The organism is Nitrospirillum guaranorum (genome assembly GCF_034653275.1).
Lineage (GTDB): Bacteria > Pseudomonadota > Alphaproteobacteria > Azospirillales > Azospirillaceae > Nitrospirillum.
The window spans coordinates 506,408-1,427,172 of the sequence record NZ_JAYEES010000004.1 but is presented as its reverse complement, the minus strand read 5'-3'; the positions used below and the strand labels follow the sequence as shown (position 1 = coordinate 1,427,172).

The 920,765-nt window shown below is 68.5% G+C and carries 768 protein-coding genes, 7 tRNA genes, 10 pseudogenes and 1 riboswitch (2 of these 786 running past the window's edge); of the genes and pseudogenes, 390 read left to right on the top strand and 395 right to left on the bottom strand.

The window, feature by feature from the left end:
• Together UAJ10_RS28005 and UAJ10_RS28000 are read left to right on the top strand one after the other, a co-directional pair.
• A protein-coding gene (locus UAJ10_RS28005; RefSeq protein ID WP_322918667.1) for an aromatic ring-hydroxylating oxygenase subunit alpha crosses the window boundary here: on the top strand, positions 1 to 920 show its 3' portion. 415 nt of this gene lie to the left of the window's left edge; 920 of the gene's 1,335 nt are visible here — the last part of the coding sequence; the start codon falls outside the window, past its left edge; the stop codon is at positions 918 to 920.
• Positions 920 to 2,566, top strand: a complete 1,647-nt coding sequence (locus UAJ10_RS28000; protein WP_322918666.1) for an FAD-binding protein — start codon at positions 920 to 922, stop codon at positions 2,564 to 2,566. Before UAJ10_RS28005 ends, UAJ10_RS28000 begins: the two co-directional genes overlap by 1 nt.
• Positions 2,567 to 2,578: 12 nt before the next feature.
• Here UAJ10_RS28000 and UAJ10_RS27995 read toward each other — a convergent pair whose 3' ends face one another.
• Entirely contained in the window at positions 2,579 to 3,553 is a 975-nt protein-coding gene (locus tag UAJ10_RS27995) for a helix-turn-helix domain-containing protein (protein WP_322918665.1), read from the bottom strand.
• A 362-nt stretch (positions 3,554 to 3,915) separates the two neighbouring features.
• Here UAJ10_RS27995 and UAJ10_RS27990 point away from each other — a divergent pair, with 362 nt between their 5' ends.
• The 6 genes from UAJ10_RS27990 (at position 3,916) to UAJ10_RS27965 (ending at position 9,308) form a co-directional block, all read left to right on the top strand.
• Positions 3,916 to 4,293 carry a hypothetical protein gene (locus UAJ10_RS27990; protein ID WP_322918664.1) on the top strand — a complete coding sequence of 126 codons (378 nt, stop codon included), beginning with the start codon at positions 3,916 to 3,918 and terminating at the stop codon, positions 4,291 to 4,293.
• A 161-nt stretch (positions 4,294 to 4,454) separates the two neighbouring features.
• Positions 4,455 to 4,907, top strand: a complete 453-nt coding sequence (locus UAJ10_RS27985) for a hypothetical protein (protein WP_322918663.1) — start codon at positions 4,455 to 4,457, stop codon at positions 4,905 to 4,907.
• Positions 4,908 to 4,962: 55 nt separating this feature from the next.
• On the top strand, positions 4,963 to 6,825 hold the full coding sequence (locus tag UAJ10_RS27980) for a TonB-dependent receptor (RefSeq protein ID WP_322918662.1): 1,863 nt from the start codon (positions 4,963 to 4,965) through the stop codon (positions 6,823 to 6,825).
• Positions 6,732 to 7,283 (top strand): TonB-dependent receptor, encoded by a 552-nt coding sequence (locus UAJ10_RS27975; protein ID WP_322918661.1) that lies wholly within the window; start codon positions 6,732 to 6,734, stop codon positions 7,281 to 7,283. Before UAJ10_RS27980 ends, UAJ10_RS27975 begins: the two co-directional genes overlap by 94 nt.
• A 65-nt stretch (positions 7,284 to 7,348) precedes the next feature.
• On the top strand, positions 7,349 to 8,509 hold the full coding sequence (locus UAJ10_RS27970) for an MFS transporter (RefSeq protein ID WP_322918660.1): 1,161 nt from the start codon (positions 7,349 to 7,351) through the stop codon (positions 8,507 to 8,509).
• A 34-nt stretch (positions 8,510 to 8,543) separates the two neighbouring features.
• On the top strand, positions 8,544 to 9,308 hold the full coding sequence (locus UAJ10_RS27965) for an SDR family NAD(P)-dependent oxidoreductase (RefSeq protein ID WP_322918659.1): 765 nt from the start codon (positions 8,544 to 8,546) through the stop codon (positions 9,306 to 9,308).
• 59 nt (positions 9,309 to 9,367) lie between these two features.
• Here the strand turns inward: UAJ10_RS27965 and UAJ10_RS27960 are convergent, their stop codons facing one another.
• From UAJ10_RS27960 to UAJ10_RS27945, 4 genes are read right to left on the bottom strand one after another with little or no spacing between them, the layout of a single operon-like run.
• Positions 9,368 to 10,303, bottom strand: coding sequence for an electron transfer flavoprotein subunit alpha/FixB family protein (locus UAJ10_RS27960; RefSeq protein WP_322918658.1), 936 nt, complete (start codon positions 10,301 to 10,303; stop codon positions 9,368 to 9,370).
• Positions 10,304 to 10,305: 2 nt separating this feature from the next.
• The gene (locus UAJ10_RS27955; RefSeq protein ID WP_322918657.1) at positions 10,306 to 11,067 is read right to left on the bottom strand and encodes an electron transfer flavoprotein subunit beta/FixA family protein; all 762 of its coding nucleotides are present in this window, start codon (positions 11,065 to 11,067) and stop codon (positions 10,306 to 10,308) included.
• A gap of 35 nt (positions 11,068 to 11,102) precedes the next feature.
• On the bottom strand, positions 11,103 to 12,317 hold the full coding sequence (locus tag UAJ10_RS27950; protein ID WP_322918656.1) for a cytochrome P450: 1,215 nt from the start codon (positions 12,315 to 12,317) through the stop codon (positions 11,103 to 11,105).
• A gap of 6 nt (positions 12,318 to 12,323) precedes the next feature.
• On the bottom strand, positions 12,324 to 13,295 hold the full coding sequence (locus UAJ10_RS27945) for an alpha/beta hydrolase (RefSeq protein ID WP_322918655.1): 972 nt from the start codon (positions 13,293 to 13,295) through the stop codon (positions 12,324 to 12,326).
• A gap of 253 nt (positions 13,296 to 13,548) precedes the next feature.
• On the opposite strand from UAJ10_RS27945, the gene UAJ10_RS27940 reads away from it, so the two are divergent.
• Complete coding sequence (locus UAJ10_RS27940; protein WP_322918654.1) at positions 13,549 to 13,869, top strand: 2Fe-2S iron-sulfur cluster-binding protein; 321 nt, start codon at positions 13,549 to 13,551, stop codon at positions 13,867 to 13,869.
• A 52-nt stretch (positions 13,870 to 13,921) separates the two neighbouring features.
• On the opposite strand, the gene UAJ10_RS27935 is transcribed toward UAJ10_RS27940, so the two are convergent.
• Positions 13,922 to 14,722: an SDR family NAD(P)-dependent oxidoreductase gene (locus UAJ10_RS27935; RefSeq protein ID WP_322918653.1), complete on the bottom strand. Its 801-nt coding sequence runs from the start codon at positions 14,720 to 14,722 to the stop codon at positions 13,922 to 13,924.
• Between the two features lie 205 nt (positions 14,723 to 14,927).
• Here UAJ10_RS27935 and UAJ10_RS27930 point away from each other — a divergent pair, with 205 nt between their 5' ends.
• A complete protein-coding gene (locus UAJ10_RS27930) occupies positions 14,928 to 16,169 on the top strand; it encodes an NAD(P)/FAD-dependent oxidoreductase (RefSeq protein WP_322918652.1) in 1,242 nt (413 codons plus the stop codon).
• A 24-nt stretch (positions 16,170 to 16,193) separates the two neighbouring features.
• On the opposite strand, the gene UAJ10_RS27925 is transcribed toward UAJ10_RS27930, so the two are convergent.
• A complete protein-coding gene (locus tag UAJ10_RS27925) occupies positions 16,194 to 18,122 on the bottom strand; it encodes an oxidoreductase (RefSeq protein ID WP_322918651.1) in 1,929 nt (642 codons plus the stop codon).
• 1,142 nt (positions 18,123 to 19,264) lie between these two features.
• Positions 19,265 to 19,987 carry a sulfotransferase gene (locus UAJ10_RS27920; protein WP_322918649.1) on the bottom strand — a complete coding sequence of 241 codons (723 nt, stop codon included), beginning with the start codon at positions 19,985 to 19,987 and terminating at the stop codon, positions 19,265 to 19,267.
• A gap of 293 nt (positions 19,988 to 20,280) precedes the next feature.
• On the opposite strand from UAJ10_RS27920, the gene UAJ10_RS27915 reads away from it, so the two are divergent.
• The 9 genes from UAJ10_RS27915 to UAJ10_RS27875 all read left to right on the top strand — a co-directional run bounded on the left by UAJ10_RS27915 (position 20,281) and on the right by UAJ10_RS27875 (position 33,228).
• Positions 20,281 to 22,449, top strand: coding sequence for a hypothetical protein (locus UAJ10_RS27915; RefSeq protein WP_322918648.1), 2,169 nt, complete (start codon positions 20,281 to 20,283; stop codon positions 22,447 to 22,449).
• 267 nt (positions 22,450 to 22,716) lie between these two features.
• Positions 22,717 to 24,480, top strand: a complete 1,764-nt coding sequence (locus tag UAJ10_RS27910) for a sulfotransferase family protein (protein WP_322918646.1) — start codon at positions 22,717 to 22,719, stop codon at positions 24,478 to 24,480.
• 159 nt (positions 24,481 to 24,639) lie between these two features.
• Positions 24,640 to 25,584 (top strand): radical SAM/SPASM domain-containing protein, encoded by a 945-nt coding sequence (locus UAJ10_RS27905; protein ID WP_322918645.1) that lies wholly within the window; start codon positions 24,640 to 24,642, stop codon positions 25,582 to 25,584.
• A gap of 2 nt (positions 25,585 to 25,586) precedes the next feature.
• Positions 25,587 to 27,410 (top strand): fatty acyl-AMP ligase, encoded by a 1,824-nt coding sequence (locus UAJ10_RS27900; RefSeq protein ID WP_322918644.1) that lies wholly within the window; start codon positions 25,587 to 25,589, stop codon positions 27,408 to 27,410.
• Positions 27,403 to 28,611, top strand: coding sequence for a cytochrome P450 (locus UAJ10_RS27895; RefSeq protein WP_322918643.1), 1,209 nt, complete (start codon positions 27,403 to 27,405; stop codon positions 28,609 to 28,611). Before UAJ10_RS27900 ends, UAJ10_RS27895 begins: the two co-directional genes overlap by 8 nt.
• A 40-nt stretch (positions 28,612 to 28,651) precedes the next feature.
• Positions 28,652 to 28,900 carry an acyl carrier protein gene (locus UAJ10_RS27890; RefSeq protein WP_322918642.1) on the top strand — a complete coding sequence of 83 codons (249 nt, stop codon included), beginning with the start codon at positions 28,652 to 28,654 and terminating at the stop codon, positions 28,898 to 28,900.
• Positions 28,897 to 30,663 carry a TylF/MycF/NovP-related O-methyltransferase gene (locus UAJ10_RS27885; RefSeq protein WP_322918641.1) on the top strand — a complete coding sequence of 589 codons (1,767 nt, stop codon included), beginning with the start codon at positions 28,897 to 28,899 and terminating at the stop codon, positions 30,661 to 30,663. Before UAJ10_RS27890 ends, UAJ10_RS27885 begins: the two co-directional genes overlap by 4 nt.
• Before the next feature lie 22 nt (positions 30,664 to 30,685).
• Complete coding sequence (locus UAJ10_RS27880; RefSeq protein WP_322918640.1) at positions 30,686 to 32,134, top strand: CmcI family methyltransferase; 1,449 nt, start codon at positions 30,686 to 30,688, stop codon at positions 32,132 to 32,134.
• On the top strand, positions 32,131 to 33,228 hold the full coding sequence (locus UAJ10_RS27875) for a hypothetical protein (RefSeq protein ID WP_322918639.1): 1,098 nt from the start codon (positions 32,131 to 32,133) through the stop codon (positions 33,226 to 33,228). Before UAJ10_RS27880 ends, UAJ10_RS27875 begins: the two co-directional genes overlap by 4 nt.
• Positions 33,229 to 33,280: 52 nt before the next feature.
• On the opposite strand, the gene UAJ10_RS27870 is transcribed toward UAJ10_RS27875, so the two are convergent.
• From UAJ10_RS27870 to UAJ10_RS27805, 14 genes are all read right to left on the bottom strand, one after another.
• A complete protein-coding gene (locus UAJ10_RS27870; protein WP_322918638.1) occupies positions 33,281 to 34,141 on the bottom strand; it encodes a CPBP family intramembrane glutamic endopeptidase in 861 nt (286 codons plus the stop codon).
• A 39-nt stretch (positions 34,142 to 34,180) separates the two neighbouring features.
• Positions 34,181 to 36,757 (bottom strand): excinuclease ABC subunit UvrA, encoded by a 2,577-nt coding sequence (locus UAJ10_RS27865; RefSeq protein ID WP_322918637.1) that lies wholly within the window; start codon positions 36,755 to 36,757, stop codon positions 34,181 to 34,183.
• 71 nt (positions 36,758 to 36,828) lie between these two features.
• Entirely contained in the window at positions 36,829 to 37,074 is a 246-nt protein-coding gene (locus UAJ10_RS27860; protein WP_322918636.1) for a DUF2783 domain-containing protein, read from the bottom strand.
• Positions 37,067 to 38,590, bottom strand: coding sequence for an FAD-dependent oxidoreductase (locus UAJ10_RS27855; protein WP_322918635.1), 1,524 nt, complete (start codon positions 38,588 to 38,590; stop codon positions 37,067 to 37,069). Before UAJ10_RS27855 ends, UAJ10_RS27860 begins: the two co-directional genes overlap by 8 nt.
• A 54-nt stretch (positions 38,591 to 38,644) precedes the next feature.
• Positions 38,645 to 40,381: a ubiquinone-dependent pyruvate dehydrogenase gene (gene poxB / locus UAJ10_RS27850; protein ID WP_322918634.1), complete on the bottom strand. Its 1,737-nt coding sequence runs from the start codon at positions 40,379 to 40,381 to the stop codon at positions 38,645 to 38,647.
• A 253-nt stretch (positions 40,382 to 40,634) separates the two neighbouring features.
• Positions 40,635 to 41,267, bottom strand: coding sequence for an AraC family transcriptional regulator (locus UAJ10_RS27845; RefSeq protein WP_322918633.1), 633 nt, complete (start codon positions 41,265 to 41,267; stop codon positions 40,635 to 40,637).
• 171 nt (positions 41,268 to 41,438) lie between these two features.
• Positions 41,439 to 42,260 carry an alpha/beta fold hydrolase gene (locus tag UAJ10_RS27840; protein ID WP_322918632.1) on the bottom strand — a complete coding sequence of 274 codons (822 nt, stop codon included), beginning with the start codon at positions 42,258 to 42,260 and terminating at the stop codon, positions 41,439 to 41,441.
• Positions 42,261 to 42,604: 344 nt separating this feature from the next.
• Positions 42,605 to 43,291, bottom strand: a complete 687-nt coding sequence (locus UAJ10_RS27835; RefSeq protein WP_322918631.1) for an alpha/beta hydrolase — start codon at positions 43,289 to 43,291, stop codon at positions 42,605 to 42,607.
• A gap of 297 nt (positions 43,292 to 43,588) precedes the next feature.
• Positions 43,589 to 44,179, bottom strand: coding sequence for a helix-turn-helix transcriptional regulator (locus UAJ10_RS27830; RefSeq protein ID WP_322918630.1), 591 nt, complete (start codon positions 44,177 to 44,179; stop codon positions 43,589 to 43,591).
• A gap of 95 nt (positions 44,180 to 44,274) precedes the next feature.
• Positions 44,275 to 46,842 carry an ATP-binding protein gene (locus tag UAJ10_RS27825; RefSeq protein ID WP_322918629.1) on the bottom strand — a complete coding sequence of 856 codons (2,568 nt, stop codon included), beginning with the start codon at positions 46,840 to 46,842 and terminating at the stop codon, positions 44,275 to 44,277.
• A 65-nt stretch (positions 46,843 to 46,907) separates the two neighbouring features.
• Positions 46,908 to 48,467: an MFS transporter gene (locus UAJ10_RS27820; protein WP_322918628.1), complete on the bottom strand. Its 1,560-nt coding sequence runs from the start codon at positions 48,465 to 48,467 to the stop codon at positions 46,908 to 46,910.
• Positions 48,464 to 49,552 carry an HlyD family secretion protein gene (locus UAJ10_RS27815; protein WP_322918627.1) on the bottom strand — a complete coding sequence of 363 codons (1,089 nt, stop codon included), beginning with the start codon at positions 49,550 to 49,552 and terminating at the stop codon, positions 48,464 to 48,466. Before UAJ10_RS27815 ends, UAJ10_RS27820 begins: the two co-directional genes overlap by 4 nt.
• 4 nt (positions 49,553 to 49,556) lie before the next feature.
• Positions 49,557 to 50,672 carry an FAD binding domain-containing protein gene (locus tag UAJ10_RS27810; protein WP_322918626.1) on the bottom strand — a complete coding sequence of 372 codons (1,116 nt, stop codon included), beginning with the start codon at positions 50,670 to 50,672 and terminating at the stop codon, positions 49,557 to 49,559.
• A gap of 209 nt (positions 50,673 to 50,881) precedes the next feature.
• Positions 50,882 to 51,880 carry an MBL fold metallo-hydrolase gene (locus UAJ10_RS27805; protein ID WP_322918625.1) on the bottom strand — a complete coding sequence of 333 codons (999 nt, stop codon included), beginning with the start codon at positions 51,878 to 51,880 and terminating at the stop codon, positions 50,882 to 50,884.
• 224 nt (positions 51,881 to 52,104) lie between these two features.
• On the opposite strand from UAJ10_RS27805, the gene UAJ10_RS27800 reads away from it, so the two are divergent.
• The 4 genes from UAJ10_RS27800 (at position 52,105) to UAJ10_RS27785 (ending at position 55,029) form a co-directional block, all read left to right on the top strand.
• The gene (locus UAJ10_RS27800; RefSeq protein ID WP_322918623.1) at positions 52,105 to 53,082 is read left to right on the top strand and encodes a DUF6662 family protein; all 978 of its coding nucleotides are present in this window, start codon (positions 52,105 to 52,107) and stop codon (positions 53,080 to 53,082) included.
• An 84-nt stretch (positions 53,083 to 53,166) separates the two neighbouring features.
• Entirely contained in the window at positions 53,167 to 53,688 is a 522-nt protein-coding gene (locus UAJ10_RS27795) for an FMN-binding protein (RefSeq protein WP_322918622.1), read from the top strand.
• Complete coding sequence (locus tag UAJ10_RS27790) at positions 53,669 to 54,541, top strand: FAD:protein FMN transferase (RefSeq protein ID WP_322918621.1); 873 nt, start codon at positions 53,669 to 53,671, stop codon at positions 54,539 to 54,541. The genes UAJ10_RS27795 and UAJ10_RS27790 overlap by 20 nt, the downstream gene beginning before the upstream one ends.
• A complete protein-coding gene (locus UAJ10_RS27785) occupies positions 54,538 to 55,029 on the top strand; it encodes a hypothetical protein (protein ID WP_322918619.1) in 492 nt (163 codons plus the stop codon). The genes UAJ10_RS27790 and UAJ10_RS27785 overlap by 4 nt, the downstream gene beginning before the upstream one ends.
• Here the strand turns inward: UAJ10_RS27785 and UAJ10_RS27780 are convergent.
• The gene (locus UAJ10_RS27780) at positions 55,026 to 56,033 is read right to left on the bottom strand and encodes a LacI family DNA-binding transcriptional regulator (RefSeq protein WP_322918617.1); all 1,008 of its coding nucleotides are present in this window, start codon (positions 56,031 to 56,033) and stop codon (positions 55,026 to 55,028) included. The two genes, UAJ10_RS27785 and UAJ10_RS27780, sit on opposite strands and share 4 nt — an antisense overlap.
• A 127-nt stretch (positions 56,034 to 56,160) precedes the next feature.
• Between UAJ10_RS27780 and UAJ10_RS27775 the strand changes: the two genes are divergently transcribed.
• The 9 genes from UAJ10_RS27775 (at position 56,161) to UAJ10_RS27735 (ending at position 65,621) form a co-directional block, all read left to right on the top strand.
• Positions 56,161 to 57,288: a Gfo/Idh/MocA family protein gene (locus UAJ10_RS27775; protein ID WP_322918615.1), complete on the top strand. Its 1,128-nt coding sequence runs from the start codon at positions 56,161 to 56,163 to the stop codon at positions 57,286 to 57,288.
• Between the two features lie 26 nt (positions 57,289 to 57,314).
• Positions 57,315 to 58,370: a sugar phosphate isomerase/epimerase family protein gene (locus UAJ10_RS27770; RefSeq protein ID WP_322918614.1), complete on the top strand. Its 1,056-nt coding sequence runs from the start codon at positions 57,315 to 57,317 to the stop codon at positions 58,368 to 58,370.
• Between the two features lie 22 nt (positions 58,371 to 58,392).
• Positions 58,393 to 59,361, top strand: a complete 969-nt coding sequence (locus UAJ10_RS27765; protein WP_322918612.1) for a sugar phosphate isomerase/epimerase family protein — start codon at positions 58,393 to 58,395, stop codon at positions 59,359 to 59,361.
• Between the two features lie 347 nt (positions 59,362 to 59,708).
• Complete coding sequence (locus UAJ10_RS27760; RefSeq protein WP_322918611.1) at positions 59,709 to 60,347, top strand: TetR/AcrR family transcriptional regulator; 639 nt, start codon at positions 59,709 to 59,711, stop codon at positions 60,345 to 60,347.
• A 231-nt stretch (positions 60,348 to 60,578) separates the two neighbouring features.
• Complete coding sequence (locus tag UAJ10_RS27755) at positions 60,579 to 60,884, top strand: gluconate 2-dehydrogenase subunit 3 family protein (RefSeq protein WP_322918610.1); 306 nt, start codon at positions 60,579 to 60,581, stop codon at positions 60,882 to 60,884.
• A 139-nt stretch (positions 60,885 to 61,023) separates the two neighbouring features.
• Positions 61,024 to 62,526 carry an MFS transporter gene (locus UAJ10_RS27750; protein ID WP_322918609.1) on the top strand — a complete coding sequence of 501 codons (1,503 nt, stop codon included), beginning with the start codon at positions 61,024 to 61,026 and terminating at the stop codon, positions 62,524 to 62,526.
• A 65-nt stretch (positions 62,527 to 62,591) separates the two neighbouring features.
• Positions 62,592 to 63,857, top strand: coding sequence for an MFS transporter (locus UAJ10_RS27745; protein WP_322918608.1), 1,266 nt, complete (start codon positions 62,592 to 62,594; stop codon positions 63,855 to 63,857).
• Positions 63,858 to 63,948: 91 nt separating this feature from the next.
• Positions 63,949 to 64,614 carry a glutathione S-transferase family protein gene (locus tag UAJ10_RS27740; protein ID WP_322918607.1) on the top strand — a complete coding sequence of 222 codons (666 nt, stop codon included), beginning with the start codon at positions 63,949 to 63,951 and terminating at the stop codon, positions 64,612 to 64,614.
• A gap of 59 nt (positions 64,615 to 64,673) precedes the next feature.
• Positions 64,674 to 65,621 carry a DUF2268 domain-containing putative Zn-dependent protease gene (locus tag UAJ10_RS27735; RefSeq protein WP_322918606.1) on the top strand — a complete coding sequence of 316 codons (948 nt, stop codon included), beginning with the start codon at positions 64,674 to 64,676 and terminating at the stop codon, positions 65,619 to 65,621.
• A gap of 9 nt (positions 65,622 to 65,630) precedes the next feature.
• On the opposite strand, the gene UAJ10_RS27730 is transcribed toward UAJ10_RS27735, so the two are convergent.
• Genes UAJ10_RS27730 through UAJ10_RS27715 form a run of 4 tightly spaced genes read right to left on the bottom strand, consistent with a single transcriptional unit; the run spans position 65,631 to position 69,152 of the window.
• A complete protein-coding gene (locus UAJ10_RS27730; RefSeq protein ID WP_322918605.1) occupies positions 65,631 to 66,533 on the bottom strand; it encodes a TauD/TfdA dioxygenase family protein in 903 nt (300 codons plus the stop codon).
• On the bottom strand, positions 66,530 to 67,336 hold the full coding sequence (locus tag UAJ10_RS27725; RefSeq protein WP_322918604.1) for an ABC transporter permease: 807 nt from the start codon (positions 67,334 to 67,336) through the stop codon (positions 66,530 to 66,532). Before UAJ10_RS27725 ends, UAJ10_RS27730 begins: the two co-directional genes overlap by 4 nt.
• The gene (locus tag UAJ10_RS27720; protein WP_322918603.1) at positions 67,329 to 68,138 is read right to left on the bottom strand and encodes an ABC transporter ATP-binding protein; all 810 of its coding nucleotides are present in this window, start codon (positions 68,136 to 68,138) and stop codon (positions 67,329 to 67,331) included. Before UAJ10_RS27720 ends, UAJ10_RS27725 begins: the two co-directional genes overlap by 8 nt.
• A gap of 3 nt (positions 68,139 to 68,141) precedes the next feature.
• On the bottom strand, positions 68,142 to 69,152 hold the full coding sequence (locus UAJ10_RS27715) for an ABC transporter substrate-binding protein (protein WP_322918601.1): 1,011 nt from the start codon (positions 69,150 to 69,152) through the stop codon (positions 68,142 to 68,144).
• A 396-nt stretch (positions 69,153 to 69,548) separates the two neighbouring features.
• Between UAJ10_RS27715 and UAJ10_RS27710 the strand changes: the two genes are divergently transcribed.
• The 5 genes from UAJ10_RS27710 (at position 69,549) to UAJ10_RS27690 (ending at position 77,381) form a co-directional block, all read left to right on the top strand.
• Positions 69,549 to 70,946, top strand: a complete 1,398-nt coding sequence (locus tag UAJ10_RS27710; protein ID WP_322918600.1) for an efflux transporter outer membrane subunit — start codon at positions 69,549 to 69,551, stop codon at positions 70,944 to 70,946.
• A 167-nt stretch (positions 70,947 to 71,113) separates the two neighbouring features.
• Positions 71,114 to 72,187, top strand: a complete 1,074-nt coding sequence (locus UAJ10_RS27705; protein WP_322918599.1) for an efflux RND transporter periplasmic adaptor subunit — start codon at positions 71,114 to 71,116, stop codon at positions 72,185 to 72,187.
• Complete coding sequence (locus UAJ10_RS27700; RefSeq protein WP_322918598.1) at positions 72,184 to 75,318, top strand: multidrug efflux RND transporter permease subunit; 3,135 nt, start codon at positions 72,184 to 72,186, stop codon at positions 75,316 to 75,318. Before UAJ10_RS27705 ends, UAJ10_RS27700 begins: the two co-directional genes overlap by 4 nt.
• Before the next feature lie 10 nt (positions 75,319 to 75,328).
• Entirely contained in the window at positions 75,329 to 76,012 is a 684-nt protein-coding gene (locus UAJ10_RS27695) for a response regulator transcription factor (RefSeq protein ID WP_322918597.1), read from the top strand.
• Position 76,013: 1 nt separating this feature from the next.
• Entirely contained in the window at positions 76,014 to 77,381 is a 1,368-nt protein-coding gene (locus UAJ10_RS27690; RefSeq protein WP_322918596.1) for a sensor histidine kinase, read from the top strand.
• 7 nt (positions 77,382 to 77,388) lie between these two features.
• Here UAJ10_RS27690 and UAJ10_RS27685 read toward each other — a convergent pair whose 3' ends face one another.
• Positions 77,389 to 78,081: a DJ-1/PfpI family protein gene (locus tag UAJ10_RS27685; RefSeq protein WP_322918595.1), complete on the bottom strand. Its 693-nt coding sequence runs from the start codon at positions 78,079 to 78,081 to the stop codon at positions 77,389 to 77,391.
• 107 nt (positions 78,082 to 78,188) lie between these two features.
• Here UAJ10_RS27685 and UAJ10_RS27680 point away from each other — a divergent pair, with 107 nt between their 5' ends.
• The 4 genes from UAJ10_RS27680 to UAJ10_RS27665 all read left to right on the top strand — a co-directional run bounded on the left by UAJ10_RS27680 (position 78,189) and on the right by UAJ10_RS27665 (position 83,845).
• Positions 78,189 to 79,127 (top strand): GlxA family transcriptional regulator, encoded by a 939-nt coding sequence (locus tag UAJ10_RS27680; protein ID WP_322918594.1) that lies wholly within the window; start codon positions 78,189 to 78,191, stop codon positions 79,125 to 79,127.
• Positions 79,128 to 79,380: 253 nt separating this feature from the next.
• On the top strand, positions 79,381 to 81,354 hold the full coding sequence (locus tag UAJ10_RS27675) for a methyl-accepting chemotaxis protein (protein ID WP_322918593.1): 1,974 nt from the start codon (positions 79,381 to 79,383) through the stop codon (positions 81,352 to 81,354).
• A gap of 73 nt (positions 81,355 to 81,427) precedes the next feature.
• Positions 81,428 to 81,631: a hypothetical protein gene (locus UAJ10_RS27670; protein ID WP_322918592.1), complete on the top strand. Its 204-nt coding sequence runs from the start codon at positions 81,428 to 81,430 to the stop codon at positions 81,629 to 81,631.
• 111 nt (positions 81,632 to 81,742) lie between these two features.
• Entirely contained in the window at positions 81,743 to 83,845 is a 2,103-nt protein-coding gene (locus UAJ10_RS27665; protein WP_322918591.1) for a S9 family peptidase, read from the top strand.
• Between the two features lie 69 nt (positions 83,846 to 83,914).
• Here the strand turns inward: UAJ10_RS27665 and UAJ10_RS27660 are convergent, their stop codons facing one another.
• The 7 genes from UAJ10_RS27660 to UAJ10_RS27630 form a co-directional block, all read right to left on the bottom strand.
• Entirely contained in the window at positions 83,915 to 87,022 is a 3,108-nt protein-coding gene (locus UAJ10_RS27660) for an efflux RND transporter permease subunit (RefSeq protein WP_322918590.1), read from the bottom strand.
• Entirely contained in the window at positions 87,019 to 88,188 is a 1,170-nt protein-coding gene (locus tag UAJ10_RS27655; protein WP_322918589.1) for an efflux RND transporter periplasmic adaptor subunit, read from the bottom strand. The genes UAJ10_RS27660 and UAJ10_RS27655 overlap by 4 nt, the downstream gene beginning before the upstream one ends.
• Before the next feature lie 97 nt (positions 88,189 to 88,285).
• Positions 88,286 to 88,921, bottom strand: coding sequence for a TetR/AcrR family transcriptional regulator (locus tag UAJ10_RS27650; protein WP_322918588.1), 636 nt, complete (start codon positions 88,919 to 88,921; stop codon positions 88,286 to 88,288).
• A gap of 169 nt (positions 88,922 to 89,090) precedes the next feature.
• Positions 89,091 to 89,999, bottom strand: a complete 909-nt coding sequence (locus UAJ10_RS27645; protein WP_322918587.1) for an alpha/beta fold hydrolase — start codon at positions 89,997 to 89,999, stop codon at positions 89,091 to 89,093.
• Positions 90,000 to 90,059: 60 nt separating this feature from the next.
• On the bottom strand, positions 90,060 to 91,598 hold the full coding sequence (locus tag UAJ10_RS27640) for a cation:proton antiporter (protein WP_322918586.1): 1,539 nt from the start codon (positions 91,596 to 91,598) through the stop codon (positions 90,060 to 90,062).
• A 61-nt stretch (positions 91,599 to 91,659) separates the two neighbouring features.
• Positions 91,660 to 92,328, bottom strand: coding sequence for a helix-turn-helix domain-containing protein (locus tag UAJ10_RS27635; RefSeq protein ID WP_322918585.1), 669 nt, complete (start codon positions 92,326 to 92,328; stop codon positions 91,660 to 91,662).
• A gap of 17 nt (positions 92,329 to 92,345) precedes the next feature.
• Complete coding sequence (locus tag UAJ10_RS27630; RefSeq protein ID WP_416235409.1) at positions 92,346 to 93,500, bottom strand: NAD(P)/FAD-dependent oxidoreductase; 1,155 nt, start codon at positions 93,498 to 93,500, stop codon at positions 92,346 to 92,348.
• A 264-nt stretch (positions 93,501 to 93,764) separates the two neighbouring features.
• Between UAJ10_RS27630 and UAJ10_RS27625 the strand changes: the two genes are divergently transcribed.
• The 4 genes from UAJ10_RS27625 (at position 93,765) to UAJ10_RS27610 (ending at position 98,710) form a co-directional block, all read left to right on the top strand.
• The gene (locus UAJ10_RS27625) at positions 93,765 to 95,411 is read left to right on the top strand and encodes a serine hydrolase domain-containing protein (RefSeq protein ID WP_322918583.1); all 1,647 of its coding nucleotides are present in this window, start codon (positions 93,765 to 93,767) and stop codon (positions 95,409 to 95,411) included.
• Positions 95,411 to 96,904 carry a M81 family metallopeptidase gene (locus UAJ10_RS27620; protein WP_322918582.1) on the top strand — a complete coding sequence of 498 codons (1,494 nt, stop codon included), beginning with the start codon at positions 95,411 to 95,413 and terminating at the stop codon, positions 96,902 to 96,904. The genes UAJ10_RS27625 and UAJ10_RS27620 overlap by 1 nt, the downstream gene beginning before the upstream one ends.
• Positions 96,901 to 98,193: an MFS transporter gene (locus UAJ10_RS27615; RefSeq protein WP_322918581.1), complete on the top strand. Its 1,293-nt coding sequence runs from the start codon at positions 96,901 to 96,903 to the stop codon at positions 98,191 to 98,193. The genes UAJ10_RS27620 and UAJ10_RS27615 overlap by 4 nt, the downstream gene beginning before the upstream one ends.
• Positions 98,194 to 98,326: 133 nt before the next feature.
• Positions 98,327 to 98,710, top strand: coding sequence for a VOC family protein (locus tag UAJ10_RS27610; protein WP_145610327.1), 384 nt, complete (start codon positions 98,327 to 98,329; stop codon positions 98,708 to 98,710).
• 104 nt (positions 98,711 to 98,814) lie between these two features.
• On the opposite strand, the gene pyk is transcribed toward UAJ10_RS27610, so the two are convergent.
• The 5 genes from pyk to UAJ10_RS27585 form a co-directional block, all read right to left on the bottom strand.
• Positions 98,815 to 100,233, bottom strand: a complete 1,419-nt coding sequence (pyk, locus tag UAJ10_RS27605) for a pyruvate kinase (RefSeq protein ID WP_322918580.1) — start codon at positions 100,231 to 100,233, stop codon at positions 98,815 to 98,817.
• A gap of 206 nt (positions 100,234 to 100,439) precedes the next feature.
• The gene (gene fabI / locus UAJ10_RS27600) at positions 100,440 to 101,237 is read right to left on the bottom strand and encodes an enoyl-ACP reductase FabI (protein WP_322918579.1); all 798 of its coding nucleotides are present in this window, start codon (positions 101,235 to 101,237) and stop codon (positions 100,440 to 100,442) included.
• Positions 101,234 to 102,451, bottom strand: a complete 1,218-nt coding sequence (locus tag UAJ10_RS27595; RefSeq protein WP_322918577.1) for an acetate/propionate family kinase — start codon at positions 102,449 to 102,451, stop codon at positions 101,234 to 101,236. Before UAJ10_RS27595 ends, fabI begins: the two co-directional genes overlap by 4 nt.
• Positions 102,452 to 102,455: 4 nt before the next feature.
• The gene (locus UAJ10_RS27590) at positions 102,456 to 103,439 is read right to left on the bottom strand and encodes a phosphate acetyltransferase (protein WP_416235408.1); all 984 of its coding nucleotides are present in this window, start codon (positions 103,437 to 103,439) and stop codon (positions 102,456 to 102,458) included.
• A gap of 24 nt (positions 103,440 to 103,463) precedes the next feature.
• On the bottom strand, positions 103,464 to 105,710 hold the full coding sequence (locus UAJ10_RS27585; protein WP_322918576.1) for a DUF3141 domain-containing protein: 2,247 nt from the start codon (positions 105,708 to 105,710) through the stop codon (positions 103,464 to 103,466).
• Between the two features lie 529 nt (positions 105,711 to 106,239).
• Between UAJ10_RS27585 and UAJ10_RS27580 the strand changes: the two genes are divergently transcribed.
• The 13 genes from UAJ10_RS27580 (at position 106,240) to UAJ10_RS27520 (ending at position 118,649) form a co-directional block, all read left to right on the top strand.
• On the top strand, positions 106,240 to 106,755 hold the full coding sequence (locus tag UAJ10_RS27580; RefSeq protein WP_322918575.1) for a hypothetical protein: 516 nt from the start codon (positions 106,240 to 106,242) through the stop codon (positions 106,753 to 106,755).
• A 562-nt stretch (positions 106,756 to 107,317) separates the two neighbouring features.
• On the top strand, positions 107,318 to 109,006 hold the full coding sequence (locus UAJ10_RS27575) for a GspE/PulE family protein (RefSeq protein WP_322918574.1): 1,689 nt from the start codon (positions 107,318 to 107,320) through the stop codon (positions 109,004 to 109,006).
• Between the two features lie 5 nt (positions 109,007 to 109,011).
• Positions 109,012 to 110,235 carry a type II secretion system F family protein gene (locus UAJ10_RS27570; protein WP_322918573.1) on the top strand — a complete coding sequence of 408 codons (1,224 nt, stop codon included), beginning with the start codon at positions 109,012 to 109,014 and terminating at the stop codon, positions 110,233 to 110,235.
• Complete coding sequence (gspG, locus tag UAJ10_RS27565; RefSeq protein WP_322918572.1) at positions 110,219 to 110,680, top strand: type II secretion system major pseudopilin GspG; 462 nt, start codon at positions 110,219 to 110,221, stop codon at positions 110,678 to 110,680. The genes UAJ10_RS27570 and gspG overlap by 17 nt, the downstream gene beginning before the upstream one ends.
• A gap of 6 nt (positions 110,681 to 110,686) precedes the next feature.
• On the top strand, positions 110,687 to 111,127 hold the full coding sequence (locus tag UAJ10_RS27560) for a prepilin-type N-terminal cleavage/methylation domain-containing protein (RefSeq protein ID WP_322918571.1): 441 nt from the start codon (positions 110,687 to 110,689) through the stop codon (positions 111,125 to 111,127).
• 27 nt (positions 111,128 to 111,154) lie between these two features.
• A complete protein-coding gene (locus UAJ10_RS27555; protein ID WP_322918570.1) occupies positions 111,155 to 111,601 on the top strand; it encodes a type II secretion system protein in 447 nt (148 codons plus the stop codon).
• Between the two features lie 5 nt (positions 111,602 to 111,606).
• Positions 111,607 to 112,281 carry a prepilin-type N-terminal cleavage/methylation domain-containing protein gene (locus UAJ10_RS27550; protein ID WP_322918569.1) on the top strand — a complete coding sequence of 225 codons (675 nt, stop codon included), beginning with the start codon at positions 111,607 to 111,609 and terminating at the stop codon, positions 112,279 to 112,281.
• Complete coding sequence (locus UAJ10_RS27545; protein ID WP_322918568.1) at positions 112,282 to 113,310, top strand: PilN domain-containing protein; 1,029 nt, start codon at positions 112,282 to 112,284, stop codon at positions 113,308 to 113,310.
• A gap of 1 nt (position 113,311) precedes the next feature.
• Entirely contained in the window at positions 113,312 to 113,917 is a 606-nt protein-coding gene (locus tag UAJ10_RS27540; protein WP_322918567.1) for a GspMb/PilO family protein, read from the top strand.
• Positions 113,895 to 114,707 carry a hypothetical protein gene (locus UAJ10_RS27535; protein WP_322918566.1) on the top strand — a complete coding sequence of 271 codons (813 nt, stop codon included), beginning with the start codon at positions 113,895 to 113,897 and terminating at the stop codon, positions 114,705 to 114,707. Before UAJ10_RS27540 ends, UAJ10_RS27535 begins: the two co-directional genes overlap by 23 nt.
• Positions 114,704 to 117,010: a type II secretion system secretin GspD gene (gene gspD / locus UAJ10_RS27530; protein WP_322918565.1), complete on the top strand. Its 2,307-nt coding sequence runs from the start codon at positions 114,704 to 114,706 to the stop codon at positions 117,008 to 117,010. Before UAJ10_RS27535 ends, gspD begins: the two co-directional genes overlap by 4 nt.
• An 11-nt stretch (positions 117,011 to 117,021) precedes the next feature.
• Entirely contained in the window at positions 117,022 to 117,882 is an 861-nt protein-coding gene (locus UAJ10_RS27525; RefSeq protein ID WP_322918564.1) for a hypothetical protein, read from the top strand.
• Entirely contained in the window at positions 117,882 to 118,649 is a 768-nt protein-coding gene (locus UAJ10_RS27520; RefSeq protein WP_322918563.1) for a prepilin peptidase, read from the top strand. Before UAJ10_RS27525 ends, UAJ10_RS27520 begins: the two co-directional genes overlap by 1 nt.
• 3 nt (positions 118,650 to 118,652) lie before the next feature.
• On the opposite strand, the gene UAJ10_RS27515 is transcribed toward UAJ10_RS27520, so the two are convergent.
• Genes UAJ10_RS27515 through UAJ10_RS27500 form a run of 4 tightly spaced genes read right to left on the bottom strand, consistent with a single transcriptional unit; the run spans position 118,653 to position 120,886 of the window.
• Positions 118,653 to 119,030 carry a hypothetical protein gene (locus UAJ10_RS27515; RefSeq protein WP_322918562.1) on the bottom strand — a complete coding sequence of 126 codons (378 nt, stop codon included), beginning with the start codon at positions 119,028 to 119,030 and terminating at the stop codon, positions 118,653 to 118,655.
• 15 nt (positions 119,031 to 119,045) lie between these two features.
• Positions 119,046 to 119,789, bottom strand: coding sequence for a permease prefix domain 1-containing protein (locus UAJ10_RS27510; protein ID WP_322918561.1), 744 nt, complete (start codon positions 119,787 to 119,789; stop codon positions 119,046 to 119,048).
• A complete protein-coding gene (locus tag UAJ10_RS27505; protein ID WP_322918560.1) occupies positions 119,782 to 120,120 on the bottom strand; it encodes a PadR family transcriptional regulator in 339 nt (112 codons plus the stop codon). The genes UAJ10_RS27510 and UAJ10_RS27505 overlap by 8 nt, the downstream gene beginning before the upstream one ends.
• Before the next feature lie 16 nt (positions 120,121 to 120,136).
• The gene (locus UAJ10_RS27500; protein WP_322918559.1) at positions 120,137 to 120,886 is read right to left on the bottom strand and encodes a hypothetical protein; all 750 of its coding nucleotides are present in this window, start codon (positions 120,884 to 120,886) and stop codon (positions 120,137 to 120,139) included.
• 311 nt (positions 120,887 to 121,197) lie between these two features.
• Here UAJ10_RS27500 and UAJ10_RS27495 point away from each other — a divergent pair, with 311 nt between their 5' ends.
• From UAJ10_RS27495 to UAJ10_RS27475, 5 genes are all read left to right on the top strand, one after another.
• On the top strand, positions 121,198 to 122,775 hold the full coding sequence (locus UAJ10_RS27495) for an aldehyde dehydrogenase (NADP(+)) (protein WP_322918558.1): 1,578 nt from the start codon (positions 121,198 to 121,200) through the stop codon (positions 122,773 to 122,775).
• Positions 122,776 to 122,846: 71 nt separating this feature from the next.
• Positions 122,847 to 123,773 carry a Gfo/Idh/MocA family protein gene (locus tag UAJ10_RS27490; protein ID WP_322918557.1) on the top strand — a complete coding sequence of 309 codons (927 nt, stop codon included), beginning with the start codon at positions 122,847 to 122,849 and terminating at the stop codon, positions 123,771 to 123,773.
• A gap of 470 nt (positions 123,774 to 124,243) precedes the next feature.
• The gene (locus UAJ10_RS27485; RefSeq protein ID WP_322918556.1) at positions 124,244 to 127,492 is read left to right on the top strand and encodes a TonB-dependent receptor; all 3,249 of its coding nucleotides are present in this window, start codon (positions 124,244 to 124,246) and stop codon (positions 127,490 to 127,492) included.
• 135 nt (positions 127,493 to 127,627) lie between these two features.
• Entirely contained in the window at positions 127,628 to 129,142 is a 1,515-nt protein-coding gene (locus UAJ10_RS27480; RefSeq protein ID WP_322918555.1) for a tryptophan halogenase family protein, read from the top strand.
• Positions 129,139 to 130,641 carry a tryptophan halogenase family protein gene (locus tag UAJ10_RS27475; RefSeq protein ID WP_322918554.1) on the top strand — a complete coding sequence of 501 codons (1,503 nt, stop codon included), beginning with the start codon at positions 129,139 to 129,141 and terminating at the stop codon, positions 130,639 to 130,641. The genes UAJ10_RS27480 and UAJ10_RS27475 overlap by 4 nt, the downstream gene beginning before the upstream one ends.
• A 66-nt stretch (positions 130,642 to 130,707) precedes the next feature.
• Here UAJ10_RS27475 and UAJ10_RS27470 read toward each other — a convergent pair whose 3' ends face one another.
• From UAJ10_RS27470 to ytfQ, 6 genes are read right to left on the bottom strand one after another with little or no spacing between them, the layout of a single operon-like run.
• Complete coding sequence (locus UAJ10_RS27470) at positions 130,708 to 132,516, bottom strand: IlvD/Edd family dehydratase (RefSeq protein WP_322918553.1); 1,809 nt, start codon at positions 132,514 to 132,516, stop codon at positions 130,708 to 130,710.
• A gap of 57 nt (positions 132,517 to 132,573) precedes the next feature.
• Positions 132,574 to 133,308 carry a FadR/GntR family transcriptional regulator gene (locus tag UAJ10_RS27465; protein WP_322918551.1) on the bottom strand — a complete coding sequence of 245 codons (735 nt, stop codon included), beginning with the start codon at positions 133,306 to 133,308 and terminating at the stop codon, positions 132,574 to 132,576.
• Between the two features lie 9 nt (positions 133,309 to 133,317).
• On the bottom strand, positions 133,318 to 134,388 hold the full coding sequence (yjfF, locus tag UAJ10_RS27460; protein ID WP_322918550.1) for a galactofuranose ABC transporter, permease protein YjfF: 1,071 nt from the start codon (positions 134,386 to 134,388) through the stop codon (positions 133,318 to 133,320).
• Positions 134,388 to 135,410 carry an ABC transporter permease gene (locus UAJ10_RS27455; protein WP_322918549.1) on the bottom strand — a complete coding sequence of 341 codons (1,023 nt, stop codon included), beginning with the start codon at positions 135,408 to 135,410 and terminating at the stop codon, positions 134,388 to 134,390. The genes yjfF and UAJ10_RS27455 overlap by 1 nt, the downstream gene beginning before the upstream one ends.
• A complete protein-coding gene (locus UAJ10_RS27450; protein WP_322918548.1) occupies positions 135,407 to 136,957 on the bottom strand; it encodes a sugar ABC transporter ATP-binding protein in 1,551 nt (516 codons plus the stop codon). The genes UAJ10_RS27455 and UAJ10_RS27450 overlap by 4 nt, the downstream gene beginning before the upstream one ends.
• The gene (gene ytfQ, locus UAJ10_RS27445; protein WP_322918547.1) at positions 136,957 to 137,910 is read right to left on the bottom strand and encodes a galactofuranose ABC transporter, galactofuranose-binding protein YtfQ; all 954 of its coding nucleotides are present in this window, start codon (positions 137,908 to 137,910) and stop codon (positions 136,957 to 136,959) included. The genes UAJ10_RS27450 and ytfQ overlap by 1 nt, the downstream gene beginning before the upstream one ends.
• Before the next feature lie 353 nt (positions 137,911 to 138,263).
• Here ytfQ and araD1 point away from each other — a divergent pair, with 353 nt between their 5' ends.
• The 3 genes from araD1 (at position 138,264) to UAJ10_RS27430 (ending at position 144,143) form a co-directional block, all read left to right on the top strand.
• On the top strand, positions 138,264 to 139,259 hold the full coding sequence (gene araD1 / locus UAJ10_RS27440; protein WP_322918546.1) for an AraD1 family protein: 996 nt from the start codon (positions 138,264 to 138,266) through the stop codon (positions 139,257 to 139,259).
• 278 nt (positions 139,260 to 139,537) lie between these two features.
• Complete coding sequence (locus UAJ10_RS27435; RefSeq protein ID WP_322918544.1) at positions 139,538 to 142,477, top strand: TonB-dependent receptor domain-containing protein; 2,940 nt, start codon at positions 139,538 to 139,540, stop codon at positions 142,475 to 142,477.
• A gap of 250 nt (positions 142,478 to 142,727) precedes the next feature.
• Positions 142,728 to 144,143, top strand: coding sequence for an amino acid permease (locus UAJ10_RS27430; RefSeq protein ID WP_322918543.1), 1,416 nt, complete (start codon positions 142,728 to 142,730; stop codon positions 144,141 to 144,143).
• 64 nt (positions 144,144 to 144,207) lie between these two features.
• Here the strand turns inward: UAJ10_RS27430 and UAJ10_RS27425 are convergent, their stop codons facing one another.
• Positions 144,208 to 145,971 (bottom strand): alpha-amylase family protein, encoded by a 1,764-nt coding sequence (locus UAJ10_RS27425; protein WP_322918542.1) that lies wholly within the window; start codon positions 145,969 to 145,971, stop codon positions 144,208 to 144,210.
• 127 nt (positions 145,972 to 146,098) lie between these two features.
• Here UAJ10_RS27425 and UAJ10_RS27420 point away from each other — a divergent pair, with 127 nt between their 5' ends.
• The 4 genes from UAJ10_RS27420 to UAJ10_RS27405 all read left to right on the top strand — a co-directional run bounded on the left by UAJ10_RS27420 (position 146,099) and on the right by UAJ10_RS27405 (position 151,411).
• On the top strand, positions 146,099 to 147,691 hold the full coding sequence (locus UAJ10_RS27420; protein WP_322918541.1) for an alpha-N-arabinofuranosidase: 1,593 nt from the start codon (positions 146,099 to 146,101) through the stop codon (positions 147,689 to 147,691).
• Positions 147,688 to 149,229, top strand: a complete 1,542-nt coding sequence (locus UAJ10_RS27415; protein WP_322918540.1) for a glycoside hydrolase family 27 protein — start codon at positions 147,688 to 147,690, stop codon at positions 149,227 to 149,229. The genes UAJ10_RS27420 and UAJ10_RS27415 overlap by 4 nt, the downstream gene beginning before the upstream one ends.
• Before the next feature lie 96 nt (positions 149,230 to 149,325).
• The gene (locus UAJ10_RS27410; RefSeq protein WP_322918539.1) at positions 149,326 to 149,967 is read left to right on the top strand and encodes a GntR family transcriptional regulator; all 642 of its coding nucleotides are present in this window, start codon (positions 149,326 to 149,328) and stop codon (positions 149,965 to 149,967) included.
• A 133-nt stretch (positions 149,968 to 150,100) separates the two neighbouring features.
• Positions 150,101 to 151,411, top strand: coding sequence for a hypothetical protein (locus UAJ10_RS27405; protein WP_322918538.1), 1,311 nt, complete (start codon positions 150,101 to 150,103; stop codon positions 151,409 to 151,411).
• Here UAJ10_RS27405 and UAJ10_RS27400 read toward each other — a convergent pair.
• Complete coding sequence (locus tag UAJ10_RS27400; RefSeq protein WP_322918537.1) at positions 151,339 to 151,974, bottom strand: glutathione S-transferase family protein; 636 nt, start codon at positions 151,972 to 151,974, stop codon at positions 151,339 to 151,341. The genes UAJ10_RS27405 and UAJ10_RS27400 overlap by 73 nt on opposite strands.
• Before the next feature lie 159 nt (positions 151,975 to 152,133).
• Here UAJ10_RS27400 and UAJ10_RS27395 point away from each other — a divergent pair, with 159 nt between their 5' ends.
• Entirely contained in the window at positions 152,134 to 153,042 is a 909-nt protein-coding gene (locus UAJ10_RS27395) for a sigma-70 family RNA polymerase sigma factor (protein WP_322918536.1), read from the top strand.
• Here UAJ10_RS27395 and UAJ10_RS27390 read toward each other — a convergent pair.
• From UAJ10_RS27390 to UAJ10_RS27355, 8 genes are all read right to left on the bottom strand, one after another.
• A complete protein-coding gene (locus tag UAJ10_RS27390) occupies positions 153,010 to 153,462 on the bottom strand; it encodes a YybH family protein (RefSeq protein ID WP_322918535.1) in 453 nt (150 codons plus the stop codon). The two genes, UAJ10_RS27395 and UAJ10_RS27390, sit on opposite strands and share 33 nt — an antisense overlap.
• Before the next feature lie 83 nt (positions 153,463 to 153,545).
• Positions 153,546 to 154,523, bottom strand: a complete 978-nt coding sequence (locus tag UAJ10_RS27385) for a glycosyl transferase family protein (protein ID WP_322918533.1) — start codon at positions 154,521 to 154,523, stop codon at positions 153,546 to 153,548.
• 29 nt (positions 154,524 to 154,552) lie between these two features.
• Positions 154,553 to 155,344 (bottom strand): uroporphyrinogen-III C-methyltransferase, encoded by a 792-nt coding sequence (gene cobA, locus UAJ10_RS27380; protein ID WP_322918532.1) that lies wholly within the window; start codon positions 155,342 to 155,344, stop codon positions 154,553 to 154,555.
• Positions 155,325 to 156,224 (bottom strand): molybdopterin dinucleotide binding domain-containing protein, encoded by a 900-nt coding sequence (locus UAJ10_RS27375; RefSeq protein ID WP_322919064.1) that lies wholly within the window; start codon positions 156,222 to 156,224, stop codon positions 155,325 to 155,327. The genes cobA and UAJ10_RS27375 overlap by 20 nt, the downstream gene beginning before the upstream one ends.
• 212 nt (positions 156,225 to 156,436) lie before the next feature.
• Positions 156,437 to 158,011, bottom strand: a complete 1,575-nt coding sequence (locus UAJ10_RS27370; protein WP_322918531.1) for a molybdopterin-dependent oxidoreductase — start codon at positions 158,009 to 158,011, stop codon at positions 156,437 to 156,439.
• A gap of 11 nt (positions 158,012 to 158,022) precedes the next feature.
• Positions 158,023 to 158,361: a nitrite reductase small subunit NirD gene (nirD, locus tag UAJ10_RS27365; RefSeq protein WP_416235407.1), complete on the bottom strand. Its 339-nt coding sequence runs from the start codon at positions 158,359 to 158,361 to the stop codon at positions 158,023 to 158,025.
• Positions 158,361 to 160,832 carry a nitrite reductase large subunit NirB gene (gene nirB / locus UAJ10_RS27360; protein ID WP_322918528.1) on the bottom strand — a complete coding sequence of 824 codons (2,472 nt, stop codon included), beginning with the start codon at positions 160,830 to 160,832 and terminating at the stop codon, positions 158,361 to 158,363. The genes nirD and nirB overlap by 1 nt, the downstream gene beginning before the upstream one ends.
• A 59-nt stretch (positions 160,833 to 160,891) precedes the next feature.
• A complete protein-coding gene (locus UAJ10_RS27355; protein ID WP_322918527.1) occupies positions 160,892 to 162,103 on the bottom strand; it encodes a nitrate/nitrite transporter in 1,212 nt (403 codons plus the stop codon).
• A gap of 431 nt (positions 162,104 to 162,534) precedes the next feature.
• Here UAJ10_RS27355 and UAJ10_RS27350 point away from each other — a divergent pair, with 431 nt between their 5' ends.
• Complete coding sequence (locus UAJ10_RS27350; protein ID WP_322918526.1) at positions 162,535 to 164,232, top strand: protein kinase domain-containing protein; 1,698 nt, start codon at positions 162,535 to 162,537, stop codon at positions 164,230 to 164,232.
• A gap of 9 nt (positions 164,233 to 164,241) precedes the next feature.
• Here UAJ10_RS27350 and UAJ10_RS27345 read toward each other — a convergent pair whose 3' ends face one another.
• From UAJ10_RS27345 to UAJ10_RS27305, 9 genes are all read right to left on the bottom strand, one after another.
• A complete protein-coding gene (locus UAJ10_RS27345) occupies positions 164,242 to 164,544 on the bottom strand; it encodes a CcdB family protein (protein ID WP_322918525.1) in 303 nt (100 codons plus the stop codon).
• Positions 164,544 to 164,804 (bottom strand): type II toxin-antitoxin system CcdA family antitoxin, encoded by a 261-nt coding sequence (locus tag UAJ10_RS27340; RefSeq protein WP_322485009.1) that lies wholly within the window; start codon positions 164,802 to 164,804, stop codon positions 164,544 to 164,546. Before UAJ10_RS27340 ends, UAJ10_RS27345 begins: the two co-directional genes overlap by 1 nt.
• Before the next feature lie 219 nt (positions 164,805 to 165,023).
• The gene (locus UAJ10_RS27335) at positions 165,024 to 166,067 is read right to left on the bottom strand and encodes an ABC transporter substrate-binding protein (RefSeq protein WP_322918524.1); all 1,044 of its coding nucleotides are present in this window, start codon (positions 166,065 to 166,067) and stop codon (positions 165,024 to 165,026) included.
• On the bottom strand, positions 166,064 to 166,654 hold the full coding sequence (locus UAJ10_RS27330; protein ID WP_322918523.1) for an ANTAR domain-containing response regulator: 591 nt from the start codon (positions 166,652 to 166,654) through the stop codon (positions 166,064 to 166,066). The genes UAJ10_RS27335 and UAJ10_RS27330 overlap by 4 nt, the downstream gene beginning before the upstream one ends.
• A 99-nt stretch (positions 166,655 to 166,753) precedes the next feature.
• Positions 166,754 to 167,002, bottom strand: a complete 249-nt coding sequence (locus tag UAJ10_RS27325; protein WP_322919063.1) for a 4a-hydroxytetrahydrobiopterin dehydratase — start codon at positions 167,000 to 167,002, stop codon at positions 166,754 to 166,756.
• 46 nt (positions 167,003 to 167,048) lie between these two features.
• Positions 167,049 to 167,753, bottom strand: coding sequence for an SDR family NAD(P)-dependent oxidoreductase (locus UAJ10_RS27320; RefSeq protein ID WP_322918522.1), 705 nt, complete (start codon positions 167,751 to 167,753; stop codon positions 167,049 to 167,051).
• A 13-nt stretch (positions 167,754 to 167,766) separates the two neighbouring features.
• Positions 167,767 to 169,089, bottom strand: coding sequence for a fumarylacetoacetase (gene fahA / locus UAJ10_RS27315; RefSeq protein WP_322918521.1), 1,323 nt, complete (start codon positions 169,087 to 169,089; stop codon positions 167,767 to 167,769).
• An 8-nt stretch (positions 169,090 to 169,097) separates the two neighbouring features.
• A complete protein-coding gene (gene hmgA / locus UAJ10_RS27310; protein ID WP_322918520.1) occupies positions 169,098 to 170,417 on the bottom strand; it encodes a homogentisate 1,2-dioxygenase in 1,320 nt (439 codons plus the stop codon).
• Between the two features lie 230 nt (positions 170,418 to 170,647).
• Complete coding sequence (locus tag UAJ10_RS27305) at positions 170,648 to 171,118, bottom strand: Lrp/AsnC family transcriptional regulator (protein ID WP_145610276.1); 471 nt, start codon at positions 171,116 to 171,118, stop codon at positions 170,648 to 170,650.
• A gap of 155 nt (positions 171,119 to 171,273) precedes the next feature.
• Between UAJ10_RS27305 and UAJ10_RS27300 the strand changes: the two genes are divergently transcribed.
• Together UAJ10_RS27300 and UAJ10_RS27295 are read left to right on the top strand one after the other, a co-directional pair.
• Entirely contained in the window at positions 171,274 to 172,467 is a 1,194-nt protein-coding gene (locus tag UAJ10_RS27300) for an amino acid aminotransferase (RefSeq protein WP_322918519.1), read from the top strand.
• Positions 172,464 to 172,856 (top strand): Rieske (2Fe-2S) protein, encoded by a 393-nt coding sequence (locus tag UAJ10_RS27295; RefSeq protein ID WP_322918517.1) that lies wholly within the window; start codon positions 172,464 to 172,466, stop codon positions 172,854 to 172,856. The genes UAJ10_RS27300 and UAJ10_RS27295 overlap by 4 nt, the downstream gene beginning before the upstream one ends.
• A gap of 149 nt (positions 172,857 to 173,005) precedes the next feature.
• Here the strand turns inward: UAJ10_RS27295 and galE are convergent, their stop codons facing one another.
• On the bottom strand, positions 173,006 to 174,034 hold the full coding sequence (gene galE, locus UAJ10_RS27290) for a UDP-glucose 4-epimerase GalE (protein WP_322918516.1): 1,029 nt from the start codon (positions 174,032 to 174,034) through the stop codon (positions 173,006 to 173,008).
• A gap of 78 nt (positions 174,035 to 174,112) precedes the next feature.
• On the bottom strand, positions 174,113 to 175,492 hold the full coding sequence (locus UAJ10_RS27285; RefSeq protein WP_322918515.1) for a glycosyltransferase family protein: 1,380 nt from the start codon (positions 175,490 to 175,492) through the stop codon (positions 174,113 to 174,115).
• 358 nt (positions 175,493 to 175,850) lie between these two features.
• On the opposite strand from UAJ10_RS27285, the gene UAJ10_RS27280 reads away from it, so the two are divergent.
• The 7 genes from UAJ10_RS27280 to UAJ10_RS27250 all read left to right on the top strand — a co-directional run bounded on the left by UAJ10_RS27280 (position 175,851) and on the right by UAJ10_RS27250 (position 183,392).
• Positions 175,851 to 177,125 (top strand): glycosyltransferase family 4 protein, encoded by a 1,275-nt coding sequence (locus UAJ10_RS27280; protein ID WP_322918514.1) that lies wholly within the window; start codon positions 175,851 to 175,853, stop codon positions 177,123 to 177,125.
• A gap of 147 nt (positions 177,126 to 177,272) precedes the next feature.
• Positions 177,273 to 178,376, top strand: coding sequence for a GDP-mannose 4,6-dehydratase (gene gmd / locus UAJ10_RS27275; RefSeq protein ID WP_322918513.1), 1,104 nt, complete (start codon positions 177,273 to 177,275; stop codon positions 178,374 to 178,376).
• Positions 178,345 to 179,319: a GDP-L-fucose synthase gene (fcl, locus tag UAJ10_RS27270; protein WP_322918512.1), complete on the top strand. Its 975-nt coding sequence runs from the start codon at positions 178,345 to 178,347 to the stop codon at positions 179,317 to 179,319. The genes gmd and fcl overlap by 32 nt, the downstream gene beginning before the upstream one ends.
• A gap of 149 nt (positions 179,320 to 179,468) precedes the next feature.
• A complete protein-coding gene (locus tag UAJ10_RS27265) occupies positions 179,469 to 181,013 on the top strand; it encodes a lipopolysaccharide biosynthesis protein (protein ID WP_322918511.1) in 1,545 nt (514 codons plus the stop codon).
• A complete protein-coding gene (locus UAJ10_RS27260; protein ID WP_322918510.1) occupies positions 181,010 to 181,843 on the top strand; it encodes an FkbM family methyltransferase in 834 nt (277 codons plus the stop codon). Before UAJ10_RS27265 ends, UAJ10_RS27260 begins: the two co-directional genes overlap by 4 nt.
• A gap of 113 nt (positions 181,844 to 181,956) precedes the next feature.
• Positions 181,957 to 182,805 (top strand): hypothetical protein, encoded by an 849-nt coding sequence (locus tag UAJ10_RS27255; protein ID WP_322918509.1) that lies wholly within the window; start codon positions 181,957 to 181,959, stop codon positions 182,803 to 182,805.
• Between the two features lie 173 nt (positions 182,806 to 182,978).
• The gene (locus UAJ10_RS27250) at positions 182,979 to 183,392 is read left to right on the top strand and encodes a hypothetical protein (RefSeq protein WP_322918508.1); all 414 of its coding nucleotides are present in this window, start codon (positions 182,979 to 182,981) and stop codon (positions 183,390 to 183,392) included.
• A gap of 36 nt (positions 183,393 to 183,428) precedes the next feature.
• Here the strand turns inward: UAJ10_RS27250 and UAJ10_RS27245 are convergent, their stop codons facing one another.
• From UAJ10_RS27245 to UAJ10_RS27175, 15 genes are all read right to left on the bottom strand, one after another.
• Positions 183,429 to 183,698, bottom strand: coding sequence for a hypothetical protein (locus UAJ10_RS27245; protein WP_322918507.1), 270 nt, complete (start codon positions 183,696 to 183,698; stop codon positions 183,429 to 183,431).
• A 47-nt stretch (positions 183,699 to 183,745) separates the two neighbouring features.
• A complete protein-coding gene (locus UAJ10_RS27240) occupies positions 183,746 to 185,185 on the bottom strand; it encodes a hypothetical protein (RefSeq protein ID WP_322918506.1) in 1,440 nt (479 codons plus the stop codon).
• Between the two features lie 74 nt (positions 185,186 to 185,259).
• On the bottom strand, positions 185,260 to 186,684 hold the full coding sequence (locus tag UAJ10_RS27235; RefSeq protein ID WP_322918505.1) for a hypothetical protein: 1,425 nt from the start codon (positions 186,682 to 186,684) through the stop codon (positions 185,260 to 185,262).
• Positions 186,681 to 187,880, bottom strand: coding sequence for a glycosyltransferase (locus UAJ10_RS27230; RefSeq protein WP_322918504.1), 1,200 nt, complete (start codon positions 187,878 to 187,880; stop codon positions 186,681 to 186,683). The genes UAJ10_RS27235 and UAJ10_RS27230 overlap by 4 nt, the downstream gene beginning before the upstream one ends.
• Before the next feature lie 168 nt (positions 187,881 to 188,048).
• Positions 188,049 to 189,560, bottom strand: a complete 1,512-nt coding sequence (locus UAJ10_RS27225) for an undecaprenyl-phosphate glucose phosphotransferase (protein ID WP_322918503.1) — start codon at positions 189,558 to 189,560, stop codon at positions 188,049 to 188,051.
• Positions 189,561 to 189,743: 183 nt separating this feature from the next.
• The gene (locus UAJ10_RS27220) at positions 189,744 to 191,006 is read right to left on the bottom strand and encodes a glycosyltransferase (protein ID WP_322918502.1); all 1,263 of its coding nucleotides are present in this window, start codon (positions 191,004 to 191,006) and stop codon (positions 189,744 to 189,746) included.
• Entirely contained in the window at positions 190,996 to 192,267 is a 1,272-nt protein-coding gene (locus tag UAJ10_RS27215) for a glycosyltransferase (protein WP_322918501.1), read from the bottom strand. Before UAJ10_RS27215 ends, UAJ10_RS27220 begins: the two co-directional genes overlap by 11 nt.
• A 102-nt stretch (positions 192,268 to 192,369) precedes the next feature.
• Positions 192,370 to 194,661, bottom strand: coding sequence for a GumC family protein (locus tag UAJ10_RS27210; RefSeq protein WP_322918500.1), 2,292 nt, complete (start codon positions 194,659 to 194,661; stop codon positions 192,370 to 192,372).
• The gene (locus UAJ10_RS27205) at positions 194,661 to 195,365 is read right to left on the bottom strand and encodes a polysaccharide biosynthesis/export family protein (protein WP_322918499.1); all 705 of its coding nucleotides are present in this window, start codon (positions 195,363 to 195,365) and stop codon (positions 194,661 to 194,663) included. The genes UAJ10_RS27210 and UAJ10_RS27205 overlap by 1 nt, the downstream gene beginning before the upstream one ends.
• A gap of 195 nt (positions 195,366 to 195,560) precedes the next feature.
• Positions 195,561 to 196,877, bottom strand: a complete 1,317-nt coding sequence (locus UAJ10_RS27200; protein ID WP_322918498.1) for an outer membrane beta-barrel protein — start codon at positions 196,875 to 196,877, stop codon at positions 195,561 to 195,563.
• 187 nt (positions 196,878 to 197,064) lie between these two features.
• Positions 197,065 to 198,528 (bottom strand): mannose-1-phosphate guanylyltransferase/mannose-6-phosphate isomerase, encoded by a 1,464-nt coding sequence (locus UAJ10_RS27195; protein WP_322918497.1) that lies wholly within the window; start codon positions 198,526 to 198,528, stop codon positions 197,065 to 197,067.
• A 263-nt stretch (positions 198,529 to 198,791) separates the two neighbouring features.
• On the bottom strand, positions 198,792 to 200,801 hold the full coding sequence (locus UAJ10_RS27190) for a sulfatase-like hydrolase/transferase (RefSeq protein WP_322918496.1): 2,010 nt from the start codon (positions 200,799 to 200,801) through the stop codon (positions 198,792 to 198,794).
• 148 nt (positions 200,802 to 200,949) lie between these two features.
• Positions 200,950 to 202,476 carry a sensor histidine kinase gene (locus tag UAJ10_RS27185; RefSeq protein ID WP_322918495.1) on the bottom strand — a complete coding sequence of 509 codons (1,527 nt, stop codon included), beginning with the start codon at positions 202,474 to 202,476 and terminating at the stop codon, positions 200,950 to 200,952.
• Positions 202,421 to 203,305 (bottom strand): response regulator transcription factor, encoded by an 885-nt coding sequence (locus tag UAJ10_RS27180; RefSeq protein ID WP_322918494.1) that lies wholly within the window; start codon positions 203,303 to 203,305, stop codon positions 202,421 to 202,423. Before UAJ10_RS27180 ends, UAJ10_RS27185 begins: the two co-directional genes overlap by 56 nt.
• Positions 203,241 to 203,732, bottom strand: coding sequence for a hypothetical protein (locus UAJ10_RS27175; RefSeq protein ID WP_322918493.1), 492 nt, complete (start codon positions 203,730 to 203,732; stop codon positions 203,241 to 203,243). The genes UAJ10_RS27180 and UAJ10_RS27175 overlap by 65 nt, the downstream gene beginning before the upstream one ends.
• A gap of 783 nt (positions 203,733 to 204,515) precedes the next feature.
• On the opposite strand from UAJ10_RS27175, the gene UAJ10_RS27170 reads away from it, so the two are divergent.
• Entirely contained in the window at positions 204,516 to 205,739 is a 1,224-nt protein-coding gene (locus UAJ10_RS27170) for a glycosyl hydrolase family 28-related protein (RefSeq protein WP_322918492.1), read from the top strand.
• A 73-nt stretch (positions 205,740 to 205,812) separates the two neighbouring features.
• Here UAJ10_RS27170 and UAJ10_RS27165 read toward each other — a convergent pair whose 3' ends face one another.
• Positions 205,813 to 206,571, bottom strand: a complete 759-nt coding sequence (locus UAJ10_RS27165) for an SDR family oxidoreductase (protein ID WP_322918491.1) — start codon at positions 206,569 to 206,571, stop codon at positions 205,813 to 205,815.
• 136 nt (positions 206,572 to 206,707) lie between these two features.
• On the opposite strand from UAJ10_RS27165, the gene UAJ10_RS27160 reads away from it, so the two are divergent.
• Positions 206,708 to 207,589, top strand: a complete 882-nt coding sequence (locus UAJ10_RS27160) for a helix-turn-helix transcriptional regulator (protein WP_322918490.1) — start codon at positions 206,708 to 206,710, stop codon at positions 207,587 to 207,589.
• A 25-nt stretch (positions 207,590 to 207,614) separates the two neighbouring features.
• On the opposite strand, the gene UAJ10_RS27155 is transcribed toward UAJ10_RS27160, so the two are convergent.
• The 3 genes from UAJ10_RS27155 to UAJ10_RS27145 all read right to left on the bottom strand — a co-directional run bounded on the left by UAJ10_RS27155 (position 207,615) and on the right by UAJ10_RS27145 (position 210,223).
• Entirely contained in the window at positions 207,615 to 208,445 is an 831-nt protein-coding gene (locus tag UAJ10_RS27155) for an alpha/beta fold hydrolase (RefSeq protein ID WP_322918489.1), read from the bottom strand.
• A gap of 382 nt (positions 208,446 to 208,827) precedes the next feature.
• Entirely contained in the window at positions 208,828 to 209,289 is a 462-nt protein-coding gene (locus tag UAJ10_RS27150; protein WP_322918487.1) for a Dps family protein, read from the bottom strand.
• A 235-nt stretch (positions 209,290 to 209,524) separates the two neighbouring features.
• Positions 209,525 to 210,223 (bottom strand): pirin family protein, encoded by a 699-nt coding sequence (locus UAJ10_RS27145; RefSeq protein ID WP_145748790.1) that lies wholly within the window; start codon positions 210,221 to 210,223, stop codon positions 209,525 to 209,527.
• Between the two features lie 146 nt (positions 210,224 to 210,369).
• On the opposite strand from UAJ10_RS27145, the gene UAJ10_RS27140 reads away from it, so the two are divergent.
• The 3 genes from UAJ10_RS27140 (at position 210,370) to UAJ10_RS27130 (ending at position 214,328) form a co-directional block, all read left to right on the top strand.
• On the top strand, positions 210,370 to 211,293 hold the full coding sequence (locus UAJ10_RS27140) for a LysR family transcriptional regulator (RefSeq protein ID WP_322918484.1): 924 nt from the start codon (positions 210,370 to 210,372) through the stop codon (positions 211,291 to 211,293).
• A 105-nt stretch (positions 211,294 to 211,398) separates the two neighbouring features.
• Positions 211,399 to 211,965, top strand: coding sequence for a winged helix-turn-helix domain-containing protein (locus UAJ10_RS27135; protein ID WP_322918483.1), 567 nt, complete (start codon positions 211,399 to 211,401; stop codon positions 211,963 to 211,965).
• Positions 211,962 to 214,328, top strand: a complete 2,367-nt coding sequence (locus tag UAJ10_RS27130; RefSeq protein ID WP_322918481.1) for an ATP-binding protein — start codon at positions 211,962 to 211,964, stop codon at positions 214,326 to 214,328. Before UAJ10_RS27135 ends, UAJ10_RS27130 begins: the two co-directional genes overlap by 4 nt.
• A 132-nt stretch (positions 214,329 to 214,460) precedes the next feature.
• Here UAJ10_RS27130 and UAJ10_RS27125 read toward each other — a convergent pair whose 3' ends face one another.
• The 7 genes from UAJ10_RS27125 to UAJ10_RS27095 all read right to left on the bottom strand — a co-directional run bounded on the left by UAJ10_RS27125 (position 214,461) and on the right by UAJ10_RS27095 (position 221,852).
• The gene (locus UAJ10_RS27125) at positions 214,461 to 215,018 is read right to left on the bottom strand and encodes a response regulator transcription factor (RefSeq protein ID WP_322918480.1); all 558 of its coding nucleotides are present in this window, start codon (positions 215,016 to 215,018) and stop codon (positions 214,461 to 214,463) included.
• Positions 215,005 to 216,318 (bottom strand): ATP-binding protein, encoded by a 1,314-nt coding sequence (locus UAJ10_RS27120; RefSeq protein ID WP_322918479.1) that lies wholly within the window; start codon positions 216,316 to 216,318, stop codon positions 215,005 to 215,007. Before UAJ10_RS27120 ends, UAJ10_RS27125 begins: the two co-directional genes overlap by 14 nt.
• Before the next feature lie 208 nt (positions 216,319 to 216,526).
• The gene (gene cyoD / locus UAJ10_RS27115) at positions 216,527 to 216,910 is read right to left on the bottom strand and encodes a cytochrome o ubiquinol oxidase subunit IV (RefSeq protein ID WP_322918478.1); all 384 of its coding nucleotides are present in this window, start codon (positions 216,908 to 216,910) and stop codon (positions 216,527 to 216,529) included.
• Entirely contained in the window at positions 216,910 to 217,548 is a 639-nt protein-coding gene (cyoC, locus tag UAJ10_RS27110) for a cytochrome o ubiquinol oxidase subunit III (RefSeq protein WP_322918477.1), read from the bottom strand. The genes cyoD (UAJ10_RS27115) and cyoC overlap by 1 nt, the downstream gene beginning before the upstream one ends.
• 4 nt (positions 217,549 to 217,552) lie before the next feature.
• The gene (cyoB, locus tag UAJ10_RS27105; protein WP_322918476.1) at positions 217,553 to 219,532 is read right to left on the bottom strand and encodes a cytochrome o ubiquinol oxidase subunit I; all 1,980 of its coding nucleotides are present in this window, start codon (positions 219,530 to 219,532) and stop codon (positions 217,553 to 217,555) included.
• Between the two features lie 3 nt (positions 219,533 to 219,535).
• Positions 219,536 to 220,432 (bottom strand): ubiquinol oxidase subunit II, encoded by an 897-nt coding sequence (gene cyoA / locus UAJ10_RS27100; RefSeq protein WP_322918475.1) that lies wholly within the window; start codon positions 220,430 to 220,432, stop codon positions 219,536 to 219,538.
• A 652-nt stretch (positions 220,433 to 221,084) separates the two neighbouring features.
• Positions 221,085 to 221,852 (bottom strand): FadR/GntR family transcriptional regulator, encoded by a 768-nt coding sequence (locus tag UAJ10_RS27095; RefSeq protein WP_322918474.1) that lies wholly within the window; start codon positions 221,850 to 221,852, stop codon positions 221,085 to 221,087.
• A gap of 297 nt (positions 221,853 to 222,149) precedes the next feature.
• Here UAJ10_RS27095 and UAJ10_RS27090 point away from each other — a divergent pair, with 297 nt between their 5' ends.
• From UAJ10_RS27090 to UAJ10_RS27075, 4 genes are read left to right on the top strand one after another with little or no spacing between them, the layout of a single operon-like run.
• Positions 222,150 to 222,953 (top strand): SDR family oxidoreductase, encoded by an 804-nt coding sequence (locus UAJ10_RS27090; RefSeq protein ID WP_322918473.1) that lies wholly within the window; start codon positions 222,150 to 222,152, stop codon positions 222,951 to 222,953.
• A gap of 24 nt (positions 222,954 to 222,977) precedes the next feature.
• The gene (locus UAJ10_RS27085; protein ID WP_322918472.1) at positions 222,978 to 224,816 is read left to right on the top strand and encodes an acyl-CoA dehydrogenase; all 1,839 of its coding nucleotides are present in this window, start codon (positions 222,978 to 222,980) and stop codon (positions 224,814 to 224,816) included.
• A 31-nt stretch (positions 224,817 to 224,847) separates the two neighbouring features.
• Positions 224,848 to 226,041 (top strand): beta-ketothiolase BktB, encoded by a 1,194-nt coding sequence (gene bktB, locus UAJ10_RS27080; protein WP_322918471.1) that lies wholly within the window; start codon positions 224,848 to 224,850, stop codon positions 226,039 to 226,041.
• Positions 226,042 to 226,086: 45 nt separating this feature from the next.
• On the top strand, positions 226,087 to 228,183 hold the full coding sequence (locus UAJ10_RS27075) for a 3-hydroxyacyl-CoA dehydrogenase NAD-binding domain-containing protein (RefSeq protein WP_322918470.1): 2,097 nt from the start codon (positions 226,087 to 226,089) through the stop codon (positions 228,181 to 228,183).
• A 15-nt stretch (positions 228,184 to 228,198) separates the two neighbouring features.
• Here UAJ10_RS27075 and UAJ10_RS27070 read toward each other — a convergent pair whose 3' ends face one another.
• Positions 228,199 to 228,381 (bottom strand): hypothetical protein, encoded by a 183-nt coding sequence (locus tag UAJ10_RS27070; RefSeq protein ID WP_322918468.1) that lies wholly within the window; start codon positions 228,379 to 228,381, stop codon positions 228,199 to 228,201.
• A 342-nt stretch (positions 228,382 to 228,723) separates the two neighbouring features.
• Here UAJ10_RS27070 and UAJ10_RS27065 point away from each other — a divergent pair, with 342 nt between their 5' ends.
• A complete protein-coding gene (locus tag UAJ10_RS27065) occupies positions 228,724 to 229,197 on the top strand; it encodes a hypothetical protein (protein WP_322918467.1) in 474 nt (157 codons plus the stop codon).
• Between the two features lie 53 nt (positions 229,198 to 229,250).
• Here UAJ10_RS27065 and UAJ10_RS27060 read toward each other — a convergent pair whose 3' ends face one another.
• Positions 229,251 to 230,837, bottom strand: a complete 1,587-nt coding sequence (locus UAJ10_RS27060; RefSeq protein WP_322918466.1) for a porin — start codon at positions 230,835 to 230,837, stop codon at positions 229,251 to 229,253.
• Positions 230,838 to 231,440: 603 nt separating this feature from the next.
• Here UAJ10_RS27060 and UAJ10_RS27055 point away from each other — a divergent pair.
• The 5 genes from UAJ10_RS27055 to UAJ10_RS27035 all read left to right on the top strand — a co-directional run bounded on the left by UAJ10_RS27055 (position 231,441) and on the right by UAJ10_RS27035 (position 233,832).
• Positions 231,441 to 232,214: an AraC family transcriptional regulator gene (locus tag UAJ10_RS27055; protein WP_322918464.1), complete on the top strand. Its 774-nt coding sequence runs from the start codon at positions 231,441 to 231,443 to the stop codon at positions 232,212 to 232,214.
• Positions 232,215 to 232,274: 60 nt separating this feature from the next.
• Positions 232,275 to 232,481 carry a type II toxin-antitoxin system RelB family antitoxin gene (relB, locus tag UAJ10_RS27050; protein ID WP_322918462.1) on the top strand — a complete coding sequence of 69 codons (207 nt, stop codon included), beginning with the start codon at positions 232,275 to 232,277 and terminating at the stop codon, positions 232,479 to 232,481.
• Positions 232,482 to 232,490: 9 nt separating this feature from the next.
• On the top strand, positions 232,491 to 232,766 hold the full coding sequence (locus tag UAJ10_RS27045) for a type II toxin-antitoxin system RelE/ParE family toxin (protein WP_088873100.1): 276 nt from the start codon (positions 232,491 to 232,493) through the stop codon (positions 232,764 to 232,766).
• Positions 232,767 to 232,858: 92 nt separating this feature from the next.
• On the top strand, positions 232,859 to 233,296 hold the full coding sequence (locus UAJ10_RS27040; protein WP_322918461.1) for an EamA family transporter: 438 nt from the start codon (positions 232,859 to 232,861) through the stop codon (positions 233,294 to 233,296).
• Between the two features lie 44 nt (positions 233,297 to 233,340).
• Positions 233,341 to 233,832 carry a DMT family transporter gene (locus tag UAJ10_RS27035; RefSeq protein ID WP_322918459.1) on the top strand — a complete coding sequence of 164 codons (492 nt, stop codon included), beginning with the start codon at positions 233,341 to 233,343 and terminating at the stop codon, positions 233,830 to 233,832.
• A gap of 3 nt (positions 233,833 to 233,835) precedes the next feature.
• Here UAJ10_RS27035 and UAJ10_RS27030 read toward each other — a convergent pair whose 3' ends face one another.
• The gene (locus tag UAJ10_RS27030; RefSeq protein ID WP_322918458.1) at positions 233,836 to 235,578 is read right to left on the bottom strand and encodes a tannase/feruloyl esterase family alpha/beta hydrolase; all 1,743 of its coding nucleotides are present in this window, start codon (positions 235,576 to 235,578) and stop codon (positions 233,836 to 233,838) included.
• Between the two features lie 13 nt (positions 235,579 to 235,591).
• Complete coding sequence (locus UAJ10_RS27025) at positions 235,592 to 237,775, bottom strand: TonB-dependent receptor (protein ID WP_322918457.1); 2,184 nt, start codon at positions 237,773 to 237,775, stop codon at positions 235,592 to 235,594.
• Between the two features lie 357 nt (positions 237,776 to 238,132).
• On the opposite strand from UAJ10_RS27025, the gene UAJ10_RS27020 reads away from it, so the two are divergent.
• Positions 238,133 to 239,431 (top strand): MFS transporter, encoded by a 1,299-nt coding sequence (locus tag UAJ10_RS27020; RefSeq protein ID WP_322918456.1) that lies wholly within the window; start codon positions 238,133 to 238,135, stop codon positions 239,429 to 239,431.
• A gap of 18 nt (positions 239,432 to 239,449) precedes the next feature.
• On the opposite strand, the gene UAJ10_RS27015 is transcribed toward UAJ10_RS27020, so the two are convergent.
• Entirely contained in the window at positions 239,450 to 240,091 is a 642-nt protein-coding gene (locus UAJ10_RS27015) for a YbhB/YbcL family Raf kinase inhibitor-like protein (protein ID WP_322918455.1), read from the bottom strand.
• 261 nt (positions 240,092 to 240,352) lie between these two features.
• The gene (locus tag UAJ10_RS27010) at positions 240,353 to 241,354 is read right to left on the bottom strand and encodes an SLAC1 family transporter (protein WP_322918454.1); all 1,002 of its coding nucleotides are present in this window, start codon (positions 241,352 to 241,354) and stop codon (positions 240,353 to 240,355) included.
• Positions 241,355 to 241,483: 129 nt separating this feature from the next.
• Between UAJ10_RS27010 and UAJ10_RS27005 the strand changes: the two genes are divergently transcribed.
• Positions 241,484 to 242,449 carry a GlxA family transcriptional regulator gene (locus UAJ10_RS27005; RefSeq protein WP_322918453.1) on the top strand — a complete coding sequence of 322 codons (966 nt, stop codon included), beginning with the start codon at positions 241,484 to 241,486 and terminating at the stop codon, positions 242,447 to 242,449.
• Between the two features lie 9 nt (positions 242,450 to 242,458).
• Here UAJ10_RS27005 and UAJ10_RS27000 read toward each other — a convergent pair whose 3' ends face one another.
• The gene (locus UAJ10_RS27000) at positions 242,459 to 243,106 is read right to left on the bottom strand and encodes an AraC family transcriptional regulator (RefSeq protein ID WP_322918452.1); all 648 of its coding nucleotides are present in this window, start codon (positions 243,104 to 243,106) and stop codon (positions 242,459 to 242,461) included.
• A 508-nt stretch (positions 243,107 to 243,614) separates the two neighbouring features.
• On the opposite strand from UAJ10_RS27000, the gene UAJ10_RS26995 reads away from it, so the two are divergent.
• From UAJ10_RS26995 to UAJ10_RS26980, 4 genes are all read left to right on the top strand, one after another.
• Positions 243,615 to 244,052 (top strand): winged helix-turn-helix domain-containing protein, encoded by a 438-nt coding sequence (locus UAJ10_RS26995; RefSeq protein WP_322918451.1) that lies wholly within the window; start codon positions 243,615 to 243,617, stop codon positions 244,050 to 244,052.
• A complete protein-coding gene (locus UAJ10_RS26990; protein ID WP_322918450.1) occupies positions 244,022 to 246,676 on the top strand; it encodes an ATP-binding protein in 2,655 nt (884 codons plus the stop codon). The genes UAJ10_RS26995 and UAJ10_RS26990 overlap by 31 nt, the downstream gene beginning before the upstream one ends.
• Before the next feature lie 107 nt (positions 246,677 to 246,783).
• On the top strand, positions 246,784 to 247,368 hold the full coding sequence (locus tag UAJ10_RS26985) for a TetR/AcrR family transcriptional regulator (protein ID WP_322918449.1): 585 nt from the start codon (positions 246,784 to 246,786) through the stop codon (positions 247,366 to 247,368).
• Positions 247,369 to 247,546: 178 nt separating this feature from the next.
• On the top strand, positions 247,547 to 248,215 hold the full coding sequence (locus UAJ10_RS26980; protein WP_322918448.1) for a DUF3313 domain-containing protein: 669 nt from the start codon (positions 247,547 to 247,549) through the stop codon (positions 248,213 to 248,215).
• A gap of 28 nt (positions 248,216 to 248,243) precedes the next feature.
• Here UAJ10_RS26980 and UAJ10_RS26975 read toward each other — a convergent pair whose 3' ends face one another.
• Positions 248,244 to 248,993 (bottom strand): SDR family NAD(P)-dependent oxidoreductase, encoded by a 750-nt coding sequence (locus tag UAJ10_RS26975; RefSeq protein ID WP_322918447.1) that lies wholly within the window; start codon positions 248,991 to 248,993, stop codon positions 248,244 to 248,246.
• Positions 248,994 to 249,346: 353 nt separating this feature from the next.
• Here UAJ10_RS26975 and UAJ10_RS26970 point away from each other — a divergent pair, with 353 nt between their 5' ends.
• On the top strand, positions 249,347 to 250,273 hold the full coding sequence (locus UAJ10_RS26970) for a Gfo/Idh/MocA family protein (RefSeq protein ID WP_322918446.1): 927 nt from the start codon (positions 249,347 to 249,349) through the stop codon (positions 250,271 to 250,273).
• Here the strand turns inward: UAJ10_RS26970 and UAJ10_RS26965 are convergent.
• The 3 genes from UAJ10_RS26965 to UAJ10_RS26955 form a co-directional block, all read right to left on the bottom strand.
• Complete coding sequence (locus UAJ10_RS26965; protein ID WP_322918445.1) at positions 250,258 to 251,664, bottom strand: MFS transporter; 1,407 nt, start codon at positions 251,662 to 251,664, stop codon at positions 250,258 to 250,260. The two genes, UAJ10_RS26970 and UAJ10_RS26965, sit on opposite strands and share 16 nt — an antisense overlap.
• Positions 251,665 to 251,806: 142 nt before the next feature.
• Positions 251,807 to 252,238, bottom strand: a complete 432-nt coding sequence (locus UAJ10_RS26960; RefSeq protein WP_322918443.1) for a 6,7-dimethyl-8-ribityllumazine synthase — start codon at positions 252,236 to 252,238, stop codon at positions 251,807 to 251,809.
• 108 nt (positions 252,239 to 252,346) lie between these two features.
• Positions 252,347 to 252,838, bottom strand: coding sequence for a MaoC family dehydratase (locus UAJ10_RS26955; protein WP_322918442.1), 492 nt, complete (start codon positions 252,836 to 252,838; stop codon positions 252,347 to 252,349).
• A gap of 128 nt (positions 252,839 to 252,966) precedes the next feature.
• Here UAJ10_RS26955 and UAJ10_RS26950 point away from each other — a divergent pair, with 128 nt between their 5' ends.
• The 3 genes from UAJ10_RS26950 to UAJ10_RS26940 all read left to right on the top strand — a co-directional run bounded on the left by UAJ10_RS26950 (position 252,967) and on the right by UAJ10_RS26940 (position 256,292).
• Positions 252,967 to 253,521, top strand: coding sequence for a winged helix-turn-helix transcriptional regulator (locus tag UAJ10_RS26950; protein WP_322918441.1), 555 nt, complete (start codon positions 252,967 to 252,969; stop codon positions 253,519 to 253,521).
• Between the two features lie 13 nt (positions 253,522 to 253,534).
• On the top strand, positions 253,535 to 254,686 hold the full coding sequence (locus UAJ10_RS26945; RefSeq protein ID WP_322918440.1) for an HlyD family secretion protein: 1,152 nt from the start codon (positions 253,535 to 253,537) through the stop codon (positions 254,684 to 254,686).
• Positions 254,687 to 254,792: 106 nt separating this feature from the next.
• Positions 254,793 to 256,292 carry a DHA2 family efflux MFS transporter permease subunit gene (locus UAJ10_RS26940; protein ID WP_322918439.1) on the top strand — a complete coding sequence of 500 codons (1,500 nt, stop codon included), beginning with the start codon at positions 254,793 to 254,795 and terminating at the stop codon, positions 256,290 to 256,292.
• A 15-nt stretch (positions 256,293 to 256,307) separates the two neighbouring features.
• On the opposite strand, the gene UAJ10_RS26935 is transcribed toward UAJ10_RS26940, so the two are convergent.
• The 3 genes from UAJ10_RS26935 to UAJ10_RS26925 all read right to left on the bottom strand — a co-directional run bounded on the left by UAJ10_RS26935 (position 256,308) and on the right by UAJ10_RS26925 (position 259,379).
• Positions 256,308 to 256,670 carry a catalase-related domain-containing protein gene (locus tag UAJ10_RS26935; protein ID WP_322918437.1) on the bottom strand — a complete coding sequence of 121 codons (363 nt, stop codon included), beginning with the start codon at positions 256,668 to 256,670 and terminating at the stop codon, positions 256,308 to 256,310.
• A gap of 178 nt (positions 256,671 to 256,848) precedes the next feature.
• Positions 256,849 to 257,907 carry an EAL domain-containing protein gene (locus UAJ10_RS26930; RefSeq protein WP_322918436.1) on the bottom strand — a complete coding sequence of 353 codons (1,059 nt, stop codon included), beginning with the start codon at positions 257,905 to 257,907 and terminating at the stop codon, positions 256,849 to 256,851.
• Positions 257,908 to 258,116: 209 nt separating this feature from the next.
• A complete protein-coding gene (locus UAJ10_RS26925) occupies positions 258,117 to 259,379 on the bottom strand; it encodes a cytochrome-c peroxidase (RefSeq protein ID WP_322918435.1) in 1,263 nt (420 codons plus the stop codon).
• An 82-nt stretch (positions 259,380 to 259,461) separates the two neighbouring features.
• Between UAJ10_RS26925 and UAJ10_RS26920 the strand changes: the two genes are divergently transcribed.
• From UAJ10_RS26920 to UAJ10_RS26910, 3 genes are all read left to right on the top strand, one after another.
• Positions 259,462 to 261,045, top strand: a complete 1,584-nt coding sequence (locus tag UAJ10_RS26920) for an acid phosphatase (RefSeq protein ID WP_322918434.1) — start codon at positions 259,462 to 259,464, stop codon at positions 261,043 to 261,045.
• Positions 261,046 to 261,271: 226 nt separating this feature from the next.
• A complete protein-coding gene (locus tag UAJ10_RS26915) occupies positions 261,272 to 262,114 on the top strand; it encodes a hypothetical protein (protein WP_322918432.1) in 843 nt (280 codons plus the stop codon).
• The gene (locus tag UAJ10_RS26910) at positions 262,111 to 262,497 is read left to right on the top strand and encodes a hypothetical protein (RefSeq protein ID WP_322918430.1); all 387 of its coding nucleotides are present in this window, start codon (positions 262,111 to 262,113) and stop codon (positions 262,495 to 262,497) included. Before UAJ10_RS26915 ends, UAJ10_RS26910 begins: the two co-directional genes overlap by 4 nt.
• Here UAJ10_RS26910 and UAJ10_RS26905 read toward each other — a convergent pair.
• Positions 262,494 to 263,210, bottom strand: coding sequence for a hypothetical protein (locus UAJ10_RS26905; RefSeq protein ID WP_322918429.1), 717 nt, complete (start codon positions 263,208 to 263,210; stop codon positions 262,494 to 262,496). The two genes, UAJ10_RS26910 and UAJ10_RS26905, sit on opposite strands and share 4 nt — an antisense overlap.
• Positions 263,211 to 263,491: 281 nt before the next feature.
• Here UAJ10_RS26905 and UAJ10_RS26900 point away from each other — a divergent pair, with 281 nt between their 5' ends.
• Positions 263,492 to 264,211, top strand: a complete 720-nt coding sequence (locus UAJ10_RS26900) for a 4'-phosphopantetheinyl transferase family protein (RefSeq protein ID WP_322918428.1) — start codon at positions 263,492 to 263,494, stop codon at positions 264,209 to 264,211.
• Here UAJ10_RS26900 and UAJ10_RS26895 read toward each other — a convergent pair whose 3' ends face one another.
• Positions 264,212 to 266,281: a TonB-dependent receptor gene (locus tag UAJ10_RS26895; RefSeq protein ID WP_322918427.1), complete on the bottom strand. Its 2,070-nt coding sequence runs from the start codon at positions 266,279 to 266,281 to the stop codon at positions 264,212 to 264,214.
• Positions 266,282 to 266,420: 139 nt separating this feature from the next.
• A riboswitch (cobalamin riboswitch) is annotated at positions 266,421 to 266,648 on the bottom strand.
• Positions 266,649 to 267,043: 395 nt separating this feature from the next.
• Here UAJ10_RS26895 and UAJ10_RS26890 point away from each other — a divergent pair.
• From UAJ10_RS26890 to UAJ10_RS26880, 3 genes are all read left to right on the top strand, one after another.
• Entirely contained in the window at positions 267,044 to 268,642 is a 1,599-nt protein-coding gene (locus UAJ10_RS26890; protein ID WP_322918426.1) for a DEAD/DEAH box helicase, read from the top strand.
• Positions 268,643 to 268,712: 70 nt separating this feature from the next.
• Entirely contained in the window at positions 268,713 to 268,949 is a 237-nt protein-coding gene (locus UAJ10_RS26885; RefSeq protein WP_145610207.1) for a hypothetical protein, read from the top strand.
• Between the two features lie 119 nt (positions 268,950 to 269,068).
• Complete coding sequence (locus tag UAJ10_RS26880; RefSeq protein WP_322918424.1) at positions 269,069 to 269,488, top strand: DUF2177 family protein; 420 nt, start codon at positions 269,069 to 269,071, stop codon at positions 269,486 to 269,488.
• Here UAJ10_RS26880 and UAJ10_RS26875 read toward each other — a convergent pair.
• The 4 genes from UAJ10_RS26875 to UAJ10_RS26860 form a co-directional block, all read right to left on the bottom strand.
• Complete coding sequence (locus tag UAJ10_RS26875) at positions 269,467 to 269,955, bottom strand: hypothetical protein (RefSeq protein ID WP_322918423.1); 489 nt, start codon at positions 269,953 to 269,955, stop codon at positions 269,467 to 269,469. The two genes, UAJ10_RS26880 and UAJ10_RS26875, sit on opposite strands and share 22 nt — an antisense overlap.
• 89 nt (positions 269,956 to 270,044) lie before the next feature.
• Complete coding sequence (locus tag UAJ10_RS26870) at positions 270,045 to 270,887, bottom strand: DUF1295 domain-containing protein (RefSeq protein WP_322918422.1); 843 nt, start codon at positions 270,885 to 270,887, stop codon at positions 270,045 to 270,047.
• Positions 270,888 to 270,890: 3 nt separating this feature from the next.
• Positions 270,891 to 271,568, bottom strand: a complete 678-nt coding sequence (locus UAJ10_RS26865) for a ChrR family anti-sigma-E factor (protein WP_322918421.1) — start codon at positions 271,566 to 271,568, stop codon at positions 270,891 to 270,893.
• An 8-nt stretch (positions 271,569 to 271,576) separates the two neighbouring features.
• Positions 271,577 to 272,203 (bottom strand): sigma-70 family RNA polymerase sigma factor, encoded by a 627-nt coding sequence (locus UAJ10_RS26860; protein WP_322918420.1) that lies wholly within the window; start codon positions 272,201 to 272,203, stop codon positions 271,577 to 271,579.
• A gap of 237 nt (positions 272,204 to 272,440) precedes the next feature.
• On the opposite strand from UAJ10_RS26860, the gene UAJ10_RS26855 reads away from it, so the two are divergent.
• Together UAJ10_RS26855 and UAJ10_RS26850 are read left to right on the top strand one after the other, a co-directional pair.
• Positions 272,441 to 273,307 (top strand): DUF1365 domain-containing protein, encoded by an 867-nt coding sequence (locus UAJ10_RS26855; RefSeq protein WP_322919062.1) that lies wholly within the window; start codon positions 272,441 to 272,443, stop codon positions 273,305 to 273,307.
• Positions 273,308 to 273,320: 13 nt separating this feature from the next.
• Positions 273,321 to 274,547 (top strand): cyclopropane-fatty-acyl-phospholipid synthase family protein, encoded by a 1,227-nt coding sequence (locus tag UAJ10_RS26850; protein ID WP_322918419.1) that lies wholly within the window; start codon positions 273,321 to 273,323, stop codon positions 274,545 to 274,547.
• Between the two features lie 5 nt (positions 274,548 to 274,552).
• Here the strand turns inward: UAJ10_RS26850 and UAJ10_RS26845 are convergent, their stop codons facing one another.
• Both UAJ10_RS26845 and UAJ10_RS26840 read right to left on the bottom strand, forming a co-directional pair.
• Complete coding sequence (locus tag UAJ10_RS26845; RefSeq protein ID WP_322918417.1) at positions 274,553 to 275,899, bottom strand: cytochrome P450; 1,347 nt, start codon at positions 275,897 to 275,899, stop codon at positions 274,553 to 274,555.
• Positions 275,900 to 275,914: 15 nt separating this feature from the next.
• The gene (locus tag UAJ10_RS26840; RefSeq protein WP_322918416.1) at positions 275,915 to 276,526 is read right to left on the bottom strand and encodes an acyl-homoserine-lactone synthase; all 612 of its coding nucleotides are present in this window, start codon (positions 276,524 to 276,526) and stop codon (positions 275,915 to 275,917) included.
• A 130-nt stretch (positions 276,527 to 276,656) separates the two neighbouring features.
• Between UAJ10_RS26840 and UAJ10_RS26835 the strand changes: the two genes are divergently transcribed.
• On the top strand, positions 276,657 to 277,424 hold the full coding sequence (locus tag UAJ10_RS26835; RefSeq protein WP_322918414.1) for a helix-turn-helix transcriptional regulator: 768 nt from the start codon (positions 276,657 to 276,659) through the stop codon (positions 277,422 to 277,424).
• A gap of 102 nt (positions 277,425 to 277,526) precedes the next feature.
• Entirely contained in the window at positions 277,527 to 278,315 is a 789-nt protein-coding gene (locus UAJ10_RS26830; RefSeq protein WP_322918413.1) for a sulfite exporter TauE/SafE family protein, read from the top strand.
• Here the strand turns inward: UAJ10_RS26830 and UAJ10_RS26825 are convergent.
• The 9 genes and pseudogenes from UAJ10_RS26825 to UAJ10_RS26785 all read right to left on the bottom strand — a co-directional run.
• Positions 278,316 to 278,951 (bottom strand): annotated as a pseudogene (locus UAJ10_RS26825) (alpha/beta fold hydrolase); the annotation flags it as partial.
• Positions 278,952 to 279,051: 100 nt separating this feature from the next.
• On the bottom strand, positions 279,052 to 280,284 hold the full coding sequence (locus UAJ10_RS26820) for a GNAT family N-acetyltransferase (protein WP_322918412.1): 1,233 nt from the start codon (positions 280,282 to 280,284) through the stop codon (positions 279,052 to 279,054).
• A gap of 131 nt (positions 280,285 to 280,415) precedes the next feature.
• Positions 280,416 to 280,883 (bottom strand): RidA family protein, encoded by a 468-nt coding sequence (locus UAJ10_RS26815; protein WP_322918411.1) that lies wholly within the window; start codon positions 280,881 to 280,883, stop codon positions 280,416 to 280,418.
• 20 nt (positions 280,884 to 280,903) lie between these two features.
• Positions 280,904 to 281,560, bottom strand: a complete 657-nt coding sequence (locus UAJ10_RS26810) for a phosphatase PAP2 family protein (protein WP_322918410.1) — start codon at positions 281,558 to 281,560, stop codon at positions 280,904 to 280,906.
• Between the two features lie 14 nt (positions 281,561 to 281,574).
• Entirely contained in the window at positions 281,575 to 283,371 is a 1,797-nt protein-coding gene (locus tag UAJ10_RS26805) for an ArnT family glycosyltransferase (RefSeq protein WP_322918408.1), read from the bottom strand.
• A gap of 15 nt (positions 283,372 to 283,386) precedes the next feature.
• The gene (locus tag UAJ10_RS26800) at positions 283,387 to 283,722 is read right to left on the bottom strand and encodes a lipid-A-disaccharide synthase N-terminal domain-containing protein (protein ID WP_322918406.1); all 336 of its coding nucleotides are present in this window, start codon (positions 283,720 to 283,722) and stop codon (positions 283,387 to 283,389) included.
• 3 nt (positions 283,723 to 283,725) lie between these two features.
• Positions 283,726 to 284,445, bottom strand: coding sequence for a glycosyltransferase family 2 protein (locus UAJ10_RS26795; RefSeq protein ID WP_322918404.1), 720 nt, complete (start codon positions 284,443 to 284,445; stop codon positions 283,726 to 283,728).
• 201 nt (positions 284,446 to 284,646) lie between these two features.
• A complete protein-coding gene (gene pncA / locus UAJ10_RS26790; RefSeq protein ID WP_322918402.1) occupies positions 284,647 to 285,306 on the bottom strand; it encodes a bifunctional nicotinamidase/pyrazinamidase in 660 nt (219 codons plus the stop codon).
• A 214-nt stretch (positions 285,307 to 285,520) separates the two neighbouring features.
• On the bottom strand, positions 285,521 to 288,700 hold the full coding sequence (locus UAJ10_RS26785; RefSeq protein ID WP_322918400.1) for a ribonuclease E/G: 3,180 nt from the start codon (positions 288,698 to 288,700) through the stop codon (positions 285,521 to 285,523).
• A 712-nt stretch (positions 288,701 to 289,412) separates the two neighbouring features.
• Here UAJ10_RS26785 and UAJ10_RS26780 point away from each other — a divergent pair.
• Together UAJ10_RS26780 and UAJ10_RS26775 are read left to right on the top strand one after the other, a co-directional pair.
• Entirely contained in the window at positions 289,413 to 290,780 is a 1,368-nt protein-coding gene (locus UAJ10_RS26780) for an N-acetylmuramoyl-L-alanine amidase (RefSeq protein ID WP_322918399.1), read from the top strand.
• 147 nt (positions 290,781 to 290,927) lie between these two features.
• Positions 290,928 to 293,381 carry a penicillin-binding protein 1A gene (locus tag UAJ10_RS26775; RefSeq protein ID WP_322918397.1) on the top strand — a complete coding sequence of 818 codons (2,454 nt, stop codon included), beginning with the start codon at positions 290,928 to 290,930 and terminating at the stop codon, positions 293,379 to 293,381.
• A 75-nt stretch (positions 293,382 to 293,456) separates the two neighbouring features.
• On the opposite strand, the gene UAJ10_RS26770 is transcribed toward UAJ10_RS26775, so the two are convergent.
• Positions 293,457 to 294,278, bottom strand: a complete 822-nt coding sequence (locus tag UAJ10_RS26770) for an SDR family NAD(P)-dependent oxidoreductase (RefSeq protein ID WP_322918395.1) — start codon at positions 294,276 to 294,278, stop codon at positions 293,457 to 293,459.
• A 140-nt stretch (positions 294,279 to 294,418) separates the two neighbouring features.
• Here UAJ10_RS26770 and UAJ10_RS26765 point away from each other — a divergent pair, with 140 nt between their 5' ends.
• Together UAJ10_RS26765 and UAJ10_RS26760 are read left to right on the top strand one after the other, a co-directional pair.
• Complete coding sequence (locus tag UAJ10_RS26765) at positions 294,419 to 295,357, top strand: GlxA family transcriptional regulator (protein ID WP_322918394.1); 939 nt, start codon at positions 294,419 to 294,421, stop codon at positions 295,355 to 295,357.
• Between the two features lie 119 nt (positions 295,358 to 295,476).
• Positions 295,477 to 296,319, top strand: a complete 843-nt coding sequence (locus tag UAJ10_RS26760) for a hypothetical protein (RefSeq protein ID WP_322918393.1) — start codon at positions 295,477 to 295,479, stop codon at positions 296,317 to 296,319.
• A gap of 9 nt (positions 296,320 to 296,328) precedes the next feature.
• Here the strand turns inward: UAJ10_RS26760 and UAJ10_RS26755 are convergent, their stop codons facing one another.
• The gene (locus tag UAJ10_RS26755) at positions 296,329 to 296,763 is read right to left on the bottom strand and encodes a MarR family winged helix-turn-helix transcriptional regulator (RefSeq protein WP_322918392.1); all 435 of its coding nucleotides are present in this window, start codon (positions 296,761 to 296,763) and stop codon (positions 296,329 to 296,331) included.
• A gap of 140 nt (positions 296,764 to 296,903) precedes the next feature.
• Between UAJ10_RS26755 and UAJ10_RS26750 the strand changes: the two genes are divergently transcribed.
• The 5 genes from UAJ10_RS26750 to UAJ10_RS26730 all read left to right on the top strand — a co-directional run bounded on the left by UAJ10_RS26750 (position 296,904) and on the right by UAJ10_RS26730 (position 300,816).
• Positions 296,904 to 298,328: an MATE family efflux transporter gene (locus tag UAJ10_RS26750; RefSeq protein ID WP_322918391.1), complete on the top strand. Its 1,425-nt coding sequence runs from the start codon at positions 296,904 to 296,906 to the stop codon at positions 298,326 to 298,328.
• Between the two features lie 278 nt (positions 298,329 to 298,606).
• The gene (locus UAJ10_RS26745; RefSeq protein WP_040847170.1) at positions 298,607 to 298,789 is read left to right on the top strand and encodes a DUF1843 domain-containing protein; all 183 of its coding nucleotides are present in this window, start codon (positions 298,607 to 298,609) and stop codon (positions 298,787 to 298,789) included.
• A gap of 60 nt (positions 298,790 to 298,849) precedes the next feature.
• Positions 298,850 to 299,029: a DUF1843 domain-containing protein gene (locus UAJ10_RS26740; RefSeq protein WP_322918389.1), complete on the top strand. Its 180-nt coding sequence runs from the start codon at positions 298,850 to 298,852 to the stop codon at positions 299,027 to 299,029.
• A gap of 37 nt (positions 299,030 to 299,066) precedes the next feature.
• Positions 299,067 to 299,249, top strand: coding sequence for a DUF1843 domain-containing protein (locus UAJ10_RS26735; RefSeq protein ID WP_322918387.1), 183 nt, complete (start codon positions 299,067 to 299,069; stop codon positions 299,247 to 299,249).
• 73 nt (positions 299,250 to 299,322) lie between these two features.
• The gene (locus tag UAJ10_RS26730; protein ID WP_322918386.1) at positions 299,323 to 300,816 is read left to right on the top strand and encodes a GDL motif peptide-associated radical SAM/SPASM maturase; all 1,494 of its coding nucleotides are present in this window, start codon (positions 299,323 to 299,325) and stop codon (positions 300,814 to 300,816) included.
• 6 nt (positions 300,817 to 300,822) lie between these two features.
• On the opposite strand, the gene gmk is transcribed toward UAJ10_RS26730, so the two are convergent.
• Together gmk and UAJ10_RS26720 are read right to left on the bottom strand one after the other, a co-directional pair.
• Positions 300,823 to 301,485 carry a guanylate kinase gene (gmk, locus tag UAJ10_RS26725; protein WP_322919060.1) on the bottom strand — a complete coding sequence of 221 codons (663 nt, stop codon included), beginning with the start codon at positions 301,483 to 301,485 and terminating at the stop codon, positions 300,823 to 300,825.
• An 11-nt stretch (positions 301,486 to 301,496) separates the two neighbouring features.
• Positions 301,497 to 302,366 (bottom strand): YicC/YloC family endoribonuclease, encoded by an 870-nt coding sequence (locus tag UAJ10_RS26720; RefSeq protein WP_322919059.1) that lies wholly within the window; start codon positions 302,364 to 302,366, stop codon positions 301,497 to 301,499.
• Between the two features lie 250 nt (positions 302,367 to 302,616).
• Here UAJ10_RS26720 and UAJ10_RS26715 point away from each other — a divergent pair, with 250 nt between their 5' ends.
• Positions 302,617 to 303,393: an SDR family NAD(P)-dependent oxidoreductase gene (locus tag UAJ10_RS26715; RefSeq protein ID WP_322918385.1), complete on the top strand. Its 777-nt coding sequence runs from the start codon at positions 302,617 to 302,619 to the stop codon at positions 303,391 to 303,393.
• On the opposite strand, the gene UAJ10_RS26710 is transcribed toward UAJ10_RS26715, so the two are convergent.
• Positions 303,390 to 304,607, bottom strand: a complete 1,218-nt coding sequence (locus tag UAJ10_RS26710; protein WP_322918384.1) for an aminotransferase class V-fold PLP-dependent enzyme — start codon at positions 304,605 to 304,607, stop codon at positions 303,390 to 303,392. The two genes, UAJ10_RS26715 and UAJ10_RS26710, sit on opposite strands and share 4 nt — an antisense overlap.
• A gap of 5 nt (positions 304,608 to 304,612) precedes the next feature.
• A complete protein-coding gene (locus UAJ10_RS26705; protein WP_322918382.1) occupies positions 304,613 to 305,071 on the bottom strand; it encodes a RidA family protein in 459 nt (152 codons plus the stop codon).
• A gap of 153 nt (positions 305,072 to 305,224) precedes the next feature.
• Between UAJ10_RS26705 and gcvA the strand changes: the two genes are divergently transcribed.
• Both gcvA and UAJ10_RS26695 read left to right on the top strand, forming a co-directional pair.
• Positions 305,225 to 306,208: a transcriptional regulator GcvA gene (gcvA, locus tag UAJ10_RS26700; RefSeq protein ID WP_322918381.1), complete on the top strand. Its 984-nt coding sequence runs from the start codon at positions 305,225 to 305,227 to the stop codon at positions 306,206 to 306,208.
• 41 nt (positions 306,209 to 306,249) lie between these two features.
• Positions 306,250 to 307,458, top strand: coding sequence for an acyltransferase family protein (locus tag UAJ10_RS26695; RefSeq protein ID WP_322918380.1), 1,209 nt, complete (start codon positions 306,250 to 306,252; stop codon positions 307,456 to 307,458).
• Here UAJ10_RS26695 and UAJ10_RS26690 read toward each other — a convergent pair.
• Together UAJ10_RS26690 and UAJ10_RS26685 are read right to left on the bottom strand one after the other, a co-directional pair.
• Positions 307,443 to 308,114, bottom strand: a complete 672-nt coding sequence (locus UAJ10_RS26690; protein ID WP_322918379.1) for a class I SAM-dependent methyltransferase — start codon at positions 308,112 to 308,114, stop codon at positions 307,443 to 307,445. The two genes, UAJ10_RS26695 and UAJ10_RS26690, sit on opposite strands and share 16 nt — an antisense overlap.
• Positions 308,115 to 308,385: 271 nt before the next feature.
• Entirely contained in the window at positions 308,386 to 310,272 is a 1,887-nt protein-coding gene (locus UAJ10_RS26685) for an ABC-F family ATP-binding cassette domain-containing protein (protein WP_322918378.1), read from the bottom strand.
• A 156-nt stretch (positions 310,273 to 310,428) separates the two neighbouring features.
• Between UAJ10_RS26685 and UAJ10_RS26680 the strand changes: the two genes are divergently transcribed.
• From UAJ10_RS26680 to UAJ10_RS26630, 11 genes are all read left to right on the top strand, one after another.
• Positions 310,429 to 310,746 (top strand): type II toxin-antitoxin system Phd/YefM family antitoxin, encoded by a 318-nt coding sequence (locus UAJ10_RS26680; protein ID WP_322918377.1) that lies wholly within the window; start codon positions 310,429 to 310,431, stop codon positions 310,744 to 310,746.
• Entirely contained in the window at positions 310,746 to 311,411 is a 666-nt protein-coding gene (locus UAJ10_RS26675; protein WP_322918375.1) for an AAA family ATPase, read from the top strand. Before UAJ10_RS26680 ends, UAJ10_RS26675 begins: the two co-directional genes overlap by 1 nt.
• A 105-nt stretch (positions 311,412 to 311,516) precedes the next feature.
• The gene (gene ndk, locus UAJ10_RS26670; protein WP_040844830.1) at positions 311,517 to 311,939 is read left to right on the top strand and encodes a nucleoside-diphosphate kinase; all 423 of its coding nucleotides are present in this window, start codon (positions 311,517 to 311,519) and stop codon (positions 311,937 to 311,939) included.
• Between the two features lie 426 nt (positions 311,940 to 312,365).
• Complete coding sequence (aptA, locus tag UAJ10_RS26665) at positions 312,366 to 313,661, top strand: omega-aminotransferase AptA (protein ID WP_463667870.1); 1,296 nt, start codon at positions 312,366 to 312,368, stop codon at positions 313,659 to 313,661.
• A gap of 162 nt (positions 313,662 to 313,823) precedes the next feature.
• Positions 313,824 to 315,140 (top strand): NAD(P)-dependent oxidoreductase, encoded by a 1,317-nt coding sequence (locus UAJ10_RS26660; RefSeq protein ID WP_322918373.1) that lies wholly within the window; start codon positions 313,824 to 313,826, stop codon positions 315,138 to 315,140.
• Between the two features lie 17 nt (positions 315,141 to 315,157).
• A complete protein-coding gene (gene preA / locus UAJ10_RS26655) occupies positions 315,158 to 316,444 on the top strand; it encodes an NAD-dependent dihydropyrimidine dehydrogenase subunit PreA (protein WP_322918372.1) in 1,287 nt (428 codons plus the stop codon).
• 29 nt (positions 316,445 to 316,473) lie between these two features.
• Positions 316,474 to 317,730: a Zn-dependent hydrolase gene (locus tag UAJ10_RS26650; RefSeq protein WP_322918370.1), complete on the top strand. Its 1,257-nt coding sequence runs from the start codon at positions 316,474 to 316,476 to the stop codon at positions 317,728 to 317,730.
• 40 nt (positions 317,731 to 317,770) lie between these two features.
• Positions 317,771 to 318,463, top strand: a complete 693-nt coding sequence (locus UAJ10_RS26645) for a TetR/AcrR family transcriptional regulator (protein ID WP_322918369.1) — start codon at positions 317,771 to 317,773, stop codon at positions 318,461 to 318,463.
• Positions 318,464 to 318,622: 159 nt separating this feature from the next.
• Entirely contained in the window at positions 318,623 to 320,083 is a 1,461-nt protein-coding gene (gene hydA, locus UAJ10_RS26640) for a dihydropyrimidinase (RefSeq protein WP_322918368.1), read from the top strand.
• Between the two features lie 92 nt (positions 320,084 to 320,175).
• Complete coding sequence (locus UAJ10_RS26635) at positions 320,176 to 321,636, top strand: NCS1 family nucleobase:cation symporter-1 (protein ID WP_322918367.1); 1,461 nt, start codon at positions 320,176 to 320,178, stop codon at positions 321,634 to 321,636.
• A gap of 124 nt (positions 321,637 to 321,760) precedes the next feature.
• A complete protein-coding gene (locus tag UAJ10_RS26630; RefSeq protein WP_463667869.1) occupies positions 321,761 to 322,105 on the top strand; it encodes a tRNA-binding protein in 345 nt (114 codons plus the stop codon).
• A gap of 4 nt (positions 322,106 to 322,109) precedes the next feature.
• On the opposite strand, the gene UAJ10_RS26625 is transcribed toward UAJ10_RS26630, so the two are convergent.
• Positions 322,110 to 324,545 carry a tetratricopeptide repeat protein gene (locus UAJ10_RS26625; RefSeq protein ID WP_322918365.1) on the bottom strand — a complete coding sequence of 812 codons (2,436 nt, stop codon included), beginning with the start codon at positions 324,543 to 324,545 and terminating at the stop codon, positions 322,110 to 322,112.
• 217 nt (positions 324,546 to 324,762) lie between these two features.
• Here UAJ10_RS26625 and UAJ10_RS26620 point away from each other — a divergent pair, with 217 nt between their 5' ends.
• Positions 324,763 to 325,686, top strand: a complete 924-nt coding sequence (locus UAJ10_RS26620; RefSeq protein ID WP_322918364.1) for a LysR family transcriptional regulator — start codon at positions 324,763 to 324,765, stop codon at positions 325,684 to 325,686.
• Positions 325,687 to 325,716: 30 nt separating this feature from the next.
• On the opposite strand, the gene UAJ10_RS26615 is transcribed toward UAJ10_RS26620, so the two are convergent.
• On the bottom strand, positions 325,717 to 325,944 hold the full coding sequence (locus tag UAJ10_RS26615) for a hypothetical protein (protein WP_004272315.1): 228 nt from the start codon (positions 325,942 to 325,944) through the stop codon (positions 325,717 to 325,719).
• Positions 325,945 to 326,045: 101 nt separating this feature from the next.
• The gene (locus UAJ10_RS26610; RefSeq protein ID WP_322918363.1) at positions 326,046 to 327,554 is read right to left on the bottom strand and encodes an FAD-dependent oxidoreductase; all 1,509 of its coding nucleotides are present in this window, start codon (positions 327,552 to 327,554) and stop codon (positions 326,046 to 326,048) included.
• A 121-nt stretch (positions 327,555 to 327,675) separates the two neighbouring features.
• Between UAJ10_RS26610 and UAJ10_RS26605 the strand changes: the two genes are divergently transcribed.
• Positions 327,676 to 328,158: a MarR family winged helix-turn-helix transcriptional regulator gene (locus UAJ10_RS26605; RefSeq protein WP_322918361.1), complete on the top strand. Its 483-nt coding sequence runs from the start codon at positions 327,676 to 327,678 to the stop codon at positions 328,156 to 328,158.
• Here the strand turns inward: UAJ10_RS26605 and purN are convergent.
• Both purN and purM read right to left on the bottom strand, forming a co-directional pair.
• A complete protein-coding gene (gene purN, locus UAJ10_RS26600) occupies positions 328,155 to 328,832 on the bottom strand; it encodes a phosphoribosylglycinamide formyltransferase (RefSeq protein ID WP_322918360.1) in 678 nt (225 codons plus the stop codon). The genes UAJ10_RS26605 and purN overlap by 4 nt on opposite strands.
• Positions 328,820 to 329,887: a phosphoribosylformylglycinamidine cyclo-ligase gene (gene purM / locus UAJ10_RS26595; protein ID WP_322919057.1), complete on the bottom strand. Its 1,068-nt coding sequence runs from the start codon at positions 329,885 to 329,887 to the stop codon at positions 328,820 to 328,822. The genes purN and purM overlap by 13 nt, the downstream gene beginning before the upstream one ends.
• 148 nt (positions 329,888 to 330,035) lie before the next feature.
• Between purM and UAJ10_RS26590 the strand changes: the two genes are divergently transcribed.
• The 3 genes from UAJ10_RS26590 (at position 330,036) to UAJ10_RS26580 (ending at position 333,301) form a co-directional block, all read left to right on the top strand.
• A complete protein-coding gene (locus UAJ10_RS26590) occupies positions 330,036 to 331,280 on the top strand; it encodes a DUF2066 domain-containing protein (RefSeq protein ID WP_322918358.1) in 1,245 nt (414 codons plus the stop codon).
• A 106-nt stretch (positions 331,281 to 331,386) separates the two neighbouring features.
• Positions 331,387 to 332,538: an AI-2E family transporter gene (locus tag UAJ10_RS26585; protein ID WP_322918356.1), complete on the top strand. Its 1,152-nt coding sequence runs from the start codon at positions 331,387 to 331,389 to the stop codon at positions 332,536 to 332,538.
• A gap of 64 nt (positions 332,539 to 332,602) precedes the next feature.
• The gene (locus UAJ10_RS26580) at positions 332,603 to 333,301 is read left to right on the top strand and encodes an HdaA/DnaA family protein (RefSeq protein ID WP_322918355.1); all 699 of its coding nucleotides are present in this window, start codon (positions 332,603 to 332,605) and stop codon (positions 333,299 to 333,301) included.
• A 14-nt stretch (positions 333,302 to 333,315) separates the two neighbouring features.
• Here the strand turns inward: UAJ10_RS26580 and UAJ10_RS26575 are convergent, their stop codons facing one another.
• Positions 333,316 to 333,564: a hypothetical protein gene (locus tag UAJ10_RS26575; RefSeq protein WP_322918353.1), complete on the bottom strand. Its 249-nt coding sequence runs from the start codon at positions 333,562 to 333,564 to the stop codon at positions 333,316 to 333,318.
• A complete protein-coding gene (locus UAJ10_RS26570) occupies positions 333,525 to 335,201 on the bottom strand; it encodes a CYTH and CHAD domain-containing protein (protein ID WP_322918351.1) in 1,677 nt (558 codons plus the stop codon). Before UAJ10_RS26570 ends, UAJ10_RS26575 begins: the two co-directional genes overlap by 40 nt.
• Before the next feature lie 317 nt (positions 335,202 to 335,518).
• Between UAJ10_RS26570 and UAJ10_RS26565 the strand changes: the two genes are divergently transcribed.
• Positions 335,519 to 338,704, top strand: a complete 3,186-nt coding sequence (locus UAJ10_RS26565; RefSeq protein ID WP_322918350.1) for a phosphoenolpyruvate carboxylase — start codon at positions 335,519 to 335,521, stop codon at positions 338,702 to 338,704.
• A 69-nt stretch (positions 338,705 to 338,773) separates the two neighbouring features.
• Here the strand turns inward: UAJ10_RS26565 and UAJ10_RS26560 are convergent, their stop codons facing one another.
• The 3 genes from UAJ10_RS26560 to UAJ10_RS26550 form a co-directional block, all read right to left on the bottom strand.
• A complete protein-coding gene (locus UAJ10_RS26560) occupies positions 338,774 to 339,751 on the bottom strand; it encodes a malate dehydrogenase (RefSeq protein WP_322918349.1) in 978 nt (325 codons plus the stop codon).
• Positions 339,752 to 339,914: 163 nt separating this feature from the next.
• A complete protein-coding gene (locus UAJ10_RS26555; RefSeq protein WP_322918348.1) occupies positions 339,915 to 340,946 on the bottom strand; it encodes a methyl-accepting chemotaxis protein in 1,032 nt (343 codons plus the stop codon).
• A 441-nt stretch (positions 340,947 to 341,387) separates the two neighbouring features.
• Complete coding sequence (locus UAJ10_RS26550; RefSeq protein ID WP_322918347.1) at positions 341,388 to 341,918, bottom strand: SixA phosphatase family protein; 531 nt, start codon at positions 341,916 to 341,918, stop codon at positions 341,388 to 341,390.
• Positions 341,919 to 342,110: 192 nt separating this feature from the next.
• Between UAJ10_RS26550 and UAJ10_RS26545 the strand changes: the two genes are divergently transcribed.
• The 3 genes from UAJ10_RS26545 (at position 342,111) to UAJ10_RS26535 (ending at position 346,593) form a co-directional block, all read left to right on the top strand.
• Positions 342,111 to 344,297, top strand: a complete 2,187-nt coding sequence (locus tag UAJ10_RS26545) for an RNA degradosome polyphosphate kinase (RefSeq protein ID WP_322918346.1) — start codon at positions 342,111 to 342,113, stop codon at positions 344,295 to 344,297.
• 31 nt (positions 344,298 to 344,328) lie between these two features.
• On the top strand, positions 344,329 to 345,861 hold the full coding sequence (locus tag UAJ10_RS26540; RefSeq protein ID WP_322918345.1) for a Ppx/GppA family phosphatase: 1,533 nt from the start codon (positions 344,329 to 344,331) through the stop codon (positions 345,859 to 345,861).
• Between the two features lie 90 nt (positions 345,862 to 345,951).
• Positions 345,952 to 346,593: a hypothetical protein gene (locus tag UAJ10_RS26535; RefSeq protein ID WP_322918344.1), complete on the top strand. Its 642-nt coding sequence runs from the start codon at positions 345,952 to 345,954 to the stop codon at positions 346,591 to 346,593.
• Between the two features lie 15 nt (positions 346,594 to 346,608).
• Here the strand turns inward: UAJ10_RS26535 and UAJ10_RS26530 are convergent, their stop codons facing one another.
• Positions 346,609 to 346,995 (bottom strand): hypothetical protein, encoded by a 387-nt coding sequence (locus UAJ10_RS26530; protein WP_322918343.1) that lies wholly within the window; start codon positions 346,993 to 346,995, stop codon positions 346,609 to 346,611.
• A gap of 589 nt (positions 346,996 to 347,584) precedes the next feature.
• Between UAJ10_RS26530 and UAJ10_RS26525 the strand changes: the two genes are divergently transcribed.
• Positions 347,585 to 348,061: a hypothetical protein gene (locus UAJ10_RS26525; RefSeq protein ID WP_322918342.1), complete on the top strand. Its 477-nt coding sequence runs from the start codon at positions 347,585 to 347,587 to the stop codon at positions 348,059 to 348,061.
• 117 nt (positions 348,062 to 348,178) lie between these two features.
• On the opposite strand, the gene purF is transcribed toward UAJ10_RS26525, so the two are convergent.
• From purF to radA, 3 genes are all read right to left on the bottom strand, one after another.
• A complete protein-coding gene (purF, locus tag UAJ10_RS26520; protein ID WP_004274437.1) occupies positions 348,179 to 349,633 on the bottom strand; it encodes an amidophosphoribosyltransferase in 1,455 nt (484 codons plus the stop codon).
• A 61-nt stretch (positions 349,634 to 349,694) separates the two neighbouring features.
• Positions 349,695 to 350,393 carry a CvpA family protein gene (locus UAJ10_RS26515; protein WP_145615007.1) on the bottom strand — a complete coding sequence of 233 codons (699 nt, stop codon included), beginning with the start codon at positions 350,391 to 350,393 and terminating at the stop codon, positions 349,695 to 349,697.
• 6 nt (positions 350,394 to 350,399) lie between these two features.
• Entirely contained in the window at positions 350,400 to 351,827 is a 1,428-nt protein-coding gene (gene radA, locus UAJ10_RS26510) for a DNA repair protein RadA (RefSeq protein ID WP_322918341.1), read from the bottom strand.
• Positions 351,828 to 352,056: 229 nt separating this feature from the next.
• Here radA and UAJ10_RS26505 point away from each other — a divergent pair, with 229 nt between their 5' ends.
• Positions 352,057 to 353,433 (top strand): amidohydrolase family protein, encoded by a 1,377-nt coding sequence (locus UAJ10_RS26505; protein WP_322918340.1) that lies wholly within the window; start codon positions 352,057 to 352,059, stop codon positions 353,431 to 353,433.
• Positions 353,434 to 353,669: 236 nt separating this feature from the next.
• Complete coding sequence (locus UAJ10_RS26500; protein WP_322918339.1) at positions 353,670 to 354,038, top strand: hypothetical protein; 369 nt, start codon at positions 353,670 to 353,672, stop codon at positions 354,036 to 354,038.
• Between the two features lie 77 nt (positions 354,039 to 354,115).
• Here the strand turns inward: UAJ10_RS26500 and UAJ10_RS26495 are convergent, their stop codons facing one another.
• The 6 genes from UAJ10_RS26495 to cysQ form a co-directional block, all read right to left on the bottom strand.
• Complete coding sequence (locus tag UAJ10_RS26495; RefSeq protein ID WP_322918338.1) at positions 354,116 to 354,910, bottom strand: ABC transporter ATP-binding protein; 795 nt, start codon at positions 354,908 to 354,910, stop codon at positions 354,116 to 354,118.
• Positions 354,907 to 355,677: an MlaE family ABC transporter permease gene (locus UAJ10_RS26490; RefSeq protein ID WP_322918336.1), complete on the bottom strand. Its 771-nt coding sequence runs from the start codon at positions 355,675 to 355,677 to the stop codon at positions 354,907 to 354,909. The genes UAJ10_RS26495 and UAJ10_RS26490 overlap by 4 nt, the downstream gene beginning before the upstream one ends.
• 106 nt (positions 355,678 to 355,783) lie before the next feature.
• Entirely contained in the window at positions 355,784 to 356,923 is a 1,140-nt protein-coding gene (gene alr, locus UAJ10_RS26485; protein WP_322918335.1) for an alanine racemase, read from the bottom strand.
• Positions 356,924 to 356,942: 19 nt separating this feature from the next.
• Positions 356,943 to 358,445 carry a replicative DNA helicase gene (locus tag UAJ10_RS26480; RefSeq protein ID WP_186457179.1) on the bottom strand — a complete coding sequence of 501 codons (1,503 nt, stop codon included), beginning with the start codon at positions 358,443 to 358,445 and terminating at the stop codon, positions 356,943 to 356,945.
• 154 nt (positions 358,446 to 358,599) lie between these two features.
• Positions 358,600 to 359,916: a cyclopropane-fatty-acyl-phospholipid synthase family protein gene (locus UAJ10_RS26475; RefSeq protein WP_322918333.1), complete on the bottom strand. Its 1,317-nt coding sequence runs from the start codon at positions 359,914 to 359,916 to the stop codon at positions 358,600 to 358,602.
• A 128-nt stretch (positions 359,917 to 360,044) separates the two neighbouring features.
• Positions 360,045 to 360,845 (bottom strand): 3'(2'),5'-bisphosphate nucleotidase CysQ, encoded by an 801-nt coding sequence (gene cysQ / locus UAJ10_RS26470; RefSeq protein WP_322918332.1) that lies wholly within the window; start codon positions 360,843 to 360,845, stop codon positions 360,045 to 360,047.
• 222 nt (positions 360,846 to 361,067) lie between these two features.
• Here cysQ and UAJ10_RS26465 point away from each other — a divergent pair, with 222 nt between their 5' ends.
• The 8 genes from UAJ10_RS26465 to UAJ10_RS26435 all read left to right on the top strand — a co-directional run bounded on the left by UAJ10_RS26465 (position 361,068) and on the right by UAJ10_RS26435 (position 364,560).
• Positions 361,068 to 361,244: a hypothetical protein gene (locus tag UAJ10_RS26465; protein WP_322918331.1), complete on the top strand. Its 177-nt coding sequence runs from the start codon at positions 361,068 to 361,070 to the stop codon at positions 361,242 to 361,244.
• Positions 361,226 to 361,768, top strand: coding sequence for a thermonuclease family protein (locus UAJ10_RS29975; protein ID WP_416235421.1), 543 nt, complete (start codon positions 361,226 to 361,228; stop codon positions 361,766 to 361,768). Before UAJ10_RS26465 ends, UAJ10_RS29975 begins: the two co-directional genes overlap by 19 nt.
• Before the next feature lie 80 nt (positions 361,769 to 361,848).
• Positions 361,849 to 362,067 carry a translation initiation factor IF-1 gene (gene infA, locus UAJ10_RS26460; RefSeq protein WP_044559220.1) on the top strand — a complete coding sequence of 73 codons (219 nt, stop codon included), beginning with the start codon at positions 361,849 to 361,851 and terminating at the stop codon, positions 362,065 to 362,067.
• A gap of 47 nt (positions 362,068 to 362,114) precedes the next feature.
• The gene (locus tag UAJ10_RS26455) at positions 362,115 to 362,711 is read left to right on the top strand and encodes a Maf family protein (RefSeq protein WP_322918330.1); all 597 of its coding nucleotides are present in this window, start codon (positions 362,115 to 362,117) and stop codon (positions 362,709 to 362,711) included.
• 13 nt (positions 362,712 to 362,724) lie between these two features.
• A complete protein-coding gene (locus UAJ10_RS26450) occupies positions 362,725 to 363,873 on the top strand; it encodes a ribonuclease E/G (RefSeq protein WP_322918328.1) in 1,149 nt (382 codons plus the stop codon).
• Entirely contained in the window at positions 363,774 to 364,052 is a 279-nt protein-coding gene (locus tag UAJ10_RS26445; protein WP_322918327.1) for a ribonuclease E/G, read from the top strand. Before UAJ10_RS26450 ends, UAJ10_RS26445 begins: the two co-directional genes overlap by 100 nt.
• 11 nt (positions 364,053 to 364,063) lie before the next feature.
• Entirely contained in the window at positions 364,064 to 364,276 is a 213-nt protein-coding gene (locus UAJ10_RS26440; RefSeq protein ID WP_322918325.1) for a DNA gyrase inhibitor YacG, read from the top strand.
• A gap of 208 nt (positions 364,277 to 364,484) precedes the next feature.
• Positions 364,485 to 364,560, top strand: a tRNA-Phe gene (locus tag UAJ10_RS26435).
• 68 nt (positions 364,561 to 364,628) lie between these two features.
• On the opposite strand, the gene UAJ10_RS26430 is transcribed toward UAJ10_RS26435, so the two are convergent.
• The gene (locus UAJ10_RS26430; RefSeq protein ID WP_322918324.1) at positions 364,629 to 365,738 is read right to left on the bottom strand and encodes a DUF5694 domain-containing protein; all 1,110 of its coding nucleotides are present in this window, start codon (positions 365,736 to 365,738) and stop codon (positions 364,629 to 364,631) included.
• Between the two features lie 178 nt (positions 365,739 to 365,916).
• Between UAJ10_RS26430 and UAJ10_RS26425 the strand changes: the two genes are divergently transcribed.
• Entirely contained in the window at positions 365,917 to 366,477 is a 561-nt protein-coding gene (locus UAJ10_RS26425) for a DUF3833 domain-containing protein (RefSeq protein ID WP_322918323.1), read from the top strand.
• Between the two features lie 58 nt (positions 366,478 to 366,535).
• Here the strand turns inward: UAJ10_RS26425 and UAJ10_RS26420 are convergent.
• From UAJ10_RS26420 to UAJ10_RS26400, 5 genes and pseudogenes are all read right to left on the bottom strand, one after another.
• Positions 366,536 to 368,203, bottom strand: a pseudogene (locus UAJ10_RS26420) (methyl-accepting chemotaxis protein); the annotation flags it as partial.
• Between the two features lie 230 nt (positions 368,204 to 368,433).
• Positions 368,434 to 369,093, bottom strand: a complete 660-nt coding sequence (locus UAJ10_RS26415; protein WP_322918319.1) for a PqiC family protein — start codon at positions 369,091 to 369,093, stop codon at positions 368,434 to 368,436.
• Positions 369,090 to 370,727 (bottom strand): PqiB family protein, encoded by a 1,638-nt coding sequence (locus tag UAJ10_RS26410; RefSeq protein ID WP_322918318.1) that lies wholly within the window; start codon positions 370,725 to 370,727, stop codon positions 369,090 to 369,092. The genes UAJ10_RS26415 and UAJ10_RS26410 overlap by 4 nt, the downstream gene beginning before the upstream one ends.
• Complete coding sequence (locus tag UAJ10_RS26405) at positions 370,720 to 371,439, bottom strand: paraquat-inducible protein A (RefSeq protein ID WP_322918316.1); 720 nt, start codon at positions 371,437 to 371,439, stop codon at positions 370,720 to 370,722. The genes UAJ10_RS26410 and UAJ10_RS26405 overlap by 8 nt, the downstream gene beginning before the upstream one ends.
• On the bottom strand, positions 371,436 to 372,086 hold the full coding sequence (locus UAJ10_RS26400; RefSeq protein ID WP_322918315.1) for a paraquat-inducible protein A: 651 nt from the start codon (positions 372,084 to 372,086) through the stop codon (positions 371,436 to 371,438). Before UAJ10_RS26400 ends, UAJ10_RS26405 begins: the two co-directional genes overlap by 4 nt.
• 360 nt (positions 372,087 to 372,446) lie before the next feature.
• Between UAJ10_RS26400 and UAJ10_RS26395 the strand changes: the two genes are divergently transcribed.
• The 7 genes from UAJ10_RS26395 (at position 372,447) to UAJ10_RS26365 (ending at position 385,273) form a co-directional block, all read left to right on the top strand.
• Positions 372,447 to 375,278: a M16 family metallopeptidase gene (locus UAJ10_RS26395; protein WP_322918314.1), complete on the top strand. Its 2,832-nt coding sequence runs from the start codon at positions 372,447 to 372,449 to the stop codon at positions 375,276 to 375,278.
• Between the two features lie 183 nt (positions 375,279 to 375,461).
• Positions 375,462 to 377,771 (top strand): hybrid sensor histidine kinase/response regulator, encoded by a 2,310-nt coding sequence (locus UAJ10_RS26390; protein ID WP_322918313.1) that lies wholly within the window; start codon positions 375,462 to 375,464, stop codon positions 377,769 to 377,771.
• 151 nt (positions 377,772 to 377,922) lie between these two features.
• Positions 377,923 to 379,236 carry a pentapeptide repeat-containing protein gene (locus tag UAJ10_RS26385; protein WP_322918312.1) on the top strand — a complete coding sequence of 438 codons (1,314 nt, stop codon included), beginning with the start codon at positions 377,923 to 377,925 and terminating at the stop codon, positions 379,234 to 379,236.
• A gap of 193 nt (positions 379,237 to 379,429) precedes the next feature.
• Positions 379,430 to 379,660, top strand: a complete 231-nt coding sequence (locus UAJ10_RS26380) for a hypothetical protein (RefSeq protein ID WP_322918311.1) — start codon at positions 379,430 to 379,432, stop codon at positions 379,658 to 379,660.
• A 273-nt stretch (positions 379,661 to 379,933) separates the two neighbouring features.
• Entirely contained in the window at positions 379,934 to 382,357 is a 2,424-nt protein-coding gene (locus UAJ10_RS26375; protein ID WP_322918310.1) for a response regulator, read from the top strand.
• Between the two features lie 107 nt (positions 382,358 to 382,464).
• A complete protein-coding gene (locus UAJ10_RS26370) occupies positions 382,465 to 382,899 on the top strand; it encodes a response regulator (RefSeq protein WP_145727560.1) in 435 nt (144 codons plus the stop codon).
• Positions 382,900 to 382,996: 97 nt separating this feature from the next.
• Positions 382,997 to 385,273 (top strand): putative bifunctional diguanylate cyclase/phosphodiesterase, encoded by a 2,277-nt coding sequence (locus UAJ10_RS26365; RefSeq protein ID WP_322918307.1) that lies wholly within the window; start codon positions 382,997 to 382,999, stop codon positions 385,271 to 385,273.
• On the opposite strand, the pseudogene UAJ10_RS26360 reads toward UAJ10_RS26365, so the two are convergent.
• From UAJ10_RS26360 to ald, 3 genes and pseudogenes are all read right to left on the bottom strand, one after another.
• Positions 385,270 to 385,455 (bottom strand): annotated as a pseudogene (locus UAJ10_RS26360) (cupin domain-containing protein); the annotation flags it as partial. The gene UAJ10_RS26365 and the pseudogene UAJ10_RS26360 sit on opposite strands and share 4 nt — an antisense overlap.
• A gap of 189 nt (positions 385,456 to 385,644) precedes the next feature.
• Positions 385,645 to 385,839 (bottom strand): hypothetical protein, encoded by a 195-nt coding sequence (locus UAJ10_RS26355; RefSeq protein ID WP_322918306.1) that lies wholly within the window; start codon positions 385,837 to 385,839, stop codon positions 385,645 to 385,647.
• Between the two features lie 174 nt (positions 385,840 to 386,013).
• The gene (gene ald / locus UAJ10_RS26350) at positions 386,014 to 387,129 is read right to left on the bottom strand and encodes an alanine dehydrogenase (RefSeq protein WP_322918305.1); all 1,116 of its coding nucleotides are present in this window, start codon (positions 387,127 to 387,129) and stop codon (positions 386,014 to 386,016) included.
• A gap of 160 nt (positions 387,130 to 387,289) precedes the next feature.
• Here ald and UAJ10_RS26345 point away from each other — a divergent pair, with 160 nt between their 5' ends.
• Positions 387,290 to 387,796, top strand: coding sequence for an Lrp/AsnC family transcriptional regulator (locus UAJ10_RS26345; RefSeq protein ID WP_322918304.1), 507 nt, complete (start codon positions 387,290 to 387,292; stop codon positions 387,794 to 387,796).
• A gap of 110 nt (positions 387,797 to 387,906) precedes the next feature.
• Positions 387,907 to 388,641: an SDR family NAD(P)-dependent oxidoreductase gene (locus tag UAJ10_RS26340; RefSeq protein WP_322918302.1), complete on the top strand. Its 735-nt coding sequence runs from the start codon at positions 387,907 to 387,909 to the stop codon at positions 388,639 to 388,641.
• Between the two features lie 408 nt (positions 388,642 to 389,049).
• On the opposite strand, the gene UAJ10_RS26335 is transcribed toward UAJ10_RS26340, so the two are convergent.
• On the bottom strand, positions 389,050 to 389,925 hold the full coding sequence (locus UAJ10_RS26335) for a dienelactone hydrolase family protein (RefSeq protein ID WP_322918300.1): 876 nt from the start codon (positions 389,923 to 389,925) through the stop codon (positions 389,050 to 389,052).
• Positions 389,926 to 389,981: 56 nt separating this feature from the next.
• Complete coding sequence (locus UAJ10_RS26330) at positions 389,982 to 391,247, bottom strand: CaiB/BaiF CoA transferase family protein (protein WP_322918299.1); 1,266 nt, start codon at positions 391,245 to 391,247, stop codon at positions 389,982 to 389,984.
• A gap of 170 nt (positions 391,248 to 391,417) precedes the next feature.
• Between UAJ10_RS26330 and UAJ10_RS26325 the strand changes: the two genes are divergently transcribed.
• From UAJ10_RS26325 to UAJ10_RS26315, 3 genes are all read left to right on the top strand, one after another.
• A complete protein-coding gene (locus UAJ10_RS26325; RefSeq protein ID WP_322918298.1) occupies positions 391,418 to 391,816 on the top strand; it encodes an acyl-CoA thioesterase in 399 nt (132 codons plus the stop codon).
• 87 nt (positions 391,817 to 391,903) lie between these two features.
• A complete protein-coding gene (locus UAJ10_RS26320; protein WP_322918297.1) occupies positions 391,904 to 392,224 on the top strand; it encodes a hypothetical protein in 321 nt (106 codons plus the stop codon).
• Positions 392,225 to 392,483: 259 nt separating this feature from the next.
• Positions 392,484 to 393,572, top strand: coding sequence for a GGDEF domain-containing protein (locus UAJ10_RS26315; RefSeq protein WP_322918296.1), 1,089 nt, complete (start codon positions 392,484 to 392,486; stop codon positions 393,570 to 393,572).
• 33 nt (positions 393,573 to 393,605) lie between these two features.
• Here UAJ10_RS26315 and UAJ10_RS26310 read toward each other — a convergent pair whose 3' ends face one another.
• The 3 genes from UAJ10_RS26310 to UAJ10_RS26300 form a co-directional block, all read right to left on the bottom strand.
• On the bottom strand, positions 393,606 to 394,298 hold the full coding sequence (locus UAJ10_RS26310; protein ID WP_322918295.1) for a TetR/AcrR family transcriptional regulator: 693 nt from the start codon (positions 394,296 to 394,298) through the stop codon (positions 393,606 to 393,608).
• A 278-nt stretch (positions 394,299 to 394,576) separates the two neighbouring features.
• Entirely contained in the window at positions 394,577 to 398,965 is a 4,389-nt protein-coding gene (locus UAJ10_RS26305) for a response regulator (protein WP_322918294.1), read from the bottom strand.
• A gap of 273 nt (positions 398,966 to 399,238) precedes the next feature.
• Positions 399,239 to 399,397, bottom strand: a complete 159-nt coding sequence (locus UAJ10_RS26300; protein WP_040843864.1) for a DUF3309 family protein — start codon at positions 399,395 to 399,397, stop codon at positions 399,239 to 399,241.
• A gap of 451 nt (positions 399,398 to 399,848) precedes the next feature.
• Here UAJ10_RS26300 and UAJ10_RS26295 point away from each other — a divergent pair, with 451 nt between their 5' ends.
• The 6 genes from UAJ10_RS26295 to UAJ10_RS26270 all read left to right on the top strand — a co-directional run bounded on the left by UAJ10_RS26295 (position 399,849) and on the right by UAJ10_RS26270 (position 402,864).
• Entirely contained in the window at positions 399,849 to 400,049 is a 201-nt protein-coding gene (locus tag UAJ10_RS26295) for a CsbD family protein (RefSeq protein ID WP_322918293.1), read from the top strand.
• A gap of 226 nt (positions 400,050 to 400,275) precedes the next feature.
• Positions 400,276 to 401,019 (top strand): lipid-binding SYLF domain-containing protein, encoded by a 744-nt coding sequence (locus UAJ10_RS26290; protein ID WP_322918292.1) that lies wholly within the window; start codon positions 400,276 to 400,278, stop codon positions 401,017 to 401,019.
• A 364-nt stretch (positions 401,020 to 401,383) separates the two neighbouring features.
• Complete coding sequence (locus UAJ10_RS26285; RefSeq protein ID WP_322918291.1) at positions 401,384 to 401,806, top strand: ferritin-like domain-containing protein; 423 nt, start codon at positions 401,384 to 401,386, stop codon at positions 401,804 to 401,806.
• Positions 401,807 to 401,921: 115 nt separating this feature from the next.
• Entirely contained in the window at positions 401,922 to 402,167 is a 246-nt protein-coding gene (locus tag UAJ10_RS26280) for a hypothetical protein (protein ID WP_040843868.1), read from the top strand.
• Positions 402,168 to 402,217: 50 nt separating this feature from the next.
• Complete coding sequence (locus UAJ10_RS26275) at positions 402,218 to 402,682, top strand: hypothetical protein (RefSeq protein WP_322918290.1); 465 nt, start codon at positions 402,218 to 402,220, stop codon at positions 402,680 to 402,682.
• A 32-nt stretch (positions 402,683 to 402,714) separates the two neighbouring features.
• The gene (locus UAJ10_RS26270; RefSeq protein WP_145614969.1) at positions 402,715 to 402,864 is read left to right on the top strand and encodes an entericidin A/B family lipoprotein; all 150 of its coding nucleotides are present in this window, start codon (positions 402,715 to 402,717) and stop codon (positions 402,862 to 402,864) included.
• A gap of 73 nt (positions 402,865 to 402,937) precedes the next feature.
• Here the strand turns inward: UAJ10_RS26270 and UAJ10_RS26265 are convergent, their stop codons facing one another.
• Together UAJ10_RS26265 and UAJ10_RS26260 are read right to left on the bottom strand one after the other, a co-directional pair.
• Complete coding sequence (locus UAJ10_RS26265) at positions 402,938 to 404,242, bottom strand: Hsp70 family protein (RefSeq protein WP_322918289.1); 1,305 nt, start codon at positions 404,240 to 404,242, stop codon at positions 402,938 to 402,940.
• A 138-nt stretch (positions 404,243 to 404,380) separates the two neighbouring features.
• Positions 404,381 to 405,415 carry a LacI family DNA-binding transcriptional regulator gene (locus UAJ10_RS26260; RefSeq protein ID WP_322918288.1) on the bottom strand — a complete coding sequence of 345 codons (1,035 nt, stop codon included), beginning with the start codon at positions 405,413 to 405,415 and terminating at the stop codon, positions 404,381 to 404,383.
• 659 nt (positions 405,416 to 406,074) lie between these two features.
• Here UAJ10_RS26260 and UAJ10_RS26255 point away from each other — a divergent pair.
• The 6 genes from UAJ10_RS26255 (at position 406,075) to UAJ10_RS26230 (ending at position 417,279) form a co-directional block, all read left to right on the top strand.
• Positions 406,075 to 408,270 carry a TonB-dependent receptor gene (locus UAJ10_RS26255; RefSeq protein ID WP_322918287.1) on the top strand — a complete coding sequence of 732 codons (2,196 nt, stop codon included), beginning with the start codon at positions 406,075 to 406,077 and terminating at the stop codon, positions 408,268 to 408,270.
• A 109-nt stretch (positions 408,271 to 408,379) separates the two neighbouring features.
• Complete coding sequence (locus tag UAJ10_RS26250; RefSeq protein ID WP_322918285.1) at positions 408,380 to 410,395, top strand: glycoside hydrolase family 3 protein; 2,016 nt, start codon at positions 408,380 to 408,382, stop codon at positions 410,393 to 410,395.
• A 97-nt stretch (positions 410,396 to 410,492) separates the two neighbouring features.
• Complete coding sequence (locus tag UAJ10_RS26245) at positions 410,493 to 411,902, top strand: DUF1593 domain-containing protein (RefSeq protein WP_322918283.1); 1,410 nt, start codon at positions 410,493 to 410,495, stop codon at positions 411,900 to 411,902.
• A gap of 42 nt (positions 411,903 to 411,944) precedes the next feature.
• Positions 411,945 to 414,176, top strand: coding sequence for a beta-glucosidase family protein (locus UAJ10_RS26240; protein ID WP_322918282.1), 2,232 nt, complete (start codon positions 411,945 to 411,947; stop codon positions 414,174 to 414,176).
• Between the two features lie 23 nt (positions 414,177 to 414,199).
• Positions 414,200 to 415,822 (top strand): carboxylesterase/lipase family protein, encoded by a 1,623-nt coding sequence (locus tag UAJ10_RS26235; RefSeq protein ID WP_322918281.1) that lies wholly within the window; start codon positions 414,200 to 414,202, stop codon positions 415,820 to 415,822.
• Positions 415,823 to 415,959: 137 nt separating this feature from the next.
• Positions 415,960 to 417,279, top strand: coding sequence for a sugar MFS transporter (locus tag UAJ10_RS26230; protein WP_322918280.1), 1,320 nt, complete (start codon positions 415,960 to 415,962; stop codon positions 417,277 to 417,279).
• A gap of 66 nt (positions 417,280 to 417,345) precedes the next feature.
• Here the strand turns inward: UAJ10_RS26230 and UAJ10_RS26225 are convergent, their stop codons facing one another.
• Together UAJ10_RS26225 and ruvX are read right to left on the bottom strand one after the other, a co-directional pair.
• A complete protein-coding gene (locus UAJ10_RS26225; RefSeq protein ID WP_322918279.1) occupies positions 417,346 to 418,272 on the bottom strand; it encodes an AEC family transporter in 927 nt (308 codons plus the stop codon).
• A 6-nt stretch (positions 418,273 to 418,278) separates the two neighbouring features.
• On the bottom strand, positions 418,279 to 418,851 hold the full coding sequence (gene ruvX / locus UAJ10_RS26220) for a Holliday junction resolvase RuvX (RefSeq protein ID WP_322918278.1): 573 nt from the start codon (positions 418,849 to 418,851) through the stop codon (positions 418,279 to 418,281).
• Between the two features lie 101 nt (positions 418,852 to 418,952).
• Here ruvX and gatC point away from each other — a divergent pair, with 101 nt between their 5' ends.
• Together gatC and gatA are read left to right on the top strand one after the other, a co-directional pair.
• Positions 418,953 to 419,240 carry an Asp-tRNA(Asn)/Glu-tRNA(Gln) amidotransferase subunit GatC gene (gene gatC / locus UAJ10_RS26215; RefSeq protein ID WP_145748556.1) on the top strand — a complete coding sequence of 96 codons (288 nt, stop codon included), beginning with the start codon at positions 418,953 to 418,955 and terminating at the stop codon, positions 419,238 to 419,240.
• Entirely contained in the window at positions 419,240 to 420,724 is a 1,485-nt protein-coding gene (gene gatA / locus UAJ10_RS26210; protein ID WP_322918277.1) for an Asp-tRNA(Asn)/Glu-tRNA(Gln) amidotransferase subunit GatA, read from the top strand. Before gatC ends, gatA begins: the two co-directional genes overlap by 1 nt.
• A 59-nt stretch (positions 420,725 to 420,783) precedes the next feature.
• On the opposite strand, the gene UAJ10_RS26205 is transcribed toward gatA, so the two are convergent.
• The 4 genes from UAJ10_RS26205 to UAJ10_RS26190 all read right to left on the bottom strand — a co-directional run bounded on the left by UAJ10_RS26205 (position 420,784) and on the right by UAJ10_RS26190 (position 422,442).
• A complete protein-coding gene (locus UAJ10_RS26205; protein WP_145748554.1) occupies positions 420,784 to 420,981 on the bottom strand; it encodes a hypothetical protein in 198 nt (65 codons plus the stop codon).
• Positions 420,978 to 421,754 carry a ribonuclease T2 family protein gene (locus tag UAJ10_RS26200; RefSeq protein ID WP_322918275.1) on the bottom strand — a complete coding sequence of 259 codons (777 nt, stop codon included), beginning with the start codon at positions 421,752 to 421,754 and terminating at the stop codon, positions 420,978 to 420,980. Before UAJ10_RS26200 ends, UAJ10_RS26205 begins: the two co-directional genes overlap by 4 nt.
• A gap of 161 nt (positions 421,755 to 421,915) precedes the next feature.
• Entirely contained in the window at positions 421,916 to 422,101 is a 186-nt protein-coding gene (locus UAJ10_RS26195; RefSeq protein WP_040845379.1) for a hypothetical protein, read from the bottom strand.
• Complete coding sequence (locus tag UAJ10_RS26190; RefSeq protein ID WP_322918272.1) at positions 422,098 to 422,442, bottom strand: hypothetical protein; 345 nt, start codon at positions 422,440 to 422,442, stop codon at positions 422,098 to 422,100. The genes UAJ10_RS26195 and UAJ10_RS26190 overlap by 4 nt, the downstream gene beginning before the upstream one ends.
• Positions 422,443 to 423,100: 658 nt before the next feature.
• Between UAJ10_RS26190 and UAJ10_RS26185 the strand changes: the two genes are divergently transcribed.
• The 5 genes from UAJ10_RS26185 to UAJ10_RS26165 are packed head-to-tail and all read left to right on the top strand — an operon-like array spanning position 423,101 to position 431,560.
• A complete protein-coding gene (locus tag UAJ10_RS26185; RefSeq protein WP_322918271.1) occupies positions 423,101 to 424,273 on the top strand; it encodes an efflux RND transporter periplasmic adaptor subunit in 1,173 nt (390 codons plus the stop codon).
• A 4-nt stretch (positions 424,274 to 424,277) separates the two neighbouring features.
• Complete coding sequence (locus UAJ10_RS26180) at positions 424,278 to 427,451, top strand: efflux RND transporter permease subunit (protein WP_322918270.1); 3,174 nt, start codon at positions 424,278 to 424,280, stop codon at positions 427,449 to 427,451.
• Positions 427,448 to 429,133, top strand: a complete 1,686-nt coding sequence (locus UAJ10_RS26175) for an efflux transporter outer membrane subunit (protein ID WP_322918269.1) — start codon at positions 427,448 to 427,450, stop codon at positions 429,131 to 429,133. Before UAJ10_RS26180 ends, UAJ10_RS26175 begins: the two co-directional genes overlap by 4 nt.
• The gene (locus tag UAJ10_RS26170; RefSeq protein ID WP_322918268.1) at positions 429,114 to 429,851 is read left to right on the top strand and encodes a transporter; all 738 of its coding nucleotides are present in this window, start codon (positions 429,114 to 429,116) and stop codon (positions 429,849 to 429,851) included. The genes UAJ10_RS26175 and UAJ10_RS26170 overlap by 20 nt, the downstream gene beginning before the upstream one ends.
• Positions 429,852 to 429,892: 41 nt before the next feature.
• On the top strand, positions 429,893 to 431,560 hold the full coding sequence (locus UAJ10_RS26165) for a methyl-accepting chemotaxis protein (RefSeq protein ID WP_322918267.1): 1,668 nt from the start codon (positions 429,893 to 429,895) through the stop codon (positions 431,558 to 431,560).
• A 36-nt stretch (positions 431,561 to 431,596) separates the two neighbouring features.
• Here UAJ10_RS26165 and UAJ10_RS26160 read toward each other — a convergent pair whose 3' ends face one another.
• Positions 431,597 to 433,996 carry a glycoside hydrolase family 95 protein gene (locus UAJ10_RS26160; protein WP_322918265.1) on the bottom strand — a complete coding sequence of 800 codons (2,400 nt, stop codon included), beginning with the start codon at positions 433,994 to 433,996 and terminating at the stop codon, positions 431,597 to 431,599.
• Between the two features lie 527 nt (positions 433,997 to 434,523).
• Between UAJ10_RS26160 and UAJ10_RS26155 the strand changes: the two genes are divergently transcribed.
• Positions 434,524 to 436,986 (top strand): glycoside hydrolase family 3 protein, encoded by a 2,463-nt coding sequence (locus UAJ10_RS26155; RefSeq protein ID WP_322918263.1) that lies wholly within the window; start codon positions 434,524 to 434,526, stop codon positions 436,984 to 436,986.
• A 71-nt stretch (positions 436,987 to 437,057) separates the two neighbouring features.
• Positions 437,058 to 437,822, top strand: a complete 765-nt coding sequence (locus UAJ10_RS26150) for an SGNH/GDSL hydrolase family protein (RefSeq protein ID WP_322918262.1) — start codon at positions 437,058 to 437,060, stop codon at positions 437,820 to 437,822.
• 77 nt (positions 437,823 to 437,899) lie between these two features.
• Here the strand turns inward: UAJ10_RS26150 and UAJ10_RS26145 are convergent, their stop codons facing one another.
• From UAJ10_RS26145 to UAJ10_RS26115, 7 genes are all read right to left on the bottom strand, one after another.
• Positions 437,900 to 438,418, bottom strand: a complete 519-nt coding sequence (locus UAJ10_RS26145; RefSeq protein WP_322918260.1) for a hypothetical protein — start codon at positions 438,416 to 438,418, stop codon at positions 437,900 to 437,902.
• 7 nt (positions 438,419 to 438,425) lie between these two features.
• Entirely contained in the window at positions 438,426 to 439,658 is a 1,233-nt protein-coding gene (locus UAJ10_RS26140; RefSeq protein ID WP_322918259.1) for a DUF418 domain-containing protein, read from the bottom strand.
• A gap of 64 nt (positions 439,659 to 439,722) precedes the next feature.
• The gene (locus tag UAJ10_RS26135) at positions 439,723 to 441,264 is read right to left on the bottom strand and encodes a tryptophan halogenase family protein (RefSeq protein WP_322918258.1); all 1,542 of its coding nucleotides are present in this window, start codon (positions 441,262 to 441,264) and stop codon (positions 439,723 to 439,725) included.
• 150 nt (positions 441,265 to 441,414) lie between these two features.
• A complete protein-coding gene (locus UAJ10_RS26130; protein WP_322918256.1) occupies positions 441,415 to 444,348 on the bottom strand; it encodes a TonB-dependent receptor in 2,934 nt (977 codons plus the stop codon).
• Between the two features lie 493 nt (positions 444,349 to 444,841).
• Positions 444,842 to 446,494 (bottom strand): tryptophan halogenase family protein, encoded by a 1,653-nt coding sequence (locus UAJ10_RS26125; protein ID WP_322918255.1) that lies wholly within the window; start codon positions 446,492 to 446,494, stop codon positions 444,842 to 444,844.
• Positions 446,495 to 446,621: 127 nt separating this feature from the next.
• Complete coding sequence (locus UAJ10_RS26120; protein ID WP_322918253.1) at positions 446,622 to 449,492, bottom strand: TonB-dependent receptor; 2,871 nt, start codon at positions 449,490 to 449,492, stop codon at positions 446,622 to 446,624.
• 941 nt (positions 449,493 to 450,433) lie between these two features.
• Positions 450,434 to 450,967, bottom strand: coding sequence for an isochorismatase family protein (locus UAJ10_RS26115; RefSeq protein WP_322918252.1), 534 nt, complete (start codon positions 450,965 to 450,967; stop codon positions 450,434 to 450,436).
• Positions 450,968 to 451,261: 294 nt separating this feature from the next.
• On the opposite strand from UAJ10_RS26115, the gene UAJ10_RS26110 reads away from it, so the two are divergent.
• The 14 genes and pseudogenes from UAJ10_RS26110 to UAJ10_RS26040 all read left to right on the top strand — a co-directional run bounded on the left by UAJ10_RS26110 (position 451,262) and on the right by UAJ10_RS26040 (position 468,199).
• Positions 451,262 to 452,914: a GH35 family beta-galactosidase gene (locus UAJ10_RS26110; RefSeq protein ID WP_322918251.1), complete on the top strand. Its 1,653-nt coding sequence runs from the start codon at positions 451,262 to 451,264 to the stop codon at positions 452,912 to 452,914.
• 75 nt (positions 452,915 to 452,989) lie between these two features.
• Entirely contained in the window at positions 452,990 to 455,923 is a 2,934-nt protein-coding gene (locus UAJ10_RS26105) for a glycoside hydrolase family 31 protein (RefSeq protein WP_322918249.1), read from the top strand.
• Positions 455,924 to 456,201: 278 nt separating this feature from the next.
• Positions 456,202 to 457,281: a LacI family DNA-binding transcriptional regulator gene (locus tag UAJ10_RS26100; protein ID WP_322918248.1), complete on the top strand. Its 1,080-nt coding sequence runs from the start codon at positions 456,202 to 456,204 to the stop codon at positions 457,279 to 457,281.
• An 83-nt stretch (positions 457,282 to 457,364) separates the two neighbouring features.
• Positions 457,365 to 458,354: a metallophosphoesterase family protein gene (locus UAJ10_RS26095; protein ID WP_322918247.1), complete on the top strand. Its 990-nt coding sequence runs from the start codon at positions 457,365 to 457,367 to the stop codon at positions 458,352 to 458,354.
• Between the two features lie 12 nt (positions 458,355 to 458,366).
• The gene (locus UAJ10_RS26090; protein WP_322918246.1) at positions 458,367 to 458,732 is read left to right on the top strand and encodes a cupredoxin domain-containing protein; all 366 of its coding nucleotides are present in this window, start codon (positions 458,367 to 458,369) and stop codon (positions 458,730 to 458,732) included.
• Between the two features lie 12 nt (positions 458,733 to 458,744).
• Positions 458,745 to 459,293, top strand: a complete 549-nt coding sequence (locus UAJ10_RS26085) for a sigma-70 family RNA polymerase sigma factor (RefSeq protein ID WP_322918245.1) — start codon at positions 458,745 to 458,747, stop codon at positions 459,291 to 459,293.
• Complete coding sequence (locus UAJ10_RS26080) at positions 459,290 to 460,078, top strand: anti-sigma factor family protein (protein ID WP_322918244.1); 789 nt, start codon at positions 459,290 to 459,292, stop codon at positions 460,076 to 460,078. Before UAJ10_RS26085 ends, UAJ10_RS26080 begins: the two co-directional genes overlap by 4 nt.
• 151 nt (positions 460,079 to 460,229) lie before the next feature.
• A complete protein-coding gene (locus UAJ10_RS26075; protein ID WP_322918243.1) occupies positions 460,230 to 461,423 on the top strand; it encodes a fumarylacetoacetate hydrolase family protein in 1,194 nt (397 codons plus the stop codon).
• A 69-nt stretch (positions 461,424 to 461,492) separates the two neighbouring features.
• Positions 461,493 to 462,254 (top strand): SDR family NAD(P)-dependent oxidoreductase, encoded by a 762-nt coding sequence (locus UAJ10_RS26070; protein WP_322918242.1) that lies wholly within the window; start codon positions 461,493 to 461,495, stop codon positions 462,252 to 462,254.
• Positions 462,151 to 463,133: pseudogene (locus tag UAJ10_RS26060) on the top strand (SMP-30/gluconolactonase/LRE family protein). Before UAJ10_RS26070 ends, UAJ10_RS26060 begins: the two are co-directional and overlap by 104 nt.
• Positions 463,126 to 464,904 carry an IlvD/Edd family dehydratase gene (locus UAJ10_RS26055; protein WP_322918239.1) on the top strand — a complete coding sequence of 593 codons (1,779 nt, stop codon included), beginning with the start codon at positions 463,126 to 463,128 and terminating at the stop codon, positions 464,902 to 464,904. The pseudogene UAJ10_RS26060 and the gene UAJ10_RS26055 overlap by 8 nt, the downstream one beginning before the upstream one ends.
• A gap of 161 nt (positions 464,905 to 465,065) precedes the next feature.
• Positions 465,066 to 466,529, top strand: a complete 1,464-nt coding sequence (xylE, locus tag UAJ10_RS26050) for a D-xylose transporter XylE (RefSeq protein WP_322918238.1) — start codon at positions 465,066 to 465,068, stop codon at positions 466,527 to 466,529.
• Positions 466,526 to 467,548 (top strand): aldose epimerase family protein, encoded by a 1,023-nt coding sequence (locus UAJ10_RS26045; RefSeq protein ID WP_322918237.1) that lies wholly within the window; start codon positions 466,526 to 466,528, stop codon positions 467,546 to 467,548. Before xylE ends, UAJ10_RS26045 begins: the two co-directional genes overlap by 4 nt.
• 54 nt (positions 467,549 to 467,602) lie before the next feature.
• Positions 467,603 to 468,199, top strand: coding sequence for a cadmium resistance transporter (locus tag UAJ10_RS26040; protein WP_322918236.1), 597 nt, complete (start codon positions 467,603 to 467,605; stop codon positions 468,197 to 468,199).
• Positions 468,200 to 468,238: 39 nt separating this feature from the next.
• Here the strand turns inward: UAJ10_RS26040 and UAJ10_RS26035 are convergent, their stop codons facing one another.
• Genes UAJ10_RS26035 through UAJ10_RS26020 form a run of 4 tightly spaced genes read right to left on the bottom strand, consistent with a single transcriptional unit; the run spans position 468,239 to position 473,682 of the window.
• Complete coding sequence (locus UAJ10_RS26035) at positions 468,239 to 470,266, bottom strand: tetratricopeptide repeat protein (RefSeq protein ID WP_322918234.1); 2,028 nt, start codon at positions 470,264 to 470,266, stop codon at positions 468,239 to 468,241.
• Positions 470,263 to 470,895, bottom strand: coding sequence for a phosphohydrolase (locus tag UAJ10_RS26030; protein ID WP_322918233.1), 633 nt, complete (start codon positions 470,893 to 470,895; stop codon positions 470,263 to 470,265). Before UAJ10_RS26030 ends, UAJ10_RS26035 begins: the two co-directional genes overlap by 4 nt.
• Before the next feature lie 59 nt (positions 470,896 to 470,954).
• Entirely contained in the window at positions 470,955 to 472,208 is a 1,254-nt protein-coding gene (locus tag UAJ10_RS26025; RefSeq protein ID WP_322918232.1) for a DUF1501 domain-containing protein, read from the bottom strand.
• Positions 472,209 to 472,221: 13 nt separating this feature from the next.
• Positions 472,222 to 473,682: a DUF1800 domain-containing protein gene (locus tag UAJ10_RS26020; protein WP_322918231.1), complete on the bottom strand. Its 1,461-nt coding sequence runs from the start codon at positions 473,680 to 473,682 to the stop codon at positions 472,222 to 472,224.
• Between the two features lie 348 nt (positions 473,683 to 474,030).
• Between UAJ10_RS26020 and torT the strand changes: the two genes are divergently transcribed.
• Entirely contained in the window at positions 474,031 to 475,074 is a 1,044-nt protein-coding gene (gene torT, locus UAJ10_RS26015; RefSeq protein ID WP_322918230.1) for a TMAO reductase system periplasmic protein TorT, read from the top strand.
• 100 nt (positions 475,075 to 475,174) lie between these two features.
• Here torT and UAJ10_RS26010 read toward each other — a convergent pair whose 3' ends face one another.
• Positions 475,175 to 475,651, bottom strand: coding sequence for a Ros/MucR family transcriptional regulator (locus tag UAJ10_RS26010; RefSeq protein ID WP_145614927.1), 477 nt, complete (start codon positions 475,649 to 475,651; stop codon positions 475,175 to 475,177).
• 305 nt (positions 475,652 to 475,956) lie between these two features.
• Entirely contained in the window at positions 475,957 to 476,856 is a 900-nt protein-coding gene (locus UAJ10_RS26005; RefSeq protein ID WP_322918228.1) for an ATP-binding protein, read from the bottom strand.
• Between the two features lie 253 nt (positions 476,857 to 477,109).
• On the opposite strand from UAJ10_RS26005, the gene yajC reads away from it, so the two are divergent.
• Entirely contained in the window at positions 477,110 to 477,460 is a 351-nt protein-coding gene (yajC, locus tag UAJ10_RS26000) for a preprotein translocase subunit YajC (RefSeq protein ID WP_040849264.1), read from the top strand.
• A 117-nt stretch (positions 477,461 to 477,577) separates the two neighbouring features.
• Positions 477,578 to 477,955: an Mth938-like domain-containing protein gene (locus tag UAJ10_RS25995; protein ID WP_322918226.1), complete on the top strand. Its 378-nt coding sequence runs from the start codon at positions 477,578 to 477,580 to the stop codon at positions 477,953 to 477,955.
• A 97-nt stretch (positions 477,956 to 478,052) separates the two neighbouring features.
• Here the strand turns inward: UAJ10_RS25995 and UAJ10_RS25990 are convergent, their stop codons facing one another.
• Both UAJ10_RS25990 and UAJ10_RS25985 read right to left on the bottom strand, forming a co-directional pair.
• The gene (locus UAJ10_RS25990; protein WP_044562216.1) at positions 478,053 to 478,649 is read right to left on the bottom strand and encodes a superoxide dismutase; all 597 of its coding nucleotides are present in this window, start codon (positions 478,647 to 478,649) and stop codon (positions 478,053 to 478,055) included.
• A gap of 250 nt (positions 478,650 to 478,899) precedes the next feature.
• Positions 478,900 to 479,868 carry a squalene/phytoene synthase family protein gene (locus tag UAJ10_RS25985; RefSeq protein WP_322918225.1) on the bottom strand — a complete coding sequence of 323 codons (969 nt, stop codon included), beginning with the start codon at positions 479,866 to 479,868 and terminating at the stop codon, positions 478,900 to 478,902.
• Between the two features lie 255 nt (positions 479,869 to 480,123).
• Between UAJ10_RS25985 and UAJ10_RS25980 the strand changes: the two genes are divergently transcribed.
• From UAJ10_RS25980 to UAJ10_RS25970, 3 genes are all read left to right on the top strand, one after another.
• Positions 480,124 to 480,687, top strand: coding sequence for a VOC family protein (locus tag UAJ10_RS25980; protein WP_322918224.1), 564 nt, complete (start codon positions 480,124 to 480,126; stop codon positions 480,685 to 480,687).
• A 62-nt stretch (positions 480,688 to 480,749) separates the two neighbouring features.
• Positions 480,750 to 481,562 (top strand): citryl-CoA lyase, encoded by an 813-nt coding sequence (locus UAJ10_RS25975; protein ID WP_322918223.1) that lies wholly within the window; start codon positions 480,750 to 480,752, stop codon positions 481,560 to 481,562.
• 35 nt (positions 481,563 to 481,597) lie between these two features.
• Complete coding sequence (locus UAJ10_RS25970) at positions 481,598 to 482,764, top strand: CaiB/BaiF CoA transferase family protein (RefSeq protein WP_322918222.1); 1,167 nt, start codon at positions 481,598 to 481,600, stop codon at positions 482,762 to 482,764.
• 40 nt (positions 482,765 to 482,804) lie between these two features.
• Here the strand turns inward: UAJ10_RS25970 and UAJ10_RS25965 are convergent, their stop codons facing one another.
• On the bottom strand, positions 482,805 to 483,644 hold the full coding sequence (locus UAJ10_RS25965) for an IclR family transcriptional regulator domain-containing protein (RefSeq protein ID WP_322918221.1): 840 nt from the start codon (positions 483,642 to 483,644) through the stop codon (positions 482,805 to 482,807).
• A gap of 185 nt (positions 483,645 to 483,829) precedes the next feature.
• Between UAJ10_RS25965 and UAJ10_RS25960 the strand changes: the two genes are divergently transcribed.
• Both UAJ10_RS25960 and wrbA read left to right on the top strand, forming a co-directional pair.
• Positions 483,830 to 484,543, top strand: a complete 714-nt coding sequence (locus UAJ10_RS25960; RefSeq protein ID WP_322918220.1) for an alpha/beta fold hydrolase — start codon at positions 483,830 to 483,832, stop codon at positions 484,541 to 484,543.
• A gap of 40 nt (positions 484,544 to 484,583) precedes the next feature.
• Positions 484,584 to 485,189 carry an NAD(P)H:quinone oxidoreductase gene (gene wrbA / locus UAJ10_RS25955; protein WP_322918218.1) on the top strand — a complete coding sequence of 202 codons (606 nt, stop codon included), beginning with the start codon at positions 484,584 to 484,586 and terminating at the stop codon, positions 485,187 to 485,189.
• 253 nt (positions 485,190 to 485,442) lie between these two features.
• On the opposite strand, the gene UAJ10_RS25950 is transcribed toward wrbA, so the two are convergent.
• Complete coding sequence (locus UAJ10_RS25950) at positions 485,443 to 487,698, bottom strand: TonB-dependent receptor (protein ID WP_322918217.1); 2,256 nt, start codon at positions 487,696 to 487,698, stop codon at positions 485,443 to 485,445.
• A gap of 261 nt (positions 487,699 to 487,959) precedes the next feature.
• Between UAJ10_RS25950 and UAJ10_RS25945 the strand changes: the two genes are divergently transcribed.
• The gene (locus UAJ10_RS25945) at positions 487,960 to 488,781 is read left to right on the top strand and encodes a phytoene/squalene synthase family protein (protein ID WP_322918215.1); all 822 of its coding nucleotides are present in this window, start codon (positions 487,960 to 487,962) and stop codon (positions 488,779 to 488,781) included.
• 129 nt (positions 488,782 to 488,910) lie between these two features.
• Here the strand turns inward: UAJ10_RS25945 and trmFO are convergent, their stop codons facing one another.
• Positions 488,911 to 490,284, bottom strand: coding sequence for a methylenetetrahydrofolate--tRNA-(uracil(54)-C(5))-methyltransferase (FADH(2)-oxidizing) TrmFO (gene trmFO, locus UAJ10_RS25940; protein WP_322918214.1), 1,374 nt, complete (start codon positions 490,282 to 490,284; stop codon positions 488,911 to 488,913).
• Between the two features lie 181 nt (positions 490,285 to 490,465).
• Between trmFO and UAJ10_RS25935 the strand changes: the two genes are divergently transcribed.
• From UAJ10_RS25935 to UAJ10_RS25865, 15 genes and pseudogenes are all read left to right on the top strand, one after another.
• Complete coding sequence (locus tag UAJ10_RS25935; RefSeq protein WP_322918211.1) at positions 490,466 to 490,783, top strand: ArsR/SmtB family transcription factor; 318 nt, start codon at positions 490,466 to 490,468, stop codon at positions 490,781 to 490,783.
• A gap of 23 nt (positions 490,784 to 490,806) precedes the next feature.
• The gene (locus tag UAJ10_RS25930) at positions 490,807 to 491,064 is read left to right on the top strand and encodes a hypothetical protein (RefSeq protein ID WP_145748510.1); all 258 of its coding nucleotides are present in this window, start codon (positions 490,807 to 490,809) and stop codon (positions 491,062 to 491,064) included.
• A gap of 52 nt (positions 491,065 to 491,116) precedes the next feature.
• A complete protein-coding gene (locus UAJ10_RS25925; RefSeq protein WP_322918209.1) occupies positions 491,117 to 491,509 on the top strand; it encodes a hypothetical protein in 393 nt (130 codons plus the stop codon).
• Positions 491,510 to 491,674: 165 nt separating this feature from the next.
• Entirely contained in the window at positions 491,675 to 491,902 is a 228-nt protein-coding gene (locus UAJ10_RS25920) for a Sec-independent protein translocase subunit TatA (RefSeq protein ID WP_088873272.1), read from the top strand.
• A gap of 131 nt (positions 491,903 to 492,033) precedes the next feature.
• Positions 492,034 to 492,213: pseudogene (tatB, locus tag UAJ10_RS29970) on the top strand (Sec-independent protein translocase protein TatB); the annotation flags it as partial.
• A gap of 391 nt (positions 492,214 to 492,604) precedes the next feature.
• Positions 492,605 to 493,441 (top strand): twin-arginine translocase subunit TatC, encoded by an 837-nt coding sequence (tatC, locus tag UAJ10_RS25910; protein WP_322918205.1) that lies wholly within the window; start codon positions 492,605 to 492,607, stop codon positions 493,439 to 493,441.
• Between the two features lie 93 nt (positions 493,442 to 493,534).
• Positions 493,535 to 494,806: a serine--tRNA ligase gene (gene serS / locus UAJ10_RS25905; RefSeq protein WP_322918203.1), complete on the top strand. Its 1,272-nt coding sequence runs from the start codon at positions 493,535 to 493,537 to the stop codon at positions 494,804 to 494,806.
• A gap of 10 nt (positions 494,807 to 494,816) precedes the next feature.
• Complete coding sequence (gene surE, locus UAJ10_RS25900) at positions 494,817 to 495,602, top strand: 5'/3'-nucleotidase SurE (protein WP_322919056.1); 786 nt, start codon at positions 494,817 to 494,819, stop codon at positions 495,600 to 495,602.
• A complete protein-coding gene (locus UAJ10_RS25895) occupies positions 495,599 to 496,306 on the top strand; it encodes a protein-L-isoaspartate(D-aspartate) O-methyltransferase (protein ID WP_322918202.1) in 708 nt (235 codons plus the stop codon). The genes surE and UAJ10_RS25895 overlap by 4 nt, the downstream gene beginning before the upstream one ends.
• Before the next feature lie 67 nt (positions 496,307 to 496,373).
• Complete coding sequence (locus UAJ10_RS25890; RefSeq protein WP_322918201.1) at positions 496,374 to 497,744, top strand: LysM peptidoglycan-binding domain-containing M23 family metallopeptidase; 1,371 nt, start codon at positions 496,374 to 496,376, stop codon at positions 497,742 to 497,744.
• A gap of 210 nt (positions 497,745 to 497,954) precedes the next feature.
• Positions 497,955 to 499,364: a flagellar hook-associated protein FlgK gene (gene flgK / locus UAJ10_RS25885; RefSeq protein WP_322918200.1), complete on the top strand. Its 1,410-nt coding sequence runs from the start codon at positions 497,955 to 497,957 to the stop codon at positions 499,362 to 499,364.
• A complete protein-coding gene (locus UAJ10_RS25880) occupies positions 499,361 to 501,508 on the top strand; it encodes a hypothetical protein (protein ID WP_322918199.1) in 2,148 nt (715 codons plus the stop codon). The genes flgK and UAJ10_RS25880 overlap by 4 nt, the downstream gene beginning before the upstream one ends.
• A gap of 12 nt (positions 501,509 to 501,520) precedes the next feature.
• The gene (locus UAJ10_RS25875; RefSeq protein ID WP_088873280.1) at positions 501,521 to 501,802 is read left to right on the top strand and encodes a hypothetical protein; all 282 of its coding nucleotides are present in this window, start codon (positions 501,521 to 501,523) and stop codon (positions 501,800 to 501,802) included.
• 440 nt (positions 501,803 to 502,242) lie between these two features.
• Positions 502,243 to 504,960, top strand: coding sequence for a flagellar hook-basal body complex protein (locus tag UAJ10_RS25870; protein ID WP_322918197.1), 2,718 nt, complete (start codon positions 502,243 to 502,245; stop codon positions 504,958 to 504,960).
• 276 nt (positions 504,961 to 505,236) lie between these two features.
• A complete protein-coding gene (locus UAJ10_RS25865) occupies positions 505,237 to 505,944 on the top strand; it encodes a putative metalloprotease CJM1_0395 family protein (protein ID WP_322918195.1) in 708 nt (235 codons plus the stop codon).
• Positions 505,945 to 505,998: 54 nt separating this feature from the next.
• Here the strand turns inward: UAJ10_RS25865 and UAJ10_RS25860 are convergent, their stop codons facing one another.
• The 12 genes and pseudogenes from UAJ10_RS25860 to UAJ10_RS25805 form a co-directional block, all read right to left on the bottom strand.
• Complete coding sequence (locus UAJ10_RS25860) at positions 505,999 to 506,169, bottom strand: hypothetical protein (RefSeq protein ID WP_322918192.1); 171 nt, start codon at positions 506,167 to 506,169, stop codon at positions 505,999 to 506,001.
• A 416-nt stretch (positions 506,170 to 506,585) separates the two neighbouring features.
• Positions 506,586 to 507,317 (bottom strand): hypothetical protein, encoded by a 732-nt coding sequence (locus tag UAJ10_RS25855; protein WP_322918190.1) that lies wholly within the window; start codon positions 507,315 to 507,317, stop codon positions 506,586 to 506,588.
• A 160-nt stretch (positions 507,318 to 507,477) separates the two neighbouring features.
• Entirely contained in the window at positions 507,478 to 507,990 is a 513-nt protein-coding gene (flaF, locus tag UAJ10_RS25850) for a flagellar biosynthesis regulator FlaF (protein WP_322918189.1), read from the bottom strand.
• 496 nt (positions 507,991 to 508,486) lie between these two features.
• The gene (locus UAJ10_RS25845; protein ID WP_322918188.1) at positions 508,487 to 509,701 is read right to left on the bottom strand and encodes an ABC transporter permease; all 1,215 of its coding nucleotides are present in this window, start codon (positions 509,699 to 509,701) and stop codon (positions 508,487 to 508,489) included.
• Between the two features lie 58 nt (positions 509,702 to 509,759).
• Complete coding sequence (locus UAJ10_RS25840; protein WP_322918186.1) at positions 509,760 to 510,923, bottom strand: ABC transporter permease; 1,164 nt, start codon at positions 510,921 to 510,923, stop codon at positions 509,760 to 509,762.
• A complete protein-coding gene (locus tag UAJ10_RS25835; protein WP_322918184.1) occupies positions 510,920 to 511,615 on the bottom strand; it encodes an ABC transporter ATP-binding protein in 696 nt (231 codons plus the stop codon). Before UAJ10_RS25835 ends, UAJ10_RS25840 begins: the two co-directional genes overlap by 4 nt.
• A gap of 77 nt (positions 511,616 to 511,692) precedes the next feature.
• The gene (locus UAJ10_RS25830) at positions 511,693 to 512,757 is read right to left on the bottom strand and encodes an efflux RND transporter periplasmic adaptor subunit (protein WP_322918182.1); all 1,065 of its coding nucleotides are present in this window, start codon (positions 512,755 to 512,757) and stop codon (positions 511,693 to 511,695) included.
• 191 nt (positions 512,758 to 512,948) lie between these two features.
• On the bottom strand, positions 512,949 to 514,886 hold the full coding sequence (cysN, locus tag UAJ10_RS25825; protein ID WP_322918180.1) for a sulfate adenylyltransferase subunit CysN: 1,938 nt from the start codon (positions 514,884 to 514,886) through the stop codon (positions 512,949 to 512,951).
• Positions 514,886 to 515,293, bottom strand: a complete 408-nt coding sequence (locus tag UAJ10_RS25820; RefSeq protein WP_322919055.1) for a phosphoadenosine phosphosulfate reductase domain-containing protein — start codon at positions 515,291 to 515,293, stop codon at positions 514,886 to 514,888. Before UAJ10_RS25820 ends, cysN begins: the two co-directional genes overlap by 1 nt.
• Positions 515,294 to 515,295: 2 nt before the next feature.
• Positions 515,296 to 515,724: pseudogene (gene cysD, locus UAJ10_RS25815) on the bottom strand (sulfate adenylyltransferase subunit CysD); the annotation flags it as partial.
• A 429-nt stretch (positions 515,725 to 516,153) separates the two neighbouring features.
• Positions 516,154 to 520,569 (bottom strand): CHASE domain-containing protein, encoded by a 4,416-nt coding sequence (locus UAJ10_RS25810; protein ID WP_322918179.1) that lies wholly within the window; start codon positions 520,567 to 520,569, stop codon positions 516,154 to 516,156.
• Positions 520,570 to 520,733: 164 nt separating this feature from the next.
• Complete coding sequence (locus UAJ10_RS25805; RefSeq protein ID WP_322918178.1) at positions 520,734 to 522,707, bottom strand: CocE/NonD family hydrolase; 1,974 nt, start codon at positions 522,705 to 522,707, stop codon at positions 520,734 to 520,736.
• Between the two features lie 197 nt (positions 522,708 to 522,904).
• On the opposite strand from UAJ10_RS25805, the gene UAJ10_RS25800 reads away from it, so the two are divergent.
• Complete coding sequence (locus tag UAJ10_RS25800; protein ID WP_322918176.1) at positions 522,905 to 523,309, top strand: spore germination protein GerW family protein; 405 nt, start codon at positions 522,905 to 522,907, stop codon at positions 523,307 to 523,309.
• Positions 523,310 to 523,311: 2 nt separating this feature from the next.
• Here the strand turns inward: UAJ10_RS25800 and UAJ10_RS25795 are convergent, their stop codons facing one another.
• Positions 523,312 to 524,043 carry a sulfotransferase domain-containing protein gene (locus UAJ10_RS25795; protein WP_322918175.1) on the bottom strand — a complete coding sequence of 244 codons (732 nt, stop codon included), beginning with the start codon at positions 524,041 to 524,043 and terminating at the stop codon, positions 523,312 to 523,314.
• A 356-nt stretch (positions 524,044 to 524,399) separates the two neighbouring features.
• Between UAJ10_RS25795 and UAJ10_RS25790 the strand changes: the two genes are divergently transcribed.
• From UAJ10_RS25790 to UAJ10_RS25785, 3 genes are all read left to right on the top strand, one after another.
• The gene (locus UAJ10_RS25790) at positions 524,400 to 525,245 is read left to right on the top strand and encodes an NAD(P)-dependent alcohol dehydrogenase (protein WP_416235406.1); all 846 of its coding nucleotides are present in this window, start codon (positions 524,400 to 524,402) and stop codon (positions 525,243 to 525,245) included.
• A gap of 2 nt (positions 525,246 to 525,247) precedes the next feature.
• Positions 525,248 to 525,463 (top strand): hypothetical protein, encoded by a 216-nt coding sequence (locus tag UAJ10_RS29965; RefSeq protein ID WP_416235405.1) that lies wholly within the window; start codon positions 525,248 to 525,250, stop codon positions 525,461 to 525,463.
• 191 nt (positions 525,464 to 525,654) lie between these two features.
• Positions 525,655 to 526,008, top strand: coding sequence for a hypothetical protein (locus UAJ10_RS25785; protein ID WP_322918174.1), 354 nt, complete (start codon positions 525,655 to 525,657; stop codon positions 526,006 to 526,008).
• 46 nt (positions 526,009 to 526,054) lie between these two features.
• On the opposite strand, the gene UAJ10_RS25780 is transcribed toward UAJ10_RS25785, so the two are convergent.
• The 4 genes from UAJ10_RS25780 to UAJ10_RS25765 all read right to left on the bottom strand — a co-directional run bounded on the left by UAJ10_RS25780 (position 526,055) and on the right by UAJ10_RS25765 (position 533,198).
• Positions 526,055 to 527,335: a DUF3422 family protein gene (locus UAJ10_RS25780; RefSeq protein ID WP_322918173.1), complete on the bottom strand. Its 1,281-nt coding sequence runs from the start codon at positions 527,333 to 527,335 to the stop codon at positions 526,055 to 526,057.
• A 135-nt stretch (positions 527,336 to 527,470) separates the two neighbouring features.
• Complete coding sequence (gene scpA / locus UAJ10_RS25775; protein ID WP_322918172.1) at positions 527,471 to 529,621, bottom strand: methylmalonyl-CoA mutase; 2,151 nt, start codon at positions 529,619 to 529,621, stop codon at positions 527,471 to 527,473.
• A gap of 5 nt (positions 529,622 to 529,626) precedes the next feature.
• The gene (locus UAJ10_RS25770) at positions 529,627 to 531,633 is read right to left on the bottom strand and encodes an acetyl/propionyl/methylcrotonyl-CoA carboxylase subunit alpha (RefSeq protein WP_322918170.1); all 2,007 of its coding nucleotides are present in this window, start codon (positions 531,631 to 531,633) and stop codon (positions 529,627 to 529,629) included.
• A 29-nt stretch (positions 531,634 to 531,662) separates the two neighbouring features.
• Positions 531,663 to 533,198: an acyl-CoA carboxylase subunit beta gene (locus UAJ10_RS25765; RefSeq protein WP_277908630.1), complete on the bottom strand. Its 1,536-nt coding sequence runs from the start codon at positions 533,196 to 533,198 to the stop codon at positions 531,663 to 531,665.
• Between the two features lie 202 nt (positions 533,199 to 533,400).
• On the opposite strand from UAJ10_RS25765, the gene UAJ10_RS25760 reads away from it, so the two are divergent.
• Positions 533,401 to 534,837, top strand: coding sequence for a helix-turn-helix domain-containing protein (locus UAJ10_RS25760; protein ID WP_322918168.1), 1,437 nt, complete (start codon positions 533,401 to 533,403; stop codon positions 534,835 to 534,837).
• A gap of 43 nt (positions 534,838 to 534,880) precedes the next feature.
• Here the strand turns inward: UAJ10_RS25760 and UAJ10_RS25755 are convergent, their stop codons facing one another.
• A complete protein-coding gene (locus UAJ10_RS25755) occupies positions 534,881 to 535,597 on the bottom strand; it encodes an MgtC/SapB family protein (RefSeq protein WP_322918166.1) in 717 nt (238 codons plus the stop codon).
• A 155-nt stretch (positions 535,598 to 535,752) separates the two neighbouring features.
• Here UAJ10_RS25755 and msrB point away from each other — a divergent pair, with 155 nt between their 5' ends.
• Complete coding sequence (msrB, locus tag UAJ10_RS25750) at positions 535,753 to 536,151, top strand: peptide-methionine (R)-S-oxide reductase MsrB (protein WP_040847084.1); 399 nt, start codon at positions 535,753 to 535,755, stop codon at positions 536,149 to 536,151.
• A 19-nt stretch (positions 536,152 to 536,170) separates the two neighbouring features.
• On the opposite strand, the gene UAJ10_RS25745 is transcribed toward msrB, so the two are convergent.
• The gene (locus tag UAJ10_RS25745) at positions 536,171 to 536,590 is read right to left on the bottom strand and encodes a hypothetical protein (RefSeq protein ID WP_322918163.1); all 420 of its coding nucleotides are present in this window, start codon (positions 536,588 to 536,590) and stop codon (positions 536,171 to 536,173) included.
• A 264-nt stretch (positions 536,591 to 536,854) separates the two neighbouring features.
• On the opposite strand from UAJ10_RS25745, the gene UAJ10_RS25740 reads away from it, so the two are divergent.
• The 10 genes from UAJ10_RS25740 (at position 536,855) to UAJ10_RS25695 (ending at position 549,588) form a co-directional block, all read left to right on the top strand.
• Entirely contained in the window at positions 536,855 to 538,807 is a 1,953-nt protein-coding gene (locus UAJ10_RS25740) for a methyl-accepting chemotaxis protein (RefSeq protein ID WP_322918161.1), read from the top strand.
• A complete protein-coding gene (locus UAJ10_RS25735; protein ID WP_322918158.1) occupies positions 538,807 to 540,333 on the top strand; it encodes a chemotaxis protein CheW in 1,527 nt (508 codons plus the stop codon). Before UAJ10_RS25740 ends, UAJ10_RS25735 begins: the two co-directional genes overlap by 1 nt.
• Positions 540,330 to 541,493 carry a chemotaxis-specific protein-glutamate methyltransferase CheB gene (gene cheB, locus UAJ10_RS25730; RefSeq protein ID WP_322918156.1) on the top strand — a complete coding sequence of 388 codons (1,164 nt, stop codon included), beginning with the start codon at positions 540,330 to 540,332 and terminating at the stop codon, positions 541,491 to 541,493. Before UAJ10_RS25735 ends, cheB (UAJ10_RS25730) begins: the two co-directional genes overlap by 4 nt.
• Positions 541,490 to 542,395: a CheR family methyltransferase gene (locus tag UAJ10_RS25725; RefSeq protein WP_322918154.1), complete on the top strand. Its 906-nt coding sequence runs from the start codon at positions 541,490 to 541,492 to the stop codon at positions 542,393 to 542,395. Before cheB (UAJ10_RS25730) ends, UAJ10_RS25725 begins: the two co-directional genes overlap by 4 nt.
• On the top strand, positions 542,388 to 544,397 hold the full coding sequence (locus UAJ10_RS25720; RefSeq protein WP_322918152.1) for a chemotaxis protein CheA: 2,010 nt from the start codon (positions 542,388 to 542,390) through the stop codon (positions 544,395 to 544,397). Before UAJ10_RS25725 ends, UAJ10_RS25720 begins: the two co-directional genes overlap by 8 nt.
• On the top strand, positions 544,394 to 544,636 hold the full coding sequence (locus UAJ10_RS25715) for a hypothetical protein (protein WP_322918150.1): 243 nt from the start codon (positions 544,394 to 544,396) through the stop codon (positions 544,634 to 544,636). The genes UAJ10_RS25720 and UAJ10_RS25715 overlap by 4 nt, the downstream gene beginning before the upstream one ends.
• A 126-nt stretch (positions 544,637 to 544,762) precedes the next feature.
• Positions 544,763 to 545,146: a response regulator gene (locus UAJ10_RS25710; RefSeq protein ID WP_322918149.1), complete on the top strand. Its 384-nt coding sequence runs from the start codon at positions 544,763 to 544,765 to the stop codon at positions 545,144 to 545,146.
• On the top strand, positions 545,143 to 545,793 hold the full coding sequence (locus UAJ10_RS25705; protein WP_322918147.1) for a chemotaxis protein CheX: 651 nt from the start codon (positions 545,143 to 545,145) through the stop codon (positions 545,791 to 545,793). The genes UAJ10_RS25710 and UAJ10_RS25705 overlap by 4 nt, the downstream gene beginning before the upstream one ends.
• Positions 545,794 to 545,829: 36 nt before the next feature.
• The gene (locus UAJ10_RS25700) at positions 545,830 to 548,658 is read left to right on the top strand and encodes a hybrid sensor histidine kinase/response regulator (protein ID WP_322918145.1); all 2,829 of its coding nucleotides are present in this window, start codon (positions 545,830 to 545,832) and stop codon (positions 548,656 to 548,658) included.
• A gap of 93 nt (positions 548,659 to 548,751) precedes the next feature.
• Positions 548,752 to 549,588 carry a hypothetical protein gene (locus tag UAJ10_RS25695; protein ID WP_322918144.1) on the top strand — a complete coding sequence of 279 codons (837 nt, stop codon included), beginning with the start codon at positions 548,752 to 548,754 and terminating at the stop codon, positions 549,586 to 549,588.
• 49 nt (positions 549,589 to 549,637) lie between these two features.
• Here the strand turns inward: UAJ10_RS25695 and UAJ10_RS25690 are convergent, their stop codons facing one another.
• Positions 549,638 to 550,549 carry an EamA family transporter gene (locus UAJ10_RS25690; protein ID WP_322918143.1) on the bottom strand — a complete coding sequence of 304 codons (912 nt, stop codon included), beginning with the start codon at positions 550,547 to 550,549 and terminating at the stop codon, positions 549,638 to 549,640.
• A 138-nt stretch (positions 550,550 to 550,687) separates the two neighbouring features.
• Between UAJ10_RS25690 and UAJ10_RS25685 the strand changes: the two genes are divergently transcribed.
• Positions 550,688 to 551,191 (top strand): Lrp/AsnC family transcriptional regulator, encoded by a 504-nt coding sequence (locus UAJ10_RS25685; RefSeq protein ID WP_322918142.1) that lies wholly within the window; start codon positions 550,688 to 550,690, stop codon positions 551,189 to 551,191.
• Between the two features lie 260 nt (positions 551,192 to 551,451).
• Here the strand turns inward: UAJ10_RS25685 and UAJ10_RS25680 are convergent, their stop codons facing one another.
• Together UAJ10_RS25680 and UAJ10_RS25675 are read right to left on the bottom strand one after the other, a co-directional pair.
• Entirely contained in the window at positions 551,452 to 552,255 is an 804-nt protein-coding gene (locus UAJ10_RS25680) for a hypothetical protein (protein WP_322918141.1), read from the bottom strand.
• A gap of 215 nt (positions 552,256 to 552,470) precedes the next feature.
• Positions 552,471 to 552,980 carry a hypothetical protein gene (locus tag UAJ10_RS25675; protein ID WP_322918140.1) on the bottom strand — a complete coding sequence of 170 codons (510 nt, stop codon included), beginning with the start codon at positions 552,978 to 552,980 and terminating at the stop codon, positions 552,471 to 552,473.
• 245 nt (positions 552,981 to 553,225) lie between these two features.
• Here UAJ10_RS25675 and UAJ10_RS25670 point away from each other — a divergent pair, with 245 nt between their 5' ends.
• Positions 553,226 to 553,879, top strand: coding sequence for a response regulator transcription factor (locus UAJ10_RS25670; RefSeq protein ID WP_322918138.1), 654 nt, complete (start codon positions 553,226 to 553,228; stop codon positions 553,877 to 553,879).
• 4 nt (positions 553,880 to 553,883) lie between these two features.
• Here UAJ10_RS25670 and UAJ10_RS25665 read toward each other — a convergent pair whose 3' ends face one another.
• Both UAJ10_RS25665 and UAJ10_RS25660 read right to left on the bottom strand, forming a co-directional pair.
• Positions 553,884 to 554,363, bottom strand: a complete 480-nt coding sequence (locus UAJ10_RS25665) for a hypothetical protein (RefSeq protein ID WP_322918137.1) — start codon at positions 554,361 to 554,363, stop codon at positions 553,884 to 553,886.
• A 103-nt stretch (positions 554,364 to 554,466) separates the two neighbouring features.
• The gene (locus UAJ10_RS25660) at positions 554,467 to 555,723 is read right to left on the bottom strand and encodes a cupin domain-containing protein (RefSeq protein WP_322918135.1); all 1,257 of its coding nucleotides are present in this window, start codon (positions 555,721 to 555,723) and stop codon (positions 554,467 to 554,469) included.
• Between the two features lie 212 nt (positions 555,724 to 555,935).
• On the opposite strand from UAJ10_RS25660, the gene UAJ10_RS25655 reads away from it, so the two are divergent.
• A complete protein-coding gene (locus tag UAJ10_RS25655) occupies positions 555,936 to 556,799 on the top strand; it encodes a LysR family transcriptional regulator (protein WP_322918134.1) in 864 nt (287 codons plus the stop codon).
• Here the strand turns inward: UAJ10_RS25655 and UAJ10_RS25650 are convergent, their stop codons facing one another.
• The 3 genes from UAJ10_RS25650 to UAJ10_RS25640 form a co-directional block, all read right to left on the bottom strand.
• A complete protein-coding gene (locus UAJ10_RS25650) occupies positions 556,800 to 557,468 on the bottom strand; it encodes an HAD-IA family hydrolase (RefSeq protein WP_322918133.1) in 669 nt (222 codons plus the stop codon).
• A 159-nt stretch (positions 557,469 to 557,627) separates the two neighbouring features.
• On the bottom strand, positions 557,628 to 558,575 hold the full coding sequence (locus UAJ10_RS25645) for a glutathione S-transferase family protein (RefSeq protein ID WP_322918132.1): 948 nt from the start codon (positions 558,573 to 558,575) through the stop codon (positions 557,628 to 557,630).
• 140 nt (positions 558,576 to 558,715) lie between these two features.
• The gene (locus UAJ10_RS25640; protein ID WP_322918131.1) at positions 558,716 to 560,362 is read right to left on the bottom strand and encodes a diguanylate cyclase; all 1,647 of its coding nucleotides are present in this window, start codon (positions 560,360 to 560,362) and stop codon (positions 558,716 to 558,718) included.
• 211 nt (positions 560,363 to 560,573) lie between these two features.
• Between UAJ10_RS25640 and UAJ10_RS25635 the strand changes: the two genes are divergently transcribed.
• Complete coding sequence (locus UAJ10_RS25635) at positions 560,574 to 561,998, top strand: mannose-1-phosphate guanylyltransferase/mannose-6-phosphate isomerase (RefSeq protein WP_322918129.1); 1,425 nt, start codon at positions 560,574 to 560,576, stop codon at positions 561,996 to 561,998.
• On the opposite strand, the gene UAJ10_RS25630 is transcribed toward UAJ10_RS25635, so the two are convergent.
• Positions 561,983 to 562,876, bottom strand: coding sequence for a glycoside hydrolase family 113 (locus UAJ10_RS25630; RefSeq protein WP_322918127.1), 894 nt, complete (start codon positions 562,874 to 562,876; stop codon positions 561,983 to 561,985). The genes UAJ10_RS25635 and UAJ10_RS25630 overlap by 16 nt on opposite strands.
• Positions 562,877 to 563,054: 178 nt before the next feature.
• On the opposite strand from UAJ10_RS25630, the gene UAJ10_RS25625 reads away from it, so the two are divergent.
• From UAJ10_RS25625 to UAJ10_RS25605, 5 genes are read left to right on the top strand one after another with little or no spacing between them, the layout of a single operon-like run.
• Positions 563,055 to 565,232, top strand: coding sequence for a hypothetical protein (locus tag UAJ10_RS25625; RefSeq protein ID WP_322918126.1), 2,178 nt, complete (start codon positions 563,055 to 563,057; stop codon positions 565,230 to 565,232).
• A gap of 46 nt (positions 565,233 to 565,278) precedes the next feature.
• Positions 565,279 to 567,153 carry a glycosyltransferase family 2 protein gene (locus UAJ10_RS25620; protein ID WP_322918125.1) on the top strand — a complete coding sequence of 625 codons (1,875 nt, stop codon included), beginning with the start codon at positions 565,279 to 565,281 and terminating at the stop codon, positions 567,151 to 567,153.
• Positions 567,153 to 568,700 (top strand): hypothetical protein, encoded by a 1,548-nt coding sequence (locus UAJ10_RS25615; RefSeq protein ID WP_322918124.1) that lies wholly within the window; start codon positions 567,153 to 567,155, stop codon positions 568,698 to 568,700. The genes UAJ10_RS25620 and UAJ10_RS25615 overlap by 1 nt, the downstream gene beginning before the upstream one ends.
• Positions 568,697 to 569,653, top strand: coding sequence for a response regulator (locus UAJ10_RS25610; RefSeq protein ID WP_322918123.1), 957 nt, complete (start codon positions 568,697 to 568,699; stop codon positions 569,651 to 569,653). The genes UAJ10_RS25615 and UAJ10_RS25610 overlap by 4 nt, the downstream gene beginning before the upstream one ends.
• A gap of 23 nt (positions 569,654 to 569,676) precedes the next feature.
• Entirely contained in the window at positions 569,677 to 570,480 is an 804-nt protein-coding gene (locus UAJ10_RS25605) for a transporter (RefSeq protein ID WP_322918122.1), read from the top strand.
• 3 nt (positions 570,481 to 570,483) lie between these two features.
• Here UAJ10_RS25605 and UAJ10_RS25600 read toward each other — a convergent pair whose 3' ends face one another.
• From UAJ10_RS25600 to UAJ10_RS25585, 4 genes are all read right to left on the bottom strand, one after another.
• Positions 570,484 to 571,854, bottom strand: a complete 1,371-nt coding sequence (locus tag UAJ10_RS25600) for a hypothetical protein (RefSeq protein ID WP_322918121.1) — start codon at positions 571,852 to 571,854, stop codon at positions 570,484 to 570,486.
• A 119-nt stretch (positions 571,855 to 571,973) separates the two neighbouring features.
• Positions 571,974 to 572,234 (bottom strand): pilus assembly protein HicB, encoded by a 261-nt coding sequence (locus UAJ10_RS25595; RefSeq protein WP_322918120.1) that lies wholly within the window; start codon positions 572,232 to 572,234, stop codon positions 571,974 to 571,976.
• Positions 572,231 to 572,653 carry a putative toxin-antitoxin system toxin component, PIN family gene (locus tag UAJ10_RS25590; RefSeq protein ID WP_322918119.1) on the bottom strand — a complete coding sequence of 141 codons (423 nt, stop codon included), beginning with the start codon at positions 572,651 to 572,653 and terminating at the stop codon, positions 572,231 to 572,233. Before UAJ10_RS25590 ends, UAJ10_RS25595 begins: the two co-directional genes overlap by 4 nt.
• Positions 572,654 to 572,755: 102 nt before the next feature.
• Positions 572,756 to 574,720, bottom strand: a complete 1,965-nt coding sequence (locus UAJ10_RS25585) for an SPFH domain-containing protein (protein ID WP_322918118.1) — start codon at positions 574,718 to 574,720, stop codon at positions 572,756 to 572,758.
• 612 nt (positions 574,721 to 575,332) lie between these two features.
• Between UAJ10_RS25585 and UAJ10_RS25580 the strand changes: the two genes are divergently transcribed.
• A complete protein-coding gene (locus UAJ10_RS25580) occupies positions 575,333 to 576,985 on the top strand; it encodes an OprO/OprP family phosphate-selective porin (RefSeq protein ID WP_322918117.1) in 1,653 nt (550 codons plus the stop codon).
• Between the two features lie 33 nt (positions 576,986 to 577,018).
• Here UAJ10_RS25580 and UAJ10_RS25575 read toward each other — a convergent pair whose 3' ends face one another.
• From UAJ10_RS25575 to UAJ10_RS25530, 10 genes and pseudogenes are all read right to left on the bottom strand, one after another.
• Complete coding sequence (locus UAJ10_RS25575; RefSeq protein WP_322918116.1) at positions 577,019 to 577,786, bottom strand: MBL fold metallo-hydrolase; 768 nt, start codon at positions 577,784 to 577,786, stop codon at positions 577,019 to 577,021.
• A 70-nt stretch (positions 577,787 to 577,856) separates the two neighbouring features.
• A pseudogene (locus UAJ10_RS25570) lies at positions 577,857 to 578,639 on the bottom strand (TatD family hydrolase); the annotation flags it as partial.
• The gene (gene metG / locus UAJ10_RS25565) at positions 578,639 to 580,192 is read right to left on the bottom strand and encodes a methionine--tRNA ligase (protein WP_322918115.1); all 1,554 of its coding nucleotides are present in this window, start codon (positions 580,190 to 580,192) and stop codon (positions 578,639 to 578,641) included. The pseudogene UAJ10_RS25570 and the gene metG, both read right to left, overlap by 1 nt.
• 64 nt (positions 580,193 to 580,256) lie before the next feature.
• Positions 580,257 to 580,838 carry a hypothetical protein gene (locus tag UAJ10_RS25560; RefSeq protein ID WP_322918113.1) on the bottom strand — a complete coding sequence of 194 codons (582 nt, stop codon included), beginning with the start codon at positions 580,836 to 580,838 and terminating at the stop codon, positions 580,257 to 580,259.
• Positions 580,839 to 580,846: 8 nt separating this feature from the next.
• Positions 580,847 to 581,374, bottom strand: a complete 528-nt coding sequence (locus UAJ10_RS25555) for a DNA polymerase III subunit delta' (RefSeq protein ID WP_322918111.1) — start codon at positions 581,372 to 581,374, stop codon at positions 580,847 to 580,849.
• On the bottom strand, positions 581,374 to 582,018 hold the full coding sequence (gene tmk / locus UAJ10_RS25550; protein WP_322918109.1) for a dTMP kinase: 645 nt from the start codon (positions 582,016 to 582,018) through the stop codon (positions 581,374 to 581,376). Before tmk ends, UAJ10_RS25555 begins: the two co-directional genes overlap by 1 nt.
• 8 nt (positions 582,019 to 582,026) lie before the next feature.
• Complete coding sequence (locus UAJ10_RS25545; RefSeq protein WP_322918106.1) at positions 582,027 to 583,199, bottom strand: D-alanyl-D-alanine carboxypeptidase family protein; 1,173 nt, start codon at positions 583,197 to 583,199, stop codon at positions 582,027 to 582,029.
• A 188-nt stretch (positions 583,200 to 583,387) separates the two neighbouring features.
• Entirely contained in the window at positions 583,388 to 584,479 is a 1,092-nt protein-coding gene (locus UAJ10_RS25540) for a septal ring lytic transglycosylase RlpA family protein (protein WP_322918105.1), read from the bottom strand.
• Between the two features lie 43 nt (positions 584,480 to 584,522).
• Positions 584,523 to 585,632, bottom strand: a complete 1,110-nt coding sequence (locus UAJ10_RS25535) for a lytic murein transglycosylase (protein WP_322918103.1) — start codon at positions 585,630 to 585,632, stop codon at positions 584,523 to 584,525.
• 51 nt (positions 585,633 to 585,683) lie between these two features.
• The gene (locus tag UAJ10_RS25530; RefSeq protein WP_322918101.1) at positions 585,684 to 586,403 is read right to left on the bottom strand and encodes a YdcF family protein; all 720 of its coding nucleotides are present in this window, start codon (positions 586,401 to 586,403) and stop codon (positions 585,684 to 585,686) included.
• Between the two features lie 394 nt (positions 586,404 to 586,797).
• On the opposite strand from UAJ10_RS25530, the gene UAJ10_RS25525 reads away from it, so the two are divergent.
• Together UAJ10_RS25525 and UAJ10_RS25520 are read left to right on the top strand one after the other, a co-directional pair.
• Positions 586,798 to 587,394 (top strand): diguanylate cyclase domain-containing protein, encoded by a 597-nt coding sequence (locus tag UAJ10_RS25525; RefSeq protein ID WP_322918100.1) that lies wholly within the window; start codon positions 586,798 to 586,800, stop codon positions 587,392 to 587,394.
• Complete coding sequence (locus UAJ10_RS25520; RefSeq protein WP_322918099.1) at positions 587,391 to 588,041, top strand: putative bifunctional diguanylate cyclase/phosphodiesterase; 651 nt, start codon at positions 587,391 to 587,393, stop codon at positions 588,039 to 588,041. Before UAJ10_RS25525 ends, UAJ10_RS25520 begins: the two co-directional genes overlap by 4 nt.
• A 50-nt stretch (positions 588,042 to 588,091) precedes the next feature.
• On the opposite strand, the gene UAJ10_RS25515 is transcribed toward UAJ10_RS25520, so the two are convergent.
• From UAJ10_RS25515 to UAJ10_RS25500, 4 genes are all read right to left on the bottom strand, one after another.
• Positions 588,092 to 588,469 carry a PilZ domain-containing protein gene (locus tag UAJ10_RS25515; protein WP_322918098.1) on the bottom strand — a complete coding sequence of 126 codons (378 nt, stop codon included), beginning with the start codon at positions 588,467 to 588,469 and terminating at the stop codon, positions 588,092 to 588,094.
• A gap of 230 nt (positions 588,470 to 588,699) precedes the next feature.
• Positions 588,700 to 588,963 carry a hypothetical protein gene (locus UAJ10_RS25510; protein WP_322918097.1) on the bottom strand — a complete coding sequence of 88 codons (264 nt, stop codon included), beginning with the start codon at positions 588,961 to 588,963 and terminating at the stop codon, positions 588,700 to 588,702.
• A gap of 139 nt (positions 588,964 to 589,102) precedes the next feature.
• Positions 589,103 to 589,870 (bottom strand): phosphatase PAP2 family protein, encoded by a 768-nt coding sequence (locus UAJ10_RS25505; protein ID WP_322918096.1) that lies wholly within the window; start codon positions 589,868 to 589,870, stop codon positions 589,103 to 589,105.
• Positions 589,871 to 590,177: 307 nt separating this feature from the next.
• Entirely contained in the window at positions 590,178 to 590,624 is a 447-nt protein-coding gene (locus UAJ10_RS25500) for a nucleotide triphosphate diphosphatase NUDT15 (protein ID WP_322918094.1), read from the bottom strand.
• A 117-nt stretch (positions 590,625 to 590,741) separates the two neighbouring features.
• Here UAJ10_RS25500 and UAJ10_RS25495 point away from each other — a divergent pair, with 117 nt between their 5' ends.
• Entirely contained in the window at positions 590,742 to 591,446 is a 705-nt protein-coding gene (locus UAJ10_RS25495; RefSeq protein ID WP_322918093.1) for an SOS response-associated peptidase, read from the top strand.
• On the opposite strand, the gene UAJ10_RS25490 is transcribed toward UAJ10_RS25495, so the two are convergent.
• The 4 genes from UAJ10_RS25490 to gyrA all read right to left on the bottom strand — a co-directional run bounded on the left by UAJ10_RS25490 (position 591,447) and on the right by gyrA (position 596,174).
• Complete coding sequence (locus UAJ10_RS25490; protein ID WP_322918092.1) at positions 591,447 to 592,304, bottom strand: SphA family protein; 858 nt, start codon at positions 592,302 to 592,304, stop codon at positions 591,447 to 591,449.
• 262 nt (positions 592,305 to 592,566) lie between these two features.
• A tRNA-Lys gene (locus UAJ10_RS25485) sits at positions 592,567 to 592,642 on the bottom strand.
• 165 nt (positions 592,643 to 592,807) lie between these two features.
• On the bottom strand, positions 592,808 to 593,365 hold the full coding sequence (gene coaD / locus UAJ10_RS25480; protein ID WP_145753700.1) for a pantetheine-phosphate adenylyltransferase: 558 nt from the start codon (positions 593,363 to 593,365) through the stop codon (positions 592,808 to 592,810).
• 100 nt (positions 593,366 to 593,465) lie between these two features.
• Positions 593,466 to 596,174 carry a DNA gyrase subunit A gene (gene gyrA / locus UAJ10_RS25475; RefSeq protein WP_416235420.1) on the bottom strand — a complete coding sequence of 903 codons (2,709 nt, stop codon included), beginning with the start codon at positions 596,172 to 596,174 and terminating at the stop codon, positions 593,466 to 593,468.
• 305 nt (positions 596,175 to 596,479) lie between these two features.
• Here gyrA and UAJ10_RS25470 point away from each other — a divergent pair, with 305 nt between their 5' ends.
• The 5 genes from UAJ10_RS25470 to UAJ10_RS25450 all read left to right on the top strand — a co-directional run bounded on the left by UAJ10_RS25470 (position 596,480) and on the right by UAJ10_RS25450 (position 600,117).
• Entirely contained in the window at positions 596,480 to 596,902 is a 423-nt protein-coding gene (locus tag UAJ10_RS25470) for a VOC family protein (protein ID WP_322918090.1), read from the top strand.
• A 98-nt stretch (positions 596,903 to 597,000) separates the two neighbouring features.
• The gene (locus UAJ10_RS25465) at positions 597,001 to 598,242 is read left to right on the top strand and encodes a hypothetical protein (protein WP_322918089.1); all 1,242 of its coding nucleotides are present in this window, start codon (positions 597,001 to 597,003) and stop codon (positions 598,240 to 598,242) included.
• Positions 598,239 to 598,826, top strand: a complete 588-nt coding sequence (locus UAJ10_RS25460; RefSeq protein ID WP_322918087.1) for a HupE/UreJ family protein — start codon at positions 598,239 to 598,241, stop codon at positions 598,824 to 598,826. The genes UAJ10_RS25465 and UAJ10_RS25460 overlap by 4 nt, the downstream gene beginning before the upstream one ends.
• Entirely contained in the window at positions 598,823 to 599,299 is a 477-nt protein-coding gene (locus UAJ10_RS25455) for a hypothetical protein (RefSeq protein ID WP_322918086.1), read from the top strand. Before UAJ10_RS25460 ends, UAJ10_RS25455 begins: the two co-directional genes overlap by 4 nt.
• Before the next feature lie 8 nt (positions 599,300 to 599,307).
• On the top strand, positions 599,308 to 600,117 hold the full coding sequence (locus tag UAJ10_RS25450; protein ID WP_322918084.1) for a DUF4198 domain-containing protein: 810 nt from the start codon (positions 599,308 to 599,310) through the stop codon (positions 600,115 to 600,117).
• Between the two features lie 61 nt (positions 600,118 to 600,178).
• Here the strand turns inward: UAJ10_RS25450 and UAJ10_RS25445 are convergent, their stop codons facing one another.
• The 6 genes from UAJ10_RS25445 to nadE all read right to left on the bottom strand — a co-directional run bounded on the left by UAJ10_RS25445 (position 600,179) and on the right by nadE (position 607,045).
• Complete coding sequence (locus tag UAJ10_RS25445; protein ID WP_186291334.1) at positions 600,179 to 600,328, bottom strand: hypothetical protein; 150 nt, start codon at positions 600,326 to 600,328, stop codon at positions 600,179 to 600,181.
• 95 nt (positions 600,329 to 600,423) lie between these two features.
• Positions 600,424 to 601,254 carry a helix-turn-helix transcriptional regulator gene (locus UAJ10_RS25440; RefSeq protein ID WP_322918083.1) on the bottom strand — a complete coding sequence of 277 codons (831 nt, stop codon included), beginning with the start codon at positions 601,252 to 601,254 and terminating at the stop codon, positions 600,424 to 600,426.
• A gap of 57 nt (positions 601,255 to 601,311) precedes the next feature.
• On the bottom strand, positions 601,312 to 602,760 hold the full coding sequence (locus tag UAJ10_RS25435; RefSeq protein ID WP_322918082.1) for an MATE family efflux transporter: 1,449 nt from the start codon (positions 602,758 to 602,760) through the stop codon (positions 601,312 to 601,314).
• 118 nt (positions 602,761 to 602,878) lie between these two features.
• The gene (locus UAJ10_RS25430; protein WP_322918081.1) at positions 602,879 to 603,430 is read right to left on the bottom strand and encodes a GNAT family N-acetyltransferase; all 552 of its coding nucleotides are present in this window, start codon (positions 603,428 to 603,430) and stop codon (positions 602,879 to 602,881) included.
• Positions 603,431 to 603,464: 34 nt separating this feature from the next.
• Complete coding sequence (locus UAJ10_RS25425) at positions 603,465 to 605,168, bottom strand: ShlB/FhaC/HecB family hemolysin secretion/activation protein (RefSeq protein ID WP_322918079.1); 1,704 nt, start codon at positions 605,166 to 605,168, stop codon at positions 603,465 to 603,467.
• A 116-nt stretch (positions 605,169 to 605,284) separates the two neighbouring features.
• The gene (gene nadE / locus UAJ10_RS25420; protein WP_322918077.1) at positions 605,285 to 607,045 is read right to left on the bottom strand and encodes an NAD(+) synthase; all 1,761 of its coding nucleotides are present in this window, start codon (positions 607,043 to 607,045) and stop codon (positions 605,285 to 605,287) included.
• A gap of 238 nt (positions 607,046 to 607,283) precedes the next feature.
• Between nadE and UAJ10_RS25415 the strand changes: the two genes are divergently transcribed.
• A complete protein-coding gene (locus tag UAJ10_RS25415; protein ID WP_322918075.1) occupies positions 607,284 to 607,634 on the top strand; it encodes a hypothetical protein in 351 nt (116 codons plus the stop codon).
• 62 nt (positions 607,635 to 607,696) lie between these two features.
• Here the strand turns inward: UAJ10_RS25415 and ssb are convergent, their stop codons facing one another.
• Positions 607,697 to 608,266 carry a single-stranded DNA-binding protein gene (gene ssb / locus UAJ10_RS25410; protein ID WP_322918073.1) on the bottom strand — a complete coding sequence of 190 codons (570 nt, stop codon included), beginning with the start codon at positions 608,264 to 608,266 and terminating at the stop codon, positions 607,697 to 607,699.
• Positions 608,267 to 608,586: 320 nt separating this feature from the next.
• On the opposite strand from ssb, the gene uvrA reads away from it, so the two are divergent.
• The 4 genes from uvrA to UAJ10_RS25390 all read left to right on the top strand — a co-directional run bounded on the left by uvrA (position 608,587) and on the right by UAJ10_RS25390 (position 612,795).
• Positions 608,587 to 611,469, top strand: coding sequence for an excinuclease ABC subunit UvrA (uvrA, locus tag UAJ10_RS25405; protein WP_322918071.1), 2,883 nt, complete (start codon positions 608,587 to 608,589; stop codon positions 611,467 to 611,469).
• Positions 611,466 to 612,158 carry an alpha/beta fold hydrolase gene (locus UAJ10_RS25400; protein ID WP_322918069.1) on the top strand — a complete coding sequence of 231 codons (693 nt, stop codon included), beginning with the start codon at positions 611,466 to 611,468 and terminating at the stop codon, positions 612,156 to 612,158. The genes uvrA and UAJ10_RS25400 overlap by 4 nt, the downstream gene beginning before the upstream one ends.
• 65 nt (positions 612,159 to 612,223) lie before the next feature.
• A complete protein-coding gene (locus UAJ10_RS25395) occupies positions 612,224 to 612,523 on the top strand; it encodes an antitoxin of toxin-antitoxin stability system (RefSeq protein WP_322918068.1) in 300 nt (99 codons plus the stop codon).
• Positions 612,520 to 612,795 (top strand): type II toxin-antitoxin system RelE/ParE family toxin, encoded by a 276-nt coding sequence (locus UAJ10_RS25390; protein ID WP_322918066.1) that lies wholly within the window; start codon positions 612,520 to 612,522, stop codon positions 612,793 to 612,795. Before UAJ10_RS25395 ends, UAJ10_RS25390 begins: the two co-directional genes overlap by 4 nt.
• Positions 612,796 to 612,807: 12 nt before the next feature.
• Here UAJ10_RS25390 and UAJ10_RS25385 read toward each other — a convergent pair whose 3' ends face one another.
• Together UAJ10_RS25385 and UAJ10_RS25380 are read right to left on the bottom strand one after the other, a co-directional pair.
• Entirely contained in the window at positions 612,808 to 613,449 is a 642-nt protein-coding gene (locus UAJ10_RS25385; RefSeq protein ID WP_322918064.1) for a DUF1109 domain-containing protein, read from the bottom strand.
• Positions 613,446 to 614,030 (bottom strand): sigma-70 family RNA polymerase sigma factor, encoded by a 585-nt coding sequence (locus tag UAJ10_RS25380; protein WP_322918063.1) that lies wholly within the window; start codon positions 614,028 to 614,030, stop codon positions 613,446 to 613,448. Before UAJ10_RS25380 ends, UAJ10_RS25385 begins: the two co-directional genes overlap by 4 nt.
• Positions 614,031 to 614,192: 162 nt before the next feature.
• Between UAJ10_RS25380 and UAJ10_RS25375 the strand changes: the two genes are divergently transcribed.
• Positions 614,193 to 614,966: an alpha/beta hydrolase gene (locus tag UAJ10_RS25375; protein ID WP_322918062.1), complete on the top strand. Its 774-nt coding sequence runs from the start codon at positions 614,193 to 614,195 to the stop codon at positions 614,964 to 614,966.
• Positions 614,967 to 614,984: 18 nt separating this feature from the next.
• On the opposite strand, the gene UAJ10_RS25370 is transcribed toward UAJ10_RS25375, so the two are convergent.
• From UAJ10_RS25370 to UAJ10_RS25355, 4 genes are all read right to left on the bottom strand, one after another.
• On the bottom strand, positions 614,985 to 615,215 hold the full coding sequence (locus tag UAJ10_RS25370) for a hypothetical protein (protein ID WP_322918061.1): 231 nt from the start codon (positions 615,213 to 615,215) through the stop codon (positions 614,985 to 614,987).
• Between the two features lie 72 nt (positions 615,216 to 615,287).
• Entirely contained in the window at positions 615,288 to 615,968 is a 681-nt protein-coding gene (gene plsY / locus UAJ10_RS25365) for a glycerol-3-phosphate 1-O-acyltransferase PlsY (RefSeq protein ID WP_322918060.1), read from the bottom strand.
• 5 nt (positions 615,969 to 615,973) lie between these two features.
• Positions 615,974 to 617,272, bottom strand: a complete 1,299-nt coding sequence (gene pyrC, locus UAJ10_RS25360; RefSeq protein WP_322918058.1) for a dihydroorotase — start codon at positions 617,270 to 617,272, stop codon at positions 615,974 to 615,976.
• A 56-nt stretch (positions 617,273 to 617,328) separates the two neighbouring features.
• Complete coding sequence (locus UAJ10_RS25355) at positions 617,329 to 618,267, bottom strand: aspartate carbamoyltransferase catalytic subunit (protein WP_322918057.1); 939 nt, start codon at positions 618,265 to 618,267, stop codon at positions 617,329 to 617,331.
• Between the two features lie 443 nt (positions 618,268 to 618,710).
• Here UAJ10_RS25355 and UAJ10_RS25350 point away from each other — a divergent pair, with 443 nt between their 5' ends.
• Positions 618,711 to 619,925: a hypothetical protein gene (locus UAJ10_RS25350; RefSeq protein WP_322918056.1), complete on the top strand. Its 1,215-nt coding sequence runs from the start codon at positions 618,711 to 618,713 to the stop codon at positions 619,923 to 619,925.
• Here UAJ10_RS25350 and UAJ10_RS25345 read toward each other — a convergent pair.
• The 3 genes from UAJ10_RS25345 to gor all read right to left on the bottom strand — a co-directional run bounded on the left by UAJ10_RS25345 (position 619,917) and on the right by gor (position 622,641).
• The gene (locus tag UAJ10_RS25345) at positions 619,917 to 620,381 is read right to left on the bottom strand and encodes a hypothetical protein (RefSeq protein ID WP_322918055.1); all 465 of its coding nucleotides are present in this window, start codon (positions 620,379 to 620,381) and stop codon (positions 619,917 to 619,919) included. The two genes, UAJ10_RS25350 and UAJ10_RS25345, sit on opposite strands and share 9 nt — an antisense overlap.
• A gap of 194 nt (positions 620,382 to 620,575) precedes the next feature.
• Positions 620,576 to 621,226, bottom strand: a complete 651-nt coding sequence (locus UAJ10_RS25340) for a protein kinase family protein (RefSeq protein ID WP_322918054.1) — start codon at positions 621,224 to 621,226, stop codon at positions 620,576 to 620,578.
• Between the two features lie 59 nt (positions 621,227 to 621,285).
• Positions 621,286 to 622,641, bottom strand: a complete 1,356-nt coding sequence (gene gor / locus UAJ10_RS25335; RefSeq protein ID WP_322918053.1) for a glutathione-disulfide reductase — start codon at positions 622,639 to 622,641, stop codon at positions 621,286 to 621,288.
• A 193-nt stretch (positions 622,642 to 622,834) separates the two neighbouring features.
• Here gor and UAJ10_RS25330 point away from each other — a divergent pair, with 193 nt between their 5' ends.
• Both UAJ10_RS25330 and UAJ10_RS25325 read left to right on the top strand, forming a co-directional pair.
• Positions 622,835 to 623,956 carry a branched-chain amino acid ABC transporter substrate-binding protein gene (locus UAJ10_RS25330; RefSeq protein WP_322918051.1) on the top strand — a complete coding sequence of 374 codons (1,122 nt, stop codon included), beginning with the start codon at positions 622,835 to 622,837 and terminating at the stop codon, positions 623,954 to 623,956.
• 39 nt (positions 623,957 to 623,995) lie between these two features.
• Positions 623,996 to 625,108 carry a branched-chain amino acid ABC transporter substrate-binding protein gene (locus UAJ10_RS25325; RefSeq protein ID WP_322918049.1) on the top strand — a complete coding sequence of 371 codons (1,113 nt, stop codon included), beginning with the start codon at positions 623,996 to 623,998 and terminating at the stop codon, positions 625,106 to 625,108.
• Between the two features lie 63 nt (positions 625,109 to 625,171).
• On the opposite strand, the gene UAJ10_RS25320 is transcribed toward UAJ10_RS25325, so the two are convergent.
• A complete protein-coding gene (locus tag UAJ10_RS25320; RefSeq protein ID WP_322918047.1) occupies positions 625,172 to 625,840 on the bottom strand; it encodes an SCO family protein in 669 nt (222 codons plus the stop codon).
• A gap of 190 nt (positions 625,841 to 626,030) precedes the next feature.
• On the opposite strand from UAJ10_RS25320, the gene UAJ10_RS25315 reads away from it, so the two are divergent.
• Positions 626,031 to 626,495, top strand: coding sequence for a HEAT repeat domain-containing protein (locus UAJ10_RS25315; protein WP_322918046.1), 465 nt, complete (start codon positions 626,031 to 626,033; stop codon positions 626,493 to 626,495).
• Between the two features lie 20 nt (positions 626,496 to 626,515).
• Here UAJ10_RS25315 and UAJ10_RS25310 read toward each other — a convergent pair whose 3' ends face one another.
• Positions 626,516 to 626,806, bottom strand: a complete 291-nt coding sequence (locus UAJ10_RS25310; RefSeq protein ID WP_322918044.1) for a DUF1330 domain-containing protein — start codon at positions 626,804 to 626,806, stop codon at positions 626,516 to 626,518.
• A gap of 65 nt (positions 626,807 to 626,871) precedes the next feature.
• Here UAJ10_RS25310 and UAJ10_RS25305 point away from each other — a divergent pair, with 65 nt between their 5' ends.
• Positions 626,872 to 627,363 (top strand): MarR family winged helix-turn-helix transcriptional regulator, encoded by a 492-nt coding sequence (locus tag UAJ10_RS25305; RefSeq protein ID WP_322918042.1) that lies wholly within the window; start codon positions 626,872 to 626,874, stop codon positions 627,361 to 627,363.
• Here UAJ10_RS25305 and scpB read toward each other — a convergent pair.
• The 9 genes from scpB to dgt all read right to left on the bottom strand — a co-directional run bounded on the left by scpB (position 627,360) and on the right by dgt (position 635,301).
• Positions 627,360 to 628,016 carry an SMC-Scp complex subunit ScpB gene (gene scpB, locus UAJ10_RS25300; RefSeq protein WP_322918041.1) on the bottom strand — a complete coding sequence of 219 codons (657 nt, stop codon included), beginning with the start codon at positions 628,014 to 628,016 and terminating at the stop codon, positions 627,360 to 627,362. The genes UAJ10_RS25305 and scpB overlap by 4 nt on opposite strands.
• Positions 628,013 to 628,408, bottom strand: a complete 396-nt coding sequence (locus UAJ10_RS25295) for a segregation and condensation protein A (RefSeq protein WP_322918039.1) — start codon at positions 628,406 to 628,408, stop codon at positions 628,013 to 628,015. The genes scpB and UAJ10_RS25295 overlap by 4 nt, the downstream gene beginning before the upstream one ends.
• The gene (locus UAJ10_RS25290) at positions 628,390 to 628,863 is read right to left on the bottom strand and encodes a segregation and condensation protein A (RefSeq protein WP_322918037.1); all 474 of its coding nucleotides are present in this window, start codon (positions 628,861 to 628,863) and stop codon (positions 628,390 to 628,392) included. The genes UAJ10_RS25295 and UAJ10_RS25290 overlap by 19 nt, the downstream gene beginning before the upstream one ends.
• Positions 628,863 to 629,555 (bottom strand): site-2 protease family protein, encoded by a 693-nt coding sequence (locus UAJ10_RS25285; protein ID WP_322918035.1) that lies wholly within the window; start codon positions 629,553 to 629,555, stop codon positions 628,863 to 628,865. Before UAJ10_RS25285 ends, UAJ10_RS25290 begins: the two co-directional genes overlap by 1 nt.
• Before the next feature lie 5 nt (positions 629,556 to 629,560).
• Positions 629,561 to 630,595, bottom strand: coding sequence for a beta-N-acetylhexosaminidase (nagZ, locus tag UAJ10_RS25280; protein ID WP_322918033.1), 1,035 nt, complete (start codon positions 630,593 to 630,595; stop codon positions 629,561 to 629,563).
• Positions 630,596 to 630,608: 13 nt separating this feature from the next.
• A complete protein-coding gene (locus tag UAJ10_RS25275; RefSeq protein WP_322918032.1) occupies positions 630,609 to 631,607 on the bottom strand; it encodes an SPOR domain-containing protein in 999 nt (332 codons plus the stop codon).
• 4 nt (positions 631,608 to 631,611) lie between these two features.
• On the bottom strand, positions 631,612 to 633,366 hold the full coding sequence (gene argS / locus UAJ10_RS25270) for an arginine--tRNA ligase (RefSeq protein ID WP_322918029.1): 1,755 nt from the start codon (positions 633,364 to 633,366) through the stop codon (positions 631,612 to 631,614).
• Between the two features lie 120 nt (positions 633,367 to 633,486).
• Positions 633,487 to 633,924 (bottom strand): DUF805 domain-containing protein, encoded by a 438-nt coding sequence (locus UAJ10_RS25265; protein ID WP_322918028.1) that lies wholly within the window; start codon positions 633,922 to 633,924, stop codon positions 633,487 to 633,489.
• A 39-nt stretch (positions 633,925 to 633,963) separates the two neighbouring features.
• Positions 633,964 to 635,301 carry a dGTP triphosphohydrolase gene (gene dgt, locus UAJ10_RS25260; RefSeq protein ID WP_322918027.1) on the bottom strand — a complete coding sequence of 446 codons (1,338 nt, stop codon included), beginning with the start codon at positions 635,299 to 635,301 and terminating at the stop codon, positions 633,964 to 633,966.
• A 180-nt stretch (positions 635,302 to 635,481) separates the two neighbouring features.
• Here dgt and erpA point away from each other — a divergent pair, with 180 nt between their 5' ends.
• The 5 genes from erpA to UAJ10_RS25235 all read left to right on the top strand — a co-directional run bounded on the left by erpA (position 635,482) and on the right by UAJ10_RS25235 (position 640,595).
• On the top strand, positions 635,482 to 635,853 hold the full coding sequence (gene erpA, locus UAJ10_RS25255) for an iron-sulfur cluster insertion protein ErpA (RefSeq protein WP_322918025.1): 372 nt from the start codon (positions 635,482 to 635,484) through the stop codon (positions 635,851 to 635,853).
• 195 nt (positions 635,854 to 636,048) lie between these two features.
• Positions 636,049 to 636,822, top strand: coding sequence for an exodeoxyribonuclease III (locus UAJ10_RS25250; protein ID WP_322918022.1), 774 nt, complete (start codon positions 636,049 to 636,051; stop codon positions 636,820 to 636,822).
• Positions 636,823 to 637,057: 235 nt separating this feature from the next.
• On the top strand, positions 637,058 to 638,401 hold the full coding sequence (locus tag UAJ10_RS25245) for an IS5 family transposase (protein WP_322918020.1): 1,344 nt from the start codon (positions 637,058 to 637,060) through the stop codon (positions 638,399 to 638,401).
• A gap of 606 nt (positions 638,402 to 639,007) precedes the next feature.
• Entirely contained in the window at positions 639,008 to 639,556 is a 549-nt protein-coding gene (locus tag UAJ10_RS25240; RefSeq protein WP_322918018.1) for an isochorismatase family protein, read from the top strand.
• A 10-nt stretch (positions 639,557 to 639,566) separates the two neighbouring features.
• Positions 639,567 to 640,595, top strand: a complete 1,029-nt coding sequence (locus tag UAJ10_RS25235; protein WP_322918017.1) for a GlxA family transcriptional regulator — start codon at positions 639,567 to 639,569, stop codon at positions 640,593 to 640,595.
• Positions 640,596 to 640,623: 28 nt separating this feature from the next.
• Here UAJ10_RS25235 and UAJ10_RS25230 read toward each other — a convergent pair whose 3' ends face one another.
• From UAJ10_RS25230 to lptF, 6 genes are all read right to left on the bottom strand, one after another.
• Positions 640,624 to 640,911: a hypothetical protein gene (locus UAJ10_RS25230; RefSeq protein ID WP_322918015.1), complete on the bottom strand. Its 288-nt coding sequence runs from the start codon at positions 640,909 to 640,911 to the stop codon at positions 640,624 to 640,626.
• A 189-nt stretch (positions 640,912 to 641,100) separates the two neighbouring features.
• Positions 641,101 to 641,949 carry a 16S rRNA (adenine(1518)-N(6)/adenine(1519)-N(6))-dimethyltransferase RsmA gene (rsmA, locus tag UAJ10_RS25225; RefSeq protein WP_322918013.1) on the bottom strand — a complete coding sequence of 283 codons (849 nt, stop codon included), beginning with the start codon at positions 641,947 to 641,949 and terminating at the stop codon, positions 641,101 to 641,103.
• Positions 641,950 to 641,972: 23 nt separating this feature from the next.
• Positions 641,973 to 642,995 (bottom strand): 4-hydroxythreonine-4-phosphate dehydrogenase PdxA, encoded by a 1,023-nt coding sequence (pdxA, locus tag UAJ10_RS25220; RefSeq protein ID WP_322918012.1) that lies wholly within the window; start codon positions 642,993 to 642,995, stop codon positions 641,973 to 641,975.
• A gap of 36 nt (positions 642,996 to 643,031) precedes the next feature.
• On the bottom strand, positions 643,032 to 644,384 hold the full coding sequence (locus UAJ10_RS25215; RefSeq protein ID WP_322918011.1) for a peptidylprolyl isomerase: 1,353 nt from the start codon (positions 644,382 to 644,384) through the stop codon (positions 643,032 to 643,034).
• A 116-nt stretch (positions 644,385 to 644,500) separates the two neighbouring features.
• Positions 644,501 to 645,607: an LPS export ABC transporter permease LptG gene (gene lptG, locus UAJ10_RS25210; protein ID WP_322918010.1), complete on the bottom strand. Its 1,107-nt coding sequence runs from the start codon at positions 645,605 to 645,607 to the stop codon at positions 644,501 to 644,503.
• Between the two features lie 4 nt (positions 645,608 to 645,611).
• Positions 645,612 to 646,769, bottom strand: a complete 1,158-nt coding sequence (lptF, locus tag UAJ10_RS25205; RefSeq protein WP_322918009.1) for an LPS export ABC transporter permease LptF — start codon at positions 646,767 to 646,769, stop codon at positions 645,612 to 645,614.
• A gap of 403 nt (positions 646,770 to 647,172) precedes the next feature.
• On the opposite strand from lptF, the gene UAJ10_RS25200 reads away from it, so the two are divergent.
• From UAJ10_RS25200 to UAJ10_RS25160, 9 genes are all read left to right on the top strand, one after another.
• Positions 647,173 to 648,666 carry a leucyl aminopeptidase gene (locus tag UAJ10_RS25200; protein ID WP_322919054.1) on the top strand — a complete coding sequence of 498 codons (1,494 nt, stop codon included), beginning with the start codon at positions 647,173 to 647,175 and terminating at the stop codon, positions 648,664 to 648,666.
• 76 nt (positions 648,667 to 648,742) lie between these two features.
• Positions 648,743 to 649,189, top strand: a complete 447-nt coding sequence (locus UAJ10_RS25195; protein WP_322918007.1) for a DNA polymerase III subunit chi — start codon at positions 648,743 to 648,745, stop codon at positions 649,187 to 649,189.
• An 88-nt stretch (positions 649,190 to 649,277) separates the two neighbouring features.
• Positions 649,278 to 650,003, top strand: a complete 726-nt coding sequence (locus UAJ10_RS25190) for a response regulator transcription factor (protein ID WP_322918006.1) — start codon at positions 649,278 to 649,280, stop codon at positions 650,001 to 650,003.
• Positions 650,000 to 651,376, top strand: a complete 1,377-nt coding sequence (locus UAJ10_RS25185) for an ATP-binding protein (RefSeq protein ID WP_322918005.1) — start codon at positions 650,000 to 650,002, stop codon at positions 651,374 to 651,376. Before UAJ10_RS25190 ends, UAJ10_RS25185 begins: the two co-directional genes overlap by 4 nt.
• A gap of 128 nt (positions 651,377 to 651,504) precedes the next feature.
• The gene (locus UAJ10_RS25180; RefSeq protein ID WP_322918004.1) at positions 651,505 to 652,221 is read left to right on the top strand and encodes a carbonic anhydrase; all 717 of its coding nucleotides are present in this window, start codon (positions 651,505 to 651,507) and stop codon (positions 652,219 to 652,221) included.
• Positions 652,222 to 652,250: 29 nt separating this feature from the next.
• Positions 652,251 to 653,780 carry a SulP family inorganic anion transporter gene (locus UAJ10_RS25175; RefSeq protein WP_322918002.1) on the top strand — a complete coding sequence of 510 codons (1,530 nt, stop codon included), beginning with the start codon at positions 652,251 to 652,253 and terminating at the stop codon, positions 653,778 to 653,780.
• A 37-nt stretch (positions 653,781 to 653,817) separates the two neighbouring features.
• Positions 653,818 to 654,195 (top strand): hypothetical protein, encoded by a 378-nt coding sequence (locus tag UAJ10_RS25170; protein WP_322918000.1) that lies wholly within the window; start codon positions 653,818 to 653,820, stop codon positions 654,193 to 654,195.
• Between the two features lie 208 nt (positions 654,196 to 654,403).
• Positions 654,404 to 655,162, top strand: a complete 759-nt coding sequence (locus UAJ10_RS25165) for a hypothetical protein (RefSeq protein WP_322917999.1) — start codon at positions 654,404 to 654,406, stop codon at positions 655,160 to 655,162.
• 140 nt (positions 655,163 to 655,302) lie between these two features.
• Positions 655,303 to 656,361, top strand: coding sequence for an HPP family protein (locus UAJ10_RS25160; protein WP_322917998.1), 1,059 nt, complete (start codon positions 655,303 to 655,305; stop codon positions 656,359 to 656,361).
• A gap of 6 nt (positions 656,362 to 656,367) precedes the next feature.
• Here UAJ10_RS25160 and UAJ10_RS29960 read toward each other — a convergent pair whose 3' ends face one another.
• The 7 genes from UAJ10_RS29960 to UAJ10_RS25130 all read right to left on the bottom strand — a co-directional run bounded on the left by UAJ10_RS29960 (position 656,368) and on the right by UAJ10_RS25130 (position 662,591).
• On the bottom strand, positions 656,368 to 656,604 hold the full coding sequence (locus tag UAJ10_RS29960; protein WP_416235404.1) for a DUF6980 family protein: 237 nt from the start codon (positions 656,602 to 656,604) through the stop codon (positions 656,368 to 656,370).
• A gap of 94 nt (positions 656,605 to 656,698) precedes the next feature.
• Positions 656,699 to 657,736, bottom strand: a complete 1,038-nt coding sequence (mltG, locus tag UAJ10_RS25155) for an endolytic transglycosylase MltG (protein WP_322917997.1) — start codon at positions 657,734 to 657,736, stop codon at positions 656,699 to 656,701.
• Entirely contained in the window at positions 657,733 to 659,004 is a 1,272-nt protein-coding gene (gene fabF / locus UAJ10_RS25150) for a beta-ketoacyl-ACP synthase II (protein WP_322917995.1), read from the bottom strand. The genes mltG and fabF overlap by 4 nt, the downstream gene beginning before the upstream one ends.
• A 178-nt stretch (positions 659,005 to 659,182) precedes the next feature.
• Positions 659,183 to 659,419, bottom strand: coding sequence for an acyl carrier protein (locus tag UAJ10_RS25145; RefSeq protein ID WP_004272228.1), 237 nt, complete (start codon positions 659,417 to 659,419; stop codon positions 659,183 to 659,185).
• 259 nt (positions 659,420 to 659,678) lie between these two features.
• Positions 659,679 to 660,416 carry a 3-oxoacyl-[acyl-carrier-protein] reductase gene (gene fabG / locus UAJ10_RS25140; RefSeq protein WP_322917994.1) on the bottom strand — a complete coding sequence of 246 codons (738 nt, stop codon included), beginning with the start codon at positions 660,414 to 660,416 and terminating at the stop codon, positions 659,679 to 659,681.
• A 37-nt stretch (positions 660,417 to 660,453) separates the two neighbouring features.
• A complete protein-coding gene (gene fabD / locus UAJ10_RS25135; protein WP_322917993.1) occupies positions 660,454 to 661,392 on the bottom strand; it encodes an ACP S-malonyltransferase in 939 nt (312 codons plus the stop codon).
• A 218-nt stretch (positions 661,393 to 661,610) separates the two neighbouring features.
• On the bottom strand, positions 661,611 to 662,591 hold the full coding sequence (locus UAJ10_RS25130) for a LysR family transcriptional regulator (protein ID WP_322919053.1): 981 nt from the start codon (positions 662,589 to 662,591) through the stop codon (positions 661,611 to 661,613).
• 120 nt (positions 662,592 to 662,711) lie between these two features.
• Here UAJ10_RS25130 and UAJ10_RS25125 point away from each other — a divergent pair, with 120 nt between their 5' ends.
• The 3 genes from UAJ10_RS25125 to UAJ10_RS25115 all read left to right on the top strand — a co-directional run bounded on the left by UAJ10_RS25125 (position 662,712) and on the right by UAJ10_RS25115 (position 667,481).
• Positions 662,712 to 663,668: a DMT family transporter gene (locus UAJ10_RS25125; protein ID WP_322917992.1), complete on the top strand. Its 957-nt coding sequence runs from the start codon at positions 662,712 to 662,714 to the stop codon at positions 663,666 to 663,668.
• A 98-nt stretch (positions 663,669 to 663,766) separates the two neighbouring features.
• Positions 663,767 to 665,047: a DUF3142 domain-containing protein gene (locus tag UAJ10_RS25120; protein ID WP_322917991.1), complete on the top strand. Its 1,281-nt coding sequence runs from the start codon at positions 663,767 to 663,769 to the stop codon at positions 665,045 to 665,047.
• Entirely contained in the window at positions 665,034 to 667,481 is a 2,448-nt protein-coding gene (locus UAJ10_RS25115; RefSeq protein ID WP_322917990.1) for a hypothetical protein, read from the top strand. Before UAJ10_RS25120 ends, UAJ10_RS25115 begins: the two co-directional genes overlap by 14 nt.
• On the opposite strand, the gene UAJ10_RS25110 is transcribed toward UAJ10_RS25115, so the two are convergent.
• The gene (locus UAJ10_RS25110) at positions 667,474 to 669,429 is read right to left on the bottom strand and encodes a phospholipase D-like domain-containing protein (protein ID WP_322917989.1); all 1,956 of its coding nucleotides are present in this window, start codon (positions 669,427 to 669,429) and stop codon (positions 667,474 to 667,476) included. The genes UAJ10_RS25115 and UAJ10_RS25110 overlap by 8 nt on opposite strands.
• Before the next feature lie 191 nt (positions 669,430 to 669,620).
• Here UAJ10_RS25110 and UAJ10_RS25105 point away from each other — a divergent pair, with 191 nt between their 5' ends.
• The 6 genes from UAJ10_RS25105 (at position 669,621) to UAJ10_RS25080 (ending at position 674,987) form a co-directional block, all read left to right on the top strand.
• Entirely contained in the window at positions 669,621 to 671,741 is a 2,121-nt protein-coding gene (locus tag UAJ10_RS25105) for a tetratricopeptide repeat protein (protein ID WP_322917986.1), read from the top strand.
• Between the two features lie 146 nt (positions 671,742 to 671,887).
• The gene (rpsF, locus tag UAJ10_RS25100; RefSeq protein ID WP_088873399.1) at positions 671,888 to 672,358 is read left to right on the top strand and encodes a 30S ribosomal protein S6; all 471 of its coding nucleotides are present in this window, start codon (positions 671,888 to 671,890) and stop codon (positions 672,356 to 672,358) included.
• On the top strand, positions 672,355 to 672,636 hold the full coding sequence (gene rpsR / locus UAJ10_RS25095) for a 30S ribosomal protein S18 (RefSeq protein ID WP_044561423.1): 282 nt from the start codon (positions 672,355 to 672,357) through the stop codon (positions 672,634 to 672,636). The genes rpsF and rpsR overlap by 4 nt, the downstream gene beginning before the upstream one ends.
• Before the next feature lie 12 nt (positions 672,637 to 672,648).
• Positions 672,649 to 673,209: a 50S ribosomal protein L9 gene (rplI, locus tag UAJ10_RS25090; RefSeq protein ID WP_322917985.1), complete on the top strand. Its 561-nt coding sequence runs from the start codon at positions 672,649 to 672,651 to the stop codon at positions 673,207 to 673,209.
• A 120-nt stretch (positions 673,210 to 673,329) separates the two neighbouring features.
• Positions 673,330 to 673,677 (top strand): hypothetical protein, encoded by a 348-nt coding sequence (locus tag UAJ10_RS25085; protein ID WP_322917984.1) that lies wholly within the window; start codon positions 673,330 to 673,332, stop codon positions 673,675 to 673,677.
• Between the two features lie 5 nt (positions 673,678 to 673,682).
• Positions 673,683 to 674,987, top strand: a complete 1,305-nt coding sequence (locus tag UAJ10_RS25080) for a hypothetical protein (RefSeq protein WP_322917983.1) — start codon at positions 673,683 to 673,685, stop codon at positions 674,985 to 674,987.
• A 6-nt stretch (positions 674,988 to 674,993) separates the two neighbouring features.
• Here the strand turns inward: UAJ10_RS25080 and UAJ10_RS25075 are convergent, their stop codons facing one another.
• Together UAJ10_RS25075 and UAJ10_RS25070 are read right to left on the bottom strand one after the other, a co-directional pair.
• A complete protein-coding gene (locus UAJ10_RS25075) occupies positions 674,994 to 677,090 on the bottom strand; it encodes a methyl-accepting chemotaxis protein (protein ID WP_322917982.1) in 2,097 nt (698 codons plus the stop codon).
• A 131-nt stretch (positions 677,091 to 677,221) separates the two neighbouring features.
• Complete coding sequence (locus tag UAJ10_RS25070; RefSeq protein ID WP_322917981.1) at positions 677,222 to 677,788, bottom strand: TetR/AcrR family transcriptional regulator; 567 nt, start codon at positions 677,786 to 677,788, stop codon at positions 677,222 to 677,224.
• A 141-nt stretch (positions 677,789 to 677,929) separates the two neighbouring features.
• Here UAJ10_RS25070 and UAJ10_RS25065 point away from each other — a divergent pair, with 141 nt between their 5' ends.
• Positions 677,930 to 678,226 (top strand): 4Fe-4S dicluster domain-containing protein, encoded by a 297-nt coding sequence (locus UAJ10_RS25065; protein WP_322917980.1) that lies wholly within the window; start codon positions 677,930 to 677,932, stop codon positions 678,224 to 678,226.
• Positions 678,227 to 678,265: 39 nt separating this feature from the next.
• Here UAJ10_RS25065 and UAJ10_RS25060 read toward each other — a convergent pair whose 3' ends face one another.
• Positions 678,266 to 678,706: a MarR family winged helix-turn-helix transcriptional regulator gene (locus UAJ10_RS25060; RefSeq protein ID WP_322917978.1), complete on the bottom strand. Its 441-nt coding sequence runs from the start codon at positions 678,704 to 678,706 to the stop codon at positions 678,266 to 678,268.
• 164 nt (positions 678,707 to 678,870) lie between these two features.
• Here UAJ10_RS25060 and UAJ10_RS25055 point away from each other — a divergent pair, with 164 nt between their 5' ends.
• Positions 678,871 to 680,751: a chloride channel protein gene (locus UAJ10_RS25055; protein ID WP_322917977.1), complete on the top strand. Its 1,881-nt coding sequence runs from the start codon at positions 678,871 to 678,873 to the stop codon at positions 680,749 to 680,751.
• Between the two features lie 9 nt (positions 680,752 to 680,760).
• On the opposite strand, the gene UAJ10_RS25050 is transcribed toward UAJ10_RS25055, so the two are convergent.
• Entirely contained in the window at positions 680,761 to 681,255 is a 495-nt protein-coding gene (locus UAJ10_RS25050) for a hypothetical protein (protein ID WP_322917976.1), read from the bottom strand.
• Positions 681,256 to 681,671: 416 nt separating this feature from the next.
• Here UAJ10_RS25050 and UAJ10_RS25045 point away from each other — a divergent pair, with 416 nt between their 5' ends.
• The 3 genes from UAJ10_RS25045 to UAJ10_RS25035 all read left to right on the top strand — a co-directional run bounded on the left by UAJ10_RS25045 (position 681,672) and on the right by UAJ10_RS25035 (position 685,482).
• Positions 681,672 to 682,559: a hypothetical protein gene (locus UAJ10_RS25045; RefSeq protein WP_322917975.1), complete on the top strand. Its 888-nt coding sequence runs from the start codon at positions 681,672 to 681,674 to the stop codon at positions 682,557 to 682,559.
• A 201-nt stretch (positions 682,560 to 682,760) separates the two neighbouring features.
• Positions 682,761 to 683,837, top strand: a complete 1,077-nt coding sequence (locus UAJ10_RS25040; protein ID WP_322917973.1) for an XdhC family protein — start codon at positions 682,761 to 682,763, stop codon at positions 683,835 to 683,837.
• Between the two features lie 4 nt (positions 683,838 to 683,841).
• A complete protein-coding gene (locus UAJ10_RS25035) occupies positions 683,842 to 685,482 on the top strand; it encodes a molybdopterin-binding/glycosyltransferase family 2 protein (protein WP_322917971.1) in 1,641 nt (546 codons plus the stop codon).
• A 3-nt stretch (positions 685,483 to 685,485) separates the two neighbouring features.
• Here UAJ10_RS25035 and UAJ10_RS25030 read toward each other — a convergent pair whose 3' ends face one another.
• Positions 685,486 to 686,700 carry a hypothetical protein gene (locus UAJ10_RS25030; protein ID WP_322917970.1) on the bottom strand — a complete coding sequence of 405 codons (1,215 nt, stop codon included), beginning with the start codon at positions 686,698 to 686,700 and terminating at the stop codon, positions 685,486 to 685,488.
• A gap of 138 nt (positions 686,701 to 686,838) precedes the next feature.
• Here UAJ10_RS25030 and UAJ10_RS25025 point away from each other — a divergent pair.
• Together UAJ10_RS25025 and UAJ10_RS25020 are read left to right on the top strand one after the other, a co-directional pair.
• Positions 686,839 to 686,913, top strand: a tRNA-Val gene (locus UAJ10_RS25025).
• Between the two features lie 73 nt (positions 686,914 to 686,986).
• Positions 686,987 to 687,061 (top strand) — tRNA-Val (locus UAJ10_RS25020).
• 54 nt (positions 687,062 to 687,115) lie between these two features.
• Here the strand turns inward: UAJ10_RS25020 and UAJ10_RS25015 are convergent.
• The gene (locus UAJ10_RS25015; RefSeq protein ID WP_322917969.1) at positions 687,116 to 687,868 is read right to left on the bottom strand and encodes an SDR family oxidoreductase; all 753 of its coding nucleotides are present in this window, start codon (positions 687,866 to 687,868) and stop codon (positions 687,116 to 687,118) included.
• Between the two features lie 230 nt (positions 687,869 to 688,098).
• On the opposite strand from UAJ10_RS25015, the gene UAJ10_RS25010 reads away from it, so the two are divergent.
• Positions 688,099 to 689,085: an ABC transporter substrate-binding protein gene (locus UAJ10_RS25010; protein WP_322917968.1), complete on the top strand. Its 987-nt coding sequence runs from the start codon at positions 688,099 to 688,101 to the stop codon at positions 689,083 to 689,085.
• Here UAJ10_RS25010 and UAJ10_RS25005 read toward each other — a convergent pair.
• Positions 689,082 to 691,205, bottom strand: coding sequence for a putative bifunctional diguanylate cyclase/phosphodiesterase (locus tag UAJ10_RS25005; protein WP_322917967.1), 2,124 nt, complete (start codon positions 691,203 to 691,205; stop codon positions 689,082 to 689,084). The genes UAJ10_RS25010 and UAJ10_RS25005 overlap by 4 nt on opposite strands.
• A 393-nt stretch (positions 691,206 to 691,598) precedes the next feature.
• On the opposite strand from UAJ10_RS25005, the gene UAJ10_RS25000 reads away from it, so the two are divergent.
• The 3 genes from UAJ10_RS25000 to UAJ10_RS24990 all read left to right on the top strand — a co-directional run bounded on the left by UAJ10_RS25000 (position 691,599) and on the right by UAJ10_RS24990 (position 695,040).
• Positions 691,599 to 693,626 (top strand): serine/threonine-protein kinase, encoded by a 2,028-nt coding sequence (locus UAJ10_RS25000; RefSeq protein WP_322917966.1) that lies wholly within the window; start codon positions 691,599 to 691,601, stop codon positions 693,624 to 693,626.
• A gap of 14 nt (positions 693,627 to 693,640) precedes the next feature.
• Positions 693,641 to 694,192 carry a hypothetical protein gene (locus UAJ10_RS24995; RefSeq protein WP_322917965.1) on the top strand — a complete coding sequence of 184 codons (552 nt, stop codon included), beginning with the start codon at positions 693,641 to 693,643 and terminating at the stop codon, positions 694,190 to 694,192.
• Positions 694,193 to 694,257: 65 nt separating this feature from the next.
• The gene (locus UAJ10_RS24990; protein WP_322917964.1) at positions 694,258 to 695,040 is read left to right on the top strand and encodes a glutaminyl-peptide cyclotransferase; all 783 of its coding nucleotides are present in this window, start codon (positions 694,258 to 694,260) and stop codon (positions 695,038 to 695,040) included.
• Between the two features lie 5 nt (positions 695,041 to 695,045).
• On the opposite strand, the gene UAJ10_RS24985 is transcribed toward UAJ10_RS24990, so the two are convergent.
• A complete protein-coding gene (locus UAJ10_RS24985; RefSeq protein WP_322917963.1) occupies positions 695,046 to 695,498 on the bottom strand; it encodes a MarR family winged helix-turn-helix transcriptional regulator in 453 nt (150 codons plus the stop codon).
• Positions 695,499 to 695,640: 142 nt separating this feature from the next.
• Positions 695,641 to 696,681 (bottom strand): hypothetical protein, encoded by a 1,041-nt coding sequence (locus UAJ10_RS24980; RefSeq protein WP_322917961.1) that lies wholly within the window; start codon positions 696,679 to 696,681, stop codon positions 695,641 to 695,643.
• A gap of 487 nt (positions 696,682 to 697,168) precedes the next feature.
• Between UAJ10_RS24980 and UAJ10_RS24975 the strand changes: the two genes are divergently transcribed.
• Positions 697,169 to 698,617, top strand: a complete 1,449-nt coding sequence (locus tag UAJ10_RS24975; protein ID WP_322917959.1) for an amino acid permease — start codon at positions 697,169 to 697,171, stop codon at positions 698,615 to 698,617.
• Between the two features lie 80 nt (positions 698,618 to 698,697).
• Here the strand turns inward: UAJ10_RS24975 and UAJ10_RS24970 are convergent, their stop codons facing one another.
• The 11 genes from UAJ10_RS24970 to glmU form a co-directional block, all read right to left on the bottom strand.
• Positions 698,698 to 700,425 (bottom strand): enoyl-CoA hydratase-related protein, encoded by a 1,728-nt coding sequence (locus UAJ10_RS24970; RefSeq protein WP_322917957.1) that lies wholly within the window; start codon positions 700,423 to 700,425, stop codon positions 698,698 to 698,700.
• A 120-nt stretch (positions 700,426 to 700,545) separates the two neighbouring features.
• Positions 700,546 to 703,482 carry a TonB-dependent receptor gene (locus UAJ10_RS24965; protein ID WP_322917956.1) on the bottom strand — a complete coding sequence of 979 codons (2,937 nt, stop codon included), beginning with the start codon at positions 703,480 to 703,482 and terminating at the stop codon, positions 700,546 to 700,548.
• A gap of 197 nt (positions 703,483 to 703,679) precedes the next feature.
• Entirely contained in the window at positions 703,680 to 704,726 is a 1,047-nt protein-coding gene (locus tag UAJ10_RS24960) for a FecR family protein (protein ID WP_322917955.1), read from the bottom strand.
• A complete protein-coding gene (locus UAJ10_RS24955) occupies positions 704,692 to 705,312 on the bottom strand; it encodes an RNA polymerase sigma factor (protein ID WP_322917953.1) in 621 nt (206 codons plus the stop codon). The genes UAJ10_RS24960 and UAJ10_RS24955 overlap by 35 nt, the downstream gene beginning before the upstream one ends.
• Before the next feature lie 312 nt (positions 705,313 to 705,624).
• Positions 705,625 to 706,266 (bottom strand): bifunctional 4-hydroxy-2-oxoglutarate aldolase/2-dehydro-3-deoxy-phosphogluconate aldolase, encoded by a 642-nt coding sequence (locus UAJ10_RS24950; protein WP_322917952.1) that lies wholly within the window; start codon positions 706,264 to 706,266, stop codon positions 705,625 to 705,627.
• Complete coding sequence (gene edd, locus UAJ10_RS24945) at positions 706,263 to 708,104, bottom strand: phosphogluconate dehydratase (RefSeq protein ID WP_322917951.1); 1,842 nt, start codon at positions 708,102 to 708,104, stop codon at positions 706,263 to 706,265. Before edd ends, UAJ10_RS24950 begins: the two co-directional genes overlap by 4 nt.
• A 103-nt stretch (positions 708,105 to 708,207) precedes the next feature.
• A complete protein-coding gene (gene zwf, locus UAJ10_RS24940; protein ID WP_322917950.1) occupies positions 708,208 to 709,680 on the bottom strand; it encodes a glucose-6-phosphate dehydrogenase in 1,473 nt (490 codons plus the stop codon).
• 333 nt (positions 709,681 to 710,013) lie between these two features.
• Entirely contained in the window at positions 710,014 to 711,525 is a 1,512-nt protein-coding gene (locus UAJ10_RS24935) for an NAD-dependent succinate-semialdehyde dehydrogenase (protein ID WP_322917949.1), read from the bottom strand.
• Between the two features lie 183 nt (positions 711,526 to 711,708).
• Positions 711,709 to 712,050, bottom strand: coding sequence for an STAS domain-containing protein (locus tag UAJ10_RS24930; protein ID WP_322919051.1), 342 nt, complete (start codon positions 712,048 to 712,050; stop codon positions 711,709 to 711,711).
• Positions 711,957 to 713,435, bottom strand: a complete 1,479-nt coding sequence (locus UAJ10_RS24925) for a SulP family inorganic anion transporter (protein ID WP_322917948.1) — start codon at positions 713,433 to 713,435, stop codon at positions 711,957 to 711,959. The genes UAJ10_RS24930 and UAJ10_RS24925 overlap by 94 nt, the downstream gene beginning before the upstream one ends.
• An 86-nt stretch (positions 713,436 to 713,521) precedes the next feature.
• Positions 713,522 to 714,892, bottom strand: a complete 1,371-nt coding sequence (gene glmU / locus UAJ10_RS24920) for a bifunctional UDP-N-acetylglucosamine diphosphorylase/glucosamine-1-phosphate N-acetyltransferase GlmU (RefSeq protein ID WP_322917947.1) — start codon at positions 714,890 to 714,892, stop codon at positions 713,522 to 713,524.
• Positions 714,893 to 715,039: 147 nt separating this feature from the next.
• Between glmU and gph the strand changes: the two genes are divergently transcribed.
• Positions 715,040 to 715,714: a phosphoglycolate phosphatase gene (gene gph / locus UAJ10_RS24915; RefSeq protein WP_322917946.1), complete on the top strand. Its 675-nt coding sequence runs from the start codon at positions 715,040 to 715,042 to the stop codon at positions 715,712 to 715,714.
• 59 nt (positions 715,715 to 715,773) lie between these two features.
• A complete protein-coding gene (locus UAJ10_RS24910) occupies positions 715,774 to 716,838 on the top strand; it encodes a hypothetical protein (protein ID WP_322917945.1) in 1,065 nt (354 codons plus the stop codon).
• A 73-nt stretch (positions 716,839 to 716,911) separates the two neighbouring features.
• Here UAJ10_RS24910 and UAJ10_RS24905 read toward each other — a convergent pair.
• From UAJ10_RS24905 to UAJ10_RS24890, 4 genes and pseudogenes are all read right to left on the bottom strand, one after another.
• Positions 716,912 to 719,561: pseudogene (locus tag UAJ10_RS24905) on the bottom strand (valine--tRNA ligase).
• Positions 719,562 to 719,675: 114 nt separating this feature from the next.
• A complete protein-coding gene (locus UAJ10_RS24900; RefSeq protein WP_322917944.1) occupies positions 719,676 to 720,050 on the bottom strand; it encodes a PopZ family protein in 375 nt (124 codons plus the stop codon).
• Between the two features lie 527 nt (positions 720,051 to 720,577).
• The gene (locus UAJ10_RS24895) at positions 720,578 to 721,951 is read right to left on the bottom strand and encodes a TolC family outer membrane protein (protein ID WP_322917943.1); all 1,374 of its coding nucleotides are present in this window, start codon (positions 721,949 to 721,951) and stop codon (positions 720,578 to 720,580) included.
• A 323-nt stretch (positions 721,952 to 722,274) separates the two neighbouring features.
• A complete protein-coding gene (locus tag UAJ10_RS24890) occupies positions 722,275 to 722,928 on the bottom strand; it encodes a protein-L-isoaspartate O-methyltransferase family protein (protein ID WP_322917942.1) in 654 nt (217 codons plus the stop codon).
• 307 nt (positions 722,929 to 723,235) lie between these two features.
• Here UAJ10_RS24890 and UAJ10_RS24885 point away from each other — a divergent pair.
• The 6 genes from UAJ10_RS24885 to glgX all read left to right on the top strand — a co-directional run bounded on the left by UAJ10_RS24885 (position 723,236) and on the right by glgX (position 735,603).
• A tRNA-Cys gene (locus UAJ10_RS24885) sits at positions 723,236 to 723,309 on the top strand.
• Between the two features lie 481 nt (positions 723,310 to 723,790).
• Positions 723,791 to 726,232 (top strand): glycogen/starch/alpha-glucan phosphorylase, encoded by a 2,442-nt coding sequence (locus UAJ10_RS24880; protein WP_322917941.1) that lies wholly within the window; start codon positions 723,791 to 723,793, stop codon positions 726,230 to 726,232.
• On the top strand, positions 726,232 to 728,451 hold the full coding sequence (gene glgB / locus UAJ10_RS24875) for a 1,4-alpha-glucan branching protein GlgB (RefSeq protein WP_322917940.1): 2,220 nt from the start codon (positions 726,232 to 726,234) through the stop codon (positions 728,449 to 728,451). The genes UAJ10_RS24880 and glgB overlap by 1 nt, the downstream gene beginning before the upstream one ends.
• A 61-nt stretch (positions 728,452 to 728,512) precedes the next feature.
• Positions 728,513 to 729,811 (top strand): glucose-1-phosphate adenylyltransferase, encoded by a 1,299-nt coding sequence (glgC, locus tag UAJ10_RS24870; RefSeq protein ID WP_322917939.1) that lies wholly within the window; start codon positions 728,513 to 728,515, stop codon positions 729,809 to 729,811.
• Positions 729,812 to 729,874: 63 nt separating this feature from the next.
• On the top strand, positions 729,875 to 731,329 hold the full coding sequence (gene glgA / locus UAJ10_RS24865; protein ID WP_416235403.1) for a glycogen synthase GlgA: 1,455 nt from the start codon (positions 729,875 to 729,877) through the stop codon (positions 731,327 to 731,329).
• A complete protein-coding gene (glgX, locus tag UAJ10_RS24860; RefSeq protein ID WP_322917938.1) occupies positions 731,326 to 735,603 on the top strand; it encodes a glycogen debranching protein GlgX in 4,278 nt (1,425 codons plus the stop codon). Before glgA ends, glgX begins: the two co-directional genes overlap by 4 nt.
• 6 nt (positions 735,604 to 735,609) lie before the next feature.
• On the opposite strand, the gene UAJ10_RS24855 is transcribed toward glgX, so the two are convergent.
• Positions 735,610 to 736,257 carry an NUDIX hydrolase gene (locus UAJ10_RS24855; protein ID WP_322917937.1) on the bottom strand — a complete coding sequence of 216 codons (648 nt, stop codon included), beginning with the start codon at positions 736,255 to 736,257 and terminating at the stop codon, positions 735,610 to 735,612.
• Positions 736,258 to 736,563: 306 nt separating this feature from the next.
• On the opposite strand from UAJ10_RS24855, the gene UAJ10_RS24850 reads away from it, so the two are divergent.
• A tRNA-Asn gene (locus tag UAJ10_RS24850) sits at positions 736,564 to 736,639 on the top strand.
• Positions 736,640 to 736,731: 92 nt separating this feature from the next.
• On the opposite strand, the gene UAJ10_RS24845 is transcribed toward UAJ10_RS24850, so the two are convergent.
• The 6 genes from UAJ10_RS24845 to UAJ10_RS24820 form a co-directional block, all read right to left on the bottom strand.
• Positions 736,732 to 737,673, bottom strand: coding sequence for an aldo/keto reductase (locus UAJ10_RS24845; protein ID WP_322917936.1), 942 nt, complete (start codon positions 737,671 to 737,673; stop codon positions 736,732 to 736,734).
• A 2-nt stretch (positions 737,674 to 737,675) separates the two neighbouring features.
• Positions 737,676 to 739,145, bottom strand: a complete 1,470-nt coding sequence (locus UAJ10_RS24840) for an efflux transporter outer membrane subunit (RefSeq protein WP_322917935.1) — start codon at positions 739,143 to 739,145, stop codon at positions 737,676 to 737,678.
• A gap of 11 nt (positions 739,146 to 739,156) precedes the next feature.
• Positions 739,157 to 739,867, bottom strand: a complete 711-nt coding sequence (locus tag UAJ10_RS24835) for an MFS transporter (RefSeq protein ID WP_322917934.1) — start codon at positions 739,865 to 739,867, stop codon at positions 739,157 to 739,159.
• A 41-nt stretch (positions 739,868 to 739,908) separates the two neighbouring features.
• Positions 739,909 to 740,646 (bottom strand): MFS transporter, encoded by a 738-nt coding sequence (locus UAJ10_RS24830; protein WP_322917933.1) that lies wholly within the window; start codon positions 740,644 to 740,646, stop codon positions 739,909 to 739,911.
• The gene (locus UAJ10_RS24825) at positions 740,643 to 741,707 is read right to left on the bottom strand and encodes an HlyD family secretion protein (protein ID WP_322917932.1); all 1,065 of its coding nucleotides are present in this window, start codon (positions 741,705 to 741,707) and stop codon (positions 740,643 to 740,645) included. The genes UAJ10_RS24830 and UAJ10_RS24825 overlap by 4 nt, the downstream gene beginning before the upstream one ends.
• Before the next feature lie 136 nt (positions 741,708 to 741,843).
• Positions 741,844 to 742,197 (bottom strand): hypothetical protein, encoded by a 354-nt coding sequence (locus UAJ10_RS24820; RefSeq protein WP_322917931.1) that lies wholly within the window; start codon positions 742,195 to 742,197, stop codon positions 741,844 to 741,846.
• A 147-nt stretch (positions 742,198 to 742,344) separates the two neighbouring features.
• Here UAJ10_RS24820 and UAJ10_RS24815 point away from each other — a divergent pair, with 147 nt between their 5' ends.
• The gene (locus tag UAJ10_RS24815; RefSeq protein WP_322917930.1) at positions 742,345 to 742,995 is read left to right on the top strand and encodes a TetR/AcrR family transcriptional regulator; all 651 of its coding nucleotides are present in this window, start codon (positions 742,345 to 742,347) and stop codon (positions 742,993 to 742,995) included.
• Positions 742,992 to 743,498, top strand: coding sequence for a G/U mismatch-specific DNA glycosylase (mug, locus tag UAJ10_RS24810; RefSeq protein WP_322917929.1), 507 nt, complete (start codon positions 742,992 to 742,994; stop codon positions 743,496 to 743,498). Before UAJ10_RS24815 ends, mug begins: the two co-directional genes overlap by 4 nt.
• A 123-nt stretch (positions 743,499 to 743,621) precedes the next feature.
• Here mug and ltrA read toward each other — a convergent pair whose 3' ends face one another.
• Both ltrA and UAJ10_RS24800 read right to left on the bottom strand, forming a co-directional pair.
• Positions 743,622 to 744,983, bottom strand: a complete 1,362-nt coding sequence (gene ltrA, locus UAJ10_RS24805) for a group II intron reverse transcriptase/maturase (RefSeq protein ID WP_322919049.1) — start codon at positions 744,981 to 744,983, stop codon at positions 743,622 to 743,624.
• 445 nt (positions 744,984 to 745,428) lie between these two features.
• Complete coding sequence (locus UAJ10_RS24800; protein WP_322917928.1) at positions 745,429 to 763,425, bottom strand: hypothetical protein; 17,997 nt, start codon at positions 763,423 to 763,425, stop codon at positions 745,429 to 745,431.
• 788 nt (positions 763,426 to 764,213) lie between these two features.
• Here UAJ10_RS24800 and UAJ10_RS24795 point away from each other — a divergent pair.
• Entirely contained in the window at positions 764,214 to 764,819 is a 606-nt protein-coding gene (locus UAJ10_RS24795) for a cysteine hydrolase family protein (protein ID WP_322917927.1), read from the top strand.
• A gap of 79 nt (positions 764,820 to 764,898) precedes the next feature.
• Here UAJ10_RS24795 and UAJ10_RS24790 read toward each other — a convergent pair whose 3' ends face one another.
• Together UAJ10_RS24790 and UAJ10_RS24785 are read right to left on the bottom strand one after the other, a co-directional pair.
• A complete protein-coding gene (locus UAJ10_RS24790) occupies positions 764,899 to 765,135 on the bottom strand; it encodes a DUF2795 domain-containing protein (protein WP_322917926.1) in 237 nt (78 codons plus the stop codon).
• A gap of 57 nt (positions 765,136 to 765,192) precedes the next feature.
• Positions 765,193 to 765,570 carry a hypothetical protein gene (locus tag UAJ10_RS24785; RefSeq protein ID WP_322917925.1) on the bottom strand — a complete coding sequence of 126 codons (378 nt, stop codon included), beginning with the start codon at positions 765,568 to 765,570 and terminating at the stop codon, positions 765,193 to 765,195.
• On the opposite strand from UAJ10_RS24785, the gene UAJ10_RS24780 reads away from it, so the two are divergent.
• Positions 765,541 to 765,984, top strand: a complete 444-nt coding sequence (locus UAJ10_RS24780; protein ID WP_322917924.1) for a hypothetical protein — start codon at positions 765,541 to 765,543, stop codon at positions 765,982 to 765,984. The two genes, UAJ10_RS24785 and UAJ10_RS24780, sit on opposite strands and share 30 nt — an antisense overlap.
• Complete coding sequence (locus tag UAJ10_RS24775; protein ID WP_322917923.1) at positions 765,985 to 766,587, top strand: hypothetical protein; 603 nt, start codon at positions 765,985 to 765,987, stop codon at positions 766,585 to 766,587. It abuts the gene before it with no gap.
• Between the two features lie 498 nt (positions 766,588 to 767,085).
• Here UAJ10_RS24775 and ppk2 read toward each other — a convergent pair whose 3' ends face one another.
• Positions 767,086 to 768,003, bottom strand: coding sequence for a polyphosphate kinase 2 (gene ppk2, locus UAJ10_RS24770; RefSeq protein WP_322917922.1), 918 nt, complete (start codon positions 768,001 to 768,003; stop codon positions 767,086 to 767,088).
• A gap of 246 nt (positions 768,004 to 768,249) precedes the next feature.
• On the opposite strand from ppk2, the gene UAJ10_RS24765 reads away from it, so the two are divergent.
• Positions 768,250 to 770,607: an Orn/Lys/Arg family decarboxylase gene (locus UAJ10_RS24765; protein ID WP_322917921.1), complete on the top strand. Its 2,358-nt coding sequence runs from the start codon at positions 768,250 to 768,252 to the stop codon at positions 770,605 to 770,607.
• A gap of 19 nt (positions 770,608 to 770,626) precedes the next feature.
• A complete protein-coding gene (locus tag UAJ10_RS24760; RefSeq protein WP_322917920.1) occupies positions 770,627 to 771,253 on the top strand; it encodes a GNAT family N-acetyltransferase in 627 nt (208 codons plus the stop codon).
• 61 nt (positions 771,254 to 771,314) lie between these two features.
• Here UAJ10_RS24760 and UAJ10_RS24755 read toward each other — a convergent pair whose 3' ends face one another.
• From UAJ10_RS24755 to UAJ10_RS24735, 5 genes are all read right to left on the bottom strand, one after another.
• Positions 771,315 to 772,163: an SDR family oxidoreductase gene (locus UAJ10_RS24755; RefSeq protein WP_322917919.1), complete on the bottom strand. Its 849-nt coding sequence runs from the start codon at positions 772,161 to 772,163 to the stop codon at positions 771,315 to 771,317.
• Positions 772,164 to 772,303: 140 nt separating this feature from the next.
• On the bottom strand, positions 772,304 to 772,624 hold the full coding sequence (locus tag UAJ10_RS24750) for a con-10 family general stress protein (protein WP_145752572.1): 321 nt from the start codon (positions 772,622 to 772,624) through the stop codon (positions 772,304 to 772,306).
• Positions 772,625 to 772,959: 335 nt separating this feature from the next.
• Positions 772,960 to 773,187, bottom strand: a complete 228-nt coding sequence (locus tag UAJ10_RS24745) for a con-10 family general stress protein (protein ID WP_322917918.1) — start codon at positions 773,185 to 773,187, stop codon at positions 772,960 to 772,962.
• A 173-nt stretch (positions 773,188 to 773,360) separates the two neighbouring features.
• Positions 773,361 to 773,987: a UdgX family uracil-DNA binding protein gene (locus UAJ10_RS24740; protein WP_322917917.1), complete on the bottom strand. Its 627-nt coding sequence runs from the start codon at positions 773,985 to 773,987 to the stop codon at positions 773,361 to 773,363.
• Between the two features lie 5 nt (positions 773,988 to 773,992).
• Positions 773,993 to 774,403, bottom strand: coding sequence for a CBS domain-containing protein (locus UAJ10_RS24735; protein ID WP_322917916.1), 411 nt, complete (start codon positions 774,401 to 774,403; stop codon positions 773,993 to 773,995).
• A 218-nt stretch (positions 774,404 to 774,621) separates the two neighbouring features.
• Here UAJ10_RS24735 and UAJ10_RS24730 point away from each other — a divergent pair, with 218 nt between their 5' ends.
• Entirely contained in the window at positions 774,622 to 775,515 is an 894-nt protein-coding gene (locus UAJ10_RS24730) for a nickel/cobalt efflux transporter (protein ID WP_322917915.1), read from the top strand.
• On the opposite strand, the gene UAJ10_RS24725 is transcribed toward UAJ10_RS24730, so the two are convergent.
• Positions 775,512 to 776,372 (bottom strand): LysR family transcriptional regulator, encoded by an 861-nt coding sequence (locus UAJ10_RS24725; RefSeq protein ID WP_322917914.1) that lies wholly within the window; start codon positions 776,370 to 776,372, stop codon positions 775,512 to 775,514. The genes UAJ10_RS24730 and UAJ10_RS24725 overlap by 4 nt on opposite strands.
• A 121-nt stretch (positions 776,373 to 776,493) precedes the next feature.
• Between UAJ10_RS24725 and UAJ10_RS24720 the strand changes: the two genes are divergently transcribed.
• Positions 776,494 to 777,498, top strand: a complete 1,005-nt coding sequence (locus UAJ10_RS24720) for a zinc-dependent alcohol dehydrogenase family protein (protein WP_322917913.1) — start codon at positions 776,494 to 776,496, stop codon at positions 777,496 to 777,498.
• A 42-nt stretch (positions 777,499 to 777,540) separates the two neighbouring features.
• On the opposite strand, the gene UAJ10_RS24715 is transcribed toward UAJ10_RS24720, so the two are convergent.
• From UAJ10_RS24715 to UAJ10_RS24700, 4 genes are all read right to left on the bottom strand, one after another.
• Positions 777,541 to 778,125: a rhodanese-like domain-containing protein gene (locus UAJ10_RS24715; RefSeq protein ID WP_322917912.1), complete on the bottom strand. Its 585-nt coding sequence runs from the start codon at positions 778,123 to 778,125 to the stop codon at positions 777,541 to 777,543.
• Positions 778,122 to 779,198, bottom strand: a complete 1,077-nt coding sequence (locus tag UAJ10_RS24710) for a rhodanese-like domain-containing protein (RefSeq protein WP_322917911.1) — start codon at positions 779,196 to 779,198, stop codon at positions 778,122 to 778,124. Before UAJ10_RS24710 ends, UAJ10_RS24715 begins: the two co-directional genes overlap by 4 nt.
• The gene (locus UAJ10_RS24705) at positions 779,198 to 779,818 is read right to left on the bottom strand and encodes a cysteine dioxygenase family protein (RefSeq protein ID WP_322917910.1); all 621 of its coding nucleotides are present in this window, start codon (positions 779,816 to 779,818) and stop codon (positions 779,198 to 779,200) included. The genes UAJ10_RS24710 and UAJ10_RS24705 overlap by 1 nt, the downstream gene beginning before the upstream one ends.
• Positions 779,819 to 779,948: 130 nt before the next feature.
• Positions 779,949 to 780,167 (bottom strand): AbrB/MazE/SpoVT family DNA-binding domain-containing protein, encoded by a 219-nt coding sequence (locus UAJ10_RS24700; RefSeq protein ID WP_322917909.1) that lies wholly within the window; start codon positions 780,165 to 780,167, stop codon positions 779,949 to 779,951.
• A gap of 174 nt (positions 780,168 to 780,341) precedes the next feature.
• Between UAJ10_RS24700 and UAJ10_RS24695 the strand changes: the two genes are divergently transcribed.
• A complete protein-coding gene (locus UAJ10_RS24695; RefSeq protein ID WP_322917908.1) occupies positions 780,342 to 780,557 on the top strand; it encodes a hypothetical protein in 216 nt (71 codons plus the stop codon).
• A gap of 156 nt (positions 780,558 to 780,713) precedes the next feature.
• Here the strand turns inward: UAJ10_RS24695 and UAJ10_RS24690 are convergent, their stop codons facing one another.
• The 12 genes and pseudogenes from UAJ10_RS24690 to UAJ10_RS24635 all read right to left on the bottom strand — a co-directional run bounded on the left by UAJ10_RS24690 (position 780,714) and on the right by UAJ10_RS24635 (position 792,748).
• Positions 780,714 to 782,966, bottom strand: a complete 2,253-nt coding sequence (locus UAJ10_RS24690) for a TonB-dependent receptor (RefSeq protein ID WP_322917907.1) — start codon at positions 782,964 to 782,966, stop codon at positions 780,714 to 780,716.
• Positions 782,967 to 783,155: 189 nt separating this feature from the next.
• On the bottom strand, positions 783,156 to 783,542 hold the full coding sequence (locus UAJ10_RS24685; protein ID WP_322917906.1) for a hypothetical protein: 387 nt from the start codon (positions 783,540 to 783,542) through the stop codon (positions 783,156 to 783,158).
• 117 nt (positions 783,543 to 783,659) lie between these two features.
• Positions 783,660 to 784,166: a sigma-70 family RNA polymerase sigma factor family protein gene (locus tag UAJ10_RS24680; RefSeq protein ID WP_322917905.1), complete on the bottom strand. Its 507-nt coding sequence runs from the start codon at positions 784,164 to 784,166 to the stop codon at positions 783,660 to 783,662.
• Between the two features lie 218 nt (positions 784,167 to 784,384).
• Positions 784,385 to 784,474: pseudogene (locus tag UAJ10_RS24675) on the bottom strand (RNA polymerase sigma factor SigJ); the annotation flags it as partial.
• A gap of 68 nt (positions 784,475 to 784,542) precedes the next feature.
• A complete protein-coding gene (locus tag UAJ10_RS24670) occupies positions 784,543 to 785,022 on the bottom strand; it encodes a carboxymuconolactone decarboxylase family protein (RefSeq protein ID WP_322917904.1) in 480 nt (159 codons plus the stop codon).
• Positions 785,023 to 785,397: 375 nt separating this feature from the next.
• The gene (locus UAJ10_RS24665; RefSeq protein WP_322917903.1) at positions 785,398 to 786,387 is read right to left on the bottom strand and encodes an ABC transporter substrate-binding protein; all 990 of its coding nucleotides are present in this window, start codon (positions 786,385 to 786,387) and stop codon (positions 785,398 to 785,400) included.
• Between the two features lie 33 nt (positions 786,388 to 786,420).
• Positions 786,421 to 787,383: a D-isomer specific 2-hydroxyacid dehydrogenase family protein gene (locus UAJ10_RS24660; RefSeq protein WP_322917902.1), complete on the bottom strand. Its 963-nt coding sequence runs from the start codon at positions 787,381 to 787,383 to the stop codon at positions 786,421 to 786,423.
• Entirely contained in the window at positions 787,380 to 788,504 is a 1,125-nt protein-coding gene (locus tag UAJ10_RS24655; RefSeq protein ID WP_322917901.1) for an LLM class flavin-dependent oxidoreductase, read from the bottom strand. The genes UAJ10_RS24660 and UAJ10_RS24655 overlap by 4 nt, the downstream gene beginning before the upstream one ends.
• A 12-nt stretch (positions 788,505 to 788,516) precedes the next feature.
• Positions 788,517 to 789,704, bottom strand: coding sequence for an acyl-CoA dehydrogenase family protein (locus tag UAJ10_RS24650; RefSeq protein WP_322917900.1), 1,188 nt, complete (start codon positions 789,702 to 789,704; stop codon positions 788,517 to 788,519).
• A complete protein-coding gene (locus UAJ10_RS24645) occupies positions 789,701 to 790,621 on the bottom strand; it encodes an ABC transporter ATP-binding protein (protein WP_416235402.1) in 921 nt (306 codons plus the stop codon). The genes UAJ10_RS24650 and UAJ10_RS24645 overlap by 4 nt, the downstream gene beginning before the upstream one ends.
• A gap of 3 nt (positions 790,622 to 790,624) precedes the next feature.
• Entirely contained in the window at positions 790,625 to 791,470 is an 846-nt protein-coding gene (locus UAJ10_RS24640; RefSeq protein WP_322917899.1) for an ABC transporter permease, read from the bottom strand.
• Between the two features lie 375 nt (positions 791,471 to 791,845).
• On the bottom strand, positions 791,846 to 792,748 hold the full coding sequence (locus tag UAJ10_RS24635; protein WP_322917898.1) for a LysR family transcriptional regulator: 903 nt from the start codon (positions 792,746 to 792,748) through the stop codon (positions 791,846 to 791,848).
• Between the two features lie 500 nt (positions 792,749 to 793,248).
• Between UAJ10_RS24635 and UAJ10_RS24630 the strand changes: the two genes are divergently transcribed.
• A complete protein-coding gene (locus UAJ10_RS24630; RefSeq protein WP_322917897.1) occupies positions 793,249 to 793,995 on the top strand; it encodes an SDR family oxidoreductase in 747 nt (248 codons plus the stop codon).
• A 311-nt stretch (positions 793,996 to 794,306) separates the two neighbouring features.
• On the opposite strand, the gene UAJ10_RS24625 is transcribed toward UAJ10_RS24630, so the two are convergent.
• Positions 794,307 to 796,676, bottom strand: coding sequence for a TonB-dependent receptor (locus tag UAJ10_RS24625; RefSeq protein ID WP_322917896.1), 2,370 nt, complete (start codon positions 796,674 to 796,676; stop codon positions 794,307 to 794,309).
• A gap of 303 nt (positions 796,677 to 796,979) precedes the next feature.
• On the opposite strand from UAJ10_RS24625, the gene UAJ10_RS24620 reads away from it, so the two are divergent.
• Positions 796,980 to 797,990 (top strand): phosphoglycerate dehydrogenase, encoded by a 1,011-nt coding sequence (locus UAJ10_RS24620; protein ID WP_322917895.1) that lies wholly within the window; start codon positions 796,980 to 796,982, stop codon positions 797,988 to 797,990.
• On the opposite strand, the gene UAJ10_RS24615 is transcribed toward UAJ10_RS24620, so the two are convergent.
• A complete protein-coding gene (locus UAJ10_RS24615) occupies positions 797,976 to 799,154 on the bottom strand; it encodes a citrate synthase (protein ID WP_322917894.1) in 1,179 nt (392 codons plus the stop codon). The genes UAJ10_RS24620 and UAJ10_RS24615 overlap by 15 nt on opposite strands.
• 104 nt (positions 799,155 to 799,258) lie before the next feature.
• Between UAJ10_RS24615 and UAJ10_RS24610 the strand changes: the two genes are divergently transcribed.
• The 6 genes from UAJ10_RS24610 (at position 799,259) to UAJ10_RS24585 (ending at position 807,588) form a co-directional block, all read left to right on the top strand.
• A complete protein-coding gene (locus tag UAJ10_RS24610; protein ID WP_322917893.1) occupies positions 799,259 to 800,683 on the top strand; it encodes an acyclic terpene utilization AtuA family protein in 1,425 nt (474 codons plus the stop codon).
• Positions 800,667 to 800,975: a DUF4387 family protein gene (locus UAJ10_RS24605; protein WP_322917892.1), complete on the top strand. Its 309-nt coding sequence runs from the start codon at positions 800,667 to 800,669 to the stop codon at positions 800,973 to 800,975. Before UAJ10_RS24610 ends, UAJ10_RS24605 begins: the two co-directional genes overlap by 17 nt.
• Before the next feature lie 59 nt (positions 800,976 to 801,034).
• Positions 801,035 to 802,402 (top strand): spinster family MFS transporter, encoded by a 1,368-nt coding sequence (locus UAJ10_RS24600; RefSeq protein ID WP_322917891.1) that lies wholly within the window; start codon positions 801,035 to 801,037, stop codon positions 802,400 to 802,402.
• On the top strand, positions 802,399 to 804,063 hold the full coding sequence (locus tag UAJ10_RS24595; protein ID WP_322917890.1) for a hydantoinase B/oxoprolinase family protein: 1,665 nt from the start codon (positions 802,399 to 802,401) through the stop codon (positions 804,061 to 804,063). Before UAJ10_RS24600 ends, UAJ10_RS24595 begins: the two co-directional genes overlap by 4 nt.
• Positions 804,063 to 806,168 carry a hydantoinase/oxoprolinase family protein gene (locus tag UAJ10_RS24590; protein WP_322917889.1) on the top strand — a complete coding sequence of 702 codons (2,106 nt, stop codon included), beginning with the start codon at positions 804,063 to 804,065 and terminating at the stop codon, positions 806,166 to 806,168. Before UAJ10_RS24595 ends, UAJ10_RS24590 begins: the two co-directional genes overlap by 1 nt.
• A gap of 193 nt (positions 806,169 to 806,361) precedes the next feature.
• The gene (locus tag UAJ10_RS24585; protein WP_322917888.1) at positions 806,362 to 807,588 is read left to right on the top strand and encodes a bifunctional alpha/beta hydrolase/OsmC family protein; all 1,227 of its coding nucleotides are present in this window, start codon (positions 806,362 to 806,364) and stop codon (positions 807,586 to 807,588) included.
• Here the strand turns inward: UAJ10_RS24585 and UAJ10_RS24580 are convergent.
• A complete protein-coding gene (locus tag UAJ10_RS24580; RefSeq protein ID WP_322917887.1) occupies positions 807,585 to 808,550 on the bottom strand; it encodes an ABC transporter substrate-binding protein in 966 nt (321 codons plus the stop codon). The two genes, UAJ10_RS24585 and UAJ10_RS24580, sit on opposite strands and share 4 nt — an antisense overlap.
• Before the next feature lie 241 nt (positions 808,551 to 808,791).
• Between UAJ10_RS24580 and UAJ10_RS24575 the strand changes: the two genes are divergently transcribed.
• On the top strand, positions 808,792 to 809,538 hold the full coding sequence (locus tag UAJ10_RS24575) for a class II aldolase/adducin family protein (RefSeq protein ID WP_322917886.1): 747 nt from the start codon (positions 808,792 to 808,794) through the stop codon (positions 809,536 to 809,538).
• 172 nt (positions 809,539 to 809,710) lie between these two features.
• Positions 809,711 to 809,962 carry a pilus assembly protein HicB gene (locus tag UAJ10_RS24570; RefSeq protein WP_322917885.1) on the top strand — a complete coding sequence of 84 codons (252 nt, stop codon included), beginning with the start codon at positions 809,711 to 809,713 and terminating at the stop codon, positions 809,960 to 809,962.
• Positions 809,963 to 809,991: 29 nt separating this feature from the next.
• Here the strand turns inward: UAJ10_RS24570 and UAJ10_RS24565 are convergent, their stop codons facing one another.
• Entirely contained in the window at positions 809,992 to 810,876 is an 885-nt protein-coding gene (locus UAJ10_RS24565) for a LysR substrate-binding domain-containing protein (protein WP_322917884.1), read from the bottom strand.
• A 345-nt stretch (positions 810,877 to 811,221) separates the two neighbouring features.
• Between UAJ10_RS24565 and UAJ10_RS24560 the strand changes: the two genes are divergently transcribed.
• The 7 genes from UAJ10_RS24560 (at position 811,222) to UAJ10_RS24530 (ending at position 821,360) form a co-directional block, all read left to right on the top strand.
• Positions 811,222 to 813,741, top strand: a complete 2,520-nt coding sequence (locus tag UAJ10_RS24560) for a TonB-dependent receptor plug domain-containing protein (protein WP_322917883.1) — start codon at positions 811,222 to 811,224, stop codon at positions 813,739 to 813,741.
• A gap of 142 nt (positions 813,742 to 813,883) precedes the next feature.
• Positions 813,884 to 815,212: an LLM class flavin-dependent oxidoreductase gene (locus tag UAJ10_RS24555; RefSeq protein WP_322917882.1), complete on the top strand. Its 1,329-nt coding sequence runs from the start codon at positions 813,884 to 813,886 to the stop codon at positions 815,210 to 815,212.
• Positions 815,213 to 815,464: 252 nt separating this feature from the next.
• Entirely contained in the window at positions 815,465 to 816,199 is a 735-nt protein-coding gene (locus UAJ10_RS24550) for a SapC family protein (protein ID WP_322917881.1), read from the top strand.
• A 565-nt stretch (positions 816,200 to 816,764) separates the two neighbouring features.
• Positions 816,765 to 817,784, top strand: coding sequence for a hypothetical protein (locus UAJ10_RS24545; protein ID WP_322917880.1), 1,020 nt, complete (start codon positions 816,765 to 816,767; stop codon positions 817,782 to 817,784).
• A 141-nt stretch (positions 817,785 to 817,925) separates the two neighbouring features.
• A complete protein-coding gene (gene selA / locus UAJ10_RS24540; RefSeq protein ID WP_322917879.1) occupies positions 817,926 to 819,302 on the top strand; it encodes an L-seryl-tRNA(Sec) selenium transferase in 1,377 nt (458 codons plus the stop codon).
• Positions 819,299 to 821,251, top strand: coding sequence for a selenocysteine-specific translation elongation factor (selB, locus tag UAJ10_RS24535; protein WP_322917878.1), 1,953 nt, complete (start codon positions 819,299 to 819,301; stop codon positions 821,249 to 821,251). Before selA ends, selB begins: the two co-directional genes overlap by 4 nt.
• A 13-nt stretch (positions 821,252 to 821,264) precedes the next feature.
• Positions 821,265 to 821,360: transfer RNA gene (locus UAJ10_RS24530), tRNA-Sec, on the top strand.
• 8 nt (positions 821,361 to 821,368) lie between these two features.
• Here the strand turns inward: UAJ10_RS24530 and selD are convergent.
• Positions 821,369 to 822,430 carry a selenide, water dikinase SelD gene (gene selD / locus UAJ10_RS24525; RefSeq protein WP_322917877.1) on the bottom strand — a complete coding sequence of 354 codons (1,062 nt, stop codon included), beginning with the start codon at positions 822,428 to 822,430 and terminating at the stop codon, positions 821,369 to 821,371.
• A 249-nt stretch (positions 822,431 to 822,679) separates the two neighbouring features.
• On the opposite strand from selD, the gene UAJ10_RS24520 reads away from it, so the two are divergent.
• A complete protein-coding gene (locus tag UAJ10_RS24520) occupies positions 822,680 to 823,744 on the top strand; it encodes a permease (protein WP_322917876.1) in 1,065 nt (354 codons plus the stop codon).
• Here the strand turns inward: UAJ10_RS24520 and UAJ10_RS24515 are convergent.
• Positions 823,741 to 824,691 (bottom strand): LysR family transcriptional regulator, encoded by a 951-nt coding sequence (locus UAJ10_RS24515; RefSeq protein ID WP_322917875.1) that lies wholly within the window; start codon positions 824,689 to 824,691, stop codon positions 823,741 to 823,743. The genes UAJ10_RS24520 and UAJ10_RS24515 overlap by 4 nt on opposite strands.
• 91 nt (positions 824,692 to 824,782) lie before the next feature.
• Here UAJ10_RS24515 and UAJ10_RS24510 point away from each other — a divergent pair, with 91 nt between their 5' ends.
• Positions 824,783 to 825,775 carry a zinc-dependent alcohol dehydrogenase family protein gene (locus tag UAJ10_RS24510; RefSeq protein ID WP_322917874.1) on the top strand — a complete coding sequence of 331 codons (993 nt, stop codon included), beginning with the start codon at positions 824,783 to 824,785 and terminating at the stop codon, positions 825,773 to 825,775.
• A 40-nt stretch (positions 825,776 to 825,815) separates the two neighbouring features.
• On the opposite strand, the gene fdhE is transcribed toward UAJ10_RS24510, so the two are convergent.
• From fdhE to fdnG, 4 genes and pseudogenes are all read right to left on the bottom strand, one after another.
• Complete coding sequence (fdhE, locus tag UAJ10_RS24505; RefSeq protein WP_322917873.1) at positions 825,816 to 826,742, bottom strand: formate dehydrogenase accessory protein FdhE; 927 nt, start codon at positions 826,740 to 826,742, stop codon at positions 825,816 to 825,818.
• A 99-nt stretch (positions 826,743 to 826,841) separates the two neighbouring features.
• Positions 826,842 to 827,516 (bottom strand): formate dehydrogenase subunit gamma, encoded by a 675-nt coding sequence (locus tag UAJ10_RS24500; RefSeq protein ID WP_322917872.1) that lies wholly within the window; start codon positions 827,514 to 827,516, stop codon positions 826,842 to 826,844.
• Positions 827,513 to 828,466, bottom strand: a complete 954-nt coding sequence (fdxH, locus tag UAJ10_RS24495) for a formate dehydrogenase subunit beta (RefSeq protein ID WP_322917871.1) — start codon at positions 828,464 to 828,466, stop codon at positions 827,513 to 827,515. The genes UAJ10_RS24500 and fdxH overlap by 4 nt, the downstream gene beginning before the upstream one ends.
• A gap of 89 nt (positions 828,467 to 828,555) precedes the next feature.
• A pseudogene (fdnG, locus tag UAJ10_RS24490) lies at positions 828,556 to 831,609 on the bottom strand (formate dehydrogenase-N subunit alpha); the annotation flags it as partial.
• Positions 831,610 to 832,022: 413 nt separating this feature from the next.
• Here fdnG and UAJ10_RS24485 point away from each other — a divergent pair.
• A complete protein-coding gene (locus UAJ10_RS24485) occupies positions 832,023 to 832,565 on the top strand; it encodes a methylated-DNA--[protein]-cysteine S-methyltransferase (RefSeq protein WP_322917870.1) in 543 nt (180 codons plus the stop codon).
• Positions 832,566 to 832,571: 6 nt separating this feature from the next.
• On the opposite strand, the gene UAJ10_RS24480 is transcribed toward UAJ10_RS24485, so the two are convergent.
• The 4 genes from UAJ10_RS24480 to UAJ10_RS24465 all read right to left on the bottom strand — a co-directional run bounded on the left by UAJ10_RS24480 (position 832,572) and on the right by UAJ10_RS24465 (position 839,264).
• Complete coding sequence (locus tag UAJ10_RS24480; RefSeq protein ID WP_322917869.1) at positions 832,572 to 834,044, bottom strand: efflux transporter outer membrane subunit; 1,473 nt, start codon at positions 834,042 to 834,044, stop codon at positions 832,572 to 832,574.
• Between the two features lie 20 nt (positions 834,045 to 834,064).
• Positions 834,065 to 837,253 carry an efflux RND transporter permease subunit gene (locus UAJ10_RS24475; protein ID WP_322917867.1) on the bottom strand — a complete coding sequence of 1,063 codons (3,189 nt, stop codon included), beginning with the start codon at positions 837,251 to 837,253 and terminating at the stop codon, positions 834,065 to 834,067.
• 11 nt (positions 837,254 to 837,264) lie between these two features.
• Entirely contained in the window at positions 837,265 to 838,416 is a 1,152-nt protein-coding gene (locus UAJ10_RS24470) for an efflux RND transporter periplasmic adaptor subunit (protein ID WP_322917866.1), read from the bottom strand.
• 275 nt (positions 838,417 to 838,691) lie between these two features.
• Complete coding sequence (locus UAJ10_RS24465) at positions 838,692 to 839,264, bottom strand: alpha-ketoglutarate-dependent dioxygenase AlkB (RefSeq protein WP_322917864.1); 573 nt, start codon at positions 839,262 to 839,264, stop codon at positions 838,692 to 838,694.
• 182 nt (positions 839,265 to 839,446) lie between these two features.
• On the opposite strand from UAJ10_RS24465, the gene cyoA (UAJ10_RS24460) reads away from it, so the two are divergent.
• The 5 genes from cyoA (UAJ10_RS24460) (at position 839,447) to UAJ10_RS24440 (ending at position 845,637) form a co-directional block, all read left to right on the top strand.
• The gene (cyoA, locus tag UAJ10_RS24460; protein WP_322917863.1) at positions 839,447 to 840,358 is read left to right on the top strand and encodes a ubiquinol oxidase subunit II; all 912 of its coding nucleotides are present in this window, start codon (positions 839,447 to 839,449) and stop codon (positions 840,356 to 840,358) included.
• Between the two features lie 9 nt (positions 840,359 to 840,367).
• Positions 840,368 to 842,362 carry a cytochrome o ubiquinol oxidase subunit I gene (gene cyoB / locus UAJ10_RS24455; protein WP_322917862.1) on the top strand — a complete coding sequence of 665 codons (1,995 nt, stop codon included), beginning with the start codon at positions 840,368 to 840,370 and terminating at the stop codon, positions 842,360 to 842,362.
• Positions 842,359 to 843,000: a cytochrome (ubi)quinol oxidase subunit III gene (locus tag UAJ10_RS24450; RefSeq protein WP_322917861.1), complete on the top strand. Its 642-nt coding sequence runs from the start codon at positions 842,359 to 842,361 to the stop codon at positions 842,998 to 843,000. The genes cyoB (UAJ10_RS24455) and UAJ10_RS24450 overlap by 4 nt, the downstream gene beginning before the upstream one ends.
• A gap of 1 nt (position 843,001) precedes the next feature.
• Positions 843,002 to 843,412 carry a cytochrome o ubiquinol oxidase subunit IV gene (gene cyoD, locus UAJ10_RS24445; protein WP_322917860.1) on the top strand — a complete coding sequence of 137 codons (411 nt, stop codon included), beginning with the start codon at positions 843,002 to 843,004 and terminating at the stop codon, positions 843,410 to 843,412.
• Positions 843,413 to 843,564: 152 nt separating this feature from the next.
• Entirely contained in the window at positions 843,565 to 845,637 is a 2,073-nt protein-coding gene (locus tag UAJ10_RS24440) for a hybrid sensor histidine kinase/response regulator (RefSeq protein WP_322917859.1), read from the top strand.
• 21 nt (positions 845,638 to 845,658) lie between these two features.
• Here the strand turns inward: UAJ10_RS24440 and mce are convergent, their stop codons facing one another.
• Entirely contained in the window at positions 845,659 to 846,078 is a 420-nt protein-coding gene (gene mce / locus UAJ10_RS24435) for a methylmalonyl-CoA epimerase (RefSeq protein WP_145752496.1), read from the bottom strand.
• 171 nt (positions 846,079 to 846,249) lie between these two features.
• Between mce and UAJ10_RS24430 the strand changes: the two genes are divergently transcribed.
• From UAJ10_RS24430 to UAJ10_RS24395, 8 genes are all read left to right on the top strand, one after another.
• Complete coding sequence (locus UAJ10_RS24430) at positions 846,250 to 847,263, top strand: NADPH:quinone oxidoreductase family protein (protein ID WP_322917858.1); 1,014 nt, start codon at positions 846,250 to 846,252, stop codon at positions 847,261 to 847,263.
• Positions 847,264 to 847,328: 65 nt separating this feature from the next.
• Complete coding sequence (locus UAJ10_RS24425) at positions 847,329 to 847,946, top strand: TetR/AcrR family transcriptional regulator (RefSeq protein ID WP_322917857.1); 618 nt, start codon at positions 847,329 to 847,331, stop codon at positions 847,944 to 847,946.
• 58 nt (positions 847,947 to 848,004) lie between these two features.
• On the top strand, positions 848,005 to 848,739 hold the full coding sequence (locus UAJ10_RS24420) for a type 1 glutamine amidotransferase domain-containing protein (RefSeq protein ID WP_416235401.1): 735 nt from the start codon (positions 848,005 to 848,007) through the stop codon (positions 848,737 to 848,739).
• A 47-nt stretch (positions 848,740 to 848,786) separates the two neighbouring features.
• The gene (locus UAJ10_RS24415; protein ID WP_322917856.1) at positions 848,787 to 849,887 is read left to right on the top strand and encodes an NADH:flavin oxidoreductase/NADH oxidase; all 1,101 of its coding nucleotides are present in this window, start codon (positions 848,787 to 848,789) and stop codon (positions 849,885 to 849,887) included.
• Positions 849,888 to 850,040: 153 nt separating this feature from the next.
• Entirely contained in the window at positions 850,041 to 850,340 is a 300-nt protein-coding gene (locus tag UAJ10_RS24410; RefSeq protein ID WP_322917855.1) for a putative quinol monooxygenase, read from the top strand.
• 114 nt (positions 850,341 to 850,454) lie between these two features.
• The gene (locus UAJ10_RS24405; protein ID WP_322917854.1) at positions 850,455 to 850,832 is read left to right on the top strand and encodes an ACT domain-containing protein; all 378 of its coding nucleotides are present in this window, start codon (positions 850,455 to 850,457) and stop codon (positions 850,830 to 850,832) included.
• A 73-nt stretch (positions 850,833 to 850,905) separates the two neighbouring features.
• The gene (locus tag UAJ10_RS24400) at positions 850,906 to 851,187 is read left to right on the top strand and encodes a type II toxin-antitoxin system RelE/ParE family toxin (RefSeq protein WP_322917853.1); all 282 of its coding nucleotides are present in this window, start codon (positions 850,906 to 850,908) and stop codon (positions 851,185 to 851,187) included.
• A gap of 13 nt (positions 851,188 to 851,200) precedes the next feature.
• Positions 851,201 to 851,509, top strand: coding sequence for a HigA family addiction module antitoxin (locus UAJ10_RS24395; protein ID WP_145752487.1), 309 nt, complete (start codon positions 851,201 to 851,203; stop codon positions 851,507 to 851,509).
• 68 nt (positions 851,510 to 851,577) lie between these two features.
• Here the strand turns inward: UAJ10_RS24395 and UAJ10_RS24390 are convergent, their stop codons facing one another.
• The 3 genes from UAJ10_RS24390 to UAJ10_RS24380 are packed head-to-tail and all read right to left on the bottom strand — an operon-like array spanning position 851,578 to position 854,417.
• Positions 851,578 to 852,513, bottom strand: coding sequence for an electron transfer flavoprotein subunit alpha/FixB family protein (locus UAJ10_RS24390; protein ID WP_322917852.1), 936 nt, complete (start codon positions 852,511 to 852,513; stop codon positions 851,578 to 851,580).
• A 2-nt stretch (positions 852,514 to 852,515) separates the two neighbouring features.
• Complete coding sequence (locus UAJ10_RS24385) at positions 852,516 to 853,277, bottom strand: electron transfer flavoprotein subunit beta/FixA family protein (RefSeq protein WP_322917851.1); 762 nt, start codon at positions 853,275 to 853,277, stop codon at positions 852,516 to 852,518.
• Positions 853,278 to 853,289: 12 nt separating this feature from the next.
• Complete coding sequence (locus UAJ10_RS24380) at positions 853,290 to 854,417, bottom strand: acyl-CoA dehydrogenase (RefSeq protein WP_322917850.1); 1,128 nt, start codon at positions 854,415 to 854,417, stop codon at positions 853,290 to 853,292.
• A gap of 147 nt (positions 854,418 to 854,564) precedes the next feature.
• Here UAJ10_RS24380 and UAJ10_RS24375 point away from each other — a divergent pair, with 147 nt between their 5' ends.
• Entirely contained in the window at positions 854,565 to 855,602 is a 1,038-nt protein-coding gene (locus UAJ10_RS24375) for an AraC family transcriptional regulator (RefSeq protein WP_322917849.1), read from the top strand.
• Here UAJ10_RS24375 and UAJ10_RS24370 read toward each other — a convergent pair.
• From UAJ10_RS24370 to UAJ10_RS24325, 10 genes are all read right to left on the bottom strand, one after another.
• Complete coding sequence (locus tag UAJ10_RS24370) at positions 855,595 to 858,138, bottom strand: EAL domain-containing protein (protein WP_322917848.1); 2,544 nt, start codon at positions 858,136 to 858,138, stop codon at positions 855,595 to 855,597. The genes UAJ10_RS24375 and UAJ10_RS24370 overlap by 8 nt on opposite strands.
• A 2-nt stretch (positions 858,139 to 858,140) precedes the next feature.
• The gene (cheB, locus tag UAJ10_RS24365; protein WP_322917847.1) at positions 858,141 to 859,199 is read right to left on the bottom strand and encodes a chemotaxis-specific protein-glutamate methyltransferase CheB; all 1,059 of its coding nucleotides are present in this window, start codon (positions 859,197 to 859,199) and stop codon (positions 858,141 to 858,143) included.
• 12 nt (positions 859,200 to 859,211) lie between these two features.
• On the bottom strand, positions 859,212 to 861,470 hold the full coding sequence (locus UAJ10_RS24360) for a hybrid sensor histidine kinase/response regulator (RefSeq protein WP_322917846.1): 2,259 nt from the start codon (positions 861,468 to 861,470) through the stop codon (positions 859,212 to 859,214).
• An 11-nt stretch (positions 861,471 to 861,481) separates the two neighbouring features.
• Entirely contained in the window at positions 861,482 to 863,098 is a 1,617-nt protein-coding gene (locus UAJ10_RS24355) for a methyl-accepting chemotaxis protein (RefSeq protein WP_322917845.1), read from the bottom strand.
• Between the two features lie 70 nt (positions 863,099 to 863,168).
• Positions 863,169 to 863,819 carry a chemotaxis protein CheW gene (locus UAJ10_RS24350; protein WP_322917844.1) on the bottom strand — a complete coding sequence of 217 codons (651 nt, stop codon included), beginning with the start codon at positions 863,817 to 863,819 and terminating at the stop codon, positions 863,169 to 863,171.
• 3 nt (positions 863,820 to 863,822) lie between these two features.
• Positions 863,823 to 865,319, bottom strand: coding sequence for a CheR family methyltransferase (locus UAJ10_RS24345; protein ID WP_322917843.1), 1,497 nt, complete (start codon positions 865,317 to 865,319; stop codon positions 863,823 to 863,825).
• Entirely contained in the window at positions 865,316 to 865,870 is a 555-nt protein-coding gene (locus tag UAJ10_RS24340; protein ID WP_322917841.1) for a chemotaxis protein CheW, read from the bottom strand. Before UAJ10_RS24340 ends, UAJ10_RS24345 begins: the two co-directional genes overlap by 4 nt.
• Entirely contained in the window at positions 865,863 to 866,213 is a 351-nt protein-coding gene (locus UAJ10_RS24335) for a response regulator (protein WP_322917840.1), read from the bottom strand. The genes UAJ10_RS24340 and UAJ10_RS24335 overlap by 8 nt, the downstream gene beginning before the upstream one ends.
• Complete coding sequence (locus UAJ10_RS24330; RefSeq protein ID WP_322917839.1) at positions 866,182 to 867,951, bottom strand: ATP-binding protein; 1,770 nt, start codon at positions 867,949 to 867,951, stop codon at positions 866,182 to 866,184. The genes UAJ10_RS24335 and UAJ10_RS24330 overlap by 32 nt, the downstream gene beginning before the upstream one ends.
• A gap of 13 nt (positions 867,952 to 867,964) precedes the next feature.
• A complete protein-coding gene (locus UAJ10_RS24325) occupies positions 867,965 to 869,719 on the bottom strand; it encodes a response regulator (protein ID WP_322917837.1) in 1,755 nt (584 codons plus the stop codon).
• 464 nt (positions 869,720 to 870,183) lie between these two features.
• On the opposite strand from UAJ10_RS24325, the gene UAJ10_RS24320 reads away from it, so the two are divergent.
• Entirely contained in the window at positions 870,184 to 872,247 is a 2,064-nt protein-coding gene (locus UAJ10_RS24320; RefSeq protein WP_322917836.1) for a M3 family metallopeptidase, read from the top strand.
• A gap of 153 nt (positions 872,248 to 872,400) precedes the next feature.
• On the opposite strand, the gene UAJ10_RS24315 is transcribed toward UAJ10_RS24320, so the two are convergent.
• From UAJ10_RS24315 to UAJ10_RS24285, 7 genes are all read right to left on the bottom strand, one after another.
• A complete protein-coding gene (locus UAJ10_RS24315; protein ID WP_322917834.1) occupies positions 872,401 to 873,753 on the bottom strand; it encodes a GntP family permease in 1,353 nt (450 codons plus the stop codon).
• Positions 873,754 to 873,876: 123 nt separating this feature from the next.
• Complete coding sequence (gene egtD, locus UAJ10_RS24310) at positions 873,877 to 874,848, bottom strand: L-histidine N(alpha)-methyltransferase (protein ID WP_322917832.1); 972 nt, start codon at positions 874,846 to 874,848, stop codon at positions 873,877 to 873,879.
• Entirely contained in the window at positions 874,845 to 875,726 is an 882-nt protein-coding gene (gene egtB, locus UAJ10_RS24305; protein WP_322917831.1) for an ergothioneine biosynthesis protein EgtB, read from the bottom strand. The genes egtD and egtB overlap by 4 nt, the downstream gene beginning before the upstream one ends.
• On the bottom strand, positions 875,660 to 876,181 hold the full coding sequence (locus tag UAJ10_RS24300) for a DinB family protein (RefSeq protein WP_322917830.1): 522 nt from the start codon (positions 876,179 to 876,181) through the stop codon (positions 875,660 to 875,662). The genes egtB and UAJ10_RS24300 overlap by 67 nt, the downstream gene beginning before the upstream one ends.
• A gap of 236 nt (positions 876,182 to 876,417) precedes the next feature.
• The gene (locus UAJ10_RS24295) at positions 876,418 to 876,675 is read right to left on the bottom strand and encodes a hypothetical protein (RefSeq protein ID WP_138918527.1); all 258 of its coding nucleotides are present in this window, start codon (positions 876,673 to 876,675) and stop codon (positions 876,418 to 876,420) included.
• Between the two features lie 114 nt (positions 876,676 to 876,789).
• Positions 876,790 to 876,921, bottom strand: a complete 132-nt coding sequence (locus UAJ10_RS24290) for a hypothetical protein (RefSeq protein ID WP_322917829.1) — start codon at positions 876,919 to 876,921, stop codon at positions 876,790 to 876,792.
• A 192-nt stretch (positions 876,922 to 877,113) separates the two neighbouring features.
• On the bottom strand, positions 877,114 to 877,269 hold the full coding sequence (locus tag UAJ10_RS24285) for a DUF3309 family protein (RefSeq protein WP_322917828.1): 156 nt from the start codon (positions 877,267 to 877,269) through the stop codon (positions 877,114 to 877,116).
• A gap of 362 nt (positions 877,270 to 877,631) precedes the next feature.
• Here UAJ10_RS24285 and UAJ10_RS24280 point away from each other — a divergent pair, with 362 nt between their 5' ends.
• From UAJ10_RS24280 to UAJ10_RS24220, 13 genes are all read left to right on the top strand, one after another.
• On the top strand, positions 877,632 to 878,024 hold the full coding sequence (locus tag UAJ10_RS24280; RefSeq protein ID WP_322917827.1) for a hypothetical protein: 393 nt from the start codon (positions 877,632 to 877,634) through the stop codon (positions 878,022 to 878,024).
• Between the two features lie 52 nt (positions 878,025 to 878,076).
• A complete protein-coding gene (locus tag UAJ10_RS24275) occupies positions 878,077 to 878,262 on the top strand; it encodes a DUF3008 family protein (protein WP_145752455.1) in 186 nt (61 codons plus the stop codon).
• A gap of 136 nt (positions 878,263 to 878,398) precedes the next feature.
• The gene (locus UAJ10_RS24270) at positions 878,399 to 878,776 is read left to right on the top strand and encodes a hypothetical protein (RefSeq protein ID WP_322917826.1); all 378 of its coding nucleotides are present in this window, start codon (positions 878,399 to 878,401) and stop codon (positions 878,774 to 878,776) included.
• Between the two features lie 69 nt (positions 878,777 to 878,845).
• Entirely contained in the window at positions 878,846 to 879,085 is a 240-nt protein-coding gene (locus tag UAJ10_RS24265; protein WP_322917825.1) for a hypothetical protein, read from the top strand.
• Positions 879,082 to 880,485, top strand: a complete 1,404-nt coding sequence (locus UAJ10_RS24260) for a TolC family protein (RefSeq protein ID WP_322917824.1) — start codon at positions 879,082 to 879,084, stop codon at positions 880,483 to 880,485. The genes UAJ10_RS24265 and UAJ10_RS24260 overlap by 4 nt, the downstream gene beginning before the upstream one ends.
• Positions 880,482 to 881,867: a multicopper oxidase family protein gene (locus UAJ10_RS24255; protein ID WP_322917823.1), complete on the top strand. Its 1,386-nt coding sequence runs from the start codon at positions 880,482 to 880,484 to the stop codon at positions 881,865 to 881,867. Before UAJ10_RS24260 ends, UAJ10_RS24255 begins: the two co-directional genes overlap by 4 nt.
• 75 nt (positions 881,868 to 881,942) lie before the next feature.
• Positions 881,943 to 883,367 carry an MFS transporter gene (locus UAJ10_RS24250; RefSeq protein WP_322917822.1) on the top strand — a complete coding sequence of 475 codons (1,425 nt, stop codon included), beginning with the start codon at positions 881,943 to 881,945 and terminating at the stop codon, positions 883,365 to 883,367.
• A gap of 110 nt (positions 883,368 to 883,477) precedes the next feature.
• Positions 883,478 to 885,187 carry a flavin monoamine oxidase family protein gene (locus UAJ10_RS24245; protein ID WP_322917820.1) on the top strand — a complete coding sequence of 570 codons (1,710 nt, stop codon included), beginning with the start codon at positions 883,478 to 883,480 and terminating at the stop codon, positions 885,185 to 885,187.
• Between the two features lie 89 nt (positions 885,188 to 885,276).
• Positions 885,277 to 886,995, top strand: a complete 1,719-nt coding sequence (locus tag UAJ10_RS24240; protein ID WP_322917819.1) for an alpha-keto acid decarboxylase family protein — start codon at positions 885,277 to 885,279, stop codon at positions 886,993 to 886,995.
• A gap of 219 nt (positions 886,996 to 887,214) precedes the next feature.
• Entirely contained in the window at positions 887,215 to 888,618 is a 1,404-nt protein-coding gene (locus UAJ10_RS24235) for a glycoside hydrolase family 53 protein (protein WP_322917818.1), read from the top strand.
• Positions 888,618 to 890,990 carry a glycoside hydrolase family 2 protein gene (locus UAJ10_RS24230; RefSeq protein WP_322917817.1) on the top strand — a complete coding sequence of 791 codons (2,373 nt, stop codon included), beginning with the start codon at positions 888,618 to 888,620 and terminating at the stop codon, positions 890,988 to 890,990. The genes UAJ10_RS24235 and UAJ10_RS24230 overlap by 1 nt, the downstream gene beginning before the upstream one ends.
• 72 nt (positions 890,991 to 891,062) lie before the next feature.
• A complete protein-coding gene (locus tag UAJ10_RS24225) occupies positions 891,063 to 891,287 on the top strand; it encodes an antitoxin MazE-like protein (protein ID WP_322917816.1) in 225 nt (74 codons plus the stop codon).
• Positions 891,274 to 891,600: a type II toxin-antitoxin system PemK/MazF family toxin gene (locus tag UAJ10_RS24220; protein ID WP_322917815.1), complete on the top strand. Its 327-nt coding sequence runs from the start codon at positions 891,274 to 891,276 to the stop codon at positions 891,598 to 891,600. The genes UAJ10_RS24225 and UAJ10_RS24220 overlap by 14 nt, the downstream gene beginning before the upstream one ends.
• A 142-nt stretch (positions 891,601 to 891,742) precedes the next feature.
• Here the strand turns inward: UAJ10_RS24220 and UAJ10_RS24215 are convergent, their stop codons facing one another.
• Positions 891,743 to 894,364, bottom strand: a complete 2,622-nt coding sequence (locus UAJ10_RS24215; protein WP_322917814.1) for a TonB-dependent receptor — start codon at positions 894,362 to 894,364, stop codon at positions 891,743 to 891,745.
• Between the two features lie 331 nt (positions 894,365 to 894,695).
• Positions 894,696 to 895,643 (bottom strand): NAD-dependent epimerase/dehydratase family protein, encoded by a 948-nt coding sequence (locus UAJ10_RS24210; RefSeq protein WP_322917813.1) that lies wholly within the window; start codon positions 895,641 to 895,643, stop codon positions 894,696 to 894,698.
• A gap of 309 nt (positions 895,644 to 895,952) precedes the next feature.
• Here UAJ10_RS24210 and UAJ10_RS24205 point away from each other — a divergent pair, with 309 nt between their 5' ends.
• Complete coding sequence (locus UAJ10_RS24205; RefSeq protein ID WP_322917812.1) at positions 895,953 to 896,591, top strand: TetR/AcrR family transcriptional regulator; 639 nt, start codon at positions 895,953 to 895,955, stop codon at positions 896,589 to 896,591.
• A 13-nt stretch (positions 896,592 to 896,604) separates the two neighbouring features.
• Here UAJ10_RS24205 and alkB read toward each other — a convergent pair whose 3' ends face one another.
• The 4 genes from alkB to UAJ10_RS24185 form a co-directional block, all read right to left on the bottom strand.
• The gene (gene alkB / locus UAJ10_RS24200) at positions 896,605 to 897,255 is read right to left on the bottom strand and encodes a DNA oxidative demethylase AlkB (RefSeq protein WP_322917811.1); all 651 of its coding nucleotides are present in this window, start codon (positions 897,253 to 897,255) and stop codon (positions 896,605 to 896,607) included.
• 3 nt (positions 897,256 to 897,258) lie between these two features.
• On the bottom strand, positions 897,259 to 898,065 hold the full coding sequence (locus UAJ10_RS24195) for a DUF72 domain-containing protein (protein WP_322917810.1): 807 nt from the start codon (positions 898,063 to 898,065) through the stop codon (positions 897,259 to 897,261).
• A gap of 93 nt (positions 898,066 to 898,158) precedes the next feature.
• Positions 898,159 to 899,001 carry an S-formylglutathione hydrolase gene (gene fghA / locus UAJ10_RS24190; protein WP_322917809.1) on the bottom strand — a complete coding sequence of 281 codons (843 nt, stop codon included), beginning with the start codon at positions 898,999 to 899,001 and terminating at the stop codon, positions 898,159 to 898,161.
• 197 nt (positions 899,002 to 899,198) lie between these two features.
• Positions 899,199 to 900,308 (bottom strand): S-(hydroxymethyl)glutathione dehydrogenase/class III alcohol dehydrogenase, encoded by a 1,110-nt coding sequence (locus UAJ10_RS24185; RefSeq protein WP_322917808.1) that lies wholly within the window; start codon positions 900,306 to 900,308, stop codon positions 899,199 to 899,201.
• Between the two features lie 201 nt (positions 900,309 to 900,509).
• Here UAJ10_RS24185 and UAJ10_RS24180 point away from each other — a divergent pair, with 201 nt between their 5' ends.
• Complete coding sequence (locus UAJ10_RS24180; protein WP_322917807.1) at positions 900,510 to 901,448, top strand: LysR family transcriptional regulator; 939 nt, start codon at positions 900,510 to 900,512, stop codon at positions 901,446 to 901,448.
• Positions 901,449 to 901,593: 145 nt separating this feature from the next.
• On the top strand, positions 901,594 to 902,541 hold the full coding sequence (locus UAJ10_RS24175; protein ID WP_322917806.1) for a LysR family transcriptional regulator: 948 nt from the start codon (positions 901,594 to 901,596) through the stop codon (positions 902,539 to 902,541).
• Here the strand turns inward: UAJ10_RS24175 and UAJ10_RS24170 are convergent.
• The 6 genes from UAJ10_RS24170 to UAJ10_RS24145 form a co-directional block, all read right to left on the bottom strand.
• Positions 902,531 to 903,607, bottom strand: coding sequence for an ATP-binding protein (locus UAJ10_RS24170; protein ID WP_322917805.1), 1,077 nt, complete (start codon positions 903,605 to 903,607; stop codon positions 902,531 to 902,533). The genes UAJ10_RS24175 and UAJ10_RS24170 overlap by 11 nt on opposite strands.
• Before the next feature lies 1 nt (position 903,608).
• Positions 903,609 to 904,298: a response regulator gene (locus UAJ10_RS24165; protein WP_322917804.1), complete on the bottom strand. Its 690-nt coding sequence runs from the start codon at positions 904,296 to 904,298 to the stop codon at positions 903,609 to 903,611.
• 16 nt (positions 904,299 to 904,314) lie between these two features.
• Positions 904,315 to 905,721: an efflux transporter outer membrane subunit gene (locus UAJ10_RS24160; RefSeq protein ID WP_322917803.1), complete on the bottom strand. Its 1,407-nt coding sequence runs from the start codon at positions 905,719 to 905,721 to the stop codon at positions 904,315 to 904,317.
• Positions 905,721 to 908,867 (bottom strand): efflux RND transporter permease subunit, encoded by a 3,147-nt coding sequence (locus UAJ10_RS24155; protein WP_322917802.1) that lies wholly within the window; start codon positions 908,865 to 908,867, stop codon positions 905,721 to 905,723. Before UAJ10_RS24155 ends, UAJ10_RS24160 begins: the two co-directional genes overlap by 1 nt.
• Before the next feature lie 6 nt (positions 908,868 to 908,873).
• Complete coding sequence (locus tag UAJ10_RS24150) at positions 908,874 to 910,061, bottom strand: efflux RND transporter periplasmic adaptor subunit (RefSeq protein WP_322917801.1); 1,188 nt, start codon at positions 910,059 to 910,061, stop codon at positions 908,874 to 908,876.
• A gap of 200 nt (positions 910,062 to 910,261) precedes the next feature.
• Complete coding sequence (locus UAJ10_RS24145) at positions 910,262 to 911,437, bottom strand: MFS transporter (protein WP_322917800.1); 1,176 nt, start codon at positions 911,435 to 911,437, stop codon at positions 910,262 to 910,264.
• 231 nt (positions 911,438 to 911,668) lie between these two features.
• Here UAJ10_RS24145 and UAJ10_RS24140 point away from each other — a divergent pair, with 231 nt between their 5' ends.
• The 3 genes from UAJ10_RS24140 to UAJ10_RS24130 all read left to right on the top strand — a co-directional run bounded on the left by UAJ10_RS24140 (position 911,669) and on the right by UAJ10_RS24130 (position 914,305).
• Positions 911,669 to 912,394: an SDR family oxidoreductase gene (locus tag UAJ10_RS24140; RefSeq protein WP_322917799.1), complete on the top strand. Its 726-nt coding sequence runs from the start codon at positions 911,669 to 911,671 to the stop codon at positions 912,392 to 912,394.
• Between the two features lie 70 nt (positions 912,395 to 912,464).
• Complete coding sequence (locus UAJ10_RS24135) at positions 912,465 to 913,259, top strand: SDR family NAD(P)-dependent oxidoreductase (RefSeq protein ID WP_322917798.1); 795 nt, start codon at positions 912,465 to 912,467, stop codon at positions 913,257 to 913,259.
• Between the two features lie 20 nt (positions 913,260 to 913,279).
• A complete protein-coding gene (locus UAJ10_RS24130) occupies positions 913,280 to 914,305 on the top strand; it encodes an alpha/beta hydrolase (protein ID WP_322917797.1) in 1,026 nt (341 codons plus the stop codon).
• Between the two features lie 4 nt (positions 914,306 to 914,309).
• Here UAJ10_RS24130 and UAJ10_RS24125 read toward each other — a convergent pair whose 3' ends face one another.
• Together UAJ10_RS24125 and UAJ10_RS24120 are read right to left on the bottom strand one after the other, a co-directional pair.
• Positions 914,310 to 914,666, bottom strand: a complete 357-nt coding sequence (locus UAJ10_RS24125) for a hypothetical protein (protein WP_322917796.1) — start codon at positions 914,664 to 914,666, stop codon at positions 914,310 to 914,312.
• 107 nt (positions 914,667 to 914,773) lie between these two features.
• Complete coding sequence (locus UAJ10_RS24120; RefSeq protein WP_322917795.1) at positions 914,774 to 915,913, bottom strand: glycoside hydrolase family 43 protein; 1,140 nt, start codon at positions 915,911 to 915,913, stop codon at positions 914,774 to 914,776.
• Positions 915,914 to 916,186: 273 nt separating this feature from the next.
• Here UAJ10_RS24120 and UAJ10_RS24115 point away from each other — a divergent pair, with 273 nt between their 5' ends.
• The 5 genes from UAJ10_RS24115 to UAJ10_RS24095 form a co-directional block, all read left to right on the top strand.
• A complete protein-coding gene (locus UAJ10_RS24115; protein WP_322917794.1) occupies positions 916,187 to 917,185 on the top strand; it encodes a cysteine synthase A in 999 nt (332 codons plus the stop codon).
• A gap of 35 nt (positions 917,186 to 917,220) precedes the next feature.
• Positions 917,221 to 918,072, top strand: coding sequence for a 3-mercaptopyruvate sulfurtransferase (gene sseA, locus UAJ10_RS24110; RefSeq protein ID WP_322917793.1), 852 nt, complete (start codon positions 917,221 to 917,223; stop codon positions 918,070 to 918,072).
• 28 nt (positions 918,073 to 918,100) lie between these two features.
• Positions 918,101 to 918,724, top strand: coding sequence for a GNAT family N-acetyltransferase (locus tag UAJ10_RS24105; RefSeq protein WP_322917792.1), 624 nt, complete (start codon positions 918,101 to 918,103; stop codon positions 918,722 to 918,724).
• A 185-nt stretch (positions 918,725 to 918,909) separates the two neighbouring features.
• Positions 918,910 to 919,623 (top strand): GNAT family N-acetyltransferase, encoded by a 714-nt coding sequence (locus UAJ10_RS24100; protein ID WP_322917791.1) that lies wholly within the window; start codon positions 918,910 to 918,912, stop codon positions 919,621 to 919,623.
• Positions 919,620 to 920,765, top strand: the 5' portion of a protein-coding gene (locus UAJ10_RS24095) for an FUSC family protein (RefSeq protein WP_322917790.1). Its footprint extends 69 nt past the window's final position; 1,146 of the gene's 1,215 nt are visible here — the first part of the coding sequence; its start codon is at positions 919,620 to 919,622; its stop codon lies off the right edge, out of view. The genes UAJ10_RS24100 and UAJ10_RS24095 overlap by 4 nt, the downstream gene beginning before the upstream one ends.

The following is a 920,765-nucleotide window of genomic DNA, read 5'->3' as shown; positions in this document are numbered from 1 at the left end:
TGGTGGCGGTGAAGGTCGGCACCTGGGGCGGCTGGGTGTTCATCAATATGGACCCTGAGTGCGAGCCCCTGGAGGAGTTCCTGGAACCCGCCAAGGCCATCCTCGATCCCTTCGAGTTCGACAAGATGCGCTATGTCTGGCGCAAGAGCGTCGTCATGCCCTGCAACTGGAAGGTGGCGCTGGAGGCCTTCAACGAGGGCTATCACGTCCAGACGACCCACCGCCAGCTGCTGGCCTATCTGGACGACATGACCTACAGCGCCGCCAAGGGCAAGCACGGCATGTTCGGCTACGCCCCCAACCGCCTGTACGGCCTGCCCAGTCCCCGCCTGGGCGAGGTGAAGGGCGACATGCGCCGGGGCCTGTACCTGTTCAACAAGGAAATCTGGGACACGTTGCAGGCCACCACGACCAAGGAGATGCTGGCCGCCGCCGCGCGTCTGGTGGAACTGCCGGAAGACGCGGACCCCTACACCATCTACGGCGCCTTCGCCCAGTTCCACCGGGAGGAGGCGGCCAAGAACAAACGGCCCTTCCCGGAGGTGCCGGTGGAGACGCTGATGGCCGCCGGCACGGATTGGCATATCTTCCCCAACCTGGTCTTCCTGCAGCAGCCGACCAACGTGCTGTTCTATCGGGCGCGCCCCAATGGCGATGACCCCGACAGCTGCATCTTCGAGATCAACGTCATCGAACGCTTCGCCGAAGGCGCCAATCCGGACGTGGGCGTGGAGCATGGCGCCGACTGGGCCAAGGTCGACTGGGGCCTGATCCTGGAACAGGACTTCCAGAACATGGGCGAGGTGCAGAAGGGCATGAAGTCCAAGGCCTTCAAGGGCGCCCGGACCAGCCCGGTGCAGGAACGGGCCATCAGCAACTTTCACGAAACCCTGCATCATTACCTATGGGACAAGAACTGATGAGCCAATGGGACGAAACGGCCGACTTCGTGATCGTCGGCTCCGGCGGCGGCTCCATGGCCGCCGGCCTATACCTGAAGTCCATCGGCAAGCGGCCGCTGATCCTGGAGAAGACCGACAAGATCGGCGGTTCCACGGCCATGTCCGGCGGCGTGCTGTGGATCCCCAACCACCCGCTGCAGGCCCGTTTCGGCGTCCAGGACAGCGAGGAGGCCGGCCGCCGATACCTTAACGCAGCAGTGGGCCACGACGCCGGGCCCGGTTCCACTCCCGCCCGCAAGGAGGCGTTCCTGAAGGCCGGGCCGGCGATGGTCACCTTCCTGGAAAGCCAGGGCATGCAGTTCATCCGTGCCGAGGGCTGGTCCGATTATTACGATGAACTGGATGGCGGCTGTGCCCGCAGCCGGTCCCTGGCCGCCCCCATGCTGGACGCGCGCGATATGGGGCCTTTGTTCGACAAGCTGCGCATGGGCCCCATGGTGGTGCCGCTGCCGGTGGACCAGACGCGCAACATCACGCTCGCCACCCGGACGCCCAAGGGCATGTGGGAGGGGGTGAAGCTGTTGATGCGCCTGCGCCGCATGGCCAAGACCGGCAAGCCCATCCTCAGCTACGGCGGCGCGCTGCAGGGCCGCATGCTGATGCTGTCGGCGGCCAAGGGCGTACCCATCCGCACCAGCTGCGGCATCGTTGACCTGGTCGAGGAAGAGGGCCGCATCGCCGGCGCGGTGGTGGAGCAGGACGGCCGGCGGCGGCGTATCCGGGCACTGGACGGCGTGTTGATCAACGCCGGCGGCTTCTCCCGCAACAAGGCCATGCGCGAGAAGTACGGGCCGGCGCCGGCGTCCACCGACTGGACCAACGCCAACCCCGGCGACACCGGCGAGATGATAGAAATCGCCCAAGCCCATGGCGCCGCCCTGGACCTGATGGACCAGGCCTGGTGGGTGCCCGGCACCCTGCCGCCCAACGGTGCCGTCTTCATGCACGTGACCGACCTGTCGAAGCCCCATGTGATCGTGGTGGACCAGAACGGCCGACGCATCATGAACGAAAGCCAGTCCTACATGGCCAACGGCCAGGCGCTGTACAAGGCGGGCGTCCCCGCCTGGGTCATCATGGACTGTCGTCACCGTCAGCGGTACGCCTGGGGTGTCCAACCGCCGGGGCAGACGCCCGACGACTGGAAGTCCAGCGGCTATATGAAGTCGGCCTCCACCATTGAAAGCCTGGCCACGGCCATAGGCTTGGACCCGGCCGCCTTGCGGCAAACGGTGGACCGTTTCAACGACTTTGCCCGGACGGGCAAAGATTTGGACTTCCACCGGGGGGAGCGCGCCTATGACAATTGGTTCGGTGATCCGCGCACCAAGCCCAATCCCAACCTGGGCACGATCGAGAAGGCGCCCTTCCTGGCGTTCAAGATGGTACCGGGCGACGTGGGAACGGCCGGTGGCATCATCACAGACGAACATGCGCGCGTGCTGCGGCCGGACGGTTCGGTGATTGACGGCCTGTATGCGACCGGTAATTCCACCGCCTCCGTCATGGGGCGCGTCTATCCTGGGGCGGGTGCCAGCATCGCCGCCTCGTTCGTCTTCGCCTGGCTGGCGGCGCACCACGCGGCAGGGACCTCCATTGCATAGGGCTGTCGCTGTTCATAGATCCCGGGACTGCCCCCCAGCGGCACGGTAACGGCTTGCGCTCATGCCTGTATGTTGTTGAAAGACGGCCCGGAATGAGCGCAAGTCGTTATAACCCACCAAGTTGGCGATTTCCGCGACCGTGCGGTCCGTCCGGCGCAGCAGGTGCTTGGCCGCCGATACCCGCTGCTGCTGCACATAGTGGCGGGGCGTCGTGTTCAGCTTCTTTTCGAAATGACGGATCAGCGTCTGGTGGCTGACCGACAGTGCCTTGGCCAGGTCGGTGATTTTCACATCCTCCGCGAAACGCTGCTCCAGCCAGATCTGCGCCTGGACCACCAGGGGATCACTGCTGTCCAGGTCGGAGGCCATCTCGTCCAGCCCGATGGCCGGACCCAGCCATCGCCCCGTCGGCCGCGAGGTGACACGCTCGACCGCGCGGCTGACCAGTGCGACCTCCGTACCAAGCCCCCGCCCCAAGATCAGACGCCCCTGTTCGACGATGGGGTTGCGTTCATCGATCTGCACCCGTGGGTGGCGTTGTCGGAAAAAGGGCACCAGGGGGCGGGGGACCGGAACGGCCAGCGACCCCAGAAGGCCGGCGGCGGCGAGAAGGGTGAGGGCCGTGCCGCCGGCGGAGATCACCGCCCCGCTGTTATACTGCCAGCGTAACCAGGCGCAGAGGGAGGCCGCCTCGGAAACGCGGTTCTCCAGCGTTTCCAGACCATCGGTAATGAAGCTGCCAACATGCACCAAGTCATGACCCTGGCCGAATTCCAGGGCGCCATCGGTGGTCAGCCGCCTGCCGTCGGCCAGCAGCAAGCTGCCGCCGCCAGGCTTCAGCAATCGTACCTTGGCCATTACGGGCGACTGGTCGCGGGTTCGGAACAACTCCTCCACCCGGATGCGCACTAGGGAGAATAGATCCTGGAACGCCCCGACACTGGACAGGTTGCTCCCGTCGATGCCCACCGTCACGAACTCGGCCATGACTTCCCCTGTTAAAAATACCCCCCTCAGATGTTGATTATGCCCCTATTGGCCGGTTGATGGCCATTGCAATATTAGGAATAAGATTGGGGCGCCAAAGAATGTGCCCCATGACGCTGATGCGGTCTGAAGCCCGACTTCTGGGAGATTCTCCCCGGACTCGGATGGATCGTACGCTAGCGTAGGGAGGGAAATATGGGCCTTGTCCAACGCATTGGACGTCCCGGCATGTACTATTTCCTGGATCTGACTTAGAGGAAGCGGCTGATTTCTGCCGTCCTTCGAATTTGTTCTGATCGCCGGTGCACGACCACTGGCGGCTGCTGAGGATGCATGGCCGCGTGAGGCCAGGGGATGGACAAATGAACAAGGTAGAGCAAGACAACACGCGTTTGGCCAACGTGACCCAGGCCATCTGGGCACTGGTGGACAAGCTGGCACCCCGCCGGATTTACATGACGGCCTCCAGTTCCGATGAGCCTGGCGCCTTCGATTGGGATTTCTTCATCGTCCTGGACAACGACGCGTCCCGACGGTTCTGGGATGGCTCATTCGCGGAAAACGCCTTGGCGGCGCTGGGAATCAAGACCCAGGTCACGGTGGCTGGCGTGGACGATTTCCGCAGCGCGCTACAGGTGCCCCATTCCCTCGCGGCGCAGGCCGTGGAGGAAGGGCACCTGGTCTTCGCCTCGCGCCAACATCAGCACCAGGAAGCGCTAGCCCAACGGCTCTCAGCCTGAGTGGCGCCAGAAAAATCGGCTATACGATCACGTCCGGCGGCCGTGCGGATATCGCTCATCCGATACCGAAATCCGAATGATTGTCTCAGCATCTCCAGTCCCTTAGCGTCAATGACGCGGCGCCCAACGAGGCGCCCGCGTCGAGGGAGGAGGGCTGAGCCATGCTGCGGTTCAATCATATGGAATTGACCGTGCCGCGTGGCTTCGTCGCCGCCCACGGTGCCGATGTCGTGCGTTTCTTCACCACCATCTTCGGCTTCCGGCCAGGGGCGTTCCCGGGTCTGGAGACGCCGCACCTGATCCTGACCACGGATGAGGAAGCGAGCCAGTTCCTCTTCATCTGTGAGTCGGATACGCCCAGTTCGGCGCCCGGCGATGATCATTTGGGATTCCACCTGGATGACGCGGCGGACATCGACGCGTGCCTGTTGGCCTGCCGCCGCTGGCAAGAGGAGGAAGGTGGGGTTGAGATCCGGGCACTGGATGATCTCGACCTCGACCAAACGCTGACGCACGCGTTCTACGTGCGCTACCGGTTGCCGATCTGGTTCGACATTCAAAACATCGCCGCCAAGCCGGGGTTCGAACCCGCGCGGCGCTGGCGCTTCGGCTGAACCGGCCGGGCAAACAAAAAATCACTCAGGGGAGGGAGTTTTGCGAAAGACGCGCGTGAGCGCGGCCGTCTGCTTGTCGACGGCCGCCATCGTTTGGACCATGGCCGGTCGTGCGGAAACGCCGGCGGTCCCCGCAGATCAAGAGACCATCACCGAGGTGATCGTGACGGCCCGCCGCCGTGAGGAAAAGCTGCAGGATGTGCCGGTGGCGGTCACCGCCCTGACCGGGGACCAATTGGCCGAGCGCGGCGTGGCCAAGCTGGAAGACCTCCGCTTCCAGGCCCCCGCCTTCCAGGTGCAGCCCGGCCCCTATGGCGGCGCCGTCCCCGCGTTCGAGGTGCGTGGCCAGCGCCAGCAAGAGGCGTTGATCACTCAAGATCCATCCGTCGGCGCCTATGTGGATGAGATCTATCAGGCCCGGGTCTATGGCCTCAACCAATCGATGCTGGACTTGGATAACGTCCAGGTCCTGAAGGGTCCGCAGGGCACGCTGTTCGGCCGCAACACCAGCGGCGGCGCCTTGCTGGTGGTTTCGAAACGGCCGACCGACCAGTTCGAGGGGCTGGTCAGCATCGGCATGGGTGACTACGACAGCCGCGAGGCCACGGCCGTCGTCAACGTGCCGGTGACGGGAACCTTCGCCCTGCGCGCCGCGGTCAAGGTGGACCACCATGAGGGCTATGTCACCAACGTCGATACCGGCCAGCAGCTGGGGACGGAGACCAACACCGCCTATCGGCTGGGCGGCCTGCTGCGCGTCGGCGGGGTGGAGAGCTACACCACCTTGTCGGGAGTCCACACCACCGGCACCGGCGTCCCCCTGATCAGCCAGGGTTTCGGTCCCAACGCCTCGGCGCTGCCGGGCATGGATCCGGCTGCCGTCGCGCGCGCCAATGCCGCCCAGGCCGCGCGTGGATTCTACGAGACGTCCGGCGATCTCCAACCCGACGACACCAACCTGGACACGTTCGCGGCGACCAACGTCACCACCGTCGATGTCGGGGATCTGACTTTCAAGAACGCGGTCGGCTATCGCCAGATCAGCGCGGACATCGGGGTGGAGTTCGACGGCTCCGACCTGAAGGCGCGGAACGGCTTGCCCTTTTTCAACGCCCTGAACATCGCCCGGCAGCATCAGGTGTCGGAAGAGCTGCAGATGCAGGGCAAAGGGTTTGGTGATCGTTTGACCTATGTGGTCGGCGGCTATTATTTCCGCGAGGAAGGCAGCGATTTCCAGCAGACCGTGATCGGCGCCTATGGCCTGTCCCAGGTCGGCGGCGGCTATGCCGTCAACAGCAGCACCTCGCTGTTCGCCCAGGGCGACCTCAAGCTCACGGATGAGCTGACCTTGACCGCCGGTGGCCGTTACAGCTGGGACCGGCGCGATTTCACCGGCCAGACCTATTATTCGGGCCTGTCGGCCAGCACCGCCGCCATCGACTTCCGGGGCAATCCGCCGCCGGTGGCGTGCAACGACGGCGGTACCGTCGCCAACACCTGCAAGGTGCCTCTGCCCACCTATGAGAAGAACGTTCCGACCTGGACCGCCGGCCTGAACTACAAGCCGGCGGACGAGACCTTGCTGTACGCCACCGTGTCGCGCGGCTATCGCTCCGGCGGCTATAACCTGCGCGGCAAGCTGGGGGCCAACGGCGGCCTGGGCAGCTTCGGGCCCTTCGCCCCGGAAATCGTGATCAACTACGAGGTGGGTGTGAAGCAGGACTTCACCCTGGGTGGCGTCGCCATGCGGGCCAACGCCGCCGGCTACCACCAGGACTATTCCAACATCCAACGCACCATCTATGCCCAGTTCCCCGGGAAACGGTGCCGCAGGCCTACGTCAAGAACGCGGCTTCGGCCACCATCGATGGCGGCGAGCTGGAACTGTCGGCCAAGCCGGCACGCGGGGTCGAACTGACAGCCTTCCTCAGCTACACCAATGCCGCCTATTCCAGCTTCGCCTACACCGTGGCGGCCAACCCCGACGGCTCCGGCAGCCGCACGATTGACGCTTCCAGCTATGCGTTCGCCGGCACGCCAAGGTTCCAGTACGGCGCCACGGCGCGCTATGAACTACCGCTAAATGATCGGTTGGGGACGGCTTCGGCCCAGGTCTCCTACTACCGGCAGAGCCGCATGGCCTGGTCCGACTCCGGGGAGGATTACGCCGTCACCCAGCCCTATGGCCTGACGGACGTGCGCCTGGATTGGAGGGAGATCGCTGGCCATCCGCTGGATCTCGGCTTCTATGTCCGCAACCTGTTCGACGTTCACTACAAGGCCATGGGGGCATCGGGTTACCAGACCACGGGCTTCATCGCCTATATCCCCGGGGCGCCACGGACTCTGGGCGGTACCTTGACGGTGCACTTCTGATGGGGGGCGGAGAGGTTGACCCCTCGCGATGGCGGGGCCCCGCCGTTGTCATCCTGGGTTTCCTGATGCTGCTGATCAGCGCCGGGCCGGTGTTCTACGCCTATGGCGTCTTCGCCCCCGACCTGGTGACGGCCTTCGGGGCCAGTCGCGCCGCCGTGAACCTGGCCCTGACCGCTGTGCTGGTGGTCAGTGGCCTGGCGTCGGCGCCGGTGGGGTGGCTGGCTGCGCGGATGCCCCTGCATTGGCTGGCCATGGGCGGCGTGCTGGGGACGGCCGCCGGGCTGGCCTTGGTCGCGGGCGCCCAGGCCATGTGGCAGGTGATCGCCCTTTACACTACCTTGATCTCCGCCGCCGACGTGCTGCTGGGCATGCTGGTCATCAACCTGCTGCTGGCCCATTGGTTCGAGCGGCGGCGGGGGTTGGCCATCGGCATCGCGGCGCTGGGCGCATCGACGGCGGCCATCGTCTTTCCACCCTGGGCCGCCTATCTGCAGGGCTGGCTGGGCTGGCGGGGTGGCTTCCTGGTGTTCGCCGGCCTCACCCTGCTGCTGGCGCCGCTGGTCTGGTGGCTGGCGCGCCGGCCCGCTGGAGGGATCCCCGTCTGGGAACGCCGGCTTGTCGGCGGAACGCCGCCGGTCCCGGCTGGTCCACCGCCCGGCTGGGGGCTATTTCTCCGCTCTGCTGATTTTTGGATCATCACCCTGGGCGTGGGGACCTTGATGGCGTTCAACGGTGCCGTCATGGCCTCTTTAGTTTCCCATGGACGGGCACTGGGCCTGGATGCCCTGACAGCCGCCAGCTTGGTATCCACCGTGGGGATGACCGCGATGATAGGCAAGCTGGTGTTTGGCGCCCTGGCTGACCGGGTCGACCTGCGCTGGGCCCTGCGGCTGGGCCTGCTGGCCGGGGCGGTGGCCATGGCGCTGTTCGCCCTGGCCGGGGACGGGCATCTGCTCTATGTCGCCGCCCTCATCTATGGGCTGTCGCTGGGCGCCATGCTGCCGGTCTGGGGGGCGCTGACCGCTGAATGCTTTGGACTCGGTCATTATGGCCGGGCCTTGGGCGCCACCCGCGCCGCCATGACGCCGGTCAACTTCGCCTATCCCCTGCTGGTCGGTGCCGTCTTCGACTGTACCGGCAGCTACCGCCCGGCCTGGGCCATCCTGTCCGCCCTGGCGCTGGTGGCACTGGGATTGAGCTTCCTGCGTAGCCGCCCGGCGCGCTGACGACCATACGATTTACGAAGAAGGAGGAGGCGTTATGGCGCAACAGACATTGGCCGGGAAAGTGGCCTTGGTGACGGGCGGTGGGCAAGGCGTGGGACTGGGCATCGCCCAGGCTCTGGCTATCGCCGGCGCCGCCCTGGTCATCACCGGCCGGGATGCCGCCAAGCTGGAGGCGGCTGCGCGCGACCTGGCGACGCTGGGCGGGGCCGGCGTCGCCGTCTATGCCGGTGACGTGCGGCAGCGGGCTGACGCGGATGCCGCAATCGCGGTCGCTCTGGAGCGCTTCGGTCAGCTGGACGTGCTGGTGAATAACGCCCAGAGTTCCAAGCCCGGAACGCTGCTGGAGGACATCGACGACGATGCCATCGCGTTGACCCTGGAGTCCGGCCTGCTGGGAACCATCCGGCACATGCAGGCCGCCTTTCCGCACCTGAAGGCGCGTGGCGGTTCCATCATCAATTTGGGATCGCGCGAAGGCATCTACGGCGGTATCGGCTTCGGCATCTACGCCGCCACGAAGGAGGGTGTGAGAGGTGTCAGCCGCGTCGCCGCGCGTGAATGGGGGCGATATGGCATCCGTGTCAACGTCATCTGCCCAGCGGCCCTCAGTCCCGTCGCCATCCAGTACCTGGATGCGCATCCCGAGCAGGCGGAGATGTATCGGAAGGAAATCGCCCTGGGCCGCTTCGGCGACCCGCATGCCGACATCGGCCCCGTAGCGGTGTTCCTGGCCGGTGACGACAGCCGCTATATCACGGGGCAGACCATCAACGCCGATGGCGGCCAAGTGATGCTGTAGGAAATACGGCCGGGTGCCTTGGAAGGCGCCCGGCCGTTCAAGTTCGCGGTATCGTGACTTCAGACTTCGGCCGTCAATTCCGGCACGGCCTTGAACAGGTCGGCGACCAGGCCGTAGTCGGCGATCTGGAAGATCGGCGCCTCCTCGTCCTTGTTGATGGCGACGATGACCTTGCTGTCCTTCATTCCGGCCAGGTGCTGGATGGCGCCCGAAATGCCCACGGCGATGTACAGCTCCGGCGCCACGATCTTGCCCGTCTGCCCGACCTGGTAGTCGTTGGGCACGAAGCCGGCGTCCACGGCGGCGCGGCTGGCGCCCACGGCGGCACCCAGCTTGTCGGCCAAAGCCTCCAGCAGGGGGAAGTTGTCGCCCGACTGCATGCCCCGCCCGCCCGAGACGATGACCCGGGCCGACGTCAGCTCCGGCCGTTCGGACTTCGACACCTCCTGGCTCACGAACTTGGACAGGCCGGCGTCCGAGGCACCCGACACGGCCTCGACAGCCGCGCTGCCGCCCGTGGCGGCCACCGCCTCGAACGCCGTGCCGCGCACCGTCGCGACCTTCACCGGGTCGGACGACTGCACGGTGGCGATGGCGTTGCCGGCGTAGATGGGACGGGTGAAGGTGTCGGCGCTTTCCACGCCGGTGATGTCGCTGATCTGCGCCACGTCCAGCAGGGCCGCCACGCGCGGCGCCACGTTTTTGCCGAAGGTGGTGCTGGGCGCCAGCACATGGCTGTAGCCGCCGGCCTTCACCAGGCCCACCACCAGCGGCGCCACGTTCTCCGCCAGCCCGTGCGCCAGTTCGGCCGCATCGGCCGTCAGCACCTTGGCCACGCCGGCCACCTGGGCGGTGGCGTCCGCGACAGAAGCAATGCCCTGGCCGATGACCAGCACATGCACGTCGCCGCCCAGCTTGGATGCGGCACCCAGGGTGGTCAGCGTCGGGACCTTCACGCCCTCGACCGAGGGCTCAGCGATAACAAGAGTTGTCATGGTCAGATCACCCGTGCTTCGGTCTTCAGCTTGGCCACCAACTCCTGGACGGAGCCCACCTTCACACCCCCGGCCCGCTTCGGCGGCTCCGCCACCTTCAGCGTCTTCAGCCGCGGCGTCAGGTCCACGCCCAGGGCGGCGGCGTCCACCGTCTCCAAGGGCTTCTTCCTCGCCTTCATGATGTTGGGCAGCGAGGCGTAGCGCGGCTCGTTCAGGCGCAGGTCGGTGGTCACCACCGCCGGCAGCTTCAACTCCACCGTCTCCAGACCGCCGTCGATCTCGCGCGTCACGGCCACGCCGGCTCCCATTGGCCCCTCGGCCGGCACGACCTTGCTGGCGAAGGTGCCCTGGGCCCAGCCCAGGAGTGCGGCCAGCATCTGGCCGGTCTGGTTGGCGTCGTCGTCGATCGCCTGCTTGCCCAGGATCACCAGGCCGGGCTGTTCCTTCTCGGCCAGCGCCTTCAGCGCCTTGGCCACGCCCAGCGACTGCGTCTCCACATCCGTCTGCACCAGGATGGCGCGATCCGCACCCATGGCCAACGCCGTGCGCAGCGTCTCTTGCGCCTGGCTCGGGCCCACGCTCACCACCACGATCTCGGTGGCCTTGCCCGCCTCTTTCAGGCGAACCGCCTCCTCAACCGCGATCTCGTCGAACGGGTTCATCGACATCTTGACGTTGCCGAGATCGACGCCGCTTTCGTCAGGCTTGACCCTGACTTTCACGTTGTAGTCAATGACCCGCTTGACCGCGACCAGCACCTTCATTCGCTAATATCCTTGATAAATCAAAATGGTACTGCTTATGCCACCGGCCATTCCAGCATCAGACTCGTGTAGGAGATGTTGATGCCCGGTTGGAAGGTCGGGGCGCCTGCGGCCAACCGGAAATCAGGGATGCGGGTCAGCCACTCTTCCAGGAAGATCGTCAATTCAGATCGTGCCAGGTTGGCGCCGACGCAGCGGTGCGGCCCTTGACCGAAGGTGCCCACGCTGTTGATCCGGCGTGAGAAGTCGACCTTCAGCGGGTCGGGATACGCGGTATCGTCGAAATTCATCATGGCCGGCGGGGCGATCACTTGGTCGCCCGCTTTCACCAAGGCTGGCCCGACCTCCCGGTCCACAACGCACAGGCGACCGGTCCCGGCGGTGACGGTGGGAAAACGGCGGAGCAGTTCCTCCACAGCGCTGCTGATCAGGGCCGGGCTCTCAAGGATTTGGCGGCGGTGATCTGGATTTTCCGCCAGAAAGCGGGCGAAGAAGCCCAGGGTGTTGGCCACGGAGTCAAGCCCACCGATCAACAGCAGCGTGCACATGCTGAGCAGCTTGTCCTCTGTCATGCGGACGCCGTCGATCTCCTGCAGCGACAGCCAGCTGATAAGATCGCTGGCGGGGTTTTCGCGCCGTGCATGGACGATGGGGGCGAGATAGGCGGCCAAGCCGCGGATGGTCTCCGCCTTGTTGCTGCCGGGGCGGATGATCTTCGCCACCTCTTCCAGCAAGCCCAGGCGATGCTCCTCCGGCAGGTCGACCAGACGCAGGAAGACGATGATGGGCAGTTGGAAGGCGAAATCCGTCATGAAGTCGCATCCGCCCTTGGGCTTCAACCCCTCGATCAGCTCGATAGCCAATTGCCGGACGCCCGGCGCCAGTTCCGCCACCCCCTTGCGCGACAGCGCCACCGACAGGTGGTGACGGTATTTGGTGTGGTCGGGCGGGTCCTGGTGGATGGGGGTGAAACCCTCACCGGTCGGGTTGTTGCCGCGTGGCACCACCAGCATGCGGCTGGAGAAGCCATCGCTGTCGCGCAGGACCTGGTTCACCAGCTTGGCGTCGGCCACATACCAGTGGCCACCGTTGTTGCGCGTCCAGAAGATGGGCGGTGCCTTGCCCTTCAGCTTGTACAGTTCCTCGAAGAAGTCCGATTCCGGGGGGCCGGGGGCGTAGACGTCATAGTCGTACACCAATTCGGGGGGGACATGTGCTGGGACATCCATGTTCATCGGATATACGGGCATGCGGGCTCACTCCTGGGGCCGAGAACCGGCCGTCAAGCCCATGGCCCATGCGCTTAGCCGGTTCCAGAGCAAATGACGGGTGGAGGCGAAGTTGTGCATATGCGCCATCGTTGGCGTGATGCTGAGGGTGATGTCTTGGCTGTGGGGAAAGGCGGCCGGCTCTTGATGAGGGTTCAAACTGGTGTCGCGTTCGCCAAAGCCCAGAAAGACGGGAACGTGCGTGGCCTTCGCTTCCTCAGCGACGAAGCCAGGGGACATCATGGCGACGACGCAATTGGGAATGGTCAGGCTGCCGAAGGGCGGGGCGGTCCGTCGAAGGGGGTATCCGCCGGCCATATCCGCCGCCAGGATATCGGATGGCACGTCCTCCCAATGGAATGGATAGCGGAAATCGACGACGCCCGCGGCTGACTCCACGACGGAAAGGTCGGCGCCCTTGGTTTGGCGGTCGTATTGATAGGTATCGATGCCCTGCTGCACCTCCGCCGTGGTCCGTTGGGGCAGCACGGTATGAATGGCGCTGTATCCCAGGACAGCGATGGCGTCGAAACAGGCGTGGCGTCCCTGCATCAGAATGCTGACGCCCCCGCCCATGGATTGCCCAGCCCCGATGAAAAGGGCATCGGGCAGGGCGGGCACAAAGTCCGCCAATGTCCCGCGGCGTATTTGCTCCATGACCGCAAGTACGGCCTTCGAATTGGCGTCGGCGATGTCCTCGATCGTCAATCCCGCGAGATCGTCGATACAGCTGCCGCCAACCCCCAGGTGATCGTAGGCGATCACCACATGCCCTCGGGAGGTGTGGTGCTCAGCTTGGCTGTAGCCGTGGTGACCGAGGAAGGCCATGTCGTAATAGCCCCGGGCATAGCCGCCACCAGGGGCGAGAAAAATCACGCGGCCACTCGGGAGGCGGTCGCCCGGCGCGAAGGCGGTCATGGCGATCCACCTTTTTTCGTCCACGGGCACGGTGAAGTCCATGTGGCGCATCATTGCGGGCTAAATCCTTGACGTCTGACCGCGAAACATGCGGCAACCCGGGTGTTTCGCGGGATGCAGTAAGGGCGGAACCAATGGGCGTGATCAAGGCGGTGGGGTAGGGGATCGTATCCTTGATGTCATGGGCGTGGGTCTGGCGCGGCGGGGCGGTTGTGGCATGGATGAGACGTTGGCCGGAACGGTGTAGCCACCAGCCTGTGATCCCATGGACATCATGCTTTGAAGGAAGGTCCCCATGCTCAAAATCACCTTTATCGACCCCGACGGTCATCGCCATGACCTGGAGGCTGAAGAGGGGCAGTCGGTGATGAAGGTGGCCGTCGCCCACGGCGTGCCGGGCATCGAGGCTGACTGCGGCGGGGCCTGCGCCTGCGCGACCTGCCATGTCTATGTCGATCCGGATTGGGCGGCGGCGACCGGGGCCGCCAATGGTGATGAGGCGGCCATGTTGGAATACGCCGTGGAACCGCAACCGACCTCGCGGCTGTCCTGCCAGATCAAGATGGGGCCGGCCCTGGACGGCCTGCTGGTGCGCATACCCCTCAGCCAACATTGACATCACGGCGTCCGAGAAGGCCCCGGGCATGACGCCCGGGGCCTTTTTTGCGTCAGCTGACCAGGAACCCGCCGTCGACAGCCAGCGCCTGGCCGGTGATGGCCCTGGCGGCCGGACTGGCCAGGAACAGGCAGGCGTGGGCGATGTCTTCCGGCTGGCCCATCATGCCCAAAGGCACCCGCCCCGGCTGGGTGATGGGCCCGCCGATCTCCAGCCCACGGGCGCGCATGTCGGCGGTGGCCTCCCGCGCACCTTCCGTGGCGGTGCCGCCGGGAAGAACAGCGTTGACGCGGATGCCGTGGGGGCCGGCTTCCAGCGCGCTGGTGCGTGTCAGGTTGGTCAGGCCGGCCTTGCTGGCGTTGTAGGCGGCGTTGTGGAAGACCACCGCCCGCTCGCCGCTGACCGACGAGACGTTGACGATCGCCCCGCCGCGGCCCGCCGCGATCATACGCCGCAAGCCTTCCCGCACGGTGAGGAAGGAGCCGCGCATGTTGACGGTATGGATGCGGTCCCATTGCTCCACCGTCATGTCCAGCAGCGGATATTTAGGAAAGATCGCCGCGGAGTGGATGAGGATGTCGACGCCGCCGAAGGCATCGATCGCCTGGTCGTAGAGCGACTTGACCGAGGCTTCGTCGGAGATGTCGATGGTGGCCGCGATGGCCTGCCCGCCCGCCGCCATCACCAGCCCGGCGGTCTCATGGGCGGCATCGGCCAGGATGTCCGCCGCCACGACACTGGCGCCGGCCTTGGCGAAAATCTGCGCGACGGAACGGCCAATGCCACGCGCCGCCCCCGTCACCACCGCCACCTTGCCGTCAATACGGAAGGGGGTCTCTGCACCATCGGTCATTCCGTCGCCTCTCTCGCTGCTTTCCCGCATTGGATGCTGTCCCGGACAGGCCGGGCGCGACCCCCTTATTAGCGCAGGTGCGGCGGCGCCGTTGGGGAGAGGGTGCAGACATCACACCCATGTTGGCTTGCGGGCCCTGGCTGCCCTTGGGAAGGGCGCCTTCCTATGATGCCCCCGAAGAGGAACCGGGGATCAGGGGACTGACATGGGCGTGGGTCTGGAGGAACAGCGCGGGGTGGTTGTGGCGGGGGCGGGCCAGGCGGCGGCGCAACTGGCACAGTCGCTGCGCCAAGGGGGCTATGCCGGGCCCATAACCCTGGTGGGTGACGAAAGCGCGCTCCCTTACGAACGGCCGCCTCTGTCCAAGGACTATCTCGGCAACAAGCGTGACGCGGCCCAGCTCCTGCTCCGCCGGCCCGAGTTCTGGGCCGAGCGCCAGGTGTTCGTGCGGCTGGGCCAGGCGGTGGTGGCCGTGGATCGGGCCGGTTCCAGCGTCACGCTGGCGGATGGCACCGTCCTTGCCTATGCCTGGCTGGTCTGGGCCACCGGCGGCCGGCCGCGCCGCCTGCCGTGCCCGGGTGCGGATCTGCCCGGTGTCCATACCATCCGAACCATCGCCGACATTGACGCGTTGAAGGCCGACTTGATCCAGCCGCGCACGGTGGTGGTTATCGGCGGCGGCTACATTGGTCTGGAGGCCGCGGCGGTTCTGCGCGGCATGGGCTTGCCGGTGACGGTGCTGGAGGCGCAGGAGCGGCTGCTGGCCCGCGTCACCTCGCCCGTGGTGTCGCGGTTCTTCCTGGATCTGCATCGTCAGCACGGGGTGGATGTTCGCCTGGGCGCCGCCGTTCGACGCCTGGTCGGGGCGGAGCGGGTGGGTGGCGTGGAACTGGCGTCCAGCGAGGTATTGCCCGCCGACCTGGTGGTGATGGGGGTGGGAATCACGCCCAATGTGGAGGCTCTGGCGGTGGCGGGCCTGCCCTGCCCGAACGGGGTGGCGGTGGACGCCCATTGCCGCACCGTCGACTCCCGTATTCTGGCCATTGGCGATTGCGCCCTGCACCCCAGCGTGCATGCTGGCGTGCCCATCCGGCTGGAGTCCGTGCAGAACGCGATCGACCAGGCGAAGACGGCGGCGGCGACCATCCTGGGCGCACCGCAACCCTACACGGCGCTGCCCTGGTTCTGGTCTGATCAGTACGCCGTCAAGATGCAGACGGCCGGCCTGTGCCTGGGCTATGACCAGGCGGTGGTGCGTGGGGACGCGGCCGGCCCATCCTTTTCCGTCGCCTATCTCCGCGATGGACGGCTGGTCGCAATTGATTGCCTGTCGGCGCCCAAGGACTTCATGGCGGGCAAAAGCCTGGTGGCGGCGCAGGCGAGGGTGGATGTGGAGCGGTTGGCCGACCCCAAGGTGGACCTGAAGGCCGCCCGCTTGGAGGCTTGAGGCACGGCCTTCAAGCTCCCGCTATCAGCACCGTATCGCCTCCGCCTGCAGAAAGCTCAGCCTGAGATCCTGGACGCCCCGGTAGGCGTCCCGCACGGCCTCGCCGATGCGGGCCACCGTCTTGGCGTCGCCGATGCGGATGACCGGCACGGGACAGTCGGCCAGTTCTTCGGCAAGACGGGTATCCGGCACAAGCCCGTGGGCCAGAAGCACCCCGGTCGCGGGTTGCGTCAAGGCTTCCCCGTTGTCCTTTCTCAGCACGACGTGATCATTCTCGATCGCCGTCAGCTGAGTGTGGTCTAGGATCCGGATGGCGTCATTGGCATGCAGGCGCTTCAGCAGATGCATGCGGTACAGCGGTTCCGCGTTCCGTGCCAGGAACTGGGCGGCCGACCGGCTGACCAGCAGAACATGGTGGCCCAGCTTGGCCAGATGCTCCGCCGTTTCGGTCCCCGTCTCGCCGCCGCCATAGATCACCACAGGGCAATCGGCGGTGGACGGGGGCAGATTGACCCCGCCGAGTAGGACTTCGAACGCTGGCCCCGTAGGCAGCCCTTTACTGCCGCCCAGGGACAAGGGGGCCTGGCGCGATCCGTTGGCCAGGACGATCACAGCCGGCCCTGCGTTGAGAAGGGCGTCAGCGGTCAAGGCCATGCCGGTGTGCACGGTGACGGTGCTGGCCGCCAAGCGGCGCAATAGGAAGTCCCGGTACCAGAACAGCTTTTCCTTGCCCGGCGGCGTTGCCGAGGACACCAGGTTGCCGCCGAGGGAAGGGCGCTTTTCATAAAGCGCGACCTGGAACCCCGCCTGGTCCAGCAGCAGGGCAGCGGTAATCCCACCCGGGCCCGCCCCCACCACCACCGCCCGGTGGCCGCGCCCGAAGGCGTCGATGACGGGGTCGGTTTCGTGGCCGCACCGGGGATTCTCCGCGCAGCTGACACCCCGGTTGCCCCCCGTTTCCTTGATGCACCAGTTGCAGGAGGTGCAGGGACGGATGTCGCCCGCCTTGCCGGCCCTGGCCTTCTTTGGCCACAGCGGGTCGGCCAGCAGGGCGCGGCCCAGGGAAATGATGTCGGTATCACCCCGGGCGATCGCGGCGTCCGCGGCTTCCGGGTGGCGGATCACGCCGGCGCAAATGACCGGCTTTCCCGTGGCCTCCCGGATGCGCCGCGCCATGGGCAGCCGCCAGCCTTCGGCGACCGACATCGGTTCGACGATGACGTCAACCCGGTCCAGGGACCCGCAGGAGATGTCGATGGCGTCGACGCCAGCCTCGCAGAGCCGGGGGGCGATCCGCTCGCCGTCCTCGACCGTCAGCCCACCGTCGATGAAGTCCGACACGGACATCCGGTAGAGCAGTGGCCGGTCGCCGATGGCCGCCCGCACGGCCCGGACGACCTCCAGCGGAAAGCGCAGCCGCCGCTCGAAGTCGCCGCCCCATTCGTCGTCGCGCTGGTTGACCAGGGGGGACAGGAACTGCTGCAGCAGATAGCCATGGGCGCCGTGCAGCATCACGGCGTCGTAGCCCGCCTGGATCGCCATGGCGGCGGCCCCGGCATAACGCTGGATCAGGCGGTCCATCTCATGAGCGTCGAGGGCACGCGGCACCGAGTTGAGATAGGGGGACTTCAGGGGCACGGCGGACGGGGCGACGGGCTGGCGCCCGATCACCGCTTCCCGCGACTGCCGCCCGGCATGGCTCAGTTGCACGCAGGCGCGGGCGCCGGCCGACTGTATGGCGGCCGCCAGCTTGCCATGGCCGGTGCGGTAGAACGGCGTGTCCAGCCGGAGCTGCGGCGCCAGCGAGCTGAAGCCGTCATGGCCGTCTACGCAGGTGAACTCGACCACCACCATGCCCACGCCGCCGAGGGCGCGCTCGCGATAATAGGCGATGAGCTCTGGCGAGACAGAACCATCGGCATTGCCGAGATGGCTCTCCATGGGCGCCATCATCAGCCGGTTCTCAGCCGCATGTTCCGGATGTCGAAGGGGGCGAATAGGTTCGGAAATTCCATGGCTCTCTCCTCCGTCAGCGCTCTGGGGGCGCTTGGCAAAGGAAGTGTAGGCGCGGGCGCCATCCTCGGATAAGAGCCTAACAATTGAAGACAGTATTTTGGTTTTCTAAATCTACAAACGACAAAATATTCTATTCATTGGCGAGCGTTATATCATCAAACGGCAGCCATAAATATGATGGCGGTTGAACTCGACTTCTCCTCGCGCCATCAATCCCTGGGACCGAACAGTTGCAGGTGGCGGCGGTGAAGGAGGCACCGAGGCTGGATACGTTGAAGCAGAATGACCAAGGCTAGATCGTCAAACCACCTGTGGACGAGGCAGGCCATACGTTTACATTGTTCGACAAATTCAAATTTGTTCAGACTTTTTCGAACATATTCAGACATGTTCGGAACATGTCTGAATTTCTTCCCTCCCGGTACCTAAGCCATGAGGCTGCGTGGCATGGAGGCCTTGGAATGGTTAGCCCGTATTCATGTGGTTCAGGCCGCGTTCAATCGGCGCGGCGGTTTTAGCAACGACTGGCAGACCCGCCAGTTACTGGGGTGGCGCTTAGGTTCGTCCCAAGCGCCATCAAACGGAAGCCAGACAAGGCCAATCATGTGGATTCCGATTCGCGCCATTCGGTGGCGATTTGAGTGCGGGACAGATGCGGGACAGCGTTCGGGTAGGGTAAGAAGAGCGGGTAGCCACGACGGCGGTGTCCAGAGCGCGGGACAAGTGCGGGACAAACGACACAGCAAAATCCAGTGTTTCGCAGCGCTCTACAGCACAAGAAACCCAGGAAATCCGCCGATAATCCGCTTGGTGCCTAGATTTGATTTCGCCCTTTCACGGCGGCGACACGGGTTCGAATCCCGTAGGGGACGCCATGGCTTTTAAGCCATGGATATTGCCTGGAAATCGTGGGTCACCGGCGGGCGCTTCGGCGATGCTCCCATAGTGCCGCCGTCGGCCAGCTTCCAGGCACCTCGGGTGACACCATCCCCAGGATGGCGCCGCGCTGTGGTCTTGGCGAAAGCCTGCCGCTCCCGTTGGGTCTCGTGATTTCCCCGGGGGACCAGGATGATGCCGACTTAGGGTTCGGCCAGCCAATGTGACAGGTCCATCCGCAGAAGGCGGGCCAAAGCCTCCACGGGCCCGGCATACAGCTCGATGAGGGCGCGTCGCAGCGGCGGCGGCAAGGGGGCTGATGGCCCCTCGAATACCGCCTGCCTCAGGGCTTCCTCCGGTATCGCCGCATAAACGTCGGCGTCGATGCCGATGTGCCCGCATAGCCGGGACAGGAAGGCGCGGGGCTGTGACCGCAGGTCGTCGAAAAGGGCGATCATCAGTTGCTCAGGCGGATAGACGGATCGCCAGCGCAGAATTGTCTCCGCATAAGCACCCCGGCGACGGGAACCGGCGGACCGGAAATGGTCCAGGAACCAGCGCTCGGACGCTTCGTCCAACGTCATCTCCGCCCTCAAAACCGCCATGCGCGCCGCCGACCACGCCCGGTCGATGGGGTTGCGCAGCACATAGAACAGGCGCAGATCCGGACACAGCGCATGCAGTTCATGAATGGCGTCGGTGTCGATGGTGGCGTAGGCGGGGGTGATCTCCCCTGACCATAGTCCGGGCCGCCTGGGACCGAACGTGTCCAACCACCAGGTCGCGCCGAGGTCCCGACGGGCGTTCCAGAAATGAATTTCCTTGCCCGCTGGAAATCTAACGTGCGGGTGGCGCGACAGATTTTCATAAATCCAGGTCGTGCCCGATTTTTGGGCCCCAATGCCTAAGAAATTCGGCCCAATCACCGTGACGCGCCCGCTACCGATAGCCTGTCAGCCAGTGGGGGCCCGCGCCCCCTCTTCCCCAACCATTATAGGCCGCTGCTTCGCTCGTGGCGGATAAAATTCGGCTCCTGAACCAAGAACCGTTCCGGATGACGATTTCAAAGCTCTTGTTCACTCGTCGTTGAATTTGGCGGCTTCCCGGTACGCTTGTCGTCCTGTACGGTTCATGGTATCGACGTAAGTAGCCGTGCTCCGCAGCATGATAGTATTTGGGAAGGCGCTGTCAATTTGCGGAGAATTAAGGGACCCGGATAGTGCGTACTGTATGCTTTTCTGATTTTTCCAGTAATGTTGTAATTATTTCGATACTGGATAGGGATGGTTACCCGCCTGTCGGTGGCATCGCGCTGACGACGGCCCAGCGGACGTTCGACCGGGTCCTGGATGCGTCCATCCTGGTCAGTAACCCACCTTTCAAACCTTTCGTGTGTTCGGTTCTGGGATTTTCACAGCTCGAAATCGATGCCGGCTGGGCCGAGATCCGGGTAAGCCATCGCGGCGGTGAGGTGGAAACCGCCAAAATCCGCATCGCGGCGCCCGGTGTCGCCGTTCCGTCCTCCACCGCCTTTTCCAAGGAGGCGCTCCGCGTCACGGTGGAACATCTCCGCGCCTCCGGACTGCCGTTGGCCCGCGCACTGGCCTTCGGCAACCTCATTGCCGCATCCGCGGCGACGGGGGCGGCCTCTTTCGCCGGCACGCCGCCGGTCGGAGGCGACACGCCGGCGGACCCGGTCGCTGCCACCATCTCCCCCCATTTCGATGCAGATTTCTACCGGGCGACATATCCGAGCTTGCTTTCAGAAGGTGGCGCGGCATCCGCCGCCGCTCTGCTGCGGCAGTATTGTGAGGTCGGCTGGCGGCAGGGGCGCAACCCTTCCTCCACCTTCGACACCGCTTATTATCTGGCCGCCAATCCCGATGTCGCCGAGGCGGGTGTGAACCCGTTCTGGCACTATATCGTGGCGGGCAGGGAAGAGGGGCGGCGGGGATGTCCGACGGACCGGCACCGGCGGGCCATGCTGCGAATTCTATCCGCGCAGGACGAGAAGATCGCCGACGTCGCTCAGCCCCCCCTCGCCATCATCCGGATATCCCGCGCGAGGTTGACGGAAGCGCTTTCGTTCGAGGGACCCGTTCCGGCTGTGTCTGGCGCCGAGGCGCCTGAAGGTGGTGTGCGGGGGGTGGTCGTCGCCATCGATCTTGGCCCCGCTGCTGTTCCCTTGGGTGGCCGCGATGTGCTGATCCGCAACGAGCGGCGGCGCCTCATCGCCCTCGGGTATCGTTATATCCACCTTCGCCCCGGGGCACTGCCGCCGCCGAACCACCGTGACGGGCCGGCGGCGGACGGGGTCGAGGTGTCGGTCGATGGCGTGCGGGTGGGGGTGTCGGACTACGCGGAGCTGGCCCATGTCCTGGCCGAGGGTCCGGGTGCCCACGCGCCGCGCCGACTCTTCACGGTTCATGGCATTCCGGGCCATGACATCACGGGCGTGATTGCCGTGCAGCGGGCGTTACGGCCGACGCGCAACTGGTTTTGGATCCACGATTTCTCATCCCTCTGCGCCAATCCGCTGCTGTTGCGCAACGACCTCTCCTTCTGCGGCGCCCCTCCGCCGGAGAGTCCGGCCTGTGGCATTTGCCTGTATGGCAAGGCGCGGCGTCATCACCTGCCCTTGGTGACACAGCTGTTCAACGCCATCGATTTTGATGTGATCGCGCCGTCGCGGTCGGCGCTTGCCCTCTGGCAGGCGGCGGGGCCCCTCCGGTGCTCGTCGAGCGCCGTGCGGGCACAGAGCCGCTTGGCGGAACAAGGGGTGCGCCGCTTGCCGGGCGATGACGACTCCCCGCTGGGCTTGCCGGACCTCCCCGTCCGCGTCGCCTTCGTCGGCAGCCCCAGCTTCCACACCGGGTGGGAGGTGTTTGAGGAACTGGTCCAGACCCTCCAGGGCTGCTTCAGTTATCGTTTCCACCATATCGCCCCGCTCGGCAACTTCCGGCACCTTGCTGGTGTCGTCGAGGTGCCCATACCTGCCATGGATGGCCCCGGGACGAACGCGCCCCTACCGGACGAGGGCGCGCCCACCCTGGCGCAGGTGCTGGCAGGCGACGGCATCGACCTGGTCCTGGTGCCGACCGTTCTGCCGGAAACCGTATCGTTCGTCGTGCACGAGGCGGCGGCGGCGGGGGCGGACGTGGTGGCGCTGGCGGATAGCGGTGACGTCGCCGATGCCATCCTGGGGCAGGGCTGCGGCCGTGTGTTCGCCAGCGACCGCGCCTTGCTCGATTTCTTCACCACCTTCGAGGCGGTCGCCCATGTCCGCGATCGGCTTCGGGAGGGGGTGGCCACAGGCCGCGTGGAGTACGGCGACGCGACGGCGTCCGTGGTGGATGGGCTTGAGGGCGTCGAGAGGATTGAGGGCTAAGGCATGACCGGCGTCCATTGCTTCACCAGCTTCACTTACACCTATCTTTCCCGGGCCCGGGTGTTGGCCCAAACCCTGCGCCAAGTTCATCCCGACTGGACCATTTGGGCCCTGATAGTCGATGACCTGCCGGAGGGTGTGCCGGCGGAAGAGGCCCATGCCGGGTTCGACCGGGTGGTTTTCGCCCGCGACCTTGGCATCCCCTCCTTCGACAGTTGGATTTTCCGTCATGACCTGGTGGAGGCCTGCACGGCCGTGAAGGGCCCGATGCTGGTGGAGATGTTGCGGCAGGGGTGCGACACCGTCGTCTATCTTGATCCCGACATCGCGGTGTTTTCATCCCTGGATGATGTGTTGGCCCGGCTGGACGACGGCGCCATCCTGCTGACGCCGCATCAGATCGATCCCAACGACACCCGGTCCGCCATCGCCGATAATGAGCTGGGGTCGCTCCGGCATGGTACCTACAACCTGGGTTTCATTGCCGTGCGGAATGGGCCGGAAGGCCGCCGCTTCGCCGGCTGGTGGGCCGACATGCTGCGGCAAGCCTGTTACAACGACCCGGCGGCGGGGCTGTTCACCGATCAGAAATGGTGTGATCTGGTGCCGGCCTTTTTCGATGGGGTCCACGTCGTGCGCGACCCCGGGTGCAATGTCGCCAGCTGGAACCTGAGCCTTCGACGGGTTGAGATCGGACGGGACGGCGACATCAGGGTCAATGGCAGCCCCCTGAAATTCTATCATTTCACCAAGGTGAACGCGGACGGCGACGCGATGACCGCGCGCTACGCTGACGGCAACCCCCATGTCCACGAGATTTGGCAGTGGTACAAACGGGCCATCGCCGCGCAGGGAGTGCCCGGCATTCCCGAAGGCTGGTGGGCCTATGGTCGGTTCGACAACGGCATCGCGGTTTCCAAAGCCATGCGCCTGCCGTTCCGGGATGACCTGGGGCTGGCCACCGCCTTCCCCCAGCCCTTGCGCACGGGGGCCAAATCGTATTTCGACTGGCTGCTGCGGGAAAAGCCGGAGCTTGTGAGGCAGGCCGCCACCGGCTTCATCGTCATGGGCATGCACCGCAGCGGGACGTCGGCGCTCGCCGGTTGGTTTGGCGGCCGTGGCGTTTGCGCGGACGACCGGTTCATCCAGGCCAGCCAGGACAACGCTGACGGCTATTGGGAACATGAGGAGTTGGTCACCCTTAACGACCTGCTGCTGGCCGCCGCCGGAACCGACTGGCGCACCATTGATGCTGTTTCCGGCCAGGATATCCAGCGGGCGGGCGCCGTCTTCGCGAACCGGGCGGCCGCTTTCCTCAGGGGCCTCTCGCGCGGGCGGCCGCTTTGGTTCATGAAGGACCCCCGGCTGTGCCGCACCCTGTCGTTCTGGCAGCCCCACCTCGATGCGTTGCCGGCGCGCATCTGCTACCTGCATGTTCTCCGCGATCCCTGGTCCGTGGCGCGCTCCCTGGCGCGGCGCGACGGATTCAGCGCCGCGCACAGCCACCTGCTGTGGGCCCTGCATAATTTGGAGGCCGAGGCGCAAACCCGCGGGCGGCCCAGGGTTTGGCTGCATTTCGATGCCATGGTCACAGGCGGCGACCCGGTGGTCTTGTCGGCGATCCGGCAGCGTCTGCCCGAGGGCGTCGCGCCAGCCGCGGAGGGAACGGAAGGGCCGACCATCCGCCCCGATCTGGTCCGCGCCGCGGGGCCGGCAGGCGACGTCGCGGAGGCGCCCTTCGACATCGGCCGCCTGTATTACTTGCTGGGGGCGCTGTCGCAGGACGATGGTCAGGCATCCCTCCTGGCGGATTTGGACGGGATGCGCATCCAGATCGCCGCCCAGGTGCTGACGTACCGGTCGCTGCTGCTGGGTCATGAACGGGATGACCTACGGGCCCGCGTGACGGCCATGGCTATCCAGGCGCAGGAGCGGCTCGAGCTGTGGCGTCAAACGGACGAACAACTGCGGATCGTGACGGAGCAGCGCGACCGCGTCCTGCGCTTGCTGCAGGAGCGCCGGGGCCAGTAGCCGGGGCGTTCGGCGCGCCATACCTTTGACGTCATCCAGGCCCCTACAGTATGAGGGGTATTGCTTTTGGGGAATCTGAACAGGGTCATGGCCGCGAGGGTCGATCAAGTCAGCTTCTGAGCGCCTTAGGGGCTTCATCCGCAGCGAGTACGAGGATCCATGCCAGCCCCGACCAAGCCTCAATCGGTTTATCCGCAGTCACATCCGCTGCAACAACGGCTTAGCACCGTTCATTTCGACGTCGTGGGCGGCTGCCAATTGCGCTGCCTGGGCTGTCCCAACTCGGGGTTGGACCCACGGCCCGAATTCATTGCGCCCGACCTGTTCCGGCGCTGCCTCGCGAATATAGACGTGCGGAAGATTACCTTGCTGCGCCTCTTCAACTATGGGGAACCGCTGCTGCATCCCCAGCTCGAAGAACTTGGGCGCATTCTGCTCGACGGCCCGATCAAGATCCACTGGACGGAAATTTCCACAAACGCCCAGTGCAATGCGGAGGATAGGCTTGAGGCGCTGGTGGCGATGGGGGCGGTCAATCTGCTGACCATCAGCTGCGACGGCGATGGCACGCCGGCCCAGTATGAGGCCCTGCGGCCGCCGGCCAAATGGTCCAAGCTCATGTCCTTCCTATCCTTCGCCCGGGATTTGGCCGCCCGATACCCGACCCTTCGTTTGCAGGCGCGATGCGTCATCGACAGCCCTGAGGATCGAGTGCGCTGGCGGGAGGTGCTCAAGCCCTACGGCGTGCATCCGGAATTCCGCGGCTGGATCCAACTGCCCGACAGCTTGAGGGACCGGGCCCGGGACAAGCCCCCGATGGGCCAGGGGGGCTGCGCGATAGCGGCAGACCCGGGCAACCTTTATGTGGATCATCGCGGAAATATCGTTCCGTGTTGCTTCCACCCTGGCGCCGGTCTCCTGGGGAACCTTGGGGAAAGCCGGTACAGCGCCCTGTTCGCCGGTCCCAAGCGCGCCGACTTTCTTGAGAGCTTGGCTCTGCGCCGTGCCGAAATGCGGGTATGCAGCCGGTGCGACGTGGGCGCCGACCTGGCCCTCAGCCCCTCCACCGAAGCGGTGTCGCGATTCCAGCGGGGAGGGCAATAGCGGTGGACGCCCGCCCGGAAGCTTCTTCCCGCAACGGACATGCCAGCCTGGCCGAGGTGCTGCGTCACCACGCCGATACCGTTCCGGACAAGATCGCGTTGCGTTTCCTGGAGCGGGGCGAGGGCGAGGGGGCCTGCCTGACGTATGCGGAGCTGGACCGGCAGGTCCAGGCCCTGGCGGCCCGACTGGTGCGCAAGGGCGCCCAAGGGCAGACCGTGCTGTTGGTCTATCCCGCGGGCATTCCGTTCATCGTCGGCTTTTACGCCTGCCTTTACGCCGGCGCCATCGCCGTTCCGACGCCCTTCATCACGCCGTCCCGCTCGGCACGCCGGATCGCGGCCATCGCCACCGACGCCGGCCCCTGTCTGGTTCTGACATGCGCCGCCCTGGCCGCCGACGAGACGATCCGCAGCACCTTCCCGGCGGAGCTGTCGGGCATCCCCTGGATGGTGACCGATGGGGAAGAAAGTCCGGGTGATACGCACCCCTGGACGCCGGTGGCCGTCCAGGCCGGGGACCCGGCGTTCCTGCAATACACATCCGGTTCGACCGCCGACCCCCGGGGCGTGGTCGTGACCCATGGCAACCTGCTGGCCAATATGGAGATGATCCGCACCGCCTTCGGTCATGACGCCGATACGCGCATGGTCAGCTGGTTGCCCTTGTTCCATGACATGGGGCTGGTGGGCGGGCTGCTTCAGCCCCTGTACGTGGGTGGCCTTGCGGTGCTGATGTCGCCGCTTGATTTCATTCAACGGCCGTTGCGCTGGCTGCAGGCCATCGCCCGCCATGGCGGGACCAGCAGTGGCGGCCCCAATTTCGCCTATGCCCTATGCGCTGACCGTATCCGCCCCGACCAACTGCGCGGGTTGGATTTGCGATCCTGGCGGGTCGCCTTTTGCGGCGCTGAACCGGTGCGGGCGGATGATCTGCGCCGCTTTGCCCAGGGGGCGGCCCCCGCCGGCTTTGATCCCAAGGCGCTTTTCCCATGCTATGGGCTGGCCGAAGCGACGCTGTTCGTCTCCGGTGGACCGGCGGGAAGCGGCCTTGCCTGCGCGCATGCCCCCAACGCTTCCTCGCGGGCCGATGGAACGGCCAATGGGATGGAGCGCGTGATCTGTGGGCAGGGCGGCGACGGGCAGGTTCTGGCCATCGTCGATCCGGAGAGCCGCCACCGCGTCCCTGAAGGTCAGGTGGGCGAGGTTTGGGTGGCCGGCCCCCATGTGGGGGCGGGATACTGGCGGCAACGGGACCGGTCCCAGACGACGTTCCAGGCCCGGCTTTCCAATGATTCCGACGCCGGGCCCTTCCTGCGCACGGGGGACCTGGGACTGATGCGGGGCCGCGACCTGGTCATCGTGGGCCGCTTGAAGGAGGTGGTCATCGTCAGGGGCGCCAAGCACCATCCGGAAGATATCGAGGCTGCCGCCTGCCGCGCCCATCCGGCACTGGCCGGGACTGCCGCGGCCTTCGCCGTCGATCACGATGGGGCGGAAGGGCTGGTCGTCCTTCAGGAAGTGAAACGCGGCCATCTTGCCGATCCGGATCTGGAGCGTGCCGCCCAGGCCGTATCGGCCGCGATTTGCGAGATCTTCGGCATGCGCCCTTTGAACGTCGTGCTGGTGCGGCCCGGCGCCTTGCCCCGCACCACCAGCAACAAAATCCGTCGCGGCGCCTGTCGGGCGGCCTATCTCGCTGACGACCTGGCACCCTTCCGTCTGGACACGCCGCCGCGACCCGAGGATCCTGGGGTGGATTCCGATCAGGCCGCCGGTCCGGGGCGCATTCCCACCTCCCAGGCACGGAGGGACGGGGCCAATGGCTGATCTTGCATCCTTCAACAGCCTGGCGCCCATCCTGCGGGATGACCCCTATCCGGTCTATGCCACGCTGCGCGAGCAGGCGCCCATCTTCTGGACTGATGCGGAACAGGCCTGGGTTGTTCTGGGCCGTCGTGAAGTGTGTGAGGCTTTCGCCAATTCCAATCTTCTGACCCTCGATCTTGGGCAATACGTCGGGGACGTGTCCCGCGCCCTGGGAGACGAGCCGGTTGAGTTGCTTCGCCTCTTGGACATGGTCCTGTTCTTCCGCAACCCGCCCTCGCACGGGCCGTTGCGCTCCCTCGTCGCGCGCCTTCTGGCCTTTCGGTCCCAAGCCAGTTGCGCCGCCGCGGTGGCGGGCATCGCCGATCGCCTCATCGCCCCGCTGGCCCGGGATGGGGGCATCGACCTGATGGGCGATTACGCCGATCCGTTGCCGCCGCTTTTCATGGGGTGGCTCTTCGGCCTTGCCGACGATGAGGCGCGCTGGCTTGCCGTGACCCTGGCCGGCGTACCGGTCATCCTGAACCGGGGATGTTCAATTCGGGACTACCGGGCGGCGAATATAAGTCTTGAGAAAGCGCACGCCTTCTTGCGGGATCGCATCGCCGAGCGCCGCCGTGAACCGGCGGATGACGGCCTTTCCCTGCTGGTCGGCCTGAATGGCGACGCGGAGCGCCCCTTGGATGATGACCGGCTGGCGGCCCTGGCCAGCTTTGTGTTCATGGCCGGGTTCGAGACCACGGCGGCGCTGATCGGCAATGGGCTGTGGTTGCTTCTGAGCCATCCCGAACAGTACGACCGTGTGGCGGCCCATTCTGATCTGATCCCCGGCGCGGTGGACGAGGCGCTGCGGCTGGAACCCCCCATTCAACAGGTCCGCCGCCGGGCGAAGGGGGAGCTGATGATCGCCGATCGCACGATCAAGGCAGGCCAGCACATCATCCTGATGATCGCCGCCGCCAATCGGGACCCTGGTGTCTATCCGGATCCCGACCGGTTTCTGCCGGGTCGCGCGGGTCAGCCGGTGCTGTCCCTCGGCGGCGGTCTGCATCATTGTTTGGGGGGATGGGTGGCCCGTATGGAGGCGGCGATCGCCCTGGGCGCGGTTCTCAAGGGGCCCCGCCCCAGCGTCGGCTTGGAAAAGCCCGAGTGGCGGCCCCATCACAATCAGCGGCGCATGAGAAGCCTTCCCGTGCGGCTCTAATAACCAATCGGTTTCCAAGATCATCCTAAGGCAGGGACTTATGTTGAAGTCAGATGCGGTCAGAACGTGGATCGTCGGTTTTCTCGTCTCTCTTCTCGATGTCAATGAGGCCGAGATCAAGGGGGACACCCTCTTCCATGTCATGGGGTTGGATTCCGTTGACGCGGTCGTGATGGCGGGCGCCCTGGAAGAGCATTTCAACGTGGAGATCGAGGCCGCGCTGTTCCTGCGCAACTCCACCATCGATGGTCTGATCGCCGACTTGCAGGCCAACGGTATCGTCGAATGAGCGCCAAAAGTCCCGAACTGAGCTTGATCGTCATCAGTTACGAGATGGCGCGGGAACTGCCGCGCACGCTGTACAGCCTGTCGCCGCGCTATCAACAGGGCATCGCGGCGGCGGATTACGAGGTCATCGTCATCGACAACGGGTCCCGCCATCCGCCCAGGGTCGAGGACTTCGCCCATCTGGGCATGAACCTGCGGATCCATTCCTTTCCCAACCCCACCCCGTCACCCGTGCGGGCCATCAACCATGGCCTGACCCTGGCGGCGGCCCCCTTGGTGGGGGTCAACATCGACGGCGCCCGGATGGCCAGTCCCGGGTTGCTGGACGCCTGCCGCCGGGCCGCGCGCACCGATCCCGCCGCGGTGGTGACCACCCTGTCCTTCCAGCTGGGGCCCGGCCCCCAGTGGCTCAACATGCAGCACGGCTATGATGCCGCCTGGGAAGACCGGCTGCTGGACGGTATCGACTGGCGAAACAACGGCTATCGCCTGTTCGATATCAGCCCCTTTGTCGAGAATACCTCCCGGGGTTGGTTTGCCCCCTTGAGCGAAAGCAACCTCCTGTTCATGCGCCGCGATCTTTGGCAAGACCTCGGGGGCTATGATCCGGCCTTCGAAAGTCCCGGCGGCGGGGCCGCCAATGCCGATCTGCTGGTGCGGGCCCTGGACCATCCCGGCACCCATCAGGTGACCGTGTTGGGGGAGGGGGTGTTCCACCAAATTCATGGGGGCACCCACACCAACGCCGCCTCGTTGGACGTCTACAAGAACGCGGCCCGGGAATATTACCGCCTGCGGGGCCGGATCCGGGTGGTGGATGCGGAACGCAGTTATTTCGGACCGGTGTCGCGGGCGGCGGCCGAAACGTATCACCGCCAGATCGCGTCCAGCGGCGCCGCCCCGTCCGAAGTCGCGACGGCCGTCAGGGTCGGCCCCGACGCGGGCGAGCGCTACCTGCGTCTTTTGAAGGCGGTTTTGCTGAATGAGACCGGCCTTGAAACCGAGGTCGCCCTCGATGCGTTGCGCGGCATGAAAGAGGTGCCGGCCGCGTTCTGGACGGACACCTTGTATGACGTGCCGGGCCAGTTGGCCCTGGCGCTGGAGGAAAAACGCCGTGCCCGTGCGGTTGGTCTGGACACCATGACAGCGAAGGCCGGCCCGCCCCTGGGCTACACCATGATCGGGCGCCGGCGTTTGGACCATCTGGAATGGTGCGTGACCACCGCCTTGGGCGACGGGGTGGCGGGCGACCTCATGGAATGCGGTGTTTGGCGCGGGGGTGCCTGCCTGTTGATGAAGGCCGTCCTGGACCTGAGCGGGGGTCGGGACCGCAATGTCTGGGTCGCGGATTCATTTGTCGGCCTGCCCCCGCCCTCGCAACCGGAAGACCAGGACCTGGATCTTTCCCGTGAGCACTACCCCTCCTTGGCCGTATCCCAGCACCGGGTGGAGCGGGCGTTCGCCGATTTCGGCCTGCTGGATGCCCGCGTGCGCTTTGTTCCAGGTTTCTTCGCCGACACCCTGGCCGGTTGCGCCGTTGAACAATTGGCGGTGCTGCGCCTGGATGGCGACCTTTACAGCTCCACCCTGCAGGCCCTGGAGGCGCTCTATGATCGTGTTTCGCCCGGCGGCTTCATCATCATCGACGATTACGGCGGCTTGGGCCAATGCGCCCAGGCCGTGGACGCGTTCAGGTCGGCGCGCGGCATCACCACCCCCATCACCATGATCGACTGGACCGGCGCTTTTTGGCGTAAGTCTTGAGTTTTTGTCGGAGAAAGCGCCCGTGTTCCAATTCTGGCCCAGCGTCGTCAAACCCCTCCTTCAAGCGATGGGCGCCCGGCGCGTCATTGAAATCGGCGCGGGCGATGGCCGTAATTCCCGCCAGCTGGCCTCCTGGGCTCAGCCGGCCGGCGTGCGGCTGGAGATCATCGATCCGGAACCCGACTTCGATATGGAGCGTCTGCGGGACCGCTTCCCCGACGCCGTCCGCCTCCACCGCCGGCCCAGCCTGGAGATCATCCGGGATTTGCTGCCCGCCGACGCGGTTCTGATCGACGGCGATCACAACTGGTATACCGTCTATCATGAATTGCTGGCGATTTATGGCGACGGCGGCCCGGTGGAGGCCAGCGCGCCGGTCGCGATATGCCACGATGTGGAATGGCCTTACGGGCGGCGGGACCTTTATTACCGTCCCGACCGCATTCCCCAGGAATATCGCCAGCCGGCCCGCGTCGGGGGCGTCCTGCCGCAGGAGCGCGGGTTGTCGCCGGGGGGATATAATCCGACCTTGTGCCATGCCGAGTATGAAGGCGGTCCGCGCAACGGCGTGAAGACGGCCATCGACGATTTTCTGGCGAACCGTGGCGGGGAGTTCAGGGTCATCTGGTTGCCGATGCTTTTCGGCCTGGCGGTGATCGTGCCCCGCGCCCGCCTCGAAACATCGGAGGCGCTTGGGGCCGTGCTCGACTCCCTGGAACTCAGCCGCCCGCTGCGCAGCCTCTGCAGAATGGCGGAGTTGGAACGGGTCCGCGTCAGCCGCCCGCACCTGTCGCCCGCCGGTTCGGGACAGAGGCTGGGAACGGCGGCCCGAAGCTTCTCCAGCGCCCTGCCGGACGAGGTGCTGACCGCGTTGCTGAAGGGCAGCCTGGGGTATCGCTACAAAAGCCGGGCGATGCTCCTGAACCCGTTGGATATGGCCAATTATCTGGCGTTGATCGGACAGCTCAGGCCGGCGGCCGTGATCGAGATCGGCAGCCTGGAAGGTGGCCGGACCCTGTGGTTGGCCGACACCATGGCCGCCTTGGGCCTTGAGGTGAGGGTCATCAGCGTCGACCTCTTGCCGCGTCCCCCCAGCGGCCACCCTGGGATCGACGCCCGTGTGGGTGATGCCCGGAATCTGGCGCACGTGCTGCCGGCGGAGGACATACGAAGTCTGGGCCACCCGCTGCTGGTCATCGAGGATTCCGCCCATGACGAAGAAACCTGCACCGCCGTGCTCGATTATGTCGATCCGCTTTTGGCGGCGGGGGACTATGTGATCGTCGAGGATGGCGCGTTCCGCAGCGATGGGGACATTCAGCCGGGTTCCGGCACCTTGTCGCCGCCGTCCCGTGCGATCGATGCCTTCTTGGCCCGACGGGGCCGGGATTATGAGATCGACGAGGCGCTGTGCGACCGTTTCGGCTACAACGCCACCTTCAATATCAATGGTTGGTTGCGGCGCCGATGATCGAACAGCACAGGTCGGACCAATGGGAAATGTCGGATGCCACGCTTCGGCCCCCGGCTTTGATCGATGGGGCGCTACTTGATCAACTTCGCAAGACCCTTGTCTCCGTCACCCAGCCGTGGTGGCGGGGCGAGCGGGTCAGCGAGAACGGGTTGATTTATGGCGTCAACATCGCCGGCTCTCGGCCGCCTCTCGTATGGTGTTTCCAGGGCTACGAGGAATTCGCCGCCTTGGCCGGCGCCCTGGGGGCGGATCAACCCCTGTATGGCATGCGGTCAGGCCATCTGGTCGTGGGGACCAGTGCAGAGGCCCACATGCATATGGCGGTCGCCTACGCGGCGGAAGTCCATTCCCTGGGCCTGTCCGGCCCCCTCTTCCTGGGAGGTAATTGCCAGGGCGCCTTGCTTGCCCAAAAGATGGCCCAGATCCTGATGGTGTCCGGCAGGGCCGTTTCATTGCTGTTCGGCCTCAACCCCTTTCTGTTCACGCCTTATCCGGGACGGGCGGCCATTATCGTCGGACGGTATGATTGCACCAATCCGTTTCACCGGTTGCACGAGGCCGATGCCCTCCTGCGCGCCAACATGCCCCATTCCACGATCGACACCCTTCCATCTGAACACGGCAAATTATTCAGCGGCAAGGTCCTCGGCCTGTGGAGCGATATCCTGCGGCGACGCATGGATGAGGCGTTGGGAACGTTTCCGGGCTCTTTTCCGGACTGGTCCCTTCGGGCGGAGGTCACGGCGCCCTCTCTGATGACCGTACCCCCCGGCGGTTTGTGCGATGTGCCCATCACCTTGCGCAACACATCGGACGTCACCTGGGCACCGACCAAACAAAGCGGCCTTTCGGTTGGCAACCATTGGCGGAACGCCGACGGGGAGATCCTTCAATGGCTGGATGGCCGCCAATCTTTTGAGTGCTATCTGAGGCGAGGGGACTCCGTGGATTTGGTCCTTCTGGTTCGCGCGCCCGGCAAGGAGGGGGAATACGTGCTGGAGATCGACGTCGAACAAGCCGGGATCATGTGGTTAAGCGAAATCGGCGTTCAAACCGCTCTCTGCCGGGTCACCGTTTCCGCTGCCGCATAGTGATGGGCCTTACCGGCGCCAGCCGGCCCTGACCTCGTGTGGCGGACGACTTTCATCCCGCCGCTTGCAGCATGGGGTAGGTGAACAGGAGGAAGTGGGTGGCGTTCAGGCTCACGTGCGCCAGGATGGCCGCCGGTAACCCGCCCCGCCGGTACGCTAGGCCATAGCCGACACCGGCAATGGCGCCCAGCACCACCCAGCGCGGGCCGCCGCCCAGGTGGGCCAGCCCGAACAGGGTCGCGGCCGCCAGCAGGGCGGCCGTTTCTCCCCAGCGCCAGCGCTCCAGCAGGCGTGTCAGTCCGCCCTGGATGTAGCCGCGGAACAGCGCCTCCTCCGCCACGGTCACGAAGGCCAGGTTGTCGACCAGCCAGAGGCCGGCGCCGGCCGGGTATTTGGGCGCCCAGGCGACGGCGCCCAGCGTCAGGGCCGCCGCCAGGCAGGCGGCCGAGGCGCCGAGCCAGCCGGCCGCCGCCGCTGTCAGCGTGGCGCGCGGCGGCCGCAGGTCGCGGATCGCGGGAATCGCCAGCAGCAGCCATAGCCCCGCCAGCGGCTTGTCCAGGTTCAGGTACAGGCTGAAGGGCACCGCATCCGGCGTGATGCGCGCCGGCCCCATGACGCGCGGATTGTGGAAGCCCGGCCACAGGTGGGCGGACAAGGCGACGGCCAGCGCCAGAAACAGGCCATGCCCCAGGGACCGGACCAGGGGTGGGCGTCCCGGACCCACCGCCCACGCCGCGAGCCCCAGCAAGGCCAAGGCCCCGCCCGCCGGCCAGCCCAGCTGTCCATCCACGGTCGCCGCCGCGTAAGCCACGGCCAGGAAGCCCAGGGCCCAGAGGCGGAAACGATCCGTCCAGGCGGCGGCCGTGGCCAGCGCCAACGCGATCCAGGGCGCGATCCAGGGAAGGGTGGTCATCGGCGTCCGGTCTCGGCTGTCGGGGCGGCTAGGCCTTCCCTAACCCAGGCGCAGGAAGGGCCGCAAGTGGGGTGCTGTCCGGCTGTCGGGCGATGCCGCCACGACCGCCGGCACCCCGGCCGCCACCACACGCCCACCCTCGTCACCGGCGCCGGGGCCAACGTCGATCACCCAGTCGCTGGCCGCCGCCACACCCATGTCGTGGTCCACCACCACCACGGTGTTGCCGGCCGCGACCAGGGCATCCAGTTGGGCCACCAGCCGCTCCACATCCGTGGGGTGCAGGCCGGTGGTGGGCTCATCCAGCACGTAAAGGGCCCCGCCCCGCTGGGCCCGCTGCAGTTCCGTCGCCAGCTTGATGCGCTGCGCCTCCCCGCCGGAGAACTCGGTGGCCGGCTGCCCCAGCCGCAGATAGTCCAGCCCCACGTCACGCAGCACGGTCAGCGACCGTTGGATGGCCGGCACGTCATGAAAGAAGTCGGATGCCGCCGCCACCGTCAGGCCCAGGACGTCGGCGATGGTCTTGCCGCGATAGGTGATCTCCAGCGTCTGGGCGTTGTAGCGGGTGCCGTGGCAGACCGGGCAGGGGGCGTAGACGCTGGGCAGGAACAGCAGTTCCACCATGACGAATCCTTCGCCCTCGCAGCGGGGACAGCGCCCCTTGGCCACGTTGAAGGAGAAGCGGCCGGCGTCATAGCGCCGGCGCCTGGCTTCCGGTGTTTCCGCGAACAGCGCGCGCACATGGTCCAGCAGGCCGGTATAGGTCGCCAGGTTGGACCGGGGCGTGCGGCCGATGGGCTTCTGGTCCACCCGGATCAGGCGCTTGATGCCGCCCAGCGCATCCTTGGGGGCCCCGTCGAGGCGGCCCTCGGTCTCGGCCACCGGCTCCTGTTCCAGCATGGCCTCGGCGTCGGCTGGCGGCTCCTCCACCGCCACCGGCGCGCCCAAGGCCTTGCCCACCAGGTCGACCAGCGCCTGGCTGACCAGGCTGGATTTGCCGGAGCCGGAGATGCCGGTGACGGTGGTCATGACGCCCAGCGGGAAGGCGCAGTCCAGGTTGGTCAGGTTATTGCGGGTGACACCCATCAGGCGCAGCCAGCCCTGGTGGTCGCGCGGCGTCCGCCGCCGTACCCCCTCCGCCGCGAACAGGTGGCGGGCGGTCTGGGAGGCGGCCACGTGGCGCAACCCCTTGGGCGGCCCGCTGTACAGGATGCGCCCGCCACCCTCACCGGCGGCGGGGCCGACATCGACGATCCAGTCGGCGTGGCGCACCACGTCCAGGTCATGCTCGACCACGAACAGGGAGTTGCCCACGGCCTTCAGCCCGTCCAGCGCCCGCAGCAGCGCCTGGGTGTCGGCCGGGTGCAGGCCCGCCGACGGTTCATCCATCACATAGACCACGCCGAACAGGTTGGAGACCACCTGGGTCGCCAGGCGCAGGCGCTGCAATTCCCCCGGGGACAGGGTGGGCGTGCCGCGTTCCAGCGTCAGGTAGCCCAGGCCCAGGTCCAGCAGCACCGCCAGTCGCCGGCACAGGTCGGCGGCGATGCGGGCGATGACGAGGGCCGTTTCCGGCCGCGTCCGGCGCAATTCCGCCAGCCGCGCCGACCCATCGTCGGCATAGGCGGCGAACAGGGACGCGATGCGCTTCAGCGGCAGCTGGCCCATGGCGGCGATGTCCAGACCTTGGAAGGTCACCGACAGCGATTCCGGCCGCAGACGCTTGCCGGCGCAGGTGGGGCAGGGGCTGCTGACCATGAAGCTGGCCGCGCGCTTTTTCATCATGGCGCTGTGCGTGGTGGCGAAGCTGTGCATGACGTGGCGGCGGGCGCTGGAGAAGGTGCCCATGTAGTTGGGCGGCAGCTTGCGGCGGATGGCCTCCCGCACCTCGGCGGCGGTGAAACCGGGATAGACCGGCACTTCGGGCTGTTCCTCGGTGAACAGGATCCAGTCGCGCGTCTCGCGGGGCAGGTCGCGCCAGGGCGTGTCGACGTCGATGCCCAGGGTGATCAGGATGTCGCGCAGGTTCTGCCCGCCCCAGGCGGTGGGCCAGGCCGCCACCGCCCGTTCGCGGATGGTCAGCGACGGGTCGGGCACCATGGACGCCTCCGTCACCTCATGCACCCGGCCCAGCCCATGGCAGGTGGGGCACGCCCCCTCCGGCGTGTTGGCGGAAAAGGCCTCCGCTTCCAGCAGGGGCTGGCCCGGTGGGTAGTCCCCGGCGCGGGAGTACAGCATGCGCAAGAGGTTGGACAGGGTGGTGACGCTGCCGACGGAGGAGCGCGCGGTGGGCGACCCGCGCTGCTGCTGCAGGGCCACCGCCGGCGGCAACCCCTCGATGGTGTCCACGTCCGGCACGCTCATCTGGTGGAACAGCCGGCGGGCGTAGGGCGACACCGATTCCAGGTAACGGCGCTGCGCCTCGGCATAAAGGGTGCTGAAGGCCAGGGAGGATTTGCCGGAGCCGGAGACGCCGGTGAACACCACCAGGGCGTCGCGTGGAATGTCCACATCGACATTCTTCAGATTATGCTCCCGCGCGCCGCGCACCCGGACGAAGCCGGCCTTGGCCGTGCCCCCATCGGCGGCGTCTTCGGGATCATGAAGGTCGTGCATCCTTGCCTCCTCGCGCCGGGCATGGGCCCGGGCCAGATGCCAAGGTGCCACAGGCAATCGCCTGATGGCATTCAACCTTCGTGGGGCCAACCTTGGTCGGGCGCCGTCGTCCGGGCCCGCTCGATGGCGGCCAGCACCAAGGACACGTCGCCCACGGCGTTGGCCAGCAGCAGGACCAGGCGGGCGTTCAGGGCGGCGCTGGCCTCGAACGCCAGGCCCTCATGGGCGGCCAGCAGGGCGGCGTAGATATCGTCCCCCCGGCCTCCTAGACGGTCTTGGGCCAGGCTATCCTCGGCCAAGGGATCGATGTCAGTCATGGGTGGTTTCTCCCAGGGCGCGCCGATGGGCGCGGCGGATGGCGGCGGCGTCGGCCCCGGCGGGGAAGCGGGCGGCGACATGCTGGTCGGGGCGGATGAGATAAAGGGCGCCGGCGCCGTAGCGCTGGGCAGCCCCACCGCCGGCCGGCAGGCGCAGCAGGGGCAGGCCGGTGTCGGCCGGAACCGGGGCCGCGCCCACCGCCAGCAGGATGAACCCGCGCCCCAGATGGTCCAGCAGGAAACCGTCCTCCAGCGGCGCGTCCGGGCAGGGCGCGCCGGGGTCCAGCAGGCCTGGGGCGCCGGCCTCGGCCGGGGTTTGCAGCGACAGGCCGGTCAGGGAACAAGGCAGGGACAGGCGGCCGGAATTGACCAGGCGGCGGGCGAAGGCATGGTTCGCCGCCAGGTCCAGCACCGCCTGGCGGAACAGGCGTTCCATGGCGCTCTTGGGCGTCATGAAGGTGGTGGCGCGGGCGGAGTTCAGGATGTTCTCGTCCGCGCCGCGGCCACGCTCCTCATCGTAACTGTCCAGCAGGGTGGCCGGCGCCCCGCCCTGGACCACCAGGGCCAGCTTCCAGGCCAGGTTGTCCGCGTCCTGGATGCCGCCGTTGCCGCCCCGGGCGCCGAAGGGGGAGACGACATGGGCGCTGTCGCCGGCGAAGATCACCCGGCCGTGTTTGAAGCGCGCCAGCCGCCGGCACTGGAAGGTGTAGACGGAGGTCCAGACCAGGCGGAAGGGACGGTCACCCACCATGGCGCGGACGCGGGGGATGATGCGCTCCGGCCGCATCTCCTCCGCCGGGTCGGCGTCGGGGCCCAGTTGCAGGTCGATGCGGTAGATGTCGTCGGGCTGCTTGTGCAGCAGGGCGGACTGGCCGCCATGGAAGGGCGGTTCGAACCAGAACCAGCGCTCCGCCGGGAAGTCGGCCTTCATTTCCACATCGGCGATGAGGAAGCGTTCCTCGAAGGCCTGGCCGGCGAATTCCAGGCCCAGCAGGCGGCGAACCGGCGACCGGGCGCCGTCGCAGGCCACCAGATAGTCCGTCGTGAGGTCATGGGCACCGTCGGATGTCTCCACCCGCACGGCCACGCCCGCGTCCCCCGGCGTGACGCCCACCACCCGATGGCGCCAGCGCAGATCGATCAGGCCGGGGAAATCGGCGCAGCGCGCCACCAGCAGGCGCTCCACCTCATGCTGGGGCAGGTTGATGAAGGCCGGCATGCGGTGCCCGTCCTCGGGCAGCAGATCGAAGGCGAAGACCTGGCGGTGCCCGTGGAACAGACGCCCGACCTTCCAGGTGACGCCCCGGTCCACCATGGGCCGGGCGACGCCCAGGCGGTCGAAGATCTCCAGCGTCCGCTTGGCCCAGCAGATGGCACGGGAGCCCACGGGCAGCCGGTCATTGTCGTCCAGCACCACGGTCGCCACGCCGCGCAGCGCCAGATCGATGGCCGCCGCCAAGCCCACCGGCCCGGCGCCCACGATGGCCACCGGCGGACGCCTCTCGTTCCCATCCATTCCCCGATCCCCCCGGGCGCACTGTAGACGCCCGGAGGGAAGCGGGCAAAGGCCTTACCGCCACAGGTTGGTCTTGGCCAGGTCCACCAGCTCGTCACCCCGGCCGCTCATCACCGCCTTCAGCATGTACAGGGTGAAGCCCTTGGCCATTTCGGCGTTGATGGCCGGCGGGATGGGCAGCTCGGTGCGCGCCACCACGGCGTCCACCAGCACGGGGCCGTCGTGGGCGAAGGCCTCGCGCAGGCCGGGCTCCACCTCATAGGGCTTTTCCAGGCGGATGCCCTTGATGCCCACCGCCTCCGCCAGGGCGGCGAAGTTGGGGTTGTCCAGGCCGGTGCCGAAGGGCAGGAAGCCGGTGGACTTCTGCTCCACCTCGATGAAGCCCAGGGCGCCGTTGTTGAAGACGATGATCTTGGCCGGCAGCCCCTGTTGCTTGAAGGTCAGCAAATCGCCCATCAGCATGGTGAAGCCGCCGTCACCCGACAGGGACACCACCTGCCGGCCGGGGAAGGCCGCCTGGGCGCCCAGGGCCATGGGCATGGCGTTGGCCATGGACCCATGCCAGAGGGAACCGATCAGGCGCCGCCGGCCGTTCATGGCCAGGTAGCGCGCGGCCCACACCGTGGGCAGGCCGACGTCGAAGGTGAACACGGCGTCCTCGGCCGCCAGGTCGCTGACGGCCTTGGCCACCTGTTGCGGATGGATGACGCCATGGCCGGCGTCGGCGGTGGCCAGGGCGTCCAGGTCCGCCCGGGTGCGGCGGTAATGGCGCAACGCCTTGTCCAGGTGGGCGCTGTCCGTCCTGGGCGCCAGGCGGGGCAGCAGGGCGCGCACGGTGGCGCCGATGTCGCCCACCACGCCCAGATCCAGCGAGGCCCGGCGGCCCAGCTGGCCAGGGCGGATGTCGACCTGCGCCACCGCGACGCCCGCCCCCTTGGGATAGAACTGGCGATAGGGGAAGTCCGTGCCCAGCATCAGCAGCATGTCGGTGTCCAACATGGCGTAATAGCCGGAGGAAAAGCCGATCAGGCCGGTCATGCCCACGTCATAGGGATTGTCGTATTCCACGTGCTCCTTGCCCTTCAGGGCATGGACGATGGGGGCCTTCAGCGCTTCCGCCAGGGCCACCACGGCGTCATGGGCGCCGGCGCAGCCCGAACCGCACAGCAGGGTGACGCGGCCGCTGCGGTTCAGCAGGCCGGCCAGGGCGTCCAGCTCCGCGTCCGCCGGCACCACCAGGGGCGGCTTGGGCACCAGGCCGGCGGGCTTGGGCCGAACCTCCGTCACCGCCTCCTTCAGGGCGATGTCGCCGGGGATGACGACGACGGAAACGCCCCGCTCGCCGATGGCGGTGCGCAGCGCGATCTCCAGGCTGCGCGGCATCTGCGCCGGGTCCGACACCAGCTCGCAATAATGGCTGCATTCCCGGAACAGGTCCTGCGGATGGGTTTCCTGGAAATAGCCGGATCCGATCTCGGGCGAGGGGATGTGGGCGGCGATGGCCAGCACCGGCACGCGCGACCGGTGGCAATCGAACAGTCCGTTGATCAGGTGCAGGTTGCCCGGCCCGCAGCTGCCGGCGCAGACGGCGATGGTGCCCGTCAGGTGGGCGTCGGCGCTGGCGGCGAAGGCCGCCACCTCCTCATGCCGCACGGGGATCCAGGTGATGTCGCCCCGCCGGCGCAGGGCGTCGGTCAGGCCGTTCAGGCTGTCGCCCACGACCCCATAGATGCGTTTGACGCCGGCGGCGGCCAGCGTGGCGGCGAATTGGTCGGCAACGGTCATGGACATGGGGATCACCTCACGGGGGTTGGCGGGTGTGGGTAAAGCTGGTCCCGGAACCGGGTGTTCCCCGTCGCGCATCTGGGTCGCGCATCTGGGTCGCGCATCCGGCGCCGGGCGGAACATCACCATCCCGGTGATCTTTCGCCGATGGACGGGTGCCGGTCTTGTTGGAGGTGCCGGTGCTTTGAAGGTTAGGCCGGCAAGGGCCGGCTGTTGCCCGGAACGCCGCGACCGCCACCGTAAACCGGAACAGGCGCCGTCAATTGTCCCGGCTGTGCGGCGGCCGTCGCCAGGTGCGACGCCAGCGCAGCGGCGTTTCCCCCACGAACTGGCGGAACAGCCGGGTCAGGTGCGCCTGGTCGGCCATGCCACAGCCATAGGCGATCTCGCTCAGTGGCTGGTCGGTGGTCAGCATCAGGATCTGGGCCTGCCGTACGCGGCGCTTGACCACATAGGTGTGCGGCGTCTCGCCGACGCTGGCGCGAAAGGCCCGGGTGAAGTGGTTGGTGCTGAGGTTGGCCAGGCCGGCCAGCTGGTCCACCGGCAGGGGCCGGCCCAGGTTGGCCTGGATGTGGCCCATGACGCAGCGCAACTGCCAGGGGGCCAGGCCGCCCTTGCTGGCCCCGGTGTTGGCCGCGCCTGCCGCCGGCAACAGGATGGCCTCATCCACCGGTGCCTTTTCCGTGCCGTCTAGCAGGGCCGCCAGTTGATCCAGGCAGCCGCGCGCCCGTTCCAGGTCATGGTCCAGCGCCGCCTGCGCGGCCGTGACCAGCGTGACGATGCGGCGGTCGTCCCACGGGGCGGCATGGGACCGGGGGGCCACGGGGGATGACGCCAGCGGGGCGGTGGCGAAGGGAAGGGGCCGCGTCGGGGGCTGGAGGTGCGCTTGCATGGGACAGGCTCCTGGCAGGGCGTGTTGACGCCGCTACGGTGCCCCTTCGCCCGCCCCGGAACATCCCATACCTAGGTTTGCTAGCCCCCTACGGCGGTTTGTGGGGGCGGGGCTTCAAGAAGAAATGGGGCGGGAAATCGTCCCGCCCCCCGCGTTCCCCATCCCTGGGCCTTAGCCCCGCAGGAAGGCCAGCAGGTCCGCGTTCACCTGGTCCTTGTGGGTGGCGTAGGTGGCGTGTGGCGCGCCGGGATAGATCTTCAGCTGGGCGCCGGGGAGCAGACGCGCGGTGGCCAGCGCCGTCGGTCCCATGGGCGCCGTCTGGTCGTCATCGCCATGGATGATCAGGGTGGGCAGGCGGATGTCCGCCATCTCCCGCCGGAAGTCGGTTTCGGAGAAGGCGGTGACGCAGTCGATGGTGGCCTTGATGGACGCCTGCGCCGCCATTTGCAGCGTCTGGTCCAGAATTCCCTTGGACACCGCGGCCCCCGGCCGGTTGGTGCCGAAATAGAGGGTGCTGAAATCCGCGACGAACTGGGGACGGTCCTGGGCGATGGCGTCGCGGACGCCCGCGAAGCTTTCGGCCGGCATGCCGTCGGGGTTGTCGTCGGTCTTCAGGAAGAAGGGTGTCACCGCGCTGACCAGCGCCAGCTTGGCGACGCGGCCGGCGCCATGGCGGGTGAGATACCGCACCATGTCGCCGCCACCCATGGAAAAGCCCACCAGCACCACATCCCTTAGGTCCAGGTGTTCGATCAGCTGCGCGACATCGTCGGCCAGGGTGTCGTAGTCATAGCCGTCCCACGGCTGGCTGGACCGGCCGAAACCCCGGCGGTCGAAGGCCACGGCGCGATAGCCGTGCCGCGCCAGGTGCAGCATCTGGTATTCCCACATGTCGGCGCTCAGCGGCCAGCCGTGGCTGAACAGGACGGGTTGGCCGTGGCCCCAGTCCTTGTAATAGAGGTCGGTGCCATCGCTCAGCGTCAGGGTGCTCATGGGGCTTCCTCGGTTTCAGGGGAGTGAGGGTGAACGCTATCGGCCATCAGCGGGGCGGGCTTGAAGGAAAGGCGGGCGTCTGTCCGAATTCTCCGCCCGTCATCAGCGCCGTCCCGTCTTTCTTCCGTCCTCTTGCCCAAATCTCCATCACCCAAATGCTTGGCCTCCAGCTCCCTGGATGCCAAGTCCGCAGGCGCGGCATCAGCCAATCGACCTGGGCCAGCAGCAGGGCGCCGCCGCCGGGACCGGTGCAGCAAGTGCCGGCCAGGGCCAGCAGGACACGCAAGACGGGGGCGTTGGGTGCCATGGGGGCGATCCCTGGAGATGGTCGCGGAGGGGGAGGGTCAGCGGCCGAAGGCGTCGGCCAGCGCGCGGCGGGCCACGGCAAGGGCCGACAGGGTGGGGGCGGTGTCCGCCAGTCCGTCCAGCCAGAAGAAGTCGTGGATGGTGCCCATCAGGCGCAGGGCGCTGGCGTCCACCTCCGCCCGCATCAGGCGGCGGGCCAGCGCCTCGCCCCCCTCCCGCGCCAGGTCCGCCTCCGCCGTCAGGATCAGCGTGGACGGCAGGCGGCGCAGGCGGTCCAGCGGCAGGTCCAGGGGTGACATCGCCGTCCAGGCCGGCTGGCCGGGAAAGGCCTGGGCCATCAGCGCCGGCAGGTCGCAATGATCCAGCCAGGGGGAGGACGGGGCGCCCGGCGCCGCCGGCCCCACCAGGGGATGGAACAGAAGCAGCAGGCGGAAGCCCTCACTGGGCGGCAGGCTCGCGGCCAGCAACGCCGCCATGGCCCCGCCGCTGCCGTCGCCGGCCACGGCCATGCGCGCGAGGTCCAGCCCCTGGGCCGGCGCCTGGGCGCGCGTCCAGTCCAGGGCGGTGCGCGCCTGCCTCAGGGCCTGGGCGGCGGGCGCCCCGCCATGGTCGACGAAGACCAGGGCGGCGCCGCAGGACCGGGCCAATGCCGCGGCCGCGCCGCCGTGGGTGTCCCAGCCGCCCAGCGCCCACAGGCCGCCGTGCAGGTAGAAGACCACCGGCACCCGGTCCCCCCGTCCAGGCCGGGATGGCAGAGGCGCAGCGAAATGCCCTCGGCGCCCGGTACGGTGACGTGGATGACGGGCTCCGCCACCGGCGGCGCGCCCGCCTGCAGGCGCGTGGCGATGGCCCGTCGCGCGGCCGGGGCCAGGCCGGGCGCGTAGGGCAGCGATCCCGCCTCCACCACGCGATCAAGGAAGCTTTGCACGCCCGCGTCCAGGGTCAGGCAGTGCGCGGCGGGGTCCAGCCGGGGGCCCTTGGCGGTTAGGTCGTGGATCATGGGGTCGTGGTCCGGCAAGGGGTCAGGCGATCAGGGAGATGTCGACGGCGTTGGCGCGGCGCCAGCTGGCGGGGCTGCTGCCCGTGGCCTGGCGGAACAGGCGGCTCAGATGCGCCTGGTCGGCGAAGCCGCAGGCGTCGGCGATCTCCGCCAGGGCGTCGTCGGTGTCCAGCATCAGGGCCTTGGCCCGTTCCACCCGCCGGCTGATGATGAAGGCGTGTGGCGACATGCCGAAGGTCTGGCGGAAGGCGGTGCAGAAATGGCTGGTGCTGAGCTTGGCCTCGGCGGCCAGATCCTCATTGCACAGGGTGCCGCCCAGCCGCCGCTCCACCAGGGCGGCCACGCGGCGGGCCTGCCAGGGCGCCAGACCACCGCGCGTGGCTTCTTCCGGCCGGCCCATCCCTTCTTGGGAACGATGCAGCAGCAGGTCGCGCACCTTGACGATGCGGTCGCGCGCCTGGGCCACGTCGTGCTCCACGGCGTGCATGGCCTCTTCCAGCAGGCGGGCGACGGTGGCCAGGTGGCCACCGGCTAGAAGGCCGCCGGGGGGCAGGCCAGTGGGCAGGCTGGCCAGGGTGTGAAAGGCGTCCAGGGCGGCGGCAGGGGCGGTCATGTCATCCTCCATCCGGTGGGCGTCCCCTTCCGCGGCGTGTCGGGCGGGGGACCGTGATGAAGGCAGTGTCGGTCAGGCGACCGCCAGGCGGGGAGTTAAGCGATGTGAAGCGTTGTGTACCGTCCCCACACCGTTAAGCGGGGGGTGTCAAAGCAAAGGGCCGTGCCAGCCGGCATGGGGCTCCGGCCGCGACAGGACCATGGCTCGCGCCCCGGCATTGCCGGCCACGGCGAACATTTCCAGCTGCATGGCGCTGGCCCCGGCCGGCAGGGCGCCGGATGGGCCCCCTGACTGGCCCCCCCTGGCAGGCCAAGGGCGGCGCCATAGCCGTGGACGAAGACATGCCAATGCTCCAGCGCGTGGCGGGTGGTGCGCTGGGCCAGCCGGTCGATCCAGCCCGTGGCGAGATCCCGTTCCCCGGCGGCGATGGCCACGGGGATGGCGCCGATGGCCAGGCAGTAGCACAGTGACAGGGCGTGATCGATGGATGCGGCGTCCGCCGCCGCCGCGCGCGCCAAGTCCAGGGCGCCGCGTACATCCCCCATGGCCCAGCGCAGGCGCATCAGCAAGGTCAGGGCGGCCAGCTTGGCGTCCACCTGGGCGTGGTTGGCCAGGTTGACGCGCACCGGGTCGGCATCGGCCGCCATGACCGTTTCCAGCAACGCCAGGCCCGCCGCGTGCTCCCCCCGGAAATGGTGGGACATGGCGCGCATGCGCATCCCCGTCAGCCGCTCGGTCAGGCCGCCGTCGGGCCCGACGCGGCCGGCGAAGGCCTCCGCCGCCGCCAGGCTGTCCGCGTAGGCTCCGGCCAGGGTGTGATAGGCCCAGATGCCCCATTGGGCGCGGCGGGCCAGGCCTTCGTCGCCGATGCCCTCGGCGATCTCCAGCGCCTGGCGGAAGGCCTGGCCCATGGCGGGAACGGGGCCGCGGGTGTGCCACAGGGCATGGCCGTAGGCGGCCAGCAGTTCCACCCGCCGTGCCGGGTCGGCGGCGCCCTGTTTCTCCAGGATGGCCAGGATGCGCTCCGCCCGGCCCAGGAACTCATGCGGCAGCGACAGGTGGAACCATAGCGAGGCGCTGGCGACGATCAGGGTCAGACCCAGGCCGATGTCGCCACCCTCGCCCACCGCCCAGTCCAGGGCGCCGCGCACGTCGTCGATGCGGCGGCTGTGGGTGGCCAGCCAGTCGCGCGGCGCCTTGCCCTCCCACGAGGCCTGGGCATCGGTGAACAGCGAGATCATGTGGCGGGCGTGGGCGGCGCGGACGCGGTCCTCCAGCCCGGTGTCGGCCAGGCGCTCGTGCCCATAATACCGCGTGGTGTCCAGCAGGCGGTAGCGGGTGGCGCCGCCCTCGCGGCCGCTGACCACCAGCGACTTGGCCACCAGGTCGGCCAGGCCGTCCAACACTTCCATCTCACCGCCGCCGGTGACACCCCACGCGTCCGCCGCGTCGAAGCCCGCGCGGAAGGCCGACAGGCTGATCAGCAGCACCTTTTCCTCCGGCGTCAGCAGCTCGTAGCTCCAGTCCAGGGCGGCGCGCAGGGTGCGGTGGCGGGGCAGGGCGGTGCGCCGGCCGCGGGTCAGCAGGTTCAGCCGGTCGTGCAGGCGGCTGGCCAGTTCCGGCAGATCCATCAGGTCGGCGCGGGCGGCGGCCAGCTCGATGGCCAGCGGGATGCCGTCCAGACGGCGGCAGATCTCGGCCAGCGCGGGGGCGGTCGCGTCATCCACGGTGAAGTCGGCCCGCACGGCCCGCGCCCGCTCGAAGAACAGGGCGGCGGCGGGATAGGACAGCACGGTGGCCGCGTCCTGGGCCAGGCCGTCCGGGATGGGCAGGGCCGGCAGGCGGTGCACCCATTCGCCGGCGGCGCGCAGCGGTTCCCGGCTGGTGGCCAGGATCAGCAGGCCGGGCACGGCGTGCAACAGCCGTTCGGCCAGGTCGGCCACGGCGTCCACCAGGTGCTCGCAATTATCCAGCAGCAGCAGGCTGGGGCTGGCGGCCAGGCTGGCCACGATGGCGGCGAAGCAATCCGCGCCGGAGGCGGGCAGGCCCAGCGCGGTGGCCAGGGTGCCCTCCACCCACGCCGCGTCGGATACGGGCGCCAGGTCGACGAAGCGCGCGGTGGCGGTTGACGCCAGCGCCGCCGCCGTGGCCAGGGCGACGGAGGTCTTGCCGATGCCGCCCGGGCCGGCCAGCGTCAGGAAATGCCGCTCCGGCAGTTCCGCCGCCAGGGTGGCCACCACCTCAGACCGTCCCAGCAGACGCACCAGGGGCCGGGGGGCGGGCGGCTCGGCGGCGGGACGGGCGGCCGCCTCCGCGACGGTGGCCGGGTTGGGCGCGGTGCGGGCGACGGGTGCGGAGAAGACCGGCAAGGTCAGGCGATAGCCGCGCCCGGCCTCGTTAACCACCAGGCCGTCGTCGCCCAGGGCCTTGCGCAGGCCGGACAGGTGGACGCGGACGGCGCTGTCGTCGATGGCCTGGCCGGGCCAGACCTCGGCCAACAGGCGGTCGCGGGTCACCAGCCCGCCCCCGGCGGCGGCCAGCACGCCCAGCAGGTTGGCGGCGCGGCCGCCCAGCTTCACCGGCTGTCCCGCTTTGGCCAGCGTCATCTGCGGCACGTCGAAGGTGAAGCTGCCGAAGGTGTAACGGACGCCTTGGTCACTCATCGTTCGATCCGCATGCCTTGATCAAGCCCCACCCTCCGAGTTCTACGTGCACGCCCGCCGCCGCTTCAAGCCTTGGCCGGCGGTGGGCGCAGCCAGGCGGCCAGCGCGATGCAGGCGAAGGCGCCGGCCGCCGCCGCCGCGAAGCCATCGATATAGGCCAGCACTGATGCCTGCTGCGCCACCACGCCGGCCAGCAGCCGGGTGGCGCCGGAAACGGGGTCGACGCCATGGGCGGACAGCACGGCCTGCGATCGCGCCAGCCGGTCGGCGGTGGCGCCGGCCAAGGGATCGACATGCAGACCCAGCAGGTTGGAATGCAGCTGTTCGCGCATGCGCACGAAGGTCTGCATGAAGGCGACGCCGATCTCGCCGCCGAACAGGCGGGCGGCCTGCAGCAGGGCGCCGATGGAAATGGCGTCGGCCGGCGTGATGTTCCGCACCACCAGCACCACCAGGGCCGTCAGCGCCAGGCATTGCCCCACCGCCTGCAGGGCCTGGGACGGCAGGAAATCCAGGGTGGCCCACTGGCTGGTCAGGCTGGTGGCCTGCAGGCAGGCGATGGCGATTAGCAGGGCGCCCGCCGCCAGGACCCAGCGCCCATCCACCCGCGCCAGCAGCCAGCCCAGCGGCAGGATCAGGGCGAACTGGGGCAGGGCGATGAACAGCAGCACCGGGCCCACCTGCAGCTCACGGAAGTTCTGCACCACCTGCAGATAGACCGGGATGATGTAGGCGGTGGACAGGATGATGAAGCGGAAGCCGGCCAGCAGCAGCATAAGCAGGAACAGGTTGCCGCGCAGCATCAGGCGCAGGTTCAGGAAGGGGCGGCGGCTGATGATCAGCTCGCGCACCGCGAACAAGGCGGTGACCAGGCCACCCGCCACCAACAGGCCCACCACCAGGCCGCTGCCCGTCCAGTCCAGCCGGTTGCCCTGGTCCAATCCCGCGTACAGCAGGCCGAAGCCCACGGCGGCGTAGGCGACACCCGGCCAGTCGTGCTGCTTCAGCAGATCGGTGTTCAGCGGCTCCCGGGGGACGCCGATCCACACGCACAGGAACATGAGGGGCAGGACCAGGCAGTACTGCCAGTTCAGCCAGGCGATGGACCAGTTCTCGGCGTACCATCCCTCCAGCGCCGCGCCGATGTTCTGCGAGAATTCCGAATTCATGGCATAGGCGGCCAGGCCGTACAGCGTCAGCCGCGCCGGAAGGCTCAGCACGATGAAGCGGATGGTCAGGGGGATGAAGGTGCCGGCCCCCAGGCCCGACAGGAACTGCATGGCCAGATAGGCCGACAGGTTGGGTGACAGCGGCGCCAGCAGGCTGGCCACGAAGAACAGGCCGATGCCGGCGAACAGTACCCGGCGGGCACCGAACATGGTGCCCAGGTAGGGGCAGGCCACCCCCACCACCATCTGCCCCACGCCATAGGCGGTGGTGATCCAGGCGCCCTCGTCGAAGCCGGCGTGCAGGTCGCCGCGCAGGTCGGTCAGGCCGAAGGTGGTGATGCGGGAACCCAGGGTGGACAGCAGCGCGCCCAGAAGCACCCCCAGGATGCCGATATAGGCCCGCGCGCCGTCCAGCGTCGGCCAGGGGTGCGGTGCGGCGGGCGCGGCGGCGGTCATTGACGGTCATCCACATCGATGGTGGAGACGACCGACATGCCCGGCCGCACCAGGGTGCCCAGGGCCGGCACGGGGTCGAGAACGATCTTCACCGGCACGCGCTGCACCACCTTGGTGAAGTTGCCGGTGGCGTTGTCCGGTGGCAGCAGGGTGAAGACGCTGCCGGTGCCGGGGGACCAGCTGTCGACATGGCCGTGCAGCCTCAGGTCGGGGAAGGCGTCCACCGTCACCGTGGCGGGGTCGCCCACCCGCACGTGGGTCATCTGGGTTTCCTTGTAGTTGGCCACCACCCATACCTTGGGCAGGGCCATGACCCCGATGATCTGCGTGCCGACGTTGACGAACTGCCCCGGGCGCACCTGGCGCTGGCCCACCATGCCGTCGGCGGGGGCGACGATGCGGGTATAGGCCAGGTTGTTCCGCGCCAGGGCCAGCTGCGCCTCGCCCTCCCGCACCTGCGCCGTCAGCTGCCGCTCCTGCACGTCCAGGCTGGCCAGCTGGGCCTTCTGCTGGGCCAGCTGGGCGGCGGCCAGTTGCGATTGCGCCACCGCCTTGGCCGCGTCGGCGTCGGCCTGCTCCACCTTCTGTTCCGTCCCGGCGATCCTGGTGCGCAACAGGTCGCGCTGGCGTTCCGCCTCCAGCCGGGTGCGGGTCATGTCGGCGGCGGCGCTGGCGATGCCGGCCTCCGCCTGGTGGACCAGGGCGCGCTGCACGTCCTTCTGGTTGGCCAGGTTGGCCAGCGCCGCCTGGGCCGCCGCCAGGCTGGCCTGCGCCAGATCCAGCTGGGCCTGGTAGTCCGACGGCTCGATCTGGGCGATCAGGTCCCCTTTGCGCACCGCCTGGAAGTCATCCACCGCGACCGTCTGGACATAGCCGGCGACCTTGGCCGACAGGGGCGTCAGGTCGCCGGTGACGTAGGCGTCGGATGAGGACTGGTGGCGGGCGCCGCCCAGCCAGCGGTCCCAGTGCCCGGCCACCACCCAGACCAGCACGCTGGCGCCGGCCAGGACCAGGGTGCGCAGCACGGAAGGCAGCCAGGGGTGGCCGGCCGGGGCGTTTCCAGGGGGCGTCACGGTCGTATCCATGGGGTCACTCCAGCGCCGCGCCCAGGCGGCGACCATAGGCGGTGATGGTGGAACCGGCGGCGCAGCGCTCATGACTGTACAGCGCCAGAGCGTCGGTGATGCTGGGCGCCTCGGCCAGATGGCGGCGCAACGCCATGGCGTCGCCGGCGGCCTTGGCCACGCCCATGGCGGTGTGCGGCCGCGCGACGAAGGCGGCGTCCCCCAGCAGGGCGACAGGACCCGTGGCCATCACCGGCGCCTCGTAATCGAAAATGGCCTGGATGAAGGGTTCAGGCTCCGCCACCACCACGGCGGCGAAGGGGGGCGGCAACAGCCGCGTGGCGTCCGCCCGCAGGGCCGCCGCCTCCGACGCCCGCACCTGGCCCGGGGCCAGGGAATGGGGATGGGGCCGGCCCTCGGCGTCGGTCAGCGTCGCCTCCAGGGCCGCCGCCGGCACCGGCCGGTACCAGACCCAGTTGTACCGCCGCTGGCCCGGCGTCGTCTCCCCGCCCGGCCCCGGCACCAGATATCCCAGGGCGTGGGACCGGGGCATCATGTAGAAGGCGAACCGGTCGCGCAGCACGGCGGCCTCCGCCGGCAACCGGTCCTCCGGGAACAGGCCGCGCCAGGCGACATAGCCGGCATAGCTGTTGGGCGCGGGGCCGCCGGTCACGACCGGGCGCACGACCGACCCCAGGCCGTCGGCGCCGATGACCAGGTCGGCCTCTTCCTCCCCACCGTCGCCGAACAACAGGCGGGCGCCTTGGGGGCCTTGCGTCACGGCGCGCACCGCCCGGTCCAGGATATAGCCGTCGTCGGGCACCTTGGCCCGCAGGGTACGGTAGAGATGATCCCAAGAGATTTGGGTTTGCGGGGTGGCGTGGCGCTCGGCGATGCCACCGTCCCGGTCGAAATAAATGCGCTCGAACGCGACCACGCCGACGCGGGCCACATGCTCGCATCCCACGGCGCGCAGCAGGGCGAACAGCTCCCGCTGGCTGACCAGGCCGGCGCCCCGGCCGGCCAGGCCGCCGGCCGACCGCTCATAAATGCGGACGTCATGCCCGTCCTGCCGCAGCAGGGCGGCGGCCGACAGCCCGCCGATGGATCCGCCGATGATGCGGATGCGCAAGGGGCCCATGGCTCAGGCCCCCTTTCGGCCGCGGCGGCGGCGCAGGGTCAGCATGGCCTGGATGTGGACAGGGATCATAGCGGGGCTCTTGAACGGAAAGGGGCGGATGGCCGAACGATGCCTGAACCACGCCCGCACGGCTTGGACGCCCCACGCCGGATTTGAACATGCCTCGGATGGCGATGAAGGTGGGCCGGCACGGCCGGCGCCGTCGCGGGTCAGCGCGCCTGCGTCAATCCTACGGTCGTATAATTGGCCGGCAGCCAGCGGTAGGTGCCGTCTTGCCGGGTGATGTGGCCCAGGCCGGGGAAGGCGATATGGGCGGCGGCGACCCAGCTGCCATCCCGCGCCGCCTGCGCCATCAACCGGTCGCGGGCTTGCACGGCAGCCGCTTGGTCGCTGTCATATTTCACCGTGGCGGTGGGGTCGGCGAACTGCACGGCGGCGACATGGACGATGTCGCCCCACGCCAGCAACGTCTGGCCGTCCCGGCCGCGCACGCGATAGGCGGTATGGCCCGGTGTGTGGCCCGGACTGGGCAGGGCCTGGACGGCGGGGTCCAGCTGGGCCTCGCCATCGAAGGGCCGTACCCTGCCGGCATCGACATAGGCCCGCAGGCTGTCGATGGCGCCGTCGAACATGGGCCCCAGGAAGGGGGGCGCCTTGGCCTTGTTGGCCGGGTTCAGCCAGAAGTCGGCGTCGCGCCGGTTCACCCGCACGATGGCGTTGGGGAAGGCCATGCGGCCGCCTTGGTCCACCCCGCCGACATGGTCGCGGTGCAGGTGGGTCAGGTAGATTTCGTCCACCGCCTCGGGCGTGTAGCCCGAGGCGTGCAGGTTGGCCATCAGGTGGCCACCGTCGGCGCCGTACAACACGCCGGCGCCGGCGTCGATCAGGATCAGCTTGGTTCCGGTATTGATCAGGAAGGCGTTGATCGACCCCTCCACCGGCGCCGTCAGGTCGGCGGCCGCCAACAAGGTGTCGGTCTCGGCCGTGGTGATGCCGGTCATGACCTCATGCACGGGGAAGGGGTGGGTGCCGTCCAGCAGGGCCGTCACCTCGATATCCCCCAGCATCATGCGATAGAACCCCGGCGCCTGGGTGCGGGCTTGGGCCGTCGCCGCGCCTGCCGCCGGCGCCGGGACAGTCAGCGCCAGGACGGTGGTGAGCGCCAGGGGAAGCAGGAACGCCAACGGGCGTGCGATAGGGCCGGCCATGATCTGAACTCATCGGACTGAAGGGGCGCCAAAGGATGACGGGAGGCGCACCGCCCGTCTTGGCGCTTTCGTCGCCCTTTTGTCGCTCAGTGGGGTATCAACGCTCCGCCCACCCTTTGTTGCGGCGACAATATGTCGCGTGCTCAAACTATGAATTGACAGAGCCATCTGGCGCGGCCCATTGCTCCTGCGACTTATTCGCACTTTTCAGGAGCCTCGGCAGAATGTCGCGCAAGACGACCCGCCCCCTGTCCCACCCCCGCCTGTGCGGCATGGCGCTGGCCTGCGCCGTCGCCGGCGGCACCCTGGGCCCGGCGTCGCCGGCGACGGCGGGGGAGCCGCTGTTCGGCTACATCTACACCACCGACCTGCTGCCCGCCGGCAAGGTGGAGGCGGAGCAGTGGCTGACCGGCCGCCTGGGCAAGGCCGGGGGCGACTTCAGCCTGTGGCAGGGCCGCACGGAGGTCGAGTATGGCCTGACCGACAATCTGCAGATCGCCGCCTACGCCAACTACGCCTGGACCCATGCCCGCCAGGACGGCGTGGACGGCACCACGGCCGTGCCCGAGACCTTCGCCGAATACACGCCCGCCAGCGACACCGCCAGCTTCCACGGGACGAAGTACGAGGGCACGTCGGTCGAGCTGATCTGGCGCCTGCTCAGCCCCTACACCGATCCCATCGGCCTGGCGCTGTATGTGGAGCCGCTGGTGGGGCCCAAGACCCGGGAACTGGAATCCCGCCTGATCGTGCAGAAGAATTTCCTGGACGATCAGCTGGTGGTGGCCGCGAACGTGACGGTGGAGCAGGAATTGCGCCGCCTGAATGGCGATCCGGACGCCGATCCGCTATCCAACGACGCGTCGGAGCATTGGGATCATGAGACCGACGTCAATTTCGGCCTCGCCGCCTCTTACCGCTTCGCGCCCAGCTGGTACGCCGGTGTCGAATTCCAGAATGAACGGGAATTCTCCAACTTCCACTTCTGGACGTCGGGGTCGGCCACCAACGTCGCCTATTACGCCGGCCCCTCCATCCATTATGGTGGTGAGCGCTTTTTCGTGAACCTGACCTATCTGGAACAGCTGCCCTTCGCCCAGGACCTGGCCAACCCGTCGCCCGGTTTCGTGAAGAGCGGCCGGACCTACGCCGATGATTTTGAAAAGCGGCGCCTGCGGCTGAAGGTCGGCGTGACCTTTTAAGGACGGCGTTCCATCATGCGCCGGCCCCGGGAACCAAGCGGTCCCCGGGGCCGGCCTCGTTTCCTCGTTGGAGTGTCCTTTTCCATGCGTGCCCCCCTCCTGGCCCTGGCGGCGCCGGCCCTGATCCTGTCCCAGCCGGCGGCAGCCACCGTCTACCTCACCACCGAACAGGCCCAGGCGGCCCTGTTCCCTGGCCAGGCGTTGACGCCACTGCCCGTGACCCTGAGCAGCGCCCAGGCCGATGCCATCGAAAGCCAGAGCGGCGTGGATGTGCGCAACAAGACGGTGCAGGCCTGGCGGGCCGCCGACGGCGGCACCTTCATCGTCGATGAGGTGCTGGGCAAGCACGAGTACATCACCATCGCCCTGGCCATCACCAAGGCGGGCGCGGTGCAGGGGCTGGAGATCCTGGAATACAAGGAAAGCTATGGTCATGAGGTGCGCGGCGACGACTGGCGGGCGCAGTTCACCGGCAAGACGGCCGCCAGCCCGTTGAAGCTGGACCGGGACATCACCAACATCTCCGGCGCCACCCTGTCGTCCAAGCATGTGACGGACGGCGTGCGCCGCCTGCTGGCCACCTGGAATGTCGCCCTCAAGCCCTGAGGCGCGCCGCGCCCGCCCCCTGCTGGGGACCTTGGTCGAGGTGCGCATCGACGCCCGCGACGTTGACGAGGGCGCCGATGGCGTCGATATCGAGGCGGCGCTGGCCGCCGCCTTCGCCGCGGTCGCCCAGGTGCAGGCGTTGATGAGCTTCCATGACCCGGACAGCGAGCTGTCGCGCCTGAACCGGCTGGGCCATCGCCTGCCGGTCAGCCTGCATCCCTGGACGGCGGACGTCCTGCGCCGGGCACAGGCCCTGCACCGGGCGACGGGCGGCCTGTTCGATCCGGCGGTGGCGCCTGCCCTGGCGGCCCTGGATTTCCTGCCCGCACCGCTGGCGGCGGCCCCCCGGGGCGGCAGCATCGCCGATCTGGTGGTGGGGGACGGCGTCGCGTGCGGCGTCCGGCCGCTGTGGCTGGACCTGGGCGGCATCGCCAAGGGCTATGCCGTCGACCGGGCGGTGGACGCCCTGCGGACGCGGGGGGTACGCGCCGGGGCGGTGAACGCCGGGGGGGACCTGCGCCTGTTCGGCGCCACGCCCCAGCCGGTGGTGGTGCGCGACCCGGTCGACCCCGGCCGGCACTGGTCCCTGGGGGAGTTCCGGGATATCGCCATCGCCACCAGCGCCGGTTATTACACCGCGCGCTCCACGGCGGATGGGCTGGTCATGCCCATCATCGACCCGCGTGACAACCGCGCCGTGGTGGTGGGCCCCAGCGTCACCGTGCTGGCGAATGATTGCGCCACGGCGGACGCGCTGACCAAGGCGGTGATGCTGTCTGGCACGCCATCGCCCGTCTGGCTCCAGGATTTCGGCGCCCAAGCCGTGCGCCTGGAGGGAAGGGTAGCCGCATGACCGTGCAATCGGGGGCCGTTGTTCCGCCATCGCCCGCCCACACCGTGCGGGGGGCCGCCTTCGGCCTCAGCCGGGGGCATCGGCGGTGGCTGCATCGCGCCATGCTGGCCGTGGCCCTGACCGGCCTGGCATGGATGGTCCTGCACTACGGTCATGGCCTGATCGGGGTGGACGGTCACGCCGCGCGGTCGGTGGAGGCGTGGTGCATGAAGCTGCACGGCGCGGCGGTCATGGCGGCCCTGGTGGCCTTCGGCTCCGTCCTGCCGCACCACGTGCGCCTGGCCTGGCGGGCGCGGCGTCATCGTCTGTCGGGCGGCGGCCTCATCGCCGCCGTGCTGACCCTGGTGGCGACCGGCTATGGCCTTTACTACCTGGGGGATGAGGACTGGCACGACTACGCCAGCTGGGGCCACCAGGTGCTGGCGGCGGCGGCCGTGGCCGCCTGCCTCATCCATCTGCGCTCCGGCCGGCGCGGCCGCGCCAATTAGCGCCGCGCCGGCCCCGTGCTGCCGCGCACCGCCAGGTGGTGCGGCAGGGTGACGGACCGCGCGGCGCTCTGGCGGCCGGCGAGGATATCCAGCAGCAGGGCCACCGCGGTCCGGCCCAGATCCTCCATAGGCTGGCTGATGGTGGTCAGGGCCGGGTCCAGGTAACGGGCGAAGCGGATGTCGTCGAAGCCGACCAGCGACAGGTCGTCCGGGCAGCGATGGCCCGCCCGGCGGGCGGCGGCCAGGGCACCCATGGCCATCTCATCGCTGAAGCAGAACAGGGCGGTGGGGGTGTCGCCGCCCGCCAGCAGCCCCTGCGCCTCCCGCTCCCCCAATTCCACGGAGAAGTCGCCGGTGGCGATGCGCAGGGCCGCCTCGGCGCCATGGCGGGCGGCGGACACCCGCACGCCTTCCAGGCGGTCGCGGCTGATGGGGCTGGCCAGGGGACCGGTGATGACGCCGATGGTCCGGTGGCCCAGGTCGTACAGCAGGTCCATGGCCTCCACTGCGGCGGCCGCGTTGTCGATGTGGGCGCTGGACACGCCCAGGTCGGGGCTGAACTCGCAGCCATTGACCACCGGCGCCTTGGCGCCCTGCCGGCCGATAAGATCGGCCAAGGTGTCGGGCAGGCGGTGGCCCAGGAAGATCAGGCCGTCCGCCTCCTTCCGGCGCAGCATGCCGGCGTATTGCTCCTCCCGCTCGGTGCTGTGGCGGGTGTCGCCCAGCAGCACCGAATAGCCGGCGGCCTGCGCCGCTTCTTCCGCGCCGCGGATGACGCTGGAGAAGAAGGGGTTGGAGATGTCGGGCACGGTCACGACGATCTTGGCCGTGCGCAGGGTGCGCAGGCTTTTGGCCGCGTAGTTGGGCTCATAGCCCAGGGCGTCGACGGCGGCCATGACCCGTTCGCGCGTCGCCTCGCTGACCACCTCGGGGGTGCTCAGGACACGGGAAACGGTGGCGGTGGAAACCCGGGCCCGGCGGGCCACGTCTTGGATGGTCGGCATGGGATGGGAGGGTGCTTTCGATCCGCCTTGCCTGCAAGAGTTGCGAGGACATGGCTTCACTGCTAGGATCATGTAATCGATTTCATCTTTGTGCCACGCTTGAATGGACGGTTGGGGGGAATGGGTGATGTCTGAGGGTGTGATCCGCATGGCGATGGTGGGCGGCGGCCCCGGTTCCTTCATCGGGCCGGTGCACCGCATGGCGGCCGAATTGGACGGCCGCGTCCGCCTGGTGGCCGGCGCCTTCAGCCGGGACGAGGCCAAGTCCCAGGCCGCCGCCATAGGCTACGGTATCGACCCGGCCCGCGCCCATGGCGACTACCGCCAAATGCTGGCGGCCGAGGCGGCGCGGCCCGACGGCGCGCAATTCGTGGCCATCGTCACCCCCAACCATCTGCATTTTCCCGTGGCCAAGGCGGCGCTGGAGGCCGGCTTCCCGGTGCTGAGCGACAAGCCGGCGACCGCGACCTTGGAAGAGGCGGAGGATCTGGCCCGGGTGGTGGCCGATACCGGCCGCCTCTACGGCCTGACCTACACCTATACCGGCTATCCCCTGGTGCGCGAGGCGCGGGCCATCGTGCGGCGGGGCGACCTGGGCGACATCCGCAAGGTGGTGGTGGAATATTCCCAAGGCTGGCTGGCCGAGGCGGTGGAGAAGACGGACAACGCCCAGGCCGCCTGGCGGGCGGACCCGGCGCGCTCCGGCCTGGGCGGCTGCATCGGCGATATCGGCGTGCACGCCTTCAACGTGGCGGAATTCGTCAGCGGCTTGGCCGTGACGCGCCTCAACGCCGACCTCAACAGCGTGGTGCCCGGCCGCCGGCTGGACGACGACTGCAACATCCTGCTGCGGTTCGGTGAGGAGGTGCCGGGCGTGCTGGTGGCCAGCCAGGTGGCGGCGGGCGACCGCAACGGTTTGCGCCTGCGCGTCTATGGCACCCGAGGCGGGCTGGATTGGTGCCATGAACGGCCGGACGTGCTGACCCTCAACTGGCTGGACCGGCCCACCCAGACGCTGCACGCGGCGGCACCCTATCTGGGCCCGGCGGGGCGGGGGCCGGCGCGCCTGCCCACCGGCCATCCCGAGGGCTTCATCGAGGCCTTCGCCAACATCTATCGCGACTTCGCCGCCGCCATCGCCTCCGGCGGCGGCCTTGAAGGCACGCAGGTGCCCACCATCCAGGACGGGCTGCGTGGCATGGCCTTCGTCGCCCGCGCCGTGGCCGCCAACGGCGCCGGCTGGGTTCAGCTGTAACAGGGACTCCAGCGGGGATTCACACGATGAGAACGATCAAGGGTCCGGGCATATTCCTGGCGCAGTTCGCGGGCGACACCCCGCCCTTCGACACCGTGGCCGGCCTGGCCGGCTGGGCCTCCTCCCTGGGATACCAGGGCGTGCAGGTGCCCACCGGGCCGACCAGCCTGCTGGATTTGCAGAAGGCGGCGGACAGCATCGACTACGCCCAGGAATTCGCCGGCACGCTGGCGGAAAACGGCGTGGCGGTGACGGAGCTGTCGACCCACCTGCAGGGTCAGCTGGTGGCGGTGCACCCGGCCTATGACGCCCTGTTCGACGGCTTCGCCCCGCCCCAGGTGCGCGGCCGGCCGGATGCGCGGCGGGACTGGGCGGTGGACCAGTTGATGCTGGCGGCCCGTGTCAGCCGCAACCTGGGCCTGACGGCGCACGCCACCTTCTCCGGCGCACTGGCCTGGCCCTACATGTATCCCTGGCCGCAGCGCCCCGCCGGACTGGTGGAGGAGGCGTTCGCCGAGCTGGGCCGCCGCTGGCGCCCCATCTTGGACGCCTTCGACGCCGCCGGCGTCGACCTCTGCTTCGAGCTGCATCCGGGCGAGGATCTGTTCGACGGCGCCACCTTCGAACGCTTCCTGGACGTGGTGGACCACCATCCCCGCGCCGCCATCCTGTACGACCCCAGCCATTTCGTCCTGCAGCAGCTGGACTACCTGGCCTTCATCGACCGCTACCATTCCCGCATCCGCGCCTTCCATGTGAAGGACGCGGAATTCCGGCCCGACGGCCGCGCCGGCGTCTATGGCGGCTACCTGCCGTGGGTGGACCGGCCGGGCCGCTTCCGCTCCTTAGGCGATGGGCAGGTGGATTTCGGCGCCATCTTCGCCAAGCTGGCGCGGTACGACTATCCCGGCTGGGCCGTGCTGGAATGGGAATGCGCGCTGAAGCATCCCGAGGATGGCGCCCGGGAAGGGGCGCCCTTCATCCGCGACCACATCATCCGGGTGACGGAACGCGCCTTTGACGATTTCGCCGCCAGCGGCGTGGACACGGCCCGCAACCGCGCCCTGCTGGGCCTATCATAAAAACAAGCTGAGGAAACGCCCCATGATCACGATGCGAACCGGCCGCCGCGCCTTCATCGGCGGTGCCGCCGCCCTGGCCGGCCTGGGCCTGGCGCGGCTGTCTACCGCCGCCCCCACACCCTTCTTCAAGGGCAACGGCCTGCCCGTCGGCCTGCAGCTCTACACCCTGGGCGATTTGGCGGAGAAAGATCTGGCCGGCACGTTGACGGCGGTGGCGGACATGGGCTATCGCGCGGTGGAACTGCCGGGCTTCTACCGCCACACGGCGGGCGAATTGGCGACAGCGCTGAAGGCCGCCGGCCTGGTATGCGAAAGCGCCCACATCAACGCGCAGGGATCGGGCCCGGCGCCCAGCCTGTCCGGCGACCTGGACGCGTTGGTGCGCGACGCCCACACCATCGGGCTGAAGTTCATCGTCATGCCCATGTTCACCGTGCCGGCGCGCCTGGGTGGGCCGCAGGCGGGCGAGGGCTTCGGTGATTTCCTGGCCCGCGTCGCGTCGCAATTCACCGCCGACGACTGGAAGGCCCAAGCCGCCTTCCTGAACGGAAAGGGCGCGGTCCTGAAGAAGGCCGGGCTGCAGCTGGCCTACCACAACCACAATCCGGAATTCGCAGCCGTGGCCGGCGGCGGGGTCACAGGCTACGACATCCTGTTGGCCGAGACCGATCCGGATCTGGTGAAGATGGAGATGGACGCCGGCTGGGTGGCCGCCGCCGGGCTGGATCCCGTGGCGCTGTTGCAGGCCCACCCCGACCGGTTCCGCCTGATGCATGTGAAGGACCTTAAGGCCGGCACGGCCCCCAACACCCGGCTGAAGATGGACCCGACGGAGGTCGGCGGCGGGACCCTGGACTGGCGCCGCATCCTGCCCGCCGCCCACGCCGCCGGCATCGACCACTTCTATGTGGAGCAGGAACCGCCCTTCGCCCGGCCCCGGCTGGAGGCGGCGCGCCTCAGCGCCGACTACCTGGGCAAGCTGGCGGTGTAGCCCCGCCACGGCGGCTCCGCCGTCTTAGGCCCCAGATCCTGCTTCGCATGCCATTGTTCGGCGATACGGATCATCGGCCAAGCGGAACAAGTCTGAAAACCAGGGCCCGCGTCTGGCGGATGCACCGGCACCCATGGCGGGTGGCCGGATTTTTGGCATGCGCCGGAAGGGCATGCCCATGCTACCATGAAGCATACAGAATAAGAACGATTGTTCTATTATTGTCTGGATCAAGTCCCAGCCGCTCAGGGCCCGCCGTCAGTGGCAGCAAGATTAGGCTTGCGCGTCAGGGTGGGACGATGGATTGGGATCGTCGGTATCCAGGTGCGTTTGTCAGGGGAAGGGTGATGGAAACGTTGGCGCGCATGCCCAAGCAGAACCGCAGCCACGCGTCGTTCGAACGCGTGCTCGAGGCGGCCACGGCGTTGCTGCAGGAACGGGGGTATGAAGACTTCACCCTGAATGAGGTCAGCCGCCGTTCCGGCGTGTCCATCGGGTCCATCTACGGCCGGGTGGACAGCAAGGACGCGCTGATCCGCACGGTGCAGGCCCGCGCCCTGGTGGACATCGATGAGAAGGAGCGGCGGGTGACCGATTCCGCCCGCTGGCAGGGGTACGGCCTGGACCGGCTGGTGCCGGGCGTCGTGTCGGAGTTTGGCGAGTTTCTCAAGGAAAACAGTCCCCTGTTGCGCGCCTTCATGGTGCGCGCGCCCATGGACCCGGTGATCGCCCAGACGGGCAAGCGTTCGCACGAGGCTATGGCGGTGCGCTTCGAAACCCTGCTGCTGTCCCGGCGGAACGAGATCAGCCATCCCGAGCCGGAGCGGGCGGTGCACGCCTGCTTCGCCATGGCCTACGCCTCTTACGCCCGTTACCTGGGTTTGGGCTCCGCCATGAACGTGGCGGGGGAGGGTGACTGGACGGCGCTGAAAGGGGACATCAGCCTGATGACCCTCTGCTTCCTGAAGTATCGGCCGGCGCCCTGACGGCGTGTGGCCGTTGAATCGGCGGCGCTAATTTTTCTGATATCGTTTACATGAAGAACCGTTGACTGATCAGAACCAATGTTCTAGTTCTTGGGAATAAGGCCGCCCCAAAAAAGGGGAAGGCAGATGGCGCCCCGGGGATCACGTTCCTCCCGGCGCCCTCCCGGGAGGGTTCTGAACGTGACAGATGACGTGCGCGCCGTGGCGCCCCATCACCCCCGATCACAGGGAATGCCTGCCCGCCGCGCCGTGCTGCTGGGCGGCCTGACTCTGGCCGCCGCCCCGGCGATCTGGTCGCTGGTCAAGGCCGCGCCCGCCGTGGCCGCCCCCGCGCCGGTGACCCTGCAGGACCGGCTGTGCGACCTGGTGATCCCCGATACCGACACCCCCGGCGCGCTCAAGGCCGGGGTGCCCGCCTTCCTGGATGCGGCGCTGGCGCACGGGTTGCTGGGCGCCGATGCCGGCACGCTGGCCAAGGTGGCGGCGGATCTCGATGTCCGCGCCGGCGGGGCTTTCCTGAAGGCCGGCGCCTTGTAGTCTCCCCGCCAGCGGGGCCGCGAACTTGGGTATAAATTAGAACAATTATACTGGTTCTATATGGAGGGCGCGTGACCATGACCCCCTGGGCCTGCCCCGTTCCCCACAGTCGCGCCCCGCGGATGGGCGTGGGGAAGCGATGAGCGGCGGCGTTTCCCAACTGCCCCCCGCCACGGCCCTGCAAACGGCGGCGGCCTTCCCACCCCGCCGGCGCCTGCTGGCCGTCGCGGTGGTGGCCATCGCCTTCGTCATGGATCTGGTGGACACCACCATCGTGAACGTGGCGGTGCCGGCCATCCGGCAGAGCCTGGGGGCCGGGCCGGCGGCGGCGCAGTGGCTGGTGGCGGGCTATTCCATGGCCTTCGCCGTCCTGCTGATCACGGGCGGCCGCCTGGGCGATCTTTACGGCTATCGCCGGATTTTCCTGGGAGGCGTGGCCGGTTTCACCGTGGCCTCGTCCCTGTGCGGCCTGGCCATGGGGCCGGAAACGCTGGTGGCCGCCCGGGTGCTGCAAGGCCTGGCGGCGGCGCTGATGGTGCCGCAGGTCCTGGCCCTGACGCAGATCCTGTACCCGGCCGACCAGCGGGTGGCGGTCATGGCGCTGTTCGGGGTGCTGGGCGGCCTGTCGGCGGTGCTCGGCCCCATCCTGGGCGGCTTCCTCATCGACGCCGATCTGTTCGGCCTGTCCTGGCGTCCGGTGTTCCTGCTGAACCTGCCCGTGGGCGTGCTGGGCCTGGCCATGGGGCTGGCCGTGCTGCCCGGCGGACGGTCATCGCATGCGGGCCGGCCGGACTGGCCGGGCACGGTGCTGCTGGCGGCGGCGTTGTCGGCGCTGCTTCTTCCCCTGATCCAGGGGCGGGAGGCCGGCTGGCCCGCCTGGTGCCTGGCGCTGCTGGGCTTGACCCTGCCATTGACGGGCTTGTTCGCCTGGCATGTGCGGTGGCGTATCCGCCGTGTCGGCTCCGCACTCCTGGTGCCCGCCCTGTTCCGCGACCGGGCCTTCAGCGTGGGGCTGGCCACCTTGATCGTCTTCCAGCTGGCCATGGGCGGCTTCTTCCTGGTGACGACCTTGAGCTTGCAGGAGGGGCTGGGCTTCACGCCCACGCAGGCCGCCTTGATCCATGTGCCCTTCGCCCTGGGCGTCAGCGTGGGCATCAGCGTCCTGGGCCGCCGCCTGATCCTGCGCGCCGGGCGCTACACCGTCACCGCCGGCTGCCTGGTCATGGCTGCCTCGCTGCCGGCCTTGCGGGGCGCGCTGGGCATCGTCCATGGAGGCACCGTCCAGGGGGGCATCATCGATGGCGGCCTGCTGCCCCTGCTGGCGGCCTTCCTGGCGGCGGGCGTCGGCATGGGGCTGGTGGCCGCCGCCCTGACGCCGTTCACCTTGTCCGCGACCGACGCCCGCCACGCCGGGGCCGCCGCCGGCGTGGTCAACGCCACGCAGCAATTGGGCGCCGCCTTGGGCGTGGCCCTGATCGGCGCCCTGTTCTTCCGTCTGGCGGGGCAGCATACCGGCACGGCGTACGTCCACGCCTTCGGCGCATCCGCCATCCTGATGGACACGGCCCTGCTGGCGGCCGGCGTCTTCAGCCTCGGGCTTCCCCGCGACCTCCGCACCGGTGCGGGTATCGCCCATGTGTGACCGACCATCCTGCAGAGAACAACCAACGACCGGTGCCGCCCGCGCGGCGCCGAGGGAGGCCAAGAATGGCAACTGACGTGACATCGCCGGCCGCCCTGGCGGCCGCCTGTTCCGGGGCGCCTTCCCCATCCGCATCCGGGCGCAAGGCGGGCTGGGCCCAGGGCGCCATTCTGGTCCTGGCCGGCTTCTTGCCCATTCTGGCCATCGTCTCGCTGACGCCGGCCGTCCCCACCATCCTGGATCATTTCCGGGCGGCGGGGCAGATCGGGGCCGACGCCTCGCTCATGGTCACCCTGCTGGTCACGGCGCCGGGCCTGTCGATCGCCCTGCTGTCGCCCTTCGCCGGCATGCTGGTCGACCGCTACGGCCGCCGGCCGCTGTTGGTTGGGGCCGCCTTGATCTATGGCGCGGTGGGTGCCGCCCCTTACTTCCTGGACAGCCTCAAGGCCATCATCGCCAGCCGCCTGGCCTTGGGCGTGGCGGAGGCCGCCATCCTGACCATCGTCAACACCCTGATCGGCGACTATTTCACGCCGGCGGGGCGCCGCTGGCTGCTGATGGTGCAGGGCATGGCGGGGCCGGCCTTGGCCAGCCTGGTCATCGCCGGGTCGGGCGCCCTGACGGCCGTCGGCTGGAACGCCTCTTTCCTCATCTACCTCAGCGCCATTCCCATCTTCCTGGGCATGTACGTCTATATTTTCGAGCCGGCGGGCGACGCCCAGGCGGCGGCCCGGCCGCAGGCGCCCGGCGCCGCCACGCCCTTCCCGTGGAAGGCGGTGGTGACCTTCGGCGCCGCCACGCTGTTCGCCTCCTCCCTCTACTATGTCTTCATCGTCCAGGGCGGCCTGGCCTTCCGCGAGGTGGGCGTGGACAACCCGGCCGATGCGGGCAAGTACATTTCGCTGGCCAGCCTTGCGGTGCCGGTGGGCGCCCTGATCTTCGGTGTCGTCGGCGCCAGGGGCACGGCCCTGCAGGTGCTGATGTTCCTGGGCCTGCTGGGCGCCGGCCTGACCGGCGTCGGCCTTGCCCACGACCCCACCACCATGGTGGCCCTGCTGGTCATCCAGCAGATGGGCGCGGGCATGACCGTGCCCACCCTGGTGGCCTGGGCGCAAGGCGTCCTGCCGTTCGAGCATCGCGGCCGGGGCATGGGCGTGTGGTCGTCCTGCTTCTTCCTGGGCCAGTTCACCAGCCCGATGTTCGTGGCCCTGGCCAAGGGCGCCATGGGCACCGGTGCCGTGCAGCCGGCCTTCGTCGTCATGGGGTGCATCGCCCTGGCGGGGGCGGCCGTCGCCGCCGTGCTGGCCCTGAAGCCCCGGCAACGTCGGTGAGGCTTTTATTGTCCGGGGGACAACATAGGCCATGCGGGACGCGGGTTTCCGGAGAAGACTGCGGCATGCCCGCTTCCCCGGAGACCGCCCCATGACTGATAAACCCCTGTCCGAAAAGTCCATGTCCGGCACCCCCACGATCATCGGCCGCGCCACGTCCATCAACGTGCGCAAGGTGCTGTGGACCTGCGCCGAGATCGGCATGGACCACACCTTCGACGGCGACTGGGTGGGCGAGGCCGCCGTGCGCCGGCGGGATGAGCTGCTGGCCCTCAACCCCAATGGCCAATTCCCGGTGCTGGTGGATCAGGCCGGCCCGCTCTGGCAGTCCAACACCATTTGCCGCTACCTGGCCACGGTCGCGGGGCGCGACGATCTGCTGCCCACGGCGCCGCGTGCCCGGGCGCTGGTGGAACAGTGGATGGATTGGCAGCTGGGCGACCTCAACCCCGCCTGGCGTTACGTCTTCATGGCCCTGGTGCGGCGGGCGCCGGGCTACACCAACGCCGATGAGATCGCGACCGGCGTGGCCGCCTGGAACCAGGCCATGGGCTTGCTGGACCGCCAGCTGCAGCGCACCGGCGCCCATGTCACCGGCCCCACCTTCACCCTGGCGGACATCGTGTTGGCGCTATCCGCCAACCGCTGGCGCCTGACCCCCATGGCGCACGCCGACTGCCCGGCGGTGGATGCCTGGCTGGACCGGCTGGCGGCGCGGCCGGGCTTCACCGTCCATGTGGGGCCTGGCGTGCCGTGAGGCTTGCGCGCCGCACCGCCGCCACCCATCATTCCTTGCAACAAAGGCAGGGGGTGGGAATGCGGTCCTGGCGATTGGCGTTGGGGCGATTTGCGTTGGTCGGGCTGTGCGCCCTGGGCGGGACGGCGTCGGCGGCCGCACCCGAAATCCGCATCCAGGACGTCATCGACTTCTACCGCGTTTATGACGCCGGCCGGGGCGCGCCCACGGCGGCGGCCTTGCAGGGCTATCTCGACCATGGCAGCGACGGGCTGCGGCAGTTCACCGGCCTGCGGCACCTGACGGGGGAGTCCATGGCGGCGGCCATGGAAAAGCACCCGCGGATGTTCGCCGACGCCAAGACCTGCCTCGACGTCCTGCCGGCGGTGAAGCGGCGCCTGGCGCAGGCCTTGCCCCGCTTGGGCCAGCTCTATCCCCAGGCCAAGTTCCCGCCCATCACCATCCTGGTGGGCCAGGGCAACACCGGCGGCACCACCAGCGCGTCCGGCGTATTGGTGGGGCTGGAGGCGCTGTGCGGCGCCAGCTGGATGGACCCCAACGCTGAGGATCGCTTCGTCCACCTGGTGGCGCATGAATACATCCATGTGCAGCAGCCGGCGGCGCAGGCGGAACCGGAGCATCCCGTGCTGCTGTTCCCCGCCCTGCTCGAAGGCGGGGCGGAATTCCTGGCGGAACTGATCTCCGGCGATGTCGGCTATGTCCGGCTCAAGACCTGGACCAAAGGCCGGGAGAAGGAGGTGGAAACGCGGTTCGCCGCCGACATGGACACGACCGACACCAAGCCGTGGCTGTACAACGGCGTCGGCACGGAGGAGCGTCCCGGGGACCTGGCCTACTGGGTCGGCTACCGCATCACCAAGGCCTACTACGTCCAAGCCAGGGACAAGCGCGCGGCCATCGCCCGCATCCTGACCATCGACGCCGACACGGCCAAGGCCTTCCTGGCCGACAGCGGCTGGACCCCCGGCATGACCCTGCCGGACAAGGTGGCGCCGCCGTCGCCATGATCCCTTACGCTACTGAAATCCTTTCGGCCTATCGCCCTGCACCGTGGTGCGGTACAGGGTGCGGCGCACTCCCGGCGGGACACCGGTGGCCAGGTGGATTCCCTGGCGGTTGTCCCAGATGACCAGGTCGTCGGGCCGCCATTTGTGGCGATAGATGAAGCGGTCCTGGATGCTGTGGGCGAACAGCTCCGTCAGCAAGGCCCGGCTCTCCTCCTCAGGCAGTTCCACGATGCGGCTGGTGAAGCCCTCGCTGATGAACAGGGAGGGGCGCCCGGTCTCGGGATGCACCCGCACCACCGGGTGGATGACGGGCGGCACCTTCGCCTCTTGCTCCGCCGTCAGACCGGGGCGCAGGGCGCCGGTCACCGCCTGCTGGGCGCGATTGCGGGCGGCATAGCCATGCTCCGCCGTCAGGCCCTGAAGCCGCCGCTGGGTCTCTGTCGGCAGGGCCTCGTACGCGGCGGCCAGGCTGGCGAACAGGGTGTCGCCCGCCCCTTCCGGAATTTCGCGGGCATGGAGGAGTGAGCCCAGGCTGGGCAGCGCCATGTAGGACAGGTCGGAATGCCAGTAGCGGCCGGCGTCGGCCAGGCCGATGGGCTTGCCGTTCTCCATGACGTTGGACACCACCAGGATCTCCGGATGGCCGGGCAGGTGGAAATGGTGCTGGATGTGGATTTCCAACGGGCCGAAGCGGCGGCTGAAGGCGATATGCTGTTCCGGCGTCAGCTCCCCCTGGCCCCGCACCACCACCACCTGGCGTTCCGCCAAGGCCCGGCGGATGCGCAGGAAGTCTGCTTCGGCCAGGTGCCGGCTCAGGTCCAGGCCGATGACCTCCGCCCCCAGGACGCCGGGGATTTCGCGGATCTCGAAGGCATCGGATGTCGTGTCAGGCGTGCGCGCGGCGGCGGTCATTGTTCCTGTCCCCAACGTTGGACGGTGGCCCGGGCGGCGCTGCGGAACAGCAGCGTCTCCACGACCAGGCCCACCAGGATGATGGTCAGCAGACCAGCGAAGACGTTGGCCGTCTCCAGCTGGGCGCGGTTGGTGTAGATGAACCAGCCGATGCCGCCGGACCGGGCGCTGACGCCGAACACCAGTTCGGCGGCGATCAGCGTGCGCCAGGCGAAGGCCCAGCCCAGGCGAAGGCCGGCCAGGATTTGCGGCAGGGCGGCCGGTATCAGGATTTCGGCCACGAAGCGCAGCGGCGACAGCCCCAGATTGCGCCCGGCCATGCGCAGGGTGCGGGGCACGGCGCGGAAGCCGGCGTACGAGGCCAGCGCCACCGGCCACAGCACGGCGTGGCTGATGACGAAGACCAGGCTGGGCGCGCCGATGCCGAACCACAGAAGGGCGATGGGCAGCAGCGCCACCGCCGGCAGCGGGTTCAGCATGGCGGTCAGCAGCTCCAGCAATTCCGCCCCCCAACGGGAAAGGGCGGCGACGGTGGTCAGCGCGGCGGCGGCGGCCAGGCCGCAGGCATAGCCCGTGACCAGCAGTTGCAGCGAGGTGGCGGTGCGCGCCACCAGCTCGCCCGAGGCGAAACCCTGCGCCAGGGCGGTCACCGTGGCGCTGAACGTGGGCAGCAGCAGGGCGTTGTCCAGGTGGCGGGCGTAGGCCTCCCACCCCAGGGCCAGCAGCGCCAGCAACAGGCCCTTGCGCCAGCCGGCCAGATGCAGGCGGCGGGGCGTGGGCAGGGCGATGGTGGTGTCAGCCATGGCGGCGACCCTCTTCCTGGGCGTGGCTCCCCAGCAGGCCGGCCTGCAAGGCCGCCTCCAATTGGGCGAAGGCGGCGGTGCCGCGCTGGCGGGCGGCGGCGGGGATGGCGGCTAGGCCGACCATGCGCCCGGGATGGGGCGACAGGGTCAGGACGTGGGTGCCGACGCGCACGGCCTCGTCAATGGCGTGGGTGACGAACAGGACGGTGGCGCCGGTCTGCTCACACAGCGACAGCAACTCATCCTGCATCTGCCGGCGGGTCAGCGCGTCCAGGGCGGCGAAGGGTTCGTCCATCAACAAGAGGTCGGGTTCCAGGGCGAAGGCGCGGGCGATGGCCACGCGCTGCTTCATGCCGCCGGACAGGGTGTGGGGATGGGCATCCATGACCCGGGCCAAGCCCACCCGGCCGATCCAGTCCCGCGCCCGCGCGTCCGCCGTGGCCCGGTCCAGGCCCCGCCCGCGCTGCAGGGCATAGCGCACATTGCCCAGCACCGTGCGCCAGGGCAGCAGCTGGTCGAATTCCTGGAAGACGGCCATGCGATCGGGCCCGGGCTTGCCCACCGGCGCGCCCCGCAGGCGGATGGTGCCGGCGTCCACCGGCTGGAACCCGCCCACGGCGCGCAGCAGGCTGGACTTGCCACAGCCCGAGGGGCCCAGCAGCACCAGCCGGTCGCCGGCGGTGAGGTCCACGCTGACCTCCTCCACCGCCGTCACGGCGGCGGCGCCGTGGCCATAGCGCAGGGTCACGTTCTCCAGGCTCAGCAGCGGTTCGGTGTCCGTTATGCGCAGGGTGGCGCCCATCCCTCAGCTCCCCGCCTTGCTGGCCAGGCCCGGCTGGAACAACTCGGTCCAGCTGGCTGGGTTGCGCTTGATCAGCCCGATCTTGAACAGAAAGGCGGAGAAGACGGTCGCCCGTTCCGGCGCGGTGGTGAAACGCACCTGCGGGTCGCGGATGATGGCCTCGACGAAAGCGGGGTCCAACTTGGACTTCTCCGCCGCGATGTACAGCTTGGCCGCCTCCGCCGGGTTGGCCACGATCCAGGCGTTGGCCTCGTCCAAGGCCGCCACCAGGGCGGCGATGGTCTTGGGGTTGGCCTCCACGAATTTCTCCGTGGAATAGGCGGCGTTGAAGGTGTGCGGTCCCCCCAGCACATCGTAGCTGTTCAGCACGGCGTGCGCCTTGCCGCTGGCCAACTGCTGCTGCACGAAGGGCGGCGAGGTGAAATGGGCGGTGATCTCCGAATGCCCGGACAGCAGCTGTGCGGTGGCGTCGGGATGGGGCAGGCTGACCGTCAGGTAATCCAACTTGTCATACTGGCCGAAGGCCTGGTCGGCCGCCATCTGCAGCACGATGGGCTGGAAGCCCACCTTCACCGAGGGCAGGGCGATGCGGTCCTTGTCGGTGAAGTCGCGGATGGTCCTGACCGCCGGGTTGTTGCTGGTCAGCACGTTGGGCATGGAGCCCAGGGCCACCACGCCGATGATATCGGCCGTGCCGCGCGTCTTGTCCCAGGTCAGGATCATGGGGGCGATGCCGGCGCTGGCGATGTCCAGGCCACCGGCGATCAGCGCCTCGTTCATCGCGGCCGCGCCGGACAGCTGGATCCATTCCACCTGCGGCGCCGGGATGCCGGCCTTCACCGCTTGGCCCTCGATCAGCCGCCGCTCCTTGGCGACGATGAAGGGCAGGTAGCCGATACCGAACTGCTGGGCGATGCGCAGTTCCTTCGTTTCAGCCCACGCCCGGGGGGTCAGGGGCAACAGGGCCGCCATGACCAGGGTGGCGACCAGCAGGCGGCGGATGGGGCGGGGCATGGCGGTGGACTGCCTTGGGATAAGGGGCCTTGCCGGCGAATTTCACAACTCGGCATTCGATATTGGGAATGGTGTAGTGAATCGTTAGCGGGCGTCAAGTGTAAATAATATTATTTAGCGAATATAAAATGTAAAATCACGAAGCAAGTGATTTGTCCATGCCTTGGCCGCAACGCGGGGGCGGCCGGTGGCTATTGGGTAAACCTAGGTATGGGATGAGTATGGGGCAGATTAAGCGGAGTTAATAAATCGCCCACGCTGGCTAAAGCCGCCGGACGTTAGCGTCCCGCCCAAGGTGCCCCTTTCCTTGGCCTTGCCTTCCCCTGTGACTAGGACGACGCCGCCGATGTCTCCCCCCTCTCCCTACACGCCCTCCGGGGTCGCTGGCTGGCCGGCGTGGCCGTGCTGGCGCTGGCCGGTTGTTCCGTCGGGCCGGATTACCAGCGCCCCGACACCCCACCGCCGGCCGCGTGGCAGGAACAGCCCTCCGCCCCCCAGACTGCCGTCACTTCCGCTGCCGCCACTTCCGCTGCCGCCACTCCCGCCTGGCCGGCGGTCGACTGGTGGAAGGGCTTCGGCTCCGCCCAGCTGGACGCCTACATCGCCCAGGCCCAGACGGCCAACGACGACCTGGCCGCCGCCATGGCGCGGGTTCGCGAGGCCGACGCCCAGGCGCAGGTGGCAGGGGCCGCCCTGCTGCCGTCGGTGGGCGCCAGCGCCGATGTCGATCACCAGCGGGCCAAAAGCGCGGGTGCTGCCCAGACCGCCACCGCCCACAGCGTGGGCCTGAACGCCAGTTATGAGCTGGACTTCTGGGGCAAGAACCGGGCGACGGCCAATGCCGCCCTGGCCACCGCGGATGCCAGCCGCTACGACCTGGAAACGGTGCGCCTGTCGGTGCTGAGCAGCGTGGCCACCAGCTATTTCCAGTCCCTGGAACTGCGGGAGCAGGTGCGCGTGGCGGAGGACAACCTGGCCAACGGCCAGGCCACGCTGGACGGCCTGCGCCGCCAGGCGGACGCCGGCATCGCCACGGCGCTGGACGTGGCGCAGCAGGAAACCACCGTCTCCACCCTGAACGCCAAGCTGCCGCCCCTGCGCCAGCAATACCGCCAGTCGGTGCACGCCCTGGCCATCCTGCTGGGCCGGATGCCGGAGGCGGTGGAGCTGCCGGAAGACGATACCCTGGCCAGGCTGGCGCTGCCCCAGGTGACGCCGGGCCTGCCCTCCGAACTGCTGGCCCGCCGGCCCGACGTGGCCCAGGCGGAGGCGCTGCTGAAGGCGGCCAACGCCAACATCACCGTGGCCCGTGCCGCCTTCTTCCCCAGCATCGACCTGACGGCCTCCGGCGGCTACGCCAGCAACGCCCTGTCGCACCTGTTCGATCCCGGCAGCGCCCTGTTCTCCCTGGCTGCCGGGCTGACCCAGCCCATCTTCGAGGGCGGGGCGCTGGAGGGGCAGTACGCCAACGCCCAGGCCCGCTATGACGAGCTGCTGGCCACCTACCGCAAGTCCGTCCGTGCCGCCTTCGGGAATGTGGAGGACGCGCTGACCGCCGTGCGCGAAACGACGGAGCAACTGGCGCGGCAGGAGCAAGCGACCGCCACGGCGCGCCACGCCTATGAACTGGCGCAGGCCCAGATGGCCGCCGGGACCATCACCGTCCTGACGGTGCTGAACACCGAAACCGCCTTGTTCACCGCCAACGACGCCTTGGTCCAGGCCCGATTCGCCCGCCTGCAGGCCTTGGTCAGTTTGTACAACGCCCTGGGCGGCGGCTGGAAGCAGAGCTGACATCATGAGCGAGACCCCCATCTTGAAGCCTATCCGCATCAGCCGCACCCGCGCCGTCATGGCCGGCCTGGGCGGCGTCTTCATCCTCGCCGCCGCCGGTGCCGAGTTGCTGCCCAGCACCACCGGCAAGGCCGCCCCCCACAGCCAAGGGCGGTGGCGCCGTCGCCGTGGATACGGCCGTGGCCACCCCGGCCGACGCCCCCGTCTACCTGGCGGGGCTGGGCTCCGTCCAATCGCTGAACACGGTGACGGTCACCACCCGCGTCGATGGCGCCCTGGACAAGGTCGCCTTCACCGAGGGGCAGACGGTGAAGCCGGGCGACCTGCTGGCGCAGATCGACCCGCGCCTGTACCAGGCGGCCTACGACCAGGCGCTGGCCACCAAGGCCAAGGATGAGGCGCAGCTGGCCAACGCCCGCGCCGACCTGGAACGCTATACCCGCCTGGCACCGCAGAACCTGGCCAGCAAGCAGACGGTGGACACCGCCAAGGCCCAGGTCGACCAGTTGCAGGCCCAGATCAAAAGCGACCAGGCCGCCATCGACAACGCCAGGACCCAGTTGGACTACACCCGCATCACCTCCCCCATCCAGGGGCGGACGGGCATCCGCCAGGTGGATCCCGGCAACAACCTGCACGCGGCCAGCGGCACCGGCATCGTGGTGGTGACCCAGATGCAGCCCATTTCCGTCATCTTCACCCTGCCGGAGGAGGATCGCCTGGCCGTCAGCCAGGCCATGGCCCAGGGGCCGTTGACCGTTACCGCCGTATCGCGCGACGGCAAGACGGACCTGGCCAGCGGCACCGTCATGCTGGTGGACAACCAGATCGACCCCACCACCGGCACCGTGCGGCTGAAGGCCCAGTTCCCCAACACCGATGAGCACCTGTGGCCGGGCCAATTCGTGAACGTGAAGGTGCTGAAGCAGACGCAACGCGGGGCGCTGACCATCCCCAGTGCCGCCCTGCAACGCGGGCCCAACGGCCTCTACGCCTATGTCGTGAAGCCTGACTCCACGGTGGAGATGCGGCCCATCGAAACGGCGGAGACCACCGGCGACATGGTCGTGGTGGCCAAGGGCCTGCAGGCGGGTGAGCGCGTCACCACCAGCAACGCCTATCGCCTGCAACCGGGCGTCAAGGTGACGGTGGCCGGCGAGGCCAAGACGGCCGACGCCGCCTCCATTAATACGGCCCCGGCGAATACGGCCCCGGCGAATACGGAAGGCAAGCAGCCATGAGCCTCTCCAGCCCCTTCATCACCCGGCCCATCGCCACCTCGCTCCTGATGCTGGGCGTGCTGCTGGTGGGCATGGTGGCCTATCCGCTGCTGCCGGTGGCGCCGCTGCCGCAGGTGGACTTCCCCACCATCCAGGTCTCGGCCAACCTGCCGGGCGCCAGTCCGGAAACCATGGCGTCCAGCGTGGCGCAGCCGCTGGAAACCCAGTTCGCCGCCATCCCCGGCGTCAGCCAGATGACGTCGACCAGCACCCTGGGCAGCACCCAGGTGACCTTGCAGTTCGACCTGAACCGCAACATCGATGCGGCGGCGCAGGACGTGCAGACCGCCATCGACGCCGCCGGCGGCCAGCTGCCCAAGAACCTGCCGTCGCCGCCGACCTACCGCAAGATCAACCCGGCCGACAGCTCCATCCTGGTGTACTCGGTCCACTCCGACAACCTGCCCCTGACCACGGTCGATGACTTCGCCGAGAACGTCATCGCCCAGCGCCTGTCGCAGATCCCCGGCGTGGGCCAGGTCTCCGTCGGCGGCCAGCAGAAGCCGGCTGTGCGCGTGCAGGTCGACCCGGCCAAGATCGCGGCCCTGGGCATCCAGCTTGAGGACATCGCGGCGGTCATCCCGACCGCCACCATCAACGCGCCCAAGGGTTCCATCAATGGCGTCAGCCATAACTTCGTCATCTACAACAACGACCAGCTGTTGAAGGCGGAGCCGTGGAACGACGTCATCGTTGCCTACAAGAACGGGGCGCCTGTGCGCATCCGTGATATCGGCGTGGCGGTGGACGGGCCGGAGAACAACCAGCTGCTGGCCTGGCAGAACAAGGGCCCCGGTATCATCCTGCAGGTGTTCAAACAGCCCGGCGCCAACATCATCGACATCGTGTCGAAGGTGGAGGACATGCTGCCCCAGGTCATGGCGGCGGTGCCCCCGGGCGTGAAGATGGATAAGGTCATCGACCGCACCACCACCATCAAGGCCTCGGTGGAGGACGTCCAGTTCACCCTGCTGCTGACCATCTTCCTGGTGGTCATGGTCATCTTCCTGTTCCTGCGCAACCTGTGGGCCACGCTGATCCCCGGCGTGACCGTGCCGCTGGCCCTGTTCGGCACCGCGGCGCTGATGTACCTGCTGGGCTTTAGCCTGGACAACCTGTCGCTGATGGGCCTGACCATCGCCGTGGGCTTCGTCGTCGACGACGCCATCGTGATGGTGGAGAACATCTACCGCCACATCGAGGAGGGCATGTCGCCCAAGGAGGCGGCGCTGAAGGGCGCCGGCGAGATCGGCTTCACCATCATGTCCATCAGCGTGTCGCTGGTGGCCGTGTTCATCCCCCTGCTGCTGATGGGCGGCATCGTCGGCCGGCTGATGCGTGAATTCGCCATCACCGTCACCATGACCATCGCCGTCTCCGCCTTCGTCTCGCTGACCTTGTCGCCGATGATGAGCGCCTTGTTCCTGAAGGATGAGAAGCACGCCCGCCACGGCAAGGCCTATCTGTTCATCGAAGGCTGCTTCGACTGGCTGGTGGCCAAGTACGGCCGGGGCCTGGACTTCGTGCTGCGGCACCAGCGCCTGACCCTGATGGTGTTCTTCGCCACGGTGGCGGCCACCGGGGTGCTGTACGTCGCCATTCCCAAGGGCTTCTTCCCGCAGCAGGACACCGGCATCATCGCCGGCCTGGCCGACGCCTCGCAGGATGTGTCCTTCAACGAGATGGTGCGGCTGCAGCACCAGCTGACCGACATCGTCGCCCAGGATCCGGACGTGGCCGCCTGGGCCACCTCGGTCGGCGGCGGCGGGCGGCCCATCAACAACGGCTTCATCGTCATCGGCCTGAAGCCGCGCGGCCAGCGCACCGCCTCCGCCGACCAGATTATCGCCCGGCTGCGGCCCAAGCTGGCCAAGGTCAAGGGCGCCACCCTGTTTCTTCAGGCCAGCCAGGACCTGAACGTGGGTGGCCGGCTGGCTCGCACGCAGTACCAGTACACCCTGCAGGACGCCGATTTGGGCGAACTGAACGACTGGGCGCCCAAGGTGCTGGAAAAGCTGAAAGGCCTGCCCCAGCTGCGCGACGTCGCCACCGACCAGCAGACCAACGGCACCACCCTGAACCTGGTGATCGACCGCGACCAGGCCGCCCGCTTCGGCATCCAGCCCTCGCTGATCGACAGCACGCTTTATGACGCCTTCGGCCAGCGCCAGGTGACCCAGTACTTCACCCAGCTGAACAGCTATCACGTGGTGCTGGAGATCACGCCGGAGCTGCAGTCCAACCCCGACACCCTGAACAAGCTGTACATCAAGTCACCGCTGACCGGTCAGCAGGTGCCCCTGTCCACTTTCGTGAAGTACGACACCAACCATGTGAACTTCCTGTCCATCAACCACCTGGGCCAGTTCCCGGCGGTGACCCTGTCGTTCAACCTGGCCCCCGGCGTGTCCCTGGGCGAGGCGGTGCAGGTCATCCAGCAGGCCCAGGCCGAGATGGGCATGCCGTCCTCGGTCAACGGCACCTTCCAGGGCACGGCCCAGGCCTTCCAGGCCTCGCTGGCGACCCAGCCCTACCTGATCGCGGCGGCGCTGGTGGCCGTCTACATCATCCTGGGCATGCTGTATGAAAGCTACATCCACCCGCTGACCATCCTGTCCACCCTGCCGTCGGCGGGCGTGGGGGCCCTGCTGATGCTGATGATCTTCCACTACGACCTGTCGGTCATCGCCCTCATCGGCATCATCCTGCTGATCGGCATCGTGAAAAAGAACGGCATAATGATGGTGGACTTCGCCATCCAGGCGGAACGGGAACAGCACATGGCGCCCATCGAGTCCATCCGCCAGGCCTGCCTGCTGCGCTTCCGCCCCATCATGATGACCACCATGGCGGCCCTGCTGGGCGCCCTGCCGCTGATGCTGGAGAACGGCACGGGTTCCGAACTGCGCAAGCCGCTGGGCATCACCATGGTGGGCGGCCTGATCCTGAGCCAGATCCTGACCCTGTTCACCACGCCGGTGGTCTATCTCTACCTGGACCGGGTGAACGACTGGCTGAACCGCCGGGGCAAGGCCAAGGCGGCGCATGAAGGTCACGCCCGGCCGCACGCGGCCCTGGGCACGGGCGACTGAGGGGGGTGCCATGAAGGTGCTATTGGTCGAGGATAACGAACGGGTGTCGCGCTTCGTCGTGAAGGGGTTGCGCGAGGCGGGACACACCGTGGAGCACGTCGACAACGGGCGGGACGGCATGTTCCTGGCGACCGGCGAACCTTTCGACGTCATCGTCATGGACCGCATGCTGCCGGGCGACATCGACGGCCTGACCATCATCGAGACCCTGCGCAAGATCGGCACTCAGACGCCGGTCCTGATCCTGAGCGCGCTCAGCAGCGTGGATGAGCGCATCAAGGGTCTGCGCAGCGGCGGCGACGATTACCTGACCAAGCCCTTCGCCTTCGGCGAGCTGCTGGCGCGGCTGGACGCGCTGATGCGCCGGTCGCCCACCGGCGCCGTGCCGGAAACCAGCCTGGCGGTGGGGGACCTGCGCATGAACCTGCTGTCGCGCAAGGTGACCCGGGGCGAGCGGGTCATCACCCTGCAGAACCAGGAGTTCAAGCTGTTGGAGTACCTCATGCGCCACGTCGACCAGGTGGTGACCCGCACCATGCTGCTGGAAGGGGTGTGGGGGTATCACTTCGACCCCCAGACCAACGTGGTCGACGTGCACATCAGCAAGCTGCGCCAGAAGATCGAGGGGGAGGGGGAGCCGCCGCTGCTGCGCACGGTGCGCAACGCCGGCTACATGATGACGGCGGGCGGCTGACATGGCGCCGGCCCCCGCCTCGCCCTTGCGCTCCTCCGCCTATACCCTGGCGCTCAGCTATGTGCTGCTGGGGCTGGTGACGCTGGTGCTGTTCGCCGCCCCCCTGGGCTATGCCTGGCGGGTCACCATCGACGACGGCCGCACCGAGATCCTGCAGGAGGACGCGCAGCGCTTCACCGAAGTGTTCCGCCAGCGCGGGCCCGACGGGCTGGTGGCCTTCCTGAACGAGCGCATGAGCATGCAGATCGCGGCGGAGCGCATCCTGTTGCTGACCGACGCGGCGCACACGGTGCTGGCGGGCAACCTGCCGGCCTGGCCCGGCGACTTCCCCGACCGGCAGGGTGTCTACAACGCCCCCATCAAGATGAACGGCCGGACGGTGCAGGCGCGCCTGGTGCACGTCGTACTGCCCGGCGGCTATCACCTGGTGGTGGCGCGCGACATGGCCCACTTCCGCCCGCTGGAGCAGCGCTTCTGGTACAGCCTGCTGGCGGCCATGGGCGTCCTGCTGCTGCTGGGCATGCTGGGCGGGTTCCTCATCCGCCGGGCGGTGCTGCGCCGCATCGACGACCTCAGCCGCACCGCCACCGGCATCGTCCAGGGCGACCTGTCGCGCCGCCTGCCCACCACCCGGGGCCAGGACGAGTTCAACACCCTGTCCCGCACCATCAACGGCATGCTGGACCAGATCGAGCAGCTGGTGCACGGCGTGCGCAACGTCTCCAACGCCATCGCCCACGATTTGCGCACGCCCTTGGCGGAGCTGCGGTCGCGGCTGGAGGAGGTGAGCGTCACCCGTCCGCCCCTGGCCGAGACCTATGCCGAGGTGGACGGGGCGGTGGCCGACGTCGACCGCGTCATCGGCATCTTCAACGCCCTGCTTCGCCTGGCGGAGATCGACACCGGCGCCCGCCGCTCCGGCTTCGCCGAGGTCAACGTGGCGGAGGTGGCGGCCGGGGCCGTGGAATTCTACCTGCCGGCGGCGGAACTGAAGGGCGTCGCCCTGACCTTCCGGGGCGACCAGGGGATGATGACCATCCTGGGCGATCCCATCCTGCTGGCCCAGGCCGTGGGCAACCTGATTGACAACGCCCTGAAATTCACGCCCGAGGGCGGCGCCATCACGGTGGAGGTCGGCAGCGGCGCCGATGGCAAGGTCGAGATGTCGGTGAGCGATAACGGTCCCGGCATCCCGGACGAGGAAAAGCCGAGGGTGACCGAGCGCTTCTATCGCGGCGACATGGGCCGCGGCACCCCCGGCGTGGGCCTGGGCCTCAGCCTGGTCAGCGCCGTCGCCAAGCTGCACGGCGGCGCCTTCGACCTGGCGGACAACCACCCGGGGCTGCGCGCCTGCATGCGGCTGGCCTAGTCTGCAGCTAAGGCACCATTCGGCGGGCGTACTCCTCCACGTCCGCCATGCGCTTGGGCAGGATGGCGCCGTAGATCTCATCCACCCGCCGCTTCACCTCCGGCCGCGCCAGTTCCGGGCGGCCGCCGGGGAAGGGGGGTTCGGGCGCGTATTCCAGCATCAGCAACAGGGCCTCCGCCGCGTCGGGCCCCGCGATCTCGGCGGCCACGGTGAAGGCGAAATCCAGGCCGGCGGTGACGCCGCCGCCGGTGATGATGTCACCGTCGCGCACCACGCGGCCGGCGTCGGGAATGGCGCCGAACCGGGCCAGCTGGCCGCGCCAGGCCCAGTGGCAGGCCGCCCGCTTGCCCTTCAGCAGGCCGGCCCCGGCCAGCACCAGCGACCCGGTGCAGACCGAGGTCAGGTAGCGGGCGCCTGCGGCCAGGCGGCGCACCTGCGCCATGGTCTCGGCGTCGTTCAGCACGGCGGCGATGCCTGTGCCGCCGGGGACGAACAGCAGGTCGCAGGCCGGAATGTCGGCCAGCCGCTCCGTCCCCTCGAACCGCAGGCCTTCGTGTGAGGCGATGGTGCCGCCGGTGGCGGACGCCACGCGGGTGGTGATGCCGGGCAGGCGGCTGAACACCTGGTGCGGGGCGGTGAAGTCCAGTTGGGTCATCAGGGGGAAGACGACTTCCACGACGGTGAAGGCGGTCTGGTTCATGGGAAAGCTCCAGGCTGGCGGAGAGGGCGGGGCCAACGGTGCCCTCGACAGGCGCTGGCAGCAATGCCATAAATCCCACCTTTCCTGCCAACGAGGGTACAGCGCCCATGGCCCGCACCATCGCCTTCCTGGCTTATCCCGGGTTCCAGATCCTGGACGTCACCGGCCCCCTGGCGGCGTTCGAGATCGCGGGCCGCTATGCCCGGCAGCCCTATGACATCCACGTCATGGCGCTGGAGGCCGGGCCGGTCGCCAGCTCCTCCGGCGTGCTGCTGATGGCGGGGCCGCCGGTGGATCCGGCGCAGGTGGACACGCTGGTGGTGGCAGGCGGCGAGGGGGTCAACGCCGCCAGCGCCGTGCCGGCGCTGCTGGATTATGCCCGCGCCGTGGCTGGCCAGGCGCGGCGGGTGACCAGCGTTTGTTCCGGCACCTTCCTGCTGGCCGCCGCCGGCTTGCTGGACGGGCGGCGGGTCACCACCCACTGGTACCGCACCAGTTCCTTCGCCCGGCGTTTCCCCCAGGTGCGGCTGGAGGCTGACCGCATCTTCATTCGCGACGGTCTCTATTGGACCTCGGCCGGCATCACCGCCGGCATCGACCTGGCGCTGGCCCTGGTGGCGGAGGACCAGGGCGAGGCCATCGCCCGGCGCACCGCCCGGCAACTGGTCGTGCCCTACCGCCGCCAGGGTGGGCAGTCGCAATTCTCCACCCTGCTGGAAATGCAGGGCGCCAGCAGCCGCTTCGGGGAACTGCTGGCCTGGGTGCGGGACAATCTGGCGCGGCCGCTGACGGTGGAGGAACTGGCGGCCCAGGCGTCCATGAGCCCGCGCAACTTCGCCCGCGCCTTCGCCGCCGAACAGGGCGTGACCCCGGCCAAGGCGGTGGAGCAGTTGCGGTTGGAGGTGGCGCGGGACCTGGTGGAGGAAAGCCCGGCCTCGCTGGATCGTATCGCCCTCGAAACGGGATTCGGTGATGCCGAGCGCATGCGGCGGGCCTTCATCCGCACCTTCGGCGCGCCGCCGCAATCCATCCGCCGGTCGGCCTAGACCCGCCTTGAGGTGGGGCAAACGCAGGATTGCGGGGTTGCGCCGGGCGGGCAAGGGTTCAGGCCCAGGGCGGATTTTATGGGCGTTCGCTGCCTTGAGCGGAGGCGGTTGCCCTTTAAAGGTGCAGATGCGGAAAACTTCTCGCGCATGCAAAAATTTGGCGTTTAACCGCTCTGGAATCTGATCTAGTCTGTTGCTTAACGGGGCTGGCCTTGACCGCCCCTATAAACAGACATGACAGTGCGAGGGGGCAATGAACTCCAGACCGTATGCTGGCATGCGCTCAATTGAGCAGTCGGGCAAACGAACGAAGTTCGTCTACAGGATTGTCGCTTTCACCGCAGTATTTGTGGCGCTGGCCTTCAGCGTCCTTGGATATGTCATCTACTCTGTCTCAAGTGATACTTTAACGGCGCAGATCAATACACAAATCAAATCGACGGGCGAGTCGGCCGCCGATGGCATCCAAAAATGGCTGATGGGCCGTGTCTCGCTGGTGCGCAATCTTGCCGACGACATCGCGGTCAGCGACGGCGGCCATGTGAAGGATCTGCTGGCCGGTTCCACGCTCAGCGGCACCTTCAGTCCCGTCTACCTGGGCGACACCGCCGGCGTCTTCACCATGTTCCCCGCCATGGATCTGCCGCCGGGCTACGACCCGCGCCAGCGCGGCTGGTACAAGGGGGCGGACGCCGCCCGCCAGACCTTCATGACCCAGCCCTACGTCAGCGCGTCGGGCGGCAACCTGGTGCTGACCATCGCCACGCCGGTGATGAAAGGCGGGACGCTGCTGGGGGTGGCGGCCGGCGACCTGGACCTGGACATGGTCAAGACCTTCCTTAGGTCCTTCGACCTGGGGGGCAACGGCCAGGTGTTCCTGATCGACGGCGACGGCACCGTGCTGGTCCACCCCGACAAGGACCGGGTGATGAAGAAGCTGGCCGAGGGCTTCGACATCCAGCAGCACCTGGGCCGCACGCCGGAGCAGGCGGGCGACACCCTGACCTCCTTCTACCCCATCAAGGACCTGCCCTCGGCCCACTGGTACGTGGGCGTGACCATGGACGCGACCAAGGCCTTCGGGCCCCTGCGCTCCCTGGGCATGCTGATCATGGTGGCCACGGGCGTCACGGTGGCGGTGCTGGTGCTGTTGCTGGGGGCCGTGACCTACCGCCTGGTGGCGCGGCCCATCGATGAGATCACCGGCACCATGATCGCGCTGAGCGAGGGCGCCGTCGACGTGCCCACGCCGGCGGTGGACCGGCGGGACGAGATCGGCGCCATGGCCCGCGCGCTGGAAGTGTTCAAGCGCAACGCGGCCGAGGTGGCCAAGCTGCACCAGGAACGCACCCAGTTGCAGGAGGCGGCGGAGCGGGAGCGCCGCGCCACGGCGGAACGGCTGGCCAACGACTTCGAGGCCAACGTCTCCTCCGTCCTGAAGCTGGTGGCCCAGGCCAGCGGCCAGGTGGACGCGCAGAGCAACCATCTGGCGGCCGGCCTGGCGGACGCGCGGCGCAGCAGCGACGCCGTGCGCGTGGCCACGGACGAGACGTCCACCAGCGTGGAGACGGTGGCGGTGGCGGCCGAACAGCTGTCCGCCTCCATCGGCGAGATCGCGACCCGCGTGACCCAGAGCGCCGAGATCGCGACCGACACCGCCTCCCGGGCGGAGACGGCGCGCCAGACCATCGAGCATCTGGCCGGCCAGATGGAAAAGATCACGGAGATCGTGAACCTGATCACCCAGATCGCCAGCCAGACCAACCTGCTGGCGCTGAACGCCACCATCGAGGCGGCGCGGGCGGGGGAGGCGGGCAAGGGCTTCGCCGTCGTGGCGTCGGAGGTGAAGAACCTGGCCAACCAGACGGCCAAGGCGACCGAGGACATCACCGCCCAGATCGAAGCGACGCAGCAGGCCAGCGGCCGGGCGGTGGCGGAGGTGCGCACCATCGCCGAGGTGTCGGCCCGGGCGCAGGAGGTGGCGGCCAACATCGCCTCGGCCGTGGAGCAGCAGGGGGCGGCGACGCGGGAAATCTCGCAGAACGCCAGCATCGTCGCCCGCGGCACCCGCGCCGTCACCACCAACATCCACGCCGTCAGCGACGTGGTGGTGGACAGCGCCGACCGTGCCAGCCACGTGCTGGGCACGGCCGGGGAACTGGCGCAGCAGCTGAAGACCCTGGACGAACAGGTCAGCCGCTTCGTCACGGCGGTGCGCGCGGCGTGACGGGGCGCATCCAATCCGCCGGTCGGGGGTTGTGGTCCGGTCGCGACCCAACCCCCACCGGACGGAGGATGCCATGGCACCAGAACCCCAGGAAGAACCCGAGGACCAGCCGACGCACGGACGCCCCGACGCCAACCCCGACGCCGTGCGTCCCGGCACGCCCGGCGCGGGGGAGAACCTTTGCCGCCGCTGCGCCGGCACCGGCACGGTGGACGGCCGCCCCTGCCCGGATTGCGGCGGCACCGGCCGGGTGGTGACGCCGGTGGGCGGCGGTTAGCCACCGATCATCAGGTCCCGTCTGGCGGCGGCCCCGCAAACGTGACAGGCTGTGCGCCTGCACCGGGAGCGGGGCCCGGGCCGACAGAAGAACAATGCAGATGGGACCCACATGACCATACGTTTGCACCGGGCGGCGTTCGCGCTGGCCCTCACGCTGGGCGTCGCGCCCTGCGCGCTGGCGCATGCCGCTTCCCCCGCCGCCACCACGCCCGAGGCGGTGGCCCCCGCCCATACCCTGACGCCGCGCGACGCCTTCGCCTTGTCGCAGGCCAAGGATGTGCAGATCAGCCCGGACGGCAAGCGCATCGCCTATACCCGCTCGTCCGAAGACATCATGACCGACAACGCCCGCAGCGAGGTCTGGCTGGTGGACGTCGCCAGCGGCCAGCAGGCCCCGCTGGGCGTCCCGGGCAGCAGCCGGGCGCGCTGGTCGCCCGACGGCACGCGCCTGGCCTATGTGGCCAAGGGTCCGGGCGACAAGCCGCAGATTTGGGTGCGCTGGCTGAGTGGCGCGGGCAGCGGGAACAGCGCGGCCATCACCGCCCTGCCGGAAGGCCCGTCCGACATCGCCTGGTCGCCGGACGGCAAGCAGATCGGCTTCAGCATGTTCGTGCCGGAAGAAGGCAGCAGCCTCGGGTCCCCCCTGGCGGCGCCGGAGGGGGCGAAGTGGGCGGACCCCATCAAGGTCATCACCACCATCAACTATCGCGAGGATGGCGAGGGCTACGTCCGCCCCGGGTTCAACCACATCTTCGTGGTGCCCGCCGATGGCGGCGCGCCGCGCCAGCTGACCAGCGGCCAGTATGACGACGGCGGCGCCCTGTCGTGGATGCCCGACGGCAGCCACATCGTGTTCAGCACCAACCACGGCAAGGATTGGGAACGCGATCCCCTGAACTCCGACGTCTTCTCCATCGACACCACCACCGGCGGCTTGACCCAGCTGACCACGCGCCACGGCCCCGACCAGGAACCGGTGGTGTCGCCGGATGGCAAGCACATCGCCTTCGTCGGCTTCGACGACAAGGAACTGGGCTACCAGAACAGCGTGCTGTCGGTCATGAACGCCGACGGCAGCGAAGCGCGGGCCCTGACCGCCGGCTTCGACCGTGACCTGGGCAGCCCACGCTGGGCGGCGGACGGCCGGTCCATCTACGCCCTCTACACCGACCACGGCGTCACCAAGGTGGCCCGCGTCACCCTGGACGGCAAGATCACCACGGTGGCCGAGGGCCTGGCCGGCAGCGAGTTGGACCGCCCCTATTCCGGCGGCGGCTTCAGCGTGTCCAAGGACGGCGTGGTCGCCTTCCCCTGGGGCGACCCCACCCACCCGGCCGACGTCGGCGTCAGCGCCGGCCCGGGGGAGCAGAAGCGCCTGACCACCCTCAACGCCAGTCTGTTCGCCGGCAAGACCCTGGCCAAGGTGCAGCATCTCCCCACCACCTCCACGGCCGGCGGCGTGCCCATCGACGCCTGGATGGTGACGCCGCCGGACTTCAACCCCGCCAAGAAGTATCCGCTGGTGCTGGAAATCCATGGCGGGCCCTTCGCCAGCTACGGCCCCGTGTGGTCGACGCAGGACCAGCTCTATGCCGCCGCCGGCTACATCGTGGTCTACGCCAACCCGCGCGGGTCAACCTCATACGGCGAAAGCTTCGCCAACCAGATCCACCACAACTATCCCAGCCAGGATTTCGACGACCTGATGAGCGTGGTGGACGCCGCCATCGCCAAGGGTTCGGTCGACCCCAACAACCTGTTCGTCACCGGCGGTTCCGGCGGCGGCGTGCTGACGGCCTGGATCGTGGGCAAGACCGACCGCTTCAAGGCGGCGGTGACGCAGAAGCCGGTGATCAACTGGACCAGTGAGGTGCTGACCGTCGACGGCTACACCTTCATGGCCAAGTACTGGTTCGGCAAGATGCCGTGGGAGGATCAGGAGCAGTACTGGCGCCGCTCGCCGCTGAGCCTGGTGGGCAACGTCAAGACCCCCACCGCCGTCATGGTGGGCGAGGAAGACCACCGCACGCCCCCCAGCGAGGCGGAGCAGTACTACGCCGCCCTGCAACTGCGCAGCATCCCCACCGCCCTGATCCGCGTGCCCGGCGCCAGCCATGGCGGCCTGGCCGAACGCCCGTCGCAACTGGTGGGCGAGACCAACGCCATCCTGGCCTGGTTCAAGAAGTACCGGACGGATACCGAGGCCAAGTAAGCGGCGTGTATCAGCTAACAAAAACCCCGGCCGGGTCGCCCTGGCCGGGGTTTTTTCACGGCGTCGGCGTCACTCCGCCGGGACCGCCCTTGGGTAATGCGGCACCTCCTGAGGGGCCGCCGTGGCGCCGTCCGCCTTCACCCGGAACCACAGGGCGTAGAGGGCGGGCAGGAAGACCAGGATCAGCACCGTGCCCACGGCCGTGCCGCCGATCAGCACATAGGCCATGGACCCCCAGAATACCGACTGGGTCAGGGGGATGAAGGCCAGAACGGCGGCCAGGGCCGTCAGGATGACGGGGCGCGCGCGCTGCACCGTGGCCTCGATCACCGCGTGGTAGGGCGACAGCCCTTCCTGCTGGTTGGTATGGATCTGGCCGATCAGGATCAGGGTGTTGCGCATCAGGATGCCCGACAGGCCGATCAAGCCCAGGATGGCGTTGAAGCCGAAGGGCTGGTGGAAGATCAGCAGCACGGGCACGGCGCCCACCAGGCCCAGGGGCCCTGTCAGGAACACCATGGCCATGGCCGACAGGGATCGGGTCTGCAGCACCAGCACCAGCAGGATCAGGGCCGCCATGATGGGGAACATGGGCGCCAGCGCGGCGTTGGCCTTGCCCGCCTCTTCCACGTTGCCGCCCATCTCGATGCGGTAGCCGGCCGGCAGCGCGGCGATGACGGGGGCCAAGGCGTTCTGGATGGCCATGGACACCTGGGGCGGCTGCAGCGCGTCGTCGATGTCGGCTTGTACCGTGATGGTGGGCACGCGGTCGCGGCGGCGCAGGATGGGCTCCTCCGCCCGCACCTCGACATGGCCGATTTGGCTCAGCGGCACCAGGCGGCCGTCGGCGCTGGTCAGGGTCATGTCGCCGAGGCGGGCGGGGTCCAGGCGGTCGGGGCCGGCGCTGCGGGCCGTCACCTGCACCACGCGGATGTCCTCGCGCACCTGGGTCACAGGGGCGCCGGTCAGCAGGAACTGCAACTGCTGCGCGGCGTCGGTGGGGTTCAGGCCGATCAGGCGCAGGCGGTCCTGATCCAGCACGAAGCGCAGGGTGGGCGCCCGTTCGCCCCAGTCCTGGTTCACCAAGCGGGTGTCGGGGTTGGCCCGCATGACGGCCTGCACCTGATCGGCGATGCCGCGCAGCACGGTCACGTCGGGCCCGCTGACGCGGAACATGACGGGGAAGCGCGAGGGCGGGCCGAACACCAGCTGGGTGACGCGCACCCGGGCCTCCGGCACCAAGCCGTCGGCGATGGCCTGGCGCAGGTTGTCCTTAAGCCGGTCGCGCGCCTTGTCGTCCGGGGTCAGGACGATCATCTTGGCGAAGGACGGGTCGGGCAGCTCGGGGTTGTAGGACAGGAAGAAGCGCGGCGCGCCCTGGCCGACATAGGTGGAGACGATCTTGGCCTCCGGCTGCCGGCGCAGCCAGTCCTCCACCTTCTTGGCGGCGGCGCTGGTGGCCTCGATGCTGGTGCCCTCGGGCATCTGCACCTCCGCCATGATCTCCGGCCGGTCGGAGGTGGGGAAGAACTGCTGCTTGACGAAGCCCATGCCCACGCCGGCCAGCAAGAAGGTGCCAACCACGGCCAAGGCCACCCGGCCGCGGTGGTCCACCGCCCAGGTGATCAGGCGGCGCAGACGCTGATAGCGCGGGGTGGCGTAAATCGCGGCGTGCCCGCCGGGGATGGGCTGGATGTTGGGCAGCAGCTGGACACCCAGGTAGGGCGTGAACACCACCGCCACCACCCACGAGGTGATGAGGGCGAAGCCCACGATCCAGAAGATGTTGCCGGCATACTCGCCCGCGGTGGACTTGGCGAAGCCCACGGGCGTGAAGCCGATGATGGTGACCAGGGTGCCGGACAGCATGGGGGCGGCCGTGTGGCTCCAGGCGTAGGCGGCGGCCTTGATGCGGTCGTAGCCCTCCTCCAGCTTCACCACCATGATCTCGATGGCGATGATGGCATCGTCCACCAGCAGGCCCAGCGAGATGATCAGGGCGCCCAGGGTGATGCGGTCGAAGGCGCGGCCGGTGACCTGCATGATGACGAAGACGGCGGCCAGGGTCAGCGGCACGGCGGCGGCCACGACGATGCCCACGCGCCAACCCAGGCTGGCCAGGCTGACGAACATCACCACGGCCAGGGCCACGAAGAACTTCAGCATGAACTCGCCCACGGCCTCGTGAATGTTCACCGCCTGGTCGCTGACCTTGCTGAGGGTCAGGCCCACCGGCAGCTCGGCGGCGATCTTTTTCTCCTCCGCGTCCAGCGCCTTGCCCAGCTCCAGCCCGTTCCAGCCCTCCTGCATGACCACGCCCAGGGCCAGGGCCGGGTCGCCGTCGTGGCGGATCAGGTAGGTGGGCGGGTCCTCGTACCCGCGCTTCACCTCGGCCACGTCGGCCAGGCGGAAGGTGCGGCCGCCGGCCACGATGGGGGTGTCGCGGATCTTCTCCAGGTCGTCATAGGCGCCGTCCAGGCGGATGTAGACCTGGGGGCCGTCGGTGTCGATGGACCCGGCGGGCGTCACCGTGTTCTGGCGGGCCAGCGCGTCGAAGATGTCGCGGGCGCCGATGCCCAGGGTGGCCAGGCGGGCGTAGGTGAAGTCGACGAAGATGCGCTCCGGCCGCTCGCCCAGGATGTCCACCTTCTTCACGCCCGGCACGTGCAGCAGGCGCTGGCGCAGGGTTTCCGCCTCGCGCGTCAGCTGGCGGGCCGGCATGCCCGGCGCCTTCACGGCGTAGACGGCGAAGTCGGTGTCGGAATATTCGTCGTTGACGAAGGGGCCCAGGGCGCCGGCGGGCAGGGTGCGCGCCTCGTCCCCCAGCTTCTTGCGCGCCTGGTAGAACTGTTCCGGCACGGCCGAAGGCGGCGTCTTGTCCTGCAGCGACAGGGTCATCAGCACCATGCCCGGCCGGGTGAAGGTTTCCACCTTGTCGTACCAGCGCAGCTCCTGCAGGCGCTTTTCCAGGGGCTCGGCCACCAGGTCCTGCATCTCCTGCGCCGTGGCGCCGGGCCAGACGGCGCTGACGGTCAGCACCTTGATGGTGAAGGCGGGGTCCTCGGCGCGGCCCAGCTTGAGGAAGGCGTAGACGCCGGACAGGGTGATGGCGATCAGCAGGAACAGGGTGATGGCGCGTTCGCGGACCGCCAGGGCCGACAGGTTGAAGCCGCTCATTTCAACGCCCCCTGGTTCGGGATCGCCTGGTTCGGCGCCGCCTGGGTTTGGGCCGCCCGGGTGGGGGCCGCGCTCCGGGCCATGCGCACCGTTTCGCCCTCATGCAGGAAATGGCCGCCCAGGGCCACCACCCGCTCGCCGGCCTTGAGGCCGCCCAGCAGGGTGGCTTCCTCGGCGCCCAGCTGGCCCACCGTCACCGGGCGGAAGGCGACGGTGGCCTTGTCGCCATCGGTCCCGCCGGTCAGCACCCAGACGCCGGGGCCCTTGCCCTCGTCATTCAGGGCGCCCAGTGGGACTGAAACGGGTGGTGTGTCATCGCCGGCCTGCTGGGACAGATGCACCGTCACCGTGGCGCCCAGGGGGGCCTGGGCGGCGGCGCCGTCCAGGACGTAGCGCGCCTCATAGGTGCGGGTCTGGGTATCGGCGGCGTCCGACAGCTGGCGCAGGGTGGCGGGCGCGCGCACGGCGCTGCCGTAGAGGGTGGCGGTGGCGTGAGAGCCCACGGCCGGCCGCACGGTTTCCGGCAGGTTCACCGCCGCCTCGCGCGGCCCGGCATGGGCCAGGCGCACCACGATCTGACCGGCGGTGACCACCTGGCCGGGCTCGGCCAGCGTGTCCATCACCGTGCCGTCGGCATCCGCCACCAGGGTGGTGTAGGCGTCGTCGTCCTGCGCCACCCGCAACTGGGCCAGGGCGGCGTCCAATTGCGCCTGGGCGCCATCGGCGGCGGCCTTCTTCTGGTCGTAGGCGGAGGGGGAGACGGCGCCGTTGCCCACCAGGGCGCGGTAGCGCGCCTCATCCGCCCGGGCTTGCGTCAGCGTGGCCTTGATCATGGCCACCTGTCCCTGCTGTGTGGTGATGGCGTGCGCGTAGTCGGTGTTGTCCATGCGCATCAGCGGCTGGCCGGCCTTCACCGACTGGCCGGGGTCCACCAGGCGCTGGGTGATCTTGCCGGCCACGCGGAAGCCCAGGCCGCTCTGCACCTTGGCGGTGATGACGCCGACATAGGCGCGCTCGTCGCGCGTCGCCGGCTGGGCGGTGGCCACGCGCACCAGGCGCTCGGCCGTGCGCGGGTCGGGGGCAGGCTTGTCACAGGCGGAAAGCGAAGTGCCGGCCAGGGCCAGGACGGCCAGGGTCAGCAGGCGGGAAGATACGGGGTGCCGCATGGCGAAGCTCCATCCCTGAAGGAGCCTCGAGCATACAGACGGGTGACGATTTCGTCAATCCGTCACCCGTAATGCTTCATCCGTTACTTATCACATGTCAGGGGCGCAGGCTGCGCAACACCAGCCCACCGACCGCCGCCGTGGCGGCGTCCAACATGTCCAGCTTCTCTTCCAGCATCAGGGGATGGGCGAAGGGCCACAGCGTCTCCTCGATCGCCAGGCACACCTCGTCCAGCGGGGTCTCACGCTCGAACTCCCCCGCCTCGCGCCCGGCGACGACCAGGGCGCGCACCATGTCCCGCAGCTCTTCCTCATACGTCGTGCCGGCGTGCCAGTTCTCGGTGACGGCGGTGACGACGATGTCGTGCAGCCGGCGTTCCTCGAAAAACAGGTCCGCACCGGCCCGCGCCAGGGTGGGATAGACGCGGCGCAGGCGTTCCCCCGCCGAGAGGGGCTCCGCCATGATGGCGCGCAGCTGGGTGGTGATCTCGCCCAGGCAGCGGGCGCAGATGGCCTCACCGATGGCCTGCTTGCTGCTGAAGAACTTGTAGATGTAGGCGGTGGATAGGCCGATGGCCTTGGCCAGGTCCGCCACCGTGGTCTTGTGATAGCCGTAATGGCGGAAATGCTGGTCGGCGGCTTCGACGATCTGGGCGCGGCGTTCATGGTCGAGGGGGCCGCGCTGTCCGGCGGAGGCCGGGCTCGCGGGGGCGGGACGCGCTGCGGTGGTCATGGGCGTGCGACCTTCAAATAATGAGATCCGGGCGGATCGGTCCGCTGGCTGTGTGCGGTCTTGCGGACGGGGAGATCCGACGCCCCCTTATGTATGTGATAAATGACACATTGACAATATCGTCACTCATAGAGTGCGCTGAATAACCACCGGCAACCAATCGAAATGGTCAGGCGAAGAAGTCCAGGAAGGCGGCCAGCACCTCGTCCGGCCGCTCCTCCTGCAGGGTGTGGCCGCAGTCCAGCGGCCGGCCGCGTACATCGTCGGCCTTCTCCCGCCAAGTGGCCAGCACGTCGTACAGCTGGCCCACCGTGCCGTGCGCGCCCCACAGGGCCAGCAGCGGCGCCGTCACCCGCCGGTGCGCGTCGTCGGCGTCGTGCGCCAGGTCGATGGTGGCGGCGGCGCGGTAGTCCTCGCAGATGGCGTGGCGGGTGGCGGGATCCCGGTAGCAGCGCAGATACTCGGCGAAGGCTGCCGGTTCGGTGGCGCCGGCGGTCTTGTTCTGGCGGTCGATATGGCTGCGCAGGAAGAATTCCGGATCGGCGGCGATCAGACGTTCCGGCAGGGGCGCCGGCTGGATCAGGAAGAACCACCAGAAATACCGGGTAGCGAATTCCTGGTTGGTCCGGGCGTACATGGTGGCGGTGGGCGCCACGTCCAGCAGGGCCAGGCGGCTGACCGCATCGGCATGGTCCAGCGCCATGCGGTGCGCCACCCGCCCGCCCCGGTCATGACCGGCGACGGCGAAGCGCCCATGCCCCAGCGCCCGCATCAGCAGCACCAGGTCCAGCGCCATCGCGCGCTTCGAATAGGGGGCGTGCGTGGCGTCGCTCTCCGGCTTGCCGCTGTCGCCATAGCCGCGCAGGTCGGCCGCCACCACGGTGAAGCGCCGCGCCAGGGCCGGGGCGATCTTGCGCCAGGTGACATGGGTCTGCGGATGGCCGTGGAGCAGCAGCAGGGGCGGGCCCGCGCCGCCGACGGCCGCCCGCAGGGTGACGCCGGTATCGACGGCGACATCCACCAGGCGGAAGCCGGCCAGGAAGGGGCTGGGGGCCCGCTCGACAAGGATCGCGTTCATGCCGCCAGCATGCCTTCGCGCGGCCGCCAGGGGTGATGCAAGCTTTGCATAAGCCGATGCTCAGCTCTCGGCCAGCTCCAGCTCATCGGGCAGGGCGGCCGCCAGCTCGGCCCAGTCCAGCTCTTGCTCCAGGGTGTGGAACACGTCGTCGTCGATCCGCCCGCCGCGCCGCAGGTTGGCCAGGGCGCGGCGCTTGGCGGCAATGGTCTCACGGCGCAGCTGGGCCGTCTCGCTGGCCTCGCGCGGGTGCCGGCCGCTGGATATGGCGGCGCGGTCGCGCTCATAGATCTCGCGCATCAGGCGCGCGCCGTCGCCGTCCTTGTCCTTCAGGCTGGCCAGGGCGGCGTCCAGCAGGGTGCCCCGGGCGAACGTCAGGTCATGGGCCAGGCTGTCATCCGCCGGAAAGCGTAACAGGCGGATCAGCGGCCCCAGGGTCAGGCCCTGCGCCACCAGGGTGCCCAGCACCACGGCCAGGGCGCACAGCACGATCAGGTCGCGCTCGGGAAAGCCCTCCGGCAGGGCCAGCGCCGTGGCCAGGGTCACCAGCCCGCGCATGCCGCACCAAGACACGACCAGCCCCTGGGCCAGGCTGGGTGGCTGGTCGTACCAGCCCCAGCGGGCGATCAGGTTGACCAGGCGGTTGTACAGCATGACCCAGGCCAGCCGCACGCCCACCACCACCGCCAGCACCGTGCCGGCGAACGCCAGGGCGCGGTCAAGCTGGCCGTCGCCCAGGTGGCTGAGGATGCTGCGGGCCTGCAAGCCGGTCAGCAGGAAGGCCAGGACGTTCAGCAGGAAAACCACCGTGCCCCACACGGCGTAGGTGTTGACGCGGTCGCGGGCCCGCTGGCGATAGGGCACGTGGTGGGCCAGGGTCATGGCGTTGGCCACCACGGCCAGGATGGCGGACAGGTGCAGCCGGTCGGCGATGACCCAGACGGTGAAGGTGCCGGCGAAGCTGGCGATGGTCCCGCCCAGCGTGCCTTCCAGCGGCCGCGACAGCACGATGTAGGCGCGCGCCGTCAGGTATCCCAGCAGCAGGCCGCCGGGCACGGCCAGCGCCACCTCCGGCGCCAGCTTCTCCAGGCTTCCGTCCTGCGCCCAACCCACCGCCGTGGCGAAGATCAGCAGGGCCACGGCGTCGTTCAGTAGGCTTTCTCCCTTCAGCACCGTGACGGTGCGGCGGGGCAGGCTGAAGCGGCCCAGCATGGTGCTGGCCGCCGCCGCGTCCGGCGGAGCGACGATGGCGCCCAGGGCCACGGCCGCCACCAAGGGCATGCCCGCCAGGGCCACGCCCGCCCAGGCGACCGCCGCCGTGGTCAACACCACGGCCAGGCCCGCCAGCGCCACCAGCGGGATCCACAAGGGCCGCAGGGAGCGTGGCGGCAGGTCATAGGCCGCGTCCAGCAGGGTGGGGGCGATGAACAGGGTCAGCGCCAGGCGCGGATCCATGCTGATCTGGGGCGACCAGGGCAGGGCCGCCACCAGCCCGCCGGCCAGGGCCAGCAGGGCGGGATAGGGCACGGCCAGGCGGCGCGACACCTGCAACAGCAGGATGGCCGCCACCACCAGCGTCAACATGCTTTCAAACAGCGCCACGGTTATCCCCGCCTTCCCCAAGCCGGGGCAACCTAGCATTTCGCCGGCTCAAGGGCAGCCGTCAGACGGGGCGCTCGGCGGATTCTTCCGCCAGGGTGATCAGGTCGCCCTGCAAATTGCCGTCGTCGCTGGAACAGACGCCCAGCACCAGCGCGCGCTCGCAATCCTTGGCCAGGTAGGCGTGGCCCATCATGCTGTCGATATAGATGCCCTGGCCCTGGCGCAGGGTGACGGGGGCGTAGAATTCCAGGTGCACCTCGACGGTGCCCTCCACCACATAGATGAACTCCTCCCCCGGGTGGCGGACCAGTTCGCCGAACTCCGCCAGGGTGTGGGCCAGCACCTGGGTCAGGATGGGCACCATGCGCTTCCGCCGCAGGTCGGTGCAGAGGTATTCGTAGTCGTAGGCGCCGGTGTGGATGCGCACGGAATTGCTGTCGCCGGTCAGGCTGCGCCGGCCGGTGATGACGGGCGGGCCGTCCTTGGCGGCGGCGCCGGGGGCCGGGCCCTGACCCTGGGCCAGGAATTCGGCCATGCTCAGGCCTAGGCGACTGGTGAATTGCTCCAGCTTGTCATAGCTCAGCGACAGCTTGTCGCCTTCCACCTTGGCCAGGGTGGACAGGGGGATGCCTACCTTCTCGCTCATTTGCTTCAGGGTCCAGCCGTTGCGCTGGCGCAGCGCGCCAATCAACTGGCCCAAAGTGGCGTTCTTCTTCATCCGGCTGTCCATGGGGGCGTGATCCGCCTTTATTCCAGCGGGACGGCCGGTTCGCAAGCGGCACCGCCCAGCCGGGACGGCAGCACGTTGGCCAGCACCAGCCCCTCGGCCAGGATGTCGTCGGGCACGGCGCGGTCCAGCACCAGGCTGGCCGCCAGCCGCGCCAGGGCCGGCGCCATCTGGATGCCGTAGCCGCCCTGGCCGGCGCACCAGTAGAGGCCGGGCACGGTGGCATCGGGGCCCACCACCGGCTGGCGGTCGGGCACGAAGGTGCGCAGGCCGGCCCAGCTGTGGGTGACGCGGCGCACCGGCAGGTCCAGCGCCTGCTGCACCCGGTCGACGGCGATGGCCACGTCCAGCTCGTCCGGCTGGGCGTCGCACGGCTCGGTGGGGGTTTCGTCCGCCGGGGACAGCAGCAGCTTGCCGGCGTCGGGTTTCACGTAGAACTGCTCATCGGTGTCGAAGACGCCCGGCCAGTGGTCGGTGTCATGGCCCGGCGGCGGGTCGACCAGCAGGGCGGTGCGCTTCAGCGGCGTCAGGCCCAGGGGCGCCGCGCCGAAGGCCTGGCCCACCCGTTCCGCCCAGGCGCCGGCGGCGTTCACCACCTTGGGCGCCGCCACATCCCGGTCACCCACGCGCAGCACCCACAGCTCGCCCTCGCGGCGCGGGTCGGCCGCCGGCGCGTCGGTCAGCAGGGTGGCGCCCCGGCGCTTGGCCAGGCGCAGATAGCCCTGATGCAGGGCGTCGACGTCGATGTCCATGGCGCTGCCCGGCCGCGCCAGGGCGGCCATGGCCACATAGTCGGGCCGCAGCAGCGGCACTTGGGCGATAGCGTCGGCCACGGGTATCGTCCGCACGCTGTCGCCGATCTCCGCCAGGAAGTCGGCCAGGCGGGGCACCTGCTCCGCCGTGGCGACGTACAGCAGGCCGCGCGGCGACAGCAGCGGGTGATCGGCGAAGCCCTCGGGCGGCGCATCGAAGAAGGCCCGGCTGGCCCGGGTCAGGGCCCGCACGTCCGGCCCGCCATAGGCGGCGGCGTAAAGGGCGGCCGACCGGCCGGTGGAATGCACGCCCGGCCGCGCCTCCGCCTCCACCACCAGCACCCGCGCGTGGGGGCTCAACTCCGCCGCCAGGGCGGCCCCGCCCATGCCCGCCCCGAGGATGATGACGTCATACCTGTCCAATTCCATCTCCAAGTCGGCGATATTCTCCAATCAGAGAAAAATGTGGCACGCGGCCATCCGACTGTCCAGCGCCAATCCGGCCTCCGGGCCGCCGTGTTTCAAGGAATGTTCCCCATTAGAAACAATATAAAATATATATTTATCAATTAATTGACTGCGAATGTTGACATCGAGTCATGAGAATTGTTCTCGATCTGGAGAAACAATCTCTTGACAGGAAATGACGCCGTCGCGAACTATCCTCTCAACGGCGGGAGGGCTGCGATGGGTAAGGAAACGGGCGGCGGCGCGGGCTTGGCCCAGGCCACGACGCGAGAGGCGAAGGCGGGCGTGGACGGGGCCGCCCTCGACGCGATCTTCGCGGCCCTGGACACGGCCCAACTGCCGGGCGTGGCGGTGGGGGTGGCGCTGGACGGCGTGCCGCTCTATCGCAAGGGCTTCGGCCTGGCCAGCCTGGAGCTGCCGGTCACCCTGTCGCCCAGCATCCGTATGCGCATCGGTTCCACCACCAAGCATTTCGGCGCCCTGGCCTACATGCTGCTGGTGGAGGCGGGCCTGGCCGGGCTGGACGATCCGGTGGCCGGGCATGTGCCGGAGATGGCGCGGGCGGCGGGCGGCGTCACCATGCGCCAGCTGATGACCCATGTCAGCGGCCTGCGCTGCAGCCTGGAACTGGCGCTGCAGCTCAGCGGCCCCGGGCAATACCTGTCCACCGCCGACTGCATGCGGCTGATGGCCGATGATAACGACGTGAATTTCCCGGCGGGGGAGGAGTGGTGCTACAACAACGGCGGCTATGTCCTGCTGTCGCTGGCCATCGAGCGGCTATCGGGGATGAGTCTGGAAGACTTCTTCCGCGACCGCCTGTTCCGTCCCCTGGGCATGAACGACACCCTGCTGCGCCGGGTCGACACCGACTATGTGCCCAACAGCGCGTCCCTGCACATGGTGGACGGCAAGGGCGGCTATTTCCGCCAGCCCATCGGGGCGGAGATCGCGGCCGAGGGCGGCATCGTTTCCACCGTCGATGACATGTTGCGCTGGCTGGCCCATCTGCGCGCCGCCCTGGCCGGCCGGCCGACGGTGGGCAGCGCCGAGACCTGGCGCCGCATGGTGGAGCCGGCGGTGCTGGCCAACGGCTATGTCACCGGCTATGGCCTGGGCCTGATGGACACCCCCTATCGCGGGGTGCGCACGGTGCACCACGCCGGCGGGGTCATGGGCGGATCCAGCCAGATGATCACCCTGCCCCACCATGGGCTGGACATCATCGTCATGGCCAACCGTGCCGGGCTGGACCCCATGGACCTGGCCGCCCGCGTCATCGACGCCTGCGTGCCGGCCCTGGGCCCGAAGCTTGAGGCCCATGAGGGGATGATCCCCACCGGCACCTATTACAACCCGCACAACGGCGGCACCTTCGGCCTGGCGCGGCACGAGGGCAAGGCCGTCATCAGCATGGGCGGCATGGGCTTGCCCCTGGTGCGGACGCCGGATGGACTGCTGCGCCCCAACGTCGCCGTCTTCCATATGGGCCTGGATGTGCCGGAAACGGAGGAGGCGCCCAAAACCTTGCGCACCGTGGAGTTCGGGGTGGAGCGCGACCTGGTGCTGCTGGAACCCGACCCTGCGCCCGATCTCCGCCCGCAGGCCGGCCGCTACGCCGCCGCCGCCTCCGGCACGACGGCGGTGGTGGAGGCTGACGGGGATGGCCGGACGGGGCGTCTGGTTCTTACCGGCCGCCATGGCACCCTGCGCCACCGCCTGGTGAACTTGGCGCCCGGTCTGTGGGACGCCAAGCCCCTGGATCTGCCCGTGCCCATCGTCGGCGGCCTGATCGCCTTCGATAGCCAGGGCTTTACCTTCAACAGCGGCCGCACCCGCCGGCTGCGCTTCCGCAAGGTGTCCTGATGCGCACCGGTCCCCTCACGGTTTTCGTCGCCGGCCTGGTGCACGAGACCAACAGCTTCTCCCCCCTGCCGACCTCCATGCGGTCCTTCACCAACGACCTGCGGCACCTGGGGGGCGATCCCGCCACCCTGGCGCGGGCGCGGGTGCTGCCGGCCTATGGCGATCTGTTCACGGTGGCGGAACGGCACGGCGACCGGGTGATCGACGGTCCGACTGCGGGGGCCCAGCCGTCCGGTCCCGCGCCGCGGGGCGTGTATGAGGCCCTGCGCGACGCCCTGCTGGCCGACCTGAAGGCGGCGATGGTGGCGCAGCGGGTGGACATGGTGGTGCTGACCCTGCACGGCGCCATGGTGGCGCAGGACTATCCCGACTGCGAAGGCGACCTGCTGACCCATGTGCGGGCGCTGGTCGGGCCGGACATGCCGGTGGGCGTGACCCTGGACCTGCACGGCAACGCCACCCAGGCCATGGTGGACAGCGGCGCCGTCATCATCGCCTGCAAGGAATATCCGCACGTCGATTTCCTGGCCCGCATGGAGGAGTTGTACGCCATCCTCGCGTCTATAGCGCGCGGTGGCCCCAAGGCCCGGACCCATATCCGCAAGGTGCCGGTCATGGGCCTGTTCGGCACGACGGAGCAGCCCATGCGCGGCTTCGTCGACCGGCTGGCGGACTATGAGGGGCGGGACGGCGTGCTGTCCGTCTCCATGATGCACGGCTTCATCTGGTCCGACACCGAACATACGGGCGCCGCCGTCCTGGCGGTGTCGGACGGCGGCGACCCCGCCGCCGTCGACCGTGTGCTGGCCGCCATCGCCGCCGACTTCCAGGCCATCGTCACGGCGGCCCCCCTGCAGCAGCGCCTGCCCCTGGGCCAGGCGGTGGACAAGGCGGTGAGCCTCATGGGGTCGGGCAAGCCGGTGGTCCTGGCCGATAGTTCCGACAATCCCGGTGGCGGGGCCGCCTGCGACAGCACCTTTGTCCTGCGCGCGCTGCTGGACCGGGGCGTCCAGGATGTGGCGCTGGGCATGATCTGGGACCCGCAGGCGGCCTTGATCGCGGCCGATGCCGGCGTCGGCGCCCAACTTCCCCTGCGCATCGGCGGCAAGATCGGGCCCCTGTCCGGCGATCCGGTGGACCTGGATGTCACGGTGACGGCGGTACGCGACGACATCCGCCAGCGGGGCCTGGCCACGGACGGCGACGACCCCATCGGCCTGGCCGTGGCCCTGCGTGTCGGCACCTGGGACATCGTGTTGAACAGCACGCGGCAGCAGACCTTCTCCCCCGGCTGCTTCACCGAATTGGGCATCGACCTCTCGGCCAAGGCCCTGGTGGTGGTGAAGTCCACCCAGCATTTCCGCGCCACCTTCGACGCCATTTCCGCGGCCACCGTCTATTGCGACGCGCCGGGGTCCTTGAACATGAACCTGGGGGCGCTGCCCTACCGCCATCTGCGCCGGCCCATCTGGCCCTTGGACCCGGTGTCGTGACCGACGCGGCGGTGCCCATGCCGGCGGCCTCCGGGGGGCGCCTCCGCGCCCTGATGGTGCTGGCGCTGGCCATGCTGGCGGGCATGGTGGCCCGCACCCTGCTGTCGCCGGTGCAGGAACTGGCCAAGGCCGACATGGGCCTGTCCGACAACCAGATGGGCCTGATCCAGGGCATGGCGCTGGCCCTGCCGGTTGCGGCGCTGGCGGTGCCCATCGGCCGGCTGGTGGACCGCACCCGGCGGGTGACCCTGCTGCTGGCCCTGTCCGCGCTGTGGATCGCGGGCACCGTCCTGTCGGGCCTGGCCTGGGATTTCGCCAGCCTGTTCGTGGGCCGCATGCTGGTGGGGCTGGGGGCCGCCGGCGCCGTCCCGGCCATCCTGTCGCTGACCGCCGACCTGTCCACGCCGGAACGGCGGGGCCGGGCCGTCATGGTCATGGTGATCGGCCAGGCGGCGGGCATGGCGGCGGCCTTCGCCGGGGGCGGGGCCCTGGTGGGAACGCTGACGCCGGTGGCGGGACTGCCCCAGGGACTGACCGCCTGGCGCGCCACGATGCTGCTGGTGGCGCTGCTCATGCTGGGGCCCACGGCTTTGCTGGTCTGGCTGGCCGAACCGGCGCGGCAGGAGGGAGGGGCGGCGGACGCGCCGGCGGACGTGGCGCCCAGGCTGGGGCCCGCCCTGGCGGAACTGTGGCGCTTGCGTCGGCTGGTGGCGCCCCTGATGGCTGGCATGATCACCGTCAACATGGGCGACGCCGCCGCCACCGTCTGGGCGGTGCCGGTGCTGACGCGATCCTTCGGCCTGCAGCCGGCGGATTTCGGCGGCTGGATGGGCGTGCTGCTGGGCCTGTCGGGGGTGGGCGGCACCGTCCTGGGCGGCGTGGTCGCCGATTGGGGGCACAAGCGGAACGCCAGGGGCGGCATCTTATGGGGGGCCATGGGCGGTGCCGCGCTGTCGGTGCCGGCCGCGCTGTTCGCCCTGGCGCCCGGCGTGCCGCTGTTCGCCCTGCTGCTGGCGCTGCTGATGGTGGCGGGCGCCATCGTGGCGGTGGGCGTGGCGTCCGCCATCACGCTGCTGGTGCCCAACCATCTGCGCGGCTTGTGCCTGGGCCTCATGAGCGCGCTGGGGGTCTTCATCAGCCTGGGTCTGGCGCCCAGCATCGTCAGCCTGCTGGCGCAGGCGCTGGGGGGCGAGGAGCACCTGCCCCTGGCCCTGGCGCTGGAGGGGGCGGTGGCCAGCCTGGCGGGGGTGCTGACCTTCCGTCGGGCCCTGCGCGCGGCTCATTCTTAAGGACAACGGACAATAAACCCTTGAATTGTTTTTCAAGGGAAAAAGTCAATCCTCATATGGCAGCATTGTTGAGTTTTCCCGCCTGTCTATAGTCATCCCACCCATTCCGCGAAGAATTGAGGGGAGGAAGACTATGGCGATCTACACCCACGTTTCCGTCGGCACCAATGACCTGGCCAAGGCGCGAGGCTTCTATGACGACGTGCTGGGCAAGCTGGGCCTGAAACGGGTGGCCGACCTGGGTGACAACGGTTCCATCTGGGGTGAGGACAAGCCGTCCTTCTTCGTGCTGAAGCCGGCCAACGGCCAGCCCGCCACCGTTGGCAACGGCGTGACCGTGAGTTTCGAGGCGCCCAACCGCGCCATGGTCGACGCCTTCCATGCCGAGGCCCTGGCCAAGGGCGGCGTGTGCGAGGGCAAGCCGGGCCCGCGCGGCTGGGCGCCCAACGCCTATGCCGCCTACGCCCGCGACCTGGACGGCAACAAGCTGGCCGCCTACTGCTTCAAGCCGGAATGACCGGCCCCACGACCTAATGAAAACGGCGCCGCAGCGATGCGGCGCCGTTTGTCTTTGCACGCATGCCGCCGGACGCGATCGCGCCCGGTGCCCCAGGGAGCCCTTTACCCCCCGATCTGCAGCATGCGCAGGTTGTTGGTGGTGCCGGCCTGGGCGAAGGGGATGCCGGCCACGACGATGATCTGGTCGTGCAGCTTGGCGAACTCGGCACTCTGCGACACGGCCGTGGCCACCTCCACCATCTGCTCGTAGGAGTGGATGTCCTCCGACAGGGCGCTGTGCGTGCCCCACAGCAGGCACAGGCGGCGCGACACGGCCTGGTCTGCGGTGATGGCCAGGATGGCCACCTCCGGACGCTTGCGGGCGATACGGGCGGCCGTGGTGCCGCTGGAGGTGAAAGCCACGATGACGGGCGCGCGCACGGCCTCCGCCAGGTCGGCGGCGGCGGCGGCCACGGCGTGGGGCGGGGTCTGTTCCTCCGCCGGTTCCGATGCGCGGATGAGGGAGTGGTACAGCTTGTGCCGCTCGGTCGTGGCGATGATGCGGTCCATCATGGACACCGCTTCCAGCGGATAGGCGCCGCTGGCCGATTCCGCCGACAGCATGACGGCGTCGGCGCCGTCATAGATGGCCGTGGCTACGTCCGACGCCTCGGCGCGGGTGGGGGTGGGGGCGGCCACCATGCTGTCCAGCATCTGGGTGGCGACGATCACCGGCTTCACCGCCAGGCGGCAGGCGCGCACCAGTTCCTTCTGGCGGCCGGGCACCTCTTCCTGCGGAATTTCCACGCCCAGGTCGCCGCGGGCCACCATGATGGCGTCCGACAGGCGGATGATGTCGTCGATCTGGTCCAGGGCCTGCGGCTTCTCGATCTTGGCCATCAGGCCGGCGCGGTCACCGATCAGTCCGCGCGCCTCGATCATGTCGCTGGGCTTCTGCACGAAGGACAGGGCCACCCAGTCCACGCCCAGGTTCAGGCCGAATTCCAGGTCGGCGCGGTCCTTGGCGGTCAGGGGAGACAGGTTCAGCAGGGTGCCGGGCAGGTTGACGCCTTTGCGGTTGGAGATGACGCCGCCGAAGATGACCTCGGCGGTCATGGCGTCGTCGCCCAGGCTGGTCACCTTCACGCGCACGCGGCCGTCGTCGATCAGCAGGTGGTGGCCCGGCAGGACGGCGGCGAAAATCTCGGGATGCGGCAGGGGGATGGCGTCGCGGTCGCCGTCCTGGCCCTTCAGCACGAAGCGGATGGTGTCGCCCTTGGCCACCGTGATCTTGCCGTCCTTGATGGTGCCGACGCGGATCTTGGGGCCCTGCAGGTCCTGCAGGATGCCGATGGGCCGGCCCACCTCCTTCTCCAGCGCGCGGATGTGGGCGTGGACCTTGGCGTGGTCCTCGTGGGTGCCGTGGCTGAAGTTCAGGCGGAAGGTGTCCACGCCCGCCAGGAACAGCGCCTTCAGCATCTCGGGCGAGTTGCTGGCGGGTCCGACGGTGGCGACGATCTTGGCACGGCGGTGGCGACGCATTGTTGTTTTCGGCCCTGGCGGGCCGCCCCAGAAGTGAAGGCCGGTTGGAAACGGTGCCCGGGCGCATCGTCGGCATGGCCAACGGTTGCCCGGTCCGGTTGGCGGCGATGGTAACCGCTTCGTCCGCCGACAACAACATGGGGATATGCGAAATTCCCGTTAAGGCGGGTAATTTTACTACATGACAGACAGGTGCCCCGGGCGGGTCATGCCACGATGTTGGCACCCCCATCGATATAAAGCGTGCTGCCCGTCAGGCGCCGCGCGAAGGGGCTGGCCAGGTAGGCGCAGGTGTAGCCCACGTCCATGATGTCGACCAATTCCCCAACCGGCGCGCGGCTTATGGCGTCGTTCAGCAGACGGTCGAAGTCCTTCAGGCCCGACGCCGCCCGGGTCATCAGTGGGCCGGGCGACAGGGCGTGCACGCGGATGCGCTGTGGCCCCAGCTCATGCGCCAGATAGCGGCAGGACGCTTCCAGCGCCGCCTTCACCGGGCCCATGACGTTGTAATTGGGCACCACGCGGTCTGCCCCCAGGTAGCTCATGGCGAACATGGCGCCACCCTCGCTCATCATGGGTGCCGCCAGCTTGGCCATGCGGATGAAGGAATGGCAGGAGATGTCCATGGCGCGGGCGAAGCCCTCGGCGGAGCAGTCCAGCAGCCCGCCCTTCAGATCCTCCTTGGGGGCGTAGGCGATGGAATGGACCAGGATGTCCAGCCCGCCCCAGGTGTCGCGCACCGCGTCGAACACCGCTTCCAACTGGCCGGGTGCCGTCACGTCCAGCGGCAGGAACAGGCGGGCGCCCAGTTCCCGCGCCAAGGGTTCCACATGCGGCTTGGCCTTGTCGTTCAGGTAGGTCAAGGCCAGTTCCGCCCCCACCTCATGGAAGGCCTTGGCGCAGCCATAGGCGATGGACTGGTCGTTGGCGATGCCCACCACAAGGGCGCGCTTGCCGGCCAGGATGCGGTGCGGGGTGGGCAGGTGGGGCGTTTCATCGCTCATCGGGTCGCGTCCATCAGCAGGCGGCGGGTGTGGCGGGCGATCATCAATTCCTCATCCGTCGGCACGATCCAGGCGGCGGCGCGGCTGGCGCCCGTGCTGATCCGCGTGATTCCGCGTTCGGGCCGCGCGTTGGCCTCGGCGTCCAGTGCCACGCCCAGCCAGGCGGCGTGGCGGCAGACGGCGGCGCGGACGCCGGCGCTGTTCTCCCCGATGCCGGCGGTGAAGACCAGGGCGTCCAGCCCACCCAGGGCCGCCGCCAGCGACCCGATCTCCCGCCCGATGCGGTAGGTGAACAGGTCCACGGCCAGCTTGGCCCGGGGCTCGGCCGAGGTTTCCAGCGTGCGCATGTCGCTGGAGATGCCGGAGACCCCCAGAAGGCCGGAGCGCTGGTAAAGCAGTTTCTCCAGGTCGCGCGGCCCCATGCGCATCTCATCCATCAGGTACAGCAGCACGCCGGGGTCCAGCGTGCCGCTGCGGGTCCCCATGGGCAGGCCCTCCACCGCCGTGAAACCCATGGTGCTGGCGACACTGCGCCCGGCGTCGATGGCGCACAGGCTGGCGCCATTCCCCAGGTGGGCGACGATGACCTTGGCGCCCCCCAGGCCCAGCTCGCCCAACTGGCTGGCGATGTACTCGTAGGACAGCCCGTGGAAGCCATAGCGGCGCACGCCCCGGTCGGTGATCTCCGCCGGCAGGGCGAAGGCCTGGGCCAAGGGCGGCTGGGTGGCGTGGAAGGCGGTATCGAAGCAGCCCACCTGGAACAGGCCGGGCGCGCTGGCCAGGATGCTGCGCGCCGGCGCCAGGTTGTGCCGCTGGTGCAGGGGGGCTAGCGGCACCAGTGTCGCCAGCCGGTCCAGCACGGCCGTGTCCAGCGCCGCCGGCGCGGTGAAGTCGCCGCCGCCATGGACGATGCGATGGCCCACCGCCTCCACCGTGTGGCCTTCCAGATGGGCGTTGATGAACGCCATCAGGAAGCGCGTGGCGGCGTCATGGTCGAAGGCGGCGGCCTCCGCACCGGTCCAGCGTCGTTCCCCCACCACGTCGCCGGCGGGGTGCCGGGCGATGAAGTGGGCGCTATCGGTGCGCAGCCCCTCGATCTGCCCTTTCAGGAACAGTTCCAGGTGCCGGGTCTCATCCGCGAACAGCGAGAATTTGATGCTGGAGGAGCCGGCGTTGATGACGATGATGGCGTTGCTGATCTTTCTATGGCGCATGGGATCACCCCACCGCCTTGGCTGACAGGGTGCGGCGATGGCGGGCGATCAGGGCCGCCACGGCGCAGGAGGCCAGCCGCGCCGGCACGCTGTCGGCCCGGCTGGTCAGGATGATGGGGACGCGGGCGCCCAGCACGATGCCGGCGGCGTCCGCCCCGGCCAGGAAGGTCAGGCTTTTGGCCAGCATGTTCCCCGCCTCCAGGTCCGGCACCAGGATGACGTTGGCATGGCCGGCGACGGGGGAGGTCAGGTGCTTGATGGTGGCGGCCTGGGGGCTGATGGCGTTGTCCAGGGCCAGGGGCCCGTCCAGGATGGCGCCGGTGATCTGCCCACGCTCCGCCATCTTGCACAGGGCCGCCGCCTCGATGGTGGAGGGGATTCTGGGGTTGACCGTCTCCACCGCCGACAGGATGGCAACGCGCACCTCGCCGAAGCCCAGGATCAGGGCTAGGTCGATGGCGTTCTGCACGATGTCCACCTTCTCCGCCAAGGTGGGCGCGATGTTGACGGCGGCGTCGGTGATGATCAGCGGATCGTCATGCCCCGGAATGTCCATGACGAAGCAATGGCTGAGCCGCCGGGCGGTGCGCAGGCCCGTATCCGTCTTGACCACGGCGCCCATCAGCTCGTCCGTGTGCAGGCTGCCCTTCATCAGGGCCTCCGCCTTCCCTTCGCGCACCAGTTCCACCGCGCGCTGGGCGGAGGCGACGCTGTGCGGCGTGTCGACGATTGGCAGGGTCCCGATGTCCAGGCCCGCCTGCTCCGCCACGGCGCGGATGCGCGCCTCCGGCCCCACCAGGATGGGGGCGATCAGGCCCAGGCGGGCGGCGTCGATCGCCCCCTCCAGCGCGCTGAGGTCGCAGGGGTGGGCCACCGCCGTGGGGGGCGGACCGGCCTGGTGGGCGGCGGCGATCAGGCGCTGGTACTTCTTGTGGCGGGCGATGTCGGCCTGCACCGTGGGGGTGGTCGCGGCGGTGGGGCTGTCCATGGCGGTCTCCATAACGGGCGGCTCTCAGGTGGCGGGGGTGGCGGCGCGGGCGCGGTGGCGCTTGGGTGCCGCAGGCTTGGGTGCAGACGTGTGGGCGTCCTGGAACAGGGCCGTCACCTGTTCCAGGCGCGCGGTCACGGCGGGGCTCGGCGTCTCACCCGCCAGCACGACCTGGCGCACCGCGTCGGCGGCGCGGGTGCGCGCGCCGGCGTCGGCCGGCAGCAGGTCGGGCAGGGCCGCCAAGGCCGCCGCCGTGTCCCGGTGCAACAGGTCCGACTGCTCCCGCACCAGGGTCTTGAACTGCGCCAGGGTCAGGCGCGCCTCCGCCGGGGCCTGGTCGCGCAGGATCCGCAGCACGGCGAAGCGCCGCTCATCGGCGCCGGCATGGGCGTCCGCCTGCAGGACATGCAGCAGGGCGCGGACGATGGCGGCGGGCACGCCACCTTGGCGCAGCCGGCCAGCGCCGTCCCCGGCCGCATCAGAGATGTCCGGGGCGGGCGGCGGCTTGCGCGCCGGGGCGTCGACGCCAACGGCGGCTTGCAGCAGGGCGGACCCGTAGAAGGTCAGGAAGAAGGTCTCCGTGGCGCGGTCGCGCAGGTCGCGCCAGGTGTCCAGCATCTGCACCACGCCGTCCGACACAGCCTCCTGCGCCTTCAGGAAGGGGTTGTCGGCGGCCACCGGCCGGCGGTGGGCGCGGGCGGCGTCCGCCAGGCCGGCGACGGGCAGCATGGCCGGGTTCTTGTCCGAGAACACTTCGAAGCGCAAGCGGTTGGGGTGCATCCGGCGCAACCACTCCGCGCCGTGGTCCGTCGCCAGACGCCGCACCACTGGCCGCAGGGTGCGGTCATAAAGGTCGCGGTTGAGGGCGGAGACCCGGGCGACGGTGGCGAAGCGGCGGTCGTCGCGCGCGTCGTTGCCGCCCAGGGCGCGGATATCGTCCAGGCCGCGCCGCTCGAACCGGGTCAGATAGTGGCCGGACACCAGCTCGGCATGGGCCACGCCCGTCTTTTCCGTGAACACGGCCTCGTACAGCCCCGGGGGCAGGACGTCGATCAGGTCCATGGTCCGGGTGAACTCGTCATGCTCCTTGGCCGCGACCTTGGCGGAGACGAAGATGCCCAGGTGGCCGATGCTGGGATGCAGGGAATAGACGATGGTCTGGCCGCCGGCGGCCAGTTCCGCGTCGCTCTCGTACAGGTCCAGGATCCAGTCCAGCGCCTGCTGCGGCGGGGTGATGTCGTCCCCCCACGAGCAGAAGACGATGATGGGCGACTTGATGGCCCGCAGGTCCACCTTGGTGCCGTCCGACAGGGCGATGCCGCCCCGGGTCAGGCGGTTGCCCAGGAACAGCTCATCGGCGATGTATTGCATCTCCCCCGCGTTCAGCAGGATGGGGCTGCCCCACCAGCGCTCGAACTCCAGGAAGCGCGGGCCTTCCGTGTCCACCCTGGAATAGACGGCGTAGTTCTTTTTCCACAGGGTGTTGGCGGGGTTCATGCTCTCGAAATTGGCGATCAGGGCGGCACCGTCGAAGATGCCGTTGCCCAGATCGCCGCTCAGCGTCGTCAGCCAGGTGCCGCCCAGCAGGCCGCCCAGATAGCGCAGCGGGTTCTTGGCGTGCACCCCCGCCCAGTACGACAGCGGGGACCCCGCCAGCACGATGGGCCCCGTCAGGTCGGGCCGGGTGGCGGCCATCATCATGACCTGCCAGCCGGCCTGGCAGTTGCCGATCAGGCTGGGCTTACCGTCCGCCTCCGGATGCAGGGCGGCCACTTTCTCCACGAAGGTGGCTTCCGCCCGGCAGACATCCTCCACCGTCTGGCCCGGCACCGGCTGGGGCAGGAAGCCCACGAAGTAGCAGGGGTGCCCCTCCGCCAAGGCCACGCCGATCTCGCTGTCATGCTTCATGCCGCCGATGCCGGGGCCGTGGCCGGCGCGGGGATCGAAGACCACGAAGGGGCGCAGTCGGGGATTGGTGGGCCGGTCGGCCGGCGGCAGGATGCGCACCAGGCAGTAATTGACGGGCCGCGCCAGCGTTCGCCCGTCCATCACCAGCTCGTAGGGGAAGCTCAGGACGTTGGGCCAAGCCTCGTCCATGTAACGGAAATGGTCGTTGCCGCGCTGGCGCAGCACATCCAGGAACAGCAGGGAGCGCTGGCCCGCGTCCACCCAATACTCCATGGCCTGCCGGGCCAGCGTGGCCCAGGGGGCGAGGGGCGGTGGTTCCGTTCGCGTGGGGGGCGTCGTGATGGCCGCCAATGCCGTATCCATGAAGTTTCCTCGTTTCCAGGAAGAATGCTGCATAGCGGCAATAGTAGATGAGAAATATGAAAGATAGGCTAAATTCTCCGGCCAGGCCCGTTAGTTCGGCGACGAAACCACTTGGTGGCGGTTTGGTGTTTATTTTCTATGATTCGAGGCTTCGATGAATATAGGACGCTTCGCTTATTATTTGTTCGCAAAACGCTAAATTCTTGTGGCCGGAAGATTCGCCCGGTGGCTTCGCCCGAGGCGGAATGGATCTCCGAACCCTATCAGCGGCCTACCGAAAAATATGCGTCGCGAAGGATATAGGCGCGCCACCCGCGTCACGGGTGCGTCACCGCACCCGCACATACATCCGGGATGGTGCCGGCTCACGGTGAGGCTGGCTGCCAGCACCCGCCCAGCGCCTGGGCCAGGGTGATGGCGGCGCCCCGTCTCATAGGTTGGTATAACGGTTAGTGGGCGCGGACTAACGGTGGTGCCTGGGCCTGATGAACCGTTATTGTGCGGTGGGGGCGGGAGCAAGGGGGATGGGATGGTGGACTTGCCATGGTTGCAGATATCGGGCGCCGTCGCCGGCGGTGTCGTCGGCGGCTTCTCGGGCTTCATCGCCAATACCTTCCATGAGCGCCGCGTGCGCCTGCGGGCCAAGCGGAACATCGCCTGCGCCCTGATCGGCGAGATCGGCGCCCTGTCGCAGCATATCGAGGAGAATTACCTGTCGATGCTGCGCGCCGACCTGCAGGCCTGTGGCGAGGCGCCATCGGTCGTGCATCACGCCTTTCGCGGCGACCGCGACTACATGCCTGTGTTCCGTGCCCTGGGCAGCACGGTGGGGTACCTGCCCACGCCGCTGCCGCGCGACCTGGTCTACTGGTACACCAGCTTGGCGGCGGGGCTGGAGCGGGCACGAGCCCTGCATGAACTGTCCGGTCAACGCGACCCCGAGGCAGTGGCCTTCGCCGTGCGGCTGGCCAAGATCCAGGATGCGGCCTTCATCGATCTGCTAGCCCGGTCGCGCAAGCTGCTGGACAGATTGGATGGGATTTAGAATACGGTTCAGCGAAATTCGTCCAGCAATGCGTGCGTTTCAAGGGTGGTCTTCCCTCAGGCTGGATCAGCAACGTTTTATTGCAAGCCTTGACTGTCGGCCCATCTAAATGGGCGTGTCTATAAATTAGGCGCTCAAGAAAAACCGAAAAGATTCAAGTAGCTACCGATACGTTTTGGTAAATGTGCCGGCGGCGTTAAATCTAAAATTTTATGAATATTGTCTTTTGTTGTTAAGCAAGATGCCTTGCCCAAGCCCGGCCCATGCCTAGATGAAAGGCGTAGGCGGGGGCCAAAACACCAGCTTATTTCGTCTGTTCACAAGCCGTTATCGCCTGATTCATATAGCTTTTCCAAAGAGATGGGAAAAGTCCCGCCAATTCATGGGTCGCGACTACCTCTTAAGAGCTAGACGTACAGGCCTAGGCCCTTCGCGATATATTAACCTTTACGACCTAGAACTATTCCCAAGCAGAGCACCCAGCATATTCGGCATCCAGTTTTAAAAGGTATACTACGTGACCGCCCATCAACACTCAGCTGCCCGTGCTGTTACCGATACCATGCGGCGGCACGGCCACCAGGATGATCCCCTGGCCCGCGTCCTGTCCGCGCTGGCGGCGCAGGGGCAGCTGGCCAATGGCGCCGTGGCGCGCGCGCAGGCGGCGGGTGGCCGGGTGGACCGTCGGCTGGTGGATCTGGGGCTGGTGTCGGAAGAGCATATGGCGGGGGCGTACGCCCAGGCCCTGGGCCTGGCGCTGTGGCCGGCCGACCACCTGCCCGAGGCGCCGGTGATGATGGAAACGGCCAACCTGTCCTTCCTGAAGACCAAGCTGATGCTGCCCCTGACCGCGGGCGGAACTCCTGGTGACGGCACCCAGGCCGTGTTCGCCGTGGCGGACCCGCTGGATACCCAGGCGCTGGCCGCCGCCGCCTTCCTGGCCGGCCGGCCGGTGCGCCCCGTGGTCATGACGGGAACGGCCATCGCCGCGGCGCTGGACCGGCTGTACGAGGCGGCACCCGCCGCCGCCAACCAGGATGAGATACCCGACCTGCTGGAGGGCGATGCCGAGCGCCTGCGGGACCTTGCCAGCGAGGGCCCGGTGGTGCGCCTGGTGGGCAACGCCATCCAGGCGGCGCTGGCCGCCGGCGCCACCGACATCCATGTCGAGCCTATGGCCGACCGCCTGGTCGTCCGCCACCGCGTCGACGGCATCCTGCGTGAGGCCGAGGTGCTGCCCCGCCGGGTGGCCGCCGGCTTCATCACCCGCGTCAAGGTCATGGCCGGCCTGGACATCGGCGAGCGGCGCCTGCCCCAGGACGGCCGTATCCGCCAGACCTTGCAGGGCCGCGAGATCGATTTCCGCGTCTCCACCACCCCCACCGTGCATGGCGAGGACGTGGTGATGCGCATCCTGGACCAGCAGACCGCCGGCGGCCGGCTGGACGGCCTGGGCCTGCCCGCCTGGGTGGCGGAGCCGCTGGCGGCCGAGCTGGAGCGCCCGCACGGCATCGTGCTGGTGACCGGGCCCACCGGCAGCGGCAAGACCACCACCCTCTACGCCGGCCTGCGTGGCATGGACGCCGCCCGCCGCAAGATCCTGACCGTCGAGGATCCGGTGGAATACTTGCTGGACGGCATCAACCAGACCCAGGTGAAGCCCGGCATCGGCCTGACCTTCGCCCATGCCCTGCGCAGCTTCCTGCGCCAGGACCCCGACGTCATCCTGGTGGGTGAGATGCGCGATGGCGAGACCACCAAGGTGGCGGTGCAGGCGGCCCTGACCGGCCACCTGGTGCTGTCCACCCTGCACACCAACGACGCCGCCGGCGCGGTGCCGCGCCTGATGGACATGGGGGTGGACCCCTACCTGCTGGCCTCGACCCTGAACGGCGTGCTGGCCCAGCGCCTGGTGCGCACCCTGTGCCCCAGCTGCCGCCAGCCCCACGCCCTGTCGGCCGAGGCGGCGGCGTCCCTGGGCCTGCCGGCGCGCCTGACCACCGTCCACCGCGCCGTGGGCTGCCCCGCCTGCAACGGCACGGGCTATCGCGGCCGCTGCGCCATCGCCGAGTGGCTGCCCGTCAACGACCAGGTGCGGGCGCTGATCCGCCAGGGGGCGTCGTCGGCGGAGATCGAGGCGGTGGCGGTGGCGACCGGCGGCATGGTGCCCCTGTACCAGGACGGCCTGCAGCGGGTGTTGGACGGCGTGACCACGCCTGAGGAAATCCTGCGCGTGACCAAGGCGGATTAAGAAAAATGACGACGATGGCCATGACCAACTTCACCTACCGATCCGTCGACGCCAATGGCCGCGCCAGCCGGGGCACCATCGAGGCCGCCGACCGCCGCGCCGCCGTCGACCAGCTGATGCAGCGTGGCCTGACGCCGCTGTCGATCAAGGCGGAAGGGGCCGGGCGGGCCTCCGGCGGGGGTGGCGCCAAGGGTCTCAAGCGGGCGGAACGGCTGTCCCTGGTGCGGGACTTGGCCAACCTGGTCTCCGCCGGCTTCGCCCTGGAACCGGCCCTGGGCCTGGTCGCCGACCAGATGCAGCGGGCGGCCGCCGGTGCCCTGGTGGGTGAGATCCGCGCCCGGGTGCGTGCCGGCGACAGCCTGGCGGCGGCCCTGGCGGCTCAGGGCGGGGTCTTTCCCCCGGAATTCATCGGCCTGGTCGCGGCGGGGGAACAGGGCGGATCGCTGGCCGCCGCCCTGGGCCACCTGGCGACCCTGGAAGAGGATCGCGCCCAGTTCCGCCAGCGCCTGGTCAGCGCCATGACCTATCCCGCCCTGATCGGCCTTCTGACCCTGGCGGCCCTGGCCCTGATGGCCGGCTACGTCCTGCCGCAGTTCCAGGACCTGTTCGCCGGCAGCAAGGCCAAGCTGCCCGCCGCCACCGCCGCCGTCCTGGCCATTGGTGACCTGTTGGGCCGCTTCGGCCCCGGCCTGCTGGCGGGCGGCGCCCTGGCCGTGCTGGCGACCTTGCGCGCCTACCGCCAGCCCGAGCTGCGCCTGCGCATGGACCGCATGCTGCTGGTGGCCACCGGCCCCCTGGGCCGGCTGATCGGCGATGCCCAGCTGGCGCTCTACACCCGCACGCTGGCCAGCCTGCTCAGCGGCGGGGTGCCGCTGGCCTCCGCCCTGGCCACCGCCGGCGGCTGCGTCGCCAACCGGGCGCTGGCCGGCGCCGCCGACCGGGTGCGCGTCGCCGTGCGCGGCGGGTCCGACCTCAGCCGCGCGGTGCAGGCCGAACCGCTGTTCCCCCGCCGCCTGTCGCGCATGCTGGCCATGGCGGAACAGACGGCCAGCCTGCCCCAGGGTCTGCTGGATCTATCGAAAGTGTTGGAGCGCGAAAGGGGCTTAGCGCTGGATAGGGCCTTGTCTTTGGTGACGCCCGTCCTAACCCTTGTTCTCGGCGGCATGGTCGGCGGCATCTTCGCCGCCCTCATCGCGGGGATCCTCAGCCTGAATGACATCGCCCTCTGACACCCTGGACCGAATCCCCTCCTTCCGTAAACGGCGCGGCGGGCAGCGGGGGTTCACCCTGGTCGAGGTGCTGGTGGTGCTGGTGATCATCGGCCTGCTGGGCCTGCTGGTCGCCCCCAACCTGGTCGCCCGCCTGGGCAAGGCGAAGGGGGAGGCGGCGCAGGCCCAGATCAACACCCTGGTGGCGGCCATCGACCTGTTCTACGTTGATGTCGGCCGCTATCCCACGATGCAAGAGGGGCTGGAGGCGCTGGTGACGGCGCCCGCCGGCGACGCCAGCTGGCGCGGGCCCTACCTGCGCAAACGCCAGGCCCTGATAGACCCCTGGGGCAACGCCTACCGCTACAAGGTGCCGGGCGACCACGGCGCCTACGACATCTTCACCTACGGCAGCGACAACGCCCCGGGCGGCGAGGGTGACGCCCGCGACGTCACCAGCTGGTAGGCCATGATGCTGGCCGAGGTCCCACCACGGCATGCGGCCGGCTTCACGCTGGTCGAGGTGCTGGTGGTGCTGGTCATCCTGGGCATCCTGGGGGCGGCCCTGGCGCTGGGCATCCAGGATCGCCTGCCCGGCCTGCGCTTCGGCGCCGCCGTCTCCGCGCTTGAGGACGAGCTGCGCAACCGCCAGGTCGAGGCCATGGTGACCGGCCAGCTGGTGGCCTTTTCCCTGGATGACCTGAAGCATCCCGCCGGCGGTGCCGCCGGCCGGCGGCTGCGCCGCATCGCCGCCGTGACCTTGGCCATCGACAGCGCCGATGCCGGCCGGCCCGGCGCCGTGGTCTTCCTGCCCGGCGGCTGGTCCCCCGGCGCCGAAATCCGCCTCAGCGAGGGCGACCGCGCCGCCACCGTGCGGGTGGACTGGCCGCTGGGCACGGTCCACCGGGAATAGGAGGGGGCCAGATTGATGGGAATGCTCATGCGCCGCTCAAACGCCGCCCTCGAGCGCCGGGCCGCTGGGTTCACCCTGCTGGAAATGCTGATCGCCCTGGCCATCTTCGGCCTGGGCACGGCGCTGCTGATGCAGTCCGCCTGGTCCGGCGCCTGGGCGGCACGGCAGGCGTGGGGGGAGACGGTGGCCCTGCGCCTGGCCCAGTCGGTGGCGGCGGAGGCGGGCGTGGCCATTCCCCTGGCCGACCGGCCCACGGACGCGCCGCCGGAGGGAACGGAAGGGGGCCTGCCCTACCGTGTCAAAATTGTGCCGGTGGCCGTTTCCCCGACCGGCGACCGGGACTATCGGGTAGAAGTCCGCGGCATGGCCCCGCCGCCCCAGACTATCATGGGCGCGCCTGGGACGGCGCGGGGAACGGAGGGGCCCGTATTGGCGGTCGTCACCAGCCGGGCCGTGGTGGACGACACGCGATGACGGCGATGGCCCGCGCGATCCGAAATACCCGCAACGACCGCCCCAACGGAATCCAGGGCATGACCCTGGTGGAGGCGCTGGTGGCCCTGGCCCTGCTGGGCATGCTGGCGGTGGCGGCCGTGGGCCTCCTGCCCTTGATGAACCGCATGGCTGATCGCAGCGGCGCCCTGCAGCGCGCCGCCGCCGACCTGGGCCGGGTGCATGACTTCACCCGCTTCCTGGTGACCAACGCCCTGACGCCCGGCGACCTGGGCGCGGCCGGGGCGGACATACCGCCGCTGGAACGCGACGCCCGGCATTTCGACGTGCTGGCGCCCCTGCCCGCCGGCTTGGGCCGGGGCGGCCTCTACCGCATCGCCCTGACGGTGGAAGGGCCGGCCGGCCATCTGGCCCTGCGCCTGCGGGTGGCACCCCTGCGCCCGGACGGTCCGCCGCCGGGCGACGGCGTGTTGGTCGGCGGCGCGACGCGCATCGCCTGGTCCTATTTCGATGCGCAGGCCCATGCCTGGACCGACCGTTGGACGGACACCGCCCGGGCCCCGGCCCTGGTGCGGTTGGACGTGGCGCTGGCGGGTGGGGAGGCGCCCTGGCCGCCCATGATCGCCGCCCCCGTCGTGCGGGGCGGGGTGCTGTGCGCCTATGATCCCGTGCAGGGCGGCTGCCGCCCCGGGGGAACCTAGATGCCCACCCTGGCCCGCCGCGTGAACCGCCTGGCCGTGCTGGCCATGGATGGCCTGGCCGACGGTGTCGTCGCGGCCTTGCCGCGCCGCTGGCGCAAGCCCCTGGGGCTGGAGGTGCCGGTTGTATTCGTGCCGCCCGGCGGCGCCGGCGTGACCGCGCCGGCGGGACGCGCGCCCGTGCGCCTGGTGCTGGATCCGTCGGACGTGCACACGGTGGACGTGCCCTTGCCCAAAGGCGGGCTGAGCGGCGCCATCGTCGACGCGCGCGGCCTCATAGAGATGCAGGCCCATCGCTTCATGCCCTTGCGCCCCGACCTGCTGGCCTGGGATGTGGTGACGGTGCCGCCGGGGGACGGGGGCGGGACCGCTTCCGCCCCTGTCGCCCGCGTCTACATGGTGCGGCGGACGGTGCTGTCGGCGGCGTTGGCCTCGGCGGTGGCGGCGGGCTTGACCTTGGCGGGCGTCACCGCCGCCGTGGCGGGTGGGCCAGCGCCCGAATTTCTCCGCTTCAACACCTTGCGGGTACGTCGGCGGGCCTTGGGCATGGCCATGGTCGCTGGCCTGTTCTGGCTGGCCCTGCCCATTCCCTTCGCCGTCGCCATCTGGATTCTGGACCAGCAGACCGCCAACGTGGAGCAGAAGCTGGCGTCGGTGGCCAAGGAGGCGCGGGCCGTGCAGGACATGCGCGACCGCATCCTGTTCCTCAGCCCGGACGCCCCCGCGACCGCCGTGCTGCTGGCCCAGCCGGGCCGGGGCCAGGTGCTGGACGAACTGGCGCTGGCCTTGCCCGACAGCGTCTGGCTGAAGGACGTGACGCTGACGCCCCAGGCCCTGACCATGCAGGGCCGGGCATCCGACCTGGCCGACGTGCTGGCGCGCGTCCGCGCGGCCGACCCCTTCACCGATCCGCGTTTCATCGACCCCGCCGACGCGGCGGCCACACCACCGACGGCGCCCGTGGCCGGCCAGTCCAGCGGCCCGGTGCGCGACTTCACCCTGGCGACCAGTCTCGCCGTGGGGAGGCCTTGAGATGGCGGCCACCGCCCCCCGCCCCGTGTTCGTGCTGGCCGTCGCCCTGTGCCTGCTGGCGCTGCCGCCTTACCTCTACCTGGCGCCCCTGGTGGACGGGGTGCAGGAGGCGGCCGCCCGCCGCGTCGCCCGCCTGGATCAGCTGGAAAGTGCCCGCGCCCTGCTGAGCCAGCGCGATGACCTCAGCCGCCGGGCGGCCCTGTTCGACCGGGCGCTGGGGACACACACCCTGCTGCGCAGGGGCGCGGACGTGGCGGCGGTACAGGCCGATGCCGAAGGCGACATTCGTGGCGCCCTGCGGCAGGCCGGCGTCACCGTCCGCACCCTGATGGCGCGATCGGACGCCGGCCGCGGCGCCTATCGCCGCGTCCACCTGTCCGTGGCGGCGGAGGGGGACGCCGTGGCCGTGACCAACGCCGTGGCGGCGCTGGATGGGGTGCGTCCCCGCCTGTTGCTGCGGTCCGTGCACGTGCATGCCGACGCGGCGGAACCGGGGGCGGCCGGCCCCGGTTTCGGCCGGGCCGCGCGTGGCCCGGCGCCGAGCGAGGACCACCCCGTGACCCTGGAGCTGGAGATCGACGTCTATGCCGACCTGGCCGCCCCTTGACCGGCCCGCGATGATGCTGGCGGCGGCCGGCCTGGCGGTTGGCGCCGGCCTGGCGCTGGCGGTGGCCGTCGATGCGTCGGACCAGCCGGTGCGGGCCCGCGCGCCCTTGCCGGCGGTTCCGGCGTTGGCCGGTCCCACCGCCATGGGCCTGTCCGCCGAGCCGGGGGAGGCGGCGCGGCGTCCCCTGTTCACGCCCGACCGGCGGCCCCCCCTGAAGGGAGGGGGGCCGGTGGCGTCCGATGGGCCGGACCTGCAAGTGACGGGCGTGATCACTGGCGTGGGGGGCGGGGCCGCCACCGGGCTGGACCGCAAGTCGCAAAAGCCGTTCAGCGTGCGCCTGGGCGACGACCTTCAGGGCTGGACGGTGGCGGCCATCGGCCGCGCCACCCTGCGCCTGCGCCGGGGGGCGGCGGTGCGCGACTATCCTCTGGTCCTGCCGCCACCGCCCACGGCCGGCACCCCTATCGTGCCCCCAGTGGCACCCCTGGCGGCGCCCGCATCCACACCGACTCCCACACCGGCCCCCCCGCCCGGCGCCCCCGCCGGGCAGGCGCCATCGCCAAGCGCGACCTCGGCGTCGGCATCTCCCGCCGCGCCCCCCGCCCCCGGCGCCACCGGCGTGCCGCCGCCATCCGGGGCGGCGCCAGGGCCGACGGCGCCATCGGCCAAGCCATCCACGCCTCCGGCGGCGGCCGGTCCCGCCCCCGCCAATCCGCCGCCGCCCGATCCCCAGCAGTTGGATGCCCAGCCCAGTCATCCGCCCTCCCGCACGCCCAGGCAGCAGCCATGACCCCATTCCGTCCCAGCGCCCCGCCCCGCCTGCTGCTCGCCGCGTGCCTGGTCTTGTTCGGCTGTTCGGAAAGTGCGGTGACGCGCGGGCCGGGCACGCCCTTGCCGTCCTCCCCGCCGGCCTCCACCGCCCCGGTCAGCGGCATCATCGGCCCCAGCGCCCCGCCGCCGCGCGTGCCGGCGCAGACGGTGACCGGCACGGGGCAGTTGGTGCGGCAGACCCGACCGGTGTCGGGCGTGGCCCCGGCCGGCGGGGACGGGGGCGAACCGGTGGAGATGAACTTCGTCAACGCCGATGTCCGCTCCGTGCTCGACGCCGTGCTGGGCGGCATGCTGGGCCTGAACTACACCATCGATCCCAAGGTGCAGGGCCAGGTGACCATCCGCACCACCCGGCCGCTGGCACGGGGCCAGGCGCTGGCGGCGGTGGACGCGGCCCTGCGCACCCAGGGTTTCGCCATCATCGGCGGCGACGGTTTCTATCAGGTGGTGCCGGCGGCCGACGCCGCCGGCCAGGCGCCGGTGCAGACCCCCTCGGCGGCGGAGCGCACGGCGGGCTTCAGCACCGCCATCGTGCCCATCCGCCATGTCTCCGTGGCGGAACTGGACAAGATCGTCCACCCCCTGACCCGCCAGGGCTTCATTCAGCTGGCGGACGCCGGCCGTAACATCTTCATCGTGAACGGCACGGCGCATGAGATCGAGTCCTTCACCCAGCTGGTCGCCAGTTTCGACGTCGACTGGCTGGCCGGCCTGTCCTTCTCCCTCCACACCTTGCAGTCGGTGGAACCGGCCCGGCTGGAGGCGGAGTTGCGCCGCGTGCTGCAGCTGGATGGCGGCCCCTTGCAGGGCATGATCGACTTCGTGCCCATCAGCCGGCTGAACGCCCTGCTGGTGGTGGCCAAGCGGCCCGAGCTGTTGCCCACCGTGGGCACCTGGATCGACCGGCTGGACCGGCCGGGCCCGGATGGCGGCAAGGTCGTGCATTTCTATGAGGTGCAGAACGGCTCCGCCGTGGAACTGGCCAACGCGTTGAACCGGCTGGTGGGCCGCGCCGGCGCCGAGCAGCAGCAGGCGGCGGAGCAGCAGGGCCGGGGCCGCGCCGGCGGCCGCTCGACGACGACGACCACGACAATGACCGCCAGCCGGGGCGGGCTGTCCACCGGCGCCGGCACTAGCCCGCCCAGCGGCAGCGCCGCCACCGGCGCCTCCGGCTCCGCGGCCAGCGCGCCGCCCAGCCCCGTGGCCAGCGGGGCCCCCCTGCCCAGTGCCGCGGGCGAGGGCGGGGGTGAGGAGGATGGGCTGTCGGAACTGAAGGGTGTGCGCGTGGTGGCGGATGAGCGGCGCAACGCCCTGCTGATCTTCGGCTCGGGCGCGCAGTACGCCCTGCTGGAACAGGTGCTGACCCGCCTGGACGCCCCGCGCGAGCAGGTGCTGATCGAGGCGACGATCGCCGAGGTGACGCTGAACGATCAGCTGAACTTCGGCGTCCAGTGGTTCCTGGACCGGGGCAGCAGCACGGCGGGCTTCTCCAACACCAACGGCGCCACCGTGGGGGCCAGCTACCCCAACTTCAATTACACCTTCCTGACCCCCAACACCCGGGTGGTGCTGAACGCGCTGTCCAGCGTCACCGATGTCCAGGTGCTGTCGGCCCCCCGCCTGATGGTGCTGAACAACGAGACGGCGCGCCTGCAGGTGGGGGATGAGGTGCCGGTGGTGGTGCAGTCGGCCACCAGCACGCTGACCAGCGACAGCGCCGTGGTGAACTCCGTCGAATATCACGACACCGGCGTGATCCTGGAGGTGACGCCCCGCATCAACCGCAGTGGCGCCGTGGTGCTGGACGTGAACCAGGAGGTCAGCACCGTGACCACCACCACCACGTCCGGCATCGACAGCCCCACCATCCAGCAGCGCAAGATCACCAGCGTGGTGAATGTGCAGGATGGGGAGACGGTGGCCTTGGGCGGGCTGATCAGCGACACCTCCAGCCGCAACGGCGCCGGCATCCCCTACCTGCGCGACATCCCGGTGCTGGGCAAGCTGTTCGGCACCGACGGCCACACCAAGGGGCGGACCGAGCTGCTTGTCTTCCTGCGCCCGGTCATCGTGCGCGACGCCACCCGGGCACGCGAGGTGACGGACGCCCTGCGTGCCAGCATGAGCCGCCTGGAAATCTTCGCCGGGGCCACCGGCGGCACGCCGGTACCGCCGCCGGCCGTGATGCCGCCCCCGATACAGACCATGCCCTTGCCGGCCACGCCGCCGTCCCATGAGCCGGCGGCGCCCACGGGTCGATGATGGCCGGCGGCGTGCCCAGGGGAGCCGGGCGCGGAGGCCGGGACGGCTACGCCCTGTTGCTGGTCCTGTTCCTGCTGGCCATGGCCACGGCGGTGGGCCTGGTCGTCATGGGTAATGGCCTGTCGGCGCGTAAGCTGGCGCGCGTCGCCTCCATCGCGGCGGGGCAGGACCAGCGGGCGGCGGCCGCCACCTGGACCGCGCTCGATGGGCTGCTGGCGCAAGGGGATGCTGACATCCCTCCGCCCCGGCGGCTGGTGCTGGACGGCCAGGCCCTGACCGTCACCGTGGCGCCGGAAACCGGCCGCATCGACCTCAACGGCCTGTCGCGCAAGGCGTTGGCCCAGGCCATCCACACCCTGGGCTTTTCGGAAGGCCAGGCGCTGAAGGCGGCCGACGCCATCGCCGCCTGGCGCGGCATGGACCCGCCGGGGGCGAACGGCCTGGACCTGACCATCGATCCCGTGCGCGCCCTGTGGTCGCTGGAGGATCTGGATGCCATCCCGGGCTTGAACCCGGACATCGCCGCCTGCCTGCGCCGCTGGGGCACGGTTTATGCCCGGGGACCCTTCCGCGGCTTGGCGCCGCTGGTGCGCCGTCCTGGGGCGAAGCCCGCGGCGGGGGAGGAGCGGGGCGAGGGGCCGCTGGGCCTGGTCGCCGGCGGCATGGTGCGGGTGACGGTGGCGGAGGAGGGGCGGCCCCAGGTGCGCCGCAGCGTGCTGCTGTATCGCGGCGTGGGACAACAGGCGGCGGGATCCGGCACGGATGCCGAATCCCCCTGGCTGACGCTGGAATGGCAGCGTCCCGTCCTGGCCGGCCGTGACGCCTGTGTCATGACGGATCGCATGGGGACCGACCGGGGCGGGGGCCTCTGATGGGCGCGCCGGATGACAGCCTGTGGACGGCGCTTTCCCTCATGGCCGCCGCCCTGCTGGGCCTGGTGGCCGGCAGCTTCGCCATGGCGCTGGCCTGGCGCCTGCCGCGCGATGAGCCGTGGGCGATGGGCCGGTCGCGCTGTCCCGCCTGTGGCACGCCGTTGGCGCCCCCGGCCCTGGTGCCGGTCTTCTCCTGGCTGGCGCTGGGCGGGCGGGCACGCTGCTGCGGCGCCCCCATCCCCGCAGCCTATCCAGTGGGGGAGGCGCTGGCCGCGCTGGCTGTCATGGTCGCGGTGGCGCGCCTGGATTGGGGGCCCGAGACGGCGGCCCTGGGCCTGCTGGCCACCCTGCTGCTGGCTGGCGCCGTCATCGACCTGCGGCACCGCTATCTGCCTGATGGCCTGACCCTGGCGGTCGCCCTGTTGGGCCTGGGATGCAGCCTGGCGGGCTGGACCGTGGCGCCGTTGCCGGGTCTGGCGGCGGCCGTCCTCGTCGTCCTGCCGTTGCTGGCGGTGCGCTGGGCCCTCAGCCGGCGTTTGCGCCGGGTGGCGCTGGGCCTGGGGGACGTGAAGCTGTTCGCGGCCGCCGCCTGGTGGATCGGCCCGGCCGGCATGCCCTGGCTGGTGCTGCTTTCCGCCGGCCTTGGCCTGGCGTTCTATCCGCTGTGGTGGCTGGCCAGGCGCCACCGGGGGGAGGAGACGGCGGAAATGCCCTTCGGCCCGGCCATCGCGCTGGCCTTCTACGGGCTGGCCTGTTTCAGCCTCTGATCGTCACTTGTCGCCGGTATAGGCGGCGCGGCACTCGCTCACGTTGGCGCAGTTCAGCGACTGGGCACCCGCCACGGTGCCGGTGTTCGCGGTGTTGTTGCGGGTCAGGCGGTCGCCCCGGCTGACGGGCGGCGGCTCGGGGGCGTAGATGCCTTTCAGCCGGCCGTATTCCTCGTCATGGAAGGCCTTCACCTCTTCCGGCGAGGGCAGGAAGCTGGGGGTGACGATGATGTCCTCACCCATGGTCGCGTCTTGGCCCGGGTTCGTGGCCGGGCCGGCCGCTACCGGGGCGCCGCTCTGCGCCCTGGCGGCACCCGGCGACAGGGCGGCCGCCAGGATCAGCGCGAGCCGGCCCGCGCTTTGGATCGATCGCAGTGTCATGATCAGCCCCTTGGGTCAGCTTGGTATCAAGGCGTCGTCGTCGCTGGCGTACTCCGTCACTGCCTTGCGCCAGACATGCCAGGCGACGTAGGGCGCCAGGGTCAGCAGCAGGTTGATGGCGATGTGCCGCAGGCAGTCGTTCAGGCCGGGCCAGGGTGTGGCCAAGGCGAAACGGATTTCCAACTCCATGATGCCGTGCGGGTCGGTGGGCCGGATGAAGTCCAGGGTGCCGCTGCCGCCGACGATTCCCACGATCAGCATGGCGACGCTGGGCCACAGCGCCGCCATGCGTTGGCGGGTGGCCATCCAGGCGAAGACCGCCGCCAGGGCCAGGGGCAGGACCAGGCCGTGAACATAGGTGATGGTGGCGAAGGCGCTGTCGAACCAGTCGGGCAGCACGGGCCGGGCTTCCGGCGTGGGGCGATGCGTTTCCACGATGGCGGCGACGGCGGCGATGGCCAGCCCGTATGTCATCGCCACGCCCAGCATCGACCCCAGGCCATAGACCGCCCAAGGCGCCCGGGCGCCCCAGGACCGGAAATCGCCGCGCGCGACCATCGCGCGGACAAGGTCGTCGGCCGTGCCCAGGCGGGCCAGGGCGCGGCTGTGCGCCTCGTCCGGGGCCAGGCCGGCGGCCCGTTCCTCGTCCGCCAGGTCGGCGGCGTGGTCGCGCAGTTCCGCGACATAGCGGCGGGCGTGGCGGGGGGCGATGCCGGCGGTCAGCAGCCGGTGGCGCAAGGGGCCGAACATCTCAGGCATGCTGCACCCCGATCAAGATGGCGTGGATGGCGTCGGTCAGGCGCGACCAGTTGCCGGCCAGATTGTCCAGGCGCTGGGCCCCGGCGGCGGTCAGGGCGTAATAGACGCGGCTGCGGCCGTTGACCGTCTTGCGGCTGGAGGACAGGGCGCCGTCGCGCTCCAGCGCGTGCAGCACCGGGTAGATCACGCCCTCGCCCAGAGCGATGGCGTCGCGGCTACGCTCCCGGATGGCCTGGACCAATTCGTAGCCGTACATCTCCTTCTCCCGCACCAGGCGCAGGATCAGCAGCTCGGGCACGCCGCTCATGAAGTTGGAATTGTTCTCCGCCATGGGCCGTCTCTTGTCTTCAGGTCTCGATCAGGTGGCCGTGGTCCAGGCCGCCGGGGCTGGGGGGAACGGCCTTGCGCCAGATATGCCAGGCCAGATAGGGCAACAGGGTCAGCAGCAGGATCGCGGCGGCGTGCCTGAAGGCCATGTCCAGGTTGACGTAGGGGCAGATGAAGGACCAGCCGACCACCAGCCTGACATAGTCGTCGGGCGTCTTGGGCAGCTGCACCTCCGCCACGCCGGTGCCGCCGACGACGCCGACGATCAGCAGCGCCACGCTGGGCCACAGTGCCGGCATGCGCTGGCGGGTGGCCATCCAGGCGAGGCCGCCGCCGATCAGCAGCGGCAGGACCAGGTTGTGCAGGTAGCCCAGGGTCATGGTCGCCGCACCGAACCAAGGGGGCAGGATGGGATGGGCGCCGGGGGCGGGGCGATGCGCCACCAGGATGCCGACGATGGCGCCCAAGGCCAGGCCGTAGGTGGCCAGGACGCCCAGCAGCGGGGCGATGCCATAAACCGCCCACGGCGCGCGGGCGCCCCAGGACCGGAATTCTCCCCGCTGAAGCAGCGCCTGGGCCAGAACCTCCCGCCCGCCCAGGCGCTTGAGCGCCACCGCCCGCGCCTCCCGCAGGGGCAGCCCCGCGGCCATCTCCTCCGCCGTCAGGTCGGCCGCATGCTCCCGCAGTTCCATGACGTAGCGGCGCGCATGACGGGGGGCCACACCGGCCGTCAGCAGGCGTTCACGCAGGGCGTGGAACAGGTCGGACATGCGCGTCTCCCGAAGTGAATGACGAAGGCGCGCCGAAGCGCCGCGCGATACCTTGCAACACGAGGCATAATGCCTTGTGTCGCGAGGTATGGCAAGGGGCCGGCGCCATGGCTGCCCCGCCATTGCATGTTACCGGTATCAAGCCTACATTCCGATCGCGACCGTCGATACCGCGCGACCGGGCTAGCGTTGGCCTGAACGGCACGACTGCCGGGGAAGTGTGGATTTATCGTACAAATTTGGCTAACAAGGGGCGGCGCCCCGGCAACAGGCCACCCGTCGGGGGGCCACCAGAGGGATAGGAACACCAGATGTCTTTGCACGGTAAGCTGCTGATCGGCAGTGCCCGCGTCGCCACCGACGCCACCTTCACCGCCATCGATCCCGCCACCAACGGGGCTCTGGACACCGCCTTCGCCCAGGGTGGTCCCGACCATGTGGCCCAGGCCTGCGCGCTGGCCTGGGACGCCTTCGACACCTTCCGCGAAACCAGCCTGGAGCTGCGCGCCAGCCTGCTGGAAAAGATCGCCGACAACATCCTGGCCCTGGGCGACGCCCTGCTGGAGCGTGTGGGCCAGGAAAGCGGCCTGCCGCGCGCCCGCCTGGAAGGCGAGCGGGGCCGCACCATGGGCCAGCTGCGCCTGTTCGCCAGCGTCGTGCGCCAGGGTGACTGGCTGGGCGTGCGCGTCGACCCGGCCTTGCCGGAGCGTAAGCCGCTGCCCCGCGCCGACCTGCGCCTGCGCCACATCCCGGTGGGCCCGGTGGCCGTGTTCGGCGCCAGCAACTTCCCCCTGGCCTTCTCCGTCGCCGGTGGCGACACCGCCTCGGCCCTGGCCGCCGGCTGCCCGGTGGTGGTGAAAGGTCATCCCGCCCACCCCGGCGCCAGCGAGATGGTGGGTGAGGCCATCGCCGCCGCCGTCAAGGAACTGGGCTTGCCCGAAGGCGTGTTCAGCCTGCTGAGCGGCACCACGAATGAGCTGGGCGGCGCGCTGGTCGCCGACCCGCGCATCAAGGCCGTGGGCTTCACCGGCTCCCGCGCCGGTGGCCTGGCCCTGGTGCGCATCGCCCAGAGCCGTCCGGAGCCCATTCCCGTGTATGCGGAGATGAGCAGCATCAACCCCGTGCTGCTGATGCCCGCCGCCCTGAAGGCGCGTGCCGAGGCCCTGGGCCAGGCTTTTGTCGGCTCGCTCACCATGGGCGCCGGCCAGTTCTGCACCAACCCGGGCCTGATCATCGCCCAGGACGGCCCGGATCTGGAACGCTTCATCGCCGCCGCCACCGAGGCCGTGGCCAAGACCACGCCCCTGGTCATGCTGACCCCCGGCATCGCCAAGGCCTACAAGCAGGGCGTGAAGGCCCTGGCCGACAGCCCCAGCACCACCATCCTGGCTCAGGCGGCCGAGGGGGAGGGCAACACCTGCTCCGGTGTGCTGTTCAGCGTGACGGCGGCCGACTTCCTGGCCGACCCGGCCCTGGCGCACGAGGTCTTCGGCTCGTCCTCCGTCATCGTCCGCTGCCCGGACATCGACGCGGTGAAGGCGGTGCTGGAAGGCCTGGAAGGCCAGCTGACCGCCACCCTGCACCTGGACGAGGCGGACTATGACGCCGCCGCCGCCCTGCTGCCGACGCTGGAGCGCCGCGTGGGCCGCATCCTGGCCAACGCCTGGCCGACGGGTGTCGAGGTCTGCCATTCCATGGTGCACGGCGGCCCGTACCCGGCCACGTCCGACGCCCGCACCACCTCGGTGGGCACGCTGGCCATCGACCGCTTCCTGCGTCCGGTCTGCTACCAGGACCTGCCGGACGCGCTGCTGCCGGCGGCGGTGAAGCATGGCAATCCGCTGGACCTGAACCGCCGCGTCGATGGTGTGGTGCAGGCCGGCAAGTAAGTCGCCGCTGGGGGCGGGCCGGAAACGCGGTCCGCCCCTTTTTCATAAAAAACAGGGGAGCCCGAGAGCGCATGTCACCGATCAAGATCGGCCTGGTGGGTGTGGGCAAGATCGCCCGCGACCAGCACCTGCCCGTCATCGCCGCCAATCCGGACTATGAGCTGGTGGCGGTGGCCAGCCGCAACGCCACGCTGGACGGCGTGGACAGCTACGGCAGCCTGGACGCCCTGCTGGACGCCCGGCCCGAGATCGAGGCCGTCGCCCTCTGCACCCCGCCGCAGGGCCGCCACGCCCTGGCCCGCCACGCGCTGGAGCGCGGCGTCCACGTCCTGCTGGAAAAGCCGCCGGGCGCCACCCTGGCCGAGGTGCACGACCTGGTCGGCCTGGCCAAGGACAAAGGTCTGGCGCTGCTGGCCACCTGGCACTCCCGCTACGCGCCGGCCGTGGAGCCGGCCCGCGCCTGGCTGGCGGGCCGCACGCTGACATCGGTGTCGGTGTCGTGGAAGGAGGACGTGCGCCATTGGCACCCGGGCCAGGAGTGGATCTGGCAGCCGGGCGGCCTGGGCGTGTTCGATCCCGGCATCAACGCCCTGTCCATCATCACCCACATCCTGCCCCGCCCCCTGGTGCTGAAGGCCGCCACGCTGGAATTCCCGGCCAACCGCCAGGCCCCCATCGCCGCCCAACTGGACTTCCAGGACCTGTCCGGCGTGCCGGTGCGGGCGGAGTTCGACTGGCGCCAGACCGGCCCGCAAAGCTGGGACATCGTGGTGGAAACCACGGATGGCACCCTGGCGCTGAACCGCGGGGGCGCCGCCATGAGCATCGACGGCGTCGCCCATCTGGAAGAGCCGGAGGCGGAATACGCCAACCTCTATGCCCTATTCAGCCGCCTGGTGCGCGAGCGGCAGGTGGACGTGGACTTGGCGCCGCTCAGCCACGTGGCGGACGCTTTCCTCTGTGGCCACCGCGTGCTGGTGGATGAATTCCACGACTGAGCGGGACCGCTCAGGTTATAGAGGTCAAAAGCCGGCGGCACCCCCGCCGGCTTTTTTCATAGCCGCTATGAAAGCGCTTGCGGGGAGGGGCTTAGGCCGGAAGGCTTAGGCCGAGTCGGGCGGATGCCGCCTCCGTAACCGTGTTTGCACAACCGTGATAGCGGTCCACGGCTTTTCCCGGGCACTGTGGCTTCGCTGCAAAGCCCATGATTAATAATACATTTTTCCTTTCTAATTTGCGACTGGCTTCGACCAACCATTGCAAGTTCGTGAACGCGGCCTTGACAGGGTTGTCAGGCCTTATCAAAGATGCCGGGCTTGCTGGTCCGACAAAGGGTCGCGGCGACAAAAACGCGGGGGAGGCCATGGACAACATCACAGATCCGAAGACCGACTGACGCACCCGGCCGCCAAGGCCCGGGGCCGTTTTCTGCGTCCACAAATAAATAAATTAAATTGGGAGAGAAAAGATGCGCCACACTTCAAAGGCCATCGCACTGCTATCCGTCTCGGCACTAGCGTTCACTTGCGCCAGCCTGGCCTATGGCCAGACTGCGGCCGACACCAGCCAAAAGGACGATTCCGGTCTAGATGAGATCGTCATCGTCGGTATGCGCAAGGCGTTGAACAACGCACAGGAATTCAAACGCAACTCCGAAGAGATCGTGGACTCGATCTCCGCCGTCGACATCGGCGCCCTGCCGGACCGCTCGGTCACCGAGGCGTTGCAGCGCGTGCCCGGCATCAGTATCGGCCGTACCGACGAACCACGCGACATCGACCGTTTGAACGTCGAAGGGTCCGGCGTGCAGATCCGCGGCTTGACCTGGGTGCGCTCCGAAATCAACGGGCGCGACAGCTTCGGCGCCAAGAACGGCCGCGCCTTGGGCTGGGAAGACGTCACGCCCGAACTGGCGGCCGGCGTCGACGTTTATAAGAACCCCTCGGCCGACATCGTCGAAGGTGGCCTGGGTGGCACCATCAACCTGCGCACCCGCATGCCGTTCGACAGCGACGGCCAGATCATCGGCCTGTCGGCGGACGCCACCAACGGCGACCTGCGGCACAAGTGGACGCCCTCGGCATCGGGCCTCTACTCCAACCGCTGGGACACCAAGATCGGTGAGATCGGCATCCTGGTGGACGTGGCCCACTCCGAACTCAGCAGCCGCCTGAACGCGCTGGAGGTCGACCCCTACAACGCCCATTCCACCAAGACCCAGTCGTCTTACGACGGCGGCACGACCTTCAACTTCAACGGCGACAATTCCATCAGCGGCCAGCCGAAGTCGGTGGTCATGGTGCCGACCGGCGTGGAATACCGCCTGGAGGACCGCGACCGCACCCGCGACGGCCAGTATGGCGCCTTGCAGTGGAAGCCGAATGACGAGCTGGAGTTCTACGGCACCTACTTCCGCTCCACCTCCAAGCTTGTCAGCACCGACCATTTCGCCCAGACCTCGGCCTGCTGCTCGGCCACCAACAACCAGAGCTTCCTGAACCAGCCGGCGGCCGGCACCGGCTTCACCTTCGATGGCGACGGCAATTTCCTGACCGGTACCATTGTTGACGGCGGTGGCGGCGGCAATGGTGTCGCCAACAGCTTCCTGCTGAACCTGGGCACCCGGTACGGCGAGGAAAATGACGAGACCTGGGACGCCTCGGGCGGCGTGAAGTGGAACCACGACCGCTGGCACGTCAATGCCGACTTCCAGCGCATCTTCTCGCGCCGCGATGACTATGACATGACCGTCTACAACACGGTCACGGCCACGGGCGGCGTGGGCCTGGACCTGCGGGGCGACCTGCCGGTCATCAAGATGCAGAACCTGACGGCCACGCCCAATGTGTTCAACCTCTACGCGGCCATGGATCACAATGAGATCGACAAGGCCGATGAGACCGCGGGTAAACTGGACACCGTCTACGATGTCGACGGCGATTTCTTGAAGTCGCTGAAGTTCGGTTTTCGCAGTACCGACCGCCATTCCATCCAGCGCGATGGCGGGTATAACTGGCAGCTCATTTCCGCCCCGTGGGCCTTTGCCCAGACGGCGACGGCCGGCCAATTCCCCGAGCATCAGGAAGTCATCAACTTCAACAACTTCTTTGGCGGCAGCATGCCGTCCCTGTGGATGCCCAGCGTCGATCTGGCCAAGAACAAGGGGTTGTTGGCCAGCTATATGCAAAAGCTGCTGTACACCCCCAACTTGGGCAAGAATTTGCCGGCGGTCCCGCCGGGCTATTATGGCGCCACTGCCAACAGCCCGTTCCCCGCGGGCAGTCTGGCCAGCTATCTGCCCACCTGGGCCGCCGCCAACGTTGATGCCAATGGCAAGCTGATCAACCCCGCGCAACCGGTGAACGGCATCACCCTCTGGACGCCCTTCAACGGTAATTACGACTATGCCCCCACGTCCACCTCCGGCTTAGGCACCAACGACCAAACGGAACGGACTAACGCCATCTATGCCCAGATGCGCTTTGGTCATGAGAACCTGTTCGGTTGGAATCTGCCGTGGGATGGCAATATCGGCGTCCGCGTCGTGCGTACGGATACGGAGTCGACCGGTCTGGGCCATGTGGCCTCGGTGGTTCAAGCGGGCGATCTCAGCGCGTATTCGGCCGATGCCCTGCGGGCGCTAACATTTGCCAATGGCGCCAACACCATCACCTCGTTCAGCAACCACTACACCGATGTCCTGCCCAGCCTGAACCTGAGGTTCAAGCCGCAGGATGACATGGCCATCCGTTTCGCGGCCGCCACATCCATCGTGCGTCCCGACTTTTATCAGCTGACGCCGTCCTTCACCATGAGCGGGACGTATCAGAACCGCCTGGCTACGGCGGCGGACAATGTCATCAACAGTGCCACTCATCAGCCGTACACTCAGCAAGAGCTGAACGATGCCGCCAACCGGGGCGCGCCAGTCATGTACAACACCGGCGTCTCCTTCGCCTTCAACACGGGCAATCCGAAGCTGAAGCCCATGCGGGCCCAGTCGTTCGACCTGTCCTACGAATGGTACCTGAAGCCGGGCTCGATGGTTTCCTTCGGCGTGTTCGACAAGGAAATCTACGACTACATCCAGAGCGACCAGACGGTCGTCCAGGTGACCAACAACGGTATCACCCAGACGGTCGTCGGCAACGTGCCGCAGAACCACGGCCATGGCCGCATCATGGGCCTGGAAGGCCAGTTCACCTACTTCTATGATTTCCTGCCGGGCGTCCTCAGCGGCCTGGGCACGGACATCAACTTCACCATCCTGGACAGCAGCGGCACGCAGAACACCTCCGGCAGCGTCTTCGATGGCAGCCAGATCGGGGCAAGCAAGCTGAAGCTGCCGCTGGAACAGCTGTCGACCTACACCCTGAACGCGGCGCTGCTGTACACCAAGTACGACTTCGACTTCCGCCTGGCCTACAACTGGCGGTCGCGCTACCTGATGGCGGCCTCGGCCTCCAACGTCCAGGCGCCGGCCTACATGGAAGACTACGGTCAGCTGGACGCCTCGCTGATCTATTCGATCAACGAACATTTCAAGGTCGGCGTCCAGGCCGCCAATCTGCTGGCGACCAAGAACGTCATCTCGATCGACGAGCGTGACAACTGGTACTACGGCACCCAGGGCAACATGAGCGACAGCCTGATCTACAAGCACAACTACACGGTCGCGGACCGTCGCTACTCTCTGGTCTTCCGCGCGGTTTACTAAGAGCTCGGTAAATATGGTAAGGGCGGCTCCGGTGGGGACACCGGCGCCGCCTCCGTTGAGATGGAACAAGGAAGCCGGGCCGCGGGCGGTTAAGCTGCGGCCTGGCTTCATACGTCTGGTTTCGGGGGGAATCCCATGTCCGCGTCAACGGTCACGCGTCTGGTCATCGTCGGCGGCGGCACCGCCGGGTGGATGTCCGCCGCCTTCCTGTCCAGCCTGTTCCCCGCCCGCCAGCTGTCGCTGACGGTGGTGGAATCCGCCGAAATCGGCACCGTCGGCGTAGGCGAGGCGACCATTCCCCCCATTCAGGTCTTCAACAAGGCCGTGGGCATCGACGAGGCGGAGTTCCTGCGCGCCACGGAAGGGACCTATAAGCTGGGCATCGAGTTCGTGGACTGGCTGCGGCCGGGCCACCGCTACATGCATCCCTTCGGGCAGCCGGGCCAGGCCATCAACGGCGCCTCCTTCCATGCCTGGTGGCTGCGGCTGAAGGCGGCGGGGTATCCCCACCCGCTGTCCGATTTTTGGTTGACCGAGGTGATGGCCCGCAGGGGCCGGTTCGACTTCCCGTCGGCCGACCAGCGCTCGCCCAAGTCCACCCTATCCTATGCCTATCATTTCGATGCCGGCCTCTACGCCGGGTTCCTGCGGCGCATCGCGGAATCCCGGGGTGTGCGGCGCGTCGAGGCCACGGTGGCCAACGTCGCGCTGGACGGCGCCGACGGCACCGTCAGCCACCTGGACCTTGCCGACGGGCGCCGAGTGGACGGTGATTTCTTCATCGACTGCACCGGCTTCCGTGCCCTGCTGATCGGCCAGGCGCTGGGCCAGGCCTATGAGGACTGGTCGCACCACCTGCCGGCCAACCGGGCCGTGGCCGTGCCGTCGCAGCGGGTGGCGGCGCCGGTGCCCTATACCAGCGCCACGGCGCGCGCGGCCGGATGGCAATGGCGCATCAACCTGCGCCACCGCACCGGCAACGGCTATGTCTATGTCAGCGACCTGATCAGCGATGATGAGGCGGCGGCCACCCTCATGGCCAACCTGGACGCGCCCGCGCTGGACGACCCGCGCTTCCTGCGCTTCACCACGGGCCGGCGGCGGTCGCGTCACAAGAACGTGCTGGCGGTGGGCCTCAGCTCCGGCTTCCTGGAGCCGCTGGAATCCACCAGCATCCATTTCATCCAGCACGCGCTGATCAAGTTCGCCGCCACCTTCCCGCTGGCCAAGGACGACCCGGTTTCCGCCGGTGTCTTCAACCGCATCATGGCGGACGAGCTGGAACAGGTGCGCGACTTCCTGGTCTTCCACTATCACGCCAACCAACGCATGGGGGAACCGCTGTGGGACCGGATGCGCGCCATGGCCGTGCCCGACAGCCTGGCGGAGAAGATGAACCTGTTCCGCACCCGGGGCTTCGCCATCTTCCCCAACCAGACCCTGTTCCAGGAACCCAACTGGCTTGCCGTCCTGCTGGGCCAGGGGCTGGAGCCCCAGGGCTACGACCCCCTGACCGACGTGGCTCCGCTGGAGGAGGTGCGCGCCGGCTTCGACGCCATGCGCCGCACGGTGCGGCAGGTGGCGGATGGTTGCCGCCCGCATGAGGCCTTCCTGGGTGAGGCACCCGCATCCGTCAGGACCCACGCATGATGGCGAACCCGCTCCGCCGTATCCTGATCGTCGGCGGCGGCACCGCCGGCTGGATGGCCGCCTGCGCCCTGAACCAGGCGGTTCACGTGGCCAGTACGCGGGTGGAGCTGGTGGAATCCGACGCCATCGGCACCGTGGGGGTGGGGGAGGCGACGGTCCCCACCATCCGACAATTCAACCATGACATCGGCCTGGATGAGGCCACCTTCCTGAAGGCGACCCAGGGCACGTTCAAGCTGGGCATCGAATTCCAGGACTGGCGGGCCAAGGGCACGCGCTTCTTCCATGGCTTTGGCGACTACATCGTCAATGCCGGACCGTTTTCCACCTTGAACCATTGGCTGGTGGCGCGGGACCTGGTGGGTGAGGCCGCGGGCGATTTCGACGCCTATCACATGGCGGCGGTCATGGCTCGCGCCGGGCGTTTCGCCGCCCCTGACAACGACCCCCGGTCACCCTACTCCTATTTCAATTACGCCTTCCATTTCGACGCTGGGCTGTACGCGCGCCTGCTGCGCACCAAGGCGGAGGCGGAGGGGGTGACGCGCCACGAAGGGCGCATCGTCGCCACCGACCTGCACCCCGAGACCGGCCATATCCGCTCCGTCCGGCTGGAGGATGGCCGCGATCTGTCGGCGGACCTGTTCATCGATTGCTCGGGCTTCATCGCCCTGCTGGCGGACAAGGCGCTGGGGGAACGGTTCATCGATTACGGCCATTGGCTGCCGGTGGACCGGGCGTGGGCCGTCCCCACCGCCAACGCCGGACCCGTACCGCCCTACACCCGTGCCACGGCGCTGGAGGCGGGATGGCAGTGGCGCATCCCCCTGCAGCACCGGACCGGCAACGGCTATGTCTTCTCCAGCGCCCATGTCACGGAGGAGGCTGCCCGGTCGCGCCTTCTGGCCAATCTCGATGGCCAAGTGCTGGGCGAACCGCGCCTGCTGCGTTTCCGGACCGGCCGGCGGGAACGGTTCTGGGCGCGCAATTGTGTCGCCATCGGCCTATCCTCCGGCTTCGTCGAGCCGCTGGAATCAACCTCCATCTCCTTGATCCAGGGCGGCATCACCCGCCTGATCAGCCTGCTGCCGGACCTGTCGTTCAATCCCGGGCTGGCGGCGGAGTACAACCGCGTCCAGGCGCTGGAGTTCGACCGCATCCGGGATTTCATCATCCTGCACTATGCCCTGACCCAGCGCGACGACACGGCGTTCTGGCGGGAGCGGCGCGGGATGACCCTGCCCGACACCCTGGCCCATCGTATCGAAACCTTCCGCGAGACGGGCCATGTGGTGTTGCTGAACGAGGAAACCTTCGTCGGCCCCAGCTGGCAGGCGTTGTTCATCGGCCTGGGCCTGATCCCCAAGCGCCGCGATCCCCTGATGGCGGCGCAACGGCGCGACGAGATCATCGAAACCCTGCGCCTGCGCCGCACCAGCCTGGCGACCGCCGCCCAGCGCCTGCCCACCCATGCGGAGTTCCTGGCGCGGCTGGGCTGATCAATCACCCATAAGAAAAGGCGGCGGTGCCACCCCAGCACCGCCGCCTTTGTCTCGAACCGCGCCTCAGTGGTTGTCGCGCGGGATGCCGTTGGTCTGGGCCACGCGCTGGTACTTCACCGCGGGTTCCAGCACGGCGCCGTCGCCCAATTGACCGACCATGCCGCGCTGGATTTCCTGCCACGGCGTCTGGCTGGCCGGGTACTGATAGCCGCCGGCGGCTTCCAGGGCCTGGCGGCGGGCGGCCAGTTCGGCGTCGCTGATCAGGATGTTGGCGGTGCCGGCCTTGAGGTCGATGCGCACCCGGTCGCCCGTCCGCAGCAGGGCGATGGTGCCGCCGGCCGCCGCCTCCGGCGAGGCGTTCAGAATGGAGGGCGAGCCGGAGGTGCCGGACTGCCGGCCGTCGCCGATGCAGGGCAGGGCGGTGATGCCCTGCTTGATCAGGTAGGCGGGCGGCCGCATGTTCACGACCTCGGCCGCGCCGGGATAGCCCACCGGGCCGGCGCCACGCATGAACAGCAAGGTGTGGGCGTCGATGCCCAGGGCCGGGTCGTCGATGCGGTGGTGATAGTCCTCCGGCCCGTCGAACACCACGGCCCGGCCCTCGAAGGCGTCGGGGTCGTCGGGGTTGGACAGGTAGCGGTCGCGGAACTCGTCCGAGATCACGCTGGTCTTCATGATGGCGTTGTCGAACAGGTTGCCGCGCAGCACCAGGAAGCCGGCATCCTTCTTCAAAGGCTTGTCGAAGGGACGGATGACGTCGGGCAGCTTGATCTCGGCGTCGCGGCAGTTGTCGCCGATGGTCTTGCCGTTGGCGGTCAGGGCGCCCTCGTGGATCAGGCCCTGCTTCATCAGCTCCGCCACCACGGCCGGCACGCCGCCGGCATGGTGATAATCCTCACCCAGGTACTCGCCCGCCGGCTGCAGGTTCACCAGCAGCGGCACCTTGTGGCCGTGGGTCTGCCAATCCTGCAGCTCCAGCTCCACGCCGATGTGCCGGGCGATGGCCGCCAGGTGGATGGGGGCGTTGGTGGAACCGCCGATGGCGGAGTTCACCACGATGGCGTTCAGGAAGGCCTCGCGCGTCATGATGTCCGACGGCTTCAGGTCTTCGTTCACCATCTCCACGATGCGCTTGCCCGTCTCGTAGGCGATCTGCTGACGCTCGCGGTAGGGGGCGGGGATGGCGGCGGAGCCCGGCAGCTGCATGCCCAGCACCTCGGCAAGGCTGTTCATGGTCGTGGCCGTGCCCATGGTGTTGCAATAGCCGGTCGAGGGGGCGGAGCTGGCCACCAGCTCGATGAACTTGCGCTGGTCGATCTCCCCGGCCGCCAGCATCTGGCGGGCCTTCCACACGATGGTGCCGGAACCGGTGCGCTCGCCATTGTGCCAGCCGTTCAGCATCGGACCGACGGACAGGGCGATGGCCGGGATGTTGACCGTGGCGGCGGCCATCAGGCAGGCCGGCGTGGTCTTGTCACAGCCGATGGTCAGCACGACGCCGTCCAGGGGATAGCCGTGCAGCAGCTCCACCAGGCCCAGGTACGCCAGGTTGCGGTCCAGGCCGGCCGTCGGACGCTTGCCGGTTTCCTGGATGGGGTGGACGGGGAATTCGATGGCGATGCCGCCAGCCTGGCGGATGCCCTCGCGCAGGCGCTGGGCCAGCACCAGGTGGTGACGGTTGCAGGGGCTGAGGTCCGACCCCGTCTGGGCGATGCCGATGATGGGCATGCCCGACTGCAGTTCATCCAGCGTCAGGCCATAGTTCAGGTAGCGCTCCAGATACAGCGCCGTCATGTCCGGGTTGTCGGGGTTGTCGAACCAGGCGCGGGACCGCAGTTTGGGCTTGCCGTTGGAAGGATCGGACGACGTCATTGCGGGGCTTTCTTCAGGAATGCGGTCAAGGCGTTGAATGGAAAGGCGAGGGGAACTTCAGGCGGCGTCGGGATCGGGCAGGTCCAGCCGGCCGAACCCGGAATCGATGACGGCCAGCATGGCGTGCGCGGCGGCCGTGCTGTCTCCCGCCTCGATGGCGTCGGCGATGGCGGCGTGGCTGTCGACCACCTCCTGCTGCAGGACGGTTTCATCCACGGGGGATGAGAGCGAGAACGAGGCCAGCAGCGCCGCCTCGATCACCGCCGCCAGCGACCGCATCATCGGGTTGCCGGAGGCGGCGCTGACCGCGACGTGGAAGGCCAGGTCCGCCTCCGCGAAGCTGCGGCGGTTGTGCCCCGGCTGCGCCATGCGGGCGACGGCGCGGCGCATGTCGGCCAGCTGCTCGGGCGTGCGGCGCTTGGCCGCCAGGGCGGCAGCGCGGGGTTCCACCGCGCTGCGCATCTCATACAGGTGGCGGCGCATGGCATCGTCTAGGCCCAGGCTGACGCGCCAGGACAAGAGGTCGGCATCGAAGAAGTTCCAATGCGTCGGGTCCTGCACCTTGGTGCCCACCCGCGTCTTGGACACGACCAGGCCCTTGGCCGCCAGCGTCTTCATCACCTCCCGCAACACCGTGCGCGAGATCTGGAAGCGGACCAGCAGGTCCGGCTCCGGCGGCAGGTTCACGCCCACGGGCAGGGCGCCGCTCAGGATCTCCATGCCCAGGGTGCGCACGATCTGTTCATGGTGCGACAGGGGACGTTCAGGCGATGACCAGGTCGAAAGGGTCATGGGCGCGGCTCAGCTGGCGGACGGCGCGGCGGCGCCGGAGGAGGGACGGGAGGCGGGGGCCGAGGCGGCCGGATTGGGCGTGTTGGGCGCGGCGGGCCCCGCCCCCGATCGGCCATACCGGGCGGAGGCCACCAAAATCAAGCGTTGTACGGCGATGAACACGAAGAGCAGGGCCCCGATGGCGATTTTGGTCCACCAGCTGGACAGCGTGCCGTCGAAGGTGATCCAAGTCAGGATCAGCCCCTGGATCAGCACGCCGATGAAAGAGCCGGCCACGCCGCCCACGCCGCCGGTCAGCAGCGTGCCGCCGATGACCACCGCCGCGATGGCGTCCAACTCCACGCCCGTGCCCGTCAGGGCATAGCCGGACCGGGTGTAGAGGGAGAAGACGATGCCGGCCAGCGCCGCCATCAGGCTGCAGAAGGCGTGCACCAGGATGGTGGTCCGGCCGGTGTCGATGCCCATCAGCTGGGCGAAGTGGGCGTTGCCGCCCAGCGCGAACACCCGCGCGCCGAAGCGCGTGCCGTGCAGCAGGATGCCCCCGGCCAGGAAGGTCAGCAGCATGATGCCCGCCACCAGCGTCAGCCGTCCGCCGCCGGGCAGGGCCAGGGCGGCGCCCGCCAGGGTGTCGTAGGCGGCGTTGTGGATGGGGATGGAATCGGTGCTGACCAGCAGGGCGCAGCCGCGGGCCAGGAACATGGCCGTCAGGGTGACGATGAAGGCCGGCGCCTTCAGGTAATGGATGGCGGCCCCCACGCCGGCGCCGAACAGCCCGCCCAGCGCCAGCACCAGGGCGAAGGCCAGTGCCGGCGGCAGGCCGGCGCCCTCGATCAGGCGGGCCAGCGCCACCGTGGTCAGACCCATGACGGCGCCCACCGACAGGTCGATGCCGCCCGCCACCACCACCACGGTCATGCCCACGGCCAGGATGCCCAGGAAGGCGTTGTCGGTCAGCAGGTTGCCCATGACGCGCAGGCCCAGCATGGCCGGGTATTGCACGGCGCAGACGGCATAGATCAGGACGAAGACCACCACCGTCGCCAGCAGCGGCAGGGTGCGCGTATTCACGATCCGGCCCATCACGCCCTGGCCTCCTTGTTCTTGAGGCGCGCCATGAGGCGGGTGGCCACTGGCCGGAAGGCGGGGGATTGCTGGGTCAGCACGGCGGCCACCACCAGCGCCATCAGCACAAGGTTCAGCTCCGGTGGCAGGCCCGCCCGCAGGATGGCGGTGCGCATGGCCTGCAAGACCAGGGCGCCCAGGACGGAACGGCCGATGCTGAACCGTCCGCCATACAGGCTGGTGCCGCCGATGACCACGGCCAGGATGGCATCCAGCTCCAGCCACAGGCCGGCGTTGTTGGCGTCGGCCCCCTTGATGTCGGCCGTGGCGATCAGGCCGGCCAGGGCCGCCATCAGCCCGGACCAGACATAGACGGCGCCCAGCACCAGGCCGGTATGGACGCCGGCCAGGCGGCTGGAGCGCGGGTTGGTGCCCACGGCCTCGACGAACAGGCCCAGCGCCGTCGCCCGCACCAGCAGGCCGGTGAGGCCCGCGGCCGCCAGGGCCAGCACCACCGGCAGGGGCAGGGCCGCCAGGGTGGCGCCGGCCACGGCGATCAGGTGCGGTTCGGTGAAGGTCAGGATGCGGCCTTCGGTCACCAGCTGGGCGATGCCGCGCCCCGCCACCATCAGGATCAGGGTGGCGACGATGGGCTGCAGCCGGAACACGGCCACCAGCAGGCCATTCCACAGGCCGCAGACCAGGCCGGTGCCCAGGGCCGCGAGGATGGCGGCGGGCCAGGCCAGCCCCGCGTTCACCCCGGCCGCCGCGACGGCGCCGGATATGGCCATGATGACGCCCACCGACAAGTCGATGCCGCGCGTGGCGATGACCGGGGCCATGCCCACGGCCAATAGCATGACAGGCGCCCCCCGATTCAGGATGTCGATCAGGCCGCCGAACAGCCGGCCGTCCTGCAGGCGCAGATCCAGGAAGCCCGGTGCCACGAAGACGTTGACCAGCAATGCCAGCACCAGCAGGGCCAGTTGCGGCCGCGCCGCCTTCAGGCGGACCAGGATGGCGTTCATGAAGGCGCTCACGCGGCACCTCCCGTGTGAGGGTGGTCCGCCGCGATGGCGTTGACGATGGCGGCGGGGGTGATGGATTCCCCCTCCAGCAGGCCAGCGGGGGCGCGGTCGCGCATGACCAGCACGCGGTCGGAATAGGCGGCCACCTCCTCGATTTCCGAAGAGATGACGTAGAGCGCCATGCCCCGGTCCCGCAGGTCCTCCAGCAGGCGCACGATCTCGGCGTGGGCGCCCACGTCAATGCCGCGCGTGGGCTCATCCAGGATCAGCAGGCGGGGTTCGGTGGCCAGCCAGCGGGCCAGCAGGGCCTTCTGCTGGTTGCCGCCCGACAGCAGCTGGATGGGCTTTTCCGCATCCGGCGTGCGGATGTCCAGCAGCTTGATGTAGCGGTCGGCCAGTTCGTGCTGCTGCGCCGTGGACAGCCGCCGCCACCAGCCGCGCTTGGCCTGCAGGGCCAGCACGATGTTCTCGCGGATGCTGAGGCCGGCGACGATGCCGTCCAGCTTGCGGTCCTCCGGGCAGAAGCCGAAGCCCAGGCGGATGGCGTCACGCGGGCTGCGCAGGGTGACGGCCTTGCCGTCGACAAGCAGCTGGCCCTGGTCCGCCGTCTCCACCCCGAACAGCAGCAGGGCGGTTTCCGTGCGGCCGGAGCCCAGCAGGCCCGCGGCACCCAGCACGGCGCCGACGTGCAGCTCGGCATCGAAGGCGCCCACCAGCCGGCGGCGGCCCAGGCCTTCCGCCCGCACCAGCGGGGCGCCGGCGGGGGCGGCCGCGGCCGGACGGCGGCTCAGGTGGCTTTCCGCCGTGGGCGTCTTGCCCAGCATCATGGCCACCAGGTCCAGGCGGGGCAGGTCGGCGGTCCGCCGCTCCCCCACCAGCCGGCCGTTGCGCAGCACGGTGATGCGGTCGGTCAGGGCGTAGACCTGGTCCAGGAAATGGGTGACGAAGACGATGGCCAGGCCCTGGTCGCGCAGGCTGCGCAGCAGGATGAACAGGGTCTGCACCTCCGCCGTGTCCAGGCTGGCGGTGGGTTCGTCCAGGATCAGCACCTTGGCCGACAGGTCCACCGCGCGGGCGATGGCGATCAGCTGCTGCACGGCGGTGGAAAAGTCCGACAAAGGCCGGCTGGCGTCGATGCTGAGGCCGAAGCGGCGCAGCAGGGCTGCGCCCTCCCGGTTCATGCGCGAGCGGTGCACCAGGCCCCAGCGCGTGGGCTCGCGCCCCAGGTACAGGTTCTGCGCCACCGACAAATTGGGCAGCAGCGTGATCTCCTGATAAACGGCGGCGATGCCGGCCCGGACGGCGCCACCGGGCCCATCCGGGTCGATGTCCACGCCGTCCACCGTGATGGTGCCGCCGTCACGCGGCTGGGCCCCCGTCAGCAGGTTGATCAGCGTGGACTTGCCGGCGCCGTTCTCCCCCAGCAGGGCGTGGATTTCGCCCGCCCGCAGCGTCAGGTCCACGCCATCCAGGGCGCGCACCCCGGGATACTGCCGGGTCAACCCCCGGGCCGCGAGCACCACCGGGGCCTCGGCCGCCGGGGTTCCGGGAACGGCCATCAGTAGAGGTCCTTGCGCCGGGCGTATTCGGCGGCGGCGGTGTCGGGTTCATACAGCTTGGACGGCGTCTGCACCCACTTGGGCGGCGGGGCGTGGTCCTTGCGATAGGCCAGCAGGACGTCATAGGCGCGCGGCGCCATGTCCGGGGCCAGTTCCACCGTGGCGTTGGCGTCGCCGTCGGCCATGGCCTTGAAGATGTCGGGCACGCCGTCGATGGACACGGTCAGGATATCGGTGCCCGGCTTCAGCCCCGCCTCCTTGATGGCCTGGATGGCGCCGATCATCATGTCGTCGTTGTGGGCATAGACGGCGCAGATGCTGCCCGGCGCCTCGGCCTTCAGGAAGCCCTCCATGACCTCCTTGCCCTTGGCACGGGTGAACTCGCCCGACTGGGTGCGCACCAGGTGCAGGTTGGGGGCGGTGGCGATGGCCTCCTCGAAGCCCTTCTTGCGGTTGGCCACCAGGCTGGCGCCCACCGTGCCCTGGATTTCCACGATGCGGCAATCGCGGCCCTGCACCTTGCCCGCCAGCCAGCGGCCGGCCACACGCCCCTCCTCGATGGTGTCGGAGGTGACGGCCGTCAGATAAAGGTCGATGTTGGGCGTGTCGATCTGCCGGTCCAGCAGGATGACGGGGATGTTGGCGGCCTTGGCCTCGCCCAGAACCTCATCCCAGCCGCTGGAGACCACGGGGGCCAGCAGGATGGCGTCCACGCCCTGCGCGATGAAGGACCGCACGGCCTTGATCTGGTTTTCCTGGCGCTGCTGCGCGTCGGAGAATTTCAGGGTGATGCCCCGCTGTTCCGCCCCCTGGCGGGCCAGCTTGGTCTCCGCGGCGCGCCAGCCGGATTCCGACCCGATCTGGGAAAAGCCCACGGTCAGGCCCTTCTTGTCGCCGCTGTCGCACCCGGCGGCCAGGCTGGCCAGCAGCACCGCGGTTCCGATACCCAGCATCCGGCGCGCCAGACCCTGGCGAGAGATTTTCCGGCTTCCCAGCAGCGTTTTCATATCCATCCCTGTGTCATGTTCACCCCGTCGGGGCCGTCCGCCGGCGCTCCTTTCCCAGGAGAGGGCGACCGTTTGTTATGGGTCATATGATATTATTTATGGAGGCTACTCAAGCCCCTTTGCGTCCATCGACGCCGTCCCCCGAGAGACGATGTCGCTTGCTTCGGAAAAGGCTTGGACTAGACAGAAATAGTATTATTAAATGAGCACGTCCAGCCCTCTGGTGCCGTCATCTCGGCCCCGGCCGGACCACAGTCACGCAAAACAATCATCCCAAAACAATCATCAGGGAAACACCCATGGTCCTGCGTCTCCTCCAATATGTCGACGCCACCGGCGCCCGCGCCGTCGCCGCCCGCCACGATGATGGTCCGGCGCACACGGTGCCGGGTGTCGCCAGTGTCTATGAGCTGGCGCAGCGGGCCATCGCCGCCGGCACGGGCCTGGCGGCGGTGGTCGAGGCGGCGGGCGTGGGTGGCCCCGTGGACCTGGCGGCACTGGTGGCCGAGGGCCGCCTACTGGCGCCGCTGGACCATCCCGATACCGCCCACCTGCTGGTCACCGGCACGGGGCTGACCCACCTGGGGTCGGCGGAAGGCCGGGACAAGATGCACAAGGATTTGGCCGATCCCGCCAAGCAGACCGACTCGATGCGCATGTTCCGCCTGGGGCTGGAGGGCGGCAAGCCGGCCGTTGGCCAGGTTGGCGCGCAGCCGGAATGGTTCTTCAAGGGGGATGGCGGCATCGTCACGGCGCCCGAGGCGCCGTTGGCCTCCCCCGCCTTCGCGCTGGACGGCGGGGAGGAGCCTGAGATCGTGGGCCTCTACGTCATCGGTCCCGACGGCACGCCCTTCCGCCTGGGCTACGCCCTGGGCAACGAGTTCTCCGACCATGTGACGGAGCGGCAGAACTATCTCTACCTGGCGCATTCCAAGCTGCGCCCCTGTTCCTTCGGGCCGGAGCTGCTGGTGGGGCCGCTGCCGGCCGACATCCGGGGGACGACGCGCATCGTCCGCGATGGCCAGGTGGCGTGGGAAAAGCCCTTCCTGTCGGGTGAGGCCAACATGTGCCACAGCCTGGCCAACCTGGAACACCACCACTTCAAGTACGCGGGCTTCCGCCGCCCCGGCGACGCGCACGCGCATTATTTCGGCACCGCCACCCTGTCGTTCAGCGATGGGTTCACCACCCGGCCGGGCGACCGGTTCGAGGTGGAGGCCGCACCCTTCGGCCTGCCGCTGCGCAACCCGCTGGCGGTGAAGGACGTGGAAGCGGTGACCGTGACGGCGCTGTAAGCGCCACCAGCGCCCATCCTACGCCGGATGGGTGGTTTTTGACGACGACACCTCTGCAACCGCCCTCCCCACCCGGGAGGGCGGCTTTTGGCGTTCCTGTGTCGCGACACGACTTAACTATTTGACACAGCGCAAAGTTTGGCCGGCGCTGATGCGTCGGCGACACACTTTCGAATAAATCATACGATATACGATATAAGATATTTGACAGGTCTGTGGCATTTGCGGGACGGTTGTCCGGCGCGCACTAACGGGGGTGCGCGGTCTGGGAGATAAGAATGCGAAAGATTCATGCGAAGTCCGCCCCCGGGTCGGTGCTCCGCTCGGGCCGCGCGTCGGCCCTGGCGGCGGGGGCCGCCATGGTGGCATTGATGACGGGCGGCCAGGCGCTGGCCCAGTCCGTCGACGATCTGCAGGAAATCGTCATCACCGGTTCGCGCATCAAGCAGGCGAACCTGACGACGGCCAGCCCCCTGACCACCGTGGGGTCGCAGGACCTGCAGTATCAGGGCACGACCAATATGGTGGACGCCCTGAACCGCCTGCCGCAGGTGACGGCGGACGCCAATGACAACGTGTCCAACGGTGCCGACGGCACGTCGCGCGTCAACCTGCGCAACCTGGGTTCCAACCGTAACCTGGTGCTGATCGACGGCCAGCGCATGCTGCCGCCGGAAACCTCCGACATCAACTTCATCCCCACCGCGATGGTGGACCGGGTGGACGTGGTCTCGGGTGGCGCCTCGGCGGTGTACGGCTCCGACGCCGTGTCGGGTGTCGTGAACTTCATCCTGCGCAAGAACCTGGACGGCGTGCGCGCCGATGTGCAGTACAGCATCGCGCAGCACGACAACGGCAACACCGCCCTGCGGTCCCTCAGCCAGGCCAAGAACTTCACCACCGCGCCCAGTGAGGTGTGGGATGGCATCAAGAAGGACGTCAGCGTCGCCGCCGGCACCAACTTCGACGGCAAGAAGGGCAATGTCACCCTGTTCGCCGGCTATCACTATTCCATGCCGGTGACGCAGGATAAGCGCGACTATTCCAACTGCGACCTGAACCTGAAGGACGCCAACACCTTCATCTGCGGCGGTTCCAGCAACAACGCCTACGGCCTGTTCTATCCGCTGAGCGGCCCCAACGCGAACACCACCCTGGTGAACGCCAAGGACGGCAGCAAGACCTGGGTGCCGTACAACAGCAGCTTCGCCTACAACTACACGCCCACCAACTATATCCAGCGCACCGACAAGCGCGAGACCGCCGGTCTGGCCGCCCACTATGAATTTGCCAAGGAAATCGAAGTCTACGGCAACTTCATGTACATGAACGACCACAGCTTCTCGCAGGCGGCGCCGTCCGCCCTGTTCCAGGGCACGACGTTCAACATCAACTGCAACAACCCGCTGATGTCGTCGTCCCAAGCGTCCACGCTGTGCGGCGCCGACGCCGGCACGAACGCCGACGCGCAGACCTTCATCGGCTACCGCCTGACCGGCCCCGGCAGCCAGCCGCGCCGCGACGACCTGCGCCACATCGACTACCGCTTCACCGGCGGCTTCCGTGGGGAGGTCTGGGACGGTTGGAGCTACGACGCCAACTTCCTGTGGTCCAAGGCCATCCTGAACGAGACCTATATGAACAACGTCGACAACACCAAGGCGCAGCGCGCCCTGGAGGTTGTCAACGTGAACGGCGTGCCCACCTGCAAGTCGGTGATCGACGGTACCGACCCGACCTGCGTGCCCATCAACGTCTTCCAGTACAACGGCATCAGCCAGGCCGGTTACACCTACCTCTATTCGCCCAGCCACACCCACGGCGCCCAGACGGAAAAGGTGGGCAGCCTGTCCATCAACGGCGATCTGGAGCAGTACGGGATCAAGAGCCCGTGGGCCAAGAAGGGGGCGGCCATCGCGCTGGGTTATGAACACCGCGAGGAAACGCTGCTGTTCGAGGCGGACCAGGTGGCCCAGGCCAACGGCACCCTGCCGTCGCACGGCAGCCTGAGCGTGGACGAAGGCTACGGCGAACTGCAGTTCCCCATCATCCAGGACAAGCCCCTGGTCGAGGAGCTGCTGTTCAACACCGGCTACCGCTACTCCAAATACGACTACCTGGACGGCGGCGTCAGCACCTACAAGTTCGAGTTGCAGTACGCCCCGGTCAGCGACGTCCGCTTCCGCGGCAGCTACAACCGCGCCGTCCGCGCCGCCAGCATTTCCGAACTGTTCGCACCGACCACGCTGGGCAACGTCGCGGCGGTGGATCCCTGCTCCGGCTCCAGCCCGACGGCCTCGGCGGCCCAATGCGCCCTGACCGGCGTCACATCCGCCCAGTACGGCCACATCGCCGACTGCCCCTCGGCCGTCTGCGTCACACAGGGTGGCGGCAACAGCGCGTTGAAGCCGGAGACGGCGGACACCTTCACCGCCGGTGTGGTGCTGACCCCGACCTTCATTCCCAACTTCTCCGCCACGCTGGACTATTACACCATCAAGGTTGACGGCTACATCTCGGCGCTGGACGCGCAGACGGTCATCAACCAGTGCGTGCAGACCGGCAACCCCTACTTCTGCGGCCTGTTCCACCGCGCCAAGGGCTCGGGCGTGCTGTTCGGCACCGATGGCTACATCATCGCCGGCAACCAGAACACCGGGCACCTGCAGACCTCGGGCGTGGACATTGACGTGTCCTACAAGCTGGCCTTGGAAGACGTCGTCAACCGCAACTGGGGCGACCTGGACTTCAACCTGACGGGCAGCGTGCTGCTGACCCGTGAGACCCAGCCGCTGCCCAGCCTGGGCACCTATGACTGCACCGGCCTGTTCGGCCCGACCTGCGGCCAGCCCAACCCGCGGTGGCGCCACCAGTTGCGCACCACCTGGTCCAGCCCCTGGGTCCCGGCCACGGTGTCCGTGAACTGGCGCTTCATCGGCCCGACGTCGCTGTCCAGCAACACCAGCAACGACTTCCTGGCCTCCGACTTTGTCGGCATCAACGCCAAGCTGCCGTCGTACAGCTACTTCGACCTGGCGATGACCTACAAGATGACCGACTACCTGTCGCTGCGCGCGGGTGTGAACAACATCCTCGACCGCGACCCGCCGGCCATCGCGTCCAGCCTGCTCAGCAGCTTCGGCAACGGCAACACCTACCCCGGTGTCTACGACCCGCTGGGCCGCACCATCTTCGTCGGTGCGACGGTGGAGTTCTAAGGCCTGGGCCTGGAACGGAGATATCCCCCGCCCGGGTGATCCCGGGCGGGGTTTTTTGTTGGAAAGCGGGCCTTCCGCGCCACAAAATGTCGTTTGAAACGGCCAGGGCGGTTAAGGTGTTGACGCCCGCGCTGATCGGTGTCCAAACAGCTTTCGGCCGACAGGCGTCGCCCCAGGGCAAGGGGGCGGGGCCCCTAATGGGAAAGGTCGGCGGCGGGGGCTAAAACACGTTCTAGATGGGGACTGCTTTATGACGTTCTGGACGCGCCGTAAGGCGTTGGACGCTTTGGCGCACGTGGACCAAAGCCGGCAGTTGCGCAAGACCTTGAGCTGGCCGCACCTGGTGGCCCTGGGCATCGGCGGCATCATCGGCACGGGCATCTACACCCTGACCGGCATCGGTGCGGAGCGCGCCGGCCCCGCCGTCATCCTGGCCTTCGCCGCCTGCGGCATCCTCTGCGCCTTCGCGGCCCTGACCTACGCCGAAATGGCCACCATGATGCCGGCCGCCGGCAGCGCCTACACCTACACCTATTCGGTGCTGGGTGAGGGGCTGGCCTGGATCGTGGGCTGGTCCCTGGTGCTGGAGTACGCCGTCACCTGCAGCGCCGTGGCCGTGGGCTGGTCCGGCTACATGGTCGGTCTGCTGGAAAGCATGGGCATTCATTTGCCCAAGGAACTCATCGCCGGGCCTTACGCCGGCGGTCTGATCAACCTGCCGGCCGTCATCATCACCGTGCTGGTCACGGCCCTGCTGGCCAAGGGCGCCAAGGAAAGCGCCACGGTCAACATCGCCCTGGTCGCCATCAAGATCATCGCCCTGGCGGTGTTCGTCGGCCTGACGGTGTTCAGCCTGGTGCCGGAGAACTTCACCCCCTTCATGCCCTACGGCTTCGTCTCGCACATGGATGACGCCGGCCACGTGCGCGGCGTGATGGCGGCGGCGGCCATCGTCTTCTTCGCCTTCTTCGGCTTCGACGCCGTGTCGACCTCGGCGGAAGAGGTGAAGAACCCGGGCCGCGATCTGACCATCGGCATCCTGGGTTCCATGGTCATCTCCACCATCATCTATATGGTCGTGGCCGCCTGCGCCGTGGGCGCCTGGCCCTTCGCCGAGTTCGCCGCCAGTGGCGAGCCGCTGGCCTTCATCCTGCGCAGTCTGAATCACCCCGGCGCCGCCTGGGCCATCGGGGCCGCCGCCATCGTGGCCCTGCCCAGCGTCATCCTGGTGATGATGTTCGGCCAGACCCGCGTGTTCTTCGTCATGTCGCGTGATGGCCTGCTGCCGCGCACCCTCAGCGACCTGGGGCCCGACCGCCGCTCGCCCGTCAAGGTGACCCTGCTGGTCGGCCTGTTCGTGGCCCTGTTCGGCGGCTTCCTGCCGCTGGCCACCATTGCGGAGCTGTCGAACGCCGGCACGCTGGCGGCCTTCATTTCCGTCTCGGTCTGCGTCATGGTCCTGCGCGTGACCAAGCCGGACTTCCCCCGCCTGTTCCGCTGCCCCGCCGTGTGGGTGGTGGCCCCGCTGGCGGTCATCGGCTGCCTCTACTTCCTGTACTCCCTGCCGGGCACCACGCTGCGCAACTTCGCCATCTGGCATGTGATCGGCCTGGTGATCTACCTGGCCTACAGCCGCCGGACCAGCCTGCTGAACAAGGCGGGCTAAGGGTCCCGAGGTTTTGTGAGGGAAGGCCGCCAGCCGATCGGGGCTGGCGGCCTTTCACTTTTCTCTACTTCCGTCGCGCCTCGCCCCAGGCCTTGGCCTGTTTGATGTAGTCCGCCATGGCGGCGCGTTCCTTGTCGAAGGTGTCGTCCACCACGGTGATGGTGGGGATGGCGCGCTGGTGGGGCGGGATCTCCGGCTTGTAGGTGCCGAAGCCCGCCTCATGCACGCCGGTGCTGCCCCGGCCGGGGGCCGGGCGGCTCAGGTGCTGGTAGCTGCGCACGTGGCCGTCATAGGCGGCGGGGGCCAGGGCGTAGCGCGTCACGTGGCTCATGGGGATGAAGGCCATCTGCGCGTCGTACAGCATCTCCCCCACCGGCGGGATGCCGGGGTGGCGCTGGGCCAGATCCTGCACCAGCAGGCGCGTGCCCTCATGCATGTCGGCCTTGGTGTTGTTGATGGCCGCCCCGGCGATGTCCAGGAAATAGCCGTCCACGCCGAACTGCGTGATGGTGGCGGAGATGCGCGCGCCCAGCCAACGCCGCCAGGATTCGACACCCAGGTTCATGAAGGGCATCCAGCCCTCGCCGGAGCGGTCGTTGTCCCAATCCACCCAGTTGAGGTCGAAGGAATCGCCGTCCACGCGCTCCGTCGTGGCGTCGGCGAACAGCTTGAACTCCTCCCACACCGTGTTGGCGCTGTTGGTGCCGAACATGGGGACGATGCGGAAGCCCAGCTTCTGCGCTTGGGCGACCAGGCGCTTGAACCCCTCCGCTCCGCCCATGCGCGGATCGGGCTGATACAGGGGGTAGTTCCAGTAATAGCGCCCGTCCCAGGCCGGGAGGAACACCATGACGCGCTTTGGGTCGATCCGCGTGGCGGCCCAGCGCAGGATCTCCAGGATGCGGGCGTAGTCGTTGAAGATATAGCCGGTCCAATGCGCGCCGTGGATGCTCAGCACCAGATCGACCTCCCGCATCCACGCCGGCATGTCGGGCCGGGTGGCCAGCGGCGGGATGCCGTAGGTCTTTTCCACATGGGCGAAGTGCGGGGCAGCGGCGGTCGCGTAATCCGCCGCCGGGCCCACCCGCCACGGCGGCGTCGCCAGGCTGGTGGCCTTGGCCCAGCCCTCGCCCTCATGGATCAGCTCGATGCGATAGCCATCCGGCCCCGGCTGGAAGAAGAAGCGGCAGGTGCGCACCGCCGTCTGCCGCGCCGACAGGGCGAAGTGACGGCCATCGGCGGCCTTCAGCACGGCCAGGGGTGTCGCCACCCCATGGAAGAAGTTGGGGTATTCGAAGACCTTCTCATCATCCTTCAAATCGGTGAAATCCTGGCCGGAGACGGAGATTTCACCGCGCGGCAGGCCGCGCACCACGGTGGTGACGGACTTCACCGGGTGCGGCGCCTCGGCCTTGGCGGTCCATTGCACCGTGCCGTCCGCCTCCACCATGAACTCGGCCACCAGCCTGCCCGGCGCCTTCTCCTGGCCGCCGGCCCACAGCAGGCCGTCGCAGGTCAGGATGGTGCGGTTGCCGTCGCGCGCCACGCGCGTCACCGTGGGGTCGATGGCGTAGGCGTTCTCATACGTCTGCACCCGGAATCCCATCAGCAGCGGGCCCACCTGCACCGACGCCTCGGGGAAGTCGAAGCTGAACTGCAGCACCGCCTCGCCCTTGGCCGGGGTGTAGACGCCGCTGCGTGAGGTCAGCAGCCGCAGCTCGGGGCTGGGCGGGGCGGACGCCGCCGCCGCCGGGGCGGTGGCGGCCAGCGCCGCGGCGGTGCCGGCGCCGCTGGCCAGGAAGGCGCGGCGGGTTACTGAAGGGGGCACGGGTGACGTCTCCTGTTCCTGCTTGTTCTTTTCCGGCGGTGGCCGGCCCGCGAATGGTTTACAACCTCGCCGTCGCCGGATAGTACTATTATACGACTTAAAAACACCACAGGGAGTGCCTCCAGGAATGATCCGTGCTCTTCGCCCCACTGCTGGCCCCATTGCCGCCGCCGTTCTGCTGGCGGGCACCGCCCTGGGCGCCACGATGGCCTTCGCCGCGCCCTCGGCCACGGTGACCGTCCAGGCCGACCATCCCGGCCCGGTCATCGCCAAGGAGATCTACGGCCAGTTCGCGGAGCATCTGGGCACGCAGATCTACGGCGGCATCTGGGTGGGGCCGGACAGCCCCATCCCCAACATCCGCGGCTATCGCAAGGACGTGGTGGAGGCGCTGAAGAACCTGCATGTGCCGGTGGTGCGCTGGCCCGGTGGCTGCTTCGCCGATGAATACCACTGGCGCGACGGCATCGGCCCCAAGGACCGCCGCCCCGTCATCGTGAACACCAACTGGGGCGGGGTGGAGGAGAACAACGCCTTCGGCACCCATGAATTCATGGACTTCTCGGAACTGATCGGCGCCGGCACCTACGTCAACGGCAACCTGGGCAGCGGCAGCGTGCGCGAGATGGCCGACTGGGTCGCCTACATGACGGCCGACAACCACGGCACCCTGGTGCAGGAGCGGCGGGCCAACGGCCGGGACAAGCCCTGGACCCTGAATTGGTTCGCCGTCGGCAACGAGGTCTGGGGCTGCGGCGGCAACATGCGGGCCGACTACTACGCCGACCTGCTGCGCCAGACCCGCGTCTTCCTGAAGCCGGGCGCCGGCCAGCCGACGAAGTTCATCGCCGTGGGCCCCAGCGATGACGACACCGCCTGGACCGAAACCATCATGGCGCGGGCGGCCAAGGAAATCGACGCGCTGTCCATGCATTATTACGACGTGGCCTCGTTCAACATGGTGCCGAAGGGCACCTGGAAGGTGAAGGGCTCCGCCACCGAGTTCGGTGAGGCGGAATGGTTCGCCAGCGTCTTCGGCGCCTACCAGATCGGCACCTTCATCAGCCACCACAGCGCCATCATGGACAAGTACGACCCGGAGAAGCGGGTCGCCCTGGTGGTGGATGAATGGGGCACCTGGCACGACCCCACCCCCGGCAGCAACCCCGGCTTCCTGCAGCAGCAGAACACCCTGCGCGACGCGGTGGTGGCGGCGATCAGCCTGAACATCTTCCATGCCCATGCCGACCGCGTGCGCATGGCCAACATCGCCCAGATGGTGAACGTGCTGCAGGCCATGATCCTGACGGACGGGCCGCGCATGGTGCTGACCCCCACCTACCATGTCTTCGACATGTACAAGGGCTTCCAGGGCGCCACCAGCCTGCCGCTGGCGGTGACCGGGCCGGACTACAGCCAGGGCGGCCGCGCCGTCCCCGCCGTCAGCGCCTCGGCCGGCCGCGGCACGGACGGCGTCACCCGCCTGGCCCTGACCAACGTCGACCCGAACAAGGCGGCGCCCGTGCAGGTGAAGCTGGCCGGCCTGAAGGCGGGCAAGGTCACCGGCCGCATCCTGACCGCCCCGGCCATGAACAGCGACAACACCTTCGACCATCCGCAGACGGTGGTGCCGGCGGCCTTCAGCGACGCCAAGCTGTCGGGCGACACCGTCAGCGTGACCCTGCCGGCCAAGTCCGTGGTCGTTCTGGAACTGCAATGAACAAGCTTTTCCGTCGTGTCCTAGCCGGCGTTCTTCTCGCCGGCCCGGTCACGGGGGCGATGGCGGCCGACCTGACGGGCGACTGGGTTTTCCAGGCCGCCCCGTCCTTCCCCCGCTTCACCAAGATGGCCATCCGCCACGACGCGGATGGCTTGCGGGGCACCATCACGTCCGAATGGTATGGCGACCTGCCCATGCTGGACCTGAAGGTGGTGGGGGAGGGCCCGGCGGGGGACAGGTTGGTCTTCCACATCGACAACGGCAACCCCAAGTTGAAGCCCCTGGACCTGACCCTGACGCCGGACGGGCCGGAGGGGAACCAGGGCGTGAGGCTGACCGGCCAGGTCTGGTACGAGAAGCAGGACGCCACCGCCCACCGCGCCACGGCGGCCGAGATGGCGGCCCTGGCCTTCTCGACCTACCCGCTGCCAGCACCGGCCCATGTGCCCAGCAACGGCCTGGCGCGCACCCCGCCCATGGGGTGGAGCAGCTGGAACAAGTTCGCCGAGGCCATCGACGACAAGACGGTGCGGGAAATCGCCGACGCCCTGGTGCGCAGCGGCCTGCGCGACGCCGGCTATGTCTACGTCAACATCGACGACGGCTGGCAGGGCGAACGGGGGCCGGACGGCGTGCTGCGTCCCAACGCCAAGTTCCCGGACATGAAGGCCCTGGCCGATTATGTCCACGCGCGCGGGCTGAAGCTGGGCATCTACAGCTCCCCCGGTCCCAAGACCTGCGCCGGCTACGCCGGCAGCTACGGCCATGTCGAGCAGGACGCCCGCACCTGGGCGGAATGGGGCGTCGACTACCTGAAGTACGACCTCTGCTCGGGCGAGGGCTTCTACCACACCGCCGAGACGGTGCAGGCGGTGTACCAGCAGATGGGCACGGCCTTGGTTGCCGCGGGGGCCGCCACCGGCCGCCCTATCGTCTACAGCCTGTGCGAATACGGCCGTTTCGATGTCGGCGCCTGGGGCCGCGACGTGGGCGGCAACCTGTGGCGCACCACGGGGGATATCGAGGATACCTACGCCAGCATGTCGGCCATCGGCTTCGACAAGAACGGCGTGCCCCGCCACACCGGCCCCGGCGGCTGGAACGACCCCGACATGCTGGAGGTCGGCAACGGCGGCATGAGCGTAGAGGAATACCGCACCCACATCAGCCTGTGGGCCATGATGGCGGCCCCTTTGCTGATGGGCAACGACGCCCGGTCCATGACCCGGGACACCCTGGCCCTGCTGGGCAATGCCGAGGTCATCGCCATAGACCAGGACCCGCTGGGCCGCCAGGGCCTGCCGGTGCGCAAGCGGGACGGGGCGGAGGTGTGGACGCGGCCCCTGGCCGACGGCTCGGTCGCCGTGGGCCTGTTCAACCGCACGGACAAGCCGGTGACCCTCGCCGCCGACTGGCCCGCCCTGGGCCTGGGCGACCACCCGAACGTGCGGGACTTGTGGGCCCACCGCAGCGTGGCGCCGGGTGCGGTCCATACCGTTCCGGCGCACGGCGTGGTGCTGCTGCGTGCCACCCGGTAGGTGGTAGCGCTAACAGAGCCAGCGGATTTTCATCCGGGAAATGGTATGATGGGGCACGGCAGTCCGCCGCGCCCCTCTCCCGACTGAATCCGCCGCATGAGCATCATCGTTCGCAGCCTGCCCGACCAGGCCTATGAAATCGTGCGGGAGCACATCCTGCTGGGCACCATGGCGCCGGGCGCGGCGGTGCAGCAGGCGGCGGTGGCCAGTCAGCTGGGCATCAGCAAGATCCCCCTACGCGAGGCTTTGGGCCGGCTGGAACAGGACGGTCTGGTCACCTCCTTTCCCAACCGGGGCTATGTCGTGAACACCCTGACGGCGGAAGAGGCGACGGAGGTGTTCGCCCTGCGCCTGAAGCTGGAACCTGGGGCGACGGCGGACGGCGCCCGGCGCGCCAGCCCCGCCGACCGCGACCGCGCGCGGGCCGAGCTGCTGGCGCTGGAGCGGGAACAGGGCACCGCCGGCACAGGCCACGTCACCCACAACCGCGCCTTCCACATGGCGCTGATCCGCCCGGCGGGTGGCATCACCAGCCAGCTGATGGAACGCCTGCACATCCTGTCGGAACGCTATGTCCGCGTGCACCTGGAACCCCAGGGCCGCGACGACAGGGCGCGGGATGAGCACCGCGCCCTGTTCGACGCCTGGATCGCCGGCGACGCCCCGGCCGTGGAAACGCTGACCGCCCGGCACATCCAGGGCACGCTGGCGGATTTGCAGCGCGAGCTGGCGGGTTAGGGAACATAACCCAGTATGGAATCCTGTGTAGAAGGGGCGGCGGGTATAGAAATGCTCTCCCGATTCCTGTCCTGGCCTAGACGTGCGCAATCTGAATCGTGATAAAGCGATGGCCAGATGGGGGAAGAGCGACTTGAAACGGGAACAGTTTGAGCAGCTGGGCCAGGAAGTGGCTGCTGCGATCGCCGTACAAATGCGGGAACGCGGACTGCTGTTGGCGGACTTTCCACGCTTGACCGATGATGGCGGTTCCCGACGGGCAGAGGCGGTTCTAGCTGGACGCGGCAAGGGCTCCGTCAATTTACCAGCCGTGCTCAAGCGATTTGTCCGGCGTGACTTCCCCGACTTCAACACCTATGAGCGGGACGGGGACGCGCATCGCTTTGAAAAGCGGATGTCGCCAGACTTCCGGTTTGTATTGATATTTGAGCGGCGTCATTTCGGCGGTCTAGGCAAAGCATTCACCGTGCATTTGAGCTGCGGCCACACGACACCAGAGGGGCGGACCCTGAGGTGGCGCCATTCACTGCTCTCGTTCTTTGAACGCAGCCTCATGCACTGGATTTACGGTCATGAGGATGAACTGGAAGCTTGCCTGCAAGAGGTGGCGATGTTGCTTCGCCTGACGTTGCCGGCTTATGAGGCATTGTGGTTGCCTTTGCATCAGACGGGCCGGAGCGCTCTGCTGGAGGAATTGCCCAGTTACGGGCCACTCAGCTTCCATGAGGCTGCGGATCTGGCCAGTCGAGCGCTGGCGCCTGTCTATCCCCAACTTACCCGCCTTACGATGGCCACTATCAGCACTGTCACCACGCCTGGTGCTTATGCGCCTTCGTCAATGGAAAGCGCTAAGGCTGCGGCGGCGACTGGTCGATTGGCGCCGGGGCTGACCTGGTTGATCCATTTCGAAGATCTCCCTTCCCGGCGTGCCGTATGGGTCGGTGTTCCTTACCGCGGCACGTTGGCGTTCATGGTTTCCAATACTGTAACCGCAACCAGGAACGGCCTTACGGAACATCTAACGGCTGCGCCGGATGCTGCGGAGAATCTCGGCCTGCCCGCCGTCGTCTCGACATGCAACGTCGTGCCGGACAAAGCGGCACTCTGGCGAACCTACCTGGACAGCACAATTATCGGAGCTCGGGCGATGGCGGCAGGGGGGAGGATTTTCTTCGCCAATGCCCGGATGCCCAGGTTCTTCTCAATCTATACGCCGATATTCGCGAGCCGGACACCCAGACGGAAGCATGGAACGTTCACTACATACAGTTCATGCCGGATCGGCGGGATTTGTCGTTTTTCGTTTCCGCCCGTACGGGCCAGATCAGAAGTTGAACGCGCGGCGGGTGTGACCCCGCCGCGCGTTCCGGATCAGGCCGCCGCCGCCGCCGCAGGTGCGGCCGCCTTCACCCAGGCGGGCTGCTCCCGCATGTGGTCCAGGTAGCGGTTGATGTTGGGGAAGGGCGTCCAGTCGAAGGGGGTGACCCCGCGATAGCCCTCCAGGCAGACCAGGCCGTAATCGGCCAGGGTGACGCTGTCGCCGACCAGATAGGTCCGGCCGGCCAAGTGGCTTTCCAGCACGGGGGCGAAGCGGGCCAGGTCCCTTTGGAAGAAGGAGATGACCTCCGCCGCCGGTTCACCCAGGCCGTTGCGGGGCTTGATGATGCTTTCGAAGATCAGCGTACCCCAGGCCTTGTTGAAGTGCGCCTGCTCCCAGAACTGCCAGCGGGCGATGTCGGCGCGCACTGCCGCGTCGTCCGGAAACAGGGGGGAGCCGCCGGCCTTGGCCACCAGGTATTGGTTGATGGCGCAGGACTCCCAGAGCGTCAGGCCGCCATCCACCAGCACCGGCACCATGCCGTTGGGGTTGAGGGCCAGGAAGCCGGGCTGCCGCGTTTCCTGTTTCAGGAAGTCCAGGGTGCGGACCTCCACCGCCAGGCCCAGATGGTGGATGACGGCCAGGACCTTGCGGGCGCTGGGGGAACCGGGAAGGGTGTAGAGTTCCATGATGCGTATGCTCCGTGGGTTTGGGGAACACCGCTAAGACGCCGGCGCGGCCCGAAAGGATTCGACATCGCGCCCGGAAATATTTTTCACACCCCCTGTAACCTTCCGCCGGCGCCGATCGTCCTTGGGGGATGCACCCCAGCGGAAGGCGTCTTTCCCATGCTCCAGATCCATTCCCGGCCGCAGACGGATTTCGACCGCCTGGTGCGCGACCTGCGCCCCCGGCTCTACACTTTCTGCGCCCGTATGGTGGGCTCGGTGGTGGAGGGGGAGGACGTGTTGCAGGACACCCTGCTGAAGGCCTTGCAGGCTTGGCCGGGGGCCGAGCGGCTGGACAGCCCTGAGGCCTGGATGTTCCGCATCGCCCGCAACGCCGCCCTGGATGCCCTGAGGCGCGGTGGCCGGACGGAGCCGCTGGACGACCATGAGCATCTGGCGGTGGAAACGGCGGACGCGCTGAGCCAGCGCGAACTGGCGGAGTTCGGCTTGCGCCCCTTCGTGAAGCTGTCGCCGGCCCAGCGCGCCTGCCTCATCCTCATGGACGTGCTGGGCTACACCCTGGCGGAGATCGCGCCCATGCTGGACATGAGCGTGCCGGCGGTGAAGGCCACCCTGCACCGGGGCCGGGCCAAGTTGCGCGCCCTGGCCGCCACGCTGGAGGACCCGGCACCGCTGGTGCTGGACGCGGCGGAGCGGGCGCACTTGGCCCGCTACGTCGCCCTGTTCAACGCCCGCGACTTCGACGCCGTGCGCGCCCTGCTGGCCGACGACGTGCGCCTGGACCTGATGGGGGAGTTCACACGCCATGGCCGCGCCGGCGTGGAACCGTACTTCGGCAACTACAGCCGCCTGCTGGGCTGGCACCTCGTGCTGGGGGTCATCGACCGCCAGCCCGGCCTGCTGTCCTACCGCGACGGCGCCATCGCCAATTTCATTTTCATCAGCTGGCGGGACGGGCGCATCACCCGCATCCGGGATTTCTTCCACTGCCCGGTCGCGCGCGGCATGGCCGACGCCCGTCCCCTGGCGGAGGCGTCATTCCCGGAGGGTGGGGCCGTCCTGGTCTGACTCCCGGCTCAGATGCCCCATCAGGCTTTCCGGCGCGATGGGGACGGAGGTGTGCTCCTGCGCGATGCGCCACTGGTTTTCATGCTTCACCAGCTGCCAGCTCAGGCGGTTCTGCATGGACCGCAGTTTGGCGCCCTCGGGCGACAGGGCGGTGTAGGTCAGGAAGGCGCTGAGCCCGGCGGCCCCGCCACCGCCGACCACCCGCACCGCCTCCGCCGTCACCCGCACCCGCTCGTCACTAAGCCCGCCCAGCCAGGCCTCCACCGACTGCGCCCATTCCGAGCGGCCGGCGTAGGACCAGCTGTCCCAGGTGTCGAACACCACCACGTCCTCGGTATAAAGCGCCAGCAGCGCCTCGGGCTTCCGGTCCCACACCGCCTGGCGGTAGGCCTCAAGGACGGACTTCACCTCTTCTTCCATATCGCTACTCCTATGGGGGTTGAGCCTGGAAGACGAACGACAAGGGCTGAAGGATACAGGGGCGATTGGGTTTTTTTTGGGGATCAGGCGATGATTGCCCGCCGCCCCGCCCAAATCTCCGCCGCCACCCGGTCCGCCTCGGCCGGCTCATCCGCCAGGCCCAGGGCCAGCACGCCCAGGGCGATGGTGGCGATGACGGTGGTGGTGGCCGCCTCCAGCCCCGGTTCGCCGCGCCACACCGGCAGCAGGCCTTCGCTGTCCGCCTTGCCGGCGGTCAGGGCGGGGAGGGGGAGTTCCTGGCGCTCGGCGCCCACCTGGACGTAGGCCGTGGTGGGCTTGGCGGGGTTGCGCTCCACTTCGCCGCCGCCGCCCTTGACCACCACCAGGCGGGGGCGGTTCAGGCGCTGGGCCACGCCCAAGTGCAGGTCGATGTAGGGCGGGTGGAAGACGCCATCGACGGCGGCGCGGGTGTCGAAGGGGTCCAGCAGGCGGCAGACGGTGTTGATGGGGCTGCGCAGGCCCAGCAGGTGGCGCAGGTTCAACAAGCGGTCCAACGCGGGGCTGAGGGCCGACAGGGGCAGGTAGGCGAAGCCGGTCTCGGCCACCAGGGCCTTGGCGTCCGCGCGGCTGGTGGCGGGGCGCAGGCCCAGTTCGCCCAGGGCGTCGGGCACGTCGCGGCCCTGGGTGAAGGCGTTGCTGCCGTGCATAATGACGCGGTGCCCGGCCTGGGCCAGCGCCAGGGCGGACAGCAGGAACCAGGGCTCGTCCCGGGTGCGGCCGGCGCCATAGGACGGCCAGTCCAGGTCGGCGGCGCCGGTGCAGGTGCCGTCGCCCAGGCCGGCGGCGTCGCGCGCGGCCTCCACCAGGCCCGCCACCTCATCCGGATCCTCGCCGCGATAGCGCAGCAGCATGAGGAAGGCGCCCACCTGGTGGGGATCGGCCTCACCCTTCAGCACCATGCCCAAGGCCGTGCGCGCTTCCTCCCTTGTCAGGGAGCGGGAGCGGCCGGGGCCGCGTCCCAGGGTGCGGACATATGGGGCGAAGACGTGTTCATCGGTCATGGGGCGGGCGGGCTCAGGCCAGGGGGGTATCAGGCGGCGCGGGACCGCACCTCGTTCATCGCGGACTCTACCGCGTCCTGCCGCCGCAACGCCACCACCCGTCCCACCAGCACCAGGGTGGGTCCCATCACCGCCGCCGCCGCCACCCGCGCCGCGATGTCGGCCACCGTGCCGGGCAGGCGGCGCTCAGCCTCCAGGGTCGCGTTCTCGATGGCGATGGCCGGGGTGGCGGGGTCCAGTCCGGCGGCCAGCAGGCGCTGGGTCACCTGGGCCAGCGTGCGGCCGCCCATATAGATGGCGATGGTGCCGTCGCAGGCAGCCAGGGCGTTCCAGTCGTGGGCGGGCAGCACCTCGTCCGCTCCATGGCCCGTGATCAGGTGCAGGCTGCGGCTGTAGCCGCGCTGGGTCAGGGGCATGGCCATGCTGGCGGCGGCGGCGCAGGCCACGGTGATGCCGGGCACCACCTCCGCCACCACGCCGGCGGCGGCCAGGGCTGCCAGCTCCTCACCCGCGCGGCCGAAGACCATGGGATCGCCGCCCTTCAGCCGCACGACGTGGGCGCCCGCCTGGGCGTGGGCGACGATCAGGCGGTTGATGGCGGCCTGGCTCATCTCATGCCGGCCACAGCGCTTGCCCACGTCGATGCGGCGGGCGTGGGCCGGGGCCAGGTCCAGGATGCGCGGGTCGACCAGCTTGTCGTACAGCAGCACGTCGGCGCTTTCGATGCGGCGCAGGGCCTTCACCGTCAGCAGTTCCGGATCGCCAGGGCCGGCGCCCACCAAGCTGGCGCGGCCGCTGACGTTATGCCGAGGCATGGACATCGCGCAGGATCTCCTTCAGTTCGGGGATGCATGACCCGCAGTTGGTGCCGGCCTTCAGGCAGGCGCCGATCTCCTCCGCCGAGGTCAGGCGGTTGGCGACGATGGCCTCCCGGATGGTGAGCAGGCCGACGGAGAAGCAGGCGCAGACGGTGCGGCCGGCGGACTTGACGCCAGGGGCTCCTGAACCGCCGGGGGCGCGGCCGGACAGCAGGCTGGGCCGCGCCTCATCCTTCACCCGGTCGCCCAGCAGGGCGGCCAGCGCGTCGCGCGGCGGCAGCTGGGCGCCATCGCCGGCGGCCAGGAACAGGCAGGCCTCCAGCCGGCCGTCCACCAGGATGGCGACGCGCAGCAGGCCGCGCCCGGCATCGGTCAGTTGCAGCCATTCTGCCCCCGCCGGCGGGTGCAGCAGGCCCTCGACGAAGCGGGTCAGGGCGGGGCCGGCCGGCAGCGCGTCCGACCCCACCAGCTCGAAGGCGTGGCCGTTGCTGAGCGGCACGCGCGACCAATAGGCGACACCCTGGGGCCGCACGGCGGCGCGGTGCAGCAGCAGGCCGCGCCAGGCCACGGGCACCGCCTCCGCCCGCACGGCGGTCAGTTTCAGTTCCGGCTGGCCGGAAATGGGGTCGAGGGCGGCGTTGACCAGGCGCCCGGCGGGCCCGGCGGAGCAGAACTCATCCGTCCAGTGCATGGGCAGGAACAGCTCCCCCACCCGCTGGCCAGCGTCGATAGTGGCCCGCACCACCGTGCCGGCGTGGACGCTCTCGATGCGCACCAGGTCGCCGTCGGCCACACCCAGACGGGCGGCGTCGGCGGGCGACAGGGCCGCGCGCGGCTCCCCGGTGTGGGCCAGCAGGCGGGGCACGCGGCCGGTGCGGGTCATGGTGTGCCACTGGTCGCGGATGCGGCCGGTGTTCAGCACCAGGGGATAGGCCTCATCCGTGCGGCCGGCGGGCGGGCGCCAGGGGGTGGGCACCAGGCGCCCCCGGCCGTTGGGCGTGGCGAAGCCGCCTTGGCCGAACAGGCGCCCGCCCTCATCCCCCGCCCAGCGCACAGGCCAGCGCACCGGCGCCAGGGCGTCGTACTGCCCATCGGTCAGCATGGCCAGGCCGCTGATGTCGAAGGGCCGGCTGCCGGCGTTCTCGAAGCCGGACAGGGCGGCATGCTCCCGGAACACCGCCGCCGGGCTGGTCCAGGAAAAGGCGTCCTTCCAGCCCATGCGCTGGCCCACGGCGGCCAGCACCCGCCAGTCGGCCCGCGCCTCGCCTGGGGCCGCGCGGAAGGGGCGCTGGCGGCTGATGACCCGTTCGGAGTTGGTGACGGTGCCGTCCCGCTCCCCCATCCCGCCGCCGGCAGCACCACGTCGGCCAGCGCCGTGGTATCGTTGGGCCAGCAGTCGGACACGACGACGAAGGGGCAGGCGCGCAGCGCCTCGCGCACCCTGTCGGCGCGGGGCAGGCTGTCGGCGGGGTTGGTGGCGATGATCCACAGGGCCTTGATGCGGCCGTCCAGCACGGCGTCGAACATCTCCACGGCCTTCAGTCCCGGCTTGGTCGCCAGGTTGGGCGCCCGCCAGAAGCGCCGGACGCGGTCGATCGCCTCCGGCTGGTCGAAGCGCATATGGGCCGCCAGCTGGTTGGCCAGGCCGCCCACCTCACGCCCGCCCATGGCGTTGGGCTGCCCGGTGATGGAGAGGGGGCCGCAGCCGGGCTTGCCGATGCGCCCCGTCGCCAGGTGGCAATTGATGATGGCGTTGACCTTGTCGGTGCCCACCGACGACTGGTTCACGCCCTGGGAGTAGACGGTGACGACGCGTGGGGTGGACGCGAACCACTGGTAGAAGCGGGCCAGGTCCGCCGGGTCCAGGCCGGTGAGGGCGGCGGTCTGGTCGGTCGTCTGGCGGGCGGCGGCGAGGGCGGGCTCAAGCCCTTCCGCGTGCGCCGCCATCCAGGCGTGGTCCAACTGGTCCTGGTCGGCCAGGTGGGCCAGCAGGCCGTTGAACAGGGCGACGTCGGCGCCGGGGCGCACGGCCAGATGCAGGTCGGCATCCTCGCAGGTGGCGGTGCGGCGGGGGTCGATGGCGACGATGCGGAGGGGGCGCTTGGCCCGGGCGGCCAGCAGGCGCTGGTGCAGCACCGGGTGGCACCAGGCGGAATTGCTGCCCACCAGCACCACCAGATCCGCCAGCTCCAGATCCTCATAGGTCCCGGGCACCACGTCGGCGCCGAAGGCGCGATTGTGGCCGGCGACGGAGGAGGCCATGCACAGGCGGGAATTGGTGTCGATGTTGCCGCTGCCGATGAAGCCCTTCATCAGCTTGTTGGCGACGTAGTAATCCTCCGTCAGGCATTGGCCGCTGACGTAGAAGGCGACGCTGTCGGGCCCATGCTCCGCGATCGTGGCCTTGAAGCGCTGGGCCACCAGGTCCAGGGCCTGGGTCCAGTCCGCCGCCCGGCCATCGATCAGGGGGCGGGTCAGCCGTTCGCCATCCTTCAGCGTTTCCGCCAGGGCGGACCCTTTGGAGCAGAGGCGCCCCCGGTTGGCGGGGTGGTCGGTGTCGCCCACCACCCGGCCATCGGCCTGGGCCACGACGCCGCAGCCCACGCCGCAGTAGGGGCAGGTGGAGCGGACGGCGCCGGCGAGGGCACCGGCTTCAGCGTCCCGTGCCATCCCCTCCGGCATCACGCCACCATGGCCAGCAGGATGCGGCCGTCCTGCACCCGCACGGGGATGCGGGTGACACAGCCGTCGTCGGGTGCGCAGGCCTCACCCGTTTCCAGGTCGATCACCCAGTTGTGCAGAGGGCAGGTGACGGCGTGGCCGTGCACCGTGCCCTGCGACAGGGGGCCGCCCTTGTGCGGGCAGCGGTCGTCCACAGCGAAGACGGCGTCGTCCAGGGTGCGGAAGACGGCGACATCGCCCCGAGGGGTGGCGACCACGCGGGCACCCTGGCGGGGGATGTCATCCACCGCCCCCACCTCGACCCAACGGCTTTCGATACCAACGCTGTCCATGGTCATCACTCCACCGTCGCCAGGGTGCGGAAGGGGGCGGCCGCGGCCTTGCCGGGCGCGCGCTCGGCCCAGGGGTCGTCCTGGCTGAATTTCTGGGCGTACAGGAACTTGGCGTAGAGCGCCTTGCGGCCCGCCTCATCCTCCACGATGCGGTCCTTCACATGCTGTAGTCCCACGCGCTCGATCCAGGGCGCCGTGCGCTCCAGATAGCGGGACTCCTCGCGGTAGAGCTGCAGGTAGGCGCCGCAATACTCCAGCACCTCCTCCTCGGTGGTCACCTTGCACAGCAGGTCGGTGACGCGGACGTGGATGCCGCCGTTGCCGCCGACATGCAGTTCCCAGCCGCTGTCCACCGCCACGACGCCGAAATCCTTGATGGTCGCCTCGGCGCAGTTGCGGGGGCAACCGGACACGGCCAGCTTCACCTTGTGCGCGTGCCAGGACCCCCAGGTCATGCGCTCCAGCTTCACGCCCATGCCGGTGCTGTCCTGGGTGCCGAAGCGGCACCATTCCGACCCCACGCAAGTCTTTACCGTGCGCAGCGCCTTGCCGTAGGCATGGCCGGAGACCATGCCGGCGTCGTTCAAATCCTTCCACACATGGGGCAACTGCTCGCGCGTCACGCCCAAGAGGTCGATGCGCTGGCCGCCCGTCACCTTCACGGTGGGGATGGCGTACTTGTCCACCACGTCGGCGATGGCGCGCAGCTCATCCGCCGTGGTCAGGCCGCCCCACATGCGCGGCACGACGGAATAGGTGCCGTCCTTCTGGATGTTGGCGTGGTTGCGCTCATTCACGAAGCGGGACTGCTGGTCGTCCTGGTACTCACCGGGCCAGGCCACCAGAAGGTAGAAGTTCAGCGCCGGGCGGCAGACGTGGCAGCCGTCGGGGGTGGCCCAACCCAGGCTGGACATGACCGCCGGCATGGTGCGCAAGCCTTGGGTGACGATGGCGTGGCGCACCTGGTCATGGCTGTGCGTCGTGCACTTGCACAGCGGCTTCTCGCCGGTGGGCTTGGCGTAGCCGTCGCCCAGCGACAGGGCCAGCAGCTGTTCCACCTGGGGCGTGCAACTGCCGCAGGAGGCGGACGCCTTGGTGCGCGCCCGCACCCCTTCCAGGGTGGTCAGGCCATGCTCCGCGATGGCGCCCATGATCTTGCCCTTGCATACGCCGTTGCAGCCGCAGATCTCGGCCTCCTCGGGCAGGGCGGCCACGGCGGCGGTGGGGTCGGCGGCGGGGGCGCCGGCCGCCAGGCTGGCGAAGGCCTGGCCGAAGATCAGGGTGTCGCGCAGTTCACCCAGCGGCTTGTCCTCGCGCAGCAGCTGGAAGTACCAGCCGCCATCCTGGGCGTCGCCGTACAGCACGGCGCCCACCAGTTTGTCGTCGCGCAGCACCAGGCGCTTGTAGGTGTTGCGGGCGGCGTCGCGGAAGACCACCTCCTCCGTTGTCTCGTCACCGATGAAATCGCCGGCGGAGAAGACGTCGATGCCCGTGACCTTCAGGCGGGTGGCCATGGCGGCGGGGACGTAGTCGCTGGTGGCTTCCTCGCGCGCCAAATGGTCGGCGCACACCTTGGCCATGTCCCACAGCGGGGCCACTAGGCCATAGGTCTTGCCGCGATGCTCCACGCACTCGCCCACGGCGAAGATGTCGGGGACGGAGGTGCGCATATCGTCGCCCACCTCGATGCCGCGGTTGATGGCCAGGCCGGCGGCCCGCGCCAGGTCGATGTTGGGACGGATGCCGATGGCCAGCACCACCAGGTCGCCCGGGATTTCGCGGCCGTCGGCCAGGCGCACGCCCTGTACCCGGCCGTCGCCGAAGATCTCCTCGGTCTGGCCGTTGGTGAAGAAGTTCATGCCGCGCTCGTCCAACTCGCGCTGCAACAGCTCGGCCGCCGCCTTGTCCAGCTGGCGTTCCATCAGCGTGCCCATCAGGTGGACGACGGCCACCTGCATGCCCCGGCGCAGCAGGCCGTTGGCGGCCTCCAGGCCGAGAAGTCCACCGCCGATGACGATGGCGCGCTTATGCGTCTGCGACGCCGCGATCATGGTGTTGACGTCGGCGATGTCGCGGAAGGCGCAGACGCCGGGTAGGTCCAGGCCCGGCACCGGCGGGGCGATGGGACGGGACCCCGTGGCCAGCAGGACCTTGTCATAGGCCACCACCCGGCCGCTGGCGGAGGTCACGGTCCGGGCGGCGGTGTCGATGGCCGTCACCGCGTCACCGGTGATCAGCTCGATCCCATTCTCCTCATACCAGGAGCGGGGGTTGATGACGATCTGCTCCAGGTCCTTTTCACCGGCCAGCACGGACGACAGCATGATGCGGTCGTAATTCACGTGCGGTTCGGCGCCGAAGACCGTGATGTCGTACTTTAGCGGGTTGCGCTTCAGCAGTTCGTCCACCGTCCGCATGCCGGCCATACCGTTGCCGACGACCACCAGCTTCTGGCGCGGGGGCATATGCGTGTCCATGGGGGAACCCTTCCCTTGAAATCGCGAAATCAGAGGTATTGAGGATCAGACGCGGCCAGTCAGACGCGGGCGGCGCCCAGGGCGGCGGCGCCCCAGGTGGTGCGCCACCGGCGCTTCACCCCGGTCAGGCCAACCAGGGCCGCCAGGGCCAGCAGGGCGAACAGCAGGAACCCCGCCTGGTAGCCGCCGGTCAGCTGCTTGGAGTAGCCGAGGCTGGAGGCCAGGTAGAAACCGCCCACGCCGCCCATCATGCCGACCAGGCCGGTCATGACGCCGATCTCGCGGCGGAAACGCTGCGGCACCAGCTGGAAGACGGCGCCGTTGCCCATGCCCAGGGCCAGCATGGCGACGACGAAGACGGCCAGGGCCATCCAGGCCTGGGGCAGGGCGAAGCTGACGACCACCAGGGCGCCGGCGGCGACCGTGTACATGACGGTCAGCGAACGCACGCCGCCGATGCGGTCGGCCACGGCGCCGCCGATGGGCCGCACCAGGGACCCGGCGAAGACGCAGGCCGCGGTGAAGTAGCCGGCGGTGATGGGGCTGAGGCCGTACTGGTCGTTGAAGTAGATGGTGAGGGAGGAGGCGAGGCCGACGAAGCCGCCGAAGGTGACGCTGTAGAAGAACATGAACCACCAGGCGTCGCCGATCTTCAGCACCGCCAGGTATTCGGCCAGCGACTTGGCCGGGGGGCATTCCGGGCTGTCCTTGGCCAGCACGGTGTAGACGCACAGGGTCAGGGCGAGCGGGATGGCCAGCAGGCCCAGCACGTTGTTCCAGCCATAGGCGACGGCCAGGGCCGGCGCGAAGAGGGAGGCGAACACGGTGCCGGAGTTGCCCGCACCCGCCAGGCCCAGGGCCGTGCCCTGGTGTTCCGGCGGATACCAGCGCGAGGCCAGCGGCAGGGCCACGGCGAAGCTGGCGCCGGCCACGCCCAGGATGGCGCCGGTCAGCAGCGTGGCGTTGAAGCTGTGCACCCCGAAGTACCAGACGGCGACCAGGCCGGCGATCACCACCACCTGCGCCAGGATGCCGGTGCGCTTGGGCTTCAGGTGATCCACCAGGATGCCGTTGATGACGCGGAAGAAGGCGCCGGCCAGCACCGGCACCGCCACCATCAGGCCCTTCTGCGCCGGCGACAGGCCCAGGTCCTTGGCGATCAGCACGCCCAGCGGGCCCAGGATGACCCAGGCCATGAAGCTCATGTCGAAGTAGAGAAACGCCGCGAACAGGGTCGGCAGATGTCCAGCCTTCAGGAAACTCTTGTTCATCGGGTGCGCCTCCGGGCAGGGCCGTGGGCCTTTGGCGACGGGGCAGCCATGGGTCAGGCGCCGCTTATCACCAGAAGGGGGTGGTGGATCGGGGTCAGGCCGCGAGGGGCCTGGGGGTGGGGTAGGGCCCGGTGGAACCGGACGCTGACAGGCCGCCGTTGACCCGCCGATCGAACCACGGGGGATGCCGCGCCGTTGCGCCATCCCGGAGGCGGGGCCGCCCCGCCGTTGGGGCCGCCCCGATGCAGAAAAGAACCTTTTGGCCCCCTGCTCGTGTAATGTTCTTCGCAACCGCCGTGCCAATTTCGCAATCGCGGAAAACCTGGGGTTTTGGACGGACAACCGGCGGCACATATGCCTAGTTTTTGCGCAATCGCTGGGTTGATTGCGCAAATGATCAAATTATAGGCAAAATTGGGGTGAGGCGGGGGATGGGGGCACGGCAGATCGAACTGCGCGTCGGCTGGTGCAGCGAGACCGGCCGCCGTTCACGCAATGAGGACTACGTGGGCGTGTGCCTGGGCACCGCCACCCAGCGGGCCCGCCAGGGGGCCGTGGCGGCCATCGCCGATGGTGTATCGGGGGCGCCCGGCGGCCGCGTGGCGGCGGAACTGGCGGTGCGCGGCTTCATCGATTTCTACCTGGGTGAACGCCAGACCTTGGGTGTCCGGCGGGCGGCCGCGCACGCGGCGGAGGCCATCAACCGCTGGCTCCATGCCCAGGGCCGGGTGGACCCGGAACGTACCGGCATGGCCACCACCCTGACGGCCGTGATCCTGCGCGACCGGCGCGCCCATATCCTGCACGTGGGCGATACGCGCCTGTACCGCCTGCGCGACGGCCGGCTGGCCCAACTGACCGAGGACCATGTGCACAGCGGCCCGGACCAGCGCCACATCCTGCGCCGCGCCATCGGGCTGGAGGATGCGCTGCGGGCCGACTACACGGCCGAGCCCTTGCGCGAAGGCGACCGTCTGGTGCTGCTGACCGACGGCGTGCATGGGGTTCTGTCATCCCGCGACCTGGCCCGCCTCACCGCCGGTGAACCGACGCCGGAGGCGGCCAGCCAGGAGCTGGTGGCCACGGCCCTGTCCGCCGGCAGCCACGACAACGCCACCGCCCTGGTTATCGACGTGGTGGCCCTGCCGCCGGCCGACCAGGCGGAATTGGCCGACCTGACGGCGGAGCTGCCCATCCTGCCCGTGCCCAAGCCGGGGGATGTGGTCGACGGCTACCGCGTGGGCCGGCAGCTCTCCGACGGCCGTTACAGCGCCCTGTTCCTGACCGAGCCGGCGGGGAAGGAGGTGCGGCTGGTGCTGAAGTTCCCCAAGCCCAGCGTGGCGGAGGACGCCGTCTACCGCCTGGCCTTCGTGCGCGAGGGCTGGGTGGCGGCCCGGGTGCGCAGCCCCTGGCTGGGGGAGGTGGTGGAGGTGCCGCCCGGCCGGCAGACGCGGCTTTACAACGCCATGCCCTATTACCCCGGCCAGACCCTGGCTCAGCGTGTGGCCGCCCCGCCGCGCGTGGGCGTGGCGGAGGGCGTGCCCCTGGCGGTGAAGCTGGCCAAGGCGGTGGCGGCCCTGCACCGCGCCGGCATCATCCACCGCGACATCAAGCCGGACAACGTCATCATCGACGGTGCCGGGGCCTTGCGCCTCATCGACCTGGGCGTGGTACGCCTGCCCGGGATGGAGGACTTTCCGGCCGAGCAAATCCCCGGCACGCCCAGCTACATGGCGCCGGAACTGCTGGCGGGCGAGCCTGGGGACGAGCGCACCGACCTCTACGCCCTGGGCGTCACCGTCTATCACCTGTTCACCGGCGCCTACCCCTACGGCGAGGTCGAACCCTTCCAGCGCCCGCGCTTCGGCGCGCCCGTGCCCTTGCAACAGCGCCGCCCCGACCTGCCCACCTGGCTGGACCTGTCGGTCATGAAGGCCGTCGCCGCCAACCCGGCCGACCGTCACGGCGATGTGCTGGAATTCGCCCTGGAACTGGAGGCGGGTGCTGCCCAGCCCGCGCCGAGGCCCGCCCGCCGCCGGTCGCTCTATGATCGCGACCCGGTGCGGTTCTGGAAGCTGACGGCCCTGGTGCTGCTGGTGCTGCTGATCCTGTCGCTGGTGCGGGATTAGAAGACTTGGCTATGAGCCGGAAATCAGCATGTCCAGGGCGTTGATGACATCGAAATAGTGTTGGGAGTTTAGGCTGCTGACCGGTGGCCCTAATTCTTTGCGCGGCACAGTCGCGATGGACTGGGTCAGCATCACATGCACAATGCCATCGATATTAAAAACGGGATTCAGCCGCTCCAGGATCCGTAAATCGGCCTGCTGTGGCAGCAATGGCACAACGGCAGCGGTGGATAGGCCAATCAACAGATTAGCCTGTACCTCCAGAATGAAGCCGGGTCGCCGTGGAAGACAATATAGGTCCAACTGCGCCATTAGAATTGACGAAATTCGGACAGCGGCACGCCGTTCTTCTCAACGTAGGCGTTCCAATCGTCAATGGCCCCTTGGTTTCTTTCGAGCCATTGAGCGGCCTTCTTCTCAGCTATCTCCGTTGCCAGGCCCCGCTCGCAAGCACGAGAAATATTGATGCCCAAAACCTTCGCTTCGGCAACGAGGGCTTCAGGGAGCGAGACATTTGTCCCTTTTCTGGGACCGGATTCGGTGCTTGCGGGGGGAACCATTTGAGGTCGCATGGGAGCCTCCATAAACATGCGCACAGAACATGCGCGTTTTCATGAACTCAATATGTGCGCCTTTTCAGGCTCAATCAATGAGCGGAGAAGGTATTTATCCAGGCCAGGATACCAAGGAGGCCAATCCCTATAATGGCCGTCAGCGCGGAGGTCAGCTGGAGAAACGGCCAATAGAGGGGGTTCCTCAGGAAAGGTGGGGCGCGTACGCGATGACTTCGGTCATGGCCGAATGACACCCGCCGCCGCGTCATACAAATCCGGCCGGTAAATCCGGGCGGCCAGCGCTTCCGCCTCGGCGGCGCTGACCGGCAGGTCGCGCCAGCGGGCCATCTGGTCCAGGAACCAGCGGGCCTGGTCCAGGGTGGGGCGGGTGGCCGCGCCGAAGACGCAGACGTCGGTGTCCCGGCCAGCGCCGTCGCGGGCGCCGCCGGGCAGGGACGCGGCGATGACCCCGGGGTCCAGGTTCAGGAAGGCCGGCTGGGCCAGGGTGGCGGTGATGGCGGGGGTGTTGGCCGGATCGGCGCAGTCGGCGGCGGCGCGCAGCAGGGCGCGCAACAGGCTTTGCAGGGCATCGGGGTGTTCGTCGGCCCAGGCCTCGCGCACCGCCAGGCACTTCTCTGGATGGCTGGGCATGATGTCGGACGACAGGGCCACGGTGCGGCCCACGCCGGCGGTTGCCGCCACCGCCCCCCAGGGAGCGCCGGCGCAGAAGCCGTCGATGCGGCCGCTCTCGATGGCGGCCACGCTGTCGGCCGGTGGCACGATGGCCCAGTCCACGTCGGCCTGGGGATCGATGCCGGCGGCGTGCAGCCAGCTTTTGAACAGCAAGGCGTGGGCCGACCAGGCATGCACCACCGCCAGGGTGACGCGCGGCCCGTTGGTTTGGGCTCGGGCGCGCAGCAGCCTCGCCAGGCGGCGCCCGGCCTCGGCGGCGTCGGGGCGCCCGCCCGCCAGAATGGGTGCTGCCAGCTCATTGGACAGGGTCACGGCGTCGCCATGCTGGCTGAGGCTCATGGGGACGATGATGCTGGCCGCGGCCGGACGCAAGCCCAGCGCCATGGCCAGCACCAGCGGTGGCAGCATCACGGCGGCGTCCAGCAGGCCGTAGGACAGCTTGTCCGCCAGGTTGGCCCAGCTGGGCTCCACCGACAGGGTAACGTCCAGGCCCTCGGCCGCGAACAGGCCGGCGGTCTGGGCGTGGATGACCGGGGCGCTGTCGGTCAGGCGCAGCAGGCCGATGCGGACGGGGCGCTGCAGGCTCATGACCCGCCTCCTTTTTTCTGTTCAGCGGCGGCCACGATGTCGGCGGCCACGGCGGCCAGCTTCCGGCTCTGCTCCATGGCCCGCCGGCGCAGCCAGCGATAGGCGTCCGGTTCCGCCATGCCCCGCTGGCGCATCAGCAGGGCCTTGGCCTGGTCCACCACCTCGCGCTCGCGCAAGCTGGTCTCGGCCTTGTGCAGGCTGGCTTCCACCTGGCGGTAGCGGCGGAACATGGCCACGGCCGCCTGCACCACCGGCTTCAGGACGGGCAACGAGGCGCCGACCACGTTGTAGGAACTGACGCCGGCCTCGATCGCCGCCTCCATGAAGGCGGGGTCGTCCTGGTCCACGAACATGACGATAGGGCGCGGGTCGTGGCGCGAAATGGCGCGGATGTCCTCCAGCCCGTCGCGGTCGGGGCGGGCCATGTCCACGATCACCAGATCCGGCGCCTCACGCAGGACGGCGTCGGCCAGCAACTCACCGGCACCCAGGCGCACGATGGCCGTGGCCCCGGCAGCCATCAGGTCCGCCTCGACGATGCGGCCGGGGTCGTTGGGATGGACGGTGTCGGCGATAAGGACTTTCACCGGCGGCACACGGGGGATTCGGGGTTGGCGGAGGCGATCACCTCTAATCGCCATTGCCCCCCGTGTGCAAGCGCGGTGATGCCGATTGTGTCCGTCGGGTCAGAGCACGGGCAACAAACGGTCGATGGCCTGGGCCATGTCCACGTCGCGTTGCGACAGGCCGCCGGCGTCATGGGTGGTCAGCCGGATGTCCACGCGGTTGTAGACGTTGAACCATTCCGGATGGTGGTCCGCCTTTTCCGCCAGCAGGGCCACCTGGGTCATGAAGCCGAAGGCGGCGCGGAAATCGGTGAAGACGCAGCGGCGGGTGATGGCGTCGCCCTCCGGCGTCACGGTCCAGCCGGGCAGGGGGGAAGGTCGGCGGCGTTCAGGCGCTTGACCATGTTGGACCTCTTCAGTCGGCGGTGGGGGCGGTGACGGGGACAAGGGCGCCGTTGATGGCGCGGGCGGCCCGGCTGGCCAGGAAGACGATGGCGTCGGCCACGGCCGCCGTGGCGGTCCAGCTTTTGGGATCGACGCCGGGCATGTCCGCGCGGTTCTGCGGCGTGTCCATGATCAGCGGCAGCACGGCGTTGACGCGAATGCGCCCGCCCAGCTCCGCCGCCAGGCTCTCCGTCAGGCGGGCCACGGCGGCCTTGGATGCCGCGTAGGCGCCCATGCCGGCGCCAGCCTTCTCCGCCGCCGCGGCACCCACGTTGACGATGGCGCCGCCATCCGACAGGCCGCCCTCGGGCACGATGGCGGCGCGGCACATGTTCAAGCAGGTGCGGGCGTTGATGGCGAACAGCTTCTCCCACGCGGAGGGATCGCCGTCCGCCACCGTCTGCCAGCGGAAACCGCCGGCGACGTTGACCAGCGCGTCGGCGCCGCCCATGGCGACCTTGGCTTGTTGGAAGGCGGTACGGGCGGCGGCCTCGTCCGTCAGATCCACGCCACCCAGGTGCAGCACGCCTTCCGCCACGGCGGCGGGTGCGGGCGCATGGTCGACCACGGCGACGCGGTGGCCCCCGGCCAGGAAGGCCTGGACCACGGCGGCGCCCAGGACGCCGGCACCGCCGGTGATGATGACCTTCTGCTGGGTCATGGCCTGCTGGGTCATGGCGTTCCCTTTCTCAGATGTTCAACGCGGGCGTCACCTGGCCCCGGCACTCGCCGAAGCCGATGGAGACATAGCCGTCGGCCACGGCCCGGCCAGCCAGGATCAACTCATCGCCATCGGCCAGGAAGGTGCGCGTCTCGCCGTTGGGTAGGGTGATGGGCGCCTTGCCGCCCCGCGTCAGCTCCAGCAGGCTGCCCACGCCGCTGTCGTCAGGGGTGGAGATGGTGCCGGTGCCCAGCAGGTCGCCAGGGTTCAGGTCGCAGCCATTGCAGGTGTGGTGCGCCACCAGCTGCGCCGCCGTCCAATAGAGGTTGGTGGCGGGGCCGGTGCCCAGGCGGTGGGGGGCCTGCTTGCTCTCACGCATCTGGGGCGTGCGGATCAGTACGGACAGCTCGATGCCATAGGCGCCCCGCTCCTGGTCCGTCTCATCCCACAGGTAGGGCAGGGGCTTGGGGTCGTCGGGGCCGCGCGCCGGCTGGCGCGCGCGGAAGGGGGCCAGCGCCTCCGCCGTCACGATCCAGGGCGACACGGTGGTCAGGAAGTTCTTGGCCAGGAAGGGGCCCAGCGGCTGGTATTCCCAGGCCTGCAGATCGCGGGCCGACCAGTCGTTCAGCAGGCAGAGGCCCGCGATATGGCTGTCCGCCGCGCCGATGGGGACGGGGGTGCCCAGCTCGTTGCCAGGGCCGATCCAGATGCCCAGCTCCAGCTCCAGGTCCAGGCGCTGGCTGGGGCCGAAGGTCGGCGCCTCCGCGTCCGGAGCCTTGCGCTGTCCGTTGGGCCGGCGCACCTCCGCCCCACTGACGCGCACGGACGAGGCGCGGCCGTGATAGCCGATGGGCACGTGCTTGTAGTTGGGCAGCAGCGGGTTGTCCGGGCGGAACTGCCGGCCGACGTTCAGGGCGTGGTGGATGCCGGCGTAGAAATCCGTGTAGCCACCGATGGCGGTGGGCAGATGCAGGGTGCAGTCCGCCGCGTGGTAAAGCAGACCTTCCACGATGCCCTGGTCATCGCTGCCGGTGGTCAGCAGCTGCGACAGCCGGCGGCGCAGGGCCCGGCGCGGGCCCGCCCCCAGGGCCAGCAGCGGGTTCAGCGTTGGGCCGCTGGCGGCGATGGCGGCGTCCAGCGCATCCCCCGTCAACAGGCCGGACCGGCCGGCCTTGGCCAAATCCAGCACCCAGTCGCCGATGGCGACACCGCCGCGCGGCGGTTCGTTCCGGGTGCTGAACACGCCGAGGGGCAGGTTCTGGATGGGGAACTCGGCGTGGCCGTTGGCGCTGCTGACCCAGCTGGTCAGGGCCGGGTTGTGGGTCTCGTCGATCATGGCGGTTTTCGTCATGGTGGGGGTCATCGCGGCGGCTGGGCCTTGGTGAAGTCCGCCCAGCAGTCATCATAGTCCAACTGCATCAGCGGGGTCTCGGTGGCGAAACGGGTGGGGCGGATGACCCAGCGGCTTTCGAACATGAAGGCCATGGTGTTCTCGATCTTGTGCGGCTTCAGATCCGCCGCCACCGCCCGCTCGTAACTGGTGCGGTCGGGGCCGTGGCCGCTCATGCAGTTGTGCAGCGAGGCGCCGCCGGGCGCGAAGCCGCCAGCCTTGGCGTCGTACTGGCCGTGGATCAGGCCCATGAATTCATTCATGACATTGCGGTGGAACCAGGGCGGCCGGAACGTGTCCTCCGCCACCATCCAGCGCGGCGGGAAGATGACGAAGTCGCAATTGGCCGTGCCGGCGATTTCCGACGGCGCGGTCAGCACCGTGAAGATGGACGGGTCGGGGTGGTCGTAGGACACGGTGTTGATGGTGTTGAACCGCGCCAGGTCGTAGGTGTAGGGCGCCAGGTTGCCGTGCCAGGCCACCACGTCCAGGGGGCTGTGGTCCAGGGTGGTGGTCCACAGGCGGCCCTGGAACTTCTGCACCACCTCGGTGGCCTCATCCACATCCTCGAACCAGGCGACGGGAGTCAGGAAGTCGCGCGGGTTGGCCAGGCCGTTGGCGCCGATGGGGCCCAGGTCGGGCAGCTTGAACGGCGCGCCGTAGTTTTCGCAGACATAGCCCCGGGCGGTGCCGTCCGGCAGCAGGACGCGGAAGCGCACGCCGCGCGGCACCACGGCGATCTCGCCCGGCGCCACCTCCAGCCGACCCAGCTCCGTTTCCAGGCGCAGGCGGCCCAGCTGCGGCACCAGCAGCAGCTCGCCGTCCGCGTTGTAAAACACCCTTGCCGTCATGGGCTGGTTGGCGGCGTAGAGGTGGATGGCGATGCCGTTGTTGGTGCCCACGTCGCCGTTGCCGCCATAGCTCACCAGCCCGTCGACGAAGTCGGTCGGCGCATCGGGCAGGGGCAGCGGATCCCAGCGCAGGCGGTTGGGCGTGGGCGGCACCTCGTCGAATGGGCCGGAGCGCAGCAGGCTGGCCCGCCCATAGGCCTTAAACGGCGCATGGCTGGCGGTGGGGCGCAGGCGGTACAGCCAGGACCGGCGGTTTTCCGTACGTGGGGCGGTGAAGGCGCTGCCCGACAGCTGCTCGGCGTACAGGCCGAAGGGCACCTTCTGGGGCGAGTTGCGGCCCACGGGCAGGGCGCCGGGCACAGCCTCGGTCGCGAAGCTGTTGCCGAAGCCGCTCATCATGTCAAAGGGCGCGTTGTCTCGGATGCTGTCCTGGGTCATGGCCGCTGCCTCCACCAGATCGTTTCATTTGAAACGATATAAGGGGCGATGTCCGCCGCTTGTCAAATGGATAAACGCCGCCGGGCTGGGGCCGCGGGCCTGGATGGATCCCGGATGGACGGCGGTTCCCGCGAAAACCTTTCAATCGCGCTGGCGGAACCCGGCAGGCCCGAAAAGGTTTCGCGGCCCGAACGCCATCGGTGAAAGGAAGGCACCGGAAATGGAAAAGATCAGATCGGCAGGGCGGTGGTGTATTTCACCTGGCTGAGCGCGAAGTGCGAGGCGGCGGCGGCCACGGCCGGGTGGGCCAGCAATTCCCGCATCAGGAAGCGCTCATAGCTGGCGACGTCGGCCACCACCACCCGCATCAGATAGTCCCATTCACCGGACATGCTGTGGCAGTCCATGATCTCGCCGCGCGTCTGGATGAAGGCCTCGAATTCCTGCCGGTCCTTGGTGGCGTGGCTTTTCATGCGCAGCTGGCACATGACGCTGACGCCCCGGCCGACCTTGGCGGCGTCCACTAGGCGCACGGTGGCGCCCAGGATGCCGGCCCCCTCCAGCGCCTTGATGCGCCGCCAGCATGAGGCGGGAGAGGCGCCCACCTCCTCCGCCAGGGCGGCGTGGCTCAGGCTGGCGTCGCGTTGCAGGGCGCGCAGGATGCGGTGGTCGATTTCATCGAACTGATCAATCTCTTTCATTTTTTCCAATCCGGCGAAATACGCTTCCCATATTGGGTTCCCACTGCGCGTCAATGAAAGGACATTGTCACAGATTTCGCATAAAATCATTCAGCAACGATAGGGATGCCGCCGCTGGGGGCGGATCCAGCCCCGCCCATAAGGGAGTCTCCACGATGTCCGCCCCGACGCCTTTCGACGCGCTGACGCCGCAGCCCGCCGATGTCCTGCTGTCCCTGATCGCGCTGTACCGCGACGACCCGCGGCCCAAGAAGCTGGACCTGGGGGTGGGCGTCTACCGCGACGACAGCGGCGCCACGCCGGTCATGCGCGCCGTCAAGGCGGCCGAGGGCCGGTTGCTGGAGACGCAGGGCAGCAAGAGCTATCTGGGGCCCGAGGGCGACATCCGCTATACCGAGCTGCTGCAGCCCATCGTCTTCGGCAAGGCGATGCCGGCCGACACGATGGTGGGGGTGCAGACGCCCGGCGGCACCGGCGCCCTGCGCCTGGCGGCGGAGCTGGTGAACGCCGCCCAGAAAAACGCCAAGGGACCGGGCGCCAAGGTCTGGCTGGGCACGCCGACCTGGCCCAACCACGCGCCCATCATGACCTCCGCCGGGTTGACCGTGGCCACCTACCGCTATTACGACCAGGCGACCCAGACCGTCCTGTTCGATGAGATGATGTCCGCCCTGAAGGGTGCCGCCGCTGGTGACGTGGTGCTGCTGCACGGCTGCTGCCACAACCCCGTCGGCGCCGACCTGGACCAAGCCCAGTGGCGGGCGGTGGCCGATGTGGTGGCCGAGCGCGGCCTGATCCCCCTCATCGACCTTGCCTACCAGGGCCTGGGCGATGGGCTGGAGGAGGATGCCGCCGGCGCCCGCCTGGTGCTGGACGCGGCACCGGACGCCCTGGTGGCGTATTCCTGCGACAAGAACTTCGGCCTGTACCGGGAGCGCGTGGGCGCCCTTTACGCCAAGGGCGGCACACCCGCGCGCACGGCGCTGATGCGCTCCAACATCCTGCTGCTGGCCCGCGTCAACTGGTCCATGCCGCCCGACCATGGCGGCGCCCTGGTGCGCGTCATCCTGGACGACGCCGGCCTGACCGCCGAGTGGCGGGCGGAGCTGGACGCCATGCGCACCCGCATCAACCAGGTGCGCCAGGCCTTGGCCGCCGGTGACGCCTGGCTGGCCCCGCTGGGGCGCCAGCGCGGCATGTTCTCGCTGTTGCCCCTGTCGCCGGAGCAGGTGGCCGTGCTGCGGCGCGACCATGCCGTCTACATGGTGGGCAATGGTCGCGCCAACTTGGCCGGCCTGACGCTGGCCACCGTGCCGCAGTTCATCGACGCCCTGCGGGCCGTGCGTTGAGCGACGCGCCCGCGCCGGGCGGTATCCGCCCACGGCTGACCCGGACGCCGGCCGGGGTGCGCTTGTGCGCGGTGGCGGAGCTGGCGCCGCTCGGCGCCCGCAACTTCGTGCTGGAGATCCAGGGCGACCGTTTCCACGGCTTCGTTGTGAGGCGGGGGGAGGCGGTCATGGGCTATGTCGACCGCTGCCCCCATGCCGGCGTACCCCTGGCCTTCACCCTGGACGACTACCTCGCCCAGGACCTGACCGGCCGGGACGTCATCCGCTGCGGCTGGCACAGCGCCCTGTTCGACATCGATACCGGGCGCTGCGTCGCCGGACCGTGCCCCGGCCAGGGCTTGCTGCCCTGGCCGGTGACGGTGCGCGACGGCTTCATCGAGACCGTATAGTTCGTTTTCCTCAGACGCCGGCAGGCCCGTCCGGGCCCTTGGCTGATCCTCGCTTTCCAGTTCGCTGACGCGCCCCGGAAAGCTGTGGCGGCTGCGGTCGCAGCCTACGGCATGAACCTTGTCGGCCCATGCCGCTTAGGTTCCGCTTGTTAGGCGGTCTTGCGCACGGTGCCGGCGGCAACCCCCGCCTCCTGCGGGGCCTGCAGTTCGCGCAGGCGTCGGCGCCAGGCGTCGGCGATCTGCACGTCCAGGCCGCTGCGCTCCGGCGTCCAGCCCAGGATGCGGCGGGCTTGGGTGGCGTCGCCCACCAGGGCCGGCGGGTCGCCCGGCCGGCGGGGGCCGACCTGCCAGGGGATGGGCAGGCCGGTCACCCGCTCCGCCGCCTCCATGACCTCGCGCACGGAATAGCCGTTGCCGTTGCCCAGGTTCAGGGCCATGGACGGGCCGTCGTCCAGCAGATGCTTCAGCGCCAGGATGTGGGCTTGGGCCAGGTCGCTGACGTGGATGTAATCACGGATGCAGGTGCCGTCCGGCGTGGGATAATCGGCACCATTGACCGTCAGCCCGTCCTTGCGGCCCAGGGCCGCGTCCAGCACATTGGGAATCAGGTGCGGCTCGGGGTCGTGGTTCTCCCCCAGGTCGCCGTCCGGGTCGGCGCCGGCCGCGTTGAAATAGCGCAGGACGACGGCGCGCAGGCCCCAGGCGGGTTCGCAGTCGGCGATGATGCGCTCCATCATCTGCTTGCTGGCGCCATAGGGGTTGATGGGCGCCTGGGGATGGCCCTCCGTGATCGGCACCCGTTGCGGCACGCCATAGACGGCGCAGGTGCTGGAGAAGACCAGGTTGGCGACCCCGGCGTCGCGCATCGCCTCCAACAGGCCGACGGAGCCCGAGACGTTGTTGCGGTAATACAGCAGCGGGTCGCTGACGGACTCGCCGACGTGGGCGTAGGCCGCGAAGTGCATGACCGCGCAGGGATCATAGTCGCGCAGCACGGCGGTCAGCCGGTCCACGTCACCGATGTCGCCCACCTCCAGCGGGCCGTACAGCACCGCCTCCCGGGGGCCGCGGCTCAGATTGTCATAGGTGACGGGGCTGAACCCCGCCTGGGCCAGCGCCTTGCAGGCGTGGCTGCCGATGAAACCGGCGCCGCCGGTCACCACAACGGTGTCGCTCATAGCCTATTCCCTTCACAGTCTTCTCCCCGACAACTCGGGGGGCTTTTGATGGGTCCGCGATAAATCGGGGGCGGCGGATCAGGACGCGGGGCGCGGCTGCATTCCCTCCTCAACCGGCGGCTTTTCCATCGGGGTCGAGGCCCGCCGGGCGAAAAAACGGCACAGAGCCCGGATCTCCTCACCGGCGACGAAGGTCTCGTCGGGCAGGGCCAGCAGGCGCTGCCGCTTGCGCTCATACTCATCGACCGTCAGGTCCTGGAAGAAGCGGACCATGGTATCTTCCAGCGGCTGCTCGAAACCCCAGCCCACATCGTGGCGGCGTACCAGGCGGTCGACCTCGAAGCCTTGGACGCTCAGGCAGGGCACGCCGAAATAGCCCGCCTCATAGAAGCGGTTGGGCAGCAGCCAGCGGGAATTGTGCTCGGTGTTTTCCAGGTCCAGCGCCCAGGCGAAATCCACGCCGGCATACATGTCGGCCAATTCGCCCGGATGGTCGTAGCGGCCGCCGTAAACGATGTTGGGGCAGGACTCCAGCGTCTTGAAGAAGCGCTTTTCATCCACCGTCGTCAGCACGCCGCGGAAACGGATCTGCAGCCGGTCGGGCAGACGCTGGGCCAGGCGGTGCATCAGGTCCACCGTCTGCTCCCCCCGGATCAGGCCGAAATAGCCGATGACCCAAGGGCGGTGTGGCGGCATCAGGGGCTTGGTCCCGGCGGATTGGGCCCCGGTGGGCCGAATCTCGGCCGCCACCGTGGCGGCGGGCTTCGGCCGTTCCGGCAAGCCGATGCGCGGCAGCTTGTTCTCCACCAGCAGCCAAGGGCCCCGGAACTTCTGCGTGGGCGCGTAATAGTGGCGGTGGAAGCCGGGAGAGGACAGCACCAGCAGCTTCACCTGGGTCAGGCAGAGGCGTTCCACCAGCCGCAGCAGGAAAGAGCGCAGGCCGTGGGCCACGAACATGGGCTGGATGTCCAGCACCTCGTAGGCCACCTCCGCCCGCCGGCTGATGAACAGCTTCATGACCAGGGCCAGCAGCAACTGGTCGATGTTGCGGGCGTACAGGATGGTGGCGTCGGTCAGGCGTGGGCGGTGGCGGAAGATGACGCGCAGGGCGCCCGCCAGCGCCTGCAGGCGATGGGCGTACTTGCCATCCACGGTCCGGCCCAGCAGCACGTGGGGCCAGGGCGGCCGATAGCCGCTGTTGTACCGCTCGCGCTCAAACCCCAGGACCAGGACGGGCAGGCCGTTGTCCAGGAATTCCCGCACCCGCTTGATGGTGCTGACATCGGTGATGTCCTGGGTCAGGAACACCACACCGGCCTTGTCCGCCGGCGCGGCGCCGGGCCCGACACGCTGGGCCATCCAGTCGCCCAGGACGTCCCCGCCGGATAGGCCGCCCTGCGGCGCAGTAGCGGTGTCGGTGGGTGAAACGGCGGCAGTGGCAGCCTGACTATTGTCCATGAATGCTGCACTGGGAATTCTTGACGACACGGAGCGTCCCCATTAGCGGCCAATGCGAAGTAATTCATCATGAACCTGGGCGGATTTTCCGTGCTGTGACAAAACAGGGCTACCTTATCATTAAATGGCATATGCCTTTTTTCCGTTGGGATAGCCCCTGTGACTGAAATGGGGCAGATAAAGCACCCCCGGTCACAGGTTGGTCACTGGCGGGTTTGGCGCCGGGCTTGTTTGATTTCAACCACGACATCAGTGGGTTCGTGTGCCCGGACCACCTGTCCACGACGCTGCGGCGCCGAACGGGTTTCCAGGCACCCCCGATCCCGCCGCCGCTCAACCGACCGGAGTGACCAAGGCCGTGGCCGTGCACACCCCCCAGTCCCAATCGCATCCGTCCGGGCGTCCCCAGCAGCCGCCGCGGGTTTTCGGTGGGTTTTCCGGGGACGAGGCGCCCGCCCGTCCGGCCATCACGGAAGGTGAGGCGGGCGAGCGCCGCTTCGACCACGTGGCCATCACCTCGGTCTTCGGCGATCCCACCCATCCCCGCACCTGGTCGGGCGCGCCCCGCAATCTGGGCGTTGCCCTGGAAAAGCTGGGCGTGACGGTGGAGGGCTTCCATCCCCATCTGTCCAAGACCTTCAAGATGGGCTTGGCCGCGCGCCACGTGATGGGCGGCTACGGCCGGCTCATGACGTCGGAGCAGCTGTACCGCGCGGCCCCCGCCCGGCGCCATTTGGCCCGCCAGCTGGCGGCCAAGGCGGCGGAGCGCGGCACCCGTCACATCATCCACACCGGCGCCCTCGACCTGCCGGCGGTGGAGGCGCAGGCCACGGCCGACCCCATGTTCGACCGGGCGCACCGCGTCCACCACTACCTCTATTGCGACCACACCTGGGCGCTGGCGGCGGAGCATCGCCCCGACATCGCCGGCTACAGCGCCCGCGCGCTGGAGGCCTATGAGGAGCTGGAGCGGCGGTCGCTGCACTGTGTCGACCACATCTTCACCTTCGGCCGCTATGTGCGCGACCACATCATCAGCCATTACGGCGTGCCGGCGGCGCGGGTGACGGCGGTGGGCTCGGGCATGGGCGACATCAAGCCCTACATCGGCCCCAAGGACTACGCCAAGCCCAAGCTGCTGTTCGTCTGCAAGCACCTGTTCCGGGAAAAGGGCGGCGAGCTGGTCATCGAAGCCTTCCAGCAGGCGGTGCTGCGCCGGCCGGATCTGACCCTGAGCATCGTGGCCGACCCCTCGGTGCGCGACCGGGTGCCGGAGCATCCGGCCATCGACTTCCGGTCCAGCCTGCCGTGGGCTGAGCTGCAGGAGCTGTACCGCCGTTCCTCCCTGCTGGTGCAGCCCATGCTGAACGACCCCTGGGGCCAGGTGTACCTGGAGGCGCTGATCTCCCGCACCCCGGTGCTGGGCTTGCGCCGCAACGGCCTGCCCGAGATCACCGGCGACGGCCGCTATGGCTTCCTGGCGTCGCGCGCTGACCCGCAGGTGCTGGCCGACCTCATCATCCACGCCGTATCCGATCCGCAGCGCCTGGCCGTCATGGGCGCCCGCGGCCAGAACCACGTGCTGGAAACCTACACCTGGGACCGTGTCGCCCGCGCCGTGCTGTTCCCGTGAGGGAACGGGCGTGCCGGCCGGCCGCCAGGACAAGGGGCGTCTAGAACAAGGGAAAGAAGCGCCCCCGCGAACAACAACCCTGAAAGAACAGAACCCCCAAGATTTTGCTGAAAACAGCGATCAACCCTTTGATGAACGGAGCAGCGTATGTCGAATAGAACCGCGTTGATCACCGGTATCACCGGCCAGGACGGGTCTTACCTGGCCTCGTTCCTACTGGCCCGTGGCTATGTGGTCCACGGCCTCAAGCGCCGTTCGTCGTCCATCAACACCGACCGGCTGGACCACATCTACCGCGACCGCCACGAGGGCGGCTTCGAGTTCTCGCTGCACTATGGCGACATGACGGACAGCCTGGCGCTGACCCGCCTGATCGCCGAGACGCGGCCGACCGAAATCTACAACCTGGCCGCCATGAGCCACGTGGCCGTCAGCTTCGAGATGCCGGAATACACCGCCAACGTGGACGCCACCGGCACCCTGCGCTTGCTCGAGGCCGTGCGGTCGCTGAAGATGCAGGACGACGTGCGCTTCTACCAGGCGTCCACCTCCGAACTGTATGGCGGCATCAGCAGCGATCCCCTGTCGGAGACGACGCCCTTCCATCCGCGCAGCCCGTACGCGGTGGCCAAGATGTACGGCTACTGGATCACGGTGAACTACCGTGAGGCCTACAACATGCACGCCAGCAACGGCATCCTGTTCAACCACGAATCGCCGGAGCGCGGCGAGACCTTCGTCACCCGTAAGATCAGCCGCGCCGTGGCGGCCATCGAACGTGGCCTGCAGAGCTGCCTGTACCTGGGCAACCTGGAGGCCCGGCGCGACTGGGGCCACGCCCGCGATTATGTCGAGGGCATGTGGCTGATGCTGCAGCAGGACAAGCCCGACGACTACGTGCTGGCCACCGGCGAGGCCCATTCGGTGCGCGAGTTCGTGGAACTGGCCTTCCATTGCATCGGCCGCCCGCTGGTGTGGCGTGGCGAGGGCGTGAACGAGCGCGGCTATTGCCGCCGCACTGGCAAGGTGTTGGTCGCCGTCGATCCGGCCTATTATCGTCCGGCCGAGGTGGACTTCCTGCTGGGCGACCCGACCAAGGCCAAGACGGTCCTGGGCTGGGAACACAAGATCGCCTTCGAGGAACTGGTGTTCGAAATGGTGAACGCCGACCGCGCCCTTCTGGATCGCACCCCCGTCAAGCAGTGGGAAGGACAGCACGATGCACAAGCCCCCTTACGAGCTGCGCAATAAACGCGTCTGGGTCGCGGGTCACCGCGGCCTGGTGGGCGCCGCCCTGGTGCGGCGGCTGGAGCGGGAGGGGTGTGACATCCTGACCGTGGGCCGCCACCACTGCGACCTGCGCAACGGCGGCCAGGTGGACAAGTGGATGAAGGATCTGCGGCCGGACGCCGTCTTCCTGGCGGCGGCCCACGTCGGCGGCATCCACGCCAACGACACCCGCCCGGCGGAGTTCATCTACGACAACCTGATGATCGAGGCGAACATCATCGACAGCGCCCACCGCTCGGGCGTGGAGAAGCTGTTGTTCCTCGGTTCATCCTGCATCTACCCGCGGATGGCGCCCCAGCCCATCCCGGAAGAGGCGCTGCTGACCGGTCCGTTGGAGCCGACCAACCAGTGGTATGCCATCGCCAAGATCGCGGGCATCAAGCTGTGCCAGGCCTACCGCCGCCAGTATGGTTGCGACTTCACCTCGGTCATGCCGACCAACCTGTACGGTCCCGGTGACAACTTCGACCTGATGGCCAGCCATGTGGTGCCGGCCCTGATGGTCAAGGCGCACAAGGCCAAGCAGGAGGGCGCCAAGACCCTGGAAATCTGGGGCAGCGGCACGCCCCTGCGCGAGCTGCTGTTCGTCGATGACGCCGCCGACGGCATGGTCTTCGTCATGAAGCACTATTCCGAGGAGGAGCCGCTGAACCTGGGCAGCAGCCAGGAGGTCTCCATCGCCGAACTGGCGGAACGGATCTGCCGGGTGGTGGGTTTCCAGGGCGAGATCGTCCACGACCGCAGCAAGCCCGACGGCACGCCGCGCAAGATCATGGACAACAGCCGTCTGGAGGCCTTGGGCTGGCGGGCGCCAACGTCGATCGACGACGGCCTCGCCCAGACCTACCGCTGGTATGTGGATAATATCGGCTCCGTCCGGGGCGCGCCGGTGGTCCATGCCTGATAGCGATGATTCCCGGGCGCCGGCTCTCCCCGCCGCCCGGGACGTCGCCGCCAATGCCCGGTCCGGCGATTGCCCTCGCCGGGCCGGGCATTGGTTCCACCCCAACAACGGTGGTCCGTGGCTGCACGGGCCGCCGGTGAGAGGTGTTAATGCGTGATCGGAACGGCGATCTCAGTACCGCCCACCTGATCGGTGACATCGGCCGCCGGGCGACCCGCGGCGGCACGGTCATGCTGGGGGCCCAGGTGGTGAAGCTGGTGGCCCAGTTCGGATCCGTCATCGTGCTGGCGCGCGTGCTGGCGCCGGCGGAATTCGGCCTTATCGCCATGGTTGGCGCCATGACGGCCCTGTTCGAAATCGTGAAGGAGCTGGGCCTGTCCGCCGCCACGATGCAAAAGACGGACATCACCCACGAACAGGTCAGCGCCCTGTTCTGGATCAACACCGGCGCCGGCTGCCTCATCGCCGCCTGCCTGGCTCTGGGGGCCCCCGCCATCGCCCGTTTCTACGGGCAGCCCGATCTTGAGGCCGTCACCCGCTGGCTGGCCCTGGGCTTCGTCATGAGTGGCGCCACGGTCCAGCATTGGGCCCTGCTGCGCCGGCAAATGCGCTTCTCCGCCATCGCCATCGCCGAGACGGGCAGTGAGCTGATGGCCTTCGTCGTCGCCGTGGTTCTGGCGTTCCACGGCTGGGGACACTGGGCCCTGGTGGCGCAGCGCCTGGCCGCCCCGCTGCTGGTCATGACCGGCTGCTGGCTCTTGTGCCGATGGCGGCCGTCGCTGCCCCGGCGGACGCCGGGAATACCGGAGCTGCTGGGTTTCGGCCTGTCGGTTTCCGGATGCGGCATCCTGGCCACCCTGGCCCGCAGCGTGGACCAGATCCTGGTGGGCCGATTGTTCGGCGCCGCCACCCTGGGGCTGTACGAACGCGCCGCGCGCCTGGTGCTGGTGCCCATCAACAGCATCAACGCGCCGCTCTATTCCGTGGCCATGCCGGCCCTCAGCCGCCTGGTGGATGAGCCGCAGCGCTTCCGCCGGGCGTTCGGCGTCCTGATCGAGCGGGTGGCCATGGTCACCATGCCGGCCGCCGCCGGCGCCGCCGTTGCCTCCGACTGGGTGACCAACCTGCTGTTCGGCCCGAAGTGGGAGGCGATGTCCCCCCTCATCACCTGTTTCGCCCTGGTGGCGGCGGTGCAGCCCACGCTGATGACCGCCGGCCTGATCTACCTGCCCCAGGGGCGGTCGCGCGACCTGCTGCGCTCCACCGCCATTGACGTCGCCCTGGCCATCGCCTCCTTCGTCGCCGGCATCCCGTATGGCGCCGTGGGCGTGGCGGGGGCCTATGCCGCCATCGGCCTGGTCGTCCGCCTGCCTGTCTGCTTCTATCTGGCGGCGGGGCAGGGGCCGGTCACCCAGCGCGACCTATACCTGCGCATCACGCCCTCGGTGGCGGCGTCGCTGGCCGTGGCCGGTGTCGTCTGGATCCTGAGGAACGGCGTGATGCCCGAGAGCCTGCTGGCGGCACCCCTGGTGGCGCTGGCGGTGGCCGCGGTGGTGGGCATGCTCACCGCCGGGGTCGCCTTCCTGCTGATGCGGCCCAGCCGGGACGCCATGACCGGCGTGGTCCGGTCCCTGTTCGCCCGGCACCCGCCGCAACCGGCAACGACGACCTTCGCCGAGGAGGTGGCTGAATGATCCCCGGTGCGCTGAGACGCGGTGCGAAGCAGCTGGTTCGCACCGTCTGTCCCACGCCGATGATGCTGTGGCTTGAACACAAGTATTTCGAGCATTTCGGCGAAGCCGAAACCCGCCTGGTACGCCATCTTTGCGAGCCTGGGCGCGACGCCATCGACGTGGGCGCCAACGAAGGCTGTTACATCCACTTCATGCGGCCCCATGCCCGGCGCGTGTACGCGTTCGAGCCGGTGCCCTGGCTGGCGGAGCGCCTGGCGGCCAAGTTCGGCGACGGCGTGGTGGTGTATCCCACGGCCCTGTCGCGAACCTCGGGCATGGCCCAGCTGCACATTCCCGTGGTGGCGGGCCTGCCGGAAACCGGCCTGTCCACCTTGTCGCCCACGGCGCTGGCCGACCAGCCGGCGCAGCGCGAGCTGAAGGTGACCTCCTCCCCCCTGGACGCCGTCTATTCCGGCGACGTCGCCTTCATCAAGATCGATGTGGAGGGGCATGAGGAGGCGGTGCTGGAGGGCAGCCGGGACACCATCGCCCGTTCCCGCCCCCGCATCCTGGTGGAGATCGAGGAGCGGCACGCGCGGGGTTCCATCGACCGCATCGCCCGCTTCTTCGACGCCATCGATTACCAAGGCTATTTCCTCTACCACAACAAGCTGCGCACCCTGGACGACTTCGACGTCGCCACCATGCAGCGGCCGGAGGACATCCAGGATTATCGCCCCGGCCTGGCCCGTAGCCAGTTCGCCGACTATGTGAACAACTTCCTGTTCCTGCCCCGCCAAGAATCCCCCGGCACCCTGGCCAACATCGCGGCCGAGCTGGCGCAGGAATAGCAAGCTTCAAACGGAGAGACCCCGCCTGGCAACTTCATCGCGGTGTTCGCGCGCAAGTTGACAAGAACGAATAAAGAACATACGTTGCTCTTCCAACAACAGGGAGAGCGATCATGGACGGTTGGCAGCGTCGATACCGGGTGAGCAACGGCCCTGGCGGCCTGGGCGTGAGTTGCACGGCCGAGGGCCTGGCCCTAGCCGGCGTGCCCCTGCTGGCCAAAGGCGCCGGCGGCTTCCGGGCCCGCCCGGCGGCGGAGGTGGCGGTGTTGCTCCAGCGCGCCTACGCTGGCAAGGAACCGGGCGCTGCGGTGCTGCCCGGCCTCGCCAAGATCGCCGACGCGCTGAATCGGGGCGACCTGGCCCAGGCCATGATCCGCGCCGTGCACCTGCGCCTGCCCGAACTGGATTGGGATGCCGCCGTCCGGCTGGCGCGGGCCAACGACAACTTGGCGAAGTACAGGGATGATCAGCCCCGTGATGAGGATGGGCGCTGGACGGCTGATGGCGGCAGGGTAACGGACGTTATACCGTCCCACGAGGGCTTCGATGTAAAAACCAATACCCAGCCGCAAGCTCAAGATGCGGAGAAAAAGGATGGGGTCTTCGACGTAAAGGCGGAAACAATTCTGAAGCCAAAAGACGCCGAGAGGTTGTTCAATGACCAAATAAAGGAATTGCGCGCGGCGGGTGTGTTGCCAACCCAGAGCCAAATTATGGGAAACTTATTTCCAGATTTCAGATTTGTTCCGAAATTCGCAGTTCAATGGCCGGATAAAAGTGTTCATAAATTTGATTCATTAAAGGAGGCGCAAAAAGCGGCATCAGAAGGCGATGGCAGGAGGATTATTGGCGGCCATACGTGGGGAAACTACAGCGAGATTTATATGACTGCTGCCGCACAAGCCGAAATCCCCGGACTGAGATCCACATCACCTGACAATGAGATTTGTTATTATGCATGAATGGGGGCATCAAGACCAAGGGGGAGCGTGCCAAGATAATGAGGCGTGCGCTGATAATTTTTCGCTCCATCATCAGGGAGCCGACAATGCGCATCATTAAACTGATTAGGGGTGGATGGATATGCAGTATTCTTTCGACTCTATCATGCTCTGTACTTATATGCCTTTTTCTCATGTGGAAATTCCCGCCAACGTCACTCTATGCAGAAGACGTGGAGCAGGCTGCACTGACGGCTCTGTTGAATTTCCTCGAAATGAATAAAGGGCTCTCGGGAGAGTATTATTTTTCTGTTAATGGTTCAGATCCGAATGATCAAATAATAAACTTGATAAATCATAAGTACCCTGATGCAATCATTCACAAATTTAGTGAAAGCAAGGGATATGAGTTCTGTCTTGGAGTTTACCTCGTTGGCGAAGAAAAGAAATGTGCGCCATATCCTTTAATGGATGCTAATTTCATCGCAATGCCAATGTGGCACGTTGCGCTGGTTTCGGCCGGTGTATGGGGGTGCGGAGGTCCATTCTGGGTTTTTAAGGCATTCGGCCGATGGATCGTGCTTTCAGAACACGTCAGCTGCACTTAATCCCGGCGATGCGATTATGAGAGAAGCGTTGACCCCCTAAACCAGCAATCCTGAGGCTGGCAGCCGGTTTTCAACGGTAATCGGCTTAGGCTGCCGCGGCGCCTGGGGCGCCTTATCGGACATCGTGGCGGACAGGGCGTAGGCTGCCCGCATCAGGGCGGCGGCGGCCCGCAGTTCCGATGGGCTGGGCGGCAGGTCGATGGCGCCGCCGAGGTCGACGGGGGAAAGGGTATCGTCCCCCGGACGCTCGGGCACGCCCTCGGGCTCCGGCTCGGTGGGGGAGGGGGCGATCGGCCAGGTGTCCATGGGATGCGCCCCCTTGTCGTCAGGTCGGTGGGTCGGTGGTCGTCGGATCAGTGCAGGGCCGCCAGCGGCGGAATGGTGGGCGGGGCGGGCGGCAGGGCCGCCGCCGGCAGGATCACGGGCGGCTCCAGCGGAGCGGGGATGGCGGCGTCCGCCGCGCGCTTCCGGGCGTGCAGCACGCTGCAGGCGCCGATGAGGAACAGCACGGTCCAGGTCTTGGGGCTGACATAAGCGCCGGAGGCCTGGCCCAGCACCGCCCAGGACAGCCAGCACATCATGACGGCGCGCACGCCCAGCGCGCGCAACCAGCCGCTGATGGCCAGGATCATGACGATGCCGCCGCACAGGCCCAGATAGACCCAGTGCAGGAAGAAGTAGTTGATCAGCACCTCGTTGGGCTCAGGAATGTTCCACAAGGGGCTGAAGGCGCCGGAGCGCAGGAAGACGTCGGCGATGTTGTCGCTGACCAGCTGTTCCCCCGTCAGGCCCACGCCCAGGATGGGGTGGTGCTTGACCACGTCCACCGCCACCAGGAAGGGGCCGATGACGCGGTAGAAGAAGCTCTCGTCGTTGCCCGAAGCGATCTCATGCAGGCGGTTGGCGTAAACCGTGCTGCCCACGATGGCGAAGGCGGTTATGGCCAGGATGCCCACGGCCGCCAGCTTGAGGATACGGGTGGCGGTGGACTGGCTGGCGTCGTCGCTGGGCCCCATCTCGTGCAGCGCCAGCAGCAGCACCAGTAGCAGCAGGGTGGGTCCGGGCATGGCCACCATGGCGGCGGCGGTCATGGCCAGATAGCCCAGGCGCTTGTACTTCCAGTCGCTGGTCAGCAGCCAGGAGAAGGCGAACAGGGTGTAGGCGAAGGTGACGGCCGAGGGCTCCGTCGTGAACAGCTTGGGCCGCACGCGGCCATACAGCATCTCGTCCCGGATGTCGGACTCGTAGATGCCCTGGTGATAGATGGCCAGTCGCACGGCGTCGCTGATGCGGTTCAGGCCGGCATAGCTTTCCAGCAGGGTGCCGATGACGATGGTGATGATGAACACCAGCATCAGGCGCGAGAACGCAGCCGCCCCGGCCTCCACCACCGTCAGGAACAGGGCGTAGGAGATGACCAGCGAATACATCATCTGTAGCAGACCGGTGGTGCGCTTGGACAAGAGGTCCAGGCCCGGGGCGTAGAGGATGGAGGCCAGCAGCAGCAAGGTCACGCCCAGGAAGGCCGCCAGCCCGGTGGGGGAGATGCGGTGCCGCCGGCGCCACAGCAGGATGACCCCGGCCATGCCGGCGATGGCGGCGGGGAAGGGCACGCTGGGCGTGATCTGGATGGAAAAGCCGGTGTAGATGCCCAGCAGGAAGATCACCAGCAGGACCCAGTCGGTGCGGGCCATGCCTGGTCCGGGCGCGTCCACCCCGCCATCCAGGCTCCAAGATCGCTGCGGCGCCCACGCGCCGATGTCAGGGGCCGTCCACTGGGTCGCAAGGGTCATCACTCTGCCTCAGGGCTTGGTGGCTATGGTGTCGGAACCGGTCTTTTTCGGCTGCGCCGGCCAGGGGAAGCTAACTAGGGACGATATCGGGGTCGGCCATTGCCGCCGATGGCGACCAGCGTGCCCGGCGGATAGGGCCGGGGCGGTGGCGGAGGGGCGGGGATGGGCGCCGACGGCGCCATCTTCCGCTTGTGGGCCTCGGCGTGCAGGATGCTGCAGGCCGCGATCAGCATCAGCACGGTCCAGGTCTTGGGGCTGACATAGGCGCCGGAGGCCTGGCCCAGGATGGCCCAGCCCAGCCAGCACAGCGCCAGGGCATGGACGCCCAGGCTGCGCAGCCAGCCGGTGATGGCCAGCATCAGCACCACGCCGCCGCAAATGCCCAGGTAGACCCAGTGCAGCCAGAAGTAATTGGTCATCACCTCCTGCGGGTCCGGGATGTTCCACAGGGGGGAGAAGGCGCCGGACCGCAGGAAAACGGTGGCGATGCTGTCGGCGATCATCTGCTCACCCGTCAGGCCGATGCCCAGGATGGGGTGGTGCTTCAACACCTCCACCGTCACGAGGAAGGGGCCGATGACGCGATAGAAGAAGCTCTCGTCGTCGCCGTTGGCGATGTTGTCCAGGCGGGCGGCGTAGACCGAGCTGGCGATGATGGCGAAGGCGATCAGGGCCAGGGCGGCGATGGCGCCGATCTTGATCAGACGCACGCTCAGCAGGGTGGGGGCGTGCTCCTCCCCCTTCGGCACCATCTCGTGCAGGCCCAGCAGCAGCAGCATCAGCAGCAGGGTGGGGCCGGGCATGGCCACCATGGCGGCGGCCATCATGACGAGATAGCCGAAGCGCTTGTATTTCCAGGTGCTGGTCAGCAGCCAGCAGAAGGAGAACAGGGTGTAGGAGAAGGTGACGGCCGATGGTTCCGACGTGAACAGCTTGGGCCGCACCTTGCCGTACAGCAGTTCGTCCCGGATGTCGGCGTCATAGACGCCGGAGGTGTAGATCTTCTGCCGCACGGCGTCGCTGATGGCGGCCAGGCCGGCATAGGTCTCCAGCAGGGTGCCGACGATGATGGTCAGGATGAAGACCAGCATCAGCCGGCAGAAGGCCGCCGGCCCCGCCTCCACCACCGTCAGGAACAGGGCGTAGGAGATGGACAGCGAATAGATCATCTGCAGCAGGCCGGTGGTGCGCTTGGACAAGAGGTCCAGCCCCGGCGCGTAGAGGATGGAGGCCAGCAGCAGCAAGGTCACGCCCAGGAAGGCGGCCAGGCCGGCGGGTGAGATGCGGTGCCGCCGGCGCCACAGCAGGATGACCCCGGTGACGCCCGAAATGGCGGCGGGGAAGGGGACGTTGGGCGTGATCTGGATGGCGAAGCCGGTATAGATGCCCAGCAGGAATCCCACCAGCAACACCCAATCCACGACCCCCAGCGGCTGCCGTTGCGCGGCGCTGTCTTGGGGAACGGCGCCGTATCCCGCCCATTCTGTCCAGGTCGTCATGCCGCACTGATGGCCGTCAGCAACTGCGGCCCCCTGCTGGTCCAGTGGAAACTGTCGCGACAGGCGCGATAGGCCGCGTCCTGCAGGTTGTTCAGGCGGTCCAGGTCGTCGATGGACTGGACCACGCCCATGGCCAGGTCCTCGTGCCCCGGGTACAGCAGGATGCTCTCCTCCTGCTCCAGCGGCACGCCGGCCACCGAGCCCTTCAGGGCCAGGATGGGCAGGCGGTTGAAGACGTAGTCCAGGACCTTCAGCTTGAAGCCGCCGCCGTTGCGTTCCGGCACCAGCGCGATGCGGGCCGCGTCCATGTGGCGGCGCACGTCGTCCACCGTGCCGGTGAAACGGGTGGCCAGGACGCGCTTGCGCATGCTGGCCAGGAAGGTGGCGTCGCCGCTGCCCACCACCTCCAGCTCCACGCCGTTGGCGGCGAAGATGGCGTCGGCCACGCTGATGAACTCTTCCAGGTTCATGCGCTTGGCGATCCAGTCGAAGCTGCCGACGATGACGGCGCGGCGGGGCAGGTCGCGGCTGATGGGCTTCTTCTCCCGCTCCGTCGCGCGATAGCCCGGGGTCAGCACGGCCATGGCCTTGTCGGGCCAGCGTTGGCGATAGAGGTCGGCGTCGTCGGGCGTGATGGCGGTGATCAGATCCGCCTCTTTCACGATGGCGCGTTCCAGGTGCGTCACCTTGGCGGCGTCGAAGCGCATGGCCTGGTGCTTCAGCAGGTTGGACTGGTTCTGCGCCAGCTGGGCGCGCAACGACTCCTCGTGGTTGTGCGAGACGTACACCAGCTTGGGCCGGTTGTGGCGGTCCGGGTAGCGGCGCAGGAAGTCCGCCAGCGCCCACCCCGAGCCCACGCCGTCCAGCACCACGCTGTCCCACGATTCCGTCGCCAGCAGGCGGCGCAGCCGGGCATGCATGTCCGGCGTGCCGCAACGGTGGGCGATGTTGGGCAAGGGGGACCGCAGGCTGCTCCAGCGCGAGCGGGGCTTATGCTCCGCCAGGTGCCAGGCGATGGCGCCGGTGCCGGGCGTCTCGCGCGCGCCGTCGGCGCGCTTGCCGTCCGGGCGGCTCAACCCCAGCACCGCCATGTCGGCGCCCGCTTGTGCCAGGCTGCCGATCAGTCCCCCGGAATAGATGAACTGTCCATTATGGGGCGGATCGGGGTCGGCCAGCGTGATCCAGAGGCAGCGCATGGGCTACGGTCCCTTCTGTGATGGTCTATCGCCGGCCCCCTCAGGCGCCGGGCGCGGGCATCCGCCCGCTTGGCTTCCTCAGTTTCCAGTCCACTGCGTTCCCCGGAACCTTCCGGCGGACGCAGTTGCGTCCTACAACGGCACCAGGCGAGCCTGGTGCCGTCGGTGTCAGTAGGCGTTCTTGGTGAAGATGCTGCTGGTGATGGTGCGGGCGATGATTTTCAGGTCGCCCAGCACGGTCCAGGTCTCGATGTAGCGGAGGTCGTGCTCCACCCGCTTAACGATGTGCTCCACCGTGCTGGTCTCGCCGCGCCAGCCGCTGACCTGGGCCAAGCCGGTGATGCCGGGCTTCATGCGGTGACGGCTGTCGTACTGGGCGACGGCGTCGCGGTAGAGCAGGCCGCCGGCCTTGGCCGACTGGGCGTGCGGACGGGGGCCGACGATGGACATCTCGCCCCGCAGCACGTTGATGAACTGCGGCAGCTCATCCAGGCTGGTGCGGCGCAGGATGCGGCCCAGGCGGGTGATGCGGGGGTCGTTGCGCTGCGCCAGCTTCTCGGCGTTCGCGTCCGCCATGTGGTGGTACATGGAGCGGAACTTGTACACCTCGATCAACTGGTTGTTGTAGCCGTGGCGCTTCTGCTTGAAGAAGACGGGGCCCTTGCTCTCCAGTTTGATGGCCACGGCGATGGCCAGCATGATGGGCGAGATCATGACCAGGATGATGGCGGCCAGCACCCGGTCTTCGACCGTCTTGGCGATGGCCCGCCAGCCGGTCAGGGGGTGGCTCAGCAGGTCCAGCACCGGCGGCTCATCGCCGGCACCCTCGCGCCAGCCGCCCGCTTGGCGGTGGATGTCCACCTGGTCCAGGCTGATGCCCACGTCCACCGGCGCCAGGCTCAGTTTGGCCAGGGCCGCGGCCAGGGCGTGGTTCTGGTCCGACAGCGGCATGGCCAGGATCACCCGGTCCACCCGGCCTTCACGGATTTCGGTCAGCAAGTCGTCCAGGCCGCCGCGGATGGGGTAGCCGACGCAGAAGCGGGCGTGGCTGGCGCGGTTATCGTCGTAGACGCCCACCACGTGGCGGTCGTCGCGCGGGTTGGCGCGGTAGCGGCGCAGCAGGCGCTGGCCTTCCGGCCCCGTGCCGACGATGGCCACGGCCTGGGTCAGGCGCCCGGCGCGCTGGCAGGAGTTCACGGTCAGGCAGGTCGCCAGGCGGCCCACCACCAGGGCGCCCAGCGCCAGCAGCGACCAGATGGCCAGCCAGCTGGTCATGGGCGGGTCGAAGGCGCCCAGCAGGTACAGCAGCGCCACCAGGCTGCCGGCGGTGGCCGCCCAGGCCAGGGCCAGGGGCAGCAAGCCATCGGCCGGCTTGCACAGGCGGTTCAGCTGGCGCGCGCCGGTCCAGCGCAGGGCGTACATGCCCAGCGCCAGGCCGATGATCAGCACCAGGCCGAACAGCGGTCGGGCCACGGTGCCGTCCGCCAGGGCGGAGGCGGCCAGGCCGGTGGCCAGGATGGCCAGGGCATCGACGGCGGCGACGGTGCCGGTGATCACCTGCGGCGCCAGGGGCCGGCCGCCACGCAGGCGTTGGGTTCCCTCCGCGGGGACGGCGACCGCCTGGGTCTCCCGCAGCGTGACGAGGGGGGTGGAAAGGGCTTCGGACAGGGCTGGGGGCATGGGTTGGGTTCCTGAATGCGGCGACCGGTGGCCACGGCCGCCCACGCAGGTGCGACGGTCTGGCCAAGGGTGGCTGATCAACAGCCGAGTTCGCCTAAATCAGGCCACGCCCAACTCAAGAAGTCCTGTGACCAAGCTGGGACCTGTTCGCACCTGCGGCAATCGATCCCGGGAATACTCCGATCAGGGAGCGCCCATGAGGCTGGAGAATATTTCGGAAGCGAAGTTTTGCGGACTCTGATGGCGGATGTAATTGGCCGCAGCTTCTTGGTCGAAATAACTGCGGGTGTCGCTTTCCGATATATATTCTATGCCTTTGGAGAGGACCTCGCTGTCGGTCGTATCCAGCGCGAGGCCTAGCCTGTGGGTCCGGGCCAGGCAGCCCAGCAGGCCCAAATCCTGGGTCAGCACCGGCTTGCCCGCCTGCGCCGCCCACAGCAGCACGCCGCTGGACCCGACGAAGCGCTGATAGGGGGCCAGCACCACCGACGCCTCCTTGATCAGGGCGTTGATCTCGCCGCTGGTCAGACGCCGGTCCTCCAGGTGGATCCACAGGTTGGGCTGTTCCTGGATCACCTTTTTCAGGGCGGCATACACCCGGTCGCGCAGGGCGGGGTCCACCTTGCCGGCGATCATCACGCCCACCTTGGCCGCCGCCTCCGCCGGCAGTTGGCACAGCGCGTCCAGCAAGGACAGCACGCCCTTGCGCTCGCTCAAGAATCCGAACAGCAGCAGGGTGACGCGGTCGGTGGGCATGCTGTCGGCCAGCGTCCGCTCTTCCGCCGTCTCGTTCACGAAGGGATGGACGGGGTCGACCACGGTGCGCACCTTTCCCCCCTGCCCATAGTGGTCGTGGGCGTAGGTCGGGAAGTAGGGGTCCAGCGTCAGGACGCGATGAACCGCGGAATTGCGCAGCATAAGAGGGTAGAGCAGGGCTTTGCGCGCGTCGCGCAGCCATTCCTTCAGGCTGGGCTCGTAACTGCCCAGGGCGCGGTAGTGGACGGACGGCCGGAACAGGATGCCGCACAGGCGGCGGCCCCGCGCGCCCAGCGACAACGCAAGGGGCAGGGTCAAATGATCCAGCGACAGGAAGTGCCCGGCCTCGGAGCCCGTGCGCTCCAGATAGCGGCGCATGACCCACCAGCGGGCGAAGCCGCGCACCGGCAGCAAGGGGTGGCGGCACAGCGCCTGCTCCGACGGTTCCAGCGCCAGCACCTGCACGCGATCCTGGCGGCTGGCGGCGCCATCGGCCGCCAGCTCGTCATACAGTTCGCGCGCCACGACGAAGGTGACGCGGTAGTCCCGCTTGTCCGAGGCGGCGAAGTGCATCAGGTGCTTCAGCCACTCGCAGGGGTGGCCCTCCGCGTCCGGCTCGAAGATGACGAAGGAGCGGGGGCCCTCGGCCAGGGGTCTGGCCTGGGCTCCTGCTTGGGACTTACTTGGCATAGAGCGCGTCCAATCGCCGGACCAATCCCCCCAGGACGTGGGACCGGGAATAGTGCTGTTCCACGAAACGCCGGCCGCGCTCCCCCAGTTCCCGGCGCAGGCCCGCATCCCGCACCAGGCGCAGCACGGCCTCGGTGAAGGCCGCGGTGTCGTGGGGCGGCACGCAGATGAAGGCGCCGCTGCGTTCCCGCAGGTGCCATAGGGGGCTGTGCGGGTTGGCCGTGGTGACGAAGGGGCGGCCCACCGCCATGATATTGAAGATCTTGGACGGGATGGCGAAGGCGGCGGCCTCCGGCTCCTGGGGCACAAGGTGGATGTCGCCCTCGGTCAGGCCTTGGCGCAGCTGGTCGGGGGGCAGCAGGCCGGTGACGCGGACCCGGCGCAGCGCGCGGGCGGCGATCTCCTCCTCCAAGGTGGCGCGCATGGCGCCGCTGCCCCGCAGGATGATCTCCACGTCGTCGGTCTGGCGCTGCAACTCCTCCGCCATGGACAGGACCTGGCCCAGGCCCTGCTTCAGGCCGAAGTTGCCGCTGTACAGCAGCCGGGCGGCGATCTTCGGCGCCGGAGTGATCGCGGGGCCGTCGTTGGCCGGCACCTTGGGCGTGTCGGGGTACAGGCGATCGGTATCGACCCAGATGGGCACGACCTCGATGTCCTGCGTCACGCCCAGGTCCCGCAACTGTTCGGCCATGTGGTCCGTGAGCACGACGATCAGGTCCACCCGGTTCAGCACGGTGCGTTCGCACCAGCGCATCGCCTTCACCAGGCCACCGCTGGACACCATGTTCAGCCCCTGGGCCATACCGGACTGGATGTCGTGGATGATGGCGACATGGCGGCCGTCGCGCTGACGGACCAGGCAGCCCAGCGCGACGGTGAGGATGGAAGGACAGAGGCTGATGACCAGGGGCTTGGGCTTCAGCCGTCCCGAGGCCCGGGCCCACAGCCCCGCCAGCAGGAAGCTGGCCTCGGCCAGGATGCGGGCCTTGGCCGAGCCCTTGCGGGGGATCATGGCCCGCAGGCGTTCGACCCGCACGCCGTTCAGCACCTCGTGACCGCCCTTGAAGTCCTTGTACTGGGTGAAGACTTCGTTGCCCGGATAATAGGGCAGGCCGGTGAACACCGTGGTCTCGCAGCCCAGCCGGGTCAGCCACTCCGCCAGATCGGCGCACTGCGGGGCGGAGCCGATGAGTTCCGGCGGATAGGCGCGGGTCAAAAGGGCCGCCTGGGGGGAGGGGACGGAGGAAGGAGGAAGATCCATCCCCTTCACCCCCTCTGGCGGCAAGTCACGCAGGGCCTCTCGCTCCATGGGGCTATCCTTAACCGAAGGGGCCTTGACCGAAGGGGCCTTGACCGGAGTGGATCAGCCGAAATGATCGGCCAGGGGGCGGGCGTAGTCGTAGTTCAGCGGGCCGTAGCCGTACTGGCGGTAGCGGCGCGGATCGACCCGGGACATGATCACGCCGGTCAGGTCGCACTGCACCTCCACCAGTTGGCGCAGGGCCTGCAGGGCGGCGTTGCGGCGGGTGTGGTCCCAGCGCACGGTGAACAGCACCTTGTCGACCATCCGCGACATGGCCAGGACCTCCGCGCCCACCAGCACCGGCGCCGTGTCGATCAGCACCAGGTCGTAGTTCTTGGCGAAGGTTTGCAGCAGGACGCGCATGCGGTCGGACGTCAGCATGCGGGTGTCCTTGGACGTCCAGTGGCCGGCGGTGATCAGCTCCAGCCCCGACAGGGTGTCGTGGTGGATGCAGTCGTCGAGCACCACGCTGTCATCGGTCAGCAGCGAGGCCAGGCCGTGCTTGTTCGACACGTTGAACAGCTTGTGCTGCGAGGGGGAGCGCCAGTCGCAATCCACGATCAGGATGCGCCGGCCGTGGCTGGCCAGCAGGCGGCCCAGGGCGGCGATGATGACGCTCTTGCCTTCGCCGGGGGCGGCGGAGGACAGCAGCACCGTGCGGGGGCTGTACTCCATCTCCGACAACTCCAGCGCGATGTGGATCTTGCGCAGGGTCTCGGCGAAGGGGGACACAGGCTCGCGCAGCACCTGGGCGGTGGGCGACTTGCCCTTCACCTCCGGCACCAGGGCCACGACCGGGATGCCCGTGGCGCTTTCGATCTGGCTGCTCTGGCGGAAGGTCTGGTCGGCCTCCTCCATCAGCAGGGCGATCAGCATGCCGGCGACAGCGCCCACCAGGGTGCCCAGCAGCAGGATCAGGGCCTTGGGCGGATAGCTGGCGGACACGGGCGGGGTGGCGCGGGAGATGACGCGGGCGTCGGGCGCCTCCAGCTGCTGGCGGCCGATCAGGCGCTTCTCTTCCGTCAGCATGGTTTCCAGCAGGTGCCGGTTGACGGCGGCGTCGCGCTCCATCGCCTCCAGATGGATGGCGTTCTGGTTGTCGGAGCCCAGGGAGCCCTTTGCCTCGTTGAAGTCGCGCAGCACGGCCTGGTAGCGGGCGTTGGCCGTGCGGGCCACGTTCTGCAGGCCGTTGATGATGCCCTGCATCTCCGCCTTGATCTTGCGCTGGGCGTCGGCGATCTGCGCCTTGGCGTCGGTGACCTGCGGATGCTTGTCGCCGTAGGTGGCGGACAGCTGGGCCAGGCGCTGCTCGGCGGCGGCCTGCTGCTGCTTCAGCGACTGGATCAGCGGGTTGTTCAGCACCTCCGGCACGCTGTCGCCGGTGATGCCCTGGCGCATCAGGTTCTGGGCGTCGTTCAGGTGCGCCTCGGCGTCGGCCTTGGCGGTCTGGGCGGTGATCAGCTGGGTGTTCAGCTCCGTCAGGCGCTGGCCCATGATGCCGGTGCCGTTCTGCTGATCGTACAGGCCGTACTGCTTGCGGTAGTCCTCGATGGCGCGCTCACTATCGTCCACCTGCTTGCGCAGGTCGGCGATGCGACTCTCCATGTACTCCTCGACGCGGCTGGCGGTGCCGACCTTCACGTCGCGCTGCTCCGCCAAATAGGCGTCGGCGACGGCGTTGGCGACCAGCGAGGCGGTTTCCGGATCGCGGGTGGTGGCGGATATTTTCAGGACGTCCGAACGGCCGACCGTGGCGATGTCCAGCTTGGACAGCAGGATGTCGACCGTGCGGTTGTTGATCATGGCGGCCGTGCGGGCCTGCTGTTCCGGCGTTTCCGGCGGCTTGGCCTTGGGCTTGGTCAGCCATTCCGCCACACTGGTGGGTAGCAGCCGGGCCCAGGCCGGGATCTGGGGCGCCGCCGTCTTGGCGTCCGGATTGAACTCCGGATCGTCATTCAGGTGCAGCCGGTCGACCACCTTCTGGGCCAGTTCGCGCGACTGGGCCACCAGCCCCTCGCTCTGCACCCGCTCGGCGTTGAAGGTCATGGATGCCATGGTCGGGCCGATGCCTTCCAGCGAGGGCTGGGGCACGCCCACCAACACCCGGGATTCCGAGGTGTAGCGCGACGGCATGCTCCAGCCGACGATGCCGGCCAGAAGGGCCGTGCCGACGGTGCAGGCCAGCACCAGGCGCCGGTGCGCCCAGATCTTGCGGTAGGTGTCCAGCACGTCCCGCTGCTGTTGCTGCGGCGGGGGCATGTAGACGGGGCGGGGGGCCGGCGGGGCGGCGGTGAGGCGCCGGGGGAGGATGGGACCACCACCCAGGGCGCGGGGCTGCTCGGGCAAAGTCATCAGAAATAGCGCTCCCGGACTGTGATGACGTCGCCGGGTTGGACCGGCGTCGTCGGTTCGGCGTCGACCTGGGTTTTGCTGCCGTCCTTGGCGGTGCGCTGCAGACGGAAGTCGTCGTCACGGGCGCGGTAGGTGAACCCGCCGGCCAGCGCGACGGCGTTCAGCACCGTCATGCCGGAGACATAGGCGTAGCTGCCGGGGGTCTTGACCTCGCCCAGGATGTAGAAGGGCCGGTAGCTCAGCACTTCCACGCTCACATGGGGGTTCTTGATGTAGTTGGGGGACAGGCTGCCTTCCAGCGTCTTGCCCAACTGGCCCGCCGTCAGCGAGCCGGCGTGCACCTGGCCCACCAGGGGGAAGGACAGGGTGCCGGTGCCATCGACGGCGTATTCGCCGGACAGGTCCTGCTGGCCGAACACGGTGATGCGGACACGGTCGCCCGGGCCCAGCTGATAGTCGGCGGCGGCGACGCCGCCACCCACGCCGGGACCACCCATACCGGGTCCGGCGGGCGCGCCGGGGTTGGACGCCGGCTCGTTACTCGCGATGGCGCCCCCAGCGGCACCCCCAGCGCTGACGTTGGGAGCCGGCGGCTGGCCGGCGTTCTGGGCGTAAGCCGTGTAGGGAAGCGCTAGGGCCCCGGCCACGACCGCCAGGATGGCCAGCCGGGACGGGGATTTGCGGGGGAGGCGGGAAGGCAGCATTCCGGCACCTTCTGCTTGATCGGAGGCAGCCCGGCCGCCTAGGCGCCGGGGTCTCGTTTGTGGGTCTGGTGGTGACGGCCCGTTTTTCGTGGGGCTCACACGATAGTTTTATCAAAAGTGGGGGGCGGCGGTTGTGATCAAACGGGGGCCGCCCCCGCCTGCGCTGTGATCGCGATGGATACAGCCAGTATTCCCTTACAGATGAAGGGTTAAGCCAACCAAAATGTTGTGGTCCGCGTACCCGATTCCGGTGCCATTAGAGGACCGGATTTGGTAGTTGTAACGGACGTTGATGGCGGTCATTTGGTTCATCATGTATTTAGCGCCAAGACCAACGCCATAGACATCATCTGTTCGGCCTATATTTTGAAAATCGTCGGCCTCATGGCTTAGCTGCAGGTGAAGAATGAGGTTGCGCAGCAATTCGTGGTCGGCCGCCACGGTTTCCTTGGTGGCGAAATAACCGGCCGCCCCGACGACGATGGTTTCGTCGATGTCGCGGGTGATCTCGCCGGTCACGGTCGTCAGCGGCGTCACGTTCCAGGTGATCTTGGCGCCGCCCGTGGGGGCGGAGAAGGTGCCCAGGCGGACATCGTCATAGTCCTGCGACCGGTATCCGGCGAACAGGTCGATGGAGGTGATGCCCGTCAGGTTGTACTTGCCGCCCACCAGGACGGTGTAGCCGTTGGAATTGCGGTTGAATCCGCTCATGTCCGACGTGCTGTCATAGTTGCGCGTGTTGTAGGCGCCCTTCACGTACAGCTCATACAGGCCCTGGATGGTGTAGCCGGTGCGGACGCTGACCTCGTTCTCATCATGGTTCTGGCGTTCCCACAGGATGGTGCGGCCATCGAAGGTCTGGGCGTTGGCGAAGTCGTAGCGGTTGTAGCTGTCGCCCAGCTCGACGAACAGGTTGCCGAACTCCTTGTGACCGACCACGCTGGCCGAGGCCTGGTTGTATTCGGTCGGGTCGGCCTGACCGACGATGTTGTTGGGCGAAGTGCGGGGCAGGTGCCACAGGCTGTAGTCGGCGCCGCCGGATATCCACGCGTCGTGGTAGACCTCCAGCCGGCCGTCCGCGCCGATGTCGTAGTTGGCGTAGTTCTCGCGGCTGTGTTGGGCGTACCAGTCGATGTCGCCGCTGGCGTGCAGGTTCAGCTGGTGCACGTTCCAGTTGGACTTCAGCTCCAGCTTGGGCTGCAGCACCGTGATCAGGTCGCTGGTGTCATGCCCCTGAGTCGCATAGATGTTGCTGTCGAAAACCTCGTCCAGCGTGACGCTGGGATAGAGGATGAAGCCGCCCACCCGGATGCCCGGCGGGTCGAATTCGGGGTGTTGCCGGGTGGCCACCGTGTCGTCCGGCGACGTTTCCGTCTGGGCGTTGGCGGGGGCGGCGGCCAAGCCGCCGGTCAGCGCCAGCCCGGCCGCGGCCAGCAGCAGGCGCCGCTTCAGGCCGCCAGCCGCCATCGTTTCCGCGGCCGGATGAAGCCGGGCGAGAGGGCTATCGTACATCACCCTTCCGAACGACGGGGTGGGATGGCGTCGATGGTATGCAGGCATCGGATTTGACCTCGGGCTTGGCGCGTTGCCCTTGCGGGACCGCGTCTTGGTTTAAAAACGGGTTGCCCCCCGTTCCCCGCCCGTTTCCGCGTCAATTGGCTCCCTCTCCCGGGTTGGGTCCCGGGAAATGGGGCCGCGCTCACGCGCGGCCGTAGGTATCGGACAGACGCACGATGTCGTCTTCGCCCAGATAGGCGCCAGATTGCACTTCAATCAGGTGCAGGGGCAGTTTGCCGGGGTTCTCCAGGCGGTGCTCCATGCCGATGGGGATGTGAACGGACTCGTTCTCCCGCACCAGGCGGTTTTCGCCGTCGCGCTGCACCAGGGCGGTGCCCTGGACGACGATCCAATGTTCCGCGCGGTGGTGGTGCTTCTGCAGGCTGAGGCGCGCACCCGGCTTCACCATGATGCGCTTGACCTGGAAGCGGTAGCCGATGTCCACGGCGCGATAATAGCCCCACGGCCGGTAGACCGTGGTGTGGTGGGTTTCTTCCGACCGGTTGCGGCGGCGCAGCTGCTCCACCACCTTGCCCACGTTCTTGGCGTGGGCGGCGTCGGCGACCAGCACGGCGTCGTCGGTGGCGACGATCACCAGGTCCTCAACGCCGATGGCGGCCACCAAGCGGCCGTCGGAATGGACGTAGCTGTTTTTCACGTCCTGCAGGATGACGTCGCCCTGCTCGACGTTGCCGGCATCGTCCTTGTGGCTGACGTCCCACAGGGACCGCCAGGACCCGACGTCGCACCAGGCCATGTCCACCGGGATGACGGCGGCCTTGTCGGTGTGCTCCATGACCGCGTGGTCGATGGACAGGGCCGCGGCGGCGGTGAAGCAGGCCTCATCCAGGCGGAAGAAGCCGTTGTCCTCCTTGCCGGCGGAAATGGCCTCGCGCACGGCGGTCACTATGTCCGGCTGAAGGCGCTCCAGCTCGGCGATGTATTGGCGGGCCGACATCAGGAAGATGCCGCTGTTCCACAGGTAGTTGCCGCTGGCGAGATAGCGCTCCGCCGTCTCGGCGTTGGGCTTCTCGGCGAAATGCTCGACCGCGCGCACGCCGTCCACGCCCGCCAGCGGGGCGCCGGTCCGGATGTAGCCGTAGCCGGTCTCCGGCTTGTCCGGCACGACGCCGAAGGTGACAAGGTGGCCGGCCTGCGCCGCCGGCACACCCTTGGCCACGGCCAGGTAGAAGTCTGGCAGCGCGCCGATCAGATGATCGCAGGGCTGGGCCAGCATCAGGGCGTCGGGATCGCGGTCCATCAGCCACAGGGCGACGGCGGCGATGGCCGGCGCCGTATTGCGCGCCGCGCTTTCCAGGATGATGGTCTGAGGTTCGATCCCGATCCCGTGCAGCTGCTCGTGGATCATGAACCGGTGTTCCTCGTTGCAGATGACGACGGGATCGGCGAAGCCGGCGTCGCCCAGGCTGCGCGCGGCCGTTTCCTGCAACAGGGTCCGGTCCGAGGTCAGGGCCAGGAATTGCTTGGGATGGATCGCCCGGGAGAGGGGCCACAGCCGGGTGCCGGCGCCGCCGGACAGAAGAACCGGATGGATTTGCGTGGTCCGTAGGGCCCGGGTGGACACGCGCTCCGTCACGTCATGCATTTTATGACCGCTCCGCTTCAGGGTGGGAACCTTTGCAGATGACGCTACGGGGCAGGCTGAACCGGGGCCAGTGACCAAGCCGTGGCCGGGGGCTTCGCAGGGGCAACCAGGACCGTCAGGCGCATCGGGCGCCCGGCTTTACGCTCAGGAAGGGTAGGACGGAGGCATCCGCTTTCAAGGGCGGGTGCGTCACGGTGGCGCGGATGCGGCAACGCCGCCCGTTTCGGGGCGGCGTTGCACGTTATCGGCGATGTTGTGGGGAGTCAGGACGCCGCAGGCGCCAGGGGCGGCAAGTCCCGCGCCTCCAGCCGGGCCAGCAGCTCGGCCAGGCTGTCAGCCTCCGCCTGCACGGCGGCACGGGTGGTCCAGCCGGGCAGGTCGTGGCGCGCGGTGGGTGGCGACGCCCGCACCTGCACCAGGTTGACGGTCTCGTTCGGGTCGTGCCGCAGGTCATACATCTCCCATTCCTGGGGCACGCGCCCGTCCGGGTCGTGATAGCGGGACAGCTTGAAGTCCGGGGTACGCACGCAGCGGACATGGTTGGGCTGGCGCACCGGCCCCGGGGTGAGGCCAGGCACGGGGCCCTTGCCATGCCGCCCTTCCCGCACGGCGGCCACCGTGGCGTCGAACACGGCGAACTGGGCGTAGGATGCGGTTTCATGCGGGTCGCCGATGGGCGGCAGCGGCTTGGTGATCTCATCGTCGGTGATGAACAGCACGCCCCGGCGCGGCAGGCCGTCGGGTTCCGTCACCACCTCGGTCTCGCCCCGGATCAAGGGGGCGAGGTCGGCGCCGGGCAGGGGCGGGAAGGGCCCACGCGCCGCCGCCAGCCGACGGGCGGCCTCGCCCCGGTCCGCCCCGGCCAGGCCCAGGATGGTGGGCAGGATGTCGATGTGGCTGGTCACCTGGTCCAGGTGCCGTAGGCCACCGGGCACGCGGTACGTGGACGGCGGGAACTGCACCACGACGGGGACGTGCAGCGCCTCCTGATAGGCGGTGTGCCACTTCTCGATCATCATGCCGTGGGCGGCGGCGTATTCGCCATGATCAGCCAGGAAGACGACGATGGTGTTCTCCGCCAGGCCCGATTCCTCCAGCGTGCGCAGCACGCGGTCGATCTGCGCGTCCACCACGGCGTGCAGATAGGCGTACAGCTGGACGAAATCCCGGGCCGAGGCCGTCGGGTCGTCGGCCAGCTGGAAGGGGATGCAGCTTTTCAGCGTGACCGCCACCGCCGCGTCCATCTTGTCGGCCGGGACGGCGCCGCCCGCGCCGGCGCCCACCTTGGCCGAGAGCGCCAAGCCCATCTTGTAGGCGTAGTCGTACTGACAGGACGGCTTGGCCGACAAATCCTCGTCCAGGGTGGGCGGGTTGTGGGCGCAGGCTTGGGGGAAGCCCAGGGGATTCAGGGCGACCTGCAGGGTACCGCCGGTGGGCGGGGGTGTACGGTCGCCTTGCAGGGGGATCGTCAGGGGGCCGAAGACCGATTGGGTGGCGCCCACCGTCGCGCCGTTGGGCAGGGTGACGGGCGTGCCGGTGTCGGACGGCAGGGCCTGGGCGATCACCGCCGGGTATGTCGCGATGTCGTGGGGGTTGGCGAAGGACGCGACGGCGAACCAGGGGCGCGCCTTCGACGCGTCCGGCGCCGGCTGCTGGGGTGCCTTGTCGCTTTTGACGGCGGCGGCGCGGTCGTAGTCCAGCCCCAGGGCCTTGCGCCGCAGGAAGGTGCAGACGCTGTCGGCGAAGCCGATGTCGCGGTACAGGCCCAGGTTGTTGGGCGACGCGCCGTGCGGCTCGGGGTAGGATTCCTCCCAGTCGTCGAAGCCGTAGGCCTGCAGGCTGTGGTCCGGCGGGTTGCTGACGTGCCACTTGCCGAAATAATGGGTGCTGTAGCCGGCGGCCCGCATCCAGCTGCCCAGGGTGGGGACGCCATCCGGCGCCAGCCAGGGGAAGTTGGCGGCGTCGCCGTTCTTGAAGAGGCCATCGGTCTGCGTCACGCCGGTGCGGGTGCCGTACTGACCGGTATAGATCGTGGCTCGGCTGGGGGTGCAGGCGCTGGCGGCGATGGTGTGGTTGCGCAGCACGACCGCGTTGTGGCGCAGGCGCAATAGGCCGGGGAAGAAGGCGGCAAAGGGATTGTGGGGATCCACGGTGCCCTGGAATCCCAGGATCTGCTTCAGCGCTTCGGCGAAGCCGCCCTCGGGACCGTAAGAGAAGCGGGGAAAGCGGTACTGGTCGGTGGTGACCAGCAGGATGTTGGGGCTCGTGCTCATGGCGATACGTCCCTCCCGTGTCGGACGCCGCCCAGGGCGTGATTGTCACGCGACTACAACTAAAGAGAGATAAGGCGGCGCGCAGCACTATAGTGGCGGGCGACGCCCTCTCCAAGAATTTTCCCTCTGGAGTTGTATTGGCGGGGTTTCAGCTTGCCGACGGCAGAACGATATGGACCTTCAGGCCGCCGCCGATGCGATTGGTGGCGGTGACCGTGCCGCCCAGCGCCTCGACATTGCGCTTCACGATCCACAGGCCCAGGCCGGCGTGGCCGGGCGATCCCGCCTTGGCGTCGCGACGGGCGTGATCGGGGGGCCGTAGGGAGAAATAGCGATCGAAGATGTTGTCGATCTTGTCCGGGTCGATGCCGGGGCCGCTGTCCTCGATGGTCAGGTTGATGACGCCGTCCTCCTCCTGCAGGCGCACGGCGATGGCGCCCGCATCGGGGGTGAAGCTGACGGCGTTGTCCAGAATGTTCTCCACCACCACGGCCAGGGCGACCTTGCCGGCGCGAACCAGCACGTCGGGGGGCAACTGGCGGCTGAGGCGGATCTGCCGCGCCACCAGCACCTCGCGGTAGCTTTTCAGGATGTCGGCCACGATCTGCGTCAGGTCCACCGCCTCGCGCGGGGATTCGATCATGTCCGCCATCGTGTTGTCCAGGCACTGCGAGGCGGAGATCAGCGCCTTCAGCCGGTCCAGCGACAGCTCGATCAATTCGGCGGCGCGCTTGCCGCGGGCGTGCTCCGCCGGGATCAGGCGTTTCAGCGGCTCCAGGCAGGCTTGGATGGTGGCGACCGGCCCCTTGAAGGAATGGGCGTTGTCCTCCGCCGTCTGGCGGATGACGCCGGCCACGTGGTGCAGATCGTGGACCAGGCCGTCGAAGTCACGGGCCACGCTGTCCAGTTCGGGAATGGCGTTGCGGCTGGCGAAGGTGTTGCCGGCCACGCGGCCCTGCCGGATTTCGCGGGCGACGTGGCGGAAATGGCGGATGTGGCGGCGCACGGACAGGGCGGTCAGCAGGGCGATGACGGCCACGGCCAGGTACAGCATCAACGAAAGCCGCACCTGCGGCGTCTGCCAGTAGGGACGGCCGATGGCGGTGGCCAGCAGTTCCGACGTGACGTGGGAGGAAACCAGGACCCAGCAGCCCCAGCGGCTCTGGATGGGCACGACGGAGGTCAGGATCTCCTCATGTCCGGTGGGCTGGGTGTAGCGGATGTCGACCGGCTTGTCCCAGGTGCAGCTTTCCGCCACCTGCGAAACGATGCCGTGGCGTTGCAGGTTGTCCAGGGTGGCGCCCAGGTCGGCGGCGCCGACCTTGGGCGCCGAAGCCAAAAAGTAGAAGCCGCCGTCCTGGCCGGCGGCTCCACCCTTGGGCTGGAACATCAGTTTCAGGTTGGTGCCGTCACCGTCGTATTTGGCCAGCTCCTCGTTCAAGGACGCGGTGGGCGGTCCGCTTTCGCGGTTCAGCAGCGGCTTCAAGGCCTGGGCGATGAGCCAGCTGCTGTACCGCAGATTCTTGGTGACAATCTCCCTTTCCTTGCGGTCCGCCGTTTCGAATTGGCCGTAGAGGATGAAGGGAAGGGCGGCGAAGATGACGAGCAGGAAGCCCAGTCTAACCGTGAGTGATCCGGATATCCTGCGGGCGGCCCACCTCAGACGCCGCGGCATCGACGCTTGCCGGGTCACGCCATCGGTAGCCGAAGGCCGCGAAATTCTCAATTTCCGCAAAGCCACGATCGATAGCATTGAACTTGCTCCGGATCCGCTTGATCGACGAGCGCACGTTGGTCCGGAAGCCATCCTCGCCGCTGCCGGCGACGAACCCGCTCCAATGCACGCGGTCGTAGATGGCCCGGTAGGTGACGTGCTCGCCCAAATTGGCCACCATGAACTCGACGATACTAAATTCGGTAACCGTAAGCATCACGTCGCGACCCTGCCAAAAGGCTCGGTTGACCTTAGGCTTAAGGGTAAGCTTGCCGCACACGATCTCATCCCCCGACTTAACCGTAGGGGTAGGGGCGGCCGCCGCAGGCGGTTGCAGGATCAGGCGGATGCGGCGGGCCAGGACGGACATGCCGCGGGTCTTGTCGATGAAGTCGACCGCGCCGCGATCCAGGGCCAGCGTCTCGTTGGCGGGCATGGACATGCCGGTCAGGAAGATGACCGGGATGCGGCAGCCGCGCCGCCGCAGATCGGGCAGCAGATCGATGCCCAGCGTGCGCTCCAGGCACCAGTCGATGACCAGGATGTCGGCGGCGCCGTCATCCAGGCCAGAGCCGTCGGCGCTGGTCAGGTGGTTGATCAGCGACTTCGCGTCGGGGAAGCCGGTGACGGTGAAGCCCAGGTCCTCCAGTTCGCCCGTGGCGGCCTCACGAAAGGCCTCGTCGTCATCGACAAGGACCACGCGGGCCGGCACGGCCGGAAGGACGTCATTTGGCTTGAGCCACGGACCGGAGGTCGGCCAGGCAGTAGCGTTTGCGGTCGCCGGTGTCATTGTCACTTGTCACCTCATAGCTTAGGACGCGGTAAGCCTGCGTCTTGATGTCGGGGTACAGTGTCAGGTCGACGGTGCAAGTCCCGTGGCGGTAAAGCCACTCCTTCCCCGGGGACAAGTCCTGCTGCGAGGAAGGGGGACCCATCAAGGCCTGTAACTGGGATTCGTCCATACCCACCAGATCGACATCTGACGCCACGGCGGCACTGGCCGCCGCTGGTGTCGTCTGGGACGGGGTGGGGGAGGGGGGCGTGCGGCGGGCGGCCGCCACGCGGGCGGCGTCACCCGTCGAGGCGGTCCCGCTGGCGGCGGGGGCCGCCGGGGCCTTGGCGCGGGTGGGGGCCGGTCGGGTGACCGCGATCTTCTGGGGGGCGGGCTTGGCCTGCTCCCATGGCGGCAGCCAAGCGGTGCAGCCTGACAGCAGCATCAGCCCTACCAGGCCTGCCCGATGCCAAAGTTTTGCGCACACCACAAAAAACCTCCATAAGGGACGACCTCCGTCAGCCCGCCCTCCGGCTGTGAAGCCAAGGGGCCGGTCACGCGCATCTATGGGGTGGTCCCTCCCGGGGAGCCTGCCTTCGAAGGCCGTGGTCCCCGGTAGGCTGGGGCCGCCGCCTTTTTTATGGTTAAGAAGTCGTCCGGCCCCGTTAGTCGCACGGGATCATGGCATCACCATGGCGTGGGGCTGGCCGCCTGTTTTCTTACCGAAAGGCCACTGGTTGGACGGAACTGCTTGGTTGGGTCGATACCGATTGAGCAAGTGGTGATTACATACAATTTAACATAAAGGCAATCTATCAAACGGATTGGTGTCGTTTGCAAGCAGGGGAACAATGCCTTGCAGTGGCGTGTGGCCGCCATTGGGCATTTGGCGAACACAGTTTCGTCACATGGCGCGGGTGGCATATGTCTATTGCAGTGCGGTATATGACTAAAACCCGCCTATGTCTCCAGTGGTGCATGGAATCGGTATAAAATGGCCAGATATTTGCTGTCCGAGGTATACCGAATGCTATTTCTCCTGGTGCCGTTTTGGTCTTGCGAGACTGTACATGTCGGTGAATTCTGATACGGCACCGCCGAAAGAGAGCTGCCACCCTCTTCCCCCATAGGTCTAGCGCTCCTTAAGCTGGAACTTCCTAAACGGCCAGGAAATTCAGGCTTCAACAGGGGCGGCGGCGGGACACATTGTTCTTCAGCGAGGTAAATCATGGATCGCCGACATTTGATCGCGGCCGGTGCCGCGCTGCCCTTCGGCTTGTCCGCGGTGGCCGCCGCGCGCGCGGGCGCGGCATCAGCCCCCGATGCCGAGGGGGACGTCCAGGTGGCGCAAACCGCCACAGCCAAGGCCACGCCCACCATCTATGACTACGGCGCCGTCGGCGACGGCGTCACCGATGACAGCGCCGCCTTCTCCAAGGCCTTGGCGGCGGCGGCCACCAAGGGCCTGATGGTCATCGTACCCGCCGGTACCTACGCCATCGCCAAGACCATTTCCTTCGTATCCACCCAGGACGCGGGCAAGCCCTGGGGGCTGCAGGCGCAGGGCGCTACGCTGGTGTCGACCATCACCAACGGCACCGACATCATGAGCCTGCAGGCGGTCAACACCGTCCGCTACTTCCGTATCCTGGGCGCCATGAAGATCCTGGGCACCGGCAAGGACGGCAACGGCTTGCGCATCATCGCCTACGGCAGTTCCTATTTCTTCTACAACGTCACGCTGGACGGGCTGTGTATCGAAGGCGCGGGCCTGAACGGCCTGCTGTTCGAGGGCAACGTCTTCGAATCCCTGCTGGTCGGCTGCTTCTTCCAGGATTGCAAGCAGAACGGCGCCGTCTTCGCCCAATCCAAGGGCGGCGTGTGCTCCGCCATCACCGTGGTGGGCTGCTTCTTCGCCCAGAACACCAAGTGCGGGATGATGGCCACCAACTTTGATTCGACGTATGGCGGCACCACCGACGTCCGCATCTTCGGCGGTTATTGCCGTGACAATGGCAGCTACGGTTTCTACTACAACAACGGCACCTCCAGCGGTGCGGCCATCGAACAGGTGGGCTTCGAGAACAACTGCCGGTCGCTGTCGCCGGGCGATCCCAACGGCGCCCATGTTTACGGCCTGGTGCAGATGCGCCTGCGCAACTGCACCGGCTATAACGAGGGCGGCGGGGCCACCTACATGGTGCGCGGCTGGTTCAGCAACCTGACCGTGCTGGACAATTGCGACCAGTCGTCAGGCGGGGCCATGGCCACCACCGGCAAGTCGCGGCTGGCGCAGGTGAACGGCAACGCCGCCGGCCACGTGCTGATGCGCCAGTCGGGCGGCGGCTTCGACATGGTCAGTGGAACCGGCTGCACCTGGGCGGCGGAAAATTGCTACGGCACATCGCCCGTGGGCGCGTTGAACCTGAAGGCCACGGTCACCTCGGGTTGAACGGCAACCGGGTTTCGGTTAAGGGCCGGCCGGGCGCCTGGCCGGCCCTCCACCATCCTTTCGCCGCCGTCCGTCACCAGGGAAGCGCGCCCTCGTCGTTGAAGAAGCCGCCGGTCGGCCCATCGGCCGGCAGCAGCGCCAGACGAATGGGCGTGGCGGCCCCCTGCGCCGGCGTGCGCGGCCCGCTGTGGCGGTTGAGGTCGGTGGCGCAGTGGCCGGGGCAGGCGCTGTTCACCTTGATGGGCGTATCCTTCAAGACCTTGGCCAGCTGCACGGTGATGCCGTTCAGCGCCGCCTTGGACGACCCATAAGCCAGGACGGCCAGCCCGGCGAACGGGTGCGAGGGGTCGCTCATGTTGGTCAGGGAGCCCAGGCCGCTGGACATGTTCACGATCCGGCCGGCCGGCGCCTGGCGCAATAGGGGCAGCATGGCCTGGGTCACCGCCAGGGGGCCGAAGACGTTGGTGTCATAGACGCGCCGCGCGATCTCCACGTCCACGATGGGCTTGCCCGCGCGGAAGGCGTCGGCCTCCTCCTGCGCCGCGACGCCCGCGTTGTTCACCAGGATGTCCAGCCGGCCGAAACGCTCGGCGATGCGCGCGGCCGCGTCCATGGCCGAGGCGGCGTCGGTCACATCCAGGGTCAGGGCATGGGCGTGCAGACCCTCCTGCGTCAACTGGCCGGCGGCGTCGCGGCCCAGAGCCTCGTTCCGGCAACCCAGCAGCACCGTGATGCCCTGACGGCCCAGGCCCCGGGCGATTTCCAGGCCGATGCCTTTGTTGGCACCGGTGACGAGGGCGACGCGCGAATCGATGGGAAGGGTGTTTGTCATGGTCATCCTCCAGGCTTTGGGGGCCGGCTCGGGGCATGGGCGCCGTGCTGTGACCCGGCCGGCCTGGACCTGAAGGTGGCCGATCCTTTATCCTATAAGAAGAATCCAGTTATCCTACTATCGTGACTATCAGGCTATGGACGGTCCCTCCTTCGCCAACAGCGCCGCCGCCGGCGGCAACATGGCCTTCGCCAATTTCCTGCGTGACCGGCGCCAGCATCTGGATCCGGCCTCCGTTGGCTTGCCCGTTGGCCGGCGCCGGCGCACCCCCGGCCTGCGGCGGGAGGAGGTGGCGCAATTGGCCGACATCGGTACCGCCTGGTACACGGCGCTGGAGCAGGGGCGCGACGTGCGCCCGTCCGACCAAGTGCTGGCCAACCTGGCCCGCGCCCTCCGGCTGACGGCGGTGGAACGCGACCATCTGTTCACCCTCGCGGGCCGGCGGCCCCCCGCCCGCCTCGAAGGCGCCAGCGACGGGGTGGATGCGCAGTCGCTGGCGCTGCTGCGCCGGCTGGAACCGGATCCGGCCTATATCGTGGACGCGCGCTGGGATGTTCTGGCCTGGAACCAGGGGGCGGCCGATCTGTTCCGCTTCGACGCGGCGGCGCCGGCCTATGGGCGCAACATGCTGTGGCGCTATTTCACCCGTTCCCCCTTGCCGGAGGAGCGGGCGGACTGGAACGCCACCGCCCGCGCGCTGGCCTCCATCTTCCGGGGGCAGACCGCGGCCCATGCCAACGACCCGCGCTTCCGGGAACTGATCGACGATTTGCTGGCGGCCAGCGAGACCTTCCGCCGGGTATGGCCGGGGCAGGAGGTGCGGGCACTGTGCGCCGGCCGCAAGTGGGTGAACCATCCGGTGCGGGGCCGGCAGGAATACGACTTCGTACCCCTGGCGCTGCCGTCGATGCCGGGGGCGTCGCTGATGGTCTATCTGGCGTGCCCGCCCGCGGCAGGCGGCGGGACGGCAGGCGGCGGGAACCCAGCGGAAGACGAGGCCGCTGGGGGCGCGGCGTAAACCACGCCCCCAGCGGTTCCTCGGATCAGCCTTTGATGAAGGCCAGCAGGTCGGCGTTGATGGCGTCGGCGTGGGTGGTGGCCATGCCGTGGGGGTAGCCCTTGTACACCTTCAGCGTGCCGTTCTTGACCAGCTTGGCCGACAGCAGGGCGGAGTCCGCGATGGGGACGATCTGGTCGTCGTCGCCGTGCATGATCAGCACCGGCACGTCGATCTTCTTCAGGTCCTCGGTGAAGTCGGTTTCCGAGAAGGCCTTGATGCAGTCGTAGTGGGCCTTGATGCCGCCCATCATGCCCTGGCGCCACCAGTTGTTGATCACGCCCTCCGACACCTTGGCGCCAGCGCGGTTGAAGCCGTAGAAGGGGCCGGCCGGGATGTCGCGGTAGAACTGGGCGCGGTTGGCCACCAGCTGGGTGCGGAAGCCGTCGAACACCTCCAGCGGCAGGCCACCGGGGTTCTTGTCGGACTTCACCATGATCGGGGGAACGGCGCCGATCAGGACGGCCTTGGCGACGCGGCCCTTTTCGGCGCGGGCGACATAGTGCGCCACCTCGCCGCCGCCGGTGGAATGGCCCACGTGGATGGCGTTCTTCAGATCCAGGGCGGCGGCCAGGGCGATGACGTCGGCCGCGTAGGTGTCCATCTCGTTGCCGGTGTCGGTCTGGGTGGACCGGCCGTGGCCGCGGCGGTCATGCGCGATGACGCGATAGCCATGGGCCAGGAAGAACATCATCTGGTTGTCCCAATCATCGGCGCTCAACGGCCATCCGTGATGGAAGACGATCGGCTGCGCCGTCTTGGGGCCCCAGTCCTTGTAGAAAATCTGGACGCCGTCCTTGGTGGTGATGAAGCTCATGGCATGGGTTCCTATGTCGGCCGCGTGCGGGCCGGTGGCGGGGGAAGCGGTTTCGCTGGGGGCGGCAAGGGCCGTCGCGGCGCCTGCGGGCAGCATGGCGAGGGCGGCGAGGGCGCCGCCGCCCATCAGCACGGCGCGGCGGGCGGCGTCCGGCCCGCCGTCGACGGCCGGCTGGCCGTCGCTGGCTGGGGAGGGGGGATGTCGTTGTTCAGAGTCATGACCCTGCTGTTCCTTGGTGTGTCCGGAACCGGGACCCGGCCCCCGGCGGCGCTCAAGGTAGGGGCGACCGGGGGCCGGTGACTTGCAGGGTTGAACGCGATTTGGCGGTTTGTGCGCTGAAATGATGAACCGGCCGAAAGAAAAGCGGGCCGGAACAAGGGCATCAGTCCTTGGCGATGGTCTCGGCCAGGAACCAGGCGCGCTCCTCCGCCTCGTCGATCCAGTTTTCCAGCAGGCTGGCGGAGGCGACGTCGCCCGCCTCGTCGCAGACCTCATGCGCCTCGCGCAGGATGCCGGCCAGGGTGACGTTGTCCTCGTGCAGCTCGCGCAGCATGTCCAGGGCGCCCACCTTCTCAGCGTCGTTGTCCTTGATGCGCTGCAGCTTGGCGATCTGCCCGATGGACTTCAGGGTGGTGCCGCCCACCTTGCGCACCCGCTCGGCGATGGCGTCGGTGGTGGCGAAAATCTCCGCCGCCTGCGCGTCCAGCAGCAGATGATATTCCCGGAAGTGCGGGCCGGAGATGTGCCAGTGGAAATTCTTGGTCTTGAGGTACAGGGCGAACATGTCGGCCAACAGCGGCGTCAGCGCGCCTGGGACGCCCTGGAAATTCGGCTTGGTGCTCATGGGTCGGAACTCCCGTCTTGAATCTGAGGATGCGTGGGGCGTAACAGCCCGTCTCGCTCCTGTCTTGTAGGGTTGCCCCCGTCTTGAACGGTTGCGCGACTATCGCCAAAAGCCGCCCGTATTGGCGGCCAGCATCAAGCATTTAGGGCCTTGGCCCGCCGTTCCAACCCCATGAGGCCATGTATGGGGGCCGAGGGGTGGGGCGCCGCCAGCCGCGGCGGCGCCCCGGTACGCGTCAGGCGGCGTCGACCAGCACCACCTCGGCGTCTTCCACACCCACCACCTCGACCGTGGCCTGGTCGGTGATGGCGGCGCCGTCACGGGCCTCGATCCGGACGCCGTCGATTTCCACCACACCCGTGGCTGGGACCAGGTAGACGTGGCGGCTGGGGTCGACGGTCAGGGTCACCCGCTCACCTGCCTTCACCGTGGCGCCCATCACCCGGGCCTTGGCGCGGATGGGCAGGGCGCCCTCATCATTGGTGAAGCCGCTGGCCAGGGTCACGAACTTGCCCGACCGGTCGGCCTTGGGGAAAGGCTTGGCGCCCCAGGAGGGCGTGCCGCCCCGCGTCTCCGGCTGGATCCAGATCTGGAAGATGCGGGTGGTCTCGTTCTCCAGGTTGTATTCGGCGTGGCGGATGCCGGAACCGGCCGACATCACCTGCACGTCGCCGGCCTCGGTACGGCCTTCGTTGCCCTGGCTGTCCTGGTGGGTGATGGCGCCGTCGCGGACGTAGGTGATGATCTCCATGTCCGCATGCGGGTGCGGCGGGAAGCCGGACTTGGGCGCGATCTCGTCATCGTTCCAGACCCGCAGGCTGCCCCAGCCCATGTTGGCCGGGTCGTAGTAGCTGGCGAACGAGAAGTGGTGCTTGGCCTTCAGCCAACCATGGTTGGCGCCACCCAGCTTGGCGAACGGACGACGTTCAATCATGACAAAGCTCCTTGCTTTCATCTTCCGCGCGGCGTCGGTGGGCGCCGCTGACAGGACCTAAGATGGCCCCGGTTGACGCTGGCGAAAATAGAAACTATGGAACTTCATCATTTCTATTTTTGATGCCATGGCGCTGGAGAGTCCGCATGCCCATCCCCGACCTTGAGGCCTGGGCCATCTTCGCCAAGGTGGCCGAAACCGGGTCCTTCGCCGCCGCCGCCAGTGACTTCGGCGTCTCCAACGCCACCGTTTCCAAGGCGATGAAACGGCTGGAGGAACGGCTGGGCGAGCGGCTGATCCATCGCACGTCCCGCCGCTTCTCCCTGACCGAGACGGGGCGGGTGCTGGCGGTGCGCGCGGCCCAGATCCTGGCGGAGGGGGAGGCGGTGGAGGCGGAGGCCCAGGCCAAGTCCAGCCAGCCGCACGGGCGGGTGCGCCTGGCCGCCCCCATGTCCTTCGGCGTGCGCCACGTGGCGCCGGCCCTGCCGGACTTTCTGGCGGCCTACCCCGACGTCACGGTGGACTTGCAGCTGGATGACCGGCTGGTCGATCTGGTGGCGGGGGGCGTGGACGTGGCGCTGCGTATCGCCGAACTGGCGGATTCCAGCCTCATGACCCGGCGCCTTTGCCCTGTGCGGCGCTGGGTGGTGGGGGCGCCCGGCTATTTCGCCCGCCGGGGCATGCCCACCCGGCCGCGCGACCTGAAGGACCACGCCTGCCTGGTCTACAGCTATCTGGCGACGGGGGAGACCTGGCGTTTCGTCCATCTGGACGGCACCGAGGAATCGGTGCGGGTCAAGGGCCCCTTGAGCGCGACCAACGCCGACGCGCTGCAGGACGCGCTGCTGGCGGGGCTGGGGGTGGCCATGCAGCCGGATTTCCTGGCGTGGGAGGCGGTGCGCGACGGCCGCCTGGTGGTCGCCTGCCGTGATTGGGCGCCGCCCCCCCTGGCCATCAACCTGGTGACGCCGGCGGGCGGCCCGCGTGCCGCCCGCGTGGCGGTGCTGCTGGATTTCCTGGCGCACCGCTTCACCGCCGGTTCCGCGCCCTGGACACGGGAGCTGCCATAGGTGCCGCGCGCCTAAGGCAGGCGTATAGGTCGACAGCGGAATGGTTGCCTTTATTAACCACTTTTGGTCGGATGGGCGGCGTGGTCCATCCCCGGGGCCTGATCCATGCCTGAACCAGCAACAACAAAACCCATCGCCGAGGCCGTCTACCGCTTCGGCCCATACAGCCTTTATCCGGCCCGCCGCCTGCTGACGGCGGGTCAGCCCGTCGACCTGCGCGGCCGGGCCCTGGACCTGTTGCTGGCGCTGGTGGAACGGGCGGGTGAGGTGCTGGACCGGGCGGAGCTGGAAAGCCGCGTCTGGCCGGGCCTGCACGTCGGGGAAAACAACCTGCGCGTTCAGATGGGCAAGCTGCGCCGCGCCCTGGGGCAGGAGGGCGACGACGGCCCCTATGTCGGCACGGTGCCGGGCCAGGGCTACCGCTTTGTCGCCCCGGTGCTGAAAGAGGGGGCGGGCCCCGTCCCGCCGCCCTCGCCCGCCGTCGCCGCCTTCGCCCTGTCGCGGCAGGTGGCCCCGCCGCTGGGCCGGGATGAAGCCATCGCCACGCTGGCGGCAAGCCTGGGCCGGCAGCGTTTGGTAACCATCGCCGGGGCTGGCGGCATGGGCAAGACGACGGTGGCCCTGTGCGTGGCCGCCGCCGTGGGGGGCGCTACCCCGATGGCGTGGCGTTGATCGACCTTTCCACGGTTGGGGAGGGCGGGCTGGTGCCGGCCACGGTGGCGGCCCGCCTGGCGCCCCATATCCAGGCCGCCGATCCCATGCCGGCCCTGCTGGCCTTCCTGAAGCCCCGGCGCATGCTGCTGGTGCTGGACAGTTGCGAGCCGGTGATCGCGGCGGCGGCGACGCTGGCCGGCGCCCTGCTGATGGGCACGCCCGGGGTGGACATCCTGGCCACCAGCCGGGAGCCGCTGGGCCTTGACGCGGAGCAGGTTCACCGTCTGGCGCCGCTGGCGGTGCCCATCCGGTCGGAAGGTTTGAGCGCCAGCCAGGCCTTGGCGCATTCCGCGGTACAGCTTTTCGCGGCACGGATGGCGGCCGGGACCGGAGGCACCAGGCTGACTGACGCCGATGCGCCGGCGGCGGCGGAGATCTGCCGGCGCCTCGACGGCATTCCCCTGGGCCTGGAGCTCGCCGCCGGCCAGGTCGCCGCCTATGGCATCGCCGGGGTGTCGTCCCGGCTGGATGACCACCTGGGCCTGCTGGTCAGGGGCCGGCGCACGGCGCCTCCCCGCCACCAGACCCTGCGGGCGGCCTTCGATTGGAGCTATGCCTTGCTGTCCGGCGCCCAGCGGGCGGTGCTGAACCGGCTGTCGGTGTTCGTCGGCGGCTTCGATGCCGCCGCGGCGATGGCGGTCGTCTCTCCGGCCGACCTGGATGGCGAGGGCGCCAGCGGCCACGTCGTCGAAGAGTTGGTGGCCAAGTCCTTGGTGGTTGCCGACCGGCGGGGGCCGGAGGTGCGCTACCGCCTGCTGGACACGGTTCGGATCTACGCGCGCGAGTGGCTGGAGGCCGCGGGTCTGGGTGCGGAGACCCGCACCGCCCACGCTACCCACTATCTGCGCTTGTTCCAGGCCGCCTTGCCGACGTGGGCGGGCCGGCCGGCCAGCGAGATGGTGCCCCGCTACGCGCTGGAGATCGATAACGTCCGCCGGGCGCTGGACTGGTGCTTCACCAACGCCGGTGACGACGGCGTGCGCATGGGCAGGGCGCTGGTCGTGGCCGTGGCACCCCTGTGGCAATGCCTGTCCCTGGGCATGGAGTGCGAACGGTGGACGGCGCTGGCCCTGGCCAGTCCGTTGCCGTTCGCGGATGACCGGCAAAGTCTGGATCTGCACCTTCTGCGGGCCATGTCGCTGTCCTTGGCCAGCATGGTGCCGCCTGAGCAGGCGGCGGAACTGTGGGAAGGCGTTCTGGCCGCCGCCGACCGGCTGGCGGATGGGAATGGCCGCCGACAGGCGCAACTGGGGCTCTATTTCTGCCATTTCCAGCTGGGGCGGGTGCGCCAGGCCCTGGATTTGGCCCGACGCATGCGGGATGAGGTTTCGGCCACCGACGATGCGTCCGTCCTAGCGTTGGTTGAGCGCCTTCTCGGCGGGGCGCTGTATGTCCTCGGGGACATCGCGGGGGCGCGTCGTCATACGGAGGCGGCACTGGCCCTGGCGGATAGCGGGCCGGTGACAGGGCACCGCATCCGCTTCCAACTGGACCAGCAGATCGTGGCGCGTGGTGCGCTGGCGGGCATGCTCTGGCTACAGGGGGATGTCGACCGGGGCAGGGAACAGCTGCACCGTTGCCTGGAGCAGGCGATGGCCATGGATCACGCCTATACCACCTGTATCGTGCTGGGTCAGACGGCCTGTCCCTTGGCCCTGTTGATGGGGGATTGGGCGGCGGCGCGGCGGCACAACGATCTGCTGATGATGCTGGCGGAACGGCACGGTTCGATGACGTGGCTGCCCTGGGCGCAGTGCCTCGACCTGATCCTGCGCCTGAAATCCGATGGGGATGCCGAGACGCTGGGGGCGTTACGCCGGCAGATGGCCGCCCTCGGCGACCTGTCCCATGCCCGCTACGGCGTCCTGGTGCGGGAGGCGGCGCTGGTCCTGGCGCGCGCGGGAGACGCGGCCGGCGCGCTGGACATGGTCAAGGCGGCGTTGGCGAGAGCCCGGGCCAATGAGGATGGGTGGGCCCAGCCGGAACTGATGCGCCTGTGCGGCGAAATACAGAGCCAGCGCGGCGACGTGGCTGAGGCGGAGGCGCTCTTCCGCCAGGCCATGACCATGGCGGAAGATCAAGGAACGCTGTCCTGGCGCCTGCGGGCGGTGATCAGCCTGGCCCGATTGCAGATCCGGTGGGGCCGAATCAGCGACGCGCCAGAACTGCTGGCCCAGGCCGCCAGCCGCGTCGATGCCGGGGCGGCGATGGCGGAACTGGATATCGCCCACGCGCTGTCGAACCACTTCCAGGGCGTTCCCGCCCCTGGCCCTATTCTTGCCGGTCCGGCGGCGCCCGGCGGCGGTTTGCTCGTGGCCTGATATCGCCGTCTTTAGAAGGTTGTCGAGGTGGAGCGGTTTCAAGATCGCGTGATGGGCGCCAATTTGGTGGGGAGGCGGAACCGTCGCGGGCCCTGCTGGATCGCCTGAACCCGTAATCGCCATCAACCGCTGTCAGCTGACCCGCTGCTTGGCCAGCTTGCGGGCCAGGGTGCGGCGGTGCATGCCCAGGCGCCGCGCCGCTTCCGAGACGTTGAAGCCGGTATCGGCCAGGGTCTCGTGGATGCGTTCCCACTCCAGCGTCTTGATGGAGGTGGCGCGGGTGGTCAGACTGACGCCGCTGTCGCCCTCGGTGCGGCCGAAGGCGGCCTCGATGTCGTCGGTGTTGGACGGCTTGGCCAGGTAGTGGCAGGCACCCAGCTTGATGGCCTCCACCGCCGTGGCGATGCTGGCGAAGCCCGTCAGCACCACGATCTTCATTTCCGGATCGTGGGCGTGCAGCGTCTTCACGCATTCCAGGCCGGAGGCGCCGGCCAGCTTCAGGTCCACCACGGCGAAATCCGGGGCCTCATTGATCAGCAGGTCGGGCAGGGCCTCCGCCCGGTCGCAACTGATCACATGGTACCCCCGCCGCTCGAACGACCGTTTCAGCGCTCGGCCGAAGGAGGGGTCGTCCTCCACGATCAGCAGGACGGGGGCGTCCTCGTCGGCAATAAGGTTATCGTCCGTCATCGGCTTCCTCGATCACCAGCGACTCGATGGGCAAACGCAGCTCCACGGTGGCGCCGCCGGCGGGGTTGTTGTCGGCGGTCACCCGTCCCCCCAGTTTGCGCGCCACGTTCACCGTAAGGAAGAGGCCCAGGCCGCGACCAGGTTTGTTCTTGGTGGACTGGTAGGGCTTGCCGAACCGGGCCAGGATGTCGGGCGCGAAGCCCGGCCCCCGGTCCTGCACCGTGACCGTCAGCAGGCCGTCATGGCAGGCGACATCAATGCCTACCCAGGCGGGGCTGGCTTCCAGCGCGTTGTCGAACAGGTTGAACAGGCTCTGCTTGATGGCGGTGTCGGACACGATGGCCACATCGTCGGTGATGTGGTTGGCGTAGTCGATGGCCCGGTCGGCGTGGGCCTGGCGCCAGTCCGCCACCACGGCGTCCAGGAACCGCACCAGCGTCGTCCGCTCCGCCCCTTCGCCCCGCGCCTCACCGGCGGTCAGCAGGATGCGCGACACGATCTCCTTGCAGCGTGCCAGCGCCGCCTTCATCTCCGCCATATCGTCCAGCAGTTCGGCGTCCCGCTCGTTGGCCGGCATGTGCTGCCAGTCGTTCAGGATGACCGACAGCGTGGCCAGCGGCGTGCCCAGCTCGTGCGCGGCACCGGAGGCGAGAAGCCCCATGCGTACGATATGGTCCTCCTCCACCGACTTTTGCCGCAGGTCGGACAGGCGGGCGTCACGCTGGCGCAGGTTGCCGTTGATGCGGGTGACGAAGCTGACCGCCAGCACGGATGCCAGCAGGAAGCAAATGAAGGTGCCGGCCAGGTACAGGTCGAACACCCGGGGCCAGGCCCCGCCGGCCGACGCCAGGCCTTGTGAGAACAGGGCGATGTCCTGGTGGAAGGCTGTCAGCCCGACGAAGCAGGCGCTGGTCAGCGCCACCAGGGTCCAGGTCAGCACCGGCCGCAGCAGCACCGCGCCCAGGATGACCTGCAGCAGAAACAGGGAAATGAAGGGATTGGTGGCGCCGCCGCTGAGGTACAGCTGAACCGTCAGGGCGGCCACGTCCAGCAGCAGGCCCAGGAACAGCTCGGTATTGGTGATGTGCGGACTGGTGCGGCTGCGGTACAGGCTGACCAGGTTCAGCAGGACCAGGAACAGGATGACCCCCGCCATGGGGATCAGGGGCAGGTCGATATCGAACCAGGCCTGGGCCATGGCGATGGTCGCCACCTGGCCGCCGACCGCCAGCCATCGCAGGGTGACAAGAAGAAGCAGGTTCTTCTTGTTGGTGGTGTCCTGGATCGAAATCTCTTCCATCCTGTCCCTAGTCCTCCCCGGGTGACGGATGTCTTTTCGGGTAGGACTAACGGTTCATCAGGGTGCCGGCAATGACGAAGGCGACCACGGGACCATCCCGCCGCGGGGGCCGGGGTGGTCTCGTGGTCGCCCTGACGGTGGTCAACAGCGTGTTTTATAGGGAAGCGTTCCCCGGGGGCGGTATGACCCACCCCCGGGGAAGAACGCCTTACTCCATGGGCATGGCGCCCGGCATCATGTTGGCGTTCAGGTGGGCCATGACCCACCAGGAACCGACCACCAGGATGGCGACGATCAACAGCGTGAACAGGAAGGCGGCCATGTTCCAGGACCGGGCCGACGAGCTGTTCATGTGCAGGAAGTAGACCAGGTGCACGACGATCTGGATGATGCCCAGGCCGAAGCACACGGGGATGGCGGTCCCGGCCGGCAGGGTGCCGGACATGACCAGGCCGAAGGGGATGGCGGTCAGGATGACCGACAGGACGAAGCCGATGACGTAGGACTTCACGCTGCCGTGGGCGCCTTCGCCGTGGTGGGCGCCATGGTGGCCATGGTCATGGCCGTGAGCGGTGGTGTGTGCGGTAGCCATCACGCGGCCACTCCCGAGAGATAGACGATGGTGAACACGCCGATCCAGACGATGTCCAGGAAGTGCCAGAACAGGCTGAGGCAGGTCAGGCGGACGATGTTGGCCTGCGTCAGGCCGCGGCGCAGCACGTGGGCAATCAGCGTCACCATCCAGACCATGCCGGACAGGACGTGCAGCCCGTGGGTGCCGACCAGGGTGAAGAAGGACGACAGGAAGGCCGACCGGTCCGGGCCGGCGCCCTCGCCGATCAGCTCGGCGAACTCGTGCAGTTCCATGAACATGAAGCCCAGGCCCAGCAGCAGGGTCACACCCAGCCACCGCAGGGTGGCCGACTGCTTCTGCTTCTCGGCGGCGATCATGGCCATGCCGTAGGTGAAGCTGGACACCAGCAGGAAGGCGGTTTCGCCGGCCACGTAGGGCAGGCTGAACAGCTCCTTGGCGTCCGGCCCGCCGGCCGTCTGTCCGCGCAGCACCGCGAACGCCGCGAACACGGCGGCGAACAGGATGCAGTCGCTCATCAGGTAGATCCAGAACCCCAGCGTGGTCTTGGATCCGTCGTCGTGGTGGTGCTCGTCATGAGCCTCCACCCCGTGCAAGAGGGCGGCGTCGGCGGCCGCGACGGAATGTGCGTTGCTCATCGTCTTAGACCTGCGACGTCAGTTGCTTGAAGTACTTGCCCTCGGTCTCGGCCACCGTCTCGGAGGGGACGTAGTAGTCCCGGTTCTCGTTGAAGGTGTGGCCGATGCCCACCGCCACGGCGGCGGCGAACGCGGCGACCGACAGCCACCAGATGTGCCAGATCAGCGCGAAGCCCAGGACGGCGATGAAGCCGCCGAGGATGACGCCCGTGCCCGTGTTGTGGGGCATGTGGATCTTGCCGTAGGCGGGCAGGGGCTGCAGGCCGGCGCCGGTGGTCTGCTTCTGTTCCCAGAAGGCGTCGCGGCTGGTGACGACCGGGTCGACGGCGAAGTTGTAGAACGCCGGCGGGGACGAGGTCGCCCACTCCAGCGTGCGGCCATTCCACGGGTCGCCGGTCAGGTCGCGCAGGGACTTGCGGTTCAGCACGCTGACCAGGATCTGCAGGACGAAGGCGCCGATGCCGCAGGCGATGACCGCCGCACCCAGGGCCGCGACCAGCAGGTAGTTGTGCCAGACGACGTTGTCGACATGGTTCATGCGGCGGGTCATGCCCATCAGGCCCAGGGCGTACAGGGGCATGAAGGCCAGGTAGAAGCCGACCAGCCAGCACCAGAACGACACCTTGCCCAGGGTCTCGTTCAGCTTGAAGCCGAAGGCCTTGGGGAACCAGTAGGTGAAGCCGGCCAGATAGCCGAACAGCACGCCGCCGATAATGACGTTGTGGAAGTGGGCGATCAGGAACAGGCTGTTGTGCAGGACGAAGTCGGCGGCGGGCACCGCCATCAGGACGCCGGTCATGCCGCCGATGACGAAGGTGACCATGAAGCCCAGGGTCCACAGCACCGGAACGGTGAACTGCACCCGGCCGCGGTACATGGTGAACAGCCAGTTGAAGATCTTGGCGCCGGTGGGGATGGAGATGATCATCGTGGAAATGCCGAAGAATGCATTCACGTTGGCGCCGGCGCCCATGGTGAAGAAGTGGTGCAGCCACACGATGAACGACAGCACGGTGATGCAGACCGTGGCGTAGACCATCGAGGTGTAGCCGAACAGCTTCTTGGACGAGAAGGTGGAGATGACTTCGGAGAAGATGCCGAAGGCCGGCAGGACCAGGATGTACACCTCAGGATGGCCCCAGGCCCAGATGAGGTTCACGTACATCATGGCGTTGCCGCCACCGTCGTTGGTGAAGAAGTGCATGCCCAGGTAACGGTCCAGCGACAGCATCGCCAGCGTGGCCGTCAGGATGGGGAAGGCCGCCACGATCAGCATGTTGGAGCAGAGCGTGGTCCAGGTGAAAATCGGCATGCGCATCAGCGTCATGCCCGGGGCCCGCATCTTCAGGATGGTCGTGATCATGTTCACGCCCGCCAGCAGGGTGCCGACGCCCGAGATCTGCAGGGCCCACAGGTAATAGTCGACGCCGACGCCGGGGCTGTACTGCAGCTCCGACAGGGGCGGATAGGCCAGCCAGCCGGTGCGGGCGAACTCACCCACCGCCAGCGAGATGTTGATCAGCAGCGCGCCCGCGGCCGTCAGCCAGAAGCTGAGGTTGTTCAGGTAGGGGAACGCCACGTCGCGGGCGCCGATCTGCAGCGGCACGACGATGTTCATCAGGCCGACCATGAAGGGCATCGCCATGAAGAAGATCATGATGACGCCGTGGGCGGTGAAGATCTGGTCGAAGTGCTCGGGCGGCAGCGGGCCGGCGGCGCCGGTGGAGGCCATCGCCTGCTGGGTGCGCATCATCACGGCGTCGGCGAAGCCACGCAGCAGCATGACCAGCGCCAGGATGATGTACATGATGCCGATGTTCTTGTGGTCGACCGAGGTCAGCCACTTGGACCACAGGGGCCCCCACAGGCGGAAGAAGGTGATGCCCGCGAACAGGGCCGCACCACCCAGGACCATCATCGCCACGGCACCCATGATGATGGGCTCGTGGTAGGGAATGGCCTCGAGAGTCAGTTTACCGAACATGGATTAACCCCTCGGCTTGGCGGGATTGCACAGCTGGAGGTCGCCGCCGGCCACTTCCTTGGCCATCGCCAGGCTGACCGCCGCGTCCATGCACGTGGAACCGTCCGAGCACTTGTTGAGAATGTCGTGGTAGAGCGTGGGCTCGACCTCGGCGTAGTAGGAGACCGGGTCCTTCTCGCTGGGCTTGGCGAGGTCCCGGTACTTGGCCATCGTCAGCTTGCCCTCGCCGGCGCGCGCCTTCTCCACCCACTGGGCGAAGGCGTCGTCGGTCATGGCGTGCGCCACGAAATGCATGTCGGAGAAGCCGCCGCCGCTGTAGTTGGCGGACAGGCCGTCGAAGTCGCCGGCGGCGTCGGCCAGCAGGCTCAGCTTCGTCTCCATGCCGGGCATGGTGTAGATCTGGCTGCCCAGGCGCGGGATGAAGAAGGAGTTCATCACCGTGGCCGAGGTCAGCTTGAAGTGGACCGGCGTGCCGGCGGGGAAGGCCAGCTCGTTCACCGAGGCGATGTTCAGCTCGGGGTAGATGAACAGCCACTTCCAATCCATCGAGACGACTTCGACCTCGACGGCCTTCTTGTCGGCGACCAGCTCACGGCTGGGCTCCAGGGTGTGCGAGGACACCCAGGTGACGTAGGCCAGCACCGCGATGATGACGCAGGGGATGCCCCACACCGCCAGCTCGATCTTGGAGGAGTGGTCCCAGTCAGGCTTGAAGGTCGCCGCCTTGTTCGAGGCGCGATAGCGCCAGGCGAACAGGAAGATCATGGCGATGACCGGGACAACGACGATGAGCATCAGGCACGTGGCCAGGATGATGATCGACTTTTCCTCGGCACCGATGGGGCCCGCCGGATCCAGCAGGGCCATGTCGCAGCCGCTGAGGAAGGGCGCAGCGGCCATAAGTGCCGCCAGGGATTTTGTGCGGCCGCGAAGGCTCCGCAAAATTCTAAGGGTCGCAGTCATTCTGTCCACGTAAAGCCGTGATTGATCGTCAACTCATGATTCTAATTTTTGGGCGCTTAGCCGTTGGCGCGCTTGGGTTGTGGCGTTGACTTCTCAATGCCGGCCCTCGCCGGCCCGCCCAAAAAGCAACATCACCCGCCGCATCGCGTGAGGTTTCGCACTGCAAAAGAACTAGACCTCCGCCGCGTCATTTATCGAGTTCATTGTGCAGGGGGGATTGGACAATTGGTCCAAGGGCGCACATCGCGCCGGTCCGCGTACGCGCGGGCGCGTCGAGCCATAGATGGCTTTAGCGTTTTGAAACTAATGAGAGATTTTCAAGGCGCCGGGAGAATTGTCCGGACGGGCGCATGGTTGCCGTCCTGTGACATGCGTGTGGCGTAGGCCAGCCGTGCCCGGGGGTCAACCGCCATTCGTGGTTAAAGAGGCGCTCGCGCATCCGTTCCATCCGAAACGGTCGCCCGATTCGGAATCTACCAGCGCCACCAACGGTTTATGGTTACCGGCCCGTTAAGGGTCGTTGCCACGGTTGTGGCCGCAATTGCTGCGTGCGCGAAGCGGGAAAATGTCTCGCTTCACGGTGGTGGTCTCAACGTCGCGGCGGGGGTGCGGCGGGCGGCGCCGCGGTGGGATCCAGGGCCTCGTCCAGATCCAGGCCGGCGGTGTCGTAACCGCGGCGGAAATCCACCATGTGCTTGCGCATCCATTCCCGCGCCACCGCCGCGTCGCCGTCGGCCAGGGCCTCGACGATGCGGCGGTGGGCTTCCACCAGGCGGCGGGGGCCCACCGCCGACGTCTTGGGATGGCGGAACAACCGCTCCAGGGCGGGATAGAACAGCTGGGTCACCGGCTCGCGGGCCAGCAGCAGGGCGCGGTTGCCCGCCGCTTCCGCCACCAGGATATGGAAGGCGACGTCCAGCGGGATGATGGAGGCGCCGGCGGCGATTGCCTCCTCCGTCGCGTCCACGTTGGCGCGCAGCTGGGCCAGGCGGTCGGTGTCGATGCGGCCGGCGGCGTGGGCGGCGGCGCTGGGTTCCAAATCCATGGACACCTCCCACAGTTCGCGGAAGGTGACGCGCTGCATCACCATGGCGCGGGACAGGCGGGGCGCCAGGTCGCCGTAGTGGGGTTCGGCCACGTACAGGCGCCGTCCGGCCTCCCGCCGCACCAGGCCGCTCTGCTCCAGGATGCGGATGCCCTCACGCACGGTGTGGCGGGTGACGCCGAACTGGTCGGCCAGCTCCGTCTCCGTCGGCAGGATGTCCCCGGCGTTCAGCCTGCCGGCCAGGATCTCCCGCTCTATGGTGTCGCTGACCACCTTATAGGTGGGCAGGATGGCCAGCCGTGCGAACGCCATGCGCCGAATGCCCCTTTGCCCGCCGTGCCGGATTGGCCCGACACTGGTCCCCTTGCGGATGATGAAACCCCAGGCGGCAGTGCGCTGCGGCCCGTCCTTGTCGCAGCCCCTCTAGCACAAGCCGGCGCGTGCCGGAATTGATCTTGTGTTTTCAGGGCGATATTTCAATTGTCCAACAAACGAACAATGGCATACAGTGCCCCCGCGCGGCAACCACCCCGTAGGGGCCGGGTCGCGGTGAAATACCGGCCCCGGCAACGCATCCGGGATGCCGAACGACAGGAGGAAACGCCCATCATGTCTTCGCTTGCCGCCCCCAAGACGAATGCCTTGCATCGCCTGTTCGACCTGTCGGGCCAAGTGGCCCTGATCACCGGCGGATCGCGCGGGCTGGGCCTGCAGATCGCGGAGGCGTTGGGCGAGTTCGGCGCCCATCCCGTGCTGGTGGCCCGCAAGGCGGAAGAGCTGGAGGCCGCCGTGGCCCACCTGGCCGGCCAGGGCATCACCGCCACCGCCATCCCCGCCGACCTCAGCCGGCAGGAGGCGATGGCCCCGCTGGTGGAGAAGGTGATGGCCGACCTGGGCCGCATCGACGTGCTGGTGAACAACGCCGGCACCACCTGGGGTGCGGCGGCGCAGGACCACACGCCGGAACAGTGGGCCAAGGTGGTGGACCTGAACCTGAACGCCGTGTTCTTCCTGACCCAGGCCGTGGCGCGGGCCGCCATGCTACCCTTGAAGCGTGGGCGCATCGTCAACGTCGCCTCCATCGCCGGGCTGCAGGGGCACCACCCGCGCATGATGGGCACGGTGGCCTACGGCACCACGAAGGGCGCCCTGGTCAACATGACCCGCGTGCTGGCGGCGGAGTGGGGCCCCTATGGCATCACCGTCAACGCCCTGGCGCCGGGCTTCTTCCCATCCAAGATGACGCGCGGCACCCTGGCCAAGCATGAGGCCGACCTGGTGGCGGGCACCCCCCTGGGCAAGCTGGGCAACGACCAGGACCTGAAGGGCGCCGCCCTGCTGCTGGCCACGGCCGCCGGCGGCCACATCACCGGCCAGATCCTGGCCGTGGACGGCGGCGTCAGCGTCATCTGATCCCCGGCAGGAAGGACCTATCCCATGACCACGCCCCCGGTGCGCGCCCGCGACCTCGGCTTCCTGCTGCATGACTGGCTGGACCTGGAGGGCCTGCTGGCCTACCCGCACTTCCAGGATCACAGCGTGGAAACCGTGGATGCCATGCTGGAGATCGCGGGCCGGGTGGCGGCGGACACCTTCCTGACCCACTACAAGGTGGCCGACCAGTACCAGAACGAGCCGCACCTGGTGGACGGGCAGGTGCGTATCCTGCCCGCCATCCACCAGGCGCTGGCCGCCTTCGCGGAGGTCGGCATGTTCGCCGCCCCCTTCGATGCCGAGGTCGGCGGCCTGCAACTGCCGCAGCTGGCCTACAGCGCCGCCATGGCGCAGTTCATGGCCGCCAACGTGGCGACGTCGGCCTATCCCATGCTGACCACGGGCAACGCCAAGCTGCTGGTGCGCTACGCCAACGAGGCGCTGGTCAAGGCCTGCGCCCTGCCGGAGATCGAGGGTCGCTACTTCGGCACCATGTGCCTGTCGGAACCCCAGGCCGGATCCTCGCTGGCCGACATCGCCACCCGCGCCGTGCCCGATGGCGACGATGGGCTGGGCGCCCGCTATCGCCTGTTCGGCAACAAGATGTGGATATCGGGCGGCGACCAGGACGCCAGCGAGAACATCATCCACCTGGTCCTGGCCAAGGTGCCGGGGCCGGACGGCAAGCTGATCCCCGGCACCCAGGGCATCAGCCTGTTCGTCGTGCCCAAGGTCCTGGTCCCGGGCTCGGACCACGCCAGCCAGCGCAACGACGTGGTGGTGGCTGGCCTGAACCATAAGATGGGCTATCGCGGTACCGCCAACTGCCTGCTGAACTTCGGCGAGGGCGCGCACCACCGGCCGGGCGGCCAGGCCGGGGCCGTGGGCTATCGCGTCGGCGCGGTGGGGCAGGGCCTGCCCATCATGTTCCAGATGATGAACAGCGCCCGCATTTCCGTCGGCCTGGGGGCGGCCATGCTGGGCTACCGCGGCTATCGCCTGGCGGTGGACTACGCCCGCGACCGCCGCCAAGGCCGGCCGATTGGCGGCAAAGGCGGGGCGCCCGTCGCCATCATCGACCACCCCGACGTGCGCCGGCTGCTGCTGGCGCAGAAAGCCTACGCCGAGGGCGCGCTGGCCCTGGTGCTGTATTGCGCCCGGCTGGTGGATGAGGAACTGCACGGCCCCGCTGAAGGACGGGATGAGGCGGCCGGCCTGCTGGGCCTGCTGACCCCCGTCGCCAAGACCTGGCCCTCGGAATGGGGCCTGGCCGCGAATGACCTCGCCATCCAGGTGCATGGCGGCTACGGCTACACCCGCGATTTCGATGTGGAGCAGTTGTACCGCGATAACCGCCTGAACCCCATCCATGAGGGCACCACCGGTGTCCAGGGCCTGGACCTGATGGGCCGCAAGACCTTGAAGGATGACGGCGCCTCCCTGGCCACCCTGCGGCACCGGGTGACCGCGACGGTGGAGCGGGCGCGCCATCTGCCGGCCCTGGCCGACTTCGCCCACGTGCTGGACGTCACCTGGGCCCGCATCGGCGCCCTGGTGGGCCACCTGAAGGCCGCCGGCGACGACGTCGCCAGCCTGGCCCAGGCGACATCCTTCCTGTCGGCCTTCGGCCATGCCGTGGTGGCCTGGCAGTGGCTGGACCAGGCGGTGACGGCGGGCAGCCTGCCCCCCACCGATGACCCCGACGAGGCGGCCTTTCGCGCCGGCAAGCTGGCCGCCTGCCGCTTCTTCTTCGAGACGGAGGTGCCGCGCGTCGATGTCTGGCTGGGCATCGTCGGTCGGCGCAGCGACCTGACCCAAACCTTCGATCCCGCCGGCTTCTGAGCCGCGACTTCATGAGACAAGGAAAGACACCATGACCGACGTGTTCATCGTTTCCGGTGTGCGCACCGCCATCGGCGATTTCGGCGGATCCTTGAAGGACGTGGCGCCCGGCGAACTGGCGACGAAGGTGGCCCGCGCCGCGCTGGACCGCGCCGGCGTGGCCAACGACGCCGTGGGCCATGTCGTCTTTGGCCAGGTCATCCCCACCGAACCCCGCGATGCCTATCTGGCCCGCGTGGCCGGCATCGGCGCCGGATTGCCGGTGGAGGTGCCCGCCCTGACCGTGAACCGCCTGTGCGGGTCCGGCCTGCAGGCGGTGGTGTCGGCGGCGCAGGCCATCCTGCTGGGCGACTGCGATGTGGCGGTGGCCGGCGGGGCTGAGAACATGAGCCGCGCCCCCTATCTGCTGCCCGACGCCCGCTGGGGCAGCAAGATGGGCGACGCCCGGGTGGTGGACACCCTCAACGGCACCCTGTCCGACCCCTTCGACCGTAGCCTGATGGGCGTGACGGCGGAGAATGTGGCCAAGCGCTATGGCATCAGCCGCGATGACCAGGACGCGCTGGCCCTGGAAAGCCACCGCCGTGCCGCCCGCGCCCAGGCCGAGGGCCGCTTCGCCGACCAGATCCTGCCGATCGAGATCACGGTGAAGCGCCAGGCGGTGCAGTTCGCCACCGACGAGCATGTGCGCCCCGACCTGACGCCGGGCGATCTGGCCAAGCTGCGCACCGTGTTCCAGAAGGACGGCACCGTCACCGCCGGCAACGCCTCGGGCATCAATGATGGCGCCGCCGCCGTGGTGCTGGCCTCGGGCGAGGCGGTGAAGCGCCTGGGCCTGGCGCCGATGGCCCGCCTGGTGGGCTATGCCCATGCCGGGGTGGATCCGGCCTACATGGGCATCGGGCCCATTCCGGCGACGCGCAAGCTGCTGGCCCGCACCGGCCTGTCGGTCCAGGACCTGACCGTCATCGAATCCAATGAGGCCTTCGCGGCGCAGGCCTGCGCCGTGGCGCGGGAGCTGGACTTCGACCCCGATCGGGTGAACCCGAACGGCAGCGGCATTTCCCTGGGCCACCCCGTGGGTGCCACCGGCGCCATCAACCTGGTGAAGGCGACCTATGAGTTGCGCCGCGTCGCCCATGAAAGTGGTAAGGGTGGGCGCGCGCTGGTCACCATGTGCATCGGCGGCGGGCAGGGCATCGCCGCCCTCATCGAAGCCGTTTAACCTGACCCCGCCAGGCCTGATCCCCGCCAGGAAGGAAGCCGCCCCATGCCGGTGAACATCGATATCCGCGACGGCGTCGCCGTCCTGACCCTGAACCGCCCGCCGGTCAACAGCTTCGACCTGGCGCTGCGCCGCGACCTGCGCGCGGCGCTGGCCATGGTCATGACCCGGCCGGACGTGGAGGCCGTGGTGCTGACCGGCGGCACGCGCCACTTCTCGGCCGGGGCGGACATCGAGGAATTCGCCGCCGGCACGCGGGGCGGGGCCACGGCCGTGCCCACGTTGCCCGATGTGATCATCGACCTGGACCAGGCGGCCAAGCCGGTGGTGGCCGCCATCGCCGGCACCTGCCTGGGCGGTGGGCTGGAGGTGGCGCTGGGTTGCCACCATCGCGTGGTGGCGGCCAACGCCACCCTGGGCCTGCCGGAGGTGAAGCTGGGCATCCTGCCGGGGGCCGGCGGCACCCAGCGCCTGCCCCGCGCCATCGGGGTCAAGGCGGCGCTGGACATGATCCTGTCCGGCACGCCGGTGAATGCCGCCACGGCGGCCAAGCTGGGCCTGGCCACCCTGTCCACCGGCGACCTGGTGGAGGACGCCGTGGCCGTGGCCAGGCAAGCGGCGCGCGATGGCGCCAAGCCGCGCCTGTCCCTGCAACGGGCGGCATTGCCGGCGGACGCCGGCGCCGACTGGTTCCAGCGCCAGATCGACGGGCTGAAGCGGCCCCTGCCCGCGCCCCTGGCCTGTATCGAGGCGGTGCGGGCGGCGGTGGAACTGCCCTTCGGCCAGGGCCTGCAGAGGGAATTCAACCTGTTCCGCGAATTGGTGGTGACGCCGGAATCCAAGGCGCTGCAATACGCCTTCTTCGCCGAGCGCCGCGCCGCCCGCATCGACGGGCTGAGCCCCGACGTGCAGCCCCGGGCCATTGAACGCGTGGCGGTCATCGGCGCCGGCACCATGGGGGCGGGCATCGCCACCGTGGCCGTCAACGCCGGGCTGGAGGTCATCCTGCTGGACCGGGATGAGGCCGGGGTGCGCAAGGGCGTGGCCGGCATCACCAAGGGTTACGACGCCGCGGTGGCCAAGGGCCGCCTGGACGAGGCGGAGCGCGACCGCCGCCTGGGCCGCCTGCACACCGCCACGGATCTGGCCGCCTGCGCCGCCGTCGACCTGGTGATCGAGGCCGCGTTCGAGGACATGGGCGTGAAGCAGGACATCTTCCGCACGCTCGACAAGGTCTGTGGGCCGGACGCCATCCTGGCCAGCAACACCTCCACCCTGGACCTGGACGCCATCGCCGCCGTCACCGGCCGGCCGCAAAGCGTGGTGGGCCTGCACTTCTTCAGCCCGGCGCCGGTGATGCGCCTGCTGGAGGTGGTGCGGGGGGCCGAGACCGCGCCCGAGGTGCTGGCCACGGCCATGGCGCTGGCGCGCAAGCTGGGCAAGGTCGGTGTCGTCGCCGGTGTCTGCAACGGCTTCATCGGCAACCGTATGGTCGAGGAATACCTGCGCCAGGCCTACTTCCTGGTGGATGAGGGCGTGCTGCCCTGGCAGGTGGATGGCGCCTTGGAGCGCTGGGGCATGGCCATGGGCCCCTTCGCCATGATGGACCTGGCGGGCAACGACATCGGCCGCGCCATCCGCGCCGGTCGCAAGGCGCTGGGCGATGAACGCCCCTATTCCACCTTCCCCGACAAGATTTGCGCGCTGGGCCGCTTCGGGCAGAAGACCGGCAAGGGCTATTACCAGTACGACTTAGCCACGCGGGCGCGGGAAACGGACCCGGAGGTCGACGCCCTGGCCCAGGCCCACGCGAAGGAGGTCGCCCAGGAATTCGGCCTCAGCCCCCGCGTCATCGGGGATGAGGAGATCGTGGCCCGCTGCCTGCTGGCGCTGGCCAACGAGGGTGCGGCCCTGCTGGGCGAGGGCATCGCCCAGCGCGCGTCGGACATCGATGTCGTCTATCTCAACGGCTACGGCTTCCCCGCCCACAAGGGCGGGCCCATGTTCCACGCCGACAGCCTGGGGCTGGAAAACGTGCTGCGCCTGATGGAGGGTTTCCTGGACGGCTACCAGGGCCAGTTCTGGAAGCCGGCGCCCCTGTTGTGGGAAAAGGCCAGCGCCGGCGGTCGCCTGACCGCCTGACCGTCCGAGCGGAGGTTAAGAGGGCGTGGCGGGAGGCTCGCCGTCGGCCGGTGTCCCGTCCTCGGCCTCATCCTGGGCCAGGTGCCGGTCCAGGGTCTGCTTCAGGGCCAGCAGCATGGACCAGCCCAGCTGGCCCTGGGCCAGGTTGTAGGCGCTCATTATGCCGGACAGGCTGCCGAATATCACAGTGCTTTCCATGGTGCCGGGCACCTCGCGTTGATCAGGTCGTGGACCGGTTCTCGCTGGGTGATACGGCGGGAATAGGGCGACCCGTCGCCGCTTGAAGGCCTGGCCGCGGGAATGGGCACGGCCTCGATCTTCGTGAATTATCCATATACTTCAAGGCATTGACATAGGCGGCGGCGTATTGCCCTATCGGTCATGCATCTTTGGGGTGCGCGGTTTTAGCGCGGGGCGTGCCGTGGACACGCCGCCGCCGCGCCCCATTTCGGCTCCAATCCGCCGCGACCGTGGGCGGACGAAAGGACGGACGGGCCCGGTTGGGGGTAACCGCCGCCTGGAAGGAAGGAGCAAACCATCATGAAGCATATCAAAGTCTTGGGCGCCGCCCTGGTTCTGATGGCCGCGTCGGCCTGCGCCACCGCACCCCATCCGGCGCACGCGCAGCCGGCCCACCCCGCCTATCTGCACGCCCTGTCGGATCTGCGCATGGCCCGCGCCCTGCTGGACCGCCCGGCGGAATACAACGTGGTCCGTGACCAGTTCGCCGCCATCGACCATGTGAACGGCGCCATCGGCGAAATCCGCCATGCCAGCTACGACGATGGCAAGGACCCCAACTGGAACCCGCCCATCGACGCCAACATCAACCATCGGGGCCGTCTCAGCAAGGCGCTGGATCTGATCGGCTCCGCCGAGCGCGACCTGCGGTCGGAGGAAGACAATCCCTACGCCGCGGGCTGGCGCAACGCCGCCTTCCACCATCTGGAAGAGGCGCGGCACGCGGTGGAGCATGCCATCATGGACAAGCGCATCGATGAGGATCGCTACTGATGACGCGGCGTGCGGGCGGCGGCGTCCGCCGCCCGCTTCAGCATGGGATGGGACTAGAAGTTGAACCGGACACCGGTGGTGGGAGAGATGTTGTCGGTGTGCAGGTAACCCGACGCCAAGCCGCCCGCGACCTCGGAGTACATGACGCCCAGGTAGGCGTCGAAGCGGCGGGCGAAGCGATAGTCGGCCACCAGGGAATAGGCGTTCAGCGTGCCGGAGCAGGTGGCGGCGCTGGCGTCCGAGCAACTCTTGGCCCCGAAGCTGTTCTGGTCGTAGTGGTAGAAGCCGGCCGACAAGTCCACCTTGGGCGTGACGGCGTAGCGCGCGCCCGCCCAGGTGACCTGGATGATCTTGTCGTGGACGAAGGCGCTGTTGTTCACGAAGGCCAGTGTATATCCGCCAATGTCGGTCGAACCGGCGCGCAAGGGGACCGAGGGATTGGCGAAGTCGATGTACTCGTACCCCGCAAAAAGCTTCCACTGCGGGTCCAGGGCGTATGAGGCCATGGCGGCGTAGGAGGTGTTGTCGGAAATGGTGGCCGCCAGGGAGTTGCTGGGGCTGTAGCCCAGCGCCGTGGCTTGGGTCACCTGGGCCGCGGTCAGGCTGCCGGCCGAGACCATGTCCTGTTTCTGGGCGTAGGTGATATCGAAGGACAGGCCGCTGACCTCGGCGCCGGCGTTCAACTGCAGGGCGTTGCCGTGCATGCCGCCGTTATCCTCACCGAACTGGTACATGGCGCCCACGTGCAACGGCCCGAACTTGTTCATGTACTTCACGGAATTGTCGAGACGGAAATCCTCCGTGCTGCCGCCGCCGCCCGTCAGGCCGGAGAAGCCGATGACGGAGAAGGCGTAGGCGCTTTGCTGCGGATCGTAGGTGATGATGTTGTCGGCCAGGATGGTGTTCTGGCGGCCGAAGGTGACGATGCCCCAGTCCTTGGAACTGACGCCGACATAGGCCGCGCGGTTGAACGCCTGCCCGGCGTGGCTGGAATCGCCGTTGGCGGTCTGCTTGGTCAGGGCCACGCCGTCGTTGGCGGCCATGGAGTGCGGGCCGTCGGCCAGTTGGCCCGACTGCGGATTGAATCCCGTCTCCACCTTGAACAGGGCTGACCAGCCGTCGGCGAATTCCTCCGACCCGCGCAGGCCCACCTTGGACTGGCTGAGGCCGTTGGAGGACAACGAGGCGATACCCTTGTTGCCATTCTTGCTGACCAGATAATCCAGCCCCGGCGGGTAATAGGGGCTGAGCGGCGCGCCGTGCGACTGGTATGAGAAGCCCATGTCGACGGTGCCATAAAGGGTGATGCCATAGAAGGTCAGGCTGCCGTCCTTGGGCAGCTGGGGATGGGCGGCCGCGTCCGCCACCTTCTGCGCCGCTTGCGCCGCCGATTGGGCGGCCTGGGCCTGTTGCGCCGCCTGTGCCGCCGTCTGGGTGCTGGCGGCCGTCTGGCCCGCCGTCTGGGTCTGCTGCGCCTCCAGCGTGTTCAGCCGGTCCTGCATTGCCTGCATGGCCTTGGCCTGGGCTGCCATCTGGGCCTGGGCCTCCTGCATCTGCTGGCGCAGCTTGCGCAGTTCGTCGGCGTCGCTGGCGCGGGCCGTGGCCGGCGCCAGGGCCAGCAGGGCACAGACGGCGGTCATGGCCCAGAGGCCCCCAGTCATGGGCGTCACGCGCCCGCGGGATACCCTGCCTGCCGGCACCAAGGCATGATTCATCATCAAGGTCACGAGAGCCCCTCCCACATTTGGCGGTTTTTCTTGTTTGCGCGGCACGGGAATGCAGCGCCCGGTGGCCGATTCAGGCCAGCGGAATACATTCCCAAAGACTAAAACTTGAGAACTTGGCGTCGTTTCTCTAGCGCCTTCTGGGCCGGCCTTTCGCGCGCCGCTCCCCATCAGTATCGCTTATCATTTGATTAGAGGGCGTGATGGAGTTTTAAGAAATTAAATACGCTTTCATGAGTCTAAATTTATTTTTAATCGCCGGCGTGGATGCCGGGTTCTGGATTCTTTTCAGAAAATTATTGGTTAACAAATGGTTGCCAGATTGATGGTCACGTTTGCAGTCGCCGCCTGGGCGTCATTTTCTGTCCCGCTCCTGGATCCTTCCACCTGGCGATCCTTGACTGGCTAGGCTTGCATGGGGGGGCTTGCCCCCCGGGTGGCGCTTCCCCGGGGCCGTGAACCGTGACACGATGGGTTGACCTCTCAACCCCCCGTTGGCCGCACCCGCGCCGGCATGCCATGACCGCCTCTTCCGCCGACAGCCATCTCAGCTTCCGCCGGTATCGGCCGGCGGGGTTTTGCCACACCCATGACCATGCCCAGATCGTGCTGCCTTGCCAGGGCATCCTGGAGATGGAGGTGGGCGGACGTGGCGGGCGGGTGGATGCCGCCGTCGCCGCCTTCGTCCCGCCGGGGGAGGTGCACTGCCAGCGGGCCGAGGGCGACAACCGCTTCCTGATCGTGGATTGCGCCGGCGGCGAGGGCGCCGGCGCGCCCGACGAGCGCATGCTGGAACGGTTGGGCCGCCGTACCTTCCTACCCCTGACGCCGGCCGTGCGCCGCTTGTTGGACTTCATCACCCTGACCGCCGGCCCCGCCGACGGGGGCGGCCGGACCCTGGACGGCCTCGCCCGGCACTGGACGCCCCTGCTGCTGGATACGCTGATGGCGGAACCGGCCCGCCCCGCCTCGCGCCTGCATGCCCTGCTGGCCCGGCTGGAGGCGGCGCCGGAGCGGCCGTGGACGGTGGAAAGCATGGCCCGCGCGGCGGGTCTCAGCGCCAGCCGCCTGCACGCCCTGTTCCGGGAGGAACTGGACCAAACCCCCCAGGCCTACGTCGCGTCGTTGCGCCTGGCCCGCGTCATGGACCAGCTGGCCGGCACCACCCTGCCCATCGCCCAGATCGCCTACCAGTCCGGCTATGCCGACCAGAGCGCGCTGACCCGCGCGTTGCGCCGCGCCGTGGGCCTGACCCCTGCCGCCTATCGCCGCCAGCATGGGCGGGGACAGTAAGGGATGCGCTGGTGCCAAAGACTGCCTGTGCCCCAGCCCTAATTCTGTTATCATGTGTTCATGAGCGTCCTATCCCCCATTATGTCGGAACATGAATCCGAAGAAGCAGCGGCCCGCTACGACCGCTGGTTCCGGGAGAAGGTGCGCGCTAGCCAGGAAGACGGCCGTCCTCTTATTCCGCATGACGCTGTCATGGCGGAGATGGATGAGATTATCCGGCGCGCTGAAGAGCGTGTCGCCCAGCGCAATGCCACGTCTGCGACGTAGGCCCTTCTGATGCTGATCATCTCCTGGCGTGACTCAGCCCGGAATGATTTGGCGCATATTATTCAATTCATTGCCGACCGTAATCCTTTCGCTGCCCGTCGGATGCGGCAGATCATTGAGGATGCCGTCCTTCCGGCAGCCGAGCATCCGTATCTCTTCCGTCCCGGCCGGGTTCCCGGCACACGTGAGATCGTTGCTCATCCGAACTACATCGTGATTTATCAGGTGCTGGACACGCACATTGAGGTGCTGGCCGTTCTGCACACGCGGCAGGATTATCCTTGAGTGGCAATAGTCCGAGCCCAAACAATGGGAGGATCCGTCTATAGACTTGGCCGCCCCGTCGCCATTTTCAGGGCGACGAAAGGGTAAGGGTCATGAAGACGGATAGGACCATGCTGGCCGGAATCGGCTGTGGGGTGATGGCGGGGGCGTTCTGGGGCGTGGTGTTCCTGGGGCCCCGGGTGCTCCAGGCCTTTTCCCCGCTGCAGCTGGCGGCCTCTCGCTATCTGCTGTACGGCCTGGTTTCGGGGGGGCTGATCCTGTCGCGCTGGCCGACGCTCAAAAGTCAGGTGGGGCGTGGGGAATGGCTGGCGCTGCTGCGCCTCAGCCTGCTGGGCAACGTCATCTACTATGTCTTCCTGGCCAGCGCCGTGCACATGGCCGGCGTCGCCGCCACCTCGCTGGTCATCGGCCTGTTGCCCATGGCCGTCACCTTGGTGGGCAGCCGGGAGCAAGGGGCGGTTCCGCTACAAGCCTTGATCCTGCCCTTGCTCCTGGGGGGGCCGGCGTGGCGCTCATCGGCGTCGACCTGATGGGGCGGCCAGGCGCCGGTGACATTTCGATAGCGGAACGATTGTTGGGGTTGGCATGCGCCGGTGGCGCGCTGGCCTCCTGGACCCTCTATGCCGTGCTGAACAGCCGCTGGCTGGCCCGCCTGCCCGGCGTGTCGGCGCATGACTGGTCGCTGCTGACCGGCGTTGCCACCGGGGCCCTGGCCACGCTGATGGCCGCCCCCGCCTTCCTCTGGCACGCCTCGCCGCATGCCGTCGGCGATTGGGCCCTGTTCTGGGGCGTCAGCGCCGGCGTGGCCATCGGCGCCAGCGTGGTGGGCAATGCCCTTTGGAACCGGGCCAGCCGCCTGCTGCCCCTGACCCTGATGGGGCAGATGATCCTGTTCGAGACGCTGTTCGCCCTGCTGTACGGATTCCTGTGGGACCAACGCTGGCCCACCATCCTGGAGGGCCTAGCCATCCTGGCTCTGGTCGCCAGCGTGGGCCTGTGCGTCGGTCGCCATCATCGCCGGCCGGAAGACGCCGCCCCCGAGGTTGGAACCCCAGAGGCGGCGTAAGCCTCACAACGCGCAGTCGAAGCTCTCGGCGCTGTTGAGGTCACCCGTGCCCTTGTAGCGCGCCACCTTGGGGTAAGGGCACAGGGGCCGGGTGCGGCCGGGCCAGGGGGTGTCCGGCCCGGCGCTGGCCAGGATGCGGTCCGGCGCCTGGCCCTGCTCCACCCAGCGCACCAGGGCGCTGAAGGCGTCATAGTGCGCGGTCGCCGGGCCGCCAGCGCAATGGTTCATGCCCGGCACCGGGAAGACACGGACGAAGGCGGCGGCCTTGCCCCCCTCGCGGCCATCCACCTCCCGCCACCAGGTCAGGGTGTCGTTGATGGAGAACACGGGGTCGGAGGCGCCGTGCGGCACCATCAGCTTGGCGCCCCGCGCCTTGAGGCCCGACAGGTCGGGCGAACGGGCCGACACGTCCTGCCAGGCGGACCGTGGGAACGTGGCGCTGGTGGCCGTAAGCCGCGCCGCCGTCTGGTCGATGTCCAGGCCCATCTGCCAGCGCAGCAGCGCCTGCGGATCCGGCGGCAGGGGCGTGGGCGGTGTGGTGAAGACCGAGGCCAGCGAGGCGCCGCCCAGGGCCACGTTCAGGCTGGGCACCTTGTCGGCCAGGCCCAGCTTCCAGATGCGCCAGCCCGGGGCGGCCACACCGGCATCCCAGGGCCAGTCGCTGTATATCGCCTGGCCGGCCTTGGTGCGCGGGCCGCCATAGGACCGGGTGATGGCGGTGACCTGGTCGGCGCTGAGGCAGCCGTCCGCCTTGGCGCCGGCGCAGGTGCGGGCCTTCAGCGCCGGCGCCACCTTGGCGGCGGTGCACTGGGCGAAGGTGCCGACGATGCCGTCCTTGGCGCCATCGTCGGCGTCACACGCCTCCAGCACCGCGTCGCGGACCAGGTTCAGGTCGGCGTCGCTGAAGGCGGCGGACAGCAAGGGGAAGGACGGCTGGCCATCCGGCCCCTTGGCCAGTGCGGCGAAGGCCTGCACGTCCCACGCCTGGGCCAGGGCGGCGCGGGGCAGGGCGAAGCCGGGGGCGCTGGCCAGGATGCCGTCGAACTCCTCCGGATGCTGTTGGGCGAAGACCATGCCTTCCTCCCCGCCCTTGGAACAGCCGACGAAGTAGGAGCGGTGGGCCGCGTCGCCGTAGAAGGCCGCCACCAGGGCCTTGGCGGCATCGGCCACGGGCTTCAGCGAGGCGTTGCCGTAATCCGCCCGCGCCTGCGGGTCGAAGCCGAAGGCGGTGGTGCCGCCGTGCGTCGGATCCGTGTTGCGGCTGTTGTCGTGTCCGGAATCCTGGCTGACCACGGCATAGCCCTGTACCAGGGCCGGCGGGGTGTCCGAGCCGGTGGGGCCGATGGCGTTGCCGACCTCGCCGTTGGTGCCGCCGCCGCCCTGGAAGAAGAAGCCCTGGTTCCAGGCGGTGGGCAGGCGGACGTGGAAGCGTATGGCGTAGGCCTGGCCGTCCACGCCGGTGTGCTCATGCATCACGCCGTAGACGTCGCAATGTTCCGGCAACTGCACCGGCGTGCCGGGGGCGCCCGGCATCATGGGCGGCAGGGTGATGGGGCCGGCCGCCTGCGGTGTGGCCGAGATGATGCGGGTGCTGCCGTCCGGCCAGCGGCCGGCCATGGTCTTTTCCAGCGCCAGGCAGCGGCCCTTCAGGTCGGGCTCCGCCGCGCGGGCGCCGCCCAAGGGGACGGAGAGCGCCAGCAGGCTGGCGGTGGCCGCGAGGCTCAGGGTCAGGGGGTGATGAGGCATGGGGTGTTCTCCGTCAGAACTCGCGGTGCAGGCGCAGGCCGTATTCGCGCGGCGCGCCGTAGAACTCATTGTTGCCGGACTGGCCGGTGACGTACTTCCGATCGGTCAGGTTGGTGGCATAGGCCTCCACCGTCCAGTCCCCGGACCGCAGCGTGACCAGGGCCGACAACAGGGTGCGGGCGGCCAGGTAATCGGTCACGCGGGAATAGAGGATGTCGGTATAGCTGGGCCCGACATAGGCGAGGTTCAGGCGGGGGGTGAGGGTCATGCCGTTGGGCAACTCGATGGTGTAGTCGACACCGGCGTTGCCGGTCCATTTGGGCGAGAACAGGTTGGGCCCGCCGCCGCCGGTGCGCAGGTAGCCGGTGTAGTCGAAACAGACGGGCGGGTTGCTGGCGGTGCCCGCCGGACACTGCGGCCCCAGGGTGCCGGGCGGCAGCAGGCGCTGGTCGACCACGGTGATGGAGCCCAGCTGGCTGTCGACATAGGCGAAGCCGGCATCGGCGCCGAAGGCGCCGAACTTGGCCTGCACCTGGCCCTCGACGCCCTTGATGGTGGCGTCGGCCAGGTTGACGACGCCGTTCTGGCCGTTGGTCAGGTCGATGCGGCCGAACTGGAAGCCCTTGTAGTCGTTGTAGAAGGCGCCCAGCTGGGTGCGCAGGTGGCCGTCCAGCAAGGTGGACTTCCAGCCCACCTCGTAATCCCACACCGTTTCCGGGCTGAATTCCGAGGTGGAGGAGTTGAAGCCGCCCGGCTTGTAGCCCCGCGCGGCGAAGGCATAGAACAGGGTGTCGGCGTCCGGCTTCCAGTTCAGCGCCACCTTGCCCGTGGGCATGCTGTCGTCATGCCGGCCGGCGGTATCGGCCACCTGCAGGCCATTGGCGGGGAAGACGGGGATGCCGCGACCGATGTAGACGCCGCCGTCGCCGGTGACGTGGAACCAGCTTTCGCGGGCGCCCACCTGCAGTTCCAGATCCGGCGTGATCTTGTAGCCGCCCTGGGCGAAGACACCGGTGGTCAGCTTGTTGTTCTTGGTGCCGATGTTGGTGGGGAAGCCTGCGTTCTCGTTCAGGATGTCGACATCGATCTTGTTGCGCTGGTAGTAGCCGCCGACGATCCAGTTGAAGGCGCCATCGGTGGGGGAGAGGATGTTCACCTCCTCCGTCCATTCCCGCTCGCGCACGTACTGCTGCTCGGTCTGGGTCGCGGCCTCGGTGGCGTCGCTGTCATAAAGGTTGTTGATGCGCTTGTTCTGGAACCCGCTCAGCGACCGCACGGTGATGCCGTCCTCGAACTCATAGCGCAGTTCCAGGCTGTTGATGATGGCGCGCTCGGAATTCTGCGTGGGCGCGTTGTAGTCCAGGTTGCGGATGCCGGGCACGGCAGCGTCGGCGTACAGCGTGCCCGGGACGGGGCGGTAGGCGTAACCGCCGGTGTTCTTGTTGGCCGCCTCCACCTTCAGCAGGGCCTGGAACGCGCCGGGCCGCCACAGCACCCCCAGGCGGCCATCCGTCTCGTTCAGGCCGCCGGGCTGGTTGTGATAGGGGCCGACGTCGTCATAGTAGCTGTCATGCTCGCGGTGGTTGGCGGCCAAGCGGATGGCCAGCGTATCGGTCAGGGGGATGTTGATGGCGCCCTGCGTCGCCACGGTGGCGTAGTTGCCGTAGGCCACCTCGCCATAGCCCTCCACGCGATCCAGCTCCGGGCTTTTGCTGGTGATGAACATGGCGCCGCCGGTGGAGTTCGATCCCACCAGTGTGCCCTGGGGACCGCGCAGCACCTCGACGTTGGCGATGTCGTAGAAGCTGTTGGTGGTGACGATGGGCGGTTGGAACAGGCCGTCGATGTATGTCGCCACGCCGTTGGCCACCTGGGGCGATCCGCTGGCCAGGCCGATGCCGCGGATGTTGACCGACTGGGTCAGGCCCGCGTCCGTCACCGTCAGGGCGGGCGAGGCGAACTGCAGGTCCGACAGGCGGGTCACCGCCTTGTCGGCCAGCTTGTCGCCACTGATGGCCATGGCGGCGATGGCCACGTCCTGCAGGTTCTCGGTGCGGCGTTCGGCCGTCACCACGATGTCCTGAAGCGTGTCGCTGGCGGGCTGGGGGGCCGACTGCGCCAGGGCCGATGCCGACAGGCACAGGGCCATGGCCGTCGCCATCGTCGCGGAAGTGGCCTGTAAAGTCACCTTTACCATTTTATGATGCCTCCCTCGGATTTTATTGGGCGGCCTCCGGATTGACCGGGGCGCCGACGTTTTGCTGCTTGGGTACAGGCGGTGCTTAAAGCGGCGCGGTGCCGACGCGGTGTCGGCCGCCATAGCGTGTGGCGGGCCCGTCGGAGATGCAAACGCGGACTGGTGCTGGCGTCATGCCTGGTATCCTCCCCGCCGGCTTTCTATGAACCGTGCTTGGCCAACACTGTTATATTTCATAACTTCTGTCAATGGCCCCGTTTGCAAGAGTGTCTCAGGACTTGGCCTTGACCTCATGCCGTCCGCCCGCCATACCCCAGGAAACGGATAAGAACGGTTGAAAATCGGGGTTGAAATAAAATGTCAAACGCAGCGGGCGGCACCCCGTCTTCGGCACGCATCCTTATCGCCAGCCTGGTGGGCACGGCGGTGGAGTTTTATGACTTCTACATCTACGCCACCGCCGCCTCGCTGGTCTTCGGGCCGCTGTTCTTCCCCGTGGCGTCGCCCTCCGCCCAATTGATGGCCGCCTATGGCAGTTTCGGCATCGCCTTCCTGGCGCGGCCGCTGGGCTCCATCGTCTTTGGCCACTTCGGCGACCGCATCGGGCGCAAGTCCACGCTGGTGGCCTCGCTGCTGTTGATGGGGGGCTCGACGGTGCTGATCGGCCTGCTGCCCACCTATGACAGTATCGGCTGGCTCGCCCCCTTCCTGCTGTGCGTCCTGCGGTTCGGCCAGGGCTTCGGCCTGGGCGGGGAATGGGGCGGGGCCGTCCTGCTGGCGGTGGAGAACGCGCCGCCCAGCCACCGCGCCCGATACGGCATGTTCCCTCAGATCGGGGCGCCGGTGGGTTTCATCGCCGCCAACGGCCTGTTCCTGCTGCTGGGGGAGTTCCTGACGCCGGCCCAGTTCCAGGATTGGGGTTGGCGCCTGCCCTTCCTGGGCAGCGCCGTGCTGGTGCTGCTGGGCCTGTGGGTGCGCCTGAAGCTGACGGAGACGCCGGCCTTCGCCAAGGCGCTGGAGCAGGGGCCGCCGCCCGCCGTGCCGTTGGCCGAGGTGGCGCGCGACTTCCCCCGCCAGACGCTGGGCGGCACCTTCGCCGCCATCGCCTGCTTCGCCCTGTTCTACCTCGCCACCGCCTTCGCCCTGGGCTACGGCACCACCACCCTGGGCTACAGCCGCACGGCCTTCCTGGGGGTGCAGTTGGGCGCCATCCTGTTCCTGGCCGTGGGCATCATCGCGGCCGGCTGGTGGGCGGATCTGGCTTCGCCGCGGCGGGTGCTGATGGCCGGCTGCGTCATGACGGCGCTGGTGGGCCTGGCGCTGGCCCCGATGATGGCCAGCGGCTCGCTGACCGTGGTGGGGTTGTTCCTGTGTCTGGCGCTGCTGGTCATGGGCTTCGTCTACGGTCCCCTGGGGGCTTGGCTGCCCAGCCTGTTCCCGGCCCGGGTGCGGTACACCGGCACGTCCATGACCTTCAACCTGGGCGGCATCCTGGGCGGCGGCATCGCGCCCGTGCTGGCGCAGTCCCTGGCCCAGTCGGGCGGGCTGCCCTATGTCGGCGCCTATCTTGCCGGCGCCGCCCTCATCAGCCTGGCGGCGCTGTATCCCCTGCGCGGCCGGCCGGGCGCCGTGGCCGTGGAGACGCCGGGTCCCTGACGGGCAAGGTGACCGGTGTCAGTTGCCGCCCAGCAAGGCGGGGTTCAGGGAATAGCCGCCCACCATGCTGGCACGGTCCAACACATGCCCCGCCATGGCCAACAGCGTGGAGGTGCCGTTGATGGGCCCCACCACCGGCAGCCGGGGAATGTCCAGGGCGTGGACGGTGAAGACGTACCGGTGGAAGATGCTGTCGTTCCATGGCGGGCAAGGGCCGTCATAGCCGTAATAGTCGCCGGTCCGCGCCCTGTCCTCCAGGAACAGGATGGTGAAGTCGTTCAAGCCATGGCGGGCGCCCGCCGGTTCCGGCGCCGAAGGGCCCGGCTTGCCCCGGTTGGTGATGCCGGCGCTGTGCCGGCCTTCCTTGACCTCCCGCACACGGGCGGGCAGGTCAATCAGGATCCAATGATAAAAGGGCACGCGGGGCAGGTCGGCTGACAGGGTCCTGCCTTCCCGGTTGGCGTCGTGCCAGCGGTGCGGGGCGTCCGGACTGTGCACGGTCAGCACGAAGGAGCGCGTCCCCGCCGGCGGATCGCTCCACGCCACATGGGGATTGCGGTTCGCCCCCGGCCGGACACGGCCGATGCCGGAACTGACGGCGTAGGCGCAGGCATCGGGCAGGCGGCCGCCGTCGCGAAAGCTGTTGCTTGTGATCTGCATGGGGTCCTTTCTCACCCCAGCAATATGCCCCGATCTGACGTGCAGAACTCAAGTGGTTTTCAATCAGATGGTCAATTGGGTGGGCGGCTTATGACCTTTGGCACCATCGTACGCCCAGCGTCACAGGCGCTGCGGCGCCACCCCCGCTTCCCTTGAAGAAGCCTTCCGGGAAACGATGGTGGCGCCGTTGAACGCGATTGGGCAGTGAAATGTTGTAAATGGCATGCGAATCAGGGGCCGGGTTTCAGCCTACAGGGGAGGTCAGCGTGCGGGGGCGGGCGCCGGCGTCGCCGGGTAGTACGCGCGCCTGACCAGCAAGCCGACGCTGCCCAGGGCCACCGCCAGGGTCAGCAGGCTGGTGGCCACCAGGGCTACGGCCGCCAGGCCGTCGACAACGGGGCTCGCGGCCCGGGGGGCGAAGATCATCAGGCCTTGCGCCAGGGTGGCGACACCGAAGGTGTAGGCCCAGTAACCCGGCGCGAAGGCCTGCTCCCGCAGCCAGCGATAGGCCAAGGCCAGGCCAGCGGTGATGAACAGGGCATAGCCCAGCAGGATATAGGTCAGGGGCAGGCTGGCCTCAGGCCCCGCCAGCACCTGATAGGCCACCAGGGCCACCACCGGCGGGGCCATGTAGATGCCCATGAAGTTGCGGGTCTTGGCCGCCAGGCCGCCCACGAACAGTTGCTGGGTAATGACGCTGTCGGTCACCAGCCAGGAAAGGCCGCCGATGCCCAACAGGACCCAGCCCAGGCTGGTGAAGCCGAACAGCCCGGCCGCCAGCGCGTTCACCAGCACGCTGGCGACGTAGGTCAGGTATAGCGACGGTGTGGTATGGCCGGCCTCTCGCTCCTGGCTCCAATTCTGCGCCAGGCGGTAGGCGCCGTAGGCGAGGTTGGTGACGGAGCCCAGGGTGAAGACGGCGATGGCAAAGGCGGGGGCGTAGGGGCGCAGGGCCAACGCCGTCAGGATGATGGATTCCGGTATCAGGGCCACGAAGGCCGATTGCACCGGATCGCGGAATTCAGCCAGCGCCGCCGGCCGGTGGCTGATCCATTTGTTGGCGTACAGCAGCCCCCACCACAGGAAGGACAGCAGCGCCAGGCCCTGCAGGGCCTCCCCCACGACCGGCGACAGGTGCCAGAGATCGGTGGCGTTGCGCCAGGCGTTGCCGGTTTCGGCCAGGCCCAGGGTCATGGCGAAGAAGGAGGCGGGGGCCACGGGCAGCAGGCCCGGGGCGGTGGTGCGCGGGGGGTGCGGGGACATTCGGCGGTCCTTTCGGGACGGGGGTGGGGACGCCGCCGATTTCACGCCAGCCCGGCCTTGGCAGCAATTGCACGCATACGTCGTTTCCTGCCAAGATACCCCTGTCTTCCGCCAAGGTGGGGTCGCCCCATGCGTACCGTCGCCATCGCCATCTTCCCCGGCGTCCAGGCCCTGGACGTGGCGGGGCCGCTGGATGTGTTCGCCGAAGCCAACGGCTTCCTGCCGCCGCGGGATCGCTACGTCCTGACCGTGCTGGGCACGGCGGACGGGCCGATGCGCGCCTCCAACGGCTTGTACCTGACGGCCGACCGGATCATCGACCCGGCGGCCGATCGCTTCGACACCTTGCTGGTGGCGGGCGGCCCGGACCTGCCCAAGGGGCCGGTGGATTCCGGGCTGGTGGACTGGCTGCGGGCGGCGGCGCCGCGTTGTCGTCGCTACGGGTCCATCTGCACGGGCGCCTTCGCGGTGGGGGCCGCCGGTTTGCTGGACGGCCGCGCCGCCACCACCCACTGGCAGGATGCGCCGGCGCTGGCGGACCGTTTCCCGGCCGCACGGGTGGAATTGGACCGCATCTACCTGCGCGACGGGCCGCTGGTCACCTCCGCCGGCGTCACCGCCGGCATCGACTTGTGCCTGGCGTTGGTGGCGGAGGACCATGGCGCCGCCATCTCCCTGGCCACGGCCAAGCGCCTGGTGGTCGTGGCGCAGCGCCAGGGCGGCCAATCGCAATTCAGCCCCTATCTCACCCTTCCGGCGGATGACAGTTCGCCCATCGCCCGGGTGCAGGCCCATGTCATGCAGCATGTGGCGGATGAGCATACGGTGGCCAGCATGGCCAGGGTGGCCGGTATGAGCGCCCGCAACTTCGCCCGGGTTTTCGTGCAGCAGGCCAAAGTGACGCCGGCGGAATTCGTGGAACGGGCGCGGGTGGACGCCGCCCGCAATCTGCTGGAGGGTGGCGATCTGCCCTTGAAGACGGTCGCCTTCCACAGCGGTTTCGGCAGCGCCAACCGCATGCGCCTGGTGTTCGTCAAGAACATGGGCATGACGCCCAGTCAGTACCGCGCCAGCTTCCGGCCCGTCCCCCTGTAGGAACGGGGATCACGCCGCCTCGGTCTGGTAAACCGGTTCCAGCGGGGCGTCGCGCCACTGCCGCCGCCAGGTGCTGGGGCTGAGGCCCACGACGCGGCGGAACAGTTTGGAGAAATGGGCCTGGTCGCACAGGCCGCACGCCAGCGCGATCTGGCACAGCGGTTCCTGGGTGGTCAGCATCAGGTGCTGCGCCTGCTGGACGCGACGCTGCACCACATAGGTGTGGGGCGGTACGCCGAAGCTGCTCTTGAACGCGCGCGAGAAATAGCGGGTGCTGAGCCGGGTGACGGTGGCGCAGTCGTCCATGCGGATGGTCCCGGCCAGATTGGCGTCGATATGGCTGATGACCCGGCGGATCTGCCAGGGTGCCAGCCCGCCGCGGATGGCCTCGGTGGTCGCCGAAGAGGGCGATGTGCCTTTGGCCGCTTCCCGGGTTGTTTGGTGGGCGCCGTGGCCGGCCCCGTCCGCCCGGACGCCCAAGGGGGTGGCCTCCCCCCGCAGGAAGGCGGCGGCACGGGCGATACAGGCCCGCGCCGCGTCGCGGTCGCTGTCCATGATGTCGCCGGCATCGTCCAGCAGCTTCACCACCATGGCGGCGATCCACCCGGTGTCGGCGGCGGCCGGCGTTTCAATGTTCCCTTGGCTTGCGTCCATCATGGCTGCCCCCGTCATGGGTGCCCCCGCTTCCCGCGGTAGGCCGTCTTTGCGATGGGGGAAGTCTGCCGTTAGCCCGCCGTGCTGGCGAATTAAGTGCTGTAATTTGTTGTAAGTTGCCGTCAATCGGCGCTCAGCTAGTAACGAAATGGACATGGAGACGGCGCGGATAGGCGAAAACTGCGGGATTTTTTAAAATCTGGCTGTCTCGATGGGGTATTGCCTCTTGGAGGATTGCCCGTGTCGGGCGCATGCGCCAGCATCATTTCGTGTGTCGGGCGCGGCCCGGCCCGCATTCCTCTGGCCGCCTCTCACGGAATACGGCGGTATGTTGGGGCGGCACCACCTGTTGCTCCGGATCCCTTGGGCATTTCTGCCCATGACGGGGTTGTTCGGCAGGTTTCATTGGGATTGAGGCGGTGGAAGTCGGGGTGCGGTTGATAGTTCATTCTGCCGATGCCCCAGGGATGGGTCGTTGCCGAAAAGGGGGTGGGACCGTGGGGGGCGTGGCATGACCGATACGACGGTTGGTTCAGGCTCCGAACGGCTGCTCACGTTCGGCCCTTTCCGCCTTTCGCCGGGCCGTAAGATCCTGATGGACGGTGACGCGCCGCTGCGCCTCGGCAGCAGGGCCTTGGACATCCTGATCGTGCTGGCGGAACACGCTGGCCAGGTGGTGGCCAAGGACGACCTGGTGGCCAACGTCTGGCCCGACACCTATGTCGACGACGCCAATCTGCGGGTCAACATCGCCGCCCTGCGCAAGGCCCTGGGCGAGGGCCGCGACGGCGCCCGCTACATCGCCAATGTTCCCGGCCGGGGGTATTGCTTCGTGGCGCCGGTGACGCGCTCCGACGCGATCCCGGAATCGGTGCCCTTGCCGCCACCATCGCCCGCGCCCAGCGGTGTCGGGGGGACGTGGCGGGCCACGTCCTGCCGGTCCGGCTGACCCGCGTCGTGGGGCGGGAGGCCCTTGTCCGTACCCTGTCCGACCAGTTGCCCGACCGTCGCTTCATCACCCTTGTCGGGCCGGGCGGCATCGGCAAGACGACGGTGGCGCTGGCCCTGGCCGAGGCGGCGGCGGCCGGCTATGCCGACGGCGCGCGCTTCGTGGATTTCGCGCCGGTGACGGACGCCACCCTGGGCGACGCCACACTGGCGGCCAGCGTGCTGGCCGGGGCCCTGGGCGTCTCGGTCGACCGCATCGCTGACCTGGGCACCATCCTGCAGGACAAGAACCTGCTGCTGATCCTGGACAATTGCGAGCACGTGGTGGGAACGGCGGCGGTGCTTGCCGAGACCGTGCTGCGCGGCGCCCCTCGCGTCCACATTCTGGCCACCAGCCGCGAGCCGCTGCGGGCCGAAGGGGAATGGGTGCAGCGCCTGGCCTCGCTGGAAATCCCGCCTGTGACGGCCTCCGTCGACGCCGTCCAGGCCCTAGACTACTCCGCCGTGGCCCTGTTCGTGGAGCGGGCCGCGGCCTGCGTCGACACCTTCACCTTCGCTGATGCCGACGTGCCGCTGGTATCCGAGATCTGCAGGGGGCTGGATGGCATCCCGCTGGCCATCGAACTGGCGGCCGCCCGGCTGGACCTGTTCGGGTTGCGCGGCCTGGCCGCCCGCTTGAACGACCGCTTCGCCCTGCTGGTGCGGGGCCGGCGCACCGCCTTGCCCCGGCACCAGACGCTGCGGGCCATGCTGGACTGGAGCTACGAACTGCTGCCGGCGCCGGAGCGGACGGTGTTGCATCGCCTGGCGGTTTTCGCCGGCGCCTTCACCATGGAGTCCGCCGCCACCGTGGCCGGTGACACGCTGCTGAGCCAGACCGACATTTTGGTGGCATTGTCGAACCTCGTGGCCAAGTCCCTTTTGATCGCGGACGTCAGCGGCAACTATGTCTACTACAGGCTGCTGGAGATGACCCGGGCCTACGCCCTGGAAAAGCTGACGGAAAGCGGGGAGCTGCCCCGCCTGCTGCGCCGGCACGCGGAATGCCACCGCGACCTGCTGGTGCGGGCGGAACAGGAATGGGATCACCGACCCACGGCGGAATGGCTGGAGGTCTACGGCCGGCAGATCGACAATTTGCGCGCCGCCCTCATCTGGGCTTTCGGGCCCGAAGGGGACGCCGGCTTGGGCCTTTCCCTCACCGCCGCGGCCGTGCCGCTGTGGATGCAGATGTCGCTGATGAACGAATGCCGCGAGGCGGTGCGTCGCGCCTTGGACATTGTGCCCCCGTCGCCGGCGGCGGAGCTGGTGCCGGGGCCGGATGCGGAACGGATGCTGCGCCTGTTGTCGGCCTTGGGCCTGTCGCTGATCTACACCAAAGGGCCGGGGCCGGAGATCCGCGCGGTGCTGGGCCAGGCGCTGACCCTGGCGCGCCATTTGGACGACATCGACTATCAGCTGCGCGCCCTGTGGGGCCTGTACGTCGAGATCTTCAATGAGGGCCGCTACAGCCAGGCGCTGGAGATTTCCGAGCAGTTCCGCGCCGTGGCGGTACGGTCGGCCGACCCGGTGGATCTCATGGCGGCTGATCGCATGCGGGGCTTCGCCCTGCATCTGATTGGTGATCATGCCGCCGGCCGGCGCCACATCGAGGATGGGCTGCGCCGCTATGTCCGACCCAATCATCGCGGTCACCTGGTGCGGTACCAGTACGACCAGCGGGTGGCGGCGTGCGTGCCCCTGTCCGTCATCCTATGGATCCAGGGCTTTCCCGACCAGGCGGCGGCCATGGTCGCCATGGCGGTGGAAGAGGCGCAGTTGATGGACCATGCCCTGACGCTGGGGTACGCCCTGTCCACCGCGGCCTGCCAAGTGTCCCTGCTGGTGGGGGATATGGCGGCGGCCGATCGCTATGTCGGGATGCTGCAGGACCAGGCCAGCCGTCACGGCCTGGGACCGTGGGCGGTGATGGGCCGGTATTTCAAGCATCGACTGCAGACATTGCGGGGTGAGGGGGCGGCCGGCTTGGCCGGGATGCGCGCCGCGATGGCGGACCTGGAGGCGATAAACTTCGCCCTGCGCTATATCGGTTATCTGGGGGAATGGGCGGAAGCTCTTGGCCGGGCCGGCCAAGCCCGCGAGGGGCTGCAGGTCATCGACCAGGCGCTGGGCCGGTCGGAAACGCGCGGCATCCACTGGGCCATGCCCGAACTGCTGCGCATCAAGGGTGAGCTGCTGGTGCGGGAGGATGGTTCCGGCACCGTGCGCATCGGCGCCGCCCAGGCGGCGGAGGCCCATTTCCAGGACGCGATGACCTGGGCGCGGCAGCAGGAAGCCCTGTCGTGGGAGCTGCGCGCGGCCCTCAGCCTGGCGCGGCTTTGGCGCAGCCAGGGCCGGTCGGCCGACGCCCACGCCCTGGTGCATGGCGTCCATGGCCGCTTCACCGAGGGATTCCTGACCGCCGATCTGGTGGCCGCCCGTGACCTCTTGGCGACCCTGGTGCAGGACATGGCCTGCCCGCTGGCCTCCGGCTTGCTGAATGGCGCCGTCGGCCCCGCACGGCCCTGGCCGGTGCGCGAGGGGCGGGATGGGGAGGTCATTCCCTTCCCCGGTGTCGCCTGTTAGGCGGACGACGCAAAACAGACCGGTCGGATTGCTTTTGCCGGGGCGACGGGGTAACCGGAAGCAGCCGCCGGCGTGCGGCCCGCCCGTTTCAGCCTTGTTGAGCGACCATGGACAACGCCACCCGTTCCGAACGCACCCGCGCCGCCGTCATCCAGGCGGCGCTCGCCATCATCGCTCGTGATGGGGCGGGCAAGCTGACGCTGGACGCCATCGCGCGGGAAAGCGGCATCAGCAAGGGCGGGGTCATGCACCAGTTCCGCACCAAGCAGGCGGTGCTGGAAGCCCTGCTGGACCACCAGATCGCCCATTCCGACGAACGGGCCCGTGTCCACTTGGCCAAGGCCGACCCGGCCAGTGGCGAGGCCAACCTGCAGGCTCAGATCGCAGTGCTGCGCGAGGTCGCCACCGACCCCACCTCCGTCGCCTTCGCGCTGGTCAGCGCCTTCGCGGAGGATCCCGGGCTGCTGGGCATGGTGCGGAAAGCGGGTGAACCCAAGCTGCAGCAACTGAAGGACGAGGCCAGGGACCAGGACCTGGCCTTGCTGCGTTTCGTGGCCGCGCGCGGGCTGGCCATCCCTGCGCTCATGGGCATGTGCTCGCTGACGCCGGAGGAACGGGAGCATCTGTTTGATCTGTTGCAGGACACCGCGCGCTGGCGGGGCTGCAAGGCGCTGGCAAGCAAGCCGTCATGATGTCACGTACACATTAAAAAACCGACTAGACGGATTGTTTATGGCTTGCTAGGGTAGATCTCAGCGGGATGAGGCCGGTATCGGCATCGCCGCGACGACTTTGTTTCATCGCGTGAGTCCACGGCGCCCGGCGGTCTTGCCTGGCCCGGACGCGCGCCCATGCCCTGTGGAGACCTGAATGTCCGACCTGATCCGGCGGCTGTTGCTGCCGCTGGCCGCGTGCGCCCTTTTGGCCGGCTGCGGCGGCATAGAGCCCGCGCCCTATCGCGATATCGCGTCGGCGTCCTATCTGCGGCCCAATCCGTCGGATGACACCGGCCGTGTTCCGTATCGCTATGCCGCGGCGGCGGACTGGCGCGCATACAGCAAGGTGATCATCGACCCGGTGGCGATCTACTACGGCGCCGACGGCCAGTTCGGCGACATGGAGGAAAAGGACAAGGTTGAACTGGCGGACTATATGCAGGCTGAGTTCCGGGAGAGGCTGGCGACCCGCTTCCTGATCGTCGGCACCCCCGCGCCCGGTACCCTGCGCGTGCATCTGACCCTGACGGGGGCGACCACCACGCCCGCCGTCATCGGACCGTTCAGCCATTTCGACCTGGCGGGGGGCCTCTATAACGGGGTGCAGGCCATCCGGGGGCGGCAGGGCATGATCAGCGGTTCCGTGGTCTACGCGGTGGAGGTCCACGACGCCGCCAGTGGCAAGCTGCTGTCCGCCTACATCACCAAGCAATATCCCGGTGCAATGAACGTCGGCGCCAGCTTCGGCTCGCTGGGCGCCGCAAAGACCGGGATCGACAAGGGCGCCGACGCGCTGGTGGCCCAGTTGAGCCCCGACACCTGACTGGCACCCGGGAACATGGAAGGGGGCGTCAGGCCCCGTAACCGCCGTCTATGGTCAGGATCGAGCCCGTGACGAAGGAGGCGTCGGGGCTCGCCAGGAACAGGATGCCGGCCGCCACCTCCTCCGGCCGGCCATAGCGCCCGAAGGCGTTCATCGCGGCCTGCACGGGCGCGAAGGGGCCGTTGGCGGGGTTGAGGTCGGTGTCGATGGACCCGGGTTGCACCACGTTCACGGTAATTCTCCGGGGGGCCAAGTCGCGGGCGGCGCCCTTGCAATAGCCGGCCACAGCCGCCTTGGCGGCGGTATAGTCGGCCAAGCTGGGGAAGCCGACGCGGGCGGCCACGCACGCGCCCACCGCGATGATGCGACCGTCATCCGCCAATACCCGCGACGCCGCCCGGATGGCGGCGACCACCCCGGCCAGGTTTACTGCGTACTGCCGGGTCAACGCCTCGATGTCGCAATCGGGATCGTCCACGTCACCGGTGGCGAACACGCCGGCGTTGTTCACCAGGATGTCCAGGCGGCCGAACTGGGCCACGACACTGCGGACCAGGCCCTCGACCTCGCGCGGGTTGGCTTGGTCAACCTTGAACGCCGCCGCGCGGGCGCCCGCCGCCCGCATGTCCCGCACCACGGTGTCGGCCAGCGTGGATGAGGCCAGATAGCTGATCGCCACGTCCGCGCCTTCGCTGGCCAGGGCTTTCGCGGTCGCGGCCCCGATGCCGCGGGAGCCGCCGGTGACCAAGGCCACCTTGCCCGCCAATTTCTTCGTCATGCCTGCCATTTCCGGGATTGAGGGGTTGTCGCGGAAGGTGTGCGAGCCGGGCCTTCCGGAATGTTCCTGTTTTCAGGATTGGGCCATACGGGCGGGATGACGGGGCGGAACCGGTCCAGCAAGGTATTTTCCCAAGATGGAAATCGGCATCCATGAACGCTGGGCTCCCGTCAGTCAGGTCCCCGCCGGGGGCCGTTTTACGGCGCAGGGTGCCGCTGTTCCGGCGCCGCCGATTGTACGATTCGCCCTCTATTTTGAAATTGTATGCGATATCACGCCCGCCGGTGGCTGGTTTTTTCAGCCCGCCCGGCGCTAAGGTTCCCACCGGATATCCAGGGACTACAGGGGGATGCATGCGTGTCGCGATGATCGGGCTGGGGGATATCGCCCGCAAGGCCTACCTGCCGGTCCTGGCGGCACGGGGCGACGTCACCCTGTCGCTGATGTCCCGCGATGCGGACAAGGTGCGGGCCATCGCCGCCGATTGGCGCGTGGCCCACGCCCACAGCGATCTGGACGCCCTGCTGCGCGACGGGCTGGACGCCGCCTTCGTCCATGCCGCGACGGCGGCGCATGAGGAACTGGTGACCCGGTTGCTGACGGCCGGCATCCCCACCTATGTCGACAAGCCGCTGGCCGACACGGCCGCCGCCGCCGAGCGCCTGGTGGATTTGGCGGAGGCGCGCGGCGTCGGCCTCATGGTCGGGTTCAACCGCCGCCATGCCCCGGCCTATGCCGCCCTCGCGGCGTCGCCCCGGGACCTGGTGCTGATGCAAAAGCACCGGGTGGATTTGGCCGACACCCCGCGCACCGTGGTGTTCGACGACTTCATCCACGTGGTGGATACGCTACGCTTCCTGCTGCCGGCGCCGGTGCGTGACCTGCGGGTGGACGCCCGCGTGGCGGATGGGCTGCTGCACCACGTGGTGCTGACCCTGGCTGGTGGCGAGGGGGCCAGCGCCTGCACCGCCATCGGCACCATGAACCGCGTGGCCGGCGTGAATGAGGAGGTGCTGGAGGTCTCCGGCCGGGGGCGTGACGGCCAGGCCGTGCGCCACCGCATCGTCGACATGGCGGATATCCACATCGCCGAGGCCGGCACCCACACCAGCACCCGGCGGGGCGACTGGACGCCCGTGTCCGACCAGCGCGGCATCCGCCAGGCGGTGGACCATTTCCTGGGCGCCTTGCGCGCCGGCCGGACCTTGAGCGCCCGCGACGCGTTGGAGACCCACCGCCTGTGCGAGACGGTGGTGCGGCAGGTTCAGGCCGCCGCCTGAGGCTTCACCGTCAGGCGCAGGACGCTGGCGACGCTGGCGGCCCCAGCGGCGAAGGCGCCCAGCCATAAGGCCAGGATGGCGCCGTAGGTCAGGTCGTGGTTGGCCAGCAGGCCGAAGCAGGCGGCGGTCAGGGCCGCCCCGGTCGATTGGCCCAGCAACCGCGCGGTGGCGACGATACCGCTGGCCCCGCCGCTGCGGTGCAGGGGGGCACTGCTCATGATGGCCTTCAGGTTGGGCGATTGGAAAAAGCCGAAGCCGGCGCCGCAGACACCCAGGCGCCAGGCGATGTCCAGGCCGGACGGCCGGGCCGGCATGAGGGCCACCAGCACCATGCCCAGGCACAGCATGGCCAGACCCAGGCCGCCCAGGATGCCGGCGGGATAGCGGTCGGACAGCTTGCCGGCGATGGGGGCCATCACCGCCACCACCACCGACCAGGGTGTGATCAGCAGGCCCGTCTCCACCGCCGTCCTGCCCATGACCGACTGGAACAGGAAGGGCAGGGCGACGAAGGCCAGGCCCTGCGCGATGAAGGTGCAGACCGAGGTCAAGGCCGACAGGGCGAAGGTCCGGTCGCGGAACAGGTCGATGGCCAGCATGGGCGCTGGATGACCCCGCTGCCGGCGCAGCAGCAGGAACCCGCACAGGGCGGCCCCCGCCAACTCGGCCACCACCCGCGGCCAGGGCGCCGCGTGCGCCGCCTCGCCCATGCCCAGTACCAGCAGGGCGAACAGGCCGGCGGTCAGCAGGGCGGCGACACCGTCGAAACGATGGCCCAGCGGTGGGATGGTGGGCAGGGTGACCGTGGCCAAACTCAGGGCCAGCAGGCAAAAGGGCACGTTCACCAGGAACAGCCAATGCCAGGTCGCCACCGACAGGATGGTGGACGTGACGGTGGGCCCGATGGCGAAGGAGATGGCGACGGCCAAGGCGTTGCGGCCGAAGCCCCGGCCCATGATGCGGGCGGGATAGATATGGCGGATCAGCGCGATGTTGACGCTCATGATGGCGGCGGCACCCAGGCCCTGCACCACCCGCGCCACCTCCAGCAGGGGCAGGGTGGGGGCTAGGCCGCAGGCCAGCGACGACAGCGCGAACAGGGCCAGACCCGCCAGGTAGACGCGCTTCTGCCCCAGCAGGTCGCCCAGCGAGGCCAAGGGCAACACGGCGGCGGCCACCGCCAGCTGATAGGCGTTCACCACCCACACGGAATCGGCCGCCGTGGCCTGGAAATCGCCGGCGATGGTGGGCAGGGCGGTGTTGGCGATGGCCGTGTCCAGCGTGGCCATGCCCACCGCCGTCAGGATGGCGGCCATGGCCCAGAACCGGGGACGGTCGGGCAAACCATCGGTCTGCGTCGGCTTGGGGGTGTCCATCACGTCCGCGGTCATCGGCCTATCCCAGGCTGCCGGTCATCGATCCGCTTCCGGAATAGACGAAGTCGGCCTGATCCAGGCGCGCCGAAAGCGCTGGCGTGCCATGCCGCCGCCCCGGCCCGTCCAAGGCGGGGGCCAGGGCGGCGGGCTGGAAGGATCAGACCTCGTATGGCAATTCGGCGCCGATCAGCATGACCTCGACCGCCGCCACGGCGGCCACGGCGTGGCCCACCAGGCGGGGCTGGATCTGGGTCGGGAAGACCTCCGGACCGATGATGCCGATGCCGATGGGCTTCATGAATTCCAGCTGCATGTTGACCAGCGCGTCGCTGACCGACTGGCCCATGACGCGGCCGTGCGCCGTCTCGCCATGCTCGATGATGCCCAGCACCACCACGGCATCGACGTCGTCGCGTTGCAGCAGGCGCTTGGTGGCCAGCGGCTTCTCGTAGGAGCCCGGCACGCGCACCACGGCGCGCAGCTTCATGCCGCGTTCCTTGATGGCCCCGGCGGCGGCGGCCAGCATCGTCTCGCATTCATTCTTGTGGAAGGAGCCGACGACGATGGCGACTCCGCTTTTCTTGGGCACGGGATGCTACTCCTGAAAACAAGGCGCGCCTTCCGGCGCCGCCCTCCGACAATGGCGGCCCACTATGGCGAAAAGAACGGGCGGCGGAAAGGGATCGCCGGCCCTCCGTCAGTCCTCGGCGGCCGGCGTTTCCGGTCGGCGGAACACCACCACCCGGGTGGTCATCAGCTGCACAACCTCGCCCCGTTGGTTCCGCGTTTCAGTCCGCATGGTGATCATCCCCCGGTCGGCGCGGGAGCGGGAGGGCTTGACCTCCAGGACCTCGCAATGCGCCTGCAGGGTATCGCCGGGCCGGGTGGGGGCGGGCCAGGTGATGTCCGCGCCCGCGCCGATGACGCCGCCGGCGATGGGCAGGCCGTCGACCATCAGCCGCATGGTGACGGCGGCCGTGTGCCAGCCGCTGGCTGCCAGCCCGCCGAAGAAGCTTTGGGCGGCCGCCTCCTCGTCCAGGTGGAAGGGCTGGGGGTCGAACTGGGCTGCGAAGGCCTTGATTCCACCGGCGTCCAGCGTGTGCGTGCCGGTCACGTGGCGCTGACCGGGCTGCAGGTCGTCCAGGTACAGCTTGGGGGCGGTGGAGGGGGTGGTCGCCGTTTCCGACATGGGTGGTCTGCTCCCGTCGCAGGGTGTTGGGCCGGGTGGACCGGCTTTGTAACTTGCATCGTGAAAGTGACTAGGCCTAAATGACGTCCTGTGGCTTTCATTATGAAAGTAACACGAGGATGGCTTTCATGCACGATAGTAGCCTGATCAATCCGCAGTGCCCCATCGCCCGCAGCCTGGAACGGGTGGGGGAGTGGTGGAGCATGTTGATTTTGCGCGAGGCGTTCCTGGGCGCCAGCCGTTTCGACCAGTTTCAGAAAAATCTGGGCATCGCGCCCAACATGCTGACCCGTCGGTTGCAAACCCTGGTCGCCGACGGGCTGTTGGAAAAACGCCTCTACAGCGCGCGGCCCCCGCGCCACGAATATGTGCTGACCCCTGCCGGGCAGGACTTCCGCCCCGTGTTGTGGACCATCATGGCCTGGGGCAACCAACACTTCGCGCCCGAGGGCCCGGCCATCCAGCTGGTGGACAGCGCCACCGGCGCCCCGGCCGAACCGATGCTGGTCGACCGGCATACCGGGCGGCCGCTGACCTACCCCGCCTTCCGTGTCGTGGCTGGCCCCGCCGCCGACGCCCGCACGAAGTCGCGCTATCCCACTTGGCCTGCCACTGCGCCTGCCACCGCGCCCGCGCCGAACCCCACCGAATCCGCCGCCGCCCCGACCGGCGCGGCCGCTTGAAGGATGCGACCCCATGTCCAGTCAGACCTATGAACAGCAGCAGGACGGCGGGCTTGCCGGCAGCCCGGTGAAGTCGCGGCGCCTGGGCCGCACGCTCCTCCTTTCCGCCCTGGGCCTCGGCCTGGGTGTGGCGGCCGCGGCCTACGGCTATGATTGGTGGACCAGCGGCCGCTTCATCGAAAGCACCGACGACGCCTATGTCGGCGGCGATGTCACGGTGATCGCGCCCAAGGTGTCCGGCTTCATCGCCCAGGTGGCCGTCACCGACAACCAGGCGGTGCACGCCGGCGACCTGCTGCTGAAGCTGGATGACCGCGACTACCGCGCCGCCCTGGCCCGGGCCGAAGCGGCGGTTCAAGCGCAGGAGGCCACGCTGGCCAACCTGGAGGCGCAGCGCCGCCTGCAGCAGGCCGTCATCAACCAGGCCGCCGCCGGGGTGGGGGCCGCCAAGGCCGAGACCGACCGCGCCAAGTACGACCAGGACCGCTACCGCGCCCTGTCGGCCACGGCCGCCGCCTCGATCCAGGCCTTCGAGAAGGCGGACGCCGCCTACAAGCAGGCGGTGGCGAATGGCGAGAAGGCCACGGCCACCCTGCAGGCGGCCCAGCGCCAGATCGACGTCATCGACACCCAGAAGCGCCAGGCGGAGGCGGCGCTGGCCGGCGCCATCGCCGACCGCGACACCGCGCAGCTGAATCTCAGCTACACCGAGCTGCGGGCGCCCATCGACGGCACCGTCGGCAACCGCAGCGCCCGGCCGGGCGCCTACGCCACCGTGGGCGCGCAACTGATCGCCATCGTGCCGGCGCAGGGGCTGTGGGTGGACGCCAATTTCAAGGAAAGCCAGATCGCGGACCTGAAGGCCGGCCAGCCGGTGTCGGTCGAGGCCGACGTGCTGCCGGGCCGCCGCTTCCACGGCCGCGTGGTCAGCATGGCGCCGGCCACCGGCGCGCAGTTCAGCGTGCTGCCGCCGGAGAACGCCACCGGCAACTTCACCAAGATCGTGCAGCGCGTGCCCGTGCGCATCCTGCTGGATGGCGAGGGCAGCCTGCTGGGCAGCCTGCGCCCCGGCCTGTCGGTCACCGCCGCCATCGATACGAAAGAGGCAAACACCAAAGAGCGCGGCACCAGGGCGGTGGCCGTCGCCGGGAAGACGGCGCCATGACCGCCACCACCGCCGCCGGGGGGCCAGGGGTGGCGATAGCCGCCCCGCGGAAAAAGGAACTCTCCCCCGGGGCAAGATCATCGCCTTCGCCATCATGTGCGTGGGCATGTTCATCGCGCTGCTGGACATCCAGATCGTCTCCGCCTCGCTGCGTGACATCGGCGGTGGCCTGTCGGCCGGCACGGATGAGACGGCCTGGGTCCAGACCAGCTACCTGATCGCCGAGATCATCGTCATCCCGCTGTCCGGCTGGCTGGCGCGGGTCATGTCCACCCGCTGGCTGTTCGCCGTCTCCGCCGCCGGCTTCACCCTGACCAGTCTGCTGTGCGGCTGGGCCTGGGACATCCAGAGCATGATCGCCTTCCGGGCGCTGCAGGGCTTCCTGGGCGGGTCCATGATCCCCATGGTCTTCACCTCCGCCTTCGCCTTCTTCGCCGGACCCCGCGTGGTGGTGGCCGCCGCCACGGTCGGGGCGCTGTCCTCGCTGGCGCCCACGCTGGGGCCCACGGTGGGCGGCTGGATCACCGACCATTACTCCTGGCACTGGCTGTTTTTCATCAACCTGGTGCCGGGCCTGTTCGTCACCATCGCCGTGCCCCTGATGGTGCGCATCGACGAACCCGACTGGTCGCTGCTGAAGGGTGCCGACTATCCCGGCATGCTGCTGATGGCCATCTTCCTCGGCTGCCTGGAATACACGCTGGAGGAAGGGCCCCGCTGGGACTGGCTCGACGACGACACCATCCGCCTGACGGCCTGGATCTCGGCCGTCGCCGGCGTCGCCTTCATCGCGCGCAGCCTCACCTACGCCAACCCGGTGGTGGATTTGCGGGCGCTGAAAAGCCGCAACTTCGCCCTGGGCTGCCTGTTCTCCTTCATCACCGGCATCGGCATCTTCGCCACCATCTACCTGACGCCGCTGTTCCTGGGCCGGGTGCGGGGCTTCAGCGCGCTGGACATCGGCCTCACCGTGTTCTCCACCGGCCTGTTCCAGGTCAGCGCCATCCCCCTCTACACCATCCTGGCCAAGCGAGTGGATCTGCGCTGGCTGATGATGGTGGGGCTGACCGGCTTCGCCCTCAGCATGTGGAACTTCACCCCCATCACCCATGACTGGGGCTGGCGGGAATTGCTGCTGCCTCAGGCCTTCCGTGGCTTCTCGCAGCAGTTCGCGGTGGCGCCCATCGTGACCCTCACCCTGGGCGGCCTGCCGCCGTCACGGCTGAAGCAGGCCTCGGGCCTGTTCAACCTGATGCGCAACCTGGGCGGCGCCATCGGCATCGCCGTGTGCGGCACCATCCTGAACGACCGCACCAACCTGCACTTCGAGCGCCTGGCCGAACACCTGACGCCCGCCAGCGACCCCATGCGCGCGCTGGTGGCCAAGGTGGGGGCGTCCGACGTGGCGACCCTGGGCGGGGACGCGGTGCGGGGGCAGGGGGCGGCCTTGAAGCAACTGTGGACCCTGGCCTATCGCGAGGCCCAGACCATGGCCTACGCGGACGCCTTCCTGGTCATCCTGGTGTGCTTCGTCATCGCCACGCTGCTGGTGCCGGCCATGCGCAAGGTGGGGCCGCCCAAGGGGCCATCCGCCGACGCGCATTGAGGGCGGAAATCCCGATCACCCGGCTTGGTTGCTGGCGTCCACCAGGGTGGGGAGCGGCACGCCCAGGCGAGCGGCGACGCCGGCGCCATAGGCCGGGTCGGTGCGGCCGAAATGGGCCAGCTGGCGCTGTTGCAGGGCCACGGGCATGCCCCGCATGCTGGCGGCGACATCGTCCATCAGGATGGCCCGCTGCGCCGGGCTCAACAGCCGGAACAGGGCGTTCATGCTGGCCATCATGCGTGCTCCCTCACTGGGCGTTGGAACCGTGATCACATCCGCCCGATCGTTGGCGGCGGGGGGATGGCTGACGTCGGCGCGACCGGGGACGGATTCGACGCGGCCGCAGGTCATGCAGAACAGGGCGGGGTAGCGGGCCATACACGTCATCTCCTGCGGGCTGGGCACGCGTGGGCAAGGGCGGGCGACCGGGCGGCCGGTTGATCCAACGGTGCCCAGCATGATCGTTGCCGGCGTCCTTGGATTGTACGGGGCAGCGGCCGTTTGTCCGTCTGTGTGGCGACATTGGGCCGCGCCGGCCCGGCCTGGAAAGATCCGCTTACAGCGACAAGGTCAGGGCCGGCTGGGCGGTCGGCTGAGCCTGCTGGGCGAAGGCGATCAGGTCGGACGCCGGCATGGGCCGGGCGTAGACATAGCCCTGGATGTGTCTCACACCCATCTGGCCCAGGCGGTCGCGCGTCTCACCATCCTCCACCCCTTCCGCCACCAGCGACAGCCCCAGGTCGCGGGCGATGGCGACGCTGGCGCGCACGATGGCGTCGGCACGGGAATCCTCGCGCAAGGTGCGGATGAAGCTCTGGTCCAGCTTGATGCCGGTGAAGGGGATGCGGTGCAGCACGCTGAGCGAGGCGTAGCCGGTGCCGAAATCATCCAGGTATACGGCCATGCCGGCCTGGCGCAGGGTGGCCACCGCCTTGTCGACCACGTCGAAATGCACGATGGACTGGGTTTCCGTCAGCTCCACCCGGATGGCGCCATGGGGCACGCCGTGCTGGTCGCACAGGTCGATCAGGTGGTCCACAAGGTCGCTGGCCTCCAGGTCTTCCACCGACAGGTTGATGGAGATGGGGATGTCCAGGTCATGCTGCTCGCGCCAGGCGGCGGCGGTGCGCACCGCGTGTTCCACGATGGCCTTGGTCAGCAGGCGGATCAGGCCGCCGCGCTCCGCCAGGCCGATGAACTGGCCCGGGGACAGCATGGTGCCGTCGGCCTTGACCCAGCGGGCCAGCGCCTCCACCGCCACCACCTTGCCGCTGTCGGCGTCGACCACGGGCTGGAAGTGCGGCTGGATCTCGCCGCGCGCCAGCGCCTGGGGCAGGCTGCGCAGGATGCGCCGCTCCTCCGTCGAGAAGCGCGTGTGGGGGATCAGGTCCCAGATGCGGCGGGCCAGGTGGACGACCAGGGCGGCGATGGCCAAAAGCGCCAGCAGGCTCAGCATTTCGCCCCGCGCCATGCTGAGGCCCGTCGCTTCCGCCACCACGTCGCGCAGACCGTCCCAAGTCAGGACGGCCAACAGCACGACCAGTACGGCGCCGCCCGCCAGCAGGTTCAACAAACCACTGTCGTGCCGGGTGGGGGAAAGCAGGGGCAGGAACATGGCATGCTCGTGGATCGTGCGGGCATGCCCCGCAGGCTGCCTCATAGGATGCAATTTCACTGTGATGGCCATCGCTGGTCGCCCCGTCATCCCCGTCGTCGTCGGGGCTGATCATGGGCGTGCCACCCCGGTCTCGTAATCCCTACCTAGGTGTTAGAAGGCGCGCGCCCAAGTGCGGCCAACTGTCATCATCCTGAGACGTGCCTGGATTATGGTCCGGCCGTTTCCGGGGGTTCGGCCGTTTCCGGGGCCGACCAGCCATCCGTCAGGGTGCCCAGAAAGGCGATGATGTCGTGAATGTCACGTTCGTTCAGCGCCGGCGCGTCGCCCGGCCGCCGGCCGAAGGGCGCCTCCATGTTGATGGCGGCTGGTACCGCGCCGAGCGCGGCCGCCGGCAGGTCGTCGAACTTCATGACGCTTCCGTCGGCCCGGCGGGGGTACCATCTGCCGGGGTCGCTGTCGCGCTCCGCATAAAACTCCATCACCTGCCGCAGGGTGTGGAAGATGCCGTTGTGCATGAACACCTGGCGCAGCGCCACGTTGCGCAGGGTCGGGGTGCGGAAGCGGCCGCAGTAGTCGGCGACGCCGGTGAAATCCGTGCGCAGCGGCCCGCACAGGCCCTGGTCGTAATGCCTGGGGTCGGCGTTGGCCGGGATGTCGCGGTTGCGCGGCACCCCGATGGCGATCAAGCCATAGTCGGTGAAGTGCGGCGGCGTGCCGTCGTTGCCCCGCCGGCTGACGTGGCAACTGGCGCAGTTGCCCCGCGCCGGGTCCTCGAACGCCTCCAGCCCGCGCCGCTCTTCCTCCGTCAGCGCCGCCTTGCCCGCCAGATAGGCGTCGTACTTGCTGGTGTAGGGGTGGAACAGGGCCCCGTCCTGCTGGAAGGCGTCCAGCGCCCGCAGCGCCAAATCCACCACGTCCGCCCGGTCACCCGCCGTCACCCCGACGGCGGCGCGCAACTGGGCGCCATAGCCCGCCCGTTCCAGCCGGGCGCCCAGGTCGCCGGGGTCGGTGTTGCCCATCTCGAACGGGCTGAACAGCGGCACGCGGGCCTGCTCCCGCTGGCCGTCCACCCGGCCGTCCCAGGTCAGGCCGCCGGTGGGGCCGTTGTCGATGCTCTCATCCCCCTCGTCCTCCGGCGTGCGGTAGTGCTCGGCGAAGGGGGGCACGTCCTGCAGGTATTTCAGGGACGGCACGGCGCGCAGGCCCGGCGTCTTGCCATCGGCGCCACCCAGGCGCACGGCCGTCCCGTCGGGCGGGCCGAAGGCGTGCGCCGGGTCGTGGCAGCTGGCACAGGCGAGGGTGCCGCTGGCCGACAGGCCGGGGTCGAAGAACAGCCGCCGCCCGATCTCCGCCAGCGCCGCCGCTTGGCGGCGCACCTCCGCCCGGCTCAGTCCCTGCGCCGTGGCGGCGGGGGCGCCCCCCAGCCACCCGGCCCCCAGGCCCAGGAAAATCGCCGCACCCAGCGCCACCCGGCCGTACCAGGGGGTGCGTTTTTTCCGGTGTGCGTATAAGACCTTCAGCAAAAGCGGACCGACGAAGAAGGGGAACATCATGGCAGTGGGCATGGGGCGGGGCGGAAGCTTGCGTCAGGGTGTGGCCGCGGTGGCGCTGGCCGCCGGCATCATGGCAGGGCTTGGTGACCGGGCGATGGCGGCGGGTGACGCCGCCGGCCCCGACGCGGCCTTGGCGAAGATCAAGACCGTGGTGGTGATTTACGCGGAAAACCGCGGGTTCGACAATCTGTATGGCACCTTCCCCGGCGCCAACGGCATCGCCAACGCCCCGCCGGATAGCCTGGCGCAGCGTGACCGCGACGGGTCGGTCCTCAAGGAACTGCCCCCCATCTGGAAGGGCCTGACCGCGCGCGGCGTGACGCCGGAGGTGACCCAGGCCCAGACCGAGCACCTGCCCAACCAGCCCTTCGCCATCGACGATCCCCAGGGCTTCAACCTGGGCCAGGGCGTCGTCACCCGCGACCTGGTGCACCGGTTCTATGAGAACCAGATGCAGATCGACGGCGGAAAGAACGACAAGTTCGTGGCGTATGCCGACAGCGGCGCCCTGGTCATGGGTCATTACGACGGCGCCAAGCAGGCCATGTGGACGCTGGCGCGGGAATACACGCTGGCCGATAACTTCTTCATGGGCGGCTTCGGCGGGTCCTTCTTCAACCACTTCGTCCTGATCTGCTCGTGCGCGCCCTATTACCCGCATGCCGACCAGGGCCCGGCCAAGGGCTCGATCTCGGTGGTGGAGCCCGACCGCGTCAGCCTGACGCTGGCGCCCAACTCACCCAAGTCGGCGATCGAGGGCGTGCCGAAGTTCGTGAACAGCGGCAACCTGACGCCCGACTTCTATGCCGTGAACACCATGCAGCCGCCCTTCCAGCCCAGCGCCAACAAGCCGGCGCAGGGGGGCGATCCCGCGCTGGCGGACCCGGCCAACCCCACCACCCTGCCGCCGCAGACCATGACCAACATCGGCGATCTGCTGAGCCAGAAGAAGGTCAGCTGGGCCTGGTACAGTGGCGCCTGGCAGGCGACGCTGGACCATGGCAACGCCGAGCCGGTGCCCAATTTCCAGTACCACCACCAGCCCTTCAACTATTTCGCCAGCACCGCCCCGGGGACCAAGGCGCGGAAGGAGCATCTGCGCGACGGCGGGCTTGAGGGTCAGGCCTTCATCAAGGACATCGACGCCGGCACACTGCCCACCGTCACCTTCTACAAGCCGCAGGGCAACCTGACCCAGCACTCCGGCTATGCCGACGTCGCCTCGGGCGACGCCCACATCGCCGACATCGTGGCGCATCTGCGCAAGTCGCCGCAGTGGAAGAACATGCTGGTGGTGGTGACTTACGACGAGAACGGCGGCTATTGGGACCACGTGACCCCGCCCAAGGGCGACCGCTGGGGCCCCGGCACCCGCATCCCGGCCATCATCATCTCGCCCTATGCCAAGAAGGGCTACATCGACCACACCTTCTACGACACCACCTCCATCCTGCGCTTCATCACCCGCCGCTTCGACCTGCCCAAGCTGGAAGGCATCAAGCAGCGCGACGCGGCCCTGGCCGCCAACGGCAGCCCGGCCCTGGGCGACCTGACCGGGGCGTTGGACTTCGCCCAGAAGTAAGCGGGCGCCGGGTTAGGGTTTGAGCGGAACGGGCGCCGGCGACGGCGCCCGTTCCTGTTTGTGGTGCGCGTGAAGGTTGCACTTGCGTTAAGAACAAATCAAGAACATCATGGCCGCCGCATCATGACAGTCGGAAAGGGAAGGCGCTATGACGGCGTTGGCGCAGCGATGGTTCAGGGCGTCGGATCAACCGACGGCCCATGGCTTGGCGTGTAATGACAATGGCGTGAGCCTGGCGGGTATTCCATTGCTCCGGCGGACGGCGGCGGGCTTTGAACCCCAGCCGGCCGCCATTCTGCAGCCTTTGATCGCCGCCGCCTATGGCGTCTCCGATCCCGATGTGGTGCCGCTGATTGGTCGGCTGAGGGTCGTCGCGCGGGCGCTTAACGACCGGGATGGCGCTCGGACCAGGATCGCCGCTGTGCACCTGGCGTTGCCGGATGTCGATGACGCTGGCGTTGACCGCTTGTTCGGCATGTGTGCGGACTTGGCCAAATACGATCCCGCCCAGCCTAGGGATTGGCATGGGCGTTGGGTGCGGGTGAATGGTTCGACGCCGGATGTTTCCCTGCTCTTAGCCGCGAATTTCAAGCCGCCGCCAGGCGGGCTGGACGACCACTCGCGGCCCGCACTCCTTTTGGATGCAGCCTACAATGGAAAATACCACGACTTTATCGTTGACACTATGGCGGCATATATTCGCAACACCGGCGGGCGCGCGGAAACGAAGGTCTCTTTTGTCGGTGTTGGAGGCGTAGTTGCTATTGCGGATTTAGTTAGTCAGCCACCTGGTCGTCGCCCCGTTGTTGTCGAGGTAAAGACAGGAGTCGATCCGCAATTCACACCTGCGCAGCAAATAATATATCCACTGCTGGCGTTAGGTGGACACGCTTGGTCATTCGATGGGCGACTCATAAAAATGGGCCTGCCCATGGGGGAACCCCTGCCACGTCTGAATGTCTATTCGTATTCGCTCATCGGTCCTTATACCGAACCCGTTATTGAACAACTGATACCAGATTTTGTTAAGTTAGCTGGCTTAATGGATAATCTCGGAGGTTATTTATGACGGGCCGAGATTCTGACGATGACGACGCCTTCTTCACTGGATTGCTGGGCAATATGATCAGGACCCCAGAGCTTGCTGTGGATATGGCGGATCTGTTGGTTCGCCATCGATGTGGGGTGGAGCGGGCACAGCTATGCCGGCCGTGGACGGCCGCCGATGAAGGCCCCGTCTGGCTCGTGCTGAGCGCCCGGTTCACGTTGCCAGAGGATGAGGGCAATGAAAGCCAGCAGAAGGTGGTTATCCGCAAAGCGGACGGCGCCATCCTGGTGTTCATGAAGCCGCTGTATTGGAAGGTCCCGGCGGACATCGCCCAGTCATTCCAAGGCCCGCCGCGCTGGACTCCGCCAATGCCGCCCGGGGATACCTCTGAAGACGAATCCTAGAAGGCGTACTTCACCGTCAGGCTCAGCACCGGGTACCAGCTGTAGTCCTTCACATCGTCGCGCAGTTCCTGGCGTTCGGCGTCCAGGCGGTTTTGGAAGTCGGGTGTGGTGGTGACGGGTCCGCTGGCGTCGAGGGAAACCCTGGGCGTGCCGTGGTACATGGCGCCCAGGTCGACGCCGAAGCGCCAACGGTCAGCCACCGCGCCCTCATAGCCCACGCCGATATAGGGGGCGAAGCGGTTGAAGGCGATCTTGCCGTTCAGGCTGCCGACCTCGTTCGCGGTATAGGTCATGCCGTGGATGGTGTAGGTGGCGTTCCGCGGCGTGCCCTTCAGGTCGACCTCGTTGAGGTTCAGCCGCGCCCCGGCGGTCACGCGCCAGCCGTCGCCGAAGGGATGCAGGTCGGCCAGCAGGCCGAAGGACTCCAGCGTGGCGTCGCCGTCGTAGCGCACATCGCGCACCGTGTGGTTGGCGGAAAAGCTGAAGCCGTTGGCGTTCAGGCGCAGGCCGAAACGGTCGTCGAAGCGGGCGCCGATCTCCGCCCCCAGGCCCAGGGTGCTGACCACCGGGCCGACGCTCAGCAAGGGGGCCCAGCCCGCCGGGGTAGAGTCCGCCGGGGTGCCCGTCTGCGCCTGGGCGCCGTGGGCGAGGCACATGGCCGCCAGCGCCAGTGTGGCGGCCAGGATGCGGGGGGCGGTGCGGCGAGTGGGCATCGGCGTCGGGCTCCATCACGGGGCATGCGGCACATCACATGCGGCACTTCAATAGGATGGGCGCCCGCCGTGTTCCGTCGGGAAACGGAGGATCATTTTTGGGACAGCTCGGTACCACCTTCGGCGAGGCGGATATCCGAAGCTGTAGCGGTGCCATGGGCGGGGTACCGCGCCGGTTGGGGGCTCAGGATTGAAGGTCCTGGGACCGAGGCCTTGACAGGGGGCGGCCGGGCGCCTGATCTGGCCCGGCCCTTTGACCCCTGTCGCCCGAACGGATGACCATGCCGCTGCTGCGGACCCTGCCCTTGAGCACGCTGGATGACGCGGCCTATGCCCGCCTGTGGCCCCTGCTGGATGAGGGGGAGCAGGTGCGGGCCCGCCGCTTCGTGTTCGAGGCCAACCGGCGGGAATATGTGGCGGCGCACGGTTTGGCCCGGCTGTGGCTGGGCCGCCTGCTGGGTCGGCCGCCGGCGGCGCTGGTCTTCACCCCCCTTACGCCGCAGGGCAAGCCGGGGCTGGTGGGGGCGCCGGTGGGGCTGGACTTCAACCTGTCGCACACCGACGGCCTGGTGGCCTGCGCCGTGACCCTGGATGCCGGCACGCGGATAGGCGTGGATGTCGAGCGCGGCGACCGCCGCATCGGGGCGGAGGTGGCGACGGCCATGTTCGCGCCCGAGGAACTGGCTTGGCTGGATGCCCGGCCCGCCGGGCGCGGCGGGCCGGACCTGGTGACCTTCTGGACCCTGAAGGAGGCCTACATCAAGGCCTTGGGGCTGGGCCTGTCGCTGCCCACCGACAGTTTCGCCATGGCACCCGACGCCATAACGCCCCATGGCCCCGCGCTGATCCGCCACGACGGGTCGCTGCCGCCGGGCCAGGCCTGCCGGCTGTGGCGGCGCGACCTGCCCAGCGGTCACGCGGTGGCCGTGGCCTGGATGGGCCCGGTCGGCCAGCCCCCCGCCGACCTGGGGATGGAGGAAGGGCTGGCCGACCTGTGGTGATCAGAAAACCTTACCAACCGTGAAGCGGACGGAGCGGGGCTCCAGCGGGTGGACATGCAGGTCGCCGACGCCCTCCGCCGGTTCGCCCTTCAGCCGGTCGGTGTAATAATAGTCGGCGGCGTCATCCTTGCTGTCGAAGACGTTGTAGAGGCCGACGCCGAAGCGCAGGCCGCCCTCCAGCGTATAGTTGGCCGTCAGGTTCCACTCCTGGCTGCCCGACGAGCGCACGCTGTTGTCCTCGATCAGTGGATGGGCGCCGAAGTAGCGATACTCCACGCCGCCGCTCCATCCCGTCTCCTGGGGACCCAAGTCCCGCAGGTATATCGCCAGCGAGCCGATCAGCTTGGGCGCGTCGGGGATGAAGCTGCCGGCCGGATCGCGGTCGGTGTAGCGGGCATGGCTGAAGGCGACGCTACCGTAGAACTCCAGCCAGCCGACGGGGGCGTAGGTGGTGTTCAGTTCCAGCCCGCGCCGGCGGCTGGGGCGGCCCGCCTCCGTCTGGCCCACGTCGGCGTCGTAGGTCAGCTCCGACACGAAATCCATCTGGAAGGCCGTCAGGGTGGCGGTCAGGTTGGGCAGCAGGGTGCTGCGGATGCCCACCTCCTCGCCGGTGGCCTTGGCCAGCAAGGGCGCATCACCCCCATTGGCGCCTTTGGGGGTGACGCCGCGCACGTCGTCGCTGTGAAAGCCGCGGCCGGCGCTGACATAGACCTCCGTCCCCTCCCACAGGGTGGCGATGGCGCTGCCCTTGGGCTGGAACAGGCGGGCCGCCACCACGCCGGCGTTGCTGCCGTGGTCGGTGGCGGTCAGATAGTCCTCGCGCACGCCCACGACGGTGCGCAGCCAGGGTGTCCAGTGGCTGGTGGCCTGGGCATAGGCGCCGCCACCGGCCTCCCGGACGTTGTCATCGCTTAGCAGGGCGTGGGCCACGCGGGCCTTGGTCGCCCGCAGATCCACATGCACATCATCGAAGCGCGCGTCCAGGCCGGTCACGATCTCATGATCCAGGCCCAGCAGGCTCACGGGCCGGCTGTAGCTGACGGCCCCGCCGGCCACCATGCGGCTTTCATTTTGGGCGTGCTGGTCACCGTCGACGGGGTTGTCCAGGAAATGGGTGAAGTTGTTCCACAGCGTCAGCTGGTTGTTGATGACGTAGGCATTGGCCGTCACCTGACCGCCGGCCAGCCAGCCGGCCTCTACCGGCGTGGCGAGGGTGCCGGACAGGCTCATGCGCCGCGCCTGGCCGCCGTCCGTGGGGTCCAGGGTGCCATAGCGGCCGATCAGACCCTGCGCGATGGCGCGTTCCGGCTGGTCGGTGGTGGCGTTCCACAGCGCGCGGTAGTACATGGCCGTGACGCTGAAGCCGTCGTCCCGCTCCCCCTGGCCGTAGCGCAGCACGGCGTTGCCCTTGCGCAGGTTGTCCGGGTGGTCCCAGGGGCCGTCATAATGCACCAGCTCCCCACCCGCCATCAGCTGCCCGGCGCCCACCGCCGTGGTGCCGGCGGCGAAGGCGCGCCGATAGCCCAGCGTGCCGGCCGTCAGCGCCACCTGGGCCGGAATCTGGTCCAGATAGCCCATCTGGATGGAGCCGACAGCGGAGAAGTCGCCTTGCGCCGCGAAGTAGGGGCCCTTGGTGTAGCCGATGCCGCTGGCGAGTTCCGGAATCACGAAGTTCAGGTCGGTATAGCCCTGGCCGTGCGCGTGGGTGCGCATATTCACCGGCATGCCGTCCACGCTGGTGGCCATGTCGGTGCCGTGGTCCAGGTTGAATCCACGCAGCAGGTACTGGTTGGCCTTGCCCTCACCGCTGTGGCTGGTGACCACCAGGCCGGGCACCGTCTCCAGCATCTGGCCCACGCGATAGGCGGGCAGCAGATCCAGTTCCTCCTTCACCACCACGCCCTGGCTGGAGGTGGCGGCCGTGCCGATCAGGTCGCGGCGGGCGGCGGTGACCACCACGTCGTCAAGGGTGGCGGGGGACGACGCGTCGCCCTCCATGCAGGCGGCAAGGGCTGTGGGGCTGCTCAGAAACAGCAGCGGTGTTATTATTCCGGTAAAGAAACGACCCATGATTTGTTGGCCTCTGGCAACGTGACACGTCACCACGGGCCAAAGAATGGGTCACCCAACCCTCGGCCTGGATATTCCCAAACGGCCGGGACGGCGGACGCCCTCTCCCCATCGGTGCACCCCGCCCAATGTGCCCGTGCGTGACCACGGCGTGACGGCAGGTCTCCTGGCTCACGGGTCGTCACCCTGGCACCGCCTTCCCGGTTTCCCAGTGGCTTCGGTCCCCGCCCATGATATCGCGCGGGGATGGTGTCGGGCTCGCCGTTCACAGTTGCGGGGGCAGCCGCGGCATCGGGGAGGGGATCCCCACCGCGTTCCCTTTTCATCCCGCCCGGTCGGAGCGGGAACCGTCAGGGCTTTTCTACGGGGAATTGCAGGCGCGCGCAAACGCGATGTCGCGGCGCGGGGGTGAACACCCTGGCGCACAAGCTTGGCGGTTGTGTGACAAGGCCCACCCGCGCCGGGGCATGGCAGCAATACGGGGCGGTTCGAGCGATTTCCCTTGTACCTGGGACCGGTCACAGCCACTTATGCGGTCTTAAGGAATGGATGGCATCATCCGTTCCCATGCCGGGCCGCTGGGCCCGGCGGTATCCCCCGGGTGGCGCGTAGCGGTGGCGGCCAAATCGCCCCTGTAGCACCCAGGGCATACTCGACCTTCTGACACATGCCTGCCGGCACGCGCCCGGGCAAGGGCTTGACCGCGATCCGCGGCCGCGAGAAACAAACGCGGCCGGCGCGTCGCCCTGGGATTCCAAGACATTGACCGCTTTCGACACCCTTTCGCTGCGGCCTGAGATTCAGGCCGCCCTGGCCCAGCTGGGCCATCACACCGCCACCCCCATCCAGGCGCGGGCCATTCCCCATGCGCTGGAGGGCCGCGACATCCTGGGCATCGCCCAGACGGGCACCGGCAAGACCGCCGCCTTCACCCTGCCCATCCTACAGCGCCTGGGGGCCGCCCCCTCGGCCCTGCCGCTGCGCATGCCCCGCGCCCTGATCCTGACGCCGACGCGTGAGCTAGCGGTGCAGATCGGTGAGAGCATCACCAACTATGGCGTGGGCCTGAGGCTCAGCCACACCGTCATCCTGGGCGGCGTCGGCCAGGGCAGCCAGGTGAAGGCGCTGGCCAACGGCATCGACATCCTGGTGGCCACGCCCGGCCGCCTGCTGGATCTGATGACCCAGGGCCACGTGCGCCTGGACAAGGTCGAGGTGCTGGTGCTGGACGAAGCCGACCGCATGCTGGACATGGGCTTCATCCACAGTCTGAAGAAGATCATGGCCAAGCTGCCGGCCAACCGGCAGACGCTGTTCTTCTCCGCCACCATGCCGGCCGACGTCTCTGAATTGGCCAATAAGATGCTGCGGGACCCTCTGCGGGTGGAGGTGACGCCCGTCTCCACCACGGTGGAGCGGATCACCCAGAAGGTGATTTTCGTCCCCGCGGCGGAAAAGCGCCACGTGCTGGTCGACCTGATCCGCGGTGATGCCGGCATGCAGCGCAGTATCGTCTTCACCCGCACCAAGCATGGCGCCAACCGCGTGTCGGCCCAGCTGGAGCAGGCGGGCATCGAGGCTGCCGCCATCCACGGCAACAAGTCACAGAACGCGCGACAGAAGGCGCTGGACGGCTTCCGTGCCGGTGCCGTGCGGGTGCTGGTGGCGACCGACATCGCGGCGCGCGGCATCGACGTGGACGGCGTCACCCACGTGGTGAACTTCGAGCTGCCCAACGAGCCGGAGACCTACGTCCACCGCATCGGTCGCACCGCCCGCGCCGGCGCCTCCGGCGTCGCCGTGTCGCTGTGCACCGCCGATGGCGATGAGCGCGTCTATCTGCGCGACATCGAGAAGCTGATCCGCAAGTCCATCCCGGTGGGTGAGCGGCCCGAGGCCACGCCCCAGGCCGCCGCCGCCCCGGTGAGCCGTCCGCCCCTGCCGGCCCGCCAGCCGCGCAACGGCGGCGGCAATGGCGGCCGTGGACAGCCGCGTGGCCAGCGTGGCGCCGAGGGCCAGGCCGAAGCCAGGCCCGCCCGGGCCGACGGCCAGCGCCCCGCCCGGACGGAGGGCAACCGTCCGCAGGGCCCGCGCCCCCCGCAGGCGCCGCGTCCCCAGGGTCCGCGTCCTGAAGGGGCGCGCCCCGATGGCGCCCGTCCGCAGCAACAGGCGCGCCCACAGGGCCAGCGTCCGGCCCAGCCGCAGGGGCAGCGCCCCAACGCCGCCCGCCCGGCGGCACCGCGTCCCGCCCAGGATGGCCGGGGCACCCAGTTCTCCAGTTTCGTGGCGGCCTTGAACGCCAACGAAGATCAGCAGCCGTCGGCGCGCGAGGATCGCAACCGTCCGCGCCGCCGCCGCTGATCCCAGTCCGGGTCCCAAGTCCTGGTCCCAAGTTCTGGTCTTGATGGTTCTTTAGGAAGAGGAGGTCCCCATGGGCCGCAGCAGCAAGCCGAAATCCAAGTCCGTCAGCGAATTCGTCCTGTTCGACGTCCTGTACGATGACGGGTCGCGGTCGTCCAACCGTCGCGTTCCCTCGTCCGAACTGGGCGGCCTGGATGGTGACGAGCCCGCCCGCGCCATCATCGAGGCGCAGGACCGCGAAATCGCCGCCATGTCCGGCAATCCGCGTGGCCGAATCAAGTCGCTGACCCGCTCGCCGGTCCGGTAAGTCGCCGGTCGGGTAAGCCTTGGGCTGATCCATCCGCATCGCCGACGCGTATTGAGAAACGTCCCGTGCCCAGGTCCGGGGCGTTTTTCTTTTTTGGCTTCGCGGGGGAAGAAAAGGCCATGGGAACAGTGCTGCGCCAGGCCGCGATCTACGCGGCGACCCTTATCGCTTTCCTGGCCCTGGACGCCGTCTGGCTGACCCGCATGGTCGGGTTTTACCGCCAGGTGATGGGCGACATGGTCGCGCCCCAGCCGCGCCTGGGGCCGGCGGCCCTGTTCTACCTGCTCATGGCGGGCGGCATCGTGTTCTTCTGCGTGGAGCCGGCGACGCGGTCGGAGGCTCCGTTGACGCAAGCGCTGATGCGCGGCGCGGTGTTCGGCCTTCTCACCTACGGCACCTATGACCTGACCAACCAGGCCACCTTGCGCCTGTGGTCCGCCCGGCTGAGCGCGCTGGACATGGCGTGGGGGGCGGTCCTGACCGCCGTGGCGGCGGCGGCCGGCTGCGCCGCCGCCCTCTATTTCAGCAAGAATCCATAGTGGTTGCCGCCGGCCGTACGGTTCACGGTCTGGCCGGGAATATAATCGAAGGTGTCGTCCAAGGTCAGGCGCACGAAGATGGGCTTCCCCATCATGTCCAGGTGCGCCAGATCCGCGATCTCATAGTGCACATGCACCTTGCCGCCGGCCAATGACACCAGGGCGACGTCGCCGCCGATGCAGACCTGGCCGTTGAACTTGGCGCGCACGTAGTATGTGTCGCGCCCATCCGCCAGGACGGTGGATTCGACGCGCCGCACGTCCACCGGCGTCAGCGGCAGATCGATGCGATACATGGTCAGCACGTCCGTGCCCGTGGGACGGGTGGTATGCAGATCCAGCGCGCAGGCGGCCTGCAACATCTTCTGGTCCGGTCCGGGTCCCATGGGGTCGTCGCCGGAGCACCCGCCCAGCGCAAGACCGGCGGCCAGGGCCAGGACCGCCCCCTTCTTCATCCCATGCCGCATGTCATCCCCCGATACGGTAATACCCCGGGCGGTCGGTCGCCCCCGCCATCTAGTCAGCTAATCGTCCGGTGGGGCGGGCGGTCAAGGATTTATTCCGTGTCCCGCGTCCCTGTCCGCCGTGGCGGCCAGGGGAAGAAGGCGCTGGTCCGCCGGCGATAGTCGGCGAACGCGGCCCCCCGCGACCGCGCCATGTGCGCCTCCAGCGGTGGCAGGCCGGAGACGTGGACCAGCAGGACATACATCATGGCCGGCGCGATGAACGCCACCCACCCCCAAGACCAGGGGCCGTCTGCGGACGGCGCCAGGGCGAAGCAGGGATAGGCCAGCCAGATCACCCATTCGAAGAAGTAATTGGGGTGGCGTGACCAGCGCCATAGCCCAACATCGCAAATACGGCCCCGGGCATTGGGGGCGTGGGTGGGGGGGCGATGGCGGAAGCGGGTCAACTGAGCGTCGGCGATCCCCTCGCCGGTGATGCCCGCCAGCAGGACCAAGGTCCCCGCCACATCCAGGATACCAAGGCCGGGTGCCGGGTTGCGCGCCGCGATGTAGACCGTGACGGCCAGCAGCGCCGCCGCCACCGCCTGGCTTTGCAGGAACCAGAACAGGCGGGATGGCGCTTTCGCCCCCCAGGTCCGGATCAGTTCGGCGTAGCGCGGATCATCACCGGCGCCCCGTGTGCGCAGGGCGATGTGGCCGGCCAGGCGCGCCGACCACAGCCCCACCAGCGTGGCCACCAGGATTTGCCGGGCGCTGAGGGGCGTGTCTTCCACGGGGATGAGGGCCGCGGCCAAGCCGCCCGCGCCCACGGCCAGCGACCAGCACGTGTCCACCCAGCCCGATTGGCGGGTGCGCCGCTGGATGGCCCAGGCCAGCGTCATGATGGCGCATTGGCCCAACGCCACCGCCGCCAGCAGAAGGGCCGGCGTCAAGGGTCAGAGCCCGACCAGCGGCTGGACCAGGCGGCCCAGCAGGCTGTGAATGCGCAGCCGGCCGCGCACGGCGATCAGGCACAGGCAATCGCCGTCCGGCGACGCCAGCGGCTGGTGGTCCACGCTGGCATCCACCGCCGCCATGTCGCCGGAGCCGAAGCGGCCGAAGATGTCGCTGAAGGCGCCGTCGACGACGCAGGTGTATTCCTGGCCCCGATGGCCGTGCATGGGTATGGCCATGCCCGCCGCCACCCGGAACAGCATGACCTTGTAGCCCTGTGCCGGGTTGACCCGCACCGCGCGTCCCCGGATGCCGGGGGCGACGAACCGCCAAGGGCCCAGGCGCTGGCGGCGCAAGGCGGGGGGCAGTACCGGGTCGGGGTCCAGCGCGGGGGCGGACACGTCCGTGGTCAGCGGTTTCCCATCCAGGTGGACGCCTTCAAGCCGGGCAAGCGTGCGCTCCAGCGCGTCATCGGCCAGCGCCACGGGACGCTGGCTGTTCAGCAGGGCGCCGCCCAGCGCTTCCCATGCCCGCACCTGCTGGCGGCAGATGGGGCAGAAGTCGAGATGGGTCGCCACCACCAGCGCGGGGCCGTCGGCCAGGGTGCCGACGGCATGGCGCGACAGCAGCTCGGCGTCGGGATGATGGGTGGGGCAGGGGAGGGAGGGGGGTGGGCGCATGGCGGCGATCATCGTTCGGTCCCTCCGGGATCGATCACACCGCGCAGGCGGGCCATGGCCAGACGCAGGCGCGATTTGACCGTACCCAGCGGAATACCCAGGCGGCGGGCGATGTCCGGGTGCGGCGCGTCTTCAAAGAAAGAAAGCCGCACCACCGCCAATTGATCCGGGGGCAGGGTGTCAAGGGTGGCGCGCAGGCGGTCCGCCGCCTCCGCCGCGAACAATAGGTCGTCCGCCGGTTCCGGCTCGGCGGGCGTCAGGCTCTCCTGCGCGACGGCGGCCTCCGCCGCGCGGCTGCGACGGGCCGCGTCAATGCGCAGGTTACGGGCGATGGTGAAAATCCAGGTGGCGGCCCGGGCGCGGGATGGATCGAAAATGGCCGCCTTGCGCCAGACCGTCAGCATGACCTCCTGCGCCAGCTCTTCCGCCTCCATGGACGGCAGGCCGGTGGTCAGGAGGTAGCTCTTGATGCGCGGGGCGTAGTGCCGGAACAGGGCCGAGAAGGCGGCGCGGTCGCCCTGCGCGGCGATGGCCCGCAGGTGGCGGGCGTGCACGTCCTCCAGCACGACCGTGCCAGCCGTGGCACCGGCAGCGGTGCGGCCTTCCGGTAGGATACCATCCCCACCGTTGCTCACGCGGCCGTCCCCCGGCCGGGCCCAGGACATGCCAGGCCGGCCGGTCGACGGCCGGCGGCGGGGTGATGCGGTTCGTAGGGTGCGAGCGTCATGCATGCCATCCTATACGAACCACGCCGGAATTGGATCAGTCGCTGTATCGACTGATCCAGCATTCACCCTGGCGCGTATAGGGACCGCGAGCTTTTACTGCCGGACGTGGGATGCATGGGGCGGATGTCGGACCCAAGGTTGGATATGGATGCGGACTGGGCGGCCGCGGGGAAACCTGACTTTCCGTCGTCCGGCCACAGCGCCCTCTACCGGGGCTGGGTGGCCCACCGCCGCACCTGGCCGCGCCATCACCATCTGCGGTATCGCGTCTGGTCCATGCTGTTGGACTTGGATGAGATGCCGGCCCTGCACCTGCGGCTACGGCTTTTCTCCCACAACCGCTTCAACCTGCTTTCCTTTCATGACGCCGATCATGGGGACGGTTCCGGCCGGCCCCTGGCGGACCAGGTGGCGGGGCTGCTGGCCGAGGCCGGCGCCGGCTACGACGGCGGTGCGATCCGACTGTGGTGCATGCCCCGCGTCCTGGGGTTCGTCTTCAACCCCATCAGCATCTATTTCTGCCATCGCCGCGACGGCACGCTCTGCGCCTTGGTGCATGAGGTGAACAACACCTTCGGGCTGCGGCACAGCTACGTCATCCCCGTGGATGCCCAGGCGAGGGCTGGGGGCGTGGTGCGCCAGCATTGCACCAAGCATCTGCATGTCTCCCCGTTCCTGGATATGGACGCGCGTTATGAGTTCCGCGTGTCCCCGCCCGCCGAGGGTTTGACCGTAGCCATCCAGGTGCGCCCTGGCGACCAGCGGGATGGGCGATCGGTGCCCATCCTGTCCGCCTGCTTCAGCGGGCGGCGCCTGGCGCTGAATGACGTCGGCGTTCTGGCCGCCTGGGCGGCGCAGCCGCTGCTGCCCTGGAAGGTCGTGGCCGCGATCCACTGGCAGGCCCTGAAGCTGTGGCTGAAGGGGGTGGGCTTCCGGTCCAGCCCGCCGCCGCCGCCCCGGTCCGTCACCCTCGTCACCCCCGCCGTCACCTCCGCCGACCCTGGCCTGTAGGACTTCACCGCCCATGTCATTGGACGTCTCTTCCGCCCCCGTGGCCCCATCCCCATCCCTGCAACGGCTGCCCGCCGCCCTGCTGTCGCGCATGATGGCGCGGCTGGCGGTGGGGCAGATAACGGTGCGGTTGCCGGACGGCACCCGGCTGACCCGGCGCGCGGCGCAGCCGGGGCCGGAGGGTGTGCTGGAACTGCATCGCTGGCGCGCCGTGCGTCGGTTGGCGCTGGGCGGCGACATCGCCTTCGCCGAGGCCTATGCCGATGGCGACTGGTCCAGCCCCGACCTGCCGGCGCTGCTGGAACTTGCGGCGCGCAATATCTCCCGGCTGGACGGCGCCATGGCCGGCACGCCGCTGGCCCGCCTGGTGAACCGGCTGCTGCACCGTGGCCGCGCCAACACCCGGGCCGGCAGCCGCCGCAACATCATCGCCCATTATGATTTGGGCAACGACTTCTATGCCCGCTGGCTGGACCAGGGCATGGCCTATTCCTCGGCGCTCTACACCGCCCCCGATCAATCGCTGGAGGCGGCTCAGGCGGTCAAGCTGGACCGCATCGTCCAGCTGCTGGGCATCAGCGGTGGGGAACGGGTGCTGGAGATCGGCTGCGGTTGGGGTGGCCTGGCGGAACGCATCGCGCGCGAAGGGTGCCACGTCACCGGGTTGACCTTGTCGCCCGCGCAGCTGGCGGCGGCGCAGGACCGGTTGATCGAGGCCGATCTGGGCTGCCGCGCGGACCTGCGCCTTCAAGATTATCGGGACGTCACCGGCACCTATGACCGCATCGTTTCCATTGAAATGCTGGAGGCGGTGGGGGAACGTTATTGGCCGCTCTACTTCCAAACGCTGCGCCAGCGTCTGTCCGATGACGGGGTGGCGGTGTTGCAGGTCATCACCATCGACGATGCCCGCTTTGAGCATTACCGCGGCAATGTCGACTTCATCCAGCGCCATGTCTTTCCGGGCGGCATGTTGCCGCCGCCCGGCCGCCTGGCGCGGGAGGCGGCGGCGGCGGGCCTGCGGCTGGACGCGGCGGAAACCTTCGGCGACAGCTACGCCCGCACCTTGGCGGAATGGCGCCGCCGCTTCCATGCCGCTTGGGTCGACATCCAGGCCCAGGGGTTCCCGCCCCGCTTCCGTCGGCTGTGGGACTACTACTTGGCGTATTGCGAAGCGGGATTCCGCGCCGGCCTGATCGACGTCGGGCTCTATCGCCTGGTTCCGGCGTCCGGCGCCTGAGGGCGTCAAGCCACCTTGCGCAGGGGCTCGCGCACCGACAGGCGCACCTTCATACCGGCGCGGGGGGCGCCCAGGGTGATGCCGCCCTCCGGCACCTGGGCGGCCAGCGGCCCGGATAGCGCCTCGATGTCGAAGGTGGTGACCAGCATGGCCGCCAGGGCCGTCAGCTCCGCCGTCGCCAGTTGTGCCCCGATGCAGGTGCGCGGGCCGGCGCCGAAGGGCACGTAGGCGAATTTGTCCGGCCCGTTTTTTCCTGACAAGGGCGGGCCTTCCAGGAATCGGCTGGGCTTCAGTTCCAGCGGGTCCGCCCATTGCTCCGGCTGGCGGTGCAGGGCCCAGGGGCACAGCAGGACCGAGGCGCCCTTGGGGATGGCCATACCCGACACGACGTCGTTGGCCAGGGCGGTGCGGGCGAACCACCAGGCGCTGGGGTAGAGGCGCAGCACCTCCTGCACCATGGCGCGGGTGCGGGGCAGGTCGCGCAGCAGGCCGGGGCGCAGCTCCCCGTCGGCGGGCAGCTTCTCCTCCACCTCCTGCCGCAGCCAGGCGGCCAGATCCGGTCGCTGGGCCAGGGCATAGGCCAGCCAGCAGCCGGCGGTAGCCGTGGTTTCGAACCCCGCCACCAGGGCGGTGATGGCCTCGTCCCGCATGACCGCCGGGCCATACTCCGCGACCAGGGGATGCAAGGCCGCCAGGAAGCCCTTGGGCGCCTGGGCGAAGCCGGCGATCTGGCGCTCCATTTCCGCGATGGCGCCCCGGAAGGCCCGGCCCTCCCGCGTGGGCAGGTACATGTCCAAATCCACCAGCCGCCACATGGACAGGCTGAGGTGACGGTGGGCGACGCAGCCCGCCTGGTAGATGGCGTCGGCTGCCGCTTCATCCTCCAGCCGCTCATGGAACAGGGCCGCGACCACCATGCGCATGGTCAGCCGACCCATCAGGCCGTGCAGGTCGATCACCGACCCGCTGGTCCGGGCCAGGCCCGCCGCCTCCCGCGCCAATACGCACAGGGCCAGCTCCAGCCCGTGGTTCAGGCGACTTTGCGAGAAGGCGGCCTTGGCGGCGTGGCGGGCCGCGTCCCAGCGTGGGCCGCTGGCGGTCACCATGCCCTCGCCGAACAGGGGCCGCAGGCGCGCCTGTTCCGCCCCCTTGCCATAGGCGTCGCGGTTGTCCACCAGCACGCGCTGGAAGCCCGCCGGGTGGCTGATCAGGAAGGCGGGCTTCGGTCCCAGGCGCAGGGCCACGGGGGCATCGGCGCCGACGCCGTGGCGCTCGACGAAGCCGATGGGGTCGGCGGCGAAATCGGGAAGGTCGCCCAGAAGGGCGCGCTGAAAGCGGGTGATGAGGCTCATGGCACGGAGGCTCCGTCAGGCGGCGCGCGGATCGGCGCCGGCGGTGGTTGCAGGGAAGGGGGTGGGACGGCCGACGGCGTAGGCCGGCACGTCCAGGGCGATGATGACGGCGTGGATGTCGCCCTTGTGGCCCTGGCCGACATGGATGGGGGCCGTCTCCTCCACCACCGGCAGGCCGCACAGCCGCACGAAGCGGCCGAAAGCGGGTTCCACCACCGCGATCAGGCGCTTGGCGTCGCGCGCCATGCCGAAGGCGCCGATGGCCTGTACCAGCACCCTGCCCACATCACGGCGGTTGGCCACGTCGGGACAGATGACGAAGCGGCTGATTTCCCACACGCCGGGGGACCGGGGCGCGGGTCTATCCCCCAGCAGCATGGGAAAGTCGCGTTCCAGCAGATAGGGTTCGGTGGTGGGCAGGGCACGCCAATAGCCCACCATGCGGCCCCCCAGCAGGGCCGCGCAATGCCAAGCCTTCCGGTCGAATCCGTCGAACTCCAGCAGGTCGACCGAGGCCACGTCCCAGCCTAGGCCTTCACGAAAAACCCGGTGCCGCAACCGCCAGGCTTGGGCCAGCAGTTCCGGCGAGTCCGGGCCTGAGAAATTCACGACGCGCAACGATGACATGGTCCAACTCCGCCCGTTTTTCCGGGGTCAGTACGACATCGTTAGGGGCCTCGAAAAAGCTGGGCATATGCCGAGGTATTCCCCTCGCACCGGCCGTGTCGAGGCATCCACCCGCGATGAAGAGATGGCCATGCGAAAGATCGAGGAGATGTTGTCGGCCTTCACGTCCGCAGTAACCTTGGACGATTTGAAGGCCGCCTTGGACAGGCAGGTCGCCCATTTGGGCTTCGACGCCGCAAGCTACGTCGATGTGCGGCGCCTGCCGATTGCCGAGGAGCCCGTTCCGTTCTACCAGACGTCGTTACGGACGGATTTTCTAGAGACCTATTTGGCAGAGGATCTTCTGGGGTACGACCCGGTGGTGAACCGGGCGGCCACCACCAACGCGCCTTTCACCTGGGCCGATGTCCCGGAGTTCCGGCCGGCCCGGGGCGGCGGCCGGGGCGCGCGCAACCGGGCGCGGCAGGTCATGGATATCGCCCGCGACTTCGGTTACCGCCAGGGCTTCGTGCTGCCGCTGCATGCGGTGGATGGCCACGGCTTCCCCGCGTCCGCCTTGATCAGCCTGTTCTGGCGCCAGGAACCGGATCTCCTGGACCTGCCGGAACATCGTCCCGCCTGGCTGCGGCTGGCCGGATCCTTCTACCATGAGCGGGCGTTGAAATTGCGCCTCGACGTGGCCGCGCCGCCCTTGGCCCCGCCCTCGCTGACGGACCGGGAGAGGGAGTGCCTGGTGTGGGCCTGCCGGGGCAAGACGCGGGCGGAAACGGCTGACATCATGGGTGTTTCCGACCGCACCGTGGAATTCCACCTGACCAACACCATGCGCAAGCTCGGGGTGCACAGCAAATACCACGCCATCGCGGTGGCGGTGCAGCTGCGGCTGATCGCGCCGTAAGGCCGGGCGCCCGCGAAAACGCGTTTCGACTGATCCGGATCAAGTGATGCGGCCGGCGCATGGTTTATGGCTGGAGGCAGATCTTGATCCGGACGTCGCCCGATGCACGACCATCTGTCCCTGCTGCAATCCGCTCCCCTCAGCCTACCCGCGCTGATGGCCGCCGTGTTCATGGCCGGCCTGACCGGGGGCTTCGGCCATTGCGTGGGCATGTGCGGTCCCTTCGTGCTGGCCCAAGTGGGCGCGACGCAAGTGGGCGCGGCGGGGGAGGCGACCGGGCCGGCACTGGCGCGGGCCGGCGGCGCCCTGCTGCTGCCCTATCACCTGGGGCGCATGACCACCTACGCCGCCTTGGGCGCCGTGGCGGGCGGCCTGTCGGGCCTGGTGGTCCAGGCGACGGAGTATCGCTGGCTGCTGGCCTTGTTCCTGGGTATCGCGGCCCTGCTGTTCCTGCGCCAGGGCCTGGCGGGCCTGGGCCGGGTGGCGCCGCGCCTGCTGCGCCTGGTTCCCGCCGGGCGCTTCAGCCTGGGCACCGCCGGGGCGGCCCGCCTGACGGCCCTCCTGGCGCCCCCCCTGCGCCGGCTGTTCGCCGATCCACGGGGCCTGAACGGCTATTTCCTGGGTGTGCTGCTGGGCTTCATTCCCTGCGGCATGGTCTACGCCGCGCTGGCGGCGGCGGTCAGCAGCGGGTCCGCCGCTGGTGGCGCCCTGGTGCTGGCGGCCTTCGCCATCGGCACGGTGCCCAGCCTGATGACCGTGGCGGTGGCGGGGCGCGCCGTGGGGCGGCAATTCGCCGGCCTGGCCGCGTGGATCACCCCGCCGCTCATGCTGCTGAACGCCGTCGTGCTGTTCAGCCTGGCTTTCGGCGTGCTGGACCGGGCGCCCTTCTGATCACGCGGCGCACAACGCCCGCGCCCGCTCGATGGCGGCCAGCACGTCGCGACGCCGGGTCCAGGGCAGGAAGTGGCCGGCCCCCTCCAGCGTGCGCACCTCCACTACGGCCTGGGTCAGGTGGCGCTGAAGGTAGGCGACGTTGCCGTAGGGCGATTCCCGGTCGGCGGTGCCGTGCAGGATGACGACGGGACAGCGCACCTGGCCCAGGTCGCGCGCCAGGGCGCGCAGCTCCGGCACGATGGTCAGCAATTCCCGGTTGGCGTTGCGCAGGGGGCGGGGCAGCAGGCGGCGCCACGGCTCCCGGTCCGCCCAGGGCTGCAGCGGGTGCTGGTGTTCCAGGTCCGGATCGAAGGAGGTCGCGACCAGCACCAATGCCGCCACGCGGTGGGGCTGGTCCAGGGCCAGGCGGGCCACCACCGGCCCACCCATGGAATGGCCCACCAGGATGGCCGGCGGATTGGCCGGGTTCAGCGACAGCAGCGGCGTCAGGCGCCCGGCCTGCGCCTTCAAGCCGATCAGCGCCTGTTCCGGTTCGCTGCGGCCGAAGCCGGGCCGGTCGGGCGCCAGCAGCGACACCCCCGGGGGCCGTGCCCCAGGAACCAGCGCCAGCCGCCGGCGCTGCCGGGCGTGCCATGCACCATGATGATGGGCCGGGCGGCCTGTTCCACCGGATCGGGCCCCGCGGCCAGGACGCTCAGGCCGTGGGCGCCCACGGACAGCCGGTGGACGGTGTTCATTCGGATCCGCCGCCCGAGCCGCCGCCCTGGCGGTAGGGGCTTTCGGCCATCAGCGCCTCGATATCGGCGGCGACGCCTTCCCGTTCCCGTTCCACGAAGTCGGCCACGGCGCGGCGCAGGGCGGGGTCGACCATGTAGTGGGCGCTGTGGGTGGTGACGGGCAGATAGCCGCGCTGGACCTTGTGCTCCCCCTGCGCGCCGGCCTCAACCCGCTTCAATCCCCGCTCGATCGCGAACTCGATGGCGCGGTAATAGCAGGCCTCGAAATGCAGAAAGGGGTAGTCCCCGGCCGAGCCCCAGTTGCGGCCGTACAGGGTGTCATCGCCCATCAGGTTCAGGGCACCCCCCACCCAGGCGGGGCGGCCTTTCGCGTCCGGTCGGGCGGGATCGCGGGCCATCACCAGGACGACGCTGTCCGCCATCTCCGCCCCCAGCCGATGGAAGAAATCCTCCGTCAGGTAGGCCCAGCCCCACTTGCGGTCGCTGGTGGCGTTGTACAGGCGGAAGAAGGCGTCCCAGTGCTCCTCCCGCAGCTCGGCGCCGGTCAGGGTCAGCACCTCCACCCCGCTGTCGGCCACGGCCTGGCGCTCCTTGCGCACCGCCTTGCGCTTGCGGCTGCTGAAGGCGCCCAGGAAGTCGGTGAAGTCGCGGTAGCCCCGGTTCTCCCAATGGTACTGGATGCCGTGGCGGTCCAGCCAGCCGGCGCCTGTCAGTGCGGCCCGGTCCTCCGGGGTGGGGAAGGTGACGTGGACGGACGACAGCTTGTTGTCCACCGCCGCCGCGCGCAACGCCGCCACCATCAGGCGGCGCACGCCATCGGGATCGGGGCAGGCGGGATCGGCCATCAGGCGCGGCCCGGTCACGGGCGTGAAGGGGATGGAGACCTGAAGCTTGGGATAATACTCCCCGCCCGCGCGCTCATAGGCGTTGGCCCAGCCCTGGTCGAAGACGTATTCGCCATAGGAATGGGATTTCAGGTACATGGGCGCCGCCCCCACCAGGCGGCCCTGGGCGTCCCGCACCGTCAGGTGCTGGGGCAGCCAGCCGGCCTTGCGTCCGACGGAACCGCTGTCCTCCAGGATGCGCAGGAAGGTGTGGCGGGTGAAGGGATGGCCAGGATAGGCGTCACTGGCCGCGAGCCGGTCCCAGTCCGCCGCATCCAGCGCGCCGATGCGCGGCGCCACGGCCACCTTCAGACCCGCCGTCCAGTCGCTGCTTCCATCCGCCATCACGCTATCCCAATCCGTTCGGCACCCAGGCTAATAGTCGGGTGCCGAACGGCATTTAACAAGGGTGGGCGCCAAGCGAATGACAAGGCCGTCGGATGCTGGCGCCCGGCAACTGAGGGCAAAGAAATGACTTAGGCCACTTCGAGAATGGCTTCCACTTCCACGGCCACGCCCAGGGGCAGCGAGGCGGCGCTGACGGCGGAGCGGGCGTGGCGGCCGGCGTCGCCGAACACCTGCACGAAGGTTTCCGAGGCGCCGTTGATGACCTTGGGCTGGTCGGTGAAGTCGGGGGTGGAGTTGACGAAGCCCACCAGTTTCACCACGCGCACCACGCGGTCCAGGTCGCCATCCAGGGCGGCCTTGGCTTGGGCGATCAGGTTCAGCGCGCACAGGCGGGCGGCTTCCTGGCCCTGCTCGACGGTGAAGTTGTCGCCCAGCTTGCCGACGCAGCGCAGTTCACCATTCCAGAAGGTCACCTGACCGGACAGGAACAGGGTGTTGCCGGTGCGCACGGCCGGCACATAGGCCGCCACGGGGATGGCCGGGGTCGGCAATTCGATGGCGAGTTCTTTCAGACGGGCGTCGATACGGCCGGCCATGGTGTCCTCCATTGGGTTCGTTACGATTGAAACGGTTCTTGGGGCCGGACGATAGCGCCATCCGGCGCCGGCAGCCAGCCGCGGCGTGTGAAGCTATCGCGTAAAAGACGGGTGGTCAGCACCGCCATGGCCGCCCCGCCCAGCACGTCGGACGGATAGTGCGCGCCGACCCACAGCCGGGTGGTGGCCAGCGCCACGGCCAGCGCCAGCAGGCCCAGCCGCCCGCGCGGCCAGAGGACGCCGACCGACAGGGCCAGCGCCATCAGCGTGTCGGCGTGGCCCGAGGGGAAGGAATAGTAGCGGAAGCCCATGTGGAAGGGCTGGGGCCATATGGCGCCTTCGGTCAGGAACACCACCGGCCGGGGGCGGCCCACCACGGCCTTGACGGCGTCCACCGCCAGTCCGGACAGGGCGACCGCCAGGAAGACGAAGGCCGCCGCCGCCAGCCAGCGTCCCAGCCGCTCGCGCTGCGCCCCCTCCGCCTGGGCACGGGCGGTCACCAGGGCGATGGCCGCCAGGCCCAGCGGCACCAGGCTGTAGAGGCTGTCGCCCGCCCGCGTCAGATGGTGGCTGAGGGCCTTGGTCCAGGGCGGCAAATCCGCCGCCCACAGGGTGAAGGGCCGGTCGACCCATAGTACCAGGCCGGCCTCCAGCGCCAGGAAGCCCGCCCAGGTCATCAACGTCCTGCGGTTCACGGCTGCGGCGTCGCCGCAGCCGGCTGTTCCGCTGGCGGCTGGACCGGGGCGTTGACCGGCGCGCCGGCGCGGTACAGGGCCAGGTTGGCCCAGTTGCCGCGGGAATAGTTGAAGCCCCGGAAGTGCTTGATCAGCTCCGGCGACAGGCCGCGCGCGGCCAGCTGGGCGGCGAAGGCCGGCTCTTCCTTGTCGCGCACCAGGGCCAGGGCGCACCCGGGGTCGCCGGCCAAATGGTTGGCCACCATGTCGGGCTCACCCAGCTTGGTCTTGGTACCCACCAGGAACACCATGCTGGGCTCGGTATAGCCGGTGGCCGCCAGCACGGTGGTGGGGCACAGGCGGTGGTCGGCCACGGCCTGGGCGATGGCGGGGCTCAGCCACATGGCCTTCAGGCTGGGCATGACCAGGCCCAGGATGGTGATCATGCTGAGGGCGCCGCCGGCGGCGACGCCCAGGGCCAGCCGCTTCAGGCAGCCGATGCGCTCCAGCACCACGAAGGCGATGCCGGTGGCCAACGCCAGGCCGCCGGCGACGAAGCCGGCCGGCAGGTTGGTCCCCTCCAGCCGCAGGGGCGCGCCGGCGCCCAGCACGGCCAGGGCGCCGGTGATGGCCAGGTAGAGGACGATGACGGCCCAGCGGGCGATGCGGCCGGCCAGCGGGGGCCGGACACGTTCCTCCCGGGGAATGTTGCGGTTGGCGGCCTTCTCGGCCGCCGCCCTGGCGTCGATGCGTGACAGCAGCGCCGCCATGCCCAGAAAGGCCAGGGCGGGGAAGGTGGGAAGGACGTAGTGGGGCAGCTTGGTCGCCACCGCCTCGAAGATCAGCCAGGTGGGCACGATCCAGGCCAGGCAGAAGCGCACGGCGTCGTCATGGCGGCGGCGCCAGGCCCAGGCGGCGCCCAGGCCCACCAGCAGGCTGCTCGGCCAGAAGCTGAGCCAGAAGGTGATGAGGTAGTAGCCCGGCGGGCCGGCGTGCTTCTCCTGGCCGGAATTCACTTTTCCTAAGAACTCGTGCCCGATGGCGTCGGCGAAGAACTGCCCCTTGGTGGCGATGGCGATCAGGATGGCCCAGGGCAGGACCATGGCCAGCACGATGGCCAGGCCGGGCAGGGGGCGCAGGCCCTTCAGCCAGGACCAGTCGCGGTCGGCGAAGCCCAGGGTGATGATGCTGCCCAGCACGGGCAGCAGGATGACCGGCCCCTTGATCAGGATACCCACGCCCAGGGCGATCCAGAAGGTCAGCGTCAGGCCCCAGGTGGGGGGCATCGGCTTGCGCCGGTCCAGGTAGACGCGGCCCAGCGCGCCCATGGCGGCCACCACGGTGGCCAGCAGCACGGCGTCCGTCTTGGCCATGCGCGCCTCGACGCTCAGCAGCACGCAGACGGACATCAGCAGGGCGGCGCCGAAGCCGGCGGTGGCGCCGAACAGCAGCTGTCCCGCCCAGGCGGTCAGCAGCACGGCGGCGACGGCGCCGATCAGCGAGGGCAGGCGGTAGGCCCAGATGGGCGTGGTCTCGGGATCATGGTCGCCGGTGACGGCCTGCACTGCCGTGACCGTGGCGCTCTGCAGCCAGTGGATGCCCACCGGCTTCTTGTTCCGCGCCTCATCCTGGAAGCGGATGGAGACGAAGTCCCGCGTTTCCAGCATCTGCCGCGTCGCCTGGGCGAAACGGCTTTCATCCCGGTCGAAGGGCGGGATGGTGGTGAAGCCCGGCAGGAATGTCGCCAGCGCCAGCAGCGCCAGGATGACATAATGCACGGGCCGCAGGACGGCGGGGCGGAAGGTCTCGTTCATCGATCAGGCGTCCCGTCAGGTCGCGGCGGCGGCTTCGGCGCGCTTGTGCTTATGGATCAGGTGCAGGTTGCGGGCATAGACCACCAGGCCGGGCAGTTGTCCGGCGATAATGACCAGGTCGGGCTTCAGCAGGCCGTACAGCAGCACCAGGGCGCCGCCCGCCAGGCTGAAATACCAGAAGGTCACGGGCACCACACTGCGGCCGGCGCGCTCGCTGGAAATCCACTGCACGATGAAGCGCGACATGAACATGGCCTGGCCGAACAGGCCGAAGGCGGCGATCCAGCCGTTCTTGCCCAGCGCTTCCTGCCACCAGTGCACCAGGAATTGCGCGATGTGGTCCCACACCATGGCTCAGACCTCCCGCGCCGTGCCGGGCATGGTGTTCCGCCGCAGCATCCACAGCATGCCCAAGAGGTCGAAGAAGCCGACGAAGGCGCGGCCGATGTTGGTGTACTTGGACCGGCCGGCGTGGCGCTTGCGGTCGTTGATGGGCACGTTGGCCATCTTCCAGCCGCTGTAGGTGGCGACCGTGGGGATGAAGCGGTGCACGGCGTCGAACTGGGGCAGCTCCAGCATGGCGGCGCGGTGCACCAGCTTGAAGCCGCAGCCGGTGTCGGGGCAGCCATCGCGCAGCAGGGCGCGGCGGATGCCGTTGCCCAGGCGGGAGGTGATCTTCTTGGCCAGGGTGTCGTCGCGGCGGCGGCGGATGCCGCACACCACCTTCACCTCCGGATCGCGTTCCACCGCCGCCAGCATGGGGGCGATGTCGCGGGGATCGTTCTGCATGTCGCCGTCGACCATCATGATCCAGTCGGTCTTGGCGGCATGGCAGCCCGTGCGGATGGCGCGGCTCTTGCCCGCCCGCTGGCCGTGGCGCACGACGCGCACGAAGGGATACTTGGCCTTGGCCTGCTGCAGCTCATCCGGCGTGTCGTCCGTGCTGCCATCATCGACGAACAGGACCTCATAATCCCCGGGGTAGGGGGCGACGGCTTGCAGTTCTTCCAGCAGCGGCAGGATGTTCCCCTGCTCGTTCAGGACGGAGATCAGGATGGTGTAGCGCAAACCCATCACCTCGGGGCACGAAGGGTACAGAAATAGGCCGGGCCGCCGCCCGACAAAGGCGGCCCGGATCATTTGGGCCAGAAAGCTACAGATTGCCGCCAGCGTCAACAAGGGCGGCCGTGTCCTGGCGGCCGCACGGGGCAGGGGTGCCCTGCGGCCGGGCGCCTTGAACGGCGCCGTCCCGGGGATTTCGCGGCGAGGGGGCGGTCAGGCCACCGAGGCCAGGGGAGCGGCCAGGGCCAGGACGTCGGCCACGCTGACGCTGCGCACGCCGGCCGCCATCCAATCACGGCGGGCGGCGGTGAGCGAGCCGTGCAGGTCGATGGCCCGGCAGGCGTCTTCCACGATCAACGCTTCGAAACCCAGGCGGGCGGCGTCGGTGGCGGAGTAGGCCACGCAGTAATCCGTGGCCAGCCCGGCCAGGTAGACGCGGTGGATGCCGCGCTCGCGCAGGGCACCGGCCAAGCCGGTCGGCGTCACCCGGTCGTTCTCGAAGAAGGCGGAGTAGCTGTCGATGTGGGGTCGGAAGCCCTTGCGCACCACCAGCTGCGCCTTCTCCACCGCCGGCGCCAGGCCGGGGTGGAACGCCGCGCCGGCGGAGCCCTGGACGCAATGGTCGGGCCACAGCATTTGCGGGCCGTAGGGCATTTGCACCATGTCATAGGGCCGGTGCCCCGGATGGGCGCTGGCGAAGGAGCGATGGCCGGCCGGATGCCAATCCTGGGTCAGGATCACGGTATTGAAATGGGCCGCCAAGTCGTTGGCCGGCCCCACCACCGCGTCGCCGTCCTTAACCGCCAGGGCGCCCCCGGGGCAGAAGTCATTCTGAATATCGATCAGGATCAAGGCATCGGTGTCAGTGCGCATGAGGACGACCTAGCGTGAAAGGGGGCGATTTCCGCGAGGATGGCGAATCGCGGGATGAAATTCAGTGAACATCGCGCCCAAAGGCGCCGTGGCCTTCACATGCGGGGACCCATTCACTGGAACACATCGTACATGAAAAAACCCTCCCGAACCTCAGTTCGGGAGGGCTGATTCTTTTAGGATTATGGCACTAGGCCCTCTGTCCAGCAGGGGCTTACTTCAGGATACGGTTCCACCAGCCCTTCTTGGGCTGCTCCACCACCGGGTTCAGCTCCACCGAGGGATGGACCGCCGGGGCGGCATCCTCGGCGGGGGCGGCCTCAGTCGCAGGCTCCGCCACCGCAGTTTCCACCACGGCGGTCTCCACCACGGCGGGCTCGGGCGCCGCGATGGGGGCGACCATCTCGGCCGCCTCAGTCACGGGCACGTCGGTGACGGGCGCTTCCTCAGCGACCGGCGCGTCCGCCGGGGCGGCCTTCTTGCGGCTGCGGGTGGCGCGCTTGGGTTTGGCCGGGGCTTCCTCTGCGACCGGCTCGGCGGCGGGGGCCGCTTCGACCGGGGCGGCCTCGACCACCGGGGCCTCGGCGGCGGGAGCCGCTTCAGCCGCCGGGGCGGCCTTCTTACGGCTGCGGGGGGCGCGCTTGGGCTTGGCCGGGGCTTCCTCCGCGACCGGCTCGGCGGCGGGGGCCACCTCGACGGGGGCGGTCTCAGCCACGGGCACCTCAGTGCCCGGCGCGTCCACCGGCGTGGCGTCGGCGGTGGTGGTCTCGACCGGCTCGGTGGCGGGCACAGGCACGGCCTCGCCTTCGATCGCGGCGGTCACGCCCTCGGCGTCGACAGCGTCCTCACCCTCGGCACCAGCCTCATGATCCTCACCCTCGGCCGCGCCCTCGACACCGTGACGACCGCGCCGGCGACCGCCGCGCTTGCCGCGCCGGCGCTTCTTGCGCTCGCCGTTGGTGTCATCGCCCTCGGCCGCTTCCGCGGAGTCAGCGCCTTCGCCGTCGGCATCCTCGCCAACGGCCAGGTCGGCCTCCTCTTCAGCGGGCTGCTCACCCTCGGCCGCTTCCACGGCCTGCGGCGTGCCCTCATACCGCTCCTGACCACCGCCACGGCGGCGGCGGCGGCGGCGGCGACGGTCCTGGCCATTGGCTTCGCCGTTGGCGGCCTCGGCCGTGGTCTCCTCGACCTCGTCCTCGGCGACCTCGTCCTCGACCTCGTCCACATGCTCCAGCGCGCGGTCGGTCTCGGCGTAGATGCGCTCGGCGCTGACGGCGGCGGCAGGCTGGTCGTCGGCCGCCGTGCGGGCGCGGATGCGCTCCAGGCGGTGGTCCGGCGGCACCAGGCTGTCGTCGGTCGACAGGAAGACGCGTAGGCCATAGCGGCGCTCGATGGCCGTCAGGGCGTCGCGTTTCTGGTTCAGGATGTACAGCGTGACCGAGCTGGCGGCCGTCACCGTGATCTCGGTGGAGCGGCGGCGGATGCCCTCATCCTCGATGGCGCGCAGGACGGCCAGGGCGGCGCTTTCCAGCGAGCGCACCATGCCGGTGCCTTCGCAGTGCGGGCAGCGCTCGAAGTTGATTTCCTGCAGGCTGGGGCGCAGGCGCTGGCGCGACAGCTCCATCAGGCCGAAGGGCGAGATGCGGCCCAGCTGGATGCGCGCCCGGTCGGCCTTCATGGCCTCCTTCAGGCGCTTCTCGACGGCGGCGTTGTTGCGGCCGTCCTCCATGTCGATGAAGTCGATGACGATCAGGCCGGCCAGGTCGCGCAGGCGCAGCTGGCGGGCCACCTCCTCGGCGGCCTCCAGGTTCGTGCGCAGCGCCGTCTCCTCGATGTTCCGCTCCTTGGTGGCGCGGCCGGAGTTGACGTCGATGGCGACCAGGGCTTCCGTCTGGTTGATGACGATGTACCCGCCCGAGCGCAGCTGCACCACCGGGTTGAACATGGCATCGATCTGGTTTTCCACCTGGAAGCGGTGGAACAACGGAATGTCGTCCGTGTAGGGCTGGATCTTCTTGGCGTGGCTGGGCATCAGCATGCGCATGAAGTCCTTGGCGGTGCGATAGCCCGCCGCACCCTCCACATGCACCTCGTCGATGTCGCTGGCGTACAGGTCGCGGATGGACCGCTTGATGAGGTTCGCTTCCTCGTAGATCAGCGCCGGCGCCACCGCTTGCATGGTCTGCTCGCGGATGTTGTCCCACAGGCGCATCAGGTACTCGAGGTCGCGCTTGATCTCCTGCTTGGACCGTTCCATGCCCGCGGTGCGCAGGATGACGGCCATGCCCTTCGGAATGTCCAGCTCCTCCAGCAACTCCTTCAGGCGCTTGCGGTCCTGCGGGTTGGTGATCTTGCGGGAAATGCCGCCGCCTCGGGGGGTGTTGGGCATCAGCACGCAGTAGCGGCCGGGCAGGGACAGGTAGGTGGTGAGGGCGGCGCCCTTGGTGCCACGTTCTTCCTTGGTCACCTGCACCAGCAGGATCTGCCGGCGGCGGATGACTTCCTGGATCTTGTAGGAGCGCAGCGAGCGCGGACGGCGGCGTTCCTCGCCCTCCTCATCGGCGTGCGCGGCCTCGCCATGGCCGTTCTCCTGCGGGGCGCGATCCCCGCCGCGATCCCCGCCGCGGTCGTTGCGGCCGCGACGGCCCCGGCGACCGCGGTGACGGCGGCGGTCGCCACCCTGGCGGGCGTTCTCGCCTTCGGCGGCCTCACCCTCGGCGGCGTCGCCCTCTTCACCCTCGTCGCTTTCTTCAGCGTCGTCTTCGGCGAAGTCGGCACCCTCGGTGAACTCGGCGGTTTCGCCGTCGGCGTCGCCGGTGGCGGCGTGCTCCGGCGACAGTTCCTCGGTGATGTAGGGCTGTTCGATGGTCAGGGGCTGGGCCGGCGGCACGTAGGCCTCTTCCGGATGACCCTCCGGCACCACCAGGTCGGTGGCCACGGTCTCATGCGCGCCGACCTCGTCGGCCACCGCTTCATAAGCGGCGGCGGGGGCGGCCTCGCCTTCTTCATAGCTCACGGCGGAGGCGCCGGCTTCAAGCAGGGGCGGATGCTCCGCCGTCTGCAGGGCCTCCTCCTCCTCGTGCTCCATCGCCTCGCGCTCGCGCTCCAGCTCCTCCTGCTCGCGCAGCAGGGCTTCGCGGTCGGCGACCGGGATGCGGTAGTAGTCGGGATGGATTTCGGAGAAGGCGAGGAAGCCGTGGCGGTTGCCGCCGTATTCCACGAAGGCCGCCTGCAGCGACGGCTCCACCCGGATCACCTTGGCAAGATAGATATTGCCCTTCAGCTGCTTCCGGCTGGCGATTTCGAAATCAAGCTCATCGAGCTTGTTACCATTGACCACGACGACCCGGGTCTGCTCCGGATGCGTGGCGTCGACAAGCATACGCTTGGCCATTTTTTATCCTCATGGCACAGGGACGGCCTGCCCGCGCGACGAACGGGCTGACCGGTGTGCCACCGTTTAGTGCCGAAGCATCGGATCCCCATCGCCGCCGAGGGAAGAACACCCCGAAACGGCGCTTCCAGGAAGCGGCCAGCGGGGGGGCGGGCGACCAGGACCTGGCGCCGGCCCAGACTTGAAAAGGGGCCAACGCCGGCTTCGTGGTTTCACAGGACCGAGCATCCTTCCAGGCGTCACGCCCACGGATCGCATCACAGCGGACTTGGCTGGCTGCGGTACGAAACCCGGGGGCGACGCCCCGCCCCGGGAGGGGCGGGCCAGGATGCTGGTTGTCGCGATTTCAAGATAAACACGGGGTGGCCCATACTACAATGAAAGAATCGCAGCCTTCGGAAGTGGAAACCGGGCGCGTCACGACGCCGGGTTTCCGCGGGGCAGGCGGCCGGCCGGTATCGGGGGCGCAGTTGGCGCCAGTATCGGGGCAGTACCGGCCCCCCTTATCCGCCGTTTCTTAGACAAGATCTCATGATCATGCTTGAAGCGATTGATTTGAGGGCGGTATAAGGCCAGGTGCTGAGCCCGTCTCGTTCCGTTTCGGGGGGATTCTGTATTGTCCGCCTTTGGGCGTCGACACTCTTTGTTCTGGGGGCACCGGGGGACGCGGCGCGCGGCCCTGGCCGGGACCCTGGCGGTCACCCTAAGCCTGATGGGCACGGTTCTTCCCATACCCGTTTCCGCCGGCAGCCTGGGCACCATCGACATGGCGCAGGCGCAGGTGCTGCGCATGCCGTCAGCGCCCAAGCGCAGCGCCGTGCTGGCCGTGCGCCTGGGTCTGCAGGGTGACGAGACCCGCTTCGTCCTGGAAATGAGTGAGCGCACCGATTACCGCGTGGCGACCTCGGTCGGCCCGACGCAGGTGGTCATCGATCTGCCGGCGGTCAATTGGCAGGCGGCCCTGCCCGGCGCCGGCCGGGGTCTGGTCAAGGCCGTGCGCATGACCAGCAGCCTGACCGGCTCGGCCCAGGTGGTGCTGGAAACCGACGGCCCGGTGCGGGTGGCCAATGCCGATTTCCTGCCGGCGCGCGACGGCCACCCGCCGCGCCTGGTGCTGGATCTGGCCCATGCCGACCTGGGCAGCCTGATGGCCGCCGTCGCCGGCCCCGCCGCACCGCCGCCGCCCCGCGCGGAGGAGAAGGCCGTCGCCATGTTGCCGGAGGCGCCGCCGCCGGGCGTTCCGCCCGTGGGGGCCGCCGTGGTGCCCGCCGCCAACCGGGTGGGCGCGCTGCCCACCTTGCCGCCCGATCCGCCGCCCCCGCCCAAGGCGGCGCCGGTGGTGATGGTGCCGCCGGCGCCGGGGGCCAAGCCCACCTTGCGCGATCGCACGCCCCTGATCGTGCTGGACCCCGGCCACGGCGGCGACGATCCGGGTGCCACATCCGTCACCGGCGCCTATGAGAAGGACATCACGCTGGCCATGGCCCGGACGGTGGCCCGCGCGCTGGAGGCCACCGGCCGCTACCGCGTGGCCCTGACCCGGGACGGCGACGTCTTCATCCCCCTGCGTGAGCGCCCCGGCAAGGCGCGTGCGCTGGGAGCGGACCTGTTCATTTCCCTGCATGCCGACATCGTGGTGGGGCGGCCGGTGCGCGGCCTGTCGGTCTACACCCTGTCGGACAAGGCCACCGACCGTGAGGCCGACATGCTGGCCCAGCGCGAAAACCGCTCCGACGCCATCGTCGGCATGGACCTGGCGGACCAGAGCGCGCAGGTGGCCAGCATCCTGATCGACCTGGCGCAGCGCGACACCCGCAACCAATCCCGTCGCCTGGCCAACCTGGTGGTGGAGTCCGTGGGGCGCGACATCACGCTGCTGAACTCGCCCCTGCGCTCCGCCGGCTTCGCCGTGCTGACCGCGCCCGATGTGCCCGCCATCCTGGTGGAGATGGGGTACCTCTCCCATCCCACCGACGCGCGCCTGCTGGCCACGGACAGCCACCGCCGCCGCTTCGCCGCCGATCTGGTGCGCGCCATCGACGGCTATTTCGGGCCGCGCCGCACCTCCACCCGCAAATAAGCCACACTCGCGCGCGATAGGCTGTCGCCGGTAGTCGTGCGCCTGGGGCATGTGCGCCGCCGCCGCCCGGACGGCGACAGGGCGGGCGCTTCCTGCTAGGGTGCGGCCGTCTTTCGGTCTTATCGCCTGCGGGTGTCGGTCGGTTCCATGCGCATTCTCGTCAAGCTGTTGGTCGTGTTGTTGATTCTGGCCGGGGCCGGCTGCGTCGGCCTCTACCTGGGCTATCGCCATTACGCGGCCGATCTGCCGGATTATCACCAGCTGGTGGACTACCAGCCGCCCACGGCCACGCGGGTGCAGGCCGGCGACGGCCGCTTGATCGCCGAGTTCGCGGCGGAGCGGCGGGTGTTCGTGCCCGTCAGCCTGATCCCCAAGCGCGTGCGCCAGGCCTTCGTCTCGGCGGAGGACCAGAACTTCTACCAGCACGGCGGCGTGGACTGGCTGGCCATCGCCCGCGCCATGGCGACCAACGTGGAGCGCGTGGGGCAGGACAAGCGCCCCATCGGCGCCAGCACCATCACCCAGCAGGTGACGCGCCTGTTCCTGCTGAACAACGAGGTCAGCTACGTCCGCAAGATCAAGGAGGCCATCCTCTCCTACCGGATCGAGGAGGCGCTGTCCAAGGACCGCATCCTTGAGCTGTACCTGAACGAGATTTTCCTGGGCAACCGCTCCTTCGGCGTGGCCGCCGCGGCCCTGAACTACTTCAACAAGTCGCTGGATGAGCTGACGGTGGATGAGGCGGCCTTCCTGGCCAGCCTGCCCAAGGCGCCGGACCGCTATTACCGCGACCGTTTCCATGACGCCGCCATCGCCCGCCGCAACTACGTGCTGGGCCGCATGGCGGAGGATGGCTACATCACCGCCGCCGAGGCCAAGGAGGCGCAAGGCCGGCAGCTGGTGTTCCGCGACCGCCATTCCGAGGGTCAGGTCGACGCCGACTATTTCGTGGAGGAGGTGCGGCGCGAGCTGCTGTCCGTCTACGGCGAGTCCAAGCTGTATGAGGGTGGTCTGTCCATCCGCACCACCCTCGATCCCAAGCTGCAGCAGGCGGCGGTGGAGGCCCTGCGCCATGGGCTGGAGGCGTTCGACCGCCGCAAGGGCTGGCGCGGTCCGGTGGCCCACCTGGACGGTCCCGCCAACTGGCAGGATCAGCTGGCCAAGGCCACCCTGCCGGCCGGGGGTGAGCGCTGGCAGCTGGCCGTGGTGCTGAAGGCGGATGGGGAGGACGCGTCCATCGGCCTGAAGGATGGCAGCCAGGGCAAGTTGCAGCCGGCCGACGTGCGCTGGGCCAAGCGCGCCAACGCGCTGACACCCGGCGACCTGATCATGGTCGACGCCGCGATGTCGGAGGCCAAGCCCGCCTCGAAGGGCCAGAAGGCGGAGGACGCGAAGCCCATCCCCGGCATCTACGCCTTGCGCCAGATTCCCGAGCTGCAGGGCGCCGTCGTGGCCATGGATCCGCGCACCGGCCGCGTATTGGCCATGAGCGGCGGCTTCAGCGCCCGCATCAGCGCCTTCAACCGCGCCACCCAGGCCAACCGCCAGCCCGGCTCCGCCTTCAAGCCCTTCGTCTATCTGGCGGCCCTGGACCGGGGCTTCACCCCCTCCAGCCTGGTGCTGGACGCGCCCTTCTCGCTGGAGCAGGGGGCGGGGCAGGAGAAGTGGCGGCCCAGCAACTACACCGACCAGTTCTACGGCCCCACGCCGCTGCGCGTGGGCATCGAGAAGTCACGCAACGTCATGACGGTGCGCCTGGCGCAGAACATCGGCATGCCGGCGGTGGTGAACGAGGCCAAGCTGTTCGGCATCAGCGACCATCTGGCGCCGGAACTATCCATGGCCCTGGGCGCCGGCGAGACCACGGTGCTGAAGCTGACCACCGCCTACGCCATGCTGGACAATGGCGGCAAGCGCATCACCCCCACCTTCGTCGACCGGGTGCAGGACGCCGCCGGCAAGACCATCTACCGCCACGACCAGCGGGCCTGCGATGGCTGCCAGCTGACGCCGGGCTCCGTCACCCCCACCGCTGACGTCGGCGCGGTGCCGGACGTGCCCGACACGCGCGAGCAGATCGAGGACCCGCGCACCGTCTACCAGATCGTCAACATCCTGCAGGGTGTGGTCGATCGCGGCACGGCGGCAGCGCTGCGCGTGCTGGGTAAGACCCTGGCCGGTAAGACCGGCACCACCAACGACAGCCAGGACGCCTGGTTCGTCGGCTTCTCCCCCGACCTGGTGTTCGGCGTTTTCACCGGGTACGACCAGCCGCGTTCCCTGGGCGACCATGAGACGGGCGCCTCGGTCGCCGTGCCCATCTTCAAGGAGTTCATGGAGACGGCGCTGGCCGACAAGCCCTCGCTGCCCTTCCGCGTGCCGCCCGGCGTGCGCCTGGTGCGCGTGAACCCCGAGACAGGCCGCCTGGCCGAGCCGGGCGACCGCAAGGCCATCTGGGAAGCCTTCATCCCCGGCACCGAGCCCAAGGGCGGCGAAGGCGTGCTGGACGGCGGCGACGGCGGCAGCGTCTGGGTGCAGGCGACGACGGCGGCGCAGCAGCAGAGCACCCAAATGGGGACGGGGACGGGGACGGTTTATTAATACCCGGTCCCATGTAGGTAAAAAGAAGCGGGCCGCCCTGGCGATGGGGCGGCCCGTTCCGTTTCAGACGCTGATTTACGCGGCCGGCTTCAGGCGGGCGGCGGCCTCGCTGCGCGACAGGTTGGGCTTCAGCTTCTGGCGGGCGTCCTCATAGGCCTGCCAGTCGGCCAGGTCGGGCAAGGCGGGGATGGTGATCAGCTCGCCCTGGTCCAGGCCGACGAGGGCGGCGTCCACCATCTCCTCCGCCGACATCACGATCTCCTGCGGCAGGTGCTCCACCGGCACGCCGGCCACGTCCCAGAACTCCGTCCGCGTGGCGCCGGGCAGCACGGCCTGGGCGCGCAGGCCCTTGCCTGCCAGTTCATGGTGCAGCGACTGGGTGAAGGCGACGACATAGGCCTTGGTGCCGCCGTAGGTGCCGTTCAGTAGCTCCGGCGCGATGCCGACGATGGAGGCGATGTTGATCACCAGGCCGCCACCGCGCTTCACCAGGCCAGGCACGGCGGCGTAGGTCAGGCGGGTCAGGGCGGTCACGTTCAGCTGGATCATGGCCTCCATGGCGTCCACGTCGGCGTCCAGCAGGGGGGCGGCGGCGCCGACGCCGGCGTTGTTGACCAGGGCGGTGATGCTGGCGGCCTCACGCAGCCGGGCCTCCACGGCGCGCAGGTCGGCGGCCCTGGTCAGGTCGGCGGCCAGCACCTCCACCGCGCGGCCCGTCTCGGCGGCCAGGCGCTGGGCGCGGTCCTGCAGGCGGGCGACGTTGCGCGCCACCAGGATCAGGTCATAGCCGCGACGGGCCAGCCGGTCGGCGTAGATGGCGCCGATACCGGAGGAGGCGCCGGTGACGACGGCGGTACCTTTGGGGGCGCTGCCTTTGGAGATGGGGGTTGTGCTCATGATCCGGTTCCCTTCGGGGTTGGCCACCGGCGGGGCGCCGGCGTTGACAAGGGGAAGATACCGGCGCAGGGTCTTGTCACGAATGTCATTGATGCCACTTTTCAGGACATATCGCCATCCCCACCCCCCGGAGGCCCTTCATGAGGCGTGTCGGCATCGTCGTCTTCCCCGGCTTCCAGATCCTGGATCTGGTGGTCGTCACCGTGTTCGAGGTGGCGAACATCATCGCCGGCCGGCCGGTCTATGATGTCCATCTGGTATCGGAGTTGGGGGGGATGGTGACCAGTTCCTCCGGTGTGGTGGTCCAGGCCCAGCCGCCGGGGGACCTTAGCTATGACACGCTCATGGTCGCTGGCGCCCTGGACTTGGCTGTGGTGCCCGCCAGCCTGGCGGTGTTCGTGCGTGGGGCCGCCCGCGCCGCCCGCCGCACGGCCAGCATTTGCACGGGCGCCGCCATCCTGGCCCGCGCCGGCTTGCTGGAGGGGCGGCGCGTCACGACGCACTGGCTGGTCGCCCGTGCCTTGCAACGGGAATTCCCCACCCTGCGCATGGAGGAAGACCGCATCTTCATCCAGGACGGTCCCATCTGGACGTCCGCCGGCATGACCGCCGGCATCGATCTGGCGCTGGCCCTGGTGGAGGAGGATCTGGGCGCCGACATCTCCCGCGCCGTGGCGCGCAAGATGGTGGTCTATCACCGCCGCCCGGGCGGACAGTCCCAATTCTCCGCCTTGCTGGAGCTGGAGCCCCGGTCCGACCGCATCCAGACGGTGGTGCGCTATGCCCGCGAGAACCTGAAAGAGGATCTGTCGGTGGAGCGGCTGGCGGAGGTGGCGCACCTCAGCCCCCGGCAGTTCAGCCGCGCCTTCCATGCCGAAACCGGGCAGTCCCCGGCCAAGGCAGTGGAGAACCTGCGGCTGGAGGCCGCCCGCGTGCTGATGGAGGAAGGGCACCACCCCATCGAGATCATCGTGCGCGAAACCGGCTTTGGCGACCGGGAACGCATGCGCCGTGCCTTCCTGCGGGCTTTCGGCCAGCCGCCCCAGGCCTTCCAACGGGCGGCGCGGCTCAGTGCCTGATTAAAATCTATTTTAATCGGCCTCGGATCGGGAGGGATATATACGGTGGAATATAACGAAATCCACGGGGATGCCCCATTATGATCCGTCACACGGCCTTCGGCGCTGTGGTGTCAAGTGTGCTTGCCTGCGTTGGCCTCGCCGGCGCGGCCCATGCCGACACCACCGACGCCATCAGCGATTATTTCAACACTTGGTACGCCCGCGTGGACCAGGCCCAGTCGACCCAGCCCAGTTGGGTGACGCCGCTGGTCACGGTGACCCCGCGGCTGGAGCAGGAATTCCGCTTCGATCAAACCAACCAGTACCAGGGCACCGGCGCCATGGTCCGCAATTACGGCGGCGGCAAGGGCCTGGAATTGATCCCCACCGCCACCACCGAGGTGGTGCTGAACATCCCGCCCTATCAGGTGCGCAGCAACGTCAAGCCGGTGCAGGGCTTTGGCGATGATCCCGTGCTGCTGGTGAAGCAGCGCCTGCTGTCCGCCAACGCCGATCAGGGCGACTACATCGCCACCGCCTTCTTAGGCTTCCAGGCGCCCACCGGCATCAAGGCCTTCACCAACGACGCCTGGCTGGTGACGCCCACGCTGGCCGCCGGCAAGGGCTTCGGCCGGTTTGATGTGCAGGGCACCGTGGGCGTGGCCATTCCCATGGCGCACGAGAGCACCATCGGCACGGCGGTGGCGACCAACGTCACTTTCCAATACCACCTGGACGACTATTTCTGGCCGGAGTTGGAGGTGAACGACACCTACTGGTCCGGCGGCCTGCGCGACGGCAAGAACCAGGTGCTGCTGACCCCCGGCATCATCTTCGGCCGCTTTCCGCTGGGCGGCCATTCCAAGGCCAACTTCGGTTTCGGATACCAGTTCGCCGTCTCGCCCAGCCTGCAGAGGGAGCCGGCGCTGACCCCGACCCTGGACCACGCCTGGGTCTTTACCGGCCGTGTCTCCTTCTAGCCGGCCCGGTCAGGCGGGGATGCTGAGGCCGTCCAACGTCTTGCGCAGGGCGGCCGCGCCGCCGTTGGCCGCCTCGAACGCGCGTTGGGCCTCGCGCCACAGCGCGGTACCGGCGCGCAAACGCTCGCGCCCCGCGTCGGTCAGGGTGATCTGATGACTGCGTCGGTCGGTGGGGCAGGGGGCGACCTGGATCAGGCCGTCCCGCTCCAGTGGCCGCAGGTTCTTGCCGGTGGTGGTGCGGTCCAGGTCCAGGCGCGCCGCCATTTCGTTCACCGTCAGCGCGCCCGCCGCCTCATACACCAAGGCAAGCATGGAGAACTGCGTCAGGCGCAGGCCCGTGGGCGCCAGCTTGGCGTCGTAGAAATTCGTCGCCCTGCGCGCCGCCCGCCGCAGGGCGCCGCAGTTGCAATGGGCGACGCCGTCGCGCTGTTGCTCGAAACTCATCCTGCTCTCCTTCAGGCCGCTCTCCTTCCTGCCCGTTCTATCAGGCGCTGGCGCATCGCGCCATATAGGAGTATATGCGCCTATATGAGAGTATATCCTCCTATTTCCAAATGGGGACGAGTCAGATGAGGACGAGAACGATGACCACCGACATCGGCACGACGCCGGCGGAGACCTTATCCGGGGCGGGGGAAGGCGCCCGGCTGGAACCCAAGCCGGTGCCACCCGCCCGGCACGCCCTGCTGCACGGGCCCATCGTGCCCACCATGCTGCGCCTGGCCCTGCCCACCATCATGGTGCTGGTCATCCAGACGGCCGTCGGCGTGGCGGAGACGTATTATGTCAGCGCGCTGGGCACGGACGCGCTGGTGGGGGCGGCCCTGGTCCTGCCGGTGTCCATGCTGATGACCATGGTCGCGGCGGGCGGTATCGGCGGCGGCGTCGCGGCGGCGGTGTCGCGCGCCATGGGGGCGGGGCGGGTGCGCGACGCCAATGCCCTGGTGTTTCACGCCCTGGTTCTGGCCGTCGCCTTCGGCCTGGTGTTCACCCTGGGCCTGGGGGTGGGCGGACCGGCGCTCTATCGCCTGCTGGGCGGTACCGGGGGCGCGTTGGCGGCCGCGCTGTCCTATTCTGGATGGCTGTTCGCCGGCGCCGTGCCGGTGTGGATCATCAACCTGATGTCGGCCGTGCTGCGCGGCATCGGCAATGTGCGGGTGCCGGCCCTGGTCACCCTGGTCGGGGCGGCGGTCATGATTCCGCTGTCGCCCTTCCTCATCTTCGGCATCGGACCGATCCACGGCTTCGGTGTCGCCGGCGCCGGCATGGCGGTCAGCGGCTATTACACCGTGGCGGCGGGCGTGCTGCTGGCCTACATGGCGCGCGGCCGTTCGGGCCTCACCCTGCGCCGGGTGCCGCTGGAGGGCCGGCTGTTCCGCGACATCCTGGGCGTGGGCGTCGTCTCGGCCCTCAGCGCCCTGCAACTGAACCTGATCACCCTGCTGGTGACGGGCGCCGTGGGCCGCTTCGGCACCGAGGCGCTGGCCGGCTTCGGCATGGGCTCCCGCCTTGACTATCTGCTGATCCCGCTGTTGTTCGGCCTGGGCACGGCGGTGCTGACCCTGGTGGGCACGGCGATGGGGGCGGGCGATCAAGCCCGGGCGCGCCGCGCCGCCTGGATCGGCGCCCTGATGGGGGCGGCGGTGACGGAGGCGATCGGCCTGGGCGTGGCGCTGTGGCCCTCCGCCTGGGTGGATCTGTTCAGCCATGATCCCGCCGTGTTGGCCCATGGTGCCCACTACCTGCGCACGGTGGGGCCGGTCTATGGCGCGGTGGGCCTGACCTTCATCCTGGGTTTCGCCTCGCAGGGGGGTGGCCGGCCGCTGTGGGCCTTCCTGGCCGGCACCGTGCGCCTGATCGTCGCGGCGGGGCTGGGGTGGTTGGCGGTGGGCCTGGGCGCCGGCCTGGGCACCCTGTTCGCGCTGGTGGCCGCCGCGTCCCTGGCGTCCGCCGTGCTCTGTGTCACCGCCGCCCTCACCGGCGCCATCTGGCGGCTGGGGCGGGAATAAATCCGTATGGTTGTATTAACTGTATATTGCAATCATTTAAGTTGACTCGTTGATTGTCTCGGGCCAGAAAAGTCGGGTAAGACGAAGAACCCGTGGCCTGACCACCCTGCCGCTTGGGAGGCGGCGCCATCCGCTGGACCCGCCCCCCGTCCGCAGGGACCGTCCTGTCTTTGACCATGTCCCGTGATGTCAGGCCCCGCCGTCCGGCGGGGCGACCGCACCCGCATGTCTTCCGTGAATCTTCAAAACAGCGGTCTTTCAAAACAGCGAGGAAAACGATGACGATCATCCAGCCCTATGGCGTTGCCATCACCCAGGCCATCGCGAGCGGCGATCTGGAGGAAATGAAGCGGGCCAAGGCCCTGGCCGAGGATCACGTCCAGCGCTACGGCGACATCCCGACGCTGCTGACGCATCTGAAGGCGGCCATCGCCAAGCTCGAGGCCGGCAAGACGCCCTGATCCCACGACGCGGATCAGGGCTTTTTCATATCCATAATTACCACTTATGAGGGATTTATCATGGCTCATATCCCCCTTTACGCCGTCGCCGCCACCCAGGCCATCGCCAAGGGTGACGTGGCGGAACTGAAGAACCTGCATGCCCAGGCCGAGAAGCATCTGCAGGAATACGGCGACGTGGCCACCGTGCTGCAACTGCTGAAGGTCGAAATCGCCAAGGCGGAAGCCGGCAAGCACTGACCGTGGGCATCCAATCTCGGATTTTTGGGAGGTAACCATGTCATCTGTTCACATCCTCTACGGTGGCGCCATCACCGAGGCCATCGCCAAGGGCGACCTGACGGAATTGAAGAAGCTGGCGGCCGAGGCCGAGGCGCATGTGCAGCAGTACGGGGACGTCCCCACCCTGCTGACGCACCTGAAGCTGGAGATCGCCAAGGCCGAGGCGGCCAAGCCCTGAGCCTGACCATGTCTTGAAGCCGGCCGGCGCCCCCGGGTGCCGGCCGCTTTCCCTTCCTTCAAGGACTCCGCCCATGGACACCAGCGCGACCGCCCTGCCGCCCCCGCAAGACGCCCCCGTCCGTTTCCGCCGGATGGAGGACCACCACAACCTGGTGCCGGTGCACGTGGTGTGGGAGATCACGCTGGCCTGCAACCTGAAGTGCCAGCACTGCGGTTCCCGCGCCGGCCGGCCGCGCGCCGATGAGCTGACGACGGCGGAGGCGCTGGATCTGGTGGACCAGCTGGCGGCCCTGGGCACGCGCGAGATGACCCTGATCGGCGGCGAAGCCTACCTGCGCCGCGACTGGATCGACATCGTGCGCCGCTGCCGCGACCACGGCATGCGCACCGCCATCCAGACCGGCGCCCGCAACCTGACCGACGCCCGGCTGGACCAGGCGGTGGCGGCCGGTTTGCAGGGGCTGGGCGTGTCCATTGACGGCCTGCCCGAACTGCACGACCGGGTGCGCGGCGTGCCTGGATCGTACGACCAGGCCATCAGCGCCCTGCGCCGGGCCAAGGCGCGCGGCCTGGATGTCTCGGTCAACACCCAGATCGGGCCGGAGACGCCGGCCCATCTGCCGGACCTGATGGACCGCATCATCGAGGCCGGCGCCACCCATTGGCAGATCCAGCTGACCGTGGCCATGGGCAATGCCGTCGACAACCCCGACCTGCTGCTGCAGCCCTATCAGCTGATCGACGTCATGCCCCTGCTGGCCCGCCTGTACCAGCAGGGGGTGGAGCGCGGCCTGCTGATGATCGTGGGCAACAACATCGGCTATTTCGGCCCGTATGAACGCATGTGGCGCGGCTATGGCGACGAGAGCATGCACTGGACCGGCTGCGCCGCCGGCCAGACCACCATCGGTATCGAGGCCGACGGCACCATCAAGGGCTGCCCCTCGCTGGCCACCTCGCTCTATTCCGCCGGCCATGTCCGCGACATGACGGTGGAGGACATCTGGCGCCATACCGAGCGCATCAGCTTCGGCCGCTTGCGCTCGGTGGACGAGATGTGGGGCTATTGCCGCACCTGCTATTACGCCGACGCCTGCCGCGCCGGCTGCACCTGGACCTCGGAATCGCTGTTGGGCCGCCGGGGCAACAACCCCTACTGCCATCATCGCGTGCTGGATCTGGCCAAGCACGGCCTGCGCGAGCGGGTGGTGAAGGTGAAGGAGGCGCCAGCGGAGAGCTTCGCCATCGGCGAATTCGCGCTGATCACCGAAGCCATCCCCGGCGTGGCGGACGCGCCACCCCTGCCGGCGCGCGACCCGGCCCAGGTGCACATCCACCCCCGCGACCGCGCGGCCGGCGGCGGCATCACCCCGCCGAGGCTGGAGGTCTGCCGGGGCTGCGACCAATACATCTGGCCGCATGAGGAAACCTGCCCGCACTGCGGCTGCGACGTCGCCGCCGAGGCTGCCCGCCACGCGGAGGACAGCGCCCGCCGCCGCGCCCTGATCGAACAGGCCAGGCGCTTCCTGGCGGGGATGCGGCAGGAAGCGCCAGCGGCGGAGTAGGCGGGCTTAAACCCCCGCCTGCAGGCCCTTCACGAACTCCGACAGGCCCACCTGGCGGCGGCGCACCAGGCGCTCGGCGGTCAGGATGGCGTGGGCCTTGGCGACGGAGCTGTCCACGTCGTTATTGATGATGACGTAGTCGTACTCGGCCCAGTGGCTCATCTCGTTGGCCGCCTTGCTCATGCGCTTGGCGATCTCCGCCTGGCTGTCCTGGGCGCGGCTGGTCAGGCGGCGTTCCAGTTCGCGCGCCGACGGCGGCAGGATGAAGATGCTGACCAGGTCGTCGCGGGCCTTTTCCTTCAGCTGCTGCGTGCCCTGCCAGTCGATGTCGAACAGCACGTCGCGGCCGCCGGCCAGGGCCTGTTCCACCGGCTCGCGCGGGGTGCCGTAGTAGTTGTCGAAGACCTTGGCGTATTCCAGCAGCTTGCCCTGGTTCACCATCAGGTCGAACTCGGTGAGGCTGGTGAAGTGGTAGTCCACGCCCGCCACCTCGCCCGGTCGCTTGGCGCGGGTGGTGGCGGAGACCGACATGGTCAGCTCGTGGTCCTGCTCCAGCAGGCGGCGGGCGATGGTGGTTTTGCCCGCGCCGGACGGCGAGGACAGCACCAGCATCAGGCCGCGGCGGTGCATGTAGGGAGGCAGGGCGGGGGACGGGGTGTCGGCGGTCATCTGGGGCGTGCTCATTCGATATTCTGGACCTGTTCGCGGAACTGCTCGATCGTGGCCTTCAGCGACAGGCCGATGCGGGTCAATTCCACGTCGGCGGACTTGGAACAGAGGGTGTTGGCCTCGCGATTGAACTCCTGACAGAGGAAGTCCAGGCGGCGGCCCACGGCGGCGCCCTCGGCCAGCATGTCGCGGGCCTGGGCGATGTGGGCGCGCAGGCGGTCCAGTTCCTCCCGCACGTCGGCCTTGGCGATCAGCAGCGCCGCCTCCTGCGCCAGGCGCTCCTCCGGCAGGGCCGGCACGGCCTCCAGCAGGGCCTGCACCTGGGTCTTCAGCTTGTCGCGCAGGGCGGCCGGTTGCAGCGTGGCGGTGTTGGCGGCGGCCTCGGTCAGGGACGCGATCTCATCCAGGTGGCCGGTCAGGACCGCGTGCAGCCGGGCACCCTCGGCGGCGCGGGCGGCGGCCAGGGCCAGGATGGCCTGGGTCACGGTCTTACCGATGGCGGCTTCCAGCTCGGCCCTATCCTCCGGCTGCTCCGTCTCGTCGCCCGTGTCGATCACACCGCGCACGGACAGCAGGGCGTCGATGCGGGGCGGGGCGGCGCCGGCACCCTCTATCTCCCGCGCCAGGTCCAGTACCTGGGCCAGCAACTCCCGGTTCAGGCGCAAGGGGGCGGTGGTGGCCGTGCGGTTGACGGTCAGATTGAGGGTGACGTTGCCGCGGCGGATCAGGCGGTTCACTTCCGCGCGGGCCAGGGCCTCGACGGCGTCGAAGCCGGAGGGCTGGCGGGTGCGCAGATCCAGCGCGCGGCCATTGACGCTTTTCACCTCGACGATCCATGAGGTGGCGCCGGCGGCCCCTTCCGCGCGGGCGAAGCCGGTCATGCTGGCGAGGGGGGAAGTCTTGCTCAAAGGGCGGGTCCCCAAGGAAAGGAGGAAGGCGACAGGGACGCAACCTACGCCGCGCTGCCGGCTGGACCGGCGGCGAGACATGCTGCATCGTCTTGAGGCTAGGGTTATAGCCCGTGGCGGCGGCGACAAACAAGCAAGGCCCTGGGGTGGGCCCGTTGCGGTAAGTGCGTGGCCCAATTGACGATGCGGGCTTCACCATGGGGATGACAGAGGGGGACGGGCGGTGCAGTCGCCGAACAGCATTCTGATCACCGGCGCGTCCAGCGGCATAGGGGAGGCCTTGGCCCTGGCCTATGCGACGGGGGGCCGCCAGCTGTGGCTGACCGGCCGCGATTCGAAGCGGCTGGAGGTGGTGGCCGGGGCCGCGCGCGCCAAGGGCGCCCGGGTGACGGCGGCCACCTTGGACGTGCTGGACCGGCAGGCCCTGGCCGACTGGATCGTGGCGGCCGACAATGGCGTGCCCATCGACCTCGCCATCGCCAACGCCGGCATCTCCGGCGGCACCGGGGGCGGGAATGCCGCCACCTCGGGCGAGACGGAGGAGCAGGCCCGCCGCATCCTGGCGGTGAACATCGAGGGCGTGCTGAACACCATCCACCCGCTGATCCCGCGCATGGTGGCGCGCAAGCGGGGGCAGCTGGCGCTGATGTCCTCGCTGGCCGCCTTTCGCGGCATGCCGGGGGCGCCCGCCTACTGCGCCTCCAAGGCGGCGGTGCGGTCGTATGGCGAGGGGCTGCGCGGCGAGCTGATGGGCAAGGGCGTGCAGGTCAATGTCATCTGCCCCGGCTTCGTGCGCAGCCGCATGACGGCGGTGAACAGCTTCCCCATGCCCTTCCTCATGGATGCGGACAAGGCCGCGCGCATCGTGGTGGGGGGGCTGGCGGCCAACCGGGCGCGCATCGCCTTCCCCTGGCCCACCTATGCCGTGTCGTGGCTGCTGGGCGTCCTGCCCCCGGGGTTGACCGACGCCCTGCTGGCCCAGGCGCCGCGCAAAGTCTAGAGGCGCAGCGCGGCCACCGCTTCCGCCAGCCGGTCCAGTTCCGCCTCCGTGGTCAGATAGCTGAGGGAGGCACGGGCGATTTCCGTCAGGCCGCGCGCCATCATGTCCAGCGGGGTATAGGGCACGCCGTTGGCGCCCAGGGTCAGTCCCTGGTCCGCCAGCCGGGCGCACACGGCCGAGCCCGCCAACCCCTCCACCGTGAACGACACCAGGCCGCTGCGGGTTTCAGGATCGCCGATGTCACGCACGGTGACGCCGGGGATGGCGTCCAACCGCCCGCGCAGGCCTTGCGCCAGCTGGTGGATACGGGCGCGGATGTGGTCGATGCCCAGTGCCAGGGCTTGCTCCAAGGCGTTGCCCAGGCCCAGCAGCAGGGCCACCGAGGCCTCCGACGACTCCAGGCGGCGGGCGTCGTCGCGGGGCGACACCAGCCCATGGTCGGCCCCCAAATGCGTGGCCCAGGGCGAGGACTGCACGTCCAGCCAGGCGGGCGTGACCCTGTCCAGGAAGTCGTGGCGGACATACAGCAGGGCGGTCCCCCGGGGACCCCGCAGATGCTTGCGGCCCGGCGCCTTCAGCATGTCGCAGCCCAGCGCCCGCACGTCCACCGGGATTTGCCCCACCACCTGGGCGGCGTCGATGACATAGGGCACGCCGGCGGCGCGGGCCACCCGGCCCACTGCCGCCGCGTCATTGACCAGACCGCCGTTGGCCGCCCCCCAGGTCAGGCTGACCAGGCGCACACGGTCGTCGATCAGGCCGGCCAGGGCGTCGGCATCCACCCGGCCATCCTCCAGGCTGGGGATCACCTCCACCCCGGCGCCGGCGCGGGCGGCCTTGTCGCGCAGGGTGGTCAGGTTGCCGCCCCATTCCTGGCGGCCCACCAAAACGCGATCACCCGCGCGCAAGGGCGGCAGGCTGGCGATGGCGGTGCCCCAGGCGGCAGAGCCGCCGGTGGCGAAGGCGATCTCCTCCGGGGCGGCGTTCAGCAGGGTTGCCGCCGCCGCGCGCGCCCGGGCCACGCCATCCGACGCCATCACCGCCGCCTCCATGGGGCCGACGCGGGCCTCCAGCTCCAGATGGGCGATGATGGCCGCCAGGGTCTGGCGCGAGGACAGGCTGGCGCCGGCGTGGTTGAAGTGCACGCGCGGGCCCGCGCAGCCGGGTGTGTCGGCGCGTAGCGTTGCGATCAGGGCGTCGGTCAGGAGGGGCATGGGGATCACTCCGCCAATTCGATGATGGCCTCAACCTCCACCGCCGCGCCACGCGGCAGGGCGGCGACGCCGACGGCGGATCGGGCGTGGCGCCCGGCGTCGCCGAACACCGCCACCATCAAGTCCGATGCGCCGTTGGCCACCAGCGGCTGCTGGGTGAAGTCCGGCGCGCTGGCGACGAAGACGGTCAGCTTGGCCACCTGGCGCACCTTCGCGAGATCGTCGCCCGCCGCCTTGGCGACGTGGGCGATGACGTTCAGCGCCGCGGCCTGGGCCGCCCGCACGCCCTCCTCCATCGGCACCTGATCCTCCAGCCGGCCCTTGGCGCCCGCCGGGTCGATCTGCCCCGCCACGAACAGCAAGGGGCCCACGCGGGTGGTGGAGACATAGTTGGCGGCGGGGCTGGAGGGCTGCGGCAGGGTCAGGCCCAAGGACTGGACCTTCCCGGCGATGGAGAGGGGCATGGCGACGGCGTTTCCTTCACTGCGGAATTCACACGGCGGAATTCAATGATGTGGGGCCAGAATGCCCGCCGCCAACGCCGCCGGCCAATTCAAAGGCGACGGGCGGGTGATCGATCTGGCTCATGGGTCCGCCGCGGGCTACAGTGCCGTCCCATGCGCCTATCCCCCATCCTGCCGCCCCTGCCTGCCCTGCGCGCTTTCGAGGCGGCCGGTCGCCTGCTGAGCTTTCGCCAGGCGGGGGAGGAGCTGCTGATCACCCAGAGCGCCGTCAGCCACCACATCCGCCAGTTGGAGGACAGCCTGGGCGTGGCCCTGTTCCTCCGCCACGCCCGGGGCGTGACCTTGACGGAGGACGGCGCCCGCTATCTGGCCGCGGTGCGCCAAGCCTTCGGCCTGATCGCGGAGGCCACGCGCGACGTGCGGGCCCAGGGCGCACGCCAGACGCTACGGGTCAGCATGGTCCCCTCCTTCGCCGCCAACTGGCTGGTGCCGCGCCTGGACCGCTTCGCCGCCGCCCACCCGGACGTCGACCTGATCCTGGACCCCACGCTGCGCAAGGTGGATGTGCCCAATGGCGAGGCCGACGTCGGCATCCGCTACGGCGCCGGGCCCCAGCCCGGTGACGGCCTGGCGGGGCGGCTGCTGCACGTGGATCGCTTGGCACCGGTGGCCGCACCCGCCCTGCTGCGGCGCGGTCCACCGCTCCAGGCGCCCGCTGACCTTCTCGCCCATCCGCTGCTGTTCACCATCCGCCCGTTGGAATGGCGGGTGTGGGCGCGGGCGGCGGACGTGGATTTGCAAGCGGCCCGCACGGTGCAGCTGACCGACTACAACATCGTGTTGCAGGCGGCGGTGGAGGGACAGGGCGTCGCCATGGGCCGGGCGCTGCTGGTGCAGGATCGCTTGCGGGCCGGCACGCTGGTGTCGCTGTTCCCGGAGGTGGTGGTGGAGACGCCCCAGGTGGCCCACTGGCTGGTCTGGGCGGCGGCGCGGGCGCCGACGCCGGCCATGACGGCGTTCATCGACTGGATCGTGGCGGCGGTGGCCGATGTCGCCGCGGCCGCCTCTGGCGGCCCGCTTGATGTCGCCCGGGCCGCCTCGGGCGGCCTGCTTGATGTCAGGGGAAACGGTCCCTAGACTGCGAAAATAAATCGTGGTGGTCCAGCGACGGTCTCGGGGTGCTCTGTTCACTGCCTTGGCGTCTTGGGGTGGGTTGGGGAACAGGCTCCTTGGCATTACATGCAGGTGTTCGACCGGATCGTGACGCGGGCGTGGGCATTGACGCGGCCAAGCTAACCACCCTGGAATGGGGGCGCTTCCTGGCCGCGACCGCGGTCGTCTTCGGCCATGCGGGTCCCAATGTCGATAAGCTGGCGGCGCCGGGCGTAGGGCCCGTGTTGGGCAGTTGGCCGGCGCCCGGTGCCCTGGGCGTGACCTATTTCTTCGTCCTGTCCGGCTTCGTCATGATGATGGCCCATGCCGGCGATTGGGGCGACATCGCCGCCGTGCCGCGCTTCTGGTGGCGGCGCCTTTGCCGAATTTATCCGGCCTACTGGCTGGCGCTGCTGATCCCGTTTTTCTTCCTTCATTCCCTGATCACGCCGGAAGCGGCCATACCGATGATCCTGCTGTCACCGGGGCATGATCGGGAGTTCATACCGGCGGCCTGGACCTTGCGGCATGAGCTGGTCTTCTATTTTTTCTTCGGCCTGGCCCTGATACCCAGGCTGGGACCCGCCATCCTGGCCGTTTGGGTATTCGCCACCTTCTGGCGCTGGATACCGTGGCCGGTTCTGGACATGCTGCATCTGCCGCGTTCGGTATGGCTTAGCCGCGTGGCCAATCCCTGGGGCATGCGGGCGATCAGCTATTTCAATTTCTATTTCATGGGCGGCTTGGCTGCCGGATGGGCCTTCGTGAAACTCCGTCCCGGGCGCCGGGCCAGTCTGATCTTGGCGATGCTGGGGGCCGCGTCGATCCTCGTGACGTTGCCCGACCTCGCCTGGGGCAACCAGTACGGTGTGCCGGTGATGTTCATGCGCATGGCGGCCCAGCTCGGGCTGCTGGTGCTGGGGCTGGCGGGACTGGAACGTCATGGCGTGCTGCGCGGGGGCCGGCTCGCCCGCCGGGCCGGCGCCTTGTCCTACCCGCTTTACGTCATTCACATGCCGCTGCTGCTGGCGCTGGAGATCACCTTGCCGAAACTCGCGCTGTCCGGACCGGCGTTGCTCGGGGCGCTGGTGGCGGTGCTGTCGCTGATCTACCTCAGCGCCTGGCTGATCACCGTGCTGTTCGACCAGCCGGTTCAGCGTCTTCTCCGCGCTTCCGAACAGTGGATCACGTCACGGCTGCCGGGATGGGCCGCCGTTCCTCAGTCCCGCGTGTAGCCCCACACCGCCGCCGGCGGGATGTTGGAGACGGCCCAGCCCAGGCGCTTGCCCGACAGGTGCAGCGCCTGGCGGCGCAGGGGGGAGCGCAGGGAATAGGTAAAGGACAGGAATTGCCGGCCCTTGGGCATGACGGCATAAGCCTCGTCCATGATCAGGCGTTGCGCCTCCGCCGGGATCAGGATCATGGGAATGCCGCAGACGATGGTTCCGACCTTGCCCACCCATTGCGGCGGCAGCAGGCTGCGCACGTCCTTCACATCACCCAGCAGCACGGTGACGCCGGGGAACTTGGCCGTCATGTAGGCGTGCAGTTCCTTGTCCCGCTCGATCACGAACAGGCGCGAGGCGGGGATGCCGGAGTCCAGCAGGGCCTTGGTGATGGCGCCGGTGCCGCCACCGTACTCCACCACGATCTCGTCCGCCTCACGCCGCACATGGCGGGCCATCAGACGGCCCAGCGACGGCGCCGACGGGGTGATGGAGGCGATGGAGACAGGGTTGGCGGCCCAGCGGCGGAAAAACAGCCAGGCGGGATTCTCATTGGCCGGGCTCTGCGCCCGGGGGGAATGGCCATGCGGATGGCAGCTCTTGGCGGAACCCCGGGCGGCGAATTTCTTGCCGTTCAAGGTCGTCTCGGCGCGGTCGGTCGGCATGGCTCAGGCGTTCCTCAGCATCGGCATTCCAGCGGCGGTGCGCCCAAACCGGGGCGTCAAGGCTCTGTTCAGGTCGGTACTCAGGGGCATCAGGCCCCCGAAACGGTCGCGTGCACGGAACATAGGGGCAGAGATGGCACGCACCGCCCCGATTTGCAATGACGGGTGTGTTACACCCCCGTTTCCGTTACGCAATTTCGGATTAGACTTTAGGAGCGGGGTGCGGCAGTGGGGCGCAGGGGGCTGGCGCCGGGCGGAATCGGGTGCCGGCTCATGCGCCCGCCGCCATCGCTTCCTCCAGCTGTTCCGACAGGGTCAGCCAGGCCTCCTCGGCGGCGTCCAGGTCCTTCTGCACCTGGCCCAGCTCGATCTGTAGCTTGGTCACGGCCTCCTTCGGTCCCTGGTACAGGGCGGGGTCGGCCAGCTTCTCATCCAGCTTGGCCTTCTTGGCCCCCAGCTGGCCCATGCGCTTTTCCGCGTCCTCCACCTTGCGGCGCAGGGGGGCCAACTGCTGCCGCAGCTCGGCGGCGGCCCGCCGCTCCTCCTTGCGATCGCGGCCGGCGGCGGGGGTGACGTCGCGTGAGGCGCTGTCGCTGCGCCGCTGATCCAGCAGCCAGGCGCGGTATTCGTCCAGGTCGCCGTCATAGGGCTTGCAGGTGCCGTCGGCCACCAGCCACAGCCGGTCGGCCGTCAACTCCACCAGGTGGGGGTCGTGGCTGATGAGGATGACGGCGCCTTGGTAGCCGTTAATGGCCTCCACCAGCGCCTCGCGGCTGTCGATGTCCAGGTGATTGGTCGGCTCGTCCAGCAGCAGGATGCCCGGCGCCTCGCGGCTCATCAGCGCGAACAGCAGGCGCGCCTTCTCGCCGCCCGACAGGTCGCGGATCAGGGTGTCGGCCTTGATCTGGGGGAAGCCGAAACGGCCCAGGTGGTTGCGCACCTGCTGCTCGGTGGCGCCCTTCATGGCGGCCTGGGTCTGCTGCACCGGCGTCCAGGCCAGGTTCAGCTCCTCCGCCTGGTGCTGGGCGAAATAGCCGACCTTCAGCTTGGACGAGCGGCGGACCTCGCCGCCCATGGCGTCCAGCCGGCCAGCCAGCATCTTCACCAGCGTGGACTTGCCGTTGCCGTTCGCGCCCAGCAGGGCGATGCGGTCCTCGGGGTCGATGCGCAGGTTCAGGTTGCGCAGAATGGTCTTGTCGCCATAACCGACGGAGGCCGCGTCCATGTTGATCAGGGGCGGGGACAGCGCCTCGGGCGAGGGGAAGTCGAACCGCGTGCGATGTTCCTCCAGCACGGTGATGGCCGGGCCCAGCTTCTCCAGCGCCTTCAGGCGGCTTTGCGCCTGCTTGGCCTTGGTGGCCTTGGCGCGGAAGCGATCTACGAAGTCCTGCATGTGCTTGCGCTGCGCCTCCTGCTTGGCCGACTGGGCCTTCAGGTTTTCCAGCTTGGCGGCGCGCACGGTGACGAACTGGTCATAGCCGCCGCTGTAGGCGGTCAGCTTCTGCTGATCCAGGTGGATGGTCGTCGTCGGGACCTTGTTCAGCAGTTCCCGGTCGTGGCTGATCAGCAGGATGGTGTGTGGATAGTTCTTGAGATAGCTCTCCAGCCACACCGTGGCTTCCAGGTCCAGATGGTTGGTCGGCTCGTCCAGCAGCAGCAGGTCGGGCTGGGTGAACAGCACGCCGGCCAGCGCCACGCGCATGCGCCACCCGCCGGAGAAGTCGGCGCACGGCCGCTGTTGCGCCGCCGCATCGAAGCCCAGGCCGGACAGGATCTGCGCCGCCCGCGCCTCCGCCGAATGGGCGCCGATGTCGGCCAGGCGGGTATGCACCTCCGCGATCCGGGTGGGATCGGTGGCGGTCTCCGCCTCCGCCAACAGGGCGGTGCGTTCGGTGTCCGCCGCCATGACCGTGTCCAGCAGGCTGGTGGCGCCCGCCGGCACCTCCTGCCGCACCATGCCCATGCGCACACCGCCGGGCAGGGTGATCTCCCCGCCGTCAGGGTGCAGCTCGCCCGCGATCAGCTTGAACAGGGTGGACTTGCCCGTGCCGTTGCGCCCCACCAGCGCCACCTTGTGGCCCTTGGGCACGACGACGGAGGCCTGGTCCAGAAGGGTGCGGCCGGCGATGCGGTAGGTGAGGTCGGTGATGGTCAGCATGGCCGCCCTCATACCATGGGTGGGGCGGGGATGGCACGGTCGCGTGAAGGTGGCCCGCCAATCTCATGCACATTGCTCATAATATACAAAACGTATATTTTTTACGTCAGGATAGGGGAGTCGGTCATGGCCACAAATCGTTCAAACGCGGAAGCTTTGCCCCGACGTAACGCCACCCAGGTCCGCAGCCGCTGGGCCGAGGTCGCGCGGGAGGTCCAGGCCAACGGCGGCATGGCCATCACCAATCATGACCGGGTGGAAATGGTGTTGCTGTCGGCGGAGGAATACGACCGGCTGGCGGCCAAGGCCACGGGTGGCGCGGCCCACCAGCAAGCCGTCCTGGACCGCCTGACGGCACAATTCGATGTTGCGCTGGCCGCTTTGCAAGAGCCGGGAGTGGCGGATCGTCTTGAGCAGCTGCTGTCGGCTCAAGGCCAAGGCAAAATCCGGCCCAAGGCCGGGCCTTCCTATTGATGACGGGACGCCCTTTCCTGGTGGTCCTGGCCGGCGTGAATGGTGCCGGCAAAAGCTCGGTGGGCGGCGCCCTGCTGGCCGAATACCGCCTGCCATTTTTCAATCTGGATACCTTGGCCCGCCAACTGGTCTTCCAGACGGGGATGGAGTGGAAGGCCGCGAACGTGCAGGCTGGCCGCCATGGTCTGACCCGCCTCCGCCAGGCGATTGAGAATGGCACCAACTACGCATTCGAGACGACGCTGAGCGGGAACGCCATTCCGTCGCTGCTGCGGGAAGCCGCGGTTAGCCATCGGATCATCGTCTTTTACTGCGGGCTGGAAACGGTGGAGTTGCATCTGCAACGGGTGGCGCGACGCGTCGCCAATGGTGGTCATAACATTCCCGAGGCCCGCATAAGGGAACGCTGGACCACCTCCCGTGCCAACCTGATCAGCCTTCTGCCGCTCATCAGCCGCCTTCAGGCCCTCGACAACAGCCGTTCCGTCGGCGCGGATGAGGATATTCCCGTGGCGCGCCTGGTCCTGGACGTGCGCGACCGTGAAATTTTTGTGCCGGCGGCCGGGGACGTGGCAGCCTGGGGCGCCATTCCCGATTGGGCAAAGCCTATTTGCCAGGCCGCGCGGGAGCTTGTGCGGGGGCGCAGCGGTGCCGGCAAGGCTTGACGGATGCGCATCACGGGCAGAGCGACGCCTGTTGCGGCCCCGCGTGTGCCCGTATATAACGCCGCCACTTTAGAGATTCCCTACCCAATTCCAGGAGATCCGGCCATGGCCGTCGAACAGACCTTCTCGATCATTAAGCCCGACGCCACCCGTCGCAACCTGACCGGCAAGATCAACGCCAAGTTCGAGGAAGCCGGCCTGCGCATCGTCGCGCAGAAGCGCATCCAGATGACTAAGCAGCAGGCCGAGAAGTTCTACGAAGTGCACGCCGCCCGCCCGTTCTACGGCGACCTGGTGTCCTTCATGACCTCCGGCCCGGTGGTCGTGCAGGTCCTGGAAGGTGAGAACGCCGTGGCCCGCAACCGCGAGATCATGGGCGCCACCAACCCGGCCAACGCCGACGCCGGCACCATCCGCAAGGAATTCGCGGAATCGATCGAAGCCAACTCTGTCCACGGCTCCGACAGCCTGGAGAACGCGAAGATCGAGATCGCCTACTTCTTCGCCGGCACCGAGATCGTCGGCTGATCGCCGGCGTCACGGATGACGATCTAAGAAAGCGGCCTCGGGGAATGCCCCGGGGCCGCTTTTCTTTTGCTCGTGCCGCCCGCTCTTGACCCTTATGGCGGCGGCAACCGGCGGTTTAAGGGATTGGAGACGGTGTGATTTTGGCGTTAAATTGGGCAGCGCCGGGCGCTGGCGCGGTTTTGCGCATTTTTCTGGCCGTGCGGTCAAAAAAATCCTGACCAAATGGTCAAATTCGTGTCACTCTCCATTCCATAAATTACGGGCTATAGAATATGGGTCCGCCTGGCCGACAGGGGCCGGGCGCCTGCTGGGAGAGTGGCTTTGGCACAGCGTCACGACAGCTTCGGCATCCATCCCTCCATCCCCTTCGCGGCCCCCGACGGCCGTGGGGCCGGCCTGGGCCCGGGCGGCGGCGTTCCCAACAACATGGACGCCTTCTGGATGCCGTTCACGGCTAACCGGCAGTTCAAGAAGGCGCCGCGCCTGTTCGTGGGCGCCAAGGACATGCACTACACCACCGACGACGGGCGCCAGGTGCTGGACGGCACCGCCGGCCTGTGGTGCGTGAACGCCGGCCATTGCCGGGCCGAGATCGTCCAGGCGGTGCAGGCCCAGGTGGCGGCCATGGACTACGCCCCCGCCTTCCAGATGGGCCACCCCGGCGCGTTCGAGCTGGCGGCGCAGCTGGCGGCCCTGCTGCCCACCGGCATGGACAAGGTGTTCTTCACCAATTCCGGTTCCGAATCCGTGGATACGGCGCTGAAGGTGGCGCTCGCCTACCACCGTGCCCGGGGGGAGGGGACGCGCACCCGCTTCATCGGGCGTGAGCGCGGCTACCACGGCGTGGGCTTCGGTGGCATCTCCGTCGGCGGCATCGTCACCAACCGCAAGTTCTTCGGCCCCATGCTGGCCGGTGTCGACCATCTGCCGCACACCCATGACAAGGCGCACCAGGCCTTCACCAAGGGCCAGCCGGAGTGGGGCGCCCACCTTGCCGATGAGCTGGAGCGCATCGTCACCCTGCACGACGCCTCCACCATCGCGGCCGTGATCGTGGAACCGGTGGCGGGGTCCACTGGGGTGCTGCTGCCGCCCAAGGGCTACCTGGAAAAGCTGCGGGCCATCTGCGACCGCCATGGCATCCTGTTGATCTTCGATGAGGTCATCACCGGCTTCGGTCGCCTGGGCGCCCCCTTCGCCACCGACTATTTCGGCGTGGTGCCGGACATCATCACGGCGGCCAAGGGCCTGACCAACGCCACGGTTCCCATGGGGGCGGTGTTCTTCAAGAACGAGATTTACGACGCCTTCATGACCGGGCCGGAGAACGCCATCGAGCTGTTCCACGGCTACACCTATTCCGGCCACCCGCTGGCCACCGCCGCCGGCTTGGCGACCCTGAAAATCTATAAGGAAGAGGGGCTGCTGACCCGGGGGGCGGAGCTGGCGTCCTATTGGCAGGAGGCGGCGCACAGCCTGCGCGGCCTGCCCCATGTCATCGACGTGCGCAACCTGGGTTTGATCGCTGGCATCGAACTGGAACCCATCCAGGCCAAGCCCACGGCGCGCGCCTTCGACGCCTTCCTGCGGGCCTTCGAAAAGGGCCTGCTGATCCGCACCACCGGCGACATCATCGCGCTGTCACCGCCGCTGATCATCGAGAAGAGCCATATCGATCAACTCTTCGGCACGCTGGCCGAGGTGCTGCGCGAATTGCCGTGAGCCGGACCCCCGACCGACCGACCGGGGCGAAAATAAAGATCGAAAAATAAAACGAACAAAGGCATACGCCTGCGACACGCGTACCTCTGAACAGGACCGCCGGGAACGCACGACCGTACCGGCGGTGGCCCAGTAAAGGGCGGGAAAGGACGGGAGCAGTAGATGAGTGGCGTAAACGGGGCCGCCCACAGTAACCAGCTGAGCCTGGACCGGGACTTGGTGTCCCCCTTCACCGCCTTGCAGGCCATGGCGGAGAGCAGCCGGTGCCTATATTGCTATGAGGCGGCGTGTGTGACGGCCTGCCCCACCGCCATCGACATTCCGGGCTTCATCCACAAGATCGGCACCGGCAACGTGAAGGGTGCGGCCCGGACCATCCTGGACGCCAACATCATGGGCGGCACCTGCGCCCGCGCCTGCCCGACGGAGGTGCTGTGCGAACAGGCCTGCGTGCGCAACAAGGCGGAGGCGGAGCCGGTGCTGATCGGCAGGCTGCAACGCTATGCCACCGACGTGCTGTTCAAGGCGGGGGTGCAGCCCTTCACCCGGCAGGCGCCGACCGGCAAGCATGTCGCGGTGGTCGGCGGCGGCCCCGCCGGCCTCGCCTGCGCCCACCGGTTGGCCCTGCTGGGGCACGAGGTCACGGTGTACGAAGCCCGCGCCAAGGCCGGCGGCCTGAACGAATATGGCCTGGCCGCCTACAAGATGGTCGACGACTTCGCCCAGCGCGAGGTGGACTTCATCCTGTCCCTGGGCGGCATCACCGTGAAGACGGGCGTGGCGCTGGGCCGTGACGTGACGCTGGCGGAACTGCGCCAGGACCATGACGCCGTGTTCCTGGGGATCGGCCTTGCCGGCATCAACACCCTGGGCGTGGCGGGTGAGGATTTGGCCGGCGTGGCCGACGCGGTGGAGGTCATCGCGGCATTGCGGCAGCGGGCCGCCCCGCCCGTGGCCTTGGCCGGTCGGCGCGTGGTGGTCATCGGTGGCGGCAACACGGCGGTGGACGCCGCCATCCAGTCGCTGTGCGCCGGGGCGGCGGAGGTGACCATGGCCTATCGCCGGGGCACGGCCGAGATGGGGGCCACGGGGCATGAGCAGGATCTGGCCCGCACCCAGGGTGTCATTCTGCGCACCTGGCTGGCGCCGCGCGAGATCCTGGGGGCCGCCGGCGCCGTCAGCGGCATCGCGTTGGAACGCATGGCGATGGACGCCGGCCGCCTGGTCGGCACCGGCGAGACGGTGACCATCCCCTGCGACGTGGTGCTGAAGGCCGTGGGGCAGAAGCTGGCGCCCGGCGGGCTGGACGGCCTGGCCCTGGCCGGTGGCCGCATCCAGGTGGACGAGACCCTGGCCACCAGCCTGCCCGGCGTCTATGCCGGCGGCGACTGCATCAAAAGCGGCGAGGATCTGACCGTGCAGTCCGTGGCGGACGGCAAGGCGGCGGCCTTCGCCATCGACGCTTACCTCAAGGCTTGAGCAGGGAGGGACGACCCATGGCCGATCTTCGCGGCACCATCGCCGGCATCAAATCGCCCAACCCGTTCTGGCTGGCTTCCGCCCCGCCCACGGACAAGGAATATAACATCGTCCGGGCCTTCAAGGCCGGTTGGGGTGGCGTGGTGTGGAAAACCCTGGGCGAGGATCCGCCCGTGGTCAACGTCAGCAGCCGCTACGGCGCGCTGCTGGACAGCAACCGCGCCATGATCGGCTTCAACAACATCGAGCTGATCACCGACCGGCCGCTGGAGGTCAACCTGCGGGAGATCGCGGCGGTGAAGAAGGCCTGGCCCGACCGCGCCGTCGTCGTTTCCCTCATGGCGGTGATGACCGAGGAGGCGTGGGCTGGCCTGGCCCGGCGGATCGAGCCCACCGGGGCCGACGGGCTGGAGCTGAACTTCGGCTGCCCCCATGGCATGTGCGAGCGCGGCATGGGCTCCGCCATCGGCCAGGTGCCGGAAATGGTGGAGCAGGTGACCCGCTGGGTGAAGAATGCCACCCGCCTGCCGGTGATCGTGAAGCTGACGCCCAACATCACCAACGTGCTGTGGTCGGCGGAAGCGGCCAAGCGCGGCGGTGCCGACGCCGTATCGCTGATCAACACCATCAACTCCATCGCCTCGATCGACCTCGACGCCATGGCGCCCACCCCCACCGTGGGGGGCAAGGGCACGCACGGCGGCTATTGCGGCCCGGCGGTGAAGCCCATCGCGCTGAACATGGTGGCGGAGATCGCGCGCAACCCGGACACGCGGGGCCTGCCCATCTCCGGCATCGGCGGCATCGGCACCTGGCGCGACGCGGCGGAGTTCCTGGCCTTGGGCTGCGGCTCCGTCCAGGTCTGCACCGCCGCCATGACCTATGGCTTCCGCATCGTCGAGGACATGATCGACGGCCTGTCGGCCTGGATGGATGAGAAGGGCTATCGCAGCCTGGCCGATTTCCAAGGGCGCGCCGTGCCCAATGTCGTCAACTGGAACGACCTGAACATGAACTTCGTCACCAAGGCGAAGATCGACAAGGATTTGTGCATCGACTGCGGCCGCTGCCACATCGCCTGCGAGGACACCTCGCACCAGGCCATCCGCATCATTCCGGCCGAGGGCAAGCGCCTGTTCGAGGTGGTGGATGAGGAGTGCGTGGGCTGCAACCTGTGCGCCCATGTCTGTCCGGTGCCGGACTGCATCACCATGCATGAGCAGGAGACGGGCCGGCCCTACCTGACCTGGCCGGAGCATCCGCAGAACCCCGCCCGCGTCCAGCCGCCCAAGGCCGCCGAGTAAGGGGCCGCCGAATAAGGAGCGTGTGAGTCATGAGCACTGAGGCCAAGTTCGGCACGAACGTCGCCATCAACGGCAGCCGGCTGTGGGACAGCCTGATGGAGATGGCCCAGATCGGCGCCACGCCCAAGGGCGGCGTCTGCCGGCTGGCCCTGACGGACCTCGACAAGCAGAGCCGCGACCTGTTCGTGAAATGGTGCCAGGACGCCGGCTGCACCATCACGGTGGACGCCATCGGCAACATCTTCGCCCGCCGCCCCGGCCGCAACAACGCGCTGCCGCCCATCCTGATGGGCAGCCATCTGGACAGCCAGCCCACGGGTGGCAAGTTCGACGGCGTCTATGGCGTGCTGGCGGGGCTGGAGGTGGTGCGCACCCTGAACGACCTGAACTATCAGACCGAGGCGCCCATCGAGGTGGTGGCCTGGACCAATGAGGAAGGGTCCCGCTTCGCGCCGGCCATGGTGGCGTCGGGTGTGTTCGCCGGCGCCTTCGACCTGGAGTATGGCCTGTCGCGCAAGGACCTGGACGGCAAAACCATGGGGGAGGAGCTGGCGCGTATCGGCTACGCTGGCGACGCCCCCATCCGCGGCCGGGAGCTTGGCGCTTATTTCGAGGCCCATATCGAGCAGGGCCCCATCCTGGAGGCGGAGGACAAGACCATCGGCGTGGTCACCGACTGCCAGGGCCAGCGCTGGTATGAGATCACCTTCACCGGGCAGGAGGCCCACGCCGGTCCCACGCCCATGAGCCGCCGGCGCGACGCCCTGCTGGGCGCCGCGCGCATGGTGGACGCGGTGAACCGCATCGGCCTGGAACACGCCCCCCTGGCCTGCGCCACCGTGGGCCTGATGCAGATCCACCCCAATTCCCGCAACGTCATCCCCGGCCGGGTGTTCTTCACCGTCGACTTCCGCCACCCGGACGACGCCGTGCTGGCGGAGATGGACGCCAAGCTGCGTAACGCCGTTACACGAGTCGCCCAGGAAATCGGCCTGGAAACGGAATTCGAGCAGATTTGGTACTATGCCCCGGTGAAGTTCGACGCGGGTTGCGTCGATGCCGTGCGCGGCGCCGTGGCGGAATTGGGCTACAGCAACCGCGACATGGTGTCCGGGGCGGGGCACGACGCCTGCTACCTGGCCCGTGTAACCCCGACATCGATGATCTTCATTCCTTGTGTGGACGGCATCAGCCATAACGAGATTGAACACGCGCATCCTGAATGGTGTGAGGCCGGATGCAATGTTCTGTTGCGGGCCGTGGTGGCGAAGGCCGACGCCACCTGACCCGCTTTCCAGGCAATGGGTCGAGGGGTTGGGAGTACAGATGGCGCAGGGTGTTGGCGGAGCGTCCAAGAAGGACCAGAAGACGGTACGGGCGGACGCGCCGGCCGCGGCGCCCGAGGGTGGGATCCGGCGTGAGAACCTGCGGCGCATCCTGACGGCGGCGGAGCAGGTATTCGCCGAGCAAGGCTACGGCGGCGCCACCACGGCGGCCATCGCCCTGCGCGCCGGCCTGCCCAAGGCCAACGTGCATTATTATTTCAGCACCAAGCGCGACCTGTACCGCGCCGTGCTGGCCGACATCCTGAAGCAGTGGTTGGACCCGCTGGCCCATGTCACGCCGGACAGCGACCCGGCCCAGGCGCTGGCGGGCTATATCCGCGCCAAGATGCGGGCCACGCGCGACCGCCCGGTGGTGTCCAAGGTCTTCGCCAGCGAGATCATCCATGGCGCCGCCGAGATCGAGGGTTTCCTGACGTCCGACCTGAAGAAGCTGGTGGATGAGAAGTCCGCCGTGCTGGATGGCTGGATCGCCGAGGGTCGCATGGCCCCGGTGGATACCAAGCACTTCTTCTTCTTCATCTGGGCGGTGACGCAGCATTACGCCGACTTCGACGCCCAGGTGCGCGCCGTGCTGGGCCGCAAGAAGCTGACCCGCCGCGACTTCGACACCATCACGGTGGAGGTCGTGCGCTTCATCCTGCGGGGCGCGGGCTTGTCGCTGCCCTCGCCCTAAATCGTAGCAACGGCATGGGACCTTGGTCTCATGCCGTTGTAGGCCCCGACCGGGGCCGCCGGAGCGTTTCGGGAAGCGAAAGCGGACTGAAACGTGAGGAAGCCAAGCCGCCGGATGGCGGCGCCCGGCGTTTGAGGGCTATTTAACAGGAGACTTCCCATGACCACCACCCCCTCCGCCCGCACCCTGATCCGGGGCGGCACCGTGGTCACCGCCGACCAGACCTTCCGCGCCGACGTCTATGCCGAGGATGGGGTGATCCGGGCGGTGGGCCCGGATCTGGTGGCGCCGTCGGGCGCGACGGTGGTGGACGCCGGCGGCTGCTACGTCATGCCGGGCGGCATCGACCCGCACACCCACATGCAGCTGCCCTTCATGGGCACGGTGGCCAGCGACGATTTCTACACCGGCACGGCGGCGGGCCTGGCCGGCGGCACCACCATGATCATCGATTTCGTCATCCCCAACCCCAGGCAGAACGTGATGGAAGCCTACCGCACCTGGCGCGGCTGGGCGGAAAAGGCGGCGGCCGACTATTCCTTCCACGTCGCCATCACCTGGTGGGATGACAGCGTCCACGCCGACATGGGCACTCTGGTGCGCGACCACGGCGTGAACAGCTTCAAGCACTTCATGGCCTACAAGAACGCCATCATGTGCGATGACGAGGTGCTGGTGAACAGTTTCACCCGCGCCCTGGAACTGGGTGCCATGCCCACCGTCCACGCCGAGAATGGCGAGCTGGTGTTCCAGCTGCAGAAGCAGTTGCTGGCCCAGGGCCTGACCGGTCCCGAGGCCCATCCCCTATCCCGCCCCACGGCGGTGGAGGGGGAGGCGGCCAACCGCGCCATCCAGATCGCCAAGGTGCTGGGCGTGCCGCTGTACATCGTGCACGTCAGCTGCCGCGAGGCGTTGGAGGCTATCGCGCGCGGCCGCATGGATGGTCATCGCGTCTATGGCGAGGTGCTGGCCGGCCACCTGCTGGTGGACGACAGCGTCTACCGCCATCCCGATTTCGAGGTGGCCGCCGCCCATGTCATGAGCCCGCCCTTCCGCCCCAAGGAGCATCAGGCCGCCCTGTGGCATGGCCTGCAATCGGGCACCCTGCACACCACCGCCACCGACCATTGCTGCTTCTGCGCCCCGCAGAAGGCCGCCGGCCGCAACGATTTCACCCGCATCCCCAACGGGACGGGCGGGGTGGAGGACCGCATGGCCGTGCTGTGGCACCACGGGGTGAACAGCGGCCGCTTGACCATGAACGAGTTCGTCAAGGTCACGTCGGCCAACGCCGCCCAGATCTTCAACATCTACCCGCGCAAGGGCTCGGTCGCCATCGGTGCCGACGCCGACCTGGTGGTGTGGGACCCGGCCGCGACCAAGACCATCTCCGCCAAGACCCACCACCAGAACGTGGACTACAACATCTTCGAGGGCATGGAGGTGAAGGGCCTGCCGCGTGTCACCCTGACCGCCGGCCGCGTGGCCTGGCAGGATGGTGACCTGCGCGCCGTGCGGGGCGCCGGCCGCCACATCAACCGCCCGGCCTTCGCCCCCGGCTTCGACGCCGCCGCCAAGCGGAAGGCGGCGCTGAAGCCCACGGGTGTCGACCGGGGCTGAGCGCGCCAAAATTTCCCAAAAAATAAGAAAATGAGAACAGGGTTGGGATTGCCGCAGGTATAAGCAACCATAAGGTTGGACTGGGGGCACATATGGGCACGGGGCACGGGGTCGACACGACCTCCGAAATCTGGAACGCGGATCTGGCGCCGGTGGATGCGGGGCATCGCACCTGGCGCTGGGTGCATTTCGCGGCGCTGTGGGTGGGCATGGTCATGTGCATCCCCTCCTACATGCTGGCGTCGGGCCTGATCGAGCAGGGCATGTCGGCATGGCAGGCCGTCGGCACGGTGCTGCTGGGCAACCTGATCGTTCTGGCGCCCATGCTGCTGGTGGGCCACTCCGGCGCCAAGTACGGCGTGCCCTTCGCAGTCATCGCCCGCTCCGCCTTCGGCGTGCGGGGCAACAAGCTGCCGGCCCTGCTGCGTGCGCTGATCGCCTGCGGCTGGTTCGGCATCCAATGCTGGGTGGGCGGCAGCGCCATCTACGCCATCGGCAACATCCTGACGGCGGGCGCGCTGGACGGGGCCAAGCTGGGCTGGGTCGGCATCAACGCCGGCCAACTGGCGTGCTTCTTCCTGTTCTGGGCCCTGCATCTCTATTTCATCGCCAAGGGGCCGGAATCCATCCGCTGGGTGGAGACGGTGACGGCGCCCCTGAAGATCCTCATCATCCTGGCGCTGCTGTGGTGGGCCTATGACAAGGCCGGCGGCTTCGGCAGCCTGCTGTCGGCCCCGTCGCAGTTCGGCCCTGGCGGCGCCAAGGAGGGCGGGTTCTGGGCGGCCTTCCTGCCGGGCCTGACGGCCATGGTGGGGTACTGGTCCACCCTGGCCATCAACATTCCCGATTTCACCCGCTTCGCCCGCAGCCAGAAGGACCAGTACCAGGGCCAGGCGTTGGGCCTGCCGCTGCCCATGGCGGGCCTGGCCTTCATCAGCGTGGCCGTCACCTCCGCGACCATCACGGTCTATGGCAAGGCTATCTGGGATCCGGTGGACCTGGCGGGCCGGATGGAGGGCATCGCCGTGGCCATCGGCCTCGCCATCATCGTCATCGACACGCTGTGCGTGAACCTGGCGGCCAACACCGTGGGCCCGGCCTATGACTTCGCCGCCATCTTCCCCCGGGCGGTGAACTTCAGCCGCGGCGGCTACATCACCGCCGCCATCGGCGTCATCATGATGCCGTGGAAGCTGATCGAGAGCACCGAGGGGTACATCTTCACCTGGCTGCTGGGCTACGGCGCCCTGCTGGGGCCGCTGCTGGGCATCATGCTGGCCGACTATTGGCTGGTGCGGCGGGCGCGCCTGAGCCTGGAAGGCCTGTTCGACCTAAATGGACCCTACGCCTACAGCGGCGGCTGGAACCTGACGGCCCTGGCGGCCTTCGTCCTGGCCGTGTTGCCCAACATCCCGGGCTTCCTGCACGCCGCCTTCCCGGCGGCCTTCGCCGGCGTGCCGGCCTTCTTCCAGGCCATCTACAGCTACGCCTGGTTCACCGGCCTGTTCATTTCCACCATCCTGTACGCCACGTTGATGCGCCGGCCTGCCTAATCCGCCTTGTGACCAAGTGGAGGCCAGGCCCAGGATACGATAGCCTGGGCCAAGACGGCCGCAACCACCCCTGCCATAATCGTGGCCATCCTTGGGACCCAGACAAGACGGAGGGATGATGGCGGTGGCGCCCTTGAAGCCACAGGCGGAGGTGGCGAATTTCCTGAACCTGGACATCCGGGTGGGCCGGGTGGTGGAGGTCCAGCCTTTCCCCAAGGCGCGCAACCCGTCCTACAAGGTGGCGGTGGACCTGGGCGAGCTGGGCGTCAAATGGTCCAGCGCCCAGATCACGCACTACGCCCCCGATGATCTGGTGGGCGCCCAGGTCATCTGCGTCTGCAATTTCCCGCCGCGCAACATCGCCGGCTTCATGTCGGAGGTCCTGATCCTGGGGGCTCGGAATGCCGAGGGCAATGTCATCGTGCTGACCCCCTGGTCGGCCGTGCCGCCCGGGGAGACGGTGTACTGACGACTCAGGCCGGCCGCAGCAGCCGGATGAAGTCGTCGGCGAAGGCCCCGGCGTCGCAAAGGGGGGAGGCGGCCATGGCCGGGCGCAGGCGCTGGCGCAGATCCGCGACCTCTTCCGGGCTGGTGGCCAGCCGGACGGCGACGTCCACATATTCCTCAACGGTGGTCGCCATCAGCGAGGTCAGGCCCAACACGCTGAGAAAGCAGGTGGAGTGGCGGCCTGAAAAGGTCTGTCCCGTCAGCGTCACCACGGGCAGGCCCATCCACAAGGATTCCAACGTGGTGGTGCTGCCGGCGTAAGGGAAGGGATCCAGCGCGATGTCGACGCGCTCCTTGCAGGCGACATGCTCCGCCGGCGAGGTGGCGCCGATGAAGTCGATGCGGGCGGCATCGATGCCGCCCTCCTGGAACTGGGCCAGGATGCGGGCCTGCAGCGGGGCCTCATCCATGCCGCGCGTCTTCATCAGCAGCCGGGATGTCGGTACCCGGTTCATGACGCGCGACCAGCAGGCGATGACGCCGGCATTGATCTTCGCCGCGATGTTGAAGCAGCCGAAGGTTACGTGGCCGTTGCGCAGGGCCGGCGGGGGCGTCACCGCGGGAAAAAAGGCGGGGGGGTCGTAGCAGAGGAAGCTGTGCGGCATGCGCACCACCCGCTCCGTGTAGAAGCCCTCGGCGCCGGCTGGGATGTGATGGGGATCGACGATGATCATATCCATCTGGGGCAGTCCCGTTGTCGCCATATACCCTGCCCAGGTCGCCTGCCGGGGGGCGGGACGCAGGGCGAACACATCCAGCCGATTGCCGGCGATGTGACCCGTCAGGTCTATCAACAGGTCAATCCCGTCGTCCCGCACCTGTTGCGCCACCGTCCACGCATCCACGTTCTGGATGGGACGCCAGGTGCAAACGGCCTGTACCCGGCGCGTGATCTCGTCCTCCACCCGCTGGTTGGCGTAGGCGACAAGCGTCACGCCCCGTGCGGCCAGCGCTTCCAACGCCCGCACGATGAAATAGCCGACCGGATGGTTGCGAAAGTCGCCGGAGACCAGACCGACCCGCCAGGGGGTGGAACCTGTCTCGGTCGGAATGTGGGCCGGCGGAGGCGGGGGTACCGGCTGCGCATGCTGGTCCGCCCAGGCGATATGCTCCGCCTTGACCTGGGCCAGGGTGACGGCAGGATGGTAAAGACGGGTGAAGACGAGGTTGGAATGGATGTCCGCCCGCTCTGGCGCCACGGCCACGGCATGCGCCAACGCCGCCAGCGCCGCGTCGATCTCGCCCAGGTCACGCAGGGCGTTGCCCAGCGTCAACAGGACGTCGGGGTCGTCGGGCGTCAGCGCCTGCGCGCGCCGGGCATAGATCAGGGCGGCGGCGGGCCGGCCCATGGCCAGCAACAGGTCACCATAGGCGGCCTGCGCCAGGGCGGAGTCCGGCAGATCACGGGCGCACCGGTCCAGCAGGGCGAGCGCCTCCTGGCCACGGTCAAGGCGGCGCATCAGCAAGCCCAGCCCCAGCGTGGCCTGGCTGGTGCCCGCCTCCAGCGCCATGGCCCGGTGGAAAAGCTGTTCCGCCAGGGCATCGTCGCCCAGCCCCATGAAGGCGTCCGCCAGGGTGGTCAGGGCTTGCGGAGGCGCATCGCTCCGGTCCAGCCAATCCCCCAGCACCCGGTGGGCCTCGGCCTTGCGGCCCTGGGCGGTCAGGACATTGGCCAGCATGAGCGTCGCGTCCAAGACCGCTGGGGCGCCTGTCGCCGTCTGCCGGGCCAGGGCCTCGGCGGAGGCCAGGTCCCCCGCCGCCAGCCGGTGCGCCGTCAGCTTGATCCTGAGACGGAGGTCGCCCGGGCAGCGGGCCACGGCCTCCTCCAGCGCTTGCCCCAGGTCGGGGGATTGGGACTGCTCCAGTGCCGCGATCAGGCCACTCCAGCAACCGGCGTGGGTGGCGGCCAGGGCGATGCCGGCGCGGAAACTGTCCGCTGCTTCGGCCGGCTGGCCGGTGCCGAGCAGGGCGAGGCCCAGATTGCGGTGCGCCTCGACGTTGCCGGGGCTGGCCTTGGCGCCCCGTCGCAGGGGAGGTATCGCGTCCTGGTGTTGGCCCAGCCGCAACAGGGCGGCGCCCAGGTTGATCTGAGCGTCGGCCAGGTTGGGGTTCAATTGCAGGGCTTGTCGGCAGGCGGCGGCCGCATCCTGGGCTTCCCCCGCCTCCAGCAGCACCACGGCCAAGTTGGAATGGAATTCCGGGACCCGTTTGTTAAGGGCGATAGCCTGGCGGATCAGGGTGATGCCTTCCGTCACGCGGCCCGTCTGGGCGCACAGCACCCCCAGCAGGTTGCGGGCAAACCCCTTGTCGCCGGTCTCAATCGCGCGGCGATACTGCTGTTCGGCCTCGGCCAGGCGGCCGGCCTGATGGAACTGAATCGCCGCGTCCAGGTGTTTCGACATCTTCAGGCCTTGAGGTCATTTGGTTTACACATATGTCGAAGCGGCGCGCGGACACAATGGCCCGCGTATCCCCGCCCGGCAGCCTTACACCCGCAAGGATCGCCCCCCTATACCCAGATATGATGGCGACACGGGCGCCCCTGGTCCGACACTGCCCCCATCGAACGGCGCCCTGGCAAAGAGCGGTGCCGGAACCACGCGTCAAGGAGGCGGTGCGATGGATTGGGACCGGGTTCGGGTATTCCACACGGTGGCGGAGGCCGGCAGCTTCACCCATGCCGGCGCGGTTCTGGCCCTCAGCCAGTCGGCCATCAGCCGGCAGATCAGCAGTCTGGAACAGCAACTGAAGGCGCGCCTGTTCCACCGCCATGCCCGCGGCCTGGTGCTGACCGAGCAGGGGGAGGTGCTGTACCAGACCGCCCGCGACGTCATCGACCGCCTGGCGATGGCGGAGGCGCGGGTGAGCGACAGCCTGGAACAGGCGGGCGGCACCCTGCGGATCAGCACCACGGCGGCCTTCGCCCAGTGGCTGGCGCCCCGCCTGAAGGCCTTCCAGGATCGGCACGCGGACGTGCGCGTGGTGCTGCAGCTGGATGAGGGCAATGCCAACCTGGCGCTGCGCCAGGCCGACGTCGCCATCCGCATGGGCGCGCCCAGCCAGCTGGACCTGATTCAGCGGCCGTTGTTCACCACCCACATCCAGGCGTACGCCACGGCGGATTACATCCGGGCCCATGGCCTGCCGCAGCGGTCGGAGGATTTGGACGGCCACCGCCTGATCGCCTATCGCGACAGCCTGACGGCCCCCGGCTCCGCCCTGGCGGCGGAGGGAAACTGGCTGCTGCATGCGGGGGCGGGGGAGCAGGGGCCGCGCCAGCCGGCCCTGGCGGTGGACGACGCGCAGGCGGTACACCTCGCCATCCGCAGCGGCCTGGGCATCGGTACGCTGCCCTGCTTCTTCGCCGAAGGCGCCAAGGCCCAGGAACAGGGACTGATCCGGATTTTACCGGCATTGCCGGCGCCGCGCCTGGACGCCTACCTGGTCTATGCCGTGGCGTTGCGCGGCTCAAAACGCATCGGCGCCTTCCGCGACTTCGTGATGCACGAGTTGCGGAAGACGCCGATGGTTAAGGCGGCCTGACGGCCCATCCTGACAGATCAAGGGAAAAGGCTAGACCTTGCCCAGCAACAGGGCCAGGACCAGGATGATGTCGCCGACGATCATCAGGAACATGGAGAAGCCCCAGCCCAGGGCGAAGTGTGCCAAGAACATCAGCAGCAGCAGGACGACGGAGATGATGCCCGCCTTCACGAAGCGGGTGAACGAATGCCAGCCGTCGGCGTGTTCCTTGACCACCGCATCGCTGACCGCGACCGCACCGCTGTGAGCACCGGCCATATCTTGCCCTCCCTTATCCCGAGACGAAACCCGTTTCCCAAGGTTTATGCGCAAACGCGGGCCCCTGGCAAGGGGCCGCGTTGTTCGCCGAACGGTTCGGGTCACGCCTGGGTTGTGGCCCGCAGCCAGTCGCGGATGGCGCCCGCGTTCGGGGCGGTGGCGGCGATGTAGCCGTCCGGCCGCACCAGCACCCATGTGCGGGGGGTGAGGTCATAGGCCTGGGCCACGTGCCCGGCGTCATCCGTCAGGTCGGCCGACTGCGCGCTGCCTTGCGGCGCCACGGTGAGCACCCTGACGTCCCCTGGCCAGCCGCCGTCCGCCGGGTCCTGGCCCACGCCATAGCCCAGCAGGGTGAAGTGCGGTCCCCGGTAGACATCGAAAAGCCGGGTGGGGGTGCCCGCCGCCGTCTGGCAGGGCGCGTCCGGCGCGCGATCGCCGGCCACCACCCGCCCGGGATTGGCCCGCCCCGGATCGGTCCGGGCTTCGGTGGCCAGCGGGCCGTCGCGATAGCTCAGGTCCAGCTCGCGCGTCTCCCGTCCCCGGCGCATCCCCTCCGTCGTGCCCATTTGCCCCAGCAGCCGGCCGCTGAGGCCCAGCACGTGGGCGGCGACGGGCCGGCGCTCCGCCTCATAAGTGTCCAGCAGGCCGTCCGGCGCCCCCCGCAGCGCGGCGGCCAGCTTCCAGCCCAGGTTATAGGCGTCCTGCACGCTGGTGTTCAGGCCCTGGCCGCCGGTGGGCGGGTGCACATGGGCGGCGTCGCCGGCGATGAACACGCGGCCCACGCGATAGCGGTCGGCCAGGCGCAGGTTGACACGCAGGGTGGACAGCCAGGTGGGTTCCCCCACGGTCAGGTCGTCGCGGCCGGTGCGTTCCCGCACGATGGCGCTGACCAGCTCCCGGGTGGGTGTCACCTCATCCGGCACCTGGGCCACCACCTGGAACAGGTCGGTGCCGGCCAGGGGGCACAACGCCAACTGGGCGTCCGGGGCGTACCAGCGGTGCCAGGCGTCGAAGGCCAGCCCGGCTATGGGCATGTCGCCGATGACGGCGCGGAAGGGCAGCGTCTCCCCCGGGAAGCCGATGCCCAGCGCATGGCGGACGAAGCTGCGGCCGCCATCGGTGCCGACCAGGTAACGGGCGCGCAGGGTGACCTCGCCATCAGCGGTGCGCAGCCGGGCGGTGACGCCCTGGGCGTCCTGATCGAAGCCCGTCAGCTCCGTGGCGAAGGCGGGGGCGTGACCGAAGGTCCCCAAGCGGCGGCGCAAGATCGCCTCCGTCCGGAATTGCGGCACCATCAGCGGGTTGCCGTAGGGCTCCGCCGGTGTGGGCGCCTGCACCTCGTGCAACTGGGTGCGCACTACCTGGCCGTCCTGATAAGTCAGCACTGTGGGGTAGGGGCCGCCCACGGCCTGCAGGTCGGCCAGCACGCCCAGATCCTCGAACACCTCCAGGCTGCGGGGTTGCAGGCCCTTGCCGCGTGAGCCGGGGAAGGGGCCGGCGTTCTTCTCCACCAGGCGGAAGTCGATGCCCCGGCGGGCCAGATCCAGCGCCAGGGTGAGGCCGGCGGCGCCCGCGCCCACGATCAGGACATCGGTATCGAAACGAGTCATGGAATTCTCCAATTATGTGCATGATGCACGGATATGGGTGTGGCGGGCCGCAATGCCCGTGTATAATGCACATATATCGCCGCCCTGGACGCCTGCCAAGGAAAATGTGCATAATGCACAGATGAGAAACGAGCTGCATGAAGCGCTGATGGATCTGGTGGGGGTGGTGAACCGTCCCCAGCCGGACCAATACCTGCTGAACCTGGCCGGGGTGTCGCTGGACCGGGCGCTGTTCCCCCTGCTGGTGCGCATCGGCCTGCGGGGGCCCATTGGCGTGGTGGAACTGGCGGAACTGGCGGGCCGCGACCATTCCACGGTCAGCCGGCAGGTGGCGAAACTGGAAAGCCTGGGCCTGGTTGAACGGCGGGCCGGCGCCACCGATGCGCGGGTGCGCGAGGCCGTGGTGACACCGAACGGCCAGGCCATGGTCGACGCCATAGGCCGGGCGCGCAGCCGCATGTATGCGGCGGTGCTGGCCGACTGGACGGAAGAGGACAAGGCCACCCTGGCCCGCCTGCTGCGCCGCCTGGCGGACCAAGCCAAGGCGTGGGTGGACGCCGGCGGCACCCATTCCGGCGGGAATGGGCACACCGGGACGCCTTAAAGCGCGGGATTCATCGCGGTGGCGGGGATGGGCAGGGGAGTGGTCAGCACGGCGCGGTTGCCCGCCACCGTCACCCGGCCCTCGGCGATGAGGCGCACGGCCAGGGGGTAGAGCTCATGCTCCGCCGTCAGCACGCGGGTGGACAGGGTGTCGGCGGTGTCGTCGGCCCGCACCGGCACGGCGGCCTGGGCCACGATGGGGCCGCTGTCGACCTCACTGCGCACATAGTGCACCGTGCAGCCGTGGAAGCGCACGCCGGCGTCCAGCGCCCGCTGGTGCGTGTCGATGCCGGGAAAGGCGGGCAGCAGCGACGGGTGGATGTTGATCAGCCGGTCGCGCCAATGGTCCACGAACCAGGGCGACAGCAGGCGCATGAAGCCGGCCAGGCAGACCAGCTGCACGCCGGCATCCTCCAGCGCGCGGGTCATGGCCTGCTCGAACGCCGGTTTGTCGGCAAAGTCCTTGTGTGGCAGGGCCAGGGCCGGGATGCCGGCGCCGCGCGCCCGCTCCAGGCCCGCGGCGTCCGCCTTGTTGGACAAGACCAGGGCCACCGTGGCCGGAAAGTCCGGAGCGGCGGCGGCGTTCAGCAGAGCCTGCAGGTTGCTGCCCCGCCCGGAAATGAGGACGCCCAGCTTCAGCCTGCCGGGCGCCTCCCCACCCCTCAGGCGTGCCATGCCCGGTCCGTGCCCGTCACGGTGACACGGTGGGCGGCGTCCGCCGCCACCGGCACCACCTGGCCGATGCGGGTGACGGTCTCGCCGCCCTGGGTCAGCACGGATATCGCTTCATCCGCCTTGTCGGCGGGCACCACCACGGCCATGCCGATGCCGCAGTTGAAAGTGCGGGCCAGTTCCAGGTCGGCGATGTTGCCCACGCCGGCCATCCAGCGGAACACCGGCGGCAGGGTCCAGGACGTGGCGTCCAGGGTGACGCCCAGGCCGTCGGGCAGCACGCGCGGAATGTTCTCGATCAGGCCGCCGCCGGTGATGTGGGCCATGGCCTTCACCAGGCCGGCGCGCACCGCGGCCAGCGTGCTCTTCACATAAATCCGGGTGGGGGTCAGCAGCGCCTCGCCCAGGGTCTTGCCGGGGGCGAAGGGGGCCTCGTCCTCATAGGTCAGACCGGAGACGGACACCAGCTTGCGCACCAGCGAATAGCCGTTGGAATGGACGCCGCTGGACGCCAGGCCCAGCACCACGTCGCCGGCGGCGACACCGGCGCCGGTCAGCACCTGGCTGCGTTCCACGGCACCCACGGAGAAGCCGGCCAGGTCATAGTCGCCATCGGCGTACATGCCCGGCATCTCGGCCGTCTCACCGCCCACCAGGGCGCAGCCCGCCTGTCGGCAGCCCTCGGCGATGCCGGCGACGATGGCGCGGCCGGCGGCCACGTCCAACTTTCCGGTCGCGAAATAATCCAGAAACAGCAAGGGCTCCGCCCCCTGCACCACCAGGTCGTTGACGCACATGGCGACCAGGTCGATGCCGACCGTGTCATGGCGCTTGGCGTCGATGGCGACCTTCAGCTTGGTGCCCACGCCGTCGGTGGTCGACACCAGCAAGGGGTCGGTGAAGCCGGCGGCGCGCAGGTCGAACAGGGCGCCGAAGCCGCCCAGGCCGGCGTCGGACCCGGTGCGCGCGGTGGACTTGGCCAGGGGCTTGATGGCCTCGACCAGGGCGTTGCCCGCGTCGATGTCGACACCGGCGTCCTTGTACGAATAGGTGCTTATGGCGTCCTCGCAGGGCCTGGGCTAAGAAGGGGCGTCCGTCAGGGGCCGGCTGCTCTCAAAGGCCGCCGCCCGCGACCGTCCGTTTAAGACGGTTCCATGACCCGCCCGGGTTTCGGGGCCGAACATAGCAATATCGGAAGGCTTTGCAATGCCGCACCGCTGCATCCCCCTCTTGCGCCAGACCGGGTTTCGGGGCGCCGTTTTCCTGGCCCTGGCCGCCGGCGCCCTCGCCGGCACCGCCCGTGCCGAGGCGGGCAGGAGCGTCGCCGCGGAACAGGCCTTCGTGGAGCAGGGCGTGGATGTGGACGTCACCGCCGGCAACGCCAACCAGGCCCGCGACCAGGCCATCCTGCAGGCCCAGCGCGAGGCCTTGGCCCGCCTGTTCCGCAAGCTGACCCCGGCCGCTGACGGCCGTCAGCCCCCAGCCGTCAGCCAGGGCGAGCTGGAGGCCCTGGTGGCCGGCTTCGAGCTGGAGCAGGAGCGGGCGTCCTCCGTCCGCTATGTGGGCCGCTTCACCGTCCGTTTCCGCCCCGCCGCCGTGCGCCAGCTGTTGCAGCAGAACGGCGTGCGCTATGCCGAGATGGTGGGCAAGCCCGCCCTGGTGCTGCCCGTGGACGCCACCGGCGCCGAACCCGCGCTGTGGACCGACGGCCCCTGGCGCCAGGCCTGGTCGCAGATCGGTTCGGTGGACGGGCTGGTGCCCGTGGCCCTGGTGCCGCCGGATGCCGCCGACCAGGGTGAGTTGCCGGCCAAGGCGGCCCTGGCGCCCGATGCCGGCGTGCTGGCCCATATCGCCGCCCGGCACGGCGCCGGCCAGGTCGTTGTCGCCCGGCTGGAGGGCGACGCCGCCAAGGGCTATCAGCTGACGCTCAACACCTTCGTGCCGGGCGAGGGCCTGTCGCCGCCCGAGACGGTGCCGCAGGCGGCCTTCGTCCAACGCCCGCTGCCCCCGGCCGCCGACACCCCGCCGCCCGCCGCCGGCGCCGCCGCCCCACTCCCGCCGCCGGCCGCCCTGGGTCTGGCCGTGGCCACGGTGGTGGACCGGGTGGAAGAGGGGTGGAAACGCCGCGTGGTGGTGGACGCCCACCAGTCCGGGCAGGTGGCCGTGCGCGTGCCCCTGGCCGATCTCGCCACCCTGGTGGAGGTGCGGCGCCGCCTGGCGGGCGTGCCCATGGTGACACAGGTGGACACCAGCGCCCTGAAGACCACCGAGGCCCTGCTGACCCTGACCGTGCTGGGCGATGTCGGCCATCTGAAGACCGCCCTGGCCCAGCGCGACCTGGTGCTGTCCGAAGTGGATGCCGCCGCCTCGGCGCCGGCCCAGCCGCCGGCCGGTGGCGCGCCGGCCGGGGTTGGGGATGTCCGCTACCAGGTCAGCCTGGCCGGCGGCTGAGCGCGGGTTGCCATAAGGGTGCCTGATTCCAGGGCCTTATCTGTTACAGTCCAAGCTTATGCCTGATTCTGGGCGTGTGGCTGATTCGGGGAACGTCGGGGGGACGATGGCGGAAACGCATGCGGGGCGGCAGATACGGTTCTGGTTGATCGGTCTTGTCGTGGGCGTCGCCCTGATCTGGCTGCTGCGCGGCATGCTGCTGCCCTTCGTCGCCGGCATGGCCATCGCCTATCTGCTGGACCCCGTGGCCGACCGGCTGGAGGGGTTCGGGCTGCCGCGCCTGGCCGCCACCTGCGTGGTGCTGCTGGTTTTCGTCGTCGTCGTCGTGCTGTGCGTCCTCTTGCTGGTGCCCTTGATCCAGCAGCAGGTGACCCAGCTGATTGAAAGCCTGCCGGCCATCATCACCTGGGCGCGCGATGAAAGCATGCAGCGCATCCGCAGCCTGATGGCCGCCCTGCCCCCGGATGACATCGAGCGGCTGCGCAGCGCCGCCAGCGAATATGTCGGGACCCTGGTGGGCTGGGGTGCCGACTTCATCAAGAACCTGTTCACCGGCGGTGCCGCCCTGTTCGGCGTGGTGTCCCTGCTGTTCATCACCCCGGTGGTGGCCTTCTACCTGCTGCGCGACTGGGACCGCATGGTGGCGACGCTGGACGGCTGGCTGCCGCGCGAGCATGCCGAGGTGATTCGCGAGCAGCTGCGCGCCGTCGACCGCACGCTGGCCGGCTTCGTGCGCGGCCAGGCCACCGTCTGCCTGGTGCTGGGCGCCTTCTACGCCCTGGCCATGACGGCGGTGGGGCTGAACTTCGGCCTGGTCATTGGCCTGATCGCCGGCATCCTGTCCTTCATCCCCTATGTCGGCACGGTGGTGGGCTTCGGCGCCAGCGTGGGCGTGGCCCTGTTCCAGTTCCACGACCTGTGGCGCGAGGGGCTGGTGGTGGCGCTGTACATCCTGGGCCATCTGCTGGAAGGCTATGTCCTGACGCCCAAGCTGGTGGGCGACAAGGTGGGCCTGCATCCCGTCTGGGTCATGTTCGCCCTGCTGGCCGGCGGCAGCCTGTTCGGCTTCACCGGTGTGCTGCTGGCGGTGCCGGTGGCAGCCGTCATCGGCGTGCTGGTGCGCTTCGGATTGCGCCAGTACCTCGCCAGCAGCTATTACACCGGCGTGCCTCCCGACGAGGTGCCGCGCGAGGATCTGGTCCAGGAAGGACGGGTCCCGCCGGGGATGGAAGCCGGGGCGCCGCCGCCGGTGCCCTGACCCGTCGCCTGGCGCGCATTTCCGTTCCGCTTTCAGTGCCCGTTGCCGGTAAGACCCTGGAATCATGGCCGACTTGAGACAATTGCCCCTGGACCTGGGGCACCGTTCCGCCATGGGGGAGGCCGACTTCCTGGTGGCGCCGGGCAACGCCGACGCGGTGGCGTGGCTGGACGCCTGGCCGGACTGGCCGGCGCCGGCGCTGGTGCTGTACGGGCCGCCCGGCTGCGGCAAGAGCCACCTAGCCCAGGTGTGGCGCGCCCGGTCGCGGGCGCCGCTGCTGGGGCCGGAGGATCTGGACCCGGCGGAGGTGCCGCACCTGCTGGGTCCCACCCGCACCGCCGTCATCGACCGCACGCATGAGATCTCGGGCGACACGGTACGTGAGCGCGCCCTGCTGCACCTCTACAACGTGACCAAGGAGGCGGGCGGCCAGCTGCTGCTGCTGGCCCACTACGCCCCCGTCAACTGGACCCTGCGCTTGCCCGACCTGCGCTCCCGCCTGGTGGCCGCCCCCGCCGTGGGCATGGCGGCCCCCGACGACGCCCTGCTGATGGCCGTGCTGGTCAAGCTGTTCGACGACCGCCAGGTGCGGGTGGGGGAAGAGGTCATCGCCTGGCTGATGACCCACACCGAACGCTCCTTCGACAGCGCGCGGCGCACCGTGGCCCTGCTGGACCGCGCCGCCCTGGCCGCCAAGAAACCCATCACCGTGACCTTCTGCCGCCAGGTGCTGGAGTCCAGGGACAAGCCGGCGGACGCCTGACGTTGCCCCGGTGGCTATCGCCCCGCCATCCAGAACATGCGCCGCCGGCTGTAGCCGCGCCAGGTGGCCGGCAGCTTGGCCAGGGCCACCGCTTCTTCCTGCGCCAGGCGGGACAGCAGGCGACTGCTGCGCGCCTTGGGGCCGGTGGCCTTGGCCAGGTGCGCCACCAGCTGGGCGGCCTGCCGGGCGATGGCGGGGGCGGTGACGGCGCTGTGCAGGCGGGTCAGGGGGGCCAGCGGATCGGCGGCGGGGCGCTTGGACACGGTGGTCTTGGCGCCCTTGGGCGCCTTGGGCTTGGCCGTGGCCAGGGGATAGAGGCCGCGGCAAACCTCCGCCGTCTCATACAGCCGCTGCGCCCGGCGGCGCAGGCGCTCCAGCGCGTCGGTGGCGGGGGGCGCCTTGGCCACCAGCACCGCGTTCCTGGCGCCGGGCGGGGGGCGGGCGGCAGCTCCAACCGGGCTATGGCCCGGGCCACCTTGTCCTGCAACTCGGCCAGCAGGCGGGGCGCCACGGTCTTCAGCGGCTGATCCAGGGCGGGGGAGGCCCAGCCGCCACCCTCCACCCAGGCGGCCAGGTCCAGCACCAGGGCGGTGTGGCCGGCGCCGCGCAGATGCTTCATCACCCGTCGCCGCGCCTGCGTGGCGGCGTGGTCCAGCGCCAGGCGCTGGCGTTTGCTCAAGCCCGGCGCCCCTTTGCGGTCCGGCAGCAGGGCGGCGCGCTCCGCCAGGCGGTCCCAGCCGCGCGCGGTTTCCAGCAGGGCGCGCAAGGGCGCCAAGCGTCGGCGCAGGGCGTCCGCCGCCTCGGCATGCGGGTTGGCCGGCGCCTTGGCCCCGGCCTTGACCAGCGGCAGGGGGCCGGCGTTGAGGGGCAAGGTCATCGCCAGGCGCAGCAGGCGCATCGCCGTGTCCAGCCGGCGGCTGGCGGCCGCCATCTCGCGCAGGGCGCGCGCGTCGCCGCTCTCCAGCAGCACGGTGGCGTTTTCCAGCAGATGGCCCAGGGCGTGGCGGGTGGCGTGGCGGAAGCCTTCCGCCACCGTTGTCACCGGGGTCAGGGCCGCCGGGTGGGGGGGCACCGCCGCCGCCGGTTTCCCGGTCAGCAGGCGCAGGCCCGCGTCGGCCTTGCTGCCCGTGGTGATGCGCAGGGGCGCGTGGTGGTGCAGGGCGGCCGCCACCTCGAACAGGGCGGCGACCCGGCCGCCCTTCAGCTCCAGCTCAACCTCCGCCACCGGCCAGGTGGTCTCATCGCCCGCGCCCACTGTCCCGTCACCCGGTACGGACAGGCGCACCTCGCCCTGGTCCAGGGCCAGCTCCACGCTGGTGCGTGGATCGGGGTGCAGCAGCAGGGTCGTGCGCTCGATATCGGTGGCGAAGCGGGGGGCGACGTGCGCCCACTGCGCCGGGGTCAGCAGGTTGGATATGCCGGTGGGCAGCAGGCTGATGTCGGGCCCGTCGCCCTCCGCCGGCAGCTGCCATTCCCATTCGCGCCGGCCGGCGGCGGCGGCGGTGCCGGCGTCGGAGGCCCAGGTCTTCACCGTCTGTACCCGCCGCCCGCCTTGCCGACGTACCCGCAGGGCCAGGCCGTGGGCGGCCAGGGCCAGGTCCGGCGTGTCGTAATAAGTGGTCACCTGGTGGCGGCGGGCGGCGGGGCCATCGGCCATGCCCGCCAGCAGGGGCAGCGCCTGCAAACGGGCCAGGGCCGCCGGCGTGGCCGCCAGCTTCACCTCCACCTCCCGCACAGCCAGGGCGCGCTTGGGCGGGGTCGTGGCGACGGCCGGGGAACCGCCTGCCCGCGGCGGTGTTTCGAAAGCGGCGGGGGGTGAGGCGGCGGCCCGCCCGGCCTCCGGGGCGGAGGTGTCGGGACCGCTGGTGGTCGGTGTGGGGCGGGCGGGGCCGTTCGTCATCCTGAATGGATAACCGAAGACGGCGCCTACGTTAAGATCGTGTTGCGGAATTACATCGATTCCGTGCAATCGGTAAATTTCTTTCCGTTATGTTGCCTTGCAGCGCACAGTTGCGATAGTCTCACGGTTCCGTTGCGTCACAATAAATCGCCACCCTTGCCCGTCTTTACCCGGCCCCCGCCTCACCGGCCCATTTCGCCAGTGCGAGGTAGGATAATGACTCAAAGTCATGCTTAACGCCGGATGGACGCGGAACCTATGGGCACAGGCGGTCCGGCGCATCAGGGATGAGCAACCAAACTGGGCATCGAACCATCATGAAGTCATCGCTGGCAGCGTCGCGGGATGCTGAAAAGTCCGCGGAAAAGTCCACCGACTCCGGGCAGGCCCCGGCCAAGATCGTGACGCCGGCGAAGACCCCCAAAACCGCTTCCACTGGTACGGCCACCGCCACACCAGGCGTCGACGTGAAGGCGGCCGACGCCGCCACGCTGGCGACCCTGGCCAAGGCCGGCCCGCTGCTGGATCGCCCCGTCGCCAAGTTCGACAGCCTGGACCAGCCGGGCGCGCCCAAGGCCGATGCGGTGGGCCTGACGGCCGATCTGGTGGCGCGTCTCACCCGCTATACCGAGCTGGCGGACGCCGACCCCTTCGCCAACCCCGTCTCCCTGCTGGCGCTGGACGTTTCCCGCCGCCTGCATTCCGGCGAATTGGACTTGGCCGCGGTGGAGCAGGCCATCCAGTACCTGGGGGCCGAGGGCTTCCTGGCCCGCGCCCGGCGCTTGGGCGCCTATCTGGGTGAGGCCGACCCCGCCGCCAACGCCGCCCGCGTCCGCGCTCTGATCGAGGGGCTGGCGGTGGGCGCCGACGGCCAGGCGGTGGCGTTCGACGCCTTCCGCGCCCAGGTGGAGAAGGAGATTTTCGGCATCGTCATCACCGCGCACCCGACCTTCAACCTCACGGGTGAGTTGATGGACGCCATGGCCAAGCTGGCCACCGGCCGGGATGAGGCCGGGGTGCCCCTGACGGCCGCCGCGCGCAAGGCGCTGATCGGGTCCGTCGCCGCGACGGAACTGCGCCCGGGTGAGCTGTCGCTGGCCGACGAGCACCGCCTGTCGCTGGCGGCCATCACCAACATCCAGGCGGCGCTGCGCACCGTCTACGACATCGTGCTGGCGGTGGCGCGCGAGCGTTATCCCGAGCAATGGTCGGAACTGACGCCGCGCCTGCTGACCGTGGCCAGCTGGGTGGGTTACGACCTGGACGGCCGCTCGGACATCCGCTGGTCCGACACCCTGCACAAGCGCCTGGTGGTGCAACTGGGCCAGCTGCGCCATTACCTGGCCGAGGTGCAGGCCATCCGCAAGGTGGCGCCGGTGCAGGAGGACCTGCGCAACACGCTGGACCTGCTGGAATCCCGCCTGGCGCTGGCCATCGCCCAGGTGTCGGACGAGGTCGCCGCCTTCGGCAGGGAGACGACCACCCAGAAGGACATCGAGGCCATCGCCCGGCGCATGCACGACGGTCTGTCCCTGCGCCTTGTGGAAGCCGCGCACGCCATCGAACAGGTGGAGCGCGCCATCCGCCTGGCCTCCGTCGCGGGAAAGGGGGCGAAGGGCGACGACGTGGTGCGCCGGCTGGCCATCCTGAAGGCGGAGCTGTCGAACTATGGCCTGGGCCAGGCGCACACCCACGTGCGCATCAACGCCACCCAGCTGCACAACGCCGTGCGCAAGACCGTGGGCATGGAAACGGCGCCGGACGATCCGCGCTATCGCCAGTCCTACCTGAACGCCATCACCGGCTTGCTGGACGAGGTGCGGCCCGTCCGCATCAATTTCGGCAGCATCATCGCCGAGCGCACCTCGGCCAAGCGGCTGTTCATGGTCGTGGCCCAGATGCTGAAGTACGCCGACGCCTCGGTGCCCGTCCGTTTCCTGATCGCGGAATCGGAATCGGCCTTCACCGTGCTGACGGCGCTCTACTACGCCCGCCTGTTCGGCGTGGCCGACAAGGTGGATATCAGCCCGCTTTTCGAGACGGAGCGGGCGCTGGAGGTGGGCAGCCGCGTCATCGAGCAGTTGTTGGACAACCCGCATTACCGCGATTATGTGAAGCGGCGCGGCCGCCTGTGCATCCAGAGCGGCTTCTCCGACGCCGGCCGCTACCTGGGCCAGACGCCGGCCTCCGCCAGCATCGAGCGCCTGCGCCTGCGCATCGCCCGCCTGTTCACCCGCCACCGCCTGGACGGCGTGCAACTGGTGATCTTCGACACCCACGGTGAAAGCATCGGCCGCGGCGCCCATCCGGCGGGCTTCCCCGAGCGCCTGGGCTATGTCGCGGCCCCGGCCACGCTGTCGTTCATGAGCCACCACAAGATCGCCTTCAAGCAGGAGGTCAGCTTCCAGGGCGGCGACGGCTATCTCTACTTCGTGACCCAGCCGGGCGCCCTGGCCGTGGTCACCCGCATCCTGGAACACATGCTGGGCGGCAAGCACGCCACCCTGGATGACGACCCGTTCTACGGCGACGCCGACTACATTCGCGAATTCTTCACCACGGTGAAGCAGTTCCAGGTGTCACTGGTGGAGGATCCGAACTATGGCGCCCTGCTGTCGGCCCTGGGCACCAACCTGCTGTACCCCTCGGGCAGCCGGGCCATCAAGCGCCAGCACGACGGCAACGCCGATGATGTGGACCAGAGCCGCGCCTCGCAGTTCCGCGCCATCCCCCACAACGCCATCCTGCAGCAGATGGGCCTGCCGGCGAACACCGTCAGCGGCGTGGGTGAGGCCATCGACAAGGATCCGGAGCACTTCGCCGACCTCTATCGCAGCTCGCCCCGCTTCCGGCAGTTGCTGGGCATGGTGGAGTACGGCGTTGCCATCGCCAGCCCGGACGCGCTGAAGGCCTATATCGACACCCTGGACCCGGCCTTCTGGCTGCTGCGCGCCGCGCACACCAGCGACCCGGCCCGGGTGGAGGAGATGCGGCGCCTGGCGGCCATCCTGGAGGACAACCCCCTCCACAGCCGCCTGATCCGCATCTTCCGCAAGCTCTACCGTGACTTCGACGTGTTGGAGGAGGGGTTGGCCCGGGTGGAGCGCCATCCGGTGCCGGGCCAGGTGCCGCCGCCGGATGAGGCGCTGAGCAATGGCCTCCTGGTGCTGCACGCCCTGCGCATCGCCCTGATCCAGGAGGTGTTCCTGCGGGCGACGCACATCCCGCAATTCTCCAGCCAGCACAACATCACCCATCGCCGGCTGATGGCGCGCCTCATGCAGCTGGACGTGCCGTGGGCCCTGGACCTGCTGTCCCGGATCTTCCCCGTGGCGGAGACGGCGGGCGAGGGCGATTTCGGCGAAAGCGCCACCTACGTCAGCGATGACAGCCAGAACTATGGGCAGGAGAACGAGCGCATCTTCAAACCCATCGCCAGCCTGTACGACCTGGTGCGCCGGGTGGGCAACGGCATCACCCAGCGCATCGGCTTCTTCGGCTGACATTCGCCGTGAAAAAGGGAGCCCTCCCCGGGAATGGGGAGGGCGCCCTTCGCTTTTGCCGGGACGGGCTCAGAGGTCGGCGACGGCCGCCCGCTCCTCCATCAGCTCCGTCACCGTGCGGTCCAGCATGCGGCGGGCGAACGCATCCAGTTCTAGGCCGCGCACCCGCTCGATGCGGCCATCGCGGCACAGGGCGGGCGCGCCGCAGACCAAGCCCTGGGGGAGGCCGTAATCGCCCTCCGACGCCAGGCCCATGGAAACCCAGCGGTCGCCGCTGCCCTGCACCCAGTCGCGCATGTGGTCGATGGCGGCGTTGGCGGCCGAGGCGGCGGAGGACAGGCCGCGCGCCTCGATGATGGCGGTGCCGCGCTGGGCTACCAGGGGGATCAGGGTGTCGCGGTACCAGGCGTGGTCGCCGATCAGGTCGGGCAGCGGCCGGCCCTGAACCACGGCGTGCTGCCAGTCGGCGAACATGGTGGGGGAATGGTTGCCCCAGACCACCAGCCGTTCGACCGCCGTCACGTCCACCCCGGCCTTGGCCGCCAGCTGCGCCTGGGCGCGGTTGTGGTCCAGCCGGATCATGGAGGTGATGGCGTCGTGCGGCAGATCCGGGGCGTTCTGGATGGCGATCCAGGCGTTGGTGTTGGCGGGGTTGCCCACCACCAGCACCTTGGCCGTGCGCTTGGCCTGCTCATTCAGCGCGCGGCCCTGCGCCTTGAAGATGGCGGCGTTGGCCGACAGCAGGTCGCGCCGCTCCATGCCCTTGCCGCGGGGGCGCGATCCCACCAGGAAGGCCGCGTCGATGTCGCGGAAGGCCACGGCGGGATCGTCGCCGACGCTGATGCCGGACAGCAGCGGGAAGGCACAGTCCTCCAGCTCCATCACCACCCCGCGCAGGGCGGGCAGCGCCGGGGTGATCTCCAGCAGCGACAGGTGGATGGGCTGGCCGGGGCCGAACACATCGCCCTTGGCCAGGCGGAACAGCAGGGAGTAGGCGATCTGCCCGGCGGCACCGGAGACGGCGACACGAAGGGGGGCGTTGGTCATGATAGGCACCTCAGGATTGGTTTGCGCTTGCCCATGAAGCTGCGCGCCATCCTGCGATCGTTCCAACAGAACGTATTGAATGAACCAATCGAAATTTTTGATTAATGGTTGTGACGCCCGGCGGCGACGGGATCGACGCCGGGCGATGCGTCACCGGCGGGGCTCAGCTTTGGCCCGGCGGGTTGTGGACCAGGACGCCATACCAGCCCAGGCCGCGATAGGTTTCATAGCCCGGCGTGCGGGCGAAGCCGATCAGGCGGCCGTGGCGGTCCAGGTAATGGCCCATGGGCTGGCCCTGGGTCACCAGGTGGAAGCTTTCCGTCAATTCACCCCGGCCGTCGCTGGCGGCGATGATGCGGCCGGCGGCGTCCAGCAGCAGGCAGCGGGTGTTGGCCCGTTCCGACGTTTCCAGGCGGACACCGGTTACCACGGCGCGGGCCTGCGGCTCCCAGTCGAAGAAGATGCCCAGGGCGCCCAGCACCTCGCCATCCTGGGCGCCATCGCGGCGCACGGCGGTGGAATATGTGGCGACGGTGCGGTTCTCCAGCACCGGGTTGGGGCGGACGTCCTCCACGGCGAAGTCGCCGCCGTCGCGGGTGCGCAGGGCGTCGATGAACCAGGCCTCGTTGGAAACGTTGGTGCCGAGGGCGTGGGGGAAGCGGTCGGGGCGGCCGGTGGCGATGACGCGGCCGCTGCGGTCGGCCACCCACAGGTCAAGGTAGACGGTGTAGCTTTGCAGGATGACGTTCAGCCGCTCGCTGGCGTGGCGGAACGCGTCCTGCGACGGGCTCTGCAGGCCGGCGACCACGGCGCTGTCCGTCGCCCACCACCGCACGTCGCACGACCGCTCATAGAGGTTGCGGTCGATGATGTCGATGCTGTTGAGGGCCAGGTCGGCCAGGCGCTGGCCCCGGAAGCGGGTCATCAGATCCTCGCCCACCGTGGTCATGCGGTCGACCAGTTGGCCGATCTCGCTGCGCAGTTCCCCCGCCACCACGCTGACGCGCTGGGAGATGGAATTGACCTCGTTGGCCACCACGGCGAAACCCCGCCCGGCGTCGCCGGCCCGGCCCGCCTCGATCAGGGCGTTGAAGGCCAGCATCTTGGTGGTCCGGTTGATATCCTCGATCACCGAAACCTTCTGGCTGGCCACGTCCAGAACGTTCTTCGTCAGGTCGATCAGGCTGTTGTCCATCGGCTCCCCACTCTCTTGATTAGCTTTTGTGCGTCGCAGCAAAGAACGTCACGTTACTACGCTAACGCAAAAGACGTGCCGGACGCCGAAGGATGCGCCGGGCCATTAATAAGTCGTTAAGAATCAAGGGGGATCGCCTGTTCATTCGCGACAGGAAGGCTGCCCTGTTCCTAACCGAAAGTGGAGGATTGGCCAAATTGCGGGCAAAGGGCTGCACAGTCGATGTGCAACCTATAGGCGGTGTCCGAAAGTGAAATCGGTTTCGTCTTCCATGGCCGCATAATCATGGAAACGGGCGCGTTATATCATTGATGCAGCGCGCTGCCATTTACTTTTTTGATGGAGTTTGCGGATTTGGGATGGGGCGGTTTTCGCCTGTAGGCGCATCGCTTGATTGTATGGATTATACAACCCAGGCGGTTGATACCCTGGCGCCGGCCGTCACGCCGAAGCCACCTCCCTCGGTGTGACGAATTCGGCCAGACGGCCGCTCCCGGCCGCCAGATCGGCCCACCGATCGACGGTGAATTCCAGCCGCGCCAGGGCGCCGGTCGGATATTTTTCCATGACGCGGGTGCGAAGAGGGGTCTCTTCCGCCCGGGCCAGATCCAGCGCCAGATCCTCCAGTCCGGGGTTGTGCCCGATCAGCAGGACGGTGGCGGTGGGATCGGGCAGGGCGCGCAGCCGATCGGCCAGGGCGGCGGCCGACGCCATATAAAAGACCCGATCCACGCTCATGGGTGGCGGCTCGCGCCACAGGGGCAGCAGGCCCGCCAGCGTGGCCCGGGTGCGGGTGGCGGTGGAGCAGAGGATGAGGTCGGGCCGGGGTGTTCCACCCTTGCGGCGCCTGAAATAGTCGGCCATGGTCGTTAACGCGCGCTCCCCCCGGGACGACAGGGGACGCTCATGATCAGGGACGCTGTCATCGTCCCAGGAGGATTTCATATGCCGGAGCAGGAACAGGGTCTTCACGCGACATCCCCCAGGATGGACCGGCTGCCCGAGCCCGCGGTGGAACCGGCGGCCCCGGAAAAGAAAAAAGGAACGGGTGCGAAAACAACGCGATCGACAACGCGGGAACCAGAAACGGTAACGTTGACGGCGTATGATGATCGACCCGATACCCGCACTGTTCCCGACACCCGCACTGTTAATGAGGCGACCATGTCCACGGCGGTGGAAACCCCGATCCGCGAAGTTGAGCCCACCCCCATCGATATGACGTCGGCGGATCGGTTCATCAACCGCGAACTGTCGTGGCTGGCCTTCAATCAGCGCGTCCTGGAGGAGGCGTACAACGCCCAGCACCCGCTGCTGGAACGGCTGCGCTTCCTGTCCATTTCGGCCAGCAACCTGGATGAGTTCTACACGGTCCGCGTCGCGGCGCTGAAGGCGCAGGTGGCGGCCGGCGTCGCCACCCCCTCGGACGACAACCTGACCCCGGCCCAGCAGTTGGCCGCCATCAACGAGCGCGCCGCCGAGTTGATGCGCGAGCAGCAGGCCTGCTGGCTGATGATGCGCGCCGACCTGGCCAAGGCCGGCATCGCCGCCATCGATCCCGGCGAGCTGACCCCGGCGGAGACCGACTGGCTGGAAGCGAAGTTCCTGGACGACATCTTCCCAGTGCTGACGCCCATCGCCGTCGATCCGGCCCATCCCTTCCCCTTCATCGCCAACTCCGGCTTCTCGCTGGCCGTCCAGCTGTTCGATCCGGAACGCAACACCCACCTGGACGCCCTGGTGCTGCTGCCGGCGCAGTTGGACCGCTTCGTCCGCCTGCCCGGCAACGATGTGCGCTTCATCCTGCTGGAAGAGCTGGTGCTGCTGTTCATCGACCGGCTGTTCCCGCCCTTCACCCTCAAGGGCCACGGCTTCTTCCGCGTGCTGCGCGACAGCGACATCGAAATCGAGGAAGAGTCCGAGGATCTGGTCCGTACCTTCGAGACAGCGCTGAAGCGCCGCCGCCGCGGCAGCGTCATCCAGTTGTGCGTCAACGCCGGCATGTCGCGCGACCTGCGCGACTTCCTGGGCGGGCAGTTGCATGTGCCGCCCGACGACGTGTTCGTCCTGGACGGCCTGATCGGCCTGGCCGAGACCAAGCAGCTGATCATCGATGAGCGGCCGGACCTGCTGTTCCAGCCCTACAACGCCCGCTTCCCGGAGCGTATCCGCGATTTCGGCGGCGACTGCTTCGCCGCCATCCGCCACAAGGACATCATCGTCCACCACCCGTTCGAGAGCTTCGACGTGGTGGTGCAGTTCCTGCGCCAGGCGGCGCAGGACCCGGCGGTGCTGGCCATCAAGCAGACGCTGTACCGCACCTCCAAGAACTCCCCCATCGTCGCCGCCTTGATCGAGGCGGCGGAGGCGGGCAAGAGCGTCACGGCGATGGTGGAGCTGAAGGCCCGCTTCGATGAAGAGGCCAACATCCGCTGGGCCCGCGACCTGGAACGGGCGGGCGTGCAGGTGGTGTACGGCTTCGTCGACCTGAAGACCCACGCCAAGGTGTCGCTGGTGGTGCGCCGGGAGCAGAAGGGCCTGCGCTCCTACGTTCATTTCGGCACGGGCAACTACCACCCCATCACCGCCAAGATTTACACCGACCTCAGCTTCTTCACCTGCGATCCGGCGCTGGTGCATGACGCGGCCCACATGTTCAACTACATGACCGGCTACGCCACGCCCAAGGCGCTGGAGAAGATTGCCATCGCCCCCGTCGGCCTGCGCGATCGGCTGGTCAGCCTGATCGACGCCGAAATCGCCCACGCCCGCGCCGGCCGGCCGGCGCAGATCTGGGTGAAGCTGAACTCCCTGGTCGACGCCCGCATCATCGACAAGCTGTACGAGGCGTCGCAGCAGGGTGTCCGCATCGACATGGTCATTCGCGGCATCTGCTGCCTGCGGCCGGGGGTGAAGGGCCTGTCGGAAAACATCCGGGTGAAGAGCATCGTCGGCCGGTATCTGGAGCATGGCCGCGTGGTCTGCTTCGGCAACGGCGTGGGCTTGCCGCACCCCGGCGCCAAGGTCTTCATCTCCTCCGCCGACTGGATGCCGCGCAACCTGGACCGCCGCATCGAGACGCTGGTGCCCATCGAGACGCCGTCCTGTCATCGCCAGGTGATGGACCAGATCATGGTCGCCAACCTGAAGGATGAGGCGCAAAGCTGGCAGCTGAGCCCCGATGGCGAGTATCATCGTGTCGAAGCACCGCTGGGCGCCTTCAACGCCCACACGTTCTTCATGACCAACCCCAGCCTGTCGGGGCGGGGCAGCAGCGCGGTGACCGATCCCAAGGGGCCGGCCAAGCTGTTGCTGAAGGCGGCCGCCAAGGCCGCGAAGCGCGCCGATTGAGCCACCTTGCCTTAGCCTGTACCGGATACCCATGCCCGTAAAGTTCGACCGACCCGCCCCAGAACGCCATGTTGGCTCCGACCGGTTGGCCGTCATCGACATCGGTTCCAACTCCATGCGGGTGGTGGTCTATGACCGCCTGGAACGCTCGCCTATCGCCATCTTCAACGAGAAGATCATGTGCGGCTTGGGCCGGTCGGTGGAGAAGACCGGCAAGCTGCACCCCGAGGGCGTGAAGCTGGCCTTGGCCAACCTGGCCCGTTTCCGCCGCCTGATCGAGGGCATGCAGGTGGGCCGGGTGGACATCCTGGCCACCGCCGCCGTGCGCGACGCCAAGGATGGCCCGAAGTTCGTGGCGGAGGTGGAGGCGCTGACCGGCGTGCCCGTCACCGTCCTGGCGGGCGAGGAGGAGGCGCGGCTGTCCGCCATGGGCGTGCTGTCGGGCACCCCGGGCGCCGATGGCCTGATGGGCGACCTGGGCGGCGGCAGCCTGGAGCTGGTGACCCTGGACAAGGGCCTCATCGGCCGCCAGGCGACGCTGCCGCTGGGGCCCTTGCGCCTGATCGAGGCGGTGGAGGGCAAGCCGGGATCGGCGGCCAAGCTGATCGACACCCAGCTGGCCAAGCTGCCGTGGGCCCTGGATGGCCGGGGGCGGGATTTCCACCCCGTGGGCGGCGGCTGGCGCGCCCTGGCCAAGATGCATATGGAACAGACGGGGCATCCGCTGCACATCATCCATCACTACGTGGTCGACGCCCGGGTGATGGCCGACTTCGCCGGCCTTGTGGGACGGCAAAGCCGCGCGTCGCTGGAGAAGATGCCCGGCGTTTCCCGTCGGCGGCTGGAGACGCTGCCCATGGCGGCCCTGGTGATGGAGCGGGTGCTGCGCACCGTGCAGCCGTCCAACGTCGTCTTCTCCGCCTACGGCCTGCGCGAAGGGTTCCTGTTCGACCAACTGTCGGCCGAGGAGCGGCGGCGCGATCCGCTGATCGACAGCTGTACCCAGGTTGCGGAACGGCTGGGCCGGTTCGGCGAGGCCGCCACCCTGACGCAATGGACGGCCCCCCTGTTCGTGGGCGAGGATGAGGCGGCCGCGCGCCTGCGGACCGCCGCCTGCCTGCTGTCCGACCTGGGGTGGTCGGAACATCCCGATTATCGCGCCGAACATGCCTATCTGCGGGTGCTGCGCATGCCGTTCGCCGGCGCCGACCACGCCGAGCGCGCCTTCCTGGCCCTGGCCTCCTTCGTGCGCTATGCCGGCACCATGGACGGACAGCCCCTGGGCCTGACCCGCACCCTGCTGTCGGAGGCGCAACTGAGCCGGGCCATGATCGTGGGCCTGGCGTTGCGCCTGGCCCATACGCTGACCGGCGGCGCCGCCACGCTGCTGCAGCGCACGGCCTTGCGGCTGACGCCGGACACCCTGACCCTGCTGCTGCCCCGCGACGCCGCCATGCTGGACGGCGACGCCGTGCAGCGCCGCCTGGACGGCCTGGCCAAGGTCCTGGGCCGCAAGGGCACGGTGGTGGTCCAGGGTCCAGCCCTGGCGGAGGCGGGGTCCTAAGCGACAGCCGGCGACGGGGCTTTCCGTTGGAATACGCGGCCCCCGCACCATATAAGGTCAGTCCCGTTCATTCCCGCCCGGACAGCTGCCATGGCTCTCTTCCCTCGACCCGTCCTCGCGCTTGGTGTCCTGGTGGCGCTCGCGGCCGGCGACATGCCGGCCCGGGCCGACTTCCTTCCGCCCGCGCGCCCAGGCGAGACCGATCCCATCATCCAGCAGGTCCTGAATTGCTGGAGCTATGGCCACCGGCCCAACGCGAAGGGCGCGGGTGTGGGGGTTGGCGGGCAGGACCTGGTCTGCGCCCATGGCGAGGCCAAGACCACCGTCATGCGGGATGCCATCGCCCGCATCACGTCGATCGATGCCCGGACGCTGGTGATCTGGTCGCAAGGGGGCGGTGATCCGCAGGCGGCGGCCGACCTGGCGCAGACCATCGTCGACCGGGGCATCACCGTCATCATCGACGGCCCCTGCGCCGGCCCCTGCGTGTGGTGGTTGGCGGCCGCGCCCAAGCGCCTGGTGACGCCGGAAGCGATCTTTGACTTCAGTGCCGGCCCGGACGCGCCGCCGGCGGTGGTGGAGCGGGTGCGCCAGGCCACGGGCATAGACTTGACCGCCCTGCGCCAGACCGGCGGCCCGCGGCAGCCCCGCGACGAGGCCGCCTTGCGCGCCCTGGGCCTGGGCGTCACCCAACTGCCCCCCATCGTGGCGGTGAAGCCGACGCCCACCTGAGGCGTCGGCCTTTCCTCACGGCGGTCCGTCAACCCCAGCGCCGAATAGATCCTCCCGCGCCTGTTCCAGCGCGTATCGCAGGGCGCCGCGCCTTTCCCTGTCGTCGGGATTGGCGATCAGCCGGTCGTAGATGCGGCTGATCAGCTGGCCTTGTTCCACCGGCATGGGACGCAGCCCGTCATGGGTGTAGAGGGTCAGCACGCCATCGATGATCTGGCTCAGCAACTGGGCGTCCAGCCCCGGGCGGTTGCCCGTCAGGCGCATGGTGCCATGGCCGGTCAGCAGCCAGTCCACCGAGATGTCCAGCTCCAGCAAGCGGGCCAGGGTTTCGCCCTTGGGCAGCTTGCCCAGGCGTTCGTATCCTTGCCAGGTGTTCACACCCAGGTCGAACCGGGCGGACATGCCTTTTTGGGTTTCGCCCAAATGTTCGCGGACCTGGCGCAACCTGTCCTTCAGTCCCGTCATGGCGTCGCGCGCAACCCTTCCAGGCGCGGACGGAGAGGGAGGGGAGTGGCGGCAAGAGAAAGACGGAGGCACGAAATTTTGTGCTTCATTGGCACGAAAAAACGTGCCATGTTCAATCTCGCGTTCAGTCGGAACACTCCTTGACCACTCCTGATGTCACGGGGTCGCATATGGACGCCGGTGTCCGGAACGGCCAAGGGGATGGCGTTCCGAGGCACCGTCGTTGTCGGGGATTAGGACGGTTGATGGGACAGGGGCGTGCGGGTCGCGCCCCACCCGCGGAAGACGCAGGCAGTCGTGACGGGCGCACCGGGGGTGCTGAAAAAAGATCCCAAAACGGGCCGGTGATCCTCCTGGGCCAAGCCACCATCCAAGTACGCGCAGCTTCTCCCCCGAGCGGTACATCCGTTCAGGTAAAAGTTTGATTAAGACCTGATAGAATAAAGCTCCCGGACCTGATCGCAACGCCCAATCTGCAGCAGCACAGCGGGCCGGAGCCTTTGCCTATGGCGGTAGGACAGGGTTGATGCACAGGGCTGATTACCGGCTTTTTCCACACCTGCGGTTGATATGCATTATCTATAGTGGGGATATCGATGGCGATGAAATAGCGGATCACATCGCGAAGATCATACAGGGCGGCGACGTCGGCCGAACTTGGAATTGCCTGGTTGATCTACGGTCGTTCATCGGCAACATCCACCATGCGTCTTTGGAGCGGATGTCCAGATTACTCAATGAAAAGCAAGAGACGGGGACGCTGAAGCGATCTCCGGACAACGATGGCAGTCGGGTCGCTGTTGTAAGCTACAACGCCGGCCAGAAATTCTTGGTGAACTTAGCTCGCGTTTATATGCGGGACTATGATCTTCGGCATTTCTCCGACATGCGGCAAGGCTTTGCCTGGGCGTCCGGGCAAGACGCCCTGCCGCCGGAGATGAGGTCTCTGGATTGGCATCTGGAGACGGCGGCGGGCGACACCCGACCCAAACCCGGGCCATAGGGGGAAACATCCTGCGCACCGCCCCGGCGCGGACGCGGATGGGGGAATCGAAACGCCCCCGGAAGAAGTCTTCCGGGGGCGTTCGTCTGTGCGCGAAACTATTCGGCGGCGGGAATCTTAGGCTCGGCGCTCCGCCAGGAAGGCAACCTCGCCACCCGGCGTGCCCTCGTAATCCGTCAGCGGGATGGGGTAGTCGCCGGTGAAGCAGGCATCGCAATACTGCGGGCCGCTGGCGTCGCGGCCGGCATGGCCCAGGGCCTTGTACAGGCCGTCGTTGGAGATGAAGGCCAGGCTGTCGGACCCGATGTAGCGGTTCATCTCCTCGACTGACAGCTTGTGGGCCAGCAGCTTTTCCTTTTCCGGCGTATCGATGCCGTAGAAGCAGGAATGCCGGGTGGGCGGGCTGGAGATGCGCATGTGCACCTCCTTGGCGCCGGCCGCCCGCATCATCTCCACGATCTTCACCGAGGTGGTGCCGCGCACGATGCTGTCATCCACCAGGATGACGCGCTTGCCCTGGATGTAGTGGCGGTTGGCGTTGTGCTTCAGCTTCACGCCCAGGTGGCGGATCTTGTCGGTCGGTTGAATGAAGGTGCGGCCGACATAATGGTTGCGGATGATGCCCAGCTCAAACGGGATGCCGCTTTCCTCGGCATAGCCGATGGCCGCCGGCACGCCGCTGTCCGGCACCGGGATGATCACGTCGGCGTCCACATGGCTTTCCTGGGCCAGGTGCGCGCCGATGGCCTTGCGCACCTTGTAGACGCTGGACCCCTCGACCAGGCTGTCCGGACGGGCGAAGTAGATGTACTCGAAAATGCAGAAGCGGCTCTTTTCCGGTTGGAAGGGGCGCAGGCTCTGCACGCCGGCGGCGGTCAGCACCACCATTTCACCCGGCTCGATGTCGCGGACGAAGTCGGCGCCGATGATGTCCAGGGCGCAGGTTTCCGAGGCCAGGACCGGGGCGTCGCCCAACATGCCCAGCACCAGCGGGCGCACGCCGCGCGGGTCGCGCACGCCGATGATCTGGTCCTTGGCCATGGCGACCAGGGAGTAGGCGCCCTCGACCTGGCGCAGGGCCTCGACCATGCGGTCGATGACGCTGCCGCCCCGGGCGGTCGCCATCAGGTGGACGATGACCTCGGTGTCTGTCGTGGACTGGAACAGGCAGCCCCGGCGCACCAGCTGGCGGCGCAGCGTCATGGCGTTGGTCAGGTTGCCGTTGTGCGCCAGGCCGAAACCGCCGAACTCGAAATCCGCGAACAGCGGCTGCACGTTGCGCAGCGCGGTGTCGCCGGTGGTGGCGTAGCGCACGTGGCCGATGGCGGCGTTGCCCTTCAGCGGGCGCATGACCGCCTCGGAACTGAAGTTGTCGCCGACCTGGCCCAGCGCGCGGTGGACGGCGAAATGCTCCCCGTCAAAGGCGACGATGCCCGCCGATTCCTGGCCGCGATGCTGCAGGGCGTGCAGGCCCAGGGCCACCAGGGCGGCCGCGTCCGTGGCGCCCAGGATACCAAAGACGCCGCATTCCTCGCGCAACTTGTCGTCGTCGAAGGGGTTCGTGGTCAGCATGAGCGGTCACCGGGCGCCTTTCGCGCGAGGTTGGTACGTTGCGGTCCGTTGCGAGGAACCCTTACTCCGGCTTCCTCTTATCGACGGAATTCTCGATCAGCTGATCAAGGCCCGTGCGTTCGCGGTCGTTATAGCCCTGTTCACCCGGCTTGGCACCCGCGTTCCCCGCAGGGGTGATCGCCGGGGTTTGAAGCCGTTCCAAGTCCTGCTTGGCGGCCAGGGCCCGCTCGGCTTCCATCCGGGCGGCGTCAATTCGTCCTTCACCCTCGTGCCGCAGGTCGGACGGCGCAAGGGTGCGCAGCATGTCCGCCCCGGCCTCCAGCGCCGGCCGGGTGCGCGCGTCGCGCAGCCAGTCGGGCTTGTTGTCCGGCCAGATGTAGCCCATCAGCATGTAGCCCAGGCTGACCAGCACGGCGCCGCGCACCACCCCGAAGCCGAAGCCCAGCGACCGGTCGATGGCCGACAGGGCGCTGTCGCTGACCCGGCCCGCCAGAGTGTGGCAGATCATCTGCAGCACCAGCAAGGCCGCCACGAACAGGGTGATGATGGCGACGCCGTCGGCGATCATCTGACGCTCGATATGGGCGCGTACGAAGGGTTTGACCAGGGGGAAGGCATACAGCGTGACCAGGGCAGCCCCGACCCAGGCGCCGATCGACAGCACCTCGCGCACGAAACCGCGGGCGAATGCCAGCAGGGCCGACAGCACGACGATGACGACGACGGCGATGTCCAAGGGGTTTAGACCGTTGATATCCATGATGCCTTAGCCCCGTCCGCCGCCGGAGACGGCCTTGGGTGCGTTCTTGGGCGGCGCGCCTTTCTGCGCGGGGGGCGCGTGGAACAGGGGCAGCAGGTCCGACAGGTGGTGCAATTCGATGCGGCGCATGCCGGCGTCGCCGCCGGACCCCTTGCGCCGGGTGGGCACCAGCGCCGTGCCGAAGCCCAGCTTCGCCGCCTCCTTCAGCCGCGTCTCGCTCTGGCTCACCGCCCTGATCTCCCCCGACAACCCGATCTCTCCATAAACCACGGCGTCGGCCGGCACCGGTTCCCCCGTCAGGGAGGAGACCAGGGCCGCGGCCACCGCCAAATCCGCCGCCGGCTCCGTGACCTTCAGGCCGCCGGCGACGTTCAGATACACATCATTGGCGCCAATGGCGAGGCCGCAGCGCGCCTCCAGCACCGCCATGACCATGGCCAGGCGGGCGGTGTCCCAGCCCACCACCGCCCGGCGTGGCGTGCCCAGGGGCGACGGCGCCACCAGGGCCTGCACCTCCATCAGCACGGGGCGGGTGCCCTCCATGCCGGCGAAGACGGCGGTGCCGGTGACGTCGCCGCGCCGTTCCGCCAGGAAGATCTCCGACGGGTTGGCGACCTCGCGCAGGCCGTCCTCCGCCATCTCGAACACGCCGATCTCGTCGGTGGCGCCGAAGCGGTTCTTCACCGCGCGCAGGATGCGGAACTGGTGCCCACGCTCGCCCTCGAAATACAGCACCGTGTCCACCATGTGCTCCAGCACGCGGGGGCCGGCGATCTGGCCGTCCTTGGTGACATGGCCCACGATCAGCAGGGTGATGCCCCGTCGCTTGGCCACCCGGATCAGCTCCGAGGCCGAGGCCCGCACCTGGGCCACCGTGCCGGGCGCGCTGTCCAGCGTGTCCACATACATGGTCTGGATACTGTCGATGACCGCCACGCGCGGGCCGTCGGCCGCGTCCAGCGAGGCCACGATGTCGCGCACGTTGGTGGCGGCCGCCAGGTTCACCGGCGCTGCCGCCAGTCCCAGCCGCAGGGCGCGCATGCGCACCTGGTCCACCGCCTCTTCACCGGAGATGTAGGCGCAGGACGTGCCCTGGGCCAGGCGGCAGATGACCTGCAGCAGCAGCGTGGACTTGCCGATGCCGGGATCGCCGCCTACCAGCAGGGCCGAACCATGCACCAGGCCGCCGCCGCACACCCGGTCGAATTCCTGGATGTGGGTCATACGGCGCGGCGCCTGCTCCGACACGCCCGACAGCTCCACGAACTCCAGCCGCCGGCCCTGCACCTTGTTGCCCAGGCCCTTCGGCGCCGCCTCGGGTGCGGCCTCCTCCACTAGGGTGTTCCAGGCGCCGCAGCCCTCGCACCGGCCGCTCCACTTGGGGTGGGCGGTGCCGCAGCTCTGGCAGACGTAACGATTGGAATTTCGGGCCACGGGAAAGGGTTCCTGACGGGGTGTTCTGGCGGTCGCCATCATAACAGCTTGGGTGACGGAACCGCCACCCCGGCGCCGGGTATACAGCCACTAGATTTAGGGGGTAGGGCCGTGCGGGACGCACGACAGGATGGTATGCGCGGCCTTGCCACGCCGCCGCCGCGAATTGACAGCGCGCGGCGCCGCGCCCACAGTTGCGACCGCCCGCTTGCTGCCTGGATGTACCGCCTTGAAGCCCATCGCCATGCTTCTCCGCTCCGCCCTGCTGGTCTCGTCCGTACTGGTGGCGCCCATGGCGGCGGCTCAGGAGGCGCGGCCGGCGCCTGGGGCGGTGGTGGTCTATCGCGGCGCCACCCTGATCGACGGCACAGGCACGCCGCCGCGCGCCGACATGGCGGTCGTGACCAAAGGCCAGGACATCGCCCTGGTGGTGCCGGCGGGTCAGGTGCCGGCCGAGCTGGCCCGGGGCGCCACGGTGGTGGACGCCAGCGGCCTCTACGTCCTGCCTGGCATGATCGACACCCATGTGCATCTCGCCACCGTGCCCAACCGCAAGGCGGAGGAGGCGCTGCTGCGCCGGGCGGTCTACGGCGGTGTCACGGCGGAGCGCGACATGGCCGGTGACACCCGCGCGCTGGCCGACTTGTCGCGATCGGCCCTGCTGGGCGAAATCCCGGCGCCGGACATCTATTACGCCGCCCTGATGGCCGGCCCCAGCTTCTTCAAGGACCCGCGCACGGCGGCCTCGGCCAAGGGGGCGACACCGGGGGAGGTGCCGTGGATGCAGGCGATCACCCCGGCCACGGACCTGAAGGTGGCGGTGGCCTTGGCGCGCGGCACCGGCGCCAGCGCCATCAAGATTTACGCCAACCTGCCGGCCGATTTGGTGGCCGGCATCACGCGCGAGGCGCACGCCCAGGGTTTCCGCGTCTGGGCCCACGCCATGGTCTTCCCCGCCACCCCGGCGGAGGAGATCGAGGCCGGGGTGGATGTGCTGTCCCATGCCTGCATGCTGGCTTACCAGGCCCTGCCGGTGAAGCCGGCGCGGTACCATGACCGCGCGCCGGTGGACCCGGCCCGCATCGGCAATCCCGACCCCATTCTGGCCGGGCTGTTTGACGGCATGAAGCACCACGGCCAAGTGCTGGACGCCACCGTGCGTGTCTACGCCGAGGGCGACAAGCGCTGGGCCGGCAAGCCCAACCCGCCCGGGTCCTATTGCCCCGGCGACCTGGCGGCCCGCATCACCGCCCAGGCCCATGCCGCCGGCATGGCCATCTCCGCCGGCACGGACGGCGAGACGCCCGCCGCCGACGCCTATCCCGCCCTGCATGAGGAACTGGAACTGCTGGTCCACCAGGCCGGCTTCACGCCCCTGGCCGCCATCCAGGCCGGCACGCAGATGGGCGCCCGCGCCCTGGACCTGGAGTCGCGCATGGGCACGGTGGCGGTGGGCAAGCTGGCCAACCTGGTGTTTGTCGCCAAGGACCCGACCCAGGACATCGCCAACCTGCGCAGCGTCGTCTACACGGTGAAGCGCGGCCACCGGTACAACCGTGCCGACTTCCGTCCCATAGCCCCGGACGAGGCGGGCGACGTCGATTGAACAAGTGACTCCGGCCAGGGCCGGTTCAGGGCGGCGCCCAATATTGGCGCCGTCCGTCTGCTACCTATGTAGCTAAGCTGGTCACGTTTTTGAAATTGTGACCGGTAAAATGATCATGCCGCTAAAGTTTCGGCTGTGTTACCCCTTCCGCCGTCCTCGTTTCCGGTGGCAGTGCGGAAATGTATAAAATACAGCATAAATTGAATCCTTCATCCAGGATCGTCTGTGTTCTGATCATGGACGATGTCGGCGGCGAAACCATCGCCGATTACATTGAGGAAATCCTGGCCTGGAACATGGACGTCGCCACGTGGAACAGCGTGACGGACCTGCGGCTGCATGTCGGCAACGTCTCGCCGGATGCCATCCGCCGCATGGGTGCGATAATGGGCGAGGCCATGCGCGGCCGTGCCGGTGGCCGCGCGGCCGTGGTCAGCCACAACGCCGGCCTGCGCTTCCTCCTGAACCTGGCCCGCCTGTTCATCACCGGGCATGAGCTGCGCGCCTTCAGTGACATGGCCACGGCCTATGCCTGGGCGGCGGGACGGCAGGTCGACCTGCCCCAGGAAATGGCCACCGCGGGCTGGGGACGGGTCGCCGCTTAACGCCAGTTCGTCCAAGCGCCGGGCGGGCGCATCCACGCCCTATATCAACAAAACCACATGGATTGAGCTGCCGGTCCTTACCCCAGCTTGACCTGCATCTGGATCGGACCCTCGGCGCGGCCATGGATGAACTGGTCGACGTAAGCGTTGCCGCTGTCGTCGATGGCGCTGGTGGGGCCCTGCCAGATCAGCTTGCCCTGGTACAGCATGCCGATGCGGTCGGAAATCTTGCGGGCGCTGGCCATGTCGTGGGTGATGGTCAGGGCGGTGGCGCCCAGGTCGCGCACGCACTTCACGATCAGGTCGTTGATGACGTCGGCCATGATGGGGTCCAGACCCGTCGTCGGTTCGTCGAAGAAGATGATTTCCGGGGTGGTGGCGATGGCGCGGGCCAGGCCCACGCGCTTCTGCATGCCGCCCGACAGCTCCGCCGGCGACAGGTTGGCCACGTCGGGTCCCAAGCCCACCGCGGCCAGCTTCTCGATGGCGATGTCGCGCGCCTGCGACCGCTTCATGCCCTGGCCCTGGATCAGGCCGAAGGCCACGTTCTGCCAGACGGGCAGGCTGTCGAACAGGGCGCCGCCCTGGAACAGCATGCCGAACTTGGTCATCACCCGGTCGCGGGCGCGGCCGCCGATGTGGGTCGTCTCCTCCCCATCCACCTTGATGGTGCCGGCATCGGGACGCAGCAGGCCCAGGATGGACTTCAGCATCACCGACTTGCCGGTGCCCGAACCGCCGATGATGACGAAGGACTTGCCCTTGGCGACGCTGAGGTCCACGCCGTCCAGCACCTTTTTCGGGCCGAAGGCCTTCTTGACGCCGATGAGTTCGATCTTGGGGGTGCCAGAGTGGGGGGATACCGTGCTCATGAGAAGAACAGCCCCGTCAGCAGATAGTTGATCATCAGGATCATGATGGAGGCGGAGACGACGGCGTGCGTGGTGGCCGCACCCACGCCCTGGGCGCCGCCCTTGGAATGGTAGCCGTTGTAGCAGCCCATCAGCGCGATGATGAAACCGAAGGTCGCCGCCTTCACCAGGCCGGAGACCACGTCGATGGTCTGCAGGTACTGCGCCGTGCTGGTCAGGTAGGCCGACGGGTTGAAGCCCAGGCGGTAGATGCTGACGACATAGCCGCCGAAGACGCCGATGATGTCGGCCACCAGAACCAGGCAGGGCAGCATCAGCGTGCCGGCCAGGATGCGCGGCGCCACCAGGTATTTGAAGGGATTGGTGGACAGGGTGCTGAGTGCGTCCACCTGTTCCGTCACGCGCATGGTGCCGATCTCGGCCGCCATGGCGGCGCCGACGCGTCCCGCCACCATCAGGCCCGCCATGACGGGCCCCAACTCACGGGTGATGGACAGCACCACCACGGTGGCGATGGCGCTGGAGGCGTTGAAGCGGGCGAAGCCGGTGTAGCTCTGCAACGCCAGCACCATGCCGGTGAACAGGGCCGTCAGCCCCACCACCGGCAGGCTGTTGTAGCCGATCTCCCGCATCTGCTGCACCAGCAGGCGGGGATAGAAGGGGGGACGGACGCAGTGCGACAGGCCACGCGCCGTGAACAGGGCCAGCCGCCCGGTGGCGGCCAGGAACACCAGGGTGGCCCGGCCGATCCCGCTCAAGAACCCCATCCGCTCCGCTCCTCAGTCATTGCACGAGGCCGTGCCGGTCGCCCGGCAGGCAAAGGACTCACTATCGACAACCGCCAACGCCGCCTCGCGGGTGCAGCGCAAAAGGTCATGCCCCCTGATACACGCGGCAAAACCTCCGGCCAAGCCCTGTTAGGATCTCGTAGCCGATGGTGCCGGCATCCGCCGCGACATCGTCCAGCGGCCGGTCAGGCCCGATCAGCTCGGCGAAGGCGCCCGGAACCAGGGCGTCCGGCGGGACGCGCGTGGCGTCCACGCTCAGCAGATCCATGGAGATGCGGCCCACCACGGGCGCGCGCACGCCGGCGATGGTGACATGGCCGGACGACCCCAGGGCGCGGAAGTAGCCGTCGGCATAGCCCACCGCGATGGTGGCCAGGCGCGCCGGCGCGGTGGTGCGATATGTCGCGCCATAACCCACCGTGGCGCCGGCCGGCACGTCCCGCACCTGTAGGATGCGGCCCAGCAGGCGCAGCGCCGCCGCCATGGGGTTGGGCGCCTCCGGCGTCGGGTTCACGCCGTACAGCGCCGCCCCCGGTCGCACCAGGTCATGCAGCAACGCCGGTTCCCGGAAAATGCCGGAGGAGGCGGCCAGGCTGGCCGGCGCCCGGGGCAATCGGGCCAGGTGCGCCCGGAAGCGGGCGTCCTGCTCGGCGGCGAAGCCGTCGCCGGCCACGTCGGCGCTGGCCAGGTGGCTCATCCAGCCGGTCGGCGTGAGGCCGGCCAGCAGGGCGGGCTCGTCCGCCAAGTGCCGCGCGTCGCGGTCGTCCAGGCCCAGGCGATTCATGCCGGTGTCGATATGGATGAAGGCGGGCAGTGCGCGGCCAAGCCCCGCCGCCGTGGCCCGCCAGCGGGCGATGTCGTCCAGGCTGTTCAGGATGGGCGTCAGGCCCAGGGACGCCATCTCCCGCTCCGTGCCCGCCGTGGGGCCATGCAGGACCAGGATGCGCGCGTCGGGAAAGGTGGCGGCGGGAAACGCCGCGCGCAGGGCGGCGGCCTCCTCCAGGTCGGCGACGAAAAAACTGCGGCAGCCCGCCTTGGCCAGGGCCGCGGCCACCGGCACGGCGCCCAGGCCATAGCCGTCGGCCTTGACCACGCCGGCGCATTCGACCAAGCCGCCGGCCCGCTCGGCATGGTCGCGCAAGGCCCGCCAATTGCCGGCGATGGCCGCCAGGTCGATGGCCAGGACGGCACCGGCGCCGGCCGGCACCTGGCTCGGGAAATCCACGGACGACACCCCCGGCTCCTCAGTAATCGTCGCCGGCACCGGCCAGGGCATGGTGGGTGTCAAGGTCGGAGAAGCGGGTGAATTCGCCATGGAAGTGCAGGCGCACGGTGCCCACCGGGCCGTGACGCTGCTTGGCGATGATGGCCTCGGCCGTGTCGTGCACCTCTTCCAGCCGCTGCTGCCAGCGTTGGTAGCGGTCGTTGAACTTGTCCTCCGCCTCTTCCGGGCGGCGCGACGGCTCGGCACGCTCCAGATAGTACTGTTCGCGGTAGACGAACATGACCACGTCGGCGTCCTGCTCGATCGAGCCCGACTCGCGCAGGTCCGACAGCTGCGGCCGCTTGTCCTCGCGGTTTTCCACCTGGCGCGACAGCTGCGACAGCGCGATCACCGGCAGGTCCAGCTCCTTGGCGATGGCCTTCAGGCCGCGCGTGATCTCGGAGATTTCCTGCACGCGGTTGTCGGTCTTGTTGATCCCGCCGCCGCGCAGCAGCTGCAGGTAGTCGACCACGATCATGCCCAGGCCGTGGGTGCGCTTCAGGCGGCGGGCGCGCGTGCGCACGGCGGTGATGGACAGGGCCGGCGTGTCGTCCACGAAGAACGGCACCTTGGAGATGTAGTTGCTGGCCTCGATGAAGCGGGGAAAGTCGCTGCCGTGGATTTCGCCACGGCGGATCTTGTCGCCGCTGACCTCGGCCTCATCCGCCAGGATACGGGTGGCGAGCTGTTCCGCCGACATTTCCAGCGAGAAGAAGCCGACGGGCGCGCCTTCCTTGCCGCTGCTCTTCATATGCGCGCGGGCGGCGTTGAAGGCGATGTTGGTGGCCAGCGCCGTCTTACCCATCGAGGGACGGCCGGCCAGGATGATGAGGTCCGACGGGTGCAGGCCGCCCAGCTTGCCGTCCAGGTCGCGCAATCCGGTGGTGACGCCGGTGACGTGGCTGGACCGCTTGTAGGCCGCCTCCGCCATCTCGATCGCGGCCTTCAGCGACCGTTCGAAGGGGACGAAACCGCCCTGGGCGTCGCCGGTGGCGGCCAGGTCGAACAGCTTCTTCTCCGCCTCCTCGATCTGGTCGCTGGCGCCCACGTCCAGGTCGTGCTTGTAGGCGGTGTTGACCATGTCCTCGCCCACGTCGATCAACTGCCGGCGCAGGTAGGCGTCATGGATGATGCGGCCGTAATCCTCGGCGTTCGTCACGGTGACGACGCCGGCGGCCAGGCGGGCCAGGTACTCGGTGCCGCCAATCTCCTTCAGGTCCGCGTCCTGCTCGAAATAGGCCTTCAGCGTCAGCGGGCTGGCGATCTGCCCGCGTTCCACCAGCTTGGCGATGGCGGCGAAGACGCGGCCGTTGGCGGGGTCGAAGAAGTGCTCCGGCCGCAGGAACTCGGCCACCTTCTCCAGCGCCTTGTTGTTGACCAGGGCGGCGCCCAGCAGCGCCTGTTCCGCCTCCAGGTTGTGGGGCGGCGTGCGGTAGGGCAACGCACCGGTGGAAGCGGCCGGGTCGGTCAACTTGGTGTCCATGGGCATCAGTGTAGCAGCGGGGGAGGCATGGCATAGCCGGCCGCCGCGCGCACGGCAAGTGCAACATGCGGATGGATTTTATCCACAGGGGGATAATCACGGGGATAAAGGCGGGAAATGGGGGCCAAGTCCCGCCTTGCACCTTGATTCCCCGTTATTCCGCGACCATCGCCGGCGTGTGGGCGCGCGGCGCCATGGCTTCCTCCGCCCTGTGGATATAATCGCGGGTGAGGGGGACGGCGGCCAGGGCGTTGGACAGCTGGATCTGGAAGACCATGTGCCCCTGGTAGCGGAAGGCGCATTCCGACCCGGCCAAGTAGAATTCCCACATGCGGACGAAGCGCTCGTCATACAGCGCCGCCGCCTCGTCCGCCCTGGCCAGGAAGCGGTGGCGCCAGGCGCGCAGGGTCTCGGCGTAATGCAGGCGCAGGATCTCGATGTCGGTGGTGACGATGCGCGCCTTCTCCACCGCCGGCATGACCTCCGACAAGGCGGGGACGTAGCCGCCGGGGAAGATGTACTTGCGGATCCAGGGGTTTGTGGCGCCGGGCCCGTCCAGCCGCCCGATGGCGTGGATGAGGGCCACCCCCTCGGGCGTCATCAGGTCGCGCACCGCCTCGAAATATTCCAGGTAATGGGGCAGGCCCACATGCTCGAACATGCCCACCGAGACGATGCGGTCGAAATGGCCGGCGTAGCCCTGGCCCTTCAGGTGGCGATAGTCCACCAGCTCGAACGTCACCCGGTCGGTCACGCCTTCGTCGATGGCGCGCTGGCGGGCGACGGCCAACTGCTCCTCAGACAGGGTGATGCCCATCACGCGGGCGCCCGGCACCTGGCGGGCGATCTCCAGCGCCATGCCGCCCCAGCCACAGCCGATGTCCAGCACCTTCATGCCGGGCTCCAGCCGCAGCTTGGCGATGATGTGCCGCTTCTTCAGGCTCTGCGCCTCCTCCAGCGTCGTCTCCGGCGTGGGGAAGTAGGCGCAGGAATACTGGCGGTCGCTGTCCAGGAACAGGGAGTAGAGCTTGCCCGACAGGTCGTAATGATGGGCCACGTTGGCCTTGGACCGCTGCGCCGGGTTGAACTGCTGGGCGTACCGGGTCAGCGTTTCGATGGGGCCCATCAGGTGGTCGGACCAGCCGATGTGCTGCCAGCCGCTGTTGCGGGTGACCAGGGCCAGCAGGTCGTAGATGCTGCCCTCCTCCATCACCAGCGTGCCGTCCATATAGGCCTCGCCGGCGTAGAGGCGTGGCGCCAGCGCCAGCTTCCAATGCAGGCTGGGATCGGTCAGGCGCGCGGTGACGGGGCCGTAGCTGGCGGGGCCGCCATCGGCGATGCCGCCGGGGCTGACCCCACCCGGCAGTGTGTCGGGATCGCGGCGGCCGAATTCATAGCGGCGGCCGTGAGCGTCGATAAGCGTCAGGTGGCCGGTCTTGATAAGCGACCGGAACAGGCTGGCCAAGAGCATGCCGAAGGCTCCCTCGTCTCAAATCACCTGCATATCAAAGACATGTAGGTAGTCTGCGAGCGGGAGGCCAGGGGGTCTATTAGCTCTAAGATTTACTCAAAAGGGCAGGGGCCGCTTTTGCTTCGGCCCTATTTCCCGTGCGCGATGAACGGGCCGTTACGGAACCCCACCTTGCCGTAGCGGAACGGGTCGCCCTCGGGCGTGGTCATGCCGCCGCCGGCGGCCAGCAGCACGGCGTGGCCGGCGGCCGTGTCCCATTCGCAGGTCGGCCCGAAGCGGGGATAGAGGTCGGCCACGCCCTCGGCGATGCGGCAGAACTTGACGGAGCTGCCGCAGGCCAGGGTCTCGGCCACCGAGTAGGCTTTAAGATACGTGGCCAGCGCCTCGTCATTCGCGTGGGAGCGGGAGGAGACGACCGTGACGCCGGCGCGCGGCTGCGGGCGGCAGGCGATGGTTTCCCGTTCCCCGCCCGCGCGCTGGCGCCATGCCAGGGCAGTGGGCGCCAGGGAGCCCGCGAACAGCTCGCCGCTCGCCGGGGCGTAAACCACGCCCAGCACAGGCTGGCCCTTGTCAACCAGGGCGATGTTCACCGTGAACTCGCCGTTGCGCTTGATGAACTCCTTGGTGCCATCCAGCGGGTCGACCAGCCAGAAGGGCTGGCGGGCCGCGACGGCCGGAATATCACCCCGCTCCGCCGCCTCTTCCGACACCGCCGGGATGGCGGGCGTCAGGCGGGCCAGGCCGGGGAGAATGATGGCCTCGGCGGCGTGGTCGGCCAGGGTGACGGGACTGCCGTCCGACTTGGCCGTGGCGCCGTGGTCGCCCTCATAGAAAGGAAGGGTGGCGTGGCCCGCCTCGACCGCCAGCGCCGCGATGTCATCCAGAAGGGCGACAAGGTCCATACGGGCGAGGTCGGGGACGGTGGTCATGGGCCAGGCCTATCTTTGTAGTGTCGGGGGGATGATCGGGGAGGGGAATAGTGCATCCAGGGCCCGCTCAGCAACAGTCCAAACCCGAACGCCCACGCGCGGCTCTCATGCGCGGCCCGGTCCAATTTTAAGCCGAATTCTAGGGGCGGGGCCACAGGGCTGTGCCGCGCGCCAGCGCGATGAGGGCGGCGGGAGGCGGCGGCGGGTGCTAGACTGGGCCCCATGAAAGTCGCGGCCCCCCTTCTCATCGCCATCCTCGCCTTGTCCATGGACCTTCCCGCCGCGGCGGCGCCCCCGCCGCCCGTGGGGGGTGGGGGCGACGTCATCGAAGGGCATGCCCAGGCGACGGAGGGTGACACCCTGCTGGTCGATGGGGGGAGATCAGGCTGTACGGCATAGACGCGCCCGACCCCGGCCAAACCTGCCAGAACCGGCGCGGCGCCACCTATGACTGTTTCGCCCAGGCGACCAAGGAATTGCAGGCCGTGGTGCAGGACAAGATCGTCCGCTGCACCACCAAGGAAAGCCCGCCCAAGCAGCGCCGGCTGGGCGTCTGCACGGTCGAGGGGCGCGACGTCGCCGGGATCATGGTGCGGGCCGGCTGGGCGCTGGCCTACACCGCGCTGACGCCGGACTATTACAACACCCAGGTCCTGGCCATGAGCCATCGCGCCGGCATGTGGGGGGACGGGTGGAACCGCCCTGGCTGTGGCGCGATCGACAGGCGACACTGGAGGCCGACGCCACCGGCAGGCCTAAGAAAAAGCCTTCGGGCCAGCCGTAAGACCGGCCTGAGGAAGCCGGCGGCCTGCAATCCGCCGGGACGCGACCTACATGATTGGGGGCGGCCCGGTAGGGGCCCAGGGCCACAGTGCCGCGCAAAGACGCGGGCGCACCCCTGCCGCCGCCTGGAAAACACTTGACCGCGACCGCCAGGGCCATCACCTATGTCGCCGAAATTGCGCGTTTCGCGCCATCCACCCGTTTTTCCTGAAAGGAAGTTATGTCGAAGGAGGATTTGATCGAGTTTTCCGGCACGGTGACCGAACTGCTGCCGAACGCGATGTTCCGCGTCAAGCTCGATAACGAACACGAAGTTCTGGCCCACACCTCCGGCAAGATGCGCAAGAATCGCATCCGCGTGCTGGCCGGTGACCGGGTCAACGTCGAAATGACGCCCTACGACCTGACCAAGGGCCGCATCACCTTCCGCTTCAAGTAAGCGGACGGTCGCCCATGGTGCGCGTGCAAGCGGACGGGACGGGGCGGATGCCACGACAGCTCCCGCCGCTGGTGCTGGCGTCCAGTTCCCCGCGTCGTCGGGAACTGCTGGCCCAGATCGGGGTGACGCCGGCCGGCATCGACCCGGCCGACATCGACGAAAGCCCGCTGGTGGATGAACTGCCGGCCCATCACGCCCTGCGCCTGGCCAAGGCCAAGGCGGAGGTGGTGGCCGCCCGCAGCGCGGGGGCGGTCGTTCTGGCCGCCGACACGGTGGTGGGCTGCGGCCGCCGCATCCTGCCCAAGGCGGAAAGCGCCGATGACGTGCGCCGCTGCCTGGATCTGCTGTCCGGCCGCCGCCATCGCGTCTATGGCGGCCTGTGCGTCATCGACGCCGCGGGCAAGGTCCGTACCCGGCTGGTGCAGACCGCCGTGCTGTTTAAGAAGCTGAGCCGCGCCGAGATCGACGCCTATCTCGCCTGTGGCGAGGGCGTGGGTAAGGCCGGGGGCTATGCCATCCAGGGCCGCGCCGCCCTGTTCGCGCGCGGGCTGGTCGGGTCCCATAGCAATGTCGTGGGCCTGTCGTTGTTCGAGACGGCGGCCCTGCTGCGTGCCGCCGGCATCGATCCGCTCTTGGCCGCGTGACGGGCCGGCCCGGATGGCCCGTGAACTCCACATCGACGTGACATCGCCGGCGCAGGGGCCCGCCTTGCGCCGCGCCGCCGTGCTGACCGACGGCGTGTTGTCGGATCTGTACATCGACCGGGTGGACCGGCCCACGTTGGCCGGTGCGGTGGTCCGCGGCCGCGTCACCCGCATCGTCGCCGGCATGAACGCCGCCTTCGTCGATATCGGCACCGGCCGCGACGGCCTGCTGCCCGCCGCCGATGTGCGCCTGCCCCAGGGAGGTGGTAAAGGCGCGCCCAAGGATCGCCCGGCCGCCCGGCCCCAGGGTCCCATCGGCACGGCCTTGCGGGCCGGGCAGACCATCATCGTCCAGGTCAAGGCCGACCCCGTGGGGGCCAAGGGCGCGTTGCTGTCCATGGACGTGGCGCTGCCCGGCCGTTTCCTGGTGCACACGCCGCTGGCGGCCGGCATCCACGTATCCAAACGCCTGGGCCAGGGGGCCAGCGCGGCGGCGGAGCGCGCGCGCCTGACCACCGTGGTGCGGGACGCCGTGCCCGCCGGCGGCCAAGGGCGGGCCGGTGAATGGGCAGGGGGCTGGGCCGGGGGATGGATCGTGCGCGCCGCCGCCGCCGGCGTGCCCGCTGACTGGTTGGCGCAGGAGGCGGAGGCCTTGGCCTTGGACTGGCACGCGGTGGCGCGGGCCGGCGAGGGGCCGCCGGCCACGCTTCTGGCGGCACCCCATGCCGGCGTCCGCGCCCTGATGGAGCAGACGGGCCAGCCGGTGTCGGCCATCCTGGTGGATGACCGCGCCGCCGCCGGCCAGGACCTGTACGCGGAGCTGCGCCGCTGGTGCGACGACCGCGCCGCCGACCTGCTGCCCATGCTGAAACGCGTCCCCACCGGCCTGCCGCTGTTCGATGGCGGCGACCTGGACGGCGCCATCGCCACCCTGTTGCGCCCGCGCGTTCCCCTGCGCGGGGCCGCCGCCGGCAGCCTGGTCATCGAGCGGACCGAGGCGCTGACCGTCATCGACGTGAACGGGGGGAGAAGGGCGACCCCCTGGCCGTCAACCTGGCGGCGGTGCCGGAAATCGCCCGCCAACTGCGCCTGCGCAACGTGGGCGGCATCGTGGTGGTGGATTTCATCAACCTGTCGCGGCCGCCGGACCGCGAACGGCTGATCCTGGCCCTGACCGGGGCGGTGGCGGACGATCCCGGCAATACCCAGGTCTATGGCATGTCCCGCCTGGGCCTGGTGGAGATGACGCGCCAGCGCCGGGGGCCATCCCTGCTGGACCTGGTGGCGGCTGACGCGCCGGTCCCGGGTGTTTTGTCCGACGACGATGACGCCGTGATGTGAGTGGTGCTGCCATGACCGACGAACCGATTCCCCTGAAGCCCCGCAAGTCCCGCGCCGCCTGCCCCATCTGCGGCCGGCCACCGGCGCCCGAGGTGAAGCCCTTCTGCTCCCCCCGCTGCGCCGATGTCGACCTGGGCCGCTGGCTGAACGAAAGCTACCGCGTGCCCGTGACCGAGGAGACGGACGAGGACGGCGAAACCGCCCCCGGGGCGGACCGCGACTAGGTGCCGGCACCCGCATATCTGGAAATCCACAAGTGAAATCAGTCACCTAAAAAAAATCTGAAAAAGATCGAAACAACAGGCTGGACAAGCCCGCCGGACTTGTCTACATACAGCCACCTCGACGCGCCGCGGACGCCAACGCCACGGCAACGGGTCACAAAAACCCACGCGAGATCAGGGGCTTAGCGTCCGCTAGGCTCCTCTGGATGCCCAGGTAGCTCAGTTGGTAGAGCAGGGGACTGAAAATCCCCGTGTCGGTGGTTCAATTCCGCCCCTGGGCACCATTTTCTTCCAAGAAAATCAGTGAATTGCGCTTAGGGCGGCCGGCGTGTCAAGCGGCCTCGCCCATCCCCTACCGCAGCACGGCGCTTGAATCCACCAGGTGCACATCGTGCATCTGGTTCAGGTAGGCCTCGTAATAGCCTTTGTGAGAAGCGCCGACGATCGCCAGCAGGCGCGTGCCCGGATGCTGGCCCAGCACGTCGCGAATGTTCGCGACCATGCGCAGATTGCGGGTTTCCCAATAGCCGACATAGCCTCTGCCGAACGCCTGGGGCGACGGCTCCATGAGGGCGGCGCCGAAGTCGGACCGGTAGGTCACCAGCGGGGCCGTCGGCGCGTTGTACGCCCGGTACATCGTCAGCAGGCCATCGGGCTTGGGCAGGTCGGCTTCCAGCCGCTGGTCTTCCGCCTTGCGGGCCTTGGAGGCCGGATTGTCCCAAGCCTTGGTGATCGCGGCCGCGTAGGCGTCGGGGTCGACCGGGTCGGGCGTGTCGGCGGTGTGGTCGTCGACGCTCCACACCCGCTCCAGGCCCAGCCGTGCCGCCAGCGGGGCGGCGACCAGATAGGTCTCGTTGCGCCGGTTCTTCAGCGTGTCCAGCTTGGCGGCCAGCTCCGCCGTCAGGCCGTCCCCCTCCCGCCGCTCGGCCGGTTCAAGGCGCAGCCACTGCACCAGGGCGGAGGCTGGCTCCCCCGCCGCCAGGAAGACGGCCGCCAGGTGCCGGCGGTCGGCGGGGGTGGGCATGGCCGGCCAGGCCGCCAGCAGGCGTTCGGCCTCGGCGGTCGCCGCGGGCACGTCGAGCCCCGTGGCCTGCGCGGCGGCGGTCGTGTCCGGACAATAATCCTGGACGGTCGACGCGTAACGGGCCGGATAGCGGCGCAGGCTGTCACATTGCAGGCCGGAGAGGCTTTCGGTGGCGATGGCGGTGGGGTGCCAGGCCGCGAGGCGGGTCAGCAACGGTTCCAGCATGTCAGGCCGGGGGTCGTCCTTGAACCCCGACAGATGCGGCGTTCCCAGGACCAGCACCTCGTTGGCCTTGCCCGGCGGCGGCCCCTTCAACCGATCAGGCTGGAAGGCCGGATGGTAATCGGACGCGTCGGCCTTGGCCGGAAGAACCCCGGCGGCGACCAAGCCGCCAAGAACCAGGACAAGGCCGATGGACGAACGGCGGATGCGTTTCATGAAGCCCCCAAGTGGAATGTGACGCCCCGCCGTGATCATCCGCATCCCCGGCACCGTGGGAAAGGACCGCTTGGCCACCGGCCGCCAGGTCCGGCCGTGATCCGCCGCCCGATGGCCGCCGTACCTTACGGTGCCGGGGACGACGGGGCCCCGGGTCACGCCTGGGAAAGGGTCGGAGATGTGGAGACGGATTTGCGCCATGCTGCTGTGCGCGCCCCTGTTCACCGGGTGCGCCGGCATGACCCCGGGGGATTTCGCGAACGGCACGCCGCCCCTGGTCCTGGAGGATTACTTCACCGGCCATACCAAGGCCTGGGGATTGTTCGAGGACCGGTTCGGCAAGGTGCGCCGCCAATTCACGGTCGATATCGACGGCACCCGCCAGGATGACGGCGCCCTGATCCTGCACGAACGCTTCCTGTACAACGACGGCGAGCGGGAGGAGCGGACGTGGACGGTGTGGCGGGTGGCGCCTGACCGTTATGAGGGGACGGCCGGCGACGTCGTGGGTGTGGCGCGCGGTGTCGCGTCGGGCAACGCCTTCAACTGGGCCTACCGCCTTGACCTCAAGGTCGGCGACGGCACCATGCGCGTCGCCTTCGATGACTGGATGTTCCTGCAACCCGGCGGCGTTTTGCTGAACCGGGCCCACGTCACCAAATGGGGCGTCGAAATCGGGTCGGTCAGCATCTTCTTCCAGAAGGCCCCGGCGATGTCCGCCCAGCACGGGCCAGGATAAGGGGAGGGGCCGGGGCCAGGCCGGGCGCGGTGGTCCGCCGCCCGGCCTGGTCTTGGCGTCAGGCGGCGCGCAGCTTGGCGAAGAAGTCGGCCACTGCCTCCTGCAGGCGGGCCAATTCCTTGGCCAGGCTTTGCGAGGCGCCCAGCACCTGGACCGAGGCGGCGGCGGTCTCTTCCGAGGCCTCCGCCACGGCGCCGATGTTGTTGGAGACCAGCACCGTGCCCTTGGAAGCCTCGCTCACGTTGCGGGTGATCTCCCGCGTGGCCGCCCCCTGTTCCTCCACCGCGGCGGCGATGACGGAGGTGCCGGCGCCGATATCGCGGATGGTGGACTGGATCTGGCGGATGGCGCTGACGGCGTCCGTCGTCTCCTGCTGGATGGCGGCCACCTGGGCGCCAATGTCCTCGGTCGCCTTGGCGGTCTGGTTGGCCAGGGCCTTGACCTCGGTGGCGACGACGGCGAAGCCCTTGCCGGCCTCGCCCGCCCGGGCCGCCTCGATGGTGGCGTTCAGCGCCAGCAGGTTGGTCTGGCTGGCGATCTCGCGGATCAGGCTGATCACCGCCTCGATGCGCTGGGCGCCCTCGGCCAAGCCGTTGACGGTGGCGTCGGTCTCTTCGGCCTGGCGCACGGCCTCATCGGCCACCGTGGCGGACTGCAGGGCCTGGCGGCTGATCTCCCCGATGGAGGCGGTCAGTTCCTCGGTCGCGGCGGCCACGGTCTGCACGTTGGTGGACGCTTCCTCCGCGCCGGTGGCCACGGCCTGCACCTGGCGGCGGTTGCCATCCACGATCTGGGTCAGACGGCCGGCCGTCTGGCCCAGTTCCTCCGAGGCGTGGGCGACGAAGTTCACCAATTCGCTCGAAACCTTGTCGAACTCCTCGATGTACTGCTCGCGCAGGCGCACGCGGGCCTCGCGGCGCAGCTGTTCCTCCCGGGCCTGCTCCGCCAACTCGTCGGCGCGGATCATGCTGTCGCGGAAGACGGCGACGGCGGCGGCCATGCGGCCGATCTCATCCAGACGGTCGGCGCCAGGAATCTGGACGGACAGGTCATGGTCGGCCAGGCGACCCATGGCGCCCGTCATGTCGTCCAGCGGCTTGGACACCAGGCGGATCAGCGCGAAGCCGGCCAGGCCACCCAGGGCCAGCGACAGGATCAGCGCGCCGATGACCACCGTCTTGGCGGTCTGGTAGCTGTCACGGTTGGCCTTGGCGGCCTCGTCCGCGCCCTTCATGTTGATGTCGGCGTCGGCCTTCAGGGCCTGGCGCAGCTTTGTGAAGTTGTCGATCATCTCCCCCCGGAAGGAGGCGACCGCCTCATCCATCTTGCCGTCGTGGGCGGTGGCCAGCAGCTTGTCATGCATGCCGAGATAGATCTTCCAGGTGCGCTGGATGTCGTCCGCCGCCGCGCGTTCCTCGCCGGCGCCGATCAGCGGCTGGTAGGCCGTCCAGGATTTGTCAAAGTCCGCCAGGGTGGCGGCGAAGCGCTTCTCCACCTCTTCCCGCATGGCCGGTTCCTTGACCAGCAGGTAGGAGCCTTCCAGCGAGCGGAAGCGTTCCGTCGCCTGGACGATCTGTCCCACCGCGCGGGTCGAGGGCAACCAGTCGTCACGGATGTCCATCGCGGAGGCGTTCATGCGCGCGGCCTGCATCATGGCGACCACGCCCAGGATCAGCGTGACGGCCAGTACGGCGCAGAACGCCAGGATCACCTTGTGGCGGATGGACAGGTTTTTCATGGCCTTCGAGGCTCCTCACCCTAGCCGGGGCGCCCGACGCGGGCGTCCCCCAAGATCGAGGCGCCATCGCCGTCGCGTACCCCCGTGCAAGAAGAGCCTTGAGGACTTAACGACAGACGGCGCCATTAAGGCGAATACTCCGTTAAGCATATTAAGGAACGGTAAAGTGCGGAACTATGCTATGGGGTAGGGTCTCAAATCCTGTCAAACCTCTGCTCTCAGCCCTCGCCGCCGGCGCAGGGGGCGGGCATGGCGCCGGGTGGCGCCTGGTCCAGGCGCGATAGGCTGTCGGCCACGGCGGCGGCCAGTTGCGCCGCGCCATTGGACAGGGCGGCGGCGGCCGCGTCGGGCGTGGCGGCGGTCACGGGCAGGCTGAAGCCGGCGCGGCAGGTGGACGCGGCACCCTGCGGCAGGCGGCGCATGGTCCAGCTGCCATCCACCACGGCGGTGCCGCCGGGGGTGGCGTCGAACCGCTCGATGCGCAGCGCCAGCCGGTACTGCGGCGGGCCGTTGGGGGCGGGGGCCACGGGCGCCTGGTAGATGTCGGTGGCGCGCAGCCGCTGCCACAGGGCGTTGGCCAACGCCAGCCGCATCTCGTCCGCCACCGGGGCGGCCCAGCGGTCGTCGTCGCGCACGTCCAGCCGGCCGCCGGCGTCGGTCAGCACCAGCTGGGTGCGGTTCAGCCGCTCCGGCACCGTCACGGGCAGGACCTCCACCAGCATACGCGCGCTGCCGGTCACGGGCGCGTCGGTCGGCTGCGGGGCCAGCGCGTGGTAGCGGATGGGGGTGGAACCGCCGCAGCCGGCCAGCAGGACCAGGCCCGTCAGGCCGGCGAGGGCGGAAAGGGAACGGGGGAAGGGGGTGGGGTTCGTGCTCATTCGTCCTTGTCCTTCCGGCCGCGCACCAGGGATTCCGGGTGGCGTTCCAGGCTGTCGCTCAACGCTTTCAGGGACCGGGTGGCGTCCATGACGCCCTTCAGGGCCTGGCGGGTGTCCTGCTGCAGGGGGGCGTCGGGGGCGACGCTGGCCTGGGTGGCGGCCAGGGTCTGTTCCATCTGCTTCAGGCTGTCACGGATTTCCGGCAGCACGTCGTGGTCGGCATGCTGCACCAGCTCGTCGATATGGCGGGTGGCGCCGTCCACGCTGGCCAGGGCCTTGCGCGCGTTCTCGCCGATGGCGTCGAAGGGGATCTTGTCCAGCTTGGCCACGATCTCCTGCACCTTCTGGTACAGCTCCTCCAGATCGCCAGGCACGGTGGGCAGCTCCACCGGATCGGTGTTGGGGTTGAACGGCACCGGCGGCGCCTTGGGCATGAAGTCCACCGCCACGTACAGCTGCCCGGTCAGGAAGCTGCCGGTGCGCAGCTGGGCGCGCAGGCCGCGGCTTACCAGCTCCGCCAAGCGCTGCATCCGGGCGGCCCGCTCGCTTTCCGGCGGCAGCGTCTGCTCGAACGAGGCCAGGCGATCGGGGAAGATGTTGACCATGACGCGGGAGGTGAAGTCCTGGCTGGCCGGGTCGTAGTCGATGCCCACCCCGGTGACGTTGCCGATCTCCACCCCGCGGAAATCCACCGGCGCGCCCACGGTCAGCCCACGGATGGACTGGTGGAAGCGCATCACCATGGCGACGTGGTAGCCCTCCGGCGCCTTCATCGCGTCGACATGGTTGGCGGCCAGCCAGAACTGGCTGCCGGCCGCCGCCGGGGTCATGGGCGTGTCCGGCGGATCCTCGAAGGCGATGCCGCCCATCAGGATGGTGGCCAGCGCCTCGGTGTCCACCTTCAGGCCCGAGCCGTCGATGCGCACGTCGACGCCGCTGGCGTGCCAGAATTTGCTGTCCTTGGTGATGAAATGATCATAGGGCGACTTGATGAAGACGTGCAGGGTGATGTGGCGTCCGTCCTCATCCAGGGTGTAGCGCTCGACATGGCCCACGGGGATGCGCTTGTAGTAGACGGGCGATCCGGCGGCCAGCGAGCCGATGTCGTCGGTGTGCAGGACATAGCGCTGCCCCGGCACGTCGGAGGCCACCACGGGCGGATCCTCCAGCCCGGTGAATTCCTTGCGCTGGTTGTCCGACTTGCCGGCGTCGACACCGATGTAGGACCCCGACAGCAGGGTGTTCAGGCCGGAAACGCCCGTCTCGGCGAAACGCGGGCGCACCACCCAGAAGCGGCTGTCGTCCACGGCGAAGCCTTTGGCGTCCTTGGTCAGCTCCACCGTCACCAGCACGCGGGCGTGGTCGTCGGTCAGCGTGACGCCTTTCACCTCGCCGATGTCCACGTCCTTGAACTTCACCTTGGTCTTGCCTGGCTCGATGCCGTCCGCCGTCAGGAAGCTGATGGTGATGCTGGGGCCTTTCATCCAAACCGTCTTCACCACCAGGGTCAGGCCCACGATGGCGGCGATGGCCGGGATCAGCCACACCAGCGATGGGATCCAGCGGCGACCCGAATCCACCACCGGTTCCGGCAGATCGTCCTGGTGGGGGGCGGGGGGCGGGGTTTCAGCCATGGCGGGTCCCGAAGGCTAGTCGTTTCTTGGGCGGGCGCTCCCCGCGCGGGTGGCGGGCGCGATCCCAGATCATGCGGGGGTCGAAGCTGTGGGCGGCCAGCATGGTCAGCACCACCACGGCGCCGAAGGCGGCGGCACCCGGGCCGGCCTGGATGACGGCCAATCCCTGGAAATGCACCAGGCCCACCATCAGGGCCACGACGAACACATCCAGCATGGACCAGCGGCCGACGAACTCGACGATGCGGTAAAGGCGGGCGCGCTGGTCGGCCCGGCCCCGCGCGCCGCGCTGGATGGATACGGCCAGCGTGCTGAGCGTCGCCAGCTTCAGCAGCGGCACCAGGATGCTGACGGTGAAGATCAGCACCGCCAGCTCGGGCGAGCCGGTGTTCCAGAAGTAGAGGATGCCGGACAGGATGGTGTCGCTCTGGGTGCTGAGCAGGGTGGAGGTCTGCATCACCGGGAAGGCGTTGGCCGGGATGTACAGGATGGCGGCCGCGATCAGCAGCGCCCAGGTGCGCGACAGGCTGTCCACCTTGCGCGGGTGCAGGCGCCCGGCGCACCGGGGGCAGCGGACGCGGCCCTGCCCGTGCCCACCCCTGGCGATTGTGTCGCGACAGACCAGATGGCAGTGTGGACAGGCGACCAAGCCCGCTTGCGCCGCCGTGGTCACGCGGGGTTCGGAAGAAGGGGAGGTCGAGGCCGCGCTCATGGATGCGCCGCCTGCTTGGGCGGAAGGCGCCGACGCCGTGGCCGCACGATGACGTGTTCGCCCGCGCGCCACAGGCTGCGCAGGTCGAGCGACAGGATGACGGCCAGCAGGATGGTCAGCAATCCGAAAGCCCATAGCGCGACGCCCGGCACCACCTCGGCCATGTTGGACAGCTTCACCAGGGCCACCACGATACCCAGCATGAACACCTCGATCATGCCCCAGGGCCGCAGCGCCTGCAGGAAACGCAGGATGGGGGCGAAGGCCGGGGCCGGCCGCCCCCGCCGGATCATGAGCAGCAGGGCGAACAGGGCGCCCAGATCCACCAGGGGGAACAGCTGGGTGGTGGCGAAGACCAGGACGGCCACGATCTCCCGCCCCTCCCGCCACAGGGCCAGCACGCTGCCGACCAGGGTGGTGCTGTTGCTGCGCCCCTGGATCTCAAGATCGACGATGGGGAAGCTGTTGGCGATCAGGTAGATCAGGATGGCGGCCGTCACCAGCGCCAACTGGTGGTCCAGCGCCAGGTAGGAGCGGCGGTAGAGCACGGCGCCGCAGCGCACGCATCGGGCCTTGGTGCCGGGCGCCAGCTCACGCCGTTCGTGCAGGGCGTCGCATTCAGGACAGGCGACCAGGGATTCGGTCACGGGGGATGCCAGTTCGTCGTCATGGTTCGGCCCCGGTGCATGGCCGTTGCCGTGTTGGCCGTCATGGTGAGCGGCTTGTCGCCGCCACGATAGCCCGGCTTCCTGAATAGCACCATCGGGTGGCCGGAGGTGACTCCGATGCTGTTCGGGGGAGGCCGGTCGACGTAGCGGTCCTGCAACGGATAGGCCCCGCGCCGCCGTTGCAGGGCGGCGGGCGGGTGCGCTGATAATTCCCTGCCCAGACGATGCGGCCTCGTGCACACTGGCCGGCCTGCCCATTCGGTGGGCACCGTGGTGCGCCCCGTGCCGGTTGAAAAGGCCGGGTGCGAAGGAATGCGGGTGTGAAAGAAAGGGACGACTTTGGCCTCTGGTAAGACCTTCCTGGCCGCGGCGCTTGCCACCGGCTGCGCCTTGTCCGCGTTGATGGCGCCTGTCCTTCTTCCGGCGGTGGCCTGTGCCGCGGAACAATCCGGGGCGGTGGTCCCGGCCAAGACGACCAAGGCCACGACGCTCAAGGACACCCCGCCAGTCAAGATTCCCGCCCTGGTACGGGTCGCCAGCGTCGAAGGCATCACGGAATACCGCTTGGCCAACGGCCTGCGTGTGCTGCTGTTCCCCAGCGAGGCCAAGTCCACCATCACCGTCAACGTCGTCTACCGTGTCGGCTCGCGCATGGAGGGCTATGGCGAGACGGGCATGGCCCACCTGCTGGAACACATGATGTTCAAGGGTACGCCCAACCACCAGGGCATCCCGCAGGAAACACAGAAGCGTGGCTTCCAGAACAACGCCACCACGGCGGAAGACCGCACCAATTACTACGAGACCTTCGACGCGCGGCAGGATTACCTGGACTGGGCCTTGGGCCTGGAGGCCGACCGTATGGTCAACTCCTATGTCGCCCGCAAGGATCTCGACAGCGAGATGACGGTGGTGCGCAACGAGATGGAGATGCGGGAGAACAACCCCGTCGGCATCCTGATGGAGCGCATGCACTCCTCCGCCTACCTTTGGCACCACTACGGTCATTCCACCATCGGCGCGCGCTCGGACGTGGAGAACGTGGACATCGGCCACCTGCAGGCCTTCTACCACCGCTATTACCGGCCGGATAACGCCACCCTGGTCATCGCCGGCAAGTTCGATCCGGCCAAGACCCTGGCCAGCGTGCAGGCGGCCTTCGGCGGGCTGAGGAACCCGGCCGAGGCTCTGCCGCCGGAATACACGGTGGAACCGGCGCAGGACGGTGAACGCTCGGTCACCCTGCGCCGGGTGGGCGACACGGGTTACGAGGGGCTGGCCTATCACATCCCGGCCGCCACCCATCCCGACAGCGCCGCCCTGTCCATCCTGTCCTTCATCCTGGGCAGCACGCCCTCGGGACGCCTGCACAAGGCGCTGGTGGAGCAGAAGCTGGCCACCGGCGTGTCGGCCTCGGCGGAAAAGCGCGTGGACCCCGGCCTTGCCATGGCCCTGGCGGAGGTGCCCAAGGGCGGCGACGCCGCCAAGGTGCTGTCGGTCATGACCGGCGTGGTGGAGGGCGTGCACGACCATCCCATCACGGATGAGGAGGTCGACCGCGCCAAGACCCGCATGCTGAAGAATTACGACCAGCTGATGGACAACCCCGGCGGCGTGGCGCTCAGCCTGACGGACCCCATCGCCCAGGGGGACTGGCGCCTGCTGTTCGTGGGGCGCGACCGCATCGCCGCCGTGACCACGGCCGATGTGCAGCGCGTGGCGGAGACCTATTTCCGCCAGGCCAACCGCACCGAGGGCCATTTCATTCCGGCCACGGCGCCGGAGCGTGTGGACATCCCGGCCGCGCCCACCGCCGCGTCCCTGGTGGACGGCTACAAGGGGCGGGAGGCGGCGGTCGCCGACACCGTCTTCGACAGCAGCCCGGCCAACATCGATGCCCACACCCAGCGCCTGGATTTGGCGGACGGTGGCAAGCTGGCCTTGCTGGCCAAGCCGTCCCGGGGCCAGGCGGTGAACCTGCTGATCCGCCTGCGCTATGGCGATGACGCCAGCCTGACGGGCAAGGACGCGGCGTGCGAAGCGGTGGCCAGCATGTTGCTGAAGGGCACGGCCAAGCACAGCCGCCAGCAGATCGCGGACCTGCTGGACAAGATGAAGGCCAATTTGGCCATCTCGTCCGGCACGCAGCAGACCAGTATCGCCGTGCGCACCGACCGCGCGCACGTGGCCGAGGTGCTGGCGCTGGTGACGGAGATCCTGCGGGAGCCCGCCTTCCCGGCCGATGAACTGGAACAGTGGCGCGCCGCCACCATTTCCGACCTGGAATCATCCCGCACCGATCCCCAGTCCCTGGCCAGCAACGCCTTCGACCGCGCCTTCGACACGACGCAGCCCGACCATCCCGGCCATATCGACACGGTCGACGAGTGGATCGCCAAGATCAAGGCGCTGAAGCTGGAGGAGGTGAAGGCCTTCTACCACGCCTTCTACGGCGCCCGCGGGGCCCAGGTGGCCGTGGTGGGCGACTTCGACGCCGCCGCCATGCCGCAGCTGGTGCAGGCGGCGCTGGGCGGATTCGTGGCGCCGCAGCCCTTTACCCGCATTCCCGAGACCCCCGCCCAGGTGGCCGGCCTGGACCAGGTGATACAGACGCCGGACAAGGCCAACGCCATCCTGCTGGCCGGCCTGCCCCTGGCCATGACCGAGGATGATCCGGACTATCCCGCCCTGTTGATGGCCAACCGCATCCTGGGCGGCAGCACCCTGCATTCCCGCCTGGGCGATCGTGTCCGCCAGAAGGAGGGGCTGTCCTACGGCGCCGGCTCCGCCCTGTCGGTGGGGGCCATTGACCACGTGGGGCGCCTGACCCTGCAGGCCATCGCCGCCCCCCAGAACGTGGCCAAGGTGAAGACGGCGTTCGGCGAGGAATTGGCCCGGCTGGTGCGCGACGGCGTCACCGACCAGGAACTGGCGGAGGCCAAGAGCGGTTTCCTGGATCAGTTCCGCATGGGCCGGACAGAGGATGCGCGCCTGGCAGGCCTGCTGGCCACCAACCTGTACCTGGATCGCACCATGGCTTGGTCGGCGGAAATGGAAGCCAAGGTGGCGGCGGTGACGCCGGCACAGGTGGTGTCGGCCCTGCGCACCCGCGTCGATCCGGACAAGCTGTCCTATTTCCGTGCCGGGGACTTCGCCAAGGCGACGAACTGAGGCCCCTGCCTTTGGGCGTATCCTGGCCGGCCACGCCACCCACCCCGGAATACCTCCTCTAGCCAGGGGCGCATGGCCGGGGTAGCTTGGCGCCCCGGCGATGATCAGGGCGGCGGACCGGGAAAGCCGGCCTCGCGCGCGATGGGCGTGCGGCTGCGGCCCGGGCGAAGGGATCGAGACGTGGTGGACGGCGAGGAAGCAGCGGCGGGAGGACGGGGCATCGCGGCGGCGATGCCGGCGGGCCTGCGCGTGGCCGCCGCCAACCGCCCGGCGCGAACCTCCTCCTCCACCCTTGGGGTGCGGGGGCGGTTGCTGCTCGCCGCCATGACCCTGCTGTTGCCGCCCTTGCTGGGCGGTGCCCTGCTGCTGGGTGGGGCCTACACGCGGGAGCGGCGGGTGGCGGAACGCCACCTCGATGAGACGGCCCACATGCTCGCCCTCGCGGTGGACCAGCAGTTGGGGCAAAGCCAGGCCTACCTGCGCGCGCTGATCGCTTCCCCCGCCCTGGCCCAGGGTGATATCGCGGCGCTGGAGGCCCAGGCCAGGGCCATCGACCTGCCCAAGGGCTACTGGTTCCGTCTGGCGGCGGCCGGCGACGGCCGGGTGTTGATGAACACCGCGCTGCCGCCAGGGACACCACTCACCGGCGGCCAGTTGGGCCCGAACCTGCGCGCCGCGCTGGAGACGAGGCACAGCCGCGTCGGCAATCTGTTCAACAGCACCGTCACCAACCAGCAGGCCATCGCCCTGCACGAGCCGGTGTTTCAGAACGGCGCCCCGGCCTATATCCTGTCGCTGGTCATGCCGTCGACGGAATTCACCCAGCTGTTGACGGACCAGCAGCTGCGGGCCGGCTGGATCGGCGCCGTCGTCGACCGCTCCGGCGTCATCATCGCCCGTACCCGCGACCCCGAGCGCTACGTCGGGCAGAAGGCCCGGCCGGAATTCGTCGAGGCATATGCCAAGCAGACGGCCGGCCGCATGCCCGGCGTGTCGCTGGAGGGCATGCCGACCATGGTGTCCTTCCGCCGCACGCCCAGCCAGGATCTGGTGGTGGCGGTCGCGGCCCCGCGGGACGAACTGGGGCGGGAGGCTTGGCGGGGCCTGTTGTTGGCGCTGGCGGGGGCGGTGGCCCTGTTGGCGCTGGCCATGGGCCTGGCCCTGCGCTTGGCCCGGGGAATCACCTATCCGGTGGAACAACTGGCCGCCCGGGCGGCCGCGCTGGGCCGCGGGGCGCCCGTGCCGACGCAATCCCTAGGCTTGGCCGAGGCGGATGCCGTGGCCCAGGTGCTGGCCGACGCCAGTCAGCGCCTGGCCCGTTCCAGCGCCGAGCAGGAGGAGAAGGTGCGCGCGGCGGTGGCGGAGGCGGAGAGCGCCAACACCGCGCTGTTCCAGGCCCACCGCATGGAGGCGGTGGGGCGCCTTACCGGCGGCATCGCCCATGACTTCAACAATCTGCTGCAGGCTGTGTCCGGCTGTCTGGACATGCTGTTGCGCCGGGTCCCCGATGATCGCAGCCGCGACCTGATCCGCGCCGGCATGCAGGCGGTCGACCGGGGGGCCGGCTTGACCCGCCAGCTGATGGCCTTCGCCCGGCGTCAGGCCCTGCGTCCCGAGCCGGTGGACCTGGCCGACCTGGTGCGCAATATGCGCCAGTTGCTGATGCATGCGCTGCGCGCCGACATCATGCTGGAAATGGTGCTGCCCCAGGGGTTGTGGCCGGTCATGGCCGACAGCGCCCAGTTGGAATTGGCGCTGCTGAACGTGGCGGTGAACGCCCGCGACGCCATGCCCAACGGCGGCGTGCTGCGCTTCGTGGCCGAAAACGTGCACCTGGCGCCGGGTCAGACGGAGGACGCGCTGAAAGGCCAGTTCGTGCGCCTCGCCGTCACCGACACCGGCTCCGGCATAGACCCCGCCGTGTTGCCCCATGTGTTCGAGCCCTTCTTCACCACCAAGGAGGTGGGTAAGGGCTCCGGCCTGGGCCTGTCCCAGGTCTATGGCTTCGCCCGGCAGTCGGGCGGCACCGTCCATCTGGACAGCGTGCCGGGCGTGGGCACCACTGTCACCCTGTTCCTGCCCCGCGCCGCCACCGCCCCTCGCCGGCCCCCGGCGCCGGTCGAGGCCCGCCCGGCCGACCGGGTGGAGACGCGCACCGTGCTGGTGGTGGAGGATGACGCCACCGTGTCCGCCACCGTGGCGGCCAGCCTGAAGGAGCGGGGCTTCACCGTGCTGCAGGCCTCGCGCGCCGACCAGGCCCTGGCCCTGCTGCAGGATGGCGACACCATCGACGTCCTTTTCTCCGACATCGTCATGCCCGGCGGCATGAATGGCGTGGAACTGGCCAAGGTGGCCCGATTGCTGCGGCCCGATCTCGCCGTGCTGCTGACGACCGGCTATGCGGAAAACCTGCCGCCGCTGGAAGGCATGCGCCTGCTGCCCAAGCCCTACCGCATGGACCAGTTGCTGGACGCCTTGGACGCCCTGGACTGAAATTCCGCGCAGCTATGCGGATTTTCCATCCCGCTTTCAGCTTCCCTTAACCTGCCGCCGCCCATACTCGGGCCTGGCGGCGCGACCCCGCCGACAGGGACTGGCCCGGGTGGCCGTCCCGCCTGTTACCCGGCCGCGAGCGGATGGTTCCATGTTCGGCGCCCAGCTGACCCAGATCCTTGATGAGCACGAGCGCTGGCTGGCGGCCAAACCGGGCGGACGGCGCGCCAATCTGGCGATGCTCATCCTCCGCGGCATCGACCTGTCGGGCCGCAACCTGTCCCGCGCCCAGCTGGCCGGGGCCGACCTGTCCGGCGCCATCCTGACGAATTGCCGGTTGGAAGGGGCCGACCTCTATGGGGCCGATCTCACGGATGCCGACCTGACCCAGGCCTGCCTGGCGGCGGCCGACCTGCGCGGCTGCGCCTTGAGGGGCGCCTTGCTGGACCGTACGGATTTGCGCGGCGCCGATTTGCGCTCCAGCGACATGTTGATCGCGGTGCCGGATCCCGCGGGAGAAGGCGAGGGGACGGCGCAGGTGCCGCGATCCGGCCGGGGCATCGTCTTCCGCCAGGCCCACCTGGGCCGCGCCCTTTTGGTGGGGGCCCGCCTGTCCGGCGTGACTCTGCTGGAATGCGACATCACCGGCGCGGTGCTGCGCGGCGCCGATCTGCGGGGGGCGGACCTCACCGGCTCCGTCCTGCGGGAGGTGGATTTGACCGGTGCCGACCTGAGCCAGGCCAACCTCACGGCGACCCGCCTCGGCGGCGCCCTGCTGGTGGGCGCGCGGCTGCAAGGGGCGCGGTTCGCCGGTGCCGACCTCGTGGGGGTGGAGCTGGACCATTGCGACCTGAGCGAGGCGTTTTTGGATGACGCGCGCTTCTCCCGGCCGCTCGATTCGCTGGCCCTGGACATGCGCCACCGCGTGCACGACCATGAACGCTGGATAGACAGCGGCGGCACCCGTGGCGCCCGTGCCGAGTTGGAGGGCGCCAACCTGGAGGGGGCGGATCTGCGCGGCGCGCGCCTATCGGGCGCCACCCTGCGCGGCGCCCACCTGCGGGGCGCCCTGCTGGGCGGCGCCGACCTGACCCTGGCCGATCTTTCCGGCGCAGACCTGACGGAGGCCAGCCTGCGTGGCGCCGTGCTGCGCGGGGCCATGCTGGGTCACGCCCGGCTGGCGGGCGCCGACATGGCCGAGGCCCGCCTGGATCCCGCGGATATCCTGCAATCGGACGGCCATCCCAGCGGTCGGTCATCTCCCGCTGATCTGACCGGCGCCGACATGGCCCGGGCCAGCCTGTGGCGGGCCCAGCTGCAATACGCCAATGTCACCGGTGCAGATCTGCGCGGTGCCGATTTGGCGCAAGCGGACACCACCGGCGTGCGCTTCGCCGACGCCCGCCTGGATGGGGCGGTGGGCCTGGACCGGCCCGAGCTGTCGCCGTCGGCCCGGGTGGGCTGAACGCCGTCTTCCGCCCCCCTTCCAACCCTTGCTCCCCTCGTTCCCGGTCATAGTGAACCGGCCTCTAGCCAGTACTCTTGGCCGGTATTACTCACCCAAACCGCATAGACCGAATTAATGGGCGCTAAACGAAGCGTCTTTGATTACGGTCCCTTCTATCAAGTCGTCCATGGGAAGCGGGTGGGAGCGTTAGATGAACGATCGACTAAGGCCGGAATTGCGGGAACTGGCGGTCAAGATCGCAACGTCGTATGCCCGGTCCAATCCTGTCAGTGTCGAGGCGTTGCCGTCGATCATCGTGATGGCGTACCAGGGACTTGAGGCCTGCATCGCGCCGCCGCCCCCGCCGCCGGCCGAGCCGGTGAAGCGCGGCCGCCGCGGCGCCAAGGCCACCGGACGCGGGCGCAAGGCAGCCAGCCGCTAAGGCCGGGCTTTACTCTCGACTCCTTACATCCACCGATGCGGTCCGGCGACGTTACACTCCCGGATCGACCGCCGGATTGTGCGCGGCTGGATTGGCCGGCCCCTGTCATGTACAGTGCGCTGAGCACAAGGGTAGGGCCCGTCTGGCGCCCTGTCCCGATGGGGTCCAATCATCCAGCGGCATAAAGGTGCCGACACGTCGATCCATGGCTGTGACTAGCGGTTCCAAACGACAGCAAGCCGTCACTGCCCACCGCCCTGAAGACGGGCGGCGATGACGTCTGACCTCGATTCCCTGTTCCTGGCGGAGGATGCACCGGCGACCCGCGCGCCGGAGCTGCCGCCCTGGCCCATCCTGGTCGTCGACGACGATGAGGAGGTGCACATCATGACCCGGCTGGTGCTCAGCCGGCTGACGTACAAGGCCCGGCCGCTGGAATTGCTGACCGCCCGGTCGGCGGCGGAGGCGGCGGGCATCTTGACCAAGCGCGGCGACATCGCGGTGGCCTTGCTGGACATCGTCATGGAGACGGACGACGCCGGCCTGGTGCTGGCGCGGCGCATCCGCGAGGAATTCGACAACAACGACGTGCGCATCGTGCTGCGCACCGGCCAGCCCGGCCAGGCGCCGGTGCGCGATGTCATCGTCAATTACGACATCAACGATTACAAGGCGAAGACCGAGCTCACCTCGGAAAAGCTGTTCATCACCATCATCACGGCGCTGCGGTCCTACGACAACATCCGCACCGCGCGCGAGGCGCAGAGCGCCAGCCGGCTGAAGTCCAGCTTCCTGGCCACGATGAGCCATGAGATCCGCACGCCCATGAACGCCGTGCTGGGCATGCTGGAGCTGATGTCCCATACGGGCCTGGACGATGACCAGATGGAGATGCTGTTCACCGCGCGGGACGCGGCCGGCACCCTGCTGCGGATCATCGACGACATCCTCGATTTCTCGAAAATCGAGGCTGGGCGCATGGACATCGAGTGCCATCCGGTGGCGCTGGGGCCGCTGGTGGAAGGTGTGGCCGACATGCTGGCGGCGCAGGCGCGCAAGCGCGCGCTGGACCTGCACGTGCACATTGATCCCGCCATCCCCGAGTTGCTGATGGGCGACCCGCTGCGCCTGCGCCAGGTGCTGTACAACCTGACGGGCAACGCCATCAAATTCACCGAGAAGGGCGGCGTCACGCTGTCGGTGCGGTGCCTGCCCGGCGCGGCCGCCGGCCGGTCGCGCGTGCGGGTGGCGGTGCAGGACACCGGCATCGGCATCGCCGACGAGGTGCAGAAGCAACTGTTCCAGCCCTTCACCCAGGCTGAAAGCTCCACCAGCCGCCGCTTCGGCGGCACGGGCCTGGGCCTGTCCATCAGCCGCCGCCTGATCGATTTGATGCAGGGCCATATCGGCCTGGATAGCGCGCCGGGCCAAGGCTCCACCTTCTGGTTCGAAATCGACCTGGCCGTCGCCCAGGAACAGCCGGTGGCGGCACCCCAGCCGGCCTTGCCGTCGCTGGCCGGCATCACCGTGCTGGTGGCGGCCGATACCCAGGCCCTGCGCGATACCGTCGCCTGCTATATCGAGGCCGCCGGCGGTCGTGTGGCCGGCGAAGGCCAGCCGTGGAACGTGGCCGTGGTCATTCCCCGGCCGGGTGACGTATGGCCCGACCTGCCGTCGGGCAAGCCGGCGGTGCTGGTGGCGGCGGCGGACTCGGTGCGTCCCGCGGGCCTGCCGTCGGGCACGGTGCAGATCGGTCGCCCGGTGCGTCGCGTGCCCTTGATCCGGGCCGTGGCCTCGGCGGCGGGGCAGGAGACGGCGGCCCGCGCCGCGGCGTCGCCCTTGCGCCAGGGGCGCGGTGAGCCGCCGCCGGCCGAAATCGCCGTGGCGCAAGGACGCCTGGTGTTGGTGGCGGAAGACCAGCCCGTCAACCAGATGGTCATTCGCCGGCAGCTCAGCCTGCTGGGCATCGCCGCCGAGGTCACCGAGGATGGGCGCCAGGCCCTGGCCGCCTGGCGCACGGGCCGCTTCGGCCTGGTGCTGACCGACTGCAACATGCCGGAGATGGACGGGTTCGAACTGACCGCCGCCATCCGTGAGGCGGAGACGGGCACCGGCCTGCGCACCCCCATCATCGCCCTGACCGCCAACGCCATGGCGGGCGAGTCCCAGCGCTGCCTGGCGGCGGGCATGGACGGCTTCCTGGCCAAGCCCCTGGAGTTGGACCGGCTGGACCGCTGCATGGCGCAATGGCTGCCGCCCCTGTCGGATGGTGGCGTCAAGGCCGCGCCGCCGGCCCTGACTGACACGATGCCGGTGGGCACGACGCCAGTGGGCACGACACCAGTGGGCACGGCGCCGGTGGACACGACAGCGGTGCTGAACCTGGCCCGCACCCTGGAACTGTTCAGCGTCCTGGATGACGAGGCGCGGGCTTTCCTGCGCGACTTCCTGGGGGCGGCGCGCCCGCTGGTGGACGGCCTGGGCCACGCCTTCACCCTGAATGACGCCGGCGCCGCCCGGCGCGAGGCGCATGCCCTGGCCGGCGTGGCGAAAAGCGCAGGGGCCGACGTCCTGGCCCGCGCGGCCGACCGAGTGGAAGAAGCCCTGGTCCAAGGGAAGCTGGACGAGGCGCGGCAGGCCGCAAAGGCTGTTCCGGGTGCGCTGGAACAGGTCGCGGCGGCCATCGCGTCTTTATAAGAAGACGACCACCGTCATTTCTGCCTATACTAATCCTGTATTCCGGGGCCTCATGTTCCGGAAACTGGTATGGGGTGTGTATTCATTCCTCGTTAAAATAAAATTGTTTGGATTTGAAGGCGGCGGCCGTTTGGGGATGGCAGATGGGTGCGATTTCATTCAATTTCCGCAGCTCGCTGGTGATTGAGGATCAAAGTTTCATCCGGGGCGTCGTCGTCCGTATCCTGCGGCAGCTGGACTTCGGCACGGTGATGGAGGCGGAGGATGGGTCGTCCGGCCTGAACGTGGCCATGGAACGCCGGCCGGACGTCATCATCGCCGACATCGATATGGCACCGGTCGATGGGTTGACCTTCCTGCAGCACCTTCGGGCGCGTGAAACGCAAGGACATCACATTCCTGTGGTTTTTCTGACCAATCGCGCGGACAAGGTAACGGTTTTGAAGGCCAGGGATTTGGGTGTGGACGCGTTCATCGCCAAGCCCGTGACCCTGGTGAACCTGCGGGAGAAGCTGCAGGTCGTGATGGCGCCGCGGCGATAGGCAAGGGCGGCGGCGGGGGAACAGGGATGGCGATGGCGCGGGGCGAGGGAAGCGGGATTGGGCGGACGCCGGCGGTTTCACCGGCGAAGGGCATGCCGTGACCAAGTCCCATGCCATCCGTTCCGGTGCGCCGATCCCCCGGCTGTTGGGCATCCGCCTGCCGCGCTGGGTGTGCGCCTGGCGCGTGCGCCGCGCCCGCCGGCGGGAGGCGATGCGCCGCCATCAGATGACCGTGGCCTTCTGGCGGTCCCTGGCGGTGCGCCAGGCGGCCCTGGCCCTGCTGTCCGCCCTTGTCATCGGCGCCATCCTGTCGCTGATCCAAGGCATCAGCCAGGCGGAGCGGGAGCGGGCCAAGTTCGCCAACGCCGGCCGCATGGTGCTGGACCTGGTTGAGAACACGGCCAGCGCCGCCGTGTGGAACCTGGACCCAGACCTGGCGTCCGGCCTGGTGCGGTCCGTCCTGGCCATTGACGGCGTGCGCGCCGTGCGTCTTATCGAAATGCCGGACCGGGTGCTGGCCGATGGCGCCCGCGATCTGCCACCGGCGGAGGAGGGCGGGGCCTTCTGGCGCGGCTGGCTGTCCGGCGCCCGCTTCACCCCCGTCTTCCAAGACTTGGCGCGGACCCAGCGCCTGCTGTACCGCCCCGCCGGCAATCCCCGCAACAGCCCCATCATCGGCCGGCTGGAGCTGGAGTTGGACACCAGCCGGGCGGCGGCCGACTATGCCGCCTTCATCCGCACCACGGTGCTGGGCGGCCTGGTGCGCGACCTGGCGCTGGGCGTGGTGCTGGCCCTGCTGCTGCACACCTTCCTGACCCGGCCGCTGCGCGCCGTGGGCCTGGCCGTGGCCCGCATCGATCCGTCGCGCCCGGGGGCGGCCCGCCTGCCCGACTTCCCCCGCCAGGCGGATAACGAGCTGGGCTATCTGGTCCGCCGCTTCAACGAGGTGCTGCGCCTGCTGGACCGCAGCCGCTCGGACATGGAGCAGCTGGCGACCCATGACGTCCTGACCGGCCTGCCCAACCGCCTGTTGCTGCAACGCCGTCTGGAAGAGGCGCTGAAACGGCGGGAGCGGCGGCTGTACAATCCGGAACTGGCCTGCCAGGACGAGCCGCACGGCCGGACGGGCCGCGCCCCCGGGCGGGGCATCGCCCTGTTCTTCCTGGACCTGGACCGGTTCAAGCATGTCAACGACAGCCTGGGCCACGATGTGGGCGACCGGCTGCTGAAGGCTGTGGCCGGGCGCCTGCGCGACTGCATCGGCGAGGACGACATGCTGGGTCGCCTGGGCGGCGACGAGTTCCTGGTGGTGACGGAAAACGCGTTGGAGGCGGTGGACGCCGCCGTGCTGGCGGAGCGCCTGCTGAAGGCCCTGGAATCGCCATTGATGGTGGAGGGGGGGCATCTGCTGCACGCCGGCGCCTCCATCGGCGTGGCCCTGGCCAGCGAGGGGGCGGCCAATGGCGACGCCGAAACCGCCAGTACCCTGATGCGCCAGGCCGACACCGCGCTCTATGCCGCCAAGGCGGCTGGCCGGGGGCAGTACCGCTTCTTCTCCCGCGAGATGAGCGAGCGGGCGGAGAACCGGCTCAGCACCGAGGCCAACCTGCGCCAGGCGCTCAGCATCGGTTCCTTCGAGCTGTACTTCCAGCCCAAGGTGCGGGCGGCCGACCAGGCGCTGGTGGGGGCGGAGGCGCTGGTGCGCTGGAAGCACGACGGCCAGCTGGTGCAGCCCGGTGCCTTCATGACCGTGGCCGAGGATTCCGGCCTGATCATGGAACTGGGCAGCTGGGTGCTGGAACAAGCGGTACGCGAGGCCACGCACTGGACCAAGCTGTTGCCCGACTTCCACATCGCCGTGAACGTCTCCGCCCGCCAGATCATCGCCCCCGGTTTCGTCGAGCGGGTGCGCGACTGCCTGGCGCGCAGCGGGGTGCCCGCCGACCGCATCGAGATCGAGGTGACGGAAAGCGTCATGGTGGACAGCGCCCGCTCGCTGGAGGTGCTGTGGCGCCTGAAGCGGCTGGGTGTGCGCATCGCCGTGGACGATTTCGGCACCGGCTTCTCCTCGCTGTCCTACCTGCGGCAAATGCCCATCGACACCCTGAAGATCGATCGGGCCTTCGTGCAGGACCTGCCACGCGACAGCGCCATCGCCGCCATGATCCTGACCCTGGGTGCCCGCCTGGGCCTGGAGGTGGTGGCCGAGGGCGTGGAGCGGGAGGAGCAACTGGCCTGGTTGGTGGCGGAAGGTTGCCCCGTCGTCCAGGGCTTCTTCATCGCCGAGCCCATGCCCGCCCGCCAGCTGGAGGCCCGCTTCCTGCACCCGCTGCTGATGGCCCGCGAGGATGAGCGGGAGGGGCGCAGCGCTTAAGCGGGCTCCCCGCCCGTCGGTCCCCAGAACAGCACCCAGGTGGCGAAGTTGTCGCTGAAATCCTCGAAGCGATGCTCGGCGCTGGCTTCCACGAACAGCAGGTCGTGCGGCTGGAAGGGATGGCGTTCACCGTTCTTCACGAAGGTGCCGGTGCCGCTGATGATCACATAGATTTCGTCGCGGACGTGGGGCCTTGCGGGTCATGGCCCCGAGGGGCGTAGACACCCACCTTCATGTGCCGTGCTGTAGCAGGTATTGGAACCGTTCCCCCGCCGGAACATCGGGCAGGTCCGTCACCGCAGGCGATGCCGACAGGAGCCAGGGCAGGGTTTGCATTGCGGTCCGGTCTCCGGTCGCGCTGGGTGGGGCGATCAGCTATTGGTCGAAGGCACGGCAGCGTCCTGTTCCTGCTGGATCCGCCGCTCCTCGCGATCGTTTTCCAGCTTCAGTTTCCGCGCGCGCTCACGGAGTTCTTGTTCCTTGGCCTCGATCAGGTCCGACAGGTTCCAGAAGACGAAAGCGCCACCGAGCAGGACGACCACGAGAAGCCCATTGGTCAGTGTCATCAGAGCCCCCATCAAAAGCAATATACAACTTAAGCGACAAGCCGTCGCTCTGCCCACACAAAAGGACTGGGTTACAGTGCCGCACGCCTCCCGGGCCTGGGAGCAGGCAGCGAAAAGGCCCGGCGTCGCCGCCGGGCCTTCGCAACTCAACTCTTGCCGCTGATCCGGAAGGGATCAGGCGATGGCCTTGTCGGCGGCCAGGTAGCGGGCGTCGCCCTCTTCCACCAGGGCGGGGTGGGTCAGCTTGCCACGGAACACGTTCAGGCCGTTGCGCAGGTGCACGTCGTCGGCCAGGGCCTGCTGCCAGCCCTTGTCGGCCAGGGCCAAGACGAAGGGGGCGGTGGCGTTGTTCAGGGCGAAGGTGGAGGTGCGGGCCACGGCGCCCGGCATGTTGGCCACGCAGTAGTGGATGACGCCGTCGACCACATAGGTCGGGTCGGCGTGGGTGGTGGCGTGCGAGGTCTCGAAGCAGCCGCCCTGGTCGATGGACACGTCCACCAGCACGCTGCCGGGGCGCATCTTGGCCACCATCTCCTTGGTGACAACGCGCGGGGCGTTGGCGCCCGGGACCAGCACGGCGCCGATGACCAGGTCGGCGTCCAGCACCGCCTGCTCGATGGTGTCGATGTTGGCGTACAGCGTGTTCACGCGGCGGCCGTACTGCTGGTCGATCTGGCGCAACCGGTCCAGCGACTTGTCCAGCACGGTCACTTCCGCTTCCAGGCCCACGGCCATGCGGGCCGCGTTCAGGCCGACCACGCCGCCGCCGATGACCACGACCTTGGCGGCCGGGGTGCCGGGCACGCCGCCCAGCAGGATGCCGTTGCCACCGTAGCTCTTCTCTAGGCACTTGGCGCCGGCCTGGATGGACATGCGGCCGGCGACCTCGCTCATGGGGGCCAGCAGGGGCAGGCCGCCGCGGGCGTCGGTCACGGTCTCATAGGCGATGCAGATGGCGCCGGAGGCCAGCAGCAGTTCGGTCTGTTCCGGATCGGGCGCCAGGTGCAGGTAGGTGAACAGGACCTGGCCGGGGCGCAGCATGCGGCACTCGTGCGGCTGCGGCTCCTTCACCTTCACGATCATGTCGGCCTTGGCGAAGATCTCTTCGGCGGTGTCCACCAGGGTGGCGCCGGCGGCGGCATACTGCTCGTCCGTCAGGCCGATGGCGGTGCCGGCGTTCTTCTGCACGATGACCGAGTGGCCGTGGGCCACCAGCTGGCGCACGTTGCCGGGGATCAGACCGACGCGGTACTCGTGGTTTTTGATTTCCTTAGGAACGCCGACCAGCATGGTTATCTCCCGGATCATCTGGGTTGGCGCCGCCTGTCCGGTCGCGCAACCGTTGCCTCGATTTCGGAGCCCAAGATAAGGCCGAAGGCCGGTGCATGTCCTTGCGTTGAAGGTTATGTCCGGCGCACAATGCGCAAGGGAACTTCGTTGAAGGCGTCCAATGCGGCAGAGTCTGCGAACAACGGTACTGGATAGGATTGATCGTGCCATCCTGGCCCGCCTGCAGGACCATGGCCGCATCCCCAATTCGGAGCTGGCGGCCCACGTCCACCTGTCGGAAAGCGCCTGCCTGCGGCGGGTCAAGGCGATGGAGGAGGCGGGGATCATCAGCGGCTACACCGCCATCCTGGACCCGGCCTCCTGCGGGCGGCCGGAGAGCGTGTTCGTGCAGGTGACGCTGGAGAAACAGACGGAACCCTACCTGCGCGCGTTCGAGGAGGCGTTGGCCACCTGTCCCCAGGTGATGGAGTGTTACCTGATGTCGGGCGACAGCGATTACCTGCTGCGTGTGGTGGTGGCGGGGGCCGCCGATTACGAGGCCCTGCACAACCGCATCCTGACCCGCCTGCCGGGCGTGGCCCGCGTCCATTCCAGCTTCACCCTGCGCACGGTCATGAAACGCACCGCCCTGCCGCTGGCCGATGTCGTCACCGTGGGCGGCGATTGACGGACGCGATGCCAGGCCGTACACCGCAAAGCCAGCCGTTGCGGTGGCGCGGGGGCACCTCGCGCCCACCGTGTTGCTGAAAGAATCTTTTTTCGAGGAAAGTGTCCCGCATGACCGAGCCTGCCTCTCCCGCCGTCCCAGGCCGTCTCAAGGGCCGTGTCGCCGTTGTCACCGGCGCCTCGCGCGGGTTGGGCGCCGCCGTCGCCAAGGGGCTGGCGGCGGAGGGCGCGCACGTCGTGCTGATCGCCCGCACCGTGGGCGGGCTGGAGGAGGTGGACGACGCCATCCGCGCCGCCGGCGGTACCGCTACCCTCATTCCCCAGGACATGGCGGCCGACCCGGCCCAGCTCGACGTGCTGGGCCCGGCCCTGCTGGACCGGTTCAAGCGGGTGGACATCCTGGTGGCCAACGCCGGCATGCTGGGCGCCATCGGCCCCATGGCCCATGCCGACGTGAAGCAGTGGGACAAGGTGCTGGCCCTGACGCTGACCGCCAACATGCGCCTGATCCGCACCCTGGATCCGCTGCTGCGCGGTTCTGACGCGGGCCGCGCCGTCTTCATCACCGACCGCTATGGCCATGAGCCGGTGGCCTATTGGAACGCCTACGCCGTGGCCAAGGCGGGGTTGGAGATGATGGCGCTGACCTATGCGCGGGAGGTGCTGCAAAGTCCCCTGAAGGTGAACCTGGTCGACCCTGGCCCCATGCCCACCAAGCTCCGCGCCCAGGCCTTCCCCGGGGAAAAGCCGGACACCCAGCCGCCCGTGACCCGGGTCGTGCCCACCATCCTGGACCTGGTGGCGCCCGACAACACCCGCCATGGTGAATGCATCGCGCTGTATTGAGGCGGTGGGATTTGGGGGCCGGTGATTCAAGGCCAGGCCGCGCATGGCAGGATATGCTTACGCTCCGCACCGTAGTGATATTGGTCACAGCCGCAGCGGTTCGGCGGGCATAGTCTTCTTCCTGTGCCGGGGATGGCCCCAACCTCTCCGGCGCCCGAGACGGTGACCTCGGTCCCGTTTCTGCTTCCCCGTCCGGGTGGGTTGCTCCCCGCGCCCAACCCGGCCTCTATGAAGGCCCGCCGCTCCCCCGCAGGCGGGCCTTTTTTCTTTTTCTATAGTTCCCTCAGGCGCCGGGCGGCCACATCCGTGGCCTTGGCTTCCTCGCTCCGCCCCCCCTTTTACGTTAACTGGGCGGTGCACGCTCCGGCGGACGCAGTCGCGTCCTATTCAAGAAATTTACGAATTCATTCAAGCGTGCGGAACGTAGGGCACGCCATGCTTCTTGAACCACTCCAGCATCTGCTTCCACGCCGCCTTGGCGTCGGCGGGGTTGTAGCTGGGGCGGTAATCGGCATTGAAGCCGTGGCCGGAGTCCTCGAACACCATCAACTTGCAGTCGCTGGCGGCCTTGTCGCCCTTGGCCAGGGCGGCCCGCATCTGATCCACGCTGGAGACGGGAATGCCGTCGTCCTTGGCGCCGTACAGGCCCAGGACGGGGGCGTTCAGCTGGTCCACCAGGTCGATGGGGTTCTTGGGATGGGCGGCATCGGTGTTGCCGACCAGCCGGCCGTACCAGGCGGCACCGGCCTTAAGGTCGGGATTGTGCGCGGAATAGAGCCAGACGATGCGCCCGCCCCAGCAGAAGCCGGTGATGGCCATGCGCCGGGTGTCGGCCCTGCCATCGGTCTTCACCAAGGCGACGGTGGCGTCCAGGTCGGCCATGACCTGCTCATCCGACACCTTGGACACGATGTCACGCACCAGGGTGGGGATGTCCGGCACCTTGGTGGCATCCCCCTGCCGGAAATACAGGTCGGGGGCTATGGCGTAATAGCCTGATTTGGCCAGGCGCCGGCAGAGGTCGCGGATGTGCTCATGCAGGCCGAAGATTTCCTGTACCACCAGCACCACGGGATGGTGCCCGCCCTGGCCCGCCCATTTGGGCACGGCGCGGTAGGCGCCCATGGTGGCACCGCCGGCCACGGGGATCTGCACCATGCCGGCCTCCAGGTTGTCGGCGTCGGTGATGATGGTCTCGGCCGATACCGGCAACACGGCCAGCGCGAAGCCCGCGGCCAGGCCGGCCGTGGTGAAGCCGCGACGGTTGATCACGTTGTCTTCCATGGAAGTCGCCCCTTCGTCATTGTTATGGCTGAATTTTTACCGCAGGCGGGCCCTGGTCACAGGGCGCCCGTTTGCCGCAGGCGTGCGATCTCGTCCCCGTCCAGCCGCAGCCAGTCCTGCAGCACGGCGTCGGTGTGCTGCCCCAGGGTGGGCGGGGCTTGGCGGTAGTTGACCGGCGTGTCGCTGAACTTCATGGGACTGCCGATCAGCTCCACCGTGCCCGGCAGGCCGGCGCCCGGCGCTCCCGTCCCGCCCGCCTGGGGGTGGGGCAGGGTGATGCGCATGCCGCGCGCAGCCACCTGAGGGTCGGCGAAGACCTTGTCGATACTGTTGATGGGGCCGCAGGGCACGCCCAGCGGCTCCAGCGCGTCGATCCAGAATTGGCTGCTCTGGCCCTGGATGACGGCGGCGATGGCGGGCACCAGGCTGTCGCGGTTGCCCACCCGCGCCTGGTTGGTGGCATAGCGCGGGTCGCTGGCCCAGGCGGCGTTGCCGGTCAGGTGGCAGAAACGGGCGAACTGCTCATCATTTCCCACGGCGAGGATGATCCAGCCGTCGCTGGTGGCGAAGGTCTGGTAGGGCACGATGGTGGGATGGGCGTTGCCCACCCGTGGCGCCAGCTGGCCGCTGGTCAGGTAGTATTGGCCGGGGTGGGACAGCCAAGCGACCTGGGTGTCGAACAGCGACAGGTCGATGGCTTGGCCCCGGCCGGTATGGTCGCGGTGGCGCAGGGCCGCCAGGATGGCGACGGCGGCATAGGTGCCGGTCATCAGATCGGCGATGGCGACGCCGGCCTTCAGCGGCTGGCCCTCCGGCTCCCCCGTCAGGGACATGAAGCCGCCCATGCCCTGCACCAGGTAGTCATAGCCGGCGCGCGCGGCATAGGGGCCGGTATGGCCGAAGCCGGTGATGGAACAGTAGATCAGCCGGGGGAAGGCGTCGCGCAGGTCTTCGTATGCCAGGCCATAGCGGGCCAGGGTGCCGGTCTTGTAGTTCTCCACCACCACGTCGGCATGGCCGATCAGCTGCAGGGCCAGCGCCTTGCCTGCGGAATGGGTGAAGTCCAGGGTCAGCGAGCGCTTGTTGCGGTTGGCCGACAGGTAGTAGGCGCTTTCCTTGGTATCCTGGCCGGCATCGTCTTTCAGGAAAGGCGGGCCCCAGGCGCGGGTGTCGTCCCCCTGGCCCGGCCGTTCCACCTTCACCACGTCGGCGCCCAGGTCGCCCAGGATCTGCGTGGCGCTGGGCCCCGCCAGCACCCGGCTCATGTCCAGAACCTTCAGGCCGGTCAGCGGGCCGGTGGCGGGGATGGGCGGCTGGGTCATGGGCGCAGGTCTGCCTTCTGTCGGGGATGCCTGGTCTGCACGGCGGCGATCTTACACGGCGGACGCGACCAGCGCCTAGATGGCATCGGCGTTGTTAAGCCCAGGCTTCCCCTGCGGGCCGTTTCACGCTCTGATATCCCAATCGTTTACCTGCCGAACCCGAGGCCCCGATGCTCGATAAGAACGCCAAGATGCCCGACGAGGTCCCCGTCATCCGCACCATCGCCATGCCGGCCGATACCAACCCCGCCGGCGACATCTTCGGCGGCTGGCTGATGTCGCAGATGGACTTGGCGGCGGGCAACGTCGCGGCCCGCACGGCGCGGGGCCGCGCCGCCACCGTGGCGGTGGATGCCATCGCCTTCCTGGGCCCGGTATTCGTGGGGGATGAGGTCAGCCTGTTCGGCCGGCTGGTGTCGCGCGGCCGCACCTCCATGCGGATCGAGGTGGAGGCCTGGCGCCGCAGCCGTGACGCCGACGACACCAACAAGGTGACCGAGGCGGTCTTCACCTTCGTCGCCATCGATGAGAACCGTCGGCCGCGCCCTTTGCCCTTGGTCGAAGGATAAGGCGTCCGGCCAAAGTTCCCTCGACATCCGGGACCCGGGACGCGCACTGTACCCGGGTCCCATTGTGCAGAAGGCGGACCTGTTTCCATGGCCGATCCCCGTGATGAACTGCTGCGCCAGATCCGCGCCATCCGGCGGCGGATCGACCCGGATGTCCTGGAGAAAGCGGCCGCGGCGGCGGAGCGCATGCAAACGGCGCGGCCGGCCCCCGCCGGCCCCCCTCCGGCCGAGGAGTCCCCCGACATTCCCTTCGACCGCCAGGCCGCGCGCGACGTGGTGATGACTTTCCTGCAATCCCGCCACGATGGCGGCCGCTTCGCCATGAAACTGATGGAAGAAATGAAGAAGCCTGAGGCGGCGGCCAAGGCTTACGCGCAAGCGGCGACAAAGCCAACCCGTAAGCTTTAAGACGGGAAATAGTGTTTCCTGGAGAAAATATTAAATTACCTCAATGGCGGCGCTAGAAGCCGTACCGGTTAAAATTCGATCCAAAGGGTCAGGATGGGGTTGCCCACCCTGCCTGGACTGGCCTTATCCTGCGGCATCGTGGCAGCGTGACCATCAAAATACTGGCGTAGTCTGGAAGGACGGGCGCGGTATAAGCTGCCCAGGATAAGTCCATCCCGACATGTGTCGCGCCGGGGTGGGGAGACAGGGAACGGACCCGGTGGCCCACCATATCAAGGACGTCGTCTGGCCGGACCGGGCCTACGTCGATTACAAGTTCGATCACCACCGGCTGTTCAGCACCATCATGACGGTGGCGACCTCCATCACCGTCAGTGGCCTGTGGGGATGGGACTACGTCATCGATCCCGACGGGGCGCGGCGTACCATCGGCCTGCGGCTGGTGATGTCCGTCATCATCGTGCTGCACGCCTTGCTGCTGCATTTCCGGGTGCCGCGCCGCCTGACCACGGCTTACGCCTTCATCGGCGCCTTCACGTGCCAGATGCTGTTCATCGAGGTGCTGAACCGCCTGGATCACGGCATGCAGGCCCAATTCTCCGGCTTCCTGTTCTTCACCTTCCTGCCACTGCTGGTGATGCAGTACGTGCCCTTCACCACCGGCGCCGCCTTCATGGTGCTGATCATCTCCCTGCCACCGGCGGCGGGGGCCGCGGGCTTCGCCCATGACTTCGAATATGTGAAGTACCCGCTGCTGCTGGGGCCGGTGGGCGCCATGTTCATCTGCGTGCTCTTCGCGTTCGAGCAGATCAATTACACCAGTTATGAAAGCCAGCGGCTGCTGCGGTTGGTCGCCATCACCGACAGCCTGACGGGGGCCGGCACGCGGCGCTTCATCACCGACACGGCGGCGCGCGAGATGGCGCGGGCCCGGCGCTACGGCGGACCGCTGTCGGTGCTGATGCTGGATATCGACCATTTCAAGCGCATCAACGACACCTGGGGCCACCAGGCCGGCGACCAGGCCATTCGCGCCGTGGTCGACCTCTGCCGGGGCGCCATCCGCGACACCGACGTCATCGGCCGCTTCGGCGGGGAGGAATTCGTGATCCTGCTGCCGCAGACCGACCGGCCGGAGGCGGAGCGGGTGGCCGAACGCTTGCGCTGCGCCGTGGCGGCCGCGCCCATCATCCTGGCGCCGGACGTGTCGGTGACCCTGACCTGCAGCCTGGGCGTCACCACCCTGTCGGCTAACGACCACGGCGTGGATAGCCTGTTGGGACGTGCCGACAAGGCCCTCTATGCCGCCAAGAACGCCGGCCGCAACCGCGTGTCGGTGGCGGCTTAGCGCCACGCCGATCCGATTTTGGTGGCGCCGGCTTTACGCCGGATACAGCGCGTCGCTGTGGATGCGCCGGGGTTTGGCCAGCGGCTGGGGCGCGGCCTCCGCCGGGCCCAGCACGGCGGCCACCAGGCGTTGGGTCCAGCCGGGTTCATCCAGTGGCTGGTGGCGGATCAGCAGGCGGCTGTAGAGGGTGTTGTACAGCAGTTCCACCACCACCGCCTCGTCCAGGTCGGCCGGCAACTCACCGGCGCGCACGCCCATGCGCACGATTTCGCGGATGCGTTCCCGCCGAGGCTGCAGCACCTGGGTGCAATAAGTCTCCAGCACCTCCGGATTGCCCTGCCCCTCCACGATGATGCTGGCGATGACCCGACCCATGGGGCCCGCCATGGTTCCGGCCATGACCTCCAGCAGGCTTTCAAGATCGCGGCGGGCGGAGCCGGTGGCGCGGATGGGCGCCGCCACCTCCACCATCTCCAGCAGCGACGCGACGGCCAGCGCGCCTTTGGTGGGCCACCAGCGATAAATGGTGGTCTTGGCGCAGCCGGACCGGGCGGCCACCGCCTCGATGGTGAAGCCGGCCAGCCCAGCCTGCACCAGCAGGTCATAGGCGCTGCTGAGGATGGCCTGACGCGACTTGTCACAGCGCGGACGGCCGCGGACGGAACGCTGCTGCGGGGCTTGGCCGGCGCCGGGGCCTGGGGCGGTGGCGAGGGCGGTGGCGGTCATTGGGCGTCTGCGCTCTCACGACATGGGAATTCGGAAGACGACCCAACCCGGGCGACGGATTCCAAACGCGGCGGAAAGGGTGCGCAGGCACTTGGAACGACGGCGTTTCGGGTGACGGCAACCACTCCCTGGCTTGGCTGCGCGGCGTCTTGTCCCGCCCCTATTATCGTATCGGGCCGCAACAAACAAGATGTCGGCGGGCAACTATGGGTCACATTATTCGCTGTCGGACAGGGAACCGGTGTCATCGCCGGTTCGGGCGCACGCTAGGGCGATGGTTAATCGTCCCTGCCGCTGGCGCTGGGTTCCAGGGCCGGGCGGTCGTCGCCGATGAAACGTTGGCGCAGGGCGGCCCAGGCCGGGGGCCCTTCGCGCACGATGCGGTCGAGGACCGTCTGGGCGCCGGCCGGGTCGCCGTCCACGCAGGCTTGGTGCAGGTCGCGGCCCAGGCGCTGCAACCGGCGCAGGCCGACATTGCCGGCGGTGGAGACCAGGTCATGCGCCTCGCCTTGGATGGCGCCCAGGTCGGCGCGGGGATCCAAGGCCCGCAAGCGGTCGATGCGGGCCATGCCATGATCGGCGAAACCGCGCACCAGGCTTTGAAAGGCGGCGGGGGGCACCGCGGCGCCCAGGCCGGATAGCACGCCGGGATCGAAGGCGGGCTCCAGCCGTTCGGCCGGTTCCGGCGGGCCGGCCGTGGCGGCGCCGGCGGCGTCGGGCGGGGGTGGGGCCGGCTGCCCCGCCCAATGCTCCACCTTGTGCAGGAACTGCTCCTGATCAAAGGGCTTGGACACATAATCGTTCATGCCCGCCGCCAGATATTCCTCACGCATGCCCACCATGGCGTTGGCCGTCATGGCGATGATGGGCACCCGGGCGCAGGGTCCGCCGGCGCGGATGGCGCGGGTGGCGGCCACACCGTCCATCACCGGCATCTGCACATCCATCAGGATCAGGTGGTAGGCCCGGTCGGCGCAGCGGGCCACGGCCCGTTCCCCATCCATGGCGTCGTCGACCGTATAGCCTTCCCGCTCCAGCATGATGCGTGCGATGGCGCGGTTGGTTTCATTGTCATCGACCAACAGGATGGTGTGCCCCTCACCGGGATGGGCGGCGACAGGCGGCGCCTTGCGTCCCGTCGTGGCGGCCGCCCGCGTCCTGCCCCGGGCGACGGCACCTGAGCGGCCGGCACGGCGGCCGCTGGCGGGGACGTCCGGCTGCACCAGGCGCGTCAGCAGGTCCTTCAGCGTGGCCAGGCGCACGGGCTTGGTCAGCACGCCATCGAACAGGCCCTTCATCTCCCCCAGCTCGCCACCGACGGAGGTGACCAGCACCATCTTCACCCCGGCGTAGGCCGGGTCCTGGCGGATTTGGGCGGCGAAGGCCAGGCCGTCCATGATGGGCATGGCCTGGTCGACGAAGATGACGTCGAAGGCCCGGCCCGCCTGGGTGGCCAACTCCAGTTGGCGCAGGGCCGCGTTGCCGCCCGAGGTCGTCACGCAATCGATGGCCAGCCGGTTCAGGTGGCTTTCCATCACCGCCAGATTCAGGGGCAGGTCATCCACCACCAGGGCGGTCCGGCCCTTCAGCACGGGCGCGCGGCCGCTACGGCCCTTGGCCGACACCACCTCCAGCGGGATGGCGAAGCTGAAGGTGGCGCCCTGGCCCGGGCTGCTGGTCACGACGATGTCGCCGCCCATCAGGCGCACCAGCTGGTGGGAAATGGCCAGGCCCAGGCCGGTGCCGCCGAACTTGCGGTTGATGGAGGTGTCGGCCTGGGTGAACTTCTGGAACAGGCGGGACTGCTGGTCTTCCGTCATGCCGGGGCCGGTGTCGGTGACGGAGAATTGCAGCAGGCGGCTTTTCTTGTCGGCACCCTTGGGCGCCACGGGCATGACCTTGATGCCCACCCGGCCCGTGGCGGTGAACTTCACGGCGTTGCCTGCCAGGTTCAGCAGGATCTGGCGCAGTCGGGTGGGGTCGCCGCGATAGATGCCGGCGGCCTTGGCATCGACCAGGCCGGTCAGGTCCAGCTTCTTTTCCTGCGCGCGGGTGGCCAGGATGGCGACCACGCCGTCCACCACCTCGCCCACGTCGAACTCCAGCATCTCCAACTCGACCTTGCCGGCCTCCAGCTTCGAGATGTCCAGGATGTTGTTGATGATGTTCAGCAACGCTTCGGCGCTGTCATAGATGGTCTCGGCGTAGGTCCGCTGGTCATAGGTCAGGTCGGTTTCCAGCAGGATCTGGGTCATGCCCATGACGCCGTTCATGGGGGTGCGGATTTCGTGGCTCATGTTGGCCAGGAATTCCGACTTGGCCTGGTTGGCCGCCTCGGCCGCGTGGCGGGAACGTTCCAGGTCGTCGGCCAGGGCCACCAGTTCACTGGCCTGGGCCTCCAGCCGGCTGTTGACCTCGGTCATCATCTCCAGGTGGCGCCGCCGTTCCGTCACGTCGCGGGAGGAGGCGACGAAGCGCGCGCCCTCCACGGGGTCGGTGATCAGGCGGGCCACCGTTTCCAGCCAAACGGCGGTGCCGTCGGCCCGGAGGACCCGGAACTGGTAAGTGATGGGCTCGCCGTTCGGGGCCGCCAGCAGGCGGCGCTGGGCGTCGGCCAGGACGGGGATGTCCGCGGGCTCCGTGAACTCCACCGTGCGCCGGCCCATCACCTGGTCCAGCCGCCAGCCCAGAACCCGTTCCACCGAGGGCGACATGTACAGGCAGCGGCCGTCGAGGGCGTGCAGGGCCACGATGTCGGTGGCGTTGTCGGCCAGCAGGCGGAAGCGCTGCTCGCTTTCAGCCAGGGCGGCGGCGCGCCTCTTCTCCGCCGTGATGTCGGACAGGGTGACGGCCAGCCCCTTTTCCCAAGGGACGGCGGAAACCGACAGCCAGGTGCCTTCGCCCTCCAGCCCGTCCTCCTGGGGATTCAGATGCTCGAACGTCTCGGTGGCGTTCTGGCTGACGATGCGGGCATAGCGATCGAACAGGCCGCCCCCCAGGGCGCCGGGCAGTTCCTCCCGCAGGCGCTTGCCCACCAGGTAGGCGGCCGGCTGGCCGATCAAGCGTTCCGCCGCCCGGTTCACCAGCGCGAAGCGGAAGTCGATGACGGCGCCGGTCGTGGGGTCGCGCACCGCCGCCAGGGCGAGGATGCTGTCCAGCGAGCTGTTCATGACGCTGTCCAGAAGGGTGCGCTGCGCCTGCAGGTCGATGCGCGCGCTTTCCAGCTCCGCCACCTTGGCGGCCAGGGCATGGGTCGCCTTGACCTCGGCGGTGCGGTCGCGGCCGGAGCCGCGGAAGCCCAGGAAGGTCCCGTCCCCACCAAAGCGGGGGACGCCGCTGATGGCAATGTGCCGCGTGTTCCCCTGGTGATCCAGCGCGGCGTAGGTCAGCTCGCGGAAGGGCTGGCGGGCGGCCAGGAAGGCCTCATACCGGGCGATGGACGGTTCGTTGGGGTTGGCTGACACTTCCCGCCGGGTACGCCCCAGCATGTCCGCGGGATCCAGGCCTATGGTGGTGATGCCCTGCGACATGGTGGAGATGCGCCCGGTCTCGTCCGTTTCCCAGAACCAGTCGCTGGAAATCTCGGTCAGGTCGCGAAAGCGGGCCTCCCGCGCCGTCAGTTCCTGGTCCTGCCAGTCGATGGCCTCGGCCATGATGTTGAAGGCGTTGGCCAGTTGCCCCAGTTCGCCGGCGCCGGCGGGAACGTTGGCGCGGGTGGTCTTGTCGCCGGCGCCCAGGCGGTCCACCGCCTTTTGCAGGGACGCCAGCCAACGCAGCACCGTGCCGCTCAAGGTCGCCCAGGCCAGGCTCATGGTCGCAACGGTCACGGCGAGGGCCAACAGGGTGACGTGTTCGGAATCGCGGTCCACCTTGGACACCACGGCGGCGCGGTCGAATCCGATGATCACCCGCATGCCGGTGGCGGGCAGGACGGCGCTGCCAATCAGCTTTTCCCGCCCGTCGAGGCCGACGGCGCTGCCGCTGCCCTGATCCCGCTCCAGGGCGAACCGGATGGTGGGGATGTCGGCCATCTTCTTGCCGATGGCTTCCGGCATGGCGGGCAGGCGGGCCATCACGGTGCCTTCCTTGTCCACCATCAGGAAGGTCATGTCGTCCTCGAGGAGGATCTTGCTGTTGTGTTCGACCCAATCCAGGTTCACGCCGGCGAGCACCAGCCGGTCCACGTCGCCGTTGGACGCCAGGATGGGATAGGCCAAGCCGATGATGGGCTTGGCGGCGGCCCGGCTCAGCAGGAAGCCGCTGACGGTGGGCTTGCCGCTGCGCACGGCCTCCTGCAGGAAGGCGCGGTCGGCATAGTTGGGCCAGGGCTGGGGCAGGGATGAGCAGACCAGCCGGCCGTCGCGGGTGGCGACGTGGATGTTGGCTAGCCAAGGCTGGGCATCCTTCATGATGGCGGCGTCGTCGTTACAGGCGTCAGGCGGCAGCCGCGCGGAATGCGTGGCGAAGCTGGCCGTCAGGGCGCGGACCTGGTCCAGCAGGCGCTGCTGGCTGTTGGCCGCCAGGCGGGCGAAGGACAGGGCTGTGGCTTGCACGCCCGCCACCGCTTCATCCCGGCGCTGCTGAATGTTCCAAGCGAGCAGGAGGATGAAAGGCAGGACCGACAACAGTAGAAACAACAGCAGACGGTGCCGCAAGCCGAACCGCATGCCTCTCCCCCGCTCGGAAGCGCCACCATGGTCGGCGTCGCCATCCCCACCAATCAAGCAACCAAATCCCGCGAAATCGACGGGAAATAGGGGGTAGTTCCGGCCCCGGCTCCAATTCTATCCCCATTCGGGGCCGCTAGGTGAAATCCATAAGGGTATCTCGTCCGCTGGCTGTGGGTGCCGGCCAGGACCACCGAACCAGGCCCCAAACACGCGAACGGCCCCGGCGCCGCCAAGCGCCGGGGCCGTTCAGGCCCGTCTGGACAGGCTATCCTACAACCGGCCGATCAGGATGAGGACAAGCACGATGACGATCAGCGTGCCCAGGCCGCCCGCCGGGTAGTAGCCCCAGTTGACGCTGTGCGGCCAGGTGGGCAGAGCGCCGATCAGGAACAGTATTAGAATGATCAGGATGATGGTTCCAAGGTTCATAGCGGCCTCTCTCCAGAATTCGAAGGCATTCGGATGATGGAAATTCATTGTGACAAAAACATGTTTTTAAAGTCCCGTCGGCATGAAAAACTGTCTATTCGCGAAAGAAAAGCGGCCTACATAACCCGCGCCATAATGCCTAAGCGCCCGGATGTATCCCGTACTACCAAGTTGGCGCGTAAGTAAAAGAGAGGGCATAGGCGGTTGGTCATATTGGGGTGTGGTGTGGCCATGGTGGTGCTGACGAAATAAATAATGTCCTTCTTTTCCAATCGCCTACTTCATTTTCCAACGATAATTGCCGCATGATCCACATAAGCACGCCACATTCCCGCCATAAGGCGTGTCGAACATTGACTGGCTATTGACGGATCAACTCTTGGGAAATCGCCTGCCCATATTGGAACAGGCGTCCCGAGTGGCACTTCAACCCCAAGTGAGGAAGACCACCATGAACAAGAACCGTATCGAGGGTAATGCCAAGATCGCCGGTGGCGCCGTGAAGGAAGCGGCCGGCAAGGTCATCGGTGACGACAAGATGGCGGCGGAGGGCAAGGCCAAGAAGGTCGAAGGTCACGCCCAGAACGCCGCCGGCAAGATTCAGGACGCCGGCAAGGCCTTGAAGGACACCGCCAAGAAGGCCCTGGACTGATAGGGCGGCGGTGGTCTGCCGTTGTGCCCGCCGCTGGACCGGTGACGGCGTGAACGCCGTCACCCCCCGCATCGCGGCGGGGTCCCTGACCTTATTGGCGAGTGCCTTGAAACAGCAAAGGGAACGGCCCGCGCGGCCGTTCCCGTCCACCATCCCCGCCGGCTGGACCCTCAGCGGCGATGGCTTGGCCGGTACGCCCGGCCGGCCCAATAACGGAGTGACCATGATGCCTGTGTCACATATCTCGGCGGCGGCCAAGCCGTCCCTGCAGTCCCGAGTCATTCCCGCCGCCCTGTCGGCCCTGATGGTTTTCGGCGCCATGACCGCGACCGCGCCGCACGCGCTGGCCGCCGTCGCCGCGCATGGCACCGACCAGAGCAACCTGGTGGAACGTGCCCGCGTCACCGTCGACGACCTGCGCAAGGACAAGGAATTCGGCAACGCCCGTGAGCTGATGAAGCGCGCCAAGGGCGTGCTGATCGTGCCGCAGCTGATCAAGGGCGGTTTCTTCGTGGGCGGCGAGGGCGGCGACGCCGTGCTGCTGACCCGCGGCCCCAACGGCGAGTTCAGCTATCCCGCCTTCTACACCCTGGGCTCGGCCTCCTTCGGCCTGCAGATCGGCGTGGAGCAGGCGGAACTGGTCCTGTTCATCATGAGCGACAAGGCCCTGTCGTCCGTCTTGCAGGATGAATTTAAAATCGGCGCCCAGGCCGGCTTGGCCGTTGTGACCTTGGGGTCCACCGCCGAGGCCGCCACCGGCACCTCGATGAGTGGCGACATCATCGTCTGGTCCTCGGCCAGCGGTGCCTATGCCGGCCTGACGCTCAACGGCTCGGTCCTGAAGCCGCGCGACAGCTGGAACGAGGCCTATTACGGCAAGCCGGAATCGGTGTCGGCCATCGTCTCGGCCCGCAGCGTCAAGAATGCCGACGCCGACGGCCTGCGCAAGAACCTGGCCACCATACGCTGACGGTTCTTCACCGGAAGGGGAGGGGTGGCGTTCCATCCCTTCCCATCCCGACGTACCCGTATCGCGTCGGGATATGTCCGCCGCCAGGGGTTGGCGCGTTCGGTCTAGGCGGAATGTTGGTCAGTAATGGTGTCGCCTCAAAGCTTAGACAAAACATTATATACTATGAACAACCGACTAATTTTATTGATAAAGATATAGCAAACAATTTCTGCGCAACGCTCCTTATGCGGAGTTTGTTTATTAGGCGTCGGAGAAAATAATATCATCCCGACATGGCAATCATTCAAGGAGAGGAGCAGACCATGATCCCGCCCACGGTTCCCCCCAGCGTCCCCCCGCCGCCACCGAGCATTCCGTCAAGGTGTTGAACGACCTGATCGAGAAGACCCTGGACAGCGCCCTCGGCTATAAGGACGCTGCGGAAGAGGCCACCAACGACAGCTTCAAGACGCTGTTCGCCACCCGCGCGCGCCAGCGCCGGCAGCTGACCACCGCCCTGCAGGCCGAAGTGATCAGCCTGGGCGGCCAGCCGGAAACCGACGGCACGGTGCTGGGCGCCGCCCGCCGCATGTTCGTCAATCTGAAGAACGCCGTCACCGGCAGCGACCAGAGCGTCGTCGCCGCCGTCGAGGCGGGCGAGGACGACATCAAGTCCAGTTTCGAGAAGGCGCTGCAGGGCGACCTGCCCATGCCGGCCCGCGAGGTGGTCGCCACCTGCTACGACAGCATCAAGGCCGACCATGACCAGATGAGCACCCTGAAGCACGCGTTGGAACGGCGCTGACCGGCGGCGTGTGACGCCAAATCCGGCGGGCCCCTTACCTGAGCGGGGCCCGCCAATCTGAGGGGGGGCCGATACGCAACGGATCGACACCCCCGATCAACGAAGGAGAAGGACGATGAAGAGCGAAACCATCGACGCCGCCGCCACCGCCGCCCGTACCGTGCGCGATGCCGCGCGGGAGGACGCCGACCACCTGTCCAACGCCATCAAGGCCGAGGCCAGCGACCTTTACAAGACGCTGGCGGCCAAGGGTGAGGCGGCGGCCAAGGCCGTGGGCACCCAGGTGGAGGCGCAGCCCATCACCAGCCTGCTGCTGGCCTTCTCCGCCGGGTTCATCGCCAGCCGCCTGCTGTCCCGCTGAAGCGGGACGGGCGAGGCTGGATCGTAAGCGCCGCATAAGGGGGACCGGTGATGGAAGGCTGGACCAAGCTGGCCGTTATGGCCTTGTCGCAACTGGGGGTCATCCCCTTTGGTCCGGTGCACCGGTCCTCTCCGGCGCCGCTGGTCGACGGTGTCGTCACCGTCGTCATCACCGGCGTGCTCGCCATGTTGGCGGTGATCGCGGCGGTGGGCCTGCTCTGCGCCGCGCTGTGGGCCGGGCTGGAACCGCAGATGGGCCCTGTCTGGACACCCGCGCTGGTGGCGCTGGCCCTGATCGTGCTGTGCCTGGTGCTGCTGGTGGTGATGCGGCTGCTGGTCAGCCGGCGTGAGCCGCCGGCGCCACCGGCGGTGCATCCCGCCTTAGATTTGGACCCCGAGGTGCTGCTGACCGAAGCCCAGCGCCTGGTGGTCAAACACAAGGTGCCGGCCCTGCTGGCCGCCGTGGTGGCCGGATTGGTTGTCGGAAGCCCCGGCAGCCGGCCGGTCCGCAAGTGAGTGCAACCCCTAGCCCATCAAGGAGGGCCACGATGACTACCAAACTCCGCGCGCTTGTTCTTTTGTCCATGCTGGGCATGGGGGCGCTGGTCAGCGCCTGCCATACCACCGAGGGCGCCGGCGAGGATATCTCCGCCACCGGTCACGCCATCAGCAAGGAGGCCCGCAAGGACACCCCGTGATCGGGGCGTTCCCGTGCAGCCAAAGGAAAAACACCCGCCCGCGACACCGCCGGCGGGTGTTTTTCTGCCTGCCTCAGCGATAGCGCCGGTGGGCCTCCAGCGTCAGGCCCAGGCCTACGGAGCCGAACTTGTCGCCCTCGACCACCCGGGCCTCCGGCAGTTCCGCCAGGATGCTCGCGCGCACGTTGGGCAGCAGGGTGGAGCCGCCGGTCAGGAACACGGCGTCGATCTTGTCCCGCGTCAGGCCGCTGTCGCCCAGCGCCTTGCGAATCATGGCGGCGATGCCGTCGGTCAGCGGCGTGGTCGCGGTGGCGAAGCCGGGCACGGTGAAGGGGATCGTCAGTCCGCGCTCGATGAAGTCGAACGGGATGTCCACCACCATGTCGGAACCACCCGGGTCGGAACCGCCCGGCCCAGGGGCGTTCATTTGGGCCGCCGTGGCGCTGAGGCGGATCTTGGTGCGCTCCACCGTCATGGCGACGCGGTGGCCCAGATGCTCCTCCACCACATGGATCAGGCGGCCGATCAGGTCGGGCTTGGCGGACTCGCGCAGCACCTGGCGCAGCTCCGCCATCACCTTGGGGGCGTAGAGGAAGTTGATCTTGGACCAGGTGGCCAGGTCGTTGAAATAGCTGTTGGGCGCCAGCAGGCCGGCGCGCTTCATGGGCGATTGATAGCCCAGGTGCGGCATGACGCCGTGCAGCGACAGCAGGCGGTCGAAGTCGGTGCCGCCGATGCGCACGCCGGTGCTGGCCAGGATGTCCTGGCCCCGGTCGGCGGCCTCCCGCCGGTCCGGCCCGATGCGCACGATGGAAAAGTCCGAGGTGCCGCCGCCGATGTCGGCGATCAGCGCGATCTCCTCCGCGTTCACCTGGCGCTCGTAATCCAGGGCGGCGGCGATGGGCTCGAACTGGAAGGAGATGTCGGTGTAGCCGATGTCGCGCGCGATCTCCGCCAGGGCCGTTTCCGCCCGGCGGTCGGCCGCGTCGTCGCCGTCCACGAAATGAACGGGGCGGCCGTGGACCACCTGGGTCAGGGGGCGGCCGGCCTGCTCCTCCGCCCGGCGCTTGATCTCCGTCAGCAGGGTCTTCAGCACGTCGCGGAAGCTGATGCGCCGCCGGTCCAGCTGGGTTTCCATGTCGATCAGGTCGGTCCCCAGCACCGACTTCAGCGAGCGCATCAGCCGGCCGTCGGCCCCCTCGGCATAGATCTGGATGGCGGCGCGGCCGAACTCCGCGCGCTTGGCGGCGAAGTCGAAGAACAGCGCGCTGGGCAGGGTGGTCTCTTCCCCCTCCAGGGGCAGCAGGCGGGCCTGGCCATCCTCGACGACGCCCAGGGTGCTGTTCGACGTTCCAAAGTCCAGGCCGCAATAGCCCATGGTGCGCGCTCCAACGACGGCCGAAAGGATCGGGTTTTTGAATGGGGGCGCGGTTTGTAACGGAAATAGCCGGGCGCGGCTACAGAAAATGGACTCATCCATTTTCACTCAAGCGCCGGGCGTCCGCATCCACAGGCCTCACGCTGGTGGGGCGGTGGACTCGCGGACCACAAGGCTGTGGTCGAACACCTTCTTCAGATAGCTGCCCACCTGGCCGGCGGTGCGGTCGATGATGAAGCGGGCGGCGGCGGCGCCCATTTCCATCACCGGTTGGCGCACGGTGGTCAGCGGCGGGCAGACGACGCTGGCGGCCGGCAGGTCATCGATGCCGGCCACCGACAGGGCGCCGGGCACGGGAATACCCATCTTGTACGCCACGGACAGGACGGCCATGGCCATGCTGTCGTTGGCGGCGAAGATGGCGGTGGGGCGCCGCTTTTGCTCCAGCAGCGCGCGGGCGGCCGGCAGGCCGCTGTCGAAGGTGAACAGGCCCGGCTGGATCAGGTGTTCAGGGATGGGGCCGCCGTCGAACAGGGCGTCGCGATAGCCGGCCTCACGCTGGGCCGCCGCCGCGTGCTTGGGATGGCCCTGGATGAAGCCGATGTCTCGGTGCCCCTGGTCCATCAAGTGGCGCGTCATCTGGAACGCCGCCTGGTAATTGTCGATGTCGACACCCCAGCCCCATTTCTCCTCGGCGCTGCCGTCCAGGGTGGGGGAGATGCGCACGCAGGTCACGCCGCGCCGCGCCAGCAGGGACAGCAGCTGCGGATCGTCGCACAAGGGCGGGATCAGGATGACGCCGTCGACGCGCAGGGTGGATACCAGGGTTTCCGCCAGGGCGGAGAAATCGGACGTGCCGGCGTCGATGTATTCCGTCAGCAGGTGGTACCCGCCGGCGCGGCAGGCCTGGATGGCGCCCAGCTGCAGTTCCGTGACGTACAGCATGGCATTGTCCGACACCCCGCCGGAGGAGACCAGGGCGATCAGGAAGCTGCGCGACCCCGACAGGGCCCGGGCCGACAGGCTGGGCGTGTAGTTCAGGCTGCGCGCCGCCTCCATCACCCGGGCGCGCGTCTCCGCGCTGGCCTTGGGTTCCCCGTTCAGGACGCGGGACACCGTCTTTATGGAGACGTTGGCCACGCGGGCGACATCGTAAATGGTGGCCTTGCTCAACGCCCCGAAACTCCAACCAGACCGCTGCCCCGTGCCGTTCCGGAGGTTTTGCCCAGCCTCCCGAAAGCGGCGGGATCATAGCATTGGCGGACGGCAATGATAGTGCGTGAAACCGGCGGCGGCGGGCCGCCGTGGAGGCCGGCGGCGGAAAGGGCGTGTCCCTGCCGGCGGTTTTTCAGAAACCCTCTTGCGCGGGGTTGTTCTGGATGATAACAAAATAGGGCCAACGAGGCCTCCTTATTTTTTCGACGCCAGGGACAGCGCTGTCATTCAGCCCCTAGGTCGAAGGACAACAACAAGGCGGGGCCCAACAAACGGGAGAGACGATCATGCGTGACGCTTGCGCGTTCCAGGACCGGGCCATCCGGTAAGCCGGCCGCCCTTTTAAAAACATCATCGGATATGAGCCATCGCGCCCCCGCCGGGCGGTGGTGAACGGTGGGCCTTTGCCCGGAGCCGCCACCCCGCGCCGCCGACAACGCGATGAAAGCCTGCCGGCTCGTGCGCCCGCTTGGGTGCGGCCTGGCCCCCTGGATGACGGGGGCCGGGGCAGGGATCGCTCATCCTCAAGGCAGGCCCCGAAGAGGCTCGGCACAGAGGCTGGGGCCCTGCCTTCACGACGACAAGAATAAAGAAGCAGAATGGGAGAATTGGGAGAGATGCGTACCCACACCCTGCTGGCCGCCACCGCGCTGGCCAGCCTGATCGCCAGCCCCGGTCTGGCCCAGACCGCCGCCCCGCAAAGCGCCCCCCAGGGCGCGCAAGCCGCGTCCCAGCAACTGGAGGACATCGTCGTCACCGCCGAGCGCCGGCAGGAAACGACGCAGAAGACGCCCATCGCCATCACCGCCTTTTCCGGCGACACCCTGCAGCAGCGCGGCGTTTCCAGTTCCACCGACCTGAACAACATGGTTCCCGGCCTGGCCGTGGGCAACAACGGCAGCGGGTCCGTCCAGATCGCCATCCGCGGCATCGGCAGCACCAACGATACCGAGGTGGGCGACCCCGCCGTGGCCTTCAACGTCGATGGCGTCTACATGGCCCGGTCCCGCGCCGCCATCGGCGCCCTCTACGACATCGACCGCATCGAGGTGCTGCGCGGGCCCCAGGGCACGCTGTACGGCCGCAACGCCACGGCGGGCAGCATCAACGTCATCACCAAGCGGCCCACCGACAAGTTCGAAGGCAACGCGTCGCTGGACTACGGCAACTACGACAACCTGCAGACCTCGGGCATGTTGAACGTGCCGCTGAGCCATACCCTGGCCGTGCGCGCCGCCTTCCAGACCAGCCGGCACGACGGCTACACCAACAACGGCCGATCCAGCAATTTCAATGACGAGGATACGCAGGCCGGCCGCCTGCAAGTCCAGCTGACACCCAGCGAGACGTTCAAGGCCCTGCTGTCGGTGGACATCTTCCATGAAGGTGGCGTGGGTTACGCCTCCGCCCCCATCGGCCAGTACGCCAAGTTCGGGTCGCCTTACACCTATCCGGTGTCGGCGGACGGCAGCCTGAACCACACCAACAAGGGCGTGTCGCTGACCACGGACTGGGACCTGGGCTTCGCCACCCTGACCTATGTCGGCGCCTATCGCGAGGATACCGACCGCACCCATGGTGGCTCCACGCAAAGCGCCACCTGCGCCGCCCCCTCCGGCGCTCTCTGCGCCTCCACCATCTTCCGGTCGGATGAGGACCAGATGTCGCACGAACTGCGCCTGGCCAACAGCGACGGGCCACTGAAGTGGGTGACGGGCCTTTATTACTTCAAGGAGAACAACGACGTCCTGTTCGCGCTGGACCCCATCGCCGGCATCACCTCGCTGGCGTTCGTCCAGCCGGTGGTGAAGGAGGAGTCCAAGGCCGCCTTCGCCCAGGCCACCTACAGCCTCACCGACAGCCTGCGGGTGACGGGCGGCCTGCGCTATACCGAGGACAACAAGTCCCGCACCGGCGCCACCGAGGCCTTCGGCCACATTGTCGGCAACACCTATGTCGGCGGCTCCCCCCTTTATCTCAACGACGCGGATCTGACCTGGCACTCCACCAACTGGAAGGTGGGGGCGGAGTACGACCTGGCGCCGGACAGCCTGCTCTACGCTTCCGTCGGCACGGGCTACAAGGCCGGCGGCTATGGCGATGGCCAGCCGCCCAACAACAACCCCTACCAGCCGGAGAAGCTGACGGCCTATGAGGTCGGTGTGAAGAACCAGTTCATGGACAAGAAGCTGCAGTTGAACCTGACGGGCTTTTACTATGACTACCGGGACTTCCAGGTCAGCGCCATCGGCCAGGTGGCGGGCCAGGCGTCCACCGTCACGGTCAACGCCGGCACGGCCGAGGTCTACGGCGTGGAGGTTGAGGGGGCGGCCCTGCTGACCCAAAGCGACCGGGTGGACGGCAGCGTCTCCTACATCCATGCCCGCTACACCGACTTCGTCCTGGCCACGGGCGACGTCTTCCACCCCAACAGCGCCGCCGTCTACACCGGCAACACGTTGGCCAAGTCACCGGAATGGACCATCAACCTGGGCTACCAGCACATGTGGGACCTGGCGTCGGGCGCCATGATCACGGCGCGCCTCGACAGCGTTTATGTCGGCGACCAGAACCTGGACTACCGCAACTTCGCCGTCACGGAGCAGAAGGCCTACACCAAGACCAACCTGTCGCTGGCCTATGACGACGCCGACCGGCGCTGGCGGGTCATGGCCTATGTCCGCAACCTGGAGAACAACGCCGTGCTGGTCGTGGCCAACCCCGACACCAACGGGTCGGGCAACCGCCTGGCCGGCAGCGGTTCCTACGCCCCGCCCCGCACCTACGGCGTGAGGGTGTCCGCCAACTTCTAACCCGCTTCCTCCGAGGCCAGTCGCCTCACTTCCCCTGGCGTGCCGCAGGAACCTCCTTCCCCGGCGGCACGCCTCTTTTTCCATTTCGCCCCACCCGGATGAAAAGCCCATGCCTTCGCCGCGCCGCCGCCTGACCGCCTTGGTGACCTTGAGCCTGCTGCTGACCGCCCCGGCCCTGGGTGCCGGGCAGGGCGGCGGGCCGCCGCAACCGGTGCTGGGCAGCCGGGTGAAGCCCCTGCTGACGGTGGATGGGCTGTCCTTCCGCGACCTGAACGGCAACGGCAAGCTCGACCCTTATGAGGACTGGCGCCTGCCGGTCGACGCCCGCGTGGCCGACCTGCTGAGCCGCATGACGGTGGCGGAGAAGGCCGGGACCCTGCTGCACGGCACCGTGCCGCCGGAGGGCGGCTTCACCTTCGCCACCATGCGCGGGCCGTACGACTTCCCGCTGGCCACCCGCATGATCCGGGACCTGGGCATCACCACGCTGATCACCCGCCAGGCGACGCCGCCGCAACAGTTGGCGGAGCAGGACAACCGCCTGCAGGCGGTGGCGGAGGGTGGGCGCCTGGGCATCCCGGTGACGCTCAGCACCGACCCGCGCAATCATTTCCAGGTGACCGCGGGTGCCAGCCAGCTGTCGGCCGGTTTCTCGCAATGGCCGGAGACGCTGGGCCTGGGCGCCATCGGCGATCCCGCCCTGGTGCGCCGCTTCGCCGACATCGCCCGCCAGGAATACCGGGCGGTGGGCATCCACCAGACCCTGTCGCCCCAGGCCGACGTGGCGACGGAGCCGCGCTGGTCCCGCATCAACGGCACCTTCGGCGAGGATCCCGCCTTGGACGGACGCCTGGTCCAGGCCTATGTCGAGGGCTTCCAGGGTGGGGATGACGGCCCCGGCGTCACCGGCGTTTCGGCGGTGGTCAAGCACTGGGTGGGCTACGGCGCGGCGGCGGAGGGCTTCGACAGCCACAACAGCTACGGTCGCTATTCCCTGGTGCGGCCGGCCAATTTCGACCTGCACGTCCTGCCCTTCAAGGGGGCTTTCGCCGCCCATGTGGCCGGTGTCATGCCGACATATTCCATCCTGAAGGAGATGGTGGTGGACGGTAAGCCGGTGGAGCAGGTGGGCGCGGGCTTCAACCACTGGCTCCTGACCGACCTGTTGCGCGGCACCTACGGCTACCGGGGCATCATCCTGTCCGACTGGGCCATCGCCAACGATTGCAACGCCGTCTGCCGCAACGGCTTCCCCGCCGGTGAGCGCCCCACCTTCAAGGATTTCTCCACCGCCTGGGGGGTGGAGGATCTGTCCACCCCGGCGCGCTTCGCCAGGGGGCTGGAGGCGGGGCTGGACCAGTTCGGCGGCGTGGATGACCCCGCCCCCCTACTGGCGGCGGTGACGCAGGGGCTGGTGACGGAGGCGCGGCTGGACCAGTCGGTGCGCCGCATCCTGGCCCTGAAGTTCCAGCAGGGCCTGTTCGAAAACCCTTATGTGGATGCCGAGGCCGCCGCCAAGGTGGTGGGCACGCCACAGTTCCTGGCCGAGGGGCTGGCCGCCCAGTCCCGCTCCATGGTGTTGCTGGAGGCCGGCAAGGGCCCGCTGGCCCTCAAGGGCCGCAAGGTCTACCTGCGCGGCGTGTCGGCCGAGGCCGCCAAGGCCGCCGGCCTGACGGTGGTGGACGATCCCAAGCAGGCGGAGGTGGCCCTTCTGCGCCTGTCCGCGCCCTTCCAGACCCTGCACCCCGCCTACACCTTCGGCAGTCTGCAGCATGAGGGCGACCTGGGCTTCCATGACGGCAACGCGGATTACGAGGCGCTGAAGGCCGTGGCCGCCGCCAAGGTGCCGGCGGTGGTCAGCGTCTACCTGGACCGGCCGGCCATCCTGACCAACATCCGCGACAAGGCCGCCCGCCTCTACGTCGACTTCGGCGTCAGCGATCAGGCCTTCCTGGACGTGGTGACCGGCAAGGTGGCGGCGCAGGGCCGCCTGCCGCTGGAGTTGCCGCGCAGCATGGCGGCGGTGGCGGCCCAGGCCTCCGACCTGCCGCATGACAGCAAGGACCCGCTGTACAAGATCGGCGCCGGGGGCGATGCCGGGACCAAGGCGGAGATGCCGCGATGATGAGTTGGCGGGAGCTGGCGGCCGCTGCGGACCGCCTGTTGACGGCCCGCCTGCCAGCCGACAGCGTCAACACCTTCGTCGTTCCGGGGAGGTTGTTGTGAAGGTCCTGTCGCTTGCCCTGCTCATCGCCCTGCTGCCTTGGGCGGCCCATGCCGCGCCCAAGCCCCGCGTCTTCGTCCTGACGGACATCGCCAACGAGCCGGATGACGAGGAATCTTTCGTCCGGTTCCTGCTGTACACCGATCAGATGGACGTGGCCGGCGTGGCGGCCACCACGTCCACCTGGCTTCGGGACCAGGTGCATCCCGAACGGCTGCGGGAACGCATCGCCGCCTATGGCCAGGTATTGCCCAACCTGCGCGCCCACGATCCGGCCTATCCCGAGGCGGCCGCGCTGATGGCCCGCGTCACGGCGGGCCCCGCGCTCTACGGTTTGGCCGGTGTGGGCGAGGGGCACGACAGCGCCGCCTCCGACGCGCTGATCGCGGCCGTGGACGATCCCGATCCCCGGCCGCTGTGGGTCACCATCTGGGGCGGCGCCAACGTGCTGGCCCAGGCGCTGTACCATGTGGGCGCCACCCGCACGCCCGACCAGGTGGCGGCCTTCGTTTCCCGGCTGCGGGTCTATGCCATTTCCGACCAGGACGACAGCGGCCCCTGGATCAGGACGCGCCATCCCCGGCTGTTCTGGATCGGCAGCATCCATGCCTTCAGCCACTACTCCACCGCCACCTGGACCGGCATTTCCGGGGAGGGGTTCTATCAGTTCGCCGGACCGGACGGCACCTCCGTCTCGCATGAATGGCTGGACGCTCATATCCGCAAGGGGCCCCTGGGTAGCCTCTATCCCCAGTGGAAATACATCATGGAAGGCGACACCCCGTCCTTCCTGTACCTGGTCGCCAACGGTCTGAACGCGCCGGACCATCCCGATTACGGTGGCTGGGGCGGACGGTATGGCCAGGCCGCCGACGGGCTGGGCCTGCATACCGACGTCGTCGACACGGTCGTCGGCGCCGATGGTCAGCCCCACCGCAGTGCCCAGGCCACCATCTGGCGCTGGCGCGAAGCCTACCAGAACGATTTCGCCGCCCGCATCGGCTGGACCCTGACGGCGGATCGCGCCCAGGCCGTCCATCCGCCGCGGGTGGTGGTGAAGGGGCAGGGGATCGACGATCAGGGCGGTGACGATCCCATCGTGGTGACGCTGAGGCCGGGGGCCAGCCTGAGCCTGGACGCCGGCGCCTCCGTCAGTCCGGATGGCGGTCCGCTGACCTTCCGCTGGTGGCAGTACAAGGAACCCAGCACCTGGCAGGACGCCCTGGTGGTGGTGCCGGACCTGGCCATCCAGGGCGCGAACGGGCCCAAGGCCGTCATCACCGCGCCCACGGCACCGCCCCTCCTGCCGGGGCCGCAGCGCCTGCACCTGATCCTGGAGGTCACCGGCGGCGGCGCGCTGCCGCTGACCCGCTACCGCCGCGTCATCGTCGACGTGGCACCGCCATGACCTTCTTTCCTTAAGCAAAACAACCGGATGGAAACGCACCTCATGATCGATCGCACCCGCGTCCTGCTGCTGGGCACGGCCCTGTCGCTCTCCCTTGCCGCCCCGTTCGCCACCGTGGCCGTCGCCGCCGAGGCGGCGCGCCCATGGATGGACACCAAGCTGTCGCCGGATCAGCGCGCCGACCTGCTGAACAAGGAATTGACGCTGGATGAGCGCATTGGCCTGGTCCACGGGCCCATGGCCATGCCCTTCCTGGGCGCCAAGCTGCCGGAGGGCGCCATTGGGTCCGCCGGCTACATCCCCGGCGTGCCGCGCCTGGGCATCCCGGCCCTGCAGGAAAGCGACGCCAGCCTGGGCGTGGCCAACCCCATGAACGTACGGCCGGGCGACCCGTCCACGGCCCTGCCGTCCGGCCTGTCGCTCGCCTCCACCTGGAACCCTGAAACCGCTTACAAGGGCGGCGCCATGATCGGGAAGGAGGCGCACGCCAAGGGTCTGAACGTCCTGCTGGCCGGTGGCGTCAACCTGGCGCGCGACCCGCGCAACGGCCGCAACTTCGAATACCTCGGCGAGGATCCGCTGCTGGCCGGCACCCTGGGCGGGGAGTCCATCCGCGGCATCCAGGACCAGAACGTCGTTTCCACCATCAAGCACTTCGCGGTGAACGACCAGGAAACCCAGCGCATGACCATCGATGTGAAGATCGCGGAGGCGGCGGTGCGCGAAAGCGATCTGCTGGCCTTCCAGATCGCCATCGAGAAGGGCAAGCCCGGCTCCGTCATGTGCGCCTACAACAAGGTCAACGGCGCCTATGCCTGCGACAACCCCTTTTTGCTGAACAAGGTGCTGAAGACCGACTGGGCTTATCCCGGCTGGGTCATGTCCGACTGGGGCGCGGTGCACAGCGTGCAGGCGGCGGTGAACGGCCTGGACCAGGAATCCGGGGAGCAGATCGACGTCATGCTGAGCCCCGGCGGCAAGGTCTGGTTCAATGAGCCGCTGAAGGCCGCTGTCCAGGACAAGACGATACCGGCGGAGCGCCTGTCCGACATGACGCGGCGCATCCTGCGCTCCATGTTCGCGGCCGGCCTGTTCGACAATCCGGCGGCCAAGGCGCCCATCGACTTTGACACCCACGCCCAGGTGACAAAGGCGGCCGGGACCGAGGGCATCGTCCTGTTGAAGAACAAGGCCGACATCCTACCCCTGGCGGCGAAAGGCAAGACCATCACCGTCATCGGCGGCTTCGCCAATGCCGGCGTGCTGTCGGGCGGCGGCTCCTCGCAGGTGGTGTCGGATGGGGGCCCGGGCGCCAGCATCCCCCTGGGCGGCGACGGCATGATGGGTCCCTTCCGCACCGTGGTCTATCACGCGTCCTCGCCCCTGAAGGCCATCCGCGCCAAGGCTGGAGAGAAGGCGGTGCGCTTCAACGACGGTTCCTATCCGGCGGAGGCGGCGGCCGTGGCCAAGACCACCGACGTGGCCATCGTCTTCGCCACCCAGTGGATGAGCGAGGGCGCCGACGCGCCGGACCTCAGCCTGCCCAACGGCCAGGATGCCCTGATCGCCGCCGTGGCCGCCGCCAACCCCAACACCATCGTGGTGCTGGAGACGGGCGGGCCGGTGCATATGCCCTGGCTGGACAAGGTGGCCGGTGTGGTGGAGGCCTGGTACCCCGGCAGCCGGGGCGGCGAGGCCATCGCCGACATCCTGTTCGGCGACGCCAACCCCTCCGGCCGCCTGCCCATCACCTTCCCGGCCGATGACAGCCAGTTGGTGCACAAGGCCATCCCCGGCGCCGACAAGCCGGAGTTCAGCCCGGCGGAAATCACCTATGCCGAGGGAGCCGACGTCGGTTACCGCCGCTACGCCAAGACGGGCGCCAAGCCCCTGTTCCCCTTCGGCTACGGCCTGGGTTACAGCCGTTTCAGCTACGGCGACGTGACGGTGACGGGCGGCGATACCCTGACCGTCAGCTTCGAGGTCACCAACGCCGGCAAGCGCCCCGGCCAGGACGTGCCCCAGGTCTATCTGACCAATGCCGCCGGCACCAAGACCCAGCGCCTGATCGGCTGGTCCAAGGTGGCCCTGGCCCCGGGCGAGAAGAAGCGCGTGACCGTCACCGCCGATACCCGCCTGCTGGGCAATTTCGACGAGGCGGCGCACACCTGGCAGGTCAAGGCCGGCGATTACCAGGTGGCGGTCGGCTCATCGGCCGCCGACTTGGCGCTGAAGGGCGGGGCGGCCGTCAAGGCCTCCACCCGTCAACCGTAAGCCTTCAAAGGAAAGGGATCGCGATGTCCAAGATGATGAAGCGGGCGGCTTTGGCGCTGCTGCTGGCCGCTGCGGCGCCGGCCTTCGCGGCGGAGACCGCTGCGCCAGCTCCGGGGCCAGCCCCGGGGCCGGTGGTGCAGGTGGAACAGGGCCGCGTTTCCGGCGTGGTCAGTGGCGATGTGGCGGCGTTCAAGGGTATTCCCTTCGCCGCCCCGCCGGTGGGCCCGTTGCGCTGGCGCCCGCCGCAGCCGGCCGCCGCCTGGGCCGATGTGCGCTCCGGCGCCGAGTATGGCGCCGACTGCATGCAGAAGCCCCTGCCGGGTGATGCGGCGCCCCTGGGCGTGGCGCCGGCGGAGGACTGCCTGTACCTGAACGTCTGGGCGCCGGCCGACACCGTCAAGCCGGGCGCCAAGCGGCCGGTGATGGTGTGGATCTACGGGGGCGGCTTTGTGAATGGCGGCAGCTCCCCCGCCGTCTATGACGGGTCGAACTTCGCCCGCGACGGCGTGGTGCTGGTCAGCTTCAACTACCGCGTCGGCCGCTTCGGCTTCTTCGCCCATCCCGCCCTGGTGGCGGAGGCGGGGCAGGGCCCCGTGGGCAACTACGGCTATCTCGACCAGCTGGCGGCCCTACAATGGGTGAAGCGCAACATCACCGCCTTCGGCGGCGACCCCGACAATGTCACCATCTTCGGGGAATCCGCGGGCGGCATCTCCGTCCACACCCTGCTGACCTCCCCCATGGCCAAGGGCCTGTTCAACCGGGGCATCGTCCAGTCGGGCGCCGGCCGCGAGCGCATCCTGCCCACGCCGCCCCTGCATGCGGACGGTGACGCGCCGTCGGCGGAAAAATCGGGTCTGGCCTATGCCGCCCAACACGGCATCACCGACACGGGCGCCACCGGCCTGGCGGCCCTGCGCGCCCTGCCGGCGGAGGCGGTGGTGGATGGCCTGAACATGGCCACCATGAACGTGCCGACATATTCCGGACCCATGGTGGACGGCGCCGTGGTGCGCTATTCGGCGCCGGTGACGGCCTATGCCGCGGGGGCGGGCGCCGACGTGCCGGTGATGGTGGGCGCCACCGGGGCCGACGGCTTCTTCTTCGGCGGCACGCTGGACGACGTGCTGGCCCCCTTCGGCGCCGACAAGGACAAGGCGCTGGCCCTGTTCGATCCGGACGGATCACGCGATGTGAAGCTGATCGGCCACCGCGTGGCGGGCGCCTTCATGTTCATCGAGCCGGCGCGCGAGACCGCCCGCCTGCTGTCGGCCCACAAATCGCCCGTCTACCTGTTCCGCTATTCCTATGTGGCGGAGAGCATGCGCAAGGAATGGTGGGGCACGCCGCACGCGACGGAGATTCCCTTCGTCTTCGATACGGTGAAGGCCCGTTACGGCGACGCGCTGACGGCGGCGGACGCGGCGGCGGCCAAGGCGGCGCACGCCTACTGGGTCGCCTTCGCCAAGACGGGCAAGCCGGAGCCCCAAGGCCTGCCGGCCTGGGCGCCCTTCAAGGCGGGTAAGGATGAGCGCCTGATGGACTTCGGCGCCAAGGGTCCCGTGCTGGAGGCCGACCCGATGAAGGACCGGCTGGACCTGGCGCAGAAGGTGGCTGAGCAGCGGACCAAGGCGGCGTCGAACTAGACTTATTGCGTTGCGGAAAATTTCATTTCGCAACGCAATAAAATACGAATGTGTCGTAATAGCCATTGAACCCGGGCCCGGCGGATGTCAAACCCCTCGGGCCCGGACTTTTATCATACCGACTGGACGAACGATCGATGTCGACCGCATCCGCCCACAACAAATCCATGACGTCGCTGGCCCCGATCGTCGTCATGCTGTTCTTCGCCTGGGGCTTCGCCACGTCCATCGTGGACGCCGTGATCCCCAAGCTGAAGGAACAGTTCTCGCTGAACTACACCGAGGCGATGCTGGTGCAGTTCGCCTTCTTCCTTGCCTACTTCGTCGTGTCGGTCCCGGCGGGCGCCCTGCTGGCGCGGCTTGGCTACCTGCGCGGCATCGTCGCCGGCCTCAGCATCATGACGCTGGGCTGCCTGCTGTTCGTGCCGGCCTCCGCCATGGGCCTGTTCGGTGCCTTCCTGCTGGCGTTGTTCGTCATGGCAGGCGGCATCACCGTGCTGCAGGTGGCGGCCAATCCGCTGATGTCGCTGCTGGGCCGGCCGGAAACGGCCTCCAGCCGCCTGAACCTGGCCCAGGCCTTCAATTCCTTCGGCACCACCATCGGCCCCATCCTGGGTTCCGTCTTCATCCTGTCCAAGGCGGCGGATGGGGATGCCAGCGCGCGCGGCGTGCATGTGCCCTTCCTGATGATCGCGGGCCTGCTGATCGTCCTGGCCGTGCTGTTCTGGTTCCTGCGCGGGCGCGAGGGCGCGGCCACCGACCAGCAGTCGGGCAGCGGCCTCAGCCTGCGGGTGCTGCGCCACAGCCAGCTGGCCCTGGGCGTGGTCTCCATCTTCGTCTATGTCGGGGCGGAGGTGTCCATCGGCAGCGCCATGGTCAACTACTTGATCCTGGATCGCACGCGGGACGCGGCATCCGATCTCGGCACCTGGTTCGCCGGCCTGATGCACCTGCATGACGTGCTGAACACGCCGGAATCCAAGGCCGCCGTGCTGGTCAGCCTGTACTGGGGCGGCGCCATGGTCGGCCGCTTCATCGGCTCCATCGTCCTGCGCTTCGCCCGCCCGGGCATCGTGCTCATGGCCTGCTCGTTGGCCGCCGCCCTGTTGGTCAGCCTGTCCATGGCCAGCAACGGCACGTTGGCCATGGCCACCATCCTGTCGGTGGGCCTGTGCAACTCCATCATGTTCCCCACCATCTTCACCATCGCCATCGATGGCCTGGATGAGGAGACGCCGCAGGGTGCCGGCATGCTGTGCCTGGCCATCTTCGGCGGCGCCGTGGTGCCCATGATCACGGGCAAGGTCGCCGACATGACCAGCCTGGTCCTGGCCTTCATCGTTCCCGTGGTCTGCTACCTGATGATCGCCGGTTACGGCCTGTTGACCGGCCTGCATCTGCTGTCGGGCAAGCCCGCCGCCAAGGGCGGCGCGCCTCGCGCCGTCTCCATGCACTGAGGCGGGGAACATCCCGTAAGTGAGTTCGGCGGCACGGGGGGGCGACCCCGCGCCGCCGATTTCATTTCAGGCGGTCAGCAGCGCCAGCACGATGGGCAGGGTGAGGGCCGCCGCCAGGGTCTGGAAGGTGATGATGCCGGCCATCAGCGGGGCGTCGCCGCCCATCTGGCGGGCCAGGACATAGGCGCTGACCGAGGTCGGCAGGGCGTTGTACAACACCACGGCGACGAAGGCGTCGCCCTGGACGCCCAGCGCCTTAGCCAGCAGTGCCGTGATGACGGGCAGGACGGCCAGGCGGGCCACGCTGCTGATGGCCACCGCCACCTTGGCGCCCCGGATGGCGGAAAAGCCCAGGCCGGCGCCCACGGCCAGCAGGCCCAAAGGCAGGCTGGCCTGGCCCAGCACGGCCATGACGGGCGATACCACGGGGATCTGCCTGATGCCGGCCAGGTTCAGGGCGGCGCCCACGATGACGGAACAGACCAGCGGGTTGCTCAGGATCTGCCACAGGGTGCGCAGCGGGTGCCCCCTCATGCCGGCGGGCATGTCGCCATGGCGCCGCATCACCAGGATGCTGAGGATGTTCACGGTGGGCATGCAGAACAGCACGCCGATGGCCATCAAGGCCGTGCCGTGCGGGCCCAGCAGGGCGGCGCCCAGGGCCATGGCGACGTAGGTGTTGACCCGCACCGCCCCCTGGAAGACCGAGGTGTAGGCCGGGTCGCTGCCCGACAGGCGGCGGCAGCTCAACTGCAGGGCGGCGCTCAGCAGCAGGATGCCGCCCACCAGGGCGCCGCCCATGGCCCAGATGTCCATGCCCGACAGGTCGGTCTTGGCCGTGCCGTCGATCAGCAGGGCGGGGAACAGCAGGTAATAAATCAGCCGCTCGGCCGCACCCCAGAAGGCGGCGTCGATCAGCTTGAAATGCCGCAGCCCGAAGCCGATCGCGATCAGCAGGAAGGTGGGCGCCAGCGCCGTCAGGACCTGCAGCATGCCCGGTCAGTCGTCCAGATCGTCATCTTCCACTGCCGCCTCACCCCCCACCGCGTCACCCCCCGCTTCGTCACGGGCGGCCAGGGCGGCGCGCGCGGCCTCGGCCGCCATGAAGTCCAGGGCGCCCTGAAGGATGTAGGCCGCGGCCATGCGGTCGACCACCTCGTCCCGGCGTTTGCGGGTCATGTCCCACTCGATCATCATGCGGCTGACGGCCGAGGTGGACAGGCGCTCGTCCCAGAAGGCGATCTCCGGTACTGGGCCCCCCAGCAGGTGGGGCTGTTCGATCAGGTTCTGGGCGAAGCTGCGGGCGGATTGGGCGGCCGGGCCGTCGCTGCCGTCCATGTTGCGGGGCAGGCCGATGACGAAGCCGGCGACGTTGCGGCCGCGCAGTTCCTTGGCCAGGTCCTGCACGTCGGTCGTGAACTTGCGTCGCATGATGGTGCCGACCGGCGAGGCCACGGTCAGGCCGGGATCGGAGATCGCCATGCCTATGGTCTTGGACCCCAGATCCAGGCCCATCAGCCGCCCGCCGGGGGGCAGCTGGGCCTTGAGGTCCCTGATGTTGCGGATCGCCATACCGGGTGTTACCTTCCGCGCCGCCCGGGGGCCGGCGGCATACGACACGCCGCCTGTCATCGCCCCCGTGGCTCCTTATTCCGAAGGAGAGACTTAGCACCATGTCCCTCGACAAGGCCACCGTGGCGAAGATCGCGCATCTCGCCCGCATCAAGGTCCCGGACTCCGATCTGGAGCAACTGGCCGGCGAACTCAGCACCATCATGACGTGGGTGGAAATGCTGGGCGAGGTGGACACCCAAGGCATCGAACCGATGACCAGCGTGGTCGCGGCCAACCTGCGCCGCCGCCCCGACGCCGTGACCGATGGCGGTTATCCGGAAAAGGTGGTCGCCAACGCCACCGATGCCACCGAGAATTTCTTTTCCGTGCCCAAGGTTGTCGAGTGATGACGAAGCTGACCCACCTGACCATGGCCGACGCCTTGGCCGGCCTGGCCGCCAAGGAGTTCACCGCCGTCGAGCTGACCCAGGCGCACCTGGACGCCATGGCGGCGACCAAGGAACTGAACGCCTACATCATCGAGACGCCGGACGTGGCGCTGAAGCAGGCAGCCGACGCCGACGCCCGCTACGCCAAGGGCGAGCAGCGGGCCCTGGATGGCCTGCCCCTGGGCATCAAGGATCTGTTCTGCACCGAGGGGGTGCAGACCACGGCCGCCAGCCACATCCTGGACGGCTTCGTCCCGCCGTATGAGAGCACGGTCACCACCCAGCTGTTCCGCGACGGCGCCGTCATGCTGGGCAAGCTGAACCTGGACGAATTCGCCATGGGCTCGGCCAACATCACCAGCCATTACGGCCCGGTGATCAGCCCGTGGTCGCCCAAGGACGCGGCCGGCAATTTCACCCGCAAGCTGGTCCCCGGCGGTTCGTCGGGCGGATCGGCCGCCGCCGTGGCCGCGCGCCTGGCGCTGGGCGCCACCGGTACCGACACCGGCGGCTCCATCCGCCAGCCTGCCAGCTTCGTCGGCATCGTCGGTATCAAGCCGACCTACGGCCGTTGCTCGCGCTGGGGCATTGTCGCCTTCGCCTCGTCCCTGGACCAGGCTGGCCCCATGACCCGCACGGTGAAGGACGCGGCGCTCATGCTGCGCTCCATGGCCGGCTACGATCCCAAGGACAGCACCTCCATCGATGTGCCGGTGCCGGACTATGCCGCCGCGCTGACGGGTGACATCCGCGGCCTGCGCGTGGGCATTCCCAAGGAATACCGCGTCGACGGCATGCCGGCGGAAATCGAGAGGCTGTGGCAGCAGGGCATCGAATGGCTGAAGGCCGCCGGCGCCACGCCGGTGGAGATCAGCCTGCCGCACACCAAGTACGCCCTGCCGGCCTACTACATCGTGGCCCCGGCCGAGGCCTCCTCCAACCTGGCCCGTTATGACGGCGTGCGCTTCGGCCTGCGCGTCGAGGGCAAGGACCTGAAGGAGATGTATGAGAACACCCGCGCCGAAGGCTTCGGCGCCGAGGTGAAGCGCCGCATCATGATCGGCACCTATGTGCTGTCGGCCGGCTACTACGACGCCTATTACCTGAAGGCGCAGAAGGTGCGGGCCCGCATCGCCGAGGACTTCACCAAGGCGTACGAGCAGTGCGACGTCATCCTGACGCCCACCGCCCCGTCGGCCGCCTTCGGCATCGGCGAGAAGATGGACGACCCCATCGCCATGTACCTGAACGACGTCTTCACCGTGCCCGCCAATCTGGCGGGCCTGCCCGGCCTGTCGGTGCCGGCGGGCCTGAGCGGCGAGGGCCTGCCCCTGGGCCTGCAGGTGCTGGGCCGTCCATTCGATGAGGCCACCGTGCTGAAGGTCGGCCACGTCATCGAACAGGCTGCTGGCCCGCAGCCGCTGCCACCGATGGTGTCGTAAGGGCTGTTCCGCTTCCGGAACGAAGAAAGGCGGCGTCCTCGCGGGCGCCGCCTTTTTCCTTAGGACCGGCGCTTGGACCGACGCCGCAGCGCCATGCCCAGGTCAACGGCGGACGCGACTATGAAGATCTCGACCGCGTGCCGGACGAGAGCGCCGTCGTGGACATTCTCAAAGGCGTCAGCGCCGGCGCACAGGGCGGCCATGATCAGGCCCGAAACCATCGACCATCCGATCTCGGCCAGCGTCGGCCGGATCACTTGAACCCCGCCACCTTCAGCGCCTCATCCGGGTTGCCCTTGTCGCAGCGGCCGGGTTGGTCGGCGGGGCTGTCGGTCAGGTGGGCCGCGTCCAGGGCGGTGGTGCCGTCGTCGGCGGCCTTCAGGGTGAAGGTGATTTGGGTCAGGAAGGCGGCCTTGCCCGTGCCCAGCACGGCGGACTGGCGCGCCGCCTCGCCGAAGTCGGCGGCCAAGGCGTCGCACACGGCCTTGCGTGTCACGCTCTTGCCCGTGGCCTCGGCCAGCAGGGTGCCGGCCTTGCTGCTGGCCAGCGTCTTCACCATGCCGCCGGCCTGGGCATAGTACTGGTCGGCGGACAGGCCGCTGCAATAGCCGTGCTTCTGCCATTCATGCAGCGTGAGGCCGGAGGCGATGCCGGGCATGACCTCCGCCAGGGTGCCCTGCACCGCCGGCGACAGGGGCGGCAGCACGCGGTCCTTCCAGGTGGGGTCGTTGTCCTTGGCGGAGAGGGAGCAGGCGCTGCTCCACTGCGGCCACAGGCCGTGCAGGGTCAGATGGGTGGCGCCGAAGCTGGTGGCGCGGTCGCCGGCGGCACACTCCGGATGGCCATCGCCGTGCAGGTAGCAGAACTCCGGCTCCCAGCTCAGCACGAACATGTAAGTGTGATGGCCGGGCGTCTGCTTGTCACCGGGAACCGACGCGCCCCCGGCGGCATCGGCGGCCAGGGCGGTGCCCCCAGCCAGGCAGGCGGCCATAACCAAGGCCGTGGCGGTGTTCCGAAGACCCTTGCGCATCGCGTGCATCTCCCCATCCGGTTTGCCCTTATGGAGTGTGGGAACGCGCGACCGCCGTCAAGGGGAAATAGGTCCAAAAGGGGAACAAAAGGAATAGGCCTGGCGATGGCGGCCAGGCCTGTCCCTCTTGATCGCAAGGTTGGATGTCGTGTGCTCAGTCGTCAGGGTGTTCTGCGGAACAGTCCCGCCAGGAACTGCAGCAGGAACAGGAAGACACCGATGCCGACAATGATGCGCAACACCTCGGCCAGGATGGGAGGCAGCAGGGTCACGGCCAAATCCACCAGCATGATGATCAGCAGCAGGCTGAGGATGGCGTAAAGGATGTTGCGAAGCGGGGCGTTCATGGCGCGATCTCTCTCGTCAGGGAAGCGGCGACAGGCCAAGGGGAGTCAGGGCCAGGGGGTGTCAGGGAACGGGAACTGGCGCCTATTCCAGTCTTGGGTAGGGCGATGCCGTGCAGGCGGGCGTGGCGAATAGCGGCCGCCAGCACCTGGCCCATGAAGGCCAGGAAGACCAGGCCCACCAGCAGCGGCGGCAGCGCGCCGATGACGGGGGGCAACACCTGCATGGCCAGATCCGTCAAGGGAACCAGCAGCAGAAGAACGACGGTGATCGACAAAAGGTTGCGCAGGGCGTTCAGCACGGGCGACCTCCAGACCTTCTTCGATGGCTCCCAACGGCGCATCTCTTGATCCATTCGGAAGGGCCCACGGGGCCTTTCCCTGGCAACAAATCGGGAAATAGCGGGGCCGGTTGCCCCGGCAACCGGCAGGCGGGCCAAAGCGCTAAGGGCCGCGCCGGAATACCTATCCACCCGCCAGGCTGGTCGAGCACGGGGAATATCCGGCCTGCCGGGGGACATGACCAAAGGCGGCGGATGGAGAGGCGAGACAGTGACCTCGGCCATTCGGCCTATGGCCTGCGTCAAATGGCCCGGGCGGCCGGTGGGCGCCTGCACGACCCTCCACCGGCCGTCGGGAAAGCCCGGCGATAGTTCGGCCGCGCGGCACCATCCAAGGAAAACAACCATTCTGGCGTCGATGCACGCGGTGCGGTGTAATCAAATCGACACGGCGATGGTGCGCTAACCATAAAATTTGGAGTCGTCCCCAATAAATCCGGCGACGCCTGCGCTGAAATGGCCCATTGTCCTGGTCCTGCAAAGGTGAGATCCCGCGTTTCCTTGATTTTTGCGGTGCACCGTGTGGGTGCGTCATCGCGACGCGGCTGGTTAGCCTTCCCCCGTTAGCCCGCGACTGTGGCGTGGAGTGTCTAAGGTGCCTTCTTTCCGCTTTCTTCCCGGTCCGGGTCGTGGGCTACAGTGGCTGGGTGCCGCCTTGCTGATGACCGCGGTCGTGGGGATGATCGTGATCAGGGAAGGCGATGCGCCGCCGGCGTCGTCGCCGCCCCAGCCCGAGGCCGCCCCTGGCACCTTCCAGGTGACGCCGGGCCAGTGGGCGGCGCTGGGCATGGAAACCGTGGCCCCGCACCCCTTCCAGACCCACATCGACACCGACGGCCGGGTGACGGCCAATGATGAGGCGACGACGCCGGTCTATTCCCCCGTCTCCGGTCAGGTGGGCACGGTGACCGTCCGCGTCGGCGACCCTGTGGCCAAGGGCTCGGTGCTCATGACCGTGGACGCAACCGACATGGCGCAGGGGCGCGGCGACCTGGCCGCCGCCGCCTCGGCCGCCGCCGCGGCGGATGCCCAGCTGCGCCAGGCCCGTGTGACGGAACAGCGCCAGCGCGACCTCTACCAGGCCGACGGTGGCGCCCTGAAGGATTGGCAGCAAGCCCAGGTGGACCTGGTGACGGCGGAAACGGCCGCGCGTACGGCGCAGGCGGCGCTGGCCGCCGTGCGCGACCGGCTGCGCGTGCTGGGCCGCACCCCGCAGGAGATCGCGGCCCTGGCGCATGAGGGTGCCGCCCTGGCGCCCACGCCGGTGCGCGCGCCCGTGGCCGGCACGGTGCTGCAGCGCCAGGTGTCCCAGGGCCAGTACGTCAACGGCGCGGCCAACGGTGGCGCCATGGCCTTCACCCTGGCCGACCTGTCCACCGTCTGGCTGCTGGCCAATGTGCGCGAGGCCGACGCCCCGGCGGTGGCCGTGGGGCAGGAGGTGGAGGCGCGCGTGCCCGCCTATCCGGCCCGGGTGTTCCGGGGCCGGGTGACGGCGGTCGCGCCCGCCATCGACCCCGCCACCCGGCGCCTGGCGGTGCGCGTCACCCTGGACAACGCCGACGGCGCCCTGAAGCCGGAGATGATGGCGACCGCGCGCCTGGCCTCCGCCCCCGCCGCCCCGGCCCTGGCCGTGCCGGAACGGGCGGTGATCCACGAGGGCGACGTGTCTCGCGTCTGGGTGGCCGACGCCGCCCACCACGCCCTGGCGCTGCGTTCCGTGACCCTAGGACGGCAACAGGACGGCCTGGTGGAGGTGCTGGACGGCCTGAAAGCGGGGGACAGCGTGGTGACCAAGGGCGCGTTGTTCATCGACCGCGCGGCGCAGGGCGACTGAGATCATGAACAAGGTCGTCATCTTCGCGCTACGCCAGCGCGTGCTGATGCTGGCGGCGCTGGCCGTCCTGCTGGTGGTGGGTGTGGGCGCCTTCCTGCGCCTGAACATCGAGGCCTATCCCGATCCGGTCCCGCCCATGGTGGAGATCGTGACCCAGAACAGCGGCCAGTCGGCCGAGGAAATCGAACGTTACATCACCGTGCCCATCGAGGTGCAGATGGCCGGCATCCCCCATGTCACGGCCATCCGCTCCGTCTCGCTGTTCGGGCTGTCGGACATCAAGATCCAGTTCACCTACGACTTCACCTATGACGAGGCGGTGCAGCGGGTGACCAACCAGCTGTCGCAGCTGTCCAACCTGCCGTCGGGCGTGCAGCCGGCCATCTCGCCGGAAAGCCCCATCGGCGAAATCCTGCGCTATCAGGTGGTGGGACCGCCGGGCTATTCCGTCACGGACCTCAAGACCCTGCAGGATTGGGTACTGCAACGCCGGTTCAAGGCTGTGCCGGGGGTCATCGACGTGTCCGGCTGGGGCGGCAAGACCAAGGCCTATGAGGTGACGGTGGACCAGCGCAAGCTGACCGCCTACGGCCTGACCATTCCGGGCGTCCTGCAGGCCCTGAACAACGCCAACATCAACGTCGGTGGCCAGACGGTGAACATCGGCGACCAGGCCATGGTGGTTCGTGGCGTGGGCCAGATCCATTCCCTGGACGACATCCGTGGCACCATGCTGGCGGCCAACAACGGCGCGCCCGTCCTGGTGGGCGACGTCGCCACCGTCACCGTGGGCAACCAGCCGCGCCTGGGCATCGCCGGGCGGGACGGCCAGGACGACATCGTCCAGGGCATCGTGCTGATGCGCCGGGGGGCGGAGAGCAAGCCCACCATCCTGGCGGCCAAGGCGGAGATGGAGAAGATCAACACCTCCGGCATCCTGCCGCCGGGCGTGTACCTCAAGACCATTTACGACCGGTCGGACCTGATCGACCTGACCACCCACACCGTGCTGCACAACATGGTCATGGGCATCGTCCTGATCTTCTTCGTGCAGTGGCTGTTCCTGGGCGATCTGCGCAGCGCCGTCATCGTGGCCGCCACGGTGCCCTTCGCCCTGTTCTTCGCCATCCTGATCATGACCCTGCGCGGGGAGTCGGCCAACCTGCTGTCCGTCGGCGCCATCGACTTCGGCCTGATCGTGGACGCCACGGTCATCATGGTGGAGAACATCTTCCGCCACCTGGCGCAGCCGCCCAAGGAGCGGTTCGCCAAAGCCTCCATCCTGCACAGCGTGCGGCAGGACGTGATCCTGCGCGGGCGGTTCGGCGTCATCGCCAACTCCGCCGTCGAGGTCAACCGGGCCATCTTCTTCTCCGCCGCCATCATCATCGCCGGCTTCGTGCCCCTGTTCACCCTGTCGGGGGTGGAGGGGCACATCTTCGGCCCCATGGCCAAGACCTACGCCTATGCCATCGCCGGTGGCCTGATCGCCACCTTCACCATCTCCCCCGCCTTGAGCGCCATCCTGCTGCCCGAGCAGGTGCGGGAGCATGACACGGTGGTGGTGCGCGTGTTGCACCGCCTCTATCCGCCCCTGCTGCGCCTGGCCCTGGCCAACAGGCGTCTGGTGCTGGCCGTGGCAGGCGCGCTGATGGTGCTGGCCATCGTCTGCACCCGCTTCATGGGCATGGAATTCCTGCCCCACCTGGAAGAGGGCAACCTGTGGATCCGCGCCAACCTGCCCCTGTCCATCTCGCTGGAGGCGGGGACGGAGGCGGTGGACGGCATTCGCCGCATCATCAAGGATTATCCGGAGGTGGAGACCGTCATCTCCCAGCACGGACGCCCCGATGACGGCACCGACGCCACCGGCTTCTTCAACGCCGAGTTCTTCGTGCCGCTGAAGCCCTTCGACAGCTGGCCCAAAGGCTGGGACAAGGAACGCCTGACCCGCGACATCGAGGCGAAGCTGAGCGAGCGCTTCCCCGGCATCGAGTTCAACTTCTCCCAATACATCGAGGACAATGTGGAGGAGGCGGCCAGCGGCGTTAAGGGTGAGAACTCGGTCAAGCTGTTCGGCAATGACCTGGAAACGCTGGAAAAGACCGCCAACCATATCAGGCAGGTGATGTCCACCGTCCCGGGTGTGACCGATCTCGGCGTGTTCAAGTCGCTGGGCCAGCCCACCATCAAGATCACGGTGGACCGCGCCAAGGCCGCCCGCTACGGCCTGGCGACCGGCGACGTCAACGCCGTCGTTCAGGCCGCCATCGGCGGGCAGGCGGCCGGCAACCTCTATGAGGATGGCAGCGACCGCAACTTCCCCATCATGGTGCGTCTGTCGCCCGAGGACCGCGGCAGCCTGGACGCCATCCGCCACATCACCGTGGGGACGACCGCGCTGGGCGCAGGCACCGCCCCCATCCCCCTGGCCGACGTGGCCGATATCCGCATGGTCTCCGGCGCGTCCTTCATCTATCGCGAGGGACAGGGGCGCTACATCCCCATCAAGTTCAGCGTGCGCGGCCGTGACCTGGGCAGCGCCGTGCTGGAGGCGCAGCAGAAGGTGGCGGAGCAGGTGCAGCTGCCCGGCGGCTACCGCCTGGAATGGGTGGGGGAGTTCGGCAACCTTCAGGACGCGGTGCGCCGCCTGGCGGTGGCGGTCCCGGTCAGCCTGGCGCTGATCTGCGTGCTGCTGTACCTCAACTTCGCCTCCATGACCGACACGCTGCTGGCGGCCAGCGTCATGCCCATGGCCCTGATCGGCGGCATCTTCATCCTGGCCAGCACCGGCACGCCCTTCTCCATCTCCGCCGCCATCGGCTTCATCGGCCTGTTCGGCATCTCCGTGATGGAGGGCATCATCGTCATCTCCTACTTCAACCAGCTGGTCCACGCCGGCATGGAACGGGCGGCGGCGCTGGTGAAGGCGGCGGAAACGCGCCTGCGGCCCGTCATGATGACCTGCATCGCCGCCTGCGTCGGCCTGCTGCCGGCTGCCCTGTCGCACGGCATCGGGTCCCAGGTGCAGCGGCCGCTGGCCATGGTGGTGGTGGGCGGCATCCTGCTGGCGCCCATCCTGATCCTGGTGGTGCTGCCGGTGCTGATCAGCCGGTTCTCCAGCCGCACCGCGCTACCGATGCAAGATGGCCCGGTCCAGGTGGGGGAGGTTGAATGATGCGCCGCGTCCTGCCCATCCTCCCCGCCCTGCTGCTGGCGGCCTGCGCCGTCGGTCCGGACTACCGGACACCGGCCGCCCCGCCCAAAGAGGCGCTGGCCCCGCCGCCCAAGCTGCCCGACCAGACCCTGCTGGCCGGCCGCGACATACCGGCCGACTGGTGGGCGCTGTTCAAGTCGCCGGCCCTGGACGGGCTGGTGCGCGAGGCCATGGCCCACAACGCCGACGTCGCGGCGGCGCAGGCGGCCCTGCGCGTGGCGCGGGAGAACGCGTACGCCAACGCCGGGTCCTTCCTGCCCAGCATCGACGCCAGCTTCCAGGCCACGCGGCAGAAGGACCCCACCGGCACCGTGGCGCCCACGGCGGCCAACAACGCGCCGCAGCTGAACCTGTTCACCCCGCAGCTGTCCGTATCCTACAGCCCGGACCTGTGGGGCGGCACCCGGCGGGGGCAGGAGGCGCTGGACGCCACCACCGAGGGCCAGCGCTTCCAGGTCGAGGCGACGTACCTGACCCTGACGTCCAACGTGGTGGTGGCGGCGGTGACGGAGGCCAGCCTGCGCGGCCAGGTCGACGCCACGCGGTCCATCATCGCCGACGCCGGCAAGGCCCTGGCCATCCTGCGCCGCCAGCGGGACCTGGGCCAGGTCTCGGCCGCCGACGTCGCGGCGGGGGAGACGGCGCTGGCACAGGCCGAACAGACCCTGCCGCCGCTGGAGAAGCAGCTGGAGCAGCAGCGCCACCAGCTGAACGCCCTGTTGGGCCGCATGCCGGCCGACCCGACGCCGGAGACGTTCCAGCTGGCCGACCTGGCCCTGCCGGCGGAGCTCCCGTTCAGTCTGCCGGCCCGGCTGGTGGAACAGCGGCCCGACATCCGCCTGGCCGCCGCCAACCTGCATGTGGCCAGCGCCAACGTGGGCGTGGCGGTGGCCAACCGCCTACCCAACCTGACGCTCAGCGGGGCGGCGGGGTCCAGCGCCTCGGCGTTGAACAGCCTGTTCGCCGCCGGCAACGGCTTCTGGAATTTCGGCGCCAACCTGACCCAGCCGGTGTTCGAAGGGTTCAGCCTGGCGCATAAGGAAAAGGCGGCGCGGGCGGCCCTGGACCAGGCGGCGGCGCAATACCGGTCCGCCGTGGTGCTGGCGTTCCAGAACGTGGCGGACACCCTGTCGGCACTGAAAAGCGATGGCGACGCCCTGGCGGCGGCGCAGCGGGCCGACACCGCCGCCGCCCATGCCCTGGATCTCGCCCGGCGGCAGCTGGCCTTGGGGGCGGCGGCGCCCTCGGCCGTGCTGGCCGCGCAGCAGGCCGCGGCGCAGGCGCGCCTGGCCCTGGTGCAGGCCCAGGCGGCCCGCCTGATGGATACGGCCGCCCTATTCCAGGCCTTGGGCGGCGGCTGGTGGAACGTGCCACCGGCGGCGGAGGGGGCGAGCCCGGCCACGCCGCCCCGCCGGACGGGGGCTTCATCACCCGATAGCCTTTCGGTGGTTCATCCGGTTAACCATCCGGAAACCCATTCCTGGCACCGTATGTCGCAGGGACGATTTGTCACAGGCGACGACGGGGCTGGCTTTGCGGCGTTTTTCCTTGAGAACCGGATTGGTGGCGGTGGCGCTGTTGGCCACGGTCGATATCGCGCCCGCCTTCGCCGAAGAAGGGGGCTTGCGCGAATTCGCGCCTGACCGGCCGGACAAGACCGATGGCCCCTACACCATCGATCCCGGCCACGTGCAGGTCGAGACGGACATCGTCAGCCACAACCGCGACTTCTACAACGACGACGGCACGCGCAAGCACGAGTCCGTCTTCATGGCGCCCAACATCCGCATCGGCATCTGGGACGACACGGAATTCGATATCATCGCCCCCGCCTACACCGTCATGGGCCTGTCGGAGCGGAACGGCGGCCACACGCGGCTGCACGGCTGGTCGGACATGACCGTGCGGGCCAAGATCAACCTGTGGGGTAATGACCGCGAGGGCACGACCGCCCTGGGCCTGATCCCTTTCGTGAAGCTGCCCACCGCAGCCACCGCCTACGGCAATGGGGCCGTCGAGGGCGGCATCGGCGTGCCCTTCGCCATTAAGCTGGGCGGGGAGTGGGAACTGGGCACGCAGACCACGCTGGCCGTGAACCGCAACGCCATCGGCGATGGCTACGACCCCGACCTGACCTTTTCCGTCAGCCTCAGCCACCCGTTGGGCGAGGTGCTGGACGGCTACATCGAGCTGTATGGCGAGCGGCAGACCGGCCCCGACGCCGCCACCATCGCCACCCTGGACCTGGGCGTGACCTACCAGGTGACGTCGAACTTCTCGGTGGATGGCGGCGTGAACATCGGCCTGAGCAAGGCGGCCGATGACGTGAACCCCTTCATCGGCTTTACCATCCGTTTCTGATTTTTTGACTTGGATTTCGTGACCGAACCCGGAGGCCCGCGATGAAACTGGCGCACAAACTGACCCTGTCTTCGGCCATGACCGTGCTGATGATCCTGCTGATCGCAGGGGTCTTCACCCTGACCCTGGGCCGGCTGGCGGAGAGCAAGGCGACGCTGACGGGCACGTCCGGCGTGGCCGCAAAGTCGGTGCGCGCCGTATCGGCGGGCAATGACCTCTACGCCATCGTCGCGGACGCGGAGATCAACCATAACCTGGAGGAGACGCGCAAGGACTGGGCCGAGAAGAAGCAGGGTATTCTGGCCATGTTCAAGGATTTGCGCGCCGAGGCCGATCTGCCGGAGGAAAAGGCCGCCCTGGACGGCGCCGAGGCGGGCCTGCGCGACTACATCGCCATCTTCGAACAGCAGATGCTGCCGGCGTTGGAGAAGAGCGACGCCTTGACCCCCGCCATCCGTGAGTTGGACGGCAAGGTGGATGAGGCGCGCGACCAAATGACCCAGAATCTGGAGAAGATGGCGGCGCTGAACCTGCGACAGTCCGAGGACGCGGAGAAGGCCTTCGACGCCGCCTCCGCCAAGGGCCACGTCCTGGGCATCGCCTTCGCCGGCATCGCCATCGCGTTGAGCCTGGTGCTGTCCTGGGCCACGGGGCGGTCCATCACCCGGCCGGTGAATCTGCTGCGCGGCGTCATGGAGACCATGGCCGGCGGCGCCCGGCAGGTGGATGTGCCCGGCGTGGCGCGGGGGGATGAGATCGGCGCCATGGCCCGCGCGGTCGAGGTGTTCAAGGAAAGCCTGATCCAGGGAGACGCGCTGGCGGCGGAGCAGGCGACCCTGAAGGCCGCGGCCGAGGCCCAGCGCAAGGCCGCGATGGCCAGCGCCGCCGATCATTTCGAGGCGACGGTGCGCGCCGTGGTCGACAAGGTGGCGACGGCCGCCGCCGACATCCAGACGACGGCCCGCGAACTGGGCACCGCCGCGGAGGAGAGCCTGCGGCAGACCACCACCGTGTCGGCCGCCGCCAGCCAGTCCGCCGGCAACGTCCGCACCGTGGCGACGGCCAGCGAGGAGCTGTCCTCCTCCATCGGGGAGATCAGCCGCCAGGTGGAGAATTCCGCCGTCGTCGCCCGTGAGGCGGTGGTGCAGGTGGATGCGACGCGCGGGACGGTCGATGGCCTGGCCGACGTGGCCAACCGCATCGGCGCCGTGGTCCAACTGATCAGCGACATCGCGGGGCAGACCAACCTGCTGGCCCTGAACGCCACCATCGAGGCGGCGCGGGCGGGTGAGGCCGGCAAGGGCTTCGCCGTCGTGGCGTCCGAGGTGAAGGCGCTGGCCACCCAGACATCCCGGGCCACGGAGGAGATCGCCGCCCATGTCGGGGCCATCCAGGGCGCCAGCGGCCAGGCGGTGACGGCCATTAGCGACATCGGCGCCACCATCCGCCGCATCGACGAGATCGCCTCCATCATCGCCGCGGCGGTGCAGGAACAGGGGGCCGCCACCCAGGCCATCGTCAGCAACGTGGGCGAGACGGCGCGGGCGACGGAGGAGATCACCGAGAACATCTACGGCGTCAACGAACGCGCCGGGAAGACGGCCCGCAAGTCGATGGAGGTCGAGGCCTCCTCCACCGAGCTGACCAGCGAGGCCCAGGTGCTGCGCGCGCAGGTCGACGCCTTCCTGGCCCAGCTGCGCGCGGCGTAGCCGCAGGGGTATCCATGATGGGCGGCGGGCTGGTCCTCAGGCGAGGGCCAGCCTGCCGTTTTTCAGCGCCAGGCGCTTTTCACCACCGGCCGGCACCGTCACCGCCACCACCTCCTCGCCCAGGCGCACCTGCCAGCGTCGCGGCTGCTTGCCGGCGTTGCGCAAGGCGGCTTGCGCCAGCGCGCCGTCCTTCCAGGCCAGGTCCAGCCGGCCCTGGCCGCGCACCCGCACGCCGCGCAGGCTGCCGTGGCCCCAGGTGCTGGGCAGGGCGGGCAGCAGCTCGATGTCGTCGCCGATGCTCTGCACCAGCATCTCCACCATGCCCGCCGTGCCGCCGAAGTTCCCGTCGATCTGGAAGGGCGGGTGGGCGTCGAACAGGTTGGGGTAGGTGCGGTCCGGTCCCAGCAGCAGCTTCAGGATGGCGTGCGCATGGTCACCGTCGCCCAGGCGCGCCCACAGGTTCAGGCGCCAGCCCAGGCCCCAGCCGGTGGCGTCGTCCCCCCGGATCTCCAACGTCCGGCGCGCGGCCTGGATCAGGTCCGGCGTGCCGCGCCGGGTGATCTGATCGCTGGGATAGACGGCATAGAGGTGGGAGACATGGCGGTGGTGGATCTCCGGCGCCTGCATGTCCCAATCCTCCAGCCATTCCTGCAACTGACCGGCGTTGCCGATGCGGTCGGGGGGCAGGCGGCCGCGCGCGGCCGTCACCCGGGCGCGGAAGTCGGCATCCTTGCCCAGGATTTCGCCGGCCTTGACGGTGATGGCGAACAGGTCGCGCAGGATCTGCCGGTCCATGGCCGGCCCGGCGCACAGCGAGGTGCCCAGGGGGTGCTCGTTTTCCGGCGACAGCGACGGGTTGGTGACCAGCCAGCCGCTGCCCGGCAGGACCATGAGCGTATCCAGGAAGAACTGCGAGGCGCCCTTCAGGATGGGGTAGATGTCGGCCAGGAAATCCTTGTCCCGGCCATAGTCGTAGTGGTCCCACAGGTGGCGGCACAGCCACGCGCCGCCCATGGGCCAGAGGCCCCATTTGGGGCCGTCCGGCGGCCCCACCACCCGCCAGACGTCGGTGTTGTGGTGGGCCATCCAGCCGCCGGCGCCGTACATGTCCCTGGCCGCCCGCGCGCCGGTTTCCGATAGGTCCTTCAGCATGCCCACCAGGGGCTGGACACATTCACCCAGGTCCACCAGCTCCGCCGGCCAGTAGTTCATCTCGGTGTTGATGTTGATGGTCCACTTGGACTCCCAGGGCGGATCCACCTGCTCATTCCAGAGGCCCTGCAGATTGGCGGGCTGGCCGCCGGGGCGGGAACTGCTGATCAGCAGATAGCGGCCGTAGTTGAAATAAAGGGCGGCCAGGGCCGGATCGTCCTGCGGGGCGGCGGCGCGCACGCGCTCATCGGTGGGCAGGCCGGCGGCGGGCGTCGTCCCCAGGTCCAGGGCCACGCGGTGGTACAGGCGTTGATGCTCCGCCACATGGTCGGCCAGCAGACGGGCATACGGCTTGGCGGCGGCCTGGGCAAGGGTGGCGGCCGTCAGGGCCGCCGGGTCGGCGCTGATGTCGTCGAAGCGCTTGTAGCCCGTGGCGGCGGTGATCAGCACCACGGCCTCATCGGCATGGTCGATGACGATGCCGTCGCTGCCGGCCCGCACGGTGCCGCCGCTGGCGATGACCTTCAGGCGCACGGCGAATTTCAGCCGCCCCTCGATGCCGAAGCGGCTGGGGCCGATGCCGGTCAGCAGCAGGCCGTCCGGGCCGTCCGCCGCCAGGGTGGCGTTCTGGGGTGTCAGCAGCGACAGGTTGGCGCTGACGAGGCCTGGCTTGTTGGCCGACAGCCGGGTGACGATCACCTGGTCCGGCGCGCTGGCGAACACCTCGCGCGTGTGGGTGGACGACCAGGCGCCGCCGCCGCTGATCAGGCGCGTGGTGGTCACGGCGGTGTCCAGATCCAGCCGGCGGTGATAGTCGTGCACCGTGTCCAGGCTCTGGAATAGCAGCACGGCGTCGCCCAGCGGTTGATAGGGCATCTGCTTCAGGGGCTTGGCCATCACCTTGGCGGCCGCCAGCGCCTCCGCCTCTTTGTATTTGCCCTGGAAGATCAGGTCGCGCACCTGCGGCAGGTTGGCCTTGGCCTCCGGATTCACGTCGTCGTAAGGGCCGCCGGCGTAGAACGTGTCCTCGTTCAACTGCAGACGTTCCATGGAAATGCCGCCGAACACCATGGCCCCCAGCCGGCCGTTGCCCACGGGCAGGGCCTCCACCCACTGCGCCGCCGGCTGGTTGTACCAGAGCGTCTGGGCCGGGTCCGGGGTGGGCAGGGGCGTCACCGGGGCGGCGGGCGGCGCCTCCTGCGCCAGGGCGGGCCGGGCGGCGCCGGCCGACAACAGGGCGGCGGCGCTGGCCATCAGGATTTCCCGGCGCGATATCGTGGACATGGGTAGGCGGCCTTCCCCGTGGTGGATCGACGGTCAGGACAGGGGATCGGTGTTCGGCGGGCCCGTCGGGCCGCCGGCCGCGCTGGGGCGCCCGCTTCCTCCGTCACCGGCGATCAGCGCCGCCGTTGCGGGTGATCCTAATGTGACCGGTATCATGGGGCAAGGCGTGGCTCGCTTGCGGGGGTTGGATGATAGCGTTATCATCTTATTAATTCGCGCCCCGGAAAATCCGCCCATCCCGTCGGGAATAGAGGTGGGACGGGCCCCCGCGGATCCACCTGTCCGGCACCAGGGAGGCCCGGGTCGGGTGGTGTCATCGGCTAGCGGCACCCAAGAAGACCCGAGAAGAACAAGGAACACCCATGAAGCACCGCATGGCCCTTCTGGCGTCCGTGACGCCGGCCTTACTGCTTGCGGCCCTGGCACCGCTCCACGCTTCTGCATTTCAGACCACCGCTCATCAAACTGAGGCACAGCAGGCTGAGACCCGGCAAACCTCGAATCCCCCGCAAAAGGCAGCCATCACCGTGACTGACAGCGCCCGCGGCGTCGCCCACCCTGAGCTGTGGCCGACCGCCAAGAGCAAGGGCCTGGTGGACGCCAAGACCGAAGCCTTCGTGACCGGCCTGATGGCCAAGATGAGTTTGGAGGACAAGGTCGGCCAGATGATTCAAGCCGACATTTCCACCGTGACGCCGGCGGACCTGGCCAATTATCCCCTGGGCTCCATCCTGGCGGGGGGCGACAGCGCGCCGGCGGGCGGCGACGACCGCGCCGGCCCCGACAAGTGGGCGGAGACGGCGCGGGCCTTCCGCGCGGCCTCGCTGGCGGAACGGCCCGGGCGCGTGGCCATTCCCATCATGTTCGGCATCGACGCCGTGCACGGGAACAACAACGTGGTGGGCGCCACGCTGTTCCCCCACAACTCCGCCCTGGGCGCCGCACATGACCCCGCCCTGATCCGCCGCATCGGCGTCGCCACGGCGCAGGAGACGGCGGCGGCCGGCATGGACTGGGCCTTCGGCCCCACCCTGGCGGTGCCGCAGGACCACCGCTGGGGCCGCACCTACGAAGGCTATTCCGAGGATCCGGAGATCGTCCGCCAGTACGCGGGTGAGATGGTGCTGGGCCTGCAGGGCCAGGCGGGTGCCGGCCAGGCGTTGCAGCACGGGCATGTCGCGGCCTCGGCCAAGCATTTCCTGGGCGACGGCGGCACCACCAACGGTGTGGACCAGGGCGACGCCGATATCAGCGAACAGGATCTGATCCGCATCCACGCGGCGGGTTATCCGGCGGCGGTGGACGCCGGCATCATGACGGTGATGGCCAGCTTCTCCAGCTGGCAGGGCGTCAAGATGCACGGCAACAAGTCGCTGCTGACCGATGTGCTGAAGGGTCGCATGGGCTTCGACGGCTTCATCGTCGGCGACTGGAACGGCCATGGCCAAGTGCCGGGTTGCACCGCGGACTCCTGCCCCGTCGCCGTCCTGGCCGGTCTCGACATGTTCATGGCCCCGAACGACTGGAAGGCGCTGTTCACCAACACCGTCGCCCAGGTGAAGGCGGGCGAGATTCCCATGGCGCGCATCGATGACGCCGTGCGCCGCATCCTGCGGGTGAAGGCCAAGCTGGGCCTGTTCGATCCCGCCCGCCCGTTCGAGCTGAAGGACGGCGTCATCGGCAACGCCGAGCACCGCGCCCTGGCGCGCGAGGCGGTGCGCAAGTCGCTGGTGCTGCTCAAGAACAATGGCCAGGTGTTGCCGCTGAAGGCCAAGTCCCACGTCCTGGTTGTGGGGGAGGCGGCGGACGAGATCGGCCGCCAGACCGGCGGCTGGACCCTGTCGTGGCAGGGCACCGGCAACAAGAACAGCGACTTCCCCGGCGCCACCTCCATCTATGAGGGCATCCGGCAGGCGGTGGCCGCCGGTGGCGGCACCGTGGACCTCAGCGCCGACGGCAGCTTCACCACCAAGCCGGACGTGGCGGTGGTGGTGTTCGGCGAGATGCCCTATGCCGAGTTCCAGGGCGATATCCCCAGCCTGGAGTTCCAGGCGGGCGACAAGCAGGATCTGGCGCTGCTGAGGAAACTGAAGGCCCAGGGCATCCCGGTCGTCTCCGTCTTCCTGTCCGGCCGCCCGCTGTGGGTGAACCCGGAGATCAACGCGTCCGACGCCTTCGTGGCCGCCTGGTTCCCGGGGTCGGAGGGCGGCGGCGTGGCCGATGTGCTGGTGGGCGATATGCAGGGCCGGCCGCGCTACGACTTCACCGGCAGGCTCTCCTACTCCTGGCCCAAGACGGCGGCGCAGGCGACGCTGAACCGGCTGCGCCAGCCCTACGATCCGCTGTTCGCCTACGGCTATGGCCTGCGTTATGCCGATGCCAAGCCCGACACCGTGCCGCAGTTGCCGGAGGTGTCGGGCGTGGACGCGGCGGCGGCCAACATCGACACCTATTTCGTGAAGGGCCGCAACCCGGCGCCGTGGAGTTTCGTGCTGCGTCAGGGGACCACGTCCGTGCCCGTGCCAGGCGATGGCACGGCGACCGAGGTAGCGGGCGCCCTGGCGCTGAAGCCGGTGGACGCCGGCGGAATACAGGGTGCCGGCCGGCAGCTGAGCTGGAGCGGCAAGGGCGACGCCGCCATCGCCGTGACCGGCGGCAACACCCTGGACCTGACGCGCCAGGCCAACGGCGCGCTGTCCTTGCAGGTGGACTATCGGGTGGATGAGGCACCGGCCGGCACCGTCTGGCTGGCCTCCGGCACCGGACCCGGCACGCCAGGTGTCCTGGACCTGACCGCCGTTCTGAAGGCCGCCCCCGTCGGCCAGTGGCAGACCCTGAAGGTCAAGCTGTCCTGCTTCAAGCAGGCGGGGGCCGATCTGTCCCGGGTCACCACCCCCTTCGCGCTCAGCACCAGCGGCACCCTGCGCTTGTCCCTGGCCACCGTGCGGCTGTCCGCCGATCCGGCGGGCTCCATCTGTCCGGGCCATTGACGGCCAATTAAATTAAGATGTTTTATTAATTCGGATCCCGGCTGCGGGTCCGCATGGGAGGAACCTTGAGAATGAAGACACGTACCGCCGTCGCCGCCCTGATGTTGGCCGGCCTGCTGGCCGCCCCGGCGCTGGCCCCCCCTGCGCTGGCCGAGGACAACAAGCCGCCCAGCGCGGAGCAGGTGGCCAAGTGGCATCAGGAAGAGGAAGACCGCCTGCACACCGACTTCGCCTACCTGAACCGCTACGCCGCGGATAATGAGAAGCTGAAGCCCGGCTCGGTCCAGGTGGTGTTCATGGGCGACAGCATCACCCAGCTGTGGGTGGACAAGACGCCGGGCTTCTTCACGCCCGGCCGCGTGGGTCGGGGCATCAGCGGCCAGACCACGGCGCAGATGCTGCTGCGCTTCCGCCAGGACGTCATCGACCTGCATCCCAAGGTCGTGCACATCATGGCCGGCACGAACGACCTGGCCCAGAACTGGGGCCCGGTGTCGCCGCAGCAGCTGAAGAACAACATCATGAGCATGGTGGAACTGGCCCAGAAGCACGGCATCACCGTGATCCTGGCCGGCATCCCTCCGGCGTTGGACTTCAAGTGGCGCCAGGGCCTGGACCCGGCGCCCAAGATCGCCGCGCACAATGCCTGGCTGAAGGAGTACGCGGCCCAGGTCGGCGCCCTGTTCGTCGACTACAAGGACGTGGTGGGCGACGGCAAGGGCGACTTCAAGCCGGGCTTGGCCTCCGACGGCGTGCACCCGACCGAGGCCGGCTATGTGGCCATGGCGCCCTTGGCCGACAAGGTGGTGAAGGAAGCGCTGGCGAAGGCCAAATGACCGGCCCCCACCGCTGAAAAGACCAACGCCCGGGACTGGCTGGTCCCGGGCGTTTGTTACAAGCTTGGCGCCGTCTTTCAGCGCGACAGAATCAGCTGGAGATTACCGTCATGATCAAGCAGCAGCGCGCTTTCACCCCGCCAGACCAATGTCTCGGTCGCCTTCATCGCGTTCACGATCGCGAAGACCTGATGGGTCTCGCTTGTGCCACAGTCCCCCATGATGACGACTAGGGCCTGCAAAGAGACTTTATTGTCAGCGATCTGATAATGGCCGCCCGACGGGCCGCAACCAGCGTAGATATTCAAAGCGCCATCAGAATTGAAATGCACCGTCGGCCAAGCAAGATCGATGGTCTGACCAGCATTTGGTGGCGATGTGTACTCCCGTAGTTTGGGGACCGCCATGGCGACGCCGTCGAAGTAGGCGAGAATCCGCCATTGCCCCCCTGTCAACGCTGGCGCATTGACAGGCGCGCGGACGACCACCGGCGGCTTACCAGGGGCGGGTAGAGGTGGCACATCGTCCGCTCGGGCAATGCTTCCGCCGATCAGACTGATAAGCGCAAATGAGGCCAAGGTTCGGGCGCGGCGCATTCAGCTTCTACGCTGCATCCGCCAACGCCGCCTTCGGGGCGTGGCGCAGGGGCAGGGACAGGGTGCGGAAGGTGGCGGCGCGCCAGACCCATTCCAGGGGCCCATAGCGGTAGTGGCGCAGCCACCAATGGGCGACGGCGCATTGCAGGATGACGAAGGCGACGCCGCTGGCGACGCTGTAGAACGGGCCCATATGGCGGTAAAGCCCCAGGCCAAAGCCGTAGAACAGCGGCACGAAGACCAGGGCCTGGGTGATGTAGCAGGTCAGGCTCATGCGCCCGAAGGAGGCGAGCGCCCGCACCGGCGCCAGGGCCTGGACGCGGGGATACAGCAGGACGAAGCCGCTGGCCCATATGGCCATCTGCGCCAGGCCGCAATAGGCGTTGGCCAGGTTCGTCACCTCATAGGCCGTCATGGCCGGCAGGCCGGCACCCTCCGCCAGGCGCTTTAGGGGATAGAGGACGGCGAAGGCCAGCGCGCCGCCGGTCAGGATGCCCTGCAGCAGGCGGCGATGCTCGACGGCCCGTTCCAGGATGTGGTTGCGCCCCACCACCAGGCCGACCAGGAACAGGCCCATCATCTGCAGGTATCGGCCGGTCTCGATGGTCCAGAAGGTGCGGGCCAGCACGCCCTGCCACAGGTTGGCCTTCACCACGTCCCAGAAGCCGCCGTTGGCGTAGATGGGCATCAGCCCCTCATACACCGTCCAGTGGAAGGGGACGGGCGGCGCGGGGGCGGTGCCGTCCAGCAGGCCCGCCACCTGCCACAGGCTGGGGGGCTGGATCAGCAGAACGGCCGCCACGGCCAGCAGGGGCCGGTCGCCCAGGCGGTGCAGCAGCACCAACGGCGCGCCCATGACCGCCAGGATGGTCAGGATGTCGCCGCAGTAGATCAGGCCGTGCAGATAGCCGATGGCGAACAGCACGGCCAGCCGCCACAGGAAGCGCGCGGACGCGCTGCCCTCGCGCCGCGACCAGCTGCCCAGGATCAGGGAGAAACTGATGCCGAACATCAGGGCGAAGATGCCGTAGGCCTTGCCGGCGAACAGGAAGAAGGCCGTGTCGTGGGCCGCCGTGTCGAACGGCTTCAGCCAGGCGGGCGATATGGCCGCATCGCTCAGGAAATCGAAATGCTCAATGGTGTGCAGCAGGAACAGGCCCACCAGGGCCGTCCCCCGCAAGGCGTCGATGACGGTGATGCGGTCGCCCGCCCCGTCGACCCGCGATCCCGATGCGCTCATATCAGGCCATCCCGTTGTTCTTTTTACCCCCTGGCTGACCATCTCCCGGGGGATGCCAGCGTTGTCATGCTGCCACCGGCCGGTCGGCGCGGCAATGCCGGTTGATGAACTCGGCGTGGGTGGGCAGGGCGTCGGCCATGCGCCGAATGGCCTCGCGGATACGGTCCAGGCGGGCCGTCACCTCCGCTTCCGGCATGACGTCGGCCACGGGGTCGTAGGAGTGCGGCTGGATGCCCTGGCCCAGGAACACGGCCACCCAGCTCGGCTCCGCGAACAACTGCTCGTCGAAGCGGGCGATGCGGCCCCGGGCGCGAAACAGGTCGATCTTGTGCCGCAGGCTGTCGGGGATCTCCATGGTGCGGCAGTAATTCCACAAGGGGGAATCGTCCCGTTCCACCGCGTGGTAATGCAGGATCAGGAAATCGCGGATCTGCTCGTATTCAATGTTGGTCAGGCGGTTGTACTCATCCACCGTCGCCTGCTCGAACCCGTCGCGGGGCAGCAGCGAGACCATGCGGAACAGGCCGCTCTGCACCAGGTGGATGCTGGTGGACTCCAAGGGCTCCATGAACCCCGAGGCCAGGCCCAGCGAGACGCAGTTCTTGGTCCAGGAATTTTTGCGCCGCCCGGTGGTGAAGCGCAGCAGGCGCGGATCGGCCAGTGGCTTGCCGTCCAGGTTGGCCAGCAGGGTGGCCGTCGCCTCGTCATCGCTGATGAAGCGGCTGCAGTAGACATGGCCGTTGCCGATGCGGTGTTGCAGCGGGATGCGCCACTGCCAGCCGGCCGCCCGCGCGGTGGAACGGGTGTAGGGCGTGATCGCCGCCACGCCCTCGCAGGGCACGGCCGCGGCCCGGTCGCAGGGCAGCCAGTGGGACCAGTCCTCGTACGGGGCCTTAAGCGTCTCCCCGATCAGCAGGCCACGGAAGCCGGAGCAGTCGACGAACAGATCGCCCGCTACGCGGGTGCCGTTGTCCAGCACCAGGCTGTCGATGAAGCCATCGGCAGCGCGCTGCGTCACCTGGACGATCTTGCCCTCGGTGCGCTTCACGCCGTTGCGCTCGGCCACGCCACGCAAGTACTGGGCATAGAGGCCGGCGTCGAAGTGATAGGCGTAGGCGATGACGGGGCCGCCCGGCCGCGCGTCCGGCGCCGGCGGCTGGAACTTGCCCATCCGCGCCGCGACGGTGGAGGGGGAATAGTCGCCGATGTCGCTGGTGTCGCCCTTGGCCCGTTGGCGCAGCCAGTAATGATGGAAGGACACGGCGTCGATGGTGTGGCCATGCGGACCGAAGGGATGGAAATAGCGGTGGTTCAGCCGCGTCCAATCCACGAACTCAATGCCCAGCTTGAACGTCGCCTGGGTTTTGCGGACGAAATCGACCTCGTCGATGCCCAGCAGATGGTTCAGGAACTGGATGGGGGGGATGGTGGCCTCGCCCACGCCGACGGTGCCGATCTCGGCCGATTCCACCAGCTCGATGGTGCCGTACTTGCCCTTCAGCACCCGGGCCAGCACGGCCGCCGCCATCCAGCCGGCCGTGCCTCCGCCCACGATCACGATCTTGCGCCCGCGGCGCCCATCCTCGTTCCGCATCGCCTCGGCCATGCCCCGCGCACTCCCCCACATGATCTTGTCGTTGCCGCCCCAGCTTACGGCAGGGGGCGGCCTGAAAAAAGGCGGCCCTGTCTCCCCGGCCGCGACCAGCGCGACCGGGGAGAGACAGGGCCAGACAACGAGGCTCCCCGGGAGAAAGCGTTACAGGGAGCCGCGGATGACGAAGGCGTAGCGCCGGTCGGCGTCGACCCAGTTGTGGTAGGTCAGGTGGCCCGGGTACCCGACCAAGATGCGGGTCTGCGCATCGGTCAGGTTGGCCGCCTCCACGCCCACCTTCAGGTAGCTGTTGACGGTGTAGAAGAAGGACGCGTCCAGCTGGCCGTAATCATCCGACCAGGCCGGGATGTTGATGTTGGCCGCCGAGGTGGTCAGCAGGTAGCGCTGGCGCCAGTTGTAGGCCAGGCGGAACTCAAACGGGCCCTTCTGGTAGATGCCCGCCAGGTTGTAGCTCCACTTCGACATGCCTTCCAGCGGCAGGCTCGTGTTGGTTGGCGCGGCGTTGGTGACCTGGGTGGCGTCGTAGGGGTTGGCCGCCGCGTTGCGGCCGCCCTCGCTTTGCACGAAGGTGACGTTACCCTGGAAGCCCAGGCCGCTCAGAAAGCCCGGCAGGAAATCGTAGAACTGGGTGTAGCCGAACTCGAAGCCCTTAACGCTGCCCTGGCCGGCGTTGTAGGGCTGCACCACCAGGACGTTCCGGGTCACGCCGTTGTTGGTGAACGCGACGTTCTGGGGCGACGTGGTGATGAAGTCGAACACGTCCTTGTTGAACACCGCGGCGGTGATGCTGCCCGTGGGGGCGAAGTACCACTCGATCGAGGTGTCGAACTGGTTGGACCGCATCGGCTTCAGGTTCGGGTTGCCGGCGTAACCCGTCCACTGGTAGACGCAGTTGCCCGTGGCGCCCGTTCCCAGGCTCTGGCAGTGGCCGCTGCTGTCCAGCAGACCGGCGGTGGCGCCGATGTTCAAGGATGGCTGCAGCTGCGAGAAGTCGGGACGGACGATGGACTGGGCGAAGGCGAAGCGCCACTGTAGGTCGTCCTGCAGCTTCAGGCGCAGGTTCACGCTGGGCAGCACGTCGGTGTAGTTGCGGCCGCCGCTGATGACCGTGCGGGCGCCGTTGGCGAAGGCCAGGTCGGACGAGGGCGCGCCGTTGAGGTTGGTCACGGTCACGAAGTTGGCATTGCCGGAGCCCTGGGCATCGGTGTTGACGACGCGGAAGCCGACATTGCCGTCAAACGGCTTGTTGCCGCCGAAGAAGGGCACGTCATGTTCGAACCGCAGCAGGGCATAGCCGGCCGTGGTCTCTTCCGTCTGGGTGTTCACACCGGCGCCGCCGCCGTTGTAGCTGCTGTAGTCGCCGTTGAACGGCACCCAGTTGCCGTAGGAGTCCGCCGCCGACAGCGCCTTCAGCTGCGCGGCGACCCCATTGTAGAAGCCCTTGCTGAGGGAGGCGCTGGGGATGACGAACTGCGTCGGGACGGTCACGCCGCCGCGATAGAAGTTCTGCAGCGGCCACACGCTGGCCGACGACGCGCCGGGCGTGGTCTGGTTCAGCGTCTGGATGCCGTTGGCACCCCAGCTCTGCACCACGCCGCCCCAGTTATAGTTGGTTTCGCGCGTGATCGACTTGCGGTCGGTGTGACGGACGCCGAAGCGGAAGGACTTCAGCCAGTCGGCGTCGTCGAAGCTGTACTCGGCGTCCAGGCGCTCGGCCCACTCATGCGCCTCGTTGTTGTTATGATAGTCCATCGCCGCGTTGTAGTAGTAGTTCGCGGGATTGGAGATGAAGCTGCTGTTGGCTGGAATGCTGATGGTGGGCAGGCCGCTGCCGTTCAGCGTCAGCGTCGCCGCCGGCAGGGGATTGGTCAGCGCTTCGAAAACCGTGAAGTCCAGCTGCTTGCTGGTGGCGTCGATGTACTGGGCGTCGCCGCTGATGTTCCAGTTCTTGGTCGGCGTCCATTTCATGTGCAGGGAGTAGTCGGACGTGACCGATTCCTTGATGTCATAGCGGCTGTCGATGACGTCAGGGTTGTTGGTCGTGCCGCCCACGGTGTCGGCGATGGTGCCGGAGATGTAGTTGCCTTGCGCGTCATACTTGAAGCTGGTGCCGGCGGCCGGGCCGTTGCCCGTGCCGGAATCCAGGCCGATGGCGTTTTCCAGCGACTCTTCGGTGGCTTCCGACCGGATGTACTGGGCCGTGAACTCCAGGTCGCTGCTGGGCCGCCATTGCAGGGCGCCGACGATGCCCTTGCGTTCCCGCGTGAACTCCAGGCTGCGGTAGCCGAAGCCGGTGGGGACATAGACGGTCTGGCCGGGCACCAGGTCGGTGCGGGCCTGGAAGGGGTCGACCGACACGGTGTCGGTGCGGCTGGCGAACTTGCCGTCCGCCACGTCGATCAGCACGCCCACTTCGCCGATGCCGGTGTTCCAGCGGTCGCTGTAGAGGGCGGAACCGGACGGCTTGCCCTTGCCCACCAGGTCGCCATAGCTGTAGTCGGCGGAGTAGGCGAGGATGCGCTCCTCGCTGTCGAAGGGCAGGCGCGTGCGCAGGTTGATGGTGCCGCCGATCCCGCCTTCGACCAAATCGGCCGACGGGTTCTTGTAGACGTCGACGCCGGCCATCAATTCCGACGGGATGTCGGCGAAGCTCAGGGTGCGGCCGGACTTGGCCGAGAAGCTGTCGCGGCCGTTGAATTCACCGCGCACCCAGCTCAGGCCGCGCACCTGGACGCCGTCGCCTTCGACCGAGATGCGGTCGGCGTCACGGGGGTCGGGCGTGCGCTGGATGGTGATGCCGGAGATGCGTTGCAGCGCCTCGGTCACGCTGCGGTCGGGCAGGGCGCCGATATCCGTCGCGGTGATGGAATCCACCATCTGTTCCGAGTTCTGCTTGATGGCCTGGGAGCTTTCGATGCTCTTGCGAAGGCCGGTGACGACGATTTCCTGCAAATCATCGCCCGCCGCCGGAGAGGCGGTTTGTGCATATGCGAAAGACGTGGCGCCGATCGCGCCAATGGTCAGCGCCGAAGCGCCCGCCAGCATGAAATTACGATAGGAGCGATTGGAGCGTCTCATCGCGTTTCCCTTCCCTGATTTATATTATTCCACGGCAGAACCGCGGCTCTTTTTGCCAAGGCGCCGCTCTGGGGCGTCAGCCTGTGGTCATATAAATGCATATGAGACTTCTGGCGGCCATGCAACCAAAGAATGTTAGCGCTCCCATCAAAAATGGTAGCGCTCCTTTACACAATGTTAGGAAATCGCCATCCTGACCAATATCCAAACGCTCCATAGCGTAGCGAATATTGGAAAAGTGTTTTTAAATCTTACACATAGGAACCACCCTCGGTGGTGGTCCGGGCGCCGGGGCGCGGTGTTGCGCGGAAGTCGCTATTGGTGACAAAGAGGGCGCGGTTTCGAATTCCGCAGCCCGGTGTCGCCGGGCGCCCGCCGCTACCGCTGTAGGCGGGGGACTCAGGTCGTATTTTTCAGACAAGAGTCAAAAACCGCCGAGAAGCTCCCCGGCGGTTTTATCAGACATTGACCGAAGGCTGGTTTGGACGCGCGCTCAGCGGGACAGGCCGGCCATGCCGGAGGACAGGTTGGCCCGGCCTGAGGCTGCGCCCCCGAAGGGCGTGCGGGGGCGCAGGCCATGCCGATAGATCTGCGTGATCAGGTCGCGGTGCCGGGGCAGGGCGGCCAGCGCCTGCTCCGTGCTGGCGCGGATGGCGGCGAACTGCTGGCGCGCCTCGTCCATGTGCCGGAAGGCGCCGGCCTGGGCGCTGAGGTCGGTCGTGTAGCCCATGCCATACAGCACGAATTGCCAGCTGGCCTCGCTGAAGGTGTCGAGGTTGAGATCGAAGTCCAGCCCCTCCGGCGGGCGGTGGCGCCAGCGGTCCAGCAGGTCGTGCAGCGTATCGGGCACGGTGGCGGCGTCGGCGTTGTCACGCCAGAAGGCGGTGTCGGTCCGCCGTGTCAGGCAATAGTGCAGCTTCAGGAAGTCCAGCGCCCGTTCATAGCGCTGACGCATGATGCGGTTGAACTGCCGCGCCGCCGTGGCCATGTCGCCCCCCCAGGGGAACAGGCTGGTCAGCAGCACGGACGCCACCTCGATCAGGACGATGCCGGTCGATTCCAGCGGCTCGAAGAAGCCGCTGGACAGGCCGATGGCGACACAGTTGCGCACCCAGGGTTCCGGGCGGTAGCCGGCTTCGAAGCGGAAGGTGCGGGCCGTCTTGTCGCCCGCCGCCGGGCCGATATAGTCGCGCAACACCTGCTCGGCCCGCGCGTCGTCGGTATGGTCTGAGGAATAGACGTGGCCGATGCCGCGCCGCGTCTCCAGCCCGATATCCCAGGTCCAGCCGGCCTCGTGCGCGGTGGAAACGGTATAGCTGGGGATGGGGGCGTCCGGCTGGTCGTAAGGTACCTGCAGTGCCACCGCCCGGTCGCAGAACAGCCATTTGCGGCAAGACTGGTAGGGGGACTTCAGCGCCTGGCCGATCAACTGGGCGCGGAAGCCGGTGCAGTCGATGTAGAGGTCCGCCGTCAGCGTGCCGTTCTCGCGCGTGACCACGCCGGCCACGGCCCCCGTCTCGTCCAGGGGCACGGCGTCCACCGTGTCGACCACGTGGCGGACGCCCAGGTCCGTGGCGACGACACGCAACAGGCGGGCGAACTTCACCGCGTCGAAATGATAGGCGTAGTTCAGGGCGCCCGCGTAGTCGCCATCGCCGGAGCGCTTGGGCGCCAGGGCCGCGTCGGCCACCCGCTTCTGCATCGTCAGCGCGGTGTCCAGCGGCACGCCGTCACCAGCGGCACCCAGCAGCCAGTAGGGCACCAGGTCCAGGTCCTGGCGGCTGATGGCGGACTGGAAGGGATGGAAGTAGTGGTCGCGGCCGTCGGTGCCGGGGGCATGTTGCCAGTGATCGAAGCGGATGCCCTGCTTGAAGGTCGCCTCGCTCTCGCGCATGAACACCGACTCATCGATGCCGATGCGGCGCAAGGTGCGCTGGATGTTGGGGAAGGTGCCTTCGCCCACGCCCAGGATGCCGATGTCGGCCGATTCCACCAGGGTGATGCGCGCGCCGCCCGGCTGGCCGATGGACAGCGTGCGGGCAAGGTAGGCCGCGGCCAGCCAGCCAGCCGTGCCGCCCCCGACGATGAGGACGTTCTTGACCGGGGCGCCGTTGGTGGCGGCTTTGGCGGCGGTGGTGTCGGCCATGGCCATTCCTTCCCGTGTTGGTGCCGAACCCCTATAGGGGCCTGGACCTTAACAAAGGGAAAACCCCCGGCCCATGACAGGCCGAGGGTTCCCCGAGTGACAGCTACCGGATCAACCCAAGGATCGATCAGTAGGTGAAACGCACCGTCGCGCTGTAGCGGCGGTCGGCCACGAACCAGCTGCGGCCGTACTGCTGGCTGCCGAAACCCATCAGCGTCTTGGTCTCGCTGTTGGTCAGGTTCTGGGCTTCCAGGGTCAGGGTGATGTGGTCGTCGAAGGTGTAGGCGACCGAGGCGTCCAGCGACCCGTAGTCGTCGGAGAAGATGGGCAGGTTGTAGGTGACCGTCTGGCCGGCGGCGTTGGTGTAGGTGCCGTTCGTGCCGTTGGCCGTCGGGGTCAGCAGGTACTTGCTGCGCCAAGTGTACGCCAGGCGTGCCGAGATCGGGCCTTTCTCGTACATGCCGGTGACGTTGTAGTTGTACTTCGACAGCAGGTCGACCGGCAGGCCGGTGATGCGGTTGCCCAGCATGTCGTAGGACAGGTCGCCGGGGCTGCGGCTGTTGATGTAGGTGAAGTTGGCGTCGATGCCCAGTCCATCGAACGGGGCGGGCAGGAAGCTGAAGAACTTCTGCACCCCGAACTCGGCGCCCTTGATGTACGCGGGCGAGGCGTTGAAATAGCCGCTGGACGAAACCGGCATGACCTGCGTCACGCCGCCCGGCAGGCTGATGGGCAGGTTCAGCGGGGTCACGCCGTAAGAGATGTAGTCCTTGATCTGCTTGTAGAAGCCGGCCAAGTGCACCTGGCCGTCCGGCATGTACCATTCCAGCGAGACGTCCAGGTTGTTGGACAGCTGCGGCTTCAGGTCCGGGTTGCCGGCGTAGGTGGTGGCGCCGGTGATCTGCTGGTTGGCGTTGGTGATCAGGCTGACTTGGCCCGAGGCGTTCAGGGCGTTGAAGCTCGGGTTGGACATGGACTGATACGCCGCGAAGCGCAGATGGATGTCATCCTGCGGCATGAACTGGATGTTGAACGACGGCAGGGCCATCAGGCTGTTGTGCCCGCCGCCATTGGCGGTGAAACCGCCCGGCAGGGTGCCCGAGGCGCCGTTGTAGAACACGGTGCCGGTCGGCTGCTGGATGGACCCTTCGCTGCTGTTCTCGTTGTTGACGATACGGACACCGAAGTTGCCGTTCATCTTCCAGCCGAACAGGTCGTCCTCACCGAAGCGCGTCATGATGTAGGCGGATTCGGTGCGGGTCTTGGTGTGCGACAGCGTGGCGTCGGTGTAGGTCACCGGCTGGGTGTTGTCGCCCGGCAGGCCATAGGCGTGGTGGATGGCCGTCAGGTTTTCCGGGTAGCCTTCGGCCAGGGCCCAGGACGGGAAGGCGGCGGCGCTGGGCAGGGCCGTGGCGCCCCGGAAGAAGTTGCTGAAGCCGCTCACCGTCACATCGCCAGGGGCGGCGTTGCTCAGGTACTTGAAGGTCGACGGGTCATTGAACGACGGCGTCAGGCCCACCCAGTTGTAGCCCGAGACGTTGTCCTTCTCGGTCCGGTCGGCGAAGCGGGCGCCGACCTTGATGGCGCGCAGGAAGCTGGAGTCGGAAACCTTGTATTCGGCATCGCCCGACCACGACAGCTCGCGGCCGATATGGTTTTCCAGGTGGTCCATGGTCGCGTACCAGATGGTGCGCGAAGGATCCGCCACCTGCGCCGGGTTGCTGACCTTGATGGACGGCAGGTCGCCGGTCAGGTCGATGGCGTAGCTGGGCACGGAAACCTGCGAGAACAGGTCGATGCGCTGCTGCTGGGACTGGGAGACGGCGTACTGGAAGTCGGTGTTGATGGTCCAGTTCGACGTCGGCGTCCACTTCATGCCCTGCGACAGGTCGGTGGTGACGTTGTGCTGGTTGGTCAGGCCGGGGTTGACCGTGGCCAGGCTGCCGCCGGACTCCGAACCCACCTGCAGCGGATCCCAGCCGGTGGAGCTGAGGTTGTTGGAGGTCAGCAAGCCGCCCGAGGGGCCGAAGGTGCTGGTGCTGCCGGGGGATACGGTGACGGCGTTGCCGCCCGTGTTGTAGACGCCGGCCTCGGTCGACTTGCTCCAGTAATCCGAGCGGAAGCCCGTCTGGTAGAAGGTCAGGTCCGGGTTGGGCGACCACTGCAGGGCCTCATAGGCGCCCAGGCGCTTGCGGTCGAAGTTGCCGGAGCGCCAGTCGAAGCCGCCTGGAACGTAGACGTTCTTGCCGTTGAAGGTCTGGGGGAAGTAGGGCTCGACCTGGATGGTGTCGTGGCGGGTGCTGATGTCGCTGTAGGCGACGTCGAACATGGCGCCGATCTCGCCGATGCTGGTCTGCCAGCGGTTGGCGTACAGGATCGAGGCGTTGGGCTTGGTCTGCTGGATGAAGTCGCCGTAGTTCGCGCCGACGGACCCGCTGATGGTCTGCTTGTCGTAGTCGAACGGCATCTTGGTCCGCAGATTGACCGAGCCGCCGATGCCGCCCTCGATGATGTCGGGGGTGCCGCTCTTCACCACGTCGATGCCGGCCAGCAGTTCCGGCGGCACGTCCTCGAACAGCAGCGCGCGGCCGCCGTTGGCGCTGAAGGCCTCACGGCCGTTCAGGGTGCTGCTGACCTGGGACAGGCCGCGCACGGTCACGCCGGAGCCTTCCACCGAATAGTGGTCGGGGTCGCCCACGGCGGCGAAGTGGGTGATGGACACGCCGGGGACGCGCTGCAGCACTTCGGTCACGCTGTTGTCCGGCAGCTTGCCGGCGTCGTCGGCGGAAATGCTGTCCAGGATCTGGTCGGCGTTGGCCTTGCGCTTGGCGGCGTCGGAAACGGCGAAGCGCTGACCGGTGACGACGATCTCCTGCAGTTCGTCATCGGCGGCGGCGGCCTGGGCCCGCGCGACGGAGGCGCCTGTCAGGGCGCCGAGGACCAGCACGGACGCGCCGGCCAGCACGAAGGAACGATAGGAATTCTGGGGCCAACTCATGGCGTTTCCCTTCCCTGGGTATCTTATTCTCGCGGGTCAAAAGGCCCACGCGCGTTTCGGCCCGGAGTGCCGTTTTTAAGCGTCACACCGTAGTCATATAAATCCATATGAAGATTCATGCGGGCCTGCAACGGGAGAATGTTAGCGCTCACATGAAAAGTGTTACCGGTCCCTTTCCCCGCACGGGAATTTTTGCCAATTTACTAACAATATCAATGCGTTCAACCATAGGTCTGTGTTGCGATAAGGGCACAGATGTCCCTTTTGAGGGCTTTTTAGCCTATTCCCCAACCCTTCAGGGATAGGGCCGGTAGGATGCTCTCCCGACTGATCGGTCAACTCGGTAACCTGTGCCAAGGGATTGATTAGCTGGAATTTGTGAGGGATGGGCGGCGCGCGCTTCTGCAGTTTAGATGCGGTAAAGTTCTGAGCGCCGGCCATGTCCACCACTGGGGATTGGCACGGACATCTGCCGACCATGGCGCTAGAATTCACACGCAAAAATAGCAAATCTTCATTGCGTAAAATTGGCCAAATCCTGTGCGAGGATCAGCGGTGTGGGGTATAATGGCGCTGACAATGAAGTATTAATTAAGTAACAAGAAATATCATTGGTGGATATCGGAATAAAGATTGTTTACTACACCATAAAGTCTTTCAGTTTTTTGCATCTGCTAAATATGATAATTTCTGCCGACTGACCGGCGCGATGACGCTGGGGCGCGAGGGCGGCGGTGCCGGCCGATTTGTTTGGCTTGAACGAAAGAGACTTGGCGGGCGGCAAGTCAAGGCCAAGAGTGCCGGCCGGTGGCCCCGAGGGCTGGTGGGTGGCGCCCCAATACGTATGACCGCGGTCGCTGCGACCGTTTGTCCCGTTCGGCCCCCCTGCGGGAGTGCGTGAGGCGACAGGTGCCGCCGAGACGCAAGGAAATACCCCCTCGCTACTTGATGAGGGCGATGACCTCGCGGAAGCGGGGATGTGCCGCACTCTCCAACCATTCGAACACGGCCATTTCGGTGGTGATGATCTCCGTCCCCTCTGCTGCCAGGCGGCGCAGGCCGGCGGCCTTGTTCTCCACCGTGCGCGAGCCCACGGCGTCCTCCACAACGCACACCCGGTGACCGCGCTCCAGCAGTCCCAGCGCCGTCTGCAGCACGCAGACGTGCGCCTCGCACCCCGTCAGCACCACCGCGTGGCCCGGGGGCAGGCGCTCCAGGAAGCCGGGCGCCGGCGTGGCGTCGAAGGTCATCTTGGCGATCACCCTCGACGCGTCGGGCGCCAACTCCGGCACGGTGGCGCCCAGGCCACGCGGGTTCTGCTCGGTGAACAGGGCGGGAATGTCCAGCAGGCTGGCGGCGGCCAGCAGGCGCCGGGTGTTGGCCACCACGCCGCCGCCTCCCTGGATGGCCGGCATCAGCCGGCCCTGCAGATCGACGACGGCGAGCGTGCTGCGGCGGGGATCAAGACGGGGCACGGCTAGGCTTTTCGGCTGGGGCGGAGGGCGTGAAACCTACTATGCGAGGGGGCGCACGGGTCGGCAACAGTGGCGGTTCGCCTGGGGTGGGCGCCAACGGCTAGGTCGAAAGTAAGGGTGCGCGCCTTCAGGTGGCTTTGGTAGCGGTATCAGACATGCGGATTGATTTGATGCCGCCAACGCGTATGATCGCGCCGGGCCGCTATGATCATATAAATGCGGCCAGGGTTGATGGGATGGGGCTGGCACGACCGGCGCCCTGAATAAGAGATACGGGCTTGGGAGGGCCTGCCGATGATGCGCGTTTCCACCATGACGAAGGCTGGCCGTTCCCTGCTGATGGCGGCCACCATTCTGGCCGGCCTGGCCCCCATCGCGCATGTCTCGGGGGCGCGAGCGGCCGACGGGCACAGCACGGAAATGCCGCGCCTGGTGCGCGAGGATGGGCGCTATGCCCTGATGGTCGATGGTGCGCCCTACCTGGTGCTGGGTGCCCAGGCCAACAATTCCAGCAACTGGCCCTCGGCGCTGCCGCAGGTCTGGCCGGCGGTGGAGCAGGTGCAGGCCAACACGCTGTTCATGCCCATCGCCTGGCAGCAGATCGAGGCGACGGAAGGCAAGTTCGACTTCAGCTTCGTCGACACCCTGCTGGCCCAAGCGCGTGAGCACAAGAAGCACCTGGTGCTGCTGTGGTTCGGCACCTGGAAGAACAACGGCCCGTCCTATGCCCCGGACTGGGTGAAGCTGGATAACGATCGCTTTCCCCGCGTCGTGGGATCCAAGGGCGTCATGCGCGGTTCCCTCTCGCCGCTGGCGCCCGCCACGCTGGACGCCGACAGGAAGGCCTTTGTCGCCTTCATGCGCCACTTGAAGCAGGTGGACGGCCAGCAGCACACCGTGCTGATGGTGCAGGTGGAGAATGAGACGGGCACCTACGGCGCCGTCCGCGACTTCACCCCCATGGCGCAGAAGGTGTTCGAGGGAAAGGTGCCCGACGACCTGGTGAAGGCGCTGAAGAAGCAGCCGGGCACCTGGAAGGATGTGTTCGGCAAGGACGCGGATGAGTTCTTCCACGCCTATTACATCGCCCGCTTCGTCGACCAGGTGGCGGCGGCCGGCAAGGCCGAATACCCCATCCCCATGTATGTGAACGCGGCCCTGCGCGACCCGTTCAAGGACCAGGACCCCTACAGCTATTCCAGCGGCGGTCCAACCTGGAACGTGCTGGACATCTGGAAGGCGGCGGCCCCCAGCATCGACCTGATCGGCCCGGACATCTACGACCGGGGCTATGATTTCTACACCAAGACGCTGGAGCAGTATAAGCGGCCGGACAACGCCCTGCTCGTGGCCGAGACCGGCAACGACAGCGTCTATGCCCGCTATATCTTCGCCACCTTGGGCCACCAGGGTATCGGCTTCGCACCTTTCGGCATCGATTATACCGGTTATGTGAATTACCCGCTGGGGACCGCCAAGATCGACGCGGAGGCGCTGGAGCCCTTCACCATGAACTTCAAGCTGCTGGGCTCCATGAACCGCGAACTGGCGGCCCTCAGTCTCAAGGGCAAGGTCTGGGGTGCCTCGGAACCGACGGCCGAGCACAGCAACACGCTGGATCTGGGGCCGTACAAGGCCACCATCAGCTATGGCCTGCCGCAGTTCGGCGACGCCAAGCCCGCCGGCAACGAGAAGCCCAGCGGCGGCGTCGTCATCGCCGAGATGGCGCCCAACGAGTACCTGGTGGCCGGATACCACGCCCGCGTCGACTTCGCCCAGGCCACCAAGGCCGGCAAGAACGGCTTCATGATGGCCAGCGTGGAAGAGGGGCACTTCGAGAACGGCAAGTGGGTGTTCGAGCGCCTGTGGAACGGTGACCAGACCGACTACGGCCTGAACTTCACCTCGGCCCCCCAAATTCTCAAGGTGCGGTTCGCCACCTACTGATCCCGCTTGATCCGGCCTCGCCCCTGGGCCGGGCCGGATCCCGCCTTTCCGATCCTTCTCCCACGGAGAATCGCCATGAACGTTCGTTCCTGGGCCTTGGCGTCCGCCGCCTTGGTGCCCGCGCTGCTGCTCGCCTCCTGCGAGACGACCAAGTCCCCGTCCACCGACGCCGCCAAGGCGGCGCCGTCGCCGTCCTTCCAGCAAACAGCCGATGGCGTGGTGGTCACGGTCACGGGCGCCGCCGTCAAGAAGGTGCGGCTGCAGGTCATCAACGACCGCATCGTCCACGTCACCGCCGTGCCGGGGGACAGCCTGAATCTGCCCGCCAGCCTGATGGCGGTGGCCAAGCCCGCCGCCGGCGGTTTCCAGGTGGCGGCGCACGGCGGCCAGGTGATCCTGACCACGCCGCAGTTGCGGGCCGAGGTCAGTGTCGCCAGCGGCGCCGTCAACGTGTTCGACGCCAAGGGCCAGCCCCTGCTGACGGCGGTGGACGGCGGCAGCTTCGCGCCCGCCACCCTGCCCACGGGCGAGGCCGGCTTCTTCCAGGTGCGCCAGCAGTTCAACCGCGGCACGGACGAGGGCTTCTATGGCCTGGGCCAGCACCAGAACGCCCAGATGAACTACAACGGCGAGGACGTCGAACTCGCCCAGCACAACATGGACATCGGCATCCCCTTCGTGGTGTCGACGCGCAATTACGGCGTGCTGTGGGACAACAACGGGATCACCCGCTTCGGCGACGCCCGCGAATACCCGCTGATGTCCAAGGAACTGAAGCTCTATGACGCCGACGGCAAGGAGGGCGGCCTGACCGCCCGTTATTACCAGGACGGCAAGCTGAAGCTGACCCGCGTCGAAGGCGACATCAATTACCAGTACATCAAGGATCTGGCCGCCTGGCCGGAAGAGGTCGGTGGCAGCCGGGTCAACGCCAAGCAGCGCGCGACCAAGGACAAGTCCGTGGTATGGGAGGGCAAGATCGAGTCCCCGGTGGACGGCGTCCACCGCTTTCAGGTCTATGCCAGCGGCTATTTCAAGGTGACGCTGGACGGCAAGGTCGTCATGGACCGCTGGCGCCAGGATTGGAACCCCTGGTACCACAATTTCGACCTGCCCATGGTGGCGGGCCAGGCCCAGACGCTGAAGGTGGAATGGGTGCCGGAAGGGGGCTTCATCTCCCTGATGCACCAGAATCCGTTGGCGGATGGCGAGCGGCATGAGCTGTCGCTGACCTCGGATGTCGCCCGCGCCATCGACTATTACGTCGTGGCGGGCAGGGACATGGACGACGTTATCGCCGGATACCGCCAGCTGACGGGCAAGGCGGTGATGATGCCGCGCTGGGCCTACGGCCTGTGGCAGAGCCGCCAGCGCTACAAGACGGCGGACGAGTTGACCGGCACGGTGGCGGAGTTCCGCAAGCGCAAGCTGCCGCTGGATAACATCGTCGAGGATTGGTTCTACTGGCGCGAGGATGACTGGGGCAGCCACAAGTTCGACCCCACGCGCTTCCCCGACCCGCAGGGCCTGGTCGACACCCTGCACGCCCAGAACGCCCACTTCATGATTTCCGTGTGGCCCAAGTTCTACCCCACCACGGACAACTACAAGGAGCTGGACGCCAAGGGCCACATCTACCGCCGCAATGTCGAGGTGCATGAGCACGATTGGGTGGGCAAGGACGGCTATGAGAACGCCTTCTATGACCCCTATTCGGCGGAGGCGCGCCAGATCTATTGGCGCCAGATCAATGAGAAGCTGAACAAGCTGGGCATCGACGCCTGGTGGTTGGACGCCTCGGAACCCGACACCCACTCCAACCTCGACATTCCGGAGCGCATGCTGCGCATGGGCCCCACGGCGATGGGCCCGTCGGCGGCGTTCTTCAATTCCTATCCGCTGATGCACACCAAGGCGGTGTATGAGGGCAACCGCGCCGCAAACCCCGACAAGCGCGCCTTCATCCTCACCCGCTCGGGCTTCGCCGGACAGCAGCGCAACGCCGCCGCCAGCTGGAGCGGCGACGTCGCCTCGCGCTGGACCGACTTGCGCAACCAGATTTCGGCCGGCGTCAATTTCTCCCTGTCCGGCGTGCCTAACTGGACGACGGATATCGGCGGCTTCGCCCTGGAAAAGCGCTATTCGGCCAAGAATCCCAAGGCGTCCGACGTGGCGGAATGGCGGGAGCTGAACCTGCGCTGGTTCCAGTTCGGTGCCTTCTCCCCCCTGTTCCGCTCGCATGGGGAATTCCCGTACCGCGAAATCTATAACCTCGCGCCCAAGGGGTCGGAGGTCTACGACAGCCTGGTCTGGTATGACGAGCTGCGCTACCGCCTGATGCCCTACATCTACACCCTGGCGGCCGACACCTATCACCGCGACGGTACCATCATGCGTGGCCTGGTGATGGACTTCCCGGCCGACCGCCAGGTGTGGGACATCAACGACCAGTACCTGTTCGGCCATGCCTTCCTGGTGGCGCCGGTGACGGACTACAAGGCGCGCAGCCGGGCCGTCTACCTGCCCTCGGGCGCGCAGTGGTATGACTTCCAGACCGGCAAGCTCTATGACGGCGGCCAGCGCATCGCCGCCGACGCGCCCCTGAAGCGCATGCCGCTGTTCGTCCGCGCCGGGTCCATCGTGCCCACGGCGCCGGTGACCCAGTACACGGGACAGATGCCGGACGCGCCGCTGACCGTCGTCGTCTACACCGGCGCCGACGGTCATTTCGACCTCTATGAGGACGAGGGCACGACCTACGGTTACGAGCACGGCGCGTTCAGCCGCATCCCGCTGTCCTATGACCAGGCGGCAGGCGCGCTGACCATCGGCGCGCGCGCCGGCAGCTTCCCCGGCATGGTGCGGGACCGCGTGATCAACGTTCGCTTCGTCGGGCCCACATCCAATGGCGGGGATGGCGGGGCGGCACCGGCCGACTTCGCCGCCAAACCCGACCAGACGGTGCGGTATTCCGGCCAGGTCGTCACGGTGACGCGGCCCAAGGTTTGAAAACGCGATTACGGTCAAGTCCTTAAGCGGAAAGAGCCCCGCCGCCTCACAGATTTTACAAGGCGGCGGGGCCCTCCACCGACTCGCGGGCATACCCCGAGCCCAAGTTCCGGGCCCGCCAGACCTGTATTGACGCTGCTTTAACGTCGCCTACCCATGTAAAGGGCTTTCAAACATCCCGGCACGCCCGCGTCCTCGGCGGTTTTTACACAAGACCATCAGCAGGCGATTGCGCGAGTCCCAATGGTACTGCTATCACCGATGCAAACCGGCAGTGGATGCGCGGATCCGATAAGCGGAGCAGGAAGCGTATGGAAAAGCGGCGTGGGCGGAGTTCGCAGGGAGTCACCATTCGTGAGGTGGCGGCGCGCGCCGGTGTTTCCCCGATGACGGTGTCCCGCGTCATCAACAATGAGAACAACGTCACGCCGGCCACCTCCGCCGCGGTGATGGCCGCCATCCAGGAACTGAAGTACACGCCCAATCCGGCGGCGCGCCGCCTGGCCGGGTCTGAAACCTTCCGCATCGGCCTGTTGTACAGCAACCCCAGCGTCGCCTTCCTGAGCGAATTCCTGCTGGGCGCGCTCGACGAAAGCAGCAAGACCGGCCACCAACTGGTGGTGGAGAAGTGCGGCGCCACCGCCGCCACGGAAAAGGCGGCGCTGCAGAAGCTGCTGCAGAGCGGCGTCGACGGCGTCGTTCTGCCGCCGCCGCTGTGCGAGGCCAAGAGCATCCTGGCGGAAATCGCCAAGTCCGGCGTGGCCGCCGTGGCCGTGGCCGCCGGCCAGCCGGGGCCCGATGTCGCCACCGTGCGCATCGACAATTACAAGGCCGCCCACCGCATGACCCAGCACCTGCTGTCGTTGGGCCACCGCACCATCGGTTTCATCAAGGGTCACCCCAACCAGACCGTCAGCGACCAGCGCCTGCACGGCTTCCTGGATGCCCTCGGCGAGGCGGGGCTGGACCCCAAGGCGGCACCCGTTGAGCAGGGCTACTTCAACTACCGTTCCGGCTTGGCGGCGGCGGATAAGCTGCTGGCCCTGAAGGACCGGCCCACCGCCATCTTCGCCGCCAACGACGACATGGCCGCCGCCGTGCTGGCCACCGCCCACCGCTTGGGCCTGAACGTGCCGGTCGATCTGTCCATCGCCGGCTTCGACGACACGCTGATCGCGGGCACCATCTGGCCGGCCCTGACCACCGTGCGCCAGCCCATCGCCGCCATGGGCCGCGCCGCCGTCAGCATGCTGCTGGACGAGGTGAAGCGCCGCCGGGGCGGCGGCACCGGCGCCCCGGCGCAGCAGCTGCTGCGCCACACGCTGGTGGAGCGCGAGTCGACGGCGGCCCCCGCCTGAAAATAATTTCCGTCGACCGGGAATAAGCCGGGGCACCGGCCGGTCTTGCCCCCTGGAACCACCTTTTCCAGGGGAGCGGCGGCATGGCCCACCAACCTTCATTGCCTGCGGATGAGATCGACACGGGGCGCCGGCACGCCCTGAAGTGCATGGCCTGGGCTGGTACCGGCCTGGTGTGGAGCGTGGCGGGCGGCGTGCCGCTGACGGCTGGCCTGATTGGCGGCGGCGCCCAAGCGGCACCAGCCGCCACAAAGACCACGGCGCCGGTCAACCCCGGCCTGACCTTCGCCCAGATCAGCGACAGCCATGTCGGCTTCGACAAGCCGGCCAATCCCGACGCGCTGGCGACCTTGCGCGAGGCGGTGGCCGGGGTGCGCGGCCTGCCCACCAGGCCCGCCTTCGTCATCCACACCGGTGACATCAGCCACCTGTCGCGCGATGAGCAGTTCGACGCCGCCGACCAGGCGCTGAAGGACCTGGGCGTGCCCGTCTTCTTCGTGCCCGGCGAGCATGACGTGCTGGACGATGGCATGGGCGCCGCCTATCTGGCGCGGTACGGCAAGGGGCCCAACGGCAAGGCGCTCGGTGCCGGCTGGTACAGTTTCGACCACGGCGGCGTGCACTTCGTGGCCCTGGTCAATGTCGTGAACCTGAAGGGCGGCGGCCTGGGCAACCTGGGGGAGGATCAATTGGCCTGGCTGGCCGACGACCTGCGCGCCCTGTCGGCCAGCACGCCCGTGGTGGTCTTCGCCCACATCCCACTATGGACGGTCTACCCGGAATGGGGCTGGGGCACCGACGACGGCGCCCGGGCGCTGAGCCTGCTGGCCCGCTTCGGCAGCGTCACGGTGCTGAACGGCCATATCCACCAAATCCTGCAGAAGGTGGAGGGCAACGTGGCCTTCCATACCGCCCGGTCCACAGCCTTCCCCCAGCCATCGCCGGGCAGCGCCCCGTCGCCGGGGCCCATGAAGCTGCCGGCGGACAAGCTGCGGGGCGCCTTGGGCGTCACCACCGTCACCTACCGCCAGAAGGCCGGCCCCCTGGCCGTCGTCGACGCCACCCTCGGTTAAGCGAGAAAACCCATGCGTTCCTTTATTCATGCCGCGCGCATCGCGGCCGTGCTGTTCTGCGCCTTGACGGGGCTGGCCCAGGCTGAAACCGTCGAGATCCGCATCGACAACTTCACCTTCAGCCCGGCGGAGGTGCACGTGGCGCCGGGCACCACCATCGTGTGGGTCAACGCCGACGACATCCCCCATGCCGTGGCCGCCAACGACAAATCCTTCCGGTCCAAGGTGCTGGACACGGAGGAGAAGTACAGCCGCACCGTGGCGGGGCCGGGGACGATCGATTACTTTTGTTCCCTGCACCCGCACATGACCGGCCGCATCATCGTTGACGCGGGCGGGTCCCAGGGGAGTGGGACATCAGGGCCGGCGGGGCATTAGGAGGCGGGCGCCTTGAGGGGTGACGAGACGGCGGAGAAGACCCGCCGCTTCCAGGACCAGGTGCTGATCCACCTCGACGCCGCCTATGGCCTGGCGCGATACATGACGCGCGACCCGGTGGCGGCCGAGGATATCGTCCAGGACGCCTTCCTGCGCGCCCACCGCGCCTTCGACGGCTTTCGCGGCGGCGACGCCCGGGCTTGGCTGCTGACCATCGTGCGCAACAATGTCCGCAGCTGGGCCGCCGCCCGCCGTGACCGGGCCGAGCAGGCGCTGGAGTCGCTGCCGGGGCAGGGGGCCGAGATCGCCGACGCCACGGCGCCGACGCCAGAGGCCTGGCTGGCGGCGCAGGAGGATGCGGCGGACCTGCGCGCCTTGATCGAGGGGTTGCCGCCCGCCTTTCGTGAAACCCTGCTGCTGCGGGAGATGGAAGAGATGTCCTATCGCGACATCGCCGCCGTGACGGGCGCCCCGGTGGGGACCGTCATGTCGCGGCTGGCTCGCGCGCGCGACCTGCTGGCCGCCGCCTGGCGGCGCCGAGAGGCTGGAGAGACGAGATGACGGCATGCCCGGACAAGGCGGAGATGCTGCACGGCCTGCTGGACAATGAACTGGACGCCGCCCACGCTCGCGAGCTGGAAGCGCACATCGCCATTTGCCCCGCATGCGCCGAGGCGTTGGCGGAGCTGCGGGCCCTGCGCGCGCTGCTGGCGGACCCCGCCCTGCGGCCCAAGGCCCCGGCGGCCCTGCGCGCCCGCATCCTGGCGGACATCGGCGCCGTCGAACGGCTGCATCCTGTCGGCACGCCTCATGGCCGGCCCTGGTCGCGGCAACTGCGCCGCTGGGGCGGGGCGGGGATGGGTGTCGCCATCGCCGCCAGCCTGCTGCTGATGGTGGGCCCATTCGGGGGCGACGCGGCGCTGGAGCGGGAATTGGTGGCGGGGCATGTCCGCTCCCTCCAGGCGCAGCACCTACTGGACGTGCCGACCAGCGACCACCACACGGTGAAGCCCTGGTTCGCGGGCAAGCTGGACTATTCCCCGCCCGTGCCGGAACTGGCGGCGGCGGGCTTCCCCTTGCAGGGCGGGCGGCTGGACTATCTGGCCGGCCGGCCGGTGGCGGCCCTGGTCTATCGCCACGGCGCCCATATCCTTAACCTCTATGTCTGGCCCGGTGACGGCCCCCGCCAGCCGGACTTCGAGGCGCGCGACGGCTACACCCTGATGCGGTGGCGGGACGGCGGCATGGCCTATTGGGCGGTGAGCGACGTGGGGGCGGAGGAGATGCACGCTTTCGCCACAGCCCTGGCCGGGGCGGTCGCGGCCCAGAATCCCGGCAAGCCCTGAGGCCAAACCTTAGCGCGAAACCTTCGTGCGTCCCGCGTCGAAATCCAGACTGGTATGGTAACGTCGCCTTGACAGCGCTTCTCCCTGGCCTCTAATGTTAGCGTTAACAAGGGCCGCCTGGCGATAACGCACCTTGGGAGGAGTTCAAGAGATGGGGTACCCGGTCGACACGCCGGTGCAGACTACGCACGACAGCATTTTTCCCGAGGACAGCGCGGACGCCGTTCTGCTGGGCCGCATCGACGCGGGTGAGGGGCCGACGCCCATCCTGATCCGCAACGGCGAGATTTTTGACCTGTCGGGCGTCGCCCCGACCGTCTCCGAATTGATGAACCGCCTGGAGCCCGGCCAGATCCCCGAGGGCAAGTCCATCGGCCGCGTGGCCGATTGGGACCTGAACCCCACCTGGAAGGGCGGCCAAACCGTGTCCCAGGGGGGCGCCAAGCTGCTGACCCCCATCGACCTGCAGTGCATCAAGGCCGCCGGCGTTACCTTCGCCGTGTCCGCCCTGGAGCGCGTGATCGAGGAGCGGGCGCGCGGCGATGCCGGCAAGGCCCTGGAAATTCGCCAGGCCCTGTCGTCCCGCGTCGGCACCGACCTGCGCCTGGTGAAGCCGGGTTCAGAGAACGCCGCCCGCTTGAAAGAGGCGCTGATCGCCGACGGCCTGTGGTCGCAGTACCTGGAAGTGGCCATCGGCCCCGACGCCGAGGTGTTCACCAAGGGCCCGACCCTGTCCGCCATGGGCTGGGGCGTGGAGATCGGCGTGCGCGCCGACAGCCACTGGAACAATCCGGAGCCCGAGGTGGTGATCCTGTGCGACGGCCAGGGCCGCGCGCGCGGCGCCACGCTGGGCAACGACGTGAACCTGCGCGACTTCGAAGGCCGCAGCGCCCTGCTGCTGTCCAAGGCCAAGGACAACAACGCGTCCTGCGCCATCGGCCCCTTCGTCCGCCTGTTCGACGACACCTTCACCATGGACCACGTCCGTGAGGCCGTGGTGCACCTGAACGTGACCGGCGAGGACGGCTTCGTCCTGGACGGCAAGAGCACCATGTCCGAGATCAGCCGCGATCCCCTGGACTTGGTCGGGCAGACCCTGAACAAGAACCACCAGTATCCCGACGGCTTCGCGCTGTTCCTGGGGACGCTGTTCGCGCCGGTCGAGGATCGCGACGCGCCGGGCCGTGGCTTCACCCACAAGACCGGTGACATCGTCAGCGTCTCCAGCCCGCGCCTGGGCACCCTGGTCAACAAGGTGGTGCCCTGCCATGAGGCGGCCCCCTGGACCTTCGGCCTGACCGAGCTGATGCGCAACCTGGCACGCCGCGGGCTGCTGAACGGGTGATGCCCCTGGCGTCACCCACCCAAATCCGCTCTTTTGGGCAAACCCTTTCCTTTTGGGCCTGAATACATCATGACGCACGCCATCTATCCCAGCCTGCGGGGCAAGCGGGTCATTGTCACCGGTGGCGGCTCCGGCATCGGCGCCGCCATCACCGAGGCGTTCGTCCGTCAGGGCGCCCAGGTTTCCTTCCTGGACATCGCGGAAGCCGACAGCCGCGCCCTGGAGCAGTCGCTGGCCGAGGGTGCCGCGCATGCGCCCAAGTTCTATAAGTGCGACCTGACCAACCTGGATCAGCTGAAGGCGACGCTGGCGGAAATCCAGAACGCCGGCCCGGTCGACGTGCTGGTGAACAACGCCGCCAACGACGATCGCCACACGATCGAGCAGATCACGCCGGAATACTGGGACAACCGCATGGCGGTGAACCTGCGGCACATGTTCTTCGCCAGCCAGGCGGTGGTAGGGGGCATGAAGCAGCAGCGCAGCGGCGCCATCATCAACTTCGGCTCCATCTCCTGGCACGTCGCCTTGCCGGAACTGCTGATGTACCAGACCGCCAAGGCCGGTATCGAAGGCATGACCCGCTCGCTGGCCCGCGACCTGGGAGAGTTCAACATCCGCGTCACTTGCGTGGTGCCGGGTGGCGTGCGGACGGAGCGCCAGATGCGCCTGTGGCACAACCCGGAGGAAGAGGCCCGCATCCTGTCGCAGCAGTGCATCAAGGAACGTGTGGACCCGCCGCACGTCGCCGCCATGGTGCTGTTCCTGGCGTCGGACGACGGCCGCATGTGCACCAGCCACGAATACTTCGTCGACGCCGGCTGGCGCTAAGGGGTTGCCGGTGACTGTGGAACCGCGCTGCATCTGGGCCTTGGGCGCCACCTTGGGGGAGGGACCCGTGTGGTCCCCCCGTGACCGGGCCCTGTGGTTCGTGGACATCAAGAAGCGGCACATTCACCGCTTCCGCCCGGCCGATGGGGACACCCGCAGTTTCGACGCGCCGGACCAGCCGGGCTTCGCCCTGCCGCGCGCCGGGGGGGGCTGATCGTGGGCCTGCCGGGCAAGCTGGCCCGTTTCGATACCGAAACGGGTGTGTTCGAGCCCCTGGTGCCATTGGAATGGGATCGCGCGGGCAACCGCCTGAACGACGGCTTCGTCGACGCCCAGGGCCGGCTGTGGTTCGGTTCCATGGATGACGCGGAAGAGGGAGCGACCGGCGCCCTCTATTCCTGGACCGGGGCGCTGAAGCGCCACGTGGACGGCATCGTCATCACCAACGGGCCCTGCACCAGCCCGGACGGTCGCACCTTCTACCACACCGACACCCTGGGCAAGACCATCACAGCCTATGACCTGTCGCCGGATGGCGCGCTCAGCGGCGGGCGTCTGTTGATCACCATCGAAGACGGGGCCGGCTGGCCGGACGGAACGGTGGTGGATGCGGAGGGTTGCCTGTGGGTGGGCCTGTTCGGTGGCTGGGCCGCCCGGCGCTACTCCCCGGCGGGGGAATTGCTGCAGGTGGTGCGTTTCCCTTGCGCCAACATCACCAAGCTTGCCTTCGGCGGGGATGATCGCTTGGATCTCTACGCCACCACCGCCGCCAAGGGCCTGGGCGACGAAGATCGCGCCGCCCAGCCGCTGGCCGGCGGATTGTTCCACTTCAGGGCCACCGTGCCGGGCCTGCCCCCGGCGGAGATCGCGTATGGTTGACCGTCCTTCAGTGCGATTCCGCTCCCGCGATTGGTTTGACGCGCCGGACCGGATCGACATGACCGCGCTCTATCTTGAGCGCTTCATGAACTACGGCATCACGCCGCAGGAACTGCGCTCCGGCAAGCCCATCATCGGCATCGCCCAGACCGGCAGCGACATCTCCCCCTGCAATCGTATTCACCTGGATTTGGCCAAGCGCGTCCGCGACGGTATTCGCGACGCCGGCGGCATTCCCATGGAATTCCCGGTCCACCCCATCTTTGAGAACTGCCGTCGTCCGACGGCGGCCATGGACCGGAATCTCGCTTACATGGGCCTGGTGGAGATCCTGTACGGCTATCCCATCGACGCCGTGGTGCTGACCACCGGCTGCGATAAGACCACGCCCGCCGGCATCATGGCCGCCAGCACCGTCGACATCCCGGCCATCGTCCTTTCCGGCGGCCCCATGCTGGACGGCTGGCACGAGGGCGACCTGGTGGGGTCCGGCACCGTCATCTGGCGCAGCCGCCGCAAGCTGGCGGCCGGCCTGATCGATGAGGAGGAGTTCCTGGACGCGGCGGCCTCCTCGGCACCGTCCGCCGGCCATTGCAACACCATGGGCACGGCCAGCACCATGAACGCCGTGGCCGAAGGCCTGGGCCTGTCGCTCACCGGCTGTTCCGCCATTCCGGCACCCTACCGTGAGCGCGGGCAGATGGCGTACGAGACGGGGCGCCGCATCGTCGACATGGCGTACGAGGATCTGCGTCCGTCCAAGATCCTGTCGCGCGAAAGCTTCCTGAACGCCATCAAGCTGGTGGGCGCGCTCGGCGGTTCCAGCAACGCGCAGCCGCACATCAACGCCATGGCCCGCCACGCCGGCGTGGAACTGACGGCCGACGACTGGCGCATCCACGGCTATGACGTGCCTCTGCTGGTCAACATGCAGCCGGCCGGCAAGTACCTGGGCGAACGCTTCCACCGCGCCGGCGGCGTGCCCGCCGTGATGTGGGAGCTGCGGCAGGCGGGCAAGCTGTTCGACAAGGCGATGTCGGTCACCGGCCGCCCCATCGGCGAGAACCTGGAAGGCCGGGAGAGTCCGGACCGGGAGATGATCACGCCCTACAGCCAGCCGCTGAAGGAACGCGCGGGCTTCCTGGTGCTGAAGGGCAACCTGTTCGACTTCGCCATCATGAAGACCAGCGTGATCTCGGAAGAGTTCCGCCAGCGCTATCTGAGCGAGCCGGGCCGCGAGGGCGTCTATGAGGGCCGGGCCATCGTCTTCGACGGGCCGGATGATTATCACGAGCGCATCAACGATCCGGCGCTCAACATCGACGAACGCTGCATCCTGGTGGTACGCGGCGCCGGCCCGTTGGGCTTCCCCGGCTCGGCCGAGGTGGTGAACATGCAGCCGCCCGACGCGCTGTTGAAGGCCGGCATCACCAGCCTGCCCACCATCGGCGACGGCCGGCAATCCGGCACCTCGGACAGTCCGTCCATCCTGAACGCCTCGCCGGAGAGTGCCGTGGGCGGCGGGCTGGCGTGGCTGCGCACCGGCGACACCATCCGCATCGACCTGAACCAGGGCACTTGCGACATGCTGGTGGACGATGCCGAGATCCAGAAGCGCAAGGCCGATGGCATTCCGGCCACCCCGCCCAGCTACACGCCGTGGCAGGAGATGTACCGCCAGACCGTGGGTCAGCTGGACAGCGGCGGTTGCATGGAGCCGGCCCTGAAGTACCGGGGCGTCGTGGCCCACCCGCCGCGGCATAACCATTGATGGGGCCCGACGCCATTTCCTGGATGTGAGGACGGTGGCGCCTGGGATGATTTGAGGTACAAGGGGCGTCCCCGTTCCCATGTGGACCATCCGCATGGAAGTGCGGGCGCCTCGCTTTAGGACAAGCGGCGGGCCGTCGTGGCCCGCCTGGGGAGGAATGAATGGGCAGCAAGCAAGGCGTTCTGTCGCTGACGACAGGCCTGACACTGATCGCCACCTTGGGCGGTCTGTTGTTCGGGTATGACACCGCCGTCATTTCCGGCGCGATGGCCAGCATCGACATCAATTTCATCAAGCCGTTGAACCTCACGGAAACGGCGCATGACAGCCTGAAGGGCCTGACCATTTCCAGCGCGCTGGCTGGTTGCGTCGTCGGCGGCCTGGTCGCCGGCAAGATGGCCGACCGTTTCGGCCGCAAGCCGACGCTGATCTTCGCCGCCCTGATGTTCCTCATCTGCTCCCTGGGCTCCGCCTGGCCGGAATTTGGCCTGGGCACCATCGGCCAGATGGGGCCGGACGCGCTGACGCCCTTCAACATCTACCGCATCATCGGCGGTGTCGGCGTGGGCATCGCCTCGCTGGTTTCCCCGCTGTACATCGCGGAAATCGCGCCGGCCGAATCCCGCGGTCGCCTCATCTCCTTCAACCAGATCGCCATCGTGGGCGGTATGGTGGGCGTGTACTTCGTGAACTGGGCCATCGCCGGCCTGGGCGACGAGACCTGGCTGCACAGCACCGGCTGGCGCTACATGTTCGCGTCGGAGGGCATTCCGTCGCTGCTGTTCGCCCTGCTGCTGCTGCTGGCGCCTGATACGCCGCGCTACCTGGTCATGCAGCGCCGCGACAATGAAGCCCTGGCCGTGCTGAAGCGCCTGGGCGGTGCCACCGATCCCAAGGTGACTCTGGTCGAGATCGAGGAAAGCCTGGTGGTAACCAACGAGCGCCTATTCGCCTTCGGTGGTCTAGTGGTGTTTGTCGGCATCCTGCTGTCGGTCTTCCAGCAGTTCGTGGGCATCAACGCCGTGCTCTACTATGCCCCACAAATGTTCCAGAACATGGGCATGGATACCAACGCCTCCCTTTGGCAGACGGTCATCGTCGGCATCGCCAATGTCGCCTTCACCCTGGTCGCCACCGTCTCGGTGGATCGCCTGGGACGGAAGCCGTTGCTGATCGCGGGCGGCTTGGTCATGACCGTTTCCATGCTGGCGCTGGGCACGATCTTCGCCACAGGCCAGGCGGGTCTCGCGGCGCTGGCCGCGATGCTGGTCTATATCGCCGGTTTCGCCTTCTCGTGGGGCCCGGTAGTCTGGATCCTGCTGGCAGAGATGTTCCCGAACGCCATCAAGGGCAAGGCTCTGGGCATCGCGGTCGCGGCGCAGTGGATCGCCAACCTGGTGGTCACCTGGTCCTTTAATGTCATGGACGGCAATTCGGTGCTGAACGCCCATTTCCATCACGGCTTTGCCTACTGGATCTATGGCGTGTTCAGCCTGCTGTCCGCCCTGTTCGTGTGGCGCTTCGTACCGGAAACCAAGGGCCGCAGCCTGGAAGCCATTCAGGAGCTGTGGACCCACAAGCCGCTGCATGCCGCCGTACAACAGGTGAAGGCCGCGCGGTCATGATCCGATCCTTCGGGACGACCAAGGACGGTGCGCCGGTCCGGGCGGTGACGCTCGGGCCGGCGGACGGCCTCCAGGCGGAGGTGCTGACCTTCGGCGGCATCCTGCGGCAGCTGTCGGTGCCCGGCCCCAAGGGCCGGCGCAACCTCGTCCTGGGTCTGCCGGACGTGGCCGCCTACGAGAACGATCCGGCCTACCTGGGTTGTCTGGTGGGCCGCTACGGCAACCGCATCGCCAACGCCCGCTACACCTATGAAGGCCGGACGGTGGAGCTGGTGCCCAACGAGGGCGTCAACCAGTTGCACGGCGGCCCCGGCGCCTATGGCCGTAAGGTCTGGCGTCTGCAGGACTTCCAGGGCGGCCCGGACTCCCGGCTGGTGCTGGGCCTGACCTCCCCCGATGGGGAGAACGGCTTCCCCGGTACCCTGGAGGTGACGGCGGAAATCACCATCAGCGGCGGTGACCTGACCCTGCGCTTCACCGCCATCGGTGACGCTGACACACCGGTCAGCCTGACCTGGCATCCCTATTTCAACCTGGCGGGCGACCCGCAGGTGGCGGCGGACCGGCAGATGCTGCGCCTGCGGTCCCAGCATTTCCTGCCCGTGGGCCCCGGCCTGATTCCCACCGGCGCGTTGGAGCCGGTGGCCGGCACGGCCTTCGACTTCCGCCGGCCGCGCCTGGCGACGCCGCGCCACAACCATCCCCAGATCTTCCAGGCCGGCGGCTACGACCATTGCTTCGTCCTGGACCGGGAAGACACCTGGGACGAGGCGGCGGACTGGGCCGCCACGCTGTCCTCGCCCGACAGCGGCGTCAGCCTGCGCCTGCACACCGACCAACCGTCGGTGCAGTTCTACGGCGGCCAAGGGCTGGCGTCCCAATACCCGGACCTGGGCACGGGTGTTTGCCTGGAGCCCCAGGCCTTCCCCGATGCGCCCAACCAGCCGTCCTTCCCCGACACCATGCTGAAGGCGGGTGACCGCTACAGCCGGATGATGCGGTTCAGCCTCAGCTGGTGACGTGCTTACAGCGTGTATTGACAAGGGGTGTCCATCCAGGCGTCATCGCCCGCGATGGACACCCTTTTTCTTTGCGCTGCCGCCGCCGTGGCCGTCTTCGCCGCCACCAACATCGACGACCTTTTCATCCTGGTGGCGTTGTTCGCCGGGGGGCGATGGCGTGCCCGCGACATCGCGGCGGGACAGTTCCTGGGCATCGCCGTCCTGGTGGCCGCCGGATTGACCGGGGCCCTGGCCGCCCTGGTGGTGAACCCGACCTGGCTGGGATTCCTGGGGCTGGCGCCCATCCTGCTGGGGGTACGCCTGTTGTGGCCGGGCGGCGGTGAGGGGGATGACGACATGCCCCCCGCCCGGGGTGGCGCTTTGGCCGTCGCCGCCGTCACGGTGGCCGGGGGCGGGGACAATATCGGTGTCTACGTGCCGCTGTTCGCCGCGCAGGACGCCAGCCAGATTGTCGTGACCGTGGCCGTGTTCGCCGTTCTGACGGGCGCCTGGGTGGCCTTGGCCCATTGGCTTGCCACGCACCCGGCAGCGGGGCCGCCCGTGCGGCGCTGGGGCGGCCGCTTGCTGCCCTGGGTGTTGATCGCCGTCGGCGGCTGGGTGATCGCCGATGCCGGAACATTCGCGCTGGTCCGGTCCTGGCTGGGCTGAGGTGTCGGCTTCTCCGCACCAGGCGATGCGGCGTCCGACTTACGGGGAAGGGCCCAGGCGGGCCAAATTGGCGGCCGCCTTGTCATAGCCGGGATTGAGGCGCAGGGCGGTGCGCCAGGCATCCGCCGCTTCCGCGCGCCGCCCCAGGGCCAGCAGCACCGCCCCCAGGCTGTTCCACGCCTCGAAGAAGCCAGGCTCCGCCGTCAACGCCTGGCGCAGCGGCGGTTCGGCCTCCGCCGGCCGGCCAGCCTGATGCAACAGCAGGCCCAGCAGGTGCAGGGTGTCGCCCCGCGCCTGGGCGTCCGCCGGCCCGTCCGCCAGCAGGCGGCGGTAGGCGGCCTCCGCCTCGTCCAGTCTGCCGGCCTGGTGCAGGGCCAGCGCGTCGGCCAAGGTTGGGGCCGGGGCCGGTGGCGATGCCAGGGCCATCAGCGCGTGGACCATGCGCTGAATGACGTCGGCCAGGGTCTCCTCCTCCCTGGGCGCGGGGAAGATGCGCATGGCGGGGTACCAGGGGCGGACCTTGGTGCCGAGCCCGCTCCAATCCTGGCTGGGCGTGGAAATACGCCAGGTGGGGACGCCCAGGCCGGCGGCGATCTCCCCCACCGAGGTGGGAGCGGTGAGCACCAGGTCAAGCGTGGAGATAAGGGCGGCGGCGCCCTCCAGGTCATCGCGCTGGTCCAGGTCCGGCCAGTCGGCGATGTCCAGGCCCCGGGTCCGCGCCTGGGGTATCTCGGCGGTGGCGATGTCGCGGTTGTACTGCAGACTGACCAGGCGGATGCCGGGCACTTGGGCCAGGGGCAGCCAATCGGCCAGGGTGGTGTAGCTGATGGCGCGCTCCGCCGTCAGCAGGCCGCTGGTCCAGCATAGCCCCACCTTCAGTCCCGGCCCCAGCGCCGCCACCCGCCGCGCCCACAGGGCGGCGTGGTCGGGATCGGGCTTCAGGAAGGGACGGGCGCCCCGGAAGCTGGCCAAGGTGGGACGGCAATAGCGCGCCAGGCTGCCGGTGGGCAGTTGCGTCGTGGCCGTGGCGGTGCGCGGATCGGCCGAGGTGTCGCGGGAACCGCTGCGGGCCACCGTCGCCGGGCGGCCCACCACCGTGACGGGGGCGAACGACCGGGTGAACAGCGGCACCAGCCGCTCGTCGCATTCCAGCAGGATGTCGGTCCCGGCGGCGCGTACGGCGTCGGTCAGGCCGGCGGCCAGGTCGGGCATCTGGCTGGCGAACAGGATTTCATCGCCCAGGCCTTGCTCACCCCAGAGCAGCAGCCGGCGGCCCATCAGGCTGTCGCCTTGCCACACCGGCACGGGGAAGGAACGGCGAACGGAGGGGAAGTGACTGACCTTCCACCGGCTTTCATGCAGGGCCCAGGCCTCCGCGCCCGGCCCTTGCAGCAGCAGCAGCCGGGCCAGGTTATAGCGGGCATCGTGGGCCAGCTGTTCGCTTGTCCCAGGCTGGGCCAGCAGGCGGCGTAATTCCTCCACCGCCACCGCCTGCTGCTCCAGCGCCTTGTGGGCCAGCGCCAGGTTCATGCGGGCGCCGCCGTTGGCGGGATCAAGGGTGACCGCCTGGCGCAGGGCCGCACGTGCCGCATGCATGGCTTGGCTGTCGAACAGCATCTTGCCCAGGTTGGCGTAGGCGCCGGCGAAGGTGGGGTCCAGGGCGATGGCGCGACGCCAGTGGGCCTCCGCCACCAGGGGCTGGCCACTGTGGCTGGCCACCAGGGCCAGCCCGTTCTCCGCATCGGCGGCGAGGTCGGCCGGCAGGCCGGGCAGGGCGGCCAGATGGGCGTAGGCGGCGCCAGCTTCCTTCATACGGCCCGCCTGGCGCCGCCGCTCCGCCACGTTGGCCCAGGCGGGGCCGTGCGTCGGCAGCAGGGCCGCCGCCCGCTCGGCGGCGGCCAGCGCGTCATCCGCTTGGCCCAGGGTGGCCGTGGCCATGCTCAAGGCCAGCCAGCCGGCGCCATCCCGTGGCCAGCGGGCCACCACCTCCCGGTACAGGGTGGCCGCGTCCGCCATGCGGCCAGCGGCCAGGGCGGCCTGCGCCCGGCCCAGCAGGGGCGTGTTCATGCCTGGCCGTCCCGCTTGCGCAGCAGAACGCGCAGCGTGGCCAGGAAACGTTCCGCCGCCACGTCGGCCGGCCAGGGCTCCCAAGGGATGCCGCCGTATTCCTGGTGCAGCGGATCGTCGTCCAGGGGCTGATAGGGGATTTTCAGGGTGCGGCGGATTTCGTCCCGCGACCAGCCGACCACGTGCAGCGCCTCGCTGGCGGCGGCGACGCGATCGGCCCGCTTGTGGTTTTTCTTGGTGGTCAGGTTCCAGGCCGGGATCTGGTACCGCAGGGTGATCGCCCCCTCCAGCCGCGCGGCCAGCGCCTTGTATTCCGGTCCCAGGAAGGGCTTCAGCGGCGAAATGGCATCGAAGCCCAGCAGGCCCTCATCGGCGTCGTGCAGCAGTTCCCGCAATTCCGCCGCCGGGCTCAGCGGCCTTTCGGCCTGGGCGCGCGACAGGGCCAGCACGGTCAGGGAATGCTGCGCCACCGACAGGGGCAGAGGCCATCGGGAATGCCCGCCCCAGCGGTAGGTGCGGGCCAGGCCCATGGCCAGGTCCTCGTCGTCCCAGTCCAGGGGCGTGGGCGCCAGCAGGTTCAGATGGCGCCGAGACGGCAATCTGACCCAGGCCCGTGCCTCACCGCTCATGCCTGCCGCCTCCCTTCGCCGCGTTCCTGTTACAGATAGCGCGTCGAACGGGGTCAGGGCTAGGTCCGGATCAGGTCGCGCGTGGCGGCGGGGGTGGCGCCGCCGGGAAAGACGGCCTTGTCCAGGGCGCCGGCGCCCAGGCCAAGATGGTCGCGCAGGATGCCCTTCATCACGGCGCGCAGATCCTGTGTGGGTGCCAGGTCGCGGCCCTGGTACAGGCGACCGTCGGCCAGGCCGGGCCAGTCGGCCAGCACGCGCCCGCCCTGCACGGCGCCCCCCGCCAGGAAGGCGGCCGTGGCCGTGCCGTGGTCGGTGCCGCCGGTGCCGTTGGGCCGGGCGGTCCGCCCGAACTCCGTCACCACCGCCACCACCGTCTGCCGCCAGGCGGGGCCCAGGCTGGCGCGCAAGGCCACCAGCACCTTGGTCAGGTTGCCCAGCGCCCCAGTCAGCCGGCCAGCGGTCGTGCCCTGCTGCGCATGGGTGTCCCAGCCCTGCAGGTCCATGACGGCGACGCGCGGGCCGTTCGCGTCGGCCAGCAGGCGGCCCGTTGCGGTGCCCAGCTCCGCCGGGTCCAGGCGCGCGGCCTTGGGCTTGGTGGCGCCGTCCATCATGGCGCCGTCCATGGCGCCATCGGCGTCGGTGTTCAGGGCATGGTCGGCCATGCTGGCCGAGTCCAGGCCGGCCTTCAGGGCGTTCGCCAGCAGCGGATCGTTGGCGTACAGCGCCGCCACCCGGTCCAGGAAATCCCCGTCCGCCTCCTTCAAGGGCGATGGCGACCACGAGGCGATCGGGGCGGCCCCGCGCAGCACCAGGGGCACGCCCTGGCCAACGGCCAGGCCCAGGCGCCGCCCGCCGGTGTCGCCACCCAGCTGCGCAAGGGCGCGGTTCAGCCAGCCGCTGGCCACGCCGTGCGGCGTCACCGTTCCGTTCTCCAGCAAATCCTGGGCGTCGAAATGGCTGCGGTCGCGGTAGGGGGTGGCGACGGCATGGGCCACCAGCAGCTGGCCTTCCTTGTACCAGGGGTGGATGTCGGCCAGGGCTGGGTTCAGGCCAAAGAAACCGTCCAAATCCAGCACGCCGCCCTGGGTGTTGGGATCCGGCAGGGCCAGACGGCCGCGCAGGGTCGCATAGTCGCGGTCGGCATAGGGGGCGACGGCCGCCAGGCCGTCCATGCCGCCGCGCAGCACGATCAGGACGAAGCGCTGCTCGCCCACCGTGCGGGCGAAGCTCACCTGCGGCAGCAGCGACAACGCCGCGGCGCCACCCAGGCCGGCCAGCAGGTGGCGGCGGTTCAGGGGAAGAAAGGCGGTCATGACGGGCACTCCTTCAGCGCCGCTGGAATTCGGGGGCGGAGATCAGCAGGGCCAGGCCTTCGGCGGCGCTGGGCGCGCGGGCCACGGCCTGGCGGGTGGCGTCACCCGCGAACGGGCCCAGCGCCTGCTCCGCGATCTGGCGGGGGTCGATGCGGTCGCCCAGCTTTTCCCCCACGGTCAGGGCCCAGTCGACACGCTGCACCATGGCCTCCGGTCCCACCCAGTCGGCGGCCTGGTCCGGCCAGCCGGCGGGCGAGGGGGCGGCGAAGGGCATCTGTCCCAGCAAGGCCAGGGAGCGCAGGGCGGGCTCGGCGCGCGGCGCCTTCACGTCGGTGTCGCCCTCGTCCACCGCCGGGTGGATATCCGCGCCCAGGGCGCGCCCGGTGGAGACCACCAATTCGGTCGGTGTCTTCACCTTGCGGGCCTCGGGCGCCCAGGCGGCATCCTGGCGTAGCAGGGTGCGGGTGACTTCACCCAGATGGCCGTCGCTGTCGTGGTAGCATTTCTCCAGCGCCGCCACGACGGCCGGCGGCGGATCGTCGGCGATGAAATGCCGGGCCAGCTTGATGGCGACATGGCGGGCCGTGGCGGGGTGGCGGGCCAGCCGTTGCAGGGCCAGCAGGCCCTCGCCCATGCCATCCTCGCTGTAGCGTTGGCCAAGCAGGATTTTGTCGCCCGGTTCGTGCAGGTTGGGGCGGAACAGGAAAGTGCCGGTATCGCGGTCCCGCTCCGCCGCGACGCTCCAGCCCGTCAGGATGCGGGCCAGCTCGCGCACGTCGGCCTGGCTGTAGCCCCCGTCAACGCCCAGGGTGTGCAGCTCCAGCAATTCGCGGCCCAGGTTTTCGTTCAGGCCGCGCTGGCGCCGAATGCCCGCCATGCTTTCCGGCCCGGCGGATACGGCATTGTCCAGATAGGCGAGCATGACCGGGTGGCGGGTCACGGCCAGCAACATATCGGCGAACCGGCCGGTGACGTGCGGGCGGATGGCCTCGTTCTCATAGGGAACCACGGCGGCGGCGACGATGGGCCGGCTGATGGAGACGGTGAAATGGTTGGACCAGAAGTGCACCAGCCGTTCGCGCAGGGGCGTGTCGGTGGCGATGGCCGCTCGGGTCCGCCGCGCGGCGTCGTCGCGATAGGCGGCGCGCAACGCCTCGCGCAGGGGTTTGCGCGCCTCCTCGTCCTTTTCCTTGCGGGCGGCGTAGGTCGCCGCCAACCGGGTGGCACTGTCCTCCACCCCACGCAGGTCGGGCGGCAAGCCCGGGTCCCGCGCCAGCTGCGCATCCAGCCAGCCACGGGGATCGGATTGGGCCGCCGCGATGTCGCCGGGGCGGGCGCCCAGGCCGAATCGATTGGTGGCGATGGCCGCTTGCAGGGTCATGCGGATGTCCTCGAACAGGCCGATTCCCGGATCGGCGTCCCGGTGTTTCCGCGCCGGGGGCTTCAGGGGGCCGTCCGGCGCCAGGGGAAACATCCCGTCTCGCCCCTGGTACGACCGGTGCCGCCCAGACCCTGCAGTGCCTGCGATGACCGATGGCGGGCTCGCCGGCGTCGTCAGGCCTTTCATCCCCGCGCCTGGGGTGTCAGCATCGGGGAAGGCAACGCGGGGGCACGCATGGCTTTGGGGCGAGGCCGGCATCGGCAGCGGGGGCTGGGGGGCCTTCTCGCCATGGCGGGCATGGTTTTCGGATTGGGAATGGCGCAGGCGGGTGTGCCGCCGGGAACGGAGGTTGGCCATACGCCATCGGCGCCGGCCAACGTGTCGCCATCAAACGTGTCTCAGGCCATTTTTCCGCCGGTGTCGGTATCGCGTGATGGGCGGGTGGCCCCCTATGTTCCCCTGGCGCGGGCGGCGCATCCCTGGCGGGTTTGCGCCCTGCTGCCTGGCGCGCAGGACAAGTTCTGGTGGGGCGTGTCATGGGGGCTGGTGCGCGAGGCCGAACGGCTGGGCGTGGTCATGGGCGTTTACCAGGCCGGCGGCTATGACAAGCTGGATGTGCAGAAGGCGCAGCTGGATGCCTGCCGCGCGTTGAGGCCCGACGCCTACATCGTGGCCGCCATCACCAGCGATGGGCTGGACGCGCAGGTCGCCGCCATCGCCGACGGCGGCCGGCCGTTGATCGACCTTATCAACGGCATGGCGTCCCCCTACGTCACCGCGCACATCCTGGGGAATTTCCGCGAGAACGCCCGCTTCGGCGCCGATTACATCCTGGAACACCGCGCGGAGTGGGAGAGGGCGGCCGGCCGCCCGCTGAAGGTGGGATGGCTGCCGGGGCCCAAGGGGGCTGAATGGGCGGATGCCATGGAGGCGTCCGCCCTGGCCGTCTTGCGGCGCGCGGGCGTGGAGGTCATCCACGGCGGCTATGGCGCCACGGGGATGACGACGCAGATGGATCTGGTGCGCGCCCTGTTCGACCGGGCGCCGGATGTCGACGTGGTCTTCGGCAACGCCGTGGCCATCCAGGCGGCGGCGAACTACCTGCGTTCCCGCCATGACGGCGGCACCCACCTGGTGGCGACCTACATCACCGACGGCATCACCGATCTGGTCCGCGACGGCACCATCGAGCTGGCGGTGTCCGACTCCCCCATCGTGCAGGCGCGCATCGCGGTGGATTTGGCCGTGCGCGCGCTGGAGGGACGGCCCCATGGCGTCTGGAACGTCATGACGGTGGACCGGTTGGACCGGTCGCGCCTGGCCGGCTACGACCTGTCCCGCATCGCCGTGCCGGAGGGGGAGCGGTTTCAGCTGCGCCCCTTGCCCCCGCCGGGGCCGCTACAGGGGGCACCCTTGGGGCCAAGCGTACCGCCTGGCCCGTCGCCGGCCGCCGCGGGCGGTCCGTCACCCGGTTGGGGGTCATGAAAAGGTGCTTCACGGTCAAGGTTGGGGTGTGAAGGCGCCCAAATGAAAAAGGCGGGCACCACGGCCCGCCCTCTCAATTGCTGACACTGAGCGTCGCGCCTTACTCGGCGGCGGCGCTGCTGCGGCGGCGCTTGCCGCTGGGCTTGCCCTCGGTACGGGAGCGCTGGCCCAGCCCGATGGCCTTGGCCAGGCCTGAGCGCTGCTCGGCATAGTTGGGGGCGACCATGGGGTAGTCGGACGGCAGGCCCCACTTCACGCGGTATTCCTCCGGCGACAGGCCGTAGGCGGTGCGCAGGTGGCGCTTCAGCATCTTCAGCTTGCGGCCGTCTTCCAGGCACACGATGTAGTCGGGGGTGACCGACTTGCGGATCGGAACGGCCGGGGTCAGAGGCTCCGCCGGGGTGGCGACCACTTCCTCGGGCGTGACCAGACGACGCAGGGTGTCGTGCACCTGCTTGATCAGATCAGGCAGGGCGGCCGGGGCCAGCGTGTTACCGGCAACATAGCTCGTGACGATCTTTCCGGTCAGGGCGATGATCTGCAGGTCGTCATTGGAATCGGATATCGGTTGTGTCATGTCCAGCCCTGGCGTTGTTTGTCACTTGTTGCAGGTTTTGTTGAACGGACTATAACCGAATTTATCTTGTTTGTATTGAAAAGAAGTGGTTTCCCCCTTGGAATTGCAGAAATGGGGGAAAACTTGGGGGGATAGAGTAATGGAAGGTCCAGTTACGCGCCCCATCAAGGCGAAAACCCGAGAGAATCGGAAGCTGTAACCCGTTACATGTCCAGGATGGGAAGTCGCCTTGATGGCGACTCCCGATCCGTTTCAAACGCTTCGCTGGGAGAAGTTGAATGGGCCGTTAACGGCGGTTCAACGGCTCAGGCGCCAGGCTTCAGGTCCTGCCCGGCGATATCTTGGATGAACTGCCAGGCGACACGGCCGGACCGGTTGCCGCGTGTCACCGCCCATTCCACGGCGCGGGCGTGCAATTCCTCGGCCGGTAGTGTCAGGCCCAATGCTGCGGCATAGCCGTCGACCATGGCGAAGTAGGTGTCCTGGTCGCAGTTGTGGAAGCCCAGCCACAGGCCGAAGCGGTCCGACAGGCTGACCTTCTCCTCCACCGCTTCGGAGGGATTGATGGCCGTCGACCGCTCATTGTCGATCATGTCCCGGGGCATCAGGTGGCGGCGGTTGGATGTGGCGTAGAACACCACGTTGGCCGGCCGGCCCTCCACCCCGCCTTCCAGCACCGCCTTCAGTGACTTGTAATGGGCGTCGTCGTTGGTGAAGGACAGGTCGTCGCAGAACAGGACGAAGCGGCGGCCGCTGTCGCGCACGGCGGCCAGCAGGCGGGGCAGGGAGGGAATGTCCTCGCGGTGGATTTCCACCAGCGCCAGGGGGCCGTGGCCGGCCGGTGCGCCCGCCATCTCGTTCACCGCCGCGTGCACCGACTTCACCAGCGAGCTTTTGCCCATGCCACGGGCACCCCACAGCAGGGCGTTGTTGGCCGGCAGGCCCTGGGCGAAGCGGCGGGTGTTTTCCAGCAGGGTGTCGCGTTGACGCTGCACCCCCTGCAGCAGACCGATGTCCACCTTGGAAACCTCGGGCACGGGCGACAGGCGATCCCCCTCCGCATGCCAGACGAAGGCGTCGGCGGCGTGGAAGTCGATGGGGGCGGGCGGGGGCGGCGCCAGCCGGTCCAGCGCGTCGGCGATGCGGGTCAGCAGCGGCAGCAAGGCGGACTCGGCCGTCCCAGGGGCGCTCACGGGGGTGGTCACGGGGCTTGTTTCCTTCTGTCCATTTCTTATCGCGCCCATACCCCGTGTTCCCGCCTGTGGCGGCCGGGTTGGGCGGCGGCCTGCCTATTCAACCGGGGAACGGTACGGGGATGGCCGCCGGGCGGCAACCCGCGCCGATGGGGGGGCTGAGATTGGGTTGCAACATGGCCGGCGGTCGGTATAGTCGCGCCCAAACGTGGGCATGCCCGCCCCGTTGGCTTTTGTTATTCCCGCACGCTGGAGCAACCGTCCCATGTTCGTGTCCACCGCCCAGGCCCAGACCACCGGCGGCGCCGGCCCCGTCGATGCCGGCTCGCTGATGCAGATCCTGCCCTTCGTGGCGGTGTTCCTGGTCATGTACTTCTTCCTGATGCGCCCGCAGCAGAAGAAGATGAAGGAACACAAGAATATGCTGGAGTCGCTGCGCCGCGGCGACAAGGTCGTCACCGGTGGCGGCATCATCGGCACCGTGGTCAAGGTCGGCGACAACGACGAGGTCACCATCGATGCCGGTGAAGGCGTGAAGTTCCGTGTCCTGCGCAGCACCATTACCACCGTGCTGGCCAAGACCGAGCCGGCCAAGACCGAGACCGACTCCAAGTGAGCCATGGCGGGGCGGGTTTGAAACCGCCGCCGCCGCACGCCAGGTAAAAGGCCCGGCACGCGCATCCCCCAAGGGGCGAGTGTCAGGCCTTTTTCATTGTGGGAGGGCTGGAAGCCCATGGACATCACCCCCCTGATCCCGGCCGACCGCCAAGTCATCGACGCCTACGGCCCCGGCCGCTTCCGCGTCAGCAACGTGGTCTATGAGACGCCCATCATCGTCTTCCCCGACCGCACCATCCCCTGGACCGTCGACGGGTTCGCCGGCCTGCGGCCGGACGACTTCGGGGCCCTGATCGCGGAACAGCCGCCGCTGGAGATCGTGCTGCTGGGTACCGGCCCCACCATGCAGCTGTTCACCTCCACCCTGCGCCGCGCGGTCAAGGAACGCGGCCTGGGCGGCATCGACGCCATGGACACCGGGGCCGCCTGCCGCACCTATAATGTGCTGCTGGCGGAGGGCCGCCGCGTCGCCGCGGCCTTGCTGCCGGCTTAAGTGTCCCCGAATTTCGGTAAACAAAAACCCCGGCCCTCGCAAGAAGGCCGGGGTTCGCGTTTGGACTTACGCCCGTGGGCCTATTGGCCCACGGCCATCAGCCCAGGTTCTGGGCGGCGAATTCCCAGTTGGCCAGCGTGTCGACGAAGGCCTTCAGGAAGTCGGGACGACGGTTGCGATAGTCGATGTAGTAGGCGTGTTCCCACACGTCGGCGGTGATCAGCGGCTTCAGGCCATGGGCCAGCGGCGTGTCGGCGTTGGCCGACTTCGTGATCTTCAGCTTCCCTTCCGTGGTGTCTTCCACCAGCCAGGCCCAGCCGCTGCCGAACTGGCCGATGCCGGCGTCCACGAAGGCCTTCTTGAAGGCCTCGACGCTTCCGAAGTCGGAGACGATGCGCTTCTCCAGCTCACCCGGGATGGCCGAGGCCTTCGGGGTCAGGCTGTTCCAGAAGAAGGTGTGGTTCCAGTGCTGGCCGGCGTTGTTGAAGATGGCCTGGGACTCGGCCTTGCCGGCGGTCGCCTTGACGATGTCCTCCAGGCTCTGGCCTTCGAACGCGGTACCGGCGATCAGCTCGTTCAGCTTGGTCACGTAGGCGTTGTGGTGCTTACCGTGGTGGAAATCCAGCGTCTCGGACGACATGTAGGGCTGCAGGGCGTCCTTGGCGTAGGGCAGAGGGGCAAGTTCGAAAGCCATGGTTTTCCTCGTCTTCTACGGGGTTATTCGGGAGTGGACCGACGCGGCCGTCGTGCGGGGGCCGCCGGTCCACCGGGACCGTTATTCTTCGGGCGAAATCATGCCCCGGCGGCGACGCCCGGGCATGTGGGCGCGATCACATCAGGGCAGCCGCCCGCGCCCTGGTTTCCGCACCCGGAGCAAGGGGGTAACACGAACATTCCCATCCCGGGAAGCGAATAGAACCGGTTTGGGGGCGGAAAGATTAACCTTATTGTTGCGGATGCCGTTCCGGGCCCGGGGTATCCTTATCACCCTCCGCGCCTGGGTCGACGGGCGGGCCGGAGGGCGGGGCGGGCGCCATCCCCGCCATGCTGCGGGCAAGCGCCAGCCGGGCCCGCACCATCACCCAGCCGCGGGCGAGCGGACCCAGGCTGATGCCCTGGGCCAAGGGGTCGCGGCGGCGCAGGCGTCCCGCCATCAGCCGGGCGGCGTGCAGCAGCACGGCCGTTTCCATGCGCAGGCCGGGATCGCGCAACGCGCCCGGTAGGGCGCGGGCATGGTCCAGCTGGCGGTCGATGCGGTCCAGCATGCGGTCCAGCACGACGCGCACCGCCGGGGTCGCCCGGTGCTCCACCAGATGTTCCGGGCTGGCGCCCACGGCGTCGAACCAATCCAGGGGGAAATAGCAGCGGCCCAGCCGCACCCAATCGTCCCGGCATTCCTGCACCACCCGCAGCAGGCGGATGGCGGTGCACAGCGCGTCCGTGGCGGCCAGCGCGTCGGCGCTTTCGCCGTAGAGCTCGAGGATGTGGTGCCCCACCGGATTGGCCGCCAGCCGGCAGGCCATCAGCACATCACCCCAGGTTCGCGCCCTGTGCCCCTCCGCATCGCGGCGGAAGGCCTGCAGCAGCTGCCGGGCGTGGAGGGAGGACCCGCCGGTGATGGCCAGGCTGGCCTTCAGTTCCAGGGCCGGGCTGAGCCATGAGGGCACGCCGCCGCCGCTGACCAGCGCCCGTTCCAGCGCGTCCAGCTGGGCGATCTTGGCCTCCGGCTCCAGGTTGGCGTCACCGGTGATGTCGTGCGCCAGCTTCAGGAACGAGGCGAAGGCCGCCGCGTGGCGCCGCATGGCCTTGGGCACCCGGCGCAGGGCCGAGGCGTAGCCGCCCTGGACGGGCGGGCGGCGGGGGGCCGAGCGCGTGCGTCCGATATGGGCGGTCTTGATACGGAAGTCGGCCATGGGCGGTCTTCTGTCCGGGCAGCGGAAGGACGCGGGGTGAATAGGGGCACAGAGTGCCAGAGCTTGGCCGCCGGATGAAGCTTGCGTTTGGCAGAAGGCCGAAGTGGGTGGAACCGAGGTGGGGGTAGGGCGGAGGTGGGGTGGGAAGGGCGACGCACAAAGGGCAGGGGCGCCTTGACGGACCCGGGCCGCTTGCCTAATATACGAAGATCGAATATATATTCGGTATACGAAAATAAAACAGGGAGGGCGGGCATGACTGTTCAGGCTGGAACGGCGGGGGCCGGGTTGCCGCTGCGGCTGCACCACAACGCCTATGTCACGGCGGATATGGAGGCGACGCGCCGCTTTTATGAGGATCTGGTGGGCATGCCGCTGGTGGCCACATATTGCGAAACCGACCACCTGTTCGGTGCGGACCGGGTCTATTGCCATTGCTTCTTCGCGCTTGGGGACGGCGGCGCCCTGGCCTTCTTCCAGTTCGCCAGCCCCGAGGACCAGGCCCTCTTCGGCCCGGCCATGCCGCCCTCGCCCTTCCATCACATCGCGCTCAAGGTGGATGCCGCCACGCAAACCGCCGTTCACGGGCGCTTCCGCGCCGCCGGCGTGCCCGAGCCGTCGGACGACTGCTATTTCCTGGACCACGGCTATTGCCAGTCGCTGTACGTGCGCGACCCCAACGGCCTGATCGTGGAGCTGACGGTGGACGCGCCCGGCATCGAGGACACGGATGAGGAGCGCAAGCGCAACGCGCATGCCGATCTCGCCCGCTGGCTGGGCGGCGACCACCGTTCCAACAACCTGTACCGCCCGCAATAACCGGCGGCGCCCCAACCGCCGCCAGGGGGACGGCCGTCGCCGCCCCCAAAGGAAAGTCATTGATGAAGATCGGACCTGACACGACGCCGACCACGGCCATTTCCGGCTCCAACGCCGAGACCATCATCGTCCGGGGCCATGACTTGGTCCAGGATCTGATGGGCGCGATCAGCTTCACGGACCATGTGTGGCTGCTGGTCTGCGGCGCGCTGCCCAGCCCGGAGCAGCGGCGGGTGCTGGACGCCACCCTGGTCGCCATCGCCGAGCATGGCCTGGTGCCCAGCGTGCAGGCGGCGCGCATGACGCTGGCGGCCGCGCCGGAGGCCTTGCAGGGGGCGGTCGCCGCCGGCCTGCTGGGCTGCGGCTCCGTCATCCTGGGCAGCGCCGAGGCGGCGGGTCGCTTCCAGAGCCAGGTGCTGGACGCGGCCGGCGACAACGGCGGCGACCTGGATGCCGCCGTCGCCGCCACCGTGCGCGCCTATCGCGCGGAGAAGCGGGCCATCCCGGGCTATGGCCATCCCCTGCACAAGGACGGCGACCCCCGCGCCCTGCGCCTGTTCGCCCTGGCGGAGGGGGTGTCGCTGGTGGGTGCGCACATGGAGGTGGCGCGCCGGGCGGAACGGCTGCTGCCCGACCTGGTGGGCAAGCCCCTGAAGATGAACGTGTCGGCCGCCATTCCGGCCGTGCTGCTGGACGCGGGCTTCCCGCTGCTGGCGGTCAAGGGCGTGCCCCTGCTGGCGCGCACTGCCAGCCTGGTGGCCCATTTGCTGGAGGAACAGCGGCACCCCATCGGCTTCCGTATGTCGCACGCCGCCAGCGGCGCCATCCGGTACGACGGGCCGGCGCCGGACGGCTTCGTCGCCGATGAGAATTGAGTGGATGGGAACGACAGTCGAAAGGTTGCAGGCTGATGGTTGAGGTGCTGAAAGGCATACGGGTGGTGGAACAGGGAACGTTCATCACGGGTCCCTGTGCCGCCATGCTGCTGGCGGATCTGGGGGCGGACGTCATCAAGATCGAATCGCCCGAGGGCGGCGACCCCTACCGCACCTTCAAGGACGGGCATTACAGCGCCCACTTCCAGGCCTACAACCATGCCAAGCGCAGCCTGTGCCTGGACCTGAAGAAGGCGGAGGACCGCACCCTGTTCCACGGCCTGGTCGGCAGCGCCGACGTCTACATCCAAAACTTCCGCCCCGGCGTCGCCGGCCGCATCGGCGCCGGTTGGGATGACCTGTCGGCGGTGAACCCCAAGCTGGTCTATTGCTCCATCAGCGGCTTCGGCCCGGACGGGCCCTACAGCCGCCGGCCCAGCTACGACAGCGTGACCCAGGCGCTGAGCGGCTTCCTCAGCGTCGCCATCGACCCCGCCAATCCCCGCCTGCTGGGCCCCGCCCTGGCGGACGCCATCACCGGCCTATACGCCGCCCTGGGCATCCTGGGCGCTTTGGTGGAACGGGGGCGGACGGGCACGGGCCGCCTGCTGGAAATCTCGATGCTGGAGGCGATGATGCACTTCGCCATCGAGCCCTTCGCCGGCTATTTCGCCCTGGGTGAGGTGCCGACCGGCATGGACCGGCCCCGCCTGGCCCAGGCCATGATCCTGACCTGCGGCGACGGCAAGCACGTGGCCGTGCACATGTCGTCCCTGGAGAAGTTCTGGGACGCGCTGGTGGCCGGCATCGGCGGCCAGGCCCTGACCCAGGACCCGCGCTTCGCCACCCGCCTGGCGCGCATCGATCATTATCCGCAGCTGGTGGCGGCGCTGAACGCCATCTTCGCGACCCGGCCCCGGGCGGAGTGGGTGGCGCTGCTCAGCGATACCGACCTGCCCTTCGCCCCCGTCAATTCCATCGCCGACACCGCGGCCGACCCGCAGGTGGAGCATCTGAAGATGCTGGTGCCCGTGGCCAAAAGGATCGAGGGGGCCAAGGGGGGCGCGGACCGCCTGGTACGCTCACCCTTCGCCTATGGCGGCGCCCGCGACGACGCGGTGGTGGCGGCCCCCCTGCTGGGCCAGCACAGCGCCGATATCCGCGCCGCCCTGGCCGATAATCCGGACGCCTGGCCGGATTGATCAGCGGCCCCTAATCAGTGGCCCTCGTCAACGGCCCCCATCAGCGGCCCAGGGCGACGGTGTCCGCCACCGGCAGCAGGCCGTTGCCGGACGGCAGGCGGCGCAGTTCGCGGGAAATCTGGTCGGCCACCCCGCGCAGATGGTCCAGCCGCTCGGCCACCAGCTGATCCTTGGCGTAGCGCTTGGAATGGCTGGCGGAGTTCAGGGTGGCGATGGTGCGCCCGCCCTGGTCCTTCAGGGGTACGGCCAGGGAGACGACTCCGTAGGCCAGCTCATCTTCAACCGCGCAATAGCCGTCCTTGCGCACCTGGGTGATCAGCTCGAACAGCTGGTCCCGATCCACCACCGTTTTCTCGGTGATGGGCGCGATGGCCGCCTTGTCCAGGAAGGCGCGCAGCATGGGGTCGGGCAGGGCCGCCAACAGCACACGGCCCATGGCGGTGGCGAAGGCGGGGAAGCGGCTGCCGACATGCGCCTCCAGCCGCACCAGGGTGCGGACGGAGGCGCGGGCGACATAGATGATGTCCTCCCCATCCAGCACGCTGATGGACGCGCTGTCCGACGTGGCGTTGGCCAGTTCCGTCAGCGGCACGGAGGCCAGGCGCTCGATATCCAGGGCCTCCAGATAGGCGGCGCCCAGGTCCAGCACCTTGGGCCGCAGGAAGAAGCGGCGCTTGACCGAACCGACATAGCCCAGGGATTGCAGGGTCAGCAGGCAGCGGCGCGCGGTGGCCGGCGCCAGCCCGGTGATGGTGGCGATCTCGCTGAGCGACAGGCTGGGGTGGTCGTGATTGAAGGCCAGCAGCACGCTGAGGCCCTTGGCCAGGCCGGCCATCTCTTCGCGGCGACCTTCGCCCTCCGTGCCCGCGTCCTCGTCCATGCCGCGCATCCTCCGCCTCTTAAAATCACGTCACCAGGCGGCGGGAGGGTCGGCTCGGCCGCTCGTCCTTGTCAAGCGACGGCAAGGGTCGCCGGCGATTGCGTGACCCGCTGAGCGCTGTTACCATACGATATTAGAAAAAGAATTCGATAAACGAATTTCAGATCGCAGGGAGAGCGATATTCATGGCATCCGATCCCATCCCCCAGCCCCCCTTGATCCTGCTGCCCGGCCTGCTGTGCGACCGCACCGTCTGGGAACCGCAGATCGCGGCGTTGTCCTCCCGCCGGGTGATCCAGGTGGCGGATTTCTGGGGCCGGGACAGCTTCGACGCCATGGCCGACGGGGTGCTGGCCCAGGCCCCGCCGCGTTTCGCCCTGGCCGGCCACTCCATGGGCGGCCGGGTGGCGCTGGAGATCGTGCGCAGGGCGCCGGAACGGGTGGAGCGGTTGGCCCTGCTGAGCACGGGCGTGCATCCTGTTCTGCCCAACGAGGCGGCGCAGCGGGAAGAACTGATCCGCTTCGCCTGGGAACAGGGCATGACGGCGCTGGCCCGCCGCTGGCTGCCGCCGGTGCTGCATCCCGACCGTCGTGGCGATGCGGACCTGGTGGGACGGCTGGAGGCCATGTGGTGCCGCGCCACGCCGGCCATCCATGAGGGGCAAATCCGCGCGGCGCTGACCCGACGCGACGCGCGCGACGTGCTGCCCACATTGACCTGTCCCACCCTGGTGCTGGGTGGGGAGGATGACCCGTGGAGCCCGCCGGCGCAGCAATCCGCCATCGCCGAAGCCATTCCCCAGGGCCGCCTGGCCATCATCCCCCGCTGCGGCCACATGGTGACGCTGGAGGCGCCCGAGGCCACCACCACCCTATTGGCGGATTGGCTGTCGCGCTGACCACCCCATACTCTTTCCCCCCACCATGGAGAACATCGCCATGACCCAGGTCCTGGTCCTCTATTACAGCACCTATGGCCATGTGGAGACGCTGGCGTATGCCATCGCCGACGGCGCCCGCGAGGTGGCCGGCACGGAGGTGACGGTCAAGCGGGTGCCGGAACTGATGCCGCCGGACGTGGCGGCCAAGGCGCACGCCAAGCTGGATCAGAAGGCACCCCTGGCCGATCCGTCGGAACTGGGAGGGTACGACGCGGTCATCATCGGCGCGCCGACCCGCTTCGGCAACATGGCCGCGCAGATGCGCAACTTCCTGGACCAGACGGGGCCGCTGTGGGCCCAGGGCGCCCTGGTCGGCAAGGTGGGGGCGGCCTTCACCTCCACCGCCAGCCAGCACGGTGGCCAGGAAACCACCCTGACCTCCATCCACACCACGCTGCTGCATCACGGCATGGTGATCTGCGGCGTGCCGTATTCCGAACCGGGCCTGACGGTGATGGATGAGGTCACGGGCGGCACGCCCTATGGCGCCAGCACCATCGCCGGCCCCAAGGGCGAGCGCCAGCCCAGCGCCAACGAACTGGCCATCGCCCGTGCCCAGGGCCGTTTCGTGGCCGGCGTGGCCGCCAAGCAGGCCGCGCAATAAAGAGGGGCCGCCCCTGGGGTAACTGGGAAGCGGCCCTAGACACCCTGGCCGGCGGTGGCGACGGCCGGGGTGGGAGTAATGCCAGCGGCACGAGGTCACCCTCGTGCCGCTGTAGGCTGCGACCGCAGCCGCCGGAGCTTGCCGGGGAGCGGAGCGGACTGGAAAGCGAGGAAGCCAAGCCCGCGGGTGCGGGCGCCCGGCGTTTGAGGGGCGGCACTTGATCGATCACGATCAAGTGCCGCGCGGAGGAGATTCAGAACCAGAAGGTCGCCTCCGCCCCGAAGCGGCGGGGCAGGGCCTTGAAGACGAAGCCGCCGGCCGAATATTCGGCGTTGTAGCGCTTGTCGAAGACGTTCTTGGCCCACAGCGCCACGGACCAGTCGTCGCGGGTGTAGGTGGTGCGCACGTCCACCAGGTTGACGGGATCGCGCACCGTGGAGTTCTGCGGATCCCAGTAGGTGTCGCCGATGCGCTGGTATTCCAGGCGTGAGACCAGCGACGAACTTTTGCCGAAGTCCCAGGTGTGCTGGAGGGCGGCGTTGATGGTGTACTTGGAAACGCCGGGTGCCTGGTTGCCGATGACGGTGCGGTCGGTGGCTTCCGTGATGTTGCTGTCGGTGTAGCCCGCGCCGATGCTGGCCTGCAGGCTGTCCGTCAGGTGGGCGGTCAGGCCGGCGTCGGCGCCCTTGTATTCCACCAGGCCCAGGTTGCCCAGGTTCTGGGTGGAGTTGGCGGCCAGGAAGACGAAGAAATAGGGATTGTGCGACCGGGTGTAGAAGCCGGCGCCCTCCACCTCCAGCCTACGGTCGAACAGGGTCTTCTTGAAACCCAGCTCGTAGGTGTCGGCCCATTCCGCCTGGAACACGTCGGATACGCCCAGGATGCCGTTGGCGGCGGCCACCGCGCCCACGCCCGTCTGGTTGAAGCCGCCACTGCGGAAGCCGCGGCCCCAGTCGGCATACAGGGTGGTGGTCGTGTCCGGCTTGTAGCGCAGCACGATCTTGGGCTGGGCCCGGTCGAAGGTGCGCTCGCGTACCTCGCCGCTGACCCCCTGGGGGAAGCCCGGGATGTTGGGCAGGAAGGCGGTGGGGGTCAGGGTGGTGTTGCGCCGGTTGTCGCTGTCGTAGCGCAGCGACAGCGCCAGTTCCAACTGGTCGGTCAGTTCCGCCGTCAGGTCGCCGTACAGCGCCCAGGCCATGTTGTCCTGGCTGTCGGCCAGGAAGGTGGCCTGCGGGTTCAGCGGGTTGGTGCTGGGGCTGCGATAGACGGGGAAGACGCCGTTGCCGGTGTCCACCATGTTGCCGGTGGAGATGTAGCGGTCGGTATGGATGAGGTAGCCGCCGACGATCCAGCGCAGGAAGCCCTCGTTGGGCGAGGTCAGGCGGAAGTCCTCGCTGACCGCCTTCACGTCCAGGAACTGGCTCTGGTTCATGTCGAAGCCCAGCAGCCCCTTGAAGAAAGATTCGTTGACGGGCAGGAAGTCGAAGGCGTCGCCGGTGACGATCTCGCGCACCACGTCATAGGCCGTGACCGAGGTGGCGGTGGCGAATCCCAGGTTCCAGTCGACCTTGACCGAGGCGTCCAGCAGGCGGCGGTTGTCGATGCCGGCGTTGTTGACGCGCACCGGCAGGCTGGTGTCGTTCACGTCGCTGACGATGTTGTAGTAGAAGCCGCGCGTGTCCAGTTCCGACATGGAAAAGCGGGTGTCCACGGTCAGATCCTCGGTGGGCGTGAACAGCAGCTTCAGCCGGCCGGAGGTTTGCTTGACCGGGTTGGCCTCGGTATCCAGGTAGGTGTTCTTGATGGTGCCGTCGTTGCTGGTGTGGCTGATGGAGCCGATGAACTTCAGCTTGCCGGGGACGATGGCGCCGCTGGCCGTGGCCTGCTCGGTATAGCCGGGGCCGTTCTCCACCCCCGCCTTGACCTTGAACTCATAGTTGTCGGTCGGTTCCTTGGTGGTGATCAGGATGGCGCCGCCGATGGCGTTGCGGCCGTAAAGGCCGCCCTGCGGGCCCTTCAGCACCTCGATGCCCGAGATGTCGAACAGGTCCTGGTTGAACTGGGACGGGTTCACCTGTTGCACCCCATCCACCACCACGGCGGTCGACGGCTCGCTGTTGCGCGCCTGGCCGATGCCGCGCACTACGACGAAGGCCGTGCCCACGTTCTGGGTTTCCACCAGCGTGACGTTGGGCGTCATGGCGATGAAGTCGCGGGGCGCGGTGATGCCCGACGCCTCGATCTGCGCCTCGGTGAAGGCCGTCACCGCCGCCGGCACGTCCGTCAGCTTCTCCGCCCGCTTGCGGGCGATGACCAGGATGTCCTCCAGCTGGCCAACGGCGCTGTTGTCGCTCGCGGCGTTGGCCTGGGCCAGGGCGCTGCCGCTGGAAAGCAGGGCGGCCGTCAGCGCCAGCCGTGAGGCCATGCGGGTGAAGGCGAGGCGCGCCTTGCGGCGACGCAGGTGATGGTCAGGTGTCAGGCGATCCCCGTGCACGGCCGCTGGCGGCATCGTTGTCCTCCCCGTTCTTTTTCGTATAACGAAAATATTTTCTATAAACGTATCTTAGCATTCTGGCGATGATCGTCAAGACGCCGGCCCCGGGGAGGACGGCGGCTGGCCATCGTCCTTTGGAGGGGGGCTTTAGGAGGGAAGCGGGGTGGTGAAGGTGGCGCTGGTCAGGGGCAGGGCGGGCGGTCCATAAAGGCGGCCTCTTGTCCGCCGGATGCGCAGCGCCATGGCCCCTTCAGCCCAGCCCCCCTGTCCTATTGCTTGGAAACCGTCCGCCGTCAGGATCCGGACCGCTTCCTGACCCTGCTGTTCGCCCCGGCGGACAGGCGGGAGGATTTGGCCGCGCTGTACGCCTTCAACCATGAGGTGGCGAAGACGCGCGAGGTGGTGACCGAGCCCATGCTGGGCCAGATCCGCCTGCAATGGTGGCGCGACAGCATCGCCGGCATCTACGAGGGTGAGCCTCGCCGGCATGAGGTGGTGCAGCCCCTGGCCCAGGCGGCGCAGCGCCACGGCCTGGATCGCGCGCAGTTCGAGTTGCTGGTGGATGCGCGCGAGGCCGACATGGATGACGCGGCGCCGGCGGATCTCGCCTGCCTGGTAAGCTATGCCGAGGTGACGTCCGCCCCGCTGGTGCGCCTGGCCTTGCAGATCCTGGGCGTAGCGCCAGAGGGGGCCGCCGCCACGGTGGCCACCCATGTGGGGCGTGGCTGGGCCCTGGCCGGCATCCTGCGGGCCGTGCCCTTCCTGGCCCGCGCCCACCGCTCGCGCATGCCGATGGATTTGATGCAAAGGCATGGCGCCGACGAGGCGCAATTGTTCGAGCTGAAGCCCCAGCCCGGCTTGGCCGCCGTGGCCAAGGAGATCGCCGACGCCGCGCGGGCGGAACTGGCCGCCGCCCGGCGTTCGCGCGGCGCGCTGCCCCGCGCCGCCGTGCCCGCCCTGCTGCCGGCCCGCCTGGCCAGCCTGTCGCTGGACCGGCTGGCCAAGGCCGGCCACGACCCCCTGGCCCCGGCGCTGCTGCGCCCCGACGGCCTGCGCGCCGCCCGCCTCGCCTGGGCCGCGTTCAGCGGCCGGTGGTAGTTTTAAGGTTCCCTCAGATGCCGGGCGGCCGCATCCGTGGCCATGGCTATCCTCGATTCAGGGGCCTTGGTCCCAAAATCTCCGGCGCCCCAGTCGCGGGCTACAGTGGCATGGGGCGTGCCGCTGAAATCACCCTAACCACGCGGCCAGGTCGGCCAAAGCGCGGCGGGTGTAAGCCAGCTTGCGCTCCTTCCCCCGCAGCTCCCGGCCACGGGCGTCACGCTCCTCGGGCGGGGGGAACAGGCCGAAGTTCACGTTCATGGGCTGGAAGGTCTCGGCCTCCGCCCCGCCGGTGATATGGCCCAGCAGGGCGCCCAGCGCCGTGGTCAAGGGCGGGGTGGGCAGCGTGTGGCCCAGGCGTTCGGCGGCGGCGAAGCGGCCGGCCATCAGGCCCACCGAGGCGCTTTCCACATAGCCTTCACAGCCCGTGATCTGCCCGGCGAAGCGCAGGCGCGGGGCGGCCTTCAGCCTCAGGGTCGGATCCAGCAGGCGGGGGCTGTTCAGGAAGGTGTTGCGGTGCAGGCCGCCCAGGCGGGCGAACTCCGCGTTTTCCAGGCCGGGGATCATGCGAAACACCCGCGTCTGATCGGCGTACTTCATCTTGGTCTGGAAGCCGACCAGATTGTACAGCGTGCCCAGCGCGTTGTCCTGCCGCAGCTGCACGACCGCATAGGGCCGGCGTTCGTCATGGGGGTTGGTCAGGCCCACCGGCTTCATGGGACCATAGCGCAGGGTGTCCAGGCCCCGCTCCGCCATGACCTCGATGGGCAGGCAGCCCTCGAAATAGGGCGTGTCCTTCTCCCATTCCTTGAACTCGGTCTTGGGCGCCTCGATCAGGGCCTGGATGAAGGCTTCGTACTGCGCCTTGTCCATGGCGCAGTTGATATAGTCCTTGCCCGTGCCGCCGGGGCCGACCTTGTCGTAGCGCGACTGGAACCAGGCCTTGCTGAGGTCGACGCTGTCGAAATGGACGATGGGAGCGATGGCGTCGAAGAAGGACAGCTGCGCCTCTCCCGTCAGGTCCAGCACGGCCTGCGCCAGGGCGGGGGAGGTGAGGGGACCGGTGGCGACGATGACGCTGTCCCACTCCTCGGGCGGCAGGCCCGCCACCTCGTCGCGCACCACGGTCACCAGCGGGTGGGCGGTCAGCGTGGCAGTGACCGTCTGGGCGAAGGCGTCGCGGTCCACGGCCAGCGCGCCGCCGGCCGGCACCTTGTGCTCATCCGCGCAGGCCAGGATGAGGGAGCCGCAGCGCCGCATCTCCTCATGCAGCAGGCCCACCGCGTTGTACTCATGATCGTCGGAGCGGAAGGAGTTGGAGCAGACCAGCTCGGCGAAATGCTCCGTCTGGTGCGCTTCCGTCCCCCGCACCGGCCGCATCTCGTGCAGCACCACGGGCACGCCCGCCTGGACCAGCTGCCAGGCGGCTTCGCTGCCGGCCATGCCGCCGCCGATGACGTGCACAGGGCCGTTGGCGTTCGTGGGGGTGGGGGTGTCGCTCATGACCGAACCTTGCTTTCAACAAAACTGAAACCGCGTGGGGCCAAAGACGCCAGCCGGCGCCGTCCGTCAAGCCCCGGCGACAGGGCGGGGGAACGCGGCTGGAGCCGGGTCGTGGAAAAGAGACTTGCAAATTCCTGACACCTGTAAGAAATTACTGACACATGTTTGACGGGGTTTGCGCTTGTCCATTTCCGGAGACGATCTGCTGACGATGCTGTCGGCGTTGGCCAATCCACACCGGCTGCGGATCATGGCCACGCTGAAGGCGGAGGGCCGCAGCTATGTCAGCCAACTGGCGCGGCAGGTCGGCATCAGCCGCCCCCTGCTGCACCTGCACCTGCAGAAGCTGGAGGAGGCGGGGCTGGTCACCAGCCAGATGGAGCTGTCGCCGGACGGCAAGGCGCTGAACTTTTTCGCGGTGGCGGATTTCGCGGTGGAACTCACGCCGGACCTGCTGGTCCAGGCGGCGGCGACGCTCAGCGCCAAGTCCGAATCATGATTTGAATCCGAAGGGATAAGAGAATGTCGCCCAGTATCTATCTGCTCACCTTGCTGCTGTTCTTCGGCACCTTCGTGCTGATCTTCGGCTTCAAGTACGTATCTGCCGCCGTGACGGCCCGCGCCAAGCTGGAGACCGAGGCCGGCTACCGCGCCCTGGCTGAGCGGGCGATCGCCGCGCAGGCCGAAACCCAGGCCGCCTTGGCGGCGCTGAAGGGCGACATGGCCAAGATGGCCGCCAGCCTGGCGGCGGTGGAGCGCATCCTGCGCGACGTGGAATAAGGCCCGGTCGTCGGGTGTATCAGGAACGGGGGAGGGGAAAATGACGGTATCGATGTTTCGGCTTCATCTGCTGCGCGCGGGCTATCTGTTGATCGCGGTGGCCATGGGCGGGCTGACCTGGCCCGAGATCCTGGACCCGGCAACGAACTGGAGCTTCAACCAGGGCGTGGTGCGTTGCATGTTGGGGGCGTTGACGTTGCTGTGCCTGCTGGGCGTGCGCTATCCGCTGCAGATGCTGCCCCTGCTGATGTTCGAACTGACATGGAAGATGATCTGGCTGGCGCGGGTGGCGCTGCCGGCCTGGATGTCCGGTCCTATCGACGACGGCATGGCGGAAAACATCTTCGCGGTGGGCGTCGGCGCCATTTACTGGTTCATCATCCCCTGGCGCCATGTCGTCGACCGCTATGTGGCCCAGCCCGGCGACCGCTGGGCGTGGCGCTGATGCGGCGGGATGACCGGCGCCGGGTGAGGGGCTTACATCGGGCGCCGGTCGTTCCCATCTGTGGGGTGGCGGGCATTGCGGCGGGCGGCGCCGCCATGCCATAGTGCCGCGCCTTCACGGGCGTCGTTATCGACCTACACCTTATTCAGGACACGGGACCCACCCATGGGCTCTTTTAGCATCTGGCATTGGCTGATCGTTCTTTTCATCGCCCTGCTGCTGTTCGGCAACCGCCTGCCCCGTATGATGGGCGACTTCGGCAAGGGCATTAAGAACTTCAAGGCCGGCCTGAACGAACAGGAAGAAGGCGGCGCCTCCGCGCCCCGCTCGATCGACGGCCATACGGACGCCTCGACGACCTCCGCGCCCAAGGACACCGTTTCCAAGGGCTGAACCGGTTGGGGGCCAGGCGGACGCCGGCCCCGCTGGACGGATCCGTCGCGCCGGAACGGCCGGGGTGCAACCGCGCCCGCATCCGTTGTGGGCCGACGTCGGGGAATTGTCGGGAATAAGGCACGCCGCCCATGTTCGACATCGCATGGTCCGAACTCGCGCTCATCGGTGTGGTGGCGCTGGTCGTCATCGGACCCAAGGACCTGCCGGTGGCGCTCTATACCGCCGGGAAGTGGATGCGCAAGGCGCGCCTGCTGGCCCGTGATTTCCAGTCCCACCTGGATGACATGGTGCGCCAGGCGGAGCTGGAGGACCTGCGCAAGCAGGCCCAGAAGGTGGCGCAGTTCGACCTGACGGCCGAGGTCACCAAGATGGTCGACCCCACGGACAGCGTGCGCCAGGCCCTGGAGATCAATCCCACCGCGTCGCTGACGGCGACCGAGGTCACGCCCGCGCCGACCGCGGCACCTCAAGAGACCCCAGGGGGAGAGGCGCCCGAAGGGACGCTGGAGGCCCAGCCCGGGGCCCAGCCGGCGGACGCCGAGCTGCCGGCCATCGGCTCCCCCGCCATGCCCCTGATCCTGCCGGAATCGACGTCCGAGGCGGCGGCCGAGCCCGTGCCGGTGGCCCCGGCGCCGCATGCCGAACACGCTGGCGCCGACGCGCCCGCCCCCGCCAAATCCTGAGAGGGCCAGCGCCCCCATGGCCGACCCCACCCAAGACGAAATCGACGCCTCGCGCATGCCGCTGCTGGATCATCTGATCGAGCTGCGTAACCGCCTGATCATTTCCCTATCCGCCCTGCTGGTCGCGTTCCTGGTCTGCTACCAGTTCGCCGGCCGCATCTACGGCTGGCTGCTGCTGCCCATGGTGACCGCCCTGGGCGAGCGCGCGGCGGAGCGCAAGCTGATCTTCACCGCCCCCACGGAAGCGTTCTTCACGTATGTGAAGGTGTCCCTGTGGGCGGCGGCGCTGATCGCCTTCCCCATCATCGCCCAGCAGATCTGGAAATTCGTGGCGCCCGGCCTGTATAAGCATGAGCGCAAAGCCTTCCTGCCCTTCCTGCTGGCGACGCCCGTCCTGTTCCTGATGGGAACCGGCATGGTCTATTTCTTCGTCATGCCGACGGCGCTCAAGTTCTTTCTGAGCTTTGAGCAGACGGGCGGTGCCGGCATGCTGCCCATCGTCGCCGAGACGCGGGTGGAGCAGTACCTGTCCTTCGCCATGTCGCTGATTTTCGCCTTCGGCATCGCCTTCCAGATGCCGGTGCTGCTCAGCCTGCTGGTGCGCGTCGGCATCCTCACCGCCGACCAGCTGGCGTCCAAGCGCCGCTACGCCATCGTGCTGATCTTCGTGCTGGCCGCCATCCTGACGCCGCCCGATCCCATCAGCCAGACCACGCTGGCGGCACCCATGATCGTGCTGTACGAGGTGTCGGTGTTCGCCGCGCGGCGTATCGAGCGCAGCCGGGCCCGGGAACTGGCGCGGGCGGAGGCGGAAGAAAAGGCCGCGAACGGCGAGGGCACGCCCACCAACTGAGGCGTCGCCAAATGGCGGGGCAGGCTAGACCCCGACGGGGCTTCCCGCTTATAAGTCGGGGACCATCGTTTAACGTCTTCCAAGAAGCCTGCCATGCATGACCTCCGCGTTCTCCGCGACAATCCCGAAGCCTTCGACGGCGGCCTGGCCCGCCGTGGGTTGCCGCCCCAGTCCGCCGTCGTGCTGGATCTGGACGCCCGTCGCCGCGCCGCGCAAACGGCGCTGCAGGATATGCAGGCCCGCCGGAACGAGGCGTCGAAGCTGATCGGCGCCTACAAGAAGGACGGCAAGGACGCCCAGCCGCTGATGGATGAGGTCGCCAGCCTGAAGGAAGGCATGGTGGAGGCCGAGGCCACCGAGAAGGCGCTGTCGGAAGAGCTGGACCGCCTGCTGTCGACCATCCCCAACCTGCCGGCCGCCGACGTGCCGCAGGGCAAGGACGAGCATGACAATGTGGAGCGCCACCGCGTCGGCACACCGCCGGTGATCGCGAACGCCAAGGAACATTTCGATCTGGGTGAAGCCCTGGGTTTCATGGATTTCAGCGGTGCCGCCAAGCTGTCCGGCGCCCGCTTCACCGTGCTGAAGGGCCCGCTGGCCCGCCTGGAGCGCGCCCTGGGCGACTTCATGCTGGACACCCACACCCGGGAGTTCGGCTACACCGAGGTGTCGCCGCCACTGATGGTGCGGAATGAGGCGGCGTACGGCACGGGCCAGCTGCCCAAGTTCGCCGAGGATCTGTTCCAGACCAACACCGGCCACTGGTTGATTCCCACGGCCGAGGTGCCGCTGACCAACCTGGTGGCCGACAGCATCCTGGATGCCGAGGAGCTGCCGCTGCGCATGACGGCGCGCACGCCTTGCTTTCGCGCCGAGGCGGGGGCCGCCGGCCGTGACACCCGCGGCATGATCCGCCAGCACCAGTTCTACAAGGTCGAGATGGTCAGCGTGACCACGCCGGACCAGTCGGCCGCCGAGCATGAGCGCATGACCGAGGCCGCCGAGACGGTGCTGAAACGCCTGGGCCTGCCCTTCCGCACCGTCACGCTGTGCACGGGCGACATGGGCTTCAGCGCCGCCAAGACCTACGACATCGAGGTCTGGCTGCCGGGCCAGAACATGTACCGTGAGATCAGCAGCTGCTCCAACTGCGGGGATTTCCAGGCCCGCCGCATGAAGGCCCGCTGGCGCAACAAGGGCGACAAGAACACCCAGTTCGTCCACACCCTGAACGGTTCGGGCGTGGCGGTGGGACGCGCCCTGCTGGCGGTGATGGAGAACTATCAGGAGGCTGACGGCTCCATCCGCGTGCCCGAGGTGCTGGTGCCCTATATGAACGGGCTGGAGCGCATCGTCCGTGGCTGATGTCGGCATGATGCGGGCCCCGGGGACGGAAGACCGTCCCCTGCGCATCCTGATCAGCAATGACGACGGCATCCACGCACCCGGCCTGGCGGCGCTGGAGCGCATCGCGCGCCAGCTGACCGATGACGTCTGGGTGGTGGCGCCGGAGGCGGAGCAATCCGCCGCCAGCCATTCGCTGACCATCCACCGCCCACTGCGCATGAAGCGGGTGGCGGACCGGCGCTACACCGTCGACGGCACGCCCACCGACTGCGTGTTGCTGGCGGTGAACCAGTTGATGGCCGACCAGCGGCCGGACGTGGTGCTGTCCGGCGTGAACCACGGCCAGAACCTGGGCGAGGACGTGACCTACTCCGGCACCGTCGCCGCCGCGATGGAGGCGACCCTGCTGGGCGTGCGCGCCTTCGCCTTCAGCCTGCGCCTGCGTGACGGCCGCGACCCCGACTGGGCCACGGCCGAGCGCTGGGGGCCCGAGGTGGTGCGCAAGGGCCTGGCCGTCGAGTGGCCGCGCCATGTCCTGCTGAACGTGAACTTCCCGGCGGTGGATCTGGACAAGGTGGCCGGCATCCATGTGGTGCGCCATGCCAACCGCAAGGCCGGCGACGATTTGTTCGAGCGCATGGATCCCCGGGGCCGTCCGTACATCTGGATCGGCGCCGCACGGGGGTTGAACGAGGTGCCGGAAGACACCGACGTGCACGTGGTGGAAGCGTTGGGCGGCATTTCCGTCACACCCGTCCACCTGGACCTGACGCACTACGAGACCTTGAAGCGGCTGGAGGGGGTGTTCGGGTGAGCAGTGCTGCGCGCAAGATCCGTCTGTTGATGCTGTTGCGCCGCAATGGCGTGAACAGCACGGACGTTTTGCGCGCCATGGAGCTGATCCCGAGAGAGGTGTTCGTGCCTCCGACCTTCCACGACCAGGCCTATGAGGATACGGCGCTGCCCATCGGCCACGGACAGACCATCAGCCAACCCATGGTGGTGGGGCTGATGACCCAGGCCTTGCAGCTGAGCGACCGGCTGAAGGTGCTGGAGATCGGTACCGGGTCCGGCTACCAGGCGGCGGTGCTGGCCAAGATCGCCCGCCGGGTCTACACCATCGAACGCCACCGCCCCCTGCTGGCGGAGGCGGAGGGGCGCTTCCAGGCCCTGCGCCTGCACAACATCACCGCGCGCCACGGTGACGGCATGCGCGGCTGGCCCCAGGCGGCGCCCTTCGAGCGCATCCTGGTGACGGCCGGGGGCGGCATGGATCCGCCGCCCGACCTAATGGACCAGCTTGCGGTGGGGGGCATCATGGTCATACCCTTGGGCGCCGACCGCCGCAGCCTGCATGTCGTGCGCCTGCGCAAGACGGAGACGGGGGTGGAGCGTGAGCAGCTGTGGCCGGTACGGTTCGTACCCCTGCTGCCTGAGGTCGCGGCCGAACCCGGCCGGGGGCGGGCCGCATCGGGGCAGGGGGGATGGAGCAGGGGGACGTGCCCCCGCCGGCCCTAATTCCGCCCGACTTTTCCGACGTAATCCATCAGCGGGCGTGATGCCTTTCCTCGAACGACAAAGCGCGATGGCCTTGAAGACTCTCGACCGGACGACCGGTGCCGCCGCCCTTCCGGCCATGCCCCTCGATACCGCGGGCGGCCTGTCCCGGCTGCTGATGCAGGGGGCCCTGGCGGGTGCCTTGGCATTCGGCCTCTCGGCCTGCGCCAGCCGGTCGGAGCCGCCGGCGCCCGTGGTCACGCCGCCGCCCACGCCGGCCAACGTCATCTTCGTGTCCAAAGGGGAGACGATCTATGACGTGGCCAAGCGGTACAACATCCCGCTGCGCGATCTGATCGACGAGAATCGCCTGCAGCCGCCCTACACGGTCACGGCCGGGCAGCGCCTGATCGTGCCCATGCCGCACACCTACGTCATCAAGCCGGGCGACACCCTGTACGGCATCGCCCGCACCTTCAACGTCGACAGCAGCGAGCTGGCGCGCCTGAACAGCCTGGCGCCGCCCTACCTGCTGCGCGTGGGCCAGACCCTGAACCTGCCGCACGCCGGTCCAGCCCCGGCCTGGACGCCGCCGGGCGGCGCGCCCACGGTGGCGGAGGCCCCCCCGCCGGCGGCCGCGCCGCGGCCGGGCGTCACCAGCGCCGGCCGCGCACCGGTTTCGGTCGCCCCCGCGCCGCAGGTTTCCGCCGCCCCGCCGCCCGTCACGGTGGCCCCCCGCCGTACGGTGGAAAGCCAGGAATTGGCTGCCCCGTCGGCCTCGGCCCAGGCGGCGGCCCCGTTGCCGACGGGCAGCACCGGCGCCGCCATCCCGCCGGGTGCCACGGCCGCGCCCGCCGCGCGCTGGGCCCCGGTGACGCCCGGTTCCTCGTCCGAGCCCACCACCGGCGCGCCGCCCTCGGTCGCCCCCCCCGTTTCGTCGGCGCCCACCACGCGCACCCCCGGCTCCGCCACGCCGCCGGCCGTGGTCGCCTCCGGCCCGTCGGTACCGCCGCCGTCAGCCGTGCCCACGCCGGCGCCCGAGACCCCGGCGCCCGCCCCGAAGGGCGGCGCCCGCTTCCTCTGGCCGGTGACGGGGCAGGTCATCTCCGCCCACGGGGCCAAGCCCGGTGGCCAGTATAACGACGGCATCAACATCGCCGCCCCCACGGGCACGCCGGTGGTGGCGGCCGACGCCGGCGTGGTGAAGTACGCTGGCAACCAGTTGCGCGGCTTCGGCAACCTGGTGCTGATCCAGCACGCCGACGGCATGGTGACGGCCTATGCCCAGCTGGACCAGATCATGGTGGAAGCCAACGCCAAGGTGGCGCGCGGCCAGCGCATCGGCACCGTCGGCGCCACCGGCAACGTCACCAGCCCGCAGCTGCACTTCGAGGTGCGGCAGGGCAATAAGGTCTTGGATCCCATGGATGTTTTGGATCCAGGCAAAGGTGTCCGCTAGCCCGGTCATCCCTGCCTAGCGGGACTCGGGAATAAAGGTGGGGCGGCAAATTCTGCCGCCCTCGCCTTTTCCGGCAGTTTGCAAAAATACGAATGATTCCAGTGGCCTAATTGGCCGGACCAAGTGGCCCGGGGTTTGCGTGGTGGGGGTCGGATCGGCCATGGGGGTCGGTCCCCTGCGCGGAAGTCCCCGCCACCGAGGCCCGGTCCCATGAGTTTGTTCAGCGCGCTGAATTCGGCCGCCAACAGCCTGAATGTCATTCAGGCCGGCATCCAGGTCGTTTCAGACAACATGAACAACGCCAACAGCCCGGATCGTACGAAACATACCGTTTCGCAAACGACCGATCCGTTGAGCGGCGTCACCATCTCGCAGTATTCGCGATCGGTGGATGTGGCCCTGCAGGCTCAGCTTCAGGGGACGACGTCAGAGAACGGGATGCAGCAGGTGCTGTCCCAGTACATGAGCCAGATCGGCGGCATGCTGGGCACCACCAATTCCAGCAATTCCAGCGACAGCGCCACACCCAAGCTGACCCAGGCGTTCCAGGACTTCACCTCCGCCCTGCAGGATCTGTCGGCCTCGCCCGAGAACGCCGTGGCGCAGAACCAGGTGGTGCAGAAGGCCCAGGCCCTGGTTCAGACCATTCACACCCTGTCGGCGGGCGTGGACCAGATGGAAGTCCAGGCCAAGGGCGACATCACCCAGACGGTGAAGTCGATCAACACCGATCTGACCCAGATCGACCAGTTGAACGCCACCATCTCCCAGCTGAAGGCCAGCAACCAGCCCACCGCCGATTTCGAGGACCAGCGCGACGCCACGCTGCGCGACCTGTCCTCCATGATCAACATCCGCACCACGCAGCGCGACGACGGCTCCATCGCCGTCTTCACGCCGACGGGCTCCACGTTGGTGGACGGCACCGCCACCCAGCTCAACTACGACGGCAAGGTGATCTCGGGCGCCGGCGGCGCCGACATCACCGCCGCCATCAGCGGCGGCAAGCTGGGCGGCCTGCTGGACATGGTGGCCGACAGCTCACCCGCTCCGGCCAGCGGCGATGCCACCACCGAAGTCTTCCGCAAGCTGAAGTCGCAGCTGGACGCCGTGGCCGGCGCCCTGACCGGCACGACGCAGGCGGGCCAGCCGACCAGCATCACCGACGCCTACAACAAGGCCAGCCCCACCAACGATGGCGAACTGGCCAGCGGCCTGTTCTCGGGCAGCGACGCCGGCACCCTGGCGGTGAACAAGGACCTGCTGAACGGCACGAAGACCATCAAGCAGTCGGCCGTGAACGCCATGGTCAGCGCCATGACCGCGACCGGCCGCACCATGACGGCCGACGGCCTGACCCTCACCAACGTCAGCTACGGCGGCATGGCCGACCAGGTGTCCAGCAACTGGTCCACCATCCAGTCCAACGTCAACACCCAGGCCACCACCACCTCGTCCTTCATGACCAGCCTGCAGACGCGCTACGCCAGCTCGACGGGCGTCAACATGGATGAGGAGGTCGCGAACCTGCAGGTGCTCCAGCGCAACTATTCGGCCACCGCCCGCGTGATTTCGGTCATCGGGCAGATGTTCGACACCCTGACGCAGGCCGTGACATGACCATCTCCCGTGTAAGCACCTACGGCAGCTACCTGTCGATGCTGAACGGCATCAATGGGAATTCAACCTCGCTGGCCGAGCTGCAGCAGCAGTTCAACACCGGCATCAAGTCGCAGGACCTGTCCGCCTACGGCACCCAGGCCAACCAGCTGCTGGCGTTGAAGGCCCAGTATGCCCAGCGGACCGGCTATTCCAACGCCATCACCGCGGCAACGACCCAGGTGAACGCGACGGAGAAGGCGCTGTCGTCGATGCAGACCGTGGTGGCCAATCTGTTGAGCTCCGCCAACATCCCGGCCGGCGCGGGCAACCCCACCATCTCGCCCGTCACCTCATCCAACAGCGGCAACCTGGGCCTGTCGGTCGACACGACCAAGTCCGTGTTCAACGCCGCCGCCACCTATACCGTCAGCGCCGTTCCGTCCAATTCCGGCAAGATCGGCAGCTATGACGTGACCGTCAGCGACGGCATGGGCGGCGTGTCGACCAAGACGCTGAACCTCAGCACCGTGCCGCCCGATGACGGCCAGCAGACCTTCGAGATGACCGGCGGGCCGGGCGACGGATCCACCGTCGCGCTGGACATCAACCAGCTGAAGGGCACGGGCAGCGCCACCTTCTCGGTCAACTATCCCGACCTGTCCGCGCCCAAGGCGTTGTTGCAGGGCGCACTGACCCAGCTTTCCAGCCTGCTGAACACCAAGGCCGGTGATCGCTACATCTTCGCCGGCAGCCGGTACGACACGCAGCCGGTGGGCGATCTGTCGGCCACCAAGCAGGTCACCAAGATGACCTTCAAGGGTACGCTGGGTGTGGCGGGCGACACGTACGAGATGTATGTGGGCGACAAGCGATACACCTATACCACCACCGGCAGCGAGACCAGCCCGTCCGACATCCTCAACGGCCTGGCGTCGCAGATCAACGGGCCCAACCAGACGGCCATCGCCAATGGCCAGAAGGCCAACCCGCCGGTGGTCGCCTCGGTGTCGGGCAACGTGATGACGCTGACGGGCATGGACGCCGGCTATACCTTCACCGCCCAGTCCAACGTCTACACCCAGCCCGGCTACAACAACACCGAGAGCGGCGCCGCCACGCCGGTCGCGGCCTATACCCCGGCCACGAACGATGGCCAGGACGCCGTCTACGCCCAGTTCATGACCCAGCCGGCCATCGCGGCTGATCCCACCGCTGTGCCGCCGGTCACGGGCCAGCAGCAGATCGACCAGGTAAACCTGAGCGGCGCCAGCGTGGATGTCGGTGACGTGTTCACCATCACCATGGGCAACCGCAACACCATCAACGTGACCAGTGACAGCGCCAACCCGGCCAACGATATCACCTATGACAAGGTGGACGGGCCCACCACCTACAGCTACGTGATGACGGCGGCCGACATCGCGGCGGCCAAGGCCGACCCCAACGGCCCCATGAACTACGTGGCCAATAAGCTGGCCGGCGTGATCAACACCGACCCGCAGCGCTCGGCCGATGCGGTGGTCACGGCCAACCCGCCGCTGGGCGCGCAACTGACGCTGACCGGCACCGGGACGCAGCGCTTCGCCACCACGGCGACGGTGCAGAACAACACCAACCAGAACAGCTTCACCACCAACACGCTGGATCCCTTCCAGGATCCCAATTCATTCAGCACCACCATCACCACCCCGCCCAGCCTGGCGGTCTACGACACGCAGTATGCCAGCGGCGCTCGAAACACGGCGGCCTTCGACAGCAGCACGCTGAATGTGGACGACAACACGACCGCGACCTACGGCGTCAGTTCCAACGATCCCGCCATCCAGAACCTGATCATCGGCATCAAGCAGATGCTGTCGGCGGTCAGCAACCCCGGCAACTACACGGCGTTGATGAGCACCGCGCGCTCCACCCTCGTGCAGGCCCAGGGGCAGATCCGCCAGCTGGACGCTAGCGCAGTGAACGCGCAGAGCGTCCTGGGCACGGCGGCCACCAACCATAAGGACGCCCTGGCCGACATCGAAAACCAGATCGGCAACATCCAGAACGTCGATCCCACGACTGTGGCCGCACAATTGCAAGCGGCCCTGAACCAACAGCAGGGCGCCTACACGGTGGCCGGCAAAATCGCTTCCCTTTCCCTTGTCAACTTCCTGAGCTGAGGAGACCTTGCCATGAACGCCTACACGCCTGCAGAAGCCTTCGCTGTCGCCACCGTCGCCGCCGCTCCGGTGAACGACGAGGCCCAGCGCGCCCGCCTGTTCGACCAGTTCAACGCCTATTGGGTGAACGCCGCCAGTGAGGGCGTGCCCTATGACACCATCGGCACCATGTCCGTGATGGCCTCCATCTACGGCATCCTGGCCAAGTACGGTAAGACCACCACCGCTGAATACCTGGAAATCCTGGCCGAGAGCGTGCGCTCCGGCGAGTTCTCGGTGAAGCAGGGCGCCTGATCCGACAGACGTTCTCCGACGCGTCAGGGTCCAAAAGGGACCCGCAGGAACGGACCAGGAAAAGGCCGGGCCGGTCTCCCCAAAAGGGGGAAGACCAGCCCGGCCTTCCTTGCTTTTGAGCCCCGGTTCATTGGCCCGGATTTGAAGCGGATGGACCGGGAAGAAACGGCCGGGTCACGGCGGCAGGTAGGAAAAAACGCCCTGGTACCCCGCCGGCGCGGCACATCCTGCCAGGCGGCTGAGGAGTGCGCGTGACAGCGGCGGCGGGTCTGGTCATCTTAGAATTCCAATTGATAACAATAGTTTAGGGTGGGCGGCCTGGAAGATCGCGGTTCCCTTCCGGGAAAACAAGGGATGCCAGCCCAATCTTCGCAATCTGGCATCCATCTTGCTTTCCTCAGAACGCAGATACGCAACCGCTCTTCCTGGGAGCCAGCACCATGAGCATTTTCGGCTCGATGTCCGTCGGCATTTCCGGTTTGCAGGCGCAGTCCACCGCGCTCAGCAACATCTCCGACAACATCGCGAACGCCCAGACGACGGGCTTCAAGCGCATCGACACATCGTTCGAATCCCTGGTCATCTCGGCCAGCAACACGCAGTACCAGGCGGGCGGCGTTCAGGCCTCGCCCAACTACGTCAACAGCGTGTCGGGCACCATCTCGACCTCGGATACGCCCACCAATATCGCCATCCGCGGCAACGGCTTCTTCAGCGTCAGCAAGCTGACGACGGTGAACGGCACGACCACGGCGTCGACCGAGCGCTACTACACCCGTGACGGCAGCTTCTCGCTGAACTCCAGCCGCACGCTGGTCAACAATTCCGGTTTCGCCCTGAACGGCTTCGCCTACGACAGCACCACAGGCCTGTTCGCCACCTCCGCCACGCCGGTGCAGGTGACGTCGGACATCGACAGCCCGGTGCCGACCAAGGAAATCGACCTGAAGGCGAACCTGCCGACCGACCCGTCGGGCGGAATCACCCCCACCCAGATCCAGGTCTTCGACAGCGCCGGCACCGCCCACAACCTGAACCTGTCCTGGCGCCAGGGCAACACCGACGGCACTTGGCAGTTGGGCGTCACCGCCGATGGCAGCCAGGGGTCGCAGCCCATCCAATCGCTGCTGAACACCGGTTTTCCCGCCGCCATCACGGAAAGCAGCCTGCTGACCGGCAAGAACGACCGCGCCCAGGTTGACGACGTGACCTTCGCCACGGCGGCGGTGGCGCCGGCCTTCGGCTTCAACGTTGGCGACAGCTATTCGGTCGTGGTCAACGGCACGACCTACAGCCAGAGCATCACCACGGCCAACGCCGCGCAGTTCAGCGGCATGAAGGATATCGCCCAGGCCCTGGCCGACAAGATCAACGGCGCCGACACCTCTTCCGGTGTGCTGGCCACGGTGACGTCGACGGGCGCCCTGCGCCTGACGGCCAAGACGGCCGGCACGCCGTTCACCCTGGACCAGAGCGTGAACGCCGGCGCCATCACCACCCACACCTCGACCGATACCCTGGTGCAAAGCGCCACGGCGACGACGCCAGAAATCCACACATCGACCTTCGTCGGCAACACCATCAACATCGACGACGTCTACAGCATGAACGTCAACGGCACGACCTATTCGGTCACCGTGACACCGCAAAACCTCGGTTCCCTGGCGAACATCAACGGTGTCGTGCAGAAACTGGCGTCGCTCATCAATGTCGACACCCCCACCACGGGTCTCACCGCCACCCCGTCCAACGGCACTGTCAGTGTGAAGGGTGGCAACGGCGTCACCTTCACCCAGACGTCGTCCGCCGTGGACTCGCCCGGCTTGACCAACACGGCGACGCAGTCGACGTACGTCGGCAACACCACCGGGTCGAAGGAGGTGGAGAAGATCAGCATCACCGGTCAGCCGGGGGACGTGGGCACCAGCTACAGCTTCACCGTCCAGTCGCCGCAGGCCAAGTCGGTGCTGCCGGTGGAACAGCTGAACGCGGGCGCGCCCACCACCTACACCTACGACTTCGCCACGCCCTATGGTGCCACCACGGTGCCGCAGGTTGGCCAGCTGTACAGCGTCACGCTGGGGTCCTCGACCTACAACATCCAGATGACCAATTCCAACATCGCCAACTATCCGGATGTGCAGTCGGTGATCACCGACCTGGCGTCCAGGGTCACGGCCGACACCAACTCGCCCTTCACGGTGCAGTCGTCGGCGGGCGGCGTCCTGGTGTTGCAGACCAAGGTCAACGACGCCACGCTGCCCTTCGTCCAGAACCTTCCGCCCAGCTTCTCCCAGGCCATCACCTATACCACCGATGGCACCGAGACCAGCCTGGCCGACATCAGCGGTAAGATCGCGGCCAAGATCAACGCCATCTCCGGCATCCCGGTGCAGGCGACCTCGTCCGGCGGCACCATCACCCTGACCGGCAACACCGACGCCGCCGCCTTCTACACCAGCATCCCGGGCGGCTCCAGCGCCGCCACCCCGGGCGTGGTGGTTGGTAAGACGCCGGGTCACATCAACCTGACCTTCGGTGGCACCCTGTCCGACGGCACGACCGCCCAGGCCGGTACGTTGAGCCACATGGACACGTCGTCCATCGGCACCGGTAACGCCACCGTCAGCGCCGACCAGAGCGCCAACGCCGCGGCCCAGGTGGGTTTCGATTTCGACTTCGGTTACGGCCTTCAGCACATTGTGCTGAACCTGGGCAACTTCGGCGAGTCCTCCGGCCTGACCCAGTTCGACGGCACCAACATCAACGTCACCTCCAAGGTCCAAGACGGCAGCCCGGCCGGTACCTTCAAGGATGTGCAGATCAATGCCGATGGCACGGTGCTGGCCAACTACGACAACGGCCGCCAGCGCACCATCGCCAAGGTTCCGATCGTGCTGTTCAACAACCCTGACGCCCTGTCGCGCTCCACCGGCAACGTCTTCACCGAGACGGTGGACAGCGGCAAGGCCCGCTTCAACGACACGGGCGTGAATGGTGCCGGCGATATCGCCTCCAGCAGCCTGGAAGGCTCCAACGTCGACATCGCGTCGGAATTCACCCAGCTGATCGTGGCGCAGCGGTCCTACACCGCCAATACCAAGGTCATCACCACCGCCGACGACCTGCTGCAGGACACCATCAACCTGAAGCGGTAAGGCCTTAGCCGCCTGATGGCAGGGCGTGGCGGATTGCCGCTGCCCCAGGCCTAAGGGGTTGGATTATCAAGCATATGGCGACAAGCCGTCCGTATCCCGCATGGGACGCGGACGGCTTTGCCTTGCGCGGGAATATGCTTGGTGCTGAAATGGTTGCATTATTAAGATCAATGCGGCCGTATCGGCATGTCCGCCCTTGGTGGCATTTCCGCCTCGCCCGTTTGGGCGCGCGCCCTGACGGGTTCAGCCCCTGCCGTCGCCGCGGCAGGGCAGGGGGTGGTTGTCCCTGGGGGTGGCTCGGCCGGCCAGACATCCAGGCCCTATAGCGTCCGGGGCCAGGCGCTGAGCCAGCAGGCCGGCGGGGCCACGGTGGGCGGTAACGGGACGGCCGTCAACGGGACGGCCAGCGGCGGCACCAAGCTGAGCGACGCCCAGCAGCAGCAGGTTGACAAGCTCAAGACCGTGGACCGGGCGGTGCGGGCGCACGAGGCGGCGCACAAGGCGGCGGGCGGCCCCTACGCGGGATCGGAATCCTTCACCTTCACCACCGGCCCCGATGGCCAGCACTATGCCACGGCGGGTGAGGTCGCCATCGACATCGGCTCGATCCAGGGCGACCCCCAGGCCACCATCACCAAGCTGGAAACGGTGCGGCGGGCCGCCTTGGCGCCAGCCGACCCCTCCGGTCAGGACCGCGCCGTGGCCGCACAGGCCCAGGCCGGCATCGTCGCCGCCCAGGGGGAAGAGGCCAAGCAGAAGACGCAGCCCGGTGGCGGTCCGACCAACGGCGACGCTGCCAATGGCGACACGGCCAGCGGCGGCGCGTCGGGTTCCGGCGGTGCGGACGCGGGACGGGTGGGCATCACCGGCGTGACCAGCCGGCAGGGGGCCGCCGCCTACCGCAAAAGCCAAGGGGCGCTGGACGCCAGTATTGTGCAGGCGGCACAGGCCGCCGCTGCCCAGCCTCTGGCCCTGATCGCCTGAAACGCGAACGGCCGGCGACAGCTGTCGCCGGCCGAACGTCCGAAAAGAGCGGCCTTACTTGGCGTCGCTGTACCGCAGCGTGCAGATCTTGGTCGCCATGTCGGCCATGACGGCGCCGCCTTCATTCTTGGCCAGCGTGGCGGCGTCGGCGCATTGGTGCTGATCGATCAGGCTATCCACCCGCTGGGCCACGTTGGTCAGGCGCGCCTTGGTCGCGGCGGTCATGCCCTTGGGCTCAACGGCATGCGGATGCCCGTAAGGTAGCGAGGCGTCAAAACTCGGGATCCCACCCGAAGCGGAAGCGGCACCGCCAGCGCCCCAGTACGCGGCGGCGCCTTGGGATGAGCCGCCGGCCGAGGCGCGAGCGGCGGCAAGGGGGGCGCTCACCAAAACCGCAACCACCAAAAGGGCACCGATGTTACGCATATGCACCTCCTCGGCAGGGCGCCTGGGCGCCGTTTCACAGTCGTATTGTGCCAGCCATCATTTGCCGTATTCAACCTATAAGGTGTGTCGGCCGTCACACATTTGCCAAGATCCTCACCTGAGACGTCATTGGCGGACGGTTGCCACAAGCCCCAATCAAAAAGCCGGCCATCCATGATGACCGGCCTCACTGATTTTCGAAGGCTTGGGGCCGCTCAGGCGAACAGATCCATCATGCTGCCCATCAGCTTCTGCGTGCCCGTCTGGCCGATGGTCCAGTTCTTCATGGTGGTGATCTGATCGCTCAAGGCGCCGGAGATCGCGGCGGCACTGGAGGAGATCGCCGCCGTGGAGGACGCGGCCTTGATCGTAGTGGTGTAGTCCTTGGAATAGTCGCCGGCGGCGACCTGGACACCGTAATTCACCTGCTGGGTCAGCTTGACGCCGGTGGCGCGCGATATCTTCAGCACATAGGTGCCGGAGTCCAGCGACTGCTGGCCGTTGACCATGGCGTTGTAGGCGTCATACGCCTTGCCGGATTTGCTGTCGCTATCCGCCATGACGACGCCGCTCTTGGTCATGACCTGAACCCGGGTCTGATCCAGGTTCAATTGACCGAGGTTGATGGCGCCTTTGCGGGCCAGCTTGAAACTGAGGTAATCGGCTTGGTCCCCGGCGGCAAGGCTGCCGAAGGCGTTCACGCGCGTCTGGCCCGTGGTCACCGTACCGATGTCGGTGGCCGAGGCGACGGTGTTGTATTGCGACTTCGACACCGACTTGGTGAAGTCCTGCGGCGTGCCGATGGCGTTGGAGGTTTGGGCCGAGCCCTGGGCGGCGATGGCATCGTTCTGGGCCGCCAACTGCGACTGGATTTGCGCCAGCTGCGCGAACACCGAGGCGTTCGTGCTGGCGCCGGCCGAGGTTGCGGTTGTTGCGACGTTGCTCACGGGAACGATCCCCATTGCCGGTTCCCGCATCCACGCGGGAGAGAGTGGTCCTAACTACCTTGCAGCAGTCTGCGGAATGAAAGCATAAAATGCAATATATTTCCGGTGATAACCGTCGCGGCGTCTCATTTTTCGCGCCCGCTTTGGCGCCACTGTCCGTTTAGATCGATATGTTGAACTTGCCCACACCACCCGCCGCCACACCCGGGGCCATGCCGGGACGCTGCGCCCCAGGGCCGGCGGCCGGCGGGGCCATCATGGGCGCGCGCGGGGCCATTCCGGCGGGCGCGGGGGCGGGAGCGGCCGACGTCGCGTCGACAGGACGCTGCGACAGGCCGGCGGCGATGTTGCGATTGATATCGATCAGCGAGTGCAGCTTGGTGACGTCCAGGTCGCCCAGCCGCTCGAAGGTCTGGCGATCAACGATCAGGGACAACACCAGGATCTTCTCGCGCAAATCCTTAGGCAGGGGGCAGTCCGGCTCCGCCATCGAGGATTGGAAGATGGTCCACAGGCGCTGGTTCAATGACAGCGCCTGGCGCAGGGGTTCGGGATTCTCGGGCGTTTGCGCCGCCAGCATCAGCCGGCGCGCAGCTTCCGTCAGGCCCCAGGCTTCGATGTCGCGGGGATTGTCCGACGCGGGACGGTTGGTATATCCGGCCGAAGGCTTCATCAGATCACGTGATCCCTGGCTAACTCGTTTCCGGGCGGCGGGTCCGCGACACCGTCCGGCGTGCCGGCCCAGGGGATGTTCCCGCAGGCTGGTCAACGACGGACGGGACGGTGCCGATGCCGTCCTCTACCTTCACCGGAAGGGTCCCATCCTCTAGGGAACGCCTCCGGGCCCTCTCACTCCCGACCGCCCACCGAGGCGGTTCCGCATTACTGGCTACCTCTTTATGGCTACCCTGGGTGGGGCTCCACTCACGAGGCGTATGCCAATAATGCCGACTTGCAAGTATCCCATACTCATTTGGGACCAGCAACCCGGCAACAAATGCCGGCCTGCGCCCCTTCCGGGGGCCCTGCACCTCCTATGTTGCAAGGGGTGGGCCAGGAATGGGCTGGCGGCCGGCGCCGGTCTTCGAGAGAGGTTATTAAGGTAAAAAGGTAAAGATATTTTGAAGCCCACGCCCAAAGGGCACTCCACCCCGCGCCGGGGGTGGGGTTCAAGGCGTGCCGTAGGCTTCCACGATGGGAATGCGCGCCGCGCGCCAGGCCGGGAATACGCCGCCCACCAGGCCCACCACCAGGGCCAGGATGATGCCCTGCAGGGCGACCGCCGGTGTCAGGTGGAAGGTGAAGACGATCTGGGAAAAGCTGGCGCCCAAGGTGGAGCCTGTCAGCCCATCGAACAGCACCCAGGTGACCAGCGTGCCGACGATGCCGCCCACCAGCGCCAGCACCAGGCTTTCCAGCAGCGTCCCGATGAAGGAGGAGGTGCCGCTGAAACCGATGCAGCGCAGGGTGGCGATCTCCTGCGCGCGGGCCGCCACCGAGCTGTACATGGTGTTCAGGGCGCCGGCCAGGGCACCGAAGGCCATGGCGATAGCCAGCGGCCAGCCCAGTTTCTGGATCAGGTCGGAGGTGCGGCTGGCCTGCTGGGCGTAATAGTCGGCCTCCGTCGTCACGTCCAGCTTCAGCTGCGGGTCGTTGGTGGCATAGTCCGACAGGGCCTTCAGGGCGTCGGGACCCGTCAGGCGGGCGCGGATGGACTGGAAGACGTTCTGCCGGTGGAACAGGTCCTGCACCTCCGGCGTGTCGCCCCACAATTCGGATTCAAAGACACTGCCGCCCAGTTCGAAGACGCCCACCACTAGCCAGCTGCTGGTGCCCAGCTTGACGGTGTCCCCCACGTTCAGGCCGGCGAAGTCCTTCTGCAGGGCGCGGCCCACCATCAGCTCATTGGTGCCAGGCTTGAACGCGCGGCCTTCCACGATCTTCAGGCCGGGCCGCACGGCGATGCCGGCGGGCCCCAGGCCGCGCAGGGTGAGGTTGGACCGGGGGGCCTTCTTCAGGTCGCCGTCGGCCGGCACGGCCGTCTTCTTGACGCCATCGACGATGACGTAGAGTTCGGGCGACACGAGGGGTTTGCCGTCCGCGTCTTTCATGACCCCCGGCGCTTCCTCGATCAGGCGCGCCTGGTCGCGGGTTACGCCGCTGTTCAGCTCCGCCTGCGATCCCGCCCGCATCAGGATGGCCATGTCCTTTGTGCCCGTGCCGCGCAGGGTCTGCTGGAAGCCGGCGGCCATGGCCAGGAAGGCCAGCAGCACGGTCACCACCAGTCCCACCGCCACCACCGTGGAGAAGGAGGCCCAGAAGCGTTGCGGGATGCTTTTGATGCAGATGGTGGTGACCACCGCGATCTCGTTGAACACGCGCATGACGTTGTTTCCTACCAAGCGAACCAGCGGGGCGAAGCGAACCAGCGGGGCTGGCGGATCACAGGCGTCCCAGGGCGGTGACGATGTTCAGGCGCAGCGCGTTCCAGGCCGGCAGGAAGCCGGTGACCACCCCGAGAAGCAGCATGAAGGCCAGGCCCAGGCCGGCGACGGGCAGGGTTAGGGCCAACCCGGGAATGGCGCCCGACGCGGCCTTGGACAGCACCGTCACCAGCAAGCCGGCCACGACCAGCCCGGGCACGCCGCCCAGCAGGGACAGCAGCACGGATTCCCCCAGCACTTGGCGCCAAATGCGCCAGGAGGGGAAGCCGAGGGTCTTCAGCACGGCGATCTCCTTGGTGCGCTCGCGCACCGCCATCACCATGGTGTTGCCCACGATCATCAGGATGGTGGCGAAGGCCGCCCCCACCACCAGGGTGATGATCAGGGCGATGTTGCCCAGCTGGGCCAGGAAGGCCTTGCCGAACGCCTTTTCCGACTGGGTGTTGGTCTCCGCGGTGGAGTTGGCGAACAATTCGTCGATGGTGGCGGCCACCGTCTCATTCACCGCGGCGCTGTCCGTCTCCAGTGTGATCCAGCCCACCGTGTCCTTGCCGAAGGTCTTGCTTTCATTAAAGTTTTCGTACTGGAAGATGATGAAGCTGGTGTTGAAGGATTCCTTCGCCGCATAGGCGATGCCGGCCACGGTCAGTTCCCAGGTATGGCTGCCGTCGGCCTTGTTGGTGAAGATGTTGGAATTGAGGGGAATGCGGTCGCCCACCTTCCAGCCATACTTGTTGGCGATGGCCTCGCCCACCACCATGCTGGTGCGGTCGTGGATGAAGGCGTCGCGCTGGGCGGGATCGATGCGCAGGTCGTCACGATAGATCCGCAGATAGCTTTCGGGATCGACGGCGAAGGTGCCGATCTGGTTGCGCGCGTCCTGGTAATAGCCGCCGAACCAGTTGGCGAAGGTGACGTTCTTCACCCCCTTGATGGCCGCGATCTTGCCGACGTAGGAATAGGGCAGGGGCTGGATGAAGGTGATCTTGTTCACCACCACCAGGCGGTTGTCGGCCGACGAGTCCACGCCGTGTTCGAAGGCGTAGTGGATGCTGCCCAGCACGCCATAGATGACGAAGGCCACGAAGATGGCCAGCATCATCAGGAAGGTGCGCAGCTTGCGGCGGAACAGGTTGCGCCAAAGCAGGTAAAGGTCGCTCATGCCACCAGCTCCCGCTCGGTGAAGCGGCCCTTGTCCAGGTGCAGGGTGCGGCGGGCGTATTTGGCCGCCTCCGGATCATGGGTCACCATGACGATGGTCTTGCCCATCTCCTGGTTCAGCAGCCGCAGCATGGCCAGGATCTCGTCCGCCGTGGTGCGGTCCAGGTCGCCGGTGGGCTCGTCGCACAACAGCAGCTTGGGGTCGGAGATCAGGGCGCGGGCGATGGCCACGCGCTGCTGCTGGCCGCCCGACATCTCGCGCGGATAATGGTCCGCCCGCTCCGCCAGACCCACCAGGCTCAGCGCCGCCTCCACCCGCCGCTTGCGCTCCGCCCGCCCAAAGGAAGTGAGCAGCAGGGGCAGTTCCACGTTCCGCGCCGCCGACAAGGTGGGCATCAGGTTGTAGAACTGGAAGATGAAGCCGACATTGTGGGCGCGCCAGCCGGCCAGCTGCCCCTCCGTCAGCGTGTCCACCCGGCCGCCGTCGAAGGTGATGCTGCCCTCCGTGGGCTGGTCGATGCCGCCCAGCAGGTTCAGCAAGGTGGTCTTGCCCGAGCCGCTGGGCCCCATCACCGCCACGAAGTCGCCGGCGGGGATGCTGAGGCCCAGGTGGTCGAAGATGGTGATGGTGTCCTTGCCCTTCACGAACCGCTTGGAAACGTCCTGCAGGTGGATCAGCGTCTGGCCCGTCATGGCCTCAGGCTCCCGATAATGGTCGTGGGACGGTGGTGATGGGGACTATGGGGATGGGGATGGCCGGGCGCGCCTGATCAGGCGCCTTTGCCCTCGTTCAGGAAGGTCACCTTGGCCGCCATGTTGGGCAGGATGCGGGGATCCTTGACCGCGATGGCCACGCGCACCTTGATCGTGGCCTTCTCCCGGCTGGCGGTGGGGATGATGGCCAGGACCGAGGCCGGCACCTTCCAGTCGGGGTAGGCGTCCAGCGTCGCCTCCACCTTCTGGCCGGGGCGGACGCGGGCGATGTTGGCCTCGTTCACCTCCACCTCGAATTCCAGGCTGTCCATGTCCACCAGGGTGCACACGCCCGTGCGGGTGAAGCCGCCGGACGACATGGGGGAGATGATTTCGCCGGGCTGGGCATTTTTTTCCGTGACCACGCCGGTGAAGGGCGCGCGGACCTGGTAGCGGTCCACCATCTCCGCGTCGTAGGCGACGGTGGCGCGGGCGGCGTTCACGTCGGCCTTGGATTTCACCAGCTGGGCGCGCAGCGAGGCGGCGCGGGCGTCCGCCTTGATCAGGTCGGCCTCGCTGGAGAATTGCCGGCCGGTCAGGGCGCGCGTGCGCTCCAGCGTCTTTTCCGCGTCCACCAGATCCGCCTGGTTCGCGACCACGGCGGCCTCGGCCGAGGCCTGGCGGGCCCGGGCCAGATCCAGGTCGCTGCGGGCCAGCACGTCGTCCAGCGTGGCCAGAACCTGGCCCTTTTGCACCAGCATGCCTTCCTGCACCAGGACCTCGCGCACCCGGCCGGTGACATCGGCGGAGACCGTGGCCACCCGCCGCGCCACGACGTAGCCGGAACCGATGAGGTTGCCGCTACGCACCTCGGAAACCGGGGCGGCGGGCGTCGGCTGGGCCGGATTGGCGGCGGTGGGCGCGGGCTTGGCGGAGACGGCCGCCGGCGCCGAATCGGCACCGCCGAAACGGTTCAGCAGGCCGGTGGACCAGGTCACCCCAACGGCGATCACCACGACGGCGGCACCGGCGCCCAGGCCCAGCACGAGGCCCCGCCCACCACCACCGCCTTGCCGCGCCGGTGGTGGCGCCGCCCGATCAATGGCGATGGACCGCAAAAGCTCCGCTTTGTCCCGCTGCACCTCAGCCCCCCGACTGACACAATCCCTAATGGCATCATAGCGCGTGAGGCGCGCTGCCGCACCACAAATGGTTGATCTGAAAGGCGGGGTGCGGGCGAGGGCCACTTCGTGGGGGCGCGAAGGGGCCAGAAATGACGACGGGCCGGCGGATCGCTCCGGCCGGCCCGTCGTTCAGGAACAAGCGGTCGTCGTCAGATGGCGGCGCCGTCCACCAGGTCGGCATCCTCATCGAAGCGGGACAGCAGCGTGAAGATGTGGTTGGCCGCCTGCTCGGCGGTCATGGCCTGGGTGTCGATGCGCACGTCGGGCGACTCCGGCGGCTCATAGGGGCTGTCGATGCCGGTGAAGTTCGGGATCTTGCCGGCGCGCGCCTTGGCGTACAGGCCTTTCACGTCGCGGCCCTCGGCCACGGCCAGGGGCGTGTCCACGAACACCTCCAGGAACTCGCCCGGGCCCAGCAGTTCACGCGCCATGCGTCGTTCCGCCCGGTAGGGGGAGATGAAGGAGACCAGGACGATCAGCCCGGCATCGACCATCAGCTTGGACACCTCGGCCACGCGGCGGATGTTTTCCACCCGGTCGGCGTCGGTGAAGCCCAGGTCGCGGTTCAGGCCGTGGCGGACATTGTCGCCATCCAGCAGCATGGTGTGGCGGCCGTGGGCGTGGAGCTTCTTTTCCACCAGGTTGGCGATGGTGGATTTACCGGCGCCGGACAGGCCGGTGAACCACAGCACGCGCGGACGCTGGCCCTTCATCTGCGAGCGGGCGCGCTTGTCCACGTCCAGCACCTGCCAGGGCACGGTGCGCACGATGGCGGAGCGGATGAGGCCGGCGGCCACCGTCTCGTTGGTCAGGCGGTCGATGAGGATGAAACCGCCGGTGTCGCGATTGTTGCGATAGACGTCGAAGGCGACGGCCTGGTCCAGGCTCAAGGTCGCCAGCCCCACCTCGTTCAGGGCCAGCGTCTTGGTCGCCAGCTGTTCCAGGGTGTTGACGTTGATCTTGTGCTTCAGCGTCGCCACGGTGGCCGGCACCGACTTGGCGCCCAGCTTCAGGATGTAGGGGCGACCGGGCAGCAGCGGCGCCTCCGACATCCACACCAGAGTCGCCTCCATCTGGTCGGCCGCCTCGGCGGCCTCATCCAGGGTGGAGATGATGTCGCCACGGCTGATGTCGATCTCGTCCGTCAGGGTGAGGGTGACGGATTGGCCGGCAACGGCCAGGGGCAGGTCGCCGTCATGGGTGACGATGCGGGCCACCCGGCTTTCCTGCCCCGACGGCAGGACGCGGATGCGGTCGCCGGGGCGCACGGTGCCGGCGGCGATGGTGCCGGCATAGCCGCGGAAGTCCAGATTGGGACGGTTCACCCATTGCACCGGCAGGCGGAAGGGTTGGTTGGCGCGCCGGTCCGCGACCTCGACCGTTTCCAGATGGCCGATCAGCGTGGGCCCCTGGTACCAGGGCATGGCGTCGGTCAGGGTGGTGACGTTGTCGCCCCTCAGCGCCGACAGCGGGATGGCCTGGATGTCGGTCAGGTCCAGCTGGCGGGCGAAGGCACGGTATTCCGCGACCACGCGGTCGAAAACGGCCTGGTCATAGCCCATCAGGTCCATCTTGTTGACGGCCAGCACGATCTTGCGGATGCCCAGCAGGGACACCAGGAAGCTGTGGCGCCGCGTCTGGGGCAGCACGCCCTTGCGCGCGTCGATCAGGATGATGGCAAGGTCGGCGGTGGACGCGCCGGTGACCATGTTGCGCGTGTACTGCTCATGGCCGGGCGTGTCGGCCACGATGAACTTGCGCCGGTCGGTGTTGAAGAAGCGATAGGCGACATCGATGGTGATGCCCTGTTCCCGCTCCGCCGACAGGCCGTCGACCAGCAGCGCGAAGTCCAGGTCGCCGCCTTGGGTGCCTACCTTGCGGCTGTCGGCCTCCAGGGTCGCCAGTTGGTCCTCGAACAGCATCTTGCTGTCGTACAGCAGGCGACCGATCAAGGTGCTCTTGCCGTCATCGACACTGCCGCAGGTGATGAAGCGCAGCAGGCTCTTGGACTGTTGGGCCGCGAGATAGCGCTCGATCTCGGACACGCCCGCCTCCAGCGTCTCGGGCAGGGGGGTATCGGGGGCCATCAGAAGTACCCTTCCTGCTTCTTCTGTTCCATGGAGGCGCCGCCGTCGCGGTCGATCACGCGGCCCTGGCGCTCCGACGTGCGGGCCAGCAGCATTTCGCGGATGATGGCGGGCAGGCTGTCGGCGTCGCTGTCGATGGCGCCGGTCAGCGGGTAGCAGCCTAGGGTGCGGAAGCGCACACGGCGCATCTGCGGCGTCTCGCCGGGCTTCAGCGGCAGGCGGTCGTCATCCACCATGATCAGGGCGCCGTCACGCTCCACCACCGGGCGTTCGGCGGCGAAGTACAGCGGTACGATGGGGATGTTTTCCAGGTAGATGTATTCCCAGATGTCCAACTCGGTCCAGTTGGACAGGGGAAGACGCGGATGCTCTCGCCCTTGTTCTTGCGCGCGTTGTACAGCTGCCAGAGCTCGGGGCGCTGGTTCTTGGGGTCCCAGCGGTGCTGTTCGTTGCGAAAGCTGAAGATGCGCTCCTTGGCGCGGCTCTTCTCCTCATCGCGGCGGGCGCCGCCGAAGGCCGCGTCGAAGCCATAACGGTCCAGCGCCTGCTTCAGCGCCTCCGTCTTCATCACCTGGGTATGGATGGCGGAACCGTGGGTGAAGGGGCCGATGCCCCGCGCCAGGCCTTCCGGGTTGGTGTGCACCAGCAGGTCCAGGCCCAGGTCGGCCGCCCGCTGGTCACGGAAGGCGATCATCTCGCGGAACTTCCAAGTGGTGTCCACGTGCAGCAGGGGGAAGGGCGGCTTGGCCGGATAGAACGCCTTCATCGCCAGGTGCAGCATGACCGCGCTGTCCTTGCCGATGGAATAGAGCATCACCGGGTTCTGCGTTTCGGCCACCACTTCCCGCAGGATGTGGATGCTTTCGGCCTCAAGCCGTTGGAGATGCGTCAGCCGGGGGGCCGAAAGAGTGCCTGCAAGCGCTGCGGGAAGGGGGGAGGGGGGCTGTACGATGCTGTCCAACACTGCCGCGTCTTTCACGTCGATCACTCTGTCCGTCACGCCTAGGCCACCGTCTTATACGGCTAACAGTCTAATCCGCCTGCGGTTGCACGCCAACGGACACGCTGCTGGTCGGCTATTTCCTCAATACCCTGTCAAGAGACGTATAAAGGAAACTTTCACAGCGGGCATTGCGATTATGGAATTGCTGTTGGGGCGAAAAATACCTGGATGAATGGGTAATAAATAACACGCTGACGGTGTATTTTTCGTTAACGAACAAAATGGGGGAAATTCCCAGGGAAACCTCGGTTAATCCCGCCCTACTCAGTCCGCTGTTTCCAGGAAACGCCGCCCCAGCGCTTGCCATGACGGGGGCCCTATGGTGCCGATGAGGCCTCCCAGGGCCCGGGCGCGATCGGCGTCGCCGGCGTCGCAGGCGGACTGTAGCTGACGCGCCGCCTCCTCCAGCCGTCTTAATCCACAATTTCCGGCCGTGGAAATAAGGTCGTGGGCCTGTTGCCCTAAGGCGTGCAGGTCGGTCCTGTCGTCCGCGGACGCCAAACTCGCCACCCTGTCCACCCGGCTGGCGCCGTTGCCGATGAAGTCGCGCACCAGGCGGTCAAACGCGCCGGGGCCCGCCACCGGCTGCAGGCGGCCCAGTACCCCCTCCTCCAACAGCGGCAGGTCGGCCACGGCGTTCGCGGCCGCCGGCGCCGGTTCCGGCGTCGCAACCGGCTCGGGGGCGGGGGCCTCCATCCCGGCGGTGGCGGAGCCTTTGGCGCGGGACCAATCGTCCACCACCTGCAGAATTTGCTGTTGGCGGAAGGGCTTGTAGACGCAATCGTCCATGCCGGCGGCGGCATAGTCGGCGCTCATTCCCGTCATGGCGTTGGCGGTCATGGCCAGGATGGGGGTTCGGGCCCGGCCTTCCGCCGCCTCCGCCGCCCGGATGCGGCGCGTGGCCTCCATACCGTCCATCACCGGCATCTGCACGTCCATGAGCACGATGTCGTAGCGGTCGCGGGCGCAGGCCGCCACCGCCTGCGCGCCGTCCTCCACAACGGTGACCACGTACCCGGCCTTGCGCAGCATCAGGCTCGCCACCGCCTGGTTGGTGGGGTTGTCCTCCACCACCAGCACACGGCGACCCTGGCCGCCCGGCGCCGTTTCCGGTTCCGCCGCCGGCTGGGGCGCGCAGGGCGGTATCAGGCAGCCGAAGGCGCGCGCCACCGCCTCGTTCAAGGACAGGCGGCGCACCGGCTTGGCCAGCAGGGCGTCGTAGCGGGCATCGACCGTTGGCTGGTCCGGTTCGATGGAACTGACAAGGATGACGCGCAGATCCTGGAACCGGGCGTCGGCGCGCACCCGCGCCACCACCTCGGGCCCGTTCAGGCCAGGCATGCGGTTGTCGATCAGCAGGATGTCATAGGGGTCGTCGCCCCCCGCCGCCGACCACAGGCGCGCCAGCGCGGTTTCCCCGTCCGGCGCCTCGTCCACGCGCAGGCCCAGGTCGAAGCTGAGGTTGTGGGTCAGGATCAGGCGGTTCATGGCCAGGTCGTCGACCACCAGGGCGTGGCGGCCGCGCACGCTTTCCAGCGAGGGCAGGGGCGCGTCGGCCGGTTCCGCCGGGGCCAGCGGCAATTCGAACCAGAACAGGGATCCCTGGCCCGGCGTGCTCTCCACCCCGATGTCGCCGCCCATCAGCTCCACCAGCTGCTTGCAGATGGCCAGGCCCAGGCCGGTGCCGCCGAAGCGGCGGGTGACGCTCGCATCCGCCTGGGTGAACTTCTGGAACAGGCGCCGGGACTGCTCGTCGCTGAGGCCGATACCGGTGTCCTGCACGGCGAAGCGCAGGCGCCGCGTGCCCGGCGCGGTGCCGGGCAGACAGGTGACGATGACGCTGACCCAGCCGCGGTCGGTGAACTTGACGGCGTTGCCGGCCAGGTTCAGCAGCAGCTGGCGCAGGCGGGTGGGATCGCCGCGCCAATGCCGCCGCGCCTCCTCCACCACCAGCACGCCCAGCTCGATGCCCTTGTCGCGGGCGCGGGGCGCCAGGATGGCGGCCACCCCCTCCACCAAGTCGCCCAGGTCGAAGGACAGGTTCTCCAGGTCGACCTTGCCCGCCTCAAGCTTGGAGATGTCCAGGATGTCGTTGATGACGCCCAGCAGGGCATCGGCGCTGTCGCGGATGGTTTCGGCGTAGCCGCGCTGCTCGGTGGTGAGGCCGCTGGTGTCCAGCAGCAACTGCACCATGCCCACCACGCCGTTCATGGGGGTGCGCACCTCATGGCTCATATTGGCCAGGAAGTCGTTCTTGGCGCGGTTTGCCTCCTCCGCCCGCCGCTTTTCCGCAGCCAGGGCGCGGGCGCTCTCGCGCGTGGCCGTCACGTCCCAGTTCACGCCCACGATCTTGATGGCTTGGCCCTGGTCGTCCCGCTCCACCAAGCCGTTGGTTTTGATGTGACGGATGGTGCCGTCGGGCAGGCGGATGCGGAACTCCGTATCCAAAGGCACCTCGCCGCGCACGGCCGCCTGCACCTCCGCCTGCATGCGGCCCAGATCCTCCGCATGGCAGCGGGACTGCCAGGTGGCGAAGGTCAGGGGACCGGGCGTGTCCGGGTCGACGCCGTACATCTGGAACATGCGCTCGTCCCAGACCAGCTCCTGCGTCGCCAGATCGTATTCCCAGACGCCGATACCGCCGGCCCGCGTCGCCAGGGTCAGGCGCTTGCCAGTGGCCATCAGCTTGGCGTTGATGGTGCTCAGTTCCTGCGTCATGCCCTCGGCGATGGCCGTGGCGCGGGCGCGAACCAGGTGCAAATTGGCGGTCAACGCCGCCAGCATGAGCGAGATGAAGGCCAGGCTGGCCGCGGCCAGCGCGGCCCCCGCCTGGCCGGCGGTGGCGAAGCTGGCGGCCCGTGACCAGGCCAAGGTCAAGGCGTGACCGCCCTCATCCACCCGGCTCACGAGATCCGGGGTGCCCAGGCCCGAGGTTTTCAGGCCCACGCGCGCGGCCAAGCGGCCCCCCAGGGTGTCGGGTGTGATCTTGCTGTACAGCAGGGCGTCGGGCCGCGTCTCGCCGCCGTCGTACACGGCGACGTTGACCTCATCCACCCTGTCGCGCAGCGCCTCGCGGAAGAACACCTCGGAGATGAAGGGGGCGTAGATCCAGCATTGCAGGGCGTGACGGCGCTGCGCCACCGTGTCCAGCGGTTTGCCTGGCGTGTAGACGGGAATGAAATAGAGGAAGCCGGCCCGCCGCTGCGCGTCCTGCACCAGGATGATGCGCTTGGTCATGGCGGGCTGGCCGGTGTCACGGGCGCGGAAGGCGGCGTCGCGGCGGTTGGCTTCCGTCGCCACGTTCAGCCCCAGGGCGGCGGCGTTGGCGCCCGCCGGCTCGACATAGGTGATGACGTCGTATTCCAGCGCGTCGGCGAAGTCGTCCAGCACCGGTTCGGTGGAGGCGGCGTGCAGCTTGAAGTCAGGCGCGCCGTCGGCCCGGACACGCGCCAGGAAGGCCTCCAGCCCATCGGTGGGCACGGGATAGACCACGCCGATGCCGTTGATGCCGGGATAGCGGCCATCGATGTTGATGGTGCTGGCGAAGGCCCGCCACTGGGCGCGGCCCACGGGCAGACCGGTGGCGTAGAGGGCGGCGCCGGACTCCAGCGCGTTGGAATAGACCAGCAGGCGTTCGTGGATGCGCGCCATGGCGTTGTCCACGATCTTGCCCAGGTGGGCCTCATCGCGGGAGCGGGCGATGTCCGTCCGGTCCTGGAAGACGCCGGTGGCCACCAGGCAGCCCACCAGAAAGACGATGGATCCCAGGCGCGCCGACTGCGGCGGAATGTCGGAAAAGACAATGGCGGTCAGGGCGAACGTGGCCAGCATGGCCTGCATGTTCAGCAGGCTTTCGTTCAGGGTGGCATCCATGAACGGGCCGATGCCGGCGGTCGTGCCCAGCACATAGACCGTGGCCGCCACCAGCACCACCAGGTGGGCCGCCGCCGGGCCGTACCGGCGGGCGGCCAGCAGGATGGCGGGATACAACAGGAAGATGCCCAGCGCCGCGGCCGGGCCCAACAGCGTCCGCGCTATGGGCAGGAAGGGCAGGGTCAGGGCCGCCACCGTCAGCCCCAGCACGGGCATCAGGCCGCTGAACAGCGTGGTCCATAGGTGGGCGGGCCGGTAGTCGGCGGCCTTGGCTTCCCGCAGGGCCACCAGCAGGGCGGTGACGATCAGGATGCCCAGCGCGTCGCCCGTCCACCAGGTGATCCAGATGGCACCAAGGTTCACGTCCCAGGACAGGTTGCCCGCCACCAGCAAGGCGCTGACGCCGACGGTGGCGCTGCAGACGGGCGCCAGGATGGCGGCCAAGCCATGGGCGGCGGCGCGGGAAACCTGCAGCCTCTCCTTGTCGATGCCGTCGATGCGCGTGAACAGCAGGGCGCCCAGCGCCGCCTCACCCGTGTTGCCCAGGGCGATGAAGGCTGCCGTCAGGGGCCCCACGCCGGGAGTGAGCAGGTTGGCGATGAAGGCGCCGATGAGGACGAAGGGCCAGGCGCCCCGACCGAAGATCAGCAGGCCCGCCACGGCCAGGCCGGAGGCGGGCCATACCGGGCTGGCGCTCTCGCTCAGGCTGGCCAGGGCCAAGCCCAGGCGTGCCGTGCCCAGATATGCCGCCGCCAGGAGCAGGACCTTGAACGAAGTCGCCAGGGCGTGCCCCGGGAGTGGACGCATGACGCCGCCTGTCTTCACGTGCGCGCCATCGCCCGCACCCCTCATGACCGGCAAGTCTAACGGCATGGGCCGGGTGATAGAAGCTGTGCAATCGGGGAGAGAAAAAATAAGCCGGGCGTTGGCCGCCCGGCTTGAAACATCGGCTTGACGGGTGGCTTCGTCCCCTAGTTGGCGGGCACCACCGGCAGGTCGATGAAGCTGGCCTGCGCGCCCTGATGGAAGACGCGCTGCGTCGCCTTGCGATAGTCGCCCGGCTTGGCCAGGAAGATGTTGTCGACGAAGGTCTGCGGGTTGCGGTCGTACAGCGGGAACCAGCTGGACTGCACCTGCACCATGATGCGGTGGCCGGGCAGGAAGACGTGGTTGGCGTTGGGCAGCTCGAAGCGATAGCGCTGCACCTTGTCCGCCGGGATGGCGGTGGGGTGTTCCAGGCTGTCGCGATAGCGGCCGCGGAAGATGTCCATGCCCACGGCCAGCTGATAGCCGCCCATCTCCGGCTGCGACGGCACCTCATCGGGGTAGACGTCGATCAGCTTCACCACCCAGTCGCTGTCGGTGCCCGAGGTGGAGGCGTAGAGATTCACCACCGGCGCGCCGCTGATCTTCATCGGCGCGGTCAGCACATCGCTGGTGTAGACCAGCACGTCGGTGCGGTCGGCCACGGCCCGCTGGTCGGTGACCAGCCAGCGCTTCCAGGCGTCGCCATCGCCGAAGCGCACCGGGCGCGGCACATAGGGCACCGGCTTGGCCGGATCGGAGACATACTCGTCATAGGCGGGACCGCCCTTGGCCGGGGCGGTGAAGCCCAGGCCGCCGTTGGCCTGCAGGTACAGGGGCTTGGGCGTGGCGGCGCAGCCGGTGGCGCAGGACGTCGGCCACTTCTGCAAACGGCGCCAGACGTTGGTGCCGCTTTCGAACACCAGCACCGGCGGCGTATCGGCCTTGGGCGCGCCGTCCTTCAGGTGCTCATCAAGGAAGGGCAGCATGGTGTTGCGGCGGAAATCCAGGGCGGTGTCGCCCTCGAACTTCAGCGGGCCCAGGGTGCTGCCGTCGTAGTTCACGCCGCTGTGGCGCCAGGGGCCCAGCACCAGGTAGTTCAGGGTGTTGTTCGTGTCCTTGGGCTCGATCGCCTCATAGGTGTGGACAGCCCCGTACATGTCCTCCTGATCCCACAGGCTGGCCACGACCATGGTGGGCACAGTGGGGGTGCGGGCGCCCAGGATCACGTCCAACGCCTGGTTCTGCCAATAGGCGTCATAGGCCGGGTGCTCGACCAGCTTGTGCCAGTAGGGCAGCTGCTCCAGCCCGTATTGCCGGGCGAAGCCGTCGGCGGAGCCGGCGCGCAGGAAGGCGTCGTAGTCGTCGTAGATGCCGCGCGGGATGTCGCCGCCTTCGCCCCTCACCGTCGTCTGGTGCTGGAAATAGTCGAAGTTGGTCTGGCGGAAGGCGCCATTGTGGAACCAGTCGTCACCCTTCCAGCCATCGACCATGGGACTCATGGGCACGGCGGCCTTCAGTGCCGGGTGCGGGTTCACCAGCGCCATCAGCACCGTGAACCCTTCGTAGGAGGAGCCGACCATGCCGACCTTGCCGTTGCTCTCCGGCACGTTCTTCACCAGCCAGTCGATGGTGTCGTAGGCGTCGGTGGCGTGGTCGACCTCGCTGTCGTTCAGGGGACCGCGCAGGGGCCGGGTCATGACATAGTCGCCCTCCGAACCGTACTTGCCGCGGATGTCCTGGAAGACGCGGATGTAACCCTCGGCCACGAAGCTTTCATCCCCCATCGCCAGCGTCGCCTGCATGTGCGGGCTGGTGGACCGCCGGGCGCGCTTGGTGGCGTTGTAGGGGGTGCGCGTCAGCATGATGGGCGCGCCCTTGGCACCCACGGGGATGACGATGACGGTGTGCAGCTTCACCCCGTCGCGCATGGGGATCATGACGTCGCGCTTGATGTAGTCGGCGCCCTGGATGGTGCTATCGACCTTGGCCGGGATGTCGGGCGCCAGGTAGGGGGTGGCCGGCGACGGCTGCGGCGCCGTCTGCGCCAGGGCCGTCGTGGCCAGCAGCACGCCGATACCCATGCCCGCGCCGGCGCGGGCCAACCCGCCGGCCGTTCGTCCCACCTTGAACCACGCCATGACCTTGCCCCTTTATCCGATATCCCCTTGGCCCACGGCTGCCGTGGGCGGCATGACGATACCGGGGTAGGCTGGCGGGTCAAATGGCGTTCGGTAACGGAACTGTTACAGAAAGGGATGCGGACTCTTTAAGTGGAATTATTCCATGATGATGCGCGCCATGATAGTGTTGCGCCGCAACAAGGAGGTTCCTCACCATGCTGCTCAATCCCTTTGCCGATCCCACCAAGACCCTGACCCAGGACCTGTTGACGGAGTTCGAGACCATCCTGGGAAAGGGGGTCCTGGGCGCGCCGGTGGAAATCCCCGGCGGCCTGATCGTGCCGGTCAACATCACCACCTTCGGTGTCGGCGTCTACGGCGGCAGCGTCTGGGGTGAGGCCGTGGGCGGCGGGGGCGGGGGCGGTGTCATTCCCGCCGCCGTGCTGGTGGTGCAGGACGGCAAGGTGACCTTCCACCCCATCGCGCCGGAGACCACCAAGGCCGCAGCGGAGCATGTGACCGCCATGGTCAGCAAGATGCGCGGGCCTCGCGCGCCGCAGCAGGCTGAGGCGACACCGGTCGTCCCGGCGGCACCGATGCCGGCCACCGCCGACGCCTGACCTCACGCCGTGGCCGGGGGCGCCATGTCCGGCGCCATCTCCGGCGGCAGATAGTAGGCCGCCAGAAAGGACCAGAAGGCGTTGTCCATGAGGGACCGCGCCCGGTCCGGCAGGGTCTTGTACTTGCCCACGGCGCCGTCACCGATGTGGCTCCTGTGCCAGTGGGTGACGGGGTCGTAAAGGTTGGGATGGGCGTCGCTTCCGGCGTTTTCCACGAAGCGGCCGGTATCCTCCAACTGCGCCAGGGTTCGCTCCACCGTTCGGGTGCGCAGACCTTCGTGAATGGTGAGCAGCGCCGTGTCAGGCACCGTCACGCCGATAAATGCGGCGATGCGGGCCACCGAGTCCGGATGGTCGTGGAAACCGTCCTCGTAGCGGAACACCAGGGTGCGCCGGCCCTGGGCGACACAGGCCTGCACCCGGCGCACGCTGCGCAACACATAGGCGAAGGCCTCGTTGAACGGCTGATCAAAGCGCCGCATCAGCGAGGCGACACAGTCGCGCGGGTCCCGCAGGGTGATGATGGTGGCGATGTCCTCATGCGCGATGCGCAACTGCATCATGGTGTCAGGATGGTGGGTCTTCAGCACCACCGGCGTCCTGGCCTTCTCCCCGATGCCGACATAGTCCGCCAAATCATTGGCATAGTCGGACTTGAATCCGGACTCGCCATAAGCCTGGGCCAGCAATTGCCGCACTACATTGAATGACCAGGTGGAAGCACTGCCGGGCATGCCCACGCAAATAATCGCAACATTGTCGTCAATGATTGCGGGTTCGTCATTCTCTTGCATCATTGCAATAACCAAGCTGCCAATTTTATTGTTACTGATTTAGCGTCTATGACTTATACGCGGAGCGACGGTTATTTTGTCGCATCCGATCGGGTGACGTGGGCGGGGCATTCGGGCAGATGCCGCAGGGCGGCAAGGTAAAAAATTCCCGTACCACCGCGGCCTTGATGGTTGAACTAAGTCACTTGACTTCCTATTTCCGACGGGCAGGACTTCGGGGGGCGGATTGCTCGCACCGGGGGGGACATCGGGAAGCCTGCCTCATATCGGGATCAAGCCATCAGAGAGGGGCTGACGTGATCAAGACCTTGGGATATGCGGCCTATAAGGCCAAGGAGGCCCTGGCGCCGTTCACCTTCGAACGCCGGGCCCCCCGTGACCACGACGTGGTCATCGACATCCAGTACTGCGGCATCTGCCATTCGGACGTGCACCAGGCGCGGGACGAATGGGGCGGCAGCCTGTTCCCCATGGTGCCAGGGCACGAGATCGCCGGCATCGTCACCCAGGTCGGCCCGGCCGTCACCAAGTACAAGGTGGGCGACCGGGTGGGTGTCGGCTGTTTCGTCGACAGCTGCCGCGAGTGTGACTATTGCAAGCAGGGCCTGGAACAGTTCTGCACCCAGGGAATGACCGCCACCTACAACGCGGTGGAGCGTGACGGCAAGACGCTGAGCCAGGGCGGCTATTCCACCACCATCGTGGTGGACGAGAACTATGTCCTGCGCATTCCGGACAGCCTGCCGCTGGATGCCGCCGCCCCGCTGCTGTGCGCCGGCATCACCCTCTATTCCCCGCTGGCCCATTGGAAGGCCGGCCCGGGCAAGAAGGTGGCCATCATCGGCATGGGCGGCCTGGGCCACATGGGCGTGAAACTGGCCCACGCCATGGGGGCCGAGGTCACGGTGCTGAGCCAATCGCTGCGCAAGGAGGCCGATGGCCGGCGCCTGGGCGCCGACCATTTCCACGCCACGTCGGATGAGGCGACCTTCACCAAGCTGGCGGGCACCTTCGACCTGATCATCAACACGGTGTCGGCGCCCATCGACTGGAACGCCTATCTGGGGCTGCTGAAGGTCGACGGCGCCCTGGTCGTGGTGGGCGTGCCGGAGGAGCAGGTGCCAGTGGGCGCCTTCCCCTGATCATGGGCCGCCGCAGCCTGGCCGGTTCCCTGATCGGCGGCATCCAGGAAACGCAGGAGATGTTGGACTTCTGCGCCCAGCACGCCATCACCAGCGACATCGAGACCATCGCCATCAACCAGGTGAACGAGGCCTATGACCGCGTGGTCGCCAGCGACGTGCGGTATCGTTTCGTCATCGACATGGCGTCGCTGAAGACCGCTGAAGCCGGCTTCTAGGGCATTACGGTTCCGACCTCATACCGGGCGGCGGGGCTCTCCCGCCGCCCGCTTTATTTTGCTGAAATGGAATTTAGGTTGCGTCGGGCGCGCGCCGGTTGTTGCCGTCCCGGGCGCGGACTACGCTCAGGGGCATCGAATGGCCCTGAAGCGGTGACCGTATGCGTCCTGGTATATTGATCCTTGCCGGTGTGATCGCCGCGCTGTCTTCCGGGGCATGGGCCCAGGCCACTCCCGCCAGCCCTGCCGCCAATCCGGCCAACAGCCCGGCGGCCGGCCCCGCGGCACCACCGGCTCTGAAACGGGACGACCTGCCCCGTGACATCATCGTCACCCCGCAAGTGCTGCCGACGCCAGAGGAGGAGCAGGCCTACCACGATGCCGAATATGCCCGGCTCAAGGCCATGTTCGGCCCGCCGGAGCTGCCGCCGATCTCGCGGGGGGACGCCTTGAGCCGGGATGAGACGCAGAACACCGGCACCGTGGCGGGGCCCAAGGCGGTGAATTGTCCTGACGTCGTCGCCTGCTACGCGCCGCCCAAATAGGCCTGGCCACGGTCGCCGGACTTTTCGGGGAACGTCAGGAAAACCGTCAATGCGGCACGTTGCGCCGCAGCCAGCGGGCCGCGATGGCCACCACGCCGGCACAGACCGGCACGGCGATGGCCACGATGCGGGTGGTGGACGGCCAGCCCTCCGTCTCCGGCAGGCCGTGCATCACCTTTTCCACCAGCGACACCAGGTAGTAGGTGATGCCCACGATGGACAGGGCCTCCACCGCCTCCTGGATGCGGACATGCATGCTGGAATTGCGGTCCAGCGAGGTCAGCAGGGTGGCGCTCTGGCTGGACAGGCCGACATCCACGCGGGTGCGCAGGCTGGCCTGGGCGCGTTCCATGCCGGCGGCCAGTTCGCCCTGCAGGCGGTCGGCCGCCTCCACCGTGCGGATGCCGGGGCGCAGGCGCCGTTTCAGGAACAGGCCGACGCGCTGCAGGCCGGGGATGCGCTCTTCCCGCAGTTCGTCCAGACGCTCGCTGACGATCTCGCCATAAGCCAGGCTGGCGCCGAAGCGCCAGCGGTTGCGCGTCACCAGATGGCCCAGGTCGACCGCCAGATCGGTCAGGCTGTCCAGGATGGCGCGATCCTCCGCCGGCGTCTTGCTGTCGCGGATGCGGCCGACGCTGTCCTCCAGCCGGCGCTCCATGTCGGTCAGGATCGCCATGGTCTCCCGCGCCTGGGGGAAGGCCAGGAAGGCGGCGGCGCGATAGGTCTCGATCTCCAGGATGCGCTGTACCAGCCGGCCCAGCCGGTCGTCGGTGAGGCCCCGGTTCTGGATCAGGGCGCGGCTGTAGCCGTCGCCATCGATGTGGAAGTCCAGCGCCACCCAGGCCTCGCCGCCATTGACCACGGCGCCGGCGCAGCTGCCGGTGGGGAAGCGGGCGGCCAGCGCCACGGGGTCGGGCTGGCCCTCCGCCTGCTCCACCTGCACGTGGACCGCCGCCAGGCGCTGGGCGCCCAGGGGGCCGAACACGCTGTCCAGCAGGGTTTCCACCGCCAGGCGGGTCTCCGCGCCGTCCGTGCCGGTGATGGCCACGCTGACGCTGAGGAATTCGGTGTGGTGCTCCCACTTCACCTGGGCCGGCCGGCCGGCTATGGCCGTGGCGATGACGCCATAGCGGGGCGCCTCGGCATTGGGGGAGGGCAGGGCGTCCAGCACGGTCAGCAGGCGGCCGGCGCAGGCCGACCCGTCCGCCGGGGTGCAGAGGTAGGTGGCGTGGAAGACCTCCACCGGCGCCGTCACCGGCATGGCCATGCGGGAGTGCAGCTCCTGCATCAGCACGCCGCGCAGCGGGTGATCCGCCTCTATGCCCATGATGCCCTACCCCTCACGCCGTAAGCCGAAGTTCCGGGGGAATGCTAACACAGGGTGGGCGCCAAGCCAGGGCGCAGCCCTGTGCGCCGGGCGCACAGGGTGTTTCGCCCGCTGCATGGCTCGGGCGGTTGCCGATCAGGCGGCGGCAGGGCGCCGCTTGCGCAAAATCTCCAGGATTTCCGCCGCGGCCGTGGGAATGTTCGTGCCGGGGCCGTAAATGGCGGCGGCCCCCGCCTGGTACAACATGTCATAGTCCTGCGGCGGGATGACGCCGCCGCACACCACCAGGATGTCGCCGGCACCCTGCGCCTTCAGGCTGTCGATCAGGGCCGGCACCAGGGTCTTGTGCCCCGCCGCCTGCGACGACACGCCGATGACGTGCACGTCGTTCTCCACCGCCTGGCGGGCCGCTTCCTCCGGCGTCTGGAACAGCGGGCCCACGTCGACGTCGAAGCCGATGTCGGCGAAGGCCGTGGCGATGACCTTGGCGCCCCGGTCGTGGCCGTCCTGGCCCATCTTCACCACCAGCATGCGCGGCCGGCGGCCCTCGGCCTCCGCGAAGGCCTCCACATCCTTGCGGATACGGGCGAAGCCCTCATCGCCGTCATAGGCGGAACCATAGACCCCGCTGACGGAACGGATGACGGCACGGTGGCGGGTGAACACCTTCTCCAGCGCGTCGGAGATTTCGCCCACGGTGGCGCGGGCGCGCGTCGCCTTGATGGCCAGATCCAGCAGGTTGCCGGTGCCGTCGGCGGCCCCTTGCGACAGGGCGTCCAGCGCGGCCTTCACCGCCGCGTCGTCGCGGCTGGCGCGAATGGTGTTCAGCCGGGCGATCTGGGCCTCGCGCACGGCGGTGTTGTCGATGTCCAGCACCTCCACCCGCTCGGGGTTCTGCGGCCGGTACTTGTTGACGCCGACCACCACCTCCTCACCCCGGTCGATGCGGGCCTGGCGGCGGGCCGCCGCCTCCTCGATCATCAGCTTGGGCAGGCCGCTGTCCACGGCCTTGGTCATGCCGCCCATGCCCTCCACCTGGTCGATCAGCTTCTCGGCCTCGGCGGCCAGGCTGTGGGTCAGGCTCTCCACGTAATAGCTGCCGCCCAGCGGATCGACGACGTGGGGCACGCCCGTTTCCTCCGCGATGATCAGCTGGGTGTTGCGGGCGATGCGGGCGGAGAAGGGCGTGGGTAGGCCCAGCGCCTCGTCAAAGCTGTTGGTGTGCAGCGACTGGGTGCCGCCCAGCACGGCGGCCATGGCCTCGATGGTGGTGCGCACCACGTTGTTGTAGGGGTCCTGCTCCGTCAGGCTGACGCCCGAGGTCTGGCAGTGGGTGCGCAGGGCCAGCGACCGCGCGTCCAGCGGGTCGAAATGCTTCTTCATCAGCTTGGCCCACAGCAGACGGGCGGCGCGCAGCTTGGCCACCTCCATGAAGAAGTTCATGCCGATGGCGAAGAAGAACGACAGGCGTGGGGCGAATTGGTCGACCCTCAACCCCTTGGACGCCGCCGCCCGCACATACTCCAGCCCGTCCGCCAGGGTGAAGGCCAGTTCCTGCACCGCCGTCGCCCCGGCTTCCTGCATGTGGTAGCCGCTGATGGAGATGGAGTTGAACTTGGGCATGTTCAGCGCCGTGTACTCGATGATGTCGGCCACGATGCGCATGCTGGGGGTGGGCGGGTAGATGTAGGTGTTGCGGACCATGAACTCCTTCAGGATGTCGTTCTGGATGGTCCCCGACAGCTTGTCCTGGCTGACACCCTGTTCCTCCGCCGCCACGATGTAGCCGGCCAGCACCGGCAGCACGGCGCCGTTCATGGTCATGGACACGCTCATCTTGTCCAACGGGATGCCGTCGAACAGGATCTTCATGTCCTCCACGCTGTCGATGGCGACGCCGGCCTTGCCCACGTCGCCCACCACGCGCGGGTGGTCGCTGTCATAGCCGCGGTGGGTGGCCAGGTCGAAGGCCACCGACAGGCCCATCTGGCCCGCCGCCAGGTTGGCCTTGTAGAAGCGGTTGCTTTCCTCCGCCGTGGAAAAGCCGGCGTACTGCCGGATGGTCCAGGGCCGATGGCTGTACATGGTGGCCCGGGGACCCCGGGTATAAGGCGCGAAGCCGGGTAGGGTCTGCAGCTCCAGCCCCTCCAGATCCGCCGCGGTGTAGAGCGGCTTCACCGCGATGCCCTCGGGCGTGGCGCGCACCAGGCCTTCGGGGTCGGCGCCGAATTCCTTGGCGGCCAGGCGCTGCCAATCGGCCAGGGTCTTCTCGGGGAAGTCGCTCATGATGGTCACTCGAACTCGATGATGATCTGGTCGACGGCCAGGGACGTGCCCTTTTCGGCCGCGATCTTCTTGACCTTGCCGTCGGACTCGGCGCGCAGGATGTTTTCCATCTTCATGGCCTCCACCACCGCCAGCTCCTGGCCGGCCTTGACCTCGTCACCCACGGCGACCGCCACGGTGACCAGCAGGCCCGGCATGGGCGACAGCAGGAACTTGGACATGTCCGGTTTGGCCTTGATGGGCATCAGGGCCGCGAACTCCGCCGCGCGGGCGGTCAGCACCTGCACCTCCAGCTCCGCGCCGCCATGGAACAGCCGGTAACCGATGCCGGTGCCGTCCACCTGCACAGCCAGGGCGTGGCCGTCCACGGCGCCGGCCCACAGCGATTGGCCGGGGTGCCAGTCCGCGTTGCGCACCGCGTACGTCCGGCCGCCCAGTGCCACGTCATGGCCGCCGTCGACCGCCGTGACCTCCACCGGATGATTGTCACGGCCGCAACGCACCACCCAGCTGGCCGGCACCACGCGGCGGTGCCCCGCCATTTGGCCAGAGATGGTGGCGTCGCGCTCCACCCGGGTGCGGTGGATGCTGGCCGCCATGGCCAGCAGGCGGGTCAGCACCTCGGCCGGCAGTTCCCGGCCATGGAAGCCGTCGGGGAACTCCTCGGCGATGAAGTTGGTGGTCAGGCGCCCCTCGCCGAAGCGGCGGGATTCCACCAGGGCGGCCAGGAAGCTGATGTTGTGGCCCACGCCCCGGATCTGGAAGCGGTCCAGCGCGTCGCCCATGGCGGTGATGGCCGTGGCGCGGTCGGGGCCGTAGGTGATCAGCTTGGCGATCATGGGATCGTAGAACATGCTGATCTCACCCCCCTCATGGATGCCGGTATCCACGCGGACGATGCTGTCCTCTTGCGCGCCCGGCCCCTCGGCCGGGGGCCGGTAGCGGGTGACGCGGCCGATGGACGGCAGGAAGTTGCGCGTCGGCTCCTCCGCGTACACGCGGGCCTCCAGCGCCCAGCCGGTCAGTTTCACATCATCCTGGGTCAGGGGCAGCTTTTCGCCGGCTGCCACGCGGATCATCAGTTCCACGAGGTCCAGGCCGGTGATCATCTCCGTCACCGGATGTTCCACCTGCAGGCGGGTGTTCATCTCCAGGAAGTAGAAGTTGCGGTCCTTGTCGACGATGAATTCCACCGTGCCGGCGCTGCGGTATTGCACCGCCTGCGCCAGGGCGACGGCCTGCTCACCCATGGCTTGGCGCGTCGCCTCGTCCAGGAAGGGGCTGGGCGCCTCCTCGATCACCTTCTGGTGCCGGCGCTGGATGCTGCATTCACGCTCACCCAGGTAGACGCAGTTGCCATGGGCGTCGGCCATGACCTGGATTTCGATGTGCCGGGGCTCGGTCACGTACTTCTCGATGAAGACGCGGTCGTCGGCGAAGCTGGAGCGCGCCTCGTTGCTGGCGCTGCGGAAGCCCTCGCGCACCTGGGCGTCGTCCCAGGCCACGCGCATGCCCTTGCCGCCGCCGCCGGCCGACGCCTTGATCATCACCGGATAGCCGATGTCGTGGGCGATGCGCACCGCCTCCTCATCGTCCTTGATGACGCCCAGGTAGCCGGGAACGGTGGAGACGCCGGCGGCCTTGGCCAGCTTCTTGGACTCGATCTTGTCGCCCATGGCGCCGATGGCGTGGACGTCCGGCCCGATGAAGGCGATGCCGGCGGCCTTCAGCGCCTCGCAGAACGCGGCCTTTTCCGACAGGAAGCCATAGCCGGGATGCACCGCCTCGGCCCCCGTTTCCAAGCAGGCCTGGATGATGCGGTCGGCCACCAGGTAGCTTTGCGCCGACGGTGCGGCGCCGATGGCCACGGCCTCATCGGCCATCTGCACGTGCAAGGCGCCGGCGTCGGCCTCGGAATAGACGGCGACGGTCTTGATGCCCATGCGGCGTGCCGTCTTGATGACCCGGCAGGCGATCTCGCCCCGGTTGGCGATCAGGATTTTTGAAAACATCGCGGGTCAGGCCCCCAGAGTACGGCGGATTACAGCGGCAGGTTGTCGTGCTTCTTCCAGGGGTTCTCCAGCTTCTTGTTCTTCAGCATGGAGAACGCCTTGATCAGGCGGCGGCGGGTGTTATGCGGCATGATGATGTCGTCGATGTAGCCGCGTGAGGCCGCGACGAAGGGGTTGGCGAACTTCTGCCGGTATTCCTCCGTCCGCGCGTCGATCTTGGCCGCGTCGCCGATGTCGGCGCGGAAGATGATCTCGACGGCGCCCTTCGGCCCCATCACCGCGATCTCGGCCGACGGCCAGGCATAGTTGACGTCGCCGCGCAGGTGCTTGGACGCCATGACGTCATAGGCGCCGCCATAGGCCTTGCGCGTGATCAGCGTGACCTTGGGCACGGTGGCCTCGGCATAGGCGAACAGCAGCTTGGCGCCGTGCTTGATGATGCCGTTGTATTCCTGCGCCGTGCCGGGCAGGAAACCCGGCACGTCCACCAGGGTGCAGATCGGGATGTTGAAGGCGTCGCAGAAGCGCACGAAGCGCGCCGCCTTGATGGAACTGTCGATGTCCAGGCAGCCGGCCAGCACCAGCGGCTGGTTGGCCACGAAGCCGACGGTGGACCCGTTCAGGCGGCCGAAGCCGATGATGATGTTCTTCGCGTAGTCCGGCTGCAGCTCGAAGAAGTCGCCCTCGTCCACGACCTTCAGGATCAGTTCCTTCATGTCGTAGGGCTTGTTGGGGTTGGCCGGCACCAAGGTGCCCAGCGACGGCTCCGGCCGGTCGACGGGGTCGGCGGTGACGCGCACGGGCGCCGGCTCCCGGTTGGACAGGGGCAGGAAGTCGAAGAAGCGGCGGGTGTGCAGCAGCGCCTCGACATCGTTGTTGAAGGCGAGGTCGGCCACGCCGGACTTGGCGGTGTGGGTCACGGCCCCACCCAGCTCCTCCGCCGTCACCACCTCATGCGTCACCGTCTTCACCACGTCCGGGCCGGTGACGAACATGTAGCTGCTGTCCTTCACCATGAAGATGAAGTCGGTCATGGCCGGGCTGTAGACGGCGCCGCCGGCGCAGGGGCCCATGATCAGGGACAGCTGCGGCACCACGCCCGAGGCCAGGACGTTGCGCTGGAAGACCTCGGCATAGCCGCCCAGGCTGGCCACACCTTCCTGGATGCGGGCGCCGCCGCTGTCGTTCAGGCCGATGACGGGGGCGCCCACCTTCATTGCCTGGTCCATGATCTTGCAGATCTTTTCGGCATGCGCCTCGGACAGGGAGCCGCCGAAGACCGTGAAGTCCTGGCTGAAGACGAAGACCAGGCGACCGTTGATGGTGCCGTGGCCGGTCACCACGCCGTCGCCCGGCACCTTCTGCTCCGCCATGCCGAAGTCGGCGCAGCGGTGCTCCACGAACATGTCCCATTCCTCGAAGGAACCGGCGTCCAGCAGCAGCTCCAGCCGCTCGCGGGCCGTCAGCTTGCCCTTGGCATGCTGGGCCGCGACGCGCTTCTCACCGCCCCCGGCGCGCGCGCCCTGGCGTTTGGCTTCGAGGGTTTCAATGACCGTGAGCGTCAACGCCCGTCTCCTGACCGGTTATGGGTGCGCCGGATGGCGGCTGTCTTTTGGGTGTGGCGATGGCGGCGGGAGCCGCCTGGATTGACAGCTGCGATGTTTGCAAACAGTTTGATCCCAGTTCAAGCCGATGCCACGCGAAATCGTGCGACGCCGGGGTGGTTATTTTGTGAAGATTGTGAAATCCAGTGAGGGGCGGGTGGCCATGGCGGGCAAGATTTTCGCGGGCGAACGGGTGCGGCAGCTGCGTCAGCAGCGGGGCATGGCGCTGTCCGCCCTGGCCCAGGCCAGCCAGCTGTCCATGAGTTATTTAAGCCAGATCGAAAACAATCAACGTCCCCTCAGCACGGCGGCGCTCGCCGCCATCTCCGCCGTGTTCGGGGTGGAACCGCGCCATTTCGCCGACGACAGCGATTTGCGCCTGGGCAGTGAGCTGCGTGAGGTGCTGGGCGACCCGCTGTTCGCCGACGACGCTTCCAGCCTCAGCGCCATCAGCGACGCGGTGCGCGCCGCGCCCGGCATCGCCGGCCAGTTCATCAAGCTCTACCGCGCCTACCAGCATTTGATGGAGGAGGGGGCGCGCCACCGCCTGGACCAGGATCTGGAGATGGAGACCGGCGGCACGGCGCCCTTTCCCTATGACGACGTGCGCGATTTTGTGCAGAGCAAGCGCAACCACTTCGCCAGCCTGGACGTGGCGGCGGAGACACTGTTCGAAAGCCAGGGCTTCACCGCCACCCGCCTGCTGGAAGACCTGATCGACTACCTGCGCGACCGCCACGGCGTCACCTGCGCCGTCTCCGCCGCGCTGGGGACGGAAGGGGTGCTGTGGCGCTACGATCCCGCGCCGCGCCAGTTGCACCTGGCGGAAAGCGCGCCGCGCGAAAGCCGCGCCTTCTTCCTGGCGCAGCAGATCGGCCGCATGCAGTTCGCCCCCCTGATCGAGGAGGAGGTGCGCAAGGCCCCGCTGAGCAGCCCGGAGGCGCGTGCCCTGGCCTATACCGGCCTGGCCAATTATTTCGCCGGCGCCCTCATCCTACCCTACGGCCGCTTCCTGACCCAGGCGCGATTGGTGCGCCATGATATCGAGCGGCTGCAGCACCATTTCGGCACCAGTTTCGAGCAGGTGTGCCACCGGCTCAGCACCATGCAGCGGCCGGGCAACGCCGGCATCCCCTTCTATTTCCTGAAGGTCGACCGGGCGGGCAACATCTTCAAGCGCAGCAGCGCCACCCGGTTCCAGTTCGCCCGCTTCGGCGGCGCCTGCCCGCTGTGGAACGTGCATGAGGCCTTTGCCCAGCCCGGCCGCATCCTGGTGCAGGTGGCGCGCACGCCCGACGGAATCACCTATCTCTGCATCGCCCGCACCGTCACCATGACCGGCGGCGGCCACCTGTCCCGCCCGCGGGAGGCGGCGCTGGGCCTGGGCTGCGAGATCAGCCATGCCGCCGACCTGGTGTATTCCGCCGGCCTGGATTTGCAGAACCAGGAAACGGCGGTGCCCATCGGCTCCAGTTGCAAGGTCTGCGACCGCGACGACTGCCGCCACCGCGCCTTCCCTTCCATCGGGCGGGGCCTGGCCATAGCGGGACATGAGCGCCACGTGGTGCCGTTCAGCATGACGCCGGCGGGGGTGAAGTGAAGCCTAGCGGCCGGATGGCCGCGCCCGGCGTTTGAGGGCGCCCTTAACTCTCCGGTTCCGCCCGCTCCACCTCCCAGCTGACGGCGTAGACGTAGGGTTCCAGGCTGAGGCGGCCCACCATCTGCTCCATTGCCGCGTCGTTGCGGGTGGGGGAGACGGCCTTGGCCGTCACGTCGACCTTGGTGCTGTCCGGCACGTCCTGGCTGTCGATGCGGCGCAGGCCCAGGCCGCCATGGGTCAGGGCGTGCATGAGAAGGGAGCGGATGTGCGCCTCTTCCGCCCCCTTGCAGGTGACGGAAACGGTGTAGTGCGTCACCACGTCCGTCGCGACCAAGATGCGGCGGTTCAGGCGTCGCACCAGGGGGCGCAGGATCAGGTTGGTGACGATGACGAAGCCGGCCGCCGCCAGGCTGGGCAGCCAGTAGCCGCCGCCGGCGAAGGTGCCGACCATGGCGGAGCACCACAGGGTGGCGGCGGTGTTCAGGCCGTGAACGTTCACGCCTTCGCGCAGGATCACGCCTGCGCCCAGGAAGCCGATGCCCGACACCACCTGGGCGGCCACGCGGGTGGGATCTCCCTGGCCCACCATGGCCGAGAAAATGACGAAACCGGCGGAGCCCAGGGCCACCAGCGCGTTGGTGCGCAGGCCGGCCATCTTCTGGTGCAGCTGGCGCTCGAAGCCGATGCCGGAGCCCAGGGTCAAGGCCATGGCCAGGCGCAGCACGACTTCCAGGGGGTTGGTCAGGTCGCCGGTTATCATCCTGTATTCTCAATGTCTTTGGGCGCTGCGCCGATCGGCACCGTTATGGCGCCGGCCGAACCATAAGGCAAGCGGGCGGGCGGCCACGACCCTGTGGCAATCCGCGCGCCGAAGGCCCATATCGGTAGCGACTTGCTACAAAGGAGCGTCAGGCCATGGATGGCGAATACGAAGTGGTGCGCACCGACGAGGAATGGCGACAGCTGCTGACGCCGGAGCAGTACGCCGTCATGCGCGGCCACGGCACGGAACGGCCGGGCAGTTGCGCCCTGAACCATGAGAAGCGGCCGGGCACCTTCTCCTGCGCCGGCTGCGGCCAGCCGCTGTTCCAGTCCACCCGCAAGTTCGAGAGCGGCACCGGCTGGCCCAGCTTCAACGACCCGGTGGAGGGCTCCGTCGCCACCACGGTGGACCGCAGCTACGGCATGGTGCGGACCGAGGTGCACTGCGCCCGCTGCGGCAGCCACCTGGGCCACGTCTTCCCCGATGGCCCGCCGCCCACGCACCTGCGCTATTGCATCAACGGTGTTGCGATGAACTTCGAGGCGGATTGAGGGGTAAAGGATACCCTGGTCAGTGCCGGCCCAGCTTGCCCACGGCGGGGCCGGCGGCGGCCACCGCCTGCTCCGCGCACTTGGTCAGGGTGTTCTCCTGGCAGGTGACCTCGGTGAAGCCCAGCGTCTGGCCCTGGGCGGAAGCGTAGCGGATGGGGAAGGCCAGCTTGTAATGGATGCCGGCGCGGGCCGCCGCCGTGGGCCCTTGCACCACCACGATCAAGGAATTTGCCCGGTGCCCGCTGCTGAGCACGTAGGCGCCGTCGCGGCCGAAGGCCTGGACGACGGCACCGGCCAGGGCGGCCGTGACGTCGTCATCGCCGCCGCGCAGCACCTCCACTTCGGTGGGCGCGCCGGCCCAGGCAGGTGACCAGCCGGGGACGCACAGGGCGGTCAGACCCACCACCGCCGCCACTTTCACGATTCCGCGCGGATCCATCGCCCTGTCCCCTTTCTCCAGGCCCCGCGCACAGCTTTACGCGAAACGCTTGTGGGTTGGCCAGAGATGGGTCCCAGATGGGGGACCGCGCGTCGGCGCCTCTTAACCATAGTGCCTATGGCCTTACGTCGATTGCCGCGGCAAGCGGCGGGCCTGTAAAAACAATTCCACGCATCGCGGCGCAAAGGTGCCCGGGACGCCCTCCCGGACGGCATGGGGCGGGGGCCCGTCCGCGGACGAGGGCCTCGGATTGGGGGAAACATCATGGCATTGGTAAAGACCTCCCGCTTGGCCGGGGCGAAGGGCCGAACCCGCGCCCAAGCGGCGGCGGCCGCGACGGTCGAGCCGCCGGTGAAGGCCGCGCCCAAGGCCGTGGCACCGCCCAAGCGCGCGCGCCGGCCCCTGCTGGCCGCCACGCGCCAGACGGCGGCGGAGCGCATCGGCGCTGCCACCGAGGAATTGGCCGCCGGCGTGGCGGAGGCCTCCGCCGCGTCGGAGGAGCTGCGCCGGTCGCTGGAGCAGATCGCCAGCGCGGCGGAAGAGGCGGCGTCGGCCAGCCACGAATCCCTGGCGGCCGTCGCGGGCATGGCCACCTCGTTCCAGCAGGCGCGGGAGCGGGCGGACAGGACCCAGACGCGCACCCTGGCCCTGCAGACCCAGCTGACCGAGGCCGCCGCCCTGATCGAGGCGTCGGTGACGGCGGTGGGCGCCAGCGCCAACCGGCAACTGAAATCGGTCGACATCATCGTCACCCTGGAACGCCACGCCGCCCATATCGGCGAAATCACGCGCACGGTGGCCGACATATCCGACCAGACCGGCCTGCTGGCCTTGAACGCCGCCATCGAGGCGGCGCGGGCGGGCGATCTCGGCCGGGGCTTCGCCGTGGTGGCGGATGAGGTGCGCGCCTTGTCCGAGACCTCGGAGAAGCGGTCGCGCGACGTCCAGATCCTGGCCGGTAGCATCACGGACGACGTGCGCGTCGTCGCCGACCGGGTTCGCGCGGCGGCGGCCACGGCGACCGCCGAGGCGGCGGAGGGGCGCACCGTCACCATCCAGCTGGAGGGCACCCGGGCCGACCTGGCCGGTCTGGTCGATGGCGCCCAGGCCATCCTGCTGGCGGCGGTGGAGGCGGATGCCGCCGCGCGGGAGGCGCAGAAGGGCGCGGAGAACATCTCCAGCGCGGCGGAGGAGCAATCGGCCGGGGCGGCGGAAGCCCAGCGCTCCGTGGCGCAGCAGAGCCAGGCGTTGGACCAGAGCCGGCAGGCCGCCGACGCCCTGGCGGCCCTAGCCGAGGGCCTCAGCCTTGAAAGCCAGCGCGGCAGCCTGGTCGAAGACGTGGGCGCCATGGCGGAACAGCTGTCGGCGGCGGTGCAGCAGCTGTCGGGCGCCGCCGGCGAAATCCTGATCGCCATCAACCAGATCAGCCGCGGGGCCCAGATCCAGGCCGCCGCCACCCAGCAGTCCAGCAGCGCCATGGGCCAGATCCAGCGGGCGGCCCAGGCCACCAGCGCCAGCGCCGGCCAGGCGGTGGAGCGGATCAAGCGCTCGCAAGGCATGCTGGCCCAGGGCCGGGCCACCGTGGCCAGGCTGACCCAGGGCGTGGGCCGGGCCCTGGCCGAAACCCGCGCGGTGATCGACCTGGTGGCCGCGCTGGAGGAAGCAGGCCGGCGCATGGAGAAGATCGTGGATGGCATCGCCATCGTGGCGGTGCAGACCACGATGCTGGCCGTCAGCGGATCGGTCGAGGCGGCGCGGGTCGGGGACCAGGGCGCGGGCTTCGCCGTCGTTTCCACCGATATCCGCGCCCTGGCGCGGGACTCCGGCGAGAACGCGGACCGGGCGAAGGATGTCATCCGCCAGTTTCAGCTGCTGGTGGCGGCCGTGCGCCGCGATTTGGAACAGATCGCCGCCGTGGCTGAAGCCGAGATGCAGAAGAACAAGGAGATCGACGTCCGGCTGGCCGCCATCGCCACCGGCGCGCAGGAACTGTATGCCGCCGGCAGCGACATCGCCGCCGGCGCCGACGCCATCGGCGGCACGGTGCGTGAGGTGTTGAGCGGCGTGCAGCAGATCGCCGTGGCGGCGGAACTGGCTGGCGGGGCCGCCATCCAGGCCGCCACCGCCGCGCGGCAGCAGGCGCGCGGGGCGGAGGATTTGGCGGCCGCCATCGAGGAGATCGCGTCGCTGGCCGACGAGTTGCAGAAAGCCGGGTGATGGCCGCTTCCAAGGCGGCCCTGGGCCGCCAGCACGTGCTGACATTCCGCGTGGGCGCCACCCGGCTGGCCGCCCCGGCCGCCGACGTGACCGAGGTGTTGCGCCAGGTGCGCGTCACCCGGGTGCCGCACGCGCCGGCGGGCCTGGCCGGGGTGGCCAGCGTGCGCGGCGCCGTCGTGCCCGTGCTGTCGCTGGCCCGCCTGCTGGGCGGGGAGGAGGCCGCACCCGGCGCCGCTTCCCGCGTTCTGCTGATGCGGGCGGGGGAACCCGTGGCGCTGACGGTGGACGAGGTGGGGGCGCTGGCCCAGCTCGACACCGGCGCCGACCAGGTCGCCGGCGGGCTGTACGCCCATGAGAACGGTGCCCTGCGCCTGATCGACCTGGCCGGGCTACTGCGGCGGGAGTTCGCCGGGCTGGTCCGGCGCGGCGCCGCCGGCCGGGCGGAGCCGGCGCAGGCCCCCCGGCAGGCGGCCAGGGATGAGCGCGCCTTCCTGGCCTTCACCCTGGCGGATCAGGCTTATGCCCTGCCCCTGACGGAGGTTGGGGAAGTCATCACCCTACCGGATCATTTGGCGAAGCTGCCCCGGACCGACGCCGCCATGGTGGGCGCCGCGTCGGTGCGGGGCACCCTGCTACCCATCGTTTCGCTGCGGGCGCTGCTGGGCTTGGGTGTCGCCGCCGGTGATCAGCACGGGATGCGGGTGGTCGTCGCCCATGTCGGTGGCTCGCGGATCGGGCTGCTGGTTGATGGGCTGAATTCCATCCTCCGCGTCCCGGCGGATAGCGTCGGCGCCGTGCCGGCGGTGCTGAACCGGGGCCGGGGCGAAGCCCAGATCCAATCCATCTGCCGTCTGCCGGACGGTCGCGGCCTGGTTTCCATCCTGTCGAGCGCGCGGCTGTTCCGGGATGACACGGTGGCGCATCTTCTGGCGGATGGCGGTTCCGACCCGCGGGAGGCACCTGACATGAACCCTGAGGGCCGTGCGACGATGGGCGACCGCGTGGTGGTCTTCCAACTGGGCGACGAGGAATACGGCCTGCCCGTGGACGCGGTGGAGGAGGTGGTGCGCCTGCCCGATACCCTGACCCGCGTGCCCAAGGCGCCCGGCTTCATCGAGGGGGTCATGAACCTGCGCGGCCAGGTGTTGCCTGTCATCGACCAGCGCCGCCGGTTCGGCGTGGCGGGAGCCGGCACGGGCCGCCGCCGGGTCATCGTGACCCGCGTCAACGGCAAGCTGGCCGGCTTCGCCGTGGATGGCGTTTCGGAAATCCTGGCCCTGTCGCCCCACCAGGTGAGTGAGACTCCGGATTTCACCCAGCCGGGCGACGCCGGGGGCGCGCTGGTGTTCAGCCGCATCGCCAACCTGGAGACGGCGGACGGCGCCGGCCGCATGATCCTGCTGATCGAACCCCAAGCCTTGCTGGACCGGGCGGAGCGTGACCTGTTGGCCGCCCTCGATGCGGCCTTGAAGGGCGACGACGCCCCGGCGGGGAGCGACGCCATGACCGGTTCGGCCGCCCCGTGACCCGCCTGCTGATCGTCGACGACAGCGCCCTGGTTCGCCGCCTGCTGGGCGACCTGTTCGCCGCCGCCGGCGATTTCGAGGTGGCGTTCGCCCGCGACGGTCTGGAGGCGCTGACCCAGCTGCGCGCGTTCAGTCCCGACGTCATCACCCTGGACGTCCATATGCCGCAGATGGACGGGCTGACCTGCCTGGACCAGATCATGGTGGAACAGCCCCGGCCGGTGGTGATGGTCTCCTCCTTCACCGAGGCGGGGGCCGAGGTGACGCTGGAGGCCATGGCGCTGGGGGCGGTCGATTTCATCCAGAAGCCGGATGGGGCCATCTCCCTCAAGATGGACCAGTTGGGGCCCGGCCTGGTGGACAAGGTGCGCCAGGCGGCCGGCGCCCGCCTGCGCCGGTCCCACCGCCTGGCCGAGCGCCTGCGCCGGCAAGCGAGTGCCATCGAGGTCGACAGGCGGCACATCGGCGCCGTCCCCCAGCCTGAACATGTCCGGCCCAAACGCGCCCGGCCCAAACGCGCCCGGCTGGTGACCGACGCCCCGCCGCAGGAGGGTGCGGCCGCGCCGGGCGAAAGGCAGGCGCTGCCCGGCCTGGTGCTCGTCGGCTGTTCCACCGGTGGCCCGCCGGCGCTGGACGCCGTGCTGGAAGGGTTGCCGGCGGATTTCCCCTGGCCGGTGCTGGTGGCCCAGCACATGCCGGCCACCTTCACCGGCCCGTTGGCGCGCCGCCTGGACCGCCTCTGCGCCCTGACGGTGCAGGAAGTGGCGCGGCCCACCCCGCTGGCCCCGGGGAACGTCTATATCGGCCGGGGCGACGCCGACCTGGTCCTGAGCCAGCGTCCCTCCGGCCTGGTGGCGCTGCCTACCCCCGCCAAGGAGGAATACCGCTGGCATCCCAGTGTCGACCGGCTGGTCGACAGCGCGCTGTCGCTGGTGGAGCCATGGCGCCTGGTGGGCGTGCTGATGACCGGCATGGGCTATGATGGCGCGGCCGCCATGACCCGCCTGCACAACGACGGCGGACGCACCATCGCGGAGTCCGAGGAGAGCGCCGTGGTCTGGGGCATGCCAGGTGAGCTGGTCAAGGCGGGCGGGGCGGACGTGGTGGCCCCCCTGGAGGAGATATCGGGCCGTCTGGTGCGCATGGTGGCCGGCCGATGAGCCCATACCGCGCCCAGGGCCCCAACGGCGATGCACCGCTGCTGAGCGCGCCCGAACTCGCCCGCTTCTGCGAGTTCCTGTATGAGCGCACGGGCATGCAGTTCGGGGAGAGCAAGCGGTATTACGTCGACCGGCGGGTGGGCCAGCGCATGGCGCAGACGGGGGCCGGCAGCTTCACCGACTATTTCAACCGCCTGCGCCAGGATCCCGTGGAGGCGGAGCGGCTGATCAACAGCTTCACCATCAACGAGACGTATTTCTACCGCGAAGACCATCAGCTGAAGAGCCTCGGCCGCGACATGCTGCCGGACATCGTTTCCCGGCGGGGGCCGGGCGACAAGCTGCGCCTATGGTCCATCCCCTGCTCGACGGGCGAGGAACCCTATTCCATCGCCATCTGGCTGCTGGAGAACTGGGCCATGGTGGACGCCTACCATGTGGAGATCGTCGGCTCGGACATCGACACCCAGGCCCTGGAGGAAGCGCGGTCGGGGCGTTACGCGGCCAAGTCGCTGGCCCGCCTGCCGCCGGATCTGCAGCGGGACTATTTCCTGCCGTCCAAGGGTCGGGGTGGGGTTGGGCATTTCCAGATCATCCAGGATTTGCGGGAATCCGTGACCTTCACCAACGCCAACGTCATGGATGGGGACGCGCTGGCCATCCACGGCAAGTTCGATGTCATCTTCTGCCGCAACCTGTTGATCTATTTTGACGACCAGTCGCGGCGCCAGGCGGTGCGCAACCTGTACGACCGGCTGGTGCCCGGCGGCTATCTTTGCCTGGGCCACTCAGAGTCGCTGGCGCGCCTGAGCGACAGTTTCGACGTGCAGCGTTTCGCGGACGCCGTGGTCTACCAGCGCCCGCGGGAGCCCCGCCCAACCAAGGCGGGTCGCGATGGATGAACTGCTGGAACAGTTCCTGATCGAGGGGCCGGAGCAGGTGCAGCAGGCGGGCGAAGCCTTGCTGGCCCTGGAAGGCGGGCCGGATGACGCCGCCCTGGTCGACCAGGCCTTCCGCGCCATCCACACGCTCAAGGGCTCCGTCGGCTTGTTCGACCTGCCGGCCATGGGTCGGGTGCTGCACGTGGCGGAGGATCTGCTGGGCGCGTGGCGCGACGGGCGGCAGACCCCGTCGCGAGGCGCCGTGGACGCCCTGATCGCCGCCACCGGCCAGACGGAACGCTGGCTGGGCGCCCTGGCGGCGACGGGTGGCGGCCTGCCGGCGGACGCCGACGCCGTGTCGGCCGACCTGGTCAGCCGCCTGAGCCGCGTCCTGGACGGCGATGCGCCGGCATCCGCGGCGGTACCGGCGAGGCACATCGACACCGCTTGGGTCGAGGCCCTGTTCCGGGACCGAGAATTGGATCCCACCCGTCACCCCACGGTGACGGCCTTGCGCTATGTCCCCGATGCCGGCTGCTATTTCCGGGGGGAGGATCCCATCGCCTTCGCGCGGGCGGTGCCGGATCTGCTGGCCCTGCGCATCACCCGGCGGGATCCCGCCGCGCCGGTCGCCATCGCTGCCTATGACGCCTACGCCTGCGACCTGGTGGTTGAGCTGCTGTCGGCGGCGGCGCTCGAGGCGGTCAAGGGCCCTTTCCGCTTCGTGCCCGACCAAATCCAGCTGCTGTCCTGGTCGCCGCCGCCCGTGCCATCCACGCCCGTCCCGCCGCCAGCCCCGGCGGAGGGGCCGCGCAGCCTGAGGGTGGACGCCGGTCGCATCGACGCCCTGGCCCTGCTGGTGGATGAGCTGGTGGTGGCAAAGAACGCCCTGTCCGACCTGGCGGGGCAGATGGCGGACGGATTGGCGCCGCAAGCGGCGGCGCAAATACTAAGTGACCGCCAGGCGGCTCTGGACCGGCTGGTCGGGCGCCTGCACCGCACGGTGATGGGTATACGCCTGGTGCCCATCCTGCCCTTGCTGCGCCGCTTCCCCCCGGTGGTGCGCGAGACCGCGATCGCCTTGGGCAAGGAGGTCGACCTGGTGGTCGACGGCCAGGACGTCCAGGTCGACAAGGCCATCGTCGAGGGGTTGTTCGAGCCCCTGACCCATTTACTGCGCAACGCCGTTGATCATGGCATCGAGACGACGGCGCAGCGGGTGGCTTCGGGCAAGCCCGCCCGGGCCTTGATCAGCCTGGTTGCCCGGCGCGAGGGCGACCATGTGGTCATCGCGGTGACGGACGACGGGCGGGGCATGGACCCGGCCCGCATCCGCCAGGCCGCCGCCGCGCGCGGGCTTTTGCCCGCCCGCATGCTGGACGCCCTGACTGACGATCAGGTGCTGGACCTGGTGTTCCGCCCCGGCTTCTCCACGGCCGAAGCGGTGACCGACCTGTCCGGGCGGGGGGTGGGCATGGACGCCGTGCGCGCCGCGGTTGGCCGCCAGGGCGGCAGCGTCGCCATCAGCAGCATGGCCGGCCAGGGCACGACGGTGCGTCTGGTCCTGCCCCTGAACCTGGTGTTGACCAAGGTCATGGTCGTGGCCGTGGCGGGGGAACGCTACGGCATCCCCATGGATGGCATCGTGGAAACGGCGCGCGTGGAGCCGGACCGCGTCCAGCCCATCCGCGCCGGCCGGGCCTTCGTGCTGCGTGACACGGCCGTACCGCTTTTGCCCCTGGCGGGGTTGCTGGGGCTGTCGGAAGAGGGGCGCCTGGATGGGGTGCCGTGCCGGGCGGTGGTGGTGCGGGTGGGCGGTGACCTGGTGGCGGTGGAGGTCGACGCCTTCGTCGGCCGTCGCGACGTGGTGTTGCGGCCCCTGACCGGCCTGCTGTCCGCGATGCCGGGCCTGTTGGGGACAACTCTTTTGGGGGATGGGCACCTGCTGATGGTCCTGGATGTGCCCGGCCTGATCGCCGCCGCGCCGGGCGACACGGCGCCGGCGGGGCAGGGGGCACCATGACGGTGGAGGTCGAGGGGACTGTTATCCGCCTGCGGGGCGCCTGCGCCGCCGAGGACGCGGAAATCTTGCTGTCGCGGCTGCAGGCGGCGCCCGAGTCTGAAATCGACGTCACCGCCTGCCGCCATCTGCACGGCGCCGTTGTCCAGGTTTTGCTCGCTTTGCGACCTAATGTACGCGGTATGGCCGAAGATATATTTCTGCGCGATTGGGTCATACCCAATTTGGCCGCAGGTCGCTAAGTCTTTCGCAGACAAGATTACTGGGTGCGCGCTATACATATTTGGTCACTGGCCGGGCGCGAAAAGACCGATAACTTGCTGGTGACGATAATAGGCAGATTGGATGACTTGGGCGGGATGGTTGAAATGGGTACTACGGTCTTAATCGTCGATGATAGCAAACTAGCGCGCATCGTCGTGGCCAAGGCTATAGCGGCGTTGCAGCCCGGTTGGACAAAGGTCGAGGCGAGCAATGCCGACGAGGCGCTGGCCATCCTGCGCGATGGCAGGGTCGACCTCGCCATCCTGGATTTCAACATGCCCGGCCGGAACGGATTGGAATTGGCGGAGCAGATGCGACAACGCTACCCGGACATGCCCATAGCGCTCGCGACCGCCAATGTGCAGGACGAGGTGATCGCCCGCGCCCGCGCGGCCAACGCCACCTTCGTCAGCAAGCCCATCACCGAAGACGGGATCCGGGACTTCCTGTCCGGCGCGGCCTTGAAGCTGCGCGCGGTGCACGGATGAACCAAACCCCGCATATCCTGGAGGAGTTGGAGAACGACGCACTGACCGAACTGGTCAACATCGGTGTCAGCCGCGCGGCCGTCAGCCTGCGCAAGATGGTGGGCAACCAGGTGACGCTGTCGGTGCCGTCGGTGGAGGTGGTGGGGCGCAAGCTGGCCGCCACCCTGATCCAGGAGCGGGAGAGCGATGAACTGGTGGCCGTCCGCCAGGATTTCAGCGGCGCCTTCAACGGCCGCGCCCTGCTGATCTTCCCGGAGTCCAACAGCCTGGAACTGGTCCGCGCCGTCACCCAGGACGAGCTGTCGCGGACGGAGATGGTGGACATCGAGGAGGAGGCCCTGGCCGAGACGGGCAACGTCGTCCTGAACGGCTGCCTGGCCACCATGGCCAACATCCTGCAGCGGCCCTTGACCATGTCGTTGCCGCAGGTGCTGCGCGGCGATGGGCAGATCCTCTTCGAATTGGCGGATAAACAGGACGACGATGGCGTCGTCCTGTTCCTGTACATCAATTTCGCCATCAGCGGCCGGGACATCCGGGGCTATATCGCCATGCTGATGGATCTGCCGTCGCTGCAGTCGCTGAAGGAACTGATCGGCGAATTCATCGCGCGGGTGGTGGGCACGGACGGTGGCGATGCCAACTGACGGTCTTGCCCCGGGCGCCAGGGGGAGGGGGCGGGCATGAGCGGCCGAGCGGAGGCTGTGATCATGATGGAGCGGGACGGCGGGGTGTTGCCGGAGGTGCGGGCGCTGTGCGGCCCGCTGCTGGACACGCTGGTCCAATCCGGCATGCCCTTGACCATCACCGACCACCGCCGGCCGGGGGAGCCGCTGGTTTTCGCCAACCCGGCGTTCGAGCGCCTGACGGGCCATGCCTCCAGCGCCCTGCTCAACCGCCCCTTCGGCTTCCTGGCCGCCGCCGATGCCGACCCGGCCATCCTGGCGGGCATCGAGGAGGCCCTGGCCGCCGACCGGCCGCTGATGGCCGATCTGCGGGTGATGCGCAAGGACGGCACCATATTCTGGGATCGCCTGCGGCTGACCCCGGTGGTGGATGGCCTAGGCGCCACGCCCTATTTCCTGTGGACCCATTGCGACCAGACCCTGGACCTCGCCCGTTTGGAGGTGGAGGCCGAGCTGGCCGCCAGCCGCCAGGCGCTGGCCAACGCCAAGGAACGGGCGCGCCTGGCCCAGGCCGTGGGCGGCACCGCCGGCGCCTGGGAGTGGAACGTGGCCGACGGCCGGCTCTATGCCGACGCCCGCTTCGCCGAACTGTACGGCCTGGATCCGGTGGACGCCGGCAATGGTCTGTCCACCGACGCCTTCTTCGACTCCATCCATACCGACGACCGCATGCGCATCCGCATCGCCGTGGCCGGCGTGATGCACGGCGCCGACATCTTCGCCAAGGATTACCGCGTGGTGGGCCGCGACGGCACGGTGCGCTGGGTCTCCGCCCGTGGCGTGGCCGACCGCGCCGCCGACGGGGTGGCGCGCCGCTTCCGCGGGGTGCTGGCCGACATCACCGAACAGAAGCGGGTGGAGGAACAGCTGCGCGTGGCCCAGACGGCCGGCGGCGTGGGCACGTTCGAGTACATCAGCGGCTTCGGCACCGTGTCGGTGTCCGAGCAGTTCTGCCGCCTGCTGGGCCTGCACCCGACCACGGCCCTGCCGGTGCGCACCGTCAACGCCGTGGTGCTGGCCGACGACGCCCCCCTGATCACCAGCCTGGAGGGCGGGGAGACGGCGCCCCCCTATCGCGAGTTCCGCATCCGGCGGCCCGACACCGGTGAGATCCGCTGGCTAGCCCAGCGGGGGGAGCACCGCCGCGACGGCAAGCGCGACCGCGAGGGGCGCCAGGGATCGGGCAGCCGTTTCATCGGCGTGATATACGACATCACCGCGTCCAAGGACGCGGAGGAGAAGCTGCGCCAGTTCGCGGAGACGCTGGAGGCGCGGGTGGAGGAACGCACGCGCGAGCGTGACCGCGTCTGGAACAACTCCCGCGACCTGCTGATCATCATCGGCGCCGACGGCATCTGCCGGGCGGTCAGCCCTTCCTGGACCACCATCCTGGGCCATGAGACGGATGAGGTGGTGGGCCGCCAGGTCCAGGACTTCGTGCATGCCGACGACGTGGTGGCGACGGCGGAGGCGCTGATGGGCGCCCTTCATGACCAGAACCTGACCAATTTCGAGAACCGCCAGCTGCACAAGGACGGCAGCCTGCGCTGGATCTCCTGGAGCACCTCCAAGGAAGGCGACCTGGTCTACGCCTATGGCCGCGACATCACCGAGGACAAGCAGCGTGCCGACATGCTGCGCCAGACGGAAGAGCAGCTGCGCCAGGCCCAGAAGATGGAGGCCGTGGGCCAACTGACCGGGGGGCTGGCGCACGACTTCAACAACATGCTGATGGGCGTCATCGGCGGCCTGGACATCGTGCGCCGCCGCATCTCCCAGGGCCGGCTGAACGACCTGGACCGGTTCATGGACGCCTCCATGGCCTCCGCCCAGCGGGCGGCGGCCCTGACACACCGGCTGCTGGCCTTCTCGCGCCGGCAATCGCTGGATCCCAAGCCTATCGACGTCAACGATCTGGTGCGGTCCATGGAGGATCTGCTGCGCCGGACCCTGGGCGAGCAGATCGAGCTGCGCATCGCCGTAGCGGAGAACCTGACGGCGGCCCGCAGCGACGTGAACCAGCTGGAAAGCGCCATCCTGAACCTGGCGATCAACGCCCGCGACGCCATGCCCGACGGCGGCATCCTGACCATCGAGACCAGCCGCGCCACCCTAGACCGGTCCTACACCAACCGGCATGACGGCCTGTCGCCCGGCGATTACGTCATGATCCGGGTCAGCGATACCGGCATGGGCATGCCGCCCGATGTGGTGGCGAAGGCCTTCGATCCCTTCTTCACCACCAAGCCCATCGGCCAAGGCACGGGCCTGGGCCTGTCCATGATCTATGGCTTCGTCAAGCAGACGGGCGGCCATGTGCGCATCGACAGCGAGCCCTGGCGCGGCACGGCCATCACCCTGTACCTGCCGTGCGACGGTGGCGCCAACGCGCAGGATGGCGGCCCGGCCGGCATGGGCGAAACCCCGGAAGGGGCGGGAGAGATCGTCCTGGTGGTGGAGGATGACGATTCCGTGCGGCTGCTGGTCCTGGATGTGCTGCAGGAACTGGGCTACACCGCCCTGCACGCGGCCGACGGGCGCGGGGCGCTGAGCGTCATCGAATCCTCCAGCCAGATCGACCTGCTGATCACCGATGTCGGCTTGCCGGGACTGAACGGCCGGCAATTGGCGGAGATCGCGCGCCGGCGACGGCCCAACCTGCCGGTGCTGTTCGTCACGGGGTACGCCGCCAACGCCGCCGTGCGTGGCGACTTCCTGGAACCGGGCATGGACATGGTGATGAAGCCCTTCGCCATGGACGAGCTGGCGGCCAAGATCCGGGGCATCCTGGAAGAGCGGCAAGTGCTGGCGGCCGTTCCCTCTTAGCGGGTGTATGGTGTAATTGAATTTCGTATAGGTTGCGGCGCGATCCGCTTTCCGGCATATCTGGCTTCAGGTGGCTTGAACCTGGGGGCTGGGATGCGGACGGATGTGATCATGGGGGCGGTGGTCTTGATGGTGCTGGCGGGCTGCGCCGCCCCGGGACAAGGAACGGCCGGCCCTGGAACGACTGGCGCCGGTGCCGCACCCACCCAGCTTTTCGCCCGCGCCCTGAACGCGGCGGCCGTGGCGCGGCCCGACCTGGTCGGGCCGGAGCTGGTGCGCATCGCGCCCGACGCTCCCCAGGCGTCCTGGGCCAAGCTGGTGTGGCGGGATGGCCCGCATGGACGCCAGGTGCTGGTGGCCTCCACCATGGCCAGCGCGGCTTACGAGAAATATTATGCCGGAAAGACCGGCGGCACCTCGCCTGACAGTTGGGGTACCATGTGGGTGACGGCTGTGCCGCAGCTGCAGGAATTCTGCGCCGGGGCCGCCGGCGACGCCTCCGCCAAAACCGAACGGGTGAAGCAGTATCTGGGCCTGGACCCGTCCCGCGACTATTCCGAGGTGGTGGAGATGTGGGTGGCGCCCGAAGCGCTGGCCCGGCCGTGTCCGGACACCGACGTGACGGCCGCCCACTGCACCCTGGATGCCTCCGCCACCGTGGCCCGGCCCAGCTGCGCCGCCGGTGACGCCGCCTGCCTGGAGAAGCAGGGCTATTGGGATTGGTTCGCCCGCAACATGCGCGTGACCTATGTCGACGGCGGCGCGCCCTGGACCCGCCTGGGTTATACCTATGACTGGCATCCTGAGGCCGGCGGGCCCGACGGCGCCGTCCGCTATGGCGCCAGTGAGTTCATCCTGAGGCCCAGCCGCCCCTATGACATTCGCGCCGCCTACACCCTCGCCGACTACTGCCGCAAGCCGGCGGCCTGAGTCTGGCGAACGCGGCATGCTTTGATGCCGCCGTTGGCGGCCGCCGGCTTCATTCCGGCATCACCGGGGCGGCCGGCCGATGGGCGCTGAGCGTGGCGCCAATGGAAGCCACCATGATGGTGGCGATGGCGAGCCAGTGCAGGGGCGACAGCGCCTCGCCCAGCAGCATCATGGCCATCAGGGCGCCCACCGCCGGCTCGGCGCTGGTCAGCGTGCTGAAGGTCTGGGCCGGCAGGCGGCGCATCGCGAACATCTCCAGCGTGTAGGGCAGGGCGCTGGACAGGGCCCCCACCATGACGGCGCTGCCCAGGATGGCCGGCTGGAACAAGGTGGCCGTCCCGGTCTGGACGATGCCGATGGGCAGCACCAGGGACGCCGCGATCAGCGTGCCGGCCGCCGTGGCCTGGGTGCCGTGGGCGCCGCCCACCTTTTTGCCGGCCACGATGTACAACGCCCAGAACACGCCGGCCCCCAGGGCGCAGGCGATGCCGTAGGGGTCAAGCTGCGCCGCCGACCGCTCCAGCGGCAGCAGCAGCGCCAGCCCCGCCACCGCCAACCCGATCCATAGGAAATCGACCCGGCGGCGGGACGACAGCAGCGCCAGGCCCAGCGGCCCCGTGAACTCCACCGCGATGGCGATGCCCACCGGTATGGTCTGCAGCGCCTGGTAGAACAGGAAGTTCATCGCCCCCATGGCGCCACCATAGACCAGCAGCGGCCGCCAGGTGCGCCGCGTCAGCCGCAGGCGCCAAGGCCGCAGCAGCAGGGTCAGCATGACGGCTGCCGTCGTCAGGCGCAGGGCGGTGGTGCCCTGCGGTCCCGTCACCGGGAACAGGGTCTTGGCGATGGACGCGCCCGTGGTGACCGACACCATGGCGGCGAACACGGCGGCCAAGGGCAGGATCGGGGACAGGCGGGCGGCCCCCGGCAGGGACGGCGGCAGGGTGGTATCGTGGGACATGGGAGCGTGATCGGAGATGAAGGTCGGACGCTTGAAACCTCAAGCACCGCGCCAGTCTACCGGTTCGGCCCGTCTAAACGTGTCAATTATTGTCAATTCGTGATAATTTTTATCGGGAATGAGGCGGGAGAGACCCAAATGATGTCGCCCGACCTGGATGCCATCGACGCCAAGCTGCTGGAACAGCTGCAAGCTGATGCCCGCTTGCCCATGCCGGTGCTGGCGGAACGGGTGGGGCTGTCGGGGCCGGCGTGCTACCGCCGTGTGCGGCGCCTGCGCGAGATCGGCGCCATTGAGCGGGAGGTGGCCATCGTCCGGCCGCGTACATTGGGCTGGCCCCTGACCATGGTGGTGCTGGTGACCTTGGAGCGGGACAGCGGCCGCGCCACCGACGCCGGCGGCGGGCACATCATCGACCAGTTCATGCGGAAGATCGCCGCCGTGGCGGAGGTGGTGGAGGCCTGGTACGTCACCGGTGACCATGACTTCGCCTTGCGCGTCGTCGCCCGCGACATGGAAGGGTATGACGAACTGACCCGCCGCATCCTGCTGAGTGACGAAAACGTGCGGACATTCAAGACCTTGGTCGTCATGCGCCAAGCCAAGGCGCTGAGCCCGGTGCCAGCCGACCGTGCGATTTGATATTATTTCCATAACGTATGTTATCGGTTTTGCGTATGTAGGCGCAAAGTTAAAATGTCAGACTTGTGCAAAGTAGAACTGTCAGTCTTCCGGTTGGCTGTGTCCGACGTGGGAGGCTGCGGTGGGCTGGGTCGTGATGAGCGAACGGGACGTTCGTCGGGTTGAGGTGCTGTCGGATGTTGTGGGTGGCCGGCTGCCGGCATCGGCGGCGCCGTTCCCTTTCCGGCACCGCCTTTCAGGACCCAGGTTCGCGCCGGCCGTCACCCCGCGTGTGGGAACAGGGCGTTGAGGACGGCGGCTTTTCTCTGCAGGTACTGGCCAACGATCCCTTCCAGATCGTAGGTTCCCCAGTCAACCTCCACCGCCCGGGCGTAGTGCGTCAGGGTGTTCACCGCGTGGAAGAAATGATTCTTTTCGGTGCCGCCGCAATGCACCGTGATCCAGCGCAGCGGCCGGGCGGTGTCCTCTTCGGTGTAATGGTACTGGTCGATCAGCCAGCGCTTGAACAGCGGCAGGATGAACTCCACCTCCCCATGGGTGTAGATCTCGTGCGTCAGCGTGGTCAGCAAACCCAGCGCGACATCCGGTTCCCGCAAGGACATATGGTCCTTCCACTTCTTGAAATCGGCGGCGGTCGGGTCGATGTGGCGGGTCTGCAGCCAGGCGTCGTCACCGACGATGCTGGTTGCCATGGTGTGGAACAGCTGCGAATGAAGGACCTTGTGCGTCACCGCCAAGTCCTCATCGATGATGCGATGCAGGGCGACCAGACTTTGCAGCAGGGCCTGGGGGTCGAGCACCGGTTCGCCGCGATGCAGCTTCAGGGTCAATCGGTTGCTGATGCCGGCAACCGTCATGGCGCTGTTGTTCGTCTGGCTCCAACTCGCGAAGAACCGGCGCAGAACCTCGGCGTCCTGCTGGCGCGCGGTCAGCGCGGCGAAGCCATGTTCTATTGTGGCGAACGCCGCGGGATGGCTTGAAAAGCCAGTCAGCAGTGGCCCGCGGAACGGCCCATCGGGCATGCCCCGCAATACGGGCAAGATGTGCGTGCTCAGGTTTCCCATATGACTTCCCCCAGACAAGCATGGTCGGCGCCGCCGACGTCATGCGCCGGTGGCTTTAAAAAGGCTGACGGATGCATTCATCGCAGGTGTAGCGGTCGGCGACACCGTCTATGGTGACTTCATTTATTAAGCTGATTACCGCTTAATAAGAAAATATGTGATTTGATGTTCAAATATGCTAAATAATGAAGCCTTTTATATTTCGCCCGTGAGCATCAAATCTCCGCCTCCCCTCCCCTTGTGATGCCCATATCCTGAAACGCTTGGTGCAGGCGGCGGACCGCGATGCGGGCGCCGGTGATGGTGACGTCGGAACCGTCGACGCGCACCTCCACGGCACTTTCCCGCCACTCCAGCCAAGCCAAATACCAGGGCACGGCCAGGCGGTAGAGGGTGCGGCCGACGCCGCGTTCCGCTGGGTGGTACTTGATGCCGGCCAGGATGCCGGTGGCCTTGGCGGCGGCGATGGCGGGACAGGCCGTTGTCAGCCGCCACTGGAACGGTAGAACCTCAAAAGGCGCGCGCAGGGATCCGGCGAGGCTGCCGACCAAGGTGCCCACGATGACGTCGGCGTGCAGGGGCCCATAGCCGAACAGCCGCAGCAGGCCGTTGAAGACCAGCAGGCCGCCGGTGACAGCACCCAGGGTGCCGGCGCCGTGGCTCACCAGCTGCCGAGGGGACTGGAAGATCAGGACCTGGCGCCAGCGGGGCAGAAGACACTGCATGTCGACCTGCTATCAGCCGATTGCTCGCGTCGTTAATAGCCGAACTCAATTGTTTTTACAACTATGGCGTTTAGAGATACCTCTCGGGGCGCGTGTCGCTCAGGCATCTGGAGAATGCTAAAAAAGCAATCTCATACCTTGATATGATGGTCCTGGGCACGGCGCGGGCCCATGGATGATGGCAACGGCTGTACCCGGGGGATCGAGCTGCGGGGATATCAAGCCAAGCGACAGGGGATGGGCAAATGACAGGTTCGGTTGGGATGTCGGAAAGCCTGGTCTGCGTCATCGACGATGACGTGGAGGTGCGCGGCTCGCTGGAAAGCTTCCTCCGGTCCTGCGGCTACGCCGTGCGTACCTTCGCCAGCCCCGACGCCTTTCTGGCCTGCGACGCCGCCGACGCCGCCGCCTGCCTGGTGCTGGACGTTCAGCTGGGTGACGCCAACGGCCTGGATTTCCAGGAACAGCTGCTGGGCAGCGACAGTCACCTGCCCGTCATCCTGATCAGCGGCCATGGCGACATTCCCATGACCGTGCGGGCCATGAAGGCCGGCGCCATCACCTTCCTACCCAAGCCCTTCGAGGAGGACGACATGCTGCGGGCCATTGCCGAAGCGGTGGCCCGCGACCGCGAGCGGCGGGCCAGGCGGAACGAAAGCGCCCTGCTGCGCGCCCGGTATGACGGCCTGACGGGGCGTGAGCGTGATGTGATGGGCCTGGTCGCCGCCGGCCTGATGAACAAGCAGATCGCCGGCCGGCTGGCGCTGAGCGAGATCACCGTGAAAATCCATCGCGGCAACCTGATGCGCAAGATGGAGGCGGAGTCGCTGGCCGACCTTGTGCGCATGGCGGAGGCGCTGGGCGTGCGCGAGGCCGTGTCCCGCTACAACCACGGCTGAGCCGTCAGGCGCGCCTCAAGGCGCGGTGCAGGTGGCGCACGGCGATACGGGCGCCGATGATGGTGACGTCGGCGTCCTGCACGCGCACCTCCACCTTGCACTCTCGCCAGCGCGACCAGGAGAGCGACGGGGCGGGGGCCAGGCGATAGAGGGTCCGTCCGTTCGCGCGTTCCGCCGGCAGGTAGTCGATGCTGGCCAGAAGCACGGCGGCCCTGTCCGCGACCAGGCCGGGACAGGCGCTGCTGACGCGCCACCGCACCGGCTGCACCTCATAGGGAATGCGCAGGGAAACGGCGATGGCGAAGGCCACCGTCCCCGCCAGGATGTCGGGCGGGATGGCGCCGTGGCCCATCAGCCACGGCAGTCCGATGAACGGGAAGACGCCGGCCGCCATGGCCGCCAGGGTGCCGGCGGCATAGGAGGCCAGCTGGCGGGGTGACTGGAACAGCAGGACTTGGCGCCAGGCGGGCAGCACACTTTGCATGATCATACATCCCAAAAGGCCGCCGACGCTGAGGAGCGACGGGGCTCCTGGAAGTCGGCGGCAAGTTTGTGGGAGGGCAAAGAGGAAGGATGGGGCCTCAGCCTCAGGCCGGAAGGATGTCCCAGCGGGCCTTGTTGAACTGCCGGATCAGGTTGGGATCCATGTTGGTGTGCTGGGCCACCAGCTCCGGCGGCGTGCAGGCCAACCACTGGGCCAGCGAGACCTCCTGGAACCTGTCGGCCTTGAAGATTTCCAGGAACACCAAGTCTTCGGTGCCGGTGTTCTGGACATAATGGCCGAAGCTCTTCTTGACGTAGCCCAGGTCGCCGGGGCGGAAGTCCGCCGTCTGCGCGCGCGGGCCGGTGTTGAACACGGTCATGCGGCCCTGCCCCTTCAGGTAGTACTGCCACTCGTCGGCGTTGGGGTGCCAGTGCAGCTCCCGCAAGCCGCCCGGCTTGATGGTGACCAGGGCGGCGGCGATGGTCTTGCTGACAGGGAAGTTGCGGGTGTCCACCACCTTGACCGAACCGCCCCTGGTGACGCGGGTGGGCTTCATCGCGCCCATGGAGAAGGTGAACTCGAACTCCGGCTCACCGTCCGGTGAGCGCACGGCCTTCTGCACCTCCTCCAGCGGCGGGATGGGATCCTTGGCCTGGTAGATCCACAGGTCGTCGACCGGGATGTTCTTGAAGGCGCTTTGCGGCAGGCCGAAATTCTCGGCCAGCACCTCGGGCGGGGTGTGGGCCATCCACTCGGTCAGCAACAGCGTGTTGAATTCCGACGCGCGGCCGTTATCGAACACCAGGGTGAACTCCGCCCCGCTGGTGCCGATGCCCTGAAGGGAATGGGGCAGGCCCGGCGGGAAGTACCAGAGGTCCCCCTCCTTCACATCGCGCACGGCGGGGCGTCCGTCGGCGTCGATGACGGTGATGCGGCACTTGCCGTCGGTCATCACCGCCCATTCCGCCTGCTGGTGCCAGTGCAGCTCGCGCACGCCCCCCGGGCCCAGGCGCATGTTCACGCCGGACACCGCCTCGGAAATGGCGAAGTCGGCCTGGGTCACCTCGCGTGCCCAGCCGCCGTCCTGGATGCGCTTGTGGGCGTTGTTGAACGATGCCCAGAACAGGTCCATGCCGGCCACGTCGGTGGCGGGCGGGTCCTGGAAGGACAGGAACTGGTTGGCCAGCGCCGGGTTCTGCGGCCCCGGCTCCTGCCCCGCGATGGGGTTGGAGAGGTTGACGCGGCCCTGGGCCGGGCGGTCCGGGTTGCCGAAGGTGGCGGCGCCGGCGGTATTGGCGGCCGCCGCCGCGGCGGCCACGGCGCCGGCCGCGATGATGTTGCGCCTGGTGAAGTCGGTCATGACGGATACCTCGGGCAAGGCACGGCTGGCCCCTCACCCCGGCTATACCTGAGGATGATTTCCAAAGCGGGTCGGGGCTGCTGTGATCTTCTGGGACGATTTGTCGCCGGGTGGCCTGCCATTAACTCCAATGACTTGGTCCCGACACCCCCAATATGGCTGAGACACCGGGCGATGCGCAGAAATAACAGTTATTATTGGATGGAATGACGGTGTTCGATCTCAATCAACTGCGGACCTTCCTGGCTGTGGCCGATACTCGGCATTTCACGGCGGCGGGCACGGCCCTGGGCATCAGCCAATCCACCGTCAGCCAGCACATCCGCCGGCTGGAGGCCGCCTGCGGCCGGCAACTGTTCGAGCGCGACACCCACACCGTGGTGCTGACGGCCGATGGCACCGTGCTGGCGGAGCTGGCGCGCGACATCGTGGGCCTCAGCCGGCAGGCGGCCGATTACTTCGCCGACAGCGCGCCGCGCGGCCGCGTGCGCCTGGGGGTTTCGGACGACCTGACCCTCACGCGCTTGGCCGACCTGCTGCGTGACGTGGGCCGCGCCAATCCGAATTTGAGCGTGGAACTGACGGTGGGCCTGACCAGCCTGCTATACCAGAAGCTGGACACCGGCCGGCTGGACCTGGTGTTCGCCAAGCGCCAGCCGGGTGACGATCGCGGCATCCTCATCCATCGTGGGCGTCTGGCCTGGCTTGCCCACCGCGACCTGGCGCTGGGCGCGGAGGAGGCCGTGCCCCTGGTGCTCTACCCCTCCTCCTCCATCACCAGCACCCTGGCCATGGAGGCGTTGAACGGCGCCCGGCGTCCCTGGTTCGTCGCGTGCTCCAGCGAGACGCTGGCCGGCTTGCGCGCGGGCGCGCAGGCGGGCCTGGGTGTGATGGCGCAGTCGCCCCTGTTGATGCGCGCGCCGGGATCGGATCTGGTGGAGGTCGACGGCCGCGCCGCCCTGCCGCCGCTGGGGGAGGTGGAGTTCGTCGTGCTAGGCCGCAGCCGCCGCCTGCAAGGCGCCTCGGCGGCCCTGGCCGACCTGATCGTCCAGAAAGGACCGGGGCTCTGGGACTGATCAAGCGCGCGCGGTGACCCGCAGGCGGTCCCCGGTCACCAGCACCGTTTTCAGCCGCTCGTAATTGGGCACCAGCGGGTGGTGGGTTTCCAAGGGCAGGTGGTGCGTGGCGGTGATGACGGCCACGGCGGCGCCGGCCGCCTCCCCCGCCGCGATGCCGGCGGGCGCGTCCTCCCACACCAGGCAGTCCCGCGGCGCCACCTCCAGCTGGCGGGCGGCCAGCAGGAAGGGGTCGGGCGCCGGCTTGCCCCGGCTGACGTCATCGGCGGTGATCATGACCGGCGGCGGGGTCAGGCCGGCCGCCCTGAGGCGCACCTGGGCCAGGGCGCGGGGGGCGGAGGTCACCACCGCCCAGCGTGCGGGCGGCAGGTCCGCGACGAAGGCCGGCGCGCCGGGGATGGCCACCGTGCCCGCCACGTCGTCGATCTCGTCCCGCGTCAGCTGGGCCACCTCCGCCTCCACGTCCGTGCCGGGCGGCGCCCAGCGACGGATGGTCTCCACCGCGCGAACGCCGTGCATGGTCGCCAATATGGGCGCAGGGTCCAGGCCGTGGCGCGTGGCCCAGCGGGACCATGCCCGGTTGGCGGCGGCGATGCTGTCGATCAGGGTGCCGTCCATGTCGAACAGGAAGGCGGCGAAGGCGCGGTCGGCGTGGGGAACGGTGGGCATGGGTCCATGCGGCTTGGTCAGGGTGCCGCCATCCTGCGACGAGGATGGCGGCCCTGTCGACGCATGGGAACGCAAGGCACCGCCGATGCCGGCGGGCTTGTTTTCTCACACCGGCAGTGGATTGCCCGGCGACACCCGTTCCCGCCCATGCGGCTTGCCTTAATCCAGTGCCGGCCCCACCGGCACGATGCCGGTGGGATTGATGGAGCGGTGGCTTTCGTAATAGTGGCCCTTGATGTGCGCCAGGTTCACCGTCCCGGCCACGCCCGGCAGCTGATACAGGTCGCGCAGGTAGGCGGAAAGGTTGGCGTAGTCGGCGATACGGCGGATGTTGCACTTGAAGTGGCCGACATAAACGGGATCGAAGCGCACCAGGGTGGTGAACAGCCGGATGTCCGCCTCCGTCACGTGGTCGCCGGTCAGGAAGCGGCGGCTGGATAGCCGGTCATCCAGCCAGTCCAGGGTCTCGAACAGGGGGCCGATGGCCTCCTCATAGGCGGCTTGGGTGGTGGCGAAGCCCGCCTTGTAGACGCCGTTGTTGACGGTGTCGTAGATGCGGGCGTTGAGCGCGTCGATCTCCGGCCGCAGCGCCTGGGGATAATAGTCGCCCCGCTTGGCGCCCACGCCATCGAACGCGCTGTTGAACATGCGGATGATCTCGGAGGACTCGTTGTTCACGATGGTCCGCCGCCGCCTGTCCCACAACACCGGAACCGTGACCCGGCCGCTGTAGCGCGGGTCGGCCGCCTGGTAGACCTGATACAACACGCGGGCGTCGTTCACCGTGTCGGGCACCGTGCCGGGGCCCTCGGCGAAGGTCCATCCCTCCTCCAGCATGCGCCAATGCACGACGGAGACGCTGATGGCGTCCTCCAGCCCCTTCAGCGTCCGCATGATCAGGGTGCGGTGGGCCCAGGGACAGGCCAGGCTGACGTACAGGTGGTAACGGCCGGGTTCCGCCTTGAAGCCCCCTTCCCCGCTGGGCCCGGCGGATCCGTCGGCCGTGATCCAGTCGCGGAAGGCGCTGTCCTTGCGCACGAAGCGGCCGCCCGTCGACTTGGTTTCATACCAGACGTCGCGCCATTCACCTTCAACCAGCAAACCCATGGGTTCTCTCCCGTGATCCGGGCCGGCGTTTGGGCGCCGGCCGCCGGATGGTAGATAGCGCCGACGCGGGCCGGGCGGCAGGCCCATAATTGTGCGACTATCATTCAGGAAACCGGAACGGTGCCGGGCGGTTCCGGGACTCAGACGACTTCCACCCGGTTGCGGCCCTTGCGCTTGGCCTGGTACAGGACCTCGTCCGCCAGCACGTTCAAGGCCTGCGCCGTCATGTCGGGCTGCAGTTCCGCCACGCCGACGCTGAACGTGACCTGGAAGGCCTTGTCGCCCTGGCCGTGGCGGATGGTGGCGAATTGCTGCCGCAAGGTGTCCAGCCGCTCCGCCGCCGCGCGGGCGGTGGTGCCGGGCATGATCACGGCGAATTCCTCGCCACCGTAGCGACCGATGATGTCGGTGCGGCGCAGGCGCTGCAGCAACAGGCGGGCCAGGCCCTTGATGACCCGGTCGCCCAGGGCATGGCCGTGGGTGTCGTTGACCGACTTGAAATGGTCGATGTCGATCATGGCCATGGCCAGCGGCGTGCCCGCGCGCCGGCAGCGCGCCACCTCCGACACCAGGCTGTCCTTGATCATGCCGTGGTTGTACACGCCCGTCAGGCTGTCGCGCACCATCATGCCGCGCAGCAGGCGCGAGCGCTGGGCCCGCGCCCGCACGGTCTCCACCAGCTGTTTCACGTCCACGGGCTTGGTCAGCAAGGCGTCCACGCCGTTGCGCACGGCGGAACGCGCCGTCTCCTCCGTATCGTCGGCGGTCAGGAAGACGATGGGCAGGGTCAGCAGGTCCTCATGCTGGCGCAGCACCGCCGACAGCTCAAAGCCGCTGCAATCGGGCATGACCAGGTCGGTGATGATGATATCCGGGTCGTGGGCCTGGATGGCGGCCACCGCCTCGAACGGCGAGGTCACCAGCTTGGCGTCGAAGCCGCCCATCTGCAGGATGGCCTCGTAATGCGCGCCGGCGGAGGCGTCGTCGTCAACGATCAGGGCCGTCAGGGGTTGCGGTCGCTGTCGGCCGGTCAGCACGTCCAGCCGGTCGACCAGCAGGCCGATGTCCACCGGCTTCAGCAGGTAGGAGTCGCCGCCGGCGCGCACGGCGGCCAGGCGCGCGCCGAAATCGTCGCCGGCGGACAGGAAGATGCAGGGGATGGGCTTCCGCTCCCACCGCTCGGCCTCCAGCGCGCGCAACCGGGCCATCACCGCCGGCCCCCCGACCAGGGAGGATGAGGTCATGACGTCCACCAGCACCGCATCCGGCCGTCGCTCCTGGATGGCGCGGTAGAAGCTGTCGGCGTCCGCATAGGTGACCACCCGGTAATCATAGGCGGCCAACAGCGACGCCAGCTCCGCCGCCTGGTCGGCATCATCCTCCAGCTGGTAAAGCAGGCGCTGGCGTTCATCCAGCCCGCTGTCCACCGTGGGCGCGGCGGCCGTGGTGACCGTGGCCTGGGCGGCGGCACGGCGCAAATCCTCGATCACCGGAGGCAGCAGGGGTGCCAAATCCTGGTCGCTGGTCTGGCTGCGGGCCAGGATTTCGATGCGGCGCGCGGCCTCCGTCACCGCGGGCAGGCCGAACGTGGCGCCGGAGCCGACCAGGGAATGGGCCTGGCGCGACAGAAGGTCACGGGCGCCCGGCTCTGCCGCCAGCACCGCCGCCGCGTGCGCGATCTCATCAATGCGCACGGGAAGGTGGTTGAGGAATCCCGCCTTGATTTCCTGTAGACGCTTCTGGATCGAGGCTTGAATCCCGCTGGAACCACCTATGTTGTTGGCCATGCCCAACTCCCGTTTCCGCGGATCAATAATCAAGTGCGTTTTGGCCACTGGAAAATATGACCTTCAGAATAGATCATTATCAGGCTTCAGTTTGACTAAGAATCAACCGGGTCGCAACCATACGCCGCAAATCACGCACCGCCACGGAAGTGTAATTATTCGCGCCTGGGGTGCGAGTGGTGCCAGATGGCGGAATTAGGCTGGGGATGTCATGGACAAGGCTCAGATACTTCCGCTGATTCTATCGGGCGGCTCCGGAACGCGGTTGTGGCCGCTATCGCGTGAACTCTACCCCAAGCAGTTCCTGCCCCTGACCGGCGAGGTGTCGCTGTTGCAGCAGACCCTGCGCCGCTGCCACCAGGCGGGCCTTGGGGCCGCCATGATCATCGCCAGCCATGAGCACCGCTTCGTGGTGGCGGAGCAGGCGCGCAACATCGACTTGCACCTGGACAGCCTGTTCCTGGAGCCCCTGGCCCGCAACACCGCGCCGGCCATCGCCGCCGCCGCCGTGGTCGCCGCCGCCACCCGGCCCGACCGGCTGATGCTGGTCCTGCCGGCCGACCATTCCATCGTCGATGAGGCCGCCTGGCGCGCGGCGCTGGACATCGCCATCCCGGCCGCGGTCGATGGCGCCTTCGTCACCTTCGGCATCGAGGCGACGCGGGCGGAGACGGGCTACGGCTACATCCGCAAGGGTGACGGACTGTCGGAGTGCGCCGGCGGCTTCCGGGTGGCGGAGTTCGTGGAAAAGCCGGACCGCACCACGGCGGAGGACTACCTGGCGGGCGGCCAGCACCTGTGGAACAGCGGCATGTTCCTGTTCCGCGCCAACCGCCTGCTGGAGGAACTGGGCCGGTTCGAGCCCAAGCTGGTCGAGGCGGTGCGCGAGGCGGTGGAGCGCCGCACTGGTGACCTCGACTTCCAGCGCCTGGACGCCGACAGCTTCGCCAAGGCGCCCTCCATCTCCATCGACGACGCCCTGTTCGCCCGCACGGCCCATGCCGCGGTGGTGCCCTGCAGCATCGGATGGAGCGACGTGGGCTCCTGGAAGTCCCTGTTGGAGGTGCTGCCCGTGGACGACAAGGGCAATTTCCTGCACGGCGACGTGGTGCTGGAAGACACCACGGGCAGTTATGTCCGCACCGACGGCATCCTGACCACCGTGCTGGGCATGGACAACGTCATCGTCGTCACCACGCCGGACGCCGTGCTGGTCGCCAACAAGGACCGCATGGATGGCCTGAAGGGCATCGTCGCCACCCTGAAGAAGGGCAATCGGCGCGAGGCGCTGGCCCGCCCCCGCGTCTATCGCCCCTGGGGCTATTACCAGACCCTGCATGAGGGGGAGCGTTTCCAGGTGAAGCGCCTGACGGTGAAGCCGGGGCACAAGCTGTCCTTGCAGAAGCATTTCCACCGGGCGGAGCACTGGGTGGTGGTGAACGGGACCGCCACCGTCACCCGCGACGGCGAAACCCACATCGTGCGGGAAAACGAGTCCATCTACCTGCCGCTGGGCAGCACCCACCGGCTGGAGAACGCCGGCAAGATTCCGCTGAACCTGATCGAGGTGCAGTCCGGCGCCTACCTGGGGGAGGACGACATCGTCCGCCTGGAAGACAGTTACGGCCGGGTCTGACCGGGGCGGCCGCCATGCAGGAACCAGGCGTAGGCGACACCCTCGGCCGTCTTGTTCTGGATTGTGAAATCGGTGTCGCTGGGGCCGCCCGCCTGCGGGTCGCTGATCCAGCGCCAGAGCAGGACGTTGCCCAGGCCGGCCCGGTCCAGGGCCCCGGACCACAGGGCCAGCACCCGCGCCTGAAGCCGGGGGTCGGGCGCCGCCGGGCGTTCCTCGGCGCTTTCCCACGGCTTGGCTTGCGCCCCCACGGCGGAGCGCAGGCCCAGTTCACCGATCAGTCCAGGCTTGCCGGTGGCGGCGACGGCGGCCGCCACGGCCTTCGCCTCAGCCTCGATGGCCTTGGCCATGTCATCGGTGTCGGCCGATGGGCCCAGCGGCGGGTAGAGGCTGACGCCCGCATAGTCCAACCTGGGCCAGAACGGCACCTTGGCCATCTCCTGCCGCCCATGGGCGATGTAGGTCAGGGGGCCATGGTAACGGGCGCGCACGTCGGCGATCACGGCCTGCCATTCCGGGCGCCGGCTGGTGCCCTCCAGCTCCGTCCCGATGGCCAGCATGTCCACCTTCTCCTCCTCCGCGAGGGAGGCCAGCGTGGCCAGCAGCGCGCGATAGCGCGCGAACCAGGCCGTCCAGTCGGCCTCACCCATCATGGCGACCTGCCCCGCCCAATGCCCGGGTATCCAGATGTGCGGCTTCAGCACCACCTTGAGGCCGGCGGCGTGCGCCTGGCGGATGCCGGCGCGCAGCCGGTCGGGCGGCACGGCGCTGCCCATGACAAGGTCTGGGCTGTCGGGCGCGGGCTGCCACAGGAAAGGGATGAGGGCCGCCGTGTCGGCGCCCAGGTCGCGTACCCGACCGAACGATTGGGCCGCCGCCATACTTCCGTACAGGGCCTGGCCATCCTCAACAAAGTTAACACCTCGCAAACCATTGGCCGCATAGGCTCCTGGCGCGGCGAGGATTTGCATGACCGCCAATAACACAACCCCGCGTTTCAGCCGCCCCATCGTTTCAGACACCATCCACCCTGTCGCCTCTTCAAGCCGGAAACGTCCCATGCCGATGATACCCCATGTCCGCCTGGCCGTGATGATCAGCGCCTTGCTTCTGGCGCAGCCCGCCCTGTCGCAAGCACAGAATCCGCCGGCATCGTCTGGCAACGTCCTGGCCGACTTGCGCGGCGACGCCACGGGCTGGCAGGTGCGCCGCACCGTCACCCTGGCCGACCTGGGCTTCCCCCAGGGTATCAGCTTCGGCGGGCTGTCGGGCTCGCGCGACGTGTTCTTTCCCGTGCCCGAATGGGTCGGCATCGGCGACGCCAAGCTGGACGCGCAGGTTGAGTACGCCGTCGCCCCCGACATCCGGGCCGACGCGCGCTTCAGCGTCGACGGCCGCCCGCGGTGGAGCGGCCGGCTGACCGACACGGCGGTGAAGACCGTCACCCTGCCCATCGCCCGCACCGACATGCGCGATGGTTTCGTGCGCCTGCACCTGGACTATGCCGGTGTCGTCACCGACAACCGCTGCGAGGATCAACGCCAGCTGGGCGGCAGCCTCACCCTGGCGCCCGACAGCCGCCTGACCTACACCATCGACCCCCGCGCCATCGACAGCGTGCGCGCCGCCTGGGCCGCCCTGCCGGCCAAGGTGCGCATCTCGGTCAGCGCCGCCGCCCTGACGCCGGCGCAGTATGAGGCCGCGTTGGTGCTGGCCGTGGGCCTGAAGCGCGCCGGCCACGCGGTGGAGGTGGTGCGCCTGCCCGCCGTCGGCGTCGACCTGGCGTCCGGCGGCCTGGCGCAGCGCGTGGCCGCGACGGCCCGTGGCGATGCCCTGGGCGCCGCCCTGGTGGCGGGCAACTTCAACAAGGACGAGGCGGCGCCCGCCACGGCCGGCCGCGTGGGCGACATCGTCATCGCGCCGGCGGAGGAGATCGGCAAGCTGAAGGCCGCGGCCGAGGCGACGCTGACCGGCTTGGGCAGCAAGTCGGGGGCCGGCTTCCTGGCGCTGACCGGCGACGCCGGCGGCGCCCAGTTGCTGAACGCCGGCGACCATAAGGCCCTGGCCTTCACCGGGGCGGATGCCGCCACCACCGCCCGCCTGCTGGTGGCGGACTGGTGGGCCCTGGCCGGGGGCCCGGCCGTGGCCGCCAACGCCGCCGCGCACGACCTGCCCCCCGGCCCGGGCGCCGAGGGCATCGGCTTCGACCGCCTGGGCCTGGGCGATGGCCTGCAATCGATCGTCGACCAGGGGGAATGGCAGGTGCGCCTGGACTATGGCGCGGTGCCCGCCGGCCGTCGGCCCGCCGCCCTGGTGCTGGACCTGGCCCCCGGCCGCTCCTTGAACGACAAGCCCCAGCTGGCCCACGTCTTCGTCAACAACATGCTGCTGCGCAGCCAGAGGCTGGAGGGTGACGGCCGCCTGCAGCAGTTGACCGTGCCCCTGCCCGCCGGCCTGCTGGGCCGCAGCAACAGCGTTCGCGTCCTGCTGCAGCGGGACGCCGGGGGTGGCGACTGCCATGCCCTCCCCCTGGCCGGTCCCGCCCAGCTGCTGCCCAGCAGCACGGTGCGGCTGGAGGCGGCGGAGGACCGCGCCCGCGACTTCTTCGAACTGATGCCGCTCTACGCCGGGGGTGCTGCCGTGGCGGTGGGCAAGGGCGACTTGGATAATCCGGATGCCAGCCTGCCGCTGGCCGTGCAGCTGGTGGCCAGCATGGTGCCCAGCGTCGACCGCCTGACCCTGGCCGTCGCCGGTGGCGACAAGGCCTTCGCCCCCGACCGTCCGTTCATCGCCCTGCCGGGCGTGACCGTCGACGGCGCCAGCCTGCCGGTGCGCCTGGACAAGGGCCGGGTGCAGCTGCAGGACCGCAAGGGCAACATCCTGCTGGACGTCACCGGCCTGCCGGCCATGACCATCACCCAGCTGGCGCAGGCCAAGGGCCAATCCGGACTGGTGGTCACCCAGCTGGGTGGCGCGGTCGCGTCGCCAAAACTGAGCACGCAAAAACTGCTGCTGGATCGCGGCAACGTCGCCTTCACCGACGCCACCGGCCAGTTGGTCAGCCTGAACACCGACCGGGACACGGCCGTGGCCATCGTCTACCCCGACGCCGGCGGCTGGCGCGATTACGCCGAGCGCTTCCGCCTGGTGCTGATCGGCGCCGCGTGGATCGCCCTGACCCTGGTGGCTGTCGGCGCCTTCCGCCGCTGGCTGAAGAACCGCACGCCCACCACCTGACGGCCAGCCGGCGGATCCCATGGACTGAACGGAAAGGGGAACGGCTGTGCTGTCCCAGAACCAACCCATCGGCGAGCTGTTGGTCGCCAAGGGGCTGCTGACGGTGGAGCGGCTGGAAAAGGCGCTCAGCGTGCAGAAGTCGTGGCATGTGCGTTTCGGCGACATCCTGCTGGCCCTGGGCTATGTCCGGCCGCGCGACCTCTACAGCACGCTGGCGGAGCGCTTCACCCTGCCCTTCGTCGACCTGATGGCCGAGCCGCCGGAGGATGGCCTGGCGGTGGCGGAGGACGCCGACACCTACGCCGACCTGCTGGTCCTCCCCTGGCGGCGCGACGGCGAGGCCGTGGTGGTGGCGACCGCCGACCCCGGCCCGCGCACCCTGCAGTTCGCCCGGTCGCGCTTCGGGCCCAAGGTGCGTATGGTCGTCACCTCGAAATTCGACATCCTGTGGACCCTGCAGCGCACCTTCGAGACGGAATATAGCCACGAGGCGGTGTACGGCCTGGCGGAGATCGATCCCGAGAACTCCGCCAAGACGGTGATCACGCCGCAGCAGGGCGTGTTCTTTTATCTTATGGTCTCGGTCCTGTTGCTGGGCTTGGCGCTGGCCCCCGTCGCCACGGCGATCGCGCTGAACCTGGTGATGGGGCTGTTCTACCTGGGCAACTTCTTCCTGAAGCTGACCTTGGTGTGGTTCGGCAGCGACACCACCTACGTCGACCGCAAGGTGACGGACGCGGAGGTGCGGGCGCTGAAGGATGAGGACCTGCCGGTCTTCACCATCCTGGTGCCCATGTACAAGGAGCCGGAGGTGCTGCCCATCCTGGCGGCGGCCCTGCGGCGGCTGGACTATCCCCTGGCCAAGCTGGACATCAAGCTGGTGCTGGAGGCGGGCGACCGCGACACCATCGACGCCGCCAAATCCCTGGGCCTGGAAGGCGTGTTCGAGATCATCCGCGTGCCGGCGTCCAAGCCGCAGACCAAGCCCAAGGCCTGCAATTACGCCCTGCACTTCTCCCGTGGCGACTTCCTGGTCATCTTCGATGCCGAGGACCAGCCGGAGCCCGACCAGCTGAAAAAGGTCATCGTCGCCTTCAACAAGGCGGGGCCCAAGACCGCCTGCATCCAGTGCCGCCTGAACTATTTCAATGCCGGTGAGAACTGGCTGACGCGCATGTTCACGCTGGATTACTCGCTGTGGTTCGACTTCATGCTGCCGGGGCTGGAGCGCCTGCGCATTCCCATTCCGCTGGGCGGCACCTCCAACCACTTCCGCATGGACGTGCTGCGCAACCTGCGCGCCTGGGATCCCTTCAACGTGACGGAGGACGCCGACCTGGGCGTGCGCCTGACGCAGAAGGGCTACCGGGTGGGTGTGGTGAACTCCACCACGTTCGAGGAGGCCAACTGCAGCATCCCCAACTGGATCCGGCAGCGGTCCCGCTGGATCAAGGGGTATATGCAGACCTACCTGGTGCACATGCGTCACCCCTTGCGCCTCTATAAGTCCATCGGCCATGCCGGCTTCTGGGGCTTCCAGTTCTTCATCGGCGGCACCATGCTGTCGGGCATCCTGAACCCGCTGTTCTGGGCCTTCTACGCGCTGTGGCTGGTGGTGGGCGGTGACTGGCTGGACCCGGTGTTTCCGCCGGTGCTGTTGTACCTCAGCCTGATCAACCTGATACTTGGCAACGGCCTGTTCACCTATCTCAGCATCCTGGCGCCGGTGAAGCGCGGCTGGATGACCCTGGCGCCCTGGGGCCTGACCGTCGCGGGCTATTGGGCCCTGATGTCGGTCGCGGCCTACAAGGGCCTGTGGCAGCTGATCCGCAATCCCTTCTACTGGGAAAAGACCCAGCACGGCCTGTCCAAGGTGGCACAGCAGGAGGTGGCCAAGGCGTTGGCCAGCGTGGGCAAGTGATGCGCGCCGCTTCCCATCCCGGCCGCGCGGCCCCGTTCTTCGGCCCCCTGTTCTCCGCCGCCGTGTTCATCGGGGCCTTGCTGCTGGCCGGCGGCGTGGCCGAGATGGCGCTGACCGGTGGATTCATGGGCGGCGCCACGCTGGCCGGCTGGCGCGACGCCATCCTGTCGGCCGGCGACGGCCCCTATTTCCGGCATCACTTCGCCACATCCTACCCCTTGCTGCCCTACTACCTGAACCTGGTGGCCGCCTGGATCCCGGGCATGGACACCCTGCCCATCCCCCTGGCGGTGGACACGCTGTGCCTGGCGGCGTTGGCGGTGACGTTGGTGCGCGGCTTCACCCAGGCGGGATATGGCGCCGGCGCCGCCCTGGCGGCCGGCCTGTTGCTGGCCCTGCACCCCTATGCCTTGGCCGAAGCCGGCCAGGGCAACGGCATCGCCCCCGCCCTGCTGGCCATGGTGTGGTTCAGCCGCGCCGCCATCGCCATGCGGGTGGAAGGCGGCGTGGACGCCATGGCCGTGGCGGGTGGCAGCCTGGTGCTGCTGTTCCTGGCGGATCCCGCTGGCGCCTTCGTCCTCATCGGCATGCTGCCCTTCCTGGCCGGCCTGTTGCCGCCGGCCCTGATCGTCAGTTCCGCCGTGGGCGGCTTCCTGGTGCTGCTGTTTCCCGTGGCGCTGAGCCTGGCGGCCCTGGCCTATCTCAACTGGCTGTTCCACGGCCATGCGCTGGCCTTCCTGGCGCAGCTGCCCGACGTGGCCGTGGGCGGCACGCCCTGGTTGCTGGGACCGGGCGGCACGCCGTTGGGCGCCCTGGGCATGGGGTTGGGGACGGCCCTGGCCTCCGCCCCGCTGATCCTGGCGTCCTTGGCGGCGCTGCGCCGCGCCGGCCTGCTGGTGACGGCGGTACTGCTGCCGGCGGTGGGAGTGTTCTGCGCCCTGGTGCTGGCCTCGCTCACCGATCGCGCGCCTTATCCCGGCACCGTGCTGGCCTTCCTCGTGCCGGTCGCGGCCGTTGGCGCGGCGGCGACGGGTCCCCGGCGCCTGCGGCCCCTGTATCTCTGCCTGCTGGCGCTCGCCGGCTGGGCGGGCGGTGCCGCCGTGATGGCGCTCTATCCCACGCCGGACACCTTGGCCTGGCGCGCCGCGCTGGCCCGGCCGGCCGGCGCGCCGCCGGCGCCGACCGCCGAGCAGGCGGTGGGCCTGTTCTTGCGTGGGGTGGATGACGTGGCGCTGGATCCCGCCGGCACCGCCGCCATCATCGACGCGCGTGGCCGGGCGGATGGGTTGGTGTTGCCGACCTCCGACCGGTTGAAGGCCACCCTGCTAATGCGCCGCCTGGACGCCGGCTATGTCGTGCTGCCCGACCCCGAGGGGGCGCCCGCCGCGCGTCAGGATATGTTCAACCAGGCCTTCCCCACCTTTTATGCTGAGGGCCGGGATGGCTATCGCCTGGCCTTCGACCGCGCCGGCTGGCGCGTCTATCAACGTGTATCGGCCGCCCCCGCCGCAAGCGACGGGCCGGCCCCCAGGGAGCGCGCGCCATGATCCTCATCGTCGATGACATGCCGGAGATGCGCATGCATCTGCGCGTGATCCTGGAGGAAACGGGCTATGGCCCCGTGGCCGAGGCGGCCAGCACGCAGGAGGCCTACCGCTACCTGAAGCTGGATGAGCCCAACGCCGACCCGCCGCCCGTTTCCGTCGTGCTGATGGACATCCAGCTGGGCGATGGCGACGGCATCGACGCCACCTGCCGCATCAAGGCCGATCGACGCTACGCCACCCTGGCCATCATCATGGTGACCGCCATGGAGGAGGAGGAGTACCTGAACCAGGCCTTCATCGCCGGCGCCATGGATTACGTGATGAAGCCGGCCCAGCCGGTGTCCCTGGTCACCCGCGTGCGCGCCGCTCTGCAACTGCGGCTGGAGGCGGAACGGCGCACCCGGCGGGAAACGGAACTGCTGGCCGCCAACGCCGCCCTGCAAAAGGCGCTGGAGGGTGCCGGGCCCGGCATCGACCTTGTGACCGGCCTGCCCGACGCCCGCGCCCTGCAGGCGCTGCTGGCCCGCCGCAAGGAGATGCGGCGGCGGCCCGCCCTGCTGCTGCTGGCCATCGACGCCTTCCCCAGCTATGTCGGCGTGCTGGGGGCCGAGGCCGGCACGGCGCTGGTGGCGCAGTTGGCCCAGGTGGTGGGGGGCGTGTCGGGCAAACTGGGCTACCAGATGGCCGTTGCCGACGCCGCCACCCTGGCCGTGGTGGTGGAACCGCCGGACGACGCCCTGTCGCTGGCCGGCCGCGTCCAGGCCGCCCTGGCCGCCGCCAACATGCTGCACCCCATGTCGTCCATCGCCAACCGGGTGACGGCCAGCATCGCCGTGGTCGGGCCGGACGCGCTGGCCACTGGCGGCCTCGCCCCGGCCCTGGGCGCGGTGGAGGACGCCAAGCGCGACGGCGGCAACCGCATCGTGCCCGTCGGCCTGCACGCCAAGCCGTGATCTTACGTGAAGGAAACGACGCGATGCGCCGTCTGACTGGTCTGGTTCTGGGTTTCGCGGCCGCCCTGGCCTCCACCTCGGCGGGCGCCGGCGCCTGGCCGACGGCGCCGGGCACGGTGGAGACCATCACCACCGTTTCCAGCATGACCTCGTCCAGCCCGGCGGCCGGCCAGGTCATCCAGGGCAGCAACGACTTCGAGAAGCTGGAGATCAGCCCCCTGGTCGCCTACGGCCTCACTGACAGCACCACGCTGCAGGTGCAGCCGCGCTGGCAGCGGCTGACCGCCCGCGACGTCAACGGTGCCACCACCAGGACCGAGGGGTTCTCGGATCTTGAGGTCGCCGGCCGCTTCCGCCTGTGGCACGACGACCAGACCGGCTCCGTCCTCTCCCTGCAACCTCTGGTCAGCCTGCCCACCGGCTATGACGCCGACCGGCAGCCGGCCTTGGGTTCCGGCCATCCCGATTATGAGACGCGGGCGCTGTACGGCACCAACCTCACGGTCTTCAGCCTGCCCGCCTTCTTCGACGGCGAATTCGGCTATCGCGTGCGCACCGGCCCGCCGGCGGACGAGGCCAAGCTGGACCTGACACTGGGCATCCGTCCGGATGAGGACTGGATGCTGCTGGCCCAGTCCTTCACCACCTTGACCGTGGGCGACGCCGGCGCCGGGTACCAGCCCTATAAGATCTCCAAGCTGGAGTTCTCGGTGGTGCGCCAGGTGGCCAACCATGTCTCGCTGCAGGTCGGCTACGCCTTCTCGCCCTATCACGTGAACTTGGGCGAGGAGCACACGTGGCTGGGCTCCGTCTGGGTCAGCTTCTGACCTTCAGCGCTGGGCGGCGGCGGTATCGTCCGGCGCCACCGCGCGGATGACCGCCCGCGTGTCCCGCCCCGCCTGGCGCATGCGGTCGGCCACCATGTCGGCCAGCTTGGCCTGCTCCGCCGCCGGCGCCTGGCGCGACAGCGCGTACAGGTCGGCGTCCTTGCCATCCAGGTTGGTGGCGGCATCCGAGACATAGCGGGCGGGGAAGCTGCGCTCCAACTGCGCGTCCAGCGCGTCGGCCACGGCCACCGACTGCGCGCTGCTGACCTCGCGCAGGGTGTCGGGTTGCAGCCGCTGCACGGCCGTGTCGCCGTGGGTGTCGCGCAGGGCCGCCAGCAGCGGGTCGCCCATGTCCCCCCGGGCGTAGGCCGCCGCCATGCGGTTCTTCTGGTAGTTCTCCAGCGAGGTATGGCGGTTGGTGACGCGATTCAGGGCCGCGAGCTTGGGGCCGTGGACGCCCGCCATGTCCAGCACGCTGGTCCACAGCATGGACGGCACGCCGACGCCGGGCAGGACGCGGGCGTGATAGGGCTGCGCCATGTCCTGGACGTAGTGGATGGCCCAGCCGGCGAAGCGCCAGCCCCAATAGGGATGCCCCTGCGCGAAGGCGAAGCGCGACAGGGTCATGTACAGGTGGACCCGCGCCTCGGGATAGGTCTTCTGTAGGTATGGGGCCGCCTTATAGAGGATGCCGGACTCGTGGTAGAAACCCATGTGGAAGGGCGCCTGGCTGCCATAGTCCAGCAGCGGGTTGCCGAAGGGCTGCGTGCCGAAGCTGTATAGCGCCCCCTGCTTCTGGCCGTTGTCCTGGAACAGCCCGATATCCAGACCGAAGTCCGGCTCGTTGGACGCGGTGGCGACGACGTCGGCCACGGGCACCGCCTCCCCCTCCTCCAGCCGTTCCATCTGCTTCAAGTCCACGTCTTCCGGGTTCTTGAGGATGCTGAGGGCCGGCCAGTCCATCCCCCGCCCCGCCGCCGCGTCGGTGCCCGGCGGCCGCTGCCGGTAAAGGGCGATGGGCACCTCCTCATTGACGCGGATGGCGTGGACGAAAGCCTGCTTCAGCGCCGCCGCGTCGGCGTCAACGGCGACCTTGAAGGCCAGCCCGTCCGGCCGGGGGGCGTAGAACGGGACATGGGCCCGCGCCCATTGCTCTTCCTCCTCCAGAACCTTGGGCAGGGCCGCCGCCTCCTTGGCCAGGAAGCCCGCCAGCGTTTCCGCCGGCACGCTATGCCCGGCCACCTGCGGCATCGCCTCCACCGCCGGCCAAGTGCACAGGGTGTGGTTGCTCCACGCCCAGGCCGCCGGCTGGGCGGCGAAGAAGAAGGCGGCCGTCAGGCACAGGCAGCGGCGGAGGGGAAAGGGGTGTCGCATCTAAGACCCTGTTTTCTCGGGGACCATCACGGATGGACGGGACCATACCCCGGATCAGAGTCATTTCCGCGACAGATCACCCTGAAATCCAGCACCTTGAAGCCACGTGGCATCATCCCCTATTCGCGGCTCAACACTTCGTCGCCTGCCGCCGGAGGCTGCCCCCCTTCCCGGGTCAACAGCCGCCGGAACGCGACGCGGTCTCCTTTACCCTGACGTTCGGCAAAGAACGTGGCTGTCCGCATGGCGGACAACTTCTCCGCCACCGCCGTTGCCACGAACTGATTGAGGCTGGTCCCGTCTTGAGCGGCCAGCCGCTCCGCCTCCGCCTTCACGGAAACGGGCAGACGCAGAGGATATGTCGATGTCTTGGTCGTCACAGCCTTAACCTCCATAGGACTTCGCCAGGCAGGAGAACGGGAATGCCGAAACGGTTGGCCGCAGGCAGATAATGGCGCCGATTGAACGTGACCAGCGCATCAGCCCGCCCATTCACGGCCGCCTCCAGGACCAACTCGTCTCCAGGGTCGCGGAGTTGAGGCCGCCACAGGAACCAGGTTTCAACGGGCTCAACCAACTCGACGAGGTAATTGAAAAAGTCATCCAAATCGCTGCCGCTAAGCCCCGTAGCCGCTAAATGCTCGGGGCGGCGATTGACCGCCTCGTACTCAAGGAACAACGGCACTGTAGCCAGGGGTTTGGCAGCGCCATCGTCAATCGCCAGCAAAAGCGCGGCGGAGCCTCCGGTCGGACTACGGAGTGCGGCGACAATGACGTCTGTGTCCAGAACCAATCTCATGATGGGATAATGTCACATCACAGGCGATACCATAATTAAAATCGCCAGGATGTGCGAAAGGCCGGATCGTTTCCGACCCGGCCTTCCTGAACCCTCCTGATCTTACGCCGCCGTCTCCGGCGGCTTCGGCCGTTTCACCAGCTGCTCCAGGCCGCCCTGGGCCATCAGTAGGCTGATCAGCGCGTCCACCAGGGTGGCGTGGCCGGCTTCGCCGCCGCCCATGGTCACGGTGGGGACCAGGGGCACCTTGGCCTGGGTGATGGCGCCGCTCAGCATGGCGGCCACCTCCTTGGACAGGGCCATCTCCGCACCGCCGAAGGCGTCGACCTGGGCCTTGGCCGCCTGGGCGTTGGCATCGCCGATGGCGGCCACGCGGTCGGCCTCGGCCCGGCCCTCGGTGCGGGTGCGCATGGCGGTCGCCTCGGCCATCACCTTGGTCGCCTCCGCCTCCTGCGTCTTGCGGGCCAGCTCGGCGCGGCCGTGGTTCTGCGCCACCTCGATGGATACCGACGACTTGGTCAGGTCGCCCTGGGCCGCCGCACGCGCCTCGGCCGCGCGCAGTTCCAGCTCCTTGGCCGCGGCCACCTGCTGGCTTTCATAGGTCTCCACCTTCTCCCGCGCGACCTGGCGGGCGCGCAGCTGCTCGAAGATGGTGTCGATGTGGGTGTCGCCCTTGGCCGCGCGCGGCGTGCCGATCATCACCTCCTTCACGTTCAGGCGGTACTTGGCGAACCGGGCGCTCATGGCCGCCAGGGCCTCGCGTTGCACCTCGGCGCGCTGGTTGACCAGCTCGATCAGGGTGCGGCTCTGGGCGGCGTCCTTGAACCAGGCGCTGACCATGGGGTCCAGCGTCTGCTCCACCAGCTTCTTGATGTCCGCGAACTGCTGCACCACCCAGGGCGCGTCGTCGTAACCGATGTGCACGACGATGGACAGGGGCAGCACCGGCTCGAACGCGTCCTTGGTGATGAGCTTGATCTCCGCCAGGTTGTCGTCGAAGCCGTGGGCCTCGCTGCGCCCCTCGATCCAGCGCAGGACGAAGTTGGTGGTCGGTACCGTGCTGACCTTCACGGCATAGGGGTTGATGGCGTACTTGCCGGGATGCAGGGGCGTCTGCCAGACGCCGCGCTGGCCCTGGGCCACCAGTTCGCCATGCTTGTGGTCAGAGCCGGAAACGTCGGCGCCGCGTGGGCCGGTGAAGCTGACCACCACACCGACATTGCCGATGTCCACCTGCGTCTTGGGCCGTACCTCGATGGTCGCGAACAGGCGGTTGATGTAGTAGGTACCTTCCACTAGCACCTGTTCCTGCCGGCCCCGGCGGCCGCCGGCGGCCAGGAAGGTCTCCGGATCCTGGAAGGAGTTGTGGAAGGTGGCGCCGTCGGCGGCGTGGGTGCCCACCGTGGGGGCGATGATCTCGCCATGGTCCAGGGCGGGACCATCATGGACGGTGACCACGCCCACCGCGTCCTCATGGTCGCGGATGATCAGGGGACGGAAGCCGTCACGCTCCTCGATCATCTGGCGCATGGTTTCCACGGCGCGCACGTCGCTGGCATCGCCCAGCACCACGGCGTGGGTGGCCGATTCCGTGAAGACGATGAACTGCGCCGTGTTGATGGCGTAGACGCCCTCACGCAGGATGCGGCGCTGGGGGCCGCGCTGGCCGCCCTGGCTCACGAAGGCGCGGGCGTTTTCCACCCCCACGCCCGTCGGCCAGCGGGCCAGCGCCTGGGCGTTGGGCAGGGCCTGGCCGCCGCGGGCGAAGATGTAGGCCAGGCTGCCCTGGGGCACCGTCACCAGGTTGGCGCGGTGTACGCGGTATTGCAGCGGCATGAAGAAATGAAAGCCGCCGCGCAGCGTTTCCGGCCGGAAGCCGGCCTCGCCCGCCAGCGCCAGGAAGCCCTCCTCAACCGAGCCGCCCAGGGCCCAGAGCTTCTCGACGATGCCCACGGCATCGTTGCGGATGTAGACGACGGCACCGGTAGCAAACGCCAGGATGAGCACACCCAGGACGCCGCCCACCAGATAAAGCGTGGTGAGCGCCCAGGAAGGGAACTCCAGCATGGAAGCCTCGTTCAACGGACCTTGATGTGGGCGCCCGATCCGGATCCGTGACGGAGTCCGGGCGCGATACCGCCGTTGCCGACGCCCAGGTAAAGGGGAATCCGGCAGGCGGAATGGGATGGGATTGGGGGATGTGTCAGGAGGCCGCCGGTGTCAGGGGCGACGCTGGCTCATGCCGATATCGATGAAGCCTTAGACACGGAGGCCGATCGCGGCGCAGGCGCGCCGCAGGCGGGAGAGACAGGAACCGGAACGCCGCATTCTTGGGCACCCGAACCGTTTGTCGATGGCAGGGATTTTACCATGACGGCGGTGTGACACAACGCACAGTCGCAATGCCGGCCTTTTCAGCCAGCACCGCGCGCCACGCATACCGGTTGGCGTGGACAAGGGGCGGTGATCGGAGTCCGCCAGGTTGATTGGCGTCGCCCCATATCGAAAACAGAGTATTCCGATATCTGCACTGTATAACTCCGCCAACATTCAGATTTCATTATCGAATCATCACGAAATACTATCAACATGACGCAATAAATATATAAATATAGCACTTAAAATTGACCCCGCATCCCGATCAGGTGCGATCGAATACAGATGAAGGGTCACTCAAAAATGTCGAAGCAAACGCGGACGTCCCGGCACGGGCGAACCAGCGTGTTCCTGTTCACCGCCGCCTGCGGCCTGTTGGCCGGGCTGCCGGCCCATGCCGCCGAAAGCGCCACCCAGGAGGTGCAGCGCCTGCGTGCCGAGTTGCAGGCGCAGATGGAGGTCAGCCAGGCCATCCAAGCCCGCTTGGACGCGCTTGAGGCGCGCGAGGCCGCCACCGCGCAGGCCCAGGCGGCCACCAAGGTCCAGGCGGAACAGGTCGCGGCGCAGGCGGCCACCCAGGCCAAGACCATCGCCAAGCTGGAGGCCAGCAGCGGCGACAATGGCAGCTTCACCATGGCCGGCGGCCGCCCCACCTTCACCGCGTTCGGCGGCAAGGGCACGCTGCAGATCGGCTTGCAGGCGCAGTTCGACGCGGCCGCCTATTTCGAGGACAACGCCAGCGTGAAGCGCTCGGGCGTGGATTTGGGCGACGGCGTCAACGCCCGCCGCATCCGCATCCCCTTCGTCTTCCGCTATGGCGATGTCACGGCCACGGTCACGCCCGACTTCGGCGGGTCGCCGGACGGCCGCCAGAACACCCAGTACCTGTATGAGGCCAACCTGGCCTATATGCCGTTCAAGGGCTTCACCGCGGCGCTGGGCTATCTGCAACCCAACATCAGCCTGCAGGACGCGCCCAGTTCCAACGACTTCATGTTCATGGAACGCCCCGCCATCATGGATGTGGAGCGCAACATCGCCGCCGGCGACGCCCGCGCCGCCGTGGGCGCCCGTTACTACCAGGACCGCTTCTTCGTCTCCGGCTTCCTGACGGGCCAGGCGTATGGCGGCCAGTCCACCACCACCGCGACCTCAACCGTCGGGACCACCGGGTCGGTCACCACCGCCGTCTCCACCACCCAGCCGTCCAATGGCCAGCAGACGGGTGCCGTGATGCGCGTGGCGGGCCGGCCGGTCTATGGCGAGGATTATGACGTCCACCTGGGCTTCAGCGGGTCCAAGGTGTTCAGCATGAACCAGAACGACAGCAACCGCCTGGCGCAGAACCTGGCCCTGTCGGTCCAGCCGGAACTGCGGGTGGACACCAGCAAGCTGATCAACACCGGGTCCATGCCGGCGACGGGCGTCTATACCTGGAACCCCGAAGTGGGGGTGCGTTATCAGAACTTCCTGGTCCAGGCGGAGTATGTGGAGATCGGCATCAACCGTCAGCATCAGGCCGGGGCCGGCCTGGGCGGCGCCACCCAGACGCCCGACCTCACCTTCCATGGCGCCTATGTCGACGCGTCCTGGGTGCTGACGGGCGAGCCGCGTCTGTACCAGTCGGCGCGCGGCGGTTTCGGCGGCCTCAAGGTCGCGCGCCCGTTCAATCCCGAGACGGGTGATTGGGGCGCGCTGGAATTGGCCGCCCGCTACAGCGACATCGACCTGAACAGCCATGTCCAGCGCTTCCTGGCCCAATCGGTGACCGGCGGCGTGGCCGGCGGCCAGCAGGATGTCATCCAAGTCGGGCTGAACTGGTATCCCAACGACCATCTGAAGTTCATGGCCGATTACCAGATCGTGGATGTCAGCAAGCTCAGCGGCGCCACCCTGCAGAACCAGACCGGCCTGCGTTACCAGGCCGTGGGCTTCCGCGCCCAGGTTGCTTACTAAGTCGGCGCCATAGGACGGTCTGGCGCCGGGTGGCTACGCCATCTCCAGCACCAGGCCGTCGTAGGCCGGCTCCACCCCCGGCGGCAGGGTCGCCATCAGGGTGCGGTAGTCCATGGTGTGGTTCATGTGGGTCAGGTAGGCGCGCCGGGGCTTCAGCCGGTCGATCCAGCTGAGCGCCAGATCCAGATGCGCGTGCACCGGATGTGGTTCGATGCGAGTGGCGTCCACGATCCAGGTGTCCACGCCTTCCAGCACGCCCCACGCCTTCTCATCCAGGTGCACAACGTCGGTGGAATAGGCGAAGTCGCCGATGCGGAAGCCCAGGCTGGGGAAGCGGCCGTGGTCCTGGTGGAAGGGAATGAAGTCCAGATCACCGATGCGGAAAGGGCCGGTGATGGTGTGCGGCACCAGGCAAGGGCGCGGAAACCAGTCCGGCCGGTCCTGCGGTTTGAAGCAATAATCGAACCGCTCCTGCAACTGGCCCAGGTTGACGGTGTCCGCATAGACGGGCAGCGGCTTGTGGTTCAGCCAGTTGACCTGGCGCAGATCGTCGATGCCATGAGCGTGGTCGGCGTGCGCGTGGGTGTACACCACCGCATCGATGCGGGTGACCCGCGCGTCCAGCAACTGCTCCCGCATTTCCGGGCCGGTGTCGATCAGGACCGTGGTGTCGTCCGTCTCCACCAGGATGGAGGCGCGGCGGCGGCGGTTGCGCGGCTCGGCCGGGTCGCAGTCGCCCCAGATGTTGCCGATCATCGGCACGCCGCCGGACCCGCCGCAGCCCAGAATCCGGACCCGCATACCGCCCCTCACGCCGGGAACCCGGCGACGAAGGTGCCGCACTCGGCGGGGGGATACGGTCGAACAGCGTCAGCATGGTGGCGGTGGTGGCGCGCGCCAGGTCCGCCGGATCCATGCCCTTCACCTCCGCCAGCAGGCGCGCGGTGTGCGCCACGAACGAGGGCTCGTTGGTCTTGCCGCGCATGGGCACCGGCGCCAGGAAGGGCGCGTCGGTTTCCACCAGCATGCGATCCAGCGGCACTTCCTTGGCGAAGTCACGCAGCTCGTCGGACTTCTTGAAGGTGACGATGCCGCTGAAGGAGATGTGCAGGCCCATCTCCAGCGCCTGGCGGCCCAGCTCGGGGCTGGAGCTGAAGCAGTGCAGCAGGCCACGCAGCTTGCCGTCGGACCCGCCCTCCTCCCGCAGGATGCGGATCATGTCCTCATCCGCGTCGCGGGTGTGGATGATGACCGGCAGGCCGGTTTCACGCGCCACGGTCAGGTGGGCGCGGAAGGAGGATTCCTGCACCGCCTGCGGGCTCTTGTTGTAGTAGTAGTCCAGGCCGGTCTCACCCAGGCCGACGACCTTGGGGTACGCCGCCAGCTCACGCAGCCGTTCGACGGTGCACAGCTCCTGCTCCTCCAGCGCCTGGTGGGGGTGGACGCCCACCGTGCACCAGACGTCGGGATAGGCCTGCGCCACCGCGTGCACCTGGGGAAAGCGGCTGAGGTGGGTGCAGATGGTCAGCATGGCGCCCACCCCGGCCGCCCGCGCCCGCTCCACCACCGCGTCGCGCTGCTCGGCGAAGTCGGGGAAGTCCAGGTGGCAGTGGCTGTCGATCAGGAAGGGCTTCTGGATCAGACCGTCCGGCATCAGGCGGCCCCCTCCGTCTCCTCGACATGGCGGGGGAAGACGCCCTGCGGGGCCGGCAGCGGCGTGCCGGGCACCAGGGCCTGGTCCAGGTGGGCGAAATCGCGGGCGTCCGCCGGCACGGCCAGCAGGTCCAGCACCTTGGCCATCGACCCCGGCATGAAGGGCTGGGTCAGGATGGCGATGTGGCGCACGGCCTCCGCCAGCACGTACAGCACCGTGGCCATGCGCGCCGGGTCCGTCTTCTTCAGGGCCCAGGGGGCCTGTTCGTCGATGTAACGGTTGGCGTCGCCCACCACCACCCACAGGGCGTCCAGCGCCTTGTGGAAGGCCTGCACGTCCAGCTCCGCCCGCAGGGTGGGCAGCAGGCCGCGCGCGGCGCTCAGCAGGGCGTTGTCGGCCTCGGTGAAATCACCCGGCGTGGGCACCACGGCGCCGCAGTTCTTCTGGATGATGGACAGGAAGCGCTGCGCCAGGTTGCCGTAGCCGTTGGCCAGTTCGCTGTTGATGCGGGTGACCATGGCGCGGCGGGAGAAGTCGCCGTCGTTGCCGAAGGGGATCTCGCGCATCAGGAAATAGCGGGTCTGGTCCAGGCCGTACTTTTCCAGCAGCTCGGCCGGGGCCACCACGTTGCCCAGCGACTTGGACATCTTCTCCCCCTCCACGGTCCACCAGCCGTGGGCGAACACGCGGCGCGGCGGCTGCAGGCCGGCGGACATCAGGAAGGCCGGCCAGTAAACGGTGTGGAAGCGCAGGATGTCCTTGCCCACCACGTGCAGCGCCGGCCAGTAGCGGGCGTAGGGCGTGCCCTCCCCCGTCTCGGGATAGCCGATGGCGGTGGTGTAGTTGGCCAGGGCGTCCAGCCAGACATACATGATGTGCTTTTCATCGCCCGGGACCGGAATGCCCCAGTCGAAGGTGGTGCGGCTGACCGACAGGTCCTTCAGGCCCCCCTTCACGAAGCTCATGACCTCGTTGCGCTTGCCGGCGGGCAGGATGAAGTCCGGGTTGGCCTCGTAAAAGGCGATCAGACGGTCGGTCCAGGCGCTGAGGCGGAAGAAGTAGCTGGGCTCCTCCACCCACTCGCACTCGGCGCCGGTGGGCGCGAACTTGCGGCCGTCGGCCTCGGTGCGCAGTTCATCCTCACCGTAATAGGCCTCATCGCGGACGGAGTACCAGCCGGCGTATGAGCCCAGGTAGATGTCGCCGCTCTCCACGAGCTTTTGCCACAGCGCCTGTACGGACTTGATGTGCCGCGGCTCGGTCGTGCGGATGAAATCGTCGTTGGAGATGTTTAGCAGGCCGGTCAGGTCGCGGAAGTTCTGCGATACGCGGTCGGTGAAGGCCTGGGGGTCGATGCCCGCCTTCTCGGCCGACTTCTCCACCTTCTGCCCGTGCTCGTCCGTGCCGGTCAGGAACTTGACGTCATAACCGTCCAGGCGCTTGAAGCGGGCCATCACGTCGCAGGCGATCGTCGTGTAGGCGTGGCCGATGTGCGGCACGTCGTTCACGTAATAGATCGGCGTGGTGATGTAGAAGGGCGGGCGCCCGGACATGGCAACTCTCCGGCTAACAGGCTGTCGGTTTATTATTTAGGTCTTCGCGACCGCATTTCAGCGTTCAGGACGCCGCCGCCTCGATCGTGCGCAGCGCGCTCAACATCACCTGCTTGCGATCGAGATTGGCGCCTTCCGCCTTGGCGAACAGGCGGTTGACGTTGTCCCATACCTCCATCCAGCGATCAAGCGCACGATCCCGGCGCGCCGCGAAGGACAGACGTTCCATCAGAGCCGCCTCGCCCCCCACGATCTCGGCCGCCGCCTGGTCGCGGGCCAGCGCGCGGTTGAAGCGGGCCAGCCACCACAGCAGCAGGTCGGTCGTCGTCTCCCACACCGTGTCCTGGCCGGCCCGCGCGACCTGGTCGGCCAGGGCGTGGGCGGCGGCCAGGTCCAGGCGCGGCAGGGTGTCCAGCACGCCCAGCAGCACGCGGTAGAGATCCAGGCCCCCGGCGGCGGCCAGGTCCAGGCCCCGCCCGATGCTGCCGTCCGACAGGGTGGTCAGCGCCGCGGCGTCGCCCATCTCCAGATCCGGCATCATGCGGTTGACCAGGCTGCGCACCGTGGTGGTGGGCAGCGGCTCCAGCATCAGGGTGCGGGTGCGCGAGCGGATGGTGGGCAGCAGGGCGCCCGGGTTGTCCGCCACCAGCAGGATCAGCGCCCGGGGGGCGGTTCCTCCAGGATTTTCAGGATGGCGTTCTGGCCGCTGGGGTTCATCTGATCGGCGCCGTCCACGATCACGATGCGCCAGCCGCCCTCCGCCGCCGTCAGGCGCAGGAAGGGGGCGATACGGCGCACCTCCTCCACCGGCAGGTCGCGCTTGAAGCGTTTGCGCTTCTCATCCCAGGTGCGCTGGATGGTCAGCAGATCGCCATGGGCGCCGGCGGCGACGCGCCGCGCGGTCGGGTTCTCGGGCGAAACGTACAGGCTGGTGGGCGGCGGCGGGGCGCCGAACAGGCCGTCTCCTTGCTGCTCCGCCCCGCCCGACAGCAGGAAGCGGGCGAAGCGGTAGGCCAGCGTGGCCTTGCCGATGCCGGGCGGTCCGCCGATCAGCCAGGCGTGATGCAGGCGCCCCCCGGTGGCGGCCTTCAGCAGCGTCTGTTCCGCCGCGGCATGGCCCATCAGGTCGTGCGTGGCGATGGGCGCCGGCACGCTTTCCCGGTCGAACGCCGGCGCCGGCATCAGGCGGCCCTCCCCAGCGGGCCCAGGCGTTGTGCCACCGTGGCCAGCAGCCGTGCCTGGATGGTGGCGATGTCGCCGGTGGCGTCGATCACGGCGCAGCGGCCGGGATCGTGGGCCGCGATGTCCAGGAAGCCCTGCCGCAGGCGTTCATGGAAGGAGATGCCCATGCGTTCGTACCGGTCCTCCGCCCCCGGCCTCGAGCCGGCGCGGGCCAGGCCGGCCTCGACCGGCAGATCCAGCACCAGGGTCAGGTCGGGCATGAGGCCGCCGGTGGACAGGCGGTGCAGGTCCGCCAGGACGCCCCGGTCCACGCCCATGGCGTAGCCCTGATAGGCGACGGTGCTGTCGACATAGCGGTCGCACAGCACCCAGGCGCCTCGGGCCAGGGCCGGGCGCACCAGCGCCTCGACATTCTCATGCCGGGCGGCGTTGTGCAGCAGCGCCTCGGTCAGGCGCTGCCAGGGCGTGTCGCCCGCCACCAGCAGCCCCCGGATGGCGGCGGCGCCGTCGGAACCACCGCCAGGCTCGCGGGTGGTCACCACTTCCACCCCCCGGTCCGTCAGGGCTTGGGCCAGCAGGCGGGCCTGGGTGGACTTGCCCGCCCCCTCCCCGCCCTCAAGGGTGATGAACCGGCCGGTCGCCATCCGCCGCCTCAGCTGCCGAAGATCATGCGGTGCAGGCCGGCGCCCATGCGGCCGAACAGGCCCAGGCGCGGCACGTCGTTGGCCGCCTGCAGGGGGATTTCCAGAGTCTGCAGATCCGGCGCCGTCACCTTCAGGGTGGCGACGGTGGCGCCCTTGGCCACCGGCGCGGCCAGCGGCAGCTGTGTCACCACCGCCACCTTCATGGCGCGGCGCTGCTCGGCGGTCAGGGTGATCTTCAGGGCGTCGGGGAGGACCACCGGCACCGTGGCGGCGGTGCCCAGCGACACCGGCAGGGTGTCCACCGTCTCACCGGCCTTGAACAGCGCGTAGTCGTCGAACTCGTGGAAACCCCACTCCAGGATGCGGGCGGGCTCATCCGCCCGGCTCTGCATGCTGGTCAGGCCGTTGATCACCAGCACCAGGCGGCGCTCGCCGCGCTTGGCCGAGGCGATCAAGCCATAGCCGCCCGCTTCGGTATGGCCGGTCTTCAAGCCGTCCACGCCCATGTTGCGGTACAGCAGCGGGTTGCGGTTGCCCTGCTTGATCTTGTTGTAAGTGAACTCCAGCTCCGAGAAATAATGATAGTACTCGGGGAAATCGTGGATGGTGTGGATGGCCAGGATGGCCAGGTCGTGCGCCGTGGAATAGTGGTTGGCGTCCGGCAAGCCGGCGGCGTTGGTGAAGTTGCTGTCCTTCATGCCCATGTCGTGGGCGCGCTTGGTCATGTTGCGGCAGAAGGCCTCCTCCGTGCCGCCCAAGCCCTCCGCCAGGACGATGGTGGCGTCGTTGCCGGACTGCACCAGCACGCCGCGGATCAGATCCTCCACCTTCACGTTGGCGCCCAGCGGCAGGTACATGGTGGAGCCTTCGGTCTTGGCGCCGCCCAGTTCCCAGGCGCGGCGGCTGACCGGCAGGCTGTCCTCCAGCGACAGCTTGCCGTTCTTCAGCCGGTCGAAGACCATGTACATGGTCATGACCTTGCTCATCGACGACGTCGGCATGTGCTGGTCGGCGTTCTTGGCGAACAGGACGGTGCCGGTGTCGGCATCCATCAGGATGGCCTGGCGCGCCTCGGTATCGATGGTGGCGGCGTGCGCCACACCGCTCAACAGACCGCCCAACAGCCCCATGACCAAGGCGGCCTTAACCGCGCCGCGCGTCGCCAAAACCTTCAGTTCCATGTCTCTTCTATCCCGACTGCGTGTCCGATAGCTCTAATAGCCTTAAAGCATGCGGGGGCACTGATGCCCCATGAACGGCCGTCCATGCCAGTCTCCAGACGGCCTATGGCCAAAATGTCCCAACCGGCGGCGACCCCGGTGCACAGGGTGCGGCGGCCGGCGGGAACATTTCAAGCCTAACCCGCGCCCTATTCGACGATCACGCGGGCGCCGTTGTTGCCGGCAGCCACCACCTGGTCCAGCACCTGGTCGGCCTGTTCCGGCGTGTCCAGCGGGCCGACGCGGACGCGGAAGAACTGCGTGCCGTTGACCATGCTGGGCGCCAGGAAGGACGGGCCGATGCTGGCCAGCCGGGCGCGCAGCTTGTTGGCGTTGTCGAACAGGGTGAAGGACCCGGCCTGCACGTAGATGCGCTTCGGCCCGGGGCCGACCGCGACCTGCTGCACCACCGGCGCCGGCAGGAACCGGCCATCGGGTTCCGTGGTGCCGGGAACGGTGGTGGGGGCCTGCACGGGCCGCGCGGGGGCCGGACTCGGCCCTTGCGCCGGCGGCAGGGCCTGGCCCTGCACCGTCACGCTGGGGCGCGGCGCGGCCTTGGGCACGGGGCTGCCGTCCGCCATGGTGGTGGGCACGGGCGCCGTGCTGCTGGGCGGCGCGTTCAGGGCCACCTGGCCACCGCCGGCCTGCATGGCCGCCGCCGCGATGGCGCGGCTTTCGTCCGCCAGGATCTGCACCCGCACCTTGGCCGTTCCCTGCTGTTCCATGCCCAGCAATTGCGCGGCGCGGCGCGACAGGTCGATGATGCGGCCGGCGGCGAAGGGGCCGCGGTCGTTGATGCGCACGACGATGGAACGGCCGTTGTCCAGGTTGGTCACCCGCACCAGGCTGGGCATGGGCAGGGTCTGGTGGGCGGCCGTCAGCTCGTTCTGGTCGAAAGTTTCGCCGTTGGCGGTACGTTCCTGGTGGAAGCCGGGGCCGTACCAGCTGGCGATGCCGGTTTGGTCGTAATCATAATCGGCACGCGGATAGTACCAGATGCCGCCGATCTGATAGGGGGTGCCCACCTTGTAGGTGGGCTGGCCCGCGCCGGCGGCCGATGGCGCCTGGGTCTTGATGGTGGCGGTGGGGGCCGGCGCCTCTTGCTTGTGGGCGCAACCGGCCATCAGCAGGGCAGCCAGCGACGCCCCGGCCAGGGCGGGCGCTTTCCAAGGGAACTGTCCCGTCGATTCGTTGGCGGCGGCGGCCGTCGCCGTCCGCCTCACCAGATTTGCCCGGCTCATCACTCGCACACCGCTATGGATTGTGGCTGCACCCTACAACATCTCACGGCGCCGCGCCAAGTTGATCGGCCAGCAAACCAACGGTGGTCGCGAAATAAGTGGATCGGTTCCAGTTCATGATGGTGCGGTAGTTGTCATAGACCAGGAAGGCGCGGCCGTCCGGCCCGTCCGGAATGACCAGCGAGGCCGACAGCGCGCGGGCCGGCAACGGCTTGCCGTCCAGGGCTCTGACCCCGGCCTTGGCCCATTCCGCCAGCGTCCGCTTCTTGTCCAGGCCGGCGGCGGCAGCCGCGTCCAGACCTTTCGTGGGCAGCGTCACTTCCCGCCCCCAGGTGGTGCCGGCGTCCCAGCCCACGGTGGACAGGTAGTTGGCGGCCGAGGCCAGCACGTCCGGCGTCCGGGTCCAGATGTCGCGGCGGCCGCAACCGTCGAAGTCCTGCGCGAACTTGAAGAAGGCGCTGGGCATGAACTGCACCTGGCCCATGGCGCCGGCCCATGACCCCTTCATGGTGGCGGGGTCGACCCTGTCCTCCTCCACGATGCGCAGGGCCTGGATCAGCTCCTTACGGAAATAGGCCGGGCGGCGGCCATCATGGGCCAGGGTCGCCAGGGCGTCGATGATACGGAAGCCGCCGGTGACGCGGCCGTAATTGGTCTCCAGCCCCCACAGCGCGACGATGTACTGCGGCTGCACATGGTACTTGGCGCTGACCTGGGCCAGCAGGGCGGCGTTCTGGCGCATCATGTCCCGGCCGCGCTGGATGCGGTCCTTGGTCAGGACGCGGTCGGCGTAGGTGCCGAAGGTGACCGTGCCTTCCGGCTGCTTGCGGTCCAGGTCGATGACGCGCGGCAGCTCCTGCACATTGGCCAGCGCCAGGTCCAGGGTGGCCTTGGAGATGCCCTGGGCCTGGGCTTCCTGCCGCACCCCGTCCAGCCAGCGCGCGAAGTCCGCCTGCTGTTCCGGCGTGATGACGGTGGGGGCGGGCGCCGCGGGGGCCGGGGGTTGCGCCGGCGCCGGCGGGAGGGCGGATGGCTGCTGGGCGTTCGCCGCCGCCGGCGGTCCACCGGCACACCCCGTCAGCAACAGCGCCGACAGCAGGCCGATGACGGCGCCGCGGGACAGGAGGGGGCGGTTGGCGGGAAAGCGGGTCACAGGCGAATTCCTCAAGGAAGCGGGAAAGATGGTCGGAAACTAGAAATGAAATCAGGGCGTTTTGGTGGCGCTGTCCGCGGCGTCGGGCATGGGGAACAAGGCGTCGGTGCGGCCCAGCAGGCGGTAGGCGACCAGCCCGATGTACTCATGCACCGACTGCGACAGCAGTTCCAGCCCGCGCAGCAGGTCGAAGTCCGGCCGGTACAGCAGCGTCCTGGGCGCCCGGATGTCGACCGGATAGGCCACCACCGGCCAGCCGACATGGCGGAAGATGCCCACCGAGCGCGGCATATGGAAGGCCGATGTCACCAGCAGCCAAGTCTGCCCGGGCTGCGGCCGCATCAGGTCGCGGCTGAACAGCGCGTTCTCCCAGGTGTTGCGCGACTCCCCCTCGAAGGTCACGCGGCCGATGTCCATGCCGATCTCCTCCAGCGCGGCGCGGGCCACCGGCGCCTCCTTCTCATCGGGATCGCGCAACTCCCCGGACCCGCCGGAGAAGATGATGCGGGCGTCGGGATAGCGGCGGGCCAGGTCGGGAATCACCATCAGCCGCTCCGCCGCGGCGTTCACCTCCGGCCGGCCCGTCTCGGCCGTGGCCACCTGGTCGACCGATCCACCCAGGACGATGATGCCATCGACATGGGCGGGTAGGCTGGCGGGTGCTGGAAAGCGCTGCTCCAGCGTGCGCATGCTCCACGCGCCGACGGGCAGCACGGCGATGACGGCCAGGCCCAAGGCCGCCGCCCGGGCGCAGAGCAAGGATCGGCGCATCCTGAAGCCCCCGGTTGCAAAAAGGCCGACCAACAAAAACAAAAGCAATAAGTTGCCGGGCGCCGTCAGCGTCCAGAAGATCTTGGACAGGGCAAAACTCAAGGCATTTGCCTCCCATAATCATTGAGCGGGAAAGCCTAGGCCTGGCAGGCCTACTCCTGTAACCGGCCTACCCCTGTAGCCAACGCTTCAGGCCAGAGCGGCCCGGATACGGTCAGATTCCATCGTATTTGTCGAATATTGCATGGACGGCGCAGTTTCCTCATGCGGTCGGGACAGGAAATGGTCTAAGGTCAAACCCAATCGAGAACAAGCCGGCCTAGCCCTGATCGTGACCGATGCCTGCCTGACCGTCGTCGCCAGAACCGACGCTGCACCTTCCGGTGCCGGTGCAATGCAGGATATTTCCGTCTTCACCCGCCGCATCGATGATCATTTGGCCAGCCACAGCGGCCCCTGCGCCGTGCTGGTCATCGAGATCTCGCGCATGGCGGAGCTGTACAAGCTACTGGGCCAGCAGGCGCTGGACGCGTCCATGGCGGTCATGGCCGAGCGGGTGCTGGGCCTGTGCGGCAGCGGTGACGCCGTCTGCCGGATCGCCCGGGCGCAGTTCGCCTTGTTCCTGCCCAGCCTCAGCCATGCCAGCAAGGCGCTGTTCACCGCCTCCGCCTTGGCCGCCCGCATCGGGGAACCCATCCTGGTGGAGGGGCGGCTCCTGTACATGGTGGCCAAGATCGGGGTGGCGGTGTCGCCCGACGACGGCACCAGCGGCCAGGCGCTGCTGCGCAACGCCGCCATCGCCCAGGGTGAGGTGGCGAAGTCCGGTTCCGCCCATTACCTGCACTATACCGAGCAGATGCGGGAGCGGCTGCGCCACCAGCTGATCACGGAGACGGAGCTGCGCCAGGCCATCCTGGATGAGGCCTTCGTCCTGCACTACCAGCCCAAGGTGGCCATCGCCGACGGCACCCCCATCGGGGGGAGGCGTTGATCCGCTGGCGCCATCCCACCCGGGGCCTGATCTATCCCATGGAATTCATTCCCATCGCCGAGGAGACGGGCCTGATGGTGCCCATCGGCGAATGGGCGCTGCGCGCCGCCTGCCGACAGATTCAGACCTGGATCGAGGCCGGGCGCCAGCCGCTGCAGATCGCCGTCAACGTCTCGGAACGGCAGTTCCGCTGGGGCCACCTGCCCGCGCTGATCGACGTCCTGTTGCGGGAAACGGGCATCCCGCCCCACCTGCTACAGCTGGAAATCACCGAATTGGTGTTGCCGGAGGATCTGGAGGGGGCCTTGCGGCAGATGGCGTGGATCGCCGATTGCGGCGTGGCCCTGGCGCTGGATGATTTCGGCACCGGCTATTCCTCGCTGTCCTACCTGCGCGAGCTGCCGCTGGATTGCCTGAAGGTCGACCGCAAGTTCGTGCAGGACATGGAACAGGACAGCGGCACCCGCCACATCGTCCAGGCCATCGTCGCCATGGCCAAGGCCATGGGCCTGAAGGTGGTGGCGGAAGGGGTGGAGACGGAGGGGGAGCGCAGCCTGCTGCGCGGGATGGGCGTGGAGGAAGGCCAGGGCTATCTGTTCGCCCGGCCCCTGCCCGTCAGGGAATTCGAACTGTTCTGCGGGCTGTAGGCGCGCGTCGGCTTCCCAAGCAATTATTATGGGTTCGGGCCAAGGGCCCTTCAGGTCGGCGTGCGCGCGGCGTCATCCCGGGCTGCCGGCCCCGTGCCGCTGACGGCGCGAACCCAGCCGGCGACGATGGCGCCCACGCCGTCGCGCAAGAACTCGATGCCCACGCCGTTCTCGGTGCGGCGCACGATGCGGACGGCGGCGGCCACGGGCGCCCCCGGCAGGCGCAACACCCCCTCCGTCCCGATGGGCAGGTCTGGATCGGGAACCAGAAAAGCCCCGCCGGCGGAAACGTCGGCGATACGGCAGGATACGAGGATGTCGCCGCAGCTCAGCTGCACCTGGCTGTCAACCGACAGGCGGTCGTAGGTCCGACGGTTGCTGGGCCGCACCAGGTTCGACAGCACGCGCTTGATACCGCCCCAGGCCATGAACCCCCTCCCTACGAAGTCAGACGGGCCGACGGTTTCCCCGATAAGACGGGAGCGCAAGCCATGCCATGGCTGGAGTGTGCCGCCAAAGGCGTCGTGACACAAATGCCCGGGCGGAATGCCTTTCCCGCGAGGTTCTTGCGCGACGCGCGTCTTAAGGCGCGCGTCTTACGGTTCGGCGCGCCCACCGTTGCGGATACGTAATGAGCTGGGTGATTGCGGATTGGGCGCTAGGGCGGACTGAAATGCGCCCGCGCGGCGCCGTTCGGGGGGCGCCCGTCGACCAACTCAAGAACGTAGGATTCGAGCTCCAGCCGTTCCTCGGGGGTGGCATCGGCATAGGCCCGGGTGCCGCGTATGCCCAGAAGCATTTCCGCCGCCCGCGTCAGGGCGATGTCGGTCGCCGTGCACGGATGGGCCGGTCGATTCTTGGGGGAGGCGCTCCCTATCGTTGCTGTGGGACCACCCCCGCGATCGTCATGAAGATCGGACATGGTCCACGTCTCCCAGACAATTGTGGGCACTGATCTACAACGAAAGTTGTTTATACAGGCTGCGAAACGGCCATGGAATTGTGACGGGCGGGCTATCTCCAAAGTGGCGCGGGGACGGGATCGCGCAGGCGCCGACGTCTCAGTTGGGCCTGGCCGCGGTCTCCACGGGCCCCACCGCATACGGGGACGGATCGGCGGCGTCGTGACGGGCCTCCAGCACTTTGTGCACGGATTGGCCGATCATGCGGATCTCGTCGAACTGGGTGACCAACTCGAAACAAAACAGGAATGCCAGAGTATAACAGGGGGCGGGAAAGCGCATCATGACCCGCAGGATAGGGGTGGTGTACAGCGTCCGGACGGCGTCGCGGGTCATGACCAGGGTGATCAGCACGCCGATGATGGCGCCCCCCAGCACGTCCGTGGGGTAGTGCAGCCCCAGATAGACCCGCACCATGCAGACGAAGATGGCGGTGTAGGCCATGGCCAGCACGCCGATCCAGCGCCACACCAGGAAGATGCCGGTGGAAACCGCCATCCACAGCATGGCGTGGTCGCTGGGAAACGAGCTCCAGGTCCGCAGGATGGTTTCGCTGGTGCCGCTCAAGGGAAAGTGGAAGGGCACGGCCGGATCGTAGATGGGACGCTCCCGGAACGGTAGGAAATGAGCCAGCAGGCGGCCGACGCCCAGGGCCAGCAGGCCGCTGACGAAGGTGGCGATCACCATCTCCTTTTCCCAGAGCCCGCGCCGGCCGCCCCGGAACCAGACCCACCATAGGACGGCCACCGGGAACAGGCCTTTGAACATCGAGAAGTCGGCGATGGTGCGAATGGCGTGGTTCACCACGTCCGAGGTGAAGGCGTGGGTGGTCAGGAATTCCTGGATGGCACTGTCGAAGCCGTTCATTTGTACGTTCTTCCTCCCTGGCCCTGACTCGCCTCCGGTGGCGATCGGGCAAACCTCGGGCGTCGCCGGCCGCGATCACGGCCGGACATGCGTTCTTCTCCCCATTGCCCCGGAAATGGCGGCGATGTCGGGCGGGCGAACCCGCGCCATCCCGACTCGTAACTGCCAACAAAATGTAACAAAAACTTTATATGGCGCGCGCGACGCCGCCAAAGACGTTCTTTGGAAATAGGTCGTGGGTCACAGATTGGTCGCGCCGAACGACCTAGGGCCGGGCGCTCACGCCCTGAAGAGATTTCGCTTCGTTCTAGCGCACCGGCGGCGTGTAGCTGCGCTGGGCCGCCCACGCGTCCAGGGCCAGCTCCACCGGGCGGAACAGCGGCCGTGGCAGGGCGTCCAGGCCATACCAGCCCCAATCCGCGATCTTGTGCGGCTCCAGCACCTGGGGCTCGCCCGGTTCCACCTCCTCGGCGATGAACTGGATGTCCACGTAGTGCTTGTCATAGGCCAGGATGTTGTGCAGGCAGAGGAAGCGCAGGCGCCGCACCACCAGGCCGCACTCCTCCCTCACCTCGCGGATGGCGCAGTCCTCGAAGGTCTCGCCATATTCCAGGTGCCCGCCGCACCAGGAATAACTGCCGTCGCCATGGCTGTTGCGCCGGCGGCCCAGCAGGATGCGGCCCTCCCGCTGGATCAGCACCCCGATGCCGACCTTGGGCACGCCCGTTGCGGCGGATGCTAGGGATTGGGTCATGCTGTGGCTCCGGATACTAGCTGTGGCGCATTTGGCCTCGCCAGCGGTATCATGCCGCCGCCTCGGCGCCAAGCGCCCGTATCCGTTCCCCGTTCCCGTTCCGGAGTCGTCCCCGCCATGTGCGGTCGTTATGCCGCCGTCACCCCGCCCCAGGCCATGGAGGCGCTGTTCCAGACCCTGGGCGCCCTGCCCAATTTCCCCGGCCGCTTCAACATCGCGCCGACGCAATCGGCGCCGGTGGTGCGCTGGAACGCGCGGACGGGGGAACGGCGGCTGGACATGCTGCGCTGGGGTTTGGTGCCGTCTTGGGCGGCGGATCTGGCGGGGGGCGCCAAGATGATCAACGCCCGCTCGGAAAGCGTGACGGAAAAGCCCACCTTCCGTGAGGCTTTCGCCCGCCGCCGCTGCCTGGTGCCGGTGACCGCCTTCTATGAATGGCGGGTGGAGAACGGCGCCAAGCAGGCCTACGCCATCGCCCCGGCCAACAGTGGTGCGGACGCCGGCACGGCCGCCTTCGCCGGGCTGTGGGAGGGCTGGAAGGATCCGGCCAGCGGGGAATGGGTGCGGACCTACACCATCCTGACCACGGCGGCCAACGACGCCATCGGCCACATCCACCACCGCATGCCGGTCATCCTGGCGCCCGACCACTGGCCCGCCTGGCTGGGTGAGACTGGTGCCGACGTCCCCACCCTGCTGGACCTGCTGCGCCCCTATCCCGCCAATCAGACCCGCTTCTGGGCGGTGGGGCCGCGGGTCGGCAACGTGCGCAACGACGATGCCGACCTGCTGGCGCCCCAGGCCGCGACCACCCTGTTCTGATCAGAGCCGCAGGCCCAACTGCATCCACAGGTTCTCACCCTGGGCGCGGTGTTCCGCCGCGAACTCGTGCTGCCAGGTGAAGGTGGTCTGCAGCGGGCCGATGTCATGACTGATGGCCGGCCCCACCGCGAAGGCCTTGCCGCGATAACCGTCGGCGCCCACTTTCAGCCCATCCTGGGTATCATCCTCATACTGGAGGTAGAAATAGCCGGAGACGCCGAAGCGCCAGCCATCGACATTGCGCGCCACGGCGAAATCCAGGTCGAAATCCGCCCCGGAGTGGTAGCGCGTGGCGTCGTTGGTGGTGTTGAACGCCAGGCGTGGCGAAACCTGTGCCTGCCAGCCCTGGGGATCGACGTAAGCCAGGCCCAGCGTGGGCTGGAAGGACCAGACGTTGCGGCCGATGTTGGCCAGGGCGGTGGCGCTGTATTGCCCCACCGGCATGAAGATGTCGGTGCCCCACACCAGGGACAGGTTGGGGGCCAGGCGCCAGCCCAGCATCAGTGGCGTGATGCCGACGTCACCGAAACCCAACTTGCTGGTCTTTTGCCCCGCCACCTCGGCATGCAGGTCGACGATGGGCAGGATCACCTCGGACGCCACCTGGGCGCCGAATAGCCGGTACGGCGTGACGACGAAGCCGCGAAAGGTCTGCGAGACGGATTCGACGCTGAAATCCAAGGGTAGCTTGTTGCCGCCGCCGTCGTTCATCTGGCCGGCGGTGTAGTAGTTGGGCTGGAACAGGATGTACTCGCCCGGCGGCGGCATCGCGCCAGCCAGGTAGATGCTGGCGCCCGGCGGATAACTGTTGCCGCCGCTTTCAGTGGCATGCGCCGCATGCAAGTTGGCAAACGACATCGTGTACAGAATTGTCGCACCCATTGCCCAGTTCTTCACAGAGCATTTCCTCCTCATTTGCGATCCGCGCGCAGACGGTCGCCTTTTATTTTGGTGAGGAGAAAATCATCGGAAATAACGATGACCGACAAGGCGCATTATTCAATATGCATCATCGGTTTGGACGATGCATCGTGTGATTGCCGCCGCGTCGCGCCAATACGTCAAGCGGGACGAAAACGGCGACCGCCGATCAAAAACATGGCTAAGCTATTGGAAAGTTTGGTGATCCCGGTGGGATTCGAACCCACGACCCCATGATTAAAAGTCACGTGCTCTACCGGCTGAGCTACGGGATCGACCGCAGGGAAAACGGCTTGGTTTTCCGCGAACGAAGACGGGGCCGAGGGCCCGTCCCGGTGTGGCGCGCACCATAATGACGGGTATGGGCGCGGTCAATGGAAAGCGGCGGGGCCCGGCACATCAACGGTGCATAGGGCCCCTGCCCGCAAACGTCTTCGGGCCTACTCGCCGGCGCCGCCGGTGGCGGGCTCGACACCCCCGCCCACCCCTTGCCGGGCGTCCTGGGCGAAACGCTCCGCCAGGCGATGGGCCACGCGCGGGCTGACGAAGTGGGCGATGTCGCCGCCCAGCCGCCCGATCTCCTTCACGAAGCGGGAGGAGATGAACTGGTGCCGGTCCGACGCCATCAGGAACACGGTCTCGACCTGCGGATTGAGCCGCGCGTTCATCCCGGCCATCTGGAACTCGTACTCGAAGTCCGAGACGGCGCGCAGGCCCCGGATGATCACCTGGGCCTGGCAGCCCACGGCGAAGTTCATCAGCAGGCTGTCGAAGGGCCGCACCTCGACGGAGATGCCCTTGGCGGCCAGCGGTCCCAGTTCGTCCTGCACCAGGGCCACACGCTCCGCCGTGGAGAACAGGGGCCCCTTGCCGGCGTTGCTGGCCACCCCGATGATCAGGTGGTCGACCAGCTTGGCCGCCCGCTGGATGATATCGAAATGCCCATTGGTGATGGGGTCGAAGGTGCCGGGATAAACCCCGATGCGACGCTCGCTCATCCTCGCCCCCGCTGATCCAATCCGCCCATCGTCAGCTCCATCCGCCGGCTTTGCCGAGGTGGGGGTTCGAATCCATTGGAGGATTCGAACCCCAGACACCTCAGGCGCCGGTTCCCTCATCCGGGCTAACCGCCCCGGTTTCAACCGGCGCGGCGTCGTCCGCCCCGCCGTCCTCGGTCCCGTCGTCGGCCAGCCGCGCCACCGACACCACGCCCTCATCCGCCGACAGGCGAAACAGGGTGACGCCCTTGCTCTTGCGCGCGGTGATGCGCACGTCGTGCACGGGCATGCGGATGACCTGGCCGCCGTTGCTGACCATCATCACCTGGTCGGTCTCGGCGATGGGGAACACGGCGGCGATGGCCTTGTTGCGGGCCCCCATGTCCATGTTCCAGATGCCCTGGCCGCCACGTCCGGTGAGGCGATACTCATAGGCCGAGGTGCGCTTGCCGAAGCCCTGGACCGACACGGTCAGCAGGAATTCCTCGCGCGCCTTCATCTCGGCATAGACCTCGGGCGACAGGGTGCCGACATCGCCGGTGACCTCGGGGTCGACATCGGCGGCCTCCTCGACCTCCTCACCCTGCTGGCGGCGCTCGGCGCTGGCCTGCTTCAGGTAGGCGGCGCGATCTTCGGCCGTGTACTCGGTGTGGTGCAGGATGGACAGGCCGATGACCTCATCCCCCTCGGCCAGGCGAATGCCGCGCACGCCAGTGGAGGTGCGGCCGGCGAAGACCCGGACGTCCACCACGGGGAAGCGGATGCACCGGCCCAGGCGCGTGGCCAGCAGCACGTCGTCCGCCTCGCCACAGGTGCGCGCGGCGATCAGCAGCTCACCCTCTTCCTCCAGCTTCATGGCGATCAGGCCATTGGCGCGGATGTTGGTGAAGTCCGACAGTTTGTTGCGGCGGACGTTGCCGTGGCTGGTGACGAACAGCACGTTCAGGTCGCCCCAGCTGGCCTCGTCCTCGGGCATGGGCATCACGGTGGTGATGACCTCGCCATCCTCCAGCGGCAGCAGGTTCACCAGGGCCTTGCCCCGGGTCTGCGGTTGGCCCAGCGGCAGGCGCCAGACCTTCAGCTTGTAGACCATGCCGCGGTTGGTGAAGAGCAGCATGGGCGTGTGGGTGTTGGCGACGAACAGGTCGCTGACCGTATCCTCCGCCTTCAGCTGCATGCCGCTGCGGCCCTTGCCGCCGCGCGCCTGCGCCCGGTAGGTGGAGACGGGCACCCGCTTGATGTAGCCGCCTTGCGTGACGATGACGACCATGTCCTCGCGCTGGATCAGGTCCTCGATGTCCGCCTCGAACTCCAGGTCTTCGATCTTGGTGCGGCGGGGCGTGTCGAAGCGCGCCTTCACCTCCACCAGCTCGTTGCGCAGGATGGTCAGCAGCAGCGGGCGGGACGACAGGATCTCCAGGAAATGGCGGATCTGCTCCACCACCGCCGTCAGGTCGGCGCCGATCTTGTCACGCTCCAGCCCGGTCAGGCGGTGCAGGCGCAGTTCCAGGATGGCCTTGGCCTGCGCTTCCGACAGACGGTAGGTCCCGGCCTCCGACAGGCCGCGACCCGGCTCGTCGATCAGGGTGATCAGCGGCGCCACGTCGTTGGCCGGCCACTCACGGGCCACCATCTCCTCGCGCGCCGTCTGCGGGTCGGGGGCGCGGCGGATCAGGGCGATCATGTCGTCCAGGTTGGCCACGGCCACGCCCAGGCCCACCAAGGTGTGGGCGCGTTCGCGGGCCTTGCCCAGCTCGAACTCGGTGCGGCGGGTGATGACCTGCTCGCGGAACTTCACGAAGGCCGCGATGATGTCCTTCAGGTTCATCAGCTCCGGCCGGCCGCCGTTCAGGGCCAGGGTGTTGACGCCGAAAGAGGTCTGCAGCGGCGTGTGGCGGAACAGCTGGTTCATCACCACGTCGGCCACGGCGTCGCGCTTCAGTTCCACCACCACGCGCACGCCGTCGCGGTCGGACTCGTCCCGCACGTCGGAGATGCCCTCGACCAGCTTCTCCTGCACCACCTCGGCGATGCGCTCGATCAGCTTGGCCTTGTTCACCTGATAGGGGATCTCGGTGAAGACGATGGCCCAACGATCCTTGCGGATCTCCTCGACCTCGCTCTTGGCGCGCATGACGACGGAGCCGCGGCCCGTCTCGAACGCCGAGCGGATGCCGGAACGGCCCAGGATCAGGGCGCCGGTGGGGAAGTCCGGACCGGGGACGATCTCCATCAGCTCGGGAATGGTGATGTCCGGGTTGTCGACATAGGCGCAGCAGGCGTCGATCACCTCGCCCAGGTTATGGGGCGGGATGTTGGTGGCCATGCCCACGGCGATGCCGCCGGCGCCATTGACCAGCAGGTTGGGGAAGCGCGCCGGCAGGACCGTCGGCTCATCCTTCGACTCGTCGTAGTTCTTCTGCCAGTCGATCGTGTCTTTATCGATGTCGTCCAGCATCGCCTCGGCCGACTTGGCCAGGCGGGCCTCGGTGTATCGCATGGCCGCGGCGCGGTCGCCGTCCATGGAGCCGAAGTTGCCCTGGCCGTCGATCAGCGGCAGGCGCATGGAGAAATCCTGCGCCATGCGGACCATGGCCTCGTAGATCGAGCTGTCGCCATGGGGGTGGTAGTTACCCATGACGTCGCCGACCGCCTTGGCCGACTTGCGGTACGGCTTGGTGCTGTCGTAGCCGCTTTCCTTCATCGCGTAGAGGATGCGGCGGTGCACCGGCTTCAGGCCGTCCCGCACGTCGGGAAGCGCGCGGCTCACGATCACGCTCATGGCGTAATCGAGATAGCTGCTACGCATCTCCTCTTCGATGGCGATGGGGGTGATGTCGCTGGCGGGAGGGGCCGCGGGGGGCGTCGGAGTCGTGACCAAACCAGAATCCAAAAGCAAGGAAAACCAAGCCTCACGGGTGGCTGCGCAGCCGCCCGCAGGCGATGGGGATCGGCCGCTTTTCTAGCATCATTCGCGCATGCGAACAATGAAACCGGCACGCCGCGTAGCTCTATGGTTCCCGCGTACGCGCGCGACTCGGCCGCGGGGTTCCTTGGGGCCCATCCCGGCGCTACAGTGCGCGGGCCTTTCCCCCTCGCCCACGGGGCCGCCCCATGACTCCGCCTTCGCCCGCGCCGCCCTTCACCCCGCGCGGTTTCGATCACCTGGCCCTGCCGGTCCGCGACATGGCGCGCTGCCTGGCCTTCTATCGCGACATCCTGGGCTGCCCGGTGACGGCGGAGTGGCCGGAGGATGCGCTGCTGCGGCTACGGGTGGGCGAGGCCGACCTGTTCCTGGTGGACGTCACGGTGCCGGAAGGGGCCTGGGCCAAGCCGCCGGCGGGGCCGGGCCGCAACCTGGACCACCTGTGCATCGCGCTGGCCCCCTGCGACGAGGCGGCGGTGCGCGGCCACCTGGCGGCCCACGGGCTGGACATCATCGAGGAACGGGTGGGCGACAACCGCCACGGCCCCACCCTGTCGTTCTACGTCTGCGACCCGCAGGGCACGCAGGTAGAATTGCTGCTGCCCCGCTGAAAACCGCCAAAGCTGAAAGTCGCTAAAGAATCCGACAGCGCGCCCATCGGCTTTCCGGCTTGTTTCCGACCACCTGGAGACAAGCTGGAAAGCCCATCATGCGCCCATTCCCGCGCCTCATCCCGCTGCTCGCGGCCCTGTTGACCCTCGGGCTGCCGCCCCTCGGCGGGCCGGCGATCGCATCCGATCACCTGGACACGCCCACCGTCATCGCCGACCCCCGTGCCGACATCGGCGACCTCTACGCCTGGATGAGCCCGGACGGGCGGCGGCTGAACCTGGTGATGACTATCGTCGGGCACAGCCTGTCGGACCGGCTTGACTACACCTTCCACATCGACAGCGCCCGCCGCTTCGGCACGCCCGGGAGCACCTCGGGACGAAGCGTGGATCTGACCTGCCGCTTCCCCGGCCCGCGGCAGGCGGATTGCCGCCTGGGTGACATCGACCGCGTCCAGGGTGACGCCGGCACGACGGACGGACTGTGGGGCGAACACCACAGTTTCCGCCTGTACGCCGGCCTGCGGGATGATCCCTTCTTCAACAACGTGCGCGGCACCCGCCAGGCCTATCAGGTGGCGGAGGCGGCCTTGGCCCCCGGCCCGGGTAAGACGGGCGTGGCCGTGGACAAGGCCGGCTGTCCCGCCTTTGGCAGCGCCACCTCGGCTAAGATCCTGGACACATGGCGCCACACCGATGGCGGCCCGGCCAAGAACCTGCTGGCCGGCTGGACGCCCATGGCCATCGTGGCGTCGGTGGAGGTGGACGCCGTGAACCAGGGTGGCCCGCTGCTGGCCGTCTGGGCCGCCACCGTGGGACCCAAGGGCCAAGTGGACCGTGCCGGCCGGCCGCTGACCGGCAACGCCCTCCTGGGCCAATTGCGTTCCGATGAGGAGGCCGACCGGTGGAAAGAGGCGTACAACGCCGCCACCCCTGCCGACGGCCCCCGGTTCGAGGCGGAGATCGCCCAGGGCCTGGCCTATTACGACAGCTTCGACGGCCAGTGCGGCAACCAGTGGCTGGCGGATGCCAAGGCGCCGCTGGCGCGGCGCTATCACCGATTGGCGGCGGTGCTGGCCGACGACAGGCTGTGGGTCAACAGCGCCACCGGCATTTGCACGCAGATGTTCGCCGTGGAACTGGCGGCCCTGTCGGACGAACGGGCGCTGCGGTCCGACTGCGGCGGCCGCACGCTGACCTATGACGCGTCGAACATCTATCGCTCCTTCCTGGTGAACGGCACCGCCGCCGGCGTGGCCGATGGCCTGACGCGGGACGAATATCCGCCATCCAACACCATCTTCCCCTTCCTGGTGGCGCCGGAGGTGCCGCCGTCATGAGGTGCGAGATCCTCCTCGCCGCCGCCGCGCTGACCGTCAGCGGACCGGCGGCGGCGCACAGCGGCACCGGCCTGCCCGGCGGGTTGGGACCGGGATTCATGCATCCCTTCAGTGGCCTGGACCATCTGCTGGCCATGGTGGCGGTGGGCCTGTGGGGCGCCGTCCTGGGCAATCCCTTGCTGCTGGCCCTGCCCATCCTGTTGCCCGCCATGATGGTGGTGGGCGCCATCGCCGGCATGGTGGGCCTGCCTTTGCCACCGGTGGAGCTGGGCATCGCCTGCTCCGTCCTGGTGCTGGGCGGCTGCGTCGCCGGCGGGATCAAGGCGCCGGCTTGGTTGGCCCTGGCGCTGGTGGCCGTCTTCGCCCTGTTCCACGGCTACGCCCAAGGGCGGGAGCTGCCGTCGGCCGCCGATCCCGCCGGCTACAGCGCCGGCTTCGTCCTGGCCACCGGCCTGCTGCACCTGGCGGGCGTCACCATCGGCCATTTGAACCGCCGGCCAGGCGGCATGCGCGTGACCCGGGGGCTGGGCGGGGCCATCGCCCTGCTGGGCGCGGCCTTCCTCACCCGCGCGGCGCTGTCATGAGAAGCGCGCTGCCGCCCCTGCTGCTGCTTTACGCGGCGCTGGCCTTGGCTTTGGCCTCCGCCCCCCGGCGGGCCTGGAGGCCTTGCCTGGGCCTGTTGGCCGCGACAGCGTTCGTTACCATCACCACCCCACCCCCTTGGCATGAGGGGGTGTTCGTCGGCTGCTGGAGCAGCGTGGCGGTGACGGCGGCGGGCGGGCTGATCTGCCGCACAGACCGGCAGCTGGCTTGGGGCCTGTCGGTCAACGCCGGCCTGTGGTCCGGCGCGCTCGCCGCGGTGACGGGCGCGCCGCTGGAGCCGCTGGCGGCCTTGCCCGCCCTGGGCCTGCTGCCGGCCGCCGCCTGGGCCCTGCGCCACCTGTCCTTCCCCGCCGTGCGGGTCATGTCCAGCTGGCTGGTCGCCGTGGCTGTCCTGGCGGTCACCCTGGCCTGCCTGCCGGTGACGCCCGGCTATCTGCCGGATCATCTGGAATGAGGTGCCACATGCTGAGAGTGCTGTCCCTGCTGGCGATGCTGGCGGCCCTGCCCGTGTCCGCCCATGACTTCTGGGTGCAGCCGCAGCGCTTTCACTCCGCCCCCGGCGCCCTCCTGCCCCTGACCTTGCAAGTGGGGCATGGTCCCTATCGCCAACGTTCCCCCTTGCCCGTGCGACGTGTCGTCCGCTTCCAGGACGTGGCGCCGGACGGGACGGCGTCCGACCTGCGGGGCGCCCTGCACCCGGGTGAGGCCGATGAGGATGGCGCCGTCCGCCTTACCGCCCCCGGCACCCATGTCCTGGTGCTGGAGACGGACGATAAGGCGCAAAGCCACCTGCCGGCCCTGCGCTTCAACGACTACCTGGCGGTGGAAGGGCTGGCGCCCGCCCTTGAGCTGCGCCGCGCCGGCCATCGCATGGACGCCGATGGGGCGGAGAATTACAGCCGCCGGGCTAAGGTGCTGGTGCGGGTGGGGCCCGGCGGTGGCGGCCAGGCGACGCGCCCCCTGGGCCTGACGCTGGAGATCGTGCCGGAGGTCGATCCCTACGGCCTGCCGCGCCCGGCCGACCTGCCGGTGCGGATTTATTACGAGGGCCGACCCCTGGCGGGCGCCCTGGTCAAGCTGACGGACCTGGCCCATGACGCGGAGCCGGCGGAAACCCACCGCACCGACGATGACGGCCGCGCCCGCTTCCCCCTGCCCGATGCCGGTGACTGGCTGTTAAACGTCATCTGGACCAAGCCGCAACCGCCCACGGCGGAGACGGATTTCGAAACCGTCTTTTCCAGCCTCAGCTTCGGCTTTCCCCGGCACTGAGACGTTTCAAAGAAAAAGGGCGGAGCCGCGAGGCCCCGCCCTTTTCGCCGTTGCCGCCGATTCAGTCGCCGCCGCCGGCCGCGGCCTGGGCCTCGCGCAGCTTGTCGGCGCATTCCTGGCAGCAGGCCTCCACCGTGCGCCCGCCGATGGTCACGCTGATGGCGTTCTCATCCAGCGGGTAATCGCAGGCAGCGCAGGTCTTCTCGCTCATGATGGTTCTCCTCCGGTCACTCAAGGCCGGTCGTTCCGGCCCGGGGGAAGGAGACCATTCCGGCCGCCCCCGCCGCTGTCGGAATCTTTAGCGACTTACCGGGCGCGGACGGAGCGCTGGAATTCCGCCGGGGTGCGGCCATAGGCCTGGCGGAAGGCGGCGCTGAAATGGCTGTGGCTGGAGAAGCCCAAATCCATGCTGAGCGTGGTGATGTCGTCGTACTCGCCCAGCAGATCCAGCGCCCGGGCCAGACGCAGGCGCAGTTGATAGCGATAGAGGGGTACCGCCTCCACCTGCTGGAACACCTGGGTCAGGTAGACGGGCGACACGCCCACCTCACCCGCGATCTCCGCCAGGGTCCAGCGGCGGGTGAGGTCGCCGCTCAACGCCAGTTTGGCCCGGTCCACCAGTTTCCGATGGCCGACGCTGGCCTGGGGCGCGTGTGACGTCCGCTCCCCCAGCGCGCGTCGGATCAGAGTCAGGGTCAGCGCCTCCGCCTCCAGCGTCTCGGCCGCCCCCTGGGCCAGGCTGTGGCGCAGCAGGGCCGCCAGCACCTGGGCGCGCGGGTCGATGCGCAGCCGCTGATGGCGAAAGGCCAGGTCGCCCTGGTCGCGCACGTGCTCGCGCGGCGCCAGTTCCTGCAACAGCACCTCGTCCACGGTGATGGACAGGCAGGCGTCGCCACCCGACACCGGATGGCTGACGCTGTATTCATCGCCCTTGTTGAAGAACAGCACCTGGTTGGCCTCGGCCACCGCCTCGTCCCGGCCCAGGTGGCGGACATAGATGCCGCGATAGGGAAAGACCAGGGTGGTGGCGCTGGCGCATTCCCCGGCGCTGCGGTGCCGGCAGGTGCCGGCGCAGCTCACGTCGCGGATGCGCGCCGTGTCCGTGTCCAGCAGCGCCTGTACCATCAGTTCCGTCATCGCCCCAGCCTGTGCCTCTGGGCCCGTTTCCCGATGGGCTACGATAGCAGATGCGGCTCAGCGCCGCGACAGCAGGTGGAACCGGACCATCAACACCGTGACCGCCACGATGCTGGCCACCAGGATGCCCTCGAAGATGCCCATGATGCCGTGCCCCAAGTGGAAGGCAGCGTAGGCCGCCGTGGGGATCATGACGCCGTAATAGCTGAAGAAATGCAGGGCGGTGGGGATCCAGCTGTCGCCCTGGCCGCGCAGCGCGCTGGCCATGACGGTCTGCCCGCCGTCCGCCACCACGATCCAGGCCATGAAGGCGATGGCCGGAACCAGCACGCGGATGAGGTCCGGATCACTGGCGTACAGGGTGGCGATCAGGTCCGGCGCCGCCGCCAGGGTCACGCCCACCACCAGCATGATCAGGGCGGTGAGGGCCAGGCCCGTCCAGCCGGCCAGCGTGGCCTCGCGCCGGTTGCCCGCGCCGTGCGCCTGGCCCACCTGCACCGCGGTGGCGGCGGCCAGACCCAGGGCGGCCATGAAGATCAGCGCCAGGAGGTTCAGCCCTACCGCGTAAGCGCCGAGTCCCAGGGCGCCCAGCCAGCCGGCGAAGATGCCCATGGTGCCGAAGGCGGTCGACTCCGCCCCCTGACTGAGGCCGGCGGCATAGCCCAGGTGGCGGTGCCCCCGCCCCTGTCGCCATTCCAGGAAGGATCCGCGCACGCCATAGTGGGCATGGTCGCGCATGGTCCAGACGTACAGCATCAGGCCCAGCGCCGTGACCCAGCGGATGGTGGTGGTGGCGATGGCCGAGCCCGTGGCGCCCAGGGCGGGAAAGCCGAAATGGCCGAACACCAGGGTGTAATCCAAGGTGAAGTTCAGCAGGTTGGCCACGACCATCGAGACCATGGCCGGAAACGGCCGCTTTATCCCCTCCAGGAAGAAAGAGGTGCTGATCTGCAGCACCGCTGCCGGCATGCCCAGGCCCAGGATGGCGATGACGGCGGCGGCGCCATGGGCGATCCCCGGTTCCTGCCCCGTCAGACGGAAGAACGCCTCGCCGAACTGGCAGGCGATGGCGACGATGCCGCCGATCAGCAGGGCATAGGGCAGCGACCGGCGCCAGACGGCGCCGGCATCGCGCGGGCGCCCCGCCCCCACCGCCTGGGCCACCAGGATGATGGTACCCATCATCAGGCCGACCATGGTGGCGAAAGCCGTACCCACCGGCGTGTTGCCCAGGCCGAAATAGGCCAGCTCCTCCGCGCTGTAGCGGCCGACCATGGCGGTGTCGACCGTCTGCATGAACAACTGGCCGATGCGGGTCAGCATCAGGGGGGTCGCCAGCAACAACAGGTCGCGGGCGTGAACCAGGATACGGGGCAGCAGGGGCTCGTCCGGCGTCCCGGGCGGTTGGGCGGGGCAGGCCTTCTGCATCGCCGCCTCGTCCAGGGGCGGCAGGGGCGTCACCGCCGCCGACACTTCCGGCGGCACGGGGGTCTCGAACTGGGCCATGACGAGCGCTCTGGCGGCTTTATCGTTGCCCCGACGTCCGTCCGGGCGCCCCCCTTGCCTACCGTGCCGATCGGGCCGCCGCAACCCACAGGGGCGCACAGCTGCCGGGCGTCCGCCCCTAAAGCCCCAGGGCCGACGTCCGGGCGAAGACGAAGGTGTCCTGCGGGTTCCCGGCCGCGTCCAGCCGCTCGTTACGCAGGTGCCCCTCCAAGGTGAAACCCAGGCGCCGGGCCACGGCGACGCTTCTGGTGTTCCCGACATCCGTCCAGATCGCCACCCGCCGCGCGGCCAATGCCTCGAACGCCATCCGCGTCAGCAGGCGGACGGCGGCGGTCATATGGCCCTGGCCGGTGGCGGAGGGACACAGCCAATAGCCCAGTTGGAAGGTGCGCGCCCGCCCGTCGATATGTTCCAGCGCGCAGGCGCCCAGTACCATGTCGTCCGGAGCGATCAGGCCGTACTGCAGGCGGCTGCGGTCCTCGAATGCCGCCGCCCATTGGGCGATGCGCGCCGTGACCAGCGGTACCGTGCCGTCCTTGTCGGCGATGCCCTGCCAGCGTTGCAACTGCGGCCGGCTTTCCTCGATCGCGGCCGACAGGGCGGGCGCATCCTCCGTCCGGAAAGGGCGCAGGGAAAAACCGGGACCTTCGATCACTGATGGTGGGTGCACTCTTCTCAGTCCCGTGTTGCTCGGGACCAAGGTATCAGAAGCTACCCGTCACCCGCACCCAGGCGCGGGTGTGCCGGCGCAACCCGTCGCTGTCCGTACCGGCGATCCGGCCGGGATTGTCGCCCACCACATGGGCTAGGGTGGCGTCGATCACCAGGGCGTCGACCGGCCGCCAACCGACGGCGACACCGACGCCTTGCAGGCCATAGTCGTTGGGCAGATCCGTGCCGCGATTCCAGCCGGCCCAGGGGCTGACGAACTGCCGGATCCAGCCGCCATCCCAGAAGGCCGCCAGACGCAGGCTGTCCATGGGGCGCCAGCGCAGCTCCAGGGTGCCCAGGGCGCCCTCGGCCCCCTGCCCCTCGTTCACGGGATAGGCGCGGATGGCGTCGGGGCCGCCCAGGGCCAGCCGTTCGGAGCTGTCGAGGTTGCCACTGGCCCATTGGCCGGCCAACCGCACCACCAGTTCCACCCCTTCACCCAGGGGCTGGGCGTGGCTGAGGGTCAAGGCCGCCTTGGCGTAGCCGCCGCCGGTACGGGCGGTGGCATCGTCCACCGCCTGGTTTTCCGCCACACCGCCGAGGTCGACGGCGCCGGCGGTCAGCGTCAGGTCCGCCTGGTCGACGCCATCCCAGCCGTCACGGGCCACCCCGCTGACGCCCAGGGCGGCGGCGTCGATGACGCTGATGCCGGTCACGATGTCCGCCGTGCGGTTGACCAGGCGGCGATGCTCATACAGCAGGTGGCCATCCAGGGCGGCCTCCTCCGTTCGCCACAGCGGCAGGGTGGCGACGGCCCCGCCGGTGGCGCCCCACCCGTCGGGCGTGCCGGCGTTGAAGTCATGGGCGACGCGGTAGTCGAAGGCGCTGCCGTTGATGCCGAGGCGCAGTCCCGAATAGCCCACGGGCAAAGTGGCGGCCAGGCGGCCATAGGTGGTGCCCAGGCTGCGCACGCCGGTCAGGATGGTCTGGTCGCCGATGCCGGCCATGTCGTTGGCCGACAGCACGGCGATGCCACGCCACCCGCCGCTGGCCCGCTGGGCCTGGTTGTCCACCAGGGCGACGCCGCTGAACAGCGGCCCCTCTATTAGCTTCAGGCGGATGTCGGTCTGGTCGGCGGCCCGCCCCGCTTCCGCCGTCGCCGTGGCGGTGACGCCGGGCAGCGCATCCAGCGCCGCGACACCCGCCTCCAGCGCGTCCAGGCGCAGGGCCTCCCCCGTCGCCTGCCGGTCCAGGAGATAGCCGGCGGCGGAGTCGGCATCCAGGCGAGTCTCGCTACTGGGGTCGACCACCACCCGGCCCAGCCGGCTTTCCTGCACGGCGATGATGACGATGCCGTCGCGGATCTCCTGCCGCGGCAGATAGGCCCTGGCGAGGTAGCCGTGCTGGCGGTAATAGGCGCCGACGGCGGCGGCGGCCGATTGCAAATCCCCCAGGGTCAGGTCGCGGTCACGGAACGGCGCCAGCACCGTTCGCAGTTCCGCCTCGGAGAACAGCGTCGCCGTCACATGGAAGGCGGTGACATGCACGATGGGGCCCTGGGCGGGGCGCTCGGCCAGGGGCGCCTCCGGCACCACCGGGCGCAAGGGCGCCGGCGGGGCGGTCAGGCGTGGGGTGGCGCGCTCCGTATCCCGCAGGATGCTGCCGGCGTCCGGTGTCTGCTGCGCCCACGCGTGTGCCGGGGACAACGCCAGGCCGGCGAGTGCCGCCAGGGACCACGCTGGAAACGATCGACGCATCCGAGACCAGCCTGCAGGCCTGTTTTCGCACCAACAGGTTGCATCCTACAGCGGTAGCGGGTCGCCCGCATCGGCGCGATGGGGCCGCTACAGAAAGGTCACGGGCGGCGGGCCGCTCACCCTGTGAAGCGGGCCGTCAGGGGGAAGCGCCGGTCCTTGGTGGTGGGCGACTTGCGGTGCACCTTGGGACCGGGCGGGGATTGGAAGCGCTTGAACTCCGCCCGGCGGACGCGGCGGCGGATGTCCTGCACGAAGTCCAGCGGCTCGCCCAGCTTTTCCGCGATCTCGGCGTCGGTCTGGCGCTCCTTGGCGTCCTCCATCTCCCACAGCACGGCGTCCAGGCGGGGATAGGGGGGCAGGCTGTCGGTGTCGCGCTGGTTGTGCTTCAGCTCGGCGCTGGGCTCAACATCGATGACGGCGCGCAGGGCGGCCTGCGCCTTGGCGTCATAGGGTTCCAGCGGCTTGCCGAAGGCCCCCTCCCAGATGCGGGCGAACAGCGGATCGGGGTTTTGCGCCTGGGCCAGGCGCATCTCCAGGATGGGGAAGACGTCGATGGCCTTGTACAGATCCTTCAGCGGGTTGAAGGCGCCGCGCATGTCGCCATAGAGCGTGCCGTATCCCATCAGGATCTCGCTCTTGTTGCTGGTGCCCAGGATGGCGCGGCGGCCGTGGTCGTTGGAAATGGCCGACAGGGTGTTGCCCCGGATTTGCGCTTGCAAGTTCTCATCCGCCAGGCTGCCCATGTCGCGGCCGAAGGCGTTGCGGAACTTGGCCAGCCCGGCCTCATACTCCACGGTGATGGGCAGGCTGATGGCGCTGAAGCCCGCGCCGACGCCGGCCGCGAACTCCGCCGCCCGGGTGTTGGAACCGGAACTGGTGTAGGGCGACGGCATCATGACGGCGTTCACCTTGGCCGGGCCGAACACGTCGGCCGCCAGGGCCGCCACCAGGGTGGAATTGGCCCCGCCGGACAGGCCGAAGACCACGTCCTGGAAGCCGTTCTTCTCGATGTAGTCACGCAGGCCCAGGCCCACGACCAGGTAGCGTTCCTGCGGGTCGGTCAGTTGGACGGGCGCCTGGGTTTCGGTCAGGCGGAAGCCCTGGCCCTCGTCCGCCAGGGTCACGGTGGCGCCCCCTTCCCCACCGATCGCCATCTCATAGATGGCGCCGGCCGGATCCATGATGGCGGAGCAGCCTTCCCACACCAGCTCGTCATTGCCGCCCACCTGGTTGACGTAGACCAGGGGCAGGCCCGTCTCCTGGATGCGCTGGGCGAACAGGCGGCGGCGGAAGTTGCCCTTGGCGATGGCGTAGGGGCTGGCGTTGAGGGAGACGATGACCTCCGCGCCCATCTCCCTCAGGTCATGGGTGACGTCGTCGAACCAGATGTCCTCGCAAATGCAAAAGCCCAGGGTGACGGTGCCGCCGGCGGCCTGGAACCGCAGCACGCCCATTTCGGCGTCCGCGCCCGTTTGTTCCCCCCGCGCCTCGAACCAGCGCACGTCGTCGAAGACGTCATAGTTGGGCAGGTGGGTCTTGAACTGGCTCAGCACCGCGCGGCCCCGCTCGAACACCACCAGGCCGTTACCCATCTTGCGCCCCTGCACCTTGCCGCGCAGGGGCGTGCCCAAGGCGATGGTGGTGCCGGCCTCCTGGGACAGCAGGCGGTATTGCTCCGTCCAGTGGACGATGGCCTGCTGGTAATCCGCCTCCAGCAGATAGTCGCCGGCGGCATAGTTGGCGACGGCGCACTCCGGCAGGACATGCAGGTCGGCCTGCCGCTGCGCCAGGATGCTGGCCTTGGTCCGCTCGAAATTCCCCCGGAAATCGCCCGTGGTGTAGTTCATCTGGTGCAGGGCGACCTTCAGCGTGCGCATGGTCTCAGTCTCGCTATGCCGGGCGCCGCCGCTACAAGGCCGGCGCCGCCGTTAACCTGTGGCGGCCAGCCTACCATTCCCGGGTCGGTCGGCGGCAATCCCCCGAAAGCGAAGACGGCCCATGCCCAATCTCGCGGCCGGCGCGCCAGGTGGGGCCCAATCGATGGAGGGAACGAATGCCCGCTCCCGGGCCTTAAGGAAGTGCCGGATCAGCACACCATGAACGCCGGAGGAGAGCATGTCCCAGAATCACCACGACCATGCACGCCCACAGCCCGCGCGATCGGATCAGCGTGGCGCGGCGGATAAAAAGCACGATGTGCGCGAGGCCAGCGACACGCAGCGTCTGAAGGATGAATGGGCCATGACCGGCCACGCCGCGACCAAGAAGCCGCGCGGGATGGAGGGGCCGATCGCCGGCCATGACGCCCCGCCCAAAACCGGCGGCACAGGGGGCGCCAGTGGGTCCGAGGGGGACTGGGACGCGGCCGGCAGCGGCCAGCGGGGGCCACAGGGCGATCGCTCAGAGAGCACCGCCGGCACGGCGACGACGGGCAACAGCGGCCGGGGGCGGGGCCGCACGTCCTGATGCCGTCGTTTTCCAGCGAAAGGGCCGCGTCACCGCGGCCCTTGGCTTTCATGGTCTGAGTGTCAGAACGGGATTTCGTCGTCCAGGTCGTCGGCCGGCTTGCCGCCGCCGCCGAAGCCGCCGCGCGAACCGCCGCCGGCGGAGGAACCGCCCCCACCGTAGCCACCGCCGCCGGAAGAGCCGCCGCCGTAACCACCACCACCGCCGCCACCGCCGTAGCTGGAGCCGCCACCACCGAAGTCACCACCCAACTCGTAGCCGCCGCCACCGCCGCCGCCGTCACGGCCTTCAAGCATGGTCAGCTCACCCCGGAAGGGACGCAGCACCACCTCGGTCGTGTATTTCTCCTGGCCGGACTGGTCGGTCCACTTGCGGGTTTCCAGCTGGCCCTCGATATAGACCTTGGATCCCTTCTTCAGGAAGCGCTCGGCCACGCCGATCAGCGCCTCATTGAAGATCACCACCTGGTGCCACTGGGTGCGTTCCTGCCGCTCCCCACTGTTGCGGTCCTTCCAGGTTTCGGAGGTGGCGATGCGCAGGTTGCACACCTTGCCGCCGTTCTGCATGGACCTGACCTCGGGCTCCTTGCCCAGGTTGCCGATGAGGATGACTTTGTTGACGCTGCCAGCCATGTCCGATCCGTCCTGAATCCAAAAGGGGGCGAAAAACGCCCCGTCGTTGATGGGAAGAGCCTACACCGCCGTTCATGTCCAATGCCACAGCGATGGTGGTGTGGGCCCGGGGCATACCCAAAATATCGATCCGGGCGTCCTTTTGGGGCACCCTGCCCCCTCGTCACGAAATCGTCCGTAAGGGGGTGCATCCTGCTGTCGCCTTTTGACACAGGCGCCCCCATATTAAGGCGCTCTGTCGCCGGCTGGCCGGTGGAATGGCGCCTACCGGCGTATTCCCCTTGCCAGCGCCTGCCCCGATCGATTACTCAGAACATACCATGAACAAATATATCAGCGTCCGCGGCGCGCGGGAACATAATCTGAAGAATGTCGACGTGGATCTGCCGCGCGACAAGCTGGTGGTCATCACCGGGCTGTCGGGGTCGGGCAAATCCTCGCTGGCCTTCGACACCATCTACGCCGAGGGGCAGCGGCGCTATGTGGAAAGCCTGTCGGCCTACGCGCGCCAGTTCCTGGAGCTGATGCAGAAACCGGACATGGACAGCATCGAAGGGCTGTCCCCCGCCATCTCCATCGAGCAGAAGACGACCAGCCGCAATCCCCGCTCCACCGTCGGCACGGTGACGGAGATTTACGACTACATGCGCCTGCTCTACGCGCGCGTCGGCATCCCCTACTCCCCCGCCACCGGCCTGCCCATCGAAAGCCAGACGGTCAGCCAGATGGTGGACCGCATCATGGCCATGCCCGACGGCACGCGCCTCTACCTGCTGGCCCCCGTCGTGCGCGGCCGCAAGGGCGAATACAAGAAAGAGCTTCAGGAACTGCGCAAGCGCGGCTTCCAGCGCGTGAAGATCAACGGCGAGATGATGGAGATCGACGAGGCGCCGGCGCTGGACAAGAAGCTGAAGCACGACATCGAGGTGGTGGTCGACCGCATCGTCGTGAAGGAAGGCCTGGGCAACCGCCTGGCGGACTCGATCGAGACGGCGTTGGAACTGGCGGACGGCCTGGTGTTCGCTGAGAATGCGGATTCGGGGGAGCGCACGGTCTTCTCCGCCAAGTTCGCCTGTCCGGTCAGCGGCTTCACCATCGAGGAGATCGAGCCGCGGCTGTTCTCCTTCAACAACCCCTTCGGCGCCTGCCCCGCCTGCGACGGCCTGGGCCAGAAGCTGTATTTCGATCCGGAACTGGTGGTGCCGGACACGCGCCTGTCCCTGAAGGACGGCGCCATCGCCCCCTGGGCGGGCTCCACCTCCCAATACTACGCCCAGACGCTGGAAAGCCTGGCGCGTCACCACAACGCCCGCATGGACACGCCGTGGAGCGACCTGCCGGAGGCGTTGCGCGACCTCATCCTGTTCGGGTCGGGCGGCAAGCCGGTCACCCTGCGCTATGACGACGGCCTGCGGTCCTATGAGACCAACAAGCCCTTCGAGGGCGTGGTGCGCAACCTGGAGCGCCGCTGGAAAGAGACGGAAAGCAACTTCATGCGGGAGGAGCTTTCCAAGTACCAGTCGGCCCAGCCCTGCGAGGCCTGCGGCGGCGCGCGCCTGAAGCCGGAGGCCCTGGCCGTCAAGATCAACGGCCTGAACGTGGCCGAGGTCAGCCGCATGTCCATCCAGGAGGCCGGCGCCTGGTTCCTGGGCCTGGATGGGCACCTGACACAGAAGCAGAAGGACATCGCCAACCGTATCCTGAAGGAAATCAACGAGCGGCTGGGCTTCCTCAACAACGTCGGCCTGGAATACCTGGCCATGGACCGCGCCTCCGGCACCCTGTCGGGTGGCGAGAGCCAGCGCATCCGCCTGGCCTCCCAGATTGGCAGTGGCCTGACGGGCGTCCTCTATGTGCTGGACGAACCGTCCATCGGCCTGCACCAGCGCGACAACGACCGCCTGCTGGCCACGCTGAAGCGCCTGCGGGACCTGGGCAACACCGTGCTGGTGGTGGAGCATGACGAGGATGCCATCCGCACCGCCGACTATCTGGTCGACATGGGGCCGGGCGCCGGCGTTCATGGCGGCACGGTGGTGGCGGCCGGCACCCCGGCGGAGGTCATGGCCAACCCGGCCAGCGTCACCGGCGACTATCTGACCGGCCGGCGCCGCATCGCCCTGCCGCATCGCCGCCGCGCCGGCCACAAGGGCCAGTTCCTGGAGGTCATTGGCGCGCGGTCCAACAACCTGAAGGACGTGCATGCCCGCATCCCCCTGGGCACCTTCACCTGCGTCACCGGCGTGTCCGGCGGCGGCAAGTCCACCCTGATCGTCGAGACGCTGTACAAGGCCCTGGCCAAGCGCCTGAACGGCGCGCGGGAGCATCCGGGCGCGCACGACGACATCCTGGGCCTGCAGCACCTGGACAAGATCGTCGACATCGACCAGTCGCCCATCGGCCGCACGCCCCGCTCAAACCCCGCCACCTACACCGGCGCCTTCACGCCCATCCGCGACTGGTTCGCCGGCCTGCCGGAGGCCAAGGCGCGCGGCTACGGCGCCGGCCGCTTCAGCTTCAACGTCAAGGGCGGCCGGTGCGAGGCCTGCCAGGGCGACGGCGTCATCAAGATCGAGATGCACTTCCTGCCCGACATCTACGTCACCTGCGACGTCTGCCACGGCAAGCGCTACAACCGGGAGACGCTGGAGGTCCTGTACAAGGACAAGAGCATCGCCGACGTGCTGGACATGACGGTGGAGGAGGCGGCGACCTTCTTCCAGGCCGTGCCCGCCATCCGCGACCGCATGCAGACGCTGGATGAGGTCGGATTGGGCTACATCCACGTCGGGCAGCCGGCCACCACCCTCTCGGGCGGCGAGGCCCAGCGCGTGAAGCTGGCCAAGGAACTGTCCCGCCGCGCCACCGGCCGTACCCTATACATCCTGGACGAGCCCACCACCGGCCTGCATTTCGAGGATGTGCGCAAGCTGCTGGAGGTGCTGCACGCCCTGGTGGACCAGGGCAACACCGTGCTGGTGATCGAACACAATTTGGAGGTCATCAAGACCGCCGATTGGATCATCGACATGGGGCCGGAGGGTGGCGCCGGCGGCGGCCGCATCGTGGCCGAGGGCACGCCGGAGCATGTGGCCAACGTGCCGGAAAGCCATACCGGCCATTACCTGAAGCCCTACCTGTCGGAAGTGCCGCCGGCGGTGGAGGCCGTGGTGCCCAAGAAGCGCAAGGCGAAGGGGGCATGACGCCCATCGTCCTGATCCCCGGCCTGCTGTGCACGGCCGAGGTGTTCGCCCCGCAGGTCGCGGCGCTGTGGCCCCATGGCCCCGTCACCGTGGCCAACACCCTGGCGGGGGAGACGATGGCGGACATGGCGGCCGCCATCCTGGCCGACACCCCGCCCCGCTTCGCCCTGGGCGGCCTGTCCATGGGCGGCTACGTCGCCCTGGAGATCATGCGCCAGGCGCCGGAACGGGTGGTGAAGCTGGCGCTGGTCAGCACCCAGGCGCTGCCCGACACGCCGGAGCAGTCGGACCAGCGCCGGGCCTTCGTCGCCCTGGCGCGCAAGGCCAGGTTCGCCAGCGTTTTGCGCCAGGCCATGGCCGGCATGCTGCATCCCGACCACCGCGATGATGACCAGTTGGCGGCGGTGAACCTGCGCATGGGCCTGACGGTCGGGGTGGAGGGGTTGGCGCGGCAGACGGCGGCCATCATCAGCCGCCCCGATAGCCGCCCTACCCTGCCTGCCATCCGTGTGCCCACACTGGTGCTGGTGGGGGACAGCGACCCGCTGATGCCGCCGGAGCGGTCCCGCGACATGGCCGCCGCCATCCCCGGCGCCCGGCTGGTGGTCGTGCCCCAGTGCGGCCACGCCTCAACCCTGGAACAGCCAGAGGCGGTGAACCAGGCGCTGGTGGAGTGGATCCGGGAATAAGGTGCTTAGCCTGTCTTCAGGGAGGCTGGAGGTATATACTTCGTCTACACGATTGGAGGCGCCCGATGGCTAAGGAAGCGATGTTCACACTGAAGTTGGAGGCGGATCTTCGCGATCAGTTCATGGCTGAGGCCGAGGCCGCACACCGTCCAGCATCACAAATCGTGCGCGATTTCATGCGGGACTTCGTCCGCCAGAGGCAGGAGGCCCGCCAGCATGACGCGTGGTTCCGCGCCCAGGTGGAACAAGGCCTGCGAGAGGCTGATGACCCATCGGTGGCGCGAATTCCCCATGAACAGGTCAAGGCGGATTGGCGCCAACAACGGGCGGAGCTGCTGAAACGCGCCGGTGAGGCCGGCGAATGAAGATTGAATGGTTGCCGGCCGCCCAGCGGGAGTTCAGCAACCAGATCATCCATCTCGCTGATCGTAATCCCATCGCCGCTGTCAGAATCGGTGACGCCGTGGAAGCCGCCGTGGAACGGCTGGCATCATATCCCCATAGCGGCCGCCCCGGTCGCGTGCCAGGCACCCAAGAACTGGTCATCACCGATACGCCGTACATTGTGGTCTATCGAACCACATCAAATGTCGTGGTGATACTGCGTGTCCTGCACGGCGCCCAGCGGTGGCCTTAACACGGCCAGAACCTACCAGCGCAGCGCCACGCGCCCGGCCACCGCGCCCACCGCAGCCATGATGGCGATGGCGGCGCTGTACCACAGCAGGACGAAGGACCCGGCGTCGTTCTGGCAGGCCAGGGCGTAAGCCATGGCGCCCAGGGCCCCGGCCAGGCCGCCGGCCACGGCGGCGGCGCGCACCGGTTCCGTCGGCGCGCCATGGCGCAGCAGCAGGATCAAGGCGGCCAGCGCCGGCAGGGAGGCGGCCACGATGATGCTCATGCAGATCGGGACGGAATAGGTGTGCAGACCCAGATAAGACAGGCCGGAGCGGTCGGTGGCCGCCCGGAAGGTCATGATCAGGAAGCCGGGCAGCAAGGGCGCCAGGCGTGGCAGTCCGCGCCCCGGCGCCGCCGATCTCAGCACCAGCCAGGCGCCGGCCAGAACCAGGGCGCCGGTGCTGGCCACCTTGAACAGGAAGGGCGCCTGCGTCGCCGCCGTGCCGATGTCCGGCCGCACGCCCGCCAGGGCCAGGACCACCGCGATGGCGATGGCCAGCGACAGGGTCAGCGCCAGGACCAGCACGGCGGGGAAAGCGTCCATGCGCAGTCCGGAGCGGCGCCCCGCCTGGCCCGACAGCTGCGCGATCAAGGTCTCGGTCGAGCGGTTCATGGCTTCTTCCCTCCCTTATCCCGCACGGGCGGATCGGCGGCGTTCCACAGGGCCTTCAGGGCGCGGTGGAATAGCACGCGGACGGAGCCTTCGCTGAGATTCAGCCGCTGGGCCGTGGCCTGGGGCGACAGGCCCTCCACGGCCAGGGCCCGCACCACGCCCCGCTGGCCGACCGGCAACTGGGCGATGTGGCGGTCCACGTCCACCAGGGTGCGCTCCCGCTCCTCATCCGGCGCCGCCAGGGCGTCGGCCAAGTCGTCGATGGTGAGGTCGGCACCGCTGAGGGCCTCTCGCCGCAGCTTGCGGGCCGCGTCCAGGAACTTGTACCGCGCGATGCCGTGCAGCCAGGGCATGAGCGGCCGGCTGGGGTCCCAGGTGTGCCGTTTGGTATGCAGGCCGATCAGGATTTCCTGCACGATGTCTTCCGTTTCCGCCGTGCCCAGGCCGAAGCGGCCCAGGCGGTTATGGACCACCCGCCGGAACAGCGTCGCCGCCTCGGCCAGGAAGCGCTGATAGGCGGCGGCATCGCCACGCCGTTCCGCGCGCATCGCCGCCGCCCACCGGTCTTCCAACGGGTCCATATCCATCCTTCGCCGGCGGGGGCCGGCTTGTTACAGGGCGGCATGAAAAAGAATCAAAAAAAATTTCTGTGGTGCTGTTACGCCCCGGGAAGGGCCCCCGAAGAAGGGAAAGAAGCCGTTGCGCTTCCCCTCCCCGTTCGACCTCATGCTAGGAGCCCCGCCATGTTTCGCAAGCTGTCCTTTGTCGCCGCCCTTGCCCTGACCGCCGCCACCGTCGCCCTGCCCGCCGCGGCGGCCACCACCCCGGGGGTCCCGGTCCCCGTCCATAACGTCGTGCTGGTGCACGGCGCCTGGGCCGATGGGTCCAGCTGGAACGAGGTCATCAAGATCCTGCAGGCGAAGGGCCTGCATGTCACGGCCGTGCAGAACCCGCTGACCTCGTTGGCGGAGTCGGACGCCGCCACCCGCGCCGTGCTGGCGCAGCAGGACGGCCCCACCGTGCTGGTGGCCCATTCCTGGGGCGGCACCGTGATCAGCGACGTGGGCACCGACCCCAAGGTGACGGCCCTGGTCTATGTGGCCGCCCGCGCCCCGGACGCGAATGAGGATTTCGTGGCCCTGTCGGCCAAGTTCCCCACCATGCCCGTGCGGGCGGAGGTGCAAAACCACGACGGCATGACCGTCATCTCGGAAAAGGGCTTCCTGGACTATTTCGCCAACGGGGTCGCCCCGGCCCAGGCCAAGGCGCTGTACGCCGAGCAAGGCCCCACGGCGGCCAGCATATTCGCCGGCCGCACCACCGCCGCCGCCTGGCATGACAAGCCCAGCTACTACGCCGTGTCCAAGCAGGACCTGACCATCTCCCCCGACCTGGAGCGTTTCCTGGCCAAGCGCATGAACGCGGACACCATCGAGGTCGACGGCGGCCATCTGACCCTGGTGTCGCACGCGCAGGAGATCGCCGGCCTGATCCTGAAGGCCGCCGGCCAGGGCTAAGGTAGGACGGCTGCGGGGTTAGCGGCTGTGATGCCCCGGCGCGTCCGGCCGCTTCCTCGGGGATTTCCGCTCATCCTCCCGCCTGTCCACGGCCGGCGCGCCTTTGGGCTGCGGCACCTCGTGGGGGATGGGCGGGAAGATGTCCGGCGTTGGGGAGCGCGCCTCTTCGATCGCCTCCACCACCTCTTCCAGGATGATGTTGCCCAGGACGCTGCCGGTATCGGCGTCCTTGTCGGTCTTCTTGCTCATCACCATTCCTCCTCAAGGGGATATCCTTGAGATAAGGATAGAGGGCCCGAGGTTCAAACGGACTGAGCTGCGTCAGCCTTCCTTCTTTTTGCCCTGCCCGATCCGGGGCTCCGTCCCCGCCAGCAAGCGGCGGATGTTGGCGTGGTGGCGGATCCAGACCAGGACGGCGATGGCGAGCGCCAGGGCGGCTTCCGCCCCGCCGGCGCCGAAGTCGGCGGCGGCCGGGCACACCGCCGGCAGGAACCAGGCGACCAGGGGCGCCAGGGCCAAGGCCACCAGGGCGGAAAGGGAGGAGACGCGGAACAGGAAAGCGACCAGCAGCCAGGTCAGGCAGGCGGTGACGCCCACCGGCCAGCTGGTAGCCAGCAGCACGCCCAGCGCCGTGGCCACACCCTTGCCGCCCTTGAAGCCCAGCCAAACCGGTAAAGTGTGCCCCAGCATGGCGCCGCCGCCCGCCACCAGGGCCGCCAAGTGTGGTGCCCCCGGCGAGGGCAGGACGCTCATCGCCAGGCAATGGGCGATGCCCACGGCGATGGCGCCCTTGCCGCTGTCCAGCACCAGGGTGGCGGCGGCCAGGAGCTTGTTGCCCGTGCGCAGCACGTTGGTGGCGCCGATGTTGCCGGAGCCGATCTTGCGGATGTCGCCATAGCCGCCGAGATAGGCCAGCACCAGGCCGAACGGGATGGAGCCCAGCAGGTAGCCGCCGGCCAGCGCCAGCAGCAAGGGCATCAGGGGCAGCGCCGCCGTGTCCATGACGGTCAGGCCGCCAGCTGGAAGACGGTGCGGCCATCCACCAGGGTGCGCAGCACGCGGCCCTGCACCGGATGCTTGTCGAAGCAGCTGTTCTTGGACTTGCTGTGCAGCGCCTCGGCATCCACGCGCCACGGCCGCTCGGCATCGAAGATCACCAGGTCGGCGGCGGCGCCGGTGCGCAGGCGGCCCAGTCCCAGGCCCAGCACGGCGGCCGGCTTCACCGTGACGGCGGCCAGGGCGTCCAGCAGGCTCATGTGCCCCTTGTGCACCAGGTCCAGCGTCAGCGGCAGCAGCGTCTCCAGCCCCACGGAGCCGAAGGCCGCCTGGGCGAAGGGCACGCGCTTGGCGTCCTGATTCCAGGGCAGATGGTCGCTGGTGATGCAGTCGATGGTCCCGTCGGCCAGCCCTTCCACGATCGCCTGGCGATCATCCTCGGTGCGCAGCGGCGGCGACAGCTTGAAGAAGGTGCGATAGTCGCCGACATCCCGCTCCGTCAGGGTGAAGTACGGCGGGGCGGTGTCGCAGGTGACCTTCAGGCCCTTGCGCTTCGCGGCGCGGATGACGGCCACGGACTCGGCGGTGGAAATGTCGGCGGCGTGGTAGCGGCCGCCCGTGGCCTCCACCAGGCGCAAATCACGCTCCAGCATGATCACCTCCGCCACGGCGGGAATGCCGGACAGGCCCAGGCGTGTGGCGATCTCCCCCGAATTCATGGCGCCGGTGGCCAGCCGCGGTTCCTGCGGATGCTGCATGATGGGGCGGCCCCAGATGCTGGCGTAGGCCAGCGCGCGCTGCATGACCAGGGCGTCGGCCACAGCCTTGCCGCCGTCGGTGAAGCCCACGGCGCCGGCCTCGGCCAGCAGGCCCATTTCCGTCAGTTCCTTGCCGCCCAGGTCGCGGGTGATGCCGGCGTAGGCGAAGACCTTCACCAGTTTCACCTCGCGCGCGCGGCGGGCGATGAACTCCAGCCCCGCCACGTCGTCGATGACCGGGTCGGTGTCGGGCAGGCAGGCCAGGGCGGTGACGCCGCCGGCCGCCGCCGCCTGGCTGGCGGTCTTCAGCGTCTCGTTATCCTCGTGCCCCGGCTCGCCCACCTGGGCGCGCAGGTCGACCAGGCCGGGGGCGACGCAGGCGCCTTCCGCGTCGATGACCTCGATGCCCTCCGGCACGCCGTCCCGGAACAGGCCGGGGCCGTGGTCGGCGATCTTGCCGCCGTCGATCAGCAGGGAGCCGCGCTGGTCCAGGCGGCTGTCCGGATCCAGCAGGCGGGCGTTCAGGATGGCGGTGCGGGCGTGTGTGGCCATGGAGATGGTCCCGGAAGAGCGAGAGGCGAAGACGGGGCGGAGACGGGACGGCGGCGTCAGGCCGCGTCGTTGCGGCCGTGCTGGGTCAGGAGATCCAGGCAGGCCATGCGCACGGCCACGCCCAGTTCCACCTGCTGCAGGATGACGCTGCGGTTGATGTCGTCGGCCACCAGGCTGTCGATTTCCACCCCGCGGTTCATGGGGCCGGGATGCATGATCAGGGCGTCCGGCTTGGCCGCCGCCAGCTTCTCATAATCCAGGCCGAAGAAGCGGTAGTACTCCCGCACCGAGGGGACGAACTGGCCCTGCATGCGCTCCAGCTGCAGGCGCAGCATCATGACGATGTCGGCGTCCTTCAGGCCGGTGGCCATGTCGTGGTGCACTTCCACGCTCAGCTCACCGATGGCGCGGGGCAGCAAGGTGGGCGGCGCCACCACGCGCACGCGCGCGCCCATGATGTTCAGCAGCTGGATGTTGGAGCGGGCGACGCGGCTGTGCAGGATGTCGCCGCAGATGGTGACGGTCAGGCCGTCCAGCCGCCCCTTGTTGCGGCGGATGGTCAGGGCGTCCAGCAGGGCCTGGGTCGGATGCTCGTGCGCGCCATCACCGCCGGAAATGACGGCGCAGTTGACCTTGTCGGCCAGCAGCTTGACCGCGCCCGACTCCGGATGGCGCACCACCAGCACATCCAGGTGCATGGCGTTCAGCGTGGTGGCGGTATCCAGCAGGGTCTCGCCCTTCTTCACGCTGGAACCATCGACCGACATGTTGATGGCGTCGCCGCCCAGCCGCTTGGCCGCCAGCTCGAAACTGGTGCGGGTGCGGGTGGAGTTCTCGAAGAACAGGTTCACCACCGTCTTGCCGCGCAGCACGTCCGACTTCTTGTTGGGGCTGCGGTTCTGTTCGACGTAGGTGTCGGCCAGATCCAGGATGGTGTTGATCTGGGCCTGGCTCAGGCCTTCGATGCCAAGCAGGTGCCGGTGCGGAAAGCGCATGGGATCCCTAGGGCGGTCAGAGGGGGACGGATACGCCCCCCGTACGGATGGCGCCGCCGTATCGGGGCGGGACTATGGCCCCGCCGCCGCCCACAGGCAAGAACGGGATGGCTGCCCGGCGACGGACGCGGGGCGGCGCCACAGGGCGGCCGATCACATCCTTGGCCATCGGCCGCTTTAACCATGCCGAGGGGGCCCCTTTCCCGACAGGGAACGATGAATTGTGACGAATAGTTATATTGGATTTGATGTAATTCTTGCAAATCTGACTAAAAATAGAGAAAACGCGCCACGCGCTCGCCCGACCCATCCAGTTAGTACTTTACTAGTACTCAATTGGATTTATGCTGATCGATGGAAACAGGGTGGCAGCCCTGCTCCGCCCTTTCCATCGGCCGTCCAATTCGGGTGACGGACCGCATTACGGCTTCTAGGACGACCATATGCCGCTTGCAGTCCAGGATGCGCCCCCGGGCGCCGACCCCATGGCGTCACCGCCGCCCCCTCCGCCGCCGTCTGCCCTGCCCCGGGTCATGCCGCTGCGCCCGGTCATGCTGGAGCCGCCGCGCGCCGACGGCATCTCCCACGCCGCCGCCGACCGCCCGGTTCGTGATACCGCCGCCTGGTCGGATGAGACCGACGCCCTGCACCTGCTGCCGTTGCATCTGCTGCCCTTGACCGTGACCGGGCTGAAGCGCGCGCGCCTGGTGAAGACGGCGCGGCTGGAAACGATGGTGGAATTGTTCCGCGACGCCCGCGCCGGCACGGGCCTGATCCAGATCGAGGGCCTGGGGCGGGAATTCGCGGCCGACAAGGCGTCGCTGGACCGCGACATGGCCCTGCTGCTGAAACTGGGCGCCGTGGCGTCGTTCGACGTCTATTCCCTGCGCATCGAGTTGCGCGCCCTGGGCATCGCGGTGGATGAGCACCAGCACCTGGTGCTATCCCCGGAAAAGCAGGAGGAGCTGACCCATTACATGCAGGGCTTCACCCGCCCCCTGCTGCGCCGCGTCTATGGCGAGCAGGCGGCGCGGGTTGAGAACATGGGCGACCTGACGGCCCTGCTTTCCAGCCCCGACCGGGCGGAGACGCTGGCCAACCTGCGGCACATCGCCGGGCGGCTGGGCCTGAAACTGACCGAGATTCCGGAATTCCTGGCGCAGTACGGCGACATCTTCCTGTCGGTCGCCTATTTCCGCAGCTGCCGGGACGGCGCCCACGCCTTGCTGGAAGAATTCGGCCGCTGGCTGGCGGATCTGAAGCGTGCCCCCCTGGTGCAAACCGACAGTGCCGCCCAGCGCCTGATCACCACGGTGGATACCAGCCTGGACACCATCATGACCCAGCTGGAAGGATGTTTCCGCAGCTTCGACCGCATGACGCGGCAGCTGTGGGACGATCTGTCGGCCGAGGGCTTCCAGGCCATGCGCCGTGAGATCGAGGCGCACCACACCGGCGTCGGCGCCCTGTGCTGCGGCCTGGCGGTGAAGCTGGGCGGCTGGAAGCGCGCCTTCCCCACCGCTGGCCGGGGCGCCCCAGGGCAAAAGCTGGATTGGCTACGCCAGGAAATGGTGCCAGGCTTGGCCCAGCTGGTGGAAGCCGGCCTGGCTGCGAATAGACCGCGCCCGGAATTTAAATTCCATAATATCTCAAGCTAGATCGGAAGTCATTCGGTAAATTTGATCCACAAGAAACTGCCGAGCTTTTTCTTCAATCTGGAGCCAATCGTTAAAACCCTCGATTGGCGCACGCAATATAATAATGTTATTTTTTGATTTATTTGTTGACGCCATAACTTCAATAACTCCATTAGCATGCCGAAGATCAAAATAAGAATCGACTCTGCGGTCTCTTTTATGAAGAGGCCACATAAATACAGTAAATCTATTATGATTTCCAGATAAATCTAATTCATTCATATCTCCATAATGCAAAATATCATTCATCTCTCTTTGTATTTGAGTAGCTGACCTGGAAATTGCGTCATCAAACAGTTTTTTGTGACTTAACATCACTGAAGATATATTGCGATCCGCCTCCATTCGCCTGCGAATTTCTCTAATATCAGTTTCGCGATCTCGATTTGGGTGCTCACCGTCAAGACTCGTAGTCATTTCAATCTCCGAATACAGCTCAGCTGCGCTATTCCAGCGAATCCTGTAGTCATTTTGGAAGCCTCGTTGAAATATTCTATTCAGCCTAGATAACTGATTAGGGGAGAGCGACAAGTTCTCCAGGGCAGCAACTGCGTCTTCCTGCTGGTGGCGCAAATCTCCTTTGTGGAGTAAATTTTTTGGCTGAATTCCAGTTAAGCAATAGAAAAATACCCCACATATAAACGCGGTATCTGATTCAGGAAAACATTTTTTTCCCCTTGCTTTAATTCTGGCAAATGCAAAAATCGGTTTCCAACTTCTTCATCAATTGGAGTCCGTTCATCTGATTCATCGAAATCACAGAAACATAGGCCAAAATCAATTAAGTAGACGCTATCATTATTAACAATAATATTATCGCTCTTTATGTCTCTGTGATACACTCCTTTGTTGTGCAAGCGACTAACAGTATCTGCCAGTGATAATGCTATCTTTTGAGCGTAATGTAAACCAAGTTTGTTTGTTATCTTTTGCTCGGATATTTCCTCAGACAAAGTCCTTCCGTGGATATATTCATATATGATATATGGGTTATTATCACTAATCTCTGGATCTATGTTGGTCTCAATAAACTTTGGCACGCCTGACTGGCCTTCTATTTCTCGCAAGGCCATTGCCTCCCTGGCAAAACGAATTCTTTTTAATTTATCCTTTTGTTTTGATAGGGTTTTGATGGTAAATTCTTGACCCCCACCGTCTATCCTAACAACCTTAAAAGCTACACCCTGCCCACCTTGACCAAGGTTAACTTCCTTCCCTTCCACTCGCTTCCAGCGTTGGGTCCAATTATCAATCGCTACCATACTAGCCCCTCACTCCATCAAAGTGGTTGAATTAATTGTATAGTATACTGCCAATAGTTTCATAGGGCTTTCGTCCGCAACGTCACGAACTCCTCCGCCGCCGTTGGGTGCAGACCGATGGTGCTGTCGAACACCGCCTTGGTGGCGCCGGCGTTCATGGCCACGGCCACGCCCTGGATCATCTCCGGCGTGTCGTCGCCCACCAGGTGGCATCCCACCACCCGGTCGCTGGCGCGGTCCACCACCAGCTTCATCAGCATGCGCTGGTCCCGGCCGGAAATGGTGTGCTTCATGGGCTTGAAGTTGGTGCGGTAGATGTCGACCGCCGGATAGACGGCGCGCGCCTGCTCCTCCGTCATGCCGCAGGTGGCGACGGGGGGGATGGAGAACACGGCGGTCGGGATGTTGTGATAGTTCACGCTGCGCGGCTTGTTGCCGTACAGGGTGTCGGCCAGCACATGGCCCTCGGCCGTGGCCACCGGCGTCAGGTTCACACGGTCGGTCACGTCGCCCAGGGCGTAGATGTTGGGCACGGTGGTGCGGTACTGGTCGTCCACCTTGATGGCGCCGCGCTCGTTCAACTGCACGCCCACGCGCTCCAGCCCCAGGCCGCGCACGTTGGGCCGGCGGCCGGTGGCGTAGAGCACGGCGTCCAACTCCAGCGTCGTGCCGTCGGACAGGGTGGCGACCAGGCAGCGGCCCGTCTTTTCCAGGCTTTCGATGGTGGTGCCGGGGCGCAGGTCGACGCCCGCCTTGACCATCTCCGCACCCAGGAAATCCCGCACATCCTCGTCAAAGCCGCGCAGCAGCTTGTCGCCCCGGTAGATCTGCGTGGTGCGGGATCCCAGGCCGTTGAACACGCCGGCGAATTCCGTGGCGATGTAGCCGGCACCGACGATGGCGATGTGTTCGGGGCGCTTGTCCAGGTGGAACACCTCGTTGGAGGTGATGGCGTAGTCGCGCACGCCGGGCTTCTCCGGCAGTTCCGGCCAGCCCCCGGTGGCGATCAGGATGCGCTCCGCCGTCACGCGCTTGCCGCCCACGTCCACCGTGTGCTCGTCCACGATGGTGGCACGGGCCTCGAAGATGGTGGCGCCGGCATTCTCCAGCAGGCGGCGGTAAACGCCGTTCAGCCGGGTGATCTCCGCATCCTTGTTGGCGATCAGGCGCCGCCAGTCATGGTCCCGGGCTTCGACGTCCCAGCCGTAGCCGGCGGCATCCTGGAAACCGGCGGAGTACTGTGCGGCGTAGACCAGGAACTTCTTGGGCACGCAGCCGACATTCACGCAGGTGCCCCCCAGGTACCGTTCCTCCGCCACCGCCACGCGGGCGCCGTACCCGGCCGCGATTCGGCTGGCGCGCACCCCGCCGGAGCCGGCGCCGATGGTGAAAAGGTCGTAGTCATAGGCGGCCATGGCCGAATTCCCTGTGATGGAAGGGGGGTGTTGCACGAACGGGTGTGCCCAGATGTCGTATCTTTTCCCATTCCGCGCAAGGGATGGCGACGCGGTGGAATTGTGTCGCCGGGCGCATGCTACCCTGCACCTCGAACAGGGTGGGCCCGGCGTAGGCATGGGGCCGCCGGCACTGGGAATGGGGGATGGTGGCATGGTGCGCATGAAGAGCCGCGTCGCGGCGGTGGCGATAATGGTGGCGGGCCTGGGGGCGTCGGGTCTGACGGCGGGTGCCGCCCGCGCCGAGATCAAGCTGGGCCTGGGCGCGCCCTTGACCGGCCCCAACGCCGTGGTGGGTGAGCAGTTGCGCCGGGGCAGCGAGCAAGCGATCAAGGACCTGAACGCCAAGGGCGGTGTGCTGGGCGAGCAGGTGGTGCTGATCCAGGCGGACGACGCCAGCAACCCCAGCCAAGGCGTGGCCGCGGCCAACAAGCTGATCACCCAGGGCGTGGTGGCCGTCATCGGCCATTACAACTCCGCCGTCTCCATCGCCGCCGCCAAGGTCTATTCCGAGGAAGGCGTGGTCCAGATCTCTCCCGGCTCGACCAATCCGCAGCTGACGGAAATGGGCAGCCACACCACCTTCCGCACCTGCGGGCGCGACGACCAGCAGGGCGAGGTGGCGGCCCAGTACATCGCCAAGAATTTCCCCAAGGCCCGCATCGGCATCCTGCAGGACCAGACGACCTATGGCCGGGGCCTGGCGGACGCCACCCGCGCCGCCCTGGCCAAGCTGGGCCTGAAGGAAGTGGTGTATGAGGCGGTGACGGTGGGTGATCGCGACATGTCCTCCGTCATCACCCGCATGAAGGACGCGCAGGTCGATTTCGTCTATTTCGGCGGCCTGCACACCGAAGCCGGCCTGCTGGTGCGCCAGATGGCGGAAAAAGGCCTGAAGGCCAAGTTCATGGCGGGCGACGGCATCGTTTCCAATGAGTTCTGGAACATCACCGGCGCCATGGGCAACGGGGTGTTGAACACCTTCGGCGCCGATTACCGCCAGCAGCCCGTGGCGGCAGAGGTTGTGAAAAGCTTCCGTGCCCAGAATTACGAGCCGGAGGCCTACACCCTTTATTCCTATGCCGCCGTGCAGGCCTGGGCCCAGGCGGTGACCACGGCCAAGAGCACGGACCCGGCCAAGGTGGCCGACGCCTTGCACAAAGGCAGCTTCCAGACTGTGATCGGCCCCCTCTCCTTCAATGCAAAAGGAGATCGCACCACTGCCGATTACACAGTTTACCAATGGCGCGATGGATCCTATACCGAGGTCAAGTAGTGTGAATTAGCCTTCCCTCGGTTCAGGAATCACAGTTCAATGCGTGTCCCTTCCTTCGCGCGTGCCGCCGTCCTTGCCCTGCCCCTGCTGTCGATCAGCCTTCCCGCCTTGGCGGACATCAAGATCGGTGTGGGTGTTCCGCTCAGCGGCCGCCTGGCAGCGGTGGGCACCCAGCTGCGCCGGGGTGCCGACCAGGCCGTGGCCGACATCAACGCCAAGGGGGGCGTGCTGGGGCAGAAGCTGGTGGTGGACGCGGTGGATGATGGCGGGGAGCCGACGCAGTCGGTCGCCGCCGCCAACCGCCTGGTCACGGACCGCGTCGCCATGGTCATGGGCCACATGACCACCGGCACTACCATGCCGGCGGCCCAGGTCTACGCCGACGAGGGCGTCATCGTCATCACCCCCAGCTCCACCAGTCCGGAGTTGACCGCCCAGGGATGGGACACGCTGTTCCGCACCTGCGGCCGGGACGACCAGCAGGGCCAGGTCATCGGCGCCTATCTGGCCGAGCATTACAAGGGTGGCAAGATCGCCATCGTCGACGACCAGACCACCTACGGCAAGGGCCTGGCCGACGCCGTGCGCGCCACACTGAAGGCCAAGGGCGTGGCCGTGGCCCTGAACGGCACCCTGACCGCGGGCGAGAAGGACTTCAGCAGCATGGTCACGCGCCTGAAGTCGGCGGACGTGGACGCCGTGTTCTACGGCGGTCTGTACCCCGAGGCCGGATTGCTGGTGCGCCAGTCGCGCACCGCCGGCCTGAAGGCGGCCTTCCTGGCGGGCGACACCCTGGCCAGCGATGAATTCTGGACCACCGCCGGCGCCATGGGCGAAGGCGTCATGATGGCCTACAACGCCGACGTGCGGCAGAGCCCCGCCGCCAAGGAGGCGCTGGAGAGCTTCCGCAAGAATGGCGGCGAACCCAACATCTTCTCGCTCTACTCTTACGCCGCCGTCCAGGTCTGGGCCCAGGCCGCCGCCAAGGCGGGCAGCACCGACCCCAAGAAGGTGGCCGCCGTCCTGCACAGCGGCCAGGAATTCATGACCGCCGTCGGGCCCGTCTCCTACGACGCCAAGGGCGACCGCAAGCAGAACGACTACGTCATCTACGCCTGGCACAACGGCGCCTACGCCCCGCTGGCCAAATAGTGATCGTCTGGCGTTGCATCATGGAAAGGCCGCCGCCCCAGCCGGGTGGCGGCCTTTTTCTTGTCAGTCGGTCGCCACCGGCAGCCCCAGGGCATGGCGCACCTTGCCCTCCGCCGTGGTCGGCGGCTCGAAGGGGTTGATGGTGCTTTTCAGGTGGCCGGCCGGGTCCATCAGGAAGATGGCGGCGTTGTGGTCCATGCCGTAGTCGGCCGGGTGCGCGTCGGGGGGCAGCGGCGTGCCGTCGGTCGATACCTTGCGGTATTCCACCTTGTAGCTGGCGGCGGCCTGGGCGACCTGTTCGGCCGTGCCGGTCAGCGCCGCGATGTGCGGATTGAAATTGGACATGTAGTCCTTCAGCACCGCCGTGGTGTCGCGCGCCGGATCGACGGTGATGAACAGGCCCTGGACCCGGTCGGCGTCCGGCCCCAGGCCGTCCAGGATGACGCTCATGGAGGCCAGGCCCGTGGGGCAGACGTCGGGACAGTTGGTGTAGCCGAACATGACCATCAGGACCTTGCCGGCATAGGTCTTGTCCGTGACCGCCCTGCCGTCCTGGTCGGTCAGGGCGAAGGGGCCACCGATGGCGGCCAGGCTGGTCACACCGTCCTGTCTTGGCGTCGTCAACGGCCGGCCGATGACGCCCCAGGCGCCAATGGCGACGGCACCCAGCACCAGGATGGGGCCCGCCCAGCGCAGGACGGCGAAGCGTTGGGACGGGGGCTGGTGGGGCATGGCAGGCTCAAGGCAACCCAGGGGCCCGCCATTTGGAACCCGACCGCGCGCCAGGTCAAGGTTCAGCACCCTTCCCACCCGACCGATGCGCCCTTTACAAGGGTGGCCCCGCCCGACTATCCCCTGCGGTCGACGGGCCCGCCGACCAAGGGGACGGCCCATCCGGGCACGGTGAGAAAAGGACACGCGAATGGCCAAGGATTACATGCCGCCGGCGGACTTCCTACGGGATCTGGTCGACGAGGATGTGGAGATCGAGGCGGACGACACGGCCACGGTCAAGCGCCTGCTGTCCTTCTTCAAGGACCCCGACGCCGCCAACCGCGACTGGGCGGTGTTCCTGCTGGGCCAGTCGGAGGTGGACACCAAGGCCGTGCGCGACGCCCTGGTCCAGGCGCTGAACGATGAGGACGACAGCGTGCGTGCCGAGGCGCTGGTGGCCCTGGCCCAACGCGACGGCGACCTGGCCCGCCCCCATGTGCTGGAAGCGCTGAGCGCCGAGGGCATCTACCCCACCGTGTTCGAGGCGGCGGCGCTGTGCGCCCATCCCGACCTGATCAAGCCCCTGCGCGGCTGGCTGAAGGCCACCGGCGACAAGGAGGTGGACCAGATGGTGGCCGAGGCCGTCGCCGCCTGCGAGGCGAGCGCTCGATAAAGACGCCCCCGCGCCGGCGATCAGGCGGCCTCGACAACGAACATCGTCGCTTGCTGGGCTTCCCGGCGTTCCGCCTTGATCGGGGCGTAGGCCTCGGACTCATAGAACGCCAGCGCTTGGGCCAGCGTCGGAAACTCCAGCACGCCCGCCATCGGCAGCGGCATGTCGTCACCCTCAAGCACCTGCGCGACGCGGCCGAAGTACAGGATCCGTCCGCCGGCCTCCTGCAAGGCGGCCTGGAAGCGGGGGGCGAGCGCCGCCTGCTTGGCGGGATCGATGATGCGTAGATGGATATGCACGTAAGCGGGCATGGAGATCTCCTAATAGTGCATATACATTATATGGCGGCGCGGGATTGTACAGGGGCCATTGCAGAATGAACGACGTTGATCGGGGCGCCTTCCGGGCCATCGCGGCGGAATGTCCGGGCTTCCAGGCCAGGGCGACCGCGCGGGCGATCACGCGCTATCACAACGCCTGCTTCAGGCCCCTGGGGCTGACGGCCGAGCAATTCAGCCTGATGGTGGGAATTGGCGCGGCCGAGGGCGCCACATTGGTTGAACTCGCGCTCAGCGCGGGAGTGGACACGACAACCCTCAGCCGCAATATCCAGACCCTGGAAAAGCGGAGCTGGGTCAAGGCCGAGGGCGGACGCGGCCGTAGCGGCAAGCGGCTCAGCCTCACGGCGTCAGGACGCCATCTCCTGTCCGAGGCTCTTCCGGTATGGAGGCACGCTCAGGCGACACTGTCGCAGCGCCTGGGCGACAACCAACTTCAATTGCTGAGGCGGGCGATGGCGGAGTTGGCCGTTGCCGTGGAGCCCCTGGCGCCCAACACCCTTGAGGACGCCGGACAACCCCTGCCCTAATCCTCCGCGCTGTCCTCCACCGCCCGCGGCAGGGCGGCGTCATCGCCACCGCGGGAGAACAGGGTGGTGATGGCGGGGCGGGCGTCCAACAGGCCGGCGGCTCGCAGATCGTCCACGCCCGGCAGGTCGCGCAACGATTCCAAACCGAAATGATCCAGGAAGGCCGGGGTGGTCAGCCAGGTGAGCGGCCGGCCCGGCGTCTCGCGCCGGCGGCCCGGCTTGATCCAGCCCGCTTCCATCAGGATGTCCAGCGTGCCCTTGCTGGTGGCCACGCCACGGATGCTCTCGATTTCCGCCCGGGTCACCGGCTGATGGTAGGCGATGATGGACAGCGTCTCCACCGCGGCGCGGGACAAGCGGGAAGTCACCTCCGTTTCCCGCTGCAGCAGGGGCGCCAGGTCCGGCGCCGTCCGGAAGGCCCAGCGGCCGGCGGCCGCCACCAGATGCACGCCGCGATGGCTGTAATGGGCCTGCAACTCGTCCAGCAGGCCGCGCAGGTCCGCGCCCTCGCCCAGGCGGGCGGCCAGGGCGGCCTCCTCCACCGGCTCGGCCGAGGCGAACAGCACCGCCTCCACCAGGCGCAACTGTTCGGCGCGGCGGTCGAAGCCCTCTTCCAGCTCGGCAGGCGCCTCTATGACGGTTTCGGCGGTCATGGCTCTTTATCCGGGATCGGCGGTGCGGCGGGCGTATCGGTGCGGCGGACGTACAGGGGGCCGAAGGTGCCGTCCTGCCGCACCTCCAGCTGGCCGGCCTTGGCCAGTTCGAGGGTGGCGACGAAGGTCGCCGCCAGGGCGGACCGGGCCTTCAGCTTGTCCTCCCGGCTGGTGCCGCCGCCGCGCCAGTCCGGTGGCAGGAAACGGTCCAGGCGGGTCCAGTCCGGCAGGCGGCCCAGCATGGCCTCCACCCGGCGGATGGCGTCCTCGATGGTGAACAGATCCACCGGCGGCAGGTGCAGCGGACCGGTCTTCTGTTGCCGGCGCTTGATGTCGCCATAGGCGCGCAGCAGATCATAGAGCGTCACCTCCGTCACCCGCCGTTCGAACACCGGCAGGTCCTCGGGCGCCCCCCGGGGAAGACGTCGCGGCCCAGGCGCGGCCGGGCCATCAGGCGGGCGGCGGCGTTCTGCATGGCCTCCAGCCGTTGCAGTTGGAAGGCCAGGGCCTGGGCCAGTTCCTCGCCCGTCGGCTCTTCCGTCTCGGGCGTGGGCAGCAGCAGGCGGGATTTGAGATAGGCCAGCCAGGCGGCGGTCACCAGGTAATCGGCCGCCACCTCCAGCCGCAGGCGCCGCGCCTCTTCCACGAAGGCCAGGTACTGCTCGGCCAGGGCCAGGATGGAGATGCGGGTGAGGTCGACCTTCTGGTCGCGGGCCAGGGTCAGCAGCAGGTCGATGGGGCCTTCGAATTCCCCAAGATCGACCAGCAACGCGGGCTCCCCCTCGCCCGCCGGCTCAAGGGCGGGGGCGGCGCTCCAGTCCTCATCCGGGCCCCGCGCGTCGGCCATCAGCTCAGTCCCGTCACCGTGGCGATCACGTTCCACAAGCCGCTGGTCGGCCACCGCACCAGCCACATGTAGGGGTCGTAGGCCGACAGGCCCATCTTATTGAAAAGGTAGGGCAGCAGGAAAAAAATCGTCAGCAGGATCATGTTGCCCCGCACCTCCTGCGCCGCGAACCACTGCGCCTGGCGGTAGGGCAGCAACTGCTCCAGCACCTTGCCGCCGTCCAGCGACGGGAAGGGCAGCATGTTCAGCACCCCCAGCATCAGGTTGATCTGGATGCCGGCCACGAAATTCTGGCCCACCCAGTCCGCCACCGAGGCCGGCAGCAGGAAAAGGGTGTGCAGCAGCAGGGCGAAGACGATGGCCAGCAGGAAGTTCATGCCGGGCCCGGACAGCGCCACCAGCGCCATGTCGCGGCGCGGGCGGCGCAGCCGGCTTTGCGTGACGGGTACGGGCTTCGCCCAGCCGAAGACGAAGCCGGTGAACAGGAACAGCGAGGCCGGCATCAGGATGGTGCCGATGGGGTCGATGTGCTTGCCCGGGTTGAAGCTGACCCGCCCCTGGCTATAGGCGGTGTCGTCGCCCAGCTTCCACGCCACCCAGGCGTGGGCCGCCTCATGCAGGGTGATGGCCAGCACCATGGGGATGGCCATCACGGAAAGGCGGACGATCAGTTCCTGAATTGAGGTGTCCAAAGGGGTCAGTCCCAGTTACCGGCAAGGTCGATGAGGCGCGCGCGCCAGGCGGCGACGGTGGCCGCGTCGGCGGCGACGCCATTCGGGCGGCGGGCCTGGGCCCGGGCCCAGCGTTCCCGTGCCTGTTCCGACAGGCGGGGCACCACGGCGGCCACGGCGGCCATGTCCTCCACCGTGCCGTTGCAGTGCAGGGCCACGTCGCAGCAGCCGTCGGCCACCACGGCGGCCGCACGCTCCGCCACCGTGCCCGACAGGGCCTGCATGTCCAGGTCGTCGCTGAACAACAGCCCGTCGAAGCCGATCAACCCGCGCACGATCCTGGTGATGACCAGGGCCGAGGTGCTGGAGGGATGCTGGGCATCCACCGCGGTGAACAGGATGTGGGCCACCATGCCCGCCGGCAGGTCGGACAGGGCCTTGAAAGGGGCGAAGTCCACCGCCTCCAGCGTCGCCAAGTCCGCCGTCACCGTCGGCAGTTCCTTATGGCTGTCGGCCAGGGCGCGGCCATGGCCGGGCAAATGCTTCACGATGGGCAGGACGCCGCCGGCCAGCAGGCCCTCAGCCTGGGCGCCCGCCAGCAGGGCGACCCGGGCCGGGTCGCGGCCGAAGGCGCGGTCGCCGATGACGTCGTGGGCGCCCGCCTGCGGCACGTCGGCCACCGGGGCGCAATCCATGTCGATGCCCAGCGGCGCCAGGGTGGCGGCCAGCAGCCGGCCGTGCAGCCAGGCGGCCTCCTTGGCCAGGTCGTCATTGGCGATGGCGCCGATGCGGCCGGCCGGCGGCAGGGAGGGCCAGTGTGGCGGACGCAGGCGGGCCACGCGGCCGCCCTCCTGGTCGATCATGATGGGCGCGTCGGGCCGGCCCACGCTGTCGCGCAGGGCGGCCGTCAGGGCCATCACCTGCTCCGGCGTCTCGCAATTGCGCTTGAACAGGATGAAGCCCAGGGGATTGGCCGCCGTGAACAGCGCCCGTTCCGCCTCGGTCAGGACGGGGCCGGCGCAGCCGAAGATGACGGCCGCTGGAATGGTGGGGGTGGTCATCGCAAGCACCGCCTTAATGTACGGGGATGCAGCCGTCCTTGGCCGCCTTCACCGCCTCGCAGATGCGCTTGGCCTGGGCCTCGTCGATGGGGCCCGCCTGGACGCGGTAATAGATACCCTTGGCGCCCAGGTCCGCCTTGACCAGGCGCAGGCTGAGGCCGCCCAGGATGGCGGCGTGCTTGCGCTGGATGCGCTGCATTTCCGCCTCCGCCTGCGGTTCGGAGGGGATGGAGGCGAACTGCAGCTTCACCGACCCGCCGCCCGGGCTTGCGGGGGCCGCGGCCGGCGGGGCCACCGGCTTTTCCGCCGGCTTGGGCGTGGGCGTGACCGGAGCGGCGGCCACCGGCTTGGGCACCACCGGCTGAGGAGCCGGCTGCGCCGTCGGCGGCGCCAGCGGCGTGGGCGCGTTGGCCTGCGCCGCCTGCTGCTGCGCGGGCGGCTTGGCGGCCGGAACTGGCGCCGCCGTCACCGGCTTCGGGGCGGTGGTACCGGGCGTCGTCGGGGGCAGCACGGTGGGCGGTGGGGCAGCCGGGGCCGCCGGTTGGGCGGCCGGGGCTTGCGCCGGCACCTGGGCAGGAGCTTGGGCAACGGCCTGGGGCGCCTGCTGCGGCGCGGGCTGGGCGGCGGGCGGCGGGGCCGTAGGCCGTTCCATGGGCGCTTCCGGCGGGGGCAACAGACGCTCCACGCCCGGATCCGTCTTGGTGTCGGCGCGCAGCCGGTCGTAGATCAGCCGGTCCTGGTTGGGCACGTCCATCCCGCCCGGCGTCTCCGGCTTCACCTTCGTCGGGCCGGGGTCGGCATGGATGATGGGGGCCACCGCCTCCGTCCCCGCGCGCTGGCCCTGGGTATAGACGAAGTAGATCAGCCCGCCGAAGCTGCCGACGGCGGCCACCACCACGCCCAGGCTCAGCAGTCCGCGCCGGCGGGGCGCCGGCTGACGCCGCCCCTGCCAGTCATAGCCGGGATCATAGTCGTAGTCGGGGTCGCCGTGATGGTCGTGCATGTCGCTCATGGGATCAGCGCAACTCCTCGGCCGGCACCACGCCCATGATGGCGAGGCCGGACGCGATGACCAGGGACACCGCCGTCACCAGGGCCAGGCGGGCCCGGGTCAGGGCGTCATCGCCCTTGATGATGAAGCGCAGGGTGGCGTCGTCCTTGCCCTGGTTCCAGAAGCCGTGGAAGGCGGCGGCCAGATCCTGCAGGTAATAGGCGACGCGGTGCGGCTCATGCGCCTCAGCCGCCGATTCGACCGTGCGCGGCCAGTTCAGCATCAGGCGGATGAGGTCCACCTCGGCCGTGGAGGCCAGGCCGTCGAAGGACACGGCCGACAGCGCCTCACGCGACAGATCCCAGTCGGCGTGCAGGCTGGCGGCTTGGCGCAGGACCGAGCGGCAGCGGGCATGGGCGTACTGCACGTAGAACACGGGGTTGTCCTTGGACTGTTCTGTCACCTTGGCGTAGTCGAACTCCAGCGTCTGGTCGTTGCGGCGGGTCAGCATGATGAAGCGCACCACGTCGCGGCCCACGGCGTCCATGACGTCGCGCAGGGTGACGAAGGTGCCGGCGCGCTTGGACATCTTCACCGGCTCGCCATTCTGCAACAGGTGCACCAGCTGGCACAGCTTCACGTCCAGCGCGGCCTTGCCGTCGGAAATGGCCTTGGTCGCCGCCGCCATGCGCTTCACATAGCCGCCGTGGTCGGCGCCCCACACGTCGATCAGCACCGGGCAGCCGCGCCGGTACTTGTCGTAGTGGTAGGCGATGTCGTTGGCGAAATAGGTCCACGACCCGTCGGACTTCTTCAGCGGGCGGTCGACGTCGTCACCGAACTGGGTGGCCTTGAACAGGGTCTGGGGACGCGGCTCCCAATCATCGGGCTTCTTGCCCTTGGGCGGCTCCAACACGCCGACATAGATCAGGCCGGCATCCTCCAGGGCCTTGAAGGCATGGTCCACGGCACCGCTGTCCACCAGCGCGCGCTCGCTGCTGAACAGGTCGTGATGGATGTTGAGGGACGCCAGGTCTTCCTTGATGCCGGCCATCATCTGGTCAATGGCGAAGGAACGCACCGGGGCCAGCCACTCCTCCTCCGGCAGGTCGCGCCATTTGGCGCCGTCCCGCTGGGCCAGGGCGTGGCCCACGTCTTTCAGGTATTCGCCCGGGTACATGCCGGCCGGAATCTCGATGCCCTCTTCGCCCAGCGCCTCGCGATAGCGCAGATGGGTGGAGCGGGCCAGGACGTCCACCTGGGCGCCGGCGTCGTTGATGTAATACTCCCGCGTGACGTCGTAGCCGGCCTTTTCCAGCAGGGCGGCCAGGGCGTCACCCACCACCGCGCCGCGAGCATGCGCGGCGTGCAGTGGGCCGGTGGGGTTGGCGGAGACGTATTCCACGTTCACGCGGGTGCCGTTGCCGATGGTGCTGGCGCCGAAGCCCACGCCGGCCGTCAGGACGTCGGCCAGGCGCGCGCGCCAGTAGCTGGGCGCCACGCGCAGGTTGACGAAGCCGGGGCCGGCGATGGTGACCTCGGTCACGTCCGGCAGGGCGCGCAGATGCGGCGCCAGCGCCTCGGCGATGGCGCGGGGCGGCTTGCCCGCCGGCTTGGCCAGCACCATGGCGGCGTTGGTCGAGATGTCGCCATGCGCCGCCTCGCGCGGCGGCTCCACCGTCACGCGGGAGAGGTCCAGCCCGGCGGGAATGCCGCCGTCGGCCGCCAGGGCCTCCAGCGCGCGGCGGACCAGGGCTTCGAATTCCTTGTAGACGTTCATGGCGTTAGAACCGGCAAATCCAAATAGGGACACGCTCGCCGGCCATGGTGACCGGCGGCGGGGCACCATACAAGGTTCCTGCGGTGCAGGTCACGGGCGGAGTTGGACGGGCTGGGTTCATCAGGACAATGGATCGGCTCCGAAGCGGTTGGCGCCCGGCGTCCCCCGGAGGCAGCCAAGTTCGATGCAGAGCCAGAGCCCACCAACGAAGGGAATCAAATAGACCAGCATGAACCAGCCGCTTCGATTACGGTCGTGACAGCGTTTGACCAAGACGGCGAGGCTCGGCCACCAACTCGCCACGGAGATAACCATCAACAGCGCGCCAACCGCTGGAGGGAACGGGTTTCCCGGCCCGCCACGGAGGAATACCGCGCTATCCGCCGTGCTAAGAACGAGCAAAATCACCAAAGCACCAAGGATGAGTCCAGGTATCTGGAACTTCAGCCAAAACTCCCCACGTGAAATTCGCCCATTGAACGACAGCAAGAACCAAGACCAAGTAAAGGGCGCTCGCCGCAAAGACGATACGTTGACGCCCTCGATGATATCCTCCATGCATCCTCGGATCGCTTGAGTTTCGCAGGTGGAATAGAGCTACCCGGCGATCAATTGCGCCTGGCGGATGGCGAAGCGGTCGGTCATGCCCGCGACGTAGTCCAGCAGGCCGCGCACCCAGGCCGCGCGCTCATAAGGCAGCTGACGCGACTCCGGCATGGTTTCCAGCAGCGAGGCCCAGCGGCGCGGCAGCTTGGCGCCGGGACCCAGCTTCTCCCGGTCCAGCAGCGCTTCGCCATAGGCGTCCAGCAGGGTGGTGATGGTGCGGGCGGCGATGATGTCGGTCTCGCAGCGCTGCTGGCCACGGTAGATGCGCTCGTGGCTCACCTGCTCGATCTTGCGCAGGGCGGAGGCGCGCGCGGACAGGGTCAGCAGGGGATGGCAGAACTCGCCGGCCATCAGCTGCGGCAGCCGGTCCAGGAAAATCTCCGCCGCGTCGCGCACCAGCCGGTCGATGGCCTGGGCGCGCAGGAAGATCAGCTTGCGGTCCTCATCCTCCAGGGTCTTGTAGTCCGCCTCCCAATCCTTGGACGTATCGTCGCGGATGAAGGCCAGCAGCAGATCCTCGGCATGCTGGAAGCTCAGCATGCGCATCTTGGCCGCGTCCTCGATGTCCACCACGTGGTAGCAGGCGTCGTCCGCCGCCTCCACCAGATAGGCCAGCGGGTGGCGGCACCAGGCGCCCGGCCCCTTTTCCACCAGACCCACCTCCGCGGCGACCTCCGTGAACACCGTCTGCTCGCTCTCGAAGAAGCCATACTTGCGCTTGTGCGGCCGTTTCACCGGCCCGTCCGGCACCTCCACCCCCCAAGGGTATTTGGCGCCCGCCGCCAACGTCGCCGCCGTCAGTTGCAATCCGCCCACGCCGCGCCAGCCCTGCAGCCGGGTCAGCACGCGGAAGCCCTGGGCGTTCGCCTCGAACTTGCACAGCTCCGCCTGCTCGACATCGCCCAGGCCCGCGCGGATGCGCCGGCCGATGTCGCTGTCGGCGAACCAGTCGGAGATCACGTCCTCGCCCGTGTGGGCGAAGCAGGGGGTGCCCACGTCGTGGGCCAGCGAGGCGGCGGCCACCACATGGCCGATGTCCGCCGGCGTCGCCTTCACCTCATAGTCCACGCTGCGCAGGATGGCCGGCCCCACCCACATGCCCAGCGAGCGCCCCACCCGCGCCGCCTCCATGGAGTGTGTCAGGCGGGAACGGACGTAATCCGACCCGCCGATGCCGTGCACCTGCTGCTTGTCGGCCAGGCGGCGGAAGCTGGTGGTGAAGGTGATACGGTCGATGTCGATCTCATAGGCGCTGCGGTGCGGCAGTTCCGCGTCGGCCGTCGTCTTGGCCAGGCGCTTGCGCGACAGCAGGCTGTTCCAGTTCATCATCGCCGCATACCTCATGCCAGACCGGTGCGGGCGCCGAATGGTTCCTGGTCCTTTGACGGAACCGTTCGGAGCGCCTACATACTACGGGCGTTACAGAGGAACGCCGCCCCTGTCCAGTCGCCTTTTCAACAGGTACGTGGGCGCGGGGGGCGCATTCCACAACTGGAAAGACACCCGTCGATGACCATGACCGACATCGCCGCCGATACCGTCCCCCCTCCCCCGCGCGCCATGAGCCTGAGCGCCAGCGCCGCCAAGCGCGTGCACAAGCTGGCGGAGATGGAGGGCGGGCCCGACGTCATGATGCGCCTGTCCGTGTCCGGCGGCGGCTGTTCCGGCTTCCAGTACGGCTTCAGCTTCGACGCCGCCCTGAACGAGGACGACCATGTGTTCGAGCGCGACGGCGCCCGGCTGGTGGTGGACGACACCTCGCTGGACCTGCTGGCCGGCGCCGAGGTGGACTTCGTCGAGGAATTGGCCGGGTCCTACTTCAAGGTCAACAATCCCAACGCCAGTTCCTCCTGCGGCTGCGGGCAGAGTTTCTCGCTTTAAGTCGGGCCTCAGGCGCCGGCGCGGCCATCCGGCCGCTTGGCTATCCTCGCTGCGCCCTGCGGTGCTCGTTCCGGCGGACGCGGTCGCGTCCTAGGGGGAGGGGAACGGCGACCGGGCCATCGTAGCAAGCCCCTCGCCTTGGGCTTGGCTTCCCTCTAAGGTGCGCCGAAACCGCCGCCTGATGAGAGCCTTCCCATGCGCATCGCCACCTGGAACGTGAACTCGGTCAAAGCCCGCTTAGGCAACGTGACCGAGTGGCTGGACAGCGCCAAGCCGGACGTCGTGCTGTTCCAGGAGATCAAGTGCGAGACGGGCGCCTTCCCGCTGCAGGCCTTCCAGGACCTGGGCTATCACTGCGCCGTGGTGGGGCAGAAGGCCTACAACGGCGTCGCCCTGCTGTCGCGTAAGGAACCCACAGACGTCATCACCCGCCTGCCGGGCGAGCCGGAGGATGAGCAGGCCCGCTATGTCGAGGCGACGGTGGGCGGCGTCCGCATCGCCAGCCTGTACCTGCCCAACGGCAACCCTGTGGGCACGGAGAAATACCCCTACAAGCTGCGGTGGATGGACAGGCTGAAGGCCCACGCCGGCGGCCTGCTGGCGCGGGAGATCCCCTTCGTCCTGGGCGGCGACTACAACGTCATCCCCGAGGCCCGCGACGTCTACGACCCCGCCGCCTGGATCACCGACGCCCTGTTCCGGCCCGAGACCCGCGCCAAGTTCCGTGAGATCACCCATCTGGGCCTGGTGGAGGCCTTCCGCGCCGTGCACCCCGACGCCGAGCGCGCCTTCACCTTCTGGGATTACCAGGCCGGCGCCTGGCCGCGCGACAACGGCCTGCGCATCGACCATTTCCTGCTGTCGCCCCAGGCCGCCGACCGCCTGGTGGGCTGCGCCATCGACAAGGGCCCGCGCGGCAAGGAAAAGGCGTCGGACCACACGCCGGTGGTGTTGGAACTGGCAATCTAACTAGTTTCAAGAATGCTTTTGGCGACAAGGCGTGCAGTTACAACCTGAGCCGGGTTTTGTAGTCGCCCGTGAATGATTTCTAAGCCGTTGGCCGACCATGGTGTTTGGCTGGTAGTGCTGTAATCGAATTTGCAGGAAAGAGGGGGCTTGGCCTCCGCTTTCTTGCAATTTGGAGATCCCCTTTTGGGCCATTTCGTGATTCGATTCCCCCTGTGAACAGCGGTGGGAACAGGCCATGTCACGACCCCGGGACACCCGACAGAAAGACCTTCTGCGTCCAGCCCTGGACCAGATCATCGACCTGAAGCACCCACTGGTGGTGCTGTCGGGCAAGATCGACTGGGGCTTTCTGGAACAGCGCTTGGGTGGGGTCTATGGCGGCGGACCAGGCCAGCCGCCGTTGCCGGTCCGGCTGATGGCGGGCCTGCTGATCCTGAAGCACATGCACAACCTGTCGGATGAGGTGCTGACCGCCCGCTGGGCGGAGAACCCCTATTTCCAGTTCTTCTGCGGCGAGGAGGTCTTCCGCCACGACCTGCCCTTCGACCGGTCGTCGCTGTCCCGTTGGCGCCAGCGCCTGGGCGAGGAGCGGCTGGCCGCGCTGATCCAGGAGAGCCTGCGGGTGGCCCAGGCCACCGGCGCGCTCAGCACCCGCGACTTGGCGCGCGTGGCGGTGGACACCACCGTCCAGCCCAAGGCCGTCGCCCACCCCACCGACGCCCGCCTGACCCACAAGGCCATCGAGAAGCTGGTCGCCTTCGCCAAGGACAACGGCCTCACGCTGCGCCAGAGCTATCTGCGCGTGGCCAAGAAGGCCGCCATCATGGTCGGCCGCTACACCCACGCCCACCAACACAAGCGCGCCAACCGGGAACTAAAGTTCCTGCGCACCCGTCTGGGCCGCCTCATCTGTGACATCAACCGCAAGGTCGCCGCCAAGGCCCCAGACCTCCTGGCCCGCTACGGCCCCTTACGTGACCTGGCCATCAAGGTCAGCATGCAGACCCAGCGCCAGCGCGGGCAGAAAGTCTACTCCCTCCACGCCCCCGAGGTCGAATGCATCGGCAAGGGCAAGGCCCGCGCCCCCTACGAGTTCGGCTGCAAGGTCAGCGTCGCCGTCCCCATCACCAAGCCCAAGGGCGGCCTCTTCGTCCTCCACGCCCAGGCCCTGCACACCAACCCCTTCGACGGCCACACCCTGGCCAAGGCCGTCGCCGACATCAAAGCCAACACTGGACGCGAGCCGGACCGCGTCCACGTCGACAGGGGCTATCGCGGCCATGACCATCCCAACAAGTTCAAGGTCTGGATCACAGGCCAGGTCCGCAGGACTACCACCGCCATCAAACGGGAGATGAAGCGCCGCGCCGCCATCGAGCCCATCATCGGCCACCTCAAGGCCGAGCACCGCATGGGACGGAACTACCTCAAGGGACGCCACGGCGACCGTATCAATGCCGTCCTCGCAGCCGCTGGCTTCAACTTCCACCTCCTCGTCAGGTGGTTCCAGGACCTTTGGCGTGCCCTGCTCTGCGCTCTCCAAATCCAAAACGAAATGACCCTGATCAGCTCAAATTGAACCGGTCAGGGCCATTCTTCACGGGCGACTGTCTAGCTCGTTAGAGAGCCAATGGGGCTTCTTTTCAGGAACGCTAATACCAGCCAAAATTATATGCTTATCCGAAGCGTTTCCCACCGCGCCTGAGTCATCCAGATATAGAAGATACATTTGCCCACCAGGCGGAAGGCGGCCGGGAGGAGCACAAAGCCCCAGCGACCTGCTACAGCAAGTCTCCCAACCGCAGAATGCAACTTAGCCCAGAACACCGTCGCCATCAATAAAAATCGCACCGCAAGAAAATATACACACATTTATTCAGTAATAAATAACAATACCCAAGCTTATGGCGAGCCAATTCGGCCAAAATCGTAAATAACTAGTGATTATACACCAACATAGAATAAATCATGCCGCCGAATTGCGTGTGTTTCGCAAAGTAACACAACCTAAAAAAGATCGATATTAGCTTAAAAAGGAGATAGCTCTCACCGTGTCAGGACATAATAAAAATTATAACGATGGCGCGAATTGTCCCATCTTTGTCCGCCAGCCTCATTATCCCATGGTATGCTGCGGGCTAGCATCCAGGCCATCACCCAACCCTGATGGCAGGAGACAGCCCCCATGAGCACCGCGACGCCTACCGCCTTGATCATCATCGACGCGCAGGAATCCTTCCGTCACCGCCCCTATTGGGTGGAGGCGGAGTATGAGGCCTACCGCCCGGCGCAGCAGGCGTTGGTGAACGGGGCCAAGGCGCGCGGCGTGCCTGTCGTGCAGATCTTCCACGTGGATGGCGAGGCGCCGTTCAGCCTGGAGTCCGGCACCATCCGCACGCTGGCGGGGCTGGACATCGCGCCCGATGTCACCTTCCACAAGGCGCGGCACAGCGCCCTGGTGGGCAGCGGCCTGGATGTCTGGCTGATCAGCAAGGGCATTCGCCGCGTCATCATCTCCGGCGTACGGACGGAGCAGTGCTGCGAGACGACGACGCGCCATGCCTCCGACCTGGGCTTCGACGTCACCTACGTGACGGAGGCGACGCTGACCTTCCCCATGACCGACGCGCGGGGCCGCACCTGGCCGACGTCCGAGATCAAGGCCGCCACGGAGCTGGTGTTGGACGGCCGCTTCGCCCGCATCGCCACCGTGGCCACGGCCTTCGACGCGTGAGAGCCGGCGCATGACGATGGCCCCCACCGCCCCGCGCGTCCTGCCCGTCTTCGTGGTGCTGCCACCCCGGACGCTGCTGCTGGACGTGGCGGGGCCGGTGGAGGTCTTGCGCCGAGCCAACGTGGAGCAGGACGGGTTGCGCTTCGCCGTCCGCTACGTCGGCCCGGCGGCGTCGCTGGTCACGTCCATCGGGCTGACGGTGACGGGCATCGAGCCCCTGCCCCTGGCACTGCCGCCCGAGGCCATGGTCATGGTCGTGGGCTCGGTGGACCAGATGCTGGGGGACCAGATGCTGGGGGATGAGGGGCCGGACGCGGCGGAGACCGAGGCGGGCAACCAGGCCATCGTCGACTGGTTGCGCCACAAGGTCGGGCCCAGCCACCGGCTGGTCAGCATCTGCGCCGGCGCGCTGCTGGCAGGCCGCGCCGGCCTGCTGGACGGCCGGCCCTGCACCACCCATTACAGCGACTGCGAAACGCTCGCCCGCCTGGCGCCCCGGGCGCGGGTGCTGGAAAACCGGCTGTATGTCGAGGACGGCCTGGTGGCCACCAGCGCCGGTGTCACCGCCGGCATCGACCTGATGCTGCACCTGGTGGCGGAGATGGTGGGGCCGGCCGTGGCCCTGGCGGCGGCGCGCGCCCTGGTGGTCTATCTGCGGCGGGCGGGTGGCGACCCGCAGCTGTCAGCCTGGCTGGAGGGGCGCAACCACGTGCACCCGGCGGTCCACCGCGTGCAGGACGCCATCGTCGCCGATCCGGCCCGCCCCTGGTCGCAGGAATCCCTGGCGGACGTGGCGGGGGCCAGCCCCCGCCACCTGTCGCGGCTGTTCAACGAACATACGGGAATGACTCTGCCGGACTATGTGAACCGGCTACGGGTGGCGCTGGCGGCCCAGCTGCTGGGCCATACGCGGCTGGACATGGAAAGCGTGGCGGAGCGGGCGGGCTTTGCATCGACCCGCCAGATGCGCCGTGTCTGGCGGGTGTATCACCCCACATCGCCCAAGGCGGCGCGGGGACAGGGACGGGGGTTCCTCTAACGCGACAACGCCGGAACGACGGTCAATCTTAGAAGCTGTGGATGCGGGCCACGGCCAGCTGGTCGTTGGCGTAGGTCTGGTGGGTGGCCAGGCAGGCGTTCAGGTGGTCGGCGCGCAAGGCGCCCTGCTCAGCCCCGGGATAGAGGTCGAAGGCCGACTGGGAGCAGCTGGAAAAAGCGGGGTTCTCATCCGCCACCTGGACATAATCATGGTCCGGGGCGCCGCTGCAGGCGGCGATGGGCAGCAGCACGCCCAAGGTGGGGAGCAGGCGGGCGGGTAGCAGGCGGCGCACCCAGTGATTGATCTGCTTGGTCATGGCGTCATCCCCAAATTTCAGCGTCGTTCCGTATCGCAAAGCTAGCGAAGCGGAACGCGGGCGGGAGTGACGGGCGTCATAAACGTGTCACTGCTCAGGCATGGAAGCCCCCCGCGTCGCGCATGGCAGGCAGAACCACCCTTCAACGTACGCGCGAGGGCCCCACGTGGGCCTGCGTGGGGAAAAGACCTAATCCTGGGCGTCTTGGTGCGCCCGCCAGGCGTGGGCCAGGCGCACGAAACCCGCCACGTCCACCTCCTCCGCCCGAGAGGTGGGGAGGATGCCGGCGGCCTCCAGCAGGGGTTCGGGCTGGGCCACCAGGCCCTTCAGCCCGGCGCGCAGCATCTTGCGCCGCTGATTGAAGGCGGCGGCCACCACCCGCTCCATATCCTTGAACGACGGGGCGTCGGCCGGCAGGACGCGCGGGGTAAGATGCACCACCGCCGACATGACCTTGGGCGGCGGGGAAAAGGCCTGCGGCGGGATGTCGAACACCAGGCGCGCGTCGGCCAGCCATTGGCTCATCACCGCCAGGCGGCCGTAATCCTTGGTGCGCGGCTTGGCGATGATGCGATCCACCACCTCTTTCTGGAACATCAGCGTCAGGCTGCGGAATTCCTGGATCTGGCGCAGCCACCCCACCAGCATGGGCGTGCCGACGTTGTAGGGCAGGTTGGCGACGATGGCGCGCGGCGCCGGGGCGACGGCGGTCATGTCGACCTCCAGCGCGTCGCCCTCCACGATGGTCAGGCGGCCGGCGGCGGCCTCCACCACATCGGCCAGGGCCGCGACGAAGCGGCTGTCCCGCTCCACCGCCACCACGGCCTTGGCGTCGCTTTCCACCAGGGCGCGGGTCAGGCCGCCGGGGCCGGGGCCCACCTCGATGACGGTGACGCCCGCCAGGTCGCCGGCGGCGGCGGCTACGCGCGCCGTCAGGTTCAGGTCCAGCAGGAAGTGCTGGCCCAGCGCCTTGCGGGCGCCCAGGTCGAAACGGGCGATGACGTCGCGCAGGGGCGGCAGGTGGGCGAGGTTGGTCATGAAACGATCTTGGGACGGAGGAATCAGGCGGCGGCGCGCTGCCGCGCCAGGCGATCGGCCGACAGCAGGGCCGCGACCAGGCTGGACGGGCTGGCCTGGGCCGTGCCGGCCAGGGACAGGGCGGTGCCGTGGTCGGGGGAGGTGCGGATGAAGGGCAGGCCCAGGGTGATGTTGACACCCGTGTCGAAATCCAGGGTCTTCAGCGGGATCAGCCCCTGGTCATGATATTGGCAGATGACGGCGTCATAGGTGGCGCGCGCGCCGGCGTGGAACAGGGTGTCGGCCGGCAGCGGGCCGGTGACGCTCATCCCCTCTGCGCGCAAGGTCGCCACGGCGGGGGCGATGATCTCGATCTCCTCCCGCCCCATGGCGCCGCCCTCGCCCGCGTGCGGGTTCAGCGCGGCCACGGCCAGGCGCGGCTGAGCGAGGCCGAAATCGCGGCGTAGCGCCTGGTGGGTCACCCGCGCGGTGTGCAACAGCACGTCGCGCGTCAACAGGCCGGCCACGTCCTTCAGCGCCACGTGGATGGTGGCCAGGGCCACCCGCAGGCCGCCCCCCTCCAGCAGCATGACAGGCTCCTCGCTCATCCCCGCCAAGTAGGCCAGATATTCGGTGTGGCCGGGGTGGCGGAAACCGGCGGCGTAGAGGCTGCTTTTCTGGATGGGGTTGGTCACCACCGCCGCCGCTTGGCCCGCCCGCACCAGGGCCACGGCCCGGTCGATGCTGGCGATGACGGCGGCGCCGTTGGCCGGATCCGGCTGGCCGGGCACGACAGGCACGGACAGGTCCTGGCGCAGCACCGGCAGCGCATCACCGAAAACGCCCGCCGTGTCGGCCGGGGCGTGGATCTCCCGCACCGGGACGTGCAGGCCGGTGGCCTGGGCCAGCGCGGCCAGACGCTCCGGATTGTCGATCATGAAAAAGGGCGGTATGCCCCGGTCGCGCCGCAAGCGCCAGGCCATCAAGGCGATCTCGCCACCGATGCCGGCCGGTTCCCCCATGGTCAGGGCCAAAGGCAGGACGGACGAGGGGGGCGGCGCGGTCATGGAACGGATCGGGGGATGCAAGGCCCCCGCCCCTGGTCAGCTGCGGATGTCGATGGTGGCGGCGCGCCGCAGGTCGCGCAGGTTGCGCCGCTGCAGCATGTCCATACGCTCGCCACCGATCATGTTGGCCACCTGGTCGCGCGGCGGGGCGCTGCCCTCCGGCACCTTGCGGTCGCACACCATCAACAGCATCAGGCCGGCCTGGGTTTCCAGCGGGTCGGTGGCCTGGCCCACGCCCAGGCGGCCGATCAGCTTGGACAGCTCACCCGGGATGTCGCCCAGGCGGGTCATGGGCTGGGCCCGAGTGGTGGAACCCGGCAGGTTGGCCTTGGCGGCGGCGGCCAAAGCCTCGCAGCTGTGCGAGTTGTCGCCGATCTTCTTCACCGTCTGGCCCAGGGCCTGTACGTCCGCGCCGGGCGGAACCGGCACCACCACCTGGCCCACGGACACCTGGATGTCGGCGGGATCGCCGCCGGTCACCGTGCGCTCATCCCGGACAAGGAAGATGTAATAGCCGCCGGCGCCGCGCAGCGGCACCGACACCTGGCCCGTGGGCAGGCGCTGCAGCGCGCGATCCAGCGCCGGCTCCAACTGCCCCTGCTGCACCCAGCCCATGTCGCCGCCGGCCGCGGCCGTGGCGCTCTGCGAGAACTGCTGGGCCACGGCGGCGAAGTTGGCGCCGTGGGTGATCTCGCCGACCAGCTTGTCGGCCAGCTGGTGGGCGTCCTGGTCCAGCTTGGGGTTGTCGACGGAGATGAAGATTTCCGTCAGCAGATATTCCGGCTTGCCCGCGTTGGCGATGATGCGCGAGGTGCGGCTGTCGATCTCCTCGTCGCTGACCTGGATGGTGGGACGGATGCGGCGCTGCACCACCTTGTTCCAGGCGATGTTGGCGCGCATCTGCTCCTTCAGCGAGGAGACCGGCACGCCCTCGTGCTCCAGGTTGGCGGCGAAGCTTTCCGGCGAGGGAGCCTTGTTCTGCTTGGCCAGGCGGGCGAACTCACGGTCCACCTCCTCGTCCGTCACCACCAGGTTCTGCTTCTTGGCCTCCTGCAGCTCCAGCTTCTCGTCGATCAGCAGGCGCAGCACCTGGGGCTTCAGCTTCTGTTCCACGTCCGGCGTGTCGGGCAGGCCGGTGTTGACGATGGCCAGGCGCATGCGGCCGGCCAGGTCGGTCTGCGAGATGGCCTCGTCATTCACCACGGCGACGATGCGCTCTTCCTGCTGGCCCTGCTGGGCCGCGACGCGCGGGCCCAGGGCCATGCCGTTGGTGGCGGCGGCCGTCCGGGGACCGGCCAGCTGCGCCAGCGCGGGCGTGGCCAGGCTCGTGCCCAGGGTCAGGCCGAAGGCGAGCACGGCAGCGGCGGAACGGCGGGAAAGTTGGATCATCTGACCTTACCGGGAAAAACGGGGACCGGGAAAAACGGAGAACGGAACTTATAGAGCCAAGGGGGGGCGAAGGCAAACGGCCCCCGCGACCAGGGGTGCGGCGCGGGGGCCGGCGTTCAGCCATCCTCCAGGTGCAGCAGGGCGGCGGTTCCCAGCATCAGGCAGACGCCGGCCGGCGCCCAGGCGGCCAGGAACACCGGCAGCACCCCGCTGCGACCCAGCGCCTGGATGATGTTCTGGCTGACGAACAGCACCAGCGCCGTCACCAGGCCGGTGCCCAGCATCTGCAAGGTGCCGCCCCGGCGGGCGTGGCGCAGGGAGAAGGTGCCGGCCAGGAAGACCATGGCGCAGAAGAAGGCGGGCACGGCCAGCATCGATTCGTAGTACATGCGGTGCCGCACCGACGACAGGCCCGCCTGCTCCAGCGTCTGGATGAAGCTGGGCAGTTCCCAGAACGACAGCGTGTCGGGCGGGGCGAAGCTTTCCTGGATGCGGGCTTCCGTCAGGTCGGTCGGCAGGGCCATGCCGTCGACATGCTGGGTCGGGCGGCCCGGCTGGTTCAGCCAGGCGTTGCGCAGCACCCATTGACCCTTCTGCAGCTCCGCCGTTTCGGAGTCGAGGCGGCCAACGGGGATCTGGTCGCTGCCGTTGAACAGCAGGATGGTGACGGTGCGCAGGTTCACGGGCTTGCCCGGCCCCACCTGCTCCGCATGGATCAGATAGTTGCCGTTCTCGCCCTCCTGCACCTGGCGCAGCCAGACGCCGGAGCGCGCCACGTCCAGCGAGCTTTGCTGGCCGCGCAGGTACCGGCTTTCCAATTGCTCATAGCGCGCCAGCATGGTGGCGAAGACGGGACTGAGCAGGGTGATGTTGATGATGCCGGCCACCAGGGACGTCAGCAGCACGGGCGTCATGAACTGCCAGACGGAGATGCCGGCGGCGCGCACCACCACCAGTTCAGCGCTGCGGGTCATGCGGAAGAAGGTGTACATGGCGCCGAACAGCACACCGAAGGGGAAGATCTGCTGTCCGATCTCCGGCAGCTTCAGCAGCGCCATGCTGAGCACGATCTGGAAGGTGGCGTCCGTCTTGGCCGCGGCGCGGCGCAACAGCTCCACCGTGTCCAGCAGCAGGACGAGGGCCAGCATGCCCCCGAGGATGATCAGGAACCAGAAGACGAACTGGCGGGTGATGTAGACGGATAGCGTGGGCGAGATGCGCATGATGTCAGGCCGCCTTTCCGCCCAGGGGCCCGACCGGCGGGCCGCCCGACGGTGTCGACCGCCCCGCCCCGCCCCGCCTCAGGCGCCGCCAGTTCTGCAGATACCAGTAACCGAAGAGCACCGGCAGTATGCCCACCAGGTACATCACGGCGTTGAACGCCTGGGTCTTCACCGCCAGGTTGGAAATGCCCAGCATCATGGCCTGCAGCAACATGCCGAAGACCACGGCCAGGGCGATGCGGCGGGCCTGGCCACGGCGCGAGAACTCACCCGACATCAGCGCCGTCAGCGCGATCATGGCGAAGGCCGGCGCCAGCAGCGGCGTCGCGAAGCGCTGGTGCAGCTCCTGGTTCAGGCGCGGGCGCAGCTGGGTGTCGATGGGATTGCCAGTGTCGAAGATCAGGTCGCTCAGGGTCCGCTCGCGCGGATCGGGCCAACGTGGCGCCTCACCGGCGTTCAGCACCTTCAGGTCCACGGTGTAGCGCTTGAATTCCAGGTTGGAGGCGTGGCCCGTGTCCCGGTCGTATTCCTGGCGCACGCCGTCATAGACGATGACGCGGGGGCCGGCCTCGGCCGTCACCAGGATGCCATGGTCGGCGATGGTCATCACCGGGCGCTGCGGCTTGCTGTTGTCGTAGATGATCAGACCGCTCAGCATGCCCTCCGCCCCGCGCTGGCGGACATAGACGGTCTTGCCCTCGCCCACGTCGTTGAACGTGCCCTCGCGCAGCAGGACGGAGGAATAGTCGGTGCGAATCTCCTCGCGCAGGCGCACGAACTCGCGCTGCGCCGCCGGCGCCAGGAACAGGTTCAGGAGCAGGCAGAGGAACAGCACGATGGCCGACAGTTGCAGCGCCGGCCGGGCCAGCGTCACCGGCCCCATGCCGGCCGCGCGCATGACCACCAGCTCGCTGTCCAGCGTCAGGCGGTTGTAGGTGAACAGCGTGGCGATCAGCACGCCCCAGGGCATGACCAGCGCCAGGAAGGTCGGCAGGGTGGAAAAGGCCAGGCGCAGGAACATGCTGATCGGCGCGCCGCCCTCGACCACCAGCTGGATCAGGCGCAGGGACTGCGTCATCCAGATGGTCGAGGACAACCCGGCCGTGATGAAAACCATCGCCACGACGAGGTTGCGCGACAAATACCGGCCGATCAGGTTCATCGTGCTCCACAACACACAAGGCGAAACCGGCGCCCGCCACCACGGCGCCCGCGCATCCCGCCAATCCGACACCGCGGCACCCATACATCAAGGTACCGGCGGCACGGCCACTATAGGGCCCCATAATTTGGCGAAACCAGGGCGCGACCACCCCGCCGCCAAGCCGACGACAGCCGGCATGGAACCCCGCCCCATGAGGCTTGGCACGCAGTTCTTATCGACTCCCGTCTCCGGAAACAACCGCCTGGGACAAAAGGTCTGGATTTCGAGCGTTGACGTACAACATTGAGAAATCCTGTATAGGACTTCCAACGCCATAAGGCGAAGCCATCCGGACGGGTTCAGGCGCCCCGAGGCGCCACCGTCCCAAGGGGATCCCAAGGGACCGACCAAGAGAGGCATGATGAAGATCGCTTACGCCCAGAACGCCCTGCCGCAATCCGGCGTCCTGGCCATCACGGTGTCGCAGGGCCGCGGCCTGGGCAGCCTGGGCGCCGAGTTGGACCAGAAGAGCGGCGGCGCGCTGGCCCGCGCCATGGAGGCCGGCCGCTATACCGGCAAGGCGGATGAGACGCTGACCCTGCTGGCCCCGGGCGGCACCGAATACTCCCGCATCCTGCTGGTGGGCATCGGCGCCGCCGAGAAGGTGACGGACCTGACGGCCCAGTCGCTGGGCGGCACCGTGGCCGCCAGCCTGGCCCGCGCCGGCGACTCCGACGCCACCCTGGTGCTGGACGGCCATGACGGCCTGGTGCTGGCGCCGGCCACCTTCGCCGCCAACGTCGGCTATGGCGCCCGCCTGCGCTCCTATCGCTTCGACAAGTACCGGACCAAGGAACCGAAGGACCAGAAACCGACGCTGAAGAAGCTGACCCTGGCCACGGCCGAGCATGCCGCCGCCAAGAAGGCCTACGGCAAGCTGGAGAAGATCGCCGACGGCGTCTTCCTGACCCGCGACGTGGTGTCGGAGCCGCCGAACGTCATCTACCCCGAGACCCTGGCCGAGCGCTGCCAGGCCCTGGCCGAGCTGGGCGTGAAGGTCGAGGTGCTGGACGAGAAGCAGATGAAGAAGCTGGGCATGGGCGCGCTGCTGGGCGTGGGCCAGGGCTCGGCCAAGCCGCCGCGCCTGGTCGTCATGCGCTGGGACGGCGGTGAGAAGGGTGCCGCCCCCCTGGCCTTCGTGGGCAAGGGCGTCACCTTCGACACCGGCGGCATCTCCATCAAGCCATCCGCCGGGATGGAGGACATGAAGTGGGACATGGCGGGCTCCGGCGCCGTCATCGGCCTGATGGCCGCCCTGGCGGGCCGCAAAGCCAAGGCCAACGTCATCGGCGTGGTGGCTCTGGTGGAGAACATGCCCGACGGCAACGCCCAGCGCCCGGGCGACGTCGTCACCAGCATGTCCGGCCAGACCATCGAGGTGCTGAACACCGACGCCGAGGGCCGCCTGATCCTTGCCGACGCCCTGTGGTACACTCAGGCGACGTTCAAGCCGCGCTTCATGGTCGACCTGGCGACGCTGACCGGCGCCATCATCGTCTCGCTGGGCAACGAGCACGCCGGCCTATTCTCCAACAACGACGAGCTGTCGCAGCGCCTGACCGACGCCGGCCTGAAGACAGGTGAGACGCTGTGGCGCCTGCCGCTGGGGGCCGCCTACGACAAGGACATCGACTGCGACGTCGCCGACATGAAGAACATCGGCAGCCCGGGCAAGGCCGGCAGCATCATCGGCGCCGTGTTCCTGCAACGCTTCGTCAACGATGTGCCGTGGGCCCACCTGGACATCGCCGGCACCGCCTGGACCAAGAAAGACGGCGCCACCGTGCCCAAGGGCGCCACCGGCTATGGCGTCCGCCTGCTGGACCGGCTGGTCGCGGACTACTACGAAGGCTGACAAAAGCCTTCGCGGTCAGGGTAAGATCAGGGGCGGCTCCCAGGGGCCGCCCCTTTTCCTTGCGCGGATCGTTCCCATGACCGAGGTCAACTTCTACCACCTGCAGCGCAGCAGCCTGGAGCAGACCCTGCCCGACCTGCTGGAGCGGTCGCTGGCCCGCGGCTGGCGGGCGGTGGTGCTGTCCACGGTGGAGGAGCGGTCGGAGCAGTTGGCCCAGCACCTGTGGACCTGGCGGCCGGACAGCTTCCTGCCCCACGGCACGGCCAAGGACGGGCACGCCGCCGACCAGCCCATCTGGCTGACGGCGGTGGATGAGCGGCCCAACGACGCCCAGGTGCTGTTCTTGACCGACGGCGCCACCAGCGCCCGCATGGGCGAGTACACCCGCGTCTGCGACATCTTCGACGGCATCGACCCCGACGCCGTGGCCGCCGCGCGGCAGCGCTGGAAGACCGCCAAGGAGGCGGGGTTGGACCTCACCTATTGGCAGCAGACCGACAAGGGCTGGGAAAAGAAGGCGTGAGGCGACCCATCCCGCATCTTGTGCATATGCAGCATGGATGGGCGCGCCGCCCCTGGAAAGGCGGCGCGCGCCCCTTATCTAAAGGCCGATGAACAGCCTATCCATCGCGCGCATCCTGCTGGTCGAGGACGATCCGGCCATGCGCACCCTGATCCTGCGCGTGCTCAAGGAAAACGGGTTCGAGGCCATCGGCGTGCGCGACGGCCGCGAGATGGCGGACGCGCTGGGCCAGGGCAGTTTCGACCTGGTGTTGCTGGACGTCATGCTGCCGGGTCAGAGCGGGCTGGACATCTGCCGGGACCTGCGGCGCGCCAGCCAGGTGCCCATCATCATGGTCAGCGCCCACGGCGAGGAGATCGACATGGTGCTGGGGCTGGAGATGGGCGCCGACGACTATGTGCCCAAGCCCTTCCGCGCCAAGGAACTGCTGGCCCGCATCCGCGCCCTGCTGCGCCGCGCCGCGAACAACGGCGCCGGCGCCGGCTCCATCGGCTCGGCCCCGCAGGACGTCATGGTCTTCGCCGGCTGGCGCCTGGATCGGCGGCGGCGCGAGCTGATCGACCCCGATGGCGTCGCGGTGGACCTGTCGGGGGCGGAGCATGATTTGCTGGTCAGCTTCCTGGAGAACCGCCAGCGGGTCATCGGCCGGGAGCGGCTGCTGGAACTGTCCCGCGCCCGCCTGGGCGAGGTGAACGACCGCAGCGTCGACGTGCTGGTCAGCCGCCTGCGGCGCAAGCTGGGCGATGAGAACCGCCTGATCCGCACCGTGCGCGGCGTCGGCTATATCTTCACGGCCGACGTGGCGACACTGTGACCCGGATTGGCATCCATCGCTGGGGCCATCCCTGGCCGCGCAGCCTGGTCGGCCGGCTGGGCCTGGTGCTCTTCGGCGCGGTGCTGCTGGCCGTCATCGGCAACGCCATCGTGCTGGGCCAGGCCGAGCAGCACTACGGCGACGAGACCCAGACCTGGCACATCGCGGAACAGGTGGAGACGGCGGGCCATGTCCTGTCCGCCATCGATCCGGCGCGGCGGGAGAATGTCGCCTCCTCCCTCTCCTCCCCCTACCTGACCTTCACCTGGGGGGAGGCATCCCAGGCGCGCGAGGCGCAGGGCGACAACCCGGCCAGCTGGCTGCTGCGCCATGAGATGATCGAGCACCGGGCCGCCCTGGCCGGCATGGACCTGCGCCTGCGCACGGGACCGGGGACGCCGGTGAAGGCCTTCGACGGCGACGTGCGTCTGCTGGATGGCAGCACGCTGCGCTTCGCCGTGACCGACCTGCCCTCCACCGTGCCGGTCATCTATGCCCAGCTGGGTTCCATCGCCCTGCTGTCCATCGGCGTGCTGCTGATGGCCCTGTTCCTGGTGCAGACCCTGGCCTCGCCCTTGAAGATGCTGGTCAAGGCGGCGGACGCGGTGGGCAACGGCCCGCCGGTGTTCATCCCCACGCGGGGCCCGCAGGAAATCCGGCACGTCGCCCAGGCCTTCAACGCCATGCAGCGGCGCATCGACCGCCTGATCACCAGCCGGACGGAGGCGCTGGCCGCCGTCTCTCACGACCTGCGCACGCCCATCGGCCGTTTGCGCCTGCGCGCCGGCTTCCTGCCCAATGCCGAGGATCGCGCCGCCTTCGACGGCGACCTGGATGAGATGGAAGGCATGGTCAACGACCTGCTGGATTACCTGGGTGGCGAGGAGGATCCGGAAAAACCGCGCCGCACCGACCTACCGGCCTTGCTGTCCACCCTGGTGGACAACGCCACCGACGCCGGCCATGTCGCCAGCTATGAGGGGCCGGAGCGCCTGCCCCTGGCCCTTCGGCCGTTGGGCATGCGCCGGGCCTTCTCCAACATCATCAACAACGCCATCGCCTACGGTGGCGCGGCCCGGGTCACGGTGCGCGACATGGGCAACAATGCCGTCATCACCATCAGCGATGACGGCCCGGGCATCCCTGAAGAGCAGTTCGAGACGGTGTTCGAACCCTTCCACCGGCTGGAGGAATCCCGCAACCGGGGGACCGGCGGCACCGGCCTGGGCCTGACCATCGCCCGCCAGGCGGTGACGCGCGAGGGGGGCACCATCGCGCTGCGGAACCGGGCGGAGGGCGGGCTTTCGGTCATCATTACGATTCCGAAACGGGATGATCCGGCACAAAAGGTCGGCAGACACACTTTGTCATAATCGAAACGTATCCGGGAAAAACTCGAGCCTTAAGTCTTGATGGCCCCCAACGGGGACGGTGGTTCCAGGCGTCCGACGCCCCACCGTCCGGCCGGGGATCATCGACCTGAACGCGAGGATTTCCCATCATGGACAGCATCATCGACGGCGTGTCGCACTTCCGATCTGTTGTCTTCCCCGAACAGCGGTCGCTGTACCGTAAACTGGCCCACGACGGGCAGCAGCCCAAGGCGCTGGTGATCTCCTGCGCCGACAGCCGCGTGGTGCCGGAGATCATCACCCAGAGCGGCCCGGGCGAGATGTTCGTCTGCCGCAACGCCGGCAACATCGTGCCGCCCTTCAGCCAGGTGAACGGCGGCGTCTCCTCCGCCATCGAGTACGCGGTGGTGGGCCTGGGCGTGAACGACATCGTCGTCTGCGGCCATTCCGACTGCGGTGCCATGAAGGCCCTGCTGAAGCCCGAGGCGCTGACGGAGATGCCCAACGTGGCCGCCTGGCTGCGCCATGCCGAAAGCGCCCGCCACGTGCTGCGCGAGGCCTACAGCCTGCTGCCCGAGGCGGAGGCCGCCCGCGTGCTGGCCATGGAGAACGTGGTGGCGCAGCTGAACCACCTGCGCAGCCATCCCTCCGTCGCCGCCAAGCTGGCCGCCGGGCAGTTGAACCTGCACGGCTGGTTCTTCGACCTGGAGAACGGCCACATCCTGGCCCTGGATGGCGAGACGGGGACGTTCCTGCCCGTGGGCGACAAGAACCAGACCCTCCAGGTGGCCGTGCGCGGCACGCGCCGAGCCGTGGCCGACCCCTGCTGCGCCCACCACGCCCCGCACGTCACCGCGGCGGAGTGAAGGGCACCCCCGAGAAAGGGACCAGGATCATGCAGCGTTTTTTTCCCGCCACGCTGGCGCGGGACCTCCCCGCGTCCATCGTGGTCTTCCTGGTGGCCATGCCGCTGTGCATGGGCATCGCCATCGCCTCCGGCGCGCCGCCTGAAAAGGGCCTGATCACCGGCATCATCGGCGGCATCGTCGTCGGCCTTTTCGCGGGCTCGCCCCTGCAGGTCAGCGGCCCCGCCGCCGGCCTGGCGGTCATCGTCTTCGAACTGATCCGCGACGCCGGCATCGGCGCCCTGGGCCCCGTGCTGATCATGGCCGGCCTGATCCAGATGGCGGCCGGCATGCTGAAGCTGGGGCAGTGGTTCCGCGCCATCTCCCCCGCCGTGGTGCACGGCATGCTGGCCGGCATCGGCGTGCTGATCGTGGCGGGCCAGTTGCACGTCATGCTGGACGCCAAGCCGCAGGCCGGCGGCCTCGCCAACATCCTGGCCGCCCCCGCCGCCTATTTCGGCCTGTTCCCCTTCAGCGGCGACGCGGCCGAGGCGGCGCTGGGCATCGGCCTGCTGACCATCACCACCATGCTGGTGTGGGAATGGGTGCGGCCCCAACGCCTGCGCCTGGTGCCGGGCGCCCTGGTGGGCGTCGCCGCCGCCACCCTGGCCGCCACGCTGCTGGGCCTGCCGGTCGCCAAGGTGGCGGTGCCGGAAAGCCTGTGGGCCGCCATCCAGCCGCCCGACATCGCCAACGGCTTCGGTCTGTTCGAGCCCAAGCTGATCGTCATGGCGGTGGCCATCGCCTTCATCGCCAGTGCCGAAACCCTGCTGTCGGCGGCGGCGGTGGACCGCATGCACGACGGCGTGCGCACCAACTACAACAAGGAGCTGACGGCCCAGGGCGTGGGCAACCTGCTTTGCGGCCTGGCCGGCGCCCTGCCCATGACCGGGGTCATCGTGCGCAGTTCCGCCAATGTGCAGGCCGGCGCCGTCAGCCGCACCTCCGCCATCCTGCATGGCGTGTGGATCCTGGGCGCGGTCGCCCTGCTGCCCTGGCTGCTGCGGGCCATCCCCATGTCGGCCCTGGCCGGCGTGCTGGTGGTCACCGGCTATCGCCTGGTCAGCGTGGCCCATGCCCGCCACCTGTTCGAGCGCTACGGCGCCCTGCCGGCCGCCATCTGGGCCGCCACCCTGGTCACCGTGGTCGCCACCGACCTGCTCACCGGCGTGCTGGTGGGCCTGGGCCTCAGCCTCATCGAGCTGCTGCCCCAGGTGCGCCGCCTGCGCCTGCTGGTCGTCACCCGCGAGAAGGAGGCGGGCGAGTGGGAGGTGGTGCTGTCCGGTTCCGCCAGCCTGGTGCAACTGCCCCGCCTGGCCAAGGCGCTGGAGAGCCTGCCCCCCGCCCAGCGCGTCACCCTGCGCCTGCGCTCCCTCTGGTTCATGGACCACACCTGCGCCGAGCTGATCAGCGGCTGGATGGACCGGCGGCGGGCGCAGGGCGAACGGGTGGTCATCGACGACGGGGCCGTCGCCCGCCACCAGGAATTCGCCGCCAAACTTCAAGTCAGCCACGGCTGATCCCCAGCCCGGCCTCATTCATCACAAGGAGGAAAACATGCGCTTCACCAAGACCCTGGCCCTAATCCCCGTGCTCGCCGCCCTGGCCATTCCCCCCCTGGCGATCCCCCTGGGCACGGCCCGGGCGTCCGGCACCGCCACGGCGGGAAACCAAGTACCCGCCATCACCATCACGGCCGCCCAGACCGACGCCGCGCGCCGCGTCTGCCGCGACACGCTGGGCTTGGCCCCAGCCAACGTGGACTTCGCCGCCTGCGTCGACAGCCTGAAGACCCAGGCCGCCGCCGCCCAGCAGCCGGTGCCGGAGGCCCGCGCCTGCGCCGAGATGGGCCACACCCCCGGCGGCACCGACCACCGCCACTGCGTCGCCCAGCTGGCGTCCGCCGTCAACCATGCCCAGACGCCGCTGAACTGAGCGACTTCGGCGTCATCCCTTCATCTCCCCCTTGAAATCGGGCGGCGTCCTTGACTGCCCGGGTGCGGCTCCCATCCACCCGGTCCCTACCCTAGCGTCCGTCCGTGCCCATCCCCCTTCCCCGGGGGATGGGCTTTTTTCAATCGCCATGAATAAGACACGGTGCGTGTGACCTCCCATTCGGGGCGAATAGATGGGTGGGTGGAGGATGGGTTATTCACGTAGGGTCCTGCCATGGCTGACGGCCACCGCAATCAGCGCGCTCTCGGCATGCACCGGCCAGCCGGCGCATGCACCGGCGGCCGCCAATAACAGCGAGCCGACCTGCTTCGGTGCGCCATACGCCCTCGACAAGGGCGCGTACGATAGTCAAACGGCACTGGCGGGCGATCCTAGCCCTGTGGAAGAGTTACCTGGACAGGCCCAGCGTATCCAACTGCAAACCCAGCACCTGACTTGGCCCCGAGAAATTGCCGCCATCCGCCGCGGGTACATTTCCCACTTCGCCGGTGGCTTCATTAACGATGGCCTGGTCCACTGGTTGGGCGTGGATCTGGACCGCAAACTGCTGATCGTCGTGGATCGCCGCATCCATAATCCAAAAGGTGAGGGGCCTGCGTTGAAACCGGTCGCCGATCCCACCTTCCGGGAATGGGACCGCGACAGCTACGCCCGTAAATGGACTGACGGCACGATCACGGAGATAGAGGTGGTGTGGCGGACCAAGCTCAACACCGAGGAACTCACCGCCTTCGTTTGCGTCGCCAACGGTTACTGGCGCTCCCCCCGGCCCAAAGATCGTATGGTCCATATGATTTCAGACGCCGTGGCAGCCACCTCGACGCTGCTGGATCGTGCCCAGGACGGCAAGAGGTTGGTTGCGTACAGCCGTACAGTTCCTTATCGGAGTGACGCGTTCGATAGCGTTCTTCGCTTTCCCACTCATCCGCAATCCTACTCCTGGTGATTTTAATCAGGGTGCAGGCCTGCCGCGCTTCGGCCCCAAAGGTCCGTTCTTCACCGGCGGAGCGCGGCATGCTACAGCAATAACCGTAAGATGGATATTTTCCACATCTTTATTCGCGTAATTGCCGGCGGTACCGCCCCATGCATCCCTATCTGCGCTCCTTCCGCCCCACCCAGCCGGCCCTGCCGGCGTTGGGCCGGGCCCGCATCTTCATCGGCGCCTTGCTGGGTATCCTGCTGACCACGCTGGTCAGCCGATGGTGGCTGGGCGGGAACGCCGCCGGCCTGCCCTATCTGGTGGCGCCCATCGGCGCCTCCAGCGTGCTGGTGTTCGCGGCACCCGCCACCCCGCTGGCCCAGCCCTGGGCGGTGTTCGGCGGCAACGTGGTGTCGGGCCTGGCGGGCGTGCTGTGCGCCAGGCTGATCCCCGACCCGGTGCTGGCGGGGGCCTGCGCCGTGGCCCTGGCCGTCCTGGGCATGTCCTGCCTGCGCTGCCTGCACCCACCGGGGGGTGCCGTGGCCTTGACGGCCGTGCTGGGCGGCCCGGCCATCCAGGCGGCGGGCTTCGGCTTCGTCGCCACCCCGGTGGCGGTGAACACGGTCATCCTCATCGCCATGGGCCTGGCCTTCAACAACCTGACCCGCCACCGCTATCCCCATGTGGCCCCCGCCCAGCCGCAGGTCGCCCGCAACAGCGCCGGCTACACCATCGAGGACCTGGACCAGGTGCTGGCCCATTATGGGGAGCAGTTGGACGTCGACCGTGACGACCTGGACGCCGTGTTCCGCCAGGTGGAGGCCCGCGCCTACCAGCGCCGGCATGGCGACATCCGCTGCGGCGCCATCCGATCCCGCGTGCCGGTGGCCGTGGGGCCGGAGGACACGGTGGCGACGGTGCGCGGCCTGATGGCCGACTATCACCTGCGCAGCGTGCCAGTGACGGATGAGGGCGGGCGCCTGCTGGGCGTCATCCCGCCCCTGCCGGCCACCGTCCCCGCCCGCCAGGGTATCCGACACCTGGTGCAGCCGGCCGTGACGGCGCTGGCCACCACGCCGGTGGTCAACATCCTGCCCGCCATGACCGCCGGTGCGCATGAAGCGATGGTGGTGGACGAGGTCGGCCGCCTGGTGGGCATGGTCACGACAGCCGACCTGCTGGCGGCGCTCTATGGCAACGAAGCCATCGCGCTGGCGGGGTAAAGGCGACTACTCGTCGACGCTGGGCAGACTTGGAAGACCTAGACAGCCAATTGGCGGTAGCTTGGTTCCGCACCATGGACAAAAAGCTATCTCGACAACGCTGCTGCCGCCGTCGTGCACAATAATGCCATAGCCGCCACGGACCTGACTGATAAGGGCGTCCGGGCAATCTGAACGATCCGTGTGTACCTTGCAGGACCGATTCAAATCAGCGGCCATGCGGTCGCAGCAGTGGTGGACCATACTCTCCCCCCCCTTGGTTCCCACCAAGGACCTGGTGCCCGAATTCCCAATGTCTCTGGGCATCCAAGCGAGACAGTGCCTGAGGCACGGCACATCAGCGCTGCGCCTTTTCCCGCAGGTCGCGCCATTTGTCGACGTTGCGGTTGTGCTCGGCCAGGGTGGCGGCGAAGGCGTGGCCGCCGCTGCCGTCGGCGACGAAATAGAGATCGTCGCTGACCAGCGGGTTGGCCACGGCGCGCAGGGCCTCGCGCCCCGGGTTGGCGATGGGGCCGGCGGGCAGGCCCGTCACCACATAGGTGTTGTAGGGCGAGTCGATGCCCAGATCGGCATGGGTCAGGGTGCGGTCCAGGGGGCCCGCGCCCTTGGTCAGGATGTAGATGACCGTGGGGTCGGACTGCAGGCGCATGCCCAGCTTCAGCCGGTTGTAGAACACGGCGGCGATGTGCGGCCGTTCCGCCGGCACGCCCGTCTCCTTCTCCACCAGCGAGGCCAGGGTCACCATCTCCGCCGGGGATTTCAGGGCGGCGCCGGACGCACGGGCCTGCCAAATCTCGTCCACCGTCTTGCGCATGGCGGCCTGCATGCGCTCCACCATCTGCGCGCGGCCGTAGTTCAGCCCGAAGAAATAGGTTTCGGGTAGCAGGCTGCCTTCCGCCGGCTTGTCCTTGATGGTGCCTGACAGGGCGGGCTCCGCCTCGATCAACGCCACGATCTGGGCCGAGGTCAGGCCTTCCGGGATGGTCAGCCGGTGCACCACGGTCTTGCCGCTGCGCAGTAGGGCGACCACGTCCTTCAGCGCGATATGGGCCGGAAAGGCGTATTCGCCGGGCTTCAGCGCCTGGCTGCCCACACCCAGCGCGCCGCTGATGCGCACGGCGGCGATGAAGTCGATGTCGCCGCGCACGACGCCGGCCGCCGCCAACGTCTGCCCCATGGCCTGCAGGCCGCCCCGCGACGAGACGACGACGATGCTGTCCTGCGCCAGGGGGCCGGGATCGACATAGCGGTGATAGCCGACCCAGGCCAGCGCGGCCGACACCAGAACGACCAGGGCCGCCGCCTGGAACAGACGGCGGCCCAGGGAAGACGCGGGCCGGGATTGTGGTCCCGGGGCCGGAACCTTGGCGGTCACGAGCCGGTGTATTCCTTGACGATCAGCGAGGCGTTGGTGCCGCCGAACCCGAAGGAGTTCGAGAGGGCGGCGCGCACGCGGCGCTTCTTGGACTTGTGCGGCACCAGGTCGACACCGGCGCACTCGTCGGACGGATTGTCCAGGTTCAGCGTCGGCGGCACTTCCTGGTCGCGGATGGCGAGCACGGAGAAGATGGCCTCGATGGCGCCGGCCGCCCCCAGCAAGTGGCCGGTGGCCGACTTGGTGGAGGACATGGAGGCGGTGGTCAGGGCATCGCCGAACAGGCGCTTCACGGCGCCCAGCTCGATCAGGTCGCCCAGGGGCGTGGAGGTGCCGTGGGCGTTGACGTAATCGATGTCCGCCGGGGTCATGCCGGCGCGCTTCAGCGCCATGGCCATGGAGCGGTAGCCACCGTTGCCGTCATCCGCCGGGGCGGTGATGTGGTGGGCGTCGCCCGACAGGCCGTAGCCCACGACCTCGGCGTAAATCTTGGCGCCACGGGCCTTGGCGTGCTCCAACTCCTCCAGGACGACGACGCCGGCGCCTTCACCCATGACGAAGCCGTCACGGTCCTTGTCATAGGGGCGGGAGGCCTTCTCCGGCGTCTCATTGAAGCCGGTGGACAGCGCGCGGGCGGCGGCGAAGCCGGCCACGCCCAGGCGGTTGATCGCGGCCTCGGCGCCACCGGCGACCATCACGTCGGCGTCATCCCACATGATCAGGCGCGCGGCGTCGCCGATGGCGTGCGCGCCGGTGGAGCAGGCGGTGACGGCCGAATGGTTCGGGCCCTTGAAGCCGTGGATGATCGACACGTGGCCGGAGACCAGGTTGATCAGGGCCGACGGGATGAAGAAGGGGGAGATGCGGCGCGGGCCCTTCTCGGCCAGCAGCAGCGACGTCTCATAGATGGCGGACAGGCCGCCGATGCCGGAGCCGATCATGACGCCGGTGCGCTCACGATCCTCTTCCGACTGCGGCTCCCAGCCGCTGTCCTTCACCGCCTCGGCCGCCGCGGCGACGCCGTAGATGATGAAGTCGTCCATCTTCTTCTGGTCCTTGGGCGGGACCGTCAGATCGGGGTTGAAGGTGCCGTTGGTGCCGTCGCCCCGGGGAACCATGCCACCAATCTTGGCCGGCAGGTCGGACACGTCGAAGGTGTCGATGGCGCGGATACCCGACTTGCCGTCGAGCAGCTGTTTCCACGAGTGCTCAACGCCCGTTCCCAGAGGGGTAACCAACCCGAGACCGGTGATGACGACGCGACGCATGGGTCAGACCTGTACCTAGTTCCAGAAGAAATAAGGGCCTGGAATCGGACTCGAGAAGGATCCCGAAGATCCGGTGTTCGCCTAGGCCCCGCAAAACCAGCAAGGGCTTTTCCGGTTCCAGACGCCACGCCAGCGCGGTATTGGCGGCGCGGCGTCTGAAGCCCGGGAAAGTAGGGGATCAGCCCTGCTTGCTGGAAATGAAGTCGATGGCGTCCTTCACGGTCAGGATCTTCTCCGCCGCGTCGTCCGGGATCTCGATCCCGAACTCTTCCTCGAAGGCCATGACGAGTTCAACGGTGTCGAGGCTGTCGGCACCCAGATCGTCGATGAAGCTGGCGGTGTCGGTGACCTTGCCCTCTTCCACACCCAGGTGCTCGACGACGATCTTCTTCACCCGTTCGGCGATGTCGCTCATTTCCTATACCTTCCCGAATTTCAAAGTTGGGGTTGTTTACTGACTTGTTCTGATCGGCGTGGGCACGTCCGGCAGGACGAATTCGAGCGCCCATCCTTTGGAAAAGTGCCGTCAGATACCACAGGTAGGCGCATCTTGCCTAGCGCCCGCTGGCCCTTGGACACTCAACAAAGGGGGACACCCTCGCCAAGATTGGGCCCCGCCGATACTTAGGGGCGCGTCGCGAAAGGACAAGCCCCCATGACCCGCGGGAACCCGATCAGATCATGGCCATGCCGCCGTTGACGTGCAGCGTCTGGCCGGTGACGTAGCCCGCCTCGGTGGAGGCCAGGTAGAGCACGGCGGACGCGATCTCGTCCGGCGTGCCCAGGCGACCGGCCGGCACGCCGGCGGTCAGCTTTTCCTTCTGCGCGTCGGGCAGCACGTCGGTCATCGCGGTGGCGATGAAGCCGGGCGCCACGCAGTTGGCGGTGATGTTGCGCGAGGCGACCTCGGCCGCCAGGGCCTTGGTCATGCCGATCATGCCGGCCTTGCTGGCGGCATAGTTGACCTGGCCCGGGTTGCCGGTGACGCCGACGATGGAGGTGATGCCGATGATGCGGCCCCAGCGGCGCTTCATCATGCCCTTCACCAGCGCGCGCGACAGGCGGAAGGCCGCCGTCAGGTTCACGTCGATGACCGACGCCCAGTCCTCATCCTTCATGCGCAGGATCAGGCCGTCGCGGGTCAGGCCGGCGTTGTTCACCAGGATGTCCACCTGGCCCAGCTTGGCCTCCGCATCCTTGGCCAGGGCCTCCACGGCCTCCGGATCGGACAGGTTGGCGGGCACGACCACGGCGCGGCCGCCCAGCTCGGCGGCCAGGGCCTCCAGGGCCTCGACCTTGGTGCCGGACAGGGCGACGGTGGCCCCGGCCTGGTGCAGGGTGCGGGCGATGGCGGCGCCAATGCCGCCCGAGGCGCCGGTGACGAGCGCGGTCTTGCCGGTCAAATCGAACATGGGATGTTCCCTATCGTTCTCTATGAGGGGTTCAGGCTCAGGCCTTGAGGAAGGCGTCGATGTCGGCGGGCAAGCCCAGCGACACGGCCGTCATGTCCTTGTCGATGCGCTTGGCCATGCCGGCCAGCACCTTGCCGGCGCCCAGCTCCACCAACTGTTCCACGCCCTGTTCCTTCATGAACAGCACGCTTTCGCGCCAGCGCACGGAACCGGTGACCTGCTCCACCAGCAGGTGGCGGATCTCGGCGGGGTCGGTCACGGTGCTGGCGATGACGTTGGCCACCAGCGGCACGCGCGGCGCCTGGATGGCGGTGTCGGCCAGGGCCTCGGCCATGGCGTCGGCCGCCGGCTGCATCAGGGGGCAATGGAAGGGGGCGGACACCGGCAGCAGCACGGCCCGCTTGAACCCGCGCTCGGCCGCGATGGCGATGGCGCGCTCCACGGCCGACTTGTGGCCGCTGATGACCACCTGGCCGGGGGCGTTGTCGTTGGCGGCGGTGCAGACCTCACCCTGGGCGGCGTCCTGGGCGATGGCGCGGGCGGCCTCGAAATCGGCGCCGATGATGGCGGCCATGGCGCCCACGCCCACCGGCACGGCGCGCTGCATGCTCTGCCCGCGCAGCTTCAGCAGGCGGGCGGTGTCGGCCAGGGTCAGGGCCCCGGCGGCGCAGAGGGCGGAGTACTCACCCAGCGAGTGGCCGGCGACGAAGCGGGCGGCCTTGGCCAGCTCCAGCCCGCCGTCCTTCTCCAGCACCCGGGCCACGGCCACGGACACGGCCATCAGGGCCGGCTGGGCGTTCTCGGTCAGGGTCAGCTCGTCCAGCGGCCCCTCGAACATCAGGGCGGACAGCTTCTGCTTCAGCGCCTCATCCACCTCGCCGAACACATCGCGGGCGGTGGCGAAGGCGTCGGCCAAGTCCCGGCCCATACCCACAGCCTGGCTGCCCTGGCCGGGAAACACGAAAGCGCGAATCATGTGCGAATACCCTGGAAGCTCAATTCCGGTGCGATGCCCCGTGCCCCATACACGGGCCACGGTGGAAAACCCCGCCGCAGCCTGACGCCGGCACCGCAAGTCGCGCCATGCATACCGCCTGCAATCAATCTGTCAATCATCATTGCGGGCACCAATGCAGGAAGCGGCCCGGGGTTGACGTGGGCTGCGCCTGGGTTTTCGGCCTGTTCCGATGCCGATCAGGCCGCCGTCCAGGGAATGAAGGGCCGGCCATGGCCCTCCGGCGTGTCGGGACTGAGGAAGGTCCGCAGCGCCTCGGCCGACACCTCGGCCTCCGCCGCGATGCGGCGCGCCAGTTCCGCGGCGGCGGTGCGCATGCGTCCCGGTGGCCGGTCCAGCCAATAACTGGTGGGGTTCAGCGCCGTGCGCGGGTCCACCGGCACCACCCGGCCGCTGCGCAGCTTGGAGCGCACCAGCGGCGGCCGGGCCAGGGCGATGCCCAGGCCGCAGACGCAGGCGTCCAGCACCAAGTTGTAATCCTCGAACCGCCGGTCCTGCGGGCGCGGCTTGTAGTCCAGGCCGTGGGCCGCGAACCAGGTGCGCCAGCCCGACGCGTCGGAGTCGTGGATCAGGGGGAAAGCCAGCAGCCGTTCCGGATCGCCCTCGCCGATCTCGGCGGCCAGGCCGGGCGCCGCCAGGGGATAGCACCATTCCTCGAACAGCTTCAGCGAAACACGGGCCGGCATGGCACCCCAGCCGCAGCGGATGGCCAGATCCATGCCCTCGTCCGCCAGGTCCAGCGCGCGATGGTCCACCGACAGCAAGATTCGGAGTGCCCCGCCGGGGTCCGTCTCCCTACCTTCCAGGCTTGCGAGCCGTGGCATGAGCCACAGCCCGCAGATGGAAGGCAGCGAGGTCAGCCGCACCACCGCCGTCCCCCGGGGTTCCGTCCAACGGTTGGAGGTGTCGGCGATGAGGGCGAAGGCCTCGGCGGTGCGCTGGAACAGGCGCTGTCCGTCCGGCGTCACCACCACGCCGCGCGCCTGGCGATGGAACAGGCGCAGGCCCAGCCATTGCTCCAGCTTGGCGATCTGCCGGCTGACGGCGCCATGGGTGACGTTCAGGGACTCCGCCGCGGCGGAGAAACTGCCTGTGCGGGCCGCAGCCTCGAACGCGCGCAGCGCGTCCAGGGGCGGCAAAGGATGGGAGCTGTGATCCATGCTCACAGTTGGCTGCCGATTTCGTCGATTGTCAATCAGCTGCAACCAGGGCGTACTAACGCCGTATCGTTCCGCATCTCCCGTGTGAATGCCTTCCCCCCGTGTGAAAGCGCCCCCCCGATGTCCGCCACGCCGCTCGCCCCCACCTGTGACTCCGCTGCAACCGTCGGCCTCGCGCCCTCCAAGGGGAACCGACTGGACGGCGGCACCCTGGCCATCGTGGTGGTCACCGTCATCATCTGGGCGTCCGCCTTCGCCGCCATCCGGGCCGGCCTCAAGGCCTTTGGCCCGTTGGAGCTGGGGGCGGCCCGATTCTCCATCGCGGCGGTGCCGGCGGCCCTGTACCTGCTCCTCAGCCGGCCGGCGCTGCCGCGCCTGGCGGAGGTGTGGCGCTTCGCCACCGGCGGACTGCTGTTCGTGGCGCTGTACACCGCGCTTCTGAACATGGGGGAGCGCACGGTGTCCTCCGGCGCCGCCGCCTTCATCATCAACATCAACCCCATCATCACCGCCGTGCTGGCCTCCTTCCTGCTGGGGGAGCGATTCGGCCGCTGGGGCTGGGTCGGTACCGCCGTGTCCTTCAGCGGCATCGGCCTCATCGCGCTAAACGAGACAATGGGGAATGAGGCGGTGGGCGGCGGCACCGGCCTGCAGCTGGGCTGGGGCGCCCTGCTGGTGCTGGGGGCCGCCCTATGCAATTCCATCACCACCGTGGTGCAGAAGCCGCTGTTCACCCGGCACAAGCCCCTGACCGTGTCGGCCAGCAACATGGTGGTCGGCGCCCTGGCCCTGTCGCCCTGGCTGCCCGGCGCCTACGCCCAGGCGCAAACCGCCCCCCTGCCCGGCCTGATGGCGGCGCTGTACCTGGGCGTTATGCCCAGCCTGGTCGCCTACGCCACCTGGACCATCGTGCTGTCGCGCATGCCCGCCGCCCGCGCCAGCAACTTCCTCTACTGCGCCCCGCCCCTGGCCATGCTGCTGGGCTATGTGTGGCTGGGCGAGGTGCCGACCCTGATGGGTGTCGTCGGCGGCCTGATGGCCCTGGGCGGCGTCGCCATCGTAAACCTGAAACGCTGACCTTATCGCCTTAAGATAAGGGGGAATTCCGTTTCGGCGGGGCCGGCGCGACGGTAGAATGCGCCCGTCCCGCCTACCCTGCCGCCCGCCCCCGTCCCATGCCCCTGCCCAGGCCCCGGATCCTCCTGGCCGTCCTGATCCTGATGTGTGCCGGCGCCACGGCGGCGAGCCTGGTGCCGTCCCGCCCCGCGCCCGTTTCCGCTCCTCTGTCCGCCCCCTTGCCTAACGACATTTATGTCTGGCAGCGCGCCTGGACCCCGGCCCTGGGCCAAGCCATGGACCGCGCGGCACCGGACATCGCCGCCTGGCGGGTGCTGGCGGCGGAGGTGTCCGCGGAGGGGCGCGTGGCGTCCGTGCTGCTGAACGACGGGCGGTTGGAGGCCTTGCGCGCGCATCTGGCCGGGCGGCCCGTCATCCTGGTGGTGCGCATCGACGGCCGCCTGGGCGACACCGATCCCGCCCCCCTTGTGGCGACGGCCCTGGCGCCGCTGGAGCGCTGGCGCCAGGCCGGCGTCGCGGTGGCGGGGCTGGAGATCGACCATGACTGCCCGACATCACGCCTGCCCTTCTATGCCCGCTTCCTGACGGGCCTGCGCGCGCGGCTGGCCAGTGGGGAGCTGGACGGCACGCGCCTGTCCATCACCGCCCTGCCCACCTGGCTGCCGGCCCCGGCCCTGGCCGACGTGGTGGCCGTGCCGGATGAGGTGGTGCTGCAGGTCCATGCCGTGGCCGCGCCCACCGACGGGCTGTTCAACCCCGCCCAGGCGGCCCGCTGGGTGGCCGCCTATGCCCGGCGCTTCACCACACCCTTCCGCGTGGCCCTGCCCGACTATGGCGCGCGGGTCAGCTGGAGCGCCGACGACAGCCTAGCGACGGTGGAGGGGGAAACGCCCCTGCTGGCCGGCGGCGCGCACGCCAATGAATTGATGGCCCGGCCCGCCGATGTGGCGGCCTTCCTGAACGACCTGCGCGCCAAGGCGCCACCCAACCTCAAAGGCATCGCCTGGTTCCGCCTGCCCACCGCCGATGACCGCCGCGCCTGGTCGCTGGCCACCTGGGCGGCCGTGGCGCGGGGGGAGACGCCCACCGGCCATGTCGTGGCGCGGGCCGAGGCCACGGCGACGCCCGGCCTGTCGTCCATGGTGCTGGCCAATGACGGTACGGCCGATGCCGAGTTGCCATCCGGCCTGGACCTGCCCGCCGCCTGCCCCCTGGGCGACGGCGCCAACGGCTATGCCCGCGATCCCCTGGCCCCCCAGGCCGCCCCCCGCCTGGTGCGCCTGTCCCCCGGCCTGCTGCCGCCCGGCGGGCGCCGGGCCGTGGGCTGGCTGCGCTGTCCCGATTCCCCCTCACCCCCGGTGATCCATGTCCGCCCGTAAGCATCGCGTCCTTACCCTGTCCGTCCTGTTGCTGACCGGTGCCGCCGGCATCGCCATCGCCTGCGGACCCGACTTCCCCTGGCAGTTGCTGGACCGGCGCGAGGTGACGCTGGCGGAGACGCCGGCCAACCCCTTCGCCTGGGAGGCGGCACACCTGGTGGCCGCCCCCGCCGACATCATGAAGGCGGTGGAGAACCGCTGGGCGACCGAGGACACGCGCGCCAAGCTGCGCACCGACGCCGAAACGACGGGCTTGCCGGCCGACGCGCCGGGCTTGGTCGCCGCCATGCGCGCTGCCGGGGACGGCGACAAGGCCTATGCCCTCGGGGAAAAGCTGCCGGCCGCCGTGCGGCTCTACACCGCCGCCGCCGTGGATTACCGGACCGGCCGGCTGGACCAGGCCGCCGCCCGCTTCCAGGCCGTGCTGGACCTGCCGGCGGCGGAGGCGTCACCCCGCGCCGTCTGGGCCGCCTACATGCTGGGCCGGGTGGCGATGCGGCGTGACCAGGCAGACGCGGCGGTGGCCGCCTTCGCCAAGGCCCGCGCCCTGGCCCAGGGCGGCGCCACCGATCCATTGGGCCTGGGCGTCGCCAGCCTGGGGGAGGAAGCGCGCGTGCGCCTGGCGCAGGCGGGGCTGTCCCTGGTGACGACGGCCGAGACGGACGACGACACGGTAGCAGGCAGCCTGCCGGCCACCCTGCGGCTGGAGGCGACCAAGCCGCTGGACGGGGCCGCCCTGTCCCAGGCCATCACCCTCTATGCCCAGCAGGCGGCCCACAATTCCTACAACGGCGTATCGTCCCTCAACATCATCGCGCTTTACCTGCTGGAGAATCCGGATCCGCTGAAGGCCGTCATCACCGACCCGCTGGTGCAGCGCCTGCTGGCCGCCCATGTGCTGGCGTTCGAGGAGGATGCACCGCGCCAGGCCAAGGAATGGGACGCCCGGCGGCATGACCCCAGCGAGGCGTACAAGGCCCCGTCCACCCCGCATCTGGCGGCGCTGACCACCGCCCTGGCGGTGGCCCATATCGGGGATGCCGGCGGCCCGGCGCCGGCCGCCGCCGACCAGTTGGCGGCCCTGGCCTACCGCAAGGGCGACTATGACTTGGCCGGCCGCCTGGCGGCGATGAGGCCGGGACCGCTGGCCAGCTGGGTCCAGGCCAAGCTGGCCCTGCAGAACGGCGACCTGGCGCAGGCGGCAAAGCTCTACGCTCAAGCGTCCGCCGCCTTCCCCACCACGGGTCCCACCGCCGGCGACAGCCCCCAAGGAAGCGCCCTGTCGGCGGCGGAACGCGGCCGTCTGGCCGGTGAAGGCGGCACGGTGGCCCTGGCGCGGGGCGAATACGTGGCGGCGCTGGACCAGCTGATGCCCATGGCCGACACCTATTGGGGCGACGTGGTGCACATCGCGGAGCGGGTGCTGACCGTTGATGAGCTGAAGGCCTACGTCGACGCCAAGGTGCCGGCCAGCGTCGTCGCCGGCTGGACGCGGACGGTCGACAACAAGCAGTGGCCCAACACCCTGCTGGACACCATGGGCGTGGGATACAAATACGATGAGGAGGCGGACCGCCTGCGCTACCAGGGCGCGCCCCTGGCCTTGCGCAGCCTGCTGGCCCGCCGCCTGATGCGGGCGGGACGGGGCAAGGAGGCGCTGGCCTATTATCACAACCCGGCGGTGGCCAAGGACGCCCGCGCCTATCTGGACGCGCGGGACGATGCCGGCGGCGCCTGGTGGGGCGCCAGCCGCGCCCGCGCCTGGTTCCAGGCGGCGCAGCTGGCGCGGACCCGGGGCATGGAGATCATGGGAACGGAAGGCGTGCCGGACGGGGCCGCCCTGCAAGGCGCCTACGATTTCGGCATCGGCCAGGCCATGCTGCCACCCGCCGGGGCCGCCTACGTCACCGACGGGGAACGTAAGCGCTTCGCCGACAGCGCGCCGCAGCCGGACCAGCGCTTCCACTATCGCTTCATCGCGACCGACGCCGCCGAGCATGCGGCCGACCAGCTGCCGCGCACCAGCCAGGCCTATGCCGCCACCCTGTGCTGGGCGGTGGCGTATGCGCAGGATCAGAGGATCGCCACCTGGACCGACGATCCCGCCACCATCGAGGATCCCTACTGGCAGTCCGTCGTTCGCCGCATCATCGAGCGCGACAAGCAGGCTCAAGGCCGGGTGGCCGCGCTATATCAGCGTTACCTGAAGACCGGGCCGCACCAGGCCTGGGCGGCGCATTTCGGCCGGGCCTGCCCGGCACCGGATTTCGACGCCGCCGCCAAGGAATGGTGGCAGGCGCCCGCCCGTCAGGTCCACCGCTGGATCCGGCACAACCACCGCAAGGCCCTGGTGGGCGGTGCCGCGATCCTGGCGGTTCTGGCGGCCGGCACCGCCCTGCTGCTGGTCCGCCGCCGGCGCCCCCCCATCAGCTGAGGAAGTAGGCCAGTTCCTTACCCTTGTCCCCGGACAGGTAGGCGTCCTGCCATTGGTCGTTGGTGGACAGGAAACCGCCCTGCGGGGTGGTGGGTACCGGCTGGCCCTTCAGCAGGGCGTCGCGCTCCCGCTCTTCCAGGATGGCACGCTGGCGGTAGTGTTCATAGACGTCCAGGACATGGACGGCATAGGCCTGGGCCAGCGGCTGGTTGCCCTGGATGATCAGCAAGTTGTCGTCGTTGGCGTAGGAGGCCTTGTAGCCCAGGTTGTGGCTACCGGTGATGACGACGCAGTCGGGCGAGAAGGGGTCGATCACCACGATCTTGTCGTGGATGATGGCGGCGCCGGCGGTCAGCAGCTCCGGCTGCAGATCGCCCGTGGGCATGTCGATGGCGGCGGCGCGCACCACCAGCACCTGCGGCGCGTCCTTGGGCGCGTAGACGGAGGGCTTGGGGATCTTGGCGCCCTGGGCATCCGTATCGTCGCTCCCGTCATCGCCACTGGCGGTGTCCCCCTCGATGGGCAGCGCCTGCGGGCTGCTGACGGCGCCCATGACCATCAGGTCGGGGCGCTGCTTGCCCAGGTCCACCGCCGCCTCGATGATGCTCTGCTTGCCCTCGACGGAAGGGTAGAAGGTCAGAAACAGGATGGCGTGCCGCGCCTGGTCCATCAGCTGGAACACGTCGGCCAGGTCCGGCGGCGTGGCCGCGGTCTTGGTGGTGGCCAGCGTGGTGGGCGCGCACCAGACGCGGGGGTTGGCGCCGGCATCGGGATAGGCATGGCCGTCCGCCCGGCGCAGGGGCTTTTGCTGCACATTGTGGTTGGGGGCGCCGGTGTCCGCCTGCGCGGGGAAGCTGGCCGTGTCCGTCTTCAGCCGGTTCCAGTAATCCAGGTAGGCCTGCGCCAGGGCGGTGTCCTGGGTGATGATGGTGTTGTTGGACTGGGTGCACAGGCCCGTGGGCGTCCAATTGGTGCTGCCGGTCAACAGGGCCAGGGGCCTGTCGTTCGCGTCCGTGCGCACCAGGAACTTGTTATGACCGATGTGGGCGCTGTTGTTGAACAGCCGGTCGATGACCTCCCCCGCCGTGCCGTGCAGGGCCTGGCGCGCCGCCTGGTTGGTGCGGTCCCAAGCGGGATTGGTCTTCGTCGCCTCCCCCGCCGTCGACAGGATCAGGTGCAGACGGTCGCCCAGGCCCGTCAGGCCGGCCAGCAGCTCCTGGTCCGATAGCTCATACAGGGCGGCATAAACCTTGTCGCCCGCGCCCACCTGGCCCAGGAAGCCGGTCAGGGTGGGTAGCACGTCCCCCGTCAGGAAGGTGCGGATGGCGTTGCCCGGCTGTTTCACCTGATCCAGCACATAGCCCTTGCTGGGCGCCTGGCCGGCGGGGGTGTGCAATTGCTGGCGCAGATTCTGCGTCGACAGGATGCCGTTGGTGAAGACGGCGGTGAAATCCCCATAGGTCCAGGTGACGGTGATGGCGTTGGTCTCCACCGCGTCGCCGCAGATGAATAGCGGTCGGGGCGCGCCGGTGTAGGCGCCGGGCTGGGCGCTGCTGAAGGTTTCCGTCCGCTTGATCCAGTCGGTCGCCGCCTCCCGCCCGGGCGCCGCGTAGCCGACGGGGATGATCTCGTAATGGCAGGTGAAGGGCTGGCGCACCGACAGGCTGGCGCGGCTGCGCCGCAGGGTCAGGTCGCGCCAGGAGAATTTCTGAATGGGCCAGACGCTGCTGTCCTGCTGTTGCCAATTGGGATTGGACTGGTCCTTGAACGCCACCCAGGTGGGCAGCAGGCGGCGTTCGCCATCTTCGTGCACGCGCACGATCATGAAACCCAACAGGCCGTCGATGCGCGCCATGGGGCGCCATGCCAGGTAAGCCACTTCATTGTTGCACCAGGCGCGCGCGGGCACTTCGGACGCGGGAACCTCAGACGCGGCAATGGGGGGCATGGCCCACCTCCATCATGACGGTGATGCCTCATGGTGCGCCTGGTATGTGACGGCCACGACCATAGCGTGCATCCCTGTCGGTGTACCTCCTTGGATGGGTTCTGGCTTGGGTGGGTTCGGCGATCGCGGCACCATCGACGCCGGCCCAGCCGGCAGGCTAGTCTCCGCCTGTCACCGGGTAGGGAAAAGAAATGAACCGCAACCAGCGCCGCCAGGACAAGAAGCAGGGCGCGCCCACCGTCCCGGCGGCGGCGCAGACGCTGTTCAGCCAGGCCACGCAGCAGCACCAGGCCGGCCGCCTGGCGGAGGCGGAGGCGGCCTACCGCCAAGTGCTGGCCCAGGCCCCCCGCCACGCCGACGCGCTGTACCTGCTGGGGGTCCTCCACCACCAAACCGGCCGGCCTGCGGAGGCCGCCGACCTGCTGGGCCGCGCGGTGGCCGCCAAGGGCGACGCCCCGCACATGCAGGCCGCCCTGGGCACCGTGCTGCTGGCCCTGAACCGGCCGGACGACGCCGTGGCAGCGCTGCGCCGAGCCCTGGCCCTGAAGCCCGACCAGCCGGAGGCGCACACCACCCTGGGCAACGCGCTGAAGGACCTGGGCCGTCTGGACGAGGCGGTCACCCACTACGAGCGCGCCATCGCGCTGAAGCCGGACTATGCCAATGCCCACAACAGCCTGGGATACGCCCGTCAGGCGCAGGGGCGGCTGAACGACGCCGCCGGGCATTACCGCCGCGCCCTGGCGCTGAACCCGCGCCTGATCCTGGCGCAGGTCAACCTGGGCAAGGCGCTGATGGCCTTGGGCGACCTGGCGGGGGCGGAGGCGGCGCTGCGCCAGGCCCTGGCGCTGGATGCCGGCCATGCCGACGCGTTGAACAACCTGGGCGCCGTGCTGCAGGCGCAAGGCCGCATGGATGAGGCCACGGCCTGCCTGCGCCAGGCGGCGGCCCTGGCGCCCGACGACGCCGACGCCCACCTGAACCTGGCCCGCGTGCTGGCCAGCGACCTGCTGGTGCGCGACCCTGGCCTGCTGCGCCAGGCGCTGTCGCATGCCGAACGGGCGCTGGCCCTGCGCCCCGGCCACGGCGCCACGCTGGACGCGCTGGGCACCATCCTGCAGCGCGTGGGCCGCCTGACGGAGGCGGAGCGCCATTTTCGCGCGGCGCTGGCCGCGACCCCCGATGACGCGGAAATCATCCACAACTTGGCCACCACCGTGCAGGCCCTGGCCCGACAGGACGAGGCGGAGGCGTTGTACCGCCAGGCGCTGGCCCTGGACCCCGACCATGCCGACGCCCGTTATTGCCTGGGCACCACCCGCCTGGCCGCCGGGGATCTGGCCAGCGGCTGGGCGGATTACGAGGCGCGCTGGCGCGGGCGGCAGCTGGCCCCCTTCTGGCGCCCCTTCCCCGTGCCGCAATGGCGGGGCGGAAGCCTGGCGGGCAAGCGCCTGCTGGTGTGGGGGGAACAGGGCCTGGGCGACGAAATCCTGTTCGCCAGCCTGCTGCCCGATCTGCACCGGCGGGTGGCGGCGGAGGGCGGGCAACTGGTGGTGGAGTGCGCGCCGCGCCTGGTGGGCCTGATCGGCCGGGCCTTGCCGGGCGTGGTGGTCCGGGCGCCGACCTCCGCCCCTGGCGCGCCCACGCTGACGGACATGGACCTGCACCTGCCCATGGGCGGTTTGCCCGGATTGCTGCGCCCCCGCCTGGCCGACTGGCACGGCGGCGCCCCTTTCCTCGCCCCGCGCGCCGACTTGGCCGCGCTGTGGCGGGGCCGGCTGGACAAGCTGGGGCCCGGCCTGCGCGTGGGCATCAGCTGGCGCAGCGGCATCCGGCGCGGCGACCGCGACGGCGCCTACACCACCCTGGCCGACTACGCCCCCGTGCTGACCCTGCCCGGCATCATCCCCGTCACCCTGCAATACAGCGCGCCGGAGGAGGAGTTGCGGCCGGTGGAGCAGGCCTTGGGCCTGACCCTGCACCGCTGGCCCGACCTGGATTTGCGCGAGGATATCGAGGGGGTCGCCGCCCTGACCGCCGCGCTGGATCTGGTGATCACCGCGCCCACGGCGGTGGGGGAACTGGCGGGGGCGCTGGGCGTGCCCTGCTGGCGCCTGGGCACCGACCATGACTGGTCCATGCTGGGCGCCGGCGCGCGGCCGTGGTTCAGCGCCATGGCCGTCATCCCCGCGGCACCGCAGGGACCGGCGGCGGCGGGCTGCGTCGCCCTGGCGGCGCAACGCCTGTATGCCCTGACGGGGGCGCGGGCCGACCACCTTTTCCCTTGCCCGTCGGATGGCGTTCCTATATAAGCCCGCGCTTCAACCGCTCCTTGCCGGTGCCTTTGCCATGGCGCCGGCTAGGTCCGTGCGGCTGGCCCACCCCCTGGTCCCCGGAATGATCCGGCGCCCCGGGCGGGAACAGCGGCGGACCACGTAACAGCCATGAGGAGTATCAAATGGCTTTGTATGAGACCGTGCTGATCGCACGGCAGGACATCACGTCCGCCCAGGTGGAAGGCCTGACCGAAACCTTCACCGGTATCCTGAAGGAAAACGGTGGCCAGGTCGCCAAGGTCGAGCAGTGGGGTCTGAAGACCCTCACCTACAAGATCAAGAAGAACCGCAAGGGCCACTACGTCTACTTCGCCCACGATTCCGCCCCGGCCGCCGTCGCCGAGATGGAGCGTAACATGGGCCTGAACGAAGACGTCCTGCGCTTCATGACCACCCGCATCGAGAAGATCGAGGAAGGTCAGACCGCGATGCTGTCCAACAAGGGCGATCGCGGCGAGCGTGGTGAACGCGGCGAGCGTGGCGAGCGCGGTCCGCGCCGCTTCGACGATCGCGGCGATCGTGGTGACCGCGGCGATCGCGGCCCCCGTCCGCCCCGCCGCATGGAAGCCTCTTCTGAAGGAGACCGGGCATGAGCTTCGGCACCCAGGGTAACGCCGGCGCGCCGCGTCCGGCCGGTGGCGGCGGTGGCCGTCGTCCGTTCTTCCGTCGTCGCAAGACCTGCCCCTTCTCCGGTCCGAACGCCCCGGCGATCGACTACAAGGACGTGAAGCTGCTGTCGCGCTTCATTTCCGAGCGGGGCAAGATCGTGCCCAGCCGCATCACCGCGGTTTCGGCCAAGAAGCAGCGTGAGCTGGCCCGCGCCATTAAGCGCGCCCGCTTCCTCGCCCTGCTGCCTTACATCGTGAAGTAAGGAGTAGGAACGATGGAAGTCATTCTGCTGGAGCGCGTCGAGAAGCTCGGCCGCATGGGCGAAGTGGTCACGGTGAAGCCCGGCTTCGCCCGCAACTACCTGCTGCCCCAGAAGAAGGCGCTGCGCGCCTCCAAGGACAACCTGGCTTTCTTCGAGAGCCAGAAGGCCAAGCTGGAAGCGCAGAACGCCGAGCGCAAGGTCGAGGCCGAGAAGGTCGCGTCCAAGATCAACGACCTGTCGGTCATCATCATCCGCCAGTCTGCCGAAACCGGCATCCTGTACGGTTCGGTGAGCGCCCGTGACGTTGCCGAGGCGGTCACCGCCGCCGGCACCGCCGTCGAGCGCAGCCAGGTCGCCATCGACACCCCGATCAAGACCCTGGGCCTGTTCAAGGTCCGCCTGGTCCTGCACCCGGAAGTGTCGGTGAGCATCACCGTGAACGTCGCCCGCACCACCGAAGAGGCCGGCCTGCAGGCCGCCCGCGGTGGCATGGTCGCCGGCCAGCGTGATGAGGACGAGGACGAGGAGGTGGTGGAAGCCGCCGACGAGGCCACGGAAGAGACCGAGGCCTGATCCTTCCCCGGATCGCCTAAATAACGAAACGGCGCGGTTCTTCGGGACCGCGCCGTTTTGCTTTTGCGCTTCCGTTAGCCCCCGTCTAGCCTGCGCTAAATTCTGATGGGGGTGCGGATCATGGCGACGGAAGCGGGTGGATTGCGCCAGGCGGCCAAGTGGGTGGCCATCATCGGCCTGGTCGGTAACCACGTGCTGGCCTATCAGCAAACGGTGGACCGTATCCGCGCCCCGTCCCGCGCCCTGGCCGACATGGCCGGCGCCATCGGGCAAATCTTCGGCCAGTCGCCCGACCGCTTCAAGGCCGGCGACCTCAGCCTCGGCGACAAGATCGATCTGTTCGTGAACCCCTACACGTCCGTGCGCGACATGGCGCATTGGGAGGGGCTGAACCATTTGCTGTTCTGGCCGGGCCTGGCGGCGCTGGCGCTGTATCTGATCCTGACCTTCGGCCGCCGGCGGGCGTGACCCCCGTGCGGCGTGGCCCGTTTCCTCATTTCCCGCTGGTGATCCTGGCCTTGCTGTGCGGCGGCCACGCCCGGGCGGCATCCAACGCCGCCTTCATCACACTGACCTTGGATGGCGACGCGCTCAGGGCCGCCTATCACCTGGACAGGCCCCTCACCGGCCTGGTCCTCGGCCGGGGTCCTGTCGCCTGGCAGAACCCGGTGTGGCGGGTGGAGACGCCGGGGATGGAGATGCGCGGCCAGGAGGTGCGAGCGACCGACGGCCGCCCCTTCGACGGGTTCAGCCTGGTCATCCATGAGGATAAGCGCTTCGTCGACCGCACCTATCCCGTGCTGCTGCGCCTGGGGCAGCGGGGGTTCCTGGTCTACGGCCCCTTCCTCATGGCCCGATCGGACGGCATCGGCACGGGATTGGCGCCCAGGGTCGGTTCGCCCGCCCCCGCCATCCTGCCGGAGGGCAGCCAGGCCCTGGGCGGCTATTTCTTCGCCGGTCCGGCCGACTATGTGACGCCCATCGACGCGGCGCGGCCGGACCTGGGGCGCTTCGTCGCCCGGCCCGACCTGCCCGCCAACTGGCGGGCGGAGGTGGCGCCGGGCCTATCCCGCGCGCTGGCCTATTACCGGGCGCGTCTGCCCCTGCGCGATGCCATATCCCCCATCATCGTCTATCAGGACCGGCCGGCCCCCTTCTTGCGGGGCAGCGTCACCGGCGGCGGCATGATGCTGCTGCAGGTCGGCGGCGTCTGGCGGGTGCCCCGCCTGGAACTGAAGCCGGAGCGGGACCGCCTGCTGGCGCATGAAACCTTCCACCTGTTCCTGCGCCGCCATGACAACGCCGACTTCCCCGACTGGATGAACGAGGGGGCGGCCGACTATGCCGCCGGCCTGGTCATCCGCCACGGCGCCTTGCCCACCCTGGCGGAGGTGCAAATGCAACTGGACCTGTGCGTCACCAGCCTGGGCGACCGGCCGCTGGACAGCCCGGCCACGGTGGCGCGCAACCGCATGCCCTACGCCTGCGGCTTCGTCGCCCACTGGCTGGTGGACAAGGCGTTGCGCCGAGGGGCCGAGGCGGACGATAAAAAGCTGTTCGCGCTCTGGGCCGACATGGTGGCGCGCGACGGCGTCACCGCCGGCGACAGCCTGCGCCAGGCGGCATCGGCCGTCCCCGCAGCCGCCCGGGCGCTGTCCCTGCTGCTGACGGGATCGGGGGGCGGGCGCTGGGCGCTATGGGCGGCGGCCGTGACGGAAACGGGAGTCCAGGCCCGTTTCATCGACGGCCCGGACCCCCGCGTGGTCCTGTCCCCTTAAGTAACCTCAAGCCGCGCGAATCCCCGCCAGGAAGCGATCCACCGCCTCGCGCAGGCGGTCGGCATCGCCAGTCAGGCCCTGGGCCGCGCCATGCATGTCGGCCACAGTGCGCCCCGTTTCCCCCACCGCCGCCGAGACGTCGGCCACGTTGCGGGAGACGTCGCGGGTGGCGTCGGCTGCCTGACGGACGTTGCGGCTGATCTCCCCCGTCGCGGCGGCCTGTTCCTCCACCGCGGCGGCGATGGCCGTCGACACCTCGCTCATGTTGCGGATGGAATGGCCGATGGTGCCGATGGCGCCCACCGCGTGGTCGGTCGCCTTCTGGATGGCGGCGATCTGGGCGCCGATCTCATCGGTGGCCTTGGCCGTCTGGCCGGCCAGTTGCTTCACCTCGTGCGCCACCACGGCGAAGCCCTTGCCGGCCTCGCCCGCCCGCGCCGCCTCGATGGTGGCGTTCAAGGCCAGCAGGTTGGTCTGGCTGGCGATGTCGTTGATCATTTTGACCACGTCGCCGATGCGCTGGGCCGCCTCCGCCAGGCTGGCGACGGTGCCGTTGGTCTGCTCCGCCTCGTCCACAGCCTTGGACGCCATGGAACTGGAGTGGGCCACCTGCTGCCCGATCTCACGGACGGAGCTTTCCATCTGTTCCGCCGCCGCCGAAACGGTCTGCACATTGCCGGAGGTCTGCTCCGCCGCCTCGGCCGCCGCCGCCACCTGGGAAGAGGTGGCGTCCGCCATGCCGCCCAGGGCGCCGGCGATCTGCGTCAGCTGGTGGGATGAGGCCTCCACCGATTGCAGGACGTCCCGCACCTGGGCGTCGAACTCGCCCACCAGGGCGTCCACGGCGCGGGCGCGGCGCTCACGCCCCGCCTGTTCCGCCCGCTGCGCGTCCTCCAGCCGCTGGCGCTCCAGGGCATTGGCTCGGAAGGTGCCCAGGGCGCCGGCCAGGTCGCCGATCTCATCCTGGTTGTCGGCGTAGGGGATGTCCGCCTCCAGATCGCCCCGCGCCACGCGCAGCATGACGCCGGTGATGGCCGTCATGGGGCGGGTCACGCGCCGCGCCACCATGATCACGCCGCCAGCCCCCAGGCCCAGGCACAACACCAGCAGCATGCCATCGACGATCAGGCGGCGCAGCGCCATCTCGCCCTCCCGCCGGGCCAGGTCGCGGGCCGCGTCCAGCGCCGCCATGGGCACGGCGGCCAGCACCTCGAACGAGGCGTTGCTGCGCTCCATCCACTGGTCGAGCGAGACCGGCGAGGGCGTGCCGGCCAGAACCGCCTTCTCGATCTGCTCGTGTAGGCCCGTCACCTCCTTGAAATAGGCGGCCTCCGCCGCCGTCATGGCCTGGCGCACGCTGTCGGGCACATCCTCGCGCAGGCTCAGCGCCTTGGTCAGGCGCCAACCGGCGTCCAACTGGCCGCGCAGGCCGGCGGACTGGGCCTGCATGGCCGGGGTGTAGGTCTGCCCCTGCAGCACGAACATCAGGATGTTGCGCTCCAGCCCCGCCGCGTCGCGGGTGACGTAAGAGGCGTCCTTCAGCGCGATCAGGCTGGCGAAGGCCGGGCTTTCCCGGCTGATGCGGGCGCCCAGGGTGGTGCCCACCGCCTCCAACTTGGCGACCAAGCCGTCAGAGGCGGCGTTCCAGGTCTTGAACAGGTCGGCGGGGCGTTGGTCCTGCGGCTGCAGGACCGCCTTGTCGGCCACGGCGCGCACGTCGTTCAGGGTCTGGCGCGCGGCCGTCAGGTCGGCCACGCCGGCCCCGGCGCCACAGTCCAGGTCCGCGCATTCCGCCAGCACCTTGTCCATGGCCGGGTTGGACTTGGCACGCAGGCCCGCCACCTCGGCCAGGGCCGCAGGCGACGCCGTGGTCTTTTCCGGGATCAGGCGCTTGAAGGCGCCCCGTTCCAGCCGGGTGTTCTGCAAGGCGCGGAAGACGTCGCCCACCGCATCGCCCATGCGGGCCGTGCGCGCGGCCCGGCGATGGTCGGCATAGGCGCCCGCCGTGGCGATTCCCAGCACCACCACCAGCACGGCCAACAGGATACCCAGCACGGCGTTCAACAGAACGGCGATACGCACGGATTTCAGGATGCCAGACACCAGACCCCTCCCCCTGTCCCGCCGGCGCCGACGCCGGCCGGGCCCTCCTCGCGGGACTACAGGGTTATGGTGGGCGCCACCCCACCCTTCGAATAGATATCCTGATGTATTGCTATCAAAGGCGAAGGCCCTCACGCCGTCAGGTAGGCCATCACGGCGCGCACCGCCTCCCGCTCCAGGGCGTGCGCGTCGGCGCCCGGCGGCGGGTCCAGGACGACCGCGTGGATCAGGGCATGTGCCATGCGTCCCACGATGAAGGTGGCGATGCCCAGGTCGGGCACCGTCACCTCGGGATTCGGCCCCTGGGCGTGCCGCTCCAACAGGGCGCGCAGGAAGCCGTCCGTCTCATCCTCCTCATGGTGGGTCTCCAGGTGCGCCGCCTCCAGCGCCAGCACCTTGTGCAACGCCGGCTCAAGCCGGTGCGCCTCGATCGCGGCATGCAGCGTGCGCCCCATCAGATCAGCCAGGGTGGCGTCATGCCCCGCCGTCTCCCAATGCGCCACCTCCGCCATGATCAGGGCGTGCATCCGCCGCGAGTGGCGGTCCCGCAGCGCCAGGACCAGCGCATCCTTGTTGGGGAAGTATTGGTACAGCGAGCCGATGCTGACCCCGGCGACGGCCGCCACGGCGTTGGTGGTCAAGGCGGCGTAACCATCGCGCACCAGAACGCGAGCGGTCGCGTCCAGGATGACGTCCACCAGGGCCCGGGAACGGGCCTGGCGCGGCTGTTTCCTTAAGCTTGGGCGAGCCGGCGGGATCGGTTCCGGACGCGAGTTTCCCAGCATGGGACGGCCCCGTACAATGATGCGAGCGATCACTCGTATTTACGGAGAAACACCTTGGCCGACAACGCCTCTTGCAAGCAGGCCCCCGGGATTATCGTCCCGCGCATCGACCGCAACCGCTGCGAGGGCAAGGACGACTGCGTGCGCGTCTGCCCCTATGACGTGTTCGAGATCGGCGTGCTGCCGGCGACCGAGCGCGGGGATCTCAGCCTGCGCGGCCGGATGAAAGGCTTTTTCCACGGCTATCGCCAGGCCTTCGCCGTACGGGCGGACCAGTGCCGCGCTTGCGGCCTGTGCGTCAGCGCCTGCCCGGAACACGCCATCACCCTGGCCCGCGCACCGGCCGTGTGAGGAGACTTGGCATTGCTCCCCTGGGGCATAACGCTCCCGTCAGGCTTCTTCCAGCCGGTCGAATAGGGTGCGCAGCAGGGGTGAGAGGCGGCGGATCTCGTCCCGATGCACCCGCGACAGGCCGGCCAGTAGGTCCTCCGCCGCTGGCGTCAGGCTGATGACCACCTGGCGCCGGTCCTCCGGCCCCGGGGCGCGGCGCACCCAACCGTTGCCCTCCAGCCGATCGATCAGGCCCACGGCGCTGTGCGGCCGCACGCACAGCCGCTCCGCCAACTCCCCCACCGTGACATGGTCGCGGCCGGGATACCCCTTTATGGCCAGCAGCGCCTGGTGCTGCTGGGCCGTCAGGCCGGTGATGGCGGCAGCATCCTCGCTGAACGACAGGAAACGGCGCAGCACGTGGCGGAATTCCGCCAGCAACTCGTAATCCGCCTTCTCCAGCGGATCCGCCCGCTCGGGCGCGGGGGGCGGGGTGGACATGGGACGGTCGCTCCTTACAAACCGTGACATACCAAGAGAACGCCCCTGGCGCGGGAACGCAAGGCAGGGCTGAGGGAAGGCCTCTTCATAAATATCGTATTACGATATATTAAGGCCACGGCCGGCATGGATCGGCCCCTTCCTTTCCAACGGTTGCTGACGCGATGGCGAATGATTTGGTGACGGGCGGCGTGGGCCGGCCCACGACGGCACCACAAAGGGCGGCCCAGGGCGCGTCCAAGATGGCGCAGGACCATGTGCTGGGTGACTTCAGCGCGGACCGGCGGCTGCTGATGCTGATGGCCATGGCGGTGGTGGTGGGCGCCGCCGGCGCCGGCGCCGCCTGGGTGCTGCTGCGCCTGATCGACCTGGCCACCAACCTGTTCTATTTCGGCCGCGTCAGCGCCGCCCCGGCGCATATTGGTGACAGCCTCTCCCAAGGACCATGGGGGTCCTTCGTGCCCCTGGTCCCGGTGGTCGGCTGCCTGATTATCGGCCTGATGGCGCGCTTTGGCAGCGAGAAGATCCGCGGCCATGGCATTCCGGAGGCGATGGAGGCCATCCTGGTGGGGCGCAGTCGCATCCAGCCCAAGGTGGCGCTGCTGAAGCCCCTGTCGTCCGCCATTTCCATTGGCAGCGGCGGCCCCTTCGGCGCGGAAGGCCCCATCATCATGACGGGCGGGGCCATCGGCTCCCTCTTCGCGCAGTTCTTCCACCTGACGGATGCGGAGCGTAAGACCCTGCTGGTGGCCGGCGCCGCCGCGGGGATGAGCGCCACCTTCGGCACGCCGGTGGCGGCCATGCTGCTGGCCGTGGAACTGCTGCTGTTCGAATGGAAGCCGCGCAGCTTCATCCCCGTGGCCATCGCCGCCGCCGTGGCCGCCGCCTGCCGCCCGGCCCTGCTGGGCGCCGGCCCGCTGTTCCCCCTGGCCGACGGCGCCCCGCTGCCGGCGGCGGGCCTGGCCCTGTGCGCCCTGTTGGGCGTGCTGGCCGGCCTGGGGTCCGGCGTTCTGACCAGCCTGGTCTACGGCTTCGAGGATCTGTTCGGCCGCCTGCCCCTGCATTGGATGTGGTGGCCCATGATCGGCGGCGCGGTCATCGGCCTGGGTGGCCTGATCGACCCCCGCGCCCTGGGCGTGGGCTACGACAACATCTCAGGATTGCTGCATGGCGGGATCCCGCCCGCCTCCGCCCTGCTGCTGGTGGCGGTGAAGGCGCTGATCTGGGCCGTGGCCCTGGGCTCCGGCACGTCGGGCGGCGTGCTGGCGCCCCTGCTGATGATGGGTGGCGCGCTGGGTGTCCTATTCGCCGGCGTCGTCCCCGTGGGCACGACCGGCGAGTGGGTGCTGGTGGGGATGGCGGCGATGATGGGCGGCACCATGCGGGCCCCCCTGACCGCCATGATCTTCGCCCTGGAACTGTCGCACGACGTGGGCGCGCTGCTGCCCTTGGCCATCGCCTGCGCCCTGTCGCATGCCACCACCGTGCTGCTGCTCAAGCGCTCCATCCTCACCGAGAAGGTGGCGCGGCGCGGCCATCACATCGTGCGCGAATACGCGGTCGACCCGTTCGAGACCATGCGCGTGGCCCAGGTAATGGCCCAGCCCGTGGACACCCTGCCGGCGGGCATGCCGCTGGCGGAGGCGTTGGCCTTTTTTAGCGGCGCGGACCCGGACGCCGATGGCCCGAAGGCCAAGCACCGCAGCTATCCCGTGGTGGACGCCGACGGCCAGGTGCTGGGCATGGCGTCGCGTACCGATGCCTTGCGCTGGGCCACTGAGGAGGCGCCGGATGACAGCTGGGCGCTGGGCGACCAATGCGCCGGCGGGTCGGCGGCCGTGGCCTATGATGACGAGCTGGTGGGCCGTGTCGCCGATCGCATGGCCGCCACCAATCATGGCCGCCTGCCGGTGCTATCGCGCGACAGCAACCGGCTGGTCGGGCTGGTGGCGCGGCGCGACCTGCTGGCGGTCCGCACCGTCAGCCGCCATCAGGAACAGCGGCGCGAGGCGTTGCTGCGCCTGGGCGGGCGCCCGGCACGCTGACGGCACGTCTCAGACCGTGAGTTCCACGTGGTGGATCTCACCGTTCTGGGCCATCAGGGCCTGCAGATAAGTGGAAATCTTGCGGGCACCGTCGCTGTGCACCGCCAGGCATTGCCGCAGGGCGTCGGCCAGGCGGGCATTCTCCAGCCGTTCCGTGTCGCTGAGGTGGGCATGCTGGGGCGCCAGGTGATCCACCACATGGTCCAGCTCCCGACCGGCGGCCGGCAACGCCACCAGGGTTCCGCTGCGCACCAGCCCCCGCAGGTTCTGGCGCAGGCGTTCCTCATGGTCCGGCTCCAGCGCGCCGGTGGGGTCGACCTCATCCACGATGTCGTCGAACAGGGAGCGGCCATGGCGCCGCCCCTCCTCCGGCGATGGACGCCGGCGGCGGTCACGCTGCCGCGCCTCCCGCTCCTGCACCGCGCCCACGCGGTCGACATGCAGGGTCGCCGCCGGCGGCTGGGCGGGGCCAAGGTCCAGAACGGGCAAGGGCGCGACGATCATGATGGATCCAGGGTACAGCGAATCGGGAGCGCCCTCAAGAGAAGGCCATTTCACCTTTAGTAGATGGCGATGATTGCGGCCAAATTCCGTGCACCGTTACTGACTTTCGCCAAAGACCATCGGTCTTGGCGCAGAAATCATCCCCTTCCTTTTTCAGGAAGCGGACGAAGCGGCGCCTATGTCCATTGGGCGAATAGGGTATGTCGGGCACCTCCCCCCGACCGGATCATCGGTCATCGGGAACCCATCGTGCCGACCGACGGTTGATAGCCGTTTCCCATCAGGGGGCTGTGCCGCACCGGACGAGGGCTTGCCCCCGGGGCCGGTGCCCAGTACGGTCGCGGGAAACGGCAGAACAAGGACGTCCAGGATGGACATTACCGGCGAATACTTGGTCGCGGCCCCGCAGGATCTCGGTGTGGGCGGCGTTGAACGACGCCGAGGTGCTGCGGCAGAGCGTGCCGCCGGGCTATGACAGCACCGTCACCCTGTCCGACCTGGACCCGCCCCACACCTGCGTCCTGCACGGCGACGGCCAGGAAGCCGCCGTCCGGCTGGTCGACGCCGGGGACGGCCAAACCCGGCTGATCTTCGACGCCGCCGTCGATGCGGACGCCGAGGCGGACACCCGCGCCTTCTTCGCCCATCTAGCGGGCCTGCTGGCCACGGCCGCCACCGCCAACCCCGCGCTGGTGGCCGATGTGGCCCTGGCCGAACCCGCGGTGGATGCCGCCGCCATCGCCGAGGCGGTGCCAGAGGAGGCGCCGCTGGACGCCAAGCCCAAGCGCACCCGCGCCAGGAAGGCGGCCGAGGTGCCCGAAGCGGGGTCGGAAACGGCACCCAAACGCTCCCGCAAGCCCAAGGCGGAGCCGGCACCGGCCGAGCGCCCCCAGAGGGCGGCCCCGACAGCGACCACGGACCAGCCCGCGCCCGCCGAATCCATCCCGCTGGTGGAACTGGCCCCCCTGACCGAAGCCATGGCCCCGACCTTGGTGGCTGCGGCCCAGGATGGCGCCGCGCGCGACGAGCTGGCGGCGCAGGCGCCCGAACCGGCCGCCCTGCCGCTGGAACCGGAAACCCACGCCCGCGCCATCGAACACCAGGTGCGGCCCACGGAGGCCGAAGCCCTGGGGTCCGCCGGTATTTCCCTCCCGCCGGAGCCGGCGGCGCCCGAGCCCCCGGTGGATACCGCGCAGCCGGCCCCGACCATGGCCCACCCCGTGGCCCACGCCGGTCTGCGGCCCATGATCTGGATCCCCCTGCTGGTGCTGGTCCTGCTGTTGCTGATCGTGCTGATCCGCTGAGCGGCCATCACGGCGACAACCCCCAGAGGCGTCGCAGCGCAGGCTGGCAATCCGCGACGCCGCGTCCTATCTGGGAAGGGGCCCAGGCGTCCGCCTGAAATCGCGTCGCCAAAACCGCGTCGGTATATCCATGACCCTTGATTCCCCCCTTCCCCCCCATCCCCTGATCCGTCGCGGGACGCCGCGCGGGTCAGCACGCCGGTGGACGAGCTGTCCATCCTGCGCACAGTGGAGGGCTGGCTGGCCCAGGGCCAGGCGGCGGCCATCGCCACGGTCATCGCCACCTGGGGATCCTCCCCCCGTCCGGTGGGCAGCAAGCTGGCCGTGGACGCGCGGGGCGGCATGATCGGCTCCGTCTCTGGCGGTTGCGTCGAGGGCGCGGTGGTGGAAGAGGCCTTGCGCGCCTTGGAAGATGGGGAGCCGCGGCTGCTGACCTTCGGCGTGCCCGATGAGCGGGCGTGGGAGGTGGGGCTGGCCTGCGGCGGCACGGTGCGCATCTATGTGGCGCCCATAGGCCCGGGCCATGGCGCCTCGCGCCGGCGGCTGCTGTCGGCCCTGCTGGCCGCGGCCGACGCCAAGCGGCCGGCGGCCCTGGTCACCGACCTCGCCACCGGGCAACAGACCCTGGTCGACGCGGAGCGGCAGCAGGGCGAAACCGCCTTGCCGGAGGCCGTGCGCGCCGAGGTGCTGGAGGCCTTGGCCCAGGACCGATCCGTGCTGATCGCGCTGGAGGAGGACGAGGGGGAATGGTTCGCCCAAGTGTGGAACCCGCCCCTGCGGCTGATCCTGGTGGGCGCCGTGCACATCGCCCAGGCGCTGACCCCCATGGCCCGGCTGGCGGGGTATGACGTGACGGTGATCGACCCGCGCGCCGCCTTCGCCAGCGCCGCCCGCTTCCCTACGGGCGACGGCGTCACCCTGGTGCGCGAGTGGCCGGACGACGCCGTGGCCGCGCTGGTGCCCGACCGGCGCACCGCCGTCGTCACCCTGACCCATGACGCCAAGCTGGATGAGCCGGGCCTGCGCGCGGCGCTGGAAAGCGACGCCTTTTTCATCGGCGCCCTGGGCAGCCGCAAGACCCACCAGCGCCGCCTGGAACGCATGGCCGATTTCGGCCCGACCGCGCTGGAGCGCATCCACGGCCCGGTCGGCCTGGACATCGGCGCCCTGACCCCGGCGGAGATCGCCGTGTCCATCCTGGCCGAGATGACCTTGGCTCTGCGCGGCGCCAAGGCCACCCGGCGCCAATGCCAGGCGCCCCAGGCGCCGGGACGCTGAGCCCATGCGTTTCGGCCCCCTGCCCATCGCCGATGCCGAGGGGGCCGTTCTGGCCCACGGCCTGAAGGCCGGCACACTACGCCACCCCAAGGGCCGCCGGCTGACGGCCAATGACTTGGCCACGCTGGCCGCCGCCGGCGTGACGGAGGTGGTCGCGGTTCGGTTGGACGCCGATGACGTGGGGGAGGACGCCGCCGCCGCCCGTGTCGCCCGCGCCATCGCCGGCGCCGGCCTGGCCCTGACACCCGCCACCACCGGCCGGGTGAACGTGATGGCGGAAGCCGGCGGCCTGCTGCTGATCGACACCGCCCGCCTGAACCGCCTGAACCGGGTGGACGAGGCGGTGACCGTGGCCACGGCGGCGGCGTTCGCCCCCCTGGCGCCGGGCGCCATGGCCGCCACTATCAAGATCATCCCCTTCGCCATTCCCGAGGATCTGGCGGCCCGTGTGGAACAGACGGCCAAGGGCGACGCGCCGGCCCTGCGCCTGGCCCCGTGGCGCGGCATCCGCGCCGGCCTGGTGCAGACCCGCCTGCCCGGCCTGAAGACGGTCACCCTGGACAAGACGGGAACCGTCACCGAGGCGCGCCTGGCCCAGGTGGGCGGCACCCTGGTGGCGGAGCGGCGCACGGCCCATGACGCCGACGCCGTGGCCGAGGCGCTGGCCGAACTATCGTCCCTGAACCTCGATCTGCTGCTGGTCATCGGCGCCTCCGCCATCACCGATCGGCGCGACGTGCTGCCCACGGGCATCAGCCGGGCGGGTGGCGAGGTGCTGCATTTCGGCATGCCGGTGGATCCGGGCAACCTCATGCTGCTGGCACGGCTGGGCCACGTGCCGGTGCTGGGCCTGCCGGGCTGTGCCCGGTCGCCCCGCGTCAACGGCTTCGACTGGATCCTGCAGCGCGTTGCCGCCGGGCTGGAGGTCACGCCCGCCGACATCATGGGCATGGGCGTGGGCGGCCTGCTGACCGACATCCCCAGCCGCCCCATGCCCCGGCAAAGCGCCTTGTTGGCGCAGGATCAACGCGCCGTCCCCGCGGCCGCCGAGTTTCCCGTCACCACGCTGGTGCTGGCGGCGGGGTCGGCACGGCGCATGGGCGCCAACAAGCTGCTGGCCGACTATGCCGGCCAGCCCCTGGTGCGCCACGCGGTGACGGCGGCGCTGGCCGCCAACCCGGGCCGTGTGACCGTGGTGCTGGGCCACCAGGCGGCGGCGGTGCGCGCCGCCCTTGGGGGGCTGGACGTCCGCTTCATTGAGGCGGCAGACCATGCCCAGGGTCTCAGCGCCTCGCTCAATGCCGGGCTTGCCGGTATGGCCGGCGGCACGGGCGTGCTGGTCTGCCTGGGTGACATGCCGCGCGTCACGGCGGACACGCACCGCCGTCTGCTGGCCCGTTTCACGGCGGCGGCGGGCCGCGCCATCGTGGTGCCGGTGGCGGAGGGGCGCCGGGGCAACCCGGTGTTGTGGCCGGCCGACCTGGTTCCCGCCATGGCCGGCATCACCGGCGATCAGGGCGCCCGCGGCCTGCTGGCCACCCATGCCGACAGGGTGGTGGAGGTGCCGGCCGATGGCGGCGTGCACCTGGACGTGGACACGCCCGACGCGCTGGCGGCCCTGCGCACACTGGAACCGGTGGCCTGAGGATCAGTTCAGGCGCCAGCCCAGGCGGAAGTCCTGCTGGAATGGGTCGGCGTGGGCGATGGCCGCCGCCAGGATGGTCAGCCGGCCCAGCCGCCGCTGAAAGGCTTCCCGCCCCGGGTCGCCCACCACCTTCAGCCACTCGGAAACCCGCGTGGCATCCACCACGTTGCAGGACAGGACGTGCAGGATGGCGCTGTCCGCGTCCATCGTGCCCTCCGTCGGCATGCGGTAGATCAGGCCGGCGCACAGCAGGCGCAGCCGCTCATACTCCTCCCCCGTCAGGGTGCCGTTGCCGGAGCGCTGCGAAACCAGGCCGGCCAGGAAGGCGTCCACTGCCAGGATGCGCTCCGCCCAGGGGGCGCGCAGCAGGGCGTGGCGCGCGGCCTCGTCCATGGGCTCCAGCAGATCCGTCAGTTGCTGGTCCACCACCAGCGGCGCCTCGGCGTAATGGGAAAAATCCAGCTTCTCCGCCAGATCGGCCGGCAACCCGGCCTCCGCGTATTGCTTCCACGCCGCCGCCTTGCGGGCATGGACCATGGGCAAGTCGGTCAGCTTGTCGAAGGGCAGGTCCTCCTGGCCCTCGCGCAGCAGGGTGATGCGCAGGGGCGCTTGGCGCACCGGCACCATGGCCACCTTGTCCAGATACTGGCGCAGCGCCGCCTCCGGCTGGAACACAGCCCGGTCATGCCCCTCCATCCCCCGGGGCAGCCAGGTGGCGAAGGCGGCGTAGAGCCGCATGAAGACAAGGCGACCGAAAGCGAACTGGTCGTTGTAGCCATCCGCCGGCGTCCAGCTGTCCGGCGTGATCAGCCCCGGCGTGCGGAACCAATCCTCGGGCAGGGTGTCGTCGAAGCGGCTGTCGTAGCGCACGCGCACGATGGCGTCGAAAGGCGCCGCCTTGCCGTCCGGCCCCTTGTGCCCCAGCGCCAGGTTCAGGCTGAGGCTGACGGCGTGGAACATGTCGAAGACGGAAAAGGGCGGGCGGTAGTGCCAACGCTCCGCCATGCGGCGCTTTTCCGCCGCGAAGGCGGGACGCGCCGTCACCAGGTGGGCGGCGGGCTGGTAGGTGGCCAGCATCTCCGCCCGTTCGGCCTCGGGCACCTCGTCCCACAGATGCAGGAAGGTGGTGACCTCGTGGCCGGCCACCAGGCGCCGCAGGCTGTCGACGCAATGGCGCCAGGTCCGCGGCTGGCCGCTCAGGCACAAGGCGACGCGCATACCGATCCCTTCCTTCCGACACCCAAACCGACCACCCCGCCGGGGCGGTGGCGGCCCCAGAATGGATTCATCATCCGCCCCGAACAAGCTTATTGACAGGTGGCCCCCGTCCCTCTACAAACCGCCCCCACGACGGATGGGCGCGTAGCTCAGCGGGAGAGCATCGCCTTCACACGGCGGGGGTCGTAGGTTCAATCCCTACCGCGCCCACCATCCGTCGAAATCAACGTGATCAATATCTTAGATCATGTTGCCGCTAGCCGAGGCTGGCGAAGCCCGGACGGATGGGCGCGTAGCTCAGCGGGAGAGCATCGCCTTCACACGGCGGGGGTCGTAGGTTCAATCCCTACCGCGCCCACCATCCGTCCCCTTCTCCCAAGCACAACCGTTCGGCAACAGACGCCCTCCGGCGCCGTTACGCCATGCCCACGTCGCGCGCCAGGTTCAGGAAGCGCAGGCCGCAATCCACCGCGATATCCTGGTCGGTGATGGTGTCGTGGTTCAGCAGGAAGACCACCGCGTCGGCCACCTGCTGCGCGTCGGGTGGGCGATCCAGGGGGTTGCGGCGGCTGAGAACCTGGAACTCCGCCTCGTCCTGGCCGGGGGCCGGCAGGACATAGCCGGGGGAGACGGCATTGACCCGGACCGTGGGCGCCAGGGATCGGGCCAGCAGCCGCGAGGCGCCGGCCAGCGCGTACTTGGACAAGGTGTAGGACAGGTGGTCCGGATTGGGATTGGCCAGCTTGAAGTCCAGGATGTTGACCACCGCCCCGCGCTGCCCCGGGGCCAGCCCCTGGTGCAGCGCGCGGATCAGCAGCACGGGCGCCAGGGTGTTCACCGTCTGGTGGGCCAGGAAACCTTCCGCCGTCAGGCTGGCGGCGTCATCCCATTCGAAGAGGGAGGCGGAATTGACCAGGCCGGATATCGGCCGGCCGGCGGCGGCGGCCGCGCGCGCCACCAGGGTTTCCACCTGGGCGGGGTCGGCCAGGTCGGCCCGCACCACCACGGCCTGGCGGCCCAGCGCCCGCACCTCATCCGCCGTGGCCGTTGCGGCCGCCGCCGATGCGTTGCAGTGCAGGGCCACGTCCCAGCCCGCCCCCGCCGCGGTCAGCGCGATCAGCCGGCCCAGGCGCTTGGCCCCACCCGTCACCAGCAGCCAGCGGCTCATGACCGGCCTCCGGCCTGGATGGGGGTGACCGGGAATTGAGGCGGGCGGCACGGCATGGGTGGAAACGGCTTTCCAGCTGAACGTTGAAACGATCCCCTTGAGTCTTATAGGGCCGCCTTCCCCGCGCGCAACCTCCATCGCCGCTGGCGCCGCCGGCGCCGCTTCCGTCGCCCCGGCGCAGTGGGTATGCTCTGGCCCGTTAACCAGTCGCAGAAGATGAGGGAACCTCCATGCCTGCTCGTCCCGTCCGCCGCGCTTTCCTGAAGGCCGGCCTGGCGCTGGCCGCCCTGCTGTCCGCCTCCGCCCCCGGGCATCCGGCCCGCGCGGCGGAAAAGCTGGTGTTCATGCTGGACTGGCAGGCGGAGGCGGAGCACGGCGGCTATTTCCAGGCGGTGGCCGAGGGCCTGTACCAGAAGGCCGGGCTGGACGTGACCATCGTGCCCGGCGGCCCGGGGATGAGCGCGCAGCAGATGCTGGCCGCCGGCAAGATCGACGGCACCATCGGCTCCAACGCCTTCTACGTGCTGAACCTGGTGGAGGCGGGCGCCAAGGTGAAGGCGGTGGCGTCCATGTTCCAGAAGGATCCCACCATCCTGATGGCGCACGCCCGGAACACCACCAGCCTGGCGGACCTGAAGGGCCGCCCCATCTTCCTGGGCGATCCCAGCATCAACACGCTGTGGCGCTGGCTGAAGAGCAAGTACCCGTTCGAGGACAGCCAGATCCGCCGCTACACCGGCAACCTGGCGCCCTTCCTCACCACCCCCGCCGCGGCGGCCCAGGGCTATGCCACCAGTGAGCCGCTGATCGCGAAGAAGGCCGGCGCCGACGTGAAGGTCTTCCTGCTGGCCGACCAGGGCTATGACGGCTACAGCGGCCTGGTGATGTTCAACGACGCCTACATCCAGGCCCATCCGGCGGCGGTGAAGGCCTTTGTCGCCGCCACGGCGGAAGGCTGGCGCCACTACCTGCACGGCGACGCCGCACCCGCCGACGCCCTGATCCGCAAGTCCAACCCCGACATGGACGCCGAGACCCTGGCCTACGGCCGCAAGGCCCTGGCGGACGACGGCATCGTGGAGGGAACCCCAGCGGCTCCCGACGCCATCGGCCGCATGACCGCCGCCCGCTGGGACAGCTTCACCAATGAGATGAAGCGCCTGGGCATCTACAAGGCCGGCACCGACTGGAAGGCGGGCGTGGACCTGGCGAATTAGGCGGGCACGGCCACCGGCTCCAGCAGCGCCATCAGCTGCGCCTCCGGCATGGGGCGGCCCAGCAGATAGCCCTGAATGATGTCGCAGCCCAACTCGCGCAGGCAGTCCAGCTGCGCCTCGGTCTCGATGCCCTCGGCGATGGTTTCCAGGCCCAGGTGGTGGGCCATGGCGATGACGGCGGCCACGATCTGGCGGCTGGCGTCATCGCCGGGCAGGCCGTCGACGAAGGACTTGTCGATCTTCACATAGGCGGCCGCGAACTTGCGCAAGTAGGCCAGCGAGGAATAGCCCGTGCCGAAATCGTCGATGGCGAAGCGGAAGCCGTTGGCGCGCAGGTCGTGCACCGCCTGGAGGTTGCCCTCGGCATCGCCCATCAGGGCGCTTTCCGTGATCTCCAGCGCGATGTCGCCGGGTGCGCACCCCTCCTCCGTCAATATCTGTAGCAAACGGTCGCCGCAGCCCTTATCGCGCAGCTGCACGGCCGAGAGGTTGACCGCCATCTTGAAGCCGACGACACCCCGCTCCCGCACCTTGCGCGCGGTGCGGCAGGCCGTGCGGAACACCCAGTCGCCCAACGGCACGATCAGGCCCGTCTCCTCCGCCACCGGGATGAAGCGGGCGGGCGAGACGGGGCTGAGATCCTCCGGATGGTTCCAGCGCAGCAGCGCCTCCGCCCCCATCAGGGTGCCGCCCACGCCGCTGGGGGCCGGACGGTATTGCGGCTGGTAGGCCAGGGTGAAGCCGTCCACCACGCCATCGCCCCCAGCACCCGTGGCCACGCCCAGGCCGACGCGCAAGCCCTCCTCGATCCAGGTGCGGTCGCGCACGCGGTCGCCGATCTCCGGCGTGAAGAAGTGATAGCGGTCGCGGCCGGCATGCTTGGCGGCATAGAGAGCCACGTCGGCATGGCGCAGCAGCGCCTCCCACGTGTCGCCGTCGCCGGGGGCCACGGCCACGCCGACGGAGCAGGCCAGACGCACCTCACCCCCGCCCGTGCCCTCCAGCGCCAGCGGCTGCTGGAAGGCGGCCACCAGCCGCTCCGCCACCTGGGCCACGGCAGCCAGCGCCTCCTGCCGCGCGTCGGCGCCGGTGAGCGCCGGGCCGGCCAGGGAGGCGCCGGTCAGGATCACGGCGAACTCGTCGCCACCCAGGCGGGCCACGGTGTCGCCCGGCCGCACCGTGCGGCGAATACGCTCCCCCGCCGCGACGATGGCGGCGTCGCCGGTGGGATGGCCACGCGTGTCGTTCAGCAGCTTGAAATGGTCGAGATCCAGCAGCAGCAGGGCCACCGGCTCCCCCGTCCGCTTGGCGTTGGCCAGGGCTAGGCGCACGCGGCCGATCAGCAGCGCGCGGTTGGCCAGGCCCGTCAGCGCATCGTGGAAGGCCAGGTGGCGGTTGCGCTCCTCCGCCTCCTTCTTGGCGGTCAGGTCGCTGAAGACGGCGATGTGATGGCTGATGACGCCGTCCTCGTCGCGCAGCAGGGTGATGCGCAGCCATTCCGGATAGACGGTGCCGTCCTTGCGGCGATTCCAGATCTCCCCGGCCCAGGCGCCCTCGTCCCGCAGCGCCCGCCACATGACGCGATAGAATTCCGGGCCCTGGCGGCCGGAATTCAGCAGCCGCGGATCCTGGCCCAGCACCTCGTCGGCGTCATAGCCGGAAATGTCGGTGAAGGCGCGGTTGACCAGGACGATGCGATTGTCGGCATCGGTCACCATGATGCCGTCCACGCTGTGCTCGATCACGCGGGCGGCCACGCGCAGGTCGCGGTTGCTGAGCGCCAGGGCGGCCGCCTGCTCCTCCGCCAGGGTGCGCGCCTGCTCCAGCTCCCACGTGCGCTGGCGCACCAGGCTGCGCAGGGTCTCATGCCGGCGCACACGGCCGTGCACCAGCGCCGCCAGCGTCAAGCCGGCGACGATGCCCAGGGCGCCCAGCGCCATGACCATGGACGTGCCCATGCCCGATTCCCGGCCCAGGCCGGCGGCGAACAAGCCCGCGAACGACAGGCTGGCCAGGGTGACCACCAGCACCAGCGGCGCCCAGCGACGCTCCACGGCGAAGGTGCCCGAACCCGGTGGGGCCGGCACGTCGCCGGTGGACTCATCGCCTGGAAACAACATGGGATAGGCATCCTGATCAGTAAGGCCCCGATTCTGCGCGTCCGCGGCCCGAAATCAATGTCACGATTCGCTGGGTCACGATTCGCTGGCGCAATGATGTTGCCTCCAGACGATACGAACCAGGCATCATGCGCCAGGCGGCGGGCATGGGGGTTGATCCACCGCAATCTTCCGTACACTGGCCTCGAAGCCCTGGCGTGACGGCGGCCCCACACCCTGGATTGCCATTCCGCCTAGATTTCCGCAACCGTTCAGCCAATCACCTTGATCCGATTGTCTATTCCGGCCGGCCGTCTTGTTCCCGCCCGTGCGGATCGGGCATGATCGCCAGCACGGGGCCGTGTACGCGGCCGGGGCGCGAGGGCCGGCGGGGCGCCGGCCGGACGGGGTATCATGGCGGCGGCAGACAGAGAGTTCCCGGTTCCCGACCTGGGCCCCGTCGACCTGGGTGGCCGGGCGGAGATCCAGCCCAGCGCGCCGCTGCCCGCGTTCGACACGCCAGGCGGCCGCGCCTACCTGGCCCACCGCATGCGCGAGAAGAAGACAGAGCTGTTCGCCATCGTCTGCGAACAGCCGGTGCCGCCCCGCATCGAGGCGATGAGCAGCTTCCGCGCCATCGAGAACAACAACCTGCTGCACCTCATGGACTGGGGGGTGGTCGACTGGTCGCCAGAGCACCGGCGCCGCTTCGTCTGCATCTTCGAGCGTCCCTCCGGCCGCCGCATCATGGAACGGCTGGACGATGTCATCGAGGGCATCGCCGACGACGCCCTGGTGCGGGTCGTGCTGCCGCAGCTGACCGCCGTGCTGCGCGACATCGCCCAGCGCAGCCTCAGCTGCGGCGCGCTCAACCCCACCAACCTGTTCATCCGCGAATCCGCCGCCGCGGCCGTGGTGCTGGGCGACTGCGTCAGCCTGCCGCCCGGCTATGCCCAGCCCCTGGTGTACGAGCCGCTGGACCGCGCCCTGGCCGACCGCGCCGGCCGGGGCAACGGCACCATCGCCGACGACCTCTACGCCCTGGGGGTCACCCTGCTGTCCCTCTACCTGGGGCGCACACCGGGCCGGGGGCTGGATGAGCAGACGCTGCTGCAGGCCCGCATGGACAAGGGCACCTATTCGGCCCTGACCAGCGGCACGCGCATTCCCCAGTCGCTGGTGGAACCGCTGCGCGGCCTCATCACCGATGACGCCCGGCAGCGCTGGACCCTGAACGACCTGGACATGTGGATGCAGGGCCGGCGCCTGAGCCCCAAGCAGGCGCAGCTGCCCAAGCGTGCCCCCCGGCCCATGGAGTTCCAGGGCCGGGAGATCTGGCACGTGCGTGGGGCCGCCTGGGCCTTTTCCAAGGCGCCCATCGCCGCCGCCCAGGTGATCGAGCGGGGGGAGCTGGACCGCTGGCTGCGCCGCTCGCTGAATGATGAGCCCCGGGCGGAGGCGGTGGCCAACGCCGTGCGCAGCGCCACGGCCGGTGGCCGCGCGTCGAACGTGGAGGAGCGGCTGGTGGCGCGCGTCTGCACCGCCCTCGATCCCCCCGGCCCCCTGCGCTACAAAGGCCGCGCCATCATGCCCGACGGCTTCGGCACCGCCCTGGCCGAGGCGCTGGCCACCGGCGAGGGCGGGCAGGCCCTGGCCGAGATGATCGTGGGCCAGCTGCCGGCCTTCTGGATCAGCGTGCAGGCCGAATACAAGGCCGAGCAGGTGCTGATGATCCAGCAGTTCGACGCCGTGCGCGCCGTGCTGGAGAACACCAGCCCCGGATTCGGCATCGAACGCGCGCTCTATGGACTGAGCCCGGTGGCGCCCTGCCTCAGCCCGGCGGTGGCCGACCATTACCCCCTGACGCTGGGCGACCTGATGGCGGCGCTGGACGCGGCCGGCGCCGGCGCCGGGCCGGGCCGCGACCCCATGGACCGCCATGTCGCCGCCTTCATCGCCACCCGCAATCCCAAGCTGAACGAGCGCCTGCTGGCCACGCTGGCGGCGGAAACGGCGCGGCGGCCGGTGGGCGTGCTGGCCATCCTGGCCGACACCCAGCGCCGGGCGGGTCCGCCCAAGGTGCCGGGCCTGGCCCTGTGGATGACCAGCATCCTGGACCCGTCGTTCAAGCGCTTCCGCAACCTGAAAAAGCGGGAGGAAGTGCGGATGGCGGCGCAGAAGGCGGCGCGCGAAGGCGTGCTGGACGCCTTGCTCAGCATCGTCGACGACCCCAAGGCCCTGACCCAGGACCATCATGGCTTCCTGGACGCCATGCGCCGGCATGAGAGCCTGACGGCCCGCATCAACAAGATCGAGGAATCGCTGGGCGACCGCAGCGAAGTGGCGGTGACGCGGGGCAAGCGGGTGGCCGCTATGGTGGCCAGCGGCATCTCCCTCGCCGGCTTGGCCTTGATCGTCACCTTGATGGCGAGCGTGAAGTGAGCCAGGGTGGTGTGATGAACAGCGCCTCATCCCCCCGTCGCCGCAGCTATGGCGGCCTGCTGGCCGCCGCCGTGCTGCTGCTGCCCCTGGGCGCGCTGGTCATGCCCACCTCGGTGCTGACCGTCATCGGCATGGTGCCGACCCTGGTGGCCTGGATCGTCGACCGCGATCCGGACAAGCCGGCGGCCGTGACGGTGGGCGGCCTGAACCTATGCGGCGTCATGCCCTTCTGCATCCAGCTTTGGCAGCATGGCCACACCATGGACTATGCCGCGGGCCTGCTGGTGCAGCCGGTGACCTGGCTGGTCATGTATTCCGCCGCCGGCGTGGGCTGGCTGCTTTACTTCGGTATCCCGCCCCTGGTCGCCGGCTGGGCCGTGGCCCGCGACCAAGCCAAGATCCGGGAACTGGACGAACAGCGCCAGGCGCTGGTTGAGGAATGGGGCATCGAGGTCACGGGCCAGGGCCTGAAGCCCGAGACGCCGGTCGAGGGCGAGGCGGCGTCGGAAGAGCCGCCGGATCCCCTGGCCGAGTCGACCCAATCCGGCGAGCCCGCGACGCCGTGACCGCCCCTGCCCGGGGCCCCAACCACGTATAAAGCTTTCCCGTCCGCCGCTTGAGCCCGAGCCCCATGCCCCTGCCCCCTGTCCGCGCCCTGCTGCTGGGCCTCGCCCTGGCCGTCCTGCCACTTGCCGCGCACGCCCAGGAGGCGCCCCGCAAATACGGCGTGGAAGTGGTGCACACCTACCCGCACGACCCCCAGGCCTTCACCGAGGGCCTCTTCTACCTGGACGGGTTCCTGTACGAGAGCACGGGGCTGGAGCAGCACTCCACCATCCGCAAAGTGGATCTGGCGACCGGCGCAGTGCTGCAGAGCCGGGAGCTGGACCCCCGGTATTTCGGCGAGGGCATCGTCAATTGGAAGGACCGGCTGGTGCAGCTGACCTACCGCACCGAGGTCGGCTTCGTCTATGGCCTGGGAGATTTCAAGGCGCGGCGGGAATTCCACTATCGCGGCGAAGGCTGGGCCCTGACCCAGGACGGCCATCGCCTGATCATGAGCGACGGCACGCCGGAGCTGCGCTTCCTGGATCCGGAGACGCTGGCCGAGACGGGGCGCATCACCGTCACCGACAACGGCTATCCCATCCGCAACCTGAATGAGCTGGAGTTCGTGAAGGGCGAGATCCTGGCCAACATCTGGCAGACCAACCTGATCGCCCGCATCAACCCCGCCACCGGCGCCGTCACCGGCTGGATCGACCTGACGCCGCTGGAAGCGCTGTCGGGCCGGACGCAGAACATCGACAACGTGCTGAACGGCATCGCCTATGATGCCAAGGGCGACCGGCTGTTCGTGACCGGCAAGCGCTGGCCCAAGCTGTTCGAGATCAAGCTGGTGCCGGCGAAGTAAAGCGCTCAGCCCTCGCCCAACGCCGCCGCCAGCTGGCGCAGGCGGTCGCGCAGGTCCGCCACCTCATCCAGCGGCACGGGGAAACGGCACAGCATGGCGCCGGGAATGGCCAGCGCCTTGTCACGCAGCGTCCAGGCGGCGGGGGTCAGGTCGACCAGCACGCGGCGCTCGTCCGCCAGGTCGCGCCGCCGCGCCACCAGGCCCGCCGCCTCCATGCGCTTCAGCAGGGGCGTCAGGGTGCCGGAGTCGAGGTCCAGGCGGCTCCCCAGGTCGCCCACCGTCAGGGGCGCCCCCTCCCACAGCACCATCAGCGCCAGGTATTGCGGATAGGTCAGGCCCAGCGCGTCCAGCAGGGGGCGGTAGGCGCGGGTGATGCGGTTGGTCGCCTGGTAGAGGGCGAAGCACAGCTGCCGGTCCAGCGCCAGCGGGTTGTCCACACCGGCCAGGGGTCCAGCCAAGGGGCCAGCCCGGGATTCGGTGTCAGGGGTGGGGAACGGAACGTTCGCGGGTTTTGCCATCGGGACCTCGATCTACCCCGGAATAGGGGCAGACCTTAACGGCGATGGCAATGGGGGATGCGGGCGCCCGAACCGGAAGACCTCAGGTCTGCAGAACCTCGACCTTCACACCATTGGTGCCGGTCACCCCCTCCACCCCCGTCTTGAGTTTGGACAGGAAGGTGAAATTGATGCCATCCCGGCCGGCCAGCAGGGTGGTCAGCTTGTGGCGCGGCAGGTCGATACGCTTGGCCAGATCTTCCATGAAGCCGCCGCCGCGCAGGGACTTCACCGCGTCCGACGACAGCTCCGGATCGACGTACAGCTTTCCTTCCTTGCGGGTCAGGTACAGCGTGCCGGATGCGGGCCCGCCGGTGGGCGCCGGCAGGGCGCCGGCGTCACCGGGACCGCGCAGGTAGGCCCTGACCGTCTGTTCCTGGCGGTCATTGGTGAAGTCGCGCAGGGCGGGGGCCGACTGCACGATGATCTGGGCCAGCGCGCGGGACCGGGCCACGGCGCCCGTCAGGCGGCCATAGCCGGCCATGGCCGCCTCATACGAGGCCTCGACCGCGTCCAGTTTCAGCAAAGGGGCCGCCGCCTCCCCCGCCGGAACGGTCTCGGCCAATTCGGCGGCGTGGCGGATATCGACGTGCAGGCGTTCCAGGTCGGCCATGGCCTGCGCCACCTCCTGCGCCGTCACGTCCATGTGGGTGACCCACTTTTCCATGACGTAGCCGGTGCCCAGGCCCATGGGCTCCGCCTTGTCCACCATCGCTTGCAACACCGGCTCGACCGAGCGGACATGCAGTTCCATCACCGTCTGGCGCAGCTGCGACAGGCGGATCAGGGTGGCCGGCCGCTTGCTTTCATCCAGGCTTTCGCCGCGCGAGGCCAGCACGGTGATGAAGGACAGGGTGTCCCCCACCTCCACCCACAGCTTGCGGAAGGCGTTCAGCTCCTTGGTCTGCGCCACCATCTGGCAGGTGCGCTGCAGCGCCGCCACCGACTGCTCCAGCTGGCGGATGTCCCCGATGATGCGGGTGTAAAGCTGGCCCTTGTCGGGCTGCTTTTTCCAAGGATTGGGCGCGTCGGCACGCAAGGCGGGGAAACTCCAGAAGGCGGGGCCCGGAACACCGTCCGGCACCAGGGATGGTATCAGGCGGACCCAGGCCTTCCCAAACCTATAAGGCGCGCATCCGCATAGGGTCAGGGGTGTGCCCCATCCGCGGCGGACTCGACGGGCGAGCGGCGCGGGACGGCAACCACCGGACAAGGGCGCGGACCGATACAGGCATGGGTTGATCTTCCGGCGGCGGGGCCTCGAATGTCAATTCGACGAAATCGTTTCGGAACCGAATCCATACAGATGGCGCGCCGATGCGCACGAAATGACTAGGCCACCAGGACAGGCCATGGCGTTGCTGTCCGCCCGCCCCGGCAACGCGCATAAATCTGTCGCCGGGGGGCCGCTTCCGGAAAAGCTTAGCCCATCAACATTTTTGGTCGCCGTTTAAGGTGACAGCGCCCCCGACAGCGGGTACATCGACATCCAAGCAATACGCGGGGCACATCGTGCCGGTCGTGCCTGGGCGCCCAAGCGCCCGCCGGCCGGTTGGGAATTGACGGGAGAGGTGGTTTTGAGCCTTTGGACGAAAAAGACTATCGAGGAGGCCAGCGCCGACGGTGACGGCGATGAAAGCCGCCCGACCCTGGCACGCAGCCTGAGCGCCTGGAACCTGACCGCGCTGGGCATCGGCGCCATCATCGGTGCCGGCATCTTCGTCCTGACGGGCTCCGCCGCCGCCCAGTACGCCGGCCCCGGCATCGTCCTGTCCTTCGTGCTGGCGGCCACCGCCTGCCTGTTCGCCGGCCTGTGCTATGCCGAATTCTCGGCCATGGTGCCCGTGGCCGGCAGTGCCTACACCTACGCCTACGTCACCGTGGGCCAGTTCCTGGCGTGGATCATCGGCTGGGACCTGGCGCTGGAATACCTGTTCGCCTCGGGCACCGTGGCCGTGGGCTGGTCGGGTTATTTCGTCAACCTGCTGAAACAGGTGGGCATCGTCATCCCGGCCGCCCTGACCTCGGCCCCGCTGACGGTGAAGGACGGATTCCACTTCCAGACCACGGGCGCCGTGCTGAACCTGCCGGCCGTGCTGATGGTCGGCCTCATCACCCTGCTGCTCTACGTCGGCATCCGCAATTCCGCCCGCGTGAACGGCATCATCGTGCTGCTGAAGCTGCTGGTGGTGTTCCTGGTCATCGGCTTCGGCCTGTTCTACGTGGTGCCGGCCCACTGGTCGCCCCTGATCCCGGCCGAGGTGGTGGACGACAAGGGCTCCCACTACGGCTGGGGTGGCGTGCTGCGCGGCGCCGGCGTCATCTTCTTCGCCTATATCGGCTTCGACGCCGTTTCCACCACCGCGCAGGAAGCGGTGCGGCCGCAGCGCGACATGCCCATCGGCATCCTGGGCTCGCTGGTGTTCTGCACCGTGCTGTACATCCTCATGTCGCTGGTGCTGACCGGCCTGGTTTCATACACCGAGCTGAACGTGCCCCACCCGGTGGTGGTCGCCATCGAGGCGGTGCGGCAACTGCACTGGCTGGCCCTGCCGGTGGATATCGGCGCCGTCGCCGGCCTGACCACCGTCATGCTGGTCATGATGCTGGGCCAGAGCCGCGTGCTGTACGCCATGTCGCGCGACAAGCTGCTGCCGCCGGTGCTGAGCAAGGTGCACCCCACCTACCGCACGCCCCACGTGGCCACCGTCGTCACCGGCGTCCTGGCCGCCCTGCTGGCCGGCCTGTTTCCCATCGACATCCTGGGTGAGCTGGTTTCCATCGGCACGCTGCTGGCCTTCGCCATCGTCTGCGCCTGCGTCCTGGTGCTGCGCATCACCCAGCCCCATATGGAGCGTCCGTTCAAGACGCCGCTATTCTGGCTGGTCTGTCCCCTGGGCGTGCTGGTCTGCGGCTACCTGATGTACGGCCTGCCGGGCGATACCTGGCTGCGTCTGGTCATCTGGATGGTCATCGGCTTCTTCGTCTACTTCGGCTACAGCCGCCGCCGCGCCGCCTGAATTCGGCGCCAGGCGCGATAAAGAGGGCCGGGCGACGCGTGCGCCCGGCCCTTCTTGTTTTCGGCGTCTAAGGGCGCATTTTAACGCCGCGCGAAGCTGCCCAAGGGTCCGCCGCTGGCGGTGGGCCAGCCGAAGCCCAGCACGGCCATCAGGTCGGCGGCGACGGCGTCGTTCACCAGGCCCTCGGCCAGGGCCGTCACCATGGCGGTGCGCACGGCCGCCATCATGCGCGGGCCGGCATCGGCGGGCGCGGGGTCGTCCGGCGGACGCTTCAGGGCCGCCAGGACGGCCACGGCCCCCTCCTCCCCCACTAGGTCGGTCACGGCGGCGTAGCCCAGCCGGCGGGCCAGGGCCCAGGGGCCTTCGGCCAAGCCGGCGGCGCGGGCGGCGGCGTCGGTGTCGGCGGCGCCCACAGTGGGCCCCAAATCCAGCGCGGCGCGGAAATAGGCGGCGGTCAGCCGGGCCAGGAAGCGGCCCTCGCCATCCTCCACCCGGAAGGGCGTGCGGCCCAGGCGCCGCGCGGCATCCACCGCGATGGACAGGGCGGGCGCCGAGGTCGCAGGGCCCGCCACCACCTCCGCCACCCCACCATCGGCGGGCAGATACAGGCCCACCAGCCGGTCTGGCCAGGCCAGGCCCTGCGCCACCGCGCCCACGCGCAGGCGCGGCCCCGTCAGCACCAGCAAGGCGTCCTCGCCCAACACCGCCTCGGCCTTGGCCAGCAGGGCGCGCTTGGCCGTCCCATCTTCCCGGCTGGCATCGAACAGGATCTCGATCTTGCGGCCGCCCAGCTTGGCGGGCGCCAGGTCATCCAAGCCTTCGGCGTCGGCCACGGCATGCACGTCCAATCCGGCGCGGCGGGCGGCCAGGGCCACGGCGTCAGCCGCCGGCCCCCGGCCCAGCACGGCCACGCGCGACAATTCCGCCGCCGGCAGGGCCGGCCGCCAGGCGGCCTTGTCCGCCTCCCCCTTCGCCACCACCAGGGTGCGGACCAGGGCCGCCACCTCCCCCCGCCGCAGCAGGCCGGCGGCCAGCGCCCGTTCCAGGGCCAGGCCCTCGTCCAGCGACAGGCCCAGGCCCTGGCTAATCGCCGTCTCGATGGCGGCGGTGGCGGAGGCCACGGCGATGGGCCGGCGCTTCTGCCCGACGATGAAGGGCGCTTCCGCCGTGTTGCCCAGACGGCCGCGCACCCAGGCCCGGGCGGCGCTGCGCACGTGGCTGGCCGGCACCACCTCATTCACCAGCTTCAGCTCCAGCGCCGCCGGCGCCGTCACCATATGGCCGCCCGACAGCAAATCGTGCGCCCCCACCCAGCCCAGCAGGCGGGGCAGGCGCTGGGTGCCGCCGGCCATGGGCATCAGGCCCAGGCGCTGGTCGGGAAAGCCGAATTGCGCGGCGGGATGGTCGGTAGACACGCGGTAGCCGCAGGCCAGCGCCAGTTCCAATCCCGGCCCCAGGGCGGAGCCGCTGAGCGCCGCCGCGATGGGCTTGGCCGTTCCTTCCAGCCGGCGCAGCGCGTCGCCATAGGGGGCGATGGCGGCCAGCAGCGCGTCGTCCGACAGGCCAGGGGCCGCGTCGGCCAGGGCCAGCAGGCCCAGCGGTTCCCGCCCCAGCAGGAAATGCCCCTTGGCCGAGGCGATGACCAGGCCGCGCACCTCCTCCCGGTCCTCCAGGATGGCGGCCAATTCGTCCAGCGCCGCGATCAGGGCATCGTCCAGCAGGTTGGTGCGGCTGGGCGCGTCCAGCGTCGCATAGGCGATGCCGTCGTCGTCGAGCGTCAGGTGCAGGGGGGACGGGTGGTCGGTCATGCCCGCACTGTGCCGGGCGCCGGTACCCTGGGCAAGTGCTCCGATGCCGCGCAAAAAAGGCGCCGGCGGTTACCCGCCGACGCCCCTCGGAAACCCAACCGCCTTACTGGTTTTGAAACTTTAGAACTCGCAGGTCACGCCCCACAGGAAGGTGCGACCGCTGGAGGTGTTGACCTCGATGCGATGCGCGGTCAGGTCGGTGAACTGCACGATGTGCTCATCGGTCAGGTTCAGGCCCTCCAGCGTCACCTTGATGTGCGGGGTGACGTTGTAGTGGGCGGAGAAGTCGACGTTGTTGGTCGGCTCATACGCCTCGCCCACGTTGCCGTTGCCGCCGATGCTGTCCAGGTACTGGCTGCGGTAGGCCTCGGAGATGCGCACGCCCCAGGTCTCGGTTTCGTAGTACAGCGTGGCGTTGGCCGAGAAGCGCGACAGGTTGACCAGCGGCAGGTCGTAGGACTTGCCGTTGATGATGGCGGGGGAGCTGCCGTCGGCGAAGGTGCCGTTGGCGACCATGCCCAGGTGGTTGAAGGGGGCGGGCAGGAAGTCGAAGTCGCGCTGCACCGCCACCTCCACGCCCTTGATGCTGGCGCCGGAGACGTTCACCGGCTGGGACACGTTGTAGGGCGTGGCGCCGGTCTGCCCCGGCAGCAGGAACGACAGCGGATAGCCGGTGGCGGAATACGGCTCCGTCACCGTGGTGGCGCTGATGAAGGAGTTCAGCTTCTTGTAAAAGGCGCCGATGGACACGAAGCCGACCTTGCCGTCGTAGTACTCCAGCGAACCTTCCACCGCGTCCGCCGTGAAGGGCTTCAGGTCGGGATTGCCGATGGTCAGGCTGCCGCCGAAGGGCGCGGTGGTGATGGTGCCGGCGGCTTGCAGGTCGGACAGGGCCGGGCGGCTGATGTTGCGGTTGGCGCTGAGGCGCGCCACTAGGTCGGGCTCCACGAAATAGGCCAGGTTGGCGGCCGGCAGCACGCCGCTGTAGGTGTGCGGCACCGTCACCGGCTTCAGCACCCCGCCGGAATTGACCGAGCCGGCGGAGGTCAGGTCGGTGGAGTAGTAACGCAGGCCGACATTGGCCTTCAGCCGCCGCTCCATGACGTCCGTGTCCAGGTCGTACTGGATGTAGCCGCCCTTGGTGTCTTCCGTGACGTGGTAGTCCGAGCCCGGCGACAGGAACTTGGCGTTTTCGATGTCCCGCGTCTGCCCGATCAGCTTGTAGATGGCGTCCACGTCGCCGACGATATAGGGCACCAGGGTGTCGTAGGGCACCGTGTACTTGGTGCTGGCCGGGATCGCCCTGTCCGCCGGGACGTTGTAGAATACCTTGTTGTTGTACTGCGCGCCCTCATCCTCGAAGCGCTTGTATTCGAAGCCGGTCTTGATGGTGGAGCTGTCGGTCAGCGCGTATTCGAAGTCCAGCTTGGCGTTCTTGTAGGAATTGATGATCTTGTTGGCCTGGGTGTCCAGGCGCATCAGGTTCCACAGCGACGGGTCGGTGGTGTTGAAGCTGTAGGTGTTGACCGGCATGGTGGTGCGGTCGTCGAAGCCTATGCCCTGGTTCTTCGCCTGCAGGAACACTTTGTCGAAGTAGGGCAGCTCATAATCGGAGCGGGAGTAGCCCACCATACCCTTGACCAGCAGCCGGTCCGTGATCTGGTCGGACCCGTGCAGCACCGTCTGGTAGAAGTCGGTGCTGTCGCTTTCGGTGTTGTACTCGTTGCGCATGTCCACGCCGGTGTAGTTGGCGGCCACCAGGGTGTTGCCCTGGATGACGGCCGACTGCAGCACCTGCGTGCCGGAAACGTTGCCTGTCAGGGCGTTGCTGCCGCCCGCCGCCATGGCGTAGTCCTTGCGGTCGTTGGTCAGGCGGCTGTACAGGGCGTCGAAGCCCAGCTTCAGGCCGTTCTCCGGTTCGTACTGCAGGGCGAGCGTGCTGCCCAGGCGGGTGCGATGGTCGAACCAGGTGGAATAGGTGTCGGCCTGGGGCGCGTAGATGGTGCCGGACGCCATCTTGGCGGCGTCGGCGGCGCTGACGCCCGGGCCGATGTTGGCCGGGTTCACCTTGATCTGGCTCCAGCCCCAGTTGCGGTAGCCGTATTCGTTGCTGTCATTGGTGCTGTAGGCCACCGACACCAGGGCGCCGAAATCGCCCCAGCGGTTGGAGAGCAGGCCCACCATGCGCGGCGTCACGCTGTCGGTGTTGCTGTTGTTCTGGCCCTTGGCCGAGAACACGGCCTTGAAGCCATCGTAATCGAAGGGCTTGGCGGTGCTGAGGCCCACCGTGCCTCCGATGCCGCCCTCATCCTGTTCGGCGGCGTAGGACTTCTCGACCGTCACGCGGTCGAACAGTTCGGAGGCGAACAGGCTGTAGTCGAAGCTGCGGGTGCGGCTGACGGCGCCGCGATTGTCCATGCCCGAGGCGGTGTTGCCCAGCACTTCCATGCCGTTCAGCTGCGTGCGGGTGAAGTCCGGACCCAGGCCGCGCAAGGTGATCTGCCGGCCTTCGCCGGAATCGCGGTTGATGGTGACACCGGGCACGCGCTGAAGCGATTCCGCCAGGTTCAGGTCGGGAAACGCGGCGATGTCTTCCGCGACGATCACCTCCTCCGATCCGACGGCCTCGCGCTTCAGCGCCTTGGCCTGCGCCAGGCTTTCGCGGAAGCTGGTCACCACCACCTCTTCCAGCGGATCGTCGTTCGCGCGCGCCTGCGGCCGGGGTGCCGCGGCGGAGGCCTTGGCGGGTGTCCCCATCTGCAGCACCACCACGGCGCCGTCGTCGGACGACACCACCAGGGGTGTGCCCTGCAACAGGGTGGCCAAGGCCTTCTTGCGATCCAGCTCGCCATGGATGGCCTGGGTGCTGATGCCGTCCAACTGGCCCGCCGGCGCCACGATCTGGATGCCGGCCTGCTTGGCGAAGGCCGGGATGGCGCTGACGGCCGGCTGGACCGGCAGGTCGAAGCTGCGCGTCTGGGCCGTGGCGGGCGCGCTGAACGCGATGACGGCGGACGCCGCGCCGCACAGCAGCATCGGGCGCAAAGACTTAAACATTTTCACTGACTCCCCCAGCAATATCAGTGTCTGACTGCCAATCGCGGGGCGTTCATCGCCCTCACGCCCCTTAGATTATTTTGGGGAGCCAACCAAGCCATCCGTAATGAAACTTTTATATTTTGGCGCTCTCATTATTTAATTTGAGTGACGCAAGCATTTCGACTTCGCGTCACGGCCGTTCATCCACACAAGCTTTATTTATAAAGGGTGATGACGTCCCCCTCCCGCCTGCTCTTGATACGCAAGCCCTGGGCGATGGCGCGGGCGAAGCCGGCCGGATCGGTGGCGGCGAACAGACCGGAGATGCGCTCGTGCGCCGCCCCCTTCACCACGATCTTCTGGACGGAATAGCGGGCGAACTCGGCCGCCGCCTCCGCCAGGGTCACGCCCTCGAAGGACAGCAAGCCCTCGCGCCACATCAGGCTGCGGCCCAGGGCGCCGGGCGCCACGTCGCGGAGGGAGACCTGCACCTCCTCCACGCCGGCGGCGTTCAGGCCGACGCGCACCTCCGCCTCCTGGTTGGCGGTGACGTGGGTGCCGTTGATGGCGCCGGCCGATGGCGTCCACAGCCGTTCCAGCGCCTGCCACGCCGTGGCGGGTGCGGCCGGCGGCGGCAGTTCCACCGCCACCCTGCCGGACGCCACCTGCACGCGCATGCCGCCCTTGTCATCCTCCAGCCGCACGGCATAGGCGGTGCCGACGGCCCGCGCCTGGGCCTTGGGGCCCTGGACGATGAAGGGCCGGTCAGGGTTCTTGGCCACCTCGAAATAGGCCTCACCCTTCAGCAGGCGGACGGTGCGGCTGTCCTCGCGGTAGTCGACCTCCAGCACGCTGTCGGTGTTCAGGGTGATCTTGGACCCGTCGGGCAAGGGGATGCGCCGCACCTCCCCCACCTCGGAGGCGTAGCGGCGGCCGGCGGCCGGCGCCGGGCGGCGGATGAGCACGGCGGCACCCAGGACGGAGGCGGCGGCACCCATCAGCACGGCGCGGCGCGGCAGGGTGCCCCACTGGGCCACGGACGGTGCCGGGGGCCGGCGCAGGATGCGCATGGCCAGTTCCATGCGCGGGCTGACGAAATAGGCCTGGGCGCGCGCCATCGCCCCGACGCAGCGGGTGTCGCTGTCCAGCCACTCCGTCAGTTCGGTCTCTTCCGCCGGGGTCAGCGCGCCGGCGTCCAGGCGGGCGACCCAGTGGGCCGCCGCCTCATCAATGGACCTTGCGCTTGGCCTGTGCGTGATCACGCTCTTCCAACCCTGTCTTCTTCTTATCCGCCGACGACTTCGCCGCCCCATCCGACCCATCGCGTCCGAACTGGGCCAGCAGCAGCTTGATGCCCCGGGCCACGTGCTTCTGGATGGTGTGTTCGGACAGATTCATCCGGCGCGCGATCTCCTGCTGCGACAGGCCTTCCACCCGGCGCATGACGAAGGCCGTCCGGGTCTTGCGCGGCAAGGCCTCGATGGCGCGCTGCACCTGCTCCAGTTCGAACCGGGCCAGCACCGTGTCCTCCGGCGACGGCTCATCCATCACCGTCTCCAGGGTGCCGATGTCGGCCACGGCGGTGATGGGCACCACGCGGGAATGGCGCAGTTGCTGCAGGATGACGGAATAGGCCACCTGGAACGCGTAGGTCTTGGGGTCGTTGATGGTGTCCACGGAGGCCTTGGTGGCTAGGATGGCATAGGTCTCCTGCACCACGTCATCGACGTCGAACTGCAGCGACGCCTTGCGCTTCAACCACGACCGCAACGCCGGTTCATGCGGGACGACGTTGACGGCCAGCCAATGCGCCCGCTCGTCCGTTATCCGCTTTGCTGATTTCAACATCGATCCGCCCATCCAACCCTCGGCCATTAGATGCGCGTCGACCGTGAACCCTGCCATCTGTCATGAAAATTTAGGAATTGGGCGTCATACGCGCAGGCATTTGGTCGTGACCTCCCAAAGTGCCCCTCAGGCGCCGGCGGGCGCATTCGCGCCCTTGGCTTCCTCGCTGCGCCCCGCGGTACTCGCTCCGGCGCCCGCAGGCGCGGGCTACCGCGGCACGAGTCCACCTCTCGTACCGGGGTATCATAATCCTCAAACGACAATCGCCCGGCCACAAGGCCGGGCGATCACAGGAAAAACGAAAGCGTTGGCTCAGCCCCGCAGGGCCGCCGCTTCCCGCGCCAGCTTGGTGATGCCGGCCCAATCCTTGGCCGCCACCAGGTTCGCCGGCGTCAGCCACGAGCCGCCGACGCAGGCGACGTTGGGCTGGGCCAGGTAATCGGGCGCCGTCTTCACGGTGATGCCGCCCGTGGGGCAGAAGGTGACGCCCGGCAGGGGCGAGGCCAGCGACTTGATCAGCTTCAGGCCGCCCACGGCCTCGGCCGGGAACAGCTTCACATGGCGCAGGCCCCGGGCCTGCAGCGCCATCACCTCGGACGGGGTGGCGGTGCCGGGCAGGAAGGGCACACCCTGGGCCAGCACCTCGTCCAGCAGGGCGGGGTAGCAGCCGGGGCTGACGATGAACTGCGACCCGGCGTCGCGCACGCGGCCCACCTGGTCCGGCGTCACCACCGTGCCGGCGCCGACCACGGCGTCGGGCACCTTGGCGGCGATTGTCTCGATGGCGGCCAGGGCGGCCTCGGTGCGCAAGGTGACTTCCAGCACCCGCACACCACCCTCGACCAGGGCCTCGGCCAGCGGCAGGGCGTCCTCGACCTTCTCGATGATCAGGACCGGGACGACAGGTCCCAGGGCCAGGATTTCGCCCACGCCCAACTTGCTCTGCGAACTCATGCGAAATCCTCTCCGAAGCTATGGGCGCCGTCCTCGGCGCCGGTCACATGGGCGCGCATGGCCCCGAACAGGTTGCGGCCGGTGCCCCAGGTGTTGGCGGACAGGTCGGGTGTGACGGCCGGGCGGGCGGCGAACTCGGCCGCGTCCACCAGGATGTCCAGCGTGCCGGCCTCGCCATCCAGGCGGACCACGTCGCCCGTCTGGATGCGGGCCAGCGAGCCGCCCTTCAGCGCCTCCGGCGTCAGGTGGATGGCGGCGGGCACCTTGCCCGAGGCGCCGGACATGCGGCCGTCGGTGACCAGCGCCACCTTGAAGCCCTTGTCCTGCAGCACGCCCAGGGGCGGCGTCAGCTTGTGCAGTTCCGGCATGCCGTTGGCGGCGGGGCCCTGGAAACGGACGACGGCGATGAAGTCGCGCTCCAGCTCGCCGCGCTTGAAGGCGGCCAGCATCTCGTCCTGGCTTTCGAAGACGATGGCCGGCGCCTCGACGACGCGGTGCTGCGGCTTCACGGCCGACACCTTGATGATGGCGCGGCCGGCGTTGCCGGTCAGCAGGCGTATGCCGCCCGACGGATCGAACGGGTCGGTGGCCGGGCGCAGGATGCTGGTGTCGGCGCTGGTGGGCGTGCCGGCCCGCCAGGCGGCCTTGCCATCCTTCAGCCAGGCCTCATGGCGATAGGCATCCAGGCCGCTGCCCTGCTCGGTGCCGTCCACCACGGTGGTGACATCACCGTGCAGCAGGCCGGCATCCAGCAGGCTGGCGATCAGGAACTGCAGGCCGCCGGCAGCATGGAAGTGGTTCACGTCCGAGACGCCGTTGGGGTAGACCCGCGCCAGCAACGGGACCGCGCCCGACAGGTCGCTGAAGTCCTGCCAGTCGATGTGGATGCCGGCGGCGCGCGCGATGGCCACCAAGTGCAGGGTGTGGTTCGTCGATCCGCCCGTGGCCAGCAGGCCCACGATGGCGTTGACGATGCTGCGCTCATCCACCAGGCGGCCGATGGGCGTGTAGTTGCCCGCCTGCGTCGTCAGCTGGGCCACGCGCTGGGTGGCGGCCACGGTCAGGGCGTCGCGCAGCTCGGTGTTCGGGTTGATGAAGGAGGAGCCCGGCAGGTGCAGGCCCATGATCTCCATCAGCATCTGGTTGGAGTTGGCCGTGCCGTAGAAGGTGCAGGTGCCCGGGGAGTGGTAGGACTTGGACTCCGCCTCCAGCAGGTCGTCGCGGGTGGCCTTGCCCTCCGCGTACAGCTGGCGGATGCGCGCCTTCTCCGGATTGGACAGGCCCGACGGCATGGGGCCGCCCGGCACAAAGATGGCCGGCAGATGGCCGAAGGACAGGGCGCCGATCAGCAGGCCGGGGACGATCTTGTCGCAAATGCCCAGGTACAGCGCCGCGTCGAACATGTCGTGCGACAGGGCGATGGCCGTGGCCTGGGCGATGACGTCCCGGGAGAACAGCGACAGCTCCATGCCGTCGCGGCCCTGGGTCACGCCGTCGCACATGGCGGGGACGCCGCCGGCGAACTGGGCCACCACGCCCGCGTCGTGCGCCGCCTTCTTGATGATGGCGGGGAAGCGCTCGAACGGCTGGTGGGCCGACAGCATGTCGTTGTAAGCCGACACGATGGCGATGTTGGACTTGGCGTTGCCGGCCAGCGCGGCCTTGTCGTCGGCGGCGCACCCGGCGAAGCCGTGGGCCAGGTTGCCGCAGCCCAGCGCGCCGCGCCGCGGGCTCTGGCCTTTCTGGGCGTCCAGGCGCTTCAGATAACGGGCGCGGCTGTCCGCGCTGCGCTGGATGACGCGGTCGGTAACCCGCCGCAGGGTGTCGTTGAGCGCCATGGGGTCCTCCCTGGCTGATGAGCCATGAACGTGGGGGCGCCGGCGGAACCGGCGATGCGGCGCCGGCCCCGGGGGCAGAAGTCGAATAAACTCCGCCGAACCGTTACAGTTCGGGGTCGTGCCAACGGCGACCGTCGCGGTCCAGCAGCAGGGCGGCGCTGATGGGGCCCCAGCCGCCGGCGGCGTATGGATCCGGGCGCATGTCCGTCTGTTCCCAGCCGGCCAGGATGGTGTCGATCCACGACCAGGCGGCATCCACCTCGTCACGGCGCATGAACAGCGACGGGTTGCCCCGCACCACGTCCATCAGCAAACGCTCGTAGGCCTCGGGATAGCGGTCCTTGAACGCCTCGGCATAGGACAGGTTCAGCGGCACGGAGCGCAGGCGCAGGCCGCCGGGGCCGGGCACCTTGGTCATGATGTTCAGCTGCACGCCCTCATCCGGCTGCAGGCGGATGACCAAGCGGTTGGCCATAAGCTCGCCCGAGCCCTTGGGGAAGACGCTGTGCGGCACGTCCTTGAACTGGACGACGATCTCGGAATAGCGGACCGGCAGGCGCTTGCCCGTGCGCAGGTAGAAGGGCACGCCGCTCCAGCGCCAGTTCTCGATCTCGGCCTTGATGGCGACCAGGGTCTCGGTGTTGCTGGACCGCGTCAGCTCATCGGCGTAGCCCGGAACCGGCTGTCCGTCGATGGAGCCGGCGCGATACTGGCCGCGCACGGTCTTGACCTTCACGTCGGCCTGGGTGATGGGGCGCAGGGCCCGCAGCACCTTGATCTTCTCATTGCGGATCTGGTCGCCCGACAGGTGGGCCGGCGGCTCCATCGCCACCAGGCACAGCAGCTGCAGGAAGTGGTTCTGCACCATGTCGCGCAGGGCGCCGGCCTTGTCGTAGTACTCGGCCCGGCCTTCCACGCCCACGCTTTCGGCGACGGTGATCTGGATGTGGTCGATCCAGCTGCTGTTCCACAGCGGCTCGAACAGGGCGTTGCCGAAGCGCAGGACCATCAGGTTCTGCACCGACTCCTTACCCAGGTAATGGTCGATGCGGTAGATGCGGTCCTCGGGGAAGACGGCGCCCACTTCCTCGTTCACGGCGTTGGCGGACTTCCCGTCATGGCCGATGGGCTTCTCCAGCACGACGCGGCAGGTGTCGGTCACCAGACCGGCCGATTGCAGGTTGCGGCAGATGGCGCCGAACAGGCTGGGGGCCGTCGCGAGGTAGCAGACGCGGGCCTTGTCCTCATGCCCCTTCAGCAGGGTCTGCAGGGGTTCCCAGCCGGCCGGCTTGGTCGCGTCCAGCGACACATAGCCCAAGCGGGCGGAGAAACGCTCCCACACCGCCGTCTCCAGGTCGGCGGCGGGCACGTGGCGCTGCAGCGCCGCCCACACCGTGCCCCGGAAATCCTCGACCGTCTGGTCGGTGCGGCTGACGGCGATGATGCGGCTCTCGTCCGTCATCTGCCGGTCACGCTCCCGGTAGTAGAGGCCGGGCAGGAGCTTGCGCATGGCAAGATCGCCGGTACCGCCGAAAACGACGAAATCGAAGGGATTGACTTGCAGCACTTCAGCCATGATGGCGCCTTGGCTTGGTTTCCCAGGGATGGCAGGGCCATCCGCCCGTTATCGATTATGCGGTTATTTCACTACCACAATTCCCTGGAAGCGCCACCGGAAAATCACCTGCCAGGTAATCAGCGGGGTGATTTTCCGGTAATTCCGTAACATGACAGCTATTCCGTGCGGCGTTCGGCCGTGACCGACCGAACGCCCCCTCATGCGCCGGGCGCGGCCATCCGGCCGCCTGGCTTCCTCGGTTCAAGGGCGGCTTCAGCCACCCTAAAACCTGCGGCGGCCCCCGTCGGGGCCCAATAACCTCATGTCGCTTTCAGCCCCTCACCCGCCGCGTCAGGCCTTCAGGCCGCCCATCAGCAGGTATTTCACCACCAGGTAATCCTCGATCCCGTACTTGGAGCCCTCGCGGCCCAAGCCGCTCTGCTTCACGCCGCCGAAGGGCGCCACCTCGGTGGAGATGATGCCCTCGTTGATGCCGACCATGCCGTATTCCAGCGCCTCGGCCACCCGCCAGATGCGGCCGATGTCGCGGCTGTAGAAATAGGCGGCCAGGCCGAACTCGGTGTCGTTGGCCATGTGGATGGCCTCGGCCTCGTCCTTGAAGCGGAACAGCGGCGCCACCGGGCCGAAGGTTTCCTCCCGCGCCAGGATCATGTCCGGCGTGGCGTCCAGCAGCAGGGTGGGCTCGAAGAAATTGCCGCCCAGCGCGTGGCGCCGGCCGCCCATGGCGACGCGCGCGCCCTTGGACACCGCGTCGGCGATGTGGCGCTCCGCCTTCTCCACCGCGGCGGCGTTGATCAGGGGGCCGGTGGTCACGTCCTTGTCCGCGCCGTTGCCCACGCGCAGGCGGCCCACCGCCTCGGCCAGGCGGGCGGCGAAGGCCTCATAGACGCCGTCCTGCACCAGGATGCGGTTGGCGCAGACACAGGTCTGGCCGGCGTTGCGATACTTGGAGGCCATGGCCCCCTCCACCGCCGCGTCCAGGTCGGCATCGTCGAAGACGATGAAGGGCGCGTTGCCGCCCAGCTCCAGGCTCAGCTTCTTCAGCGTGTCGGCGCTCTGCTTCATCAGCAGCTTGCCCACCGGCGTGGAGCCGGTGAAGGACAGCTTGCGCACCAGCGGGTTGGACGTCATCTCCCCGCCGATGGGTCTGGGATGGCCGGTGACAACGCTGAACACCCCCGGCGGCACGCCCGCCCGCTCCGCCAGCACGGCCAGCGCCAGGGCGCTGTAGGGCGTCACCTCCGACGGGCGCACCACGATGGGGCAGCCGGCGGCCAAGGCCGGCCCCACCTTGCGCGTGATCATGGCGATGGGGAAGTTCCAGGGGGTGATGGCGGCGGCGACACCGATGGGCTCCTTCACCACCACGATGCGCTTGTCGCCGGCGAAGCTGGGGATGGTGTCGCCGTAGGCGCGCTTGCCCTCCTCCGCGAACCATTCGATGAAGCTGGCGCCGTACGCAACCTCGCCCCGCGATTCGGCCAGGGACTTGCCCTGCTCCGCCGTCATGATGCGGGCCAGATCCTCCTGCGCCGCCATGATCATCTCGAACCAGCGGCGCATGACGGCGGCACGGTCCTTGGCGGTGCGGGCGCGCCAGCCGGCCCAGGCCGCGTTGGCCGCCTTGATGGCCAACGCCGTCTCGGCGGCGCCCATGTCGGGAATGGTGCCGATGACCTCCCCCGTCGCCGGGTTGTCGACATCTATGGTACCGCCGCCGTCGGCATCCACCCAGGACCCGCCGATATAGGCTTGATCCCGCAGCAGATCGGGGTCCTTCAGCCCAAGGGCTTGAGCCGTGCGGATGAGGGGCCCGTGGGGGGCGCGAACGGGGGTGTCCATGGCAAACCTCTTATAACAACCGCCTGGGGGCATGGTTCTTACGTAGGCCGGATCCGGGGGCGTTGCAATGCGGGTGGCCCCGTAGGCGCGCCCTGTAGGCGGGCAGGCCCCCGGCCAAGCCAGGTCACAACCGTCCGCCCTTAGCCTGCGTTCCCATGCCGGGCTGAAATTCAAGTCTGGGGCTCAGGCCGCTTCGTGGTCCGCGTCCGGCAGGTCCCCCGGCCGGCCCAAGGCACGGCGGGCGCGGACCAGCGCCTGGTCCAGGGTGCGGCCGACATAAACCCGCGGCGGCTTCAGGCCCTGTGTCAGCAGCAGGCGCCGCGCCTCCGGATCGGCCAGGGCGATGGCCACGACCGCCCCCTGCTTGCGCGCCTTGGCCGCCAGCCCGTCGATGACGGTGACAGCCGTGGAATCCAGCAGCGGCACCGCCGTCAGGTCCAACACGTAAGCCCGCGGCCGGGCGGCGATGCGGTCGAACAGGGCGGACACGCCGGCCGCCGCCCCGAAAAAGAAGGCGCCGGACAGGCGGAAGACCAGGATGTCGTCGTCGCGCGTCTGGGGTTGGTCCGGCAGCGGGCCGGCGCGATCGGCCACGTCAGGGGCCACCAGGGGGTTGCCCCCTCCACCCGCAGTGTCCCGGCCATGCGGTGGATGAACAGCAGCGACCCGGTGGCGAAGCCGACGACGATACCCAGCGTCAGGTCCCGCAGGACAGTCAGCAGGAAGGTGGAGAGCAGCACCGCGGCATCCCCCCAGGACGCCCGCAGCAACAGGCCGAAGGCATGCTTCTCCGCCATGTTCCAGGCGACGATCGCCAGCACCCCCGCCAGCGCCGGCAGGGGGATATAGCTGGCCAGCGGCGCGGCCACGGCCATGAACAGCGCCAGGAACACGGCGTGCGCCATGCCGGACACCGGCCCGCGCGCACCCGCCCGCACATTGGTGGCCGTGCGGGCGATGGTGCCGGTGACGCAGATGCCGCCGCAGAGCGCACTGGCGATGTTGGCGACACCCTGCGCCACCAGCTCGGCGTTGGCGCGGTGGCGCCGGCCGGTCATGCCATCGGCCACCACGGCGGACAGCAGGCTTTCGATGGCGCCCAACAGCGCGAAGGACACCGCGTCCGGCAGAACCGCCAACACCAGGTCCGGGGACAGGGGCGGCAGATGGGGGGCCGGCAGGCTGCGCGGGATGCCGCCGAAGCGCGTGCCGATGGTCTCAACGGGGAGGTGGGCAAGCGCCGCGACCACGCTGGCCGCCGCCACCGCGATCAGCAGGACGGGCCATTGAGGACGCCAGCGCCGCAGCAGCACGATCAGGGCGATGGTCGCCACCGCCGTCCCCAGGGCGGCGGGGTTCAGCGTGGGCAGCGCGTGCCCCAGGGCCAACAGCTTGGGCACAAGCGGCCCCGGCTCCTTGCCCGGCAGCGTCAGGCCCAACAGGTCACGCGCCTGGCTGGCCGCGATGATGACGGCGATGCCGGCGGTGAAGCCCACGGTAACGGGATAGGGGATGTACTTGATGAAGGTGCCCAGGCGCAGGGCGCCGATGGCCATGAGGATCAGGCCGGACAGGACCACGGCCAGCGCCAAGCCCCCCACCCCCAGCCGCTCCACCGACGCGGCGACCAGCACGATGAAGGCCCCGGCCGGGCCGCCGATCTGGAACCGGCTGCCGCCCAGCAGCGACACCAGGAAGCCGCCGACGATGGCGGTGTACAGCCCCCGGTCCGGGGTAACGCCCGAGGCGATGGCGATGGCCATGGACAGCGGCAAGGCCACGATGGCCACGGTCAGGCCGGCCACCAGGTCGGCCCGCAGGTCGCGCAGGCCATACCCCTCGCGCAGCACCGTGACCAGTTTGGGTTTATAAAGTTCCCGCCACCCTGGTTCCGCCATCGTCCTGTGCATGACGCCCCCTGTCGTTAATGCGCCGCACCCATCCTTTGCCCCATACCATCGCCCAGTCGGGCCGTCCTCGCCTAACCCTTTCCCGCTCAGCCCTTCTTCTGCGCCGCCTTGCGCGCCTTCTGGGCGGCGGCGAAGGCGGCGGCCCAGCCTTCCTTCACCACCTGGCGGCCCCGGCCGATGGCCAGGGCGTCGGCCGGCACCGTCTCGGTGATGGTGCTGCCACCGGCGATGAAGGCGCCGTCACCCACCCGTACCGGGGCCACCAGGGTGGCGTTGGTACCGACGAAGACGTTGCGGCCCACCTGGGTGCGGTACTTGAAGGTGCCGTCATAGTTGCAGGTGATGGCGCCGGCGCCGATGTTGGTCCCCTCCCCGATATCGGCGTCGCCGACATAGGCCAGGTGGTTGGCCTTGGCACCGTTGCCCAGGGTGGAGGCCTTGACCTCCACAAAGTTGCCGATGTGGGCGCCCACGCCGATGTCGGACCCCGGGCGCAGCCGGGAATAGGGGCCGATGATGGCCTCGCGCCGCACCACCACCCCTTCCAGGTGGCAGAAAGGCCGGATGGTCACGCCATCCTCCACCACCACGCCGGGCCCGAACACGACGTTTTGGCCCACGGTGACATCGCGGCCCAGCACCGTGTCGGCGGAGAACCAGACGGTGTCCGGGTCGGCCAGGGTGGCGCCGTTCAGCATGGCCTGGCGGCGCAGGCGGGCCTGCATCAGCTGTTCCAGCTTGGCCAGCTCAACCCGGGAATTGACGCCCTCCACATCCGCCGGGTCCCCCTCCGCCACCGCGCAGGCGTACCCCTGGGCGCGGGCCACGGCCACGGCGTCGGTCAGGTAGTATTCGCCCTTGGCGTTGGCGCTGCCGATGGCGTCCAGGATGGCCCATAGGCGGCGACCGTCGAAGGCCATCAGGCCGGCGTTGCACAGGCCGATGGCCCGCTCCTCCGGCGTGGCGTCCAGGTATTCCACGATCTTGGTCAGGCCGCCGGCCTCATCCTGCACCAGGCGGCCATAGGCGGCGGGATCGGCCGGGCGCATGCCCAGCACCGCCACGGCCGGGTCGCCGGCGCCGCGCCGGGCCTGCACCAGCAGGGACAGCGTCTCCGGCCGCACCAGGGGCGTGTCGCCGAACAGCACCAGGACGTCGCCGTCGAAATCGCCCAGGTCCGCGCGCGCCGCCTTCACGGCGTCGGCGGTGCCCAGCTGCTGCGGCTGCAGCACGGTGGCGTGCGGCGCCACGGCCTGGGCCACGGCCTCCTGCCCCGGCCCCACCACGACGATGACCCGGTCGGGGCGCAACGCCGACGCCGCCCGCAGCACATGGGCCACCATGGGCTCATTGGCGATGGGGTGCAGCACCTTGGGCAAGTCGGACTTCATCCGGGTGCCCTTGCCAGCCGCCAGGATGATGCAGGCGAGCGCGGGGGTCGAGGTCGGGGCGGTCATGGCGATGAACCTTTTCAAGGCGACTGTTCAGGTTGCTGGACCTCGTCCGATGGGATGAGCCCCCGCCCGACGCCATTGCCAGCAAGGCCCCCTTACTGCCACAACGAGGGTGTCTCGCGAAACCGCCATCGCCCGGATGCCGCCCCCATGAGCCTCATGCCCGCCGCCGTCCTGTTCGACTTCGACGGAACGCTGATCGACAGCGCGCCCGACATCCTGACCGGCATCAACCGCCTGCTGGATGAAGAGGACCTGCCCAACCTGGACCTGGCGCAGGTGCACCAGTTCATTGGCGACGGCGCCCCCATGCTGGTGACCCGCACCTTCGCCGCCGTGGGCCGGCCCCTGGATCCCGACTCGGTCCCCGCCATGACCGACCGCTACATGGCCATCTATGAGGCCTTGCCGGCCGATCCGTCCTGCGTCTTCCCCGGTGTGGCGGAAACCTTGGCCACCTTGAGCGCCGACATCCCCCTGGCCCTGGTGACCAACAAACCCGAACGGGCGACCCATGCGGTGCTGGAGGCCATCGGCCTCGCGCCCTACTTCAAGGCGGTGGTCGGGGGCGACACCCTGCCCACGCGCAAGCCGCACCCCGGCCCGCTGCTGCACGCCATGGCCCACCTGGCGGCCGCCCCGGGCAAGACCATCATGGTGGGCGATGGCGCCAACGACGTGACGGCCGGGCGCGCCGCCGGTTGCCAGGTCGTGTGCGTTACCTATGGCTATCCGCGCATGCCCGTGGAACAACTGGGGGCGGACCGGTTGGTGGATCATTTCCGCGACCTGCCGTCCGCCCTGGCGGATTTGGCCGCGGGGTGACGGCCTGATCGCTTATTGGGGCCGGCGTATTGGGGCCGGCTTATCGGGGAACGTCGCATATGCGTGGTTTGGATTTGCGCGCTGGGCGGGAGGAATACCTCGACGCCCTGCTGGTGACGGGCACGGCCTTCATCCTGGCTGTGGCGCAGTGGCGCCACATCGTCCATTTCTTCGACCAGTACCTGCTGCAGAACCTGCAGGCCGAGGTGGGGGTGCTGCAGGGCTATCCGCACTGGCGCTTCTTCCAGTCGCGCGTGCTGGCGCCCTTCCTGGAACATCTGATCGAACTGACGGGTGTGAACCTGACCAGCGCCCACGCCGTCGTCGCCGTGTTCGGCCTGACCGGCGCCGGCTTGGCCCTGTTCTACGCCGCCCAGGCGGCGGGCGGTCCGGCGGAAAACGGACGGCAGAGGGCCTGGACGGCCTTGCTGGCCATGCATGTGCTGTTCATGGCGCTGATGTCGAAGCCCTGGCTGTACATCTGGGACTTCGTGCTGCTGCTGACCACGGCGGTGTTCTACCTGCTGGTCCTGACCCGGGCGCCGTGGTGGGCCTTCCTGGCTCTGCTGGGCGTGGCCTGCTTCAACCACGAATCAGCCGTCTTCATCGGCGGCTATATGATGGCCAAGGCCGTCATCGACGCCTGGGTGGAAAAGCGCCGGCCGGATTGGCGCTGGCTGGCCTCCGGCGCGCTGGGCAGCATTGCCGCCTTCGCCATCATCGAATTCCTGCGCAAGACGCTGCTGAAGGAAGAGATCGGCTACAAGATCTTCCGCGACATCCAGAAATCATCCTCCACCACGTTCGACGCCTATTTCCACATCCAGGTGGGGGAGAATTTCGGCCAGTTCTACGACTGGATCACCGATCCCAGCCTGTCGTTGGATCTTTTGATCCCCATCTACCTGGCCATCGTGCTGGGCCTGGTGGCGGTGATGGTGAAGCGGCACGGCGTCCGTGCCCTGTCGCTGGCGGCCTTCGTCTTGGTGCAGGTGCTGGCCGTGCTGGCCCTGGGCCTGACCAATGAGACCCGCACCCTGCTGCACCTGATCCCCTTCGTGGCCCTGGCCGGCATCTGGCTGAAAAAGCCGACGGCCGACGCGCCCGGTCCCTTCGCCCCCTGAGGGCCCCGCCCCCCTCAACGCAAAACGGCCGCCCCGGAAGAGACGGCCGTTCGCGTTTCGGACGGGGCGGGCATCAGCCCAGGCGGGACAGCGCCTCGGCCAGTTTGGCGCGGGTGCCGTCGGCCTCGGCCCGGCGTTCCCGCTGTTCCTCGATGACCTCGGGCGGGGCCTTGTCGACGAAGTTGGGGTTGCCCAGCTTGGCGTCGACCTTGGCGATCTCGCCCTCCAGCTTCTGGATTTCCTTGGCCAGGCGGGCCTTCTCCTTGGCCAGGTCGATGAAGTCGGCCAGGGGCAGGACCAGCGTCGCCTCGTCCACCACCGCCTGCACGGCACCGGTGGCCGGCGCCTCCTCGGTCAGGGTGATGTCGGACAGGCGGGCCAGCTTCAGGATCAGGTCGCGGTGGGTGCCCAGGCGCGCGGCGGTGTCGGCCCCGGCGCCCTTCACCAGCAGCGGCAACTGGGCCGACGGCGGCACGTTCATTTCCGACCGGATGGTGCGGATGGTAGAGATGAAGCGCACCACCCAGTCCATCTCAGCCTGGGCGCCGGCGTCCTTGTAGCCCGCCGGGTACTCCGGCCAGGCGGCGGTGATCAGCTCACCACGATCCTGTCCCTCGCCCAGCTTCTCCCACAGCTCTTCCGTCAGGAAGGGCATGATAGGGTGCAGCAGGTGCAGGATCTGGTCCAGCACCCAGGCGGTGACGGCGCGGGTCTCGGCCTTCGCCGCCTCATCCTCGCCTTGCAGGATGGGCTTGGTGAATTCCAGGTACCAGTCGCAGAAGCTGCCCCAGGCGAAGTGGTACAGGGCGTTGGCGGCATCGTTGAAGCGATAGCCTTCCAGCGCCTCGGTCACCTGTGCCGCGCAGTCGGCCACGGCGCCCACGATCCAACGGTTGACCGTCTGGGTCAGGCCAGTGGGGGCGAAGCCCGGGACGGGCGCCACCTGGTTCATCTGGGCGTAGCGGGCGGCGTTCCACAGCTTGGTCGCGAAGTTGCGGTAGCCCTCGACGCGCGAGGTCGCCAGCTTGATGTCGCGCCCCTGCGCCGCCATGGCGGTCAGGGTGAAGCGCAGGGCGTCGCAGCCGTACTGGTCGATCAGGTCCAGGGGATCGATGACGTTGCCCTTGGACTTCGACATCTTCTGCCCCTTCTCATCCCGCACCAGGGCGTGGATGTAGATGGTGCGGAAGGGCACGTCGCCCATGAAGTGGATGCCCATCATCATCATGCGGGCGACCCAGAAGAAGATGATGTCGAAGCCGGTGACCAGCACGTCACCGGGGTAGTAGCGCGCCAGTTCCGGCGTCTTCTCCGGCCAGCCCAGGGTGGAGAAGGGCCACAGGGCGGACGAGAACCAGGTGTCCAGCACGTCGGCGTCGCGGGTCAGGGGCGTGGCGGCGCCGTAATGGGCATCCGCCTCCGCCTGGGCCTCGGCTTCCGTCTCAGCGACGAAGAACTTTCCATCCGGCCCGAACCACGCCGGGATTCTGGTGGCCCCACCACAGCTGGCGGCTGATGCACCATGGCTGGATGTTGCGCATCCATTCGTAATAGGTGTTTTCCCACTGCTTGGGCACGAACTGGGTCTTGCCCTGCTCCACCGCCTCCAGGGCGGGCTTCGCCAGGGTGACGGCGTCGCAATACCACTGGTCGGTCAGCCACGGCTCGATGACCACGCCGCTGCGGTCGCCGTGCGGCTGCATGAGGGTGTGCGGGTCGATCTTCTCCAGCAGGCCCAGGGCTTCGATCTCCTCCACCACCTTCTTGCGGGCGACGAAGCGGTCCAGCCCCTGGTACTCGTCCGGCGCGTGCTCGTTCAGCTTCGCGTCGCGGTCGAACAGGTTGATCATGGGCAGGTTGTGACGCTTGCCGACCTCGAAATCGTTGAAGTCGTGGGCGGGGGTGATCTTCACCGCACCGGTGCCGGTCTCCGGATCAGCGTACTCGTCGGCGACGATGGGGATGCGCCGGCCGGTGATGGGCAGGATGACGTTCTTGCCCACCAGGTCCTTGTAGCGCTCATCATCCGGGTGCACGGCCACGCCGGTATCGCCCAGCATGGTTTCCGGGCGGGTGGTGGCGACCGTGATGTAAGTGTCTTCCAGACCCTCGACCGGGTAGCGGAAGTACCACAGGCTGCCCTTCACCTCCTTCTGCTCGACCTCCAGGTCGGAGATGGCGGTGTGCAGCTTGGGGTCCCAGTTCACCAGGCGCTTGTCACGGTAGATCAGGCCCTGGCGGAACAGCTCCACGAACACCTTGCGGACGGCGGCGTTCAGGCCCTCATCCATGGTGAAGCGTTCACGCGACCAGTCGGGCGAGGCGCCCAAGCGGCGCAGCTGGCGGGTGATGGTGCCGCCGGACTCGGCCTTCCACTCCCAGACCTTCTTGAGGAAGGCCTCGCGCCCCATCTCGGCCCGCGTCTTGCCTTCCTTCGCCAGGTTGCGTTCCACCACCATCTGGGTGGCGATGCCGGCATGGTCGGTGCCCGGCTGCCACAGGGCGTCGCGGCCGCTCATGCGGTGATAGCGGACCAGCAGGTCCTGCAGCGTGAAGGTCAGCGCGTGGCCCATGTGCAGGCTGCCCGTCACGTTGGGCGGCGGCATCATGATGGTGTAGGGTTGGGCGTTGCTGTCCACGTGGGCGGCGAAAGCGCCCGAGCGCTCCCAGCGCTCATAGCGGCTGCGTTCGACGTCGGCGGGGGAAAAGGTCTTGTCCAGCATGGCGGGCACCTGAAATCACGGGCTCAAAGCAAAAAGAAAAGGGCGGCGCGGGGTATGGCGCCGCCCCCTTTGGGGTCACCTTGGGGGCCCCAAGGTGTATCGAAGCGGCGCGCCTCAGTCGAGTCCGCGCCGTACCACCTTCTCGATCTCGCGCTTGACCAGGCGCTCGACCAGCGAGGGCAGGTTCTCATCCAGCCATTCGCGCAGGATGGGGCGGACCAGGACGTGCACGATCTCCTCCAGCGTGACGTCGGAGCGGCCGATGGGCCCCTCCCCCGTCAGGCTGGGACCGCCGCGGCGGAAGCCCGACAGGCCGGAGAAGGCGCGGCTGGCCGCTTCCTCCGTGAATTGCGACATCAGCCGGTCATCGTCCATGGCCGGCGGCGGGCGGCGCGGCGGCGGGGGCGGCGGCTCATACGCGAAGGGATCCGGCAGGGGCTCGGGCTCCGGTGCCGGCTCGTCCGGGATGATGTCCGTCAGTTCCAGCACGTCGTCCTCGGGTGGAGGCGGCGGCGGGGGAGGTGGCGGCGGAGGGGGGAGGCGGCATGGGCACCGCCTCGAAAATGTCGTCCTCCGGCGGGGGCGGAGGGGGAGGCGGCGGCGGGGGCGGGGGCGGCGCCTCCGGCTCGGGCGGCGGCGCGTCGGTGTCTTCAGAAATGATCCGCCGGATGGAGGCGAGGATTTCCTCCATCGAAGGTTCTTGTTGTGACTTGTCAGCCATTGTTGCCTAACCTGACCTGTAACGGCGTGGGACCGGTAAGCGCGGGCCCCGCACCGACGTATGGGCACCGACGTTCGGGGCAGCCTAGGGCAAGAACAGTAAAAATGCCATTGGGTTAATCACGAACGCGCCGGTCGCCAATGCTGGCCCCTCGTCATCCCGCCCCGCCCTATTCGCCCCCGCTATTGCTTCCCCTCAAGAATAGGGCCGGCCGCCGCCCTTCGACAAAAGAAAAGGGCGGCCCCAAGCCATGGAGCCGCCCCCGTCTGGCGCGCGCGACCGGGCGGGTCGCCGCTTACTTCTCGATCGAAGGGCCCCAGAGCTTGTCCTTGACCTCTTCATAATGGGCCTTGGCGTCGTACAGCGGGACGTTCAGGCCCAGCTTGGCGGCCGTCAGGTCGCCCACGGCCGACAGCACCTCGTAGGACGCCACCTGCTCGTCATGCTGGGCGCGGACCAGCTGCACCTTGGCGTTCACCAGTTCCTGCTCGGCGTTCAGCACGTCCAGGATGGTGCGCGAGCCCACCGACTGTTCCTGCCGCACGCCTTCCAGCGCGATCTCGTTGGAGGCGACGGCGCTCTTGTAGGCCTCGATGGCGGCGCGGGCCGTCATCAGGGCCTGCCAGGACTTCACCGCCGTCTCGTCGGCCGACCGCACGGCCTCCATCACCTGGGTGCGGCGCTGCTGTTCCGTCTGCTTGGCGCCACGGACCTTGGCCGAGGTGCCGCCGCCTTCATACAGCGGAATGGTGACGCGGGCGGAGATGACGGCCGTGTCGTACTGCACGCCCGGAAGCGACTGGTCCCAGTTGCGGTAGTACTGGGCGCTGGCCGACAGCTGCGGCAGCATCTGGCCGAAGGCGCCGTCGACGGCGTCCTGCGAGGCCTTGTGGTTGTAGCGCGCGGCGACGACCACCGGGGCCGACACCTCGGCCGCGGCCATGGTCTCTTCCTGGTTCACCGGCAGGTGGACCACCCGGTTCGGCTGCTTCAGCGTGCCGGGCACCTGGCCCATCAGCTTGGCGTAGGTGGCGCGGCTGGCGGCCAGGGCGCCCTGGGCCGAGATGCGGTCGGCGGTGGCGCCGGCCAGGCGCGACTCGGACTGGCTGACGTCGGTGCGGGTCAGCTCACCCACGCGGAAGCGGTCACGCGACGCCTCCAGCTGCCGGGTCAGAACCTGCTCGTTGTTGATGTTCAGGTCCAGGACGGCCTGGTCGCGCACCACGTCCAGATAGGCGGTGGCGGCGGCCAGCAGCACCTGCTGCTCGGTATCCAGCAGGCCGGCGCGGCCGGCCTCCACGGTGTTCTCGGCCTGGCTGATGCCGGCCTGAATGCTACCGCCGGCGTAGATCGCCTGGTTGATGGTGACGCCGCTCTGCGCCGGGTTCATGTGCTGGATGGCGTTGCCCTGGCTCAGCCGCTCCTTGCCCAGGTTGCCGTCGGCGGTGACGGTGGGCAGCATGGCGGCGCGGGCCTGGGGCACGCCTTCATCCGTGGCGCGCTGGCCGGCGCGGCCGGCTTCCAGCGTGGGATTGTTCTGGTAGGCCTGGACCAGGGCGTCCTCCAGCGACTGCCCGTGGGCCACGGTCGCCACGGTGATGGCCAGCGCCGTCAGCGGCAGGGCGGCGGCCAGCCGGCGCGCCCGCTTCACCCAATGTCCGGTTCCCATGCCCTCTGCCCCACATCCAGCGGTGTTCACTTGCATCGCCATTTTCCCCAAACACCTTAAATAAATATTATAGGCGGGGCGCGCCATGACGCACGCGACCGTAGCGGAACCGCACCCCGAATCCCCATCGGCGCCAACGCGCCCCTTAAAAAACACTCTGTAACATGATCGGTGGAACCGCAAAGGTCCACTTAAGGCCATGTTTCGGGGGACCGTCGCCCCCTATCCGCCCGGTCCCGGCCCAGGCCGGCCGCGCCAGGTCGGCCGCGAAGGGGTGGAACGAAGCCCGCGCCGGGCAGCAGGACCCGGCGCGGGGCCCCGGATCAGAACACGAATTCGGCGCGACGCTCGAAGCCCGGCAGGGGCCGGACGGCGGCGTCGAACAGGATGCGGTGCGACACGACGCCGCCCACCTTACGGTAATAGCGCGCCTCGCCCAGGCCGGCGGCGTTGATGACCACGGCCACGAGGCGGCCGCCCTCGGGCAGTTGGTCCAGCAGGCTGGCCGGCACCTCGAGCACCGAACCGTCGATCAGGATGGCGCCGTAGGGTGCCTTGGCGGCGTAGCCGGCGGCCAGGTCGCCCTGCACCACGGTGACGCCGGCGACACCGGCCAGGGCCTTGCGCGCGGCCTCGACCAGGGCGGCATCGCTTTCCAGCGCCACCACCGAACCGGCCATCTCGGCCATGATGGCGGCGGCGTAGCCGGTGGCCACACCCACGGCCAGCACCTTGTCGGCACGGGTCAGGGACAGTTCCTGCACCAGGCGGGCCAGGACCATCGGCTCCATCAGGTAGCGGCCGGGGGCCACGGGCACGTCCTCGTCGACATAGGCGACGCCGGCCAGCGCCTCGGGCACGAACCGCTCGCGCGGGATGGCCAGGAAAGCCTCAACCACAAAGGGGTCGGTGACCTTGTTGGGGCGAATCTGCCCCTCGATCATGTTGACGCGGGCGGCGGTGTAGTCGGCGGCCATGGGATATACCGATCTGATGGAAACGAGGCGGAGGGAGGGGCGCGCACGCGGCCTATCGGCCCGCACACGCTTGAAAAACCAGGATCGGTATATATCCCCCCGCCGCCCGAAGACAATTGATGCCTGCACCGGGCGCCCATCGCCGCCCTTCGCCCAAGCCTTCGGTCCGGCCCTGGCCCCGCGCCGTCACCGAAACGTCAGAAAGCGACGCCAGCATGCTTGACCGCCCCGGCGGGCGACGCTATAGAGGCGCCCTGCCCTGACCGCAGGCGCCGCTGGACGGCCCCGCCGGTCGGTTCTCGTGGATGGCGCGGTGGCAGAATGGTGATGCAACGGACTGCAAATCCGTGAATCCGGGTTCGATTCCCGGCCGTGCCTCCAACTCCCCCTACTATATAAATGATGCGGTTTGACGATCGCGCCCGACGGCGCGTCGTCCGTCGTAATTCGGCCACTCCCTAGCGGGCTCTGCCCCCGGCCCCCATCCGCGATGGAACCAGCGGGCGGGGTTGATAGTTGCCACGGCCGAGACCACTGTCCGCAGCCCCCCTCACCCCAGCTTCCAACCCGTGCGTCGCAGGCGGCGCGTCCCCCGCAAAATATTGTCATATCAAAGAGGTGACGCTGGCGGGTGGCGGCCTATCTGATGGTGTCGGTCAATATTGCCGCGGTGCAACAGACATGCAAAGCTGATGCGGCGATGTCTTGCTTCGAAAGGAATGACAGCGTGATCGACCAGCCTGTCCCGTCCGTCCCCCCAGAGTCCGTCCCCCAAGACTCCGTTCCACAAGACGCCGCTCAGGCAAACCCTATCCCCCCGGCTGATGAAGCGGCGCCGCCGGCGCCCGTGGATCGCGACGCGATGCGCGCGGCCATCGTCGCCAAACTGATGTACGCGGTGGGCAAGAATCCCGAGGTCGCCAGCAAGCGCGACTGGTTCATCGCCACCACCCTGGCGGTGCGCGACCGCATCGTCGACCAGTGGATGGCCTCCACCCGCGCCACCTACGAATCCAAGCGCAAGCGGGTGTATTACCTGTCGCTGGAATTCCTTATCGGCCGTTTGCTGGTCGACGCCCTGATGGAAACCGGCCTGACCGAACCGGTGCGCCAGGCGCTGGACGACCTGGGCGTGGACCTGGACGAGCTGCGCAAGATCGAGCCGGATGCCGCCCTGGGCAACGGCGGCCTGGGCCGCCTGGCCGCCTGCTTCATGGAAAGCATGGCGACGCTGCAGATCGCGGCCCACGGCTACGGCATCCGCTACGACCACGGCCTGTTCCGCCAGGTGATCAAGGACGGCTGGCAGCGCGAATATCCGGAAAACTGGCTGACCTTCGGCAACCCCTGGGAATTCGAACGGCCGGAGGTCGACTATTCCGTGGGCTTCGGCGGCACCGTGGAGACGGTGGAGGTCAGCGAGGAGGTCACGCGGCACTACTGGCGGCCGGAAGAGACGGTGGACGCCATCGCCTTCGACACGCCGGTGCCCGGCTGGCGGGCGCGCCATGTCAACACCCTGCGCCTGTGGTCGGCCCGCGCGCCGGACGCCCTGCGCCTGGACGCGTTCAACCAGGGCGACCACGTCGGCGCCTTGGCCGCCCGCGTGCGGCTGGAGGCCATCTCCAAGGTGCTGTACCCCAGCGACGCCACCCCGGCTGGCCTGGAGCTGCGCCTGCGGCAGGAGTACTTCTTCGTCTCCGCCTCGATGCAGGACATCATCCGCCGCCACAAGCAGCACCATGGCGAACTGGAGCTGCTGCCCGAGAAGGTGGCCATCCAGCTGAACGACACACACCCGGCCATCGCCATCGCCGAACTGATGCGCGTGCTGATCGACCTGGAGGATTTCGGCTGGGACGAGGCGTGGGAGATCACCAAGGCCGTCTTCTCCTACACCAACCACACCCTGCTGCCAGAGGCTCTGGAAAGCTGGCCCGTTCCGCTGATGGAACGACTTCTGCCCCGGCACATGCAGATCATCTACATGATCAACGCCCGCCATCTGGACCTGGTGCGGTCGAAGGGTGAACATGACGGCGGCGTGCTGTCGGAACTGTCGCTGATCGACGAGAGCCACGGCCGGCGCGTGCGCATGGGCAACCTGGCCTTCATCGGGTCGCACAAGATCAACGGCGTGTCCGCCCTGCATTCCGACCTGGTGCAGCGCACCCTGTTCTACCAGCTGAACCGCTTCTATCCCGGCCGCATCGTCAACAAGACCAATGGCATCACCTTCCGCCGCTGGCTGTTCGAGGCCAACCCCGGCCTGACCGAGCTGCTGGTGGATTGCTGCGGTGCGCGGGTGATGGACGACCCGGCGGCCCTGATCGACTTCGAGAAATACGCCGGCGACGCGGGCGTGGTGGACCGCTTCCGCGCCATCCGGCGGGCCAAGAAGGCGGAGCTGGCCGGCCTGATCCGCCGGCGCCTGGACGTGTCGGTCAGCCCCGACGCCCTGTTCGACGTGCAGATCAAGCGCATCCACGAGTATAAGCGCCAGCTGCTGAACATCCTGGAAATCGTGGCGCTGTACGACGCCATCCGCGCCAACCCCGGCGGCAACTGGGTGCCGCGGGTTAAGATCTTCGCCGGCAAGGCCGCCGCCAGCTATCACCAGGCCAAGCTGATCATCAAGCTGGCCAACGACGTGGCCCGGCTGGTCAATCGCGACCCCGTGGTGCGCCGCCTGCTGAAGGTGGTGTTCCTGCCCAACTACAATGTCAGCCTGGCGGAGGCCATCATCCCCGCCGCAGACCTGTCAGAGCAGATTTCCACCGCCGGCATGGAGGCGTCGGGCACCGGCAACATGAAGCTGGCGCTGAACGGCGCGCTGACCATTGGCACGCTGGACGGCGCCAATGTCGAGATCAAGGAGCATGTCGGCGACGACAACATCTTCATCTTCGGCCTGACGACCGAGCAGGTGGAGGAACGCCGGCGCAAGGGCATCGACATGAGCGACGTCATCGCCGCCTCCCCCCTGCTGGAAGAGGTGCTGGACGCCGTCGGCGCCGGCGTCTACTCCCCCGGGGAGCCGGGGCGCTTCGGCGACCTGGTGAACAGCGTCCGCCACCACGACTATTTCATGGTGGCCGCCGACTTCGACGCCTATTACGCCGCCCAGCGCGCCGTCGACGCCCGCTGGCAGGATACGGCGGCGTGGTGGCGCTCGGCCATCATCAACACGGCGCACATGGGCTTCTTCTCGTCCGACCGGGCCATCGCCGAATACGCGACGGACATCTGGGGCCTGCCGGCCCCCCGCGTCGCCGCCCCCAAGCACGGGTCGAGGGAGGCTTGATGGCGCGGACCAAAGGCGGGACAGCATGGACCGCCCGGCAGGAGGACATGGACGCCTTGCTGGGCGCCCGGCACGACGATCCCTTCGGCGTGCTGGGCCCCCATGGATCGGAACGGGGCGTCGTCATCCGCGCCTTCGTGCCGGGCGCGGAAACGGTGGAGGCGGTGACGCCGGACGGCGCCCTGGTCCTGCCCCTGACCCGCGTGCATGACGCCGGGCTGTTCGAAGGCCGGGCCGCCCGCCGCAAGCGCCCCTTCCGCTACCGCCTGCGCTGCGCCAACGCCGGGGGCGCCTGGGAGTTCGACGATCCCTACAGCTTCGGCCCCCTGCTGGGCCCCATGGACGACTATCTGTTCGCCGAGGGCACGCACAAGCGGCTGTACGAGAAGCTGGGCGCCCATATCAAGACCCATGAGGGCGTGGACGGCGTGCACTTCGCCGTCTGGGCCCCCAACGCCCGCCGCGTGTCAGTGGTGGGCGACTTCAACGGCTGGGACGGCCGCCGCCATCAGATGCGGCGGCGGCTGGACAGCGGGGTGTGGGAGATTTTCGCCCCGGGCCTGGGCCAGGGCGCCGTCTACAAGTATGAGATCGTGGGGCCCGACGACACCGTGCTGCCGCTGAAGGCCGACCCCTTCGGCTTCGCCAGCGAGTTGCGGCCCTCCACCGCCTCCGTCGTCGCCCGCACCGACGATTTCACCTGGGCCGACGACGCCCACATGACGCATCTGAAGACCATGGACGCCCGCCAGTCACCCATCAGCATCTATGAGGTGCACCTGGGGTCCTGGCGGCGGGGTGACGGCAATCGTTATCTGACCTGGGATGAGCTGGCGGACCAGCTGGTGCCCTATGCCGCCGACATGGGCTTCACCCACCTGGAATTCCTGCCCATCTCGGAATTCCCCTTCGACCCGTCCTGGGGCTACCAGCCCATCGGCCTGTTCGCGCCCACCGCCCGCTTCGGCACCCCCGACGGCTTCGCCCGGCTGGTGGACCGCGCCCATCGGGCGGGCCTGGGCGTGCTGCTGGACTGGGTGCCCGCCCACTTCCCCACCGACGTGCACGGCCTGGCCCAATTCGACGGCACCGCGCTGTATGAGCATGCCGACCCGCGCCAGGGCTTCCACCCCGACTGGAAGACCGCCATCTATAATTTCGGCCGGCACGAGGTGGTGAACTACCTGGCGGCCAACGCCCTTTATTGGATCGACCGCTTTCACGTCGACGGGCTGCGGGTGGACGCCGTCGCCTCCATGCTCTACCTCGACTATTCCCGCAAGGACGGGGAATGGATTCCCAACCGCGAGGGCGGCAACCAGAACCTGGAGGCGGTGGCCTTCCTGCAGGCGGTCAACACCCTGGTCTATGGCGAGCATCCGGGCGCCATGACCGTGGCGGAGGAATCCACGTCCTGGCCCGGTGTGTCGCAGCCCACCTACGCCGGCGGCCTGGGCTTCGGCTTCAAGTGGAACATGGGCTGGATGCACGATACCCTGGACTATGTGTCCAAGGAGCCGGTCCACCGCAAATGGCACCATGACAAGCTGACCTTCGGCCTGCTCTACGCCTTTTCGGAAAACTTCGTCCTGCCGCTCAGCCATGACGAGGTGGTCTACGGCAAGCGGTCGATCGTTGAGAAAATCCCCGGCGACGACTGGCAGAAGTTCGCCACCGCCCGCGCCTACTACGCCTTCATGTGGGGGCATCCCGGCAAGAAGCTGCTGTTCATGGGGCAGGAGTTCGGCCAGCGGGCCGAATGGAATTTCCAGCAGAGCCTGGACTGGCACCTCCTGGAGCATGCGCCGCATGAGGGCCTGCGCCGCTTGGTGCGCGACCTGAACGCCGGCTACCGCCGGGAACGCGCGCTGTATGAAAGCGACTGTGTGCCCGAGGGCTTCCGCTGGATCGTCGCCGACGACAAGGACCAGTCGGTGTTCGCCTTCCTGCGCCTTGGGGGCGAGGGCACGCGGCCCGTGGCCGTGGTGTGCAACTTCACCCCCGTGCCGCGACCAAACTACCGGGTGGGACTGCCCGAGGCGGGGCGGTGGCTGGAGATCCTCAATACCGATGCCGGCGGCTATGGCGGCACCGGCATGGGCAATCTGGGGGCGGTGACGGCCACGGAGCAGCCCGCGCACGGCCTGCCGGCCTCGGCCGTGGTGACCTTGCCGCCCTTGGCCACCTTGTGGTTGGCCCTTGATGAGCATCAAAGCTAAGTAACGGGCAATACTTGATAATTTTAGGCGGCGCCAACAGCCGCCCCAGGGAGGTAAGACCGTGACAGGACCCGCGAAGCGTTTCACCAGAGCAACCAGCGACCGTCACGCCGGCCGCGGCCCCCTCGCCCGCCACGCCATGGCCTATGTGCTGGCGGGCGGGCGCGGGTCGCGCCTGATGGAGTTGACCGACCGACGGGCCAAGCCGGCGGTCTATTTCGGCGGCAAGTCGCGCATCATCGACTTCGCCCTGTCCAACGCCCTGAACTCCGGCATCCGCCGCATCGGCGTCGCCACGCAGTACAAGGCGCATAGCCTGATCCGGCACCTGCAGCACGGCTGGAACTTCTTCCGCCCGGAACGCAACGAGAGCTTCGACATCCTGCCCGCGTCCCAGCGGGTGTCTGAAGAGCACTGGTATGAGGGCACGGCCGACGCCGTCTATCAGAACCTGGACATCATCCAGGACTATGAGCCCCGCTACATGGTCATCCTGGCCGGCGACCACATCTACAAGATGGACTACGAGTTGATGCTGCAGCAGCACGTCGACTCCGGCGCCGATGTCACCGTGGGCTGTCTTGAGGTCAGCAAGGAAGAGGCCAAGGGCTTCGGCGTCATGCATGTGGACGCGGAGGACCGCATCATCTCCTTCGTGGAGAAGCCCAAGGATCCGCCCACCATGCCGGGGTCCACGGACCGCTGCCTGGCCTCCATGGGTATCTACGTCTTCAACACCGGGTTCCTGTTCGACCAGTTGCGCCGCGACGCGGCCACGCCGGGATCGTCTCGCGATTTCGGCAAGGACATCATCCCCTACATCGTGAAGCACGGGAAGGCGGTGGCGCACCACTTCTCCCGCTCCTGCGTGCGCTCCAGCTCCGAGGCCCAGCCCTACTGGCGCGACGTGGGCACGGTGGATGCCTATGCCGAGGCCAACCTGGACCTGACCGACCTGGTGCCGGGCCTGGATCTCTACGACCAGGATTGGCCCATCTGGACCTATAGCGAGATCACGCCGCCCGCCAAGTTCGTCCATGACGAGGAGGGCCGGCGCGGCCAGGCCATCTCCTCCCTGGTGTCGGGCGGCTGCATCGTGTCGGGCGCGTCGCTGAAGCGGGCGCTGCTGTTCACCGGGGTGCGCATCAATTCCTTCTCCTCGGTGGAAAACGCCGTGCTGCTGCCCTATGTCGATGTCGCCCGGTCGGCCCGGCTGACCAACGTCGTCGTCGACCGCGGCGTCCACATCCCCACCGGCCTGGTGGTGGGCGAGGATCCGGAGGAGGACGCGCGCCGCTTCCGGCGCAGCGCCAGCGGCACCTGCCTCATCACCCAAGCCATGATCGACCGCCTCGCCTGATGCGCCTGCCCTGATCTGCCTGCCCTGATCGCCTGCCCTGATCGCCTGAAGGACTGATGCCCCATGCCGATTTCCGTGCTCTCGGTCGCCTCGGAGGTGTTTCCCCTGATCAAGACCGGGGGGCTGGCGGATGTGGTGGGGGCCTTGCCCGGGGCGCTGGCGGCCGAGGACGTGGCCGTCACCACCCTGGTGCCGGGTTATCCCGCCGTGACCGAGGCCTTGCAGGACGGGCGGGAGGTTCACGCCTTCGCCGAGCTGTTCGGCGGGCCGGCGCGGCTGGTGGCCGGCACGGCCCACGGCCTGGACCTGATCGTGGTGGACGCCCCGCACCTGTATGCCCGGGCGGGCAATCCCTACATCGGCCCGGATGGGCGCGACTGGCAGGACAACCCCCTGCGCTTCGCCGCCCTGTCGCGCGCCGGGGCGGAGATCGGCCTGGGCCGGGGCGGCGTGCCCCAGCCGGACATCGTCCACGCCCATGACTGGCAGGCCGGCCTGACCCCGGCCTACCTGGCCTATGATGGCTGGCAGCGGCCGGCCACGGTGATGACGGTGCACAACCTGGCCTTCCAGGGCCAGTTCGAGGCGACGCTGCTGCCCCGGCTGGGTCTGCCGCCCCATGCCTTCAATATGGAGGGCGTCGAGTATTACGGCGCGGTCGGCTACCTGAAGGCCGGCCTGCAGCTGGCCGACCGCATCACCACCGTATCCCCCACCTACGCCCAGGAAATCCGGGGGCCGGACGCCGGCATGGGGCTGGACGGCCTGCTGCGCGCCCGGGCGGGGCAGTTGAGCGGCATCATCAACGGCGTCGACACCGCCATCTGGGACCCGGCCGCCGACCCCTTCCTGCCCGCCCCCTTCTCGTCCAAGCAGATGAAGGGCCGGGCCGCCGCCAAGGCCGCCTTGCAGGAACGGTTCGGCCTCGCCACCAACCCCAACGCCCTACTGTTCGGCGTGGTCAGCCGCCTGTCGTGGCAGAAGGGCCTGGACCTGCTGCTGGAGGCCATCCCCACCCTGATCGCCGCCGGCGGCCAACTGGTGCTGCTGGGCGCCGGCGAGGCGGCGCTGGAGCGCGGCTACCGCAACGCCGCGGCGGCCCATCCCGGCCGCATCGGCTGCGTCATCGGCTATGACGAGCCGCTGGCCCATCTGATCCAGGCGGGGGCGGAGGCGCTGATCGTGCCCTCGCGGTTCGAGCCGTGCGGCCTGACCCAGCTGTACGCCCTGCGCTATGGCGCCATCCCCGTCGTCTCCAGCGTCGGCGGCCTGGCCGACACGGTCATCGACGCCAACGAGATGGCGCTGGCCAGCGGCGTGGGCACGGGCGTGCGCTTCCAGCCGACCACCACCCTGGCGCTGGAGGGCGCCATCCAGCGCGCGGCCGCCCTGCACGCCGACCAGTCGGTGTGGAAGCGGCTGCGCCGCAACGCCATGGCGACGGACGTGTCGTGGACCAACCCGGCCCGCCGCTATGCCGCCCTGTACCGTGACCTGGTGGGGAACCGCGCATCGTGAGCGTCCGCCGCCCCGCCGATGGCCCCGGCACCCCCGAGCCGCTGGGCGTCACCCTGACGGCGCACGGCATCAATGTCGCCGTCCATTCCGCCCACGCCACGGCCATCGAGCTGTGCCTGTTCGACGCGGGGACCGAGGGCGAGGCGCCGACCGAAACCATCCGCGTCGCCCTGACGGAACGCACGGGCGATGTCTTCCACGGCTTCGTGCGCGGCGTCCACGCGGGGCAGCGCTATGGCCTGCGGGCCCATGGCCCCTTCGACCCGCGCGCCGGCCATCGCTTCAACCCGGCCAAGCTGCTGCTGGACCCGTACGCCACGCGGCTGGACGGGCCCTTCCTGCCGCACCCCGCCCAATTCGGCCATAAGCCGGGGGAGCCGGACGCCGACTTGGCCGCCGACACGGTGGACAGCGCCCCCTTCGTGCCCAAGGCGGTGGTGGAGGGGCCGTTCGATCCCGGCCCGGTGACCCGCCCCCGTGTGTCCTGGGGCCGCACTGTGATCTACGAATGCCACCTGAAGGGCTACACCGCCCTTCACCCGGATGTGCCGGAGGACCTGCGCGGCACCTTCGCCGGGCTGGGCCATCCGGCGGCGGTGGATTACCTGAAACGATTGGGCGTGACCACGCTGGAAATCCTGCCGGCCATGGCCTGGGCAGATGAGCGCCACCTGGCGCCCCTGGGCCTCAGCAACGCCTGGGGCTACAACCCCATCGCCTTCTGCGCCCCCGATCCCCGCCTGGCGCCCGGCGGCTGGGCGGAGGTGCGCGCCGCCGTGGCCGCCCTGCACGCCGCCGGCATCGAGGTCATCCTGGACGTGGTGTTGAACCACTCCGCCGAATCCGACGAGCTGGGCCCCACGCTCAGCCTGCGCGGCCTGGACAACGCCGGCTACTACCGCCTGCGCCCGGACGATGGGGACGCCGAGGGCCGGCGCTATTACGTGAACGATACCGGCTGCGGCAACACCCTGCCCGTCGACCGGCCGGCCATGATGCGCCTGGCGCTGGACGCCCTGCGCACCTGGGCGACCCGCGCCGGCCTGGACGGCTTCCGCTTCGACCTGGCCGCCACCCTGGGGCGGACGGACAGCGGCTTCGACCCCGACGGCGCCTTCCTGTCCGCCCTGTCCCAGGATCCGCTGCTACGCGACCTGAAGCTGATCGCGGAGCCGTGGGACATCGGCCCCGGCGGCTACTGCCCCGGCGGCTTCCCCGCCGGCTGGGGCGAATGGAACGACCGCTTCCGCGACGACGTTCGCCATTTCTGGCGCGGCGATGGCCATAAGCTGGGGGCGCTGGCCACTCGGCTGGCGGGATCCGCCGACATGTTCGGGGCCAAGCGCCGCCCCTCGCGCAGCGTCAACTTCATCGTCGCCCATGACGGCTTCAGCCTGGCCGACCTGGTGGCCTACCAGGCCAAGCGCAACGAGGCCAATGGCGAGCACAACCGCGACGGCACGGACGACAACGCCAGCTGGAACCATGGTGTGGAGGGGCCCAGCGACGATCCGGCCGTGACCGTCGCCCGCCGCCGCGACATGCGCGCCCTGATCGCCACGCTGATGGTGGCGCGGGGCACACCCATGCTGGGCATGGGGGCGGAGGCGGGGCGCACGCAGGACGGCAACAACAACGCCTACGCCCAGGACAACCGCCTGAACTGGCTGGACCATGGCGCCATCGACACCGGCCTGTACGACTTCACCCGTCGCGCCATCGCCCTGCGGCAGGCCCATCCGGCCCTGCGCGCCGACCACTTCCTGACCGGCGATCCCAATGCCGCCGGCGTGCCGGACGTGGAATGGCTGCGCGCCGATGGGCGGGCCCTGGCCGGCGGCGATTGGGACGGCGACGGCCCCCTGGTCGCGATCTTCGCGGCCCCGGGCGAGGCGGGTGACCTCGACCGGGTGGCCGTCATCATCAACCGCGCCGGGGAGGCATGGACCGTCACCCCGCCGTGGAACCGCGCCGGCCACGGCTGGCGCCGCGTCTTGGACAGCGGCGCCGAGGCCGATGGCGATGGCGATGGCGACGACACCCCCGTTGATGGCCCCGTCGACGGCCCCTTCCCCGTGGGGCCGCGCACCGTGCTGGTCCTGGCGGAGCAGCCGGCAGACGAGGGCCGGCGGCGATCCCCGCCCACGGCCGACCTGCTGGACCGCTACGCCCGCGCCGCCGGCATCGCGCCGGACTGGTGGGATGAGATGGGCGGCCACCACCCCGTGCCCGACCAGACCAAGCGCGCGCTGCTGGGTGCCATGGGCCTGGACGCGGAAACCCTGGGCGCCGTCCGTGACGGGCTGGAGCGGCTGTCGGAAGAGGGAACGTTCCGCCCCCTGCCCCACACCGTGGTCGGCACGGCGGGGCAAGCGCTGCGCCTGGTCGTACCCCTGGCCGACACCCCGGCGTTGGATTTGGCGCTGCGCCTGGAGGATGGGACGGCCCGCCCGCTGAAGGTGGCGCTGGACGGCCGGCGCCTGCCCGTCACCGCCCCCGACGGCCGGCGGTGCACCACGGTGGAGGTGACGCTGGAGGCCTTGCCGGCAGGCGTACACCGCCTATCCCTGGCCAATCGGCCGGAGATCGCCGCCACCCTGGTCGTCGCCCCGCCCCGCGCCCACCAGCCGCCGATCCTGGCCGGCAAGCCGCGCTTCGGCATCGGCGCCCACCTCTACGCCTTGCGGCGTTCAGGGGACCACGGGGCGGGCGACCAGGGCGTGGGCGACTTCACCACCCTGGCGCGGCTGGGTGCCAGCGCGGGGGCGCTGGGCGCCGTCACCGTCGGCATCAACCCCCTGCACGCCCTGTTCAATGGCGACCGCGAGCGCGCCAGCCCCTACCAGCCGTCCGACCGCCGCTTCCTCGATCCTCTCTACATCGACCTGGCCGCCCTGGGCGATGTCGATCCCGCGGGGGCCGCCGCCGCCCTGCTGGCGGCTGAGGGGGCGGCGCTGGACCAGCTGTCGGCCCATCGGGCCATCGACTATCCGGCGGTCTGGGCCCTGAAGCGCCGGGCCCTAGCCGCGGCCCACGCCGGCTTCCGCGACTTGGCGCGGCGACAGCCGGACCACGCGCTGACCCGCGACCTCGCCGCCTTCGTCCACGCGGGCGGCGATGGCCTGCGGCGCTACGCCCGGTTCGAGGCTCTGGCCGATATCCACGCCGGCCCCTGGGCGCATTGGCCCGAGGCCGCGCGCACGCCGGACGCCGCCGCGGACACTGACGCCGCCGACTTCCACATCTGGCTGCAATGGCTGGCCGACCGCCAGCTGGCCGCGGCCGACCAGGCCGCGCGCCGGGGTGGGCTGGCGCTGGGCTTCTACCGCGACCTGGCGGTGGGGGCGGCCTTCGACGGGGCCGAGACCTGGGGCAACCGGGCGGAATTCGCCCTGGACGCGTCCATCGGCGCGCCGCCGGACCTGTTCTCGGCCGAGGGCCAGGTGTGGAACCTGCCACCGCCCAATCCCCTGGCGCAGGAGGCCAATGCCGGCGCCGCCTTCGCCGAGTTGCTGGCCGCCAACATGCGCCACGCCGGCCTGCTCCGCATCGACCATGTCATGGGCCTGAAACGCCTGTTCTGGGTGCCCAAGGGGGCCGCCGGCCGCGACGGCGCCTATGTGGCGGCGCCATTTGACCTGCTGCTGGCGCGGACGCTGCTGGAAAGCCGGCGGGCGGGCGTGGCCGTGGTGGGGGAGGATCTGGGCACCGTGCCGGAGGGCTTCCGCGAGCGCCTGGGCGACGCCGGCATCCTGTCCTACCGCGTGCTGTGGTTCGAGCGGGAGGGCGAGCGTTTCCGCGACCCGGCGCGCTGGCCGGCCAACGCCGCCGCCTGCGTCTCCACCCACGACCTGCCCACCCTGGCCGGCTGGTGGGCGGCGGCCGACATCGCCGAGAAGCGCGCCCTGGGCCTGGTGGATGACACGGGCGAGGCGCAGGCCCGCGCCGCCCGGCGGGAGGAGAAGCGCGGCCTGCTGGACCAGTTGGCCAGCGCGGGTCTGCTGACCGGCGCCCAGCACCTGGACGGGGATCTGGATGGCGATCTGGACGACACCTTGGCCGCCGCCATCCATGCCTTCGTCGCGGCGGCGCCCTCGACCCTGATGTTGGCCCAGGTGGACGACCTGGCCGGCGAGGTGGACGCCGTGAACCTGCCCGGCACGGACCGGGAGCGGCCCAACTGGCGCCGCCGCCTGACCCCGGATGTGGAGGAGTTGCTGTCCACCGACCGCAGCCGCGCCATCATGGCGGCGGTGGCGCAGGGGCGGCGATAGGGCCACCTATGCGGCGAATCCGGCCGCCACCAGGGGCGCCAGGTCGGGCGGCAGCGTGCCGTCCAGGTGCATCAGCCGCACCCGCAACAGGGCGGCGATGGTCATGGCATCCCGGATCTCCCCCGACAGCGCCATCTCCAGCGCCGCCCGCAGGGGCAGGCGGCGGATGGTCAGTTGCTCCGTCCCGTCCGGCGCCACCGGCACCTCGGTCAGGTCCCACGCCAGATAGAGGTGGGCATGTTCATTGCCCACGCTGTTGGACATGTCCATGCGCTGGATTTCCAGCCAGCGTCCGGCGCGCAAACCGGCTTCCTCCCGCAGTTCCTCGGCGGCGCCCGCCAGGGGGCCAACGGCCTTGGGGCCGGTGAGGGGGATGCCGCCCTCGACCATTTCCCAGCTATAGCGGCCGGCGCCGAAGCGCCATTGCCCCACCAGCCAGGTATCGCCATTGGCCGCCACGGGCAGGACGCCCACCGCCACGGTGGTGAACTCCACCGTGCCGAAGATGCCCGGGCGGCCGTCGGGGCGCAGCACCTCGTGATGGAAAACCCGCAGCCACGGGGTTTCGTACCGCAGGTCACGCGACAGGACGGTCCAGGGATTCGTCTCGGCGGACGGCGGGGTCGGCGTGGGGTCGGACATGGGGGCGGGCATGGGGCTTCCGGTTCCTGATGGGGCATAAGGTCTTAGGGCGGAGAATACGGAAAAGCGCCCGGCCGCTCACCCCCTATCCACCGGCGCGCCATCACCCATTTCCTCGGGTAGCGCTCGCAAGCCGCTGTTTCCCAAGGCTTTCCCAAAGGGGGCACCCCAGTTCTGCCCCCTCCCTCCGGGGTCCGTCATATTTTTTTCGATTTTCCCAAACAAAGGGGTTCCCATCCCAAAAACGCTTTGCTATATCACCGCCCACCGCAGCGCCGCTGACTGATCGGTCAAACGAAAACGAAGCAGGCGCGCTGATCCCAGGTAGCTCAGCCGGTAGAGCAGGTGGCTGTTAACCACCGGGTCGGGGGTTCGAGTCCCTCCCTGGGAGCCAATTTGGAAAAGCCCGCGAAGAAATTCGCGGGCTTTTCTATTTGCGCCAGTGGCACTATTACACGCGGATACCAGCCACTTTTAAACGACGCGTCATCTCGCCCGGGGAATGAAGCCGGGCACACCGGTTTCAATCACGGCGTTGAATCGGACGTTGGTCGCGATACCGTGGCGGATTTCCCCCATCGCCTCCTCGGGCAGGGGCGTAATCTCCAGGTTCTCCCGGATGTGGTCGGGATTGGTCGAGGTGGTCAGAAAGGCCGTGCCCCGCTGGATGGCCCAGGCCAGCGCCACCTGCGCCGGTGTCCGGCCCAGACGGCGCGCGATACCCACCAGCACCTCGTCGTCCAGGACGCGCGGTTCCATGGCGTGCCCCAGCGGTGCGAAGGCCTGCAGGATGATGCCGTGGTGGCGGCAGAAATCCAACAGCTCCCATTCTTGGAGATAGGGATGGGCTTCCACCTGCACCATGGCGGGCTTGATCCGGGCGATGGCCACGATCTTCCGCAGCTTTTCCAAGGATATGTCCGACAGGCCGATGGACCGGCAGCGGCCCTCCTCCACCAGGGCTTCCATGGCCCGCCAGGTGTCCGCCAAGGTCACGCCGGTGTCGTAGAGCACCCGTCCCTGCCCGTCCCGCGGATCCTGGTCCTCCCCCGGTTGGAAGGCGAACGGGGTGTGGATGATGTAGCAGTCGACGCAATCGACGCCCAGCCGCCGGCAACTGGCCTCGAACGCGGGGCGGACCCGTTCCGGCCGGTGGTTTGTGTTCCACAGCTTGGTCGTCAGGAAGACGTCCTCGCGGCGGACGACGCCGGCCCCGAGGGCGTCCCGCAGGGCGTCGCCCACCGCCGTCTCGTTGCGATAGCGCTCGGCGCAGTCGAAATGGCGGAAGCCCGCCTCCAAGGCCGCCCTGACCGCCCGCCGGGTCGCGGCGGGGTCAGGAATCAGCGTGCCGAAGCCCACGGCCGGGATCCCGCCCGCGCCGTGGGCGGAAGGCAGCACGGTGCGGGAAAAGGCGTCGTCGGTGGTCATGGTCATATTCCCTTCTCGTCGATGGTGGCGCGCCTGAAGGCGCCGGTGGCATTGCCGCCCAGCGCGATGAAAAGCTGCACGGTGTCCAGGTAGCGGGCCGTCTCCGCCCGGATACGGCCCAGCAGGGCCCGTTGATAGGCGCGTTCGGCGTCCAGCATCGGCAGGACGCCCGTATCCTCAGTGCGATAACCATCACGGTTCAGGCGCAGGCTGGCGCCGGCCGCGACCAGGGCCCGTTCCTGCGCGGCATAGGCATCCGCGTCATGACCGATGGCCTGGAGCACATCCGCCACCTGGCACAGCGACCGGACCACCGTGCGCCGATACGCAGCCAGCGCGGCCCGATACCCCTCGACCGCGCCCTCGCGGTTGGCTTCAAGGGCGCCACCATGGAAAACGGGACCGGCCAGGCCGGCGGCGGCGCCCCACAACGAGTTGCCCGCCTGGAACAGGGATGCGGGGTCCGTTCCCCCTTGGGTGAGGGAACCGGACACGGTCAGGTGCGGATAAAGGTCGGCGGTGGCCACGCCCACGGCGGCGCTGGCGGCATGCAAGTCCGCCTCGGCCGCGAGGATGTCGGGCCGGTCATGCGCCAGTTCCGACGGCAGGGTAAGAGGCAAGTCGGACGGCAGGACGAAGCCCGCCAGGTCGAAGTCCGGCACCGCCGCTTCAGCCGGCCCCTGTCCCGCCAGAATGGCCAGCGCATGCCGGGCCGCGTCGCGCTGCTGGGCCAGCGGCGGCAACAAGGTCTGGTCCTGCGCCAGTTGGGTTTCCGCCAAGGCGACATCGGGCTGGCCCACGCCGCCCTGGCCATGGGCCGCGCGCACCAGGGCCAGGGTGCGCTCATCATCCGCCAGCAGCGTCCGGACGGCGTCGATTTGCGCCCGCGCGGAGGCCAGCAGGAAGGCCTGGGTCGCGACATCACCGGTCAGGATGAGATAGGCGGCATCGAAACGATGCGCCTCGGCATCGGCCAACGCACCTTGCCGTTCCACCAGCCGCCGCGTCCCGCCGAACAGGTCGAGGTCGAAACCCACCTGCGCGCCGACGGCATAGAAGCTGGAGGTCGCCGGACCGGGCGCGTCCGCCCGGGCACGACCAATTTGGGTGCCAAAGTCCACCTGGGGGTAGAGGGCACCGCCGGCGGCGCGAACGGCATCCGACGCCTGGCGGATGCGCGCGTCGGCGATCTTGAGGTCGAAATTGCCCCCGATCGACCGTCGCATCACCAGGTCGAGCGCCGGGGAGCGGAATGCCGACCACCAATCGCCGGCGATCCCCCCGCCCGGCGAGACACGCTGGGGGCTGGCGGCCTGGGCGAGCCTACTTTCCACCTCCGGATCATAGTGGGCCGAGGGTGGCGCGGCCGGCGGCGTGAAATCCGGACCGACGGTACAGGCGGACAGCAGGGCTAGGGACAGCGCCGCCACCAGGGAGCGGCACGGGTGTGGGACGGGTGCATGGGCCGTCATTCCGACCTCCTTCACTCGGGTTGGGTTGGGCGCGGCGCGCGCAGCAACAGCGTGAGCGGCGCGGCCGCCAGCATCACAAGCGCCAGGATCTTGAACTGGCCGATGATGGCGACCGTGGCCGCCTGGCCGGTGACCAAGTCGTTCACCATGGCCAGGTGGGGTGCGGCGGCCGTGGCCAGGCCATGGGTGGCGGCGCGCACCGGGGTCAGGTTCTTGGCCAACGCCAGGTGCATGGCCTGGGTGTTGCCGTGAAAGAAGATCTGCACGACGGCGATGCCGATGGTGCTTCCGTATAGTCGGGACAGGTTGAACAGGGCCGCCCCTTCCGCATGGAACGCCCGGTCCAGCGTGCTGAACGCCGCCTTGCCCAAGGCCGGCAACAGGATGCCCAGCCCCGCCCCCTGCAGCGCGCCCGCCAGGACCACGGGTCGCCAATCCATGGCGGGTGAATAGCCCAGCATGCGCCAGTTGGCGTACGCGACCAGAACCGTTCCGGCGAAGACCAGGGCGCGGCTGTCGATACGCGCCGCCGCCCGGCCCGCCAGCATCAGCGTACCCACCAGCGCGACGCCGCGCGGAATGGCCGTATAGCCGGTGGTATCGACCGGGTAGGCGAACAACTCCTCCAGCATGGGCGAGGTCAGCGCCAAGGTCGGCAGCAGGACGAAGCCCGCGGCGAAGACGATGAGCAGCGACAGGACGAAATTGCGGTCCCGGAGCAAGGCCTTGTCCAGGAAATGCGCCGGCGCCGTCAGGACATGGACTACGAAAAGGTAAAAGCCCAGCGCGGCGGCGGTGGCCTCCGCCCAAATCTCGGGCGCGGCGAACCACTCCAGACGCTCCCCCTGTCCAGCAGCAGTTGCAGGCCGACGATGCCCAGCGAAAACGCCGCCAGGCCGACGAAGTCGAAAGGCGGATTTTCCGCCGCCCTCCTTTCCGGCAACCACAGCGCCATCACCAGCAACACGAACCCCGCCAGGGGCAGGCTGGCCAGGAAGATGGCGGGCCAACCGTGATACTCGCTGAGCCAGCCGCCAATCGGGGGGCCGCTGCTGATGCCGAACAACATGCAGGCCGTGCTGGCCAGACCGATCCGGGCATGGCGGGCGGGCGGCGAGACGTCGTGCAGGACCGCGAGCGCCAAGGGGCCGATCGGGCCGCTGGCCGCCCCCTGAACGACGCGGGCCAGGATCAGCTGGCCGCAGGTTTCGGCCCGCGCGTCGAGCAGCAGGCCGATGATGAAGAGGACGACGCTCCCCAGCAGCAGGGTCCTCCTCCCCAGGCGGCCGGCCAACCACCGCGTCATCGGCAGGACAACCATGCCGGCGGTGACGTAGGAGGCGAAGATCCACCCGATCTCGTCATCCGCCATCGACAACGTGCCCTGCATGTGCGGCAAGGCGGCGTTGGGGATGGAGATGTTGACGCCCTGCATGTAGGTGGCCACGAAGGCCGCCAGGGTGAGCACGCGTCGGACACCGGCAGATGAGGCGACGCTCATTTGGCAGCCCCCGTCGCCGGGGCGGGCCACAGGCCGGCCAGCCAGTGGTGGCGGGAGCCGGTATCGACCCGGGCGGTGACGCTGATCCCGGAAAAGGCCGGCCGGTAGGGGGCCGCGCCGTCAAACTCAAGGCGCACCGGCAGGCGCTGCACGACCTTGACCCAATTGCCGGTGGCGTTCTCCGGCGGCAGGAGGGCGAAGTCGGACCCCGTGCCGGGGCTCATGCTGACGACATGCGCCGTGAAGACGCTGTCCGGGAACGCGTCGATGCGGATGGAGGCCGCCTGGCCCGGCTTCATATGGGTGAGGTCGGTTTCCCGGAAATTGGCCTCGATCCATATCCGCCGGCTGGATAGCAGCGAGAAGACTGTGGCACCGGGCGTGATGAAGTCGCCCACCTGCACATCGTCGACCTTGGTCACGATGCCGTCGTCCGGCGCCGTCACGGTCGCATACGAAAGGTCGAGCCGGGCGCGGTCCAGCTCCGCCCGGGCCGCCCGCACCGCGGGATGCCGGTCAGGCGCCGCCTCCGGGTCGCCGTTCAACGCGGCCACGGTGTTGGCGATCTGCTGCCTGATCGACACAACGCGCTGGCGCGCGACCTTGAGGTCCGTCTCGGCACGCTCGTAAGCGGCGCGGGAGGCGAAGTCGGTCGCCATCAGCGCCGTCTTGCGGGCGTACTCCCGCTCATCGAAGTCGGCGCTGTCCTTGGCGGACTGAAGCTCGGCCAATTGCTGGCCATATGTGGCCTTGAGGGCCGCGATCTGAAGGCGCGCACCCTCCAACCGCGCCTCGGCCTGATCGATGGCGATGCGATAGGGCTCGGGGTCCAGGCGGAACAACACCTGCCCCTTGGTGACGCGCTGGTTGTCCGCGACCGCGATCTCCACCGCCTGCCCGCCCACCCGGGCGTTGACCGCCTGCTTGGCCATGCGGACGAAGGCGTCATCGGTGGAAACGTACGGCTCGCCGGCGACATAGCGGGTGGCGCCGATAGCGGCCAGCACCAGCGGGAACGCCACCAGGAGAGGCAGCCGCAGCTTTTCCCGAAGTGTTCTCAAGGGCCGGGCGGCAACGCCGCCGGGCGAACGGAGATCGAGCGGTCCTTCGATTTGCGCGTCCATCATAGGGCCTCTGGTCTGGGGGGGCCGGCGGCCGCGCCCCGGCTTCCCGGGACGCGGCGGGCCGGGACGGGTGTCAATTGGGGGCCAGGCGGGCCTGGGTCAGGGCACTGTCCAGGTTGGCTTCGCAGCGGTCATAGCCGCCGCTGCCCGGAACCAGGCCCGCCTCGGCGCAGGCCGAGACGATGCCGGGAGCACCGCGCCGCTCCTCCGGCCGGGCGGTGGCCAAGGCGTGGCTCAGGGTGCTGACGCAGGCGGCGTAGTCGGTATCGTTGACCGTCAGACCCAAGGTCTGCTGGCAGATATGCCGGATGGCGGCGGCGTCCGTGACCGGAGCGGCCGGCGCGGCGGGAGCGGCAAGGATCGCGGCACCCATCAGGGCGGCGGCGATGGTGGCCTTGATCGAAGCAGGCAAAGCACGGGTGTTCATGGCCTTTACTCCACGGCTGAAGGGGTTGGATTTTCAGAAAGCGGATTTCGGGGAAGCGCTCATTGCGAGGCCGGCGCCGCCCTTGTGTTTTGTACTAAGCAGTATATATATCGAAGCCAAGGACCGCGTCAAAGGATTTTATGCGATATGGTACAAATTAAAGACGGCATGGAAGCCAAGCGCCGCGGCCGGCCCCGCGCCTACGATCCGCATGCGGCGCTGCTGCGCGCCATGGATGCGTTCTGGAAAAGCGGTTATTCGGGGACGTCGCTGGATGACCTCTCGGCCGCGACGGGCATGAACCGGCCCAGCCTCTATGCGGCGTTCGGCGACAAGCGCTCGCTCTATCTCAAGGCGCTGGCGCACTATTGGCAGGTCGCCCTGGACGGCATGCGCGCCGATCTCGCCCTGGACCGCCCCTTGGCGGACTCCCTGATGCGGGCTTACGAGGGGGCGCTGGCCATCTATTTTTCTGACACGCCCTCCACCGATGGTTCCCCTGGCGACGGCCCAGCGCGCGGCTGTTTCGTGGTGGGAACGGCGGTGACGGAGGCCGTGGAGGACGCGGAGATCCGTGAGAGCCTGATGACAGGCTTTCTCGCCTTCGACGCCGATTTCGCGGCCCGCTTCCGTGCCGCCCAGAAGACGGGTGAATTGCGGGGCGACGCGGATCCGTCCGCGCTCGCCGTGATCGCCACCGGCGTGATGCACACCATCGCCATTCGCGCCCGGTCCGGCGCCACGCGCGGCGACCTGGAAGAGCTGGCGCGCAAGGCGGTGCGCGCCCTGTGCCGATGAGCGAGGCGCTGCCGGACATACTCGCGCGGCACTTGGACGTGGTTTTCTGCGGGATCAACCCGGGGCTGACCGCCGCGGCCACGGGGCATCATTTCGCCGGACGGGGGAACCGCTTTTGGCGCGTCATCCATCGTGCCGGCTTCACCCCGCTGGAACTAAGCCCCCTGGAGGCACAGACCCTTCCCCTGTATCGGTGCGGCTTGACAACCGTGGTCGACCGGCCGACAGCGGGGGCGGATGAAATATCCGCCCGCGAATTCATCGACGCCGCCGCGCGGCTCGAGGAGAAGATCACCCGCCACGCGCCCCGCATGGTGGCATTCCTGGGAAAGGCCGGCTATGCCGCACTCTCAGGGCGCCGAAAGATCGACTGGGGTTGTCAGGCGGTCCCCTTCGGCGGGGCCCAAGCATGGGTCTTGCCGAACCCGAGCGGGCGGAACCGGGCCTTCACCCTGGACCAACTGGTGGACGCCTACCGCCCCCTGCGCCAAGCGATGGGTTAGGCCTTATCCAGCGGGCGGTGTTCCGAGATAAACCAATCGGGATAGGGGGCGATCCTAGTTGATCGCTCCCCTCCCACACCACCCGGCATGCGGGTCCGCACCGGGCGGTTCGAGGAGTTGAGGTCAGGAGAGACGGGGTAGTCCCAGGGCGTCGGCCCACTTCAGGGTGAGACCGGCGTTGAGGGCCATTGCACTGTTGCGCCACCAGCAGCGGCTGTTATCCGCCACTCGACGGGCAACGTGCTGTTTGGCACCCAAGGCCTTCAACTCCCTGTAAATGGTTGCGCCGTGCCTCCACTGCTTGAGCTGGACGGCCCTCAGCCGGTGACGCATCCACTGGTCCAGGTCGTTCCAGACCCGGGGTGTCTGCGCCAGACGGAAGTAGGCCTTCCATCCCAGGACATAGGAGCGCAGGCGCGTCACCACCTCCTGCACGCTGTTCCCGCCGGATCGGCAGGTCAGGTGCCGGACGCGCTGCTTGAAGGTCGCCAACGGCTTGTCGGCGACCCGCCGCTTGATGATGCCGCCCGGCGCCACCCAGAAGCCATAGCCCAGGAACTTGCGGCCGAACACGCTGGCCACGGCGCTCTTGGTCTCGTTGACCGAGAGGCACAGCCGGCCATAAAGCCGCCGTAACAGCGCTATCACCCGTGCCCCCGCCTTCCGTGAGCGAACGTAGACGTTCGCGTCATCGGCGTAGCGCACGAAGCAATGGCCCCGACGTTCCAGTTCCTTGTCCACCCCGTCGAGCAGGACGTTGGCCAGCAGAGGCGACAGCGGGCCGTCCTGCGGCGTCCCCCTCTCCCGTGCCTGGACCACGCCCCCCACCATGATCCCGCTGTCCAGGTACGCCCGGATCAGCCGGACGACGCCGGCATCCCCGATGCGCTTCCCGATACGGTCGATCAGGATGTCGTGGTTCACCCGGTCGAAGAACTTCTCCAGGTCCACGTCAACCACCACCCGCCGCCCCGACTGGACGTACGACTGTGCTTGAAGCACCGCGTCATGCGCCCCTCGACCCGGACGGAAGCCGTAGCTGTACTCGCTGAAGCTCGGATCAAGAATAGGCTGCAGCACCTGCAGCAGCGCCTGCTGGATCAGACGATCCGTCACCGTCGGGATGCCAAGCTCGCGCTCGCCCCCGTCCGGTTTCGGGATCGCCACCCGTCGTACCGGCTGAGGCCGGTACGTCCCTGACAGTACCTGGCTCCGGATCACAGGCCATGCCGTGCGCAGGTGGGCCGCCGTCTGGTCAATGTCCAGTCCGTCTACCCCCGCCGCGCCCTTGTTGGACCGCACCCGCCGCCAAGCCCGTTGCAGGTTCTCTCGCGTCAGGGCCGCCAGCAGCAGCCCTGACCCCGTGCTTTCCATTCCCGGGCGCGGGCGCAAGGCTTCGTCGCTGCCGGACCCAGGCAAGGCTTCACCTTGCCTCCCTCCCAGCCGCCCCGCTCGCGCGGGCATCTGACGCTCTGCCTTCCGCATCGCCACGGTGGATCAACACTCCTCCTCGTTCGGTCCTTCAGGCCTGCTCTCCACAGTCCCTACTACGACCTCGGCTGACTTCCCGCTCCGGCTCAACACCGTCGCCCTTTCAGGCGCAAGGCGGGACCTCCCCAGGTAAGAACGCGCTCCTTCACTGCACCACCGCCGGATTTACGCCACCGATCCTTGGTCACAAGAGCTTCACGACTTGCTGCCCGCTCGCCCTGATCAGCACCGCCTTCTATCCAGTTCTTGTCCATCGGCACGCAGCTTCGCTCCACGCTTCCTCCCCACGGTCGGTCGCCCTTCCGCAGTTGCGCTTCGCTTCGTTCACTGTGACCAGCTTACGGAGGGACTTACACCCTCAAGAACGCGCCCATGCTGGGCGCACAACAAAAAACCCCGCCGGATCGCTCCAGCGGGGCTTTCTGTTGAAGGATCGACCTTAGAAGCTCCAGCTGGCGCGCAGGACGCCGCCGTGGCTCTGGTAGTCGTGGCGGTACTCGCCGTTGTACTCCAGGCGCAGGCTGAAGGTTTCGCTCTGCTGCAGCGTGGCGCCCAGGTTGACGGCCAGGCCGTCGGTGTTGACCCGGCCGGTGCTGCTGGCGAAGGCCACGCCGGCCAGCACGCCCGTGGTCGGGATGGGCCCATCCTTGAAGTCGTGCACCCAGGCCACCCGCAGGTCGGGCGAGAGCAGGCCCACGCCGGTGTTCCACTGCGTGTCCACCTTCAGGCCCACCTCCTGCGTCACCGCGTTGGTGCCGAGCACATCCACCTTCAGGTTGGCCGGACCCGCGTCGTGTTCCTGGTAGGCGTGGTTCACCAGGCGCACGAAGCGCAGGCTGTACTGCGGCGTGAAGGTGAAGGCCCCCTGCTGCGGCAGGTCGTAGCCCACCGTCACCTTGCCCAGGTACTGCTCCCCGCCGTAGTTGGCGTTGGCGCGGGCACCCAGGAAGGCGATGTCGCGGCGCTGGTCGAAGTGGTTGTAGCCAAAGCCCACCTGGCCCTCCACCGACAGCTTCTGGTCGGCGAAGTCCGGGCGCCAGACGCTGTACGCCGTCAGCTGGTAGCTGCCCACCCGCGTCAGGCTGCCCGCCATGACGCCCTGGCCCACCGACGCGCTGTTGATCCAGCTGAAGGCCAGGCCGGCCATGACCTCGTCACTGGCGAACCAATCGGCACCCAGCACCACGCCGGAGCTGCTGGCCCGGTAGCCCGCCGCCTCCGTCGTCGTGCCGCGCAGCACGCCGGCGCCCACGACCTCGCCCCAGATCACGCCCTCGCGCCCGTTGGAACCGGCGGCGGCACCCTTCTCGCTGCCGTCCATCAGGCTGGCCACCGTTTCCTGGTGCTGGCTGATGGCCGTGGTGGTGGGCGTCACCGAGGTCGCCGTCAGCTGCGGCGTCAGCTGGCTGGGTGACAGCTGCGCCACCGCCACCTGCTTGGCCGCCGGCGTCAGCGTCGCCAGCGGCGCCAGCACCTGCTGCGTGAACGCCGCCACCTGCGGGTTGGTGGTGATGCTGTTGGACGCCAGGGCCGCGATCTGGTCCAGGGCTGAGCCGGTGCCCACCGCGGCACCGCCCTGGGCGTTGCCCACGGCCGTGTAGTTGGTGGCCTTGCCCGCCACCTTCACCACCAGCTGGGTGGTGCCGCCCACCGTCACCAGGTCGCTGGTCACGGTGTAGCCGGTGGCCGTGAAGTCCACGCCGCTGAGGCTGAGACCATTGCCCGAGGCGATGGTGTAGGTGCCGGCCTGCAGGGCCCCGGCCCCGCTGCCCACGCCTTGCAGCAGCACCGAACCGCCGGTGAAGGCGGCGGCACCGCTGACCGCCAGGTTGCCGTAGCTGGTGGGCGTGGTCACGCCGATGGCCAGCGTGCCCGCCGACTGGCTGTAGCCGCCGGTGATGTTGATGGCGCTGTTCACCAGCAGGGTGGTCCCGCTGTTGAACACCGTGTGGCTGCCGACGTTGATGTGGTCGTTCAGCAGCTGCACACCGCCGGTAAAGCGCACGTTGCTGCCGGTGTTGCTGATCGTGCCGATGGCGCCGTTGTACCCGGTCAGGGTGCCCGGGGTGGCCAGGCTGCCGCCGTTGATGATCAGGTCGCCGGTCGACAGGTTGGTGATGTTGCCGGCCAGCGCCCCGCTGTTGGCCAGGGTGCCCAAGGTGCCGGTCGAGGCGATGTACAGCGCCGTCGGGCTGCTCACCGTGCCGGCGTTGTTGAGGGTATCCAGGCTGCCGCCGATGTAGTCGTTGCCCGCCGCCGCCAGCAGATTGCTGCCGCTGGTCACGGCCGTGGCCGACAGGCCGGCGATGCCGCTGGTGACGGTGGCCCCGGCGTAATTGGAGCCCGTGCCGCCCTGGATCAGGGTGACCCGGTCGCCCGCCAGGTAGTTGCCCACGGCGCTGACCCCGGCGTTGACCACGCCGCCCGTCACGTTGGCAGCCCCGCTGACGGTCAGCACATGACCGCCCGTGGTCAGGGTGCCGCTGCTCTGGCTGAAGTTGCCCGTGACCGCCACGTCACTGGCCAGCGCGATGCTGGCGCCGGCGTTGCTGACCGTGTGCGTCGCCACGTTGAGGGCGTCGCCCAGGCTGATGGCGCCGGACGCGAACACCACGTTGGACCCGGTGTTGGTGATGGTGCCGCCGGTGAAGCGACCCACCGCGCCGTTGCCCCCTCCGTTGATGGTGAGGTCCCGGGTGCTGGCGTTGACCACGTTGCCGCTGATGGTGCCGCTGTTGGCCAGGTTGCCCAGCGTGCCGGTGCTGGCGATGTACAGCGCCGTGGCCCCGCCGGCCGTGTTGGCCAGGGTACCCGTGACGTTCAGCGTGGCCAGGCTGGCGCCGATGTAGTCGTTGCCCGCCGCCGCCAGCAGGTTGCTGCCGCTGACCGAGCCCTTGGCGTCCAGACCGGTCAGGCCGCTGGTGACCACGGCCCCGGTGTAGGACGACCCCGCCCCACCCTGGATCAGGGTCACGCTGTCGCCGACAAAATAGTTGCCCACGCCGGAGACGCCGGCGCTGACCGTGCCACCGGTGACCAGCGCCGGGCCGCTGACCGTCAGCACATGGCCGTTCACGGTCAGGCTGCCGGCGCTCTGGGCATAGGTGCCGGTGACGCCCACGTCCGTGGTCAGCGCCAGGGCCGCCCCGATGTTGCTGACCGTGTGCGTGCCGCCCACGTCGATCTGGTCGCCCAGGGCGACCGCGCCCGACGCGAACACCACGTTGGCGCCCGTGTTGCGGATGGTGCCGCCGCCGAAGCTGCCCACCACCGTGCCGCTGCCACCCCCAGTGGCGCCAATGATGGTCAGATCCCGGGCGGAGACGTTGGTGATGTTGCCGCTGATCAGGCCGCTGTTGGCCAGGCTGCCCAGCGTGCCCGTGCCGGCGATGTACAGCGCCGTGGCGCCGCCCGCATTGTTGGCCAGCGTGCCCGTCACACTGAGCGTGGCCAGGCTGGCGCCGATGTAGTCGTTGCCCGCCACCGCCAGCAGATTGCTGCCGCTGGCGGCACCCGTGGCGTCCAGGCCCGTCAGGCCGCTGACCACCGTGGACCCGGTGTAGGTCGAGCCGGTGCCGCCACGGATCAGGGTGACGCTGTCACCCACCAGGTAGTTGGCCGTGCCCACCATGCCGGCATTGACCACCCCACCCGTCACCTGCGCCGCCCCGCTGACGCTCAGGACATGCCCGGCCACCGACAGCGTGCCCGCCGTCTGGCTGTAGTTGCCCGTCACCGCCACGTCGCTGGCCAGCGTCAGGCTGGCGCCCGTGTTGGCCACCGTGTGGCCGGTCACGTCGATGGCGTCGGCCAGGCTGACCGCACCCGACGCGAAGGTCAGGTTGCTCAGGCTGTTGCGGATGGTGCCACCGGAGAAGCCGCCCACCGCGCCGCCGGTGCCGCCCACGACCACCAGATCATTGGCGCTGTTGTTGATGACATTGCCGATGATGGCCCCGCTGTTGGCCAGGGTGCCCAGGCTGCCGGCGCTGGTGATCAGCACCGCCGTGGCGGCGTTGATGGTGCCGCTGTTGGTCAGGGTGGAGAGATTGCCGCCGACATAGTCGCTGAGCAGCGTCAGCAGCAGGTCGGTGGCCGACCCGTTGGCCCCACTGCCCAGCGTGGCGCTGAAGCCCGTGGCTGCCGCCGTCAGGCCGCTGGTGGTCAAGGTCCCGCCCACCTCGACGATGGTGTAGCTCTGGCCCGCGATCAGGTTGCTGCCCGACAGCGCCGTCACGGCGACGGTGCCGCCGGTGAAGGCGGCGTCGCCGCTGACCAGCAGCTCACCCGCCGTGCCGCTGCCGATGCCCATGGCCAGGGTGCCCGCCGACTGGCTGTAGTTGCCCGTCACACTGATGGCGTTGGTCAGCAGCACGTTGGCGCCACTGTTCACCAGCGTGGCCGCGCCGACATTCACCTGGTCGTTCAGCAGCAGGTTGCCGCCGGCCAGTTCCACGTTGCCCAGCGTGCTGCTGATCGTGCCGATGGCGCCGTTCTGGCCCGTCAGCGTGCCGATGGTGGAACCGGTGCCGCCGGTGAACACCAGGGCGTTGGCGCTGCTGTTCACCACGTTGCCGGATATCGTGCCGCTGTTGGCGATGGTGCCGATGCTGCCCTGGTTGTACAGGGCGGTCACGCCGGCGATGGTGCCGCTGTTGCTGAGGGCGCCAATGGTGCCGCTGTTGCGCAGGCCCCGGCCGCTGACCGTGTCGGTGGCGCTGATCAGGCCACTGTTGTCGATGCTGCCGATGGTGCCGCTGTTGTACAGGCCGTAGGCGACGCTGCTGATGGTGCCGCCCTGGTTGATGACGGCGCCGATGGTGCCCTGGTTGTTCAGGCCGGCGGCGTTGACCTCCGGCGCGTCCTTCAGGGTGCCCGTGTTCACCACCGTGCCGATGGTGCCCTGGTTCCACAGGCCCACCCGGCCCGTGGCCGTGCCGCTGTTGGCCACCAAGCCGATGGTCCCGCGGTTGCGGATACCATACAGGTCACCGTCCAGGATGCCGCTGTTGGCCAGCGTGCCCAGGCTGCCCAGGGTGCCGATGTAGGCCGCCGTCACCACGCCGGCGATGGTGCCGGTGTTGTTCAGCGTGGCGAGGGTGCCGCCGATGTAGTCGTTCACCGCCGCCAGCACCAGGTCCACGTCGGACCCGATGGTCTGGGTGCCGGCGCCCACCGTCAGGCCGGTGATGCCCGACAGCACGTCGACCCCGGTGTAGCTGGACCCGGCCCCCGCCTGCACCAGGATCACCCCGGTGGGCGAGCCCACGATGTAGTTGGTCGTCGTGTCGAAGGTCGTGCTGACCACGCCGCCGCTGATGCTGGCCACCCCGCTGACCGCCAGATGGTTGCTGCCCAGCGCCAGCGTGCCCGTCGCCTGGGCGTAGTTGCCCGTGATGCTGACCGTGCTGGCCAGCGACAGCGTGGCGCCGCTGTTCACCACCGTGTGGCTGCCGACATTGATGGCGTCGCCCACCACCTGGCTGCCGCCGGCGAAGACGACGTTGCTGCCGGTGTTGGTGATGCTACCGCCGGCCAGGGTGCCGGCCAGGCCGGCGATGACCAGGTCACCCGCGGACAGGTTGACGATGTTGCCCTGGATCAGGCCGGCGTTGGCGATGGTGCCCAGGCTGGCGCTGGCGCCGTTGTAAATCGCGGTCACGCCCGAGATCACGCCCTGGTTCATCACGGTGCCGATGACGCCGGCGTTGCGGATGCCGGTGGCCGACCCGGCGATGCTGCCGACGAAGGGACCGAAGCCGATGTTGCCGACCACCCCGAGGGTGCCGCTGTTGTTCAGGCCGATGGAGCCGGAGACCAGGCCGGCGTTCTGGAAGACGGCGATGCTGCCGGCGTTGTTCACGCCGCTGGTCACGCCGGTCATGGTGCCGGCGTTGCCCAGGGCGAACAGGACGTTCTGGTTGTCCACGGCGGCGCCGGTCGTGCCGGTGATGGTGCCGTAGCTGACCAGCGTGCCGATGCTGCCGCTGTTGGCCACACCCACCGCGCCCACCATGACGCCCACGTTGCCCAGCGTGCCCAGGGTCCCCAGCGTGCCGTTCAGGATGGAGTTGATGGAACCCAGGTTGTTCAGGGCCGCCGTCGCACCCTGCAGCGTGCCGCTGTTGGTCAGGCTGCCCAGGCTGCCCGTGGCCGCCACGTAGACGGCGTTGTTGGCGTTGATGGTGCCGCTGTTGCTGAGGGTGCCGATGCTGCCGCCGACGTAGTCGTTGATGCCGGCCAGGTAGAGGTTGTTGCCGCCGACGCTGCCCGTAACCTCCATCCCCGTCACGTCGCTGGTGTAGCTGAGGCCGGTGTAGCTGGAGCCGGCGCCACCGGCCACCAGGGCCACGGTGTCGCCCACGCCCGCCAGCATGTTGATGGTGCCCGGCACGCCCGTGGCGGCGATGGTGCCGCCGGTCAGGACCGCGGCCCCGCTGACGGCCAGCTGGGCGCTGCCGTACGCCACCTGCAGGGTGCCCGCCGACTGGGTGTAGGTGCCATTGACGCCGATGACGGTGGTCAGCCGCAGGGACGCACCGCTGTTGACCAGGGTGTTGGTCCCGCCCACGTCCACCTGGTCGTTCAGCCACAGGTTGCCGCCGGCCAGCACCACGTTGGCCAGCGTGCTGCTGAGGGTGCCGACGCCGGTGGCGCCGGTCAGCGTGCCGATGGTGGAACCGGTGCCGCCGGTGAACACCAGGGCGTTGGCGCTGCTGTTCATCACGTTGCCGGCGATCACGCCGCTGTTGGCGATGGGGCCGACGCTGCCCTGGTTGTACAGGGCGGTGACGCCGGCGATGGTGCCGCTGTTGTTGAGGGCGCCGATGGTGGCGCCTATGGCGTTGCGCAGGGCCCGACCCGTGACGGTATCGGTGGCGCTGATGACGCCGCTGTTGCCGATGCTGTCAATGGTGCCGCTGTTGTACAGGCCGTAGGCGACGCTGCTGATGCTGCCCATGTTGGTGAGCACGCCGATGCTGCCGGCGTTGTTCAGGCCCGCGGCCTGCGCCGAGGGCGCGTCCTTCAGCAGGCCGGTGTTGATGACCGTGCCGATGATGCCCTGGTTCCACAGGCCGACCAGGCCCGTGGCCGTGCCGCTGTTGTCCACCAGGCCAACGGTGCCCTGGTTGCGGATGCCATAGCGGGCACCGTCCAGCAGGCCGCTGTTGGCCAAGGTGCCGAGGGAGCCGGTGGTGGCGATGTAGGCCGCCGTCACCACGCCGCTGATGGTGCCGCTGTTGCCCAGGCTGCCCAGCGTGCCGCCGATGTAGTCGTTGGCCGCCGTCACGACCAGGTCCACGTTGGACCCGATGGTCTGGGTGCCGGCCGCGATGGTCAGGCCGGTGACGCCGGAGGTCAGGCTGACCCCAGTGTAGCTGGACCCCGCGCCGCCCTGCACCAGGATGGCCCCGTTGCTGCCCCCCACCACGTAGTTCTGCGTGGCGTCCACGCTGGCGGTGATGGCGCCGCCCGTGATCGCGGCGACACCGCTGACCACCAGGTGGTTGGTGCCCAGACCCAGCGTGCCCGTCGACTGGCTGAAGGCGCCCGTGATGCTCAGGTCGTTCAGCAGCGACAGCGTGGCGCCGCTGTTCACCACCGTGTGGCTGCCGACATTGATGGCGTCGCCCACCACCTGGCTGCCGCCGGCGAAGACGACGTTGCTGCCGGTGTTGGTGATGCTGCCGCCCGCCAGGGTGCCGGCCAGGCCGGCGATGACCAGGTCACCCGCGGACAGGTTGACGATGTTGCCCTGGATCAGGCCGGCGTTGGCGATGGTGCCCAGCGTGGCGCTGGCGCCGTTGTAGATCGCGGTCACGCCCGAGATCACGCCCTGGTTCATCACGGTGCCGATGACGCCGGCGTTGCGGATGCCGGTGGCCGAGCCGGTGATGCTGCCGACGAAGGGACCGAAGCCGATGTTGCCGACCACCCCGAGGGTGCCGCTGTTGTTCAGGCCGATGGAGCCGGAGACCAGGCCGGCGTTCTGGAAGATGGCGATGCCGCCGGTGTTGTTCACACCACTGGTCACGCCGGTCATGGTGCCGGCGTTGCCCAGGCCGTAGACAAAGCCCTGATTGTCCACGGCCGCCCCGGTCGTGCCGGTGATGGTGCCGTAGCTGGTCAGCGTGCCGATGCTGCCGCTGTTGGCCACACCCACCGCGCCCACCATGACGCCCACGTTGCCCAGCGTGCCCAGGGTCCCCAGCGTGCCGTTCAGGATGGAGCCGATGGAGCCCAGGTTGTTCAGGGCCGCCGTCGCGCCCTGCAGCGTGCCGCTGTTGGTCAGGCTGCCCAGGCTGCCCGTCGCCGCCACATAGACGGCGTTGCTGGCGCTGATGGTGCCCGTGTTGTTGAGGGTGCCCAGCGTGGCGCCGATGTAGTCGTTCAGGCCCGCGACGACCAGGTTGGTGCCGCTGGTGGTCCCGGTCACGGCCAAGCCGGTCACGCCACCGGCCGCCACGCTGGCGCCGGTGTAGCTGGAGCCGACACCGCCCGCCACCAGGGTGGTGGAACTGATCTGTCCTGCCAGGTAGTTGGCGGTACCGGACAGCGTGGCCACGACGGTGCCGCCGGTGATGCTGGCAGCACCGCTGACCACCAGCCTGCCGCTGCCGACATCCAGCGTGCCGGCCGTCTGGCTGTACCGGCCCGTGACGCTGATCAAGCTGCCCAGGCGCACCGAGGCGCCGCTGTTCACCAGGGTGTTGGTCCCGCCCAGGTCGACCTGGTCGTTCAGCAGCAGGGCGCCCGATGCCAGCACCACATTGGCGCCGCTGCTGGACAGGATGCCGATGCTGCCGCTCTGGCCGGTCAGGGTGCCGACCGTGCCGCCAGTGCCGCCCAGGATGGTCAGCACGCCGCTGCCGGCGTTGACGATGCTGCCGGCGATGGTGCCGCTGTTGACCAGCGTGCCCAGGATGCTGCCGTCGTAGATCGCCACGGGGCCGCTGATCAGGCCGCTGTTCACCAGCGTGCCGACGGACCCGCCGAAGGCGACGGCCACGCTGGCGCCGCTGATGGTGCCGCTGTTGATGACCGTGCCGTAGTTGCCCTGGCCCTGGACCCCGGTGCTGCCCGCCGCGATCACGCCGGTGTTGACCAGGGTGCCCACGCTGCCCTGGTTGATGAAGGCGTAGCGTCCATTCAGCAGGCCGCTGTTGGTCAGGGTGCCGACCGAGCCGGTGCTGGTGACGTAGATGCCGCTGTTGGCGCTGATGGTGCCGGTGTTGTTGAGGGTGGCGAGCGTGCCGCCGACATAGTCGTTGTTGAAGGCCATCAGCAGGTCGACGTTGCCGCCGATGGTGGCGACGGAGGCGCCGGCGCTGAGGCCCGTCACCCCACCCGTGATGGTGAGGGTCGCGCCGGTGTAGCTGGAACCGGTGCCACCCTGCACCAGGGTGTAGTTGCCGCCCGCCAGGTAGTTGCCGGTGCTGGACAGGCTGGCGCTGACCTTGCCGCCGCTGATGCTGGCGATGCCGCTGACCACCAGTTGGCTGACGCCGGGGCTGACCGCCAGCGTGCCCGCCGACTGGTTGTAGTTGCCGGTGATGCTGACGCTGTTGGCCAGCGCCAGGTTGGCGCCGGTGTTGGCCACCGTGTTGGCGCCGACGTTGATGGCATCGCCCAGCGCCAGGGCGCCGGTGTTGAACACCACGTTGTGGGACGTGCTGGTGATGCTGCCGCCGGTCAGGGTGCCCACGGTGCCGGCCGTGCCGCCGCCGATGGACAGGTCGCCCGCGCCGTTGTTGATGATGTTGCCGTTGATGACGCCGCTGTTGATCAGCGTGCCGATGGTGGCGCTGCCCGCCAGCGACAGGGCGCCCGTGCTGTTGCTGGTGCCCAGCACCGTGCCGCTGTTGATGAAGGTGTTGATGCCGGAACTGGCGAAAACGCCGCCGTTGCCGCCCATCACGCCGCTGTTGATCACGGTGCCGATGACGGCGCCGTGCTGGTAGAAGCCGAGGTTGCTGCCCATGCGGCCGCTGTTGATCAGCGTGCCGATGCTGCCGGCGTTGCTGATGGCGGTGTTGCCGGTGATGGTGCCGGCGTTGTTCAGCGTGGCGATGGTGCCGATGTTTTCCAGGCCATAACTGGCGCCGATGATGGTGCCGCTGTTGCCCAGGGTGCCGATGAAGGCCGTGTTCTCCACACCGGCGCCGCTGACGGTGGCGGCGATGGTGCCGGCGGCGGCGTTCAGCAGCGTGCCGATGGTGCCGCTGTTGTAGAGGGCGTCGCTGAAGTGCGCGCCGGTGACACGGATGACGCCGCTGTTGGACAGCGTGCCGATGCTGCCGACATTGCGCACGCCCGCCGCCGTGGTGCTGCCGCCCACGCCGGCCAGGGTGCCGCTGTTGTTCAGGGTGCCCAGGGTGCCGGTGGAGGTGACGTAGGCCGCGTACAGCACGCCGCCGATGCTGCCGGTGTTGCCCAGGCTGGCCAGGCTGCCGGCGATGTAGTCGTTCTGCGCCACGACCACCAGGTTGGTACCGCTGGTGGTACCGCCCACGGCCAGGCCGAAGATGGTGCCGGCGGAAACGCTGACGCCGGTGTAGTTCGACCCGACGCCGCCCGCCACCAGCGTGCTGCCCACCTGCCCCGCGATGTAGTTGACGGAACTGGACAGTGTGGTGACGACAGTGCCGCCGGTGATGCTGGCAGCATTGCTGACCGCCAGGCGGTTACTGCCCACGTCCAGGGTGCCCGCCGACTGGCTGTAGTTGCCAGTGACGGTGAGGAGGGTGCCCAGCCGGACCGAGGCGCCGCTGTTGACCAGGGTGTTGCCGCCGACGTTGACCTGGTCGTTCAGCAGCAGGTTGCCACCGCCCAGGACCACGTTGGCGCCGGTGCTGCTGAGGGTCCCGATGCTGCCGGAGAAACCGGTCAGCGTGCCCACCGTGCCGCCGTTGCCACCCAGGATGGTGAAGGCGTTGGTGCTGGCGTTGGTGATGTTGCCCTGCAGGGCGCCGGTGTTGACCAGCGTGCCCAGGCTGCCACCAGCGCTGATGGCCAGCGCATTGACAGTGCCCGCCAGCGTGCCGCTGTTGCTGAGCGTGCCGACGCTGCCCGTGGCGGCGATATAGGCCGCCGTCTGGACGCCGCCGATGGAGCCGGTGTTGGCCAGTGTCGCCAAGCCGCCGCCAACATAGTCGTTCCGGATGGCCAACAGCAGGTCGTTGCCGCTGATGCTGCTGCTGCCGGTGACGAGGCCCGTGACGCTGTTGGCCGTGACGACGGCGCCGGCGTAGGAGGAGGCGCCGCTGCTGCTGACCAGGGTGGCGGTGCCGACAAGGTAGGTGCCGGCGCTGGTGAAGTTGGCCTTGACCGTGCCGCCCGTGATGCTGGCGACCCCGTTGACCATCAACTGGCTGGTGCCGGGGGTCACCGCCAGGGTACCGCTGGCCTGGCTGTATGTGCCGGTGACGGTCGTCAGGGTGGCCAACGATAGACTGGCGCCGCCGTTCACCACCGTATTGCTGCCGACGTTGATATTGTCGTTCAGCAGCAGGTCGCCGGAGGAGAACACCAGGTTGGCGAGGGTGTTGGTGATCAAGCCCTGACCGGTCAGACCCGTCAGGGTGCCGATGGTGCCGTTGGCGCCGCCGCCGATGGTCAGGCCGACAGTGCCGCTGTTGACTATGTTGCCCTGGATCAGGCCGCTGTTGCTGATCGTGCCCACGCGGCCGTTGGCCCCGATGGCCAGTGCCTGCGTGCCCTTGAGCGTGCCGCTGTTCAGCAGCGCCGTCAGGGTCGAGTTGTCCACGATGGCCTTGTGCGACGCCGTGATGGTGCCGCTGTTGCTGATGGTCCCGATGGCGGCGCTCATGTACACGCCGCTGGCGTTGGCGGCGATGGTGCCGTTGTTCACCAGCGTCTGGATCGTGCCCGCCGCCTGGAACAGGCCGTAGTTGTTGCCGATCAGGCCGTCGTTCAGCAGCGTGACGATGGTGCCGTCGTTGCGCAGCCCCTGCTGCGCGCTGGCGCTGTTGGACCGGATGGTGCCGCCGCTGGCGTTGTCCAGCAGCTGGATGGTGCCCATGTTCTGCAGGCCGCCGTCATGGCCGGTCATGAGGCCATAGTTGACGACGGTGTTGAGGATGCTCTGGTTGATCAGGCCGTAGCCCACCGTGCCGGCCAGGCCGGCGAAGGTGCCGCCCACCGTGTTGATCAGCGTGCCGATGGTGCCCCGGTTCAGCAGGCCGTAACCGCCGTTGGTGCCGTTGCCGCTGATCAGGCCGCTGTTGGTCAGGGTCCCGATGGTGCCGGCGATGGACGCGCCGTAGCCCGTGACGGCGCCGACGCCCGCCAGCGTGCCGCTGTTGGTGACGGTGCCGATGCTGCCCGTGCTGCGGACGAACAGCGCTGTCTGCATGCCGCCGATGCTGAGTGTGTTGTTCAGCGTGGGCAGCAGGGTCCCGACATAGTCGTTGGTGCTGACAGCCACCAGGTTGGTGCCGACGGCTGTGCCGCCCATGGCCAGCCCGGAGATCCCATTGCTGGTGACCGTGACACCGGTGTAGTTGGAGCCCGCGCCGCCCGCCACCAGCGTGGCGCCCGCCTGTCCCGCGATGTAGTTGCCGGTTGCCGACAGGGTCGTAGCCACGGCGCCCCCCGTCAGGGTCGCGGCGCCGCTGACCACCAGCTCGCCACTTGCCCCCAGCACCAGCGTCCCGGTGGACTGGCTGTAGTTGCCGGTGACACTGATGATGGTGTTGAGCGACACCGACGCGCCGCCGTTGACCAGTGTGTTGCCGCCGACATTCACCGCGTCGCCCAGGACGATGGCGCCCGAGGCCAGCGTCACGTTGGCCAGAGTGCTGGTGATGGTGCCGCCGGTGTAGGTGCCGGCCACCGTGCCGCCCGACAGGACCAGCCCATTGGTCGACAGGTTGACCAGGTTGCCGCTGACGGTGCCGGTATTGACCACCTGGCCCAGGGTGCCGCCCGACGCCAGCTCAACCGCGATGGAGCCGGCGATGGTGCCGCTGTTGACCAGGGTGCCCAGGCTGCCGGTGCCGGCCACGTAGACGGCACCCGTGTTGGCGCCGCTATAGCTCAGCAAGCCGCTGTTGACGATGGAACCTTGTGAGCCGCCGACATAGTCGTTGCCGACAACGGCCAGCAGGTTGTTGCCCGACACGCTGCCGGTCAGGCCCAAGCCCGTGATGCCGCCGCCCGCCACCACCGTGGTGTTGTAGGACGAGCCGGCGCCGCCCTGCACCAGGGTGACGTTGCTGCCACCCGCCAGGTAGTTGCCGGTGGCGTTGAAGCCGCTGGAGGTGACCGTGCCCGCGGTGACGGTGGCGGCACCGGTCACCGATAGCAGCGCGCCGCTGCCCAGCACCAGCGTGCCGGTGGCGCCCTGCGCGTAGGCGCCGGTGACGGTGACGGTGTTGGATAGGCGCAGGGAGGCGCCGCTGCTGACCAAGGTACGGCCCGTGACGTCGATGTCGTCGTTCAGCAGCAGGTTGCCGCTGCTGAGGGTCAGGTTGGCGCCGGTGCTGGTGATCGTTCCCTTGGCGGCGCTGCCCAGGCCGCCGCTGGCGCCGGTCAGCACGCCCACCACCGTGCCGGCGCCACCAGCGATGACCAGGGCGGTGGAGGCGCCGTTGAGAATGGAGCCGGCGATGGTGCCGCTGTTGGTGAAGGTGCCGATGGTGCCACTGCTGCCCAGGCGCAGCGCGATCTGGCCCTGGATGGTGCCGCTGTTGCTCAGCGTACCGATCGTGCCCTCGTTGAACAGGGCGGTCCGGGTGGCGGAAGTGATGGTGCCGGCGTTGGACAGCTGAGTGAGGACGCCGCCGGTATAGTTGTCGATGCCGTAAACCTGGCCGCCGATCATGCCGCCCACGGTGTTGGACAGGGTGCCGACGACCCCGGCGTTGAACACGCCCGCCAGGCGGGAGCCGCTGAAATCGGTGATGCTGCCGGTGGCCGTGACGGTGCTGGCGTTGGACAGGAGGCCGATGGTGCCGCCCGACAGGTTGGCGACGCCCGCGACCACGTTGAAGCCGGTCACGGTGTCGCGGCCGGTGACGGTGACCAGCCCGCTGTTGGACAGGGTGCCGATGGTGCCGCCGTTGGCCACGCCGGCGATGACGTTGCCGGTGCCGCCGCCGATGGTGCCGACGGCGCCGATGGTACCCGTGGACGTGTTGGTCAGGGCCCCCAGGGTGCCGTTGTTGTTCAGGCCGACCGCGATGGCGGCGGCCGTGGCCAGGATGCGCCCGCTGTTGGTCAGGGTGTTGAGCGTGCCGTAGTTGGCGATACCCACCGCGGTGGTCGAGCCGCTGGTGACAGAGCCGGCGACCAGTCCGGCGTTCAGGATGGTGCCAAGCAGGTTGCTGTTGGCGATGCCGTAGGCGCCGGCGATGGTGCCGGCGGCCTGGTTGTTCACCAGGGTGATGGTGTTGCCGTTGTAGATGCCCGAGTTGGGCAGGCTGTCCAGAATCTGGCCGCTGTTGTCGATGGTGCCGATGACGCCGTTGTAATTGGCCACACCGACGCGGCCGGCGATGGTGCCGCTGTTGACCAGCGTGCCGATGGATGCCGCCAGCGTGCCTGCCGACGCCATGAAGATGCCGTTGCCGAGATTGGCTTCACCGTTCAGCACGCCGGTGTTGGTCAGGGTGCCGATGGTGGCGGTGCCCGCCACGTACAGGGCGGCGCTGGCCTGGCTGTTGGTGCCCAGCACGATGGTGCCGGCCTGGGTGAAGGCGGCGGTGGAGGTGCCGAAGTAGTCGTTCTCGACCACGGCCTGCAGGTTGTTGCCCACCTGGGTGCCGATGACGCCCAGCCCGCCCACGTTCGACTGAACCACCGGCACGCTCTGGCTGCTCACCAGGGTGTAGCTGGAGGCGGCGCCAGCCTGCACCAGGATCGTGGTTTCGCCCGCCACATGGTTGGTCAAGCCGTCGAAGCTGCCGACCTTGACGTAGCCGTCGCTGATGGTGGCGCCGCCACTGACCACCAGGGGCCCGCCCACGCCCAGGACCAGGGTGCCGTTGGCGTTGTTTTGCAGATAGTTGCCCGTGACCGTGACGCCCGGCGCCACGCTCAACGTCGCGCCGGTGTTGTACAACAGGCCGCTGCCGACGTTGACCTGGTCCGCCAGGTACACGTTGCCGCCTGAGACGACCACGTTGCTGTGCGTGTTGGTGATGGTGCCCAGCGTGCCGCCAAAGCCCGTCAGCGTGCCGATGGTGGCCCCGCTGCCGCCCCGAATGTTCAGGTCGGCCGAACCGGTGTTGTTGATGTTGCCCTGGACGGTGCCGCTGTTGGACAAGGTGCCCAAGGTGCCGGCGCCGCTGATGTAGATCAGGGTCTGGACGCCGGCCTGGGCCGCCAGGACCGTGCCACTGGCGATGGAGATGGAGGCCAGGCTGTCGCCGACATAGTCGTTGAGGATGGTGCCCCACAGGCTGGTGCCCTGGGTGTAGCCGCCCAGGGTCAGGCCGGTGATGCCGCTGTCGTAGGTGATGCTGGTGTAGCTGGATCCGGCGCCGCCGGAAATGATGGGCGTGCCGCCGGCAGGGCCCTGCAGATAATGGTAGCCGGCGGGCGCCCCGACCACGGAATAGGTGGCGCCGCTGACCACGGCCGCGCCGCTGACGATCAGTTGGCCGCCGCCGACGGCGGAGCGTTCCAGCAGGGTGCCGCCGGTCTGGCTGTAGTTGCCGGTGACATTGATGATGCTGTCGAGGCGCAGGTTGCCGCCGGCGTTGACCAAGGTGTTGGCGCCGAGGCTGACGGCGTCGTTCAGCAGGACGTTGCCGGTCAGCGTGACGTTGCTCAGCGTGTTGCTCAGCACGCCGATGGAGCCGCCCGCGCCGGTGAAGGTGCCATAGCTGGCGCCGCTGGCACCCTGGAGGACCAGATCCCGGGCGCTGTTGTTGACGATGCTGCCGGCGATGACGCCGGTGTTGGACAGGGCGCCCAGCGTGCCGGTCGCGGCGATGTACAGCGCGGTGGTGGAAGACAGCGTGCCGCTGTTGGTGATGGTGCCGTAGCTGCCGGCGATGTAGTCGTTCCTGACCGCCCCCACCAGGTCGTTGCCGCTGGCGATGGTGCCCAGGTTGATGCCGGGCGACGTGCCGCGGATGGCGGCGGTGTAGGCGGAGGCGGCACCGGCCGAGATCAGGGTGACGGTGCCACCGGTCGCCGTGTCGCCCACGACGTAGTTCTGGGTGGCGTCGATGCTGGCGAGGATGGTGCCGCCGGTGATACTGGCCCCGCCGCTAACCACCAGGCGGCTGTTGTTCAGCACCAGGGTGCCGGCCGTCTGGGCATAGTTGCCGGTGACGCTGATGGTGCCGCCCGAGGTGACGGTCAGGCTGGCGCCCAGGTTGGACAGCGTGTTGACGCCGACGTTGACCGTGTCGTTCAGCAGCAGGTTGCCCGACGTCAGCACGACGTTGCTGGCCGTGTTGGTGATGGTGCCGGTCGTGCCGCCGTAGCCCGCCAGGGTGCCGATGGTGGTGAGCGTGCCGCCCTTGATGCTGAGGCTGTTGGCGCTGAGGTTGATGATGTCGCCGCGGATGACACCGCTGTTGCTGAGGGTCCCCAGGCTGCCGGTGCTGGCGATGTAGAGCGCGGTCGGCACCAGGGTGCCGCTGATGGTGCCGGCGCCGTTCAAGGTGCCGCCCTGCGCCACGGCCAGGGTGCCCATGGCGCCGCCGATGTAGTCGCTGAGCGGGTTGGCATAGATCAGCGTGGTGCCGCCGTTGGTGATGTTGCTGAAGTTCGCCCCGGTGGGCTTCTGAACGGCGGCGAAGACGGCGGACTGGTTGACGATGGCGGAGGAGTATAGGACGGCGCCGGCGGTGCCGACGATGAAGTTGCCGGTGCTGCTGAAGGACGGGACGATGGTGCCGCGGGCCAGCGTCATGCGGCCCGTCACCGTCAGGCCGCTGGTGGTCAGCGTGCTGTTGGCCAGGGTCTGGTAGTAGTTGCCGGAGAGGATCTTGCCGGCGGCGATGGTCAGGTCGCCACCCACGTTGCTCAGCGTGTTGCTGCCGACGCGGATGGCGTCATTGATGTAGAGCGAGCCGCCGGCGATGGAAATGCCGGCGGTGCCCTGCAGGGTGTTGGCCAGCGTGCCGCTGGGGCCGAAGGTGCCAATCGTGCCGGCGGTGCCGCCCATCAGGGTCACCATGCTGTTGATGGTGACGTTGCCCTGGATGGTACCGGTGTTGACGATGGTGCCGATAGAGCCGGCACTATAGAGGCCGACGATCACGCCGGCGTTGTTGAGGGTGCCGAGGTAGCCGTTGTGGGTCACCGAGGCATTGCCGCTGGTGGCACCGACATAGACGCCGCCGCCGCCGACCAGGGTGAGCAGGCTCTGGATCGTGGTGATGGTCGGGTTTTGGATCGTGTAGGTCCCGACCGGGTTGCCGGTAAGCGTACCCCCCGCGCTATTGGTCAACACGCCGATGGTGCCACCCGGCCCGATGGAAACACCGGCTTCAAGGACGGCGTAAGGGGTGGCGGTGCCGTTGACGGTCCGGAAGATGGTGCCGGTGGTACCGCTGATGGTCCCGCTGTTGGTCAGGGCGGAAATGGTGCCGTCCTGGCCGACGTGACTGTGGAAGGTGGCCGTGGGCCCGTAACCGCCGTAGTTCTTCACCTGTACGCCCGGGCCGGCGAGGTTGACGATGGTTCCGGAATTGTTGACGGATCCCACCACGCCGAAGACGTTCAGCGCGCCGGTGCTGGCGGCATTGCCCTTGAAAATACCGGTATTGATCAGGGTGCCAATGGTGCTGATGGTGACGATGACGTCGACGTCGACGGCCCCGCCCCCTGAACTGTAGATGTACCCATTGTTGGTCAGCGTGCCGATGCTGCCGCCCGTCAGGTTCACGGCGCTGTTGCCGTTGGCCAGGATGGTGCCGTCGTTGTTGAAGCCACCGATCTTAACGCCGTTCTGGATCTTGAGCGCACCGCCGAAGCCGTCCGACAGGATGGTGCCGGTGGCGGCGTTGTTGATGGTGCCGACGGTGGTGTAGGCGCTGATGCCGTAGCTGATGGTGCCGGCGGTGGTGGTGAAGGTGGGCGTGCCGGTGATGATGACACCCGCGAAACCGCCCGCCGTGCCGGTGCCACCGATGATGTTGTTGTTGAACAGGCCGGTCAGCGTCTTGCCGCCCGTGATGCTGAGACCGGTGTTGAGCGTGCCGCTGGACGAGGTCGAGGCCCCCACCAGGGTGCCGTTGTTGATGATGGTGCCGACCGTGCCGGTCCAGATGAAGGTGGTGCAGTGGGCGACCGAGCCGATCGTGGATGTGCTTTGGAAGCTGCCGCAGGCGGCGGCCCATGCCGACTTCGGCGCCGCCAAGCCCGCGCCGATGGCCAGCGCCGATGCACCCAGCAGAATGGCCTGCTGCGTCTTCTTCGTGCCCTGACCGCGCGTAACCGTCTGCTTCGCCATGCCGCCCCACTCCCAACCACTGGTTTGCACCATTGACGGGTTGAGAGACAAAAAAGGCGGCTTTGGGGTACAGCCGGGCCTGATCGCCCGGCACCCAAATCCGTTCCTTGCCACCCCAACCCTTCTTCCGCGCCGAAACCGGAGCCCCGTGCCCCTGAATTTCTGACCTGTCCAAAGGGATCAGGCGCGCCACCACCTTTTGGTATAGGCGGGCAATCTATGTCAATTGCATCTTCGGGAGCCTCAACTATCGGGGGAGGGATATGGGCCATATTAGTTAATGGTGATTAATCTTTTCCCCGTATTCGGCTTTGTCACATTTCGTAACAACTTGTGAGCTTATATGATCTTTTCGATATCTGACGCCGCGCCTTATGCACATATCGCTCACTTTCGAGAAAAATATCGCCGCATGCGCATCGACTTGCGCGAATTCTTTAGGGTTTTTTAACCACTAATCCTTTTGGAGAAGGGCGGACGGCGCAGGGCTCAACCCCGTCACGCCGTTGGACAAGCTATCCCGATGCACCATGCCGCCCCCGCCGGGGCCGGGGTCAAAACCACACGTTATAATCTTTAGTTTGTATCATGGGGGTTGTGGCGGGGGCCGGTGGCGGCGACTCCAAATCCTCTGAGCGCGGCGTCACAGCCGTTAGGCCTGATGACCCGACGGTGGGATACGGCGGTGAACAATTTGGCGGCCAGCCGGTTCTAGGGGACTGAGCGGCACAGGAAGCCCATCGCCGCGGATGGCAGCGGCACCGCACCTATGACCTGGAAGCGCCCCCATGGATTGGACGCCGACACCAGCCACCACACACCTCTGCCTGGACATGCAGCGGCTGTTCTCCCCCGACCAGCCGGGCGGCCCGTGGCCCACCGCCTGGCTGCCACGCATCCTGCCCATGGTGACGGCCATTGCCGAGCGTTTCCCCGCCCGCACCCTCTTCACCCGCTTCATTCCGCCAGAGAGGCCGGAAACCATGCCTGGCACCTGGCGCCCCTATTACGAACGCTGGCGTCACGCCACCCGGGACCACCTGGCCCCCGAAACCCTGGAGTTGCTGGCGCCGCTGGCCCGGCTGTGCCCGCCAGCCGCCGTGGTGGACAAACCGGTGTATTCCGCCTTCATCCGCAGCCCCCTCGCCTCCCTGCTGCGGCGGCGCCGAACCGACGGCCTGGTGGTCACCGGTTGTGAAACCGACGTCTGCGTCCTGGCGACGGTGCTGGACGCCATCGACCTCGGCTATCCCGTCTGTGTGGTGACCGACGCCGTTTGCAGCTCGGTCGACACGTCCCACGACGCGGTGCTGACCCTGTACCGAACCCGCTTCGCCCAGCAGGTCATCACCCTGACCACTGACGAACTGCTGAGCGGCTGGCCCATGGATTGATGACCCGCCGGAGCCCAAACGCAAATAGGGCGGGTGCCCGCCGGCACCCGCCCGTCAAACCAGGCAACGCCATTGCCCATCAATGCTTGCGCCGCGACCCGAAGGTGCCGTCGTCGGCGTCGCCATACCCTTTCATCACGTCGGCCGCCGTTTCGTAGTCGGCGTCCGGCATGGCTTCCAGCATGTCCAGCACCTCGCCCTCGGCGCCGTTCTCCTTGGCCTTGCGGATCAAGTCCCGCTTGCCGGCCGGAAAATCGATGCCCTTCAGATAGTGGGCCACGTTGGCGGGGGAATGCCCGCCCAGTCCTCGCGTCATATCCACTCTCCCGTATCAAGGGGAAGGACGGGGCGCGAACGCCCCGTCGCTCAAGGGTCAATGCACATTGCTGCGGCGGCGGGTCGTCTTGGGCTTGTCCTCATCTTCCGATGAAGAAGAGGAAGACGACCGGCTGCTGGAGGAACGGGAGCGCGTCTTGCGCTCCGGCGTGCCGTCCTCATCCTCCCGGCTGCTGGCCCGGCGGCTCTGCCCGCCGCGGCGGCCGCTTTCGGCGTGCTCTTCCGGATCGCCGAAATTGCCCCCCTGGCCCTCATCCTCCGCGTGGCCCCGCTCGTCGCGCCGGGCGTGCTGGGCACGCTCATGGCGGACCTGACCACCCCGGCGGCCGATCTCGGCATGGCCCTCGGGGTCGCCGAAGTAACCGCCCTGGCCTTCGTCCTCCGCGTGGCCGTCGTCGTCACGGCGGGCACGCATCGCCCGCTCGTGACGGACCTGCCCACCCCGGCGGCCGATCTCGGCGTGACCCTCGGGATCACCGAAGTACCCGCCCTGGCCCTCATCCTCAGCGTGGCCGTCCTCATCACGGCGGGCGCGCATCGCCCGCTCGTGACGGACCTGCCCGCCCCGGCGGCCGATCTCGGAATGGCCTTCCGGATCACCGAAGTAACCGCCCTGGCCCTCATCCTCGGCGTGGCCGTATTCATCACGGCGGGCCCGCATCGCCCGTTCATGACGGACCTGCCCGCCCCGGCGGCCAATCTCGGCATGGCCTTCCGGATCACCAAAATAGCCGCCCTGGCCCTCGTCCTCCGCGTGGCCGTATTCATCACGGCGGGCCCGCATCGCCCGCTCGTGACGGACCTCACCGCCCCGCCGGCCGATCTCTGAATGGCCTTCCGGATCACCGAAGTAACCGCCCTGGCCCTCGTCCTCCGCGTGACCGTATTCGTCGCGGCGGGCCCGCATCGCCCGCTCATGACGAACCTCGCCACCCCGGCGACCGATCTCGGCATGGCCTTCATAGTCGCCAAAGTAGCCGCCCTGGCCTTCGTCCTCGGCGTGGCCGTACTCGTCGCGGCGGGCCCGCATCGCCCGTTCATGACGGACCTCGCCGCCCCGCCGGCCGATCTCGGAATGGCCTTCATAGTCCCCAAAGTAGCCGCCCTGGCCTTCGTCCTCGGCGTGGCCGTACTCGTCGCGGCGGGCTCGCACCGCCCGCTCGTGACGAACCTCGCCGCCCCGGCGACCGATTTCCGAATGACCGCGCGGATCACCGAAGTAGCCGCCCTGGCCAACATCCTCGGAATGGCCGCGCCGGCCGCCGCCACCCGACCGATAGCCATCGTCGTCATCATCGCGGCCGCGGGCGTGGCGGCGATCGTCCTCATAATCGTTGTAATCCCGGCGTCCACCCTGGGGAGCCCGGGACTGGCGGCGCGGATCCTCATATTGTTCTCGTGCCATGAATTTTCCTCCTGGCTTATCCGATAGGCCGCACAGGTGACTGCCCTGTCCGGTCCGTCAAACAACGCCCTCGGCCGAGAATCGATCCTTCGTTTTTGTGTATAGGGTCGATTTTTTACGATTGCCCAATCGCCTCCACATCTAAATCCAAATAAATTATTGATGCTGAAAAGTTTTTATTGCGACGCCTCCGCTTCGCTATGGCATTTATATTTGTAACCACTCCACACCCCCGGCCACCGACACAAAAAGGGCCACGCTGGCGGTCCAACGTGGCCTGTCCCAAGCAGTTTGGAGAGATCGCGGAGCCGCCTTCGGCAAATCCGGATCAGGCAATCAGCGATCCGGAGGGTGCCGAAGCCATGCCACCCTGTCGGTGCGGCATGGGCATATAAGAAACCAGCCGCGCGCGGGTTCCCCGCGTCATCGCGATTCCAGAATTTATTTGGTATGGCCAAGATGAAGGCGCGCTGAAGCGCCCGTCACCTCATGGCTTTACTGCTGTAATTCGGTCTTCCAATCCGGTCAGTAGCGCTGGGGCACGTACAGCTCGGCCGGCAAGGTGTGCCGCTCATAGTTGGGATTGAACACCCGGTCCGGCAGCGTCACGGGCTCATGCGGCACCTCCTCATACGGCACGACCGAGAGAAGGTGCGAGATGAGGTTGAGCCGGGCGCGCTTCTTGTCATTGCCTTCCACGATGTGCCACGGCGCCTCGGGAATGCTGGTGCGGGCGAACATGTCCTCCTTGGCCATGGTGTACTGCTCCCACCGCACGCGGGACTGCAGGTCCATGGGCGACAGCTTCCATTGCTTGATGGGGTCGTGGATGCGCATGAGGAAGCGCAGCTGCTGCTCCTCATCGGTGATGGAGAACCAGTACTTCACCAGGATGATGCCGGAGCGCACCAGCATGCGCTCGAACTCCGGCACGTCGCGGAAGAAATCCTCCACCTCGGTATCGGTGGCGAAGCCCATGACCCGTTCGACGCCGGCGCGGTTGTACCAGCTGCGGTCGAACAGCACGATCTCGCCGGCCGCCGGCAGGTGCGGGACATAGCGCTGGAAGTACCATTGGGTCTTCTCGCGGTCGGACGGGGCCGGCAGCGCCACGACCCGGCAGCTGCGCGGGTTGACGCGCTGGGTGATGCGCTTGATGGCGCCGCCCTTGCCGGCGCTGTCGCGCCCCTCGAACAGGATCACCATCTTGAGGCCCTTGAAGCGCACCCAGTCCTGCAGCTTCACCAGCTCGCTCTGCAGGCGCAGCAGCTCCCGGAAATAGGTGTGCCGGTCAATGCTGCTTTTCTCGTGCCTTTCCATCAGGGCGCGCAGCTCGGGCGGGATGCGGACGTCATCGAGCGCCTGCTCAAGCTCCTCGTCCATGTCGTCTTCGAGTTCGATATCCAGCCAGCTGCGGGTTTCGGTCCTGTCGTGTTGGGTCATGTGTCGTCCTCCTGGTTCCCCAAACGGTTACCTGGAAGCTTTTGCAATTTGGTGACAGCGGGCGGCGATGGCGGCACATGGGCGCGAAACAGGAGGCCGTCCCTCCGACGGTAGCGTTTGTAATGGGCGAAATGCTGTGGCTTAAGATAATACTGCGGCGCGGCTCCAAAGGTATGGGGCGGGACCGTCACGTAATTGTCATTAAATGATCCAGCCCCCGCGCTTTGAACAAAGGATGGCCTGGCAATGGATTTCTTTAAGCGTTTCACTGTTCTTCTTTGCGCCCCCGGCTTCGACGCCGATGACCTGGAAGGCATGCGGCTACAGAAAATCATCGCGGCCATCGAGGACGATGGGATCGAGGTGGTCAAGGCGCGGCGGGTGGAGGACGCGGAGATCGCCGTCCAGACCGACGCCGCCATCGGCTGCATGGTGGTCGACTGGGGCAAGCGCGGCCTTGAGGGCAAGACGGCGGCCCTGATCAACCTGATGCGCCGCCGCGGCCTGGACATGCCCATCGTCATCCTGGTGCGCCGCAAGCGCCTTGAGGACATCCCGGTGGAGGTGCTGGACTTCATCGACGGCTACATCTTCCTGTCGGAAGAGACGCCGGAATTCATCGCCCGCAACCTGATCAGCCGCCTCAAGAAATATGCCGACACGCTGAAGACGCCCTTCTTCGGCGCCCTGGTGGACTACGCCGAGGAAGGCAACCAGCTGTGGACCTGTCCCGGGCACAACGGCGGCATCTTCTACAGCCGCAGCCCCATCGGGCAAATTTTCGTGGAGCATCTGGGCGAGGCGGTGTTCCGCGACGACCTGGACAATTCGGTCATCGAGTTGGGCGACCTGCTGACGCATGAGGGCCCGGCCCTGAAGGCCCAGAAGGAAGCCGCCGCCATCTTCGGCGCGGAGAAGACCTATTTCGTGCTGAACGGCACCTCCTCCTCCAACAAGGTGGTGCTGGGCGCCCTGGTGGCGGAGGGCGACCTGGTGCTGTTCGACCGCAACAACCACAAGGCGGCCCACCACGGCGCCCTGCTGATCAGCGGCGGCATCCCCATCTATCTGGAAACGGACCGCAACTGCTACGGCATGATCGGGCCCATCCAAGGCCAGGCGCTGGATGAGGCGGCCATCCGGGAAAAGATCCGGCTGAACCCCCATGTGACCGATCCCGAGGCGTGGAAAAAGCCCCGCCCCTTCCGCGTCGCGGTCATCGAGCAGTGCACCTACGACGGCACCATCTACAGCGCGGAGATGATCCTCAAGCGCATCGGCCACCTCTGTGAATACATCCTGTTCGATGAGGCCTGGGCCGGGTTCATGAAGTTCCACCCGCTCTATGCCGGCCGCTTCGCCATGGGGCTGAAGGACCTGGGCGAGGAAGCGCCCGGCATCATCGCCACACAATCGACGCACAAGCAGCTGGCCAGCTTCTCCCAGGCGTCGCAGATCCATGTCCGCGACCGGCACATCAAAGGCCAGAAGCGCCGGGTGGAACATCGCCGGTTCAACGAGAGCTTCCTGCAGCACGCCTCCACCTCCCCCTTCTATCCCCTGTTCGCCTCGCTGGACGTGGGCGCGCAGATGATGAAGGGGCGGTCCGGCACCATCCTCTGGGACGACACCGTCCGCCTGGGCATCGAGCTGCGCAAGAAGCTGCGGGCGCTGCGCCGCGAGTATGAACAGAAGGAAACGGATCCGGCGCGCCGCTGGTTCTTCGAGCCCTTCATTCCCGATGTCGTCTCGCCCCCCGGGTCCGGGCCCGAGGATGCCGTGCACGAGGTGCCGTGGGAAAGCCTGAGCACCGACGAACTGGCCACCAACGCCCGGTACTGGTCCTTCTCGCCCGGCGAGACCTGGCACGGCTTCAGCCATGTGACCGAGGGGTTGGCCATGACCGACCCCAACAAGCTGATCATCCTGACGCCGGGGTTCGACCGGCGGACCGGCACCTATGCCGACCACGGCATACCGGCCCCGGTGGTGGCCCAATACCTGCGCGAGAACCGCGTCGTCCCGGAGAAGAACGACCTCAACTCCCTGCTGTTCCTGCTGACCCCCGGCGTGGAATCCAGCAAGGCCGGCACCCTGCTGAGCGCCCTGGCGGCGTTCAAGCGCCTGCATGACGACAACGCCCTGCTGGAGGATGTCATGCCCCGCTTCGTCGCCCGCTGGCCCCAGCGGTACCGGGGCGTGCGCCTGCGCGACCTGTGCGCCCAGATGCACGCCTTCTATCGCGAGATCAACGTCAGCGCCCTGCAGCAGAAGCAGTTCGCGCCCGAGCATCTGCCAGAAATGGTGGTGCCGCCCCATGAGGCGGCGCGCAGCCTGGTGCGCAACAAGGTCGACTACCTGCCCCTCAGCGAGATCGACGGCCGCATCGCCACCACCCTGTTCCTGGTCTATCCACCGGGCATCGCCACCATCGTGCCGGGCGAACGCCTGGACGCGCGGGCCAAGCCCATGCTGGACTATCTCAAGATGTTCGAGCAGAGCGCCAACCTGTTCCCCGGTTTCGAGAACGAGGTGCAGGGCCTGTATCGCAAGGTCGAGCCCGATGGGACGATGCGTTTCTATACTTACGTGATGCAGGAGTGAGCGTGCCGGAATGTCCGCCATGACCGACTCTTCCATGCCCTTTCCCAGCGTGAACCAGGATCCTGGCGCCAGCCAGGACCTGGCCTCGCCCATGCCGGGCCCCCTGCCGTCGCCCATTGTGCTGCGCCACTCGAATGACGAGGACGTGCCGGCCATGCTCGACATCTACCGGCATCATATCGGGCATGGCGTTGGCAACCTGGGTACCTTCGTGCCGACACCGTTCGACATCGAGGACCTGAAGGCGCGGCGCAAGAACATGCGCAAGCACAAGCTGCCCCACCTGGTCGCCACCATCGACGGCGTCGTGGTCGGCTACGCCTACGCCGTGCTGTTCCGCAAGCGCCCCGCCTACCGGTTCACGGTCAAGCACTCCATCTACATCCATCCCGACCGCCTGCATCGCGGCATCGGCCGGGCGCTGCTGCCCGCCCTGATCCAGGAATGCGCGGCCGCCGGCTTTCGCCAGATGATCGGCTACGTCGACAGCTCCAACGCCGCCTCGCTACGGCTGCACGAGGCCTGCGGCTTCCGCCAGGTCGGTTACCTGGCGGCGGTGGCCTTCCGTTTCGGCAAATGGACCGACACCGTGATGCTGCAGCGGGCCCTCGGGCCGGACGGTGGGCAGGGCGATGGCAGTCCATAAGCTGTGGTGGCCGGCACGGCCGACCTGTGCCTAATGCCCCGCCACCCATCCCCCTGCCGCCTCAGGAATTCACGACCGTGCCGCCGTTGGGGTGCATGACCTGCCCCGTCATGTAGGACGCCTCTTCACTGGCCAGGAAGACGTGGCAGGAGGCGACCTCGTTCGGCTGGCCGGGACGACCCATGGGCGTGTTCTTGCCGTGCTCCGCCACCTTCTCCGCATCGAAGGAGGCCGGAATCAGGGGCGTCCAGATCGGCCCCGGCGCCACGGCGTTGACGCGGATGCCCGCCTCGACCAGCAATTGCGACAGGGACCGGGTGAAGGCCAGCACGGCGCCCCGGGTGGCCGAATAGTCCAGCAGATGCGGGCTGCCCTTGTAGGCGGTGACGGAGGTGGTGTTGACAATGGCGCCACCGCGCTGCATGTGCTGCAGCGCCATCTTGGACATGAAGAAGTAGCCGAAGACGTTGGTGCGGAAGGTACGCTCCAACTGCTCCGCCGTCAGGTCGCCCAGGCCATCGGTGGTGTGCTGCTCGGCCGCGTTGTTGACCAGGACGTCCAGCTTGCCGAAGGTGGCCACCACTTTGTCCACCGCCTCCTTGCAGAAGGGCTCCGAACCGACGTCGCCGGCGATGGCCAGGCCGCGCCGGCCCTCAGCCTCGATCAGCGTCACGGTGTCGGCCGCGTCCTCATGCTCGTCCAGGTAGACGATGGCCACGTCGGCGCCCTCGCAGGCCATGAGGACGGCCACGGCGCGGCCGATGCCGCTGTCACCGCCGGTGATCAGCGCCACCTTGTCCGCCAGGCGGCCCGCGCCGGGAAAGCGCGGGGCATAGTCCGGCGCCGGCGTCATCTCGCGCTCACGGCCCGGCTGATGGTCTTGCTGCTGCGGGGGGATGGCATCGTCCATGGGAATGCTCCAATTATACGGCCAAGCGGCTGGGCAAGGTGAACCGCGCGGAAGGGCGCGGGGTTCCGGATGGAATGTCGGCCACGCCGGCGGCAGGTGCGCCGGCGTGGCCGGTTTCCGTACGGCCCTACCTGATGCCGTCAGCGATGGGCATGGCTGGTGCCGCCCTTGCGCCCCGCCTCCGCCGCGCGCGCCCGGTCGTTGGCGAAATTTCCACCAGACGCCTGGCCGCCCTTGCGGCCCGCTTCGGCCGCCAGGTCCCGGTTTTGGGAAAAGCTGCGCTTCTGGTCGGGAACGTTCCGTCCCCCCTTGCGGCCGGCGGCCGCGGCCAACCCGGAGTCCTGGGAAAAACTGCGCTTTTCATTCGGCACGCTGGAGCCGCCCTTGCTGGCGATGTCCCGCTGCTTGCCCTCATCCATGGAAGCGAAGCCGCGGCCGCGGGTGTTGCTGTCCTTGGTCATGACATCCTCTCTTATGTCAGCGATGCGCCGCGCCGGTCCTGCCTAACGTCCGGACGCTTCTTCTTCACAGCGCCCGCATATAAGAGGGGACGCTCTTCCGGGTTCCGGATTTTATTTAAAATTTATGGTATCTCATAGTATAGTTAAGCCGAAGCTTCGCTTATAGTTGCATTTTATATTTCTTTCACTGCGGGACCTCGCCACGCGCGCGCCTGGAACGCCTTTCCCATAAGGCTGGGGGCCGGACCCGCAGGCCCAGCCCCCTTTCTCATGAACACTCGAAAATTCCCCCGGGCCACGGCGGCGCCACCGCCGCCCGGGCCATGCCGCGCGCCTTAGTGCTGGCCGCCCTTGCGGCCGGCCTCCGAGGCGCGTTCCCGGTCATGGGCGAAATTGCCGCCGGAGGCTTGGCCACCCTTGCGGCCGGCCTCGGCGGCCAGCTCATGATCCTGGGAGAAGCTGCGCTTCTCGTCCGGAACGCTGGAGCCGCCCTTGGCGGCGATGTCGCGCTGCTTGTCGTCGTCCATGGACGCGAAGCCGCGGTTCGACGTATTGGAAGCCATAGGATCACTCCATTCTGCTTCGGGAATTGAGCCTCGACGCCGCTTCACCGGCCCCAAGGCGTCCAGCGCGGCTCATGCGCTGGATATCTGTTAAAGATCTTTATCGCCGCCACGGTTCCGATTCTTTTCTTAGATTTACCGCATCTTTCAATATAGATAAGCTTCAGTCCCGCTTAAATTCGCGCTTTTATTATATTTTCACTTTGGTGAGCCTCCACCATGTCCCGCGCCTGCCGCAGAGCGGCCACCAGGGCGTCATAGGTGCGGGCACGGGCGGAATCATCCCACGCCCGCAGCACGGCGGAGGGATGGTAGGTCGCGATGCCGGGCCGGCCGTCGGCCCAGGCCAGGGGCTTGCCGCCCTCTCGGACCAGGGCGACGGTCCTGCCCATCAGCGACCGGGCCGCGGTGGCGCCCAAGGCCACGATGACGGCGGGCTGGACCAGCGCCACCTCCCGGTCCAACCACCAGCGACAGGCCTCCACCTCCCCCTGGTTGGGGCGTTGATGCATGCGGCGCTTGCCGCGCATCTCATGCTTGAAGTGCTTGACGGCGTTGGTGACGAAAAGGTCGTTTCGCTCCAGGCCGGCCGCCGCCAGCGCCTCATCCAATATCCGCCCCGCCGGACCGACGAAGGGACGGCCCGCCTTGTCCTCCTGGTCGCCGGGCTGTTCGCCCACCAGCACCAGGGGTGCGTGCGCCGGCCCTTCGCCGAACACCACCTGGGTGGCGTCGCGATATAGGTCGCACCGCCGGCAGCCGGCGGCACCGGCCGCAAGCTCAGCCAAGTCGCGATCCACGGACGTCAGTCCCGTTGGGAGATGCCGCTCAAGGCCCGGCCGGCGGTGGCGCTGGCGCGGACCGCCAGATCGCCCAGGGCGACGATGCCGACCAGGCGCTTCTCCCGGTTCAGAACAGGCAGGCGGCGCATCTGGACGTTCACCATGTTGTGGCACACCTGCTCCACATCCTCGTCCTCGTAGCAGTAGCAGACCTGGGGCGTCATGACCTCGCCCACCGTGGCGTCGGGGCCGCGCCCCTCGGCGACGCCGCGGATGGTGATGTCGCGGTCGGTGACCATTCCGACCAGGCGGTCGCCCTGGCCGACCGGGATGGCGCCGATGTCGCATTCGGACATCAGCCGCGCGGCATCGCGCAGCTTCTGGTCCGGCGTCGCCAGCTTCACGTTGGTGGACATGATTTCCTGGATCCGCATCGCACACTCCTTCGCCTGGGTTGACGCGCCGCCCGCACCCCTGGACCGGCAACCCCATGGACCATGGGTTTGGGAGGATGGGTTCGGGAAGGGCTCGCTCGCCTCAACGCCCAGGCCGGGCGGTGGTTCCCGGGGGCAGGCCTGGGCCTTGCCATATCCCCTCGGGGGGGATAGGTTGCCGTCACCATGACACACACCCATCGCCCCGGCCTCCGCCGATGACCCCGCTTTCCGATCTGCTGCAACAAGGGGCCGGCAACGCCTGGCTGTTCATTCCCAGCGCCATCCTTCTGGGCGCCCTGCATGGGCTGGAGCCAGGGCACTCCAAAACCATGATGGCGGCCTTCATCATCGCCATCCGGGGAACGGTGGGACAGGCCGTGCTGCTGGGCCTATCGGCCACGCTGTCGCACACCCTGGTGGTGTGGGCCGTGGCCCTGGCCGGCCTGCACTTCGGCCGCGACTGGAACGCCGAGATGACGGAGCCTTATTTCCAGATCGCGTCGGCCGCCCTGATCATCGCCGTCGCCCTGTGGATGCTGTGGCGCACCCGCCAAGCCCAGCGGGAGGAGGAAACCCATCACCACGGCCATGATCATGATCATGACCATCTTCACGATCATGGTCACCAGCACCATGACCATCACGACCACCATCACCATGACCACGGACATGGGCATGACCACGGGCATGGGCACCCGGCACGGGGCGTGGACCTGGCCGTCACCGGTTATCAGGATGCGCATGAACTGGCGCATGCCGCCGACATCCAGCGGCGCTTCGCCAATCGCACGGTGACCACGGGCCAAATCGTGCTGTTCGGCCTGACGGGCGGGCTGATCCCCTGCCCCGCCGCCATCACCGTGCTGCTGCTGTGCCTGCAGTTGAAGCAGGTCAGCCTGGGCGTGGCCCTGGTGCTGTGCTTCAGCATCGGCCTGGCGCTGACCATGGTCAGCGTGGGCGTGGTGGCGGCGCTGGGCATGCGCCATGCCTCCCGCCGCTGGGGGCCCGCCTTCGCCTTGCTGGCCCGCCGCGCGCCCTACGCCTCCGGCACGCTGATCATCCTGGTCGGCCTTTACATCGGCTGGCAGGGCTGGAGCGCGCTGTCCTAATTGGCCAGGCGCTGAACGATCAGGTCGAACAGCGCCCGCAGGCGGGGTAGGCGCCGCAGGTCGCGGTGATAGCCGATCCAGGTGTCGCGGCTGGGCGGCGCCTCGCCCAGGTCGACCAATTCGATGCCGGGGGTGCCATCCCCCAAGGGCCGGGGCAGCACCGCCAGGCCCGCCCCCAGGGCACACAGGCGGGCCTGGACCTCGCGGTTGTTGCTGCGCGACACCACCGTCGCCTTGGGCAGCAGGCGGGTGACCCAGCCCACGTCGGGCATGCCGCCGAAGGCCGTATCCATCAGCACCAGCCGGCAACCGGCGCCGTCGCCCGCCACCGGGGTCCACAGGCCGGGCTTGGCATAGAGCCCATAGGGGATGGTCACCAGCCTGCGGGCGATGACTTCCGGCTCGTCAAACGGCCGGATGCGCATGACCAAATCGGCCTCCCGCCGGGACAGACTGTAGAGGCGCGGGTCGGTCAGCAGTTCCACCACCACGGCCGGGTGCATGCCGGCGAATTCCGCCAACACGGGGGAGAGCATCGTCACCCCGAACCAGTCGGAGCAGGAGACGCGCAACAGGCCCTCCAGCCCGCCGACGCTGCCCGCCAGCTGGCGCTGCAGGGCCAGCGCCTCCTCCTCCATGCGCAGGGCGGGGCCCAGCATGGCCTGCCCTTCGTCGGTCAGGACGAAGCCGTCGCTGGTGCGTTGGAACAGCGCCGCCCCCACCGCCTGCTCCAGCGCGCGCAGGCGCCGGCCCATGGTCGGCTGGGTTTGGCCCAGCTTGCGGGCGGCGGCGCCCAAGGTGCCTTCCCGCGCGATGGCCAGGAAGATGGGCAGGTCACTCCAGTCCAGGACGCGCATGAGCTCACCCAAACAAAGTCGCATGGCCTTCGTACATCTCTTAAGATTTCCATGCATCTTGGTTGGGCGCAAGATTTGTGGGCGCCGATGAGGGCGCACCCCCAAGCCGGAGCAAAACACCATGATCCCCACCATGCCCCCCACAATGAGGGCCGCGATCGTCGAGACGCAAAATGGCCCCTTCCGCATCGCCGATATCGCCCGCCCCCAGCCGGCCCACGGCCAGGTGCTGGTCCGCATCCAGGCCAGCGGCGTGAACCCGCTGGACACCAAAATCCGCGCCGCCGCCGCCGCCCATGCCCGCCACCCGCTGCCCGCCATCCTGGGCCTGGACCTGGCCGGCGTGGTCGAGGCGGTGGGCCCCGGCGTCACCACCTTCCGCCCGGGTGACGAGGTTTACGGCATGACCGGCGGCGTGGGCGGCCTTCAAGGTTCCCTCGCCCAATATGCCGCGGTCGATGCCGATTTGCTGGCGCTGAAGCCCGCCAACCTGACAATGCGGGAGGCTGCGGCCCTGCCGCTGGTGGCCATCACGGCCTGGGAAGGGCTGGTCGATCGCGCCAAGATACGCCCGGGGCGGACCCTGCTGGTGCAAGGCGGCGCCGGCGGCGTCGGCCATATAGCGGTGCAAATCGGCCGCGCCCTGGGCGCCACGGTTTATGCGACCGCCAGCGCCGAGGATGCCGAGTACGTGCGCGGCCTGGGCGCCACGCCCATCGACTACGCCGCCGAGACGGTGGCCGACTACGTGGGCCGGCTGACCGGCGGCAAGGGCTTCGAGCTGGTGTACGACACCAACGGCGGCGCGGTGCTGGACGCGTCCTTCCAGGCGGTGGCCCGCTTCGGCCATGTGGTCAGCGCGCTGGGCTGGGGCAGCCATGCCCTGGCGCCCCTGTCCTTCAAGGGGGCGACGTATTCCGGAGTCTTCACCCTGGCGCCGCTGCTGACCGGCGTGGATCGCGCCCACCATGGCGATCTGCTGAAGGAGGTCGCCACCCTGGTCGAGGCGGGCAAGCTGCTGCCCCGCCTGGATCCGCGCGTCTACACGCTGGAGACGGCGGCCGACGCCCACGCGGCCATCACCGACCGCACCGCCAAAGGCAAGGTCGTGGTCTCGATCGCTTGAAGCGGGCGCGGGGCGGTACGGCGCCACCCCGCCCCCTCAGGCTCAATGGCCGTGCCCCTCCTGGGCCAGGTGCGGCGACAGGGAGGGCGGCGTGTCGTGCGCCTCGCGCGACGGCGGGATGACGAAGAATCCGTGCGTGCCGTCCCGGCGCAACTGGCCCACCAGGCCGTATTCCCAGTCCAGATAGGCCTGCATCGCCTCCACCGCGTTATCGGTGCCCTCATAGGGCCGGCGGTAGACATCGTCGGGCGCGGACAGGAAGACCCCTTCCCCGCTGTCCAGTTGCAGACCGGCGGCGCGCCAAGCGTCCGTGCCCCCGTCCAGCACCAGCGCCGGCCGGCCCGTCAGGGCCTGGATGTCGGCGGCGGCGAAGCGGGCCGCGAGACCGTCAGGGGAAGTCACCACGATGGTATGGCCGCGCACCGCCGCCGGCAGATCCGCCGCCAACCGGGCGCGGATGATGAAGCGGGCGCCCGGGACGCGGCCCCGGCGATAGGCCGGGCTGGGCCCCACATCCAGCGGCGTCGCCCCGCCCTCGGCCAGCAACCGCGCCAGATAGGCCGGCGGTATGGCCTCGACCACCGGCAGCGGCGGCAGGGTCGGCCGCCACGCCCCCGTGTCCGTCAAGGCATCGGGGGGACATCATCCAGCACCAGCACCTCCCACCCCATCTGCGCCAGCCAGGACGCGCTCATGTCCGCGCGCACCGACAGGGTGTCGAACAGGACGATGCGGGCCCCGCGCACCGGCGCGGAATGGTCCGTCTCCTGCACCAGCTGGCCACCCGGCGCGCTGCGGAAGCCCGGCAGGTGGCCGGCCTGGTATTCCTCCGGCGTGCGCACATCCAGGCGGTAAAGGGTGCGCCCCACTTCCTCCAGCGCCGCGAGATCGGCGTAGGGCAGGCGTCGCACGCCGGCGCGATAGGCCACGGCGCGGGCGGCGGCGCGGGCCCGTTCCCGCTCGGCAGCGGTCACGTCGCCGAAGCGGCGCTGCTGCCCATGCTCCAGGGCGAAGCCCGCCAGGGTCCAGCCGATGGTGCCGTTGCGCAGGGCGTAGACGGGATTGGGCACCCCGGCGTTGCGCAGCGACTGGGCACCGATCAGGCTGCGGGTGCGGCCGGCGCAATTGACGATGATGGTGGTGGCGGGATCGGGCGCCAGGGTGCGGGCGCGCAGCACCAGCTCCGCCCCCGGCACGCTGGTGCCGGTGGGGATGCTCATGGTGCGGTATTCCTCGAACCGCCGGCTGTCCAGCACCACCACGTCGGCCTGGGCGTCCAGCAGCTCCTTGACCTGGGGTGCCGCCAGCGACGGCGTGTGCGCCTCCGTCTCCACCAGTTCGCCGAAGGCCTTGGACGGCACGTTGACGTCGCGGAAGACCTCATAGCCGGCGGCGCGCCAGCCCTGCAGCCCGCCCGCCAGCAGGCGGACATTGGTGTAGCCCAGGTCCGCCAGCCCGGCCGCCGCCCGTTCCGCCAATCCCTCCCCCGCGTCATACAACACGATGGCGGTGTCGCGCCGGGGCACCCGGTCCAGCACCTCCAGCTCCAGCCGCGACAGGGGCAGGTTGGCGGCGAACAGCGGATGGGCCTGGGCGTAGGGGTCCTCCTCCCGCACGTCCAGCAGGGCCAGTTCGCGCCGGGCGATCAGGGTGAGGCGGACCTCGGCGGGTGTGGCGGCGGCAGGGGGGACGAAGGACATCAGGCGTGCTCCAGGGACGGCGTACGGGTGACGGTGAAGGCGGGCGTGGCGCCGGCGTTGCTGTAGCCGGAGATGAAGGGCTTGCGCGGCCCTTCCGCCGGGTAGACCCAGCGCCGCACCTGGCCGATATCGGCGCCGTAGACATGGATGCTGACGGAGGTGCGGTCCAGGTGGGCGTTGGTGACGCGATGGATATCCCCGGTCTGGGGCGACAGCGTCTCCACCTCCCCCGCCTCGAAGCGCTGCTTGGGGCCGACGGCCACCAGCTCATCGCGCGATCCCACCACGAAGCGCTGGGAATACTCGGCCCCCTGCAGGATGCCGACCAGCCCCCAGACGGTATGGTCATGCACCGGCGTCTCCTGCCCCGGCCCCCAGACGAAGCTGACGATGGAATAGCGCCCGTCGGGGTCGGCATAGAGCAGGAACTGGCGATAGCGCACCGGATCGGGCTCGGCATACGCGGCCGGCAGCCAGTCGTCGTGGGCCACCAGATCGGCCAGCGCGTCCCGTGCCTGGTCCAGTAACGCGCCCTCGGGCAGGCGCTGGTCAACCAGGACATCCAGCCGGCCGATGAAGGCACTGAGCCGCGCCGGCGCCGCGGGGTTGGTCTCGCTCATCTCGTCCCTCCGCCTGGTGGCGTCAATGGGTGGGTGGACAGCAACCATAGGAACCGGGCCGGGGCCGGGAAAATCGAGTTTTCCTGAAGGTAGGCTTGAGGCCCGGTGGTCAGGCGGGAGGGCGGAACGCCTATTGGGCCTGGTCTTCGATCACCATGTTAGGAAAATCTGACGAAGGACTCAGCCACTGGAAAGGATCACGATCGTGCACGCCCTGACCCCGCTCCCGCGCGGAAAGGAAGTCCTCCGGAATCTCCACTCCCTCCATCGCCGCAAAGAAACCCGACCAGTCCTTCTGCGAACATGCGGGCTGATCGCGATCCACCAAAGGCTCATTCTGATTGTTCATGGCGTCTCCTCTGAGACTTGAGGTCTGCCGTGCTTAGAGATTCCAGCGCTCAATGTCGGTTATCCGCAAATGACCCCACAATGACCGCCGCAATTTCAAAACGTATATGTACTCATCGTCCTGGCCACAGCCATCGGTATTGAGTGTCACCCAATAGGTTGGCCACCAACCAGCATGACGATCGATCCGACGTATCTTCAGGGTTTGCAACTGAGCGATACAGGTTTGAAACGTCCTGTAGTCATCCGAGGCAAGCGTACTATTCGGCAGGGCGTGCAAAAGCTGTCGATTAAGAACACCCTTATCCTGAAAGCCTCCCAACGCCTGAGCGACGGCAATCCAATCCGTCGACGCCGCCTGCGGCGTCAGATCTCGGCGTTCCTGTCCTGAGGGCATCGGACGGTCGGCATGGGCTGGTTGACATGACAATATGACCACCAACCCAATAAGAATCGCCGGCCCGCGCATGCCCGCCGCCCTTACCGCAATCATGTATCCCCATATGCTATGGCATTGACCATAGAAAGAGAATACAGCCCCGTCCTTTTACAGCTTATACCCCACCTTGAAGAACACGGTGCGCGGCGGACTTTCCACGTAGTACCAGACCGTGCCGGCGGCGGAGGCGGAGTAACTGCCACCCTGGGGCAGGCGGCGGTCGGCCAGGTTGCGCACGGTGGCGGAGAAGGTCCAGCGTTCGTCCTCCGTCGTGTATTTGGCGAACAGGTTGACGTTCCACTGCGCCGGGATGGCCACCTGCCAGGAATTGGCCACGTCGGCGAAGGATCGCGTCTGGTACTGGGCGTCCACGCCGACCTGGGCCTGGCCGGGCACCGCCAGCGGCAGGGTGTAGGTGGGGGCCGTGCGGAAGGTCCAGCGCGGAGCGTAGGGCAAGCGGTTGCCGCTGGCGCTGGTGCCGATGCCGGCGTAGTTCGGGAACTGGTCGTACAGCGCCAGGGTGTAGCTGGCGGAGTTGTCCCAGCGCAGCCCGTCGAAGGGCTGGAAGGTGGTTTCCAGCTCAAACCCCTCGGTATGGGCCGACGCCGCGTTCAGGCGGCGGGAGCGCAAGGTGGCCGGGTCCGTGGCCGTCGCCTGCAGGTCGGTATAGTCGTTGTAATAGAGCGCCAGGTTGACCAGCAGGCGCCGTTCCCACCATTGGCTTTTCACGCCCACCTCATAGGTCTCGACCTTTTCCGGCTGGTAGGGCAGCTGGGCGTTGATCAGCGCGCTGGCCCGGTTGTCGAAACCGCCGGCCTTGAAGCCCTTGGAATAACTGGCATAGGTCAGCACGTCCGGCGTCCACTGGTAGGACACGCCGAACTTGGGCGTCAGCGAATACCAGGTGGCGTCCGACTTGGCCTGGAAGGCGCCGGCCTTGTTGGTGGCCGTGGCCGGCACGATGGGGTTGCCGGCGGCGTCGGTGATGCGGGTGCCGTCAAGCGTGTCGTCAAATTGCCGATAGGTGAAGTCGCGGCTCTCGATGGTGTAACGCAGGCCCACCGTGCCGGTCAGCTTGTCGGTGACATGGTAGTCACCCTGGCCGTAGGCCGCGTAGCTGTCGGTCTTGGTGTTGCCCACCTGGTCCTGCGGCGGATTGGCCAGGCTGGGGTAGCTGAAACCGTTGCGGTCGCTGGAAAAGTTTTCGTGCAGGTAGAACAGGCCGCTTGTGAAATCCAGCGGCCCCCAGCTACCGTTGGCCTGGAATTCCTGCGTCAGCTCATTCTCGTAATAGCGGATGTAGTTCACCTGCTTCACCGCCGCCTCGCCGTCGTTGTCGTAAGAGACGGGCGCCTGGCCGAACAGGCGGTAGGCGGTGACGGACTTCAGGGTCAGCTTGTCGCCCAACGCCTGGGTGATGCGCAGGGCCGCCCCGCCGGAGTTGGAGTTGTTCTGCGGCTGCGGCTCCGCGAACGACAGCGACGGGTCGAAGCCGCCGCCCGGCTGGTTATGGGGCGTGTAATAGGCGGTGGTGGACCGGTCGCGCTTGGCATCCAGGGTCAATTGGATGTCCAGGTCGTCGGTCGCCTGCAGGCGCAGCTTGGCCCGCGCGCTGTCCACGTTCAGGTCGTTCACGTCCTTGTTGATGGTGGGGTCGCGGGTGTAGCCGTCGTGCTGCTCATGCCCATAGGCCAGGCTGGCGTACAGCTTGTTGGCGATGAGCGGGCCGGAGACGTAGCCGTGCGTCTCGAACGCGCCCCAGGTGCCGACCCCGGCGTCCACCGCCAGGCGCACCTCGTCATTCGGGTCGCGGGTGATGTAGCGGATGGCGCCGGCGCTGGTGTTGCGGCCGTAGAGCGTGCCCTGCGGCCCGCGCAAGACCTCCACCCGCTCCAGTTCCGCCAACAGGGGGGACGCGGCGATGGAGCGCGGGATGTAGACATCGTCGACGTACTGGGCGATGGCGGGATCGAAGATGGGGTCGGTCTCACCGATCCCGCGCAGGAAGAACAGCTGCGTCGTCGGTGTGATGCCGCCGCGCGGCACCGTCAGGCCGGGCACCAGGCCCGCCAGGTCGCGCACCGTGCTGATGTGCTGATCGGCGATGGCGTCGCCGGTGTAGGCCGACAGCGCGATGGGCGTTTCCTGCAACCGGGTCTGCCGCTTTTCCGCCGTGACCACGATATCGGCGATGCCGCCGCCGCTGGCGTCCAGGTCCGGCGCCACCTCGGCCACCGGCGCGGGGGGCGGCGGCGCCTGGCCACCTTCCTGGGCAAGGGCGGGAACCGTCAGCGCGCACAGGGCGGTCCCCAGCAGCAGCGAAGAAACGGCAACAGGGGAAAGCGAGGCCCGGCGAACCATGGAAGAGTGCTCCGCGAAACGAATGAGGAAGCACTCGTTTCGCGTATTTCACAGTTCCATAAAAACGAGATTTGTTTATGTGATTGGTGATTGGCCGTCAAATGACTGTGAATTTTGGCAATACCACACCCGTTGAGCCTCGGGCGGGGTCTTGCCGGCGATGCGGCCACCCCTGAAACTGGCTGAGCCCTATCGCCCGAGCCACCTCACCGCCGCCGCTTCGGTATCGTCAGGCCGGGTGTTGAACGCGATACGGGCCTGGGGGGCGGCGCGATGGATGGTGTTCAGGACCGTTTCCAGCAGGATGAGGTTGGCCGGCGGGTTGCGGATGCCGGCGCCGATCACCACCACGTCATAGGTCGCGCCGGATAAGGCGGTAGCGACTTCCGTCTCGGCCACGGCGGGGGCGGGCTGAACATACAGGTTGTCGCAGATGTAGCCTTGGCCCTCCAGCGACTGCTTGGAAGCGGTCACACCCGCGCGAACCTTGTCGGCCGTCATGCCCGGGATGATCCCCGGTGCCGTGTAGTCTACGGTGTCGGGATCCTGGCCGACGATCAGGATACGATAGGTCATGGTGCAAAACTCCCCTGGATTTGCACCGGGAGGATGCAATGAAAGCAACCATGACGCAAGCGCACGGCGGGCCGAATTCAAGCCTTCACAATACCACCGTGCCGCGGGTTCGTCCTTTTACGGGCTTCCGCCTATTCCCAGCGTCTGCGCGATGCGGACCAGCTTGTCGGGATTGCGGGTGATGTAGATGGCAGTGATGCGGCCGTCCTCGATCTCGAACGCGGTGGTTTGCAGCACCGTGCCCCGCTCCACGCTGACATAACCGGGCAGGCCGTCGATGCGCAGGGGGCGGATGAAGGCGGCCGATTGGAACTCCCCCTTGGCGTGCAGGCTGGCGAACAGGCGGACCATACGCTCCACCCCGACGATGGGGTTGCGGAAGGCGTGCACCCTGCCGCCGCCATCGGCCCGCAGCACCACGTCCTGCGCCAGCAGGCCTCGCAGCGTGTCCACATCGCCCAGGTGGGACGCGGCATAGAAGGCCTGGGCGATGCGCTCCCCCTCCTCCGGCGCCACGGGATAGCGGGGGCGCGCCTCCTGCACATGGCGCCGGGCGCGCACAGCCAGTTGGCGCACGGCGGCGGCATCGCGGTGCAGGGTGCCCGCCACCTCGTCCAATGCCACGCCGAACACGTCGTGCAGCAGGAAGGCCGCGCGTTCCAGGGGGACAGCCGCTCCAGCGCCAACATCAGCGTCAGGGTCAGGTCATCCTCGCCGTCATCCTCATCGCTGCCGGCCAGGGGCTCCGGCAGCCAGGCGCCGACATAGGTCTCCCGCCGCACCCGGGCCGACTTCAGCGTGTCCAGGCACAGGCGGGTGACGATGCGCGACAGGAAGGCGGCGGGGACGTCCACCGTGGCATGATCCGCCTGCCGCCAGCGCAGGTAGGCGTCCTGCACGACGTCCTCGGCCTCGGCCAAGGAGCCCAGCATGCGATAGGCCAGGCGCACCAGCCGGGGCCGATGCGCCAGGAAGATGGCGGTGGCGTCCCCTCCGTTCATCAGGCGGCCGCCCCCTGGATGTGCGCCACGGGCGGATGGGCCGCGCGGAAACCGACCTGCAGGCGGTTCCACAGGTTGATCATGCCGATGGCCAGGGACAGATGCACCTGCTCCGCCTCCGTGAAGTTGGCCCGCACCAGGGCGTAATCCTCGTCCGGCGCGCCGGTATCGGCCACGCGGGTCAGCGCCTCCGTCCAGGCCAGGGCCGCGCGTTCCCGGTCGGTATACAGGGAGGAGTCCCGCCAGCCGTTCAGCAGATGCAGGCGCATCTCCGTCTCGCCCATCTTGCGCGCGTCGGTGACGTGCATGTGCAGGCAGAAGGCGCAGCCGTTGATCTGCGACGCCCGGATTTTCACCAGTTCCATCAGCGCCGGCTCCAGCCCGCCGGCCTTGAGGGCATTGCTGGCCGCCAGCAGACCCTTGACGGCCTCGGGCGCCAGCTTGAAAGCGTCATTGATACGGGGGGTATGGGCGCTCATCGTCATCTCCATCAGATCATGCGTCATCGCATGACCCAAAGACGAGATGGCTTCATGGCCGTGTGACATGGCGGTCGAAAAAAAATCCGCACCGTCGTGCTATATGCCGGGGGAGCAACCTGTGGGTTGTGGGCTTCCCGGGTTTTCGATGAATATCTTCCCGTGGTCAGGGGGCGGATGGCCCGCCTCCCCGCCACAGGAAGAAAGGAAATTGGATGCTCATCCGATCCTTCTTCCTTCATCTCCGCTTCCGGTTCCTCGGCATGGCCGTTGAACTGAAACTGGGGAGGTGAAGGGCGCCGGGGGGAGATGCGACCTCTCCCCGGTTGCCCCCGCAAAATACCGCAGATCCCATGCCCTCGCAATCAGGCGCCCTTATAGTTTCGCCAGCACCTCATGCAGCCCATCATCCCACAGCGGCCGCACATCGACCGGCGCAGGGATGACTCCGGCAGCGGCGAAGGTGTCGGCCACGTCCTGTTGCGAGGCGATGGCCGCGTCGCTGATGGGCAGCAGGCGGTAGCCGGCGCTGCGCTCACGGTACTCCTGGATATAGGCGGCCTCGGGGATGTTGGTCAGCTGTGCCCGGATGCGGGCCCAGCGGGCATAGTCGGCCTCGATCCAGGCCAGCGTCTTGGCGTAACGCTGCAGGTAATCGGCGATGGCGCGCTTCTTCAGGGGATCGGCCAGCGCGTCCTTGGAGGCCGCCACCAGATAGTTGCCCGACAGGCGGTTCAGGCCGGTGGTCAGCACCCGGGCCCCCGCCTCGCGCGCCAGCTGCACCACCACGCCATAGATGACCCAGGCGTCCAGGCTGCCCTGGTTGAAGGCCGCCAGGCCGTCCTGCGGCGATAGCGCCACCGGCGTGATGTCGGCGAAGGTCAGGCCCTGTTCCTTCAGGATCTTCAACAGCATGTATTGCGAGGTGGTGGCGCGGACATAGCCCACCCGCTTGCCCTTCAGGTCCGCCGCGGTCTTCAGCGGGCTGTCCTTGGGCACCAGCACCACCTGGTTGTTCACGTCGCCCTGCAGCACGGCGACGATGCGCAAGAGCGGGTTGGCGGCGGCGATGAAGATGGGCGGGATTTCACTCATGCCGCCCACGTCCAGGGAATGGGCGTTGATCGCCTCCGCGATCAGGTTGCCGCCGGCGAACTGCGCCGTTTCCAGGGTGTAGGGCGTGTCGGCCACGCCCGCCTGCTCGAAGAAGGAGTCCGGATTGCCCCGGTAGGTCGCGGCCCGCAGGGTGACGCCGGCCAGGGCCGCGTCCTTCTTGCGGCCGCAGGCGGCCAGGTTCAGGGCGCCCAGGCCCAACGCTCCCGCCGCCAGCCCCCGCAGGGCGGATCGGCGCGATATCAGCATCATGGATTCAGTCTTTCCTTCGATGACCGCCCAGGCTCAGTACCCGCGCGCCAGGTCGACCACATCCTCCAGCGGCTCGCCCCGGCGGAAACGGATGAGGTTGCTCGCCAGCTTGGCCGCCAGGTTGGCGTGGGTGTCGGGCGTGAAGACGGAGGTATGGGGCGACAGGCGCACGCGCGGGTGGCTGTAGTAGGGATGGCCGTCGGGCAGCGGTTCCGGATGCGTGACATCCAGGGTGGCCAGCGATAACCGGCCATCGGCCAGCGCCGAAAGCAGGGCCTGGTCATCGATCAGGGCGCCGCGCGCCACATTGACCAAGTGCAGGCCATGCTTGGCCGTGGCCAGCACGCGGGTGCTCACCAGGTGGCGCGTTTCCGCCGTGGCCGGGGCCGCCAGCACGACATGGTCGGCGCGCGCGAACAGGTCGGCCACGTCATCCACCCGTTCCACGCCCGGCACGCCCAGGTCACCCGCCCCGCGCCGCGTGGCCAGCACCCTCATGCCCAGCGCCAGGGCCTTGGGCGCCAGCGCCTGGCCGATGCCGCCGAAGCCGACGATGCCCAGGGTGGCGCCCTCCACCAGGCCCAGGGGCGTGGGCTGCCAGTCCGCCGCCTGGCGGATCCAGATGTCGGGAAGGCGCTTGGCGGCGGCGAAGATGGCGGCCAGGGAGAATTCCGCCAACGCCGTGGCCGACGACCGTTTGGCCGCCGTCACCACCGGGCCGTCGAACAGCCAGTCGGGATAGAAGTCGATGCCGACGGAGATCAGCTGCACCCAGCGCAGGTTGAAGGGCCAGCCCGCCGGCTGGGCGGGCAGATCGCCCCCGGCGCGGCGGAAGGGTGCGGCCACGAAGACGTCGGCGTCGCGGGGCCAGTCCGCCGGCACGCCCCGGGGCAGGGTGATCAGCTCCACCCCCTCCCCCGTCGCGGCGCTGACCCGCCGCGCCACCTCGGCGTTGATGGGTTCGGCCAGTTGGCTGGCCACGCGGATGGCGGTCATTCGGCGGCCACCGCCGTCGTTGCCGTCCCTTGGCCCGCTTCCCGCGCCGCGACCGCCCGGCGCACCAGGGGAATGAGGTCGCGGCCATACTCGATGGCGTCCACCAGCGGGTCGAAACCGCGGATGAGGAAGGTGCGGACACCCAGGTCATAGTAGTCCAGCAGGGATTCCGTGACCTGCTCGGGCGTGCCCACCAGGCTGGTGGAATTGCCCTGCGCCCCGGTCAGGGCGGCGATCTCCGTCCACAGGCGCTTATCCCGCACCTTGCCGCCGGCGGCGGCCGCCAGGAGGCGCTGCGAGCCCACGTTCTGCGGCGCTTTGGTGGCGACGGGACGGAAGGTCGATTGGCTGGCGCGCAGGTGCTTGGCCTGCTCCAGGATACGGTCGGCCTTGGCCCAGGCCTCCTCCTCCGTCCGGCCCAGGATGGGGCGCAGCGACAGGCTGAACTGGACGTGGTCCTGCCGGCCATGCAGGGCGGCGGCCGCGCGCACCTTGGCGATGGTCTCGCGCACATCGTCCAGCGGCTCACCCCACAGGGCGTAGACGTCGGCGTGTTTGCCGGCCACGGCGATGGCCTCGTCCGAGGATCCGCCGAAATAGACCGGCAGCGTGCCGTTGACCGGCCTCACGTACGAGTGGGATCCGCGCGACTTGTAGTAGGGCCCGTCATGGTCGAAGGGCGCGGTGCTGCTCCACACCTTGCGCACCACGTCCAGGTAGTCGTCGGTGCGGGCGTAGCGTTCCGTCTTGTTCAGGAAGTCGCCGTCGCGCTGCTGTTCCTCGTCCGACCCGCCGGTGATGATGTGCACGGCCAGACGGCCCTGGCTGAAATGATCCAGCGAGGCCAGCTGGCGGGCGGCCAGGGTGGGCGCCACGAAGCCGGGCCGGTGGGCCAGCAGGATCTTCAACCGCTCCGTCTGCTGCACGGCGTAGGCCGCGATCTGGAAGCCATCGGGCGAGGCGCTGGAATGCGCGATCAACGCGCGATCGAAACCGGCGTACTCATGGGCGCGGGCCAGGGTGCCGATATAGTCGCGGTCGATGATGGGGCCGCTGCCCGGGCGGGTCTCGGAACCGTCCTGCGACCCGATGATGCCGATGAACTGCAAGGTATGGGACATGGCGGAATTTCCTCAAGGAAGGGCGGCGGCGAACGCGGCGCGACCCGCACCGGTCAGCACAACGTCGGCCTGAGGGGTGTGGATGCGGCCGCACAGCACGTCGCGGTAGTGGCGTTCCAGCGGGTTGTGGCGGGTGATGCCGGGGTTGCCGGTCAGGCGCACCGCCGCCTCCACCGCCTGGATGGCGTTTTCCGTCACCAGGTGCTTCACCAGGCCGGATTCCGCCGCGCTGGTCTCGCCGCGCGTGGCGGCGGCCAGCAGGGCGCGGTTGGACAGCAGCAGGCCGTTGATGGTGCCCACCGCCTCCTGGAAGCGCGGCAGGGTGGACAGGGCGGCACCCAGGTTGCTGGGCACCCGCTGGCGGGCGAAGGCCACCAGCCAATCGCGCGCCGCCTCCGCCACCGCGTCATAGATGCCGGCGGTCAGGACGGCGGCCCAGGCGCCGAACAGGGCGTCGCGCGGGCTGAGGTCACCGGGCTTGCGCAGGTCCACGGCGTGGTCCAGCGGCGTGGGCACGTCGGTTAGGATGACATCGTTGCTGCCGCTGGCGCGCAGGCCCAGATGGTCCCAGGTTTCCACCACCTGGATGCCGGGGCTGTCGCGATGCACCAGGAAGCCGCCCACGCGCGGCTCCGCCTCATCGGTGCGGGCCCAGACCAGCAGCCAGGTCAGCGCCGGGATGCCGGTGGAATACAGCTTGTGCCCGCTGATCGCCCAGCCATCGGCCGTGCGCCGGGCCACCGTGGCCGGCAGGCCGCCGCGCGCCGGCGTGCCCAGGTCGGGCTCCACCCGCAGGGCGTTGATCAGGGCGCCGTTCTCCACCGCGTCCCGCGCCAGCCGCGCATAGAGCGCGTCCGGGATCGCACGCTGTTCGGCCGACGCCCAGAGCGAGGCATGGAAAAGGTACTGCATGACCAGCACCAGGGCCGTGGCCGGGTCGCCCTTGGCCACCGCCCGCACCACCTTCAGCGTGGTGGCGAGGTCGGCGCCGGCCCCGCCCCAGGCGGGCCCCACCGTCAGGCCCAGCAGGCCTTTGGCGTGCAGGCTGCGGAAATTCTCGAAGGGAAAGCTGCTGTCGCGGTCATGGGCGGCGGCACCGGCGGCGAATTCAGCGGTCAGCCCGTCCAGCACGGCGTCCAGCGCCGGGCCGTCGAACGCCCCCTCCTCCACCGCCTCCACCCGGCGCAGGGCCGCCGTCATGACAGCCCCCCGCCCAGCTGGCCGCCGTGGTGGGCGCCGCCATTGTGCGCGCCGCCGTTGTGCGCGCCATTATGGCCGTTGATGCCGTTGGCCACCGGCCGGCTCCAGCCGCCACGGATGCCGGCGCCGGGCGGCGCGGGTGGGATGAAGGTCAGGGGCGCGGTGTCGCGCGGCGCCGGCTGCTCCACCCCCAAATGGCCCAGCAGGCGGCGGCGCAGGGCCTGGAATTCCGGCCCGGCCTCGCGCGGGCGGGCCAGGGTCACCTTCTCCTCCACCGCCAGCCGGCCGTCGGCCAGCACCAGGACGCGGTCGGCCAAGGCGATCGCCTCATCCACGTCGTGGGTGACCAACAGCACGGCGGGGCGGTGCGCCCGCCACAGCGACAGTACCAGCTGGTGCATGCGCAGGCGGGTCAGGGCGTCCAGCGCGGCGAAGGGTTCGTCCAGCAACAGCAGTTGCGGTTCCCGCACCAGGGCGCGGGCCAGGGCGGCGCGCTGCGCCTCACCCCCCGACAGGGTGGCGGGCCAGGCGTCGACGCGATGACCCAGCCCCACCTCCTCCAGCGCCGCCGTGGCTTGCAGGCGGGTGCGGCCACCCTTCAGGCCCAGGGTGACGTTGCGCCACACCTTTTTCCACGGCAACAGGCGCGGCTCCTGGAAAACGACGGCGCGGGCACCAGGGGTGGACACCTGTTCCGCCGGGGCGGCGTCCAGGCCGGCCAGGGTGCGCAACAGCGTGGTCTTGCCCGAGCCGCTGCGGCCCAGCAGGGCCACGAACTCACCCGGGGCGATGTCCAGGTCCAGGTCGCGCAGCACGGTGACGTCGCCGAAACGGCGGGTGAAGCCGCGCACCCGGACAGCCGCGTCGCTGGAGGCGGTAGGGCTGTCAGCGGTCAGAGAGGCGGTGTTGGAAGCCATGGTTCAGCGCTCCAGGAAGGTGGGGCGCCAGGCCAGCAGGCGGCGCTCCAGAAGGCGGACGAGGAAGTCGGTGCCCAGGCCCAGCACGGCATAGACGCCCAGGCAGACGACGATGATGTCGGTGCGCATGAAGTCGCGGGCGTTGTTGATGAGGTAGCCCAGGCCAGCGGAGGCGTTGATCTGCTCCGCCACCACCAGGCTCAGCCAGGCATGGCCCAGGGCGTAGCGCAGGCCGACCAGGAAGGACGGGGTCGCCCCCGGCAGCACCACGTTGGTGATCAGTTCCAGCCGCGACAGGCCGAAGCTGCGCCCCGCCTCCACCAGCTTGGCCTCGATGGCGCGGATGCCGGAGAACAGGGTGAGATAGGTGGGGAAGGCGGCCCCCAGGGCGATCAGCGCCACCTTGGGCACCTCGCCGATGCCGAACCACACGATGAACAGGGGCACCAGCGCCAGGAAGGGCAAGGTGCGCAGCATCTGCATCAGCGGGTCGACCAGCGTCTCCCCCCGCCGGAACAGGCCCGCCAGGACGGCCAGCACCGTGCCGACGCCGACCCCGATGCCCAGCCCCGTGGCCACGCGGACCAGCGACACCAGCAGGTTGGACACCAGCTCGCCCGAGGCCAGCAGGGTCCAGAAGGTGGCCAGCACGGCGCTGGGGGCGGCCAGCACGCGGGATGGCACCAAGCCCACCCGCGACCCCAGTTCCCACGCCAGGACCAGCGCCAGGGGCACGGTCCAGCGGGAATTGCCCAGCCGGGCGAGAACCTGCCGGATCAGCGGGGTTCCGGTCGGCGTCGAGACGGCGGGGAGCGCCGGGCTCTGGGAAGCGTCGAGGGTCAGGGACAAGGCCGCACCTCATTATACATTAGAAATGTGGTAATATCTGATCGATAAATTCCATTAGATGTCGTGGATTTTAATCCGGCAATGGACTTCTCATGCTGTGAATGTTTGAAAATTCTCAAGCATGGAGATTTCGTCGCACGGCGGCGCGACGGCCGCCCCCGATCCCATGAAGTGGGAAACAATTGAAATTATTGGTAGTTTTGGCGCCCGACAAAGGCGTCAAAGCCTGGTCGGCGTCTCTGTGGAGATTGCGCCGAGGCGCTGTGGCGCCTGCTACATCACGCCTAGGCACACGATCGTCTCAGCCGCCGGCATTGCGCTTTCGCCCGATCGGACTGCTTCCGCCCGGGGGCCTCGTCGCAACGGCATATTTTGCTAGACGGCGGGAATGCGCCCAAATTCGGACAATCTCTCGCGCAGCCTGGGCACCGCAAAGTCGAGAAAACACCGAAGCTTCAACGGCATGACGTTCCTGGAAATATGAACTATGTGCACCGGGAGCGGTTCGACCTCAAACTCTTGCAGGATGAAATCGAGCTTCCCCGCCGCGATCGCAGCGGCGGCGTCGTGTTCCAGAACTCGTGTTACGCCAATGCCGTCGATCGCGGAATCCACAGCGGCATCGGGTGATGACACAATCAACCGTGGCACAGCCGCTATCGCGGAAACTTCACCGGTATCCACGTCGCGAAAGCGCCATGGAGAGAGGGCGGGCGCGTCAAATACAACGCAAGGATAACCGATGAGGTCTTCCGGTACCCTCGGTCGTCCGTGCTTCTCGAATAGCATCGTGCTGGCCACCACCACTACGCGCAAGCTGCCCACCCGCGTCGCGACCAGATTGCTGTCGCGTAAGCGCCCGATCCGGACCGCCACGTCGACGTGGGCGTCGATAAGATCGACGTCGCGGTCGGACTGTATCAGACGGATCCTGATCTCGGGATATTCCGCCAGGAACTGATCGATCACCGGCAGCACGCGCAAACGCGCGACCTGCACGGGCGTGGTGACGACCAGTTCGCCGCGCGGCGCGATGAATTCACCGGCGGCACGACGTTCCTGATCGTCGACCTGTTCCAGGATCTGCCTTGCCGCGACCACGTAATCGGCCCCGGCGTCGGTGAGTTCAAGCTTCCTCGTCGACCGGACGAGCAGCTTGGTACCTACCAGAGCCTCAAGATCGTTAACGTTCCGCGTGAGGGTCGCGACCGGAATCCGCAGCCTCCTGGCGGCAGCCGAAAGGCTTCCCTCCTCTACCGAGGACACCAACATGGCCATGGCTTGCAGTCGATCCAAATCGTTCTCCAGACTTGAAGGGCGTTATCGCACTCAGTTGGTCGCCCAGCCGGGAAATGGCGTTGAGCAAATTCGTCTTATGTCGGCCGGCGCCCCTGTCGAAAACACCTTTTTCACCCAAGGCACGCGACAGGACCATCGCCCCCCGAATTTTGCCAACCGTCTCCTCCGCGAGCGACTGGGCCTCCAAAGGCGGGACGTGGCCAGCTTCAAGACAGTGGGCCGGCGCTGATATCCAATAATCCCTGGTCCTGCTCGCGAAAGCATCACCGGAGGAACCCAGACCAATTCCGCCGACGAGGCGGGCGAGATTGCAGACCCTCAACGCATCCAGCTCATCACTTTCCGATCAAATGCTGCGCGGTTTCACTAAATTCCGCAGCTTGGCGACCAGATGCATCTTCCATTGCAAGCAAGGTGATCGTCGAGATGGAATGCTCGCAGCGATCGGCTTGTGGTCTTCCCACTCAATGGAAATTGTCATGAAGCTCACGAACAAAGTCGCATTCGTCACCGGCGGGACTTCGGGTATCGGCCTTGAAGCCGCGAAGCTCTTTCAGGCTGAGGGCGCCCAGGTGGTACTGGTCGGCTCGACCGAGGATCGCCTTACAGCTGCGGGGCAGGATCTCGGGGGCAGGGCTCTACTGGTGCGTGCGGACATCCGCAAGGTGGCCGACATCGAGCGCGCCGTCGAAGAGACCCGCGCCAAGTTCGGCCGGATCGATGTCGTGTTCGCCAACGCCGGCGCGACCACCGTCGCTCCGCTCGATGCCGTGACTGAGGATTATGTCGCCGAGAACATTGCCCTCAACTTCACCGGAACGTTCTTCACCATCCAGAAGACCGCCCCGATCATCGCGGACGGCGGCAGCATCATCGTCACGACCTCGTTCCTGAATACGATCGGCTATCCCGGTCTGTCGATCCTCGCCGCGACGAAGGCGGCGACCCGTTCGCTGGTTCGCACTCTCGGCGCGGAGCTGGCCCCTCGCGGCATCCGCGTGAACGCGGTCAGCCCGGGCGCGATTTCGACGCCCTTCTACAGCAAGATCGGCTTGCCCGAGGACGTGCTTTCGGAGGTCGCGGCGGGCATCACGCAGAAGATCGGTCTGAAGCGCTTCGGTGACGCGGCTGAACTCGCCAAGGCCGTGCTGTTTTTGGCGAGCGATGACTCGTCATACACAACGGGCGCCGAGTTGGTCGTCGATGGTGGCCTGACCCAGTTCTGATTCATCGGGACACTGATAGATGGCAGCTCGCCGTGGGCACACGGCGGGCTGCCGCCATCAACCCCCTCGTGACGAATGCTGCCGCGACGACCGCGGACAGGCCGACCAGCACCGCGCACGTTCCTGACAGGCTGGGCGGGTACCAAACGCTGGCCCCTCGCCCCCATTGATCCGCCGGTCTCCATGTATGGCCGCCGGGGCGGCTTCGTCGGCCTGGGCGCCGCCGGCTGGCGGCAAATCCGGCGGGGATGCGCGCCAACCTTTCGCATCCCCGCCCCACCCATCGCCCTGTCGGCGTCACCCTATCGGCCTCAGTACCGGTAGGAGACTGTGACCCCATAGGTGGTCGGCTGGCCCTGGAAGCGGACAACGGAGTCGCCCACCCGGGTGGTCTGGATGGCGTAGAAGGTGTTGGTAAGGTTCCGCACGAAACCTTCGAAGCGCCAGGTGCCGCTGACGGACGACAGGCCGGCCCGCAGGTCGATGACGCCATAGTCGGCGTTGTAGGTCGAGGGATAGCCCTGGTCGATGGCGCTCTGGGTACCGAACAACCCTTGTGTCTTGGTCTGATAGCGGGCGCTGGCGCCGACGAAGGCGGTGTAGGCGCTGCTGACGCTCCAGTCATACTGGGCGTCCACCAGGAAAGACCATCGGGGTGTATTGGGGAAGGCCTGGCCCTTGAAATTGACCGGTGTGGTGGTGAAGGCGTTGTAGCCGAAATAGTCGCTCTCGACCAAGGAATGCAGGTACGTCGTCTTGGCGGTGACGGTCAGATTGTCCAGGGGCTTGGCGCGCAGGCTGAACTCGGCGCCGTCCTCCTTCGACTTGGGCACGTTGACCAGGACGCTCAGCAGCCCGAACACACCGTTCGGATCCAGGCTGCGGGCCTCCAGCTGCTTGTTGGTGTAGTCGTAGTGGAACAGCGCGCCGTCGATTTCCAGGCGGTTGTTCAACAGCCGGGTCTTCACCCCCAGCTCATAGGCCAGCAATTCCTCCTGGGTGACCGGCCGCAATTGCAGGTAGGAGGAGGCGGACAGCGTCGGGAAGCTGCCGGCCTTGAAGCCGCGGCTGACCGTGCCGTAGATCAGGGTCCGTTCCACCGGCGTCCAGTTGAGGCCGACCCGCCAGGAGACATTGTCCTCGCTCAGCCGCTGGTTGATGTAGGCGGGCGTGAGGCTGGCGTTCAGCGTCGTGCAGCCGCCGCGCACCGCCGGGACGACGCCGACCCCGTGCTTCAGGATGGTCTCGATGACCGTGGCGCCGGCGGCGGTGTTGCCGTCGGTGTCGCGCGTGCACCCTCCATGACTGATGGCCGTCGTCGTATACCGGGCGCCGGCGGTGATGCCCAGTTCCTCCACCGGACGGTATTCGATGTTGCCGAATGCCGCCCGGCTGATGGAATCGTCGTCGGAATCGCTGCGGTTGCCGCTGAAGGGCGGAATGGCCGGCTTGCCGATCAGCAACGGCACGTTGGTCAGGGCGAAGGAGGAGGAGGAGCCGGCGAGGTCGTAAAGCTGGGTTTCGCGCGTATAGGCTTTGGCATAGTCGGCACCCAGCAGCCAGTTCAGGCGATCGTCGAACTCCTTGCCGCTCAGGCGCAATTCCTGCGAGGTGGCGTTGACGATGCCGCTCTGCAGCTGGCTGAAATGATAGTTGGCGCCCTGCGGCTCGTTCAGGTCGTTCTGGGTGAAGTGTTGGAATGAGCCGATATAGGTGAGGGTCATGCCGTGGGGCAGCGCGTAATCGGCGCGCAGCGACGCCTGCTCGGTGGACTCGTCGACCCGGGGCGTGGTGCCGGCCAGCCAATCCGCCGCCTCCGGATCATCCGGGCCGGGTTTGGCCTTGGTCGTGTTCGGGACCAGGGCGGCCGAGGATTGCCGCTGCAGCACGATCTTGACCAGGTTGGCGGCGGGCAGGTCGGACCGGTCGATGAAGCCGTTGAAGTTGGCCTGGACCTGCAGCGCGTCCGTGGGGTTCCAGTCCAGCAGGGCGCGCAGCTTCACGCTGTTCTGCTGGCCCAAGGTTTCGTCGCGCGTAGTGCTCCGCTGCCAGTCGCCGCCCTCGCGGACGCTGAAGGCGAAACGCCCGGCCAGGGTGTCGCTGATCGGGCCGCTGACAAAGCCGTCCAGCCCGGCGGCGGCGAAGCGGCCCAGGGTGCCGTCCAACCCGGCCTCGAACTGGTTGGTGGGCTTGGCGGCGATGTAATTGACGGCGCCACCGGTCGCGTTCTGGCCGTACAGCGTGCCCTGCGGTCCCTTCAGCACCTCCACCCGTTCCAGGTCGAACGTCGCCCCCTTGGACAGCGCCGGATAGGCATAGGGCACTTCGTCGGTATAGACGCTGACGGTGGGCGTCGCGGCGATGGAGAAATCGTTATAGCTGACACCGCGAATGCTGTAGACCGGCGAGCTGTAGTTGGTCTGGGATACGACGAAGCTGGGATCGACGCGGGCCAGGTCGCCGACGCTGTCGACCCCCTGCCGCTGCAGATCGGCGCCGCTCAGCGTTGTGATGGACATGCCGACGCTGTCGGCCGACTGCGCCCGCTTCTGCGCGGTGACGATGATTTCATCCAACTGCCCCACATCCGGCCCCGCCTCCTGCGCGGCGGCGGCCCAGACCGGGCCCAGCACCAACGCCACGGCGCCGATGCCACAACGAAGACGATAGCTTCCTCTCATCAATTTACACCCTCCCTGAGCCCGACCGTTCGTGCGGCGGGTTTTTGTTTGACAGCCATGATGGGAACGTCGCCGGCGGGATGGGTACCCGCAGCTTGAGGCGTTTAACAGAACCTGGAAATCGTTCAGCTACGCTAAGCCAAGGCCGAATATTGTCAATCTTGATTGATATAGTTAAGTTGTGTATCTGGAATAATGCCTTGATCTTGACAGATCAGGAGGCACCACCGCATGTTCGTCGCCCATCAATCAATGAACCTATCGGTCAATGAACGGCGCGTCGCAGCGGCGTGGGAGGGTGTCATGGCAGGAAACCGTCGAGTCCTTATCAGTCAGAAGTTTTTCGATCAGGCGGCGCTGGATTATCTGCGCGACCACGGCTGTGAGGCCGAGGTGCTGGCCCTGCCGCCGGGGCGAGCCGACGCCGATTTGACGGAAGACGAATTGCGGGCCCGCCTGGCCGGGGCGGCCGGCTGGATCGTCGGGCATGCGCGTGTCACCCGCCCGCTGCTGGCGGCCCTGCCGGACCTGGCGGTGGTGTCCCGGCGGGGGGTGGGGTATGAGCGGGTGGACTTGGCCGCGGCGCGGGATCTGGGCCGGGTGGTCACCATCGCCGCCGGCGGCAACGATGCTGCCGTGGCCGACCACACCATCGGCCTGATGCTGGCCGTTGGGCGCCGGTTCCGACGGTCCCAGGCGGATATGGCCGCGGGCAAGTGGGCCATCCAGATCAGCACGGACCTGTACCGCAAGACCGTCGGCATCATAGGCCATGGCCGCATCGGGCGGAGCGTGATCAAGCGCCTGATCGGCTTCGACGCCACGGTGCTGGTCTGCACCCCGGGGCCTGTTCCCCCGGACGCCCCCGAGGGAGTCGAGTTCGTTTCGCTACCGGAACTGCTGACGCGCAGCGACTACGTTTCCCTGCATGCGCCGCTGACGCCCGCGACGCGCTTCATGATCGACGCGGCTGCGCTGGCGGCGATGAAGCCGGGCGCCATCCTGGTCAATGCCGCACGCGGCGGCCTGGTGGATGACCGCGCCCTGCTTGCCGCGCTGGAGGCCGGGCATCTGGCTGGCGCCGGGCTCGACGTCTTCGTCAGCGAAAGCGATCCGGACTACCGCGAGGTCACCGCCGCCTTGCTGGTGCGCGACGACGTCGTGGCGACGCCGCATGCCGCCGCCTCTTCCCGCGAAGGGCTGGACCGCACCAACATGATCGCAGCGCGGTCGGTCGTGGCCGTGCTGGACGGTGGTGATCCGCCCGCCGACTGCGTGGTCGCGGACGGGCGGCCCCGCTCACAGGCCGGGTAAGGGCCCGCGATAGTGCGGCTCATGGCGCTCGCGCTCACCGCCCAGGCTCTGCTCGATGGCGTGGGCGATCCAGCCGGCGGCGCGGGCCAGGAAGAACGTGGCCTCGCGCGAGCGTAAGCCGAGCTTCAGCCCGGCGAAGGCGCCCAACAGCGCGAAACCCGGCTCGTAGCCGCCGATGTCCCGGGCCGCGCCGATGGCCGCCATCAGGCGCTGGAAGTCGGCGTCGCGTGCATAGTCGGCTTCCAGCAGGTCCAACAGCACGGTGGCGCGCACGTCGGGGCCGCTGGTGGCGGGCTGGAAGCCGGCGATGGCGTCGCCTTCCTGGACACGCCGGGTGATGGGCTCGAAAGGTCGTTCCGTTTCAACGATTTCCTGGACCAGCCGGCCGATGGCGGCGAACTTGACCGGGCGCGTCTTGCGGCCGATGGCGATGGTCAGGCCGGTCGAGACCGCTCGCCAGGGCGAGACGCCGGTGCTGGCGATCGCCCGGACGGCGAAGGTCGCGGGCTCCAGCCCATGGTCGGCGGCCAAAATCATGACGTGGCGCATCAGCGCCGCCTGGCGGTCGGTGAAGCCGAAGGCCTCGGCTATGCTGTTATGGATAGGTCTGCAGTCGGGGCGGTCATGCCCGGTGATCAGCGCCGTGAAGGCGCGCAGGACGTCGCCGCCCGTCCGGGCCATGCCGGCCGGCGAGAAATCCTGCGAGCGCGGATTTGCCTTTTCGATGAGGGGGAAAAGGGCGATGGCCTGGTCCAGGGGCGATTCCCCCGCCAGCGCGTGGCGCACCGCCCTGACCGTATCGGGAAAAGCCGGCAGCGACTCGCCGAACACCGCGTCGGCGTCCACGTCCCACAACAGGGCGGCCACGCTTTCGAAGGTGGGGCGGTTCACCAGTTCCCGGACGCTGATGCCCCGGTAGAACAGATTGTCCTCGGTCAGCAGGGTGATGGAGCTTTCGGCGTCCAGGTCCGTCGGGCTGGCCGGCGGCTTGCGGCCGCGGCCGCGCAGCTGTTCCACGTCGGCGCGCCAATAGCGGCGCTTGCGCGAGTTGGGAATGCCCGTGGACCGCAAATTCTTGCGCGTCACATAGACGTAGAAGGTGTCGATGGTGACACCCAGCAGCGCCGCGGCCTCCTCGGCCGATATGTAGTCGTCGTCGACCATTTCTAAACTTTTATAATCAAGATTGACGACTTATCCCTTACTCCGTAGCGTCGGTCAAGTTTGTTATGCATGTTGCTAAGAATAAACAGACGGGACACGAGGAAATGTCGGAGTTGGAACGGACGGTGACCAAGGTCATCGTGCCGAGCGGAATGCTCGGCGCGGGAGTGAAACGGGAACACATCGCCTATGGCTTGGCCCAGGGCGCCCATGCCATTGCCGTCGACGCCGGTTCGACGGACAGCGGGCCCTCCTATCTGGCGCGCGGCGTCTCCAAGATGAACAGGGAGTCGATCAAGCAGGACCTCCTCATCCTGCTGCAAATGGCGAATGAGGCCGGCATTCCGGTGCTGGTGGGCACGTGCGGCACCTGCGGCGCGGACTCCAGCGTGGACTGGACCCGTGACATCGCCATCGAGGCGGCACGGGAACTGGGCATAGGCCTGCGCATCGCCTGCCTATACAGCGAACAGCCGGCGGCGGTGCTGAAGCGCAAGCTGGCGCAGGGGAAGATCCGGCCGCTGGCGCCGCTGGAACAGGCCACCGATGAGCTGTTCGACGCTTGCGACCACATCGTGGCCCTGATGGGGCCGGAGCCTTACATCGATGCCGTCAAGCGCGGCGCCAACCTGGTGCTGGGCGGCAGGACCACCGACACCGCCGTGCTGTCGGCCGTGCCCCTGATGCGGGGCGCCGGGGTGGCCCAGACCTGGCACGCCGCCAAGATCGCCGAATGCGGCGGGCAGTGCACGACCAACCTGCGGCGGGGCGGCGTCCTGATGCATGTCGGGACCGACCAGTTCGACATGGAACCGTTGGACCCCGGCAACCGCTGCACGCCCGAAAGCGTCTCGGCCCACCTGCTGTATGAGAACAGCGATCCCTTCCTGCTGGTGGAACCGGGCGGCGTCCTGGATGCCACGGAGGCGGTCTACACCCAGGTCGAGCCACGCATCACCCGGGTCGTCGGCTCCATCTGGCGGCCAATGCCCTACACCATGAAGCTGGAGGGGGCCCGTGGCGGTGACTACCAGACCATCATGCTGATCGGCATCGAGGATCCGGAAGTCCTGGCAAACCTCGATGAATTCCACGACCGCATGCACAAGACGCTGGTGGAACGCATCGCCGCGACCTTCGGCGATGAGGCGGGTGATTTCGAGGTTTCGCTTCGCCTCTACGGCTGGAACGGCACGTCCGGCCGGCCCGTGCCCGCCGACACCCCGCCGCCGCGCGACGTGGGCGTGCTGTTCGTGGTGACGGCGCGCACCCAGGACCTGGCCGACCGCATGGCGCGGTCCTGCAACCCCTATTTCTTCCACATGCCGATACGCTTCGACATGGAACTGCCCAGCTACGCCTTTCCCTTCACGCCGGCCGAGATCCCGCGCGGGCGTGTCTATGAATTCATGCTCAACCACGTCGTCGAGACCGAGGATGGTTTCGAACTGGTCAGGACGGAATGGGTGGACGTGTCATCGACCGGCACCGTTGAGCATCTGGAGACGCCGAATGCCCAAGATCGCTGAAGTGTGCCGGCACGTCCGGTCGAAGAACGCCGGTCCTTTCTGGATCACCGTGGATTTCTTTTTCGCCGACGACGACAGTTTCGCGCGCTATCGTGACGCGCCCGAGCTGGGGCCCGACCTGTTCGCCCGCCTGTTCGGCACGGACCCGGGTAGCGTGAAGCGCGTGCCGGTGGACGCCCTGCGCATGATCAAGATCTCCTACGCCCGGCCGCATCCCCAGGGCTGGCGGCATGAGCGCGACATGCATGGCGGTCAGCAGTTCGCGCGCCTGCTGTCGGTTGAGCTTGCCTGACGCCGTCACGGCGCCCGTATTCCGCTTAAGCGCACAATAATAAAATCGGGAGGACGCAAATGGGCAGGCAGGCCGCCCTGCATCGCCGGGACACCGCGTATTCCTGGTATGTCGCCGTTGTGATGTGCCTATGTTTCACGTTCAGTTACATGGATCGGGCCCTGTTGCAGCTTCTGGTCGGCCCGATCCAGAAGAGCTTTGACCTCAACGACACACAGCTTGGTCTGCTGCAGGGCGCGGCCTTCGCCGTCTTCTACACGCTGTTCGGCTTTCCCCTGGCGCGTGTCGCGGACACACGGCATCGCCGCAACCTGACGCTGGCCGGGCTGGTCGTCTGGTGCGCCGCCACGGCGGCGTGCGGCCTGGCGCAAAACATGCCGCAACTGTTCGGCGCGCGGATTTGCGTCGCCATCGGCGAGGCGGCCCTGGCGCCGGCCGCCGTATCCCTGATCGCCGATTACTTCTCGCCGGGGGCGCGGACGCGGGCGCTCAGCATCTATTCCATGGGGGTCTTCTTCGGCAGCGGGCTGGCACTTGGCCTTGGCGGCACGCTGCTCAAATATTTCGGCCATGAGGGTGCCGGCCAGACGGAGCCATGGCGGCTGGTCTTCATCATCCTGGGGGCCGCCGGCGTCCTCATGGTCCCGCTGCTGCTGACGGTGCGGGAGCCGGCGCGCCTGACGGATGACGGCCGGCGGTCAGAGGCCACCGCCAGCCTGCGTCAGGTGCTGGCGGAATTCTCCCGCAAGAAGGCCGCACTGCTGACCACGGTCGGCGGCTTCGCCACCACCAGCATGGCGGCCTCGACCCTGGCGTCCTGGGCCCCCACCTTTTTTGTCCGCGTCCATGGCTGGGCGTTGGGGCCCACAGGCCAGAAGCTGGGGGGCATGACCCTGGTGCTGAGCCCGCTCGGCGCCATCGTCGGCGCCATGCTGGCCGACGCCCTGACCCGTGCTGGCCGGAAGGACGGCAAGCTGATCGTCGGTACCGGCTCTGCGGCCTTCTGCGCGGTCGCCAGCCTGGTCATGACGGCCACCGACCAGGCCGTGGCGCTGGTCGCCATCGGCTCCATCCAGTTCGTGGTCGGTTTCAACTTCGGCCTGGTCCAGGCCAGCCTGGCCGAACTGGTGCCCAACCGCATGCGGGCCATCGCGTCGGCCTGCTACATCGCCAGCTCCAACCTGCTGGCGGCGACCTTCGGGCCGCTGCTGGTCGGTGTGCTGAACGATCACGTCTTCCATGACCCGATGATGATCGGCCGGTCCATCGCCATCGTCGCCCCCGGCGGCTTCGCCGTGGCGGCGCTCATCCTCGCCGCCGGCCGGCGATCCTATCGTTCGACCCTGTCCTTGGTGGCGGCGGATGGCGTGGTGGCGCAGCGCGCATCCGATCAGCCCACCCTTTCCCGTGTGAAGGACCCAGCATGATCGACAGCGAGATCAACCCCATTACCCTGGAAATCTGGTGGAGCCGGCTGATCGCCATCGCCGATGAGGCCGCGGCGACGCTGCTGCGCACCTCCTTCTCCACCGTCATCCGTGAATCCAACGACTACGTCACCGTGCTCATGGACGCGGGCGGCGAGACCATCGGTGAGTGCACCCTGGGGATCCCGGCCTTCGCCGCCCTGGTCGGGCGCGCCACCCGCGCCATGCTGGACCGCTTCCCGGCACCGACCTGGCGCGAGGGCGACGTGGTCATGACCAACGATCCCTGGATCGGCACGGGCCATCTGCCGGACATCGTCGTGGTCGCCCCCATCTTCCACCACGGCGCGCTGGTCGGCTTCTCCGGGTCCGCCGCCCATGCGCCCGATATCGGCGGCACCTTCAAGGAGGGCCCGACCGAGCTGATCGAGGAAGGCGTGCTGATCCCCCCGGTCCGGCTTTACCGCGCGGGGGAGCTGAATGACGACCTGGTGCAGCTGCTGCTGGCCAACATCCGCCTCAAGGACATCGTGTTCGGCGACATCGAGGCGCAGGTCAACGCGAACGAGGTGTGCCGGCGCCGGGCCGTGGAGTTCCTGAAGGACACGGGCGAGCCCGACTTCAAGCGGCTGGGCCGCGCCGTGATCGGCCTGGCGGAGCGGGCCATGCGCGCGGCCATCGCCGGCTTGCCCGACGGCGTCTATCGCGGCGCCATCGAGGCCGATGGCGTGGGGGACCAGCCGACGCGCATCGCCTGCGCCGTGACCATCGCCGGCGACGACATCACCGTCGACTACGACGGCTCCTCCCCCCAGGTCGCCTACGCGATCAATTCAACGCTCAACTATACCCGCGCCTACACCATCTATCCCTTGAAGTGCCTGCTGGACCCCTTCACGCGACGCAATGAGGGCTCCTACCGCCCCATTCGGGTGACGGCGCCGGCCGGAACCATCCTCAACCCCACTGCGCCGGCGCCGGTCATGGCGCGCCATCTGACGGGCCACCTGCTGTCCTGCGCCCTGTTCCAGGCGCTGTCGCCGCTGATGCCGGAACGGGTGGTGGCCGACAGCGGCGGGGCGCCGGCCCTGCGCGCGCATTTCAGCGGGCGTGCCGCTGACGGGGGGCGCTTCGGCCAGCTGTTGTTCGCCAGCGCCGGCATGGGCGCCTCGGCGGAGCGGGACGGCCTGTCCACCACCGCCTTCCCCACCAATTCCGGCGCGGGCAGCGTCGAGGCGATGGAGACGGTGTCGCCGCTGCTGTTCCTGCGCAAGGCGTTCCGGCCGGACTCCGGCGGGGCGGGCCGCCAGCGCGGCGGCCTGGGCCAGGACTGCGAAATCCTGAACGCCGCCGCGACACCCATCCAGATGGTGCTGCTGGGGGATCGTGAGCGCCACCCGGCGCTGGGCATCATGGGGGGCGGTGCCGGAGCGCCGGCGCTGGCGGCCCATCGGGACGGGCGCACCGTGCCCATGAAGTCACGCTCCCTCATCCAGCCGGGCGAAAGCGTGACGCTGTCCTTCCCCGGGGGCGGTGGCTATGGACCGCCAGCCGACCGGCCGGTCGCAGCCATCGAGTCCGATCTTAAGCGGGGCGTGGTGACCACCGACGCCGTACGCCGCGATTACCCCACGCAAGCTCTGGCCCTTGGACTGAAGTGATGAAGCAGAAGACCATCCGCATCGGCGTCGACATCGGCGGCACGTTCACCGACTTCGTCCTGCATGACGAAGCCCGCGGCCTCAGCGCCACCGGCAAGCGCCTGACCACCCCCGACCAGCCGGGCCGGGCCATCGTCGAGGGCATCGTCCGCCTGCTGGCGGAGACCAACTCGACCATCGACCAGATCCACAGCATCGTCCACGGGACGACCCTGATCACCAACACGGTGCTGGAACGGACCGGCGCCAAGATCGGCCTGCTAGCCTCGGAGGGCTTCCGCGACATCCTGGAGATGGGGCGGGAAATCCGGTACGACGTCGACGACCTGGCGCTGGAACCCGTGCCCGTCCTGGTGCCGCGCCACCTGCGCCTGGACATCCCCGGGCGGTTGAAGGCCGATGGCGGCGAGTTCATGCCGCTGGATGGGCGGGCTGTGCGCGGTGCCGTCCGCCACCTGGTGGAGGAAGAGGGCATCGAGGCCCTGGCCATCGCCTTCCTGCATTCCTACCGCAACCCGGCGCACGAGCTGGCGGCGCGCCAGGCGGTGCGGGAGCTGTATCCCGACTTGCTGGTCTCGTTGTCCGCCGAGGTCGCGCCGGAGATCCGCGAGTACGAACGGACGAACACCACCTGCGTCAACGCCTATGTCCAGCCCCGCGTGCACGGCTACCTGGACCGGCTGGTCGATGATTTGCGCGTCCTGGGCTTCGCGGGCGAATTGTACATCATGCTGTCCAGCGGTGGCATCACCACCATAGACGACGCCAAGAACTTCCCGGTGCGGCTCATCGAGTCCGGGCCGGCCGCCGGCGCCATGGCGGCCGCGCACATCGCCCGCGAGACGGGACAGCGGCGGGTGATCTCATTCGACATGGGCGGGACCACGGCCAAGATGTGCCTGGTGGAGGATTACGCGCCCCACATCAAGCATGACTTCGAGGCCGGCCGCCTGCACCGCTTCAAGCAGGGGTCGGGGCTGCCGCTCAAGGTCACGGTCGTCGACATGATCGAAATCGGCGCCGGCGGCGGCTCCATCGCCGGGCTGGACGCCCTGGGCCTGCTCAAGGTGGGGCCGCGCAGTGCCGGCTCCGTGCCCGGCCCGGTCTGCTATGGACGCGGCGGGACGGAGCCGACGGTGACCGACGCCGACCTGATGCTGGGGTATCTCGATCCCGCCTATTTCCTGGGGGGCGAAATGGGCCTGCGCGACGCGGCGGCCGGCGACGCGATGGAAGGCCGGCTGGGCCGGCCGCTGGGCATCGATGCCGCCGGGGCCGCGCGCGGCATCCAGGCCGTCGTCAACGAAAGCATGGCGGGTGCCACCCGCATGCATCTGGCTGAGAACGGCAAGGATCCGCGCGACTATGCCATGATCGCCTTCGGCGGCGCCGGTCCGGTTCACGCCTACGGCTTGGCCAAGCTGCTGAAGGTCAGGCAGTTGATCGTGCCCCCTGGGGCGGGGGTCATCTCGGCGTTCGGCTTCCTGGTGGCGCCGCCCACGGTCGATTTCGTGCGCGGGCACGTTTCGCCGGTGGCCCGGCTGGACTGGCCCCATGTGCGGGGGCTGATCGCCGACATGGCGGACCAGGCCCGGCGCCTGCTGGACGCGGCCAGTGCCGCCGCAGCACCCATGCAGACCAGGCTCTATGCCGACATGCGCTATGTCGGCCAGGGTTTCGAGGTGTCGGTCGGCATCCCGGCGGAGGCGATCGCCGCCGGTGACGGCGGGGCGCTGCATGAAGCCTTCGGCACCGCCTATCGCGCGCGGTTCGGCCGGGCGGCGCAGGGCATGCCGGTGGAGGTGGTCGGATGGCGCCTCTCCGCCTCGCTGCCCATTCAGCCAATCAGCCTGATCCGCATGCGGGAGGCAGGGGCGGAACCGCTGCGCGGCCACCGCCAGGTCGACTTCCCGGATTTCGGCCCGGTCGACACGGCGATCTACGACCGCTACGCCCTGGCGCCGGGCATGCGCATCGTCGGGGCGGCCCTGTTCGAGGAGCGGGAGTCGACCTTCGCGGTGGGGCCGGATTGCGTGACGGAGGTCAGCCCGCACGGCCATCTGATCACCACCATCGCCGCGGATGCCGGAGCGGCGGCAGGCTGACGGGACCCCACGGCCTTTCCCCGGTGGTCCGCCCCCGGTGGTCTACTGGGCGCGGGCGATGGCGGCCAGCAACGCCCGGAACCCGCAAAACCTCGTGCCCTCGTTGGCCAGGGTTATGCGCTGGAGGACAGGCTTGGCCATCGCCCCACCGCTGGTGCTACAAGAACGGCAGGCAGAAAGAGGGGAAGCCGCCATGGCCAGCCAGCAGTTCGACTTCGACAGCGCCAAGGGGTACCGGTTGTCCGGCCGGATCGAGCCGGCGGAGGGCACGCCGCGCGGCTGGGCCATCTTCGCCCACTGCTTCACCTGCGGGAAGGACAGCCTGGCGACCACGCGGCTGGCCCGCGCCCTGGCCATGACTGGCATCGGCGTGCTGCGCTTCGACTTCGCCGGCCTGGGCAAAAGCGGCGGTGACTTCGCCGACGGCGGCTTCGCGGCCGATGTCGACGACCTGATGGCGGCCTACGCGGCCATGACCCAGGCGGGCATGCCTCCCAGCCTGCTGGTGGGTCACAGCTTCGGCGGGGCCGCGGCCCTGGCCGCCGCCGGCGACATGCCCACGGTCAAGGCCGTCGTAACCATCGCCGCCCCGTCCGACGTCGCCCATGTGCTCCAGACCTTCGGGCCGGAGGCGCTGAACCGCATCGAGGCGGAGGGCGAGGCCGAGGTCGACCTGGCCGGCCGCCCCTTCGTGATCCGCCAGAGCTTCGTCGACGATGCCCGCGAACAGGACCTGGCGGCGCGCATCGCCCGCCTGCGCCGTCCGCTGCTGATCCTGCACGCCCCGGGCGACATGACGGTGGGCATCGACAACGCCACCCGCATCTTCGTGGCCGCCAAGCATCCCAAGAGCTTCGTCTCGCTGGACGACGCCGACCATCTGCTGACCCGCCCGGCGGACGCCGACTACGCGGCGGCCGTCATCGCCGCCTGGGCCAGCCGCTACCTGCCGCAGCAGGGGGAGACGCCGGACCCGCATGGCGAGGCCGAGGGCGTGCTGGCGACGGAGACGGGCCGGGGCCGCTATCAGCTGGCCATGCGCAGCGGCCCGCACCAGTTCCTGGCGGATGAGCCGGTGGAGGTGGGCGGCCTGAACAGCGGCCTCGCCCCCTATGACTTCGTGTCGGCGGGCCTGGCCGCCTGCACCACCATGACCATGCGCATGTACGCGGAGCGCAAGGGCCTGCCCCTGGTCCGCGCCCAGACGCGGGTGGTGCATACCAAACGGCCGGACCAGACGCCCGCCGACCTGTTCACCCGCACCATCACCCTGGAAGGCCCCCTGGATGCGGAGCAGCGGGCCAAGCTGCTGTCCATCGCCAACCGCTGCCCGGTGGACATCACCCTGACCCGCGCGTCGGAGGTGGAAACGCTGCTGGTGGACGAACAACCCGCCGACCAGCCTGCCTCCGCCCCTTAAAGCTGCCGCTCGAACGCCGGGCGCACGTCCAGGCCGTCACCGCCCAGGCCCACCTTGGCGAACTGGTCCACGATGCTCTGCTGGTCGGCAATGATGCCGTCGTCCAGGGCCACGGGGTGGAAGTTGGTGCGGCGGATCATGAGCGACGCCACCTCCGCCGGCACGCCCGTCTGCTGGGCGAAAACCGCCGCGTAGGCGTCGGGCTTGGCGGCGGAGTACGCCCGCGCCCGGTCGATGCGGGCCACGAAATCACGCACCAGGGCGCGGCGGGCGGACAGCGCCGCCGGCGTGGACAGCAGGTAGGACAGGCCGGGCATGCGCCCCTGCGCGTTCACCAACACCTTCAGCCCATCGTGCAATTCGCCCAGGGCGGTGTAAGGGTCCCAGGTGGCCCAGGCGTCGATGCCACCGGCCAGCAGGGCGGCCTTGGCGTCGTTGGGCGCGAGGAAGGCGATGGTGACCTTGTCCACCGGCACGTTGGCCTCCGCCAGCGCGCGCAGCACCAGGAAATGGCCGATGGATCCCTTGCTGGTGGCGACCGTGCGGCCGGCGAGGTCGGCCACCGCCTGGACCGGGCCGTCCGGCTTCACCAGCACGGCCGTCCCCTCCCCGCTGGAGCGATAGGCGGAAACCGCCTTGATCTGCGCCTTGCCCGCCAAGCCGAAGCCGAAGGGCGCGTCGCCCACCCCGCCCACGTCGATGGCCTGGGCGTTCAGCGCCTCAATGACCGGGGCGGCGTTGGGGAACTGCGCCCATTCCACCTGATAGTCGAGGCCGGGCTTGTCATCGGGATAAGCGCTGAGCAGGGCCTGCAGGCCGCCGCGCTGGTCCCCCACCTTCAGGACGCCCGACGCCTTCTTGTCGTCGCAGGCGGTCAGCACGGCCGGGGCGGCGATGACCACCCCCAGTCCCACCCCCGCCCGCAGGAAGCCCCGCCGCGACCAATCCCGACCCCATGCCATGATGCACCCGAACCCATGCCGTTACAGCGAGAACCCAGGCTAGCGGACGGGCGCGTCGCGGACTGTTTGATAAGTTTCAACAGTCCCTTGAGCGACGGCCTTAGGGACGCTCAAGCCATGCTTTAAAATCCCCAATTTGACGTACCGCCCGCGTGGATCGACGCTGAAGGCCAATCATCGCGATGGAGAATAAGGATGGCGGACGGATCCTGACCTGGGCATCCAATCCCTGAAGGGGCGTGTGGGCGAGGCGGAATGGCAGACGCGGGTGGAGCTGGCGGCGCTGTACCGCCTGGTGGCGCTGTTCGGCTGGACCGACCTGATCTACACCCACATCTCCGCCCGCGTGCCGGGGCCGGAGGAGCATTTCCTGATCAACCCCTATGGGCTCTTCTTTGACGAGATCACGGCCAGCAGCCTGGTGAAGGTGGACCTGGACGGCAACATCCTGCAGGCGCCGGTGTGGGGCGATACGGAATACGGCATCAACCCGGCGGGCTTCACCATCCATTCCGCCATCCACGGCGCCCGGCATGACGCCAAGTTCGTCATCCACCTGCACACCGCCGACGGCATCGCCGTCTCGGCCCACAAGGAGGGGCTGCTGCCCCTGAACCAGCATTCCCTGACCGTCATCCCGCGCCTGGCCTATCACGATTATGAGGGCATCGCCCTGCATCTGGATGAACGGGAACGGCTGGTGGCCGACCTGGGGGATAAGAGCCTGATGCTGTTGCGCAACCACGGCACCCTGGCGCTGGGCCCCACCGCCGCCCACGCCTTCCTGGGCATCCACGCCCTGGAACGCTCCGCCACCTTGCAGGTGCGGACCCTCAGCGCCGGGCGCGACGGCATTCTGCTTGCGCCGGAGCATGCCCAGGCCGAGGTGCGCCAGCAGGTGGCCAACCACCGCCCCGACCATGCCAAGCTGCCCTGGGCCGGCCTGCTGCGCCGCCTGGCCCGGGAGTCGCCAGGGTATGACGCCTAGACCACAAAACCCCAGCAGCCAAGATTGCACGAAGTGACATCCCATGGGATGTCACTTCGTTGCGTTGGGGAAAAGATGCCCTGGTGACGCATAACATTCGGGATTTCGGGCCGGCCGCGCGGTTTGGCGTTCCAGTGCTACGGCCGGCTGAGTTTCTTCAAGGAGCTATCAAATGAGCAAAGCGACCTATCCACTGAAGCTGCCAGCATCAGTAAAGGAAGCCGCCGCTCGGCTCGCTCGTGAGGACGGTGTATCGCTCAATCAGTGGATCGCTGCGGCGGTGGCCGAGAAAATTGGCTCGGTCGAAACCGCCGCCGCCTTCTTACATGCGCGGGCTGGGGGCGCTTCAGGCCAGGGTTTTGCCGCCTTCCTGGCCCGTGTGCCCGACACACCGCCACAGGCTGGCGACGAGTTACCGGAATAAAGGAGGCGCTGGACGGCGCCCACTTCTGCTCACGCCGCGTTGGCCCGCGGCTCATCCTCCTCACCGTCCCCATCCCCGACGCCCTGGGCCGCGATTGCCTGGTGCACCAGGCCGATCAGGCTGGTGATGGAGTCTGACGGGTTGGGCCGGTGGGCCAGGACGACGCTGACGGGCGCCAGGGGCGGCAGCACGCCCAGCGGCAGGGGCGGCAGCGGGTCGAAGGCCATGGCGCGGCAGGTCAGACCCAGGCCGGCGCGCACGGCGGCGCGCAGACTGGACAGGTTGGGCGTTTCCACCACGATGCGGTGGGGCCGGCCGATGCGGTCCAGGGCCGACAGCGCCGCCTCGCGGAAGCGGCACGGCGTTTCCAGCACCACCAGGGGCAGCACGTCGGCGCCCAACAATTCCGGGTTGCCCATCCAGCGCACCGGCACGGTCAGCACCCCGTTGGGGTCGCCCGCGGGACCGAAGCCCGCCACCACGTCCAGCCGGTCCGCCGTCATCTGCTCCAGCAACTCGGCCGTGCCGGCGATGCGGGCGTGCAGCTGCGCCTGGGGATGGATCTGGGCGTAGCTGGCCAGCACGCCGGTCAGCAGCGTGTCGGTCATGTCCTGCACCATGCCCACCCGCACCGGGCCGGCGAAGGCCCCGGCGGTGACGGCGCTGACCGCCTGCTCGTTCATTTCCAGGATCTTGCGGGCGAAGCCCAGCAGCGTCACCCCGGCGGGCGCCAGGGTCAGGCGCCGCCCCTCCCGCAGGAACAGCTGCGTCTGCAACAAATCCTCCAGCCGCTTGATCTGCAGGCTGAGGGCCGACTGCGTGAGGAAGATGCGCTCCGTCGCCTTCTGCAGGGTGCCGGCGTCGACGATGGCGACGAAGGTGCGCAGTAGCTCGGTGGGCAGATTGGGGGGCATGGGGCACGGTCCTCACTGTCCATGGGTTCTCATTGGCCCTAATTACACACGCCGACACGCAACCCAGCAACCTGAGTCCGCAGCATGGCGATGTACAATATAATGCATAGCTCGGTATTTCACACTTATTTAGTGCATTATAAGATGCCAGCCTTTCCAAGGCTTCGGCGAGGCCTGCCCACCGCAATGATCGGCGGCCTGACTACCAATTTAGTGCCCTCATCAAATCCTCAAGGATAAGTCGATTTACGGTCCCCAGCCGGGGCCTGTCTAAAAACCCCATCGCTTTATTCAACATCGGGGAAGCCCGGCAGGCATGCCAAGCCGGGTCCAAGGGGGTTTTACATGCACGCCGCCGCTATTCTGAGCCGCCACCAAGCCCTGCTGCTGGCCACCGTCCTGGCCCTGCCCGCCCTGGGATGCGCCCTGGTGCCCGCCGTCGCCCGGGCGGCGGAACCAGCCGCCCCTGCCACCGTCGCCCCGGCCAGCGACAGCGTGGATGTGGACGCGGTGCAGGAAACCGTGGTGACCGGCCTGCGCGGCGGCAGCCGGGCGGCCATCGACAGCCCCTCTCCCATCGATGTGGTGGGATCGGCGCAATTGGCGGAGACGGGCAAGGTCGGGCTGAAGGAACTGCTGAACCAGTTGGTGCCGTCCTTCAACCTGCCGGGGGTCAACGGCGGCGGCACCAGCTGGACGGTGCGCTCCACCACCATGCGCGGCCTGAACGGCGACCAGGCGCTGGTGCTGGTCAACGGCAAGCGGCGGCACAACACGGCGTTGATCAACAATCTGGCGCGCATCGCCAATGGCGGCGTGCCCGTGGACCTGGACCTCATCCCCGTGGGCGCTATCGACCATATCGAGGTACTGCGGGACGGTGCGGCCGCCCAATACGGCTCCGACGCCATCGCCGGCGTCATCAACGTCATCCTCAAGAACGCGCCGGAAGGCGGCAGCGTGGAAAGCAGCCTGGGCCAAAACTATGGCGGCGACGGCTTCACCAAGCACGTGGCCGCCAATTACGGCCTGGACCTGCCCCGGCAGGGCTTCCTGAACCTGGCCGCCGACTACAAGGACAACCAGTCGGCCAGCCGGGCGGCACTCACCAGCGTGGCCAACCTGTACAATCCCCTGGCCAATGGCGCTCGCGACCCGCGCGAGGCCACGGCCAACCGCACCTTCTACGGCGACAGCTATGGCCCAGGGCAGGAGACGATCTACAGCGGGTCGTACAATGCCGAGCTGCCGGTGGGCGACGACGTGACGCTCTATTCCTTCAGCACCGTGTCCAAGCGCCGCTCGCGCAAGAACACCGGCAGCTTCCTGCCCAACAACATCAATTCCCTGCCGGACGTTTACCCCAATGGCTTCAACGCCCTGCGCCGCATCTGGGAAACGGATTTCCAGACCACGGTGGGCGGGCGGGGTGAGGTCGCGTCCTGGTCCTGGGACCTCAGCACCACCTATGGCCGCGACGACGCCAAGCTGGATGGCGAGAACACGCTGAACGCCACCCTGGGCCCCGCCAGCCCCACCTATTTCCACCTGGCCAACCAGATCTTCGACCAGGTGACCACCGACCTGGACGTCAACCGCGCCGTTGATGTCGGCCTGCCGGCGCCGGTCACCGTGGCCTGGGGCCTGGAACACCGGTATGAGCGCTATGAGATCGACCCCGGTGATCCCGCCAGCTACATCATCGGCAGCTATGTCATCCCCAGCGGCTACTACGCCGGGCAGCATCCGCAGCCGGGCCTGGCGTCCTACACCGGCACCTCGCCCGCCGACAGCGGCGCCATCGCCCGCAACAACGCGGCGGCCTATATCGACCTGGGCACCAACCTGACGCCCGCCTGGTCGGTGGATGCCGCCGGCCGGGTGGAGCATTACACCGGCGCCGTGGGCGACACCGCCAGCGGCAAGCTGGCCACCCGCTATGAGCTGGCCCCCGGCTACGCCCTGCGCGGCACGGTCAGCAACGGCTTCCGCGCGCCCTCACTGGCGCAGAGCATCTACGCCTCCTCCACCTTCACCGGCACGGTGGACGCGGCCGGCAACTACATCACCCTGCCCATCAAGGTGCTGCCCGCCACCTCGGGCGAGGCCAAGGCCCTGGGCGCCACGCCGCTGACGCCCGAAACCTCCACCAACTACAGCGTGGGTGTGACGGCGGAGCCGGTGCGCAACCTGCAACTGACGCTGGACGCCTATCGCATCGACATCAAGGACCGCATCGTCGAGACCGGGCTGCTGACCGGCAACGCCGTCTCCGCCATCCTGCAGCGGGCCGGCTTCGCCCCCGGCCTGTCGGCGCAGTACTACACCAACGCCGTCGACACCCGGACGGACGGCGTGGACGCCGTGGCCAACTACCTTGTGGACTTGGGCGGCGCCGGCGACGTGCGGCTGGGCGCCGCCTACAGCTGGACGCGCACCTATATCACCCACATCAAACCGACCCCGACCCAGCTGTCCACCCTCGGCTACGCCCTGTTCGACCGGCAGCGCCAGGCCGACCTGACCGACGGCACGCCGCGCGGCAAAGCCATCCTGTCCGCCAACTGGCATTGGGACCGCCTGCACGTCGACACCCGCGTCACGCGCTACGGCAGCTATACCGAAGCCGGCACCGTGGCCGCCAACGACCGTACCTTCAGCGCCAAATGGGTCACCGACCTGGACGTGGGTGTGGACCTGACCGACCGCATCAGCGTCAGCCTGGGCGCCAACAACCTGTTCGACGTCTATCCCGACGCCATCGGCATCGTCGACGCCAAGACCGGCCTGAACAAATACGGCCTGTTCTCCCCCTTCGGCATCACCGGCGGCTATTACTACAGCCGCGTGTCGGTGAAGTTCTGAGCCATCGTTCAGCGCCGCCAAACAGACGCTGCACGATTTCCAAAATTTCCGATGCGGCCGGCGGCGCTAGACTTTTCCCCTGACAGCCTTCCCGAACCGCTCAACCGCCGGCCAGCTTGGCCGCCGACTGGAGACCCGCACCATGACCCGTTCCCTGCACCTGGGCGCCATCCTGGCCGGCGTCGGCACCAGCCATGACGACTGGCGCGACCCCGACCTGCCCGGCGACGCCAGCATCGACATCAACTGGTACATCGACGCCGCCCGCAAGGCGGAGGCCGCCAAGTTCGACCTGGTCTTCATCGTCGACAGCCCCTACATCACGCCCGACAGCGCCCCCCATTTCCTGAACCGGCTGGAGCCGCTGACCCTGCTGTCGGCCCTGGCCGTCTCCACCAGCCACATCGGCCTGGTGGGCACGCTGACCACCTCGTACTGGGAGCCGTACAACGTCGCCCGCCAGTTCGGCTCGCTGGACAACATCAGCCGGGGACGCGCCGGCTGGAACGTGGTGACCACGGGGCTGGAGGGTGCCGCCCGCAACTATGGCCGGGACCACCACCTCGACCATGCGGAACGCTACCAGCGCGCGCGGGAGTTCGTGTCCGTCGTCCAAGGCCTGTGGGACAGCTATGAGGATGACGCCTTCCCCCGCGACAAGGCGGCGGGCGTGTTCCTGGACAAGACCAAGCAGCACGCCCTGAACCACAAGGGCCGCTTCTTCTCCGTCGCCGGGCCGCTGGCCCTGACCCGCAGCCCCCAGGGCCAGCCGGTCATCTTCCAGGCGGGCGACAGCGACGCCGGCCGCGACCTGGGCGCCACCATCGCCGACGCCACCTTCGCCAGCGCCGACGGGTTCGAGGCGGCCCAGGCCTACTACGCCGACCTGAAGGCGCGCGCCGCCGCGCGGGGACGCGACCCCGACCACATCGTCGTCCTGCCCGGCCTGACCGTCACCATCGCCGACACGCAGGAGGAGGCGGACCGCCTGGCCGCCGCGCACGAGGCGGAGCTGGATTTGGACAAGCTGCTGGTCCAGCTGGGGCGGCCCTTCAACTACCATGATTTCCGCCAGTACGACCTGGACGCCCCCTTCCCCGACCTCAGCCATGTCAGCCTGAACGGCTACAAGGGCCATGCGGAGCGCATTATCAAAACCGCGCGGGAGGAAGGCCTGACCCTGCGTGAGGCGGCCTGGCGCTTCGGCCGCTGGCGCTCCGGCTTCGTCGGCACGCCGGAGACGGTGGCCGATGAGATCGAACGCTGGTTCACCGGGCGGGCGGCCGACGGCTTCAACATCCATGTCACCCGCCCCGGCGCCTTCGCCCAATTCACGGACAAGGTGGTGCCCATCCTGCAGCGCCGGGGCCTGTTCCGCACCGACTACACGGCCGGCACCCTGCGCGGCCACCTGGGCTTGCCCATTCCCGCCAACCGGCACAGCGTGCGGCCGGCCCAAGCGGCGGAATAAGGGCCGGCCGGCCCGCCGGCGTTTCCTGAAAGGGAGGTGTCCGGCGGGTCATGTCCAATCGGGGAATGAATAGCGGTGCCCTTCCCCCCGCCATCGGTGGTAGCGTGCGGGGATGGGCATTACCCCATCCCCGACGTTGACCACGGGCGGGTGCGGCACCACTAACTTCACGATTGCCAGCCCCGGCCGCCAGCGGCGCGGGGGACGGCGGCATAACTCATAACCCCAATTGATCCGGGACTTGGAACAGAGATGAGCACGCAGACCCTTCCCGCCTTCTACCAGCGCCCCCGCCCCCTGGCCGCGGAGCGTGACGGCGACCTGTCGCTGACCCCCGCCGCCGGCTATCAGTTCGCCGCCGGTTCCAACTCCGTGCCGGTGATCGCGGCGGAGTTCACGCTGGCGTGCAAGCACTACCCCATCCTCTTCCTGGACGGCGCCCCGCCCCAGGCCGTGGCTCTGCTGGGCATGCGCAATGGCGAGAACCTGTTCGTGGACGCCGACGGCGGCTGGGAAGCCGGCGCCTACATCCCGGCCTATGTCCGCCGCTACCCCTTCATCTTCCTGGAGAACCGGGAGAAGGCGGAGTTCACCCTGTGCATCGACGAGGCGGCCCCCAGCCTCAGCCATGGCGGCCCCAACAAGCTGTTCGAGGCCGGCCAGCCCACCGAAGTGACCCGCAACGCCCTGGCCTTCTGCAGCGACTACCAGGGCCACTACAACGCCACCACCGAGTTCGTGGAGGCCCTGATCAAGGCCGACCTGCTGGTGGAGAACCGCGCCGACGTCACCCTGAAGGACGGCCAGAAGCTGAGCCTGGCCGGTTTCAAGGTCATCGACGAATCCCGGTTCAACCAGCTGCCGGCCGAGGACTTCCAGCGCTGGCGCGAGCGCGGCTGGCTGGCCCTGGCCTACGCCCACTTCATCTCGGTCAGCAACTGGGCCGGCCTGGTGGACCGCACCTCGCAGCGCCCGGCGACCAACTGAGGCCAAGGCGCATCGTCTGAATGACACGGCGGCATGAGATCTCGGCCCATGCCGCCGTAGACCGCGACCGCGGTCGCCAGGGCGAGTACCGCAGGACGGAGCGCGGAAGCCCAAGCCAGCGGATGCTGGCGCCCGGCGCATGAGGGGTATTTGATCGGCCACGTTCAAATACCGTGTATGAAAACGGCGGCCCGGGTCATCCCGTGGCCGCCGTTTCCATATCCGGGCATATTTTACAATAGGAATGCGGGCAATAAAGTCCGCTGGGGCGTCACACCGGCGCGCCGCCATACAGCGCGCCCAGCAGCATGAGATACAGCAGCGCCACCAAGGGCAGGCACGCCTCGCCCCACATCTGGGCCCGCTGCTCCACCTTCGTCATCGCCGTCATTTCCAACCTCATTCGTCCAGCCCGCGCCGTTGGATGATTTCAAACATCGCCATTCTCTGACGTCAATAAAATATATTCTACAATATTTATCAGTTATTCCTCTTGGCAACTTGCCGCCGGGCGGGCGGGTGGCATTTCCCTGACAGGCATGGAGGCAGACAGGGATCGGTGCGTATGGAAAATCGGCGTGGACTATCCTCACCCTGGCGGCGCGTGACCTTGGCGGCCGCCCTGACAACCGCCCTGGCCCCCGCTTTCTCTCCCCCAACGGCGCGGGCGCAGACCGCGACCTCCGGCGTCAGCGCCCAGGCCATCCGCGACGCGGTGCGCGACCAGTTGAAGGCCGAGGACATCGGCCACGGTTTCGAGACCCTGGGCGTCTTCGGCGGAACACCCGACGCCAGCGCCGCCCGCTACAGCAGCAATGAGATCACGCTGCACGGCTACAAGCTGCCCATCACCCACAGCTTCCGCGACAAGGACGACACCGACAGCGTCGCCCCCTATCTGGAAGTCACACTGGGCTATGAGACGGCCTGGCAGCAAACGGCCCTGGGCGCCGATACCGGCGCGCCCGACGCCGTGAAGGAGAACTACAAGTCCTACTCGGCCCTGGGCGGCTTCGGCTTGGACATCCCAATCGGCGACTCCACCTCCGTCCGGCCGGTCGCCCTGGGCGGCTACACCCGCATTCGCGGCAGCGGGGAATTCGCCGGCCCCAACGCCGATCTGCTGCGGGAGAGCACCGGCGGCATCCTGACCAGCATGCGCATCGACAGCTTCCTGGCCGGCGGCGGGGTGGAGGTGCTGCATGAAAGCGCCCTGCCCGACGACCTGCGCCTGCACCTGATGGGCCGCTTCAGCGAATTCGCCGACATACCCAGCCGCGTCAGCGATCCGTCCTTGAAATCCACGGGCAGCTTCGGCTTCGCCACCATCAACGCCCAACTGGACGGGCCGCTGGGCCACGTGTTCGCCGACGATCTGCGCTGGATCGCCTTCAGCCGGGGCAACATCCTGATCGGGTCGCAGCAGGATTTCCTGGGCTTCGACAAGTTCCTGGAGGTGGGCGGCGGGCTGGAGGTGATGACGCCCCACCTGGGCTATGGCATCGAGGGCGTGACGCTGCGCGGGTCGGCCATCATCGGCAACGGCGTGCGCGGCTGGACCATCGGCCTGGGCCTGGCATTCTGAGGGCCTGACGTCCTGGAACGTCACACCCTTGTGACGCCATACCTAGGTATGGGTGGCCAAGGCTTTGGTTTTCGGCGGGATTGACCAAATATTTAAATCTGCCACAAGGGGGAAACACCGCAACGAAAGTGCCCTCGTCCCGTGCGTCTTCGCGATCTGCCGTCCATTAGCGCCGTCCTTTCCCGCCCCGCCGCATCCCCGCTGCTGGACCGCCATGGCCGCACGGCGACGACGGACGCCATCCGCGCCGTGCTGGCCGAGGTCCGCGCCGCCCTGCTGGCGGGCGGCGGCACCGTGCCGGACGCCGACACCGTGGCCACCCTGGCCCTGACGCGGTTGGAGGACGCCGGCCGGTCCAAGCTGCGCCCCCTGTTCAACCTGACGGGCACGGTGTTGCACACCAACCTGGGCCGCGCCCTGCTGGCGCGGGAGGCCATGGACGCGGCCCTGGCCGCCATGGGCGACCCGGTGGCCTTGGAGTTCGACCTGGACGACGGCAAGCGGGGCGAGCGTGACGACCATGTCCGCGCCCTGCTGTGCGAGTTGACGGGGGCGGAGGACGCCACCGTGGTCAACAACAACGCCGCCGCCGTGCTGCTGGTGCTGAACACCCTGGCCCGGGGCCGCGACGCCATCGTTTCGCGCGGGGAACTGATCGAGATCGGCGGCGCCTTCCGCATGCCGGACATCATGGCCCAGGCCGGTGCCCGCCTGGTGGAGGTCGGCACCACCAACCGCACCCACGCCAAAGACTACACCGGCGCGCTGACGCCCGAAACCGGCCTGGTCCTGAAGGTCCACACCAGCAACTACCGCATCCAGGGCTTCACCAAGGAGGTGCTGGCGCCCGAACTGGCCGGCATCGCCCATGGCGCCGGGGTGCCCTTGGTGAACGATCTCGGCTCCGGCACCCTGGTGGACCTGTCCGCCTATGGCCTGAAGCGCGAGCCCACGGTGCGCGAGGCGGCGGCGGAGGGGGCGGACCTGGTCACCTTCTCCGGCGACAAGCTGCTGGGCGGGCCGCAGGCCGGCTTCATCGTCGGCCGTCGCGACCTGATCCAAGCCCTGAACCGCAACCCCATGAAGCGGGCCCTGCGGGTGGACAAGGTCCGGCTGGCCGCCATCGAGGCGACGCTGAAGCTGTACCGCGACCCCGACCGCCTGGCCCAGCGTCTGCCCACCCTGGCCCTGCTGTCGCGCCCCAAGGCGGAAATCGCGGAGCAGGCCCACCGCCTGGCGCCAGCCCTGGCCCAGGTACTGGGCGATGGCTTCACGGTGGCGGTCTGCGATTGCGACAGCCAGATCGGCTCCGGCGCCCTGCCGCTGGACACGCTGCCCAGCGCCGGCCTGGCCATCGGCGCCGGCGGCGCCGCGTTGACCGCGCTGGCGGCCGCCTTCCGGGTCCTGTCGCGTCCCATCATTGGCCGCATCGAGGACGGGCGCCTGGTGCTGGACCTGCGCTGCCTGCGCGATGAGCCGGCCTTCCTGGCGGCGCTGGCGGAGCTGTCCCGGCCATGATCATCGGCACCGCTGGCCATATCGACCACGGCAAGACGGCCCTGGTGCGGGCCCTGACGGGCGTCGACGGCGACCGCCTGAAGGAGGAGAAGGCCCGGGGCATCACCATAGACCTGGGCTTCGCCTATCTGCCCCTTCCCGATGGGCCCACGCTGGGCTTCGTCGACGTGCCGGGGCATGAGCGCTTCGTCCACACCATGGTGGCGGGCGCCAGCGGCATCGACTACGCCCTGCTGGTGGTGGCGGCCGACGACGGCGTCATGCCACAGACGCGCGAGCATCTGGCCATCATCGACCTGCTGGGCATCCGCCACGGCCTGGTGGCCCTGACCAAGGCCGACCTCGCCCCGCCCGACCGCCTGGCGGCGGTGACGGCGGAGATCAGCGCGGCGCTGGCGGGCACCAGCCTGGACGGCGCCGACATCCTGCCCGTCTCCGCCCTCACCGGCGCCGGCATCGACACGCTGCGCCAGCGGCTGGAGCGGGAGGCCCGCGCCCAGGCGGCCACCAAGACCGCCGCCGACCCCGGCGCCTTCCGCCTGGCCATCGACCGCGCCTTCACCCTGACGGGGGTGGGCGTGGTGGTGACGGGCACGGTGCTGTCCGGCCGGGTGCGCGTGGGCGACGGCGTGACGGTCAGCCCATCCGGCCTGCCGGCGCGCGTCCGCTCCCTCCACGCCCAGAACGCGGTGGCGGAGGAAGGCCGCGCCGGCGACCGCTGCGCCCTGAACCTGGCAGGCCCCGACATCACCAAGGAGGCGCTGCATCGGGGCGACATGGTGCTGGCGCCAGCCCTGCACGCCCCCACCGACCGCATCGACGCCAGCCTGCGCCTGTTGCCCCGCGACGCCGGGGCCAAGCCGCTGGCGCAATGGTTCCCCGTGCGCCTGCACCACGCGGCGGCGGAGGTGGGTGCCCGCGTCGTCCTGCTGTCGGAGGAAACACTGTCGGGCGGGGAGGCGACGCAGGTGCAGCTGGTGCTGGAACGGCCCATCGCCGCGGCGGCGGGCGACCGTTACGTCATCCGCGACGTCTCGGCCCAGCATACCCTGGGCGGCGGCCGCTTCCTCGACCTGCGCCCCCCGCCCCGCCGCCGCCGCACGGCGGAGCGCGCGGCCCAGCGCGCGGCGTTGGCCCTGCCCAGCCCCGAGGCCGCGCTGGCCGCCCTGCTGGCCATCCCGCCCCACCATGCCGACCTGACCGCCTTCGTCCGCGACCACGCCCTGCCCGACGGCACGGCGGCGGCGCTGGCCGATGCGCTGAACCTGGTGGTGCTGGACCAGGGTGGGACGCGGACGGCCCTGTCGGCGGACCGCTGGGCGGCCTTCCTGGCCCACCTGTCGGAAACGCTGGCGGCCTATCACGCCGAGAACCCGGACCTGCAGGGCATGGGGCGGGAGAAGCTGCGCCTGGCCGTGCAGCCCCGCCTGCCCGTCCCCATCTTCGCCGTGGCCATAGGCCGGGCGGTGGCGGAAGGCCTGGTGGCGCTGGACGGCGCCTTCATCCGCCTGTCCGGCCACGTCGTGCGCCTGGCGCCGGCGGATGAGGCGGCGTGGGCCGACTTCGCCCCCCTGCTGGGCGGGGAGGTGCGCTTCCGGCCGCCGCGCGTGCGCGACATCGCCGCCGACACCGGCCGGGATGAGGGCGAGGTGCGCCGCATCCTGAAGCTGGCCGGCCGCATGGGTTGGGCCGACCAGGTGGCGCACGACCATTTCTTCCTGCGCGACACGGTGCGCGAGATGATGGCCATCGCCGTGGACGTGGCGGCCCAATCCCCCGGCGGCGCCTTCGTCGTGGCCCCGTTCCGCGACCGCATGGACAACGGCCGCAAGGTCGCCATCCAGATCCTGGACTTCTTTGACCGGCATGGCGTCACCCTGCGCCGGGGTGACCTGCGCCGCGTCAACCCGCACCGGCTGGACTTGTTCGGGCCGCCTGTGGTTTTGTGAGCTTCGGTCAGACGGAAGGGAATCGCCCCTGGTGGGGCGTCCGGACTTCAAATCCGGGTGGGGCAGCGAGACTGTCCCGGGTGGGTTCGACTCCCATTCCCTTCCGCCAACTTTTGGTCACCGCTGGCCGGCCCACCCCACCCGTACCACCGGCTCCCCCTCAGTCACGCTGCCGATGACGCGCGCCATCGGGTAGCCTGCCTCCACGATCTGGCGGCAGATATCCTCCGCCCGCTCCGGCGCCACCGCCACCAGCAGGCCGCCGGAGGTCTGCGGGTCGGTCAGCAAGGCGCGCTGCCAGGGGGCCAGGTCGGCGGGCAGGCGCGTTTCCTCGCCGTAGCTGGCCCAGTTGCGGTTGGAGGCGCCGGTGATGAAGCCCGCTTCCGCCAACTGGGCCGCCTGGGTCAGGAAGGGCAGCCGGTCCCAGTCCAGGGTCAGCGTCAGCCCGGCGCCGCGCGCCATCTCCAGCCCATGGCCCAGCAGGCCGAAGCCGGTGACATCGGTGATGGCGTGCACGTCGGCGTCCTGCGCCAGGGTGGCGCCGACGCGGTTCAGCAGGGTGGTGCTGGCGATCATCTCGGCATAGCCGGCGGCGTCCAGCTTCCGTTTCTTGAAGGCGGCGGAGTAGACGCCCACGCCCAGGCCCTTGGTCAGGATCAGGGCGTCGCCCGCCTGGGCCGTGGCGTTGCGGCGGATAGCCTGGGGCGGGGCGACGCCGATGACGGCCAGACCGTAGATGGGCTCCCCACTATCGATCGAATGGCCGCCCGCCACGGGGATGCCGGCCTCGGCGCAGATGCTGGCGCCACCGGCCAGAATCTCGCGCACCACCTCGGGCGCCAGCTTGCCCAGGGGCATGCCCAGGATGGCCAGCGCGAACAGGGGCCGGCCGCCCATGGCGTAAACGTCGGACAGCGCGTTGGTGGCGGCGATGCGGCCGAAATCGCGCGGGTCATCCACCACCGGCATGAAGAAGTCGGTGGTGGCGATGATGCAATGGCGGTCGTCCAACTGCCAGACGGCGGCGTCGTCCCCCGTTTCCGTCCCCACCAGCAGGTTGGCGTAGCCGGCCGTCTGAGGCTGACCCGCCAGCAGCTGCTGCAGCACCGCCGGCGCCAGCTTGCAGCCGCACCCCCCACCATGGGCAAGATCGGTCAAACGTATCTGGTCATTGGACATTTCTATCGCCTTCTATTGTACGGAAGACCTGTTTTTGCATTGTATGCAGGCAAACCAGCCGTAGTGCAGATAAGGACATTGCCTCCATTTGCAAGCGGCGTTAAGACCGGAATTGTTCGATCGAGGATGCCTATCGCCGCGTTGCATCGATAGCCGGCTCCCGATGCGAACCCGTGGCCCGGTCGGGTCCAAGACGTGGGGGACGTGTCGCCTCCCGCGTGCCCCAGCCTATGCCACGGACGCATCCCAATGGACCTGACCGCCGCGAAGTCGCCGCGCACCACCGGCCGCCCCCACCCCATGGTGGGAATCGCCATCGTCGCCCTGATCGCCATCGCCGGCCTGTTCTACGTGAAATGGTCGCCCTATTACGCCCGCGCCTTCGTGGCGGCGGCCAACCATGCCATCGGCAAGTCCATCCTGATGGGCACGGACGCCGCCGCCCCGGCCCCGTCGTGGGACGCGGCCGTGGGCTACGCCCTGGCCTACGGCAAGGCCATCTGGCAGGCCATGGTGCTGGGCCTGCTGCTGGGCTCCGCCATCCAGGCGCTGCTGCCGGTCACCTGGGTGGCACGGGCGCTGGGCCGCACCGGCTTCGGCAGCGTGCTGGCCGGCGGCCTGCTGTCCCTGCCGGGCATGATGTGCACCTGCTGTGCCGCCCCCGTGGTCATGGGCCTGCGCCGCCAGCAGGCAGCCCCCGGGGCGGCCATGGCCTTCTGGCTGGGGAACACCGTGCTGAACCCCGCCACGCTGGTCTTCATCGGCTTCGTCCTGGGTTGGCAGTGGACGGGCCTGCGCCTGGCCCTGGGCCTGGTGATGGTCCTGGGCCTGGGCCTGCTGGCCAACCGCGTCAGCCCCATGCCGGACCAGGAAGCCGCCCTGCTGGCCCTGCAGGCGGAGGCGGAGGCGCAGAACCCCTTCGTCCGCTGGCTCAAGATCCTGGGCCGCATGGCCGTGCGCCTGATCCCGGAATACGTCGTCATCGTGCTGGCCCTGGGTGCTGCCCGCGCCTGGCTGTTCCCCGCCATCGGGCCGGAGATCGGCAACCAGTTCATCTGGATCGCCGCTTTCGCCATCGCCGGCACGCTGTTCGTCGTTCCCACGGCGGGCGAGGTTCCCATCATCCAGGCCATGCTGTCGCTGGGCATGGGGGTCGGCCCGGCCGGTGCCCTGCTGATGACCCTGCCGCCCGTCAGCCTGCCGTCCATCGCCATGTTGCACCGCTCCTTCCCGCCCAAGGCGCTGGCGGCCGTCATCGCCGGCGTGGTGCTGCTGGGCCTCGCGGGTGGCTACCTGGCAGTGGCCCTGTTCTAGCCCTCGCCCCCAGGGTCGCCCTCGGGGCCGCAGCGCGGGCCCATGAAGCCCGGCAGGGCGGCGGCCAAGGCATCCACCGCCGCCCGCACCTTCAGGGGCAGGTGCGGCGTTTGTACCCACAGGGTATGGACATCGTATAGGTATTCCGGCTGGTCCGGCAGCACCGTGACCAGCGCGCCCGACCTCAGCTGGTCGCGGATAAGCCAGGAGGGCAGCCAGGCCAGCCCCATGCCGGCCACGGCCAGGTCGGCGATGGTCTCCAGATCGTCCAGCTGGATGCGGTGGCGGGGTAGCACCTCCGCCGCCGGCTGCCCGTCACGCGGGAACAGCCACTGCGGGATGCGGGCGGACCGGCGGTAGATGACGCCCTCATGCCGGACCAGGTCATCCAGGTCCGTCGGCGCGCCATGCGCCGCGAGGTAGGCGGGGGCGGCGCAGACCACCATGCGCTGGCGCGCCACCCGCCGGGCGATCAGGCCGGCGCGGTCGGCCAGGCCGCCGGTGCGGATGGCCAGGTCGAACCCCTCCTCCACCAGGTCGACCAGGCGGTCCCCCAGGGACAAATCCAGCTCCAGCGCCGGATAGCGCTGGGCCAGACGCAGCAGCACGGGCACGACGCAGCGCCGGCCGAAATGCTCCGGCATGGTCACGCGCAGGCGGCCGCGCGGCTCCCCCAGCTGGTCGGCGGCCAGGGCGTCGGCCGCGTCCGCCTCCGCCAGGACGACGCGGCAGCGCTCGTAATACGCCCGGCCGAAGTCGGTCAGGCTCTGCCGCCGCGTGGTGCGGTTCAATAGCCGCACGCCCAGCCGTTCCTCCAGGAAGCGGATGTGCTTGCCCACCATGGGCCCGGACACCCCCAGGGCCGACGCGGCGGCGGCGAAGGAGCCGAGATCCACCGCCTTCACGAAGACGGCCATGCTGCCCAACCGGTCCATATTGAAAACCATCAGTTCATGGTGTTCTGCATCCTAGCCCATTTATCCCGGCTAACGGTCGCGTTCATGTTCATTCCTATCAATTGATTTGGAGTGACTGACCATGGCACGCGTTATCCGCTTTCATGAGCACGGCGGCCCCGAGGTCCTGCGCATCGAGGAGGTGGAAGTGCCGCCCCCCGGCGCCGGCCAGGCGCAGATTTGCGTCAGGGCGCTGGGCCTGAACCGGGCGGAGTCCATGCTGCGCACCGGCGCCTATATCGAAACGCCGGAAAGCTGGCCCAGCGGCCTGGGCTTCGAGGCCGCCGGCGAGGTCGCCGCCATCGGTGCGGGCGTGGAGGGCCTCAAGGTTGGCGACGCCGTCAGCGTGGTGCCGCCGCCCTCGCAGATCGAATGGCCAGCCTATGCCGAGCTGGCGAATTTCCCCCAGCACCTGGTGGTGAAGCACCCGCCCACCCTCAACTGGGAGGAGGCCGCCGCCACCTGGATGCAATACGTCACCGCCTATGGCGCGCTGATCGATCTGGCCAAACTGGCGGCCGGCGATGTCGTCGTCATCACCGCGGCCAGCAGCAGTGTCGGCTTGGCCGCCATCCAGGTCGCCAACCAAGTGGGCGCCACCCCCATCGCCGTCACCCGCACGCTGGCCAAGCGCCAGGCCCTGCTGGACGCCGGGGCCGCCCATGTCATCGCCTCCGCTGAGGAGGATCTGGAGGCGCGGCTGACGGAGATCGCGGGGCCGGAGGGCGTGCGCGTGGTGTTCGACCCCATCGGCGGCCCCATCTTCACGCCGTTGACCGCCGCCATGGCCCGGGGCGGCATCCTGATCGAGTATGGCGCGCTGAGTCCGGAACCCACACCCTTCCCCCTGTTCAACGTCCTGGGCAAGAGCCTGACGCTACGGGGCTACCTGATCCACGAGATCACCACCGATCCCGCGCGGCTGGCGGCGGCCAAGGCCTTCGTGCTCCAGGGCCTGGAATCCGGCGCGCTGAAGCCCATCATCGACCGCAGCTTCGCCTTCGACGACATCGTGGCGGCCCACCGCCACCTGGAATCGAACCAGCAGTTCGGCAAGCTGGTGGTGACGCTGTGAGGAAAACGGCCCCGCTCTTACCAGCCGGGGCCGTTTTTCCCTACGCCAGCAACAGGGGGTTGGGCGCGTGGCGCAGCCAGCCGACCTCGGCCACCATCAGGTCCAGGCCCAGGCTGGCCAAATCGTCGGCATAAGGGTCCAGCTTGGGGTCCTTGGCCAGGTACAGCATCTTGGCGTAGGTGTGGCAGTCGTCGCAGGTCTCCACCTGCACGGCGCCATTCTCCCCCTCCACGCTTTTCAGCGACAGGTGGGCCGACTGGCCGCAGGTGATGCACACCGCCCGCACATGGTTCCAGGCGGTGGAGCAGAGGGAGCAGTAGAGGTAGCGCACGCCGGGCGTGGAGCCGGAGGCGGTGATGACGCCCGCCACGGGGGTGGACCCGCAGCAGGGGCACAGGCCGCGTTCCGGCAGCAGGTGCACCTGATCCACCTCCAGGCTGGCGGCCAGCTTGGTGAAGTAGACCTGCAGGGCGGCGGCGATGAAGACGGCGCGGCCGGCATCCTCCGGGCTGACGTTGCCGCCCAGGAAGTCGCCGGCCAGATATTCCAGCGTGTCGCCGTCGACATCGTTCAGGCTGTCGATGACGGAGGCCACCAGATCCGGCACCTCGGGCAGGCGGTCGAAATGGCGCAGGATCAGGGTCAGCGCCTCGCGCCAGACGATGTCGCGCTCATGGCCGTCGGCGGCCAGGGGCGGCATGCCGGCGCCGGTGGCGACGGCCACGTCGTCGGAGTCCGGGGCGGTCACATCGATCATGTCGGCCGCGTCATGCTGGGCCTGCGACAGCTCGCACAGGAAATCCAGCCACTGGGCCATGGGGTGGTCGACCGCCAGCACGCCCAGCCGCCCGGAGGTGCGGGCGAAGCGCGTGGACGGATCGGGCAGGATAATGGGGGCCGGCGCCGTCACCCCGCCCTGCGGGTTGCCGATCCACGGCGCCTTGGGCGCCACTTCACCCTGTCTCATGACTGGTACTCCCGGCGGCGAGGCCGCCCCCTGATGGCATGAAAGAAACGGGGCGCGGCCACGAGGACCGCGCCCCTGATACATAGGCCCTGAGGGCGCTCAGTGCTCGCGGAATTTGGCCGTGCTGTCCGGCGTCGGACCGGGGGAGCCGCTGGCGACCAGACGCTGGAACCACTTGCGGTGGTGCCGGTGGGCCCAGCCGGGCGTGACCCAGCCGTGCAGCATGGCCCGCATCGACCCCTTCACCCAGATCGCCGCGTAGACATGCGTGATCCAGATCAGGATGGCGCCGATGGCGCCCAGGCTGTGGATCAGTACGGCGACGCGCTGCGTCTCGATGGAGGTGGCGCCACCGAAATAGACCTCCCAGATCAGGATGCCGGTGACGAACAGCACCGGGATGATCAGGGCCATGCCCCAGAACACCGCCTTCTGGCCGGCGTTGAAGCGGCCGACGGGCGGCACCTCCTCCTCCCGGTTGTCCAGCACCTTGTCCAGCGACTTGGCCCATTCCAGGTCGTCGCGGTTCCACAAATTGTCCCGCCAGAACTGGATGAACAGGCCCAGGAAGCTGACCAGCAGGCACACGCCCAGCCAGGGGTGGACCGCCCGCATCCACTGGCCGCTGCCGAACAGGTTCGACAGCCAGAAGAACACGGGGTGGAACATGGCCAGGCCCGACAGGGTCAGCAGCACGAAGCAGAGGCCGGTGATCCAGTGGTTCACCCGGGTCAGGGTGGAATTACGGACGATGGTTCCCTTGGGATAGCTCATGACGTCGCACTCCCTTCCCCCGTGGCGCCTTCTCCCTTGGCCCCGTCTCGCTTGGCCTTCTCCATCTCCGCCCGCGCGTGGGCCTCATCCGCCTCCGTCGTCTCGTTGGGACCGGCGACGATGGAATGGACGAAGGCGCTGACGGCGGCGAAGGCCAGGCCCGCCAGCGCCACCGGCTTCAGGAAGCCCTTCCACGCCCCCACCAGCGCGCTGATGTGGGGCTTGTCCGGCAGGCCGGAGTAGAGCGAGGGCTTGTCGGCGTGGTGCAGCACGTACATGACGTGGGTGCCGCCCACCTCCGGCGGGTCATAAAGGCCGGCGTTCTGGAAGCCGCGTTCCTTCAGCTCGGCGATGCGCTCCCCCGCCCAGTCCTTCATGTCGTCCTTGGAGCCGAACATGATGGCGCCGGTGGGGCAGGTCTTCACGCAGGCCGGCTCCAGCCCCACGCCCACGCGGTCGGAGCACAAGGTGCACTTGTACGACTTGTGGTCCTGGGCGCTGATGCGCGGGATGTTGAAGGGACAGCCCTTCACGCAATAGCCGCAGCCGATGCAGTTCTCGCTGATGAAGTCGACGATGCCGTTGGCGTACTGGACGATGGCGCCGGGGGCCGGGCAGGCCTTGAGGCAGCCTGGATCCTCGCAGTGCATGCAGCCGTCCTTGCGGATCAGCCACTCCAGGTTCCCCTGCTCGTCCTCGTACTCGGCGAACCGCATCAGGGTCCAGGTGCCGGGGTTGAGGTCGTGCGGATTCTCGTAGGCGCCCTGGAACTCCTCCATCTCCGGCCGCAGGTTGTTCCATTCCATGCAGGCGGACTGGCAGGCCTTGCAGCCGATGCAGCGGCTGACGTCGATCAGCTTGGCCACCTCAAGCTCATGGTGGCGCGCCGAGGGCGGCGTCAGGTTGGTGGCCGACCGGCGGATGTAGTCTTGGGATTGCAGGTCGGCCATCACAGGCTCCCCACCTTGGTGAGCGACTTCGGCACCCCTTGGGCGTCACGCGGCCCCTGGGCCACGTCCACCGCGGGGGGCGCGCTGGTCTTCTCGATGTTGAGCAGGAAGGCCTTGAACTCCGGCGTGTTGGTGTTGGCGTCACCCACGAACGGCGTCAGGGTGTTGGCGCCATAGCCCTTGCGCGCCACGCCGGTGAAGCCCCAGTGGATGGGGCAGCCGATGACGTGGGTCGGCTTGCCGTCCACCATCAGCGGCTTGATGCGCTTGGTGACGAATGCCTTGCAGATCACCTGGCCGCGCTTGGACGACACCTTGACCCAGCCGCCCTGCTCAATGCCCTTCTCCTTGGCCAGGGCCTCGCCGATCTCCACGAACTCCTCCGGCTGGAGGATGGCGTTGATCAGCGAATGCTTGGTCCAATAGTGGAAGTGCTCGGTCAGGCGGTAGGTGGTGCCGACATAGGGGAAGTCGGCCGACGCGCCCATGTGCGCCTTGTCGCTGGCGAACACACGGGCGGCCGGGTTGGACTTCACCTTGGGGTGCAGCACGTTTTCCGACGGGCTTTCGAACGGCTCGTAGTGCTCGGGGAACGGCCCCTCGACCATGAGACCGCGGGCGAACAGGCGGGCCTGGCCCTCCTGGTTCATAATGAACGGGCCCACGCTGTCCGACGGCTTCACCGTCGGGCCGTAGTCGGGCACGTCCACGCCCACCCACTTGGACCCGTTCCACTCGATGACGGGCTTGGCCGGGTTCCACGCCTTGCCGTCCGGATTTGCACTTGCACGATTGTACAGGATGCGCCGGTTGGCCGGCCACGCCCAGGCCCAGTTGGGGGCGATGCCCGCCTCACGCGGGTCGGTCGCGTCGCGGCGGGCCGTCATGTTGCCCTTGTCGGTGAAGCTGCCGGCGAAGATCCAGCAGCCCGACATGGTGGTGCCGTCGTCGCGCAGCTGGGCGAAGGCGTCAAGCTGCTGTCCCGCCTTCAACAGCGGGGCGCCCGTGGCCGGGTCGTTGACGTCCGCCAGCGCGCGGCCGTTCATCTCCTTGGCCACTTCCTCCGGCTCCGGCTCATGCGGGTCGGCGTAGTTCCAGGTGAGGTTCAGCAGCGCGTCGGGGAAGGCCCCGCCGTCCTTGGCGTACATCGCCTTCATGCGGTTGTAGAGGCCGGCGATGATCCACAGGTCGGTCTTGGCCTGGCCGGGGGCATCGGCCGCCTTCCAGTGCCACTGCAGCCAGCGGGCGGAGTTGACCAGCGTGCCGTTCTCCTCCGCGAAGCAGGTGGTGGGCAGCTGGAACACCTCGGTCTGGATCTCCGTCGGCTTGGACGGGTTCTGCGGACCGTAGTCCTGCCAGAAATTGGCCGTCTCGGTATCCAGCGGGTCCATGACGACGAGGTACTTCAGGTTCGACAGGCCCCGGCGGATCTTGCCCCGGTCGGGGAAGGCCTGCATGGGGTTGAAGCCCTGGCAGATGTAACCGTTCATCTGCTTGTTGTTCATCATCTCGAACGCGCGCAGCACGTCGTAGCCGTCCACGTCCAGCTTGGGCAGCCAGTCGTAGGCCCAGTTGTTCTCGGCCGTGGCGGCGCTGCCGAACATGGCCTTCTGGAAGCTGACGAAGAACTTGCGGTAGTTCTGCCAATAACTGGTCTGCCCCGGGCGCAGGGGCTTGAACAGCTTGGTCTCCATGTACTTGTCGAAGGTGACTTCACTGTCCTTCGGCATGTTCATGTAGCCCGGCAGCGACGCCGAGAGCAGGCCGATGTCGGTCAGACCCTGGATGTTGGAATGACCGCGCAGGGCGTTCATGCCGCCGCCGGCCACGCCGATGTTGCCCAGCAGCAGCTGCACCATGGCCATGGCGCGAATGTTCTGCGCGCCCACCGAATGCTGCGTCCAACCCAGCGCGAACAGGCTGGTCAGGGCCTTGTCCGGTGCCGAGGTGGTGGCGATCAGCTTGCAGATCTCCAGGTACTTGTCCTGGGGCGTGCCGCAGATGCGGGACACCATCTCGGGCGTGTACCGGTCGATGTGCTGCTTCAGCAGGTTGATGACGCAGCGCGGGTTCTGCCAGGTATCGTCCACCTTGGCAAAGCCTTGCTCATCCAGCTCATAGTCCCAGCTGGACTTGTCGTAGTTGCGCTTTTCCTCGTTATAGCCGCTGAACAGGCCATCCTCGAAGGCGAAGCCGTCCTTCACGATCAGGCTGGCGTTGGTGTACGCCCGCACATACTCGTGCTGGATGGCATCGTTCGTCAGCAGATAGCGCATGAGCCCGCTGAGGAAAGCGATGTCGGTGCCCGGCCGGATGGGGGCATAGACGTCCGCCACGGAGGCCGTGCGGGTGAAACGCGGATCAACGACGATGAGCTTGGCCTTGTTCTCGATCTTGGCCTCGACCACCCATTTGAATCCGCAGGGGTGCGCTTCGGCGGCATTGCCGCCCATGACGATGACGACGTTGGCGTTCTTGATGTCCTGCCAGGTGTTGGTCATCGCACCGCGACCGAATGTTGGGGCCAAACTGGCCACCGTCGGTCCGTGTCAGACACGCGCCTGGTTGTCGAACGTCACCATGCCCAACGCGCGGGCCCACTTGAAGGTCACATAGGCCGCCTCGTTCGAGGCCGCCGAGGCCGCCAGCATGCCCGTGGTGTTCCAGCGGTTCACCGTGGCGCCGGCGCCGTTCTTGGCGATGAAGTTGGCGTCGCGGTCCTGCTTCATCAGGGTGGCGATACGGTCCAGGGCGAAATCCCAGCTGACCTCCTTCCACTCCGTGGCACCGGCGGCGCGATACTTCGGCACCGTCAGGCGGCCCGGCGCCCGCACGATGTCCAGCAGGCCGGCGCCCTTGGGGCACAGGGTGCCGCGGTTCACGGGATGGTCCGGATCACCCTCGATATGGATGACCGAGGACTTCACGTTCTTCGCGCGATCGCCCTGGCTGTAGATGAGGATGCCGCAGGCCACCGAGCAATAGGTGCAGGTGTTGCGGGTTTCGGTGGCGGCGGTCAACCTGAAGGGCCGGACCGAGGCCGCCAGCGCCGTGCCCGCCGAGCCGAAGCCCAGCGCGCCCATGCTGGAGACCGCCAGTCCCGCGCCGGTCAGCTTGATAAAGCCGCGACGACTGAGATCCATGTCTCACACGCTCCCGTGAAAATCGAACCCACCGGAAGGCCAAACCGCCCGGAAAGGGCAAGCAGACGCCGGCAGACGGATACCCGCATCATAAGACGCGGCCGCAAGCCGTCAAGTTATTGGCGGCGAATTTCTCGGGCGGCGAATGAAGACGACCCTATTGATAACGGTTCTCATTAACTAAATTCAGAAAAATGGTTGCGTCATGCGCAAAGTTTATTACCCAACCAGAGGTTTTCCATATCCACCACCTGAAGCACGGGGCCTTAAACGCGCTATATTTAATTGGGAATAACGATAACGGCCGTCAAACCGGCGCGGGGCCAAGGGCCCGGGCCTGTGATGGCCGCCCTTGCCCTAGGGCCTGACGTTTTGCCACCCTACCGGCTTCCCCGGATGAGGAGCTTGCCGCCATGACCGGCACCGCCACGTTTGCGTTCAGGCACCTGCCCTCCCCCATCGGCCGACTGACCCTGGTGGCCGGCGACGACGGTCTGGCAGCCATCCTGTGGGAGAATGACAGGCCGGGCCGGGTGCGGCTGGGTCCACTGGTTCCCAAGCCCGACCATCCGGTGTTGCGGGAGACGGAACGGCAGCTGCGGGCCTACTTCGGCAAGGAGCTGACGGCGTTCGACGTGCCGCTGTCCTTCACCGGCACGGATTTCCAGAAGCAGGTGTGGCGGGCGCTGCTGACCATCCCTTATGGCGAGGTGCGCAGCTACAGCGACATCGCCCGGCAGATCGGCAATCCCGCGGCGGTGCGGGCGGTGGGGGCCGCCAACGGGCGCAACCCCATCTCCATCATCGCACCCTGCCACCGGGTGGTGGGCATGGACGGCACCCTGACCGGCTTCGCCGGCGGGCTGGAGGCCAAGGATTACCTGCTGACCCTGGAAGGACGCCGCCCGGCCCGCCGCGCGCCGGTCACGGGCGACCTGTTCGCGGCGGGGGGTTAAGACCCTTTACCGGGCGTCCGCCACGTCCTTCGCGATGGTCCAGCCGCCGCCCAGCGCCCGGTAGGTCGCCACCAGGTCCTGCGCCACCTGGATGCGGCTCTGGGCCAGTTGGTCCTCCGCCTCTAGCTGGGTACGCTGGGCGTCCAGCACGGTCAGGAAATTGTCGGCGCCATAGCGGTAGCGCGTGGCCGCCAGGCTGGCGGCGCGGGTGCTGGCGGTGGCGGCGGTGTCCAGCGAGGCGCGCCGCGACCGCTCCTGGGCATAGCGGGCCAGCGCCGTCTCCGCCTCCTGCCACGCGGTCAGCACCGCCTTCTGGAAGTTGGCCGCCGCCTGGTCGGTGTTGGCGTTGGCCTCGCGGATGCGGGCATAGAGGGCGGCGTCGAACAGCGGCAGGCTGACGCTGGGCCCGATGCCGTAGGTGAAGGCGCCGCGCGCCCCCAGGTCCCCCGGCTGCAAGGCCTGCACCCCCACCGACCCGGTGAGCGATATCTTGGGGTAGAGGTCGGCGGTGGCGACGCCGATGCGGGCCGTGGCCGCCGCCAGGGCCCGTTCCGCCGCCGCCACGTCGGCCCGGCGGCCGAGCAGGGTGGCGGGCGTGCCGACGGCCACGCTGTCCGGCAGGTCGGGCAAGGGCGCCGGCGTGTCCAGCAGGCTCAGCAGCGCCCCCGGTTCCCGCCCCGTCAGGGTGGCCAGGATGTGCTCATCCGCCGCCACCGTGGCGCGCAGGGGCGGGATGGAGGCCAGGGTGGTTTCCAGCTGCGCCTGGGCGCGGGCGATGTCCAGGTCCGTCCCCCGACCGGCGTCGCTGAGGGTGTGGGTCAGGTCGAAGGTGCCGCGCTGGTTCTCCGCGTTGCGCAGGGCGACCGACAGGCGCAGTTGGGCGCCGCGCAGGTCGACATAGGTGCTGGCCACGTCGGCGATGATGACGGTCAGCACCTGGTGGCGCAGCGCCTCCGCCCGCGCGCTGTCGGCCTCCGCCGCCTCGATGGCCCGCCGCACCTGGCCGAACAGATCGATCTCCCACGACAGGCTGCCGCCGGCGGTGGTGACGTTGCTGTCGGGCAATTGCGCGTTGGGCTGGCCCTGCTGCGTGGCCGCGGCGGCGCGGGCCCGGCTGTAGCTGGCGCTGGCGCCCAAGGACGGCAGGTTGCGGGCGCCCACCGCCTCCGCTTCCGCCCGGGCGGCGCGCACGGCGGCGTCGGCCGCCTTAAGGTCCAGGTTGGCCTTGACGGCGTCGGCCACCAGCTGGTCCAGCACCGGGTCGCCCAGCTGGCGCCACCATTCCTCCAGCGGTTCTTCCGCCTTCAGCATGTCGGCCGCCTTGATCGCGGCGCTGGTGGGTGCGGCGCCCGCGCGGGTGAAAGAGGTGCCGGCGGCGGCCGGGCTGGCCGGCGCCTGGTAATCGGGCCCCACGGTGATGCAGCCGGCCAGCGGCAGCAGGCAGACCGACAGGGCCAACAGGGTGCGATAGGTGCGCATGGACTGATCCCCCTTCCCCATCAGGCCGTGTGGTGACCGGGTGACCCGGCGTGCGGGGGTGTCTCCTCCCGCTTGCCGAAGCGCCGCTGGCCCCATATCGCCAGCCAGCGGCAGACGACGTAGAACACCGGCGTGAACAGCAGGCCGAAGAAGGTGACGCCCAGCATGCCGAAGAAGACGGCGGTACCCAAGGCCTGCCGCATCTCCGACCCGGCGCCCGAGGCGTTCACCAGCGGCACCACGCCCAGGATGAAGGCGAAGGAGGTCATGAGGATGGGGCGCAGGCGGGTGCGGGCCGCGCGCACCGCCGCCTGGAACCGGTCCATCCCCTCCTCCTCGTCCTGCTTCGCGAACTCCACGATCAGGATGGCGTTCTTGGCCGCCAGGCCCACCAGCACCACCAGGCCGATCTGGGTCAGGATGTTGTTGTCCATGCCCCGCAGATTGACGCCGGAGATGGCGGTGAGCAGGCACATGGGCACGATCAGGATAACCGACAGCGGCAGCATCCAGCTTTCATACAGGGCGGCCAGCAGCAGGTAGACGAACACCACGGCCAGGCCGAAGGCGATGGGGGCGGTGTTGCCGGCGATGATCTGCTGGAAGGTCAGTTCCGTCCATTCGATGGCGAAGCCGTCCGGCAGGCGCTGCTGCGCCAGTTGCTGCACGGCGGCGATGGCCTGACCGGTGGAATACCCCGGCGCCGGCGATCCCTGCAGTTCCGCCGCCGGATACAGGTTGTAGCGCGGCACGCGGTAGGGCCCCGTCACGTCGCGGAAGGTGGCGACGGAGCCTAGCGGAACCAGCCCGCCGCTGTTGGAGCGCGTGCGCAGGTAGGCGATGTCGCGCACGCTGGTGCGGTCGGCGCCGTCGGCCTGCGCCGTCACCCGGTAGGTGCGGCCCAGCAGGTTGAAGTCGTTGACGAAGGCGGAGCCGAGATAGACGTTCAGCGTGTCGAAGATGCGCGATGGCGGCACGCCCAGCATGTCGGCCTTCACCCGGTCGATGTCGGCGTACACCTGCGGGGTGCGGGTGTTGTACAGGCTGAAGACGTTGGCCAGGCCCGGCGTCTGGTTGGCAGCCAGCATCATGTCCAGCGTGGCGTCGGCCAGGGCCTGCAAGCCGCGCGAGCGCCTGTCCTCGATATAGAGCTTGAACCCGCCGGAGGAGCCGATGCCCGGCACCGTGGGCGGCGGGATCAGCAGGATCAGGGCGCCGTCGACCTGCTGTATCGTCTTCTGCAGGTCGGCGAAGATGCCCTGGGTGGTCAGGTTGCCACGCTCCGCGAACGGCGTGGTGGCGACGAAGACGGCGCCGGCGTTGGGGGCGTTGGTGAAGGTGGCGCCGTCGAAACCGGCGAAGCCCACCGTGTGCGCCACCCCCGGCCGCTTGCTCAGCAGATCCTGGACATGGCGCAGGATGGCGTCCGTCCGGGCAAGGGAAGAGCCGGGCGGCAGCTGGATGACGGTGATGAAATAGCCCTGGTCCTGCGCCGGGATGAAGCCCGTGGGCGTGCGGGAAATAAGGCCGCCGCCCAGCACGATCAGCCCGGCATAGACCACCAGCACGACGGTGGCCAGGCGCACCAGGTGACCGGTCAGCCGGCCGTAGCGCTCCGACAGCCAATCGAAGCCGCGATTGAAACCGCCGAAGAACCGCGCCACGGGATGGAAGCCTCGCCGGGGGGCCGCATGCTCCTGGACATGCGGCTTCAGCAGCAGGGCGGCCAGGGCCGGGCTCAGCGTCTGCGACACCAGCATGGAGATGACGGTGGCGGCGGCGATGGTGACGCCGAACTGGCGGTAGAACTCACCCGCGATGCCGGTGAGGAAGGCCGTGGGCAGGAACACGGCGGTCAGCACCAGGGCGATGGCGACCAGGGCGCCGCCGACCTCGTCCATGGTGCGGTGCGCGGCCTCACGCGGGGACAGGCCCTGGGCCAGGTTGCGCTCCACATTCTCCACCACCACGATGGCGTCGTCGACGACGATGCCGATGGCCAGCACCAGCCCGAAGAGGGAGAGGTTGTTGAGGGAGAAGCCCACCGCCGCCATGACGGCGAAGGTGCCGATGAGCGAGATGGGGATGGCGATGACGGGGATCAGGGCCGCCCGCCACGATTGCAGGAAGACGATGACGACGATGACCACCAGCACCACCGCCTCGAAGATGGTGTGGTAGACCTCCTTCACCGATTCCGCGATGTAGTTGGTGGGGTTGTAGACCACCTTGTAGGCCATGCCCTTGGGCATGTCGTGGCTCATCGTCTCCATGGACGACAGCACGTTGGCCGCCGTCTTCAGGGCGTTGGAGCCCGGCCGCTGGTAGATCAGGATGGCCGCCGCCCGCTGGCCGTCGACGTAGGAATAGGTGTTGTAGTCCTGGGCCCCCAGCTCCACCCAGCCCACGTCGCGCACGCGGGTGACGCGGCCCTGGGCGTCGGACTTGATGACGATGTCGGCGAACTGGCTGGGGTCGGTCAGGCGGCCCAGGGTCTGCACCTGCACCTCGAAGGCGCTGGGCTTGGGCACGGGCGGATGGTTCAGCTGGCCCGAGGCCACCTGCACGTTGTTGCCTTGCAGCGCCTGCACCACCTCCGCCGTGGTCAGGCCGCGGGCCTGCACCTTTTCCGGGTCCAGCCAGACGCGCATGGAATAGTCGCCGGCGCCACGGATGCGGGCGTCGCCCACGCCGTCCAGGCGGGCGAGCGGGTCGCGCACCTGCAGGGTGGCGTAGTTGGAGATGTAGAGCTGGTCCAGGCTGTCATCCGGGGAATAGAGGTGGATGACCATCATCAGGTTGGGGGAATTCTTGCGCGTGGTGACGCCCAGGCGGTTCACTTCGTCCGGCAGGTGCGGCTGCGCCACGGACACGCGGTTCTGCACCAGCACTTGGGCCTTGTCGATGTCGGTGCCCAGCTTGAAGGTGATGGTCAGCGACAGGCCGCCGTCGCCCGTGTTCTGGGAGACCATGTACAGCATGTCGTCGACGCCGTTGATCTCCTGCTCCAGCGGGGCGGCCACGGTGTTGGCCACCGTCTCGGCCGAGGCGCCGGGGTATGTGGCCGTCACCACCACGGTGGGGGGTGCCACCTCGGGGTATTGCGCCACGGGCAGGGCGAAATAGGCCAGGCCGCCGATCAGCGTGATCAGGATGGAGATCACGCAGGCGAAGATGGGCCGGTCGATGAAGAAGTGTGAGAACTTCATGGTGCCGCCCCTTACTGCTCGGCCGCGGGCGTGACGGTCCCGGGCTGGGGCGTGACCTTGGTGCCGGGCCGCGCCCGCATAAGGCCGCTGATGATAACGCGGTCGGTGGGCGCCAGGCCGGACTTGATGACGCGCAGGCCGTAGGCCAGGTTGCCCAGCACCACCGGCTTGGGCGTCACCGTGCCGTCCTCGGCCACGGTCAGGACGATCTTGTGCGACTGGTCAGAGGCGATGGCCTCGTCCGGCACCAGCAGGGCGTCATACTCGCCGGAGCCCAGTAGGCGCATGCGGCCGAAGGTGCCGGGCTGCAGGAAGTTGTCCGTGTTGGGAATGACGGCGCGACCCCGGATGGTGCCGGAGTTGGGGTCCAGCCGGTTGTCGACGAAATCCATCTCGCCCTTGTGGGTCCAGGCGGTTTCATCCATCAGGCGGACGAAGACGGGGTTGGCCTTGTCGCGCGACGAGGCGCGTTTGCCTTCCAGCGCCAGGCGGTTGTAGCGCAGGTAATCCGCCTCGCTGCCGTCGAAGACGAAATAGATGGGGTCCTGGGTCACCACGGTGGCCAGCAGGGTGGATTGCGCCGACCCGCCGCTGACCAGGTTGCCGATGTCGATTTTGCGGTCGCCGATGCGGCCGGAGATGGGCGAGCGGATCTGGGTGAACTCCAGGTCCAGCGCCGCCGAGCGCGCGGCGGCCGTGGCCGAGGCCACCGCCGCCTGGCTTTCCTGCTCCGCCTGGGCGCGGGTGTCGTACTCTTCCTGGCTGATGGCGCGGGCGGCCAGCAGCTGGGCCGCCCGTTTCAGTTCCGAAACGGCCAGGGCCTGGCGGGTCTTTTCCCGCTGCAGGTCGGCGTTGGCCTTGTCCAGCGTGGCCTGGAAGGGGCGCGGATCGATGACGAACAGCAGGTCGCCCTTCTGCACCAGCTGGCCGTCGCGGAACTTGATCTGGTCCAGGTAGCCGGAGACGCGGGCCCGCAGCTCCACCGTCTGCACCGCCTCGAACCGGCCGGTGAACTCGTCCCAATCCACGATCTTGTGCGGCAGCGGCTGGGCCACCGTCACCGGCGGGGGGCCGGCGTTGGCCGCCGGCGGATGCTTGTCGCCGCAGGCGGCCAGCGCCAGGGCCAGGACCAAGGGATACAACCGGCGGACCGGCGACGGCATGGTGGACAGCATCCTTCCCCCAACACAAGGCTCAGGCTCCAGGGCCCGCGCGGGGCGCGGCATCCGGGGCCAAGGTAGACAAGCCGCGCCTGGGCGCAGTTTTCCCACCACACTATGGGGGCGCCGGACCCGTGGCTTGGCTGGCTGCGTCGCGTTTTGTCTCTTTCCGCCGCCTTGGCCGCGTTCGGGGATTAAAGGTTCATGTCAGTACAAACCCCGTTCCATTGGTGCCACACCCCGCCGACACCGGTGCCCCGCATCCGCGCCCACACAACCTACGCCAGCGTGCGGAAGGTCACGGAATAGCGCAGGGCGTCGCCCTCGATGATGCTGTGCTCCCACGCCGCGCGCGCCTCCCCCGCCAGCAGGTAGACCGAGCGGGGCGCCAAGGGGGCCGCGGCGCGGTGCCACTCATCCGCCTCGCGCCGGCGGAAGCGTAGGGTGGCCGGGGAGAGCAGCGACACGCCCGCCACCAGGCCGAACTGCGGCTTGTCCCGGTGCCAGCCGATGCCGGCGCCGGGCGCGTATTCGTTGATCAGCAGCTGGCGGAAATCATCGGGCGCCACGCCGGCCCAGGCGGCCACCCGGGCGCGCAGATCCAAAAGGAAGGACGGCATGTCCGGCGCCGCCGCCACCGCGCGCCGGGCGTAGTCATAGCGATAGCCGAAGGACACCACCCGGCGGTTGGCCAGATAGCCGTGGAACTCGAAAGGTTTCAGCGGCAGCGCCGCGATGCCGGCCGCCAGCCGGCGCTCCTCCTCCGCGTCGATCAGGTCCGGGGTGTAACGGAAGCCCGGCGGCAGGCCGGGCGGCGGCGCATCTGGGAAAAGGCTGGCCTGTATGGGCATGGAAGGGCGGTCCGGGAAGAGGGGCATCCACCCGATATGGGAAGGGTGCGGCGTTTTTTCCCCGCACCACCGGGGAACTTATGGGGTGCGGGGGCATTGACCCCCCGCTCACCCGCCGCGCGACATCGTGTCCCGCCCGACACCCAAATCTTCCGTAACCCACTGTCAAACCAAGGAAAGCCATGGCCCGCCCCGCCACAGCCCTCGCCTTGGCCGCCGCCCTGGGCTTGGCGCTGCCCGGCCTCGCCGGCTGTTCCGGCGGCATCCTCGACCCACAAGGGCCGGTGGCCGCGCAGGAGCTGACCATCCTGTGGGATTCGCTGGGCATCATGCTGGCCATCGTCATCCCCACCATCCTGGCGACCCTGGGGGTGGCCTGGTGGTTCCGCGCCGGCAACGCCCGCGCCAACTACCGTCCCGACTGGGAATATTCCGGCCGCATCGAGATGGTGGTGTGGGCCATCCCCACCATGACCGTGCTGCTGCTGGGCGGCATCGGCTGGGTCAGCGCGCGCGACCTGGACCCGCCCAAGCCCCTGGCCGCCGACACCCCGCCCGTGACGGTGCAGGTGGTGTCGCTGGACTGGAAATGGCTGTTCATCTACCCCGACCTGGACATCGCCAGCGTCAACCACCTGGTGGTGCCCGCCGGCACGCCGGTCAGCTTCCAGCTGACGTCCGACGGGGTCATGAACAGCTTCTTCGTGCCCCAACTGGGCAGCCAGATCTACACCATGCCCGGCATGATCACCCGGCTGAACCTGCGGGCTGACAGGCCGGGCCGCTATCCCGGCATCTCCGCCCAGTTCAGCGGCGCCGGCTTCCCCGACATGCTGTTCACGCTGGAGGCGGTACCCCGCGACGCCTTCGACGGCTGGGTCGCCAACGCCCGCGCCCAGGGCGAGGCGCTGGACGCCCCGGCCTACGCCCGGCTGAGCCAATCCAGCCGGGCGGACCGCCCCCGCACCTTTCGCGACGTGATGCCGGGGCTGTTCGACGCCGTCGCCAACCCCGGCCGGAACCCCGCCCTGCCCCAAACCAACCCTCATTGGCCCGGACACGAGTATCCGCCCCTGAACAAAGACCCGGAATAAGGATCGAGCATGTTCGGCAAGCTGAGCTGGAGCGCCATCCCCATCGACGAGCCGATCGACATGATCGCCTCGGGCCTCATGATCCTGGCGGTGCTGGGCGTGCTGGCCTGGGTGACGGTGAAGGGCTATTGGCCCTACCTGTGGCGGGAATGGCTGACGTCCGTCGACCATAAGCGCATCGGCGTCATGTACGTGGTCCTGGCCCTGGTCATGCTGCTGCGCGGCTTCACCGACGCCGTGATGATGCGCCTGCAACAGGCCATCTCGGTGGGGCCGGACGCCGGCTACCTGCCGCCGGAGCATTACAACCAGATCTTCTCCGCCCACGGCACCATCATGATCTTCTTCATGGCCATGCCCTTCATCATCGGGCTGATGAACTTCGCCGTGCCCTTGCAGCTGGGCATCCGCGACGTGGCCTTCCCCACGCTGAATTCCGTCAGCCTGTGGCTGACCGCCTCCGGCATCCTGCTGACCAACATGTCGCTGGTGATCGGGGAATTCGCGCGCACCGGCTGGCTGGCCTACCCGCCCTTGAGCGAGCTGAAATATTCCCCCGGCGTAGGTGTCGATTACTATCTGTGGGCCTTGCAGATTTCAGGCGTGGGCACGCTGCTGTCGGGCATCAACCTGGCGACCACCATCCTGAAGATGCGGGCGCCGGGGATGGGCTACATGCGCATGCCGGTGTTCTGCTGGACCGCGCTGGCGTCCAACCTGCTGATCATCGCGGCGTTCCCCGTCCTGACCGCCACCTTCGCCATGCTGCTGCTGGACCGCTACCTCGGGATGCACTTCTTCACGGCCGACGGCGACGGCAACCCGATGATGTACGTGAACCTCATCTGGGTCTGGGGCCATCCGGAGGTCTACATCCTGATCCTGCCCTGCTTCGGCGTCTTCTCCGAGGTGGTCGCCACCTTCTCCGGCAAGCCGCTGTTCGGCTATCGCTCCATGGTCGCGGCCACCATGGCCATCTGCATCCTGTCCTTCATCGTCTGGCTGCACCATTTCTTCACCATGGGCGCCGGGGCCAACGTCAACGGCTTCTTCGGCGTCATGACCATGATCATCGCCGTGCCCACGGGCGTGAAGGTCTACAACTGGCTGTTCACCATGTACGGCGGCCGGGTGCGCTTCAGCGCCCCCATCCTGTGGTCCGTCGGCTTCATGGTGACCTTCGTCATCGGCGGCATGACCGGCGTGCTGCTGGCCGTGCCGCCGGCCGACTTCATCCTGCACAACAGCCTGTTCCTGATCGCCCATTTCCACAACGTCATCATCGGCGGCGTCGTGTTCGGGGTGCTGGCCGGCTACATGTACTGGTTCCCCAAGGCCTTCGGCTTCACCCTGGACGAAGGCTGGGGCAAGATCTCCTTCTGGTGCTGGTTCGTCGGCTTCTACCTGGCCTTCATGCCCCTCTACTACCTGGGCATGCTGGGCATGACGCGCCGGCTGCAGCATTACGACAATCCGGGCTGGCAGCCCTGGCTGATCGTGGCGGCGGTGGGCGTCGCCTTCATCCTGGCCGGCATCCTGGCGCTGATCGTCCAGCTGGTGGTGTCCATCCGCACGCGCGACCACCGCCGCGACCACACGGGCGACCCCTGGCACGGCCGCACGCTGGAATGGTCCACACCCTCGCCCCCGCCCGCCTGGAACTTCGCCGTCCTGCCCCAGGTGGAGCGGGAGGACGCCTATTGGCACATGAAGCGCCGGGCGCGGGAGGAACGGCGGGCCGCCGCCGAAGCCCTGGCCTACGCCCCCATTCACATGCCGCTCAACAGCCCCACCGGCTTCGTCACAGCCTTCTTCGCCGTCGTCACCGGCTTCGCCCTCATCTGGCACATCTGGTGGTTGGTCATCCTGGGCCTGGTGGGGGCGCTGATCACCACCCTGGTCTTCGCCTGGCGGGATGAGAGCGAATTCGAGATCCCGGCGGACGAGCTGGCGCGGGTCGACCGTGCCCACCAGCAGGCCTACTGGGCGGGGAGCGCGCCATGACCGCCACCACCCTCGGCGGGCATGAGCCCGCGGGCACCCATCACGGCATGCCCGCCAGCGCCAGCGCCGCCGGCCCGGCGCCCAAGCGCATCATCATCGCCTACGGCTTCTGGCTGTTCCTGCTGAGCGACATCGTCATGTTCTCCGCCCTCTTCGCCACCTTCGCGGTGCTGGGGAAGGCGACGGCGGGCGGCCCGACGGGGGCGGAGCTGTTCGATGCCCGGAACGTGGCGGTGGAGACGGCGCTGCTGCTGTTCTCCAGCTTCAGCTGCGGCATGATGTCCCTGGCCATGGACGCGCGGCACCGCCGCGCCTTCTACCTGGGCGCCGCCATCACCTTCATCCTGGGGCTGGGCTTCCTGGTCCTGGAGATGCGGGAGTTCGCCGACATGGTCGCCCGGGGCGCCACCGCCGACCGCAGCGCCTTCCTCTCCGGCTTCTTCACCCTGGTGGGCTGTCACGGCGCCCACGTGGCGGTGGGCCTGCTGTGGCTGGTGGTCATGGTGGCCCAGGTGGCGGACAAGGGCTGGCGGGCCACCGTCCTGCACCGCCTGATGTGCTTCAGCCTGTTCTGGCACGCCCTGGACATCATCTGGGTGGCCCTGTTCACGATCGTCTACCTGATGGGAGCACGCTGACATGGCGGACATGACCCACGACCACGACCCGCCGGGCGGCGAAATCCCCCCCCATGACACGGCCCCGGGCGACAGCCGGGAAGAGCTGCTGTCCAGTCTCAAGGCCTACGTCATCGGCCTGGCGCTGGCCATCATCCTCACCGCGACCTCGTTCTGGGCGGCCAGTACCCATGTGCTGTGGCAGCCGGGCGTGCCCATCGGCCTGGCCGTGCTGGCGGTGGCGCAGATGGGCGTGCACCTGGTGTTCTTCCTGCACATCACCACCGGCCCCGACAACACCAACAACGTGCTGGCCCTGGCCTTCGGCGTGCTGATCGTCTTCCTGGTGGTGGCGGGGTCGTTGTGGATCATGGCCAACCTCAGCGCCAACATGATGCCGCTGGAGATGATGGATCTGCACCATCAACGCTGACCCGGCAAGGGCCTCTGCCTTTTGGGGAGGTATATCGCGCCGCGACATGGACTTTGGTTGGCGATGTGGCGTCAACGCCGCCGTGACATAACAAGCGTCTTAGGCAATTGGCATGATGGCGGGGAATGCGGGTGAACGGGACGCGGCGGCAAATGGCGCAGGAAGCGGTACCGGTGTTCCTGAACGGCGGCGGCGAGCTGGCGGACCTGATCGCCGCCCATGACTGGGCCGCCACGCCGCTGGGCCCCCTGGACGGTTGGCCGCAAAGCCTGCGGACCACCGTGGCGCTCATCCTGCGTTCCCCCGTCCCCATCGTCACGCTGTGGGGGCCGGACGGCATCATGATCTACAACGATGCCTATTCCGTCTTCGCCGGCGGGCGCCACCCGATGCTGCTGGGCTCCAAGGTCCGCGAGGGCTGGCACGAGGTCGCCGACTTCAACGACCATGTCATGAAGGTGGGCCTGGCCGGCGGCACGCTGGCCTATCAGGACCAGGAACTGACCCTGCACCGCTCCGGCCGGCCGGAACAGGTGTGGATGAACCTCGACTACTCCCCCATCCTGGATGAGGCGGGGAAGCCCGCCGGGGTCATCGCCATCGTGGTGGAGACGACGGCCAAGGTGCGGGCGGAGCGGACCTTGCGCGTCACCGCCGAGAAGCTGGCCCGCCTGAACGCGGAGCTGGAGGAGCGGGTGGCGGAACGCACGGCGGAGCGCGACCGCGTCTGGCGCTTCTCCCGCGACCTGCTGCTGGTGGTGGGGCGGGACGGGGTGTTCCGCGACGCCAACCCCGCCTGGAAGCCTATCCTGGGCCACGACCCCGACGAGATCATCGGCCGCGGCTTCCTGGAGGTCACCTGGCCGGACGACGCCCGCGCCACCGCCGCCGCCCATGAAAGCCTGTTGCTCGAAGGCCAGCTGCTGGGCTTCGAGAACCGCCTGCGCCACAAGGACGGCGGCTTCCGCTGGATCTCCTGGAACTCCTTCGCCGAGGGGGACGTGGTCTACGGCTATGGCCGCGACATCACGGCGGAGAAGCGGCAGGCCGAGGCCCTGCGCCTGGCGGAGGCGCAGCTGCGCCAGGCCCAGAAGATGGAGGCGGTGGGTCAGCTGACCGGCGGCCTGGCCCATGACTTCAACAACCTGCTGACCGCCATCAGCGGCAGCCTGGAATTGCTGGACCAGCGCGTCCGCCAGGGCCGGCTGGGGGCCCTGGACCGCTACATGACGGCGGCGCGCGGTGCCGTGGACCGGGCGGCCTCCCTCACCCACCGGCTGCTGGCCGTCTCCCGCCAGCAGACCCTGGACCCCCGCCCCACCGACGTCAGCCGCCTGGTGCGTGATATGGAGGATCTGGTGCGGCGCACGGCGGGGCCGGCCGTCGCCCTGGTGGTGGACACGCCACCCGATCTGTGGACCACCCTGATCGACCCCAACCAGCTGGAAAGCGCCCTGCTGAACCTGTGCATCAACGCGCGCGACGCCATGCCCCAGGGCGGGCACATCACCATCGAGGCCGGCAACCGCGTGATCGATGACGGGTGGGGCGACGTGCAGGACATACCGGCCGGCCAGTTCGTGGTGCTGAGCGTCACCGACACCGGCGTCGGCATGCCGCCCGACGTCATCGCCCGCGCCTTCGACCCCTTCTTCACCACCAAGCCCATCGGCCAGGGTACGGGCCTGGGCCTGTCCATGATCTACGGCTTCGTGCGCCAGTCGGGCGGGCAGGTCCGCATCCGGTCGGAGGTGGGGCACGGCACCACGGTGTCGCTCTACCTGCCCCGCCACGATGGCGAGGAGCGGGCGGCCGAAATGCTGGCCATCGCCCAGGCGGCGCCCCGCGCGAAGCGGGGCGAGACCGTGCTGGTGGTGGATGACGAGCCCACCGTGCGCCTGCTGGTGACGGAGGTGCTGGACGAGCTGGGCTACACCACGCTGGAGGCGATGGACGGCCCCGAGGCCGTGCGCATCCTGGAATCCGACGCGGCCATCGACCTGCTGGTGACCGACATCGGCCTGCCCCAAGGCATGAACGGCCGCGAGCTGGCCGACGCGGCCCGGGAATTGCGCCCGGGCCTGAAGGTGCTGTTCATCACCGGCTATGCCGAGAACGCCGTCATTGGCAACGAACGCCTGCCGCCGGGCCTGCACGTGCAGACCAAGCCCTTTTCCATGGAGGCGCTGGCCAACCGCATCAAGGGGATCTTGAGCGGGGGATAAGGGAACGGCCGCACCGCTTCCTTAGGGGTGGTCCCCCTTGGGCGTCTCCATCAACTCCACCAGCACGCCGCCCATGCTCTTGGGGTGCACGAAGATGACGGGCGTGCCGTGGGCGCCGATGCGGGGCTGGCCCAGGACGGTGGCGCCCTTGGCCGCCATGTCGGCGGCGGCGGCGTGGATGTCCGGCACCTCGAAGCAGACATGGTGCTGGCCGCCCTGGGGGAATTTCTTCAGGAAGGCGTGGACGGGCGAGGCCTCGCCCAGGGGCTCGATCAGTTCGATCTGGCTGTTGGGCGTGTCGATGAAGCAGACGCGCACGCCCTGGGCCGGCAGGTCGAAGGGCTCGCGAATCACCGTGGCGCCCAAAAGGTCGCGATAGACGGCGATGGCGCCCTCGATCGACGGTGTGGCGATGCCGACATGGTTCAGGCGGCCGATCATGCGTGGACACTCCCTTTTTCGAAAACCCGGCCCGCCAGCGCACTGCGCGCCGCCCGGCACGGCCGCGATCCTGGAAAGGGTGCCGCGACCGGTCAATATGAATGATGGACCGGCCCCGCCGCCTCCCCCACTCTGGTGCCCAAGAAGCGATACGGCCATGGGAGGACAGCGATGCGGGCTTGGCGCAGCCATCAGACGGGTGGACCGGACAGCCTGGTTCTGGACACGGACCTGGCCCCGCCAGTGGCGGGCCCCGGCCAGGTTGTGGTCGCCGTCAACGCCACGGCGCTGAACTACCCGGACCTGCTGGTCATCCAGGACCTGTACCAGGCCCGGCCGCCCCGGCCCTTCGCCCCTGGGCTGGAGGTGGCCGGCCGGGTGACGGCCGTGGGCGAGGGCGTCCAGGACCTGGCGGTCGGCGACCGCGTCATCGGCGTGGTGCCGCATGGCGGCCTGTCGGAACAACTGGCCATACCGGCGTCGGACTGCCTGCCCCTGCCGGACGGCGTGGGTGATGCCGCCGGCGCCGCCCTGCGCCTGACGTACGGCACCAGCCATTACGCCCTGCGCGACCGCGCCACGCTGGCGGCGGGGGAGACGCTGGTGGTGCTGGGGGCGGCCGGCGGCGTGGGCCTGGCGGCGGTGCAGCTGGGCAAGGCCATGGGCGCCCGCGTCGTGGCCGCCGCCTCCTCAGCGGAGAAGGCCGCCATCGCACGGGACAACGGCGCCGACGCCGTGGTGGTCTATCCCGCCCGCCTGGACGACCCGGCCGCCGCCAAGGCCCTGACCGCCGACATCCGCGCCGCCTGCCAGGCCGTCTCATCCAAGGGCGAGGCCGACGTGGTCTACGATCCCATGGGCGGCGCCTATGCCGAACCCGCCTTCCGCGCCCTGGGCTGGCGCGGCCGTTACCTGGTGGTGGGCTTCACCGCCGGCATCCCCAAGCTGCCCCTGAACCTGACCCTGCTGAAGGACGCCGCCGTGCTGGGCGTGTTCTATGGCGAGTTCACCCGGCGCGAGCCGGCCCTGAACCAGACCTACCTGCGGGAGATCATGGGCTGGCTGGCCGACGGTACCATCCGCCCCCATATCGGCCTGCGCCTGCCCTTCGACCGCGCCCCCGAAGGCCTGACCGCCCTGGGCGCCCGCCAGGCGGTGGGCAAGATCGTGGTGGAGGTGGGGTGAGGAAAACCGCAAGGGCGTGACCGGCGCCACTAGACGACTGGTCTAATCGTGCTTATATCGCAGCCATGATCGCCAAGCCCCACAGCATCGACGTGCGTCAGCATATCCTGGACACCGCCCAGCGCATTATTGGCGGCAAGGGGTTCGCCGCAGTTGGGCTGAACGAGATCCTGAGCGCCGCCAACGTGCCCAAGGGGTCGTTCTACCACTACTTCGATTCCAAGGACGCCTTCGGCACCGCCCTGCTGGAAAGCTATTTCGAGACCTATCTGGCGGACCTGGACCGCCAGCTGTCGGCCCCGGGGCGCCCGGTGGTCGACCGCATGATGGCCTACTGGCAGAACTGGATCGATACCCAGGGCGGTTGCGATGCCGAGGGCAAGTGCCTGGCGGTGAAGCTGGGGGCCGAGGTCGCCGACCTGTCGGAGGCCATGCGCGCCGTGCTGGACCGTGGCACCAAGGCCATCATCAAGCGCCTGGGCCAGGCGCTGGAGGAGGGTATGGCCGACGGCTCCCTGAAGGTCACCGGCCCCGCCTGCCCCACGGCGGAAACCCTGTACCAGACCTGGCTGGGCGCCAGCTTGATGGCCAAGATTTCCCGCAGTGCCAGCCCGCTGGAGGCGGCGATGCGCGCCACCCGGATGATGCTGCACCTGGACAGCCCCTGTAGCACCGCTTCCTGACCCGCCGGCTTGGTGACGCGCCCGTCGCCGCCAATCGGGTAGGCGTTTCCGTGACCCAATGACTAGACGACTGGTCTATTCCAACCCTTCGAAACCCAAGGACACGCTGATCATGAACATCCTGATGGTGCTGACCTCTCACGACCAGCTGGGCGACACCGGCGCCAAAACCGGCTTTTGGCTGGAGGAACTGGCGGCCCCCTACTACGCCTTCACCGACGCCGGCGCGACCGTGACGCTGGCCTCCCCCAAGGGCGGGCAGCCGCCACTGGACCCCAAGAGCAGCGACCCGGCCTTCCAGACCGACACCACCCGCCGCTTCGAGGCCGACGCCGACGCCACGCGGGCCCTGGCCCATACCCGGATTCTGGCCGAGGTGGGGCATGACGGCTTCGACGCCGTGTTCTATCCCGGCGGCCACGGCCCCCTGTGGGACCTGGCCAGCGACACCCATTCCATCCGCCTGATCGAAAGCACCGTGGCGGCGGGCAAGCCGGTCGCCTTGGTCTGCCACGCCCCCGGCGTGCTGCGCGATGTGAAGGCGCCGGACGGCGCCCCCCTGGTGCGGGGCAAGCAGGTCACCGGCTTCACCAACAGCGAGGAAGAGGCCGTGGGCCTGACCCTGGTCGTCCCCTTCCTGGTGGAAGACGTTCTGAAGGCCAATGGCGGCGTCTATTCCCGGGCCGGCGATTGGCAGCCCCACGCCGTCCAGGACGGCCTGTTGATCACCGGGCAGAACCCGGCCTCGTCCGAAAGGACGGCCGAGTTGTTGCTGGCGGCGCTTCGCCGCTGATCGGCCCCCTCCCATCCGCTACCCTTGTCATCCATCCGGAGTTTTTCATGCCCACCTTGTTCGATCCCTTGAAGATCAAGGACGTCGTGTTGCGCAACCGCATCGCCGTGCCACCGATGTGCCAGTACAGCGCCACCGACGGCCTGCCCAACGATTGGCATCTCAGCCACTATGCCGGCCTGGCCCGGGGTGGCGCCGGCCTGGTGGTGGTGGAGGCCACCGGCGTGGCGCCGGAGGGACGCATCACCCCCGCCTGCACCGGCCTGTGGAATGACGCCCAGGCCCAAGCCTTCGTGCCCATCGTCCGCGCCATCAAGGCGGCCGGCGCCGTGCCCGGCATCCAGATCGGCCACGCCGGCCGCAAGGCCAGCGCCAACCGGCCCTGGGAGGGGGACGACCACATCGCCGAGGGCGACCCGCGCGGCTGGGACACCATCGCCCCGTCGGCCGTGGCCTTCGGCGGCAACCTGCCGAAGGTGCCGAAGGCCATGACCCTGGACGACATCGCCCGGGTGCGCGAGGACTTCGTGGCCGCCGCCAAGCGCGCCAGCGACGCCGGCTTCGAGTGGCTGGAGCTGCATTTCGCCCACGGCTATCTGGGGCAGAGCTTCTTCAACCGCGATGCCAACCAGCGCACCGACCAGTACGGCGGCAGCGCCGAGAACCGGGGCCGCTTCCTGGTGGAGACGCTGGCCGCCGTGCGCAAGGTCTGGCCGGAGCACCTGCCCCTGACCGCCCGCTTCGGCGTCATCGAGTATGACGGCCGGGATGAGGAGACGCTGGCCGAGTCCATCGACCTGACCCGCCGCTTCCGCCAGGAAGGGCTGGACCTGCTGAGCGTCAGCGTCGGCTTCTCCACGCCCAAGGGCAACGTGCCCTGGGGGCCCGCCTTCCTGGCACCGGTCGCCGCCCGCGTGCGCAAGGAGGCCGGCATCCCCGTCTCCTCCGCCTGGGGCTTCGCCAGCCCCGAGGTCGCCGATCGCGTGGTGCGAGAGAGGCAATTGGACCAGGTGCTGGTCGGCCGCGACCACCTGGCCAACCCGCACTGGCCCTACGCCGCCGCCCTCAAGCTGGGCGTGGAGCGCCCCGCCTGGGTGCTGCCCGCCCCCTACGCCCATTGGCTGCAACGCTACGCCGTCGAAGCCTGACCAACACCAGCGGCATGGGAGGCCCATGCCGCTGTAGGACGCGACCGCGTCCGCCGGAGATTTCTGGGGAGCCGAAGGCGGACTGGAAATCGAGGATAAGCCCAGCCGGCGGATGCCGGCGCCCGGCGCCTGAGGGCGCAAAAGGAGTTAATGATGACCATTTCCCTGATCGCCACCGTCACGCCCAAGCCCGAGGCCGTGGACAAGGTGGAGGCGCTGATGCGCACGCTGACCGGTCATTCGCGCGCGGAGCCGGGCAACCGCCGCTATGACCTGTTCCGGGGCACCGACACGCCGGTCCGCTTCCACGTGTTCGAGATCTATGCCGATGAGGCCGCCATCGAGGCCCACCGCGCCAGCCCGCACTACACCGCCTTCCGCGCGGCGGTGGGCGACCTGCTGGCCGAGGCGCCGGTGGTGGTGGCCGCCACGCCGGTGGACACGGTGGAATAAGACGCGGGGGCGGCGACCGAGGGTGGCCACCGCCATCCTTACGCGTTGCAGGGACTTTCCGATAAGGTGGCATCGTCATCAGCGCCACTGCCACCTTGTATGGAAAAGCATCCCATGGGCATCACCCTGCGGCTCCTGGATGGCCGCTACGCCATCGTGCAGCTTCCGCCCGACAGCCCCATCCCGGCTTGGTGGGACGGCAAGGGCTTCACCGCCCTGGCCCGGGATGATGAGGAACTGTCGCTGATCTGCCGGGAAGAGCGGGTGCCGCAGGACGTGAAGGCCGACCGCGACTGGGTCTGCCTGACCTTCGTCGGCCCCTTCGCCTTCGACCAGGCGGGCATCCTGCTGTCGGTCATTCGCCCCTTGTCGGAGGATGGCATCGGCGTGTTCGTCACCTCCACCTTCAACACCGACCATTTGATGGTGAAGGCGGAGAACTTGGGCCGTACCCTGTCCCTGCTGAGGGCGGCGGGGCACGTCGTATCGTAATATGATACCGAATCGTCTTGCCGCCCGTATCTTATCGTGATACATAAATAGCATTGGTGGGTAAGCGGTCGCGATGATTAAAAGCGCCAAGGGGAAGATCAGTCAGGCAGTGCTCACCGGCACCCTGACCAAAGGCTTCCCAGCGGACTTGGTGTGCGCGGCGCAGCGGAAATTGGCCATCCTTCACGCGGCAACCACTGTGGACGATCTACGCATTCCGCCCGGCAATCGCTTGGAAAAGCTGTCGGGAGACCGCGAAGGCCAGCATTCCATCCGTGTCAACGACCAGTGGCGTGTGTGCTTCCGCTGGGACGGCCAAGATGCTCACGACGTTGAGATCGTCGATTACCATTGAACGGAAGGCACCCATGACCACCGATGCCCTGATCGCCATGCGCCCTGTCCATCCCGGCGAAGTCCTGCGGGAGGAGTTCATGGAGCCCTTGGGCCTGACGGCGGGCAAAATCGCCAAGGCCTGTGGCGTGCCCCGCACACGGATCGAGCGCGTGGCGACCGAACAGACGGAGGTGACAGCCGATACCGCCCTGCGCCTGGCCAAGGTACTGGGCACCACGGCGCAATTCTGGCTGAATCTTCAAACCACCCACAACCTGGCCCGCGCCCATCAGAGCGTGGATTTGTCGAGCGTGCAGGTGTTGCACCATGCGGCGGAATAAAAATCGGCCGGACGCCCTTGCGAGCGCCCGGCCAGTTCACGGTGTTATTCCTTGAAACCTGAAAAGGCTCAGACCTCGGCCGTCAATTCCGGCACGGCCTTGAACAGGTCGGCGACCAGGCCGTAGTCGGCGATTTGGAAGATCGGCGCCTCCTCGTCCTTGTTGATGGCGACGATGACCTTGCTGTCCTTCATGCCGGCCAGGTGCTGGATGGCGCCCGAAATGCCCACGGCGATGTACAGCTCCGGCGCCACGATCTTGCCCGTCTGCCCGACCTGGTAGTCGTTGGGCACGAAGCCGGCGTCCACCGCGGCCCGGCTGGCGCCCACGGCCGCCCCCAGCTTGTCGGCCAGGGCCTCCAGCAGGGGGAAGTTATCGCCCGACTGCATGCCGCGACCACCCGAGACGATGACCCGGGCCGACGTCAGCTCCGGCCGTTCGGACTTGGACACTTCCTGGCTCACGAACTTGGACAGGCCGGCGTCCGAGGCACCCGACACGGCCTCGACCGCCGCGCTGCCGCCCGTGGCGGCCACCGCCTCGAACGCCGTGCCGCGCACCGTCGCCACCTTCACCGGGTCGGACGACTGCACGGTGGCGATGGCGTTGCCGGCGTAGATGGGACGGGTGAAGGTGTCGGCGTTCTCAACGCCGGTAATGTCGCTGATCTGCGCCACGTCCAGCAGGGCCGCCACGCGCGGCGCCACGTTCTTGCCGAAGGTGGTGCTGGGCGCCAGCACATGGCTGTAGCCGCCGGCCTTCACCAGGCCCACCACCAGCGGCGCCACGTTCTCCGCCAGCCCGTGCGCCAGTTCGGCGGCGTCGGCCGTCAGTACCTTGGCGATACCGGCGACCTGGGCGGTGGCGTCCGCCACGGCACCCACGCCTTGGCCGATGACCAGCACATGCACGTCGCCGCCCAGCTTGGATGCGGCACCCAGGGTGGTCAGCGTCGGGACCTTCACGCCCTCGACCGAGGGCTCAGCGATAACAAGAGTCGTCATGATCAGATCACCCGCGCTTCGGTCTTCAGCTTGGCCACCAGCTCCTGGACGGAGCCCACCTTCACACCCCCGGCCCGCTTCGGCGGCTCCGCCACCTTCAGCGTCTTCAGCCGCGGCGTCAGGTCCACGCCCAGGGCGGCGGCGTCCACCGTCTCCAGCGGCTTCTTCTTGGCCTTCATGATGTTGGGCAGCGAGGCGTAGCGCGGCTCGTTCAGGCGCAGGTCGGTGGTCACCACCGCCGGCAGCTTCAGATCCACCGTCTCCAGACCGCCGTCGATCTCACGCGTCACGGCCACGCTGGCTCCCATTGGCCCCTCGGCCGGCACGACCTTGCTGGCGAAGGTGCCCTGGGCCCAGCCCAGCAGCGCCGCCAGCATCTGGCCGGTCTGGTTGGCGTCGTCGTCGATCGCCTGCTTGCCCAGGATCACCAGGCCGGGCTGCTCCTTCTCGGCCAGCGCCTTCAGCGCCTTGGCCACGCCCAGCGACTGCGTCTCCACATCCGTCTGCACCAGGATGGCGCGATCGGCACCCATGGCCAGCGCCGTGCGCAGCGTCTCTTGCGCCTGGCTCGGGCCCACGCTCACCACCACGATCTCGGTGGCCTTGCCCGCCTCTTTCAGGCGAACCGCCTCCTCAACCGCGATCTCGTCGAACGGGTTCATCGACATCTTGACGTTGGCCGTCTCCACACCCGTGCCGTCCGCCTTCACGCGTACCTTCACGTTGTAGTCAACGACCCGCTTGACCGCGACCAGCACTTTCATCGCTCAAGTCCCTCAGAGGTTGCGGGAAATCACCAGCTTCTGAATGTCGCTGGTGCCCTCGTAAATCTGGCAGACGCGCACATCGCGATAGATGCGCTCCACCGGGAAATCCTCGACATAGCCATAGCCGCCGAAGGTCTGGATGGCGTCGGAACAGACACGCTCCGCCATTTCCGACGCGAACAGCTTGGCCATCGACGCCTCTTTCAGGCAGGGCTCGCCCGCCTGGCGCAGGCTGGCGGCGTGCAGCACCAGCTGGCGCGCCGCCTCGATGCGCGTTGCCATGTCCGCCAGGCGGAAGGCCACGGCCTGGTGCTCGATGATGGCCACGCCCATGCTGGTGCGCTCCCGCGCGTAGTCCCGCGCCGCCTCGAACGCGGCCTGCGCCATGCCGACGGATTGGGCGGCGATGCCGATGCGCCCGCCCTCCAGGTTGGCCAGGGCGATGCGATAGCCCTGCCCGGGCTCAGCCAGCATGGCCTCATGCGGCACACGGACGTTATCGAACACGATCTGCGCCGTGTCGCTGCAGCGCTGGCCCAGCTTGTGCTCCAGCCGGGCCACGGTGTAGCCCGGCGTGTCGGTCGGCACCAGGAAGGCGGAGATGCCCTTTTTGCCGGCGGCCGGATCGGTGACGGCGAAGACCAGGGCCACGCCGGCGTTCTGGCCGTTGGTGATGAACTGCTTGGCGCCGTTGATGACCCAATGGTCGCCATCCCGCACGGCGCGGGTCTTGAGCGCGGACGCGTCGGAGCCCGCCTGCGGTTCCGTCAGGCAGAAGGCGCCCAGCATCCGGCCAGATGCCATGGCGCGCAGATAGCGTTCCTTCTGCGCCGGGGTGCCGAACTTCAGGATGGGCGCGCAACCGACGGAGTTGTGCACGCTCATGATGGTGGAGATGGCGCCGTCGCCGGCCGCGATCTCCTCGATCGCCAGGACGTAGGACAGGATGTCGGTGCCGGCGCCGCCCCATTCCTCGGGCACCAGCATGCCCATCAGGCCCAGCTCGCCCATGGCCTTCAGTTCCTCGGCCGGGAAGGCGCTGGTGCGGTCACGCTCCGCAGCCCCGGGCGCCAGCCGTTCACGGGCGAAGGCGCGCGCCATGTCGCGCACCATGGCCTGTTCCTCGGTGATCAGCATGGGGTGCGTTTCCTCCTCGCTTATGGGCCGGGCTCATGGGCCGACTTGCCAGTCGCGGCCACACTAGACATGATCGATCCAATCCGAAATGACCAACCGGATCAAATTCGGTGATCGTTTTTGTCAATTCCGTCGGGACGTCGTCGCGTGGACAGGATCCTCCAGGACAAGAACAGCGTCGCCCCCTATTTCGTGGAGGCGGCGTTGGCCTGCGCCACCGCACGGGGCCTGGACGCCACCCCCCTGCGGCGCAAGGCCGGGCTGGATGGCATCCCCCCCACTGGCGCCCCCACCGGCGCCCGCGTGCCGGTGGCCACCTACGGCACGCTGCTGCGCCTGCTGGCCCAGGTGATGGATGACGAGTTCTTCGGCCTGGATCCCCGGCGCATGAAGATCGGCACCTTCTCCGTCATCTGCCTGCTGGCCCTGGGCGGCCGCGACCTGGGGCGGGCCCTGGACCTGGCCTGCCGAGGCTATAACAGCGTGTTCGACGGCATGCGGGTAGGCTTGCGCCGCCAGGGCCGCCTGGCCTGCCTGGAGGTTCGCCCCATCGCTCCCGGTGGGTCCTTGGCGCTCTTCGCGCAAGAGACGCTGATGACCTATCTGCACGGCTTGGCGTGCTGGCTGGTGCGCCGGCGCATCCCCATCGCCGCCGCCGACATCGCCCACCCCGCGCCTCCGCATGCGGAGGAGTACAGGGTGCTCTATAGCTCCACCCTGCGTTTCGGCCAGGATGCCGCCCGCCTGTGGTTCGACGCCACCCTGCTGGCCCTGCCGGTGGCGCAGGACGCGCGCACGGCCGTCACCTTTCTGAACCGCGCGCCGGAGAATTTCCTGGTGCGCTACCGCAACCCGGACAGCTACGCCCGGCGCGTGGCCCAGATGCTGGACCGCCAACCGCCCGCCACCTGGCCCGACTTCGACGCCGTGGCCCGCAGCCTGCGCTGTTCCCCCGCCACCCTACGCCGGGGCCTGCGGCAGGAGGGGCGGCCTTTCCAGGCCATCAAGGACGATTTGCGCCGCCGCGCGGCGGAGGCGTCGCTGGCGGACGGTATCGAGCCCATCCCTGACCTGGCGGCGCGGCTGGGCTTCGCCGAGCCCAGCGCCTTTCACCGCGCCTTCCGCAAGTGGACGGGCATGGCGCCGGGCGCCTTCCGCGCGGCCAGCGGTAAACGCCTCAAATAAGCTTCGGAGCCGCCAGCAGGGCCTCGATCTCCATGGCCGGAACCGGGCGGCTGATGAGGAAGCCCTGCATCTCGTCGCAGCGCAGCAGGCGCAACAGCTTGGCCTGGTCCGCCGTCTCCACGCCCTCCGCCACCACCTTCAGGCCCAGGCTGTGGGCCAGCTGGATGATGGCGGAGACGATGGTGGTGTCTTCCGAGGTGGCGTCGATGCTGGAAACGAAGGCCCGGTCGATCTTCAGCGCCGTCAGCGGCAGGCGGGCGATGTAGGCCAACGAGGAATAGCCCGTGCCGAAATCATCGATATAGACCTGCACGCCCATCCCCCGCAGGGCCGCGATCTTGGGAATGCAGGCCTGGATGTCCCGCATCAGCACGCTTTCCGTGATCTCCAGATCCAGGCAGTCGCGCGCCGCCTCGTCCCGGTCCAGCCGGGCCTTCATCCCATCCACGAAATCATCACGCGCCAGCTGCAGGGCGGAGACGTTGACGGCGATGCGCGGCGGCTTCAGCCCCTGGGCCCGCCAGCATTGGAAGTCCGTCACCGCCTGGCTCATGACCCAGTCGCCCATGTCGTGGATCAGGCCCAGCTCCTCCACCAGGGGGATGAACTCGGCCGGGCCCACCATGCCGCCGCCCGGCTCGTTCCAGCGGATCAGGGCCTCAAGGCCGGTGACGCGGCCGTCGCGCAGGTCGATCTTGGGTTGGTAATGCAGCACATATTGGCGGTTTTCCAGCGCGGTGCGCAGCTGGGTTTCGCGACGCAGGGCCTGGGCCAGGCGCTTGTTCATGCCCGTGGCGTAGAACAGCAGGCGCTCACGCGTGTCCTTGGCCTTCTTGAGCGCGATCTCGGCATGCGCGAACAGCGTCTCCCCGTCCTCGGCGTCATCCGGGAACAGGGCCGCGCCCACGCGGACGGACAGGCGCAGCTGCTCGCCGCCCGCCTGGATCAGGGTGTCGAAGCAGGGGAGGATCCGCTCCCGCACCAGGTGCGCCACGTCGCCCGCGCCTTTCACCTCCGGCACCAGCAGGCCGAAGCAGTCGGCGCCGACGCGCCCCAGCGTGTCGGTGAGGGGGGCCGCGGCGGACAGGCGGCGGGCCACCTCCCGCAACACCTCATCCCCGATGTCCAGGCCCAGGCTGTCATTGATGCTGCGGAACCGTTCCACATCGACCAGGACCAGGGCCATCAACCGCCGCTTGGCGCGCGCCCGCGCCACGTGCTGCGCCAGGCGATCGGCGAACAGGCTGCGGTTCGCCAGGCCCGTCAGCCCGTCGTACAGCGCCAGGTAATCCAGGCGCAGGGCCTTGTGCAGATGGTCCAGCGCGAAGGAGATGTTGCCCGCCATCTCGCGCAGCAGGGCCACCTCCTGCGCGTCGAAGCGGTCGGTTTCCATGGCCGACAGGGCCATGACGCCCACGGGGGTCCGGTCCACCACCAGGGGCAGCACCAGGGTGGTCATCCCCTCGATACATTCCACCGCCGCCACCGGCACCTGATCCCGCATGGCGGAGGCGACGACGGCGTCCAGCGGGGACCCCGCCCGTCCCGGCGCCAAATCCACCGGCATCGGCGACAGCGCTACCAGGCTCACGCCGTCGGCCGCCACGGGAATGACCCGCCCCTCCTCCACCAAGCCGATCCACGCCTGGTGGAACTGGCCCTGGCCGGTGGCGATGCGGCAGGCGTCGGCGAACAATTGGTGCTGGTCGTTCACGCGGACGATGAGGCCGTTGATGCCACTGAGCACCGCCTGGGCGCGGGTCAGGCGGGCGATGCGCTCCTCCAGCCGCAGGCGCTCGGTCACGTCGCGGGCGATGCCCACCAGGCCGGTGCCCTGGCCCTGTTCATCCACCACCGGCGCCACGGTGGCGGACACCCAGCGGTCCCCCAGCCGTCCCACCAGATCCACCACCGGCTTGCCGGTCTGCAGCACCATGCGCTCTTGCGCCTCGACGGCCTCCGCCCGAACCGGGTCCAGGAAATCGCCCACCCGCTTGCCCAGGCAGGCCACGGGGCTCTCCACGCCCAGGTCCCGGGCGGCGGCGCGGTTGACACGCTGGAAGCGGTGGAGCCTATCCTTGAAGAAGATGGCGTCCGGCATGCTGTCCATGAGGTGGTGCAGCAGGCGCTGCTCCTCCAGCAAGGCGCGGTGCAGCTCGCAATGCTGCACCGCCTTGTCCACCACCCGGCGCAGTTCCTGCGGATCCCAAGGCTTGGTGATGTAGCCGAAGATCTGGCCCTTGTTCACCGCCGCCACCACGGCGTCCAGGTCTGAGTAACCGGTGAACAGGATGCGCGGCGCGTCCGACAGGCGGCTGGCGATGCCTAGGAACTCATGGCCGTTCAGGCCCGGCATGCGCTGGTCGGAAATGATGGCCGACAGGTCGGACTCATGTTCCAGCAGCTTCAGCGCCGCCTTGGGCGAGGTTTGCAGCAGGACGCGAAAGTCATCCTCCAGCAAGTCTTCCATGGCCGCCAGCACCTGGGGCTCATCATCGACCACGAGGATGGTTTTCGCGTCCTTGCCCTGGGGCATGGCTACTTTCCCTCCGCCTTTCGCGCCAGCGTGAGCAGCCGGGCGGCGATATCGTCCGGCTTCAGCACGGCGGTGGCGCCACCCAGGGCGATGGCCGCCCCGGGCATGCCATGAACGATGCTGCTTTCCTTGTCCTGCGCGAAGGTGACGGCGCCCGCGTCGCGCATCTCACGCAGTTCCATGGCGCCGTCCACGCCCATGCCGGACAGCAGCACGCCCACGGCGCGGGCGCCGTGCACCCGCGTGACGGAGCGGAAAAAGTGCGACACCGCCGGCCGGGCGCTGTTCTCCGGCGCGCCGTGGTCCAGCTGGATGGTCCCATCGAGTCCCAAGCCCATATGGGCGTTGTCGGGCGCGAGGTAGAAGTGCCCCGGGCGCGGCACGTCGCCCGCCTTGGCCACCTGCACCGGCAGGGCCGACCCGCTGGCCAGCCAGTCGGCGAAACCGCCCACGAACCCGGGGGAGATGTGCTGCACCGCCAGCAGGGGGATGGGGAAATCCGCCGGCAGGCCGGCCAGGATGGCCTGCAAGGCCACGGGGCCGCCGGTGGACGCGCCGATGGCGACGACGGCCGGCCGCGTGCCGCCGAGCAGGGCGGCCTCCGGCATGGGGCGGGCCACCGGTTCGCGCGGCAGCTTGGACGGGTTGGCCCAGCGCCGCACCACCTTGACTTCGGCCATCAGGCGCACCGTCTGCGCCAGTTCCGCCGCCTCTATGGCCTGGCGGGGATGGCCCACACCCACCGGGCGGTGGACGAAGGCCACGGCGCCGGCGTCCAGGGCGCGGAAGGTCGCCGCCACATGGTCGCTCATGGTGCTGCTGACCACCACGATGGGGCAGGGTGTCTCTTCCATGATGCGGCGGGTGGCGGCCAGGCCGCCCAGGCGCGGCATGTGGATGTCCATCGTCACCACGTCGGGGCGATGGCGGGCCACCGCCTCCACCGCCTGCAGGCCGTCGACAGCGATGGCAACCACCTCGATGTCGGGTTCGCCCGACAGGATGGAGACCAGGTATTCACGCAGCGTGGGTGAGTCTTCGGCGACAACGACCCGGATCATTAGAGGCTTTCCTTAGACCAAATGACTGACGATTTGCAGCAGGTTGCCCTGGTCGAAACTGTCCTTGACCAGGTAGGCGTTGGCACCGGCATCAATTCCCCGTTCCTTGTCCTCGCGTGAGCCCAGCGAGGTGATCAGCACCACGGGCAGCTCGGCCAGCTTGGGGGTGCCGCGCACCTTGGTGGTCAACTCGAAGCCGCCCATGCGTGGCATTTCCACATCCGACACCAGCAGATCGAACTCCTCCCCACCGGTCAGGGCGGCCCAGGCGTCCACCCCGTCCACCGCGGTGCGCACCTGATAGCCCGCCGCCTCCAGCAGGTTCTTGAACAGCGTACGTGCAGTGATGCTGTCTTCTGCAATCAATATGGACTTTTTTCGCGAGACGACCACCGTCGACCGCACGGTCGCGGGCGCCTGGGCCGCCCCGGCCAGCAGATCGGGGATGTTCAGGATCAGCGCCACCTCGCCCGTGGCCAGCACGCTGGCGCCGGTGACGTAGGGTGCGCGGGCCAGCTGCGGGCCCAGGCTTTTCATCAACACTTCCTGCTCGTCGCGCACGCGGTCGACGATGAAGGCGGTGGCCTGGCCGCCCCGGCTCAACACCGCCACGGTGTGGTGGCTGGGCGGCGCCTGGTTGCCCCGGGTGGGCGCCAGGCCCAGGACGTCGGCCAGCCGCACCAGGCCCAGGGTGCGGCCGTCCAGCACCACCGTCTCACGGTTCTCCACCATGGCGATGGCGGCCGGCGCCACGCGCGCCACCCGCTCCACCCCGCCGGTGGGCAGGATGAAGCAGGCGCCCTCCACCTCCACCAGCACCCCGCGGAAGCTGGCCAGCGTCACCGGCAGGCGGATGCGGAAGACGGTGCCCAGGCCCACGGTGGATTCCACCGCCAGGCCGCCGCCCAGCCTCTCCACCTTCTCCTGCACGATGGGCAGGCCCAGGCCCCGGCCGGACACGTCGGTCAGCAGGCCGCTGGTCGACAGGCCGGACCGGAAGGCCAAGGCGCGGGCCGCGTCATCGTCCAGGGCCGCCGCGGCCGCCGCCGACATCAGGCCCTGTTCCGCCGCGGCATGGCGCAGGCGCGTCACGTCGAAGCCACCGCCGTCGTCGGCGATGGCGATTTCCGCGCGGCCCGCCTCCGTCTGGGCGACCGTGATGGCCAGCGTCCCGCGCGGGGCCTTGCCCTTGGCCTCGCGCGTTTCCGGCGTCTCGATGCCATGGGCGATGGCGTTGCGCACCAGATGCAGCAGCGCGTCCTTCATCTCTTCCTGGATGCGGCGGTCGATCTCCAGGTCGCCGCCCCGGATGATCAGCTCCACCTCCTTGCCCTCGGCCCGGGCGAGGTCGCGCACCAGGGGGGCCATGGGGTCCAGCAGGGCGGACACCGGCACCATCAGCACCTGCTTGGCCTCATCCAGCAGGCTGTCCAGCATCTTGCCCAGGATGCGCAGATCCTGGCGGCCGGCGTTGGCCAGCTGGGCGATGCGGCCGGACAGCCAGCGCAGGGTGTCGCCCTGCTGCTTCAGCAGGCGGGCGGCGGGGCTGTCCTCCGCCTCTTCCAGCCGGCGGCGGGCACGCTCGTGGGAGCGCACGCGCTCCGCCACCTCCGATGCCAGGCCGCCCAGGTCGGCCACCTGGCGGCCGGCCGCCAGGCGGGCGGACACCAGTTCCTCGGCATGGCGCAGCAGCGTGTCGACCTTGGCGGTGGCGATGCGCAGGGTGGGCCGGCTGCCGACGCGCGGCGCGTCCAGCGCGGGGGTATCGGCCGGCCCCCCCTCTTCCGCCCCCGGCGGGGCCGGCGGCGGCGTCCGGGCGGGCTCCGGCGCCTTGGTGGGTGGGGGCGGCACGGCGGTCTTGGCCACCGGCTCCCGCCCCTCGGCATAGCCCTCCAGGGCCGAGACCAGGGCGACCTGGTCGGGGCCGGCCACCACGCTGCCGTCCAGCAGGCCGCGCACCCGGGCGTAGCCCTGGTGCAGCAGGTCCATGCCGGCGGGCGTCAACGCCAGCTTGCCCCCCTTCAAGGCGGCGAAGACGCTTTCCATGGCATGGCACACGGCCACCACCGCGCCCAGGTTCACCGCCCGGGCCGCGCCCTTCAGGGTGTGCACCTCGCGGAAGGTGGTCTCCACCAGTTCCTGCGCGCGTTCACGCGGGGGCGACTGCTCCAGCGCCAACAGTCCGGCGGCGATGGCGGAGAGGTGTTCCTCCGCCTCCACCTCGAACATGGCCAGCAGCCTTTTCAGGAGCTGATCGTCCGACTGGCTCATGGGGCCGGTCCTCAGGCCTGGTACTGGCCGGTGACGGTCTTCAGCTTGTGTCCCAGCTCGTTCAGGTTCTGGGCGGCGGTCTCGGCCTGCTTGGTGGCGTTCATGTTCTGCATGCTGGCCTGCTTGATGTTCTCCATGGCCAGCGCCACCTGGTCGATGCCCACCTGCTGCTGCTGGTTGGACGCGGCGATCTGGGTGGCGGCCTGGGTCGCCACGGCGATGCTCTGGGCCAGGCGGTCGATGGCCTCGCCCGCCGCCACCGACTGCTTCACGCCGACGTCCACCGCCTTGCTGCCCTGTTCGGCGGCCAGCACGGCCGTGGCCGTCGCCTTCTGGATGTCGCCCAGGATGGAGCGCACCTGGGTGGTGGCCTGCTTGGACTGTTCGGCCAGGCTGCGCACCTCCTGCGCCACCACGACGAAGCCCTTGCCCTGCTCACCGGCCCGCGCCGCCTCGATGGCGGCGTTGACGGCCAGCAGGTTGGACTGCTCCGCCAGGTCGTTCACCGTGGCCACGATCTCGCCGATGGCCTGGCTCTGCTCGCTCAGTTGCATGACCGCCTCGGCGATGGCCATGATCTGCTCACGCACCCGGGTGATGCCCTCGATGGACTGCTCCACCGCCTGCTTGCCGTTCTGGGAGATCTGGGCCGTGTTCTGCGCCGTCTGCGACACGTAAAGCGCCTTCTCGCTGGACACCTGCGAGGTCTTCTTCACCTCCTCCATCGTGGCGCTGGTCTGGGCCAGGGCGGTCGCCGTCTCGGCGGCGCTGGCCGCCACCTGCGCGGTGATGGTGACGATCTGGCTGGACGCCGTGCCCAGCACGTTGGTGCCGTCGCGCAGGTCGCGCATCAGCTGGCGCAGGGTGCCGGCCATGGCGTGGAAGGTGCGGCCCAGGCTGCCCACCTCGTCCGCCCGGTCGCTGACCTCGATCGCGCCCGCCACCGTCAAGTCGCCGGCGCCAATGCGCTCCGCCGTGGTGGTGATGGTGCGCAGGGGGGTCGCGATGTTGCGGCCCAGGAACAGGCCGGCCACCACGACGAAAACGGCCGCAACCAGGGTGCCGACGCCGATGACCAGCACCGTGCTTTCAGCACTGGCCGCCGCGGCCGCCTCCCGCGCGCGCAGCAGTTCGCCCTCGCCCGCCTGCATGGTGGCGACGATGCGGCGGATGTCATCCATCGACTGCTTGCCCCGGTCGCTCAGCACCACGGCCTTCGCCGGCTCGAATCCCTGCAGGCGGCGCAGGTCGATGGTTTCCTTCAGTTCCGCCGCCTTCTCCTTGATGGGAAGGCGCAGGCGCTCCAGGTTCTGCTGCTGCACCGGGTTGTCCAGGGTCAGGGTCGCCACCGTCTGCAACGCCTGCTCCATGGTGTTCAGGCCCTGCCGATAGGGTTCCAGGTACCGGTCCTCACCCGTGATGAGATAGCCGCGCTGGCCCGTCTCCATATCCTGCAAGGCGGCCAGCAGGCTTAGAAGCCGCGCCTGGACCTCATAGGAATGGGAGCGTAGCGTTGTGGTTTCCGTCAGCTGGCGGATGTTGCCGTACGAGGTGGCAGCCACCACGAGAAGAATGAACAGGACGCCGCACAAGCAGATCCAGATTTTCATTCCGACAGAGTACTTCATGACCGGCGCTCCCGAGGGGCTGTGCGTGAACGGTGGACTGTTTTGAGGATGAACGGACGATGGCGAGGGCTCAGCCCGACAGGGCGGCGGACCTGCCCTCGACGGTGAGGCCCGGATCGGCCAGCAGACGCTGGGCATCCAGCAGGGCGAGATGGGGCGGCACGACGCCGGCGAGGTAATGGCGCTGGCGCCCGGTGACGACGCTGGGCGGCGCCTGCACCTTGGCGCGGGGGATGCGGGCGACGCCGACGATGGATGTCACCAGCAGACCCAGGGCGCCCCCGCTTTGGCCGGGCGCCTGCGCCTGGCCCAGGACGACCACGCGGCGCAGCTCCGAAGGTGGGACCGGGCCCAGGTCCAGCAGGCGGCCCAGGTGGACCAGCGGCAGCACCTGGCCGCGCACGGTGGTCAGGCCGGCGATGAAGGACGGCGCCTTGGGCACGGTCGTCAGCCCGTTGAGGGCCAGCACCTCCGCCACCGCCGCCGTCTCGAAGCCGTACCGCTCCTGCCCCACCGTGAATTCCATGTATTCCAGGATGTCGCCGTCATCCTCCAGCACGGGGGGCTTGGCCAGTTCCAGGCCCCGCCGATGCAGGATGCGGCGCGTCGTCTCCTCATCCGGGACCCAGCCGCGTTCCAGCGCCGCCGCCCAGCCGGCCAGGCGGCGGTGGATGTCCTCCCAGTCGATGCGCCGCCCTTCGGCGCCCCGGTCCGTGGCCATGCCTTAGAACTCCCCCCCCATGGCCTGGCCCAGCGCTTCGTGGGCATGGGCGGCCACGTCCATCAGCCGGCCCACCGTCATGCCTTCCAGGTCCGGCAGGATTTCCTCCGGCCGGTGCCCTTCCAGCAGGCCCATGATGTTGCGGTAGTGCTTGCGCGCGTCGCGCATGCGGCCCTCGTTGCGGGCCAGGTTGGCCATGGCCAGGTGCGTGGCGATGGAGTGCGGCGCCAGGAACAGCGCGCGCTGCAGCGAGGCCGCCGCGGCGGCGGCGTCGCCCCGCTCCTGCTGGATCATGGCCAGCAGATGGTGCGCCTCGGCGCTGACCCGGTTGTGGTCCAGCACCCCCTGGCACCAGTGCGCCGCCTCCGCCAGATGGCCCTGGTTGGCGTAGCTGCGCGCCAGCAGCAGCATGGCGGCGTCATCCGCCGGCGCGAAGGCCAGCCGCGCCTCCAGCTGTTCCACCGCCTCGCCATAGCGCCCCTGGTCGTAGAGGGAGCGGCAATGGTCGAGGCCGGGCACGGCGGGCTTGGCGACGGCGGCGGGCAGGGCCACCGGCATGGGCGCCGGTGGCCCCGGAGGCACCGGGGGCAGCGCCAGGATGGGGAAATGCTGCAGGACGGGCGCAGGGGGCGCCGCATGCGCCGGCGGCGGCAGCTTGCGGTACACGGTGGCGCCCTCGAAGGGCACGAAGGTCAGGGGGGCGAACATGGGCGGCGCGCCATCGACGGAACTGGGCAGCAGCCAGCCATTATCGACCAGCGACCGCGCCAACCGCCGCACCGCCCGGTTCGCCTGCTCGCCGTTGAAGTACATCAGGACGTTGCGGCACAGGATGACATCCATGGCGTTGGTGTTGCTTTCCAGCGCCGGGTAGGGATCGTCCACCAGGTTATGGTACGAGAACGTGACCATGCGGGCGATGTCCGGGCTGATGCGGTGGCGCCCGCCCGGCAGGGCGGTGAAGTAGCGGGCCCGCATGGCGGGATCCACGCCGCGGAAGGACCACTCGCCGTAGACACCCTCCGCCGCCCGCCGCAGGAAGCGGGGGTTCACGTCGGTGGCCAGCAGCGTGATGGTCCAGTCCGCCCGGTCGGGCAGCAGCGTGTCCAGCAGCATCGCCAGGCTGTACGCCTCCTCCCCCGTGCAGCAGGCGGCACTCCAGATACGCAAGGACAGCGCTCCCATCGCCCGCCGCTCGGCGATCAGGTCGGGCAGGATTTTGCGGCCCAGGGCCTCGAAACTTTTGGGTTCGCGGAAGAAATAGGTTTCCCCCACGGTCAGTTGGCCGGCCAGGGCCTCCAGCTGCACCCGGTCGGGGCCACCCGCCGTCAACCAGTGCTGCACGGCCGCCAAGGTGCTGGGATAGCCCAGTTCCACCGCCGCCCGTTCCAGGCCGCGTTCCATGTCGGTCCAGCGGTCGGCCGGGAAGTACAGCCCGATGCTGGCGCTCAACCGGTCCGACATGGCGGCCAGCAGGTTGTCCGGCAGGGTACGGTTCATGCGCCGTCCCCCGATGCGCCGTCCCCTGGGGAATGGCTCCCGGCGGGGCCGTTCCCGGCCGCCAGCGCATGGGCCAGCTGTTCCTCCTCCGCCGCCGACAGGAAACGGTCCAGATCGTGGATCAGCAGCAGGCCGTCGGACAGCCGCACCACGCCGACGATGGCGTCGTCCGCCCCGGGCACCACGCCCTGGGCCGACACCCAGTCGACCGGCGCGCCCGCCACGGTCCCCACCACGCTGTCCACCAGCAGGACGACGGTGCGGCGCAGGCCACGCGCCACGATCATGTGGTCGCTCAGCGACAGGGGGCGGCTGTCCAGGCCGAAGCGGCGCCGCACGTCCATGACCGGCACCACCTGGCCCTGCAGGTTGATGACGCCGCGTACCAGCCCCGGCGCGCCGGGCAGGGGCGTCACCGCCACGGCCCGCACCGCGCGCTCCACCATGGCCAACGGCAGGCCATAGGCCTGGCCGTCCAGATCGAAACGCAGAAGGAAGGCGCTGGCGCCTTCCTTCGTGGCGGGGCCCGAGGTCAAGCCCCGCTCAACCATGGGCGTCCCCTTCCCCATCCGGCAACCCCACCGTGGCGGCGGTCAGCAGCAGCATTTCCAGGTCGACGGGCTTGCTGAGGAAAACTTCCAGGCCCACGGCGCGGCAGCGTTCCCGCTCCTCCGCCGTGACCCCGGCGGTCAGCACCACCAGGGGCGGCAGCGGCCGGTCGGGCGTGCGCGGCAGGGCGCGAATCCGCGTCGTGGCCTCCAGCCCGCCCATGATGGGCATATGCATGTCCATGAACACCAGATCGTAGGTGCCCGTGTCCACCGCCCGCACCGCGGCGGCACCGTTGTCCACGATCTCCACCTCATGTCCCACGCCGCGCAGGATGGTGGACACGAGGATTCTGGGTGGACCGGTCATCCTCCACCAGCAGGATGCGGCGGCCGCCCCTGGCGCGGCCCGGCGGGGCCTGGGCCGCGGTGTCGGTGAGCGGCGGCAGCGCCGCCGCCTCTTCCGCCGGCACGGCCAAGGGCAATTCGAACCAGAAGCGGCTGCCCTGGCTGGACGCGCTGTCCACGCCGATGCGCCCGTCCATGTGCTCCACCAGGCGGCGGCAGATGGCCAGGCCCAGACCCGTGCCGCCGAACCGGCGGGCCGTGGTCTCGTCCACCTGGCTGAATTCCTCGAACAGGCCGGACAGCCGCTCCGGCGGGATGCCGATGCCGGTGTCGGTCACGGACACCCGCAGGCGCGACGGCTCGCCCCCCTGGCCGGGCGGCGGCGGCAACACTTCCGCCGTCAGGCTGACGCTGCCGGCCGGGGTGAATTTCACGGCGTTGGTCAGCAGGTTCAGCACCACCTGGCGCAGCCGGGTGGGATCGCCCATGATCTTGGCCGGCAGGGCGCTGGTCACGGCGGCGCTGAACGCCAGGCCCTTGCCGGTGGCCGAGGGCCGCACCAGGGCGATGCAGTCGTCCACCAGCGTGCGGAAGTCCAGGGGCAGGTTTTCCAGGGTCAGGCGACCGGCCTCGATCTTGGACAGATCCAGGATGTCGTCCAGCAGGCCCAGCAGGGTGCGCCCCGCCTCCGCCTGCAAGGTCAGCAGGCGGTGCCATTCCCCCGGACTGACGCCGCCGCGCAGCAGCAGTTCGGAAAAGCCGATGACACCCGTCAGCGGCGTGCGCAGCTCATGCGCCACGGTGGCCAGATAGCGCGACTTGGCCTCGTTGGCCATGTCGGCCGCCTTGCGCGCGGCCAGCAGGTCGCGGGCCGTGGCCGCCAGATCCTCCGTCCGCTCCGCCACCCGGCGCTCCAGCGTGGCGTGCGCCTCGCTCAAGGCCTGCTCGGCCTCCTTCGCGGCGGTGATGTCGCGGGCGATGGTGACCAGGCCCTCGGTCGCCCCCTCGCCGTCCTTGAAGGTGGAGCGCACGACCGAGTACCACCGCCGGCGCCCCGGCGCCCCCGCCCCCGTCCCCGCCAAAGCGGGCACGTCCTGCTGGATGTCGGTGGTCGTGATGCCGGCCACCAGGGCCGCCTGATCCGCCGCCTCGCGGCGTGCGGCCCCCTCGGCCCCGATCTCCTGGTCCGTGCGGCCGATCAGGTCGTCGGGATTGTCCATCCCCAGGGCCTTCGCATGGGCCACGTTGCTGCGCAGGTAGCGCAGGTTCCTGTCCTTGAAGGAAATGGGGTCCGGCACGCTGTTCATCAGGTGCGACAGCAGCCGGCGCTCCTCCGCCAGGGCGCGGCGGACGGCGCAATGCTCCGCCGCCTCGCGAATCAGGCGGCGTAGCCGGTCGGTGGTCCACGGCTTGGGCAGGTAGCCGAAAATCTGGCCGGCGTTGACGGCGGCGCCCAGGGCGTCGATGTCGGTGTAGCCGGTGATCAGCACACGGGTGGCGTCCGACAGCTCGCGCGCCCAGCGCAGGAATTCATGGCCGGCGACGCCCGGCATGCGCTGGTCGGAGATGATGACCAGGGGGGCGATGTCGTCCCCCTCCAGCATGGCCCGCGCCTTCAGCGGCGACGTGCTGGTCAGGACGTTGAACTCGTCCTCCAGCGCGTCGGCGACGGCCATCAGCACCTCCGGCTCATCGTCGACCACCATGACGGTGGGCAGTTCCTGGGCGATCATCATGGTTCCCCCGGCATCATGCTTCCCCCGGCATCGCATGCGCCGTTTGCACAGGGCCAGGCAAGGGCGGCGCGCCGGCGGACGCCCCGTCCATGGGGATCTCGATCACCACCTCTGTACCCCGCCCCTCTTCACTATGGAATTCCAACCGCCCCCGGTGGCGTTGGATGATGCTATAGGAAATGGAAAGGCCAAGGCCAGTGCCTGAGCCCACCGGCTTGGTGGTGAAGAAGGGCTCGCAGATGCGGTCGCGGATGGCGGCCGGGATGCCGTGGCCCGTATCCCGCACGGACAGGCGGAACATGCCCCCGTTCCGGCCCGTCGCCAGGGTGATGGTGCCCGCCCCCTCGATGGCGTCGATGGCGTTGCCCACCACGTTCATCAGCACCTGGTTCAGCGGCCCCGGCTGGCAGGTGATGCGCTTGGGTCCCTCATACCGCCGCTCCACCGTGATCCGGTCCGACAGCTTGTGCTGCAGCAGGGTCAGCACCGATTCCAGGCTGTCCTCGATCTCCACCTCCTTCACCTCGGCCTCGTCCAGGCGGGAGAAGGTGCGCAGCTTCACCACCAGGTTTTCCACCCGGTCGATGCCCAGGCGCATGGCGTCCAGCCGTTGGCGCATCTTGTCCAGGTCGCGGGCGCCCTTGTCCGAGAGGTGGCCCTGCACCTCCGGCGTGATGGTCTCCAGGCAGCGCAGCACGGTGCCCAGGTGGTTGCCGACGAAGGCCAGCGGGTTGTTCAGCTCATGCGCGATGCCGGCCACCAGCGCGCCCAGCGAGGCCATCTTGGCCGCCTGCACCAACTGCGCCTGCGTGCCCTGCAGCTCCTGGTACGCCTGCGCCAGCTCGGCGTGCGACCGTTCCAGCGCCTCCGTCATGGCGGCGCGCTCCTGGGCGATGCGCCGTTCGTCGCGCGTGCGCTCCAGCTCCAATTCCTTGTCCCGGAATTCGCCGCTGATGCGCAGGTTCTCCTCATGCAGGAACTTGCGGCGCAGCAGGGCGCGGATGCGGGCCTTCAGGATTTCGCTCTCGCCGGCCTTGCCCACGAAGTCGTCGGCCCCCGCCTCCAGGCCGCGCATCATGTCCTCCTTGTTGTCGCGGGAGGTCAGGATGATGATCTGGAACAGGCGGTCATGCTGGCGGCGCATCCGGTCCAGGTGCTGGCACAGCTCCGTGCCGCTCATCTCGGGCATGACCAGGTCGACCACGACGCAGTCGAACTTCTCCTCGGCCATGCGGGCCAGCGCCTCGCGCCCGCTGGAGACGCCGATCACCTCGTGCCCGTCCTCCTGCAACTGGGCGGTGATGAAAAACAGGTAGGTGGGGCTGTCGTCCACCACCAGCAGGCGGCTCTGCCGGATGTCGACCGGCGCCTGGACCGCCGCCGCCGTGGTCTTGCGCAGCAGGGCGCCCACCCGGCTCAGCAGGATGTCGGTGTCGACCGACTTGGGCACATAGGCGTCAGCGCCGCTATCATACCCCTGGCGTTCCCGGTCGGCGGCGTGGCTGTCGGTCAGCATCAGGACGGACAGGCCGCGGGTGCGCATGTCCATGCGCACGCGGCGCACGAATTCGTCCCCGTTCATGCGTGGCAGGTGGTAATCGACGATGGCCAGGTCGGGCATTTCCCGGCCCAGCTGCTCAAGCGAGCTTTCGGCGTCGCCACAAACGGTGACGGACCATCCCTGGCGTTCCAGCATCATCTGCAATTGCAGGGCCTGCGTCGGCGAATCCTCGACCAGCAGGACGCGATGCGCGGACCCGCCCGTCATAGACCGGCCCAGCCCGCCGCCATCCGCGCGGCGAACCCTCGCTGATCCATCATTTCCGTCTCCAGGCCGGAACCCACCACGTACTGCCTTTTCCGGGACGTCCCCCGTCCCACCTTGGTTAATGGGGAAAGTGCCGGTTTCTCAAACCGTTTTCCACCATTCCCTGATGAAGGGGAAACCGTGGCGCCTGACCGCCCCCCTGTCGACTGACGCGTCATGGGTACCCCGTGCGGGAGAATTAGGGGGGCCGGGCGTGACGTCGCCCCCTGGGATCGCCTGGAAATGATAGGCGGCGGCATCCATCCGTGCGCGGGCTCATCCGCATAGATTCCCGCCACAGGATGCGGCACATCACGGGTGCGCCGCCGCGCCCGCCGTGCCCTCTCATAATTGCGCGATGGGCATCCCATATGGGACGGTGGAGCTGAAACCGGCACGCCCAGACCAAGGACTTGAGCGCCCCCATGAGCACCCCGCCCACCAACACCGACGCCGCCGCTGACAACCCCCTGCTGGCCACAACCGGCCTGCCCGCCTTCGACGCGGTGAAGCCGGAGCATGTGGGCCCGGCGCTGGAGGCCGCCATCGCCCGGCATGACGCCGTGGTCCAGGCCGTCATCAAGGGAAGCGACCGTGGCTTCGACGCCGTCTGCCGCGCCATGGAACAGGCTGAGGCCGACCTGTCCGACCTGTGGGCCACGGTCAGCCACCTGCACAGCGTGGCCGACACGCCCGAGCTGCGCGCCGCCCATGCCACGGCCCTGGAGCGGCTGATCGGCTATTCCTCCTCCGTCGCGCAGAACCCCGACCTTTACGCCGCCTACGCCGCCGTGGACACGTCCGTCCTGGGCGCGACGGAGCGGCGCCTGGTGGAGCTGAGCCTGCGCAACTTCAAGCTGGGCGGCGTGGCCCTGCCGCCGGCCGAGCGGGAGCGCTTCGCCGCCCTGCAGGTGGAGCTGGGCCGCCTGCAGACCGCCTACAGCAGCGCCGTGCTCGACGCGACCGAGGCCTGGGTGGAGCACATCACGGACGAGGCCCTGCTGGCCGGCGTGCCCGAGGCCGACAAGGCCATGCTGGCCAGCCTGGCGGCGGCGCGTAACCTGGATGGCTGGGCCGTCACCCTGCACCAGCCCTCGGTGCGCGCCATCCTGACCTATGCCGACAACCGCGACCTGCGCGCCCGCGTCTACCGCGCCTATGGCACCCGCGCCTCCGACCAGGGTCCCCTCGACCAGAAAAACGGGCCGGAGACCTTGGACAACAGCGACCGCATGGGCGCCATCCTGGCCCTGCGGCGCGAGGCGGCCGCGCTGCTGGGCTTCAAGGACCCGGTCGACCTGTCGCTGGCCACCAAGATGGCGCGCTCAGGTGCCGAGGTCGTGGACTTCCTCCGCGACCTGGCCCGCCGGGCCCGTGAACCGGCCCTGGCCGACAAGGCGCAGCTGGAGGCCTTCGCCCGCGACACGCTGGGCATCGACGCGCTGGAGCCCTGGGACAACGGCTATGTGGCGGAGAAGCTGCGCCAGGCGCTGCACAGCGTCGACGACCAGAAGATCAAGACCTACTTCCCCCTGCCCCGCGTGCTGGACGGCCTGCTGGCCCTGCTGCGCGACGTCTTCGGCATCACCCTGACGGAAGAGCCGGGCACCCGCGTCTGGCACAAGGACGTGCGCTACTACACCCTGTCGCGCGATGGCGTGCCCTTCGCCGGGCTGTACATGGACCTGTTCGCCCGCACCGGCAAGAAGGGCGGCGCCTGGATGGCGGTGTGCCGCGCCCGCCTGAAGCGGCAAGACGGGACGCAACTGCCTGTCGCCTACCTCAACTGCAACTTCGCCCCGCCGGCGGGGGGCAAGCCCAGCCTGTTGAGCCATGGCGACGTGCTGACCCTGCTACATGAGATGGGGCACTGCCTGCACCATGTGCTGAGCGAAGTCGACTACCCCTCCATCAGCGGCGTCACCGGCTTTGAGTGGGACGCGGTGGAACTGCCCAGCCAGCTGCTGGAGAACTTCGCCTGGGACCGGCAGGTGCTGCGCTCCATGTCCGGCCATGTCGACACCGGGGAGCCCCTGCCCGACGCGCTGTTCGACGCCATGCTGGGGGCCCAGCGCTTCCAGGCGGCGCTGGCGCTGCTGCGCCAGGTGGAGTTCGCCCTGTTCGACCTGCAGATGCACCTGGACGCCGGGATCACCGATGCCGCCGGCGTCCAGGCCTTGCTGGAGCGGGTGCGGGCGGAGGTGGCGGTGCTGACCCCGCCGGAATGGCACCGCTTCGCCCACGCCTTCACCCACATCTTCGCCGGGGGCTACGCCGCCGGCTACTACAGCTATCTGTGGGCGGAACGGCTGTCGCTGGACGGCTTCGGCAAGTTCCTGGAGGGCGACAGGGCGGTGGCCGGCGAGGCCTTCCGCGCCCAGGTCCTGGCCGTGGGCTCCTCCCGCCCCGCGCTGGACAGCTATATCGCCTTCCGGGGCCGCGAGCCGGAGAACGACGCGCTGCTCAAGCGGTACGGTCTGGCGGCTTAGGTTTTTCCCTCAGGCGCCGGGCGGGCCCATCCGGGCCCTTGCCTTCCTCGCTTTCCAGTCCGCTACGCTCCCCGGAAAGCTCCGGCGCCCGCGGTCGCGGGCTACCAATAGCGCGGGAAGGCTCCCACGCTATTGGCTTTTTGGGGCCCAAGATCAGAACAGGTGGCTGGCGGCCAGCACCAGGATCAGGCCGGTGACGGAGACGATGGTTTCCATCACCGACCAGGTCTTCAGCGTGTCGGCCGTGCTGAGGCCCAGGTAGTTCTTCACCAGCCAGAAGCCCGGGTCGTTGACGTGGGAGAAGAACAGCGAGCCGGCGCCCACCGCCAGCACCAGCCATTCCGGCGCCACGCCGGACGTGGCCGCGACCGAAGTCAAGGCACCTGAGGCTGTGATGGTGGCGACGGTGGCCGAGCCCGTGGCCAGGCGGATCATCACGGCGATGCCCCAGGCCAGCAGGATGGGCGACACCGCCCCCTGCTGGGCGAAGCGCGCCAGCGTGTCGGCCAGCCCGGCCTCCACCAGCACCTGCTTGAAGGCGCCGCCGCCGGCGATGCTGAGCAGGATGCTGGCCGCCGGAGCCATGGCCTCGTGCCACAGCGCGTCCCAATCGACCGGCTTTCCCCCACCCCCTGTTCCTCCGGCGCCCGTTCCGGGGCCGAAGAAGGCGGCCAAGGCCACCAGGTTGGCCAGCAGCAGGGCCACCGGCGGGGCGCCCAGCAGGGACAGCACAGGCCCATGGCTCAGCGCCGGCACCGCCTTGGCGGCGATCAGCACCACCGGCAGCAGGATGACAGCCAGCGCCGTCCAGGGTGAGGGCAGCGGACCATGGGAGATCTCGGCGGGCGTCTCGGCCCGGGTGCCATCCCCGGCCGCGACATGGGGCGTGACCAAGCCCGCGAACACCGGCCCGGCCAGCACGGCGATGGGCAGGCCCAACAGCACGCCCAGCATGAGGGTAGGCCCCACACCGGCTCCCAACTGGTCCACCGCGATGATGGGCCCGGGGTGCGGCGGGACCAGGGCGTGCAGCACCGACAGGCCGGCCAACGCCGGCAGCATGAGCAGCAGGCGCTGCCGCCCGCCCCGGTCGTCGGTGAGCGGCAGGGCCGCGATGATGGGCAGCAGCAGGACGACGCCCGTTTCGAAGAACAGGGGCAAACCCAGGATCAGGGAGGCCAGCAAACAGCCCCAGGGCCGCAAGCGCGGTCCCACCGCCCCCACCGTGGCATTGGCCAGGACGGCCGCGGCGCCGGAAACCTTGAGCATGGCGCCCAGGGTGAGGCCCAGGGCCACCACCAGGCCCGCGCCGCCCATGATGTCGCCAAAGCCCTTCTGCAGAGCGGCCAAGGCGCGGTCCGGCGCCATGCCGCGCGCCACCGCCAGGGCCAGCGCCGCGCACAGCAGCGCCAGGAAGGGGTGCAGCTTCAGCCGTATGATGAGGACCACGGCCAGGACGATGCAGCCGCCCGCCGCCAGGACCAGCCAGAGATCGCCGCCTACCACGCGGTCGCCCCGCGCGATCGGGAACCGGTAATGCCCAACGCCATCGCCCTTCCTTCCAGGCCGTTCACTCCCCGACCGGAGCTTCCCTGGCGGGAGCGCATTTGTCCACCGGTTCCCCTCCGCTTACAGCGGCGCCAGCAGCCAGTGCAGGCTGAACAGGCCGTCCGGGTCCACCCACACCTGGGTGGGCTCGAACCCCGCGGCCCGGGCCATGTTCTGGAAGGTGGCGGGCGCCAGCTTGTAGGAATCCTCGATGTGGATGCGCTCGCCGGCGCGGAAGTGGAAGAAGCGGCCGGCGACGGCGGCGCGCTGCTCGCGCTGGCTGATGAGGAAGATCTCTATCTTCGACTGGTCCTCGTTGAAATAGGCGTAGTGGCGGAAGCCGGACAGGTCGAAGGTGCCGCCCAGCTCGCGGTTGATGCGGGCCAGCAGGTTGAGGGAGAAGGCGGCGGTGACGCCCGCGCTGTCGTTATAGGCGGCCTCCACCACCGCGATGTCCTTGGGGATATCCACGCCCACCAGCATGGCGCCACCCGGCAGCATGTTGGCGCAGCGCGCCAGGAAGGCGGTGGCCGCCACCGGCGTCAGGTTGCCGATGGTCGACCCGGGGAAGAAGCCCACGCGGCGCCGGCCCACGGTGGGCAGCGACAGGGTCTGCTGGGTGTAGTCGCCGCAGACGGCCACCACCTCGATCCGCGGCATGTCCAGGGCCAGGGCAGCCGCCTCGCGGATCAGCTGATCGCGGGAGATGTCGATGGACACGTAGGAGGCCGGACGATCCAGCGCGTTCAGCAACAGGCGGCTCTTGCGGCCGTCGCCGGTGCCGAACTCCACCACCTGCGCCTCCGGCCCCGCCAGGGCGGCGATCTCCGGCCCCAGGTGCCGCAGCATGGCCAGCTCCGTGCGCGTCGGATAATACTCCGGCAGCTCGCAGATGCGCTCGAACAGGGCGGCGCCGGCCGCATCGTACAGGTATTTGCAGGGGATGCGACGGATGGGGTGGGACAGGCCCGCCAGCACATCATCGCGGAAGCTGGCCGTGGCCGGCTCGAAATCCATGAAGCTCACACGATCGATCACGTCCGTCACGGTCATGGCGTCGTCCTCGCAAGTCGAATGCCGGAGAATTGCCAGCGCGCGGCCGGCGGGAAGAAATTGCGGTAGGTCTTGCGCACATGGCCGGCCGGGGTGGCGCGGGATCCACCGCGCAACACCATCTGGCCGCTCATGAACTTGCCGTTGTATTCGCCGATGGCGCCGTCGGGCGGGCGGTAACCGGGATAGCCGGTGTAGGCGCTGGCCGTCCATTCCCAGACGTCGCCGTAGAAGCCGGCCACGGTATGGGCGTGGAAACTGCCGTCGTCGCCGGGCCGCTGGCCCGGTTCGCCCGCCGCGATCTCCCACTCCGCCTCGGTGGGCAGGCGGGCGCCCGGCCAGCGGGCCTCGGCCCACTTGGCGTAGGCGTCCGCCTCATATTGGCTGACATGACAGACCGGATCATTGGGATCGATGGGGCGAACGCCGGACAGGGTCTTCACCTGCCACTCGCCGTCCTCCGCCCGCTGCCAGTACAGGGGCGCCTGCCAGCCCTGGGCCTGCACGGTGGCCCAACCGTCGGACAGCCACAGGTCCGGACGGCGATAGCCGCCGTCGGCGATGAAGTCGAGATACTCGGCGTTGGTGACCACACGGTCCGCGATCTCGAACGCCTCCAGCCAAACCTTATGGCGGGGGCCCTCGTTGTCGAAGATGAAGTCCTCCTGCCCCGTGGCGCCGATGGCGTAGAGGCCGGCGGGCACGCCGCGCCAGACGATCTCCGCCGCCGTCAGCGCCGGCGTGGCCGGCGCCGGGAAGACGGCCGCGGGAAAGGGATGCAGCAACAGGGCGTGCTTGATGTCGGTGATGATCAGTTCCTGGTGCTGCTGCTCATGCTGCAAGCCCAGTTCCAACAGGGCGGCGGCGCGACCGTCCACACCCCCGGCCGCCCCCCCGCCAGCCAGGCGTCCATGGCGCGATCGACATGAGCGCGATAGCCCAGCACCTGCGCCACCGTGGGACGGGACAGCAGCCCGCGCGCGGGGCGGGGCCAACGCTCGCCCACGCCCTCGTAATAGGAGTTGAAGAGGTAGCGGAAACTGGGATCGAAAGGCTGGTAGCCCGGCACCAGCGCAGCCAGCAGGAAGGTTTCGAAAAACCAGGTGGTGTGGGCCAGATGCCATTTGGTGGGGCTGGCGTCCGGCATGGACTGCAGCGTCTGGTCCTCCGCCGTCAGGCCCCGGGTGCGGTCCAGCGTTTCCTGGCGAACGGCGCGGTAACGCGCCTGGGCATCGGCCGGGCGGTGGCGGCCCGGCAACGACAGAGCGGGCTGCACCGGCGACGCGGCGTCAGCGGGTACCGGATGGGCGGGTACCGGAACGGCGAAAGGCACAGGCGAAGTCCCCCTGGTAGGAATAGCCCCGATTGGAAAGGCCAGCGGCCAGCCCCGCGTGATGCCCCTGCGGACGACTGGATCATGCCGGCGATGCCTTGTATTGCACGGACTACGCGTAATCGCGCCAAAACGCGCAACGCCCCATAAGGTTAGGACTTACCAGGGGGATTGCAAGGAAGGCAAACGGCGGGAACGGCCCCGGAACACCGGGGCCGTTCCCAACCATCTGGGGGTCACCGGCTGCACAGCCGGGCCAGGATGAAGCCGGCGGCACCAGCCAGCGCGATGGCGGTCAGGGGCCGCGCCGCCACGCGGGTGCTCACCTCCTGCACCGCGACGTCGCCCTTGGCCTTGGCCAAATCGGCCGCGGCGTAGGCGCCTTCGCGCAGGGCGTCGTAGGCGGTGCGGCCAGCCCGGCTCGCGGCGGCGGCGGTATCCGCCGCGATGTCCGAGGCCTTACCGGTCACGTCGTCGATGCTCATGCTCGCCATGGGACTGATCTCCTTATCGTCTCCGGAATTGGAATGATGATGTGAAACCCGGGCCGGCGATGATTTGTTCCACCGTTTGGTCCGCAGCGGGGTACCTCTGACTGGAGGGCGGCGCTATCCCACCTTGCCCGGGCCGGACGGACGCTCAAGCCCACCCAGGGCCGACAGCGCGTCGCAGACCGCCTTCATCTGCTCGGCGGTCTGGCCGGGGGTGCCGCCGGTCATGCTCTCCTCCGACGCGACCATCAGCAGCTGCAGGTCATGTTCCCAATGCTGCAGCAGCTAAATCTTCTGCTCGCGGGTGTATTGGTCCGACACGACGATGTCGTGCGGCCGTTCGAAGTGGCTGGAAACGTCGCCCAGAAGGCGACCCATGTCCTGGCTCGTCATCTTGTCCTCCGTCGATTGGCGTGGGACAGGGAGTGCGAAGGTCGGGCGTCAGGCGTTGCCTGTCAGCACCAGGACCAGCACGACGATCAGCACCAGGCCCAGCAAGCCGCTGGGGCCATACCCCCAGCCGCTGCTGTAGGGCCAGCTGGGCAGGGCGCCGATCAACAACAGGATCAAAATAACCAACAAGACGGTTCCGATCATGAGGGGCCTCCTGAACAGGGTTCGCGTGTTGAATCGCTGACGAACTCAACCCCGCCAGCAACCAATTGTTCCGACTTAGCCCATCCGGACCCGCCTAGGACTTTGGTCGCGGCAGCGAAGCTTTGGCCGAAGCGCGCCCTGGCGAAAGGCGGTCGGACCATAGGCGGGGAACAAAGGCGGCGGGGCCTGATTTAGACTGCACAAAGATGGCCCAGCCCCAAGGCCGGGCCCAACGCCCCGATCCTCGCCACCCCATGCCCCGTCCCGACGCCAAGGACAGACGACCGTGGGACGGACAGGTCCCCCGGGGGTGACGCCGGGGCCCAACGCCCCGGGCGTCGATGAGATGAAGGGACATCGTCATGCAGCTGTTATTCTGCGTCGGCCTGGGCGTGGTCTTGGGCGTGGTCTTGGGCCTGGTCTGCGGCAGGATCGTCAACGGCCGGCCGGGGTTCTTCACGGTGGAGGCCCTGCTGGGCGCCATCGGCGCCGTCATGGGCGCGTTCTTCTTCGGCGGGCTGGGCGTGCCCGCCAGCGCCCCGGTCTTCCTGCACACGATGCTGTTCGCCACCTTTGGCGCCGTGGCCGCGATGATCACCCTCTACGCCATCCTCATCGCCGTCTATTGGGGCGGCACGCTGCTGCGCGAGGACCAGGAGGCGGATGTCACCAACCCGGCGCCGGCCGACGCACCGCCGGTGGCGTCACCCCTGGCCGCCGGCACCCGGCAGATGGAGACCACCATCGGCCTCTAACCCACCCGGTAACCCACCCGGCAAACGCCAACCCAGAAAATGGAGGACATCCATGCCCGCCAAATCCCAGTCCCAGCAGAAAGCCGCCGGCGCGGCGCTGGCCGCCAAGCGCGGCGACATCAAGAAAAGCGAGTTGAAGGGCGCCTCCCGCTCCATGGAGAAATCCATGAGCGAGAAGGAGCTGCACGACATGGCCTCGACCAAGCGCAAGGGCAAGGCCGAGCACGTCCGCCACTGAGCGCCCGACTGGGCGCCCGTGGTTACCCATTGGGGGCCGGGCGGCGACGCCCAGGCCCCCAATCATTTCCGCGCCCCATCCCCCATCCTGGTTCTGCCCCCTTGTCGGCGCCGGCCAGGGCGGTATAGTCGGCGGCATGATCCGGCTGCCCCTGCTTCCCTTGCTGGCGTTCCTTGCCCTCGTGACCCTGGTCACGGGCTGGTCGGCGCCCGCGCGGGCGCATGAGTGCGGGCAGGCCATCACGGTGGCCGCATCCACCGCCCCCGCCGGTACCCCCGCCCGACACCCCGTCGCGACCGCCGTCCATGACTGCCATGAGACGGCGGATTGCTGCTGCGCCGGCGGAATGGCGGGCTGTGCCACGGGCTGCGCCGGACTGCTGGTCCCGTCCACCCTGCCGGGCGCGGTACGTACCGCGGCACCGCTGGCGCTGCTGCCCGCCCGCGATAGCCGTGGGGCGGGCTTGGCCCTGGCGCCCGCCCTGGGACCGCCCAGACCGAACCGCATCGCCTGAAGCCCGGGCGCCCCGACGGGGCCCCCGCGCCTTCCCCCGCGACCGGTTTGCCCAATATCCGAGCTTCCCATGCCCCCCTTCCTCGCGCGCGTCGCCCTGCTGGCGACCGTGGCGGGCTGCGCCCCCGTGGCGCCCGCCGCCTTTCCGCCGGGACCTGGCGCCGCCGACGCCAGCGCCCCCGTGACACCCTGGACCCGGCCCGTCCCACCCACCCTGGCGGTGCCCGCCCCGGACGCGGCCCCCATGCCGGCCATGCCCGGCATGGACCCCGGCATGAGCCATGGTTCCCACCACGGGAGCACGCCATGATCTTACTGAAATGGCTGACGCCGCTGATGATGGCCGGCGCCTTGGCGGGCTGCGCCACCGTCCCGCCCGAGGCCGGCTTCCCCGATGTGCAGAAGCGGCTGGAGGCCCGCGTGCCCCAGCGCGTCTCCTGGAACCGCGATGCCGCCGCCGACGCCCAGGCCGCCCAGGCGGTGGCCGCCCTGCTGGCCCGGCCGCTGACCGCCGACGGCGCGGTGCAGGTGGCGCTGCTGAACAACCCCGGCCTGCAGGCGACCTATGAGGATCTGGGCGTGGCCCAGGCCGACCTGGTGCAGGCGGGCCTGTTGCGCAACCCGATCCTGTCCCTGGCCACCGAGTTTCCCACCAAGGGGGCGGAGCCGCCGAAGCTGGAATTCAGCGTCGTCGCCAATTTCCTGGACCTGCTGTGGCTGCCCGCCCGGCGACAGGTGGCGGCGGACCGGTTCGAGCAGGTGAAGCTGACCGTCAGCGCCGAGGTGGTGGACCTGGCGGCCGAGACCCGGGCCGCCTACCTGCGCCACCGCGCGGCGCTGGAGGAGGCGCAGACCCTGGCCCAAGCGCTGGACGCGGCGCAGGCGGCCTATGACCTGATGGTCCGCCTGCACCAGGCCGGCAACGTCAGCGACCGTCGCCTGGCCACCGAACAGGCCGCCCTGGAGGAAACCCGGGTGGAAAACATGGAGGCCGCCGCCGAGGTCACCGCCACGCGGGAAACGCTGACCCGGCTGATGGGCCTGTGGGGCCCGCAGGCCGAGTGGAGCGTGGCCGGCGACCTGCCGCCCCTGCCCCCCGAACAGCCCGGGCTGGCCACCGTGGAAAGCGCCGTCATCGCCGGCAACCTGAAGCTGGACGCCGCCCGGCGCGCGACCGCCGCCAAGGCGTCGGCCCTAGGCCTGGCCGACGCCAGCCGCCTTTGGACGGAGGGGGAGTTGGGTGTGGCCGGGGAGCGGGAGACCGATCGGTCCCTGGTCATCGGCCCGTCCCTGACCCTGGCCCTGCCCCTGTTCGATCAGGGCCAGCCGGCCGTGGCCAAGGCGGAAGCGGAGTACCGGCAGGAGGCGCGGCGCACCCTGCAACTGGCCGTGGACCTGCGGTCGGAGGCGCGGGAGGCCCGCGACCGCCTGGTGCGCGCCCGCGACCTGGCGGACCATTACCTGCACACCGTCCTGCCCCTGCAGGACCGGTTGGTCCGCCTGGGCATGGCCGAATACAACTACATGCTGACCAGCCCGTTCGAGGTCATGGCCGCGCGGCAGGCCCGCCTGACGGCCTATCGCCGCTACATCGCCGCCGTGCGCGACTATTGGCTGGCGGACGGCGACCTGATCCGCCTGGCCGGTGGACGGCAGACCGTTTCCCAACCCACCCCCAACGAAGCGCCCCAGCCGGGAGGCCCGTCATGACCACCTATCTTCCCTGGGGCCGTCGCCAGCTGCTGAAGTCCGCCGCCCTGCTGGGCGGGGCCGGCGCCCTGTTGCGGGGAACCCCCGCCGCCGCACAGGACCACGCGCACCATACGGCCCCGGCCACGCCGGCGCCCACCCCTCCCGGCACCGTATCCGGCACCCCATCCCGGACCATGTCCATGGATCGCAAGACGGTGGCGGCGTCGGTCACCCCGCCCCGTCCGCCCAAACTTGTGCCCGGCACCGACCGCCCGGCCACCATCACCCTGAACGGCGGCACCCTGCCCTTCGTCCTCAAGGACGGGGTCAAGGAATTCCACCTGACGGCGCATGAGTTCGAGCAGGAGTTCGCGCCCGGCTTCAAGGTCAAGGTCTGGGGCTACAACGGCAGCAGCCCCGGCCCCACCATCGAGGCGGTGGAGGGCGACCGGGTGCGCATCCTGGTCACCAACAAGCTGCCGGAGCCCACCAGCATCCACTGGCACGGCGTGCTGCTGCCCTCCGGCATGGACGGGGTCAGCGGCCTGTCCGCGCCGCCCATCCCACCGGGGGAGACCTGGGCCTATGAGTTCACCCTGCGCCAGCACGGGACCCAGATGTACCATCCGCATTTCGACGAGATGGTGCAGATGGCTGTGGGCATGATGGGCATGTTCATCATCCACCCCAAGGACGCCGGCATCGGCCAGGTCGACCGCGACTACACCATGATGCTGCACGCCTGGGCCATGCACCCGGGCACCTCGCGCCCCGACCCGGCGGTGATGCTGGAACACGACACCTGGACCATCAACGGCCGGGTCTTTCCCGCCGTGGAACACCTGGTGGTCAAGACGGGGCAGCGGGTGCGCCTGCGCATCGGCAACGTGTCCATGCACGAGCATCCCATGCACATCCATGGCCACCACATGTGGGTGACGGGCACCGACGGCGGCATGATCCCGGAGGGCGCCCGCTGGCCTGAGACCACCATCCAGGTACCGGTGGGCAGCACCCGCACGGTGGAGTTCGTGGCCGACAACCCGGGCGACTGGGCCTTCCACTGCCACAAGACCCACCACGCCATGAACACCATGGGCCACGACATCCCCAACTTCCTGGGCGTCAGCCAGGGCGAGGTGGCCCAGCGCCTGGGCGCGCAACTGCCAGGCTACATGCCCATGGGCGGCGGCGGCATGGGCGACATGGGGGCCATGACCGGCATGATGCCCGGCCCGGCCAACACACCGCCCATGATGACCGGCACCGGACCCTATGGTGGCCTGGACATGGGCGGCATGGTGACGGTGATCAAGGTGCGCGACGAGGTGGCCGCCGATTATCGCGACCCCGGTTGGTACAAGGCGCCCAAGGGCACCATGGCCTGGAAGGTGGGGTGACCTAAAAGCGTGAGACGGGGGGCGGGGCGGCACGCCATAGTCGCCCCGTCGCCCCGCCTCCACATCCCGCGCCCCATGCCTGACACCACCGCCCCCGCACGCCACGCCCGCGCCGTCACCTATCTGGTCGCCGGCGCCTTTTTCATGGAACTGCTGGACGGCACGGTCATCGCCACCGCCATGCCGCGGATGGCGCGGTCCTTCGGCGTGGCGCCGGTGGACATGAACATCGGCATGACGGCCTATCTGCTGGCGCTGGCGGTCTTCATCCCCATCAGCGGCTGGGTGGCCGACCGGATGGGGCCGCGCACCGTGTTCGGCGGCGCCATCGCCCTGTTCACCCTGTCGTCCCTGCTGTGCGGCCTCAGTCCCACCCTTTGGACCTTCACCGCCGCCCGGGTGCTGCAGGGGCTGGGCGGGGCGGCCATGGTGCCGGTGGGGCGCCTGATCATCCTGCGCATCACGGAGAAGAAGGACCTGATGCGGGCCATCGGCACCACCGTGTGGCCCGGCCTGGTGGCGCCGGTGCTGGGCCCGCCGCTGGGCGGCTTCATCGTCACCTATGCCGACTGGCCCTGGATCTTTTTCCTGAACCTGCCCCTGGGCCTGGCGGCCCTGGCCATGACCGTCGCCTGGGTGCCCAACGAGCGCCCGGCCGACACGCGGCCCCTGGATGTGAAAGGCTTCCTGCTGTCGGGTGCCGCGCTGGTGGCCCTGGTCTTCGGTCTGGACACGCTGGGCCAGGGCGCGCGGGCGCCGGCGCAGGCCGTCGGCGGCATCGCCCTGGGCCTGGCCCTGTCGGTCCTGACCGTCCGCCACTGCCGCCGCCACCCGGCACCGCTGTTCAAGCTGGACGCCCTGCGCCTGCCGACCTATGCCATCGCCGTCTGGGGCGGGTCGGTGCAGCGGGTGGCCATCGGCACCGTGCCCTTCCTGACGCCGCTGCTGTTCCAGACGGTGCTGGGCATGGATGCCTTCCAGTCCGGCACCCTGGTGCTGTGCATCTTCGCCGGCAACCTGTCGATGAAGATGGTGACCAACCAGGTGCTGCGCCGCTTCGGCTTCCGCCGGGTGCTGCTGGTCAACGGCGTGCTGATGTCCGTGTCGCTGGCGGCCTGCGGCCTGTTCACGCCGGACACGCCCAAGGCGGTGGTGGGGCTGGTGCTGTTCCTGGGCGGCCTGTTCCGCTCCATGCAGTTCACGGGGCTCGGCACCATCCAGTTCGCCGATGTGCCCAAGGAGGAAGTCTCGGCCGCCAACACCCTGGCCGCCATGCTGGGCCAGCTGACGTCCGGCCTGGGCGTGGTGGCGGGGGCGCTGGCCTTGAACCTGGGCGCCTTCCTGCGCGGCCATCCCCAGGGGCAATCGGACCTGACGGATTTCCGCAACGCCTTCCTGGTCATGGGGGCGGCCGTGCTGCTCAGCCTCTACGACGCCTGGAAGCTGGCGCCCGACGCCGCCCAGAACGTCAGCGGTCATGCGCGGCGCAATACCCGTTAACGAAGCATTGATTTTTAGATTGCTCGCATAGCGAGTATTCTACCCCCCATGGTTCACCGGCCCCATGGTGCGGCCGGCATCCTTGGGCCATCTTGGGGGGAGGATATCGGATGAGCGAGATCCTGGACGTGGCGGTGATTGGCGGCGGCGTCGCCGGCACCTATTGCGCCTGGCGCCTGACGGGCCCGCAGGGCCTGAAGGAAGACAAGCGGCGCGTGGCCCTGTTCGAATACAGCGACCGCATCGGCGGCCGGCTGTACACCAAGACCTTTCCCGGCATGCCCAATGTGGCGGCGGAGCTGGGCGGCATGCGCTACATCGTGCCGGAGAAGGACGACCCCACGTCCAACCAGCCCATGGTCAGCAACCTGATCGAGGCGCTGGACCTGCCCAGCCACATCTTCCTCATGGGCAATCCCGAGAAGGGCGCCGACGGCCAGCCCATCGGCGAGAAGGAGAACATCCTCTACCTGCGCGGCAAGCACCTGCTGGTGAAGCAACAGGCCGACCCCGCGCAGGTGCCCTACAACCTCAGCTGGAACGAGCGCGGCAAGACCGTGAACGACCTTCAGGTCTTCGCCATGAACCTGCTGGTGCCCAACAACCAGAACCTGACCCTGGAACAGTGGATGGACACCCGGGTCTACGGCCACCCGCTGTACACCTACGGCTTCTGGAACCTGATGTCGCAGACGCTGAGCTCCGAGGCCTATCAGTTCATGAAGGACGCCGGCGGCTATGACGCCAACGTCGCAAACGCCAACGCGGTGGCGCAACTGCCGGCCACGGAATACGCCAACACCGACGGCTTCCGCGCCATCACCGGCGGCTATCAGCGCCTGCCCCTGACCCTGGCAGAGCAGGCGGCCGAGCAGGGCGCCCAGATCCACATGAACCGGCGCCTGGCCAAGATCGAGAAGGACGCCGACGGCCATTACAAGCTGACCTTCATCGTCACCGAAAGCCGGGTGGTCAACACCGAGTTCGGCGGCGTGCATGAGGAGACCAAGGACAAGGAAGGGGCGCCGCCCGAGATCGTGCACGCCCGCGACATCATCCTGGGCCTGCCCCGCCGCTCGCTGGAGCTGATCGACTGGGAAGGCTGGGACCAGAAGGGCGTCAAGGAGATGCTGTCCAGCGTCCTGATCCAGGACGCCTTCAAGCTGCTGCTGGCCTATGATTATCCGTGGTGGCGGGCCATGAACCTGGTGGCCGGCCGCTCCATCACCGACCTGCCGGTGCGCCAGATCTATTATTTCGGCACGGAGGAGGACCAGCCGGGCGGGGAGAAGGGCAACACCCGTTCCCTGCTGATGGCGTCCTACAACGACATCACCACCGTCCCCTTCTGGAAGGGCCTGGAGCATGGCCCGCCCTTCATCGGCCGCCGGCCGAAGAACGTGACGCCGCTGGCCAAGGAAGAGGCTGCGGCCACCGGCGACGACCAGCGCGTGGTGCCGCTGGCCGAATGCGTCGCCACCGACGCCATGGTGTCCAGCGCCCACCAGCAGATCCTGGAGGTGCATGGCCTGGTGGACGTGGACCAGCCCTACTCCGCCATCTACCACGACTGGTCGGGCGACCCCTATGGCGGCGGCTGGCACGAATGGAAGGCCGGCTTCCGCTACAACCTGCTGATGCCCAAGATCCGCCAACCCCTGACGGCGGAGAAGGTCTACATCTGCGGCGAGGCCTATTCCAACAACCAGGGCTGGGTCGAAGGGTGCCTGCAGACGGCCGAACACGTGCTGCAGGACAAGTTCGACCTGGCCTGGCCCGCGTATCTGACGGGCCTGCCGGAGACGATCCTGGGGCCGTGAGCCCCGCCTTCGCCAACCGCCTTCGCCCCGCCCGACGGCCGTGGGTATCGCGCCCACGGCCCCGTTCCCCTATCCGGAGGGTGTCCGCCATGAACCCCTTGCCCGACCATTTCACCGTCAGCGACTACCTCATCCAACGTTTGCACGAGGCGGGCTTGCGCGACGTCTTCACCGTGCCCGGCGACTATGTCGCCCGCTGGTTCGACTACATCGACGATCCGGCGCGCAATCCGGACACGCCCCTGACCCGCCTGGGCTGCCGGTCCGAGCTGGAGGCGGGCTACGCCGCCGACGCCTACACCCGCCTGCGCGGCATCGGCTGCGCCGCCGTGACCTATGGCGTGGGCGCCTTCTCCCTGGTCAACCCGGTGGCGGGATCGTATGTGGAGCGGCTGCCGGTGGTGGCCATCTCCGGCAGTCCGGGAACCGCGTCGACCGACCGGCCCTTCGCCCGCACCTACAAGATCCTGCTGCACCACGCCACCAGCAACTACCGCGCCGACCGCGACGCCTACCAGCACATCACCGTGGCGGCGGAGATCATCCGCGACGCGGCGCACGCCCCGGCGGAGATCGACCGCGCCCTGGGCCTGGCGCTGGCCTACAAGCGGCCGGTCTACCTGGAACTGTGGCGCAACCTGTGGGATGCCGAATGCGCCCGGCCGCAGGGGGCGCTGGCCGTGCCCAAGCTGCCCCGCGACCAGACCTCCGTCACCCAGGCGGCGGCCGCCGCCGCGGCCCGCATCACCGCCGCGGCCAAGCCCCTGTTCTGGGCCGGCGTGGAACTTCAGCGCTACGGCCTGCAGGACGCCTTCCGCGACTTGCGCGACCAGACCGGCCTCCCCTACATCACCAGCCTGCTGGCCAAGAGCGTGCTGGCGGAAACGGCGGAGGGTTTCGTCGGCACCTATACCGGGCCGTCGTCGGACTACACGACGTACCAGACCGTGGCCAACGCCGACCTGCTGGTGGTGACGGGCGACCTGATCACCGACGATTACGAGGGCATCGTCCAGGCCGATTTCACCACCATGATCGTGGCCTACGACAACGCGGTGCGCATCGGCGCCGCAACCTACAGCGATGTGCCGCTGGCCGATTTCCTGGCCGCCCTGGGCCAAGCGATGAAGGACCAGCCGGCGCGCCAGCCCTGGGCCACCAAAGGCCCCGCCACCATCGACCCGGACTACAAGCCCTTTCCGCCCGACCTGGTCACCTACGCCCGTTTCTTCAAGCGCATGGAGACGTGGGTGGATGCCGACATGACCCTGGTGCCGGACGAAAGCAGCAGCATGTACGTCAGCTGCAACATTCCGGTGAACCGGGCCAACGGCTTCGTCAGCCAGGCGGCTTGGGGCGCCATCGGCTATGCGTCGGCCGCCGGGTTCGGCCTGTCGGTGGCTGACCCCGCCGCCCGGCCGGTGGTGTTCGCCGGCGACGGCGGCTTCCAGATGGTGGCGCAGACCATTTCCAGCATGGCGCATTACGGCCGCAACCCGGTCGTCTTCATCATGGAGAACGCCATCTATGGCATCGAGCAGGCGCTGACCAACTCGGCCACATACACCGAGGACCAGCCCTTCAACGCCTATAACAAGATCCCGAAGTGGGAATACGCCGAGTTCGCCCGCGCCCTGGGCGCCAAGGCCGCCCGCGTCGCCACGCTGGAACATCTGGAAGCGGTGCTGGCGGAGGTGAAGGAAGACAGGGGGCATGTCTGGCTGGTGCAGGTGGTGCTGCCGGAACGGGACATCCCCTCGGAAATCCTGCGCTTGGCCACCAATACCCCGCCCAGCCCGGGGCAGTGACCGCGGACACCGGGATGTGAGACGGGAGGCGGGGCGGGCAGCGATGTCCGCCCCGCTTTCGTTGGACGTCCAGGGCGGTTGATAGGCAGGGCGGTTGACAGGACGATCTTATTTATATGATAAAAATGCCGCCTGTGCCTGCGGCCAGGTCTTAGAAGAACGAACACCCCTGGGAGGGGGGTTCCAGGGCGATTGCCCTGGCCCGGAAGAGAGGCTGCCTTGGTTCCATACCTGTCCCGCCGGATGCTGCCGGCCACCCTGGCCGCGATGCTGTCGCCATCCCTGGCATGGGCCACCCCGGCGGCGCCCGACTTGGGGGCACCCTATCTGGGCGCCGACCTGTCCTTCGCCAATGAGATGGCCGATTGCGGCGCCGTCTACACCGACAGCGGACAGGCTGCCAATCCCTTCCGGATTTTGCGCCGGCACGGCGGCAACCTGGTTCGCATCCGCCTCTGGAACAACCCCGACTGGACCCGGTACAGCACCCTGGCCGACGTGAAGCGCGGCATACACCTGGCGCATGAAGCCGGTCTGCGGGTGCTGCTGGACTTCCATTATTCCGACGACTGGGCCGACGGCGACAACCAGCCCATCCCGAAGGCGTGGGAGGGCCTGGACCAGGCGGCGCTGGCGCGGGCCGTGCACGATTTCACCCGCGACACGCTGGCGGCCCTGGCGGCGGAGGGCTTGACGCCCGACATGGTGCAGGTGGGCAACGAGACCAACGGGGATATCCTGCGGGCGCCGAAGACGGAAGGGAAGCCCATCCGCTGGACCCGCAACGCCGCCCTGCTGAACGCCGGCATCCGAGCGGTACGGAAAGCGGTGGCGGCCACCGGCCGTCCCATCCAGATCATGCTGCACGTGGCCCAGCCGGAAAACCTGGAGGCCTGGTTCGCCGATGCCGAGGCCGCCGGCGTCACCGACTTCGACATCATCGGCTTCAGCTATTACCGCAAATGGTCGCGCCAACCGATGACGATCATGGGCCGCACCGTCAACCGCCTGGCCGCCCGCTTCGACAAGCGGGTCTTGCTGGTGGAAACGGCCTACCCGTGGACGCTGGAGCCCAGCAGCGCGTCGCCCAGCGTGCTGGGGGACGACAGCCTGGACCCCGCCTATCCGGCCACGCCGGCGGGACAGCGGGCCTACCTGCTGGACGTGACGCGGACCGTCATCGCCAACGGCGGCATCGGCATGGTCTATTGGGCGCCGGACTGGGTGGCCACCACGTGCCGCACCCGCTGGGGCGAAGGCACCACCTGGGGCAACGCCGCCCTGTTCGGCTATGGCGCCCAACACGCGGCCTTGCCCGGCTGGGATTATCTCGGCGCGGCCTATCCGGCGCCGGTGCCGGTCACCTTCCGCCTGGCCGTGCCCGCCGGCGCCACGCCTTATTTCTGGGCCGATGTCCTGGACAACGGCGCCGGCAGCTTCCCGGTCCAGGCCAAGGACGGCCAGGTGGAAGTCCACGCCAGCGTCATGCCGGGCGCCACCGTCCACTACCAGCTGTTCGACGGCCCAGGGTTTGAGCATCCCCTGCTGCCGGGCGCCAAGGACGGCGTCGCCGCCCGCACCATCACCACCGCCACCACCATCACCGCGAAAGCCGGCCCCTGATGCTGAAGCCGATGCTGAAGACCGCCACCGCCGCCCTGGCCCTGCTGCTGGGTAGCTCCGCCGCCTTCGCCACCGACATGCCCTTCAACGACGGTTGGCGCTTCCATCGGGTGGAAAGCGGCCCAGCCCTGGGCCATGACGCCCTGCCCCCGGCGGATTGGGCGTGGGAAGTCGTGCGCCTGCCCCACACCGCGCACCTGGAGGCGCGGATCATCCAGTCGCCGGGCCGGGCGCAATGGCAGGGCGACGCCTTTTATGTGAAGCGGTTCAAGACCGATCCGGCCTGGAAGGGCCAGCGGGTGACCCTGCGCTTCGAGGCCGCCATGAACGTGGCCGACGTCTGGCTGAACGGGCGGCACCTGACCACCCACCTGGGCGGCTTCCTGCCCTTCACCCTGGATCTGACGGATGGGTTGAAAGCGCCCGGGGACGATGCTGGCGAGAACGAGGTGGTGGTGCACCTGGACAACCGCGACAACGCGGTGACAGGGCCGAAGCCGCTGAAGGATTTGGACTTCAATACCTACGGCGGCCTCTACCGCGGCGCCACCCTCAGCGTGCGAGCACCGTTGCACATCACCGATGAGATGCCGGCCGGCCACGTGGCCGGCGGCGGCATCGTCGTGCGGCAAACCCATGTCGACAGCGCCCGCGCCGACCTGACAGTGACGACGGAGGTGCGCAACGATGCCGCGACGGGCCAGCGCTTCACCGTCACCCAGCGCCTGCTGCGCGACGGACGGGTGACGGCCCAGGCAGCTAGCACCGCCCTGGATCTGGCGGCCGGCGCCGCCCTGTCCCTGCCCCAGGATCTGTCGGTGGCCCGGCCCCGCCTGTGGTCCCTGGACGACCCGGCGCTGTACGAACTGGAGACGGCGGTGGTGGCGGGTGGCAGCGTGGTGGACAGCCGCCGCACCCGCATCGGCCTGCGCAGCATCGTCATGACCAAGGACGGGCTGTGGCTGAACGGGCGCAAGACCTTCCTGCGCGGCGTCAACCGCCACCAGGAATACCCCTATGTCGGCTACGCCCTGTCGCCCGAGGCCAACCGGCGTGAGGCGCGCTTGATCAAGGCCGCCGGTTTCGACTATGTCCGCCTGTCGCACTATCCGCAGGACCCGGCCTTCATGGATGCGGCGGATGAGGTGGGGCTGCTGGTGCTGGACGGCATCCCCGGCTGGCAGTACGCGCCCCGGGATCCGGCCTTCACGGCCCAGGTGGTGCGGACCTGCCGCGACATGATCCGCCGCGACCGCAACCACGCCAGCGTCCTGGCCTGGGAATGCTCCCTCAACGAATCCCCCATGGCGGATGAGTTGGTGGACGCCCTGCACGCCGCGGTGCATGAGGAACTGCCCGGCCCCGGCGTCTATTCCGCCGGCTGGATGCCGCGCGCCTACGATGTCTACCTGCAGGCCCGCCAGCACCGTCTGCCGGAAACCGGCAAGGAGGCGCCGGCCGCCGCCCCCAACAAACCTCTGATCGTCTCCGAATACGGCGATTGGGAGTATTACGCCATGAACGCCGGCTTCCAGCAGGGGCGGTGGGGCGATCTGCTGCCCCAGGAACGCAGCAGCCGGCAGGAACTGGGCGGCCCGGAGAAGGGCCTACTGCAACAGGCGATCAACGTGCAGGAGGCGCACGACGACAACCTCGGCCTGCCGGCCGTGGGCGACGGCTATTGGGGCATGTTCGACTACAACCGCGGCTACGCCCCGGACCTGGAAACCTCCGGCGTCTACAGCATCGATCGCCTGCCCAAGCCGGCCGCCTTCTTCTTCATGAGCCAGCGCGACGCCAGGGTCGACGGCACCGGCGCCATGGTCCACATCTCATCCCGCTGGACGGCGGACAGCGACCCGGTGGTAAAGGTCTACAGCAACGCCGACGCCGTGGAACTGCGCCTGAACGGCCGCGTCATCGCCCGCCAGGTGCCGGACCGGGACCGCCTGTCCACCCACCTGCGCCACCCGCCCTTCACCTTCCACCTGGATCGTTTCGAGGCCGGAACACTGGAGGCCGTGGCCTATAGGGGCGATCGCGCGGTGGCCCGCCATCAGGTGCGCACCCCCGGTCCCGCCCACCACCTGGAACTGTCGCTGGACACCCAGGGCGTGGCCCCCGCCACCGGCCACAACGACGTGCTGTTCGTCCGCGCCCGCCTGGTGGATGCCGACGGCACCACGGTTCCCACGACGGGCACCGATATCCACCTGAGCCTTGCCGGCGACCTGACGCTGGTGAGCCGAGACCATGTTCCGACGGAAGCCGGCACCGCCAGCTTCCTTATCCGCGTGGGCGACAGCCTCACGGGCGCCGCCGTCACGGCGGATGGCGCCGGCCTGGCGGCGGTCAGCTTGCCCGTGCGCTGAAGCGTCGGATTCTCCACCACGCTCTTGTCCTCCTGGGCGTTACGTGTCACGCGTAACGCCCAGGAGGTTTCGATGACTCAGACTGCGGCACGGGTGCGGGCATTCCGGGAACGGCGCAAGGCCCTCGGACTGCGCGAGGTCCGCATCTTTATTCCAAACGCGCGCTCCACCACCGTACAGGCCCGCATCGCGGCCCAGGCCGCTCGCCTGGACCACGCCGACGAACAAGCCGCGATGGACTGGGTGGAAGCGGTTAGCGAATTCGATAACGAAGATCCAGACGATGCGGCGCGGTGACGTCGTGACCGTCGCCGCAAGCGGCGACTACGGCAAACAGCGTCCTGCTCTCGTCATCCAGACCGACGCCCTTCCCCTTAGCACGGAGTCCGTCGTGCTGGTCCAGTTCACGACCAGCCTGGTCGAGGCCGACTTCCGGGTGATGATCGAACCATCAGCGGAAAACGGATTGCGCGCGCCTTCCCAGGTGATGGCGGACAAGCCCGTCACCGTTCGCCGGGACAGGGTGGGCACCATCATCGGCCGGCTTTCCGGTGATCAAATGGCCAAGGTGACGGCCGCCCTGGCCTTCGTGATTGGCCTATCCGACTGACATCGTCATTCAGCCCCCCTGCACCCGCGCGAGCAAAAAAAGCCGGGGCGATGGCGCGCCCCGGCCGGGAGGGAGTAGAGAGAAATAAAAACTAGGGAAACATACTCATCAGGAACGAACAGGTACGCGAAACAACAGGCACTCAGTACTTGAACGTCACGTCGAAGGAGTAACGCTGGCCGTACTTCTCATAGCGGGCCAAGCGGTCCGGCATGTTGTCGAAGTAGAGGCGCAGCGGCTCGTTCGTCAGGTTGTTGACCTGGAAGCGGAAGCCGATGTTGTCGTTCAGCTGATAGGCGGCGCTGAAGTCCAGCGTGCTTTCCGCCTCCAGCGTCGTCAGCTGCGTCGCGTCCCAGCCGTAAATGGTGGTGAAGCGGCTGTGGTACTTGTAGCCCAAACGGGCCTCCACGCCGGCGTGGTTATACCACAGGTCCACCGTCGCGGTGTGCCGGGCCAAGCCGTTGGCCGCCAGCGGGTTGTTCACCGGCGCGTATTCGTGAACGTTGCTGTTCACATAGGCGTAGTTGGAATAGATGCCGAAGTTCTGCAACGGCTCCGGCAGGAAGAAGAACGGCGTCTGGAAGGTGAACTCGGCACCCCGGATGAAGCCGCCGCTGCCGTTGAACGGACTGATCATCTGGTAGGGAACGCCGTTGATGTCCTGGACGGCGGTCTTGTAGCCGACGTTGCTGTCCAGGTACTTGTAGTAGCCGGCGACGGCGACCAGCGCCTCGGGCCGGAAATACCATTCATAGGACAGGTCGATCTGCTTGGCCTTGTAGGGCTGCAGCTTGGGATTGCCGCCGCTGCCCGTGGGGGTGTTGCCGGTGGTGTCCAGGCTGCGGCTGGCGCGCAGCTCGTCCAGCGGTGGGCGGCTGATGGCCTGCGACAGGCCCAGGCGCAGGGTCTGGTCCGGCGCCACCTGGAAGTTCATGTTCAGGCTGGGCAGCGGCTCGGTATAGCTGTTGCCGACGCTGACCGGGGTGTAGGGCCCACCGTTGACCGACTGGAAGGCGCTGCTGTCGGTGTCCACGTGGATGACGCGCACGCCGACGTTGCCACTGACCGGCACGCCGAACAGGTCGGTGTCGTACCGCAGCTTGGCGTAGCCCTCCTGCGTCTTCTCGTTTACATGCCACTTCTGCGACAGGTCTTCCGTCGCCAGGCTGGGGTTCAGCCCGCCCAGGGTCTTGTTGACCAGGCTGTCGAAGTCGCCGTCCAGCAGCGCCGGCATGGTGTAGCCCGGCACGGTGAAGGTGCTGAGCATGCTGGACGGGATGGTGGTGCCGGTCGGGGTCTGCGTCCAGTTGTAGGCGCTGTACCACTTGGTGCGGTCGGCGATACGCAGGCCGAAGTCGACGGCCTTCAGCACACTGCTGTCCAGGTCCCGCGTCACGTCCAGGCGGCCGGCGCCCAGGCTGTCGCGCAGATGGTCGGGGCCGGTGTTGTTGCCCTGGGCCACCGACAGGTTGCTGTTGGCCAGCGGGTTGCCGACGACGGACAGGGTGGGCGTCACGCCGTCGCGGAAGTCGAAGGTGCTGTCCACCGGGTTGGTGCTGTCGATGTACAGCGCGTTCCAGACATTGTCACGGTTGGCGTAGCTGTAGGAGACGTCCCCCGTGACGGTCCACTTGTCGGCCGTCCACTTGACGTTGGTGCCGGTGTTGAAGACCGAGTTCTTCTGGTCGTAGCGGGCGATGACGTTGCGCAGGTAGTTGTAGCCGACGGTGCCGGCGGCCACGTCGCCGTTCTGCAGCGTGTAACTCTTGTACCAGGTGCCGGTACCGTCCCAGTTGCCCCAGTTCTGGAACCACTGCTGGTTCTGGTTCTCGACGATATGGAACTGGGAATAGAAGGCGTCGACCTTGATTTCCAGGTTGTCGGTGGGCCGCATCTGGAGGACGCCCAGGGCGCCCTTGCGCAGTTCGTCGATGCGCGTCACCTCGGTCTGGGCGCCCCAGGGGGTGGGGTCCTTGACGCCGTCGCCGTTCAGGTCGCCGGCATCGGCGCCGGAATTATAGCCCCAGCCCTGGATGGAGGCGTAGCCGTTCTTCTGCTGCTGCACCGTGCCGCCCAGCGCGAAGGCGACCTTGTCGTTGATCTTGCCGACGTAGGTGGCGCTGCCGCGATAGCCCACGGGGCTGTAGCTGGGCAGGTCGGCGGCGGCACCGTAGTAGACGGCGCCGAAGCGGCCGACGAACTGCGGCCCGGTATAATCCAGCGGCTGGATGGTCTGCAGGTTGACGGTGCCGGCGATGCCGCCCGCGATCAGGTCGGCGGACTGCGCCTTGTATACCTGTACGCCGGTCAGCAGTTCGGACGGGTACTGTTCATAACGGATGTTGCGGTCGGGCTCGCTGGAGGCCACCTCGCGGCCGTCCACGGTGCCGAAGGCCAGGCGCGGCCCCAGGCCACGGATGACCGCCTGGCTTTCGTTGCCGCGGTCGCGGGTGCCGTTCAGCCCGGGCAGACGCACCAGCGCCTCGGCGATGGTCACGTCGGGCAGCTGGCCGATGTCCTTGGCGGAGATGGCTTCCGACACCACGTCGGTGTTGCGCTTCTGGTCCAGGGCGTCGCGCAGGCTGGCGCGCAGGCCGGTGACGACGATCTCCTGCAAATCATCATTGGCGGAGGCTGCACTCTGCGCCTGGGCGGAGCCGGCGACCATGCCGGCGGCCACCGCGTACAAGGCGACCGCGCTGGCGCCGCCGCGCAGGCGAGCGGTGACCGGACGGAAATAGACTCTCTGGGCGTGCTTACGCATGTCCCTCCCCTTCGTGTTTCTTGTGGCGGGACCGCTTGGGGCGGCCCGCCTTTTATGGACGGGGATTCTCCCCGTCCCTCAGCCACGGCATCTTCTCCCGGGCCGCCGCGTCCCGCCCTGCGGGAGGCGGATACGGTCGGATGGGCGATCCCGTCGCTTGATATTTTTATCATATTAATCGTCTTATTCGACGTCAAGCGCTCCGTTACAGAAAAACGCCGTGCGGCGCTGTACGCTTGTTCAGAAGAAGAGGGGGTTAAGGCAAGGCGGCGCCTGCCGCGCGGGTGCCCTCAGGGCGGCGCGAGAGGCTTTGCGACGGAACGCGGCGGCTTTACAGGGTGGCCAGCGCGGACTCCACCAAGGCGTCCAGGGTGCCGTCATGACGGAAGCCCACAGCCTCGGCGGCTGGCGTCAACAGGGGCGGATGGGCGCCGAACGCCGCCTCCAATACCGCATCGGGGGCATGGACGACCAGGCCGGCGTCGGCCCCCGTATGGCGGGCGATCGCCGCGATCAGGTCCCCCATGGGGACGTGCAGGGCCGGCAGGGTGACGGCGCCGCCGGCGGGCAGGAGCGCGCTGTCGACACGGGCGGCGTGCAGCAAATTGTCGATGCAGCGGTCCAGCGACATCGCCCAGAGGGTGGCGGCGGGCGACACCGGGCAGGTATAGGGCCGCCCGGCCGCCAGGGCGTGGAACACATCGCTCATGAAGGCGGACTTCAGGCCGGTGGCGCCGCCAGGCCGCGCCAGGATGCCGGACAGGCGGATGGCCACCGGGTCGACCAGGCCCCGGCGGCGATAGTCGGCCAGCGCCACCTCCACCATCAGCTTGTGCGCGCCATAGGTCATGGCCGGCCGCAGGGGGGTGGCATCATCCACCAGCGCCGGCAGGGGATGGCCCAACACGGCGATGGTGCTGGTGTAGACCACGCGCGGCGGCGTCTGGTTTCCATGGGTGGCGGCCATCGCCTCGATCAGGTCTAGCGTGCCGTCCAGGTTCACCTTGCGCGACAGGTCGGGATCGCGGGCGGCGGCCCCGCCCGGCAGGGCCGCCAGGTGGAACAGCACGTCGGCGCCATCCGCCACCAGCCGGGCGCGCACCGCCGCGTCCGACAGGTCGCCCGCCACCCGCCTGACGCGGATGTCGTCAACCTGCGGCGGTTCCAGGTCGGCCAGCACCAGCCGCTCCACGCTCCGCCCGTCCAGGCCCTGGGCCAGCAGGCGCCGGGCCAGGTGGCGGCCGACGAAACCGCCGGCACCGGTCAGAATGATCCTCATGGGCGCACCCGCGTTTGCCTGGCTCTGTCGCCGGCCACGATAGCCGCGCCCCGCCCCATCCCATAAACGATAGGGTGGAGGCGTGGTATCGACGGCACCGAAGGGTCGCGCGGGAGAGGGCGCCGCCAGCGGCGGCCGCATGGTGTAGCGGCCGAACTAAGCGGCGCATGAAAGTGCACCGCGACAAAATATAAAGGCGAGTCCCTTACACTACAAAAAGTGTTAATGCCTCTGCCCGGGTGCGTTACGCTGCGCACACCTCTAGTAATGGGCCCCCTTCCGGGATGAGACGCGGACTTAGCTGACCAGATGGCCGAAAAGACACTGAAACCCGGCAATGACCTGATGAAACGGGTGCAACAGGCCTTCCTCACCTATGGGTACAGCGACCTCACCATGGTGGACCTGGCGGAGGCCTGCGGCTTCACCCGCCGGGCCCTGTACCACTATTTCAGCAACAAGGAAGACGCGTTCAAGGCCACCATGCGGCATGAGAACGCGGCCCTGATCCAGGCGGGGATGGAGGCCGGCGCCCGCGTGCGCCAGGCCGGCGGCAGCGCGCTGGACATCATCACCGAGATCATGGACGTGCGCTATGGCTACACCCGCCGCGTCCTGTCCAAATCCCCCCATATCATCGACCTGAACGCGGAGGCGTTCAAACGCGGCCGCGACCAGATGATCGAGGCCGCGATCAATTTCCAGGCGCAGCTGGAAAAGCTTCTGCGGGACTTGGAACAGGACGGTCTCTTGCGCCTGTCGCCGGAATTCACCCACGCCATGGCGGCGCAGGCCCTGGCCGATGGCGGCCGCGCCGTGAACCAGAGCCTGCCGCCCTTCCCCGCGGAGCACCTGACGGCCCGCTATCGCGCCATGTGCCGCGCCGTGCTGTTCGGCTGCGCCACGTTGCCTGAACCAAAGGCTGGGCCGGAACCCAAGGCGGGGTGAACCCCGGCGGGGCCTAAAGCGCGCGACGCAGCGTCAAATTGACGCGCCGCGCGCCCAGCAGCGGGTGGCTGCCCACCTTCAGCGGCAGGATGCCGTGATGGAACAGGCGGGACGGCCCGCCCCAGACCACGGCATCGCCATGGGTCAGCGCCAGCCGGCGCACGGCATCGGTGCGCTTCAACCCACCGAACTGGAAGGTCGCCGGCAGGCCCAGGGACAGCGAGACGATGGGGTGGCCCTTGTCCCGCTCATCCCGGTCCTGGTGCAGGGTTAGGCGCGCGCCGGGCTCATATTGGTTGATCAGGCAGGCGTCGGGGTCGAACCCGGCATAGCCGGCCTCCGCCGCCGCCGCGCGCGCCAGGTCGCGCACGATACCCGGCAGGGGCGGCCACGGCAGGCCGGTCAGCGGGTCATGCGCGGTGTAGCGGTAGCCGTCGCGATCGGTGACCCAGCCGGCGGGGCCGCAGTTGGTCATGGCCACCGACATCTCGAACCCGCCGGGCGTCACCATGCGGCGGAAGGGGGCCGCCGCCGTGACTTGCGCCACCGCCGCCAGCAGGCCGTCAATCCGGGGCAGCGCCCAGCCGCGCAGCAGCACGGCGCCGGGCCCGATCTCCTCCCGTGCCGGCGGGGATGGTTCCAGCCCGGCCAGCAGATCCATCATGAATTATCCCAGGCGCTCGATCAGGGCCATGGCGGCGGCGGGGTTGCGCACCTTATGGCCGCTGATGACATAGAGGTAGACGTCCTTGCCGCCCGATGCCCAGTCCTTGGCCTTCTTGGCCCAGGCGTCCAGGGCGGCATCGCTGTAGCCCTTCTCCTCCCCCTCCGTCGTGCCCATGATGCGGGCATAGGTGAAGGGGGCGGTGTCGACCTCGATCTCCGGATAGTCGCTGTCGGCGGCGTGGATGACGGCCACGCCGTGCCGGCGCGCCAGCTCCGCGAACTGCGGATCGCGGAAACTGTCGTGCCGCACCTCCACCGCGTGGCGCAGCGCCCGCCCCCGCGCCTCGACCGGCAGGGCCGCCAGGAAGGCGCCGAAGTCCTCCGCATCGAACTTCTTGGTCGGCATGAACTGCCAATTGATGGGCCCCAGCTTGTCCTTCAGCTCCAGCACGCCGCTGTCGATGAAGCGTTGCACCGAGTCCGCCGCCTCCGCCAGCACGCGGCGGTTGGTGGTGAAGCGCGGCCCCTTGAGGGAAAAGACGAAGTCGTCCGGCGTCTCGTCATGCCACTTGGCGAAGCTCTCGGGCTTTTGCGAGCCGTAATAGGTGCCGTTGATCTCGATGGAGCTCAGCTTGCGGCTGGCGTATTCCAGCTCCCGCTTCTGGGTCAGGCCATCGGGGTAGAAGGCGCCCCGCCAGGGCTCGTACGTCCAACCGCCGATGCCCACCCGGATACGGCCCTGCTTCGCCATCGCTTCCTCCCCTTGTCCATCGCCATAGCCGACGTCGCATAGCGCGCCGCGTGTCATCCGCCCTCCCGTTTCCCAACACGGAAACGGGAGGCCCCGCCATAGGTGGGGCACGCCCGGGAAACGTCAACGGTGATGGAAGATGGAACGTGCTCAGGCCTTCAGCCGTTCCGCGTGCCATTCCAGATGGTCACGCATGAAGGTGGAGATGAAGAAGTAGGAATGGTCGTACCCCTCCTGCAGCCGCAGGGTCAGGGGAATGCCGGCATCGGCGCAGGCCTGGCGCAGCAGCTCCGGCCGCAGCTGGCTTTCCAGGAAGCTGTCGGCCGTGCCCTGGTCCACCAGCAGGTCGGGCACCCGCGCGCCATCCTGGATCAGGGCCACGGTGTCATGCCGGCGCCAGGCGGCCGGGTCGTCGCCCAGATAGCCCGGCAGCGCCTTCTGGCCCCAGGGCACCTGGGTGGGCGCCACGATGGGCGCGAAGGCGGAGACGGACTTGAAGCGACCCGGGTGGCGCAAAGCCACGGTCAGGGCCCCGTGACCGCCCATGGAATGACCGGTGATGCCTTGGGCGGCCATGTCGACGGGGAAGTGGGCGGCCACCACGTCCGGCAGTTCCTTGGTCACATAGGACCACATGCGGAAATGCGGCGTCCACGGCGCCTGCGTGGCGTCGACGTAGAAGCCCGCCCCCTGCCCCATGTCCCAGGCGCTGTCATCGGCCACGCCCTCGCCCCGTGGACTGGTGTCAGGGCAGACGATGACGAGGCCCAGCTCGGCCGCCGCCTGGCGGAACTCTCCCTTGTCGGTGACGTTGGCGTGGGTGCAGGTCAGGCCCGACAGGTACCAGACCACGGGCAGCTTGGCACCCTTCTCCGCCTGCGGGGGCAGGAAGACGCTGAACACCATGGGCGTGCCGGTCTCGGCCGAGGCGTGGCGGTAGACGCCCTGGGTCCCGCCGTGGCTGCGGCTGGTGGATACGGTCTCAAGGGTCATGGGGGGTGCCTCCAGACAAGGGACGGCCGGGGAGGAATACCGGGCGCGGCGGCCGCGCCCGGGTCTCACAGACCTCAATCCACGGGATGTGAACCGTCAGTTCCTATCCCGTGGACGCCGGCGACCGCCAGCGCGGGCCGATCAGGCCCGTAAGCCAAGGGCGCGGGTGCGCCCGCCCGGCGTTTGAGGAACAAGGATCAGTACACCACCACCGAGCGGATGGACTCGCCGGCGTGCATGAGGTCGAAGCCCTTGTTGATCTCGTCCAGGCTCAGGGTGTGGGTGATCATGGGGTCGATCTGGATCTTCCCGTTCATGTACCAGTCGACGATCTTGGGCACGTCGGTGCGGCCCTTGGCGCCGCCGAAGGCCGACCCCTTCCACACCCGGCCCGTGACCAGCTGGAAGGGACGGGTGGAGATCTCCTTGCCCGCCTCGGCCACGCCGATGACGACGGAGACGCCCCAGCCGCGATGGCAGGCCTCCAGCGCCTGGCGCATCACCAGGGTGTTGCCGGTGCAGTCGAAGGTGTAGTCGGCGCCGCCATCGGTCAGGGCCACCAGGTGCTGGACGATGTCGCCCTCCACCTTCTTCGGGTTCACGAAGTGGGTCATGCCGAAGCGGCGGCCCCATTCCTCCTTGCTGTCGTTGATGTCGACGCCGACGATCTTGTCGGCGCCCACCAGCCTGGCGCCCTGGATGACGTTCAGGCCGATGCCGCCCAGGCCGAAGACGATGACGTTGGCGCCGGGCTCCACCTTCGCCGTCTTCACCACGGCGCCCACGCCGGTGGTGACGCCGCAGCCGATGTAGCAAGAGGTGTTGAAGGGCGCGTCCTCCCGGATCTTGGCCAGGGCGATCTCCGGCAGCACCGTGAAGTTCGAGAAGGTGGAGCAGCCCATGTAATGGAAAATGGGCTGGCCCTTGTAGCTGAAGCGGCTGGTGCCGTCGGGCATCAGGCCCTTGCCCTGGGTGGCGCGGATGGCGGTGCACAGGTTGGTCTTGCCCGAGAGGCAGGATTTGCACTGGCGGCATTCCGGCGTGTACAGCGGGATGACGTGGTCGCCCGGCTTCACGCTGGTGACGCCCGGCCCCACCTCGCGCACGATGCCGGCGCCCTCATGGCCCAGGATGGAGGGGAACAGGCCCTCGCTGTCCAGGCCGTCCAGCGTGTAGGCGTCGGTGTGGCAGATGCCTGTGGCCATGATCTCGACCAGGACCTCGCCCGTCTTCGGACCCTCCAGGTCCACTTCCACGATCTCCAGGGGCTTCTTCGCCTCGAACGCCACGGCGGCACGGGTCTTCATGGGTGCGTTTCCTATCTGGTGCAGGATTGATGCCGGCGCCTTCCCCCTCCAGACTAGGGGAAACCGGGCCGAGAGCCGCCACCTTACGCCAAGGCGGGCGCCCCCGTCCGCGCGACTATAGTATCGATTTTCCTGGCAATGCCCGCCGCCGCTCGGCAAATCATTGTTGCTGACAGGCAATAATCCAAGGGCGCCTTTGCGATGGCACGCTGGGACGGCATCGATGAGTTCATCGCCGTGGGTGAGACGGAAAGTTTCTCGCGCGCGGCCCGGCGGCTGGGCATCTCCACCTCCCACGTCAGCCGGGCGGTAGCGCGGCTGGAGGATCGCTTGCAGGTGCGCCTGCTGTACCGCACCACCCGGCACGTCAGCCTGACCGACGCCGGCAGCACCTTCCTGGAGCGCTGCCGCCGCCTGGTGGATGAGCGCGAGGACATGTACGCCGCCGTCAGCGAGCAGGATGGCGCGCCCAAGGGCCACCTGCGTCTCACCTGCTCCATCGCTTACGGGGAGCGCTACATCGTCCCCCTGGTCAACCGCTTCGCCGCCAGCCATCCGCAGCTGGCGGTAACCATAGACCTCAGCAACCGCGTGGTGGATCTGGTGGGTGAAGGCTTCGACTTGGCGGTGCGCACCGGTAACCTGCACGACAGCCGCCTGATCGCGACCCGCCTGGCCTCGCGCACCCGCCACCTGTGCGCAGCCCCCGGTTACATCGACCGCCACGGCACGCCGCGGAGCCTGGAGGATCTGGCCCGCCACCATTGCCTGGTGGGCACGACGGACGTCTGGCAGTTCAGCGTCGACGGCAGGGAGGTGGACATCCGTCCCCAGGGCAACTGGCGCTGCAACAGTGGCTTCGCCGTGGTCGACGCCGCCCTGCAGGGCCTGGGCATCTGCCAGTTGCCGGACTTTTATGTCACAGCCCATCTGGCGGAGGGGCGGCTGGTGCCCCTGCTGGACCATCTGCGTCCGCCGGACGAGGGGGTGTGGGCGGTCTATCCGCACCGCCGCCACCTGTCGCCCAAAGTCAGCCTGCTGATCGAGTATCTGCGCACGCGGCTGGAGGATGCGCCGGCCGCGTCGTCGCCCAATGCCGGCCGCGATGGCGGCGCCTCGCATCGCTATGGAATTACTTGAACGCAGCCCGACCATACGGGGCCCCCGACCACGCGGGTCCATGCCGGGGGGCGCGGGCCACCCTGGCCGTTCTAAGTCGGGCGGTCTCGCGCTATGAAAGGGGGCCCGGGCGACCGGGGTTCCCCCTTCCGGTCCCGGACGCCCCATGCTGATCGACAACCTGACCGACATCACCATCTTCATCCGCGTCGTTGCCACCGGCAGCCTGTCGGCGGCGGCGCGGGAGCTGGACCTGTCCCTGGCGGTGGTGTCCAAGCGCCTGGCGCGGTTGGAGGAACGGCTGGGCGTGCGCCTGGCCAACCGCACCACCCGACGCTTCAGCCTGACCGACGAGGGGCTAGAGTTCCATGAGCGCTGCGTGCGCATCGTGGCCGACCTGGAGGAGGCGCAGGACCTGGTGGCCAGCCGTCGCCGCGCCGCCACGGGCCTGCTGCGGGTGACGGCCACCGCCGCCTTCGCCCGCCGCCACATCGCCCCCCGCCTGCCCCGCTTCCACGCCCAGTATCCCGACGTGCGGGTGCAGGTGCTGGTGACCGACACGGTGGTGGACCTGGTGGAAGGCGGCATCGACGTCGCCATCCGCCAGGCGGCCCTGCCTGACAGCAGCCTGATGGTGCGCTGGCTGGCGCCCAACTACCGCATCCCCTGCGCCGCCCCCGGCTACATCGCCCGGCATGGGGAGCCGGCGACGCCGCAGGACCTGCTGCGCCACCACTGCATCGTCATGGGCGACCCGCCCATGTCCACCTGGCGCTTCGACTGCCGCGAGGCGGACGGCGAACCGGTGGCGGTGGAAATCCGCCCCCTGATCCAGACCAACGACGGCGAGGTGGGCCACGCCGCGGCCTTGGCCGGGTCTGGCATCGTGCTGAAATCCATCTGGGACATCTGCGACGACCTGGCGACCGGCCGCCTCAAGGGCCTGCTGCCCGGCTACCACTCCCCCGCCCCGGCCATCCAGGCCGTCTACCCCGCCGGCCGCCATCCCGCCGCCAAGCTGCGCGCCTTCCTGGACTTCCTGTCGGCGGAACTGAAGGCCGATCCCTGCTGGGCAACCGCCAACCGGCCGGCGCGCGACACCGTCACGGCCTGAGCGGCAGCCGGATCTCGAACGCCACACCCTGGGGCGCCACCGGTTCGGCCCGCACGTCGCCGCCGTGGGCGCGGGCGATGGCCTGGACGACGGCCAGGCCCAGGCCGGTGCCGCCGCTGATGCGGGCGCGGGACTCGTCGGCGCGCCAGAAGGGATCGAAGGCGTGGGTTTCCATGCCCGGCGGCAGGCCGGGCCCCTCGTCCGCCACCCGCAGGACGACGCTTCCGCCCTCGGCTTTCGTCTCCACCCGCACCCGGCCGGGGGCGGCGTAGCGGCGGGCGTTTTCCAACAGGGCCAGCAGCGCCTGGCGCACACGGGCGCCGTCGGCCGAGACCTCCACCCCCGCCAGATCCGTTTCGATGGCCAGGCCGGCGGCGGCGCAGGTGGGGCCCACCAGGGCCACGACGGCGGCCGCCTCCGCCGCCACGTCCACCTGCTCGCGCCGCAGCTCCAGCCGCCCGCTCTGCGCCAGGGTCAGCAGCTTCAGGTCGTCGACGATGCGGGTCAGCAGGTCCACCTGGCCCACCAGGCCGCGGAAGGCCTCCATATCTGGGGTGAACACGCCGTCGGCGTAACCTTGCAGGCGGCCGCGCAGGATGGTCAGGGGCGTGCGCAGCTCATGCGCGATGGCCACGTTCCAGGTGCGCATCTCGATGGCCGCCCGTTCTAGCTGGGCCGCCATGGCGTTGAAGTCCTGGACCAGCTGCTTGGTCTCGCGGAAGCCGCTCTCGTCCACCTGGGCACGCGCCGTCAGGTCGCCGCCGGCGATGCGCTTGGCGGCCCCGGCCACGGCGTCCAGCGGGGCGATCAGCCGGCGGGCGAAGCGCACCGCCGCCCGCGCCGCCATGGCGACACCCACCATGCCCAGCAGCGCCGTGACCGACCAGTCCATGACATGCTGCCAGATGCCGGGCGGATGGTGGAACAGGTCCGGCCACAGGCGGAACATGACGGTGAAGAAGATGGTGAGGCCCACGGTCATGATGACCAGGGCCAGGCCGGTGACGGCGGCCATGGACAGCACCAGCTGCCGGTTCAGGCCGGTGATGCGCCGGAAGCGCCACATCTTAGAGGGCCGGTCCCAGGCGATAGCCCACGCCGCGCACCCCTTCCATGAAGCCGCCGGCGCCGGCGGCCTGCAGCTTGCGCCGGATGTTGCTGGCGTGGCTGTCGATGGTGCGTTCCAGCGTGTCGCCCTCGGGCAGGCAGGCGTCGATCAGTTCCCCCCGGGTGAAGGCGCGGGTGGGGGCCCGCATCATGTGGGCCAGGATGCGGAATTCCGTCAGCGTCAGGTCCAGCCGGTTGCGCTTCCCCTCCGTGGTCACCACCGCCATATGGGCGGTCAGGTCCAGTTCCAGCCCACCCAGGCGCAGCAGGGTCTGCCCCTCGGTGGAGCGGGTGCGGCGCAGGACGGCCTTGACCCGCGCCACCACCTCCAGCGGGTTGAAGGGCTTCACGATGTAGTCGTCGGCGCCGATGCGCAGGGCCTGCAGCTTGTCCAGATCCTCGCTCAACGCCGTCACCATGATGACGGGGGTGTCACCGCGCCGGCGCAGTTCGGCCAGCACCTCATACCCGTCCACCCGGGGCATCTTCACGTCCAGGATGACCAGGTCGGGCGGCAGGGCGCGGTGCAGGTCCAGCGCCACCTGGCCGTTGATGGCGGTGACGGTGCGCAGACCCTCCCGTTCCAGATAGCCCTGCAGGATGCTGGCGATCTCCGGCTCGTCCTCGGCAATCAGCACCAGGGAACTCATGATCCCCGTCCCCTTCCTATTTCACCCCGCCCCCCAGCACCTGGTACAGCGTGACCAGGTTACCGGCGTCCGTCAGTTGCACCGACACCAGGGTCTGCTGCGCGGAATAGAGGGTGCGCTGGGCGTCCAGGGCGTTCAGATAGCTGTCCGCCCCCTGCTTGTAACGGGCCTGCGACAAGTCGTAGCTGGTCTGGGCGCTGCGCACCTTGGCCTGCTGGGCGTCCAGCTGATCGGCGATGGTGCCGCGGCGGGCCAGGGCGTTCGCCACCTCCTTGAACGCGGTCTGGATGGTCTTCTCATAGGTGGCCACCGCCGCCTGCCGCGTGGCCTTGGCATAGTCCAGGTTGGCCTGGTTGGCGCCGTTGTCGAAGATGGGCACCGAGACCGAGGGCGTGAAGCTCAGCGATTGCGACTGGGCCTGGAACAGGTTGCCGAAGGCCTTGCTGGCGAAGCCCGCCGCCGTCGTCAGGCTGACGGTGGGGAAGAAGGCGGCGCGGGCGGCGCCGATGTTGGCGTTGGCCGACTTCAGGCTGTGTTCCGCCGACAGCACGTCCGGCCGGTTCAGCAGCACGTCGCTGCTCATCCCCGCCGGCAGGGCCGCCAGGGTGAAGGTGCGGCCCTCGATGCCGTCCGGCAGGCGGGCGGGGTCCACCGGCGCGCCGGTCAGCGTCTCCAGCGCGTTCAGGTCCTGCGCCACCAGGGTGGTGTAATTGGCGACGTCCGCCCGCGCCGTCTGGTAGATGGTATCGGCCTCCGCCGCGTCCAGCCGGGTGGCGACGCCGTTGCTGAGGCGCTTGCGCGTCACGTCGGCGGAATGCTGGGCGCTGTCCATGGTCTGTTGCGCGATGCGCAGCAGGCTCTTGTCGGCGGCGTAGGTGATGTAGGCGGTGGCGACCTCGGAAATCAGGCTGATGCGGGTGGCCCGCGCCGTCTCCTCCTCCGCCAGGTAGGTTTCCAGGTCCGCCCGCGTCAGGCTGGCGACGCGGCCGAACAGGTCGGCCTCGAAGGCGCTGACGCCGATGCCGGCGGACAGGGACTTGGTCTCCTGCCGGTTGGACCCGGCCCCGGTGCGGCTGTAGCCGCCGCTGGCCGAGGCGTCCACCGTCGGCAGCCGCGCCGCGTCCTGCACCTGGTACTTGGCCCGGGCGGCCAGCACGTTCTGCACCGCCACCCGCAGGTCGCGATTGTTGTCCAGCGCCTGGCCGACGACGGCGCGCAGGTCGGCGTCGACGAAGAAGTCCTGCCAGCCCGTCTCCGCCACCGGCGCCGCGGCGGCGGGCGGCGGGGCATAGGCGGCCCCCTGCGGCCAGGCGGCTGGCACCGGGGCCGACGGGCGCTGGTAGTCCGGGTCCAGCGAGATGCAGCCGGCCAGCAGGCCCAGGGCCAGAAGGGAGGTCGTGCTCCGCATCAACCAGCGCGTCATCACACGCCCTCCGACGTCAGGTCGTCTTTGGCGCCACCATGCTTGGCGGCCAGGTCGCCGCCGAACAGCTTGCGCACCAGGACGTAGAACAGGGGCACGAAGAAGATGGCCAGCACGGTGGCGGAGATGACGCCGCCGACCACGCCGGTGCCGATGTCGTTCTGGCTGCCGGCCCCCGCGCCCGTGGCCAGGGCCAGCGGCAGCACGCCCGCCACGAAGGCCAGCGATGTCATCAGGATGGGCCGCAGGCGCAGGCGCGCGCCCTCGATGGCGGCCTGCACCGTGGGCACGCCGCGCTTCTCCGCCGCCTCCGCGAACTCCACGATCAGGATGGCGTTCTTGGCGGACAGGCCGATGGTGGTCAGCAGGCCCACCTGGAAATAGATGTCGTTGCTGAGGCCCCGCAGGGTGGCCGCCGTGACGGCGCCCAGGACGCCCAGCGGGATGACCAGCAGCACCGACACCGGGATGGACCAGCTTTCATACAGGGCGGCCAGGCAGAGGAAGACCACCAGGATGGACAGGGCGTACAGCATGGGCGCCTGGCCGCTGGACAGCCGTTCCTGGTAGGACAGGCCGGTCCACGACAGGCTGGTGCCCGGCGGCAGCTGGGCCGCCAGCTTTTCCATGGTGTTCATGGCATCGCCAGAGCTGGTCTCGCCGGCGGCGGCGCCCTGGATTTCCAGGGCGGCCAGGCCGTTGAAGCGCTGCAGCTGCGGCGGGCCCATCTCCCAGCGCGCCTGGGCGAAGGCGGTGAAGGGCGCCATGGTGCCGTTGGACCCCGTGACGTACCAGGCCCCCAGATCCTCGGGCGCCGAGCGGTAGGGCGCGTCGCCCTGGACGTAGACGCGCTTCACGCGGCCGCGGTCGATGAAGTCGTTGACGTAATTCGCCCCCCAGGCGCCGCTGAGCGTGCTGGTGATGTCGCCGATGGATAGACCCAGCGCGGTCGCCTTGGCATGGTCGATGTCGATCTTCAGCTGCGGCGTGTCATCCAGGCCGTTGGGACGGACGGCCTGCAGGGTCTTTTCCTGCGCCGCCAGGCCCAGCAGCTGGTTGCGGGCGCCCATCAGGCCGGCATGACCCAGGGTGCCGTTGTCCTGCAGCCACATGTCGAAGCCGTTGGACTGCCCCAGGCCCTGGATGGACGGCGGGATGAGGGAGAAGATCTGCGCGTCGCGGATGCTGGACAGGCTTTTCGTGGCGCGGGCGGCGATGGCCTGGGCCCGGTGCTCCGCCCCCGGCCGGTCGCTCCAGTCCTTCAGCGCCAGGAAGGCCATGCCGGCGTTCTGGCCCGATCCCGCGAAGCTGAAGCCCGCCACGGTGAACAGGGCGCGCACCGTGCCGCTCTCATTCTCCATGAAGTACTTTTCGATGGCGCGGGACACCTGGTCGGTGCGGGCGTAGGTGGCGCCCACGGGCAAGGTGTACTGCACCATGACGCTGCCCTGGTCCTCATCGGGCAGGAAGCTGGTGGGCAGGCGCACGAACAGCAGGGCCATGGCGCCGACGATGACGCCGTAGGCCAGCATGAACAGCGCGGGGCGGCCGACGATGCCGCCCAGGCGGCGGGCGTAGCCCTCCTGCCCCCGGTCGAAATTGCGGTTGAACCAGCCGGCCAGGCCCTTGGTATGGGCGTGGCCGTTGGCCTTCAGCAGCGTGGCGCACAGGGCCGGCGACAGCACCAGGGCCACCACCACCGACAGGGCCATGGCCGACACGATGGTGATGGAGAACTGGCGGTAGATCACGCCGACGGACCCGCCGAAGAAGGCCATGGGCAGGAACACGGCCGACAGCACCATGGCGATGCCCACCAGGGCGCCGGTGATCTCGGTCATGGACTTCGCGGTGGCCTCATAGGCCGACAGCTTGTCCTCGCGCATGATGCGCTCGACGTTCTCCACCACGACGATGGCGTCGTCCACCAGCAGGCCGATGGCCAGCACCATGGCGAACAGGGTCAGGGTGTTGATGGAGTAGCCGGCCGCCGACAGCACGCCGAAGGTGCCCAGCAGCACCACGGGCACGGCGATGGCCGGGACCAGCACGGCGCGCCAGCTTTGCAGGAAGACGAACATCACGATGACCACCAGGATGATGGCCTCGATCAGGGTCTTGATCACCTCGTGGATGGACAGCTTCACGAAGGCGGTGCTGTCGCGGGGATAGGCGATCTTGTAACCGGCGGGGAAGTTGTGGGCCATCGCCTCCACCTTGGCCTTCACGGCGGCGGCGGTCTTCATGGCGTTGGCGCCGGAGGCCAGCTGCAGGGCCATGCCCGAGGCCGGGTGGCCGTTCAGCCGGGTGCTGACGCTGTAGTCCTCGTTGCCCAGTTCCACCCGCGCCACGTCGCTGAGGTGCACGGTGGCGCCGTTGGTCAGCGTCTTGACGATGATCTTGCGGAACTGGTCCGGCGTCTGCAGCCGCGACATGGCGGTGACGGTGGCGTTCAGCTGCTGGGTGTCGGCGGAGGGCCGAGCACCGATCTCACCCGCCGTCACCTGGGTGTTCTGCGCCTGGATGGCGTTTTCGATGTCCGACGGCATCAGGCCGTAGCTGTGCAGCTTGTGCGGGTCCAGCCAGATGCGCATGGCGTACTGCGAACCGAAGACGCGGGTGGTGCCCACGCCGTTCACACGGCTCAGCGGATCCTGCAGGTTGCTGACCAGGAAGTCGGCCACGTCGGCGCTGGTGGCCTTGTCCGTCTCGTCATAGACGGAGACCACCATCAGGAAGTCGGTCTGCGCCTTGGCGACGGTGATGCCCTGCTGCTGCACCTGGGTCGGAAGGCGGCTGGTGGCCTGGGACACCTTGTTCTGCACCTGCACCTGGGCCACGTCGGGGTTGGTGCCCTGCTCGAACGTGACGCTGATGCTGGCGCTGCCGTTGGAACTGCTGCTGGAGCTGAAGTACAGCAGGTGGTCGATGCCGGTCAGCTGCTGTTCCAGCACCTGCACCACGCTGCTTTCCACCGCCTCGGCCGACGCGCCGGGGTAGGAAGCGCTGATGGAGACCGACGGCGGCGCGATGTCGGGATATTGCGAGATCGGCAAGGTGAAGATGGCCAGCACGCCGAACAGCATGATGACGATGGCGATGACCCAGGCGAAGATGGGCCGGTCGATGAAGTAGCGTGCGAACATGGCGGCTTATTTCCCGTTGCCGGGGGCGGGCACGCCGCCAGTGGGTGCGTCGCCGGCGGGGGCCGCCTTGGCAGACAGGGTCACCTCCACCGGCGTCACCGTCTGGCCGGCCTTGACCTTCAGCGAGCCCTCGACGATCAGACGGTCGCCGTCCTTCAGGCCGTCGGTCACCAGCCACTTGTCGCCCACCGTGCGGTCCACGGTCAGCGACCGTTGCTCCACCTTGTTGTCGGCCGTCACCACCAGGGCGATGGGCTCGCTCTTGGGGTTGCGCGACACGCCCTGCTGCGGCGCCAGGATGGCGTCGGGCATCACCCCCTGCTCCACCATGGTGCGGACGTACATGCCGGGCAGCAGCATCTCCTGCGGGTTGGGGAACATGGCGCGCAGGGTCACGGCACCGGACTCCTGGTCCACCGACACCTCGGCGAACTTCAGCGTGCCGGGCGTGGCGTAGGCGGTGCCGTCCTCCAGCTTCAGGGTCACAGCCGCGTCGGCCTTGCCCAGACCGCCGGAGACCAGGCGCCGCTTCAGCGACGTCATCTCCATGCTGGACTGGGTGATGTCGACGTAGATGGGGTCCAGCTGGGTGATGGTGGCCAGCGCCGTCGTCTGGTCCGCCGTCACCAGCGCGCCCTCGGTGATGCTGGACCGGCCGATGCGGCCGCTGATGGGGGCGGTGATGCGGGTGTAGTCCAGGTTGACCTTGGCGGCCTTCACCGCCGCCTTGTCGGCGATGATGGTGGCCTGCCCCTGCTGGTAGGCGGCGCGGGCGTCGTCGTAATCCTGCTTGCTGACGCCCTCGACCTTCACCAGCTCGCCATAGCGCTCGGCCTTGGATTTCAGGCTGATCAGGTTGGCCTCGGCGTTGGCCAGGGTGCCCTGGGCCTGCTCGTAGGCGGCCTCATAGGGCGCCGGGTCGATCTGGTACAGCAGTTGGCCCGCCTGGACCATGGCGCCTTCCTCGAACAGGCGCTTCTGGATGATGCCGGCCACCTGGGGCCGCACGTCGGAGACGCGATAGGCGCTGGTGCGGCCGGCTAGCTCCGCGCGCAGCGGCACCGCCTGGGTGTGCAGGACGACGTAGCCAACCTGTTGCGGCGGCGGGGCCGCCTGTTCCTGCTTTTTCCCGCACGCCGTCAGGGCCAAAAGGGCGCTGCCCACCAGGGCCGCAAAACTCAATCGCTTCAACATCTCGGGCGTCATCCTGACGGTTACGGCGGCCATGTCCGGTCACTACCCCCGGTTGCTACACGCTCCCAGGGAACCGAAGCAAGATAGCAAAGTGGCCGATGGTTCCGAGAGGGGTTATCCGAGTTTTGTGGAGAATGGGTGGAGGGCCGGTCCAGACCGCGTTGGACCAGCCCTGTTCACGCCACCAGCCAGGGGCCGGCTCAGCAAGACGCCGCCGCCTCCAGGCTGGTCGCCGCCCGCCGGTCCTGGACCCAGCCCAGCAAGGCCAGCAGCAGGCCGCCGGCCGCAACGGCGGCCCCGGCGTAGGCCACCGCCTCATAGCCCAGGCCGCCGTCGATCACCAGGCCACCCAGGAAGGCGCCGCCGGCGTTGCCCAGGTTGAAGGCGCCGATGTTGAGGGATGCCGCGAGGTTGGGGGCGTCGCCGGCCTTTTCCAGCACCCGCATCTGCAAGGGCGGCACGGTGGCGAAGGCGGCCATGCCCCAGACGAACAGGGTGGCGATGGCGGCGACCGGGTTGTGCATGGTGAGGGAGAAGCCGGCCAGGATCAGGCCCAGCAGGGCCAGCACGCCCACCAGGGCGGGCATCAGGGCCCGGTCGGCCAGCTTGCCGCCCAGCACGTTGCCCAGGGTCAGCCCCAGGCCGAAGACCAGCAGGGCGCTGGTGACGCCGGTGGGCGACAGGCCGGCGGCATGCTCCAGGATGGGGGTGATGTAGGTGAAGACCACGAAGACGCCGCCGAAGCCCAACACCGTGGTGGCCAGGGCCACCAGCACGGCCGGCCGTTTCAGCACCGCGACCTCCCGCCCCAGGCTGCCCTGTTCCGAGGCGGCCACCGGGGGCACCAGCGCGGCCACCGCCAGCGCCGCCGCCAGGCCCAGCCCGGCCACGGCCCAGAAGGTGGCGCGCCAGCCGAAATGCTGGCCGACCAGGGTGCCGAGCGGCACGCCCAGGATGTTGGCCAGGGTCAGGCCGGTGAACATCAGGGCGATGGCGCTGGCCCGCCGTTCCGCCGGCACCAGGCTGGCCGCGACGACGGAACCGATGCCGAAGAAGGACCCGTGGGTGAAGCTGGCGACGATACGCGCCACCATCAGCATGGTGTAGCTGGTGGACACCGCCGCCATCGCGTTGCCCACGATGAACAGGGCCATGAGGCCGACCAGCAGCGTTTTGCGCGGCAGCCGGCCGGTGGTCAGGGTCAGGATGGGGGCGCCCACCACCACGCCCAGGGCGTAGCCGGAGATGAGCAGGCCCGCCATGGGGATGGAGACGCCGAGGTCCACCGCCACGTCGGGCAGCAGACCCATGATGACGAATTCCGTGGTGCCGATGGCGAAGGCCGCGGCGGCCAGGGCGAAGAGGGGAAGCGGCATGGGAAAGCACTCCGGCCTAATAAAAGGCCGCAGGGGAAAGATCCCGTCGGCGGCCTATCTGTTTCGTGTCGTCCCCACCCTCGCCCGTCCCGCGCCCGCGAAAAACGGGACAGTCGCGGAAGCACTATTCACGTTTTGGAAAGAGTGCTTTGGCAACGGCGCCCATTCTTGCCGCCCCGAGCCGGTGCTACATCAAAGGCCATGCAAACATTGGCAGAAGGACGCATGCAAATGTTCGACCTTACGAATAAGGACGTGCTGGTCATTGGCGGTTCCTCGGGTATAGGCCTGGCCACGGCGGTCGCCGCCGCCAAGCTGGGCGCCCGGGTCACCATCGCCTCGCGCAGCGCGGAAAAGGTGGCGGCGGCGGTGGACGCCATCGGCCAGCAGGCCCAGGGCCGCACGCTGGACACGCTGGATGACGCCGCCGTCGCGGCCTTCTTCCAGGTGGGCAAGACCTACGACCATGTCGTCGTCACCGCCGCCAGCACCAGCCGGGGCACGGTGGCGGAGATGCCGCTGGCCGACGCCTACGCCTCGCTGAATTCCAAGTTCTGGGGCGCCTACCGCGTGGCGCGCGCCGCCACGGTGGCCGACGCCATCAATCCGGGCGGTTCGCTGACCCTCGTCACCGGCTACCTCGCCATCCGGCCCAAGAAGGGGGCCGCCCTGCAGGCCGCCATCAACGCGGGGCTGGAGGCGCTGGCCAAGGGCCTGGCCCTGGAACTGGCGCCGGTGCGGGTCAACGCCGTCTCCCCCGGCTTCGTCGACACCCCACTTTGGGGCGACGCCCCCACGGCGGAGAAGGCCGCCCGCCTGGCCGGCATCGCCAAGGGCCTGCCCGCCGGTGTGGCCGGCCAAGGCGAAGACCTCGCCATTCAAATTATCGCCGGAATGGTCAATCCCTACCTGACCGGCAGCGTTACCTATGTGGACGGCGGCGGCGCCCTGGTCTGACCCCCCGCCCCTTCCGCCCTGCCTGCCCCATCCCTGACAGCCCACTTTCCCCGACAAAGAGAGCAAAACCATGCACATCGATTTGAAGGGCCAGACGGCCATCGTCACCGGTTCCACCGCCGGCATCGGCTTCGCCATCGCCCTGGGCCTGGCCCAGGCCGGCGCGTCCGTCATCCTGAACGGCCGCAGCCAGGCCACCGTCACCGCCGCCGTCGCCAAGCTGAACGATCTGGTGCCCGGCGCCGACGCGCGCGGCGTGGCCGCCGACGTCAGCACCGCCGAGGGCGCCGCCGCCTTGCTGGAGGCCGTGCCCCAGGCCGACATCCTGGTGAACAACGCTGGCATCTTCGAGCTCAAGGACTTCTTCGAGACGCCGGATGAAGACTGGACCCGCATATTCGAGGTCAACGTCCTGTCCGGCGTGCGCCTGTCGCGCGGCTACCTCAAGGGCATGCTGGAGCGCAACCAGGGCCGCATCATCTTCATCTCGTCCGAATCCGGCCTGAACATCCCGGAGGACATGATCCATTACGGCTTCAGCAAAACAGCCCAGCTGGCGGTGTCGCGCGGCCTGGCCAAGCTGACGCGCGGCAGCAAGGTCACCGTCAACGCCGTGTTGCCCGGCCCCACCCTGTCGGAAGGGGTGGAGGCCCTGCTGAAGGACCAGGTGGCCAAGACCGGCAAGCCGATCGAGGAGGTCGGCGCCGATTTCGTCCGCGCTTTCCGCCCGACCTCGCTGATTCAGCGGACGGCGACGGTGGAAGAGGTGGCGAACATGGTGGTCTACGCCTGCTCCCCCCAGGCGTCGGCCACCAATGGCGCCGCCCTGCGCGTGGACGGCGGCGTGGTCGATTTCATCGCCTGATACTGGAAGGGCCATCCTTCATGCGACGCATGCTTCCGCTGCTCCTGGCGGCCGTTCTGGCCGCCAGCTCCGCCGTCTTCACCACGGCGGGGGCATCCACCATCGCCCCAGCGACGGTGGAGCCCATCGGCATCGCGTTGGAGGGATGGCCCTATCCCTTCCCCGTCAGTTATTTCGAGTTCGTGGTGGAGGGGCAGACCCTGCGCCAGGCCTACATGGACGTGGCGCCGACGGCCAGGCCCAATGGCCGCGTGGCCCTGCTGTTCCACGGTCGCAACTTCCCCGCCAGCTATTGGGACGCGGTCATCCGCGCCTTCGCGGCTGACGGCTATCGCGTCATCGCCACCGACCAGATCGGCTTCGGCAAATCGTCCAAGCCCGACCTGCCCTACAGCTTCGATTTCTTCGCCGCCAACACGGCGGCCCTGCTGGACGGCCTGGGCATCAAGCAGGTGGATCTGGTGGGCCATTCCATCGGCGGCATGCTGGCCGCCCGCTTCACCCGCACCTACCCCGGCCGCGTGCGGCGCCTGGTGCTGGAGGCGCCCGTGGGGCTGGAGGATTACCGCCTGACCGTGCCGCCGGTCAGCGACGCCTTCCTCTATGACCGCGAATACGCCCTGACGACGGACGCCTACCGCGACTTCCTGAAGAACACCTACTCCCTCTCCGGTCCCGTGGCGGATATCGAGCCCTTCGTCACCCTGCGCGAACGGCTGAAGGCCAGCGGCGAGTATCCGCGCTGGGTGAAGTCCTTCATCAAATCCTACCAGATGATCCACGACCAGCCGGTGGTGCACGAATACCCGCTGATCGCCACCCCCACGCTGTTCATCATGGGGTCGGCCGACCACAACGCGCCGGGCAAGCCCTACACCACCAAGGAATTGGGTGCCGGCATGGGCCGCAACGCCGACAACGCCAAGGCCATCGCCGCCACCATGCCCAACGCCCAGGTGGTGGTGTTCGACGGCGTGGGCCATTTGGTGCACGTCGAGCGGCCGGACGCCTTCAACAGGACGGCGCTGGACTTCCTGGACCGCTGACGCCTCAGAGGTCGTCGTAGAGGTTGCCCTCGCCCGGGGGCGGGGCGGGCTGCTTGCCGGGGCGGGAACCGCCTTGCTTGGCCGCCGCCGCGTCCGCGCGCACCGCTGCCAGCGGGCGGTCGTCCACCATCACGTCCTCATCCGTGTCCGGGCCGGGATCACTGTCCGGCTTGACGCCGGCGTTGCGCAGCCATTCCCCGCACCAGTCGGTGGACAGGGTGGTGGGGAAGACGCCGGCCGGCGCCCGGTCGGTCACCACGGGCGGATAGCGCCGGCACTGCCCCTTGGGCCCCCGCTCCCGCACACCGCCACCCAGCCAATGGCGACAGGTGTAGCAAATCTCGGAACGGCGGACGGCCATGGGACCAGGCTTTCGGCTGCGGAACGTCGGCGGCCTTTATATCACGCGCCCGCCCTTAGGGGGCAACCGGGGAGGACAGGCTGGCGCCCGCCCTCCCCACTCCGCACTCAGGGCACGAAGGGATCGACGGTCTGGATGGAGCCGTCGGCGTTGAAGTGCAACTCGGTCACCTTGACGTTGCGCAGGTGGTTTTTGCCGCTCAGCTGGTTGTCGGCGTAGAACAGCCAGGTCTTGCCGCCCCAATCCACGATGGAGTGGTGGGTGGTCCAGCCCTGCACCGGCAGCAGGAAGTGGCCCTGGTACGTGAAGGGGCCATAGGGGTTGTCGCCGGTGGCATAGGCCAGGAAGTGGGTGTCGCCGGTGGAATAGGTGAAATAGTAGGTGCCGCCGCGCTTGTACATCCACGACGCCTCGAAGAAGCGCCGCTCATGGTCGCCGCCCAGCAGGGGCTTGCCGTCCTGGCCCAGGATGACGACGTCACGCGGCTTTTCCGCGAAGGTCTTCATGTCCGGCGACAGCTTGGCGACCTTGGCGGTCAGCGCCGGCTTGTCGTCCTGCTTCAGATCGGTGTCGCCGACGCTGGCGTCATAGTGGCCCTTGGCCCACTTCTGCAGCTGGCCGCCCCAGATGCCGCCGAAATAGATGTAGCTGCCGCCATCGGCGTCGGTGAACACGGCGGGATCGATGGAGAAGCTGCCGGGAATGGGCTTCGCCTCCGCCTTGAAGGGGCCGGCGGGCTTGTCGCTGGTGGCGACGCCGATGTGGAAGACGCCCTTCTTATCCTTGGCGGGGAAGTAGAGGTAATAGGTGCCGTTCTTGTACGCGGCATCCGGGGCCCACATGAATTCCTTGGCCCAGGGAACCTGCTCCACCGACAGCGCCACGCCGCCGATCGTCACCTTGCCGCCGATCGTGTCCATGGACAGGACGCGATAGTCGCGCATGGCGTACTGGCTGCCCAAATCGTCGTCGGGGATGCCGGCGTCGATGTCGTGGCTGGGATAGACGTAGATCTTGCCGTCGAACACATGCGCCGAAGGGTCGGCCGTGTAAATCTCGGTCACCAGCGGCTGCGACAGGAAATGCTTGCCGTTGAGGGCCACCGGATTCTGGGCCACACCGTTTTGGGCGGGCGACTGGACGGCGGTCTCGGGGGGCTTGTCCTGCGCCGCGGCGGGGGTCAAGGCGGAGCCGGCGGCCATGAGCGCGCCAACGACAGGCAGGGTGAGACCGAACAAACGACGCATGTATCCTCCCGATATTTTTTATGCTTTCCGGTAAGGAACCGGCAGCAAGGCCCGGAAAGTTACCGCTACCATTCGCGGAACACAAGGCCATCGGCAGGGCTTGAGGGCGGTGGTCGGGCGGGGTTTGCCAGCGGCGGTGGTGTGGTTTCCCCGCCGCTCAACGCCAATATGCGGGGGCCGCGCTTGAAGGGCGCGCGCGGGCTCACTAGTCTTTGCACATCTCTTCGGAGCCGCGTTGGCGGCGCCCGCACCTCGACACGACGGAAGACGGCCTTGGACATACGCGACGGTTTCATCGGAACGATCGGCCATACCCCCTTGATCCGGCTGGAAGCGGCCTCCAAGGCGACGGGCTGTGACATCCTGGCCAAGGCCGAGTTCCTGAACCCCGGCGGGTCGGTGAAGGACCGCGCGGCCCTGGCCATCATCCAGGACGCCCTCAAGCGCGGCGCGCTGAAGCCCGGCGGCACCATCGTCGAGGGCACCGCCGGCAATACCGGCATCGGCCTGGCCTTGGTGGGCAACGCCTGGGGCTTCAAGACGGTCATCGTCATGCCCGAGACGCAGAGCCAGGAAAAGAAGGACATGCTGCGCCTGATCGGCGCCGATCTGCGCCTGGTGCCGGCCGTGCCCTACAAGGACCCCGGCAACTACGTCCATGTCAGCCGCCGCATCGCGGAGGAGTTGGCGGCGACGGAGCCCAACGGCGCCATCTGGGCCAACCAGTTCGACAACCTGGCCAACCGCGAAGGCCACCGCGCCACCACCGGCGTGGAAATCTGGGAACAGACCGGCGGCAAGGTCGACGCCTTCACCTGCGCCGTGGGTACCGGCGGCACCCTGGCCGGCGTGGCCCTGGCCCTGAAGGAGCGCAACCCCAGCGTCCGCATCGTGATGGCCGACCCGCTGGGCAGCGTGCTGTACAGCTGGAAGAAGACGGGGGAACTGGTGTCCTCCGGCACCTCCATCACCGAGGGCATCGGCCAGGGCCGCGTCACCGCCAACCTGCTGGACGCGCCCATCGACGACGCCGTGCAGATCCCCGATGAGGAAGCCCTGCCCATCATCTTCGACCTGGTGAAGACGCAAGGCCTGGTGGTGGGCGGATCCAGCGGCATCAACGTCGCCGCCGCCATCCGGGTGGCGCGCGACCTCGGACCCGGCCATACGGTGGTGACGATCCTGTGCGACTTCGGCACCCGCTACCAGTCCAAGCTGTTCAACCCGGAATTCCTGCGGGAACGGAACCTGCCCGTTCCCGGCTGGCTGTGAAAGCCGACTGGCTGTCAAAGAAGGTGGACACCATCATGGACAAAAGCGCCCTCGTCACCACCGACTGGCTGGCCCAGCACCTGGACGATCCGGACATCCGGGTGGTCGACGCCAGCTATCACATGCCCGCCGTCCCGCGTGAGGCCAAGGCCGAGTTCGCGACCCAGCACATCCCGGGCGCCGTCTTCTTCGACATCGACGGCATCGCGGACAAGACCATCCCCCTGCCCCACATGCTGCCCACGGCCGAGGTGTTCGCCCAGGCCGTGGCCGACCTGGGCATCGGCCGCGACAGCACCGTCGTCGTCTACGACGTCTATGACCTGTTCAGCGCGGCGCGGGTGTGGTGGACCTTCCGCGTGTTCGGCCACGACAACATCTATGTCCTGGACGGCGGCCTGCCCAAGTGGCTGGCCGAGGGCCGGCCGACCGAAGCGGGCCCCGCCCAACCGAAGGCCGCCGGCGCCCCCATCGCCGCCCGCCTGAATCCCGCCCTGGTGCGCAACGCCGACGCCGTGCTGGCCAACATCGACCGCAAGGTGGAACAGGTGGTGGACGCCCGTTCGCAAGGCCGGTTCGAGGCGACGGCGCCGGAGCCGCGCGCCGGCTTGCGCGGCGGCCACATCCCGGGCAGCCGCAACGTGCCTTTCAACGACCTGATCGCGGGCGGCCGCCTGCGGCCGCCGGATGAACTGGCCGCGCGCTTCCAGGACGCCGGCGTGGACGTGAACCGCCCCCTGGTCACCAGCTGCGGCAGCGGGCTGACCGCCGCCATCCTGGCCCTGGCGCTCTATGAGATCGGCCAGCCGGACGTCGCCATCTATGACGGGTCCTGGACGGAATGGGGCGGCCGGGCGGACCTGCCTGTCGCCACCGGTCCGGCCTGAGGCCCGACCCCAACCCGAGGCCCGACCCATGGCGCTTGCGACCTGGACGCTGCCGGACGACCTGCCGGCGGGCAAGCTGCCCGTCACCGTCACCTATCTGGAGATGGCGGCGGCGCCCGCCGGTCCTGCCCGGCCGCGGCCTGACGGGGTGGACGGCCCGGTGCATGCCCGGAACTGCCCCACCGCCTACTACCGCTTCCTCTACGACACCGTGGGGGAGCCCTGGCTGTGGGAATACCGCCGCCGCATGGCGCCGGAGCGCCTGGCCGAGATCCTGGCCGACCCGGCGGTGGAGGTGCACGTCGTCTCCGTCCAGGGCGTGCCCGCCGGCTATATCGAGCTGGACGCGGAAAAGTTGTCCAGCGACGGCGCCATGGACGTGGCCTATTTCGGGCTGATGCCCTGGGCCATCGGCCGGGGCATCGGCCCCTGGCTGCTGGACTGGGGCGTGCGGCTGGCCTGGACCAAGCCGGCCGTGCGGCGGCTGACCGTCAACACCTGCACCTTCGACCATCCATCGGCCCTGGGCCTGTACCAGCGCGTGGGCTTCAAGGCCCTGCGGACGGAGGACAAGCTGGTGGACGACCCGCGCCTGACCGGCCTGCTGCCCCGGTCGGCCGCACCGCACATTCCCCTGGCCCGCCACCCTTAGACGGGCGTTTTTGCCGCATCCCCCGGTCCGCAAGGTTGCAGGAATGTCCGGCGTGTCATCCCTTGAGGGGCCGCGTCGCCTGCAATTCCGCACGCAATGCTGCACAGGAGGCTGGTCCCACCACCGAAGGCGGGACCGGGGCGATGGCGGACGTTGGCACGAGGGACACAGGCCAAGGGATGGGCATGGGGGCGATGGGCGAGGCGCCGCCCGGCAAGCTGCCCGTGCTGATCACCTTCATGGAAATGGCCAAGCCGCCGGAGGGCCCGGCGCGGCCCCTGCCGGAAGGGGTGCACGGTCCGGTCTTGGCCCGGCACTGCACCCTGGCCTATTATCGATTCCTCTACGACACGATCGGCGAGCCATGGCTGTGGGAGATCCGGCGGCGCATGGACCAGGGTGAACTGGCCCGGTTGCTGGCCGACCCGCAGGTGGAGGTGCATGTGATCCATGTCGACGGCATGCCCGCCGGCTTTGTAGAACTGGATTGGCGCCTGTTGCCGGCCGATGGCACGGTGGCCATCGACTACCTGGGCCTGATGCCCTGGGCCATCGGCCGGGGCCTGGGCCCCTGGCTGCTGGACTGGGCGGTGCGTCGGGTGTGGGAACGCCCGCGCGTCCGCCGCCTGACCATCAACACCTGCAGCTTCGACCACCCAGCGGCGTTGCCGCTGTACCAGCGCGCCGGCTTTCGCCGCCTGCGCCAGGAGCGCAAGTTCGTCGACGACCCTCGGCGCGCCGGCGTCCTGCCCCTGGGCGCCGCCCGGCACATTCCGTTGGCGCGGCCGGCGCCCCTCCCCGCGCCCGCTGGCTCGACCCTGCCCGAGGGCGCGCCGCCGCAAGCCGGCGACCCGTCCCGCCGGCCCATGGCCTTCCGCCCCACAGCGGGCAGCCCATGAGCCTGTTGGCGGCCGTGCGTGCGCCTGAGGTGCGATTGGCCTTCCGCGTCACCGTCGCCGGCACGGCGGCGCTGGCCATGGCCCGCCTGTTCAACCTGCCCCAGGGCTACTGGGCCGTCATCACCGCCATCATGGTCATGCAGGCCAGCATCGGCGGCTCTTTGAAGGCGGCGCTGGACCGGTTCGCGGGCACGTTGTCCGGGGCCGCGTGGGGTGCCTTGGTCGCCACCTTCGGCCAGCACGACACGCTGTTGCACTTGTGCCTGACCCTGGCCGTGGCGCTGGCACCCTTGGCCTGGCTGGCCGCCCGCTATCCGGTGTGCAAGCTTGCGCCCGTCACCGCCATCATCGTGCTGCTGACCTCCAGCGGAGGGACGCAATCGTCCTTCATGCTGGCGCTGGACCGCGTGTTCGAGATCGTCATCGGCAATGTCATCGGCCTGGCCGTGGCCCTGTTCGTGTTTCCCGCCCGCGCCCACGGCGTGGTGCTGACCACCGCCGCGCGGGTGGCCGACCTGTGCGCCGACATGCTGGACGTGCTGCTGGACCCGGACCTGGCCGACGACGTGCGCCAGGGCCTGTCCAAACGCCACGCCCAGTTGTGGGCGGCGCTGCGCCCCTTGGACACCGCGGCGGAAGAGGCGCAGCGGGAACGCCGCACCTGGCTGGGCGACCAGCGCGACCCGGCCCCCCTGGTGCGCACCCTGACGCGCGTGCGCCATGACCTGGTGATGGTGGGCCGCGCCACCAGCAACCGCGCGCCCTCGGGCGTGGCCGCCGCCCAGCGGTTGGAGGGGCCGCAGGCGGAGGTGCGCCGGCAAGGCGTCCTGTTCCTGCGCCACGCCGCCATGGCCATGCGCGCGCCCTCGGCCCTGCATGGGCAAGGGCAGATACCGCCCGTCGAGCCGGTGCAGGCCGCGACCCACGCCTATCTGGACATGGTGCAAACCCTACGGGCGGAGGGTGTGCTGCGGGAATTGCCACGCGGTGTGACGGGGCAGATCTACACCCTGTCCTTCGCGCTGGAGCAGCTGAGCCAGGATTTGACAGACCTGCACGCGCGGGCGGAGGAAATGATCCCGCCGGCCCGGCACCAGGACAAGGCAGCGGAGGGGGCTGCCGTGCTGACCGGCGTGGAACTC

Coding starts and splice junctions, on each gene's coding strand:
- UAJ10_RS28000 (WP_322918666.1), top strand. CDS start 920: ATGAGCCAATGGGACGAAACGGCCGACTTCGTGATCGTCGGCTCCGGC.
- UAJ10_RS27995 (WP_322918665.1), bottom strand. CDS start 3,553: ATGGCCGAGTTCGTGACGGTGGGCATCGACGGGAGCAACCTGTCCAGT.
- UAJ10_RS27990 (WP_322918664.1), top strand. CDS start 3,916: ATGAACAAGGTAGAGCAAGACAACACGCGTTTGGCCAACGTGACCCAG.
- UAJ10_RS27985 (WP_322918663.1), top strand. CDS start 4,455: ATGCTGCGGTTCAATCATATGGAATTGACCGTGCCGCGTGGCTTCGTC.
- UAJ10_RS27970 (WP_322918660.1), top strand. CDS start 7,349: ATGCTGCTGATCAGCGCCGGGCCGGTGTTCTACGCCTATGGCGTCTTC.
- UAJ10_RS27965 (WP_322918659.1), top strand. CDS start 8,544: ATGGCGCAACAGACATTGGCCGGGAAAGTGGCCTTGGTGACGGGCGGT.
- UAJ10_RS27960 (WP_322918658.1), bottom strand. CDS start 10,303: ATGACAACTCTTGTTATCGCTGAGCCCTCGGTCGAGGGCGTGAAGGTC.
- UAJ10_RS27955 (WP_322918657.1), bottom strand. CDS start 11,067: ATGAAGGTGCTGGTCGCGGTCAAGCGGGTCATTGACTACAACGTGAAA.
- UAJ10_RS27950 (WP_322918656.1), bottom strand. CDS start 12,317: ATGCCCGTATATCCGATGAACATGGATGTCCCAGCACATGTCCCCCCC.
- UAJ10_RS27945 (WP_322918655.1), bottom strand. CDS start 13,295: ATGGACTTCACCGTGCCCGTGGACGAAAAAAGGTGGATCGCCATGACC.
- UAJ10_RS27940 (WP_322918654.1), top strand. CDS start 13,549: ATGCTCAAAATCACCTTTATCGACCCCGACGGTCATCGCCATGACCTG.
- UAJ10_RS27935 (WP_322918653.1), bottom strand. CDS start 14,722: ATGACCGATGGTGCAGAGACCCCCTTCCGTATTGACGGCAAGGTGGCG.
- UAJ10_RS27930 (WP_322918652.1), top strand. CDS start 14,928: ATGGGCGTGGGTCTGGAGGAACAGCGCGGGGTGGTTGTGGCGGGGGCG.
- UAJ10_RS27925 (WP_322918651.1), bottom strand. CDS start 18,122: ATGATGGCGCCCATGGAGAGCCATCTCGGCAATGCCGATGGTTCTGTC.
- UAJ10_RS27910 (WP_322918646.1), top strand. CDS start 22,717: ATGCTGGTGGAGATGTTGCGGCAGGGGTGCGACACCGTCGTCTATCTT.
- UAJ10_RS27905 (WP_322918645.1), top strand. CDS start 24,640: ATGCCAGCCCCGACCAAGCCTCAATCGGTTTATCCGCAGTCACATCCG.
- UAJ10_RS27895 (WP_322918643.1), top strand. CDS start 27,403: ATGGCTGATCTTGCATCCTTCAACAGCCTGGCGCCCATCCTGCGGGAT.
- UAJ10_RS27890 (WP_322918642.1), top strand. CDS start 28,652: ATGTTGAAGTCAGATGCGGTCAGAACGTGGATCGTCGGTTTTCTCGTC.
- UAJ10_RS27885 (WP_322918641.1), top strand. CDS start 28,897: ATGAGCGCCAAAAGTCCCGAACTGAGCTTGATCGTCATCAGTTACGAG.
- UAJ10_RS27875 (WP_322918639.1), top strand. CDS start 32,131: ATGATCGAACAGCACAGGTCGGACCAATGGGAAATGTCGGATGCCACG.
- UAJ10_RS27870 (WP_322918638.1), bottom strand. CDS start 34,141: ATGACCACCCTTCCCTGGATCGCGCCCTGGATCGCGTTGGCGCTGGCC.
- UAJ10_RS27865 (WP_322918637.1), bottom strand. CDS start 36,757: ATGCACGACCTTCATGATCCCGAAGACGCCGCCGATGGGGGCACGGCC.
- UAJ10_RS27860 (WP_322918636.1), bottom strand. CDS start 37,074: ATGACTGACATCGATCCCTTGGCCGAGGATAGCCTGGCCCAAGACCGT.
- UAJ10_RS27855 (WP_322918635.1), bottom strand. CDS start 38,590: ATGGATGGGAACGAGAGGCGTCCGCCGGTGGCCATCGTGGGCGCCGGG.
- poxB (WP_322918634.1), bottom strand. CDS start 40,381: ATGTCCATGACCGTTGCCGACCAATTCGCCGCCACGCTGGCCGCCGCC.
- UAJ10_RS27845 (WP_322918633.1), bottom strand. CDS start 41,267: ATGCAAGCGCACCTCCAGCCCCCGACGCGGCCCCTTCCCTTCGCCACC.
- UAJ10_RS27840 (WP_322918632.1), bottom strand. CDS start 42,260: ATGAGCACCCTGACGCTGAGCGATGGCACCGACCTCTATTACAAGGAC.
- UAJ10_RS27830 (WP_322918630.1), bottom strand. CDS start 44,179: ATGACCGCCCCTGCCGCCGCCCTGGACGCCTTTCACACCCTGGCCAGC.
- UAJ10_RS27825 (WP_322918629.1), bottom strand. CDS start 46,842: ATGAGTGACCAAGGCGTCCGTTACACCTTCGGCAGCTTCACCTTCGAC.
- UAJ10_RS27820 (WP_322918628.1), bottom strand. CDS start 48,467: ATGACCGCCGCCGCGCCCGCCGCACCGCACCCCTGGCCGACGCTGGAC.
- UAJ10_RS27815 (WP_322918627.1), bottom strand. CDS start 49,552: ATGGATACGACCGTGACGCCCCCTGGAAACGCCCCGGCCGGCCACCCC.
- UAJ10_RS27810 (WP_322918626.1), bottom strand. CDS start 50,672: ATGGGCCCCTTGCGCATCCGCATCATCGGCGGATCCATCGGCGGGCTG.
- UAJ10_RS27805 (WP_322918625.1), bottom strand. CDS start 51,880: ATGGCCGGCCCTATCGCACGCCCGTTGGCGTTCCTGCTTCCCCTGGCG.
- UAJ10_RS27800 (WP_322918623.1), top strand. CDS start 52,105: ATGTCGCGCAAGACGACCCGCCCCCTGTCCCACCCCCGCCTGTGCGGC.
- UAJ10_RS27795 (WP_322918622.1), top strand. CDS start 53,167: ATGCGTGCCCCCCTCCTGGCCCTGGCGGCGCCGGCCCTGATCCTGTCC.
- UAJ10_RS27790 (WP_322918621.1), top strand. CDS start 53,669: ATGTCGCCCTCAAGCCCTGAGGCGCGCCGCGCCCGCCCCCTGCTGGGG.
- UAJ10_RS27785 (WP_322918619.1), top strand. CDS start 54,538: ATGACCGTGCAATCGGGGGCCGTTGTTCCGCCATCGCCCGCCCACACC.
- UAJ10_RS27780 (WP_322918617.1), bottom strand. CDS start 56,033: ATGCCGACCATCCAAGACGTGGCCCGCCGGGCCCGGGTTTCCACCGCC.
- UAJ10_RS27775 (WP_322918615.1), top strand. CDS start 56,161: ATGTCTGAGGGTGTGATCCGCATGGCGATGGTGGGCGGCGGCCCCGGT.
- UAJ10_RS27770 (WP_322918614.1), top strand. CDS start 57,315: ATGAGAACGATCAAGGGTCCGGGCATATTCCTGGCGCAGTTCGCGGGC.
- UAJ10_RS27765 (WP_322918612.1), top strand. CDS start 58,393: ATGATCACGATGCGAACCGGCCGCCGCGCCTTCATCGGCGGTGCCGCC.
- UAJ10_RS27760 (WP_322918611.1), top strand. CDS start 59,709: ATGGAAACGTTGGCGCGCATGCCCAAGCAGAACCGCAGCCACGCGTCG.
- UAJ10_RS27755 (WP_322918610.1), top strand. CDS start 60,579: ATGCCTGCCCGCCGCGCCGTGCTGCTGGGCGGCCTGACTCTGGCCGCC.
- UAJ10_RS27750 (WP_322918609.1), top strand. CDS start 61,024: ATGAGCGGCGGCGTTTCCCAACTGCCCCCCGCCACGGCCCTGCAAACG.
- UAJ10_RS27745 (WP_322918608.1), top strand. CDS start 62,592: ATGGCAACTGACGTGACATCGCCGGCCGCCCTGGCGGCCGCCTGTTCC.
- UAJ10_RS27740 (WP_322918607.1), top strand. CDS start 63,949: ATGACTGATAAACCCCTGTCCGAAAAGTCCATGTCCGGCACCCCCACG.
- UAJ10_RS27735 (WP_322918606.1), top strand. CDS start 64,674: ATGCGGTCCTGGCGATTGGCGTTGGGGCGATTTGCGTTGGTCGGGCTG.
- UAJ10_RS27730 (WP_322918605.1), bottom strand. CDS start 66,533: ATGACCGCCGCCGCGCGCACGCCTGACACGACATCCGATGCCTTCGAG.
- UAJ10_RS27725 (WP_322918604.1), bottom strand. CDS start 67,336: ATGGCTGACACCACCATCGCCCTGCCCACGCCCCGCCGCCTGCATCTG.
- UAJ10_RS27720 (WP_322918603.1), bottom strand. CDS start 68,138: ATGGGCGCCACCCTGCGCATAACGGACACCGAACCGCTGCTGAGCCTG.
- UAJ10_RS27715 (WP_322918601.1), bottom strand. CDS start 69,152: ATGCCCCGCCCCATCCGCCGCCTGCTGGTCGCCACCCTGGTCATGGCG.
- UAJ10_RS27700 (WP_322918598.1), top strand. CDS start 72,184: ATGAGCCTCTCCAGCCCCTTCATCACCCGGCCCATCGCCACCTCGCTC.
- UAJ10_RS27695 (WP_322918597.1), top strand. CDS start 75,329: ATGAAGGTGCTATTGGTCGAGGATAACGAACGGGTGTCGCGCTTCGTC.
- UAJ10_RS27690 (WP_322918596.1), top strand. CDS start 76,014: ATGGCGCCGGCCCCCGCCTCGCCCTTGCGCTCCTCCGCCTATACCCTG.
- UAJ10_RS27685 (WP_322918595.1), bottom strand. CDS start 78,081: ATGAACCAGACCGCCTTCACCGTCGTGGAAGTCGTCTTCCCCCTGATG.
- UAJ10_RS27680 (WP_322918594.1), top strand. CDS start 78,189: ATGGCCCGCACCATCGCCTTCCTGGCTTATCCCGGGTTCCAGATCCTG.
- UAJ10_RS27675 (WP_322918593.1), top strand. CDS start 79,381: ATGAACTCCAGACCGTATGCTGGCATGCGCTCAATTGAGCAGTCGGGC.
- UAJ10_RS27670 (WP_322918592.1), top strand. CDS start 81,428: ATGGCACCAGAACCCCAGGAAGAACCCGAGGACCAGCCGACGCACGGA.
- UAJ10_RS27665 (WP_322918591.1), top strand. CDS start 81,743: ATGACCATACGTTTGCACCGGGCGGCGTTCGCGCTGGCCCTCACGCTG.
- UAJ10_RS27660 (WP_322918590.1), bottom strand. CDS start 87,022: ATGAGCGGCTTCAACCTGTCGGCCCTGGCGGTCCGCGAACGCGCCATC.
- UAJ10_RS27655 (WP_322918589.1), bottom strand. CDS start 88,188: ATGCGGCACCCCGTATCTTCCCGCCTGCTGACCCTGGCCGTCCTGGCC.
- UAJ10_RS27650 (WP_322918588.1), bottom strand. CDS start 88,921: ATGACCACCGCAGCGCGTCCCGCCCCCGCGAGCCCGGCCTCCGCCGGA.
- UAJ10_RS27645 (WP_322918587.1), bottom strand. CDS start 89,999: ATGAACGCGATCCTTGTCGAGCGGGCCCCCAGCCCCTTCCTGGCCGGC.
- UAJ10_RS27635 (WP_322918585.1), bottom strand. CDS start 92,328: ATGGACAGCCGGATGAAGAAGAACGCCACTTTGGGCCAGTTGATTGGC.
- UAJ10_RS27625 (WP_322918583.1), top strand. CDS start 93,765: ATGGGTAAGGAAACGGGCGGCGGCGCGGGCTTGGCCCAGGCCACGACG.
- UAJ10_RS27620 (WP_322918582.1), top strand. CDS start 95,411: ATGCGCACCGGTCCCCTCACGGTTTTCGTCGCCGGCCTGGTGCACGAG.
- UAJ10_RS27610 (WP_145610327.1), top strand. CDS start 98,327: ATGGCGATCTACACCCACGTTTCCGTCGGCACCAATGACCTGGCCAAG.
- pyk (WP_322918580.1), bottom strand. CDS start 100,233: ATGCGTCGCCACCGCCGTGCCAAGATCGTCGCCACCGTCGGACCCGCC.
- fabI (WP_322918579.1), bottom strand. CDS start 101,237: ATGAGCGATGAAACGCCCCACCTGCCCACCCCGCACCGCATCCTGGCC.
- UAJ10_RS27595 (WP_322918577.1), bottom strand. CDS start 102,451: ATGCGCCATAGAAAGATCAGCAACGCCATCATCGTCATCAACGCCGGC.
- UAJ10_RS27590 (WP_416235408.1), bottom strand. CDS start 103,439: ATGGACAGCCCCACCGCCGCGACCACCCCCACGGTGCAGGCCGACATC.
- UAJ10_RS27585 (WP_322918576.1), bottom strand. CDS start 105,710: ATGGATACGGCATTGGCGGCCATCACGACGCCCCCCACGCGAACGGAA.
- UAJ10_RS27580 (WP_322918575.1), top strand. CDS start 106,240: ATGGTGGACTTGCCATGGTTGCAGATATCGGGCGCCGTCGCCGGCGGT.
- UAJ10_RS27575 (WP_322918574.1), top strand. CDS start 107,318: ATGCGGCGGCACGGCCACCAGGATGATCCCCTGGCCCGCGTCCTGTCC.
- UAJ10_RS27570 (WP_322918573.1), top strand. CDS start 109,012: ATGACGACGATGGCCATGACCAACTTCACCTACCGATCCGTCGACGCC.
- gspG (WP_322918572.1), top strand. CDS start 110,219: ATGACATCGCCCTCTGACACCCTGGACCGAATCCCCTCCTTCCGTAAA.
- UAJ10_RS27560 (WP_322918571.1), top strand. CDS start 110,687: ATGCTGGCCGAGGTCCCACCACGGCATGCGGCCGGCTTCACGCTGGTC.
- UAJ10_RS27555 (WP_322918570.1), top strand. CDS start 111,155: ATGCGCCGCTCAAACGCCGCCCTCGAGCGCCGGGCCGCTGGGTTCACC.
- UAJ10_RS27550 (WP_322918569.1), top strand. CDS start 111,607: ATGGCCCGCGCGATCCGAAATACCCGCAACGACCGCCCCAACGGAATC.
- UAJ10_RS27545 (WP_322918568.1), top strand. CDS start 112,282: ATGCCCACCCTGGCCCGCCGCGTGAACCGCCTGGCCGTGCTGGCCATG.
- UAJ10_RS27540 (WP_322918567.1), top strand. CDS start 113,312: ATGGCGGCCACCGCCCCCCGCCCCGTGTTCGTGCTGGCCGTCGCCCTG.
- UAJ10_RS27535 (WP_322918566.1), top strand. CDS start 113,895: ATGCCGACCTGGCCGCCCCTTGACCGGCCCGCGATGATGCTGGCGGCG.
- gspD (WP_322918565.1), top strand. CDS start 114,704: ATGACCCCATTCCGTCCCAGCGCCCCGCCCCGCCTGCTGCTCGCCGCG.
- UAJ10_RS27520 (WP_322918563.1), top strand. CDS start 117,882: ATGGGCGCGCCGGATGACAGCCTGTGGACGGCGCTTTCCCTCATGGCC.
- UAJ10_RS27515 (WP_322918562.1), bottom strand. CDS start 119,030: ATGACACTGCGATCGATCCAAAGCGCGGGCCGGCTCGCGCTGATCCTG.
- UAJ10_RS27510 (WP_322918561.1), bottom strand. CDS start 119,789: ATGCCTGAGATGTTCGGCCCCTTGCGCCACCGGCTGCTGACCGCCGGC.
- UAJ10_RS27505 (WP_322918560.1), bottom strand. CDS start 120,120: ATGGCGGAGAACAATTCCAACTTCATGAGCGGCGTGCCCGAGCTGCTG.
- UAJ10_RS27500 (WP_322918559.1), bottom strand. CDS start 120,886: ATGTCCGACCTGTTCCACGCCCTGCGTGAACGCCTGCTGACGGCCGGT.
- UAJ10_RS27495 (WP_322918558.1), top strand. CDS start 121,198: ATGTCTTTGCACGGTAAGCTGCTGATCGGCAGTGCCCGCGTCGCCACC.
- UAJ10_RS27490 (WP_322918557.1), top strand. CDS start 122,847: ATGTCACCGATCAAGATCGGCCTGGTGGGTGTGGGCAAGATCGCCCGC.
- UAJ10_RS27485 (WP_322918556.1), top strand. CDS start 124,244: ATGCGCCACACTTCAAAGGCCATCGCACTGCTATCCGTCTCGGCACTA.
- UAJ10_RS27480 (WP_322918555.1), top strand. CDS start 127,628: ATGTCCGCGTCAACGGTCACGCGTCTGGTCATCGTCGGCGGCGGCACC.
- UAJ10_RS27475 (WP_322918554.1), top strand. CDS start 129,139: ATGATGGCGAACCCGCTCCGCCGTATCCTGATCGTCGGCGGCGGCACC.
- UAJ10_RS27470 (WP_322918553.1), bottom strand. CDS start 132,516: ATGACGTCGTCCGATCCTTCCAACGGCAAGCCCAAACTGCGGTCCCGC.
- UAJ10_RS27465 (WP_322918551.1), bottom strand. CDS start 133,308: ATGACCCTTTCGACCTGGTCATCGCCTGAACGTCCCCTGTCGCACCAT.
- yjfF (WP_322918550.1), bottom strand. CDS start 134,388: ATGGGCCGGATCGTGAATACGCGCACCCTGCCGCTGCTGGCGACGGTG.
- UAJ10_RS27450 (WP_322918548.1), bottom strand. CDS start 136,957: ATGGCCGTTCCCGGAACCCCGGCGGCCGAGGCCCCGGTGGTGCTCGCG.
- ytfQ (WP_322918547.1), bottom strand. CDS start 137,910: ATGCTGGGTATCGGAACCGCGGTGCTGCTGGCCAGCCTGGCCGCCGGG.
- araD1 (WP_322918546.1), top strand. CDS start 138,264: ATGGTCCTGCGTCTCCTCCAATATGTCGACGCCACCGGCGCCCGCGCC.
- UAJ10_RS27435 (WP_322918544.1), top strand. CDS start 139,538: ATGCGAAAGATTCATGCGAAGTCCGCCCCCGGGTCGGTGCTCCGCTCG.
- UAJ10_RS27430 (WP_322918543.1), top strand. CDS start 142,728: ATGACGTTCTGGACGCGCCGTAAGGCGTTGGACGCTTTGGCGCACGTG.
- UAJ10_RS27420 (WP_322918541.1), top strand. CDS start 146,099: ATGATCCGTGCTCTTCGCCCCACTGCTGGCCCCATTGCCGCCGCCGTT.
- UAJ10_RS27415 (WP_322918540.1), top strand. CDS start 147,688: ATGAACAAGCTTTTCCGTCGTGTCCTAGCCGGCGTTCTTCTCGCCGGC.
- UAJ10_RS27410 (WP_322918539.1), top strand. CDS start 149,326: ATGAGCATCATCGTTCGCAGCCTGCCCGACCAGGCCTATGAAATCGTG.
- UAJ10_RS27400 (WP_322918537.1), bottom strand. CDS start 151,974: ATGGAACTCTACACCCTTCCCGGTTCCCCCAGCGCCCGCAAGGTCCTG.
- UAJ10_RS27395 (WP_322918536.1), top strand. CDS start 152,134: ATGCTCCAGATCCATTCCCGGCCGCAGACGGATTTCGACCGCCTGGTG.
- UAJ10_RS27390 (WP_322918535.1), bottom strand. CDS start 153,462: ATGGAAGAAGAGGTGAAGTCCGTCCTTGAGGCCTACCGCCAGGCGGTG.
- UAJ10_RS27385 (WP_322918533.1), bottom strand. CDS start 154,523: ATGACCGATGAACACGTCTTCGCCCCATATGTCCGCACCCTGGGACGC.
- cobA (WP_322918532.1), bottom strand. CDS start 155,344: ATGTCCATGCCTCGGCATAACGTCAGCGGCCGCGCCAGCTTGGTGGGC.
- UAJ10_RS27375 (WP_322919064.1), bottom strand. CDS start 156,224: ATGACCCGCACCGGCCGCGTGCCCCGCCTGCTGGCCCACACCGGGGAG.
- UAJ10_RS27370 (WP_322918531.1), bottom strand. CDS start 158,011: ATGGCACGGGACGCTGAAGCCGGTGCCCTCGCCGGCGCCGTCCGCTCC.
- nirD (WP_416235407.1), bottom strand. CDS start 158,361: ATGACCATGGACAGCGTTGGTATCGAAAGCCGTTGGGTCGAGGTGGGG.
- nirB (WP_322918528.1), bottom strand. CDS start 160,832: ATGGACACGCATATGCCCCCGCGCCAGAAGCTGGTGGTCGTCGGCAAC.
- UAJ10_RS27355 (WP_322918527.1), bottom strand. CDS start 162,103: ATGAACAAGAGTTTCCTGAAGGCTGGACATCTGCCGACCCTGTTCGCG.
- UAJ10_RS27350 (WP_322918526.1), top strand. CDS start 162,535: ATGGGGGCACGGCAGATCGAACTGCGCGTCGGCTGGTGCAGCGAGACC.
- UAJ10_RS27345 (WP_322918525.1), bottom strand. CDS start 164,544: ATGGCGCAGTTGGACCTATATTGTCTTCCACGGCGACCCGGCTTCATT.
- UAJ10_RS27340 (WP_322485009.1), bottom strand. CDS start 164,804: ATGCGACCTCAAATGGTTCCCCCCGCAAGCACCGAATCCGGTCCCAGA.
- UAJ10_RS27335 (WP_322918524.1), bottom strand. CDS start 166,067: ATGAGCCTGCAGCGCCCCGTCCGCATCGGCCTGCTGCGCCTGACCGAC.
- UAJ10_RS27320 (WP_322918522.1), bottom strand. CDS start 167,753: ATGACCCAGCAGGCCATGACCCAGCAGAAGGTCATCATCACCGGCGGT.
- fahA (WP_322918521.1), bottom strand. CDS start 169,089: ATGACGAAAACCGCCATGATCGACGAGACCCACAACCCGGCCCTGACC.
- hmgA (WP_322918520.1), bottom strand. CDS start 170,417: ATGACCCAGGACAGCATCCGAGACAACGCGCCCTTTGACATGATGAGC.
- UAJ10_RS27305 (WP_145610276.1), bottom strand. CDS start 171,118: ATGAAAGAGATTGATCAGTTCGATGAAATCGACCACCGCATCCTGCGC.
- UAJ10_RS27300 (WP_322918519.1), top strand. CDS start 171,274: ATGTCCGCCCCGACGCCTTTCGACGCGCTGACGCCGCAGCCCGCCGAT.
- galE (WP_322918516.1), bottom strand. CDS start 174,034: ATGAGCGACACCGTTGTGGTGACCGGCGGCGCCGGTTTCATCGGCAGC.
- UAJ10_RS27285 (WP_322918515.1), bottom strand. CDS start 175,492: ATGGACAATAGTCAGGCTGCCACTGCCGCCGTTTCACCCACCGACACC.
- gmd (WP_322918513.1), top strand. CDS start 177,273: ATGTCGAATAGAACCGCGTTGATCACCGGTATCACCGGCCAGGACGGG.
- fcl (WP_322918512.1), top strand. CDS start 178,345: ATGCACAAGCCCCCTTACGAGCTGCGCAATAAACGCGTCTGGGTCGCG.
- UAJ10_RS27265 (WP_322918511.1), top strand. CDS start 179,469: ATGCGTGATCGGAACGGCGATCTCAGTACCGCCCACCTGATCGGTGAC.
- UAJ10_RS27260 (WP_322918510.1), top strand. CDS start 181,010: ATGATCCCCGGTGCGCTGAGACGCGGTGCGAAGCAGCTGGTTCGCACC.
- UAJ10_RS27255 (WP_322918509.1), top strand. CDS start 181,957: ATGGACGGTTGGCAGCGTCGATACCGGGTGAGCAACGGCCCTGGCGGC.
- UAJ10_RS27250 (WP_322918508.1), top strand. CDS start 182,979: ATGTGGAAATTCCCGCCAACGTCACTCTATGCAGAAGACGTGGAGCAG.
- UAJ10_RS27245 (WP_322918507.1), bottom strand. CDS start 183,698: ATGGACACCTGGCCGATCGCCCCCTCCCCCACCGAGCCGGAGCCCGAG.
- UAJ10_RS27240 (WP_322918506.1), bottom strand. CDS start 185,185: ATGACCCTTGCGACCCAGTGGACGGCCCCTGACATCGGCGCGTGGGCG.
- UAJ10_RS27235 (WP_322918505.1), bottom strand. CDS start 186,684: ATGACGACCTGGACAGAATGGGCGGGATACGGCGCCGTTCCCCAAGAC.
- UAJ10_RS27230 (WP_322918504.1), bottom strand. CDS start 187,880: ATGCGCTGCCTCTGGATCACGCTGGCCGACCCCGATCCGCCCCATAAT.
- UAJ10_RS27225 (WP_322918503.1), bottom strand. CDS start 189,560: ATGCCCCCAGCCCTGTCCGAAGCCCTTTCCACCCCCCTCGTCACGCTG.
- UAJ10_RS27220 (WP_322918502.1), bottom strand. CDS start 191,006: ATGCCAAGTAAGTCCCAAGCAGGAGCCCAGGCCAGACCCCTGGCCGAG.
- UAJ10_RS27215 (WP_322918501.1), bottom strand. CDS start 192,267: ATGGATCTTCCTCCTTCCTCCGTCCCCTCCCCCCAGGCGGCCCTTTTG.
- UAJ10_RS27210 (WP_322918500.1), bottom strand. CDS start 194,661: ATGACTTTGCCCGAGCAGCCCCGCGCCCTGGGTGGTGGTCCCATCCTC.
- UAJ10_RS27205 (WP_322918499.1), bottom strand. CDS start 195,365: ATGCTGCCTTCCCGCCTCCCCCGCAAATCCCCGTCCCGGCTGGCCATC.
- UAJ10_RS27200 (WP_322918498.1), bottom strand. CDS start 196,877: ATGTACGATAGCCCTCTCGCCCGGCTTCATCCGGCCGCGGAAACGATG.
- UAJ10_RS27195 (WP_322918497.1), bottom strand. CDS start 198,528: ATGCATGACGTGACGGAGCGCGTGTCCACCCGGGCCCTACGGACCACG.
- UAJ10_RS27190 (WP_322918496.1), bottom strand. CDS start 200,801: ATGAGCACGAGCCCCAACATCCTGCTGGTCACCACCGACCAGTACCGC.
- UAJ10_RS27185 (WP_322918495.1), bottom strand. CDS start 202,476: ATGCCGCGGCGTCTGAGGTGGGCCGCCCGCAGGATATCCGGATCACTC.
- UAJ10_RS27180 (WP_322918494.1), bottom strand. CDS start 203,305: ATGACACCGGCGACCGCAAACGCTACTGCCTGGCCGACCTCCGGTCCG.
- UAJ10_RS27175 (WP_322918493.1), bottom strand. CDS start 203,732: ATGCTGCTGTCAGGCTGCACCGCTTGGCTGCCGCCATGGGAGCAGGCC.
- UAJ10_RS27170 (WP_322918492.1), top strand. CDS start 204,516: ATGGATCGCCGACATTTGATCGCGGCCGGTGCCGCGCTGCCCTTCGGC.
- UAJ10_RS27165 (WP_322918491.1), bottom strand. CDS start 206,571: ATGACAAACACCCTTCCCATCGATTCGCGCGTCGCCCTCGTCACCGGT.
- UAJ10_RS27160 (WP_322918490.1), top strand. CDS start 206,708: ATGGACGGTCCCTCCTTCGCCAACAGCGCCGCCGCCGGCGGCAACATG.
- UAJ10_RS27155 (WP_322918489.1), bottom strand. CDS start 208,445: ATGAGCTTCATCACCACCAAGGACGGCGTCCAGATTTTCTACAAGGAC.
- UAJ10_RS27150 (WP_322918487.1), bottom strand. CDS start 209,289: ATGAGCACCAAGCCGAATTTCCAGGGCGTCCCAGGCGCGCTGACGCCG.
- UAJ10_RS27145 (WP_145748790.1), bottom strand. CDS start 210,223: ATGATTGAACGTCGTCCGTTCGCCAAGCTGGGTGGCGCCAACCATGGT.
- UAJ10_RS27140 (WP_322918484.1), top strand. CDS start 210,370: ATGCCCATCCCCGACCTTGAGGCCTGGGCCATCTTCGCCAAGGTGGCC.
- UAJ10_RS27135 (WP_322918483.1), top strand. CDS start 211,399: ATGCCTGAACCAGCAACAACAAAACCCATCGCCGAGGCCGTCTACCGC.
- UAJ10_RS27125 (WP_322918480.1), bottom strand. CDS start 215,018: ATGACGGACGATAACCTTATTGCCGACGAGGACGCCCCCGTCCTGCTG.
- UAJ10_RS27120 (WP_322918479.1), bottom strand. CDS start 216,318: ATGGAAGAGATTTCGATCCAGGACACCACCAACAAGAAGAACCTGCTT.
- cyoD (WP_322918478.1), bottom strand. CDS start 216,910: ATGGCTACCGCACACACCACCGCTCACGGCCATGACCATGGCCACCAT.
- cyoC (WP_322918477.1), bottom strand. CDS start 217,548: ATGAGCAACGCACATTCCGTCGCGGCCGCCGACGCCGCCCTCTTGCAC.
- cyoB (WP_322918476.1), bottom strand. CDS start 219,532: ATGTTCGGTAAACTGACTCTCGAGGCCATTCCCTACCACGAGCCCATC.
- cyoA (WP_322918475.1), bottom strand. CDS start 220,432: ATGGCCGCTGCGCCCTTCCTCAGCGGCTGCGACATGGCCCTGCTGGAT.
- UAJ10_RS27095 (WP_322918474.1), bottom strand. CDS start 221,852: ATGGCGTTCGCACGGCTGGCCATCCTGCCCACCTATAAGGTGGTCAGC.
- UAJ10_RS27090 (WP_322918473.1), top strand. CDS start 222,150: ATGTCTTCGCTTGCCGCCCCCAAGACGAATGCCTTGCATCGCCTGTTC.
- UAJ10_RS27085 (WP_322918472.1), top strand. CDS start 222,978: ATGACCACGCCCCCGGTGCGCGCCCGCGACCTCGGCTTCCTGCTGCAT.
- bktB (WP_322918471.1), top strand. CDS start 224,848: ATGACCGACGTGTTCATCGTTTCCGGTGTGCGCACCGCCATCGGCGAT.
- UAJ10_RS27075 (WP_322918470.1), top strand. CDS start 226,087: ATGCCGGTGAACATCGATATCCGCGACGGCGTCGCCGTCCTGACCCTG.
- UAJ10_RS27070 (WP_322918468.1), bottom strand. CDS start 228,381: ATGGAAAGCACTGTGATATTCGGCAGCCTGTCCGGCATAATGAGCGCC.
- UAJ10_RS27065 (WP_322918467.1), top strand. CDS start 228,724: ATGAAGCATATCAAAGTCTTGGGCGCCGCCCTGGTTCTGATGGCCGCG.
- UAJ10_RS27060 (WP_322918466.1), bottom strand. CDS start 230,837: ATGACCGCCGTCTGTGCCCTGCTGGCCCTGGCGCCGGCCACGGCCCGC.
- UAJ10_RS27055 (WP_322918464.1), top strand. CDS start 231,441: ATGACCGCCTCTTCCGCCGACAGCCATCTCAGCTTCCGCCGGTATCGG.
- relB (WP_322918462.1), top strand. CDS start 232,275: ATGAGCGTCCTATCCCCCATTATGTCGGAACATGAATCCGAAGAAGCA.
- UAJ10_RS27045 (WP_088873100.1), top strand. CDS start 232,491: ATGCTGATCATCTCCTGGCGTGACTCAGCCCGGAATGATTTGGCGCAT.
- UAJ10_RS27040 (WP_322918461.1), top strand. CDS start 232,859: ATGAAGACGGATAGGACCATGCTGGCCGGAATCGGCTGTGGGGTGATG.
- UAJ10_RS27030 (WP_322918458.1), bottom strand. CDS start 235,578: ATGCCTCATCACCCCCTGACCCTGAGCCTCGCGGCCACCGCCAGCCTG.
- UAJ10_RS27025 (WP_322918457.1), bottom strand. CDS start 237,775: ATGGTAAAGGTGACTTTACAGGCCACTTCCGCGACGATGGCGACGGCC.
- UAJ10_RS27020 (WP_322918456.1), top strand. CDS start 238,133: ATGTCAAACGCAGCGGGCGGCACCCCGTCTTCGGCACGCATCCTTATC.
- UAJ10_RS27015 (WP_322918455.1), bottom strand. CDS start 240,091: ATGCAGATCACAAGCAACAGCTTTCGCGACGGCGGCCGCCTGCCCGAT.
- UAJ10_RS27010 (WP_322918454.1), bottom strand. CDS start 241,354: ATGTCCCCGCACCCCCCGCGCACCACCGCCCCGGGCCTGCTGCCCGTG.
- UAJ10_RS27005 (WP_322918453.1), top strand. CDS start 241,484: ATGCGTACCGTCGCCATCGCCATCTTCCCCGGCGTCCAGGCCCTGGAC.
- UAJ10_RS27000 (WP_322918452.1), bottom strand. CDS start 243,106: ATGATGGACGCAAGCCAAGGGAACATTGAAACGCCGGCCGCCGCCGAC.
- UAJ10_RS26995 (WP_322918451.1), top strand. CDS start 243,615: ATGACCGATACGACGGTTGGTTCAGGCTCCGAACGGCTGCTCACGTTC.
- UAJ10_RS26985 (WP_322918449.1), top strand. CDS start 246,784: ATGGACAACGCCACCCGTTCCGAACGCACCCGCGCCGCCGTCATCCAG.
- UAJ10_RS26980 (WP_322918448.1), top strand. CDS start 247,547: ATGTCCGACCTGATCCGGCGGCTGTTGCTGCCGCTGGCCGCGTGCGCC.
- UAJ10_RS26975 (WP_322918447.1), bottom strand. CDS start 248,993: ATGACGAAGAAATTGGCGGGCAAGGTGGCCTTGGTCACCGGCGGCTCC.
- UAJ10_RS26970 (WP_322918446.1), top strand. CDS start 249,347: ATGCGTGTCGCGATGATCGGGCTGGGGGATATCGCCCGCAAGGCCTAC.
- UAJ10_RS26965 (WP_322918445.1), bottom strand. CDS start 251,664: ATGACCGCGGACGTGATGGACACCCCCAAGCCGACGCAGACCGATGGT.
- UAJ10_RS26955 (WP_322918442.1), bottom strand. CDS start 252,838: ATGTCGGAAACGGCGACCACCCCCTCCACCGCCCCCAAGCTGTACCTG.
- UAJ10_RS26950 (WP_322918441.1), top strand. CDS start 252,967: ATGCACGATAGTAGCCTGATCAATCCGCAGTGCCCCATCGCCCGCAGC.
- UAJ10_RS26945 (WP_322918440.1), top strand. CDS start 253,535: ATGTCCAGTCAGACCTATGAACAGCAGCAGGACGGCGGGCTTGCCGGC.
- UAJ10_RS26940 (WP_322918439.1), top strand. CDS start 254,793: ATGTTCATCGCGCTGCTGGACATCCAGATCGTCTCCGCCTCGCTGCGT.
- UAJ10_RS26935 (WP_322918437.1), bottom strand. CDS start 256,670: ATGGCCCGCTACCCCGCCCTGTTCTGCATGACCTGCGGCCGCGTCGAA.
- UAJ10_RS26930 (WP_322918436.1), bottom strand. CDS start 257,907: ATGTTCCTGCCCCTGCTTTCCCCCACCCGGCACGACAGTGGTTTGTTG.
- UAJ10_RS26920 (WP_322918434.1), top strand. CDS start 259,462: ATGGCAGTGGGCATGGGGCGGGGCGGAAGCTTGCGTCAGGGTGTGGCC.
- UAJ10_RS26910 (WP_322918430.1), top strand. CDS start 262,111: ATGACGGGCCGAGATTCTGACGATGACGACGCCTTCTTCACTGGATTG.
- UAJ10_RS26905 (WP_322918429.1), bottom strand. CDS start 263,210: ATGCCCACTCGCCGCACCGCCCCCCGCATCCTGGCCGCCACACTGGCG.
- UAJ10_RS26900 (WP_322918428.1), top strand. CDS start 263,492: ATGCCGCTGCTGCGGACCCTGCCCTTGAGCACGCTGGATGACGCGGCC.
- UAJ10_RS26895 (WP_322918427.1), bottom strand. CDS start 266,281: ATGGGTCGTTTCTTTACCGGAATAATAACACCGCTGCTGTTTCTGAGC.
- UAJ10_RS26885 (WP_145610207.1), top strand. CDS start 268,713: ATGGGCCGCAGCAGCAAGCCGAAATCCAAGTCCGTCAGCGAATTCGTC.
- UAJ10_RS26880 (WP_322918424.1), top strand. CDS start 269,069: ATGGGAACAGTGCTGCGCCAGGCCGCGATCTACGCGGCGACCCTTATC.
- UAJ10_RS26875 (WP_322918423.1), bottom strand. CDS start 269,955: ATGCGGCATGGGATGAAGAAGGGGGCGGTCCTGGCCCTGGCCGCCGGT.
- UAJ10_RS26865 (WP_322918421.1), bottom strand. CDS start 271,568: ATGCGCCCACCCCCCTCCCTCCCCTGCCCCACCCATCATCCCGACGCC.
- UAJ10_RS26855 (WP_322919062.1), top strand. CDS start 272,441: ATGGATGCGGACTGGGCGGCCGCGGGGAAACCTGACTTTCCGTCGTCC.
- UAJ10_RS26850 (WP_322918419.1), top strand. CDS start 273,321: ATGTCATTGGACGTCTCTTCCGCCCCCGTGGCCCCATCCCCATCCCTG.
- UAJ10_RS26845 (WP_322918417.1), bottom strand. CDS start 275,899: ATGAGCCTCATCACCCGCTTTCAGCGCGCCCTTCTGGGCGACCTTCCC.
- UAJ10_RS26840 (WP_322918416.1), bottom strand. CDS start 276,526: ATGTCATCGTTGCGCGTCGTGAATTTCTCAGGCCCGGACTCGCCGGAA.
- UAJ10_RS26835 (WP_322918414.1), top strand. CDS start 276,657: ATGCGAAAGATCGAGGAGATGTTGTCGGCCTTCACGTCCGCAGTAACC.
- UAJ10_RS26830 (WP_322918413.1), top strand. CDS start 277,527: ATGCACGACCATCTGTCCCTGCTGCAATCCGCTCCCCTCAGCCTACCC.
- UAJ10_RS26820 (WP_322918412.1), bottom strand. CDS start 280,284: ATGGCGGATGGAAGCAGCGACTGGACGGCGGGTCTGAAGGTGGCCGTG.
- UAJ10_RS26815 (WP_322918411.1), bottom strand. CDS start 280,883: ATGGCCGGCCGTATCGACGCCCGTCTGAAAGAACTCGCCATCGAATTG.
- UAJ10_RS26810 (WP_322918410.1), bottom strand. CDS start 281,560: ATGACCTGGGCGGGCTTCCTGGCGCTGGAGGCCGGCCTGGTACTATGG.
- UAJ10_RS26805 (WP_322918408.1), bottom strand. CDS start 283,371: ATGAACGAGACCTTCCGCCCCGCCGTCCTGCGGCCCGTGCATTATGTC.
- UAJ10_RS26800 (WP_322918406.1), bottom strand. CDS start 283,722: ATGGTGTGGGACCACATCGCGCAATTCCTGGTGCACTGGTGGCAGGAA.
- UAJ10_RS26795 (WP_322918404.1), bottom strand. CDS start 284,445: ATGGGTTTGCGCTACACCATCCTGATCTCCGTCCTGAACGAGCAGGGG.
- pncA (WP_322918402.1), bottom strand. CDS start 285,306: ATGCGCACTGACACCGATGCCTTGATCCTGATCGATATTCAGAATGAC.
- UAJ10_RS26785 (WP_322918400.1), bottom strand. CDS start 288,700: ATGGCCAAGCGTATGCTTGTCGACGCCACGCATCCGGAGCAGACCCGG.
- UAJ10_RS26780 (WP_322918399.1), top strand. CDS start 289,413: ATGGGCACGGTTCTTCCCATACCCGTTTCCGCCGGCAGCCTGGGCACC.
- UAJ10_RS26775 (WP_322918397.1), top strand. CDS start 290,928: ATGCGCATTCTCGTCAAGCTGTTGGTCGTGTTGTTGATTCTGGCCGGG.
- UAJ10_RS26770 (WP_322918395.1), bottom strand. CDS start 294,278: ATGAGCACAACCCCCATCTCCAAAGGCAGCGCCCCCAAAGGTACCGCC.
- UAJ10_RS26765 (WP_322918394.1), top strand. CDS start 294,419: ATGAGGCGTGTCGGCATCGTCGTCTTCCCCGGCTTCCAGATCCTGGAT.
- UAJ10_RS26755 (WP_322918392.1), bottom strand. CDS start 296,763: ATGAGTTTCGAGCAACAGCGCGACGGCGTCGCCCATTGCAACTGCGGC.
- UAJ10_RS26750 (WP_322918391.1), top strand. CDS start 296,904: ATGACCACCGACATCGGCACGACGCCGGCGGAGACCTTATCCGGGGCG.
- UAJ10_RS26745 (WP_040847170.1), top strand. CDS start 298,607: ATGACGATCATCCAGCCCTATGGCGTTGCCATCACCCAGGCCATCGCG.
- UAJ10_RS26740 (WP_322918389.1), top strand. CDS start 298,850: ATGGCTCATATCCCCCTTTACGCCGTCGCCGCCACCCAGGCCATCGCC.
- UAJ10_RS26735 (WP_322918387.1), top strand. CDS start 299,067: ATGTCATCTGTTCACATCCTCTACGGTGGCGCCATCACCGAGGCCATC.
- UAJ10_RS26730 (WP_322918386.1), top strand. CDS start 299,323: ATGGACACCAGCGCGACCGCCCTGCCGCCCCCGCAAGACGCCCCCGTC.
- gmk (WP_322919060.1), bottom strand. CDS start 301,485: ATGACCGCCGACACCCCGTCCCCCGCCCTGCCTCCCTACATGCACCGC.
- UAJ10_RS26720 (WP_322919059.1), bottom strand. CDS start 302,366: ATGACCGGCTTCGCCCGCGCGGAAGGGGCCGCCGGCGCCACCTCATGG.
- UAJ10_RS26710 (WP_322918384.1), bottom strand. CDS start 304,607: ATGCCCCTCCTGACCGACGCCCTGATCGCAACGCTACGCGCCGACACA.
- UAJ10_RS26705 (WP_322918382.1), bottom strand. CDS start 305,071: ATGCCCCTCTCCATCGCCGGGAAGGTCCAGTCCTTGGGCCTGACCCTG.
- gcvA (WP_322918381.1), top strand. CDS start 305,225: ATGCGCCTATCCCCCATCCTGCCGCCCCTGCCTGCCCTGCGCGCTTTC.
- UAJ10_RS26690 (WP_322918379.1), bottom strand. CDS start 308,114: ATGCCGACCGACCGCGCCGAGACGACCTTGAACGGCAAGAAATTCGCC.
- UAJ10_RS26685 (WP_322918378.1), bottom strand. CDS start 310,272: ATGCTGACCATCACCGACCTCACCTACCGCATCGCCGGCCGCACCCTT.
- UAJ10_RS26675 (WP_322918375.1), top strand. CDS start 310,746: ATGACGGGACGCCCTTTCCTGGTGGTCCTGGCCGGCGTGAATGGTGCC.
- ndk (WP_040844830.1), top strand. CDS start 311,517: ATGGCCGTCGAACAGACCTTCTCGATCATTAAGCCCGACGCCACCCGT.
- aptA (WP_463667870.1), top strand. CDS start 312,366: ATGGACGCCTTCTGGATGCCGTTCACGGCTAACCGGCAGTTCAAGAAG.
- UAJ10_RS26660 (WP_322918373.1), top strand. CDS start 313,824: ATGAGTGGCGTAAACGGGGCCGCCCACAGTAACCAGCTGAGCCTGGAC.
- preA (WP_322918372.1), top strand. CDS start 315,158: ATGGCCGATCTTCGCGGCACCATCGCCGGCATCAAATCGCCCAACCCG.
- UAJ10_RS26650 (WP_322918370.1), top strand. CDS start 316,474: ATGAGCACTGAGGCCAAGTTCGGCACGAACGTCGCCATCAACGGCAGC.
- UAJ10_RS26645 (WP_322918369.1), top strand. CDS start 317,771: ATGGCGCAGGGTGTTGGCGGAGCGTCCAAGAAGGACCAGAAGACGGTA.
- hydA (WP_322918368.1), top strand. CDS start 318,623: ATGACCACCACCCCCTCCGCCCGCACCCTGATCCGGGGCGGCACCGTG.
- UAJ10_RS26635 (WP_322918367.1), top strand. CDS start 320,176: ATGGGCACGGGGCACGGGGTCGACACGACCTCCGAAATCTGGAACGCG.
- UAJ10_RS26625 (WP_322918365.1), bottom strand. CDS start 324,545: ATGTCGAAACACCTGGACGCGGCGATTCAGTTCCATCAGGCCGGCCGC.
- UAJ10_RS26620 (WP_322918364.1), top strand. CDS start 324,763: ATGGATTGGGACCGGGTTCGGGTATTCCACACGGTGGCGGAGGCCGGC.
- UAJ10_RS26615 (WP_004272315.1), bottom strand. CDS start 325,944: ATGGCCGGTGCTCACAGCGGTGCGGTCGCGGTCAGCGATGCGGTGGTC.
- UAJ10_RS26610 (WP_322918363.1), bottom strand. CDS start 327,554: ATGACTCGTTTCGATACCGATGTCCTGATCGTGGGCGCGGGCGCCGCC.
- UAJ10_RS26605 (WP_322918361.1), top strand. CDS start 327,676: ATGAGAAACGAGCTGCATGAAGCGCTGATGGATCTGGTGGGGGTGGTG.
- purN (WP_322918360.1), bottom strand. CDS start 328,832: ATGGCACGCCTGAGGGGTGGGGAGGCGCCCGGCAGGCTGAAGCTGGGC.
- UAJ10_RS26590 (WP_322918358.1), top strand. CDS start 330,036: ATGCCGCACCGCTGCATCCCCCTCTTGCGCCAGACCGGGTTTCGGGGC.
- UAJ10_RS26585 (WP_322918356.1), top strand. CDS start 331,387: ATGGCGGAAACGCATGCGGGGCGGCAGATACGGTTCTGGTTGATCGGT.
- UAJ10_RS26580 (WP_322918355.1), top strand. CDS start 332,603: ATGGCCGACTTGAGACAATTGCCCCTGGACCTGGGGCACCGTTCCGCC.
- UAJ10_RS26570 (WP_322918351.1), bottom strand. CDS start 335,201: ATGACGAACGGCCCCGCCCGCCCCACACCGACCACCAGCGGTCCCGAC.
- UAJ10_RS26565 (WP_322918350.1), top strand. CDS start 335,519: ATGAAGTCATCGCTGGCAGCGTCGCGGGATGCTGAAAAGTCCGCGGAA.
- UAJ10_RS26560 (WP_322918349.1), bottom strand. CDS start 339,751: ATGACCAACGCCCCCCTTCGTGTCGCCGTCTCCGGTGCCGCCGGGCAG.
- UAJ10_RS26555 (WP_322918348.1), bottom strand. CDS start 340,946: ATGGACAACAGCCTGATCGACCTGACGAAGAACGTTCTGGACGTGGCC.
- UAJ10_RS26545 (WP_322918346.1), top strand. CDS start 342,111: ATGTCCACGGCGGTGGAAACCCCGATCCGCGAAGTTGAGCCCACCCCC.
- UAJ10_RS26540 (WP_322918345.1), top strand. CDS start 344,329: ATGCCCGTAAAGTTCGACCGACCCGCCCCAGAACGCCATGTTGGCTCC.
- UAJ10_RS26535 (WP_322918344.1), top strand. CDS start 345,952: ATGGCTCTCTTCCCTCGACCCGTCCTCGCGCTTGGTGTCCTGGTGGCG.
- UAJ10_RS26530 (WP_322918343.1), bottom strand. CDS start 346,995: ATGTCCGCCCGGTTCGACCTGGGTGTGAACACCTGGCAAGGATACGAA.
- UAJ10_RS26525 (WP_322918342.1), top strand. CDS start 347,585: ATGCACAGGGCTGATTACCGGCTTTTTCCACACCTGCGGTTGATATGC.
- purF (WP_004274437.1), bottom strand. CDS start 349,633: ATGCTGACCACGAACCCCTTCGACGACGACAAGTTGCGCGAGGAATGC.
- UAJ10_RS26515 (WP_145615007.1), bottom strand. CDS start 350,393: ATGGATATCAACGGTCTAAACCCCTTGGACATCGCCGTCGTCGTCATC.
- UAJ10_RS26500 (WP_322918339.1), top strand. CDS start 353,670: ATGGACGATGTCGGCGGCGAAACCATCGCCGATTACATTGAGGAAATC.
- UAJ10_RS26495 (WP_322918338.1), bottom strand. CDS start 354,910: ATGAGCACGGTATCCCCCCACTCTGGCACCCCCAAGATCGAACTCATC.
- UAJ10_RS26490 (WP_322918336.1), bottom strand. CDS start 355,677: ATGGGGTTCTTGAGCGGGATCGGCCGGGCCACCCTGGTGTTCCTGGCC.
- UAJ10_RS26480 (WP_186457179.1), bottom strand. CDS start 358,445: ATGGACACCAAGTTGACCGACCCGGCCGCTTCCACCGGTGCGTTGCCC.
- UAJ10_RS26475 (WP_322918333.1), bottom strand. CDS start 359,916: ATGCTCTTGGCCAGCCTGTTCCGGTCGCTTATCAAGACCGGCCACCTG.
- cysQ (WP_322918332.1), bottom strand. CDS start 360,845: ATGACCACCGTCCCCGACCTCGCCCGTATGGACCTTGTCGCCCTTCTG.
- UAJ10_RS26465 (WP_322918331.1), top strand. CDS start 361,068: ATGAAAGTCGCGGCCCCCCTTCTCATCGCCATCCTCGCCTTGTCCATG.
- infA (WP_044559220.1), top strand. CDS start 361,849: ATGTCGAAGGAGGATTTGATCGAGTTTTCCGGCACGGTGACCGAACTG.
- UAJ10_RS26455 (WP_322918330.1), top strand. CDS start 362,115: ATGCCACGACAGCTCCCGCCGCTGGTGCTGGCGTCCAGTTCCCCGCGT.
- UAJ10_RS26450 (WP_322918328.1), top strand. CDS start 362,725: ATGGCCCGTGAACTCCACATCGACGTGACATCGCCGGCGCAGGGGCCC.
- UAJ10_RS26440 (WP_322918325.1), top strand. CDS start 364,064: ATGACCGACGAACCGATTCCCCTGAAGCCCCGCAAGTCCCGCGCCGCC.
- UAJ10_RS26430 (WP_322918324.1), bottom strand. CDS start 365,738: ATGAAACGCATCCGCCGTTCGTCCATCGGCCTTGTCCTGGTTCTTGGC.
- UAJ10_RS26425 (WP_322918323.1), top strand. CDS start 365,917: ATGTGGAGACGGATTTGCGCCATGCTGCTGTGCGCGCCCCTGTTCACC.
- UAJ10_RS26415 (WP_322918319.1), bottom strand. CDS start 369,093: ATGAGCACGAACCCCACCCCCTTCCCCCGTTCCCTTTCCGCCCTCGCC.
- UAJ10_RS26410 (WP_322918318.1), bottom strand. CDS start 370,727: ATGGCTGAAACCCCGCCCCCCGCCCCCCACCAGGACGATCTGCCGGAA.
- UAJ10_RS26405 (WP_322918316.1), bottom strand. CDS start 371,439: ATGAGCGCGGCCTCGACCTCCCCTTCTTCCGAACCCCGCGTGACCACG.
- UAJ10_RS26385 (WP_322918312.1), top strand. CDS start 377,923: ATGTTCGGCGCCCAGCTGACCCAGATCCTTGATGAGCACGAGCGCTGG.
- UAJ10_RS26380 (WP_322918311.1), top strand. CDS start 379,430: ATGAACGATCGACTAAGGCCGGAATTGCGGGAACTGGCGGTCAAGATC.
- UAJ10_RS26375 (WP_322918310.1), top strand. CDS start 379,934: ATGACGTCTGACCTCGATTCCCTGTTCCTGGCGGAGGATGCACCGGCG.
- UAJ10_RS26355 (WP_322918306.1), bottom strand. CDS start 385,839: ATGACACTGACCAATGGGCTTCTCGTGGTCGTCCTGCTCGGTGGCGCT.
- ald (WP_322918305.1), bottom strand. CDS start 387,129: ATGCTGGTCGGCGTTCCTAAGGAAATCAAAAACCACGAGTACCGCGTC.
- UAJ10_RS26345 (WP_322918304.1), top strand. CDS start 387,290: ATGCGGCAGAGTCTGCGAACAACGGTACTGGATAGGATTGATCGTGCC.
- UAJ10_RS26340 (WP_322918302.1), top strand. CDS start 387,907: ATGACCGAGCCTGCCTCTCCCGCCGTCCCAGGCCGTCTCAAGGGCCGT.
- UAJ10_RS26335 (WP_322918300.1), bottom strand. CDS start 389,925: ATGGAAGACAACGTGATCAACCGTCGCGGCTTCACCACGGCCGGCCTG.
- UAJ10_RS26330 (WP_322918299.1), bottom strand. CDS start 391,247: ATGACCCAGCCGCCCATCCCCGCCACCGGCCCGCTGACCGGCCTGAAG.
- UAJ10_RS26325 (WP_322918298.1), top strand. CDS start 391,418: ATGCTCGATAAGAACGCCAAGATGCCCGACGAGGTCCCCGTCATCCGC.
- UAJ10_RS26320 (WP_322918297.1), top strand. CDS start 391,904: ATGGCCGATCCCCGTGATGAACTGCTGCGCCAGATCCGCGCCATCCGG.
- UAJ10_RS26310 (WP_322918295.1), bottom strand. CDS start 394,298: ATGACCGCCACCGCCCTCGCCACCGCCCCAGGCCCCGGCGCCGGCCAA.
- UAJ10_RS26305 (WP_322918294.1), bottom strand. CDS start 398,965: ATGCGGTTCGGCTTGCGGCACCGTCTGCTGTTGTTTCTACTGTTGTCG.
- UAJ10_RS26300 (WP_040843864.1), bottom strand. CDS start 399,397: ATGAACCTTGGAACCATCATCCTGATCATTCTAATACTGTTCCTGATC.
- UAJ10_RS26295 (WP_322918293.1), top strand. CDS start 399,849: ATGAACAAGAACCGTATCGAGGGTAATGCCAAGATCGCCGGTGGCGCC.
- UAJ10_RS26290 (WP_322918292.1), top strand. CDS start 400,276: ATGCCTGTGTCACATATCTCGGCGGCGGCCAAGCCGTCCCTGCAGTCC.
- UAJ10_RS26280 (WP_040843868.1), top strand. CDS start 401,922: ATGAAGAGCGAAACCATCGACGCCGCCGCCACCGCCGCCCGTACCGTG.
- UAJ10_RS26275 (WP_322918290.1), top strand. CDS start 402,218: ATGGAAGGCTGGACCAAGCTGGCCGTTATGGCCTTGTCGCAACTGGGG.
- UAJ10_RS26270 (WP_145614969.1), top strand. CDS start 402,715: ATGACTACCAAACTCCGCGCGCTTGTTCTTTTGTCCATGCTGGGCATG.
- UAJ10_RS26265 (WP_322918289.1), bottom strand. CDS start 404,242: ATGGGCTATTGCGGCCTGGACTTTGGAACGTCGAACAGCACCCTGGGC.
- UAJ10_RS26255 (WP_322918287.1), top strand. CDS start 406,075: ATGCGTACCCACACCCTGCTGGCCGCCACCGCGCTGGCCAGCCTGATC.
- UAJ10_RS26250 (WP_322918285.1), top strand. CDS start 408,380: ATGCCTTCGCCGCGCCGCCGCCTGACCGCCTTGGTGACCTTGAGCCTG.
- UAJ10_RS26240 (WP_322918282.1), top strand. CDS start 411,945: ATGATCGATCGCACCCGCGTCCTGCTGCTGGGCACGGCCCTGTCGCTC.
- UAJ10_RS26235 (WP_322918281.1), top strand. CDS start 414,200: ATGTCCAAGATGATGAAGCGGGCGGCTTTGGCGCTGCTGCTGGCCGCT.
- UAJ10_RS26230 (WP_322918280.1), top strand. CDS start 415,960: ATGTCGACCGCATCCGCCCACAACAAATCCATGACGTCGCTGGCCCCG.
- UAJ10_RS26225 (WP_322918279.1), bottom strand. CDS start 418,272: ATGCTGCAGGTCCTGACGGCGCTGGCGCCCACCTTCCTGCTGATCGCG.
- ruvX (WP_322918278.1), bottom strand. CDS start 418,851: ATGGCGATCCGCAACATCAGGGACCTCAAGGCCCAGCTGCCCCCCGGC.
- gatC (WP_145748556.1), top strand. CDS start 418,953: ATGTCCCTCGACAAGGCCACCGTGGCGAAGATCGCGCATCTCGCCCGC.
- gatA (WP_322918277.1), top strand. CDS start 419,240: ATGACGAAGCTGACCCACCTGACCATGGCCGACGCCTTGGCCGGCCTG.
- UAJ10_RS26200 (WP_322918275.1), bottom strand. CDS start 421,754: ATGCGCAAGGGTCTTCGGAACACCGCCACGGCCTTGGTTATGGCCGCC.
- UAJ10_RS26195 (WP_040845379.1), bottom strand. CDS start 422,101: ATGAACGCCCCGCTTCGCAACATCCTTTACGCCATCCTCAGCCTGCTG.
- UAJ10_RS26190 (WP_322918272.1), bottom strand. CDS start 422,442: ATGCGCCGTTGGGAGCCATCGAAGAAGGTCTGGAGGTCGCCCGTGCTG.
- UAJ10_RS26185 (WP_322918271.1), top strand. CDS start 423,101: ATGACCGCGGTCGTGGGGATGATCGTGATCAGGGAAGGCGATGCGCCG.
- UAJ10_RS26180 (WP_322918270.1), top strand. CDS start 424,278: ATGAACAAGGTCGTCATCTTCGCGCTACGCCAGCGCGTGCTGATGCTG.
- UAJ10_RS26175 (WP_322918269.1), top strand. CDS start 427,448: ATGATGCGCCGCGTCCTGCCCATCCTCCCCGCCCTGCTGCTGGCGGCC.
- UAJ10_RS26165 (WP_322918267.1), top strand. CDS start 429,893: ATGAAACTGGCGCACAAACTGACCCTGTCTTCGGCCATGACCGTGCTG.
- UAJ10_RS26160 (WP_322918265.1), bottom strand. CDS start 433,996: ATGTCCACGATATCGCGCCGGGAAATCCTGATGGCCAGCGCCGCCGCC.
- UAJ10_RS26150 (WP_322918262.1), top strand. CDS start 437,058: ATGAAGACACGTACCGCCGTCGCCGCCCTGATGTTGGCCGGCCTGCTG.
- UAJ10_RS26145 (WP_322918260.1), bottom strand. CDS start 438,418: ATGCGCCGCGCCCGAACCTTGGCCTCATTTGCGCTTATCAGTCTGATC.
- UAJ10_RS26140 (WP_322918259.1), bottom strand. CDS start 439,658: ATGAGCGCATCGGGATCGCGGGTCGACGGGGCGGGCGACCGCATCACC.
- UAJ10_RS26135 (WP_322918258.1), bottom strand. CDS start 441,264: ATGGCCGAGGCGATGCGGAACGAGGATGGGCGCCGCGGGCGCAAGATC.
- UAJ10_RS26130 (WP_322918256.1), bottom strand. CDS start 444,348: ATGAGACGCTCCAATCGCTCCTATCGTAATTTCATGCTGGCGGGCGCT.
- UAJ10_RS26125 (WP_322918255.1), bottom strand. CDS start 446,494: ATGGCCGACACCACCGCCGCCAAAGCCGCCACCAACGGCGCCCCGGTC.
- UAJ10_RS26120 (WP_322918253.1), bottom strand. CDS start 449,492: ATGAGTTGGCCCCAGAATTCCTATCGTTCCTTCGTGCTGGCCGGCGCG.
- UAJ10_RS26110 (WP_322918251.1), top strand. CDS start 451,262: ATGATGCGCGTTTCCACCATGACGAAGGCTGGCCGTTCCCTGCTGATG.
- UAJ10_RS26105 (WP_322918249.1), top strand. CDS start 452,990: ATGAACGTTCGTTCCTGGGCCTTGGCGTCCGCCGCCTTGGTGCCCGCG.
- UAJ10_RS26100 (WP_322918248.1), top strand. CDS start 456,202: ATGCGCGGATCCGATAAGCGGAGCAGGAAGCGTATGGAAAAGCGGCGT.
- UAJ10_RS26095 (WP_322918247.1), top strand. CDS start 457,365: ATGGCCCACCAACCTTCATTGCCTGCGGATGAGATCGACACGGGGCGC.
- UAJ10_RS26090 (WP_322918246.1), top strand. CDS start 458,367: ATGCGTTCCTTTATTCATGCCGCGCGCATCGCGGCCGTGCTGTTCTGC.
- UAJ10_RS26080 (WP_322918244.1), top strand. CDS start 459,290: ATGACGGCATGCCCGGACAAGGCGGAGATGCTGCACGGCCTGCTGGAC.
- UAJ10_RS26075 (WP_322918243.1), top strand. CDS start 460,230: ATGGGGTACCCGGTCGACACGCCGGTGCAGACTACGCACGACAGCATT.
- UAJ10_RS26070 (WP_322918242.1), top strand. CDS start 461,493: ATGACGCACGCCATCTATCCCAGCCTGCGGGGCAAGCGGGTCATTGTC.
- UAJ10_RS26055 (WP_322918239.1), top strand. CDS start 463,126: ATGGTTGACCGTCCTTCAGTGCGATTCCGCTCCCGCGATTGGTTTGAC.
- xylE (WP_322918238.1), top strand. CDS start 465,066: ATGGGCAGCAAGCAAGGCGTTCTGTCGCTGACGACAGGCCTGACACTG.
- UAJ10_RS26045 (WP_322918237.1), top strand. CDS start 466,526: ATGATCCGATCCTTCGGGACGACCAAGGACGGTGCGCCGGTCCGGGCG.
- UAJ10_RS26040 (WP_322918236.1), top strand. CDS start 467,603: ATGGACACCCTTTTTCTTTGCGCTGCCGCCGCCGTGGCCGTCTTCGCC.
- UAJ10_RS26035 (WP_322918234.1), bottom strand. CDS start 470,266: ATGAACACGCCCCTGCTGGGCCGGGCGCAGGCCGCCCTGGCCGCTGGC.
- UAJ10_RS26030 (WP_322918233.1), bottom strand. CDS start 470,895: ATGAGCGGTGAGGCACGGGCCTGGGTCAGATTGCCGTCTCGGCGCCAT.
- UAJ10_RS26025 (WP_322918232.1), bottom strand. CDS start 472,208: ATGACCGCCTTTCTTCCCCTGAACCGCCGCCACCTGCTGGCCGGCCTG.
- UAJ10_RS26020 (WP_322918231.1), bottom strand. CDS start 473,682: ATGTTTCCCCTGGCGCCGGACGGCCCCCTGAAGCCCCCGGCGCGGAAA.
- UAJ10_RS26010 (WP_145614927.1), bottom strand. CDS start 475,651: ATGACACAACCGATATCCGATTCCAATGACGACCTGCAGATCATCGCC.
- yajC (WP_040849264.1), top strand. CDS start 477,110: ATGTTCGTGTCCACCGCCCAGGCCCAGACCACCGGCGGCGCCGGCCCC.
- UAJ10_RS25995 (WP_322918226.1), top strand. CDS start 477,578: ATGGACATCACCCCCCTGATCCCGGCCGACCGCCAAGTCATCGACGCC.
- UAJ10_RS25990 (WP_044562216.1), bottom strand. CDS start 478,649: ATGGCTTTCGAACTTGCCCCTCTGCCCTACGCCAAGGACGCCCTGCAG.
- UAJ10_RS25985 (WP_322918225.1), bottom strand. CDS start 479,868: ATGGCCGACTTCCGTATCAAGACCGCCCATATCGGACGCACGCGCTCG.
- UAJ10_RS25980 (WP_322918224.1), top strand. CDS start 480,124: ATGACTGTTCAGGCTGGAACGGCGGGGGCCGGGTTGCCGCTGCGGCTG.
- UAJ10_RS25975 (WP_322918223.1), top strand. CDS start 480,750: ATGAAGATCGGACCTGACACGACGCCGACCACGGCCATTTCCGGCTCC.
- UAJ10_RS25970 (WP_322918222.1), top strand. CDS start 481,598: ATGGTTGAGGTGCTGAAAGGCATACGGGTGGTGGAACAGGGAACGTTC.
- UAJ10_RS25965 (WP_322918221.1), bottom strand. CDS start 483,644: ATGGACGAGGACGCGGGCACGGAGGGCGAAGGTCGCCGCGAAGAGATG.
- UAJ10_RS25960 (WP_322918220.1), top strand. CDS start 483,830: ATGGCATCCGATCCCATCCCCCAGCCCCCCTTGATCCTGCTGCCCGGC.
- wrbA (WP_322918218.1), top strand. CDS start 484,584: ATGACCCAGGTCCTGGTCCTCTATTACAGCACCTATGGCCATGTGGAG.
- UAJ10_RS25950 (WP_322918217.1), bottom strand. CDS start 487,698: ATGCCGCCAGCGGCCGTGCACGGGGATCGCCTGACACCTGACCATCAC.
- trmFO (WP_322918214.1), bottom strand. CDS start 490,284: ATGAGCGACACCCCCACCCCCACGAACGCCAACGGCCCTGTGCACGTC.
- UAJ10_RS25930 (WP_145748510.1), top strand. CDS start 490,807: ATGTCGCCCAGTATCTATCTGCTCACCTTGCTGCTGTTCTTCGGCACC.
- UAJ10_RS25925 (WP_322918209.1), top strand. CDS start 491,117: ATGTTTCGGCTTCATCTGCTGCGCGCGGGCTATCTGTTGATCGCGGTG.
- UAJ10_RS25920 (WP_088873272.1), top strand. CDS start 491,675: ATGGGCTCTTTTAGCATCTGGCATTGGCTGATCGTTCTTTTCATCGCC.
- tatC (WP_322918205.1), top strand. CDS start 492,605: ATGGCCGACCCCACCCAAGACGAAATCGACGCCTCGCGCATGCCGCTG.
- serS (WP_322918203.1), top strand. CDS start 493,535: ATGCATGACCTCCGCGTTCTCCGCGACAATCCCGAAGCCTTCGACGGC.
- surE (WP_322919056.1), top strand. CDS start 494,817: ATGCGGGCCCCGGGGACGGAAGACCGTCCCCTGCGCATCCTGATCAGC.
- UAJ10_RS25890 (WP_322918201.1), top strand. CDS start 496,374: ATGGCCTTGAAGACTCTCGACCGGACGACCGGTGCCGCCGCCCTTCCG.
- flgK (WP_322918200.1), top strand. CDS start 497,955: ATGAGTTTGTTCAGCGCGCTGAATTCGGCCGCCAACAGCCTGAATGTC.
- UAJ10_RS25880 (WP_322918199.1), top strand. CDS start 499,361: ATGACCATCTCCCGTGTAAGCACCTACGGCAGCTACCTGTCGATGCTG.
- UAJ10_RS25875 (WP_088873280.1), top strand. CDS start 501,521: ATGAACGCCTACACGCCTGCAGAAGCCTTCGCTGTCGCCACCGTCGCC.
- UAJ10_RS25870 (WP_322918197.1), top strand. CDS start 502,243: ATGAGCATTTTCGGCTCGATGTCCGTCGGCATTTCCGGTTTGCAGGCG.
- UAJ10_RS25860 (WP_322918192.1), bottom strand. CDS start 506,169: ATGACCGCCGCGACCAAGGCGCGCCTGACCAACGTGGCCCAGCGGGTG.
- flaF (WP_322918189.1), bottom strand. CDS start 507,990: ATGAAGCCTTCGGCCGGATATACCAACCGTCCCGCGTCGGACAATCCC.
- UAJ10_RS25845 (WP_322918188.1), bottom strand. CDS start 509,701: ATGCGCGTGTTCAACGAGATCGCGGTGGTCACCACCATCTGCATCAAA.
- UAJ10_RS25840 (WP_322918186.1), bottom strand. CDS start 510,923: ATGAGCGACCTTTACCTGCTTTGGCGCAACCTGTTCCGCCGCAAGCTG.
- UAJ10_RS25835 (WP_322918184.1), bottom strand. CDS start 511,615: ATGACGGGCCAGACGCTGATCCACCTGCAGGACGTTTCCAAGCGGTTC.
- cysN (WP_322918180.1), bottom strand. CDS start 514,886: ATGGCCCCCGATACCCCCCTGCCCGAGACGCTGGAGGCGGGCGTGTCC.
- UAJ10_RS25810 (WP_322918179.1), bottom strand. CDS start 520,569: ATGCGTCCACTCCCGGGGCACGCCCTGGCGACTTCGTTCAAGGTCCTG.
- UAJ10_RS25805 (WP_322918178.1), bottom strand. CDS start 522,707: ATGGCGTGGTTCAAGGTGGGACGAACGGCCGGCGGGTTGGCCCGCGCC.
- UAJ10_RS25800 (WP_322918176.1), top strand. CDS start 522,905: ATGCTGCTCAATCCCTTTGCCGATCCCACCAAGACCCTGACCCAGGAC.
- UAJ10_RS25795 (WP_322918175.1), bottom strand. CDS start 524,043: ATGCCCGGCAGTGCTTCCACCTGGTCATTCAATGTAGTGCGGCAATTG.
- UAJ10_RS29965 (WP_416235405.1), top strand. CDS start 525,248: ATGGGCCGCCGCAGCCTGGCCGGTTCCCTGATCGGCGGCATCCAGGAA.
- UAJ10_RS25780 (WP_322918173.1), bottom strand. CDS start 527,335: ATGGGCATAGAGGCGGATCACCCGCTGCGCGGCGTGCTGATGCAGGAG.
- scpA (WP_322918172.1), bottom strand. CDS start 529,621: ATGAGCGACTTCCCCGAGAAGACCCTGGCCGATTGGCAGCGCCTGGCC.
- UAJ10_RS25770 (WP_322918170.1), bottom strand. CDS start 531,633: ATGTTTTCAAAAATCCTGATCGCCAACCGGGGCGAGATCGCCTGCCGG.
- UAJ10_RS25760 (WP_322918168.1), top strand. CDS start 533,401: ATGGCGGGCAAGATTTTCGCGGGCGAACGGGTGCGGCAGCTGCGTCAG.
- UAJ10_RS25755 (WP_322918166.1), bottom strand. CDS start 535,597: ATGATAACCGGCGACCTGACCAACCCCCTGGAAGTCGTGCTGCGCCTG.
- msrB (WP_040847084.1), top strand. CDS start 535,753: ATGGATGGCGAATACGAAGTGGTGCGCACCGACGAGGAATGGCGACAG.
- UAJ10_RS25745 (WP_322918163.1), bottom strand. CDS start 536,590: ATGGATCCGCGCGGAATCGTGAAAGTGGCGGCGGTGGTGGGTCTGACC.
- UAJ10_RS25740 (WP_322918161.1), top strand. CDS start 536,855: ATGGCATTGGTAAAGACCTCCCGCTTGGCCGGGGCGAAGGGCCGAACC.
- UAJ10_RS25735 (WP_322918158.1), top strand. CDS start 538,807: ATGGCCGCTTCCAAGGCGGCCCTGGGCCGCCAGCACGTGCTGACATTC.
- UAJ10_RS25725 (WP_322918154.1), top strand. CDS start 541,490: ATGAGCCCATACCGCGCCCAGGGCCCCAACGGCGATGCACCGCTGCTG.
- UAJ10_RS25720 (WP_322918152.1), top strand. CDS start 542,388: ATGGATGAACTGCTGGAACAGTTCCTGATCGAGGGGCCGGAGCAGGTG.
- UAJ10_RS25715 (WP_322918150.1), top strand. CDS start 544,394: ATGACGGTGGAGGTCGAGGGGACTGTTATCCGCCTGCGGGGCGCCTGC.
- UAJ10_RS25710 (WP_322918149.1), top strand. CDS start 544,763: ATGGGTACTACGGTCTTAATCGTCGATGATAGCAAACTAGCGCGCATC.
- UAJ10_RS25705 (WP_322918147.1), top strand. CDS start 545,143: ATGAACCAAACCCCGCATATCCTGGAGGAGTTGGAGAACGACGCACTG.
- UAJ10_RS25700 (WP_322918145.1), top strand. CDS start 545,830: ATGAGCGGCCGAGCGGAGGCTGTGATCATGATGGAGCGGGACGGCGGG.
- UAJ10_RS25695 (WP_322918144.1), top strand. CDS start 548,752: ATGCGGACGGATGTGATCATGGGGGCGGTGGTCTTGATGGTGCTGGCG.
- UAJ10_RS25690 (WP_322918143.1), bottom strand. CDS start 550,549: ATGTCCCACGATACCACCCTGCCGCCGTCCCTGCCGGGGGCCGCCCGC.
- UAJ10_RS25685 (WP_322918142.1), top strand. CDS start 550,688: ATGATGTCGCCCGACCTGGATGCCATCGACGCCAAGCTGCTGGAACAG.
- UAJ10_RS25680 (WP_322918141.1), bottom strand. CDS start 552,255: ATGGGAAACCTGAGCACGCACATCTTGCCCGTATTGCGGGGCATGCCC.
- UAJ10_RS25675 (WP_322918140.1), bottom strand. CDS start 552,980: ATGCAGTGTCTTCTGCCCCGCTGGCGCCAGGTCCTGATCTTCCAGTCC.
- UAJ10_RS25670 (WP_322918138.1), top strand. CDS start 553,226: ATGACAGGTTCGGTTGGGATGTCGGAAAGCCTGGTCTGCGTCATCGAC.
- UAJ10_RS25665 (WP_322918137.1), bottom strand. CDS start 554,363: ATGCAAAGTGTGCTGCCCGCCTGGCGCCAAGTCCTGCTGTTCCAGTCA.
- UAJ10_RS25660 (WP_322918135.1), bottom strand. CDS start 555,723: ATGACCGACTTCACCAGGCGCAACATCATCGCGGCCGGCGCCGTGGCC.
- UAJ10_RS25650 (WP_322918133.1), bottom strand. CDS start 557,468: ATGCCCACCGTTCCCCACGCCGACCGCGCCTTCGCCGCCTTCCTGTTC.
- UAJ10_RS25645 (WP_322918132.1), bottom strand. CDS start 558,575: ATGGGTTTGCTGGTTGAAGGTGAATGGCGCGACGTCTGGTATGAAACC.
- UAJ10_RS25640 (WP_322918131.1), bottom strand. CDS start 560,362: ATGGCCAACAACATAGGTGGTTCCAGCGGGATTCAAGCCTCGATCCAG.
- UAJ10_RS25635 (WP_322918129.1), top strand. CDS start 560,574: ATGGACAAGGCTCAGATACTTCCGCTGATTCTATCGGGCGGCTCCGGA.
- UAJ10_RS25630 (WP_322918127.1), bottom strand. CDS start 562,876: ATGGCGGCGGCCCAATCGTTCGGTCGGGTACGCGACCTGGGCGCCGAC.
- UAJ10_RS25625 (WP_322918126.1), top strand. CDS start 563,055: ATGCCGATGATACCCCATGTCCGCCTGGCCGTGATGATCAGCGCCTTG.
- UAJ10_RS25615 (WP_322918124.1), top strand. CDS start 567,153: ATGCGCGCCGCTTCCCATCCCGGCCGCGCGGCCCCGTTCTTCGGCCCC.
- UAJ10_RS25610 (WP_322918123.1), top strand. CDS start 568,697: ATGATCCTCATCGTCGATGACATGCCGGAGATGCGCATGCATCTGCGC.
- UAJ10_RS25605 (WP_322918122.1), top strand. CDS start 569,677: ATGCGCCGTCTGACTGGTCTGGTTCTGGGTTTCGCGGCCGCCCTGGCC.
- UAJ10_RS25600 (WP_322918121.1), bottom strand. CDS start 571,854: ATGCGACACCCCTTTCCCCTCCGCCGCTGCCTGTGCCTGACGGCCGCC.
- UAJ10_RS25590 (WP_322918119.1), bottom strand. CDS start 572,653: ATGAGATTGGTTCTGGACACAGACGTCATTGTCGCCGCACTCCGTAGT.
- UAJ10_RS25585 (WP_322918118.1), bottom strand. CDS start 574,720: ATGCTGGAGTTCCCTTCCTGGGCGCTCACCACGCTTTATCTGGTGGGC.
- UAJ10_RS25580 (WP_322918117.1), top strand. CDS start 575,333: ATGTCGAAGCAAACGCGGACGTCCCGGCACGGGCGAACCAGCGTGTTC.
- UAJ10_RS25575 (WP_322918116.1), bottom strand. CDS start 577,786: ATGCGGGTCCGGATTCTGGGCTGCGGCGGGTCCGGCGGCGTGCCGATG.
- metG (WP_322918115.1), bottom strand. CDS start 580,192: ATGTCCGGGCGCCCGCCCTTCTACATCACCACGCCGATCTATTACGTG.
- UAJ10_RS25555 (WP_322918111.1), bottom strand. CDS start 581,374: ATGCCGGCGCCGGCGTTCGACCGGGAAAGCGTGCCGGCGCCCATCGCC.
- tmk (WP_322918109.1), bottom strand. CDS start 582,018: ATGGCGACCGGCCGGTTCATCACCCTTGAGGGCGGGGAGGGGGCGGGC.
- UAJ10_RS25545 (WP_322918106.1), bottom strand. CDS start 583,199: ATGGAACTGAAGGTTTTGGCGACGCGCGGCGCGGTTAAGGCCGCCTTG.
- UAJ10_RS25540 (WP_322918105.1), bottom strand. CDS start 584,479: ATGAGCCGGGCAAATCTGGTGAGGCGGACGGCGACGGCCGCCGCCGCC.
- UAJ10_RS25530 (WP_322918101.1), bottom strand. CDS start 586,403: ATGCGCCGATCCTTGCTCTGCGCCCGGGCGGCGGCCTTGGGCCTGGCC.
- UAJ10_RS25525 (WP_322918100.1), top strand. CDS start 586,798: ATGCAGGATATTTCCGTCTTCACCCGCCGCATCGATGATCATTTGGCC.
- UAJ10_RS25515 (WP_322918098.1), bottom strand. CDS start 588,469: ATGGCCTGGGGCGGTATCAAGCGCGTGCTGTCGAACCTGGTGCGGCCC.
- UAJ10_RS25510 (WP_322918097.1), bottom strand. CDS start 588,963: ATGTCCGATCTTCATGACGATCGCGGGGGTGGTCCCACAGCAACGATA.
- UAJ10_RS25505 (WP_322918096.1), bottom strand. CDS start 589,870: ATGAACGGCTTCGACAGTGCCATCCAGGAATTCCTGACCACCCACGCC.
- UAJ10_RS25500 (WP_322918094.1), bottom strand. CDS start 590,624: ATGACCCAATCCCTAGCATCCGCCGCAACGGGCGTGCCCAAGGTCGGC.
- UAJ10_RS25495 (WP_322918093.1), top strand. CDS start 590,742: ATGTGCGGTCGTTATGCCGCCGTCACCCCGCCCCAGGCCATGGAGGCG.
- UAJ10_RS25490 (WP_322918092.1), bottom strand. CDS start 592,304: ATGTCGTTTGCCAACTTGCATGCGGCGCATGCCACTGAAAGCGGCGGC.
- coaD (WP_145753700.1), bottom strand. CDS start 593,365: ATGAGCGAGCGTCGCATCGGGGTTTATCCCGGCACCTTCGACCCCATC.
- gyrA (WP_416235420.1), bottom strand. CDS start 596,174: ATGCGTAGCAGCTATCTCGATTACGCCATGAGCGTGATCGTGAGCCGC.
- UAJ10_RS25470 (WP_322918090.1), top strand. CDS start 596,480: ATGACTCCGCCTTCGCCCGCGCCGCCCTTCACCCCGCGCGGTTTCGAT.
- UAJ10_RS25465 (WP_322918089.1), top strand. CDS start 597,001: ATGCGCCCATTCCCGCGCCTCATCCCGCTGCTCGCGGCCCTGTTGACC.
- UAJ10_RS25460 (WP_322918087.1), top strand. CDS start 598,239: ATGAGGTGCGAGATCCTCCTCGCCGCCGCCGCGCTGACCGTCAGCGGA.
- UAJ10_RS25455 (WP_322918086.1), top strand. CDS start 598,823: ATGAGAAGCGCGCTGCCGCCCCTGCTGCTGCTTTACGCGGCGCTGGCC.
- UAJ10_RS25450 (WP_322918084.1), top strand. CDS start 599,308: ATGCTGAGAGTGCTGTCCCTGCTGGCGATGCTGGCGGCCCTGCCCGTG.
- UAJ10_RS25445 (WP_186291334.1), bottom strand. CDS start 600,328: ATGAGCGAGAAGACCTGCGCTGCCTGCGATTACCCGCTGGATGAGAAC.
- UAJ10_RS25440 (WP_322918083.1), bottom strand. CDS start 601,254: ATGACGGAACTGATGGTACAGGCGCTGCTGGACACGGACACGGCGCGC.
- UAJ10_RS25435 (WP_322918082.1), bottom strand. CDS start 602,760: ATGGCCCAGTTCGAGACCCCCGTGCCGCCGGAAGTGTCGGCGGCGGTG.
- UAJ10_RS25425 (WP_322918079.1), bottom strand. CDS start 605,168: ATGCGTCGATCGTTTCCAGCGTGGTCCCTGGCGGCACTCGCCGGCCTG.
- nadE (WP_322918077.1), bottom strand. CDS start 607,045: ATGCGCACGCTGAAGGTCGCCCTGCACCAGATGAACTACACCACGGGC.
- UAJ10_RS25415 (WP_322918075.1), top strand. CDS start 607,284: ATGTCCCAGAATCACCACGACCATGCACGCCCACAGCCCGCGCGATCG.
- ssb (WP_322918073.1), bottom strand. CDS start 608,266: ATGGCTGGCAGCGTCAACAAAGTCATCCTCATCGGCAACCTGGGCAAG.
- uvrA (WP_322918071.1), top strand. CDS start 608,587: ATGAACAAATATATCAGCGTCCGCGGCGCGCGGGAACATAATCTGAAG.
- UAJ10_RS25400 (WP_322918069.1), top strand. CDS start 611,466: ATGACGCCCATCGTCCTGATCCCCGGCCTGCTGTGCACGGCCGAGGTG.
- UAJ10_RS25395 (WP_322918068.1), top strand. CDS start 612,224: ATGGCTAAGGAAGCGATGTTCACACTGAAGTTGGAGGCGGATCTTCGC.
- UAJ10_RS25390 (WP_322918066.1), top strand. CDS start 612,520: ATGAAGATTGAATGGTTGCCGGCCGCCCAGCGGGAGTTCAGCAACCAG.
- UAJ10_RS25385 (WP_322918064.1), bottom strand. CDS start 613,449: ATGAACCGCTCGACCGAGACCTTGATCGCGCAGCTGTCGGGCCAGGCG.
- UAJ10_RS25380 (WP_322918063.1), bottom strand. CDS start 614,030: ATGGACCCGTTGGAAGACCGGTGGGCGGCGGCGATGCGCGCGGAACGG.
- UAJ10_RS25375 (WP_322918062.1), top strand. CDS start 614,193: ATGTTTCGCAAGCTGTCCTTTGTCGCCGCCCTTGCCCTGACCGCCGCC.
- UAJ10_RS25370 (WP_322918061.1), bottom strand. CDS start 615,215: ATGAGCAAGAAGACCGACAAGGACGCCGATACCGGCAGCGTCCTGGGC.
- plsY (WP_322918060.1), bottom strand. CDS start 615,968: ATGGACACGGCGGCGCTGCCCCTGATGCCCTTGCTGCTGGCGCTGGCC.
- pyrC (WP_322918058.1), bottom strand. CDS start 617,272: ATGGCCACACACGCCCGCACCGCCATCCTGAACGCCCGCCTGCTGGAT.
- UAJ10_RS25355 (WP_322918057.1), bottom strand. CDS start 618,267: ATGCGCTTTCCGCACCGGCACCTGCTTGGCATCGAAGGCCTGAGCCAG.
- UAJ10_RS25350 (WP_322918056.1), top strand. CDS start 618,711: ATGCCGCTTGCAGTCCAGGATGCGCCCCCGGGCGCCGACCCCATGGCG.
- UAJ10_RS25345 (WP_322918055.1), bottom strand. CDS start 620,381: ATGACTACGAGTCTTGACGGTGAGCACCCAAATCGAGATCGCGAAACT.
- UAJ10_RS25340 (WP_322918054.1), bottom strand. CDS start 621,226: ATGGTAGCGATTGATAATTGGACCCAACGCTGGAAGCGAGTGGAAGGG.
- gor (WP_322918053.1), bottom strand. CDS start 622,641: ATGGCCGCCTATGACTACGACCTTTTCACCATCGGCGCCGGCTCCGGC.
- UAJ10_RS25330 (WP_322918051.1), top strand. CDS start 622,835: ATGGTGCGCATGAAGAGCCGCGTCGCGGCGGTGGCGATAATGGTGGCG.
- UAJ10_RS25325 (WP_322918049.1), top strand. CDS start 623,996: ATGCGTGTCCCTTCCTTCGCGCGTGCCGCCGTCCTTGCCCTGCCCCTG.
- UAJ10_RS25320 (WP_322918047.1), bottom strand. CDS start 625,840: ATGCCCCACCAGCCCCCGTCCCAACGCTTCGCCGTCCTGCGCTGGGCG.
- UAJ10_RS25315 (WP_322918046.1), top strand. CDS start 626,031: ATGGCCAAGGATTACATGCCGCCGGCGGACTTCCTACGGGATCTGGTC.
- UAJ10_RS25310 (WP_322918044.1), bottom strand. CDS start 626,806: ATGCCCGCTTACGTGCATATCCATCTACGCATCATCGATCCCGCCAAG.
- UAJ10_RS25305 (WP_322918042.1), top strand. CDS start 626,872: ATGAACGACGTTGATCGGGGCGCCTTCCGGGCCATCGCGGCGGAATGT.
- scpB (WP_322918041.1), bottom strand. CDS start 628,016: ATGACCGCCGAAACCGTCATAGAGGCGCCTGCCGAGCTGGAAGAGGGC.
- UAJ10_RS25290 (WP_322918037.1), bottom strand. CDS start 628,863: ATGGCCGACGCGCGGGGCCCGGATGAGGACTGGAGCGCCGCCCCCGCC.
- nagZ (WP_322918033.1), bottom strand. CDS start 630,595: ATGACCACCCCCACCATTCCAGCGGCCGTCATCTTCGGCTGCGCCGGC.
- UAJ10_RS25275 (WP_322918032.1), bottom strand. CDS start 631,607: ATGAGCGACATGCACGACCATCACGGCGACCCCGACTACGACTATGAT.
- argS (WP_322918029.1), bottom strand. CDS start 633,366: ATGAACGTCTACAAGGAATTCGAAGCCCTGGTCCGCCGCGCGCTGGAG.
- UAJ10_RS25265 (WP_322918028.1), bottom strand. CDS start 633,924: ATGGAGGATATCATCGAGGGCGTCAACGTATCGTCTTTGCGGCGAGCG.
- dgt (WP_322918027.1), bottom strand. CDS start 635,301: ATGATGAACTGGAACAGCCTGCTGTCGCGCAAGCGCCTGGCCAAGACG.
- erpA (WP_322918025.1), top strand. CDS start 635,482: ATGACCATGACCGACATCGCCGCCGATACCGTCCCCCCTCCCCCGCGC.
- UAJ10_RS25250 (WP_322918022.1), top strand. CDS start 636,049: ATGCGCATCGCCACCTGGAACGTGAACTCGGTCAAAGCCCGCTTAGGC.
- UAJ10_RS25245 (WP_322918020.1), top strand. CDS start 637,058: ATGTCACGACCCCGGGACACCCGACAGAAAGACCTTCTGCGTCCAGCC.
- UAJ10_RS25240 (WP_322918018.1), top strand. CDS start 639,008: ATGAGCACCGCGACGCCTACCGCCTTGATCATCATCGACGCGCAGGAA.
- UAJ10_RS25235 (WP_322918017.1), top strand. CDS start 639,567: ATGACGATGGCCCCCACCGCCCCGCGCGTCCTGCCCGTCTTCGTGGTG.
- UAJ10_RS25230 (WP_322918015.1), bottom strand. CDS start 640,911: ATGACCAAGCAGATCAATCACTGGGTGCGCCGCCTGCTACCCGCCCGC.
- rsmA (WP_322918013.1), bottom strand. CDS start 641,949: ATGACCAACCTCGCCCACCTGCCGCCCCTGCGCGACGTCATCGCCCGT.
- pdxA (WP_322918012.1), bottom strand. CDS start 642,995: ATGACCGCGCCGCCCCCCTCGTCCGTCCTGCCTTTGGCCCTGACCATG.
- UAJ10_RS25215 (WP_322918011.1), bottom strand. CDS start 644,384: ATGATCCAACTTTCCCGCCGTTCCGCCGCTGCCGTGCTCGCCTTCGGC.
- lptG (WP_322918010.1), bottom strand. CDS start 645,607: ATGCGCATCTCGCCCACGCTATCCGTCTACATCACCCGCCAGTTCGTC.
- lptF (WP_322918009.1), bottom strand. CDS start 646,769: ATGAACCTGATCGGCCGGTATTTGTCGCGCAACCTCGTCGTGGCGATG.
- UAJ10_RS25200 (WP_322919054.1), top strand. CDS start 647,173: ATGAAGATCGCTTACGCCCAGAACGCCCTGCCGCAATCCGGCGTCCTG.
- UAJ10_RS25195 (WP_322918007.1), top strand. CDS start 648,743: ATGACCGAGGTCAACTTCTACCACCTGCAGCGCAGCAGCCTGGAGCAG.
- UAJ10_RS25190 (WP_322918006.1), top strand. CDS start 649,278: ATGAACAGCCTATCCATCGCGCGCATCCTGCTGGTCGAGGACGATCCG.
- UAJ10_RS25180 (WP_322918004.1), top strand. CDS start 651,505: ATGGACAGCATCATCGACGGCGTGTCGCACTTCCGATCTGTTGTCTTC.
- UAJ10_RS25175 (WP_322918002.1), top strand. CDS start 652,251: ATGCAGCGTTTTTTTCCCGCCACGCTGGCGCGGGACCTCCCCGCGTCC.
- UAJ10_RS25170 (WP_322918000.1), top strand. CDS start 653,818: ATGCGCTTCACCAAGACCCTGGCCCTAATCCCCGTGCTCGCCGCCCTG.
- UAJ10_RS25165 (WP_322917999.1), top strand. CDS start 654,404: ATGGGTTATTCACGTAGGGTCCTGCCATGGCTGACGGCCACCGCAATC.
- UAJ10_RS25160 (WP_322917998.1), top strand. CDS start 655,303: ATGCATCCCTATCTGCGCTCCTTCCGCCCCACCCAGCCGGCCCTGCCG.
- UAJ10_RS29960 (WP_416235404.1), bottom strand. CDS start 656,604: ATGGTCCACCACTGCTGCGACCGCATGGCCGCTGATTTGAATCGGTCC.
- fabF (WP_322917995.1), bottom strand. CDS start 659,004: ATGCGTCGCGTCGTCATCACCGGTCTCGGGTTGGTTACCCCTCTGGGA.
- UAJ10_RS25145 (WP_004272228.1), bottom strand. CDS start 659,419: ATGAGCGACATCGCCGAACGGGTGAAGAAGATCGTCGTCGAGCACCTG.
- fabG (WP_322917994.1), bottom strand. CDS start 660,416: ATGTTCGATTTGACCGGCAAGACCGCGCTCGTCACCGGCGCCTCGGGC.
- fabD (WP_322917993.1), bottom strand. CDS start 661,392: ATGATTCGCGCTTTCGTGTTTCCCGGCCAGGGCAGCCAGGCTGTGGGT.
- UAJ10_RS25130 (WP_322919053.1), bottom strand. CDS start 662,591: ATGGATCACAGCTCCCATCCTTTGCCGCCCCTGGACGCGCTGCGCGCG.
- UAJ10_RS25125 (WP_322917992.1), top strand. CDS start 662,712: ATGTCCGCCACGCCGCTCGCCCCCACCTGTGACTCCGCTGCAACCGTC.
- UAJ10_RS25120 (WP_322917991.1), top strand. CDS start 663,767: ATGCCCCTGCCCAGGCCCCGGATCCTCCTGGCCGTCCTGATCCTGATG.
- UAJ10_RS25115 (WP_322917990.1), top strand. CDS start 665,034: ATGTCCGCCCGTAAGCATCGCGTCCTTACCCTGTCCGTCCTGTTGCTG.
- UAJ10_RS25110 (WP_322917989.1), bottom strand. CDS start 669,429: ATGCCCCCCATTGCCGCGTCTGAGGTTCCCGCGTCCGAAGTGCCCGCG.
- UAJ10_RS25105 (WP_322917986.1), top strand. CDS start 669,621: ATGAACCGCAACCAGCGCCGCCAGGACAAGAAGCAGGGCGCGCCCACC.
- rpsF (WP_088873399.1), top strand. CDS start 671,888: ATGGCTTTGTATGAGACCGTGCTGATCGCACGGCAGGACATCACGTCC.
- rpsR (WP_044561423.1), top strand. CDS start 672,355: ATGAGCTTCGGCACCCAGGGTAACGCCGGCGCGCCGCGTCCGGCCGGT.
- rplI (WP_322917985.1), top strand. CDS start 672,649: ATGGAAGTCATTCTGCTGGAGCGCGTCGAGAAGCTCGGCCGCATGGGC.
- UAJ10_RS25085 (WP_322917984.1), top strand. CDS start 673,330: ATGGCGACGGAAGCGGGTGGATTGCGCCAGGCGGCCAAGTGGGTGGCC.
- UAJ10_RS25060 (WP_322917978.1), bottom strand. CDS start 678,706: ATGTCCACCCCGCCCCCCGCGCCCGAGCGGGCGGATCCGCTGGAGAAG.
- UAJ10_RS25055 (WP_322917977.1), top strand. CDS start 678,871: ATGGCGAATGATTTGGTGACGGGCGGCGTGGGCCGGCCCACGACGGCA.
- UAJ10_RS25050 (WP_322917976.1), bottom strand. CDS start 681,255: ATGATCGTCGCGCCCTTGCCCGTTCTGGACCTTGGCCCCGCCCAGCCG.
- UAJ10_RS25035 (WP_322917971.1), top strand. CDS start 683,842: ATGCGTTTCGGCCCCCTGCCCATCGCCGATGCCGAGGGGGCCGTTCTG.
- UAJ10_RS25030 (WP_322917970.1), bottom strand. CDS start 686,700: ATGCGCGTCGCCTTGTGCCTGAGCGGCCAGCCGCGGACCTGGCGCCAT.
- UAJ10_RS25015 (WP_322917969.1), bottom strand. CDS start 687,868: ATGAGCCGCTGGCTGCTGGTGACGGGTGGGGCCAAGCGCCTGGGCCGG.
- UAJ10_RS25010 (WP_322917968.1), top strand. CDS start 688,099: ATGCCTGCTCGTCCCGTCCGCCGCGCTTTCCTGAAGGCCGGCCTGGCG.
- UAJ10_RS25005 (WP_322917967.1), bottom strand. CDS start 691,205: ATGTTGTTTCCAGGCGATGAGTCCACCGGCGACGTGCCGGCCCCACCG.
- UAJ10_RS25000 (WP_322917966.1), top strand. CDS start 691,599: ATGGCGGCGGCAGACAGAGAGTTCCCGGTTCCCGACCTGGGCCCCGTC.
- UAJ10_RS24995 (WP_322917965.1), top strand. CDS start 693,641: ATGAACAGCGCCTCATCCCCCCGTCGCCGCAGCTATGGCGGCCTGCTG.
- UAJ10_RS24990 (WP_322917964.1), top strand. CDS start 694,258: ATGCCCCTGCCCCCTGTCCGCGCCCTGCTGCTGGGCCTCGCCCTGGCC.
- UAJ10_RS24970 (WP_322917957.1), bottom strand. CDS start 700,425: ATGACCGACCACCCGTCCCCCCTGCACCTGACGCTCGACGACGACGGC.
- UAJ10_RS24965 (WP_322917956.1), bottom strand. CDS start 703,482: ATGTTTAAGTCTTTGCGCCCGATGCTGCTGTGCGGCGCGGCGTCCGCC.
- UAJ10_RS24955 (WP_322917953.1), bottom strand. CDS start 705,312: ATGTTGAAATCAGCAAAGCGGATAACGGACGAGCGGGCGCATTGGCTG.
- UAJ10_RS24950 (WP_322917952.1), bottom strand. CDS start 706,266: ATGAGTTCGCAGAGCAAGTTGGGCGTGGGCGAAATCCTGGCCCTGGGA.
- edd (WP_322917951.1), bottom strand. CDS start 708,104: ATGGCGCTCAACGACACCCTGCGGCGGGTTACCGACCGCGTCATCCAG.
- zwf (WP_322917950.1), bottom strand. CDS start 709,680: ATGGCTGAAGTGCTGCAAGTCAATCCCTTCGATTTCGTCGTTTTCGGC.
- UAJ10_RS24935 (WP_322917949.1), bottom strand. CDS start 711,525: ATGGACACCCCCGTTCGCGCCCCCCACGGGCCCCTCATCCGCACGGCT.
- UAJ10_RS24925 (WP_322917948.1), bottom strand. CDS start 713,435: ATGCACAGGACGATGGCGGAACCAGGGTGGCGGGAACTTTATAAACCC.
- glmU (WP_322917947.1), bottom strand. CDS start 714,892: ATGACCGCCCCGACCTCGACCCCCGCGCTCGCCTGCATCATCCTGGCG.
- gph (WP_322917946.1), top strand. CDS start 715,040: ATGAGCCTCATGCCCGCCGCCGTCCTGTTCGACTTCGACGGAACGCTG.
- UAJ10_RS24910 (WP_322917945.1), top strand. CDS start 715,774: ATGCGTGGTTTGGATTTGCGCGCTGGGCGGGAGGAATACCTCGACGCC.
- UAJ10_RS24895 (WP_322917943.1), bottom strand. CDS start 721,951: ATGGGAACCGGACATTGGGTGAAGCGGGCGCGCCGGCTGGCCGCCGCC.
- UAJ10_RS24890 (WP_322917942.1), bottom strand. CDS start 722,928: ATGGCCGCCGACTACACCGCCGCCCGCGTCAACATGATCGAGGGGCAG.
- UAJ10_RS24880 (WP_322917941.1), top strand. CDS start 723,791: ATGCGCGCGGCCATCGTCGCCAAACTGATGTACGCGGTGGGCAAGAAT.
- glgB (WP_322917940.1), top strand. CDS start 726,232: ATGGCGCGGACCAAAGGCGGGACAGCATGGACCGCCCGGCAGGAGGAC.
- glgA (WP_416235403.1), top strand. CDS start 729,875: ATGCCGATTTCCGTGCTCTCGGTCGCCTCGGAGGTGTTTCCCCTGATC.
- UAJ10_RS24855 (WP_322917937.1), bottom strand. CDS start 736,257: ATGCCCGCCCCCATGTCCGACCCCACGCCGACCCCGCCGTCCGCCGAG.
- UAJ10_RS24845 (WP_322917936.1), bottom strand. CDS start 737,673: ATGACCACCGACGACGCCTTTTCCCGCACCGTGCTGCCTTCCGCCCAC.
- UAJ10_RS24840 (WP_322917935.1), bottom strand. CDS start 739,145: ATGACGGCCCATGCACCCGTCCCACACCCGTGCCGCTCCCTGGTGGCG.
- UAJ10_RS24830 (WP_322917933.1), bottom strand. CDS start 740,646: ATGAGCGTCGCCTCATCTGCCGGTGTCCGACGCGTGCTCACCCTGGCG.
- UAJ10_RS24820 (WP_322917931.1), bottom strand. CDS start 742,197: ATGAACACCCGTGCTTTGCCTGCTTCGATCAAGGCCACCATCGCCGCC.
- UAJ10_RS24815 (WP_322917930.1), top strand. CDS start 742,345: ATGGTACAAATTAAAGACGGCATGGAAGCCAAGCGCCGCGGCCGGCCC.
- mug (WP_322917929.1), top strand. CDS start 742,992: ATGAGCGAGGCGCTGCCGGACATACTCGCGCGGCACTTGGACGTGGTT.
- ltrA (WP_322919049.1), bottom strand. CDS start 744,983: ATGCGGAAGGCAGAGCGTCAGATGCCCGCGCGAGCGGGGCGGCTGGGA.
- UAJ10_RS24800 (WP_322917928.1), bottom strand. CDS start 763,425: ATGGCGAAGCAGACGGTTACGCGCGGTCAGGGCACGAAGAAGACGCAG.
- UAJ10_RS24795 (WP_322917927.1), top strand. CDS start 764,214: ATGGATTGGACGCCGACACCAGCCACCACACACCTCTGCCTGGACATG.
- UAJ10_RS24790 (WP_322917926.1), bottom strand. CDS start 765,135: ATGACGCGAGGACTGGGCGGGCATTCCCCCGCCAACGTGGCCCACTAT.
- UAJ10_RS24785 (WP_322917925.1), bottom strand. CDS start 765,570: ATGCGTGCCCGCCGTGACGACGACGGCCACGCGGAGGACGAAGGCCAG.
- UAJ10_RS24775 (WP_322917923.1), top strand. CDS start 765,985: ATGGCCTTCCGGATCACCGAAGTAACCGCCCTGGCCCTCGTCCTCCGC.
- ppk2 (WP_322917922.1), bottom strand. CDS start 768,003: ATGACCCAACACGACAGGACCGAAACCCGCAGCTGGCTGGATATCGAA.
- UAJ10_RS24765 (WP_322917921.1), top strand. CDS start 768,250: ATGGATTTCTTTAAGCGTTTCACTGTTCTTCTTTGCGCCCCCGGCTTC.
- UAJ10_RS24760 (WP_322917920.1), top strand. CDS start 770,627: ATGACCGACTCTTCCATGCCCTTTCCCAGCGTGAACCAGGATCCTGGC.
- UAJ10_RS24755 (WP_322917919.1), bottom strand. CDS start 772,163: ATGGACGATGCCATCCCCCCGCAGCAGCAAGACCATCAGCCGGGCCGT.
- UAJ10_RS24750 (WP_145752572.1), bottom strand. CDS start 772,624: ATGACCAAGGACAGCAACACCCGCGGCCGCGGCTTCGCTTCCATGGAT.
- UAJ10_RS24745 (WP_322917918.1), bottom strand. CDS start 773,187: ATGGCTTCCAATACGTCGAACCGCGGCTTCGCGTCCATGGACGACGAC.
- UAJ10_RS24735 (WP_322917916.1), bottom strand. CDS start 774,403: ATGCGGATCCAGGAAATCATGTCCACCAACGTGAAGCTGGCGACGCCG.
- UAJ10_RS24730 (WP_322917915.1), top strand. CDS start 774,622: ATGACCCCGCTTTCCGATCTGCTGCAACAAGGGGCCGGCAACGCCTGG.
- UAJ10_RS24725 (WP_322917914.1), bottom strand. CDS start 776,372: ATGCGCGTCCTGGACTGGAGTGACCTGCCCATCTTCCTGGCCATCGCG.
- UAJ10_RS24720 (WP_322917913.1), top strand. CDS start 776,494: ATGATCCCCACCATGCCCCCCACAATGAGGGCCGCGATCGTCGAGACG.
- UAJ10_RS24710 (WP_322917911.1), bottom strand. CDS start 779,198: ATGTCCTTCGTCCCCCCTGCCGCCGCCACACCCGCCGAGGTCCGCCTC.
- UAJ10_RS24705 (WP_322917910.1), bottom strand. CDS start 779,818: ATGAGCGAGACCAACCCCGCGGCGCCGGCGCGGCTCAGTGCCTTCATC.
- UAJ10_RS24700 (WP_322917909.1), bottom strand. CDS start 780,167: ATGAACAATCAGAATGAGCCTTTGGTGGATCGCGATCAGCCCGCATGT.
- UAJ10_RS24695 (WP_322917908.1), top strand. CDS start 780,342: ATGACGATCGATCCGACGTATCTTCAGGGTTTGCAACTGAGCGATACA.
- UAJ10_RS24690 (WP_322917907.1), bottom strand. CDS start 782,966: ATGGTTCGCCGGGCCTCGCTTTCCCCTGTTGCCGTTTCTTCGCTGCTG.
- UAJ10_RS24685 (WP_322917906.1), bottom strand. CDS start 783,542: ATGACCTATCGTATCCTGATCGTCGGCCAGGATCCCGACACCGTAGAC.
- UAJ10_RS24670 (WP_322917904.1), bottom strand. CDS start 785,022: ATGAGCGCCCATACCCCCCGTATCAATGACGCTTTCAAGCTGGCGCCC.
- UAJ10_RS24665 (WP_322917903.1), bottom strand. CDS start 786,387: ATGATGCTGATATCGCGCCGATCCGCCCTGCGGGGGCTGGCGGCGGGA.
- UAJ10_RS24660 (WP_322917902.1), bottom strand. CDS start 787,383: ATGACCGCCATCCGCGTGGCCAGCCAACTGGCCGAACCCATCAACGCC.
- UAJ10_RS24655 (WP_322917901.1), bottom strand. CDS start 788,504: ATGTCCCATACCTTGCAGTTCATCGGCATCATCGGGTCGCAGGACGGT.
- UAJ10_RS24650 (WP_322917900.1), bottom strand. CDS start 789,704: ATGACGGCGGCCCTGCGCCGGGTGGAGGCGGTGGAGGAGGGGGCGTTC.
- UAJ10_RS24645 (WP_416235402.1), bottom strand. CDS start 790,621: ATGGCTTCCAACACCGCCTCTCTGACCGCTGACAGCCCTACCGCCTCC.
- UAJ10_RS24635 (WP_322917898.1), bottom strand. CDS start 792,748: ATGGCCATGTTGGTGTCCTCGGTAGAGGAGGGAAGCCTTTCGGCTGCC.
- UAJ10_RS24630 (WP_322917897.1), top strand. CDS start 793,249: ATGAAGCTCACGAACAAAGTCGCATTCGTCACCGGCGGGACTTCGGGT.
- UAJ10_RS24625 (WP_322917896.1), bottom strand. CDS start 796,676: ATGAGAGGAAGCTATCGTCTTCGTTGTGGCATCGGCGCCGTGGCGTTG.
- UAJ10_RS24620 (WP_322917895.1), top strand. CDS start 796,980: ATGGCAGGAAACCGTCGAGTCCTTATCAGTCAGAAGTTTTTCGATCAG.
- UAJ10_RS24615 (WP_322917894.1), bottom strand. CDS start 799,154: ATGGTCGACGACGACTACATATCGGCCGAGGAGGCCGCGGCGCTGCTG.
- UAJ10_RS24610 (WP_322917893.1), top strand. CDS start 799,259: ATGTCGGAGTTGGAACGGACGGTGACCAAGGTCATCGTGCCGAGCGGA.
- UAJ10_RS24605 (WP_322917892.1), top strand. CDS start 800,667: ATGCCCAAGATCGCTGAAGTGTGCCGGCACGTCCGGTCGAAGAACGCC.
- UAJ10_RS24600 (WP_322917891.1), top strand. CDS start 801,035: ATGGGCAGGCAGGCCGCCCTGCATCGCCGGGACACCGCGTATTCCTGG.
- UAJ10_RS24595 (WP_322917890.1), top strand. CDS start 802,399: ATGATCGACAGCGAGATCAACCCCATTACCCTGGAAATCTGGTGGAGC.
- UAJ10_RS24590 (WP_322917889.1), top strand. CDS start 804,063: ATGAAGCAGAAGACCATCCGCATCGGCGTCGACATCGGCGGCACGTTC.
- UAJ10_RS24585 (WP_322917888.1), top strand. CDS start 806,362: ATGGCCAGCCAGCAGTTCGACTTCGACAGCGCCAAGGGGTACCGGTTG.
- UAJ10_RS24580 (WP_322917887.1), bottom strand. CDS start 808,550: ATGGCATGGGGTCGGGATTGGTCGCGGCGGGGCTTCCTGCGGGCGGGG.
- UAJ10_RS24570 (WP_322917885.1), top strand. CDS start 809,711: ATGAGCAAAGCGACCTATCCACTGAAGCTGCCAGCATCAGTAAAGGAA.
- UAJ10_RS24565 (WP_322917884.1), bottom strand. CDS start 810,876: ATGCCCCCCAATCTGCCCACCGAGCTACTGCGCACCTTCGTCGCCATC.
- UAJ10_RS24560 (WP_322917883.1), top strand. CDS start 811,222: ATGCACGCCGCCGCTATTCTGAGCCGCCACCAAGCCCTGCTGCTGGCC.
- UAJ10_RS24555 (WP_322917882.1), top strand. CDS start 813,884: ATGACCCGTTCCCTGCACCTGGGCGCCATCCTGGCCGGCGTCGGCACC.
- UAJ10_RS24550 (WP_322917881.1), top strand. CDS start 815,465: ATGAGCACGCAGACCCTTCCCGCCTTCTACCAGCGCCCCCGCCCCCTG.
- UAJ10_RS24545 (WP_322917880.1), top strand. CDS start 816,765: ATGGAAAATCGGCGTGGACTATCCTCACCCTGGCGGCGCGTGACCTTG.
- selB (WP_322917878.1), top strand. CDS start 819,299: ATGATCATCGGCACCGCTGGCCATATCGACCACGGCAAGACGGCCCTG.
- selD (WP_322917877.1), bottom strand. CDS start 822,430: ATGTCCAATGACCAGATACGTTTGACCGATCTTGCCCATGGTGGGGGG.
- UAJ10_RS24520 (WP_322917876.1), top strand. CDS start 822,680: ATGGACCTGACCGCCGCGAAGTCGCCGCGCACCACCGGCCGCCCCCAC.
- UAJ10_RS24515 (WP_322917875.1), bottom strand. CDS start 824,691: ATGGTTTTCAATATGGACCGGTTGGGCAGCATGGCCGTCTTCGTGAAG.
- UAJ10_RS24510 (WP_322917874.1), top strand. CDS start 824,783: ATGGCACGCGTTATCCGCTTTCATGAGCACGGCGGCCCCGAGGTCCTG.
- fdhE (WP_322917873.1), bottom strand. CDS start 826,742: ATGAGACAGGGTGAAGTGGCGCCCAAGGCGCCGTGGATCGGCAACCCG.
- UAJ10_RS24500 (WP_322917872.1), bottom strand. CDS start 827,516: ATGAGCTATCCCAAGGGAACCATCGTCCGTAATTCCACCCTGACCCGG.
- fdxH (WP_322917871.1), bottom strand. CDS start 828,466: ATGGCCGACCTGCAATCCCAAGACTACATCCGCCGGTCGGCCACCAAC.
- UAJ10_RS24485 (WP_322917870.1), top strand. CDS start 832,023: ATGACCGGCACCGCCACGTTTGCGTTCAGGCACCTGCCCTCCCCCATC.
- UAJ10_RS24480 (WP_322917869.1), bottom strand. CDS start 834,044: ATGCGCACCTATCGCACCCTGTTGGCCCTGTCGGTCTGCCTGCTGCCG.
- UAJ10_RS24475 (WP_322917867.1), bottom strand. CDS start 837,253: ATGAAGTTCTCACACTTCTTCATCGACCGGCCCATCTTCGCCTGCGTG.
- UAJ10_RS24470 (WP_322917866.1), bottom strand. CDS start 838,416: ATGCCGTCGCCGGTCCGCCGGTTGTATCCCTTGGTCCTGGCCCTGGCG.
- UAJ10_RS24465 (WP_322917864.1), bottom strand. CDS start 839,264: ATGCCCATACAGGCCAGCCTTTTCCCAGATGCGCCGCCGCCCGGCCTG.
- cyoA (WP_322917863.1), top strand. CDS start 839,447: ATGGCCCGCCCCGCCACAGCCCTCGCCTTGGCCGCCGCCCTGGGCTTG.
- cyoB (WP_322917862.1), top strand. CDS start 840,368: ATGTTCGGCAAGCTGAGCTGGAGCGCCATCCCCATCGACGAGCCGATC.
- UAJ10_RS24450 (WP_322917861.1), top strand. CDS start 842,359: ATGACCGCCACCACCCTCGGCGGGCATGAGCCCGCGGGCACCCATCAC.
- cyoD (WP_322917860.1), top strand. CDS start 843,002: ATGGCGGACATGACCCACGACCACGACCCGCCGGGCGGCGAAATCCCC.
- UAJ10_RS24440 (WP_322917859.1), top strand. CDS start 843,565: ATGGCGCAGGAAGCGGTACCGGTGTTCCTGAACGGCGGCGGCGAGCTG.
- mce (WP_145752496.1), bottom strand. CDS start 846,078: ATGATCGGCCGCCTGAACCATGTCGGCATCGCCACACCGTCGATCGAG.
- UAJ10_RS24430 (WP_322917858.1), top strand. CDS start 846,250: ATGCGGGCTTGGCGCAGCCATCAGACGGGTGGACCGGACAGCCTGGTT.
- UAJ10_RS24425 (WP_322917857.1), top strand. CDS start 847,329: ATGATCGCCAAGCCCCACAGCATCGACGTGCGTCAGCATATCCTGGAC.
- UAJ10_RS24420 (WP_416235401.1), top strand. CDS start 848,005: ATGACTAGACGACTGGTCTATTCCAACCCTTCGAAACCCAAGGACACG.
- UAJ10_RS24415 (WP_322917856.1), top strand. CDS start 848,787: ATGCCCACCTTGTTCGATCCCTTGAAGATCAAGGACGTCGTGTTGCGC.
- UAJ10_RS24410 (WP_322917855.1), top strand. CDS start 850,041: ATGACCATTTCCCTGATCGCCACCGTCACGCCCAAGCCCGAGGCCGTG.
- UAJ10_RS24405 (WP_322917854.1), top strand. CDS start 850,455: ATGGGCATCACCCTGCGGCTCCTGGATGGCCGCTACGCCATCGTGCAG.
- UAJ10_RS24400 (WP_322917853.1), top strand. CDS start 850,906: ATGATTAAAAGCGCCAAGGGGAAGATCAGTCAGGCAGTGCTCACCGGC.
- UAJ10_RS24395 (WP_145752487.1), top strand. CDS start 851,201: ATGACCACCGATGCCCTGATCGCCATGCGCCCTGTCCATCCCGGCGAA.
- UAJ10_RS24390 (WP_322917852.1), bottom strand. CDS start 852,513: ATGACGACTCTTGTTATCGCTGAGCCCTCGGTCGAGGGCGTGAAGGTC.
- UAJ10_RS24385 (WP_322917851.1), bottom strand. CDS start 853,277: ATGAAAGTGCTGGTCGCGGTCAAGCGGGTCGTTGACTACAACGTGAAG.
- UAJ10_RS24380 (WP_322917850.1), bottom strand. CDS start 854,417: ATGCTGATCACCGAGGAACAGGCCATGGTGCGCGACATGGCGCGCGCC.
- UAJ10_RS24370 (WP_322917848.1), bottom strand. CDS start 858,138: ATGCCCCAGGGCAAGGACGCGAAAACCATCCTCGTGGTCGATGATGAG.
- cheB (WP_322917847.1), bottom strand. CDS start 859,199: ATGATCCGGGTCGTTGTCGCCGAAGACTCACCCACGCTGCGTGAATAC.
- UAJ10_RS24360 (WP_322917846.1), bottom strand. CDS start 861,470: ATGAGCCAGTCGGACGATCAGCTCCTGAAAAGGCTGCTGGCCATGTTC.
- UAJ10_RS24355 (WP_322917845.1), bottom strand. CDS start 863,098: ATGAAGTACTCTGTCGGAATGAAAATCTGGATCTGCTTGTGCGGCGTC.
- UAJ10_RS24350 (WP_322917844.1), bottom strand. CDS start 863,819: ATGGCCACGGACCGGGGCGCCGAAGGGCGGCGCATCGACTGGGAGGAC.
- UAJ10_RS24345 (WP_322917843.1), bottom strand. CDS start 865,319: ATGAACCGTACCCTGCCGGACAACCTGCTGGCCGCCATGTCGGACCGG.
- UAJ10_RS24340 (WP_322917841.1), bottom strand. CDS start 865,870: ATGGTTGAGCGGGGCTTGACCTCGGGCCCCGCCACGAAGGAAGGCGCC.
- UAJ10_RS24330 (WP_322917839.1), bottom strand. CDS start 867,951: ATGATGATCGCCCAGGAACTGCCCACCGTCATGGTGGTCGACGATGAG.
- UAJ10_RS24325 (WP_322917837.1), bottom strand. CDS start 869,719: ATGACGGGCGGGTCCGCGCATCGCGTCCTGCTGGTCGAGGATTCGCCG.
- UAJ10_RS24320 (WP_322917836.1), top strand. CDS start 870,184: ATGAGCACCCCGCCCACCAACACCGACGCCGCCGCTGACAACCCCCTG.
- egtD (WP_322917832.1), bottom strand. CDS start 874,848: ATGACCGTGACGGACGTGATCGATCGTGTGAGCTTCATGGATTTCGAG.
- UAJ10_RS24295 (WP_138918527.1), bottom strand. CDS start 876,675: ATGGCGAGCATGAGCATCGACGACGTGACCGGTAAGGCCTCGGACATC.
- UAJ10_RS24290 (WP_322917829.1), bottom strand. CDS start 876,921: ATGGTCGCGTCGGAGGAGAGCATGACCGGCGGCACCCCCGGCCAGACC.
- UAJ10_RS24285 (WP_322917828.1), bottom strand. CDS start 877,269: ATGATCGGAACCGTCTTGTTGGTTATTTTGATCCTGTTGTTGATCGGC.
- UAJ10_RS24280 (WP_322917827.1), top strand. CDS start 877,632: ATGCAGCTGTTATTCTGCGTCGGCCTGGGCGTGGTCTTGGGCGTGGTC.
- UAJ10_RS24275 (WP_145752455.1), top strand. CDS start 878,077: ATGCCCGCCAAATCCCAGTCCCAGCAGAAAGCCGCCGGCGCGGCGCTG.
- UAJ10_RS24270 (WP_322917826.1), top strand. CDS start 878,399: ATGATCCGGCTGCCCCTGCTTCCCTTGCTGGCGTTCCTTGCCCTCGTG.
- UAJ10_RS24265 (WP_322917825.1), top strand. CDS start 878,846: ATGCCCCCCTTCCTCGCGCGCGTCGCCCTGCTGGCGACCGTGGCGGGC.
- UAJ10_RS24260 (WP_322917824.1), top strand. CDS start 879,082: ATGATCTTACTGAAATGGCTGACGCCGCTGATGATGGCCGGCGCCTTG.
- UAJ10_RS24255 (WP_322917823.1), top strand. CDS start 880,482: ATGACCACCTATCTTCCCTGGGGCCGTCGCCAGCTGCTGAAGTCCGCC.
- UAJ10_RS24250 (WP_322917822.1), top strand. CDS start 881,943: ATGCCTGACACCACCGCCCCCGCACGCCACGCCCGCGCCGTCACCTAT.
- UAJ10_RS24245 (WP_322917820.1), top strand. CDS start 883,478: ATGAGCGAGATCCTGGACGTGGCGGTGATTGGCGGCGGCGTCGCCGGC.
- UAJ10_RS24240 (WP_322917819.1), top strand. CDS start 885,277: ATGAACCCCTTGCCCGACCATTTCACCGTCAGCGACTACCTCATCCAA.
- UAJ10_RS24230 (WP_322917817.1), top strand. CDS start 888,618: ATGCTGAAGCCGATGCTGAAGACCGCCACCGCCGCCCTGGCCCTGCTG.
- UAJ10_RS24225 (WP_322917816.1), top strand. CDS start 891,063: ATGACTCAGACTGCGGCACGGGTGCGGGCATTCCGGGAACGGCGCAAG.
- UAJ10_RS24220 (WP_322917815.1), top strand. CDS start 891,274: ATGCGGCGCGGTGACGTCGTGACCGTCGCCGCAAGCGGCGACTACGGC.
- UAJ10_RS24215 (WP_322917814.1), bottom strand. CDS start 894,364: ATGCGTAAGCACGCCCAGAGAGTCTATTTCCGTCCGGTCACCGCTCGC.
- UAJ10_RS24210 (WP_322917813.1), bottom strand. CDS start 895,643: ATGAGGATCATTCTGACCGGTGCCGGCGGTTTCGTCGGCCGCCACCTG.
- UAJ10_RS24205 (WP_322917812.1), top strand. CDS start 895,953: ATGGCCGAAAAGACACTGAAACCCGGCAATGACCTGATGAAACGGGTG.
- alkB (WP_322917811.1), bottom strand. CDS start 897,255: ATGATGGATCTGCTGGCCGGGCTGGAACCATCCCCGCCGGCACGGGAG.
- UAJ10_RS24195 (WP_322917810.1), bottom strand. CDS start 898,065: ATGACACGCGGCGCGCTATGCGACGTCGGCTATGGCGATGGACAAGGG.
- fghA (WP_322917809.1), bottom strand. CDS start 899,001: ATGACCCTTGAGACCGTATCCACCAGCCGCAGCCACGGCGGGACCCAG.
- UAJ10_RS24185 (WP_322917808.1), bottom strand. CDS start 900,308: ATGAAGACCCGTGCCGCCGTGGCGTTCGAGGCGAAGAAGCCCCTGGAG.
- UAJ10_RS24180 (WP_322917807.1), top strand. CDS start 900,510: ATGGCACGCTGGGACGGCATCGATGAGTTCATCGCCGTGGGTGAGACG.
- UAJ10_RS24175 (WP_322917806.1), top strand. CDS start 901,594: ATGCTGATCGACAACCTGACCGACATCACCATCTTCATCCGCGTCGTT.
- UAJ10_RS24170 (WP_322917805.1), bottom strand. CDS start 903,607: ATGTGGCGCTTCCGGCGCATCACCGGCCTGAACCGGCAGCTGGTGCTG.
- UAJ10_RS24165 (WP_322917804.1), bottom strand. CDS start 904,298: ATGAGTTCCCTGGTGCTGATTGCCGAGGACGAGCCGGAGATCGCCAGC.
- UAJ10_RS24160 (WP_322917803.1), bottom strand. CDS start 905,721: ATGACGCGCTGGTTGATGCGGAGCACGACCTCCCTTCTGGCCCTGGGC.
- UAJ10_RS24155 (WP_322917802.1), bottom strand. CDS start 908,867: ATGTTCGCACGCTACTTCATCGACCGGCCCATCTTCGCCTGGGTCATC.
- UAJ10_RS24150 (WP_322917801.1), bottom strand. CDS start 910,061: ATGTTGAAGCGATTGAGTTTTGCGGCCCTGGTGGGCAGCGCCCTTTTG.
- UAJ10_RS24145 (WP_322917800.1), bottom strand. CDS start 911,437: ATGCCGCTTCCCCTCTTCGCCCTGGCCGCCGCGGCCTTCGCCATCGGC.
- UAJ10_RS24140 (WP_322917799.1), top strand. CDS start 911,669: ATGTTCGACCTTACGAATAAGGACGTGCTGGTCATTGGCGGTTCCTCG.
- UAJ10_RS24135 (WP_322917798.1), top strand. CDS start 912,465: ATGCACATCGATTTGAAGGGCCAGACGGCCATCGTCACCGGTTCCACC.
- UAJ10_RS24130 (WP_322917797.1), top strand. CDS start 913,280: ATGCGACGCATGCTTCCGCTGCTCCTGGCGGCCGTTCTGGCCGCCAGC.
- UAJ10_RS24125 (WP_322917796.1), bottom strand. CDS start 914,666: ATGGCCGTCCGCCGTTCCGAGATTTGCTACACCTGTCGCCATTGGCTG.
- UAJ10_RS24120 (WP_322917795.1), bottom strand. CDS start 915,913: ATGCGTCGTTTGTTCGGTCTCACCCTGCCTGTCGTTGGCGCGCTCATG.
- sseA (WP_322917793.1), top strand. CDS start 917,221: ATGGACAAAAGCGCCCTCGTCACCACCGACTGGCTGGCCCAGCACCTG.
- UAJ10_RS24105 (WP_322917792.1), top strand. CDS start 918,101: ATGGCGCTTGCGACCTGGACGCTGCCGGACGACCTGCCGGCGGGCAAG.
- UAJ10_RS24100 (WP_322917791.1), top strand. CDS start 918,910: ATGGGGGCGATGGGCGAGGCGCCGCCCGGCAAGCTGCCCGTGCTGATC.